Source organism: Desertivirga brevis (assembly GCF_017355835.1).
The window spans coordinates 403,700-1,326,445 of sequence record NZ_JAFEWF010000001.1 but is presented as its reverse complement, the minus strand read 5'-3'; the positions used below and the strand labels follow the sequence as shown (position 1 = coordinate 1,326,445).

The 922,746-nt window shown below is 40.6% G+C and carries 815 protein-coding genes, 4 tRNA genes, 1 other RNA gene and 3 riboswitches (2 of these 823 only partly in view); of the genes, 453 read left to right on the top strand and 367 right to left on the bottom strand.

Features of this window, described 5'->3' with window-relative positions:
- The 19 genes from J4N25_RS05785 to J4N25_RS05695 form a co-directional block, all read left to right on the top strand.
- On the top strand, positions 1 to 1,954 hold the 3' portion of the coding sequence (locus J4N25_RS05785) for a DUF4982 domain-containing protein (protein WP_242695784.1). Its footprint begins 434 nt before the window's first position; the window shows 1,954 of its 2,388 coding nt (coding positions 435-2,388); its start codon lies off the left edge, out of view; it ends in the stop codon at positions 1,952 to 1,954.
- A 116-nt stretch (positions 1,955 to 2,070) separates the two neighbouring features.
- Positions 2,071 to 4,122, top strand: coding sequence for a BatA domain-containing protein (locus J4N25_RS05780; protein ID WP_207421191.1), 2,052 nt, complete (start codon positions 2,071 to 2,073; stop codon positions 4,120 to 4,122).
- A gap of 136 nt (positions 4,123 to 4,258) precedes the next feature.
- On the top strand, positions 4,259 to 5,527 hold the full coding sequence (locus J4N25_RS05775; protein WP_207421190.1) for a dihydroorotase: 1,269 nt from the start codon (positions 4,259 to 4,261) through the stop codon (positions 5,525 to 5,527).
- 2 nt (positions 5,528 to 5,529) lie between these two features.
- On the top strand, positions 5,530 to 6,189 hold the full coding sequence (locus J4N25_RS05770) for a hypothetical protein (RefSeq protein WP_207421189.1): 660 nt from the start codon (positions 5,530 to 5,532) through the stop codon (positions 6,187 to 6,189).
- A gap of 3 nt (positions 6,190 to 6,192) precedes the next feature.
- A complete protein-coding gene (locus J4N25_RS05765) occupies positions 6,193 to 6,768 on the top strand; it encodes a DUF4199 domain-containing protein (RefSeq protein WP_207421188.1) in 576 nt (191 codons plus the stop codon).
- A 27-nt stretch (positions 6,769 to 6,795) separates the two neighbouring features.
- Positions 6,796 to 7,764, top strand: coding sequence for a glycosyltransferase (locus tag J4N25_RS05760; protein ID WP_207421187.1), 969 nt, complete (start codon positions 6,796 to 6,798; stop codon positions 7,762 to 7,764).
- Positions 7,757 to 8,737, top strand: coding sequence for a glycosyltransferase family 2 protein (locus J4N25_RS05755; protein WP_207421186.1), 981 nt, complete (start codon positions 7,757 to 7,759; stop codon positions 8,735 to 8,737). Before J4N25_RS05760 ends, J4N25_RS05755 begins: the two co-directional genes overlap by 8 nt.
- Positions 8,734 to 9,531, top strand: a complete 798-nt coding sequence (locus J4N25_RS05750) for a hypothetical protein (protein ID WP_207421185.1) — start codon at positions 8,734 to 8,736, stop codon at positions 9,529 to 9,531. Before J4N25_RS05755 ends, J4N25_RS05750 begins: the two co-directional genes overlap by 4 nt.
- Before the next feature lie 9 nt (positions 9,532 to 9,540).
- Entirely contained in the window at positions 9,541 to 11,043 is a 1,503-nt protein-coding gene (locus J4N25_RS05745; RefSeq protein ID WP_207421184.1) for a GH3 auxin-responsive promoter family protein, read from the top strand.
- Positions 11,044 to 11,074: 31 nt separating this feature from the next.
- Complete coding sequence (locus J4N25_RS05740; RefSeq protein WP_207421183.1) at positions 11,075 to 12,241, top strand: 1-deoxy-D-xylulose-5-phosphate reductoisomerase; 1,167 nt, start codon at positions 11,075 to 11,077, stop codon at positions 12,239 to 12,241.
- A 76-nt stretch (positions 12,242 to 12,317) separates the two neighbouring features.
- On the top strand, positions 12,318 to 13,640 hold the full coding sequence (rseP, locus tag J4N25_RS05735; protein ID WP_207421182.1) for an RIP metalloprotease RseP: 1,323 nt from the start codon (positions 12,318 to 12,320) through the stop codon (positions 13,638 to 13,640).
- Positions 13,640 to 14,173, top strand: a complete 534-nt coding sequence (gene hscB, locus J4N25_RS05730) for a Fe-S protein assembly co-chaperone HscB (RefSeq protein ID WP_207421181.1) — start codon at positions 13,640 to 13,642, stop codon at positions 14,171 to 14,173. The genes rseP and hscB overlap by 1 nt, the downstream gene beginning before the upstream one ends.
- A 13-nt stretch (positions 14,174 to 14,186) precedes the next feature.
- Positions 14,187 to 14,266: transfer RNA gene (locus J4N25_RS05725), tRNA-Leu, on the top strand.
- A 442-nt stretch (positions 14,267 to 14,708) separates the two neighbouring features.
- Positions 14,709 to 15,248, top strand: a complete 540-nt coding sequence (locus tag J4N25_RS05720; protein WP_207421180.1) for a hypothetical protein — start codon at positions 14,709 to 14,711, stop codon at positions 15,246 to 15,248.
- A gap of 517 nt (positions 15,249 to 15,765) precedes the next feature.
- Positions 15,766 to 16,791, top strand: coding sequence for a cysteine peptidase family C39 domain-containing protein (locus J4N25_RS05715; RefSeq protein WP_207421179.1), 1,026 nt, complete (start codon positions 15,766 to 15,768; stop codon positions 16,789 to 16,791).
- 39 nt (positions 16,792 to 16,830) lie between these two features.
- Entirely contained in the window at positions 16,831 to 17,298 is a 468-nt protein-coding gene (locus J4N25_RS05710) for a hypothetical protein (RefSeq protein WP_207421178.1), read from the top strand.
- A complete protein-coding gene (locus J4N25_RS05705; protein ID WP_207421177.1) occupies positions 17,295 to 17,492 on the top strand; it encodes a hypothetical protein in 198 nt (65 codons plus the stop codon). Before J4N25_RS05710 ends, J4N25_RS05705 begins: the two co-directional genes overlap by 4 nt.
- Positions 17,493 to 17,914: 422 nt before the next feature.
- Positions 17,915 to 18,337 (top strand): hypothetical protein, encoded by a 423-nt coding sequence (locus J4N25_RS05700; protein ID WP_207421176.1) that lies wholly within the window; start codon positions 17,915 to 17,917, stop codon positions 18,335 to 18,337.
- 172 nt (positions 18,338 to 18,509) lie between these two features.
- A complete protein-coding gene (locus J4N25_RS05695; protein ID WP_207421175.1) occupies positions 18,510 to 19,061 on the top strand; it encodes a hypothetical protein in 552 nt (183 codons plus the stop codon).
- A 55-nt stretch (positions 19,062 to 19,116) separates the two neighbouring features.
- On the opposite strand, the gene ltrA is transcribed toward J4N25_RS05695, so the two are convergent.
- The gene (gene ltrA, locus J4N25_RS05690; RefSeq protein WP_207421174.1) at positions 19,117 to 20,433 is read right to left on the bottom strand and encodes a group II intron reverse transcriptase/maturase; all 1,317 of its coding nucleotides are present in this window, start codon (positions 20,431 to 20,433) and stop codon (positions 19,117 to 19,119) included.
- 793 nt (positions 20,434 to 21,226) lie between these two features.
- On the opposite strand from ltrA, the gene J4N25_RS05685 reads away from it, so the two are divergent.
- From J4N25_RS05685 to J4N25_RS05670, 4 genes are all read left to right on the top strand, one after another.
- Positions 21,227 to 21,667 carry a hypothetical protein gene (locus J4N25_RS05685; RefSeq protein WP_207421173.1) on the top strand — a complete coding sequence of 147 codons (441 nt, stop codon included), beginning with the start codon at positions 21,227 to 21,229 and terminating at the stop codon, positions 21,665 to 21,667.
- Between the two features lie 289 nt (positions 21,668 to 21,956).
- Positions 21,957 to 22,469, top strand: a complete 513-nt coding sequence (locus J4N25_RS05680; RefSeq protein WP_207421172.1) for a hypothetical protein — start codon at positions 21,957 to 21,959, stop codon at positions 22,467 to 22,469.
- 226 nt (positions 22,470 to 22,695) lie between these two features.
- Positions 22,696 to 23,175 (top strand): DUF4262 domain-containing protein, encoded by a 480-nt coding sequence (locus tag J4N25_RS05675; RefSeq protein WP_207421171.1) that lies wholly within the window; start codon positions 22,696 to 22,698, stop codon positions 23,173 to 23,175.
- A gap of 127 nt (positions 23,176 to 23,302) precedes the next feature.
- Positions 23,303 to 23,887, top strand: coding sequence for a hypothetical protein (locus tag J4N25_RS05670; protein WP_207421170.1), 585 nt, complete (start codon positions 23,303 to 23,305; stop codon positions 23,885 to 23,887).
- 130 nt (positions 23,888 to 24,017) lie between these two features.
- Here the strand turns inward: J4N25_RS05670 and J4N25_RS05665 are convergent, their stop codons facing one another.
- Positions 24,018 to 24,197 carry a hypothetical protein gene (locus tag J4N25_RS05665; RefSeq protein WP_207421169.1) on the bottom strand — a complete coding sequence of 60 codons (180 nt, stop codon included), beginning with the start codon at positions 24,195 to 24,197 and terminating at the stop codon, positions 24,018 to 24,020.
- A gap of 411 nt (positions 24,198 to 24,608) precedes the next feature.
- On the opposite strand from J4N25_RS05665, the gene J4N25_RS05660 reads away from it, so the two are divergent.
- From J4N25_RS05660 to J4N25_RS05635, 6 genes are all read left to right on the top strand, one after another.
- Positions 24,609 to 25,172, top strand: a complete 564-nt coding sequence (locus tag J4N25_RS05660; RefSeq protein WP_207421168.1) for a suppressor of fused domain protein — start codon at positions 24,609 to 24,611, stop codon at positions 25,170 to 25,172.
- Between the two features lie 201 nt (positions 25,173 to 25,373).
- Complete coding sequence (locus J4N25_RS05655) at positions 25,374 to 25,952, top strand: RNA polymerase sigma factor (RefSeq protein WP_207421167.1); 579 nt, start codon at positions 25,374 to 25,376, stop codon at positions 25,950 to 25,952.
- Between the two features lie 82 nt (positions 25,953 to 26,034).
- On the top strand, positions 26,035 to 27,225 hold the full coding sequence (locus J4N25_RS05650; protein ID WP_207421166.1) for a FecR family protein: 1,191 nt from the start codon (positions 26,035 to 26,037) through the stop codon (positions 27,223 to 27,225).
- A 216-nt stretch (positions 27,226 to 27,441) separates the two neighbouring features.
- Positions 27,442 to 30,744: a SusC/RagA family TonB-linked outer membrane protein gene (locus tag J4N25_RS05645; RefSeq protein ID WP_242695783.1), complete on the top strand. Its 3,303-nt coding sequence runs from the start codon at positions 27,442 to 27,444 to the stop codon at positions 30,742 to 30,744.
- Positions 30,745 to 30,775: 31 nt separating this feature from the next.
- Positions 30,776 to 32,377 carry a RagB/SusD family nutrient uptake outer membrane protein gene (locus J4N25_RS05640; protein WP_207421165.1) on the top strand — a complete coding sequence of 534 codons (1,602 nt, stop codon included), beginning with the start codon at positions 30,776 to 30,778 and terminating at the stop codon, positions 32,375 to 32,377.
- A gap of 55 nt (positions 32,378 to 32,432) precedes the next feature.
- The gene (locus tag J4N25_RS05635) at positions 32,433 to 34,292 is read left to right on the top strand and encodes an alkaline phosphatase (protein WP_207421164.1); all 1,860 of its coding nucleotides are present in this window, start codon (positions 32,433 to 32,435) and stop codon (positions 34,290 to 34,292) included.
- Between the two features lie 165 nt (positions 34,293 to 34,457).
- Here the strand turns inward: J4N25_RS05635 and J4N25_RS05630 are convergent, their stop codons facing one another.
- Positions 34,458 to 34,619, bottom strand: coding sequence for a hypothetical protein (locus J4N25_RS05630; RefSeq protein ID WP_207421163.1), 162 nt, complete (start codon positions 34,617 to 34,619; stop codon positions 34,458 to 34,460).
- Entirely contained in the window at positions 34,609 to 34,905 is a 297-nt protein-coding gene (locus tag J4N25_RS05625) for a nucleotidyltransferase family protein (RefSeq protein ID WP_207421162.1), read from the bottom strand. The genes J4N25_RS05630 and J4N25_RS05625 overlap by 11 nt, the downstream gene beginning before the upstream one ends.
- Positions 34,906 to 35,305: 400 nt before the next feature.
- On the opposite strand from J4N25_RS05625, the gene J4N25_RS05620 reads away from it, so the two are divergent.
- The 4 genes from J4N25_RS05620 (at position 35,306) to J4N25_RS05605 (ending at position 40,045) form a co-directional block, all read left to right on the top strand.
- Positions 35,306 to 37,840: a glycoside hydrolase family 9 protein gene (locus J4N25_RS05620; RefSeq protein WP_207421161.1), complete on the top strand. Its 2,535-nt coding sequence runs from the start codon at positions 35,306 to 35,308 to the stop codon at positions 37,838 to 37,840.
- 77 nt (positions 37,841 to 37,917) lie between these two features.
- Entirely contained in the window at positions 37,918 to 38,865 is a 948-nt protein-coding gene (locus J4N25_RS05615; protein ID WP_207421160.1) for an alpha/beta hydrolase, read from the top strand.
- 283 nt (positions 38,866 to 39,148) lie between these two features.
- Positions 39,149 to 39,367, top strand: a complete 219-nt coding sequence (nrtS, locus tag J4N25_RS27095; RefSeq protein ID WP_207421159.1) for a nitrate/nitrite transporter NrtS — start codon at positions 39,149 to 39,151, stop codon at positions 39,365 to 39,367.
- A gap of 435 nt (positions 39,368 to 39,802) precedes the next feature.
- Entirely contained in the window at positions 39,803 to 40,045 is a 243-nt protein-coding gene (locus J4N25_RS05605; RefSeq protein ID WP_207421158.1) for a hypothetical protein, read from the top strand.
- 38 nt (positions 40,046 to 40,083) lie between these two features.
- Here the strand turns inward: J4N25_RS05605 and J4N25_RS05600 are convergent, their stop codons facing one another.
- From J4N25_RS05600 to J4N25_RS05555, 10 genes are all read right to left on the bottom strand, one after another.
- The gene (locus J4N25_RS05600; RefSeq protein WP_207421157.1) at positions 40,084 to 43,386 is read right to left on the bottom strand and encodes a TonB-dependent receptor; all 3,303 of its coding nucleotides are present in this window, start codon (positions 43,384 to 43,386) and stop codon (positions 40,084 to 40,086) included.
- Positions 43,387 to 43,503: 117 nt separating this feature from the next.
- On the bottom strand, positions 43,504 to 44,871 hold the full coding sequence (locus J4N25_RS05595; RefSeq protein WP_242695782.1) for an alkaline phosphatase family protein: 1,368 nt from the start codon (positions 44,869 to 44,871) through the stop codon (positions 43,504 to 43,506).
- A complete protein-coding gene (locus tag J4N25_RS05590; RefSeq protein WP_207421156.1) occupies positions 44,871 to 48,071 on the bottom strand; it encodes a TonB-dependent receptor in 3,201 nt (1,066 codons plus the stop codon). The genes J4N25_RS05595 and J4N25_RS05590 overlap by 1 nt, the downstream gene beginning before the upstream one ends.
- A gap of 125 nt (positions 48,072 to 48,196) precedes the next feature.
- Positions 48,197 to 49,018, bottom strand: a complete 822-nt coding sequence (locus J4N25_RS05585; RefSeq protein WP_207421155.1) for a FecR family protein — start codon at positions 49,016 to 49,018, stop codon at positions 48,197 to 48,199.
- A 249-nt stretch (positions 49,019 to 49,267) separates the two neighbouring features.
- The gene (locus J4N25_RS05580) at positions 49,268 to 49,849 is read right to left on the bottom strand and encodes an RNA polymerase sigma factor (protein WP_207421154.1); all 582 of its coding nucleotides are present in this window, start codon (positions 49,847 to 49,849) and stop codon (positions 49,268 to 49,270) included.
- A 569-nt stretch (positions 49,850 to 50,418) separates the two neighbouring features.
- The gene (locus tag J4N25_RS05575; protein ID WP_207421153.1) at positions 50,419 to 50,784 is read right to left on the bottom strand and encodes a nuclear transport factor 2 family protein; all 366 of its coding nucleotides are present in this window, start codon (positions 50,782 to 50,784) and stop codon (positions 50,419 to 50,421) included.
- 6 nt (positions 50,785 to 50,790) lie between these two features.
- Positions 50,791 to 51,522, bottom strand: coding sequence for an SDR family NAD(P)-dependent oxidoreductase (locus J4N25_RS05570; RefSeq protein ID WP_207421152.1), 732 nt, complete (start codon positions 51,520 to 51,522; stop codon positions 50,791 to 50,793).
- Between the two features lie 10 nt (positions 51,523 to 51,532).
- Positions 51,533 to 51,721 carry a tautomerase family protein gene (locus tag J4N25_RS05565; RefSeq protein ID WP_207421151.1) on the bottom strand — a complete coding sequence of 63 codons (189 nt, stop codon included), beginning with the start codon at positions 51,719 to 51,721 and terminating at the stop codon, positions 51,533 to 51,535.
- A 63-nt stretch (positions 51,722 to 51,784) separates the two neighbouring features.
- Positions 51,785 to 52,636: a helix-turn-helix domain-containing protein gene (locus tag J4N25_RS05560; RefSeq protein WP_207421150.1), complete on the bottom strand. Its 852-nt coding sequence runs from the start codon at positions 52,634 to 52,636 to the stop codon at positions 51,785 to 51,787.
- Between the two features lie 145 nt (positions 52,637 to 52,781).
- Positions 52,782 to 53,642 (bottom strand): peptidase associated/transthyretin-like domain-containing protein, encoded by an 861-nt coding sequence (locus J4N25_RS05555; protein ID WP_207421149.1) that lies wholly within the window; start codon positions 53,640 to 53,642, stop codon positions 52,782 to 52,784.
- A gap of 229 nt (positions 53,643 to 53,871) precedes the next feature.
- Between J4N25_RS05555 and J4N25_RS05550 the strand changes: the two genes are divergently transcribed.
- Positions 53,872 to 54,447 carry an O-methyltransferase gene (locus J4N25_RS05550; protein WP_207421148.1) on the top strand — a complete coding sequence of 192 codons (576 nt, stop codon included), beginning with the start codon at positions 53,872 to 53,874 and terminating at the stop codon, positions 54,445 to 54,447.
- 180 nt (positions 54,448 to 54,627) lie between these two features.
- Positions 54,628 to 56,301, top strand: coding sequence for a S8 family peptidase (locus J4N25_RS05545; RefSeq protein ID WP_207421147.1), 1,674 nt, complete (start codon positions 54,628 to 54,630; stop codon positions 56,299 to 56,301).
- A 92-nt stretch (positions 56,302 to 56,393) separates the two neighbouring features.
- On the opposite strand, the gene J4N25_RS05540 is transcribed toward J4N25_RS05545, so the two are convergent.
- The 16 genes from J4N25_RS05540 to J4N25_RS05465 all read right to left on the bottom strand — a co-directional run bounded on the left by J4N25_RS05540 (position 56,394) and on the right by J4N25_RS05465 (position 79,186).
- Positions 56,394 to 57,242, bottom strand: coding sequence for a transglutaminase family protein (locus J4N25_RS05540; protein WP_207421146.1), 849 nt, complete (start codon positions 57,240 to 57,242; stop codon positions 56,394 to 56,396).
- Positions 57,243 to 57,327: 85 nt separating this feature from the next.
- Positions 57,328 to 59,769 carry an ATP-binding protein gene (locus J4N25_RS05535; protein ID WP_207421145.1) on the bottom strand — a complete coding sequence of 814 codons (2,442 nt, stop codon included), beginning with the start codon at positions 59,767 to 59,769 and terminating at the stop codon, positions 57,328 to 57,330.
- Between the two features lie 453 nt (positions 59,770 to 60,222).
- Positions 60,223 to 60,654, bottom strand: a complete 432-nt coding sequence (locus tag J4N25_RS05530; protein WP_242695781.1) for a hypothetical protein — start codon at positions 60,652 to 60,654, stop codon at positions 60,223 to 60,225.
- Positions 60,655 to 60,891: 237 nt separating this feature from the next.
- The gene (locus J4N25_RS05525; RefSeq protein ID WP_207421144.1) at positions 60,892 to 61,671 is read right to left on the bottom strand and encodes a response regulator transcription factor; all 780 of its coding nucleotides are present in this window, start codon (positions 61,669 to 61,671) and stop codon (positions 60,892 to 60,894) included.
- A gap of 3 nt (positions 61,672 to 61,674) precedes the next feature.
- Positions 61,675 to 64,860, bottom strand: a complete 3,186-nt coding sequence (locus J4N25_RS05520) for a ligand-binding sensor domain-containing protein (protein ID WP_207421143.1) — start codon at positions 64,858 to 64,860, stop codon at positions 61,675 to 61,677.
- Between the two features lie 162 nt (positions 64,861 to 65,022).
- The gene (locus J4N25_RS05515; RefSeq protein WP_207421142.1) at positions 65,023 to 66,288 is read right to left on the bottom strand and encodes a DUF2264 domain-containing protein; all 1,266 of its coding nucleotides are present in this window, start codon (positions 66,286 to 66,288) and stop codon (positions 65,023 to 65,025) included.
- 8 nt (positions 66,289 to 66,296) lie between these two features.
- The gene (locus J4N25_RS05510) at positions 66,297 to 67,424 is read right to left on the bottom strand and encodes a glycoside hydrolase family 88/105 protein (protein WP_207421141.1); all 1,128 of its coding nucleotides are present in this window, start codon (positions 67,422 to 67,424) and stop codon (positions 66,297 to 66,299) included.
- Positions 67,425 to 67,550: 126 nt separating this feature from the next.
- Positions 67,551 to 69,509 (bottom strand): RagB/SusD family nutrient uptake outer membrane protein, encoded by a 1,959-nt coding sequence (locus tag J4N25_RS05505; RefSeq protein ID WP_207421140.1) that lies wholly within the window; start codon positions 69,507 to 69,509, stop codon positions 67,551 to 67,553.
- An 11-nt stretch (positions 69,510 to 69,520) separates the two neighbouring features.
- Complete coding sequence (locus J4N25_RS05500) at positions 69,521 to 72,844, bottom strand: SusC/RagA family TonB-linked outer membrane protein (RefSeq protein WP_207421139.1); 3,324 nt, start codon at positions 72,842 to 72,844, stop codon at positions 69,521 to 69,523.
- Positions 72,845 to 73,455: 611 nt separating this feature from the next.
- Positions 73,456 to 75,162 (bottom strand): alpha-amylase family protein, encoded by a 1,707-nt coding sequence (locus J4N25_RS05495; RefSeq protein ID WP_207421138.1) that lies wholly within the window; start codon positions 75,160 to 75,162, stop codon positions 73,456 to 73,458.
- Positions 75,163 to 75,219: 57 nt separating this feature from the next.
- Entirely contained in the window at positions 75,220 to 76,095 is an 876-nt protein-coding gene (locus tag J4N25_RS05490) for an alpha/beta hydrolase (protein WP_207421137.1), read from the bottom strand.
- Between the two features lie 77 nt (positions 76,096 to 76,172).
- Positions 76,173 to 76,673: a DUF1579 domain-containing protein gene (locus J4N25_RS05485; protein WP_207421136.1), complete on the bottom strand. Its 501-nt coding sequence runs from the start codon at positions 76,671 to 76,673 to the stop codon at positions 76,173 to 76,175.
- Positions 76,674 to 76,683: 10 nt separating this feature from the next.
- The gene (locus J4N25_RS05480) at positions 76,684 to 77,115 is read right to left on the bottom strand and encodes a VOC family protein (RefSeq protein ID WP_207421135.1); all 432 of its coding nucleotides are present in this window, start codon (positions 77,113 to 77,115) and stop codon (positions 76,684 to 76,686) included.
- 211 nt (positions 77,116 to 77,326) lie between these two features.
- The gene (locus J4N25_RS05475; RefSeq protein WP_207421134.1) at positions 77,327 to 78,187 is read right to left on the bottom strand and encodes an HAEPLYID family protein; all 861 of its coding nucleotides are present in this window, start codon (positions 78,185 to 78,187) and stop codon (positions 77,327 to 77,329) included.
- 81 nt (positions 78,188 to 78,268) lie between these two features.
- On the bottom strand, positions 78,269 to 78,658 hold the full coding sequence (locus tag J4N25_RS05470) for a hypothetical protein (protein ID WP_207421133.1): 390 nt from the start codon (positions 78,656 to 78,658) through the stop codon (positions 78,269 to 78,271).
- 105 nt (positions 78,659 to 78,763) lie between these two features.
- Complete coding sequence (locus J4N25_RS05465) at positions 78,764 to 79,186, bottom strand: hypothetical protein (protein ID WP_207421132.1); 423 nt, start codon at positions 79,184 to 79,186, stop codon at positions 78,764 to 78,766.
- 167 nt (positions 79,187 to 79,353) lie between these two features.
- On the opposite strand from J4N25_RS05465, the gene J4N25_RS05460 reads away from it, so the two are divergent.
- From J4N25_RS05460 to J4N25_RS05420, 9 genes are all read left to right on the top strand, one after another.
- Positions 79,354 to 80,382, top strand: a complete 1,029-nt coding sequence (locus J4N25_RS05460) for a DUF6624 domain-containing protein (RefSeq protein WP_207421131.1) — start codon at positions 79,354 to 79,356, stop codon at positions 80,380 to 80,382.
- A 129-nt stretch (positions 80,383 to 80,511) separates the two neighbouring features.
- Positions 80,512 to 81,918, top strand: a complete 1,407-nt coding sequence (locus tag J4N25_RS05455) for a hypothetical protein (RefSeq protein ID WP_207421130.1) — start codon at positions 80,512 to 80,514, stop codon at positions 81,916 to 81,918.
- Positions 81,919 to 82,571: 653 nt separating this feature from the next.
- A complete protein-coding gene (locus J4N25_RS05450; protein WP_207421129.1) occupies positions 82,572 to 83,048 on the top strand; it encodes a hypothetical protein in 477 nt (158 codons plus the stop codon).
- A gap of 263 nt (positions 83,049 to 83,311) precedes the next feature.
- A complete protein-coding gene (locus J4N25_RS05445) occupies positions 83,312 to 84,535 on the top strand; it encodes a metallophosphoesterase family protein (protein WP_207421128.1) in 1,224 nt (407 codons plus the stop codon).
- Positions 84,532 to 87,609: an SbcC/MukB-like Walker B domain-containing protein gene (locus tag J4N25_RS05440; RefSeq protein WP_207421127.1), complete on the top strand. Its 3,078-nt coding sequence runs from the start codon at positions 84,532 to 84,534 to the stop codon at positions 87,607 to 87,609. Before J4N25_RS05445 ends, J4N25_RS05440 begins: the two co-directional genes overlap by 4 nt.
- A gap of 231 nt (positions 87,610 to 87,840) precedes the next feature.
- Positions 87,841 to 89,016 carry a DNA polymerase IV gene (dinB, locus tag J4N25_RS05435; protein ID WP_207421126.1) on the top strand — a complete coding sequence of 392 codons (1,176 nt, stop codon included), beginning with the start codon at positions 87,841 to 87,843 and terminating at the stop codon, positions 89,014 to 89,016.
- 20 nt (positions 89,017 to 89,036) lie between these two features.
- Positions 89,037 to 91,988, top strand: coding sequence for a DNA polymerase III subunit alpha (locus J4N25_RS05430; RefSeq protein ID WP_207421125.1), 2,952 nt, complete (start codon positions 89,037 to 89,039; stop codon positions 91,986 to 91,988).
- 43 nt (positions 91,989 to 92,031) lie between these two features.
- Positions 92,032 to 92,517, top strand: a complete 486-nt coding sequence (locus tag J4N25_RS05425; protein WP_207421124.1) for a hypothetical protein — start codon at positions 92,032 to 92,034, stop codon at positions 92,515 to 92,517.
- 6 nt (positions 92,518 to 92,523) lie between these two features.
- Positions 92,524 to 93,345: an SOS response-associated peptidase gene (locus J4N25_RS05420; RefSeq protein WP_207421123.1), complete on the top strand. Its 822-nt coding sequence runs from the start codon at positions 92,524 to 92,526 to the stop codon at positions 93,343 to 93,345.
- Here J4N25_RS05420 and J4N25_RS05415 read toward each other — a convergent pair.
- From J4N25_RS05415 to J4N25_RS05350, 14 genes are all read right to left on the bottom strand, one after another.
- Positions 93,342 to 94,751, bottom strand: a complete 1,410-nt coding sequence (locus tag J4N25_RS05415) for a sensor histidine kinase (RefSeq protein ID WP_207421122.1) — start codon at positions 94,749 to 94,751, stop codon at positions 93,342 to 93,344. The two genes, J4N25_RS05420 and J4N25_RS05415, sit on opposite strands and share 4 nt — an antisense overlap.
- Before the next feature lie 155 nt (positions 94,752 to 94,906).
- Positions 94,907 to 95,659 carry an SDR family oxidoreductase gene (locus J4N25_RS05410; protein WP_207421121.1) on the bottom strand — a complete coding sequence of 251 codons (753 nt, stop codon included), beginning with the start codon at positions 95,657 to 95,659 and terminating at the stop codon, positions 94,907 to 94,909.
- A 101-nt stretch (positions 95,660 to 95,760) separates the two neighbouring features.
- Positions 95,761 to 96,726 (bottom strand): purple acid phosphatase family protein, encoded by a 966-nt coding sequence (locus J4N25_RS05405; RefSeq protein ID WP_207421120.1) that lies wholly within the window; start codon positions 96,724 to 96,726, stop codon positions 95,761 to 95,763.
- A 73-nt stretch (positions 96,727 to 96,799) separates the two neighbouring features.
- Entirely contained in the window at positions 96,800 to 98,404 is a 1,605-nt protein-coding gene (locus J4N25_RS05400) for a RagB/SusD family nutrient uptake outer membrane protein (protein ID WP_207421119.1), read from the bottom strand.
- 11 nt (positions 98,405 to 98,415) lie between these two features.
- Positions 98,416 to 101,424 carry a SusC/RagA family TonB-linked outer membrane protein gene (locus tag J4N25_RS05395; protein ID WP_207421118.1) on the bottom strand — a complete coding sequence of 1,003 codons (3,009 nt, stop codon included), beginning with the start codon at positions 101,422 to 101,424 and terminating at the stop codon, positions 98,416 to 98,418.
- Between the two features lie 70 nt (positions 101,425 to 101,494).
- Positions 101,495 to 102,541: a FecR family protein gene (locus tag J4N25_RS05390; protein ID WP_207421117.1), complete on the bottom strand. Its 1,047-nt coding sequence runs from the start codon at positions 102,539 to 102,541 to the stop codon at positions 101,495 to 101,497.
- A gap of 60 nt (positions 102,542 to 102,601) precedes the next feature.
- Positions 102,602 to 103,141 (bottom strand): RNA polymerase sigma-70 factor, encoded by a 540-nt coding sequence (locus tag J4N25_RS05385; protein ID WP_207421116.1) that lies wholly within the window; start codon positions 103,139 to 103,141, stop codon positions 102,602 to 102,604.
- A 144-nt stretch (positions 103,142 to 103,285) separates the two neighbouring features.
- Positions 103,286 to 105,880 (bottom strand): glycoside hydrolase family 31 protein, encoded by a 2,595-nt coding sequence (locus tag J4N25_RS05380; protein WP_207421115.1) that lies wholly within the window; start codon positions 105,878 to 105,880, stop codon positions 103,286 to 103,288.
- Between the two features lie 174 nt (positions 105,881 to 106,054).
- On the bottom strand, positions 106,055 to 107,911 hold the full coding sequence (locus tag J4N25_RS05375) for a RagB/SusD family nutrient uptake outer membrane protein (protein WP_207421114.1): 1,857 nt from the start codon (positions 107,909 to 107,911) through the stop codon (positions 106,055 to 106,057).
- Between the two features lie 10 nt (positions 107,912 to 107,921).
- Positions 107,922 to 111,317: a SusC/RagA family TonB-linked outer membrane protein gene (locus J4N25_RS05370; RefSeq protein WP_207421113.1), complete on the bottom strand. Its 3,396-nt coding sequence runs from the start codon at positions 111,315 to 111,317 to the stop codon at positions 107,922 to 107,924.
- Between the two features lie 199 nt (positions 111,318 to 111,516).
- Positions 111,517 to 112,497, bottom strand: a complete 981-nt coding sequence (locus J4N25_RS05365) for a FecR family protein (protein ID WP_207421112.1) — start codon at positions 112,495 to 112,497, stop codon at positions 111,517 to 111,519.
- A 186-nt stretch (positions 112,498 to 112,683) separates the two neighbouring features.
- Positions 112,684 to 113,265 (bottom strand): RNA polymerase sigma-70 factor, encoded by a 582-nt coding sequence (locus J4N25_RS05360; protein WP_207421111.1) that lies wholly within the window; start codon positions 113,263 to 113,265, stop codon positions 112,684 to 112,686.
- An 81-nt stretch (positions 113,266 to 113,346) separates the two neighbouring features.
- Positions 113,347 to 114,951: a SusR family glycan utilization regulator gene (susR, locus tag J4N25_RS05355; RefSeq protein WP_207421110.1), complete on the bottom strand. Its 1,605-nt coding sequence runs from the start codon at positions 114,949 to 114,951 to the stop codon at positions 113,347 to 113,349.
- A 197-nt stretch (positions 114,952 to 115,148) separates the two neighbouring features.
- Positions 115,149 to 117,314 carry a TIM-barrel domain-containing protein gene (locus J4N25_RS05350; RefSeq protein ID WP_207421109.1) on the bottom strand — a complete coding sequence of 722 codons (2,166 nt, stop codon included), beginning with the start codon at positions 117,312 to 117,314 and terminating at the stop codon, positions 115,149 to 115,151.
- Positions 117,315 to 117,682: 368 nt separating this feature from the next.
- On the opposite strand from J4N25_RS05350, the gene J4N25_RS05345 reads away from it, so the two are divergent.
- Together J4N25_RS05345 and J4N25_RS05340 are read left to right on the top strand one after the other, a co-directional pair.
- Positions 117,683 to 118,243 (top strand): hypothetical protein, encoded by a 561-nt coding sequence (locus J4N25_RS05345; protein ID WP_207421108.1) that lies wholly within the window; start codon positions 117,683 to 117,685, stop codon positions 118,241 to 118,243.
- A gap of 274 nt (positions 118,244 to 118,517) precedes the next feature.
- Positions 118,518 to 120,047 carry a polysaccharide lyase gene (locus tag J4N25_RS05340; RefSeq protein WP_207421107.1) on the top strand — a complete coding sequence of 510 codons (1,530 nt, stop codon included), beginning with the start codon at positions 118,518 to 118,520 and terminating at the stop codon, positions 120,045 to 120,047.
- A 138-nt stretch (positions 120,048 to 120,185) separates the two neighbouring features.
- On the opposite strand, the gene J4N25_RS05335 is transcribed toward J4N25_RS05340, so the two are convergent.
- Positions 120,186 to 120,962, bottom strand: coding sequence for an NYN domain-containing protein (locus tag J4N25_RS05335; RefSeq protein WP_207421106.1), 777 nt, complete (start codon positions 120,960 to 120,962; stop codon positions 120,186 to 120,188).
- 95 nt (positions 120,963 to 121,057) lie between these two features.
- On the bottom strand, positions 121,058 to 121,333 hold the full coding sequence (locus tag J4N25_RS05330) for a hypothetical protein (protein ID WP_207421105.1): 276 nt from the start codon (positions 121,331 to 121,333) through the stop codon (positions 121,058 to 121,060).
- Between the two features lie 228 nt (positions 121,334 to 121,561).
- Here J4N25_RS05330 and J4N25_RS05325 point away from each other — a divergent pair, with 228 nt between their 5' ends.
- Complete coding sequence (locus tag J4N25_RS05325; protein WP_207421104.1) at positions 121,562 to 123,394, top strand: mechanosensitive ion channel family protein; 1,833 nt, start codon at positions 121,562 to 121,564, stop codon at positions 123,392 to 123,394.
- Between the two features lie 133 nt (positions 123,395 to 123,527).
- Complete coding sequence (locus tag J4N25_RS05320) at positions 123,528 to 124,112, top strand: outer membrane beta-barrel protein (protein ID WP_207421103.1); 585 nt, start codon at positions 123,528 to 123,530, stop codon at positions 124,110 to 124,112.
- 61 nt (positions 124,113 to 124,173) lie between these two features.
- On the opposite strand, the gene J4N25_RS05315 is transcribed toward J4N25_RS05320, so the two are convergent.
- On the bottom strand, positions 124,174 to 125,244 hold the full coding sequence (locus J4N25_RS05315; RefSeq protein WP_207421102.1) for a helix-turn-helix transcriptional regulator: 1,071 nt from the start codon (positions 125,242 to 125,244) through the stop codon (positions 124,174 to 124,176).
- 99 nt (positions 125,245 to 125,343) lie between these two features.
- On the opposite strand from J4N25_RS05315, the gene J4N25_RS05310 reads away from it, so the two are divergent.
- Both J4N25_RS05310 and J4N25_RS05305 read left to right on the top strand, forming a co-directional pair.
- The gene (locus J4N25_RS05310; RefSeq protein ID WP_207421101.1) at positions 125,344 to 126,867 is read left to right on the top strand and encodes a TROVE domain-containing protein; all 1,524 of its coding nucleotides are present in this window, start codon (positions 125,344 to 125,346) and stop codon (positions 126,865 to 126,867) included.
- A gap of 9 nt (positions 126,868 to 126,876) precedes the next feature.
- Positions 126,877 to 127,104 (top strand): hypothetical protein, encoded by a 228-nt coding sequence (locus tag J4N25_RS05305; protein WP_207421100.1) that lies wholly within the window; start codon positions 126,877 to 126,879, stop codon positions 127,102 to 127,104.
- Positions 127,105 to 128,120: 1,016 nt separating this feature from the next.
- On the opposite strand, the gene J4N25_RS05300 is transcribed toward J4N25_RS05305, so the two are convergent.
- A complete protein-coding gene (locus J4N25_RS05300; RefSeq protein ID WP_207421099.1) occupies positions 128,121 to 130,538 on the bottom strand; it encodes a TonB-dependent receptor in 2,418 nt (805 codons plus the stop codon).
- Positions 130,539 to 130,719: 181 nt separating this feature from the next.
- On the opposite strand from J4N25_RS05300, the gene J4N25_RS05295 reads away from it, so the two are divergent.
- The 7 genes from J4N25_RS05295 to J4N25_RS05265 all read left to right on the top strand — a co-directional run bounded on the left by J4N25_RS05295 (position 130,720) and on the right by J4N25_RS05265 (position 135,350).
- Positions 130,720 to 131,226, top strand: coding sequence for a GbsR/MarR family transcriptional regulator (locus J4N25_RS05295; protein WP_207421098.1), 507 nt, complete (start codon positions 130,720 to 130,722; stop codon positions 131,224 to 131,226).
- Between the two features lie 72 nt (positions 131,227 to 131,298).
- Positions 131,299 to 132,114 carry a DCC1-like thiol-disulfide oxidoreductase family protein gene (locus J4N25_RS05290; RefSeq protein ID WP_207421097.1) on the top strand — a complete coding sequence of 272 codons (816 nt, stop codon included), beginning with the start codon at positions 131,299 to 131,301 and terminating at the stop codon, positions 132,112 to 132,114.
- A gap of 8 nt (positions 132,115 to 132,122) precedes the next feature.
- On the top strand, positions 132,123 to 133,049 hold the full coding sequence (locus tag J4N25_RS05285) for a TIGR01777 family oxidoreductase (protein ID WP_207421096.1): 927 nt from the start codon (positions 132,123 to 132,125) through the stop codon (positions 133,047 to 133,049).
- Positions 133,050 to 133,065: 16 nt separating this feature from the next.
- Entirely contained in the window at positions 133,066 to 133,506 is a 441-nt protein-coding gene (locus tag J4N25_RS05280; RefSeq protein ID WP_242695780.1) for an SRPBCC family protein, read from the top strand.
- A gap of 11 nt (positions 133,507 to 133,517) precedes the next feature.
- Positions 133,518 to 134,006: a hypothetical protein gene (locus J4N25_RS05275; RefSeq protein ID WP_207421094.1), complete on the top strand. Its 489-nt coding sequence runs from the start codon at positions 133,518 to 133,520 to the stop codon at positions 134,004 to 134,006.
- Positions 134,007 to 134,017: 11 nt separating this feature from the next.
- Positions 134,018 to 134,929: an SRPBCC family protein gene (locus tag J4N25_RS05270; protein ID WP_207421093.1), complete on the top strand. Its 912-nt coding sequence runs from the start codon at positions 134,018 to 134,020 to the stop codon at positions 134,927 to 134,929.
- A 1-nt stretch (position 134,930) separates the two neighbouring features.
- Positions 134,931 to 135,350 carry a luciferase domain-containing protein gene (locus J4N25_RS05265; RefSeq protein WP_207421092.1) on the top strand — a complete coding sequence of 140 codons (420 nt, stop codon included), beginning with the start codon at positions 134,931 to 134,933 and terminating at the stop codon, positions 135,348 to 135,350.
- Between the two features lie 74 nt (positions 135,351 to 135,424).
- On the opposite strand, the gene J4N25_RS05260 is transcribed toward J4N25_RS05265, so the two are convergent.
- The 3 genes from J4N25_RS05260 to J4N25_RS26900 all read right to left on the bottom strand — a co-directional run bounded on the left by J4N25_RS05260 (position 135,425) and on the right by J4N25_RS26900 (position 138,018).
- Entirely contained in the window at positions 135,425 to 136,624 is a 1,200-nt protein-coding gene (locus J4N25_RS05260) for a hypothetical protein (protein WP_207421091.1), read from the bottom strand.
- Positions 136,625 to 136,838: 214 nt separating this feature from the next.
- Positions 136,839 to 136,979 carry a hypothetical protein gene (locus tag J4N25_RS05255; protein WP_207421090.1) on the bottom strand — a complete coding sequence of 47 codons (141 nt, stop codon included), beginning with the start codon at positions 136,977 to 136,979 and terminating at the stop codon, positions 136,839 to 136,841.
- A gap of 52 nt (positions 136,980 to 137,031) precedes the next feature.
- On the bottom strand, positions 137,032 to 138,018 hold the full coding sequence (locus J4N25_RS26900) for a M23 family metallopeptidase (RefSeq protein WP_207421089.1): 987 nt from the start codon (positions 138,016 to 138,018) through the stop codon (positions 137,032 to 137,034).
- Between the two features lie 307 nt (positions 138,019 to 138,325).
- Here J4N25_RS26900 and J4N25_RS05245 point away from each other — a divergent pair, with 307 nt between their 5' ends.
- Together J4N25_RS05245 and J4N25_RS05240 are read left to right on the top strand one after the other, a co-directional pair.
- The gene (locus J4N25_RS05245; RefSeq protein WP_207421088.1) at positions 138,326 to 154,552 is read left to right on the top strand and encodes a Calx-beta domain-containing protein; all 16,227 of its coding nucleotides are present in this window, start codon (positions 138,326 to 138,328) and stop codon (positions 154,550 to 154,552) included.
- A gap of 4 nt (positions 154,553 to 154,556) precedes the next feature.
- Positions 154,557 to 155,477: a PorP/SprF family type IX secretion system membrane protein gene (locus J4N25_RS05240; RefSeq protein ID WP_207421087.1), complete on the top strand. Its 921-nt coding sequence runs from the start codon at positions 154,557 to 154,559 to the stop codon at positions 155,475 to 155,477.
- Between the two features lie 12 nt (positions 155,478 to 155,489).
- Here J4N25_RS05240 and J4N25_RS05235 read toward each other — a convergent pair whose 3' ends face one another.
- Entirely contained in the window at positions 155,490 to 156,125 is a 636-nt protein-coding gene (locus J4N25_RS05235; protein ID WP_207421086.1) for a carbonic anhydrase family protein, read from the bottom strand.
- Between the two features lie 128 nt (positions 156,126 to 156,253).
- Positions 156,254 to 157,423, bottom strand: coding sequence for a PAS domain-containing sensor histidine kinase (locus J4N25_RS05230; RefSeq protein ID WP_207421085.1), 1,170 nt, complete (start codon positions 157,421 to 157,423; stop codon positions 156,254 to 156,256).
- A 178-nt stretch (positions 157,424 to 157,601) separates the two neighbouring features.
- On the opposite strand from J4N25_RS05230, the gene J4N25_RS05225 reads away from it, so the two are divergent.
- From J4N25_RS05225 to J4N25_RS05205, 5 genes are all read left to right on the top strand, one after another.
- Positions 157,602 to 158,249 (top strand): TetR/AcrR family transcriptional regulator, encoded by a 648-nt coding sequence (locus tag J4N25_RS05225; protein ID WP_207421084.1) that lies wholly within the window; start codon positions 157,602 to 157,604, stop codon positions 158,247 to 158,249.
- A 253-nt stretch (positions 158,250 to 158,502) separates the two neighbouring features.
- Complete coding sequence (locus tag J4N25_RS05220; RefSeq protein ID WP_207421083.1) at positions 158,503 to 159,675, top strand: efflux RND transporter periplasmic adaptor subunit; 1,173 nt, start codon at positions 158,503 to 158,505, stop codon at positions 159,673 to 159,675.
- A gap of 38 nt (positions 159,676 to 159,713) precedes the next feature.
- Positions 159,714 to 162,881, top strand: a complete 3,168-nt coding sequence (locus tag J4N25_RS05215) for an efflux RND transporter permease subunit (RefSeq protein WP_207421082.1) — start codon at positions 159,714 to 159,716, stop codon at positions 162,879 to 162,881.
- Between the two features lie 4 nt (positions 162,882 to 162,885).
- The gene (locus J4N25_RS05210; RefSeq protein ID WP_207421081.1) at positions 162,886 to 164,298 is read left to right on the top strand and encodes an efflux transporter outer membrane subunit; all 1,413 of its coding nucleotides are present in this window, start codon (positions 162,886 to 162,888) and stop codon (positions 164,296 to 164,298) included.
- A gap of 144 nt (positions 164,299 to 164,442) precedes the next feature.
- The gene (locus tag J4N25_RS05205) at positions 164,443 to 164,895 is read left to right on the top strand and encodes a DinB family protein (RefSeq protein ID WP_207421080.1); all 453 of its coding nucleotides are present in this window, start codon (positions 164,443 to 164,445) and stop codon (positions 164,893 to 164,895) included.
- Positions 164,896 to 165,229: 334 nt separating this feature from the next.
- Here the strand turns inward: J4N25_RS05205 and J4N25_RS05200 are convergent, their stop codons facing one another.
- The 4 genes from J4N25_RS05200 to J4N25_RS05185 all read right to left on the bottom strand — a co-directional run bounded on the left by J4N25_RS05200 (position 165,230) and on the right by J4N25_RS05185 (position 167,859).
- Positions 165,230 to 165,433, bottom strand: a complete 204-nt coding sequence (locus tag J4N25_RS05200) for a hypothetical protein (protein WP_207421079.1) — start codon at positions 165,431 to 165,433, stop codon at positions 165,230 to 165,232.
- 92 nt (positions 165,434 to 165,525) lie between these two features.
- Entirely contained in the window at positions 165,526 to 165,717 is a 192-nt protein-coding gene (locus J4N25_RS05195) for a cold-shock protein (RefSeq protein WP_207421078.1), read from the bottom strand.
- 131 nt (positions 165,718 to 165,848) lie between these two features.
- Positions 165,849 to 166,568 (bottom strand): acyl-CoA desaturase, encoded by a 720-nt coding sequence (locus tag J4N25_RS05190; protein ID WP_207421077.1) that lies wholly within the window; start codon positions 166,566 to 166,568, stop codon positions 165,849 to 165,851.
- A gap of 46 nt (positions 166,569 to 166,614) precedes the next feature.
- Positions 166,615 to 167,859: a DEAD/DEAH box helicase gene (locus tag J4N25_RS05185; protein WP_207421076.1), complete on the bottom strand. Its 1,245-nt coding sequence runs from the start codon at positions 167,857 to 167,859 to the stop codon at positions 166,615 to 166,617.
- Positions 167,860 to 168,123: 264 nt separating this feature from the next.
- On the opposite strand from J4N25_RS05185, the gene J4N25_RS05180 reads away from it, so the two are divergent.
- On the top strand, positions 168,124 to 168,318 hold the full coding sequence (locus J4N25_RS05180) for a hypothetical protein (protein ID WP_207421075.1): 195 nt from the start codon (positions 168,124 to 168,126) through the stop codon (positions 168,316 to 168,318).
- Positions 168,319 to 168,538: 220 nt separating this feature from the next.
- On the opposite strand, the gene J4N25_RS05175 is transcribed toward J4N25_RS05180, so the two are convergent.
- A complete protein-coding gene (locus J4N25_RS05175) occupies positions 168,539 to 169,090 on the bottom strand; it encodes a YceI family protein (protein WP_207421074.1) in 552 nt (183 codons plus the stop codon).
- A gap of 171 nt (positions 169,091 to 169,261) precedes the next feature.
- Between J4N25_RS05175 and J4N25_RS05170 the strand changes: the two genes are divergently transcribed.
- The gene (locus J4N25_RS05170) at positions 169,262 to 170,221 is read left to right on the top strand and encodes a tetratricopeptide repeat protein (protein ID WP_207421073.1); all 960 of its coding nucleotides are present in this window, start codon (positions 169,262 to 169,264) and stop codon (positions 170,219 to 170,221) included.
- An 82-nt stretch (positions 170,222 to 170,303) separates the two neighbouring features.
- Here the strand turns inward: J4N25_RS05170 and J4N25_RS05165 are convergent, their stop codons facing one another.
- The 5 genes from J4N25_RS05165 to pfkA all read right to left on the bottom strand — a co-directional run bounded on the left by J4N25_RS05165 (position 170,304) and on the right by pfkA (position 174,888).
- Positions 170,304 to 171,533, bottom strand: a complete 1,230-nt coding sequence (locus J4N25_RS05165) for an anaerobic sulfatase-maturation protein (protein ID WP_207421072.1) — start codon at positions 171,531 to 171,533, stop codon at positions 170,304 to 170,306.
- A gap of 163 nt (positions 171,534 to 171,696) precedes the next feature.
- A tRNA-Phe gene (locus tag J4N25_RS05160) sits at positions 171,697 to 171,769 on the bottom strand.
- A 282-nt stretch (positions 171,770 to 172,051) separates the two neighbouring features.
- The gene (gene gap, locus J4N25_RS05155; RefSeq protein ID WP_207421071.1) at positions 172,052 to 173,047 is read right to left on the bottom strand and encodes a type I glyceraldehyde-3-phosphate dehydrogenase; all 996 of its coding nucleotides are present in this window, start codon (positions 173,045 to 173,047) and stop codon (positions 172,052 to 172,054) included.
- Positions 173,048 to 173,052: 5 nt separating this feature from the next.
- The gene (locus J4N25_RS05150; RefSeq protein WP_207421070.1) at positions 173,053 to 173,901 is read right to left on the bottom strand and encodes a hypothetical protein; all 849 of its coding nucleotides are present in this window, start codon (positions 173,899 to 173,901) and stop codon (positions 173,053 to 173,055) included.
- Between the two features lie 6 nt (positions 173,902 to 173,907).
- Positions 173,908 to 174,888 (bottom strand): 6-phosphofructokinase, encoded by a 981-nt coding sequence (gene pfkA / locus J4N25_RS05145; protein WP_207421069.1) that lies wholly within the window; start codon positions 174,886 to 174,888, stop codon positions 173,908 to 173,910.
- 131 nt (positions 174,889 to 175,019) lie between these two features.
- Here pfkA and J4N25_RS05140 point away from each other — a divergent pair, with 131 nt between their 5' ends.
- Positions 175,020 to 175,718 carry an NUDIX hydrolase gene (locus J4N25_RS05140; RefSeq protein WP_207421068.1) on the top strand — a complete coding sequence of 233 codons (699 nt, stop codon included), beginning with the start codon at positions 175,020 to 175,022 and terminating at the stop codon, positions 175,716 to 175,718.
- A gap of 158 nt (positions 175,719 to 175,876) precedes the next feature.
- Here the strand turns inward: J4N25_RS05140 and J4N25_RS05135 are convergent, their stop codons facing one another.
- Positions 175,877 to 176,728 carry an N-acetylglucosamine kinase gene (locus J4N25_RS05135; RefSeq protein ID WP_207421067.1) on the bottom strand — a complete coding sequence of 284 codons (852 nt, stop codon included), beginning with the start codon at positions 176,726 to 176,728 and terminating at the stop codon, positions 175,877 to 175,879.
- A gap of 152 nt (positions 176,729 to 176,880) precedes the next feature.
- Between J4N25_RS05135 and J4N25_RS05130 the strand changes: the two genes are divergently transcribed.
- From J4N25_RS05130 to J4N25_RS05115, 4 genes are all read left to right on the top strand, one after another.
- Positions 176,881 to 177,903: a threonine aldolase family protein gene (locus tag J4N25_RS05130; RefSeq protein ID WP_207421066.1), complete on the top strand. Its 1,023-nt coding sequence runs from the start codon at positions 176,881 to 176,883 to the stop codon at positions 177,901 to 177,903.
- A gap of 404 nt (positions 177,904 to 178,307) precedes the next feature.
- A complete protein-coding gene (gene epsC / locus J4N25_RS05125; protein ID WP_207421065.1) occupies positions 178,308 to 179,120 on the top strand; it encodes a serine O-acetyltransferase EpsC in 813 nt (270 codons plus the stop codon).
- 8 nt (positions 179,121 to 179,128) lie between these two features.
- Positions 179,129 to 180,001, top strand: coding sequence for a cysteine synthase CysM (cysM, locus tag J4N25_RS05120; protein WP_207421064.1), 873 nt, complete (start codon positions 179,129 to 179,131; stop codon positions 179,999 to 180,001).
- 40 nt (positions 180,002 to 180,041) lie between these two features.
- A complete protein-coding gene (locus tag J4N25_RS05115) occupies positions 180,042 to 180,521 on the top strand; it encodes a hypothetical protein (protein WP_207421063.1) in 480 nt (159 codons plus the stop codon).
- 54 nt (positions 180,522 to 180,575) lie between these two features.
- On the opposite strand, the gene J4N25_RS05110 is transcribed toward J4N25_RS05115, so the two are convergent.
- Positions 180,576 to 181,148 carry a hypothetical protein gene (locus tag J4N25_RS05110; RefSeq protein WP_207421062.1) on the bottom strand — a complete coding sequence of 191 codons (573 nt, stop codon included), beginning with the start codon at positions 181,146 to 181,148 and terminating at the stop codon, positions 180,576 to 180,578.
- A 540-nt stretch (positions 181,149 to 181,688) separates the two neighbouring features.
- Between J4N25_RS05110 and J4N25_RS05105 the strand changes: the two genes are divergently transcribed.
- Entirely contained in the window at positions 181,689 to 184,991 is a 3,303-nt protein-coding gene (locus J4N25_RS05105; RefSeq protein WP_207421061.1) for a SusC/RagA family TonB-linked outer membrane protein, read from the top strand.
- Positions 184,992 to 185,002: 11 nt separating this feature from the next.
- Entirely contained in the window at positions 185,003 to 186,949 is a 1,947-nt protein-coding gene (locus tag J4N25_RS05100) for a RagB/SusD family nutrient uptake outer membrane protein (RefSeq protein ID WP_242695779.1), read from the top strand.
- Between the two features lie 107 nt (positions 186,950 to 187,056).
- Here J4N25_RS05100 and J4N25_RS05095 read toward each other — a convergent pair whose 3' ends face one another.
- A complete protein-coding gene (locus J4N25_RS05095) occupies positions 187,057 to 187,530 on the bottom strand; it encodes a ribonuclease H-like YkuK family protein (protein WP_207421060.1) in 474 nt (157 codons plus the stop codon).
- 166 nt (positions 187,531 to 187,696) lie between these two features.
- On the opposite strand from J4N25_RS05095, the gene J4N25_RS05090 reads away from it, so the two are divergent.
- Positions 187,697 to 188,548 (top strand): alpha/beta hydrolase, encoded by an 852-nt coding sequence (locus J4N25_RS05090; RefSeq protein ID WP_207421059.1) that lies wholly within the window; start codon positions 187,697 to 187,699, stop codon positions 188,546 to 188,548.
- A 64-nt stretch (positions 188,549 to 188,612) separates the two neighbouring features.
- On the opposite strand, the gene J4N25_RS05085 is transcribed toward J4N25_RS05090, so the two are convergent.
- The 3 genes from J4N25_RS05085 to J4N25_RS05075 form a co-directional block, all read right to left on the bottom strand.
- Complete coding sequence (locus tag J4N25_RS05085) at positions 188,613 to 189,941, bottom strand: Gfo/Idh/MocA family protein (RefSeq protein WP_207421058.1); 1,329 nt, start codon at positions 189,939 to 189,941, stop codon at positions 188,613 to 188,615.
- Positions 189,942 to 190,259: 318 nt separating this feature from the next.
- Positions 190,260 to 190,529 carry a hypothetical protein gene (locus J4N25_RS05080; RefSeq protein WP_207421057.1) on the bottom strand — a complete coding sequence of 90 codons (270 nt, stop codon included), beginning with the start codon at positions 190,527 to 190,529 and terminating at the stop codon, positions 190,260 to 190,262.
- Between the two features lie 58 nt (positions 190,530 to 190,587).
- On the bottom strand, positions 190,588 to 191,067 hold the full coding sequence (locus J4N25_RS05075) for a response regulator (protein ID WP_207421056.1): 480 nt from the start codon (positions 191,065 to 191,067) through the stop codon (positions 190,588 to 190,590).
- Between the two features lie 258 nt (positions 191,068 to 191,325).
- Here J4N25_RS05075 and J4N25_RS05070 point away from each other — a divergent pair, with 258 nt between their 5' ends.
- On the top strand, positions 191,326 to 192,846 hold the full coding sequence (locus J4N25_RS05070; RefSeq protein WP_207421055.1) for a GH3 family acyl-acid amido synthetase: 1,521 nt from the start codon (positions 191,326 to 191,328) through the stop codon (positions 192,844 to 192,846).
- Here J4N25_RS05070 and J4N25_RS05065 read toward each other — a convergent pair.
- A complete protein-coding gene (locus J4N25_RS05065) occupies positions 192,835 to 193,503 on the bottom strand; it encodes a hypothetical protein (protein ID WP_207421054.1) in 669 nt (222 codons plus the stop codon). The genes J4N25_RS05070 and J4N25_RS05065 overlap by 12 nt on opposite strands.
- 89 nt (positions 193,504 to 193,592) lie before the next feature.
- Here J4N25_RS05065 and chrA point away from each other — a divergent pair, with 89 nt between their 5' ends.
- Positions 193,593 to 194,723, top strand: coding sequence for a chromate efflux transporter (chrA, locus tag J4N25_RS05060; RefSeq protein ID WP_242695778.1), 1,131 nt, complete (start codon positions 193,593 to 193,595; stop codon positions 194,721 to 194,723).
- 157 nt (positions 194,724 to 194,880) lie between these two features.
- Entirely contained in the window at positions 194,881 to 195,606 is a 726-nt protein-coding gene (locus tag J4N25_RS05055; RefSeq protein WP_207421053.1) for a hypothetical protein, read from the top strand.
- A gap of 41 nt (positions 195,607 to 195,647) precedes the next feature.
- On the opposite strand, the gene J4N25_RS05050 is transcribed toward J4N25_RS05055, so the two are convergent.
- The 3 genes from J4N25_RS05050 to pxpB all read right to left on the bottom strand — a co-directional run bounded on the left by J4N25_RS05050 (position 195,648) and on the right by pxpB (position 198,199).
- Complete coding sequence (locus J4N25_RS05050; protein ID WP_207421052.1) at positions 195,648 to 196,403, bottom strand: LamB/YcsF family protein; 756 nt, start codon at positions 196,401 to 196,403, stop codon at positions 195,648 to 195,650.
- Positions 196,404 to 196,474: 71 nt separating this feature from the next.
- Positions 196,475 to 197,464: a 5-oxoprolinase subunit C family protein gene (locus J4N25_RS05045; RefSeq protein ID WP_207421051.1), complete on the bottom strand. Its 990-nt coding sequence runs from the start codon at positions 197,462 to 197,464 to the stop codon at positions 196,475 to 196,477.
- The gene (pxpB, locus tag J4N25_RS05040) at positions 197,465 to 198,199 is read right to left on the bottom strand and encodes a 5-oxoprolinase subunit PxpB (protein WP_207421050.1); all 735 of its coding nucleotides are present in this window, start codon (positions 198,197 to 198,199) and stop codon (positions 197,465 to 197,467) included.
- Positions 198,200 to 198,345: 146 nt separating this feature from the next.
- Here pxpB and susR (J4N25_RS05035) point away from each other — a divergent pair, with 146 nt between their 5' ends.
- From susR (J4N25_RS05035) to J4N25_RS05005, 7 genes are all read left to right on the top strand, one after another.
- Complete coding sequence (gene susR, locus J4N25_RS05035; RefSeq protein ID WP_207421049.1) at positions 198,346 to 199,965, top strand: SusR family glycan utilization regulator; 1,620 nt, start codon at positions 198,346 to 198,348, stop codon at positions 199,963 to 199,965.
- A gap of 525 nt (positions 199,966 to 200,490) precedes the next feature.
- Positions 200,491 to 203,433, top strand: coding sequence for a SusC/RagA family TonB-linked outer membrane protein (locus J4N25_RS05030; protein ID WP_207421048.1), 2,943 nt, complete (start codon positions 200,491 to 200,493; stop codon positions 203,431 to 203,433).
- Between the two features lie 19 nt (positions 203,434 to 203,452).
- Positions 203,453 to 205,039, top strand: coding sequence for a RagB/SusD family nutrient uptake outer membrane protein (locus J4N25_RS05025; protein ID WP_207421047.1), 1,587 nt, complete (start codon positions 203,453 to 203,455; stop codon positions 205,037 to 205,039).
- Positions 205,040 to 205,057: 18 nt separating this feature from the next.
- On the top strand, positions 205,058 to 206,074 hold the full coding sequence (locus J4N25_RS05020) for a SusE domain-containing protein (protein ID WP_207421046.1): 1,017 nt from the start codon (positions 205,058 to 205,060) through the stop codon (positions 206,072 to 206,074).
- A 71-nt stretch (positions 206,075 to 206,145) separates the two neighbouring features.
- Complete coding sequence (locus J4N25_RS05015) at positions 206,146 to 208,602, top strand: glycoside hydrolase family 31 protein (RefSeq protein WP_207421045.1); 2,457 nt, start codon at positions 206,146 to 206,148, stop codon at positions 208,600 to 208,602.
- Positions 208,603 to 208,687: 85 nt separating this feature from the next.
- Positions 208,688 to 210,583, top strand: coding sequence for a glycoside hydrolase family 13 protein (locus J4N25_RS05010; RefSeq protein WP_207421044.1), 1,896 nt, complete (start codon positions 208,688 to 208,690; stop codon positions 210,581 to 210,583).
- Positions 210,584 to 210,620: 37 nt separating this feature from the next.
- Positions 210,621 to 212,510 carry an alpha-amylase family glycosyl hydrolase gene (locus tag J4N25_RS05005; RefSeq protein ID WP_207421043.1) on the top strand — a complete coding sequence of 630 codons (1,890 nt, stop codon included), beginning with the start codon at positions 210,621 to 210,623 and terminating at the stop codon, positions 212,508 to 212,510.
- 94 nt (positions 212,511 to 212,604) lie between these two features.
- Here J4N25_RS05005 and J4N25_RS05000 read toward each other — a convergent pair whose 3' ends face one another.
- Positions 212,605 to 214,131 carry a choice-of-anchor I family protein gene (locus tag J4N25_RS05000; RefSeq protein ID WP_242695777.1) on the bottom strand — a complete coding sequence of 509 codons (1,527 nt, stop codon included), beginning with the start codon at positions 214,129 to 214,131 and terminating at the stop codon, positions 212,605 to 212,607.
- 117 nt (positions 214,132 to 214,248) lie between these two features.
- On the opposite strand from J4N25_RS05000, the gene J4N25_RS04995 reads away from it, so the two are divergent.
- The 3 genes from J4N25_RS04995 (at position 214,249) to J4N25_RS04985 (ending at position 217,549) form a co-directional block, all read left to right on the top strand.
- Entirely contained in the window at positions 214,249 to 215,607 is a 1,359-nt protein-coding gene (locus J4N25_RS04995; RefSeq protein ID WP_242695776.1) for an NCS2 family permease, read from the top strand.
- 98 nt (positions 215,608 to 215,705) lie between these two features.
- Positions 215,706 to 217,343 (top strand): adenine deaminase, encoded by a 1,638-nt coding sequence (gene ade, locus J4N25_RS04990; RefSeq protein WP_207421042.1) that lies wholly within the window; start codon positions 215,706 to 215,708, stop codon positions 217,341 to 217,343.
- A 2-nt stretch (positions 217,344 to 217,345) separates the two neighbouring features.
- Positions 217,346 to 217,549, top strand: coding sequence for a DUF551 domain-containing protein (locus J4N25_RS04985; protein WP_207421041.1), 204 nt, complete (start codon positions 217,346 to 217,348; stop codon positions 217,547 to 217,549).
- A gap of 108 nt (positions 217,550 to 217,657) precedes the next feature.
- Here J4N25_RS04985 and J4N25_RS04980 read toward each other — a convergent pair whose 3' ends face one another.
- Complete coding sequence (locus J4N25_RS04980) at positions 217,658 to 218,764, bottom strand: serine hydrolase domain-containing protein (RefSeq protein WP_207421040.1); 1,107 nt, start codon at positions 218,762 to 218,764, stop codon at positions 217,658 to 217,660.
- A gap of 47 nt (positions 218,765 to 218,811) precedes the next feature.
- Positions 218,812 to 219,960 carry a helix-turn-helix domain-containing protein gene (locus J4N25_RS04975; RefSeq protein WP_207421039.1) on the bottom strand — a complete coding sequence of 383 codons (1,149 nt, stop codon included), beginning with the start codon at positions 219,958 to 219,960 and terminating at the stop codon, positions 218,812 to 218,814.
- Positions 219,961 to 220,086: 126 nt separating this feature from the next.
- Here J4N25_RS04975 and J4N25_RS04970 point away from each other — a divergent pair, with 126 nt between their 5' ends.
- The 3 genes from J4N25_RS04970 to J4N25_RS04960 are packed head-to-tail and all read left to right on the top strand — an operon-like array spanning position 220,087 to position 222,260.
- Complete coding sequence (locus tag J4N25_RS04970) at positions 220,087 to 220,677, top strand: TetR/AcrR family transcriptional regulator (RefSeq protein WP_207421038.1); 591 nt, start codon at positions 220,087 to 220,089, stop codon at positions 220,675 to 220,677.
- Between the two features lie 43 nt (positions 220,678 to 220,720).
- The gene (locus tag J4N25_RS04965; protein WP_207421037.1) at positions 220,721 to 220,933 is read left to right on the top strand and encodes a hypothetical protein; all 213 of its coding nucleotides are present in this window, start codon (positions 220,721 to 220,723) and stop codon (positions 220,931 to 220,933) included.
- Positions 220,934 to 220,985: 52 nt separating this feature from the next.
- On the top strand, positions 220,986 to 222,260 hold the full coding sequence (locus tag J4N25_RS04960) for an MFS transporter (protein ID WP_207421036.1): 1,275 nt from the start codon (positions 220,986 to 220,988) through the stop codon (positions 222,258 to 222,260).
- Positions 222,261 to 222,326: 66 nt separating this feature from the next.
- Here the strand turns inward: J4N25_RS04960 and J4N25_RS04955 are convergent, their stop codons facing one another.
- Positions 222,327 to 222,695, bottom strand: a complete 369-nt coding sequence (locus J4N25_RS04955; RefSeq protein WP_207421035.1) for a hypothetical protein — start codon at positions 222,693 to 222,695, stop codon at positions 222,327 to 222,329.
- 102 nt (positions 222,696 to 222,797) lie between these two features.
- Entirely contained in the window at positions 222,798 to 223,535 is a 738-nt protein-coding gene (locus J4N25_RS04950) for a metallophosphoesterase family protein (protein WP_207421034.1), read from the bottom strand.
- Between the two features lie 204 nt (positions 223,536 to 223,739).
- Between J4N25_RS04950 and J4N25_RS04945 the strand changes: the two genes are divergently transcribed.
- Positions 223,740 to 224,324, top strand: a complete 585-nt coding sequence (locus J4N25_RS04945; protein ID WP_207421033.1) for a YceI family protein — start codon at positions 223,740 to 223,742, stop codon at positions 224,322 to 224,324.
- A 158-nt stretch (positions 224,325 to 224,482) separates the two neighbouring features.
- Here the strand turns inward: J4N25_RS04945 and J4N25_RS04940 are convergent, their stop codons facing one another.
- Together J4N25_RS04940 and J4N25_RS04935 are read right to left on the bottom strand one after the other, a co-directional pair.
- Positions 224,483 to 225,226, bottom strand: coding sequence for a hypothetical protein (locus J4N25_RS04940; protein ID WP_207421032.1), 744 nt, complete (start codon positions 225,224 to 225,226; stop codon positions 224,483 to 224,485).
- Between the two features lie 87 nt (positions 225,227 to 225,313).
- The gene (locus J4N25_RS04935) at positions 225,314 to 226,336 is read right to left on the bottom strand and encodes a glycosyltransferase family 9 protein (RefSeq protein WP_207421031.1); all 1,023 of its coding nucleotides are present in this window, start codon (positions 226,334 to 226,336) and stop codon (positions 225,314 to 225,316) included.
- A 234-nt stretch (positions 226,337 to 226,570) separates the two neighbouring features.
- Here J4N25_RS04935 and J4N25_RS04930 point away from each other — a divergent pair, with 234 nt between their 5' ends.
- Positions 226,571 to 226,765: a hypothetical protein gene (locus tag J4N25_RS04930; RefSeq protein ID WP_207421030.1), complete on the top strand. Its 195-nt coding sequence runs from the start codon at positions 226,571 to 226,573 to the stop codon at positions 226,763 to 226,765.
- On the opposite strand, the gene xerD is transcribed toward J4N25_RS04930, so the two are convergent.
- Positions 226,766 to 227,662, bottom strand: a complete 897-nt coding sequence (xerD, locus tag J4N25_RS04925) for a site-specific tyrosine recombinase XerD (protein ID WP_207421627.1) — start codon at positions 227,660 to 227,662, stop codon at positions 226,766 to 226,768.
- Positions 227,663 to 227,858: 196 nt separating this feature from the next.
- On the opposite strand from xerD, the gene aroQ reads away from it, so the two are divergent.
- The 4 genes from aroQ (at position 227,859) to J4N25_RS04905 (ending at position 232,766) form a co-directional block, all read left to right on the top strand.
- Positions 227,859 to 228,272, top strand: a complete 414-nt coding sequence (aroQ, locus tag J4N25_RS04920) for a type II 3-dehydroquinate dehydratase (protein ID WP_207421029.1) — start codon at positions 227,859 to 227,861, stop codon at positions 228,270 to 228,272.
- Positions 228,273 to 228,573: 301 nt separating this feature from the next.
- On the top strand, positions 228,574 to 231,255 hold the full coding sequence (locus J4N25_RS04915) for a valine--tRNA ligase (RefSeq protein ID WP_207421028.1): 2,682 nt from the start codon (positions 228,574 to 228,576) through the stop codon (positions 231,253 to 231,255).
- A gap of 80 nt (positions 231,256 to 231,335) precedes the next feature.
- Positions 231,336 to 231,971 carry a hypothetical protein gene (locus J4N25_RS04910; RefSeq protein ID WP_207421027.1) on the top strand — a complete coding sequence of 212 codons (636 nt, stop codon included), beginning with the start codon at positions 231,336 to 231,338 and terminating at the stop codon, positions 231,969 to 231,971.
- 81 nt (positions 231,972 to 232,052) lie between these two features.
- Positions 232,053 to 232,766 carry a hypothetical protein gene (locus J4N25_RS04905; RefSeq protein ID WP_207421026.1) on the top strand — a complete coding sequence of 238 codons (714 nt, stop codon included), beginning with the start codon at positions 232,053 to 232,055 and terminating at the stop codon, positions 232,764 to 232,766.
- Between the two features lies 1 nt (position 232,767).
- Here the strand turns inward: J4N25_RS04905 and J4N25_RS04900 are convergent, their stop codons facing one another.
- Positions 232,768 to 233,226 carry a type I restriction enzyme HsdR N-terminal domain-containing protein gene (locus J4N25_RS04900; RefSeq protein ID WP_207421626.1) on the bottom strand — a complete coding sequence of 153 codons (459 nt, stop codon included), beginning with the start codon at positions 233,224 to 233,226 and terminating at the stop codon, positions 232,768 to 232,770.
- Between the two features lie 446 nt (positions 233,227 to 233,672).
- Between J4N25_RS04900 and J4N25_RS04895 the strand changes: the two genes are divergently transcribed.
- Positions 233,673 to 234,053 carry a response regulator gene (locus J4N25_RS04895; RefSeq protein WP_207421025.1) on the top strand — a complete coding sequence of 127 codons (381 nt, stop codon included), beginning with the start codon at positions 233,673 to 233,675 and terminating at the stop codon, positions 234,051 to 234,053.
- A 333-nt stretch (positions 234,054 to 234,386) separates the two neighbouring features.
- On the opposite strand, the gene J4N25_RS04890 is transcribed toward J4N25_RS04895, so the two are convergent.
- From J4N25_RS04890 to J4N25_RS04875, 4 genes are all read right to left on the bottom strand, one after another.
- Complete coding sequence (locus J4N25_RS04890; RefSeq protein ID WP_207421024.1) at positions 234,387 to 234,527, bottom strand: hypothetical protein; 141 nt, start codon at positions 234,525 to 234,527, stop codon at positions 234,387 to 234,389.
- Positions 234,528 to 234,667: 140 nt separating this feature from the next.
- Positions 234,668 to 235,084, bottom strand: coding sequence for a c-type cytochrome (locus J4N25_RS04885; RefSeq protein WP_207421023.1), 417 nt, complete (start codon positions 235,082 to 235,084; stop codon positions 234,668 to 234,670).
- Between the two features lie 191 nt (positions 235,085 to 235,275).
- Positions 235,276 to 235,494: a hypothetical protein gene (locus tag J4N25_RS04880; RefSeq protein ID WP_207421022.1), complete on the bottom strand. Its 219-nt coding sequence runs from the start codon at positions 235,492 to 235,494 to the stop codon at positions 235,276 to 235,278.
- A gap of 84 nt (positions 235,495 to 235,578) precedes the next feature.
- Positions 235,579 to 236,655 carry an SDR family NAD(P)-dependent oxidoreductase gene (locus J4N25_RS04875; RefSeq protein ID WP_207421021.1) on the bottom strand — a complete coding sequence of 359 codons (1,077 nt, stop codon included), beginning with the start codon at positions 236,653 to 236,655 and terminating at the stop codon, positions 235,579 to 235,581.
- Positions 236,656 to 236,878: 223 nt separating this feature from the next.
- Here J4N25_RS04875 and J4N25_RS04870 point away from each other — a divergent pair, with 223 nt between their 5' ends.
- The 4 genes from J4N25_RS04870 to J4N25_RS04855 all read left to right on the top strand — a co-directional run bounded on the left by J4N25_RS04870 (position 236,879) and on the right by J4N25_RS04855 (position 240,436).
- Positions 236,879 to 237,526, top strand: coding sequence for a TetR family transcriptional regulator C-terminal domain-containing protein (locus tag J4N25_RS04870; protein WP_207421020.1), 648 nt, complete (start codon positions 236,879 to 236,881; stop codon positions 237,524 to 237,526).
- A 2-nt stretch (positions 237,527 to 237,528) separates the two neighbouring features.
- Positions 237,529 to 238,851: an ABC1 kinase family protein gene (locus J4N25_RS04865; RefSeq protein ID WP_207421019.1), complete on the top strand. Its 1,323-nt coding sequence runs from the start codon at positions 237,529 to 237,531 to the stop codon at positions 238,849 to 238,851.
- 2 nt (positions 238,852 to 238,853) lie between these two features.
- Positions 238,854 to 239,855, top strand: a complete 1,002-nt coding sequence (locus tag J4N25_RS04860) for an oxygenase MpaB family protein (protein WP_207421018.1) — start codon at positions 238,854 to 238,856, stop codon at positions 239,853 to 239,855.
- 134 nt (positions 239,856 to 239,989) lie between these two features.
- Positions 239,990 to 240,436, top strand: a complete 447-nt coding sequence (locus J4N25_RS04855; protein ID WP_207421017.1) for a VOC family protein — start codon at positions 239,990 to 239,992, stop codon at positions 240,434 to 240,436.
- A 66-nt stretch (positions 240,437 to 240,502) separates the two neighbouring features.
- On the opposite strand, the gene J4N25_RS04850 is transcribed toward J4N25_RS04855, so the two are convergent.
- The 3 genes from J4N25_RS04850 to J4N25_RS04840 all read right to left on the bottom strand — a co-directional run bounded on the left by J4N25_RS04850 (position 240,503) and on the right by J4N25_RS04840 (position 242,484).
- Positions 240,503 to 241,018 carry a DUF2911 domain-containing protein gene (locus J4N25_RS04850; RefSeq protein ID WP_207421016.1) on the bottom strand — a complete coding sequence of 172 codons (516 nt, stop codon included), beginning with the start codon at positions 241,016 to 241,018 and terminating at the stop codon, positions 240,503 to 240,505.
- 5 nt (positions 241,019 to 241,023) lie between these two features.
- On the bottom strand, positions 241,024 to 241,854 hold the full coding sequence (locus J4N25_RS04845; RefSeq protein WP_207421015.1) for an NHL repeat-containing protein: 831 nt from the start codon (positions 241,852 to 241,854) through the stop codon (positions 241,024 to 241,026).
- A 162-nt stretch (positions 241,855 to 242,016) separates the two neighbouring features.
- Positions 242,017 to 242,484 carry an NUDIX hydrolase gene (locus J4N25_RS04840; protein WP_207421014.1) on the bottom strand — a complete coding sequence of 156 codons (468 nt, stop codon included), beginning with the start codon at positions 242,482 to 242,484 and terminating at the stop codon, positions 242,017 to 242,019.
- A 372-nt stretch (positions 242,485 to 242,856) separates the two neighbouring features.
- Here J4N25_RS04840 and J4N25_RS04835 point away from each other — a divergent pair, with 372 nt between their 5' ends.
- The 5 genes from J4N25_RS04835 to J4N25_RS04815 all read left to right on the top strand — a co-directional run bounded on the left by J4N25_RS04835 (position 242,857) and on the right by J4N25_RS04815 (position 249,820).
- Entirely contained in the window at positions 242,857 to 243,138 is a 282-nt protein-coding gene (locus tag J4N25_RS04835) for a hypothetical protein (protein ID WP_207421013.1), read from the top strand.
- 508 nt (positions 243,139 to 243,646) lie between these two features.
- Positions 243,647 to 243,904, top strand: coding sequence for a hypothetical protein (locus tag J4N25_RS04830; RefSeq protein ID WP_207421012.1), 258 nt, complete (start codon positions 243,647 to 243,649; stop codon positions 243,902 to 243,904).
- A gap of 124 nt (positions 243,905 to 244,028) precedes the next feature.
- Entirely contained in the window at positions 244,029 to 246,806 is a 2,778-nt protein-coding gene (locus J4N25_RS04825; protein WP_207421011.1) for a M16 family metallopeptidase, read from the top strand.
- Between the two features lie 137 nt (positions 246,807 to 246,943).
- A complete protein-coding gene (locus J4N25_RS04820; RefSeq protein WP_207421010.1) occupies positions 246,944 to 248,332 on the top strand; it encodes a DUF4403 family protein in 1,389 nt (462 codons plus the stop codon).
- A 120-nt stretch (positions 248,333 to 248,452) separates the two neighbouring features.
- Complete coding sequence (locus tag J4N25_RS04815; RefSeq protein WP_207421009.1) at positions 248,453 to 249,820, top strand: exonuclease domain-containing protein; 1,368 nt, start codon at positions 248,453 to 248,455, stop codon at positions 249,818 to 249,820.
- A gap of 1 nt (position 249,821) precedes the next feature.
- Here the strand turns inward: J4N25_RS04815 and J4N25_RS04810 are convergent, their stop codons facing one another.
- Positions 249,822 to 250,358 (bottom strand): SOS response-associated peptidase family protein, encoded by a 537-nt coding sequence (locus J4N25_RS04810; protein ID WP_207421008.1) that lies wholly within the window; start codon positions 250,356 to 250,358, stop codon positions 249,822 to 249,824.
- A 355-nt stretch (positions 250,359 to 250,713) separates the two neighbouring features.
- On the opposite strand from J4N25_RS04810, the gene J4N25_RS04805 reads away from it, so the two are divergent.
- The 3 genes from J4N25_RS04805 to J4N25_RS04795 all read left to right on the top strand — a co-directional run bounded on the left by J4N25_RS04805 (position 250,714) and on the right by J4N25_RS04795 (position 254,194).
- On the top strand, positions 250,714 to 251,025 hold the full coding sequence (locus J4N25_RS04805; RefSeq protein WP_207421007.1) for a hypothetical protein: 312 nt from the start codon (positions 250,714 to 250,716) through the stop codon (positions 251,023 to 251,025).
- A 46-nt stretch (positions 251,026 to 251,071) separates the two neighbouring features.
- A complete protein-coding gene (locus tag J4N25_RS04800) occupies positions 251,072 to 251,356 on the top strand; it encodes a hypothetical protein (RefSeq protein ID WP_207421006.1) in 285 nt (94 codons plus the stop codon).
- A gap of 270 nt (positions 251,357 to 251,626) precedes the next feature.
- Complete coding sequence (locus tag J4N25_RS04795; RefSeq protein ID WP_207421005.1) at positions 251,627 to 254,194, top strand: ATP-binding protein; 2,568 nt, start codon at positions 251,627 to 251,629, stop codon at positions 254,192 to 254,194.
- On the opposite strand, the gene J4N25_RS04790 is transcribed toward J4N25_RS04795, so the two are convergent.
- Both J4N25_RS04790 and J4N25_RS04785 read right to left on the bottom strand, forming a co-directional pair.
- Complete coding sequence (locus J4N25_RS04790) at positions 254,136 to 255,470, bottom strand: sigma-54-dependent transcriptional regulator (RefSeq protein ID WP_207421004.1); 1,335 nt, start codon at positions 255,468 to 255,470, stop codon at positions 254,136 to 254,138. The genes J4N25_RS04795 and J4N25_RS04790 overlap by 59 nt on opposite strands.
- Before the next feature lie 122 nt (positions 255,471 to 255,592).
- Complete coding sequence (locus J4N25_RS04785) at positions 255,593 to 255,784, bottom strand: hypothetical protein (RefSeq protein ID WP_207421003.1); 192 nt, start codon at positions 255,782 to 255,784, stop codon at positions 255,593 to 255,595.
- Between the two features lie 256 nt (positions 255,785 to 256,040).
- On the opposite strand from J4N25_RS04785, the gene trxB reads away from it, so the two are divergent.
- Together trxB and J4N25_RS04775 are read left to right on the top strand one after the other, a co-directional pair.
- Complete coding sequence (gene trxB / locus J4N25_RS04780) at positions 256,041 to 256,994, top strand: thioredoxin-disulfide reductase (RefSeq protein WP_242695775.1); 954 nt, start codon at positions 256,041 to 256,043, stop codon at positions 256,992 to 256,994.
- Between the two features lie 75 nt (positions 256,995 to 257,069).
- Positions 257,070 to 257,198: a 30S ribosomal protein THX gene (locus J4N25_RS04775; protein WP_207421002.1), complete on the top strand. Its 129-nt coding sequence runs from the start codon at positions 257,070 to 257,072 to the stop codon at positions 257,196 to 257,198.
- 124 nt (positions 257,199 to 257,322) lie between these two features.
- Here J4N25_RS04775 and J4N25_RS04770 read toward each other — a convergent pair whose 3' ends face one another.
- Complete coding sequence (locus J4N25_RS04770) at positions 257,323 to 258,414, bottom strand: sugar transferase (protein ID WP_207421001.1); 1,092 nt, start codon at positions 258,412 to 258,414, stop codon at positions 257,323 to 257,325.
- On the bottom strand, positions 258,392 to 258,784 hold the full coding sequence (locus tag J4N25_RS04765; protein ID WP_207421000.1) for a response regulator: 393 nt from the start codon (positions 258,782 to 258,784) through the stop codon (positions 258,392 to 258,394). The genes J4N25_RS04770 and J4N25_RS04765 overlap by 23 nt, the downstream gene beginning before the upstream one ends.
- Before the next feature lie 395 nt (positions 258,785 to 259,179).
- Here J4N25_RS04765 and J4N25_RS04760 point away from each other — a divergent pair, with 395 nt between their 5' ends.
- The 4 genes from J4N25_RS04760 (at position 259,180) to J4N25_RS04745 (ending at position 262,509) form a co-directional block, all read left to right on the top strand.
- Positions 259,180 to 259,707 (top strand): hypothetical protein, encoded by a 528-nt coding sequence (locus J4N25_RS04760; RefSeq protein ID WP_207420999.1) that lies wholly within the window; start codon positions 259,180 to 259,182, stop codon positions 259,705 to 259,707.
- A 132-nt stretch (positions 259,708 to 259,839) separates the two neighbouring features.
- Positions 259,840 to 260,355 carry a hypothetical protein gene (locus tag J4N25_RS04755; protein ID WP_207420998.1) on the top strand — a complete coding sequence of 172 codons (516 nt, stop codon included), beginning with the start codon at positions 259,840 to 259,842 and terminating at the stop codon, positions 260,353 to 260,355.
- 242 nt (positions 260,356 to 260,597) lie between these two features.
- Positions 260,598 to 261,884: a citrate synthase gene (locus J4N25_RS04750; RefSeq protein WP_207420997.1), complete on the top strand. Its 1,287-nt coding sequence runs from the start codon at positions 260,598 to 260,600 to the stop codon at positions 261,882 to 261,884.
- A gap of 334 nt (positions 261,885 to 262,218) precedes the next feature.
- On the top strand, positions 262,219 to 262,509 hold the full coding sequence (locus J4N25_RS04745) for an isoamylase early set domain-containing protein (protein WP_207420996.1): 291 nt from the start codon (positions 262,219 to 262,221) through the stop codon (positions 262,507 to 262,509).
- A gap of 66 nt (positions 262,510 to 262,575) precedes the next feature.
- Here the strand turns inward: J4N25_RS04745 and J4N25_RS04740 are convergent, their stop codons facing one another.
- On the bottom strand, positions 262,576 to 263,103 hold the full coding sequence (locus J4N25_RS04740; RefSeq protein WP_207420995.1) for a DUF8685 domain-containing protein: 528 nt from the start codon (positions 263,101 to 263,103) through the stop codon (positions 262,576 to 262,578).
- A gap of 431 nt (positions 263,104 to 263,534) precedes the next feature.
- Between J4N25_RS04740 and J4N25_RS04735 the strand changes: the two genes are divergently transcribed.
- The 5 genes from J4N25_RS04735 (at position 263,535) to J4N25_RS04715 (ending at position 269,246) form a co-directional block, all read left to right on the top strand.
- Positions 263,535 to 264,350: a hypothetical protein gene (locus J4N25_RS04735; protein ID WP_207420994.1), complete on the top strand. Its 816-nt coding sequence runs from the start codon at positions 263,535 to 263,537 to the stop codon at positions 264,348 to 264,350.
- A 33-nt stretch (positions 264,351 to 264,383) separates the two neighbouring features.
- Positions 264,384 to 265,454 (top strand): ThiF family adenylyltransferase, encoded by a 1,071-nt coding sequence (locus J4N25_RS04730; protein WP_207420993.1) that lies wholly within the window; start codon positions 264,384 to 264,386, stop codon positions 265,452 to 265,454.
- Between the two features lie 38 nt (positions 265,455 to 265,492).
- The gene (locus J4N25_RS04725; RefSeq protein WP_207420992.1) at positions 265,493 to 267,664 is read left to right on the top strand and encodes a sensor histidine kinase; all 2,172 of its coding nucleotides are present in this window, start codon (positions 265,493 to 265,495) and stop codon (positions 267,662 to 267,664) included.
- A gap of 98 nt (positions 267,665 to 267,762) precedes the next feature.
- The gene (locus J4N25_RS04720; protein WP_207420991.1) at positions 267,763 to 268,848 is read left to right on the top strand and encodes a hybrid sensor histidine kinase/response regulator; all 1,086 of its coding nucleotides are present in this window, start codon (positions 267,763 to 267,765) and stop codon (positions 268,846 to 268,848) included.
- 8 nt (positions 268,849 to 268,856) lie between these two features.
- Positions 268,857 to 269,246 (top strand): response regulator, encoded by a 390-nt coding sequence (locus tag J4N25_RS04715; RefSeq protein WP_207420990.1) that lies wholly within the window; start codon positions 268,857 to 268,859, stop codon positions 269,244 to 269,246.
- 89 nt (positions 269,247 to 269,335) lie between these two features.
- Here the strand turns inward: J4N25_RS04715 and J4N25_RS04710 are convergent, their stop codons facing one another.
- Positions 269,336 to 269,800 carry a response regulator gene (locus J4N25_RS04710; RefSeq protein ID WP_207420989.1) on the bottom strand — a complete coding sequence of 155 codons (465 nt, stop codon included), beginning with the start codon at positions 269,798 to 269,800 and terminating at the stop codon, positions 269,336 to 269,338.
- A gap of 197 nt (positions 269,801 to 269,997) precedes the next feature.
- Here J4N25_RS04710 and J4N25_RS26895 point away from each other — a divergent pair, with 197 nt between their 5' ends.
- The 3 genes from J4N25_RS26895 (at position 269,998) to J4N25_RS04700 (ending at position 271,628) form a co-directional block, all read left to right on the top strand.
- Positions 269,998 to 270,126: a hypothetical protein gene (locus J4N25_RS26895; RefSeq protein ID WP_255537078.1), complete on the top strand. Its 129-nt coding sequence runs from the start codon at positions 269,998 to 270,000 to the stop codon at positions 270,124 to 270,126.
- A gap of 94 nt (positions 270,127 to 270,220) precedes the next feature.
- A complete protein-coding gene (locus J4N25_RS04705; RefSeq protein WP_207420988.1) occupies positions 270,221 to 271,144 on the top strand; it encodes a PRC-barrel domain-containing protein in 924 nt (307 codons plus the stop codon).
- Positions 271,145 to 271,178: 34 nt separating this feature from the next.
- On the top strand, positions 271,179 to 271,628 hold the full coding sequence (locus tag J4N25_RS04700; protein ID WP_207420987.1) for a hypothetical protein: 450 nt from the start codon (positions 271,179 to 271,181) through the stop codon (positions 271,626 to 271,628).
- A 64-nt stretch (positions 271,629 to 271,692) separates the two neighbouring features.
- Here J4N25_RS04700 and J4N25_RS04695 read toward each other — a convergent pair whose 3' ends face one another.
- Both J4N25_RS04695 and J4N25_RS04690 read right to left on the bottom strand, forming a co-directional pair.
- A complete protein-coding gene (locus tag J4N25_RS04695) occupies positions 271,693 to 272,226 on the bottom strand; it encodes an ExbD/TolR family protein (RefSeq protein WP_207420986.1) in 534 nt (177 codons plus the stop codon).
- A 235-nt stretch (positions 272,227 to 272,461) separates the two neighbouring features.
- Positions 272,462 to 274,639 (bottom strand): FUSC family protein, encoded by a 2,178-nt coding sequence (locus J4N25_RS04690; protein ID WP_207420985.1) that lies wholly within the window; start codon positions 274,637 to 274,639, stop codon positions 272,462 to 272,464.
- A gap of 147 nt (positions 274,640 to 274,786) precedes the next feature.
- Between J4N25_RS04690 and J4N25_RS04685 the strand changes: the two genes are divergently transcribed.
- Positions 274,787 to 276,040, top strand: coding sequence for a putative DNA modification/repair radical SAM protein (locus J4N25_RS04685; RefSeq protein ID WP_207420984.1), 1,254 nt, complete (start codon positions 274,787 to 274,789; stop codon positions 276,038 to 276,040).
- A complete protein-coding gene (locus J4N25_RS04680; RefSeq protein ID WP_207420983.1) occupies positions 276,040 to 276,798 on the top strand; it encodes a TIGR03915 family putative DNA repair protein in 759 nt (252 codons plus the stop codon). Before J4N25_RS04685 ends, J4N25_RS04680 begins: the two co-directional genes overlap by 1 nt.
- Here J4N25_RS04680 and J4N25_RS04675 read toward each other — a convergent pair whose 3' ends face one another.
- Both J4N25_RS04675 and J4N25_RS04670 read right to left on the bottom strand, forming a co-directional pair.
- On the bottom strand, positions 276,799 to 278,028 hold the full coding sequence (locus tag J4N25_RS04675) for a metallophosphoesterase (RefSeq protein ID WP_207420982.1): 1,230 nt from the start codon (positions 278,026 to 278,028) through the stop codon (positions 276,799 to 276,801).
- Between the two features lie 5 nt (positions 278,029 to 278,033).
- On the bottom strand, positions 278,034 to 278,528 hold the full coding sequence (locus tag J4N25_RS04670; RefSeq protein ID WP_207420981.1) for a hypothetical protein: 495 nt from the start codon (positions 278,526 to 278,528) through the stop codon (positions 278,034 to 278,036).
- Positions 278,529 to 278,679: 151 nt separating this feature from the next.
- Here J4N25_RS04670 and J4N25_RS04665 point away from each other — a divergent pair, with 151 nt between their 5' ends.
- A complete protein-coding gene (locus J4N25_RS04665; RefSeq protein ID WP_207420980.1) occupies positions 278,680 to 279,369 on the top strand; it encodes an SIR2 family NAD-dependent protein deacylase in 690 nt (229 codons plus the stop codon).
- A 15-nt stretch (positions 279,370 to 279,384) separates the two neighbouring features.
- On the opposite strand, the gene J4N25_RS04660 is transcribed toward J4N25_RS04665, so the two are convergent.
- The 8 genes from J4N25_RS04660 to J4N25_RS04625 all read right to left on the bottom strand — a co-directional run bounded on the left by J4N25_RS04660 (position 279,385) and on the right by J4N25_RS04625 (position 288,410).
- A complete protein-coding gene (locus tag J4N25_RS04660; protein WP_207420979.1) occupies positions 279,385 to 280,068 on the bottom strand; it encodes a sulfite exporter TauE/SafE family protein in 684 nt (227 codons plus the stop codon).
- Entirely contained in the window at positions 280,065 to 280,487 is a 423-nt protein-coding gene (locus tag J4N25_RS04655; RefSeq protein ID WP_207420978.1) for a FixH family protein, read from the bottom strand. The genes J4N25_RS04660 and J4N25_RS04655 overlap by 4 nt, the downstream gene beginning before the upstream one ends.
- Positions 280,488 to 280,491: 4 nt before the next feature.
- On the bottom strand, positions 280,492 to 281,880 hold the full coding sequence (ccoG, locus tag J4N25_RS04650; protein ID WP_207420977.1) for a cytochrome c oxidase accessory protein CcoG: 1,389 nt from the start codon (positions 281,878 to 281,880) through the stop codon (positions 280,492 to 280,494).
- Between the two features lie 97 nt (positions 281,881 to 281,977).
- Positions 281,978 to 282,889 carry a cbb3-type cytochrome c oxidase N-terminal domain-containing protein gene (locus J4N25_RS04645; RefSeq protein WP_207420976.1) on the bottom strand — a complete coding sequence of 304 codons (912 nt, stop codon included), beginning with the start codon at positions 282,887 to 282,889 and terminating at the stop codon, positions 281,978 to 281,980.
- On the bottom strand, positions 282,886 to 283,059 hold the full coding sequence (locus tag J4N25_RS04640; protein ID WP_207420975.1) for a hypothetical protein: 174 nt from the start codon (positions 283,057 to 283,059) through the stop codon (positions 282,886 to 282,888). The genes J4N25_RS04645 and J4N25_RS04640 overlap by 4 nt, the downstream gene beginning before the upstream one ends.
- 84 nt (positions 283,060 to 283,143) lie before the next feature.
- Positions 283,144 to 285,279, bottom strand: coding sequence for a cytochrome-c oxidase, cbb3-type subunit I (gene ccoN, locus J4N25_RS04635; RefSeq protein WP_207421624.1), 2,136 nt, complete (start codon positions 285,277 to 285,279; stop codon positions 283,144 to 283,146).
- A gap of 550 nt (positions 285,280 to 285,829) precedes the next feature.
- Complete coding sequence (gene ccoS, locus J4N25_RS04630) at positions 285,830 to 285,997, bottom strand: cbb3-type cytochrome oxidase assembly protein CcoS (protein ID WP_207420974.1); 168 nt, start codon at positions 285,995 to 285,997, stop codon at positions 285,830 to 285,832.
- Positions 285,998 to 286,019: 22 nt separating this feature from the next.
- Positions 286,020 to 288,410, bottom strand: coding sequence for a heavy metal translocating P-type ATPase (locus J4N25_RS04625; protein WP_207420973.1), 2,391 nt, complete (start codon positions 288,408 to 288,410; stop codon positions 286,020 to 286,022).
- Between the two features lie 166 nt (positions 288,411 to 288,576).
- Here J4N25_RS04625 and J4N25_RS04620 point away from each other — a divergent pair, with 166 nt between their 5' ends.
- Both J4N25_RS04620 and J4N25_RS27090 read left to right on the top strand, forming a co-directional pair.
- Positions 288,577 to 290,403 carry a DNA topoisomerase 3 gene (locus tag J4N25_RS04620; protein WP_207420972.1) on the top strand — a complete coding sequence of 609 codons (1,827 nt, stop codon included), beginning with the start codon at positions 288,577 to 288,579 and terminating at the stop codon, positions 290,401 to 290,403.
- 405 nt (positions 290,404 to 290,808) lie between these two features.
- A complete protein-coding gene (locus J4N25_RS27090) occupies positions 290,809 to 291,603 on the top strand; it encodes a response regulator (protein WP_207420971.1) in 795 nt (264 codons plus the stop codon).
- A 17-nt stretch (positions 291,604 to 291,620) separates the two neighbouring features.
- Here J4N25_RS27090 and J4N25_RS04610 read toward each other — a convergent pair whose 3' ends face one another.
- Together J4N25_RS04610 and J4N25_RS04605 are read right to left on the bottom strand one after the other, a co-directional pair.
- Complete coding sequence (locus J4N25_RS04610) at positions 291,621 to 292,388, bottom strand: PRC-barrel domain-containing protein (protein ID WP_207420970.1); 768 nt, start codon at positions 292,386 to 292,388, stop codon at positions 291,621 to 291,623.
- A 67-nt stretch (positions 292,389 to 292,455) separates the two neighbouring features.
- On the bottom strand, positions 292,456 to 293,595 hold the full coding sequence (locus J4N25_RS04605) for a putative sensor domain DACNV-containing protein (RefSeq protein ID WP_207420969.1): 1,140 nt from the start codon (positions 293,593 to 293,595) through the stop codon (positions 292,456 to 292,458).
- A gap of 151 nt (positions 293,596 to 293,746) precedes the next feature.
- On the opposite strand from J4N25_RS04605, the gene J4N25_RS04600 reads away from it, so the two are divergent.
- Positions 293,747 to 294,166, top strand: a complete 420-nt coding sequence (locus J4N25_RS04600; RefSeq protein WP_207420968.1) for a DUF2721 domain-containing protein — start codon at positions 293,747 to 293,749, stop codon at positions 294,164 to 294,166.
- Position 294,167: 1 nt separating this feature from the next.
- Entirely contained in the window at positions 294,168 to 294,575 is a 408-nt protein-coding gene (locus tag J4N25_RS04595) for a DUF2721 domain-containing protein (protein WP_207420967.1), read from the top strand.
- 21 nt (positions 294,576 to 294,596) lie between these two features.
- On the opposite strand, the gene J4N25_RS04590 is transcribed toward J4N25_RS04595, so the two are convergent.
- Positions 294,597 to 295,571 (bottom strand): polyprenyl synthetase family protein, encoded by a 975-nt coding sequence (locus tag J4N25_RS04590; protein WP_207420966.1) that lies wholly within the window; start codon positions 295,569 to 295,571, stop codon positions 294,597 to 294,599.
- Positions 295,572 to 295,842: 271 nt separating this feature from the next.
- Here J4N25_RS04590 and J4N25_RS04585 point away from each other — a divergent pair, with 271 nt between their 5' ends.
- Positions 295,843 to 296,229, top strand: a complete 387-nt coding sequence (locus J4N25_RS04585) for a response regulator (protein WP_207420965.1) — start codon at positions 295,843 to 295,845, stop codon at positions 296,227 to 296,229.
- Positions 296,230 to 296,253: 24 nt separating this feature from the next.
- On the opposite strand, the gene J4N25_RS04580 is transcribed toward J4N25_RS04585, so the two are convergent.
- On the bottom strand, positions 296,254 to 298,158 hold the full coding sequence (locus J4N25_RS04580) for a DUF3858 domain-containing protein (protein WP_207420964.1): 1,905 nt from the start codon (positions 298,156 to 298,158) through the stop codon (positions 296,254 to 296,256).
- Positions 298,158 to 300,131, bottom strand: coding sequence for a DUF3858 domain-containing protein (locus J4N25_RS04575; protein WP_207420963.1), 1,974 nt, complete (start codon positions 300,129 to 300,131; stop codon positions 298,158 to 298,160). The genes J4N25_RS04580 and J4N25_RS04575 overlap by 1 nt, the downstream gene beginning before the upstream one ends.
- A 103-nt stretch (positions 300,132 to 300,234) precedes the next feature.
- On the opposite strand from J4N25_RS04575, the gene J4N25_RS04570 reads away from it, so the two are divergent.
- The gene (locus tag J4N25_RS04570; protein WP_207420962.1) at positions 300,235 to 301,230 is read left to right on the top strand and encodes a 3'-5' exonuclease; all 996 of its coding nucleotides are present in this window, start codon (positions 300,235 to 300,237) and stop codon (positions 301,228 to 301,230) included.
- 16 nt (positions 301,231 to 301,246) lie between these two features.
- Positions 301,247 to 301,810, top strand: coding sequence for a hypothetical protein (locus J4N25_RS04565; RefSeq protein WP_207420961.1), 564 nt, complete (start codon positions 301,247 to 301,249; stop codon positions 301,808 to 301,810).
- Positions 301,811 to 301,846: 36 nt separating this feature from the next.
- Here the strand turns inward: J4N25_RS04565 and queG are convergent, their stop codons facing one another.
- Positions 301,847 to 302,812 carry a tRNA epoxyqueuosine(34) reductase QueG gene (queG, locus tag J4N25_RS04560; RefSeq protein ID WP_207420960.1) on the bottom strand — a complete coding sequence of 322 codons (966 nt, stop codon included), beginning with the start codon at positions 302,810 to 302,812 and terminating at the stop codon, positions 301,847 to 301,849.
- A 115-nt stretch (positions 302,813 to 302,927) separates the two neighbouring features.
- Between queG and J4N25_RS04555 the strand changes: the two genes are divergently transcribed.
- Positions 302,928 to 303,602, top strand: coding sequence for a lipid-binding SYLF domain-containing protein (locus tag J4N25_RS04555; protein WP_207420959.1), 675 nt, complete (start codon positions 302,928 to 302,930; stop codon positions 303,600 to 303,602).
- Between the two features lie 40 nt (positions 303,603 to 303,642).
- Here J4N25_RS04555 and J4N25_RS04550 read toward each other — a convergent pair whose 3' ends face one another.
- On the bottom strand, positions 303,643 to 304,404 hold the full coding sequence (locus J4N25_RS04550) for an SGNH/GDSL hydrolase family protein (protein WP_207420958.1): 762 nt from the start codon (positions 304,402 to 304,404) through the stop codon (positions 303,643 to 303,645).
- 270 nt (positions 304,405 to 304,674) lie between these two features.
- On the opposite strand from J4N25_RS04550, the gene J4N25_RS04545 reads away from it, so the two are divergent.
- The 3 genes from J4N25_RS04545 (at position 304,675) to J4N25_RS04535 (ending at position 306,979) form a co-directional block, all read left to right on the top strand.
- Complete coding sequence (locus J4N25_RS04545) at positions 304,675 to 305,574, top strand: LysR substrate-binding domain-containing protein (RefSeq protein ID WP_207420957.1); 900 nt, start codon at positions 304,675 to 304,677, stop codon at positions 305,572 to 305,574.
- A gap of 74 nt (positions 305,575 to 305,648) precedes the next feature.
- Complete coding sequence (locus J4N25_RS04540; RefSeq protein ID WP_207420956.1) at positions 305,649 to 306,659, top strand: NAD(P)/FAD-dependent oxidoreductase; 1,011 nt, start codon at positions 305,649 to 305,651, stop codon at positions 306,657 to 306,659.
- A 2-nt stretch (positions 306,660 to 306,661) separates the two neighbouring features.
- Positions 306,662 to 306,979 carry a 2Fe-2S iron-sulfur cluster-binding protein gene (locus tag J4N25_RS04535; RefSeq protein ID WP_207420955.1) on the top strand — a complete coding sequence of 106 codons (318 nt, stop codon included), beginning with the start codon at positions 306,662 to 306,664 and terminating at the stop codon, positions 306,977 to 306,979.
- Here the strand turns inward: J4N25_RS04535 and J4N25_RS04530 are convergent.
- Positions 306,957 to 308,156 carry an acyltransferase family protein gene (locus J4N25_RS04530; protein WP_207420954.1) on the bottom strand — a complete coding sequence of 400 codons (1,200 nt, stop codon included), beginning with the start codon at positions 308,154 to 308,156 and terminating at the stop codon, positions 306,957 to 306,959. The genes J4N25_RS04535 and J4N25_RS04530 overlap by 23 nt on opposite strands.
- A 298-nt stretch (positions 308,157 to 308,454) precedes the next feature.
- On the opposite strand from J4N25_RS04530, the gene J4N25_RS04525 reads away from it, so the two are divergent.
- Complete coding sequence (locus J4N25_RS04525; protein ID WP_207420953.1) at positions 308,455 to 308,682, top strand: hypothetical protein; 228 nt, start codon at positions 308,455 to 308,457, stop codon at positions 308,680 to 308,682.
- An 86-nt stretch (positions 308,683 to 308,768) separates the two neighbouring features.
- On the opposite strand, the gene J4N25_RS04520 is transcribed toward J4N25_RS04525, so the two are convergent.
- A complete protein-coding gene (locus J4N25_RS04520) occupies positions 308,769 to 309,164 on the bottom strand; it encodes a LiaF transmembrane domain-containing protein (protein ID WP_207420952.1) in 396 nt (131 codons plus the stop codon).
- Positions 309,165 to 309,319: 155 nt separating this feature from the next.
- Here J4N25_RS04520 and argS point away from each other — a divergent pair, with 155 nt between their 5' ends.
- Positions 309,320 to 311,086 carry an arginine--tRNA ligase gene (gene argS, locus J4N25_RS04515; protein ID WP_207420951.1) on the top strand — a complete coding sequence of 589 codons (1,767 nt, stop codon included), beginning with the start codon at positions 309,320 to 309,322 and terminating at the stop codon, positions 311,084 to 311,086.
- 66 nt (positions 311,087 to 311,152) lie between these two features.
- Here the strand turns inward: argS and J4N25_RS04510 are convergent, their stop codons facing one another.
- Positions 311,153 to 312,673, bottom strand: coding sequence for a malate:quinone oxidoreductase (locus J4N25_RS04510; protein WP_207420950.1), 1,521 nt, complete (start codon positions 312,671 to 312,673; stop codon positions 311,153 to 311,155).
- Between the two features lie 280 nt (positions 312,674 to 312,953).
- Here J4N25_RS04510 and J4N25_RS04505 point away from each other — a divergent pair, with 280 nt between their 5' ends.
- Together J4N25_RS04505 and J4N25_RS04500 are read left to right on the top strand one after the other, a co-directional pair.
- Entirely contained in the window at positions 312,954 to 313,541 is a 588-nt protein-coding gene (locus tag J4N25_RS04505) for a DUF4202 domain-containing protein (protein ID WP_207420949.1), read from the top strand.
- Positions 313,542 to 313,804: 263 nt separating this feature from the next.
- Positions 313,805 to 314,005 (top strand): hypothetical protein, encoded by a 201-nt coding sequence (locus tag J4N25_RS04500; RefSeq protein WP_207420948.1) that lies wholly within the window; start codon positions 313,805 to 313,807, stop codon positions 314,003 to 314,005.
- Between the two features lie 40 nt (positions 314,006 to 314,045).
- On the opposite strand, the gene J4N25_RS04495 is transcribed toward J4N25_RS04500, so the two are convergent.
- The 3 genes from J4N25_RS04495 to J4N25_RS04485 form a co-directional block, all read right to left on the bottom strand.
- A complete protein-coding gene (locus J4N25_RS04495; RefSeq protein WP_207420947.1) occupies positions 314,046 to 314,942 on the bottom strand; it encodes a YsnF/AvaK domain-containing protein in 897 nt (298 codons plus the stop codon).
- A gap of 23 nt (positions 314,943 to 314,965) precedes the next feature.
- Positions 314,966 to 315,439 carry a YsnF/AvaK domain-containing protein gene (locus tag J4N25_RS04490; protein WP_207420946.1) on the bottom strand — a complete coding sequence of 158 codons (474 nt, stop codon included), beginning with the start codon at positions 315,437 to 315,439 and terminating at the stop codon, positions 314,966 to 314,968.
- A gap of 556 nt (positions 315,440 to 315,995) precedes the next feature.
- Positions 315,996 to 316,346 carry a T9SS type A sorting domain-containing protein gene (locus J4N25_RS04485; RefSeq protein WP_207420945.1) on the bottom strand — a complete coding sequence of 117 codons (351 nt, stop codon included), beginning with the start codon at positions 316,344 to 316,346 and terminating at the stop codon, positions 315,996 to 315,998.
- Positions 316,347 to 316,562: 216 nt separating this feature from the next.
- Here J4N25_RS04485 and J4N25_RS04480 point away from each other — a divergent pair, with 216 nt between their 5' ends.
- From J4N25_RS04480 to J4N25_RS04425, 12 genes are all read left to right on the top strand, one after another.
- Positions 316,563 to 317,267, top strand: a complete 705-nt coding sequence (locus J4N25_RS04480) for an FkbM family methyltransferase (protein WP_207420944.1) — start codon at positions 316,563 to 316,565, stop codon at positions 317,265 to 317,267.
- Between the two features lie 164 nt (positions 317,268 to 317,431).
- A complete protein-coding gene (locus J4N25_RS04475) occupies positions 317,432 to 317,824 on the top strand; it encodes an HYC_CC_PP family protein (protein WP_207420943.1) in 393 nt (130 codons plus the stop codon).
- Between the two features lie 148 nt (positions 317,825 to 317,972).
- Positions 317,973 to 318,317 carry a heavy-metal-associated domain-containing protein gene (locus tag J4N25_RS04470; RefSeq protein ID WP_207420942.1) on the top strand — a complete coding sequence of 115 codons (345 nt, stop codon included), beginning with the start codon at positions 317,973 to 317,975 and terminating at the stop codon, positions 318,315 to 318,317.
- Between the two features lie 49 nt (positions 318,318 to 318,366).
- The gene (locus J4N25_RS04465; RefSeq protein ID WP_207420941.1) at positions 318,367 to 318,624 is read left to right on the top strand and encodes a heavy metal-binding domain-containing protein; all 258 of its coding nucleotides are present in this window, start codon (positions 318,367 to 318,369) and stop codon (positions 318,622 to 318,624) included.
- Positions 318,625 to 318,631: 7 nt separating this feature from the next.
- Positions 318,632 to 319,933: an efflux RND transporter permease subunit gene (locus J4N25_RS04460; RefSeq protein WP_207420940.1), complete on the top strand. Its 1,302-nt coding sequence runs from the start codon at positions 318,632 to 318,634 to the stop codon at positions 319,931 to 319,933.
- Complete coding sequence (locus tag J4N25_RS04455; protein WP_207420939.1) at positions 319,926 to 321,875, top strand: efflux RND transporter permease subunit; 1,950 nt, start codon at positions 319,926 to 319,928, stop codon at positions 321,873 to 321,875. Before J4N25_RS04460 ends, J4N25_RS04455 begins: the two co-directional genes overlap by 8 nt.
- A 7-nt stretch (positions 321,876 to 321,882) precedes the next feature.
- Positions 321,883 to 323,133, top strand: a complete 1,251-nt coding sequence (locus J4N25_RS04450) for a TolC family protein (protein WP_242695773.1) — start codon at positions 321,883 to 321,885, stop codon at positions 323,131 to 323,133.
- The gene (locus J4N25_RS04445) at positions 323,111 to 324,427 is read left to right on the top strand and encodes a heavy metal-binding domain-containing protein (RefSeq protein WP_207420938.1); all 1,317 of its coding nucleotides are present in this window, start codon (positions 323,111 to 323,113) and stop codon (positions 324,425 to 324,427) included. The genes J4N25_RS04450 and J4N25_RS04445 overlap by 23 nt, the downstream gene beginning before the upstream one ends.
- The gene (locus J4N25_RS04440; RefSeq protein WP_207420937.1) at positions 324,427 to 325,593 is read left to right on the top strand and encodes an efflux RND transporter periplasmic adaptor subunit; all 1,167 of its coding nucleotides are present in this window, start codon (positions 324,427 to 324,429) and stop codon (positions 325,591 to 325,593) included. The genes J4N25_RS04445 and J4N25_RS04440 overlap by 1 nt, the downstream gene beginning before the upstream one ends.
- Positions 325,594 to 325,727: 134 nt before the next feature.
- A complete protein-coding gene (mqnE, locus tag J4N25_RS04435) occupies positions 325,728 to 326,921 on the top strand; it encodes an aminofutalosine synthase MqnE (RefSeq protein WP_207421622.1) in 1,194 nt (397 codons plus the stop codon).
- A gap of 108 nt (positions 326,922 to 327,029) precedes the next feature.
- Positions 327,030 to 327,659, top strand: coding sequence for a histidine phosphatase family protein (locus J4N25_RS04430; RefSeq protein WP_207420936.1), 630 nt, complete (start codon positions 327,030 to 327,032; stop codon positions 327,657 to 327,659).
- Positions 327,646 to 328,386 (top strand): menaquinone biosynthetic enzyme MqnA/MqnD family protein, encoded by a 741-nt coding sequence (locus J4N25_RS04425; protein WP_207420935.1) that lies wholly within the window; start codon positions 327,646 to 327,648, stop codon positions 328,384 to 328,386. Before J4N25_RS04430 ends, J4N25_RS04425 begins: the two co-directional genes overlap by 14 nt.
- A 22-nt stretch (positions 328,387 to 328,408) precedes the next feature.
- Here the strand turns inward: J4N25_RS04425 and J4N25_RS04420 are convergent, their stop codons facing one another.
- Positions 328,409 to 328,816 carry a hypothetical protein gene (locus J4N25_RS04420; protein ID WP_207420934.1) on the bottom strand — a complete coding sequence of 136 codons (408 nt, stop codon included), beginning with the start codon at positions 328,814 to 328,816 and terminating at the stop codon, positions 328,409 to 328,411.
- 170 nt (positions 328,817 to 328,986) lie between these two features.
- Here J4N25_RS04420 and J4N25_RS04415 point away from each other — a divergent pair, with 170 nt between their 5' ends.
- The 3 genes from J4N25_RS04415 (at position 328,987) to J4N25_RS04405 (ending at position 333,103) form a co-directional block, all read left to right on the top strand.
- Positions 328,987 to 330,996 carry a thioredoxin domain-containing protein gene (locus J4N25_RS04415; RefSeq protein WP_207420933.1) on the top strand — a complete coding sequence of 670 codons (2,010 nt, stop codon included), beginning with the start codon at positions 328,987 to 328,989 and terminating at the stop codon, positions 330,994 to 330,996.
- Between the two features lie 552 nt (positions 330,997 to 331,548).
- On the top strand, positions 331,549 to 332,046 hold the full coding sequence (locus tag J4N25_RS04410; RefSeq protein ID WP_207420932.1) for an FKBP-type peptidyl-prolyl cis-trans isomerase: 498 nt from the start codon (positions 331,549 to 331,551) through the stop codon (positions 332,044 to 332,046).
- A 154-nt stretch (positions 332,047 to 332,200) separates the two neighbouring features.
- On the top strand, positions 332,201 to 333,103 hold the full coding sequence (locus tag J4N25_RS04405; RefSeq protein WP_369410820.1) for a histone deacetylase family protein: 903 nt from the start codon (positions 332,201 to 332,203) through the stop codon (positions 333,101 to 333,103).
- Positions 333,104 to 333,254: 151 nt separating this feature from the next.
- On the opposite strand, the gene J4N25_RS04400 is transcribed toward J4N25_RS04405, so the two are convergent.
- Entirely contained in the window at positions 333,255 to 333,755 is a 501-nt protein-coding gene (locus J4N25_RS04400) for a hypothetical protein (RefSeq protein ID WP_207420930.1), read from the bottom strand.
- 354 nt (positions 333,756 to 334,109) lie between these two features.
- Here J4N25_RS04400 and J4N25_RS04395 point away from each other — a divergent pair, with 354 nt between their 5' ends.
- Positions 334,110 to 335,945 (top strand): UbiD family decarboxylase, encoded by a 1,836-nt coding sequence (locus J4N25_RS04395; RefSeq protein ID WP_207420929.1) that lies wholly within the window; start codon positions 334,110 to 334,112, stop codon positions 335,943 to 335,945.
- Between the two features lie 48 nt (positions 335,946 to 335,993).
- Here the strand turns inward: J4N25_RS04395 and J4N25_RS04390 are convergent, their stop codons facing one another.
- The 3 genes from J4N25_RS04390 to J4N25_RS04380 form a co-directional block, all read right to left on the bottom strand.
- A complete protein-coding gene (locus J4N25_RS04390) occupies positions 335,994 to 336,530 on the bottom strand; it encodes an RNA methyltransferase (RefSeq protein ID WP_207420928.1) in 537 nt (178 codons plus the stop codon).
- A gap of 99 nt (positions 336,531 to 336,629) precedes the next feature.
- On the bottom strand, positions 336,630 to 337,781 hold the full coding sequence (locus J4N25_RS04385; protein ID WP_207420927.1) for a galactokinase: 1,152 nt from the start codon (positions 337,779 to 337,781) through the stop codon (positions 336,630 to 336,632).
- Positions 337,782 to 337,857: 76 nt separating this feature from the next.
- Positions 337,858 to 338,892 carry a LacI family DNA-binding transcriptional regulator gene (locus J4N25_RS04380; RefSeq protein ID WP_207420926.1) on the bottom strand — a complete coding sequence of 345 codons (1,035 nt, stop codon included), beginning with the start codon at positions 338,890 to 338,892 and terminating at the stop codon, positions 337,858 to 337,860.
- Positions 338,893 to 339,004: 112 nt separating this feature from the next.
- Between J4N25_RS04380 and J4N25_RS04375 the strand changes: the two genes are divergently transcribed.
- The 3 genes from J4N25_RS04375 (at position 339,005) to J4N25_RS27085 (ending at position 343,971) form a co-directional block, all read left to right on the top strand.
- Positions 339,005 to 340,516: a xylulokinase gene (locus J4N25_RS04375; protein ID WP_207420925.1), complete on the top strand. Its 1,512-nt coding sequence runs from the start codon at positions 339,005 to 339,007 to the stop codon at positions 340,514 to 340,516.
- 35 nt (positions 340,517 to 340,551) lie between these two features.
- Positions 340,552 to 341,883, top strand: coding sequence for a xylose isomerase (xylA, locus tag J4N25_RS04370; RefSeq protein ID WP_207420924.1), 1,332 nt, complete (start codon positions 340,552 to 340,554; stop codon positions 341,881 to 341,883).
- A 252-nt stretch (positions 341,884 to 342,135) separates the two neighbouring features.
- The gene (locus tag J4N25_RS27085; RefSeq protein WP_207420923.1) at positions 342,136 to 343,971 is read left to right on the top strand and encodes a serine hydrolase domain-containing protein; all 1,836 of its coding nucleotides are present in this window, start codon (positions 342,136 to 342,138) and stop codon (positions 343,969 to 343,971) included.
- Positions 343,972 to 344,032: 61 nt separating this feature from the next.
- Here J4N25_RS27085 and J4N25_RS04360 read toward each other — a convergent pair whose 3' ends face one another.
- From J4N25_RS04360 to J4N25_RS04350, 3 genes are read right to left on the bottom strand one after another with little or no spacing between them, the layout of a single operon-like run.
- Complete coding sequence (locus tag J4N25_RS04360) at positions 344,033 to 344,305, bottom strand: SemiSWEET family sugar transporter (protein ID WP_207420922.1); 273 nt, start codon at positions 344,303 to 344,305, stop codon at positions 344,033 to 344,035.
- Positions 344,306 to 344,310: 5 nt separating this feature from the next.
- A complete protein-coding gene (locus tag J4N25_RS04355) occupies positions 344,311 to 344,736 on the bottom strand; it encodes a c-type cytochrome (RefSeq protein WP_207420921.1) in 426 nt (141 codons plus the stop codon).
- On the bottom strand, positions 344,736 to 345,374 hold the full coding sequence (locus J4N25_RS04350; protein ID WP_207420920.1) for an SCO family protein: 639 nt from the start codon (positions 345,372 to 345,374) through the stop codon (positions 344,736 to 344,738). The genes J4N25_RS04355 and J4N25_RS04350 overlap by 1 nt, the downstream gene beginning before the upstream one ends.
- Before the next feature lie 182 nt (positions 345,375 to 345,556).
- Between J4N25_RS04350 and J4N25_RS04345 the strand changes: the two genes are divergently transcribed.
- Positions 345,557 to 349,594 (top strand): hybrid sensor histidine kinase/response regulator transcription factor, encoded by a 4,038-nt coding sequence (locus J4N25_RS04345; RefSeq protein ID WP_207420919.1) that lies wholly within the window; start codon positions 345,557 to 345,559, stop codon positions 349,592 to 349,594.
- 69 nt (positions 349,595 to 349,663) lie between these two features.
- Here J4N25_RS04345 and J4N25_RS04340 read toward each other — a convergent pair whose 3' ends face one another.
- Complete coding sequence (locus J4N25_RS04340; RefSeq protein WP_207420918.1) at positions 349,664 to 351,292, bottom strand: ABC-F family ATP-binding cassette domain-containing protein; 1,629 nt, start codon at positions 351,290 to 351,292, stop codon at positions 349,664 to 349,666.
- Positions 351,293 to 351,372: 80 nt separating this feature from the next.
- Between J4N25_RS04340 and J4N25_RS04335 the strand changes: the two genes are divergently transcribed.
- Both J4N25_RS04335 and J4N25_RS04330 read left to right on the top strand, forming a co-directional pair.
- The gene (locus tag J4N25_RS04335) at positions 351,373 to 351,918 is read left to right on the top strand and encodes a HEAT-like fold family protein (protein WP_207420917.1); all 546 of its coding nucleotides are present in this window, start codon (positions 351,373 to 351,375) and stop codon (positions 351,916 to 351,918) included.
- A gap of 212 nt (positions 351,919 to 352,130) precedes the next feature.
- Entirely contained in the window at positions 352,131 to 352,922 is a 792-nt protein-coding gene (locus J4N25_RS04330) for a GAF domain-containing protein (RefSeq protein ID WP_207420916.1), read from the top strand.
- 22 nt (positions 352,923 to 352,944) lie between these two features.
- On the opposite strand, the gene J4N25_RS04325 is transcribed toward J4N25_RS04330, so the two are convergent.
- On the bottom strand, positions 352,945 to 353,283 hold the full coding sequence (locus tag J4N25_RS04325) for a cupin domain-containing protein (protein ID WP_207420915.1): 339 nt from the start codon (positions 353,281 to 353,283) through the stop codon (positions 352,945 to 352,947).
- Between the two features lie 18 nt (positions 353,284 to 353,301).
- A complete protein-coding gene (gene ribD / locus J4N25_RS04320) occupies positions 353,302 to 354,333 on the bottom strand; it encodes a bifunctional diaminohydroxyphosphoribosylaminopyrimidine deaminase/5-amino-6-(5-phosphoribosylamino)uracil reductase RibD (protein ID WP_207421621.1) in 1,032 nt (343 codons plus the stop codon).
- 117 nt (positions 354,334 to 354,450) lie between these two features.
- Here ribD and prmC point away from each other — a divergent pair, with 117 nt between their 5' ends.
- Positions 354,451 to 355,308, top strand: coding sequence for a peptide chain release factor N(5)-glutamine methyltransferase (prmC, locus tag J4N25_RS04315; protein ID WP_207420914.1), 858 nt, complete (start codon positions 354,451 to 354,453; stop codon positions 355,306 to 355,308).
- On the opposite strand, the gene J4N25_RS04310 is transcribed toward prmC, so the two are convergent.
- Positions 355,305 to 356,453, bottom strand: coding sequence for an MFS transporter (locus J4N25_RS04310; protein WP_207420913.1), 1,149 nt, complete (start codon positions 356,451 to 356,453; stop codon positions 355,305 to 355,307). The two genes, prmC and J4N25_RS04310, sit on opposite strands and share 4 nt — an antisense overlap.
- Before the next feature lie 132 nt (positions 356,454 to 356,585).
- Between J4N25_RS04310 and J4N25_RS04305 the strand changes: the two genes are divergently transcribed.
- From J4N25_RS04305 to J4N25_RS04295, 3 genes are all read left to right on the top strand, one after another.
- Complete coding sequence (locus J4N25_RS04305; RefSeq protein WP_207420912.1) at positions 356,586 to 357,296, top strand: DUF92 domain-containing protein; 711 nt, start codon at positions 356,586 to 356,588, stop codon at positions 357,294 to 357,296.
- 82 nt (positions 357,297 to 357,378) lie between these two features.
- Positions 357,379 to 357,981: an LEA/WHy family protein gene (locus tag J4N25_RS04300; RefSeq protein ID WP_207420911.1), complete on the top strand. Its 603-nt coding sequence runs from the start codon at positions 357,379 to 357,381 to the stop codon at positions 357,979 to 357,981.
- Between the two features lie 64 nt (positions 357,982 to 358,045).
- Positions 358,046 to 358,480 carry an OsmC family protein gene (locus tag J4N25_RS04295; protein WP_207420910.1) on the top strand — a complete coding sequence of 145 codons (435 nt, stop codon included), beginning with the start codon at positions 358,046 to 358,048 and terminating at the stop codon, positions 358,478 to 358,480.
- A 101-nt stretch (positions 358,481 to 358,581) separates the two neighbouring features.
- On the opposite strand, the gene J4N25_RS04290 is transcribed toward J4N25_RS04295, so the two are convergent.
- Entirely contained in the window at positions 358,582 to 359,004 is a 423-nt protein-coding gene (locus tag J4N25_RS04290; protein ID WP_207420909.1) for a secondary thiamine-phosphate synthase enzyme YjbQ, read from the bottom strand.
- A 345-nt stretch (positions 359,005 to 359,349) separates the two neighbouring features.
- Here J4N25_RS04290 and J4N25_RS04285 point away from each other — a divergent pair, with 345 nt between their 5' ends.
- Positions 359,350 to 359,838 (top strand): tetratricopeptide repeat protein, encoded by a 489-nt coding sequence (locus J4N25_RS04285; RefSeq protein WP_207420908.1) that lies wholly within the window; start codon positions 359,350 to 359,352, stop codon positions 359,836 to 359,838.
- A gap of 22 nt (positions 359,839 to 359,860) precedes the next feature.
- On the opposite strand, the gene J4N25_RS04280 is transcribed toward J4N25_RS04285, so the two are convergent.
- The 7 genes from J4N25_RS04280 to J4N25_RS04250 all read right to left on the bottom strand — a co-directional run bounded on the left by J4N25_RS04280 (position 359,861) and on the right by J4N25_RS04250 (position 363,140).
- Entirely contained in the window at positions 359,861 to 360,262 is a 402-nt protein-coding gene (locus tag J4N25_RS04280; RefSeq protein ID WP_207420907.1) for a DoxX family protein, read from the bottom strand.
- A 34-nt stretch (positions 360,263 to 360,296) separates the two neighbouring features.
- Positions 360,297 to 360,704, bottom strand: coding sequence for a hypothetical protein (locus tag J4N25_RS04275; protein WP_207420906.1), 408 nt, complete (start codon positions 360,702 to 360,704; stop codon positions 360,297 to 360,299).
- Between the two features lie 105 nt (positions 360,705 to 360,809).
- Positions 360,810 to 361,256: an SRPBCC family protein gene (locus J4N25_RS04270; RefSeq protein ID WP_207420905.1), complete on the bottom strand. Its 447-nt coding sequence runs from the start codon at positions 361,254 to 361,256 to the stop codon at positions 360,810 to 360,812.
- Positions 361,257 to 361,295: 39 nt separating this feature from the next.
- The gene (locus tag J4N25_RS04265) at positions 361,296 to 361,715 is read right to left on the bottom strand and encodes a VOC family protein (protein ID WP_207420904.1); all 420 of its coding nucleotides are present in this window, start codon (positions 361,713 to 361,715) and stop codon (positions 361,296 to 361,298) included.
- A gap of 8 nt (positions 361,716 to 361,723) precedes the next feature.
- Positions 361,724 to 362,257: an SRPBCC family protein gene (locus tag J4N25_RS04260; protein WP_207420903.1), complete on the bottom strand. Its 534-nt coding sequence runs from the start codon at positions 362,255 to 362,257 to the stop codon at positions 361,724 to 361,726.
- Positions 362,258 to 362,281: 24 nt separating this feature from the next.
- On the bottom strand, positions 362,282 to 362,839 hold the full coding sequence (locus J4N25_RS04255) for a dihydrofolate reductase family protein (RefSeq protein ID WP_207420902.1): 558 nt from the start codon (positions 362,837 to 362,839) through the stop codon (positions 362,282 to 362,284).
- 22 nt (positions 362,840 to 362,861) lie between these two features.
- Positions 362,862 to 363,140, bottom strand: a complete 279-nt coding sequence (locus J4N25_RS04250; protein ID WP_207420901.1) for a hypothetical protein — start codon at positions 363,138 to 363,140, stop codon at positions 362,862 to 362,864.
- Positions 363,141 to 363,194: 54 nt separating this feature from the next.
- On the opposite strand from J4N25_RS04250, the gene J4N25_RS04245 reads away from it, so the two are divergent.
- The 5 genes from J4N25_RS04245 to J4N25_RS04225 all read left to right on the top strand — a co-directional run bounded on the left by J4N25_RS04245 (position 363,195) and on the right by J4N25_RS04225 (position 369,639).
- Positions 363,195 to 364,175: a GlxA family transcriptional regulator gene (locus J4N25_RS04245; RefSeq protein WP_207420900.1), complete on the top strand. Its 981-nt coding sequence runs from the start codon at positions 363,195 to 363,197 to the stop codon at positions 364,173 to 364,175.
- Between the two features lie 79 nt (positions 364,176 to 364,254).
- The gene (locus J4N25_RS04240) at positions 364,255 to 367,221 is read left to right on the top strand and encodes a DUF6298 domain-containing protein (protein ID WP_207420899.1); all 2,967 of its coding nucleotides are present in this window, start codon (positions 364,255 to 364,257) and stop codon (positions 367,219 to 367,221) included.
- 55 nt (positions 367,222 to 367,276) lie between these two features.
- Positions 367,277 to 367,552: a hypothetical protein gene (locus tag J4N25_RS04235; RefSeq protein ID WP_207420898.1), complete on the top strand. Its 276-nt coding sequence runs from the start codon at positions 367,277 to 367,279 to the stop codon at positions 367,550 to 367,552.
- 227 nt (positions 367,553 to 367,779) lie between these two features.
- Positions 367,780 to 368,655 carry a glycoside hydrolase family 25 protein gene (locus tag J4N25_RS04230; protein ID WP_207420897.1) on the top strand — a complete coding sequence of 292 codons (876 nt, stop codon included), beginning with the start codon at positions 367,780 to 367,782 and terminating at the stop codon, positions 368,653 to 368,655.
- Positions 368,656 to 368,769: 114 nt separating this feature from the next.
- Complete coding sequence (locus J4N25_RS04225; protein WP_207420896.1) at positions 368,770 to 369,639, top strand: SDR family oxidoreductase; 870 nt, start codon at positions 368,770 to 368,772, stop codon at positions 369,637 to 369,639.
- Positions 369,640 to 369,682: 43 nt separating this feature from the next.
- Here the strand turns inward: J4N25_RS04225 and J4N25_RS04220 are convergent, their stop codons facing one another.
- The 3 genes from J4N25_RS04220 to J4N25_RS04210 all read right to left on the bottom strand — a co-directional run bounded on the left by J4N25_RS04220 (position 369,683) and on the right by J4N25_RS04210 (position 373,874).
- The gene (locus J4N25_RS04220; RefSeq protein WP_207420895.1) at positions 369,683 to 371,071 is read right to left on the bottom strand and encodes an MBL fold metallo-hydrolase RNA specificity domain-containing protein; all 1,389 of its coding nucleotides are present in this window, start codon (positions 371,069 to 371,071) and stop codon (positions 369,683 to 369,685) included.
- A 101-nt stretch (positions 371,072 to 371,172) separates the two neighbouring features.
- Positions 371,173 to 372,996 (bottom strand): ABC transporter ATP-binding protein, encoded by a 1,824-nt coding sequence (locus J4N25_RS04215; RefSeq protein WP_207420894.1) that lies wholly within the window; start codon positions 372,994 to 372,996, stop codon positions 371,173 to 371,175.
- Between the two features lie 98 nt (positions 372,997 to 373,094).
- On the bottom strand, positions 373,095 to 373,874 hold the full coding sequence (locus tag J4N25_RS04210) for an SAM hydrolase/SAM-dependent halogenase family protein (RefSeq protein WP_207420893.1): 780 nt from the start codon (positions 373,872 to 373,874) through the stop codon (positions 373,095 to 373,097).
- A gap of 99 nt (positions 373,875 to 373,973) precedes the next feature.
- On the opposite strand from J4N25_RS04210, the gene J4N25_RS04205 reads away from it, so the two are divergent.
- From J4N25_RS04205 to J4N25_RS04190, 4 genes are all read left to right on the top strand, one after another.
- Positions 373,974 to 374,936: a PhoH family protein gene (locus J4N25_RS04205; protein ID WP_207420892.1), complete on the top strand. Its 963-nt coding sequence runs from the start codon at positions 373,974 to 373,976 to the stop codon at positions 374,934 to 374,936.
- Between the two features lie 426 nt (positions 374,937 to 375,362).
- Positions 375,363 to 376,310, top strand: a complete 948-nt coding sequence (locus J4N25_RS04200; protein WP_207420891.1) for a phosphoribosylaminoimidazolesuccinocarboxamide synthase — start codon at positions 375,363 to 375,365, stop codon at positions 376,308 to 376,310.
- A 142-nt stretch (positions 376,311 to 376,452) separates the two neighbouring features.
- Positions 376,453 to 376,830 carry an STAS domain-containing protein gene (locus tag J4N25_RS04195; RefSeq protein WP_207420890.1) on the top strand — a complete coding sequence of 126 codons (378 nt, stop codon included), beginning with the start codon at positions 376,453 to 376,455 and terminating at the stop codon, positions 376,828 to 376,830.
- A gap of 16 nt (positions 376,831 to 376,846) precedes the next feature.
- Positions 376,847 to 377,758 (top strand): ribonuclease Z, encoded by a 912-nt coding sequence (locus J4N25_RS04190; RefSeq protein WP_207420889.1) that lies wholly within the window; start codon positions 376,847 to 376,849, stop codon positions 377,756 to 377,758.
- 87 nt (positions 377,759 to 377,845) lie between these two features.
- Here J4N25_RS04190 and J4N25_RS04185 read toward each other — a convergent pair whose 3' ends face one another.
- The gene (locus J4N25_RS04185) at positions 377,846 to 378,790 is read right to left on the bottom strand and encodes an MlaD family protein (protein ID WP_207420888.1); all 945 of its coding nucleotides are present in this window, start codon (positions 378,788 to 378,790) and stop codon (positions 377,846 to 377,848) included.
- A gap of 42 nt (positions 378,791 to 378,832) precedes the next feature.
- Positions 378,833 to 379,654 carry an N-acetylmuramoyl-L-alanine amidase family protein gene (locus tag J4N25_RS04180; protein ID WP_207420887.1) on the bottom strand — a complete coding sequence of 274 codons (822 nt, stop codon included), beginning with the start codon at positions 379,652 to 379,654 and terminating at the stop codon, positions 378,833 to 378,835.
- Positions 379,655 to 379,767: 113 nt separating this feature from the next.
- Between J4N25_RS04180 and J4N25_RS04175 the strand changes: the two genes are divergently transcribed.
- From J4N25_RS04175 to J4N25_RS04165, 3 genes are read left to right on the top strand one after another with little or no spacing between them, the layout of a single operon-like run.
- Positions 379,768 to 382,299, top strand: a complete 2,532-nt coding sequence (locus tag J4N25_RS04175; RefSeq protein ID WP_207420886.1) for a putative LPS assembly protein LptD — start codon at positions 379,768 to 379,770, stop codon at positions 382,297 to 382,299.
- Positions 382,299 to 383,546: a competence/damage-inducible protein A gene (locus J4N25_RS04170; protein WP_207420885.1), complete on the top strand. Its 1,248-nt coding sequence runs from the start codon at positions 382,299 to 382,301 to the stop codon at positions 383,544 to 383,546. The genes J4N25_RS04175 and J4N25_RS04170 overlap by 1 nt, the downstream gene beginning before the upstream one ends.
- Before the next feature lie 43 nt (positions 383,547 to 383,589).
- On the top strand, positions 383,590 to 384,966 hold the full coding sequence (locus J4N25_RS04165) for a dihydrolipoamide acetyltransferase family protein (RefSeq protein WP_207420884.1): 1,377 nt from the start codon (positions 383,590 to 383,592) through the stop codon (positions 384,964 to 384,966).
- 34 nt (positions 384,967 to 385,000) lie between these two features.
- Here J4N25_RS04165 and J4N25_RS04160 read toward each other — a convergent pair whose 3' ends face one another.
- The gene (locus J4N25_RS04160) at positions 385,001 to 385,450 is read right to left on the bottom strand and encodes a hypothetical protein (protein ID WP_242695772.1); all 450 of its coding nucleotides are present in this window, start codon (positions 385,448 to 385,450) and stop codon (positions 385,001 to 385,003) included.
- Positions 385,451 to 385,533: 83 nt separating this feature from the next.
- Here J4N25_RS04160 and J4N25_RS04155 point away from each other — a divergent pair, with 83 nt between their 5' ends.
- From J4N25_RS04155 to cydB, 3 genes are all read left to right on the top strand, one after another.
- A complete protein-coding gene (locus tag J4N25_RS04155) occupies positions 385,534 to 388,041 on the top strand; it encodes an AsmA family protein (RefSeq protein ID WP_207420883.1) in 2,508 nt (835 codons plus the stop codon).
- A 158-nt stretch (positions 388,042 to 388,199) separates the two neighbouring features.
- The gene (locus J4N25_RS04150) at positions 388,200 to 389,585 is read left to right on the top strand and encodes a cytochrome ubiquinol oxidase subunit I (RefSeq protein ID WP_207420882.1); all 1,386 of its coding nucleotides are present in this window, start codon (positions 388,200 to 388,202) and stop codon (positions 389,583 to 389,585) included.
- Complete coding sequence (cydB, locus tag J4N25_RS04145) at positions 389,585 to 390,619, top strand: cytochrome d ubiquinol oxidase subunit II (RefSeq protein WP_207420881.1); 1,035 nt, start codon at positions 389,585 to 389,587, stop codon at positions 390,617 to 390,619. The genes J4N25_RS04150 and cydB overlap by 1 nt, the downstream gene beginning before the upstream one ends.
- 223 nt (positions 390,620 to 390,842) lie before the next feature.
- Here the strand turns inward: cydB and J4N25_RS04140 are convergent, their stop codons facing one another.
- Both J4N25_RS04140 and J4N25_RS04135 read right to left on the bottom strand, forming a co-directional pair.
- Complete coding sequence (locus tag J4N25_RS04140) at positions 390,843 to 391,904, bottom strand: hypothetical protein (protein WP_207420880.1); 1,062 nt, start codon at positions 391,902 to 391,904, stop codon at positions 390,843 to 390,845.
- 92 nt (positions 391,905 to 391,996) lie between these two features.
- The gene (locus J4N25_RS04135) at positions 391,997 to 392,257 is read right to left on the bottom strand and encodes a hypothetical protein (protein WP_207420879.1); all 261 of its coding nucleotides are present in this window, start codon (positions 392,255 to 392,257) and stop codon (positions 391,997 to 391,999) included.
- An 87-nt stretch (positions 392,258 to 392,344) separates the two neighbouring features.
- Between J4N25_RS04135 and pruA the strand changes: the two genes are divergently transcribed.
- Positions 392,345 to 393,982, top strand: a complete 1,638-nt coding sequence (pruA, locus tag J4N25_RS04130; protein ID WP_207420878.1) for an L-glutamate gamma-semialdehyde dehydrogenase — start codon at positions 392,345 to 392,347, stop codon at positions 393,980 to 393,982.
- A gap of 67 nt (positions 393,983 to 394,049) precedes the next feature.
- Here the strand turns inward: pruA and J4N25_RS04125 are convergent, their stop codons facing one another.
- Positions 394,050 to 394,745 (bottom strand): RNA recognition motif domain-containing protein, encoded by a 696-nt coding sequence (locus tag J4N25_RS04125; protein ID WP_207420877.1) that lies wholly within the window; start codon positions 394,743 to 394,745, stop codon positions 394,050 to 394,052.
- A gap of 392 nt (positions 394,746 to 395,137) precedes the next feature.
- Complete coding sequence (locus J4N25_RS04120; RefSeq protein WP_207420876.1) at positions 395,138 to 395,659, bottom strand: acyl-CoA thioesterase; 522 nt, start codon at positions 395,657 to 395,659, stop codon at positions 395,138 to 395,140.
- Positions 395,660 to 395,830: 171 nt separating this feature from the next.
- Between J4N25_RS04120 and J4N25_RS04115 the strand changes: the two genes are divergently transcribed.
- Together J4N25_RS04115 and J4N25_RS04110 are read left to right on the top strand one after the other, a co-directional pair.
- Positions 395,831 to 396,385, top strand: a complete 555-nt coding sequence (locus tag J4N25_RS04115; protein ID WP_207420875.1) for a hypothetical protein — start codon at positions 395,831 to 395,833, stop codon at positions 396,383 to 396,385.
- Between the two features lie 268 nt (positions 396,386 to 396,653).
- Positions 396,654 to 397,373, top strand: coding sequence for an RluA family pseudouridine synthase (locus tag J4N25_RS04110; protein ID WP_207420874.1), 720 nt, complete (start codon positions 396,654 to 396,656; stop codon positions 397,371 to 397,373).
- 8 nt (positions 397,374 to 397,381) lie between these two features.
- Here J4N25_RS04110 and J4N25_RS04105 read toward each other — a convergent pair whose 3' ends face one another.
- From J4N25_RS04105 to J4N25_RS04095, 3 genes are read right to left on the bottom strand one after another with little or no spacing between them, the layout of a single operon-like run.
- A complete protein-coding gene (locus tag J4N25_RS04105) occupies positions 397,382 to 398,605 on the bottom strand; it encodes a M28 family metallopeptidase (RefSeq protein ID WP_242695771.1) in 1,224 nt (407 codons plus the stop codon).
- 54 nt (positions 398,606 to 398,659) lie between these two features.
- Entirely contained in the window at positions 398,660 to 399,130 is a 471-nt protein-coding gene (locus J4N25_RS04100; RefSeq protein WP_207420873.1) for an ankyrin repeat domain-containing protein, read from the bottom strand.
- Between the two features lie 56 nt (positions 399,131 to 399,186).
- A complete protein-coding gene (locus J4N25_RS04095; protein WP_207420872.1) occupies positions 399,187 to 400,821 on the bottom strand; it encodes a catalase in 1,635 nt (544 codons plus the stop codon).
- Positions 400,822 to 401,029: 208 nt separating this feature from the next.
- On the opposite strand from J4N25_RS04095, the gene J4N25_RS04090 reads away from it, so the two are divergent.
- The 5 genes from J4N25_RS04090 (at position 401,030) to J4N25_RS04070 (ending at position 404,808) form a co-directional block, all read left to right on the top strand.
- Positions 401,030 to 401,956 (top strand): L-lactate dehydrogenase, encoded by a 927-nt coding sequence (locus J4N25_RS04090; RefSeq protein ID WP_207420871.1) that lies wholly within the window; start codon positions 401,030 to 401,032, stop codon positions 401,954 to 401,956.
- A 259-nt stretch (positions 401,957 to 402,215) separates the two neighbouring features.
- A complete protein-coding gene (locus J4N25_RS04085) occupies positions 402,216 to 403,310 on the top strand; it encodes an acyltransferase family protein (protein ID WP_207420870.1) in 1,095 nt (364 codons plus the stop codon).
- 87 nt (positions 403,311 to 403,397) lie between these two features.
- Positions 403,398 to 403,574 carry a hypothetical protein gene (locus J4N25_RS04080; RefSeq protein ID WP_207420869.1) on the top strand — a complete coding sequence of 59 codons (177 nt, stop codon included), beginning with the start codon at positions 403,398 to 403,400 and terminating at the stop codon, positions 403,572 to 403,574.
- Positions 403,575 to 403,652: 78 nt separating this feature from the next.
- Complete coding sequence (locus J4N25_RS04075) at positions 403,653 to 404,447, top strand: HipA family kinase (RefSeq protein ID WP_207420868.1); 795 nt, start codon at positions 403,653 to 403,655, stop codon at positions 404,445 to 404,447.
- Positions 404,425 to 404,808: a DUF3037 domain-containing protein gene (locus J4N25_RS04070; protein ID WP_207420867.1), complete on the top strand. Its 384-nt coding sequence runs from the start codon at positions 404,425 to 404,427 to the stop codon at positions 404,806 to 404,808. Before J4N25_RS04075 ends, J4N25_RS04070 begins: the two co-directional genes overlap by 23 nt.
- Before the next feature lie 2 nt (positions 404,809 to 404,810).
- Here J4N25_RS04070 and J4N25_RS04065 read toward each other — a convergent pair whose 3' ends face one another.
- Both J4N25_RS04065 and bamE read right to left on the bottom strand, forming a co-directional pair.
- Positions 404,811 to 406,178, bottom strand: a complete 1,368-nt coding sequence (locus J4N25_RS04065; RefSeq protein ID WP_207420866.1) for an NAD-dependent succinate-semialdehyde dehydrogenase — start codon at positions 406,176 to 406,178, stop codon at positions 404,811 to 404,813.
- 3 nt (positions 406,179 to 406,181) lie between these two features.
- Entirely contained in the window at positions 406,182 to 406,562 is a 381-nt protein-coding gene (gene bamE / locus J4N25_RS04060; protein WP_207420865.1) for an outer membrane protein assembly factor BamE domain-containing protein, read from the bottom strand.
- 208 nt (positions 406,563 to 406,770) lie between these two features.
- Between bamE and rplU the strand changes: the two genes are divergently transcribed.
- From rplU to J4N25_RS04045, 3 genes are all read left to right on the top strand, one after another.
- Positions 406,771 to 407,082: a 50S ribosomal protein L21 gene (rplU, locus tag J4N25_RS04055; protein ID WP_207420864.1), complete on the top strand. Its 312-nt coding sequence runs from the start codon at positions 406,771 to 406,773 to the stop codon at positions 407,080 to 407,082.
- 89 nt (positions 407,083 to 407,171) lie between these two features.
- A complete protein-coding gene (rpmA, locus tag J4N25_RS04050) occupies positions 407,172 to 407,435 on the top strand; it encodes a 50S ribosomal protein L27 (RefSeq protein ID WP_207420863.1) in 264 nt (87 codons plus the stop codon).
- A gap of 276 nt (positions 407,436 to 407,711) precedes the next feature.
- On the top strand, positions 407,712 to 408,290 hold the full coding sequence (locus J4N25_RS04045; protein ID WP_207420862.1) for a Maf-like protein: 579 nt from the start codon (positions 407,712 to 407,714) through the stop codon (positions 408,288 to 408,290).
- Here J4N25_RS04045 and J4N25_RS04040 read toward each other — a convergent pair.
- Genes J4N25_RS04040 through J4N25_RS04030 form a run of 3 tightly spaced genes read right to left on the bottom strand, consistent with a single transcriptional unit; the run spans position 408,287 to position 411,471 of the window.
- Positions 408,287 to 409,219: a Ppx/GppA phosphatase family protein gene (locus J4N25_RS04040; protein ID WP_207420861.1), complete on the bottom strand. Its 933-nt coding sequence runs from the start codon at positions 409,217 to 409,219 to the stop codon at positions 408,287 to 408,289. The genes J4N25_RS04045 and J4N25_RS04040 overlap by 4 nt on opposite strands.
- Before the next feature lie 7 nt (positions 409,220 to 409,226).
- Entirely contained in the window at positions 409,227 to 410,531 is a 1,305-nt protein-coding gene (locus J4N25_RS04035; RefSeq protein ID WP_207420860.1) for an ABC transporter permease, read from the bottom strand.
- 1 nt (position 410,532) lies between these two features.
- Positions 410,533 to 411,471, bottom strand: coding sequence for an ABC transporter ATP-binding protein (locus J4N25_RS04030; protein WP_242695770.1), 939 nt, complete (start codon positions 411,469 to 411,471; stop codon positions 410,533 to 410,535).
- A 272-nt stretch (positions 411,472 to 411,743) separates the two neighbouring features.
- On the opposite strand from J4N25_RS04030, the gene J4N25_RS04025 reads away from it, so the two are divergent.
- From J4N25_RS04025 to rplT, 5 genes are all read left to right on the top strand, one after another.
- Positions 411,744 to 411,817, top strand: a tRNA-Arg gene (locus tag J4N25_RS04025).
- 64 nt (positions 411,818 to 411,881) lie between these two features.
- Positions 411,882 to 413,807, top strand: a complete 1,926-nt coding sequence (gene thrS, locus J4N25_RS04020) for a threonine--tRNA ligase (protein WP_207420859.1) — start codon at positions 411,882 to 411,884, stop codon at positions 413,805 to 413,807.
- Positions 413,808 to 413,856: 49 nt separating this feature from the next.
- Positions 413,857 to 414,381, top strand: a complete 525-nt coding sequence (infC, locus tag J4N25_RS04015) for a translation initiation factor IF-3 (RefSeq protein WP_439648742.1) — start codon at positions 413,857 to 413,859, stop codon at positions 414,379 to 414,381.
- Positions 414,382 to 414,405: 24 nt separating this feature from the next.
- On the top strand, positions 414,406 to 414,606 hold the full coding sequence (rpmI, locus tag J4N25_RS04010; RefSeq protein WP_207420857.1) for a 50S ribosomal protein L35: 201 nt from the start codon (positions 414,406 to 414,408) through the stop codon (positions 414,604 to 414,606).
- Positions 414,607 to 414,686: 80 nt separating this feature from the next.
- Positions 414,687 to 415,031, top strand: a complete 345-nt coding sequence (gene rplT, locus J4N25_RS04005; RefSeq protein WP_207420856.1) for a 50S ribosomal protein L20 — start codon at positions 414,687 to 414,689, stop codon at positions 415,029 to 415,031.
- A 444-nt stretch (positions 415,032 to 415,475) separates the two neighbouring features.
- Here the strand turns inward: rplT and J4N25_RS04000 are convergent, their stop codons facing one another.
- Complete coding sequence (locus J4N25_RS04000; RefSeq protein WP_207420855.1) at positions 415,476 to 416,567, bottom strand: hypothetical protein; 1,092 nt, start codon at positions 416,565 to 416,567, stop codon at positions 415,476 to 415,478.
- A gap of 214 nt (positions 416,568 to 416,781) precedes the next feature.
- Here J4N25_RS04000 and J4N25_RS03995 point away from each other — a divergent pair, with 214 nt between their 5' ends.
- Positions 416,782 to 417,372 (top strand): Crp/Fnr family transcriptional regulator, encoded by a 591-nt coding sequence (locus tag J4N25_RS03995; protein ID WP_207420854.1) that lies wholly within the window; start codon positions 416,782 to 416,784, stop codon positions 417,370 to 417,372.
- Positions 417,373 to 417,526: 154 nt separating this feature from the next.
- On the top strand, positions 417,527 to 418,744 hold the full coding sequence (locus tag J4N25_RS03990; protein ID WP_242695769.1) for an MFS transporter: 1,218 nt from the start codon (positions 417,527 to 417,529) through the stop codon (positions 418,742 to 418,744).
- Positions 418,745 to 418,751: 7 nt separating this feature from the next.
- Here J4N25_RS03990 and J4N25_RS03985 read toward each other — a convergent pair whose 3' ends face one another.
- Positions 418,752 to 419,903 (bottom strand): DNA-binding transcriptional regulator, encoded by a 1,152-nt coding sequence (locus J4N25_RS03985; protein WP_207420853.1) that lies wholly within the window; start codon positions 419,901 to 419,903, stop codon positions 418,752 to 418,754.
- A 77-nt stretch (positions 419,904 to 419,980) separates the two neighbouring features.
- Here J4N25_RS03985 and J4N25_RS03980 point away from each other — a divergent pair, with 77 nt between their 5' ends.
- The 3 genes from J4N25_RS03980 (at position 419,981) to J4N25_RS03970 (ending at position 423,230) form a co-directional block, all read left to right on the top strand.
- Positions 419,981 to 421,069 (top strand): mandelate racemase/muconate lactonizing enzyme family protein, encoded by a 1,089-nt coding sequence (locus J4N25_RS03980; RefSeq protein WP_207420852.1) that lies wholly within the window; start codon positions 419,981 to 419,983, stop codon positions 421,067 to 421,069.
- Positions 421,070 to 421,071: 2 nt separating this feature from the next.
- Positions 421,072 to 421,833: an SDR family NAD(P)-dependent oxidoreductase gene (locus J4N25_RS03975; protein ID WP_207420851.1), complete on the top strand. Its 762-nt coding sequence runs from the start codon at positions 421,072 to 421,074 to the stop codon at positions 421,831 to 421,833.
- A 185-nt stretch (positions 421,834 to 422,018) separates the two neighbouring features.
- Complete coding sequence (locus J4N25_RS03970; RefSeq protein WP_207420850.1) at positions 422,019 to 423,230, top strand: hypothetical protein; 1,212 nt, start codon at positions 422,019 to 422,021, stop codon at positions 423,228 to 423,230.
- Positions 423,231 to 423,283: 53 nt separating this feature from the next.
- Here J4N25_RS03970 and J4N25_RS03965 read toward each other — a convergent pair whose 3' ends face one another.
- The gene (locus tag J4N25_RS03965; RefSeq protein ID WP_207420849.1) at positions 423,284 to 423,712 is read right to left on the bottom strand and encodes a GNAT family N-acetyltransferase; all 429 of its coding nucleotides are present in this window, start codon (positions 423,710 to 423,712) and stop codon (positions 423,284 to 423,286) included.
- 221 nt (positions 423,713 to 423,933) lie between these two features.
- Here J4N25_RS03965 and J4N25_RS03960 point away from each other — a divergent pair, with 221 nt between their 5' ends.
- Positions 423,934 to 424,194 (top strand): hypothetical protein, encoded by a 261-nt coding sequence (locus J4N25_RS03960; protein WP_207420848.1) that lies wholly within the window; start codon positions 423,934 to 423,936, stop codon positions 424,192 to 424,194.
- Here J4N25_RS03960 and J4N25_RS03955 read toward each other — a convergent pair.
- Positions 424,171 to 424,377 (bottom strand): hypothetical protein, encoded by a 207-nt coding sequence (locus J4N25_RS03955; protein WP_207420847.1) that lies wholly within the window; start codon positions 424,375 to 424,377, stop codon positions 424,171 to 424,173. The genes J4N25_RS03960 and J4N25_RS03955 overlap by 24 nt on opposite strands.
- A gap of 138 nt (positions 424,378 to 424,515) precedes the next feature.
- Here J4N25_RS03955 and dinB (J4N25_RS03950) point away from each other — a divergent pair, with 138 nt between their 5' ends.
- From dinB (J4N25_RS03950) to J4N25_RS03940, 3 genes are all read left to right on the top strand, one after another.
- Complete coding sequence (dinB, locus tag J4N25_RS03950) at positions 424,516 to 425,622, top strand: DNA polymerase IV (RefSeq protein ID WP_207420846.1); 1,107 nt, start codon at positions 424,516 to 424,518, stop codon at positions 425,620 to 425,622.
- 48 nt (positions 425,623 to 425,670) lie between these two features.
- Positions 425,671 to 425,952, top strand: a complete 282-nt coding sequence (locus tag J4N25_RS03945) for a DUF202 domain-containing protein (protein ID WP_207420845.1) — start codon at positions 425,671 to 425,673, stop codon at positions 425,950 to 425,952.
- 210 nt (positions 425,953 to 426,162) lie between these two features.
- The gene (locus J4N25_RS03940; protein WP_207420844.1) at positions 426,163 to 429,837 is read left to right on the top strand and encodes a DUF4450 domain-containing protein; all 3,675 of its coding nucleotides are present in this window, start codon (positions 426,163 to 426,165) and stop codon (positions 429,835 to 429,837) included.
- A 79-nt stretch (positions 429,838 to 429,916) separates the two neighbouring features.
- On the opposite strand, the gene J4N25_RS03935 is transcribed toward J4N25_RS03940, so the two are convergent.
- Entirely contained in the window at positions 429,917 to 431,248 is a 1,332-nt protein-coding gene (locus tag J4N25_RS03935; RefSeq protein WP_207420843.1) for a glycoside hydrolase family 28 protein, read from the bottom strand.
- A 215-nt stretch (positions 431,249 to 431,463) separates the two neighbouring features.
- Here J4N25_RS03935 and J4N25_RS03930 point away from each other — a divergent pair, with 215 nt between their 5' ends.
- The 7 genes from J4N25_RS03930 to J4N25_RS03900 all read left to right on the top strand — a co-directional run bounded on the left by J4N25_RS03930 (position 431,464) and on the right by J4N25_RS03900 (position 442,616).
- Positions 431,464 to 431,874 (top strand): response regulator, encoded by a 411-nt coding sequence (locus J4N25_RS03930; RefSeq protein ID WP_207420842.1) that lies wholly within the window; start codon positions 431,464 to 431,466, stop codon positions 431,872 to 431,874.
- A 191-nt stretch (positions 431,875 to 432,065) separates the two neighbouring features.
- Entirely contained in the window at positions 432,066 to 433,265 is a 1,200-nt protein-coding gene (locus tag J4N25_RS03925; protein ID WP_207420841.1) for an MFS transporter, read from the top strand.
- Between the two features lie 198 nt (positions 433,266 to 433,463).
- Positions 433,464 to 434,132, top strand: a complete 669-nt coding sequence (locus J4N25_RS03920; RefSeq protein WP_207420840.1) for a hypothetical protein — start codon at positions 433,464 to 433,466, stop codon at positions 434,130 to 434,132.
- Positions 434,133 to 434,258: 126 nt separating this feature from the next.
- Positions 434,259 to 436,178 carry a beta-N-acetylhexosaminidase gene (locus J4N25_RS03915; protein ID WP_207420839.1) on the top strand — a complete coding sequence of 640 codons (1,920 nt, stop codon included), beginning with the start codon at positions 434,259 to 434,261 and terminating at the stop codon, positions 436,176 to 436,178.
- Between the two features lie 660 nt (positions 436,179 to 436,838).
- On the top strand, positions 436,839 to 440,141 hold the full coding sequence (locus J4N25_RS03910; protein WP_207420838.1) for a SusC/RagA family TonB-linked outer membrane protein: 3,303 nt from the start codon (positions 436,839 to 436,841) through the stop codon (positions 440,139 to 440,141).
- A gap of 11 nt (positions 440,142 to 440,152) precedes the next feature.
- Positions 440,153 to 442,189 carry a RagB/SusD family nutrient uptake outer membrane protein gene (locus J4N25_RS03905; RefSeq protein ID WP_207420837.1) on the top strand — a complete coding sequence of 679 codons (2,037 nt, stop codon included), beginning with the start codon at positions 440,153 to 440,155 and terminating at the stop codon, positions 442,187 to 442,189.
- Between the two features lie 139 nt (positions 442,190 to 442,328).
- On the top strand, positions 442,329 to 442,616 hold the full coding sequence (locus J4N25_RS03900) for a hypothetical protein (protein ID WP_207420836.1): 288 nt from the start codon (positions 442,329 to 442,331) through the stop codon (positions 442,614 to 442,616).
- 75 nt (positions 442,617 to 442,691) lie between these two features.
- Here the strand turns inward: J4N25_RS03900 and J4N25_RS03895 are convergent, their stop codons facing one another.
- A complete protein-coding gene (locus J4N25_RS03895) occupies positions 442,692 to 443,183 on the bottom strand; it encodes a DUF6252 domain-containing protein (RefSeq protein WP_207420835.1) in 492 nt (163 codons plus the stop codon).
- A 251-nt stretch (positions 443,184 to 443,434) separates the two neighbouring features.
- Here J4N25_RS03895 and J4N25_RS03890 point away from each other — a divergent pair, with 251 nt between their 5' ends.
- Complete coding sequence (locus J4N25_RS03890) at positions 443,435 to 444,664, top strand: glycoside hydrolase family 88/105 protein (RefSeq protein WP_207420834.1); 1,230 nt, start codon at positions 443,435 to 443,437, stop codon at positions 444,662 to 444,664.
- A gap of 109 nt (positions 444,665 to 444,773) precedes the next feature.
- On the opposite strand, the gene J4N25_RS03885 is transcribed toward J4N25_RS03890, so the two are convergent.
- Together J4N25_RS03885 and lepA are read right to left on the bottom strand one after the other, a co-directional pair.
- Positions 444,774 to 445,655 carry a bifunctional 5,10-methylenetetrahydrofolate dehydrogenase/5,10-methenyltetrahydrofolate cyclohydrolase gene (locus tag J4N25_RS03885; RefSeq protein WP_207420833.1) on the bottom strand — a complete coding sequence of 294 codons (882 nt, stop codon included), beginning with the start codon at positions 445,653 to 445,655 and terminating at the stop codon, positions 444,774 to 444,776.
- A 113-nt stretch (positions 445,656 to 445,768) separates the two neighbouring features.
- On the bottom strand, positions 445,769 to 447,556 hold the full coding sequence (gene lepA, locus J4N25_RS03880) for a translation elongation factor 4 (protein ID WP_207420832.1): 1,788 nt from the start codon (positions 447,554 to 447,556) through the stop codon (positions 445,769 to 445,771).
- Positions 447,557 to 447,695: 139 nt separating this feature from the next.
- Here lepA and J4N25_RS03875 point away from each other — a divergent pair, with 139 nt between their 5' ends.
- A complete protein-coding gene (locus tag J4N25_RS03875; protein ID WP_207420831.1) occupies positions 447,696 to 448,568 on the top strand; it encodes a fructosamine kinase family protein in 873 nt (290 codons plus the stop codon).
- A 7-nt stretch (positions 448,569 to 448,575) separates the two neighbouring features.
- Here J4N25_RS03875 and J4N25_RS03870 read toward each other — a convergent pair whose 3' ends face one another.
- The 7 genes from J4N25_RS03870 to J4N25_RS03840 form a co-directional block, all read right to left on the bottom strand.
- Positions 448,576 to 448,824 carry a hypothetical protein gene (locus J4N25_RS03870; protein ID WP_207420830.1) on the bottom strand — a complete coding sequence of 83 codons (249 nt, stop codon included), beginning with the start codon at positions 448,822 to 448,824 and terminating at the stop codon, positions 448,576 to 448,578.
- A gap of 2 nt (positions 448,825 to 448,826) precedes the next feature.
- Positions 448,827 to 449,435: a DUF3291 domain-containing protein gene (locus J4N25_RS03865; RefSeq protein WP_242695768.1), complete on the bottom strand. Its 609-nt coding sequence runs from the start codon at positions 449,433 to 449,435 to the stop codon at positions 448,827 to 448,829.
- 208 nt (positions 449,436 to 449,643) lie between these two features.
- A complete protein-coding gene (locus J4N25_RS03860; protein WP_207420828.1) occupies positions 449,644 to 450,978 on the bottom strand; it encodes a DUF6089 family protein in 1,335 nt (444 codons plus the stop codon).
- A 387-nt stretch (positions 450,979 to 451,365) separates the two neighbouring features.
- The gene (locus tag J4N25_RS03855; RefSeq protein WP_207420827.1) at positions 451,366 to 451,722 is read right to left on the bottom strand and encodes a cupin domain-containing protein; all 357 of its coding nucleotides are present in this window, start codon (positions 451,720 to 451,722) and stop codon (positions 451,366 to 451,368) included.
- The gene (locus J4N25_RS03850) at positions 451,723 to 452,346 is read right to left on the bottom strand and encodes an alpha/beta hydrolase (RefSeq protein ID WP_207420826.1); all 624 of its coding nucleotides are present in this window, start codon (positions 452,344 to 452,346) and stop codon (positions 451,723 to 451,725) included.
- 1 nt (position 452,347) lies between these two features.
- A complete protein-coding gene (locus J4N25_RS03845; RefSeq protein ID WP_207420825.1) occupies positions 452,348 to 453,283 on the bottom strand; it encodes a ring-cleaving dioxygenase in 936 nt (311 codons plus the stop codon).
- A gap of 107 nt (positions 453,284 to 453,390) precedes the next feature.
- Positions 453,391 to 453,972, bottom strand: a complete 582-nt coding sequence (locus tag J4N25_RS03840; RefSeq protein WP_207420824.1) for a Crp/Fnr family transcriptional regulator — start codon at positions 453,970 to 453,972, stop codon at positions 453,391 to 453,393.
- A gap of 90 nt (positions 453,973 to 454,062) precedes the next feature.
- On the opposite strand from J4N25_RS03840, the gene J4N25_RS03835 reads away from it, so the two are divergent.
- A complete protein-coding gene (locus J4N25_RS03835; protein ID WP_207420823.1) occupies positions 454,063 to 455,952 on the top strand; it encodes an AAA domain-containing protein in 1,890 nt (629 codons plus the stop codon).
- 321 nt (positions 455,953 to 456,273) lie between these two features.
- Here the strand turns inward: J4N25_RS03835 and J4N25_RS03830 are convergent, their stop codons facing one another.
- On the bottom strand, positions 456,274 to 457,035 hold the full coding sequence (locus J4N25_RS03830) for a sulfite exporter TauE/SafE family protein (protein ID WP_207420822.1): 762 nt from the start codon (positions 457,033 to 457,035) through the stop codon (positions 456,274 to 456,276).
- A gap of 123 nt (positions 457,036 to 457,158) precedes the next feature.
- Between J4N25_RS03830 and J4N25_RS03825 the strand changes: the two genes are divergently transcribed.
- The 4 genes from J4N25_RS03825 (at position 457,159) to J4N25_RS03810 (ending at position 462,160) form a co-directional block, all read left to right on the top strand.
- The gene (locus J4N25_RS03825; protein ID WP_207420821.1) at positions 457,159 to 457,584 is read left to right on the top strand and encodes a hypothetical protein; all 426 of its coding nucleotides are present in this window, start codon (positions 457,159 to 457,161) and stop codon (positions 457,582 to 457,584) included.
- 220 nt (positions 457,585 to 457,804) lie between these two features.
- A complete protein-coding gene (locus tag J4N25_RS03820) occupies positions 457,805 to 459,256 on the top strand; it encodes an MFS transporter (RefSeq protein WP_207420820.1) in 1,452 nt (483 codons plus the stop codon).
- Positions 459,257 to 459,285: 29 nt separating this feature from the next.
- Entirely contained in the window at positions 459,286 to 460,815 is a 1,530-nt protein-coding gene (guaA, locus tag J4N25_RS03815; protein ID WP_207420819.1) for a glutamine-hydrolyzing GMP synthase, read from the top strand.
- 175 nt (positions 460,816 to 460,990) lie between these two features.
- A complete protein-coding gene (locus J4N25_RS03810; protein WP_207420818.1) occupies positions 460,991 to 462,160 on the top strand; it encodes an RsmB/NOP family class I SAM-dependent RNA methyltransferase in 1,170 nt (389 codons plus the stop codon).
- A 5-nt stretch (positions 462,161 to 462,165) separates the two neighbouring features.
- Here the strand turns inward: J4N25_RS03810 and J4N25_RS03805 are convergent, their stop codons facing one another.
- The 4 genes from J4N25_RS03805 to J4N25_RS03790 all read right to left on the bottom strand — a co-directional run bounded on the left by J4N25_RS03805 (position 462,166) and on the right by J4N25_RS03790 (position 468,350).
- The gene (locus J4N25_RS03805) at positions 462,166 to 462,744 is read right to left on the bottom strand and encodes a MarC family protein (protein WP_207420817.1); all 579 of its coding nucleotides are present in this window, start codon (positions 462,742 to 462,744) and stop codon (positions 462,166 to 462,168) included.
- Positions 462,745 to 462,961: 217 nt separating this feature from the next.
- On the bottom strand, positions 462,962 to 465,583 hold the full coding sequence (gene clpB / locus J4N25_RS03800) for an ATP-dependent chaperone ClpB (protein WP_207420816.1): 2,622 nt from the start codon (positions 465,581 to 465,583) through the stop codon (positions 462,962 to 462,964).
- Positions 465,584 to 465,798: 215 nt separating this feature from the next.
- Positions 465,799 to 467,703 (bottom strand): OmpA family protein, encoded by a 1,905-nt coding sequence (locus J4N25_RS03795; RefSeq protein WP_242695767.1) that lies wholly within the window; start codon positions 467,701 to 467,703, stop codon positions 465,799 to 465,801.
- Positions 467,704 to 467,726: 23 nt separating this feature from the next.
- Positions 467,727 to 468,350 carry a 7-carboxy-7-deazaguanine synthase QueE gene (locus tag J4N25_RS03790; RefSeq protein ID WP_207420815.1) on the bottom strand — a complete coding sequence of 208 codons (624 nt, stop codon included), beginning with the start codon at positions 468,348 to 468,350 and terminating at the stop codon, positions 467,727 to 467,729.
- A 141-nt stretch (positions 468,351 to 468,491) separates the two neighbouring features.
- Between J4N25_RS03790 and J4N25_RS03785 the strand changes: the two genes are divergently transcribed.
- A complete protein-coding gene (locus J4N25_RS03785) occupies positions 468,492 to 469,733 on the top strand; it encodes a multidrug effflux MFS transporter (protein ID WP_207420814.1) in 1,242 nt (413 codons plus the stop codon).
- Positions 469,734 to 469,789: 56 nt separating this feature from the next.
- On the opposite strand, the gene J4N25_RS03780 is transcribed toward J4N25_RS03785, so the two are convergent.
- On the bottom strand, positions 469,790 to 470,593 hold the full coding sequence (locus J4N25_RS03780) for a 5'-nucleotidase, lipoprotein e(P4) family (RefSeq protein ID WP_207420813.1): 804 nt from the start codon (positions 470,591 to 470,593) through the stop codon (positions 469,790 to 469,792).
- A gap of 209 nt (positions 470,594 to 470,802) precedes the next feature.
- On the opposite strand from J4N25_RS03780, the gene gyrA reads away from it, so the two are divergent.
- The 3 genes from gyrA (at position 470,803) to J4N25_RS03765 (ending at position 475,761) form a co-directional block, all read left to right on the top strand.
- Positions 470,803 to 473,421 carry a DNA gyrase subunit A gene (gene gyrA, locus J4N25_RS03775; RefSeq protein WP_207420812.1) on the top strand — a complete coding sequence of 873 codons (2,619 nt, stop codon included), beginning with the start codon at positions 470,803 to 470,805 and terminating at the stop codon, positions 473,419 to 473,421.
- Between the two features lie 144 nt (positions 473,422 to 473,565).
- Positions 473,566 to 474,594 (top strand): tetratricopeptide repeat protein, encoded by a 1,029-nt coding sequence (locus tag J4N25_RS03770; protein WP_207420811.1) that lies wholly within the window; start codon positions 473,566 to 473,568, stop codon positions 474,592 to 474,594.
- Positions 474,595 to 474,600: 6 nt separating this feature from the next.
- Positions 474,601 to 475,761, top strand: a complete 1,161-nt coding sequence (locus J4N25_RS03765) for a tetratricopeptide repeat protein (protein ID WP_207420810.1) — start codon at positions 474,601 to 474,603, stop codon at positions 475,759 to 475,761.
- Positions 475,762 to 475,837: 76 nt separating this feature from the next.
- Here J4N25_RS03765 and J4N25_RS03760 read toward each other — a convergent pair whose 3' ends face one another.
- The gene (locus J4N25_RS03760; RefSeq protein WP_207420809.1) at positions 475,838 to 476,476 is read right to left on the bottom strand and encodes a GNAT family N-acetyltransferase; all 639 of its coding nucleotides are present in this window, start codon (positions 476,474 to 476,476) and stop codon (positions 475,838 to 475,840) included.
- 31 nt (positions 476,477 to 476,507) lie between these two features.
- The gene (locus J4N25_RS03755) at positions 476,508 to 476,723 is read right to left on the bottom strand and encodes a hypervirulence associated TUDOR domain-containing protein (RefSeq protein WP_207420808.1); all 216 of its coding nucleotides are present in this window, start codon (positions 476,721 to 476,723) and stop codon (positions 476,508 to 476,510) included.
- A gap of 112 nt (positions 476,724 to 476,835) precedes the next feature.
- Here J4N25_RS03755 and proB point away from each other — a divergent pair, with 112 nt between their 5' ends.
- The 3 genes from proB to J4N25_RS03740 all read left to right on the top strand — a co-directional run bounded on the left by proB (position 476,836) and on the right by J4N25_RS03740 (position 479,788).
- Positions 476,836 to 477,924, top strand: a complete 1,089-nt coding sequence (proB, locus tag J4N25_RS03750; protein ID WP_207420807.1) for a glutamate 5-kinase — start codon at positions 476,836 to 476,838, stop codon at positions 477,922 to 477,924.
- 1 nt (position 477,925) lies between these two features.
- Positions 477,926 to 479,176: a glutamate-5-semialdehyde dehydrogenase gene (locus J4N25_RS03745; RefSeq protein ID WP_207420806.1), complete on the top strand. Its 1,251-nt coding sequence runs from the start codon at positions 477,926 to 477,928 to the stop codon at positions 479,174 to 479,176.
- A 264-nt stretch (positions 479,177 to 479,440) separates the two neighbouring features.
- Positions 479,441 to 479,788, top strand: a complete 348-nt coding sequence (locus J4N25_RS03740) for a hypothetical protein (RefSeq protein ID WP_207420805.1) — start codon at positions 479,441 to 479,443, stop codon at positions 479,786 to 479,788.
- A 192-nt stretch (positions 479,789 to 479,980) separates the two neighbouring features.
- Here J4N25_RS03740 and J4N25_RS03735 read toward each other — a convergent pair whose 3' ends face one another.
- Complete coding sequence (locus tag J4N25_RS03735) at positions 479,981 to 480,193, bottom strand: hypothetical protein (RefSeq protein ID WP_207420804.1); 213 nt, start codon at positions 480,191 to 480,193, stop codon at positions 479,981 to 479,983.
- Between the two features lie 149 nt (positions 480,194 to 480,342).
- Here J4N25_RS03735 and J4N25_RS03730 point away from each other — a divergent pair, with 149 nt between their 5' ends.
- The 6 genes from J4N25_RS03730 to J4N25_RS03705 all read left to right on the top strand — a co-directional run bounded on the left by J4N25_RS03730 (position 480,343) and on the right by J4N25_RS03705 (position 487,276).
- A complete protein-coding gene (locus tag J4N25_RS03730; RefSeq protein WP_207420803.1) occupies positions 480,343 to 480,876 on the top strand; it encodes a coiled-coil domain-containing protein in 534 nt (177 codons plus the stop codon).
- 332 nt (positions 480,877 to 481,208) lie between these two features.
- On the top strand, positions 481,209 to 483,773 hold the full coding sequence (locus tag J4N25_RS03725) for a phosphoenolpyruvate carboxylase (protein WP_207420802.1): 2,565 nt from the start codon (positions 481,209 to 481,211) through the stop codon (positions 483,771 to 483,773).
- A gap of 3 nt (positions 483,774 to 483,776) precedes the next feature.
- Positions 483,777 to 484,499, top strand: a complete 723-nt coding sequence (locus J4N25_RS03720; RefSeq protein WP_207420801.1) for a ThuA domain-containing protein — start codon at positions 483,777 to 483,779, stop codon at positions 484,497 to 484,499.
- Between the two features lie 84 nt (positions 484,500 to 484,583).
- The gene (locus J4N25_RS03715; RefSeq protein ID WP_207420800.1) at positions 484,584 to 485,600 is read left to right on the top strand and encodes a Gfo/Idh/MocA family oxidoreductase; all 1,017 of its coding nucleotides are present in this window, start codon (positions 484,584 to 484,586) and stop codon (positions 485,598 to 485,600) included.
- Positions 485,601 to 485,735: 135 nt separating this feature from the next.
- Positions 485,736 to 486,281, top strand: a complete 546-nt coding sequence (locus tag J4N25_RS03710; protein ID WP_207420799.1) for a DUF4142 domain-containing protein — start codon at positions 485,736 to 485,738, stop codon at positions 486,279 to 486,281.
- Positions 486,282 to 486,307: 26 nt separating this feature from the next.
- Positions 486,308 to 487,276, top strand: a complete 969-nt coding sequence (locus J4N25_RS03705) for an MBL fold metallo-hydrolase (protein ID WP_207420798.1) — start codon at positions 486,308 to 486,310, stop codon at positions 487,274 to 487,276.
- Positions 487,277 to 487,356: 80 nt separating this feature from the next.
- Here J4N25_RS03705 and J4N25_RS03700 read toward each other — a convergent pair whose 3' ends face one another.
- Together J4N25_RS03700 and J4N25_RS03695 are read right to left on the bottom strand one after the other, a co-directional pair.
- Positions 487,357 to 487,731 (bottom strand): DUF2784 domain-containing protein, encoded by a 375-nt coding sequence (locus tag J4N25_RS03700; RefSeq protein WP_207420797.1) that lies wholly within the window; start codon positions 487,729 to 487,731, stop codon positions 487,357 to 487,359.
- 4 nt (positions 487,732 to 487,735) lie between these two features.
- Positions 487,736 to 491,128: a DEAD/DEAH box helicase gene (locus tag J4N25_RS03695; protein ID WP_207420796.1), complete on the bottom strand. Its 3,393-nt coding sequence runs from the start codon at positions 491,126 to 491,128 to the stop codon at positions 487,736 to 487,738.
- A 153-nt stretch (positions 491,129 to 491,281) separates the two neighbouring features.
- On the opposite strand from J4N25_RS03695, the gene J4N25_RS03690 reads away from it, so the two are divergent.
- Together J4N25_RS03690 and J4N25_RS03685 are read left to right on the top strand one after the other, a co-directional pair.
- On the top strand, positions 491,282 to 491,632 hold the full coding sequence (locus tag J4N25_RS03690) for a phage holin family protein (RefSeq protein ID WP_207420795.1): 351 nt from the start codon (positions 491,282 to 491,284) through the stop codon (positions 491,630 to 491,632).
- A gap of 311 nt (positions 491,633 to 491,943) precedes the next feature.
- Positions 491,944 to 493,845: a rhamnogalacturonan lyase gene (locus J4N25_RS03685; protein ID WP_207420794.1), complete on the top strand. Its 1,902-nt coding sequence runs from the start codon at positions 491,944 to 491,946 to the stop codon at positions 493,843 to 493,845.
- A 504-nt stretch (positions 493,846 to 494,349) separates the two neighbouring features.
- On the opposite strand, the gene J4N25_RS03680 is transcribed toward J4N25_RS03685, so the two are convergent.
- Positions 494,350 to 497,070: a carboxypeptidase-like regulatory domain-containing protein gene (locus tag J4N25_RS03680; protein WP_207420793.1), complete on the bottom strand. Its 2,721-nt coding sequence runs from the start codon at positions 497,068 to 497,070 to the stop codon at positions 494,350 to 494,352.
- Positions 497,071 to 497,414: 344 nt separating this feature from the next.
- Here J4N25_RS03680 and J4N25_RS03675 point away from each other — a divergent pair, with 344 nt between their 5' ends.
- The 3 genes from J4N25_RS03675 to J4N25_RS03665 all read left to right on the top strand — a co-directional run bounded on the left by J4N25_RS03675 (position 497,415) and on the right by J4N25_RS03665 (position 499,357).
- Positions 497,415 to 498,371: a hypothetical protein gene (locus tag J4N25_RS03675; protein ID WP_207420792.1), complete on the top strand. Its 957-nt coding sequence runs from the start codon at positions 497,415 to 497,417 to the stop codon at positions 498,369 to 498,371.
- 118 nt (positions 498,372 to 498,489) lie between these two features.
- The gene (locus J4N25_RS03670; RefSeq protein WP_207420791.1) at positions 498,490 to 498,684 is read left to right on the top strand and encodes a hypothetical protein; all 195 of its coding nucleotides are present in this window, start codon (positions 498,490 to 498,492) and stop codon (positions 498,682 to 498,684) included.
- On the top strand, positions 498,677 to 499,357 hold the full coding sequence (locus J4N25_RS03665; RefSeq protein WP_207420790.1) for a pseudouridine synthase: 681 nt from the start codon (positions 498,677 to 498,679) through the stop codon (positions 499,355 to 499,357). The genes J4N25_RS03670 and J4N25_RS03665 overlap by 8 nt, the downstream gene beginning before the upstream one ends.
- 58 nt (positions 499,358 to 499,415) lie before the next feature.
- On the opposite strand, the gene J4N25_RS03660 is transcribed toward J4N25_RS03665, so the two are convergent.
- Positions 499,416 to 499,712: a Dabb family protein gene (locus J4N25_RS03660; RefSeq protein ID WP_207420789.1), complete on the bottom strand. Its 297-nt coding sequence runs from the start codon at positions 499,710 to 499,712 to the stop codon at positions 499,416 to 499,418.
- A gap of 259 nt (positions 499,713 to 499,971) precedes the next feature.
- Here J4N25_RS03660 and J4N25_RS03655 point away from each other — a divergent pair, with 259 nt between their 5' ends.
- The 4 genes from J4N25_RS03655 (at position 499,972) to J4N25_RS03640 (ending at position 504,362) form a co-directional block, all read left to right on the top strand.
- The gene (locus J4N25_RS03655; RefSeq protein WP_242695766.1) at positions 499,972 to 500,496 is read left to right on the top strand and encodes a YMGG-like glycine zipper-containing protein; all 525 of its coding nucleotides are present in this window, start codon (positions 499,972 to 499,974) and stop codon (positions 500,494 to 500,496) included.
- A 147-nt stretch (positions 500,497 to 500,643) separates the two neighbouring features.
- Entirely contained in the window at positions 500,644 to 501,651 is a 1,008-nt protein-coding gene (gnd, locus tag J4N25_RS03650) for a phosphogluconate dehydrogenase (NAD(+)-dependent, decarboxylating) (protein ID WP_207420788.1), read from the top strand.
- Between the two features lie 123 nt (positions 501,652 to 501,774).
- A complete protein-coding gene (locus J4N25_RS03645; protein ID WP_207420787.1) occupies positions 501,775 to 504,021 on the top strand; it encodes a Tex family protein in 2,247 nt (748 codons plus the stop codon).
- A gap of 77 nt (positions 504,022 to 504,098) precedes the next feature.
- Positions 504,099 to 504,362, top strand: a complete 264-nt coding sequence (locus tag J4N25_RS03640) for a hypothetical protein (protein WP_207420786.1) — start codon at positions 504,099 to 504,101, stop codon at positions 504,360 to 504,362.
- 82 nt (positions 504,363 to 504,444) lie between these two features.
- Here J4N25_RS03640 and J4N25_RS03635 read toward each other — a convergent pair whose 3' ends face one another.
- From J4N25_RS03635 to J4N25_RS03625, 3 genes are read right to left on the bottom strand one after another with little or no spacing between them, the layout of a single operon-like run.
- Complete coding sequence (locus J4N25_RS03635) at positions 504,445 to 505,317, bottom strand: nucleoside phosphorylase (protein ID WP_207420785.1); 873 nt, start codon at positions 505,315 to 505,317, stop codon at positions 504,445 to 504,447.
- On the bottom strand, positions 505,314 to 505,928 hold the full coding sequence (locus J4N25_RS03630; RefSeq protein ID WP_207420784.1) for a YigZ family protein: 615 nt from the start codon (positions 505,926 to 505,928) through the stop codon (positions 505,314 to 505,316). The genes J4N25_RS03635 and J4N25_RS03630 overlap by 4 nt, the downstream gene beginning before the upstream one ends.
- A 36-nt stretch (positions 505,929 to 505,964) precedes the next feature.
- The gene (locus tag J4N25_RS03625) at positions 505,965 to 506,387 is read right to left on the bottom strand and encodes an acyl-CoA thioesterase (RefSeq protein WP_207420783.1); all 423 of its coding nucleotides are present in this window, start codon (positions 506,385 to 506,387) and stop codon (positions 505,965 to 505,967) included.
- A gap of 143 nt (positions 506,388 to 506,530) precedes the next feature.
- Here J4N25_RS03625 and rpsO point away from each other — a divergent pair, with 143 nt between their 5' ends.
- Together rpsO and pnp are read left to right on the top strand one after the other, a co-directional pair.
- Complete coding sequence (gene rpsO / locus J4N25_RS03620) at positions 506,531 to 506,809, top strand: 30S ribosomal protein S15 (RefSeq protein WP_207420782.1); 279 nt, start codon at positions 506,531 to 506,533, stop codon at positions 506,807 to 506,809.
- 206 nt (positions 506,810 to 507,015) lie between these two features.
- Positions 507,016 to 509,202 (top strand): polyribonucleotide nucleotidyltransferase, encoded by a 2,187-nt coding sequence (gene pnp, locus J4N25_RS03615; RefSeq protein ID WP_207420781.1) that lies wholly within the window; start codon positions 507,016 to 507,018, stop codon positions 509,200 to 509,202.
- Between the two features lie 54 nt (positions 509,203 to 509,256).
- On the opposite strand, the gene moeB is transcribed toward pnp, so the two are convergent.
- The 8 genes from moeB to thiS all read right to left on the bottom strand — a co-directional run bounded on the left by moeB (position 509,257) and on the right by thiS (position 516,405).
- Positions 509,257 to 510,312: a HesA/MoeB/ThiF family protein gene (gene moeB, locus J4N25_RS03610; protein ID WP_207420780.1), complete on the bottom strand. Its 1,056-nt coding sequence runs from the start codon at positions 510,310 to 510,312 to the stop codon at positions 509,257 to 509,259.
- A 44-nt stretch (positions 510,313 to 510,356) separates the two neighbouring features.
- Positions 510,357 to 511,469, bottom strand: a complete 1,113-nt coding sequence (thiH, locus tag J4N25_RS03605; protein WP_207420779.1) for a 2-iminoacetate synthase ThiH — start codon at positions 511,467 to 511,469, stop codon at positions 510,357 to 510,359.
- Positions 511,462 to 512,226: a thiazole synthase gene (locus J4N25_RS03600; protein ID WP_207420778.1), complete on the bottom strand. Its 765-nt coding sequence runs from the start codon at positions 512,224 to 512,226 to the stop codon at positions 511,462 to 511,464. Before J4N25_RS03600 ends, thiH begins: the two co-directional genes overlap by 8 nt.
- 42 nt (positions 512,227 to 512,268) lie before the next feature.
- Positions 512,269 to 512,907, bottom strand: coding sequence for a thiamine phosphate synthase (locus tag J4N25_RS03595; RefSeq protein ID WP_207420777.1), 639 nt, complete (start codon positions 512,905 to 512,907; stop codon positions 512,269 to 512,271).
- Positions 512,904 to 513,641 carry a hydroxymethylpyrimidine/phosphomethylpyrimidine kinase gene (locus tag J4N25_RS03590; protein WP_207420776.1) on the bottom strand — a complete coding sequence of 246 codons (738 nt, stop codon included), beginning with the start codon at positions 513,639 to 513,641 and terminating at the stop codon, positions 512,904 to 512,906. Before J4N25_RS03590 ends, J4N25_RS03595 begins: the two co-directional genes overlap by 4 nt.
- Positions 513,631 to 514,230: a thiamine phosphate synthase gene (locus tag J4N25_RS03585; RefSeq protein WP_207420775.1), complete on the bottom strand. Its 600-nt coding sequence runs from the start codon at positions 514,228 to 514,230 to the stop codon at positions 513,631 to 513,633. Before J4N25_RS03585 ends, J4N25_RS03590 begins: the two co-directional genes overlap by 11 nt.
- Before the next feature lie 3 nt (positions 514,231 to 514,233).
- Complete coding sequence (thiC, locus tag J4N25_RS03580; RefSeq protein ID WP_207420774.1) at positions 514,234 to 516,117, bottom strand: phosphomethylpyrimidine synthase ThiC; 1,884 nt, start codon at positions 516,115 to 516,117, stop codon at positions 514,234 to 514,236.
- A gap of 84 nt (positions 516,118 to 516,201) precedes the next feature.
- Positions 516,202 to 516,405 (bottom strand): sulfur carrier protein ThiS, encoded by a 204-nt coding sequence (gene thiS / locus J4N25_RS03575; protein WP_207420773.1) that lies wholly within the window; start codon positions 516,403 to 516,405, stop codon positions 516,202 to 516,204.
- A 58-nt stretch (positions 516,406 to 516,463) separates the two neighbouring features.
- A riboswitch (TPP riboswitch) is annotated at positions 516,464 to 516,557 on the bottom strand.
- A 310-nt stretch (positions 516,558 to 516,867) separates the two neighbouring features.
- On the opposite strand from thiS, the gene J4N25_RS03570 reads away from it, so the two are divergent.
- Complete coding sequence (locus J4N25_RS03570; protein ID WP_207420772.1) at positions 516,868 to 519,288, top strand: glycosyl hydrolase family 28-related protein; 2,421 nt, start codon at positions 516,868 to 516,870, stop codon at positions 519,286 to 519,288.
- Between the two features lie 124 nt (positions 519,289 to 519,412).
- Positions 519,413 to 519,625 carry a DUF3820 family protein gene (locus J4N25_RS03565; RefSeq protein WP_207420771.1) on the top strand — a complete coding sequence of 71 codons (213 nt, stop codon included), beginning with the start codon at positions 519,413 to 519,415 and terminating at the stop codon, positions 519,623 to 519,625.
- A gap of 10 nt (positions 519,626 to 519,635) precedes the next feature.
- Here the strand turns inward: J4N25_RS03565 and J4N25_RS03560 are convergent, their stop codons facing one another.
- Complete coding sequence (locus J4N25_RS03560; RefSeq protein ID WP_207420770.1) at positions 519,636 to 520,178, bottom strand: DUF2059 domain-containing protein; 543 nt, start codon at positions 520,176 to 520,178, stop codon at positions 519,636 to 519,638.
- 108 nt (positions 520,179 to 520,286) lie between these two features.
- On the opposite strand from J4N25_RS03560, the gene J4N25_RS03555 reads away from it, so the two are divergent.
- The 3 genes from J4N25_RS03555 to J4N25_RS03545 all read left to right on the top strand — a co-directional run bounded on the left by J4N25_RS03555 (position 520,287) and on the right by J4N25_RS03545 (position 522,914).
- Entirely contained in the window at positions 520,287 to 521,618 is a 1,332-nt protein-coding gene (locus J4N25_RS03555; protein WP_207420769.1) for an MFS transporter, read from the top strand.
- A 42-nt stretch (positions 521,619 to 521,660) separates the two neighbouring features.
- A complete protein-coding gene (locus J4N25_RS03550; RefSeq protein WP_207420768.1) occupies positions 521,661 to 522,389 on the top strand; it encodes a (Fe-S)-binding protein in 729 nt (242 codons plus the stop codon).
- Between the two features lie 66 nt (positions 522,390 to 522,455).
- Positions 522,456 to 522,914, top strand: a complete 459-nt coding sequence (locus J4N25_RS03545; RefSeq protein ID WP_207420767.1) for a DUF6174 domain-containing protein — start codon at positions 522,456 to 522,458, stop codon at positions 522,912 to 522,914.
- 50 nt (positions 522,915 to 522,964) lie between these two features.
- Here the strand turns inward: J4N25_RS03545 and J4N25_RS03540 are convergent, their stop codons facing one another.
- Genes J4N25_RS03540 through sufB form a run of 6 tightly spaced genes read right to left on the bottom strand, consistent with a single transcriptional unit; the run spans position 522,965 to position 528,616 of the window.
- A complete protein-coding gene (locus tag J4N25_RS03540; protein ID WP_207420766.1) occupies positions 522,965 to 523,285 on the bottom strand; it encodes a metal-sulfur cluster assembly factor in 321 nt (106 codons plus the stop codon).
- On the bottom strand, positions 523,282 to 523,713 hold the full coding sequence (locus J4N25_RS03535; protein ID WP_207420765.1) for a SufE family protein: 432 nt from the start codon (positions 523,711 to 523,713) through the stop codon (positions 523,282 to 523,284). Before J4N25_RS03535 ends, J4N25_RS03540 begins: the two co-directional genes overlap by 4 nt.
- A 25-nt stretch (positions 523,714 to 523,738) precedes the next feature.
- Complete coding sequence (locus J4N25_RS03530) at positions 523,739 to 524,992, bottom strand: aminotransferase class V-fold PLP-dependent enzyme (protein ID WP_207420764.1); 1,254 nt, start codon at positions 524,990 to 524,992, stop codon at positions 523,739 to 523,741.
- A 16-nt stretch (positions 524,993 to 525,008) separates the two neighbouring features.
- The gene (gene sufD, locus J4N25_RS03525) at positions 525,009 to 526,331 is read right to left on the bottom strand and encodes a Fe-S cluster assembly protein SufD (RefSeq protein WP_207420763.1); all 1,323 of its coding nucleotides are present in this window, start codon (positions 526,329 to 526,331) and stop codon (positions 525,009 to 525,011) included.
- Positions 526,332 to 526,369: 38 nt separating this feature from the next.
- Positions 526,370 to 527,125 (bottom strand): Fe-S cluster assembly ATPase SufC, encoded by a 756-nt coding sequence (gene sufC / locus J4N25_RS03520; protein WP_207420762.1) that lies wholly within the window; start codon positions 527,123 to 527,125, stop codon positions 526,370 to 526,372.
- A gap of 48 nt (positions 527,126 to 527,173) precedes the next feature.
- Positions 527,174 to 528,616, bottom strand: coding sequence for a Fe-S cluster assembly protein SufB (sufB, locus tag J4N25_RS03515; RefSeq protein WP_207420761.1), 1,443 nt, complete (start codon positions 528,614 to 528,616; stop codon positions 527,174 to 527,176).
- Between the two features lie 340 nt (positions 528,617 to 528,956).
- Between sufB and J4N25_RS03510 the strand changes: the two genes are divergently transcribed.
- Together J4N25_RS03510 and J4N25_RS03505 are read left to right on the top strand one after the other, a co-directional pair.
- A complete protein-coding gene (locus J4N25_RS03510; protein WP_207420760.1) occupies positions 528,957 to 529,721 on the top strand; it encodes a dienelactone hydrolase family protein in 765 nt (254 codons plus the stop codon).
- A gap of 475 nt (positions 529,722 to 530,196) precedes the next feature.
- Positions 530,197 to 530,661 carry a MaoC family dehydratase gene (locus J4N25_RS03505; protein ID WP_207420759.1) on the top strand — a complete coding sequence of 155 codons (465 nt, stop codon included), beginning with the start codon at positions 530,197 to 530,199 and terminating at the stop codon, positions 530,659 to 530,661.
- A 62-nt stretch (positions 530,662 to 530,723) separates the two neighbouring features.
- Here the strand turns inward: J4N25_RS03505 and rpoN are convergent, their stop codons facing one another.
- Positions 530,724 to 532,202, bottom strand: a complete 1,479-nt coding sequence (gene rpoN / locus J4N25_RS03500) for an RNA polymerase factor sigma-54 (protein ID WP_207420758.1) — start codon at positions 532,200 to 532,202, stop codon at positions 530,724 to 530,726.
- 245 nt (positions 532,203 to 532,447) lie between these two features.
- Between rpoN and J4N25_RS03495 the strand changes: the two genes are divergently transcribed.
- The 4 genes from J4N25_RS03495 to J4N25_RS03480 all read left to right on the top strand — a co-directional run bounded on the left by J4N25_RS03495 (position 532,448) and on the right by J4N25_RS03480 (position 535,417).
- Entirely contained in the window at positions 532,448 to 533,302 is an 855-nt protein-coding gene (locus J4N25_RS03495) for a pirin family protein (protein ID WP_207420757.1), read from the top strand.
- A gap of 72 nt (positions 533,303 to 533,374) precedes the next feature.
- Positions 533,375 to 533,959 carry a riboflavin synthase gene (locus J4N25_RS03490; protein ID WP_207420756.1) on the top strand — a complete coding sequence of 195 codons (585 nt, stop codon included), beginning with the start codon at positions 533,375 to 533,377 and terminating at the stop codon, positions 533,957 to 533,959.
- A 51-nt stretch (positions 533,960 to 534,010) separates the two neighbouring features.
- Positions 534,011 to 534,604: a DUF4230 domain-containing protein gene (locus J4N25_RS03485; RefSeq protein WP_207420755.1), complete on the top strand. Its 594-nt coding sequence runs from the start codon at positions 534,011 to 534,013 to the stop codon at positions 534,602 to 534,604.
- Positions 534,605 to 534,760: 156 nt separating this feature from the next.
- Positions 534,761 to 535,417, top strand: a complete 657-nt coding sequence (locus tag J4N25_RS03480; protein WP_207420754.1) for a hypothetical protein — start codon at positions 534,761 to 534,763, stop codon at positions 535,415 to 535,417.
- A gap of 101 nt (positions 535,418 to 535,518) precedes the next feature.
- On the opposite strand, the gene J4N25_RS27080 is transcribed toward J4N25_RS03480, so the two are convergent.
- The 3 genes from J4N25_RS27080 to J4N25_RS03465 form a co-directional block, all read right to left on the bottom strand.
- Positions 535,519 to 537,321 carry an ATP-binding protein gene (locus J4N25_RS27080; RefSeq protein WP_207420753.1) on the bottom strand — a complete coding sequence of 601 codons (1,803 nt, stop codon included), beginning with the start codon at positions 537,319 to 537,321 and terminating at the stop codon, positions 535,519 to 535,521.
- 71 nt (positions 537,322 to 537,392) lie between these two features.
- Positions 537,393 to 538,580, bottom strand: a complete 1,188-nt coding sequence (locus tag J4N25_RS03470) for an App1 family protein phosphatidate phosphatase (RefSeq protein ID WP_207420752.1) — start codon at positions 538,578 to 538,580, stop codon at positions 537,393 to 537,395.
- Positions 538,546 to 538,833 carry a hypothetical protein gene (locus J4N25_RS03465; protein WP_207420751.1) on the bottom strand — a complete coding sequence of 96 codons (288 nt, stop codon included), beginning with the start codon at positions 538,831 to 538,833 and terminating at the stop codon, positions 538,546 to 538,548. Before J4N25_RS03465 ends, J4N25_RS03470 begins: the two co-directional genes overlap by 35 nt.
- A gap of 285 nt (positions 538,834 to 539,118) precedes the next feature.
- Here J4N25_RS03465 and J4N25_RS03460 point away from each other — a divergent pair.
- The 6 genes from J4N25_RS03460 (at position 539,119) to J4N25_RS03435 (ending at position 547,516) form a co-directional block, all read left to right on the top strand.
- Positions 539,119 to 539,192: transfer RNA gene (locus tag J4N25_RS03460), tRNA-Pro, on the top strand.
- Between the two features lie 186 nt (positions 539,193 to 539,378).
- Positions 539,379 to 539,993 (top strand): RNA polymerase sigma factor, encoded by a 615-nt coding sequence (locus J4N25_RS03455; RefSeq protein ID WP_242695765.1) that lies wholly within the window; start codon positions 539,379 to 539,381, stop codon positions 539,991 to 539,993.
- 99 nt (positions 539,994 to 540,092) lie between these two features.
- Positions 540,093 to 541,220 (top strand): FecR family protein, encoded by a 1,128-nt coding sequence (locus J4N25_RS03450; RefSeq protein WP_207420750.1) that lies wholly within the window; start codon positions 540,093 to 540,095, stop codon positions 541,218 to 541,220.
- A 146-nt stretch (positions 541,221 to 541,366) separates the two neighbouring features.
- Entirely contained in the window at positions 541,367 to 544,729 is a 3,363-nt protein-coding gene (locus J4N25_RS03445) for a TonB-dependent receptor (RefSeq protein WP_242695764.1), read from the top strand.
- A gap of 14 nt (positions 544,730 to 544,743) precedes the next feature.
- The gene (locus J4N25_RS03440; protein WP_207420749.1) at positions 544,744 to 546,540 is read left to right on the top strand and encodes a RagB/SusD family nutrient uptake outer membrane protein; all 1,797 of its coding nucleotides are present in this window, start codon (positions 544,744 to 544,746) and stop codon (positions 546,538 to 546,540) included.
- Between the two features lie 10 nt (positions 546,541 to 546,550).
- Positions 546,551 to 547,516, top strand: a complete 966-nt coding sequence (locus tag J4N25_RS03435; RefSeq protein WP_207420748.1) for a metallophosphoesterase — start codon at positions 546,551 to 546,553, stop codon at positions 547,514 to 547,516.
- Positions 547,517 to 547,589: 73 nt separating this feature from the next.
- On the opposite strand, the gene J4N25_RS03430 is transcribed toward J4N25_RS03435, so the two are convergent.
- The 5 genes from J4N25_RS03430 to J4N25_RS03410 form a co-directional block, all read right to left on the bottom strand.
- Complete coding sequence (locus J4N25_RS03430; RefSeq protein WP_207420747.1) at positions 547,590 to 548,471, bottom strand: DUF6562 domain-containing protein; 882 nt, start codon at positions 548,469 to 548,471, stop codon at positions 547,590 to 547,592.
- Positions 548,472 to 548,563: 92 nt separating this feature from the next.
- On the bottom strand, positions 548,564 to 550,312 hold the full coding sequence (locus J4N25_RS03425) for a DUF885 domain-containing protein (RefSeq protein ID WP_207420746.1): 1,749 nt from the start codon (positions 550,310 to 550,312) through the stop codon (positions 548,564 to 548,566).
- 51 nt (positions 550,313 to 550,363) lie between these two features.
- Entirely contained in the window at positions 550,364 to 550,696 is a 333-nt protein-coding gene (locus J4N25_RS03420) for a DUF4377 domain-containing protein (RefSeq protein WP_207420745.1), read from the bottom strand.
- A 244-nt stretch (positions 550,697 to 550,940) separates the two neighbouring features.
- Positions 550,941 to 551,858 (bottom strand): helix-turn-helix domain-containing protein, encoded by a 918-nt coding sequence (locus J4N25_RS03415; RefSeq protein ID WP_207420744.1) that lies wholly within the window; start codon positions 551,856 to 551,858, stop codon positions 550,941 to 550,943.
- 83 nt (positions 551,859 to 551,941) lie between these two features.
- Entirely contained in the window at positions 551,942 to 552,709 is a 768-nt protein-coding gene (locus J4N25_RS03410) for an SDR family NAD(P)-dependent oxidoreductase (RefSeq protein WP_207420743.1), read from the bottom strand.
- 258 nt (positions 552,710 to 552,967) lie between these two features.
- Between J4N25_RS03410 and J4N25_RS03405 the strand changes: the two genes are divergently transcribed.
- Complete coding sequence (locus J4N25_RS03405; protein ID WP_207420742.1) at positions 552,968 to 553,348, top strand: hypothetical protein; 381 nt, start codon at positions 552,968 to 552,970, stop codon at positions 553,346 to 553,348.
- A 128-nt stretch (positions 553,349 to 553,476) separates the two neighbouring features.
- Here J4N25_RS03405 and J4N25_RS03400 read toward each other — a convergent pair whose 3' ends face one another.
- Positions 553,477 to 554,931: a serine hydrolase domain-containing protein gene (locus tag J4N25_RS03400; RefSeq protein ID WP_207420741.1), complete on the bottom strand. Its 1,455-nt coding sequence runs from the start codon at positions 554,929 to 554,931 to the stop codon at positions 553,477 to 553,479.
- 392 nt (positions 554,932 to 555,323) lie between these two features.
- Between J4N25_RS03400 and J4N25_RS03395 the strand changes: the two genes are divergently transcribed.
- The 4 genes from J4N25_RS03395 (at position 555,324) to J4N25_RS03380 (ending at position 560,897) form a co-directional block, all read left to right on the top strand.
- Positions 555,324 to 555,662, top strand: a complete 339-nt coding sequence (locus J4N25_RS03395) for a nuclear transport factor 2 family protein (protein WP_207420740.1) — start codon at positions 555,324 to 555,326, stop codon at positions 555,660 to 555,662.
- Positions 555,663 to 555,841: 179 nt separating this feature from the next.
- A complete protein-coding gene (locus J4N25_RS03390; RefSeq protein ID WP_207420739.1) occupies positions 555,842 to 557,080 on the top strand; it encodes a hypothetical protein in 1,239 nt (412 codons plus the stop codon).
- 253 nt (positions 557,081 to 557,333) lie between these two features.
- Positions 557,334 to 558,125 carry a hypothetical protein gene (locus tag J4N25_RS03385; RefSeq protein WP_207420738.1) on the top strand — a complete coding sequence of 264 codons (792 nt, stop codon included), beginning with the start codon at positions 557,334 to 557,336 and terminating at the stop codon, positions 558,123 to 558,125.
- 6 nt (positions 558,126 to 558,131) lie between these two features.
- Complete coding sequence (locus tag J4N25_RS03380) at positions 558,132 to 560,897, top strand: TonB-dependent receptor (RefSeq protein WP_207420737.1); 2,766 nt, start codon at positions 558,132 to 558,134, stop codon at positions 560,895 to 560,897.
- A gap of 674 nt (positions 560,898 to 561,571) precedes the next feature.
- On the opposite strand, the gene J4N25_RS03375 is transcribed toward J4N25_RS03380, so the two are convergent.
- The 8 genes from J4N25_RS03375 to J4N25_RS03340 form a co-directional block, all read right to left on the bottom strand.
- Positions 561,572 to 561,910, bottom strand: coding sequence for a hypothetical protein (locus tag J4N25_RS03375; protein WP_207420736.1), 339 nt, complete (start codon positions 561,908 to 561,910; stop codon positions 561,572 to 561,574).
- Between the two features lie 324 nt (positions 561,911 to 562,234).
- Positions 562,235 to 564,697: a glycoside hydrolase family 2 TIM barrel-domain containing protein gene (locus tag J4N25_RS03370; RefSeq protein ID WP_207420735.1), complete on the bottom strand. Its 2,463-nt coding sequence runs from the start codon at positions 564,695 to 564,697 to the stop codon at positions 562,235 to 562,237.
- A gap of 160 nt (positions 564,698 to 564,857) precedes the next feature.
- On the bottom strand, positions 564,858 to 565,724 hold the full coding sequence (locus tag J4N25_RS03365) for a hypothetical protein (protein WP_207420734.1): 867 nt from the start codon (positions 565,722 to 565,724) through the stop codon (positions 564,858 to 564,860).
- Positions 565,725 to 565,791: 67 nt separating this feature from the next.
- The gene (locus J4N25_RS03360) at positions 565,792 to 567,720 is read right to left on the bottom strand and encodes an outer membrane beta-barrel family protein (protein ID WP_207420733.1); all 1,929 of its coding nucleotides are present in this window, start codon (positions 567,718 to 567,720) and stop codon (positions 565,792 to 565,794) included.
- A gap of 143 nt (positions 567,721 to 567,863) precedes the next feature.
- Positions 567,864 to 568,178 (bottom strand): carboxypeptidase regulatory-like domain-containing protein, encoded by a 315-nt coding sequence (locus J4N25_RS03355; protein WP_207420732.1) that lies wholly within the window; start codon positions 568,176 to 568,178, stop codon positions 567,864 to 567,866.
- Positions 568,179 to 568,323: 145 nt separating this feature from the next.
- Positions 568,324 to 569,676, bottom strand: coding sequence for a S41 family peptidase (locus tag J4N25_RS03350; RefSeq protein ID WP_207420731.1), 1,353 nt, complete (start codon positions 569,674 to 569,676; stop codon positions 568,324 to 568,326).
- Positions 569,677 to 569,760: 84 nt separating this feature from the next.
- Positions 569,761 to 571,089, bottom strand: coding sequence for a M56 family metallopeptidase (locus J4N25_RS03345; RefSeq protein ID WP_207420730.1), 1,329 nt, complete (start codon positions 571,087 to 571,089; stop codon positions 569,761 to 569,763).
- Between the two features lie 4 nt (positions 571,090 to 571,093).
- Positions 571,094 to 571,456, bottom strand: coding sequence for a BlaI/MecI/CopY family transcriptional regulator (locus J4N25_RS03340; protein ID WP_207420729.1), 363 nt, complete (start codon positions 571,454 to 571,456; stop codon positions 571,094 to 571,096).
- Between the two features lie 341 nt (positions 571,457 to 571,797).
- Between J4N25_RS03340 and J4N25_RS03335 the strand changes: the two genes are divergently transcribed.
- On the top strand, positions 571,798 to 572,217 hold the full coding sequence (locus J4N25_RS03335) for a helix-turn-helix domain-containing protein (protein WP_207420728.1): 420 nt from the start codon (positions 571,798 to 571,800) through the stop codon (positions 572,215 to 572,217).
- 67 nt (positions 572,218 to 572,284) lie between these two features.
- On the opposite strand, the gene J4N25_RS03330 is transcribed toward J4N25_RS03335, so the two are convergent.
- From J4N25_RS03330 to J4N25_RS03315, 4 genes are all read right to left on the bottom strand, one after another.
- Positions 572,285 to 572,536: a hypothetical protein gene (locus tag J4N25_RS03330; protein WP_207420727.1), complete on the bottom strand. Its 252-nt coding sequence runs from the start codon at positions 572,534 to 572,536 to the stop codon at positions 572,285 to 572,287.
- Positions 572,533 to 572,826 (bottom strand): hypothetical protein, encoded by a 294-nt coding sequence (locus J4N25_RS03325; RefSeq protein ID WP_207420726.1) that lies wholly within the window; start codon positions 572,824 to 572,826, stop codon positions 572,533 to 572,535. Before J4N25_RS03325 ends, J4N25_RS03330 begins: the two co-directional genes overlap by 4 nt.
- Positions 572,827 to 572,985: 159 nt before the next feature.
- Positions 572,986 to 573,432 (bottom strand): DUF5675 family protein, encoded by a 447-nt coding sequence (locus J4N25_RS03320; RefSeq protein ID WP_207420725.1) that lies wholly within the window; start codon positions 573,430 to 573,432, stop codon positions 572,986 to 572,988.
- Between the two features lie 59 nt (positions 573,433 to 573,491).
- Positions 573,492 to 574,139 carry a DUF6266 family protein gene (locus tag J4N25_RS03315; protein WP_207420724.1) on the bottom strand — a complete coding sequence of 216 codons (648 nt, stop codon included), beginning with the start codon at positions 574,137 to 574,139 and terminating at the stop codon, positions 573,492 to 573,494.
- Between the two features lie 437 nt (positions 574,140 to 574,576).
- Between J4N25_RS03315 and J4N25_RS03310 the strand changes: the two genes are divergently transcribed.
- The 8 genes from J4N25_RS03310 to J4N25_RS03275 all read left to right on the top strand — a co-directional run bounded on the left by J4N25_RS03310 (position 574,577) and on the right by J4N25_RS03275 (position 580,643).
- A complete protein-coding gene (locus J4N25_RS03310) occupies positions 574,577 to 575,761 on the top strand; it encodes a hypothetical protein (RefSeq protein WP_207420723.1) in 1,185 nt (394 codons plus the stop codon).
- A gap of 206 nt (positions 575,762 to 575,967) precedes the next feature.
- On the top strand, positions 575,968 to 576,669 hold the full coding sequence (locus tag J4N25_RS03305) for a hypothetical protein (RefSeq protein ID WP_207420722.1): 702 nt from the start codon (positions 575,968 to 575,970) through the stop codon (positions 576,667 to 576,669).
- Positions 576,653 to 576,862 (top strand): hypothetical protein, encoded by a 210-nt coding sequence (locus J4N25_RS03300; protein WP_207420721.1) that lies wholly within the window; start codon positions 576,653 to 576,655, stop codon positions 576,860 to 576,862. Before J4N25_RS03305 ends, J4N25_RS03300 begins: the two co-directional genes overlap by 17 nt.
- 148 nt (positions 576,863 to 577,010) lie before the next feature.
- Positions 577,011 to 577,931 carry a tetratricopeptide repeat protein gene (locus J4N25_RS03295; RefSeq protein WP_207420720.1) on the top strand — a complete coding sequence of 307 codons (921 nt, stop codon included), beginning with the start codon at positions 577,011 to 577,013 and terminating at the stop codon, positions 577,929 to 577,931.
- 154 nt (positions 577,932 to 578,085) lie between these two features.
- A complete protein-coding gene (locus J4N25_RS03290; RefSeq protein ID WP_207420719.1) occupies positions 578,086 to 578,976 on the top strand; it encodes a hypothetical protein in 891 nt (296 codons plus the stop codon).
- A gap of 1 nt (position 578,977) precedes the next feature.
- Positions 578,978 to 579,415: a hypothetical protein gene (locus tag J4N25_RS03285; protein WP_207420718.1), complete on the top strand. Its 438-nt coding sequence runs from the start codon at positions 578,978 to 578,980 to the stop codon at positions 579,413 to 579,415.
- A 178-nt stretch (positions 579,416 to 579,593) separates the two neighbouring features.
- Positions 579,594 to 579,977: an SMI1/KNR4 family protein gene (locus tag J4N25_RS03280; protein ID WP_207420717.1), complete on the top strand. Its 384-nt coding sequence runs from the start codon at positions 579,594 to 579,596 to the stop codon at positions 579,975 to 579,977.
- 102 nt (positions 579,978 to 580,079) lie between these two features.
- The gene (locus tag J4N25_RS03275; protein WP_207420716.1) at positions 580,080 to 580,643 is read left to right on the top strand and encodes a hypothetical protein; all 564 of its coding nucleotides are present in this window, start codon (positions 580,080 to 580,082) and stop codon (positions 580,641 to 580,643) included.
- Between the two features lie 275 nt (positions 580,644 to 580,918).
- Here J4N25_RS03275 and J4N25_RS03270 read toward each other — a convergent pair whose 3' ends face one another.
- The gene (locus tag J4N25_RS03270) at positions 580,919 to 581,350 is read right to left on the bottom strand and encodes a hypothetical protein (protein WP_207420715.1); all 432 of its coding nucleotides are present in this window, start codon (positions 581,348 to 581,350) and stop codon (positions 580,919 to 580,921) included.
- Positions 581,351 to 581,700: 350 nt separating this feature from the next.
- Between J4N25_RS03270 and J4N25_RS03265 the strand changes: the two genes are divergently transcribed.
- Positions 581,701 to 582,441 carry a peptidase associated/transthyretin-like domain-containing protein gene (locus J4N25_RS03265; protein WP_207420714.1) on the top strand — a complete coding sequence of 247 codons (741 nt, stop codon included), beginning with the start codon at positions 581,701 to 581,703 and terminating at the stop codon, positions 582,439 to 582,441.
- 464 nt (positions 582,442 to 582,905) lie between these two features.
- Here J4N25_RS03265 and J4N25_RS03260 read toward each other — a convergent pair whose 3' ends face one another.
- The gene (locus tag J4N25_RS03260; protein ID WP_207420713.1) at positions 582,906 to 583,418 is read right to left on the bottom strand and encodes a hypothetical protein; all 513 of its coding nucleotides are present in this window, start codon (positions 583,416 to 583,418) and stop codon (positions 582,906 to 582,908) included.
- Positions 583,419 to 583,806: 388 nt separating this feature from the next.
- Here J4N25_RS03260 and J4N25_RS03255 point away from each other — a divergent pair, with 388 nt between their 5' ends.
- Complete coding sequence (locus tag J4N25_RS03255; protein ID WP_207420712.1) at positions 583,807 to 584,046, top strand: hypothetical protein; 240 nt, start codon at positions 583,807 to 583,809, stop codon at positions 584,044 to 584,046.
- Positions 584,047 to 584,300: 254 nt separating this feature from the next.
- Positions 584,301 to 584,501 carry a DUF3606 domain-containing protein gene (locus tag J4N25_RS03250; RefSeq protein WP_207420711.1) on the top strand — a complete coding sequence of 67 codons (201 nt, stop codon included), beginning with the start codon at positions 584,301 to 584,303 and terminating at the stop codon, positions 584,499 to 584,501.
- Positions 584,502 to 584,579: 78 nt separating this feature from the next.
- Here J4N25_RS03250 and J4N25_RS03245 read toward each other — a convergent pair whose 3' ends face one another.
- From J4N25_RS03245 to J4N25_RS03225, 5 genes are all read right to left on the bottom strand, one after another.
- Positions 584,580 to 584,975, bottom strand: a complete 396-nt coding sequence (locus tag J4N25_RS03245) for a response regulator (RefSeq protein WP_207420710.1) — start codon at positions 584,973 to 584,975, stop codon at positions 584,580 to 584,582.
- Between the two features lie 214 nt (positions 584,976 to 585,189).
- Positions 585,190 to 586,182, bottom strand: coding sequence for a DUF1259 domain-containing protein (locus J4N25_RS03240; RefSeq protein WP_207420709.1), 993 nt, complete (start codon positions 586,180 to 586,182; stop codon positions 585,190 to 585,192).
- A 105-nt stretch (positions 586,183 to 586,287) separates the two neighbouring features.
- Positions 586,288 to 587,490, bottom strand: coding sequence for a chromate transporter (locus tag J4N25_RS03235; protein ID WP_207420708.1), 1,203 nt, complete (start codon positions 587,488 to 587,490; stop codon positions 586,288 to 586,290).
- Between the two features lie 153 nt (positions 587,491 to 587,643).
- Positions 587,644 to 588,174: a hypothetical protein gene (locus J4N25_RS03230; RefSeq protein ID WP_207420707.1), complete on the bottom strand. Its 531-nt coding sequence runs from the start codon at positions 588,172 to 588,174 to the stop codon at positions 587,644 to 587,646.
- A 147-nt stretch (positions 588,175 to 588,321) separates the two neighbouring features.
- The gene (locus J4N25_RS03225) at positions 588,322 to 589,242 is read right to left on the bottom strand and encodes an AraC family transcriptional regulator (RefSeq protein ID WP_207420706.1); all 921 of its coding nucleotides are present in this window, start codon (positions 589,240 to 589,242) and stop codon (positions 588,322 to 588,324) included.
- Between the two features lie 131 nt (positions 589,243 to 589,373).
- Here J4N25_RS03225 and J4N25_RS03220 point away from each other — a divergent pair, with 131 nt between their 5' ends.
- From J4N25_RS03220 to J4N25_RS03210, 3 genes are all read left to right on the top strand, one after another.
- Positions 589,374 to 589,847 carry a GyrI-like domain-containing protein gene (locus tag J4N25_RS03220; protein WP_207420705.1) on the top strand — a complete coding sequence of 158 codons (474 nt, stop codon included), beginning with the start codon at positions 589,374 to 589,376 and terminating at the stop codon, positions 589,845 to 589,847.
- A gap of 10 nt (positions 589,848 to 589,857) precedes the next feature.
- Positions 589,858 to 590,589 carry a YqjF family protein gene (locus J4N25_RS03215; RefSeq protein ID WP_207420704.1) on the top strand — a complete coding sequence of 244 codons (732 nt, stop codon included), beginning with the start codon at positions 589,858 to 589,860 and terminating at the stop codon, positions 590,587 to 590,589.
- Between the two features lie 84 nt (positions 590,590 to 590,673).
- Positions 590,674 to 591,192 carry a MepB family protein gene (locus J4N25_RS03210; protein WP_207420703.1) on the top strand — a complete coding sequence of 173 codons (519 nt, stop codon included), beginning with the start codon at positions 590,674 to 590,676 and terminating at the stop codon, positions 591,190 to 591,192.
- 35 nt (positions 591,193 to 591,227) lie between these two features.
- On the opposite strand, the gene J4N25_RS03205 is transcribed toward J4N25_RS03210, so the two are convergent.
- Entirely contained in the window at positions 591,228 to 592,169 is a 942-nt protein-coding gene (locus J4N25_RS03205) for a hypothetical protein (RefSeq protein WP_207420702.1), read from the bottom strand.
- A 401-nt stretch (positions 592,170 to 592,570) separates the two neighbouring features.
- Between J4N25_RS03205 and J4N25_RS03200 the strand changes: the two genes are divergently transcribed.
- On the top strand, positions 592,571 to 594,493 hold the full coding sequence (locus J4N25_RS03200; protein ID WP_207420701.1) for a PAS domain-containing sensor histidine kinase: 1,923 nt from the start codon (positions 592,571 to 592,573) through the stop codon (positions 594,491 to 594,493).
- Between the two features lie 17 nt (positions 594,494 to 594,510).
- Here the strand turns inward: J4N25_RS03200 and J4N25_RS03195 are convergent, their stop codons facing one another.
- The 4 genes from J4N25_RS03195 to J4N25_RS03180 form a co-directional block, all read right to left on the bottom strand.
- Entirely contained in the window at positions 594,511 to 595,104 is a 594-nt protein-coding gene (locus tag J4N25_RS03195; RefSeq protein ID WP_207420700.1) for a superoxide dismutase family protein, read from the bottom strand.
- A gap of 123 nt (positions 595,105 to 595,227) precedes the next feature.
- Positions 595,228 to 595,377: a hypothetical protein gene (locus J4N25_RS03190; RefSeq protein ID WP_207420698.1), complete on the bottom strand. Its 150-nt coding sequence runs from the start codon at positions 595,375 to 595,377 to the stop codon at positions 595,228 to 595,230.
- Positions 595,378 to 595,390: 13 nt separating this feature from the next.
- Positions 595,391 to 596,869 carry a zinc-binding dehydrogenase gene (locus tag J4N25_RS03185; protein WP_207420696.1) on the bottom strand — a complete coding sequence of 493 codons (1,479 nt, stop codon included), beginning with the start codon at positions 596,867 to 596,869 and terminating at the stop codon, positions 595,391 to 595,393.
- Positions 596,870 to 596,915: 46 nt separating this feature from the next.
- Positions 596,916 to 597,923 carry an SDR family oxidoreductase gene (locus J4N25_RS03180; protein WP_207420694.1) on the bottom strand — a complete coding sequence of 336 codons (1,008 nt, stop codon included), beginning with the start codon at positions 597,921 to 597,923 and terminating at the stop codon, positions 596,916 to 596,918.
- A gap of 141 nt (positions 597,924 to 598,064) precedes the next feature.
- Here J4N25_RS03180 and J4N25_RS03175 point away from each other — a divergent pair, with 141 nt between their 5' ends.
- The 3 genes from J4N25_RS03175 to J4N25_RS03165 all read left to right on the top strand — a co-directional run bounded on the left by J4N25_RS03175 (position 598,065) and on the right by J4N25_RS03165 (position 601,072).
- A complete protein-coding gene (locus J4N25_RS03175; RefSeq protein WP_207420692.1) occupies positions 598,065 to 598,241 on the top strand; it encodes a hypothetical protein in 177 nt (58 codons plus the stop codon).
- Positions 598,242 to 598,264: 23 nt separating this feature from the next.
- Complete coding sequence (locus tag J4N25_RS03170) at positions 598,265 to 600,103, top strand: thiamine pyrophosphate-requiring protein (protein WP_242695763.1); 1,839 nt, start codon at positions 598,265 to 598,267, stop codon at positions 600,101 to 600,103.
- Positions 600,104 to 600,169: 66 nt separating this feature from the next.
- A complete protein-coding gene (locus J4N25_RS03165) occupies positions 600,170 to 601,072 on the top strand; it encodes a mechanosensitive ion channel family protein (RefSeq protein ID WP_207420690.1) in 903 nt (300 codons plus the stop codon).
- On the opposite strand, the gene J4N25_RS03160 is transcribed toward J4N25_RS03165, so the two are convergent.
- Together J4N25_RS03160 and J4N25_RS03155 are read right to left on the bottom strand one after the other, a co-directional pair.
- Entirely contained in the window at positions 601,069 to 601,230 is a 162-nt protein-coding gene (locus J4N25_RS03160) for a hypothetical protein (RefSeq protein ID WP_207420688.1), read from the bottom strand. The genes J4N25_RS03165 and J4N25_RS03160 overlap by 4 nt on opposite strands.
- A 42-nt stretch (positions 601,231 to 601,272) precedes the next feature.
- Positions 601,273 to 602,070, bottom strand: coding sequence for a glucose 1-dehydrogenase (locus J4N25_RS03155; RefSeq protein ID WP_207420686.1), 798 nt, complete (start codon positions 602,068 to 602,070; stop codon positions 601,273 to 601,275).
- A 166-nt stretch (positions 602,071 to 602,236) separates the two neighbouring features.
- Here J4N25_RS03155 and J4N25_RS03150 point away from each other — a divergent pair, with 166 nt between their 5' ends.
- The 9 genes from J4N25_RS03150 (at position 602,237) to J4N25_RS03110 (ending at position 607,853) form a co-directional block, all read left to right on the top strand.
- On the top strand, positions 602,237 to 602,473 hold the full coding sequence (locus tag J4N25_RS03150; RefSeq protein WP_207420684.1) for a hypothetical protein: 237 nt from the start codon (positions 602,237 to 602,239) through the stop codon (positions 602,471 to 602,473).
- A gap of 29 nt (positions 602,474 to 602,502) precedes the next feature.
- Positions 602,503 to 602,733: a hypothetical protein gene (locus J4N25_RS03145; RefSeq protein WP_207420683.1), complete on the top strand. Its 231-nt coding sequence runs from the start codon at positions 602,503 to 602,505 to the stop codon at positions 602,731 to 602,733.
- Between the two features lie 48 nt (positions 602,734 to 602,781).
- Positions 602,782 to 603,117: an arsenosugar biosynthesis-associated peroxidase-like protein gene (locus J4N25_RS03140; RefSeq protein ID WP_207420682.1), complete on the top strand. Its 336-nt coding sequence runs from the start codon at positions 602,782 to 602,784 to the stop codon at positions 603,115 to 603,117.
- Between the two features lie 4 nt (positions 603,118 to 603,121).
- On the top strand, positions 603,122 to 604,159 hold the full coding sequence (arsS, locus tag J4N25_RS03135; RefSeq protein WP_207420681.1) for an arsenosugar biosynthesis radical SAM (seleno)protein ArsS: 1,038 nt from the start codon (positions 603,122 to 603,124) through the stop codon (positions 604,157 to 604,159).
- Positions 604,156 to 604,749 carry a TIGR04282 family arsenosugar biosynthesis glycosyltransferase gene (locus J4N25_RS03130; RefSeq protein WP_207420680.1) on the top strand — a complete coding sequence of 198 codons (594 nt, stop codon included), beginning with the start codon at positions 604,156 to 604,158 and terminating at the stop codon, positions 604,747 to 604,749. The genes arsS and J4N25_RS03130 overlap by 4 nt, the downstream gene beginning before the upstream one ends.
- Positions 604,746 to 605,444: a TIGR04283 family arsenosugar biosynthesis glycosyltransferase gene (locus J4N25_RS03125; RefSeq protein ID WP_207420679.1), complete on the top strand. Its 699-nt coding sequence runs from the start codon at positions 604,746 to 604,748 to the stop codon at positions 605,442 to 605,444. Before J4N25_RS03130 ends, J4N25_RS03125 begins: the two co-directional genes overlap by 4 nt.
- Before the next feature lie 155 nt (positions 605,445 to 605,599).
- A complete protein-coding gene (locus J4N25_RS03120) occupies positions 605,600 to 605,980 on the top strand; it encodes a sensory rhodopsin transducer (RefSeq protein WP_207420678.1) in 381 nt (126 codons plus the stop codon).
- Positions 605,981 to 605,994: 14 nt separating this feature from the next.
- Positions 605,995 to 607,062, top strand: coding sequence for an NAD(P)H-dependent oxidoreductase (locus tag J4N25_RS03115; RefSeq protein WP_207420677.1), 1,068 nt, complete (start codon positions 605,995 to 605,997; stop codon positions 607,060 to 607,062).
- Complete coding sequence (locus tag J4N25_RS03110) at positions 607,062 to 607,853, top strand: sterol desaturase family protein (RefSeq protein WP_207420676.1); 792 nt, start codon at positions 607,062 to 607,064, stop codon at positions 607,851 to 607,853. The genes J4N25_RS03115 and J4N25_RS03110 overlap by 1 nt, the downstream gene beginning before the upstream one ends.
- Positions 607,854 to 607,928: 75 nt before the next feature.
- On the opposite strand, the gene J4N25_RS03105 is transcribed toward J4N25_RS03110, so the two are convergent.
- Positions 607,929 to 609,506, bottom strand: coding sequence for a sensor histidine kinase (locus J4N25_RS03105; protein WP_207420675.1), 1,578 nt, complete (start codon positions 609,504 to 609,506; stop codon positions 607,929 to 607,931).
- A 227-nt stretch (positions 609,507 to 609,733) separates the two neighbouring features.
- On the opposite strand from J4N25_RS03105, the gene J4N25_RS03100 reads away from it, so the two are divergent.
- The 10 genes from J4N25_RS03100 (at position 609,734) to J4N25_RS03055 (ending at position 621,549) form a co-directional block, all read left to right on the top strand.
- A complete protein-coding gene (locus tag J4N25_RS03100) occupies positions 609,734 to 610,606 on the top strand; it encodes a helix-turn-helix domain-containing protein (RefSeq protein ID WP_207420674.1) in 873 nt (290 codons plus the stop codon).
- A gap of 51 nt (positions 610,607 to 610,657) precedes the next feature.
- Positions 610,658 to 611,119 carry a DUF983 domain-containing protein gene (locus J4N25_RS03095; RefSeq protein ID WP_439648741.1) on the top strand — a complete coding sequence of 154 codons (462 nt, stop codon included), beginning with the start codon at positions 610,658 to 610,660 and terminating at the stop codon, positions 611,117 to 611,119.
- Positions 611,120 to 611,368: 249 nt separating this feature from the next.
- Positions 611,369 to 612,709, top strand: coding sequence for a sigma-54-dependent transcriptional regulator (locus tag J4N25_RS03090; protein WP_207420673.1), 1,341 nt, complete (start codon positions 611,369 to 611,371; stop codon positions 612,707 to 612,709).
- 265 nt (positions 612,710 to 612,974) lie between these two features.
- Complete coding sequence (locus tag J4N25_RS27075) at positions 612,975 to 613,052, top strand: potassium-transporting ATPase subunit F (protein WP_207421610.1); 78 nt, start codon at positions 612,975 to 612,977, stop codon at positions 613,050 to 613,052.
- A 5-nt stretch (positions 613,053 to 613,057) separates the two neighbouring features.
- The gene (gene kdpA / locus J4N25_RS03080) at positions 613,058 to 614,776 is read left to right on the top strand and encodes a potassium-transporting ATPase subunit KdpA (protein WP_207420672.1); all 1,719 of its coding nucleotides are present in this window, start codon (positions 613,058 to 613,060) and stop codon (positions 614,774 to 614,776) included.
- A gap of 1 nt (position 614,777) precedes the next feature.
- Positions 614,778 to 616,820: a potassium-transporting ATPase subunit KdpB gene (gene kdpB, locus J4N25_RS03075; RefSeq protein ID WP_207420671.1), complete on the top strand. Its 2,043-nt coding sequence runs from the start codon at positions 614,778 to 614,780 to the stop codon at positions 616,818 to 616,820.
- 62 nt (positions 616,821 to 616,882) lie between these two features.
- Positions 616,883 to 617,461: a potassium-transporting ATPase subunit KdpC gene (kdpC, locus tag J4N25_RS03070; RefSeq protein ID WP_207420670.1), complete on the top strand. Its 579-nt coding sequence runs from the start codon at positions 616,883 to 616,885 to the stop codon at positions 617,459 to 617,461.
- A gap of 22 nt (positions 617,462 to 617,483) precedes the next feature.
- Positions 617,484 to 618,551, top strand: a complete 1,068-nt coding sequence (locus J4N25_RS03065; RefSeq protein ID WP_207420669.1) for a porin — start codon at positions 617,484 to 617,486, stop codon at positions 618,549 to 618,551.
- A 19-nt stretch (positions 618,552 to 618,570) separates the two neighbouring features.
- Positions 618,571 to 619,698 (top strand): sensor protein KdpD, encoded by a 1,128-nt coding sequence (locus J4N25_RS03060; protein WP_207420668.1) that lies wholly within the window; start codon positions 618,571 to 618,573, stop codon positions 619,696 to 619,698.
- 99 nt (positions 619,699 to 619,797) lie between these two features.
- Positions 619,798 to 621,549, top strand: coding sequence for a HAMP domain-containing sensor histidine kinase (locus tag J4N25_RS03055; protein ID WP_207420667.1), 1,752 nt, complete (start codon positions 619,798 to 619,800; stop codon positions 621,547 to 621,549).
- A gap of 69 nt (positions 621,550 to 621,618) precedes the next feature.
- Here the strand turns inward: J4N25_RS03055 and J4N25_RS03050 are convergent, their stop codons facing one another.
- Genes J4N25_RS03050 through kaiC form a run of 4 tightly spaced genes read right to left on the bottom strand, consistent with a single transcriptional unit; the run spans position 621,619 to position 625,710 of the window.
- The gene (locus tag J4N25_RS03050) at positions 621,619 to 623,331 is read right to left on the bottom strand and encodes an ATP-binding protein (protein WP_207420666.1); all 1,713 of its coding nucleotides are present in this window, start codon (positions 623,329 to 623,331) and stop codon (positions 621,619 to 621,621) included.
- A gap of 14 nt (positions 623,332 to 623,345) precedes the next feature.
- Entirely contained in the window at positions 623,346 to 623,651 is a 306-nt protein-coding gene (locus J4N25_RS03045; RefSeq protein ID WP_207420665.1) for a circadian clock KaiB family protein, read from the bottom strand.
- Between the two features lie 23 nt (positions 623,652 to 623,674).
- Positions 623,675 to 623,959 (bottom strand): circadian clock protein KaiB, encoded by a 285-nt coding sequence (gene kaiB, locus J4N25_RS03040; protein WP_207420664.1) that lies wholly within the window; start codon positions 623,957 to 623,959, stop codon positions 623,675 to 623,677.
- Positions 623,959 to 625,710, bottom strand: a complete 1,752-nt coding sequence (gene kaiC / locus J4N25_RS03035; RefSeq protein WP_207420663.1) for a circadian clock protein KaiC — start codon at positions 625,708 to 625,710, stop codon at positions 623,959 to 623,961. Before kaiC ends, kaiB begins: the two co-directional genes overlap by 1 nt.
- A gap of 193 nt (positions 625,711 to 625,903) precedes the next feature.
- Here kaiC and J4N25_RS03030 point away from each other — a divergent pair, with 193 nt between their 5' ends.
- The 3 genes from J4N25_RS03030 (at position 625,904) to J4N25_RS03020 (ending at position 629,502) form a co-directional block, all read left to right on the top strand.
- Entirely contained in the window at positions 625,904 to 626,821 is a 918-nt protein-coding gene (locus tag J4N25_RS03030) for an alpha/beta hydrolase family protein (RefSeq protein WP_207420662.1), read from the top strand.
- Positions 626,822 to 626,872: 51 nt separating this feature from the next.
- Positions 626,873 to 627,847 carry an alpha/beta fold hydrolase gene (locus tag J4N25_RS03025; RefSeq protein ID WP_207420661.1) on the top strand — a complete coding sequence of 325 codons (975 nt, stop codon included), beginning with the start codon at positions 626,873 to 626,875 and terminating at the stop codon, positions 627,845 to 627,847.
- Positions 627,848 to 627,921: 74 nt separating this feature from the next.
- Positions 627,922 to 629,502, top strand: a complete 1,581-nt coding sequence (locus J4N25_RS03020; RefSeq protein WP_207420660.1) for a family 43 glycosylhydrolase — start codon at positions 627,922 to 627,924, stop codon at positions 629,500 to 629,502.
- A 56-nt stretch (positions 629,503 to 629,558) separates the two neighbouring features.
- Here J4N25_RS03020 and J4N25_RS03015 read toward each other — a convergent pair whose 3' ends face one another.
- Complete coding sequence (locus J4N25_RS03015) at positions 629,559 to 630,944, bottom strand: glycosyl hydrolase 53 family protein (protein ID WP_207420659.1); 1,386 nt, start codon at positions 630,942 to 630,944, stop codon at positions 629,559 to 629,561.
- Positions 630,945 to 631,261: 317 nt separating this feature from the next.
- Here J4N25_RS03015 and J4N25_RS03010 point away from each other — a divergent pair, with 317 nt between their 5' ends.
- The 3 genes from J4N25_RS03010 to J4N25_RS03000 all read left to right on the top strand — a co-directional run bounded on the left by J4N25_RS03010 (position 631,262) and on the right by J4N25_RS03000 (position 638,470).
- A complete protein-coding gene (locus tag J4N25_RS03010; RefSeq protein ID WP_207420658.1) occupies positions 631,262 to 634,363 on the top strand; it encodes a SusC/RagA family TonB-linked outer membrane protein in 3,102 nt (1,033 codons plus the stop codon).
- A 13-nt stretch (positions 634,364 to 634,376) separates the two neighbouring features.
- Positions 634,377 to 635,906 carry a RagB/SusD family nutrient uptake outer membrane protein gene (locus tag J4N25_RS03005; protein ID WP_207420657.1) on the top strand — a complete coding sequence of 510 codons (1,530 nt, stop codon included), beginning with the start codon at positions 634,377 to 634,379 and terminating at the stop codon, positions 635,904 to 635,906.
- Positions 635,907 to 636,076: 170 nt separating this feature from the next.
- Positions 636,077 to 638,470: a DUF4982 domain-containing protein gene (locus J4N25_RS03000; RefSeq protein WP_242695762.1), complete on the top strand. Its 2,394-nt coding sequence runs from the start codon at positions 636,077 to 636,079 to the stop codon at positions 638,468 to 638,470.
- Positions 638,471 to 638,576: 106 nt separating this feature from the next.
- Here the strand turns inward: J4N25_RS03000 and J4N25_RS02995 are convergent, their stop codons facing one another.
- From J4N25_RS02995 to J4N25_RS02985, 3 genes are all read right to left on the bottom strand, one after another.
- Positions 638,577 to 642,701, bottom strand: a complete 4,125-nt coding sequence (locus tag J4N25_RS02995) for a hybrid sensor histidine kinase/response regulator transcription factor (RefSeq protein ID WP_207420655.1) — start codon at positions 642,699 to 642,701, stop codon at positions 638,577 to 638,579.
- Between the two features lie 219 nt (positions 642,702 to 642,920).
- A complete protein-coding gene (locus tag J4N25_RS02990) occupies positions 642,921 to 643,889 on the bottom strand; it encodes a Na/Pi cotransporter family protein (RefSeq protein ID WP_207420654.1) in 969 nt (322 codons plus the stop codon).
- A 205-nt stretch (positions 643,890 to 644,094) separates the two neighbouring features.
- Positions 644,095 to 644,838, bottom strand: coding sequence for a DUF434 domain-containing protein (locus J4N25_RS02985; protein WP_207420653.1), 744 nt, complete (start codon positions 644,836 to 644,838; stop codon positions 644,095 to 644,097).
- Between the two features lie 193 nt (positions 644,839 to 645,031).
- Between J4N25_RS02985 and J4N25_RS02980 the strand changes: the two genes are divergently transcribed.
- On the top strand, positions 645,032 to 645,769 hold the full coding sequence (locus J4N25_RS02980; RefSeq protein ID WP_207420652.1) for a phytanoyl-CoA dioxygenase family protein: 738 nt from the start codon (positions 645,032 to 645,034) through the stop codon (positions 645,767 to 645,769).
- A 31-nt stretch (positions 645,770 to 645,800) separates the two neighbouring features.
- Here J4N25_RS02980 and J4N25_RS02975 read toward each other — a convergent pair whose 3' ends face one another.
- Complete coding sequence (locus J4N25_RS02975) at positions 645,801 to 646,937, bottom strand: glycoside hydrolase family 43 protein (RefSeq protein WP_242695761.1); 1,137 nt, start codon at positions 646,935 to 646,937, stop codon at positions 645,801 to 645,803.
- 108 nt (positions 646,938 to 647,045) lie between these two features.
- On the opposite strand from J4N25_RS02975, the gene J4N25_RS02970 reads away from it, so the two are divergent.
- The 3 genes from J4N25_RS02970 (at position 647,046) to J4N25_RS02960 (ending at position 648,755) form a co-directional block, all read left to right on the top strand.
- Positions 647,046 to 647,444 (top strand): GNAT family N-acetyltransferase, encoded by a 399-nt coding sequence (locus tag J4N25_RS02970; protein ID WP_207420651.1) that lies wholly within the window; start codon positions 647,046 to 647,048, stop codon positions 647,442 to 647,444.
- A gap of 94 nt (positions 647,445 to 647,538) precedes the next feature.
- Positions 647,539 to 648,123 (top strand): hypothetical protein, encoded by a 585-nt coding sequence (locus J4N25_RS02965; protein ID WP_207420650.1) that lies wholly within the window; start codon positions 647,539 to 647,541, stop codon positions 648,121 to 648,123.
- Positions 648,124 to 648,170: 47 nt separating this feature from the next.
- Entirely contained in the window at positions 648,171 to 648,755 is a 585-nt protein-coding gene (locus J4N25_RS02960) for a hypothetical protein (RefSeq protein ID WP_207420649.1), read from the top strand.
- Between the two features lie 154 nt (positions 648,756 to 648,909).
- Here J4N25_RS02960 and J4N25_RS02955 read toward each other — a convergent pair whose 3' ends face one another.
- Positions 648,910 to 650,646 (bottom strand): alkaline phosphatase D family protein, encoded by a 1,737-nt coding sequence (locus J4N25_RS02955; protein ID WP_207420648.1) that lies wholly within the window; start codon positions 650,644 to 650,646, stop codon positions 648,910 to 648,912.
- Between the two features lie 132 nt (positions 650,647 to 650,778).
- On the opposite strand from J4N25_RS02955, the gene J4N25_RS02950 reads away from it, so the two are divergent.
- Complete coding sequence (locus tag J4N25_RS02950; protein WP_207420647.1) at positions 650,779 to 651,603, top strand: CHAD domain-containing protein; 825 nt, start codon at positions 650,779 to 650,781, stop codon at positions 651,601 to 651,603.
- 58 nt (positions 651,604 to 651,661) lie between these two features.
- Positions 651,662 to 651,802 (top strand): hypothetical protein, encoded by a 141-nt coding sequence (locus J4N25_RS02945; protein ID WP_207420646.1) that lies wholly within the window; start codon positions 651,662 to 651,664, stop codon positions 651,800 to 651,802.
- An 11-nt stretch (positions 651,803 to 651,813) separates the two neighbouring features.
- On the opposite strand, the gene J4N25_RS02940 is transcribed toward J4N25_RS02945, so the two are convergent.
- Both J4N25_RS02940 and J4N25_RS02935 read right to left on the bottom strand, forming a co-directional pair.
- Positions 651,814 to 652,458 carry an ATP-binding cassette domain-containing protein gene (locus J4N25_RS02940; protein ID WP_207420645.1) on the bottom strand — a complete coding sequence of 215 codons (645 nt, stop codon included), beginning with the start codon at positions 652,456 to 652,458 and terminating at the stop codon, positions 651,814 to 651,816.
- Positions 652,458 to 652,763: a hypothetical protein gene (locus J4N25_RS02935; RefSeq protein WP_207420644.1), complete on the bottom strand. Its 306-nt coding sequence runs from the start codon at positions 652,761 to 652,763 to the stop codon at positions 652,458 to 652,460. Before J4N25_RS02935 ends, J4N25_RS02940 begins: the two co-directional genes overlap by 1 nt.
- A gap of 151 nt (positions 652,764 to 652,914) precedes the next feature.
- On the opposite strand from J4N25_RS02935, the gene J4N25_RS02930 reads away from it, so the two are divergent.
- A complete protein-coding gene (locus tag J4N25_RS02930) occupies positions 652,915 to 653,649 on the top strand; it encodes an Fpg/Nei family DNA glycosylase (protein WP_207420643.1) in 735 nt (244 codons plus the stop codon).
- Positions 653,650 to 653,978: 329 nt separating this feature from the next.
- Complete coding sequence (locus J4N25_RS02925) at positions 653,979 to 654,575, top strand: TlpA family protein disulfide reductase (RefSeq protein WP_207420642.1); 597 nt, start codon at positions 653,979 to 653,981, stop codon at positions 654,573 to 654,575.
- Between the two features lie 30 nt (positions 654,576 to 654,605).
- Here the strand turns inward: J4N25_RS02925 and J4N25_RS02920 are convergent, their stop codons facing one another.
- Positions 654,606 to 654,857, bottom strand: a complete 252-nt coding sequence (locus J4N25_RS02920) for a hypothetical protein (protein WP_207420641.1) — start codon at positions 654,855 to 654,857, stop codon at positions 654,606 to 654,608.
- Between the two features lie 300 nt (positions 654,858 to 655,157).
- Between J4N25_RS02920 and J4N25_RS02915 the strand changes: the two genes are divergently transcribed.
- Complete coding sequence (locus J4N25_RS02915; RefSeq protein WP_207420640.1) at positions 655,158 to 655,544, top strand: hypothetical protein; 387 nt, start codon at positions 655,158 to 655,160, stop codon at positions 655,542 to 655,544.
- Positions 655,545 to 655,681: 137 nt separating this feature from the next.
- Here the strand turns inward: J4N25_RS02915 and J4N25_RS02910 are convergent, their stop codons facing one another.
- From J4N25_RS02910 to ytxJ, 4 genes are all read right to left on the bottom strand, one after another.
- A complete protein-coding gene (locus tag J4N25_RS02910) occupies positions 655,682 to 656,302 on the bottom strand; it encodes a hypothetical protein (RefSeq protein ID WP_207420639.1) in 621 nt (206 codons plus the stop codon).
- 332 nt (positions 656,303 to 656,634) lie between these two features.
- The gene (locus J4N25_RS02905) at positions 656,635 to 657,993 is read right to left on the bottom strand and encodes a glycoside hydrolase family 28 protein (RefSeq protein WP_207420638.1); all 1,359 of its coding nucleotides are present in this window, start codon (positions 657,991 to 657,993) and stop codon (positions 656,635 to 656,637) included.
- A gap of 138 nt (positions 657,994 to 658,131) precedes the next feature.
- Positions 658,132 to 658,518, bottom strand: a complete 387-nt coding sequence (locus J4N25_RS02900) for a hypothetical protein (RefSeq protein WP_207420637.1) — start codon at positions 658,516 to 658,518, stop codon at positions 658,132 to 658,134.
- A gap of 43 nt (positions 658,519 to 658,561) precedes the next feature.
- Positions 658,562 to 658,897 carry a bacillithiol system redox-active protein YtxJ gene (ytxJ, locus tag J4N25_RS02895; RefSeq protein WP_207420636.1) on the bottom strand — a complete coding sequence of 112 codons (336 nt, stop codon included), beginning with the start codon at positions 658,895 to 658,897 and terminating at the stop codon, positions 658,562 to 658,564.
- Between the two features lie 312 nt (positions 658,898 to 659,209).
- Here ytxJ and J4N25_RS02890 point away from each other — a divergent pair, with 312 nt between their 5' ends.
- Positions 659,210 to 660,586, top strand: coding sequence for a PQQ-dependent sugar dehydrogenase (locus tag J4N25_RS02890; RefSeq protein ID WP_207420635.1), 1,377 nt, complete (start codon positions 659,210 to 659,212; stop codon positions 660,584 to 660,586).
- 79 nt (positions 660,587 to 660,665) lie between these two features.
- Here J4N25_RS02890 and J4N25_RS02885 read toward each other — a convergent pair whose 3' ends face one another.
- Together J4N25_RS02885 and J4N25_RS02880 are read right to left on the bottom strand one after the other, a co-directional pair.
- Complete coding sequence (locus J4N25_RS02885; RefSeq protein WP_207420634.1) at positions 660,666 to 661,493, bottom strand: SGNH/GDSL hydrolase family protein; 828 nt, start codon at positions 661,491 to 661,493, stop codon at positions 660,666 to 660,668.
- 137 nt (positions 661,494 to 661,630) lie between these two features.
- A complete protein-coding gene (locus J4N25_RS02880) occupies positions 661,631 to 662,473 on the bottom strand; it encodes a hypothetical protein (protein ID WP_207420633.1) in 843 nt (280 codons plus the stop codon).
- A gap of 194 nt (positions 662,474 to 662,667) precedes the next feature.
- On the opposite strand from J4N25_RS02880, the gene J4N25_RS02875 reads away from it, so the two are divergent.
- The 3 genes from J4N25_RS02875 to J4N25_RS02865 all read left to right on the top strand — a co-directional run bounded on the left by J4N25_RS02875 (position 662,668) and on the right by J4N25_RS02865 (position 664,755).
- Positions 662,668 to 662,967 (top strand): ArsR/SmtB family transcription factor, encoded by a 300-nt coding sequence (locus J4N25_RS02875; RefSeq protein ID WP_304622444.1) that lies wholly within the window; start codon positions 662,668 to 662,670, stop codon positions 662,965 to 662,967.
- 9 nt (positions 662,968 to 662,976) lie between these two features.
- Positions 662,977 to 664,083 carry an NADH:flavin oxidoreductase gene (locus tag J4N25_RS02870; RefSeq protein ID WP_207420631.1) on the top strand — a complete coding sequence of 369 codons (1,107 nt, stop codon included), beginning with the start codon at positions 662,977 to 662,979 and terminating at the stop codon, positions 664,081 to 664,083.
- Positions 664,084 to 664,203: 120 nt separating this feature from the next.
- Entirely contained in the window at positions 664,204 to 664,755 is a 552-nt protein-coding gene (locus J4N25_RS02865) for a GNAT family N-acetyltransferase (protein ID WP_207420630.1), read from the top strand.
- A 206-nt stretch (positions 664,756 to 664,961) separates the two neighbouring features.
- Here J4N25_RS02865 and J4N25_RS02860 read toward each other — a convergent pair whose 3' ends face one another.
- Positions 664,962 to 665,156: a hypothetical protein gene (locus tag J4N25_RS02860; RefSeq protein WP_207420629.1), complete on the bottom strand. Its 195-nt coding sequence runs from the start codon at positions 665,154 to 665,156 to the stop codon at positions 664,962 to 664,964.
- Between the two features lie 135 nt (positions 665,157 to 665,291).
- On the opposite strand from J4N25_RS02860, the gene J4N25_RS02855 reads away from it, so the two are divergent.
- The 4 genes from J4N25_RS02855 (at position 665,292) to J4N25_RS02840 (ending at position 668,873) form a co-directional block, all read left to right on the top strand.
- Entirely contained in the window at positions 665,292 to 665,816 is a 525-nt protein-coding gene (locus tag J4N25_RS02855) for a hypothetical protein (RefSeq protein WP_207420628.1), read from the top strand.
- A gap of 174 nt (positions 665,817 to 665,990) precedes the next feature.
- A complete protein-coding gene (locus J4N25_RS02850; RefSeq protein ID WP_369410818.1) occupies positions 665,991 to 667,682 on the top strand; it encodes an RluA family pseudouridine synthase in 1,692 nt (563 codons plus the stop codon).
- A 137-nt stretch (positions 667,683 to 667,819) separates the two neighbouring features.
- Positions 667,820 to 668,155, top strand: a complete 336-nt coding sequence (locus tag J4N25_RS02845; protein WP_207420627.1) for a hypothetical protein — start codon at positions 667,820 to 667,822, stop codon at positions 668,153 to 668,155.
- 139 nt (positions 668,156 to 668,294) lie between these two features.
- The gene (locus tag J4N25_RS02840) at positions 668,295 to 668,873 is read left to right on the top strand and encodes an acetate uptake transporter (protein WP_207420626.1); all 579 of its coding nucleotides are present in this window, start codon (positions 668,295 to 668,297) and stop codon (positions 668,871 to 668,873) included.
- Positions 668,874 to 668,998: 125 nt separating this feature from the next.
- On the opposite strand, the gene J4N25_RS02835 is transcribed toward J4N25_RS02840, so the two are convergent.
- Positions 668,999 to 671,236 (bottom strand): hypothetical protein, encoded by a 2,238-nt coding sequence (locus J4N25_RS02835; protein WP_207420625.1) that lies wholly within the window; start codon positions 671,234 to 671,236, stop codon positions 668,999 to 669,001.
- Positions 671,214 to 672,185 carry a hypothetical protein gene (locus J4N25_RS02830; RefSeq protein ID WP_207420624.1) on the bottom strand — a complete coding sequence of 324 codons (972 nt, stop codon included), beginning with the start codon at positions 672,183 to 672,185 and terminating at the stop codon, positions 671,214 to 671,216. The genes J4N25_RS02835 and J4N25_RS02830 overlap by 23 nt, the downstream gene beginning before the upstream one ends.
- Positions 672,186 to 672,385: 200 nt before the next feature.
- Between J4N25_RS02830 and J4N25_RS02825 the strand changes: the two genes are divergently transcribed.
- A complete protein-coding gene (locus J4N25_RS02825; RefSeq protein ID WP_207420623.1) occupies positions 672,386 to 673,021 on the top strand; it encodes an FISUMP domain-containing protein in 636 nt (211 codons plus the stop codon).
- A gap of 304 nt (positions 673,022 to 673,325) precedes the next feature.
- On the top strand, positions 673,326 to 674,702 hold the full coding sequence (locus J4N25_RS02820; protein ID WP_207420622.1) for an alpha/beta hydrolase family protein: 1,377 nt from the start codon (positions 673,326 to 673,328) through the stop codon (positions 674,700 to 674,702).
- A gap of 7 nt (positions 674,703 to 674,709) precedes the next feature.
- Here the strand turns inward: J4N25_RS02820 and J4N25_RS02815 are convergent, their stop codons facing one another.
- Positions 674,710 to 676,158 (bottom strand): aminotransferase-like domain-containing protein, encoded by a 1,449-nt coding sequence (locus tag J4N25_RS02815; RefSeq protein ID WP_207420621.1) that lies wholly within the window; start codon positions 676,156 to 676,158, stop codon positions 674,710 to 674,712.
- An 89-nt stretch (positions 676,159 to 676,247) separates the two neighbouring features.
- Here J4N25_RS02815 and J4N25_RS02810 point away from each other — a divergent pair, with 89 nt between their 5' ends.
- The 3 genes from J4N25_RS02810 to J4N25_RS02800 are packed head-to-tail and all read left to right on the top strand — an operon-like array spanning position 676,248 to position 678,300.
- Complete coding sequence (locus tag J4N25_RS02810) at positions 676,248 to 677,147, top strand: DMT family transporter (RefSeq protein WP_207420620.1); 900 nt, start codon at positions 676,248 to 676,250, stop codon at positions 677,145 to 677,147.
- A gap of 11 nt (positions 677,148 to 677,158) precedes the next feature.
- Positions 677,159 to 677,881, top strand: coding sequence for an aspartate/glutamate racemase family protein (locus tag J4N25_RS02805; protein WP_207420619.1), 723 nt, complete (start codon positions 677,159 to 677,161; stop codon positions 677,879 to 677,881).
- Positions 677,882 to 677,907: 26 nt separating this feature from the next.
- The gene (locus J4N25_RS02800; protein WP_242695760.1) at positions 677,908 to 678,300 is read left to right on the top strand and encodes a DUF4406 domain-containing protein; all 393 of its coding nucleotides are present in this window, start codon (positions 677,908 to 677,910) and stop codon (positions 678,298 to 678,300) included.
- A 208-nt stretch (positions 678,301 to 678,508) separates the two neighbouring features.
- Here J4N25_RS02800 and J4N25_RS27070 read toward each other — a convergent pair whose 3' ends face one another.
- Together J4N25_RS27070 and J4N25_RS02790 are read right to left on the bottom strand one after the other, a co-directional pair.
- Positions 678,509 to 682,561 carry a LamG-like jellyroll fold domain-containing protein gene (locus tag J4N25_RS27070; RefSeq protein WP_207420618.1) on the bottom strand — a complete coding sequence of 1,351 codons (4,053 nt, stop codon included), beginning with the start codon at positions 682,559 to 682,561 and terminating at the stop codon, positions 678,509 to 678,511.
- A 266-nt stretch (positions 682,562 to 682,827) separates the two neighbouring features.
- Positions 682,828 to 683,304, bottom strand: a complete 477-nt coding sequence (locus tag J4N25_RS02790; RefSeq protein ID WP_207420617.1) for a hypothetical protein — start codon at positions 683,302 to 683,304, stop codon at positions 682,828 to 682,830.
- Between the two features lie 214 nt (positions 683,305 to 683,518).
- Between J4N25_RS02790 and J4N25_RS02785 the strand changes: the two genes are divergently transcribed.
- Together J4N25_RS02785 and J4N25_RS02780 are read left to right on the top strand one after the other, a co-directional pair.
- A complete protein-coding gene (locus J4N25_RS02785) occupies positions 683,519 to 684,037 on the top strand; it encodes a DinB family protein (RefSeq protein ID WP_207420616.1) in 519 nt (172 codons plus the stop codon).
- A gap of 86 nt (positions 684,038 to 684,123) precedes the next feature.
- Positions 684,124 to 685,365: an S-adenosylmethionine:tRNA ribosyltransferase-isomerase gene (locus J4N25_RS02780; protein ID WP_207420615.1), complete on the top strand. Its 1,242-nt coding sequence runs from the start codon at positions 684,124 to 684,126 to the stop codon at positions 685,363 to 685,365.
- 14 nt (positions 685,366 to 685,379) lie between these two features.
- Here J4N25_RS02780 and J4N25_RS02775 read toward each other — a convergent pair whose 3' ends face one another.
- Positions 685,380 to 686,534: a serine hydrolase domain-containing protein gene (locus J4N25_RS02775; RefSeq protein ID WP_207420614.1), complete on the bottom strand. Its 1,155-nt coding sequence runs from the start codon at positions 686,532 to 686,534 to the stop codon at positions 685,380 to 685,382.
- A gap of 164 nt (positions 686,535 to 686,698) precedes the next feature.
- Here J4N25_RS02775 and J4N25_RS02770 point away from each other — a divergent pair, with 164 nt between their 5' ends.
- The gene (locus J4N25_RS02770; RefSeq protein WP_207420613.1) at positions 686,699 to 687,277 is read left to right on the top strand and encodes an alkylphosphonate utilization protein; all 579 of its coding nucleotides are present in this window, start codon (positions 686,699 to 686,701) and stop codon (positions 687,275 to 687,277) included.
- A gap of 164 nt (positions 687,278 to 687,441) precedes the next feature.
- A complete protein-coding gene (gene xth / locus J4N25_RS02765; RefSeq protein WP_207420612.1) occupies positions 687,442 to 688,218 on the top strand; it encodes an exodeoxyribonuclease III in 777 nt (258 codons plus the stop codon).
- Between the two features lie 15 nt (positions 688,219 to 688,233).
- Here xth and J4N25_RS02760 read toward each other — a convergent pair whose 3' ends face one another.
- Positions 688,234 to 689,568 carry a murein hydrolase activator EnvC family protein gene (locus J4N25_RS02760; protein ID WP_207420611.1) on the bottom strand — a complete coding sequence of 445 codons (1,335 nt, stop codon included), beginning with the start codon at positions 689,566 to 689,568 and terminating at the stop codon, positions 688,234 to 688,236.
- 173 nt (positions 689,569 to 689,741) lie between these two features.
- On the bottom strand, positions 689,742 to 689,948 hold the full coding sequence (locus tag J4N25_RS02755; protein ID WP_207420610.1) for a hypothetical protein: 207 nt from the start codon (positions 689,946 to 689,948) through the stop codon (positions 689,742 to 689,744).
- A 56-nt stretch (positions 689,949 to 690,004) separates the two neighbouring features.
- Between J4N25_RS02755 and J4N25_RS02750 the strand changes: the two genes are divergently transcribed.
- Complete coding sequence (locus tag J4N25_RS02750; protein ID WP_207420609.1) at positions 690,005 to 690,916, top strand: hypothetical protein; 912 nt, start codon at positions 690,005 to 690,007, stop codon at positions 690,914 to 690,916.
- Positions 690,917 to 690,921: 5 nt separating this feature from the next.
- On the opposite strand, the gene J4N25_RS02745 is transcribed toward J4N25_RS02750, so the two are convergent.
- Positions 690,922 to 691,143, bottom strand: a complete 222-nt coding sequence (locus J4N25_RS02745; RefSeq protein WP_207420608.1) for a DUF3072 domain-containing protein — start codon at positions 691,141 to 691,143, stop codon at positions 690,922 to 690,924.
- Positions 691,144 to 691,518: 375 nt separating this feature from the next.
- On the opposite strand from J4N25_RS02745, the gene J4N25_RS02740 reads away from it, so the two are divergent.
- Positions 691,519 to 692,313, top strand: a complete 795-nt coding sequence (locus J4N25_RS02740; protein WP_207420607.1) for a PRC-barrel domain-containing protein — start codon at positions 691,519 to 691,521, stop codon at positions 692,311 to 692,313.
- 47 nt (positions 692,314 to 692,360) lie between these two features.
- Here J4N25_RS02740 and J4N25_RS02735 read toward each other — a convergent pair whose 3' ends face one another.
- The 4 genes from J4N25_RS02735 to J4N25_RS02720 all read right to left on the bottom strand — a co-directional run bounded on the left by J4N25_RS02735 (position 692,361) and on the right by J4N25_RS02720 (position 694,857).
- A complete protein-coding gene (locus J4N25_RS02735) occupies positions 692,361 to 693,269 on the bottom strand; it encodes a DMT family transporter (protein WP_207420606.1) in 909 nt (302 codons plus the stop codon).
- 96 nt (positions 693,270 to 693,365) lie between these two features.
- Entirely contained in the window at positions 693,366 to 693,734 is a 369-nt protein-coding gene (locus J4N25_RS02730) for a response regulator transcription factor (RefSeq protein ID WP_207420605.1), read from the bottom strand.
- Positions 693,735 to 693,908: 174 nt separating this feature from the next.
- Entirely contained in the window at positions 693,909 to 694,412 is a 504-nt protein-coding gene (locus J4N25_RS02725) for a GNAT family N-acetyltransferase (protein WP_207420604.1), read from the bottom strand.
- A 145-nt stretch (positions 694,413 to 694,557) separates the two neighbouring features.
- The gene (locus tag J4N25_RS02720) at positions 694,558 to 694,857 is read right to left on the bottom strand and encodes a hypothetical protein (protein ID WP_207420603.1); all 300 of its coding nucleotides are present in this window, start codon (positions 694,855 to 694,857) and stop codon (positions 694,558 to 694,560) included.
- Positions 694,858 to 695,218: 361 nt separating this feature from the next.
- Here J4N25_RS02720 and J4N25_RS02715 point away from each other — a divergent pair, with 361 nt between their 5' ends.
- Entirely contained in the window at positions 695,219 to 697,858 is a 2,640-nt protein-coding gene (locus tag J4N25_RS02715; protein ID WP_207420602.1) for a TonB-dependent receptor domain-containing protein, read from the top strand.
- Between the two features lie 94 nt (positions 697,859 to 697,952).
- On the opposite strand, the gene J4N25_RS02710 is transcribed toward J4N25_RS02715, so the two are convergent.
- The gene (locus tag J4N25_RS02710; RefSeq protein WP_207420601.1) at positions 697,953 to 698,519 is read right to left on the bottom strand and encodes a hypothetical protein; all 567 of its coding nucleotides are present in this window, start codon (positions 698,517 to 698,519) and stop codon (positions 697,953 to 697,955) included.
- Between the two features lie 201 nt (positions 698,520 to 698,720).
- Between J4N25_RS02710 and J4N25_RS02705 the strand changes: the two genes are divergently transcribed.
- Complete coding sequence (locus J4N25_RS02705) at positions 698,721 to 698,870, top strand: hypothetical protein (RefSeq protein ID WP_207420600.1); 150 nt, start codon at positions 698,721 to 698,723, stop codon at positions 698,868 to 698,870.
- A 139-nt stretch (positions 698,871 to 699,009) separates the two neighbouring features.
- Here J4N25_RS02705 and J4N25_RS02700 read toward each other — a convergent pair whose 3' ends face one another.
- Positions 699,010 to 699,213: a hypothetical protein gene (locus tag J4N25_RS02700; RefSeq protein WP_207420599.1), complete on the bottom strand. Its 204-nt coding sequence runs from the start codon at positions 699,211 to 699,213 to the stop codon at positions 699,010 to 699,012.
- A 384-nt stretch (positions 699,214 to 699,597) separates the two neighbouring features.
- Between J4N25_RS02700 and J4N25_RS02695 the strand changes: the two genes are divergently transcribed.
- Entirely contained in the window at positions 699,598 to 702,414 is a 2,817-nt protein-coding gene (locus tag J4N25_RS02695; RefSeq protein WP_207420598.1) for a carboxypeptidase-like regulatory domain-containing protein, read from the top strand.
- 27 nt (positions 702,415 to 702,441) lie between these two features.
- Here the strand turns inward: J4N25_RS02695 and J4N25_RS02690 are convergent, their stop codons facing one another.
- Positions 702,442 to 703,269, bottom strand: coding sequence for a universal stress protein (locus J4N25_RS02690; protein WP_207420597.1), 828 nt, complete (start codon positions 703,267 to 703,269; stop codon positions 702,442 to 702,444).
- Between the two features lie 187 nt (positions 703,270 to 703,456).
- Here J4N25_RS02690 and J4N25_RS02685 point away from each other — a divergent pair, with 187 nt between their 5' ends.
- The 4 genes from J4N25_RS02685 to J4N25_RS02670 all read left to right on the top strand — a co-directional run bounded on the left by J4N25_RS02685 (position 703,457) and on the right by J4N25_RS02670 (position 706,680).
- Positions 703,457 to 704,554, top strand: coding sequence for a spore photoproduct lyase family protein (locus J4N25_RS02685; RefSeq protein WP_207420596.1), 1,098 nt, complete (start codon positions 703,457 to 703,459; stop codon positions 704,552 to 704,554).
- A gap of 63 nt (positions 704,555 to 704,617) precedes the next feature.
- Complete coding sequence (locus J4N25_RS02680; RefSeq protein ID WP_207420595.1) at positions 704,618 to 704,848, top strand: hypothetical protein; 231 nt, start codon at positions 704,618 to 704,620, stop codon at positions 704,846 to 704,848.
- A gap of 32 nt (positions 704,849 to 704,880) precedes the next feature.
- Positions 704,881 to 705,735 carry a CvfB family protein gene (locus J4N25_RS02675; protein WP_207420594.1) on the top strand — a complete coding sequence of 285 codons (855 nt, stop codon included), beginning with the start codon at positions 704,881 to 704,883 and terminating at the stop codon, positions 705,733 to 705,735.
- Positions 705,736 to 705,834: 99 nt separating this feature from the next.
- Positions 705,835 to 706,680 carry a DUF2911 domain-containing protein gene (locus tag J4N25_RS02670; protein WP_207420593.1) on the top strand — a complete coding sequence of 282 codons (846 nt, stop codon included), beginning with the start codon at positions 705,835 to 705,837 and terminating at the stop codon, positions 706,678 to 706,680.
- Between the two features lie 30 nt (positions 706,681 to 706,710).
- Here J4N25_RS02670 and J4N25_RS02665 read toward each other — a convergent pair whose 3' ends face one another.
- The gene (locus J4N25_RS02665) at positions 706,711 to 708,381 is read right to left on the bottom strand and encodes a sodium:solute symporter family protein (RefSeq protein ID WP_207420592.1); all 1,671 of its coding nucleotides are present in this window, start codon (positions 708,379 to 708,381) and stop codon (positions 706,711 to 706,713) included.
- A gap of 120 nt (positions 708,382 to 708,501) precedes the next feature.
- A complete protein-coding gene (locus J4N25_RS02660) occupies positions 708,502 to 710,943 on the bottom strand; it encodes a PIG-L family deacetylase (protein ID WP_207420591.1) in 2,442 nt (813 codons plus the stop codon).
- Between the two features lie 141 nt (positions 710,944 to 711,084).
- On the opposite strand from J4N25_RS02660, the gene J4N25_RS02655 reads away from it, so the two are divergent.
- Together J4N25_RS02655 and J4N25_RS02650 are read left to right on the top strand one after the other, a co-directional pair.
- Positions 711,085 to 711,378, top strand: a complete 294-nt coding sequence (locus tag J4N25_RS02655) for a hypothetical protein (protein ID WP_207420590.1) — start codon at positions 711,085 to 711,087, stop codon at positions 711,376 to 711,378.
- Positions 711,365 to 711,832 (top strand): XRE family transcriptional regulator, encoded by a 468-nt coding sequence (locus J4N25_RS02650; RefSeq protein WP_207420589.1) that lies wholly within the window; start codon positions 711,365 to 711,367, stop codon positions 711,830 to 711,832. The genes J4N25_RS02655 and J4N25_RS02650 overlap by 14 nt, the downstream gene beginning before the upstream one ends.
- Positions 711,833 to 711,886: 54 nt before the next feature.
- Here J4N25_RS02650 and J4N25_RS02645 read toward each other — a convergent pair whose 3' ends face one another.
- The 7 genes from J4N25_RS02645 to J4N25_RS02615 form a co-directional block, all read right to left on the bottom strand.
- Entirely contained in the window at positions 711,887 to 712,579 is a 693-nt protein-coding gene (locus J4N25_RS02645) for a DsbA family oxidoreductase (RefSeq protein WP_207420588.1), read from the bottom strand.
- A 27-nt stretch (positions 712,580 to 712,606) separates the two neighbouring features.
- On the bottom strand, positions 712,607 to 713,260 hold the full coding sequence (locus tag J4N25_RS02640; protein WP_207420587.1) for an NAD(P)-dependent oxidoreductase: 654 nt from the start codon (positions 713,258 to 713,260) through the stop codon (positions 712,607 to 712,609).
- Positions 713,261 to 713,308: 48 nt separating this feature from the next.
- On the bottom strand, positions 713,309 to 713,716 hold the full coding sequence (locus tag J4N25_RS02635) for an RrF2 family transcriptional regulator (protein ID WP_207420586.1): 408 nt from the start codon (positions 713,714 to 713,716) through the stop codon (positions 713,309 to 713,311).
- 143 nt (positions 713,717 to 713,859) lie between these two features.
- Positions 713,860 to 714,351: a 5-(carboxyamino)imidazole ribonucleotide mutase gene (gene purE, locus J4N25_RS02630; protein WP_207420585.1), complete on the bottom strand. Its 492-nt coding sequence runs from the start codon at positions 714,349 to 714,351 to the stop codon at positions 713,860 to 713,862.
- A 20-nt stretch (positions 714,352 to 714,371) separates the two neighbouring features.
- Positions 714,372 to 715,511 carry a 5-(carboxyamino)imidazole ribonucleotide synthase gene (locus J4N25_RS02625; RefSeq protein WP_207420584.1) on the bottom strand — a complete coding sequence of 380 codons (1,140 nt, stop codon included), beginning with the start codon at positions 715,509 to 715,511 and terminating at the stop codon, positions 714,372 to 714,374.
- A gap of 57 nt (positions 715,512 to 715,568) precedes the next feature.
- Entirely contained in the window at positions 715,569 to 716,054 is a 486-nt protein-coding gene (locus J4N25_RS02620; protein ID WP_207420583.1) for an NADH-quinone oxidoreductase subunit B, read from the bottom strand.
- A gap of 4 nt (positions 716,055 to 716,058) precedes the next feature.
- Entirely contained in the window at positions 716,059 to 716,646 is a 588-nt protein-coding gene (locus J4N25_RS02615; RefSeq protein ID WP_207420582.1) for an NADH-quinone oxidoreductase subunit A, read from the bottom strand.
- 227 nt (positions 716,647 to 716,873) lie between these two features.
- On the opposite strand from J4N25_RS02615, the gene J4N25_RS02610 reads away from it, so the two are divergent.
- Both J4N25_RS02610 and J4N25_RS02605 read left to right on the top strand, forming a co-directional pair.
- Positions 716,874 to 717,860 (top strand): D-alanine--D-alanine ligase, encoded by a 987-nt coding sequence (locus tag J4N25_RS02610; RefSeq protein ID WP_207420581.1) that lies wholly within the window; start codon positions 716,874 to 716,876, stop codon positions 717,858 to 717,860.
- 154 nt (positions 717,861 to 718,014) lie between these two features.
- Entirely contained in the window at positions 718,015 to 718,245 is a 231-nt protein-coding gene (locus J4N25_RS02605) for a hypothetical protein (RefSeq protein WP_207420580.1), read from the top strand.
- Between the two features lie 32 nt (positions 718,246 to 718,277).
- Here J4N25_RS02605 and J4N25_RS02600 read toward each other — a convergent pair whose 3' ends face one another.
- On the bottom strand, positions 718,278 to 719,225 hold the full coding sequence (locus tag J4N25_RS02600; protein ID WP_207420579.1) for a Smr/MutS family protein: 948 nt from the start codon (positions 719,223 to 719,225) through the stop codon (positions 718,278 to 718,280).
- A gap of 129 nt (positions 719,226 to 719,354) precedes the next feature.
- On the opposite strand from J4N25_RS02600, the gene J4N25_RS02595 reads away from it, so the two are divergent.
- The 7 genes from J4N25_RS02595 to J4N25_RS02565 all read left to right on the top strand — a co-directional run bounded on the left by J4N25_RS02595 (position 719,355) and on the right by J4N25_RS02565 (position 727,741).
- Positions 719,355 to 721,172, top strand: a complete 1,818-nt coding sequence (locus J4N25_RS02595; RefSeq protein ID WP_207420578.1) for a MutS-related protein — start codon at positions 719,355 to 719,357, stop codon at positions 721,170 to 721,172.
- Between the two features lie 178 nt (positions 721,173 to 721,350).
- Positions 721,351 to 722,364, top strand: coding sequence for a glycosyltransferase family 4 protein (locus J4N25_RS02590; protein WP_207420577.1), 1,014 nt, complete (start codon positions 721,351 to 721,353; stop codon positions 722,362 to 722,364).
- 34 nt (positions 722,365 to 722,398) lie between these two features.
- Positions 722,399 to 723,694 carry a glycosyltransferase family 4 protein gene (locus J4N25_RS02585; RefSeq protein WP_207420576.1) on the top strand — a complete coding sequence of 432 codons (1,296 nt, stop codon included), beginning with the start codon at positions 722,399 to 722,401 and terminating at the stop codon, positions 723,692 to 723,694.
- Positions 723,695 to 723,804: 110 nt separating this feature from the next.
- Positions 723,805 to 724,533 carry an SDR family oxidoreductase gene (locus J4N25_RS02580; RefSeq protein WP_207420575.1) on the top strand — a complete coding sequence of 243 codons (729 nt, stop codon included), beginning with the start codon at positions 723,805 to 723,807 and terminating at the stop codon, positions 724,531 to 724,533.
- 8 nt (positions 724,534 to 724,541) lie between these two features.
- Complete coding sequence (locus J4N25_RS02575) at positions 724,542 to 725,111, top strand: D-glycero-alpha-D-manno-heptose-1,7-bisphosphate 7-phosphatase (RefSeq protein ID WP_207420574.1); 570 nt, start codon at positions 724,542 to 724,544, stop codon at positions 725,109 to 725,111.
- A 6-nt stretch (positions 725,112 to 725,117) separates the two neighbouring features.
- The gene (gene rfaE2 / locus J4N25_RS02570) at positions 725,118 to 726,602 is read left to right on the top strand and encodes a D-glycero-beta-D-manno-heptose 1-phosphate adenylyltransferase (protein WP_207420573.1); all 1,485 of its coding nucleotides are present in this window, start codon (positions 725,118 to 725,120) and stop codon (positions 726,600 to 726,602) included.
- A gap of 5 nt (positions 726,603 to 726,607) precedes the next feature.
- On the top strand, positions 726,608 to 727,741 hold the full coding sequence (locus J4N25_RS02565; protein ID WP_207420572.1) for a glycosyltransferase family 9 protein: 1,134 nt from the start codon (positions 726,608 to 726,610) through the stop codon (positions 727,739 to 727,741).
- Positions 727,742 to 728,136: 395 nt separating this feature from the next.
- Here the strand turns inward: J4N25_RS02565 and allB are convergent, their stop codons facing one another.
- Positions 728,137 to 729,483: an allantoinase AllB gene (gene allB / locus J4N25_RS02560; protein ID WP_207420571.1), complete on the bottom strand. Its 1,347-nt coding sequence runs from the start codon at positions 729,481 to 729,483 to the stop codon at positions 728,137 to 728,139.
- Positions 729,484 to 729,856: 373 nt separating this feature from the next.
- Between allB and J4N25_RS02555 the strand changes: the two genes are divergently transcribed.
- The 6 genes from J4N25_RS02555 to J4N25_RS02530 all read left to right on the top strand — a co-directional run bounded on the left by J4N25_RS02555 (position 729,857) and on the right by J4N25_RS02530 (position 734,748).
- A complete protein-coding gene (locus J4N25_RS02555; RefSeq protein ID WP_207421606.1) occupies positions 729,857 to 730,105 on the top strand; it encodes a type B 50S ribosomal protein L31 in 249 nt (82 codons plus the stop codon).
- Positions 730,106 to 730,174: 69 nt separating this feature from the next.
- Positions 730,175 to 731,347: a GlmU family protein gene (locus J4N25_RS02550; protein WP_207420570.1), complete on the top strand. Its 1,173-nt coding sequence runs from the start codon at positions 730,175 to 730,177 to the stop codon at positions 731,345 to 731,347.
- Between the two features lie 13 nt (positions 731,348 to 731,360).
- Positions 731,361 to 732,128, top strand: coding sequence for a triose-phosphate isomerase (gene tpiA / locus J4N25_RS02545; RefSeq protein WP_207420569.1), 768 nt, complete (start codon positions 731,361 to 731,363; stop codon positions 732,126 to 732,128).
- Between the two features lie 2 nt (positions 732,129 to 732,130).
- Positions 732,131 to 732,976 (top strand): 50S ribosomal protein L11 methyltransferase, encoded by an 846-nt coding sequence (gene prmA, locus J4N25_RS02540; RefSeq protein ID WP_207420568.1) that lies wholly within the window; start codon positions 732,131 to 732,133, stop codon positions 732,974 to 732,976.
- A gap of 46 nt (positions 732,977 to 733,022) precedes the next feature.
- Positions 733,023 to 734,393: a UDP-N-acetylmuramate--L-alanine ligase gene (locus J4N25_RS02535; RefSeq protein ID WP_207420567.1), complete on the top strand. Its 1,371-nt coding sequence runs from the start codon at positions 733,023 to 733,025 to the stop codon at positions 734,391 to 734,393.
- A 13-nt stretch (positions 734,394 to 734,406) separates the two neighbouring features.
- Entirely contained in the window at positions 734,407 to 734,748 is a 342-nt protein-coding gene (locus J4N25_RS02530) for a helix-turn-helix domain-containing protein (protein WP_207420566.1), read from the top strand.
- 42 nt (positions 734,749 to 734,790) lie between these two features.
- Here J4N25_RS02530 and J4N25_RS02525 read toward each other — a convergent pair whose 3' ends face one another.
- From J4N25_RS02525 to mqnC, 6 genes are all read right to left on the bottom strand, one after another.
- A complete protein-coding gene (locus tag J4N25_RS02525) occupies positions 734,791 to 735,909 on the bottom strand; it encodes a GNAT family N-acetyltransferase (protein WP_207420565.1) in 1,119 nt (372 codons plus the stop codon).
- Between the two features lie 64 nt (positions 735,910 to 735,973).
- Positions 735,974 to 736,162, bottom strand: a complete 189-nt coding sequence (locus J4N25_RS02520) for a hypothetical protein (RefSeq protein ID WP_207420564.1) — start codon at positions 736,160 to 736,162, stop codon at positions 735,974 to 735,976.
- Positions 736,163 to 736,289: 127 nt separating this feature from the next.
- On the bottom strand, positions 736,290 to 736,850 hold the full coding sequence (scpB, locus tag J4N25_RS02515; protein ID WP_255537063.1) for an SMC-Scp complex subunit ScpB: 561 nt from the start codon (positions 736,848 to 736,850) through the stop codon (positions 736,290 to 736,292).
- A gap of 334 nt (positions 736,851 to 737,184) precedes the next feature.
- Positions 737,185 to 740,073 carry a ligand-binding sensor domain-containing protein gene (locus J4N25_RS02510; protein ID WP_207420563.1) on the bottom strand — a complete coding sequence of 963 codons (2,889 nt, stop codon included), beginning with the start codon at positions 740,071 to 740,073 and terminating at the stop codon, positions 737,185 to 737,187.
- 5 nt (positions 740,074 to 740,078) lie between these two features.
- The gene (locus J4N25_RS02505; protein WP_207420562.1) at positions 740,079 to 740,840 is read right to left on the bottom strand and encodes a LytR/AlgR family response regulator transcription factor; all 762 of its coding nucleotides are present in this window, start codon (positions 740,838 to 740,840) and stop codon (positions 740,079 to 740,081) included.
- 66 nt (positions 740,841 to 740,906) lie between these two features.
- Positions 740,907 to 742,031, bottom strand: coding sequence for a cyclic dehypoxanthinyl futalosine synthase (gene mqnC / locus J4N25_RS02500; RefSeq protein ID WP_207420561.1), 1,125 nt, complete (start codon positions 742,029 to 742,031; stop codon positions 740,907 to 740,909).
- Between the two features lie 222 nt (positions 742,032 to 742,253).
- On the opposite strand from mqnC, the gene J4N25_RS02495 reads away from it, so the two are divergent.
- Complete coding sequence (locus tag J4N25_RS02495; protein ID WP_207420560.1) at positions 742,254 to 742,787, top strand: hypothetical protein; 534 nt, start codon at positions 742,254 to 742,256, stop codon at positions 742,785 to 742,787.
- Between the two features lie 41 nt (positions 742,788 to 742,828).
- On the opposite strand, the gene J4N25_RS02490 is transcribed toward J4N25_RS02495, so the two are convergent.
- From J4N25_RS02490 to ffs, 4 genes are all read right to left on the bottom strand, one after another.
- The gene (locus J4N25_RS02490; protein ID WP_207420559.1) at positions 742,829 to 743,371 is read right to left on the bottom strand and encodes a YfiT family bacillithiol transferase; all 543 of its coding nucleotides are present in this window, start codon (positions 743,369 to 743,371) and stop codon (positions 742,829 to 742,831) included.
- 55 nt (positions 743,372 to 743,426) lie between these two features.
- On the bottom strand, positions 743,427 to 744,407 hold the full coding sequence (locus J4N25_RS02485; RefSeq protein ID WP_207420558.1) for a YpdA family putative bacillithiol disulfide reductase: 981 nt from the start codon (positions 744,405 to 744,407) through the stop codon (positions 743,427 to 743,429).
- A gap of 168 nt (positions 744,408 to 744,575) precedes the next feature.
- On the bottom strand, positions 744,576 to 745,235 hold the full coding sequence (gene fsa, locus J4N25_RS02480) for a fructose-6-phosphate aldolase (protein ID WP_207420557.1): 660 nt from the start codon (positions 745,233 to 745,235) through the stop codon (positions 744,576 to 744,578).
- Positions 745,236 to 745,316: 81 nt separating this feature from the next.
- Positions 745,317 to 745,415, bottom strand: an RNA gene (gene ffs, locus J4N25_RS02475) — signal recognition particle sRNA small type.
- 1,080 nt (positions 745,416 to 746,495) lie between these two features.
- On the opposite strand from ffs, the gene gltB reads away from it, so the two are divergent.
- Positions 746,496 to 751,013, top strand: a complete 4,518-nt coding sequence (gene gltB, locus J4N25_RS02470; RefSeq protein WP_207420556.1) for a glutamate synthase large subunit — start codon at positions 746,496 to 746,498, stop codon at positions 751,011 to 751,013.
- Positions 751,014 to 751,015: 2 nt separating this feature from the next.
- Complete coding sequence (locus J4N25_RS02465) at positions 751,016 to 752,488, top strand: glutamate synthase subunit beta (protein ID WP_207420555.1); 1,473 nt, start codon at positions 751,016 to 751,018, stop codon at positions 752,486 to 752,488.
- Between the two features lie 94 nt (positions 752,489 to 752,582).
- Here the strand turns inward: J4N25_RS02465 and J4N25_RS02460 are convergent, their stop codons facing one another.
- Positions 752,583 to 753,326, bottom strand: coding sequence for an SRPBCC family protein (locus J4N25_RS02460; protein WP_207420554.1), 744 nt, complete (start codon positions 753,324 to 753,326; stop codon positions 752,583 to 752,585).
- A 335-nt stretch (positions 753,327 to 753,661) separates the two neighbouring features.
- On the opposite strand from J4N25_RS02460, the gene J4N25_RS02455 reads away from it, so the two are divergent.
- Entirely contained in the window at positions 753,662 to 753,913 is a 252-nt protein-coding gene (locus J4N25_RS02455; protein ID WP_207420553.1) for a hypothetical protein, read from the top strand.
- 92 nt (positions 753,914 to 754,005) lie between these two features.
- Here J4N25_RS02455 and J4N25_RS02450 read toward each other — a convergent pair whose 3' ends face one another.
- The gene (locus J4N25_RS02450; RefSeq protein WP_207420552.1) at positions 754,006 to 754,347 is read right to left on the bottom strand and encodes an RNA recognition motif domain-containing protein; all 342 of its coding nucleotides are present in this window, start codon (positions 754,345 to 754,347) and stop codon (positions 754,006 to 754,008) included.
- Between the two features lie 258 nt (positions 754,348 to 754,605).
- Positions 754,606 to 754,821, bottom strand: a complete 216-nt coding sequence (locus tag J4N25_RS02445) for a hypothetical protein (RefSeq protein ID WP_207420551.1) — start codon at positions 754,819 to 754,821, stop codon at positions 754,606 to 754,608.
- 233 nt (positions 754,822 to 755,054) lie between these two features.
- Between J4N25_RS02445 and J4N25_RS02440 the strand changes: the two genes are divergently transcribed.
- Positions 755,055 to 755,849 carry a TIGR00266 family protein gene (locus J4N25_RS02440; protein WP_207420550.1) on the top strand — a complete coding sequence of 265 codons (795 nt, stop codon included), beginning with the start codon at positions 755,055 to 755,057 and terminating at the stop codon, positions 755,847 to 755,849.
- A gap of 270 nt (positions 755,850 to 756,119) precedes the next feature.
- On the opposite strand, the gene J4N25_RS02435 is transcribed toward J4N25_RS02440, so the two are convergent.
- Genes J4N25_RS02435 through J4N25_RS02425 form a run of 3 tightly spaced genes read right to left on the bottom strand, consistent with a single transcriptional unit; the run spans position 756,120 to position 758,489 of the window.
- Entirely contained in the window at positions 756,120 to 756,755 is a 636-nt protein-coding gene (locus J4N25_RS02435) for a uridine kinase family protein (protein ID WP_207420549.1), read from the bottom strand.
- Positions 756,748 to 757,692, bottom strand: coding sequence for a septal ring lytic transglycosylase RlpA family protein (locus J4N25_RS02430; protein WP_207420548.1), 945 nt, complete (start codon positions 757,690 to 757,692; stop codon positions 756,748 to 756,750). The genes J4N25_RS02435 and J4N25_RS02430 overlap by 8 nt, the downstream gene beginning before the upstream one ends.
- Positions 757,693 to 757,721: 29 nt before the next feature.
- Entirely contained in the window at positions 757,722 to 758,489 is a 768-nt protein-coding gene (locus J4N25_RS02425) for a DUF4905 domain-containing protein (protein WP_207420547.1), read from the bottom strand.
- 22 nt (positions 758,490 to 758,511) lie between these two features.
- On the opposite strand from J4N25_RS02425, the gene J4N25_RS02420 reads away from it, so the two are divergent.
- The 9 genes from J4N25_RS02420 (at position 758,512) to J4N25_RS02380 (ending at position 767,629) form a co-directional block, all read left to right on the top strand.
- Positions 758,512 to 759,849 (top strand): NfeD family protein, encoded by a 1,338-nt coding sequence (locus J4N25_RS02420; protein ID WP_207420546.1) that lies wholly within the window; start codon positions 758,512 to 758,514, stop codon positions 759,847 to 759,849.
- Positions 759,850 to 759,898: 49 nt separating this feature from the next.
- The gene (locus J4N25_RS02415) at positions 759,899 to 760,378 is read left to right on the top strand and encodes a Dps family protein (RefSeq protein WP_207420545.1); all 480 of its coding nucleotides are present in this window, start codon (positions 759,899 to 759,901) and stop codon (positions 760,376 to 760,378) included.
- A gap of 190 nt (positions 760,379 to 760,568) precedes the next feature.
- Positions 760,569 to 762,038 carry an IMP dehydrogenase gene (guaB, locus tag J4N25_RS02410; RefSeq protein WP_207420544.1) on the top strand — a complete coding sequence of 490 codons (1,470 nt, stop codon included), beginning with the start codon at positions 760,569 to 760,571 and terminating at the stop codon, positions 762,036 to 762,038.
- A gap of 93 nt (positions 762,039 to 762,131) precedes the next feature.
- Entirely contained in the window at positions 762,132 to 762,755 is a 624-nt protein-coding gene (locus J4N25_RS02405) for a hypothetical protein (protein ID WP_207420543.1), read from the top strand.
- A complete protein-coding gene (locus J4N25_RS02400) occupies positions 762,736 to 763,461 on the top strand; it encodes a DUF3307 domain-containing protein (protein ID WP_207420542.1) in 726 nt (241 codons plus the stop codon). Before J4N25_RS02405 ends, J4N25_RS02400 begins: the two co-directional genes overlap by 20 nt.
- A 286-nt stretch (positions 763,462 to 763,747) precedes the next feature.
- Positions 763,748 to 765,148 (top strand): RtcB family protein, encoded by a 1,401-nt coding sequence (locus J4N25_RS02395; RefSeq protein WP_207420541.1) that lies wholly within the window; start codon positions 763,748 to 763,750, stop codon positions 765,146 to 765,148.
- Positions 765,148 to 765,768, top strand: coding sequence for a peptide chain release factor H (gene prfH, locus J4N25_RS02390; RefSeq protein ID WP_242695758.1), 621 nt, complete (start codon positions 765,148 to 765,150; stop codon positions 765,766 to 765,768). Before J4N25_RS02395 ends, prfH begins: the two co-directional genes overlap by 1 nt.
- Positions 765,769 to 765,829: 61 nt before the next feature.
- Positions 765,830 to 766,660 (top strand): glutamate racemase, encoded by an 831-nt coding sequence (murI, locus tag J4N25_RS02385; RefSeq protein WP_207420540.1) that lies wholly within the window; start codon positions 765,830 to 765,832, stop codon positions 766,658 to 766,660.
- 57 nt (positions 766,661 to 766,717) lie between these two features.
- Complete coding sequence (locus J4N25_RS02380) at positions 766,718 to 767,629, top strand: polysaccharide deacetylase family protein (RefSeq protein ID WP_207420539.1); 912 nt, start codon at positions 766,718 to 766,720, stop codon at positions 767,627 to 767,629.
- A gap of 71 nt (positions 767,630 to 767,700) precedes the next feature.
- On the opposite strand, the gene J4N25_RS02375 is transcribed toward J4N25_RS02380, so the two are convergent.
- The 17 genes from J4N25_RS02375 to egtB all read right to left on the bottom strand — a co-directional run bounded on the left by J4N25_RS02375 (position 767,701) and on the right by egtB (position 787,327).
- Positions 767,701 to 768,576, bottom strand: a complete 876-nt coding sequence (locus tag J4N25_RS02375) for a polyphosphate kinase 2 family protein (RefSeq protein WP_207420538.1) — start codon at positions 768,574 to 768,576, stop codon at positions 767,701 to 767,703.
- Between the two features lie 93 nt (positions 768,577 to 768,669).
- Entirely contained in the window at positions 768,670 to 770,583 is a 1,914-nt protein-coding gene (locus tag J4N25_RS02370) for an AMP-dependent synthetase/ligase (RefSeq protein ID WP_207421603.1), read from the bottom strand.
- A gap of 92 nt (positions 770,584 to 770,675) precedes the next feature.
- Positions 770,676 to 771,002: a HesB/IscA family protein gene (locus J4N25_RS02365; protein ID WP_207420537.1), complete on the bottom strand. Its 327-nt coding sequence runs from the start codon at positions 771,000 to 771,002 to the stop codon at positions 770,676 to 770,678.
- Positions 771,003 to 771,144: 142 nt separating this feature from the next.
- Positions 771,145 to 771,558: a Fe-S cluster assembly scaffold IscU gene (gene iscU / locus J4N25_RS02360; protein ID WP_207420536.1), complete on the bottom strand. Its 414-nt coding sequence runs from the start codon at positions 771,556 to 771,558 to the stop codon at positions 771,145 to 771,147.
- 101 nt (positions 771,559 to 771,659) lie between these two features.
- Positions 771,660 to 772,871: an IscS subfamily cysteine desulfurase gene (locus J4N25_RS02355; protein ID WP_207420535.1), complete on the bottom strand. Its 1,212-nt coding sequence runs from the start codon at positions 772,869 to 772,871 to the stop codon at positions 771,660 to 771,662.
- Between the two features lie 309 nt (positions 772,872 to 773,180).
- A complete protein-coding gene (locus J4N25_RS02350; RefSeq protein WP_207420534.1) occupies positions 773,181 to 773,645 on the bottom strand; it encodes a carboxymuconolactone decarboxylase family protein in 465 nt (154 codons plus the stop codon).
- A 36-nt stretch (positions 773,646 to 773,681) separates the two neighbouring features.
- A complete protein-coding gene (locus J4N25_RS02345) occupies positions 773,682 to 774,533 on the bottom strand; it encodes a sigma-70 family RNA polymerase sigma factor (RefSeq protein WP_207420533.1) in 852 nt (283 codons plus the stop codon).
- A 120-nt stretch (positions 774,534 to 774,653) separates the two neighbouring features.
- The gene (gene lysS, locus J4N25_RS02340; protein ID WP_207420532.1) at positions 774,654 to 776,375 is read right to left on the bottom strand and encodes a lysine--tRNA ligase; all 1,722 of its coding nucleotides are present in this window, start codon (positions 776,373 to 776,375) and stop codon (positions 774,654 to 774,656) included.
- 150 nt (positions 776,376 to 776,525) lie between these two features.
- Positions 776,526 to 778,670 carry a xanthine dehydrogenase family protein molybdopterin-binding subunit gene (locus J4N25_RS02335; RefSeq protein WP_207420531.1) on the bottom strand — a complete coding sequence of 715 codons (2,145 nt, stop codon included), beginning with the start codon at positions 778,668 to 778,670 and terminating at the stop codon, positions 776,526 to 776,528.
- A 4-nt stretch (positions 778,671 to 778,674) separates the two neighbouring features.
- On the bottom strand, positions 778,675 to 779,133 hold the full coding sequence (locus J4N25_RS02330) for a (2Fe-2S)-binding protein (RefSeq protein WP_207420530.1): 459 nt from the start codon (positions 779,131 to 779,133) through the stop codon (positions 778,675 to 778,677).
- Positions 779,134 to 779,137: 4 nt separating this feature from the next.
- Positions 779,138 to 779,746 carry a nucleotidyltransferase family protein gene (locus J4N25_RS02325; protein ID WP_207420529.1) on the bottom strand — a complete coding sequence of 203 codons (609 nt, stop codon included), beginning with the start codon at positions 779,744 to 779,746 and terminating at the stop codon, positions 779,138 to 779,140.
- Positions 779,731 to 780,918 carry an XdhC family protein gene (locus tag J4N25_RS02320; RefSeq protein WP_207420528.1) on the bottom strand — a complete coding sequence of 396 codons (1,188 nt, stop codon included), beginning with the start codon at positions 780,916 to 780,918 and terminating at the stop codon, positions 779,731 to 779,733. Before J4N25_RS02320 ends, J4N25_RS02325 begins: the two co-directional genes overlap by 16 nt.
- A 171-nt stretch (positions 780,919 to 781,089) precedes the next feature.
- Positions 781,090 to 782,673, bottom strand: a complete 1,584-nt coding sequence (locus J4N25_RS02315) for a tail fiber domain-containing protein (RefSeq protein ID WP_207420527.1) — start codon at positions 782,671 to 782,673, stop codon at positions 781,090 to 781,092.
- Positions 782,674 to 782,929: 256 nt separating this feature from the next.
- Complete coding sequence (locus J4N25_RS02310; protein WP_207420526.1) at positions 782,930 to 784,075, bottom strand: hypothetical protein; 1,146 nt, start codon at positions 784,073 to 784,075, stop codon at positions 782,930 to 782,932.
- A 222-nt stretch (positions 784,076 to 784,297) separates the two neighbouring features.
- A complete protein-coding gene (locus J4N25_RS02305) occupies positions 784,298 to 784,903 on the bottom strand; it encodes a thermonuclease family protein (protein ID WP_207420525.1) in 606 nt (201 codons plus the stop codon).
- A gap of 293 nt (positions 784,904 to 785,196) precedes the next feature.
- The gene (locus J4N25_RS02300) at positions 785,197 to 786,165 is read right to left on the bottom strand and encodes an L-histidine N(alpha)-methyltransferase (RefSeq protein ID WP_207420524.1); all 969 of its coding nucleotides are present in this window, start codon (positions 786,163 to 786,165) and stop codon (positions 785,197 to 785,199) included.
- 7 nt (positions 786,166 to 786,172) lie between these two features.
- Positions 786,173 to 787,327, bottom strand: a complete 1,155-nt coding sequence (egtB, locus tag J4N25_RS02295; protein WP_207420523.1) for an ergothioneine biosynthesis protein EgtB — start codon at positions 787,325 to 787,327, stop codon at positions 786,173 to 786,175.
- 106 nt (positions 787,328 to 787,433) lie between these two features.
- On the opposite strand from egtB, the gene J4N25_RS02290 reads away from it, so the two are divergent.
- The gene (locus J4N25_RS02290) at positions 787,434 to 788,573 is read left to right on the top strand and encodes a cystathionine gamma-synthase (RefSeq protein ID WP_207420522.1); all 1,140 of its coding nucleotides are present in this window, start codon (positions 787,434 to 787,436) and stop codon (positions 788,571 to 788,573) included.
- A gap of 9 nt (positions 788,574 to 788,582) precedes the next feature.
- Entirely contained in the window at positions 788,583 to 789,485 is a 903-nt protein-coding gene (locus J4N25_RS02285) for a TIGR02757 family protein (RefSeq protein WP_207420521.1), read from the top strand.
- Here the strand turns inward: J4N25_RS02285 and mscL are convergent.
- Positions 789,482 to 789,904: a large-conductance mechanosensitive channel protein MscL gene (gene mscL / locus J4N25_RS02280; RefSeq protein ID WP_207420520.1), complete on the bottom strand. Its 423-nt coding sequence runs from the start codon at positions 789,902 to 789,904 to the stop codon at positions 789,482 to 789,484. The genes J4N25_RS02285 and mscL overlap by 4 nt on opposite strands.
- 106 nt (positions 789,905 to 790,010) lie before the next feature.
- A complete protein-coding gene (gene ruvB / locus J4N25_RS02275; RefSeq protein ID WP_207421602.1) occupies positions 790,011 to 791,033 on the bottom strand; it encodes a Holliday junction branch migration DNA helicase RuvB in 1,023 nt (340 codons plus the stop codon).
- Between the two features lie 122 nt (positions 791,034 to 791,155).
- Between ruvB and J4N25_RS02270 the strand changes: the two genes are divergently transcribed.
- Positions 791,156 to 791,335, top strand: a complete 180-nt coding sequence (locus J4N25_RS02270; protein ID WP_207420519.1) for a FliH/SctL family protein — start codon at positions 791,156 to 791,158, stop codon at positions 791,333 to 791,335.
- A 44-nt stretch (positions 791,336 to 791,379) separates the two neighbouring features.
- Here the strand turns inward: J4N25_RS02270 and J4N25_RS02265 are convergent, their stop codons facing one another.
- Together J4N25_RS02265 and J4N25_RS02260 are read right to left on the bottom strand one after the other, a co-directional pair.
- Positions 791,380 to 793,116, bottom strand: a complete 1,737-nt coding sequence (locus tag J4N25_RS02265; RefSeq protein WP_207420518.1) for a phospho-sugar mutase — start codon at positions 793,114 to 793,116, stop codon at positions 791,380 to 791,382.
- A 349-nt stretch (positions 793,117 to 793,465) separates the two neighbouring features.
- The gene (locus tag J4N25_RS02260) at positions 793,466 to 793,789 is read right to left on the bottom strand and encodes a hypothetical protein (RefSeq protein WP_207420517.1); all 324 of its coding nucleotides are present in this window, start codon (positions 793,787 to 793,789) and stop codon (positions 793,466 to 793,468) included.
- Between the two features lie 328 nt (positions 793,790 to 794,117).
- Here J4N25_RS02260 and porK (J4N25_RS02255) point away from each other — a divergent pair, with 328 nt between their 5' ends.
- The 13 genes from porK (J4N25_RS02255) to J4N25_RS02195 all read left to right on the top strand — a co-directional run bounded on the left by porK (J4N25_RS02255) (position 794,118) and on the right by J4N25_RS02195 (position 816,123).
- Complete coding sequence (gene porK / locus J4N25_RS02255) at positions 794,118 to 795,539, top strand: T9SS ring complex lipoprotein PorK/GldK (protein WP_207420516.1); 1,422 nt, start codon at positions 794,118 to 794,120, stop codon at positions 795,537 to 795,539.
- A gap of 26 nt (positions 795,540 to 795,565) precedes the next feature.
- The gene (gene porN / locus J4N25_RS02250) at positions 795,566 to 796,531 is read left to right on the top strand and encodes a type IX secretion system ring subunit PorN/GldN (protein ID WP_207420515.1); all 966 of its coding nucleotides are present in this window, start codon (positions 795,566 to 795,568) and stop codon (positions 796,529 to 796,531) included.
- A gap of 282 nt (positions 796,532 to 796,813) precedes the next feature.
- Positions 796,814 to 797,731: an alpha/beta hydrolase gene (locus J4N25_RS02245; protein ID WP_207420514.1), complete on the top strand. Its 918-nt coding sequence runs from the start codon at positions 796,814 to 796,816 to the stop codon at positions 797,729 to 797,731.
- Positions 797,732 to 797,841: 110 nt separating this feature from the next.
- Complete coding sequence (locus tag J4N25_RS02240) at positions 797,842 to 798,486, top strand: hypothetical protein (protein ID WP_207420513.1); 645 nt, start codon at positions 797,842 to 797,844, stop codon at positions 798,484 to 798,486.
- Positions 798,487 to 798,612: 126 nt separating this feature from the next.
- Positions 798,613 to 798,748, top strand: a riboswitch (cobalamin riboswitch).
- Between the two features lie 97 nt (positions 798,749 to 798,845).
- Entirely contained in the window at positions 798,846 to 799,814 is a 969-nt protein-coding gene (locus tag J4N25_RS02235) for a ribonucleoside-diphosphate reductase small subunit (RefSeq protein WP_207420512.1), read from the top strand.
- Positions 799,815 to 799,864: 50 nt separating this feature from the next.
- The gene (locus J4N25_RS02230) at positions 799,865 to 802,258 is read left to right on the top strand and encodes a ribonucleoside-diphosphate reductase subunit alpha (RefSeq protein WP_207420511.1); all 2,394 of its coding nucleotides are present in this window, start codon (positions 799,865 to 799,867) and stop codon (positions 802,256 to 802,258) included.
- Between the two features lie 634 nt (positions 802,259 to 802,892).
- Positions 802,893 to 804,011 (top strand): glycoside hydrolase family 43 protein, encoded by a 1,119-nt coding sequence (locus J4N25_RS02225; protein WP_207420510.1) that lies wholly within the window; start codon positions 802,893 to 802,895, stop codon positions 804,009 to 804,011.
- 38 nt (positions 804,012 to 804,049) lie between these two features.
- Positions 804,050 to 806,668: a glycoside hydrolase family 3 C-terminal domain-containing protein gene (locus tag J4N25_RS02220; RefSeq protein WP_207420509.1), complete on the top strand. Its 2,619-nt coding sequence runs from the start codon at positions 804,050 to 804,052 to the stop codon at positions 806,666 to 806,668.
- Positions 806,668 to 808,761, top strand: a complete 2,094-nt coding sequence (locus J4N25_RS02215; RefSeq protein WP_207420508.1) for an alpha-glucuronidase — start codon at positions 806,668 to 806,670, stop codon at positions 808,759 to 808,761. The genes J4N25_RS02220 and J4N25_RS02215 overlap by 1 nt, the downstream gene beginning before the upstream one ends.
- 273 nt (positions 808,762 to 809,034) lie before the next feature.
- Complete coding sequence (locus tag J4N25_RS02210; protein ID WP_207420507.1) at positions 809,035 to 810,135, top strand: endo-1,4-beta-xylanase; 1,101 nt, start codon at positions 809,035 to 809,037, stop codon at positions 810,133 to 810,135.
- A complete protein-coding gene (locus J4N25_RS02205; protein WP_207420506.1) occupies positions 810,135 to 812,999 on the top strand; it encodes a glycosyl hydrolase 115 family protein in 2,865 nt (954 codons plus the stop codon). Before J4N25_RS02210 ends, J4N25_RS02205 begins: the two co-directional genes overlap by 1 nt.
- Positions 813,000 to 813,020: 21 nt before the next feature.
- On the top strand, positions 813,021 to 814,961 hold the full coding sequence (locus J4N25_RS02200; protein ID WP_207420505.1) for a sialate O-acetylesterase: 1,941 nt from the start codon (positions 813,021 to 813,023) through the stop codon (positions 814,959 to 814,961).
- Positions 814,962 to 815,007: 46 nt separating this feature from the next.
- Complete coding sequence (locus J4N25_RS02195) at positions 815,008 to 816,123, top strand: metallophosphoesterase family protein (protein WP_207420504.1); 1,116 nt, start codon at positions 815,008 to 815,010, stop codon at positions 816,121 to 816,123.
- 11 nt (positions 816,124 to 816,134) lie between these two features.
- Here J4N25_RS02195 and J4N25_RS02190 read toward each other — a convergent pair whose 3' ends face one another.
- A complete protein-coding gene (locus tag J4N25_RS02190) occupies positions 816,135 to 817,211 on the bottom strand; it encodes a PKD domain-containing protein (protein ID WP_207420503.1) in 1,077 nt (358 codons plus the stop codon).
- Between the two features lie 118 nt (positions 817,212 to 817,329).
- Between J4N25_RS02190 and J4N25_RS02185 the strand changes: the two genes are divergently transcribed.
- The 4 genes from J4N25_RS02185 (at position 817,330) to J4N25_RS02170 (ending at position 820,239) form a co-directional block, all read left to right on the top strand.
- The gene (locus J4N25_RS02185) at positions 817,330 to 818,214 is read left to right on the top strand and encodes a DMT family transporter (protein WP_207420502.1); all 885 of its coding nucleotides are present in this window, start codon (positions 817,330 to 817,332) and stop codon (positions 818,212 to 818,214) included.
- A gap of 338 nt (positions 818,215 to 818,552) precedes the next feature.
- On the top strand, positions 818,553 to 818,960 hold the full coding sequence (locus tag J4N25_RS02180) for an EVE domain-containing protein (RefSeq protein ID WP_207420501.1): 408 nt from the start codon (positions 818,553 to 818,555) through the stop codon (positions 818,958 to 818,960).
- Between the two features lie 133 nt (positions 818,961 to 819,093).
- Complete coding sequence (locus J4N25_RS02175; protein WP_207420500.1) at positions 819,094 to 819,567, top strand: hypothetical protein; 474 nt, start codon at positions 819,094 to 819,096, stop codon at positions 819,565 to 819,567.
- Between the two features lie 93 nt (positions 819,568 to 819,660).
- Positions 819,661 to 820,239, top strand: coding sequence for a helix-turn-helix domain-containing protein (locus J4N25_RS02170; protein ID WP_207420499.1), 579 nt, complete (start codon positions 819,661 to 819,663; stop codon positions 820,237 to 820,239).
- 252 nt (positions 820,240 to 820,491) lie between these two features.
- Here J4N25_RS02170 and J4N25_RS02165 read toward each other — a convergent pair whose 3' ends face one another.
- The 4 genes from J4N25_RS02165 to J4N25_RS02150 all read right to left on the bottom strand — a co-directional run bounded on the left by J4N25_RS02165 (position 820,492) and on the right by J4N25_RS02150 (position 824,612).
- On the bottom strand, positions 820,492 to 821,343 hold the full coding sequence (locus J4N25_RS02165; protein WP_369410816.1) for an MlaD family protein: 852 nt from the start codon (positions 821,341 to 821,343) through the stop codon (positions 820,492 to 820,494).
- A 129-nt stretch (positions 821,344 to 821,472) separates the two neighbouring features.
- A complete protein-coding gene (locus J4N25_RS02160; RefSeq protein WP_207420497.1) occupies positions 821,473 to 822,243 on the bottom strand; it encodes an ABC transporter ATP-binding protein in 771 nt (256 codons plus the stop codon).
- Positions 822,243 to 823,037 (bottom strand): MlaE family ABC transporter permease, encoded by a 795-nt coding sequence (locus J4N25_RS02155; RefSeq protein WP_207420496.1) that lies wholly within the window; start codon positions 823,035 to 823,037, stop codon positions 822,243 to 822,245. Before J4N25_RS02155 ends, J4N25_RS02160 begins: the two co-directional genes overlap by 1 nt.
- 189 nt (positions 823,038 to 823,226) lie before the next feature.
- Positions 823,227 to 824,612: a DUF4142 domain-containing protein gene (locus J4N25_RS02150; protein ID WP_207420495.1), complete on the bottom strand. Its 1,386-nt coding sequence runs from the start codon at positions 824,610 to 824,612 to the stop codon at positions 823,227 to 823,229.
- A gap of 441 nt (positions 824,613 to 825,053) precedes the next feature.
- Here J4N25_RS02150 and J4N25_RS27020 point away from each other — a divergent pair, with 441 nt between their 5' ends.
- On the top strand, positions 825,054 to 825,707 hold the full coding sequence (locus J4N25_RS27020) for a M23 family metallopeptidase (RefSeq protein ID WP_207420494.1): 654 nt from the start codon (positions 825,054 to 825,056) through the stop codon (positions 825,705 to 825,707).
- A 9-nt stretch (positions 825,708 to 825,716) separates the two neighbouring features.
- On the opposite strand, the gene pncA is transcribed toward J4N25_RS27020, so the two are convergent.
- Together pncA and J4N25_RS02135 are read right to left on the bottom strand one after the other, a co-directional pair.
- On the bottom strand, positions 825,717 to 826,322 hold the full coding sequence (pncA, locus tag J4N25_RS02140) for a bifunctional nicotinamidase/pyrazinamidase (RefSeq protein WP_207420493.1): 606 nt from the start codon (positions 826,320 to 826,322) through the stop codon (positions 825,717 to 825,719).
- Between the two features lie 10 nt (positions 826,323 to 826,332).
- Complete coding sequence (locus J4N25_RS02135) at positions 826,333 to 827,142, bottom strand: glycosyltransferase family 2 protein (RefSeq protein ID WP_207420492.1); 810 nt, start codon at positions 827,140 to 827,142, stop codon at positions 826,333 to 826,335.
- A 212-nt stretch (positions 827,143 to 827,354) separates the two neighbouring features.
- On the opposite strand from J4N25_RS02135, the gene J4N25_RS02130 reads away from it, so the two are divergent.
- The 6 genes from J4N25_RS02130 to J4N25_RS02105 all read left to right on the top strand — a co-directional run bounded on the left by J4N25_RS02130 (position 827,355) and on the right by J4N25_RS02105 (position 833,343).
- Positions 827,355 to 827,795, top strand: coding sequence for a nuclear transport factor 2 family protein (locus J4N25_RS02130; RefSeq protein WP_207420491.1), 441 nt, complete (start codon positions 827,355 to 827,357; stop codon positions 827,793 to 827,795).
- A 203-nt stretch (positions 827,796 to 827,998) separates the two neighbouring features.
- The gene (locus J4N25_RS02125) at positions 827,999 to 828,946 is read left to right on the top strand and encodes a D-2-hydroxyacid dehydrogenase (protein WP_207420490.1); all 948 of its coding nucleotides are present in this window, start codon (positions 827,999 to 828,001) and stop codon (positions 828,944 to 828,946) included.
- A gap of 18 nt (positions 828,947 to 828,964) precedes the next feature.
- Positions 828,965 to 829,522 carry an acyl-CoA thioesterase gene (locus J4N25_RS02120; RefSeq protein WP_207420489.1) on the top strand — a complete coding sequence of 186 codons (558 nt, stop codon included), beginning with the start codon at positions 828,965 to 828,967 and terminating at the stop codon, positions 829,520 to 829,522.
- A gap of 350 nt (positions 829,523 to 829,872) precedes the next feature.
- Positions 829,873 to 831,363: a T9SS ring complex lipoprotein PorK/GldK gene (porK, locus tag J4N25_RS02115; RefSeq protein WP_207420488.1), complete on the top strand. Its 1,491-nt coding sequence runs from the start codon at positions 829,873 to 829,875 to the stop codon at positions 831,361 to 831,363.
- A gap of 29 nt (positions 831,364 to 831,392) precedes the next feature.
- Positions 831,393 to 832,274, top strand: a complete 882-nt coding sequence (porN, locus tag J4N25_RS02110; RefSeq protein ID WP_207420487.1) for a type IX secretion system ring subunit PorN/GldN — start codon at positions 831,393 to 831,395, stop codon at positions 832,272 to 832,274.
- A gap of 208 nt (positions 832,275 to 832,482) precedes the next feature.
- Entirely contained in the window at positions 832,483 to 833,343 is an 861-nt protein-coding gene (locus J4N25_RS02105; RefSeq protein WP_207420486.1) for an ROK family protein, read from the top strand.
- A gap of 34 nt (positions 833,344 to 833,377) precedes the next feature.
- Here the strand turns inward: J4N25_RS02105 and J4N25_RS02100 are convergent, their stop codons facing one another.
- The 3 genes from J4N25_RS02100 to pyrG form a co-directional block, all read right to left on the bottom strand.
- Complete coding sequence (locus J4N25_RS02100; protein ID WP_207420485.1) at positions 833,378 to 833,608, bottom strand: hypothetical protein; 231 nt, start codon at positions 833,606 to 833,608, stop codon at positions 833,378 to 833,380.
- 121 nt (positions 833,609 to 833,729) lie between these two features.
- On the bottom strand, positions 833,730 to 835,538 hold the full coding sequence (gene yidC / locus J4N25_RS02095; RefSeq protein WP_207420484.1) for a membrane protein insertase YidC: 1,809 nt from the start codon (positions 835,536 to 835,538) through the stop codon (positions 833,730 to 833,732).
- A 39-nt stretch (positions 835,539 to 835,577) separates the two neighbouring features.
- Positions 835,578 to 837,188 carry a CTP synthase gene (gene pyrG, locus J4N25_RS02090; protein ID WP_207420483.1) on the bottom strand — a complete coding sequence of 537 codons (1,611 nt, stop codon included), beginning with the start codon at positions 837,186 to 837,188 and terminating at the stop codon, positions 835,578 to 835,580.
- A gap of 271 nt (positions 837,189 to 837,459) precedes the next feature.
- Here pyrG and J4N25_RS02085 point away from each other — a divergent pair, with 271 nt between their 5' ends.
- Together J4N25_RS02085 and J4N25_RS02080 are read left to right on the top strand one after the other, a co-directional pair.
- Complete coding sequence (locus J4N25_RS02085; protein WP_207420482.1) at positions 837,460 to 838,695, top strand: M16 family metallopeptidase; 1,236 nt, start codon at positions 837,460 to 837,462, stop codon at positions 838,693 to 838,695.
- Positions 838,695 to 839,969 (top strand): M16 family metallopeptidase, encoded by a 1,275-nt coding sequence (locus J4N25_RS02080; RefSeq protein WP_207420481.1) that lies wholly within the window; start codon positions 838,695 to 838,697, stop codon positions 839,967 to 839,969. The genes J4N25_RS02085 and J4N25_RS02080 overlap by 1 nt, the downstream gene beginning before the upstream one ends.
- 53 nt (positions 839,970 to 840,022) lie before the next feature.
- Here J4N25_RS02080 and ligD read toward each other — a convergent pair whose 3' ends face one another.
- From ligD to J4N25_RS02055, 5 genes are all read right to left on the bottom strand, one after another.
- Positions 840,023 to 842,560 carry a DNA ligase D gene (gene ligD / locus J4N25_RS02075; protein WP_207420480.1) on the bottom strand — a complete coding sequence of 846 codons (2,538 nt, stop codon included), beginning with the start codon at positions 842,558 to 842,560 and terminating at the stop codon, positions 840,023 to 840,025.
- Complete coding sequence (gene ku, locus J4N25_RS02070; RefSeq protein WP_207420479.1) at positions 842,561 to 843,334, bottom strand: non-homologous end joining protein Ku; 774 nt, start codon at positions 843,332 to 843,334, stop codon at positions 842,561 to 842,563. It abuts the gene before it with no gap.
- Positions 843,331 to 843,822, bottom strand: a complete 492-nt coding sequence (locus J4N25_RS02065; protein WP_207420478.1) for a PA2169 family four-helix-bundle protein — start codon at positions 843,820 to 843,822, stop codon at positions 843,331 to 843,333. Before J4N25_RS02065 ends, ku begins: the two co-directional genes overlap by 4 nt.
- 382 nt (positions 843,823 to 844,204) lie before the next feature.
- Positions 844,205 to 845,575 (bottom strand): dipeptidase, encoded by a 1,371-nt coding sequence (locus J4N25_RS02060; protein WP_207420477.1) that lies wholly within the window; start codon positions 845,573 to 845,575, stop codon positions 844,205 to 844,207.
- Between the two features lie 63 nt (positions 845,576 to 845,638).
- The gene (locus J4N25_RS02055; protein WP_207420476.1) at positions 845,639 to 845,815 is read right to left on the bottom strand and encodes a hypothetical protein; all 177 of its coding nucleotides are present in this window, start codon (positions 845,813 to 845,815) and stop codon (positions 845,639 to 845,641) included.
- A 118-nt stretch (positions 845,816 to 845,933) separates the two neighbouring features.
- On the opposite strand from J4N25_RS02055, the gene J4N25_RS02050 reads away from it, so the two are divergent.
- On the top strand, positions 845,934 to 847,424 hold the full coding sequence (locus J4N25_RS02050; protein ID WP_207420475.1) for a tetratricopeptide repeat protein: 1,491 nt from the start codon (positions 845,934 to 845,936) through the stop codon (positions 847,422 to 847,424).
- A gap of 59 nt (positions 847,425 to 847,483) precedes the next feature.
- Here J4N25_RS02050 and J4N25_RS02045 read toward each other — a convergent pair whose 3' ends face one another.
- The 4 genes from J4N25_RS02045 to J4N25_RS02030 form a co-directional block, all read right to left on the bottom strand.
- Positions 847,484 to 848,041: a superoxide dismutase family protein gene (locus J4N25_RS02045; protein WP_242695756.1), complete on the bottom strand. Its 558-nt coding sequence runs from the start codon at positions 848,039 to 848,041 to the stop codon at positions 847,484 to 847,486.
- Between the two features lie 344 nt (positions 848,042 to 848,385).
- Positions 848,386 to 849,693 carry an ammonium transporter gene (locus tag J4N25_RS02040; protein ID WP_207420474.1) on the bottom strand — a complete coding sequence of 436 codons (1,308 nt, stop codon included), beginning with the start codon at positions 849,691 to 849,693 and terminating at the stop codon, positions 848,386 to 848,388.
- Between the two features lie 440 nt (positions 849,694 to 850,133).
- Complete coding sequence (locus tag J4N25_RS02035) at positions 850,134 to 850,577, bottom strand: DUF421 domain-containing protein (RefSeq protein WP_207420473.1); 444 nt, start codon at positions 850,575 to 850,577, stop codon at positions 850,134 to 850,136.
- Positions 850,577 to 851,050 carry a hypothetical protein gene (locus J4N25_RS02030; protein WP_207420472.1) on the bottom strand — a complete coding sequence of 158 codons (474 nt, stop codon included), beginning with the start codon at positions 851,048 to 851,050 and terminating at the stop codon, positions 850,577 to 850,579. The genes J4N25_RS02035 and J4N25_RS02030 overlap by 1 nt, the downstream gene beginning before the upstream one ends.
- Before the next feature lie 122 nt (positions 851,051 to 851,172).
- Here J4N25_RS02030 and J4N25_RS02025 point away from each other — a divergent pair, with 122 nt between their 5' ends.
- Positions 851,173 to 851,403, top strand: coding sequence for a hypothetical protein (locus tag J4N25_RS02025; RefSeq protein ID WP_207420471.1), 231 nt, complete (start codon positions 851,173 to 851,175; stop codon positions 851,401 to 851,403).
- Positions 851,404 to 851,799: 396 nt separating this feature from the next.
- Positions 851,800 to 853,293: a TlpA family protein disulfide reductase gene (locus J4N25_RS02020; RefSeq protein WP_207420470.1), complete on the top strand. Its 1,494-nt coding sequence runs from the start codon at positions 851,800 to 851,802 to the stop codon at positions 853,291 to 853,293.
- 31 nt (positions 853,294 to 853,324) lie between these two features.
- Here the strand turns inward: J4N25_RS02020 and J4N25_RS02015 are convergent, their stop codons facing one another.
- The 3 genes from J4N25_RS02015 to J4N25_RS02005 all read right to left on the bottom strand — a co-directional run bounded on the left by J4N25_RS02015 (position 853,325) and on the right by J4N25_RS02005 (position 855,430).
- The gene (locus J4N25_RS02015) at positions 853,325 to 853,966 is read right to left on the bottom strand and encodes an MgtC/SapB family protein (RefSeq protein WP_207420469.1); all 642 of its coding nucleotides are present in this window, start codon (positions 853,964 to 853,966) and stop codon (positions 853,325 to 853,327) included.
- A gap of 164 nt (positions 853,967 to 854,130) precedes the next feature.
- Complete coding sequence (gene folB, locus J4N25_RS02010) at positions 854,131 to 854,493, bottom strand: dihydroneopterin aldolase (protein WP_207420468.1); 363 nt, start codon at positions 854,491 to 854,493, stop codon at positions 854,131 to 854,133.
- A gap of 124 nt (positions 854,494 to 854,617) precedes the next feature.
- Positions 854,618 to 855,430, bottom strand: a complete 813-nt coding sequence (locus J4N25_RS02005; protein WP_207420467.1) for an SDR family oxidoreductase — start codon at positions 855,428 to 855,430, stop codon at positions 854,618 to 854,620.
- Positions 855,431 to 855,574: 144 nt separating this feature from the next.
- On the opposite strand from J4N25_RS02005, the gene J4N25_RS02000 reads away from it, so the two are divergent.
- From J4N25_RS02000 to J4N25_RS01980, 5 genes are all read left to right on the top strand, one after another.
- Positions 855,575 to 855,943: a hypothetical protein gene (locus J4N25_RS02000; RefSeq protein WP_207420466.1), complete on the top strand. Its 369-nt coding sequence runs from the start codon at positions 855,575 to 855,577 to the stop codon at positions 855,941 to 855,943.
- 76 nt (positions 855,944 to 856,019) lie between these two features.
- Positions 856,020 to 858,335, top strand: coding sequence for a TonB-dependent receptor (locus J4N25_RS01995; RefSeq protein WP_207420465.1), 2,316 nt, complete (start codon positions 856,020 to 856,022; stop codon positions 858,333 to 858,335).
- Between the two features lies 1 nt (position 858,336).
- Positions 858,337 to 859,635, top strand: coding sequence for a sialidase/neuraminidase family protein (locus J4N25_RS01990; RefSeq protein ID WP_207420464.1), 1,299 nt, complete (start codon positions 858,337 to 858,339; stop codon positions 859,633 to 859,635).
- On the top strand, positions 859,628 to 860,074 hold the full coding sequence (locus J4N25_RS01985; protein WP_207420463.1) for a hypothetical protein: 447 nt from the start codon (positions 859,628 to 859,630) through the stop codon (positions 860,072 to 860,074). The genes J4N25_RS01990 and J4N25_RS01985 overlap by 8 nt, the downstream gene beginning before the upstream one ends.
- A 97-nt stretch (positions 860,075 to 860,171) precedes the next feature.
- Positions 860,172 to 860,840, top strand: coding sequence for a YceI family protein (locus tag J4N25_RS01980; RefSeq protein ID WP_207420462.1), 669 nt, complete (start codon positions 860,172 to 860,174; stop codon positions 860,838 to 860,840).
- A gap of 12 nt (positions 860,841 to 860,852) precedes the next feature.
- Here the strand turns inward: J4N25_RS01980 and J4N25_RS01975 are convergent, their stop codons facing one another.
- Positions 860,853 to 861,083 carry a hypothetical protein gene (locus tag J4N25_RS01975; RefSeq protein WP_207420461.1) on the bottom strand — a complete coding sequence of 77 codons (231 nt, stop codon included), beginning with the start codon at positions 861,081 to 861,083 and terminating at the stop codon, positions 860,853 to 860,855.
- Between the two features lie 430 nt (positions 861,084 to 861,513).
- Here J4N25_RS01975 and J4N25_RS01970 point away from each other — a divergent pair, with 430 nt between their 5' ends.
- The 4 genes from J4N25_RS01970 (at position 861,514) to J4N25_RS01955 (ending at position 866,198) form a co-directional block, all read left to right on the top strand.
- Positions 861,514 to 862,080, top strand: coding sequence for a PH domain-containing protein (locus J4N25_RS01970; protein ID WP_207420460.1), 567 nt, complete (start codon positions 861,514 to 861,516; stop codon positions 862,078 to 862,080).
- 243 nt (positions 862,081 to 862,323) lie between these two features.
- Positions 862,324 to 863,442: a trans-sulfuration enzyme family protein gene (locus tag J4N25_RS01965; RefSeq protein ID WP_207420459.1), complete on the top strand. Its 1,119-nt coding sequence runs from the start codon at positions 862,324 to 862,326 to the stop codon at positions 863,440 to 863,442.
- 95 nt (positions 863,443 to 863,537) lie between these two features.
- Positions 863,538 to 863,650: riboswitch (SAM riboswitch) on the top strand.
- Between the two features lie 226 nt (positions 863,651 to 863,876).
- Positions 863,877 to 864,929 (top strand): homoserine O-acetyltransferase family protein, encoded by a 1,053-nt coding sequence (locus tag J4N25_RS01960; protein WP_207420458.1) that lies wholly within the window; start codon positions 863,877 to 863,879, stop codon positions 864,927 to 864,929.
- Entirely contained in the window at positions 864,930 to 866,198 is a 1,269-nt protein-coding gene (locus J4N25_RS01955) for a homoserine dehydrogenase (RefSeq protein WP_207420457.1), read from the top strand.
- A 142-nt stretch (positions 866,199 to 866,340) separates the two neighbouring features.
- Here J4N25_RS01955 and J4N25_RS01950 read toward each other — a convergent pair whose 3' ends face one another.
- The 3 genes from J4N25_RS01950 to ccsA form a co-directional block, all read right to left on the bottom strand.
- Complete coding sequence (locus J4N25_RS01950) at positions 866,341 to 867,777, bottom strand: Glu/Leu/Phe/Val family dehydrogenase (protein WP_207420456.1); 1,437 nt, start codon at positions 867,775 to 867,777, stop codon at positions 866,341 to 866,343.
- A gap of 119 nt (positions 867,778 to 867,896) precedes the next feature.
- Complete coding sequence (locus tag J4N25_RS01945; protein WP_207420455.1) at positions 867,897 to 868,106, bottom strand: CcmD family protein; 210 nt, start codon at positions 868,104 to 868,106, stop codon at positions 867,897 to 867,899.
- Between the two features lie 23 nt (positions 868,107 to 868,129).
- Complete coding sequence (gene ccsA, locus J4N25_RS01940) at positions 868,130 to 868,792, bottom strand: cytochrome c biogenesis protein (protein ID WP_207420454.1); 663 nt, start codon at positions 868,790 to 868,792, stop codon at positions 868,130 to 868,132.
- Positions 868,793 to 868,991: 199 nt separating this feature from the next.
- Between ccsA and J4N25_RS01935 the strand changes: the two genes are divergently transcribed.
- The 4 genes from J4N25_RS01935 (at position 868,992) to J4N25_RS01920 (ending at position 873,010) form a co-directional block, all read left to right on the top strand.
- Positions 868,992 to 870,230 (top strand): nucleoside recognition domain-containing protein, encoded by a 1,239-nt coding sequence (locus J4N25_RS01935; RefSeq protein ID WP_207420453.1) that lies wholly within the window; start codon positions 868,992 to 868,994, stop codon positions 870,228 to 870,230.
- A gap of 2 nt (positions 870,231 to 870,232) precedes the next feature.
- Positions 870,233 to 870,619 (top strand): methylglyoxal synthase, encoded by a 387-nt coding sequence (locus tag J4N25_RS01930; RefSeq protein ID WP_207420452.1) that lies wholly within the window; start codon positions 870,233 to 870,235, stop codon positions 870,617 to 870,619.
- A 258-nt stretch (positions 870,620 to 870,877) separates the two neighbouring features.
- Entirely contained in the window at positions 870,878 to 871,420 is a 543-nt protein-coding gene (locus J4N25_RS01925) for a DinB family protein (RefSeq protein ID WP_207420451.1), read from the top strand.
- 255 nt (positions 871,421 to 871,675) lie between these two features.
- Positions 871,676 to 873,010 (top strand): dihydroorotase, encoded by a 1,335-nt coding sequence (locus tag J4N25_RS01920; RefSeq protein WP_207420450.1) that lies wholly within the window; start codon positions 871,676 to 871,678, stop codon positions 873,008 to 873,010.
- A gap of 75 nt (positions 873,011 to 873,085) precedes the next feature.
- On the opposite strand, the gene J4N25_RS01915 is transcribed toward J4N25_RS01920, so the two are convergent.
- From J4N25_RS01915 to J4N25_RS01900, 4 genes are all read right to left on the bottom strand, one after another.
- Entirely contained in the window at positions 873,086 to 874,621 is a 1,536-nt protein-coding gene (locus tag J4N25_RS01915; protein WP_207420449.1) for an alpha-N-arabinofuranosidase, read from the bottom strand.
- A 137-nt stretch (positions 874,622 to 874,758) separates the two neighbouring features.
- Positions 874,759 to 875,502: a YdcF family protein gene (locus J4N25_RS01910; RefSeq protein ID WP_207420448.1), complete on the bottom strand. Its 744-nt coding sequence runs from the start codon at positions 875,500 to 875,502 to the stop codon at positions 874,759 to 874,761.
- Positions 875,503 to 875,557: 55 nt separating this feature from the next.
- Entirely contained in the window at positions 875,558 to 876,397 is an 840-nt protein-coding gene (locus J4N25_RS01905) for an oxidoreductase (protein ID WP_207420447.1), read from the bottom strand.
- A 30-nt stretch (positions 876,398 to 876,427) separates the two neighbouring features.
- The gene (locus tag J4N25_RS01900) at positions 876,428 to 877,195 is read right to left on the bottom strand and encodes a DUF72 domain-containing protein (protein ID WP_207420446.1); all 768 of its coding nucleotides are present in this window, start codon (positions 877,193 to 877,195) and stop codon (positions 876,428 to 876,430) included.
- Between the two features lie 94 nt (positions 877,196 to 877,289).
- Here J4N25_RS01900 and J4N25_RS01895 point away from each other — a divergent pair, with 94 nt between their 5' ends.
- The 7 genes from J4N25_RS01895 (at position 877,290) to J4N25_RS01865 (ending at position 885,806) form a co-directional block, all read left to right on the top strand.
- Positions 877,290 to 877,682: a hypothetical protein gene (locus tag J4N25_RS01895; protein WP_207420445.1), complete on the top strand. Its 393-nt coding sequence runs from the start codon at positions 877,290 to 877,292 to the stop codon at positions 877,680 to 877,682.
- Between the two features lie 64 nt (positions 877,683 to 877,746).
- Positions 877,747 to 878,364 carry a recombination mediator RecR gene (gene recR, locus J4N25_RS01890; protein ID WP_207420444.1) on the top strand — a complete coding sequence of 206 codons (618 nt, stop codon included), beginning with the start codon at positions 877,747 to 877,749 and terminating at the stop codon, positions 878,362 to 878,364.
- Between the two features lie 190 nt (positions 878,365 to 878,554).
- Positions 878,555 to 878,998 carry a cyanase gene (gene cynS / locus J4N25_RS01885; RefSeq protein WP_207420443.1) on the top strand — a complete coding sequence of 148 codons (444 nt, stop codon included), beginning with the start codon at positions 878,555 to 878,557 and terminating at the stop codon, positions 878,996 to 878,998.
- A gap of 469 nt (positions 878,999 to 879,467) precedes the next feature.
- A complete protein-coding gene (locus J4N25_RS01880; RefSeq protein WP_207420442.1) occupies positions 879,468 to 881,648 on the top strand; it encodes a S9 family peptidase in 2,181 nt (726 codons plus the stop codon).
- Positions 881,648 to 883,204 (top strand): peptide MFS transporter, encoded by a 1,557-nt coding sequence (locus J4N25_RS01875; protein WP_207420441.1) that lies wholly within the window; start codon positions 881,648 to 881,650, stop codon positions 883,202 to 883,204. The genes J4N25_RS01880 and J4N25_RS01875 overlap by 1 nt, the downstream gene beginning before the upstream one ends.
- A gap of 13 nt (positions 883,205 to 883,217) precedes the next feature.
- Positions 883,218 to 884,981, top strand: a complete 1,764-nt coding sequence (locus J4N25_RS01870; RefSeq protein ID WP_207420440.1) for a peptide MFS transporter — start codon at positions 883,218 to 883,220, stop codon at positions 884,979 to 884,981.
- 84 nt (positions 884,982 to 885,065) lie between these two features.
- Complete coding sequence (locus J4N25_RS01865) at positions 885,066 to 885,806, top strand: polyprenol monophosphomannose synthase (protein ID WP_207420439.1); 741 nt, start codon at positions 885,066 to 885,068, stop codon at positions 885,804 to 885,806.
- Positions 885,807 to 885,852: 46 nt separating this feature from the next.
- Here J4N25_RS01865 and J4N25_RS01860 read toward each other — a convergent pair whose 3' ends face one another.
- Entirely contained in the window at positions 885,853 to 887,745 is a 1,893-nt protein-coding gene (locus tag J4N25_RS01860) for a RecQ family ATP-dependent DNA helicase (protein WP_207420438.1), read from the bottom strand.
- 233 nt (positions 887,746 to 887,978) lie between these two features.
- Here J4N25_RS01860 and J4N25_RS01855 point away from each other — a divergent pair, with 233 nt between their 5' ends.
- Positions 887,979 to 891,191: an amidohydrolase family protein gene (locus J4N25_RS01855; protein WP_207420437.1), complete on the top strand. Its 3,213-nt coding sequence runs from the start codon at positions 887,979 to 887,981 to the stop codon at positions 891,189 to 891,191.
- Positions 891,192 to 891,235: 44 nt separating this feature from the next.
- On the opposite strand, the gene J4N25_RS01850 is transcribed toward J4N25_RS01855, so the two are convergent.
- Complete coding sequence (locus J4N25_RS01850; RefSeq protein ID WP_242695754.1) at positions 891,236 to 892,036, bottom strand: MBL fold metallo-hydrolase; 801 nt, start codon at positions 892,034 to 892,036, stop codon at positions 891,236 to 891,238.
- A gap of 156 nt (positions 892,037 to 892,192) precedes the next feature.
- Here J4N25_RS01850 and purU point away from each other — a divergent pair, with 156 nt between their 5' ends.
- The 4 genes from purU (at position 892,193) to J4N25_RS01830 (ending at position 897,131) form a co-directional block, all read left to right on the top strand.
- A complete protein-coding gene (gene purU, locus J4N25_RS01845; RefSeq protein ID WP_207420435.1) occupies positions 892,193 to 893,032 on the top strand; it encodes a formyltetrahydrofolate deformylase in 840 nt (279 codons plus the stop codon).
- A 61-nt stretch (positions 893,033 to 893,093) separates the two neighbouring features.
- The gene (locus J4N25_RS01840; protein WP_207420434.1) at positions 893,094 to 893,705 is read left to right on the top strand and encodes a hypothetical protein; all 612 of its coding nucleotides are present in this window, start codon (positions 893,094 to 893,096) and stop codon (positions 893,703 to 893,705) included.
- A 128-nt stretch (positions 893,706 to 893,833) separates the two neighbouring features.
- Complete coding sequence (locus J4N25_RS01835; protein ID WP_207420433.1) at positions 893,834 to 895,147, top strand: ammonium transporter; 1,314 nt, start codon at positions 893,834 to 893,836, stop codon at positions 895,145 to 895,147.
- Positions 895,148 to 895,409: 262 nt separating this feature from the next.
- On the top strand, positions 895,410 to 897,131 hold the full coding sequence (locus J4N25_RS01830) for a CHASE domain-containing sensor histidine kinase (RefSeq protein WP_207420432.1): 1,722 nt from the start codon (positions 895,410 to 895,412) through the stop codon (positions 897,129 to 897,131).
- Here J4N25_RS01830 and J4N25_RS01825 read toward each other — a convergent pair.
- Entirely contained in the window at positions 897,084 to 898,010 is a 927-nt protein-coding gene (locus tag J4N25_RS01825; RefSeq protein ID WP_207420431.1) for a LysR family transcriptional regulator, read from the bottom strand. The genes J4N25_RS01830 and J4N25_RS01825 overlap by 48 nt on opposite strands.
- An 89-nt stretch (positions 898,011 to 898,099) precedes the next feature.
- Here J4N25_RS01825 and J4N25_RS01820 point away from each other — a divergent pair, with 89 nt between their 5' ends.
- The 8 genes from J4N25_RS01820 (at position 898,100) to J4N25_RS01785 (ending at position 906,334) form a co-directional block, all read left to right on the top strand.
- The gene (locus J4N25_RS01820) at positions 898,100 to 898,819 is read left to right on the top strand and encodes a class I SAM-dependent methyltransferase (protein WP_207420430.1); all 720 of its coding nucleotides are present in this window, start codon (positions 898,100 to 898,102) and stop codon (positions 898,817 to 898,819) included.
- A gap of 85 nt (positions 898,820 to 898,904) precedes the next feature.
- Positions 898,905 to 899,081, top strand: coding sequence for a quinol oxidase subunit 4 (locus J4N25_RS01815; protein WP_242695753.1), 177 nt, complete (start codon positions 898,905 to 898,907; stop codon positions 899,079 to 899,081).
- 97 nt (positions 899,082 to 899,178) lie between these two features.
- Entirely contained in the window at positions 899,179 to 899,460 is a 282-nt protein-coding gene (gene ppnP, locus J4N25_RS01810; protein ID WP_207420429.1) for a pyrimidine/purine nucleoside phosphorylase, read from the top strand.
- Between the two features lie 312 nt (positions 899,461 to 899,772).
- Complete coding sequence (locus J4N25_RS01805; protein ID WP_207421599.1) at positions 899,773 to 900,963, top strand: PAS domain-containing sensor histidine kinase; 1,191 nt, start codon at positions 899,773 to 899,775, stop codon at positions 900,961 to 900,963.
- Complete coding sequence (locus J4N25_RS01800) at positions 900,960 to 902,027, top strand: response regulator (RefSeq protein ID WP_207420428.1); 1,068 nt, start codon at positions 900,960 to 900,962, stop codon at positions 902,025 to 902,027. Before J4N25_RS01805 ends, J4N25_RS01800 begins: the two co-directional genes overlap by 4 nt.
- A 94-nt stretch (positions 902,028 to 902,121) precedes the next feature.
- Positions 902,122 to 903,147 (top strand): NAD(P)-dependent oxidoreductase, encoded by a 1,026-nt coding sequence (locus J4N25_RS01795; RefSeq protein ID WP_207420427.1) that lies wholly within the window; start codon positions 902,122 to 902,124, stop codon positions 903,145 to 903,147.
- Positions 903,147 to 904,493 (top strand): oxygen-independent coproporphyrinogen III oxidase, encoded by a 1,347-nt coding sequence (gene hemN / locus J4N25_RS01790; protein ID WP_207420426.1) that lies wholly within the window; start codon positions 903,147 to 903,149, stop codon positions 904,491 to 904,493. The genes J4N25_RS01795 and hemN overlap by 1 nt, the downstream gene beginning before the upstream one ends.
- Before the next feature lie 50 nt (positions 904,494 to 904,543).
- Positions 904,544 to 906,334, top strand: coding sequence for a hypothetical protein (locus J4N25_RS01785; protein ID WP_207420425.1), 1,791 nt, complete (start codon positions 904,544 to 904,546; stop codon positions 906,332 to 906,334).
- 47 nt (positions 906,335 to 906,381) lie between these two features.
- Here J4N25_RS01785 and J4N25_RS01780 read toward each other — a convergent pair whose 3' ends face one another.
- The 4 genes from J4N25_RS01780 to J4N25_RS01765 all read right to left on the bottom strand — a co-directional run bounded on the left by J4N25_RS01780 (position 906,382) and on the right by J4N25_RS01765 (position 910,547).
- A complete protein-coding gene (locus tag J4N25_RS01780) occupies positions 906,382 to 907,092 on the bottom strand; it encodes a phosphatase PAP2 family protein (protein ID WP_207420424.1) in 711 nt (236 codons plus the stop codon).
- Positions 907,093 to 907,155: 63 nt separating this feature from the next.
- The gene (locus J4N25_RS01775) at positions 907,156 to 907,884 is read right to left on the bottom strand and encodes an FRG domain-containing protein (RefSeq protein ID WP_207420423.1); all 729 of its coding nucleotides are present in this window, start codon (positions 907,882 to 907,884) and stop codon (positions 907,156 to 907,158) included.
- A 56-nt stretch (positions 907,885 to 907,940) separates the two neighbouring features.
- Positions 907,941 to 909,596: a L,D-transpeptidase family protein gene (locus J4N25_RS01770; protein ID WP_207420422.1), complete on the bottom strand. Its 1,656-nt coding sequence runs from the start codon at positions 909,594 to 909,596 to the stop codon at positions 907,941 to 907,943.
- 291 nt (positions 909,597 to 909,887) lie between these two features.
- Positions 909,888 to 910,547: a heme exporter protein CcmB gene (locus J4N25_RS01765; RefSeq protein ID WP_207421598.1), complete on the bottom strand. Its 660-nt coding sequence runs from the start codon at positions 910,545 to 910,547 to the stop codon at positions 909,888 to 909,890.
- A gap of 161 nt (positions 910,548 to 910,708) precedes the next feature.
- Here J4N25_RS01765 and J4N25_RS01760 point away from each other — a divergent pair, with 161 nt between their 5' ends.
- Positions 910,709 to 911,227: a DUF4142 domain-containing protein gene (locus J4N25_RS01760; protein WP_207420421.1), complete on the top strand. Its 519-nt coding sequence runs from the start codon at positions 910,709 to 910,711 to the stop codon at positions 911,225 to 911,227.
- A gap of 52 nt (positions 911,228 to 911,279) precedes the next feature.
- Here J4N25_RS01760 and gldC read toward each other — a convergent pair whose 3' ends face one another.
- The 3 genes from gldC to J4N25_RS01745 all read right to left on the bottom strand — a co-directional run bounded on the left by gldC (position 911,280) and on the right by J4N25_RS01745 (position 913,379).
- Entirely contained in the window at positions 911,280 to 911,615 is a 336-nt protein-coding gene (gldC, locus tag J4N25_RS01755; RefSeq protein WP_207420420.1) for a gliding motility protein GldC, read from the bottom strand.
- A gap of 120 nt (positions 911,616 to 911,735) precedes the next feature.
- The gene (locus J4N25_RS01750; RefSeq protein ID WP_207420419.1) at positions 911,736 to 911,987 is read right to left on the bottom strand and encodes a hypothetical protein; all 252 of its coding nucleotides are present in this window, start codon (positions 911,985 to 911,987) and stop codon (positions 911,736 to 911,738) included.
- A 6-nt stretch (positions 911,988 to 911,993) separates the two neighbouring features.
- Positions 911,994 to 913,379 carry a DEAD/DEAH box helicase gene (locus tag J4N25_RS01745; protein WP_207420418.1) on the bottom strand — a complete coding sequence of 462 codons (1,386 nt, stop codon included), beginning with the start codon at positions 913,377 to 913,379 and terminating at the stop codon, positions 911,994 to 911,996.
- Positions 913,380 to 913,667: 288 nt separating this feature from the next.
- Here J4N25_RS01745 and hisG point away from each other — a divergent pair, with 288 nt between their 5' ends.
- The 9 genes from hisG to J4N25_RS01700 all read left to right on the top strand — a co-directional run bounded on the left by hisG (position 913,668) and on the right by J4N25_RS01700 (position 922,469).
- The gene (gene hisG, locus J4N25_RS01740) at positions 913,668 to 914,519 is read left to right on the top strand and encodes an ATP phosphoribosyltransferase (RefSeq protein ID WP_207420417.1); all 852 of its coding nucleotides are present in this window, start codon (positions 913,668 to 913,670) and stop codon (positions 914,517 to 914,519) included.
- Between the two features lie 59 nt (positions 914,520 to 914,578).
- Positions 914,579 to 915,874, top strand: a complete 1,296-nt coding sequence (hisD, locus tag J4N25_RS01735) for a histidinol dehydrogenase (protein ID WP_207420416.1) — start codon at positions 914,579 to 914,581, stop codon at positions 915,872 to 915,874.
- 10 nt (positions 915,875 to 915,884) lie between these two features.
- A complete protein-coding gene (gene hisC, locus J4N25_RS01730) occupies positions 915,885 to 916,937 on the top strand; it encodes a histidinol-phosphate transaminase (RefSeq protein WP_207420415.1) in 1,053 nt (350 codons plus the stop codon).
- Between the two features lies 1 nt (position 916,938).
- On the top strand, positions 916,939 to 918,081 hold the full coding sequence (gene hisB, locus J4N25_RS01725; protein WP_207421597.1) for a bifunctional histidinol-phosphatase/imidazoleglycerol-phosphate dehydratase HisB: 1,143 nt from the start codon (positions 916,939 to 916,941) through the stop codon (positions 918,079 to 918,081).
- A gap of 86 nt (positions 918,082 to 918,167) precedes the next feature.
- Complete coding sequence (gene hisH / locus J4N25_RS01720) at positions 918,168 to 918,803, top strand: imidazole glycerol phosphate synthase subunit HisH (RefSeq protein WP_207420414.1); 636 nt, start codon at positions 918,168 to 918,170, stop codon at positions 918,801 to 918,803.
- 59 nt (positions 918,804 to 918,862) lie between these two features.
- Positions 918,863 to 919,612 (top strand): 1-(5-phosphoribosyl)-5-[(5-phosphoribosylamino)methylideneamino]imidazole-4-carboxamide isomerase, encoded by a 750-nt coding sequence (locus tag J4N25_RS01715; protein ID WP_207420413.1) that lies wholly within the window; start codon positions 918,863 to 918,865, stop codon positions 919,610 to 919,612.
- Positions 919,613 to 920,027: 415 nt separating this feature from the next.
- Positions 920,028 to 920,819 (top strand): imidazole glycerol phosphate synthase subunit HisF, encoded by a 792-nt coding sequence (gene hisF / locus J4N25_RS01710; RefSeq protein WP_207420412.1) that lies wholly within the window; start codon positions 920,028 to 920,030, stop codon positions 920,817 to 920,819.
- Positions 920,819 to 921,406 (top strand): bifunctional phosphoribosyl-AMP cyclohydrolase/phosphoribosyl-ATP diphosphatase HisIE, encoded by a 588-nt coding sequence (gene hisIE, locus J4N25_RS01705; protein WP_207420411.1) that lies wholly within the window; start codon positions 920,819 to 920,821, stop codon positions 921,404 to 921,406. The genes hisF and hisIE overlap by 1 nt, the downstream gene beginning before the upstream one ends.
- A 151-nt stretch (positions 921,407 to 921,557) precedes the next feature.
- On the top strand, positions 921,558 to 922,469 hold the full coding sequence (locus J4N25_RS01700; protein WP_207420410.1) for a WD40 repeat domain-containing protein: 912 nt from the start codon (positions 921,558 to 921,560) through the stop codon (positions 922,467 to 922,469).
- On the opposite strand, the gene J4N25_RS01695 is transcribed toward J4N25_RS01700, so the two are convergent.
- Positions 922,470 to 922,746, bottom strand: partial view of a hypothetical protein gene (locus J4N25_RS01695; protein ID WP_207420409.1) — the 3' portion only. Its footprint extends 89 nt past the window's final position; only the last 277 of its 366 coding nucleotides appear in the window; its start codon lies beyond the right edge, outside the window; the stop codon is at positions 922,470 to 922,472.

Sequence of the window (922,746 nt, the reverse complement as noted above, 5' to 3'; positions counted from 1 at the left end):
CCAGAGCGGTAAGAATACACTTGCAGTAAGTTTATCTAACAAACCCCTTGCATCCAGATGGTACCCCGGCGCAGGTCTTTTTCGCAAGGTGAAACTAATTGTAAAGAACGAGGAAAGTATCGACCAGTGGGGAACCTTTATTACTACCCCGTATATTTCAGATACTCAGGCAAAAGTGAATGTTAAAACACGGGCAACAGGAAGTAACCTTCGTATAGAGACCACTATCCTTGATGCCCAGGGTAAAACGGTAGCAAGCAGTAAAACAGAAGAAACATTCGGGAAGGAATTTGATCAGAATATCGCTGTTGCAAACCCCAAACTATGGAGCCCTGAAAGTCCTTATCTCTACACTGCGGTTTCCCGTTTATATTCAGGTAACACCTTAAAAGATGAACTATCTACCCGTTTCGGTATCCGTCACATCAACTACGATCCCAAAACGGGCTTCAGTTTGAATGGAAAAGTAAGAAAATTTAAAGGTGTTTGCCTTCATCACGATCTTGGTCCACTGGGCTCAGCCATCAATATTTCGGCCCTGCGCCGCCAACTTAGAATATTAAAAGATATGGGATGTGATGCCGTGCGTAGTTCCCATAATATGCCTTCATTGGAGCAGCTTCAGCTTTGTGATGAAATGGGCCTCATGTTCCTTGCCGAAACTTTCGACGAATGGGCTAAGCCAAAAGTAAAAAATGGGTATAACCGCTTCTTTAATACCGATGCAGAAAAAGACGTGGTGAACCTTATCCAGGCTACCCGTAATCATCCCAGCATCGTGATGTGGAGTTCAGGTAACGAAGTGCCAGATCAATTTGGATCAGAAGGAGTGAAGCGTGCGAAATGGTTACAGGATATCTTCCACAGAGAAGACCCAACACGTCCGGTGACCGTTGGAATGGATCAGGTAAAGGCTACTATGGCTTCAGGTTTTGGTGCTTTGTTGGATATTCCCGGATTAAACTACCGAACCCACCTGTATGAAGATGCTTTTAAAGCATTTCCACAGGGATTGATCCTGGGATCAGAGACAGCCTCTACGGTTAGCTCTCGTGGAGTATATAAATTTCCTGTTGTAAAAGCGGCAGAAAAGCAATACCCGGACCATCAATGCTCCTCGTACGACATGGAATATTGCAGCTGGTCAAATCTTCCCGAAGATGATTTCATTCTGCAGGACACAAAACCATGGGTGATCGGGCAATTTGTTTGGACAGGATTTGACTACTTAGGCGAACCTACCCCTTACGATAACTTCTGGCCGGCACGCAGTTCTTACTTTGGTATTAATGACCTTGCAGGCTTGCCAAAAGACAGGTTCTACCTTTATAGAAGTCAGTGGAATACCAAGGAAAACACCTTACATATCCTTCCTCATTGGAACTGGGAAGGCAGGGAAGGACAGGTAACTCCTGTATTTGTTTATACGAACTACGACAGCGCCGAACTATTTTTAAACGGAAAAAGCCTCGGTGTTCAGAAAAAGAACGATTCATCTCCTCAATCCCGTTACCGTTTGATGTGGATGGATGTTAAGTATGAACCCGGTACTTTGAAAGTAGTTGCGTATGACAAGACCGGAAGGGCGGCTGCAGAAAAAAGTATCGTCACTGCAGGAAAACCATCCAAAATTGTATTGGAAGCAGACAGGAATGTAATTAACGCAGATGGAAATGATATCTCATTCGTAACCGTCTCAGTGGTCGATAAAGATGGAAACCCGTGCCCAACAGCCAATCAGCAGTTAAATTTCAAAGTAAGCGGAAATGCTACTTACCGGGCAGCTTGCAATGGCGATGCCACCTCCTTAGAGCAATTCCATCTCCCTACCATGAAGCTTTTCAGTGGAAAACTGGTTGTGCTGGTGCAGTCCACCAGGAAAGCGGGCGATATCGAACTGCTGGTAGAAGGGAAAGGGTTGCAGAGCGGCCTTGCCCGTCTCAAATCCAAATAGCAAATTATATGAAGGCGGCTAACAACCGCCTTTTTCATTTCCTCTTCTGCCTGTACTTACAATCCTTTTCCTCTTTCGGACGTTAATGTCAATCAAAACCTTAATTTTGAGAACTGATGAAATTCCTTTTTCCAGGATTCCTTTTTGCATTGTCAGCGGTATTGATCCCGGTGATCATACATTTCTTCAATTTCAGAAGATACAAAAAGGTCTATTTCAGTAATGTAAGGTTCTTAAAAGACATTCAGCAGCAAACCACCTCCTTCAGAAAGCTTAAAAATTACCTTTTGCTGGCGCTGAGGATATTAGCCATAGTTTTCCTGGTACTGGCCTTTGCAAAGCCCTACATCCCTGCCAGACAGGACGAGGTGGCGGGACAGCAGGACGTTGCCAGTATTTTCATCGATAACTCCTATAGCATGGAAGCTGTAAGCAGCGAGGGCAGGTTACTGGATGAAGCCAAAAGAAGGGCTAAGGAAATAGTATCATCTTATGATTTAAATACCCGCTTTCAACTGCTGACTAATGATTTTCTGGGCAAGCATCAGCGACTGTTGTACCGCGAGGAATTCCTCGAGGCACTGGAAGAAGTGGAAATAAGTTCAATCAATCGCAATCTTGCTGAGGTGATCAACCGGCAGGAAGAAATGCTAGGCACCGAGCCCAATTCAATAAAGACAGCCTATATAATTTCCGATTTTCAGAAAAATGTAGATAACGGACAAAAATTAAAACCAGCATCTGGCACAGCGCTTCGCCTGGTTCAATTAAAGGCCAATCCTCAGCCTAATATTTCGGTTGATTCGGTTTGGTTCAGTTCTCCGGCCCATAAAGTGGGCGAGACAGAGCAGCTCATTATCAGTCTTCGAAATAATTCAGACCAGGCCGTTTCAAATGCTTCTTACCGGATGTTGATCGATGACCAGCAAAAGGCTATCGGCAGCATGTCAATTCCGGCACGCGGAACCGCAAAAGACACTGTTTCATTTAGTGGTATGTCTGCCGGTTGGAAGAAAGGGGAGATATCCCTAAAAGATTATCCAATCGTTTTCGATGATAAATCATATTTCAGCTTCTACGTCGAAAACCAAATGAGCATACTGGAAATAGACGAACAGGGAGCAAACAAATACCTGGAGGCGCTCTACCAGTCAGATCCATTCTTTAACCTGACTCATACCTCATCGGGTAATATCAACTATTCCTCGCTGGGTACTTATCCTCTTATTATCTTAAATAACCTGAAGACGATTACTCCGGGCCTGGCACAGCAGTTAAGCGCCTATGTGAAGGAGGGTGGAACCCTGATAGTATTCCCCTCCGTGTCGGGAGATGTTTCGGGTTTGCAAACCCTGACAGCAAGCCTGGGTACAGATCGACCCTTAGAAATAGTTAGCCAGGAACAGAAAGTTGTCTCACTAAATGCCCAGCATAAGGTTTTTAAGGGAGTGTTTGAAAAGGTTCCCCGCAATATTAATCTGCCGGTTGCTAAAAAATACATTCGCTACTCGCAAGGTAGCCGTACTTCGCGTCAGGAGATCCTGAACTTCGCGGGTCGCCGCAATTTCCTTAGTGAATACAAAATAGGGAAGGGGAGTGCATATCTTTCTGCCGTATCATTAGAAGAAGAGAGCAGCAATCTGCCGCGCCACTCGCTTTTCGTGCCGGTGATGTTTCAGTCGGCATTCCTTAGTGTTCGCGACAGTCGCCTGTCTTATACCATCGGGAAAGACCAATTCCTGGAATCTTCCCCTATAACATTATCTCGAAATCAAACCCTGGTGCTGAAAAAAGGAAATTTTGAAGCTATTCCTGATCTTCGTCAAACAGAAAGTCTTACACGTATCTTCGTTTCAGATCAGGTGAAAGAGCCGGGCATATATGACCTCATGAAGGGAGACATCCTGCTGGCCCGTTATGCTTTCAATGATAACCGTTCAGAATCAGATCTTAGTTACCTTTCGGAAAAACAGCTGGAAGGGATATTTACAGATACGAAAGTGAAAATATTTACACCCGGAAAAGAGTCTGTAAGCGATGCAATAAAAGCAGTAAATAAAGGTGTGCAGTTGTGGAAACTTTGCCTAATTTTGGCACTGATTTTTCTGGCGCTTGAAATTCTTCTGCTAAGATTTTACAAGCCAGCAAAAACAGCGATACAAGTTTAATGAACTTATTCATTTTCAGAGATACCGTAATCAGAAGTTGTATGTCACCTGACAGGTTTCAGATGCCGAAACCATTAAATCTCGTCAACCTGTTATTGTTCTCAAATCTAATATCTCAAATTTCAGATTCCATTTAATGAAACCAATACTCTTTCGCTCAGCAACTATTGTACACCCTCAGTCTGAATTCGACGGTATAAAAGCCGATGTCTTAATTAAGGATGGAAAGATCTCTGCAATTTCGGAGAAGATCGAAGCTGATGAAGATGTGGTGTTGATCGATGCAGAGGGCAAATACTTATCACCAGGTTTCTTTGATCTGAACGTGAATTTCGGTGAGCCCGGTTTTGAAACAAAAGAGGGACTGATCAATGGAACCCTTGTTGCAGCAGCAGGGGGATTTACAGGCGTAGCAGTACAACCTTCTACCGAACCTCCGGTACACACTAAAGCTGGAGTTTCCTATATTATCAATACCACAAAGAACTCCCTTGTAAATGTTTATCCTGTAGGCTGTATCAGTCAGGATAGAGCAGGAGTAGACCTTGCAGAGTTATTTGATATGCGTTCAGCAGGAGCTGTAGCTTTCTCAGACGGGATGAAACCAGTGTCTGATTCTGGTTTAATGAGCCGTGCATTGATGTATGCAAAAGGGTTCGACGGCTTGATCTTCTCTTATCCTGAAGACAAGTCGATTGCCGGTAAAGGGAAAATGAATGAAGGTATAGTAAGTACCTATCTGGGAATGAAAGGAATTCCGGCTCTTGCAGAAGAAGTACATATTTCGCGCGACCTTTACCTTGCAGAGTACAACGATTCACCGGTCCATTTCAGTACCATATCTACTGCCGGCAGTGTTGAATTGATCCGCAAGGCAAAAAGCAGGGGACTAAAAGTCACTTGTGATGTAGCTGCGCACCATCTGGTATTAACGGACGAAGAGTTGAAAGGCTTCGACAGTAACTATAAGGTGAAGCCACCATTGCGTTTACAAAGCGATGTTGATGCATTGATCGCAGGTTTAAAAGACGGAACTATCGATGCCATCGTTTCACAACATACCCCCCATGAAATTGAGTTTAAGGATGTAGAGTTTGAGATCGCCTCTTATGGAATTATTGGCTTGCAAACTGTACTGCCTTTAGCCATAAAAGCAGGCCTCAGCGCTTCGCAGATCGTAGAAAAGCTGGCAATAAGACCTCGCCAGGTGTTAAACTTGCCTGTTCCTGTTTTCGAAGAGGGCGAGGAGGCAAACTTTGTTTTATTTGACACCGGGCAGGAGTGGAGCTTCAATGAAGAAAGCAACCGCTCAAAATCTGCCAATTCACCTTTCATAAACAGCACACTTAAAGGCAAAGTAATTGTTACAGGGAATAACAATCAGTTATTCAGCAATACATATTAGCTATGGACAAACAAGTAGAAAATGCAATTGCCGCGGCGTTGCAGCAATTTGAAGGCAACTCATCATCCGAATTTAAAAGTGTAATAGCCGGAGTGTTTGATGGAGAAAATGACTTTATGTCTAAAGTGGAAGCTTTAGATAAAGCCTTTGATGATGCCCCTAAATACGAGCCACTTCGTGAAGTGTTCTTCGATCTTCTAATGGTTAACTTCTTTGCTCAGGACGTAGATAAGCTTGAAGAGGATTACCTTGAATCTAAAGAGTGGGAAGAGATTGAAGATGAAACGATAGACAGAGGAACCGAGCTGCTGAATGTGCTGTTATACATCCGTGAGTGCAAAGACGAAGATATCAAACCAGAATTGGAAGATTTCCTGAAAGAGTTTTTATTGGTGGATGAAGATGAGTTCCAGGATGAGCACCGGATCTATGAAGACATCATTGCCCACCAGATCCTTATGGAAAGCAATTATTCAGAAATCGGCCGGGTGGCTAAAAATTTAGATGAGTCTTCAGAGATCAAGGATCTTTTCTATCCTATCATGGGCTTTTTCTATCAAAACAACCCTTCCGCAGACGATATCACCGAATATCTGAAGCACAGCTCCGATCCTGAATTTGAGGGTGCCGTGTACAAACTTGTAGCTGCTTTTAATCAATAACAGATGCAGGATAAGAGATCAATGCAAAAACAGGCGGCGGTTTACGGACTGCTTTTCGGCGTTATTATTCTGATAATCGGCATTATTGCCCTTTATTGGATCGCTTCCACAACGGCAATGCCCGTAATCATAGCTTCACCTGTTTTGCTTTCTTTTGCTATTCCTGTTGCCCTGGCTATATTTTTTACCTTAAAACTTCGTAAATATGTAGGCGGATACTGGTCTATGCGGGAGGCTGCCAGCGGAATATTCATTATGTTCTTTGCCGCCTACTTTGTGTATTCCCTGGGCAACTATATTTATTCTCACTCAGTTGATAAGGGAATAACTGAAAGGGTGCAGCAAAACATTGTAAAGGTAACAACAGATTTTGCCGGTAAGCAGAATGTTCCTACTGAAGAGCTGGACGAGAAGATCGACGAAATAAAAGCAAGTATAGAGGCAGGCAAAAATCCCACTATCGGACATGTGATACAGGGAATTATTTTCTCTATCATTATCACGTTTATAGCTGCGTTAATTTTTGCCGCTATCTTTAAAAAGGAACCTCCTGTTTTTGCAAAGAGTGTTTCCGAATAATAATAATATTAAGGTTTTTCAGAACGAATGGATATATCGGTAGTTGTACCTCTCTATAATGAATATGAATCTCTTCCTGAGCTTGTTGAATGGAACAAAAGGGTTTTGGAAGAAAATGGTTTTTCCTACGAGATCATACTGGTCGACGATGGAAGTAACGATAGTTCATGGGAGGTAATAGAACAACTGCAACAAGAGAACTATAATATCCGCGGTATTAAATTTCGTCGTAACTATGGAAAATCCGCTGCTCTCAATGTAGGTTTTGAAGCAGCGCAGGGCGATGTTGTGATCACTATGGATGCCGATCTGCAAGACAGCCCTGATGAAATCCCTGAGCTTTACAGGCGCATCAAAGAAGAAAAGTACGACCTGATCTCAGGGTGGAAAAAGAAGCGCCATGATCCTTTGAGTAAGACCATCCCTACAAAGCTCTTCAACTCAGCTACCCGCAAGATGTCGGGCATTCATAACCTGCACGATTTTAACTGCGGACTTAAGGCATACCGTAAAGACGTAGTTAAAAGCATAGAGGTATATGGTGAGATGCACCGCTATATCCCTGTTCTTGCAAAATGGGCAGGCTTCAGAAAGATAGGCGAGCAGGTAGTAGAACACAGGCCCCGAAAATATGGAACAACAAAATTCGGCCTAAGCCGCTTTGTAAATGGTTTCCTTGATCTGCTTTCTATCTTTTTCGTAGGTAAGTTTGGAAAGCGCCCCATGCACTTCTTTGGAACGATGGGCGTATTAAGCTTTTTTACAGGCTTGATCATTACCATCTGGTTAATCGCAGATAAACTGATCCAGATCGCCCAGCATCAGAAATACCGTAACGTTACCGACCAGCCGCTGTTCTATATAGCCCTGGTTGCAATAGTTGTGGGTTTCCAGTTATTTCTAACGGGCTTTGTTGCAGAGCTGGTATCAAGGAATTCTGCGGAAAGGAATAATTATCAGATAGAGAAGATAACTCCTCAACCAATACATGTCTGACCTCTTTTTTTCAATCATCATTCCTCTGTACAACCGGCCGCAGGAAATTGATGAGTTGCTGCAAACCCTAACCCGGCAAACGTATAAGAACTTTGAAGTCCTGGTGATCGAAGATGGATCCAAGCTTCCTGCAAAAGAAATTGTAGAAAGTTACTCCTCTGTTCTTAGTATTGCCTATTATGTTAAACAGAACGAGGGGCAGGGTTTTACCCGGAATTATGCTTTCGCAAGAGCACGCGGAGAATACTTCATCGTTTTTGATTCAGACTGTCTGATCCCTGAAGATTATTTACAGAACGTAAGTGAGCATTTGAAGAGGGAGTGGTTGGACGCTTTTGGCGGGCCTGATGGAGCGCACAGCTCTTTTACTCCTGTTCAGAAAGCGATCAGTTACTCTATGACCTCACCCTTTACAACAGGAGGGATACGTGGTAGTAAAAAGAACATGGGCGGGCAATTCCATCCCAGAAGCTTTAACATGGGCATATCCAGAAAGGTATGGGAAGCCACCGGAGGTTTTTTAATCACAAGGCTGGGCGAGGATATCGAGTTCAGTATCCGGATCCATTCTATGGGCTTCAAGATAGGTCTTATCCCCGATGCCGTAGTTTTCCATAAGCGCCGTACGAATTTCAGGCAGTTCTACAAACAGCTGCATTTCTTCGGCAGGGCAAGGATCAATATCTATAAGTTTTTTCCCGCGCAACTGAAGCTGGTTCATTTTTTTCCAGCAATGTTTACTTTGTTTCTAATTTTTACACTTATTCTTAATATTTTTAGGCTCCCTTTTGCAAACGTGTGTAACCTCCTATTAGCTGTATTTACATTGTTAATATTTTTTCACTCCTTAACAGTAAACAAATCTTTAAAAGTTGCTTTTCTAAGTATAGTTGCAGCGTTTGTTCAATTATCTGCGTATGGGTTAGGTTTTATGCAAGACTTTGGGAAAAGAATTATTCTTAGACAATCATGATCGAATTTTTAAAGGAAAGTACTTTTGCTGTTAATGACGTACTTCAGGTAGCCTGGAAGGTCCTTAAAAAGGAATACTTCAAGATCCTGGGGCTGTGCCTTCTGATGTTCTTTATTTTCAACCTCTCGGGGATGCTCGCCTACTTTTTCGACGGCTTCAACTTCGGCATCAAGATCATTTTGTTCCTTTTCTTTACCCTGGCTTACTTTGGTTTTCAACTAACACTGTTCCGTTTTATTCTAAGGGTATTGGATGAAGACCGGGATGACGTTTTTGTTAAACACTCTTTTCCAACAACAAAGCAGATCGTTAAATTCCTGCTGGCCACCGCTTATTTCGCCCTGTGTATCTTTATCGTATTTATGCTGGTAATGGTGATCTTTTTCCCGCTGTACATAGTAGTAGGGGCAAATGCACGTGAACTGGTGTTGCAGGTTGGCTATTCGATAGCAGTATTGTTTATCATCTTTACATGGATACGGATCTCTTTCTTCCCATTCTTCATTATCGATAAAGACGTTTCGCCATTCAAATCTATCCGTTTTAGTTTGGCCATAACCAGAGGTAATTTCACCAAGATCCTTCTGCTATTATCTTTTCTGGCTATATTTCAAATACTTTCTATTTTCTTTGCTAACTCCGACGGAGACTTTATTATTGCAGGCGCAATTAACCTGTTAAATTCTCTGCTGATCATCCCCTTGTCGAGTGTTACTCTCGCAGTAGCTTACCGTAGGATGATGAATGAGTATGAGGGCGATCAGGATCCTGAGATTTTGGACAATATTATCTAAGAAAGATTTATGGGATTAAAATCGGCTTTAAGCAAGCCATTTGCCTATTTTGCAGTACGGGCGGTAGAGAAATGGAAATATAATGCGGTAAATGTACAGCAAGAGGTTCTTCACAAATTATTAGAAAGTGCAAAAAATACAGCCTTCGGAAGAGATCATAAGTTCCAGGAGATCCGGTCTTATGACGACTTCAAGCGCCGCGTCCCTGTAAGGGATTATGAAGATCTGAAGCATTATGTAGAACGGGTGGTGAAGGGTGAAGAGAATGTTCTCTGGCCCGGGCTTCCCGCTTATTTTGCAAAGACTTCCGGAACCACCTCAGGGGTAAAATACATCCCCATCTCCAAAGAATCAATGCCAGAGCATATCAAAGCAGCCCGCAATGCTCTTTTAACCTATATCCACGAAACCGGTAAGGCAGATTTTGTTAACGGGAAAATGATCTTCCTTCAGGGAAGTCCTGTTCTCGATACCAAGTACAAAGTCCCCACGGGCCGGCTTTCCGGTATCACCGCTCATCATGTCCCTCAATACCTTCAAAAAAACCGACTTCCATCGTATGAGACAAACTGTATTGAGGACTGGGAGCAGAAGGTGGATGCGATAGTTGACGAGACGATACACGAAGACATGCGTTTGATCTCTGGTATTCCACCATGGGTTCAAATGTACTTCGACCGCTTGTCCCAAAGATCCGAGGGAAAGAAGATCAAAGACATTTTCAAAAACTTCAGCCTATTCGTCTACGGCGGGGTGAACTTTGAACCCTACAGGGCCAAGATGGAGGAGTCTATCGGAAAGAAGATCGATTCTATAGAAACTTATCCGGCATCTGAAGGTTTCATTGCCTACCAGGATTCGCAAACCGAAAAAGGCTTGCTGTTACTTGTCAATTCGGGGATCTTCTACGAGTTTATCCCCTCCGAAGAATATTTCAATGAAAATCCAACCAGGCTCAGTTTGAAGGATGTGGAGATCGGGAAGAACTATGCGATCATCCTGAATACAAATGCCGGTCTTTGGGGATATAGCATTGGCGATACGGTAAAGTTCGTATCCAAGAACCCATATAAAATTATTGTATCAGGGAGGATAAAACATTATATCTCGGCATTCGGAGAGCATGTGATAGGAGAGGAAGTAGAACATGCCTTACTTTCAGTAGCTAAAAGCGAAGGAGTAGAGATCACGGAATTTACCGTAGCACCTCAGGTAACAGATCCCCAGGGAGGATTACCTTACCACGAGTGGTTCGTGGAATTTGCCAAGGCTCCTGCTGATATTGATTCGTTCAGGTTGAAAGTAGATGAAGTGCTCCAGAAAAAGAATGTCTATTATTTCGATTTAATCGAAGGTAAGATCCTGCAGCCGCTGATCATTCGCTCATTAAAGCCCGATTCGTTCATCAACTATATGAAGTCGGAAGGGAAATTGGGCGGACAGAATAAGGTTCCCCGCTTGTCAAACGACAGAAAGATTGCCGACAGTTTAAAACAGTATGTCGTATCTTAATAGCGGGATTACATTTTAAAGCATATCATTATTGAAAAATATAGCAATACTTGGTTCCAGTGGTAGTATAGGAACCCAGGCTTTAGAGGTTGTCAGAGAAAATCCTCAGCTATTTAAGGTTTCTGTATTAACAGTAAATAAAAGCGCTGAACTACTGATCCAGCAAGCTTTGGAGTTCCTTCCGGAGTATGCCGTCATTGTGGATGATGCTCAATACAATACCGTAAAAGAAGCGCTTGCCACTACCCCGGTAAAGGTGTTAAGCGGGGAAGAGGCACTTTGCGAAGTGGTTCAATCTCCTGCCATTGATATCGTACTAACCGCATTGGTAGGCTTTTGCGGATTAAGGCCAACCATAGCAGCCATAAAATCCGGGAAAGATATCGCACTGGCGAACAAAGAGACCCTCGTTGTTGCCGGTGATATTGTTACAGCCCTGGCGAAGGAATACAAGGTGAACATCCTTCCGGTTGATTCTGAACACTCGGCAATCTTCCAGTGCCTGGTGGGAGAAAGCACTAATCCAATAGAAAAGATCTACCTAACAGCCTCTGGCGGTCCCTTCAGGGGAAGAGATACTGAGTTTTTAGCTACGGTGACTAAAGCTCAAGCATTGAAGCATCCTAACTGGGTAATGGGCGCCAAGATTACGATCGATTCTGCCAGTCTTATGAATAAGGGTCTGGAGGTGATCGAAGCAAAATGGTTGTTTGATCTCGAGGCAGATCAGATCGACGTTATTGTTCATCCGCAATCCATCATTCATTCTATCGTTCAGTTTAACGATGGTTCTATGAAAGCACAGATGGGCTTGCCCGATATGAAGCTGCCTATTCAGTATGCTTTGGCTTACCCTTCGAGAATAAATAGCAGTTTTGAGCGTTTTGACTTTCTGAAGTATCCACAGCTTACTTTCGAGCAGCCGGACAAAAAGACCTTCCGGAACCTGGCCATAGCATTCGAAGCCCTGAGAAAAGGCGGAAATACAGCTTGCGTGATCAATGCAGCAAATGAGGTAGCAGTGGCAGAGTTCCTGGCTGATAATGTTGGCTTCTTAGAGATGAGCGAGGTGATTGAATCGTGTATGAATAAAATCGCTTATATTAGTCAGCCTACTTTAGAAGATTATCTGGAGACTGATAAGGAAACCAGGATCTACGCTAAAGAATTGGTACAAAAATCAAAGGTTAAATTTTAAATAAACACGTTGCCTCCGGCTAAGGCGGGATGTAACAAAACAGTCGGATAAAAATCCAAAAACGAAAAGATATTAAATGGACGGTCTAGTTATGGCAGGCCAGCTTTTGCTGGGTTTATCAATATTAATTATTTTACATGAGGGAGGGCATTTCCTTGCCGCCCGTGCTTTCGGTATTAAAGTAGAGAAGTTTTACTTGTTCTTCGATGCCTGGGGCTTTAAATTATTTAGCTTCAAACATAAAGATGTTGAGTACGGTATCGGGTGGCTTCCTTTAGGTGGCTACGTGAAGATCGCCGGTATGATCGACGAATCCATGGATACAGATCAGATGGCTGGACCTCCTCAACCATGGGAGTTCCGCTCTAAACCAGCCTGGCAGCGCCTCATCGTAATGCTTGGAGGTATTGCGGTAAATATTGTATTGGGTATTTTTATCTTCTGGATGCTTGTGTTCAGGGCTGGAGAAACCTATATCCCCAATGATAAACTGGTAAACGGAGTGGTACCGGGTAAAATTGGTAAAGAGATCGGTTTACAGGCCGGAGACAGGATCATCGCCGTAAATGGCAGCCCTATCACACGTTTTGACGAAGTAACCAGCTCTAAAGTTCTCTTAGGTAATAGTCAGCTTACAGTGGCACGTAATAACGGTACGCAAACAATAGCAGTACCGGGTGATGTGCTGGAGAAAGTGGCCGACTATGGCGTTGGCGAATTCGTGTCGCCAAGGATGCATGCCTGGGTAGGCGATGTAGTTGCAGGTGGAAACGCTCAGAAAGCGGGATTAAAAGTAGGGGATAAGATCGTTGCTGCGAATAACAAGCCTGTTCAATTCCTTGACGAATTGAAAACTGAGCTTGCTGCAGCAAAAAACGGAACGATAACCCTTAAAGCACTACGTGGTGCTGATACCGTAAGTTTGAATACGGCAGTTGATGCAGATGGTCAGATCGGTTTTGCGGCTGATGTAACAGATCTTCCTCAAGAAACTCAGAAATACGGCTTGTTTGCATCCTTACCGATAGGAGCTTCAAAAGCATGGGGAGCATTTATGGACAACGCCCGTGGTATTGGTAAGGTAGTAACGGGACAAGTAAAGGCTCAGAAAGCATTTACAGGTCCTGTAGGCATCGCAAACATGTTCGGTGGTCAATTTGATGTGCTGAAGTTCTGGAGCCTTGTAGGCTTGCTTTCTATGGCTTTGGCATTAATGAACCTGCTTCCTATCCCAGCACTGGATGGTGGTCACGCTACCTTCCTGATCATCGAGATGATCAAAGGGAAACCACTTGGCGATAAGTTCATGGAGAAAGCACAGATCGTAGGTTTCTTTATCCTTATTGCATTAATGGTATTTGTTTTAGGTAACGATATTCTAAAGCACGTAATTAAATAATGAATTACTTTGAGTTTTATGAGTTGCCCGAGGCATTTAATGTAGATGAGGCCCAGGTAAAACGGAAATTCTATTCCTTGAGTAAAGAGTTCCATCCCGACTTTTACGTGAACGATACGCCGGAGAAGCAGCAGGAGATCCTGGAGCTTTCTACGCAGAACAATAAAGCATTCCAGGTACTCTCTAAGCCAGAGAAGCGCCTGGAATACATCCTTCAGTTGCATAAGCAAATAGCAGAAGGGGATAAATACCAGTTGCCGCAGGATTTCCTGATGGAAATGATGGAAGTGAACGAAGAGCTGATGGAGCTCGAGTTTGATCCCAATGCAGAAGCGCTGGATAAGCTGCAGAAACAAGTATTAGGCATAGAAGAAGAGCTCCTGTTAGAGCTGAATATGTACACTTCGAAGTACGATAAAGAAGAAAAACAGAGCGAAAAGGAATTATTCCTGCTGAAAATCAAAGACCTATACTACAGACAAAAATATTTGTTGCGAATTAAGGAGAGTTTAAATACCTTTGCACACCGCTAAAGCAAATAGCAATGCCCAGATGGCGGAATTGGTAGACGCGCTGGTCTCAAACACCTGTGGGAAACCGTGCCGGTTCGACTCCGGCTCTGGGTACGAAAGCCTGATACGAAAGTGTCAGGCTTTCTTTGTTATTGGGGCTTGAAGCTTCTCTCTATGGGGGGCGTCATGCCGGATTCATTTCGGCATCTCTTGAGTTGGTCAATGTACTAGTTTGTCCTGGTCTGAGCGTCCCGCTCAGACCCACACCCGCTCCGCTACCACTTTCTCAAGCAGAAACTAAAACTACTTAAGTTAGTACTAAAACTATTAGCGCATTTTAAGCACTTCGGATTTTTTGAATATTTATAATTTATAATAAATTGCTGCACCAATAGGAAATATAGACGCAGGTGGTGTATCTATATTTTAGTTAGGCGCAATTTTACAAGTCCACACAACTTTTATGATTATATTGACCTTTACTGAATTTTTCTCAGCTCTTAAGAAGTCATATCTTTTAATTACAATCCTTATCCTTGCTTTAGTAATAATTTTGGTGACAAATACTCCAGAAGGCAGCGATTCCGACCTTAGTATTTTAATCTTGTTTTTGGCTGGCCTCTTGATTTATTTCTATTGGTGGTTGTATAACGACTATAGACGAAAACAACAACTATTACTAGATAGCAATATTATTGACTTCTTTCAATCAAAAGACTGGATAGTAAAGGAAGAATTTAATGGATGGGAACATTCAGTTAAAATTTTAGGCATTCACAATAACTTTCCCTTTCAAATCGACCTTCCTCATGACAAGGGATTGGTATTTAACAAGTATTACTTTTCAATTTCTGCTTTTGTCGAGTTTTCAAATGAAAAGATTCTGAAGGAAGAGGGGAAGAGGATGCGGAACAGATTAAGGAGCCAAAATATTGACCTATCTGGCGAATTAGCTATGTGCAGCAGTGAAATTCCATTGACTAATGACCTTGGTTTGAAAAATGAAATAAAAATGGTTTTAGACAGCTTAACAGGAACATTAAAGGAAAATGGACTTTCTCCATTGACAATAAAAACTGCGCCTAACATTAGCTAAAAGTTATGCCGGCTGAAGTGTGCGCACCAAGTGAAGTGCTTTTTAGTTACTTTAGTGCTGGCAACGTCGGAAGTGCTCCCAATCCGGCACAACTTCTAGCCTAATCGTTACACGTAAGCGCAAAAGACGAGCAATCGCATAAAATCAACTTGTCGAAGACTTGCAAATAACAGCAGGACCACCGACCTAATTACCCCATCCGTAACTCCAAGGACTTTAAAAACTTACGGCATGAATAGAGCATCTAGAGCTCGTAACCGACATTGACCTGCTGCCTTGAAGTTCTTGCTTTTTGAATTATTTAGTGATAGCATCCGTAGTAGTGCTACTTATTCGTTCGACTTTGAGTTTAATCAATACATGTAAGCGCAAGAAGTTTTTACTTGACCTTTATACTTGAATGCAAGAAAGTCGAATAAAAAAGCTCTCCCATTTAAGTATTTCAGCTCCGGCCATAGTGTGTGCTATTAGTGTCCTTCACCCTTTATAATTATCTTAGAAGCTTCAATAATATATTATGAGTATTTCCATTTATATAGAGCCGATCACTAACGGAGAAGAATTAGTTAAAAAATTATTGCAAGATGAATTCGGCATTAGTGATGTTACCTCAGGGATACTATTTACAAGGCTGGTAAAGCCGTATTTTGATAATTTTAAGGATAGTACTTTTATATTAGCTGAAAGTAATTATGTTGATAAAGTTTATCGTGACAGCTATTATCACTATTATTCCTCCAAATTGCCTAAATATAAAAGAGACTGCGTTAGATTATCTTTTTTTGAAGATCAAATCTCAGACACTGATTTTTTTAACGGAGCTCAACATCCAATACTTCAGAAAAAATATCGTGGATTTATTGTTCTAAGACCGACTGACCCTTTCATCATAGGAAGAAGTATTGTTTCTCCTTACTTATTAAAAAATAATAGTAATTTCATCTCTTGTATAAGTAAATTCCATACAACGGTCAATGGAGTTAAATTTACTGTAAAAGGCTTTCCCCACTCATCACAAGACACAGAAACTATTAGTTGTGCGGAAACAAGTTTATGGGCGATTATGGAGTACTTTAGTAACAAGTATTCAAATTACCAGCCTGTACTGCCTTCTAAAATAATTAAGACGCTTAATCAAGTTTCATCTGAAAGGCAGGTTCCTTCAAAAGGATTGAATATTGCGCAAATGTCTTATGCATTAAAAGAGTTTGGATTTGGCACAAGAATCTATAGCAAACAACAATATGCTGCAGAATTTGAAGGATTGCTAAGTTGCTACATTGAAAGCGGGATACCTGTTATTATGGCGATTGATAATAGACACAGAGGAGGAAGTATTGGTCACGCTTTATTAGCTATCGGTCACAATAAAATCGAAGATAATCAGATTAACTCCTTGGTGTCATATAAAACCTCGAATACCACTTTAGCTGCAGGCTTGGCGGCGAAAAGTATTGTTTTATATGATTATGACTCAATAACAAAAGACTTTGTTTTTATTGATGACAATCATCCTCCATATCAAAAAGCTCCCTTAAGTTAACCAGCAAGACATTATGGTGCAGAATGGAGTACTTGTGAAGTGACGTATTTCATTGCTCCTTTATATCCAAAAATATATTTAGAAGCTTATGAAGCGAAAAACTATGTTAGGAACTTCCTTATCACTGGCCCCGAACCCTTGAAGGATAGTAGTGAGGTGTTACTTCGATTTTATCTCGCTTCTAGCCGATCTTTCAAAGATGGTATAGCTAAAAATGATACATTTCAAGAAGATCTCAAGAGTATATTAATTGAAACCTCCATGCCGAAATTCATATGGGTTGCCGAGGTAAGCTCAAAAGATTTAATGAGAGAAAAGAAAGCCAATGGTATTATTATTGTAGATGCTACAGAGGCAAATATTTACTTTAATAAGCCTTTGATTTTTGCAGCATTTCAAGATAAGCTAATTCTTTTTGACGAAATTAGTGGCAATTTAGAAACCAATGTCTTAGCTTTGCAAGACTTTCGAATATTCGAACACAACCTTAATGATTTCGAAGTATGATAACAAAAATAAGTAGAACAGAAGCTATTAGAGCTAAGATAAAACAAGAAGGAAAAGTTACTCCTCTTGACAAAGCCTCTCATATTTCTGCTATCACAACAATGAATCAGCAATTGGAAGCTGTGAGAAGAGAGTATCAGGTAAAAGATAGAAATTCTCAAATCACTGCCGCTACAGTAATTTTGACAGCCTAATTTTTCTGATATTTAAAGGAGCTTTTCAGCTCCTTTAAATATCAGAACGTCGTTAAGTTCAAATATCCTAGTTTCTTTTCAAAAACTACAAGACAATATTAAAAGCATATTCCTTAGATACCGAGATTAAAAAGCTTTATTTGCATATTTCAGTAATGCTGGCGGGTTAAAAATGGGAATAAATGTTTGAGACTAGAGACGCGTTCAACTCCTCTCAAACTGGCTTAACTTAAAAATTAATTCACTAGCGAGTGCCTAGAAAGCGCCTACGTGTAACACTACCTAAAAGTTATGCCGGCGGAAAGTGCAGGGGCGAAGTTTTTTGCTTTTTATTTATTTTAGTGCTGGCAACGGCGGAAGTGCTATTAATCCCGCACAACTCTTAGCCTAACTGTTATGTTTCAGCTTAAAAGGAGGACCCTTTGAACAATCGAATATACTTTCTAATTCTGTTATGGACTGCTTTTTCTAGTTGCCAACATTTCGACTCTGGCAAGCCCGATACTGACAGCAATAGGAAACGGCTTGAAGAATATTTAGAAATCGGATTAACGCGAGATGTAAATCATATCTATTGTGATGGAGATTTAGGCCCTGACTATAGTGTTTTATTTTCGTTTAATTGTGATTCTTCGACTGTTGGAAGGATTATTAAGAAAAAGAACTTAAGAATTTCGAGGGAATATGATGATGGCTTGTTTTTCTCAGAAGAGTTTTCGTGGTGGAATAAAGAAAAGATCGCAGAAATCAAACCATATGTAAATATAAAGAGAGGAAAACTTTCACAATACTTATGGTATGACAAAAAAGCAAACAAAGCGTATTATCAGGAGTTGGGCTTCTAACAAAAGCCGAAAACATAACATCGGGTTTAAATAATGCGGGTTGACGTGGTAGTACCCAGTGAAGTGCTTTCTATTGCTTTGGTCCTCAAAGTGAAGTGCTATTTATCCCGCACAATATAAACCCTTAACCGTTAGCGGCAACTTATAAGGACAGACATCAATATAAAAAACAGTGAACAGACAAGTTAACTTTTTCCTTCATCCACACGATCAACAAGAATTTGACGCGTTCTTAAAGACATTTGACGACATTGTTTTCATTCCATATTATCATCACTCGGACAAAATAACTTTAATTCAAGACACAATCGTAAGAGACTTTATTAAAGAAGGGGCTCGGGTATACTTGGCAAGGCGGAGTGACTTGGCGAAAATTCGTTTAGACTATATTGCACCGCAAAAATATTGGTTGGTTAATTCCAATACACCGACATTGGACTTTGACCGAAGTATATTTCGTGAAAACTCAATTCATAGCGGACGGCTTTATTTTCAACCAAAGTTTGTAGAAAATATGCAATGGGTTGACAAGTCCGAGGACTTCGTAAAGTGGTCAGACAATATTATCAAGGCGACAAGAAGAAAACTAAAAAAATATAAACACGAGTTAGGTGCGTATACTTACACAGCACTTTTAGGTAATAAAGCTCTTGACTGGATGAAAGCTAATAATGCGGACATTCAGGGCGGCGGACATATACTTACACCATGCGTGACACAATAAGCAGCCGCTAATCGAGTAGACGGCCTCACCGCTTGTAAGCGATGAGGTGCGCCTCTCACACCACCGTACGTACGGGTCTCGTATACGGCGGTTCGATAGCTGATGGGGAAACGTTCTGATAATAATCAAGCATTGATTGGTATCCTCTTTTGATTAACCTTTTCAGGGTAATGGTGGTCACCATAATGGGGCTTTGAGCTACCGCCCAGCCACCCATACGAGTTCGGCTCCAGGAGTAGGACTGATCGGGGTTTACGCCCAGACGGATCAGGTTTTTCCTTTTCCGTTCAGGCTTTTTCCAGTCAGTCCAGATACAGTACCGAAGACGGTTTCGGACCCAGCTGTCCAGTTCCTTTAGCTTTCCTGTCAGACTTGCCATCCGAAAGTAATTGATCCAGCCCTGCTGTATTTCTTTGAGCTTTTGAATGCGCTCATCGAAACTCATCGGACTGGTCTTCCTTGTGGCTGCTTTCAGTTTTTCTTTTAGGTTCTTCCAGTTTTTGTCGCTTGCCACCAGTTGGTATTTGCCTTTGTCGCCCTTTTTGTAGGTAGGTACAAACTTATAGCCCAGCAACCCGAACTGTACCGGCTTTCGGATGCCGCTCTTCCCCCGATTAATGGGTAACTTTAGTTTATCCTGCAAAAACAGGAAAATCTGATTTCCCACCTTTCGGGCTGTCTGATTGCTTTTAGTATAAATACTAAAGTCGTCGGCATAGCGGACATACCTGAGCTTCCGTTTTTCCAGTTCTTTATCTAGTTCATGCAGCATGATGTTGGACAGCAGCGGGCTTAAAGGACTTCCCTGGGGTACGCCTTTTCTGCGTTTGGTCAGCCTTCCCTTGATTAAGATGGGAGCGCATAGCCATTTGCGGATCAGACGCAGGGTGAGCGGGCATTTAACCTTGCGGTAGAGCAGTTGCAACAGGACACAGTGATCTACTTCGTCGAAGAAGCTTTTCAGGTCGATATCCACGATATGCTGATGGCCTTCGTGGATATACTTCTGCGATTGCAGTACTGCCTGATGGGCATTTCGGTCGGGCCGAAAACCGTAGCTGTGGTCTTTGAATTCCTGTTCAAACTTGATGGTGATCACCTGAGCTACCGCTTGCTGCAACAGCCGGTCGGTTACCGTGGGAATACCCAGTAAACGGGTCTTTCCATTGCTTTTGGGGATTTCTACCCCTAAGATGGGTGAAGGGAGGTATTTGCCCGTGCATACTTCATGAGCTATCCGTTCTCTGTTTTTATCCAGATGTGCCGATAGCTCTTTTACAGACATACCATCCACACCTGCTGAACCCTTGTTCAACAGCACCTGGCGGTATGCCCTGAGCATGTTTTTACGGTTGATTACCTTCTCAATCATCTTGTTTGTTTCCCTGTTCCGCTTATTGTAAGGCTGGCAAACTTGAATTTGAACCTCCTTGCAACATTTGGAACCAGTATCGTTCGGTCCTTCGTGAGTTTGTGAGACCTCCGGCTTTACCCACCGGCTCGTGTTCCTTCCACTACTATGACCTCTGCTGACTCCTCTTTGTGGTTACCCGTAACCTAAGAGGCCTCCCTCGGTAAGGTAAATAGCTTCCTGTCTATCCTCGCCGGATCTACATACATGCGCTTTGGTATTCACTGGACTTCACAATGATGTGCTTGCTCATCCACGCATGCATGCCTCTTATCCGATTCCTGTTCGTCGGTACAGACATTTGTAGTCCCGCTTACTTTAGTGCATACCTCACGGTAAACCACCTTGCGGCTTACTAATGCTTCCGGGCGTTACCCCGGCACATAAGGGACTTGAATCCTCTAGCTCTTACGATTTTCTCCTATATTTACCATTCAAGGCGCACACATCAGGTTTGAGTTATGCCCGGCTGACGTGGTTTTCGAAATTTTCTGCTATTTAATTACATTAGTGCTGGGCGACAGTGAAGTGCTATTAAGCGGGCACAACTCAAACCCTTAATCGTTATTCTGTCTCAAATAACGATTAATTAAGCTATGTAAAATGATAATGATGGGGGGAGTTTCTAGCGGCAGTAATACACAAATTTTTTGTAGAAAAGATACCCTTTATTAAGCTGGGGCCCTAAGAGAAAAGCAGGTAGTAACGGGGTTTGAATTATTCGGGATGAATGGATTATTAAACAACGAGCAATATGAAAATGAAATTATGGATAGTAGTATTCATCTCTATAATTATGACCTTCTCAAGTTACAGTTCTTCTTTGGCGCAAGTGGGAATCTTTATTGATAAAGATCAGCGAATCGCGAATTCTCAAGATAGTATTTTTAAATATCTTATAGCCGAAAAGCAGTTTTCTGATACAAGAAAAGAGCTCAAATTGAGAAATTATGAAGACAGGTTCTTCATTCGAAAGTGTCTTGAAATCTACCTCCATAATTCACAAACAAGTCTCTTACTAATTAGTTTTGGAGCTAATTCTGACCATGCAGATCATTTCTGGGGACTTTTAGGAAAGGATAAAAATTATTTATTTTATAGCTTAAATGATCCGGACTTCATGCTTCTAGAAAAAGAATTTGCTCCCTCTACAGTCGACATAATTAAATTCTACTGTAGAAACACAGCAAAGTAAGTGCTATTAGTTTTCTTGTTTTTCGAAAGGTAGAAAAATATTCAGCGTTAATAACGGTAGCAATTACTAGGAAGGAACAATTAAACGGAAGGCTGAAAAACAAGAAAATCATAGTCTCAAAAAACGATTACATTCTGGAACAGTAGGTCGGCGTACATCTGATTCTTGGTTTACAATAACCATAGAAAGATAAGGCTCTTGAACTCTAGATAAAACTTCGTATATATGGGAAATAAACGCAATTGTGTTTAGCCAAATGTTACAGACAACCTCAAAAATCACGACCTTAATGACACTTAGGAAGGTTGAACTTCTACTAATAATACTGACTATGTTAATAGGTTGCAATGAAGGCAACCGAGGAACGACCGACCTAACAAAATCTCAAAATAGATTTAACAATATTAGCGAGGTGGTTTACGACCCAAAATCTACGCCTTGGCTTAAGGACTCTTCTTCAGTAATTTTACATTTTAACATCTTCAAGGACACACTAGCAGTAGAAGTCACTCCAGAATGCTGGATAATGTTTCCAATAAAAGTATCTAAAGGTAAAGGCTACGTGAATTGGACTCCCTTGGTAGACTCTAAATATGACTTTAATATTGTTAAAGCAATAAGCGGTTTGAAATCAGACTTTAATGGAGAGCTATTTATGATTTTGGAATTAAGAGAAAAAGATTCACTTGAAGTAACGTACCCGAACAAAGAGCTAACAAAAAGGCTGAACGACTCAGAAACCGACAGGATTTTATTTGTAAAAACTTTTGGTGCAATGACCGAGGAAAAAAGAGGCAGTTAGTAACACAATGTTTAAATTATGCCCTGTTGACCTGGTTCTCGAAGTTTTCTGCTTTTTAATTACATTAGTGCTGCCCGACACGGAAGTGCTTTTAAATGATCACAATATAAACACTTGAAGTTATTCTGTCTTAAAAAAGGATAGGAAATCCTGCAATTATTGGGTAAACTCCCAGAGACGTAAACTCATATATGCATAATGAAAATCTATAGCTTAAGTTAAATAGATGGAAAAAGAAGTAAAAGGATACGAGAAACTGCTTTCGAACATTGAAGAGTATGGACTACACGTTGTTCATGTCTTAGAAGATGATAAAGGACCAGGGTTTACGTATTCAATAGGCCTCTTTCATAATTATCAGCATCCCGAAATCATAATGATTGGACTAAAGAAGGACTTAGCTCACATTCTAATAAATAATATCGGCTTCGATCTAAAGGAAGGTCGAATTTATAAAGGCGGAACATTTTATAGCGACATCTTAGATGATTATGAATGTTTAATGATAGATGTAGATGCAAAGTATTACGATGAATATGTAGGTCAAGCTATTAGATTTTATAAGAATAATAATTTCCCTTTACTTCAGTGTGTTTACCCAACTGTAAAAGGAGTATATCCTTGGGAAGATAGTTGGCCAGAAGACATTAGGCACCTTCAGCCTATTTTGGGCGACATCGATAAAGAAAACAGAAATATTAGCTAACCAAAACTAAGGCGTTATCAATTGTCTCAAGAAACGATGGAAAACACAGTCATGCATTGCGTAAATATGCTCTATCCGATGGCTTTACAATATATGCGAAAAGCCGCTTGTTAGCACCACTTGAAGAATGAAAATCTATAGGCTTAATAATAAACAATGTCCTTGGGGTGATTATGGTAGTATTCTGGTTAAGGGAATGACTAGTCATTTGGATAGAGACGAAGAGGGATATTTACAGCTGGAAAGAACGGGGCCTTATGTTCCTCCTTTAATTATTTCTGGATTATGGGATTTAACTGTAACAGATAAGATTAAAAACAAGATTGAGCAATCACAATTAAAAGGGTTCAATTTTCAAAGGATAATTAAAAAACATATAGTGGAATTGAATTGGACCGAATGGGATTTAAATTCCGATGACCCTGAATTTTATCCTGAATCAGGAGAGCCGGAGGACTACATACTTGCATTTCCACATTCGGATATTATTTCTAACCGAATTGGAGAAATTTGGGAGGTTAAAATACCTGTGGTTGGAAGCTTAAATTCAGCTGGAGTATATGTATTGGAAAGATTTGATGCTGATATTATGATGGCAGAAAATAAGGGATACATTCTAGCAACAGAACCAGCAAAAATTTGGATCGAAAAAAATGTAGGAGATTGGATAGAGTTTGGAGAAGTAAAGACAACTGGTGCTAACACTATATAAAACAGAGCAGCAGCTGATGTTGTAATTGAAACTTGTTCCCATTAAGGAACAGGATTATGATATGATAGTAAATCTCTTTATAACGCCGCCCTGTTTTATACTTAACGTTAGTCTCAAAAAACGATACCTTTTACTTTGAAGAGATAACAAAATACCTATTAAACAGCGCCTGGAGTTCGAAGATCGATAATCTATCTTTGTTCCCTGGGCAATGCTCCTCGAAAAACGCTGGCTCATAGAAACTTAATACCTTGATGTCACCAGCAGTAATTGAAAAAAGCTTTATAGTAGTTCCGTCCGTAAGCGTCATACTACAAGCTTTTTTAAAGTTGTGATCATCTAAAAGGGACCAGGGCTTACGCCTATTCAGTTCCTTCCAAAAGAACCGCAAGCTATCCGCGTTTACCAAATATGGCTGAAATGATGTATTTACTTCTACTTCTTTTGGGACTGCCTTAATCGCTAGATCCAGTAAAGCTCTTCTTATTTTTACTGGTAGTTGGCCGTTGTAAAAATTGTAGCTATATCTATAGGTGTAACAGGTGATTGTGTCTTGCTTCTTACTAATGAGAAGATAAGAAGGATATTATCACACTGACAAGTAAATACTAGATGCAAGATGACGGAAAGAAAAGCGGCTCGTAATATAGCCTCTGAAAAAATGGAGGGTGCAGTGGTTTTAAAAATTTTCTAAATTTAACCATACTTTGCACGTAGTGAAATGACCAGTACATTTACAACGAGCCTCCGAAATCATTATGAAAATTATTTCGGGATTGAAGGAATACCTAGGCTCTTAAAAAAAGGGCCTACTGAGAAATTGCACCCCGATTTCTATGTTTTAGAGTTCAGGCCAAATGCTCGCCACCATTACTGGACTTATTGTACCGTAGGCATGTCAGTAGGCCGCATCGATGACAACTTAATTGAGCTTTTTGTTTTTTCGCCTCAACAAGATGAAGCTATAGTTGAACTTGTAACAGTTTGTGCCTCCTATCATAGAAACGGTTTGCCTTTAAACATTCATCACACTATCAATATCGGTCGACCTTGGCTTCCAAATTCCAAGTGCGACCATGGCTTTATTTCTTTGCCCTATATGGATGGTGAAGATCTTGAACTTTTTGAATTTAACGGCCAGATGTTTCACTGCTTTTGGCTCATACCCATCACCGAAAGAGAACGTGATTATAAAATGGAGAACGGCTGTGAAGCATTGGAACAATTATTCGAGGACAAGCAACTGGATTATTTGAATCCTTTGAGAGAATGTTTGGTAACCTGATTTCCATCTGGCGGACTCTCTTGAAAAAGCCCCGCGCTTACAGTAATTCGGACCGCAAGCCTAGCCCAATTCTCTCCTTTGTTTCTGCGGCCGTTAAAGGATAACGGTTCTTTAATCTACACTTAACAGCTATGTGCTTCATTTGAGGCGGATTCAGCATCTGCCGGTACGTCCGCAGCTGTTCTCGTAATCATCCACAAAATGTTAGAAGAATATCCTGATTATCACGACGATTCCTTTCTGCTGTCGGAGATCCGCAAAGATAATGCTGATGCCTTTGATTGCCTGTATGAACGGTATTGGGAGTTGGTTTTCTCGGTAGTCTCAAGGCGCACGGGAGATACTGAAAGTGCTAGTGATATTACACAAGATATCTTCTTGAAAATCTGGGCAGGCCGAAATAGCTACAAAATAAATAATTTGAAGGCTTACCTGCTTGCGTCGGCAAGAAATTCGGTTCTTAACTGGATGGAGAAAGAAGGGCGCTACCGACCGGTGGATGACCTTCTGCTGAATTTGCAGGAGGAAGATGAACAGGCCGACGCTTCGATTCTCCGGAAGGAATTCCTTTCCGCTTATAATGCGCTCGTTTCAAAACTTAGCCCATCTCAGCAGGAGATATTCAAGATGCGGTACGATCAGGGACATTCTACTGCCGAAATTGCCCTTCGCCTCAATATCTCCCGTAAAACAGTCCAGAACCAGCTGGGAAAGAGCGTTTCTCAACTTCAGGAGCATATCTCGCTCCTTTCGGTGCTTGTATTTCTCCTCTTCTTTTAAAGGGATCCTACTCATTTTTAAAAAAAGATAAAGTTTACGTGGGAGTTTTTCCATGTTGGCTGTCTTGGATATAAAAGCTGTAATGAATATTCAGAAAGAAGAGTTTATGCTGATCCTGGAGAAGTACAGGACGGGCAAGGCTTCCAGAGAAGAGGAGGACTTTCTGCTTGCCTATTATAAACTTTTCGATCTGGAAGAGGACCTCCTGGAACGATTGTCAAATGAGGAGAAACAAAGATTGAAGAACACTATCCGGGCGAAGATTAAAGCAGCGATGTCGTCGGAAGAAACTCCTCGAATCAGGAGATTGCCTGCTTACCTCAAACAGATGGCCGCTGCTGCGGCAGTGATCATTCTTTGTTTGTCATCCTACTTTATCTATCAATCGAAATTTGAAATTTCAAAAAGCAGTGAAGCACAATCAGTTAAAATAGTTCCGGGTGGGAATAGGGCTGTATTGACACTTGCAGATGGCTCCACTATCCTTCTGGAGGATGAAAAGGACGGAGAGCTGGCACAAAGAGGGGGTATTTCCATCAGAAAAACCGGAGAGGGGCAAGTTGTTTTTGACGCGAGCAGAAATACGGCCCAGGGCGGTAATGCTCCTGCTGGATTAAATACGATTAGTACTCCCCGGGGTGGACACTACCGTTTGACACTGCCTGATGGTTCGAAAGTTTGGTTAAATGCAGCTTCTTCTATCCGCTTCCCAACAATGTTCAGCGCCACTGAGAGGAAGGTGCTTGTAGAGGGTGAAGCGTATTTCGAAATAGAAAAGCTGAGCTTACCCGGAGGAAAAGGTAGAGTGCCTTTTCTTGTTGTTTCGGGGGCGCAGACTGTGGAAGTGCTCGGCACGAAATTCAACCTGAATTCCTATGCTGATGAAAATGCCATTGTCACAACCTTGATCGAAGGCGCAGTCAAAGTGAGATCAGCGAAAGCTCCTGCCGCTGCAACCGTCTTACGGCCGGGACAGCAGTCTGTTTTACCTCAGGGTAGTCACGTGATAGCTGTAAGCGATGCAGACACTGAAATTGCTGTAGCATGGAAAGAGGGTTATTTCCGCTTCGATAAAAAGGACCTCCGTGCGATCATGCGGCAACTATCCCGCTGGTACGATGTGGAGGTAGAATATGCAGCGCCGGTTACAAACGAACAATATGTAGGAAAAATTAAACGGAGCGAGGAGGTCTCAGGAGTGCTTCGTGTGCTCGAACTGGGAGATGTTCGCTTTACTATAAATGGCAGAAAAATAAAAGTGGAGAACAACTAAAATAAAAATGTTATGAAAACATAGTGTAGTCACTCTGATCCTATAAAAAAACCGGGTAGTGCTCGAACACGCCCGGCTTTAGCTCTCGAGAGAGCAGGATCCTTAAAACTCTTGCGGAATTTTTTTTAAACCCTTATTGACAAAAGTATGCATTTTATCGCTATTGGTAAAACGGTGCCGATGCGCCCGTTTTTATCAAAAAAACTGTTTCTTCTGATGAAACTCACAGCTATTCTATTAACAGTTTTTTGCCTGCAACTGAGCGCCGCAGGCTTCTCTCAAAATATTTCGCTTTCGGGGCGAAATATGAGCCTCAGTACAATACTTTCCCAGATAGAAAAGCAAAGCGGATACTCGCTTTTTTACAAGTACGACGACTTGAAACTGGGGAAACCTGTTTCGCTTAATTTGAAAAATGTAAGTGTGCAACAGGCGCTTAACGAAAGTTTTAAGGAGCAACCATTTGAGTATATCCTTGATAATAAAACTATAATTATCAAGAAAAAAGCTAAGGAGACGAAAGCATTCCAATCATTGTCTCTTGAAGTAAGGGGTAAGGTTTCGGATTCCGGAGGATTGCCGCTTCCCGGAGCAACTGTGAAAGTAAAAGGTACTGCAATATCAGCAGTTACGGATGCTAAGGGAGAATTTATAATCAGAGATCTTGCCCCCAACAGTACCCTGGTCGTCTCTTTTCTCGGCTTTGCTACTCAGGAAGTATTAGTAAGCGGATCCCCGCTTAGTATAGTTTTGAAGGAAGACAATCAGGATCTCAACCAGGTGGTAGTGATCGGGTACGGAGCGGTGAAAAAGCAGGATCTTTCGGCAGCTGTTTCCACTGTTCCCGACATCGCGCAGGCTAAAAACCGGCCTGTGCTTAATGTTCCTGCAATGATACAGGGGAAAGTGCCCGGTGTCACGATTGTGAATAACGGAGGACATCCCAATGCCAGCCCTTCTCTCACCATCCGCGGGATGGGCTCGCGATCTGGTGAGAGTGCCCTGTTTGTGGTAGACGGAGTTCCTAATGCACCTTTCAATCCTGCGGATGTGGAATCAGTAACGGTGTTGAAAGATGCTGCCTCTGCATCAATTTACGGGGCCTTTGCCGGCGCAGCCGGGGTGGTATTAATAACGACGAGACAGGCAGCAGCAGGAAAGCCCTCCCTGGAGTACACCCAGTTTACTGGCTTGAAAAATGCCTGGCGCCTGCCGCAATCTCTAACAGCAGCCGATGAGGCAAGGGTATCGAACCTGGCTTACATCAACGCGGGAATGACTCCGCTCGATGGCTGGGATGCGGCGAAGAATCCTTACGCACAGGAAACCCGTACCGACTGGGTAGGTGAGATTTTCCGGACAGGACTTATTCAAAGACATAACCTAAGCTTAAACGCGGGGACGGAGCAGTTCAAAACGCTCATCCAGGGCCGGTATGAAAAAGAAGAAGGGACCTTGGAAAATACTTATAGTCAGAACCTCTCCCTGAGGTTCAATACCAGTTACCAGTTTAATAAGTTCCTCCAGCTAAGTGAGAATGTATTCTGGAACAACAACGATAACCGGGGAACTTCTACTTCGGGTGGTTATAGCGGTACGATCCTTTCGGCGATCTATATGCCACGTTCAGCAACGGCGTACTATGAAGACGGCAGTTTCGGTGGAGTAGGCCCGCGTGAGTCGCCTTATCTGGGGATCCACGGTGATGCTATTAATCCTCTCGCTACGTTGCTGCGTAACAAGCCGGTAAACAAGACTAGCGACCTCCAGTCTGTGACGGAACTAAACCTGACTGACATGGTGAAAGGCCTGGAGTTTGTAACGCGGTTCTCCTATCGTCAGAATAACAACTTGTTCAAAAACTTTGAACCAAAACGTACAGAGCCTGGTAAGCCGGTCAACCAGAATTACTTGTCTTATTCTACTAATCGAGGGTATCATTGGATATGGGAGAATACCCTGAACTACAGCAAACAGCTGAACAGGCATACGCTCGGTGCCATGGTCTCGACGACCAGCCAGGAAGAGGCCGCCCGCTCGTTCAATGTTAGGGCCCAAGGCTTCGAAAATGAAGCCGACTGGGCCCGCTACTTCGACAATGCAGCAGTGTATGGGGCTGACAGGCCAGGGGATGACGACTGGAAAGACCGGAATGCCTCATATGTGGGCCGCTTATCCTACAGTTGGGCCAACCGGTATTTTCTAACAGGAAGTTACCGAGTAGACATTGCAGGGCGCCTTCCTGAAGGGAATCGGTCTAAAGGCCTTCCCGGACTTACAGCTGCCTGGAAAATAAGTTCAGAGCCTTTCTTTCATGTACCGGCCCTTAATCTGGTAAAACTTCGCGCCAGCTGGGGTAAGATTGGCAATTTGGGTTCGATCTATCGCTATTATGGTTATTCCACCTTAAGCACCAATCAAACCTATCAGATAGGTTCCGGGGCTCCTCAGACTCCGGCGCTCTACCTGAATAGTAGAATGAACCGGGACCTGAGTTGGGAAACATCGCGGCAGACAGACCTTGGGCTCGACCTGAGCATGTTCAATCAACGCTTAAGCTTCAGCGCTGATTACTTCGACAAGCTTACTTACGACCTGATTAAGGAGCAGGATAACCTGTGGCCTAATACCTTTGGTTTGGGAAGACCTCTTATCAATCAGGGTGAGATAAGAAATAAAGGACTGGAGTTCAGTGCGGGTTGGAATGGTAAAGCAGGAGCGCTTAAATATAGCCTGAATGGAAACATCGCAACCCTTAAAAACAGGATCCAATATATTGACGATAACCCTACTTCCTCCTGGAACGACGGGGATTCCTGGCGGGGAGTACTTCGTCCGTATCACTCTGTTGTAGGGCAACCTCTATATTCCTACTGGCTGATAAAAACCAACGGCTTGTTTCAGTCGGATCAGGAAGCTGCCTCCTACATGAAGGATGGTAAACGAATTCAGCCGGAAGCGAAGGCGGGCGATCTGAAATTCGTTGATCTTAACAATGACGGCATCATTAACGATGGAGACAGAAGCTATATGGGGAGCGCTTTCCCAAAGCTTAGCTATGGTTTTACCACAAACTTCGAGTGGAAGAACTTTGATCTGAGTATGTTCTTGCAGGGTGTGGGTGGAGTTAAGCTGTTTCACGCCTTTAAGGAGTCTACATTGAACGGAGCTGAGCAGGGCTATAACCGTTGGGATAAAATACTCGGAGCCTGGTCTCCGGAAAATCCGGGTTCTGATATTCCGCGGATCCGGGCGAACGATCCCAATAAAAATTTTCAGCAGCCCTCTGATTGGTTTTTGGAGAACGGAAATTACCTGCGTCTGAAAAATGTGCTTATTGGCTATACCTTCCGGAAAATGCCACACAACTCGACCCTGAGAGTGTATTTCAGCGGCGACAACCTGCTTACGTTCACCAAATACTCGGGTATGGATCCTGAAGTAGGTGGGATAGGCTTTGACGGGGGCCAGTTCCCTTTATCAAGAATCTATTCATTTGGCTTAAGTGCGAAATTCTGATCCTGTTTATATCATCAACAAAGACATTAAAATGAAATTCAAAATCAACTATATCCCGGCATTGGTTCTTGCGATTGTTTTGGGAACAAGCTCCTGCAACGACGCATGGGTAGATACAAAACCAAATGGTTCTCCCACCACTGCCTATTTCTGGCAAAGCGAGGAAGATGTGCAAAAGGCCGTCGCTTCCATGTATGTGCCGATGCGGTACGAGTCAACCTGGGGAAGAGACCTTTTCTGGGTACAAAACGCTAGTGATGACCTTATTGTGGGCAGGGTAAAGGCGGATGGGGAGAATATTAAGAACTTCATACCTACTGGTCGCGAAGGCTATCTCACCGGAGGATGGAATGACCTTTACTGGATGATGAACAAAGCCAACCAGGTGATTGCGAATGTGCCTGCCGCCACAAATACTTCTGAGGCGCTGAAGAACCGCGCTCTTGGCGAGGCTTATTTCGTCCGTGGATTTGCCCACTTCTGGCTTGCTTATATCTGGGGGCACAAAGACCAGGGCGTCCCTTTTGATGGTCCTGAAAATCCAGAGTTTGAGAAGCGCGTTGCACCACAATTACCTTCGGTGACGGATAATTACGAGCAGATCATAAAAGACCTTCAAAAGGCTGCGGATCTGTTGCCCTTTTTTGAGTCGTATGGTCCTGCCGACCGCGGTCGTGCGCATAAGGTAGCAGCCTGGGGATATCTGGTAAAAACCTATGCCTACCTTGCCCAGTACGATCCTTCAAAATGGGCCTTAATTCCTCCCATATGTGATAAGATCAAATCAGAAGGAAACAGAGCTCTTATCACCGGAAAAGGAAGTGGAAAAGCGAATTACCAGGCTGTGTTCACTATTGCAAATAACTGGAGTTCGGAATATATCTGGTCGGTAACTTCAGGAATTCAGGGCGGCTCTGAGTTTCCAGGAGTCATTCTTGAAAACAAGGGATGGGGTATTTACAATGGCTGGGGCTATTTCCAGCCCACGGAAGAACTTTATGATGAGTACGAAACAAATGACCCCCGTCGCGAGGTAACTATCCTGAAGTTTGGTGATAAGTTCAGGTATTTTGGCGAGGAGCGTTCCTATTTCTCGACCAATAGTCTTTCTGGTTTCCAGATCAATAAATACATGGAGCCATACTCCTACGGTTCTAATGCTAATGCCGGGACGAATAATCAGATCAATCCCAGTGGTGATTATCCGACTACTACTCTTAATCTTCCTCTGATGCGTTACGCCGAAATTCTTCTCTTTAAAGCGGAAGCCTTGATCAAAATGGGGCGGAATGGCGATGCAGCGAGCCCGCTGAACGAGGTACGGGCACGGGTTGGTTTGCCAGAGATAAGTAATCCGACCATGGACGATCTGAAGCACGAGCGCCGGACAGAACTCGCCTGCGAGTGGACCGACCGCTTTTATGATCTAAAAAGATGGGGCGACTTTGCAAAGATTAATGCACCCTTGCATGGACGTATTCACGCAGTAAAAACGGATCCAAATTCTTCTTATACTATTCAGGAAGTATGGCCTGCAAGGCGGTTTGATCCCAACAAGCATATGGCCTGGCCAATTAGTCCCGACGAAATATCCAGAAGTAACAATAAATACAAGCAGACCCCGGGTTGGTAGCCCAGTCAATTAGATCTATACCTGCCGGTGAATTCCGGCAGTATTTTCCCTTACTATGAACAGAAAAATCTTTTTTCCGCTGCTCTCGTTCTTGCTGGTCGCAGGAGCTTCTTCTTATAGCCAAACATCTTACAACATCAATCGCGGGCATAGTCACAACGATTATGAGCAGGATCTTCCCTTTCTCAGGGCCTATCACGCTGGCATCGGATCGATAGAAGCCGATGTGTTTGTAAGGAATGGGAAGCTGCTTGTAGCACATGAAGAAAAATCTATTGATCCCTCGAGAACGCTTGATAGCTTGTATTTGAAGCCGATTTCCCGGTACTTCCGAACTAATAAGGGAAGGATCTATGCCGATACCAGCCGTAGCCTGCAACTGGTGATAGACCTTAAGGATAACTACAAGAAGGTAATGCCTGTTCTGATACAATCCTTAAAGGCATATCGAGATGTGTTTGACCCAGAACAAGCACAGCATCCGGTTCGCATTGTCCTTAGTGGCGATATTCCTCCTCCAGCAGTGTTTTCCGATTTCCCGGACTATATCTTCTTTGACGGACGTCCGGCAATTACTTATAGTGGTGACCAATTGAAGCGAGTCGGAATGATCAGCGATGCACTTGGCTCTTATTCCTCCTGGAATGGAAAAGGCACTCCCACACCCCAGGACCTGGAGAAGTTACGGGCAGTGGTTACTAAAGCACATCAACTGGGAAAACCTTTCAGGTTTTGGGCTACCAAAGATAACCCGACCAGCTGGATGCAGTTGGAGAACCTCGGAGCGGATTGGATTGGTACGGATCATCCTGACAAGTTGGGCGAATTCTATGCACAACGAGATAAAACAATGTACCAAAGTCCTAAGACTTACTCCTTATACCAGCCCAGCTATAAAAGAGACGGTACGGGAAAATCACCCAAAAATATAATCTTGTTGATAGGCGACGGCATGGGCTTTAATCAGATACAGGCAGCACTCGCGGCGAATGGAGGGGCTCTAAATCTTTCCTCATTCCGGAATATCGGATTTTCTGGTACTTCGGCCCTCAACTCGGATATCACGGACTCTGCTGCAGGGGCCACTGCTATGGCCACTGGTCAAAAGACAAATAACCGGTATATCGGTGTGGATTCTGCGGGAAAAGATTTAACCTCCTTAACCGATCGCCTGGCGGCTGAGGGAATGAGCAGTGGAATTATCAGCAATGCCGATATAACTGATGCCACCCCGGCAGCTTTTTATGCGCACCGTCCCGAGCGTTCCATGTCCTTTGATATTGCCCGCGACTTTCTGAACAGCAAGGTAGACATCCTGATCGGCTCCAACAGGAAAAGCTTTACGGACAATCCAGATAAAACTCTAGTACCCTCCTTGAAGAAAAAAGGATACTCTTTGCTTACTAGTCTGGATGCATTGAAAGCGGCGGAAAGCGGCCGGCACTTGGTATTATTGGATGATTCAGTTTGCAGGCCCGTAAAAGACGGAAGGGGAGATATGCTCAGTACTGCGCTGACTGAATCTGTACGTCTACTTTCCAAAGGCAAAGGAGGCTTTTTTATCATGGCGGAGGGTGCGCAAATAGATTATGGTGGCCATGCGAATGATCTTCCTTACGTAATCACAGAACTTCACGATTTCGACCGGATGGTAGGCGAAGCGCTGAGCTTTGCAGACAAGGACGGCGAGACGCTGGTTGTCGTAACAGCAGATCATGAGACAGGTGGATTATCTTTATTAGATGCCTCTGCTGCCAATCGCTCGGTAAGGGGAACCTTCAGTACTGACGACCATACTGGTGTGATGGTCCCGGTGTTTGCTTACGGTCCGGGCGCCCGCGAGTTCACTGGAGTCTATCCTAACTCCGACATCTATCACAAGATCCTAAAAGTGCTGAAGAAGAAAGGTGGTTAGTTCGCTAAAATATGCGGCGACGTTCATTTTCAATCAGGTTGAATAGGTAGACTCAGAACTAAATATAAAAAACGATATTGGAAAAAAACTCAAGCCCCTTGCTATGAACTAATTTATCAATTTCTTCTAATAATTTAGTATTTGATACCGTGGCGGTAAGAATTATTAGTTAACGTTAGCGATAATAGGATGAATGTAAGGGCATATACGAAGAGACAAGTCGCTCTGGTACTGCTGAAACTCCATAGGGGTAACGACAAAGAAACTTTCAATCTCATTGATTTCATTCAATATGTCGTATAACCAAACTTTAACTTCAACGTCCATAGATCAGTTGTCTTTGTTGATCTATAGTTTTTCTAAAATATGGGTTTTTTATCGCCTTGTCTTCCAAAAGGTCGACGGGCCGATTTAATGCATCCTGTAATGCAAATTTCAGATCAAAGTAGTTGTCGGCATAATCTAATACGTCAAGAGGTTCGAAGTCGACAATTAAATCGATATCACTCTGCGAATTGAATTTGTCTGTGAGAACTGAACCGAAGGCGTACAAGCTCTTGACTTTATGGCTCTCACAGAGTTTTGATATCAATGAAGAATGTCGTTCAATCATGTTCATAACTCAAATTTACAAAAAAATTGGTCGACACTCGGAAATTACCGATTTATCATTTAATCACCTCAACCCTAACCCTTCTCCTCAAAGGAGAAGGGAACCAAGTGCTACCTTTGATCATACGATGCACCGAAATGCCCTGCCAACAAAAGGGTACTAGCATAGTCAATTACACATAATTGCTATCACCTTAATCAAATGTTACATCGGATCTAACCGTGCCGCTCTACTTTTGAAGCTTATTAATAATTAACCCGGTAAACCAGTCGAGTTTTATGAGAGGCAGGAGTGATTTTTCGTATTCATTCTTCTTGTAAATATTTTAATACCACACGAAAGGATCCTCTTAACGTCGAAGTACCGACGGGTTTAGACCGTGCTTTATCTTTAAACACACATGCGGAAATTAAAATTTTTACTTGTGGCGCTCCTGCCGCTTGCATTTGTTTATTATGCTTCAGGGCAGGATTTGAAGCTGAATGACCTTGAGTATTTCGAAAGACAGGGCGTAAATGTCCTTGTGTACAATAACCTTTTTACGGGTGGTTTCAATGACGAGAAGAACGCCGGTATCGAACTGATCCACCATGGAGTAAGGACAGGGCAGGGTGGGGCGGTAAGGCTTTCAAGCACGCCAGAGCAATGGGATTTGGTTCCTGAGATCACAGGGCGTAAAGTAAACAGGGCCACAAATTCGATAGAGGCAACCTTACGGTACAATGAATATAATTTTGATTCGCGAGTCGTTGTATCTGCCAAAGGTCAGGGAGTTGAGATTTCCGTTTACCTCGATAAGCCAATTCCAAAGGCCCTTGAAGGAAGTGCGGGCTTCAATCTCGAGTTTCTACCTTCACAGTATTGGAGTAAGGCATATTTGATGGACGGACGGTATAATCGCTTCCCGCGGTATGTAGTAGGTAATACCGTAACCAGACCTAACGCCGAGAAAGCAAAGCAGTATAAAGGCTATAAAACCTCTGATGACCGTGGTACGGGCAGGTTTATTGATCCGTTGCCACTGGAAAAAGGACGTACCTTTCTTCTTGCTCCCGATGAACCATCCCGCCTGATAAAGATCACTTCACCAGACGCTGACCTTATGCTGTTTGACGGGCGAGTGTTGGCACAAAATGGATGGTTCGTGGTGCGTAGTCTCCTTCCTGCCGGGAAAACTGGGAAGGTACTAACCTGGACGGTTGAACCGAACGCTATTAAGGGCTGGGTAAGGGAGCCTAATATTGGATTTTCCCAGGTAGGCTATGTTCCATCTCAACAGAAAGTCTCTGTCATTGAGCTTGATAAGAAAGACAAAGCACTCGCAACAGCTTCCTTATATAAAGTTGGGACTGACGGTACTGCTTCCGAAGTTTTCAAGGGGAAGATCCAGCCCTGGGGCAACTATTTCAAATACAACTATGTGAAATTTGATTTCTCTCCCGTTAAGGTACCTGGCATCTATTATATCAAGTATGGTAATATCAAGACCAACAACTTTCTGATAGAAAGCAATGTTTACGACAAGATCACGGATGCTACCAGTGATATCTGGATCCCGATACATATGAACCATATGTTTGTGAACGAGGCTTACCGGGTTTGGCATGGTGAGCCATTTAAGGAAGGATACCTGCAGGCTCCGCCTAATACAGACCACTTCGATCTTCATAGTCAGGGACCAACAACCGACACGAAGTACAAACCAATGGAATTAATTCCGGGCTTAAATGTCGGCGGCTTTTTCGACGCAGGCGACTTCGACATTGAAACCGGATCGAATATCAGCGTGGTGCAGAACTTCGTCCACACCTGGGAATACTTTAAGCCTTTACGCGATCAGACTTTCGTGAGTCAGAAGCAGCGTTATGTAGATCTTCACCGGCCCGACGGAACGCCGGACGTTTTGCAATTTATTGAACATGGAACGTTGAACCTGGTAGCTCAGGCAGAGATCATTGGTCATATGTCTCAAACACTTTCCAACTCCGTTCTTGATAATTATCATCACCTGGGCGATGCAGCTTCTCTAACGGACGGTTTGCCTTACAATCCAAAGCTGGGTCCCTACGAAGTAGCCAAAGACGGACGCTCCAGCGGCGTGAAGGACGATCTATGGGCATTCACTAGTCGTAATCCCAATCTCGACCTTAATGCAGCAACGATGTTTGCAGCAGCAAGCCGGGCCTTGAAAGGATATAATGATGATCTTTCAGCAAGAGCCCTGCAGCAGTCGAAGAGACTTTTGAAGGAGGCAACAGAATTATTAGCTAACGCTAAGCAAGACACTGCAAGCAGGGGAGGAGGCAGAGCTGGGGATATTTCCACAAACCTCCAGCTTTATATTGCTACAGGCGAGAAACAATACATGGACAAATTTGAACAGCTTTTATGGCCCTCACTTGATCGCAACCTCAACTTTGTACTGCTTATCGCCCTGAATGCTATTCCTCATATGGATGCTTCGTACCAAGAAAGGCTCCGTCCCTATGTTGTAAAATACAATGATTACATCAAGGGTCTTGAAAAGGATAATCCTTACGGTGTACCGATCGGTCTTGGAAATTGGGCCGGTAATGGTGGAGTAACAAATTTTGGTACCACAGTTTGTTTTGCCAACAAATACTTCCCAGACGTAATAGGTGCCGGGCATGCTTACAAGGTTACCAACTGGTTGTTTGGTTGCCACCCATATCACAATTATTCCTTTGTGGCCACAGTGGGAGCTACCCGTCCAAAAGCTGTTTTCTACGGAAATAACAGGGCCGATTTTTCGGCCATTCCGGGGAATGTAGCTCCCGGAGTATTATTCAGAAAGCCCGACCATTTTGAGAATTACGATGACTGGCCATTCTTTTGGGGACAGAATGAGGGCACAATTGCGGGGAATACGAGCTATCTGATCTTTGGATCAGCTTTTAAGAATCTGGTTAAGTAAATAGGTTCTGTTAAGCAGCCTGTAAAGATTGAGAATGAACGTTAGCTTAAAATACTAATTTATATACTACTAGCCCTATGACTTTAAAATCAAAAATAATTGCCAAAAGCTCTGCGCTGGCAATTTTGATCACTCTTACTGTATCGGCCAAAGCCCAGGACGGTACTATTTATGCGTTGGATGCACCTGCAGAGCCAAATGCTATTCCTTTGAATACCGGCGGTGTCGACAATCAGCCCGCCCAGGAAACATGGTTTCGCCAATGGGGCGATCCAATGGCAAGAAATATCACGAAGGCCACCTTAACTCCTTTTTTTCCGAAAGCAGGCAAGGCAAATGGTACAGCAGTGATCGTAGCACCAGGGGGAGGTTTCAGATGGTTGTCATTAGATAATGAAGGTTGGGAAGTTGCAAAAGCGCTTGCCGACAAAGGAATTATCGCTTTTGTACTTAAATACAGGCTTCAACCCACTCCTGTATCGCTTGATGATTTTAAAAAATATATGAGTGGTCCCAGTCCTGCGCCTCCCACTTCAAATACTACCTCAGGTGCGGCTCCGGCAAGGCCAGCACAACCCGACCTTTCTAACCAGCTTGAGGACGCTGAAGCTGCCTACTCGATGATTGTCAAGCGTGCTAAAGAGTGGGGCGTTGATACCGGGAGGATCGGGATGATTGGGTTCTCTGCAGGGGCAGGCCTTACTATGCACTCCACCCTGAACTCTAAAACTATGAAGCTAGCTTTCATCGGTCCAATCTACGGGGGTATGGGACCCGTGCAGGTACCAAAAAATGCTCCTCCTATGTTCAATGTAATTGCTACGGATGATTTTCTTTTCCGCGGACAGTTCGGTGTGGTCGACTCCTGGTATAAAGCTGGTATTCCTGTAGAATTTCACCTCTACCAAAACGGTGGTCATGGTTTCGGATTAGGCAATCCCGACAAAACCAGTAACCGTTGGTTTGATGCCTTTATGTATTGGTTGGAAGTGAATCGCTTTTTGAAGGGAAAAACTGTTAAGTAATATCTGAGCAACTCGTTACTTTAAATGGAAACTTAGCTATTAGTTCTGGGGCTAAGTTTTCGTTTAACCTGCTCAATTTTAAGTTCATTGAAGTTCAAATATTGATCCTGTCGGCAGATTATATGCTAATGTTTGTTTTTATTTGCTTCTATGTCCATTTAGTTGTCCCAATTTCTAATAAATGGCTATTGTTTTAAGTTGAATTCATTGAAATGCTGATAAAAAAGAATAAATGTAATATTTTATTTAAAAAATTTCTAGATTAGGGTCGATATAATGATCTATGGGTGCTTTTAAAGAGGTCTTTTCAAAGAGTACATGCAAAAAGGGTATACTATTAGCCCTATTTGTTGGCAGTATATTAAACTTAATTAACCAGGGGAATTTTCTCGTGAACCATCAATGGCAACAGATTAACCTGGGAAAAGTCCTATTAACATATTTGACACCCTTTTTTGTCTGCGTTTATAGTACGGCAACAGCTAGAAAGAGGCAAAGCTGAAATTCATTTTGCCCGTACTTGTATTTATTCCTAAATCATCCTAATTATATAACTTTTCTGGCGGTATCCTTTTGGTGCTTACTGCTCAGCCTCCTACCATAGCCGCACTGGTTATACAACCACAACAATTATTCCTGCAAACTGTTCAATTAGTTCATTCTGAATTATGAGATATCTGCTTATGATTATTTTTATTTCCTCGCTATTTTCCTGTAGAACAGGAAAAGCCCGGGAATTTATAGTTCTACTTGATTCGACGGAACAGAAGGTTTTTAGGGTTCTAGTCGCAGATAGTACAGAAGGCAGCAGATTGCAAGCGTTACCGACAAAAAACCAGATAGAGCGCTTGTTATTGGGAAAAAACAAGAAGCTAGTCTAATAGCAGTCATCAATAGTTTAGGTCAAACAGACGTCAGCGGAATAAAGAATGCAGATGTGCTTAGGGAAAGCACTATCAAGTACTATCAGGGTTTGCTACGCCTGAAAAAAATCGACATCCTTGAGGCTCAAATGGAAGCCTTAAGATTGGAAGTGAATTCGGGGAGTCGCGAAAAGACAATAAATGATATCGCAAATCTGGCAAGAAAGCGTTTAGAACTACATCGCAATATTGGGAAGTTTGACGAGGAAAGGTGGAATGCAAGAAAGAACTTTGAGAAAGTTAATGATCTTGATTAGAGCTCTTATTTAGTCAATTGGCCCATGTTAGAATGAAATTAATTTAAGGTGTACCGTAACCCTAACTGTATAATATAAGTTGAATTGAGGCTCACATCATTTCTGAAAGTATCTGATAAGAGCTTTCCTCCGGGCGTGGCCATTTGAAATACTGGCTGAACATCTCCTCCTGGTTTAACTGCATTTAGATTAACCGGAACCAATATTGCGCTTGCATTGACCAGTTTTTTGTTTCCCCATGCGGGGTTAAATAAATTACCAGCATTTAATAAATCAGCAGTGAATTGCAGGCTGTGCTGGTTGTGCCGCCTTGTTAGAGTAATGTCGGCTGTTAATTTTAAATCTACCTGATTTCGCCAAGGCAGTTGTGCCCCATTACGTTCTGCATATCGCCCCTTGCGTGTCCGCAGGTAGTTATCCTGCTCCACATAATCAAAAAATGCACGTTGCTGCTGCTCCGCCGTAAACATTACCTTTCCGGTATTATTGTCGACAATGGGGGCAAAACGTATTTCCGACTTGTCTCGTGGAACGTAAATCAAAGATTTGTTGGTGCCATCGTTGACCAGATCACGAGCATACGTGTAAGAAAAACGGCCGTCAATAGAGCCTTGATAGAACAGATATGCGCTTAGCTGCAGATGTTTACTTACGGGTGTGCGGTAGCTAAAGATGCCCCTCAGCTGGCTGGGGCTCACAAATCCTGAATAGCTTAGCTGCGGATGATTGATACCATTTACAGTAGGGGTAGCGGTAAGCGCTGAAAGCGTCTGATCGCCATCTCCATCGTTCAAACTTTTAGCAAAGCTCTTTACGTAGCTAGCTGAAAAGTTTAACGAACGATTCAATTGCCTTTCGACCGACATGGTGACTGACCAGTAGTAACCACGGGACGAATTTCCTACCAATACTGCGTTAAATGCCGAGTTGCCGTTTGCATCAGGTACCCCTGAAGCATTCAAAGGATGAATGAAACGTTGATTGATCGCCGCAGGATAAACCAGCCGGTGATCAGGATAATCGGGAATATTGAGCGGTTGAGGGGTGACAAGATTAATATCCTTGAATACAATGGCGTGTATATCCTTATTATATAATACATCTAATGTGCCCTTTATGCCGGCGGGAAGCAGCGCGTCTATGCCTAAACTGGTTTTCCAGGTTTGCGGCATCTTAAAATCGGGTGATAATACGCTCATCACAGCAGGCAGAAAAGAACCTGCCTCAGGGGTTTCAGCTGGAATGTATGCTTTAGGATTTGCGCCAAACGGTCCTGGTGTGTTTTCCTGCCCTTGCCAGGTTTGGGTGGCCTGGTACATTCCAGAATACCTGGCCTGACTAATGATCCAGACAAAGGGTATCCGCCCGGTAAAGATGCCCGAACCGCCCCGTAGTCGCATATTTTTTGACTGATCAATATCCCAGTGAAAACTCAGCCTCGGGGAAAATAAAAAGGCCGGCCGTGGTAAGCGCGATGTGATTAGATCTTGCCCTCCCGAAAACTTAAGGCTCCCAGCCAGTGTGTTTTCGGCCAAGGGGTCTGGAAACACTGGCAGGTCCGTTCGGAGGGCTGCCGTAACCCCTATTCGCTTGTTCAATGCAAAGTGATCTTGCCCGAACAGTGCAGTATTTGTGTAGACAAAGCTGTAAGATGGTTTTTCGACACCGGGCACCACTGAATAGGTCACCGCGTAATCCACCGGCTTCTGCCCTGTTAAAAAATCGTCCCATGACGCGAAGGTAAAATACCCTGTCCCAAATGGCATGTAGGTGTTTTTGGTGCGGCTGTAGTCAGCTTGTACTCCGATCTGCCACTGATGTTTTCCGCTACTGCCATGTAAGAAATCAGCAACTGACAGCAGGTTTACCTGCCGGGAATTGCCATAAGTAAACGGTTCCATACCGAACGAGGTAAATGGGGTACCACCTTTAAGGATATCCACGAAAGGAAATATACTGCTGTTGGATTCCCGTGGTTCGTCCTGTTGTGTGAACGCTAACCGAACTGTATTGAACATTCGCTTATTAACGGAGAAATTCCATTCACCAGCTAATGAATAAAAATTTGACTGCGTACTAAAGTTACTATTACTGAATGGAACCGCGTTAATGTTCCGTCTGCCTGCACCTACCGGGAAAGCAGACAGTGGGCTGCGTGAGCCATTCACCAACTCAGGCCTGACGCTGTTCAGTTGATTATAACGCAGGCTAAGGGTATGATTGGTTGCGATATTCCAGTCTAAGCGGACAAGGAATCGTGAACTGTTGTTCCTAAAATTATAGCTATTTGGTTCGCCTGCATAGTAACCATACCGCGAAGTCAATGTATCTCTTATCGCACTTAGTGCTTCAGCAGACGGCCGGGCAGTGTTAGGACCGCTGCCATAAGGGTTCCCGGCGGTGGAGGGTTGAAATGGCTGAGGGCTATTTGTTTCGCGTTCTGTCTCAAAGCTTAAAAAATAGAAAAGCTTGTCTTTGATCAGGGGACCACCCACTCTTAAACCATTCATTTGATACGACAAGGGGCGTTTTGCAGCCTGCCCGTCGCCCACGCGGTAGCCATACATATCCTCATTTCGAAAATAGCTGTAAGCAGATCCCCTGGTTTGGTTATCCCCGGAGCGGGTAATAATATTAATTGCGCCTCCAATAAATCCCGATTCCCAAATACTATTATAGGGAGCTATACTTACTGATAGTTGATCAATAGCATCCATGGAAATAGGCTGAGCTCCGTTTCCGGGCAGATTTTCACCCACTCCAAAGATGTTATTGAACTCAGAGCCGTCAACGGTTATGAAGTTTTGCCGGTAATTACCCCCTGCTATGGCGTTGCCGAAAGCCTGGGGCACGCGCCGCAGTTGTTCGCTAATACTTCTCCTCACCCCAGGCATACTGTTTAATGAGGCGCTGTTCAAATGCAGCCTGGGGCCGGTCTGGATAGGAAGATTGTTGTTCTTATAGGCAGTTGCGCTGATAACCACTTCGGACAGGACAGCCGTTCGCTTATTCATTTTAATATCCAAACTTTTGGTTTCACCAAGCCGCAAGTAAATGTCCTTTAATTGAAATTTATCGAAACCAATGTGCGCTACCTCGATCTGATAAGGTCCTCCTGGTTTCAATTCCGGCAGGTAAAAACGTCCTTGTTCATCTGTTCCGGCTCCATACTGCGTACCAGTAGGCAGGTAAATCATCCTTATGGAAGCACTCTCGACCGGAATGCCATCTGCATTGTTTATCCGGCCCTCAATGCTGCTTTTAGTTGTCTGAGCATAAAGCGCACCACCACCGGCAAGCATTAAGCTGGCCAATAGGGCTATATAGATTAAGCACTTCATTTTCATAACCAATAAATCAAATTGCTGCGTAGGTGTTAATTCAAATTATAATTGCTTTAAACCAATAAAACGGGCAGTTTGCAGCTGCCCGTTTAGTGCGGTCTTGTTACCGTTTAATTATTTTGTGTTCTTTTTTTCTGTCGCCAACATACCTGGATATAGTACGCCATCAGGTGCGTTAAAGGTTATACCCAATAGCTTTGCCGCAAAGGGTGCAATATCCTCCAAGCCGATTAGTGGCATGGTTACACCTTTCTTTACGCCTGCACCGCTGGCTAAAAAGCCGGTTTGAATGTGCTGAAAATCGGGATAAAACCCGTGAGTTCCGCCTGATGCAGGCTTAACTGCATCACCACTAGGCGAACCGCTCATCGCAATTCCTTCAAGTGGCGCAAGGGCTAGGGCCGCATTTGGATCAGCCCCTATTTTATCCAGCTCGGCGCGTTCAACCACCCGGAACAGTTTTTTTGTAGATTCAGGCAATGCCGCTATTACGCCACGTATCTGAGAAAGGGTTTTTTTGTCTTTCGGGTCTTTCAGCATTAAGAATGCGGAAGCTCCCGAGGTATGAAACTGCGCTTTCCAGGTGGTTTTTCCATCAGTCTTTGTTAGAAGACCGGCCTGGCTCAACCACACGTTAGGGGCGATAGCGGTATGGATATTGGAAAAACCATGATCTCCCGTCACAATAACTGTCGTATTCTCCTTTATTCCGGCCTGCTCTATGGCTTCCATGATGTTATTCACTGCATGGTCGGCACCCGCAATGGCTTGACGAACATGTGGCCCATCGCGGCCTTCGGCATGCTCGGCATGATCAACCGCAAATATGTGGAACGTTAACAGGTTCGGCTTATACTTTTTAATTATGTAAGCAGCCATGCGGCTGCCATTTTCATCTGCTGAGGCATAATCACTGCTTAACTTTTCGGCATCCAGTTTACCCGTGGCGTTCGTCTCGATCTCCTCGAACAAGCCTTTCGGTGTAGCATGCTCACGCTGAGGAGCTGTCCGCTCCACATTTTTATCCAAAGACCAATACTCGGGAATATTATAATCAACTTTAGCCCCAACAGATACCGGCCACATTACTGAGGCTGTTTTAAGTCCCGCATTAGATGCCGCTTCCCAAAGGGTTGGTACTTTAATCAGATTGGTTTCCCAATACCATTTGCCAGTAGCTCCATCAGGCTCAAAGGGTGAGTTGTAGAAAATACCGTGCTTAAGCGGTTTGGCGCCGGTAATGATGGTTGTATGCGATGGATAGGTGACGCTTGGAAAAACTCCCCTGACACCGTCTGCTGATATACCTTCAGCGACCATCCGGTGCAAGGTAGGTGTGGCCCAATGATCTTCCCGGTAAAAATCCGGGCGAAGGCCATCAATACTGATGATCACCACGTGTTTTGCCTGTTGAGCTTTTACCAGATACGCCGGAAAGGTTAGTAATAGTGCAAGAAGTATTTTTTTCATATCTCTTATCATTAAAATGAATATCTGGCTCCCAACTGTATCTGGTATGGAGTACCATTGGCGGTAGTAACACCGACGTTCTCGTTAACACGGTAGTTGTATTGCTGAGTAGCCTGGTTAAAGCCTGTAACGGTATACAGCGTTTGCTGGCCCAGGTTGTAGTTTACGCCTTTGTTTTTATTAAGCAGGTTAGCAAAGTTGAAAACGTCGGCAGATATCGTCAGAGCTTGTTTTTTATACACCTTTACTACCTTTGATAACCTAAGGTCGATAGTGCCGGAGAATGGATTGCTGCCACCATTCCGGTTAGCAATTTTACCTATGCTTTCGCTGATATATTCTTTAGCACGGTTATCTGGGTTATTTAATACTTTATCCATTGAGGCTTTGATATTTGCCGGCGTATTAGGATTATTAGGATCAAACACAAAAGCGAGATCATTATCCGTACCCGGGCCACCTACAAAGTCGCCGTTAATATCAGAGTCGACTGTTAGTGAATAACGGGTACCGCCTATACCCGTAAAGCGACCGCTAAGTGAAAAACCCCAGAAGGTTGGAGTAGAACCAAATAGGACAACTTTTTGCCTGAACTGATTATCCGAGTAGTTCATCTCGCTCAGATCGCGTGGGTCGGATTTTATCGGACGGAAGGTTGATGTATTTGCTACGTTTCCATTGTAGGAGGTATTGTCTTTCGTGTCATTCCAGGTATAGCTGAATGAAAGGTATCCATCCTTATAATAACGAAGGTCGCCATCGAAAATAACAGCTTTTTGCGTGATCTTCGCTCCGTTGGTCAGCTCTAGTGTGCGGCCTACCAGTTGTGTTTTACGTCCCTGTACATTATCCGTTACGCCTGCAGTACTAATAGTGTTGGCAGGTACGAACACGCCGCGGTTTGCCTCATTAGTTAATCTGAAATAAGGCTGATCAACCAGGTTGCGGTCCAGATAAACGTAGTTATCTTTTGTATGGCTGTATAACAAGTTAACACCCACACGAAGCCATGCACCAAATATTTTATTGTAGGATAAGTTTACCTTATAAATATTGGGCACCTGCAAATTAGGGTCGTTCAGATTGATGGTTGATACTTTCGGTGCGCCTGCGATTAATCCGGGAGCTGTATTCGGGTCATTACGGTAAGACGGAAAGTCAGGCACAGGCACCAGATTCGTTCCGGTGGCAGGACGTGTTACGTCAACCGACGCCACTTTAGTACCGCTGTTCTGAATATTATTTACCTGAGAATAGTTAACCGGGTTAGCCGAGAATATACCGCCGCCTAAACGAAGTATGTCGGTCTTTTTACCCTGAACGTCCCAGGATAGCTGGAAGCGCGGCTGGAAATTATTCCAATCGGTTGGGTTGTTATCGGTTCTTAAACCGAGAGTTTGCTCTACTACCGGATTGTATTCTCCACCTGTAAGGTAGCTGGTCATATCCCAACGCAAACCAAATGTCGCGCTAAGATTTTTTACCGGCTCAAACTGTACCTGGCCAAAGGCAGATACATTCAGCACATATTGTTGTACAGACGGTATACCATTAAGTGGAACTTCCCTTGCATAACGAGTAGGATTAAGGTTTTCGAACTCCTGGAAGTTATTGAAAATAAAACGCCCGTTCTGTTCGCTTGAAATGTACGTGTCCAGATAGGTCAGCGTATTGTCCGTTCCAAAGGTGAAGTTATACTTACCTTTTGTCAGGTAACTGGTGTTGAGTAACTGAAACTGGTTCTCCAGGTTATTTTCAGGGGTGAAGCGCTGACCTCCCAATTGTACATTTGTGTTTCCTATGGTACCGTTCGGTAAGGTAGAGCGTACCGAAACGATGGCGCGTGGGATATTGGCTCCAGGCAATTCGCCGTTAGGCACATAATCGCGCTTGGCTGTCTGGTACTGCAACTTCAGCTCATTCATGAAATTGGGGCTAAACTGCGTCCGTAATGAGGCTAAAGTTGTATTCTCGCGCGATTTGAAACTGCCGTATACCTCAAACAGGTTGATATTTGTATTATCGTCAACGCTGGATGGGTTATTCCAATCGCTGTAGTTGTTGCGTATGGTTAAACGGTTCTTATCATTGATCTGCCAATCAAGCCGTGCAAAAAAAGTATTTGCCAGGGTTTTGCGGGGGAATTCTCCTACTTGCGGCCCATTAGATAGACCATATTTAAGTCGGCCAATATTGATTACGCTATCAAGCATACCCTTACTTATGCGCAAGGCGTTAGCATCAGCATCCGCACGAATATCGGCAATAGTGAATGGTGTAGACTGATCCTGACGGTCTAAAGCCGTAAAAAAGAAAACTTTATCTTTAACAATTGGACCGCCTAAGCTAAAGCCATATTGATTGGTACTGAAGTTCTGCTTACGCTTGTTGCCGCGAATATCATAAGGGCTTGCCAATGCATCTGAACGATAGTAATCAAACGCAGAGCCTGTGAACTCATTAGTGCCCGATTTGGTTACTGCGCTGATCGTAGCTCCACCGGCACGTCCCTGCGAAACATCATAAATGTTGGTTGATACCTCGAACTCACGAATAGCTTCGATCGATAGGGAGTAGGGACCGCTTCCTACAGCGCCGGACGTAAGGTTATTACGTGCACTGGCTCCATCGATCACATAGTTGGTAGATGAAGGTAGTTGTCCGCCTACTGAACCTCCGTTAGAGGTAGGAGCTAAGGAAATAAGATTGGTAAAGTTCCTGTTAAGCGCTGGTATTTGTTGTATTGTGCGAGCATTGATAGAGGTACTGCCACCCAAACGATCATTGCGGCTGCTTAGTGTATTGCTTTTTACCGTTACCTCACTCAGCTGGGTACTGGCATCAGTTAATTTGAAATCAACTGTCAGGCGATCGCCTTGGTTAAGCGTCAGGTTTCTCTGGACCTGAGAGCCTGTACCAATGAATGAGGCCTTTACCATATATTGTTTGCCTAAGGGCAACTGCCTGAAGGTGTAGCGGCCGTCCTGACCGGTAACCGTAGCCGCTTTGAAACCGTTGGTTTCATTTTGGATCACGATGCTTACACCGGGAATAGTTTTTCCATTACCGTCACGGACGATACCGGATATGGTAGCATCCGTTGATTGAGCGAGAGTGTGGAAAGAAACTAATGATAATAGAATAAGGAAGCTTAAGAATTTAGGACGATTGTCCGTGTTAATATATTTCAATAAATGAATAAAAAGGTGCATATTTAGTGCTTAATTAATATTTGAAAGTGTTAATTAACAAGGCTTTGGCTGCTACAGCCCTTGCCGAAAGCCGGAAGTGTTGGTAGCACTTTCGGCTTTTGTATTTCCGGTTATTTGTTATTTCATTAGTGGTAATTTTGAGGGTAAATAATTAATTGTTTATCATTCAGGCGATAAGTGATCCCTGTTGTTACCACCAGCTGCCTAAGCTGCTCATCCAATGATGCTTGTTTAAGCCTGATGGTATAAGTCGACTTATCCAATTCAGCCCGTTCAACTGCAACCTGCAGGTCATGCTTTCGGCCTATTTCAGCCGCTAAATCGCTCAGCGTAACACCTTTAAGATAACTAAGCTGCCCTTGGCGCCAGGCGCTCATCAACTCTGTATCCTGGTCCCTGGCATGAGTGGCTATATTTTGACTGGTGACATGGAACACCTCACCCTTGGTCATCTGCTTAACCATAGGGGCAAAAGCACCTGTTGCATCGATCTTATCAACTGCAACGCTGCCACTCACCACTGCCACCTGGTAAGTTTTCTTAGGCTGGTAGGCGCGAATATTGAACTGGGTGCCTAAAACACGCGTCCGTAGCGGACCGGTAACGACATAAAATGGGTGAGAGACGTCTCGCTTTACTTTAAAATAAGCTTCGCCCTCATCAAGGTAAACGCTTCGGCTTCCTGCCGCTACGAATGGCTGAGTAATACGAATTTTGCTTTTTGCGTTAAGCCATACTTCCGTACTGTCGGGCAATATTAATTTTCTGAGCTGCTTGTTGGCCGTGGTCACCGTTTCATAGGATACTTGGTTCGCTGACGTTTGCGCCCTGTATAAATGCTGGTAACCTATAATACCTAAAAGCGTAGTGCCTATCCCCAGGCAAGCAGCTATTCTAATCCAAAAAGATATGGACCGGACTTTTCTTTCTGGGGCGATGGTCCGCATGATCCGCTGATGCAACTCGTCATGGATACGTTGTGCCGATTCCTCATTTTTCAGTATTTCAGGTTCATCCCGCGTCTTGAATTGTTCAAACCAACGATCGATTATCTCCCTTTGTGCGGGCTTGGATGAATCGTCCTGATAAGCTTTGAAATGCTCTTTAATTTTGTCTCGGTCTTTTTGTTCCATTCAACCTTAAAGCGCTTTGATGGCCCAAAAGTACTTTACCGAGCAGTTAAGCTTTCGTTAATATTAGGTAATGGCTCCGGCAATGATAAGGGTCAGATATAGAATAGATCTCTCTGCAACGCTTACGCGTAAACGCTTTAAAGCCTCTGAAATGTTGTTTTTTACAGTTTGTTCTGACAGGCCAAGCTTTGCTGCTATTTCGCGTATAGATAGATCTTCGAAACGGCTAAGTTGAAAACAGCTGCGCATATTAGCAGGCATTTTTGATAGTTCTGTTTCGATACCTTCGCGCATTTCGTTCAACAGCAGTTGCTCATCACTCCGGACATCCTGCTGGAGATCAGCTATTAGCAGTTCGGCGCCATTCAATCGTACTTTATTCTTGCGGAAGGATGACATGACAGCATTTTTAGCGATCGTATTGAGGTAAGGAAGAATTGAATTTTCGGCAAACACTTGTTCGCGATGGTTCCACATATACACGAACACATCCTGTACAATGTCTTTCGTGTCTTCCTCGTTTTTACAAAGTTGATAAACAAATGAGAACAGTGGCTTCCAATAGCGGCTGAATAAAATGTTAAAAGCGGCCTTGTTTCCGGCTGAAATATCTTGCAGCAGCTCCTTATCTGTTAAAACATTCATTTGCCAGCAAAGCTAAATGATGAATGTTAAGATAGAATTAAACCTTATTCAGATTAGAGTACGTAAAGCTTAAACCCCCTAGCGAATTTTAGTAGCGTTCTTATCTCATCTGGTATTTTGTTCCCGGGAAGTCTCTTTTCTAGTTCATCTATTTGCGAGTCTGTTAAGCCTGCTTTGAGCTCAACCTGATATTCATCTCCGTCTTCTGATATATATCGATCAGCTAAAATAGATTGTAATTGTTCAACAGGGTTCATTCTTTAATGGGATTGTAAGCCGAATCACTTTGATGAGTGTAATTTAATATTAATATGCCTTAAAATCCGTCATTTAGGTTTTCAGGTAACAAATAAGGTTTTTTGTTACGGTCATACAGCCATTGTTTTTAAGATTTTTCTACATTCTGCAATTATTGCCAGTAATGGCTCGGTTTTAAAACCGTAAGTCCGGCTAGCTGAAGTTGCCGTCCGGCTTACGGTTCTATCGCTGTTGAAATTGCTTCAACGTTAGATAAAGGTATATCCAGAGTTTTTATAGGGTACCTCTAAGCATTGCGAATACGAGGTGCTTCAAATATTCGTGAAACTCTTATTTACTATCTGCCAGCGGCCATCTAACTTAACCAAAGACAAAAAGTCACGGTAATCATAATTTAGCATCCGCAGACTGGCTTTTGCTATAGCCAGGCTTCCTAAAATCTCAATGGCATAAGCCTCCATGTTAAACTCTTCCCTCAGTTCTGCGGGACTTTCACGATTTTTAATTATATCCAGGTATTCTTCCAGCGTTTTAAAATAGGGGCTTTGATTCACCTCGCCGAACAACAGAGCTTTGGGATGAAACGCCTGCTTAAGCCTTTCAATATCCCCACGGTATACACCTTCAAAATAGAGATCCAGCACGTGCTGAATCTCTAAGAAATTTTGATTTTCCATATTAAATTAATGGCCGGCTACGTGCCCGCCGTCTACGTTTAAAGTTATACCAGTTACAAAATTGCTGTTGGCCAGATAAAGACAAGCATTGGCAATATCTTCTACTTCCCCGATTCGGTTTAGCAGGTGCAAGCCGGCTAATGAGTCGGCATCTTCTACTCCAATTTTTGATTGTAGAGGAGACCGGATTATACCCGGAGCAATAGTATTTACCCGGATGTTATTTTTTCCAAATTCTGCAGCGAGCTGTTTAGTTAGGGCGTGAACTCCGCCTTTGCTAATGAGCGGGGCGGTGGCAGGAAATCCCGCTATGGCATGATCTACCAGAACAGTACCGATATTGATAATGAGCCCCTCATTTTTCGGCAGCATAGCTTTTATTGCAGCCTGCGAGGTAAAGTAGGTTCCTTTCACATTCGTTTTGAAGAACTTATCCAGGTCATTTTCTTCGACATCCAAAAAGGGTTTTGGCTCAAAGATACCTGCATTGTTCACAAGCACATCTACAGTTCCAAAGTGTTGAAGTGCAGCCTCAACCAGCTTTTCTCCAGTACTTTTTTCGCCAATGTCGCCAGCTACCAAAATAGTATTAGCAGGCGATCCAAATTCTTCAAATGCTCTTTTCAATTTTTCCTCCGATGAGGAGTTTAGAAGCACGTTCCAGTTTTGGGCTATAAACAGCCTGGCTATCCCTTTTCCAATTCCGCTCGAAGCGCCGGTGATAATTATCGTTTTCATGTGTTTAGCCTTATAGTTCCGAAACTTGCTTGTGTCCGATTCCCCAGTTGTCGGTATTGATTTCATCGATTATCACAAAAGTGGTTTCCGGCTTCTTGTTAAGCACTTTGACAAGTAATTCTGTAGCTCCCGCAATGAGTTGAGCCTTTTGTTCAGGGGTAACACCTGTATCCGTGACCTTGATGTTGATATATGGCATAATTTCTATGTTTTGTATGAAGCAAAGGTCGCTTGCAAAACATAGCGGGTAAAGGTGAAAACTTTACAAGGAATGGTAATTTTTACTTTGTTGCCGAAATTCTGATGGGGTAATGCCAGTAAACTTTTTGAAGTACTTCACCATGTTTGTGGGTTCATCGAAGCCCAGGTGATAGGAAATTTCTTTGATTGGAGTTTTAGTTCCGGCAAGAAGACGTTTAATCTCTAACACCAAACGTTCGGTAATGATCTCCTTAGGAGTTTTGTTGCAATAATTACTTGTATAGCGGGCAAGTGAATTGTACGTAAGATTTAAAGTATCAGTATAGAAGTTTACTTTTTGTGTATTTCGAAAATTCGACTCAAGCAAAGTAGTAAAATCTCCGACTACTTGGGTATAACCTTGGACCAAGTCGGCAGATTGCCTGGAGTAAAGATTTGCACAATAGATAAGGATGAGCTGGAGAAAATGAAAACATGAGGCAGTTTTAATTTCCTCAGGTAAATTGACGTTTATGTCGTATAGCTGTTCGCTCAGCTTTTCGAGATATTTAAAATCTGCGTCGCCAATTTTCAGCACTTGTTTTCCTTCGTAATGCTCCCGTATGCAAAAAGAAAGCATTTTTAAAACCTTCTCATCCGAGTTCTTTACTAAGTCGGCCATAAAAGTAAGGGCAATAAACTGCTGATCATCTCCCTCGAAGTGGAACTGAGCGTTTTGATTTTTCGAAATTATGATGATGCTATTCGGCTGAAAACTGTATTGTATGAAGTCAATCGAGTAGGAACCTGATACCTGTTTAACCATTAAAATCAAGTAGTAATCAGGCTTCTCAATCTCTCTTATAGAAAAAGAAGGATCAATTTTATTGAACGATAAGCTCAGGTTGGGCACCGATTTTTCCAGATTGTCCATGCTTTAAAAATGGTAAAAATTAAACAGTTACTTGCTACGCAATGTGATTTAGTACCAAGAACAAGGAGTGTCTGATTTTTATCGGAATTTGAATTTTACATAATGCATTTTCATCCATTTTTTAGACACCTAAAACGCCCTCAGGTTAAAGATCGAATTTCTTCGCATATGCTTTTTTAATTTCGATCAGTATTGCTCCATTTGCAGCTTTAGAGCCATAAATAGCAGTTGCCTTAGCATCCTTTAATACCTCTAGTTTTTCTATCCATTCAGGCGGTATCTCATTGAATTTGGCTGCGTCTATAACACAACTTTTTTTATTAACGTAAACTAAGTACAAAGGCTCCTGATTTACAGATATAGTTGATATTCCACCTAACATAAAGGTTCGTTCAACTGGCAGTTTAATCACTATACCATCGTTTAGGTGAGCCTCGAACAGGAAATATCCGCTCAACTCGAAGGTATATGCAGTTGCCACAGTTCCTTCCTTTGTGCTTAACTTAAATTTACCGTTACTGTCAGTTAAGGCCAGCACATTTTCGAAACCCTTCTGTCTTATCTTCACCTGTTTCAAGGGTTTACCTGTTCGTTCATCGACCACTATCCCGCTAATGGTATCCAACGGTATGGGAGCTTTAATAGCAGACTCGACATAAGCCGGAGGTAAAGGAGATGCGTGATCGTGATTTACTATTACTGGTCTCAATTCGTTTGCCAGGGTTGGAGTAGACGCAATTGCGCCCACAGCAAGAGGAAGTAACCAGTGCCAACTCGCTTTTGGAGGCATTAGCACTAAATCACGATTAAGCTGACTGGCCGACACACGTCCACATACATTTTCCTTTTTTCTTTTAAAAAATTGAATAATCTCTTCATCTGACTTGGAAGTGAGGTCTACAATGTGTTTTTCACAGCTTTCACAAAAGCGCCCTTTGTTAGTTTGCAGCATGGTATCCCAGCTCTCTGAACAAGGATCTTTCAATATCAGCTTTAGTTTTTTCAATTTCCAGGTTTTAGTCGTAGATGCACCAATTTACATAATTCCATAATCAGATTGCAACGAATATCTCATGGAATAACATTAGAAGACTGTATCCCAAATCTATCATAGAATAGTGTTTTCAAAAACATCTCATGACATTCGCTAAATCCGCGATATTTCGTATCTATGCAAGTAAAACAAGCTCCATTTTTAGTAACCTATAATTTTTCTACCCCAAGATCACAAGTAAATGAACGACAATAGCATTATCTTACCAGAAAATTACCTATCAATACAAAGAGAATCAACCAACATTAATTTTTCAATGCCTTCCGACTTACAGACGGGCAGCTTGTTACGGACTTTAGTGACTAGTAAGCCGAAGGGGCGATTTTTAGAACTTGGTACAGGGACTGGGCTTTCTCTTTCCTGGATAGTGGAGGCAATGGATCAAGATTCTTATGTTATATCAATTGACAATAGCGAAGTTTATCTGGCGATAGCAAAAAAGCATTTTCACCAAGATTTAAGAGTAAGTATTGTTTGCGAGGATGGAAACGTTTGGATTAAAAGTAATCAGGATAAGAAGTTTGATCTAATATTTGCTGATGCTTGGCCGGGGAAATATGAAACGCTAGACGAGACTTTGAATTTACTCAAGACGGGTGGATTTTACATTATTGACGACATGCTTCCCCAGGCAAACTGGCCGGAAGGACATCAAAGTAATGTTGACCGTTTAATATCTTACCTGGCAGATCGAAACGATATAAGATTAACAAGGATGAATTGGTCAACAGGACTAATTATTGTTGCCAAGATATAAGTGAAGTAATCTTATTGATGAAATTGACTTAAATTGAAAGCCGCTTTTTGTCCTTATTTCCCAAATCTTAAAAAACAAAAAAGTCGGCTGATCAGCATAAGATACCGCATTGATCAATATATATATTACCTTTGTTCTCAATAGGTTTGTTCGAAAAACCAGGTCACAACTACATCTTAAATGAAATCTTACGCGAGTTACCTACTAAAAGCCTTATTCCTTTCTCTTTTTTGTCTGGTTGCATGTAAAAAAAACGAAATACCAGAAGAGCCGGAAAAGCCCAATCCTACCATTCGAGTAATGTTGGACAGTGTAATTATGGAAAACATTCCCTATGTCGGCACTCGTCTCGAGGTCATTGTCGAGAATATTCCGGAAGGAACGCCGGATAGTGTAGAATGGCGTGTAGAAAACCCGCGTATTGCTGAAGTAACCACTAAAGGAATTGTATGGCCAAAAGGAGCTGGAACTACTTATGTTTATGCAAAACTGGTTAATGAAAAGATTGAAGCAAAATGCAAGATCATCGTAACAGATGGGAATGATTATAAATTCAGGCTTATCTTAACCGATAAGGGTAAATCGGATTTTTCGGTAGGCAATCCTGGTGCGTTCCTTTCCGATAAAGCCATTGAAAGGCGCCGTAGGAGAGGGATTCCCATTGATGAAACTGACTTACCTATATCTAAACAGTATTTAAAGGCGATAACCGAACTTGGAGGTACCATCGTTGCCCAAAGTAAGTGGCTGAATACCGTGACCATAAACGTTCAGGATCAATTTCTTATAGACAAGTACAAAACTTTGCCCTTTGTGAAGGATGTCAAATTGGTATATGTGGGCAAAAGGAAAAAGGTTTCAAATGTCTCCAAATATGTAGATAGTCCGCAGGCAGGAAGTTCAAGCAATTTAGGTACATCAATTGACTACGGATCGGCAGCGCTAAATATAAACTTAGTAAAGGGAGAAGCACTTCATCAGGAAGGCTTCAAAGGTGCGGGAATAGACATTGCTGTTATTGATGCGGGTTTCTTAAACCTGAAAAATAATCCAGCCTTTAGCAACATCCATATTAAGGGCGCAAAATCTTTTGTATATGAAAATGACGATCCCTATAGTATAGACTCCCATGGGATTTGGGTTACCTCATGTATGGCTGTAAATAAACCTGGAAGATATGTAGGTACTGCTCCAGAGGCGAATTATTGGTTACTTCGTACAGAGGATAGTGATACTGAATATCCAATAGAAGAGGATTACTGGACCAGCGCAATAGAATTTGCAGACAGTGCGGGCGTAGATTTGGTTAACTCTTCCCTATATTATAGCGACGGCTTTAATTCGTATTACACCAAGGGATATACTGCTGATGATATGGATGGTAAAACTGCTTTCTCTACCAAGGCGGCAAATATGGCCTTTAAAAAGGGAATCTTTATTGTAAACTGTGCAGGGAACGAAAATAAATGGGTAGGTGCACCTGCCGATTCCCCTGGTGTACTAACGCTTGGGTCTGTTAATGACAAAAGTAGCAAGGACAGCTTTACTTCATGGGGAATGACCGTTGATGGCCGTATCAAACCGGATGTGATGGCTTTAGGTGGAGGTGCAAGTGTAATCAATACATCTGGCACTGCCGAAAATAGAAGCGGTACATCCTATGCCAGTCCGATCGTCTGTGGATTAGTAGCTTGCCTATGGCAAGCCTATCCCGAACTCACTAATAATGATCTATTGGAGATAATACGTAAGTCGGCCGATAGGGCAAGTAACCCTGCGTTACCTTACGGTTATGGCATTGTAGATATGAAAAAGGCAATGGAGCTGGCGAAAATCAAAGTAGGTTCAAAGTAAAAGGAATATTGTTAGTGTTGGTTCTGGAGGGGTGTAAAGCGGCACTCACACTGGTATAGGTATTTTATTCGATGCATACTCAGAAGAAGGCACTAATAATCCTGAAGCCGCTCTATAGTGCTTGAAAAACTAAGTGTTGACTTGCATTCACTCACTCTACCTGATATAGGCGCGGCATCTGATGGGTTGGAACTAACAGCGAGAGGAATATGCCCCGGGCCTGCGAATAGACCAGTCGTAGGATCTAAACCAATCCACCCTGCTCCCGGAAGGAAAACTTCTGTCCAGGCGTGAAGAGAGATACGGTCAGTTATCCCTTCTCCGGATTCAAGAAGGTAGCCGGAAACAAACCGTGCAGCAATGTTTAAGTGCCGGAATACCTGAACCAGCAGCCAGGCAACATCCCGGCAGCTTCCGGTTTTACCAGACAAAGAATCCTCACACGTCTGAACTCCGGCTTCCTCTCTTTCAGTGTAGGCGATGTTTTGAAAAACACTCTTGTTAGTCTGCACCAAAAAGTTAACCGTGGAGATATCCTTTAAATTCAGTCCCTCCAAAAAGAGTTTTAAAAATGGTCCGGAGTCAGCGATTTCGAAGTAGGCGCATAAGGCCTTTCGGGTTTCCGGCTCGTAGTTGAAAGGGAAGGTCATTGCGTAATCTTCGAGATAAAAATCGAAAGGATCGAAGTCTTTAGGTTCAATATTAAAAGAAATATTAATAGTTAAAGAGTTAAGGCTACCTGGAAAGATTATACGGGCAAGGCTGTTTCCAAAAGCGTCCTGAAGCCAATGAATACTTTTAGGCTGTGGTTGACAGCTCAGTTTATAGTCTTTAATAACAGCGTGAATATGGCTGGTAGGTTTCAACCGGAGAGTCTGCGGCGACAGGAATACATCATTACTGTAAGAATATGATGTAGTGTGAATGATGTGAAATTTCAATTGTAGAGCTCTTGATTAAAATTTTAACCTCTAATATTCTAGAATTGTTTCCCCCAAGAGGCTACCGTTGACAACTGTGAACAGTTTACCCTTCAATAGGGAGTGAAAACCAGAAGGTAGAACCTTCTCCCTTTTTGGATTCTACGCCAATTTCTCCGCCATGCAGTCGTATTATTTCGGATGAAATATAAAGCCCTAAACCCATTCCAGAGTACTGCCCTGACAGGTCAGCTCTGTAAAACCGCTTGAATAGACGCGGCAGTTTCTCCTCCTCAATACCTATGCCCTGGTCTGTAACGGAAATTTTTACCTTATTGTCCAGCGTCTCTACCAACAGTTGTATTTCGGATGACCTGGGAGAGAACTTAACTGCATTGCTGATGAAATTAACAATGATCTGCTCGATTCGATTTTCATCGGCAAATACATTTAGTGTTGAATCGCCATTAACAACAAAGGTATGAGTTCCTGCTATGGTTATATGTTGTGAGCAGTCCTCAATTAATTTGGAGATCTTAAACCATTTTTTATTCAAGCTTAGTTGTCCGGCCTGGATTGCCGAAACACTTAAAAGCTCCCTTACCAATCCCCCTAACTTGCCGGCGCTCCTATTGGAACTGGTAATTAGGCCCGCGATGGCGTTTGAGAGGGGCTCTTTCTCATAAATACGCATCAACATCTGTAGAGATGCAGTGAGGGTGGTTAATGGAGTTTTAAGTTCATGCGAGGCTATTGACAAGAACTCGTCCCGACTACGGATTGCATCCTTTAACTGTGTAACATCAAGGCAAATTACAACAGCTGCCGTAATCTCCCCTGAATTATCCTTAATGGGAGCAGAGCTCATTCGTAATATAGCCGACTTACCGTCTCCTCTAACAATTTCTACGTCTTCATCAGTAACAAATTCTCCTCTTAAGATAGAGCGCATTGCCGGCCAATCTTGTTTTTGATATGGTTTCCCGTCGGGATGGAATCCTACCCGTTTATCATACTGTTCAATGTTTCCTGATTCTTGCGGAGGGAATCCCCATACTTCGTTTAACTTCTCATTAGCAAAAACTATTTTTCCCAATGGAGCTTCAGCTATGACTACTGCTCCGGGCATCTGCTTTATGACAGCTTCGAACCTGTTTCGTTCAAATTCTACTTCTCTTAGTAAACGCTTGTTGTCTTTAAGGGCCTGCTGTTGTTCTTCATGCAATCTGGCATTTTCAAGAGTTAGTGCTATTCTTGTAGCAAAGTCTTTGGCAAACTGTAGATCCTCCTCATTAAAATATCGCCCATCTGTTGTTGAAAGGAGGTTAATGCAGCCAGTAATTTGATCTCTAACATAAAAAGGTACAAGTATGGAAGAACGTAAATTAAGGGTTTTAAGAAGTTCTACTTGTTCCTTATCAGGTATAACTGCCTCTAAAATCTCGTTAGTTATAACAGAGATCAAGGATGACTTACCGCTTCTGATGGTAGTAGCTGTATAGCTGTTACCATTTATGGTAATAGGTTTCTTCTTCCTTAAATCATAAGAGAGCTTAACATATTCAGGATCCTGGTGGGCTACATACAACAGTTCAATAGTCTCCTCTTTGATTATATTGATAGTAAAGAAATCTGCAAACTTCGGGACGATAAGCCGGGATATTTTTTCTAAGGCGGATTTGGTGTCTAAAGAAAGCGCGAGTTCGTTGCCTGCCTTATTTAAGTACTCTAACAAAGCGCCTCTATCCTGAGCCTTTTTTCTTTCAAGCACAAGGTCGGTAACATCATATCCAATTGCAATAATTGAAGTTACTGCTCCATTTTCAAACACCGGTTGGTAAACGAAATTCGAGTATATAGTCCTAAGCCGCCCTTCCTCTGCTATTTCGAAAGGAACCTCACTGCCAAAGAAAGGCTCGGCAGTTGTAAAAACTGTAGTTAAGATATTAACAATTCCCTGCCCGACATATTCAGGGAAGACCTCTGCTATTGGTTTGCCTAAGACAGATGAGCCTCTCTGCCACATTTCCAAACTTTTGTCGTTAGCCGTTTCAATAACGAAATTAGGGCCATTTAAAATTGCCATTGCAACGGGTGCCTGTAGCACTACATTCCTGAACTTTCGCTCAACATCTTCAAATCTTTTCTTTGCAATAACACCCTCGGTTACATCTTTGTAAATGCCCAGGATACCAACAACCATCCCTGCGTTATCATTGATCGGGCTATAGGTGTAGTCAAAGAACGCCTCTTGAGTTACCCCATCTTTGGTAAGGAGCGTCAATGCCTCCTTCTGTGTAAGGGTAACGCCTGTATCGAGAACTTTGTTCAGCAATGTGGGAAGAGCTTGCTCTGCAAGTTCGGGTAAAGCTTCTAAAAGACATTTTCCTATAACCTCTCTGCTTTTACCCCATATTTGGAGCAAAGCATCGTTGATGTAGGAGATTCGCAGTGCAACTCCCTCTAAAACCACAATAGGATACGGGGCGTTTAAAAGGGCATTCTGGAGAATCAGTGATGTGCCCCCTTTTTCTATAGTACTATCCATCTTTGTTTAACCCTTAACCTCTTAAATTTTCTATTAGAATTGTCAAACCTACCATTTGTTATGAAGCTTCCTTATTTTAATTACCTGTGCAATTTGCTCTACTACCATATCTTCGCCCTTCCACTTGCGGTCGACAGGCTGCTCGTTTTTTGATATCTAACATATGTTATCCCGAGGTGTACAAATTAACGTTTGTTTTGCAATTTAAAGTAAAGATGCGATGTTACCGTCGAAGTAGACATAAGGAATACCAAATTGCAGGAAGAATATGCTTCTATTACTAGCATTGATTTTCTTGCTCTTTTCTAGCAGCTATAAAATTGGAGGGAAGTTCCAGTAAGGCGGAAGTGAATGGAATTTCGGCAGTCTTTTAATTAGGTGTTGTATATAAAAGAACAGGCCTCAACCTGGTTGAAGCCTGTTCTTTCTTATTTCAAAAGCATTCTTAGAATCTTAAAATTCCCTGGTAACAAGTACAGCACCCATATTTGGACGATCAATAGTTGCTCGTTCTTCTGCAGTGATAAAAACGCGGGTCGGCTTGTAAGGAGTTACGGTAGTTAATTCACCGCTAAGAGCGCTGGTGAAAAAGCCCGAAGAACTTTTAAGCTGTCCTATGTTTTTTGTCCCATTATTTTCTGTATCTATCCAGGCTACATATACGTTTCTTGGTGGCTGTAACTTGTCCGGACTTGCCAGATTCTCAATACTTATAGATATAGAGTAGTTCTTATTTTCATCCTTTTTGATTTTCGCATAGCCTTGTGCCGCCGGGACAATGGAAGAAGGATTAAATGTCACCTTTTTCGAACAAGCAGATAATACCAGGGAACAATACAGTATTACCGCCATTAAGGAAGTAAAAGATAGAGTTTTGTTTTTCATAAATTCAATTAAGCGAGATGTAATGGGTTGGCGTTTATTTTTGCCAACCACTATTTCCTAACGGGAACTCGTGGCTTTGGTTTAAACAAAATCAAAACCATGGGTAGTATGAAAAAGACAACCTGGCTGGCTAAACCTAATTACGATACCTGATGCTTAAGGTGTGCTGCCTTTTTCTTATAGTCCCAATACACTACGATAGGGTAGAGCAGAAGGGCCAGGATACCCCAGATAACTTTACAATCCTATCTCTTCCCGTTTCCGCTTTTGAAACTCACTTGGTGTAATACCAAACTGACGGGTAAAACTCCTTCCAAAGCTTGTTTGAGAACCAAACCCTACCATGAAGGCTATCTCAAAAATTTTGTATTCGTCCTCAGCCAGCAATTCGGCAGCTTTCTTAAGCCTTGTAAGGTTAATAAATTCTACAGGAGTAAGACCCGAAAGGGCTTTTATTTTTCTAAAGAAAGTGGTTCGACTCATATTGAATGTTGCTGCCAGATGTTCTATTTCTAGATCCTCATTGCCTAACCTGGAAAAGATCTCGGTCTTCAATTGTTCCAGAAAACGTTCATCCGATTTTGAATGAGCAATACTTTTAATGTGGGTTAGGGGTGATTGAGTGAAATAGTTACGAAGCTTACTTCTGTTTGCGAGCAAATTGGCGACCTGGACCAGTAGATATTCTATATCAAAGGGCTTTTCAATGTAAGCATCCGCCCCTTGTTCCAGTCCCTGTATTTTAGATTTTAAAGTGTTCTTAGCAGTTAACAGGATTACTGGAATGTGACTGTAGTTGAAGTTGGACTTGATTTGACGGCATAGTTCATACCCGTCCATCACTGGCATCATAATGTCACTGATTACCAGCTGAACCGCTTCCTGTGATAGGATTTCTAGTCCCTCCTTACCATCGACGGCAGTCAATATTTTGTAAAGATCCGATAACTCTGCAGACACGGTCTCCAATATTTCCTCATTGTCGTCAATTAGAAGAATAGTTGCTTTATTGTCCATTTGTTAAACTGTGCTTTTGTTACTTTTTACTTCTTTAACCTCCGTTAATTGTAATGGGAGGGTAAGCGTAAATTGGTTTAGTCCAGAGACAATTCCATAGGTCAATTCTCCTCCAAGAAGCTCTGCAAGAGAGCGTGCCAGGGAAAGGCCTATTCCTGTTCCATTGTATGTTTCATGTTCCTTCAAGCGAAAAAACGGTTCAAATATTTTTTCGTGTAGAACTTCCGGTATTAGCATTCCATCATTTATTACAGAAATAGAAAACTCATTTCTTAGATTGCTTACGTTCAATTGTACTTCTACCTTGCTTTCAGCGTATTTGACTGCATTGCTCAGAAGGTTTGATAAGATCTTGTTAAGTGAGTCGAGGTCAGTCAAACAGGAAACTGGTGATTGAGGTAAGATAAGCGAAAATATAATATTTTCTTGTTCCGCGAGACTGGAGAAATTGCCACACGCAGTTTTAAGGATTTTATCGATCCTATCTATCTTTAGGTTTAGCTTAAATTTAGAAATTTCGGTTTGCCTAAGATCAAGGAGCTGGTTGGTCAGTTCAATCAGGCGCTCGGTGTTTCTACTTATTGTTTCTACGCTTTTTGCAATTTCCGGAATATCACGCGTAACTCGTAAAAGGCGAGGTAAAGGAACCTTTATCAGCGTTAAAGGAGTTCGGATTTCATGAGCAACGTTAATGAAGAACTCCATTTTTGACTCTAACATTTCTTTTTCCTTGGTTACTGCCAGCTTTTCTAATTTGCGCCGATTTTTTAGCCCTACTTGTCTGTGATAAATTTTTAACCCGAGCATAATAAGTAAAATAATGCAGATAAAATAAAGCACTAAGGCAACCTTACTTTTCCACCATGGTGGTAAAACCTGGATAGTGAGTAATTTTTGCTCGCTACTCCAAAGCCCTGAGCTATTACAAACCTTTGCTTTAAAAACATAAGTTCCGGGCGGAACGTTGGTAAAAAACACCTTTCTTGTCCGATCTAAAAAAGTCCATTGTTTCGAAAGTCCCTCTAGTTTAAAAGCATATTTTTGAATTTGGGGACTTGCAAAACTCAGCCCCGCCAGTTCAACATTAAAGTCTGATTGCTTGTAATTCAATTGCACCCTGTCAATAAAGCTTACCGATTTTTTCAGAAATTCGATTGTTCCCTCTACCTGAACATTTGAAGTATTTACTTCAAATGCTGTGATAAAAAGGGGAGGGATTCGGGTGTCCTGCCGAAATTCATTTGGATCAAATGCTACAAGGCCTTTTAAACATCCGAAAAATAGCCTTCCATCCAGGGCTTTCAGAGAGGAACCGAAATTAAACTGATCAGAAATAAGGCCTTTTGATTTATTGAACACCTCCACATTGCCGTTATGTGGAAGGAACCGCACCATTCCTTTGGTAGTCCCTATCCAAAGAGCGCCCCGGTCATCTTCCTGAATACTCACTATGTAATTACTCGGAAACTGCTGTTTGATACCATACCTAACCATTTTACCGCCCGGGGCCTCCAGTCGACATAGGCCGTTATTTGTGCCAAACCAGCAATTTCCTTTTCTATCCTTAAAGCATACATTTACCCAGTTATTACTTAAGGTGCCCCGGTTATTCCTTGTGTGTTTATAATGCTTTCGCTCCCCGGTCTGTTTGTTGTAATAAAACAGCCCTTTGCCGAATGTTCCTGCATAGATCCCTCCCTTACCATCTTCCATAATAGAGGAATACCAGGCCTTAGCAGGCACCTCATTTATTAACTCGAACTGATCAGTTTTTTTATTATAGTAATATAGCCCTTCAGCTGTACCTGCTAACTTTTCTCCGGTAGCTGTTTCGTACAAATTATAAATGAAATCCGATTTTAGGCCACTCTTAGGCCCCATCTTGTATTTTTTAATAACTCTGCCGGTAGAAATATCTATTATATCCAGACCGTTGCGAAGCGTACTTACCCATAATTTATCCTCGGAAATAAGCATAGCCTGAACATTGTTATGTGAAATAGCTTCTTCAGAGGTCCCAGCGCGAAAATGTGTAAACAAACCGGTTTTGGGGTTGAACTTGTTCAGTCCCGCATCTTCTGTCCCGATCCAGATGTTGCCAAACCTATCTTCTTTTAACCCCCTCACCACGTTACCGCTTAAGGAATTTTCACCAATCCGAGGGCTGTACCTTTTGAACCATCTATATAGCCCTGGATAATAATCTAATCCTCCAAAATAAGTACCAACCCAAACACCGCCCTCCTTGTCTTTGTATAGGGTATGCACGGCGTTATCACTAAGAGAGTATCTATCATCCTGTCTCTTCTGAAAGTTACGGAACTCGCCTGTTGAAGGGTTGTATATAAAGATCCCAAACTCGCTCGCAATCCAAATTTCCTCTTCTGAGACTTTAAGGAAGCTTCTCAAAAATAGGTTTTGGCCTTTGGAATATGGAATACGGACTTTTTTACTCGTGCCTGTTCTGGTTTCGAACAGAAAAAGGTGCCTGTCACTATTTAATACAAGGATCTTGTTGTTGGTCACCTCCTGAATGCCGGCCAGCCATCGATCGCCCGCATGATGAGAAGGGATCAATGTATGTATTGAGAACGACTTATGTCGCTGATCGAACTTTCTGATACTGCCATCCCCCGCCGAAAGCCACAGATCACCATTTGATAGAAAGCAAATATCTGTAACGCGGACAGAATCAGGTTGGCCATATTTAGTGATTTTACCCGTTTTTCTAGTATATTTTTGTAGAGTGTAATTACTGATATACCAAAGATTACCTTCTTTATCCTCATTTATTGCTCGTATCCAAATTCCTTCAGTTCCTGGTGTAACCTTAAATTTTTCATTAGCGGGATTATAGCTATACAATCCTTCCACAGTTCCAACCCAAAGGGTCCCATTTTTATCCTCTTTTAAACTGTAAATTGAATTATTTCCGATACTTCCCTGTAGGTCCTCGTTTGTTCTGAATATTTTGAAACGATACCCGTCAAAGCGATTGAGCCCGTCTTTTGTACCAAACCACATAAAGCCACTTCTATCTTGAATCATCGATAGAACGGCGTTATTTGACAACCCCTGTTCTACCTGGTAGTGGTTTAAAAAGTAGCTCTGACTTATGGCTGGTAAACTTTTGGTAAGGAAAAACAGGATTACAACAAGCTGGTAGACTACTAATTGGTTATTGCGCATTTGCCGAGAAAAAAGGACTTGGTATCTATCATTTAAAAGTATATAATTAATCATTTTATTTCATTCTTTTTTCAACACGGTTGGAGGACTTCGGAAAGCAAAAAAGCCAGCCCTATGAGAGGGCCGACTTTAACCAATTAAAAGATATTATGATGAATAATTTTAATGTAGCCCTTTAAATTCATGATAGGTATGGTCTTGCGGGAAATCTTCCCCTTCCCAGGCTTTTTTCGAAGTCCAGGACTGTGCTGGACTTGTCCAGAAAGGATGGGTAACTGGAAGCCCTAAAGGCAGAAAAGCTGCAGCCGCGAGATACAGACTACCATTGTTCGTGTACGAATTTGAGACGTTCGGTTGCTTACCATTGAAGCCAAGGGTAAGATAACCGTTCTCATTATAATTTTGCTTGTCTCTGAACATCCGCTGGATAACAGCGGTCATGGCTGCGCGTACCTGCCCATTAGATAGCTCTTTAGGAAGGGCTTCCTTCCAAGCGAGTAAGGCCAAGGGCTGTAATACAGCTGTACGATAGGTAATTGACCGTCCAAATACCGGGAAGGCGCCTTCAGGTGAGACAAGACGTTCGAGAATCACCCCATACCTTTGCATTCGTGTCGTTGCAACCTCATAACTGCAGCCTGCCCATTGCTTTCTAGTTTTGCCTTTATCTGTTAACTCTTCCAGTGTTTCAAAGTACATGGGTTGAATAACAAAACTGTTGTAATAGTCGAATGCAAAGTCTGGCCCATCAGAATACCAGCCATCTCCAATGTACCACTCATTTACTTTCCTCAAGGCCGAGCTGATACGGTATTCATCGGCATTTGCGTTGGCCTTGCGGAGAAAGACCTCAATGGTGGCTGAAAATAGTAGCCAGTTGCTATACGGTGGATTTATCTTGCGTAAATTAGTAAACTCTTTGATATAAAGCTGTTTGGTTGCTGGATCTAGCGGCATCCAAAGTGCATCATAGCCACGTAGAAAGCTTTCGGCAAGAAAGGCTGCATCTACAAGAGTTTGAGCACTTCCTTCCCATTGAAGTCGGTCTTTGCTCCCTGGATCCACCGCGTTAGCATAACTTTTTAACGCCCAATCTTTAAGTTGCTTACGTTGTTTTCCTTCCCGTGTATCGTCCTCAGGAAGGGCAATCCATGGGGCAATACCAGCCATTAACCGGCCGAACGCTTCCATATAAGAAACCCGCTTGTTCCTGCCATCCCAGGTTGGGCTAAGCTCAAGGGCCATTTTTTCTTGCAGTTTGCCTTCGCTCATATTTCGAAGCACAGGTTCGGCCATACGGTAAGTTATATCTGTCCAGATCTGCCTGTCATTCTTTGATTCCTGTTGTTTCCGCTGTGCCCAGGCAATGCTGCTTTGTGATATCAAATAGATGCAGGCAAGTACGAATGTTTTTTTAATTAGGTTCATTTGCTCATCTAATTATTGTTCTCCAAATAGCGCGCTTGCTCACAGGCCGCTAAAAGAAATGCACCTACTCCAAAATCATGAGTTGAATTAGCATCAACGATTTGTCCCGGGATTGCTTTCTCTCCGATAGGCTGTATGTACCCAACTTTGCCACCAGGTTGTAAAGCCGTTTTGCTGAGATATTGCCATGACTTTTTTACAACTGGCTCAAACGTTGCTTTGTCCAGAACACCGTTGTTTATTCCCCATAACAAGCCATAGGTGAAAAACGCTGTGCCGCTTGTTTCAGGTCCAGGGGCCTGGGCTGGGTCTAAAAGACTCCTTGTCCAGTACCCTTGGGGTTGTTGACTAGCAGCGAGTGACTGAGCAATGGTTTGGAAGCGTTTTATATAGTCAGCGCGATACTTGTTTCCTTCAGGCAGGTCCTTTAGCACTTTTGCATAGGCAGCAAATGCCCATCCGTTTCCCCGTGCCCAGAAATCCTTTTTACCGCTGGCTGTTTTATGCTTTGGATACAAATACTTCATATCCCGAAAATAGAAGCCTGCTTCTTTGTCGTACATCATGCTATCGCACGCGCTAAGATATTCGTGTAGCTTTTCAAGATATTGTTCGTTTTTGGTCACTTTGTACATCTTGGTCATCACCGGCATCACCATATAAAGCGCATCAACCCAATGCCAATAGTCTTTTTTAGGGGTGTTCATCTGATATTCCATCACTTCACGGGCACGCGCTACCTTGTATTTTTTCTTTTCTAAAAAGTAAAGGTCCGCATATGTTTGAAAGCAGGTTTGCCAGTCTCCAAAAAGTACATAATCATCAGTCTCTCCGTAGGTAGTCTTCCAATTGGCCTTATTGTCAGACTTAGCACCTTTCCATTCATTATGCTCCGCCCAAGCGGTTGAATATTGGAGGTAATTTTTGTCTTTGGTAAGGAAATAAGCCTCCATGTTGCCGGTATGATAAGCACCAACATCCCAAAATGCCCGTTGCTGCGGGGAATGCTCTGTTTGCCAGTACCGGTTAACACTATGGATGATTTGAATAACACTGTCACGAGGTGTTGTTTGAGCATAACCATAGGTTAAGCAAGCTATAGTCAAAAGAGTAAAAATAAAAGTTGTTCTTTTCATCTTATGGTAAGTATGTGTGTTGAAATTGTTGCTGGGGCTAAGCAAGATAAACTAAGGCAAATGGGAAATTTAGCCTATTTTACGTTAGAAAAAGGGAGGCTGACTCGCCTCCCTTTAGGTATTTACTTACTTAGTAATGTCTTCATCAGCTAAAGCGTCCTGCCATTTCTCCCAAATTGGAGCAGCTGTATTTCCGCCAGAATAACCCGGATTTTGACGGAGTTCAGCTCCGCCATTTGCCTGGATATCATCATTAGGAATAGGCCAGTTTATATTATGAGGAGCCATGGTATAAGAACGTCCTCTTACCGATACTTTCCCCTTATTATAAAAATCATTGTAACGTTGGATGCGTTGATACCAATAGCTGTTCTGGTGCAGATTGGCGACCGTATACGTGTTTCCCCATTCGTCAGCCTTGCCGCTAAGAGCAAGACAATAGGAAACACGGCTCAACTCTGTAAACCGCCATTCTTCCATATGTAGTTCCCTGGCTCTTTCATTCATAATGTCGCCAATTGTTACAGTAGAATATAGTTGGGTACATCCCGCACGTTGCCTGATGATGTTAACATCATTTACTGCAGTTGGATCACCTTTATAAAACTTAGCTTCAGCACGGAGCAGATAGGTTTCGGCAAGGCGGTATAGATACAGGTCACCCGCTCCACCACGATGATTTATTTCCGCTGGATTGCCTGTTTCAAGTGGATTTTCAATGTAATATTTGTAATGCGGCCAGTCAAACCAGTTACGGATGGTATCAGTAGATAGAAGAGTCCCGGCAGCATTACGCAGACGAAGATTTTGACCAAAAAAGGTACTCGTTGGATCATTGTATTTTAATGACTCCATGGTAACCCAGTTACCAACAGCAGTATTGTGCCTGAGGTCAGTTTCGTCATTAACGCCATTTACATACCAAAGCGATTTTTGAGCGAAATAAGTAGGGCGGATATGGGCAATGCCGCGACCGTGAGCACGTACATAGTCATACTGAGCACGGAAATTTGCATTGGCAGACCCATTGGCGTTCTGCCTTGAAAAAAACCTTACTGCCTGCTTTCCGTCCGGAGTTGAATTACCTGGATTGTCAAGTAGTGGAAGCCAGTTACGCATCGAATTCATTGCATATCCAGCATCAGTAGAAAGGCGATTAGACATCACCATGATCGCTTCTGTATTTGCGTTTATGCCTTTATTTTCCGGCCGGTGAAGATCCCATATCACGTTCCGGGTAATTGGCCAGGTAGCAGGGTAGGGGTTAATAAATGAACCAAAGTTATTCGTCATCAATGAGTAACCAGAACTATTGATTAAGATGTCAGCCTGTTCAATTGCTTTATCCCATTGTCCTGTCGCCAGGTAACACTTAATCAGCAATTGACGGCAAGCGCCCTTATTTACTAGTCCCTTAAGGGTCATAGCACTTTGGTTTGGCACCCACTGCACCGCGTTTTCCATATCAGCGGTTATTTTCTCAAGGATCGCTTCACGCTTCGTACTTCTGTAATTCAATTTTGGCTCACTTAAGATCTTAGTGATCAGCGGTACATCTTTAAACTCAAAACACAAAGCCATGTACCGGAATGAGCGATGAAAATACGCCCTTCCACGGTATTCGTTTTTAGTGGCCTCGTCCATGTTAGGCACATTATCAATATAGGTAAGTACAGTATTGGCATACTTAATCCCGTTAAATGTCTCGCGCCAAAAATGGTCCCGTAATCTTTCAGGCATATCTGTAGGCACTAGACGGGTGGCAATGTCTGCCAGTATATTTCCGTCGTCTGTCTTCGCAGCTACGGCCATGTCAGAAAACATATATTCTGTGCTTATTGGAAGGCCAAGATCCTGGATTGTAGGATTGGTCCAATAGCTCCTTAAATGGCGGTCGGCTGTAGCAATTGCAGCGTCGAGGCCACCCTTGGTGGTGAAAGTTGGTCCTGGTTCGAAAAATGATATCGGGTCGGGTTCCAAAAAGTCCTCTTTACATCCTGTGATAGTTATTGCAGCGCCTGCTAAAATCAAAAGGGCTTTTAATGATCTTGAGACTAATCTATTTTGATTATATTTTCTTTTCATTACGTGCTGGATTAAAAAATTACATTCAGACCAAAAGTATAGGTTCTAGGAGCCAGACCGGCTCTCTGCATCCGCTGACGCTGGGCGGCATCATCGCGATTTGTTGCGTTATCAAAGGTTTCGATATCACCGTATTCAAATTTCTCCTTTGTCCATACTGCCACATTGCGTACAGTTCCGAATACTTTTAACCTTTCTATTCCTGGTATTGGAAGTACTTTCACCGGAAGGGTATACCCCAGAGTAACATTCTCAAGCCTGATGAAAGAGCGATCATAAATCCTTGGAGGAGCTGTTGCGCCAGAAGGTCCCCTTGCATCTAAGCGGCCGTATTCGTTCGTAGGGTTGTCCAGGCTCCAGTATTTTTTTTCCCAGGTATTAGCAAGATTTGTTACAAGGGAAGTAGCGTTGTCCTGATTTAAATATATGCCGATAGGTGTTTTATGACCCCAGTAGGAGTACATATTAAACGAGAAGTTTAAATTTTTATAATTGAAATCATTGCGTAATGACCACATCACAGGAGGATTGCTCTGACCTAAAATCTGCCTGTCCTTATCATTATAGATGGGGGTTACGGTTCCATTTGCATTCTTAACATCGTCCTCAGTAAACTTATTTTCAACTTTTGGATCACCAGGACGCTGACCATAAACTGCTGCTTCGGCAGCTTCGTTAGCCTGCCAGATACCAGTAACTTTAAAGTCCCAAATAGCACCAATAGGTTTGCCAATGAACCATCTGTTGCCCTGGTCATCACGTTCAACACCGTTATCATAGATATAATAAAGGTGTTTTATGGTGTTTTTATATTTTGAAAAACCAAAAGTAGAACTCCATGTGAAATCCTGCTTTTTAATATTAACGGTATTTAATGAAAGTTCAACACCTTTGTTTTCTACTTTACCAAGGTTCATGTTGATGTTTGGAAAACCAGTGAACGTTTGGAGTTGCCTTCTCATAATCATATCCACCGTTGGCGTGATGAAATAATCAACAGCTCCGGAGATGCGGCCATTAAGGAAGTCAAAGTCCAAACCTGCGTTAAAGGCCTCAGTTTTTTCCCATGTTAAGTTCGGGTTGGCCATGCGATCCATATACAAATACTTCGCCTGTACCAGGCTATTACTATTATCCAAATAACCCATTGTGGCCCCGTTTGCACCCAACGAAAGATTTGCAAGAGCAAGATAAGGGTCTCCCAACTGCCTGTTTCCGTTCTGTCCCCATGAGATCCTTAATTTACCATTACTCATTGGTGCCCATTTAAAGAATTTCTCGTTAGTAAATGTCCAGGCAAAGGCTGCAGCGAAAAAAGTTGCCCGTCTGTTGGCGGCTCCGAATGCTGAATATCCGTCGCGACGAATTGATGTAGTGATAGCGTAACGATCGTTGTAGGAATAGAACAAGCGGCCTAGTAAACCGTCAGCGGTTTCTTTTGAGTCGTCTGTATTGAATGTACTTCTGTCCTTATTTCCTAGACTGGTTTCATGGTAGCCAAGAGCATCGGTGGGAGTAATATCACGGGCATTAATTACGTCACGCCAAAATTGTCGTTGTTCAGCCTCCTGTACAAATGTAAGGTCTAAACGATGTTTCTTTGCAAATTCGTGCTGCCAGTTGAAGGTATTATTAAAAGACCAATCAAAGCGCTCGGACTGCTCGCGGTTTATCAGACCATTCGTTGACCTCCAGGCAGGGTGATTAGCCGACTCCCAGTAACGGTCGTGAAAATACTGATAGCGTGGAGATCCATTGAAGGAATAATTGATTTTGAAGGGCAATTTTACCTTTGCGGTAAGAATAGGATTTAACACTGTAAAGCCCCTGTCAAGGTCCATAAATTGACGATCATAGTCATAATTATAACCTCTATTGTTAGCCTGAGCATCGCCCATTGGAAAAACAACAGGGTTGCCATCAGCGTCTGCATAATCTGCAAAAGGAGAGTTTAGCGTTACCTGTCTCTGCCACTCAGCAGAAAGGTCAGCATCTGTTCTGTGCTGGAAATTAACATTTGCACCTAGGTCAAGCCACTTATTTATCTTTCCGTTAATTTTCATGTTAGAACGGATGGTGCTAAATTCGTTACCCTTAGTCAAACCTTCGTTCGAAAGATACCCCAGAGACAAATAATAGTTCATTTGGTCCGACCCGCCCGATGCACTAATGTTATAATCCTGATTAACTCCCGTTTGGAAAGTGTGATCGTACCAGTCGAACGTTTTTCCGTTGAGGTAGTTACTTAGAACTACCGGCGCATTGTTAAGTAACAATCGTCTCGCATATCGCTCCTGATCAGGAATAGTTGTGGGTTCTGTTGTGTATGCCCTCCATTGAGCAAGCGTAATACCATATTTCGCTAAGTTCTCATCCGTTGGCATTTCATAAAATCCTGGCCTGTTCTGATTGCCTGTAGCTTGAACAGGGGTACGGTAAGCTTCATATTGGCCGGTGGCAGTGTTCAAGCCATAGGTTGGAGCAGTGTACCAGTCCTGACGATACTTGATGTATTCTTCCGGACTAAATACTTGGCGGGTAGATCCTGGGGTAAATAAGCCAAAGTTGCTGGTAAAATTAATCTTCGGCTTTCCTACCTTACCCTTTTTTGTGGTAATTAGGAGCACACCATTAGCAGATTTAGCACCATAAACAGCTGCGGCGGAAGCATCTTTTAAAACGTCTATTTGTTCGATATCATCCGGATTAATTTCGGATAGTTCACCATAGAATATAGTTCCGTCGAGAATAAGTAATGGGTCATTATGACCACCATCTGTGTAAACAGAGCGTTGTCCACGAATTTGAATAGAACCTCCACCTTTAGCTGTTGGGTCCATTCCCACGCTTAAACCAGGTGTTCCCCTGATTATGTCCTGTACAGTATTTGGATTCTGATCGGCGATCTTATCAGGCTTTATTTGCGTAACAGCACCGGTAAGATCCTTTTTTCTTACGGTATTGTATCCAACTACTACTACTTCTTCAAGGCTTTTACTGTCTGCTGTAAGCTTTATTTCAAAAGTAGAAGAGGTTCCAGTGTTGACTGTTTTTGGGGTATAGCCTAAATAGGATACAATTAAAACTGCGTTTGCAGGAACATTTAACCTGAATTTACCCTGGGCGTCTGTAGATGTTCCGGTATTACTATTTTGTACTTTAATGGCAACTCCGACCAGGGTTTCTCCGGTTTTAGCGTCTGTAACGGTACCTGTTATAGGCCGGTTCTGTGCGATTACTCCAATAGGCATTAACAAGGGGAGCATAGTAAGGAGCAGGAATTGGACCCAGGCCAAACTCCATTTCTTGTAATTGGTTAAGTAAATTTTATTCATTGTGAGATACTATAATGGTTGTTAATAATTAACTTGGATTTGTTGATGGCCTTATTTATTCTAGCCATCGGAATAAAAACAGCGGTTTTTCATACGGGTTAAAAAATTGTAAATAGAGCTACCTGAAATAGGACATTCCCTAGTTTGCGAGGTTTGTTCGTTAATAATTGGTCATTTCAGCTAAAGTGGATAAACTTTAGAGTAGTTTACCGGGGATAATCCGACACCTTTTCATATGTATTTCGATTAATTGGTTATAAAATCAAATTTTGAGAAAAGGGGAAAAAGAAATTCGGCCTAGCGTGCCAAAAGTTCAACCAAATTTGACATGTGGACTTTTAAGTATTTGTTGCCGATTAATAAAAGGCCGGTGCTGTTTATGAGTTGACAGATTGTGCCGTTTCGATCCAGAGTAGTTTTGCAAGATGTGATGCGGTTGTCGTTTTATTTTTGCCACCACTATTTAATCTCGGTTCTGGTTGCTTTGGTGTAAACCAAGCGAAACCAATTTTGGGAAGAAGTAATTTTAAATAAGCTTTCTACTGATTTGAATTTTATACTTTCAAATAGCAGAAAGCCTGCAACTTAGGGGAATTGCTTAATGGAAATTATCATTCCTTAACGCTGTACCATTTATAGCCGTATGCTTCAAGGTTTACATCCAGCTTAGGGTCTGAAACCTTCAGGCTTGACTTGGTAAACAGATCCTCCAGGCTTCCTGATTTTACTTCTGTATCGACTCTTGTTTTCTCTGGTTCCTCGCTGAAGTTATGGATCATAATCAGGGATTTACCTTTGTAATCGTACCTGATAGCCAACACACTTTCTGATTTTGTTTCCAGGATCTTCCAGGTTCCCAGTCCTATCTCCGGATGCTGTTTCCGTATGTCGATAAGCTTCTTGGTGAAGTTTAGGAGAGAGCCAGGGGTCTTTTTCTGGGCTTCTACATTCACCTTTTTGTAATTGAACTCACCAAGACTTATCAGCGGCCGGAAAGTAGTTTTAGCCGTCGAGAAGCCTGCGTTCGGCCCGGGGTTCCACTGCATGGGGGTGCGTACCGCCAACCGTTCCTTCAGGCTCTGATCATCGCCCATACCAATCTCCTCGCCGTAGCGTATAACAGGCGTGCCGGGAAGTGAAAACAAAAGGCTGTAGGCCATTTCCAATTGCTTTTTATTGTTGGAGAACATAGGAGCAAGACGTCTTCGTATTCCGCGATCGTACAAACGCATGCTGGTATCGGGAGCAAATTTCGAATATACTAAGCCCAGCTTATTTTTAGGTAGGCGACCCAAGTCTATTTCGTCATGATTGCGAAGGAAATAGGCCCATTGAGCCGAAACCGGTTTCTCCTTGGTATCTTCCAGTGCTTTCACAAAGTCTTTTACATTTCCCGAAGCAAATGCATAGAACAGGTACTGATTGCCAAAGAAGTTGAACATCATTTGTAAGCGGTCGCCCTGTTCTCCAAAATATTCAATGTTCTTATCGATCTCTACGTTTGCTTCACCAAGCAGCAAAGCGTCGGGTTTTATCTCTTGAACAGTTTTTCTAATTTCGGTAAGGAATTCAATTTTGTTTTCAGGGTTATCAGCACCGGTTTTAGGAAGGTCAATGATAAAAGGAACAGCGTCCAGCCGGTAGCCGTCGAGCCCTTGTTTTAACCAGTACTGCAGTGCTTTTTTCATCTCAAGCTGAACATCCTTATTTTCGACATTGAGATCGGGCTGAAAGGTGTAGAAGCGGTGGAAGTAATACTGCTTTGCAAGGCTGTCGAAAGTCCAGGTTTCCTTCTCAACTTTCGGAAAGCCCATACCCTTGTTCCAGTCCTCAGGCCGTTCTTTTGACCAAACGTAGTATGAGAAATATTTAGAGGTAGTGTCCTTTCGGGCCTGCTGAAACCAGGGATGTTCAACGGAGGTGTGATTTAGCACCAAGTCCATCACCACCTTAATGTTCCTTTTCTTTGCCTCCGAGATGAAAGAATCGAAGTCGGCTTTTGTTCCCAGTCGCTTGTCTATCGTGTAATAATCAGAAACATCGTAGCCATCGTCCTGATCCGGAGTAGGCTGAAATGGAGAGAGCCAGATGACATTTACACCCAACCATTTCAGGTAATCAAGCTCTTGGGTAAGACCTTTAAAATCACCTGTTCCGCTGCCATCGCTGTCTTTAAAAGCATCGATATCTACATTGTAGATCACACTTGTTTTATACCAAGGTATTTCCCCGGTTTGAACCTGTTGCTTCGTTTTTTCCTTGCAAGAGAATAGTAGAACCAGAAAGGTATAAAGGTAAATTGCAGGAAATAATTTCATAGGGTTGTTCATGCACTGCAATAACCCTCTGAAAAACAAAAAAGTTTATCTGAATTCTTATCTTACACCAAACCTTTTCAAAAAATCAAACAGAGGAATCTTCACTTCTTCTTTAATTTGTTTCGACAAGGCATGCCCCCCATTTTTCACTTCTTTAAATTCTGTAGGCACTCCAACTCGCTGTAGTTTAAGATTCAAAAGTTTTGATTGTTCAAAGGGTACCGTTCTATCCTTATTTCCATGCACGATAAAGACAGGAGGGGAGCTTTTACGAATATATGAGATAGGAGACAGACCGTGTAGAAATGATATGTCAGCTTCTCTTCCATCTAACCAATCTCTTGAAGCAGATCCTGTTTTTTTCAACGCGTCCCATTGATTAAGGTCCGATATACCTGAAACATCAATAATTGCTGCTACTTTGGACTTTTTATCTGGAGTAGCAGTGCATCCATCATTGAAAATGGCATCTTTGGCCGTTAATCCGGTCATTAAAGCCAGATGTCCCCCAGCAGAAATACCCATTATCACTATTTTTTTTCTGTCGATCTTGTAAGTATCTGCATTCGCAATTAGGTATTGTAGGGCACATTTGCTGTCTTCAATAGCTGCAGGGGCAACAGCTTGTCTGGCAACCCGGTATTCTATATTGGCAACTACAAAGTTCTTCTCGAAGAACATAGCAAAATCAGTTTCCTGTTCCTTTTTTCCATGTACCCAACCGCCTCCGTGGATGAAGATAATAAGCGGTCTTTTTCTGCCGCTTTGCCTGGGAACATAAATATCCATGCTGCCATTCCACTCGCCAACCGACTTATAAACCATGTTTTGGCTTAGCGAATAATTCGAAGGAGGTAACACTTGGGCGACTGTAATGTTACCTACCAAAACTTGTAAAGCAAACGCCAGGATAAGAACCCATTTATAATTCATCCGGCAAAGGAAGTAATTATCAAGCTAAGCCATCAAGTTTCGTTAACTTTAAAAGGAGGATAATGATTTTCTCATCATTAATTGACCTTTCTGTAAACGGTTTCGGTCGCCTTAAACTCCTGACCCTCGGGAGAGATATTAAAAGCTGTAATTATTATTTCATCATCGCTACTGAAAGCGATATCTGTTCGCCATCCCCAGTGCTGTTCCGTCTCGGGTGTCACATAAGTGTAGCCGCCTAAAACAGAGATTTCTCTTTCATCTTTTTTGCCTTCTGAAAACATCATTGCAGTTCCATTATGAAAAGAGTCGATCCATGCGCACTGAAATTTCCTTAGTTCCAAATGGTACCCATAAATAGCCATACCTGTAATTGGTTTATCACCAAAGCTTGATTCGTACTCATGCATGATGAATCTCCCATCCAGGATGAGCTTCATCGTTCCACTTATAGCCGATTCATCCTCTAGCTTGCTGGGATCAAACCAGGTTTTTGTAGTGCCTTTCCATTTTCCCACCAACCTGCTTAGTTGAAAATGGGCGCCTGTTGTTCTGGAAGTTTCAAATTTTTCACTCATAGGAATAGGATTAGATGGTTTGCGGGTCAAATTCTATGATCCATTCGATACCGTATTTATCTCTAAAACAGCCACCGTATGAACCCCAGGGACTATCTTCAATTGGCGCTTCTATTTGTCCGCCTACTGAAAGCCCGTTAAATATTGTGTCTGCTTCTTCTTTACTTTCTGTAGTGACTACAATTTTACTTCTGTTCTCATTTTCGTTTGTTTTGCCCAATATCTCTGGAACATCATTTGCCATCAGCATGGGACCTTTTCCAATTGGCAGAGCGATATGCATAATTTTATTTTCTTCATGTTCTGCTACAGGGAATTCAGCACTTGCAATGTCTTTGAAACGAATAACTTTTGTAAACTCTCCGCCAAATACTGATTTGTAAAAGGTAAATGCTTCTTCGGCATTTCCGTTGAAATTAATGTGAGGATTGATTAATGCCATACCTGTAAAATGGATTTCTTTTTTTCAAACGTACTACTAAGCTACTATTTAAATTAGGTATAATCGCGACAAAAAAGAGGTTGATTGCGCCAGCTTAATAAGAAAGGGTGAGGTTGTACAGGTAAGATTCATTACGGGCGAAGTAGGCGTAGTGCAGGTTGCAAAGAAGGCTTAACCGCACTACGCTGTAATGTATGGGCGTAACTATTATTTATTTATGCTTGTGTTTGGGTTCCCAGATCAGCCTTATAAAAGAGCTTAGTCTTTCATTTTCTCTGCTCACAGGAATTCCTGCCACAATTCCAATCATCAGATCATCGGCAATTCCCAAACGCATTTGGGGTCTGATGGTCATGTCGAGCCTTCGGTCGTCCACGGTCTTATTAAATTCAGTTCCAATAAAGTTTCTTGTGCCTGAGATCATATAATGGAAACTTGTATTAATGTCAAAAGTGGTGTGGAATTTCTTTGTGTTAAAATTCTGTTCAATCATCGGGCCGGTATAGATCAGTGAATGAAAATTGTTTCCCCAGCGTTTTGCAACAACAAAGAACGGATTATAAACATTTCCCTTGATTAAGGGGTTGCCAAATCCTCTGAAGTCCGAAAGTTCAAACTCGTTGATATACCCCAATGCCATAGACGTGGCTGATTTTTCATTCACAAAAAACGACCACTGAGCGGCCAGCTTCAGGCTATTCAGTTTATTTGAGGGGATAGAGTCTTTTGGCGTCCCCTTCATGCCGGAATGAAAGGTAAAAGGTAATTCCACTTCAAGTCCCAGGCGGTTTATAGGAGCCCATTCATATTCTACCAGGGCTTCGTATGTATCGAAACTCAGCTTATCTGTTAATCCTAAACCAACATTCCATTCCCTTTCACCTTTTCTTGCACCCAAGTCGCGGATTAAGTCAATATAGAGCGGCTCCGCATGTAAAACCTTGTGTGGTTCCTTATGTTCTTCCACTTGTTGAATGTAAAGGCTGTCTTTTTCAGGATTGGTTTTTTGTGCAAAGCTGTATGTAGTAGATGCTAGTATTGCTATTAGCATCATGATTGTTCTGATGTTCATTTGATTGATATGTATTTTTGAGCATAGTAAAATTTTCCACCATTATTTCAATGGTAGTAGTTTGTCTAGTGGTAAATCAAATCAAATCTTGGGCGGAGGAATGTCGAGCTTTTGAAATCCTGTTGTTAGGTTAGCGGTATAATTTGGGAATTTTTGTATTATGGTTTCAGTAAACGGCTGATCTAGGTTGCTTTCAATAATGTATTGAGCTGTTAAATCAACTTTAATATTTGATTTTTTAGTCGTGTGGTCTTCCGTGTCATGATCGTCGTATTCTTTGATGGCATTTTCATAGCCAAAAATCTTCTCAAGCACAATTTCCACGATACTTTCCTGGTCGTTGATGGAAAGATCTTCAGGAACATGATTAGGAGTAGAGTCGGCGGGGTCTACGCTAATATTAAGTAAATAGAACCCCATTAAACCCCAAAGGATTGTAATGAATACACTATTTCTTATTTGACTGATCACAGTGCAAAGTTAACTCTCTTTTACCGATTTCCCTATATGTTTCTGAGTACTGATAGATTTTAAGGCCGATAGAAGGGTATGGCTGCGTAGTCTGACCTTGCAGATCTACCCATTAGCCGGCTTAAGTTTCCATTTTCTTAATCCTCCTATCAGGAATGTCATTCCTATGAAGACAGCTATAAGGGAATACGTTATTTCCAGAAATTGATTCGCCTGCTGTTTTTCCAGATCGAACATTAGTTCTCCGATTCCTCTTAATAAATAAATGCCCGCAATGACAAAGATCAAGGGTTTTACCAATGGTAATCGCCTAAACCGGTTGTCGGCAGAAAGTCCGTACAGTCCGAAAATAAGAAATACGATCGCAACAAAAATCGTAACCAGATAGGGCAATGAAGAGTGTGTTTGAGCGAGTTCCGCCATTTCCTTTCCAATTCCTGTAACTTCAAACATTTTCTCTGCCCAAAGTAGTCCTACAATATGTGCGATCGCAATTATGATATTAATGTATCCACCAAGTTTTAGCATGATTTAATTTGTTTAGCAAGGGTAAATGGTTTTTGTTATTAAAATTCTGTCGCCGTTTATCTTTTCTTTATTCCTAAGCTATTCAGTATACTTACCTGTGCTTCAATTATAGCTATAAAGATATTGGTAAAAAATATTAACTTGGATTTATTATTCCTAAAGTCTTAATGAAAGCAATTTATATTTTAACTTTTTTTCTAACTCTTTTTAACTTCCAGTCCTTTGCTCAAACTGAAAATCTCTACGATAAATACTTGAAGCAGGGAGAACAATACGCTAAAGATAGAGAGTTTGTGAAAGCGGCTGAAAGTTATACAAAGGCCTTTCTTTCTAATCATGACAAAGGCCGCATTGATCACCGTTATCAGGCTGCACGTTATTGGGCAATGGCCTCAGTTCCCGATTCTGCATTGTATCAACTCGAACGTATCGCCAATAGTGGTTCCTATTGGAATTACTCTCAGATAAGTACCGACACCGTATTTGTACAACTACACAATAATAAAAGATGGGATCCGCTTCTGGAAAAAGTATATCTAAACCAAAAAAAGTGGGACGGAACTCAGAAAGAGAGGAGGGAGATAGCCGACAAAAAACTAAATAAACCTCTCGTCCGGTTATTAGATACTGTGTATTTCGATGACCAGAACTTAAGGAAACAACTAGATAAGGTAATTAAGGAGCACGGGGAGAGATCTGTTGAGGTGACAAGTCTTATGGAATCTATACGGCAAAACGATTCTGTTAATTTAGTTAAAGTCCGTTCAATATTGGATCGCTATGGCTGGCCAGGCAAAGAAGAAGTTGGGGATGAGGGGAGCCGTGCCTTATTTCTGGTTATTCAGCATGCAGATTTGAAAACTCAAACCAAGTACCTGCCGATGTTACAAAAAGCGGTAAAAGAAGGAAAGGCAGCGGCTAGCCAACTAGCATTTCTCGAAGATCGAATTGCCATAGGAAATGGCAAAAGACAATTATATGGTAGTCAATTAAGGCTAGTGGATGGTGTTTATTATGTTTTACCAGTCGAAGATCCGGATAATTTAGATAAACGAAGAACAGCTATGGGTATGCAATCGATGGCTGAGTATTTGAAGCATTTTAACCTGAAGTGGGATGTAGAACGGTATAAATTGGAATTGCCTGAAATAGAGAAAAAAGTTAATGAGGTTAAGAAGTCACGGCAGAGGCTTTAAACAACGTTTACTTAAGGGTAAAAGGTAGTCTTACTCATCGTTTTTTTACCAGAGTCTCATGTAGTAATAAAATTTATCCGATCAATTATTAAAATTATTAATTTCAGGCGTTCTAATTCTTAAACCTGTATGCTCCGCCAAACTTTATCACTCCTTGTATTTACAATAACCTTATCCTTCAATTTAATTGCTCAGGATCTGGATTCAATAAGTTCAGAAATCAAGCTTGACTTTCCCATCGTTGATGCTCCCTACCTTAACTATGCATCTCAAACGGTTAACGGGGGGGAACGGAAACCCGGTTCTTTTCTTAAAAGTTATGCTAACCCATCTATGCATCAGTCCCTTGCCATAACCACTGATGTGTACACTGCTGTTCACTATGGAATTAAAAATGGCCTTAATAAATTGCCAAATACCTCCCGGCTAAAGAAAAGACTGTCCTGGAGTGCTCACTACCTGGCAGATTTTATCCTGATGTACAGCCCTTTGGGTGGTGGATGGCTGCATGAGGAATTTCACAGAAGTGTGATGACGGTTGGGCGGGTAAATAGCTTTAACGATATGAACAAGTTCCCCATTGGCGCCACAACTGTAGCGGTAAGTCATGTTGAAGATGGAGACCTTGTCCGCTTTAAAGCAGCCGATCCTAGATCTTTTATTCGCATGCAAGTAGCAGGGATTGAAGGTGAATATCTAATGATTGATAGATTACAACGGAGCAATTTCTTCAGCCAACAAAAGCTACCCTTCGAAGCGCAGTATATTCTTACAACTCTTAATTCAGCCCTTTACGTACTTGCCTGTTCCAATTCAAAAATAGCCGATGCAGAAACCGCCGCTATGAATAAGAGGGAAGGAGATGTAGAGGTAAGAGATTTCACCGGCTTAGACTTCAACGGTTGGGCTTACGACCTATTTCGGCCTGAAGAGCCATATACAGCAAGAGGAGTTCATCCCTCTGGTGTGGGTATTGATAGATATCGAACTACGAATGATTTGGAACCTCAGCAGTTAGACTATCTCAAAACGCAGGGTAAATTGCAATTTCTTAACTTCCTCTCACCAATGATGTTTGGTGTAAGATCAATAACCCTTGGTAAAACAGGTTTGAAGGGTAATTTTGCTGTTCGACACCTACTTACATCCTTTGGAAATGATATTTCCCTCAATGTTTATTTAATGAACCAATGGCACCGGGCAAGCTTTAGCTATCATCGATACCAAAACTACAATAAGGGATTTTCTTCAATTGAAGGCTTGTTAAAAGACGAACCTGTTGATTTAACCAATCGGACTAAATTGCTATTTACACCCCGGGTAATTTTAGGAATGCAACCTTTAGGCCAAGACTTTATGACCAGGAAAAGCAGCTTTCTCGGTTTCGCCAGCCTTCGAACAGTACTCGACTATCTCTCAACAAAGTGGAGCCCATACCTTGAGTTGGATGCAAAAACTCCAGGATGGGTAGCCGGGAACGAATTCCTTGGACAAAAACTCACAGCCCGACTCGGATTAGAAGTACAACTTAAATAATACTTTACCCGAGTTTGTCGTCCTCCATTACTTATTCAACTTGTGATCGCGAAGCTCCCTGTATTTTTCTTTTTATGCGTTAAAAGGGTTGTTTCCAGAAATTGTTAAAATTCCCGATAGTATACGGCTGACATCATCGTTGTTAAAGCGGCAGTCAAAACGAACAAGGCGAGAAATTAGAAGTGAAGTACAAGTTTTATGTTAAATAGGAAACGGTAAGGCGTATTTCTGGAGAGGTGCTTGCTGCTTCCTACTACTTTACTGATTTTTCCTTCGAGTTTTCAAAGATTGCATTGCTGAACTTTCCCATGATGCTAAAAATTAAAGGTTAAACAATTATTTAATTGCCCCCAATCACAAATGAGGCTGGGACAAAAGTATGGAGACTTTTGGTAGTTCCTATCACTTCAAAGGGGGGCACGGCGTTTTGCGGATATCTGCGGGCTTTTGCGGAGAATTGCGGAAGGATTTGTACTTTCTTCGGGGATTGTTCGGGAGAAGGGGGTACTTTGTTCGGAAATTTGGGGGGCCTTCCCGAACCTGCCTCGAAGCCGTTCCGAAGCAGACCCAGCTTGTGTAAGTGAACTCAGTTCCTTTTGTTAGTTTGTGACAGCAGTTTTAGTATATTTGTTCCTCCTCATTCCGGTGTCACAATGCTCAAGAATTGGCTAAGAATTGTTTCAAATTTAGCGGGGAAGTCAGGCTTGCCATTTCATTTTGCTTCGGTAATTGGAGATGTGAATTCAGGCAGCGACACGGCAGACTTCGGTTATGACAATAACGCTGATTTCTATTATAGCAATTTGATCAATACCCTCATCTTATTTTCCTTAACGAGAAGCGAGCTGGAAAAACTTTCATCACCTACTTTTGATCCTATTTTTGAGCTCGAAACAGAGCTAGATTACGCCTTTACTCCCTTACTCTTTGAAACTTTGTTTCGAAACAAGCTTGTTTCGCCTTCTTTAAGGCAAGAATTACTTCTATTCAAACAGGAAGTTGACGCAATTCCGGACAGTGCCTGGGATTTGAACTTTTTAGAGAAAGACAATAGGTGGATAAGCAGCAGGCAAAAGGCGTCGCGCTTATTGGATAAATTGGATATTGATTCAGACCGAAGATCATTATAACAGAGGGGATATGACGTTAGTAAAAGCTTATGTATATAATTGGAATAAAGAAGACTAAATTCATAAAAGATAAATTCTTTGAAGTTGCGGAGACCAAAAAAATCATTGTCCTCCTGGCGAAAATAGCCAAATAGCGACATAACTTTTTGTGTGGTTTTTAGAAAAGAGCGACCTTTGGATAACCCGCAATAAATTGAAACCAGCGGAAATGGAAACGATGGGCAGAGTGGTATTAAACTTTATCGATCAAAACACCAGCATTCATGAAAATACTTCATACAGCCGACTGGCACCTTGGCAAACGCCTTGAAAAGTTCTCCCGTTTAGAAGAACAAAAAGAGGTATTAGCCGAGATTATAGATATCGCAGATGCTCATGACGTTGATGCGGTTTTGGTCGCGGGTGATCTGTTCGACAGTTTTAACCCTTCTACAGAGGCGATTGAGCTACTATATAAAACCTTAAAGCGCTTAACAAATAATGGGCGAAGAGCAGTGGTGGCTATTGCGGGAAATCATGATTCTCCGGATAGGATAGAGGCGCCGGATCCTCTGGCCCGCGAATGCGGGATCATTTTCGCTGGGTATCCTGATTCGCACGTTTCTATGTGTGAACTGGAATCGGGAGTTGGCATTCTTCAAAGTGAGCCAGGTTTCATAGAACTAAAACTTCCCCGCCATGATGCTCCTTTGCGTTTGTTGTTAACACCCTATGCAAACGAGTATCGTTTAAAAACTTTCCTGGGACTAGAGAATTCTGAGGAGGAGTTGCGGCAAGTGTTGCAGAGACGCTGGAAGGAGCTGGCTGATAAGTATTGCGATGATAAGGGTGTAAATATGCTGGTTACCCATCTCTTTATGATGAAAAAAGGGGAGGAACCGCCGGAAGAGCCGGAAGATGAGAAGCCGATCCTACATGTAGGCGGCGCACAGGCTGTTTACTCTGAAAATATTCCTTTACAAATTCAATACGCTGCTCTGGGGCATTTGCATGGGTTCCGTATAATGGACAATAGCCCATGCCCGGTTGTTTACAGTAGTAGTCCTTTAAGTTATAGCTTCGGAGAGGCAGGACATAAAAAATATGTGGTACTGATTGATGCGGAACCAGGAAAGCAGGTTAAGTATGAGGGCATAAAGTTAAGCAAGGGGCGACCATTAGCTCGTAAACGGTTTACCGGTGTGGATGATGCTTTACAATGGCTTTCGGAAAATCAGGAAGCTTTAGTTGAACTAACCTTGGTTACGGATAACTATTTGACGGCCGACGAACGTAAACGACTGACGCAAGCTCATGAGGGGATTGTTACCATTATACCTGAGGTGAGAAATCCCGACATGCTCCATTCAAAAGGAACTTCCATCGATTTGAGTCAGGATATTGAAGATCTGTTCGGTCAGTTCTTCCAGCATCGTCATGGTCAGCTACCCAATACCGAACTAATTAATCTATTTAAGGAAATAAGAGCAGAACAGCACGAGGAATGATACCTGTTTCATTAACGATTAAAGGACTTTACTCTTATCAAACTGAGCAAACTATAGAGTTCGACCGCTTACTTGAGGGACAGTTGTTCGGTATATTCGGGTCGGTAGGTTCAGGGAAATCTTCTATTCTGGAGGCAATGACCTTTGCGCTGTATGGGCAGTCTGAGCGCCTTGACAGGAATGATAACCGGAACTATAATATGATGAACTTGAAGTCGGACGAGCTATTGATCGATTTCGTTTTCAGGAATTTTGACGAGCAGGAATACCGTTTCACCGTACGCGGTAAACGAAATGGGAAGGATTTTGATAAGGTGAACACCTTCGAAAGGATTGCTTACCGCAAAACCGATGGGAATTGGATCCCGCTCGAGCAAAGCAATGCCGACTCGATCCTTGGATTGGGCTATGACAACTTCCGCCGGACAGTGATCATCCCGCAAGGAAAATTTCAGGAGTTCCTGCAGTTGGGAGATAAGGATCGTACAAACATGTTGAAGGAGATATTTCAGCTGGATAAGTATGAGTTCTTTTACCAAACCACTGCTTTAGAAAAGAAGAATAACGAGGCTTTGCAGAACCTTGAAGGGCGACTGGCGCATTATGCACAGGTAAGTCAGGATGGAATTGAGCAACAGGAGAAAGCCGTAGCAGAACTTTTGCTGCAATTGGAAGGGGCGAGAGCTAAGCTGCTTGAAGCCGAAGAGCAGTTGCAGATCCAACAAGCATTGAAGAAACTCTTTGAAGATCTGGAAAACCAGAAACTGAAATTGGCGAGGCTTTTACAGGACGAAGAATACTATGGGGGGCTGGCGAAAAAGATCAAAGATTACGACTTCTGCCTGGGCAATTTTAGGGATGGTCTAAAGCGAAAGAAAGAGTTACAAGCGGATATTTCTCATCGTGCTGCATTAATCGTGCAGAACCAGGAAAGATTAGACAAATCAAGCAAGGAACTGGCCTCGCTGGAGCAGCGCTTTGATCTCGTTAAATTAGAGTATCAGAAGCAGGAGGAGAGGACTCAGTTAGTTGGTGATTACCGTCTCCTAAAATCTATTAAAGCTCTTGGTGCTGAGATTGAGAAACAAGCTCAGCGCCTTATTGACGGGAAGCCTCATATAGAACTAGCACTCTTTAACAAAACACTGAATGAAAACCGCATAGACGATCTAAAGATCCTGATAAAGGATCAAAGATCTGCGTTGCCCGACGTAGCAAAACTTTCGCTCGTAAGAGCTTGGCATGGAGACCGGAAGAACATTGAACTTAGGATGAAGGAACTTCAAGGCGACCTGCAGGTGATAGAGCATCAACTAAAGGCTCTTGCAGAAAGCCTTAAGTCCCATTTGGTTCCGCCAGTGTTTCCTGCAGTCGTAGACGGGCAGCCTTTTACGTTTTATCAGGAACAGGTTCTGCAGTTCCGCCAGGAGAACAGCCTTAAAAAGGAGGCCTTACTTTCACAAATTGCACATTATAATCTTCAGCTGAAACTGGGAGAGTTTGTGGAGCAGCTAAGCAATGGCGGTCCTTGCCTGCTTTGTGGTTCTGAACATCATCCCAACCTTCTGGCCGTCGACAATGTGAATGACCATTTGTTGAAGGCAAAGAATGAAGAGGAGGAGATCCGTAAGTATGACAAGTCATGCGAAGATACCCTGCAAGTCTTGCATGGTCTGCAGCAGAACGAGCTTGGATTATTGCAACAGCTTGAATCGGCTAAACAGCGCTTAGCAGCGCAGGAGCAGCTCCTGATTGCCCATTTAGAGAACTTTACATGGACTGAATTCGATAGATCGGATGAGTCTCAGGTAGAACAAGCTTTTGGTCTATATGACCAGGAGAAGCAGAAATTAGACTCATTGGAAAAGGATCTGGAGGAGACCGAGAAGAAGTGTCGTGAAGCTTCTGAAAGCTACGAGAAATTCCGAAAGGCGATGGAAGCGATCCAGTCGGTAATAACGGCGAAGGAAGCTGAGCGTTCTGCTTTGTGTGGCCAGTTAAGGCTGTTGAAGGATAAGGAATATTTAGGGCATACCGAACAAGATCTTCAAGGTAAGGCCGATGAATTAGAGCAGAAGATCCTGAGTGTGAGAAAGGAGCATGAAGATTTGCTGCAGCAGATCGAAGCTCACCGGTCAGAAAAAATAACCTTGCTGGAGCGGATCAACTCAAACCTTGAGGTATTGAAGAAGGATGAGGCCATGATCGAGCAGATTAATGCTTCGCTACAGCAATGTTTGGAAAAATCGGATTTTAGCAGTTGGGAGGAAGTCGACAGGATATTGAAGGAGGAGCTTGACCTGAACAAACTAAAGTCGGAATTACAGGGCTATGAGCAGGAGCTATACAGCTGCCGGCAGATATTGCAGGATCTGGAAAAGAACACTTCAGGAATGACTTTCGATCCTCAGGGATTTACTGATCTCCTGCTCGCTATATCTCAATTAAAAGAACAGCTGCAGGTGATGAATGACGAGTATGTTAAGGCAAGAGCTGAACTGGAGAAACAACAGAGCGATCTTAAGAGTAAATTGATGCTTGAAGATCAGTTGGACAAGTTGAAGAAGCGTGCGTCGAACCTGAATATTTTGAAGCAATTATTCAAGGGGAGTGGGTTTGTAAACTACGTTTCGTCTGTTTACCTACATAGCTTGTGCGAGGCAGCTAACGAACGCTTTTACAAGCTCACCCGCCAGTCGCTACGATTAGAGGTGACAGAAAAAAATGAGTTCCAGGTAAGAGATTTCTTAAATAACGGAAAGGTGAGGAGTGTGAAAACCTTGTCGGGCGGCCAAACCTTTCAGGCTTCGCTTTCGCTTGCGTTGGCACTTGCCGAAAGTGTTCAGCAGCAGAACAAGGCAAAGCAGAACTTCTTCTTCCTGGATGAAGGCTTCGGGTCCCTTGATAAGGAATCCCTGCAAGTGGCCTTTGAAACCCTTAAATCCCTACGGAAGGAAAACCGAAAGGTCGGCGTAATCTCGCACGTTGAAGATCTACAACAGGAGATCGATGTGTTTTTACGTGTTACTAACGATTCACTGTCAGGGAGCAGAGTAAAGGCTAGCTGGGAATGAAGGGAGTTTTAAGTGAAAGCATTTAATGTGTCCTGAATGGTTTTACGCCATTAATGTAATGATTTTCACAGTATATATTAAGCTTTTTTTGCTCATATTTTTAGTATTTAAACTCCTTTGACTCTAAATTTCTTCGCATTTCATTTAACAATACTAAAACTTTTAGCATACATTTGTCTTGTTAATCAGGGGAGACAGCCGCTGTACCGGGACAATTATTAAGCAAAAAGTATGGAAAAAGTAAATAGATCAATAGTGCATTTCGACCTTGACACTTTTTTCGTTTCCGTTGAGGTTTTGAAAGATTCTGCGTTGAAAGGAAAGCCAGTAGCCGTGGGTGGTGAGGGCGACCGGGGAGTGGTGGCTTCCTGTTCGTATGAAGCCAGGAAGTTTGGCGTGCGAAGTGGAATGTCTATGAAACTCGCCCGTGCGCTTTGTCCTCAAATGATCACCCGTCGCGGAGATTTTGATTCTTATGCCCGTAAATCGGAGGAAGTAACGGCAATTATCCGCGAAAAGGTTCCGGTAGTAGAGAAAGCATCCATCGACGAGCATTACCTCGACCTTACTGGTTTCGACAAGTTCTTCGGCTGTTATAAGTATACCATGGAATTACGGAACAGTATTTTGAAAGAATCGGGACTCCCAATCTCTTTTGGCCTTTCTATAAATAAGTTAGTGAGTAAGGTGGCCACCGGGGTCGGAAAGCCTTTAGGAAAGATCCAGGTTGAAACCGGGATGGAACGGAGTTTCTTCTCGCCTCTGCCCGTTAAAAAGATCCCAGGTGTAGGTCAGGAAACGTCGCGACAGTTGGCTGTGATGGGTATCAGCAAGATCAAAGATGTTTACCTGCTTAACCCTGATCTATTGCAGGCTACTTTCGGGAAGAATGGTTTGGTGCTGTGGAACCGGGCAAATGCTATTGATGACAGTCCCGTAGTAGAATACAGCGAACAGAAATCAATGAGTCACGAGGAGACTTTCTCTGTTGATACAACCAGCATGGAAGACCTTCGCACTTCGATCCTCAATATGGTTACTCGTCTTGCTTTTGATCTGCGGGACCAGGGGAAACTCACTACTTGCGTAACTGTTAAGATCCGTTACTCAGACTTTGAGACCTTCACCAAACAGGGAAGGATTAAAGCAACTGCGCTGGACGATGAGCTGGCAGAAAAAGCCTGGGACTTGTTTACCTCCCTTTATGAACGCCGAATGCTGGTGCGTCTGATTGGAGTAAAGTTCAGTTACCTGGTTTCATCAGGTTATCAGATCGACCTCTTCTCTGATAACAACACGCAGATTGATCTGTACGCTACGCTCGATACCATTCGCAAACGCTTTGGATCTAATGCTGTTTTAAAAGCCCGCGCACTGCCGGCTCCGGTTCGTTTTTTTGCTCGTTGAACAGGTAGGAGGATTAGAAAATGCTGCTGAATGTTCATAGTAATTACAGCCTTCAATATGGCACTATTGGAATTGCTGAACTGGTTAATCACCTTATAGTAAACGGATATGAAAGTGCTGTATTAACCGATATTAACAATACCAGTGCTGCCCTCGACTTTATTCGCGAATGCCAGGCGAAGAGCTTCCATGGCATGGTAGGGGCGGAGTTCAGGAACGAGGACGACCTGCTCTTTATTGCCATCGCAAAAAACAATGCAGGCTTCAAGGAGATCAATGAATATCTAACCAAATACAATGTTTCTAAGGAATCTTTTCCACCTAAGGCTCCTGAATGGAAAGACGTATTTGTTGTTTACCCCTTTCGTGCCGAGAGCAAGGATCTGAGAGAGAACGAGTACATAGGGATCAGGCCCCGTGAACTGAATAAGCTATACTCCAGGAGCAAAGCCTTTATTGACAGGCTCGTTATCCTTAGTCCCGTTACCTTTCTAAAGTCTGAAGATTTTGAATTGCACTGCCAGCTAAGTGCTATCAAGCACAATGCCTTACTATCGCAACTGAAGGACACGCAGAAGGCCAGACCCGACGAAGTGCTTCAGCCGATCGATAATATTATCACCCAGTATAAAGCGTACCCGAAAATCATCATCAATACCTTCGGACTGCTGGAGCGATGCCGCTTTGACTTCGATTTCGAGAACTGTAAGAACAAACGGACCTTCACCCAAAGCCGCTATACTGATCGCTTACTTTTGGAAAAGTATGCCGTAGAAGGCTGTTATCAGCGTTACGGGAAAGGGAATAAGTTGGCGATGGAGCGCATAAGGAAAGAGCTGGACGTGATCGATAAGCTCGGCTTTTCTTCCTATTTCCTGATCACTCACGATGTGGTAAGTTATTCGCTTCGCCGCGGATTCTATCATGTAGGGCGAGGCTCGGGAGCAAACAGTATTGTGGCTTATTGCTTGAGGATCACAGATGTTTGTCCCATTGAGCTGGACCTGTATTTCGAGCGGTTCCTCAATCCAAAACGGAAAGCTCCACCTGATTTCGACCTCGATTTCTCCTGGCGCGACCGGGATGAGATCTTCGATTATATCTTTAAACGTTATGATCCGGCTAATACTGCTCTGATCGGTGCTATGACCACTTTTCAGGATCGAAGTATTATCCGCGAGCTGGGAAAGATTTATGGTTTGCCCAAGAGGGAGATCGATCTGATGATCGAAGCTCCCGCTACTATTGCAAGTGATAATGCCATTGCTCGGAAAATTCTTGGAACCTTCGAGCGTATTAGCGACTTCCCACATAACCGGACCATCCATGCGGGAGGGATACTAATATCAGAACTTCCATTGGCGGAGTACTGCGCTATGGATCTTCCTCCCAAAGGATTGCTCACTACCCAGTTTGATATGTACACAGCAGAAGCGATCGGCTTTGAGAAGCTGGATGTATTATCGCAAAGAGGAATAGGGCACATCGGGGAAGCGGTAGAGATCATTAAACAGAACACGGGCAGGGTGCTGGATATCCATAACATTCAGGCGATTAAGAAAGATGAGAAGGTTGCTGAACAATTGAAGAGCGGAGATAGTATCGGTTGCTTTTACATCGAGTCGCCTGCAATGCGCGGCATTTTGAAGAAGCTGCATTGCAGCGATTATCTCACGCTGGTTGCCGCCTCCAGTATTATTCGTCCTGGCGTCGGCTCAAGTGGGATGATGGACGAGTATATTCGTCGGTTTCATAAACCGGAGGACGTAAAATACCTGCATCCTATTTTGAAGGAGCAGCTGAGCGAGACCTACGGCGTGATGATCTACCAGGAAGACGTGCTGAAGGTGGCTCATCATTACGCCGGTCTGGATTTAGCAGAAGCTGACGTGCTGAGGCGTTTAATGTCGGGCAAGAACAGGGGCGCTCATCACCTGAAAGACATACAGGATAAGTTCTTTTCCAAAAGTAAGGAGTTGGGGCGGTCGGAAGATATAACAAATGAGCTGTGGCGCCAGATTTCAAGCTTTGCCGGTTATTCTTTCTCTAAGGCCCACTCTGCAAGTTATGCTGTTGAAAGTTATCAGAGCCTTTACCTGAAAGCCTGGTTTCCTAATGAGTTTATGGTAGCGGTGCTGAATAATGAAGGAGGCTTCTATTCTCGCTGGCTCTATGTAGCAGAGGCACGGAAGTCAGGAGCAAGGGTGCAATTGCCCTGCGTAAATAACAGTCAGCTGCTTACCTCTATCAGAGGCGCCGATATTTTCCTGGGACTAAATATGGTCCAAAAGCTGGAAAGCCGGGTGATTGAGGCCATCCTTGCCGACCGGCAGGAGCGCGGCCTTTACGAAACGCTGGACGAATTGGTGGAACGCACAGGTGTGAGTTTGGAACAAGTTGTTATTCTTATCCGCTCGGGGGCCCTTCGCTATACAGGGAAGAACAAAAAGACCCTGATGTGGCTCGCCAATGTGCTCTTTGAAAAGCGGAACCGGCTCAAGAATAAGATCCAGAACGAGCGTCCCCTATTAAGGCAAGCCTCAATGGAAATCACTATCCCGGCCTTCCCCGTGTTTGATGAGGAGGATTTTTTCGACGAAATGGAATTCCTGCATTTCTCGGTATCGTTGTCACCTTTTCATATGCTTAAGACCAGCTTTCGGGGAGATGTGGAAGCGCGGGATCTGCTCAGGTATGTGGGGCAGACGGTAAAGCTGGTTGGGCTCTACGTGACCATGAAACCAACCCGCACCAAAAAGAACGAAACGATGGCTTTCGGAACCTTCCTTGACGCTAACGGATCTTTTTTTGACACCGTTCACTTTCCCAATTGTTTGAAGCAATATCCCTTTGAGAAGTCGGGTTTGTACCTGATCCTGGGGAAGGTGACCGAGAGCTTTGGCTTCCCAACAATAACGGTTGAGAAAATGGCAAAACTTCCGATCAGGCCGGATCCACGCTTTAGCGATTGAGCTTGCAGGAACACAAAGAAATTGGTTAATTAGAAAAGCTGAAATGAGCATTCTTTTTTATAATCCTTTTTTGCCCCTTACAGAGGGCTTGTTGCAGCATATGTTACGCAAGGGCAAGCCTTATTGGGTGGTGCAACGTTTTTCATGGCCTGGGATCGAAACCGGAAAGGCTTTTATGGCTAGTGAATATGCCGATAAGCTGGAGGCCGAAGCTCATGCAATGAAGTTGGAACATGGCGAAGGCAAGTTGCTGGATTTAACAATTGAAGAGGCTCTTTCGAAGCTGCTCGAGCTGATAAAGACGGGATCGGGCTACAAGGTGTTTTATAACAGTACGTTAGACAAGAAGAACGAGAAAAAGCTGCATAAAACCTACGTGAAAAAAGTCCATAATTACATCAGGTCTATCGCTATGAAAAATGACGGAGGCTATGATGTCTTTATTCGTGTTGTAAATGGCAGGGTGGTGGGAATTATCACCTCCGGTGACAGGAGCCATGAGGCCCCGTTTTATAAAATGATCAGTTGATTTATTATGTGCAGAGACATATCCTTCCACTCAGAAATACAGGTTATTACCGAGACTTTTCCGGAGATCAAATTGTCGGGAATTGATCAGGCTTCAAAGGATGCCTGGGCTCATGTGACCTGCGAAATCTTACCGGAGTATCCAATTGTTGCCCCGAAGAATGAGGAGCTTTATCTGACCCCAATGAGCTGGGGAGTGATCCCGGCTTACGAGAAGGATCCAAAGATGCGGGAAATCAGGAGAAGGAATATGGTTAATGCCCAGAGCGAACGTATTCTGGAAGACAAGAAATCGTACTGGTATCGCTTACGAAAGAACCGCTGTTTGATTCCCGCTACCGGAGTTTACGAGCATCGAAAAGTAGCGGGCTTTAAAAACAAGATCCCATACCTGGTAAAGCCAGAGGGACGTAATGGATTCTACCTGCCTGCTTTATATCAAATAAGCGAAGAAGTAAATCAAAGTACAGGCGAGATCTTCAATGTTGCTTCCTTTACCATGATCACCCGTAAAGCCAATGAGTTGATGGAATGGATCCACAACGACGGCGACAACAAGCATCGGATGCCGCTCTTTCTTGCACCTGAATTGGAAAAGACCTGGCTAGATCCTGCTTTGTCTGATGATGATATCCGGGCTATTTTCCAATACCGGATAGCGTCTGACGAGCTCTATCATCATCCTGTATTTACTATTCGTGGCGCAAAAGCTATCCGTGATGATGAAAAGACCAAGGATGAGTTTTATGACTGGGGGGAGAAGCTGCCGGTTTACGGGAAGGGAAGCGGAGGAGGTGCAGGTGTTGGGCAGCAGGGGAGTTTGTTTTAGGAGGCTTGATAATCAGCGAGCGGTAGACAAATCCAGAAGGTGCTTCCTTCTCCCACATAACTTGTCACCCCAAGATCACCATCGTGCCCGTTAACGATCTGCTTGCAAATAAACAGACCCAAACCCAAACCTTGAATTACGGTCTCATTCTCGTAAACCCGGTAAAATTTCTGGAAAAGGATAGGAATCTTTTCTTTTGGAATGCCGACACCAAAATCGCGAATGAATACCCGCACCTCTTGATTTTCAACTTCCATCCATAGGTGGACCTCGGTTGCCTTGGGAGAATACTTTGCCGCATTCGAAAGTAGATTTATTAATACCTGCAGCATTCTCTGGGGATCTGCCATTACCGCAGTCTCCTCGAGAGGTTTTGTGTAGATAATATCATGATTGAATAACGATGAAGCCTCTGCAACAGCTTCGTTTATTAGTTCAGCTAGATTTGTCTTTTTCTTTGAGATGGTTAGCTTTCCTTGTTCGATCCGCGTAACATCCAATAACTCGTTGACCAAGTTTATGAGACGATTTACTTGCTTGTTAGAATTAAAAACGAATGGCTGAACTTTGTGAGCCTGTGGATTGCTACGCGTAAATTTATCAAGAACTTGCAGGCCAGCCTTCATTGAAGTGAGCGGCGTTTTTAATTCATGAGCAGCAATGCTCATAAACTCTTCCTTTACATAGTTCTGCCGCGCAAGTTCTTCTTTCGTAGACTGCAGCTTGTTAATCAGTTCATAGCAAAAGCTGCCACCGATAGCAACGATCAGGATAACAAAGAAGAAATTGACATAATACAGCGCTTGCGTAATAACCCTGCTTGCCTCACCAAGAATGCTGGAGAAGCCTTGTTGATGGTAGGTGAGACTTTTATTAATGGCATTTATTCTGGCAAGAAGCTCAGTGGTGTCCTGGATTTCGACTTGCCCGTGTTTTATTTTGTAGGCAATCCTGTCAAGTTCTCCAACGAATACGTCGGCTCTTTTCCATTCATAAATTGCCTCCTTAAAGTAGGGGAAGTTTTGGAAGGTTACAAACAACCATATCATGTTTGGCACGTCGTCCGAATGGTTGCGTGCCAGGACCAAAGCTTTTTTAATGCGTTCGTAGGGTTTTGATTCCTGCATTCCTATCCGCGCCAAGCTGTCAGCAATAGGAACAGAGAGCTCTTTCTTGAAAAGTTTATAAGATAATTCGTTTCTGGTATAGATATAGTCTATGAGATGGGCAGTGGCGTTTTTCTGCGCTCTGGAGTACTGGGATTCCCCGTTTACATAGCCTCGGATAGAGGAAAGGATTTTGATCGTATAATAATTGGTAGCTGTGATAGCGAAGGAAACAAGCAGGATAATTAGAATTGCCCTGATACTGTATCTTTTTTGCTTTAAAAAAGAATAGACTTCCAAAATGCCTCCTTTTAATCGTTTATCATAGCAACATTTGTGCTAGTTGTAATTACGATATTACGAAAGCGATCAAATAATAATTTTGTACCGTCCGGAGGGCTTTAACTTTTTGTTTAATATTAAAAGAGGCTGCTTCCACAGCAGCCTCCGTCCCATTATCTTATCACTAATATTCCTGCATCTACCCTTAGTTCTGTTCCATGGATGTAGGAAGCTTGGTCTGAGGCCAGAAATAGAACGGCTTCGGCGATTTCTGCAGGTTCGCCAAATCTTTTAAATGGGATCAGGGGAACAATGCTTTGTATGGCTCCTTCAATTTGTTCCGGGTTTAGACCTGTGTTATTGAAGATGTTAGTTTTGATGTGGCCCGGGCTGACCCCGTTTACGCGGATACCTTTTTCGGTGAACTCTGCTGCAAATGATTTAATGAACGACTGTACTGCTGATTTTGCAGCTGAATACACAGAGAAATTCTGCAGTACCATTTCGGTTACAAAAGAAGTGTTCAATATAATCGAACTTCCCTTTTTTAGTAAGGGTAACACTTGCTGCACGGTAAAAAATGTTCCTTTCACCAAAGTATTGAAGAGCTCGTCAAAATGCTTCTCGTCTGCCGAGGCAACACCGGCGAACTTTCCGTACCCTGCATTGGCGAATAGCAAGTCAATCTCTTCTGTATATTGCTTTATCTGCTCCTTCAAACGGAATATATCAGCCATGCTACCGGCATTTGACACTATTCCAAAAGCCTTTGTTCCCAGGTTCTCAATTGCCCTGTTTACCGTTTCATCGCTTCGGCCGGTTATAATCACTTTACCGCCTTCGTTGATAAATTGCTCTGCTGTCGCGAATCCCATTCCGCTCGTTCCGCCCGTAATAAGAGCTACTTTGTCTTTAAATCTTTGCATTTTATTAGTTTTTATTGCTTAGCAAAGATTGATGTATGTGGCCGCGTCGGCAATCCGAAACTTGCTATGTTTGGTTATGATTGGTATTAGGCGAGCAAGGCTTATTCCCTTTCTTTAGAGTACTGGTAAATCACCTTTCCCTTGTGATTAATCGCCTGTACCTGGGCCGTTTTCTCGTCCATAGAGAAAACGAAGAAGCCGTATTCCGAGGCAGCAAACTTTGCCTCAGGGATCTTATGTACCGGCGTTATCTCGGAAGCTGCACCGGAGATAAAGTATTCGGTTTTTCCAGTACTAACTAAATGCTGCAGACTATGTTCGTGACCTGCCAGGTAGAAATCGACCTTGTGTTTTTCGAGTAAGGTCAGCAGCGAGCTTCGCACGGCCTTTGTATCGTAAGCATTCGTCCTGCCGCCCGCAGTAAAAGGGGGATGATGGCCGACAACGATCTTGTAGAGAATATTGGGACTTTTATCACTAAGCACGCGCTCCATCCACTGCTTTTGAGCCGTGCTGTCCTGGCTGCGGACATTCGGCCCGTACTCAGAATTCTTGTAAAATTCAGGAATTAGGGGATTGGTATCGATGAATACGAACAGCACTTGTTTAGTGGTATCACCATTAATCGGGACTTTCTTGGAATAGTAACGGGCGGGCATCTTCCAGCGCCTGCTAATTTTCGAATAGGCAACTTGAGCGTCGGGGTTCGACTTATAGTCGTGGTTCCCTAACACGGGGTACCAATCCCACTGCAAAGAAAAGTCGGTGTAAATATCTTCATACGATACTTTCCATAGAGGATCATGTTCGCTGATAACACCGCTGGGGTAGAAGTTATCGCCCGTAGAGATAATGAAATTTGCACGGAGGCTAGTAGCCGTTTTCCCCATTTGTGCCGCTACTTGTTTCTGATGATCTGCTCCATTGCGTCCCCAATCGCCCATAACAATAAAATTAAGGGTCGGCTTGCTCTGCTGATGCTGTGAAAAACTTATTGGGACTTTAAAAAGGACTAAGGAAATGAAAATGATCAGGCGTTTCATGTTATAAAGAGAATGGAATTGCATCAAGGCAAAACTTTAAACGTATGTTAAAAGGAAAAAGGCAGGCTACCGCTTCGGGTCCCTGCCTTTTTATTAGCTATTTAGTATAACCTTCGTTTTGTTCCAGTTTCGGATTTAAAGCTCTTTCGCTGGTAGGAATAGGGTAGATCCTTCTGAATGTTTCGGTATTGGTTTTGAAACCCCAGGCTGATTCGAACTTTCCGAAGCGGATAAGGTCGTTCCTTCTCCAGCCTTCCCAGGCGAACTCGCGAGCCCTTTCTTCTAATAAGCCATCTAGTGTGATGCCACTTACCAAAGGTGCTTTTGCTCTGGAGCGAATCTTATTTACCAGAACATCTGCTGTTTGCAATTCGCCGTTCACTGTAGTTGGATTTGCTCCTCTTAGGATCGCTTCAGCTTTCATCATTAGTACATCTGCCAGTCGCAACACTGGCATGTCGTTATTTGAATGGCGTGTATTGGAATTGGCGTTCTTGTCCGGATAGTACTTGATAGAACGAACACCACGTGCCTTACCTAGTTCGTCATTTCCTACATCCATTGTAGCTGGTTTCACCAGTGGCATTTCTGGAGTGAATTCCAGGTGATAGTTTACAGATGCTGCACCATCAGTACCGGCGTATGAGGCATCTAATCCTTTTTTAGTAGTTTTTATAATAATAGGACTTCCATTTAGCTCATACTGCTTGCCAGCCAGCCAGGTGTTGTTCCTCACGTCGCCCTGTAAATTGAACTTTTCATAGAACTCTTTGATGGTGCTCAGAGCGATACTCGGACGGAAAGGAATGCTGTATTTATTCTGTATAGCAGTATGCAAGCCAAAGCGCGCAAATTGCATGCCTTCCGCTACGTTCGCATCGTAAGGAACAGCAAAGATAGTTTCCTTAATGTGCGGACCGTTTTCAGGAGCAAACAAGGTCATATAATCTGCGTCGAGCGAATAAACATTTTTCGCACCGATCAAGACACTGTCGGCCATTGCTACCGCTTCATTAAACTTTGGCTGGCCGGTATAGTATTGGGAATTCAGATACAGCTTCTCCAGCAGGGCAAATGCCATCCATTTGGTCGGGCGCCCGTAGGTTGAGGTTCCAGCTGTCATGCTTAATGCCGGGTAAACTTCCTTCAGCTCTTTTTCGATAAAGCTAAATACCTCAGCTCTTTTTGCGGTTTGGGGGAGTTCTGTGCCGCCAAAGCTGGAAATAATAGGAACGTTTCCATAAAGGTCCATCATAAAGAAATAGAATAAGGCTCGCATTGCACGGATCTCCGCCACTGTTTGTGTTTTTGTTTTACTCTCGGTCACTGGTTCAAAAAGCTTCAATAATCGATTGCAGGTATTTATGCCGCCGAATCCCCATTCCCAGTTATCCTTTACATTGGGGTGATCGGGAGTCCAGGTGTGCAGATGAAGGAACCTGTACTGACCTCCGTCATCGTAGTTTCCATCACGGGCAGGAATGATCGCTTCGTCTGTAGATAACTCCTGCATTCTCCAGTATTGTACAGCATAAATGGAGCGTAACTGCGTGTAGATGGGGCCAGTAGCGGCAATGAAGCTTTCCGGATTGTTGGGGAAATTTTCAGGAGTAAGCTCTGATTCTACCTCCACGTCAAGTTTGGAGCAAGCGGTAAAAACTGCAGCAACAAGTAGGATTGCAAGTGCTTTTATCTTATACATGGTCTGTTTCTTTAGAATGTTACATTAAGGCCCAATAAAAATGAGCGTGTTTTAGGATAGTAGTTGTTATTGTCAATTCCTGGCTCCAAGCCACCCATATTAACCTCAGGATCTATCCCACGATACTTAGTGATGACGAAAAGATTATTAGCTGTGGTGTAGATGCGCATTTTGCTTAGCGACTTTAAGGGGCTAGTAAATGTATAGCCCAGAGTAGCATTGTCCATGCGAAGGTATGAACCGTTCTCCAGGAACCTGTCGGAGATTAGATAAGCATTATTATCTGCTGCCGACTCATTAAGAGTAAACCTCGGGATGTTCACCGTGGTAGCATCCCCGGGATTGTTTAAACCTGCCAGGGTGGCGTTAAGCACCTTATTGCCATACACACCCCGAAGGAAGAAATTGAGGTCAAAGTTTCTGTAGCTGAAGCTATTGTTCCAGCCGTACATAAATTTTGGTTGGGCATTTCCTGCGTAAGAAAAGTCGGCCGAAGTTGGGGCGGTTGTCAGGGTGCCATCTGTCTTAAACATTTGCGTAACACCCTTTTCATCTTTACCAGCATACCTATAAATATTAAAGGAACCGATCGGCAAACCCTCTGTTACAATTTGCGACGAGTTAGTTGATTGCCCTTTACCTCCCAGGTAGGCGGTAGGAATACTTGAGAGGGTGAACTTATCATTTGAAAGTGATTCAACTTTATTAGTGTTATGGGAGAAGTTCATACTGGAATTCCATTTGAACTGCTTTGAAGAAAAAGGACTCACACGAAGCATAACCTCTATTCCCCGATTACTTACTTCTCCGGCATTTGCAGTAAGGTTGTTTACAAAGTACTGGGTGGTTGAAACTCGATAGTTCCAGATAAGATCGGATGTTCGTTTGTCGTATAGGTCAACAGAAGCATTTACCTTGCCTTTAAGGATAGAGATATCTAATCCGACGTCTGCCATCGCTGTTTTTTCCCATTTCAAGTCGGGGTTGTCATTTTGATAAGGTCCTATCGAGTTGATAAAGCGGCCGTCATAGTAAAACTTTATTGGCTCACCGTTATCCTTCTTTTGAGGAGCATAAAGGAAAACCTTGGTGAATGCGTTAAATCCTAAAGAGTTTCCAGAGACACCATATCCTCCCCGTAGTTTCAACTCGTCAAAGATGTTTTGGTTCTGCATAAACTTCTCCTTCGTAATTCTCCAGCCAGCGGAAAAAGCGGGAAAGTATCCCCAACTATTGTTCTTTCCAAAAGCAGAGGACCCGTCCCTTCTTAAAGAAGCCTGTAACAAGTATTTATTATCGTAATTATAGTTCAATCTTCCATAATATGAAATCAGTCGTACCGTCATGATACGGAAATCCCCGTATTGAATGGATGCATTTCTATAGTTATCCCCTAAAGCGAGATTATTATAAGTCAAGGCATCTGTTACGAAACCGGTGTTGGAAATTTGAAATCCATCGCCAGGCTTATCTTGTTGCCAGGAGTATCCCGCAAGTAACTTTAACCCGTGACGGTTAAACGTTTTGTCATAATTGAAATAGGATTCCAATACTCTTTTAGTGATGGCCTCTGTGCCTCTTATACCTTGTCCGTTTAACCCTTGTGCAAGGCCCGAAAAGCGATTATTGTAAACATTCATCGTGTTCTGCTCATCCTGCATCGACCCTGAGAAGGTGTACCTCAATCCCGGAAGGAGTTTCACCTCGGCAAGGATATTCCCAAGAAAAGTTCGTGTCTTCGAATTGATGTCATTATTCTCGATCAGGGAGACCGGGTTCAAATAGTTCCTGGTTCTTGAGAAATCCTCTCTGTAGGTACCATCGGCATTCTTAATATCTACCGTTGGCAAATAGTTCAGCATATTTTGATACACCAATGCTGGAATATCTGTTCTATTTGTGATGCTGTTGGTGGCTGTTAAGTTTAACCGTAGGTTTTCCTTAAATGCTTTTTGCTCCACGTTCGCCCGAATGATCATCCTGTCCATCGAGCTGCCTTTCATGATACCATTATTGTCTAAATAGTTCATACTGGCAGAATAGGCGGTTCCACCAGAATTCCCATTGAAGGAAACATTATGGTTCTGAGAAATCCCTGTCCTGCTTACTTCATCCTGCCAATTAGTGTTTGCGCCCGTATTATCGTTTGGAGTTTGCGATTTATTATTAGCAGCCAGATAGGCCCGCAACTCGTCGCCAGTCAGCATTTCAATTCTGTTGGAGACATTCTCGCTGGCCGCATAACCGCTATAGTAGAGCCTTGACTGACCGTTCTTTGCTCTTCGTGTAGTAATCTGGATCACACCATTTGCTGCCCTTGACCCGTAGATTGCTGTTGAAGCTGCGTCTTTAAGCACGTCAATACTCATGATATCATCAGGAGCGATAAGGTCTATGGATGCACCAGGTACTCCATCGATCACATAGAAAGGCTCCTGAGCATCCGCTAAAAGGGTAGAAGGGCCACGAAGAATAACAGAACCTTTGGAGTTCGGGTCGCCGCTCCTGGTGATGTTTAAGCCAGCTACTTTTCCCTGAAGTAGTTGTGCGGGACTGCTTACTACACCCTGATTGAATTCTTCCGGCTTGATTGTTGTGACAGCTCCTGTAATATCCGCCTTACTTGAAGTACCGTACCCGGTAACTACCACTTGCGATAATACAGAGTTGGATTCTTTAAGACTTACGGCAAGCGAAATCTGGCTTCGCTGATCCACGTTATAACCCGTTAGGGTCATTGGCTCAAAGCCAATGAAGGAAAAGGAGAAGTTATAGGGCCCGCCATTTGGAAGGTTCGAGAACGCAAAATTCCCCGAAACGTCTGTACTGGTGGTGTACGTTTTGCCGTTGGAGGTGTTGATTGCCTTTACGTTTACTCCGGGTAGCTTTTCGTCATTCTGACTTCTGACGATCCCCGTGACTGCCGCTTTCGATTGAGCGTAAAGCGATTGTAGGTGGAGCACACTTAGTAGTGCTGCGACGTACAATACTTTCATAAAACCTGTAAATGTTTGCATCATGTATGAAAATTTAGATAAAGCATTCCCGTTACGCCTTTTCAGGCGTTCAAAAACTCTGATATATTGATGATTATTCTGTTATGATAAAGCCATCCTCCTGTTTGTTCAAAACCAGATGATTTAACTCCGCAATGGTGGTCAGAATCTCTTCAAGGCTATCGCTTGACTTACTGAACCTACCCGTAAACGTATTCCTCGATTTCTTTTTTGCCGTGAACACGATCTGAAGATTATACTCCCTGCTTAGCACTTCCAGTACCTCCGGTAACTTCTGGTCTTTGAAGGCAATACTGTCTGCCGTTACTAAAGTACTACCCACTTTGATGGCGGTAGCTGTTTTCAGGTGTTCGCTAAAGGGATGCACCTTCATACCTTTGCCGATGCTGTATTGTAACTCTTCTCCCGGAACAAGGTATTTTTCTTCCAGCTTGTCGGCCTTGTCCTCTTGTCGCTTTACCACTACCTTACCTTCCAGCAAGTGTACCTTGATATGCTTTTCACTATGTGCTGATACCTGGAACACAGTACCGAGGGCAGTGGTAGCAAGCGCTCCCGAGAAAACAGTGAATGGGCGTGTTTTATCTTTTGCCACCCGGAACACTGCTTCACCTTTCAGCTTCAGGTCACGGCGATGCTTCCCAAGCGGCTTTGAATATTCCAGCCGGCTTTTGTCTTTCAGTTCCACCACCGAACCATCCTCGAGGTTGATCATCATCGTCTTGCCGGTATAATTTGCAACGGTATGAGTGTATGGTAGCACAACAGCCTCTTTGACCGGCGTACTTGCTACTGATGCCTGCTCTTTTTTTACCGGGAATTGATAAAGCAGCGCCGCACACAGTATCAGCAGGGTAATGGATGCTGCTATTGCCATTCGCGGCATCACGACTGTTTTTCTTGCCGGAACTTGAATGGATAATTCAATCTTCGACAACATGCGGTCCGTTAGCTCGCCCGGCAGTTTCTTAACATCCCCCTGTTCGAGCCACTCGTCCTCGCTCAAATACTGTTCGAGTTCCTCTGGGTGCGACTTTAAAAACTTCCAGACCTTCTGCGAATCTTCTTCACTTGTCTCTCGCTTGAAAAATTTATCGATGTCCTCTTTTCCGGGCTGCATATACTGGTAATACGTGCATCATGGCTGCAGCCCCCAACTGTTAACATAAACTTAATAGAGCTAGGGGAAAATTTGCATGAACAGTAGGATGCCAAGGCAGGCTTTTAATTGCTTGAGGGCATTGTAGATGTGGTTTTCTACGGTTTTTGGGGAAAGATCAAGCATTTCTGCAATCTCCTTATTGCTTAGTCCGTTAAATCTGCTAAGCTTAAAAATATTTTTTCTGATAGGAGGCAGTTGCTCGATGGCCAGATACACATGTCTAAGTACATCTTTTTCTGCTACCGGATCTGCACTGGTAAAGGCAGGACTCGTTTCGGCTACAAGGTTAAGGTGGTTAAAGCGTACCGACTCCTTTCTTAGTTCGTCAATTAAAATTGTTCGTGCCATTCGGAATAGCTGCACATTTACGGGCACATCCTCTGGCAGGATCTCCCTGTTTTCCCATAATCGAATAAAACTCTTCTGAACCACTTCTTCAGCAAGGTAGGCCGAAGAGGTTTTCTTTAGAATGTAGGAGTATAATTTCTCATGATAACGGTAGTAGATCAGTTTGAAACTAACTAGACAACTTTCCTTAAGACTGGCTGCGGTCTCCATGCAACAAAGATTGATGCAATGCTTTACATGAGGGAGAATTTTTGATTAAGAAAATGTTAAGATTTTGAGGTTTCGGGAGGAAAAAAACAAGGCCGGCTTTTCAGCCAGCCTCATTTCATTTTCAAAATTAAAATTGTAAGGGGTCTAATTGCCCTGGTTATATTGGAGCTTCTTAATCAATTTCTTCTGATTTTCCGCCCCAATGCTTTTTATTCCCTGGATAACCCCAGGTAATTTCTCGTAGTTCTGGTTAAACTTCCGCATCAACTCTGCAAATTGATCGGGATGGTATTCCAGCATGCGGTTCGTTTCTTCTGTTTCGCCAAGGATTTCCGGAAGATAGATTCCATTATCGAGGTTTTTAATCTCCGATGTGATTTCAGATAACCTCTTAAATTTCTCCACTGTACCATTCTGGATATTAAGATCCTGCTCCTTGTCGTAAACAACCGTTACCTGCATAGTTTTTTTGCTGTTTACTTCTGGAAGGAAAATATTAAGACTAAGATCTTTACCTTGGTAGGTCCAGTTTCCGGATGTTGCATTCGGGTTGAATTCTACAGCTTTTCCATTTATAAGCACTTTCTGAGGAGCTTCTGATCCGTATAACTTCAAATGATAGTTACGTTTAGCCGGCATATCCTTGTACGTTCCCGTTGCTCCACTGATGTTGATTATAGTCTGGTTGCCGTTCACCTTCGACGTAATGCTAGTGATCGCATGTTCCTTTTCGAACTGCTTGTCGTTTCCATTATCCTCATACAGATTGAAACTGCCCGAGCCTCCTGGATAAATTCCCAGAATAATATCTTCAGGATTTTTATCAAGGTTATCAACCTTATCGGTGTACATAGGGATGACAGAGCCTGCTTTAATATATATAGGGTACTCATCTATACTGAATGAACGTTCGTAAACCTTGCCTCCTTTAAGCAATGTCCCGGTGTGCCACTCGTACCAGTCATTCCCCGCAGGTAGCCATACTTTAACCTTCGAGTAGCCTTCCTTTGAAGGGCTGCCAATAGGGGAGATGAGCATATTCTCGCCAAACATGTATTGCCTGCTGAATGAATACGCCTCATTATTTCCGGGATAATCGTAATACATAGGACGACAAAGTGCAATAGCGTCGTTGTAAGTCTGGCGAGACATGGTATAGATGTAGGGTACGAGGGTATACCTCAGGCGGATGGCTTCTACCTGGGCATTTAGATAGGTTTGACTGTAGTTCCAAAGCTCTTTCTTAATATCACCGTTCTTGGTAGAGTGAGTGCGTAGAATAGGACTGAAAACGCCGTATTGCACCCAGCGTGTATAAAGCTCGGGATCCATAGTGCGTTCTCCTGAACGGAATTGGTGTCCTCCTATATCGTGGCTCCAGTAACTATACAATACGTTCGATGCCGTATTGGTAAAGTAAGGTTGATATTCAAGTGAGCTCCAGGAGATGAAGGTATCGCCGGAGAAGCCGATCTGATAACGGTGGTTTCCGAGTCCGCCCCAACGGTGGTAAAGCATCGGTCTGGTGTTCCTGTTCTTTTCCATTTCCGTATAGAACACATAGTTTAACCACCAGGTATTGCTCAGATTGGTGATCTTTCTATCGTTAGGCCACTGCTGCCAGTCGAGCCACCAGAAATCAACTCCCTTGTTTTCCATTGGCCGCAGGATCTTGTTGAAGAGTGAACTCATGTATTTCTTGTCAGAAACAATGAAGGGTACCGTTTTGCGTCCGGTGGTATCCAGGCCCATTGCTGAAGCAAAGGAGATATAATCGTCTTCATATCCTGCAACTCCGTCTGCAGGGTGCAGGTTCAGTGTAGTTTTTAGGTTGGATTTATTGGTCCAGTCGAGGAAGGCCCCAGGATCAGGAAATAAGCTTTTATTCCAGGACCATCCGGTCCAGCCCTGGCGATGCCAGTCCATATCCACCACCAGCACATCCAGAGGGATCTGCATCTTTTTCATATAACCTACCAAAGTGCGGAGTTCGTTGTCTGAATAGCTCCAGTACCTTGACCACCAATAGCCGAAGGCATAGCGTGGGATCATCGGCACCTTGCCGGCAATTAATGAGAAGTCGCGCAATGCTGATTTAAAATCATTCCCATAAGCCATAAAGTACCAGTCCTGACCTTTCCTTTCTTTTCTGAACACCCATGGCCAGTCGCTGTTATCCAACCTCAAGGATGAAGAATCGTTCAAGAAATACCAGCCATCCCTGGAAAGCAGGCCGTCTTCTAGTTCTAGTTTATGGTTTGCATGCCTGCTAAAGTCGCCATCCACACCATCCAGAGTACGGGTGGTTCCTCCAAGATTATATCTCTGCTTTTTACCCGGAATCCAGTTCACCGAGTCGGCTTTGAGATACCTGATCCTGAGGTTTTGGGCATTGAACTCTCCCGAACCCATTTTGTAGGAGAGTTCCAGCTCACTGGTATTGATCACCAGCCAGCCGTTCTCACGTTTCTGAGAGAAGTTTGGTACAGGAAGCCGGCGGTTTACCACTACAAAAGAGGCATGATCATCAAAGTTTTTTCCGGGCTCCCATTCCATCCGCACCAATCGTGGCGTGAGAACTGTGAAACGTGCATCGTCTGCAGAGACGATAGCTTTTGCATCAGCTTGTAAGTTTTTCTTATCCTGCGCATGTAGTTCGCCTTGCAAGAGGAAGATAGAGGCAAAAGCACTGGTTAATACGATCTTCAGACGTGCCTTTTTTAATAGAAAAGAATTCATTATCTGGTTATTTGTGTGTTAGTATTCGCTTAGGAAACTGGTTGTTCGCTAATATAATAAATATTGTTAAAACGTTTTAGCACCGGTGTTAGGATAGAAACATTTTAAGAGTTCTAATCCTGCTACAGCTTATACTATAACAGGATTAGAAAGATAAAAATGACTTATAGACAGCTACCAACCATAATTTTGGACAAGCCCCGGATCCTTGTCGATCTCCGATTGAGGGATCGGCATCAGGTAATGCTTAGCTTCAAAAACTCTGTTTTGGATAACCACCGGTTTGTAAAACACGGCCACCCCTGCTTCTTCGCTGTTGATGTCGGTGATGCCGGTAGCAGTAAGTTCTGCTGCTGAAGGTTTTGCATTCAGTACGTGTGCCGGTTTATTGTCTACCGTTGTGCCTATCATCCATCTTCTTACATCCCAGAAGCGATGAGCTTCGAAAGCAAACTCAATACGGTTCTCGTTTTGAATCCTGCTTCTCATGCCATCTTTAGTCCTGTCGCCAGCAAGGATAGGTAATGCTGGCATATTTACTCTTGCCCTCACGCGGTTGATATATTCGTACACCCGGGCATCTGGAGCGTCGAGGTATTCGTTCATTGCTTCCGAATAGATCAGGTACATTTCGGCCAGCCGGAATACCGGCCAGTTCCTTTTAGCGGTTCCTGTATTGGCATTACGATCATATTCTGGTGAAAGGAATTTCCGGATGTTATATCCCCATGGATTTGTTCCGGCTTTTCCGTTTGCCCATCCATCGGTTCTCCCGTTGCCATTACCCCAGAAGGCAAATTTCATTCCGCGTTTGGTTGCATCGAAGCGCCATACATCATATTGGAAGAAGATACTGGCGTAGAACCTAGGATCCCTGTCTTTGTACATATTCGAGATGTTCGATACATTCTGCCATTTTAGTCCGTCCCATAACTGGCCGCTCCAGAATCCAGAACTCTGATAGTTGGATCCGGGTTCGTTGATGGGGTAACCATTGCTCATCTCGTATGCATCTACTAATTCCTGAAGCGGGGTGAACTGTCCGTTACCTTTAAAGGGAGGTCCGTTAGGCAGCCAGTTTCCATCCAGTCCCGTATCATTTCCTTTTATTCTCTGGAAGATAGATTCGGTATAATCTCGTGTGTGGAATTGCGCTGCATAGTTTTGAACCGGGTTGTTTGGGAAAGGAGAATACAGTGAGTAGGTTCCCAAATTAATTACATCCATTGCGGCGTCAGCAGCTCTTTTCCATTTTTCCTTGTCGTACGATTGGGAGAAAAGAGGCTTGCCGTCTTTATTGGTAATGTTCTTGTAAAGTTGATTTCCGTTGAATAAGGGACTAGCAGCATATACCAATGTTCTTGCTTTCAAGGCTAAGGCAGCACCATTTGTAGCACGGCCAACCTGTGATGGCTCCTGTGTTTGTGGCAGGGATGGAGCTATTGCATCGCATTCTGATACGATGAAATTAACTATTTCATCCGTAGAATTACGTTCGACATTCGTGCTGGCGGCTTGATTTAAATCGATACTTGCAGCAGAGGTAAGAAGGGGAACAGCTCCGTACCTTTTAAATAATTCGAAATAGTACATCGCACGCAGGAACCTTGCTTCCGCTTTGTAACGGGGAGCCCAGGTCTGGTAATATTCGCTGCGGTCGAGCGGGATTGGCACACTTTCAATCCTTTCGATGAAGATATTGGCCCGGCGGATATCCTGGTAACGGCCACTCCAATTGCCCATAGGATTATCTACTGTACTCCAGGTTCCCAGATTAAATTTGTAGGCATCTAAAGCGCCGCCGTTATCTGTCCAATGATGGTAACTCTCGTCGGTATAGGCGGTTATTGTACTACCTGTTTCGTCAGGGAAAGCATTGTATAAACGAGCTAAGGCCTGTTCAGCAAGATTTATATTTTTAAATACATCGTCGTCTGTTACGTACTCGTCAGGGACTACATCAAGGTATTTATTGCAAGACGTCGTTGCCAACAAGAAAATGGACAACAGAAACAGTGATATCTTTTTCATTTCCTTTTTATTATAGGGTAACATTAAAACCGAGGTTCACTACTTTTTGCTGCGGGTAGCTGCCGAATCCATCAGGGATCTCTGGGTCATAGATCTTGAATTTATCCCAGGTGTATAGGTTCACACCAGTGGCGAAAACTCTTACGTTTTTGAGGCTGATCTTTCTAAGTATAGATTTAGGAATTGTATAGCCTATTTCCACATTCTTCAGGCGCAGGTAATCAGATGAACGCAGCCAGAATGTTGAGTTTTGGTTATTATTTACATTATCTGCTGAAGAGATCCTTGGATAAGTAGCATCCAGGTTTTCGGGTGTCCAGTGATTATCCTTGTAATCGGCCAGTATCGCACTGTTTCTGGAGAATGCCCAGGCGGAGGTGCCGGTTAGCCAGTTGTATCCTCCAAGAGCTCCTTGGAAAAGCACATTTACATCGAACCATTTGTATCCATATCCCAGGGTAAAGCCAAGCATTGATTTTGGTCTTAAAGTTTCCCCGATATAGCCCCGGTCCTGAGAGTTAATAATTCCATCCTGGTTGCGGTCAAAGTACTTGATATCTCCCGGCTGGATCTTGCCGTACCCAGCTTGTGATGGGCTATTGTTGATATCCGCTTGATCTTTAAACAATCCCAGTGCGATCAAACCTTGTGCTTCATAGATCTGTGTTCCTTTAAGTGCCTGGTAAGTGTAAGCGTATTCGGGCTCTGCCGCATATTTGATCTCATTTTTAGCAAAGGAGTAGTTTGCTCTTAAGAACATAGAGTGTTGCCCGATCAATTTGCGCCAGCCCAGTTCTAACTCAAAACCTCTGTTGTCTACTACTCCGGCATTCACTTTTGGAAGTGTTTCAATACCTAATACATCAGGAATAGTGCGGGCATCTGTAAGGATCTTTGTACGATGTTCCTGGAACACATCTCCGGTTAAGGTTAGTGAGCCTTTGAAGAAGCCCAGGTCAACCCCGATATTAGTCTTTCTGGCGCGTTCCCATGTAAGGAACTGGTTTCCAACAATTCTTTCCTGAGCTCCGCTATAGCCATTTCCATCAGCGTCAATACCAAATCTGTAACCGTTATTGGCGCCTGTATTCCATGTGCTGATATATGGAAAACGGCTCGAGCTGTTATCCACACCAACGGTACCAAAAGAGCCCCTAAATTTGAGGAGACTTAAGGTACGGGAGTTTTTTAGGAACTTTTCGTTGGATACTACCCAAGCCAAAGATCCGGCAGGGAAGAAGCCCATCCGTCTTCCGGTCCTGAAGTTCTCTGACCCGTTGTAGCCGGCATCAAACTCGGCAACGTAACGTCTGTCGTACGTGTAATTAATCCTGCCCACTATTCCCATTTGCTTATAGGCTAAGGCCGAAACTCCGCCTTCGTCCCTGCTGGTACCTCGAAAGTCTTGCGACTGGTTATACCGGATCATTCCTTGTAAGGAATGTTTTCCCGCGAAAGTCCGGTCGTAGTTCAGGTAACCTTCGAAGGTAGATTTACGGCTCCCGTTAGCAGCCAGGTCAAATTCCAGTTGCTGATCTCCAGTGCTCATCTCTTCATAAACACCCTTGCTCAGGTCGGTTTGATTCTCGTCGATAGTGTAGCGGTAAGTGGAGTAATTCCTTTTTCTCGTAATATCACGGTAATTCTGTGAGTCAAACGCTAAGCGAGCCCTGGTACTTAAGCCTTTGGCAATAAAAGGTAATTTAAGATTGAAGCCTACAATGGCACCCATTGTATTTTCAAACAGCCTTTTATATCCATATTGCGTTAAACGGCCGTAAGGGTTAACAGGTGCATCACGTTTTTGCGGAATGGACCCATCGGGATTAGTAACAGGGTATAACCATGGTGGTGTAACCCGTAACTGGTTCCAGAAGTCGCTTGCGCTCTCATTAGGATAATTGCGGTCTCTTACCACGTTTGCCAGGTTTAACTCAAGGGCCAGGTGTTTAGTGACGTCTATATCCACGTTACTTCTAAAGTTGTATTTGTTCAGCTTTGCCTGGATATTATAATCGCTCAGGTCTTCAAACTTATATAGGCCGTCCTGGTTGAGGTAGGTCATGGAGACAAAGTACCTAGTATTGGGTGTACCTCCGCTAATGTTTAGATTAGTCTGGTACATAAGTGAGTTAGGCTTTAACAGTTCATCCTGCCAGTTTGTATTTGGGTACAAATACTGGTAGGTAGGATTGCTTCGGTCGCGGAATTTATTCAGGTACTCGTCGGTATAAAGGTTTGCATTTAATCCGTCATTGATCAAACCTTCTCGATAAAGACTTAATGCATTGTAGGAATCAAGATATTCCGGGATCCGCGTCGGTTGTTGTACAGATAGCTGCGATGTAAGTGAAACAGCCGGCTTGCTTACTTTACCACGTTTGGTAGTTACCAGGATAACACCATTTGCTCCTTTCATACCGTATACGGCAGTGGCTGCTGCGTCTTTCAGCACAGTTACTGTTTCAACTTCATTTGCGTCGATCCTGTCGATAGCATTTTCTATCCCATCAACCAGTACCAGTGGACTTTGCCCATTATACGAGCCAAAACCCCGAATATATAGTGCTGATCCGTCAGCACCAGGTTCGCCACTTCCCTGGATGGATACGAGTCCCGGAAGGCGGCCGGCAAGTGTATTGGTAAGACTGGCAGTTGGTGTACGTACCAGCTCGGCAGTTGATACGGAGTTAAGGGCTCCTGTAATGTTGGTTTTCTTTTGCGTTCCATAGCCAACAACCACCACTTCTTTCAGGGCTGCAACATCTTCTCTAAGTCGCAAGGTAAAAAAAGAGCGCTCGTCAACAGCTACTTCCTGTGTAATAAAACCAACCATTCTTAATACCAGGATGGCTTTATCATCCACCCTGATCCGGAAGTTTCCATTTTGGTCTGTAGCTACTCCATTGCCTGGTTTTCCCTTAACCATGATAGAAACGCCAGGAAGGCCAACGCCACTACTGTCAGTTACTATTCCGCGTATCTCACGTTCGGCAGCAAGTTCTTTAAGCATCAGGTCATTATTGATCTCACTCAGTTTTACAATAACCACCACATCTTCAACTACAGAATATGAAAGACCGGCAGGAGTAAGTAGCTTGGTGAGCACCTCACCTAAACTCTCATTCTTTAATTCTTTGTTTACGATAGCAGTTTTCTTCAGAACCTGGTTGCTGTAAGCAATTTTTACTCCGGCAGATGAGGATATCGTTTCGAGAGCATTTTCAAGAGTTACATTATGCAGGTCAGCCGTTACTTTATGGGTTAGTACTCTTTGGCTGAAGGAAGAATTAGCAAAGGCAAACGTACAGAAGCAAAAAATAATACAACCTAGAATAACGCTGTATCTCATAATTATCCATAAATAATCACTAGCTCTATCAGAAAGTAATAGAGATTTTTTCATAATTTTAATTCGTTAAAGTGTACGGATAGGAAATGCACCTGTGATTTCTCAGGTCGGCGGGTACATCTCTGATTTCTGGTCACATCTTAAAAACCCGTTCCAGTCAAATGGACCGGGTTTATTTGTTTAAGTATCTGCTTTCTTCATGTTTGGAGGTTTGTTTAATTGGTTAATGAATTGTTTAGTTTATTCAATGCTGCTAGTCGCAGCCTTTTCCTTCCAGGTGATAGACGCCATTGTGGTAAGAAACGGCTCCGTTAACCATTGTTGCCATAACTTTAAGCACCTTATCCAGACCCTCATTGTTCAGGTCAGCAGTTGTAGTGACAGTGCAATCTTTGATCTTGTCACTGCAGTTTAGCTGTATATTATATTTTCGTTCTACTTCTGCCACTGCCTCTAGAAGCGGGGTATTGTGGAATACCATTTTTCCCTCTTTCCAACTTATAGTTTCTTTTGCTTTTACAGAACTGGTTTGTAGTTCAATCTCATCCCCTACATAAGAAGCTTTTTGATTGGAGGTGACGAAGACTGTTTTTAAGGTTTCTTTTTCGCCTGAAGGTGTAACTACGGCAACCTTTCCGGTAAGCACGGTAACCTCCACTTTTTCATTGTTAGGGTAGGCCTTGATATTGAAAGTGGTACCTAAAACTACCGTCTTGACATCGCCAGAGCGTATGATAAAGGGCTGTTTTTCTAGGTGGACTACCTCAAAGTAAGCTTCGCCGACAAGTTGCAGTTCCCTCTTTTTTCCGTCGAAGTGTTCAGGATACGTTAATTTACTATCTGCGTTAAGCCATACACGACTTCCATCTTGGAGTCTCACCAGCACAGTTTGTCCTTTGGAAGATTTCGTTTCCACCATTTTTACCGGATTCACCCAGCCGCTGATATCATCGTTTTTTATATACAAGACGGTAGCCAGACTGAAAATAAGCAGCACGGATGCCGCAATTCGCAATAAATGGATCAGCAGCCGGGACTTTCTTTCCTTTTCGCCAATACCGCTTAACACTTTGTTGTAAACTTCACTTTTATTGAATGATGGATCTTCAATGTGATAGTCAGAATCTTTTTCGCTCTGGTGCTTGAAATATTTGGTGATAAGGCTTTCCAAAAAGGCCATTCCTTTTTTGTCTGATGATTTTCCGGATGTTGGTTTTGATTGGTTCCTTTCCATTGTTATATGTATGATGCAGGAAACTGACATACCCCCTAAAAGATGGTGGTTTTTTTTGAAATTATTTTGATGGGTGACCCCGGGCCTTAGGAATTATCTATACCAGGATAGGTGAAGGCTGTCGCAGGGATGCTTAAACGCAAGGTCTTTGCGTCTAATGCGTCTTTGCAGGTTACGAGGAATATATTACAAAAATAGTGGCAACATCGAGATGACCAGCAGTAGGAAATCAGCCATTGAGGCCCTAAGACGCCTTAGTGCAATGGTAAGGTGATTTTCAACTGTTTTTACCGATATATTAAGGAGGTTTGCTATTTCCTTGTGACTTAACTGCTGTTTACGGCTAAGAACAAATACCTCCCTGCATTTCTCGGGGAGCTCAGATATACCTTTTTCAAGGTTTTCCTGTAGTTCTTTTTGAAGAACGCCATTGTCTGCATCATACTCGCTCACCAACATTTCAACTACCTCAAGATCTAAGACAACCTTACCCGAGCGGATGGTCATAAGAACCTTATTTCTTACAGCAGTGTAGAGGTAGGATTTTAGGTTTTGAATTTGCAGTTTTTCTCTTTTCACCCAAAGTTCAATGAACAACTCCTGGACGATATCCTCACAAACCTGCTTATTCCGTAGGATATTATAAGCGGAAGTGTACAATCTGGAGGAGTACTTCGCGTAAATTTTCTCGAAGTAAAGAACCTCTCCATTTTGCAGTCCCTTTATCAGATCCCCTTCAGCTACTTCGGATAAATTTCCCCACTGCATAAAATTAGAATCGGCTTTAGTGTTGGTTAGTTAAGCTAATATAGAATAAAAACAATGACAATTATTCTCTTTTTTTGGTGATTACTGATCAATAAATTTTATATCCATTAATTTTTTATCAAATTCTTCACCTTTTATAATTGATTTGCCCTTAATACGCATCTTATAAGTATAAATAGTACTCACGGAATAATCTAATATACCTGCGATGGTCTCGTCATCTTTGATACCTAGTCGTATCAAGGCAAAAATGCGCAGCAGAGGATTCAAAGATTCTTCTTTTTGTGGCCAGATCTGATCTTCGGGTTTCAGTAATTTATTGAAAGCAGGAATAAAATCAGGAAGCAACTTCAGGAAGATCTGGTCAAGGTTATTGTACAGTTCTTCGCGCTCCCGGGTAATTTGCAGAGATGATATGGTTTCAAGGGCATCATCGAATTTTTGCATCTTGATCTTTCGCTCCACGGTCCTTTTTAATTTCTCCAGCAAGCTTATGTAGGAGAATGATTTCTTGAAGAAAAACCCAATGTATTCTTCGTTTATGCGGGTATGCTCCATCAATCTCGAATTGATAGAAGCAAGCTGCTCATTCTGTTCCTGGATTAGTCGCTCGTTAACCTTTATTTTTTTAAGCTGGATAAAGACGATGATGATGATCCCTACTGCAATTATCCCGATCATCGCAAACACTAAAGAATAGATAATGGATCTGTTGCGCTGGCGCTCTGTTTCCATTATCGTTTTTCCCGCAATTAGTGGTAAGATGTTCTGAATGTCGATCTTATGACTGCGGGCATTATAGAAAGCAGCGTCAGAAACAGCTTTATTGATACATATATAGGCCATTTTCAGGTCCCCTGCTTTATACAGTTCTTCTCCTAATCTCAGAATTGCCTGTGTATGTTTAGTAGAAGCTCTTATGTCATTAATAGCAGACAGGGCCAGGAAAGCTATCCTGTCATCTCCTGAATAGTAATGACTTAGGCGCATAGCTGCCATAGCAATGCCGTGCTTGGTAAGTCCGCTATGTGTGATAAAGTGAAGATAATAACCTGCAGAAGGGCGGTTGTTATTATTGCCAGGCACCGCCTTATTAAGAGCCTGTTCGAAGGTATTCGGAGGAGCAGCTTTCGACATCTTGTTGAAGTTTATTTCAGCTTCCTGACGGTACCTGGCTGCGTAGTAGGCATCGTTATTGTAATTGGCGAGGGTTTCGAAGAATCGTGCTTTATTTTCGTAATAGGCGCCTTTAAGTTTCGGTAGGACGTCCTCTTCTCTCAATCCGGATAAAAGCTCCCGGGCTTCGGTAAATAGGCCTGCTGTAGTGAGGACATGAAGTAACTTCAGCTTGCTCTCCTGTAAATGAACTTGATCTCCGCTTTTCTCGCTTTCCTCGATCATCTTCACTGCGTAAACATAGGATGAGTCAAATTGATAGGGCAGATACTCTTGAAGGATAGTGTTAAAAAGCTGATAGCGACGAGCAAAGCTGAGGTTTGACGACCTGGTAACCGACAACCGGATCTTATCGAGTCGTGCTTCCTTTTGCCGGTCATAGTTTTTGTTTTGCAGTTCGTTTTCCAGGATGCGGAGCAAGCTGTCTTTACTTGATAAACAAAAAGCACTATTACCAATACCCGCAGTAAGTAATAGTAATAGTGTAAAAAGAAGTTTGCTATAGAACATATGTGATACCTTGAAGCTCCCTAAATCCTGTAAATCTTATTTCAATCTCAAAGTTATCATTCGGTTTGTGGTTACAAAATACTCTCGTAAGGACCAAGGATAGGAACTTTGGCAAAAATGCAAAGACGCAGATTTTTTGGGCTGCGTCTTTGAATGGCTGCAGGAAAGATAGATCTAGCAAGAACCGCTTGCTAAATCTATTTCGCCAGAGAAACCTGAATCCCGCTCTTCAAACTACCACTCCCTCTGTATACCTTGCCGTTTATCAATACCTCTGCATTGATCTTTTGGATCTCTTTATAGGCATCTCGCTTTCCGGCTTTACTTGCTAACTTGATATTTACGGTATTACCGACCCTTTTTGCATTAAAACTTAAAAGTGAGTAGTCTCCTGTTTTAAATCCCCAGCCGTCTCCGGCATCAATATAGAGCTGCCCTTCTGCACTTCCTTTCTTGTTCGGGCAAACAAGCAGTGTTAACGGATCAAAAGATCTCTCGGTAGTGTTTTGGATTATTTTTCCTGCCGGGATGATCGATCCTCCCTTAATTTTGAGTTTTGCCTGATATTTATCTGTCATGTCGCCTTCTACCAGACTCAGGTCCTCCCAAATACCTGCGGGAAGGGCGGGATTCTTAGCAAAGGCAGGAATAACCAGAACGTTTTCGCCCATTAAGAATGCCTGTTCTTCATTCCGAAGCTTTAGATCCTTTGCATCTGCAAAGAATACCGGAGCCATTACCGGTAATCCTGTTTTCGACGTATTATAGAATTGGGTGTATAGGTAGGGCAGGAGGCGATAGCGACGCTCAAGGGCTATTCGGGAACTCCTTTCAATTTCCTCTCCGTAAGCCCATGGTTCCTTATCATTAGTGCCGGCGCAGGCATGTCCCCGTGCAAAGGGCATGAATACCCCAAATCCCAGCCAATTTGCCCACAGCTCTCCTGAAGTGTTTTCAAGGAATCCTCCTATATCTGGTCCGTTAAACGGTTGTCCCGAAAGGCCAAGGGTTATCGACATAGGGACGGAGAGCTTTAGATGATCCCAACTGGCAAGGTTATCGCCCGTCCAGGTAGCTGCATACCGTTGACCTCCTAGTAAATTAGATCGTGTTAAAAGGAATGGACGTTTATTAGGATTTGCATCAATTATCCCCTTACGGCTAGCTTCAACCATTAGGCGGCCATAAGCATTATGATACAAAAGATGCGGACCTGCCGGTAGATCTCCTCCTCCTTTATGGATAATCGAGGTTGGCATTGTGCCTGTTCTTTGACTTTCAGGAAGATGATTATCATTAATGGCAGGCTCGTTCACATCATTCCATACTCCGTCAATTCCTTTAGCCAAAAAGTCTTTATAAAGACCCGACCACCAGTTTCGTGCCTGAGGATTTGTAAAGTCGGGAAAGGTACAGTCGCCCGGCCAAGCCTTGCCAGTGTAATCTGAACCATCATTATTTTTAACCCACACATTACTTGCCGATCCTGAATTGTAGATTCCGTAGTTTTTATCTACCATAACTCCCGGATCAATCATATAAACGGTTTTAAACCCTTTTTGATGCAGGTCTTTATTCAGGGCTGTAGGATTAGGATAGTTTTTAGGGTGGAATGTAAAGACCCGGTAACCATCCATATAGTCAATGTCCATCCATATTACATCGCAAGGGATCTTTTTTGAACGGAAAGTATCAGCTACTTCTCGAACTCGTTGTTCTGTTAGGTAGGAAAAACGGCATTGGTGATATCCTAAGGACCATAGGGGTGGCATTTCAATAGTACCAATTAGTTCTGCCAAGCCCTTCAACACCGCCTGCGGAGACTCCCTGTCAATTATATAGGTGCGAAAAAGCGCTCCTTCTGTTCTGAACTGGATCTGGTTCGATTCAGTTTGAAGCTCGGCCTTCCAGCTACTATCGAAGATAATTCCGAAGGCTGTACCGTCCTGTCTTACGCCCATAACCCAGGGATGGCTTTGATATAGCCTTTTCCCCTCCTCTACGCTGTAAGCTCCGCTATCGGTATTCCAAAGTTTAATTGTCTTTCCATTTCGTAGGAGTGGACCTGTAACCTCACCACCACCGTAAAGGCTGATGCCTGCCGGAAGATTGATGTAGGCAGCTGCTTTGTTATCATTAATTGTGAAGGTTGGCCGCAGTTTCCAATTGCGAGGAACACTTCCTTTTGCCAGCGGTTCTTCCTTCAGGATTAGTGACGGGGTCTTACTTTTATCAAAACCTGCAGGGATAAATTCCACTATCCGGTCGCCAACTAAAGCTGCTTTCTGAATAGGAATATTCTTGGCAAAAAGAGTAGAGGAAAACAGCAGAGCTGTAAAAAAGGTTAGTTTCTTTAAGTTCATATTCTTATCAGGGATAGAGGAATTTAAGGTTCTATCCCGGTGTTTCGCGAAGGTAATTACAAAGCCGCTCGCTGCTTCTGAATTTTCAGGTCATCTCACAAAAATCTAAACTGTATTATTTTTAATATTCTGTTAATTAGTGGGTTGTGAATTATTCATAGGGTTTTTTAGAGCAAAAATCTAGGGTGGTCTGAGCTTATTACGGTTAAATAAGCTAAAGTATTTCCAGAAAATCATACTTAAGTATGAGATGGAGAGGGAGAAGATTTGGACTTTGAGCTAAGGTGGTAGATTTTTGATGAGGAAATTTTTGAAAAAGGTGTAACATTCCAATCTATTGTCTCGTCAATAGTAAGATGAGTATGAAAATGAAAAGATTTCTATTGGTGTTTTTTGTGGTTGCGTCTTTAACTGCTTGTAAGAAGGATAAGGAAGAGGAGGTTGATGTTGTAGTTCCGCCACCGGTTGTTAGTTTAACAAGGAATTTTATTTATCCTGCCGATAATTCGACCGCGATCATAACTTATGCAGGCAGTTCAGTTTCCGGAAAAGCCACAATCGCTGATGATAAAAGCCTGGTAATTTCAATTGACACACCATTTCCGCAGGGGAACGATAATGTTTCTTTTGTGATTCCACAAGGGAAGATTAAAGCAGGATATACAGGAGAGTATGTTTCACAACCAACTTCGCCTGAAACGTTGATAAACTATCAATACCAGCTTACCGCAACGTCTGCTAATAAGTTACTTCCAGGAGCGGCCGTAGGTACTCTTAAAATAGAAAAGTTCGACGCAACACTTAAAACACTTACAGGTCAATTCTCTTTCAATATTAATGCTCAAAGCGATCCTACTTCGGCTGCAGCCAATTCCAGAACAACCACTATTGTTGTAATTGGAAACTTTGAAAACCTGGTAATAAAATAGAGATTCTTAAACAACAAAATAGAATATTTTCAGACCTCTTAAGATTGCTTAAGGGGTCTTTTTTTGTGGATGTTTTTATATTGAACTTCCGGATTATGTTTTGAAGCTGCTACATTTCGCTATCAGGTGATAAAATATCCCTGTACATCCTGAAAAAATCCGTGTTGGGGACACTTTACTAGTTGAAGTTATTCTGATAATATATATTTAATTGTTGAAGGGGTCTTAGATCCTGATTTCGAAAGTCAAACACTTTTATAGATAATTAAACGAGATGAAAAAATCCTATCAATTTTTCACTAAAAGCTTGCTATTGCTTGCATTTCTGGGAACAGGCCTAAACGCTAGTGCTCAGAATAGCAATGCAACGGCAAGTCAGCCTGAACCCGGACAAATTCCACCACATCCACCAAGATTGCCGGAAGGGGCAATTCCAGCCTTCCCCGGCGCATGGGGTGCAGGTATGTTCACCACCGGAGGAAGAGGAGGTAAAGTTATTGCGGTAACAAATCTAAACGATAATGGTCTGGGTAGCTTCCGTGCCGCCTTGGAAGCAAAAGGACCGCGGATCGTTGTATTCAGAGTGGCAGGTACACTAAAAGTTGCGGGTGACCTGAATATCGACAACCCTGATATAACCATTGCGGGGCAGTCTGCTCCCGGTGATGGGATCTGTATTGCCGGTACACTAAATATCAACACATACAATGTGATCATACGACACCTTCGTGTGCGTCGCGGCGTTCCTGTTGGAGGCCAGGGTGATGATAATATCGGCGGAAATCCACATCATCATATCATTATTGACCATTGTTCTGCAAGCTGGGGTATGGACGAAAACTTGTCTCTTTACCGGCATATGAGACCATCATTAGATGGTAAAACCCAGGTAAAGGATCCTGCTGAGCATATAACTGTACAATGGAGTATTTCAAGTGAGGCACTTGATGCAAAAGGACATGCATTTGGTGGTACCTGGGGTGGAAATCCTTCTACCTTCCATCACAATCTTTTTGCTTGTAATACAGCAAGAAATCCATCTATTGGAATGTCCGGTCCTTTCGACTTTAGGTATAACGTGGTTTTCAACTGGAAACACAGGTCTATTGACGGGGGAGATGAAACTTCTACAGTGAACCTGATCAATAACTATTTCAAGCCGGGACCAGCAACTAATGAAAACATGCGTGCCGTTTTTGCCCGTATAGAACAACGCAGTCAGTATTCTCCCGGCAGTGCCTGGGCTGAAGGAGGTTGGTATCCTAAAGCTGCAGTTCGCCCGGGTAAATGGTACGTTGCGGGGAACGTTATGGATAGCAATAAAGAGCTGATCAATAATAACTGGGCAGGAATGCGGGGCCCAGAGAACCTTGCCCGTGTAAATACACCTTTTGAAGGATGGCCAGTAATGCCACATCAACCCGCTGAAGCAGTTTTTGAAACTGTACTTTCGAAAGTAGGAGCAACGCTGCCAAAGCGTGATGCTGTCGATACCCGTGTTGCCAGTATGGTTCGTTCAGGGAAACCAATGACTAAAACAGGTATTATCAGAGATGTGGCTGAGGTAGGTGGTTATCCAAATCTGACCTTCAAGCCTTCTGACGTACCGGTAGATTCGGATGGTGATGGAATGCCAGACAAGTGGGAGGTACAGAACAAGCTTAATCCTAAAGATCCTAAAGATGGTGCTATTGATTCAGATGGTGATGGTTATACAAACGTGGAGGAGTTCCTTAACGGCACTAACCCTAACGAGAAACTTAACTACCGTAACTTAGCTAATAACGTAGATACGATAAGTTAAGGGTATGGATGGAAGACTTTCTTAAATAACAATTGTTTTTGATAAGCCCGGTCCCGTTAAGAGTCCGGGCTTTTTATTTAACGATTGTTATTTTAGTAACGGTCTTTAGTTCGATGGCGGATACCTGTACGTCCCCTTCTAACTATGCTTATTCCTAATATAGATATGCTTTACGGCCCTGTTTCCTGTATCCCTTTCGTCAATTTCGATAGAGGGAATGGAGCGGATTAGGGGCGTCAATTTGGAAAAACCAAAATTGCGGGGATCAAAGTCGGGCTGCTTTTTCATGATTAAGCTGCCTACATCTGCCAGGTAGGCCCAGCCGCTTTCATCGGCAACATCGTTAATAGTGCTTGATATAAGTTTAATAGTAGCCTTATTAAGCTTTGGTTCTCGGGGTGTTACCTTTCTTTTTGTATCCTTTTTGGCTGCGGGTTCATTGGCTTTAACTTCCTCAGGTTCTTTTTCAGTATTGTTTCCTAATATTTCAATATAGATAAACCGGTCGCATGCAACAATGAAGGGGTTAAGTGTTTTTTTCTCGCCTATTCCAATGACCATCATTCCCGCTTCCCTCAAGCGGGTCGCAAGCCGCGTAAAATCGCTGTCACTTGAAACGATGCAAAAGCCATCAACCTTTCCGGAATAAAGAATATCCATCGCATCGATGATCATAGCAGAATCGGTGGCGTTCTTGCCAGTGGAGTAGCTATATTGTTGGATGGGGGTAATTGCATTTTCCAATAAGACGTTTTTCCAACCAGAAACTGTTGGTTTCGTCCAATCGGCATAGATCCTCTTGGTGGTAGGGATGCCATATTTTGCTATTTCTTCCATAATACCTTTTATATTGGCGTATGGTACATTGTCTGCATCAATTAAGACAGCTAACCGGAGATCCTGTGAAAGTCGCATAAAATGGCTAAATGTTTTTGGTAAATATAGTTTTTACCAAGACAATAATAGCAAAGCTCTCGTCTTACGGTTAAACATCTACCGAAATAGATGGTTTAGTCGCCTCCACCGCCACAACCTCCGCAACTGCTCGAACAGCTGCTTCCACCGTCAGAACTATCCGAAGAATCAGATGTTGAACAACCTCCGTTATCCTCTCCCCATTTCCGCTTATTCTCTTTTTCTATGAGTGTTACGAGTGTTAGGGGAAGAACTGCTGCCCCTGCATTAATCATGGACATTTCAGATTCTTCTATAGCTTGGCCGGAACGGGTTTCCTTTGGATACTGTTTTTGTGCTGTAGATCCAGCAAGAGTTTTAAGGCGGTTCAAATAGTAGATTGATAAGGAACAAAAAACGGCAATTGCCAAAAAGATAATTACGACTGGTTTATCCCGGGAAATCCCCGTCAGATAGCGAAGAAACCGAGGATAATAGATATTTTATTAAGGGAAATAGTAATTGTTTATGGGCTTTTTTTAGGCGTTTTCCTGATTGGTATTAGCACTCTTTAACAAAAAACCGACAAACCATTGTTAATTGAAATGGTTCAATGGGCAATGAGTTTCTATACATTAAACTTCACTCTGTTGAAGAACTTCCTGGATAGAGGGGTTTTTCTATACGTTTTGTTTTGTTTTTTGTGGTTAGTTCCGTTAACGCAAGCGGCTGCCCAGGTTGAATTACTACCGAAGGATAGCAGTGCGTCGAGTGCGGGCAAAGAACCTGTGTATTTACCCGACTCACTAGGTCGACGTACGCCTCGAGGAGCGGTGGAAGGCTTTATTTCCGCTGTAGCATCAGAGAATTATGCGAGGGCGGGTATGTACCTTCGTCTGGATCCTGCCCTGAAGAAGAAACAAAGTAAGGAAGAATTGGCACGTTCCCTGCAACAATTGCTTGATAGTAAGGGGCATATCATACCCTACTCCATGCTTAGTGATAAACCAACAGGAGCTTTGAATGATAATCTTGGGCCTAATCTGGAAAAAATCGGTACAGCTTCTACTAATAATGAAGAGTTCGATCTGCTTCTCGAAAGCACGCTTGATGGGGACGGAGCACCAGTATGGCTGTTTTCTTCCGAGACAATTCAGCGGATTCCGCTGCTAGTTGCTGAAGCACCGATAGCACCTTTAATAGACCGTGTTTCTCCTGCTGTTTTTGAACGAACAAAATGGGGAGGTATTCCTGTTGCCCACTGGCTCGGAGCGTTTGTACTTCTGGTGATTGTTTACATTTTGGCATGGGGGATCACTCATTTCATACTGTTTCTAATTCCCTTCTTTTATAAAAACGCGAAAGTTGATCCGACCGCTAGTATCCTTAAAGCCTTCGCGCTTCCTATTCGATTATATATTACCATTTGGCTGTTTTCTTTCGCTATGCAAGAAGCAGGAATCTCGATTATCCTCCGCCAAAGTGCTAGTAATTTAATGATCATTGTTGCCATCGTTGCAGTGATGCTTCTGCTTTGGCAACTGCTGGTTGTAACAACGGAGTTCTTTGAAAAGCGATTGATAAATCATCGAAATCAGGCAGGTGTTTCAGCAATACTATTTTTACGTAGAACGGCCAAAGTTGGCTTAGTAGTTCTAGGCGTAATTTTAATATTGGATACATTAGGTTTTGATGTAACTACCGGCTTGGCGGCTCTTGGTATCGGTGGTATCGCCCTTGCCTTAGGTGCTCAAAAAACGGTGGAGAACTTTGTGGGAAGTGTAACGCTTATTGCAGATCAGCCAATAAGGGTGGGTGATTATTGTAAGGTTGGCGAAATTGCTGGTACGGTGGAACAAATCGGAATGCGTTCAACCCGCATTCGCACAATTAATCGCACAATAGTAACCATTCCTAATGGTGATTTCTCTTCTGAAAAAATTGAGACTTTTGCTACCAGGGATCGATTTCTGTACAATCCAAATTTTAGACTGCGCTTTGAAACTACTCCTGAGCAAATTCGATATTTGCTGGTAGAGCTGCGAACGATTCTATACGCTCATCCCAAAGTAGATCCTTCACCTGCAAGGATAAGATTTACGGAAATTGGCACCGAGGCTTTTAAATTAGAAGTATTTGCCTACGTAAAAACCCTTGATTTTGACGAGTTTCTTGAAATTCAGGAGGACCTACTTTTACGTATGATGGATGTAGTCAACGCTAGTGGAACAAGCCTGGCTGTTCCCACACAGCGGATACTTGTTAATCGGGAACCAGAACTATCTGAAGAAAAAAAGATAAAAGCTGAAGCTACAGTTCAGAATTGGCGTGCTAAAGGCGAGATACAGATCCCTAAATTCGACCCTGATCGGATTGAGGAATTAAAAGATACTCTTGACTATCCTCCCGAAGGTTCTGCACAGGGGAAGGGTAAACAGACTTATATTGAGTGATAGAGCTAGTGGATATATAAGTAGTAAATTGAGCGGGTGTTATACAATTGCAAGTAGCTATTGTTTTATATTTTGAATTTTTTTTGTCTATGTTGGTTATTTGTTTACCTTCGCATGACTTAAATTATACTAATTGAAAACTCTTATCATGATGGCGGCTTTTGCACTAGGTGCAACTGCTGTTAAAGCTCAATCAGAAACCTTTAAACCGTTCAGAGTTGGATTTGATTTCGGATACGCTGTTCCTTCTGGCGAAGGAGCAAAAGGAGGTGTAGCCCTGTCCCTTGAACCTAAATACGCAATCAGCGACAAATTAGCCTTAGGTTTACGTATGGAAGCAGCTGTTACAGTAAGAGGTAATATCGATGACGAAGGTTTTGCTTCCGACGGAGAAGCTAAAGCATCAGGCTCTTATTTATTAACTACTGACTATTACTTTAACACTAACAGTTTCAGGCCATTTGTTGGAATTGGTGCCGGTATTCACACATTGGCTTCAGCTTCCTTTGATAATACGGACCTGACTTCAGATGACGATGTTGAAGCTTTAGAGGCAATTGAAGGTGGTACTAAATTAGGTGTTACGCCGCGTATTGGTTTCGACTATGGTCACTTCCGTATGGCAGTAGATTACAATTTAGTTGGAAAAACAGGAGAGGTTAAAAACAATTATTTAAACTTAAAAATAGGATTCTTTCTAGGGGGAGGCAGACGATAATAAAATTTTTACTTATTTAAACAAGAAAGGCCGTTCAAAACGGCCTTTCTTGTTTAAATATTTATTCTCCTAACGTCTCCTTGGCATCCTCATAGATCTTTTCCGGGCTTTCATTGGTTACCGAATAACATTCCAAGGTCTTTGCAAGATTTTCTTTAATACGATTTACCAGATTCCTCGGACCTAGTACTTTTATTTTGCATCCAAATCCTAAAAGTTCACGTTCAAGCTCGTAGTTGAGAATAACACGGATTCTGAAGATCTTTCCCTCAGCGGTTTCTGTCAGTAGTTTTTGTGTTGCGTGTAGTGGTTTGGTTATTATATAAGGTGCGTTTTCGTGATCTATTCTAAACACAACTTCACAATCTTTCTGCCCTGGATGTTTCGTCACTCCAATAACATCTGAATAATAAGAACTCAAGTCTATATTTTCATTTTCTCTGAATGGCTCATCATGTGCGTTTTCTGCACTGATTATCCTATCAAGGGCAAGTGTTAAAATAGGGGAGCTTTTCTTATGAGCAAGACATAAGACGAACCATCGGTTACGATATTCTTTTAGCAAGTAGGGACTGATACAAAAAGTGCTTTCATCTCTCGCGCGGAAAGAGCGATATGTAAAACACAGCGCTGTTTTTGAAATTATTGCTTTGCGTATTATTTCGATAAACTCGAGTCCCTTCAAGTTATCATTCTTCTCAAAATCAATTACCGAAGAAGCAGAGCTTTTCTGAACATAGATCTTATCTTCCAATTTGCTCACCATCTCATTGACGTCTGAAAAGTGACTGAACCCTTTAAATTGTTTCAATAGGTCCGCTACTTCCGTAAGTACCTGCAGATCCTGGTTCGTAAGCGGGATATTGGTGATACTGTAATTTTTGTCTGAGTAGGTGTAATACTTTTTATCCACCACTACAATCGGAGCCTCGTATCCTAATTTATTGCTTCGCATCATCTCAATGTCCGCTTGTACTGTACGCCGGCTTACCCCTTTGTCTATCCCTTGCAACTCGTACAGTGCATCAGAGCAGGCTTCGATAAGGTCCTCCAGGCTCCATTTTTTGTATTTGTGTCGAAGACAATTGTCTATAGTGCGATAACGGATAAGGGCATTGCGATTAACAGGCATGGTAAAAATTTTCAGAAAATTATTAAAAAATTTTTTGCTGCGCAAAAACACTGCGCAGAAGTCTTTCAACTTTGAGGCATAATAATAGAAGGAGGTTTTATGATCTTTAACATACTCAATAGGAAAAGAAAGGCGCCAGTGGTTAGAAACCATGAGGGTGAAAAGGCTTACGCCGTTACACCTCAAATGGAACTTTATACATTAATAGTTACCTGGTCTTTAAATGATTCGTTCTATGAGAAAAATGAAGAAAGACTATTTCGTTTAAGAGATCTGATTGCTAAAAACGATCCTCTCTTCGTTGCAAAGCTTGCTATTTATGCCCGACACAAGATGTATATGCGATCCGTGCCTCTTTTACTGGTAACCGAGTTAACTAAAATTCATTCCGGAGATAATCTGATTTCCCGATTAGTTCCAAGAGTGGTGTCCAGGGCTGACGAAATAACAGAATTGCTTGCTTGCTATCAAGTGATAAACCTCCGGATTGGGACCAAAAAGTTGAACCGTTTGTCCAAGCAGTTACAAAAGGGTTTATCTGCGGCGTTCAATAGCTTTGACGAGTATCAGTTCGCAAAATATAATCGCAGAACAGCAGTAACTCTTCGAGATGCATTATTTCTGGTCCATCCTAAGGCTAAAGATGAGACACAACAATCTATTTTTAATAAAATAGCGGAAGAAACTCTGAATACCCCTTATACATGGGAAACAGAATTGTCGGCACTCGGTCAGCAGGCTTTTGAAACCGAAGCTGTGAAAATAGAAGCTTTTAAGGCGAAGTGGGAAGAGTTGATAGAGAGTGGCAAATTGGGATATATGGCCTTGCTGCGTAACTTGAGAAATGTATTGGAGGCTGGTGTTTCATATAATTATATTCTTAAAGCCTGTGAAGTCTTATCATCAGACAACCAAGTTACGAATGCAAAGCAGTTTCCGTTTCGATATTTATCGGCCTATAGAGAGTTGATGTTTACACAGACAGGGTATACAGGAGAGGTATTGGGTGCTTTAGAGAAGGCTGTACAAGCGAGTGCTATGAACATAAAGGGATTCGGAGCCGAAACCAGAGTGCTGTTAGGTTGTGATGTTTCTGGATCTATGCAAACACCTGTTTCTGCAAGGTCGAAAGTTATGTTGTATGATGTGGGCTTGATGCTGGCAATGCTACTTCAGAATCGATGCAAGAATGTTGTAACCGGAATGTTTGGTGATACCTGGAAGGTTATTCCTGTGCCAAAAAATAACATCCTAGGCAACGTACAAGAGTTCTATAGAAGGGAAGGGGAAGTGGGATATTCAACGAACGGTTATCTCGTAATCCAGGACATTTTAGACAGAAAGGTAAGGATGGATAAGATTATGTTGTTCACCGACTGCCAGCTATGGAATAGTTACGGTAGTGTCCATATCGAGAACTTGTGGAAACGGTACAAGGCAGAGGTTGCGCCTGAGGCTAAACTATACCTGTTCGATTTAAAGGGCTATGGAACCACACCTATAAAATTGGAGAAGAACTCTGTTTACATGATATCGGGTTGGAGTGATAAAGTCTTTGAGGTGTTGGATGCCTTGGATAAAGGAGGTTCTGCAGTGCTCGAAATCGAGAAAATGGAACTATAAAAGAATAGGATGCCGTTGAAACTGGGGTACTTCGCTCAAAATGAAACTCCACCCCGTTCAGTTATCGCTCCTTTGAAAGAAGGTGTCGTTCATAAGTGTTACTTCGTTCAGGGACGACAGGGTCGCCGGTTCGAGTCCGGCCTCGAAAGGGTAGCTCAGTTGGTAGAGCATGTAAATGCACTTATGGTTCATTACCCTTCTTTTTATGAATTTTTAGAACATTTGAAAGTGCCGTAAAACGACAGATACTTCGCTGTTCACGAAGGTTTAAAAAACCTGTCTGTTGTTGATTGTTGCCTTTCAAATTGAAGGTGTCGTTAATAAATGTTACTTCGAATTCCAAAACCAGGATACCGGTTCGATTCCGGTTTCCGTAATACGGAATAGTTTAATGGTAAAACATGGAGAAACCAAACATTTATTACTTGTTACCCTTCATTATTTTAATGTTCACCTAAACCTAATCGCAATTGTTTTTTAAATAGATGCCGTTCGCATAAGATACTTCGCTGGTAAATAGGTGTTTTTTCGCAGGTACCAGCAATATCAGATTCTGGCACGCAAGAATGTTAACATGTAGCATCTAACAAGTATCTCCTTACCTTCTAATGAAAGAAGCTGGGCTACATTAAATTCGCTTAATTTTTTAAGACTGGAAGCACTTATAAAGACTTATTTCTTAACTAGCAGTTAAGTAGTGCAAGGCCGGCACCGCCCGCGCAATTATCGCGGAATTTACCGCAGTATGTCCGGGTTATTTCCGTGTTAAATCCCTGTTATAAGCTGGTAATAACAATACACGGTAATTACTCTTTCAGAAATATTTTCTTTATGGTTAATTAGTGAACTAGTCTTATCCTTGAGAATCAATGTTCTTAATGCTTTTAACTATAGGTTCACCTGCTCTGCTAACTTTTATTGCAAATACTAATTAAACTATAGTTTTTTGTATTATTTCTGAACAGCCTGATAGAATAAACAACGTGGTCATTCGTATTTTTAGTTTATTGATAGTTATCCGGGCGAGGTTAAGGACGGGCAGATATAAAGTTTAGATGGTCGAAGGTAGTTTGAGAAGTAGGATCAAGAACTTCTAACAAGGTGTAGAAAGCGGAACTTTACAACTTTCGATTAGCCCGCAGTGGAAGTTGCACAGCGACTTCTTCTAGGTTTAAAGGTACATAGAAAATGAAAAAGCCCGGATAACCGGGCTCAGAAATTTAAAGAGAACTGAAATAAGTAACAATTCCTATTTAGAATTTATAGGACATAGAAGCAAGTAGGCTTCGTGGTTGCTGGCGTTCAACAGTTGTCCACCCTTTATAATATACTTCACCTGACAGGTTATCGACTTTCAAACTCCATCTGTAAGACTTAGTCGTATAAAAAGCTGTTGCGTTTAAAACCGTATAAGCCGGAAGAGTAAAAGTCCCTGTAGCAACAGTATTTGTCACCATATTTTTGCTGGCATAGTTGCCACCGAAACCAATTCCGAAGTTCTTGATCTTTCCGCTTGTAAAGGTATAATTGACCCAACCATTCACTAGGTTTTCCGGGCCCGCAGTTACTGGTCTTCTTCCAAGAACAGATGCATCAGATTTTGTCATCTTGCTTTCGTTATGGCTAAATCCAGCAAAAATATCCATCCCTTTCATAGGGTTGGCTACAATATCCAGCTCAAATCCTTTGCTTTTTTGGGTACCATCCTGAACAGTATAATTCTGAGGAGTACCATCTATCGTGATTGTTTCTGATCTTGTAAGGTTAGAAACAGAAATGTCGTAGTAGCTAGCTGTGACACTCAGACGATTCCGAAAAACATCAAGCTTTACGCCACCTTCTATCTGATTTGCCTGTTGTGGTTTTAAATTGCCAGAAATTCCAGCTGGTTGTACTACCGGCGCAACATTTCTGAAGCCATTCATATAATTACCGAATACAGAGACTTGATCTTTGACGACCTGGTACACCAATCCGAATTTCGGAGAAACTGCTGTTTGCGCGTATTTACTATTTAGAGCAAGAGTGTCAGTAGATTGATTATATGTACCGCGATTATCAAAGCGGTCTACACGAAGACTAGCCATTGCCATGAGTTTGTCTGTGATGTTTAAAACGTCAGAGGCATAAGCACTGTAAACATTATTTACAGAGCTGTTTCTAGCGTAAGCACCTGTACTTGCATTAATCTTGGATTCCACGGATATCCTATTGATCTTAGTATAATTTGCGTCTTTATTATTGCTTGTGCTTACTGCATCGAACGTGATGTAAGGAGAATTGTTATTGTTGTTTTCTAATCTTAATACATCTACTCCTGCAACGATCCGGTTTCTAAGTCCAGCTATTTTAAAGTCTCCTATAAGGTTCTCCTGGATGTCGGTAGAGGTGCTTATTGAATTCTGACGGCTAACCATCCTCGACAATACGTCATCTGTAGTTCCAAGGAACATCACGTACTGATAAAACCCGTCAGATTTTCTGTAGCTTCTTGAAAGGTTTGTCTGTAATGTCCAGGCGCTGGATAGCTTATAATTAGCTTGAGCAAAAAGGTTATTAGCAGGGGTTTGAATCGTCAGGTCATTACTAGTGAAAGACCTGTTAAAGTTAAGGTTCAGATCCGCCGGAGTACGTGCAATCAAAGATCTAGACCGGTTTAAGAATACCGATAAAGGATTAGTTCCCTCATAGTTGTAAAACTGCAGGTCAAGATTAAGCTTAAACCTTTCATTAACGTTATATTCAAAACTTGGTGCAATGAAAAGAGATTTCCTGAAACCTGCATCCTGAAAGCTATTTTGATAATGATATGCCCCATTAAGTCTTGCTATCAATCTTTTATCTTTAGAAACAGGGGTGTTTACATCTGCGGTAATCCTATTTAATCCAAAACTGCCTGTGGTATAAGCTAATGCACCGGTTAGGGAATCTACCGGTCTTTTAGTAACAATGTTTATTAATCCCCCAAAGCTGGTCAGCGCACCTCCAAACAGTGTTCCAGAGGGTCCTTTGATTACTTCAATCTTTTCGATATTTGCAGGGTCAAGGTCTCCATTAGTTAATCCTGCAATTCCGTTAACAAGATTAGGCTGTACCGAAAATCCTCTTAAGCTGTAATATCCTGCACCGTCTCCAGCTCTTCCTGTTGAGCTCCATAGTTTATCTAGTCCGGGAGAATTTTTAAGAGCGTCGTTGAAGTTAGTAACCACCTGTAATTCCAGTAGCTCTTTCGGAATACTCACATACACCTGAGGATTTTCAAGATTTTGAAGGGGCATGCGAGCTACGGTCTCACTCTTCTTTGCGTTGAGAGAATTGGTTTTCCTTGAATTGATTTCAACAGCTTTAAGCTGGACTTCACTTAATGATACCGTGAAATTAAGTTCTTTAATTTCTCCTGCTTGCACAATAACTTGCTGTTCCTGTGCATTAAGTTCCATCGAACTTATCCTAACCGCATATGTTCCAGGTTGGAGACCGCTTAACCTATATTTACCGGCAGCATCTGTAACCGTATTTTTTGATTTACCCTTAAGTGTTACCCAAACGTGTTCAATTGGTTGGTTATCCGGAGTTTTCACAGTTCCGCTTATTGCAGCAGTCTTTTGAGCAAATAAATTGCTAAGATTTAAAAGAGCGAGAAAAGATAATAATAGTATACGAAAGATCATGTTATTTGGATTAAATCTAAACTGCCGCAAAGAAATAATCTTTTTGTGATAGAATCAAGCTTTGTTTAGATTTATTCTAATTAACAACGGGAGTAATACATTCGGTTGCTATTATCTTTACCTCGTTTATTAAACTTTCAATAAATTTTGAAAGTTTAATATGTTTATTTATGTTTGTTTCATGGAACTGGCAGAAGCAAAACAAAAGTTTATTGAGGCATGGGGTAAGTTGGGATCGGAGTGGGGGATAAATCGTACAATGGCTCAGGTTCACGCTTTGCTTTTAATATCTCCTGAGGCTCTAACAACTGAGGAAATTATGGAGGCTTTAAGTATCTCGAGAGGTAACGCTAACATGACGCTAAGAGACCTGATAGGTTGGGGCCTTGTTGAGAAACAGCACAAAGCGGGGGAAAGGAAGGAGTATTTCTTTGCTGACAAAGATACCTGGAACATTGCACGCCAGGTTGCAAAGGAACGTAAGAAAAGAGAGTTAGATCCTGTATTAAAAGTATTGGATGAATTATCAACAGTTAAAGGGGATGCAAATGATGCGGATTACAGAACCTTTAATAAATCAGTTACAGATATTAATAAGTTGGCTAAGAATGTAGATAAAACATTGGATACTATGCTTAAAGCCGAGGAGAACTGGTTTTGGGGATCAATTTTCAAAATATTCAAATAGAATATTTTTTTAGCCCATATTTTCAAGTTTTTCTGAAAGTTCAATAATAAAAGAAGCTAAAACGATGTGTTTATGAAAACGCTAAAAAATCATCTCATCCTTTTCGATGCAGAGTGCCCGATGTGCAGAGTTTATACTAAGGCATTTGTAAAAGGAGGATTGTTAGATCCGGAGGGAAGGGCTGCTTATCAGGAACTTCCGCAAGAAGCTTGTCCGATGGTCGACCGCCAAAGGGCAGCAAATGAGATAGCTCTTGTGAACCAGGAAACCGGCGAAGTAACCTACGGAATCCAAAGTCTTTTCAAAGTATTTGCGGCTTCTTTCCCTGTTTTGAAACCCTTATTCCTTTTTCAGCCATTTATTTGGCTAATGAGTAAGGTTTATGCCTTTATTGCCTTCAACCGCAGGGTTATCGTACCTCCGTCAAACGTAGTTCGTGAACATGAGCTACAACCATCATTCAGGCTGGAGTATAGGATTGCCTATCTGTTATTCACATGGGCAGTAACTGCTGGTATTCTCTCAGCTTATGCTCCCTTATTGCAGGGATTAATCCCGACAGGCAGCAGGTTTAGGGAGTACTTGATATGTGGAGGTCAAATAGTTTTTCAGGGAGTTATTGTTGGTTTTATTAATAGGAGCAAGCGCTGGGATTACCTGGGCAACATGATGACCATCTCCTTCGCGGGGGCCCTTCTACTATTACCCGTTCTATTGTTGCATCAGTGGTTTAGCTTTTCTTCCACTTATTACGCCGGTTGGTTTCTGATTGTAGCCGGACTAATGTTTCTCGAGCATATCCGGAGAACAAAACTGCTGCAGATTGGCTGGCTCCTAACCATTACCTGGGTCTTATACAGACTCCTGATTCTCTTACTTATCCTTTAATCAAATATATGAGGTACGGAAAAATAATTCTGGCCGGAGGTAATGGTTACCTCGGCGGAGTGCTAGCGCATTATTATCAAAGTCGAGCTGACGAGGTAATCATTTTAAGTCGCACTCAGAAGTCAGACTCTGGAAATATAAAAATATTGGTTTGGGACGGGAGAACGGAAGGGGAATGGATGAACTGCCTTGAAAATGCCGATGTGCTAGTAAACCTTTGCGGGAAGAATGTTAATTGCAGATATACGTCTGAAAATAAAGCAGAAATTATTAGCTCGAGAGTGGTACCAACATCGCTTTTAGGGAAGGCAGTTGCAGGAATGGAAAATCCCCCAGCACTTTGGATCAATGTCACTTCAGCCACTATTTACCGGCATGCGGAAGATTGTCTGCAAGACGAAGAAAGCGGGGAGATTGGTTCTGGATTTTCAGTAGAGGTTTGCCGGGAATGGGAAGATACCTTTTTCTCTATCAATACTCCATCTACCCGTAAAATAGCTTTGCGCATGGGTATCGTGTTGGGGCAACAGGATGGGGTGTTCCCGAGACTTTTAAATATGGTGAAACTCGGTATGGGTGGTAAACAGGGAGATGGCCAGCAATACGTTTCCTGGATCCATGAACTGGATGTGGCCAGAAGTATCGACTGGGTTGTTAATCATAAGGATTTAGAGGGAACGATCAACTGTACTGCTCCCCACCCTTTGAAGAACAAGGATTTGATGAAATTGCTCCGAAAGGCATATGATGTGCCATTTGGCTTACCTACCCCAACCTGGTTGCTTGAAGTGGGGGCAAGGCTTATCGGGACGGAAACAGAGTTGATACTGAAAAGCCGTTGGGTATTACCAAAGCGATTGCTTGATAGCGGATTCAGTTTCACTTTTCCTGATGCGGCTTCTGCCGTACGTGATATCATAACTAGAAAAAATTAATATGCCTCGATTTATCTTGACAACTAGAATTACAGCTCCCATAGAACACTGCTTTAATCTAGCCCGAAGCATTGATCTTCATTTGGAAACCATGGAGCATACAGGTGAAAAAGCCATTGCAGGAATTACAAGTGGTCTTATAGGATTAGGAGAAACGGTCACCTGGAAAGCAAGACACTTCGGGGTCTTAATGACACTTACAAGTGAGATAACAGAATGTAGTTTTCCTGTGCTCTTTTCCGACGAGATGGTCCAGGGGCCATTTAAAAGTATGAAGCACTACCATGTTTTTGAGCAGAAGGAGGGGTTCACAATGATGACCGACGAGTTTTTTTACGAAGCACCTCTCGGCTTACTAGGCCGCTTAGCAGACTATCTCTTTCTTGAAAAATACATGCTAAGGCTCATCATGCATAGAAATAGCATTATTAAGCAAAAAGCAGAATCAACAACCTAAAGCATAATAATATGAATACAACCGTGACACAATTGAGAAAGAAGATCAGGATCTGGATTATTTTTTTCATCACAGCTTTGATTTTAAGCGGAATTACCGCTTTCCCTATCGAAAGTCAACTAGCCGTTCTGATAGACTGCAAAAGCATTTTTCCTTTAACCCTGCAGCAATGGCTTGGCACAATTTATCAGGCAGTTAAAGCTACTAATGATAATTACCCCTACCTGGCTTATGGAACTGATTGGCTTGCCTTTGCCCATATCGTGATAGCTACTGCTTTTATAGGTCCTCTTCGCGACCCTGTCAGAAATATTTGGGTGATACAGTTTGGAATGATAGCCTGTCTAATGGTTATTCCTCTGGCTTTCATTGCAGGAGCTATTCGCAGTATTCCGCTGTTCTGGCAACTTATTGACTGCTCTTTCGGAGTCCTGGGCATCATACCTCTCTATATCTGCTACATATATATCAAGCAGCTGGAAGGAATCAATTTACCCTAATCTAAGAAAATATGAACAATAGGAATTACAAACCCGAAGAAATTAAAGGCCTGGTCTATTCAAATCTCTTTGCCTTTTCTGTAATAGGAATGACAAGATTATTGTCATTGCATCCGGGTGTTTTTATCTATGCTGAATTTGTTATCATTCCGTTTGTGATGGGCATAATATGTTCCTGGTTTTGGAGAAGCCTGGAATTGAAAGGTGCCAGGATTACGGCTCTTTCTGTATTAAACTGCACTCTGGCTATTCTTTTAAGTGCTATTTTCTTGGGAGAAGGAGTGATTTGCCTCATTATTGTTTCTCCTTTGATCTTTGGCTTTGTTATTACCGGTACCTTCGTTGGAAGGGCGATGTTTAAAAAGGATAACAGGAATTTAAATATAAGTGTCCTTTCTTTATTGCTTTTCCTATTTGTTGCAGATTCTCTTTCTAAGCATCATCATGAGAGAGAGGTTTCTGATGTAGTTGTTATAAATGCCCCAGTAAAAGAGGTTTGGAAGCATGTAGTTTCCTTCGAAAGGATAGAAGAGAAAAATAAATTTTGGTTATTCAAAGTAGGAATGCCAAGTCCGGTAGCCGCGACGGTAGATGGTTATTACGAAGGTGCCGGACGAAAGTGTGTCTTCAGCAACGGTTATATTTTCGATGAGAAAATTGTGCAATACAAGCCAGGTGAAAACTTGACATTCGATATTGTAAAGCAACCGAGAGACCCTGAGATCATGGGACATATAGATATTTCGCGGGGACAGTTTATACTGAAAGATAATGGTAATGGGACCACCACGCTGACAGGTAATAGCTGGTATCGCTTGTACGTGTTCCCGCTTTGGTATTACGATATATGGGCGGAAAGCATTACAAGGAATGTCCATTTACGTGTAATGGATCATATTAAATCATTAAGCGAGAAAAGATAAAATGTTTGCATTTGTTGTTAACCGGCTTGGCTTTCTTAAAGTTATGCCCGGATTGCCTTTGTTCTTTGATGCCCTGTTGAGGCTCTGGCTTTTTGTTACCAAGCCTCAGATGTTAGAATGGTTGGACGACATCGAATCTGAGGTAGGAAGTTGGGAGGACGTAAGTCTGAGCTTGCATAAATATGGAGGCTTGCAGTTTAATTATAAGGGTAAGGAGATCGGTCATCTACACAGTAACGGCCTATTGGATGTACTATTCAGCAGAAAGATGAAAGCTGAGCTACTGGCAGATATGAGGGTAGGGGATCATCATTTACTTAAAAGATCAGGCTGGATAAGTTTCTATTTAAAGTCAGAAGAAGATGTGAATTACGCTATTCAATTACTTAGGTTAAGGACGTTGCAGCATAAAATGTGCTGAAAGGAGCCCTGAAAACAAACGGTTTTCTTAGGCTCCCAGTCTAATTATCCTTTAAACATTTGATGCAACTGTCTTTAAAGTATCCTCGCTGCGTATTTAATTGATTGTTTACTTAATAGCAATTCGGGTAAATTTATAGAAGCCTTTATATCGCTAACAGCCTGATTTTTTAAACTTGTAAGATCGGCCTTCTTCTGGTTTATAAGTGAGGGGTCGGCAATTCTGTTTGCGGCAGCGATATCCATAGCCTGAAGAACCCGGGTATTGTAAACTTCATAAACATTGAAATATTGATTGTGCTGATATTCAAATTGATTTACCAAACCTATCAGCTCCTCCAAACGATTGTTCGCTTCCTTAAGATTTCCATTATTACTTGCAAGGATAGCTTCATAATTTATTCTATTATTTGAGCTATTCTGTCTTTCAAGGTCGCTAAACAACTTACTTACATACGCTTTATCAAAGCCCAGGAAAATTGTATTGAGGTATGCGCTCAATGTTTCGTTTTGGTTCTGTTTTGGAAGCTTGTAATTTAATGTCTTGGCGAAAAAAGATACTTGTTCAAATAATTTCTGCTGCAGCACGCCTAAGTCTTGCGCCTGGCTGGCGAGGTTGTAGGTGAATGCTGCGTTACCATCATTCAAAGCAACATAATACTGAACATAACTATTGAGCTGATTCTCAATTTGGTTAATACTGTTTTGATTCAGGTCATCGCTCACTATACTCGCACTTCGCAACAAACTCATTACCGAATTTGCTACAGTTATAGCAGGTGAGACGTTAGCGATAGTGGAGACAATTTGTCCCTTAGTAATACCGGAAACATTTTGTATGATCTTATCGCGCGTATTCTTTTTGCCTACTTTCAAATTCTCGTTAACGAGTTTAATAATTGTTTCGTCCAGCTTGAAGCCCAGGGTATTGCTTTGGGGGTTATTAAGATCCTTAATAAATAGATCCAGCTTGTCTGCAGAAGTTTTAGATTTTAGAATATTGATCTTGTTATTTAGCAACTGGAAAGTAGAGGCTGCGTTTGTTAGATTTTGCTTGATAATAGTGTATTTATTGGCAGCATCAATGTCTTTCCCGGTAAGCAGAGCGTTGATGTTAGAGGAATGATTCTCATTTTGTTTTTGCAGCTCATCAATTTGTTTAAGCAGGCGCTTAATTATAGTGGAGTCAGCAGACTGTAGTTGAGGCGCATTCTGACCAAGTACCTGTAGTTTAAAAATTGATAACAGTAAAAGCAATAATGTAATTTTTTTCATTCAGTTAGTGTTTATAATATAGTTATCACCTATAACAGTGAATACTTCTTGTTCAATAATGTTTTTGAATGGCCAAGAAAATAGGGCTTGCGGCAATTATCTTCCGGTAAAATTTTAAATCGTCAGCAGCGCGAGGCATCACAATATAAAGTAGGATAATATTATGAAAAGGTTTAGCGCCTGCTCTTATGTACTCAAGAGTAAGCGCTTTTCCCTATTTTATGCCCTGGCTTAACTTTTTTATATAATCAAAGGCATTCGCAAGTACAAGGATAATACGGGCAATAACCTCATTCATCTCAAATACTATTATTGCCATAACAAACATCGAAAGGATAATTAACAACGTGCTCATAACAACTATTTTAATTGGTACTCATTTTAACTTAAATTTTCAGACAGGCAAGTTAGCTTGTCTGAAACAAGCTCCTGAACTTTTCGAGGGCTCTTTCAAAAAACCACTCATTACTTCGTTCAATGTGCTTCTTTTTATAATATGGTGTAGTGATTTTCTTATTTTTTATATCAGCAGGAAAGAAACCATACAACAAGGGTTTTTCCCACTCGAATTCTACCCATGTTCTACCGGAGGGACTTAGCGAAGGCTTAATAACCTCGAAGTGGAGATGTGGACCTGTAGAATATCCTGTATTTCCTGAATAACCGATCACCTCTCCCCGTTCAACAATATCCCCCTCTTTAACATTTACACCATTAGGATTTAGATGGAGATAGTTAGCAATAGTACCATCTGAATGAAGAATGGATATAAAGTTAGCGTCGGGCAGGTACTGTTCATCGGGGCCACCAATTGAAGAATTGAATTTCAAAGCTGCAACAATTCCCTCTCTGCTAGCTGTAACGGCCGTCCCCTTGGGCATTGCAAAATCATAGGCAAAACTGTGTTTGTGACTAAAAGATCCTCCGGGTCCCTGAGAGATTCTATATGAAAGTCCCCGAAGGTAGGGGTATCCATAAACATAATTATGGTTTACAATTTTCGTTGTATCTCCCAACACAACCCTATACCTGTATTCGCACTTGTATGGCTCACTGCCTATAAGTTTTTTATATGTCGCCAGTTTGAATCCTGCTGCTTTGGGCGGAATAATGGCAGAAATTGAATCAAACGTGAGATTCAGATTGCTTAGTGAAACATTTATCTGAATACTTATTGGAACATAGAAATCATTATCAATGGAAAGGGTAACATTTTCCAGAGTATCCCTTACCGCATAGATTTTGGTTCTTTGATTAATACCATACGTCTGTGCATACGATTGATAGGCGGAAATCAAAAACAGAATTCCAAACAAGATTGCGGATCTTATCCCTTTAGTTAAAAAAGCTCCCCTCATATCTAAACTCTTATATCCCTTAAACGAAAGGGCCATGAATAAGATATACTAAAAGGTATTTTTAAGGTAATTTTAAGCAGGGAACCTCCGCCACTAACGAGATTAAAATTCGTGCAATGTTAGGTCTTCGCACACTACATAATAGAAGGCGAGATCCCCTTATACCTCCTTCGGATTTCACTATTCTATCCAAATGGCTAACAATCAGGCTTATTCCTTATTTAATTTCCACGATAATAACTTTTTGTTAAGGAAAGAAAAAAAGGAAACCTGGGAGCCCCATTTCCGTATACACCGGCACATCTTATTTTAACGCTCTCTCGAAAAACTTAGAACTACCTACGTGCATAGGAATTTTTTTATCTGTTATAGCGTTCGTCGCATTGTCATTCTAGTCTCGGTTCTGTTTTCACTGATCGGGGGAAGGGTATTTGGGGAAGGTAGTAAGGACCTATTAACAAATTTGGGAAACAGGGCCTTTTTTTCAAGCACAACTGTTGCTACTTCAAATAATCCCTTTCCAACCATTGGAACGGTGAAAGTCTATGTAAGGGCTGGAGAAACGCTTTTTTTAGGGTCAAGTGCTCAGGGGATCAAAAAAGGTAAGATCATTGCTCGTACACCTAACGGAATTGTTTATAATTCCGGGAATTCTACAACTATTGGATTAATAGCTAATCTAACTCAGGAAAAAGCCGGCCCCTTGCCAAACTCCAATGGTTATAACCCTTATAAGTTGACTGTTAAAAGTGGAGAAGAGGGTGTTTGGGAGATTAATTTCGTTTCACCGGATTCTACTGCAAACCCAACATCAAATATGCCTGGTCCGCTGGGGGTAAATGATGAATGGATACAAAGAGATAATAATTGCTACGTAAACGCCTTTGATGTAACCGTGAAAGACGACAATGGCTTGGTGAAAAGAGGCCGGGCCTACATGAATATCTTCGGGGGTTGTCTTGGTGCCTATGAAAAGGGGTTTAATGGCGTATTCAACGTGTTAACAAAAGATGGATATATATATGAGGTAAATAATAATGGGCAGGCTGGTTATGTGTTCGGCTTTTTTGTTAATAATAAAGGGTTCCTTGATCAGAATAATAACGCGCTCTATAAAAGCATACCGAGAACATCTGGTAAAGTGCACGATCCGAGAGCAGCAGATACTCCCACCGATATTACTCATAAGATCTTTTTCTCAGAACCGAATTCTGATTTGCCAAGTTCAGCTCCGATTGCAAGAGGTGGCACTACATGGCTTTTGCAGCAGCCTAAAAGCCCGAGTGCTAGTAACTTCTTGTTTAAGGGGCAAGAAGGAACTCTTTATAAAGGAGGAACTTACCCCCTTGGTGGAACTATAAGTTTTGACGCCGATCAGGTTGTCGGATACGCTATCGGCTTGGATCTTGACAAAAATGGCTCTTTTAATGATGCTGTTGATACCATCCTAACTGGTATTACAAAAATTGGTACCAACACAATCAGGTGGGATGGTCTAAATGGAAATGATGTTCCTGCGATCGGGAATTTCAGCTTTGCTCCTCAGAATATGAAAGTGGTACTAAGAGGAGGAGAGGTGCACTTCCCGTTCACAGACGTAGAGAAAAATTATGGGGGTATCATTCTTACCAGAAAAAATGGTCCTAATAATAATAATGATATTGTTTATTGGAATGATATCGATATTAAGAAGCAAACTGCTTACAAGGTTACTGAAATTAATGGTGCCAGTAGTACCACAGACGGACATAAATGGGGGAACAGTACATCCGATGCAAACGGCTTTGGTAATGAGGTAGGAATCGATACCTGGACTTATATTGAAAGTACTCCTATCGGCCCCTTAATGAATATTGAGCTTCGAAAGGCGGATCTTCAGGTTGTAAGTATAGTAACTGCAAAAAGTACTTATTGTATTGGTGAGGATATTACCTATACTGTTCGAATTAAGAATAACGGGCCTAATTCTGTTACTGGTGCAAAATTTACATTGGATTATCCTTCAGGTTTCCAATTCACGGGGGTAACGACGGATCAAACTACAGGTGCATCAAGCAATTCTGGAAACACAGCGACAGCAACCCAGTTTGCTACGATGGTAGACCTGGAAAACTTAGCAGAGATGACCCTGCATATTAAGGGAAAAGCGACCGTTGCCGGGGCGATGGGCCTTATTACTGCCATTATCCTTAGACCTGCAGACGTAACCGATCCGGATGCGACAAATCCTGATGATGCAATTCCGGTCAATGCAGCTGCTGAATGTAGCGCAGGCTGTAATAATATTAAGACTGCAAGTAGTATTAATATAACAACCGTTGGGATTAATATCTCTAATGCAACTGTTTCCGAAAAAACAGATGTTACCAGCGAGATTGCCTTTCCTGTTACATTAACCTCAACTTCTCAATGCCCTGTGACGGTTAGTTATACCATAACCCATGGAAGGCCAAATAATCCAACTAATGCGACTAATGACGCAGATTTTGATTCTTCAGTTTCAAAAACAGGAACTGTAACTATTCCTGCCGGACAAACAACTGCTTCTATTCGTATCCGGTTAAATGCAGACCGCATTATTGAAGGTAATGAAGTATTTACTATTACACTTTCCAATCCGGTTGGAGGAAGTTTAAATAGCCAGATTGCAACGGGAACGATTACTAATGATGATTCGGCAGACTTGTCAATAACCGCCACACCAGGTAGTGAAACAGGAGAAGTAGCCGGGAAATTTATTTTTACTATTTCTAATGTTGCAGATGTAGCTACCGAAATAGATTATGCACTTTCGGGAGATGCTACCCCGGGAATAGATTTCACTGGTCCGCAAAAGGGAACTATCATAATTCCCGCCGGCCAAAACAGTTATATTTTATCCCTGCCTGTTTCTGATGATGACATTGTTGAAGGTGATGAAATTGCGAGTCTTAATATAACACGTCTGGCTCCCGGGCATGAGTTTACAATAAAGAATATCACTACAGTTCCTCCAACTGTTACTATTTCTGACAATGATAATGCCCGTCTGGAATTAAGTAGCGACGTGATTCTAAGTGAAGGTGCAGATCAGACAATTGATGCTACTTATACGCTTACTTTAAGTAATCCTACCTCTAAAAAGTTTACATTAAACTATCGCACAGAAGATATGTCTGCTAAGGTTGCAGACAACGATTATAAATCCACCGGAACAGTATCCCTTGAGTTTGCCGGTTTGAAAAACGAGTTTAAAACCATTACCATTCCGGTTGTTGGTGACAAAAAAATTGAGAAAGACGAGCTAATAAAGTTGCTAATTTTCAACTTGTCTGATTCCTTTGGAAATCGTCTGACTATTCCTAAAGATGTGGCTCAAACTACGATCAAAAATGATGATGCAGGCCAGATTTCCATCATAAGCGAGGACGGTGAAGAGGGTGTCAAAAGCGGTAAGTTTATTTTTAAGCTTCCCGACGGAGTCTCAACTGATACAACGATAACTATCAGCTATACTTTGTCTGGAGAGGCAAATGTTGGTGGTATTGATTATACCACCCCAGTTGTAGGTACTCTGGAGATAAAGCCAGGGGAAAATAGCGCCACTCTTATTCTGCCTGTTAATGATGACGCTATAGCTGAAGGGCCGGAGACAGTTTTGATTAATGCAACGGTAGGGACAAACAACTACTATATCGGCTTAACTAATACTAGTCATTCGCTAAAAATAAATGATAATGATAAAGCTCTTATCACTATAGCACCAGTATCTGTTCAGGAAGGTAGTAATCTTGGCACTACCAATGCAGAGCTCGAAGTAGTTTTAAACGTTTCAACAGCCGGGCCTTTTTCACTTTCCTATAAGGTCCAGGATGGCTCCGCTAAAGCTGCTCAAGGGGATTATTCTGCAGATATTATTCCTTTACAATTTAATGGTACCGCAGGGGAAAAAAGAAAAATTCCTGTTAAGGTAAGTGCCGACAAGAAGGTGGAGGGAGACGAGACTTTCAGTGTAATCCTTGATAAACTTAGTACTAACTTCGGGGGATCTCTTAGTATCGGCGATCCTACTGCTATTGGAACTATAATCGATGATGATAATGCGATTATAAATATCACTGCAATAAATGGATCAGAGAACGGACCTCAAAACGGAAGTTATCTTTTCAGTTTTCCTGCCGGGGTTACATCGGATGAAGTAACGAGAATTAATTTTGATTTTGAGACAGATGCAGAAACTGGCGTAGATTTTACCCCGTCTGCTTCATCTTTCGTCGAAATTCCTGCTGGGCAATCCTCTGCAATCCTTACACTAGCGGTGAAGGACGACATTATTGTTGAAGGAGAGGAAAAAGCCAAACTTAAAAATCTGGCGGTGGTAAGTCCCTACAGCCGGATCTCTCTTAGTAATGCAGTGCCTCAGGTTGCTATTGAAGATAATGATGCTGCTACACTTACACTTAGCGGCCCAATTGATGGCTTGGAAACGAGTGATGGTCCCACGGTAATTAACTTTAATATTAAGCTTGATAAGTCGGTAAGTAAGCCATTTAGCGTTTCGTATAATACAGAGGATGGAACTGCTACTATTGCAGATAACGATTATGTTTCAGCTTCAAGTACCCAGGCATTTAACGGAACTGCTGGTGAAAATTATTTTATCCCGGTTACCATAAACGGTGATAAAAAAGTTGAAAGCTCTGAAAGCTTTCTTCTAAAGCTCTCAGGCTTGACGAATAATTTTGGAGGCAAATTAGTTATTTCACCCACGCAGTTAAACTATACTATTAAGAATGACGACACTTCGGAATTGTCGCTTTCCACTGTATCTGGCGCGGAAGGTATGTATGATGGTGCTGTTACTTTTACTTTAAGTAATCCGGTTAGTGAACCTGTAACTGTCGACTATTCCCTTTCAGGAACAGCCATCTCCGGCTTAGATTATAACCTTCCATTATCAGGTACTATTGTTATTCCGGCAGGAGCGGATAACTACCCAGTTAATATCCCAGTTCTCGACGACAATATTCTTGAAGAGACAGAAAGTATTAAAATTTCAGCAACAGCACATTCTGCAAGTTATAATATTCCAGTAAAGAATAGTCAGGTTTCGCTTGATATTGTAGACAATGATGAAGCAACTATCACCGTTACAAATCCTGTATCTATCCCTGAAGGCGACACTGGGAGCTCAATAATGAAGTTCGAGGCCGCGTTAAGTAAAGACATAAGTAAACCGGTAACACTAAAATTTAAAACGGTAAATGGAACGGCGCTCGCCGGCCAAGATTACGTTAGCAAGACCGGGCAGTTGAGCTTTTTACCTCTTGGGTGGAAAACACTGCAACCCATAGAAATATTCGTAACAGGCGATTTTTCCATAGAGCCAGATGAAAGCTTTGATGTTAATCTTTTTGACCTTAGTGATAATTATGGTGGTCGCCTCAAGATCGTAGACCAAACTGTTAAAGGTTGGATCAGTAATGATGACGGAGGGGATATTAAGATTACGCATAAGGACGGGGCTGAAGGTGGGCAAGTAGCCGAGTTTATTTTTAGCTTTCCGGGTATTTATACATCCGCTCAACCAACAACAATAGAATACACTCTCGGTGGCAGTGCATCATCCGGTATTGATTATACAGGAGCTTCTTCCAAAATCGTTATTCCTGCAGGTTCAAGCAGTATAAGTTTGCCCCTTAGTGTTAATGATGATGCCATTGTTGAAGGCGATGAGGAAATAGAGTTGACTGTTACTTCTGTCGACAACAATTTCAAGATGTCGAACACTTTTGATAAGCTAAACATCGAAGATAACGACTACGCAACTTTAACACTTCATGGTCCGGTAAACGTAAAAGAGACAGATGGTGGCTCAACTGCTACTGCTGTATTTTCCGTAAGCCTTGACAAAGAAACGTCTAAATCCTTTGATGTTAACTACTCAACAACAGATGGTACTGCAAAGGCAAGCGATAATGATTACCTACCATCAAACGGTAAAATTAATTTTAGTGCCGGTTCTAAAGATCTGCGGACAATTAGTGTCTCAGTGAATGGAGATAACAGGGTAGAGAAAAATGAAACGTTCACAGTCGACCTTAGCAATATAAGTAATGTCTTCAAAGATAGAAAAGGCAACGAACACCTGCGTTTTTCTGTAAATAATGCAGTTGGCAGTATTGAAAATGATGACAAACTTGTAGTTGAGATTGAAGGAGAAAATGGAGTGGAGGGTTCTAAGCCTGCAAACTTCTTGTTCAGATTAGTTGGTGGTGTTGCAGACGAGGACATTAAAATTTCTTACGATTTGACGGGGAATGCTCTTGCTAACGGTAAGGATTATACTGGGGCTACGACCGGGGAACTTATTATCCCTGCTGGTGCTACTTCCTGGCCGCTTACTATTCCCGTTGCCGACGACGCTATAGTGGAAGACTCAGAAAATATTCTTTTAACCGCTGGCTTAGTAGGCGGCTCTTACAGTGCATCGGGAGGCGTATATCCTATTACGCTTTCAAACCCCACAAAGGGCGTCTTCATTATCGATAATGATAAGGCTGCCATTTCAGTGGGCGATGTAAAAATAACTGAGGGTGATGATAACGAGAACAAAACACTTAGTTTCACTTTAACTCTTAACAACGAAACAAGCGCAGGATTTGATGTGAGTTATGCTACTTCTGATGGTTCTGCCACTGTTGCCGATGGAGATTATGTGCCAAAATCAGGAACTCGTCACTTTGATGGAAAAGCAGGAGAGCAACGGACAATAGATATCATCATTAATGGCGACCGTAAGGTAGAGGATAATGAGGTATTTAATCTTTTGCTTAATGGTCTGTCTTATAATTATAATAGTAACCTGTCTATTTCAGCACCCGCCTCAGCCAAGGGCGAGATTACAAATAACGATTTCGCCCAAATTGGAATTACAGCTGTTAATGCCAAAGAAGAAGGCGCTAAACCAGGGGTTTTTCAGTTCGGTTACCTGAACGGTTATTCTTCTGACAAAGACGTAACGGTTACCTACACTTTGAGTGGACTTGCCAGTACTGGTAAGGATTATACTCCTGAAATAACATCAAGTGTTACGATTCCTGCAGGTCAGGTATCGGCTCCTGTAACGCTGAGTGTGATCGACGATCAGATAGTAGAAGACAATGAAGACATTACGATTACGGTAAGCGCGGTATCAAGTGTAAACCCAGTGACGCTTAGGGATCAACAGAAATCACTTATCATAGAAGATAATGATATAGCTACCATCACCATCAGTAACGACATTAGTACCGATGAAGGTAATGCTGGTCAGCAAACAGCCGATTTTACTATAAGCGTTGACAAGGAAACCTCTTTTGGTTTTAGTGTAGATTATGCTACTGCTGATCAAACTGCTACCTCAGCAGATAATGATTACAATTCGCGAGCGGGTGCGCTAACATTCGCGGCAAATGACATTACTCCGAAAACTATTAATATTCCAATTAACGGAGATACGAAACTGGAAGGGGACGAAACATTTACTTTTAGTCTGGGAAACCTGATAAGCCGCTTTAATAATCGCATCAAGATAGCCGATGCCAGAACCAGAACAGTTACTCTTAGAAACGATGACTTTGGTGATCTTAAACTTACCAAAGTTGACGGAAGGGAAGGTGGGAACGATCCTTCATTCACCATTGGTTTTGACAGCGATATTACCTTCAAAGACAATCTTACTATAGATTATTTCATTTCAGGAACAGCTAAACCTGTCGAAGATTTCACTGGAAGCAACGGTTCCATTACAATTTTGGCTGGGGAGAAGAGTAAAACTATAACACTTCCGCTAGTTGATGATAATCGTTTAGAGGACCCTGAAACTATTCAGATCACCGCAACGCTTCGTCCTAATAACAATGGGATAGTGCTAAAAGGCTCGCCTCAAATAATTACTATCGAAGATAATGATAAGGCAGAGATCAGCATAAGCCCCGTAAGCATATCAGAGGGAGATATTGGTATTCAAAAAGCCGTTTTTGCGGTTAAACTGAAGGGTGCTACGGATAAGGGTTTCGATCTTGTTTATAAAACTGCCGATGGTACTGCAACATCGGGGGATGGTGACTATGTTCCAACACCAATAACTGGAAGAACTCTTCATTTCAACGGTACTACTGATGAATCCCGTGTCATTGAAATAGATATAAATTCAGACCGAAAAATAGAAGGGGATGAATTTTTTACAGTTTTTCTTGAACAGCCCGCAACGAACTATGCGAATGCGTTAACTCTTGAAAACTCTGCTGATAAAGCCGTAGGAACGATCTTTAATGATGATTCAGGACTTATAGAAGTTACTGCGACCAACTTTTCGGAAAATAATCCTGCAGACGCAGCTATTAAATTTAGCTTCCCGGCCGGAGTTACTTCATCTAAACCTACCCGGATCAATTTCTCAATTGGAGGAAGTGCTGAAGCTGTTAAAGATTATACTTATACAGGTTCTGGATGGATTGAAATCCCGGCAGGCGACGAAAGTTACACGCTCCCACTTCCGGTGGTCGACGATGCTATAGTTGAAGAGGAGGAGAAACTGCAATTGTTAAATATTGCACTTGAAGATCCAACCAACCCTAACGTTACTTTGAAGAATACTCTTCTGGAAGTTCCGGTGATTGATAATGATGTTGCAAACTTAAGCATAAGCGGTCCTGTAGAGATTATAGAGGGTGCTAATGGGGCATCATCAAAGGTCAATTTTACGGTAACGTTAAATAAAGCGGTACAAGGACCATTCAGTATTAACTATTCTACCAGAGACGGCCTGGCAAAAACTACAGATAATGATTACGTTGCTACTTCCGGCACTTTAGTTTTCAATGGTACGGCTGGAGAGAAATATCCCGTCAGCGTAACGGTTAATGGTGACGGAAAGCTGGAGCGTGATGAGAATTTCTTTGTAAAACTATCGCAACTAAGTAATACCTATGAAAACCGCCTTTCTATTCACACTCCGGACGAAGTGAGTACGATCATTAGAAACGACGATGTACCAGAAATAGAAGTTGCTAAATCAGATGGTAAGGAAGGCAGCACAGATGGTTCAATAACCTTCACTCTAAGTAATAATGCTACTTCTGATAATGACATTGTAATCAATTATTCCCTTTCGGGAACTGCTGAATTAGCTAAAGATTTTACTTTACCAGTAACTGGCTCTGCAACTATAAAGGCGGGCCAGCGAAGTAGCCTTCCTCTTGTTTTGGGTGTTGTTGACGATGACATTGTGGAAAACATGGAGATAGTTACAGCTTCTCTTACCGCAAGTGATTTTTACGGAACCCGGCTTAAGACTAATTCGGTAAACGTTAATATTGAGGATAATGACAAAGCGCTTGTCAATATTATTGGTCCTGTTATGCTCAAGGAGGGTCAATCTGGAACCTCCACCAGGTTTGAGTTCTATGTTACGGTCGATAAGGAATTGAGCAAGACGATAACCCTGCAGTATAGAACTGCTGATGGAACGGCTATTGCCAGCTCTGATTATACTGCCGCTGCCGGAACGATAAGTTTAAAGTCACCGAGCCAGCGCGCCTTAATCGCTGTAATTGTAACAGGTGACGGAGTAATAGAGAAAGACGAAACCTTTACCGCCAATATCTTCGATCTTAGCGAGAACTTTGGCGGGCAATTAACAATAAGCGATGCTACTGCTCTTGGCCGTATTCTCAATGATGATGGAGGGGACATCACCATCACACACAAAGATGGAAAAGAAGGGGGAGATGTACCTGAATTTACCTTTAGTTTTCCTGCCGGAGTTAAAGCTGATAAAGACACCAAAATAGAATTCAATCTTGCAGGAACAGCTGTTGCCGGTGCGGATTATACAGGAGCTGCAACGTCTGTTACTATTTTGGCAGGTGACGAGTTCGTTAAACTACAGCTGCCTGCGGTTGACGACTCAAAAGTCGAACGCGATGAGGTGGTTGAGCTGGAGGTGACTTCAATTGACAATGGATTGCAAATGTCCAATTCATTCCAAAGCCTCAGCATCGAGGATAATGATGTCGCAACTCTTAGTTTGAGTGTTGCTCAACGCGTTACTGAAACTGACAATGGAACTACCTCCGCTACATTTAACGTAACCCTTGATAAGGAAACAGAGGGTAAATTTTCAGTCGACCTGAATAGTGCCGATGGTACTGCCAAAGTTAGTGACAATGATTATGAACCTATAGCAACTACCCTGGCATTTGAAGGAAAAGAAGCGGAGACCAAACCGTTCTCAGTTATAATTAACGGCGACACCAAATTGGAAAAAGATGAGGTGCTGAATCTGTTATTAAGCAATTTGACCGAAACGTACAAGGATAAATTTGGCAATGACCGTCTCACAATTGATGTAGCCAGCACCATAGCTACTATAGAAAATGATGATAAACCAAAAATTAAAATCGATGGTCAAGACGGAGAAGAGGGTGTAAAAGGCGCAGGTTTTGTCCTTCGCTTAAGCCAGGGAACCGCGGATGAAGATATATCAATTTCTTATAGCTTATCAGGCAACGCGGCTGGAGATGGTAATGACAAAGACTATGATGATGTTAGCAAGGGACAAGCAATTATTAAGGCAGGTGAAACGTTTGTTCCTGTTGCGCTTCCCGTGATTGACGACGCTCAACTGGAAGATACGGAAGTTGTTACGCTCAATATTACAGCTGTAAACAGTCCTTATATAGTAACACCAGAAGATCAATCAAAGACGGCTTCCATTACGGACAATGATGCAGCCAAAATAAGCGTCAGCGATGTAAGTGTACTTGAGGGGGAAGATGGGACTAAGATAGCAACCTTCAGCCTTGTCTTAAATAATGCAACCAGTCGGGCGTTCGATGTTGACTTTAACACAGCTGACGGAACTGCCCTGGCTGCTGATGCAGATTACAAAGCAAAAGCCGGGCAGGTACACTTCAACGGAACAGCCGGCGAAGAGCAGACAGTTGAAGTTGTGGTGAATGGTGACAGAAAAATTGAAAGTGACGAAGCATTTAATCTTTTACTAAGCAATCTCTCTTACAACTTTGCTAACCGTCTAAGTCTTCAAACATCGGCTAAAGGCACAATCAAAAATGATGATGAAAGTCCTATCTTCATTACCGCAATTAATGGCAAGGAGAAGAACCAGGAACCGGCCGCATTTGAGTTTAGTTATAAGCCGGGCTACTCTTCTGATAAAGATGCGACGATCAGTTATTCGTTAAGCGGAAAGGCTGAAAGTGTAAAAGATTATTCTACCAGTACTCCTACAAGTATCACTATTCCTGCAGGGCAATTAAAAAGAAGTATTGTTCTTGATGTAGTTGATGACCAAATTGTGGAAGGTGCGGAAGACATCATTCTCTCGATTACTTCTGTAACAAGTGCTAATAAAACGAATGCCACGGAACAGATTAAAGGCCTTACTATTGAAGATGATGACAGGCTAACCTTAACCCTGAGTCCTGATGTTAGTATTCTTGAAGGTGATCAGGGCCAGACATCAGCCAATTTCTTCCTAACTGCCGACAAGGAGGTGTCATCAGGGTATAAGATCTCTTATACAACCGTTGATCAATCAGCCAAAACTTCCGATCAGGATTATATAGCTACTCAGGGTAGTTTATCTTTTGAAGGTAAACCGAATGAAAATCAGCCTATTTCTGTATCTATCAAGGGCGATAAAAAGATCGAGGGTGATGAAGTGTTCATTGTGCAGCTAGGAGCAATAACCAGCTCTTTAAGTAATCTAATGAGCATTCCACAAATGACGGGTAAAGCAACTATTACTAATGATGATAAAGGTAACCTTGTAATCAGCAAAACGGATGGAGAAGAAGGGTTGAAAGACGCCTCATTTACCATAGGTTTCGAAAAGGACCTTAGGGCCGACCGTACTTTAAAAATTAACTACTCACTTAATGGAGAAGCCAAAACCGGGAAAGACTATATCGGATCAAGCTCAGTTATTGAACTTCCTGCAGGTGAAAATAGTATTAAGGTAACTTTGCCTGTTATCGATGATGGGGTGGTTGAAGACACTGAAATCATAGAGCTTGAGGCATCAGTAGAGTTGAACGATTATAACATTACTATTCCTTCAGGTATAACCCCTATCAATATCGCTGACAACGATAAGGGATTACTTTCGATAAGTCCTGCTGACATAAATGAGAAGGATGCTGCAACGAAAACCCTTGATTTTAAGGTGACGTTGGATAAGGAAACGACGAAGCCGTTCACAGTCCAGTTCTCAACACTTGACGGCTCCGCAACTAGCGCAACCGGGGATTACAACGCTTTAAGCAGTAACTTAAGTTTCTCTGGCCTTCCCGGAGAATCTCAAACTATTAAGGTGGTAGTTAAAGATGATAAGGTTGTTGAAGCAGCAGAAACAATTACAGCAAGGCTTAATAGTATCAGCAATACTTTTAATAATCGTTTGACCTTCGAACATAATAGCGCCACGGGTACAATAAATGATGATGATATCGCACAGATCTCAGTCAGCAAAGTGGACGGAAAAGAAGCCAACAGTATTGCTGGTAAATATATCTTTAGTTTTAAGGATAACGCAACGTCTGATAAAGCAACCACTATTACTTATAGATTGGGTGGCCTGGCAGAAGCGAACGGCGTCGATTTCGGCGGTCCTGTTTCTGGTTCGGTAGTAATACAACCTGGTGCTCAATCCGCAGAACTTACTTTGCCTGTTATTGATGATATTAAAGTGGAAGGAGATGAAGCCGTAAAGATTGTCAATGCAAACTGCGAAAGTCCTTACAATACTGCAATTTCACTTGAAGGTGTTTATCCAGACCTTATTATTGAGGACAATGACAAAGGAACTTTGGTATTAAGTGCGGATGTAAAAATCCCTGAAGGAGATGAGGGGGTTCAAAACGCGACTTATACGCTAACGCTTGATCGTGCAACTAACTCAGGATTCCAGGTGGCTTATCAAACTATGGACGGTACAGCATTAGCTGCCGATGGAGATTATATTCCAGCAATAGCTACTCTTAACTTCGCAGGTACTGCAGGTGAAAGTAAATCTATTTCAATTGCAGTTAAAGGCGATAAAAAGATTGAACCTCACCAGTTGTTCACTTTGCAGGTTGACGATCCAACAAACACTTTTGGAGGTGCCTTGACTGTTACCGCTAAAAGCAGAACGACAACAATAGAAAACGATGATTTTGGATCTGTTGCTATTACGAAGGTAGATGGTGTTGAAGCAGGGCAGGCAGCCGCCTTTAATTTCAGCTATCCTGTTGGATTGACTTCAGACAGTCCCTTGAAGATTAATTATAGTCTTGCGGGAACAGCTAAAGGAAATGGAGAAGATTACACCGGGACGTCACCTGGAAATATTATTATTCCTGCAGGGCAAAACAATATTACCCTCACTCTTCCGGTATATGACGATGCTATCATTGAAGATAAAGAAACTGTAAGTATTGCAGCATCTGTTTCAGGATCTGCAACAGACAACCCTTATAACATTCAATTAGCAAACGCCGCAGCAAGTCTCGATATTCTGGACAACGATAATACCACTATCTCCATTACACCTGCAAGTGTAGCCGAAGGAGACAATGGCACTGCTACTCTTGATTTTAAATTGACTTTGAAAAAGGCAACAGGCAAGCCTTTCACACTTCCTTATCAAACAGCAGACGATGCTGCAAGAGTAGCAGATAATGATTATACAAGTGCCTCTGCAAATGCTGCGGTTTCTTTTGCTGGAACAGCAGGGGAAATTCAGACCATCAGCATTCAGGTAAAAGGGGATAAGAAGATCGAGGCGAATGAAGCTCTTACTCTTGTTCTGAAAGATCTGTCTGATAATTTCAATGGACGCTTGGTTTTAGAGAGCACCAGTGTTACTGGTACTATCCTTAACGACGATCAGGGAGCAGTTACGATCACTAAGACTGATGGAGTTGAAACAGGAGCTGTAGCCGGTACCTTTACGTTTAGTCTTCCGGCGGATATGACCTCTGATCAGCCTATTGTTATCAATTACTCCCTTGATGGAACAGCGGGAGGTAACGGTGTAGACTATACTGGCGTAACTTCTGCGGCTATTACCATTCCGGCTAATCAAAATAAGGTAACCTTATCTCTTCCAGTTATAAATGATGCTATAGTTGAAGAGGATGAGACTGTAGTGTTGGTGGTGAACTCACTAAGCTCTTTACACACTTCCGCAGTAACTGTAAATCCTGTAATACCTGTAATGAAAATTATGGATGATGATTTTGGGGATATTGCTCTTGGTGGGACGATAGTTAAGCAAGAAGGTAATAGCGGCACAACTTCATTTGATTTCCCTGTGACCCTCAGTAAGGCAACCGGTTTGCCATTTACTCTGAAGTATTCAACTTCAAACGGATCGGCAACTGTGGAAGATAATGATTACATACCTGCTATTGATCAGTTAGTGAATTTTGCAGGTCAGGCTGGAGAGGTGCAAACGATAAAGGTTCAAGTTAAGGGAGATCTGAAACTTGAGGCCGATGAGGTGTTCAATCTTGCTATACATGCTTTGTCTAATACCTTTGGCAATAAGCTGCAGATAACGAATGCGAACTCGGCAGGAACGATAAAAAATGATGATGCGGGTCAGATCATAGTAACAAAAACAGATGGTACGGAAGGTCTGCAGGATGCTGCTTTCACCTTTAGTTTCCCTCAAAATGTTACTTCCGAAGCGCCGACCACTATCACCTACCGTTTGTCGGGTTCTGCAACCAGTTCTGATTATATTATTTCTGGGGTAAGCTCTGTCACTATTCCTGCAGGCACCAACAGCATTACCCTTCCAATAAAAGTGACTGATGACAACGAACTTGAAGATGTAGAAACTATCGCTATTGCAGTAGAAACCATTAGTAATTCGAATAGTCTGCTTGCCTGGGCTACACCGCTTCCTGTGGTTAACATTAATGATAATGATAAGGCTGAAATAATTATAACGGGACCGCAGCCAGTGATTGAACAACACAATGGCAAAACAACTGTAACCTTCACTGTAAAACTAGACAATCTTACCAGCAAAGGTTTTGATGTAGATTACAGAACTACGAATGGCAGTGCATCTACTGACGACAATGATTATGTCGCTAAAGCGGGCACCTTGTCATTCTCCGGCTTTGCAGGTGAAACTAAGCAGATCACTGTGGATGTTAATGGTGACTTGAAGGTCGAAGGCGACGAATTGTTTAATATGGTTTTAAGCAATATCAGTCCTAACTATGGCGGAAGGTTAACTGCAAAGGGAAGCCCGGCGATCGCAAGAATTATCAATGACGATTTTGCTCCGGTAGCTAATCCTGATTTTGTTACTACAGCCGAAGATGCATCAGTGACTTTCTCCGTGACTGCGAATGATACTGATGTGGACGGTATCGATGCGAAAACCATAAGGATTCAAACACCTCCTGTTAAGGGAACTCTGTCTATTAATGCTGATGGGACATTGAAGTACACCCCAGTTCCAAACGACTATGGGACCTATACATTCATTTATACTGTTAAGGATAACCTCGGACTTGAATCAAATGCAGCTATTGGTACAATCAATGTTACTCCTGTGAATGATCCCCCGGTAGCAATTAATGACGAATTCTATATTGCGAAAGATGCTGCTTTTAGAGGAACAGTAGCAGCCAATGACTCAGACGTGGATGGTGATGTGTTGAAGTTTCGATTAATCAATGCATTCGCAGGAGCGCAACTGGAAAACTTTAATGTAGCAGACGGAACCTTCTTATATATCCCGAAAAAAGGATTTACAGGAATAGAAGAGTTTGCCTACGAAGTAATCGACCCTGCCGGACTAAAAGATACCGCTACGGTTAGATTGAAGGTCCAGGGAAATGTAACTGTTTCATTAATTCCTGAAGTTTCTACTATAACCGAAGGTGACTCGATTATAGTGAAAGCAGTATTGGATGACGTGCTGTTGCAGGATGTACAGGTGAGCTTGCAATATGGGGGAACCGCTTCACAGGGTAAAGACTATGTGCTACAGCCTCAATATGTTAGGCTTACTATTCCTGCCGGAACTAAGGAGAGCGAGCAGAAGATACATATTCAAAGTTTGAAAGATTATCTGAAAGAAGGAGAGGAAAACATCTCTATCAGGATAACTAATGCAACTCCAACTGCATTTGTGAAACTTGGAAGCAACGCGAACGTAATCATCAATGATTTTTATCCGGAAGGTAAGCCTGTAGGGCCTGGGGAAAATGCAGATATCGGTCCTGATCCATTACTGTCTCCAAATAATGATGGCGCTGGAAATGAACAGTTCGTAATTCGAAACATCGAGAGATACCCTGAAAACGAGGTGGTGATCTTTAACCGATGGGGAAATGAAGTCTACAGGACTAAGGGATATAATAACAGCGATAAGGCATTCAGAGGAGTGGCTAATAGTGGAATCGGTACAAATTCGAATGCTCAATTAACAGACGGCGTTTACTATTACATCATTCACACCAAAGTGGCTGATGGATCTCAGAAAAGCAATAAAGGATACGTAATATTAAAAAGATAAAGGGATGAAAGCTATAGTAATTTTATTGTTAACAGTTGTGCTTTCAATAACGGTTCGTGCACAGCAGCAAGCTATGTACACCCAATACATGTTCAATAACCAGGCAATTAATCCTGCCTATTCCGCAATGGAAGAGTCGTTAAGGGTCACTGCTCTTTCTCGAATGCAATGGACTGGTTTCAAAGGAGCTCCAAGGACCCAGGCACTTTCAATTCATTCACCAATAGGAGAGACGGACACTTTTATTGGTGGGATCCTGACTGACGACAGGGCTGGAGAAGTGCTTAAGGAAACCGGAGGCTATTTTACATTGGCCCAGAGAGTAGAAGTTGGCGAAGAAGGGTATTTGGCAGTTGGGTTCAACGGAGGGCTAAGCAATTTTCGGGGAGATTATTCACAATTATATGCGCAAAGTCCTGAATCCGTAAACGACCCGGTTTTTCAGAATACAAGTGTTATTCGCGGAAATTTTGGGGCAGGTGTAATGTATTTTACCCCTAAGTTTTATATGGGTATTTCTTCTCCTTATTTTTATCAAAGATCCATTGCTTCTGCCGACAAAGCGGAGGGGAGTTTGAGGAACAAGCCCCACTATTATTTCCAGGCTGGTACGCTTTGGGATGTTAGCTATGATTTTAAATATAAACCAGGCATCCTGGTTAAATACGTTAATGGAAGTCCGGTTCAGTTTGATGTAAGTTCGAGCATATTATTGATGGAGAAGTTCTGGCTAGGCGCTTCCTACCGGTCTATGGATTCATTCAATTTTATGGCTTCATTTTTCGTAACTCCTGATGTCCAGTTTGGTTACAGTTACGACATGGCTCATACAGAACTTCGCGGGTATCAAAGAGGATCCCACGAAGTAATGCTTAAATTCCGGTTTGCTGTGAGAGGACGGAATCACCTCGCATGCTATTTTTAAGGTAGAAAGCTTTTACAAGCTTTCTACCTCATGAAATTGGACAACACCAGTAGTAATATCGTGTATACCGCCAACAATCTGGATCTCACCCGCCTTGATCATATCACGAAGGATAGGGCTGCGTTCTACTATTGATCTAACTGTGCGCTTAACATTTATCTCAGATACCTTTTCTACAAATTCAGGGTTTGAAGAATTGCGGTTTTCTGTAATAGTAAGCTCCTCGTCCACCGCTGGTCTGATCTTGGTAAGTAATGCGGTAAGGTTTCCCATTTCAACGTGATCACAGGCTCCTTTAATGGCTCCACATTTTGTATGGCCGAGTACCACAATGATTTTCGAGCCTGCTACTTTACAACCAAACTCCATGCTCCCCAGGATATCTTCATTAATAATGTTTCCGGCAACGCGAACACTAAAAATATCCCCCAGACCCTGGTCAAAAATCAATTCTGCAGAGGTTCTGCTATCGATGCAGCTAAGAATGACTGCAAAGGGATGTTGTCCATCTGAAGTCTCGTTTGCTTGTTGTAACAAGTTCCGGTTGATCTTAAGATTATTGACAAATCTCGCATTGCCTTGTTTCAGCAAATCCAGCGCCATGTCTGGAGTGATTGCAGCTTGCATTTCTTTCGTAAGCGTCTTCATTTAAATAGAATTAGTCGTTTTCTGTTGTGTGATTTAAGGGTCAAAAATATGATATTTTATTTTTTTCGTACGGCCCAGGCAAATATGTGCGGCACTTTGATGTAACAATGTTATTGCGGCAAACTTATCTACGAAATTATAGGCAGTGAAAAGCAAAATGTACTACCTTCGCCAACTTTGCTATCTACCCAAAGCTTGCCCTGTTGATTTCTAATTATCTCAGAGGATATGTAAAGCCCTAATCCCATTCCAGCTTCATTATTACTTTGAGCCTCCTTTACCTTATAAAACCGGTTGAAAATACTTTCTATCTCCTCTGGTGAAATTCCTCTGCCATGATCTTGTATACAAACCACAATACTACCATCTTTTCTTACTGAGCTAATGCTTATGGGACTACCCCTGTCTGAAAACTTAGTGGCATTTGTTATCAGGTTTTCTATTACCTGTCCAATCTTAAGCCTGTCTCCCATGGTGATCACTGATTCATTCTTATCTATTATAAAAATCCTCCCTGGATGAGTTTTTTTATAATCATCAACTATCGAGTTAATCAAATCGTCCATAGCGTACCGTTCACTTTTAGTCCGAAGCTTCCCACTTTCAATTTTGGAGGCCATTACTAAATCTGCTATTAAGGAGGTGAGATCGTTTATTTTTGCGTTCATCCTCCTGATTTTATCAAGACCCTCCGCTTTTTTATCCTTCAAAAGATCTCTTTCAACCAGCTGGCAGTAGGATTTGATGGAGGTTATAGGAGTTTTTAATTCGTGACTTACCGTGCTTATAAACTCGTCTTTGTGCCTTTCCAAAAGCTTTCTGTTTGTTATATCCACAAGGCTGGTATATCCCATCGTTTGTCCCCTATCTTTAAAGCTGACAGTATTAACAAGAACCCACACTTCTGTCTGATCTTTTTTAATGAGGCAGGCTTCAAGTTGAAATGCCGGGAGTTCCTTTTTCCAAAGAGCCTCATGAAGATCATACCAGAGGTCTATAAAGTCAGGACGGGTAAAATCTAGTATCGTTGAGCCTAATATTTCTTCTCTCGAATACCCCAGCATATCACATAGAGCCTGGTTTATCTGGACCATCTTCAGGTCGATATTAATGATCTTATTAGCTACAATACTAGCCTCAAAAACAGTTTTAAATCGTTGCTGACTTTCAAGTAGATCTTGTTCAACCTTTAATTGGCGTTCCAAATGTTCTACCGTATCGTTATGATTCTGTTTCAACTCCTCGATGTTCTTCTTGAGGTTTTTATTCTGTTGTTCAAGGTTATTGCCGTTTGTCACGATGAAAAATTTTAGTTTAAGAAGAAAATTAGGAGGGTTTTTGTTTGGATACACCTAATATCTAAAGGTTTATAGGATTGCTTGCAGTTGAATGGTATCTAAATTCTGCTCTGCATTGGTCATAAAAAAATCACGTTTGAATCTTTCTGAACTAGTATCTTGTCGTATCACCTAGCTAATGTTAACTTTGCTAACACCGTTAGGTAAAGCAATGGGAATAGCAGAAAGAAGATTAAGAGAGAAAGAAGAGCTGAAGTCAAAGATTATTTGCACTGCCTGGGATCTTGTTAAAACAGAGGGATGGAGCGCCTTATCTATCCGTAAAATAGCCGACAAGATAGATTATAGTGTTCCGGTGATATATGATCACTTCAAGAATAAGGAAGCGATTCTGCTTGAATTCAGTAAAAAAGGGTTTCGCTTACTAACAGAAACCATTTTGGGGATTATTGATAAGAAAGACGTACCGGAAAATAAGATCAGAGCAATTGCTGACGCTTATTGGAATTTTGCAGCTGAAAATAAAGAGCTTTATCAGATAATGTTTAGCATTGGAACAATGGGATGCGATATAACAGAAGCATTACCAGAGAGAGATAAATTTCGATCACTAGCTGCAGGTGTTATTGAAGAGCTGATCGCTAAAAGTGGCCGTGATGATTTGAATGCCTGCTTGAAATACCATACCCTTTTTTCGGTAATGCATGGTTTGATCTCAATAAAATTGGTAAATACCTGTACAACCACAGACTCTGAGCTAAATAAAATGGTTTTAGATGATGCAGTGGATGGTTATATCAGAAGTTTTGAAATAAGGAACGGTTAGTCCGTTTTTTTTGCCTGGTAGGTTAACGGTGTTAGGAAATATACCTATGTTACTTAATAGGCCTGCGACTGTTTTACTAGTTGGTAGAATTAAAAAACAAATTTTTTTTACCCAATAGGTTAACACTGTTAGGTTTTCTAGTTAGGTTAACCTCAGCAGGGATTGAGCACGCAGAGATATTGGAAATGTGAATTAGAGGGAAATAGCCCCTACAGAATAAAAAAGAGAATTATTAGCAAACAGACAACAGATTATGGAAGCGTTACTAAAAACAAGAACCCTATCAACCTTTATTTTTACAATTACTACACTGATTTTATTGGATAGTTGCAGCTCTTCTTCTGCCGAAGGCGTAGCTGCAGCTCCTCCGCCACCGGAGCTGCCAGTTTTGGCAGTTAAATCAAAGCCTGTAACTACTTACTCTGAGTTTAACTCAGCCATTGAGGGTAAGAGGGATATAGAGATTCGTCCTAAAGTAGACGGATATTTAGAGGCTATTCACGTGGACGAGGGCTCCTTTGTAAAAAGGGGACAAGTATTATTCAGAATTGATCCGCGCCAGTATAATGCCCAGTTAAATACAGCGTTGGCTCAGCTTGCCTCAGCGAAAGCTGCTTTGGAAAGTGCATCCATCAATGTTTCAAAGCTTAGTCCCTTAGTAAAGAATGGTGTGGTTTCTGATGTTCAGCTTCGTACTGCAAACGCCGCTTACAACATGGCAAAAGCAAACGTACTACAGGCTCAAGCTCAGGTACAAGCGGCAAAGATCAACCTTAGCTACACTACTATCACTGCACCGGCCGCTGGATACATAGGCAGCATCCCTTTTAAAACGGGAAGTCTGGTAACTTCCGCTGGACCAGAGGCATTAACTGTCTTATCTGAGACGAAGGAGGTTCATGCATACTTTAGCATGAGTGAAGTAGATTTTATTGATTTTGGAAAGGGATTGCAAGGCGGAAGTTTAGCAGAGAAAATAAAATCATTGCCACAAATTGAGCTGGTATTGCCAGACGAAACCATTTACCCGATAAAAGGCAGGGTAGAGTTAGTTGAAGGTCAATTTGGAAAAACCACTGGAACTATCAATTTCAGAGCTTCATTCCCTAATCCGGAGGGTTTACTGAGATCAGGAAGCACGGGTAAAGTTCGCATTCCTAAAGTTCAGGCTAACACTATCCTTGTACCGCAGGAAGCAACTTTTGAACTGCAAGACAAAGTGTTTGTCTATACAGTGAACGACAGCAGTAAGGTTGTGGGTAAACCTCTTTCCATAGCTGGTTCCAACGGAAAGTTCTATCTGGTATCAAAAGGTTTAGCCGAAGGGGAAAAGATCGTATTTAGTGGAATCGACAGGCTGCAGGAAGGGGCCGTCATTAAGCCCAAAGCCGTAAATTCAGAAGACATCTACAAAGAACTGAAGTAATAGTCAACATCTATTTAATTAGATAAATACCAGAAATTATGTTTAGAAAGTTTATAGAGAGACCCGTTCTCTCTACAGTGGTCTCTATTATCCTTACTTTGCTGGGATTACTGTCGCTATACTCGTTACCAATTACCTTATTTCCGGATATAGCGCCACCCACAGTACAGGTAACCGCGGTTTACCCGGGAGCAAATGCGGAAGTTGTTGCACGGGCAGTAGCCACCCCAATAGAAGAAGCCGTGAACGGTGTTGAGAACATGACTTACATGACCTCCACGGCAAGTAACGATGGAACTCTTACTCTTAATGTGTTTTTTAGTCTGGGGACTAACCCTGATCAGGCTGCGGTGAACGTTCAGAACCGTGTTGCAAAAGCAATGAGTCAGCTACCACAGGAAGTTGTTCAGGCGGGAATCTCAACGCAGAAACAGCAGAACAGTATGATCTATGTGCCTTTGATGTACAGTACTGATACTACTTACGATGAGACGTTTTTACAGAACTATGCAAAGATCAACATCATCCCCGAAATACAACGTGTTCCGGGAGTAGGTCAGGCTACCATCTTCGGTGCAAAAGATTATTCGATGCGTATCTGGTTGAAGCCAGACAGGCTGAAAGCAGCAAATCTTTCTGCCCAGGATGTGATCAATGCCATTCGCGAGCAGAATATCGAGGCAGCACCCGGCCGTTTCGGCCAGGGCAGCAGTCAGGCCTTTGAATATGTATTGAAGTACAAGGGAAAATACTCCCAGAATAAGGAGTACGAGGAAATTGTATTGAAAGCGAATGCTGATGGATCGGTGATCCAGCTTAAAGATGTAGCCAGGGTTGAACTAGGCTCGTTCACCTACAGTGCCGACACTAAAATTGCCGGAGAAAACGGAACTGGACTAGCTGTTTTTCAAACTGCAGGGTCGAATGCGAACGAAATATTGACTGCGGTAGACAAGGTGATGAAAAAGGCATCTCAGAAGTTTCCGAAGGGGATTCATTACTTTACCATGTACAGCTCTAAGGAGTTCCTTGACGCATCAATATCACAGGTGCAGCATACCCTGATAGAAGCCTTTATCCTGGTTTTTATAGTGGTGTACATTTTCCTTCAGGATTTTCGCTCTACCCTGATCCCTGCAATAGCGGTCCCGGTGGCTATTATTGGTACATTCTTTTTCATGAAGTTGTTCGGCTTCTCTATCAACCTTCTTACACTCTTTGCCATGGTGCTGGCCATAGGGATTGTTGTGGATGATGCGATCGTAGTAGTGGAGGCTGTCCATGCCAAAATGGAGAGCACGCGACTTTCAGCTAAAAAGGCAACTATTCAATCCCTGAACGAGATTTCAGGAGCTATCATTTCCATCACTCTTGTAATGGTTGCAGTGTTTGTTCCGGTGGGTTTTATGCAGGGACCGGTAGGTGTATTTTACAAGCAATTTGCATTCACTTTAGGTATTGCCATCTTAATTTCTGCTGTGAACGCTTTAACGCTTAGTCCCGTTCTATGTGTTATATTCTTAAAAAGAGAACATCACGCAACCGCGGAAGGTGAAAAAGGAAACTTTAAGACACGTTTCTTCAATGCATTTAATGCGGGCTTTAACGCTACGACAAATAAATACGTAGGGAGTTTGCGTTTTCTAACCCGTCGAAAATGGGTAGCACTGGGCGGTCTCGCAGTGGTCACTATAGCTACGGTTATCCTAATGAAAAGGACACCTTCAGGCTTTATCCCAACAGAGGACCAGGGCTTCGTGGTTTACTCGGTGAACCTTCCTCCGGGATCATCTTTAGACCGCACGCGCAAGGTAATGGATAAGATTAACGCTATTCTTCGTAAAGAACCTGCAGTTGAAAGGGTAGGGGCAGTAACGGGTTTGAATATCGTTGCTAATGCCAACAGTTCTAATTATGCGGTAGGTTTCATTCGTATGAAACCTTATGGTGAGCGTGGAGATGTGAATAATCTGGATCAGATCATAGGTGTATTGAACCAGCGCTTTGCAACTATCAAAGAGGCCAGCGTGTTCATGTTCGTCTATCCTACTGTGCAGGGATTTGGAAATACAACCGGGTTCGAGTTAATCCTTCAAGACCGTTCTGCAGGCGCGCTTGACAAGATGAATGCTACAGCTAATGGATTTATAGGAGAACTGATGAAGAGAAAGGAAATTATGTATGCCTTTACCACATTCAGTACTAACAATCCTCAATACATGCTCAATATAGATCAGAAGAAAGCAAAACAACTAGGTGTTTCCATATCTGATCTTGTACAAACCCTTCAAGTATTTTATGGTAGCAGTTTCGCTTCTGACTTTAACCGGTTTGGAAAATTCTACAGGGTAATTGTCCAGGCAGACGCTGCTTACCGTGCTGATCCCACTTCCTTAAATAGCGTGTATGTGAAAAACAACTTAGGGGAGATGGTGCCTGCAAACCTTCTTGTAAAATTAAAAAGGGTTTATGGACCTGAGACGGTAACAAGGAATAACCTGTTCAATGCTGTTGCAATTAACGGCTTACCAAAACCTGGTTATACCTCCGGGGATGCTATTAAAGCTGTTCACGAAGTTGCAGAGCAATACCTTCCAAAGAACTACTCCTATGAGTGGACAGGCATGACGCGTGAGGAGCAAAGCTCCGGTTCTCAGCTAACCTGGATATTCGTGATGAGCTTGTTATTTGTGTATTTCTTGCTTGCAGCTCAATATGAAAGCTATATCCTCCCATTTGCCGTGATCCTTTCTGTCCCAACAGGAATCTTCGGTGTATTCGCTTTCATAGGTCTAACAGGTATTGAGAACAATATTTATGTACAGGTAGGACTTATCATGCTGGTAGGATTACTTGCTAAGAATGCAATCCTGATCATCGAATATGCTGTACAACGACGAAAAGACGGAATGGAGATAGTTTCTGCCGCTTTGGAGGCTTCTAAGCTTCGTTTACGGCCTATCCTTATGACCTCGTTTGCCTTTATCGTTGGTTTGCTTCCTTTAGTTACAGCTAATGGAGCATCAGCTTTGGGTAACCGTTCGATAGGTACAGGTGCCGTAGGGGGGATGCTTACAGGTGTCCTTCTTGGGATATTTATTATCCCTGTTCTTTTTGTGATCTTCCAAAACCTTCACGAGAAAGTTTCGAGGAAAGCTCAGAGAGAGGAAATTGATGAGTTGGAAGAACAATTATTTAACGCTTAAGATCATGAACTCAAATAAATTTCTAAGTTACAGTGCCCTGCTGATTGCTCTTGTAATAAGTTCCTGCAAAATAGGGAAGGACTACAGTCGCCCTTCAGTAGCGGTCCCCCAAAACTTTGAAGAACAATCATTTTCCGATACTAGTAGTATTGCAGATATCAAATGGAGTACATTCTTTAAAGACAGGTTCCTTCAATCCCTTATTGATAGTGCTTTACGGTATAACAATAATCTGGGGATAGCTGTCAAACGAGTCGAAGCGGCCGAGCAGCAGCTGAAGCAGTCCAAACTTCTATTATTACCCCAGCTAAATGCCCAAATAACAGGCTCTTATAACCGTTTTTCTGATAATAGCTTAACGGGACTAAATGCTTCTCAGTTCGGAATAAATGCAATAGAAAACTATAATGCATCCTTGAACCTTTCCTGGGAAATCATTGCCTGGGGTAAGCTGAGAAGACAAAAGGAGGCAATTGCTGCAGATTACTTCCAAACTTATGAAGCAACAAAAGCCGTTCAAACCCGGCTGGTTGCTGATGTTGCACAGGGCTATTATAATCTGCTGATGCTAGATCAACAGTTAGCAATAGCAAAGCGAAATCTTCAGCTGAACGATAGCACTCTTACGCTTACCACTTTGCTTCAGCAGTCGGGAGATGTAACAAGTTTGGCTGTAGAACAGGCACAAGCACGCCGTCAGTCCACTGCCTTGCTTATCCCTCAGCTAGAGCAAAGCATAGCTTTGCAGGAAAACGCTCTGAAGCTTTTAACCGGGCGCCTACCAGGTTCCGTTGAAAGGACTACTTCAGGGAGTGTAGATGGAGTAGCAACAGTGGTTCAGGTAGGATTGCCAGCTGCTGTAGTGAGTAGACGGCCAGATATTCGTTCTTCTGAATTAGCTTTAAAAGCTGCCAATGCGCGGGTAGGAGCTGCTCAGGCTAATATGTACCCTTCGCTGTCTATCTCAAGCGTTGGAGGAGTAGAAAGTTTCCAGGTGGATAACTGGTTTAAAACTCCTGCGTCGTTGTTCGGCATAGCCTCAGGATCTGTTCTGCAACCTATTTTTAGAAACAGGGCTTTGAGGACCCAATTTGAGGTAGCAAAGATCGAACGGGAGCAAGCCGTATTGCGATTCAGAGAATCAGTTCTCACCGCAATGACAGAAGTTTCCAATGCACTGGTGCAAAACAACAAGCTCGCATTACAAGCAGAGATCGCAGGGCAGCAAGTCCAAACGCTTAAGAGATCTATTAGTAATGCTAATCTTCTGTTCAAAAGTGATATGGCTAATTATCTTGAGGTAATAACGGCTCAGACAAATGCTTTACAGGCCGAGTTAAATCTTGTTGCTGTTCAACGTCAGCAAAATGGAGCCTTAGTTGAACTTTATAGAGCGCTGGGTGGCGGCTGGAAGTAGAGTTATAGATAGCCTATTCGCATAATAACAAAGCCATTTGGAGATACTATGAGTATTTCCAAATGGCTTTGTTATTGTTTATTTCCTAATAGCAGGGAAAAAGTAGAAAATATTTATTTTGCTGATCAAAAATAATATCATGCTATGAAAGAGTTTTTTATACAGCTTTTTGAATATAATCATCATACGAATCAACAACTGGCAAATGAGATTATGGTTCACCAACAAGAGGTTTCGCAAAAGGCCATTCAGCTTTATAGTCACATTCTAAATGCTCATCGAAACTGGAACCGCCGCATATTACCTAATCAGGATCGGATAGGGCCCTGGGAGTTACACCCAGTACATGACTTCGCAGAAATTGACAAAGTTAATTTTGAAAACAGTCTGACGATTGTGAATTCGAATGACCTGGAAGACACGATTCAGTACGCATTCTCACCTGAGCAGACTTATCAGAATACTATAGGTAATTTGCTCTTTAACGTAGTCAATCATTCCTCCTACCATCGGGCTCAAATAGCAACAGAATTCCGGGCTTCCGGTATTACACCCTTAGCTACAGATTTTTTTCTCTACAGTCAGAACCTGAAATAAGGCTGTAGCGCTTTTTATGCTATAATAAAAAAAATTCTTCAGGTTTCAAAACCAATTGAAGTTTGAGTAGGTTATATTCTGACACTAACGACGAGTAAAGATGAAGGACCTAATCGCCTCAACAGAAGCTGTATTCATTAGAAGTTTGCCAGACCCTATGACTTGCAGCAGCTCAACTATTACGCTTGAAAAAAATATTGGGATAAGGAGAGTAACGTTTATTGCACAGAAGGTGAAAAATGCATCCGGGTACTCTTGGAATGTTTACTGTAACTCTGTTATTTCCCCTATTAAGACCGCGATGCACTATTATCACAACTTCAATTAAAGAAGACTAGTCTTCCTTTTCTTCTTTTTTAGGCGGCGGCGGGGTAGATGATATTTCACCGTACTCGTTTACGTAGGCTATCATGCTATCAAGATCTCCGCCGGTAGCATTCTTCTTACGTTCCTCTTTACGGTACTTCTTGTCTTCCCTTTTTTTCAATCTTTTTTTCTCTAATTCTTTTTTCATGAAGGTTGCCTGGGATTTCGCCATATGTAGTTCTATTTGTGTTTATAAAATTTGTTGGAAAAAAAAAGCATTTCCCGCAGAGCGGGAAATGCTAAACGATCAATATTATTTAGTGCTTAAGCTACTTTTACATTTACCGCATTAGGCCCTTTACGGCCTTGTTCTACTTCAAACTCAACCGTATCGTTTTCACGAATTTTGTCGATCAGGCCAGAAGAATGAACAAAGATTTCTTTACCACCATTACTAGGTGTGATAAAACCGAAACCTTTAGTTTCATTGAAAAATTTAACTGTTCCTTTTTGCATTGTATTTGGTATTATTATTTATAAAGATACTGATAATATCTAGTATTATGCTTATTTATTTGAAAATGTGAGAATTATATACTAACTAGTAACGGATTTTTTTACTAAGCCATGCTTTATCTCACACAGTTTTAAACTTTCTTTAAGCGTATAACACGCGCAAAGTGAAGTAGTTTTAGAACTGGGAAAACAGGATCGACCTCGAACCAGCGCTGTGCAAAATTAGCGCTGTTAGGAAAGCGATGGTGGTTGTTTTGAAACAGTTCACCCAGCATTAGAAAGTCAAATGGACTTGTATTTTTTGAGTGGTCTTTATTGTCGTAGTTTGCGTAGCCATATTTGTGTCCGCACCAGTTCACAATAGCTCCGTGTAAGGGACCCATCAGAAAGTGTATAGGCAACAGCAGGAACATCCACCAGTAAGTAGCGAAGTTTATATAGAAGCAAGTATAAGCAACGCCAAACAGAATTCGTGATGGGATACTTGACCCGATCCGATCCAGTAGTCTCCATTGGGGATACCTTCCTCCGCAACCATCTTCTGATCTTTTAACATGATCTCTGAAGGTAAGAACAGTAGCCCAGGTCATCTGGAACACATCTGTAAAAAAATGAGGAGAATGAGGATCTTTCTCTGTGTCACTGAATGCATGGTGGTCCCGGTGCATAGTAGCATAAGCGCATGGGTTTAAAAAGGAAGACCCCTGGCAAACATAAGTAACCAAGTAAAAGAATCGTTCCCATAACTTGCTCATGCTAAATACCTTATGCGATGCATAGCGGTGAAGAAAGAAGGTCTGACAAAAAAGTGAAAGAAACCAGTGAAGTACGAAGAAAAGAAGGATATACATATTGTAATGATAATGTTATTATAATCTACTTAATAAGAATAGCTTGTTAAGCAGCTGCTACACTACGTTTTTCTCTTCTTTTAAAAACTTTTTTACGCGAAGGCGCCTGACTTTTTTTGTTTTCCGGCTGCGTTGCAAGAGGTCTGGCACTTTTATCCATTGGATAAGGATGTCCCGTTACAAATGGAATTTTTTGTGCAGTAACTTTATTAATATCTTTTAATAGATCCTGCTCCTCTGCACTACAAAAAGATATTGCTATACCTTCATTTCCAGCCCTGCCGGTTCTGCCAATTCTATGAACATACGTTTCTGCTTGTTCTGGCAGGTCGTAATTCACTACGTGTTTCAAATCATCAATATCAATACCACGTGAAGCAATGTCTGTAGCTACTAGAACACGTATTCTGCCTTCTTTGAAGTTAGATAATGCTTTCTGACGAGCGTTTTGTGCTTTATTGCCATGGATTGCATCACTTTTAATATTAGCTCTGGTAAGGATCTTTACAAGCTTATCTGCCCCATGTTTAGTTCTGGTAAATACTAGTACACTTTGCATGGCCTTGTCTTGCAATAGATGGATCAGTAAAGATGCTTTATCTTTTTTATCAACCTCATAAATCGCCTGCGTAACTTTTTCGGCCGTAGACGAAACAGGGGCTACTTCAATTTTTGTTGGGTTGTTAAGAATGGAATTAGCTAGTGACGCTATTTCAGGAGGCATGGTAGCAGAAAAGAATAAAGTTTGCCTGTTGGTTGGTATAACTTCAATTACTTTCTTAATGTCTCTTATAAAGCCCATGTCAAGCATTCTGTCTGCTTCGTCTAGAATGAAATGGCGAACCTTTTTCAGACTGATCACTCTTTGATTAAGCAAGTCTACAAGCCTTCCAGGCGTAGCAATAAGAATATCTGCGCCAATTTTTAAAGCATTGATCTGGGCATTGATAGAGACTCCTCCAAAAACTACCTGATGTCTTAAACCTGTATGTTTTCCGTAAGCAGTAAAGCTATCGTTGATTTGAATAGCAAGCTCGCGTGTTGGACATAGTATTAATGCTCTGATATCTCTTTTCTTGCCTTTCTCAGCCGGTTGCTGCTCCAGTTGGTGCAGTACGGGAAGAGCAAATGCAGCAGTTTTTCCTGTGCCTGTTTGTGCACATCCTAAGATATCTTTTCGGTTTAATATTACTGGAATTGCTTGTTGTTGTATTGGGGTAGGATTAGTATATCCTTCAGTTTCTAGCGCTTTTATAATAGAAGCACTAAGATTTAATTGTTCGAATGACAAATGATTGATTTTATATGTAATTAATGTAACTACCGAATGTTTTACAAGGGAAGTTATTATTTCTAGTAGTACAATAGGATAGGAGAAGCGTGTCTGCTAAACGATTATATAACAAATATACGGTTTTATCCTGCGAATGTTGTGCGCAGCCCTAAAATAATTTACAGTTGGCTTTATTAATGGGAGAGGTTAATTGCCGGTTCTGTTCAGAATTTTAAACATTTTCTGCTTTTATCCCTTTGTAGAGAAACAATTCAAATCATTATGCTTAAGAAATTAAATGTTTTTGCAGTAGTAGTAATAGTAGCGCTGATGTCGGCTTGTTCGAGTGCGGCAAATAAGGATACAACCTCTGGAGATGCAGGTGATTCTTCTACCATTGGTGCGGGAACAGACACAGCTGGAAGTAGGGTAGATACGGGTGCGGCAGGTGATAATGACACAGCAACAACAGAGTAAAGGTAGGATTACACAGATTATTTAGGTTTACACAGATTGAAGGATGATTACACTGATAAGTGGGATTACACCGGTTTAAGAATTATTACACCGATAGTGGTGAAAATTATAGATTGTTTGATGGAGACTTTGAAAGCTAAACGCGGTTAAATCTATAAATCTCAAACTCCCGTAGTACCTTTTTCTATCGGTGTAATCATCTCTAATCTGTGTAATCCTACTAGCTTTTCTGCAGTTGAATATTTGCAATAAGTTTGATGTTTTCGCCGATGGCCAAACCTCCGGTTTCAGTAAGAGCATTATAGGTTAAACCGAATTCTTTACGATTGATAGTACCTGTAACTTCGAAGCCAATCTTCTGGTTGCCATAAGCATCTTTTTCAGTACCGCCATATTCTGCATTGATCTCCACTTTTCTGGTTACGCCTCTTATGGTTAAATCACCAACCAATGTATAGTTATCATCGTCTTTTTGAGTGAAGGAAGTGGATTGAAAATCGATAGTAGGATAGTTTTCAGCATCAAAGAAGTCCCCTGATTTTAAGTGTCCATCTCTCTGGCTTTGATTAGTGTCAATGCTGTTCACATCAATACTAAAGTTAATATCCGCTCCTTCAAGATTTCCTTCGATAAAGCTTGCAGATCCTGTAAAAGATTTAAAAGAACCTGTTACTGTAGAGATCACAAGGTGTTTTACCTTAAATAGCACTTCAGAGTGCATTGTATCAATTGTCCATTTTACAAGTTGAGCTGTGTTTTGTGTAGTTTCCATGATATAAATTTTTTATGTTTCTTTTCTGTTTGTTGATATCACAAAGTTGCACCATCAGCAGAACCTGTACATTGATGTAGGTTAAAAAAGAGTCTTAACATAGATCAAGAAAATGAAGCAGATTTTTTATATTGCCTGGGATTTTAACCTTCAACTTATTACTTAAATACAATGAAAAAAGCTGCAACCTTATCTTTAATGATTACCCTATGCTCAATTGGAGCTTCCGCTCAGAAAACTAAACTGCTAAGAGAATTATCGGATCAGGCATGTAAATGTGTCGATTCGATCTATACAGGAGATCTTGAAAAAGAACAAATTACAAAGAAGATAAGTGATTGCATTAGTAAGCAGGTGTTAGCCTACCAACTCGGTTCAACCTTGAGCGCTCTCACTGCAAATCTGGATAATGTAAAGGGAAAAAAGGTGAACATTGTTGTTTCAGAAAATCAGCAATCGAGTGAATATAAAAAGAATTACTATGAGATTGAACGCTACTTAATGGACAGCTGCGAGGCAATCAAAGTTAAGGTGGCGACTTTAGATAAGGGTTCTAATTCGTCTTATTCATCTAACGAGGAAGCGATGCGGTATTACTATGAAGGCGTAGATCAGCTCAAAAGCTCAAAATTTGTTAATGGAGCTGCTAGTTTTGAAAAAGCAGTAGCTCTTGATCCCGTTTTTGCCTTTGCCTGGGATAACCTGGGTATCTGCTATCGTAATCTGAAAAAATATGATCAGGCGCTTAATGCCTATCAACGTTCTTTAAAAATCGATCCCAACGGTAGTGTTCCCCTTCAAAATATACCTGTTGTTTACCAGTACATGGGAGAGTATGACAAAGCAATAATGGCATATAAGGATCTCGAAAGGGTTGATAAGGATAATCCCGAGATCTTTTACGGAGTAGGTTTAATATATACACTTAATTTAAAGCGTTATAAAGAGGGACTGGATAATATGTGCGTTGCTTATAACTTGTATGTCGCACAGAAATCTCCCTACCGGACTGACTGCGAAAAGGTTATTCAGCAAATATATAACGAGATGAAAAAAGAGAATAATGAGGCTTTGTTCTTCGAAACACTAAAACAGAACAATATTTCAACAGGGAAGAAGAACGCAGAATAGGGAGCAGCAATAGAGCTTCCTGGTTTAAGAAAGACAGACAAACGGCTTCTTTCTTAAACCAGGTGTCGTTACCTTACAAAAGTTAATCTCTAAACCTTTTTAAAATAACCTGTCTTTTCACATACATAATATTGGCTGGGGCTCTTTTATGCTTTAGTTCATTAGCCATAAATTTCATGTAAGGCTGAACATAGCCGAAAAAGTGCTTATACCCCTCACACAAGTAGTTTAAGCCCAGGTCGCCTTTTCTGGTAGTACTGATGCGGTTCTTCGGACACTCTCCGTGGCAGTAGTGGTAAACCCTGCAGTTCTTGCATTGCGCTGGTAAGTCTTCTGATTTCTTTTTGTGAAAGTCCAACTGATCCGGATTTTGCAGCAAAGAACTCACATTCTCAGTATTTACATTACCAATCTTGTAGTCGGGATAAACATAATGATCACAGGAAAAGACATCGCCATTATGCTCTATCGCCAGGGCATTATTGCAATCCTTGCCATACAAACATACTCCCGCAGGTTGCCCTGCTTCATTAGCCAGGGTTGCATCAAAAACCTGAATAAAATAAGTACCCACATCTCTTTTCAGCCACTCATTAAAAATATCAACAAGGAACCTGCCGAACTTTAGGGAGGGAACAGACCATGAAGCAATGCGGCTCTCTGATTTGCATTCCGGTAGCACCAGTTTCAACTGCTCAGGCGCCTCGTTTTCGACTATGCGTTCAACTAGTGGAATGAACTGGATGTATGTGCTTCCAATATCTTTAAGAAAATTATACATCCGTAAAGGATGCTCTACGTTTACATTATTAACTACGGTAAGGGTATTAAATTCAACCTTATGCTTTTTAAGTAGCTCAATAGCATTTAGAACTTTCTGAAAAGTTCCTTTTTGGCCTTTATCCACTCTAAACTGATCGTGAAGATCTTCCGGTCCATCTATTGAGATTCCTATAAGGAAATTGTTTTTGCTGAAAAAGGAACACCATTCATCATTAAGAAGAATTCCATTCGTTTGGAAAGAATTGTTGACGATCTTGCCATGTGCGTATTTCTTTTGAAGATCTAATGCTTTTTTGTAAAAATCAATTCCCGCTAGGCAGGGCTCGCCACCCTGCCACACAAACGTTATCTCGTTCCCTGGCTGCTCCTGGATATATTGCCGCGTAAAGTTTTCCAGTGTAAGGTCGCTCATAAAGGTGCTCGCAGATGGAAACAACTTTTCTTTTTCAAGATAATAACAATAGGCGCAATCGAGGTTACAGGTAGGACCTGCAGGCTTTGCAATGAAGTTAAAAGGATAAGGATTCATTTTACAATCACTAAAATAGCAAGGTAGGATATGTGGCTGGATTAGAAGATGATGAAGATCACAGAAGCTACTTTTATTAAAGGTAACTTTAAAACTATGGGAGGTAGATAATCGCTAAAAGCAAAAAAGGCCTTTTTCCTAAGAAAAATGCCTTTTTATTTTGTGGTATCAGCTGGAATCGAACCAGCGACACAAGGATTTTCAGTCCTTTGCTCTACCAACTGAGCTATGATACCGTCCCTTTTGGTGATGCAAATGTAAAGTCTTTTTTCTGATATGCAAACTTTATAAAACGTTTTTTTCGTGCTTTTAAGGCTATGGCGAGCGGCTTTTACTAGAACAGCCTAAGGATCAGAAGTAAAAGAGTTATCAGCTGGGTAAAAAATCTGTTAATTTTTTTTTAAGATTTAGGTCAATAGGGGAGTGTTCGAAGTTTCTGACGATTTTTACAGGAATATAAGTAAACAAAAAAGTCCCTGCCGGTAGGGCTGGGACTTTCACAATCGTAAATTGTAAGACTACAAAGTACCGATCAATTGAACTAAGTCAATGATCTTGTTTGAATATCCCCATTCGTTATCGTACCAAGATACAACTTTAACGAAGTTTTCATTCAGAGCGATACCAGCTTTAGCATCAAAGATTGAAGTACGAGCATCACTTAAGAAATCCGTAGAAACTACTTCGTCTTCAGTATAACCTAAGATACCTGCCAATTCGCCTTCAGAAGCTTCTTTCATTGCAGCTTTGATTTCTTCATAAGAAGCAGGTTTGTCTAATTTAACTGTTAAGTCAACTACAGAAACGTCTGCAGTAGGAACGCGAAACGCCATACCAGTTAATTTACCTTTTAATTCAGGGATAACCAATGCAACCGCTTTTGCAGCACCTGTAGAAGAAGGGATGATGTTTTGGTAAGCACCACGTCCACCTCTCCAGTCTTTCGCTGAAGGACCGTCAACAGTTTTTTGAGTAGCAGTAACCGCGTGGATAGTACTCATTAAACCTTCAACGATTCCGAACTTGTCGTTTAACACCTTAGCGATTGGAGCTAGACAGTTAGTAGTACAAGATGCGTTAGAAACAATATTTTGATCTGCTTTTAGTGACTTGTGGTTTACACCCATTACGAAAGTAGGAGTGTCGTCTTTTGCCGGAGCAGACATAACTACCTTTTTAGCACCAGCCTGGATATGCTTTCCAGCTGTTTCCTGGGTTAAGAATAAACCAGTTGATTCGATTACTACTTCAGCACCAACTTCATCCCATTTAAGGTTTGCAGGGTCTTTTTCAGCAGTAACACGGATAGTTTTTCCATTAACAACAAGGTTGCCATCTTTAACCTCGATTGTTCCTTTGAACTGTCCATGAGTTGAATCATATTTTAGCATATAGGCCATGTAATCTGGTTCAACAAGGTCGTTGATACCTACAATTTCAATGTCAGCACGCTCTACAGCAGCTCTAAATGCTAAACGGCCAATACGACCGAATCCGTTAATTCCAACTTTCATTTCTATTAATTTTTATTCGTGTAATAATTTAAAATACTATAAATAGGCTTCCTGATGATCATAGCAATCTCTAATCCATAATGTGTAGCGGTCTCTTTCAAAATGTCCTGGAAAACATCAGCAACGGCACCAGTAAAATACAGAGATGAATTGGGGTGTTTCTCTGCTAAGGGAAGGATATATGTCTCAAAGTATAATTTCATGCCCCTTCTGACCAGGCTGCTTACATAATCTTCATCACTATATTCTGCCAGGAACTCGGTGAATGAAGTAAGATAGAGTACTGGTTGTGAATGCCGGTACACTTTATCCAGAATTTGCTTGCGCTCAGGATGGTATTTCTGTACAAATATATGCTCAAATTTCTTTGGCATTGTACCTGTGAGGTAATCTTTTAATAAATTTCTTCCAAGCCAGTTTGCTGAGCCCTCATCTGCAAGGATATACCCTAGACCAAAATTATTTTCTTTGATCTTGCGACCGTTGTAATAAGCCGCATTACCTCCGCTTCCGAGAACACAAATGATCCCGGGTTTATTACCTGCAGTTGCAAGCGCTGAAGCAGAAAGGTCATGATCAACTATTACTTTTGCGTACCTGAAGAATTCAGTAAAAGCTTCAGAAATAATCTCTTTTCGGTCTTTTGAGGAAGCTCCGGCTCCAAAGAAATAGATTTTTTTTATCTCTTCGGCGTAATTGATCAGCTCGTTGTTTTTGTTCAACAGCGAGCTGATGGATTTTTTTCCTGTAAGATAGGGGTTGATGCCGGGAGTTCTGAATTCAGAGATAATTTGCCCCTTATCCGATAATTTCCAGTCAGCATTTCTTGAACCACTATATATTACAGCAATCATTCTTTTCTATATCGACAAAATATTAGCCATTTCCAACAAATCCTCTTCCAATTTAAAAGTATGATTGTGGATTGCTTCATGCAGGTCGGTTAGTTCGACTTTATTATTCCTTAAGCCAACCATCTTACGATTCTCACCTGCCAGAAGTGATTTAACGGCTGCATAACCTAAACGCCCACCTAAAACACGGTCAAAACTGCTTGGAGAACCACCGCGCTGCAAATGTCCTAAAATCGTAACTTTTATGTCGTAAAAATTGAATTTTTCTTTTACTCTTTTTGCAACATTGTATGCACCGCCGTTCTTATCTCCCTCAGCGATGATCACAATGCTCGACGTTTTTTTCTCAGCACTCTGCTCTAGCTTCTCTATAAGTTCATCAATCGCAGTTTCCTTTTCGGGGAGCAGGATTGCTTCTGCACCACCGGCAATACCAGCATGCAGTGCAATACAACCCGAATCACGGCCCATCACCTCTACAAAAAATAACCTGTCGTGAGATGCTGCAGTGTCGCGGATCTTGTCGATCGCATCGATAACCGTGTTTGTAGCGGTATCGTATCCTAAAGTATAATCAGAACCGTAGAGATCATTGTCTATTGTGCCGGGAACGCAAACAACTGGTATGTCGAATTCCCTCGATAAGAACTCAGCACCTGTAAATGTACCGTCGCCTCCAATGGGAACTAAGGCGTCAATTCCTTCTTCTTTTAAGTTTTTATAAGCAAAAGCACGTCCTTCGGGAGTTCTGAAATCCATACACCGGGCTGTTTTTAAAACGGTACCGCCCATTTGGATTATATTACGTACCGAACGTGCGTCCATCGGTACGAACTTCTTATCAATCATGCCCTGATAGCCTTGTTGAATACCAACAACTTCTTTGCCCATATATATGGCAGTCCTTACAACTGCTCTGATACAGGCATTCATTCCTGGGGCATCACCTCCTGAAGTAAATACACCAATTTTTTTTATTTCTGCCACGACTGAAAAAATTAATTGCCGAATATAGGTGTATTTCCTACACTAAGTTAAAAAATATAGAAATATTTTTCCACTTTTGTGCGGGATATAACCACCAATAAAGATAAGGCTTAATTTTAATAATAATCATTTTGCAAACCGCACTGCCAAAATTTGATTCTGTATTCTCTGTCGACTGTGTCATCTTCGGCTTTGAAGAAGGTGTCCTGAAAATTCTTCTGATAGAACGTAACGAAGAGCCTTTTAAAGACTGGTGGGCTCTACCCGGCTTATTCGTTGCCCCAGATGAGAGTATTGATGAAGGTGCAGAACGAATACTTCATGAGTTGACCGGTTTGAGCAATATCTATATGGAGCAGCTTTATACTTTCGGGGATGTAAATCGCCACCCGGAAGGACGGGTTATAACCGTTGCTTATTACGCTCTAATCCGCCTAAGCGGGAAGAATGAATTGCATCCTCACTCACAGTATGCCAGAAAAGCCTTCTGGCACCCGGTGAACGACCTGCCAAAGCTAGCGTTTGACCACTCTCTTATCTTTGAGAAAAGTTTGGAAAAGATCAGACGCAGAATAAGCTACCAACCAATCGCTTTCGAGCTATTACCGGAAAAATTTACCCTTACGCAGTTGCAGAATGTTTACGAGGCGATCTTAAGTAAGAAGCTTGATAAACGTAATTTCCGCAAGAAGATGCTGAATTATGGTATTTTGAAGGAACTTGATGAGAAGCAACGCGGTGTGTCTTATCGTGCTGCCACCCTGTATAAATTTGATCGCCGGAAGTATGCTAAACTATTTCAAAAGGAATTGTCATTCATGAAGGAATAGCAACCATTAAATATCACCATGAATCCGAAGAGCCTCAAAATGTGAACGAGAATGAGAAGGTGAAGCAGGTGACGGTCTTTTCGATCGTGGAAAGTCGCAAAAAAAGGGTTTAGTATTTGATTTACTAAACCCTTTTTAATTGTGGATTGCTTCCCACCCTAGCTCTTATGCTCTACATGGTATTCCACCAGATTGTCTATTGGCGACCGGACTAATTCGCCCAATTGCATTCCATGTTCTCCCGCAACTTCCTCCAAAATATCCCTGAAACTATATGCAACTGAACCAATGCAGTTGAATGAGTAGTTCTGATAATCAGGGTAGTGGGTAACGAGATTTTTAAAGAAATCGGTAAAAGATTGCTTTACAATTCCTCGCGTATATGTCCTGTCGGAAGTTTCCTCATACACGAATTTGCTAAAACTAGCACAAAACCTGTTTGCTAAAGGTTTCGAATAAACGTTTTCCTGAATGTCGTCAGGAGTAAGTTTAAAGGCGTTCCAAAAGCTTTCTCTAACGCTTTCCGGCATATAACCACGCAAATAGTCGATCAATAGCTTTTTCCCAATATGGCATCCACTTCCTTCATCTCCCAAAATATAAGCTCCTGAATCAATCTGACTTACAATCTCTTTTCCGTCATAGATACAGGTATTGGTACCGGTTCCAAGGATAGCAGCAAATCCCGGCTTATCACCTAACAGCGCTCTTGCAGCAGCCAGAAGGTCATGACCTACAAATATCTTACTATGAGTGAAAACCTGAGCAAAGGCATCTCTTATTTCACCTGCTTTTTCCTCATTATGTACTCCCGCTCCATAAAAGTTCACTTCTGTAATTGCAGGGAGATCAAGATCTGCAGGCAAATTTTTTTTTAAAGATTCTACGATGTATTCCTTCGTTACAAAATAGGGATTGTATCCTTCAGTATTAAAATATACTTTTTTGTTCTCGTTATTTAGGAGACACCAGTTTGTTTTAGTTGATCCTCCGTCTGCAATAATGATCATTTCTTATAATTTAGGTAGCTAATGTAAAAAAAACCTGAAAACTTTAAATGCCATATCGCCTTTATTGTTTTAAGAAATCAGCTAAGCCTGTAATAAAAGTAATTTGTCATAGAGATGCTGCTTCTATCCCTTTAAATACGTTAATTTGAATTATGACTATTGATCTTCGCAGCGATACTGTAACTCAGCCAACAAAAGAAATGCTTGAAGTAATGTTTGAAGCAAGGGTAGGTGACGACGTATATGAAGAAGATGAAACAGTAAATGCATTAGAAGAAAAGCTGGCCCAGATGTTTGGAAAACCAGCAGGTCTGTTCTGCCCTTCGGGAACCATGACCAATCAAATAGCTATTAAGATCCAGACAAACCCGCTTGACGAAGTAATATGTGATAGGACATCACACGTATATCTCTACGAAGGAGGAGGAATGGCTTTTAATTCAGGAGTCTCAATCAGGACTATCAAAGGTGATCGTGGACGCTTGTCTGCCGAACAGATCGAGGCTAATATCAACCCTCATAATATTCACCATGCTATCAGCAGGTTGATCGTTCTTGAAAATACGGCAAACAGAGGCGGAGGTAGTTATTATACTTTAGATGAAATTGAGCCTATTTATCATTTGGCAAAACTGAAAAAGCTTTCCCTGCATTTGGATGGAGCCAGGATTTTTAATGCATTGGTAGAAACAGGCGAGCAGGCAAAAGATTACGGACATTTCTTCGACACGATCTCTATTTGCTTGTCCAAAGGACTTGGAGCCCCGGTAGGCTCAGTTTTACTGGGAGATATTGATGTGATTAGACGAGCCAGAAGGATACGAAAAGTTTTAGGAGGAGGAATGAGACAAGCTGGATATTTAGCAGCTGCTGGAATTTATGCTTTGGATCATAACATAAGCCGATTAAAGGATGATCACTTGCATGCCAAAGTCATAGGAAGAGAGCTTGAGACACTTTCAGTTGTGGAAAGAGTTCTTCCTGTAGATACTAACATCATTATAGCCGAACTCGGCGGCAACACATCGGCAGATAGTTTCGTCAGTCACTTGGAGAAACACGGCGTCAGAACCTCCTCGTTTGGTCCTCATCACGTTCGTTTAGTTACACATTTAGGCGTAAAAGCCTCAGATGTAGACTATGTACTCGCCAGTCTTAAAAAAGAATTTCATTAATTCTATCTTCCCGTCTGTCATAAACTGTTTTAACACTTCTCAATCCAGTGTAAGTAGTCAACTTAACTTTAACGATAAGGTGCTAGTATGCCTTTGTACTAACAAATGACTTCTCCGTTCCGATTGAAATACCATTCAAGTACGTTTCAAGTACGTATAAAATACCGTCTCCAAAAATATTTGAAACGAAGTTTTCTCGTGTTTAATTCCTACTCCTAAAGGCTCAGTGTTTAACTCTGGGTTAATCTTCTCATTGAGCATCCAGCTGGCATACAATAAAAAACAATTTGGGGTAGTTTGGAGTAGGTTTATCAAATGAATACAGGTATAGATTTTTACACAGAAACAAGATTCTTTTTCCTAAAATTGCAAATGCCTTTTTTGAGGAGATTAGGCTTGCTGGTATGAACGAGGATTTCTACAAATACATCTTTGATAAGCATCAACACATTGAAGCTGTCCCATCTAATGAGGAAATTGCAACCTGGGCACTGAGAGTGATCAGACTGCTTTATCCCGAACAAGCGAAAACGATCTTTGCTTCTGTAAATGAAATAGAGCTGCAGTTAAGAGGACTGGAAGAAGAACTGAAGAAGATTATGGATGCTACCACCGCTTGTCGCGATTGTGATAACGTACGTAGAGCAAGTTTATTTTTTCAAAATCTTCCTGAGTTATATCGCGTTCTAAATACAGACGTACGAGCTATCCTTGATGGAGATCCCGCAGCTAAAAGCGAATTTGAAGTGATCCGAACTTACCCCGGTTTTTATGCAATTTCATTCTACAGATTGGCTAATGCATTATATAAACTGGAGATACCATTATTGCCTCGTATACTTACTGAATTCGCTCATTCTAAAACCGGTATTGATATTCATCCAGGTGCTGAAATAGGAGAATTTCTTCATATCGACCACGGGACAGGTATTGTGATCGGGGAGACTACAGTGATCGGCAAAAATGTAAAGCTTTACCAGGGAGTAACTTTAGGTGCGCTGAGTGTCGAAAAGCAAATGGCCTCAACAAAGAGACATCCTACAGTGGAAGACAATGTGGTGATTTACTCAGGAGCAACGATTCTGGGTGGCGAGACTATTGTTGGGCACCACAGCATTATTGGAGGAAATGTATGGGTAACGAAATCAGTTCCTCCTCATTCCATCGTTTACCACGAAGCCAGAATAAAGGTGGTAGAAAGACAAGTTAAACATTAGAACTTACAATGGCGGGACTTATAGATTTAGTGGGTAAGACTCCACTGGTTGAAATAAACAGACTTAATAACAACCCTAACGTTAAGGTATACGCGAAGCTGGAGGGCAATAATCCCGGAGGAAGTGTTAAAGATCGACCAGCTTTGAACATGATAAAGAGTGCCCTGGAAAGGGGCGATATTAAAGCTGGTACAAAGTTAATTGAGGCCACCAGCGGAAATACCGGTATTGCGCTGGCAATGATTGCGCGATTGTTCGATCTTGAAATTGAGTTGGTCATGCCAAGCAATTCTACCAAGGAGAGAACTTTAACGATGGAAGCATTTGGGGCGAAAGTAACTTTGCTGGAAGGGATTGAAGCTTGCCGCGATTATGCAGAAGAGAAGGGAGCGAGCGGAGATTATTTTCTCTTAAATCAATTTGCCAATGCGGATAACTACATGGCCCACTACAAGACTACTGGTCCTGAAATCTGGAACGACACTAACGGAGAAATAACTCATTTTGTGAGTGCCATGGGAACCACGGGAACAATTATGGGCAATTCTATGTATCTCAAGGAAAAAAATCCCGATATTCAAATTGTGGGATGTCAGCCTACAGAAGAGTCGTCAATTCCTGGAATAAGACGCTGGCCTGTTGAGTATTTACCTAAAATCTTTGACCCTAAACGTGTTGACAGGGTCATTGATATTTCACAGGCCGATGCAACTGAAATGACCAGGCAACTGGCAAGAGTTGAAGGGATATTTGCAGGTATGAGTAGTGGAGGAGCGGCTGTGGCAGCATTGAAGGTTGCATCAGAACTTGAAAGAGGCGTTGTGGTATTTATAGTCTGCGATAGGGGCGACAGGTACCTGAGCAGTGATTTATTCGGTTAATTCTAAACAATCCTTCAAATATTCTCTTTTTATTTTTAATATGAGGATATTGTCAGCTATTGGAGGAGGATTAGCGGGAGCTACTGCCCTCAATTTATTACATGAGGTGACGAGGCGATTGGATAAAGATGCGCCAAGGATGGACTTGATGGGAATGGATGCTTTGTCTAAAGGCTTAACTAAAGCTGGTCAGCCCGTTCCTAAAGATGATAATTTGTATAAGTTAACCCTTGCGGGTGATATTATAAGTAATACCTTTTATTACAGCCTCGCTGCCGCAGGGAGGAAAAAATACGTATTACCGAAGGGGACAGCATTGGGATTGCTTGCTGGACTAGGGGCATTGTTTTTACCTCAGCAGCTCGGACTTAACCCTGTTCACAGTAATAAAACCCTGAAGACTCAGTTGCTTACTACTAGTTTCTACCTTTTCGGAGGGATCCTAGCGTCTTATGTAGCCAAGAAAATAGAGGAACGTTTAAATAAGCAAACCGACAGTCACCCCTATTTATGGGTATAAAACAAAAAAGCCGCTTTAATATAAGGCGGCTTTTTTGTTTGAAGCGGTTGACCATTAGTTTTTTCCTTTACCTCCTCCATTTCCATTTCCTTTACCACCGCCATTCCCTTTACCACCGCCGTTTCCATGTCCACCGCCATTTCCTCCTTTACCGGCATTTCCATTCCCGCCTGCTTTAAAATTTGCAGATCCGCCAGTTTTTATTTTTGAACCTCCTCCTTTAGAATTGTTCGCAGCAACTCTATTACCAGCGTTCTTTTGTCTAATCGTAACTTGAGCCCCTTTTTTGTTTTTATAACCTACATACTTTACTCTATCGTCCTCAAATTGAAGGTAAGGCGTTGGCCTATTAATAACTACTTTATAACCATTAAATAAATTGTAGCCCTGATAATGGGAAGGTAAAGCATTAGCGAACACCCATTGGCCATTATTCAGATAGATGAACTGTTTCTTATGAACATAGTAATAACTCTCAATATCCGGCAGATAATAATAGTCGACGTGGTTGTAGCCGGCTGGCCCCCAAGAGGGTTGAGACCCGAGATTGATATTAACATTGACCTGTCCTTTTGAGTCAATATTTACTGCAAGTGTAAGCAGCAAACAAAAAAATAACTTTCTCATAATATATCTAAGTTTTGTGTGTTTAATGTGTATTAACAAGTCGGATAAACAATTGTTAAATCAATTCTTTTAGTGCATTAGATCAATTTTATAAGTTCGTTTCGTAGTAACTTTGTTACACAGCAAACGTACAAGTGCTGTTGGATATGCTGGGTTGGAATGATCGAGAGTGTGAATTTTCCCTCCTTTATGCAAAATCTTATTAAAATGATGGTTACACTTAATTAAGTGGATGGAAGGATATGGACATAAATTAACAGGATGAGTCATGGTGCGATCAGGGGTTTAGCTCGCAACAGAAGGTGAAATCGTTCCCGGCAACGATTGCACAAATTTTTATCTAGCAAACGATTTTTTTTGAATTGAAACTCGTTAACATTGTTCCTGATTCAACCAATTAAGAGCTTTAGCCCTTAAAAAAACGGAACATTAAACAAAAAAACTACAAAATGTGGGGTGGGAAGACTATGTCTTTTTACCTAAAGAAAAGGAAAGTTTATAATTAAATTCTAAATAAACCTAATAGTTAATTAATATTTTATGAGGAAAGCAATACTATTGTTGTGTGGTCTGTTCGCCGTCATGGTAACAGCATTTGCACAGACCCGGCAGGTAACGGGAACAGTTGTAGATAAGAGTGGCGAGGCTCTTATTGGAGTTAGTGTGGGTGTGAAAGGTACGAGCACAGGAGTTAGTACTGATGTAAAGGGTAATTTCAAAATTAATGTGCCTGCTTCTGGTAGTCAAATTTTAGTATTTAGATACGTTGGCTTTAAGACGAAAGAAGTAGCAGTAGGAGATCAATCTCAAATCAAGGTTACTCTGCAAGACGATGTCACTACTCTACAAGAAGTTCAAGTAACTGTAAATGTTGGTTACGGAATGACTTCTTCTAAAGAAGCATTAGCCGGAGCTGTATCGTCGGTAGGGTCAAAAGAGTTGAAAGATAATCCTCAAAATTCATTGGGGGAAGCACTTGCAGGTAAACTAGCAGGGGTTCAAATTGCGGTTGCAGAGGGTGTCCCTGGCGCTGATGTGGAGATTAATGTTCGTGGAAGGAATTCAATTACTCAGAACGGATCTCCTTTATTCATTGTAGACGGAGTACAGGTAGAAAATGCTTTAAACACCCTTTCTCCCCAGGATATCCAGAGCATTGACGTATTAAAAGACGCAGCCTCGACTGCAATTTATGGTGCCAGAGGTTCTAATGGTGTAATGATCATCACTACTAAAGGTGGACGGAATACGAATGGTAAAACAACAGTAAGTTATAATGGGTTCGTAGGATTGCAGAAACTAAGCAATCAGTTGGATATGATGAATCCCTATGATTTCGTTCAATTCCAGTATGAGCGTTTTAAGATCACTAATGACTCTACTCTAATAACCAGATATATAGGGAACACTAACAACTATGCTGGGGTGTCAAATTATGTTAATACACCAGCTTTTAACTGGCAGGACCAAATGTTTGGAAGAAATGCTTTTCAAACCACACATAATGCTAGTATAAATGGTGGTACCGACAAAACTCAGTATAATTTAAGTTTGACTCACAATGGTGAGGAAGGTCTCTTGATGAATTCTGACTATAACAGGAACATTGTGAACTTCAGATTTGATCAAAAGGCTTCAGACAAATTTAAAGTAGGATTCAACGTAAGGTACAGCAATCAGGAGGTAAATGGTGCTGGAACATCTGATCAAGGAGGTGCTGGATCTAATAATCTTAGGCAAATCGTGAGGTTCAAACCATTTTTCCAGCCTGGCGAAGGGGTTGATTTTTATGATGCTGAGCTGGCTCTCGAAACTAATGGCGCTGGTTTGTCACTTATTAATCCGGTGCAACTCTCCAATGCTCAATACAGGAAAAGAACCACTAATGTGTTGAATATTAATGGATATGGTAATTACAGTTTAACTAAAAAATTGTCTCTTCGTTCTACTGTTGGTTACGATATTAATAATCAGGATACGAAAGCTTTCGATGATACCATAACCAATGTTGCTAAAACCTACGGTACCTTACCTGTATTAGGACGGAATGTTAGGAAAATTGCAACTTTCAATAACTCCAACGTACTTAGTTATTCTAACAGAGAGTTCTTGAAAAATAAGAAAAGCTCTTTGGATGCGATATTAGGACAAGAGTTCTACTTGACTAATACAACCAATAACTTTTTAGAGCTACGGTACTTCCCAGCTGGAACAACAGCAGAAACGGCTTTTGCGAACAATGTTCTAGCCGCTGCACCTACAGGGTATGTTCAGCCGACGCCAACATCATCTTCTGTAGATATTCATAATCTTTCTTTCTTTTCAAAGGTAAACTATTCTTATAGCGGGAAGTACATCGCTTCCCTAACCTTCCGGGCTGATGGAAGTTCGATCTTTGCTCCTGGAAAGCAGTGGGGATATTTTCCTTCAGCTCAAGTTGCGTGGAGATTCTCTGAAGAAAGCTTTATGAAGAATCAACAGGTATTATCAAGTGGAAAGATACGGTTAACTTATGGTACTGCGGGTAATAATAGAATTGACCCATATCAGTGGACTTCTGTTTACGGTGTAGGTAATAATTATTCGTACTATTTAAATGGTGCTGCTTCCCCGGGCTTAGTGGTTCCTAGCTTACAAAACCCAGATTTGAAGTGGGAAACTATTGTATCTCGAAATCTCGGTTTTGACTTGGAATTTTTTAGAGGTCGCGTGAATTTAACAGCAGACTTTTATAACAACATAACTAAGGATTTGCTTGTACACAATGCTATACCTGCTCAAAATGGTTATGATAGACAGTTCCAAAATGTCGGTTCAACTCGTAATAAGGGTATGGAATTCCAACTAGGAGCGTCTGTATTGAAAAAAAGGGATTTCAATTGGAACTCTAACTTCAATATCTCTTTCAATAAAAATACAATCAGGAGCCTCGGTAATCAGCAGTTAATTACATGGAATTCTGGCTGGTACAGCACTAACAACGCTCCTTCGGATTTTGTAACCCAAGTTGGTGGACAAGTTGGAACTATGTATGGTTTGGTAAACGATGGCTTTTATACAATTGATGATTTCGATTCAAAATCGTTCAGCAGTACAAATAATCCATGGGCTTCTACCGAGTATACACTTAAAGCAGATGTTGCCAAAGCTGCAATTCAGTCATCTATTGTTCCTGGAACCCAGAAGTTTAAAGATATCAATGGAGATGGCATAATTAATACTGCTGACTACCAGGTTATTGGCCGGGCTTTGCCCAAATTCACCGGAGGTTTCAGCAATACGCTCAACTATAAGAACTTTGACATGAGTGTATTCTTAAATTTTTCTGTTGGGAACGATGTGTACAATTTTAATAAATTGGAATACAGCAGTACTTATTCAAATGGTGCCAACCTGACATCACTTATGAATAATAGGTGGAGGACGGTTGATCCTTCAACAGGAGAGTTTTTGCAAAGAACAGTCACAGAGGGTGGAGCTTCTAGATTAATAGGAGTATCTCCGGATCAAATTAGAGCGGTCAATGCGAATGCGCAATATTGGACTCCTATGACGGATGTTTCCTGGAACTATGCTCAATCTTTTGCGGTCGAAGACGGTTCATTCCTTCGTGTAAACAACATCACCTTAGGTTACACTTTGCCTAAATCTATAACAAGCAAAGGCAAAATTTCAAGTCTAAGGTTATATGTAACTGGTAATAACCTTGCTACAATTACAGGTTACTCTGGTTATGATCCTGAGGTAAATAGCAGACGTAATAGTCCACTTACGCCAAGTGTAGATTACTCGGCTTATCCTCGTGCACGTAAATATGTTTTTGGTGTTAACATGACCTTTTAATTAAAGTAACAATGAGAAATTCATTTTTAAATAATACAAGAAATTTGCTTACAGCTGCTCTGATAGCTGCTGTAGGTCTCACATCATGCGAGAAATATCTATCGCCGGAAAGTTCTTCTGTTTTAACGGTTGAAACAACCTATGAAAACGTGCCGATGGCGAAGACTGCTCTTGCTGGTATATATAATACACTTTCTGGTGATTTTGGGTACGGTATTAGATTAAGCATGTACTATCCCTATGATAACGATGAAATGATGGGGCAAACGGGAAATACTGTGGATGGAGAGAGAAGAGATATCTCGAGGTATGCCGCAAATTCCTCCAATACTCAATTGGCTCCTGTATATAATAAATTATACGCAGGGATTGAAAGAGCAAACATTTTTATTTATAATCTACCCAAAACCCCCTTGTTTCAAAATTCAACAGGGAACCAATCACTGCAGGTTAAAAGAATGTTAGGGGAAGCCCTAACTCTTCGCGCTCAGTTTTATTTTGAACTAGTTAGAAACTGGGGTGATGTACCTGCACAATGGCAGCCGTCAGCCTTTGAATCTGATCTTTATAAATCAAAGACTGATAGAGACTCTATATACGATCATATTTTAGCTGACTTATTGGTAGCTCAAGACTTGGTGCCCTGGAGAACGGAAATTAGTACAATTGGAGAGCCTACTGATCAGAGAATAACCAAAGGCGCTGTTAAAGCTTTAAGAGCAAGAATTGCCCTGTTTAGAGGAGGCTATTCTTTAAGGAATGATTCTCACTTGATGGAGCGTAGAAGTGATTATAAGAAATACTATCAAATTGCTTATGACGAAACGAAAGCTATTATTGATGCAGGTAAACATAGTTTAATCTCAAGCTATAGGTCTTTGTGGAAAGATTATTTATGTGCACATAATACTAATGATCCTAATGGAGAATTTATGTTCGTTGCAGCTATGGGTGGAGCAACAAGTGCTACCGATAGTAAGTTGGGTATTTATAACGGAACCTCCTTCCTTGGGCAGGGAGGCGGAGCGTTGAGGGTTCTTCCAAATTATTTTTATCTTTTTGATTCTCTAGATGTAAGACGTGATGTTACAGCCGTTCCTTACAGGACGATAGCCGGTAACGTAAAAGAAGGTTTAGCTATCACTTCTATTACCGATGGAAAGTTCAGAAAGGAATGGCTTACAAATCCGGCTTATAATTCTGCTAATACTACGCAGTTCCTTGGCTTAAACTGGCCAATCATTCGCTATTCGGATGTTTTATTGATGTTTGCTGAAGCTGACAACGAATTAAATAATGGACCATCTGCTGCAGCAATTGCAGCTGTAAATGCTGTAAGCCTTAGAGGCCACGATAATGTTCAAGCGAACGTTCTTCCAATCCCTACAGATTATTCTGGGTTTTTTAAATATTTGGTTCGCGAACGTGCATTGGAGTTTGGTGGAGAAGGTATTAGGAAGTATGATTTAATCAGGTGGAATCTTTTATCCAAAGCGATTTCTGAAACCAGAGCGAATTTAACGTTATTACATACCTGGAACTCTGCGAGTACAGCAACATCGATGCTAACTACTCCAATGGTTGCTCCAACCTATATGGCTGGTCCTCCTAGTTATGCTTTAACAAACACTCTTCCAAGATATATGTACTATGTATCGGGAACAACCAACGAAGGTTCCAATCCTTACAACAGGCCGTCTAATCCTGGTATTTGGGCTAGTTCCCTTTACAAAGCATCTACAAGATCTGTTACACCGATAAATGTTGGAACAGGAGTTAATAACGGTATAAGAGTAAACTGGATAGGACCTACCAGTGCTACAAACACGTCGGGTATAAAGACAACATTTAGCGATGTGTTTGCTAGAGGTTTTGTTGAAAATAAAAGTGAGTTGTTGCCGTTTGCAAACGCGACATTACAGGCAAATCCTAATTTGACTCAGAACTACGGCTATTAATAGCCAGAATATTGTGAAACAAGAGGGGCGGTTTAATAACTAGCCCCTTTTGTTTTTATAATGATTTCCATAGAAGGAGACCGCACCACAAATATTAGGCCTCCTCTCTACTGCACAACCTTATTCGCACATGCCGAACTCGCAAATGCTTCCGGTTTGGCTTTGAATACAAATCCCATACTCAAGATATATCCCATAGCCTCGTGCAAGGCCTGGTTCGATTTGAACATTGGATTGGTATTGATATCGGCGTGCACTTCCAGGTCTACGTCGTACAAGTCAAGTAAATCACATAATGCATAAGCGGTTTCAATTGATTTTTGAACTTCCCAAAGCATTCGTTCTTTAATGCTCATTTTTTTGGTGCTCTTCTCCTGATTGATGAACATAAAAGCACCTTTTTTTTCTCTTAAGAATACGATCACTGTGGCGAAGTCGGTGATAGCTCCTTTTACTTGCGAATCTGTACCAATACAGACTTTTAGTTTGTTCCCTAAATTAGACTCTCTTTCAATTGCCCTTTCTACTTCATCTAAAATTGGATTTTGAATAATTTCTCCGCTAAATTTTTTCCAGGTCATATGAGTTGCGATTTTAATGCGTTAAAGACCTATTTAAGCTGCTTTCCTGGCAGATGAGATGGGTCTAATAAAGATATACTTAATGTCTTTAAAGAAATGTGTATTTTTTGTTAACATATTAACAATCAGTACGTAGAAGGTTTAACTACTAATGGAAAAAAGATTTATGATTAGAAAAAAAATGATGTCAGCTGTGTTAATGCTGGCTGTGTTGATGTTGGGCGCATGTAAGAAAAATGAAGAGACGGAGACTAAACCACTTCCGTCTGAAGACATGCTTAATGTCTCCTATGGAGCTAGTACCAGTAATACAATGGATGTGTATCTGCCCGAGAACAGAAGTGCAAATACAAAAGTCCTTGTTTTTATTCATGGCGGGGCTTGGGCAACCGGAGACAAAAGTGAATTTAATTCTTATGCAACTGCGATGAGAGCTAAAGGCTACGCTGTAGTAAATATGAACTATCGTTTGATTGATGTAGGTGGTACCGTTAAATTGCAACAGCAGCTGGATGACGTAAAAGCGGCTATCGATTATGTTTCTTCAAAGACCGCTTCATGGAATGTTTCTGCGAATGTTGCCCTGATTGGAGCAAGCTCGGGAGCTCATCTTGCTATGCTCCATACTTATGCATATAATGTTGACAATAAAGTTAAAACAGTTGTTTCTCTATCTGGTCCAACTAATTTAACTGACACAAGGAACGTCAATATTCAAATGTTGGGTGTTGTCCAATTACTACTTGGAGCTTCTCCAACTGCGAATCCTCAGGCTTATCTGAATGCAAGTCCTCTCTACAAGGTGATTGCTACTTCAAAGCCAACTTTGATTGTTCATGGCCGTCAGGATGTGGTGGTTCCAGTACAACAAGCGATAGATTTGAAGGCGAAATTGGATCAAACAGGAGTAAAAAATAGCCTGGTAATTTATGAAAACATGGGGCACGAAGTCGTTACTTCGACTAATTATGTTCAGTTTATGGCAACATTAGATGCCTGGCTTGCAGCAAATCTTTAACAGGTTTTTATAAGTAGAAAAGGACCGTTTGTATTTGCAAACGGTCCTTTTCTACTTATTGGCATTAACTCTTTATTATCTTAGGCTTCAAGCTGGTTAGTCCTTCGATTTTCACAGGCTTACCACTATCAATACTTTTTCTCGCAGCAATACCAACGAGGATAGACATAGCACCATCTCTGGTGCCGGCAGCTTGCTTGTATTTATCTTCTCCGGGTGTAAAGATCTGCTTTCTTAACCTTATATCACCGCCTCCATGACCCACTTCTGTATTGTCAATCCGGATATACTCTGTTTTTCCAAAGTTCTTGGTTAACTGAAGTTCATCGTATTTCTCCATTTCCCATGGTTGCTTTTCATGGATCCAGGCATCTAATTTACCTTTTCTTCCATTAAAGGAAATACGATAGCCTTCATATGGTGAGTAGGTAGTTAGGGAATAACTAACCTGTACCTTATTTGCATATTTGATCTGAACGGCCATTTTATCAAAAATGTCGATATCTTCCTTCCACACACAGCCATCCCTTAAATAGCCATCATGTTTTTCATTCTCCACATATAATTTCATCAAACGCTCGTCTTTCGTTATGTCGAAGTAGAAGTTGCATTTGTCTTTGTGTGGACAAGGACGGCAATGCGAATACCGGAAAGAATTGTTTTTACCGTAATGCTCCAGTGAGCCATAAGCAAATACCTCTTCTGGTTCTGAGTTTAGCCACCAGTTGAGCAGATCAAAGTGATGGGTTGATTTGTGCACTAGGAGAGTTCCACTGTTTTCTCTCTTTCTATGCCATCTTCTGAAATAGTCGGCCCCATGAGATGTATCAAGATACCAATGAAAATCCACCGATGTAACTTCACCAATTGCTCCACTATTCAATAGTTCATAGATCTTCTGGCGGTGGGGGGAATACCGGTAGTTGAAAGTAACATGTACTTTTTTACCTGTTCTTGCTTCTGCGTCTATAATTGCCTGACACTTTGTTTCATCAGTGGTCATGGGTTTTTCTGTCACAATATCACAGCCAGCCTCAAGGCCTTTAATGATCATCTCGTCGTGCGTATTGTCTACGGTAGTAACAATTAAAATTTCAGGCTTTTGTTCCTTCAGCATTTTGTCCAGATCCGTGTACGTTTTGCAATTAACGTTCATAAGCTTTTTAGCTGTTTGTACACGCCCCGGATTCTTATCGCAAAGACCAACGAATTCTATAACATTGCTATGTTCTTTTAATACTTCGCTTCCCCACATTCCTGTACCCCTATGGCCGGTACCAACCATAGCCACTTTTTTCTTCTTTAATTCGAGGGTATCGGCTAATAAATTATTTGTAAGAAGTGTTCCCGCCAAGACCGTTCCGGTCTGCTGTAAAAATTTCCTTCGTTCCATAATTGGTTTTAGTTCAGCACTAATTTAATAGAATTACGGCAAGAATAAAGCACTTCATTAAGCAGGAGAAATCCGAAATCGATCCCGTAATGAAAAAGTTACTGAACTATTTAAATTATTAATTACAGGCGGGGTAGCATAATGATTTACCCAAGGAAATGATCCAACGGTAGGATTTTATTTATTGAATTTTAAGGGGGTTGGTAGTGTGATAAAAGGGAGTAGCGGAGGACAAGGCAAGGAAACTTATTATACAAAGCTTAGCAGAGAAGCAACTTATAGATTGCCTCTACTAAGCTTTGCAACAGAGTTTTTATGTTAACGTTTCGTCGTATCAGCAGGACCTTTGTAGTCTCTTCTAACACGAGTGTATTTGTTACTAAAACCAATTACTGCAGCGGCAACCAGGAATGCTACGCAGACAAAGAACCAGAATGAGTTAAGCCAGTTCTTATTTGTTCCGGCGCTATTGCTTAAATCGCTGTCGGCAATGTTTACAGCGAATGCAGATGCATGAGTAAACAGAACAATAAGGCAGCTAAACAATACTTTACCGGCGGAATGATATAAATTTTTTACAGTCTTCATCTTGTGCTTTGTTTAAAACGGGAACAAGATAAGGCTTTTAAATGTTCTTACATAGATTTTATGCAATTTCACGAAGCTTCTCAGACAGTTCGGCCGGCTCAATTTCCTTGTCCAAAGTTCCATTATATCCCGCCTGCAACAATTCATCTTTTAAATGCACAGTTGCTTCATCGATCAGGGCGATTAATAAAGACTTATCATCAATTTTATCAACAAATTGCTTATACAAACTTACAGCTTCTGCGCTAACATCTTTGATATCTACCAGTACTGCCCTATACGAGTTACGGTGGATAAATTCCAAAGCTTGCTTATCTGTTTCGGCTATATGTACTCTTCCATTCCATTTTTCAATAGACCTGCCGAAAACAAAGCTAGTAAAAGGATCATCTGACACAATTAGAAATTGTGATTTATTCAAATCGACAGACGTCTTTGGTTCGGTAGCATAAAATTTTGATGTAGAGCGTGGAATCAAATAGTTCTTAACAAACTCTTTGAAACTTAAAGGAAAATTATAACCTGGTAAACTTATCATTCTCGTACTGTTGTATTACATAACAAAAATACGTTTTTGATGATATTGTTTCAAGGAATCCTGTGTTAAATTTTTATTATTTCAATAAAAATAAAAAAACGTTGTCTTTTTGATAAATATTAGAGTTGGCTAAAGAAATTTTCCGTTATTGTTGCAAGTTTCACAATAATAGATTTATGACTTAGAAAATAAGATTAAATTGAACCCCCTCAAACACATCTCCTAACATTACTGTATTAAAGCCAGCAGATAATTACTATGGCAGTACTTGGCGAATTCATTAAAAAAGCGATAGATGTTTATGGGTTTATCAGTGGCACTCCTGATCCGGCGAAAGCTCAGCATGAAACCTTGAGAGCGTTGTTAACAAAAGCAAGGTTAACAGCTTTTGGAAAGAAGTATAATTTTACCCAGCTGCTTTCCTCCGGGAATATTGTTCAGGCTTTTCAGGATAGTGTCCCCGTACATGATTACGATAAGATGTATACAGATTGGTGGCATTACTTGTTAGAGGGACATCAAAACGTTACCTGGCCCGGCGGACAAAAGTATTTTGCTTTAAGCAGCGGAACTACCAGTCATAGTAAATACATTCCTGTAACAGATGATATGGTAGAATCTATCCGTAAGGCAGCAGTGCAGCAGGTACTGAGTTTAAAGAATTTTGATCTTCCGGCTGATTTTTTTGGAAAACAGATTTTGATGCTTGGTAGCTCTACCGATCTTATAGAAAAAGACGATCATTCGGAAGGAGAAATAAGTGGGATTAGTGCTAGTAATATTCCGGTTTGGTTTAGGGGATATTATAAACCTGGCGCGGAGATAGCTGCACTACGTGATTGGGACGAAAAGGTGAAGAGAATTGCAGAGGAGGCTCCTAATTGGGATATTGGTGGCCTAAGTGGTATTCCATCATGGATTGAAATGATGCTTAAAGAGGTGATTTCTCATAACAAACTCAATACTATTCATGATATCTGGCCGAACCTGCAAGTGTATACGCCAGGGGGAGTAGCTTATGAACCGTATAAGAAAAGCTTTGAAAAGCTTCTTGCCAGACCCCTTATTTTCATAGATACCTATCTTGCTTCTGAAGGATATATTGCAACGCAGAAAAGACCTGAGACTACTGCCATGGCATTGATAACCGATAATGGTATATTTTTCGAATTTGTTCCATTCACTCCTGAAAATCTGGATGAAGAGGGAAGGGTGAAAACAGAGGCGAAGGTGCTAACGATTGGTGAAGTTGAAGAGGGGCAAGAGTATGTACTACTAATTTCGACGGTGTCAGGAGCATGGCGCTATATGATCGGGGATACAGTTTTGATCACTGATAAGCAAAGGGCCGAGATAAAGATCAGCGGCCGGACGAAGCACTACCTTAATGTGGTAGGTGAACAATTGTCCGTTCATCAAATGAATGCTGCAATAGAACAATTAGAAAGTGAATTTGACCTTGAAGTACAGGAGTATGTAGTGGCGACTGTACTCAGAGATGAAGATTATGTTACACAGTGGATCATCGGTGCTGATAAAGTTGTTGACCCAACTTCAGTTGCACAGTTCCTTGACAATTATTTAAGTGAGAATAATAAGAATTATAAGGTGGCAAGGACCAAAGCTTTGAAAAAAGTCGAGGCCGAGGTTGTTCACTTCGACAAGATCTACCGCTGGAGCCAGGAGTTTAAAAAGCTAGGAGGCCAGGCAAAAATACCGAGAGTGATGAAGGAAGAGGATTTTCTGGAATTCGAGAAATATATCAGGTCACTGGTGTAAGGCTTTTTTCTGTTCTGTAACTTTTTTCTCTTCCAGTTTCCTTACCTGTTCTACAATATCGTCAGGGGAGAGGTAAAGCCTGGCGATTTTCTCTTTATATTCTTTTGGTAATTCCGCATGCTCGAGTATAAAGCGTTTAGTAGCAATGATATAATCGGCAAGTCCATGATTTACAGCATAAGTATCTGCATTTGTTTCTCCCTGTCTACGATAGCCGGAAGAGAGCAAGTATCCTATCCCGAATTTTATCAATCCAAACTTACTTCTCTGTTCATAGTCCATAATATGTCCCAGTTCATGGCCAATCCAACCAATCATTATATTATCGGGAAGCTGATGGATAGGTGTAGCTGAAGAGACAAGCTTCAACATCGAACTTATATTAATTTGGTATTCCCTGTTTTCCCTTCTCTTTATAATAGAAATGGGAAGTGGTTGAGCTTGCATTACCGATCCATTAATGCGTTTTTTGAAAACAAACTTGATATGTGTGTCCTCCAATTCAGGATAATAAGAGAGTGCTATTAAAACCGGTCTTTCGATAACCTTCGGAATACATTTGTTTTTACCAAATTTCGTCAGGTTCGGCGGTAATTCTGATGCCCTGACAGTTAAGTTTGCTGTAGCCATAAGTACAAATAGATATTTAATCAGCATAACAAAGGCTTAACGTAATATTTCTATTTTGGTTGGGTTTATTAAAACCTCATTTATAGACTTGATAACGCTTTATTGATAAAGATTCATTGAAAACGTTTACTACAAACCTGAAAGAAGTAATATTTCTATTCCTAAGACTGGGGTTTACAGCTTTTGGTGGTCCTGCTGCTCATATTGCGATGATGGAGTGGGAGGTGGTTAAGAAGAAGGCCTGGATGACGGAAGAGCATTTTCTCGACCTGCTTGGAGCAACAAATCTAATTCCGGGTCCCAATTCGACTGAGATGACTATGCATATCGGTAATGCCAGGGCGGGTTGGAAAGGTCTGGTAGCGGCGGGACTTTGTTTTATTCTGCCTGCCGTATTCATAACAGGTATTCTTGCACATCTCTACAAAGAGTATGGCACTTTGCCTCAGGTAGCTGGATTTGTTTACGGGATTAAGCCTGCTGTCCTTGCTGTTATCGTTTCATTGATGTTTTCGCTAAGTAGGAAAGCTATAAAAACAGTAGAAGCGGGGGTTATAGGAGTTTTAGCAGCTTGCCTTGCTCTAGCGGGACTAAATGAAATATATGTGTTATTCGGCGCAGGAGCCTTGGGTATATTGCTAAATCTGTATAAAGAAAAGAAGGCAATTTCCTTCGTTCCTCTTCTATGGCTGCCTGCCATAAAGCCGGTTTCCTCTGACACCTTCAGTAACTATAAACTCCTCCTGATATTTCTGAAAATAGGAGCTATCCTTTATGGTAGTGGTTATGTACTTTTTGCTTTCCTTGATGCCGAGTTGGTGAAGAGAGGACTGATAAGTCACCAAACCCTGGTCGATGCAATAGCTGTGGGACAGTTTACTCCCGGACCTGTGTTCTCTTCTGCTACATTCATTGGATGGCAAGTAGGAGGTATTGGGGGAGCTGTTGCGGCGACTATAGGTATTTTTCTTCCTTCTTTTTTCTTTGTGAGCTTATTAAATCCTCTAATACCTAAATTGCGACGTTCTAAACTAATGTCCGGATTTTTAGATGCGGTGAACGTGGCTTCCATAGGATTAATTCTTGCTGTCTGCATAGAGATGGGCAAAGCGTCTCTGGTAGATTGGCGAACGATAGTCATTGTTTTCCTTAGCTTTGTAGTGAACCTTCTTTTTCCTAAGCTAAATACTGCTTTTATAGTGATGGGAGGTTCGATAATAGGAAGACTACTGCTTTTTTTTAATTAACTAAGGGTAAACCGTTAAAACTTCCATGAGCAAAAGCTCACAAACGTAGGATGAAAGTTTTATGGAGGTTCTTTCTGTCCTCTTAAAAACAAGCAAACTGTCAGTTAAAATCTGTTAAAGATCAAATGACTATGAAATCAATTATTAAGTTTATTTAATGAAAGAAGTTAAGAAACAGTTCTGTGTCTTGTGGTGCTTTTTGTTGCTTGCATCGGCTACAGTTGCCCAAGTATCAAAACCTGTAATCGGAGTGGTGTTTCGAAAAGGAACCTCTACCCGGGTTTATAATGCAACTGTTTATAATGAAAATAAGCGCATATCTGTTTCTTCTGATCATTTCGGCCTTTTTTCAATTATGGCCTCTGTTGGTGATACATTAATCATTGAGGCAGAAGGATATACCGGACAGAAAGTGCCGGTTCGAAATTTCAAAGATATTCTTGTATACCTTACCGGAACAAACCTTCTGGCCGAGGTTAAGGTAACAGCGACCACACCGAGACAAAATTTAAAAGAGGTAGAAGAGGAATTTAGAAAGAAGGGGATCTATTACGGGGGAAAGCCTCCCCTTGGATTATTATTACCTTTCGGAGGAAGTCCTCTAACATTTTTCCACGAGCTGTTGAGCAAAGACGGCAAACGCGCGCGACGGTTTAACAAGTATGCGAAGGCTGAACTTGAGTACTATGACATTTCGGCGAGGTTTAATGATGCCAATATAAGGAAGACTGTAAATATAAAGGATGAAGAGCTCGAGGAATTTAAAAAGCGTTATTGGCCTTCTGCCGAACTCGTAAGGGGCTGGAACGACTTCGACCTTTTCGATTATATCAAAAGAAGTTATAAGGAATTCACAGCGAATAGATCTACGACTGCTCCCTAATTAATGTATTTCAACACAATAGGCTTCATGCAGAAATATAACTAAGTGGTTGGCTTGATCTCTATCCCGGTATTTACCAGTCTTTCATGAATTAATTTAGCAAACTCAACAGCTTTAGGCCCGTCTCCGTGGATACAAATGGTATCAGCCTTTAATTTAACAACTTTTCCCTCGGCAGATTCAACTTCCTGCTGATTTATCATCCTTAATACCTGATTGATGGATTGTTCCTGGTTGTGAATGAGAGCGTTTTTGTGACTGCGAGGAGTAAGTGTTCCATCGTTTTGGTAAGTACGATCGGCAAATACTTCTGATGCGGTTTTTAATCCCAGTCTTGAAGCTGCTGTTATCATTTCGCTGCCCGAAAGGGCATAAAAAGTAAGGTGGGGGTCGAAATCGTAAACAGCTTGAGCAAGTGCTTCAGCCAATTGTTTATCATTGGCCGCCATGTTATATAATGCTCCGTGTGGCTTAACATGACTAAGTTTTGCCCCTGCAGCCTTTACAAATCCGTATAAAGCACCAATCTGATAAATTGTAATCTGGTAGGCCTCTTTAGCACTGATCCTCATTTCACGTCTTCCGAATCCCTGCAAATCCGCTAATCCCGGATGTGCGCCTATTGCTACTCCTTTTTCATGCGCCAGTCTTACTGATCGCTCCATTACTGCTGGGTCTCCCGCATGGAAACCGCAAGCAATATTAGCAGAGCTGATATAGTCGAAAAGGATGGTGTCGTTAGGCATCGGATAGTTCCCGAATCCTTCACCTAAATCGCAATTAATGTCAATGATCATAAGAAGCAGCTACGAATTAAATACTCAATACGAAATTACGAATTACAGCAATATTTCGACTGCTGGTATCATCATGCAAACTTATTGGCAATAGAAGCTTTAAGTTCCTTGAAGTTTTGTTCCTGTTTAAGATATAGTTTTTCTGCTTCCTTACGGCTAATATCTTCAAAGAAAACTTCATCCCCTGGTTTGAGTTGGGCGCAAATAGCCAGATCAACTGATGCAACCTGAGCAATTCTGGGGTAACCGCCTGTTGTCTGACAATCGGCCATTAATAGCATCAGTTTCCCATCTCCGGTCACCTGGATAGTTCCAGGAGCTACAGCTGTTGAAATAAGTTCCTCGGGTTTATTCCGCGTGATAGGAGAGCCTTCCAGCTGATAGGCCATACGGTCACTGCGAACATTAACTGTAAACGGTTCGGAGAGGAAGCCAAGGAGCGATTCTGCACTAAACCACGTAAACTCTTTGCCTGGAATTACCCTCACTGCCTTTCTCCATGTGGGAAGGAAACTATTTTTGGAAGCACTCCAATTAAGATAGTTGATTTTATCAGCAATATATCTATTCAAGATATTCCTGTTTATAGGGGTAAAGAGCTCTGAGCTGACAATAAGATCATTCTCCTTCAAATTCCGCCCATGCAGACCTCCAAATTCTGCTGTTAAGTAAGTACTGGCACTGCCTAAAACGGTAGGAACGTTCCATCCTCCAATTACTGCGAGGTAGCTACGGCAGCCCTGACCAGGGGCTAACGAAAAACGGGTGGTGGCGGGTAAAAATATCGGGCGATCAGAAGGGAGGTTTATTCCTTCTGCGTGTAAAACCGCTCCCTCTCCTGAAAAGGAAATTAACAGATCTGTCTCTGCATATAGCTCGGCTCCATGGTAGGTAAATTCAATAACCGGGGCATTTTCGTCATTTCCTAAAACTATGTTGGCAATTCGACAAGACAATTGGTCCATAGCGCCAGATACAGGCACAGCTTCTGCCAGGTGTTGCAACCGCCCGAGATCCTGTATAGTGCTTAATAAGCCAGGTTTAAGTATTTTTAATTGCATTTAGCTTTGCTTTAGGTGGTTAAATTCCTCTAAACTAACGGCACTGAATTTTACAGTGTCACCGGCTTTTACCAATGTTGGATTTGACCGGTTTGCGTCAAAAAGTTTTAAAGGTGTTTGTCCTATGATCTGCCAGCCCCCCGGACTAGTTAAGGGGTAGATGCCCGTTTGTACGCCTGCAATACCAACCGATCCCGCAGACACCGCTCTTGCGGGAGTTGTTTTACGAGGTGTGGCTAGTTGTTCTGGCATGCCGCCCAAATAGGCAAACCCAGGAGTAAATCCAATCATATATACCCTGTACGCTGCAGAACTATGAAGGCTTATAATTTCCTCAGGAGATAATTTTGTATGTTCCGCAACCGCCTGAAGGTCGGGTCCTTGCTCACCTCCATAGTAAACGGGGATCGAAATCATTTCTCCCTCTCGAGTTTCAATTTCCTGATCCTTGCTTTCAATCTCTACCAGATAATCAGAAATACGTTCAAAGCAGTCTAAACCGGAAAGGCTTTTGCTGCCTATAACTGTTACAGGATCATAAAATATACTTAAAGTTGTATAAGCCGGCACAACAGCGAGCAGACCTTCAAATGGAAAAATTTTGAGAATGGAATGAAAGCGGTTTATTTTGAGAGAAGTGCCTTCATTGATCTCGTTGCCAAACTCGAGCGTTAATGCTTTTTCCGAGAGATAGTAGATTTTGAATGACTTGCTTCTTAAGGGCGTCAACTGCATGGTTCAGCGAATAGATGTCCTAATTTAAGTTAAAAATCCGGTAATTGTTTAGGTAGACTATAAGTATGTATTTATTGCAAGAATCTCCAATATTTTTTTTGGTTTGAAGTTATAGTTATAGCTTTATGCCCCCTTTAGTACCAATTATGAGGATATTTTTAGTTTTCCTTTTTCTTCTATTAACACGCGGTCTTTCTTATGCATTCGACCAAAGAGATAGCCTTATAAGCGAGCTTAATTTAGAGCTTGGTCAAAAGCAGGTTTATGATGCTAAAAGGGAAGCCGCACTTCAAGAATTAAAAGCGCAACTGAAAAGAACAGCTCCCGGGAACGCGCTAAGGCAGTACAAGTTATGCGCAATGATCTTTGAGGCTTATAAATCGTATCAGTTCGACTCTGCTTATACCTACGTAAACCGGATGGGAAAGCTAAGTTCAGTTTTAAAAGACCGGGCAAAGCAGTACGATACGAAAGTTAAGCTTGGTTTTATCCTTTTGTCTTCCGGTATGTTTAAGGAAACGTTCGACAGTGTGAAGGAGGTGAGGGTAGGATATTTAACGGATAGCACCAAAATAGATTACTACTCCATGCTCACCCGTGCTTACTACGACCTGGCAAGCTATGTTAACGACAGGTATTACTCTCCTCAATACAATAAACTAGCAAACCAGTACATTGATTCGGCAATAACCATTAGTGAAACCGGATCTTTCAATAAACTTTATTGGACAGCATATAAGAGTTTTAAGAATAAGGATTACAACAAGGCAGAAACAGAGCTGAATCAACTGTTGAAAAAGCAAGGCCTTTCAGAGCACGAATTTGCTATTGCTTCTTCGACTTTAAGCAATCTATATACAAGCACTAGAAAAGGAGACCGTGCAATTGATCTTCTAATCCAGGCAGCGATTGCCGATATTCGCTCTTCTACAAAGGAGACGGTGGCCCTTTTTTGGCTGTCGGAGATATTATATAAGGAAGGGGATATAGTTAACGCTTATAATTACATCCGACATGCAATGGCTGACGCCGAGTTCTATGGAGCACGACAGCGGCAATTGCAGATCAGTACTGTGCTTCCAATTGTAGCTGCCGAGAAACTGAACAATTCAGAGCGGGAAAAGACGCAATTCCTGATTTATCTTTTTTCGATTTCTTTACTCGCCATTATTATTATACTATTCTCGATCATGCTCTATAAACAACTTAAGAAGTTGCAGACTAAGGAACGCATTATTGAGGATACCAACAAGGAACTTGAAAGGATAAATGAGAAGTTACTGGAAGGCACACGGATTAAGGAAGAATATATCGGTTATTTCTTCAACGTAATTTCAGGGTACATCTCGAAGCTGGAGAAGCTCAAGCGATCTGTAGATATGAAGCTGTCTGTGAAAAAATATGAAGATATTAAGATAACTATAGATGGCATAAATATCAAAAAAGAGCGGGAGACGCTGTTCTATACCTTTGATCATGTGTTCCTGAAGATATTTCCCAATTTTGTGAAGGAATTTAATGCCTTGTTCAAGCCAGAAGATCAGATCTGGCCGAAGGAGAATGAAGTTCTAACTACCGATCTACGAATATTTGCCCTTATCCGTATGGGGATTGAGGATAATGCTGCCATAGCTAATATCCTCGAGTACTCAGAAAAAACCATCTATGTTTATAAAATGCGCTTGAAGGCAAAAGCGCTTATCCACGGAGAGGAGTTCGAGAAACGGATAATGTCGATCCGGGCGGAGACGCAGGCATCTGCTTAAAAAAAATCTTTACATCCATAAATATTGCATCAAATTAACCTCATCCTTTAATTGTGTTTACAACACTTGTGTTGGTGTTCGGGTTCAACCTCTATTTCTTATTCTTTATGACCGGACAGGTGCATCAATTACCTCTATTTACGCTGAGTTTTCAGCTAAAATGCCCTTAAATTTTTCGGCCTGGTTTGTTTTTCAGTGAAGTGATAATCAGGCGTTTATGTTTTAAAAAAGCGATATTTCTTTAAATAATTATTAAAGAAATAGTAATTAAGAATAAAGCCCTCCACATTTGTGTTATTCAATCAAGAATGATGATATGACTTTGAAAATCATCATCAAGAAACCAATTAAATCTATTTTATAGTACCAATTATGCAGAAGCAAAAATTCAAGCAAAACGTAAGAAATTCTTAGCAGGGCAGGAGATTAAGGAGGAGAGAGAAAATTAAATGGAGTACCAAAAATTAAAGCAATTGCGCAAGAAGCTTTAACCAATCAAAGAACCAAAAATTCAACCAATTTAAAATGAGAAGAATCTATACTAAAGGATATGTTTTTCTGTATGCAATGTTATTATTCCCTTTAATAGCATTAGCACAAACAGGAAGCCTTACAGGTAAAGTATCCGATGAAAAAAATGAACCGCTGCCTGGAGCATCAGTGGTGATAAAAAGTTTAAGTAAGGGAACTTCAACAGATCCTAACGGTAATTTCAAAATAACAGGCTTAAATAATGGGAGTGTTTCGGTCCAGGTAACCTTTATTGGTTATCAGCCTCTTACTAAAACTGTTAATATCAGCGGTGCTACTACACTAAATATCCAATTGCAGCCGAGTGCACAATCCTTGAACGAGGTTGTGGTGATTGGTTATGGCTCTCAACAGAAAAACGATGTAACCGGCTCTATTACCACGGTGACATCCAAAGATTTTCAAAAGGGAAACGTAACGTCTCCCGAACAGTTGATCACTGGTAAAGTTGCCGGGGTTCAGATCACTAGCAGCGGTGGACAGCCTGGCGGTAGTTCTACCATACGTATCAGAGGTGGTGCATCGCTCAATGCCAGTAATGATCCTTTAATTGTGGTAGATGGTGTTCCCTTGAGCAGTAGTAGCATTTCAGGGGTGGGTAATGCTTTAAGCCTGATCAACCCTAATGACATTGAATCGATGAACGTGTTAAAAGACGCAAATGCAACTGCTATATATGGTTCAAGGGCGTCGAACGGGGTTATTCTGATCACTACTAAAAAGGGGCAAAGCGGTCGATTGACTTTCAACTTCAACAGTCAGGCTGCATTGGCCAACGCGTCCAGGACACTAAATGTACTCTCTGCAGATCAGGTTCGTGAATATGTAAATGCAAACGGAACAGATGTTCAAAAAGCTTTGTTAGGAACTGCAAATACAAACTGGTACGACCAGATCTACCGGGAAGCCTTCACTTCTGATAATAACCTGAGTGTAACTGGTAGTTATAAGAAAGTTCCGTTTCGCGTGTCCCTGGGATATTTAGATAATGACGGTATCCTTCAAAGGGACAACATGAAGAGAACATCAGGCGCTCTTAGTGTCTCTCCTTCATTATTCAACAAGCATCTTAAAATCGATTTGAACATTAAAGGATCTCTTTCTGAATCTTTTTTCGGAAACCAGAGTGCTATTACTTCAGCTGCGCAGTTTGATCCAACTCAGTCTGTTTATGCCGATAACTCTTTCGGCGGCTATTATGAATGGCAAACAGATCCTTCTACGCCAAATCCGAATGCACCTCGTAACCCTGTAGGTCTGCTGAATACCAAAAGTGATTCAAGTAAGGTTGCACGCAGTTTCGGTAATATTAAATTCGACTATTCATTCCATTTCCTTCCCGAGCTTCATGCTAATTTAAATTTAGGATATGATGTTGCAAAAGGTAAAGGTGGAACTTTTATTCCTGCTTTTGCTGCCTCTAATATCGGTACTAAAGGCAATATCACCCGGTACGATAATAATTATTCGAATAAGGTAGCCGAGTTCTATTTGAACTACGCTAAAGATTTGAAATCCATTAATAGCAATATTAACGCTACTGCGGGTTACGGGTATTACGCTTACAGAACAAGGAATAATAATTTCCCAACCTACCAGGCCGATGCAACTACTGTGATCAGTCAGCCGGTTTATCCTTACGATATTCCTGAAAACAGATTATTATCTTATTACGGAAGGGTAATTTACACTTTAGCCAACAAGTATATTGTTTCCGGTACCGTACGTACAGATGGATCTTCAAGGTTCAGCGAAGAAAACCGCTGGGGTGTTTTTCCCTCAGCAGCATTTACCTGGAAAGTAAAACAGGAAGACTTCCTGGCAAGCAATAACAATATATCCGATCTTAAACTTCGCTTGAGTTACGGTGTAACTGGGCAGCAGGAAGGAATTGACAATTACTACTACTTGCCGACTTATTATAGTAGTAGTAATGAATCACGTTACCAGATTGGAAATGAATTTTATTATATGTCAACTCCGGTTCCTTACAACTCTGATTTAAAATGGGAGACCACCACCACTTCAAACGCTGGTATTGATTATGGGTTCCTCAATGGCAGAATTTCTGGTAGCATCGATGTATACTATAAAAAAACTAAAGATCTGATCAGTAGAGTGCCCGTATCAGTTGGCTCCAACTTTAGCAATTTCCTTACTATCAATTTGGGTAATATGGAAAATAAAGGGGTGGAGTTTTCTTTGTCGGCAAACCCGGTACGGAAGAAAAACATGAACTGGGACCTTAGCTTCAACGCTACACATAATAAAAGTAAGATCACTCGTCTGAATAGTGATGTTATATTAACAGGAGGTATCACCGGTGCGACTGGTAACTTTATTCAGGCTCATGCTATCAATAACACGCCCTATGCTTTTTACACATACAAGCAGATCTATGATGGTAATGGCAGACCGATTCAGGGGGCTTATCAGGATTTGAATAATGATGGTTCTATTAATAACGCCGACAGATATTTGTATAATTCTCCGGTTCCAAAATGGATCCTCGGATTCTCAAGCTCGTTCAACTATCAAAAATGGACCTTAAGCACTGTGCTTAGATCGAGCCTCGGAAATTACCTGTACGACAACATATCAGCAAACTTCGCTACAGCGTCAAATATCATCAGTCCTGCTGGTTTGATCAATAACGCTACATCCGATTTCCTGAACACAGGTTTTACGAATAACGAGTTTTACAGCGACTATTACATTAAAAATGCTTCATTCCTGAAAATGGATAATCTGGGACTGAGTTACGATTTCGGTAGAGTGGTAAAGGGTATTTCGAGCTTCAATATTTCCGCAAACGTGCGCAATGTATTTACGGTAACCAAGTATAAAGGTGTAGATCCGGAAGTGCAAAATGGCATTGATTACAACCTATACCCTCGTCCCAGAACTTTTGTACTAGGGATAAATGTTGGATTCTAATTTTTAAGGATAACCAGTTATGAAAAGACTATTCAAAATATTCACAGCAATAATTATTGCTATTACAGCTAGTTCCTGCAACAAGGATCTCGACCTAACTCCAACAAATAACGTAGCTGGAGATGAGGCCTTTAATTCTGCAGCAGGCTATAAAAATGTTCTTGCCAAAGTATACGGAGCTTATGCACTAACAGGTAGTACAGGTTCTGGAAGCAGCGACCTGGGTGGAATTGATGCAGGAACTTCTGACTTCCTTCGCCTTTACTGGAACGCACAGGAACTGACTTCCGACGAGGCATTGTGTGCTTGGGTTAACGATGCAGCAGGCGGGGTAGGAGAACTTGATCAATTAACCTGGAATGCTAACAATGTCTTATTACAAGGCCTGTATACAAGAAGTTTGTACCAAATTACTGTTGCAAACGCATTTTTAAAGGAGAGTACTGATGCTAAACTCAGCGGCAGAGGTATAAGCGGTACTGATCTAACTGCCGTCCAACAATATCGTGCCGAAGCGCGGTTCTTAAGAGCTTTCCAATACTGGGTGCTTATGGACCTTTTTGGTAATCCTCCTTTTATAACAGAGGAATCTGAATTTGGAGCTGAGGCAGCGAAACAAATTACAAGGGCTGAATTGTTCAAGTATGTCGAGTCTGAATTGCTGGCTATCGAACCAGAGTTAGTTGCGGCAAAACAGAATGAATATGGAAGGGCAGATAAGGCGGCAGCCTGGGCTTTATTGGCTCGTTTGTATCTGAACGCCGCTGTTTATACCGGAACTCCAAAATATACCGAGGCGATCACTTACTCTAAAAAAGTGATTGATGCCGGTTATTCACTGCATGCTAGATATGCTAATTTATTTCTTGCAGATAATAACCTGAATAACCCTGAAACGATCCTTTCCATCAACTATGATGGTGTATATACTCAAAACTTCGGCGGAACTACTTATTTAATTAACGCTGCCATTAGTGGTGCTATGGGGCCTTCGTCCTACGGTATTCCAAATGGGGGCTGGGGTGGAAATCGCAGTCGCCAGACCCTACCGGAGATATTCGGCGATTATAGCGGCAATTCTGATAAAAGGGCGATGTTTTTTGGCTCAAAGACAGCAAATACAGATATAACAACCTTTAATGATGGTTTAGCTGTAACTAAATTTAAGAACATCACTTCAACGGGTGCAACTGCTCCTTCTGTGGGAGGTATTTACACCTCAACAGATTTTCCGCTTTTCCGTCTGGCTGAGATGTATCTCATTTATGCAGAAGCGGTTTTACGTGGAGGAACCGGAGGTACGGTTGCACAGGCTTTGCAATATGTTAATCTTCTTCGTCAAAGGGCTTATGGTAATAATTCAGGAAACTTAACTTTTTTAAGTCTCAACAGCATTTTGGATGAGAGGGCAAGAGAACTGTACTGGGAAGCGTTCAGAAGGACAGACCTGATCCGCTTTGGTAAATTCACTGATGCCTCTTATGTATGGCCATGGAAGGGTGGATCGCTTTCGGGTAAGGGCGTAGAATCTTTCAGGACTTTATTCCCGATTCCTTCTACTGATCTCATTGCCAATCCAAATTTGAAACAGAACACAGGTTACTAACCATCGAAGAATTACAATATGAAATCGTTGTTAAATAGAATATTTACCTTGAGCATGCTTGCACTATTTTTTGCTGCATGTTCAAAAGAAGGGGATATGATCGTTGCCACGTCAGGAACTCCTTCTACAGTATCGGCCAGTGCGAGTACCATTGTACTTACAAAAGCAGCCGAAAATAATAAAGCCCTTACCATCACCATCACCAAGCCTGATTTTGGTTACGATGCCGTCATAACGAACACGCTAGAGATAGCCGTAAAGGGAACAAACTTTACAGATACAGAAGAAGCGACATTTGATGCCAACGCTTTAACGAAAGAATTCACTGGTGCCGAATTGAATAGCTTGGTGCTTAAGTTAGGGATCCCAACAGAGAAGGCTACAGACATTGAGGTAAGGATTAAATCATCTATTTCGGAGCAATATACACCTGTATATTCGAATACTTTGCAGATGAAGGTTACTCCTTACGCTTCTACAAGTTGGCTGTATGTTCCTGGTGCTTATCAGGGTTGGACCCCTGCAACTGCAGACAGCATAGTTTCTCCTACAAGTAATGGTATCTACGAAGGCTTAATCACCTTTACAACAGGAAACTTAAGCTTTAAAGTGCTAACCAAAAAATCATGGGGACCTCCCGAATATGGTAAAGGATCAACGGCAGGTTCTATTTCCGTTGGAGGAGGCGATTTAGTAGCTCCATCGGCAGGTACATTTAAAGTTACTGTTGATTTGAATAGCAATACTATCACCTTTACTCCTTATTCATGGGGTGTTATTGGTAGTGCAACACTTGGGGGTTGGAACACTGATACCGACATGACCTACAACAGGGAGACAAAGCTTTGGAGTGTGACTACTACATTAATCCCGGGTGCCATCAAATTCAGGTTGAACGATGATTGGGGTACCAACTTCGGCGGGTCAAGCGGGGTGCTTGCTTCTGGCGGAAGCGATATAAATGTAACTGCTGCCGGTACCTATAGGATTGATATGAATCTGGTAACAGGTACTTATACCCTAACTAAACTGTAAATTCCTTTAATTTCTGTCCTGCAGGTCTTTTGATCAGCCTGCGGGACTATTTATCCTAATTATAAACACACATGAAAAGAATTTTATCTTATCTGGTCTTCGCTGCATCGGTGCTTTCCCTTCTGTCAGCTCAGGCACAGAGTCCGGTAAAAGGTGTTGGAAAAGTCACTGCTGTTGAGATTAAAGATCAGAAAGTTTCCATCACCACAGAAAATGCCTTTGGAGAAATTAGTGTTTTTGCCCCCAACGTGATCCGTGTACGGTTAGATAAGAAGGCCCTTGGTCGCGATTTTTCTTATGCCGTAATTGCTAAACCACAAACTACAAAGGTAAATATCAGTCAGACTGCAGAGGATATAACTATCGCAACTGATTCACTTCAGGCGAAGATTATTAAGTCGCCCTATTCAATTACCTTCTACACCAAAGATGGGAAGGTGATCAATCAGGATGAAAATGGTCTCACTACTTCCTGGATTGGAGAGGAGGTGACCACCTATAAAAAGATGCAGCAAGGTGAGCGGTTCATTGGATTAGGTGAAAAGACCGGTAATCTGGATCGTTTTGGCAGTGGCTATACTAATTGGAATACAGATGCATTTGGATACGGAGCCAACCAAGATCCGATTTATTCTACCATTCCTTTTTATGTAGGGATACATGCTGGTCTTAATTACGGCATTTTTATGGATAATACCTACCAAAGTGATTTCAACTTTGGCGCCAGTAATAATCGTTTTTCGTCCTTTAGTGCCCAGGGCGGAGAGATGAACTATTACTTTATTTACAATACACGTCTTGCTGATATTATTACCTCATACACAGCTCTTACCGGTCGAATGAACCTTCCTCCGCTTTGGAGCCTTGGATATCAGCAGAACCGGTATAGCTACTATCCTGATGTAGAAGTGCTCCGGATCGCCCAAACACTGCGTGAAAAGAAGATCCCTGCTGATGGAATTACATTAGACATTCATTACATGGATAACTACAAGTTATTCACCTGGAATAAGTCCCGCTTCTTAGACCCTCAAAAAATGAACTCAAAGCTAAATAGCATGGGATTCAAAACGACTGTGATCGTTGATCCGGGGATAAAGGTAGAAGAAGGGTATGGAGCCTACGAGCGGGGTCTGAAAGACAACATATTTATTAAATATGTTGACGGCCAGAACTATACAGGTCAGGTGTGGCCTGGCTGGTGTCACTTCCCCGACTTTACAAGTCCGAAAGGTCGCGACTGGTGGGGTAACGAAGTGAAGTTCTTTGCTAAAACAGGCGTTAGCGGTCTATGGAATGACATGAACGAGATTGCCACTTGGGGACAGAAAATGCCTAATAATGTAATCTTTGATTACGATGGAAAAATGACTACTCATAAAGAAGCACACAATGTATACGGTCTGCAAATGGCCCGGGCAAGTTTTGAGTCGGCGCGTAATGAGATGGGAAAACGCCCTTTTATTCTTACAAGAGCTGGCTATGCGGGACTTCAACGATATACAGCTATCTGGACCGGAGATAACCGCTCGGAGGATGACCATATGTTAGCAGGCGTGCGGTTACTGAATAGTTTAGGCGTGAGTGGCGTTCCTTTTTCAGGCATGGATATCGGCGGATTCACAGGCAACCCATCTGTTGCATTGTTTACCCGCTGGATGCAGTTAGGTGCATTCACTCCATATTTCCGTAATCATACAGCAGTAAATACTAAGTCGTCCGAGCCATGGTCTTACGGAGAGGAAGCTCTTGAGATCTCCAGGAATTATGTCAATCTCCGTTATAAATTGATGCCTTACCTGTACTCTTCCTTCTTTGAGGCTACGCAAAATGGACTACCGGTAATGCGGACCCTTGCAATTGATCATACACATGATCCGAAGGTGTACGATACCCAATTTCAGAATCAGTACTTTTTCGGAAAGGCGTTCATGGTTGCTCCATTTGCAAGTACTCAGGCTTTTGCAAAAATCTACTTCCCAAAAGGTAAGTTCTACGACTTGTATACAGATGCACTCGAAAATGGTAATCAGGAGAAAATCGCTCAGATTGCATCTCATAAACTTCCTGTATATGTAAAGGAAAGTAGTATTATTCCAATGCAGTCGCTGGTTCAATCTACATCCGAAAAGCCAACAGATACATTAGTTGTTCATATCTATAAGGGTAGTGTAAACAATAATTTTGTTTATTATGAGGATGACGGCGAGAGCTATAATTATGAAAAAGGTGCTTTTTACAAAAGGAACATAAATTATGATGCAGCCACCAATACTATCGAATTTGGAAAAGCAGAGGGTTCCTTCAAATCTAAATTCAATAATCTTAAGGTGGTTTTACATGGCTTTGGTGATCTAAGCTCTTTAAAGCTTAATGATAGATCAGTAGCGCTTAAAGACGATTTTGTGAACTTTATAGATCCTGTATCGAAATTCGATCCGCAGGGTGTAGCGAATGCGGTAGAAGGAGTTAAGGTTAAGAGCCTGGTGATTAAAAATAATTCCGGAGCTTTTAAATTGAGCTACTAAATCACTTTCTTACGCTGTCGGGTCTACAACCCGGCAGCCTTTCTCAACCCTATATCTACCTTTAAAATCTAACTGAAACTCTTTAATGAAAAGGTCTTTATTAATGAAAGGTATTTACGCAAATGCAGTGACGAGGATTCTGCTTGTCCTATTCCTTCTAACCGGACTATCCGCCACAACTTTTGCTCAAATTCCTGAATTGGAACGTGTGGAGCCAATGTTTTGGTGGGTGGGAATGAAGAATCCCAAGCTTCAGCTATTGATCCATGGAGAAAGGATCGCTGAGCGGAATGTGAGTTTAAGTTACCCTGGCGTAAAACTAACTCGTGTCAATAAAGTTGAAAATCCCAATTATTTATTCCTTGATCTTGAAATTTTAGCGAACGCTAAACCTGGAGCATTTAGGATCAGCTTTAGCAAAGGAAACGCAAAAACACTAAGCTATACTTATGAGCTAAAGAGCAAGGATAGATCTCAAACCAGGATAAACGGGGTAACTAGTGCCGATCTGATCTACCTGCTGATGCCTGATCGTTTTGCTAATGGTGATAAAAGTAATGACATCGTGAACGGCATGAGGGAAACAACCTTTAACCGGGATTCCATGTACTACCGCCATGGAGGAGATATCCAGGGAGTAATGGACCATCTGGATTACCTTAAAGATCTGGGAATTACAGCGGTTTGGATGACTCCGGAAATTGAAAATGATATGGCTTCATCTTCCTACCACGGATATGCTGCTACTGATCATTATAAGATCGATCCCCGGTATGGAAATAACGAATTATACAAAAAGTATGTTGAGCTGTGTCACACTAAGGGATTGAAGGTGATTAAAGACATCGTACACAACCATACAGGGACGGAGCACTGGTTCATAAAGGACCTTCCTATGAAAAACTGGGTTCACCAATGGGATCAGTTCACCCAGACAACCTATAAGGATCAAACGGTGATGGATCCTTATGCTTCAGTGGCTGATAAGAAGCGTATGCTAGACGGTTGGTTCGTTTCTTCCATGCCTGATCTGAATCAGTCTAATCCGTACGTTCAAAATTATCTGAATCAAAACCATATCTGGTGGATCGAGTATGCTGGAATTGATGGGTTGAGGTTAGATACTTATCCCTATAATGATCCGGTGTACATGGCCGATTGGGCAAAAAAGCTTAAAGCAGAATTTCCACGTTTATCCATTTTCGGAGAAACATTAGTGAATGGTGTAGTGAATCAAGCCTTTTTTACTCAGGGTAGTACATTAAATAAAAACATAAACACTAACCTTCCTGGTATTACAGACGTGGCGGTGAAAGACGCTATTTATGAAGCTTTGAATGGAAAGTTTGACTGGACAAGTGGAGTAAACCGCCTATATTCTGTTCTGGCTAACGACTTTATTTATGAAGATCCTTACCGAAATGTGGTCTTTATGGATAACCATGATATGAGCCGGTATTATTCAGTAATAGGGGAGGATTTTGAGAAGTACAAGTCTGGACTTGCGCTCTTGCTAACCACCCGCGGTATCCCTCAAGTTTATTATGGTACAGAATTGTTGATGAAGAATTTTTCTAACCCTGACGGACTGGTGCGTGAAGATTTCAAAGGTGGTTGGGCAGAGGATAAGAAGAATAAATTTACTGGCGAAGGTCGTGATAAGAAGGAGAACCAGGCATTTAATTATTTCAGGAAATTAGCTACTTACCGTAAGAATACAACTGCATTGCAAACTGGAAAACTGATGCAGTACGTGCCAGAGAACGGGGTATACGTGTTTTTTCGCTACGATGCAGCCAAAACGGTCATGGTTGTTTGCAACAGTAATGATAAAGCTATTGAGCTTGAAACTGGACGGTTCAAAGAAAGGACACAATGGTTTAGCCGGGCAAAGAATATAGTTACAGAAGAGAGCATACCAGATCTTGCAAAGCTTAGTGTACCCGCCAAGACAACCTGGGTGCTGGAGCTGCAGAAGTAGATGTTTCTTGCGTATCCCTTATTCTTATTCCTACGTAATGAAAAAAGTATTTCATACACTTGTAGTAGTGATCGCCCTGTTAGATACTTCCTGCAGAAAGAAAGAGGTAAAAGATGTTGAAACAGAGTCAGCATCTGAAATTTCATCGAACGCTTCGGACGGTGTAACCTACTACAATAACGGAAGCTCAGCGATCTTTAATCTATATGCTCCTGGTAAAAGTACCATTGCAGTTATCGGGGATTTCAACAATTGGAAGGCTGATAGCAGATACCAGATGAAGAAGACGGCCGACGGAAAGCGCTGGTGGTTGCAGGTAGACGGATTAGACCCTGATAAGGAATATGGATACCAGTACCTGATCGATAATAGCTTAAGAATAGCTGATCCCTATACCGAGAAAGTATTAGATCAGGACAATGACAAGTTTATTTCCTCTGCTATTTATCCCAATTTGAAAGCTTATCCCAAAGAGTATACCTCGGGAGTTGTCAGTGTAATGCAGGGCAATAGATCCATTTATAATTGGAAAACTGTTTCATTCACCCGGCCTGAGCGGAAAAACCTGGTGATCTATGAATTGCATATAAGGGACTTTGTCAGCAGTCATGATTTCAACGCTTTAAAAGATACGCTAAGCTACATAAAGCGACTTGGGGTGAACGCAATTGAGTTGATGCCAGTGAACGAGTTCGAAGGTAACTTGTCCTGGGGGTATAATCCCTCTTTCTACTTTGCTCCCGACAAATATTATGGAACAAAGGATGCTTTAAAAGCATTTATAGACGAATGCCATTCGCTTGGTATCGCCGTTATCCTCGATATGGTGCTGAACCACTCCTTCGGCCAATCGCCACTTGTTCAAATGTATTTCAATAAGAGTACTGGCAAGGTAACTGCTGATAACCCCTGGTTTAATACGGATCCTACGCATCCTTTTAATGTTGGTCATGATTTCAATCATGAGAGTGAGGCCACGAAGTATTTTTCAAAGAAAGTGATGGAATTTTGGATGAAGGAATACCGGATAGATGGTTTTCGATTTGATCTGTCAAAAGGATTCACTCAAAAGAAATCTGGTACGGATGTAAATGTCTGGACGGCCTACGATGCTAGCAGGGTAGCAATTTGGAAGAACTATAATAATTATATAAAGAGTATTGATCCAAACTTCTTCGTAATACTGGAACACTTCGGTAGTAATCAAGAGGAAAGGGAGCTGGCCGATGAAGGAATGATGTTTTGGAATAACGGTAACCATAATTTTAATGAGGCTACTATGGGATGGTTAAACGACTCTAATTTTGCTGGTCAGTTTTACCCAACCCATACCTTTACCCAGCCGGGCTATCTGGTAAGTTTCATGGAGAGTCATGATGAAGAGAGGCTGATGTATAAGAATCTTCAGTATGGAAATAGCTCCGGTTCATACTCGGTAAAAGATTTACCAACAGCATTAAAGAGGAATGAAATGGCTGCGGCCTTCTTTTTTTCTATCCCCGGGCCAAAAATGATCTGGCAGTTTGGCGAGTTGGGTTACGATGTAAGTATCGACTATAACGGCAGGACAGGGGAAAAGCCTATCCGATGGGAATACTATTCTGATCCTAAACGTAAGGCATTATATAATGCTTATGCCAAATTTATCAGAATGAAGCTTAATAATCCGGTGTTTGGTTCAGGTACTTTTGAATACAGCCTTATTGGAGCTATTAAATCATTGAGAATTTGGGACCGGGAAATGCAAGTTCTGGTGGTAGGGAATTTTGATGTTGTTCCCCTTACAGCGAACCTGGCTTTCCCTTCAACCGGAGCTTGGTTTGATTATGTCAGCGGTAAAACAATTAATATCACCTCAACAACTCTTTCAATAAGTTATGCCCCTGGGGAGTATCACATGTATAGTAATGTTCCATTGAAGGAATGAATTTCCTGTTTGGATAGAAAACAAAAGCACCAGAGGCTGGTGCTTTTGTTTTTTTATATTATGATTCTGCGAGCTATAGATTAAAGCAGAAAGCTTATAGCTTATTAGGCTGGTAGAACTTAATCATTCCATCCCCTTCACTTGCTACAACAAGGATACTGCGTCCGTTAGGGCTGTCCTTAGGTTTGATAAAGTGTACTCCTTCAGGAGCATCGCCAGTTTCAAATAATTGAACAAATAATGGTGAAGCAGGATTACTAACGTCATATATAGCAATCATGTCAGCGCGTTCCATTCCGATAAATGCCAGCGTTCTTCCGTTAACTGAACCAATAGTAACAGCTTCAACTTCAACTCCCTTGTTATCTGAGCGGGTATCGTCATATTTTCCGGCTTGAATAACCCTTGATTCCAGATCCTTGCCTATCTCAGCAACCAGTTGTCCGTTAGATGCATTTAAAATTGTAACACTTCTTCCACCGGTTGAGTAGATCTCATCGAAATCACCGTCACCGTCGGTATCACCTTGAATTTTTGTTACTGTTAGCCGGCCCAGGTTTGCAGGAAGTTTCAATGTAGCGGCATTTGGGAAACGTGTAGGGTCAAGATTAAGCTCCTCTACTCTTGCTTCTTCTTTAAAACCTTTGTAATCTCTTGTATCTCCTTCATTTGCCAAAGCCAGGTAATTACTTCCTCCTGCACTAAAAGCTGCAATTGCGTCAGGAAGGTAAAAAGCTTTGATCGGCCAGGTCTTTAGTTCTATTTTGTTGTCTTTATCGCTTACATCAAAAGCGTTTTCCGACAAATTGATGTCCTTTACTCCTAAAGGGACAATACGAAGGATCGTTCCGCTTACAATATCAACTTCAGCTATTCCGTTATTCTCCTGTAAGGTTACCCAGGCTTTTTTAGAATCAGGAGTAACTGCAATATATTCCGGCTCTACGTCCTGTGCAAGGCTTGCATTTTTTCCGTAAACCCGAAAGCCTTTAGATATCAGGTCGTTTTTGGAATTTTCAAAAGCTGTAAAATCTAGAGTAACTGCAGAATAATTGTTCTTTGTATTGATGATTGAAACTGATCCTTTCGGGTCAATGGTGTATTCGGCATTTGGTTCGCCTTCATTTGCTGATAAAATATAGTTTCCATCAGGACTAAAGGTAACCATGTCAGGAAGCGCTCCAACAGTTACTCGTTTAATTTCTTGTAAATTCGCTGCATCAATAATTGCAATGCTGCCGTCGTCTGTTTTTGTTTTTGCTTCCAGTGCAACTGCAAGCTTTCCATCATACACTGAAACACTGTTTGCGCCACCACTACTTGTGGAAAAGTCAATTGGTTGAAGTTTGCTAACAGTTGGAAAATTAGAGAGGTCAAGTACTTCAACTTTTGTTGCACCTTCATTATTCACCACAAATAGTCTTTTGCTTTTTGCATCGTAAGCAGAGATCTCAGAAGCCGCTTCTCCGCCAAGTTTCTGTGATGCTACTTCTTTAAACGTTGCGGCGTCTTCTGGTACTACCGGATCTGTTGTTACTGTTTCTTCACTTTCAGAATCCTTTTTACATGAGGTTGCGACAACTGTAGATAAAAGAATTCCAAAAAATAATTTTTTGTACATGATAGGTATTTTATTTCGGGCGAAAATAGAAGCCTCGAGTGTCAGAAAACTTGGGGTGTTTCAAAATTAATGGAATAATAACGGTGAGTTAAAGTACTGCGAGTAAACATGAAATTTATGTTAAGGTTCCATTATAAAAAACCTAATTTGCCACCCTCACGTTCATCGCATATGGCTATTGATGCTTTCTCTTCACGCAGGTCTGTCTTCACAGAAATTATAGCTGGAATATCTTCTTTTCTTGCTACGTCCTACATCATAGTGGTAAACCCGGCTATTTTAAGTCAAACCGGAATGGCTTTTTCGGGTGTTCTCACCGCCACCGTCTTAGTTTGTTTCTTTAGCAGCCTGATGATGGGTTGGTATGCAAAAAATCCAGTCTTGGTAGCTCCCGGCATGGGCTTAAATGCCTTCTTTACCTATTCAGTAGTTTTGGGAATGAAAGTACCTTACACTGTTGCACTTGGAGCTGTATTCTGGTCTGGAATCGTTTTTTTTCTTCTTTCTTTTTTCAATATCCGCACCCACATTGTGAAGGCTATTCCTAAGCCTCTCAGATATTCAATTGCTGCGGGCATCGGTTTGTTTATCACCCTTATCGGCCTAGCGAACGCCAAGTTTGTTATTGCTAATCCTGCCACTATTGTGGGAGGTGCTGTATTGGGAAGCAATGTGCTGACTTTTGTTTTCGGCCTTTTGTTTACTGCTGCCCTTTTGGTACGCAGGGTAAAGGGGGCAATCTTATTCGGGATACTCTTTACCACTCTGGCTGCTTATCCGCTAGGGCGTTACTGGGGCTTGGAGGAGAATGTTAAACCTTTAATTCAATTTAACGGCTTGTTCGCGCCTCCTGATTTTTCTTTGTTCTTCAAGCTTGACCTTGTTAACTCACTTCAGCTTTCTATACTACCCGTGATATTCGCATTTGTATTTACCGACATGTTCGATAGCCTTTCTACTTTTGTGGGGATTGCAGAAGCCGCAAACCTGCTCGATGAGCATGGCGAACCAAAAAATATAAAACGGTCTTTGCTCACTGATGCTTTTGCCACAACTTTCGCAGGTATTGCCGGTTCAAGTCCGGGTACCGCATATATAGAGTCAGCGGTTGGTATAGAAGCCGGGGGACGAACAGGTTTAACGGCAGTAGTTGCCGCCTTCCTTTTTCTTCCATTTCTGTTCTTGTCCCCTCTCTTATCCGTAATCCCCTCTATAGCCACCGCCCCTGCGCTTGTTCTGGTTGGTGTTTTTATGATCAGTCCTGTAGTAAAGATTAACTGGAATCAATTAGACGAAGCTATACCTGCTTTTCTTGCCATGGTGCTTATTCCTTTTACCTACTCAATAACCCATGGTATTATCTGGGGCTTCTTAAGTTATACCATCATAAAAGTGGTGGCAGGCAAGACCAGGGAAATTACTCCTTCACTTTGGTTCGTTGATGCCTTTGTGATCCTTGCTCTAATCATGGAATAGTTAGAGGTCCTTGCCGGTTCTCATGCTTTTACTATCTTGGCTTGCTCTTATTTAAGACAGGTGACTGCAACTACACTTAAAGATTTGGATACAGACATATGCAATCAGTAAAAGGAAATATAGTTGATATAGAAAACGGCCGGATATACCCGGGCGAGGTTCAGTTTGAATATGGAAGAATTGTATCGATAATAGAATTAAAGGGCGAAGTGTTGGATGCCTACATTCTCCCTGGATTTATTGACGCCCACGTCCACATTGAAAGCTCTATGCTAATACCTTCGCAGTTCGCCCGGTTAGCGGTTGTGCATGGAACCGTAGCAACCGTTAGTGATCCTCATGAAATTGCTAATGTGACCGGAATGGAAGGGGTTGAGTTTATGATTGAAAACGGAAAGAAGGTTCCATTCAAGTTTAATTTTGGTGCGCCGAGCTGTGTTCCTGCAACTAGTTTCGAAACGGCCGGTGCTGAACTAACTGCTGCTGATGTTGATGCCCTGCTTCAAAATCCCGAAGTGCTCTATCTCAGTGAGATGATGAACTTTCCTGGAGTACTACATGAGGATGCAGATGTACTGGAGAAGATTGCTGCGGCAAAGCGATGGGGAAAACCCGTGGACGGGCACGCACCGGGATTAAGAGGGGAGGATCTGATGAAATATGTTTCAGCAGGAATTAGTACAGACCACGAATGTTTTACCGAAGAGGAGGCCCTGGAAAAGCTTCAGCTTGGTATGAAAGTATTAATCAGAGAGGGAAGTGCTGCCAGGAACTTTGAGGCTCTTATCGGTCTTCTAGATGATTATGAAGACATGATGATGTTTTGCAGCGATGACAAGCATCTCGACAGCCTTGTAGAAGGACATATCGATCAACTTTGCGCAAGAGCTATTGGAAAAGGTATTGATGTATTCAAGGTATTAAAAGCTGCTTGCATAAATCCTGTGAAGCATTATGGTTTAAATGTTGGTTTACTGAATGAGGGGGATCCTGCTGATTTTATTGTAGTTAATGATTTAGAATCATTCAGAACGCTTCAAACTTTTATTAATGGAAAATTGGTCGCGGAAAATGGCCAAACCTTGATCTTACTTGAAGAAGTTAGGGAGGATCGTGAAGTAAATCAGTTTAACTGCCAGGAGAAAAGCGAGGCGGATTTTAGAGTTATGTTGAGCAACTATCCCGCTATAAATGGCACAATTCCCATTATCGAGGTGCTTGATGGGCAATTGATAACGAACAGACTGATGCTTGAGCCAAAGTTACTTGCTGAGGAAATTGTAGTAGATATTGAACGCGACATACTTAAAATAGTAGTTGTTAACCGCTACATAGAAGCTCCGGTTGCTAAAGCATTCATAAAAAACTTTGGATTAAAGAATGGTGCAATAGCTTCAAGTGTTGCTCATGATAGTCATAACATAGTAGCAGTAGGGGTAGATGATGAAAGCATCTCTAGAGCCGTAAATTCCTTAATTAAGGTTAGAGGTGGAGTATCGTGTGTATCTGATTCAGAAGATATTGTCCTTCCTCTTCCTGTTGCTGGTTTGATGTCCTTAGAGGATGGATATAAGGTAGCAGAAGACTATAAGAGGATCGATAAGGCAGCGAAGTCATTAGGCTCAACATTAGGTTCTCCGTTCATGTCCCTTTCGTTTATGGCCTTGCTGGTGATACCCGAATTAAAGCTGAGCGACAAGGGTTTGTTTGATGGTGGGGATTTTAAATTTTTATAACAATGGAATGGATTTCAATAAAAGACAGATTACCTGAAAAAGATAAAGATTTACTGGTATGTACTAATACTTTCTACATGGGTATTGGTTGGTACTACCATGATTTGCAAAAATGGGATTTTGAGATACAGAAGCATACTGAGGCCGACCTTGGAGAGGTGACTCATTGGATGTATGTTCCCGAGCCACCCCCAGTCGAGTTTTAATCAGCTTTCAAATAATTCTGTTGTAAATATTGCAGTTTATGTTAAGTAGACTTCCTAGGAAGAATCTATTAATAACAGCGGGAGGGATTGAACTGATGGTTGCATTTGTTAGTAGATAAGTTTTTCTGCCAGATTTCTAGCCACTGTTGCTGCAGCATCTGTTCCATTATTTCCTAAAATCACCAGAGCCAGATTATTGGACGGAACGAGGTAAATAAAGCTGCGGAAGCCGCCGGTACCTCCGTCGTGTACCAAACATTCTTTCCCATTAACGTCTATAAGAAACCATGCTTTAGTGACCTTGACCTCCGAGTCTGAAAAAGTAACCTCCTTAAGATCCTTGAGCAAAGAAGAAATAGTTGATTTTTCAGGATTCATAATCGCTCGTGCATATCTCAACAAGTCATCCGTACTCGAGTAAATTGTCCCAGCTCCTGCATAGCCGGTTAATTTCCAGTAAGGTGTTTCCCTGCCTTTATCAGTATATCCCTTAGCAAGGTTTTCATCGAAATTGTTACCGGCTTTAGTCCTGTGTAGATCAAGCGGTTTGCAAATGTTCCCCGCCAAATAATCAGCATAGGATCGGCCTGAAGTCCTTTCGATGATTAATCCTGCTACAGCCATCCCGAAGTTGGAGTATTCAAATTTCTCACCAGGTTGACTTTTTAACTTAACGTTCTTCAAAGCCTCATAGACGGAAGTGCTGTCGTAGTTTACGTAAGGATTGGAAGGATCCGAGTCTTTCTCAAATCCCTCAGGAAGCCTTGGCAATCCCGAAGTATGATTTAGAAGGTGCTTGATGGTAACCTTCCGCCCATTTTTCATTAATAAAGGAATATTTGAAGGAAGGAGATTATTTACTGGCTCGTCCAGCTCCACTTTAACCTTATACAACAGATCCATTAGCATAAGTGCCGTAAAAGTTTTGGTTATGGAGCCAATTTCGAAAACAGTATTTCCATTTGGAATTGTTTTAAGACCCTTAATTATTTCACCGTATCCATATTGCCATATCTGATCATCCTTAATGATACCGATGCTTAACCCCGCTGTTGATTTTTTTTCCGCATAGCTTTTGACTATCGAATGAACGATTAGGTCTTGTTCGCTTTTCAAGGGGTTGTTAGTTACTACTGGTTGCGTTTTATCTTTCTCGCAAGAGAACAATACTGGTAGAAGAAGGATAAAAATTAGAATTAAAGATTTCTGGTTCATAGCGATTTTTTTAGGCAATGATCGCTCAAGAAAGAAGTCCTATCGTCCTAAAGTCTAACTTTAGACGTCTTATCTCCCTTTTCAGACTGTTTTTTATACTCAGAAGGAGTTAAACCCGTTGCTTTTTTAAAAACAGCATTGAACGAGGCTTTCGAATTGAATCCACACTCGAGCGCAATGCCGAGTAATGAAAGATGTTCATTGGAGGGGTTTACAACCTGCTTTTTAAATTCGCTAACCCTATAGCTATTAACGAATTCAAAAAAGTTCTGATTCAGCCGGCCATTAATAATTTGAGATAGTTGATTAACAGGTATGCGAACCTCTGCCGAAAGATCCTGGATGCTTAAGTCTCCTTTCAGAAATGGCTTTGACAATTCCATATACTTCAACAACATCTCCAGCTTTTCTTCGATTTGCTCGTGAGTGATAGAAGATCCAGGGTACTTTAATTTTTCCTGGGGTTCAATAAGTGCTTTGCTTGATCCAAAATCATTATCCTTATAGACAATTTTCTGACCTATTCCCCAATAGCCCATCATATACACCAGAACTGGAAAACCTATAGCGTCAAGATTTTTGAAAAGTGAAACATTTAGGAATACTGAAAGTCCCCAAACTGCCCATAATGAAATTACACCAATAACAAGTCTTAGTAACCATCGCAGGTTTATCCTCTCGTCGTAGGAGAAAATCTTTTGAATGTTTTTTTTGTGCCTGATCAGCCTAAAAAGTGATGCGAATATGTAAGCAAGGTTTTGAAAAATAGCGGTAGCGCTAAATAGGTCAGGTTGGGTATCATTAAAACTCTCTTTTATCCACTTGATCTTCACATCGCCGCTATTAAAATAAATGGTAGCGGCTAATAAAGCTAGTAGTACAAGGTAAGGTGCAAAATGGAGGATATGAGCTAGCTTCAACCTGAAAGATGGTTGGGTTAGGCTCTCGACATACAGGAAGAAAAGTGGTCCTAAGGTGAAAATAAAGGGATAGAAGGCTGCAAAGAAGTGAGGGAATTTTAAAATGAGATTACTTGTCATTAAAAAGTCTTCGAACGTAACAAGCGAGAACATCAGGCAAAACAGAGCAAGCAAATTGTTCGAAATGCCAGCCTTGATAGGACTCCGAAAAAGGGCAATACTTAAAATAACCCCTTGAATTACACCAACTGCAACTATAATGGAAGTAAAGTTCATGTGGCGTGAAGATAAAGTTTTAATGAGTGATTTTCTATAAACCTAAATCAGAACTCCATAAAATAAGAAATATTCATAAATATACTATAAGTAAGTGATCGTTCACTTATATTTGCCTTAGAAACTATGCGGACCAGGAACACAGAGAAAGAAGAGCTGGTAAAACAGAAGGCTATTGAGCTCATTGTTAAAGAGGGTTTAGAGAATTTCAGCGTAAACAAGCTAGCAAAAGCTTGCGGAATTTCTGTAGCCACGCTTTATATCTATTACAAAGACAAAGACGATCTAATTGTGAAGATAGCAGTAGAGGGGGCTAAGCAAATGAGCGAAGAAGTTTTGAAAGGCTTCGACCCGGATGCTTCTTTCGAAGATGGTTTACGTCAGCAATGGAAAAATCGCTCAAAACACATGATCGACAATCCTTTGGCAGCTCAGTTGTTTGAAATGCTTAGAGGATCAACCTATCATGAAGAGGTTTATAAAGTAATAGTTGGAGATTTTGCCAAATCAATGGGCATATTCATGAAAAATGCTATCGAAAGAGGAGAAATCGACCCACTGCCTTTAGAGGTTTACTGGTCTGTAGCTTTTGCTCCAATGTATAATTTAGTTCGCTTTCATAACGAGGGTAAAAGTATCGGGGGCAGAAAATTCACCCTTACAGAAGAACTGTTGTGGCAAACTTTTGATCTTGTTCTAAAAGCATTGAAAAAATAGCAAGGCGTTTAGATATCTGGCATTGACTATAAAACCCCTCGTGATGAATAATATCCTTGTTTTCAAAACCAATATACAGTCGGATGAAGACTTACTTACACTCGAAAGCCTACTGAATAGGCTTGATGTGAAGGATTGGAATGTAGACCGGAAAGATATTGACTGCGTTTTGCGCGTAGTAAGTCGCACTATCACAGAAGGTGAGATTGCTTCATTATTAACAGAAGCAGGCTTTTTTTGTGAGGAATTGATGTGAGTCATGCGGCCCACAACACTGTACCTATGAATAATAAATAATCAACCAAACAATGAAACAGACAGACAACAACAACCTGATCAGTTTTTCACCTTATCAAAAACTGGTCATTGCCATACTCGCCCTGCTACAGTTCACTGTAGTACTCGACTTTATGGTTCTATCCCCATTAGGGGATATCTTGATGAAATCTCTACGAATAACACCATCTGGTTTTGGACTTATAGTATCCTCGTATGCTTTTAGTGCTGGGATTAGCGGACTTCTTGCTGCTGGTTTCGCAGACAAATTCGACCGCAAAAAGTTGCTAATGTTTTTCTATGCGGGATTTATTCTGGGTACACTTTTCTGTGGACTGGCTAATTCCTATAAACTTTTGATGGCGGCCCGTATTATAACCGGTCTCTTTGGTGGTGTGATAGGCTCTATCTCACTTGCAATTGTAACTGATCTTTTTGAAATTAATCAGCGTGGTCGAGTTATGGGATTTGTTCAGATGGCCTTTGCTGCCAGCCAGGTACTTGGTATTCCAATCGGAATCTATATCGCTAACTTATGGAACTGGCAGGCCACGTTTCTTATGATCGTTGCCCTTGCAATTCTTATCTACGCTGTGATCTGGCTGAGAGTTAAACCTGTTGATGCACACCTTAAAATGCAATCGAATAAAAGTCCTTTTGTGCATCTGTTACACACAGTAAGTAATAAATCTTATCTGGTAGCCTTTGGGGCTACAGCTTTGCTATCGGTAGGCGGTTTTATGTTGATGCCTTTCGGTAGTGCTTACCTGGTTAATAACATTCATATTTCTCACGAGCAGCTGCCATTGGTATTTATGTTTACGGGTATCGCATCAATTATAGTTATGCCTATTATCGGCAAGATCAGTGATCGTGTCGATAAATTCACTCTGTTTTGTGCAGGCTCAGCTCTCGCTATAGTAATGATCCTCATCTATACAAACCTTAGTCCTGTTCCTTTATGGCAGATCATAGTTATTAATATGATTTTATTCATGGGAATCATGAGCAGAATGATACCGGCAACAGCTTTGACAACGAGTATTCCTGAAATGAAAGACAGGGGAGCTTTTATGAGTGTAAACTCTTCATTACAGCAGATGGCAGGAGGGTTGGCTGCGGTATCTGCCGGACTTATCGTAACTCAGAAAGATGCTAACAGTCCCCTCGAGCATTACGGAACATTGGGTATAGTGGTCTCTCTGGTAATTGTAGTTTGTGCTTTTCTCGTTTACTATGTGAGCAAATTGGTAAAGGCTAAACTTGCAGCTCCTAAAGCGGAAGCAATAGTGCCTGCTATGGAATAAATAAAAAAGAGGCTTTGTCTATAGATACTTAACAAATATAGATAAAGCCTCTTCTAACTTCTGAGGTTAGTCCCTCTTCATTTCCTTCCATTGGGTAAGTAATCCTCCAATAAGCAACCCTGAAATGCCAAGAAATAAAAATGTATTTCTTGCTCTTTTATCCTCTGAGAATCTGCCGATCCAAGGTGCCATGACTGATGCTAAACTGATGGCCACGTCACCTGCAAGGTGAGCTTTAAATGGCAAGACTTTAAACACTCCCCATTCAGATTTAGTTAAAACTGCCGAGCTAAGCATCAGACCACTTAGTACTCTGGCAAACGTTGTTGCTTTTGGATCGTCTTTGAAACGCATAATTTCAGGAGAAAGGGCTGTCAATGGAATATAACTCCATTCGGCTAACCCATGTCCTTTTCTTGAAATAGGTCTGTTCATAGTATATGTTTTTAAGTTGCATTTGACCTGCAATTTCTATTCCGCTTATAGTGCTTCCTGCAGCAATAAATCGAATAATAAGTCTTATACAATTGCTTCAGACTAATATGCTTTTCTTAACCTGTCTGCAAACTCATTAGGTAGGGGACTTTCTTCCACCGCTTTTGCTGCTTTTTCTACATCGTATTCAACTCGGCAAAACTCTACTGTTATGCTATCAGGGTTATCAAGAGAGCTATTTTCGTCTATCGTTAGCATAACATAACAACCCCGCACATCGCCATCTTTTGGCTTTCCTAGGGCTCCTATATTAATGACATGAAGGTGTTGACCTTCAGATTCAATAACGCGGTGGTATGGCTTATGGGTATGTCCACAACAAAAGATGTGAGCACCGCTCTCCTGCATAAGCTCCAATACATATGTCTCATCCAGATCCTCCAACACATACTCGCTAACGCTTCTATTGCTGCCATGTACCAGCATTAAATTGAGCGGTAGATCGTTCTGCTTAAACTCAACCTTGATATGACAGGGCAAGTTCTTAAGATATTGTCTGGAAGTTTCAGTCCCAAGATGATAAGCATAGTTCACTAGTGCTTCCTCATCATTCAAATGCTGATCTACCCGTAGCTTTTTAACCTTTATATCATGATTACCAGCAATTGTTGGAATCTTTCTTCTTCTAATTTCGGCAATGACTTCATTCGGCCAGACATTATAACCTACCAGATCTCCGAGACAATAAATAGCATCGTATTCTTTGGTATCGATATCTTTAAAAAAAGCGTCAAGTGCAGGGAGATTTGCGTGCACGTCGGAGAACAGGACAATCTTCATTAATTATAGGGATTAAAAAAGGCCCACCATTATTAAGTGGCACCAGAAAAATCTTTTGCAAAGAAACTTTTTAAAAATGTATTAGCAAAACCCCTTTTGCAGTTTCTTGACATATGTTAAGAGCACTTCTTGATACATGTCAACGGCCAGGAAGCAGCTCCGGGCTAAATTTGTCTTATTCAAAAACACAGAAAATAACATAAAATGAAAAAGACATTCTTATTAGCTGCAGCATTATTTGTAAATACAGCTCTATTTGCTCAAACTAAGTGGGGCGTTGACGCAGTTCACTCATCGGTGAAGTTTTCAGTAGAACACCTTGTAATTTCAGAAGTTGAAGGTCAATTCAAAAAATTTGACGGAAACATTTTATCCAAGTCCCCCGACTTTAGCAATGCGGAAATTAATTTCACAGTTGATGTTAATAGTATTGATACAGATAACGATTCGAGGGACAAACATCTTAAAAGCGCTGATTTTTTTGACGTTGAAAAGTATCCGAACATGTCTTTTAAAAGTACTTCCTTTAAGAAGGTATCAGGGAACAAGTATTTGCTCGTTGGAAACCTCACCCTTCATGGCGTAACTAAGCCCGTTAAGTTTAACGTAACTTACGGAGGTACAGCAAAAGACGGCTATGGAAACACAAAAGCAGGGTTCAAAGCAGCAGCCGTGATTAATAGATTTGATTATGGATTGAAGTGGAATAGTCTTACAGAAGCCGGCGGAGCAACAGTTGGCAAGGACATCACAATTGATTTGAAATTGCAATTTGCTCAGCAGAAATAAGTGAGGTAAGTATAAATAACCATTCATTAAGAGAACTCTGTCAACAATACACATACTAGTCGCATCCGCGCAGGATGTTGCCGACCTGGATCAAGAAATGCTAGTGTCGTAGATTGGGCATAGTTCTCCCATGATTGGTTTTAATATACCTGGCAAACTTACCTCAGCTTTTTCCCGCCCAGGTTATACACCGCTCCAATTGTAAAAACAGAATTCCCAGCCGTAAGGTATTTTCTATTCTTTAAGCCGAAATTACTTCCAGTTGTATACTGTAGTTGAAAGTTTTCATTCAGACGCATACGTGTGAAAAATATCGGTTCCAGGAAAATGTTGTCTTCCTTAAGTGGGTTTACTCCTGTCATTTCCACCTTATCCATCGTAACATAGCTCATTCTTAAAGCAGTTCCATAGTTCAAAGGAAACTTCTCTCCAAAAAGATTCAGTTTTCTTTTCCTGGTAGAGCTGTAATTCACTTGGACAAAAAACTTGTCGAAAGTAATGTCCTGACTTTCGTAAGGAACTGCACCGTCGTAGGTCAGCTCGCTTAAAACCCTTTTGCTATTTCCTGTTCCCAATCCACCGTAAACCTCGAAGATCCTGTTATTTTCCTTCCCGAATGTTGTGAAATACCCTATGCCTGCTTCCGCCATTTTCTGAGAGAAATCCTTCTTCTCTTTATCTTGACTGATAGCAGATCCATTAAGCATTAGAGCGAAGTTGTCGGTGAAAGCTAAAGCGGTATTAACACTTATGTTGCCTCTTACTGACACATGCCCACTGGCATGCAATTCGCCCCCCTGAGTAAACATAGGAGTATTGGGAACATTAGGCATGTATAGGGAAGAACAGGACGCAATAAAGAGCGTAGAAAGTAGTGGAATTGAAAGAAGAAATTTTCTCATCAGGATAGTTTTAACTACGTCTGTGCAGCTATTAATCAATTGCTAAGCTGTAACATAGTTTTTCGTGTCAAAATTATAGAATGTTTTTTAGTTTGAAATTTCAAATTGAGTTGAAGTAATGCGCGCTTGCTCAAATAAGCTTTTGCTTTCTGAATAAACTAGTTCGAAATCAGGATTATAGATCCATTCAATTGTCTTATGTAGGTCCTTATTCAATGGTTCCCAACGTTTAGGTTCTGTATTAAGGCTGATAACAATACTTGGCACCTTCAAAGCTGCAGCAATATGAGCAACCCCGGTACAGTTTGACACCAGGCTGTGCGACTGTTTTATAAGTGCTGCTACTGCGCCAAGACTTGTTTTTCCTGCCGCAACTACGGCTTCAGATTTCATTCTGGAAATTACATTATTTACTATAGCTAGTTCGTCTTTGGTTCCGGTTACTACCGGAGTTAATCCTTGTTCCGCGGCCAGGTCTGCCAACGTTGCAAAATACTCAGCAGGCCATTGTCTTGCCGTTTCTCTTGAGCCGGGGTGAATACATACGTACTTTCCCACTTCCACCGGTAAGTTGGCGGTTTTCAACTCGTCGAAATCCTGGTTATAAAGAGGAAATTCGAGATCTCTTCCTTTATCCTGAATTCCAAGAGAATTCATTAAAGCAATATGGCGGTCTATTTCGTGAACTTTTTCTGGATAATCTATAAAGTATCCCTTTGATGGAACATATACCCCCTCCTTACAAAAGCCGGCAAGTTGTTTAGCTCCCAATAGCTCTACCATCGGATTAACCAAACTGCCGTTTCCCTGCATTTGTAAAACAAGGTCAAAATCTTCCTGCACCATCCTATTTAAGAATTGTGCAAAACCTGGTGCTGAGAATTCTCTTTCAGGTAAACCTGGATATCCAGGGAATTCCACGAACTTATCAAAGTAATCAGGGAATCTTTCGGGCAAGCTATTAGCCCATGGTAATCCTATTATCGCGATCTCCGAATGAGGATAAGCGGCTCTAAGAGCTCTTATAGCCGGGATGGAGCAGAGTAGGTCGCCTAATTGGAGCGCACGAAAAATTGCAATTTTTTTAACATGGGCAACTGGTAAGATCATGGAGTAAACTTTACACCCGTTAACAATAAAACGGGCAAATAGTTGTGAAATGAGTAATAGTTTTTCACTGCGAATACCCGTTAGTAGGTGTCAAAAATTTAGCTAGCTCTCTACTTTGGCAATAATTCGGAAGTGAAATGATATCAGTATTGAAAATTAACTAAAAGTTATTATAAGAGGTGTTGTGGAACAATTCTTGCGTACATAAGAGATCACATAATGCTAAAACCTGATATGTTACGTAAACCTGCATTTGCAACTACAGTGGTAAATCTTTATATTATCGTATTTTTGATTGTCCTCGAAATAAATATTTCCCACGCTCTAAAGGTAGGTATGCTTTATTTCTCCCCGGTAGTGAGTCTTTGGATGTTCTACACCTTGATTAGTGGATCGAGCTTTCGTGAACCGCATAAACCCATTCTGTAATTAACTTCTCGGATGATACTGGATTATTGTTTGTCGAAGATAATCACTGTCCAGGTGTGTATATATTTCAGTGGTAGTAATACTTTCATGTCCAAGCATTTCCTGAACAGCTCTCAGATCAGCTCCTCCTTCTATTAAATGGGTTGCAAACGAATGCCGGAAGGTATGAGGACTGATGTTTTTATTAAGAGATATTTTTTCGGCTAATTGCTTAATGATCAAAAAAACCATCACCCGGCTCAATGGAGCTCCTCTTCTGTTGAGAAATACAAAGTCTTGGTGATTAGGCTTTATTTTCAAATGAACCCTAATTTCGTCCATATAGATCCTTAAAAGTTTAATTGCTTCTGTTCCTATAGGCACCAATCGTTCTTTGTTCCCCTTCCCTGTAACCTTAATGAACTCTATGTCAAGGTAGAGATTGGATATTTTCAGATCAGTGAGTTCTGATACTCGTAATCCGCACCCGTAAAGAACTTCCAGCATAGCTTTATTTCGCATGCCTTCGGGTGAAGAAAGATCAATGGCAGCAATAAGCTTGTTAATATCATCAATGCTTAATGTATCTGGTAATTTTCGGGTCAGTCGGGGACTTTCAATCAGGGCTGTAGGATCGGTTTTACTAAGATTTTCGATTATTAAGTATTTATAAAAGCCCTTCAAACCCGACAGTACCCGGGCTTGGGAAGGTGGCAGCATACCAAGTTCATTGATCCAACCAAGAAAAAGCTGTATATCCTCGCTTGTTATCTCGTTAGGAGCCTTTCCATTGGTGCTTTCTGCAAACTGGTGAAGCTTTTCCACATCTCGCATATATGCTTCGACACTGTTTGCAGATAAGGAGCGTTCCAACTTTAAATAGTTCTCAAAACCTTTTTTCGTACTTCTCCAATCCATCCCACAAAGAAAATTAAAAAGCATGTTAATCTCAGAATTTTCTTTTATCGGCTGAAGAAGATGCAGGCCTCTTGTTTTCTCATTAGTACTTTAGATTGTTATGCTATTTAAAAAGTTTGTGATTGCCTGGGAAGGGAGCTTACAACACCTATAAATATATATTCTGGTTTTTTCAAAATTTGCTAAGTTTGAACTTATGAAGATACAGATCCTTAATGGTCCTAACTTGAACTTGCTGGGAACAAGAGAGAAGTCAATTTATGGAGAAAAAAGCTTCGATTCTTATTTCGAGGAGTTGAAGTCCAAATACTTGGATATTGAACTGGAGTATTTCCAGAGTAACATTGAAGGTGAATTAATCAATAAAATACATGAAACGGGCTTTAGTTATGATGGGATTATTTTCAACGCAGGCGCGTATACCCACACTTCGTTAGCAATTGCCGACGCCATTGCTGCAATTAAAACCCCCGTAATTGAGGTTCATATTTCGAATGTTTACTCACGGGAAGAGTTCCGGCATAAGTCTATGATGGCAAGAAACTGCAAGGGAGTGATTACCGGCTTTGGTTTAGACAGCTACAGACTAGCTATAGAAAGTTTCCTATGATCAGCGGTTAAACCAACGGATAACCTTGTTAATCATTAGGTAGTTAAATAAGATATTCGTAATTTTCATCGTATGTCTGCCTTTCACGTTATTAATAATATCTGAAATAAGAAACTGGATATCATTCAAATTAGTATAATTCACCTTGCTTTTTTTATTAACATTGGTGAATTATTTTCTCATTCCCTGCAGAGTTCACAACTCTTTTCCTTGCAATTTAATTCACCCTCCTGAATTTTTACCTTTCGCGAGCACCTAGAGTTTACTATTTTTGGAAGCCCAAAAAGGCGGGGCATTCCATATGAGTATTTCTAAAACATACAATCCGAAAGAAACAGAAGATAAATGGTACCAGTATTGGCTTGAGAAAAAATTCTTCAAATCAGTTCCCGACGAGCGCGAACCTTATACTATCGTAATACCGCCACCTAATGTCACCGGCGTATTACACATGGGACACATGCTCAACAACACCATTCAGGATGTTCTTATTCGAAGGGCTCGTATGTTGGGGAAAAATGCTTGCTGGGTTCCTGGAACTGACCATGCTTCGATAGCTACGGAAGCAAAAGTTGTGGCTATGCTCAAAGAGAAGGGGATCGAGAAAAAAGATCTTAGCCGCCAGGAATTCCTTAAGTATGCCTGGGAATGGAAAGAAAAATACGGTGGTATCATCTTAAAACAACTTGAGAAGTTGGGTGCTTCCTGCGACTGGGACCGCACCTCTTTTACTATGGATGAACCACTCTCTGAAGCTGTGGTTGATACCTTCATTCACCTTTATAAAAAAGGTTTGGTTTATCGAGGTGTTCGTATGGTGAACTGGGATCCGAAAGGAAAAACAGCAGTTTCAGACGAAGAGGTTATCCGTAAAGAAGTTAATCAGAAGCTTTATTATATCAAATACAAGGTAGCAGGCGAAGACGACAAATTCATAGTAATTGCCACTACTCGTCCTGAAACCATTATGGCTGATACGGCTATCTGTATCAATCCTGGTGATGAAAGATATACCTGGTTAAAAGGTAAAAAAGTTCTTGTACCATTAATCGATAGAGAAATTCCTGTTATTGAGGATGAGTATGTTGATGTTGAGTTCGGTACAGGATGCTTGAAAGTTACTCCTGCTCACGACTTGAATGACTATGAGCTTGGAGTAAAACATAACCTTCCGGTGATCGATATCCTGAGCGACGACGGAACGTTGAACTCAAAGGCAGAGATCCTGGTTGGGGAAGATCGCTTTGCCGCACGTAAGAAAATTGGAGGTCTGTTAGAAGAGGCCGGACAGCTTGAAAAGGTTGAAGAATATAAATCTCAGGTAGGATTCTCTGAACGTACGGATGCTGTTATCGAACCAAAGCTTTCGTTGCAATGGTTCTGCAAAATGGGAGAGATGGCAAAACCTGCCCTTGACTATGTCTTAGATGGTGAGATCAAGCTGATCCCAGAGAAATTCATCAACACCTACCGCCACTGGATGGAAAATGTGAAGGACTGGTGTATAAGTCGGCAGCTGTGGTGGGGGCAACGCATCCCGGCTTGGTATTTCCAGCATGAGGTGGTTGTTGCCAAAACCAAAGAAGAAGCTATTGATGAACTTCTGAAGGCAGAGGCACGCACCCAAATGTCTGAGCAGCAAAAAACTGATTTCAGATCTGAGGCTTTGAATTCAATTGCACAAGATGAAGACGTGGTAGACACCTGGTTCTCTTCCTGGTTATGGCCTATTTCTGTATTTGATCCTTCTGTATGTGGACATCCTGAAAAAGAAGGAAATGCCGACCTTAATTACTACTATCCAACTAATGACCTCGTAACTGCTCCTGAAATCTTATTTTTCTGGGTAGCAAGAATGATTATGGCTGGACATGAGTTCCGCGGAGAAGTTCCTTTTAAAAACGTTTATCTGACGGGAATTGTGCGGGATAAAATTGGCAGAAAAATGTCGAAGTCCCTAGGTAATTCTCCTGATCCAATTGATCTGATCGAGCAATACGGAGCTGACGGTGTGCGCGTAGGCATGTTACTATGCTCCCCTGCAGGGAATGATCTAATGTTTGATGAGTCGTACTGCGAGCAGGGGCGTAACTTTGCAAATAAGATCTGGAATGCCTTCCGTTTGGTTAAAGGCTGGGAAATAAACGAGGACCTCGAAGCTGTGAATGGCCAAGCGATAGAATGGTTCAGCAATCGCTTCAGTGAAGCTCTTACAGAAATTGAGAGTCACTTTTCTCAATATCGATTGTCTGAAGCTTTAATGGCATGTTACAAATTGGTATGGGACGACTTCTGTTCCTGGTACCTTGAGATGGTTAAACCCGCCTACCAGCAGCCAATAGATAAAGTTACGTATGATGCGACCAAAGGCTTCTTTGAGCATATATTGAAATTGATCCATCCTTTTATGCCATTCTTGACAGAAGAACTGTGGCATGATGAAGAGGTGTTTGGACCAAGAACTGAAAAGGATTGCTGTATTGTTGCAGAATATCCTAAAACTGCTGCAATCAGCGATATAATACTGAAAGATTTCGAAATCGTAAAGCAGGTTATATCAGAGATAAGGAACATCAGAAACAGCAAGCAGATCTCCCCTAAAGAGTCTTTACCATTATCAATAAAGGCAAATTCGGATGTGAGTTTTCCGGATTATCTTCCGGTAATCAGTAAGCTTGCTAATCTTAGCGAAGTTTCATTCGTTGAAGATAAAATTTCAGGAGCAGCGGGATTCATGGCGGGAAGAGATGAATTCTTTGTAGTGCTGGCCGGTAACGTTGATGCGGAAGCAGAACGTGAACGTATCACTAAAGAGCTGGATTACCTTAGAGGATTCTTGAAATCAGTAGATGCAAAGCTTTCAAATGAGCGCTTTGTACAAAATGCTAAACCCGAAATCGTGGATAACGAACGCAAAAAGAAAGCGGATGCGGAAGCTAAGATCACGATCCTCGAAGAGGGCCTGGCAGCTTTGAATGCATAGAGAGAACGAAGGCCAGCTTAGATAATAATCTTAAGCTGGCTTTTATTTTTTATATAACGCAAATTATTAATCTTATCAAATTGAAAAAGAGTTACCTACTTTTCCTGGCCTTATCCTTGGTTGCCTGTCAGGAAGCTAAAAAAACTAAGTCAGAAGTTAAAAAGAAAATTGATCCAAAGGTCCTGGTCTCATGTGAGGGAATAGGTGAGGTGAAACTTTCAGATACTCATAAGTCGCTTGAGGAAAAGTTTGGAAAAGATGCATTAGCAGATCATGAAAATACTATTTACGGAGCGTTCACTACCGTTTGGGAAAATGATCCAAGGCAAGTAAATATTTATTGGAAGGAGAAATCTGCACCGTTTAAAACGATTGAATTTATCGAGGCAGGAACTCCCGGTGCTCCTTACATGACTGCAGATAGTATAACCGTTGGAATGGGGCTTAGAGATCTTGTCAAAAAGAACGGTTCAGTGTCTATCAAATTCTTTAATCTAACTCAGAGCAAGCCAGGCTTAATTACTGGTTTTAATGGCGGTAATATTGAAAAGTATACTCCATGTTTTACTGGTGTCCTTGAGCAAACGAAACTTCAGGTGATCCATAAAGACGAGCTAAAGGAATTTCATAAACAAAAAGAAGTAAATTCTTTCGACCCAATCTTGAACAGGATAGAATATGAACTAGCCGCCATGAGGGTGTTGCGCAAACAATAAGCCGAAAAAAATCTTTAAAAGGAAACTAAATATCAAAGTTTCCCTTTTTTATTTGAAGGTTTAACTACTTTCTTAAGTTATATGGCCAGAAAAAATATTCCAATCACTTTAAAATCGGTTTGCAAACTCCTTCTCCTGAATGTTTCGTTTATCGTTCTTTTGACAGCTTGTAATCAAAGCACTAAGGATCAAACCAAAGGTTCGTCAAAGCAGAAGACTTCCGTAGAGGAAATTAGTCAGGACGAAAATTACATCACTTGTTGGGGAATAGGCCCTCTTGAATTTGGAGATGACCCTGCATCCATCCAGGAGAAAGTTGGAAAAGAGAACGTAAGCATGGATTCCCTTTTTCTTGAGGGGGATTTCGAGCGCTTGATCACTAAAGTTTGGAAAGGCTCTCCAAAAGAAATCTCTATTGTATGGGAAGAGGTTAAAGCGCCCTTTAAAACGATAAAATTGTTCGAAGTTTCCCATCAGAATTCACCCTATAAATTCCATAATGGTATCGGAATCGGAAGCACACTGAAAGAAATTGTAGCATTAAATGGGGAGGAACCGATTAATCTTTATGGCTTTGGCTGGGACTATGGAGGAACTTTCATCGATTTCGGAAAGGGAAAGTTGAAAGGCGACCTGCCCTGCTTCGGAGGTGTTTTTGAACTGCAGACGGAAGTCGGCGATGCTGAGGTTCAACAGGCAATGGGGAATCAGGCAATTACCTCAAACCTCCCTGCTCTTAAAAAATATCCAACGGTGCTCAAGGTGATAAGAGTATCTGAAAAGGGAACAAAATAACCTATTTCCCCGCGTAGCTTGGCAGCTCCTTTATAAACTGATAACTCTTCTGTTCGAAGTCTATCCTACAGTAATAATGATGTAATCCGTTACTAACAAAAAGTAAGGGGACACGGTGAACGATGTTGTACCGCGCGATCTGGTCGAACACATCCTGGGTGATCTTTACTGAGGGAGCTTTACATTCAATCATCAAAATTTTCCCACCACGGTTATCAAACACCACGACGTCTGTACGCTTTTGTAAAGTATTCAAACGAAGACCGCCTTCCAATTTAATTAATGATTTAGGATAGTTCTTTTCACGAATGATATACTGAACAAGATGCTGCCTTACCCACTCTTCGGGGGTCAATACCAGGTATTTCTTTCTGATCTCATCAAATATGAAGTGACAGGAAGATTCCTGTTTTATCTTAAATGGGTATGGAGGAAGATTTAACTGTACCGGCTCAAATATCACTGTTCAAAGTTCCGAATTTTAATGATATTATCCCCGACATTGCACATTATTTAGTTTTTTTTCCTCAAATGCTAAAAAGCTACACATACCTTTCAACAATTTTTCCGAGAAAAATTTGTTACTATTATATTAAAACAGAACAAGTATTTACACTTGAAATAAGAACTGTAAAGGGATTTTTATTGAGTTGGTAAAACTCATTTTAGATTCTAATGTTCCTGTTAAATTATTGTTAAGGGGCTTTTATAGTTGCTCCAGGAAAATAAAGGAAAAGGGCATAGAAATGCTAATTGTTTTATAAACTTAAATTATTTTAATTATGAAATATACTTTGCAGAAGAGTGGTTTCAGGTCCATCATTAGCTCGTATAGCTGTAATTTTTGTGCTAATGTGGTTGCAGGTGTAAAATCAAATTCAATAAACATTAATTATTCTACTGTATATGAAGAAGCGGATCTTGGTGATTGATGATGATAATAGTATTCTGGATGTAGTGAAAGAATCGCTCGAGTACTTAGACTACGAGGTAGAAACAAATTCAACAGGTGAGAACGTTTTCCGATTGATAGAGGAGTATAAGCCGGATTTGATCTTACTGGATTACTTGCTAAATGGGATAAATGGGGGAGAGTTCTGCCATCAGATTAAAACCAATCCTACAACTGCTCATATTCCAGTGATAATGATGTCGGGATTTCCAAAGGTTTTCCTTTCTCTGGGCGATTATAAGAGCGACTATTTTATAACAAAGCCCTTTGATCTAACAGAGCTTTCAGATAAGATAAGCGCTTGCCTTGGTAAAACCACTTTGACTTTGCCATAATCTCAACCTTCGAATGTCGGCCGTTTTATTGAATCAAATGTTAGTCTGTGGTAAGACAAGAAGATGACGGCGAAAGAGTAGAAAAGAAAAAAGGGTCAGACAATTAGTCTAACCCTACATCTACCTATGAAAAACAAATCCTTTTTGGGAAAGGATGCTGTGTATACGGTAAGAAATGTGGGATAGTTACAGGAAAATTAAAATATTTTTAAATAATGCTTTTTTGAGTGGGTAAGTGAATGTGTAAGGGTTTAAAAAGCAAAAAGACAAGAGCCCTTTCGCATAGCAAAAGGGCTCTTGTCTTTTTGTCTGTGGTTAACTTATTTACTTGTTTTATTTTTTCTTTCCATGCTTTGGAGAATCATCTCCTTTTACATCGCTCTTGCCGCTCTTTTCTGATTGGTAAGCTGATTGCCCCTTAGCCGTTTTATCCACTTGCATTTTCGGCTTTTTTACATCTTGCTTCTTACTCATAACTCTTGCTGTTTAAATTCCTGAATAGATGATTTTATCACTTGGGTTTTATTTAAAAGCGAGGGACGAGAGGATTGTTTTGTTAAAGATCAAATTGCATTCATCGAAAGGCGAGGCTTCTATTAATGAAACCAAGGGCCCTATTTAATTGTCAGAATATATTTCACCATCTCTTCGGCATCCCCTTTCGATAAACCTGGATGAGGTGTCATCGGGATATCTCCCCAATTTCCTGCTCCCCCCTGGATTATTTTGTTTGCAAGCATTTCTATATTGGCGGAGGTATTCTCGTATTTCTTAGCCACCTCGGCGTAAGAAGGGCCTACAAGCCTTTCGTGTTCTTTGTGGCAAGAAAGACAATCGGATTTAGCAATTAACTGCGAGCCTTTGGATGATGAGCTGGAAGATGTACTTTCATCAGATGCAGAGGTTTCAGCCGTTGTTGATGAGGTACTTTCGTTTGCAGTGGTACCACTTGAGTTGTTACTGCTTGAATCGGAGCCTCCACAGGCTGCTAGAAAAATAGAAAGAGATAGAACTAAGATGTTGTGTTTCATTTTGGGTTATAATTATGGAGTTTAACCTCCGCTCAAATTTATAATATTTTCATATACAACAATCTTATTCTGTTTTGAAAACAGATGGTCACAAACATAATTTCTCTCACGTATTTTTTTGAAAGTCTAATTGTTCTTATTGCATAGAAAGAACCTTCAGGCTATTTTCATCCTCATTTGTGAGCTTCTGCTTATGAAGGTTTTTCTATTTCCCGTATTTTTCTACCTATAAGCTTTGCATCCTCCTCAGAGTAGCTGCCTGTGGTGAACTGCCATTCTCCCTCTTTTTGCTTTAGTATAGCAACAATACTTCCGGATTCCATTAATGTAAAGACATCGTTTTCTGGAATGATAGTGAACGATTTCTTACCTGCGGATATTTCAATTTCCAAATCAAATGTTTCGGCCATAATTTGTTTTTTTGTAAAAACAGATATAGCTTAAAAAGTTCTGAGCTTGTAGAAATTATAGGCCTTCTTCAACGGTCATTCAAATCAAATCGAGTTTGCTCCTTCCTTCTTCTTATTGGCTTTTCGATCACGTTTTTCCTGCTTCATTCTTGCTTTAACACCATCAGCTACTCCTTTCCCTGCTTTATCAGGACTATGAAGAGAGCCTGAAGTCGGTGGAGCAGGAGGTGCTGTTTTCATTTGGTACCGATGAATGATATTAGCAGCAATTCTCTCAGTGGTGTGCGGAAATAAATGATGCGACCGCCTTGTAGCCCGCGCTTTCCAGCCTACCGGCAGCTCTTTCCTTGGCCGTACTGACACTCTTATAACAGCATTAACAACTTTATCAGGGGAATCCATTGCAGCCATTCTTGGAGTTCCTCCACTATAGTTTGCAGCATGGCGCCAAAAAGGAGTATCTACCGCCCATGGTTCAACGGTAACCACCTTGATTTTTTTCTGGCCATCTAACCTTAACTCCTGATTAATGGCTTGACCAAGATTCAAGATCCCACCCTTGCTGGCTGCATAACTGGCATGATAGGCCAGCGGATTTTCACTCTCTATTGAACCCATGTTAATTAAGGTACCATAACCTTGTTTTCTGAACTGGTTTATTGCGGCATGGCTACCATAAATAAACCCTTTCAAATTAATATCGATTAACTTATCCTGGTCGGCCAAAGGAATTTCCCAGAATTTTCCTATAGCTCCTACTCCAGCCATATTTATCCATACGTCTATTTTACCGTATTGCTTAAGGCTTGTTTCGGTTAAGCGTTGAACATCTTCCGCCTTACTTATATCAGTGCTAACAACTAAAGCTGTTCCCCCTGCAGCTCTGATGCGGCTTGCTATTTCTTCAAGCAGATCTGTCCTTCTTGCCGCAAGGACAACATTTGCCTTATAGGCCCCTAGTTGTTCTGCAACCCCTCTTCCAAAACCACTTGATGCTCCAACTATAACAAAGGTTTTTCCCTGCACTTTCCGTTGAACTGCTGACCCTGGTTTCCAGGTAGCACAGCCACTCAAGATAATTAAGGCTAGAGACCAAAGGATTATGGCTCTGATATTCAGTGAAGAATGTGTTAAATTCTTACGAGTTCGATAAATGCCCATATTTTTTTTCAAGTTAACTGTGACAGATATCCTTGGTTTCCTTGAATATAAAATCGGGTAATTTCCACAGATGTTGATCAGGGTAGAGCGGTTTTTTAAATCTCATCTATATCTCATATTTCCTTTAATTCTACGTAGTTGCAGATCCGGGAGCTCAAAAACTCCGATATTTATTGTAGTTGAAGCAACGTTTTACGTTACTAACTTAAAGGCTATACAAAAGATGGAAATCAAAGAAAAACTTCAGGACGCTTATATAAGCCATGTTTTAATTAATGGGGAGCATCCCAAAAGCGTCTTTGTGTTCGCTAAAGAGAATGAGCTTGCTGAAGAGGAGTTTTATAAATACTATGCCTCTTTCGAAGCAATTGATCAGGATATATGGAAGGGTCTATTAAGGCTTACCATTGACGAAGTAAAAGCACAGGAAGTCTGGCCCCAATATACCTCCCGGGAAAAGGCCTTATCCTTATTCTATAGTTTTTTCGAGCTGTTAAAGTCAAAGCGCAGCTTCGTTGTTTTTAGTCTTAAGAGCTCATCTAAAGGTTTGGGAAGTCCCAGTGTATTAGATAAACTAAAGCTTGAATTTGAAGAATTTAGTGCAGATATATTGCTTGAAGGCATCGAAAGTGGAGAGTTGATGGACAGAGCCTTCATTTCTAAAAAGTATAAGGATGCTCTTTGGATGCAATTTGGCTTTGTTTTAAACTTCTGGATTAAAGATACTTCCTCAGGTTTTGAAAAAACAGACGAAGCAATTGAGAAAGGTTTGAATGTGACTTTTGATCTTTTTCAAAGATCTCCTCTTGACAATTTATTCGAATACGGAAAGTTTTTAGCTAAGAACTCTGGCATAAAAATGCCATTTTAAATATGAGCGAAAATACACCTAAAGAGCAAGATAGTATTCCCACCAGTAAGATCGAAAGGTCTTCTAAGTTTGTAAAAACTGGCTTCAAGATCGGTGGGAATTTTGTAAAGCATTATTCCAAAAAACTATTCAATCCCAGCTTAAGCAAGGATGAGCTGAACGAGAATAATGCCGCTGATATTTACGAATCGCTAAGCCAGTTGAAGGGAAGTGCTTTGAAGGTCGCGCAGATGCTCAGTATGGATAAAAATATCCTCCCTAAAGCTTATGTAAATCAATTTTCCCAGTCGCAGTATAACGCGCCTCCTTTATCGGGACCACTAATCGTTCAAACATTCAGGAAGTATTATGGGAAAACTCCGGACAAAGTTTTCGATAGTTTTGAACTAAAATCATCCAATGCAGCTTCAATTGGGCAGGTGCATCAGGCTTTTTTGAATGGTAAGAAGCTCGCTGTTAAAATTCAGTATCCAGGTGTAGGCGATTCTATCTCATCTGATCTAAAACTCGTTAAGCCCTTTGCTTTTCGGCTGCTGGGGATGAGCGAAAAAGAGCTCGATGTTTACATGAAAGAGGTTGAGGAGCGATTGTTAGAAGAAACAGATTATGAGCTGGAAGTGCAACGCTCGCTAAAGTTTTCACAAGCCTGTTCGGTACTTGAAAATGTGGTGTTTCCGGAATATTATCCCGAGCTATCCAGCAAAAGAACGATAACTATGGGTTGGCTGGAGGGGCTTCATTTGAAGGAATATTTACAAACCAACCCTTCGCAGGAGGAGAGGAATAAGATAGGACAAGCCTTGTGGGATTTTTACAATTTCCAGGAACACGAGTTACGGGCAGTCCATGCTGATCCCCACCCTGGAAACTTTCTGATAACTCCGGAAGGGAAACTTGGCATAATTGACTTTGGGTGTATAAAGGAACTTCCCGATGATTTTTACTATCCCTTTTTCTCTTTGGCTCTAAAGGGAGCTTTGAATGATAAAGAATCTGCTCTTAAAGCATTTCGGGAGCTGGAAATGATCTTACCTAAAGACTCGCCCCAACAGGTAGAGTTTTATTATGAGAACTTTTCAGAAATGATCGCGTTATTCACCCGTCCTTACACCAGTGGTACCTTTGATTTTAGTGAGAGTAGTTTTTTTGAGCAGATCTACGCTTATGGTGACCGTATGGCACGAATGCCTGAGTTCAAACAGGCGAGGGGAGTAAAGCATTTTATTTACATCAACCGGACCAATTTTGGCTTGTACAATATATTACATGAGTTAAAAGCCACTGTTAAAACAGATACTTATCCGCCACACATCAAACGAGATTAACTATGTCCCTGGGATTTCCTTACAACGATGGCTTCTTATCGGCTATGCGCCAGGCAGGAGATCCCCGGGCTGATACCTTTATTTCCAATTGCTTTAGTGATAGCGTGCTTAAGCAGGAGCTGTACAATTGGATGAAAAGTGCAGATCAAAACTCTGATTTGACCCGTGTACCCTTACCTTTTGTATCGGAGGATATTTTTACCAGGGCCCAGGATCTTCCTGTTTGGGCAAACGAGAAGTTAATGCAGCGGGGTTGCCAGTTCTTTGGTCGGTATCAGAATTCCATCATGCAACTTCTTGGTCTATTATCCTTGCCTTATTGCTATGCTGCTGCTAACGGAGCAATGGTGCTTTACCTTTCAGAGCGGTTGAGGAATGATACCTCGAAGCGATTAACCGATACCGGAGAATTTGTAACTGACGTTCAAACACCGGGTGCTTTTGCAGAACACGGCAGAGGCTTCGCCGGAATTTTGAAAACGCGCCTTACTCATGCTATAGCACGTTTCTATACCTTGCGATCGGGTCAGTGGCAAAATAGCTGGGGATTTCCCATCAACCAGGAAGATATGGCAGGAACAAGCCTGGCCTTTTCACTAATTGTGATAAGAGGCCTTCGGAAAACCGGGGTAACGATCGCTGACAAAGATCAGCAAGCTTTCTTGCACCTGTGGGCAGTAATATCCTATCTGCTAGGCGTTGACGAAAGATTAATTGCCCTTAATGGAAAAGCAGCTAACCTATTGGAAAAGGCAATTCGCAACCGACAATTTAGTGAATCGGAACAGGGGAAAGAGCTGACACAGTCCTTAGTTAAAACCTTCGCTGACTTGGATACAGAGTCAAAACTTACAAGGAAGGATGTGGAACAGCTCATTAGTTATTTACTTGGTCCTGAGATCTCGAAATTGCTGGGTCTTTCCGAAAAGCCAGCCTTCCATACAAAATACCTCCTGAAGATTTTCTCAACTTTTTCCACCTGGAATCCCTACTTCGCTTCGTAGAAGGTTATTTAGGGCTTTGTGATGAGCTGTTGTGTAATGACGAACAGTTTCTTAAAAACTTAAATAAGAATTAACATAATATTCTTAGTTTCGATAGGAACAGCACTCTAATTAACTCTAATCAACAAACAGAAATGCCAACAGTAAACGTTTATTTGAATTTTAATGGAAATTGCGAAGAAGCCTTCAATTTCTACAAAGGCGCATTTGGCGGAGAATTTAACTATCTCGGTCGCTTTAAAGATATGCCTGCTCAAGATGGAATGCCTCCCTTGTCTGCGGAACAGGGGGAACTGATCATGCATGTTTCACTTCCTATAAGCAATGAAACAATGATAATGGGCAGTGACACAGGTGGAGAATGGGCCACTTCATTCAAGCAGGGAAACAACTTTTCGATATCTATCAATGCAGATGATAAGGAGAATGCAGATCAGCTTTTTGCTAAACTTTCAGAAGGAGGCCAAATTACAATGCCATTGGGAGACACGTTTTGGGGAGATTATTTCGGAATGCTAACAGATAGATTCGGCGTAAACTGGATGGTTAGCTTTAATCAGAATCAGCAAGCATCAATGTAAAAAGACAACGGCCATCAATTTTCGTTTGACGGCCGTTGTTTTATCCGGATTTAATCAGGCTTAATGTTATTTTATTTCGAATTCAACCTCGGTGTCTCCCCATTCGATAGATACTTCACCTGATTTGGAGATCTCGAAAATCAATTTTTCTTGAAATTTCTCTGATTTCTCAGGTTTTACACTAACTCTCAATTGATCTTCAGCCTCTGAATATTTAGTACCCCATTGATTCCAGGTTTTATTAAATATTACCACCCATTCGTTTTCTCCGGGAATTGTATACAGGCCATATTTTCCTGCAGGTAGAGTTTGTCCTTTGATCTTTACATCCTTATCAGTTTCGAAAACTGTGGCCTCGTTTGCTCCTGTTCTCCATACCTTACCATAAGGTACGAAGTCTGTACCTATCTTACGGCCTTTTAATGCAGGCTGGCCATAAGTGATGGTAATTGTTGCGCCCTTTTTTGTAGTTTCTGTTACCGTAATGGGAGGACTAACACGTTTTGATTTGTCTTGCTGAGCAGAAGCAGAAAATGCTGTCACCATTGTGAATACAATTGCTGCAAATAGTGTTTTTTTCATGTGGATTATTTATTATTATTCTTCAGTTGGTAAGCAATTACAGTTTTATTGTTAAATGTAGGAATATAAACAATGTTCTTATCTCTATCCAGGCCTATATCCGCTGTATTTATTTTTGACTCCTGAGTATCCAGGAGAAGTTCGATTTGCCCGTTACTTGAAACGTAGTAAACCAATCCACTCCAGCAACTTACAATGAAATCCCCATTTTTTAATGGCTCTAGTCCATCCCCATTTTTAGCGAAGCCCTGGGCTATAGTTGTAATAACTTTTTCTTGGTTAACCCTTATCATCTTTGTTCCTGAAAGAATATAAAGATCATTGCCGATCATTTTTAGCCCGTTAGCATCACTAATGTTTTCCATCCAAATTTCCGCCTTATCGTTTTTTATACGGTAAATTTTCCCTGTGCGTGTATCGGAAACGTACACTACGCCTTTATTATCTATTGCAACGTCATTAAGGAAAACAGAACCCTCGGCCGGAATTCTTGTTTCAACTTTTCCTGAGCTCGCGTTAACAACAACAACTTCTGTCAGATCAGCTACATATAGTTTGTTCCCATGTTTTCCCATACCTTTCGGTGCATTTAAGCCGGTAACCCAACTCGCGTTAGTGATCTTGCCATCCATGCCAACTTTAGCAATTCCTCCTTTACCATCCGCCGCATTTGGAACGCCGTCGATAAGGGAAACGTATAACATCTTTTCGTTGAAGTTTGGTAAAACTGATTCTGGAATTGCCAGTGAATCTGTTTCCCATAACTTAACCAATTGATGTTGAGCCTGGGCACTGCTAACAACAGCAAGTATTAGAAGTGGAAAAAGTTTTTTCATAAATGTTATTCTTATTCAACTTAAGTTCGACTACCAAATAAAGTAAAAGTTCAATGTTTCCTGCCAAAAATATAGACTTTTCTAATTTTTAGTAAAACGAAGTAAAGGTAAAGAAATGAAAGGGCGCGAAGGCAGGTATACAGTCAAAAGCAAGGTAACAACTTAAAGACTTTTTAGCATTTGTTCAAGCTCATCCAGAACAGGAATCTGAGATGAATTTAATTTTTTTCTCGCTTCTTCAAAACTATACCATTCTGCCTTATCTGTTTCAGGAAATTCTTTCTTAATTCCTGATTTTGGTGGCCACTCCATTTCAAATAAGTTAGAGGAGATAAAAGGTGTTTCGAAATCTGCTTCTGTAGCCCATATTTGTAGGTTCTTGCCGCCTTTAGTTTTTACAGGAGTCATAGCTATGAAATTTTCAGATAAAATGGAATTTCCTGTTTCTTCATTAAATTCTCTTTTAGCCACCTCTAAATCTGTTTCTGTGAGTGGGTCAAATTCCCCTTTTGGTATAGACCATACCCCATCGTCTTTTTTTGCATAATAAGGCCCTCCGGGGTGAACAAGCAGCACCTGTGCACTCCCTTCAGTTATTCTGTAAACCAATATTCCTGCTGTGTATTTCATACACTATGTGTCTTGTTAAATATTTTGAATATTCTTTTAACGACCAGCGTATTGATTAGTTCTTTGATCACCGGTGAAATTTAATTCTGTAAAATAGATAAAACGTCTACAAAAAACAACATCTGTATCTGTTTTAGGTCTACATTTTACTACACTATTCGACCGCCTTTGTAACTTAATTGTAACTTTGATAACGAAGAGTAATTATTTTTTGAATAATTTTATCAGATTCAATAATTTTATAGAACATTTTTAGGAAGTAGCGGATATGGCTTAGTATTTGTTAATTATTCTTTGACTTTACGGGGCCGAAATGGCGCACTACCTAAAAGAGTTTACAGGTCTTATTTCTCAAAATTTTAAGGAGGTTATATGAAATTAAAGGAATTATTATTAAATGGTTTCAGCTTTAACGAAATTCTAAGGCAGTTCTCAATCGAAAAATCCGATTTTACTATTCAGGATGAGGACTTGATATTGTCGAGAAAAGATCTGGCGAACAAAGAGATTTTAAAAGAGAGGGTATTAATTCAGGGCAAAACAAATAGTGGTATCATTAACTTTTTTGGCACCCTTCATTGTAACTTTCTTAATCAACTGGCAGTATTTGAATTAGACTCTGTAGAGCAACAGGGTGTTAGTACAGCTGCGTAGTTATCAAAAAATAAACACCTCTTATGATTTAAAGAAAACAGGCTGCCTAGAGTAGGCGGCCTGTTTTTTTATATAAAACACAACAAGTGCTGCAATCTTTTTCAAAATAAGTATCTTTACCTGAGCACCTCATGCTCTTTTATCTATTAGTCCCTTTCCTTAATATTTCCCTTACTTATACCGAGGTTATAGCGACCTTACAGCGACCATATAGCGACCTTATAGCGATATTTGTCCGTAAATGGTTCGTACATCCTTCTCACCTGATTCGGGCATATGGCTTGGATTATGTCAGGTTGATTTGGAAACTAATTTGCGGGAAGGGCCCGGGAACCGAACAAGTACCGAACATGACCTGAAGCTTGTACCGGTTTATTAAAGCTTTAACTTGTTTTGATCCATAACATCAGGTTAAAAGATGTAGACACCTTGATGAATTAGTTAGCAACTTTTTTGACAGGTACTAAACATTGCCTCTATCCGATGTGTTATTAAAAAAAACTTTTCTATGTCTACACTAAAGCGTTTTAAAATAAATTTCCCTGTAAATGGCGAGGACCAGGAACTCTATGCAGAACCTATGGACTTGAACCATCGTATGTATTCTCTGGAAAGGAAGTTAATGGATCCCCATCCTCTTTTGATTGAACATACAGAGGGAGGTTGGAAGGTTACTTCTCAAGATGATTGGAATTTGAGCCCTCAGGATGTGAACGAGCTAGGTAATTTTCTTGAGCGGGAATACCATGTGCGGCCTCAGGAGTAGGGGTTAAAAACTTTAATAGCTTATTTTAATTGTAACAGGCAGTGTATTTGGAATATTTACACTGGCTGTTTTTAAATATTCTATAAAGTTTTTTAATTTGCCGGACTTAGAATTGCACCTTATCATGCGCCCCAAACCAAGCCAGTTTTTAGTCCTGATTGCCTTTTTATTCCTTACCACAGTTGTAAAATCACAACAGAACCTTCCTGTTCCTTTAGACCCTATGGTCAGGTTCGGTAAACTGAAAAATGGCTTTACCTATTATATCAGAAAGAATTCGACTCCCGAAAAACGTGCTTATTTTTATTTAGCTACTAAGGCAGGTTCTATCCTTGAGCAGGATGATCAACAAGGTTTAGCTCATTTTATTGAGCATATGGGTTTTAATGGCACCGCCCACTTCCCTAAAAATGAACTTATAAACTATTTGCAAAAGTCGGGAGTGAGGCTAGGGCCGGACTTGAACGCTTTTACAAATTATGACGAAACTGTATATAAGCTTCCGGTTCCAACCGATGATAAAGAAGTATATGATAATGCTTTTCAAATAATCAGGGACTGGGCTCAGGAAGCTACGATGGATTCACTGGAAATTGAAAAAGAGCGCGGAATTGTACTGGAAGAATTGAGGTTGCGTAAAACTGCACTAGAAAGAAATCGCGAAAAATATTCTAAAGTACTTTTTAGGAACTCACTATATCCACAAAGAAGTCCGATAGGTAAAGAGGACATAATAAGCAGCTTTAGCATTGGCGCTTTAAAGAGATTTTATGCTGACTGGTACCGGCCTAACCTCCAGGCATTGATCGTTGTTGGCGATATTGACGTCGTAGAAGCGGAAGCTAAGATTAAGAAATTATTTCGTGATCTTAAAAATCCTGAAAAGGAGCGTGAGCGAATTAAATCTTCCATTTCTTTAAATGGCACCAATAGTTTCCTCGCTATAAATGATAAAGAGAATACGGCTACTACTGCTTTGATCTACATAAAACATCTTGTTATGCCCCAGGAGACTGAGGCCGATTATATTAATCTTATGGCAAGGAATATTATTAACCAAATGTTGTCTGAGAGATTCAGGTTATTGAGTCGCGAAGCAGACCCTGGTTTCAAAGCTGCTGGCTCAAGTATAAATTTCCTTACCGCTAACCTCGATGCTTTTTATCTTGCTATTACTCCCAAGGAAGGCCAGCTGGAGAAAGGCTTTAAATCAGGATGGCGGGAAATAGTCAAGATTAAAAGGTTTGGTTTTACAGAAGAGGAGTTCCTCTTACAAAAAAATAAGTATCGTGGATCCAGGGCATATTTGTTAAGGGAGCGGGACAAAACATCTTCTCAAAATTACGTCGAGGCCTATACGCAACATTTTCTTAAGCAGAGAGCTGCGCCAGGAATTGAACAAGAAATGAGATACATTGCCCGGTATCTAAACCATATAAAACTATCGGATATAAATAATTTCTACAATCAGTACGTCAGCAATTTTAACAGAGATATTTTCCTTACCGCTCCAGAACATGTTGTACTCCCATCACGCGAAGTCGTAGAAAAATGGATGGAAGAGGTGGAGGCTGAAGAATTGAAGCCCACTGAGGGAGTTACGATAGAAAAAGATTTACTTGCAAAGAAACCTGTAAAGGGAAAGATCGTGTCTGAAAAAGAGATTAAGGAGGCGGGTGTGACAGAACTCGTTTTGGGGAATGGTTTGAAAGTTGTTTTAAAGCCAACCAATTTCAAAAATGACATCATTTTTTCGGGCGTAAGTAGTGGAGGTACTTCTGTTTATTCTGATTCTGATTATCCCTCTGCTTACCTGGCAGAATCCATATTATTAGCCTCTGGTGTGGGAAGTTTCTCTGCCGTAGACTTAAGAAATTATCTATTAAAAAATCCCGTAAATGTAGTGCCCTTCGTTCGAGAAAAGACACAGGGTTTTACTGGTGGTTGCCTCGAAGCCAGGATTGAAACAGCACTTCAGCTTATCCATCTTTATTTTACAGATCCAAGAAAAGATTCGCTCATTTTCAAGTCCCAGGTAGAAAAGTATTCCGAGTTTCTCAGAACGAGGGGTAATAGTCCTGCGCGGGTATTTAGTGATTCCGTTAACGCTGTAATGACTAACTACAGTAACCGATTTCGGTCTTTAACAGAACAGGAATTGTCGACAGTAGAATTGGATAAAGTACAGAAAATTATTAAAGAAAGGTTTTCTGATGCATCTGCTTTTACTTTCACTTTTGTCGGCGACTTTTCTGTAAACAGATTGAAACCCCTCATTGAGCAGTATCTGGGTTCTTTACCTGCAACTCATAAAGATGAAAAGTCTAGGAGTAGGTATAAACAACCTTTAGGTATTATCAAAAAAACTATAGCGCGCGGACAGGATTCACGCGCTAGTGTACAGCTTGTTTTTTCAGGTGAATTGGAGAAGTCCGAATACGAAGAGTTAAAGCTTGATGCTTTAGTATCCATATTAAAAATCAGACTAATGGAAAAACTAAGAGAAGAGGATGCGGGTGTCTATACAGTTAATACTCGTTCTAGTACATCTCAGGGGTTAGGCCGTTTTACGATAGATTTTACTTGTGCACCTGCGAATGTTGGGAAAATGATTTCGGAGGCAAATGATGTAGTTCGGGAATTAACAATGGCTGGGCCGGGGGCCCTTAACATTAACAAATATCAGGCAGAATTCAGACGGCAAACGGAGTTGAAGCTTAAAACTAATCAGTTTTGGGTAAGCTACCTCGAATCGCAATGTCGAAAGAATAAGCCTTATGATGAGGTTTTCTCCCACACCTCTATTGTAGACAGCATGACAAGTGAAGACCTCAAAATTAGCGCTCAGCGTTATTTGAGCGGGAGGAATTATTTAGAGTTTATTTTGTTACCTGAGAAGTAGCATTACATTACTTGATCCTGGGATTTCAACTGCTGGAACTTTATTCAAACAGCTGGTTTAAATCTTTGACTATTAGTTCGTTTTATGTAATTCATTCTATTGCCTTATATTCGCAGCGTAATTTGTTTTTCCTTTAAATGAAAAAGAAGAGTTTAGCATTCGGAGCTTTAGCTTTGCTCCTTACTTCATGTAGTACATCAAAAAAAGTCGAGGCACTTAAACCAGAAGCCAGCTACAGTAAAGAGGTTGTATATGATAAGCAGCTTTCTTACGTACAGTTGCCAGTTGAAATTAGCGTTGCTGATATTCAGAACCAGACAAATAAATTTTTGAACGGACTTATTTTTGAGGATAATAAGTTGGAAGATGACAACCTGCAGTTAAAAGTATGGAAGCAGGGGCCAATAGTGGTCACCGAGAATGGTGGAAAGCTGCATATTGAGCTACCGATGAAGGTTTGGACTAAGATTCGGTATGGCGTTGATAAGTTTGGCCTCTCTGCTTATGATACACGTGATGTAAACCTCAATGGTGTTATTAAAATTAATGCAGCAGTTAGTCTTAACAACTGGAAGCTCTCTACTCAAACTCAAGTTGCAGGAATAGAATGGAAGGAAAGTCCAACTATCTCTATAATGGGTAAGAACATGCCTATTACGTACCTCATAAATCCGGCAATAGCAGCTTTCAAGGGTAGGATGGGGCAAATGGTTGATCAGTCTATAGAGAAAGCCATTGATGTAAAACCTTACGTAATTGATGCAATCCAATCGATAGCCCAACCAATGCAAGTTAATCAGGAGTATAACACCTGGTTTGGAATTCAGCCCCTGGAGCTTTATGCAACGAAGGCTGTTGTGGCAAATAAAAAGATTACGATGAACTTGGGCATGAAGGCTTACCTTGAAACTGTGGTAGGCAACAAACCGGGTTTAGCCTTTGATAAGAACAAGCTTGCTTTAACTGCTGTTGAAAAAATGCCTTCAGAGTTTAATGCAAATATTGCCAGTATAGTTACCTATCAGAACGCTGCTGCCCTGATGCAGAAGAATTTTAATGGGCAGAAATTCGAGTCGGGTAAACGCTCGGTAACTGTTTCTAGCATTAACCTGTGGGGTAAAGATGGAAAGATGATTGTTGAGGTAGGAATGAAGGGAACTGTAAATGGCATGTTTTATCTATCGGGTATTCCTAAATACGATGCTGCAAAACGCGAAGTGTACATGGATGAGGTCGACTTTGTACTTGATTCAAAGAACAAGCTGTTGAAAACGGGTGATTGGTTGGTTCATGGTTTAATTGCAAAGAAGATCCAGGAAAATTGCCGCTTTTCTATCAGTGATCAGTTGAAGGAAGGCGAAAAGACAATGGCCGGATTCCTGACTAACTACGAGCCCATGAAAGGGGTTAAGGTAAATGGTGCTATGACCCAACTTGCCCCTAATCGTATATTCCTTACACCTAATGCACTTGTTGCAATGGTAGTTGCGAAAGGAAAAGTAGGTATAAGTATTAATGGAATATAAGAATCGAACCTGATTTTTAAGGTTGAAAAAGGGAACTTCCGTTCCCTTTTTTTATTTACCGTATTTAATTTTCTGATTTCTTTTAAGCTAAAATTATTAGTAATTCTTAGCTTTGTATAAATGTACGCCATTGTAGATATTGAAACCACGGGAGGGCATGCTAGTGCTAATGGGATTACAGAGATTGCAATTGTAATTCACGACGGCAAAGAAGTGGTGCAGCACTATCAAACCCTGATAAATCCCGGTATATCAATACCTATTTATATTTCAGCTCTTACTGGCATTGATGACGATATGGTGCGGCAGGCACCTCCTTTTAAAAACGTGGCGGCAGAAATTTATGATCTGTTGCAAGGAAAGGTTTTTGTCGCTCACAACGTAAACTTCGACTATTCATTCGTTCGTCATCACCTTTCTCAATCTGGTTTTGACCTTCAACTAAAAAAACTTTGTACTGTTCGCTTAGGAAGAAAAATTTTGCCTGGCTATGCTTCTTATAGTCTGGGTAAGCTTTGTAAGTGTTTGAACATTGAAATAGAAGGCCGGCACAGGGCTGGGGGGGATGCGCACGCTACAGCAAAATTATTTACAATGTTGCTGGAGAATGATAAAGAGGGCCTGATACAAAAATCCTTAAACAGGAATTCTAAGGAGCAGCAGCTTCCTCCTTATTTGAACAGGGAAGAGCTGGATAAATTGCCCTCTTGTCCGGGGGTTTACTATTTCAAGGACAGGAAAGCTAAAGTAATCTACGTTGGAAAAGCAATAAACATCAAGAAGCGTGTTTATTCTCATTTTTCCGGAAATAATTCGGGTCGTCAAAGACAGGAATTTCTCCGGAATATACATACTATCGACTTCAAGGAGTGTGGAACTGAACTCATGGCTCTTATACTTGAAGCATCTGAAATAAAACGTCTTTGGCCCGAGAATAACAGGGCATTGAAGCGTTTTGATCTCGCATATGGTTTGTATGTTTATGAAGATCAAAAAGGCTATAACCGATTAATGATCGATAAGAAGAAGAAATTTTCTACCCCGGTTTATAGTTTCAGTCAGTTGTCTGAAGGTCACAACCTCATTAAAGTTCTGATGAAGGAATTCGAACTCTGCCCTAAACTTTGCTTTATCCAAAGGAATTCGGAGCCTTGCATAGGAGTTGAGGAGGAACATTGTCATGGTGCATGTGAGGGTAAGGAGCATCAATGGAGCTATAATCAGAGGGTAAAAGCAGCACTTGCGGGATTAAAGGCTGGTCTACCCTCTTTCGCTTTTATTGACGAGGGCCGGACAGGGGAGGAGCACAGTGTTGTGTTAATGGAGAGCGGTCAGCTTAAAGGTATGGGATACTTACCTAAAGACCAGGATTTGGAGGATGTTTTAGCAGTTAAGTCTTTTTTAGAGCCTTACCCTTCCAATGATTATATACGCACTGTGGTTCAAACTTTCGCTTCTAAATATCCTGAGAAAGTCGTGAGAATTTAGCTTAACTGATTCCGTTAAGCAGGGCCAATCTTTGCTCAATATCAAGATCATTTCCGATCCAGCTGGCAATTTGATCTCTTCTTAAAAAATAGGGCACTCTGCCAAACTGGGAGCCTTGATGTTCAACGGTCAAAAAAGTACAGCTATACAAACTCGCAGCCATTAGCGGGTCTTCTGTAACGTCCCAAACTCCCGCGATAAATGATATAGCACCGTCGTAAGGATTGTAAGAAAAAATTTGACCTGCCTCTTCTTCGATCCTATCATAAGAATTACAGATTATAACGCAAAATCTCTTATTGCTCATCTTCTCTATAAAGGCAGTCTCATCCAGATTCTCTTGCAATGCAAGGAAGGAATTGCGACTTAAAGGGTAGTAACTAAGCCGGCCTGGACATTCATCGGTTACCAGGGGAACAGAAAAACCAAAGGTCGCATGGGGGTTGGCTTTTTCAGCCTCAGCTTCAAATGACAAGTTCAGTACTTCCAGTATGTCTCCGGAGGAAGGAATATTTAATACATCTTTAAAGTTTTGCATCGGCATAGTTTGTAGGGAAATAACTTTTAAATGCTGAAAAGGTTCGCCGAAACACCTTTAAAGTATCTTTTTTGATAAGTAGTTCCCTGTATCGCAAAATTCTTACATCGGCTTTACAAGACTCATGCTATATACAATAAAACTTGTTTAGGAAGATGTGCCTCCATTGAAAACATTGAAGTAGTTAATATAGAGGCATCAGGAATGGCGGCCGCTTTCTGCATTTCGATAACTTAGACAGGATCCCCTGGATCAGTTTCCTGTTTGCAGGATTTGTTAAAGCCTGTGATGGAACGATAATGCAAACACTAAGCTTAACTGGTTGTTAAGAGCATAATCGAATAAATCACGTACTATGAAAAAATTAATTTATACCATCATTTTGGTTTTTACAGTTGGATTGTTTGCTACTCCAACCTTCGCGGCTTCGAACGCAGACAAAAAGGAGTTGACTACCGAGCAACAAGTACAACTTCAGCAAATCCGGCAACGTGTAGAAGAGATCCGTCAAATGGATAAATCTGAGCTGAACCGTACGGAGAAAAAGGAGTTAAAGAAAGAATTGCGCTCTATGGAGAAGCAGGCAAGGGCAATTACGGGCGGAGGTGTTTACCTGTCTGCTGGTGCTATCATCATCATCATCCTTGTGTTGATACTTATCCTATAATTTCTGGCATTGTTTTTAATAACTCTGACTAAAAAACTATCTGACTATGAGTTCATCAGAAAAAACACACGACCATAAGAAAATTCAGAAATGGGCGGAAGAGCGTGGCGGGGTGCCCGCTAAAATTAAGAACACGGGTAAGGACGATGACGATGGTGTTTTGAGGATACATTTTCCTAAACATAGCGACGCGGATGACCGTTTCGAAGAGATTTCCTGGGAAGACTTTTTTCAGAATTTCGACGAAAACAAGCTTGATCTTTTGTATCAGGACAAAAAGGCTGACGGAGAAACAAGTACATTCCACAAGTTCGTAAATAGAGAAGACTAATAATTAAAAACAAGGCCAGGCTATCTTAGAAGCTGAATTCGATAAGAACCAGTTTTTGAGATAGCCTTTCCTTTTTTTCAGCATCGACCGAAAAAATTAAGAGTACAAGATTACTATAGATCCTATTCTTTAGGGTATTGGTTAGGAAATTAAATATTTTTGGAAACTGGTTAAACTGAGATAAACTATTGGGATTAACACATTTTATGGTTTCTTTCGTTATAGTTCAAACCTATTGAAAAGAACTGAGGGAAAGACAGTATGCAATTTATGAAGGGTAAGGTTATCATCGCTTTTTTGACAGGGTGTATAGCCTTATTTTTTGCCTGGGAAGCTTCGAGACAGGTGTCTGTTGAGATATTTAAGAACGTTGATAGCTTATCAACGCCTGTAGAAAGGCTTCACCGGGTTAACTTTTTATTCAGGGAGATCAACCATCTTGAGCAACTGCAACGCAGTCAGGCTATTCTTGGAAGGAAACAGGATACAAGTATTTTAATTAAGAAGTCGGCACGGCTTCGGGCCTCTTTAGACACTCTTCAGGGGCTGTATGCTAAAGACTCAACCCAATCGGCCAGGATCGGTTCAATGAAGAAGATCCTTGAAGAAAGGGATAGCCTTTTTAGCAATTACATGAAAGTACGTGAGGGTTTGGTTAGCAGCAAAGAACTAACCGGACAGCTTAAAACCCTGACTAATATTTATTCTAATAGCCCGGTACTTATAGAGAAAGTAATTACTACTGAAAGAACGTCTACAGTAGCTGTTAATAATGATGAGGAGGAAATAAAGAAGCAGCAGGAAAAAGAGAAGAAGACGTTTCTTGGACGCTTATTCGGCAAAAAGAAGCGTGCAAAAGATACTGCTCAAGTCCAGGTCGCTTCAACTCATTTACCGCACGAAGAGCTGGAAAGTGAGACTGTTGCCGTAAAGATTGATACCCTTAAAACTAAAGTTGCCAGTACCGATAGCATTAAAAGGGAGCTGGATAAAGCCAGCAGAACTATTGTAAGTACCCAAAAGCTTAAAAGTACGAGCTTCGTTAATCGAGAAGCTGCTTTAATGAATACAGGTAACCTGCTGATCAATCAGATGCTAAATATCCTGCAGGAGGTTGAGAAAGATGCGGTACGGCAGGTAGATAGAAATAACAGCGATACGAAAAAAGTAATAGAATCAGGAGCCAATCGTATCATAAACATTATCTTGTTGTTTGTTCTTGCGACGGCTATTTTACTCTACCTTATCCTTACTGATATCTCAAAAAGTGCACGCTACAGAAAACAGCTGGAGTTGGCAAAAGACGAGGCGGAGCGACACAGTGCAGTCCGGCAGCGCTTTCTTGCCAATATGAGTCATGAAATACGGACGCCTCTTCAATCTATCATTGGCTATTCAGAACAATTACTTAATCAAGCGGAACCCAGAAAAGAGGATATTGAAGCTATTCACTATTCTTCGGAACATTTACTACAGATTGTGAACGAGATCCTGGACTACAGCCGCCTCGCTTCAGGTAAGTTCTCCCTCAACTATACTGTCTTCAATTTACATGAACTCCTTGGTGAAATTATCGCGGTAATGCGTCCACAAGCCGAAAAGAAGAAAGTAGCACTTGTTTTGCAAAATTCGTCTTCTTATGAATATGTAAAGGGTGATTCTTTCCGGCTTAAACAGATCCTATACAATCTCTTAAGCAATGCCATTAAATTTACCAATGAAGGTAGTGTAATTTTATCTGTAAAATCATCAGACGTAGGTAAGCGTTACATTTACCACTTTTCGGTGCAGGATACAGGAGCGGGAATTCCAAAAGACAGCTTGACTAATATTTTCAATCAGTTCGAACAGGTGAATACTTCTTCTGTAGCAGCTACAAGTGGTACCGGGCTTGGCCTTAGTATTGTTAAGGAACTTGTAGAACTTCAGGGGGGAGAGATTTATGTGGAATCTGAGATTGGAAAAGGCTCATGTTTTACAATAGAACTCGGTTTTGCTAAGCCAAAACAGAATCCGGTAGCTGAAGTAGAGGTAAAGGAGGCTAGAGGAGCAGTTTCTGATTCACGGGTTTTTGTGGTTGATGATGACGAACTTATTCTACAACTATGTTCTTCGATCCTGGAAAAAAATAATGTAGTCCATAGTTGTTTCAATTCTCCACTTGATCTGCTCGCTAGTATCGATGCCCCCGAGGAAGTTATTGTATTCGCGGACATCCGGATGCCGCAAATGAACGGCCTAGACCTTTGTATTGAGCTTAGGAAACTTAGTGCAACAATGAAAATATTTGCCTTGACTGCCCAGGCTTTACCTGAAGAAAGGCAAGTAATTCTCGAGTCGGGATTTGATGGAATACTGATGAAGCCTTTCCGGGAGGCGGATCTAATGTCGCTTTTAAGAGGAGGTGAACATTCAGAAGTCACCCCGATTGTAACTGAGGTTAAAAATGAACTAGATCTGAGTAGTATACGGATGATGACTTTTGGAGACAATGATCGTCTTCTTAAAATCCTTCAGAAATATGTAGATGATAGCACTGATGATATAGAACAATTGGGTAAGTTAAGAGCAGATGATCCGGAAGTTGCATTTCTGTTTCATCGTTTGGCGGGAAGGAGTGCCCAATTGGGTGCGGCCCGGCTGGCTTCTTTATTGCGCGAGCTGGAGATACTGGCATTAAATAGCAATACAGACGAAAAATCCCCGGCTATTACAGTCGAGGATATCAAATGGGTTACTGAGGAAGTTCAGGATGTAATACGATTAGTTAAAGAAGAGATCAACCATCTATCTGATACTTCTCCATCTTATAGTAAAGAGTTTTCCGATCAATATTAAGAAGCTTAGCTGCCTGCGACTTGTTATACTTCACTTTTAAAAGGGTTTGTGCTATCAGTTCTTTTTCATTCGCTTCGTTCACGGCTTTAATATCAGACGTATTCGGCCTTAATCCTTGCTTAATGGTAAGAAACATTTCAGAAGGTAAGGCTTCTTTTTGAGCCACCTCTCCCGGCGTAAGTAATACCATTCGCTTTATAACATTCTTTAGCTCTCGCAGATTTCCTGGCCAATCGTAATTAAGCAATAAGTCTTTAACATCCGCCGACACCTTCCTCACATTTCTATCCAGCTCCTGATTGGATTGCTTAATGAAATGATCAATAAAGATCTCAATGTCTTTGTCTCTATCCCTCAAAGCAGGAACTCCTATCTTAAACTCATTTAAACGGTGGTAAAGATCTTCCCGGAATTCTCCTTTACTTACACTATTATATAGATCATCATTGGTTGCAACAATTATCCTGACGTCTACTTTAATTTGCTTGTTACTACCTATGGGTTGAACAACCCTCTCTTGTAATACTCTCAGGAGTTGAACCTGCACCTCATAATCAAGGTTGCCTATTTCATCTAAAAATAACGTTCCGCCATTTGCGGCTTCGAACCTTCCTTTTTTATCAAGAACAGCACCGGTGAAAGCACCTTTAGTATGTCCAAATAGTTCACTTCCCGCAAGATGTTTAGACAGGGCGCCGCAATCTATAGAAACAAAAGGCATATTTGCTCTTTTACTATTTCTATGAATAGATTTTGCAGCGTACTCTTTTCCTGTTCCACTCTCCCCCTGAATGATGATAGACATATCAGTAGGAGCAACAAGTTTAATATAATTATGTAATTGAACAGAGGCAGCACTAGTACCTTCTATAAATTCAACAGGACTTATCTCTTCAACTACCTGATCCTTGTTGTTTTTCTTTCCAAGGGCCTCGTTTAGGGCCATCAGCAATTCATCGGGATTAACGGGCTTTGTAATGTAATCCAAAGCGCCAAAACGCATTGCTCTTACAGCTGTCCTTACATCATTGAAGCTGGTCATGATGATTCCCGGAATAGTTAAACCATTTGACTTTGCTGAGCTTAGAACGTCTAAGCCTGTGCCGTCTGGTAGTCGGTAATCAAGTAATAGTAAGTTATAAGTATTTTGCTCGAGCAATTTTACCGCATTTTTAACTTTAGATGCGGTGTCTACTGTGTGCCCTTTTTTCTGTAAAAATCCCTGCAGTAGTTCTGAAAATGTAGCGTCGTCTTCGACCAGTAGCAAATTAGCCATAGGGTATCAAAAAATAAATCAGATATCCAAAAATACAAAAGCCGAAGAGTACTCCGGCTATTGTAAAGGATTAACTGTAATTAACTGTAAAAAGATCTTTATGTTTTACCCAGAGCTAAGAATTACTTGCTTTTAGGCTTTTTCGTTTTTATGGTATCTGTAGGGGTCGTTTTTGAACCGTTTTTAGTTGTATCTCTTTTTGTCGTATCTTGTAAAGAATAATACGATCTATTTGTTGATTTAGCATTAACATCTGCAAGATTAATCCCTGAACAAACAGTAAGTAGCAGGGCTCCAAAAAGAAAGTTTTTCATCTTTTTTTGTGTCAGTACTCCTACTATTACGTTATAATTGTGCCAAAAGGTGTGTAAGTTTAGATTGTGCTAGTAATCAGCTAGTTTAGTTGTTTCTTTTGTTGAATCAATATTTTAATCTGTAGAAAAAGTCATCAGTCTGTTGGAAATAGTAACGTTTAAAAGTGCCTCAAAAAGGCTGTAAATAAACATCATACTGACAGTTCTATCTTGCCACCGCTAGGATAAACTCGTAATTTAGCAGCAAATATTTATTATGTTGGAAGCAGAACACGTACAATGTCTAATTATAGGATCGGGACCGGCTGGATATACGGCTGCAATTTATGCGGCACGTGCAGATCTTAAGCCAGTTTTATATACAGGTATCGTTCCTGGTGGGCAGCTAACACAAACTACAGAAGTAGAAAATTTTCCTGGTTACTCAAATGGGATCTTAGGGCCGGAAATGATGGAAGACTTCAGGAAACAAGCTGAACGTTTCGGAACAGATATTCGCTTTGGGTATGTTACATCAGTTGATTTTTCCGGATCACCTCATAAAGTTGTTATCGATGAACACAAAACTATAACTGCTGACAGTGTAATTATTGCGACGGGAGCATCTGCTAAATGGTTGGGTTTGGAGAGCGAGCAAAAATACAATGGCTTTGGGGTTTCTGCTTGTGCTGTTTGTGACGGCTTTTTCTTCAAGAATCAGGACGTGGCAATCGTTGGAGCTGGCGATACAGCTGCAGAAGAAGCAACGTATCTTGCAAAGCTATGTAACAAGGTTCATATGATTGTGCGGAGAGATGAGTTCCGTGCCTCTAAAGCAATGGTAAATCGTGTTTTGAATACAGCTAATATTCAAATACATTACAACTCTGAAACTCAGGAGATTTTAGGCGACGGCCAGAACGTTACAGGTATAAGGATTAAGAACAATCAGACATCCGAAGAAACAACAGTGGATGTTACGGGCTTCTTTGTAGCTATTGGGCATAAACCCAATACTGACATTTTCAAAGGCTGGTTGGATATGGATGAGACAGGGTATCTTATTACCAAACCCGGAACTCCACTAACCAATATTGAAGGGGTGTTTGCTTGTGGCGACGTTCAGGATAAGCATTACAGGCAGGCTGTTACAGCTGCCGGAAGTGGTTGTATGGCAGCCCTGGAAGCTGAAAGGTACCTGGCCGCAAAAGAACACGCTGAGGTAGATTAGTTATTTGCGATTTATTTTTCCAGAACAATCATCCTGGCTCGTTGTTGAAACTGTTAACATTTAACATTTCATTCTATGGGAAGAGGCGATAAAAAAAGTAAAAAAGGAAAAATATCAATGGGCTCTTTTGGAAAGAAAAGACCAAAACAAACAAAAAAGAATAGAGCGGCTAAAAAAGTAAAAGCTGAATTAAGTGCCTCCTAAAAGAGGCATTTTTTTTGCCTTCACATTTAAAGAATAGTTGAATAAAATAAAAAAGGATAGCTGCTTGTACAACTATCCTTTTGGTGTTTTAAGGATAACTAAGTTATCGAAATTATGCTTTGGCTTATACTTTTTCTTTTTGCAGTAATGCAGGGAAGGTTCCTATTATGATCTTTAAATCAAGCCAGAATGAATAGTTAGCTGCATAATAATTATCCAGCTTCTTTCTTTCCCTCTCAGACATTTCTTCTTTCCCGCGTTTGCTGATTTGCCATAGACCGGTGAGTCCGGCAGGTCCTAGGAAACGTGTTGTCCATTCGTTTGAAGTAAGCATTTCTGCTTCGTATAATGGAAGAGGCCTGTTTCCAACCAAAGACATATCTCCCTTTAACACATTAAAAAGTTGAGGTAACTCATCTATACTTGTATTACGTATAAAGTGTCCAACTTTTGTTATTCGTGGATCATCTTTAATCTTCACAAAAGCAGATTTTCCGGTTTCTGTATCTGAGTATTGATTAAGTGAAGATAAAGTTGCTATTTCTTTGTCCGCACCTGTTCTCATAGATCGGAACTTATAGAAATCAAAGATCTTGTAACCAGTTCCCACTCGCTTGCTCTTGTAAATTATTGGTCCCTTAGATTCTAAGCGAACTAAAGCAGCGATTACGAGGAAAAGGGGAGATAGTATCAATAAGGCCACCGAGCAAACGATAATATCAAACGTACGTTTGTACAACGGCATTTTATACCTCACATCTACTTGTTCTGCCAATTCAGCCAACTTAGGCTTAATAAGCTTAAACTTCACCAGAAAGCCAAGTCTTTCACATATATCCTCAAGAGGGAACGGATACGTATAGAAATCGTGAACTTTTAAAGACATCGCCTTTTTTTTCCATGCTTTATTAGTAAAAGCAGAAACAACAACGATGATGATACCTTGTAGTAAGGGATTCTTCCTTATCCGGCTTATCAAGGCTAACCAGTTCTCTTTTTTGTCGGCCTCCAGAAGTATAATGTCGGGAAGAGTTAATAGTGATTGATCGTTCAAATATTGTTCAATATTATCCAAATCAAGGCCATCGTATTCCACCTCAAACTGAGCCAGTAGCTCAGGTAGTATCATCTCCTTCAATTCAGAACCAGCATAGGCCACTTTTGCGTGGACTCCCGTTTGATGCGATAGATTATTAATTGGAGAGCTCAAGATCATTCTTACTGGCGATTAATTCACTAATTACTCTTTTTAATGTAGTAGGGTTAAATGGTTTTTGCATATAACTCTCTACCTTAAAAGACATTTTACTTACCCTGTCGTCAAGATCATCTGCTCCTGACAATAAAATAACAGGGGTGTCTCTGTAGTAACCGCTAATTTTCAAATTTCTGATAAAGGAGCTACCATCGAAATAAGGCATTTGAAGGTCTGATATAATTAGCTCAGGATCATTGCCCTGTTCCAACCAGCTAATTGCCTCAACTCCACTGTTTTTTATTATCAAATCGTATTCCTTTGATAATACAAAATTCAGAAGTTTAAGAATACTAACTTCATCATCAACAATTAGTATTTGTTTCTTCATGCAAGTTCCCCTATCTAAAAAGCGTTACTAAGATATCCTCGTTCTACGACAAACCCGAGATTGGGTTACAAATATCTTGTTTAAATAATGAGCTAAGATACTAAAAAAGTAATAATGAAAAGGGCTATGCATTAAATCTTTCTTAATAGAATTAAGATTTTTAGAGCAATTTGGAAATACAATAGATAAACTTATTCAAAGCAGGATACTGTTTTACCGGCCCTTGAGAAAAAACTTCCCCCGAAATCCTCAATTTCCTACTCTATCCAATATGCACCTTATGATTAATAATGATTTAGGCCAGCATGGCACATTGAATGAGGGTGGCTGAACTATTTTGGAAAAATTTTGTTCTAAAAGCAAAAACACATCAAAAATTGATAATGCCTATGAAAATGATCAATACAAAATTTATTGGTAGAGCTATCTTTGCTCTTTTCCTTCTAACCACATCTATTGCTAGTGCTCAACCTGCAGACTCGCGTGCGATCCGTGTAAGTTTGGGTTTTAGTACTGGTATTCCAAATCGACACGGATTCAATGTAGTTTATGGAGGAGACGTAAGAGCTCAAAAGGATTTCTCAAGAAGTGTTTCGGGGCTTCTTACTTTGGGCTATACCGAGTTTCAACACGATCATAAGAATAATCTGGCCGACTTTGGATTTGTACCTTTTAAGTTAGGAACGAAAGTTTTCCCTTTAGAGAAATTGTATTTGACTGCAGAGGTGGGAACAGCTATAAAGCAGCATAAAGCACAGGAATCCAGCTTCCTTTGGTCGCCAGGACTGGGGTGGGCTTTTAATAATGGGTTGGACCTTGGTTTAAGATATGAAGAATCACGCCGGCGGGGAATAGGAACTGGCCAGTTTGCATTTCGAATAGCCTATGGGATCGACTTAACGAGTCTGATACAAAGAAATTAATTTTCATCCTGAGTATCAATTCGTAAAGCTTAAACTGAAAAGAGTTTGAAATAAAAAGGACAACCATTTCCAGATTTAATTGTTCCAACCGGTAAAAGTACACACACACACACACACAAAACTTATATTAACATGAAAACAATTAGTCTTAAATTTATAGCTGCGATAATCGCTGTTGTTACTTCTTATGGCACAGTTAGTGCTCAAAGCGCCGGACACGATTCAAGGGATACTCGTTTAGGAATTGGCTTGAGTTTGGGAATACCTACCCATGATGCATATAATTTTGCTGTAGGTGGAGATCTTCGTCTTCAGAAAGATTTCTATAGCAATGTTTCCGGATTATTATCGCTGGGTTATACTAACTTCTCTCTTAAAGGTGAGGATGCTGGAAGTGCTGGCTTTGTGCCATTGAAAGCAGGATTAAAAGTTTTTCCAATGGAGCGCTTCTATATAAGCGGCGAAGTAGGAGCTGGATTTGGAACAAAAGAAAATCAAAAAACAGCATTTGTCTGGGCTCCTGGTATCGGACTTGGATTCAATAATGGCCTTGATCTTGGTCTTCGTTACGAGGAATTCAGGAACCAAGGTAATGGTCTCGGCCAGGTAGCATTAAGAATCGCGTACGGTTTCAACTTGAGCAAATAAGAATTTATTAAAAAATCATTAGAAGCTCTGCTTTTTTAGCAGAGCTTCTTTGTTTTATGGCTTCATTTGATCGCATAGCTCCTTAAATAAGTCTCATTGGGGGGCTGAAAAAGCAATTGAAGACCTCTTTATGTAATTTTTTTATCAAAAAGTATGACGTAACTCATAAATCATAGCCTCAATTGAAAATAAAATTTCAGAAGAGGCAGATTTGATTATTTTTGCGTCAACATCCAATATATATGTCAGATAAAGCCTCTTTAACCCTAGACGACAAAACGTATGACTTGTCGGTGATTACCGGCACCGAGAATGAGAAAGCAATTGATATTTCAAAGCTTCGCGATTTAACTGGTTATATCACACTTGACAGCGGATATAAAAATACCGGATGTACTAAAAGTGCGATTACTTATTTAGACGGCGAGCAGGGTATTTTAAAATACAGAGGTTATCCAATTGAGCAATTAGCTGAAAAAACTTCTTTTCTTGAGGTAGCTTACCTTTTAATCTACGGTGAATTGCCATCTCAGGCCCAATTAGATGATTTTCAGGCACAGTTGAGTAAACACGCACTACTGCACGAAGATTATAAGAAGTTTTACGACGGGTTTCCTCCAAAGGCTCACCCTATGGGGCAGTTGGTTTCCCTTGTAAGTTCCCTATCTGCCTTTGATCCGGAAAGTCTAAATACTCATCCAACTAAGGACGATATAAATCTAACGATCATCAAGTTACTGGCTAAAATGCCAACTATTGTATCTTGGATCTACAAAGGTTCTCTTGGCGAACCGTTTATCTATCCACAACACAAATTAGACTATATCTCAAACTTCATGAATATGACCTTTGGTCAGGTTACTCATGAAATTGAAATCGATCCTGTAGTTGTTGATGCAATGAACAAGCTTCTGATCCTTCACGCTGATCACGAGCAAAATTGTTCAACATCTACTGTTCGTATTGTAGGTTCTTCTGAGGCTAATTTATATGCATCTATTTCTGCAGGTGTTTCGGCACTATGGGGCCCTTTACATGGAGGTGCAAACCAGGCCGTAATTGAAATGCTTGAGAAAATTAAGGAAGACGGTGGGGATACAGATAAGTGGATTGCTAAAGCTAAAGATAAGAACGACAACTTCCGTCTTATGGGCTTTGGTCACAGGGTATATAAAAACTTCGATCCAAGAGCTAAAATTATTAAGAAGGCTTGTGATGATATATTAGATAAACTAGGTATCAACGATCCTGTGCTAGAGATTGCGAAGAAACTAGAGGAAGCTGCTCTTAACGACTCTTACTTTGTGGAACGTAAATTATACCCTAACGTTGATTTTTATTCTGGTATTATTTATCGTGCCTTAGGATTCCCTACAGATATGTTCACTGTTTTATTTGCGTTAGGTCGTCTACCTGGATGGATTGCACAGTGGAAAGAATTGCGTGAGAATAAAGAGCCTATCGGCCGTCCTCGCCAGGTTTACGTTGGGCATGTAGAGAGAGAGTTTGTTGAGCGATCAAAACGTTAATTGTCGATAACAATATAGAAACCCGGGCAACTGTCCGGGTTTTTTTGTTACCTTTTAGGCAGTTTGTGAGAAAGCCTTTGTTGGAGCAGGGGTTTTTTAAGCTTACACCTTGGCTTTTCTTATTCTTTTTATATCAAATCTACAATTAGATAGAGTATTGCTAAACAAAACACAAAATTCAATGTTATACGCAAGTCGACTTTAAAATAAAATGTTCAACTGGTAAATAAATTTTCAATACTTTTTTTGATAATTAAAATTTATTTCTAGTTTTACTATGAAAATATTTATTATTTCTTCGAATTGGTATTAAATTATTAATGTAACAAAAATTATGCTTCAAAAAACATATTTGAAAACCAAGGATCTTTGCAAGGTTAAATTTATAGTAAAACCAGAAAGTGCAGAAAAGGTAGAAGTGTTGGGATTGAATAGCGATTGGGAGAATTCTATTTTACTGAATAAAAAGAAAGACGGCTCTTTCAGTGCCGAGGTAACTTTACCGAAAAATACTGAACATGAATTTAAGTATAGAATAGACGGAACTGAGTGGTTAGAAGAACCAGATGCTGACAAGCAAAGCCCAAATGCGTTCGGAAGCACTAATAGTGTTCTAGTTGTTTAAATAAAGCTTTAATGGAAAGTAGTACATGATTGTATTACTTTCCATATTTCTTTTTAACCATTTTTATCAGGAGGTCTTTTCGCCAACGAACTGATCTTCTTTGTACTTGAACAGGATATTGAAGGTGGTCAAGCTTCCATAGATCCTTGTGATGTATTGCTGAAGGTTTACCTTTTCTTCGTTGCTTAATTCGCTGCTGTTCACTCTTTGCTCCATCACTCTAAGCCTGTCCCTTACCATTACAATCTTATTAAAAAATTGATCAATTGGAATCTCTTTAGGTGCAAGTCCGGCGTTACCGGGATGTAGTACCATTTTTCCATTCTTCCATTTATCTCCAAGTGGGACTACCTCTGACACATCCGACCACTTTTGCAAGATTTTCTTTAATGTCTGCTCCACCTCCCAGGCGCTTACCATGTCAGTGTCTGGTACCATATCGTCCAGTACCTCAAGATCATCAGAAATAGGTATCTCTTTATAACCACTGTCTATAAAAGTAATTAAGTAAGCATTTGATCTAACGTTTATTACAACGCCCTTTCCAAAGGCAGGGTGAGCAACCCGTGAGCCGATTCCGATATTAAGTTCCATTATCTTATATAAATAATTATCCTGTGTTAGTCATTTATTATTATTCGAGTTCATCTAATCCCCTTGATCCCATCTGTATTGCCGATTTAAATAAACCCAAAATTACAGAGCAGTTCCAAGTTTTTTTGCTGTTTGTTTTACTTGGATTGCTTACCGTAGTTTTCGGCTTTTGACAATCCTTAAGATATAAAAAGTTTCGAAATTAAACTGTCTGCTTGTAAGATTAGCCGGTGGTGATTAACCCTAAGGGTGTTAATGGATGTTTTTATATATAAGTGTCATTTATATAACACGATAAAACTCTTTTTTAAAATAAGAAATCTTTTTGTAAGTCTCTGCCGTAAAAGCTCTTTGGATTAGCAATTGAATTATAATGATCATATGTAAGGTTGTTATAATTTTTAGTTACCAGAAAAAAAATCATTTACTTAATGGGGAACGCTTTAAATAAGGAAAATCCGGAGGTCCGATTGAGAGCCTTTCGCGCAGTTGATGATCCTGAGGCTTGCCAGCTCTTCGTCCAGGGACACGAGCACGTTTTAACGAGTATCGGAATAACCAAAGTTACGTCTTCGAAGAACGAGTGGACAAAAAATCCTGCAGCCTTTGTGTTAATTGTTGAGTCGTTAGATGGTGAGCGTGTATATGGCGGAGCCAGGGTACATGTTTCAGGAGGAACTGAGTTGCTGCCCTTAGAGCAAGCTACTGGCGCCTTCGACCCAAACGTCTTTGGCCTGGTATGGTCTTACGCCCAAAACGGTACGGGCGAGCTTTGCGGTTTATGGAACTCAAGGGAAATTGCGGGGTACGGCATAGGGAGTATTTTTTTAATAAGGGCTGCGGTAGCTGTAGCCTATCAGATAGGCCTGAAGTCACTTTTTGCCTTATGTGCACCATATACGGTTAAGCCCGTAGAAGGGGTTGGGATGCAATTAGAACCAAGGGTGGGGAAAGATGGAACATTCTATTACCCTAAGGAGGATTTGATCGCTACTACGATGGTAGTTACAGATTTAGAGGGACTATCTACTGCTCAAGAGGAGGATAAACAAGCAATTTTAAGTATACGGAATAACTTTAATACGGTGAGGGTTGAAACGCTGAGAGGGAAAAATATCACTATTCATTATCAAACTCAAATTCCAAACTTGGATAAGTGGAGCTTGACCGAAACTATTTCCGAAGCTCACCGGAACTATCTGAATGCCAGTCCGGAGGAAGAAAAAAAGAACTTTCCATTTCACTAAAATTAAACTCTGCAATACTAAGCAGGCTTATTTATGCAAGATATTTATTTACCAAAAATATTCCGTATTTCCAATTCATCAGATAAAGCATTATTTGACGCTTTACGTGATGCAGATCCATACATAAGTGTTCATGATGAAATGATTGGGCAGTTAAGGGAGCTGGTAAAAATAATGAATCCCTCTTTAAAGCTTACCGAGGAGGATTATCAGCGCCTTATTTCACAGCAAGTGGGCAGTACGCCAATAGGTGACTACGGTGTCTGGGTGTATTACCCCTGGAGTAGAACTCTTGTACACCTTTTGGATGAAGAAGAATTTGTAGAAGTCAGGACCAATCGGAATAGAAATAAGATTACCAAAGAGGAGCAAAACTTGCTTCGCACTAAATGTATAGGAGTAGCCGGATTATCGGTGGGACAATCTATTGCTCTAACGCTTGCAATGGAAAGGGTGTGCGGAGAGATAAGGCTGGCTGATTTCGACACTGCCGAACTAAGCAATCTTAACCGGATAAGAACGGGCGTTCATAATCTTGGTCTAAAGAAAACAATTATTGCAGCACGTGAAATTGCTGAGATCGATCCATTTATTAAGGTTCAAATATTTAATGAAGGACTTCAGGAGCAAAACCTGGACGCTTTTTTGGGCTCAGACAGGAAGCTGGATCTTTACATAGAAGTATGCGATGGGATTGAAATGAAACTGCGCAGCCGGTTCAAAGCAAAGGAGCTGATGATCCCGGTAGTAATGGATACCAATGACAGGGGAATGCTTGACGTCGAACGCTTCGATCTGGAGCCAGAAAGGCCAATACTTCATGGTCGCCTTCAGTCTTTTATTAATGGCAAGACTATACAAGTAACAGGGGAGAACCGTATGGAAATTATTAATGCTATTCTGAATTTTGACACCCTATCTGAACGGATGAGACTATCAATGATGGAAATTAATAAGAGTATTAACACATGGCCACAACTGGCATCTTCTGTAGTATTAGGGGGCGCTATAACAACAGATATTTGTCGTCGAATATTATTGGGTGAACATCGGGTATCTGGAAGGTACTATGTGGATCTTGATGAGATTTTTAGTGGTAAGTGATAAGTTGGATCAATTAAGACATGTTTAAAAAATATTGTATGAGAGGAAGGTTCCTGATGTTGCTTGCCTTTATTCTTTTAGCAGCATCAAACAGTGGGAAGGCACAGGAAGTTATTGCCGTAAGCAATGCTATCAATGAAAATTTTATTGGAAAGGATCTCTTTGTCTATCAAGACTCCAGCGAAAATCTCTCCTTTAGTGAGATAAAAACTTCCCCGGGTATCTTTAAAAGAAGTAGTTCAGATGTCCTGAACCTGGGAGTGAGCAGAGCCAACAACTGGGTGAAATTTTTCATCAGAAATGATACAGATCTGGATAAAGTCACCTTAAATATTTCGAACCCCATTATAGATATTGTTGATCTATACATCGTAAGAACAAATAAGGTAGATAGTATTAGAATTAGCAACTCAGATTATTTCACCAAACGTCCCTATAAGCACCAATTTTACCTCTTTGATATTGACCTGGAAAAGAATGAGCAAGTTGAATGCTTCGTTAAAGTGAAAAGTAATCAGCAAATCCTTTTGCCAATAGGTCTGGCAACAGAAAAGAAAGTATTTCAAGACATTAGTGAATCGGATAGTCGCACAAGCTTCTATCTGGGAATTATGCTGGTTATGCTTCTGTATAATCTTTTTATATATTTTACTACTCGTGATAGAGACTACCTGGTATATTGTCATTATAATTTTTGGGTAACGCTTACTCAAGCTACCCTTTTAGGTTTTTCTCATCGTTTTCTTTGGCCTGAGAACAAATGGTTGGCCGAAAATATGGTAATTATATGTGGGGCCATGTCGGGAATCGGAACCATTATGTTTTCCATTTCGTTTCTCAGAACTCGCTTATATTCCCCGCGTTTAAGTCTGCTACTTTTTGCTACCATAGGTGTTTATATAACATCTATAATTGTGCTTTTGATTGGTTATAAGCCAGTTGCCTTTCAAATTGTAAATGTAAACGCTGCTTTCGTATCTATTTTGATCATGATCGTTGCATGGGTTGTTTACAGAAGGAATTTTGCACCGGCACGTTACTTCTTGCTCAGCTGGACTATCTTTTTTGCTAGTATTCTGGTCTTTGTAGCCAAGGATTATGGTATTGTTCCGTATAATGCATTTACATTGCACTCGGTTGAAATCGGATCTGCTTTTGAAGCAGTGTTCCTATCTTTTGCTTTGGCGGGTAAAATTAACACTCTTAAAAAGGAAAAGGAATTATCTCAACTTCAGGCATTAAAAGTTGCCCAGGAAAATGAGCGAATTATCCGTGAGCAAAATGTTGTTTTAGAGCAAAGGGTAGCAGAAAGGACTGTTGAATTGAAGGAATCAAACGAGGAATTAAATACGACTCTTGAGCACTTGAAACAAACTCAGAGTCAGTTGGTAGACTCTGAAAAGATGGCTTCACTGGGGCAGTTGACGGCGGGAATAGCACATGAGATTAATAACCCGATCAACTTTGTTACCTCAAACGTAGCTCCTTTAAAACGTGACGTAAAAATGCTTTTAGAGGTAATCGATACAATAGAAGAAGTTGGTTTGTCGGGAGCCGCCCAAGAGGAAAAAGTCAGAAAGATAGAAGAATATAAAGAGGAGATGGATTTTGACTACCTCAAAATCGAAATCGACCATTTACTAAAAGGAATTCATGAAGGTGCGTCTCGAACAGCTGAAATTGTTAAAGGTCTGCGGATCTTTTCACGGGTTGATGAAGACGATTTAAAACGTGCGGATATTAATGAAGGATTAGACTCCACTTTGATCATTATTAACAACCTGCTGAATAATCGTATAGTTGTAACGAGGGAGTACGGAAACTTACCACTGATTGAATGTTACCCAGGAAAATTAAATCAGGTGTTCTTAAATATAATTTCTAATGGAATTCATGCTATCAACAAGAAATTTGGAGACGCACCAGGCGGTGAGGTCAAAATTATTACCAGTCACGATGAAGAGCATGTTTTCATAAAGATCACTGATAATGGAACAGGAATGGATGAAAAGACAATGAGGAAGATCTTTGAACCGTTCTTTACAACTAAGGAGGTTGGAGAGGGTACAGGTTTAGGTATGTCGATTGCTTATAATACCATAAAGAAACATAATGGTAAGATAAGTATGAATTCAACGCTTGGAGAGGGAACAGAATTTATTATTGATCTACCGGTAATACATAAAATAGAGGCAACTATACATTCGTAAAACTTGTATAAGTGAGTGAATTAAATTTTTAGCTTTACAAATACTTACAGTTGTAAGACAACCTTCCTTTCACTTCAAATCATTAAATTACAGGCATAATGCCAGAAAAAGTTAAGATACTATATATTGATGATGAGCCCAACAATCTTGTGGGTTTTAAGGCATCATTTAGGTTAGATTACAGTGTTTTTACGGCAAGTAATACCGACGAAGCTTACGTAATACTCAACAAACATCCCGATACAAGAATCATCTTTTGTGATCAGAGGATGCCTAATAAAACAGGGGTCGAGTTTTTTGAAGAGGTTAGGGAGCAGCATCCTCACCCAATCCGGATCCTTATAACCGGCTATACAGATATTGAAGCAGTAATAGATGCAATTAACCGGGGGCATATATTCAGGTATGTGAAGAAGCCCTGGGTGGATGCTGATATAATTTCTGCCATAGAAGAGGCAAATAAGTTTTATATTTCCAACTCCCTTTTGGCTATGAAAAACCAGGAGTTGCAAATTGCCTATAATGAACTTGACAAGTTTGCTTACAGCGTTAGTCATGATATAAGAGGTCCACTTTCTGGTATTCTTGGAGCAATAAGGGTTGTGAAGCATCTTGAATCAATTGAAGATATGAAGGAGATGCTCTACTTGATGGAGAATTCAGTTAAAAAGTTGGATACCTTTATTCTAAGCGTTCATGATTACTATAACCTTCAACGCGGTGAGCTAAAGATAAAGGAGATTAGTCTAGAGAGCGTGGTTAAAGACCTTACAGATATTTATAGTATTTATAGTAATGCCAACGGTATCGCCTTTAGCACGAGTGTCTCACAAAATGAAGCTTTTCGCTGTGACGAAACTTCATTGAAATTGATTCTAAATAACTTGTTGTCTAATGCCTTCAAATATCAGAGAAGAGACAATCAGGATAAACAGGTTGAGCTTACTGCCGAAGTTATTAAAAATACGGCTTATTTCACTGTAAAAGATAATGGAATTGGTATTCCTGCGAATCATTTGGGAGAGATCTTCAACTTATTTTATCGTGCTACTACTACTGAAGCAGGTTCTGGTTTTGGCCTCTATAATGTAAAGGATGCACTGTTGAAGCTTAATGGGGAGATAAAGGTAAAATCGGAACTAGGGGAAGGGGCAACCTTCAATGTAACTATTCCAAGTAAATGATCAGCTAGATGGAAAAGTATAAGTTTATTATTATTGATGATAGTGCGCTGGACTGCTATATAGCAGAAAAGATGATAAGATATACAGGGAAGTGTGAGGATGTGCATTGCTTTTTAGGAGCAACGGAAGCACTCGAATTTATAAAAACGTCAGCTGTTAGTGCTGATGATCCGCTTACAATTATCATACTTGATGTTTTAATGCCAATAATGAGCGGCTTTGTGTTTGTGGAAGAGTTCGAGAAACTACCAGAAAATATCAAAGATAGATATAGGATTATTGCCCTTACTTCGTCTATGAATAAGAATGATATTGATAAGATTTGTAGTTACGATACTGTGAATGATATCATGGATAAGCCTATCACTGCAGAAACTTTATCTCCGTTATTATTCTAATAGTTTGAAGGGTATAAAGTATTTTGAATCTGATAAAAAGTAAAAGGGCCTTTCGGCCCTTTTACTTTTTATATCAACTAGACATTATGTTAGTCTAATAATTTCTGCCTCAACAAAAATTCAAGCTGATCGTTCGATACCAGTAATTTGCTGTTCATATCAACAATCTCTTTTTGCTGGGTATAAACCTCATAAGCTCTTTCTATAGACATAGTAAGTTCTTCTTCATTCCATGGCTTAGTCAAGTAATGGAAGATCTTTCCTTTATTTACTGCGTCAATTACTGCATTCATATCTGCATAACCCGTTAACAAAAGTCTGATCGGTTCCGGGTTTATCTCCAAGACCTTTTCCAGGAACTCCACCCCAGTCATATTGGGCATGCGCTGGTCCGTTATAATAATTTCAACAGGCGTGTTCTTTAGGATTTCCATAGCCTCATCACCACTCATTGCAGTGATTATATTGTACTTTAATCTGAACGTAGCCTTAAAAGAAAATAAATTGTTCGGTTCGTCGTCTACGTAAAGTACTGTTATCTTTTTATCAGGCATAAAGTTGATGCTGGTTATAATAAATACCTATCTCGCGATTTCATCGCTTTTTTATCCCTTCCTTCTACGATAAGGCATTGCAGAAAGTTCCTTGAGAATTAAAAAGGCGAAAGATCCTGATTTTGGTATGATAATAGCTCTATAGGCCAATATAGTGATTTGCTAACTTTTGTACAATTAAAAGCTAAAAAACAACAATGGCAGAATTACACGTTCAACGTAAGCGCAGAAGCACTGGATGGCTTTGGCTTATTGTATTACTTATACTGGCTGTGGCTTTATACTTTTTATACATGTATTATCAGTCGGGACAGTTGCACTTTTAATATAACCTGACAGGATCAATAAATAAAGTTTTGAATGAAGGGTATCGTAAGACCTTTCATTCAACCTTTTCTTGTAAAACCTAATAAGAAAATTATGGCTGACAATAATCATATTGCGCACTTCAGAGAACTGGGCAGTAGTAAATATGAAATGGCTCCCGGTGAACCAGACATAAGAGGCTGGATAGTAAAAAACGATTTTGGTAGGATACTTGGTAAAGTGAACGATCTTATCCTTGATACAAAGGCCCAAAAAGTGAAGTATTTTATACTCGACACTGATGGAAACGAATTGTATATGATGGGAAGGAGAATACTTCTGCCTTTAGAATATGCCGAATTAGACGAAGTTTACAAAAACGTAGTATATCCAGGTCTTTCAGCTAATGAACTCAGTTCTTTACCAAATTACGACCGTAGCAGTCTTACTGTTAAAACTGAGGAAATTATCATTAATACCTTTCGTAATTTCAACTCAGGGAAAAAATCATCTGCAAATTTAATAACAGATAATCGGGACCATTCTGCCCCATCATTAAGAGAGCACGGAGTGACAGATGAAAGGCCCCTTGTTTCCACTCATAATACAGGTAGCTATGAAAGTGACGAGGTTAGGCGGCAATCTGTAGCAGGTGTTTTTCAGTCAAGAAGAGAAGCTGAGCTTGCAGAAAACCATTTAATAGAAAACGGCTTTAATAGGAGAGAAGTACAAATCGTTTTCCGTGATCAGGAAGATATTGCCAAAGGCAATTTGAATGAGAAAGAAGGAATCAGCGGTTTCTTTTCAAACCTTTTCAGTTCTGATGAATCCAGTTGGCTCAACTCCAACGATGGCCGGAAATATCCAGTTGTGCTTGTTAGTAAGTTATCCATCGCAGAAGCCGAAAGGGCAGCAGAAATTCTTGATAGAACTGGAGCTATTAATATAGACGAAACAGTTAAAGCTTATCGAAGCAGAATTTCCTCGAATCCCCCAAGTTCAACCAGGCGTTTTAGGAGCAGGATCATAGAACGATAGTTTTCAAATTCATTAAAAGTATAAATACATCCCTATGATAGATAAAGATGATTATTTGGAAGATGAAGGTTACGGAGCCGATCAGCCGGAGCAACCGACATCACTCGACGAGCAGGAGCAATTGAATAGCAATGATCTGGTGACGAGAATTGAAGACGAAAACAGCCCGGATTTTGACGACCAGGATGAAGTTCTTAATAACGTGCCTGCTCAGGAGGAAGGAGTAAGTAACTTTCTCGAAAAAAGCATTCCTGATAACAATCCTGATCCCTTAAACGAAGGCGATGCTCCTGTTACTAAAAATTTACTTGGGGATAATTTTCCAGGAAGCGAGCAAATTGCTTTTGACGCGGGAATTAAAGGAGATATGGGAAGAGATCAGGTTCAGTATAATGCAGAAAATATCAAAGAGAATTTTCGTGAGAACCTGGATAAAACAAATTCAGAGATAGATCTGGATAAAAGGTTGAAAGACCAGCAATAACTTGTTTTAAAATCATATGATATAAAAAGGACCAGATAAATGCTCTGGTCCTTTTAAAATATAATTAATAGATAGCTGATCTTTTCATTCTTTCAATGTCTATTGGCATGGTCCCTACGATCATATAGTTTTCTATTCCGGTAATTTTTAATTCATCAAGGACATCTACCAGATTTTTATAGTTCGATCTGTCAGTAGGCTTTATTAAAGCAATTACACCTTTTTCCCTACTGCCGGTTAATCCTTGAACGCTCTGGTTCTGGCTCTTCAAAACTTCACGTAATCCCTCGGTAGAAAGACTAGTAACCTCCGGAGCGGTTAATGGATTTTCCGCTTTTCCCATGTACCACTGAATTCTATTATCTTTTCCAATGCATAGATTCATGGTTCTGCTGTCAGCTATTTCCATTCCTGGGCTAGCTTTCACTGGCATAGCTAGAGGCATCATAAAGGGTTTGGCTAACGATGTCGTAAGCATAAAAAAGGTAATTAACAGGAACATAAGATCTACCATTGGGGTCATGTCCACTTTTGGGGATAAAGTTGAAGTACGGCCTTTGCCTCTGAGGCTTCCAGCTGAAGAATTTAATTCTGCCATTGCTTTAGGTTTTATAATAATGAGATGCGGAATTAGGGTCTTCTCCATAAGTTCCTGAAACTTTTATTACATCAAAATAAAATGCAACTTACCTTATACAGTAAAGCAATAAGTGAGTGCACACACGACCAATAAGTAATTGAGGGGATATCGCGGATAATAGTGAACTATTAAGCTTTAGAACATACTAATAATTTCCTTCAAGAATACCTGCCCTTACCTGATCTTTGAGAAATTAAATTAATTGGGTGCTTACCGCTTTTTCGGAATGTGGATTTTCTATTTCACCATTAACTTTTTGGATAATCTTCAAAAGATCTGACGAGGCTTTGCTGATAAAATTCAGTTGTTCAGTAATTAAGTTGGAATCAGGGCTTTCTTCAATAATTTTCAACCCAGCATCCGGCACCTTCAAATCAACTTCTTTTAAGGCGCTTTGATTATCATCAGACTGCATCCGAACGATGCCCTCACTTAAATGAAACAAAGCTTTTCTTAAAGTTTTCACATGCACCGGGTTGATCAATTGTCTTTCATCAGCTTTAATGTAGGTAGCTAAGGTTGCAATATAAGATGAAAGGCTGTGGTTTAACACTATGAAATTATTCACCTCGCTTACGTGCATCTGTTTGTCTTTTGGCTCTGATAGCATACGTTGAAGCACAGAACCCATGTTAGCCGATTGTACATAAACCTCTTTCCTGGCAAGTTTATAATCTACTACATTAAGTTCCTTCCCCATAAAAGTTAAAGCGATCTCGGCAAGGTAATGATAGTTAGCAACAAGAAGTTTTCGCATATGCGAACGGAGATGAAAATACTCCCACGCAGGAAAAACAAAGTAGCTGGCAATTAACGCAATAAAAGAACCGATAAAGGTATCTATTATTCGCTCCTCAACTACCTTAAGGCTACCATAACCTATAAAGCTTAGCATTATAAGAATAAAAGGAGTCATGAACAGAACAGTGACCACATAATTTAATCGTTGAAAACTGTAAGCTCCAATCATGAAGACCAGCATAATTAAAAAGCGGTGCGTATGGTCTTTCACGTAGTAGATGACGAGCGCTCCTACTATTCCTCCAATAAAAGTTCCGATTAAGCGCTGGTAATTACGTTCTTTAGTTAAACTGAAGGCAGGTTTAAGAATCACTACGATAGTAAGCAAAACCCAATAACTATGACTACCGCCAATCAAAGTAGAAATAATATAACCCACCACGCAAACTATCGAAACCCGTAACGCATGTCTGAAATTATTTGACTTGAGGCTTAGATTATCAACAAAGGATTTAGGATCTATGGCCTGACGAGATACAAACCTGTCCAGGTCTTTCTCGGTTCCCTTTTTAATATTACCTACCGATTTTTCTCTAAAGTATCCATAGATAGCCTGAGTTCGGTTAACTATATTTCTGACGTTAATGAGTATCTTTTTTAAGATGAGATTATTGTCTACCATATCAATATGGTACTTCAATTGCTCCAGTTGATTTTGAAAGTTGTGGAGCTGTTTCGGGCGTTCATTGGCCGTAACTGCATGTCCAAGGTTTTCTAACTCATCTCCAATATTTTGAATAATGGTTTGAAACTCACGTAAGACCGATGTACCTTCAAATCTTTCTCTTACTGCTTTATAATCATAATGCGTAGCCATGCTCTGTTCAAAGAGATCTACAATATCAGAAAATAGCAGGACCAGGAGGCGTGCGGTGTCTGATGGGTTTTTGGTTATGAATTTGTTTTTAAAAAGGATTTCGCGTACTACATCTTGCTGTTGATGAGCGTCGATCTGCTTTTCAACCAGCTTTTTGTAATTCAGGTCAAGATCGGTAGAGGGATTATAAAAACGGGCCTTCAGCCTTAGGTAGTCAGCAACTTTTTCAATGCATTCTCCTAATGCCTGCTGTGCCACCCTATATGGTTGAATCATTGAAATCGCTATACTAAGCCCCATATACCATACCCCACCCAATAGTAAAAAACCACAATATTGGAAAAGTTCTACTACCTGAAATTCTCTTTCAAGATTTAATATCATGACAATCAAAACCCCTGTTCCCACAGAAGAAGCTCTGTTGCCATATACATTGAACATGGAATAAAAAAACGATAAAAAGAGGATCTCAATGGCAACGAGTACAGGAGAATGGTTAATAAGCCCTGTAAGCAAACCGGTAAGCAGCATAAATGCTATGCTTGCCATCATTCCATTTCTTTTATGAACAACCGGGCCAGGAGTATCAGGAATACTGGTTGTAATTGCTCCCAAAGAAACGGTAATTCCTTCATCTAAATGTCCTGACTGAGAAAAGATCAATGGAGGCAAAAGCACGCCGAATGTAATTCGGAGGCCGTCTGTAAAATATTGACTGTATATGAAATTCTTTATCTCCCTGGTTTGCTTCATGTTAAATACTTCGGGGTAAAAAGGCCAGGAAACTGCGCCAACTGTTCTGGCAAGTTAAAAAAATATTGCCTTTTCCCTCATTTAAATAAACAAAATGAAGACAGGTTTTGATTTCTTCTTTGCTAATTAATTTAGTATTTTTGATCTATGTCGGAGAGGATAAGAGAGAAATTGCAAATACTAGCAGATGCGGCTAAATACGATGTTTCCTGCTCTTCTAGCGGAAGCAATCGAAAAAATCATAACAAAGGTCTAGGAGACACGGGCAATGGAATTTGTCATACCTATACAGAGGACGGCCGGTGTGTATCACTTCTAAAAATACTTCTCACAAATTTCTGTATTTATGATTGCGCCTACTGTGTGACGAGGAAAAGTAACGACATAAAGCGAACAGCTTTCACTGTTGAGGAAGTCGTTGACCTAACCATTAGTTTTTATCGTAGAAATTATATTGAAGGACTATTTTTAAGCTCGGGCATTTTCAAGAATGCCGACTATACGATGGAGAGGTTGGTCCGGGTAGCCAAAAAACTTCGTACCGAGCACAAATTCAATGGTTATATTCACCTTAAGTCAATTCCGGGGGCAAGCGACGAGTTAATGCACGAGGCTGGTTTATATGCCGACCGCCTCAGCGTGAATATTGAGATCCCAACCGAGCAGGGATTGAAACTCCTTGCTCCTGATAAGGACAGAAAGGATATGATCCAACCAATGAACTACCTAAAAGAGGAGATCATACAGAACCGGGAGGAGAAAAAGCTGTTCAAAAAGGCTCCGATATTTGCTCCTGCAGGGCAAAGTACTCAAATGATCATTGGTGCCTCCAAAGAATCAGATAAGGATATCATGTTTACCGCTAACAACTTCTATCGGAACTTCAATCTTAAGCGTGTTTATTATTCCGGTTATGTCCCAATAAGTAATGATAGCCGTTTACCTGGCCTAAGTTCGGCTGTTCCAACTATTCGTGAAAACAGGCTTTATCAAACTGATTGGTTATTGCGTTTTTATGGGTTCAAAGTACAGGAGATCTTAACCAATGAACATCCAAATCTTGATCTTGATATTGATCCCAAGCTAGGGTGGGCTCTACGAAATCTTCAACACTTTCCTATAGATATCAATAAAGCAGACCTTCAGCTGATTCTTCGCGTTCCTGGAATAGGGCTACAATCTGCCAATAGGATTGTGGAGGCCAGAAAATTCCAAAGGCTGAACTGGGAGCATCTAAAGAAAATAGGAGTAGCCTTGAACCGGGCACGGTACTTCATTACATGTAATAGTTCTCAATTTGAACGGAAGACCTATTCAGAGAGTCAGATAAAGCAATTTATACTTGCCTCTTCTCAAAGTAAGTATTTAAAATCGGTTACTCCACAACTAAGTCTTTTTTAATGGTTAATCTTACTTATGATGGTTCCTGGTACGGCTTCCTATCCGCTGTTTTTGATGTGTATGAAAGAAAACTCAAACAGGTTTCCATATTAAAGGAAACCTTGTACATGCCAGAAGCATTTGCTGGGAGATTCGAAGTATTTACCGATAATAAAAAGGCTGAACGGGTATGGAACGGTTTATTGAAGCAATTGCCGGTCGCATCCTGTAAAAACATCTATTGCTGCTATCTATCAGAGATTCCGGGAATAGAGAATAGCCTATTAAGGTTTATTCAACTCGCTTTTTCTACTAAACAGGCTGATAAGGCATTTGCAAATCCAGACGTTTTAAGAGTGAGTCAGGTAGCGAAAATGGTATATAGGGAGAGGCATCGGATGGAGGCTTTTGTCCGTTTTAAATTAACTAAGGATAATATCTACTTTGCAGAAATTGATCCGGATTTCAATGTTTTACCCCTGCTCGTAGACCATTTTCAAAAGAGGTATGCCGACCAGGTTTGGATAATCTATGACTTAAGACGGAAATACGGGATATACTACAATCTGGAAAACGTTGAAGAGATCACTTTTGCTACCTCCGAGATCAAGGAAGCTAAAGGAGATAGTTCAGTCTTTGAAGAATCGGAGGAGCTTTATCAAACACTCTGGAAGGATTACTTTCAACATGTTAATATTGAGGAAAGGAAGAATACAAAGCTGCATTTGCGTCATGTTCCAAAAAGATATTGGAAGTATCTGGTCGAAAAAGGTCTTTGATTATGGCTCAGATCTTTTTAAAGTTATTACCGTTATTTCCGGCCAGATCCCTACTCTTCCTGAAAAACCTAAAAAACCAAAGCCCCGGTTAATGTAGAGGTAACGCTTATTATGTTCTGCTAATCCAGCCCAGTGAGGGTACCGATATTTAACAGGGCTCCATTTTATCCCAAGGGCTTCTATTCCAAACTGCATTCCATGCGTATGTCCTGAAAGTGTTAGATGAATTTTTACAGGAAGGTCCTTGATGATACTTTGCCAATGGGTAGGATCATGAGATAAAAGGATTTTAAAGTCATTTGGATCAACTCCTGATAGAGCTTTTTTAATATCTCCCCTCTGCCCAAATCCTAATCCCCAGTTTTCTACTCCTAGTAAAGCAATTTCCTGGCCGTCTTTCTTAATTAGAGCGTGTTGGTCCAGAAGTAATTCAAATCCCATATCCGCATGGTATTTTTTTAGATGCTCAAGGTTTATAGCCTTCTCGTGGTGATTATTCCATTGGATATAATCACCATAATCATGATTGCCCAGAACAGAATATTTCCCATACTTTGCCGTTATACGACCAAACTTGCCTATCCATGGTAATATCTCTTCAGATTGATTATTAACCAGGTCTCCAGTAAAAACGAAAAGATCAGGCTCCTGACTGTTTATTAACTTGATCCCTTTTTCTACAGCCGAAGCATTATCAAAACTTCCGGCATGAACATCGGAGATCTGTACGAGCTTAAAATCCTGAAAAGCTTCGGGAAGATCATCAAAATACAGATCTAGTTTATGCACTTTGTAATTGTACTTACCCAGCGTTACGCCGTGTAGAAAGGCAAGAAAAATAAGTAAAGCCAGGGCAAGGCCAATAAAAATCACCGTCTCATTTCTTGCCGGCATAATTCCTCCCCGGAATACACTGGCAACAAGTCGGAATATATCTTGGAAAAAAAGCAAAAGGACAAAAACCAGTTTGGTTACAAAGTTGACCAGTAAGGCATTTATCCAGTTCTTTAAAGCTGTAGTAAGTTTGGCAATTTTCAGAGCCCTTCGTAAAGTGAAGAGAAATGAAATTAAAATCAGGCCAGTGGTGCCCCAATAAATGCCAAAGATTGCGTCTTTAGTGGTTCTACCTGTTTTTATTAACAGTGGTTCGAGACCTTGAAAAGCGTAAAAGTCTACTAGTAAAATAAAGACAAGTAGTAGAGCTATAGGAAATAATCGTACAGACCTCATGAATCTTACCGATTTTCTGCAGTCTTTATCCGTTCATCAACAACTGTAATTAGTTGCCTCACAGCATCTTTGAGTTTTGGCTTTCCTGCATAATCAACGTCAAAGTCTATATGTTTAGTTTTCCTTTGGTATTTGAACTCGAGATAGTAGTGGGGTTGAACTGTTCCGGTTGCTTCAGAGTTTCCTTCCATTTTCTCAGGAAAGTTCCAAAAACCAAGATCCGCAGCTTTCCTGTGCAAATAGAGGAGATCATCTTTGGTTAACTTAACCTTTTTCCTCACTATAGAATCGCTTTCGTTAAGATATTGATACTCCATCGTCCTGGAGTTATAGCTGTTCGCTAAACTATCCCCCAAGCCATATTTTAATGTTAGTTCTTCAAACTCTGCAAACTTATACGGTGCATTTTTAACCATCATACCATAATAATAAAGGGCATAGATCAGGAAGGGAACTACTATACTAAGTCCAAGAAATATTCTTTTAAATCTGTCACTCATGTTGAAAAATAAGAGAATGGAAAAACTCCAAACGGCGGCAAAAATAGATATTAGATATGAGATGTGTACGATTTTGGTCTGAGATTACATAGGGATGAACAATCTATAGCAAATTCCTTTTGTACATTTGTTGCTACGAGCTATTATGGTCATGAAGAAAAATCTTGTAATATTAACAGGGGCTGGAATTTCTGCAGAAAGCGGTCTTCAAACCTTTCGGGATGCTGATGGATTATGGGAAGGTTATAACGTATATGATGTAGCAACACCGGAAGCCTGGAGAAGAAATCCAGAGATGGTTCAGGAGTTTTATAACCTGCGGAGAAAGGCGGTCCTGGAGGCCGAGCCCAATCCAGCTCATTATGCTTTAGCAAAGCTTGAGGAAAAGTACGCTGTTACTATAATAACTCAAAATATAGATAATCTTCATGAACGAGCAGGGTCAAGTAATGTCGTTCATCTTCATGGTATCATTACTAAAGCCCAATCTTCCAAAAACCCTAATTTACTTTATGATATAGAAGGATGGGAATTAAAGATGGGAGAGAAGTGTGCTTTAAATTCCCAATTACGCCCACACGTTGTTTGGTTTGGAGAACCTGTGCCGATGATTGAACCTGCTGCTAAAATTTGTTCCCGGGCTGATATCTTTATCATCTTAGGCACTTCTTTAAATGTATATCCGGCTGCCGGTCTATCCGATTTTGTACCGGCTGACGCAGAAAAAATTCTTATTGATCCTAAAGTTCCTGATGTCTATCTACCTAAGCTCCGTACAGTTGCAGAGAAAGCAAGCGTTGGTGTTCCTTCAGTGGTGGAGGAGTTGTTGAAAAGATCTTAAGATCTGCTTCGGTCACTATTTACAATTAGGTACCTCTGTTGAGTGTTCCTGGTGTATAAACGGGAGCGCTAGGTTGCTCCCTCTAATCACCAACCAACAACCTATCAGGATGAATAGAAACGGAGTTATCGCACTGAATCTAATTTTCTTTCTAAAGATGAGGGGGGCAATTGCTGTTAAAATCATTAAAGGGGTGGTACCAAGTCCAAAAAAGAACATAAAGTTAGCACCTTGTTCGGCAGAGCCTGTATTTAAAGATGCGGCAACAGCCATATATACCATTCCGCAGGGAAGTAGTCCATTTAAAGCGCCGGCAATTAATCCTCCATATGGTTTATTTAAAAATTTGTTTAGTAGCAAGGCAAGAGGCTGGCTAAACTTTAGTTTAAGCTGTGTTTTAAATCTTATTTTTTCGGGGAAAAAATACGGAAGGGCAAGCAGGATTAAGATCAAACCGGAAAAGACGCTTAATCCTTTTTGCCATCCTAATAGGTCGAATTGCTTACCAATCAATCCGGCTATAAGTCCAATACTTGTATAAACCATCACCCTTCCGGCCTGGTAAGAAAGACGCTGAATCAGTACTGAGAATAAAGACATTCCCTGAAAAGGGATAGCCATTAATAGTGGGCCGCACATAGCCACACAGTGCAAACTCCCAAATAACCCGGTAAAGAAAGCTAGCGCCTGGTAACTCATGGCATTATTATTTCTTTTTTAATCTGGTAGTCTTTTCCTGCTGCTGAGTACTGGAAGTTTAAGATCCATTCCCCTTGCTTAAGGTCAGCGGCAGGGATTAATAAAGCTTTGCCACTCGTAGTTCCTTTGTACAAACGATCCTTCCCTGCATTGGCCATGCATTTACTGTTTATTTTATACTCCACTTCGCAAGGAAAGCTAACGTGAATACCATCCGTTCTAATATCAAGCTCCGGAATCACGGAGTCTTTTAATGCACGTTTATGAGCGTTATATTCTTTGTCGTAATTAAGTCCATCTTCGTAATAGTTTTTTTCAATTAGATCGTCGTTGTCACTTAAAATCATTCTTGCACTCAGAAATACAATGAACGACATAAACAAAACCATCACGAATATTAATTTCTTTCCCCAGTTCATAAGCTTAAATGTTTGGTGGTGCAATAAATGTAGTTTCAACTTTGTCCAGGACTTTTCCGTCGGATATTACTTTAAGTGAAACTGTTGATTTATATTCTTTTATATCCTTTTTCGGTTTAATAACAAAGAAGGTTATTTTAACACTTTCTCCTTTTCCTATTTTGTTCTCTTTGTTTATAATCTGAATCTGGCAATTTGCCTGGTTAGGCTCAAGGGAGAATTGAAGCGCCTTTGAAGTCTTATTTACCAGTTCTGCGTTGTAGAGGTTACTTACAGTACCATTATCCCTTTCCTGATACAAAGTACCTCCTGCTCTCAGAACTGTTGTTTCTATGTCAGTCCGGCGAATAATCAAAGTTGCCGTTGCTGTCACCATAACCAAGAGGATAGCAGCGTAACCATAGATCCTTTTTCCGAACCTGAACTCCTGCTGGGCTTTGATGTTCTCTTCCGATTTAAACCCGATGAGATCCTCCGCCAGATTTAGCTTACGCATAACAGAATTGCAGGCATCAATACAAGCGGTGCAGTTTATGCATTCCAGCTGGGTACCGTTGCGAATGTCAATACCAGTGGGGCATACCTGCACACAAAGATCACAGTCAACACAATCTCCTTTGTCTGGTGTAGGGTTATTTCTTTTTCTTTTTCCCCTTGGCTCGCCTCTTATATAGTCGTATGCTACAACAAGACTTTTACTATCGAGTAATACGCCTTGTAGCCGACCGTAAGGACAGATTACTACACATACCAATTCCCTTAATTTCGAGAAAACAAGATAGAAAAGGATAGTAAAAATGACTATAGAAATGAAGCCGGCAATGTGCTGAGTAATAGGTTCGTTAATGATTTTTAAGACTTCAGCGGAGCCTATAATATAAGCCAGAAATATGTTGGCGATGAGAAAAGAAAGAACAATAAAGATGCTGTGTTTCAGGCTTTTCTTAAATAGCTTTTCGCCGGTTAAAGGGGATGCGTTCAGCTTCTTTTGCTTTGAAGCATCTCCTTCTATCCAAATTTCGATCTTACGAAAGAGCATTTCCATGAAGATAGTTTGAGGACAGGCCCAGCCACACCAGACCCGCCCAAAAACCAATGTAAAAAGCAAAACAAATACAAGGAATGTAAGACTGGCTAAAACAAAGATGTAAAAGTCCTGGGGTAGAAATACGACTCCAAAGAATACGAATTTTCTTTCGATAATATTCAGCAGGATCAACTGTTCTTCGTTAAGCTTAATAAATGGCCCTGTAAATAACAAGGTTAATAATACGTAGCTTAACCAGGTACGGTAACGATAGAATGCGCCCTTAATGATCTTTGGATAGATCCACCGTCTATTTTTACCATCCTCAGTAACTGTTGATGTTCTGTCTCTGAATGTTACTTCCATATCGCCCCCTAATCTTCTAAATGAGAGTTCTTGTCACACTTACAGTTCTTGTTTTTCCTTATTTTAGGCCGCGTCATAAACTCAGCGGGAGGGATGCTTAGCCCTCTTTTTCTCCCTGAGGAGCCTTAGGATTGGCTGGGTTTGATCCTTTTAATGACTTGATGTAGTTGGATACGTCAGAAATCTGCTTCGGACTTAAAGATTTACCCCAGGAAACCATCCCTTTATCAGGAACACCATATTTAATTGTTTTGAATACGCTGTTAATAGTTCCACCATGCAACCAATATTCGTCAGTTAGATTAGGACCAACTACGCCCTGTCCTTTATCTCCGTGACAAGCTACACAGTTTGCGTTGTAAACCACAGCACCAGATGAAAGAGCCGCCTTGTCAACAGTTTCTTTCACAGTGTTTTCATCTATATTATTAGCAGACCCCTTTAGAAGTGCATCTTTAGCCGCTTTGGCTTCGTCCATTTCAATCACATACTCTTCTTCCTGAAGCTTGCCCCAACCGGAGAAATGGTAGGTGAAAAGATATCCTGCTCCTATTGCGATAGTAGCATAGAATAACCACATGAACCATGCAGGGGTAGGATTGTCTAATTCGGAGATTCCGTCGAATTCATGATCCAACAATAAGTCTTTTTCTTCTTCCAAAGGCTTCAATCCTAATAACTTACTCCATATTCCTGGCTTGCTTTTTTGTAAAGCTTCCCATTCGTAAAATTCAAGCATCCGTTGCGGTTCATTGTCTACTGGAGTCGGATTAGCTAGCTCTTTAGAAAGCTTTTTGAAGGTGTTTAACAGGACTACAGAAACCAGCAAAAGTATTAGTACCAGTAATGCTACGGCCACGCAGAGAAAGTCCAGGGCAACGTCACCTGTACCAAGAAATCCAGGGGTGTCTTTCACAGTAGTAACCGGATCGGCAGCGACCGCCTGATCCTGGGCAAAAATCGCTGTGCTTAGTGTAAGTAGGCTAAGGGTGTAAAAAAAGTTTCTCATTGTTCTTCCTCCGTATCGTTTAAAGGGAGCTCACTCATATAGTTTATATGGTCTTTTTTCATCTTAAATAGCATTACGGCCACCAGGATGAAGAATATCAGGAATATCCAAAGGGAGGTGATAAGGTACACATCGCTTCCACCTACTTTATCTATAAATTGTCGGAACATTGTTCTATTTATTTTTTACTTCTGATGTCGGAAGTTTAAGGCTCGAGAAATATAGGCTTGAGCCCCAAGCTTCCTACGTCTGATTTAGTTACTTGCTGTTGCTGCAGCATCTGCTTTAATATCTACTCCAAGTCTTTGCAGGTAAGCAATAATTGCAACGATTTCGCTGTCACTTCTCACTTTGATATTATCAGCTGCAAGGTTATCGGCTATCATTTTTGCTTGCTCTGCCAATTTTTTATTTGCTTTCTGTTCAAAGCCTTCTTCATATGGCACCCCCAATTGACGCATTGCATTGATCTTATCGACAGTATTAGTTGTGTCTAACTGCTGATCGATAAGCCATGGATATGGAGGCATGATACTTCCGGGAGACATAGTTGTTGGATCAAGCAAGTGGTTAAAATGCCATGCATTAGAATATTTACCTCCTTCGCGGTGCAAGTCTGGACCGGTACGTTTGGAGCCCCAAAGGAACGGATGGTCGTAAACAAATTCTCCGGCTTTGCTATATTCTCCATAACGTTCTGTTTCTGACCTGAATGGACGAACCATTTGCGAGTGACAGTTAACACAACCCTCGCGGATATAAATATCCCGGCCCTGCAGTTCAAGAGGAGAGTAAGGTTTTACACTTGCAATGGTTGGAACGTTAGAAGATACAAGGAAGGTCGGCATCATTTCGATCATACCACCTATCAGGATAACGATCAATGAAAGTACCATGAATTGCATTGGACGACGCTCAAGAACTCTATGCCATGTTCTTTCAGACTTGTGTGGAATAAACTCAGCTGGTAGAGGCATTGCTTCCGCTGGTTCATTTGCCAGAAGTTTGCCCTGCACCATTGTTTTGGTTAAGTTATACGCCATTAAAATAACACCGGCAAGATAAAATGCTCCTCCAATTGCCCTAAATACATGCATTGGTATTATCTGCAAGGTCGTTTCAAGGAATCCCGGATGCTTCAACATTCCTTCAGGGGTGAACTCTTTCAGCATCAGACCTTGAGTGAAGCCCGACCAGTACATAGGAACCGCATAAAAGATGATTCCGAATGTTCCTAACCAGAAGTGAGTATTGATTAATTTCTTTGAGAAGACCTCAGTTTGATAGATCTTTGGAACTAACCAGTATAAGATAGCAAACGTAAGGAAACCATTCCATCCCAAAGCACCAACATGTACGTGAGCTACGATCCAGTCAGTGAAGTGGGCAATAGCATTAATCTGTTTGAAAGACAACATCGGCCCTTCAAATGTTGCCATACCATAACAGGTAAGGCCAACTACCATGAATTTTAAAATAGCATCATCCCGCACTTTATCCCAGGCACCACGAAGGGTAAGAAGACCGTTGATCATACCTCCCCAACTAGGTGCAATAAGCATTACAGAAAATACAACTCCTAATGATTGTGCCCATCCAGGTAATGATGTGTACAACAAATGGTGGGGACCAGCCCAGATATAAATGAATATCAAAGACCAGAAGTGAAGGATACTCAGTTTATAGGAATATACAGGGCGGTTGGCCATTTTAGGAAGGTAGTAATACATCATTCCCAAATAAGGTGTAGTAAGGAAGAATGCGACCGCATTGTGCCCGTACCACCACTGAACCAAAGCATCCTGAACACCTGCAAAAAGGTAATAACTTTTAAAAGCAGAAATTGGAAGCTGAAATGAATTCACGATGTGTAATACGGCAACAGTAACGAAGGTTGCTATGTAGAACCAGATCGCCACGTACATATGCTGTTCGCGCCTTTTAATAATAGTGCCAAACATGTTGATACCAAAAACAACCCAGATCAAAGTAATGGCAATATCTATTGGCCACTCCAGTTCGGCGTATTCATGAGAGGTTGTAATACCTAATGGAAGTGTAATAGCTGCAGCAACAATGATCAATTGCCATCCCCAAAAATGGATTTTACTAAGGGCATCGCTGAACATCCTTGCTTTAAGTAAGCGTTGAAGTGAGTAGTAAACACCCATAAATATAGCATTACCAACAAAAGCAAAGATTACTGCATTGGTATGCAACGGACGGATACGTCCGAATGTAGTGTACTGGTTCCCCAGGTTCATCGACGGTTTGAATAATTGCATGGCAACCAGTAAGCCAACCGTCATTCCCACAATGCCCCAAATAATGGTCGCAATGCCGAAATTTCTTACTGTCTTGTTGTCGTAGTTGAATTTTTCGAGCTGCATAATAGAAGTATTTCCTTCTCCAAAATTAGCTGCGACGGTCAGGGTAGCGAATGATATAGGTGGCTGAGAAGTGTGACATTCGTCACATTTCACTCTTTATGCACTGACATTGGTTCTGTTCAAGTAGCAATGGTTAAGGAGGATAGGAAGGTTTTAATTGATGTAAGGGTTTGTGTGTTAGCTTGGTATAGGCTATTGGTGGTGTAATTAGTTGATGTTTTAGAATTGATAATACTTACTCAAAAGTTGGTTAAAACATTATTAAGAGGGGGGGGAAGGTTTAATAGGTGCATTTTGATTGGGTAACAGAGCAGAGGGCTTATCTATGGGAGAACAGCCTCTCTGTTACCTCTAACTAACCATCAATCAAGTACTGGTTCCTAGCCTTCAAATCTACCGCTTCATGTCAAGCGGGAATTGAAGGGGAGTATTTTTATTTCATTCTGATTAATTTGGGCAACGAGTAAGAGGTGCCATGGGGGCTTCCTCTTATTGTTACCTCTAACTAACCATCAATCAAGTGTCTTATTCATTCTATATCCGGTAATGCTCATTTCTTTTCATCTGAGCTCTTCGGAGCATCGTCTTCGAATAAAATGCGCATTGCCGGCGTATGCATATCATCGTTCTGTCCTGTTCGCATCGCCCAAAAGAAGGCTGAAAGGAAAATCAGGGCAATTGCTATACTACAGCCAATTAGAAAATATATGATACCCATCTTTTTAAATTTAAATTTGCAACTACGCTTTCCTTAATTTTAGTTGTCCGGAAAAGTACCTTGTACACACACTTGTAAATGCGATGATCGTAATGGTACTTAAAGGCATTAGTACGGCTGCAGTGAGTGGAGATAGCGTGCCCTGCACAGCAAAGTATACTCCAACAAGATTATAAGAGGCTGAGATTACAAAGCTTAGCTTTATCGTCATCATCGCTTTTTTGGCAAGTCTGATAAATCTTGGAAGTTTCACCATTGCTTCTCCCTGAATAATAGCGTCACATGCCGGACTGAAATTATTGATATTATCCGTCACCGCTATTCCGAGGTCACTTTGTTTCAGTGCTCCTGCATCGTTCAAGCCATCACCTAGCATCATCACATGCTTATTTTGGCTTTGAAGATCTTTGATATACTCCAGTTTCTCGTGCGGAGATTGCTGAAAATGCATTTGATCAGGATAAGGGAAAATATGATAAAGAGTGTGTTTGTCCTGATCTGTATCTCCAGAAAGCAAATGGAGATCGGTGAGCTTTCTTAATCCATAAAATAGCCCATATAGCCCTTCTCTCCATTGCTGACCAACAGTAAAATATCCTTTATATGTTCCGTCGATTTCTACATAGACAACTGAAGAATCCACAGAGTAATCTCCTGAAGTATTAACGAATGCATGACTGCCTAAACGAATCTCTGTATTATTCACAAAACCCGCGATACCGTTTCCTGGTTTTTCTTCAAATTCCCTTACAGGTAGAAAGGAGTCTGGGTTGAGAAATTTAACAATTTCACGACTCAGGGGATGAAGGGAGTTGTGTGCCACTGATGCCACATAAATTTTATCCAGATCGTTCAATTCTCCAGTCAAACTAATCCCATTAGTTCCTGTAATTGTTCCTGTTTTATCAAAAACAGTTGTGTCAATTTTGGCAAGTTTCTCAACCACATCGGTGTTTTTCAAATAGAACTGGTTTTTGTCAAACACGCCGAGTAAGGCAGAAAGAGTAAATGGAGTGCTTAATGACAGTACGCAGGGGCAAGCAACGATCAACACAGCGGTAAAAGCTGCCCAAGCCTTGCTGCTATCATTGGCATAAAGCCAATAACCAGCAGCTGCAAAGGCAATTACGAAACTTACTAAGCTAAAATATTTGGCAATAGTATCATTGAAGTTCTCTTCTATTGTACTTTTAGAGAATGTTTCATTATTCCATAAGCTGGTGAGATAACTCTGTGAAACAGGTTTAATCACCTCAAGTTCCGCTGCTGCACCTATCAGTCGTCCTCCGGCGTAAACAACCTCTCCAGCTACTTTTTTAACTGGTTCAGATTCTCCTGTTACGAAGCTGAAATCAAAGAAAGCTTCGGTTTTCATCAGAATCGCGTCCGCTGGCGTTATCTCATTATTGTGAATCAGCATCCTGTCGGTAACAACCAGGTCAGCCACTGCCTGAACCTTTTCTTTCCCATTCTTTATTACACTAACCGCTACCGGGAAGTATGAACGGTAGTCACGTTCGAAGGATAAATGATAATAACTCCTTTGTTTCACCCAACGGCCCATCAATAACAGGAAGATCAATCCTGTCAGTGTATCAGAAAAACCGGCTCCTGTGTGTGTAAGTATTTCAAATACGGTACGAATAAATAGAACTGCTATAATCAGAGCTAACGGTGCATCAAGATTAACGAGTTTGTTCTTTAGTCCGCTCCAGGCCGATTCAAAGAACTCACGGCTGCAGTATAAAGTTGCCGGCACTGCAAAAGCGAGATTTAAATAACCGAACAGGGTTTTGTATTGCTCCTCAAATGCTGAAAGTCCGAAGTATTCGGGAAAGCTGAAAAGCATAACGTTACCCATGCATAAGCCTGCGACAGCAATTCTCTTGATAAGATCACGGTTAACAGAGCTTTGTTTTTCTTTTACTACATCTTGTAGACTGATCAGAGGTTCGTAGCCAACTGAAACCATTAGTTCCACTACCTGTCGAAGGCTAACTTCACCGTGCTTGAAAGTCACTGCCACTTGTTTCTTTAGGAAGTCAATCCTTGAGTGCAGGATTCCCTGATTCAATTTGTACAAATGCTCGAGCAACCAGATGCAGGAACTACAATGAATGGAAGGAATGTAGAGGGTTATTTTGGTTATTGTATCGTCCCTATAATCAACAAGGTCCTTTATGATGAACTCTTCATCCAAAAAAGCATATTGTTGCTGGTTAACTTTTTGAGTCTTACCAGGTGTACTATTATAGGCATAATAATCACAAAGATTTCCGGCCGAAAGAACCTGATAAACGCTCTCGCAACCCGCACAACAAAATACTTTTTCGTCAAACTTATAAGTCGTTTGTTTTATCTCAGCACCGCAATGGTAGCACTTGGTATCTTTAAGAGTAGCCTCCGTAATCATAACGATACAAAGATTCCGATAAAATACACCCTGGGGAATGATGCGAGTTAAGATAGAAAGTGATAGAGATCACAAGTCTCAAACTTTCAACACCTATCCCGCAAATGAGATAAAAGTTACACCTTTGCTGGCTCTATTATAATAAAATACAAAAGCTAAGGCAAAGATGAAGGTAGTGATAGCAGAAAAGCCCTCGGTAGCCCGCGAACTTGCAAAGGTTTTTGGCGCTACGGGGAAAAAGGACGGATATATAGAAGGAAAAAATTATTCCTTCACCTGGGCCTTTGGTCACCTGCTGCAATTAGCTCCGCCACAGGAATATGGTTACTATGGATGGCGGGTTCAAAATCTTCCGATGTTACCCGAACGCTTTAAGCTTTCGATCCGTAAGGTTAAAACGAAAGATGGGATAGTAGATGATCCCTCTGTAAAAAAACAACTCGATATTATTAACAAGCTTTTTGAAGAAGCCGACGAGATTATAGTAGCAACGGATGCCGGGAGGGAAGGGGAGCTGATCTTCCGTTACATCTACCATTACCTTAAATGTAAAAAGCCATTCAAACGTCTCTGGATATCGTCTCAAACAGATGCAGCTATAAAGGATGGATTTCGAAACCTTAAACCAGGGACAGAATATGATACCTTATTCAGCTCGGCACATTGTCGATCGGTTTCCGATTGGTTAGTCGGGATGAACGCTACACAGGCATTAAGTATTTCTGCTGGAAATAAATCGGTATTGTCTTTGGGCAGGGTGCAGACTCCAACCCTGGCGATGATCTGTTCCCGTTACCTCGAGATTAAAAACTTTGTTCCCCAAACCTATTTTCAGGTTGCTATTATGCTTAACAAAGATGGGCAGACTTTTAAAGCGGTCTCCATTCAGAACTTTAAGGATAAGGAACAGGCAAAGGAGGTCTTTGACAAAGTTCTGGACGTTTCATCAGGCCACCCTGCTGGTGGTCACATTTTAAATGTGGAAGCAAAGTCAAAGAAAGAGCCTCCTCCGCTATTGCACGATCTGAGTAGTATTCAGCAGGAAGCCAATAAGAAGAAAGGCTACACTGCAGATCAGACGCTTGGCCTCCTACAGAATTTATACGAAAGCAAACTTGTTACTTATCCGCGTACAGGAAGCCGGTATATTGGCGACGATATTTTCGCCACTATTCCTTCTCTGATCGAAAAACAAACCAATCATCCTGATTTTGGCAAGCAGGCTCAGTTTTTATTGACCACTACGCTCAACAAAAGAAGTGTTAACGCAAAAAAAGTCACCGACCACCATGCAATCTTGCCTACTGGGGAGAATCCGGGGTATTTGCGGGAGGATTTGAAAGCTGTGTATGAGATGGTAGTTGGCAGGATGTTGGAAGCATTTCATAAGGAATGTTTGAAAGATCTGACCAAAATAACTGTAGAATCCGGATCTAAATTCACGGCATCAGGAACTGTTATCAAATCTGCAGGATGGCGATCGGTGTATAATGAGCCGGATGACGAAAAAAAGGATGAAGAGAATGCTTCACTACCTAAGGTAGTAGCAGGCGAGAACCTGCCCATCGAAAATAAAGCGCTGGTTGAAAAGCAGACCAAACCGAAATCGCTTTATACAGAAGCTACCTTGCTAAAAGCTCTTGAAACAGCTGGTAAAGAAATTGAGGATGAGGAATTGCGTTATGCGATGAAAGATAGCGGTTTAGGAACACCTGCAACCCGTGCCTCTATAATTGAAACCCTTATAACCCGCGAATATGTGGTCCGGGAGAAAAAAAACTTGGTTCCTACGCAGAAAGGCTTGGCAGTTTATGATGTGGTAAAAGAAAAGAAAATTGCGCAGGCTGAATTGACGGGTCAATGGGAAAAGCGACTGGAGGAAATAAGATCGGGAGCTTCTGTTGAAGAGTTCAAAGAGGAAATAAAGGCCTATACCCGCAGTATCACAGCAGAACTTCTACAAGCAGGAAAAACACTGGCAGCTGCTGTATAAAAATGCAAAGTAAGGATCTGACTAATCAGGTAAGGCAAAATTTGCAAATATTATCATGGAGCCAGTGAGAGCAGACGACGGACGGAGGACCGACGAACAACGGACGAAGGACCGACGAAGAGCCGGTTTGACGTCAGAGTGGAAAAAACGGTCATAAAGAGAAAAACCGGCAATTGGAGAATGTTAATATTCTACAATCAGGTGTAGCTTTTATTATTGAGGAATTAAAAAAATCCTTGTCTGCTAAAGATGCAAACAATTTGTTTTATATGCCGTTTACCATTGGAGAACTGTCAGGGGGAGAAGTATTTTATATTGATGTTCCTCCTTTACACTATTTCCCGAGTTGTAGAGTTATTTTAAAATTAAGCTGATCTAAGAACCAAATCATTTAATAGATAATTTATGATTTTAATTGTGGATGATGTACCTGAAAATGTATATTCATTACAAAAAGTATTGGAATTCCATGGATTCCAGGTAGATGCTGCTTTTTCAGGAGAAGAAGCATTAAGAAAAATATTATCGAAACAGTATGTTCTGATCTTGTTAGATGTTCAAATGCCGGGAATAGACGGCTTTGAGGTAGCCGAAAATATCAGGGGATTTAAAAAAGCTAAAGATACCGCGGTTGTATTTTTATCGGCCAATTACACTGATATTAACATGATAATTAAAGGCTACAACCAGGGAGCAGTTGATTACATTACTAAACCTGTAGATACCGACCTTTTACTGCTCAAAGTGAAGACGATTTACAAATTATACGAAGCTAAACAAGATAACTCACGGCAGAATCAGGAAATCCTGGTGCTGTATGAGCATGCTAAAGAGTATAATCAGACCCTGTTGAATAAGATTGATAAGTTTAAGCAGGTTTTTGATCTCGCTGGAGTAGCCCAATGGGAATATTATACCGAAAATGAAAGATTTGTTCCTTCTGCTCAACTTAACAAACTATTCAACGGAGATGAGGATATTTCTGTAAGTAAAAACGATTTTTTTGGCACCCTGGGAATTTCAGAAGATTCCTTACTTGGACAAGCCAGTAATGCAAAGGAAATAGTACGTATGAACTGCCAGCTTGAAAGAAATTTGGAAAGTAAAGGTTTGAAAGTGCTTTTGCAGCCCGAGTATGAGGATGAGAAATTGAAAAGGGTTTTGGGAGTGGTTCAGGAAATAGATAACAGCCCGATATAATTCCCTGAACCACATAGCTAGTTTTCGTTCTCAAAAATAGAAACAGCGCCATTCTTGTTCAATATTTCCGAAGCTTTCAAAGCCTCGTTCGTGCTGTTAATTCTAATACTGATAAGGGAACCTCCATTTGCAACAGTTGGTGTCTCTATCTCATCAGCACCAGTACTTGTTCCAGCCGCAGTGGATGATAATTCAACATCATCCGCATTAAATCCAACTGCCAGTAGTTCAGTTATTGCCGACTCGGCTTCAAGACCATCATCAAACACTGCCTGCACTTTTTTTACAGAATCAGATGAGCTTATGAAATTAAAAAGGTGACTAGTGCTGAAGAGTTTGTTGCTGTAGAAACTCTCGGGATCGATGGTTTCCGGATGGCCTGTTATCGGAGTGTTTTCCTCTTCTTTTTGCTCTTCAAGATAAGCAAGACGTACCATATTTTCCACTCCCGGATTCACCTGGCCCTTAATATAATCTGGAAGGTGCTCTATAAAAGACGTATTTAAAGAGGAAATCAATACATACTCAGGATTGTCAATTCCAATTACTCCAATGGGTGCCAGAATTTGTCTATCAATTTCTCGGTTACTGGAGGTAACATTTATAATTACATACCTTACCTTTTTTGATTGCACGTCGTACAGGAGGTCGGTTATTTTTCCAATTTCCTCACCGTTTCCATTTCTAACGCTGCGGTTACGAATATCGGTCGGAAAGTCGACGGTGGAAAGGGCTGCCCCATCCAATTGTTCAAGCCGACTGTTGTAATTCAGGTTATCTAACATGTTGTAAGTTCTAAGTAATGAACCTCTAACAAGTCGTTTTGCTAATTGTTGTAACTTCTTTCTTATCCTAGAGGAGTAAGGAATCTACCCGGTGAGCATGGACCATTCCCTCACATGGAGACCATGCAAAAATGGTAAAGCGACCATCCTGAGAAGCAACCAGAGCCAAAGAACCTTTTTGATCGTGCACAAATTGGGCTGCGGAAAGATGTCGTGTTCCCCCTGTAAGTGAAGGATGTACTACCATTGCTTTGTTTCCAACTACAGGCTCTGTCAGGATGATCTTTTCAATTTGTTCACTTCCAGATGCCCGGTGTATTTTTGCTCCAAAAGCCATCAGTTCACAGTCCTGTGTAATAATGGTGGCTCCATCTACGGCTGACAAGCCTGCAATATGATCAACTTCCCTGTTTAATGCAGTTTGCCATGACACGTCAAGTTTTTCCTGTTTGCTTTGTTGAAGTAAATAGGCAAGGCCGTTAAAAGAAGGAGCAACCGGGTAGGTGATAGGTTGAACAATAGATTTCTTCCAATCATCTGTATTCTTGGGAACAACTAGCAGTGCTCCACCACGACCGTGAGCTCTCATAGAGGCCGCCATTTGCACCAGAACGTTAATAGAGGTGTTCCAGGATGAAGTAGAATTTAAGCCCATCATATTGGTAAGTAAATCTGGGCAGTCAGGTATTGTGGATGTTTCATCCAACACGATCTTTACCTGGTCTCCATCCAATATAGCCACATTCACAAATTTTCCAAATCCCTGGGTCCGTCTATGTTTTACTACCAATAAGCCCGGCTCTACGACTTCAAGGATAAAGCAAAATGGCGGAACAGACTTGGTTGTACCCCAAATATACAGCTCCTCTGAGTCGCGCCAAACTCCAAGATGAATTCCGCTTCTCTCAACGCCCGGAGCAATTTTTGTAAGGATCTTCGGACTTAAGGGTAGTCTTCTTCCGAAAAGTAAAGGATTTTCACATTCAGCCGGAGGTAAAAATGCAAGGGAGATTTTAGGTGAACGTCCTTCTTCCCGGCGAAGGCTCGACCAAAAACCAGCATTGATAATCGCCTCGATAGTTTTAATATCTGGCTGTTGTAAGAAAGCGTCAATTTCATTTCCTGCAATCGCAGCAAAGTGATTTTCAAAATGGGAAGCAACTGCTGACGCTACTACTTTAGCTGAATGAATGGATGACTCGGACATATTGTTTAATCGTCACTAAAATAAAGAATATTGTTTAGCACCTTCCAATGTTTGGATCATTCCTGCGTAATAAATATTTGCAGGGTAATTGGCACCGGGCTTATAAGTGCATAAGAAGATGTACATTTAACCCCTATTATAAAGGATTCTGATGGAATTGACCCTTACAACCCCTGCTCTTCTTTTTCCCGCTATTTCTCTTTTGCTGCTTGCCTACACAAATCGATTTCTCGCTCTTGCTGGTCTGGTGCGAAATTTAAAGAGCCAATACAAAGAAAGTTTAAATCCTAACTTGCTTGGTCAAATCTCTAATCTGCGAACAAGGATCCTTCAGATCCGGAACATGCAGGCTTGTGCCATCCTTAGTTTTTTTATGTGCGTTTTAACGATGTGGCTATTATACAACGGAGAGCAATTGATCGCCAAGTATATTTTTGGTACAAGTTTGCTTCTTTTAATGATCTCCCTTTTTATTTCCCTTAGGGAAATTCAAATCTCAGTGAGAGCTTTGGAAATTGAACTAAGTGACCTTGAGGAGCTGATGATGGAGTCGAAAGAAAAACAAAACTAGAATGACCTTTACAGTCACTACCCCTGCTATTCTTTTTCCGGCAACGTCATTAATTCTTTTGGCTTATACAGTTAAGTTGCTCCATCTAGGGGGCCTTGTTAGAGCCTTAAAGAATAAATTCCAGGAGGAGCAGCAGCCAGACTTATTGAAGGAAATGGAAAACCTTAGGCAGCGTATTTTTTTAATCAGGAATATGCAGGCTTTCGGTGTTTGCTGCCTTTTATTTTGTTCTATTTGTATGTTATGCTTGTTTGCCGACTGGTTCCTGGCTGCAAAAATAAGTTTCAGCATAAGCTTACTTATGCTGTTATTAGCGCTTGCTTATTGCTTTCGGGAAATTCAGATCTCAGCAACCGCACTGCAAATAGCTTTAGAGGAATTAGGGGAAAATGAAAAAGAATCCCGATAAGGGCTCAACTCTTACTTGTTTCTAGTTTTCTCTTACCAATAATTCTTCTGCAAAGGTTTTAAGTTGGTCCTTTTTCTCGCTGCTTGCCTCTACACAGGCCAGGGCAGAAAGCGCTTTTTCTGCAAAATCATTCATTTGCTCCTCAGCCAGCTGGCGAACTCCCAATTGATTATAAATATCAGTCACTGCCCTTACTTTTGTGTCTGCGTCAAAATCTTCAGCGTTCAACCAGTAATTCAACTCCTCTTCTTCAAGATTTTCAGCCAGTTCAAGAGCTTTGATCAAGAGAAACGTTTTCTTGTTGGAAAGGATATCGCCGCCGACTTGTTTACCAAATTTGTGAGGATCCCCGTAAACGTCGAGGATGTCATCTTGTAATTGAAAAGCTAATCCCAAGTTCTCTCCGAATTGATATAAAAGCTGGGCTTGATCTTTAGGTGCGTTGCCTATTAAGGCACCGATTTCTAAGCTACCGGCAAGTAATACAGCTGTTTTTAAACGGATCATTTCGAGGTATTCAGCGATAGTAACGCCGTCCAAAGCCTCAAAATTCATGTCTATTTGTTGGCCTTCGCATACACCTGTAGCCGTTTCATTAAAAACGCGAAGAACATCACGTAGGACAGAATCATTAACACTCATAATCAATTCATAGGCCTTAACCAGCATTACATCCCCAGACAGGATTGCAATACTCTCGTTCCATTTTGCGTGAACAGTAGGTTTTCCGCGTCTTAATGGTGCTTTGTCCATAATATCATCATGCATGAGAGTGAAATTATGAAACACTTCTATAGCCAGGGCGGGGTCTAGCGCCTTTAATACACTGCCATCAAAAAGATTGCATGCCATCAATAAAAGTGCTGGTCTTAGTCGCTTTCCTCCTAATGACATTATGTACCTGATAGGTTCATAGAGTTCAGAAGGGTTGTTTGGATATTCTTTTTCAGCAATATGTTTATTGACCAGGTCTTGAAGTTGAGAGATTGAATACATAATTATTGTTGCGCTGTATTGCCCTGTAGACTTTATAAATGTGCCGCGAATTTATAACAATATTCGCTTAATGTTTTGTTTAATTAAAAAGCTGAAAATTGGTAAAATAGTATTGCTCTCGAAAATAGGGCTTAATATTTGATAATAATAAGTGGAAGTAGGTGGGATGTGTTTATAACGGGTTTGATGTTGAAAAGTCAAAGGGTTATTTCAGATATAGCTAAAAACCACTTGGGTATTAATACGTTTAAATTTTACACGAACAAAGAACATGAAACGCGTTTTGGTATGCGATGACGATATAACTGTCTCAGAAATAGTTGCATTAGTACTAACTGATGCCGATTGGGAAGTTTATACTCTTCCCGATTGCAATAATATTATAGAAAAAGTTTCTTCAATAAATCCCTCGGTTATATTTATGGATAATAAAATTCCGGATGAGGGAGGAATTGTGGCAACTCAGCAGATAAAAAACGATCCTGCATATAGGGAGATCCCAGTTATATATTTTACAGCCAATAGCGATATAGATGAATTGGCAAAAGAGGCTGGAGCTGATTTTATTTTGCAAAAGCCATTCAATATATCCCAACTTGAAGAAACCGTTAGTAAGGCATTTAAAGCTTATACAAAAAAGCACTCGGACGTGGAATAGAAAATCAGTTACGTCCGATGGCTTTTACTTTTTTTTATTAAGAGTTATTATCCCATTATCCAACTCATGAATTTCCTGGAAGAAATCAACCAGATCAGGGTATTGCTCCGGGGGATAAATTCCATCATTCAACTGCATAGTCCGTTTGTAAATAATTTTATTTCCGGAATAAGTAATTTCGCAGGTATATTTACCGAAAGGTTTGTCAACAGTTCTCTTTTCCGAAGGAAGATTTGTTGTATAGTCTTCAGGTAAGTTAAAGGTGATTAAATCTTCGTCATACCAGCTCCGGTTAATATATACTGGGTTTGTACGATTTCTTATCTCCTTTGGGACACGTTCGAAAACATTTAGCTTATTAATTGGAAGTAGGAGCTTTCCATCAACAGTTGAGCAGTAATTATTGGAAACAAAGGAGAGAGTTTCCGATGTGAATGGTTTGGGGTCGGCAAACTTCTTATACTTAAGCTGGGTGGTTTGAAATGTTAGCTTGGGATACAAATCTCCTGTTTTTTTTACCTGTTCTTCATAGGGTTCATTAAACAACTCGTCGTGGTTGTCATATTGAGCCCCCGAAAACCGCGTAGTGATCTGTCCTGTTGCTGCCCCATCCGCTGAAATAGATATCTCTGCCTTTCTTATTTGCGCACTTTCATTTGATTGGAATTTTGGTGTTCGCAGCAGTTTTCCGCCTTCTGGTGTACACGCCAGCACTGTCCGGTCATCAGTAAAATCACCAAGGAAGCCAAATGGAGAACGCTGACTTGTACACTCAAGCCAGGTGGTGTCGCTTTTAAAGGGCAAGCACAGGATAACATGGTTGCCTTGGTTTATGCTGGTAAACGAATCCTCGATGTTCCGCCTGAAAGAACCAGCGTACACAACACAATAATAAGATTCGATTCCCACAATATTTAATAAAGCTTTTGTGTAATTCACAAGACCCTTACAGTCACCATATCCGAGCCTGTCTACATCCGCAGCGGGATAGGGCTGGTATCCACCGATTCCTATCTGAACACTTATATACCGGGTTTTCTTCTGCATGTATTCATAGATCAGCTTTGCTTTTTCTTTCGGCGATGCAGTACTTTTAGTCAATTCTAAAATTTCCTGACGTGTTTGATCTGTCAAAACATCTCTTCCTTTCAACAAGGTTTCACTCATCCATTTTCCGTAATCGCTCCAATTACTAAAGCTTCCTTTAATGCCTTTGTAAGCAAAGCTTTCTGGCGCCAGCTTCACCATCGGTAGAAACTTGTCGTAACCGGGACTGTAGGGTTCATCTCTTAATGCTGGAAGGTTGTTGATTTCCCAGTTAAATATTTTATTGCTGCCCTCTGTAGTTTCAGCACGTTTTCCTGAGAAGGAGTATTCTTTGAAGCGCAGCCTGAAATTGTTGGGGCAGATGAACTTAAGACTGCTTTTTTCTACAGATACTGCAGTAGAGTTAACAGGAATCCAACTTGGAAAATATAAGCTTTGTTTAGTCTTGATTTCGACCTCGTATTCAATGGTATAGGGGTAGGTGGTCATTGCAGGATTATAGTATTTTACTCTGTCGTCCATGTAAAGTGAATAATCCGTAATGCTCTGATCCTGAAAGTTCTTCTCCCCAAACTTTGCAATTGTTAATCCGAATTCGTTGTAAATTACTCCCTTGATAGATTTTATCTGACTTACTTTATCATAATAAAATCTCATTCGTCCCTGGCTGTTCCCAGACTCATTTAAAATAGTAACTGCAAACCTGGTGTGATAAATTACATCCGTCAAATCGTTCACTCTGATTTCCTCTTCGTAAGTTCTCACTACCGCACCTGCTTTTACCAACAGGTTCTTGGGTATAGAACTAACAGCATAGTTGGATTGCGAAAAGGATTTTAAGGCAAGAAGTAAAAGGGCGAGTAAAGTAGTCTCCAGTTTCATTATTTCTTCTTGAATACCAGGTCAATTTGCTGTGATTGAATAATTTTATTGTATAGCTCCTTAAGATAAGGGTATTCCTCTGGACTATAAATAGCCTTGGTTAACAAGTTGTGGTTCATAAAAGTAAGGGTATTACCTTCTACTGCGATGCTTGATATAAATTTACCCCCGTTATTGGGCAAAGCCAAACCGACATTCGAGGGCTTGTTAATGATCTCGAAGTTATCAGGATAGTTGATTTCGACAACAATTCTCGTTTCTGAAGGTGCCCCCTGGTCAATAGGGTAGTTCCGTTCTTCAAGTTTAAATGGATTTTCAGACACCCGGTCAAGGAAACAAGGATTAAGGATCAAGCGATCTTTAGATACTTTGTCGGCGATATCAACTTCGATATCATAAGATTCAGATAAGGATTGATCAATGGTGTCGAGGTTCTTGATATCCTGTTTTAATATCTTGATTTTCTGAAGGCTCTCATCAAGGTTTTCTACGTAATCATCTGTCGAGTTGTATTTTTTGATCTTTCTACGCTTATCGTAAGCTTCATAACCGGCAGAAAAAATTGAAAGAGTTCCCTTTGCTTTTCCATTTTCATTTAGATCTAACCTTAGGCTAACTGTTTTGCTTTGTTTTTGCGAGGCTTTTAAATCAATCCAGTACGACGGCTTATTAAGTGGCATAACTCTGCCTCTGTCATTGATGCACCGCAGCGGAAGTAAGCCGAATGGCAGAAGCTGATCCGTCGCGTCGAGCAAATAATGGGTTCCGGCAATGTTGAATTTACAGATCACATAATCAAAATCGCTTTCAACAGGAAAAAGATTATTTACCAGGCCGTTCTCACGAGTAGACAACATCACAGCTTCAGCATTAAGTCCTGCACAGTTCATAGCAGCCACCAACGAGAGATTAATATCTCCAACATTACCGGCATGTCCTTCAAATGCCTTCTTTAGTCCCTCATCTGTATACTTCCCCTTAAATCCATTCCAGCGAAACCAGCTCTGCATGAAGTGATAGATTCCCTTTGCTTTTTCAAGCGAATCTGTCATAGTTAGAAGGGTAGTTGGTAACTTATCTTTGAAAAACTCTTTCTTTTTTAACTGCAACCCAAATCTCTCATAGATCTTTAGCTCATGGTCAATATCCTTCCAATCCTTGGTATAATTCGTTTTAACGCCATGGAAATTTGTATAATCTGAGAGCTCATAATACATTGCTGCTTTAAAATTATTTGGAGAGGTCATAAAGGCCTCCTCCTTAAATGCCGGAATATTTTCCATGGCATAGATCATTTTTGAGCAATCGACCTTAAATCCTCCCCCGGGCGAATAACATTCTTTTTCAACCTCCCCCTTGTTTTTACTCAACTTAAAAGGCCCGCGTAAGGACACATTGTAGTTGTAGTTGCCGGGTATCCTTGGAGAAAATTCAGAATAGATCTTTGGAATATCGTCCTGAAACTCCCAGGTCCGGAAGTTATGAATAAAGGGAGACTCTATCTGGTAAGAATACTCAATGATGCTTCCGGGCCGGATATTTGGCAATGCGAATTTTACCAGGTCACTAAATTTTGTAGCTTTTGTTTGTTTAAAAATTTGTTTGGCATCAAGCTCACTCTGTCGCATCAGTCCATTTTCATCAGGATAAAAAGTAACCCCTTTTATGTCTCTCATGGTCTCAAAAGCATCACCTCCCTGATTCCTTATCATTACAGCTATCTGGCCCTTATCGAAGGCCTTGCTGTTAAAGATCTTCATGCGTACATGGTAATTGAAAATAAGGTTCGAGTTACTACTACTAATGTATGCCGTTCCAAATTCTCTTAGAACTACTGCATTTGCCGTAGTGTCTTGAGCATACTTTTTCAACTCAAATTCTGCTGAAGAGGGTTTACCAAATTGGAAATCTTCTTGGGCTTTTAGGTGAAAAGAAGAAAGGGCTAGCAGGCCCAGAATTATTGTCTTTTTCATGTGATAAGGTTTTTGCCTAAACTCAATACAATAATATAATTTTATAAAAGCTTATAGAAATTTTAATTCTTTTCTAAAATGATTTTGCGACCTTTGAAATTACATGAAGCTCAATTTAAAACGACCTCTTGCCTTCTTTGATCTTGAGGCTACAGGTACTAATCTTGGTGTGGATCGCATTGTGGAGATTGCAGTCCTGAAAGTTCTTCCTGACGGATCTCAGGAAATGAAAGTATCAAGGATCAATCCGGAAATGCCTATTCCCTTTGAAACATCTTTAATTCATGGTATCTACGATGAAGACGTTAAAGATGAGCCTACCTTTAAACAAATCGGACAGGAATTTGCGGACTTTCTGATTGACTGCGATCTTGCCGGGTATAATTCGAATAAGTTTGATATTCCAATGTTGATGGAAGAATTCCTGAGAGCTGGAGTAGCTTTTGAACTGGAAGATCGCAAGTTCGTTGACGTTCAAAATATTTTCCATCAAATGGAGCAGCGTACATTAAAAGCTGCTTATAAATTTTACTGCGGAAAGCAGATCGAGAATGCGCACTCTGCTGAGGCTGATATCCGTGCCACTTATGAAGTATTACTGGCTCAATTAGAGAAATATCAGGATACTGAATGGGAAGATAAAAAAGGTAATAGATCAAAGCCGGTGCAGAATGATATTGATGCCCTTCATGAATTCACTAATTTAAGTCGCCCTGTAGATTTTGCAGGAAGGATGGTTTTTGATGAAAATGGAATTGAGGTTTTCAACTTTGGTAAACACAAAGGCAAGTGCGTAGAGGAGGTGTTTACCTTGGAACCCAGTTACTATTCCTGGATGCAACAGGGAGATTTCCCCTTGTATACAAAAAGGTGCCTGGAGAAGATTTGGGTTCGTTGGAATAGTAAAAAAGTGCTTGTAAAGCAGGAAACAACCCGTACTGTTTCTGTAGAGAAAGTGCAGCAGAATAAGCCCCAGTATCAGGGGCAGAAGCCGAGTTTCCAGAAAAAGGAGTATAACGCAAATAATAGGAAACCGGAGAAATCCGAGCCTATTACTAATGATATGCTCGATCTGCTGAAGCAGAAATTTGGGAAGTAAATTAAATTAAAAATATATGTGGCCCGTAAGAAGTGTTAGAACGTTCTTACGGGTTTTTTATTCTACCAAAACCTCCTTCAAGGGAAGTTGGCAGCTAGCCAATGGTAAAGATTATTCTGGTGGTGATGTTGCCGATGCTATACAGAACCTGCGAGCAGAGATCATTGAAAAAGCACAGTTCGTCAATGATTATGGCGATCAGGCAGCAAGGACTGGTATAAAGGATGGTGAGCCTCAAAAGGTGCTAAACCTTACTACTAAAGCCAATCGGTCTGTTGGAAACATGGCTAGGATCAATGGGGGGATTGGAAGTAATGAACGATTGGAAACTGGTTTATGGGGACAACGAATGAGCGGTAACAGGTTGCTTACAGCAAGTACAGGAGTTAGTAATACAGTAATAGGAGTTGCTGGAACAAGTGGCGCAGGAGTTACCGGAGGTGGAAATAATAGCGCAGGCGGCTTTTCGGCGGGTGGAATCCAGGGAAATTCCGGTGCTGGAAACAGAGGCGATAGATCTGGGACTCCGGGAAATGCAAACATGGGCAAGTTTTCCGGGCGGTGGATCAGGAACCAGTAATGGACGACAAATGATGCGCAGGGGAGACGGTAGTTTTTATAAAAGCTTTTCTCCTGTGGGGTTGGCGGGCGCTTCTTGCAAGAAACTAATATTTCTTTTTAGCCCGGAAAACTTGGTTCTCTTTACAGCTGAATTTTTAAATACTCTGGCAAACACTTCCTCTGTAATTTCTTCCCAGTCCCGCTTGCTCATATCGGGCAGCTCGGGATGGGGATTGAATGCAGGTTCATTGTGAAGGATTGAAAATCTGTTCCAGGGGCACACGTCCTGACAAATATCGCAGCCGAACATCCAGTTGTCCATCTTGCCCTTAAACTCGGAGGGAATCTCATCTTTCAATTCTATAGTCAGATAGGAAATGCAACGGCTACCGTTTACAATGTATGGTGAAACGATCGCATCAGTGGGGCAGGCGTCAATGCATCGCGTACAAGTACCGCAATAATCCTTAGTTGAAGGGATATCATAGGCCAGCTCGATATCAATAATCAACTCTGCCAGGAAAAAGAAAGAACCTCTGTTTTTATTGATCAGGTTTGAGTTTTTTCCTGTCCAGCCAAGTCCGCTTTTTTTAGCCCAGGCTTTATCAAGAACCGGTGCAGAATCAACAAAAGCTCGTCCCCCAACTCCACCTATTTTCTCATTGATGGTGAATAAAAGCTCTTTAAGCTTCTCCCTTATTACGAAGTGATAATCGGTGCCATAGGCGTATTTTGATATTTTAGGAGCATCAGCATCTTTCTGAAGGCTAGGGGTGAAATAGTTATATCCCAGGGAAATAACAGACTTAGCTCCTTCAACTAATTTAGTAGGATCAAGCCTTTTATCAAAATGGTTTTCCATATACCCCATTTTGCCATGGTGGTCATTCTTGAGCCATGTTTCAAGACGGGGCGCTTCCTCTTCCAGAAACTCTGCCTTTGAGATGCCGCAGAACATAAATCCAAGCCTTTTTGCTTCGTCTTTAATCAGTTCGCTATATCTCCCGGCATTCGAATTCATCTTCACAAAGTTAAGGAATTGTACATGGCATGATTGCTTGTTTAAGGTAAAAAGCAATTTTATCAAAACCTCTCATTTTTTAATCAGTTAAACCTTTACATCAATAGAAATAGCTATGAAAAGACAATTGTTAAAGAGAGTAAGTGCATTTCTATGCGTTTTGGCTCTTGTAGTGCCGGCCAGTGCCCAAACTAAACAGCAAGAGAAAATTCAGAAGTCGACTGAGATTCTGAATGAATTTAAGAACATGAAAGAAACTATTCCCGAGCAGTTGCTACAGCAAGCACAGGGGATTGTAATCATCCCGAGTATGATTAATGCCGGCCTGGGAATTGGTGGCAAAAGAGGAAAAGGTGTGGCGATGGTTAAAAACGCCGATGGCAACTGGAGCGATCCTTTATTTGTTACCTTAACAGGTGGAAGCATAGGGTTCCAGGCTGGAGTTCAGGCTGTTGATTTAGTACTTGTTTTCAAGAACAGATCTACCCTTGCTAACATCGGGCAAAGAAAATTTAGTCTTGGAGGAGATGCTTCAGTAGCGGCAGGACCGGTTGGGCGTAATGCCACAGCTAGCACCGATGCAAAGCTTGATGCGGAGGTTTACTCTTATTCACGCAGTAAAGGTTTGTTTGCAGGTATAACCTTAAATGGTACTGTGCTCGACGTAGACAAAGAGTTTAACAGCGCTTTCTATGGAAAGAACGTTAAAGCTTCATCTGTCTTATCCACTTCTTCATCTACTAGTCAATCATCTGTTAAAGACCTGAAAGAGTCTTTGAACTCCTTTTAAAAAAAGAAGGAAGCCCCGGGGGCTTCCTTCTTTTTTTACATTAACCTTTAATAGTTTCGAGCCATGCCGAAGCCATTAACCGTGCCCCTGCAATACTAGGGTGAACACCATCAGGTGCCCAATATTCTCCGGGAGCCAACTTCAAAGCTTGATCAAAGATGCGTTGATATGGAATAAATGCCGCGTTATAGGTATTAGCTATCTCCCTTGCCGCTTCCTGGTATTCTTCAAATGCAGGAAACCAACTGGCGTCAACAGCAGAACCGATAATAGCAAAGGGTTCTCCAATGATCAGTTTCAACTCAGGAAACTTCTGCTTAGTTTTATCCAACAAACTTATATAGTCCTTCTTGTAAGTTTCAATAGTTCCCGCATAGCCATGCTTCTTCATGTGCCAGAAATCATTAACTCCTATTAAAATACTTAGTACAGTTGGTTCTAGCTTAAGGGTATCATTATCCCATCGCTCAGAAAGTTGATATACTTTATTACCGCTGATTCCCCTGTTGTATATCTTTAACTGCTTTTGAGGATTATCATTCAGAAGATCGGCAGTGGCCAAGTAAGCGTAACCGTTACCAAGTGCTCTTGGGTCATTTATCTTTGAGTTTTCTTTTGATCTTCCTGCATCAGTAATAGAATCGCCCTGAAACAAAATTACCTCGTTTTTTGCTAGTGGTATTTTCTTGTTTTTTGCGTCATCTTCCGCAAATGCGGTAAGTATTAGCTGAGGGATACTTAAAGCCATCAAAGTACCCATTGATGCTTTTTGAATAAAACTTCTTCTGCCAGGAACTTTCATATCGAATTTAGATTTCCACTTAGGTGTGGGTAAGATTTATAATTCAAATAGAACTATTTTAATCCTAATTTAAAAGTCAAAGCCTTTAAAAATATTAGTTTTTTTAATTTAAGGAAGTTTCTAACTTAACTTTACGCCATACCTTCTTAAAGAAAATAAAGGATTATGCTATATCTAAAAATATTGGTAGGAGTACTGGTGTTTATTCTGTTGATTTTACTGCGCATGCGGAAAGTCGATAAGTTGTAATTAATTAGCCTTTATCTTGTTATGATCTTCGATTTCCGACTCAAAGTTTTTTACACGGTAGCAACCAAGCTGAGTTTTACAAAAGCAGCATCAGAACTTTTTATTACACAGCCTGCTGTCACTAAACACATTCGCGAGCTGGAACATCAAACAGGGCAAAGACTCTTTAAGAGGAATGGAAATTCTGTTAGTCTTACAAATGCCGGGGAGCTCTTATTGAGGTATGCAGAGAAGGTTTTTGATATTTATGCTGCCCTCGACACCGAACTAGCTCAACTTAATAATGTGGTTGGCGGCACCCTGAGAATAGGAGCAAGTACCACTATTGCCCAAGCCATTCTACCTCAGCTATTGGCGTTGTTTAAAAAATCATATCCTGCAGTCTCTTTTACCTTTACTGAAGGGAATACAGATGCTATTTCTCATAAGATCATTGATGAGAAGTTAGATATAGCACTTGTTGAAGGTAGCTCCCATTTTCCTCAATTGGCTTATTCTAATTTTATCAAAGATGAGATAGTTCTCGTTGTCAGAAGTGGAAGTAAGCTTGCGAAACTTACAGAGATCATTCCCCGGCAGCTTTTGGAAATTCCTTTAATTAAGCGGGAACAGGGCTCTGGAACATTGGAAGTAATTAATAATGCATTAATTGCTATTGGATTGAATCCCAGAGACCTTGATGTTGAAGTGAGGATTGAGAACTCTACCTCCATCAAGCAATATCTTCTGCATTCGGATGCGGCAGCTTTTTTGTCTATTCAAACCATTGCAAAAGAGCTTAAGTATAACGAATTAACCATAATAGATGTTAAGGGACTGGAGATTTCAAGAGATTTTCAATTTATTCATTCCCAGGGAAATGTTAGTTCTCTCGTAGAGCTTTTTAAACGATTTTGTCTAACTCATTATAACTTAAAGTAATTCTGCATAAATTTTAATCATTTGCTTTAGGGCCTCATTGTTCCAACATTTGCTTCATCAAAAAGCAAATAATTATGGGACATATCATTACAGACATTTGCATTATAGGCGCTGGACCGGTAGGGCTATTCGCGGTATTCGAAGCCGGATTATTAAAAATGCGGTGCCATCTTATAGATGTGCTACCCCAGGTAGGTGGTCAATTGTCCGAGATCTATCCACAAAAACCAATTTATGATATCCCTGGCTATCCTGTTGTAAATGCACAGGAATTGGTTGACAACCTGATGGAGCAGGTCGCGCCCTTTAATCCTGGCTTTACATTGGGGGAGAGGGTCGATGAACTGCAAAGATTGCCCGATGGGACTTTTATTATAAGAACATCAGATAATACTGTAGTAGAGGCAAAGGCAGTAGTGATTGCCGGCGGATTGGGATGTTTTGAACCGAGAAAGCCAGTGATCGATAATCTTGAGTTGTTTGAGGGACGCGGCGTTGCATACATGGTGAAGAACCCTGAACTATTCAGGAATAAGAAAATAGTGATTTCTGGCGGAGGAGATTCTGCGTTAGATTGGACGAACTTCCTGGCGGATGTGGCAGAAGAAGTAACGTTGGTTCACCGGGGTGATACTTTTCGGGGTGCTCCAGATTCTGCTGAAAAAGTATTTGAACTAGCAAAATTGGGGCGTATAAATCTAATTCTTCGGGCTCAGGTGAGCTCCCTGGTGGGCGACGAAACCTTAAAAGGGGTAATAATTACAGATAAAAATGATGAAAAGCTTATCACTGATGCTGATTACTTCATACCCTTATTCGGTCTTACTCCTAAGCTTGGACCCATTGCCGAATGGGGTCTCCGCATCGATAAATCAGCTATCGAGGTAAACACTTTCGACTATTCCACTAACGTAGATGGGATCTACGCTATTGGAGATATTAATACTTATCCAGGTAAGCTAAAGTTGATCCTCTGTGGGTTTCATGAGGCCGCATTGATGGCCCAAAGCGCCTTTAAATACATCTATCCCGACCAGAAACTAAGTTTCAAGTATACCACTGTTTATGGAGTTAATGCTTTTTAATTATGATAAAAATAACAGTCGAAGACCGGGAAGGAGCTGTTCGGCTGCTGGAGATCACAGCAGCAACAGAACAGAATTTAATGGAAACACTTAAAACTTTTGAATATGATATGCGTGCTACTTGTGGCGGTATGGCACTATGCGCCGATTGCCACTGTAAGATTGTTAATGGCGGCGATAATTTACCGGAGCCTGAAGAAGCTGAACTGATAACATTAGACACGAGGCCTGATGCAAATGCATCAAGTCGCCTCGCATGCCAACTAAAAGTGAACTCTCAAATTGATGGCCTCCACATTAAACTAATGGGTTATCAGTAGTTTTAAATGGACGGCGCAACCGGGAAGCTACCCGGGTGACCAGTAATTTTGGCCTGGCTCCTTCTGCAATACTTGCCTGTTTTCTCTTTACAAGATAGCGGTCGTAAATAAAAATGTTAAGCTTTTTCTCTCCAAACTGATAAAAGAACAGACTTCCTGTAAGTACAAAGACCAGACTGAAAAAAATGTAAACATCTCCATTTCCAAACCCAGTTAATTTGAAAATTTTCATAGCTACAGGAATTAGAATGGTAGTGTGAAGTAAATAACACGAGTAGGAGGCATCGCCCAGCTTAACAAATATTCCAGGACACTTTATATTGAAGAGATTTTCTATTAGAACAACACCCGTAAGAAATATGGCAGAGGGTAATCCCCAGATCAAAGTACGTAGAAAAGCCTTTTCTATATTTTCTGATACAACACTCGCATCAGCAACGTTAGAGTACCCGGTGAACAGGGTTGTGATCATAAGAGCTAAGCCGAGTGCCGTTCCTGTAGCCGCCCACCATCGAAGCCTCCGGTTGTTGCTTGAACTAGCTGTTGAACTGATGTGGCGAAAGATCAGTCCACTTACAATCCCTAGCGCAAACTCGAGTAGGAGAGGAGAGAATAAAAACTTATAGAAGGCTTGCTCTGGTTTAATAAAAAAGCCAATAACCGGCAAGGTGAATAGAATGACGAGAAGATTTCTATATATTTTTTTATTGGCAAATACGAGAAGCCCGGCAATTACAAAGTAAAAATACATTTCAAGTGAAAGAGACCAGCCAACTGGGATAATGGGAAATACGAATTCAGAGGTGTCGAAAACCGGTAAGAAAAGTAAAGTTTTAATAATCTTCTCGAATGTAAATGAGGAACCGCGGACTGTTGAGACTACATAGGAGAAGATAGATAGAAGCCAATAGATAGGAATGATCCTTAAAGCTCTTTTTAATAAAAAATCCTTCCAATTCCTGGTTTTGACGTAGTTTGGTGTAATTACAGTCATGATAAAACCGCTAATTACAAAAAAGAGATCAAGGCCAATTGCTCCCCAATTTTCGAGATAAAAGAAATTCTTCTGTTGAGGATTTGTGAAAGTGGAAGAATCTACAATATGTACGTAGACAACCAAGACTACGGCCATCGCCCGTAAAGCCTGGATGGACTCCACCCTTAAAGATGATTTCATATAGATGATTTACAGTAATTACAGTGTTTTCAACAAGCAAGTCCTACCTCGCTTATATATTTTGTTTTGTTAATTCAATTTCCTTACGGTTAAAATAAAATAATATGTCATTTTGTTTTAGAACCACTCTTGTTTTTGACCGAAAATCTCATTACGTGAATCAATAATTCCTGTCAAATCGTAGGAATCTTTCCCGACCAATTTCCTCATAGGATAATTTATGAGAAATCACTTTTCCAGGTGGGTTAAAACAAAAAAACGCTTTAATACTTTACCAGAGTAAAGTTAACGTAAATTTATGGCTAAAGATAAGAAAGAAGAAACAAGCGGTATCACTGCGTATTCGGTGAAAACAAAAACTAAAAATGTTCCTATGATTGATCCTGTGATAAACGTAAAGTCGGGAAAATATATCGCAATAGGAAAAGACAGTGAAGGTAATAATATGTCTGCCATCCTGAGTAAGGCCAAAGCTGAAGACTTTATTAAAGCAGGAAAGGCAAAACAAGGAGAAGGCTGGTCATAAGATGGAATGAATGTTACCTAAATCGGTTTTACCTAGTGGCAGGAGCAATATTATATTTACCCCTCCTGCCATTTCAGGCTTAAACCTTATTTATGTGGGTCTTTGAAATCCTTATACCCGCCAAATTGGTGGCAGTGCTTTAGGTCTGCTTGTTCGTTTCTTTTTAGTATTAAAAAAATACCCAAACTGGTTACTAATAACGGAAATACCAATTCATGAAATTCAAACCCAGGTAGCAGTTTGTCTATCAGGAATACGGTGCCGGTTAGAATAAGGACCAATGCACCAGGTTTCTTGAACTGATGTTTTATTCCGGCAACAATCCCTGTTAAAATTAATAATACCGGCCAGCTGGTAAGCCAGGAAGGCACTGCCAAACCGAAGTTATCTCCAAACATTAAAGCCCCGAAGACGACAAGAACTATTCCCATTGTAACTTTTACTCTTGAGCCCTTTGCTTTATTTGAAATATTATTTTCCATCGTTTTTTTCTCAAAATTAATCCGCATGCTGTCTTACCGGTACTAGAATTAGGTTAGAACTTGGTCATTCTCGGTGAATAGCAGAAATGAACAGGTAAGCGAAGATTCTATCATCTTTTACCGCCTATTAATTTAAAAAGCTAACTTTGTCACCAATGGATTTTATAGTAAAAGGCACTCTCGAAGCTGTAAAAGCTTTATATAACGCAGATCTTAAAGAATCAGATATTAATCTGCAGGAAACCCGAAAGGAGTTTCAGGGCGAGGTAACTGTAGTGACGTTCCCATTAACCAGAGTATCAAAAAAGTCACCCGAACAAACAGGAACAGAAATAGGTGAATATTTAGTAGGTAATTTAAGCCAAGTATCCGGTTTCAATGTTATTAAAGGATTTTTGAATATTTCATTAACTGATGCCTTCTTGTTGAATGCCTTTACTACCAAGATATCTAAAGATGATTTTGGTCAAATCTCATCGAATGGAAAGAAGGTGATGGTGGAGTATTCTTCTCCAAACACTAATAAACCTCTCCACCTTGGTCACATCCGCAACAATCTTTTAGGTTATTCCGTTTCTGAGATCCTTGCAGCTTCCGGCTACGAGGTTGTGAAAGCAAATCTGGTAAATGATCGTGGTATACATATCTGTAAATCCATGCTTGCCTGGCAAAAGTTTGGGAACGGCGAAACGCCGGAAAGCAGTGGTTTGAAGGGAGATAAGCTGGTTGGAAACTACTACGTTATTTTCGATAAAGAATACAAAAAACAAATAGATGAGCTAAAAGCTCAAGGGCAAACAGAAGATGAGGCAAAGAAAAACGCCCCTTTAATAAAAGAAGCCCAATCTATGTTGCAGAAGTGGGAGGCTGGTGATGAGGAGATTATCTCATTATGGAAAACCATGAACTCTTGGGTGTATGCTGGTTTTGATGTAACGTACAACAAGTTGGGAGTTAGCTTTGACAAGTATTATTACGAGTCGGATACCTACCTTCTGGGCAAGGATATTATAGACGAAGGTCTTGAAAAAGGAGTTTTCTTTAAGAAGGAGGATAACTCGGTCTGGATAGATTTAACTGCCGATGGGTTGGATGAGAAGCTGGTGCTTAGAGGAGATGGGACCTCCGTGTATATAACCCAAGATTTGGGTACCGCAGAGCTAAAATACAAAGACTTCGGGGTGGATGAATCAATATATGTAGTAGGGAACGAGCAGGATTACCATTTCAAAGTATTGTTCCTTATTCTTCAAAAACTAGGAAAATCTTGGGCGAAAGGACTTTATCATTTATCATATGGCATGGTTGACCTGCCTTCTGGTAAGATGAAGTCAAGGGAAGGTACAGTGGTTGATGCTGACGACCTAATTCAGGAGATGATCGATACCGCAAAACAGCGTACAGAAGAGTTAGGGAAGGTTGAGGATTTTTCGGAGGAAGAGAAGGAAAAATTATACAGGATGATTGGACTGGGCGCTTTGAAATATTTCTTGTTGAAAGTGGAGCCTAAAAAACGTCTATTGTTTGATCCTAATGAATCCATTGATTTTCAGGGGCACACAGGTCCTTTCATTCAATATACCCACGCCCGTATTTGTTCGGTAATAAGTAAAGCGAATAGTGAAGGGTTTACATTTTCAGGAATAGAGACCCTTACACAAACAGAACGGGAATTAATACTCGCTTTGGACAAATTTATGGAAACTTTGGAAATTGCTGCTAAAGAACATAGTCCGGCCCAAATCGCGAATTATGCGTTTGACTTAGCAAAGCTTTATAACAAGTTCTACCATGAAGAGTCTATATTGAAGGTTGAGGATCAACAATTGAAGAACTTCCGTTTATCGCTTTCTTCGGCTACTGCCGCGGTGATCAGAAAGGCAATGAACCTATTAGGGATAGAGGTTCCGGTAAAGATGTAAAAACAGTTTGTGTGATAACTAGATGATATAAACAAAGAAGGGCGCTATTTAGGCGCCCTTCTTTGTTTATACTGTAACTTCTTCTTGTTTTGTCAACTTCAGCGTTTCTGCTGTTTTGTTCCTTATCTGATAACAAAGTTCAGCGTTTGTGCTTAGTGGAATTCCATGTGAAGGTACCATTTCTTTTATTTTTGCCTGCCACTCTGCAGTCTTCATTTTTTCTTTAAAGCAGCGACCAAGAAGGTTAAGCATAATAGAAACTGTAGTAGAAGCCCCAGGAGATGCACCCAGTAGTGCGGCAATTGAACCATCAGCAGCACTTACCACTTCTGTACCGAACTCCAGGACTCCGCCCTTTTTTTCATCTTTCTTGATCACCTGTACACGTTGTCCCGCAATTTCAAGTTCCCAATCTTCCATTCTTGCATTTGGAAAGTATTCTTTCAATGCTTCCAGTCTTTCTTCGGGACTTTGTTTTACCTGGTCGATCAAATACTTTGTCAATGGAATATTGTCAATGCCAGCAGCCAACATTGGCTTGATATTACTGATCTTTACCGATTTGAAAAGGTCAAGTATGGAACCGTTTTTTAGGAATTTTGTGGTAAAGCCAGCGTAAGGGCCGAAAAGAAGAGCTTTCTTTCCGCCTATCATTCTTGAATCGAGATGCGGTACAGACATAGGAGGCGAACCCACCGCTGCTTTTCCGTAAACTTTTGCTTCGTGTTTCGCAATGATTTCAGGATTAGTACACTTTAACCATTGACCACTTACCGGGAATCCTCCGTATCCTTTTCCTTCAGGAATTCCTGATTTAATTAAAAGTGGTAATGAGCCTCCTCCCGCGCCAATAAAAACAAACTTTGAAGACACTTTCTTCTTGCCGCCAGTTTTAAGATTTTTCATCGTTATATTCCAGCGACCGCTTTTGTCTTGCTTAAGACTATCAACTTCTTCAGCAAAATACATTTTTACCCCTGGCATTTGCTTCAACTGACCAAACATACATCGTGTAAGGGCACCGAAATTTACGTCAGTCCCAATATCCATCTTCGTTCCAGCCACCTTCTGAGAAGTGTCGCGACCTTCCATCACCAGAGGCATCCAATTTTGTAAGGTTTCTTTGTCTTCCGCGAACTCCATGCCTTTGAATAAAGGGTTCTGTGTAAGCGCCTGATGTCTTTTTCTGAGGAAGTTAACATTATTATCTCCCCAAACGAAGCTGATATGAGGAATTGATTTAATAAATGATTCGGGTTTGTCGAGGAACCCTTTTTCAACAAGGTATGACCAGAATTGTCTGGACTCTTCAAATGATTCAGCAACCTTAACGGCCTTTGAAATATTTACGCTACCATTTTCTAGCTCAGGAGTGTAATTTAATTCACAAAAAGCTGCGTGTCCAGTTCCTGCGTTATTCCAGGCATCTGAACTTTCAGCCGCCGCTACATCCAGCCTTTCATAAATTTCAATAGTAATATTAGGCTCGAGTTCTTTAAGCATTACACCAAGTGTAGCACTCATAATACCAGCCCCGATCAAAACTACATCAGGACCTTTTGAAGAATTATCACTTTTTGTTGTCATTATCTTATTTTAGCTCTCGCTGTTAAAGCATTTATAGGTAAAAAAAAGACCATAGCAAGCCTCTTCTTTTTAATTGTTTACTGCAAAATCAAGTCCAAAACGTTGGCGTTATTACACACATTTCTCATTATTGTTCTTTTAATCTTAATTTTTTTAAGAGAAAAAGCCTTTATACTGGTTTTGGAGGGGGAAAATAAATTGCACAAAGATAAAAAAGTATTTTTATAAGTATTATTGTTATTTATTTAAGTGGTTAGATTGGAGAATTATATACAAACAGATGATAAAAGATAAACTTGAAATTGCACTTGAACTCTTCGATTCATATAACAAGCAAGATCCTACCCGGGTTACATGGGATGGAGAAATCATTCCGGCGGAATACTTCTACGCAGTGAAGCTTTACGAATGGGTTTTGAAACTTGAACCTGAAGCTAGTGAGGTTTTGAAATTAGCGTCAAGGAGCCAGCATATTGGTCGTTGGGAGATTCCGAGAGACTCTTACCCAATGAACAAAGCCGGATACTTGAACTGGCGTTCGAACTTAGGTAAGTATCACGCCCAAAAGGCCGGAGAGTTAATGGAACAGGCGGGTTACATTCAGGAAGATATCGAACGGGTTAGAAAGATTATCACAAAGCAACAAATTAAATTGGATCCGGAAGTTCAGACAATTGAGAACGGATTATGCCTGGTATTTCTCCAATATCAATTTGCCGACTTTATACTTAAGCACGACGAGGCTAAGCTGATCAGAATTATTCAGAAAACATGGAATAAAATGAGTGAACCGGGTAGGCAGGAGGCTTTACAGCTTCAGTATTCCGAACTTGGGCTTCAGTTGATACAAAAAGCGCTTGCTGGTTAAAAAATTAAGAAAAAAAAATTGAAAGGCTTGAAAATAGGAAGATTAGGTCGTTTTTTCTGCTTATTTAAATAGTACGAGGGTTGGTCTTAGGCTCTCTAATATACCTTAAAATAAGGTTTAAAGAATAAAAATTTCTTCTTTTTTAAATGGATGGCCGCTACAAATATTTCTTTTATTTGTTTGATTAAATTAAAAAAATGTTGATTAGTTAACATTATATTCTTATCTTGAATTGCCCGGAGTAGGGGTCTGATGAGTTAAGAATGAAAAAGGATTTACGTAACACAAAGCATTATATCGTTTTCAGGATAGGGGCTGATACCGATATTAGTAACGGAAGGATAGAATTAGTTGAAAAAACACTTAAGGTTTTGGAGGCAAAGGAAGATTATGTGGCTTGCCAGGCGCTTTATGATGCACTTCAATATCATCGAAGTGGTTGTATGGATCTGGTCGAAGCTTAAAAATAAAACGGCGGAACTTAATGGTCCCGCCGTTTTATTTTTAGATAGTTCTGTTATCATCCCTGTTATAGGATGTGTCGTTGTATGAGGAAGAATCGCGGCGACGGCGGATTTCGTCGTCACTTAAGTTCTCTACATCTATTTCGGTTTTTCTTACGGTATCTCTGATTGTTTCTTCGGTCTCTTCAATTTGTTTGTTTAGCGAAACTTCTTCAACAACACGAGCTTCCTTATTAACTATCGGTACTTCTTGACGTTCAGTAAGTTCGATGGTGCCTTCTTTGAAGGTATCAAAATCTGCTGATGTAGCTTCACGGTTAACAGGAGTACGTTCTACATTTACTCTTTCAGAGCGTAAACGAATGTGTTCTTCAACCGGTCTTTCAACTATCCTGCTATGCAAACGTGCACCGCCACTTTGTACTTCCCGTTTACCTACTTCCAGATTTTCTTCAATTACTGGAATAGAGCGGTTAGTGATATCCAAGTCCCGGTCACGGTCAGTGATATTAATATCTCTATCGCCTACTAGGTTGCTATGATGCGAAGTGTTATAATCAGAAGTACTATTATAGTGTCCACTGCTTATTTGGGTAGCTCTTTCATCTACATCAATAGCTCCTGTATTATCAAGGATCTCTGCTGCTCTATCTGCTTCATCAGTAGTATTAGCGTGAACAGTTATAGTATAACCACGCTTTGCTACTTCTGAATACTTCTTGGCATCGTCATCATCTCCGAACAAGTTGCTGAAGAAGCTACTGATGCTATCTCCGAAGCTAGTGTCATTGTCATCATTTCTGTCAACGCTCGTGCTTGTGTCGGCCCGATTTGCAACATCAACTCTATCACGATCAATTCCTGCCGAACTTAAACGGCTTACTGCTTCTTGCGCATCCCTTGCGCTGTCGAAGATTCCAATTACTGTTTTTGACATGTTTTTCAAATTTTTGGTAAATGTTAATTTGATTTATTATGATCCGGTTCAGTTTCTGTTCGACTGATCACCATTTCTTCCTTCTTCAGGGTTTCCTGACGGGTGGTGGAGGTTTTTACTTGCTTTCTTGTAATGTGTACCTCTTCAACAAGTAATAGTTTTTTCTCTACAACTAAGACCTCTTTCAGTATAGGAATTATAGTTTTGTTGCCTTCCTGTCTTACTGCAGGAGGCGCTTCATTTACATATTGATTGATTTCAATTCTGTTTACGTCAACTTCTTCGTTCGTTACAGGTATATCAATACTTTCCGTGTATTCGTTTACTTTTTTACTGACAGTAACTTTCCCTGTTTCTATCACCTGTTTTTCTATCCTGAGTTGCTCTTCAACTACTGGAATGACTATTTTCTCTTTGCTCCCTTCCTGAAAATTGGGGATACCGTTTGAATCAAGGTTTTGATTATTCGTTGGAGAATTTAAATATTGTCCTTCCATCTTACTGATTTTATCAATTTGACCTCTTCTTACAATCACGGGACCAAAAATGCCAAACCGCGGAAAATACTTGAAATTATGATGTCTTCTACCCGTATTTTCCCAGACACTATGGGACCTTTTTAAATCTTCAAAAAGTTTATGTTAAATCTATTGTATTGGTAGGGAATGGACAAGGAGCGGGATTTTTAATAAAGAACCGAAAATCAAAATTGTATAAATATTAAGGCAATTCATGTCCCAATTTTTATAATGTTTTCTTATAGGAAAGAGATTAAATGGAGTACGAATTTGAAGGGACTCGCGTGAAGGTGATGCAAACAGTCTTTTACCAGATAGTGAACGGTTAAAAGCCCGTTCAAACGGGTGCAATACCGGTGCTAATCCTGTCGCAAACCCGTGGCAATAGCTAATAGGACAGAAATAGGTCGCATTGCGACCACTGTCGTAGTTAATCCACTTGTAAAACCTTTTAGAAATCGCGCGGTCCGAAGGGACAGGTGTTTCTATCTCTTAGGGATCCTTTATAGGATTAGAATGGTCCGTTTGCGATTACCTACTGCTTTACAAAAAGTTTTGAATTTCTTCCTTCCAAGTTCGTAAGTACCACGAAATAAGTTCCTGAAGCTAGTTTAGCAACATGGATGGTGGCCTTGCTAGCGCCAGCTTCCAAAGATTGAGATAGTACCTTGGATCCTTTCAGATCGGTGATGGTTATTGTCGAAGCACTACTTGTTTCTGTAAAGCTAAGCACTAACTCTTTGTGGACTGGTCCTGAAACTACCTCGAGCATAACCTTTTTGGTTTCAGAAGTCTTTTCAGCTGGAAGATTATAGGAGGGGGGGAATGCTTTTAAGTTACCCAAAAATGCTATAAAAGCTGCTAACAACACACGTCTTTTTCTCATAAAATATTGCAGATGAGGATTTGTACGGAGAGTTTAATATATAGGTTCTGGAATAATAATTTTTATTAGGTACTGAGATATGTAGCCGAAATAATTGTTCAATTTTTTTAAACAATATGCCGATCAGTAGGTTAATTACATTTATACGTGCTGATAACTAACCGTCAACAGCTTAACTAACCGGAAACAAATTATTAACCAAATCTACCTTTTCTTATGCTAAAACTAATCCAGCGCTCGCTTTATTCCTTAGGCTTGAGTGTAAAATTGGCAAAACCAGAAAATTTTAAATGGCTTCAGGAACGGGACATTGAAACTGTACTTGACATCGGTGCTAATGTTGGGCAATTCGCAACTAAAATTAATGCCATCCTTCCCAAAGCCCGTATCATCTCTTTTGAGCCTCTTTCTAATTGCTACCAGGTATTAGCCACAAAAACGGCAACAAAAAATGTTTCAGCCTACAATTTTGCTTTAGGAGAAGAGGATTGTCATGTTGAAATTAATGTTAGCAAGCATACTCCAAGTTCATCTTTGCTGGATATGGCTCAGCTACATAAAGATGTATTTGCAGGTACCGACTATTCAGGGAAAGAAACAATCAAGGTAAGGCGTCTTGATGATGTTGTTTCAGAACTTGGCGATCTTGGAAAGTTCTTGGTTAAGATAGATGTTCAGGGTTTCGAAGATAGGGTAATAAAAGGCGGTATGAATACGATTCAACAAGCCGAGTTGATCATCATAGAAACTTCCTTTAAAGAACTGTACAAGGGCCAGCTGTTGTTTAATGGTATTTATAATCTGTTAAATGGAATGGGATTTGAATTTCAGGGAAATATGACTCAATGTTTTAATAAAGCCGATGGAAGTATCCTTTACGCTGAATCTATTTTCTCTAATAACCGGGGCAAGCATTGTTAAGTGAAAGACTATGGGAAATATCTTGGTGGATCTTTTATCCCGGGATATTTTTCCTTGTATTTTAATAATCTATAAACTTTTCATAAAATTCTATAAAACCTTCTTCTTATTTTTGCTCATCTTCGTTGAACTTCAATCGAAAAGATTTCGTTTACAATAGGACATTGAAAAAAGTATTAGTTACCATATTAGCAATCTTTTATCTGGGAGTATCCTCAGGTGCAACTATGCAGTTCCACTACTGCATGGGGAGATTGGTTGAATGGGAGCTAGCTTCTGAGAAATCCGAAAAATGTGATAAGTGCGGCATGAACGTCGGGGCAACTGAGGATTGTTGCAAAACATCTGAGAAGCAATTCAAAATTGAGAGTTCTTACAAAGCTTCTGATCACCATTTTTTGCTAAAGGCTTCATCCATTGATTTATTATTTTCAGGCTTTTTGGTAGACCGCCAGCCTGTTGCTCTGAGTATAATTCCCGAGCATCCTTTTTCAAATGCACCTCCGGGGACAGGCAATGTACCTGTCTTTATCCGCAATTGTAACTTTCGTATTTAACCCATCTATAAAAAGTCCTCATCAGGCTTTCTCATGCTACTTTCCCTTTCCCGTGGAATAGCAGTACTTATTTAACATAAGAAAGAATATTAGGAAAAGCACGGCTCCAATACTGGCTAGGTTATTCTTGTCGTATATCTCAAATAAAATGAAATCAATTACATTATTTCTCGTGGCTTTTTTGACCACGATCTTTACTTCTGGTTATGCTCAGCTGAAAACTGAAACATTTAAAGTGTCTGGCGTTTGTTCAATGTGTAAGAAGAAAATTGAAACTGCATCTAAGATGGCAGGAGTAAAGTCTCTGGTTTGGAATGAAGAGACGAAGATGGCTAAGGTGGCGTACGATAACAAAATTACTTCTCTTGAATCCATTCAAAAGAACATTGCAGCCGCTGGTTATGATACAGAAAAGTTTAAGGCCGAGAACAAGGTGTTTAAGAATCTTCCTGAGTGCTGTCAGTACGAAAGATCACATGAAGGCAAGAAATAAGAGCTCGTTTTTGCAACATCAATAATTATCAATCATAAAAACTCAAACAATGAAAAAGTCAATTCTAATCTTAGCATCAGCAGTCACGTTATTTTTTGCTGCATGTAATTCTGCCGGAACGTCTTCAGAGAAAGCCACTGCAGACAGTGCAACCGAAACAGTGGCAGATACTACGGGTGCTCAAACAGCAGGAACATATACTTGTCCGATGCACCCTGAAGTAGTCAGCGACAAGCCAGGCAGTACATGTCCTAAGTGCAAAATGGATCTTGTTGCCAAAGAGAACAGTACTGAGACCCATAAATAAAGTCAACATGGTAGAAAAACTGATTTCCTTCTCATTGAGGAACAGGTTTCTTGTACTGCTATTTGCTGCCGGAGTATTTGCCTATGGCATTTATTCCGTCAAAAGCAGCAAGATAGATGCAATACCTGACCTCTCAGAAAATCAGGTAATTGTATTTACCGAATGGATGGGTAGAAGTCCTCAGATTATTGAGGACCAGATTACCTATCCATTGGTAACTAATCTGCAGGGAATTCCTAAGGTTAAATATGTAAGAGCTAATTCTATGTTTGGAATGAGCTTTATCTATATCATTTTTGAGGATAATGTTGATGTTTATTGGGCACGGTCGCGCGTGCTGGAGCGACTGAGCACGGTCGGTAATTCGCTTCCTGAAGGTGTTACTCCTACAATGGGCCCGGATGGAACAGGGGTAGGCCATGTGCTTTGGTATACTCTGGAGGCCCAGGGAATGGATCTGGGAGAACAACGGGCTATTCAGGATTGGTATATTAAGTTCGCGCTTCAAAATGTACCAGGAGTAAGTGAAATAGCTTCGTTTGGAGGTTTTCAGAAACAGTACCAGATCAATGTAGATCCTAACAAACTTCTGTACTATAAAGTATCCCTTGCGGAGGTTATGCAAAGTATCAAATCAAATAACAATGAGGCTGGCGGACGGAAATTTGAAATGAGTGGTATCGGGTACATCATCAAGACCACCGGCTATCTTAAATCAATTCAGGAAATGGAGAACCTTGCAGTTCGTACTCAGGCTTCCATACCTGTAAGGATTAAAGATGTGGCTACAGTTCAGATGTCAGGTGAAAGCCGGCTGGGAATTTTTGACTATAACGGAGAAGGGGAGACGGTTGGAGGAATAGTAGTACTTCGATACGGAGAAAATGCAGATGAAGTGATCCGGAAGGTGAAAGCAAAAATGAGTGAGGTAAGTAAGGGATTACCCGAGGGAATGAAGTTCAATATTGTTTACGATAGGGGAGAATTAATAGAGGAATCTATCTCCTCAATCAAACACACTTTAATAGAAGAGATGATAGTGGTGTCTCTCATTGTGATCGTGTTTCTTTTTCACTGGAGAAGCGCAGTGAGTATTATTATTCAAATCCCAATTACCATTGCTGCAAGTTTTATCGTATTAAATGCCTTCGACATATCCTCTAATATTATGTCTCTTACTGGTATCGCGCTTGCAATAGGGGTAATAGTAGATAACGGAATCATTATGGCTGAGAATGCTTATAAGAATTTGGCGATCAGGCAAGCAGAGCTTACTGCTTTAAGGAAGAAAGGAACTGAAAATGCTTAAGAAATTCAGCAAATACTTTGGGAGGAAAAGACAAGACGATAGTTACGTAAAGCTTTCGAATGAGGAGCGTTTAAGTATTATTGAGAAGGCTTGTCAACAGGTTTCGCGGGGAGTGTTCTATTCAACTGTTATTATTATTACATCATTTCTCCCTGTCTTCCTACTTACGGGACAAGAAGGAAAGCTTTTTCACCCTTTGGCTTACACCAAAACGTTCATTCTTGTGATAGATGCCTTGTTGGTTGTTACGCTGGCCCCTGTACTTATTTCCTTCTTTATGAAGGGAAGGTTCAGGTCTGAACATGAGCACCCCATAAACAGATGGCTTGAAAGGATCTACGAACCGGTGATCAAGGCTTGTATACGCCATCGGAAAACTACCTTGGGTGTAAACATTCTGGCCTTGCTGGTTAGTATCCCTCTGATGTTAAGTCTAGGACGGGAATTTATGCCGCCTCTGGATGAACAGTCAGTTTTGTTTATGCCTGTTACTCTTCCAGATGTTTCAAACTCTGAAATTAAGAGGATCCTACAGGTGCAGGATAAGATAATAAAGTCTGTCCCTGAAGTTGATAAAGTTCTTGGCAAAGCGGGACGGGCTAACACAGCAACAGATAACTCACCGGTAAGCATGATCGAAACGATCATTGCCCTTAAACCGAAATCTGAATGGAGGGCGGGTATCACTAAGAAAGATATTATTAACGAGTTAGATCAGAAGCTTCAGATTCCCGGCGTGGTCAATGGCTGGACCCAACCGATTATTAACCGTATTAATATGTTGTCTACAGGAATCCGGACCGACGTGGGAGTTAAAGTCTACGGTCAGGATTTGAATATGATCGATTCCGTTTCTCAGCAGGTTCAGTCATTGTTGAAGGGAGTAAACGGAGTTAAAGATCTTTATGTTGAGCCTGTCACCGGCGGCAAATATTTGGAGGTCAATATTAAAAGAGATCAGCTGGAGCGGTATGGTTTGTCTGTAGATGATGTAAATGCTTTGGTTGAAACTGCTATTGGTGGAACTCCTTTTGCAAATACCATAGAGGGCAGGCAGCGCTTTAATATTCATTTGCGCCTTGGTCAGGAATTCAGGAACAGCCTGGAGAGGCTTAAGCGCATTCCTCTGACTTCTCCGGATGCAGGAACCATTCCTCTTTCGGCTGTTGCCGATATTGCTTTTGTTAATGGTCCTCCTATGATCAGCTCGGAAAATGCTATTCTTCGCGGGGCCGTTATGTTTAATGTGCGTGAGCGGGATCTGGGAACTACTGTTCAGGAAGCTATCAGTACTATAAATAGACAGTTGAAGTTACCGAATGGTTATTTTGTGGAATGGAGCGGGCAGTATGAAAACATGATCCGCGGACAAAAGACCCTTCTGTACATCCTGCCGGTTGTTGTGATCATTATTTTCCTTTCCCTTTACCTGGCCTTTAAGTCGGTTCGCGAAGCCTTTCTAAGTTTGATTACCATACCTTTTGCTTTAATTGGAGGAGCATACCTGGTTTATTTCTGGGGAGTTAATCTTTCTGTTGCAGTAGCAGTAGGCTTTATCGCTCTCTTTGGAATTGCTGTGGAAACCGGTGTGGTGATGGTGATCTACCTTAATGATGCAATGCGTCAGCTGGTTGAGTTGAAGGGCAATTCAGCAGAAACAATTACTAAAGAAGACTTGAAAGAATATGTAATAAACGGTGCTGCAAAAAGACTGAGACCCAAAATCATGACTGTTTGCGTAGCTCTGTTTGGATTGATCCCCGTGTTATGGTCTACAGGGGTAGGAAGCGATGTGATGCAACCTATCGTGTTGCCTATGATCGGCGGGGTGCTAACATCTTCCACACATATATTGCTGGTAACACCATTGATTTTTCTGATGACTAAAGAGTACGAGCTGAAAAAGTTCGGCAGATTGGAGGTGTATGATGTTAAGCATTAATATTAGTATGCAGCCTTCGAAAAAATTGCTCACCGCCGCTTTAGTGTTATTGCTAGGCTCTGTTTCCTTTGCTCAAAAGCCCTTAACGTTACAGGAGATACTAAGGGAGATTGAGCTTAATAATCCTTCTTTGAAATCCTACGATAACCTTATTAAGAGTCAGGAAGCAAAAGTGGAAGGTGCAGGCGCCTGGATGGCACCGATGGTTGGAGCGGGAACATTTATGTCCCCTTATCCGGGACAAGGAATGATAGAAGAAGGAGATAAGGGTGCCTTCATGATTTCTGCCGAACAGGACATTCCTTACCCCGCTAAAACAAAGGCGAAGAAAGAATATCAGAAGACCCTCTCTCAAACATACTTCTTTGAGAAAAATATCAGGTTTAACGAGCTGCGAACAACTGCTCGCCGGACATTTTTTGAACTTTTGATCGCTACAAAGAAGTACAGATTTCAAAAGGAAAATCAGCAGATCATGCAAAATATGAAGAAGCTTGCTGAGATCCGGTACCCTTTTAATCAAGGTAGCTTGAATCAAATCTTCAAAGCAGAAGGAAGGACTTATGAAGCTGAGAATATGTTGATTATGACCGAAGGGGAGATCAGATCTAAAAGGATAACCTTGAATACTTTGATGAACAGGAATCCTAATGCACACTTACCTGTAGATTCTAACCAGACAGTTGCCTTTAACCCTGTGGCTAATCTGGATACAACTTATTTTTCTGAGACAAGAAGTGATGTTCTTCATATGCAACATGATATCCACTCCATGCAAGCTAATATCAAAGCGATGAAACAGGAGGCGAAACCTGACTTTAGGTTAAGGTTTGATCATATGGACAATTATGCTGCTATGATGCCTACTCAGTTCACGGCTATGGCAATGATTTCTATACCTATTGCTCCCTGGTCGTCAAAGATGTATAAGTCGGAAGTGAAATCCATGAGCTATCAAAAGACAGCGATGCAGCAGCAAAAGCATGCAATGCTTATCGAAATGCTAGGAATGGCCAGAGGCATGGAAAATGAACTCCTCACCATGCAGAAACAACTGGGTAACTACGAAAATAAAATCCTTCCAACGCTAAATAAAGCTTTAAAAACGGCAATGCTTTCTTACCAGGAGAATAAGGGTGATTTGAATATGGTGATTGATAATTGGGAGGCGCAGAATATGGCGCAGATGAATTATTTGGATCAGTTGCAGAAGTTTTATCAGATGATAGCAGAATATGAAAAGATTATTGAAAGATAAGGCTTCCCTGATTTTCCTTTTTCTTGCTATGATAGTTGTTGGGTGTCGACAAGCGGAGAAAAAAGCAGAAGGAGCGCAGACCTACACCTGCCCCATGCACCCCGACATAGTTAAGGACGCCCCTGGTTCTTGTCCAATCTGTAAAATGGATTTGGTTCCTGTTCAGAGATCGCAGCAGCACAGTGATACTCTTGGAGCTATCTTGAAGGATACTTCCAATCTGACTTCCGGTAGTATCAAGGCAGTAAAGGCTGAAAGAACATCGAAATTCGCAGAGCTTAAATTAAACGGGGTGATTAACTATAACACAAATAGTTTCAGGGCAATTTCCTCAAGAGTTAGTGGCAGAATTGAGCGATTATATTTAAAATACAATTTTCAGCCGGTGAAAAAAGGGCAGAAGATCCTGGAAATATACAGTCCCGACCTGGCTGCTGCAGAACAAGAACTCCTTTTTCTGAAAGGCAACGGGGAGGCCGAGTTGCTGGAAGCAGCAAAAAGAAAACTTCGTCTTCTAGGAGTGAGTGAACAGCAGATCACTAGAGTTCTAAGAACAGGAAAGGTTGATTATACAATCCCTGTTTTTAGTCCCTTCTCAGGATACCTTGCAGAAATTCCAGGCTCAACATCAAGTTCGGTTTCTACAAGCACAGGAGGAACAAGCATATCGTCGGAAACTTCCGGATCTACCATGGGAGGAATGGGGGGTAGCCCTGCGGCTTCCGGAGCGGTACCATCGGTCGCCAGTACAACGTCTCTAACAGCGATCACAATTAAAGAAGGTCAGTATGTAACTGTGGGGCAAAAGCTTTTTACATTGGTAAGTGCAGAAAACCTTTGGGCAGAATTTTTTATAAGCCCTGATCACTTAAAGGGGGTAAAACGAGGGGCGGCGATAAGAGTTGAGTCAAGGGATCAAAAAGCAAGGTCACAACGTACCACCGTTAAGCTTATTCAGCCTTTTTATCAGGAGGGAACAAAGTATATTCTCGCCCGGGCTACGATTGATAATTCCAGCAAAGCCTGGAGGGTTGGAGAGTTGATTGATGTAACTGTTGAAAATACCAGGCAGATTGGAACCTGGCTGCCAAGAACTGCGGTTATTAGTTTAGGAACCCGGCATGTAGCATTTGCCAGAAAAGGAGGGCAATTTGTGCCAGTATATGTTAACGTAAAATCGGTGACTGAAGATGCAGTAGATATCGGGGATAGCCATGATCCTCAAACTGAATTCGCAGAAAACGCCTGGTTCCTGGTTGATCCTGAAAGTTTTATTAAACCAGAAAAATTATAATGAGACCTCTTTTTCTATTCATATTTATTCTCGGAACAGTCCTTTCGACGTTCATGCTGGAGTCTTGCCAGGATCATAAGGATGAGAAGAATACCGGGCACTCTAAATATACCTGTCCTATGCACCCACAGATAATTAAAGACGAGCCGGGAAGCTGTCCTATTTGTGGTATGGATCTGGTGCCTATGTCAACTACTGCGGTTAAAACACAACTTGTGCTGAGCGAAAGTCAGATACAGTTAGCAAATGTGAAAACCATAGCTGTGAATGCTGGCAATTTCACTACTTCCAAACTGCTCAATGGAAGGGTGGTATCGAATCCAGAAGCAACGGAAATTGTGACAAGTCGATTTCCCGGAAGGATTGAAAAATTGTTTGTTAAAGAAACCGGTTTATCTGTAGCTGAGGGCCAGCCCCTTTTTCAGATCTACAGTGAAGAACTTCAGACTCTACAGCAAGATTATCTTCTACAAATCAGGCAAATAAAAGCCTTTCCTAATGAAAAGATTTATGCAACGTTGAAGGAGGCCGCGAAAAATAAACTACGTCTTTTTGGCTATAGTCAGGCTCAGATTAACCGTCTTGAAGCCAATGCCAAGCTACCACCTCTCGTAACAGTTTATGCTAAGGCCTCAGGAGTAGTACAGGAAATATCTCTTACAGAAGGTCAATACGTAGCGGAGGGTTCTTCGGTATTACGACTTGAAAATCTGAATTCATTGTGGGTAGAAGCTGATGTATACCCGGAAGAGGCAGCCGGGCTAAAGGAAGGTACAGCTGTAAAAGTTTCTATAGAAGGCCAACCAGAACAGGCTGCGCGTATAAATTTTATATCACCTGCGCTGGAATCTTCTAGTCAGCTATTGAAAGTTCGTATTAATATTAGAAACTCGGGAGGTTTTCAACCAGGTATGAGGGCTACTGTTTCACTTCCAACTTCGCATATTACCAATGCAATCGCACTTCCGGTAGACGCGGTAGTGCGAGATGAAAAAGGAGCTACAGTTTGGGTAAAAACAGGAAAAGAAACATTCGAAGCTAAAAAGGTGACAACCGGACAGGAGGATGAAAATCAAATTATCATCACATCCGGCCTTGAAGGGGCAAAGGAAGTTGTTATAAGCGGAGCATATTTGTTAAGTAGTCAGTTGGAACTGGCACCCTAAGTTCAGAACGGGCAGGTTGACGCAAATTTACAAAAGCACTAATCGTTAGTTTTCCCTGAAAGAGCCTGTCTGAAATAGTTGATTGTTACAACTTAATGATCAATAAAGTGACCCTAATTTGTATTTTTGCGATGATGGATGCAGAACACAATTTAAGCACTCTTCTTTCAGACACAGATTTAGGTGAGGATTTGAGAAATATTGCTCAAAAAGTAGCCGCGGGAGAGCGTATCAGTTTTGATGAAGGAGTTTTACTTTATGAAAAAGCGGAACTTGGATATTTAGGTGTGTTAGCGAATTTCATAAGGGAAAAACGACATGGAGATAAAACTTACTTTAATCGTAACTTCCATATTGAACCGACGAACCTTTGTGTATACGACTGTAAATTCTGTTCTTACTCACGCTTAATTAAGCAGCGAGAGGAGGGTTGGGAGTTCACCATGGAGGAGATGCTCGATGTTGTGAAAAAGTACGACGGTCAGCCAGTTACAGAGGTGCATATTGTTGGAGGGGTCCTTCCTCAATATGATGTTCCTTTTTACTCTGAGCTATATAGAAGAATTCGTGAGCATCGCCCTGAACTTCATATTAAAGCCCTTACTCCCGTGGAATATCACTACATCTTCAAAAAAGCTAAGATTGATTATGCTACAGGAATGAGGTTGATGAAGGAAGCTGGATTAGATTCAATTCCGGGAGGAGGTGCAGAGATATTCCATCCTGAGATAAGAGAGCAGATAGCTAAAGATAAATGTACAGGAGAGCAATGGTTGGCTATTCATGAGGAATGGCATAAACTGGGAATGCGTTCTAATGCGACAATGCTTTATGGACATATCGAACAGTTCTGGCATCGGGTAGACCATATGGAGCAACTGCGTCAGCTTCAGGACAGGACAGGAGGTTTCCAAACTTTTATTCCATTGAAATTCCGACATGAGAACAATCAAATGTCACATGTGCCGGAAGTTTCAGTTATAGAGGATCTTCGTAATTATGCTATTGCCCGTATCTATATGGACAATTTTGACCATATAAAGGCATATTGGGCAATGATAAGCAGAAGTACAGCCCAACTTTCCTTGAATTTTGGTGTTGATGATATCGATGGTACTTTAGACGATACCACTAAGATTTACTCTATGGCTGGAGCAGAAGAACAAACTCCGGCAATGAGTACAAAAGAACTGGTGGATCTGATAAAGCAAGTTGGACGCCTTCCAATTGAAAGGGATACTTTGTATAACGTAATTACCGATTACAAAGATTTCCAGTTTGATGAGGAGCCAAAAGCTCGTTTCTACAAGTTACCAGTGGTCAACTAGTAGCTCTACTATATATTAATTAGTCAGATTTAAATTCAAATATGAAAGGTCATGATTCCCGCTGTGGGATAAGGGAAATACAAGCTCTCGTCATGACAGGAGACAATAATGGAGAAATACATATATATCATCCGTCACGGTGAGACGGACCTGAACAAGCTAGGTGTGATGCAGGGACGGGGAGTTGACACGGATTTAAACGATACTGGTCGCAGACAAGCAGAAGCTTTTTACGAAAAATATAAAGACGTACCATTTGATAAACTTTATACTTCTACGCTAAAACGGACTCATCAAACTGTTAAGAAATTTATTGATGCAGGGATTCCCTGGACTCAGTATGAGGGACTAGATGAGCTTGCATGGGGTATTTATGAAGGTCAGGAAGCTACCGAGGATATAAAAGCGATTTTCGACAATATGGTAAAGGGCTGGAATGCCGGCGAACTGCATTTGAAAATTGACAAGGGGGAGAGCCCTATGGAAGTTCATAAGCGTCAACTTAAAGTTTTCGAGAAGCTGATCGAAAGGGAAGATGATGTAAAGAATATCCTTGTTTGCATGCATGGAAGGGCTATGAGGCTTTTTCTTTGCCTGTTGATGAATCATCCTCTATATGAAATGGACCGTTTTCCACATCAAAACACCACCTTATATAAGTTGAAATATGATGGGGAGAAGTTTGAGATCCTTGAATTTAATAACACAGACCATTTAAAGTACATTGAGCAAGATTAGAGTTTCAGCGGTCTCTTATACAAATTCTAAACCTTTTATTTATGGCTTAAATCACTCCGGAATTATCAATGAGATTGATTTAAGTCTGGATATTCCTGCAGATTGTGCCCTTAAGTTAATTGAAAATAAAGCTGATATCGGCCTGGTGCCCGTAGCAGCGTTGTTAAAAATCCCATCCTATACTATTATTTCTGATTATTGTATTGGTGCAATAGCTGCTGTAAATTCTGTTTTCATCTTCAGTGATAAACCGATAGAGGAAATACAAACGCTGAGGCTTGATAAGCAATCAAGAACCTCAAATGCATTAGCAAGAGTATTGCTAAAACACTACTGGAAATTTAGTCCTGAAATAGTAGAAGGAGAAGCGGATGCTTTTGTTGAAATAGGGGACCGTACTTTCGGAAGACAGGATCAATATCCTTTTGTCTATGATCTGGCCGAGGAGTGGATACGGTTTACAAGCCTCCCTTTTGCTTTTGCTGTTTGGGCGGCAAACAAGCCTGTTTCTCAAGAGTTTATCAAGAAGTTCAATGAGGCGCTGGCCTATGGACTAGATCATAGAAAGGAAGTTATCGCAGATCTTCCTGTGCTACCGGACTTTGATCTGGAGGACTATTTAATGCACCGTATCGATTATCCTCTAACTGAGCCAAAGAAAAAAGCCATAAATTTATTTCTATCTCTTGCAGCGAAGCTTGAGGCTGAAGCACCCTCGCTTAGGTAATAGTCGAGGTGCTCAAATTTCATTAAGAGTGAGCTTGCCTTTCTGCAATATCTAATGCGCTAGGAGGGTCTTGACGTTCGCTGGGAACCACAGGCTTTTTATTTTCATTATCAGTCGTCTCAGCCAGTGGAATTGGTTGGGGCGAGCTGAACTCTGGGGTATTATTCTCTTTCGCTGGCTCCTTAACCTCTAGCGCTCTTTTGGCTTTATCATCAACGCCGGCTACGGTTTTTTCATTATCCCCTATAATGTCAGCAAGCTTTTTAGCCAGTTGTTTCGCATTTTTATCTATTGCTTTAGTAAGCTTTTTGGAATCATAACCTAGCTGACTTATTATACCCTTAACCTGTTCGTTAACTTTATTTTCTATTTCTCCTCGCAGAGTCCGTTTAGCTTTTTTAAGCAGGCCCTTTTTATTGTCTTTTTTCATAATTATTAAGTTTATATACCTGTAAATCCTGCAGGTATTAATACTTGTTTAACATCAAGTTAATCAATCGGTTTTAAATAAGGTGTTTGAACATATTTCCCCATTCTCTTACAATATTTTCAACAAAAGAGATTTTAAAGAAGTTATTCAGAGGATTCAGAAACAACATTATGCCAAATAGACTATTCAGTGAAACCTCACCCTACTTGCTACAACATGCTAATAATCCTGTGGACTGGTATCCCTGGGGAATGGAAGCTCTTCAAAAGGCCAGACGGGAGAATAAGTTAATTATAGTGAGCGTGGGCTATTCGGCATGTCATTGGTGCCACGTTATGGAGCACGAAAGCTTTGAAGACCCTGAAGTGGCGGCAATAATGAACGAACATTTTGTTTCTATCAAAGTGGACCGGGAGGAGCGACCCGACATTGATCAGATATACATGACTGCAGTTCAATTGATTTCCGGCAGAGGAGGATGGCCTATGAACGTGGTATGCCTTCCTGATCAGCGTCCAATTTATGGAGGTACTTACTACCCTAAAGATAATTGGAAAAGCGTATTGCTTAATTTGGTGGAATTTTGGAAGGAGAAACCTGGGGAAGCTTTTAAATATGCAGAACAATTAACGTCAGGGATCAAGGAGGCAGAAATCTTAAATCTTTCAGATGATGAAATTACCTACACTCCTGAAGATCTTGATGAACTATTCAAGGTGCTGAAACCCTCATTTGACTTCGAAGATGGGGGGTATAACCGATATCCTAAGTTCCCGATGCCGAATAATTGGCAGTTTCTGATTCGTTATGCTTACTTCACCCAAGAGCCGATAGCGATACAGGCTTTGGAGAAAACTCTGGATAAGATGGCTTTAGGAGGAATCTTTGACCAGATAGGCGGTGGGTTCTCACGCTATTCAGTAGATCGCTACTGGCATATTCCCCATTTCGAAAAGATGCTCTATGACAACGGTCAGCTGCTGAGTCTTTATTCAGAAGCTTATCAGTTTTTTAAACGGGACTTATATAAGACGACCGTGTATGAAATTGTCAGTTGGTTACAGAGAGAAATGGTTGCTCCCAACGGTGGCTTTTACTCTGCCCTTGATGCAGATAGTGAAGGCGTAGAAGGTAAATATTATTCTTTTACCCTATCAGAGATTGAAGGAATATTAGGCGAAGAATCTCCACTTATCTGCGAATATTTTGATATCACTCAAAAGGGTAATTGGGAGGAGGAGAAAACGAATGTACTAAGAAGAAAAGTAAGTGACAGTGAATTTGCTCAGTCTAAGGGACTGCCTCTTACGGAGCTTCAATCCTGGGTTGAGAAGGCTAGGAATCAGTTGTTTGAGTACAGGGGAAAGAGAGTCCGACCGGGGCTCGACAATAAGATCATGGCAAGCTGGAATGGATTAATGCTCAAAGGGCTTACAGACGCTTATAAAGCTTTTAGTGATCGACAATTTCTGGACCTGGCATTCAGGAACGCATCTTTTATTAAAAAAAACCTCATGGGAGAGAAAGGTCAGCTACAAAGGCTGTACACAGAGGAATTGAAAGGTACGCCTCCAATTGCTTTTCTGGACGACTATGCCTTTGTTGTCGACGCTTTCATCGGCTTGTACGAAGTGACCTTCGACGAGATTTGGCTAAAGGATGCTTTACGTTTGACTAACTATGTTCTGACTAATTTTTATGATCCTGGGACAGGAATGTTATACTACACGGCGCAAACCGGTGAGGAGTTAATAGCGCGTAAGCACGAAATAATGGACAACGTTATTCCTGCTTCTAATTCGGCGATGGCTTTAAACCTGTACAAACTGGGTCATTTCTTCGATCATCAGCCTTTTATCGACCAATCCTTACAGATGTTGGCGAGCGTCTTTCCTTCACTTAAGGCGTACCCGTCTGCCTATTCTAACTGGGCAATTTTATTGTTTAATGAAGCATACGAATTTTTCGAAATAGCTGTTACTGGAGAGGAATTCGAAAAAAAGAGAAAGGAAATAGAACAGCACTTTATTCCTAATAAAATTATTATGGGAGGCCTGGCAGGAGAACTTCCATTATTAGAGGATAAGTTCAATAAAGATACTAAGATCTATGTTTGCAGGAACAAAAGTTGTTTGTTACCGGTAAAGGATGTTGAAGAGGCATTGAAGCAATTGAAATAAATCATTCATAAGCAGTCTTGAAAAAGGGAGGATGCTTCCATTATAGGTTCAGTACGTGAAAAAGGGTGCTGAAAAGCTACCTCTGTGAGAGCAAATTAGCCTTGTTAACACCCTCCAAATTTAACCAGCCTCTAGCGAACGAATACTACTTCGAATACAGCGTACAATGCTATTGCTAATAAGGTTAACTCAGCGGCAACTGTTGCCTTTACAATCGAGTTTAAAATTGTTGGTTTCATTGTTGATTATCAATTAAGTACAATTCAAACATCAATGGATTTCCTTCAAATTAAAATGATTCATGTCATACATTTTTATAACGTCTTGCATTAGTCTTGTTATTCTTGCTTAATATTCTTAGCGTGCAGGTTTAAATTTTGAACTTTTTTACTCACCTTTACCGCGATTGCTATCCCCCCTGCGGGTAGACATTAATTTTTTGTAAAACAGAACCGCAATTTGCCCGTTACCCTTCAGTACAGGTAAAGGTTAATAAGTTAAAAGGCTGGAAGTTTTTAATAGGATTTCCGGCAACATTTATACAAATATAATATGAAAATTCAGCCAAATAGCGTAGTGGCGCTTACGTACGATTTGTACACTAATCAAGATGGTCAGGAGGTATTCGTTGAGAAGGCTACTGAAGAACAACCATTAGTATTTCTTTATGGCGTTGGTATGATGTTACCAAAGTTTGAAGAAAACTTAAATGGCCTTTCGTCAGGAGATTCCTATGATTTTCATCTTGCTGCTGGTGATGCCTACGGTGAAAGAGATGATAATGCAGTTGCAGAATTAGGAGTTGAGATGTTCCAGGGAATGGATTTGCCGCAGGTGGATTCAGTTTTACCTTTGCAAGATAATCAGGGGAACCATTTCCGTGCACGTGTAACAAACGTTTCTGATGCTGCTGTTACTGTTGACTTAAACCATCCAATGGCTGGTCAGGACCTTCACTTCAAGGGACAGATTTTAAATGTTCGTGAAGCTACTGAAGAAGAGTTATCTCATGGTCACGCACATGGCGTAGACGGGCACTCCGGACATTAATAAAAACATACTCAAATAGAGAAACGCTGTCTTTAATAGACGGCGTTTTTTATGAAGTATAATTTGCCTTTATGAGGCCTGGTGTTTTCAATACTTATTCAGGTACTTTTAGTTGCCCTGTTTTGTGTTACCTATATTTAGGCAATAATTTATTGTGTTAAAGATAGCTTACAATTCAAACTACGTTCTGCCCCTGCCGCCAGGACACCGATTTCCAATGCTCAAATATGAGCTTATTCCCGAACAACTTCTCTATGAGGGTGTCATCTCTCAGGATAACTTGTTTTCACCAGGGAGGGTTCAAGAAGACATAATCCTTTTAACTCACGAAAAGGATTACTGGGAGCGCCTCAGGGATTTAAAATTATTGCCCCAGGAGATAAGAAGATCTGGATTTCCTTTAACTGAGCAATTAGTGACCAGAGAGACGATAATTGCTCAAGGGACAATTGAAGGTTGCCATTATGCTATGAGAAATGGCGTAGCATTCAACGTTGCGGGTGGCACGCATCATGCTGGTTCGAATTGGTGTGAAGGTTTTTGTCTGCTAAATGATCAGGCCATTGCTGCAAATTATCTGCTGGAAAAAAAATTGGCTTCCAAAATTCTAATAATCGATCTCGACGTTCATCAGGGAAACGGAACAGCCGAAATATTTTATAATACTCCAGAAGTTTTTACCTTGTCTATCCACGCTGAGAAAAATTTCCCGTTCCGCAAAGAAAGGTCAGATTTGGATATCGGTCTTGAAAACGGAATTGGCGATGAAGCTTATTTAAGCCTTCTGGATAGAACCTTACAAGATTTATTTCGGGATTTCGCGCCCGACTTCGTATTTTACCTTTCGGGAGTAGATGTTTTAGCAACAGATAAGCTCGGACACCTAAGTTTAAGTAAGGAAGGTTGCAAATTAAGAGATAGAAAGGTTTTCGAACTTTGCAGGGCTAGTGATGTGCCTGTACAGGTAAGTATGGGAGGAGGTTATTCAAGCCGGATCCAGGACATTGTAGATGCCCATTGCAATACCTACAGAATTGCCGCCGACATGTACTTTTAATACAACTCAATCCAAATTAAAGGTCGTTTTAATTCGTCTGCAGATTTTAGGGTTTATATAATTATAAAATCAAAAAAATAGCCAGCAATGCTTTGCTGGCTATTTGTAGGTAGAACTATTAAAAACTAAATCTAAAACTAAAATCTTTTGCTTAATTTTTTGCTGAAGCAGCGCTTTCAACATTTTTGTAGAAAGATAATCCTGTTGATGAAGTGTAGTTCAAATAAACTTCTTTAGAATCCTTTGCAAGGTCAATCCAGTATGTACCAACATCATTGCTTTGATAGTCATTAGATGGTCTTGCTACTACTTTTAATGCTCCTGAAAAAGCAAATCCTTTATAATATTTTTCTATGCTCTTTTTAGCTTCAGCTGGAAGCTCTTCAAAAGCTACCACTTGGGTTGCTCCAAGATAGTTTCCCTGAATGTCAAACAGCGCAGTAATCTTTTTACCTTCAAAACTGAACGAAGCTTTTTGGTAATCTGTGTTTGCGGTCCACGTAACGTCTTTAGCTCCAGCGAATTCTGCTTCCAGCTGTCTTTTTGCGTTGTATGAAATATTTTTAGAATCGTCCTTTTTGTCAATGTTTTCGGCAGCAAAACCCGCTACCGAAAAGATAGTAAGTAGAGTTGCGTATAGTAAGTGTTTCATAATCTTGTGTATTAATTACATAACAAAAGTACAAGTAAAATGATAAATCGTTAAATAAAAAATAACTTTTATGAAAGTTTAATATTTTATACGTCTTTTTTTTGAATTCTTAAAAAAGAATGGCGCTCAAAGGGCTTTCATTAAAAGTTTAATAACGTTGTTTGTGTTTATATCAACAAGCTATGCGATGATTTATAATTTTAATATAAAATATCTCGAATTATTATTTTAATTTCAATTAACGTAGCCTTTTTTTAATTTATTCTCTTTGTTGCTATTGAATTTCTAGAGATTCAAGTACTTACAATTCAATACCTTTGGCTATTATTAATATATAAATTTTAATATTTATAAATGGGATATAAGAGTTTACAGGAATGTGTAGCAGATCTGGAGCGGAACAAACTTCTCGTACGAATTAAGGAAGAAGTGGACCCACATTTAGAAATGGCTGCCATTCATTTAAGGGTTTATGAAAAGCAGGGCCCAGCCCTATTTTTTGAGAATATAAAAGGATCCAGGTTTCCGGCTGTGTCTAATTTGTTCGGTACGCTCGATAGGTCGAAATTCCTGTTCCGAGATACATTGGAGAAGATTAAAGTTCTTGTAGACTTAAAATCCGATCCGGTAAAAGCAGCAAAAAATCCTTTCAAATATGTTAACGTCGGTTATACCGCATTTTCAGCGTTGCCAGCAAAGGTGCGAACAGCTCCTGTTACATATGGACAAACTAAAGTGTCCGAACTACCTCAAATTGTAAATTGGCCGATGGATGGAGGACCTTTCGTCACCATGCCACAGGTTTATACGGAGGATATCGAGAAGCCTGGGATAATGAACGCTAATCTAGGCATGTATCGGATCCAGCTGGGTGGCAATGATTATGTACAAGATAGTGAAATAGGGCTGCACTATCAGCTTCACAGGGGAATAGGGGTTCACCAGACCAAAGCCAACGCTAAAGGTCAACCACTTAAAGTGAGCATTTTTGTAGGCGGTCCTCCAGCCCATCCTCTCGCAGCGGTTATGCCTCTTCCGGAAGGCTTGTCTGAAATGACATTCGCAGGAGCCTTAGGTAACAGAAGGTTCAGATATTTTTACGATGATGAGGGTTTTTGTATTTCAGCTGATGCTGATTTTGTAATTACCGGAACTGTCTATCCGCAAGAGAATAAGCCCGAAGGTCCTTTCGGAGATCATCTGGGTTATTATAGTCTTGTTCATCCGTTTCCCCTAATGAAAGTGCATAAGGTTTACCATCGGAAGGATCCTATCTGGTCATTTACCGTAGTTGGCAGGCCACCCCAGGAAGACACCAGCTTTGGCGCTTTAATCCACGAAATATCCGGATCTGCACTTCCTAAAGAAATTCACGGCCTGCATGAAGTGAACGCGGTTGATGCTGCTGGGGTACATCCGTTATTATTTGCAATAGGGAGCGAACGTTACACACCATATCTTAAAGAGAGAAAGCCGCAGGAGATCCTGACGATATCGAATCACATCTTGGGAAAGAATCAGTTAAGCCTTGCTAAGTACCTGTTTATATCTGCAAAAGAGGATAATCCTGATTTACATACTCACGATATTGCAAAGTTCATGATGCACATGCTCGAGCGGATGGATTTTACACGGGATCTTCATTTTCATACTAAAACCACCATCGATACGCTCGATTATAGCGGTGGAGATCTGAATAGCGGCTCTAAAGTTGTTTTCGCTGCTGCAGGAGAAAAGAAAAGAAATCTCTGGCAGGAATTGCCTCCGGGTTTTTCGAGTCCCCGTCCTTTTACTAATTGTAAACTTGCTATTCCGGGAGTTCTGGCAGTTGAGTCTCCTGTCTATGTTGGTGAGAGAGAAACAGCAGAACAAGTATCTATACTTAATGAGGGCTTCAGGGGACAGGATTTGGGAGGAATAGCTCTTATTGTTCTATGTGATGATGCTGGTTTTACAGCAGACAACATTAATAATCTCGTATGGATTACATTCACAAGAAGTAATCCATCTCATGATATTTTTGGCATCGATAGCTTCATTGAGCATAAACACTGGGGATGCAGAGGACCAGTAATTATTGATGCACGGAAAAAGCCTCATCATGCTCCTGAACTAATACCAGATCCAGCAATTGAAAGACGCGTGGACCGGCTTGGTTTAAAAGGTGCTTCCCTTCATGGAATAATATAGAGTTTATATGAGCTAGAGGTTTCTTCTGCCTTTTAGCTCATATTCCTTTTAATAGTTTAAGTTTAACTTAGCAAAGAAGTCCCACAGTACAATCCCTGCTGAAACAACGATGTTAAAGGAATGCTTTGTGCCAAACTGAGGAATTTCTATACAAGCATCTATTAGTTTCATCGCTTCATCAGAAACACCATTCACTTCATTTCCAAAGATCAACGCATATCTCTCTTTATCTGACGGCTTGAAGGTATTTAAGTTTGTACTGTTTTCAGCCTGTTCAATAGCCACTATTTTATAGCCGTTCTCTTTTAGTTCTTTTATCGCTTCAGTTATATCTTCATAGTAATACCAGTCGATGGATTGTGTTGCACCTAGAGCCGTCTTTTCGATTTCTCGGTGTGGTGGCTGCCCTGTGATCCCACAAAGAATAATTCTCTCTACAGCAAAGCCATCGGAAGTTCTGAAAATCGAACCAACATTATGGAGACTTCTGACACTGTCAAGAATAACTGTAACCGGCAGCTTTTCCTGTTTTTTAAAGTCTTCAACGCTTACCCGGTTTAATTCATCAAGTTTTAACTTCCGCATGGGGAGAATATTCAATTAAGAGAAAAAGAAAAGAGGTTATCTTAAATATAAGCGTTACGCTATGGCTTAAGATAACCTCAGTAAATATTATGACATTTATTACAGCTCGCTCACCCCTGTACCGATTTCAGAGCTGTAGACAGAGGGCGCATAACCAATCTTTTCAGTATAATAGCTGGCTATTTTTTCACTGAAGTCTTCAAAGGCATTCTTCTTTACAAGAGCAATTGCACATCCGCCGAAACCGGCACCGGTCATGCGGGCTCCAGTAACTTCCGGATAGTTTAAGCAGAATTCAACGATAGTATCTAATTCAATACCTGAAACCTCGTAAAGGTTCTTCAAGGAATCGTGAGATGCGTACATCAATTGTCCGAAGTCGTCCAGACGATTTTCAGCCAATGCTTTTGCCGCCAGGTAAACCCGCTCATTCTCTTCAACCACATGTTGTGCTCTTCTAAGCACAACTCCGTCAGTGATCAGCGCTTTATTTGCATGGAAAGTTTCAGAGTCAATATCACACAGGTTATTCACTACCAGTTTCTGTTGTAAGGCTTTTAATGCAGTAGCACATTCACCAACACGCTCATTATATTTCGATTCGGCAAGCTTACGGGGCTTATTAGTATTAATAATAGCCAAGTAATGATCACCAAGGTTACAGTCAACGATCTGATAATCCAGGGTTTCACAATTTAGCTTAATTGCTTTTCCTTTTTCTCCAAAAGTAACTGCAAATTGGTCCATGATGCCCGAATTTACACCAATGAATTCGTTCTCAACCTTTTTAGTAAGTTTTACGATATCTAATCTTGAAAGTCCTCCGTTAAACAACTCATTTAAAGCATAAGCCATAACAACTTCGACAGATGCTGAAGACGATAAACCTGATCCGATAGGAAGATTTCCAAAAAATAGAAGATCAAGTCCCTCAACCTTTTTACCCTCCTTTAATAGGTGATGGATTACTCCGAGGGGATAATAAAACCATTCTTTGCCATCTTTTTTGTAGGCTTCCTGAACAGGAATATCCAGTTGCTCAGGGAAATTGGTACTTCTGAAACGGAAAAGGCCATCTTTGTTAGGGGCAGTTAGTAAATAAGTTCCGAAAGTTACGGCGCTGGGAAGAACCAGACCTCCGTTATAATCAATATGTTCGCCGATCAGGTTAACTCTTCCCGGAGCAAAAAAAATGTTTTGATTCTCTTGTCCGAAAAGTTCAGCAAATTGTTTTTTCAGGTTGTCTAACATGTCGTTTGAAATGAGCCCAAAGGTAATAATCCTAAGTTTTTTTCGATATTTTTTATGGTGTATTTTTTACACTTTGCTACGTTTTTTTAAATTCTCTGTCTGATGAAGACCGGATAAGTAAAACCGGGTCTAAAACTATTTTCTTACGGATGTTCTCAGTGTTGTTTTTATCTTTCTTATTCAGTTCCAGGAAAAGTTTAGCAGCTTCTTCTCCCATTCTTACTGTCTGCTGGTCAATTGTGGAAAGCCGTGGGGTTACCAGGCTCCCAAAAGCTTCATTAGCAAAGCCTATCACACCGACCTCTTCGGGTACCCGAACTTTATATTCCATTAATTGCTGGATTACGCCCGCTGCGGTATAATCTTCCAAAGCGAAAACAGCATCGTATTCAACATGTTTTTGTTTCATGTCTTTCACTACGTCCTTGCCAAAATCCAGCGAGAAATTACCTTTAATGATTAGGTCTTCGTTTACGGGTAGGTTATAATACTCCAAAGCATCAATATAGCCGCGCAAACGTTCCTTAAAGATGGAGATATTCTGCTCAGCTGTAATATGTAGGATCTTTTTATAGCCTTGTTTGATCAAATGCTCAGTAGCAATGAATCCTCCTTTATAATCGTCAATAGTTACTGAAGAGACATTCAGATCTTCGAAAGACCTGTCAAAGAATATTAAAGGAATGTTCCTCTTAATAATTTCCTGAAAAGAAGAATCATCTTGGGTATCGAGCGAAATGGAAGCGATAATTCCATCAACACGGGATTGCAGAAAGGTATCAATACCTTTAGCTTGCTGTTTTTCTGATTCATTTGTTTGGTAAAGTAGGATCGCATATCCGTTTGCATTCATCACTTTTTCAATACCATGAACAACAGAGCTGAAAAAGCTGACATGAAGACTGGGTACGATAACTCCTATAACATTACTCCGCCCAGATCGCAGGGATGAGGCGATCTTATTCTGTCTATAATTTAGCCGTTCAGCCGTTTCTCGCACAGCCTTTTTTGTAGCATCGCTGATAGCGGGGTGGTCATTTAAGGCCCTTGCAACTGTCGAGAATGTAATGTTCAGCTCTTTGGCTATATCAAGTATGGTTACCCTTTTCAAATTCCTCTGGTTTATTTTTCAAAAATGCGAATTATTTATAAAAATATTTTGCGTTTGAATTATTAACATATACCTTTATGCCAACGTTGGCAATTAAGCAACCAGTTATAAAATGTATCTTTTAGGCATAGATGTAGGTACGTCCTCCATCAAGGTATCAATAGTTAAGTCGGCAACACAGGAAATCATCACTTCTGCCCAATTTCCTGAGACAGAATCGGAGATAAAATCGGTTCACCCAGGTTGGGCCGAGCAATCGCCTGATATGTGGTGGGAGCATGTCCGGCAAGCAATTACAAAAGCAAATTCTTCCGGACTATATAATCCTCAGGAGATCGAAGCAATTGGAATCGCTTATCAGATGCATGGTTTAGTTATTGTTGATAATGACCAAAACGTTCTAAGGGATTCAATAATCTGGTGCGATAGCCGGGCTGTTGAAATAGGCAAGAAAGCTTTTGATGCAATAGGCGAGGAGAAAAGTCTATCTCATCTTTTAAATTCCCCCGGTAACTTTACGGCATCCAAACTAGCCTGGGTTAAAACTAACGAGCCGGAGGTTTTCTCAAAGATCGACAAAGTGATGCTTCCCGGTGATTTTATCGCAATGAAACTAACCGGGAAGGTAACTACAAGCGAATCTGCCTTATCTGAAGGTATTTTCTGGGATTTTAAGAACGAAGAGATATCCAAGGATGTTATCTCTTATTTCGGTTTTGCTGATAGTATTATTCCCGAAGTAAAAAACGTATTCGCGAACCACGGAGAAGTTTCTGATGAGGTAGCGAAAGCACTTTCGCTTAGGCCGGGAATTCCTGTGGCTTACAAAGCAGGCGATCAGCCCAATAATGCCTTATCATTAAATGTATTAAAGCCTGGTGAAGTAGCTGCAACAGCGGGCACTTCAGGAGTGATCTACGGTGTAAGTGATACTTTGGCTTACGATCCGCAGTCACGCGTAAATACCTTCGCACATGTTAATCATACAACTAAGGAACGCCACCTCGGCATTCTCTTATGTATAAACGGGACAGGTATCTTGAATCGGTGGATCAAAGACCTGATTGGCAGCGGCATTTCATATAGTGAAATGAATACCAAAGCCTCAGGTATTGAAATAGGAAGCAAAGGATTAAGAGTATTGCCTTTTGGAAATGGAGCTGAGCGTATGCTAAATAATAGGATCGTAGGAGCCCATTTTAGTAATATAGACCTGAATATCCATACAAATGCCCATATCTTCCGCGCAGTGCAGGAGGGGATTGCATTCGCCTTTCGTTATGGTCTTGATATCATGCGTGAGAATGGAATGGATCCAAAAGTGATCAGGGTTGGAAAAGCTAACCTTTTCTTAAGTTCAGTATTCACAGAGGCATTCGTTAATGCTACAAACGTTCCTGTTGAATTTTATGCCAACGATGGTAGCGCAGGAGCAGCCCTTGGTGCAGGAATAGGTGCGGGCATTTTTAGCTCTGAAGAAGAAGCTTTTAGCAACATGAAACCTCTTGATCTTATTCAACCGACAAAAGCGGAGGAATACAACCAGGTATATCAGGATTGGAAAAAACAGTTAGAGAACCAGTTAGGGACTACAGTTTCAATAGCTGAAGAGGTAGCTCTGTAATTATAAATCGTTAAATAATAAAAAATTTTAATACCATGTCAATTAGTTCATCTGTAGGAACAGAGTATTTTAAAGGAATTGGCCAGATCAAATTTGAAGGCCTTGAGTCTGATAACCCATTAGCTTTTCGTTGGTACGACGAGAACAGGGTTGTTGCAGGGAAAACATTAAAAGAGCATTTTAAATTCGCAGGTGCTTACTGGCATTCATTCTGCGGAAATGGTTCTGATCCGTTTGGAGGTCCTACACATATTTTTCCATGGGATCAAAAGTCTGACGCAGTTGAGCGTGCAAAAGATAAGATGGATGCAGCCTTCGAATTCCTTACTAAGTTGAACCTTCCTTATTACTGTTTCCATGATGTAGATCTTGTAGATTACGGTAATGACATCGCGGAAAATGAAAGACGTTTACAAGCTATCGTCGATTATGCAAAAGAGAAGCAGGCAGAGACAGGAATTAAACTTTTATGGGGAACTGCTAACCTTTTCTCTCATAAAAGATACATGAACGGTGCTTCTACTAATCCTGATTTTCATGTATTGACACATGGCGCAGCACAGGTAAAAGCAGCCTTGGATGCAACTATCGCTTTAGGTGGTGAGAATTATGTGTTCTGGGGTGGTCGTGAAGGCTATATGAGTCTATTGAATACCGATATGAAACGCGAGAAAGAACACTTTGCACGTTTCTTACATACAGCTAAAGATTATGCTCGTAAAAACGGTTTCACTGGTAATTTCTTTATCGAACCAAAACCTGCTGAACCGTCTAAACACCAATATGATTTCGACTGCGAAACTGTAATCGGTTTCTTACGCGAGCACGACTTATTGAACGACTTTAAGATCAATATCGAGGTGAACCATGCAACTCTTGCAGGCCATACATTCCAACATGAATTACAGGTAGCAGCAGATGCAGGAGTATTAGGCTCTGTTGATGCAAACCGTGGTGATTATCAAAATGGCTGGGACACAGATCAGTTCCCGAACAATATCAATGAATTAACAGAAGCAATGCTAATCTTCCTTGAAGCTGGTGGTTTACAAGGAGGTGGTGTTAACTTTGACGCGAAGATCAGAAGAAACTCTACAGATACAGATGATTTGTTCATCGCTCATATCGGTGGTATGGACACTTTCGCCCGCGCTTTAATCACTGCTGATAACATTCTTCAAAAATCTGATTACAAGAAATTCCGCCAGGAGCGCTACGCGTCTTTTGATTCTGGAAAAGGTAAGGAGTTTGAAGAAGGTAAACTGACGCTGGAAGATTTAAGAGCTTATGCTGTTGAAAATGGCGAGCCTGAAACCAGAAGTGGAAAACAGGAGTACCTTGAAAATATCATCAATAGATTTATATAATTTCTAGGGCCGGGCTTTAACACTTGTCTTAGTAAAGTATTTACCTTGAAATATTAATATGTCGAGTACGTCCGGGAGAAATCCTGGGCGTTTTTTTTTGCCTAAAGCTTATGTCTAATCTTTCGCGCTATTCTTTCCAAAGCTTTCAACGATCCCTTTAAATTTTGATTGAATCCAATATATTTAAATTTCGGACGTTTGTAACTTCAAAAGAGTCTGTTCGTAAAAGAGTTAACATCTGTTTAGGGTAACGTGAAAAGGAATTTCTTATTTAAAAAAACAGGTTTAAGCAATGCCTTGAAAATTGCTTTTCTTTTATCGATAGTACTTATCGGCGGGTTTGGTCATTCGGTTCCTACTAAAGAAATATTCAAAGCTTTGGAAAATAGCAGAGAACTTCTTCAAAGCCCGGTTCTACTTAATAATCAAATCTCCGCAATTCCACTCAAAAATCTTGCCGGAAAAAGGATTGCATCTATTAATATTGGAAATACTAGCGGATATGCTTTCGATGAAATGCTAAGCAATTATGCAGAAGTAAAAATCTTTGACTACCCGGCAAACATAAATAACGAGATAAATACGTATACAACTATAATCGTTAATGTTTCTTCTGCTGCACTTTTATCATCTGATGTTATCAGTTTCATTACCGAGCTATCTAAGAAAAAAGAGTTAATCATTGCGGGTTTTGGTCCTTCGGCTGCCCTTCAGAAATTTGATAGTTTCACCATCCCAATTGTCTGGAATCCTGAACAAACTCCAATTGCTGCACAACATTCTGCTCAAATCATTTTCGGGGGAGAAGCTGTTTCTGCCAAATTACCTGCAAATATCAGTGCTAATTTTGTTGCCGGTTCAGGCTTTAGTACTCAGAAGATAAGACTTAGTTACCTTAACCCCGGCTACTTCGGTATAAATATTTCAAAGCTTAAAAAGATCGACAACATAATGAATGAGGCCATTACTGAGCATGCAACTCCTGGTGCGGTCGTTATGGTTGTGAAAGACGGTAATGTGGTTTTTGAGAAGGCCTATGGTCACCATACATATGGAGATGATCTGCCAACGCGTAGCAGGGATATTTTTGACCTTGCCTCGGTAACTAAAATAGCTTCCACCACAGTTGCAACTATGAAGCTGTTTGATGAAGAGAAGATAAACTTGAATGCCGGACTAGGTACTTACCTTCAGGATCTAAGAGGAACAAATAAGGATTTTATTCCTGTTCGCGATGTTTTGCTACATCAGGCAGGTCTGGTTAATCTTGATTTTTTAAGCTATGTAAAGCCAAGTGATCACAGTACAGACTCATCTTTCTTTTTTCCCGTAAAGATCACCGACAATTACTTCTTGCGGAGAGACTTTTACAAGGATGTAATGTGGCCAAAGATGATCCGTACATCACTTCCTACGAGAGGACAGTACGTTTATAGTGACCTGAGTATGTTCATGATGAAAGAGGTTATAGAGCATCAATCAGGCACTTCTCTTGATAAATTTGTTGAGTATAGCTTTTATAAGCCACTGGGGATGAAAACTGCTGGCTATTTACCCCTTAGGAGATTTAGCAAAGATCTAATAGTTCCAACAGAAAGAGATACGTACTTCCGAAGAACCTTATTACAGGGGCATGTCCATGATTCAGGTGCTTCTTTGGCAAATGGTGTATCAGGGCACGCTGGGCTATTTGCCAGTGCAAATGACCTTGCTATATTGAATCAAATGCTATTGAATGGCGGAACCTATGGCGGGGAACAGTTTCTGAAACCAGAGACAATTCGTCTTTTCACCTCAAGTCAGTCTAACGTAAGCAGAAGAGGATTAGGATTTGACCGGTCGAGCGGAGGAAGTTACCCTTGTCATTACGCTTCCAACCAAACCTATGGGCACACGGGCTATACAGGCACCTGTGTTTGGGTTGACCCGAAAGAGAACTTAATTTATATTTTCTTGTCTAACAGGGTTTACCCAAGCGCAAGCAATAAACTAAACAGTCTGAGAATTCGTCCGAGAATTCAGGACGTAATATACGAGGCAATAGAAAGTGGGAAAACGGACCTTGCCGGGGTGGCAAGTTCCAGATAAGAAAATATAAAAACAACAATGGCCGCTTTTAATAAGCAGCCATTGTTGTATATTTCTAATACTAGGAAAAAACCTCTTCTCTTGGCGAATATTTGAACTTAAGGAAAAGCCCTATTCCATTAAGAACTACTGAAAAGAGGTTAGTTGCAATGATCGGAATGTCATTCTTTAAAACTCCGTAATACGCCCAAAGGCCTGTCCCAACAATCAACATGATGAAAATATACGCCGATAGATCAGACGCCTCCTTCTTTTTTATTGTTTTTATCAATTGAGGCAGCATTGATGCAGACGTTAGAACCCCGGCAATAATGCCAATAACTTCGTTACTCATAATTTCTAATCCCGGCAGTTCTTCAGGTCATTGCCGGCATTAGAAACATTGTAAAAGCCTTGCTTGTTTCCAAAAGAATTAGTTATATAGGTAACAATTTGAGCTACATCAATGTCGCTAAGCTCGTGATTCCCCGGCATTTGCTCATGAAAGACAGTATTATTAACCGTAATTGAATCGTTTAGCCCATGTTTGATAATGCATGCTAAAAGCGACTTATTATTCTTCAGAAAAACCGTATCAGTTAGTGGAGGAATAAGTTTACCCAGCCCAGTTCCATTAGCGTTATGACAGTTCTGACAATGCTGGTCGTAAAGCATTTTCCCGTTTGTGTAATACCGCGCATAGCTTAATTGGTCCTGACTCTGGCACGCGTCAAGAACGATAAAAGAAGAGATGGTTAATACAATCAGTAAAATTTTTAATCGCATTATTTATATTCCTCAAGCAGGATGTGCATGTCTCTGATCATTTGCTCTACCTGGTCTGGCTTTGTGCCATCATAAGCTCCACGCAAGCGCTTTTCCTTATCTACAAGGATAAACCAGCCCTGGTGAACATAACCTCCCGGAGCGTTTTTGTCCTGGTTCACTGCTACGAGGTAATTCTTCTCAGCAAGGGGATACAGAAGGTCGCGTTCTGCCCAGGCAAACTGCCATTGCTTGCCATAAATGCCAAGTTTTTCCGCATATGCCCTAAGCTTTGATGGTGTATCATATTTGTAGTCAATGGTGTGCGACAACAGGCCCACTTCATTGTTGCCTTTGAACTCCTCATATACTTTCAGCATATTGCGATGCATAACCGGGCAAATAGAAGGGCAGGAGGTGAAAAAGAAATCTGCAACATAGATCTTTCCGTCAAAATCTTTATCTGTTAGGGCAACACTGTCCTGATTAAGGAAACTGAAATGTGGTATTGTTTGATAAACTGTGTCAACAATCGTTTTACCATCAACTGTTTTTTCAACAGCTTCACGGTTTCCAAGAATAGGAAGCTTTCTATCTGATCCTTTTTGGCAGGCAACTAGTAGGATTATAAAGGGTATAATAAGAAGTGAGTTTCGCATTAAAGACAATTTTTTGATCTGCAAAGGTACTTGTTGCATCGTCCCTTCACAAGAAAAGCTCAAATTACAAATTTCATTTCCTTCTAATTGATTAGCTATTTTAGCTATACTTGTATTAACCAATTTTCCTTCTGCAATTCATGTATATCTTCCGCATCGCCTCGTTATTGTCTCTGTTTCTGATGTTTGTACAGTTTTCTTTGCGGGGACAAGGAAAGCTGTATTCGTTTTCGCACCTTAATAACAGTAACGGCCTGTCACATAATCAGGTGAATACGATTTATAAAGACAGCCAGGGGTTCCTGTGGGTAGGAACATTGGCCGGACTTAACCGCTATGATGGCTACCGCTTTAAGGTCTTCCGGCACGACGAAAGTAACAAAACTAGTTTAAGTGATGAATATGTTACAGCCATATACGAGGCACCTGAAGGGCGAATGCTTATTGAAACAGGTTCTGGCTTCAATATCTATAATTCAGAGACCGAATCGTTTGACAGAGCAGCAGACCGTTACTTTCAGAAACTCCGGCTACCGGTTACACTAACCTATGTCTACAAAGATTCAAAGCAAACCTTTTGGTTTATCGCTGGTGACCAGCTTTATCGTTTATTTCCAGGTGAACAGGTTGCTTCAAAGATCCCTGGTACAAAAAATGTTAATTTTATCAATAGCGACAGCAAAGGTAATTTATGGCTCTCTTATGCAGATGGATCTATAGAGAAAAGAGATACTTACTGCGGTAGAATTATTGATAAGCGTAAAACAGAAGCCAGAGGAAGAAACAGGTTCTTTATTGATAAACAGGGTGGCATCTGGCTATATTTAACGGACAATCCTCAAGGGGTATTTTATCTTGATCCGCAGGGTTACAAAACTTCGCATTTCTATAAAGGTTCCCCCAAGTGTCCTTTAAATAGCAATATTATTAATGGGATTCTCCAGGATGGGAGAGGGGACATTTGGCTGGGAACCGACCATGGTGGGATTAATATAATAAGCAAAAAGGACTTTTCCATCAGGTATCTTGAAAACAGGGAGGGAGATGAAAAGAGTATTGCCCAGAATAGCTTAGTGACCATTTACAAAGATGACGCCGGCTTTATCTGGGCCGGAACCTACAAGAGGGGGATCAGCTTTTACAACGAAAATTCGTTAAGGTTTCCACTTTATCAGCATCAGCCATTCAGTAATACTAACCTTCCTTACGATGATGTAAACCGATTCGCTGAAGACAAAAAGGGTAATTTATGGATTGGTACCAATGGTGGAGGACTGATCTATTTCGACAGATCAAATAATACCTTCCGTCAATTCAGGCATCAGGCTAATAATTCCAATAGTCTCAGTAACGACGTAATTGTTAGTCTCTGGATCGACAGATCTGATAACCTCTGGATCGGAACCTACTTCGGGGGGCTTGATCGTTTTGATGGGAAAACTTTCGAGCATTACAGGCACGATAGCAAAAATCCGGAAAGCTTGTCGGATGATAAGGTATGGGAGATAATTGAAGACAGAAAAGGTAATTTATGGATAGGCACTCTTTCTTCAGGCCTGGATCTCCTGGATAGAAAATCAGGGAAGTTTAAGCATTTTATACCCAATAGAAGAAATTCAGTAAATTCTACTTATATCTCTGCTTTCGCTGAAGATAAAGCTGGGAACCTGTGGATAGGAACAGCAAACGGCGTGAACGTTCTGAACAGCAAAACTGGAAAGTTCAGCTATCTTACCCGGTCTGAGAGTAACCCCCATTCTCTTAGCAATAACTTTGTTTATTCCCTGCTACGCGATTCCAGAGGGATAATGTGGGTTGGTACCAGAAACGGATTAAACTATTATGACCCTGCTCTAGGTTATTTCAGGAATTTGAGCACAGTTGATGGCCTTCCCGATAACACTATCTTAAACATTCTGGAAGACGCCCATAGTAACCTTTGGTTAAGCACACCTAATGGATTATCAAAAGTAACTATACGGAATGAGAAGAGTTACCATTTCTCTTTTAAAAATTACGACGAAGGGGATGGCTTACAGGGAAGATCTTTTAATGAAAACGCAGCTTTACGAACTTCCCGAAATGAATTGATATTCGGCGGGCCGAATGGTTTTAATATTTTTCTTCCTGAAAAATTGCATTCGGCTCGTAAACCTCAGAAGCTGGCCTTTACAGACTTTTCACTCTTTAATAAAAGTGTGGGAATCAACGAGAGGGTGGATGGCGACATTATTCTTCAGAAGTCCATCAACGCAATCCATTCACTCGTTCTAAAGCATGATCAGAATGTATTTGCAATAGAATTTGCTGCACTTGGTGCAAATAATCCTGAGAAGGTTAATTACGCCTATATGCTGGAGGGCTTTGACAAAAAATGGTTCATAACTGATGGGAAGGTAAGAAAGGCAACTTATACTAACCTTGATCCCGGAAGCTATATATTCAAGGTGAAAGCAAGTAACGACGATGGTTCCTGGGGAAAGGGGATCCAGACGTTGAATGTAGTCATCAAACCGCCTTTCTGGCAAACCCCTCTGGCGTACCTCCTCTATCTTGTTTTTTCTGTAGGAACTCTTCTAATGATCCGGCAAAGGGGCATTGAAAAGTTGAGGCGGAAGTTTGCGCTTGAGCATGAGCGACAGGAAGCAAGGCGCATGCATGAGCTGGACATGCTAAAGATAAAATTCTTTACTAATGTTAGTCACGAGTTCCGTACTCCTTTATCTCTAATTCTGGCACCGGTTGAAAGGATACTTGCAGAGGTTCAGGAACCCGAAAGAAAACATCAGTTGCAAATGATCCACCGCAATGCCCGGCGTTTATTGAACCTGGTAAACCAGCTTCTGGATTTTCGGAAAATGGAGGAACGCGAATTAAGGTTATACCTCCGGATGGGAGACTTGATCGATTTTATTAAGGATACCTTTTTTTCCTTTACCGATATAGCCGATAAGAAGCATATCCGCTTCACGTTTAAGTCTGATATAGATAGTCTAAACTCCGAGTTTGATCACGATAAGATTGAGCGAATATTATTTAACCTTTTATCTAATGCATTTAAATTCACTCAAAATGAAGGTGAGATCAGCCTGGAAATTCACAGTAAGCAAGAGGCCGACCAGGTGTTGTTGGAAATCCGTGTAATAGATACAGGGATTGGAATTCAGCCGGAGAAGAAGGATAAGATATTCGATCGATTCTTTCAAAATGAAACTCCCGGTTCAATTGTTAATCAAGGAAGTGGTATTGGCCTTGCTATTACACGTGAATTCGTACACCTTCATGGAGGAACAATCAGGGTAGAAAGTGAAGAAAATATTGGGAGCTGCTTCATTATAAACTTCTCATTTAAAGCTATCGAGAGAGGCCAAATTGAAAAGGTGAGTGTTGAGGAAATAGCAGAGAATAAACCTGAGCCAGGGCAACAGCATGAATTGAACCATAAAAGGAAAACAGTGCTCTTAGTTGAAGATAACGATGACTTCCGGTTCTATCTTAAAGATAATTTGAGGCAGTTTTTTAATATTGTCGAGGCCTCTAACGGCAAAGAGGGCTGGCAAAAGTCGCTTGCCTCTCACCCTGACCTTATCGTATCTGATATTAGTATGCCAGAGATGACTGGCATAGAACTATGTATGAAGCTAAAAGCTGATAAGCGTACCATGCATATCCCTGTCATTTTACTAACAGCATTGGCTGGGGAAGAGCAACAGTTGAAGGGCTTGGAAACCGGAGCAACTGATTATATGACAAAGCCATTCAACTTCGAAATACTGCTTTCCAAGATCCGCAACCTTGTTCAACAGCAGGATACGATGAAGAAGACGTATGTTAAACAGGTACAGGCATCTCCGGTTAAGATTGAAATTGAAAGCTCGGATCAACGATTTATTAATGGGGCGCTGGCCGAACTCGAAAAGAACATCGCTAATGCGGATTACTCTGTTGAGGATCTAAGTTCAGCCATGAATTTAAGCAGGGTAGCCCTTTATAAAAAGATGCTTGCGTTAACAGGTAAGGCTCCTGCTGAATTCATTAGAAGTTTCCGCTTGAAGAGAGCAGCTCAATTACTGGAAGAATCACAGCTAACGGTTGCAGAGGTAGCTTTTCAAACCGGTTTTAATAACCCCAAATATTTTGCTAAGTACTTCAAAGCCGAATTTGGAACAGTACCTTCTGCTTATGGTGACCATAAAAGCAAAGAGGCAAAGGAAGTTTAATTCGGGTAGTATGCAAAAAAATAAGGCCATTCCGGTTCGGAATGGCCTTTTACGTTTATCTCAGTGCTTTTATGCTAACGCATATAATTCTTCTCTCTGTTTCTTAACGGCGTCGCTGGATATATATTCGTCATAGCTCATTAGCTTATCGATAATACCATTTGGGGTGATCTCGATGATGCGGTTGGCTACTGTCTGAGTAAGCTCATGGTCACGGGAAGTAAACAAAATTGTTCCTTTGAAATCTTTCATCCCGTTGTTGAGTGCGGTAATCGATTCAAGGTCCAGGTGATTGGTCGGCTCGTCAAACAAAAGGACGTTTCCTTGTTGAAGCATCATTTTTGAGAACATACAACGCATTTTTTCACCTCCTGAAAGGACCGAACATTTCTTAAGTACTTCCTCTCCTGAAAATAACATTCTTCCAAGGAAGCCGCGGATAAACTGCTCATCCTTCTCTCCCTCAGAATACTCACGTAACCAGTCGATCAGGTTTAGATCTTTTCCTTCAAAGTACTCAGAGTTGTCGGCCGGGATGTCAGCCGGGTTAATCGTCACTCCCCACTTAAACTCACCTTCAAAGTCAGTATCTCTTCCAGTCAATACTTCGTAAAAAGCACTGGTAGCTAAACTATTTTGTGAGATTAGAGCAATCTTATCTCCTTTATTTACCATAAAAGATACATCTCCAAATAGCAGATCGCCAAAAGATACTTTTCTAAGTTTCTCAACCTGTAAGATCTGATCGCCTGCTTCACGGGCAACATTATTAAATATAATTCCAGGGTACTTCCTGTTGGATGGCTTAATCTCTTCCAGGTTGATCTTATCCAGGGCCTTTTTACGGCTGGTAGCTTGTTTAGACTTTGAAGCATTGGCACTGAAACGACGAATGAACTCCTGTAATTCCTTTACCTTATCTTCAAGCTTCTTATTCTGATCAGAACGCTGACGTAGAGCTAACTGGCTTGACTCGTACCAGAACGAGTAGTTACCGGTATAGATGGTCATTTTACCAAAGTCAATATCAACGATATGCGTACAAACAGTATCCAGGAAGTGACGGTCGTGGGAAACTACTAGTACAATATTCTCGTATCCTGCCAGGAAATCCTCCAACCATCCGATAGTTTCAATGTCCAAATCGTTGGTAGGCTCATCCAGTAATAAGATATCAGGGTTTCCAAATAAAGCTTGTGCCAACAACACCCGCACTTTTTGATTACCGTCTAATTCCTTAATTAATTTATAATGAAGCTCTTCTTTAATTCCAAGGTTGCTTAAAAGTGTAGCTGCATTGCTTTCAGCATTCCAGCCATCCATCTCAGCAAAAATATTTTCCAGCTCTCCGGCGCGTTCACCATCTTTATCTGTAAAGTCTTCCTTAGCGTACAAAGCGTCTTTTTCCTTCATCACATTATACAGCTCTTTATGACCCATCAAAACAGTTTCAATCACCGGAAATTCGTCGAACTCATAGTGATTCTGTTTTAAAACGGCCATACGCTCTCCTGGAGTAATGGCAACAGAACCTGTACTTGGATCTACATCACCAGATAAAATCTTCATGAAAGTAGATTTACCAGCGCCGTTCGCTCCAATGACTCCGTAGCAGTTACCGTGTGAGAACTTTAGGTTAACATCCTCAAAAAGAGTGCGTTTTCCGTAACGTAGAGATAGATTAGAAACCGATATCATGCATTGTAATTTGAGGTGCAAAGGTAGTCAATATGAATAAGATATGCCAGTTAGCATAAAAGATTTATTTTAGTTCCACTATGACGAAAGACGAGCTTCTTGAGGAAATAAAACAAACTCTTGAAAAGGTTAAAGTAGAAAAGTTAGCTGCTATAGCCGGGGCAGGTGGGCTGCACTTTAATGATTTGATAGATCTTAGTTTTCATCAGGATAAGGCTATAGCGTTTCGAGCCAGCTGGATTCTTGAAAATGCAACTTGTCTACAACCCGAAGAATTCTGGAAAAACGCACCCTATTTTTTAAACAGTTATAATGCTCAAACAAATAATAGTTGTCGCAGGCATTTCACAAAGATCTTGATGTGGGTGGTTAAAAAAAAGGCAAACCGAAAGGAGCTGCGAGGATTTGACTGGACAGCGATCATTGAATCAACTTTCGAGTGGTTATCCAACCCGGAATGCCCTGTGGCTGTAAAGGTTAATTGCCTTGATATTTTACTGGGTTTGAAAGATCAACAAGATTGGATCGCAGAGGAGCTGAGGGCCGAAACAGAATTTTTATTAAGGAACGGGTCGGCTGCAATGCAGTCAAGGGGAAAAAAAGTTCTTAAGAAATTACGTTCTTGAAATAGCGCATGATTTTAAATAAAAATTATTAATATTTTTTTAGATGTTTATTTTGTGTAGGAAATAATTGTAAATCAAGTACATGGGTCTTTTTTGTTGTTTTTTCATGCTGGGGAAAGGGGATATAATTGCCCAATGTGTAAAAAAAGATCCCATAAAGTTTGTTTTGCTACAATAAATTTTCTTTAATTTACCCCTAAGGAATTGATTGTATGAGTTTAGTAGACATCGTGGGTGTTGAAAATAAATCTGCTAACGAACATTTAAGAGTAGCATCAACAAGAAGGTATTTAGAACAGGATCTTCAAAATTTGAAGAACCTGGAAGACCTAATAGGAATGATAGCTAAAATATGTGACGTTCCAGTGGCTTATATATCTCTTATAGATGATATAAATCAAACTTTGATTGCAAGAAAAGGTGTAGATATTGAGAGTGTCCCAATTGGGCAAACCTTCTGTTTTGACACCATACAACAGGATGATCTGGTGATTATCTCAGACGCGAGCAAACATTCTAAGTACCGGAACAGTCCATACGTTACTGGTTCACCTCATATTAAATTTTACGCAGGAATGCCGGTAAAGACCCATTCTGGTCACAATATCGGAACCTTGTGTGTCATCGATTCCAATCCCAAAGAATTAACTACTTATCAAATTGAGAGTCTTAAAATGCTTTCAACTCATGTCATTTACCTACTTGAACTAAGATTAGCATTAAACACGGTGAATGATCAGAAAAAAATCATGCAAAGCTCTGAAGATATGTTGAAAGAGAAATATAACGCTCAAAACAAGCAGTTACAATCGCTTGCTACTGTAATGTCACATCAAATAAGTGGTCCGGTAGCCACAATGAAAGGCCTGATGTACCTAATAAACACTCTCCCGAGCGAGGAAAGTAAAGAATTTCTTCCCCTTATGGAACTGGTACTTGACCAAATGGATGAAGCGGTTAAGCTAGTAACCGCTGATGCATTTGCTGCTGTTGATAATGATTAATTCCGCCTGCCTATTTGAGTTTTTACTTGAGAAAGTCTTCACGAACAGGAGAAAAGCTGTCAACTAGCCGGGCAGTTTTTGTTAGCAACTGTATACAGTGTTTTTTATTAGAAGGTACATAAAACATGTCGCCCGGCTTTAAATGCTGGGTTTCTTCTCCTTCCATGAAGAATAATACTTCACCTTCTGCAATATAACTTGTTTGTTCATGTGGATGCGCGTGCATAGGATCTGGTTCTGTTTGAGGTCCATTGCTAAAGTCCAGCACAGCAGTCAGCATTTTTTCTAGATGTACTAACCTACGCTCGATTCCTTCAGCAGGGTGCTGCACCTCTGCTTCTTTATATTTTAATACTGCCATTGTTTATTTATGATCTAATTATGCTTGGTTTACAAATATTTCTAAAGCATCAGTTCCTACCTTTGTTTTATCAATTCGCCGCCCTTTAATTTCCGGGGCTTTTATACCTTTTCCCCAAAATTCCTCACTCGTAAATACTCGCGCTTCATCCCACAATCCGGCTTTTATAAACAAATCCAGCGTCTTTGCTCCCCCCTCAATAATTAACGACTGAATATCCATCAGGTAAAGTTGGTAGGAGATAAGCTGAGGTAGGTAATGGTCAAAATCCTCTACTTCAAGATATTTTATCTGATCATGGATTTCCGTCTTCTTGCTGTTAAAGACAATAGTTCCCTGAGATTGATCGAAAAAATGAAGGTTTTCTGGCAGTTCAAGGTTACGATCGATAACTATCCTTCTAGGATTTCTTCCTGGCCATTCTCTTACGTTAAGCTGTGGATTATCAATTAGTGCCGTTTTTTTTCCGACTAAGATTGCATCTTCCTCTGATCGCCACTTATGGGATAATACTTTTGCAAGGGGAGAGCTTATCCATTTTTGTTTGTTGCCTTCCGGAGCAAAGTAATGATCTCTTGTTTGTGCCCATTTTAAAATGATATAAGGGCGTTGTTTTTTTACACGTGTAAAAAATCTCCTGTTAAGGAATTCACATTCTTCTCTTAATACATTTTCAAAGACTTCTATTCCTGCTGCCCGTAACTTTTCAATTCCCCTTCCATTTACGTGTTCAAAGGGGTCGGGACAACCAATAACAACCTTAGGAATTCCATGTCTGATAATTAAATCGGCACAAGGAGGAGTTTTTCCGAAATGAGCGCATGGCTCAAGACTTACAAAAATTGTCGACTCCTTCAGTATATGTTCGCCCTGCTCCCCAACCTTATTCAATACATCCCTAATAGCATTTACCTCAGCATGGTTTTGGCCATACTGCTTGTGGTATCCTTCGCCTATTATTTTATCATTGTGCACTACCACAGAGCCAACCATGGGGTTCGGACTTACGTGTCCTGCTCCAAGTTCAGCCAGCTCTATGCAGCGTTGCATGTATTTCTCTAAATTCACAAATTGTAATTCTTCTAAAACTTAATCGTCTAAAAACGCTTAACAAAAGTGATAAAAAATATAATAGCCTAAGGCTATTTCTGATTACTTTGCCAAACTATGACCATCGCCGAAATTGAAAGTATTTATGTGGATCAGCTTCCACCAATGTATGACAGAGAGGAAGCGAAGAGCATTGCTCAGTTAGCAGTGCAATTCGTATGTAACCAAAGTAAGAGTTACGTAATGCTTCATAAGGGGCATGATTTGACTTTGCAGGAGGAAACCTCTCTGATCCGTATTCTGGACGAGCTTCGATTCGGAAAACCATTGCAATACGTGTTGGGAGAAGCTGATTTCTACGGAATGCGATTCAAAGTGAATGCAAACGTACTGATTCCAAGACCTGAAACTGAAGAGCTGGTTTTCTGGGTATTGGATTGTGTGAAGGAAGGTAAACAGCGAGCCTTAAATATTATCGATCTTGGCACGGGAACTGGCTGTATCCCTATAGCAATAAAGAAAAATCTTCCGGGGGCTGAAGTTTGTGCTTGTGATATATCTCAGGAAGCAGTAGATATAGCTGTTCAAAATGCCGTGCTGAATCAGGCAGAAGTTCATTTTTTTCAGGCTGATATCCTAAAAGAATCATTTACACTGTTGCCTCTTACATTTGATTTTATCATCAGCAATCCTCCTTATATTGCTGAGAACGAGAAAGAGCAGATGCACCGGAATGTATTGGAACATGAACCTCATACCGCTCTGTTCGTTCCGAATGACAACCCCCTTCTTTTTTATAAGCGAATAGCCGACTTTGCTATAAAGCATTTGAACGATAAGGGTCTGTTATTTCTCGAGATCAATGAGGCTTTAGGAAAGGAAACTCAATCGATGCTAAAGGAAAAGGGATTTCATGCGGAAATCCGGACGGACCTGCAGGGAAAAGAGCGCATGATTAAAGCATGGCTAAACTAGTTAGCCGCCTCAACTTTTCTTTTATGTGCAAAGAATATCCGGGACATGGGTGTGATCATAAGGCCGGCTATTGCAAAGGCTATAAAGGCCTTTTGTAAACCAAAGGCATGTGCTATATAGCCGATTAGGGGAGGGCCTAACAACATTCCAACAATCACATAAGTGGTCACAATCGATATAGCCAATCCTGGTGAATATTTCTTAGAGGTCCCGGCCAGAGTGAACGTCATGGGTATAACAGAAGCTGTTCCAAAGCCAACCAGGGAAAAACCTATAAGAGCAGACCAAAAATAGGGAAAGATAATTGCAAGAAGAACTCCCGTGACAATTAGCCCCGAGCTTAATATATAAGTTCTTGGCATCCCTATATTTTCAACTATCCTGTCAGAAACGAACCGGGACAGGGCCATGAATGTCATGAAAATAAGGTATCCTGCAGTAAAAATATCTTCCCCAACAACTTCCTTAAAGTATATCCCGCTCCAGTCGAACATCCCTCCCTCACATACAGCGGAAAAGAAAACGATAACCCCAAGGTAAAGCACAAACGGGTCCGGCTTGCCTATGATTATTTTGTTGCCTTTTTCAGATCTGTCGCCTTTTAAAAGGTAATTTGAAAATATTAAGGTAGTAATAGCTGTAATTGCAGCAACAATGCTAAAATGAATATGCATAGGCACATTAAATTTTAATAGCACGGTAGAGAAAGTTATACCAACTATTCCCCCTGTGCTCCAGAGGGCGTGAAAGGATCCGTTGATCTTCCGGTTAAACATCTTCTGAATAGTAATAGCCTGTGTATTCATCGAGATGTTTAAAATTCTGGTACTGAACGAAAAAAGAGCAACCGAAGCAACAAGAACTACCATTGATGTGGCAAAACCGATAAGGGTAAGAGCGAGAGCATGACCCAGGAATGCTATGGTAAGAGGAACGCGGCTGTCGAACTTTGAAACAAGGTAGCCTGAAATAGGCAAGCCTATAAGGGAGCTAATAGGCATGGCCAATAGCAAAGTCCCTAACTCAGCGTCATTAAGGTGGAAACTCGCTTTAACCGTTGGTATCCTCGATGCCCAGGTTGAGAAGCATACCCCTGCTATAAAAAAAAATATCGTTAAAAATGCTCTGTACCTGCTCTTGTCCATCAAAACGGTTCCAAAAAGATTGGCCGCAAAAGTAGGGCTAATGACAGTGTTTTCAAATGATTTTTATTTCAAATGATATTGAATTTCTTTTTCAAGTGCTATTATTGTAAAAACAAGGCTAATTTATTTCCAATGTTTCAATTTTTGCTTCCGCTGGTGATCTTACTCTTGTTAATGTTCCTGGTTTACTTTGGGGGCAAACTAACCGGAGCTGGAACATTGGCCGGTGGTTTCGTGGCAGTAGGAGTATATACGGGAGCTGGCTATCCTGGCATAATTATGCTTGGAGCTTTCTTCTTACTGGCAACTCTGGCAACGTCGTGGAAAAAAGGGTTTAAAGAGAGGCATGGGTTACGCGAAGGCAATAACGGAAGAAGAGATGCTGGGCAGGTACTCGCAAATGGAGGCGTAGCTGCTTTAATAGGTTACTTCTCTTTGTTTTTTCCTCACCATAGTACCTTTGTGCCCGTTGCTATCGCCGGAGCTTTCTCTGCAGCAACAGCAGACACTCTATCGTCAGAATTAGGGAACGTTTTTGGGCGCAGGTTTATTAATATTCTAACGCTCCGGAAAGATCAGCGTGGATTAGATGGGGTAATAAGTTTCGAAGGTACAATGGCCGGGCTGGCCGGGGCCCTTTTAATCGCCTCTATTTTATATTGCCAAAACCGCCAGTGGTTAATGTTCCTGTCTGTGGCACTTGCGGGTTTAATTGGAAATCTGGCGGACTCTTATCTGGGAGCTACATTGGAAAGAAGGGGAAGTATTGGCAATAATGTTGTTAATCTAATTAATACCTTCATAGGGGCCATCGTTGCTCCGCTGTTCTTCAACTTCTTTTAAAAAGTATTAAACCTTACTACTATTTATATCGTCTTAACAGAAAGACGCACACACTTTATTTACAAATTACGTTATAGAAATCATGAACAAATTGATATTTTCCTGCGGCATTGTCTTGCTAATGGCCGCCTGCGGCATCAATAAACAAGTAGAGCAATTACGGGCTTTTGAAAAATGTAAATACGATCTTATATCTGCTGATAGTGTTTCGATCGCTAATGTTCCAGTAATGAACCTCGTTGGAGAGAAGGGGTTCGATTTCGCAAAAGCTCCGAGACTAGCTCTTGCTCTTCTCCGAAGGGATGTGCCTTTTTCGGCTAAACTTAATTTAAAAGTCACCAACCCTTCTGCAGACCTTGCTGCTATAAATCAATTCGAATATAAGATACTATTTAAAAACCATCAGCTTGCAGAAGGCTTAGTAAATCAGGCTATAGCAGTTGAACCAGGTGGTGGCCAAACCACAGTTCCGATCAAACTTAATTCTAATATCTATTCTTTACTTTCTGATACTAAAGCAGCTCAGGATATTGCTGATTTCGTATCAGCAGGCAAAAATGGAAAAGAGGAGAAAGGAATAATGACTATTAAGATAAAGCCAACCATTGGGTTGGGAGGTAAAAAGATCACCTATCCTGGCTATATCACAATCGACAAAGAGGTAAGTAGTAAAATTTTACTTTAGATGGGTAAAACTTCATTTGGAATTGTATGTTGAAGTTTTAATTTTAGCAACAAATAATTTCAATATGATTAGAAGATCATCTGCCGTTTGGAACGGCTCTGGTAAAGAAGGAAAAGGAACGCTGACTTCAACAAGTGGAGTTTTAAGCAGTACACCTTATTCATTTGCTGCCCGTTTTGAAAGTGAAGACGGTAAAGCAGGAACAAATCCTGAAGAATTAATTGCTGCGGCACATGCAGGATGTTTTACGATGGCTTTAAGCTTTCAACTGTCAGGAGCGGGTTTCGTTCCGGAGGAACTAAAAACCGAGGCTGCTGTGCGTGTTGATCCATCAGAGGGCGGTTTTAGTATCACTGCAATTACCTTAAAACTTGAAGCTAAAGTTCCAGGTATATCCGAAGAGCAGTTTCAGGAATTGGCAAATGCCGCTAAGGCGGGCTGTCCGGTAAGCAAGGCTTTAAGCTCAGTGCCTATTACTCTTGAGGCTACATTAGGTTAACACCAGGTCCAATAATATAAAGCACGGTTTCAAAAAGAAGCCGTGCTTTTTTTATGCCCTTTGCTAATAAGGGATGTCTGGATTTATAATCCATTTAAGCTTTATTCACCCCATAAGGTTATTACCAAATTTCTCTCTCCACCATAGTCCCTGTGTTCACATAAATAAATGCCTTGCCAGGTTCCTAACGCTAGCCTTCCATTAGTAACGGGGATCATCACAGAACAGCCAAGCATTGATGCTTTTAAATGAGCAGGCATATCGTCGGATCCCTCATAATCGTGCAGATAATCAGGATCATTCTCCTTAACCGTCTTGTTAAAAAACATTTCAAAATCTTGTCTTACAGTCGGATCTGCATTCTCATTTATGGTAAGGGAAGCCGAAGTATGTTGAATGAACACTTGGCACATTCCTGCTTTGATGGAATTTAGTCCCGCCAACGCCTGACCAACTTCTGCGGTAATGATATGAAATCCTCGTCGTCTGGCTTTTAATCTTAAAGATTGCTGAATTATTTTCATTCTTCCCTGAATTAAGACGGCTAAGTTAAGGAAGAATCCTGAAGGACCGACCCCCAGCTAGGCAGGCAAAAGATCTTTAAGTTGACGAAGATGTCTTTGAGTGTGAAATGTAATAAAGCTTATCCATTCAAACCTGGTAAATCCCAATACTAGGGATATATCTACTTTGCTTCTAATTTGGGTCGTTCCATGGTATGCTTTAGAGTTATAAAGTAAAATTACTGTAAGCAAGGAGAAGTTTAGGGGTGTTGAAACGATTATATAAAAGGGCGATTGCGACAGTTTTTACATGCTGTTCCCCGAGACAAAATTGGATTTTTGTTTATAGATTTGCGAAACAAAGAAATGATTCATTTAGAAGATATTTATCTGGAAGCCGAGGAGGCAATTCGTAATACTAATTATGTTCACGCTAAGCAGTTGCTAGAATCCATCATTAATGAAGAGCCGGACTATGTTCCTGCCCACAATTCCCTAGGTTGGATCTATCGAACGCAGCTTGACGACTACGAGCGGGCAAAGAATCATTTTTTTAAAGCGCTTAAAACTAACAAATACTATCCTCATCCTTACAGTAATTTAATCATACTGTACACAAACCTGGAAGAATGGTCTAAGATCAGGCCAATTGCAGATCAGGCCCTCCATATACCTCTTGTAGATAAATCTGTTATATACTACCGGCTTGGAATAGCGGAAGAATTTCAATTGAACTATGACGAAGCCATTATGTTCTACAAGAAAGCCATTCAGCGGTGTCTGAATTTCGATACCCTGGAAGATTATAAGAAGGCTATCGAGAGTTGTGAGTACAAACGGAACCTTCAACTATAACCTCCAGGTTCAGTTTTTTTGTTTAATTTTTGAATAGAAACCGGTCCACTGAATATCTGCCGCTTCCAAAAACAAAGACCACAATAGATAATAGCATTAATATAAAAGCCATTGCTTTAGCATCGAAAGGATCTCTTGCGTGGGCTATAAAAAAAGCGATAACCATCGTGATAAAAATTGGAATAACAGATAAGCGGGTGAGCAGACCAATAGCTACAAGAAATCCGCAGATCAGTTCTGCAAAAATGACCAGATTAAAGGAAAGCTTGGAACCAATTCCTATAATATCACCAAACATCGGAAGTATCTGATCATAATTAGAAAATTTCATAAAGCCATACCGGACAAACAAACCTCCGAAGATTAATCTTAGGAGTAGGATTCCGAGGTCAGTGCCAAGAGGATAGGGTTTTAAAAGTCTCATATAAGTATTTATTAGTTTCCTTTCAATAAGTTTTTTACTCCTTGATCTTTACCATGCAAACTACATCCTTACTATTACGATACCATTCTATACAGGGAAACTCCTCCAGTTGAGGATTATCAAGAAGTTTTCTAAAGGTTTCTCCAATAAGGGAAACGTTTTCCATAAAATTTTTGATAGTTTCCGTCCAATAGATTCCCGGTGGGATTGTAAAGCTTTCTAAGCCCCACTTTTCGAACTCATCGCCTTTTTTGTTTTCTACAGCTGCTTTATAAGTAATAGATCCGTTTGTTGCAGGATAAGAAATTCCGAAGAAAGTACGATTGCAATTTACAGGAAGCTGGCTTGTTAGTGAGTTAAAAGCTTGCTGGATTCCGTCAGGAAAGGATTTAGCAGTTACACATACCAATTCCACCGACTCGGTTAGTACTATTTTTTCCATATCATTTTATTGTATGCTGATATCAACACCTAACACCTTCCGCAAAAAAAAGTTCAATTACTCACAATCGCGCATCTGATTGAATGAGTAATTGATATATCTAAATTACTTTTCCGCAAGATCTTTTAACACTTTAAGAGCCTTGTCCCACGAGTCTCCCATCATTTGAACATATTCTTCATTCATCTCGCTTTCTACATAAAGTGTAGTCTCTCCATTTTTTTCTTCAAGCCAGTACGTTTCTCTGAATCCCTTAACGGCTACAGCTTCCTCGCTCTCAAAATCTTCCGTACCTTTATTGAGCACGCCATTATAGCTAAATTCGATTTTTTCATATGGCTTCAAAGTGCTGATTACACCAATTATTCCACTACCGCTCTTATCGAGGAAAGTGATTTTGTCGCCTTCCTTCCATTCGCTCATTGCATATGATCCTTCGCTAAATTCGCTATACCACTGTCTCGTGTATTCGTCTTTAGTTAATACTTCCCAAACTTTTTCTTTGGGAGCCTTAAGATCGAGTGTCTTTTTGATTGATTCTACTGTTTTCATGGCAAATGATAGTTTATATTAAATGTAAAATTCTACCTATTATTCCTCTATACAACTTACCATCCAATTTATACCAAACTTGTCAGTAAACATCCCGAAATATTCACCCCATGTCTCTTTCTGGAATGGAACAGCCATCTGGCCTCCATCTGATAATTCACTGAAGATCCTTTCGGCTTCCTGCTTATTATCAGGATTTATGGAAATGTGAAAATTATTACCGGTTTTCAGATGGTGTCCCATTTCCTGAAGAGCATCGGTGGCCATTAACACACTTTGGCCAATGGGTAATGCTATGTGCATAATTTTATCCAGATGTTCTGCAGATACTCGTGTAGCTTCCGCTGTGTCTCTAAAACGCATTATCATCGAGAATTCTCCTCCAAATACAGATTTGTAAAATTGAAATGCCTCCAGCGTGTTGCCAGGAAAGTTCAAGTAAGGATGGATATTAAGCATATTTTTAGTTAGTTGTTTTCTAAGTTTTTCTTCAATAATTGAAGGCTCTCCTCAATGTCTCCTCCAAGCATTTTGTCGTTAAAAAGATTCATAAAGTTCATTGGATATTTGCTTTCTCCGCTCATTCCCCATGTTACCTTAGTCTGATTTTCGTTGATAGCATCTGTTGTGATTGGAGCGAAGGCGGTTCCTTCAAACGGCTTCTCAAAACGGATTTCCACATTTACTTCTTTACCCTCCTGTATGCTTTTAATTTCCTGTTCTCCTTTACCTGCCTGATCATTGCCTTCCCAGGCGTAAACAAAGCCTACCTCTCCGTCGGTCCCTCTGAACTGCTTTTTCAAGTGCGGGTCAAGCATTACCCATTTGCTGTAGTGATCCTGGTTTTTTAGATGCTTTACATAATTAAAAACCTCGTTGGCCGGCTTGTTTATGGTGATTTCTCTTCTGATGCTAAACTGTTTCCTGATAAAGACTGCTGCGATTAAGGGAAGGGCGATAAGAACAGCCAATGCGATTAGTGCGATTTTAATAACTTTCATGGTTTCTATTGTGAGATGATTGTTTCAATTAAACCGGGAATAGCAAAGTACTACATTTCCAGAAGCTTTCGGAATAGCTTGCAGTAATTTCAGATTCCTCTGTTCTGATCCTTCTGCAAATAGGCGTTTACCGCTCCCCAGCACTACCGGATTAACTATTAACCTGTATTCGTCGATGAGATCATGATGAATAAACTCCTGAATTATACTCCCACCACCAAAAATAACTATGTCTTTTTCGCCCTGATCTTTAATTTTCAGCACTTCTTCTTTTACCAGTTCTCTAACGATCTGGGAGTTGCGCCACTTCGCCGATTCTAGAGATTTTGTGAATACCAGCTTGTTCAGCTTGTTCATCTTATGGGCAATTAAAGGGTTTTCAGACTCGGCAGCAGAAGTTGGCCAATAATCAGCCATCATTTCATAAGCAATTCTTCCCAAAATTATTCTATCAATTCCCTTAAAAAAATCACTCATATAGTTATCCATATCATTATCCCACACATGCCAGTCGATGTTCTTGTTAGGGCCCTCAATAAAACCATCAAGGGAAACCATAACCGATAAAAAAATTTTTCTCATGATGCTACTTTTAATTTAGCCGCTATTCGAGGCACTTACATTCAAATCCGTTTTGCAATACTAATCTCTCAATCTCACACGCAATAACTGTTTCACCTGCAACCCTTAAAATCTTATCGCAATCGTCCAAATCGAAATTGATACTGCAACCAGGAAGGATTTTCGAAAGTGAGGCAACTATTGCCTGTGCCTGGCCATCCTCCTGTACATCTGTTTTGAAAACTTCTACCATCAGCATTTGATATGGGAGCATTAATTGAAGTAAAGATAGTCGGAGATCACAGTCAGGAGTGAGGTGCATCTACGTCTATTTGAGGGGTTGATTGCGACATTGAAAGGCCGTAAATTTGAGATTATGAAGCACATATCTATCCTTGCTTTAGAGGGCGAGACCAGCTTAAGCAATCTCGAGGCTACCTATAAAATGTTTAATATGGTGAACAGTTTTCTCTCGAGTGCAGGGAAACTTCCCTTATTTAAGGTACAATTGGTAGGACTTTCCAAAGAGACCCGGCTAACTAATGGTTTGTTCACTGTTATACCTGAACTCACCATTAAAGATCTTATAAAAACAGATCTTGTCATTATTCCCGCGGTTCACGGTCCCATCAAGCATATACTTAAATTGAATCAGGACTATGTTCCCTGGATCATAAGGCAGTATAAGCAGGGCGCCGAGGTAGCCAGTCTTTGTATCGGTGCTTTTATTCTTGCATCTACTGGCTTACTGGATGGCAAAGAATGTTCAACACATTGGCTTTCCGCTTCAGAGTTCAGGGCCATGTTCCCAGACGTGAAGATGGTTCCGGACAAGATTATTACAGACGAATTTGGACTGTACTCTAGCGGCGGTGCATTCTCATCCATGAACCTGGTGCTTTATCTGATTGAGAAGTATGCTGGACGGGATATGGCTATTATGTGCTCAAAGGTTTTTGAAATTGAAATGGACAGGCATAGCCAATCGCCTTTCATTATATTTAAGGGACAAAAAGAGCATGGGGATGATCTCGTAAGGAAGGCGCAGGAATATATTGAGAAGAATTATCAGGAGCGGATTTCGGTAGATCAAATAGCCGATATGCTAGCCCTTAACCGCCGTAGTCTTGAAAGAAGGTTTAAAAAAGCAACTACTAATACGATTGTAGAATATATGCAATGTGTTAAGATTGAAGCTGCAAAGAAGAGCCTGGAAAGTTCCAGAAGCAATATTAATGAGGTAATGTACCAGGTAGGCTATACCGATACAAAGGCTTTTAGAACAACGTTTAAAAAGACAACCGGACTTTCACCAATAGAATACCGGAACAGGTATAATAGAGGTACGTTCCTTTAGTTTTCATAATATCGTTACAATGCCAGGCTTTGTAATGCATCTATTTCAAAATAGATTAGCCAAATATTCCTGCTTGATCATGAAAAAATTATTTGGTTCCTTAATTCTCCTTTTAGTATCTCTCATAGCTCAAACTCAAACTAAAGATGACAAAACTCGTATCGCGATAGATTACTCTCTTGTTGGCTATAAAGAAAGCTTGGTTCCTGTACCGCTGGTACCAGTGACCATTGTAGTTAAAAGCTCAGGAAATGATGATACTCAACTGTTGCAGGCAGCTATAGATAAAGTGGCTTCTTTGCCTCTTGCGAGTAATGGTTTTCGCGGATGTATTGCTCTTTCGCCAGGCAGATTTTCTATAGCTGGTGCCTTAAATATTTCTGCTGATGGAATAGTGATCAGAGGAGGAAGTCCTGCTAATACAGTTTTGGTTGCCACTGGGATAGGTCGCCGGTCATTAATTAATGTGGCAGGTAAGGTGATGCCAGCAGTCGAAGGACCTCGGGTTAAAATTGATGGAGAAGTGAACGCTGGTGCTGTATCTTTTAAGGTGGAAAATGTAGGTTCGCTTAAAGTTGGTGACCTGGTGCAGATAACGCGGCCCTCTACAAAAGAATGGATTTCAACTCTTGGAATGGATACCCTTAAAGGGGTTTTTCCTGATTTACGTTATAGATGGACACCTGGCTCTAGAGACTTGAAGTGGTACAGGGTTATAAGCGCTGTAAATACAGCCACAGGTGTGATTACCGTTGACGCTCCCATCACTACAGCAATTGAACAAAGGTTTGGTGGAGCTACAGTTGAAAAGGTCTATCCAGGGTCGTTTCTGGAGAATGTTGGTCTGGAAAATTTCACCATAGAAAGTAGTTTTAATAAGCTTAATTTAAAAGATGAGGAACATGCATGGTACGGAATAACCTTGGATAATGTGAGTAACGGCTGGGTTCGGGATATTAAAGGAAAATATCTGGTTTCTTCTCTGGTACATGTCACCGATAAAGGAAGAAAGATCACGATCGAAAATTGTTCAAATCAAAATCCTGTCTCTGAAATTGGAGGGTATAGAAGGAATGCCTTTTGGATAGAGGGGCAGCAGGTGTTAGTGCGAAACTGTAATTCGGATTCTGGTGTCAATGATTTTGCGATAGGTTTTTGTGCTGCTGGTCCCAATGTTTTTTATAATTGCACAGCTACCAATGCACTAGGGGCTAGCGGGTCATTTGAAAGCTGGTCCTCCGGCGTGCTGTATGAGAATGTTGAAATATCTGGTAATGCTTTAAAGGTCTCCTACGACACGAAAAGAGCACAAGAATCAGGTTGGACAGCAGCAAATTCAATTCTATATAATTGTAAAGCTTCAACTCTCGAGGCCGGGGGACATGCAAGTGCTCCAAATTACATCATCAATGCTAAATATCCTCTTTTTGAAGCTCAGTTAACTGCAAGGTTAGGAAAGCAAGCCACTGCTGACTTTTTCAAACCTCAAGCACCAGGGTATAGTGAAGCTTCAGGCGCTGCTCAGGCTTTTAACTATAGTCCCGCTGAGTTAGCAACACCGAAAGGTGTAGTGGAAGCGAACAAGGTGTCGATTATGAATGGCCGATTTGTGATTAGTGATCAAACCTTATGGGGAGGTTCAGTGAATGATGCATGGTGGCTAGGTAAAACGATACCTGCAAGTGCATTGGATGCGGGAGTTAGCATATCACGTTTTGTACCTGGAAAGATTGGAGCTGGGTTAACAGAAGATCTTCCTGTTCTGGCTGAGCGACTAAAGCAGCAAGATATAGATTTCTATCAAAGTGGACCAGCTATTTGGTACGACCGCAGGAGGGACGAGCATTCCATTACTGAACGATTAGATGGGAATGTTTGGGCAGCCTTTTATGAGTTACCCTGGGCACGGAGCGGAGAGGGGAAAGCCTGGGATGGTCTGAGTAAGTTTGATCTTGCCAAGTACAATCCCTGGTACTTTAATCGTATGAAGGAATTTGCCGCTCAGGCAAATCAAAAAGGATTTTTAATGTACCATCACTTCTATAACAATCACAACCTACAGGAGACTGCATCTCATTGGGCAGATTTCCCATGGCGTCCGGCTAATAATATTAATAATACTGGTCTGCCAGAACCTCCTCCTTTAGAGCCTCGTGATAGAGTGCATGTTACGAATAAGTTTTATGACGCATCTAATCCTTTACTAGCAGAGCTTCATCGCAATTATATATTTCATGTTTTGGATGAACTAGGGAGTTCTCCAAATGTCATTTTTGGCTTAAGTTTTCAATATTCTGGTCCTTTATCTTTTCAGAAGTTTTTTCAGCAGACAGTTTTAAAGTGGGAAAAGACGACAGGGAAAAGGGTCCCGCTTGTAATTGCCACTGGCAAGGAAGTGACTGATTCCATACTTTCAGATCCTGAACTATCTAAGCAAATAGCAGTAGTTGACATGCGCTACTGGCACTATTTACCTGACGGTAGCTTGTGGGCGCCTAAAGCCGGGCAGAACCTTGCCTTCCGCGAACTTCATCCTCGTGAATTTGGTGATCCAACCACTCCTCAGCAGATTTACAGGCAAGTGCGGGAATATCACGACAAGTTTCCCGACAAAGCTATAGTAGCCTGGCATGCTGGTGCTGACCAGGTGGCAGCATTAATGGGCGGAGCAGCACAGGTACTTACTCAGAATCCAACCGCAGGACATGGTCAGGGACGAGTGCTTGACAAAACAAGCTTTGATATTTTTGTAAACAAGCATATTAGCTTGGTTTTAATGAAACTGCAGCCCCTTGATCATTTTGTGAGCGATAGTGAGACAACATGGGTACTGAGCGATAGTGATGAAAAAAATCTGATAATTTATTCGTTAACAGGTACTGATATAAACTTTGTTAAGTCCTTAAAACTGTCTAACTACAAAGCTTTATGGTACAATCCCTCAAATGATACTGAGAAAGAAGCTAAGTTCGATAAAGGGAATTTGAAGTCAATTGCTAAGCCTGATGACAAAGACTGGCTTCTGGTTTTGCAGAAGCAGAGGTAGAAGAAGGGAAACATTCCTTTACCCCTGAATGTTCTTATAACGAAACAGCGTTACTATGGAACAAAAAAATCAAGGGAAAATAAGCATTCAGCAGGAGGAAAAACAGGGTGATCAACTTGTTTACGGTCCAATACTCGGAGAACGAGAGTATTTATACTTCAGTGAAGCCAAAGAGTCGTTAGAGAGCCTAACCTGGGAAGATGCGGAACAAATTTGTAATAGAAAACTTCTTCCAGACCCTTCAATACTTACAAAAGCCTGGAGAAGGGATGAAAGTGGCGATTGGCAACCTCACGACGAGCGGGTATTGCTGCTTTTTGACGATAAATAATTAAAATAATATTATGGGAGGCTGGGTTTTTCTATGCCCGGCCTACTACCTCCACCTTCTTGTTCTTTAAGATTAACGTCTCCTAAGCTTCCTGTCACTGTCTACTTATCTATCGAAGTTGCTAAATCACTACAGGTTGTTATTATTAGAAATCTTTCAACATGCCCAGCTTTTAAACCCTTCTCTCTTTATGCATTCAATCATATTTGTACTTTTACTGTCTTAATATGGCCCTACAGAGACCAGCAAAAACTACGGGTACAAAAAAGCCCGTAAAGAGACCCGTTAAGAGCAGAGCGAAGAAAGCTGAGAAGGCGAGCTTTAATTGGAAAATTCCAGTTGCAGCCTTGCTCTTGATTTTACTTTCGCCCTTTTACTACGGCTACATTCTAAAAATATTTACCTCTTCCTTTCGCTGGTTTAAAGACATTGGCGTAAAATCAGGTTACCATTCATACGACGATTTCGGCATACCTATACCCGAGAGTTATAGTATTCACGGCATTGATGTCTCTTATTACCAGGGAAAAATTGACTGGGACAAGGTGAAGGCAATGGAGGAAGATGGAGTTAAGATAAGATTTGCATTCATTAAGGCAACAGAAGGTTTGTTGACTGTCGATCCATACTTCCAGAGAAATTGGCGTGAAGCTCCTAAAGCAGGAATTGTAGTAGGTGCGTATCACTTCTTCCGTCCGTTTAAAGATGGGAAATGGCAGGCTAGGTTCTTTTTGCAGAATGCAAGGGCCGAAAGGGGAGATTTACCTTTGGTTGTAGATGTGGAAACACTAGATGGGCAAACCTCTGAGAAAATGCGAAAGGAGTTAAAGGCATTTATCGATTATGTAGAGACCAAAACTCATACAAAGCCCATCATATACACCAATTTGTCTTTTTACGAGGATTATTTGAAAGAACACTTCGATGGGTATTTCTTTTGGATAGCCAATTATTATCAGAGCAAATTAAGGCTGGGTAAAGGCTCCAACTGGCAGTTCTGGCAGCATTCTGATCGTGCTACCATTAATGGTATTAATCATGATGTTGACATGAATGTGTTTAAAGGTGATAGCCTGGATTTTGAGAAGATCAGGTTAAAGTAGTTTAAATCGTCCTTAGGCACAGTTTCTAAGGTGGTAACTACGCTTTAATCCTGATTTTTCAACCCATTCAAACTCAGGTAGATTTACTTTGTTACAAGGCAAAACGATCTAACTATGCAAAAATCAAATGAACCTCAGAATGTAAATCCTGCTCAGCACCAGGAGAAGCAACCGGGACTGGAGTCTGAGATGACACCAAGACCTGCTTATGAAGGAGAACAGACAGATGTTTTTTCAAAGCTTGCAGGTAAAGTTGCTATTATTACAGGCGGTGACAGTGGAATTGGGAGGGCAGTAGCTGTAGCTTTTGCGCGTCAGGGAGCAAATGTGACAATAGTATACCTGGATGAACATGAAGATGCCAAAGAAACTAAGTGGCAGGTTGAACAGGAAGGGCAGAAATGCCTTCTCATTCCTGGCGATGTTGGTGATGAGCAACATTGTATAAAAATAGTAGAAGATACTGTAGCGGAGTTTGGTCAATTGGATATCCTGGTTAACAATGCCGCTGTTCAATACCCTCAGGACAGTTTGGAGCAGATAAGCGCCGAGCAGCTTGAGAAAACGTTCCGTACCAACATTTTTGCTTACTTCTACATGGCAAAAGCTGCGTTGAAATATTTGCCAAAAGGAGGCGCTATTATTAATACCACTTCGGTAACGGCCTACCGTGGAAGTGCTAACCTGATAGATTATGCTTCTACCAAAGGTGCAATTGTTGGCTTTACGCGCTCTTTAGCGCAATCCCTTGCAGATAAATATATTAGGGTTAATGGCGTGGCACCGGGACCGATCTGGACACCTTTGATCCCATCAACTTTCCCAGAAGATAAGGTAGCACAATTTGGTAGTGAAGTACCTTTGAAAAGACCGGGACAACCAGAGGAAGTTGCACCTTGCTATGTATTCCTGGCATCGAACGACTCCAGTTATATGACGGGGCAAGTGTTGCACCCTAACGGAGGCGAAATAGTAAACGGATAGATAACTTTATAATGGCAGGCTTTAATAGTCTGCCATTTTATAATTATAATTCCCAAACTTCACCTTTTTCCGGAATAACTACATCGTAGCTTTCGGCTTCAAGATCCTTTTTTAGAGCTTCCATGCTTTGGGGCTCTCCGTGTACAAGAAAAACCTTCTTTAATTTTCCCTTATCCTGAGTTTTGACCACATTTAATAGGTCATTATGATCTCCATGGCCACTTAAAACGTCCGTTTGCTTAATCGTTGCATATACTGAAAGCTCCCGGTCTCTTATCGTTACAATAGGATCTCCTCTTAACAGACGATGCCCAAGGGTTCCTTTCGCGCTATAACCGATGAAAAGAATGGTACAATAATAGTTTTGGATGTTATAAAATAAATGGTCCTGTATTCTACCACCTTCCAGCATTCCAGCTGATGAAACGATTATGCACGGTTCATAGTAATTTGATATCTCCCGGCTTTCTTTCAGGTTCTGGATATAGAACAGGTTCTCAAATTCGAACTCATCGCCTTTGTTCTGATAAAACTCTTTTGCATCTTCACTAACATACTGATGATGCTTACGATAAACATCTGTTGCAAAGTTTGCAAGTGGACTGTCAACAAAAGTTTTCACTGGAGGAAGTTTTCCAGACGAAAAGATCTTGTTCAGAGAGAACACCAGGGATTGCGTTCTGCCAATACTAAATGCAGGGATAATGAGACGACCCGGAGTCTTAATACAGGTCTCGTAGATCACTTCCGTCAAAACCTCCTCTACACTCTTGCCCTTTGTATGAAACCTTCCGCCATAGGTCGATTCGCACACGAGAAAGTCGATCGGAGGCAGAGTTTGAGGTTCAACAAGAACAGGGTAGTCCTTCCTTCCGATATCCCCTGTAAAAGCAATTTTCTTTTCGATACCCTGCTCATTAATAGTCAGTATAACTATAGCTGCACCCAGTAAGTGCCCGGCCGGGATAAATTCCAGGGATATATCTCCATTTAAACGAAAAGGTTTATGAAAGCCAATGGTAACAAAACGTTCCATTGTATCCATCACGTGTTTTTGGAGGTACAGCGCTTTGGGTCCCGACGAACGCTTTTTCTTTTTTCGGGCATGTCTCTGTTCCTTACCGATGAACAGGTTCACCGAATCTAACAAAAGTATTTCGGCAAGGTCTGCAGTGGGAGGGGTGCTTAAGATCTGGCCGTCAAAGCCGTTTCTTATAAGCGTAGGTATATTTCCCGAATGATCAATGTGCGCATGGGTCAGGATTACTACATCGATGGACGCAGGGTTAAAGGGGAAAAGTTCGTTTTCTTCCAGCCAGGTGCCCTTCTCGTAATCAAGGCCACAATCAATAAGTATCTTATAGTTATTTATTTCGAGAAGGTGCATGCTTCCAGTCACCTGTTGTGCTGCACCCCATATAGTTAACTTCATTAAATGCTTTTTAAGGTAATAATCTACGCTCTAGAATAACAATCAGTTATGAACGCTTTGTTCTGCTAATTGTAAATCTAAAAATGTAATTCTTAAATCAGCTATGCTTCGAACTGAAGCTGACTCAAATAGCGATATAAACCTTCTTCGTTCTGAATAAGTTCTTCATGTGTTCCACTTTCGGCAACAACACCCTTTTCAAGCACCACTATTTTATCGGCTTCACGAATTGTTGAAAGGCGATGAGCGATGATGATTGAAGTTCGATTTTTCATTAGTACTTCCAACGCTTCCTGAACCAATCTCTCTGATTCAGAATCAAGGGACGAGGTTGCTTCATCAAGTATCAAAATCGCCGGGTCTTTCAGCAAGGCCCTTGCAATAGCAACTCGTTGCCGCTGACCACCTGAGAGCTTAATTCCCCGCTCTCCAACAATTGTATCATACCCCTCGGGAAGACTCTGGATAAAGTTGTGGGCATTTGCTTGTTTTGCCGCTGCTAGGATCTCCTCATCACTTGCATTTAATTTTCCATAAGCAATGTTTTCACGAATTGTCCCGCCAAATAGGAGGACATCTTGGGGAACAATTGCAACCTGATTCCGAATATCGGTTAATGCGTAGCTTTCAGATGTTAGACCATCAAAAAGGATTTCCCCTTTCTGTGGATTGTAAAAGCGAAGGATAAGGGATGCAATGGTTGATTTTCCTGCACCACTTGGTCCAACAATGGCAACCTTTTCCCCTGCATTAGCTTTGAACGACAAGCCCTTTAGTACAGCAACTTCCTTCCGGGATGGGTAGGAGAAGAAGACGTCTTTAAACTCCAGGCAGCCCTTGATAACCTGCTTTGTTTTGTTTTCTTCAGCATTAGTAGATATAGGCTCGCTTTTCTCCTGCAAGATTTCTATCACTCTTTCAGTTGAACCTATCGCCTTTTGAAGATTTGCGAATAAATCAGGGAAAGTTCCCATTGCTGCCCCAACTACAGCAGAATATAGGATATAAGTGCTAAGAAGGCCTACCGTTAGTTCCTTATTGGCAACTAGAATAGCACCATACCATACTACTCCAACAACAGTTCCGAAAAGGCAAAATACAATAAACGAAGCAAAGCCTCCCCTTAAGGTTGCGCCTCTTAATGCAATAAGAACCACATCCCTTAAGCTGCTATCATATCTTTTGGTTTCATATGCTTCATTAGCAAAAGCTTTAACGTTTGAGATCCCTTGAAGTGTTTCTTGAACAATAGTATTGGATTCGGCTAATTTATCTTGCGCTTCACGAGATACAGCCCTGATTTTCTTTCCAAACAATACTGCACATATAACCACAAGTGGTAGGATTGCTAAACTGAAAAGAGTTAGGTGTCGCGATACAAAAATCAATATAGAAACGCCTCCTATGAGCATCACTGTTTGTCGGATGATTTCAGCTAAAGAAGTGGTAAGGGTATCCTGGATCTGAGAAAGATCCGCCGATAAGCGGCTATTCAATTCCCCAACTCTTCTATTTGCGAAAAAATCCATCGGAAGAGTTATAAGTTTGAAATAAGTATCTTTTCTTATATCTGCGATTGTCTTTTCTGCCACTTCAACAAAAAAGCGGACCCTTACAAATGAAACGATCGATTGGATGAATAGGATACCAAAAGCCGCAAATCCTAAAGCATTTATACTAGGGTTTATAAAAGGTAATTTATGCTTGCCTTGAGCGGCGTCAACTAAGGCTCCTAAAATTGCAGGGAATGCTAGAAATGTTAAACTTGAAACAAATAGGCAAAACAGTCCTATGAAGAATTTCCAGCGATACGGCTTCATGTATTGAAGTAATCCTTCCGCTCTCTTAATGCTCTCTTTATTTAATTTAGCCTTTGGAAGTTCTTCTTCTGGTTTAGTTCCACTATTAAATCTGTTACGGGCCATCTCGTCTCCTGATATAAAAAAAGCGCTTTCTCGAGCGCGGACAAAAATAGGTTTTATTTATAGCATTAAATGTTCGGTAAAATCAGGAAAGAGTAATATTATTTGAACTCTACGCGTACAATATCGCCTAAATGAAGGCCAAGCAAACCACTTGCATTTCCCTTGTTGATGGCGATTTCAAGATGATTGCTGATACCAAACAGGCAAAGCTTTTCGCCCTCCGGTACCTCGTTATAGTGCCAGCTCAATTGAGAAATAGTTTCGTTCTTCCTGAAATAGAGAGTGAAAGCCCGGTTCTGCTGTACTTTATTAAAAAGCTCTTTAGAGATGTTGGTTATAACGTTCTGGAAAGAGTCTATATAGATAACGCTACCGCGGATAGTGTCTTTCTCAATAACCGGATGGAGGGTCATTTTTTCCTCAAGACCAGACACAGGAATGCCGATATCCTTAAGCTCGCCACCAGCAGCTATATGACACGATGCTTTAGTGAAAATATCTGTTAGCGGAAAGTGCAGGAACTTTAGATCCTGCATAATGTTCAGCTCTACAATTTCTTCTGGTTGATTGCCCTCAAACATCAGAGAAAAAATGCCGTTATCAGATCCTACAAAGAAGTGATCTTTGTATTTTACGGCAAGATATCGGGTGTTTTCATTATACACTGAATCAATGCCGATAAGGTGCACTGTTCCTTTCGGGAAATATGGAAAAGCGTTTTTTAAAACGAAAGCTGCCTGAAGGATGTTAAATGCAGAAATGCTGTGAGTAACGTCAATAATATTCGCTTGCGGCATCAGGCTTAAGATACTTCCTTTAAGGGCAGCCTGATAAAAATCTTTGTAACCGAGGTCGGTTGTTAAAGTAATTATTGCCATTAAAATGTGAATATTAATTGTTAATCTTGCTTATAGATTGAAGCTGCAAATATTGAATTTTAATCGCACAAATAAATCAAAAACTAAAAAAAGGATAACTTGAACGAATTAAAGATTGATCTTGAGAACGTTAACCCCGTAGTTCTTTGGGGCCCAAATAACGAGTATTTCGAAGTAATTAAAAGACAGTTCCCGAAGATAAAAATTGTTGCTCGTGGGACAGAGGTGAAAGTGCTGGGAGATGATGCTGAGTTGACCGCTTTTAACAATCGTTTTAAAGAAATCTTAAAACATGTTGAACGTTATAACAGTCTTGAAAGTAATGATCTTGAGCGTTTCCTTGGTGCTTCTGTAAACATCCAGACAGATGCTGAAGGCGGGGATAAGCCGCAAGGTGGAGGAGGTGAGCCTATAGTTTTTGGGCCTAACGGAATTGTGGTTAAAGCAAGGACTGCCAATCAACGTCGCATGGTAGAGGGGATTAATAAAAGCGATATCCTTTTTGCTATTGGCCCTGCTGGTACAGGTAAAACATATACCGCTGTAGCGCTTGCCGTAAGAGCTCTGAAAAACAAAGAAATAAAACGTATCATCCTTACACGTCCTGCTGTAGAAGCTGGCGAAAATCTTGGTTTTCTTCCCGGGGATTTAAAGGAGAAGATAGATCCATATCTACGCCCTCTATATGATGCGCTGGACGATATGATCCCCCCTGAAAAACTCAAGTTGTATCTGGAAAATAGAACGATTGAAGTAGCCCCTCTTGCCTTTATGCGTGGTCGTACACTGGATAATTGCTTTGTTATATTAGACGAAGCCCAGAACGCAACCGACATGCAGCTAAAGATGTTTTTGACACGGATGGGACCTTCTGCTAAGTTTATCGTAACTGGCGATATAACTCAGATCGACTTACCAAAGAAACAACATTCGGGATTACATACTGCCCTTAGAATACTTGACAACATAAAGGGAATCGATATCATTTACTTAAGCGGAGAAGATGTCGTAAGGCATAAGCTGGTTAAACAAATACTTAAAGCTTACGGGGATATACAGTAATTGAAGGATAGAGGGATAGGATGAGAGAATGATAGAAGGATAGAATGAGAGAATGAGGGAAGGATGGAATAGGGAAGGATTGAATGAGGGAAGGATAGAAGGATAGAATGAGGGAAGGATAGAAGGATAGAATATGAGAGGATTGTAGTCCCGGATGAGGGGAGGATGAAATGTTAGAAGGAATGAGGAATAAGCTGCAATTTTGAGCTTTTTGAAATCATTAAGGAACCAAAATCAATAAAAAAACTATTTTTGCGACAATATTGAACCATTTATTCATAGATTAAATTAATCATTCATTCATTCATTCAGTCAGTCAGTCATTCAGTCATTCATTCATTCAGTCATTCATTCATTCAGTCATTCATTCATTCAGTCATTCATTCATTCACTCACTCACTCATTCACTCATTTTTTACACCACTCATGTCTGCAATAAAAGAAACCAACTTTAAATTTCCTGGTCAAACCAATTATTACAAAGGAAAAGTTAGAGACGTATACACGATCTCTGATAAGTATCTTGTGATGGTAGTAAGCGACAGGATCTCGGCTTTCGATGTAATACTGCCTGAACCTATTCCTTATAAAGGTCAGGTGTTGAACCAGATAGCTGCTAAGTTTCTTAATGCTACGCAAGACATTGTACCTAATTGGGTAATTGATGTTCCGGATCCTTCTGTAACGATTGGTAAAATTTGCCAACCTTTTAAGGTTGAAATGGTTATTAGAGGATACCTGGCTGGGCATGCCTGGAGAGAATATGCAGCTGGAAGGAGACAGGTTTGCGGAGTAAGTCTTCCCGAAGGATTAAAGGAAAATGATAAGCTTCCGGAGCCTATTATAACACCTACAACGAAGGCGGCTGTTGGGCATGACGAAGATATCTCCCGCGAAGAGATCCTTAGTCAGGGAATTGTTTCTGAGGAAGATTATCTTAAACTGGAAGAGTATACCAGAGAGTTGTTTCAAAGAGGGACTGAAATTGCAGCCGAAAGAGGTTTGATCCTTGTTGATACCAAATATGAATTTGGTAAAGCGGAAGGAAGGATCTATCTAATCGATGAGATACACACACCAGACTCTTCACGCTATTTTTATAAGGATGGTTACGAAGAGTTGCAGGCAAAAGGAGAACCTCAGAGGCAACTATCGAAAGAATTTGTAAGGAAGTGGCTTATAGAGAATGGTTTCCAGGGTAAGGAAGGACAAACTGTTCCAGAAATGACTCCTGAACTAATTAAATCTATTTCAGATCGCTATATTGAGCTATATGAGCACATCACTGGCGACGTTTTTAGAAAAGCTGAAGCCTCTGAAGTTCTGAAAAGAGTAGAAAACAATATACTTGAAAGTCTAAATCGTTTGAAGTAAGAAATTCCGGTGGATTGGAGCCGGTGATTTTATTGTAATATTATTAAGGAAATCATCTACAAGAGGGCAATTGCAACTAAAAACAATTGTGCCGTTAGAAATAATTTTTTAATATTGTAAAAGCATATTGCAGAAGGTAACTATGAAATTTACGGTAGACAAACACGAGAAGTACGTATTAATTAAGTTGAATGAAGCAAAGCTGAACAGCTTGATCTCTCCTCAGCTTAAATCCGAGTTGATTCTAATTAATACAGAGGGGATTCGCAATATCATTCTTGACCTTTCAGGAGTAAAATACTCTGATTCATCAGGTTTAAGTAGCTTATTGGTTGGTCACCGCCTCTGTAAAAATGCTGATGGTAGTTTTATAATTACTGGCGTTAACGAAAATATTGATCGCCTTATTACCATTTCACAATTGGAAAGCGTTTTAACAATAGTGCCTACTGTTGAAGAAGCGATCGATCTGATTTTTATGGAGGAGATCGAACGTGAATTGAAAAAAGAGGCGAGATAATTGCTTCGTAAAGTTCATGAGGTTTGATGTAACTATTTTAGGAAGCAGTTCAGCTACCCCAATTTTTAACAGATATCCAAGCGCACAGCTTTTAAATATTAATGAAAGATATTTTCTCATCGACTGTGGAGAAGGTACCCAGCTGCAGTTATTGCGGAACGGTATCAAGGCCCAGCGTATTGAGCATATCTTCATAAGCCACCTTCATGGCGATCATTATCTTGGTCTTGTAGGGCTTCTTTCTTCCATGCATTTGAATGGAAGAAAGAAGCCTCTTTTTATTTACGCTCCTGCAGAATTAAAAGAGATACTTGAAGTTCAATTCAAGTATTCCCAAACAGACATCCGTTATCCTATTGAATATTACTTCACTAATTCAGAAGTACCTGAAAAGATATTTGAAAATCAGGATGTGGTGGTGGAAACGATAATTCTTGAGCATAGGATACCTTGTACCGGGTTCAAGTTCACCCAAAAGAAGCGACTCCGCAAGTTGCTGAAAGAAAAGGTTGAAGCCTTAGACTTGCCCCTTCCCGCTATTCATCTTCTTAAAAGAGGGATGGACTTTACAGATATGGATGGTAAGGTGTATCGTTCTGAAGATTTTACTACAGATCCTGATGAACCCCGGGCGTACGCCTATTGCTCGGATACTATTTGTAACTGGAAATATCTTGATTCTATTCAGGGAGTGGATACGCTTTATCATGAATCGACATTTATGCACGACATGATCGAGCGGGCGCAGGAAACATTTCACACAACAGCTTTACAAGCCGCAGAAATAGCTGTAAAGGCTAACGCGAAGCAATTGCTCCTTGGTCACTTTTCTGCACGATATAGGGAATTGGAACCGCTTCTGCTAGAAGCGCAGACGGTATTTCCAAACTCAAAATTAGCTATTGAAGGCACAGTTTTTCAGTTATAGACTATGTGATATTTTCATTAAAACAAGAAAGCCCGTTTAGTTGCATACCAAACGGGCTTTCTTGTTTTAATGTATTTCCTATTATACCTAATCTTTCCTCCCCCCGAATACGGAGAAGCTAACATATCTTTTTGGGTTTGCCTTAAGATCTATCATCAACTTATTCAAGTTTTCTGCGGAGCTATTAAGGTTATTGTATAGTTGTTTGTCATTAAGCAATTGGCCGAGGGAGCCTTCTCCAGTGTTTACTTTATTAACGGCTGTCTGGAGATCCGCTATCGCTTTATCTGCATTTTTAATAGTAGTTTCAAAATTAGCTCTGGCGAATTGATCGGATACCGACTCGATGTTAGACATGATAGTAGTGATCTTTTTGTTGTTTTGAGCGAAGTTTGTAGAGATAGACTCCAAATTTGAAAAGATGGCATGGAGTCGGCTGCTCTCTGCTCCAACCATATGATCTACTTTCATAGTTGTAGATTCAAGGGTTTTAAGTGACTTGGCGATACTTGCAAAACTGCTGTTGAAGTTGCGTTGGAATTCGGGACTAATAGTATTGTCAACCGAAGTTAGTATAGAGTCAAGACGGGCGATTATTTGTTCCGCTTTCTTTTGCACGGGCTGAACCTGCTCTAACAAGTCCTTTGATTTATTAGCCTTTAAAGTATCTCCACTTTTGGCATAAACACCACCTTCTCCAAGGTCGAATACAATTGCTTTACTACCAAGTAGGTCTGTACTTTCTATTTTTGCGATTGTGTTTTTGGGGATTTCGTATTCGGGTTTAATTTTAAACTCCGCCAGTATTGTGCCATTGGGTTGCAAGGTAAGATTAGATACCCGGCCTATCTGATATCCGTTAACAAGAACTGGTTTTGAGATGGCAACTCCTTCCACATTTTCGTAGATAGCGTAGTATTCATTTTCTCCCGAAAAAACGTCGTTTCCTTTTAAAAAGCTATATCCTAAAATTAAAATAGTGATGGCAACAGCCGCTAAGATTCCTACTTTAGTTTCGTTTGTTATTTTCAAAGCGTAAATATTTTTTTCAAATATAGTATACCTTTCAGGTTTTTAAAGCTCCAACTGCTTCTTATACCCCTGAATTGCTTTTAACAAACAATTTACAATTTCGTTTTGACCATATTCCGATACCATATACTCTTCTTCCTCTTTATTACAAACAAAGCCGATCTCTGTGAGCACAGCAGGCATACCTGCACGGGCTAATACTGCTAGTCCTTTTTCTTTAACCCCACGGTCTATACGCCCTACTTTTACATACTCGTTTTGAATAAATGATGCAAGTTTGATGCTTTGCTCACGAAAGGCATTCTTCATCAGGGAAAAGATGATCATACTTTCAGGGTCATTCGGATCGTAACCGTCATAATTATCTTTATAATCTTTTTCTAATAATATGGATTCGTTCTCCCGGGTAGCAATGTCTTTAATAGCTTTATTTTGCTCATCTAAACGATGAAAACCAGATACAAACGTTTCAACTCCTTTTGTTGAACTTCTGCCTTTATAATTCTTAGGCATATCATTACAGTGTATTGATATAAACAGATCCGCTTTAACCCGGTTAGCTAATCCCACGCGTTCATACAAGGGGACGAACACATCCGTGGTACGTGTATACACTACTTTAACATCCGGCATTGAGTCTTCTATGGCTTTTCCCAATTTAAGTGCAACTTGCAATGCCAATTCTTTTTCCTTAGCGATTGCACCCCTAGTTGCCCCGTCTTCTCCACCGTGTCCTGCATCAATTACGATCGTCTTTATACGATATGGTGGTATATTGGAGTTATTAGGAAAAGAAGAAAAGGGAAGAAGCAGCATTGCGGCTGCAAAGGCAATAATGAATCGTTTTAATGGTTTTAATTTCATTAAATTTGAACTGTAATTTTTAATTGAAAAATTAATATACAACATCACACTTGGAATCTATCAATTTTATATTCTCGAGATACGTGTTTTTGGTTTTAATGGTTGCATTTAGTATGAAACTTGATGCCCAACAGACACAAAATACCTCTAAACCCCCTAATCGAAAGACTGATACAGTATCTGCAAATTTAACGGATACTTTGACAAAAAAGTCTAATTCTGGCTTAAATTCTACGATAGAGTATCACGCTGAAGATTCTATTAAATTCAGCATTGATAGAACTATTGTTTATCTCTATGGAAAGGCTCGTGTTTCGTATGAGGAAATGGAATTGTCTGCAGATTATATCAGGCTTGATCAGAAGAACAAAGCAATGTTTGCTAGTGGATTAAACGATAAATATGGTAGATATCGCGGCCGGCCTATTTTTAAGCAAGGCCAGGAGCCGCCTGTAAGCACCGACTCTCTCATTTATAATATGGAAAGTAAAAAGGGCTTGGTTTATAGCTCTTTCACTGAAGTAGAAGGAGGATACATATCAGCCCAAACATCAAAAAAAAATCCCTATGATGAGGTTTCTTTCAAAAATGGTGTTTATAGTACCTGTAACCTGCCTCATCCCCATTTCGGTATCCATATTTCGAGAGGAATTATTACAAAGAAGAGAATTGTTAGCGGGCCTGCATATCTGGAGATAGAAGATATTCCTTTTCCTGCAGTACTACCATTTGGCTTCTTCCCCAAAACAAATAAAAGAGCTTCCGGATTCCACTTCCCGAGTGTGGGAGAGGACGGCGCCCTCGGGTTTTTTCTAAGAAACACCGGCTGGTATTTTGGTATAAACGATTATTGGGACGCTGATATATTAGCTACGGTATGGAGCAAGGGATCTTATATGGGAAATCTGGCAGTCCGTTACCGTAAGAACTATAAATTTAATGGGGGCTTAAACTTCGCTTACAGTTCCACCTTACCGACAAGAGGAGTAGAGGGTACCGAAGCCTACAATCCTGCTAAGAACTTCAGTATCACCTGGAACCATCAGCAGAATGCCGCAGCACACCCGGGAGTTAATTTTGGAGCCAACGTCTCTATACAAACGGCAAAATTCTTCGTAGATAGCCGGGCTGGCGCTACTTCAGATGTGAACCGTCTCACCCAGTCGCAGTCTACTTCGAGTATAAACTATGGAAGAACATTTGCTAATAATCTTTTCAGCTTCAGTGCCAGTGCCAATGCAAGTCAGGATTTCAGCACTCAAATAGTCAATCTGCAGCTGCCTACATTTAACTTAGGTATGACTACTATTAACCCCTTTGAAAGAAAAAATGGAACGGGTGAGCCCAAATGGTATGAAAAGATCTCCGTGGGGTACAATATGTCGGGTAGTAATAGTATCACCGAAAAGGAGTACGACCTTTTTGATAAAGGCTTAAAAAATGCACAGAACGGAATTACGCAGGTTATTCCTATAAGTATTAATTTCAACCCGCTTAAATATTTTCAATTCAGTACAGGAACAACCTATAACGAGCGTTGGACTTTTAGAACGGTTCGTTACGAGTATAAACCGAAGGAAAATAAAGTTGATACGAGTTTTGTCAGAGGGTTCGCAAGGAACTTTGATTATGGTTTAAACGGGAGTTTATCAACGAAATTTTACGGGATGGTCCCGTTTAAAAAAGGGAAGCTAATGGCGATCCGCCACATTGTTACTCCATCTACAAGCTTCAACTATACCCCGGATTTTAGTTCTGACAATTTCGGTTTTTTTAGTTCTTACAAGGATTCTACCGGGCAGGATGTGCGATACTCCATATTTAATGGAACTGGAATATCCGCTCCTGGCATGGGGAGACAGGCTTCCATGTCTTTCTCATTAGAAAACACAATTGAGGCTAAAGTTAAAACAACTGGTGATACTGCTAATGCCTTCAAAAAAATTCCTATCCTCCAGGGACTAAGCTTTAATGGTGGCTATAATTTCCTTGCCGAATCTTTCAAGTTGTCGGACATAAACTTTTCAGGTCGGACCTCACTGTTTGATCAAAAATTAGCCCTCAATTTTGGAGGAAACTTAAGTCCTTACATGCAGGATGAAAACGGAAATAGAATTGACGTTTATACTTTTCGTAAAGGTAAGTTGCCTCGCTTAACGTCCTTCACTTTTGGCACCGGATATAATTTCAACTCCGCCGCACTTAAGAAAAGGCAGGAGAATCTTGAGCAACAGCAAGAGAATCCGCAGATAAGTCAGCAGCAAAGGCAGGATATTTCAACCATATTGAATAATCCAAACCAATTCGTAGACTTTTCTATCCCCTGGTCGTTCAACTTTACGTATAGTTTAACTTATACCAATCAGGGCTTGCAGAAGAATCTCGCCAACTCCCTGAATTTTAATGGTGATTTGAGCGTTACTCCCAAATGGAAGGTGATGTATACTTCGGGCTGGGATTTTAAACAGAAAACATTTACGATGACATCATTTTCTATCGCAAGGGATCTCCATTGCTGGGACATGTCTTTCAATTGGTTGCCCTTTGGTCGCTTTAAAAGTTATAGCTTTGACTTGAGAGTTAGGGCCTCTATTTTGCAGGATTTAAAACTTAGCAGAAGAAATACAAACCCAGTTAGCTTTTAATGCAAGCAGAAATAATAACAATAGGCGATGAGATCCTGATTGGACAGATCGTCGACACAAACTCCGCATGGATTGCTCAGCAATTAAATGCTATTGGTGTAAGGGTAAAGCAGATCAGCTCTATTTCGGATGACCGGCAACATATTATCCAGGGCTTAAAAGAGGCTGAGGAAAGAGCAGATATTATTATCATTACTGGAGGGCTTGGTCCTACAAAAGATGATATCACTAAAAAAACGCTTGCAGAGTATTTCAACGTAGGCTTTAAAAGAGATGCAGCAACGCTTGAAGTTGTTGAAGGAATTTTTAAACGTCATAATAGGCCTCTGCTAGAGATCAATATCCGCCAGGCTGACGTACCGGAAAATTGTACCGTGCTTCTGAATAAAAATGGAACTGCCCCTGGTATGTGGTTCGAACACAATGGAAAGGTATACGTTTCCATGCCTGGTGTTCCTTTTGAAATGATGTATCTGGTAGAAGAGGAAGTTCTTCCAAGGATTAAAACACATTTTAAACTGGAAGCTATAGTGCACCATACTATTCTCACCGCTGGTATAGGTGAATCTTTCTTAGCAGAAGCCATTGCTTCGGTTGAGGATGCTCTACCCTCTCATATAAAGCTGGCATATCTTCCTAAACTGGGGCAGGTAAGATTGCGGTTAAGCGCTTATGGACAGAACGAGCAAATCCTGCGTGACCAGATCAACATTTATGTAGATCAGATTACAAGCCTTGTTGGCGATTTCGTTGTCACTTCTGAAGATAAACCATTAGAGAAAGCCATAATGGATTTCATGAAGGAGAGGAAATTGACAGTGGCTGTTGCAGAGAGTTGCACAGGAGGATTTCTATCTCATCTGTTCACGCAGCACTCTGGTTCTAGTGAGGTATTTCTTGGAGGCGCTGTTACCTATTCAAATCATCTAAAACAATCTTTACTAGGTGTTGCGCAAAATACGTTGGAGCAATTTGGCGCAGTAAGCGAACAAACTGTCAGGGAAATGGCACTCGGGGCTTTCAATAAATTCGGTCCGGATTATAGTATAGCAATTTCGGGTATTGCAGGGCCGGGGGGCGGAACCGTTGAAAAACCTGTTGGAACAGTTTGGGTAGCAATAGCGAGCAAAAGCAAAGTAACTGCCAATAAGTTTCAATTTGGTAGCCGAAGGCAACAGAATATCGAAAGATCTGCAATCAATGCCTTAATAATGCTATTTAAATTACTTAAGGAAGAGCATGTGTAAGTGTTAAAAAGATTTATTTTTGCACCGTACTTTATTCAATAATATGGCTCAATTCGAATTATTGCTTCCAAAAATGGGAGAGAGCGTAGCTGAAGCTACCATCGTTAAATGGCTTAAACAGCCAGGAGACACCATAAAGGAAGACGAAGCTGTGGTTGAAATTGCGACTGATAAAGTCGATTCTGAAGTGCCATCACCAGTAGCCGGAGTTTTAATTAGTCAGCTATACCAGCATAATGAAGTGGCTCAAATTAATTCTGTTATAGCAATCATTAAAACAGAAGGTGAGGAAAAGGAAGAGAAAAGAGTAGAACAGGTTTTTGAACAGCCTACTGCTATTAAAGACCTTCCTGGAGCTGACGTAATAATTCCTCCTCATTCGGAGAGCCCTAAGATTGCGCCACCATCAGCTCCTGCCATAAAACAAGGATTTCGTTTTTATTCCCCGCTCGTAAGAAGTATAGCTACAGAAGAAGGGCTGTCTCAGCAAGAGTTAGACTCGATTGAAGGAACTGGAGCAGAGGGCAGGGTAACCAAGCAAGACGTCCTGGAATATGTTAGGTCTAAAAACGCAGGACAAGGTTCTTCAGCAAAAGAATTGGATGTCGATCAAAACAATACTAGCAAGCAAGAGGCGACAACTCAGGAATATCAATACCCAATTGAAAGAAGATTGTCGAAAGAGCATCAACCAGTAATAAACATCGGACTGGGTGATGAGATAATAGAGATGGACCGGATGCGCAGATTAATAGCTGAACATATGGTTATGAGCAAGGAAGTTTCTGTTCACGTTACTTCTTTTGTTGAAGCTGATGTCACTAATCTTGTTAAATGGCGAGATAAAATAAAATCTGCATTTGAGAAAAGGGAAGGCCAAAAGATCACTTTTACCCCGGTTTTTATCCAGGCAGTAGCTAAGGCTATCAAAGATTTTCCGCTTATCAATGTATCTGTTGACGGTACCAGGATTATAAAGAAAAGAGATATCAATATCGGAATGGCGGCCGCTCTACCAAGTGGTAACCTCATAGTTCCAGTAATAAAAAATGCAGATCAACTCAACCTGGTTGGTCTTAGTAGAGCTGTTAACGACCTGGCAAAACGTGCCCGTGGTAATAAGCTACAGCCAGATGAAGTAAAAGACGGTACTTTTACCATTACTAATATTGGTCCTTTCGGAAATATCATGGGTACACCTATGATCAATCAGCCTCAGGTGGCTATCCTTGCTGTAGGTTCAATCCAAAAGAAACCTGCAGTTCTAGAAACGGAACATGGGGATGTTATAGCTATCAGGCATAAGATGTATTTATCCATGTCCTATGACCATAGGGTGGTAGACGGCGCGCTGGGCGGAATGTTCCTCAAACGTGTTGCCGATTATCTCGAAAGCTGGGACCTTAACCAAGAGATTTAATTATAATAGAAAAGGGAGAGCTTTCTTCCTTTTCTTATTCCATTTCTTCTGCCTTTTTTTCCTCTATTTTTGCCACAATCCGATTTTTCTTCAGATCTATTCTTATCATCGCATATAAGCTCATGTAAATATTTGCTATCCATACCAGGGAAAAGCCTCCGATCAGGTACCCTCTCCAATCATTGTATAAGAGCTGGTAATCAGTCATTATCAGGAAAAGAGCAGTCACATAGTGACTAAAGCAATACTCACAGGTAAAGAGATAAAAGAATTTCCTTTTCAATAGATGCTTGCTCTTTTGCGATTTATCCACACAGTACTCACGGGGTTCTCTGAAAACTTCCTCATGAGTTACTGTCCAGGCAATACATGCGATTGGTATTGCCAGTAGAAATAATCTGATAATTGATTCTGACTCGTCCATCTCATCTAGTACAAAAGAATAAGTCAATTGTTTAAACCCTGTTAGTCTAATAAAAAACATTTGCCACTTGTCGAACATCTTGAGGAGAATCCTGTTTGAATGCAAATCATCCTTTGTTAAATGCTAATACTATCCCTCTCTGTATGAACCGTTTCGTTAAAGTCAGCCTTATCGTTATCGGGGTTTTTACAGTATTGATCTTGATTATGTGGCTGGGCGTCGCAGCTTATGTCACTATAAATAAGAGGGAGATCCTTGAAAAAGTGACGCTCGAGATAAATAAGGATATCCGGGGTCATCTAACTATCGAAAGCATGGAACCTTCTTTAATTCAAGGTTTTCCGGGTGTTGCTGTATCCTTGAAGAACGTTCTGCTTCGTGATAGTTTGTATAAGGAGCACAAACACGATCTGTTAAGAGCCAGGCAAATCTATGTAGCAGTAAATTCGTTCTCGCTGATTAGTGGAAAGCCAACTTTCCAATGGATGAGTGTTGAGGACGCTGAAATTTATCTTTATACTGATAGCCTTGGATATAAGAATACAGAAATTTTTAAGCCCTCCGCAAAAGGAGGAGGTGGGAAGCCAAAAAATAAGTTCAATAGAATTGAGCTTAGGAACGTCAAATTTGTCTATGACAACAGGTCGAAAGACAAGTTCTTTGATTTCTCAATAAGGGATTTCAAAGGGAAGATAAAATATTATCCAAATGATTGGAAAGCAAAGGTGAAGATAAACACCATGGTACGTTCGCTAACCTTCAAAACGAGTAAAGGTAGCTTTATTAAAGAACAGCTGTTACAGGCGGAACTGGACTTGAATTATAATCACGTTAACCATATTTTGAGTATCCCTTCGAAACGGGTTCATATAGGAGGACAAGCTATCGACCTGGGTGGAGATTTTTCTTTTGCTCCCAACAACTCAGATTTTTCACTTAATATTAAGGCACAAAGCATTACCTATGAGAAGGTTCTATTATTAGTAACTCCTCAGATTGCCAATGCCTTGAAACGATATAAAATAGAGAAGCCTTTCTTGGCAGCAGCATCAATCAGGGGAAAGTCAAAGGGGGCAGATACACCTTTGGTAAATGTTTCTTGGGCTGTTAAGAATAGTCGGATAACGCTGACAGGAGAACCTTTAGAAAATTGTACTTTCACCGGAAGTTATTCTAATGAGGTGATAAAGGGCAAGCCCCGCTTAGATCCTAACTCCATAATCGTCCTGCGTAATTTTGTAGCCAACTGGCGAGGTATTCCTTTCAGGTCAGATTCCCTGAAGATCATTAACCTGAAATTTCCTGTTCTTCAGGGTCGTTTTGTATCCAACTTCAAATTAAGGCAACTAAACGAAGCTTCTGGTTCAGAAACATTCCTTGCAAAAGGGGGATCAGCTAGTATCAATTTATTCTATAAAGCACCTTTAAACTCTAATAGTGTCATTGAACCTTTTATTGCAGGAACGGTAACTATTAAAAATGGAGAGTTGAATTATGTTCCGAGAGCATTATTATTTAAAAATGTAAACGGACAATTGAATTTTCAGGGACAAGATCTATACCTCAAAGACTTCGTTGTTCAAACTGCTTTCAGCAAACTTTATATGCGTGGCGCAGTTAAAAATTTCGTTAATTTTTATTATACAGATCCTCAACGAATTATACTTGATTGGAATATTTCCAGTCCCCAGATAGATTTGAAGGAATTCCTTGCTTTCCTTGCTGCCAGACGGCAGGTTAAAGGAAACTATAGGAAAAATAAAATAGGTAGGTTATTCCGTCAATTGAACAATGTTTTAGACGAAGCCAGCGTACATCTGGAGTTGAAATCGGATAAGTTGCGTTACAAACGGTTTGCGGCAACAAACACCCATGCTAACCTAAACCTTAATCAAGATGGAATAACTATAAAAGATGTTAGTTTACGGCACGCTGGCGGTGAATTGAATATAAGTGGAGATATTGCTCAGAAGGCCACAAGTACCAATCCCTTTAGGGTGATTTCACGTCTTCGTAATGTAGATATTCAACATCTCTTTTATGCTTTCGAGGATTTCGGACAACAAAGTATCACTAGTAAAAACATAAAAGGCAAATTTTCAGCCTTGGTGAACGTTAAGGGTCTCATGAACCAATCAGGCACAATTGTTCCCCGGTCTTTTACAGGTAAAGTAGATTTTAAGCTAAAAAATGGAGCTCTAATTGGGTATGCTCCAATGAAAAAGGTTGGAAAGATCGCCTTTCCGAATAGGGACTTCTCTAACATCACCATAAATGATCTGTCTAACACTCTTATTGTAAAAGGCGATAAAATCGAGATCCCTAAAATGACGGTGATGACCAGTGTTTTAAATATGATCGTGGAGGGGACTTATGGAATAGGAAAGGGGACAAACATTGGACTGCAAATTCCTATTAGAAATCCCGAAAGAGACAAAGATCTCCCGGATAGCTTAAAACAGAAGAGGATAACAAGGGGGATTGTACTAAATCTTACTGCCACAGACGATGAGAACGGAAACCTGCGGGTTAAACTGGGAAAGAAAGACGATGATGAGAAGGAAAAAGAAAGCGAGAAAGCAAAGAACAAAGCGGAGGCACGAGAAAGCCGGAGGGAGAAAAAGGCAGCACAGGACAGTCTGAAAAGATAGTTTCTGTAACGAAAATTGAACTCTTTTTATTGGGAGAAAATTTAAAATAGAACCGTTTTAAATTAAGAATACGACAAAATCGTAATTGTAACAACCTTGATAATTATTTAAAGCACCGTACTTTTACATCAATTGTAGGATCACCAGAATCAAGACAAATGGATGTAGAAATTCTTTCAAGAATACAATTTGCGTTTACCATCTCCTTTCATTATATCTATCCACCGTTAAGTATCGGACTCGGTTTAGTCATGGTTGCTATGGAAGGTCTTTACCTGAAAACCGGAAATAAGCTGTACGAGAACATGACGAAGTTTTACACCAAGATTTTTGCGCTCATCTTTGGGATAGGTGTTGCTACAGGCATCGTTATGGAGTTTGAGTTTGGAACAAATTGGGCAACATATTCTAAATATGTGGGCGATGTATTTGGATCAGCTCTTGCAGCCGAGGGCATATTCGCTTTTGCACTTGAATCAGGATTTTTAGGAGTACTACTGTTTGGTTGGAACAAAGTGAGCCCGCGCGTTCATTTCTTCTCTACGGTAATGGTAACACTCGGTTCTATGTTTTCTGCTATATGGATCGTTGTTGCTAACTCCTGGCAGCAAACACCAACAGGCTATAAAATAGAAGGTGAAGGATTAGCCGCCCGGGCAGTTATTACTGATTTCTGGGAAATGGTTTTTAATCCGTCTTCTATACAACGTGTGTCACATGTTTGGATTGGTTCATTCATCGCTGGCGCTTTCCTGGTACTTAGTATCAGTGCCTACTATATCCTTCGGAAAAAACATCTCCCATTTGCTAAATCTTCTTTTAAAATAGCGCTGTGTATAGCTACAGTATCATCTCTTCTACAACTTGTTGCTGGTCACGCATCTGCAGATGTTGTGGCAGAGCATCAACCTGTTAAGCTTGCCGCCTTAGAGGGGCACTTCGAAAGGGATGCAGCAGCGGACATGTATTTGTTAGGCTATATCGACACAAAGAATAATAAGACAGTTGGATTGAAGATCCCGGGGGGGCTTAGCTTTTTAACTCATGGAGATTTCAACGCCCCGGTTAAAGGGTTGAATAATTTTAGTAAGCAAGATCAGCCACAAGCGCTTAATGTTGTTTTTCAAACTTACCACATCATGATAGCAATTGGAATGTTTATGATTGCGCTCACTCTCTTCGCCTGCTGGCACTGGTATAAAAAGTCGCTATTCGAAAAAAAATGGCTCATGCATATTTTTATGTGGTCGGTATTTCTTCCTCAGCTTGCCAATCAGGCCGGCTGGTTTGCTGCTGAGACAGGAAGACAGCCCTGGGTTGTATACGGGCTTTTAAGAACGTCTGATGCTCTTTCTCAAGCAGTAAAGGCAGAACAAGTGATCTTTTCTCTGATCTTGTTCTCAGTTGTTTATACACTTCTTTTTATATTGTTCATTTATCTTTTGAACAAGAAGATAAAACACGGACCGAGTCAACCCGGTGAGGATATTGACCACAGTCCACAGTTGAAAAGTATGGCAAACGAATTAGGTTATACAAAATAATGGCTACAATTTTTGGACTTGATTATCAAACTCTCTGGTTTCTCGTTATCGGAGGAGTTTTTACTGGCTACGCAATTCTCGATGGCTTCGATCTTGGAGCGGGAGCCCTGCATCTATTTTTCAATAAGGAAACCAGTAGGCGAATTGCTTTAAACGCTATAGGACCAGTGTGGGACGGTAATGAAGTTTGGCTGGTAATAGGAGGGGGAGCCTTATTTGCAGGTTTCCCCGGCGTCTATGCTGCTGTTTTTTCTGCCTTTTACATGCCTTTTATGCTTTTCCTTACCGTACTTATTTTTCGTGCGATTTCTATAGAATTTAGGAGTAAGGAATCAATGCCTTGGTGGCGTAAGATGTGGGACGTGTGTTATTGTCTGTCTAGCACTACCATTGCCTTCTTGCTCGGGGTTGTATTAGGCAACCTTTTGTTAGGGATCCCTATCGATGATAAAGGGAACTTCACTGGTACGCTTGCTTATTTTCTCAATCCATACTCGGTAATGGTTGGTATCACTACCCTTGCTTTATTTATGATGCACGGTGCCATATATTTAGTCATGAAAACAGAAGACAGGCTGTATACTAAACTCACAGTAATGGTTAGGAATACAACTATTTTTTTCTCCATTTCGATACTCTTGTTAAGCTTCTATACACTTTTATATATTCCTCACCTCTCTAACGCCATAAGGAACAATAGTTGGATGTTCTTTATACCGGTAGCTATGGTCTTCGCTATTGCAAACATTACACGGATGGTTGCAAAAAGACAATATCGCTTTGCATTTGTATCCTCAAGTATAACTGTAAGTTTATTATTAATTATAGTTGCGGTAGAGTTATATCCCAATATGGTGATATCAACTGCTAACCCTGCCTATAATTTAACCGTTTATAACTCAGCTTCCTCGGAAAAGTCTCTTGGGATTATGCTTCTTGTTGCTGCCATCGGTGTTCCTTTGGTAATTGCATACACAACCTTTGTATTTTGGACCTTCAAAGGCAAAGTTAAGTTGGATGAGATGAGTTATTAGAATGTAATAAAGTAAAAAAGGTATCGGATTAATTCCGATACCTTTTAAAGTCAACTTGTTTGCCTGCAGCACCAGTGTATTTTACTTTACAAGAGCTGGAACCTACTACTATAGTAAGCACCAGGAGAACGTACATTAATTTCATGGTCGATCTCCCAAAAATACTAAACCGATACTTAATTAAGTAATATTTTAGATTTTTAATGAAATTGGAAGAATTCGGCTAGAAGTATAAAGTGAATTTCCCTGATAGATATATATTCAACTGCTCCTCCACCAGTTCCCCCATAGAACCACATTTTTTAAATAAATCCTGCTTGTGGAATTCTGCAAGGTCAATTCCAAGCTGTTTTACTTTTTGAACCGGTGCAATTTCGTCTTGTTTCATTGCTTTTAAGATATCCGCAAGCCGGTAATGGACCAACTTAGCTCTGTTCTTGATCAAGCTTCGCTCTTCTTCCTGGTATTGTCTCATCGTTTTTTTATCCATGTGTTGAATACCAAGAGTCACTAATGAATTATTTTCTTTAAAGAAGTGAGGAAGATAAAATTGCCTCCTGCCTTCGTACGATTGCTGGTCAAAATCTATTGCTCTGATCCTGTATTGATTGCCTTCTATATCAGGGGTTATATGAACCACGTAATTGTAAGAGCGCATATCACCCAGTAACCTGATAAAACATCTTTCATTGAACTTTACAAATTCCTTGCAGATCCTGATCTGATTGAACTTCGAAGTATTTATTCTTTGGCGGATAAACAAGTCGCCCGGGAGACCAGAAATGTGCTCTTCAATCAGGGTATGATTATCTGTTAGATAAGTAAGACGGTTAGGTGAAAGGATATGCTCAAGTTCTAAACCATATACACGTGAGGCATCAGCTACTTTCACGTAAAAATAGTCATAGTTATCGTTGAACTTGTTGATTACTCTTATTCTAAAGGGCTTAGAATTACCAAACGTACAATAGTCGATCTGAGCTATCTGGAGATGATCCATTACTTCCATATCCCCGGCCGCATTCATCAAAGCATAAATATAGGTGAGATTTGGAAATAGCTCGTTCATCTCGCTTTGATCATAGTAAACCGTTTGCCACAGGGTATCGTTCCCGTTCTTATCTAAAAGCGGCACACTCATCTGAAAACGCAATAGGTCAGTGTACTGTACCGGGAGTTTGACTTCTCGATTATATTTAAGAAGGTAATCCCGCAATACGTCTTTAACCGGGTAGAAAAACTTTTTTCTAGAGGGGATATCAACCCTTGATTCGTAATCCGACATACTGTTTAATTTCTTTAACAAAAGACGTCTCTGACCCGTCGATTATAAATGATGAAAGTTATTTATTAAAATGATTAATGGAACCAAGGAAACTATTCCTGGTTTTGTTCACCATCTTCATCAATTTCTTCTTCCTTGTATTCAAGGATCTCTTTGCCCAGCAATTGGGCTTCTTCATTCTCCTCAAAGATAGGCGTATCGGTGTCGGGGTCTATTGTTATCCAGTGATTTTCTGTATCTTTTTGAATCTTCAAATATTCCTGGCCTTCAAGAAAAATAGTATAGATGTCGTCTTCTTCAGGGAAAACAGCATACGTGAAGCCTTGTAGTTCAATGTCGAATGGTTCTTTCATTTTCTTGCGATATTATTTTCTATCGATTGTTATATAATTTATTGAAGGGCGTAAAGTTTGCAAAATTTGTTTAGTAAATTGAATGGTATGACAAAAGGATTTTTCAAAGTACCCATTCCCAGGAACGAACCGGTCCTTAGTTACGAACCCGGTAGCGTTGAGCGGAAAAACATAAAAGACGCATTGAATAGGGCGTATCAAAACGAAGTCGACCTTCCCATGTATATAGGAGAAGAAGAGGTTAGGACTGAAGAGCGTATTGCTATAGCTCCACCCCATAATCATGCTCATGTTCTGGGCTACTACCACAGGGGAAACCGCCGGCATGTTGAGAAAGCAATTGATGCAGCAATCAGAGCAAAGGATGAGTGGGAAAACCTGCCATGGGAACAACGTGCTGCTATTTTCCTAAAGGCAGCTGATTTAATAGCGGGACCATACAGATTTGAGATAAATGCCGCTACAATGCTTGGCCAGTCAAAGAACGTTTATCAGGCTGAGATTGATTCGGCTTGCGAGCTAGTCGATTTCCTCCGCTTTAACGTGCAATATATGGCAGAGATTTATGCCCAGCAGCCGCCCGTATCGCCGGGCGGGGCGTGGAACAGGGTAGAGCAGAGGCCCCTGGAAGGCTTCGTTTTTGCACTTACTCCCTTTAATTTCACGGCTATTGCAGGAAATCTTCCATCCTCTGCGGCCTTGATGGGTAATGTAGTTGTATGGAAACCTGCCGATACTCAGATTTATTCTGCGGCAGTAATTATGAAAGTACTTAAAGAAGCAGGCTTGCCTCCGGGTGTCATAAATCTTATTTATGTTGATGGACCAGAAGCCGGTGATGTCATCTTCAAACATAGAGATTTTGCAGGTATTCATTTTACGGGATCAACTAAAGTTTTCCAAACAATCTGGAAGACAATAGGCGAAAATATCCACTTGTATAAAAGCTATCCAAGAATAGTAGGAGAGACCGGAGGAAAGGATTTTATTCTCGTTCATTCGTCTGCTAACGCAAAAGTTGCCTCAACTGCTTTGATCCGTGGAGCCTTCGAGTATCAGGGTCAGAAATGTTCTGCTGCTTCAAGAGCATACATCTCCGAGTCGCTCTGGCCCGAAATTAAAGACTATCTGCTGGAAGATCTGAAGAGCATCAAAATAGGTCCGGTAGAAGATTTTACAAATTTTGTAAATGCAGTTATCGACGAAAGATCTTTCGATAAGATAGTTGGGTATATTGAAAAAGCGAAATCTGATCCTGCAGTTGAAGTTTTAGCAGGAGGAAAATACGACAAGGCACAGGGATATTTTATCCAACCTACTCTGATCCTTGTGAATGACCCAGGGTATACAACAATGTGCGAGGAGATTTTTGGTCCCGTTCTGACTATCTACGTTTTCCCCGATGAGGAATTTACTTCTATCCTGAAGGTTATTGATTCTACTTCCCCTTACGCACTGACAGGAGCGGTGATCGCAACAGATCGATATGCAATACAGGAGGCAACTCATGCCTTAAGGAACTCAGCCGGTAATTTTTATATCAACGATAAATGTACCGGGGCTGTGGTTGGACAGCAACCTTTTGGCGGGGCAAGAGGCTCGGGAACTAATGATAAAGCAGGAGCAATGCTCAATCTGCTGAGGTGGGTTTCACCACGGACAATAAAGGAAACATTTGATCCACCGAAGGACTTTCGATATCCATTTCTTAAATCGGACGGATAGAAGCTACTACTACATGTATAAAAAAGGGGAACATTATCAATTTAAGCTCCCCTTTTTTTATTTCTATTTATCCATTACGATTTATCCGCGGTCTCTTTGGTTTTCCTGGCCCTGATCCAGATCCTGAATCATTATTATTACGGTTTGACCTGTAATCATTGTTATTATTGTATCCTGAACCCTGGCTGTTATATCCGTTGCCGTCTCCGCGGTTACCATACCCACTGTTCTGATTACCGTAGCCACTGTTTTGGTTACCATAACCATTATTTTGGTTACCATATCCATTACCATTGTTCCGGTTACCATAACCGCCTCCATTGCCGTTATTCTGGTTACCATAACTTCTGTTCTGGTTTCCATAGCCACCACCGCTATTGTTAGACCTGTTTGAACCGTAGTTTGATTTTCCGTAACCGTTGTTTGGTTTGCCCTTATTATAACCCCCTGTTTTAGGTTTCCATTGCACTTTTTGTGCTCTGTCTCTTTGGGGCTGGACTTCTGGTTTCGGTTTAGGCTCTTCAACAACAGCGTGTTTAACGCTGATCACATCTTCATCGATGGATCCTTCATGCAGGTTCACTATAGCAAGGTCGGCTGTTTCTTTACTGTCCATGTCAACAAAACCAAATCTCCTGCTTATTCCTGTTCGTTTGTCTCTGACAATTTTAACGGCTTCAACTTGTCCGAATGCCTGAAATATTTCTTTTAATTCTTCTTCTTCTAGATCGCGGGGAAAACCTCCTACAAAAACTCTTGACATAATTTAATAACAATGGTGGTAGATTATGTAAATATTAAGTTGCTACCTACTTTTTTACGATAAACCCTGGATTTGAGATACAAGGTTCGAGATATAAATGCAAAGATCTTAAAAAAGACGTACTAGTCTTAATTTTTTTTAAAAAATTATTCTAAAAACCGGTTTTAAGTGTTGACTAATGTGTTTTAGCAAGACGCTCAGATATTTAATAAACTCTAAACAAATATATCTAAAATTTATTGCTGAAACAGCAACATTTTTATAAAAAAGTATTAAGCCTGCAAACCTGATTATTCGTGCTAAAAATGACCTGTTTGATGCTACACAATTAGAAGATGAAATAATACAAAAGGTTTTATTACTTCAAGTGTTTTTTTGAACACTCTCTCACATTATTCTTCAGGGAAGAACAATGCCTTTAGCTCCGTTGCATCATCTGGTTTCATCTTTCCGGCCAGCATTAGCCTTAATTGTCTTCTTCGCAGAGCACCATCATACAGCTGCATTTCCTCTTCTGTTTCTGGAACCACTTCAGGGATTCGAAGTACCTTGCCATTTGTATCCTGTGATACGAAGGTATAGAAAGCTTCATTGCTTTTGGTTTTAACCCCCGAGATGTTCTCTGTCCAAACAACAAGTCTAACCTCCAGAGAACTGTGGAAAGCGCGTGTTACCTTAGCTTTTATAGTTACAACATCCCCTAATTTGATAGGCTGCTTAAAAGATACATTATCAACAGAAACAGTAGCGGCAATGCTGTTACAATGTTTTTGTGCAGAAATAGAGGCAGCGATATCCATCCATTGCAATAAACGCCCCCCCATTAAATTATTTAGTGCGTTAGTGTCGTTTGGCATAACAAGCTCATTCATTATGGTTAACGATTCTTCAGCAGTCTTTGAAATTATACTCATTTAAAAACAAAGGTAGGTTAAATGTGAATCCTTACAATACATCTCCCGACAAATTTAAAACTTGTGTGATAATTGTAAAGGCAATAAAGTAAAAGATGGGTGCCTATTTAATTATGAAAAACCAAATTAGCGGTTGAAAGGTAATGTGTAATAGGTTTAACCTATACTGATATGAATGAAACTACAATTGATTCCAACGAGGCTATAGAAGCTGCTTGGAGAAAAATAGAACTAGATCTTCTGAAAGAAGATGTTTTAGATTATGAAGCAGTTATTCCTGCAAGAGGCCGGGAGGTGGTACTTGATATAGATGTGGACCTCGGGGGAGGTTTTGAGGGGGGCTACGCAAGTACCTCTTTCAGCGCTATACTTTCTGACAGTACGACTTTCCGCTTTGCAATCCATAGGGAAGACTTTATTGATGAAATAGGGAAATTTTTTGGAATGCAGGATGTGAAAATAGGAGAGGAGAATTTTGATAAAAGTATGCTGGTGCGAACCAACGATGAAGAAATGGTGAGATCTGTATTTAGTGATGAGTCAGTTCGTCAACGTCTTCTTACTTTGCATAACTTCTCACTGGGTATTCATACTCATAATGTTTCGGGTGCAGAGAAACCGTTCTTAGAATTGTTTATTGAAGATGAAGCTATAACAGAAATCCAGACCTTGAAAAACCTATTTGAAATTTTTGAGCTCGTGTTACAGAAAGTAGAAAAGAACTGAATTTCTATTCCAAAAGGGGTCTCAGCTGAAAAGTACAAAGCCTCTGCACTAAAAAATGCAAAGGCTTTACGAGGCAAAATATCTTTTTCTTTAGGTTTAACTAAACTGGGCATTTGCTTAGGAACAAAAGTAAGCATTTCTTTTAATAACTATATAGACTGGAATTCATTTAATGCTAATTTTTTGTAGTAGTATGTCCATAAAATATTGAAGAAGCATTTATTAATACCTGTACCTCTTAACTGGCTAAAATCACTACTTTTGCCCCGTGAAAATTCCGGCATTAATAGATATTACACTTTTTGAAAACGATGATTTAGTCGTGGTAAATAAACCTCCGTTTATTAGTTCCCTTCACGAAAGGGAAGGAGGGGATATAAATATGCTGAACATCGCCCGGAAGACCATTCCTGATGCCCAGGTTTGTCATAGGTTAGACAAAGAAACTTCAGGTTGTCTTATAATCGCAAAGAATCCTGAAACATATCGTTTCATTTCGATGCAATTTGAACACAGGCAGATCAAAAAAGTATATCACGCTGTTGTTAACGGTACTCATGTTTTTAATGACCTGGAAATAGACCTTCCAATCCTTAACCTAGGTAATAAAAATGTTTCTATCAATAAACTTGAGGGAAAACCTGCACAAACGATTTTCAATTCCATTAAATACTTCAAGCACTACACTCTTATTGAGTGTCAGCCTATTACCGGAAGGATGCACCAGATCAGGATTCACCTTGCTACTCAGCGAGCTTCAATAGCTGGAGATGAGATGTATGGTGGTAAACCTGTTTTTTTATCTCATCTGAAACGCGGATATCATTTGGGAAAAGACCAGGAAGAACTACCGATAATGAAGCGATTTGCTCTTCACGCTAAGGAACTGAATTTTAAAATAAATGAAACAGAGGTTGTAAAAATTGAAGCACCTTACCCAAAAGATTTTGCTACTTTGGTGAAGTTGCTTGAAAAGCATGACGCGTAAAGGATAATTTACCTTTTACTGCTTTTCATAATATTCTCGTTAAAAGCTACAATCAGACGGAACAAGTCATCAAACTCTGTGAGGGGCAGGGTTTTTGGTATATCGTAAACATCATGGTACGCTTTTATTCCTCCATTTGTATATATAAAAAATGAGGGTATTCCTTTTTCACTGAACCAGTAATGGTCGCTATTGGCTGCTTTTCCCCTTGCTGTTATTTTGCTCAGGTAGTTTTTGTCTCGGTTGATATTATCGAGGATTTCAAATTCGCTCTTAAATACAGATGCATTCACAACTGTTGCACCCTCTTCACCTGTACCGGTTAAATCCAGATTAATAAGAAACCTCACCTTCTTAAGGTCCACGAGTGGATTTTCTGAAAAATGCCTCGATCCCAATAGTCCAGCTTCTTCCCCTGCAAAGCAGATAAATCCTATTGAATAATCCGGGGCGTTCAATGAATAGTGTTTGGCAAGATTTAAAAGAAGACTTATCCCACTACCATTGTCGTTAGCACCAGGGAAGTAGACTTTACTACCCATACCTCCTAAATGGTCGTAATGGGCAGTTATAAGAATAAGTGAATCGGGCTTTTTGCGACCCTTAATGACACCACAGATGTTACTTGCTTTAAAGTTATCAATAAATTTGTTTTCAACGGTAACCCTATAGTTTTCCGCCTTGTTGCTCAAAAGATTTTGGTCGACTAAAATCGCGGTATAATCCGACTCCTGCACTGCCACAGACCAGGTCAACTTCTTCAGATAAGAAATTTGAAGGCGGTTGGCAGCATCAACATAATGAGAACTGTCTTTCATGGTTAGCACACCCGATGCTTTTAATCCGGTACTTTCAGGACTAACTATGAAATCTATTCCTGGTCGTAATTTTGCTCCGTCCAGCTCCAGGCTCATTTCGCCCGGAAAAGTGTTGACAGGAAAGGAAAATTGTTGCAAAAAGCCGGATGATGACATAGGAGATACCTTCCATCTTTTCAGCTCTTGAAGGATAAAATCCCGCGATTTATCCAGTCCGCCCTTTACGTACCCGCGACCGAAATATTTTTGAGAACATAGTTCTTCAATGGTCTTTATTGCATAAGTCCTGTCTTGAGCAATTAGCTGAAGAGCGGAGATCATCAATAGAAGAATGGATGAGAATACCTTCATAGCAAAGCGAAGATATTGTATTTTAGTAATACGAGAAATACGAAGACTTTCAATGGGCTTCAATTAAAGCAGGCCTCAACTTCGGCCAGCTTCTGTGCAATCGAAAAATCTAGCTGTTTAGGCCTCTAAAAGTTCAACAGCTTCTACATTTCCTTGCTGCACTGCAAGGTCTAGGGCCGTCATACCTCTGTTTTCACGAATGTCTTTGTTGCCTCCATGTTCCAGTATCAATTTCACCAGATTATTTCTTCCAAACATAGTGGCAAACATCAATGCTGTGCCTCCATTACCGTGTGTCGCATTTACATCCGCGCCATGTGCAATTAACAATTCTGCAATATCAGCATAGCCTTTAAAACAAACTCCCATCAGGGCAGTATTACCTCCGTCATCCTGTGCATTTACATCTGCTCCTGCCTCCAATAGGAACCTGGTGGCATCAAGATTACCGTTATAGCTGGCTATGATTAAAGGGGTAAATCCGCGAGGATCACGAACATTGATTTCTTTTATTTCCGGAAGTAATTGTTCTAGCAAAATTATATCTCCTGTCCTTGCTGCATCAAAGAAAGTACTGGTTATACTCATAGATTATTGTTTTAAAGGAAAGGGCTATCTCCTTTGAGACGGCCCTTCAATTGAAATTAATATGGTTTTGATTCTGAAGAATCTTGTTCCGCTTGCTTAACAGCATCCTCAGCTTGCGCTTTGAAAGTCTCTTGACTGTCTGCACTTACTTTTTGAAGACCTTCGGCAACTCTTCTTCCATAATCTTCATCGCAGGCTGTAAATAATTCTATCATCTTCTCCTGAATATGTTTTTTAACAGGAGCAAGGGTACTTACAAGATTAGAGATCAACTCATCTTTTTCCCAATCTTCGAAGTTCCTATACGTTTCCCCAGCTTGTTTAAAATTGTTTTGCCGGTCGATCTTTTGCCTTACTAATGCGGCATTATACATAGGGCTATGTTCCTGTCCACTTCTTGGTGCTTCTTTTAAGCCACCTAGTGTTGAAGGTTCATAATTTACGTGAGGATTAATGCCCTCAACTATATCCTGGTGGTAAGCCATCTGGCCATCACGTTGATTTGTGGCTACGTGTTTTCGAGGGCGGTTAATTGGCAGCTGAAGATAATTGGTTCCTACCCTGTAGCGTTGTGTATCCGAATAAGCAAAGGTTCTTCCCTGAAGCATCTTGTCATCAGAAAAGTCCAGTCCATCAACCAATACACCAGTACCGAATGCAACTTGTTCTACTTCCGCAAAATAATTAACAGGATTGCGATCCAAAGTCATCTTACCTACTGGTAGCCATGGAAATTGTTCTTTTGGCCAAAGCTTAGTATCATCAAGAGGGTCAAAGTCAAGTTCCGGATGTTCATCATCGCTCATGATCTGAACAAATAACTCCCATTGTGGATATTCTCCTCTCTCAATAGATTCGTATAGATCCTGAGTTGCATGGTTGAAGTTCTTTGCCTGGATCTCCATCGCCTGGTCGCTGGTAAGGTTTTTAATGCCTTGCAGAGGTTCCCAATGGTACTTTACTAAAACTCCTTCGCCCTCTGCATTTACCCATTTATATGTATTAACACCAGAGCCCTGCATATGTCTGTAATTTGCCGGTATTCCCCATGGAGAGAATAAAAAGGTGATCATATGCATAGCCTCAGGGGTGTTGCTTATAAAGTCGAAGATCCTTTGACCATCCTGGATGTTGGTAACAGGATCAGGTTTAAAGGCATGTACCAGATCTGGAAACTTCATAGCATCTCTGATAAAAAAGATTTTCAGGTTGTTGCCTACCAAATCCCAGTTCCCATCCTCTGTGTACATTTTAACGGCAAACCCTCTCGGATCTCGCAAAGTTTCGGGGGAATGGCCGCCGTGGATTACTGTAGAAAAACGAACAAACAAAGGCGTTTTCTTCCCTTTTTCCTGAAAAACCTTTGCCCTGGTATACTTAGAGGCGGGTTGGTCCCCAACAGTGCCGTAAGCCTCAAAATAACCGTGGGCACCTGCTCCTCTGGCGTGTACTACCCGCTCAGGAACACGTTCCCTGTCAAAGTGCGACATCTTCTCAAGGAAATGATAGTTTTCCATTGTCACCGGGCCACGATTACCGACAGTTCGAACGTTTTGGTTGTCGTAAACAGGATGGCCTTGTCTTGTCGTTAACAGGTCTGAGCTTTCTTGTCCGCTACTTTTAATTTCTGTTTGTCGGTCGTCCGCATGTCCGTTTGAAGATGGATTTGCAGAATTTGGATTTTGGTTCATTTTGGATGTTTTGAAGGTAAATCAATCCTCTAGATAACAGCCCTGTTAATCCTAAGTTTTTAAAAGCTTCAGGGTATCACATAGATTTTATTTATCAGCTATAGAGCCAATAAATATAGCTGTAGAAAGTTATTTTACTTTGTAAAACAAAATCTGGTTAAAAAACTGTTTCTTGTAAACCTTAATATAAATACTTAGAAAAAACAGTATGAGTACATCATCAAAAAAAACAAGGATTGTTGTAATAGGAGTTGGCGCAGTAGGCTCAACTACTGCCTATACATTATTACTACGTCATAGGATGGATGAGCTGGTTTTGCTAGATGCAAATATGGATAAGGCCAGGGGAGATGCTCAGGATATGAACCATGGATTGCCTTTTGTAGGAAACGTAAAAGTATGGGCAGGAACCTACGAAGACTGTCGGGAAGCGGATATTGTAATAATTACTGCGGGCGCAGCTCAGAAGCCCGGAGAGTCACGAATTGATCTATTGAAACGAAATGTGGCGATATACGAAAGCATAACTACTGAAGTGTTGAAGTATAACGATCACGGTATATTATTGATTGCATCAAACCCTGTTGATGTAATGAGCTATTTTACCCTTAAAAAGTCTAACTGGCCTGTAAACAGGGTAATAGGCTCTGGTACTTTGCTTGATAGTGCTCGTTTCAGGTATCTAATAGGCGAAAAATTAAATGTAGATCCAAGAAGTGTTCACGCGCACATTGTTGGAGAACACGGAGATTCTGAACTCCCATTATGGAGCCTTTCAAATATTGCCGGTAGTCAACTATCACTATCAGAAGAAGACAAAACAGAGATCTTTGAAAATACAAAGAATGCTGCTTATCAGATCATAAGTTCAAAAGGTGCCACTTATTATGCTATTGCACTTGCTCTCGACCGGATTTGCGTAGCAATCCTAAGAAATGAGGGAGCAGTATTGAATGTTTCTACTTTATTGCAGGATTATCACGGAGTGTCGGATGTATTTCTTGGTGTGCCATGCATTGTTGACAGAACAGGGGTGCGAGAGGTGCTACACGTTACCCTAAATGAGCAAGAAAAACAACAACTTACTGCCTCGGCAAATAAACTGAAAGAAATAATTGAGTCAGTAGAAATGTAATCGTTCTGATTCGCTACTAAAATTCGATAAAAAGAAGCCTGTGAACTATGGTTGTGGAGCCTTGCTTCACAGGCTTTTCTTTAATTTCTAAATGTGCAAGCTGGCGCAACCTTTTTCGTTAAGCAAAGGTAAAAAGGAAAAATCAGCGCTTTGGTCGCATATTTGCTTTTAGTTAGATAGAAATGTGAGGAAAGGGGACAAGCTAAATACCAAAGAGCTTGGCATTTCTAAATTAATTTTAAAAGCTCTCATTCTAAATATGCAGCGTTTATCCGGTTTGGATTATCTTAGGGGGATCAGTGCGCTTGGGATTATGATGTTCCACTTTAAATTGTGGAACTATGGAATTGAACCGTCAGAAAGTGTCTTCACAAGAATAGGCATGTATGGTGTTTCAATTTTTTATGTCCTCAGTGGCTTAACTTTGTATCACGTTTATAATGAGAAGCTTAATAGTAGTATAGACTCTATCATGAGTTTCTACGGAAAGCGGATTTTAAGAATTTTTCCACTTATGTGGCTCTCTTCGATCCTTACCATCCTAATAGAAAAGCGCGTTCCTGATACATCACTCTTGTTCTCGAATCTAAGTGGCTTGTTTGCCTTTTACAACTGGGCTAATACTATTACTTATGGTGCATGGTCTGTTGGGAATGAGCTTTCATTCTACCTGGCATTTCCATTTTTAATCCTTTTTTTAAAGCGTTGGAACAAGCTATATTATACTTTCCTTGTTCTGTCCTTTGTAATTATGGTGTACTTTGGATTCAACGTAATTGACCCAAATGTGGAATTTATTCAACAGTGGGACTTGTACACTAATCCGTTAAATCAGTTCTTCCTTTTTATTTCTGGAGTTGGTTTAGGAGCATTACTTAAAAAGATGGATATCCTGAGTGTTCAGGCAAAAGTTATCCTGGTGATTTCATTGCTAGTTTTTTGTTTGTATCCAACTTCAGGTGACAGGGTGCAGCTAGTGGTTGGAGTAAACAGACTGGTGTTCGCTATAGCTTCTGTAGGGATTTGCGCGGGGATCTACAAAAGTAATTTCAGACTTCCCTCCCTTATTAACAGGTTCTTAGTTATGTTGGGTCATGCCAGTTATTCTATTTATCTGTTGCATCCTTTGGTTTACAGGGTGATCAGTAAGGTATGTTCTATCATTAATCAGAGGTTTTTCGAGGTGCCCGTTCCTGCTGTGATCTTCGTTGCTTCGGCAGCCACTATTAGCTTTAGTTACTTCGTATATCTGAACTTCGAAACCTTCTTTACGGGGCTTGGACGAAAGTTTCCAGAAAAGGCGCGAGTAAAGGTGGCAAATAAGGTTGCTGTTGCAGATTATGCAGATAAATAGCCAGCTTCTTATGGCTTAAGGTAGCGTATTCGTCGAACTATTTGTTTTTTTCGCCGTTGTAATGCTAAACACTTAATCGTTCAACCTATGAATAAGTTATTTAGAGCATTAATTGCCGGATACGGCGCGAAAAAACTAGGAGGGGGGTGTTTCTCTACAATCCTGATATTTGTTCTTCTTTATTGGCTGTTAGGTCAATGTAACGGGCAATCTTTCGGGCAAACCCGTGCTCGCCAGCACTATTATCTTTTTCAGGATAAATAGTCTTTCAATTCCTAATTACATTTATTTTAGCCACAGTTTTCGGAATCATTGAGGTGGTTCCGGAAACTGTTATGTACTATGTCTTATACTCAACCAAAATTAAGAACAGTAAATGTCACTCGTTACGTCACACCTTTAAGGGAGGGCGGATCTCTGCCGGCGATAGCAGAGGCCGACGATGATTTTCTGTATGTTTTAAAATTCCGTGGTGCAGGGCAGGGGCCAAGGGCTCTGATCGCAGAGCTTATCGGTGGAGAGATTGCCAGGGGATTAGGCTTTAAGATTCCGGAACTGGTATTTGCAAATCTCGACGAGGCCTTCGGACGCACGGAACCCGACGAGGAGATCCAGGATCTGCTGAAGTTCAGTGAGGGACTAAATCTTGCTTTACATTATCTTTCAGGTGCGATTACTTTTGATGCCACGGTAACCCAGGTTGATCCTGTTCTTGCCTCAAAAATAGTTTGGCTCGACTGCCTTTTAATGAATGTCGATCGTACCGCCCGAAACACTAATATGTTGATGTGGCATAAAGAATTATGGCTCATTGACCACGGCGCGTCTTTATACTTTCATCATTCGTGGGATAATTGGCGAGAAGCAGCTAAACGACCATTTGCATTTGTGAAGGACCATGTACTACTTTCAAAGGCTGCCGAAATTGAAGCAATAGACAAAGAATTTGCGCCAGTTTTAAGCGAGCAGGTGATCAGAGGAATTGTAGACCTTATACCCGACGAATGGCTCGAGGGAGATTTCTTTCCAACGAAAGAAGAGCACCGCGAAGCTTACGTTGAATTTTTGCTTATACGTATTGAGAACTCTATAAACTTTGTTAACGAAGTACAAAATGCAAGAAAGAAGTTTATTTGAGTACGCAGTAGTTCGTGTAGTTCCCAGGGTTGAACGCGAAGAATTCATTAACGTGGGTGTTGTGATATACTGTAAAAAAGAGAAGTATCTCCAGGTGAAGTATACTCTGAATGAGGATAGGTTGATACAGTTGTATCCCGGAGTGGATGTGGAAGCTGTAAAGCAAAATCTATCTTCCTTCGAAAGAATTTGCAAAGGAAGCCGTGATGGAGGTTCGATAGCAGAGCTTGATGCACCTTCCCGTTTTCGCTGGCTTACAGCAACACGAAGTACTGTTATTCAAACATCAAAAGTGCACCCTGGCTTGTGTTGTAGTGCTTCCGAAACGCTGGAAAAGTTATTCAAGGAACAAGTTCTTTAGTGTTATTTGATATACACAGTTTTGATATTAACAAATTCCTTTATTCCATAGCTGCTCAACTCGCGACCATATCCAGATTGATTTACTCCACCAAAGGGGAGCCGGGGATCTGATTTGACATTGTCGTTCACAAAGCTATTACCTGCATTTAAATGATTGGCAGCAATATCTTCGGCCCTTTTAATATCCCTGCTAAATACGGCGGAACCTAGTCCGAATACACTGTCATTAGCTATGTTTATTGCATCTTGTTCGTCTTCTGCAGTAATTACAGCAGCCACAGGCCCAAAAAGCTCCTCCTCATAAGCAGGCATTCCTTTTTTAACCTCTGTTAAGATAGTAGGAGGGTAGAATGCATTATTTCCCGAAGGTATTGTACCTCCCAAAATACATTTAGCTCCTTTTGCAATGCTTTTTTCTACCTGTTGATGAAGCTCATCTCTAAGGTCTACCCGTGCTTGGGGCCCAACTTCCACTTGGGGATCTAATGGGTCTCCCATTACTTTGGCAGCCATCTTTTCTTTGAACAGCTGGGTAAACTCCTCAGCTACTTCCTTCACCACGATGAAACGTTTTGCAGCAATGCAGCTTTGTCCGCTATTGATCAATCGACTTTCTGTGCATACCCTTGCTGCGAGTTCCAGATCTGCATCTTTAAGGATCAAATAAGGGTCACTTCCTCCGAGTTCAAGTACTGTTTTCTTAAGCAGGGATCCGGCTTTGGTAGCTACCTTTATACCGGCACCTGTACTTCCAGTTAATGTTACAGCTTTCACTAATGGGTTTTCAATTACCCTTTCTACCGCGCCGCTCCCAATTAATAAAGTCTGGAAAAGGTTTTTAGGAAAACCAGACTCTCTAATTATCTCCTCAATGGCCAGCGCACAGCCGCCCACGTTGGAAGAATGTTTAAGGACACCAGCATTCCCTGCCATCAATGCAGGTGCAACAAATCTAAATACCTGCCAGAAAGGGAAGTTCCAGGGCATAATGGCCAGCACAATACCAATGGGTTTGAAGGTTGCGTAGCTTTTTTGTGCTTCTGTTTCTATAAGCTCTGGCTGAAGGATCTTTTCCGCATTCTCTGCATAATATTCGCAGCAAACGGCGCACTTTTCAATTTCTCCTTCCCCTGCTTTCTGAGGTTTCCCCATTTCAAGAGCCATTAAATGGCCTAGCTCTGATTTTTTAGCTCTCAGAACGGCTGCCATATTCTTCATAAGCCCTGATCTTTCAGCGAAAGAAGTTTCCTTCCATTTCAGCCAGGTTTCCTGCGTTTGCTGTATTTTTGAATTCACCTGCTCGTCAGAATCAGGAGTATAGGTTTTTATCAGTTCTCCATTTGCAGGATTTATGGATTCAATGGCCATCGATTACTTGGTTTTAGTACTGTCTTTGTCGAGTTTGTCCTCTACTTTGTCCGCAGCATTTTCAATTTTATCGCCAATATTACCAAATCCTTTCTTTACTTTTTCATTGGTTTTACCCACCCATGAAGCCATAGAATCTAGTCTCGCTTGCGGTGAGGTCATGATGGCATAAACTGTATCAGCTCTAAAAACAACGGTCCGGCTTGAATCTGTGAAGTTCCAAACTTCTGTTTTATTGATCACATCTTTTTTTTCAGGTTCACCAACAATCGCCTGTACCTGAGATTTAGACATGCCAATTTCAACGCTTGCAAGGTCCTTCGCTGGTCTTGAACAAGCGAAGAGAGCAGATATGGCCATTAATGTAATTAAATGTGCTTTCATAAGTGTTAAATGTTTCAGGCTTAACACAACTAAAAAAGCTTTTGTTTATTCGGTAGTTAGAACTCCATACCCTGTTTTTTCCTAATGCAAAGGCGGGGAGGCTTCGATGCTCAAACCTTGAACCACGGGCATCTGGCTAATAAATGAAAATTTGTTTCAATTAATGACTTTAATATCTATCTTTGCGGCTCATAAAAATTTTCTAACAATGTACGCAATAGTAAATATAGCCGGACAACAGTTCAAGGTTGCAAAAGACCAACAAATCTTTGTACACAGGCTACAAGGAGAAGAAGGCGCTAGTATTGAATTTGACAATGTATTGTTAGCTGCAAACGGAAGTGATATTAAAGTAGGCGTTCCTGCTCTTCAAGGTGCTAAAGTTTCGGCTAAGATCGTGTCTCATTTAAAAGGTGACAAAGTATTAGTTTTCAAGAAAAAACGTCGTAAAGGATACAAAAAGAAAAACGGACACCGTCAATTCTTTACTAAAATCCAAATTACAGATATCACTTTATAATATTTCGATATCGGGGACGTTAGTCCTTACATTAATTAATTGTTGAACTTTATTATTGGGCTAAAATCCAGTTAAAAATATAAAAGAAAATGGCACACAAAAAAGGAGCCGGTAGTTCCAAGAACGGTCGCGAATCGCATAGCAAGCGCTTAGGTATTAAAATTTTTGGTGGACAAGATGCTATCGCAGGAAATATCATCGTTCGCCAACGTGGTACTAAACACCATGCAGATAAAAACGTAGGTATCGGTAGAGACCATACTTTATTTGCTCTAGTAGACGGAAAAGTAGTTTTCAAAAAGAAAGCTGATAACAAATCTTACGTTTCTGTACTTCCAGTAGTAGCTGAATAAGAAACTAAGAATAAGATAATGGAAGCCTCACTATTAGTGGGGCTTTTTTTATGGCCTTTTCTGTGTCACGTACTTGATAAGTCCATAGTAAGTCCATAATGAGTCTATAGTGAGGCCATACCTATTTAAAAAACTATGGACTTACTATAGCCTTGTTATGGTGGCATTCTTGGTTGGAGCAAAAGCTGCCCCCCTTGACCAATGCCTGCTGAATTGAAAATTTTTAATTCTGGGAACTCCAGATATACGATTTCCGTTTTTCTTACATTTGCAATTATGAAAACGCTCCCAGGTATCATACTAGCATCTAAATCACCAAGAAGGCAGGAATTACTTTCGAAAACCGGAATCGAATTCGATGTAGTCTTGAAAGATGTAGACGAGTCCTACCCAGAAGGATTATCGCCCAAGGAAGTTGCGATCTATATTGCAGAGAAGAAAGCAAAGGCATTTGATGAAACATTAGAGGAGAATGCTATCGTCTTAACTGCAGATACTATAGTGTCTATTGATAACAAAATTCTCGGCAAGCCAGAGAATGAGGATGAGGCAATGGAGATGTTATCGCTATTGTCTGGCAGAAAGCATGATGTAATAACGGGTGTCGCTTTGCTCCAAAACCACCAGATTTTTTCCTTCGCAGAAACTACTGAGGTTTATTTTTTGCCACTGAGTCCTGATGAAATTAAATACTACATCCAAACCTATCAACCCTTTGACAAGGCTGGAGCCTATGGCATACAGGAATGGATTGGTTTGGCTGGAATAGAGAGAATTAACGGCTCGTATTCAAATGTTGTTGGCTTGCCCACACACCGGGTTTACGAAGAACTTCAGAAGTTGGTGAAAAACTAATTAGATTGGGCTGCTTCTATAAGCAAGCCTTCTTTTAAGCTAAAATCTGACATTTCTACCTTAGAGATTTTCAGTTTTTCTAAAATGAACTGTGTTAGGGTAGAAGCGACTACGATCATATCAGTTCTTACGGGAATTATCAGAGAGTTACCGGCTCTGTTATCGTGTGTAGAGATAATTAAATCGCGGATAACAGCGTTTAATTGACCTAGTTCAAACCTGTAAGATCCTTTGCGGCGAAAGTTCTCCTCGGCTGTACCAAATCTGTCTGATTCTAAAGCGGCGAAAGTTTCGAAAGCTCCAGCTGACCCAACCAGCTTTGATGGTTGAAAAATACTAGCCACTTCTTTTAACTCCTGCAATTGCTCTTCCAGGTGCAGCAGTAATTTTTGTAAGTCTTTTTCTGCGATCGGATCTGAATGATGAAATGCATCCATCAACTTGGCTGCCCCTACAGGATAACTTTTCTTCCAAAAGATCTCGGCCTTACTACAGAAAATGAATTCTACACTACCTCCTCCAATATCCATGATCAATGAAGAATCCTCCAGATCAACAGCTGCTCCAACTCCTTTATAGATAAGTTCAGCCTCGCGATCTCCTGCAATAACCTGAATCTCAATTCCGGTTTCTTTTTTCACCTCAGCAATGAATTCAGCACCATTGCTGGCTGTTCTTAGTGCTGCAGTTCCATTAGCCCGGATAATATCAATGGCATGTTGGTCTATAATCGACTTAAATTCTCTTAAAGCTTCAATTCCTCTTTTGTAAGCCGGTTCGGCAATCATACCTTTGTTAATCCCGCCTTCTCCTAATTTCACATGGCGTTGTTCCTCTACCACCTTTTGGATCTTTCCATTTTCCACCGAAGCGATCAGCAAATGGAAAGTATTGGTGCCAAGGTCGAGCGCTGCTATCGATTTGCTCATTTTGCAATTACTCTTTGTAGCTGAACCACTTTATCAATTCTTTATAACTTGCCTTTTTCCCATACATCAAAATCCCTACACGATAAATCCTTGCCGCTACAAGGGTGATCAATAGGAAGCCACCAACAAGTAATACCATGGATAGAATTAACTCCCATGCCGGCACACCAAATGGGATCCTGATCATCATGGCAATAGGAGAGGTGAATGGGATTATCGACAACCAGAAAGCTAAAGGACTATCCGGACTATTAATTACAAAGTTGATGGATATGATAAATGTGAAGATCAGTGGCATTGTAATCGGAAGCATGAACTGCTGGGTTTCTGTTTCGCTGTCTACAGCCGATCCGACAGCTGCAAATATTGAACTATAAAGGAGAAACCCAAAGAGAAAGTAAAACAAGAAGGTGCCAATGGTATAAACCAGGGGGATTGAGTCTAAGGCAGTAATGATTGCTGCGCCTTCATCGGCAGGTGAGTCGTTTTGTATTCCTTTAGCTATAATTTGCTCCTTGTTCTGATCATTAAGATGAAGATCTTTAGCAAAATAAGTTCCAGCAAACCCCGCAATAGTTAAACAAAGAACAATCCACAAAAGGAACTGAGTGAGCCCTACAAGACCTACACCAACGATTTTTCCGAGCATGAGCTGAAAGGGTTTTACGGAGGAAATGATCACTTCGATAATCCGATTGGTTTTTTCTTCTATAACTCCACGCATTACCTGCACACCATAAATAAAAAGGGACATGTAGATCAGAAAAGCTCCAACGAAGCCGATTCCGTATGCCAACCATGAGCTGGCATCTTCTTCTCCTTTTTCTGTGATCTGCCTGGTATTTAATCGCAGTTGAGTTTGTTTAGCATTAAGAACTGCTGTATCTATACCGGCGTCGACGAGTTGCCGCGTACGAGCTATTTCATTAACCTGTGTTTCGATATCGCCAATAACAGCTATGCCCGGCTTTTTCTGCCCCAAAAGCTGCAGGTCTTTTTTATCCTTAGGGATCAAAAGTAAATAGTCATCAGAAGAGCGATTAAATTCTCCACGCGCCGCTTCCAGGCCCTGATCTGAATAGCGAAACTCTAGTAGAGCGGTGTTTTTGAATTTATTGACAAAGTCTTTTGAATCGTCTATAACCAATACTTTCTGAGCATCTGTCAAGTCATCCTTTTTGTAAAACATGTAGCCTATAACAGCATACATACCAATAAAGAGGAGCGGTACAACAAAGGTCATCACGATGAACGATTTCTTTTTTACCCTGCTCAGGTATTCGCGCTGTATAATGAGTAAGATTTTATTCATACTATTCTATCCCTTTTACCTTTTCTACAAATATTTCATGAATGGTTGGTATCACTTCATTCAGGCTTTGAACTTCCACCTTTGATATCAGATAACTTAAAGCCTCATTTATCTTCGCTCCATCCTTCAGCTGAACCGTAATCTCGTTATGGTCTTCTTTGAAATTTTGCTTTACTATCTGAAAGGCCGGGTTTAGGAATTGTACAGGTTCTACCGAGGTATAGCAGATCTTATAGGTATTGTTCCTGTAGGAATTCCGGATGTCTTTTACGCTTCCTTCCAGGATTTTCTTTGACTTGTTCAGTAGTGCTATACTGTCGCAAAGCTCCTCTACAGATTCCATGCGGTGGGTTGAAAAAATAATGGTTGCACCTTTATCGTTCAGCTCAAGGATTTCATTCTTAATCAGGTCGGCGTTGACAGGGTCAAAGCCAGAGAAGGGTTCGTCAAGAATGACGAGATCAGGTTGATGGATAACTGTTGCAATAAATTGCACCTTCTGCTGCATTCCCTTGCTTAGATCTTCGACCTTCTTGTTCCACCAGGTTTGAATCTCTAATTTCTCAAACCAATATTTAGCTCGTTTTAAGGCTTCATCGCGACTTAAACCTTTCAACCTTGAAAGATAGATCACCTGTTCGCCAATATCCATCTTTTTATAAAGGCCCCGTTCTTCCGGTAGATAACCAATTCTTCCGATATGAGAGGCATTCAGCTTCTCCTGGTTAAAAAACACGTTACCCTCGTCGGGAGCTGTAATTTGATTAATTATTCGGATCAGCGACGTTTTTCCTGCACCATTTGGTCCTAGTAAACCAAAAATACTTCCTTTAGGAATTTCTATACTTACATCGTCAAGCGCCCGGTGACCTTCATATTGCTTAACTATATTTTGAACGCTTAGCATGATAGGTGATTTTGTTTCTGAAGGTAATTGCATATACTAGCAGGTAAACATAAGCAAAATCTAAGATTATTGTTTTGTACCGTTTGTTTCATCGGCTTTTCTTTTTAGATGAAATTTGATAAGGATTGTTAAGGAAGAAAAAATAAAAAATATTAGAAAATCTTTCAGGAAACAATTGGCTGTTTGTGAGGAGGATAAAAAAGGAGGATTGCTTTTTAGGTGCTCTTATTCTATTTTTTTCATCAATTACCCCAAAAAACTATTGCGTAGTATATAATGCTTTTCTATATTTGCAGCCACAAAGGGCACCCATAGCTCAGCTGGATAGAGCATCGGTTTTCTAAACCGCAGGTCTCAGGTTCGAATCCTGATGGGTGTACAAACAAACACGGACCGTCAGTAGAAATACTGACGGTTTTTTATTTATTAAATCATAGTTGTAGATGATTAATATTACACTCCCCGATGGTTCCGTTCGTCAGTATGAAAAAGGAACTACTGCCTATCAGATCGCCCTGTCTATTTCAGAGGGTTTAGCAAGAAATGTTTTAGCTGCGGAAGTAAATGGTGAAGTTTGGGATGCAAGTCGTCCTATAGAAGCAGATGCCTCAGTTAAGTTATTGACCTGGAATGATAATGCAGGTAAATCAACTTTCTGGCACTCTTCAGCTCACCTTATGGCTGAAGCTTTAGAAGCTTTATATCCGGGTACTAAATTCGGTATCGGTCCTGCTATAGAAACAGGCTTTTATTACGACGTAGATTTTGGTGATCGTGAATTTTCTTCTGATGATTTTAAACAGATAGAAGATAAGATCATTGAACTGGCGAAGGCCAAATCTGAATATGTTCGTAAACCTGTGAGTAAGGCTGAAGCTGTAGAATACTTTACAGAAAAAGGCGACGAATATAAATTGGATCTGATCAAGGACCTTCCTGACGGTTCTATCACTTTCTATACACAAGGGAACTTTACCGACCTTTGCCGCGGGCCTCACATTCCTAATACTGGTTTTGTAAAAGCTGTAAAGCTGATGAACGTTGCCGGTGCTTATTGGAGAGGAGATGAGAGCAGGAAACAATTAACACGTATTTATGGTGTAACTTTCCCTAAAGCGAGCGAGCTTTCTGATTACCTGAAGATGATCGAAGAAGCTAAGAAACGCGATCACCGTAAATTGGGTAAAGAGCTGGAATTGTTTGCGTTCTCCGAAAAGGTTGGAATGGGCTTACCATTATGGTTACCAAAGGGAACTGCTTTACGCGAGAAGCTTGTTAATTTCTTGCAAAGAGCACAGGTTAAGGCGGGTTATGAGCAAGTAATTACTCCTCATATTGGCCATAAAAATTTATATGTAACTTCTGGTCATTACGATAAATATGGCGCTGATTCATTTCAGCCGATAAAAACTCCACAGGAAGGGGAGGAGTTCTTCTTAAAGCCGATGAACTGCCCCCATCACTGTGAGATCTATAAAACAAAACCAAGGTCTTACAAAGATCTGCCGGTACGTTTTGCAGAGTTCGGTACTGTTTATCGTTACGAGCAAAGTGGTGAATTACACGGACTAACCCGTGTTCGGGGATTTACTCAAGATGACGCTCACTTATTCTGCCGTCCTGATCAGGTTAAAGATGAGTTCAAAAAGGTAATCGATCTAGTACTGTACGTTTTTGGAGCTTTAGGTTTTGAGAATTTTACAGCTCAGGTTTCCCTTCGTGATCCTGAAAATAAAACTAAGTACATTGGTACGGATGAGAATTGGCAGTTAGCTGAAAGCGCTATCATTGAAGCTGCTGCTGAAAAAGGCCTGCCGACGGTTGTTGAATTAGGAGAAGCTGCTTTCTATGGTCCAAAGCTTGACTTCATGGTTAAGGATGCATTAGGCAGAAAATGGCAGTTGGGTACTATTCAGGTGGATTACAATTTGCCAGAGCGTTTTGAACTGGAATATACAGGTAGCGATAACCAAAAGCATCGTCCTGTAATGATCCACAGAGCACCTTTTGGATCACTTGAGCGTTTTGTTGCAGTTCTAATTGAGCACTGTGCTGGTAACTTCCCGTTATGGTTAGCACCTGAACAGTTTATTATCCTTCCTATTTCTGAAAAATATGAAGATTATGCGAAAAAAGTTTTAGAATCACTGAATAATTCCGATATTCGCGGGCTGATCGACTTACGAGATGAAAAGATCGGAAGAAAAATCAGGGACGCTGAAGTGAAGAAAATTCCTTACATGCTGATCATAGGTGAAAAAGAAGAGGCTGAAGGTAAAGTTTCTTTAAGAAAACATGGTCAGGGAGATTTAGGAAGCATGACAGCGGAAGAATTTAGAAATCAATTAATTAAAGAAATAACAGTTTAACTAATTTAATAATTTGGCGTTAGGAAGACCAGGCGGTTCAAGGCCTCCAATGAAGAAAAAGGAGGCTGAGCATAACATAAACCAATTCATCAGAGCACAACAAGTTCGTCTTGTAGGTGATAATGTTGAAACAGGGATTTACTCTTTGCAGGATGCTTTGAAAATTGCAGACGAGCAGGAGTTAGATCTGGTAGAAATTTCACCGAATGCTAGTCCTCCGGTTTGTAAAGTAATCGACTACAATAAATTTATCTACGAGCAGAAGAAAAAGCTTAAGGAGATAAAGTCGAATGCGAAGCAAACTGTAATCAAAGAGATTCGTTTCGGACCGAATACGAACGACCACGATTTTCAGTTTAAACTAAAACACGCTATCAGTTTCCTTGAAGCTGGAGAAAAGGTAAGGGCCTACGTACACTTCAAAGGTCGTGCAATTGTGTACAAGGAGCAGGGAGAGATCCTTCTTTTGAAGTTTGCACAGGCGTTGGAAGAAGTAGGTAAAGTAGAGCAATTACCAAAGTTAGAGGGTAAACGTATGTTTTTAATCGTTGGCTCAAAAGGAACTAAAAAATAATTAACAGGTTAATATATATAGTTTATGCCAAAAATGAAGACCAATTCCAGTGCTAAAAAGCGCTTCAAGCTTACTGGAACAGGTAAAATCAAGAGGAACAATGCGTTCATGAGTCACATCTTAACAAAGATGTCAACTAAGCGTAAACGTAATTTAGGTCAGTCAAGCCTTGTAGCTGATGCTGATTTAGGTAACGTAAAACGTATGCTTTGCATTGGTAAGTAGTAGTTTAATTAAGTTTTAACCCGGCCTTCGGTAGTAAGTTTGCTGTAAAACGCAACGCCGTCCGCCAAAACAAGTAAAAAATGCCACGTTCGGTAAACGCAGTAGCGTCAAGAAGAAGAAGAAAAAAGATCTTAAAATTAGCTAAAGGCTATTGGGGATCAAGAAGCAAGGTTTATACTATTGCTAAAAACACGGTAGAAAAAGGTTTGCAATATGCTTACCGTGACCGTAAAACCAAAAAGAGAGAATTCAGAGCACTATGGATTCAGCGTATCAACGCTGCAGCTCGTCACAACGGTTTATCTTACTCTCAATTGATCGGTAAATTATCTGCAAAAGGAATCACTTTAAACCGTAAGGTTTTAGCTGACTTAGCACTTAACGAGCCAGATGCTTTCAAAGCAATCGTTGATTCAGTAAAATAGATCAAGATAAATTATTAAAAAAGGGAACGCTGAAAAGTTGTTCCCTTTTTTTATGGCCAAAATTTTTGTCCGTGAAAGTTTTTCTGAAAAATTCATGTTTTCTTCATCTTCGGGTTCTAATATTGTAACTAATTGTGATAAGGTTTAGGTTAAGCCTGTAGCTCTCATAGCTGCAGGCTTTTTATTTTTTAAACATCTGCGATGCACTAAGTCGGACAGTCTTTTTGGTATTTTACTATATAGAACCTTAACTGCCTCTAGATTATGCGGCATTTTATCATAGTAGTGGTCTACATAATCTGCTATTTACTGAATGCTATTTTAATTCCAATACCTCCTAAAGATAGACGTAAAAAAAATACCACTTCTGATTTAGCAGAAGTGGCAAAGGAACCCGTTGGGTTGACCACTTGTTTTTTTAACTTGACCCTGGAAAAGGATAAATTAAAATCTCATTCTTAATGAGAATCCAAATCTTCCGGCTTCTGAACCTGTTTCAGGGGACAAGAAAAGACTTGGCCTCCAATCGAAACTAAGATTTAGGGGAGTAGTAGGGATATTATACTCTATACCGCCAACGGGAACTAAAGCTATAGCTGTATCATCGGGTCCGAATAGAATTTGCGGGCCTCCGCCAACGTAGAGACTAAGACCCGGGTCGGAAGGAATCGGGAAATGTTTCTCAATTTGTCCTCCAAGACTTGCAACCTTTCCTTTAAAAAAAATAAGGGAAGCATCCAGTGCCAGATTATTACTGAAATAATGTTTATAATTAGGACCTACCCCAGTTGCGCCAGTGCCGAAATCAACTCGTAGTCCAAGCGCATCTCTTGAAGATGTACGTGGGTAGGCTGAACTTTGTTTTTTTGCAGCGTATGATCTTGCACTTGCGGGTCGACTTGTACTTTTAGGTGTTGTTCTGGCGGTAGTTGGTTTTTTTCCTACCGGCACCCGCTTTGCAGGTTGGCTTGTTGTTCTTGTTGGAGCTTTTGCTACGGTAGCCTCTTTTTGAGTTTTTGTTTCCGTTTTAGGCGGAGAAGATTTTTGCGGCACAAGTGTCGTTGCAGTCTCAACGCGTGTTGTCACTGGTGGACCTGTTCTGCTTGTTTGGGTTACCGGCTGATCATCTTCAAATCCACGTGCTTTTGCACGGTCCGCCTGTGCGTTAAGGAGGTCTATTGTTTTTATCTTAGTGGTAATACCTCCTGAGGCATCATGCATATATTTCACCTTCATATTCACTACAGAGGTTGATTTTATGCTGCCGCCCATAAATGATACTGCTCTGGTCTTTGGCTTTAGAGCTACCCAACGGTTGCCATCGAGGTAATAAAATAAATTATCACTTTTATTACTGATATTTACGTAATGGCCCTGACAGGAGATATTGCCCGATTTGTCGCTAACATAAGCAATGACTCCTGCATCCATATAAAGTTCTGCGTTAACATAGCAAGTTACAGAAATGCTCTTTTCTTTATGCTGTGCTATAACAATATGCGAGGTAAATAGTAATGCCAGGAAAATGTATCTCATCAGTGTGGTTTTGATGTGTGTGTCGAATTTTTACTACAAATAATTTCTAAAATTGTTTGGAATCTCGCGGCGTGCTAATTCTATTAATATGTTGATAGGGAAACGGCATTTCTGCTTATTATTCAGTAATAATGGACAAAATCTTACTGCCTTAATAGTTTATTAAGTCTTTCTTAATAAGCAAAACATTAATATTATTGCACCTTAAAGCATCATGACTGAAGAAAGTGCAATAATAGATTACCTTAGAAGATTTGTTGATATAAACGAAGATGAAGCTTCTGTCTTTGCTGCTGCCTTTAAAAAAGTATTCATCAAAAAACGCCAGTTTATTGTTCAACCAGATTTTCCGGTTCTGAATAGATTTTACGTATTGAAGGGTGCCTTTAGGGCCTATGTTGTAACAGGTGAGGGGCAGGACCACACCATTTCTTTTGCCATAGACGATTGGTGGATAACAGATTATAACGCCTACCTGTATCAACAGAATGCCACCATGTTCGTCGTCGCGTTGGAAGACAGTGCCGCCTTATCTCTGGATTTTGAGAAGGAGCAATCCCTAAAAAAGATGAACCCAAAGTTCGAAACCTTCTTTCGCAAGATCGCGGAGCGGGGATTAGCCTACCAGCAGCGGAGAGTGATCAGCAATCTTACCTTAACGGCGGAGCAGCGATATCAGGCATTTCTGAGCAATTATCCGGTTCTTGCCCAACGAGTACCTCAGTATGCACTTGCTTCTTTTTTAGGTATGACCACCGAATACCTTTCCCGGTTGCGCAAAAGAAGGCTTGCAAAGAATAAGTGATCTTCCCAAAAAGTTGAACCAGATCAACTTCATTTCTTAATCCAGATCATGAGTAATTCAATCTCTCATATGCAATTTTGTGTTGTAGCTACGATAATTTAAAACATTACAAACAGAGCAGGCTTCATTATAAGTCTGCATAAAATTGGCAATCATGGATCAACATAAAAAAACGTTAACGCCGGCTGTACTATGGCTGATGGCTATTTCTTCAGGCCTGGTAGTTGCTAATAACTATTATAATCAGCCCTTACTTTCTTTGATGGCAAAGGACTTCAATGTGTCTGATGCAAGCGTAAGTAAAATTCCAATGTTTACTCAAATGGGCTATGCGCTTGGCCTGCTGATCATAGTACCTCTTGGTGATTTGGTTAAACGCAAAAGGCTCATCGTGATCGACTTTGCTCTTATACTCGCAGCCGTACTAGGAATGGCCTTGAGTCCATCCCTATCGCTATTATACGTATTCTGTTTCCTGACGGGCTTAACTTCGGTGGTACCCCAATTATTCATTCCCATGGCAGCAAGTCTTTCTCATCCTGAAAAACGCACCCACTCCATTGGTTTAGTAATGAGCGGACTCTTAGTAGGAATTCTTGGTTCCAGGATTTTGAGTGGCTATGTTGGTAATATCTGGGGTTGGAGAAGTATGTTCTTTATAGCTGCAGGAATAATGGTGCTGCTATGGATTTTCATCTCATGGAAGTTACCTGAAGTGCTTCCTCAATACAAAGGTACGTACAAAGAGCTTATGAAATCTGTATGGCACTATGCTAAAACAGAGCCGGCGCTTCAGGCGGCTTCATTCAGGGGAGCATTTTTATTTGCTTCCTTTAGTGCATTCTGGACTTCTTTGGTATTTCATCTCGAATTGCCTCCTTTCAATGCAGGTAGTGCAGTAGCCGGATCTTTTGGCTTTCTCGGAATCCTGGGTGCCCTGATGGCTGCTTTTACTGGTAAGCTGGCCAAAACTATTCCTTATAATAAACTCACCTGGATACTATTAGCTGTTTTTCTGGGTTCCTGGGGAGCTCTTTGGGCGGGAGGTAGCACTTATCTAGGATTGATCATTGGCGTAGTGGTACTGGATGTTGCCATGCAAGCCCTTCATATTATGAACCAGTCCTCGATTTTCTCCTTGCATCCCCACGCAAATAACCGTTTAAATACGGTTTACATGACTACTTATTTTATAGGAGGATCCACAGGAACTTATCTAGCCGGACTAGCCTGGCAGCAATGGCAATGGAACGGCGTTTTATTAGTAGGAATAGGATTTAGCATTGCAGCTGCTCTGGTTCATTTTCTATATCGAAAACTATATACAGGCCAAGCTCCAAAAGAATTGGAAGAAGAAGCCTTGATGGCCTGACAATATTTTATAGGAACTTTTTCTTCCAGATTAAAGGTGTTGTTCCTTCCAGGTTAGCAAACCAACGACTAATATGACTGGCGTCTTCGAATCCCAGTTCAAACGCAATTTCCTTAATGGTCTTTTTTGATTCCAGCATGCGTTTGAACTGGTTAAGTTTCCTTAGCTGTATTTCCTGATGAACTGAATATCCTGTTAGATCCCTGAATTTTTTGTTTAATATCCTTGATGGCACTTTGCAATGAGAAGCAACGTCGGAGACAGTCAAAGGGGAACGAAGGTTTTCTAAGATGAAGTTAATAGCCTGAGAAACGTCAGGATCTTGAGAGGCAATTGTATCACTCGAACTACGTTCAAAAACATCAAGGGCTTCTGCTGGAATTATTCTATCGGAACAGTCCTTGCCTTCCATCATCTCTTCAAGTAAGTTGCATATGTCAAAAGCTATTTTATGATGATTACGGATAATACTGGAAAGATTAGGATAAGTGATGTTACAGAGCAGCTCATCATTATCAATTCCCAGAACTGCTACTTCATGCGGGACTTTCAAGTCGGCAATAGAGCTGGAGTTGATTAAGATTTGGCCAAAATTATCATTACAACATAAGATCCCTACTGGCTTTGGGAGTTCTTTTAGCCATAAAGCCAGCCTTTCAAAATTGTTTGATAATACATCCACTTCGTTGCCCTCCAGTAAATAGGTATGTAATGTTTCCTCAGCTAGCCCGATATGTTTTTTAAAGCTTTCCAAACGCGTTTCAGACCAGCGTAAGTTCCTTAATCCAAAGAATGCTAAATGTCTGAATCCCTTTCTTCTAAAATATTCTGCTGCTAGTTTCCCGTCTGATTCGTAATTGCCTGAAACGTAAGGAACACCAGGAACATGATTAACCGAGGTAACCTGGATAACGGGTATTCCCATTTTTATCAATTCAGGAATGTTGTCCGAAAATTCAAGGATACATGCATCCGGTTTGATCGTGTTGATAATACTAAGGTTGTTCCTCTTGCTATCGCTCCTGAGAAAATAAGCTGGTTCAAATACGATGTCCCAATGACTTAGCTGGTTATTATAATCATAAATTCCTTTTAAGATATCACGACTATAACCTCTGCCTGAATCAAGATGCACAAAAACCTTTTTTCTTTGCCTCATTGCTAGCGGTAATAATTGGCGATAAATTAGCCAAAAAAGGCTAAAGAGAAAGTTAGAGCGGCAATTATTTTTGGAGTATGACTTCTTCAATAAATATTAAAGATTTTAAACTATATAAAGCAACCGCCGAGTTAAAGAAACCAATTGCTGATGCAACCCATACACTTAGCGAAATATCCTTTCTTGTTTTACGACTGCAATTAGAGAACGGGATAGTAGGAGAGTCTTATCTGTTATCTTTCCAATATTCACCCGCTGCTATAACAGGGGCATTTAAAGATCTGTTACCACATGTAAAAGGCTACGCTGCAAATGAAACAGGAAAGGTTTTGAAAAAGCTGGACGACCTCTCCGAATACTTTGGGAACTCGGGCGTAAGTAAATGGGCCAGAGCAGCTATTAATATCGCAATGTGGGATGCCTGGGGCAAATATTTGAACCAGCCAGTCGGGAAACTTCTGGGTACTTATAAAGATAAGTGTAATATTTATGGTAGTGGGGGCTGGATCTCATATACCATTGACGAGTTAATAAAAGAGGTTACTGATTACGCCTCACGCGGATTCAAAGCGGTAAAAATTAAGGTAGGATCGCCCGACTGGAAAACGGATCTAGAACGTCTTAGAGCAGTGCGTAGTGCTGTTGGTACTGAGATAAATATCATGATGGATGCCAATCAGGGAATGACGGTTCCGGCTGCGGTTCAGCTTGCCAGGGCTGCGCAGGAATTGGAGATTTTCTGGTTTGAGGAGCCCATACATCATCAGGATTTTGAAGGGTATCGTATGCTGAAACAACAAACTGGAATTTCCCTTGCCATGGGAGAGCGGGAATACGATACAGTGCCCTTACTTCAATTATTGCAAAGGAATGCCTTAGATATATGGCAACCCGACCTATTGAGGATTGGAAGCGTTGAAGAATGGCGGGAAAGCGCTGCCCTTGCCAATTCTTATCATATTCCCGTGCTTCCTCACTATTATAAGGATTATGATGTTCCGTTGGTTTGTTCTATTCCTAATGGAGTGGGAGTGGAATCTTTCGACTGGATAGATCCACTTATCGATAAGCCAATGCTAGTTAAGGACGGTTTTGCATATCCACACCAAGGACCAGGTTGGGGATTTAATTTCGTGGACGAATTTCTAAATGAGATAAAGTTATAGGAATGGCAGACGACGCATTTTCATTAGCTGGAAAGCTAGCCCTGGTCACCGGTGGGGGAACGGGGATCGGACTTGGTATAAGTAAAGCTCTGATTGAAGCAGGAGCGAGGGTTGTGATCACAGGAAGGAGGGAAGCTGTACTGCAGGAAGCCGTTGGAGAGTTAGGACAACACGCAGGCTACCTTGTTTTTGATGTTACCAATACAACAGCTATTCCTGAGCTGATAGGGGAAATTAATCAAAAATATGGAGAAGTTGATATCCTGGTAAACAATGCGGGGATCCACTTGAAGAAGTTCTCGAAGGATACTACTGATGAGGAGTTTGCCGGGATCCTACAGACAAACTTGTTATCGGTATTTTCTTTAACTAGGGAGTGTGCCCGTAAGATGATGGATCGTAAAGATGGATCTATTATTTTTATTGGGTCTATGGCTGGTATTTTCGGTATCGATAGGGTAGCAGCCTACGGGACCTCTAAGGCTGCATTAACAGGTCTGATGAATAATTTAGTTACGGAGTATTCACCCTTTAATGTTCGGGTGAACACCATTGCCCCGGGTTGGATTGAATCTCCAATGTTCTTGAATGCTATTAATGCGGACCCTGCAAGGAAGGAAAAGATAATAAATCGTATTTCAATGCCTGGTTTTGGTACTCCTGAAGATATAGGTAACGCAACGGTTTTCTTATGCTCTAAAGCAGCCCGGTACATAACGGGAGTGGTACTTCCGGTTGACGGAGGAGCGGTGGTGAATTTTTAATCCTGCAACATTTCATTATACAAATCCATGTAGGTCTTCGCTGATGACATGGATTTTTGTTTTCCTAAAATAAACCTTATTGAACAAAATCATTGGGCGGTTTTAAAACTTAAAGCAGGTAAATTAGGTTTCTTAGTAGCAAGGTGAGGAAATTGTGTTAAGCCTTGCTGATTAAGCCCTCCCTAATGAAAAGAATCCGGTCGTACGCAGGCCCTTTTTTATTTCTAACACTGTTCCTGGTTGGGTTCTTTATCCTTCCTAATATATTCAATAGCCGGGAGAGAAAGAGCTTTTCAAACGAAGAGCGGTTGATAGAGGCGAGAAAACATTTTGAGCTTGGGTCAATTCCCGACTCTGTTGAAGTTGTCCCAGGAGACTTTTATCGTCGTGGCAGTTTAATTCAAGGACTTCTTGGATCGGCTTATCGTGATTTATGGCAACTCAAACTTAAAGTTCCGGTTTTAAAGCTTCAGCAACTAAAAGGAGGCTTAAAACCCATCGACTTTACGGGTAGACATCAGACAATAGGAATCAAGGTAATAGATAGCTCGGGGCAAACATGGTCTATTCGATCAGTAAATAAAGACCAATCAGCAGCCCTGCCATCTTTCCTTAGATCGAGTATTCTTCGTCCGATGTTTCGCGACCAGGCCTGCTCGATGAACCCCTTTGGAGGTCTCGTTGTTGCGAGACTGGCGCCGGCCTTGAAAATTCATTGTGATACCCCCCGCTTTTATTTTTTTCCTTACGACAGCAAATTGGGAAAATATAACGACAGGATGGCTGGCAGGTTAGTAACACTGGTTAAGCGTTGGGAAGATAAACCAAAGAGCGTAGCCAGCAATTTCAAAATTCTAAAAACAGAAGAAATGCTGTTAGCTTCCAGAACTCAGCATATCCCCATCGATACTATCGGGTATCTGCGTAACAGGCTATTTGATATGCTTATTTCTGATTGGGACAGGCATGAGGGGAACTGGAAATGGATGCAAAAAATGGAGGGAGGGAAAGTGATGCTGCATCCTCTTGCTGTAGACCGGGATATGGCTTTTTATAAGTTTGGCGAGGGTGTTATTAATAAAATTTCAAACCTTTTCGTTAACATGTTCCAGTCTTTTACACCCGAATTAAAAAGTGTAGAGGGGCTGATGGAGCAATCGGATTCTCTTGATGCGGCTCTCCTTAAAGGTGTTTCAAGAGAAGAGTTTACTCGACAGGCAATTCTAATTCAGAAACAGCTGAATGAGGAATTGATTGCCAGTTCATTCAGGGCTTATCCTCCCGAAGTGTATGCTCTGGTAGGTAAAGAGCATGAGCAAATCTTTAAGGAAAGGTTGAAGGAGCTACCAGCGGCATCAAGTACCTTTCACAAATTGATACAGGAAGAAGTAAATTAAAGGACCATATATTAGCCTAGCTAAGAGATTAAAGGAAAAATTATTAATAATACTTATTGTTCCATAATCCCTTGGTCTATCAATAATTCCATTATCACAAAGTCGTAGCCATCCTTGAAAAAGGTTGTGTTGGTTTCTTTGAATCCAAAGCGCTGATAGAATAAAGATGCGTTCTTCCTGGCGTTGCACCATAGTCTGGTGCACTTTTCCTTCTGTGCGTAATCGATAACGTGGCGGAGTAAGGAGGAGCCATACCCTTTTCCCTGATAAGCCTCAAGAGTAGCAAACTTTCTAAATTGTAAATCTTCACCATTCTTAAATAAAGAGACTACGCTTATTACATTTTCATCTTCAATAAGCGCAAGGTGCAAGCCTTCCTGATCAGATTCTAATTTAATATCTTCAAGTTTCATATCGGGGTACATCACCTGATGGCGGATAGGCCATACAACTTCTGCGGGAACAGCAATTATTTTTGTCATTTATGCCAAAGATAGGATTTAGTGGAGTGTATTATTTTATTACGGTGCTATTGTTTCTTCAAATTGTAGGAAGCGATACTTTTGTATTTCAGTTTTTTATAGTTGAGAGGGTGATGATGTTGAAAACTTTTTAACTTAAAGATCAAAAAAAATTCTTCTTTTGTTTTTCTGAAACCCTGTACTCGTATTCTCGTAGTAAACAGCAATCTACTATTTGAAACATGGCAATTAAATTGGACTCGCAGCCTTCAAAAAAAATTTCTCATTCAATTCTTGCATACTCCCGTGGTGCGGTTTCTGCATTTCGCTTTTTTAGTGAAGAGGATTTCTTACATATGATGTTTGACATGTCCTTGGAGGATATAAACGCTGATATGAAGCGCTTTGAGGAGCTAGAGGAGTTTGAGATTTGTCGCAAACTTAAATTTGTAATCCGTGAGAAGCAGAGAATTGAAGCTTTAAGTCTGCGTGTTCTTATTTAAGAGTACTATTAGGGTAGCCCAGATTTCTGCGAGGGCGCTCTTTGTGTTTGAAACATCTACCATCAACTTCTTTTCTACTGCATTGTATTTTTTGATAGCTGCCATGCCGGCACTAAGAATAATTTCGAAATAAACTAATCTTCCTATTCCGACTGATTCTGCTATTTCTTGAAGAACTTCCACTATTGTTAATTTCTTACCGAATCAATCGGAGTTAGATCTGTGCCTTGCTTAATCAACTATTTTCGGCCTTCTTTCCTTTCTCAGTTCATCATGAGCCCCGGTATCTTACTTATTTTAAATCGATTTATATTTGTACAGATGAATATCACACCGAAAGTTCCTCATCGTAAAATTATTCATATTGATATGGATGCATTTTATGCTTCGGTAGAACAGAGGGACAATCCGGAATACCGTGGTAAACCGATTGCTGTAGGCGGATCTCCGGAAGGCAGAGGAGGTGTAGTAGCCACAGCAAGCTATGAAGCACGGAGGTTTGGGATACGATCAGCAATGTCATCTAAACAAGCTGTGCGACTTTGTCCGCATGTGATCTTTGTGCGACCTCGTTTTGAGGTGTATAAGGCCGTTTCTCAAAAAATACGTGAGATTTTCTATCGTTACACCGATCTTATCGAGCCTCTTTCTCTGGATGAAGCCTATTTAGATGTAACAGAGGATAAACTGGGAATAGGGTCGGCCCTGGACATTGCTAAACAAATTAAGGATGCTATAAAAGAGGAACTGCAATTGTCTGCTTCTGCAGGTGTTTCTATCAACAAGTTTGTAGCTAAGATCGCTTCTGATATTAACAAACCTGACGGGTTAACTTTTATAGGCCCATCCTCTATAGAGGCTTTTATGGAAAAGCTTCCGGTTGAGAAGTTTTATGGTGTTGGAAAAGTGACCGCTGCTAAAATGATGAAGTTAGGACTGTTCTACGGCAGTGATCTGAAGGCTTTGTCTGAAACAGACTTGCAAAAACATTTTGGGAAGCAGGGAAAGTTTTATTATGATATTGTTAGAGGAATTGATAACCGGGAAGTTCAAACACACCGGGAAACCAAATCACTGGCCGCCGAAGATACTTTTCCTTATGATCTTACAACTTTAGAGGAAATGGAGGAGCAATTGGAAAGGATAGCTCAACTGGTCTGTGAACGCTTAAGGAAAAAGGGACTAAAGGGCAGGACTGTTACTGTTAAAATCAAATACAGCGACTTTAAACAGATCACAAGGAACAGATCCTTAATTTCACCGATCGACGATCTCTCAACGATAGCCTCCACTGCGAAGGAGCTTTTATCCTCTACATTCAGTGAAGATCAGAAAGTACGACTCCTAGGTATTTCAATTTCTGGTTTTCCTAACCCCGATGGTGGAGAAAAGGATGCTTTAACCGGACAATTAAGGTTGTTTCCCTGAATATACAAGGGGGTAAAACTTAGTGGTCATTATTTCTGTATTTTGAATATGTCTGATTCACCTTACAAAGCTATTGTCCCTGAAACCCTCTCGAACGCAGATCTACTTGCAATCGGCCGGAATAAAATGGCAAATGAGAGAACTTTGCTTGCTTATGTTCGCACTTTTCTATCTTTTATAGTTGCAGGTGTTTCCCTTATCCAATTCTTTAATGTTACGAGCTTTGTACTACTGGGTTATTTGCTTATTCCGGTCGCCGTAATTATAATGATCATAGGAATATTTCGATTCATAAAGGCAAAACGGGAGTTAGACAATCTGCACAAATGATCTTATTTGTAGGTCGAAAATTTTATTTGCACTGGCCTGCTTAAGTAAAATAAGCTTTACACTTCTAATATCTGCTAGGAAAGCCCAAGGTTTCTTCGAATTTTGTTTAAGTACGATAGGATATTCCTATACTTACTACTATCCAAAAATTAAACTAGTTTTTATTGCTGTTCCCTCTCGTGGAGAGAAGAGCAGCAAGCATCAATAATCATGGTATTTAAACGTCTTTCATTGATTGTCGCTATTGCTTTATCAGGCAATTTCGCTCTTACCCAAACTACCCAAAAGCCCTGGCATGGCGTGCAAAGAGAAATCCATTATCGTCCCGATGGTGAGGATTTTGTTTTGGTAAAAGGTAAAAAAAGATTCAATAGAGCCTTGTATGGAACAAATACAGCGTTTCGTGTTGAAACAGGAGATTTACCAGAGTTTGCGTTGTATATGCCTGGGATGGGAGGGAATTTGAAGTTCGGCATTATCTCAGGCGATCAAAGCAAATGGATCATCGATGCGGCGAACATTGAAACAAGGTACAGGCCAGGTAGCATGCTGTACATCATTAAGGATCCTTTGCTCGGTACTGGAGAGTTAAGACTTTCTGTAATGGCAAGAGCAGATGCGGAAGGTATCATTATCAAAGCAACAACAACAACCATAGGTAAGGACCTAAAACTTATAACCGTTTTTGGAGGCGCTACAGGGAAGAAGTTCTCCAGGGATGGAGACATTGGTGCAGATCCTGAATCCTCTTTTTACCTGAAACCAGAGTACTGCCAGGATAATATCATCAATATTTCCAAGAATAGCTTTGATCTGTTCTACGGTAAGGGGAAGGTATTATCGGAAGCAGAACGATATGAGATTGACCATTTCCCTGATAAAGCGAAAGAAAAAGGAACACTGCAAGAGAAGAAGCTTCTTGCAGGCTTGTTCCCGGAAGGTGTGATCCTTAAAGTTGGGGATGCTGAACGTTTAACGACTCCTTCCGAAGTTGTAAACTCTTCATCTCAAAAAAGTCCTGTTATGGTAGCGAGTTTGAAGCTTTCCGCCAGCAGAGATTACTATTTCTCTGTCCAAAATCCCGGTACCAATAAGTTGAATCAATATAATGCCCTTGCTACTGCATATGATAAAGCCGAGAAGAGAAGGAAAGAAATAGCCGGCCGTGTAAACCTCAATACTCCCGATCCATACCTGAATACTTTAGGTGCAGCTCTTTCAATGGCCGAGGATGGAATATGGGAACATCCAACATACCTGCATGGGGCAATAGCGTGGAGAATGCGGCTTAATGCCTGGAGAGGCCCATATGTAGCAGATGTGTTGGGTTTATCTGATCGGGCCAGAGCTCACTTCAGTAGTTATGCAAAGTCGCAGGTGATAGAACCTGCAACCGGACCGGTTGTGATGGATACTGTTCTGCATCTTGCTCGCCATCAGGAAAAAATGGGTACTTCTGTTTTTAGCAGCGGTTATATTTCCCGTAATCCTAACGATAATACAAAGCCTCATCATTACGATATGAACCTCGTATTCTTTGATCAGCTGTTAACTCATTTTAACTATACTGGTGATATAGAATTCATTAAAGAAATGTGGCCTGCTATAAAACGTCATCTGGCATGGGAGAAGAGGAACTTTGATAACGATGGGGATGGATTATATGATGCTTATGCAGCAATATGGGCGAGTGATGCGTTACAGTATAGCGGAGGGGGAGTAACACACTCTTCGTCATACAACTACCGTGCAAATAAACTAGCAGCACAACTGGCTTCCATGGTTGGAGATGATCCGCAACCATATACAGCGGAAGCAGATAAAATATTAGCGGCTATCAATATGAACCTTTGGTTACCTTATAAAGGAACTTATGCAGAGTATAAAGATCTGTTAGGATTAAAATTAACGCACCCTTCTCCTGGTTTATGGACTATCTACCATGCGCTAGACTCTGATGTTCCAAATCCGTTTCAAGCCTATCAATCCCTGCGCTATATTGATACTGAAATTCCACATATCCCAATCCTGGCAAATGGTTTTGAAGACAGGTCTCTTTATACACTTTCTACAACGAATTGGCAGCCGTATGATTGGTCACTGAATAACGTAGCTCTGGCCGAAGTTCTGCATACTGCTTTAGCCTATTGGCAAGGTGGGAGACCCGATGAAGCCTATCATTTGTGGAAGAGCAATATTTTAGAAAGCATGTATCTGAGCTCTAGTCCCGGCGGTTTCGAGCAGCTTTCCTTTTATGATGCGATTAGGGGGGAATTGTACCGTGATTTTGGAGACCCCGTGGGTATGGCTGCAAGATCTTTAACTGAGGGACTGTTCGGAATAAAACCTAATGCTCTTTCAGATACATTGCTTATAAAACCTGGTTTCCCTTCCGACTGGAAGTACGCGTCATTTAACATATCTACCCTTGGTTTCGATTTTAAAAGAACCGGTAATACAGATACCTACGTCCTACGCCAGGCATATCCGAAAAGGATGAATTTGAAGTTACAAATAAGGGCCTGGAAGGATAAGATAAAGTCAGTGACAGTTAATGGGGTCAAAGCAAATTGGAAGGCAATAGAAGGGGCAGTTGGCTACCCAGCATTTGATATCGTGGCGGCAAAAGCTCCAAAATTCGAGATAATTATAGAATGGGATGGAGCAGAGATTGCTAAGCCGGTGTTTGCCGAGGCCTTGGTAGGCAATGCGTTTGAAACAGTAATAGGGAATGGTCAAGATATCTCCTTAGAGGACCCGCAGAAAGCTTTGAAGCAGGAGGGGAGAAGTAGCACATCTATTTTCAGTTCCGCAGGTAATAAAACAGTGTTCTTAAAGGCAAGACAGGGGGATTTCTCCTGGTACAGACCTATTAATGTAAAAGTTAAAGAGCAGGTGGAAGTTCTTGCTGAGCCAGAACAGCGCGAGCAGGGTTTAGCAGTATCGTTTAAAAATAACGGTGAGGCTGTAAAGGGTAGAATGATCATAAATCATGGGAAGAAGGCTTTTCAAAAAGAATTGAGTTTGCGTGCCGGAGACTCTACTTCGGTATCGGTAGATCCAGCTTTTCTTAGCTCTGGCACAAATACAATCCGTTTCGAGTATGGTGAAAAGGCAAGCGAGACTAAAGTAATAAATTGGACTGTAAGGCCGCGATTAGCTAAAGTGGTAAACGTTGATTTGATCCGAGCGTTCAATGATCAGGTCTCTAATATATTCAAAAATTTATATTTGAGTCCCCGACCGAAAGGCCCTACTTTACAGCTACCATGGCAAGGCATAGGCAATTGGTGTTATCCTTTGATTACTGCAAATATTGATGATTCTGGGTTAAAAGCGGCAGCAGGTAATAAGAACCTGGTTAGTCTGCCTAACGGTGTTTCATTTGCTACACCTTCTCTCTCCAATGCAAAAAATATTGTTTTCACATCTAAATGGGACAATTACCCAGATTCAGTGAATATTCCTCTGAAAGGAAAATTTTCTCATGCTTACTTCTTGACGGCCGGTTCTACAAATCCTATGCAGACGCAAATGGACAACGGGGAGTTGGTAGTCGTCTACAAGGATGGAACTTCAGAAGCCCTGGCACTAAGGAACCCAGAGACCTGGTGGCCCATTGAGCAGGATTATTTTACTGATAATTTTGCATTTAAAACTGGCGCTCCAAAACCCTACCGCGTCTATTTCAAAACCGGGGAAATAACAAGGGATTTTAAAAATTTCAGCAGCATAAAAGGTTATTCCAACTATGCAATAGATGGAGGAGCGGGAACAATTCTTGACCTGCCGCTAAATCCAGACAAAGAGTTGAAGGAGCTGCGATTGAAGACGCTGACAAACGACGTTGTGATCGGTTTAATGGCAGTAACGCTGGTTGAATAGCATAAAAGACGAAGGCCTGAAATTAAATTCAGGCCTTCGTCTTTTATGCTAACTGAACGTCATCCTCTACCTATTATCCCTATTTCAACTGCTTGGAATTTGCTTTAGGACTTGAGATTTTAGTACCGTTCACTTTAACCTTTTTAAACTTTAGTCCGGTAACATTGCCAACCTCGAAATCATTTGTTTTTAATTTTACATCTACATTTTTAACGGTGATGTTCTCGATAGTTGCTCTTTCGTGACCTATAACTTGTCCGAAGGAATTTCCTGTGCCTCGCACATTGGAAATGCTTACATTCCTTACTAAAGCTTTTGGCGGTTCTTGCCCCTTCAGATCAAAATACTGGGTCCAGGGAGAAACCTTAAATATTACCCCTCCATTTTCCATCGTAATATTACTGATGCTGACATTCTCGTACTGCTGTGGTGTGTCAGGACGAAGTTTAAGTCGCAGCACTGTCGGACCCTTAGTAGTACAGTTTTTTACAACTACATCACGAACTACAGTGGCCTCACTTCCAAAAGTTACAATACCCCCACCTGCAGCATAAATACAATCTGAGATATTAACGCGTTCAACTGCGGGGCTATCCTTATCTTGCATTGCAAATGGCCCTTTTGAACCTTTAAGTGCAATACAGTCGTCCCCTACAGAGAAGTAGCAGCCTTTTATGCTAATATCCTGAGAGCTGTCTACATCAATACCATCAGAGCTGGGACCGCGGTTTGGGGTAGGGCCAGAAGGAGCTATGAAGCTGCAGTTCTCTACCAAGGCATCCTTACACCGGTAAATATGGAGGTTCCAAAAGCCGGAGTTCAAATACTTGACTCCGCTGATCTTTATATCTTTTGAGTTTTGGATAAACATCAATCTGGGTCTTTCCACACTAAGGTTGGTTGTCTTTTTATCCCTTTCCCTTCTACCATAAAACTCTTTGTAAAAAGGTTCTCCACTGCCGTCCAGGGTGCCTGGTCCACTAATGCGAAGGTGATCTACCTGGTCACCGTTAATAAGGGCTGCGCGCCATGGCTCAAAATGCCCTTCAATCCTCGTATTTAGTTTCACATAGTCGTTAATATCGGTTGAGCCTTTTAAAACTCCACCTTCCTTCAATTCTAGGTTAACCCCCGGCTTCAGGAATAGAGAGCCGCTAAGAAAAACTCCCTGGGGCACCACAAGCGTACCGCCGCCATTTTCCGAACACTTATCGATAATGCTTTGAATGCTTTTCGTATTTAAGGTTTTGCCATCTCCGATAGCTCCATGTTCGGCTATGTTATAAATTTTATCTGCCTTTCTGATTTCAAGTAATGGTGCTGGAGGTACTTTTGAAAAGTTACCTGCGTTAGCGCTTGCAATCAGAATAAATGAAAGACCCAGGAGGCCTACAGGTTTATTGATATTCATTGTGTTGCTTTTTTTGATCCGACATTATCAGCTACAAATATGATCGGCATTTTCATGGTTGCATAATCTTATCAGAAAAGTTGGAGTAACAATTTAGTCGCAATTATTATTTGAAAGGTTTAAGCTTGAATATCAGCATATTTTGATTTTTCTTAGTAATGGAGGTAACCCTTTATTTCTTTTGTTCGTAATGTGGTTAGAATTTAGATAGGGACATGGGAAAATGTATTTACGCTATCGATCAGGATAGAGACACTTTAGATTTCCTTGAATTGGTATTAGTTGCAGAGGGGTATGAAGTTATAACCAACTCTTCAGGAAATAACCTTTTAGAAGAGATAAAGAAATATGATCCTCAACTAATACTGCTTGGGAATAAAGTGGGTAGGCGTACCGGTACAAGTATCAGTAAGGAATTGAAGATGGACGATATGGCAATAAATATTCCTGTTATCCTATTACTAGAAACGTCAACTTCCTACTCAAGTGTCCATCTTATCGGCGCTGATGATTTTCTGGTTAAACCTCTTAACATTAACGTTCTACTTCAAACCGTTGAAGAGTATCTGCTCGCGAAGGTGATCCATTTTGTTCCCGCTCATGGTGTATATTTCGATCAGGACTAGCAGGATTCCAGAACCATGGTTATAATTGTTTAGAAGCTTATTTTGACATACACTTGTTGAGGTAGCTTTATGGCCGCTTCTAGTGCTCCGTTTCCTGATTATACATTCTATGTCATAATTCTATTCCTACCTAAACCCCCTGCTCTAAAGATCTTACTTTTGTCGCTTAGTTGGTGTAAGAAGTACAATAAGTGAGAAAGAAGTTATTACCTCTTGCTCTGGGTGGATTGGGAATTGGTTCCACAGAGTTTGTTATGATGGGAATATTACCCGATGTAGCTAAAGAATTTAGTATTAGTATTCCGCAAGCAGGACATATGATCTCTGCTTACGCACTCGGGGTGGTAATAGGAGCACCCACCCTCGTAGCACTCAGTAGTAAAATTGCTCCTAAAAAGATCCTCTTTGGCCTGATGGCCTTGTTTACTGTATTCAATACACTGTCAGCGTTCGCGCCTAATAATACGATCTTATTTTTCTCAAGGCTTTTATCCGGCTTACCACATGGTGCCTTTTTCGGAGTAGGATCAGTGGTTGCAAGTCAGTTGGCCGATAAAGGAAAGCAGGCTCGTGCTATTGCTATAATGTTTAGTGGACTAACAGTGGCTAATCTTGTAACCGTGCCTATTGGCACCTATATTGGTCATGAATATTCGTGGCGGTATACTTTTGCCAGCATCGGTATAATAGGCCTCATTACACTGGCTTCTATTTACTTTATACTTCCTTCATTACCAGCCAGAAAGGAAAGTAATATCAGATCAGAATTGAAAGTTTTCAGTAGGTTGGACCCTTGGTTGATATTCCTGATTACGGCTATTGGTACCGGTGGCTTATTTTGCTGGATAAGTTACATAGCGCCACTAATGACAGAAGTCGCCAGATTCAAATCATCTTCGGTTCCTTATATTTTAATTGTCGCCGGGTTTGGAATGGTTGTTGGGAACTTTATAGGAGGAAAGCTTGCAGACTCGCTGAAACCAGCCTCCGCAACCATTGTACTTCTTTTTGCGATGGCGGTTACCCTGGTATTGATCTATTTCTTTTCGGAAAGCCAAATTGCGTCTATAATACTGACGTTTATAGCAGGTAGTTGCTCTTTGGCATTAGCTGCTCCTATTCAATTATTAATGATAGATAGTTCCAAGGGTGCAGAGATGCTCGGAGCTTCTATAACACAAGCTGCATTTAATCTTGGTAATGCCCTGGGTGCATATTTAGGAGGACTTCCTGTTGCGGCAGGATTAGGATACACATCTCCTGCAATGGTTGGTGTACTTATGGCTCTTGGAGGGGCTGGTTTTGCATGGATACTGATTGCCAAACGAAAAAAAACAGCTGCTATTCCTGAACATGAAGAAAGTTTAGGGAGTCCTGCTTATGTTCCCTGAACAACTAAATAAACACTAGCGTCCCTGATCTAGAACATGACAGAAAGCGTTTTGCATACTTATGCAAAACGCTTTTTTATTTTTATGTCTGCATACTAATCTGTTATGTTTTTTAGCGGTTAAATTTCACTTTCTGGCACATTTTTTCTATCCATAAAGTACATCCACACACGTACAACAAAATATACACTAATATCTATGACAAGAAAATTTACCTTACTCATTGTGTTGGTTATTCCATTACTAACCAATGCACAAAAGCTGTATCGCAAATTTAGTGTAGGTGTCGGCACAGGGTTAGCCTATAGCCATGGTGACTTAAGAGGTAGGGAGGGAAAAAACGTTTACATAGGCAACTTGGAGTACTTTTTCACACCTTATATAGTTGGAAATGGCGAGCTGCAGGTAGGAAATATGGCTGGTTACGGTCTTGAAACCAATCGCTACTTTCGCTCAGAATTCAGGTCTGTTACAGGCAATCTCAAGCTATACATGGGGCGTTTAACCGATAGGTTCCGAGGACCTTACGCTTATAAAACTAAACTTTCCCAGTTGTTTGAGGGGTTATATGCAGGTGCCGGAGCGGGAATGATTAAAAGCGCCCAGCAAGAAATCTACAGACAAGAAGATAATGATCTATACCGGGGTTGGGATACAGACCGTGATTTGATTTTTCCTGTGAGTGTAGGACTTGATAATTCCAGTTTCAATTCCCGTATTGTGGCTGGAGTACGTTATCAGTACGCCTTCGGACTTGGGGATAATATGGACGGCTATGCTATCAAAGGATCAACCAGGGATATGTATAGCACAATTAGCGTTAGTTTGAAATATAGATTCGGTTCCGAACACCGTTATTTCCAGTAATAGCAATAGCGGATAAGAGTTGAAACAAATTGCTGATTCTGCAGAGATTTGTTTAATTTCCGGTTTCAATATCTTCGGCTCCTGCTTCCATAAGCAGGAGTATTAATTTTTAAATTGTACTTCTGAATGAATTATAGAATATTAATCTGCTCTGTTAATCTCTTCCTCCTTTCTTCATTTTGCGTTTTTGCACAGGAAGTATCAAGGGTATCAATTATTCCCGAACCAGTGCAATTAATACGGAACGAAGGTTATCTGGTATTACCTGAAGAGATTTTTATAAAGGTCCCGATTTCAACAGAAGTTAGCCAAACAACTAATTTACTGAGAAAGAAGCTTGGGGACGTTACAGGCTACCGGATTTCGACCACTCAAAGGGATGAGCAGGCTAACGTAAGATTAACGCTCAATACACAACCAGACACTTTATTGAAAAATGAAGGTTATCAGTTAATCGTAACACCGAAGAGCATTTCTATCAGAGCAAATACTCCCGCCGGCCTCTTCTATGGCGTACAGTCCCTCTGGCAATTATTTCCCAAAGAAATAGAGAGTGATAAACTTGTGAAAAATGTAAAATGGCAGATTCCTTGTGTTTCTGTTACCGATTATCCTAGGTTTGGATGGAGAGGATTGATGTTTGATGTATCACGGCATTTTTTCACTAAGGAGGAGGTAAAGCGGTACATCGACAATATGGTTAAGTTTAAGTATAATCTACTGCATCTTCATCTTACCGATGATGAGGGGTGGAGGATACAGATAAAAAGCTTCCCTAAATTAACAGAGGTAGGAGCATGGCGGGTGAACAAAGTTGGCTACTTCGGAACCTTTTCCGCACCTGCAGCAAATGAGCCTAAAGACTACGGAGGTTTTTATACACAAGACGATATAAAAGAATTGATTAAGTACGCGGCAGACAGGTATGTCAATATTATGCCTGAGATAGATGTGCCTGGCCATAGTTTAGCTGCTGTTGTTTCTTATCCCGAACTTTCATGTACCCCTGGTGTTGAAAAGTACAATGTGCGTTCTGGAGAGCCAATTATGGACTGGTCGCGTGGGGCACCACCGATAGCCCTTATTGATAACACCCTCTGTCCTGCTAATGAAAAGGTATACGAGTTCCTGGATAAGGTGATCTCAGAGGTTGCTGCACTTTTCCCCTTTGAATATATTCACATGGGAGGCGATGAAGCCCCTCATAATTTCTGGGAAAAAACTCCTGAGATCAAACAGTTGATGCAACAACAAGGACTTAAAACAATGCAAGAGGTGCAGGGATACTTCACGAAAAGGGTAGAGGCGATAGTTCAATCTAAAGGGAAAAAATTTATAGGGTGGGATGAGATATTAGATGGTTCACCCTCCAAATCGACAGCGGTAATGAGTTGGCGTGGAGTGGAAGGTGGCATTAAAGCTGCCAGCGCAGGTCACGAGGTGGTAATGAGTCCAAGTACTTATGCCTATCTGGATTATATGCAGGGTGATGTTTCGATTGAACCGAGAGTTTACGCTTCTTTAAGACTGAATAAGGCCTATCAGTTTGACCCGGCAGCAAACATATCTAATCCTTCTTTTATTAAAGGCGGTCAGGCAAACCTATGGACAGAACAAGTTTACAACACGCGTCACCTTGAATATATGTTATGGCCAAGAGCTCTTGCTATCGCTGAATCAGTTTGGTCGCCCTTAAACAGAAAGAACTGGACAAATTTCTATACTAAAGTTGAAGAGCACTTCAAGCGCTTTGATATTGCCGAAGTTAAGTATGCCCCTAGTATGTATGATCCAATATTTACTGTTTCTGGTGGGGCTAATAATACTGTTGTTATGGAACTAACAACGGAAATTCCTGGATTAGATATCTATTATTCATTTGATAACTCCTTCCCCGACTCATTTTATCCTAAATATAAAGCACCACTTACCATACCTAAAGACGCTGTTAACTTACGTGTTATTACATATAGGGATAAAAAGCCGGTAGGCCGGATGATCACGGCTTCGGTCGCAGATTTGAGGGCCAGGGTAAGAAGGAAATAGGATAGTACAAGGTGTATTAAAAGTCTTTACTTTCATTAGGTTCTGTTTTAGGACTAAAAAAGTTTGAGACGACTTTAAAGAAAGGTGGGCAGAGTGCCCAACCTGTTCCATCCTTCTTAATTCGGAAATTGTGGCTGCTTACTTGGGCCTGAAAGTTTGAGAATCAGTGATTTGAGGTGATAAGGCTCCGTTGTACCTAATTTTGGGCCTAATAGGTGGAAAAATTTGTAACATTCTTGTGGGTTTTTCTGGATGAAAAATTTTGAGGCTGCGCATTTCTTTTTATATTAGCACTGTAACCAATAAGTAGTAATTACTTTACCATTTTGTAACTGTACGGATGTTTTATGCGATTGCTAGAACACCTATTTTAAAATTTATAGTCTTTTTAGTCACGTTAAAATTTTAGAATGTAGAGACATTAGGAGATGAAAGCGTCGGTGTGCCTTAAGTAAGAAAGTCTGACCTTCGATATTCATGATTGCTAATCTTTCATTTTTTACGCCAACGTTGGAAATTAGGGCTTTACTGCACACCATCTTTAACTTAAAATATCAATTATGAATTAGAAACAGACACTAGCCACTTAATTAAACCATTTTTGTAATAAGGGCAGTCCTTATTCACCATTTATTCTATAACCAATTTAATAATCTTAAAATGAGAAAAGCTCTATTTCTGCTGAGCATGCTCGTTGGTATCCTACAACATGCATACTCTCAAGGACAAACGGTAACAGGTAAAGTGACCGATCAAACTGGCGAAGCTCTTATTGGAGTAAGCGTAATTATTAAAGGAAAAACTGCAGGAACCTCTACTGATGTAAAAGGTAATTACAAAGTAAGTGTCCCTCCGAACACAGTTCTAGTGTTTAAATACATTGGCTTCAAGACCAAAGAAGTTTCTGTTGGAAGCCAATCTTCAGTAAATGTAACTCTTGAAGAGGAAGGGAAAACATTAAATGAGGTAGTAATTATCGGATATGGTACTGTAAAAAGGCGAGATTTAACCGGTTCAGTTGCGTCTGTCAGCGGACAAGATATTGCAGCGACACCCGTACCGAATGCAGCTCAAGCGATGCAAGGTAAGTTGCCCGGTGTGAAAATCACAGCACAAGACGGACGTCCCGGTGCTGATATTGCCATTCGTGTTCGAGGGGGTGGTTCTATATCTCAGAGCAATCAACCCTTAATCCTTGTTGATGGAATACCGGGTAATCTGGCTGATATTGCCGGTGATCAGATTGAAAGTATTGATGTTTTAAAGGATGCTTCTTCTACCGCTATTTATGGTGCACGGGGAGCAAATGGAGTGGTACTTGTTACGACGAAAGCAGCAAAAGCCGGAAAAACAACAGTAACTTATAGCGGCTATGTGAAAAATAACCAGCCAACTAAGTATTTGGAAGCTTTAAATCCCTACGACTATTTAAGATATGTTTGGGCTAATGCTGCGGCTAATGGAGTTGCCTATCAGACACCTTTCGAGAAATTCTACGGACTCGGAGCCAATGCCGGTACTAATACGGGAGGAATCGAAAGCTATAGGAATCTTGCTTCTGATGATATTCAAAGAGATGTTTATAATCAATCTACTTCATGGAACCATGCTTTGACGTTAACAGGAGGAACAGATAAGACAAAGGTTCTCTTCTCGGTGAACTATACCGATGATCAGGGAATGAAGATCAACTCGTATTATAAACGCGCAAATGCTGCATTTAAACTAACGCAAAAGATCCGGGAAAACTTAACATTTGATTTAAACACCCGCTATACACGTACTCCTACACTTGGAGATGAGGGGACATCAAGCGGCGGAGGGTCACTGTTATCTACTTCTTATCGTTTCCGCCCAATTGCAACCGGCAATGTTTTAGGAGATGTAAATGCAGTTAGGACTGGTAATATAGAACAGTACGGAAAAAATTCCATGTGGGACACTTACAGTCCCTCTGCCAGAATCAGGGATTACGAACCTTATAACAAGAACCAAAACGCTGTTGCAATAACATCTTTAAATTGGGGAATTGTTAAAGGCTTGACTTATCACACAGATTTTAGTTTAAATACTGCCTGGAACCAGAGGAAATATTGGTCAGGGGCAGTTTTTAGAGGGTACATAGAGGATGCTACTGGTACAAAGCTGAATGCGGGAGATGCTGACTTCAGGAAAAGCGATAGTTGGAATACCCGCTGGACTAATACCCTGACTTATGATGTTAATATTAACAAATCAAACAAATTAACAATATTGGCTGGGCAGGAAGTAGCTAACTCTGGAGGAAATATTCTTTCCGTGCAAGCTACCCGCTTCCCGGCTAACTTTGATAAAGAAACAGCCTTTGCCCAGATCAACCAGTATGACCAAACTAACGGCTCAGCTATATTTTCTTCAAATGTTGATTTCCCTAATAGAATGTCATCCTTTTTCGGAAGGGCAAATTATTCACTTTTAGACAGGTATTTGGTGACTTTAACGTTTCGTGCGGATGGCTCATCTACCTTCGGTCCTAACAATAAGTGGGGATATTTTCCGGCTGCAGCCTTTGCGTGGAGAGTATCAGACGAACCTTTTATGAAAGGTATAAACTGGCTAGATAATCTAAAGTTCCGGGCATCTTATGGTGAAGCTGGTAACGATAGAATCAATCCGAGCTTATTTATTCAAAATTGGGGATCTGTAACGGATCAAAGGAATCAGTATGCTATCAATCATGTACGTCAGGCAGCTTATCAGGTTGGTGGTACTCAAGCAAATCCTGATTTGAAATGGGAAACTACAATTACTCGTAATGTTGGTACTGATTTCGGATTGTTTAGAAGTAGATTGTCTGGTACAATCGACTTGTATTGGAACTCTACGAAGGATTTGTTGACAGGGATTTCTATTCCAGGAATTACAGGCTTTAGTAATACTACTAAAAATGTTGGCCAAACGAGTAACAAGGGGATAGAATTATCTCTTACAGGAACTATTTTCAAGAGCAAAGATTGGAGAGTAACGGCTGGTGGTAATATTAACTTTAACAAGAGTAATATTGATAGGTTAGCTCCTGGTGTTACTGGCCTTTATGGAACGAATTGGAATAGCGCGGGGACTTACCCTACTTTTGATTATATCTTAACGGAAGGAAAACCAGTTGGACAGGTTAGAGGATTAACATATGATGGCTTTTACACGCCCGATGATTTCACATATAATAATGGCATGTATACTTTAAAGAATGGTATTGCCGATTTAACTAACCCAATATTACAAATTGTGCACGGCCTTAGTGCCTCAAACCGTCCAACTGGACAAATTGCATATCCAGGACTTCCTAAATTCAAGGATTTGGACAACAGTGGTAAGATTGATGACAAAGACCTGGGAGTGATTGGCAAGATGAATCCACTCCATACCGGCGGCTTTAACTTCGATTTAGGTTATAAAAACTTCGATTTAGGTTTGAACTTCAACTGGAGCTATGGCAACGATATTTATAACGTAACAAAATTAGCTACGTTGTATGGGCCTAAAGAAGCCGGCGTATATGAGAATAAACTGGCTATCATGAATAATTCCTATAAAATCTATGATGTAGTAAATGGCCAGCTTGTGAGGTTAAATACTCCGGAACAATTAAACGCGGCAAATGCTAACGCCACATTACCCCTCGCTTATAGCGAAGGTGGCCCAACTTCAACATTAGGAATAGAGGATGGGTCTTTCCTACGCTTAAACACATTGACTTTAGGATATAGACTTCCAAAAGCTTTCATTTCTAAAGCTGGAATAGGGAGCTTATACCTATATGGCAGTGTTTATAATTTACTTACCCTAACAGGGTACAGTGGCCTTGATCCTGAGGTTAGTGCAAATGAGGGTTTCAATAATCAGCAATATCCTACCATCGGCTTAGATTATGGTGCTTATCCTCGTGCAAGGTCTTTCGTATTCGGTTTAAATGTTAATTTCTAAAATTTAAAGTAATGAGAAGATTAAAATATATATTAGGAATTGCAGTCTGTCTGACTTTCACCAAGTGTAAGGAAGACTTCCTTGATGCAAAATCTCCATCAAGCGTTGACGATGAATTTGTTACTTCAACTCCTGCAGAAACCTTTAAAATTCTTTCCTGGGGCTACGCAAATTACCGGCAAAATAGTATTATGGGTACCTACAGATGGAATGATCCAATAGGATCTGACGCTGAAATTTATCCCGAGGATAACTCCAGCAATAATTTAAATGCTATTTTAAAGCCAGAGCTTCTTACTATTGACGCAGTATCAGGAGGATTTAACGGACTTTATGCAACCATTGCTCGAGCGGCAAAAGCAGCTTCACTTATCGCTGAGAAAGCTGAATACAAAGAGGACATCGCCGCTGGGAGAACCTCTGCCTGGACTCAATTGTATGGCGAGGCAATTACTATGAGAGCCTTTTGCTATTATGACTTGATAAAACACTTCGGAGATGTTCCCTACGGGTACGAAAATACAATTATTGAAGACTATACTTTAACGTCACGTTTCGTAATTTATGACAATCTTATTGAAGACTTGAAGCGAGTGGAACCTTTCATGTATAGAATAGGCGAGGGAGGAATCAATGCAGAACGCTTTTCCAGAACACTATGCAATGCATTAATTGGTCAGATCGCACTTTCTTCAGGAGGTTACCAAACTATCAGAACAGATATCGGTGATTTGTACGGAAACGTAACTTTCACAAAGAAGGGCAACGAGGTTAATAAATCCGTATATGCAAGGCGTTCTGATTACTTGAACTATTATCAAATTGCAAAGACTTATTTTCAGAAAGCGCTGGATAACAAAGGATCAGCTGGGTTGATCACCGCAGATACAAGAACGGTTGCTAAGAATCCATTTCAACGGCATTTTCAATATGCACATGATCTGCAGGTGAGTCCGGAATCATTATTTGAAATCGGTAATTACCAGGTGGGCCAAACTTTAACCAATGGTGAATATCCCTATGCTTTTGGCCGACCATCTGATGGAGGTAGTGCCAATGCAGCACCTACAAAGGTTTTTGGTGCCCTTCGTATTGTCCCCACAGTTTACTATGGTGAATACAGGAACGATGATAAAAGGAGAGATGTAAGTGTTGCTGTGACGGGCAGTAAGGGAGATGGCAACGAAATGATGCTATCATTTGTGCCGGGAAATAAGAATACAGGTGGAATTTCAACGAATAAGTGGGATGATAATCGTATGAATCCCCCTTACGTTGCAGCTCAAAGAGCTTCGGGAATGAACTGGCCGGTGTTACGGATGGCAGATGTAATTTTGATGCTTGCGGAAGCAAAGGCGGAGCTCGGCGAGAATGATGCGATCGATCTGGTGAATCAGGTCCGCCAAAGAGCATTTGGTAATTCAACTAATAATCTTCCGGCTTTATCTGGGCAGGCATTGAAGGAAGCTATTTTACAAGAGCGCAAGCTAGAGTTACTAGGAGAGGGCACCCGTCGCTGGGATCTAATTCGCTCCGGTACTTTTCCTGAAAGAGCAATAGCAGTTCAGCAGGAGATGGCAACCATGATTAATAATATCAGAACACAAGGTTACCATCGCTTTTCGAACGGAAATGAAATACCCGCCTACATTTGGACTAAAATGGTTAATTTACCGAATCCTTTAACCTTCGATCCGGATGTTTCTAACCCGGCTCTTTACCCGGGATGGAGAGGACAGTACGATTATACAAAAATACCGGCAGTAGCAAGTAAGGTTGTTGGAGTTAATCACAATGTTGCTATACAAGGGCTGTTCCGCTATATTGCTCCAGGAAGTGCAGAGGCTATCGCTTTGCAGGCTCAAGGGTATGTTAGAACTAATTGGGGGATTGATATTGCTACCCATGAGTCTGTTTATAAAAGGAATCTTTTGTCAGGAATTACTTCTGCAGGTGATCCGCCAAGATATTATTGGCCAATTCCTTCAGAGACGATCCGTCAGTCTAAAGGAAAAGTTACCAATGGTTATGGATTGCCTCAACCATAAGTACTAAAAAGGATATAAATAGCAATGGGATAAATCTTCTGCATGAAGTTTTATCCCATTGCTATTTTAGGGGGATGAGAATATTATTTTTTAAAAGATTGGCATCACCTTTGTTTTAATTAGGCTTTAACAGATAACTATGGGATTATTAAGATTATTAGTCACAGGAGCTGCAGTGGCAGCGGGTGCACACTATATTACTAAAAAGCGTCCTGATGGAACTTCAATTGCAGATGATTTAAAAGCAAAGGCTCCCGAATGGATGGAAAAGGCTAAGCCTTACACTGATAAAGTAAAGCCCTATATTGATCAGGTTAAAGGTCAGTTTGCGAAGGTTAGCTCACAGCAGGGATCTACTCAGCAAGGAAACTATCCGAATAAGTATGATAACTTTTCTGCAGATCCAGATCCTTCTTATAGTTCGTAGAAGGGTTGGTTGAATGATTGTTATAGTAATACAAGAGGCTATCCAAGTAATTTATTTGGATAGCCTTTGCGTTAATTAGTCAAAGTTGCTACCGGTGACAATTTTGGCCTCAAATTTACCTTCGGTCATTGGTTTAGTTTGATCTAAGGCATTTTCCAGGGTGCCAGAGAAGGTTCCTTTAACCTCTCCATTAGTAGAAGATGTAATTTTAATTACTCCATCTTTAGCAGCAAAAAGGGCGGCAGGATTACTTATTCCGGCTGCAGTAACGTAGTGGATACTGTTTTCCTCATCATCAACGTTATAGTCTCCTGTGCCATGAAACTCACTGATATATAAGGTCAATGTTTCCGTTTCATTAATGCCCCCAATAACTGTTAAGTCTCCTTCGTCTTTATGAGCAAATAAGGTAGTACTTGTTTTAGCTGTTCCATCAAATTTCCAGCTCATTTTGGTTGATTTGATATCCTCCAGGTCATCAACTTTTTCTGCGTCATCTTTTTTACAAGAAGAAAAACCTAAAGCTACAAGAGAGATTGTTAAAAGAATAGATGTAATTTTTTTCATAAAATAAAACGTGTTAATTATTAATTCTGTAACCGATACGGGACTTCAAACTGGAACATTACACACGAATTAAAAAAAATCAAAAAAAGGCCTGTCACTTGTCAAGATATATATTTGGGGAACCTTCCAAAGTCTTAAAATTTCAGATCTGTTTTCACTTTGTCAATCGTGTAATATTTTTGATAAGCTGGCGAATTTACCTTCGTTTATAAATTTTGTTTTTTAATTAGGCCTCACAATATTTTAATACCATGAAACGTATAGCCTCATTACTAATTTGCTTTTTACTTTTTGAAGGAGTTTCAGCTCAAACCAATGAAGAAGTTGTTCGAAAAATTGCCGATCAGGTAATCAAAGAAACCGTCCTTGGATTTGAGGATACCGAAACAAAGAAGTTCTATCAATCCTCTACAGACATCCCCGAAAATGTAAAAGTAAAATATGCAAGTCCCTATACTGGTTGGCATTATGCCCATGGAGTTTTAAACCTGGCAATGATCAATTTGGGAAATTACTTGAATGATCCGAAATATTTTAACTACGCCACTCGTCATGTGGCCTTTGGTTTTGACAATTACCGAACATTCCAACAGCGTTTTAAAAATGATGTAAAGCATTACACCTATCCATATGGTGAGTTCTTCACAATGGAGGAGCTTGACGATTTCGGAGCTATGAGTGCAAGTGTTATTGAGGTTTATGCAAAAGATCCGAGACCTGAATACAAGACTTATGTAGAAAAGGCTGCCAACCACTTAATTAAGGAAAGACCTAGAATGCAGGACGGAACTTTTGTGAGAGCATTTCCCCATAAGATGACCCTATGGGCTGACGACCTTTACATGAGTGTTCCTTTTCTTGCTAATATGGGAGCGTTAACGGGGGATAAGAAATATTTGGATGATGCGGTTAAGCAAGTGAAAAACTTTCATAACTATCTATGGGATAAAGAAAAAGGTATTTATTGGCATACCTATTATACTGATTTAAAGAGGAATGGTGTAGCGCATTGGGGAAGATGTAATGGATGGATGTTATTGTCTAAAGTACGTTTACTGGATAAATTGAGTGATAATGATTCAAGGAAGAAGGACATCAAAAAGTTATTGGAAGAGCAGATCCTGGGATTGGCCCACTATCAGAATGGAGATGGATTATGGCATCAAATCCTGGATAAGGAAGATTCTTATTTGGAGTCTTCTTGTACAGCCATGTTCGTTTATGGTATCGCACACGCTATTAACGAAGGCTGGATTGATAAGCGATATGCTTCTATTGCAAAAACAGGTTGGGAAGGTTTGAAGAAACATAAACTCAACGAACAATACCAGCTAAAGGATATTTGTGTAGGTACTGGAATCCAGGACAACTTGCCGTTCTACTACAATCGACCGGTAGGACTAAATGAAAAGCATGGAACTGGTCCGCTTATCGATGCGGGTGTAGAGATCTTAAAGCTTGAAAAGCTGACAAAAAAGTAAGGTCAGGGGACCTAAAACAAAAGACGGAATTTAGAGAGGTTTCTATTGCAAAACCAAGTCTCTAAATTCCGTCATTTAAATTTGTATGTCGGTCTTAAGACAACGTCTCTTATTTGTAGATCTCTTTTTTAGCTGAAGCCAAAGTGTTTTTTAATAAGCCAACAATGGTCATTAATCCAACACCTCCAGGAACAGGGGTGATCCAGCTTGCTTTAGGAGCAACGTTTTCAAAATCCACATCTCCGTAAAGTTTATATCCGGACTTAGTAGTTTCAGAAACTTCCCGGTTAATTCCCACATCAATTACAACAGCTCCTTCCTTTACCATATCAGCAGTTACGAAGTTCTTTTTACCTATGGCAGCTACAATAATATCGGCAGAACGTATAACCTCCTCAAGATTTTGAGTACGGCTGTGGGTAAGGGTTACTGTACAGTTTCCCGGGGCAGCGTTCCTTGCCATAAGGATGCTCATTGGGCTTCCTACAATATTGCTTCTTCCGATCACTACGCAGTGCTTTCCTGATGTTTCAATCTTGTATTCTTCAAGCATAAGCATTATACCGTAAGGCGTAGCTGGAATAAAACAAGGAAGATTACGCATCATTCTTCCAAGGTTGATAGGGTGGAAGCCATCCACGTCTTTTCTGTGATCTATTTTCTCTGTTACTTTCTCCGGATCAATATGTTTGGGCAGAGGCAGCTGAACAATTAGTCCATCTACTTCCGGATCCTGGTTGATCTCCTCCACCTTAGCAAGAAGTTCGGCCTCAGAAACGGAATCATCGTATCGGATCAGGGAAGATTTGAATCCTACCTTCTCACAGTTCTTCATTTTGCTGGCAACGTAAGTTTCACTCCCTCCGTCATTTCCAACCAAAATGGCAACGAGGTGCGGTTTACGTCCGGTAGTTGCTAATACTTCTGCAGCCTCGACTGCTATTTCTTGTTTCAGTTTTTCTGAAACGTATTTTCCATCTAGTAAATTCATGTAGCTCTAATTCCCTAAGCCTCTTAATCCCCTAAAGGGGGATCAGGTTGATAGGTTAAAAGTTAATTTTATTCTATGTGTCATCCACACCCTATGTAAAGGGGTAGAGGGGACTAATCCAGCTTCAATACTGCCATAAACGCCGATTGAGGAATTTCTACGTTTCCAACTTGGCGCATCCGTTTCTTACCTTGTTTTTGTTTCTCCAATAGCTTCCTCTTCCGGGAAATGTCACCACCGTAACATTTAGCAGTTACGTCTTTACGAAGGGCGCTAATGGTTTCTCTTGCTATTACTTTAGCACCGATTGACGCCTGAATTTTAATCTCGAACTGTTGACGAGGAAGAAGCTCCTTTAATTTTTCACAGATCCTCTTACCGAAGTCGTAAGCATTGCTTCTGTGAATTAAAGAGGAAAGAGCATCCACAGGTTCATCATTTAATCGAATATCTAATCTTACGAGGTCAGATTGACGGTAACCGATCTGATGGTAGTCAAACGATGCATAACCCTTTGATATGGTTTTTAGCCGGTCGTAGAAATCAAATACGATTTCTCCCATCGGCATTTCAAAAACCAACTCGACACGGTCTGAAGTAAGGTATGATTGATTAACAATAATTCCTCTCTTTTGAATACATAGAGACATTACCGGCCCAACAAATTCTGCCTTCGTAATAATATTCGCCTTGATATAAGGTTCTTCGATCTTATCAATCCTACTTGGGTCAGGAAGATCTGATGGATTGTTTACCTGTACCTCATCGCCCTTAGTAGTATATGCTATATAGGATACGTTCGGTACAGTGGTGATAACGGTCATGTTGAACTCCCGTTCAAGGCGTTCCTGGATGATCTCCATGTGAAGCATTCCAAGGAAACCACAACGGAAACCGAATCCTAATGCCGCAGACGATTCTGGCTCAAATACGATAGAGGCATCATTCAACTGCAGTTTATGCATGCTTTCGCGGAGCTCTTCATAATCCTCGGTATCAACAGGATAAATACCTGCAAATACCATTGGTTTAACTTCCTCAAAACCTTGAATAGCATCTTTCGAAGGGCGGTCAACCGTTGTTATGGTATCACCCACCTTAACTTCACGTGCTTCCTTTATTCCTGAGATAATGTAGCCTACATCACCTGTTTTAATCACATCTTTTGGCTGTTGCTGAAGTTTTAGCGTTCCAACCTCATCTGCAAAGTATTCTTTTCCGGTAGCAATAAATTTTACTTTATCTCCCTTTCTGATCTCACCATTCACTACCTTGAAGTAGGCGATGATACCGCGGAAGGAATTAAACACCGAGTCAAAGATCAAAGCTTGCAATTCTCCCTCCGGATTACCTACCGGAGCAGGAACGCGCTCTACAATTGCTCTTAAAATATCATAAACTCCCATTCCCGTTTTACCGGAAGCTGGAATAATATCTTCACGTTTACACCCGATCAAATCGATGATCTGGTCTTTTACCTCCTCAGGCATTGCGCCCGGAAGGTCCATTTTATTCAGGATCGGAATGATCTCCAGATCGTGCTCCAGTGCGAGGTATAAGTTGGAGATAGTTTGAGCTTGAATACCCTGAGCTGCATCTACAATTAATAATGCCCCTTCGCAGGCAGCAATAGACCGGGAAACCTCGTATGAAAAGTCAACGTGTCCAGGAGTATCGATAAGGTTAAGCACATAGTCTTCACCATCTTGTTTATAATTCATCTGGATGGCGTGACTCTTAATGGTTATTCCACGTTCACGCTCAAGATCCATATCGTCAAGCAATTGTGCCTGAGCTTCACGTTGAGTGATTGTATTGGTATATTCCAGTAATCGATCAGCTAATGTACTCTTTCCGTGATCGATGTGTGCAATAATGCAAAAGTTACGAATATGCTTCATTTGAACAACAAAGATAGACTTTTCATTAGAATAATTGTTGGGTCTTTGTTTACTTTTAGATTGCTGCAAAAGAGGGTGCAAGAAGGGTTTTTTGTTCTGGGAAGCTTCAATAATAAAAAAATAACTTTTTATGTTAAGTATGAATCTTAAAGATGGATTAAATATAGCACTGGCAGACCGTCTTGGAATAAGAGGAGAGGTAAATGTTATTCAGCCTGTCTCGGGTGGTTCTATCAATAATTGCTATTTGGTAAATTATTGTTCAAATCGGTTTTTTCTCAAAGTAAATAATGCGACAGAATACCAGGGAATGTTTATTGCTGAAGCTGCTGGTTTAAGGGCTATAGCTGAAACATGTAAAATAGCATCACCTGAAGTGATTGCATTTGGAGAAGTGGCTAATGAGCAATATTTGATCCTTCAGTTTATAGAAAGAGGAGTTAACTCACCTAAGGCCCAATCTACTTTAGGTACTCAACTCGCCGAAGTGCACAAGTGTTCAAATTCATACTATGGCCTGGACCATAATAATTACATGGGATCCATAAGTCAACAAAACGGAAAATTTGATTCGATAGCAGAATTCTTTACAGAGCAAAGACTGAAGGTTCAGGTTGAACTGGCATCAGCTCAAAGATTAATTGACAAAGAATTAAAAGGGAAGTTTGAGATTCTATTTAACAAAACTCAAGAAATTATTCCAGATCAGCCTCCCGCGCTAGTTCACGGCGATTTGTGGTCAGGTAATTATTTGATCGATTCTGCAAATAGCCCTTATTTAATTGATCCGGCGGTTGCATTTTCTCACCGTGAAGTGGACATCGCCATGACGCAGCTTTTCGGAGGTTTTGGCCCTGATTTTTATGCTTCTTACCAGGAAAGCTTCCCATTGGAAAGCGGATGGGAGAGGAGAGTTAGTTTTTGGAACTTGTACCCGCTGTTAATTCATCTAAACATCTTTGGACGAGGGTATCTGAACGATATACAACGCTGTCTTAAGCAATGGATATAAAAAACTACTATACCTCATGTCTTTGATAAGCATCGTGGAAATCATGGTTCATACCTTTAAACCGCTCAACAACACTGGCAATAAATTCTTCGTCAAGTAATTGAAATACTCCATCCAATCCACCTGTGACGTCCATTTCGGATAACTTGTAAGTTTGTTCTAATACTCCCTGTTCAAATTTAATCACAAACTTCATATTCATTGAGAAGATCGTAATCTTGCAATCCGGGCGTGGTAATTCCGCAACAACTCTCATAATTATATTATTCCAGCTAGTGGATCTTTTCCGTTTAAGGTGCCAAAGGTAGCAAGAGGTTTAAATCTTGCAAACAGTTCTTCGCTGTACCAGTTCTCATCCCTTGTCTTTTGAATTACCTCCCTGTGTTCAGTAGAACGATAAGCAAATGCTTTTACATCATCAAGACTTTCCCAAACAGAAAAAGTGGCCTGGCGAAAAAATGGAGTCTCACCAATGCCGAATGAGGTGATATATCCCTTTGCATCGGTCATAATACCTGCTACTTTATCTACATTTTGCCAGAAATTCTTTAAACGGTTAAACCTGATGGTAGCCCTTGTAAGAACAGCTACAGGTCCGTCAAATTGAATATTCTCAGAAGTCTTGAATGGATTTTGCTTATCCCAACTCCCATGACTTGCTATAGGGGTACTTAAAATGGTGTAAGTTTCCGTGCAGAAAGTCTTCCACCAGGAGGAGATGAATGAGGAATTCTTGAATGATTCAAATGCTTGTTGATCCTTCCAGACGGCGATTAGAGCCCATTGTTTATAGTCCGGCTTCAAATCAAAAGTGCCATTTTTTCCACTTCCCATTAACTTCCAGAAGCTGCAATTTCTGTTAAGCATAAGTGGGAGCCGGTGAAGGGCCATGGACATGAAGGCAAGGGGTACAAATAGGGGTTTGTATCTGACAATTGTTAAGGAAACCAGCATAAGGCTATACTAGAGAAATTATTCGAAATACTCGAATTATTGAAGGAAATAAGACAATTGGATGAATATAAAAAGAAAGCCGCCCCAGGAAGGAGGCGGCTTTGATGGGAATTAAGAATTCCTAGTATAAAGTTAACTCTACACGTCTGTTTTTTGCACGACCTTCAGGCGTGTCATTTGGTGCGATAGGTTGATATTCACCATAACCAGTCGCTTCAATTTTTGATGCATTCGCACCTTTTCTCACCAGGTATGATTTTACAGCTTCAGCCCTGTCTTTAGATAATTTAAAGTTGAACTTATCCGAACCAATAGCGTCTGTATGTCCTGAAATTTTCAAAGTATATCCATGGTCAACAAGTAGTTGAGCAAGTTTGTCCAATGATGGATATGAACTGTTACGAATGTTTGCCTTTCCAAACTCAAATTCCAGATTGTTAAAGGCATCTCTAAGTATGTCGGCAGCAAATTTAGGTAGCGGACAACCTGATCCATCAACGCGAACTGAATCTGGTGTATTTGGACATTTGTCGAATTTGTTAGCTACACCATCATTGTCGGCATCTCCAAGTTCGCGATCATATCTTGCACGATCTTCTTTCTGTAAACTGTCCAGTCTCGCAATTGCTCTCTTAAGGGCAGTGTCATCATATGGGTTACCAACTCTTGCCGAAGGATTGTACCATGACATTTGGTGTTTGCTTTTCTTTCCTAGAGCGATTTCCAGACCAATATGACTAAATGACCACTTATCATAAGTATTGCCATAATCATAGCTGTCAAAGCGGTCTGTCTTCATAAAGTTAATAGTGTAACCCATATCCAGATTAACACCTTTCCATAATCCAATTTTTAAACCTAGTCCCGCAGGAATAATGAAAGCCTCCCTGTACCCAGGTTCTGTGTTGCCTGAATTTACAGCCTCCGGTTTAAAATTGGAGTAGCCAATACCTGATTTAATATAAGGGCCGATCAAGCCAAATTCATCATGCATTTTGAAGTTGACGAATGTATAGTGGGCAGTAAGATTTGCCGCATATCCAAATTTCGTCGTATAAGATGAATTTTGGGTTATACCAAGAGGGGTTTGTGCTCTAATTCCTTTAACTTCTCCTCTCATCCAGTCAACCTGAAATCCAAATGCAGGGATGATCTGCTTTTTAACAAAAATTCCGTAACCGAATGTCTCAGTTGGGGTGCGGTAATCATTATTTTTGTTAGACCAGAACAAGGTATGAGGAGTTAATAGTCCTGCGAACGCACCTACTGACCATGTTCTTAAATGTTCTGCCCTGTAACGACCTGTACTGTCAGGTCCATTGTTTTGAGCAAATGTGCTGGTAGTTAGCGCGCCAAGAAGAAAGGAAAGTAATATAGTTTTTCTCAGTCTTGATCTTTTTCGATTTGAATTAGTACTTAGCGGGTCCGCTTTGTCGTCTTGTAAAAATTGTTTCATAGGGTGTACAGCCTCCTTACAGTTTTGAATTATTATTTATTTAATTATTGCTTAAATTTTTGTGTTTGTTCTTCCATAACACTTTTTCATGGAAATTTGTTTTTTTCACTATCAGTCGCCTTTAGCCGGAGATGTAGAACAACTATTTGATAGGATGGTATATTGCGTATTTAACCCATAGGTAAAATGATGGTGAAGCAGATACATAAGTTTAGTCCCCTGTTTTTTCAAGGAAAATTGTATTTCTATAAGTTGGCATTGTTACAACTTATTTGATCATAGATAGATATGTAATTTATAGACCCCTTTCTAACAAATTACTCACGTGCTGCCAAAGATAAGTTTTTATCCTGAAAGCGGCACATGAGTTTTTAAAAAATCAAGATTTTAAATCGTCACAAAAATAGATTTTCGCTCTATTGCCTGCGTATTTCGCGTTCGATGACCTTTTCCTTCAACATCTTCGACCAATAAAACATCTCCTGCACCAAAAATTCTTTTTTCACCAAGGGATGTTTCTATTTCGATCTCCCCATCTAGAAGGATAATATATTGCCGGGCAGGAGCGGTATGGAATTCGTAATCGTAACCTGGCGGAACTTTGCGGAAAATCAGGTTCTCTACTTTAAACTTGTCCGATAAATAGCCAATAGCTCCACCTGAATTCAAAGGCAATTTTAGCTCCTCAAAATGGCTATCGCCATTACCGTCTGAATATATTCTTGTTATCTTAAATTCTTCCATCTAGATTAGGATAAGATTATTAGCAAGCTTTATCTCTTCTGACTGGATAGTATGAGGGCGGCCTTTATAAACTTTTGAAGTCACTATGGCATTCAATCCTTCGATAATCCTAATACTTTCCTCTACTCTTGAAACGGGAACATGAGGATCCGGGTCGCCGGTAGTGATCAGGACAGGAGTTTCTTTGAAATCGCCTTTGTAGTTATTCATATTCAACTCCTGACCAATCAAGCCCCCCGTAAGGGCTATCACACCTCCAAATCTTGCCGCATTTCTGGTAACATATTCAAGACTTAAACAGGCTCCCTGGGAAAATCCCAGGAAGTAGATCTTGTCTAGTGGGATACCATCACTAATTATCTCTTTCACTGTCTCAGCTATAAGCTCTAAAGCTGAATCAAGGGCCGGTTGGTTTTCCTTTACTGGCGCCATGAAACTGTAGGGGTACCAGCTGTGATTTGTAGCCTGAGGAGCATATATTGCTGCATCGCCGAGTTGGAGATGATTTGCAAGGGAAATGATGCTTTCAGCAGAAGCACCTCTGCCATGTATCATGATTATCGCCTTTTTTGCTTCAGATGCAGGTAAGCCTGCTTTTATTATTTTTTTATCGTGTGTATACATGTTAATCGAGTTTTGCTAGTTTACTTGAAATATCTTCCCGGTACGCTTCATACTGTGCCGGCAGTTTTAGTCCGGTACCTAATTCCTCGACACTTTCATCTACTGCAAAGCCAGGATTATCGGTAGCGATTTCAAATAATACACCTCCTGGTTCGCGGAAGTAAAGGGAATAGAAGTAGTTCCTGTCAATTTTTTCTGTGATACCTAATCCATAATTCAGGATCTTTTCTCTAAAACGTAGTAACACTTCGTCATTCTCTACTCGAAACGCTACATGATGTACTGAACCACCCGCTACCTGGCCTATGACTTCTCCCGGAGCCTCTACCACATCAACAATTGCTGCGTCCTGAACATTGTCGGTAATAAAACGATACCGATTCACGTGCTCCTCTAATAATCGATAGCCGAAAAGTTTGGTCAGCACATCTGCTGTAGGCTGAAGCTTGTTAGTGGTGATTGTAATATTATGAAAGCCACGGGTTGCATTTTCAGCACTAACCTCAGTTGTTTCCCACGGTTGCCGTTTATCTGCAGTTTTTGGAACAACCAGTTCGAACTGTAAACCATCTGGATCTGTAAAGCCGAGATATTGTTCTCCAAATTTCTCTGACACCTTATTGTATTTGATATTGTTTGCTTCGAAGCGTTTCAACCAGAAATCAAGACTGTTCTCAGGAACAGAATAACCTATTTCAGTAACCTGTTGTGTTCCCCGGCGTCCTTTTTGAATACCTTCCCACGGGAAAAACGTTAATATAGATCCTGGTGTTCCTACTTTATCACCATAGTAAAAGTGGTAGGTATAGGGATCGTCAAAGTTTACCGTTTTCTTAACCAGACGTAAGCCTAATACACGAGTATAAAAGTCGAAGTTCCGTTTTGCTTCACCAGCGATTGCAGTGATGTGGTGAAGTCCTAAAATTTTATCTTCCATAGCGTTTATTTTTAATTTGAATCTCAGGCTTTGTATTTCCTGATTTGATGATTCAAATTTACAGCGCTATCAGAAGCCTTACATTGATGTAGGATAAGAATTGGGAGCTAGCTCTTTTTTATAAGGTTCGACTTGATGCGACTTAAAGATTCAGGTGTAATGCCGAGGTAGGAAGCAATCTGCTGCTGCGGTACCCGTTGCGGTATGGTAGGGTAACGCTTGATAAAATCAAGGTAACGTTCTTCCGCAGAGTTGGCAACCGTAGAATATAAGCGATTCTCTAGAACAGCGTAAGACCTTTGTAGCATCAGTCGAAAAACGCGTTCTAAATGTGGGATCTCCTTATACAATTGCTCTTTGCTTTCAAAGTCGATCATCAGAAGCTCTGAATCTTCAAGAGTTTCTATAAATAAATTGGAGGGTTTTTGTTCCGCAAAACTTGCAATATCACTTATCCACCAGTCTTCTACAGCAAATTGAAGAATTACCTCATCTCCATTATTGTCTATAAAATATTTCTTCACACAGCCTTTTACAATATAAGCCTCGAAGCGGCACACCTCTCCTTCAGATAACAGGAATGTTCTTTTCCTGACTTTTCGTGGTTTTAACTTTGAATGAAATAACTCAAGTTCTGCCTGGCTAAAAGGGGAGCAACGGGTAATATGCTTGTCAACTTCCTGGAACATCTTCAAAGATAGCTTCCCACCTTACATTTTCAAAACCTGCATAATATCCGTAGCTTGTAGGCCGTTTCCTTTTATCCAAATTACAAGGCTTTGTCGAATACATATTTCCAGAATCAGCTATCTCTCCTTAAAATAGAATACAACGAAGATTTACGTCAGTATCTTGAGCAAACTCAGTCGGCTACTATCTCAGACAGGCGGGCATTAGGACTAATCTGGTATCCAATAGCAATCAGAGGTACCGAAATTGGTCGGGGAGATTATATAACCGTGGAAGTAGAAAGGGCAAGTAATCAAGACATTTCCCATCAATTCCGCTCCGGCTCATCAGTCGCCTTGTTTTCTAATAACGATCCTCAGAAATGTCGTGTGGAAGGAACTATCGGCTATTTGAATAACAACCGGCTTAAGATTACTCTTCGAACAGATGATCTGCCCGATTGGGCTTCAGATGGAAAGCTAGGGGTAGAGTTATTATTCGATAACAATAGTTATGAGGAGATGGAACAGGCCTTAAAGCAAGCTGCGAAATTATCTGAGTCATCACCAAAGCCTCGCTTATTAGAAATTCTGACAGGCGGGGAGAAGCCTTCATTTCAGGAAAATATTCGATACGAATCACCCACTCTAAACCAGCAGCAGCAGGAGGCGGTAAGGAAAATTATGGCGGCTAATGATCTGGCCATCATTCACGGTCCCCCAGGCACGGGAAAAACAACAACCCTGGTGCAGGGAATAAAGGAGCTCTCACATCGCGAAAAGAACCAGATACTGGTAGTTGCGCCAAGTAATACTGCAGTTGATCTATTAAGCGAAAAATTGGCAGCTGAAGGGCTCAACGTGTTAAGGATCGGGAATCCCGTTCGTGTTTCAGAGAAATTGGTATCGTTAACCCTGGATGCTAAAATAGCAGAACATCCTTCGATGAAGGACGCAAAGAAGCTGAAGAAGCAGGCCTCGGAATATGTTAACATGGCTCATAAATACAAAAGGAACTTCGGAAAAGCGGAAAGGGAACAGAGGAAAGCGCTGTTCGATGAAGCCTATAAGATCCAGAAAGAAGTAAATCAAATTGAACAATTTATTGCCGATGATCTAATCAGCAAAGCTCAGATTATCACTGCGACCCTTGTAGGAGCAAATCATTACAGTGTAAGGGGATTGAAATACGAGACTGTTGTGATCGATGAAGCCGGACAGGCACTTGAACCAGGAAGCTGGATACCTATACTAAAGGCTAAGAAGATTGTCTTGGCAGGTGATCATTGCCAGTTACCGCCAACTATAAAATCAGAAGAAGCTGCAAAAAAGGGATTGAATACTACTCTGCTGGAGAAGCTAGTTAAATACCATCCCGAAGCAGTGACCCTGCTGGAAGAGCAATACCGGATGAATTCCCTGATCATGGCTTACTCATCTAGGGTGTTTTACGATAATAAGCTTGTCGCTCACCCTTCCGTTGCGAACCGAGTGATCTCTCCGGATGAACAGGCCCTTTCTTATATTGATACTGCCGGCTGTGGGTTCAATGAAGTTAAAGAAGGGGCGAGCTTAAACAATCCCGATGAAGCCGCTTTTTTGGTGAACCACCTTGCTGGTATTTCTGCTAAGTTTTCTGAGGAAACCAGTGTAGCCATTATCTCTCCTTATAGAGAACAGGTTTTGTTGCTGAAAAATCTAATTTTAGAAAATCCTGATCTAGAGCCTTTCCACAAAAATATATCTATCAATACGATTGATAGTTTCCAGGGACAGGAACGAGACATCGTTTACATCAGCATGACCAGAAGTAACGAAGATTCTTCGATCGGTTTCCTTTCAGATATCAGGCGCATGAATGTTGCCATGACCCGCGCCAGGAAGAAACTGGTCGTCATCGGTGATAGCGTTACTCTTTCACGTCATCCTTTTTACTCAAATTTTATAGAGCACACCGAAAAGGAAAACTCCTATCAAAGTGCGTGGGAATTTATTAATTGAGATTCCGGAAGCCTGAAGTTTATCAGTTATTTGATCGTAAGATGAGATAAATTACGCAGCCTTTAAAACCTGAAGTAGATCATCATCAATTGTTGAATACCACCAGCAACATGTAACATCTTGGCTTTGACTTTGGAAATGTTTTTCATAGGTAATTTACTATTAGTAAAAACTTTGCCAGACTTATATTTCTCTCTAAAAAGCTTAAAATGAATTATATAAGAGCCTGTTTTAAGCCATATGGCTGCTTTTATTGCTGCTTATTTAACAGAACAGGACGAGAGGTAGAATGGGTGTAGGTTTTCAGCTACATCGACTGTACTAAAAGACCATAAGTACTGCAGCAAAAATAGTCATGACTATTATGAACCAGCGGTACTTTTCTTCTGATAAACGTTTAACGATGGCAATGCCAATTGCTGCTCCTAAAACAATGGCCGGAGTAGTTGATAAAGCAAGCAGGGCCGTGTTAATATTAATAGTGTGCCATGCAAAAACATGCGAGGGGACTTTCGCCCAATTAATAATTAAAAAAAACCAGGCAGTTGTTCCTATATAAATGTTTTTTGGCAGTTGAACAGCGAGAAGATAAACAGCCATAACACTGCCAGCCAGGTTACCCACCATTGAAGTAAATCCTCCCAGAATACCCATTGTACCAGCGAAAACTTTATTATGAGGTATTTCCTTTTTATGCTGCTCCTGTTTTAACCATACCATTATTACAATACTTCCTAGTATGGTTACAGCCATAATAGCCCTGAAGGTCTGGTCATCGATCATTTTCCCTATAATAGTTCCCGCAACTATGCCAGCTATTGCATAGGGAATAAGCATTTGAAGATGCCTTACTGAAGCGTGTCTGTGGTAATACCACACCCCAATGACATCAGCAATGAGAAGGATGGGAAGCATGACGCCGCTGGAATTTTGTCCTCCAAACACCACAGCTAATAATGGCACAGAAAGCATTCCGGCGCCATGAACACCCGTCTTTGACATGCCACTTAACAGGGCTACCAGAAGTATAATGAGTATATCGGATATTTCAAGATGGTATGAGAAAAGATTGAATAGCAGCATGGACTGGGTTTTGAGCGGCGACCGCGAAGATAGCTCTAAGAAAGTACCTGAACAAATATCTATACTGTAGCGTTAGATGTTCTTTCTTCGTAATCTACTTATCCATTCATTAAACCTTCGAAAATGAAAAGATTGGTTTTTATAGCAGGAATTACTGCTTTGTTTACCTCCTGTGAAACTTTAGAAAAATCGCAGGCCACCGATTGCCCGCCTCGCATGTGTACAGAAGAGTTTCGGGCGGTGTCTGTGAAATTTATAGATTCAAATGGAAGTCCAGTTAAAGTTAAAAACTATACCTCCATCAATAAGCGTACTAATGCTTCGATGCTTAAAGGCTATGTTCCCGATACTGTTACTTCGGAAGGAATAGCATTAGTAGCGTCGGATGCAAATCTGGCCGATATTTCAGAAGCAGGGGATTCTGTTATTGTTACCGGTAAACATCCCGTCTCAAATAAAACTGTACGCGGCTCCTTCTTCATTACGGGAGGAAAATGTTCTTGCCATATAAGCAAAGTTTCAGGGCCATCAGAGTTAGCATTCAACTAGTTATGTAAATTATTTCCACAGGAGTGGGGAGTATTGGCCAATACTTTCTACGTTCCTGTGGCGAACTATACATTGCTTTTAGCATAAAACACTTCTTAATCTACTTTAAACGCATTTTTCTGGTTGAACCACTCTTCGGCTTTTATTTTGAAAAAGGCGATAACATATTAAGTACGAACAGCGTACAAAAGTTGAGTTTAAAGAAAAGGGAAAGAGTTTTATGAGTTTTAAGCCGTCTGAGAACCTCAGTAAAGAGGACGTGCAATCGGGATTAAAGTTGGTAATAGCAGACGGCTTGTTTGCTGAATCTATGGTTTCATTTACAGGAGGAGCATTCCTTGTAGCCATGGCTATTCATATGGGTGCATCAAATTTCCAATTAGGAGTTTTAGCCGCCCTGCCCACCTTCAGTAGTATTTTTCAATTAGTATCCGTTTGGTTAGTCAGGAAGTATAAAAACAGGAAAGCAATAGCGGTCATAGCTAATATTTTTGCCCGCTTTCCATTGATAATTATAGCGCTTCTGCCATATATATTCAGTACTTCTACCAGTGTGTCTGTATTGATTTTCTTCTTGTTCTTTCATTACTATTTCGGCTCAGTTGCAGGAGCTAGCTGGAATTCATGGATGAGGGATTTGGTTCCTACAGAACAGCTTGGTACATATTTTTCGCATAGAAGCAGATTAACACAAAGTTTAAACGTGGTGTTAAGCTTATCCATAGCGTTTTCACTCGATTATATTAAAGCACACTACCCCTCTTACGAATTTCAAGCCTATTCGGTGATGTTTTTAATAGGTGGAGGATTTGGGATGCTTGGGGTGCTAATGCTGGCCAAGACGCCCGAGCCCAAGTCGATGATGGTGAACGACAACCTGTTCCTACTACTTAAGAAGCCATTGAAGGATAAGAATTTCCGCAAGCTGCTTGCCTTCAATTCATCATGGGCGTTTTCTTTAAATCTTGCAACTCCATTTTTCTCAGTTTATATGATGAAAACTCTTGGAATTGAGCTTTCTTACATCATAGCCTTTGGAATTATCGCGCAGTTAAGCAGCATCTTTTCAATCAAAGTATGGGGAAGATATTCAGACCGCTTTAGCAACAAAACAATTATCAATATCTGTGCTCCCATCTACGTGCTTTGTATCCTTGCATGGGCCTTCACCGCGATGCCAGGATCACATATCGGTACTGTGATCATGTTGGTGGTAATTAATATATTCAGTGGTATCTCTACCGCTGGAATTAACTTGGGAATAGGTAATATCGGGATGAAACTAGCTCCTAAAGAAGAAGCCATCGTTTATCTTTCAGTAAAAAACATGACAGTAGCGTTTTTCTCTACTATCGCACCTTTGGTTGGTGGTTTGTTGGCTGATTTCTTCGCCAGTCATCAATTAGTATGGAGCTTTGAATGGAAAGGCGATGGAACAAGTTCTGTACTGCCGTTGGTGGATTTAAAAGGCTGGAGCTTTTTCTTCATCATAGGAGGAGTGATGGCATTATATTCATTAAGGATCTTAGGTGGAATAAGAGAACAAGGTGAGGTTCAGAAAGATAAAGTGGTTACCTACATGCGTACCAGGATTAGAAGGAGTGTGGTGAGAGAAGCTAAGGCTAGAAATCCTATAGCTTCCTTAAGAAGGGCAATGATGTTTTTCTTTTAGGGGTTTCATTTTAATTTCTATCTTTGCCCATGCAAGAAAAAATCATCATTCTTGACTTCGGCTCACAATATACCCAACTAATAGCCAGAAGAGTAAGAGAACTAAGCGTATACTGCGAAATTCATCCGTACAACAAGCTTCCTGAATTTGATGAAACTGTAAAAGGAGTTATTTTCTCCGGAAGCCCTTTTTCTGTAAGACAAGAGGATGCTCCTCAAATCGTTGTTGAAGAATTCCATAATAAATACCCTCTTTTAGGTGTTTGTTACGGAGCTCAGTATCTTGCTCATTCTTCAGGTGGTGAAGTTATTCCTTCAACTATTCGTGAATATGGAAGAGCGAATCTTCATTTCATTGAAGAAAGCCATCCTTTGATGAAAAATATTCCGAAAGATTCTCAGGTGTGGATGTCCCATGGTGATACCATTAAAGAAATCCCTGCAGAATTTGAAGTAATTGCAAGTACAGACTCAGTACATGTTGCCGCTTACCATATAAAAGGCACAAAAACTTACGGGATTCAATTCCATCCAGAGGTAACCCACAGTACTGATGGTAAACAACTTCTTGAAAACTTCTTGGTAGATATTTGCGGTTGTAAACAAGATTGGACCCCAGATTCATTTGTTGAAACTACCATTGCTTCATTGCGTGAGAAGATCGGAAATGATAAAGTCGTTTTAGGTTTATCAGGAGGTGTTGACTCGTCTGTAGCTGCTATCCTTTTACACAAAGCTATTGGTGCAAATCTTCACTGTATATTCGTTGATAACGGTTTGCTTCGTAAAGATGAGTACGAGCAGGTGCTTGAATCATACAAACACATGGGACTAAACGTTCGTGGTATTGATTCTAAAGATCGGTTCTTAAGTCAGCTGAACGGTGTAAAAGATCCTGAGCAAAAACGTAAGATAATAGGTCGTGTATTTATCGAAGTATTCGATGATGCTGCTCACGAAGTGCAGGACGTTAAATGGTTAGGACAGGGAACTATCTATCCGGATGTGATCGAGTCCATCTCTGTTAAAGGACCTTCTGCGACGATCAAATCTCACCATAATGTTGGTGGTCTTCCTGACTTTATGAAGCTTAAAGTTGTTGAGCCTTTAAATACTTTGTTCAAAGATGAGGTTCGTAAAGTAGGTAAAACTTTAGGTATTGATGATATCATCCTTCAACGTCACCCATTCCCAGGCCCAGGTTTAGCGATACGTATTCTCGGGGAGATCACTCCTGAGAAAGTCGCGATCCTCCAGGAAGCTGATGCTATTTATATTAATAATCTGAAAGCTTCCGGCTGGTACGATAAAGTTTGGCAGGCTGGTGCTATTTTCCTTCCGGTTCAGTCAGTAGGGGTAATGGGAGATGAGCGTACTTACGAAAACGTAATTTGTTTACGTGCTGTAGGTTCAGTAGATGGAATGACTGCAGATTGGAGTCATCTTCCATACGAACTTCTTGCAAAGATCTCTAACGAAATTATCAATAATGTAAAAGGCATTAATCGCGTTGTTTACGACATTAGCTCTAAACCTCCGGCTACTATTGAGTGGGAGTAAGATTTTGCCCCACCGGCTCAAGATGTAAAGTCGGGCCCTCTTGAGAAGGAGGATTAAGTTTCGATTTTACTTTTGCATAAAAATTCATGGTCCGTGTTTTGCACGGACCTTTTTTTTAACTATAATCATACGCCTTGCCGGTTCCCCCTTTAGGGAGCAATGGGGCTAGCTAAATATGGCTTTTAAATACGAAAATCAACTTAAGACATTTCTTCGCATAGTGGATGAATATCCTGGGGATGTGCCATTAACAAAGTTCCTCCCGGCCTTTTTTCGCGAGAATAAACAAATGGGTAGCACCGACCGGCGTGTGGCAAGTGGCTTGTTGTACAATTACTTTCGCCTGGGGAAAGCCTCTCCTAACCTTATTCCAAGCGAGCGTTTATTTCTTGCAGAATTTCTATGCAGCTCTTCTTCCTCTGCTTTTTTGGAGCATTTTAAGCCGGAGCTGAACTTAAAAATAGAGCAGCCGCTTGAAGAGAAGCTGAATTTTCTTGAATTGTCAGAACTGGGTTTTAAGTTAGAAGATGTCTACCCTTTTTATCAGCATTTATCAGAAGGGGTAGACAAAAGAGAATTTCTTAAATCAATCTTCATTCAGCCTGACCTCTTTATTCGAATTCACCGCGGGAAGGAACGGCTCGTAAAATCAAGATTGTCTGATGCGGGGATTTCATTTGTTGAAGAATCAGAAACAAGCCTGCGTTTGCCGAATGGAACAAAGTTGGACCAGATCTTTGCGGGGCAATCAGCATTTGAAATACAAGACCTTTCTTCACAGCAGGCAGGGGAGTTCTTTCAACCGAACAAGTGGGATTACTGGTGGGATTGCTGTGCAGCCTCTGGCGGGAAGTCATTACTTATTCATGATCAGGAACCTACAATTAAGCTCTTGGTTTCAGATGTAAGAGAAAGCATTCTGGAAAATCTCGACGAACGTTTTAGAAATGCAGGTATTCTGAAATATCAGAAGAAGGTTATCGATCTCCTACAGAATCCTGATCCTGTCCTTCATGATTTCTCTTTTGATGGGATCATACTTGACGCGCCATGCAGCGGTGGAGGTACTTGGGGAAGAAGTCCCGAAATGATCAGCCAATTCAGAGAGGGAAGGATCAATTCTTTTCAGAACTTACAGCGTTCCATCATTAAAAATGTAGTTAAATATCTTAAACCAGGAAAGCCGCTGGTTTTTATTACATGCTCTGCCTTTAAAGAAGAAAACGAAGAGAACGTAGTTTATCTTCAGCAGGAGTTAGGCCTTGAACTGGAAGAGCAAAAAATACTAAAAGGATATGAGCATAAAGCGGACACAATGTTTGTTGCGAGACTGGTAAAGCCGTAATAAAACTAAATCCCGGTATTGGACCTAAAAAGCTTGATGGCTATAGCCAGCAGGATTATTCCGAAAGCTTTCCGTAATACATGCAACCCGGACTGACCCAGCAAGTGTTCAATCCGGGTCGTATTTTTTAGTACCAGAAACACGAAACACATATTGATGATGATCCCTACGAGGATATTTTGAGTGTCGTACTCTGATTTCAGGGATAGCAAAGTTGTCATCGTACCTGCGCCGGCAATTAGCGGAAAGGCGAGAGGTACAATGGACACTGTGTCAGTATGCTCTTCCTTAAAAAACGTTACTCCCAGGATCATCTCCATGGCTATTACAAAGATCACAAGGGAACCCGCAATTGCAAAGGAAGCATTATCCAGACCTATGAGCTTAAGTAATTCATCCCCAAGATAAAGGAAAACAACCATCAAGCCCCCCGATACCAACGTCGCTTTTCCTGATTGAATACGACCTGCTTTCTGCCTTAAGGCTATTACAACAGGTATCGAGCCAATGATGTCTATAATAGCAAAGAGAATCATTGTAACGGTGAGTATCTGCTTTCCGTCCAGAGATAAAAAGTTAATCATACTAAATAAGGTACTTATGAGAGAGCAAATACAAAATGAAATAGATTCAAAAGAGTTTTGCTCGGTGGTAAATTTAGTGAACTAGGAGTTGCGTCGCAGAAAAATTTGGTATAAATCGTAGGCGAGTTTGGATAGTTTTGCAACTAGATTTTTGGTAAACGAAAAGAGGGAGACCTTTTGGACCTCCCTCTTGAATTACTATACGTTTTGCTATTTCTTATACATCTACTTCTTCGAGCTTATCCTTATTTAAGAATACGAATTTTTTATCGAACACATCCAGCAGGATTCGGCTTTCTTTGTCTACTTTTCCAGCAAGGATCTCTTTAGACAATTCATTCAGTATACGTTTTTGAATAACCCTTTTCAAGGGCCTTGCACCAAATTGAGGGTCGTAGCCGAGTTGGGCCAGCCAGTCGAGCGCTTCCTCGGATGCATCGATCTCTATTCCCATATCCTCAAGTGTTTGCTGAACCTGTTTGAACTGCAGTGCAACAATGTCACGAATTTCACTTCTATTTAACGGAGTGAACATGATCAGCTCGTCAATGCGGTTCAGGAACTCAGGACGAATGGTCTGTTTCAGCAATTCGAACAGTTGGTTCTTTGTTCGTGCAACCACTTCTTCGCGGTTGTCTTCATCCAGCGAACTGAAGTTTTCCTGTATCAAATGAGAACCAATGTTGGAAGTCATGATGATGATCGTATTTTTAAAGTTCACCACTCGACCTTTATTGTCAGTTAAGCGGCCATCATCCAGTACCTGCAACAAGATGTTGAATACATCGGGATGTGCTTTTTCAATTTCATCCAATAGTATAACACTGTAGGGCCGGCGACGAACAGCTTCTGTTAACTGACCACCTTCATCATATCCCACGTATCCCGGAGGAGCACCGATCAATCTTGAAACGGCATGACGTTCCTGATATTCACTCATATCGATACGCACCATGCTTTGTTCATCATTGAAAAGGAACTCTGCCAATGCTTTAGCCAGCTCGGTTTTACCAACTCCTGTAGTTCCAAGGAAGATAAATGAACCGATTGGTTTACGTTTATCATGTAAGCCCGCACGAGAGCGGCGAATTGCGTCGGAAATAGCTTCGATAGCTTCTTCCTGACCAGCAACACGTTTGTGCAGTTCTTCTTCCAGATGCAGCAGTTTTTCACGTTCGCTCTGGATCATTTTAGTCACAGGAATACCAGTCCAGCGGGAAACTACGCCTGCTATATCTTCAGAAGTAACTTCCTCTTTAAGCATGCGATTGCCGTCAGATTGTTTTTCCTGAAGTTCTTTCTTCAGGCGCTCCACCTTATCCTGCGATTCCTTGATCTTTCCGTAGCGAAGCTCTGCCACCCGTCCGTAGTCACCCGCACGTTCTGCCTGTTCAGCCTCAAGTTTGTAATTTTCAATCTGTTCAACTTCGTGGTTAATGGCATCAACCAAGTCCTTTTCAGACTGCCATGCAGCCCTTAGCGAATCACGATCTGCAGAGAGATTGGCAATTTCCTCACTCAATTCTGCAACCTTTTTCTCGTCGTTTTCACGTTTGATCGCCTCACGCTCGATCTCCAGTTGCATGATCTTTCTTTCCAATTCATCTACAGCCTCAGGAACGGAGTCCATTTCCAGTCGCAATTTCGAAGCAGCCTCGTCCATAAGGTCAATGGCTTTATCTGGTAAGAAACGATCGGAGATGTAGCGCTGAGATAGTTCCACTGCCGCAATGATCGCTTCGTCCTTGATCCTCACCTTATGGTGGGTTTCATAGCGTTCTTTCAACCCACGAAGGATAGAAATAGCGTCCTGGGTGTCGGGCTCGTCTACCATTACCTTTTGGAAGCGACGTTCAAGCGCTTTATCTTTTTCTAAGTACTTCTGATACTCGTTAAGCGTTGTAGCTCCGATTGCACGAAGTTCTCCGCGGGCTAAGGCTGGTTTCAGAATGTTTGCAGCATCCATTGCGCCTTCGCCACCACCTCCCGCACCTACCAGGGTATGGATTTCGTCGATGAACAGGACGATCTCGCCATCGCTTTGAGTAACCTCTTTCACTACGGCCTTCAAGCGTTCTTCAAACTCTCCTTTATATTTAGCACCTGCAATCAGGGCTCCCATATCAAGTGAGTAAACGGTTTTAGTTTTGAGATTCTCAGGAACGTCACCTTTGATAATACGGAAGGCAATACCTTCAGCAATAGCGGTTTTACCAACTCCCGGTTCACCGATCAGGATCGGGTTGTTTTTGGTACGCCGTGAAAGGATCTGAATAACTCTTCTGATCTCATCATCCCGCCCAATCACCGGATCGAGTTTTCCTGATTCAGCATACTCGTTCAAGTTACGGGCATACTTGTTTAAGGCGTTATAAGTTGCCTCTGCATTTTGGTCGGTAACCTTATTATCGCCTCGTAACTCTGTAATGGCTTTCTTCAGGTCTTTTTCTGTAACGCCTGCATCTTTAAGCATATTACTGGATTTATCACCTGCGTTCAGAATACCAAGGAGAATGTGTTCTACCGAAACAAACTCGTCTTTGAATTCTTTCAGATAGCTCTGTGCTTTAACTAAAGCAGCGTTTGCAGAAGAAGAGAGGTAGATATTACTACCAGATACTTTTGGAAAACTTTGTATTTCTGCGTCAAGAACCGTATTTATCCGGTTAACGTTGACGTTTAATTTCTTTAATAGGTAGTTGATCACGTTCTCGTCAACCAAAAGCAATCCCTTCAGCAAATGAGCGTTTTCAATAGCCTGTTGTTGATTGCCAACTGCTATTTCGGAAGCCTTTTGTACTGCTTCCTGTGCCTTGATTGTAAAGTTGTTGAAATTCATGCTTTACCTTAAGCAAAAGATTTGCCAGCAACATGGAACATTTATTTCCTGAAAATTTGTCTTTTAGTTTTTATGAGGTACGACTAAAAGTCTGCCCGTTAATGATTTATACTGTAAAAATGTCGGGTAAGGGAGCAATATCCCTAATTTTCTCCTAATAGATAATGGAATACAGGTTATTTATTTTGCAATAGGCGATAGTAGAGACAAGCTCCTTAAATCTTCGTGATCCTAAACTCCGTTCTCCTGTTCTGCTTTCTTCCAACTTCGGTTGCATTATCAGCTACGGGTTTTGTTTTTCCATAGCCTTTATAACTTAAACGAATTGGCGATATCTTGTTGGAGATCAAATATTGGTATACTGCTTTTGCTCTGTTTTCTGATAGTAGTAGATTGGATTTTTCATCACCCACATTATCTGTATGGCCACTGATTTCAATAGAAACTTTAGGGTTAACTGTAAGAAAGCTGATCAGCTGATCTAGTTCAGCTTTTGATTCCTGCAGTAAAGTAAATTTATTAGTGTCGAAGAAAATATTATTCAAGACTACAAAGCCACCTTCTTTTATTTTATTCAGTGCCGCCTTTATTAAAAATGGTTGATCTGATTCACTGGTCCCTTTCAAAGAAAAATTATGCGAATAGAATAAATATCCTTCTTTCTCGATCTCCAAAGCATAATTTTTTCCACTTGGCATAGTTGCTATAAAAGACCCCTCTTCTGCATTATCTTCATATACCGGGTTGTTAGCGCTTAACTCCATCACTTTAACTCCTGCTGCCAGTGCTTCTCCTGTTTCAGCATCCGTGATACTACCTTTAACATAAGTAACCGGCTCGGGTCTGAGGGATTTAGCTAATTCAAATGAATAGAGGTCCATTCCTCCCATTCCTCCTTCTTTGTCAGAGGAAAAATAGGCCGTTCTTCCGTTGGTGCTGACCGTTAAGCCACCCTCATCTTTATAAGTATTAATTGGATAGCCAAGATTTACAGGCTTCTGCCACCTGCCGTTATTATCCAGCTTGCTAAAAAACAAGTCCCTTCCTCCCAGGCCTGGCCAGCCCTTTGAAGAAAAGTAAATTGTTTTTCCATCAGGATGAATGAAAGCAGATTCTTCATCATAAGGGGAATTAATTTCGGGACCAAGGTTCTCAGGAGTCGACCAACTGCCATCCTTCAGCAAATTAGTTTTCCAGATATCAAAACCTCCTAATCCTCCGGGTCTGCTGCTGACAAAATACAGTGTGCGGCCATCTGCGCTGATGGAGGGTTGTGATTCCCATGTATTACCGTTTACTGGTGCTCCCAAATTGAAAGGCTTGCTCCATTCATTGCCCTCCCTATGGCAAACATATATATCGCACCTTCCTAAACCATCGGGTCTGTTACATCCCGTAAAAAAAAGATATTTCCCATCAGGGGAGATACATTGAGAGCCTTCATTGAAAAGAGTAGTGTTAATATTTGAGCTTAAATAGCTTGCCTTCTGCCAACTGGAATTACCAGAGCGCGTGCTGTGATAGAAATCTTCATTGTTGTTATTCTTCCTGGTGAAGATCAGATTGTTCTCGTCTGCTGTAACAACCGGCAGGTATTCATCTGCTGAAGAGTTCACCCTAGGGCCAATATTTTGCGGATTGAAACCAACCGGTCTTTTCAGCGCTTCAACAGAGAATTCGGCATCTGCCAGATATTTCAAAAGCAGCTTTTTCCTGATTTCACTGAGGTTTGGGGTAGAACTATATTCCTTTAAATGAGTCAATGCAGAGGCATAGGCGCCCGTGCGTAATTCACTTTCTCCCAAATTGAAGTATAAAGACGGATCTATTTTAGGATTAAGTTCAGCAACCTTTTTATAATTCTCTTTTGCTTCCTCAAACCTTTGTAGGCGGCGTAAAATATCACCAGAGAGAAAATAGGCCTCAACAAATCGATTGTCCTCAGACACGGCCGACTTTAACTCATCCAAAGCTTTTGTATACTGATTAGTAGACAAAAGCTGGTTTGCCAGCTCGTACGATTTTAAAGCCTTCTTATTTTGCGAAGATAAAGACTGTGCGAAAACGCCAGAGAAACAAAAAGAAAGGACTAAAGCCAAAAAAGTTTTCATGGTACTCATGAAACGGATTTTATGGCAGCAAGTTACGGGATATTGAGATATTTATGCGTTTGCAAAGAGATCTCCCATTTGGGGTTCTCCATTACGTAATTAATAATTAAAGGAGTGATCTCTTTTGATTTAGACCATTCTGGCTGCAGGTATAATTTACAATCAGTTCCTACTAATGCCGCATGCTGTTCGGCCCAAGCAAAATCGCTTTTATTAAATACAATTACTTTTAGCTCGTGAGCTGCACCTGCAATACTTGGAACGGGTCCTTTGAATTTTTTTGGGGAAAGACAGATCCAATCCCAGGAACCCGATAGGGGGTAGGCCCCCGAGGTTTCAATGAAGGTCTTTATCCCTTTTTCCTGAAGCCTTGCGGTAAGATAATCAAGGTTATAGATCAAGGGTTCTCCACCTGTAACAACAACTGCTTTTCCTGGATATTTCTCCGCATTTGCTACGATAATATCGGCAGGAGTTAACGGATGAAGTTCGGCATCCCAGCTCTCTTTCACATCGCACCAATGGCAGCCTACATCACATCCTCCCAGACGGATGAAATATGCAGCCTTACCCGTGTTAAATCCTTCTCCCTGTATCGTATAAAATTCTTCCATTAAAGGAAGTAGCGTTCCGTCTTCTGGTACCTGATGTGACATCTTGAAAATTAGCGCGCAAATATACCTAATTAGAGGTCTGCTTTAAAAGGTATAACCTTAAATGCTTTTCACCTGACATTTTTAGGCTCCCTTTAAATTACTTTTGCCGCCGGCGACTTATCCTAATACTTAAGACTATTTATGAAACAAAAAGGATCCGGACTGATCATTTTTATACTCGGTACATTAACGGCTTTAGGGCCTTTTTCAATAGATATGTACCTTCCCGGTTTTCCAGCAATTGCTAAGGACCTGGATACTACTGTTGCTCAGGTTTCATTATCTCTTTCAAGTTTCTTTATCGGAATATCTTTCGGTCAGCTTCTTTATGGCCCTTTGCTTGACCGGTATGGACGGAAGAATCCCTTGTATTTTGGACTTTCATTATACGTTATAGCCTCATTAGCATGTGCTTTTTCTACCTCTATTGAAGCTTTAATATATCTTCGGTTTGTTCAGGCGATAGGAAGTTGTGCTGCTGGTGTTGCTTCTGTAGCAATGGTAAGAGATCTCTTTCCGGTGGAGGATAGTGCCAGGGTTTTCTCTATGTTAATGCTGGTTGTAGGGGTATCTCCAATGGTTGCTCCAACTGTTGGAGGCTATGTCACAGCTGCATTCGGCTGGGAGTGGGTATTTATAATCCTCACCATCATTTCGGCTTTCATCCTTGCTGCGGTTTATTTTAAATTACCTGAAAGTGTTAAGCCTGATCCGGATTTTTCGCTTAAACCAAAACCGATCCTTAAAAACTTCCTGACGGTTTTGAAGGAGCCTCAGTTTGTTACCTATGCACTAACAGGAGCTATTGGTTTTGCAGGTTTGTTCGCCTATGTTTCAGGCTCCCCGATAGTGTTTATGGAGATATTTCAGGTGAATGAAAAAGTTTACGGATGGATATTTGCCTTATTATCAGTAGGATTTATAGGGGCAAGTCAAGTAAATAATCTGGTATTAAAGCGACTTCGAAGTGATGAAGTTGTATTAATTGCATTGATCGTTCAAACTATTATAGGGTTGATTTTCTTAGTGGGAACAGCGGCAGGGTGGTTCGGTTTAACTGCCACTATTGTTATGCTATTTCTGTTCCTGTGTTGCATGGGATTCTCCTTTCCAAATGCCTCGGCACTTTCTCTTGCACCCTTTTCTAAAAACGCAGGAAGTGCTTCGGCCCTAATGGGTGCTTTACAAATGGCTATAGGCTCTTTATCTTCTATTGCAATAAGCATCCTAAATAACCACACTGCAGTACCAATGGTAGGTGTTATGGCAACTTCAGCAATGCTGGCTTTATGTGTTCTAACTATTGGAAGAAAGAAAATAGCGCGGAGCGGAGCGGCCAAAGAGCAAGGTTTGGAGGGAGCAAGTCCAATGATGATTCATTAAAGTGCTTTAAACAACAATGCCCTTGTGCATTTTTGAACTTGAAAGGACTTTCTCCTTTATTCACTTTTTAAACTTCTTTTTATTAACTCCTCTTTTTGTGCTGGGGTAAGCTGATAATTGAATTTATATAAGGAGCCTTCCCAATCACCATAAATCGCATTTGGTAAAACGATGAACTTGTTTCCAAAGCTGCCTGAAAGTTGGTCTGTTGTGCTACGGCGGTTTGCCTCAGGTTGTTTATCAAAAAGATTAGTGAAATCAGACAGGTTATCGCCCACAAGAAGTATTACTTCGTAATTTTTAAGCACTTCCATTCTGCGTGCTTCTTTGCCTGATGTGCTCTGCTTAAGCAGGAGGTGAGCATTATCCGCATTTGGAAGATCGAAGCGCTTCAGATTTTGAAGTGTTACCTCTCTTTCCCTTTCTTCGCGATTGGTTATATAAAAGATCGTTACAGGTTTAGATGCGGCATACTTGAGGAAGGCAGCTGCCCCAGGTACAGTATCTGCAGCAGTCTTTGCCGTCCATTTATACCAGGACTCAGGCTCGTAATCTTTTCCTTGTAAACCCTGACTTACAGTATTGGGACTGTTGTCTAATACAGTTTCATCGATATCAGTTATAATAGCTAGGGGTTTCGGATAGTTTTTTTGCAAGCTTGCATCAAGCCGAAGCTTTGCCGTATTATAAGCCTGGAAACATAAAGCACGGTATTCCGCCGACCGCTGCTGCCAAAGCGCTGCCCAAAGCTTTCCATCAATGGTTAAATTATTGGTAGAACCAGTTTGTTGATTTTTAGTAACAGAACAAGCTCCTGTAACTAAACCTAAAGCGAGTAACCCAATCTTTGATATTTTCATGACGAGCCGAATATATTTGTAAAGATAAGGAAGGCGGGAAATGTTTTAATAGAGGCTTGAGCAGAAATTCGAGCCTAACTTGTGAAAGCCTTTTCCTCACAACTGTACCTTTCAAAACTTTTCCACATCCAATCTGTTTTCGCATATTTTCTTATCTTCGCAGGTCGCATTAAAGCGCACAGAATAATTCAAAAAGGAGCGATCAAACAATGGCCGAAGAAACAGAAAACGGTAATTTAGAACCAACCAACGACCGCATTATACCAATAAATATTGAAGAGGAAATGAAAGCCGCTTACATCGATTATTCGATGTCGGTTATTGTTTCCAGAGCACTACCTGATGTACGCGATGGTTTGAAACCAGTTCACCGCCGTGTGCTTTATGGCATGCTGGATCTAGGGGTAACCAGTGGTAAACCATATAAAAAATCAGCACGTATTGTAGGAGATGTGCTCGGAAAATATCACCCACATGGTGACTCGTCTGTTTATGATACAATGGTACGTATGGCTCAAGACTGGAGTTTACGCTATCCGTTGGTGGATGGACAGGGAAATTTTGGGTCGATTGATGGTGATAGCCCAGCGGCAATGCGTTATACAGAGGCAAGACTTAAAAAGATTGCTGAAGAAATGCTTGCTGACATTAACAAGGACACGATCGACTATCAGTTAAACTTTGACGATTCGATTGAAGAGCCTACAGTTCTCCCTTCTAAGATCCCTAACCTGCTTGTAAATGGAGCTTCTGGTATTGCCGTAGGTATGGCAACCAATATGGCACCGCATAACCTTAATGAGGTAATTGATGCAACGGTAGCCTTTATTGAAGACAGGGATATAGATGTCGCGGGGCTGATGCAACACGTTAAAGCACCCGATTTTCCTACTGGCGGTATCATTTATGGGTATAACGGAGTAAAAGAGGCCTACGAGACTGGCCGTGGCCGCGTGGTTATGCGCGCAAAAGCCGAAATTGAATCTTTCGGTAATGATCGTGAGCGTATCATTGTTAATGAAATCCCTTACCAGGTGAACAAAGCAATGATGATCGAGCGTACTGCCGAACTGGTTAATGAGAAGAAGCTGGAAGGCATCTCGGAGATCAGGGACGAATCGGACAGGGACGGAATGCGAATCGTTTACGAGATCAAACGTGATGCAAACGCTTCTATTGTACTGAATAACCTTTATAAATATACAGCACTTCAAACATCTTTCAGTATAAATAACATTGCTCTTGTACACGGGCGACCGATGTTATTAAATCTTAAGGACCTGATCAAACACTTTGTTGATCACCGTCATGAAGTTGTTATACGCCGTACCCGTTTCGAATTAGCTGAAGCAGAAAAGCGTGCACATATCCTTGAGGGATTGTTAATAGCTCTAGACCATCTTGATGAGGTTATTCGCCTGATAAGAAGTTCAGCTACTCCTGAAGATGCCAGAACAGGCTTGATTGAAACCTTCGGTTTGTCAGACATCCAGGCTCGTGCTATCCTTGATATGACGCTTCGTCGCTTAACAGGACTAGAGCGTGATAAAATTAAAGACGAGTATGCTGAGTTAATGAAAACTATCGATTACTTAAAATCTGTACTTGCAGATGAAAGTCTTCGTATGAAGATCATCAAAGATGAACTTCTTGAAATAAAAGATAAATACGGTGATGGTCGTAAGACTTCTATTACGCATTCTGCAGAGGATATGCGTATGGAAGACTTTATTGTAGACGAGGACGTTGTTATCACGATATCTCATGAGGGGTATGTGAAACGTACTCCGCTAACCGAGTACCGTACTCAGGCTCGGGGTGGAAAAGGAGCGATAGGATCCAACTCCCGTGACAAAGATTTCATCGAAAATATCATTGTCGCATCCAACCATAATTTCCTATTACTATTTACTGAGAATGGGCATTGTTACTGGTTAAGGGTTTTCGAGATCCCTGAAGGAACCCGGACAAGTAAAGGAAGGGCAATCCAGAATATTGTTAATATCTCTAAAGAGGAGAAGATTAAAGCATACATCAAGGTTAAAGATCTCCGGGATCAGGAATACCTTGAAAATAACTTTATTGTGATGTGTACCCGTAAAGGTACGATCAAGAAAACTTCCCTACAGGCATATTCGCGTCCAAGAGCCAATGGTATCAATGCTATTAATATCAACGATGGAGATCAGCTCCTTGAGGCGAACCTGACGGATGGTAATAGTGAGATTATTATTGCTTTACGCTCAGGAAGGGCTATCCGTTTTAACGAAGGTAAAGTAAGACCAATGGGACGGACAGCTACCGGAGTTCGCGGAGTTTCACTTGCTCACGATAAAGATGAAGCAATTGGTATGATTGCCGTTAATAATCCAGAGTCGACCATCCTGGTTGTATCAGAAAAAGGCTACGGAAAACGTACGCTGCTTGAGGACTATAGGATTACAAACCGGGGCGGTAAAGGGGTTAAGACCCTTAACGTGACTGATAAAACCGGCGAGTTGGTTGCTTTGAAAGATGTAACTGATAAAGATGACTTAATGATCATTAACCGTTCGGGAATTGTGATCCGGATTGCAGTAAGTCAGCTGAGAGTTATGGGTAGAGCAACACAGGGTGTTCGCCTGATCACCTTCAAAGGCGAGGATGAGATTGCGTCAGTTGCGAAAGTTGAACATGATGATGAGGAGGCAATAGATACAGATGCAGTAGCAGAGTTAACTGATGAGGAATTAGCAGCTGCAGAAGCCTCAGCAGAAGTCGAAGAGCTCGAAGATGATTCTGAGCCTGAAGACAACAATGACGACGAGGATGCGTTAGAAGAGGAATAAAACGAGAAAAATAAGGTCGGGGATAAGTATCTTATCCCTGCTATTATACAAATTTAACTATTATTGATGCTAAGGGCAGGATTATTTATAGCTGCAATACTTTGTACTTTTAGCTTATCGGGGCAAACATTGACAAAGGAAGCTATGAATAATTTTGCCCTTTATACTTCTACAAAAGATATTAATAATCTGGAAAAGGCGAGGAAGAATATCGACGATGCCTATAAAACGAGGAAGGATTCTTTTGCATACCGTAACAACTTAATCCGGGCCCTTGTATACTCTTCCTTAGCTTATGAAGATTCTCAAAGGAAGTTCAGGTATAATAATGATCCAATATTTGAGGCTAAATTCTCTCTTAGCCGTTTGAAAAATCCTCGTCTAAATTACGATCACGAACCTGAAATATCCTTTGCTAAAAAGCAATTGGCAAAAGCTTATATTTTGAAAGCTAACAAGGCTGTTTCTATAATGAACTATCAGGAAGCCTATGTTAATCTTCTTGCAGTCGATTCATTGGATACCGATAATTATCAGGTAAAATATAACCTGGCAATTGTGTGTGAAAAACTTGGACATATTAACCAGGCTGTCCATTATTACGAGCGTTTGATCAAAGACAAAGATAAATCTCAACCGGATTACTATCTTTCTTTCTCAAACCTTTACGAGACTAGCAGGAATAGTAACAAGTCTTTAGAAGTGCTATTGGAAGGAAGAAAAGTATTTCCCGGAAACAAGGACATCCTTTTTAAGGTTATTAACATTTACTCGGATAACGGGGATTATCAAACCGTGCAAAAGTTAGTGGAGGATGCTCTGCAATTGGACCCGGATAATGTTAATCTCATTTACCTGGCGGGTTTTTCAGCAGAGAGTTTAGGAAAGACGGAGAAAGCCGAGGAGTTTTATAAAAAAGTGATAGAAGTAGAGCAAAATAGTTACCAGGGTCATTATTCATTGGGTTTATTATATCTTAATTTATACCTGGAAGGGGGGAAGGATAAAGACGATAAAGTTATCCAGGCGAAAAAGCATTTATTACTAGCCGGAGATATTAATCCGAATTCAATAAATGTATTGAAGGCCTTGTCTGTCTTATATACCAAAACAGGGAATATGATGGAACTCCAACGTGTAAATAACAAACTAAAACAATTTATATTTAATTAAGAACGTATGAAAAAAAAGTCATTGATTTTGGCTTTAGCAGTATCATGTATCTCAATTACTGCATCTGCACAGAAATCGGCTATCGCTACAGCCAAAGAAGAATACGATAAGTATACTGCAATGAAAGCTCAGCCGAAACTAGCTGAGCCTGCAATGAAAGCTGCGCAGGAGGCTATCGATAAGGCTGTTGTTCATGAGAAAACTAAAGAGGATGTAAATGCATGGACTTACAAAGCATTAATTTACTCTGAATTGGCTTACGATAAGAAGACAGACGACTTGGCGAATCAGGCGGCAGAGGCGATTAAAAAAGCTACAGCCCTTGACGTTAAAGGTGAGAATAAAGATAAATTAAAGAACGCCAATACATTACTATACTACTATCAGGTACAAAAAGGTAAAGGCCATTTCGACAACAAAGATTATGCTAATGCATATAATGAGTTTAATAAAGCTTTAGTTTATAATCCTGGTGACACTACAGCAAACTATGCTTCTGGTTTGGCTGCTATGTACAGCAAAGATTATCCTAAAGCTATTGAGCGTTATAATGAACTTCTGAAAACGAACTATTCACAGTTAGAAAGTATCTATTCTAACTTGTCAATTATGTATGCTGCTCAGAAGGATACTGCTTCAGCTATTAGGATCTTATCAGAAGGGGCATCTAAATTTCCAAATAGTACAGATCTTGCTACCAGAGAAATTGAGTTCAATTTGATGAGTGGCAAACAAAAACAAGTTATCGACAAGATCTCCTCGCAGGTAGAAAAGAATCCAACAAACAGACTTTATCCTTTCTATTTAGGTATTGCTTATGCATCTGCGGGTGATACGAAAAAGGCAGAAGAGGCATACAAAAAAGCTATAGCTGTTGATCCTAATTATGCTGATGCTTATGTTAACCTTGGTGGTTTAATCATGAACAATGGTATTGATATTTATAACAAGGCTAACAAGCTTCCTACTAGCAAGGTAACAGAATACAATGCTTTGAAAAAACAGTCTGCTGCTGAATTTGACAGAGCTCTTCCTTATTTGGAAAAATCGGCTCAGTTGAACCCAAATTCGGAATTAGCTCTAAGAAATTTAAGAACGTATTACAGTATCAAAAACAACACAGCAAAAGTGGCTGAGATCGATGCTAAAATTAAAGCCTTGAAGTAATTCTGACATTACAAGATAAAAAAGGGCTGCCGTTTAGTACAATGGCAGCCCTTTTTCTTTGAACGTTTTTTTGTGATTAGTCGTTCATTATTGACCGAAGGAGACGGTCAAGGGTTTCCTTGTCTATTTCGTTCACCCCATGGTATTTGTCATAATACATTGCTTCAACAAGAGCGTTCGGATGGGGATGAATCAAACCCTTGGGCTTGACCATTAGATCCATCTCAACAAAACTTATCCCGTCTACTGGTGGTTGAACATATCTGCTAGAAAGTAGTGAACCACCATTTTTTTCAAAAAAAGCTCTCCGTAAATCACTCTCATTACTATGATTATCTAAAGCAAATTCTGATTTCTGAACCTCCCATACCATGCCCAAAGGTTCTAATCCAAGATTTTCCAGCTTTTTTGTCGCGCTTTTTTCTATAAAGCGGAAGAATCTACTTCCAATACCTTTTCCTCTTTCCGAAGGTAATATAGCTAGGTAAACCAGGAAAATAGTTCCAATCTCCTTTAAAAGATGAACAGTTGCAATTCCCTTGGTTAAATTTCCGTCTTTTGCTGCAAATGCCATTCCCGTTCCTGTAGCCACGGACTTTAATATAACCAACTCACTTTCTCTCTCTTCAGCAGCAAAGGAATAGTAATAGATCATCCACCAATCATGATCTTCCCTCAAATTTTGATAATCCAGTATTTCAAAATGCGAAGACATACGAATAGGTGTTACAATTATTATTTTAAATTCAACTTTTTGGTCCTTTTTTCAATTCGCTCTCAGATTTCAAAATTTCATTTCCATTTTTTTGTTCGATCAGATAGGCAGGTTCTTCTTTACTTGCATTGCGTTTAACCGTCGAACCTTTGATCACCTTCTCGGTCGGCTTCTCGAATTTCTCTTTTATCTGGCCTTCCGCTTCTCCCTTACCATATTTCCAGTGTACTTTTTCTCCTTTTTTCATAACTGCTTTATTTGAGAGGTTTCAAGAACTGTTCCAGATCAATAAAAGCCTGATTGAAAATGACAGGGATTATATCTTCATAATCTTCATTTTTAGTACTTTTGGCCACTTTATGTCCTTATCTTATAAAAGAATAGTTATAAAAATAGGTTCCAATGTTTTAACGCAGGACAACGGACTTCCTGATCTGGGTAGAATAGCCCATCTGGTTGATCAAATTTCTGCTATTAAAAAGCAAGGGAAAGAGGTGATCGTGGTTTCTTCCGGAGCTGTAGCATCAGGACGGAGTGTGCTTACTGTTCCCAACAGATTTGACGCCGTTGCCACGCGGCAATTGTTTGCAGCAATAGGGCAGGTTAGGCTTATCAACACATACTCGGAACTTTTCGACAAGCATGGCTTGGTTTGCGCCCAGGTATTGGTAACTAAAGAGGATTTCAGAGACAGGCTGCATTATCTAAACATGAAAAACTGTTTCAGTATCCTTTTTCAAAACAATGTTATTCCAATAGTGAATGAGAATGACGTTATTTCGGTAACCGAACTTATGTTTACTGATAATGACGAGCTTGCCGGACTTATTGCTTCAATGCTTAACGCTGATGCCCTTATAATACTTTCTAATGTTAATGGAATTTATAACGGAGATCCAAAGGACAGCTCGTCGAAAGTTATAGAAGAAATAGGTGATTCTGTTACCGGATTTTCATCTTTTATTACCACCCAGAAGTCTCAGTTTGGAAGAGGGGGAATGATGACAAAATCTCATATGGCACAAAAGGTGGCTCGTTTAGGTATCGCTGTGCATATTGCTAATGGGAAAACAGAAGACGTCCTCCTTAAACTGCTGAAAAAAGAAGTGATCAATACTCGCTTTGTGCCTCAAAAAAATGCATCTAATAAAAAGCGTTGGATTGCACACTCTGAGAACTACGCAAAAGGGATAGTTAAAATAAATGAAGGAGCTAAGCTGGCTTTGGCCTCGTCTAAAGCTACCAGTCTTCTGCCCGTAGGGGTAGTACAGGTATTACAAGATTTCCAAAAGGGAGATGTGATCAAACTGGTGGATGAAAACGACAAACTGGTAGGGTTAGGTATTGCCGAATATAGTTCGGAAAAAGCCCTGGAGCGCCTCGGTCAAAAGAAACAAAAGCCGATCGTTCATTACGACTATTTATTTTTAAATCCTGAAATTGCTTAAAATGGAACTCGAACAAGTTTTTAAAAGTGCTCAAAAAGCTGCCCGAACTTTAGCTTTATTGAGTACAGAACAAATAAATTCAATTTTGCTAGACGTTGCAGAAGCTGCAGTTGAAAATACCCATTATCTTTTAGAGGAGAACAAGAAGGATCTGGACCGGATGAGTTCGGATGATCCAAAGTTCGATAGGCTAAGACTGACTGAAAAACGCATCATGGATATTGCCGGCGATATAAAAAATGTTGCAGGTCTTGACTCTCCTCTCAATAAATTATTGTCTGAAAAGGAGCTTCCAAATGGCTTGCAACTTAAAAAGGTCAGTGTTCCTTTAGGGGTGGTTGGGGTAATTTATGAAGCACGGCCTAATGTAACCCTGGATGTGTTCTCTCTATGTATAAAAACGGGGAATGTTGCTATACTTAAAGGTGGGAGCGACGCGTCTTTTTCCAATGAAGCGGTTATTTCTGTTATTCATAGTGTCCTTAAGAAGCATGGCATAGATGAAGCCGTTGCTACTCTATTGCCATCAGATAGGAAAGCCACAGAAGCTTTGCTAAATGCCATTGAATATGTAGATGTGATCATTCCAAGAGGAAGCCAGCAATTAATCAATTTTGTGAGGCAAAATGCGAAAGTTCCGGTGATTGAAACTGGGGCAGGTATAGTACATGTTTATTTTGACGAAAGCGGTGACCTGGAGAAGGGCAGGGTTATTGTTAACAATTCTAAAACCCGGAGAGTGAGTGTTTGCAATGCTTTAGATTGCCTTTTGATTAATAAAAAGCGTCTTGCTGACCTTCCTGAAATAGTTAAACCTTTGATTGATTCGAATGTGGAAATTTTCGCCGACGAAGAGTCCTTTATAGCATTGAAGGGCGGCTATCCAGAGGGGATATTACAGCATGCACATGAAGAACATTTCGGTACAGAGTTTTTAGACTACAAAATGGCTATTAAAACTGTTGCAAGCTTCGATGATGCCCTAGATTATATAGCAGTCCATAGTTCAAAACACAGTGAGGCAATCATTTCAGAAGACGAACAAAATATCGAAAAGTTCCTTATCGCTGTTGACGCGGCTGCAGTTTACGCTAACGCCTCTACCGCATTTACGGATGGTGCACAGTTTGGTTTAGGAGCAGAAATAGGTATAAGTACACAAAAACTTCATGCCAGGGGACCAATGGCTCTGGAAGAACTTACGAGCTATAAATGGCTTGTTAAAGGAAACGGGCAGGTAAGGCCGGCTTAACACTTGGCTATTGTTATACAGAAAAAGCTGCTTAGTTTCTGGGCAGCTTTTTTTGTATTTAGGCGTGAATGCTTTTAGCGCTTTTCTAAAGGCAATGAGGGTGGAAAATAAAAGATGAAATCCCCGTTATATTTATGGAGAATAACGATAGGTTTGAAATTTCAATTGATTGTAACTATTTCTCCCAAATATCGTACAATCTCTCAATCAACATGTGAAAGATATCTAATTTAAAACGTTGATATAAAAAGTAAATAAAAGGTGATGCATTTTGGTAAGATAGTTAAAGAAGTAGCTCACGCACAAGGTTTGTCAGCAGCAGAATTCTCGGAAGTTTATGGATGTAAAGAGCAAGAGATGTTGCTTATGTATGAGCAGGAAGACTGGAAGTCTGGTGATATAAAAAGAGCATCCCTTGCGCTCGAACACAATTTTGGAAAATATTTAGATAACGCACTTCCATTTGATTTTCTTAATACACCGTTGAAAGGCGATAAGAGTGAGTATTTGTTTACAATCAAGTATCCAAAGGGAAAAGAGCAACTGCTTAAAACCTGGCTGAGTAAGATGGCAATGATTGCAAAAGCAATTGGTCTAGAGATTGGTCGCTAATTACAATATTATATTTACCACAAGCCGTAGCGGAAAATCTGTTGCGGCTTTTTTATTTCCACTCCCTATAGTTTTCTTTACTAGGGTTGTGAACTAACAAATCTCTCGGTTGCAACGATCCAAATTCTCTCTTAAGGGAGTGTTAACCAAGTGGAACCGGTTTTCAGTGGTAAACCTAGGAAAGTAGAATTCCTAGGCAGCACTGTGATGCTTCATTTGTATTGCTGCTAAAAAAGTAAAATATTCAGTGCTAATATCATCAAGCAATTCTTTTGCTTCATTAAGTAACCTTTCTTTATGAAAGAGTTCGGCCTTAAGAGCTTTCTCAATCCTCAGTTGAAGATATACAATCTCTACTTTTAATTTTTCCTCTCCCAGCGCACGTAAGTGTCCTATAAAATCCATATATCGCGTTTTTAGTACTGTAGGGGCAATTTCTATGCCATCTCTACCTAAGTGGTTGATTGTCTTGTATGTAATACATTAACTATTGAAAAAAAACGACAACAATTTTTTTTAAAGTCGGTAGTTATATGAAATCATTAGTCAGAATCATGAAGAGGTTAAGAACATTAAGTTTAGTGTTTTCGATTATGGGATTAACTGCTGTTTCAGCGAATGCCCAAAGCAAGAAAGAAGTAATTGAGAAAATGACTGTGCAAATTGATAGTTTGCAGAAGGATCTCGTTAAGAAGACGGCAAACATTCACGCCTTGGAAGTAAAGCTTGCAAAGTTGGAAGGATCAATGGAGGTAAGCACAGATCTCGTGAAGCGATTAGAAGCGAAATCAGACAGTCTAACTCTGAAACTCGTTACTAAAACAAACTCTGTTGACAGCCTGAATTCTGAAATCAAAAAACTAAATACTACTATTATTGAGCTGAAATCTTCAGGAGATACCTTATTGGCAAAAAATGAAGCATTACAAAAGGAGATTGATTTATCAAAAGAAAAGGCCGCTTTAAAGGCTCCATTGAATGAAAACAAACCGGTAGCATCAGACGCGTCAAAACAATTGTCTGCAGAGGCTTCGAAGGCTACAACAGCAGACGTTCCAAAGGCCGAGGTTGCGGTTAAGAAAGATTGATATTTAGAGGGTTGGGAGTTAAAATATCATTGAACTCCTGTTATTCAAAAAAAAGAAATACCCTTAATAAGCTATATTTTGGTAGCGTAGCCACCCTGTGAGGTTCACCGAGGATTTTGAAATTATGGACAGTACTTCAGGAATTTCAAAATTAAGGTGTGTAATAGGGTGGCTTGACTAAAGGCATTTTCAAAAAAGATGTCTAAATATTAAGAAAATATCAAAATGTGTTCGCTTATGTTTAAAAAAATAAGCTTTTTTCCTACGTATTAATTTTGGTATCGCGTTAAAGCTCTTATTTTTGTTAGCTATTAGCTCATATCAATTACTAAATGAAATTAAGTCAGAAAGAAGCGCTTTTTGCGAGCGAAGTTGTAACACGGTTTGAACTGTATAACAGTTTGTTCCTTACTCTTCCTTTTTACAGAGTAAAGCACACAGGAACTTTACTTCCATTTTTTACTTCACATTGCGAGGAAGGTGTGAAGCAAAATCTTGCCCCTTCAGATATCATTGAAAGTTTTTTTGGGCAATATGAGCAATATGTACAAAGTTCAGATCGGATAGACCTTCTTTTTAGATTTATTCAATACATTGAAAGACAGGTTGTACTATTTGATGCAATTGAAGACTCGGCCTTTAGCAAAACAAATAGTGCAGAGGAGAATGCACTGGCCTTCCTACTTCAGCAAGCCGCTTCAAATCCTGAGATGAAGGCTGAAATCAAAAAGAAACTTGAAGAGTTTTCGTTAAGGCTGGTATTAACAGCGCATCCGACCCAGTTTTACCCAGGTCGTGTTTTAGCTATTATTACAGATCTAACCGAAGCTTTAAAGACTAACGATATTAATACTATCAACCTCCTATTACAACAACTTGGTAAAACTCCATTTTTTAATAAGAGCAAGCCTACGCCTGTTGATGAAGCGGCAAGCTTAGTTTGGTTTTTAGAAAACGTATTTTATAAAGTTATTTCAGCCCTACAAAAAGAGGTTGAAAATGAGGTTGAAGGAGTTACATTTAACCAGAACCAGTTGATTGAGCTAGGCTTCTGGCCAGGAGGCGACAGGGATGGAAATCCTAATGTGACCTGTCAAATAACAAAAGAAGTTTCAGAACTGCTAAGAGAGATCATCTTTAGATGTTATTACAGGGATTTTCGCGACCTTAAACGTAGAATAACATTTAGGGGAGTAGAGACTCCTATGGCTCGTCTTCAGGAGTTGTTTTACCAGAACAGCTTCACGAGGGTAGAGAATCCCGTAGACCTGCAAGGGGAAATTATTGAAAATCTTGAGGCGATTAAAGGTGTTCTTCAACGTGCTCACGATAATTTATTCGTTGATAATGTGGATGACCTTATACGGAAAGTAAAGATCTTCGGATGTTATTTTGCTTCATTGGACATCCGTCAGGATAGCCGTGTACTTCGTAAAGCTCATCAGGCAGCCCGTGCCTTCCTTAAAAACCCTGTTGTTGATGGATATGATGAACTTTCGGAGGATGAGAAAGTTAAACATATAACATTTAACGAAGAGGATGTACCGTCTGAGGGTTATGATAGTCTTGGAGAGGATACTTTCCAGACAATTCGCTTAATGAAACGCATGCAGTATTCAGGTGGTGAAAAAGCCTCTCACCGCTTTATCATAAGTAACTGTCAGAGAGCTTCTGATATCCTTCAGTTAATAAATCTCTTCTTATGGAGCGGGTGGAAAAAGGATGAGTTAAATATCGACTTTGTACCTTTATTCGAGACGGTTCAGGATCTTTCTTCCGCTTCAGCGGTGATGGAAACTTTATACACCAATCCGTTTTATAAAGAACATTTATTGAAAAGAGGAAATAAGCAGATCATTATGCTTGGATTCTCAGATAGCACAAAAGACGGAGGCTACTTAATGGCCAACTGGTCTATCTACAAAGCAAAAGCGGAACTTACTTCACTGGCAAGAAGATATGGAATTCAACTGGCGTTCTTTGATGGCCGTGGTGGACCTCCGGCTCGTGGTGGTGGTAAAACACATCGTTTCTATGCTACAATGGGTAAGGAAATCGCAAATGATAACATCCAGTTGACAATCCAAGGCCAAACTATCAGCAGTCAGTATGGATCATTTGATACAGCTCATCACAACATCGAACAAATGATCAATGCAGGATTAGTTAATGCGTTGGATAAGAGCGATAAAAACACTTTCTCGCAGCAGCAAAAGGATTTGATTCAATCAATGGCCTCTGCCAGTCATAATGCATTTGTTACCTTGCGTGAGGATCCACTATTCTTGAAATACCTTGAGAAACTAAGTCCTTTAAAACACCTTTCACACATCAATATTAGTAGCCGGCCGGTTAAGAGAAATTCTGGCGGAGAACTTAAGCTGGAGGACCTCCGTGCTATTAGTTTCGTTACAGCCTGGAGCCAGTTAAAGCAGAATATTCCTGGTTTCTACGGAGTGGGAACAGCTTTGAAAACAGCTAAAGAGAATGGGGTTTGGGATGAAGTAAAGAACCTTTACAATACATCAGGACAATTCAAAACCATGATGGATAATTGTATGATGTCTATGAGTAAGGCTGATTTCAGGATTACTACACATCTTTCTAAAGATAAAGACTTCGGGGCATTTTGGTTCCGGTTGAAAGAGGAGTATGATTTAACAAAGTCTCTCCTTCTTGAATTAACCGGAACGTCGGAGCTATTGGAACAGTACCCGGTGGAGAAACGTTCTATCGCATTACGTGAAAAGATCATCCTTCCATTAGTACTTATTCAGCATTATGCTTTGCAGCAATTGAACGAGGGTAAAGTATCCGAAGAACAAACTTCTGTTTTAAGCAAATTGGTTATCCGCACAGTTTACGGAATTGTTAATGCAGGTAGGAACTTAGCCTAATATATGCGAATTCTCTTAATACTGTCTCTTATAATAATTCAGAATATTGCTTTTGCCGGCAATTCAAAAAAGCCGGCAAGAGTTTTGATTTTTTCGAAAACTGCAGGTTTCAGGCATAAAAGTATTCCCGCCGGAATTGCAGCAATTATAAGACTTTCGAAGGAGAATAATTTTTTAGTCGACAGTACTGAAAGCGGAGAGGTTTTTACGACCAGGAATCTTAAAAAATACAGTGCGATCATTTTCCTTAGTCCTACTGGAGAAGACTTGTTGAACGATCCCCAAAAGCAGGCCTTCCAGCGGTATATTCATAAAGGCGGAGGTTTTGTTGGAATTCATGCTGCAACCGACTGCTTTTTCAAATGGCCCTGGTACGGAAAATTGGTTGGGGCTTACTTCACCAATCACCCCAAAGTACAGCAGGCTAGTCTTCAAATAGCTGATATGGATCATCCATCTACAGAAGGATTGCCTAACCCTTGGAATCGTAAAGATGAATGGTATAATTTTAGAGATATCAATCCAGATATTAAGGTGTTAATTAATCTTGATGAGAAGTCTTACGAAGGGGGAAAGAACGGAGATAGTCATCCTATTGCCTGGCATCATGAATTTGAAGGAGGAAGGGTTTTTTATACCGCGCTGGGCCATACAGAAGAGTCATTTACTGAACCGGAGTTTCTGAAGCATCTGTTGGGCGGTATCAGGTATGCAGCTAAATTATAATTATCGCGAAAACAGGATTTAATCATATTCGTTACATGAGCAAAGGGATACTTCTGTGTCCCTTTGTTTTTAAACAGCATTTTAATGGAAAGACCAATTGTTACCGGAATTCTATCTTATGGTATGTCAGGAAGAGTGTTTCATGCTCCTTTTATTCATACCAGCGATCGTTTCGAATTAAGGGCCGTAGCGGAAAGATCAAAGAAGAAAGCGGCAGAAAGATATGCGGATATTAAGAGTTATAACTCAGTGGAGGAGTTGCTTGCCGATCCCGAGATTGAGATGGTTATTGTAAATACGCCGAATCATCTGCATTTTGATCATGCGAGGCTAGCTTTAAACGCAGGAAAGCATGTACTGGTTGAAAAACCCTTTACTGCAACTTCAGACCAGGCGAAAGAGCTGTTCGAACTTGCCAGGGTTAAGGATTGCAAGGTAATGGTTTACCAGAACCGCCGCTGGGATTCCGATTTTCAATCGGTAAAAACCGTAATAGAACAAGGGAAGCTGGGAAACCTGATAGAAGTTCATTTCCGCTTCGACCGCTATAGAAAAGAAATTAGCCCCAAGTATTTTAAGGAAGAACCTCTTCCTGCAAGTGGGTTAAGTTATGATCTCGGTCCTCACTTACTGGATCAGGTGATCAGCTTGTTTGGTAAACCGGAATCTTTTGTTAAAAACACAGGTGTTTACCGCCCTGAATCTCGGGTTGATGATTTCTTTCATTTCCATTTAAAGTACCCCGCCGGGTTGAATGTTTTTGTTACAGGAAATCTTCAGGTAGTGAGTCCACTACCGTCTTTTGTACTTCATGGTTCTAAAGGGTCTTTTGTGAAAAAAAGGACGGATGTTCAGGAAGCCCAGTTGGAGAGATCGATACTTCCTACAGATCCGAACTATGGCTTTGAACCCAACGGCTCGGAAGGTATTCTTACCACCCTAAAACCAGATGGTACTCCAGCAACACAATATAATACAGCCTTAAAAGGAAACTATGTTAGACTGTTTGAGGCTGTTTACAATTATGTGAGATTAGACGTTCCTTATCCTATAAAGGAGAATGAAATAATCTGGCAACTGGAGTTGCTGGAGAGTAAATAAAGCTTTAAGAAGAGCCTTCCAACTTTACCGGGAGGCTCTTTCTTTATCGTGCGTTTTCTACATGATTCATCTTATAAGTCAGAATTTAAAAACTGGCCCGCATTGTGCTTGTTGTTTATAAACAAGGCAAAAGTCATGAGGGCTAGCTATATAAACCTATTGATCCTTTATATTCTTCTAACTCCGGCCGGATATAGCATGGGCTTTACCGGAATTGATGCTGCCTTTCTGAATAGCGGTTCACCAGCTGACTCTTCACGATCTGAATATTTAGACGAACTCGCCGCAATAAACAAAATGGGAATACAACTTGCCTTACTTGCCCGGGGAAGACCAGTAAGACAGGAAGTTAAAATGCTTGCAAACAAATCGCTTCAGTATCATAGAAAGATTGGTCAGGAACTAAGACAATTAGCACAAAGCAAACGACTGGCGTACCAGGAGAAAATGCTCGACGATGACAAAGATGCTATCGGAAAGCTCTTCAGGCTAAAGGGAGCATTGTTTGAACGGACTTTCCTTAACCTCGCATCCGAAAATCAGCGAAAACTCCTTGTGCTTTACAAGAAGGCTGCTGAGAAGACTGACGACCAGGAATTGATGAAGTTTGTTACAACGGTTTCGCCAGAACTGGAGGCACACAATGCCGCCGTGAAAATGTTAAGAACAACAATAAAATAAGAACATCTAAACTATAATATATGCAAATGACAGAAAAACAGTCTTTTAAAAAAATAAAACATGATGGTTTAGAATACTTTAAAGTCGCCCCAGGAGTATGGGGGATGAAAATAGTATTCGTAAATATCTATATTATTTGTGAGGAAGTGGAGGGCGACTATGTTTGGTACCTGGTTGATGCCGGGTTGAAAGGTTCAGGAGAAAAAATCAGGAAACTGGCTGAGCATCTTTTTGAACCAGGAACGAAGCCTGCAGCTATACTTTTAACTCATGGTCATTTTGATCACGTAGGAGCGCTTGAGGAACTTTTAGGATTCTGGGATGTGCCTGTATACGCGCATAGCCTGGAAATGCCATATCTTAAGGGTATTTCCTGTTATCCGCCGCCAGATCCAATGGTAGGAGGCGGGTTAATGAGCCTTATGTCATGGATGTATCCAAAAGAGCCTAAAAATTTAGATGGGCGGGTTAAAGTACTGGCGGATGAGGAGGTTCCCGGACTTACTGAATGGAAATACATACATGTACCGGGTCATTCGCCGGGACAAGTTGCTTTTTACAGAGAAAACGATAAGTTGTTGATTGCGGCAGATGCTTTTGTTACAACCAAGCAGGAATCGGCTTTCTCAGTACTTACCCAAAAGCAAGTTCTATCAGGCCCTCCCCAATATTTCACCATAGATTGGTTGGCTTCAGAGCAATCCGTAATGTTGCTTGCGGCTATGAAACCTGAAATAGCAGCAACAGGACATGGTTACCCCATGTATGGGGAAGAGTTACAACTGGCGCTTGATAATTTAAGTATGCATTTTAAGGAAGAGGCAGTACCAAGCTATGGAAGATACGTGAGAGAACCTGCACGGGCGAATAAGAATGGAGTGCAATATATTCCAAAGCGTGTAAACAATCCTTTTATTGTTACTGGTGCTCTTGTGGTAGGCGCAATTGCTACTTTGGGAATGTTCTGGGGATATAAAAAAAGATTTACATCCTAGGAATTGCGAACAGTGCCCCGACCTTCAGGGTTCCTTAAATTAGTAAAGAAAGGATTAGCTTATGATCAAAAGATTCAAGGCTAATCTTTTCTCTTTCTAACGCTTATGATATTGAGATAAATACTGGCTATAACTGCAAATCCAAACCCGAGACCTGTAAGCCAATCAACTAAAACATTATCTATATTTTTCTGCAATAGGCGATCCAGCAGATATTTAATAAACGAAGCCGGAAGATCTCTTTCGCCTAATTTTTCTTTTATTTGCCATTGCCAATCGGTAATAGGACAATAGCCTATGCCATACCAAATTCCCAGTACAAACCAGCAACCCAATGTAACCAAGGCAAACAGGAGGTGGTATTTCAGAAGTTTGGGAAATAGCCACCCAAATAAATTAAACAAAATAATAACAAGGTGTAGTAGCGTGAAAAATACATCCAGAATCTGTAGCATTTGATTATCGTAGGGTGTTAGGGATAGTAGAGCTCACTAAACTCATAAGATCTTCTCTGGTTAACGATTTGAAGAACGATGCTTCTGAATTGATCAATCTAGATGCTAACTCGTTTTTCCCCTCCTGTAGCTTAAGGATCTTTTCCTCGACAGTATTGGGACAGATTAAACGCACTGCCACCACATTCCTTTTCTGCCCTATACGATACGCACGATCTATTGCCTGGTTTTCCGTTGCAGGGTTCCACCACGGATCAAGTAGATAAACATAGTCAGCCTTGGTAAGATTCAATCCTGTTCCTCCAGCCTTCAAGCTGATCAGAAATATTCGCAGGTCTTCTTTCTCCTGAAACTTCTTAACCTCTTTTTCTCTGTCTTTAGTTGCTCCACTTAAATAGGCAAATCCAATATTCCTTCTTTCAAGTTCTTTGCCTACCAAATCAAGCATTCCTACAAACTGTGAGAATACAAGTATTTTGTGCTTCCGTGATTTTCCCTCGATTTGCTCCAGAAGAGCATCAATTTTTGAAGAATTTATCTCTGTAAAAGTAGGTTCACGAAGTAATAGTGGAGAATCACAGATCTGTCTTAAGCGAGTAAGTCCGCGAAGAACATGTATCGAGCTTTTAGATACATCATCGTTTTCAATGCCCGACAAATAATCTCTTATTTCCTGCTCATAAATGTCGTAGACTTTGCGTTGGGCTTCTTTCATCTCGCAGTATAGGATCATCTCTGTCTTCTCAGGAAGTTCTGATGCGACTTGCTTTTTTGTCCGTCGTAATATGAAGGGCTTGATCAGATTCTGAAGTTCCACAGATCTTCTGGCATCTTTAAATTTGTCAATCGGTGTGGAGTACACGTCACGGAAATAGTGCTTGCTACCTAACAACCCGGGACAAGTAAAAGACAGCTGCGCATAGAGATCGAACGTATTGTTTTCAAACGGAGTTCCCGTTAATACGATTCGATTCCTTGATTTTATTAGCCTTACCGCTTTGTAGCGTTGAGAATCAGGATTCTTTATGTTTTGCGACTCGTCCAGAATGGCGTAGTTAAATTCAAAATCCTTTATATATCGGATGTCCGAAAGTAAAGTGCCATAGGTGGTAAGAATAATATCGTTCTTTAAAAATTCGTCGAAATTATACGTTCTGTTGCTACCGTAGAGGGTATAAACACTTAATGAGGAAGCAAATTTTTCAATCTCTGCCTGCCAGTTAAAAAGGAGAGAGGTGGGAACCACAACTATGTTCACATTCCGGTTCCGTTTATGCCTTTGAAGAAGCAGTAGTGCGAGTACTTGAACGGTTTTACCCAGTCCCATATCGTCGGCCAGGCAAGCTCCAAAATTCAGGTCGTCAAGGAAATTAAGCCAATTCAGGCCTTGTCTTTGGTAGTCCCTAAGTTCGGTTCTCAATTCGGCAGGAGGTTCTACTTCTTTGATCGAGTCGAAATCAGCAAATGAAGCCTGAAGGAATTCGACTTCAGCCTTAACATCACTTGAAAGAATTTCTTTGTCAAACAAATGGTTGATAACTGCAAAATTGGTACGCGGTATTCGGAATTCATCATCAACAATTTCACCGGCTTCAAAATAAGTTTTAAATTTTTCGAGCCATTCTGCAGGTATAATCCCTAAGCTACCATCATCAAGTTCAATATATCGACTTTTATTTTTGACTGCCTTTTTTATCTTTTTTAAGGAAGCCTTTTTCTTACCGTAACGCACCTCCATGTCCACGTTAAACCAGTTTAAGCCGCTTAAGATCTGCACCTGGATCTTAGCTTTATTTGGATCTAAGTTTTTTTCATTAAGCTTGTTAAATCCGAATATTTGAATTCCCTGTTCCGTCCAGGATTCAAAAGCGTCAAGGAACCAGTTCTCATCCAGGAAGCGTTCTTTATGCAGATATAAATAGGAAAGCCCATCCTGAAGTTGCTCGGTGAAGAAAGGATGTTGTTTAGCAATATTGGCGATAAAATCAAGTTCGGCCTCCGTATCCCTTTGCACCGAAAATACATCTCCTTTAATGCCTGTACTGTAAATAAAACGTCTGCTAAGCACTGCCACTTCCTCTTTTCCATATTTCATCACGGGTTCTATCTCTATGTATGGGTTAGAATCGGTAAGGTAAATTATCCTCTCTGGCGGCTCAGTAAAAGAGTTCTCTTCAAGTTGAACCGGAGTTGCAGGCTTTAAATAGGAATAATTTATTTCCATTTCGTCTTCAAGATTCGCAAGGAAACTTTTTCGGAATTCCTGATACTTGCTTTCGGCTATAGTGATAGAGAAATCGTACTGTTTAAAAAGTGAAATGAGTTGAATAATCTTATAGCTGACTGGTAAGTAAAGCTTGCCGCAATAATTTAAGAAGTAGTTGTACTTAATACTAAAGTTATCCGCGGGGTACAGTACTTCATCTATACCAATCCTGGCCGTTACTTTATAAAAGGGCCCCTCTTTAAAAACCGACAATCTGCAATCTGATACACCAGGTATTCGTTCTATCGGATTAAGTGATCTTGAGCTAATATTTTCAGAAATAGCAGAATCATGTTCGTATAAAGTTAAATCAAGAGGGTTCTTCAAAATAATCCTTAGCGCATCTATAGAGGCCTGGTTAACCTCATGGTAACCATCCTCAAATAACTGAACGGCTGAAAAGAATTTCAGTTCGAGCGCGTCCTCGCTCTGCCAGAGATAATCAACCGCCTTAACTATCTTAATAGGATTTTTAATTTTCCCATTAGAGGTATAGCTAGCTTGGGCCAACTGGATGATCAGGTGTTTATAGTATTTATGGTTTCTGAGAATAAGCAAGAGACTTTCATCTTTTTCTACAGGGGCTTTTCTTTTTGCAGCAGGAGCTCCCTTGAAATGCTGCTGCAATCTTTCTGTCGTCTCCTGATTAACGGCAATTAATCCTTTGATTTTCGATCTAACCTGTGTCTTACCTTGTTCAAATGAAAGGTCAAAGTAACTTTCTAGGTCCTTTTCGTTCTCCATACCAAATTGTTCTGCATACTTTTTGATACGTTCACGTCTTGCCAGATCGTCAAAAAAAAGCCTGATATCATCCCGTTTGTGAATATTGTAGATCACCTGCGATTGGTGACGGCAAAGTTTGCTTGTCTTTAAATTGCAGGAACAAGAGGTCGTGAGCACGTTTTGAAGTAATAATACTGAAACAACCACCGGCTGATCTCTCTCCTCGTTAAGAATAAAAGTGGCATTATTAAGGCCGATCTCTTCTGGTGTAATACCGAGAGTATCTTTAGAGGAAGGGAAGCTTTCAGAGCTATGTATCTGAATATAAACCTCGTTAAGGGATAGAATATCAAAATTTTGAATAGTGTAGGTATGATATAGCGATTCTTCTTTGTCCCGATTCATAAGAGCTTACTCAAAGATGCAATCAAAATAAGATTTAATCATGCTTTTATCGGGCAAATTTTCTAACATAAAATTCAAAAATTACGAATACCATCTGGAATAGTGTTTGAAAGGTCTCACCAATAAATATAATTGACTTTAAAAAAACACCTTATGGATTTTATAATCGAATTACTTGTAAATGGCGCAGTGTTGTTTCTGCTCGCCTCCGTCATGTCTACTGTCGACATTAGAAATTATACTACTGCAATTCTGGTGGCGCTAATTATTGGAATTCTGAATGCAACTGTAGGATTTCTTCTAAGACTACCACTAAACATCGTCACCCTGGGGCTACTATCGTTCATTGTAAGACTTGTTGTGACGGCCATCATGATTAAAATTGCTGATAAGATCTTTTCTGGTTTTTATGTAAAAGGCTTTACACCGGCATTAATTATCGCTGTAGTTCTTGCGATTGTTGGAAGTATTTTATCAGGAATACTTCATCCAGAACTCACCTAGCCGGTAATAAGAAAAGGTCCTGAGGTTTCAGGATCCTTTCTTCCAGTCAATTCTTCTCCTATTGGTGACCCTTACAAACCGATCATATTTCTGATGTAGACTAATTTCATCACCATTAGTGACAAAAAATATTCCTTGTAATAAGGTAATTACACATACTTTTTGTAACAAGTACATTACCCCTTTCAGTGAAATCGTGGAATAACACAATTCAAATGACTTTTTAGTATACTGCCTATGGTATTCTCAGGATAGGGCAGGATGGGAAATAGGGCTTATAGGAAGTATTTTTATGACACCAATTAGAAATCATGAAGTCCTTTTTTTCTAGCAAATTATTACTATTGGCCCTTCTGCCTCTTGCTTCTGACCGGGCGTGGGCTCAACGACAAATGGAAAGCCTTGGACGCGGTGTTGTTGCCGTTAAACAGGGCGTAGAAACTTATGTAGGTTGGCGACTGCTGGCAACTGATCCCACTAATCTTGGGTTTAATGTTTACAGGAGCTTGAATAACGGAAGACCAGAGAAGCTAAATAAGGCTCCTCTAGTATTAACCACGGATTTTGTTGATAAAAATGTTGACACAACGAAGTCTGTTTCATACCTGGTTAAGGCCGTTTTAAACGGAAAAGAAATCGAGACTAGTAAAGCTTTCACATTAAAGGCTGGAGGTACAGCCTCGCCTTATCTCTCTGTGCCCTTGAAAACCCTTGAAGGTTACCGGCCCAATGACGCCTCTGTAGGTGACCTTGACGGGGATGGTGAATATGAGATCGTTCTGCACCAGGCTGGTCGTGGCCGTGATAATTCTCACGCAGGACTAACAGATCCTCCAATTTTAGAAGCATATAAGCTGGATGGGCGTATGCTCTGGAGGATAAATTTAGGTAAGAATATCAGAGAGGGTGCTCATTATACTCAGTTTATGGTTTATGATCTTGATGGAGATGGAAGGGCTGAAGTAGCTTGTAAAACAGCTGATGGAACGATAGATGGGAAAGGTGTAGTGATTGGTGATTCAAGCAAGAACTATGTAAATGAACAAGGCTATATCCTAAAGGGCCCAGAGTACCTTACAGTGTTTGATGGTTTAACTGGCGCAGCACTTAATACCGTTGGTTATACTCCTGCAAGGCATCCGTCTAAACTTGATCCAACAACCGAGGAGATGAAGGAGATCTGGGGTGACGGGCGAGGCAACCGCGGAGATCGATTCCTTGCTGCGGTGGCTTACCTTGATGGAGTGCATCCAAGCCTAATTATGTGCCGTGGATATTATACCCGTACTGTTTTAGCGGCATGGGATTTTAAAAATGGGAAGCTAACCCAACGCTGGATTTTTGATAGTGATGCAAGTGAGGAAAACAGACGTTTCAGGGGCCAGGGGAACCATAATCTAACAGTTACAGATGTTGATGGCGATGGTAAAGATGAAATAATCTATGGTCAGATGACGGTGGATGATAATGGCAAAGGTTTATATTCTACAGGAATTGGTCATGCAGATGCTCTTCATGTTTCTGATCTTGATCCGTCCAGGCCAGGACTTGAAGTTTTTGGAACGCAAGAACGTTTTGGCGATGCAGGGGCAAATTTCAGAGATGCAAGAACCGGGGAGATAATTTGGAAGATTCCTTCGGTTGCAGCAGGTGAGGATGGGGAAGGGCCAGGTAGGGCACTTTCATTGGATGTTGATCCAAGGTATGCTGGTTTTGAGTCTTGGGTAGCAGGTGCCGGAATTACAGGTATGTATGACACTAAAGGAAGAAAAATAGCCGAAAATACACCTCCTGCCAATTTCGGTATTTATTGGGATAGCGACTTCTTGAGCGAAATACTCAATTCCACTACCATCAGCAAATGGGATTATCAAAATCAGAAAAGCGATGTGTTATTGGACGCAGCCCAATACAATTGTTTAAGTAATAACGGAACGAAGGCCACACCTGTATTGAGCGGTGATATTCTCGGGGATTGGCGTGAGGAAGTCATATACCGGACACCAGATTCAAAAGAACTACGCATATTTACAACTACTGTTCCCGCAAAGAACAGGTTTTATACGTTTATGCATGATCCTCAATACCGTTTAAGTATCGCCTGGCAGAACGTTGCGTATAACCAGCCTCCACATGCGAGTTTTTACATAGGACCAGGGATGGCCGCACCCCCAAAACCGAAGATTGTTCTGACCAAACCAAATACTCCTTAGATGAATGTTTCAGGAGTCCCGACAAGTGGGGCTTCTGAAACTTAAGTTACTGCCAAGGATCAACTGATCCTTTTACCGCGTGTATCCCGGCAATCAAAGAAAGAGGAATTGAAAGGATAACCTGTTTGGAATGGGAAGAAGGATAGTATGCCTAGACCAGCAGATGCCTGTGGCAGCAGTTACAACCAAACCAGTCCCAGGCTGGAATTGGGAAATGATCTGAAAGTTCCTACCACCTACAGGATGAGTCTGCTATATCTTTATTGTCTCCAGCTATAGCCCTTTTACTCTTAGAAGCGATTACGGTTCCACTTATTTCAAAATAAATTTATCCCGGATGAGTAATTTCCAGAATTGAAGACGAAAGAGGAGCGGCAAGAGTTGGGTGACCGTAAATAAAAAAAGGAGCCTTTCCGCTCCTTTAAAATATGATCAAACTGTACTTGTGAGAGTTTTATATATTAATATTCCTCCAATTAAGCTATCCTTTGCCGAAATCGTTAATTATTTAACTGTATAGCGATAAACCGCTCTTCCCAGCCTTCCATCCTTATCCAGCCCCTCAACCACAGCTTTAAAAGTGCCTTTATTATCTGAATTGAAAAATTCGAAGACGGCGTTTCCTGCTTTATCAGTAGTTACTGCCGGATTCCAGTAAATGGTTGTCCGTAAATCAGCTTTATTTAAACTTGAAGGATTGACACTGTATTTAGGAGTATAAAATTGTTTCACTTTGGCGTATCCCTGTGGTTTATAGGTCAAAGTATTTCTATCCGGAAAGAGTTCCTTAAGTTGCGAAATAGACATGGACGTTTTCTTGATCTCCTTCATATTAACGACAACTACACCATTAGTCTGCGTTCTTCTGTTTATGCCGCTAACACCATCATTGTAAAAGATCTCTACTGATTCAACCTCCGGCGGGTTAATCGAGTTAAGGAAATTAACATCAACCGGCATATCCCTTACGTAGATCTGAACCGGAACCTGTCTGCCAGCATTATAATCACGCGTAATATAAAACTCATTGTTCATGAACGTTAAACCCATAGCCGATCCTTGTAAACATTGCAAAAAATTATTACAACCTTTAAATCTCTCTCCTGAAACTTGTGAATTAGGCATCATACTTAAGCCAGCAAGAGCTGTATAATCCATGTGGCTGCTCTTTTTTTCATAGGCCTTTGCCTTAATAACAACCTCCTGCAAAAGACGGCCATCAAAATGTTCTCTTTTGCTATGTTGTAGATAAGTATTTAATGCGCTATCTATATTCATAATGAGCTCGGGAGAATTAACATTAGCCGCGATTGAAGGATAGGGGATACCATCCATTGTGATCACCATGTTTTTTGAATTCACATTATTTACGGCGCTGATGGTAATCTTTGAAGAATCGGCAAAGGCTACATTGTCAAACCTAAACCGTCCATCTGCTGTAGTCACCGCACTTACTCCAAAGCTCTTGTCAGGAATGATCAGGCGGATGTTACCTTTAGATACAGGCATCCCATTATTGTATCTTAGGGTCCCGCTCAATGATATACCCTGCTCTGGCGGGAAACTTGCCCTAGGAACACTATTGCTTATAATCTCTTTATAGGAATATCCTCGATATCCCTGAGTTAATAGCAAGGCGTCGAGATCTGCAATTTTGCTTTCGTTAATATTTGTAAAATAATAGTTAGGTTTTTCAATATAGCCCTTAAGGTCAGAACTAAGCAATAAACTGCTCAGTATAGTTGTTTCTGCATTTTCATCTACTGGCACTCGTGTTTCGTCGATTACAGATATCGAAAAATGTCCCTCAGCTGGTTTGTTGTCAGCTAAAGAACTTATTGCAGCACTTACTTTCTGCCTGGCCGCATAAACTTGCTTATCAGTTTTTACTTTTATTGACAGCTCCTCTTTACGGTAAACAAATGCGAGGCGTTCGGTTAATGGTTCTCCGGCTGCCGACAAAATAGAAAGCTGGATAATACCAGAAGGGAATTTACTGGTTGAGATGGCAACCGAAGTCACTTGGTTCACCAGGCGTAACTTCGCTGCATACATAACAATGCCACTACTTTGGGCGATCACATAGAATGTTTTATTCCTGTTTGTTTCAAGGAAATTATTACTTGAATATATCCTGAAATTTAAGGTAGTATCAAGTTTAGGGCTATGTTTTATAGTAATGCCAGAGCCAACAACGGCTGGTAAGGGGTATGATGATTTAGAGCCATCAGCAAAAGTTACATTAGCCGTATAGGTTTTTCCAGCTTCAGGTGTAATGATCAAACTACCCATGCCTAGGTGCTGGGAATTAAATTCACTCACCGAACTACCCGAATTATCAGTAACGTTACCTTTTACATCAATACCAAGCCCTGTTGCTTTAATAGCTTTAAATGCTACTTTGGTCGGTATACCTTCTAAAAGCTGTCCTCCTTCAGGAAAAAACTGAATATCATTTTTAGGGTAAGCAGGATTGAGTTTGAATGAACTGCTTATCTGTCTCGCATTGTTCACCTCAATTGAAGTAATTAATGAACCTTCGCGGAGAGAGCCTTTTTTGTATTCAGGAATTGAAATTGTTGCAAATCCGCTCGCGTCAGTCTCAACTTTTCCTTTGCTTACTGTTTCATATCCCAGATTGACCTTCCAGTTTACCTTCTTATTCGCATAAGGCTTGCCGTCGTCATCCCTGAAACTTATCCGCGCATTTGTTTTTCCCCCCCTGTCGGTACCATCAGAAAAAGTAATGTTTGTGGCGAGTTGCTTTTGTATTGCATCTCCCACGAGAATACTCTTATGAAAAAAATAGTCGTCTTTGAAATTAAACATCCAGGTAGTATAGGCCCTGATGCGATAGTTACCCTGTTTATAGGTAGGTGGAGATAAGACAATGCTGCCTGAAGCCACACTATTATTAACCGCAAGCTTCAAGCTATTTGCAACTGAATCTGTCTCAGTAAGGAAGTCGACATTTACAACTTTGCTTAGCGTAGAAGGTACGTGCTGATCCATTGTTAAATATGCTTTAAACCAAATTGTATCGCCAACAGCGTAATATGGCTTATCAAAATGCATATAGATCTTTTCAACAGGCCTTTCTGTCGAAAGCTTTACTTTCTTATCAATGATACTATTCAAATCAATACTATCACTTTGTGCGTAACCCAAAATAGACGAGGAAATTAACAGGAGTGTGGATAGAATTTTTTTATATTCGTACAACATGAAGCAAGGTTAAATGAGGATAAAGATATTGATTAGAATTTTATCCAAATCATGAACGCGTTAATCTTAACAAAATTTCACATTTTTTTGAGAGGGGTTACCAGATAATTTTAAATACAAAAAAAACTTCTGAGAAAAATGTGTGTTTAAACAGCCAAGATCTGTAATATTGTAAAAGTCCCGAAATCAATTGGTTATAGATCTTAAATAAGAGGGGGAAGGGATTTAATATTTTAGGCTTATGAGTTTAGAAGGATTAGGGGATATTCTTTTCTAAAAGCCTGCTCTATTTTGTATTAGTACTTAAAGGATTATTCATATAACTGTAACTGTAGCGCTTTCCTATGGAATTATTTACTTTAATTCATGTGTCTCGCAATGAGCAAAGTATTCATAACAACTTTGTAACTAGCCTGAAATCACAGATCTTACTTTACCTTTCTTGTGCAAGACAATTGGCGGAAGGGCTTAAAAATCAGGGTGTAAATCTTCATGTTATAACTAATGAGGAGGAGTATTTGCGAAATCTGATGCCAGATTATCCCTATCCCATTATCCAACTTCAATTTAAATCAGTTGTACCTTCGGGTGTTAAATTCTTTTCGGCCCATTTTAAGTTAGAGGTGATCACATATCTAGCTACCTTGGATAATAACTATGTTGGCTTGATTGATTCGGATGTTGTTTGTGTTAATGAAATTCCTTATAGCTTAAGAACTGCTATTGATAAAAAAATACCTTTATATTACGACATCACTAATCAGGTAGGGCCGGCATATGGCCTGAAGAATATTATTGAGAATAAAGAAAAACTTCTTCTAGAGCGATCACTGGGTTTATGGGCCGGAGGGGAATTCATAGCAGGTCCACCTGCTTTTTTCAAAAAACTTGATACAGAAATTTCTTCTATTAGAGAAGCTTATTTTGAAAATATTCAGGGTTTCCATCATCAGGGTGATGAAATGATCACGTCAATAGCGATAGAGAAGCTCAAACGGACCGAATCCATATTAGATGCAGGTTCATTGATGATCATAGGAAGATTTTGGAGTGTTAAACCAAAACATTATCAAAACTCGATAGATGCCTATCACAACCATTTCCTCCTGCATCTCCCTTCGGATAAACGTTTCCTGGTTAATAATAGACCCACTACTAATAGTGCGTTTTTTAGGCACTATAAGAGGTACCTGATCAGGAAAAAAGTTTTCAGGTCTGTTTTTAGCGGTATGTTCCCCCTGTTAAAGTATGCCCTGACCAAAGTTACTGCGGTATCTGAGAAAAAGTTGGCTTTAAAGTAGTGATGGAATGTGGTAGAATGCCACAATATGTTACTTTCAAGGGTAGAAGGTTGTTTGCGATTTTAGGCCCCGGGCTACCAATTTTTAAGTAATTTTGCCACACGAAAAATTTCAATATATGGCAAAAGCAAAAGGCAGGGCTCAGATTGTAATCACATCAATAAAACAGAAAATTAAAGCAAAAAGAGACGATATTCAGAAATTGGAAGAAGAAGTTAAGACCCTGGAAAGTCAACTTCAAATCCTAGAGGAACGTCCGGATTTTCTTGCGACTATATTGGAAGCTCTTCCTGAAAGTAGCGACAATGCTTAATGTTTTATTTCAGGACGAGTATTTGGTTGCTATTAATAAACCGCACGGGCTTCTCGTCCATCGTTCATCTATAGCAAGAGATGTTGAAGAATTTGCTTTACAATTTTTACGGGATCAAATAGGGAGATGGGTTAATCCTGTTCACAGGATAGACAGAAAGACCGGAGGTGTTCTACTTTTTGCATTGAGTAAGGAAGTTGAAGCCCTTATGCAAAGGCAGTTTGCTGAGAATAAAGTGGAGAAAAAATACCTTGCCATAGTTCGCGGCTTTACACCTGATCAGGAAGATATAGATTATCCTCTAAAAAAAGAGAACGGAACATTACAGGAGGCCTATACCTCTTATATCACATTAAAAAGAGCCGAAATAGATGTTGCATTTGGTAAACATTCTTCTTCAAGGTATTCACTCGTAGAAGCTAGTCCCCGTACCGGTAGAATGCACCAGCTGAGAAAACACTTCAGCCACATTTTTCATCCAATTATTGGGGACAGAACTCATGGCTGTAATAAACAAAATAAGTTTTTTAAGGAGACTTGGGATATGACGACCATGTTACTACATGCTTCGTCTCAAAACTTTATTCATCCCGTTACTAAGGAAAGAATAAGCATCACAGCTCCGCTTCATGCTGAATTTGAAAGTGTAATGAAGGTGATGGGTTGGAACTAAAAAAGAGACTGGCTTATTGAGAGTAGGAGCCCTCTACTTACCAGTCTCTTTCCATTATTTATTGTGCATCATAAATAACCACACGTTCAAATAATACTCTGAATTCATCTAAGAAAGCCTTGTGAACAGGGTGGACCTGATAAACATCATGCGCCGCCAGGTCATCAAATACAATAACTAATGAAAACGTATAAGTAGTGTCAACAACAGGCCTGTCAATAGGGGCAGGAGTTCCGATGTAAATTGATTTGATTGTTTCTACCTTTGATAAAGACTCCAATCCTGCACGAAATGCAGTTTTTTGTTCTTCTGTAGTATCTGATTTAAGCCAAAATAAAACGTGGTGAGTTAACATAATCTCTAATTTTAAGAGCGCAAATATAGAAATATATCATGTTTACCCCCTCTTCTCGAGTCATTCAGATTAAGCTCCTATTATAAATTTTTTAAAAATTCGGCTTAATTTCAAAAAACCGTTAAACCCTTAACTGGCGCAGGAGTCTTAATTAAGAAAGTATTAAGAAATAGAAAATTTGGCATTATTTTTTCTACTGATTAATATCCAACCCTAACCGGTTGAAGTTTTTTGAAAACACACAAAACACAATACACTTATGAGAAGATTAGCAGTAGCTTTTGCATTCGCTACAACAGTATTTGCAGCATGCAGTAACAACACGAACACGACGGCCGACGCAAACAGGAAGGCTGATTCGATTAAGGCATTAGAGTATACGATCAAAGCGATGCGCGATAGTTTGAAAATTGACAGTCTTCAAAAAATAACTGCTCAACAAGCGCAGATCGCTACTCAACAGGCTCAGCTTGCTTCTTTAGCAGCTGACAGGGCCGAACGCAGTACTCGCCGTACATCTTCTTCATCTTATTCTGCGCCTAGACGTACTTACGTTAAAGGAGTGTCTGAATCCTATTATTCAACAACTCCGCCAGCAGCACAGAAAAAAGGATGGAGTGCAGCAGCTAAAGGTGCCGCGATTGGGGCAGGTGCCGGAGCTTTAACTGGTGTTATCGTTGATAAGAAAGACGCTAGAGGCGGTATTATTGGTGGTCTTGTTGGTGCAGGTGCCGGTTATGTAATTGGTAGATCTCAAGACAGGAAATCTGGAAGAGTACAATAAAAGGTTTTTATTTGTTTTCCTCTGAGGGTCGTTTGCAATGCAGGCGACCCTTTTTTATTTCTTTACTTTTTTCCCCTCCGAAGGATGAAAATCAATAAAAGCTAAAACATTTTTCTGTTTCATAATTTCTATTGCAAACATACATCTATGAGTAAAGCTACTTTTGGTATTATCGGATTAGGAAAAATGGGTGGCAATCTTGCCCTTCAGGCAATTGATAAAGGATACAGGGTAATAGGCCTTGACAAAAATCCCGACAAAGAGCTTCTGGAACATGAAGGTCTGGTGGTGAGCGATTCTCTGGAGGATTTTGTAGGCCAACTTCCAAGTCCCCGTATAGTTTTTGTTTATGTTCCGGCGGGAGAAGTAGTTGATCTGTTACTTGATCAGCTTGCTGCGGTGGTTACAGAAGGAGACATCCTTATTGACGGGGGTAACTCTTACTGGGGCGATTCAATCAACCGATATACACGATTAAAGGAAAAAGGGATCCATTTTATAGACTGTGGTACCAGTGGTGGAATGGATGGAGCAAGACATGGAGCTTGTTTTATGATAGGCGGCGAGCAGGAACCAGCAAAGATCGTGACGCCCATATTAAAAGATCTGGCGGTTGAGGGGGGATTTGTTTATGCAGGTGCTCCCGGTTCAGGTCACTACGTCAAACTGGTCCATAATGGAATTGAATTCGGGATGCTGCAAGCTATTGGGGAGGGAATGCAATTGCTTGATCATTACAAAGACGAGTTAAATGTGCTAGAGATCCTTGAAGCCTGGAACCATGGATCGGTAATAAGATCATGGCTTATCGAACTAATGGCAACCGTTATGAAAAGGGAAGGGGGCTACGAAAATATCCCAGCTTATATTGAAGATACTGGTGAAGTGAATTGGCTGGTTAATGATGCAATGAGAATGGAAGTACCTGTGCCCGTAATAGCTCAGTCGGTTATGCAACTCTTTGCCTCAAGAGACAAAGAGCCTCTATGGTCAAAAGCAATTGCGATGATGCGAAATGGATTTGGTGGCCATCCATTCGGTCCCCACGAGGGAATAAAGCACGAACGGCAATTTGGAAAGATAGAGAACGCTCATTCTGCTGCAATGTATAAAAAGGCTGTGGACCATAGTGGCCCTTCAGATACCCTTGGGTAGGCGGGAGATGTTTTTCTTCCCCCTGGCGAAGTCTTAACGCTCTTTTTCTTTCTGTAATCTCATTTTGAATTCTCACTTTATAGCCTCAACTTCGCAATCTTTTAGAAAACAGACGAGAAGGACATGATCTCACATTTCAAGAAAATTGCTGAAGAGTTTTCAATTGCTGAAAAACAGGTAAGCACCACTGTTGAATTACTTGATGAAGGTGCAACAGTTCCTTTCATCTCCCGTTACCGGAAAGAATTGACCGGAAGTTTAGATGAGGTACAGGTAGCAGGGATCCGCGATAGGATAGAGCAATTACGCGAGCTGGACAAACGTCGAGAAGCTATATTAAAATCCCTTACAGAGCTTGGTAAGCTAAGCCCGGAACTGGAACAACAGGTTAAGGACGCTGAAACGATGACTGCTTTAGAGGATATTTATCTTCCTTATCGTCCTAAGCGTAAAACACGTGCGACTGCAGCAAGGGAGAAAGGTTTACAACCTCTGGCCGACCTGGTGTTGGAGCAAAATAAAATTGAACTTCAGGTAGAGGCTGCTAAGTTTATTGATGCTGACAAAGGTGTCAATTCAGAAGAAGAGGCTTTAGCAGGAGCTCGTGATATTATTGCCGAATTCATTACGGAAAATGCAGAATGTCGGGGAGCTATCCGCGAACTGTTCCTGGAGAAAGGAAAATTTGAATCGAAGGTGATTGAGGGAAAAGAAGAGGAAGGCATTAAATACAAAGACTATTTCGAATGGTCGGAGCCTATTAAAACTGCCCCATCGCATCGCATCCTCGCAATGCGTCGTGCAGAAAAGGAGCTAATTTTATCTCTTGATGTTTGCCCTCCGGAAGATGAGGCGAAAGCTATAATCGACAGGCTTTTTGTTAAAGGAAACAATTCATCTGCAGATCAGGTACGTTTGGCTATCGCTGATGCCTATAAGCGTTTGCTTAAGCCTTCGATCGAAACGGAAGTACGCCTGCTGACGAAAAGAAAAGCAGACGACGAGGCAATCAAGGTATTTGCTGAGAATGCAAGACAATTGTTGCTGGCCGCACCTATGGGGCAGAAGCGAGTAATGGCGATAGATCCCGGTTTCAGAACCGGATGCAAAGTAGTTTGTCTTGATGAGCAGGGACAGCTTTTAGAGAATACCAATATCTATCCTCATAATGGTGCCGGTGGGGCGGCAGAAGCCAACAAGACTTTGAGACACCTGGTAGATAAATACCATGTGGAAGCAATAGCTATTGGAAATGGAACTGCAGGCCGTGAGACGGAGACATTTGTTAGAGGATTAAATTTAGATGGGGTTATGGTAGTAATGGTGAACGAAAGTGGAGCCTCTATCTACTCCGCTTCAGACGTTGCCCGTGAAGAATTTCCAGATAAAGATATCACTGTTAGGGGCGCTGTGTCTATCGGCCGCCGTTTAATGGATCCCCTTGCTGAATTAGTGAAAATAGACCCTAAATCAATTGGTGTAGGTCAGTATCAGCATGATGTAGATCAAAACAAATTACAGACCTCTCTGGATGATACGGTTATCAGCGCAGTGAATGCTGTAGGTGTAGAGCTTAACACAGCGTCTAAACAGATCTTGTCTTACATCTCCGGACTGGGGCCCCAACTGGCTCAAAATATCGTTGAGTACAGAAATAAGAACGGAGCCTTCCGTAGTCGCCATGATCTTAAAAAGGTTACGAGGTTGGGCGAGAAAGCTTTTGAGCAGGCTGCCGGTTTTTTAAGGATACGAAATGCTGAACATCCTTTGGATTCGAGTGCCGTCCATCCGGAGCGCTATCCATTAGTAGAACAAATGGCAAAAGATCTTAACTGTAAGGTCGAAGATCTGATCAAAGATGAAAGTCTTAGAAAGAAAATACAGCTACAGAAGTATGTAAGTGATACAGTAGGCTTGCCGACGCTCACGGATATAATCCAGGAGCTCGCGAAGCCTGGCCGTGATCCCCGTGAGCAATTCGAAGCCTTTTCGTTTACGGAAGGTGTGAATGAAGTTTCGGATCTGCGGGTGGGAATGAAGCTGCCTGGTATCGTTACGAATATTACTAATTTTGGCGTATTTGTAGACATTGGCGTTCACCAGGATGGGTTGGTTCACTTAAGTCAGCTTGCAAACCGGTTTGTGAAAGATGCCAATGAAGTAGTTAAGGTTCACCAGAAAGTTGAAGTTACTGTAACTGAGGTCGATGTAAATCGGAAGAGGATTTCTTTGTCGATGAAGAGAGATGAAGAGAAACCGGCATCAAGACCTAAACAAGGTGACCGCCGTAATCAGCAGCAGAAAGGAAAAGCTGCGCCAGAAACAGACATGGCAAGCAAGTTAGCTGCTTTAAAAAGCAAGTTTTCCTGATTAAAGAATTATTAAATAATTGTGTAGTTTTTTTGTGGGTTGCTGAACAAATTTATGCCGCTTTGTGTTAAATAATTATGATCAGCCAGACAGTTAAGACCAATCAGTCATCAGACCAAAATTCTTTCAATATCTATGTTGACCTGTTTGATAAGGGCGAGTTTTACGAAATGAACGTTACCCGCCATTTAGATACATATCGCGTTGATTTAGATAGCATGTATCTCGGAACATTATCCAGAACTTCTGATAATAACTGGGAGGTAGTAAGTGGAACTATACCACCGACTATTCTTTCTGATATTACAAGAAATATTGTTAGCAGGTTCGATATTAATTAAGTCCGGGAGCAATAAAAAAAGCCACTACTACTGTTCAGTAGTAGTGGCTTTTTTTATTGTACACTAGCTGCCTGTGCTATAGTTACAGTTTAATAATATTTTTTAAAGCGAAAGTTATCGAGGCCATTATCACTTTTTGTGGCTTTGCACTGAAACTCCCCTTTTTCCTATTAGCAAGGATCGCATTAACGGATAACGCCTTATGTCCTAACACTTTTGCTAATGCATAGATCCCGGCAGTCTCCATCTCAAAATTTGTAATCTTCTTATCGTCAAAACTAAACTTCTGTAATCTTTCCAGAAGAAATGGAATTGCTTGTTTTGCTCTTAAGGCTCTGCCTTGTGGTGCATAAAATCCGGGAGCAGTTATTGTTATTCCTTTAGCTGCACCGTCTCCCACGTTTGTCAAAAGGCCGAGGTCTGGTTCTACTGCATAAGGGGATATACCTTTAATATCATTCAGGTGTCTTTCAATTGCATCCTCCAGTCGCTTTTCTTGCGGTGTGTAATCCCTGGAGTAATAGGGCATCAAAGAATCAAGTCCGATAGCGAATTCTGAAACAAGAATAGTGTCTACGGGAATGTCATCCTGCAAAGTTCCAGATGTACCAATCCTTATTATTTCCAGACTTTTCTTTTTTGCTTTTTCCTTTCGGGTTTTCAGATCGATATTGACAAGGGCATCTAGCTCATTAATTACAATATCTATATTATCTGTACCTATACCGGTTGAGACAACAGAGAGTCTTTTTTTGCCTATATAACCAGTATGGGTGATGAATTCCCGTTTGCCTTTTTTTAGTTCAAGTTTATCGAAAAAGGCAGAGACCTCAGAAACGCGGTCGGGATCCCCGACAGTTATGATGGTATCAGCAATATCTTCAGGTAACAAATTTAAATGGTAAACGCTTCCATCAGGATTTAAAATCAAATCAGCATCAGAATACTGGATCATACGGTTTGTAAGTAAGTGTAATTTAAGAGGTCTATTTTGTCTAGTTTGAGGAGAGCGTCGTTTAATTTAGATTTTGGTATTTCGATTTCTAAAATACAATTATTATCATAATCCTGTTTCAGGATTACAATATTGATGTCTTTTAAAACTCGCATAACTTCGTTCATCTGCAAATATTCAAAGTTCAGGCGGTAAATATCGTTTACCGTTTTTTCTATGATCTCCGCGTTCTGAAGAGCTTCGACAGTTGCAGTTTTATACGCGTTAATTAGTCCCGGCACGCCAAGTAATGTTCCCCCGAAATATCTTACAACCACCACGAACACATTAGTAAGATCATTAGAAAGCAGAACATTAAGAATAGGCCTTCCGGCAGTCCCTGAAGGTTCACCGTCATCATTTATACGAAATATGCTACGGTCGGGACTTAATCTTAAAGCCCAGCAGTGATGGCGGGCCTTTGGATGTTCGGCTTTTAAATGGGCAAGGATAACTTTACTTTCCCCCTCGGTTTTTACCGGATAGCAATAGGCAATAAACTTACTCCCCTTGTCCCTGAAAATTCCCTCACTGGTTGTTTTTACCGTCTTGTATCTATCATCAAAAAGCATGATGCAATGATAGGGCTTAGGTTTGAAAAAATGTTTCTAAATAGAATACTTGTCGATCATTTCCTGAGTGATTTTCATCCCTCTGCCAGTTTTTATATCTATAAGCACATAATCAAACCAACCATCGCTGCATACCTTACCTGTTTTAGAACTTACAATTTCGAAAGAAACCTTGCTGCTCTTTTCGTTCATTGTAATGATGCCTGTGGTAACCTTGAAACTCTCACCGAGCGTTAACGGGCGTTTAAATTCAACGTGTGCTGTCTTGACCACCCATCCATAGCCCAGTTCCATAAACTGTTCCATAGACATCCCGTAGCAAGTTTCCATTTGTTCATACCGGGCAGCCAGTACGTAGTCGAAATACTTGCTGTTATGTACATGGTTGAACATGTCTATATCATCTGGTCTTACCTTTAGCTCACTGGTAAATCTACTGAACGTTTTTCCTTGATCCATTAAATGCGATGCCTTGTTGTGGTGTGCGAAGTTAATTATTAAATCTTTTATAAACTGTTGATCAATAGTTTGGTTTTAGGTGAATTAATTCTATCTTTGCGCCTCAATTAACAAAATTTTTAAGCTTTAATATTATTTCCGTAATGTATTTAAGTAAAGAGTACAAGGCAGATATTTTTGCCAAACATGGTAAAGGCGCTACAGATACAGGTTCTACAGAAGGACAGGTAGCTTTATTTACATCTCGTATTGCTCATTTAACCGGGCATTTGAAGAAGAACAAGAAAGATTTTTCTACTCAGTTAGCTCTTCAAAAACTAGTTGGTAAACGTCGTGCTTTATTAGCATATCTTTATAAAAAGGATATCAATAGATACCGTGCTATCATCAAAGCATTAGAATTAAGAGATATCATCAAATAATTCAAAAAGCTTCAACGAAAAAGCCGCTCCCAAAAAGAGCGGCTTTTTCGTTTATACGGTGTCCATATTTCCTCTATAAACTCAATTAAAAATTAAATTCATTCTATAGCAAGTATGGCTTTTTTTATTTTAAATTAGCCCGCAAAATTTAGTATAAATTTCGGCATGCTATTTAAAGAGGTAAAGCATGCTACAATGAACAAAAAATGAGTTATAACGCAATTAAAAAGAGTTTCGACATTGGCGATGGGCGTATTGTCGAAATCGAAACAGGGAAGTTAGCCAAACAGGCTGATGGATCTGTAGTGGTAAAACAGGGTAACACGATGTTACTTGCAACGATTGTTTCTTCCAAAGAGGCAAAAGAAGGAATCGATTTCTTACCACTTTCGGTGGATTACCAGGAAAAATATGCAGCTACAGGACGTATCCCAGGAGGGTTCCTTCGTCGTGAAGCTCGCTTATCAGATTATGAAATTTTAATTTCCCGTTTGGTTGACAGGGCACTTCGTCCTTTGTTCCCAGAAGATTATCATGCAGATACGCAAGTTTTGATCTCATTGATCTCTGCTGATAAGAATATCATGCCTGATTCATTAGCAGGTCTTGCTGCTTCTGCAGCTATCGCTGTTTCTGATATCCCTTTTAACGGTCCGATTTCAGAGGTTCGCGTAGCTAAGATCGATGGAAAGCTGGTAATTAATCCTTACCGTGATGAATTAGAGAAAGCTAGCCTTGAGTTTATAGTTGCCGGTTCTGAGAACGACATCGTGATGGTAGAAGGAGAGTGTCATGAAATTTCAGAAGATGAAATGGTAGAGGCGATCGAGTTTGCACACAAGGCTATCAAAATTCAGGTACAGGCTCAAAAAGAATTGGCAGAGGCGGCTGGTAAAACAGTTAAGCGTACTTATTCTCACGAGCATAGCAATCCTGAGTTAAGAGAGAAGATCTTTGCAGATACTTACCAAAGGGTGTATGATATTGCCAAGTCAGGATCAGCTAAACACGAGCGTTCAGATAGGTTTAAGGAAATAGAAACAGAGGTTCTTGTTTCTTTAGGTGAGGATGCGGATGATACAACAAAGTTCCTGGCGAAAAAATACTTCCATGATGTTCAGTACGATGCAGTTCGTAATCTGATCCTTAATGAAGGAATTCGTTTAGATGGACGTGATGTTCGTACTGTTCGTCCTATCTGGAGCGAAGTAGGATATCTTCCTGCAGCTCACGGTTCTGCTGTATTCACTCGTGGTGAAACCCAATCATTAACTACGGTAACATTAGGAACTAAATTAGATGAGCAAATGATTGATGGAGCGTTCATCAATGGTTACGAGAAGTTCATCTTACATTATAACTTCCCTGCATTTTCAACAGGTGAGGTTCGTCCTAATCGTGGTCCTGGTCGTCGTGAAGTTGGTCACGGTAACCTTGCTCAACGGTCTTTGAAACAAGTATTACCTCCAGAGGAAGAGAACCCATACACTTTACGTATCGTTTCTGATATCCTTGAGTCAAATGGTTCGTCTTCAATGGCAACTGTTTGTGCGGGTACTTTAGCATTAATGGACGCTGGGGTTAAAATCAAGGCTCCTGTATCAGGTATCGCAATGGGATTGATCACAGATGAGAAAACTGGCAAATATGCCGTTCTTTCTGATATCCTTGGAGATGAAGATCACCTAGGTGATATGGACTTTAAAGTAACAGGTACCGAGAATGGTATCGTTGGTTGTCAGATGGACCTAAAGATCAACGGTCTTCGTTGGGAAGTACTTCGTGCTGCATTAGAGCAGGCGAAAGAAGGACGCCTTCACATCTTAAACGAGATGAAGAAAACAATGGCAGAGCCTGCTTCTGAACTTAAATCTCATGCTCCACGTATTGAGGTGATCAAGATCGATAAAGAATTCATTGGTGCAGTTATCGGGCCAGGTGGAAAGATCATTCAGGAAATGCAGCGTGAAACTGGTGCTACCATCACTATTGAAGAAAAAGATAATCAAGGTATCGTAAGTATCTTCGCTCCAGATGGAGAGGCGATCAGCAAAGCCAGAGGTCGTATCCGTGCTATCGTTGCAAAACCAGAAGTAGGAGAGATCTATGAAGGAAAAGTGAAATCAATTATGCCTTTCGGTGCATTTGTTGAAATCCTGCCTGGTAAAGATGGTCTTCTTCACATCTCAGAAATCGATTGGAAACGCTACGAGACTATGGAAGGTATCTTCAAAGTAGGCGACGAAGTAAGAGTTAAATTACTGGATGTTGATAAACAAGGTAAATTGAAGTTATCACGTAAGGCACTTCTTCCACGCCCTCCGAAACCAGAGGGTAAAGAAAAAGCTCCTGCTGAAAATAATACTCCATCAGCTCCTTCTGCTGAACAGTAACAAAAAAGGAAAGCCCCGTAAAGGGGCTTTTTTATTTTTAAGCTCTATCTCAGGCTATACCCAATAAGCTAACCCTTCAAATCCCCCTGCCTTCACAAGTTCAAAAGCCTGCTTGCTTCTTTTTCCTGTATTGCAATAGAAAACTAAAGTTTTGTCTGTTGGGAGAGAAGAAAGCTCGTCTGTTACTTCAGAAAGAGGGATATTGATACCACCTAAATTATCCGCTTCAAATTCGTTAGGTTCTCTGACATCTACTAGAAACAAGGATCCTTCGTTCTGCTCCAACAGATCTTCCAATTGTTCCCTGGTCATATTGAAGTCCGACTTTAAATTTTTATCACCCTCAGTGGTGATAGTTTGAGAATTCGCGCGTAATGGAGCAACCCTTGATACCTTAAATGTATGGAAGCTATTCTCCAGCACGTTCATCACCAGTAGCCTACCCGAAAGGAGCTCTCCAATTCCAAGTATCACTTTTAATGCTTCATTAGCCATGTAAGTCCCGATGATACCCGGTAATACTCCGAGTACTCCATTTACAGCGCAATTCGGGGCATCTCCAGGTTCCGGAAATACACAACGGTAGGTTGGGCCATTTTGGTAATTAAAGACCGACAGTTGGCCCTCAAATCCGAAAATAGAACCGAAGACCAATGGTTTGTTCAATTCTACACAGGTATCATTTACAAGGTAACGGGTTTCAAAGTTATCAGAGCCATCTATGATAATATCAAAAGCCACAAGGGTAGCTCTGGCATTACTAGGGTCGAGTCTTACAGGAAAAGTTATAAACCTAACTTCCGGATTTAATACTTTCAGCTTTTCTGCTGCACATTCTGCCTTATTTCTTCCAGTGTCTGCCGCAGAATAAAGAATTTGCCGGTGCAAATTACTTACGTCTACCTTATCATCGTCAATGATACCTAAGGTACCTACTCCACCAGCTACAAGGTATTGGAGAACCGGGCAACCCAGTCCCCCTGCTCCGATAACAAGCACTTTAGCAGCCTTTAACTTCTGCTGACCTTCGATGCCAATCTCTGATAGAATAATCTGACGATTATACCGCTTCAGTTCATCTGTGCCAAGATTCGAATTCGTGAAAGTCATATTCAAAGATAATTACTTGTGCAAGCGTTTATATCCTAGCTCTGTCAATAAAGCACCCGGTCCCAATCTTTCCATACGGCTTCATAACCCTGCTGTTTTATTACCTCTGCAATTTGCTCAGGGCTCCTATCGTCCGATATTTCAAACTGCTCCAGAGATTCTGGTTCCACCACGTATCCTCCAGGATTAGTTTTAGAGCCAGCACTGATAGACGTTATCCCCAATTTGATAACATTGTTTCTGAATTTCTCAGATTCTCTTGTTGAAAGCGAGATTTCTACTTCTTCATCAAATATCCTGTACGCGCAGATCAGCTGCACCAATTCCCTGTCACTCATTTCAACTTTAGGCTCTAAGCCTCCTGAAAAAGGTCTTAAACGTGGAAATGATAAACTGTACTTGGATTTCCAATAGGTTTTTTCAAGGTAATTCAGATGCAAGGCAGTAAAAAAGGAGTCAGTTCTCCAGTCTTCTAGTCCGATCAATACTCCTAAACCCATCTTGTGGATTCCCGCTCTTCCTAAACGGTCGGGAGTTTCTATCCGGTAATTGAAATTTGATTTCTTTCCTTTCGGATGGTGTTTCCTATAGTCGTCTTTGTGGTAGGTTTCCTGATAAACGAGTACTGTATTTAATCCATAAGGAATCAGCTCCCGGTAATCCTCTTCATCCATCGGCTGAACCTCCATTGAAATATGAGAAAAGTGAGGCTTAAGCAGCTCAAGAGCCTTTTTAAAATAGTCGACATGGACCGTTTGGTTTGCCTCTCCAGTTACCAGGAGTACGTGATCATATCCCATTTCTTTTATTGCTGCCGCTTCCTGCATGATTTCCATAGGCGTTAAAGTCCTTCGCTTTACTTTATTATCCAGACTGAAACCGCAGTAGGTGCAGATGTTATTGCATTCATTGGATAAATAAAGCGGGATATACATCTGTACCACTTTTCCAAAACGCTTTTGAGTGATCTGCTGACTCAATTGAGCCATCGGCTCGAGGTAAGCAGCAGCAGCAGGGGAGACCAGGGCCATAAAATCCTCAACTGTTCTTTTGGAGGCATTAAGTGCCCGTTCTACATCCTCATTTGTTTTGCTGTAGATCCTGGCTTTCACTTCATCCCAATTGTATTGCTCGAAAATTTCTATGAAGTTATTCATCTAAAAATGCAGTTAGTGGACTACTTGCAATTGCATGGCTAACAGGTTTTGCCAGCTTTGCTTCATACGCAATTCTTCCAGCCTCACATGCCATCTTGAAAGCCTGGGCCATTTGAACTGGATTATCAGAAACTGCGATAGCGGTATTTACAAGCACGGCATCGGCTCCAAGTTCGAAAGCTTTCGCAGCATCCGAAGGTGCTCCAATGCCAGCATCAATCACTACCGGTACTTTACTTTGCTCAATAATAATTTCCAGGAAATCTATTGTTTTTAAGCCTTTGTTGCTCCCGATAGGAGAGCCAAGAGGCATTACTGCCGAGGCGCCAACTTCCTCTAATCGTTTACATAAAACCGGATCTGCATGGATGTAGGGAAGCACTATAAAGCCTTGCTTTGCCAGCTCTTCTGTAGCCAATAATGTCTCTATAGGATCTGGCATAAGATACTTTGGATCGGGATGGATTTCCAGTTTCACCCAATTCGTTTCGAGAGCCTCACGGGCAAGTTGAGCTGCGAAAATAGCTTCTTTCGCAGTTCTTACACCTGATGTATTTGGTAAAAGATTGATATGTGGATGTCTCAGGTGATTAAGGATATCGTCTTTGCGATTACTGATATCTACCCGTTTCAACGCAACAGTAACCAGCTCGCTTCCAGATGCGAGTAATGCTTCTTCCATCAGATCTGATGAGCTGAATTTTCCTGTTCCTGTAAACAGTCGGGAAGAGAATGTTTTGTCTGCTATCTTTAACATAGTATGAAGCTCATTTGTTTATTTTATGAGTAGGGGAGAGGGTTAGATTTGATGGCTAAATATTAACTTTGAGTAGAGCTCTTCGACTACTATTCTATGATCATTTGCAAAAGTAATAGCCCCTGAAATAGCCACTCCAAATACGCCGGTATCCATGATAGAACTTATATCTTCCAATTCTATTCCTCCAATGGCAATAATGGGAATGTTGAGATTATTCTCACGCATCTTTGTTAAGATATTTCTATATCCTTCGGTGCCTAGTATGGGACTTAATTTATCTTTAGTTTTTGTAAATCTGAAGGGGCCTAATCCTACATAATTCGCACCTTCATTAACTCTTTGAACTACATCTTCAAACGTATTTGCTGTTCCTCCAATGATCATTTCCGAACCCAATATTTCCCTTGCATTTGACACTGGCATATCCAATAAACCGAGGTGGACACCCGCAGCTTTAACTTCTTTAGCGATGTTAGGAAAATCGTTAATAATAAGCTTTGCATTGTAATGATCACAAAGCTCTTTTGCATCTTTAGCATAGCTTTTTACAACATCTTCTGGTTGATTTTTAACACGTAGTTGAATCCACTTACATCCGCCGTCCAATGCTTTCTTAATGGCTTCTAAATGTGTTATGCTCTCTTGTTGCTGGGATATATAATGTAGTCTGCTAATCATAAATTATGGTAACCTAATAGGGTTGAATTACTGTTTAAAAAAGTCTCTGTGTAGGCCTTGGCAAGTCTGCATGCCTCGAGTAGGGAATAGCCTTGTGCTAGGCGTGCTGTAATTGCAGAGGATAAAACACAGCCTGACCCGTGCTTCTGATGAATTTCCCTTACCCCCGATGGTATCTCCTGGGCGAGTTGGTGCTCATAAATTACATCTATTCCCGGTAGTTCAGGGTTGTGGCCTCCTTTTAGCAAAACATTCGCGTATTTTATCAAGTCCTCTTCAAGTACTCTATTTAGATTTCCTAACTCATTGAAATTAGGGGTAATAAGAAATATATGATCAAGTATATCTTTAAGTAATTTACTATCCCATTGCTCATGAAAGCTAAAGCCTGCCGAAGCCTTTAAAACAGGGTCCCAAACGAGTTTTACGTCTGAATTTGCTCTTTTTATATAAATAATTACTTCGCTCAGGAGCGGTAAATCCCTGATAATCCCTATTTTAACTGTTGAAATTGTGAATTTGTTAAAAAGAGGAGCCAATTGCGTGATTACACCTTTTGCATCTACCCACTCAATGCTTAGAAACTCACTGTCATTTTGGCAAGTCAGAGCCGAGCAAGCACCAAAACCAACAACCTTATGTTGCTCAAAAGTTTTAATATCAGCCAAAAGTCCTGCCCCTCCGCTCGGGTCCAGGCCTGCTATACTTAATACAACCGGGCGCTTATTCTGCATATTTTTTTAATTTGAGGAAATTTTTGACAGCATCTTCCGGCTTTTTCCATACGTATCCTAGTACAGCTGCACCATCAAAATTCATGTCTTTTAATTGACTAATATTTGATTCTTCGATTCCTCCCAGACCTATTACTTTTGTTCGCTTCCACTCATCCTTAATTTTGAAATTCGCACTGGAGAACCCGTGATAATTACTCTTGGATATGCTGTCAAAAACCGGACTTAAAAAAGCGTATTCAATTTGAGTTGCTATGACTTTTAATTCCTCAACAGAATGTACTGAAGTGCTATATTTATAGGCACTGTTTGAAATTACACCTACTAAGTCAACGCCTAGATCAACTCGTAATTTCTCTTTAAGGTGAAGTCTGTAAATGCCAAGATCAGGAGCTAAATGATGGTGGTCATGAAGCGATATTTTGCTTCTGAAATCTGGGTGAATCTGATTAATAAAGCGTTCCAAATCTTCCGCTGAAGATTTGGGTTTCCTCAGGTGAAAACGTTGTAGTCCTTCCTCAAAAAGTTGGTTTACGATCTTGCTTTCACCCTCGAAAAAATGCTCGCTGCTGACCACCATCAATTTCATACTTTAAAAGTAGATTTCGCTGCCTTTCTGAACAAACTCCTTCGCCTTCTCTTCCATCCCTTTTTGCAATACGTCCTCTTCATTTGCGCCCGTTTCATCCGCGTATTTTCGAACATCCTGAGTGATCTTCATGGAGCAGAAGTTCGGGCCACACATAGAACAGAAATGCGCAACTTTAGCACCTTCTGCTGGAAGTGTTTCATCATGGAATTCGCGTGCTGTATCTGGGTCTAGTGACAAATTAAACTGGTCTTCCCAACGGAATTCAAACCGTGCTTTACTTAGAGCATTATCACGATACTGAGCACCAGGATGGCCTTTTGCAAGGTCTGCAGCATGAGCAGCAATTTTATAAGCGATTACCCCATCTTTAACATCCTTTTTATTTGGAAGACCCAGATGTTCTTTAGGTGTTACATAGCATAACATTGACGTTCCAAACCAGCCTATCATTGCTGCGCCGATGGCAGAAGTTATATGATCGTAACCTGGAGCAATATCTGTTGTAAGGGGACCTAAGGTGTAGAATGGAGCTTCGCTACAATGCTGCAATTGCTTGTCCATATTCTCCTTGATCAGATGCATTGGAATGTGTCCGGGACCTTCAATTATAGTTTGCACGTCGTGTTTCCAGGCTATCTTTGTTAGCTCGCCTAAGGTCTCCAATTCGCCAAACTGAGCAGCGTCATTTGCGTCTGCAATACTTCCCGGACGTAACCCATCGCCTAGTGAAAAAGCAACATCATAAGCTTTCATGATTTCGCAGATCTCTTCAAAATGAGTATACAGGAAATTCTCCTTATGGTGAGCCAAACACCACTTCGCCATGATAGATCCGCCTCTCGAAACGATACCCGTTAAGCGTTTAGCTGTTAGCGGAACATAACGTAGTAATACTCCGGCATGGATAGTAAAATAGTCTACGCCCTGCTCGGCTTGTTCGATAAGTGTATCCCTGAAAAGCTCCCAGGTTAAGTCTTCGGCTTTACCATTTACCTTTTCCAAAGCCTGGTAAATAGGAACTGTTCCAATAGGCACTGGCGAGTTACGAATGATCCATTCGCGGGTTTCATGAATGTTTTTTCCTGTTGAAAGGTCCATTATCGTATCGGCTCCCCAACGGCAAGCCCAAACTGCTTTTTCGACTTCTTCCTCAATGGTTGAGGTTACTGCAGAGTTACCAATATTAGCGTTGATCTTAACGAGGAAATTTCGGCCTATTATCATCGGCTCCAATTCCGGGTGATTGATATTTGAAGGAATTACAGCTCTCCCTAATGCTACTTCCTGCCTTACAAATTCGGGGGTAATATATTTTAAAGGAGTGTTTGCTCCGAAGCTCTGACCTGCGTGTTGTTTGGCAAGACTATCATAAGAACCATTCAACTGTTCTTTAAGTAAATCAATGCGCTGGTTCTCGCGGATCGCGATGTATTCCATCTCCGGAGTAATGATACCTTTCTTTGCATAATGCATCTGGGAAACATTCGCTCCGCTTTTTGCTCTCAAAGGTTTACTGTTATGTTCAAACCTTAAAGAGTCAAGACTTGAATCGTCTAAACGCTGTTTGCCGTAGGCAGATGAAATAGAGGGCAACTGTTCTACATCGTTCCTGTCAAGGATCCATTGCTGGCGAAGTTTCGGTAGTCCCTTTCTAACGTCAATTTCCATGTTAGGATCTGTATAAGGTCCGCTGGTGTCATAAACCGTAACTGGCGCATTGGCTTCCGTTTCACCTAGCTTTCCATACAGCTTGGTATCAGTTAAACTGATTTCACGCATTGCTACGGTAATGTCATGTAGCTCCCCTTTTACGTAAATCTTCCTTGAACCTGGAAAGGGTTCGCGGGTGATGGTTTGTTGAGAAGGAATTTTTTCTGTTTTCATAATCTGTGGTTGTTTAAACCTGGTTGGGATTTATAGAAATTTGTAGTTTTTCTGGTGTTATAGAGTTTCCTTGAGGGAATAGAACTATCCTCCCTGTGTTGCCCGGATAAGCATCACCTTGTCATTAGAATGAAGTTTATGATTAGCCCATGCAGATCTAGGAATGATCTGCTGATTGATTGCAACTGCAATTCCTTTATCTGCCTCAGGCATCAGGAAAGCAAGTAATTCTTTAACAGAGTAATTATCAGGGATACTTTGAGGTTGTTGATTGATAATGATTTCCATTCCTGTTTTTGTTGGGGCGCTCAGGAATGTCCTACAGAATAGGTCATAGCATGGCCATCGTGATGGCCTCACTTTTCCCTTCGGCAGTACTAACTGCATCAGGTTCAAAGGGTATAATCTCAGTCCTTTTTCGGACACCCCTAAAGCACGATACAAACTTAGGGAAAATTTTTCCGTATATGCAAATGAAATTTGGAGAGAGTATGAAGTAATGAAATTCAGGAGTTAAAGTTTCTGTTGAAAGAAAAATTTTATCGTTTTACCACAAACATCTACCACAATTTGTGGAATTTTTCCATACTTCAATTTCGGCCATGTTGTTAAATCTTAAGTCTTTACCTATAAATTGTATAAAAAACATTTATCCCTAAGTTCTGGCATTGTTTTGTTGTAAATGATGCCGAGTGTTTATATAGTGTTTAAATTTTTCTGCGCCTTGCAGAACCAAAGTGTAAGTGACCTATGAGAAAATTCTATTGGACGGCATTGTTATATGCTTTTGTCTTTACTACCTCCTGCAAAAAAGAAGAGCAGGAAGAGCTTATTGTTGAGGAAAAACTAAGCATCAGGGATAAGCTAAGTGCCTCAACAGCAAGTGGTGGCAACTCCTCTTTACCAGCTATAGGCCTGGTAGGCGATGGTAAAACTGATAACAGATCAACATTACAAAATCTGATCAATGATGCTGCCTCAAAACAAAAAACTTTAGTACTTCCAGCTGGAAAATTCCTAGTGACAGATGAGATCATTCTACCTTCAAATACCTCTTTACAAGGTCAGGGTATCCAAACTGAAATTATCCTTTCTGCCGGTTCAGTCTCAGGTAGAAATGTGTTACGGGTACCTACACGTACATCCAATGTAAGTATAAAGAATCTGAAAATAGATGCAAATCAGGACGCTAATACGGGAAGCCGTCTTGTTGCATTTTTTGTTACTGATAATACCACTAATGTTTCAGCGGAAGAGGTAAGCTTTGCTGGTGGCAAAGATGGCGGTTCTGTTCAGGTAAAGGGTTTAAACGATTATCCCGTTAAAGACCTTAGATTTGTTAAATGTACATTCCTGCATGCAGGCCGCACACTACTTGAGCTTAGGGGTACCAGAAATACAACGATCTCCAACTGCGTTTTCCAGAACTGGGGATCGCAATCTAGTGCAAGTCCCGCATTACAGCTGCAAAGTCAGGACAATACTGAAACAACTATTACCAATAATGTATTTAGTAATAGTATGGGAACCCAGTATGCTATCGAATCTACTGCATCAACTACCAAGAATACAAAAATAGAAAACAACATCTTTAATGATGCCAAGCATATTGGAGGAAACGGAATCGGTGGAACATTTAGTTTTACTACCATCGTTCGCAATAAATTTGGCGGCGGTGACGGAAAGAAGTTTTCAGGCTTGGATATTAAAGGAAATAACAACAATACCAATCCAAATGATTTTTCAAGTAATGCTTTCCCTGTATCAGATGTTATTTCTGCACCGGTAGAAACTCCTGCTAAACCAAGCCCATCTACTCCGGTGGTTACTACACCTATTCCTTCACTCCCTACTGGACCAACAGCGCCATCAACATCTGCACCTAATGCAAGTGGCCTTAAAGGAGATGGAGTAACAGATAACAGAAATCAGCTTCAAAGTCTTGTTAATTCTTACGCCTCCCGGAATCAGGCACTTGTGCTTCCTGCCGGAAGATTTGTGATTTCCAATGAGATTATTCTTCCATCTAACCTTACTATCGAAGGAGCGGGAGGTGCTACAGAAATTATTCTTAGTGCAGGAGGCGGTTCAAATCGCAAAGTGTTTAGAATTCCTACAAGAATGAGTAACATTAAGATTAAGAACCTTACATTGAACGCTAATTTTGCGGCAAACACGGGTGCCCACCTGGTCTCATTCTATGTAACCGACAACACAAGAAACGTTTCAGCTGAAAATGTAACTTTCTCTGGCGGACGTGATGGAGGAGTGGTTCAGGCAAAGGGCCTTAATGCCTACCCAATAGTTAATTTAAGTTTTGTTAATTGTCGCTTTACCGACGGTGGTCGCACCTCATTGGAGCTTAGAGGAACAAAGGACGCAGTGGTATCGAACTGTGACTTTACCCGCTGGGGACTTGTAAATCCTAACTCTCCATCCCTGCAATTACAAAGCCAGGAAAATTTCAATACCCGCATTATCGGTAATACCTTTGAAAACACGCATGGTAAGCAATTTGCAATTGAATGTGCAGCTGCATATGTAACTAACTCTAAAATTGCAGATAATAAGCTTAACGATCCGAAAGGATTAGGAGGAAACGGAATCTCCGGATATTATAAAGGAACAGTATTCAGCGGGAACGTTATGAATGGAGGAAACGGAAACCATCGTAGCGGGTATGAAGTTTTCGGTTCAAATAATACAATAACCGGCAATACTATCCATGCAGGTTGCATCGCAATATCTCCTGGCTTCACAGAAGACGGTACTGGTGTTGTAATTAGCAATAATGTAATCAAAACTAAGAATCCGAATGTTGGAGGAGTACAACTTGGAGGGGGTAAATACAACCTGAATAATATCAGGATAGTGAAAAACACTATTGATACAAGAGCTTCTTCAGGTAACTCTTCAGCCATCGTTCTGGGTACATACAATGCCACTCGTGCGGTTTCTGATATCACTATCGAAGAGAATACCATATATACGAATGCTCATTGTATCCGTGTACAAGCTTCCCCAGGTAGCAGAAATGTTTATGTATACCGTAATCACTTTAAAGCTGGATATACATGGCTAGGTGTGATTACAAATACGGTTAGCAATATTGTATCAGAGGGGAACATTAACGAACTAAAGAATAAGTCGGCTTCTTATAGTTCAAGATAGTCAAATCAGATATAGTTAAATAAAACGCCGGTGGAGGGAAATCTTCATCGGCGTTTCTATTTGGGATACTCAATGTTTTACTCACAGTACTTGCGTTCTCGTTGAAATAACCAATCTTTGCTACATGAATGCCCAATCATTACAGGAGTTGGTTACCACTAAAATGCCATATGGCAAATACAAAGGAATAATTCTTTGCAATTTACCTGAGCCATATCTCGTTTGGTACCATTCGAAAGGCTTTCCCGATGGTAAGCTGGGAATGCTGCTCCATACCATGTACGAAATCAAGTTGAATGGTCTGGAGTATTTACTAACTCCTTTGAAGAAGGCATAGATATTAAGCCTTACTTTTTCTTCCCCGAATTCACTGGTTTCTTCTGATCCGGGGCTACTGGTTTAGCTGGAGTAGCCGGCGCTGCTGGTTGAATTTTTTCCATTTCTGCCTTAATCCTTGTTTGCATTTCAGGCATATACTTCTGCATCATCAGTGTCATTATTTCCTTCTGAATATCAGGTAATAACTTAATCATCTTCTGTCCTGCAGGAGTTTTGTAAAAGGCTGTAAATTCCTGGATCTCCTGATCGGTAAAATTACGATCATAAATGTCTACCATATCCTCATTGATCATTCTTTTGCAAATGTCTTTAGCTATGGTCATCACGGCTGCAAACCCTTTAGCTGAATTTTCTCTGATCACAGGATCAGTGGTTTGTGCTTCCATGCGTTGTCTTATGGTCGGTAGGATAGCATTAAACGTTTTCTCCATTAGTGAATCGGTTTGCATCAAATGGAAAAGTTCTTTGATGGATTCTTTTTTATTTTGCGCGAAACTGTTGGAAAATGAAATTGCGATAAAGGCAATGGATAAAATTGTTCTTTTTAACATGATCAGGTTTTTATTTACTCAAAGGTAATTATAGATTAACAATTTGTATGAGTTTTCCTCAACTGCTCCATAATTTTCTGAATTCTTAGTTTTTCTATACTTTCGGGGATGCAGTCTATAAAAAACGACAAGAAAGTGGTCCGTTCCTGGGCGATGTTCGACTGGGCTAACTCGGCCTATAACCTAGTGATCACTTCAACAATTTTTCCAGCTTACTATACTATCATTACAACAACAAAAGAGAATGGGGATAAAGTAGATTTTTTTGGGTTTAAGTTTGTGAATACTGCGCTTGCAAGCTATTCTCTTGCTGTTGCTTATCTGATCATGGCGGCCTTACTGCCTCTGCTATCATCTACTGCCGATTACCGGGGGAATAAAAAGTCGTTTATGAAAGCCTTTACATACCTTGGCTCATTAGCTTGTATGGGGCTGTTTTTCTTTCGCACTAACCCCATTACGCGTAATTTTGATCCTGGTGTTTTAGAACTTGGTATCATTTGTTCGGCTGTAGCCGCCATGGGTTATATTGGCGGTGTAATGTTCAGTAACTCCTACCTGCCCGAAATTGCATCGGTTGATCAGCAAGACAAAGTGAGTGCCCAAGGTTTCGCCTACGGTTATATCGGAAGTGTGCTTCTCCAGATAATTTGTTTTGTATTTGTGCTAAAACCTGAACTGTTTGGCATCACCGATGGATCTTTTCCAGCGCGACTATCTTTCCTGTTAGTTGGTTTATGGTGGATAGGCTTTGCGCAGATCCCATTCAATGTTCTGCCAAAAGGAAATTCTAAAGCCAGGGAAAATCATAAGCGATCTGTTGGCAGTGGTTACCAGGAGCTTCAGAATGTCTGGAGGCAGTTGAAGCAGATAGAAGTTTTAAAGCAATTCCTGTATGCCTTCTTTTTCTATTCAATAGGGGTGCAGACGATCATGTTGGTAGCTGCTAGCTTTGGTGAGAAAGTTCTGCATCTGGGCACCTCCAAGCTCATCGCAACGATCCTTATCATTCAATTAGTTGCCATCCTTGGAGCGTTTGTAATGTCACGTTTATCAAAGATAGTAGGAAATACAAAGGTGTTGATGCTGGTTGTTTTTGTATGGATTGGAGTATGCTTCGCTGCTTATTTCATCGCTAATGAGTATCAGTTCTATATCCTGGCAGCAATAGTGGGATTGATTATGGGAGGTATCCAGTCCCTGTCCAGATCAACCTATTCAAAATTTCTTCCTGAGAACACTACAGACACAGCTTCTTTCTTCAGCTTCTACGATGTTACGGAAAAGGTAGCTATAGTAATAGGATTGGCGACTTTTGCCTTTATAGAAGAGCAATCGGATAATATCAGATATTCAGCATTAGGACTAAGTATTTTCTTTTTCATAGGCCTGATCCTGTTGTTTGTATTGCAGAAATACGAAACAAAAGAAATTAAATAAGATTATGCTCTTTTAGCATATGCTTATACCTTTGGAACTTGTATGACAGTTGAATTATTCGTCCCTTGTTTTGTAGATCAGATATATCCGGAAACTGCTTTTAATACTGTAAAGATCCTTGAAAAGGCAGGCTGCAAAGTAAAGTATAATGGGCAACAAACCTGTTGCGGTCAGCCTGCGTTCAATGCCGGATTCTGGGACGAAGCCAAAGCTGTTGGTAATAAGTTCCTTGATGACTTCTCGGAGAATAACTATATCGTAGCTCCTTCGGCTTCATGCACCGGTATGGTCAAAAATTACTATAATGATCTGTTCACAAATACCGCCGTGCACAATAAGTGCAGGAATATTCAAAGCAATATCTATGAGCTCTCTGATTTCCTTGTTAATGTGCTGAAAAAAGACTACTTCGGTGCTGAACTTGAAGGCCGGGCAGTTTACCACGACTCTTGTTCGGGACTGCGGGAGTGTAAGATCAAAGAAGAGCCGAGGCAGCTATTGTCCAAAGTGCACGGGCTGGATCTGGTAGAAATGAAGGACACTGACACTTGCTGTGGCTTCGGAGGAACTTTCGCTGTCAAGTTCAACGCTATCTCCAGTGCAATGGCCCAGCAAAAAGTAGATCATGCACTTGCCATGGATGCAGAATATATTATTTCAACTGATGCCTCATGTTTACTTCACCTTAAAGGGTATATCGATAAGAATAATATTCCCTTAAAGACATTGCATATTGCCGATGTGCTGGCGATGGGTTGGGGTAATGTGTAGCTTTAATTTCTAACCCTGTTACCTTCTTACGCTTTTTTACGTATAGTCGTTATCAAGTAAACAGGTATGAAACTACTCCATAGAAATTTCCTTTTATTAATCTTTTTAGCGCTGCTTACGACTTCTTTTTCCTGTAAGGTGGAAGGGATAGGATCCGATAAAATGGATACAATGCGTGAGAACAGATGGAAATGGATCAAAAGTGCCATCTTTGATTATGAGGTTGACGAAAGCCTGAATTGTTTTTGTGTGATTGCAGGAAAGCATCATTTGGTGGTTGTGGATGATCATGTCGTTTCTGCTACAAACAGCCAGGGAGAGGCAGTAGCAAATCCTGCCCAGCATTTCAAGACAATCGATCAGTTGTTCAAATTTATTGAAGAGTCGCTCAAGAAAAATCCTGCAAGGGCTGATATCACCTACGACAGCACCTATGGATATCCAAAATCTATATATATAGATTTCGACGAGCGCATGGCTGATGAAGAGATGGGATACGAACTTTCAAACTTCGAAAAGAAATAGTCTTTCGAAAGGCAGCTAAATAAGGAAGGAGGACAGAGCCTCTTTCCTTATTATAGAAATCCTAGTTCCAGCTTCGCTTCCTCACTCATCATTTCCCGGTCCCAGGGCGGGTCAAATGTTATTTCTACTCTTACCTCATTAACTCCGGATATTTCCGACACTTTCGCCTGAACATCTCTTAGTATCTGATCTGCCGCTGGGCATCCAGGCGCCGTTAAGGTCATTACCACTTTAACAATGCCCGGGGTATCAGTGTACAGCTCATAAGCAAGGCCGAGTTCGTATATATCAACAGGAATTTCAGGATCAAACACTTCCTTTAGTTTGTCAATTACCTGGTCTTTAATGCCTAATTTATCACTTATTATCATTGCTGTAACTTATTTGCTGAGCTTAACGCCAGAGCGTATAATTTAATCTGTTTTACCATGGCAAGCAAGCCGTTTGAGCGGGTGGGAGAGAGGTGTTCTTTAAGTCCTATTTTATCAATGAAGTAGAGTTCTGCTTTTTGAATTTCTTCTGGCGTATATCCCGAAAGTACCCTCACAATAAGGCTTACCAGCCCTTTGGAAATGATCGCATCGCTATCGGCTTGAAAATACAGTTTTGCGTCTTTGTATTCAGGGTATAGCCAAACCTTCGACTGGCAACCTTTGATAATATATTTATCCTGTTTGAGTTCCTCTGGCATTTCCGGCAAATCTTTCGCCTCCCCTATGATGTGTTCGTATTTATCCATCCAGTCGCTTAGAAACTCAAATTCCTCAATTAATTCGTCCTGTTTTTCGTTGATCGTCATTGTTTGTTTTTAATACCTCTGCTTGTTAAATTAGCATGTTCACTACCCTTTTAAGCCCATCTACAAACCTGTCAATATCTGATGTTGAATTGTAAAGTGCAAAGGAGGCTCGTACAGTGCCTGGTATGCAGAAGAAATCCATGACTGGTTGTGTACAGTGGTGACCTGTGCGAACTGCTATTCCCATTTTGTCTAGCAGTACTCCAATATCGTAAGGGTGAGCCCCTGTAACCGAAAGCGACAACGATCCTGTTTTAGCTTTCGCCTGTCCGACAATATTCACTCCCGTGATCCCCTGAACGGCGGAGGTAGCATAAGTCATCAAGCCCTGTTCGAAAGCCGCAATTTCATCAAGTCCTACTTCATTGATGAAATCGATCGCCGATTTTAGATTAATAGCTCCTTCTATATGCGGTGTCCCGGCTTCATACTTAAATGGTAGCTCATTGTATTCTGTTTTTACAAAGGTAACCGTCTTGATCATGTCACCACCTCCCTGATAAGGAGGAAGCTTTTCCAACCATTCTTCTTTCCCATACAGTATCCCTATCCCAGTTGGCCCGTACATCTTATGTCCGGAGAAAACCAGGAAGTCGCAATCCAGGTCCTGGACATTAATGCTCAGATGCTGAACAGCTTGTGCTGCATCAATTAAAACGACACTTCCGTTTTGATGAGCCAATTCGATGATCTCTTTTACAGGATTTATAGTACCTAAGGTGTTTGACACATAGCTCACGGCAACAATTTTTACAGTGTCGTCTAACAGGGCTTTATAATCATCCATCAGAAGCTCACCGTCCTCATTCATCGGTATAACTTTCAATCTCGCCCCAGTCTTATCACAAAGCATCTGCCAAGGGACAATGTTGGAATGATGCTCGAAGGATGAAATAATGATAGAATCCTTATCACTAATGCCATAGCGACTAAAGCAGTCGGCCACCAGGTTTATACCCTCTGTGGTACCTTTGGTAAAGATCACTTCACGGGAGCTTTTTGCGTTAATGAAAGCAGCTACAGTATTGCGGCTTGTCTCATAGGCATCAGTAGCTTTTTGACTAAGGTAGTGGACACCACGGTGGATATTACTATTGATCGTAGTGTAATAATCCTGAACAGCATTAATCACCCTCCAGGGTTTCTGAGTAGTAGCTGCATTATCCAGGTAGATAAGCGGTTTCCCATAAACCATCTGGTTCAACGACGGAAACTGCTCCCTCACCGGATTGCCCTGGTAACTCAGATATTCTTGTATGTCTTCCGATTTCAATTCCATTTCCTTCTTTTAGGTATCAGGCTGTAATTAAGTTGTCTGTCTCCAGCTTGTTCTGAAGAAGTTGTGATACATAGTCCCGAAAAGCAGGGAGGTTGATCTTTGAATGCACTTCAGAAACAAAAGCTTGGATCAGCATCCTTTTTGCAGCTTCCTCGCCAATTCCCCTGGTCCTTAGGTAAAACATTGCATCTTCATCAAACTGCCCCACAGTAGAGCCATGAGAACACTTAACATCATCAGCAAATATTTCCAGCTGCGGCTTGCTGTTGATCGTTGCCTGGTCACTCATGAGGATGTTATTGTTCTTTTGGAAAGCGTTGGTCTTTTGTGCATCTATCTGCACGAAGATCTTTCCATTAAATACACCGTGAGACCTGTCTAGCATGATCCCCTTGTAGAGCTCCATGCTGTTGGAGTTCGGCTTTTGATGGTCTACGATCGTATGGTTATCTACATGTTGATGCCCATTAATAACATAAGAACCCAGTAAATTAGTCTCAGTCCCCGAGTCCCTCAATCTGCAGTTTAAATCATTCCTAATAAAGGCTGCATTTCCAAGGGAAAGATTAGAATTATTGAAAATACTGTTCCTGAACTGTTCCACTTCCCTGTGGTGAACGAGGTGCAGGCTTTCTGAAGCAGAGTTTGCCAAATGTGTATGAAGTACAGCAGAAGGCGCTACAGAAAATTCGCTTACATAACTCACAAAAACAGGCAATTGTGGATCACTATGGAAAGTTTCAATTAAAGTAGATTCAGATAGTTCTTCAGTAAGTACCAGCAGCCGGTAGGCAATAAAAGCCGGACCTGAATTTCCTGTAAAATGGTGACTAATATGAATGGGAGTTTCGATCAGCGTCTTCGCCCGTACGTGCAGCACGTAAACATCCTTAAAAAAGGCAGTGTTTAAGCCCAGCATTGCATTATCATGCTGAACAGCTATTTCTCCAATTTTATTTGTATAAGTTTCGTCGGCAAGGGCGGCTTCAGTACTCAAAAAGCTTACACCTTCAGGAAGCGGATCAGATAATTCTGCGACAATCTTACCATTTATCAGAATTATCTTACAAGCTTCTAGTCCCGGTATCGGTTCATTCACCAAGGGAAAAGTAGCTTGCTGCTCCCGGAACTGATAATCCTCTTTGAAGACCTTATTCAGATTGGTGAATCTCCAGTCCTCATTTTTTATAGATGGAAATCCTTTTAGGTTAAACAATTGGAACGCTTCAGCACGCCTTGCTAACAGGCTTTGCGGCTCGAATGCTCTTTCCTTCAAGTGTTCCCTTTCAAAACTCTCCGCTAGATAATTATATGTATTATTAAAAATTCCTTGCTCCATTTCATTAAATCAAATAGTCAATCAGAAAAGGATAGGGCTTATCCTGTAGTTTCTACTTCACGAAGCCAGTCATACCCTTTTTCTTCCAGTTCCAGGGCAAGTTCTTTTGGCCCTGATTTGATAATTCTACCTTCAAATAGAATATGGACAACATCCGGAACAATATAATCCAATAGGCGTTGATAGTGGGTAATAACCAAAAAGGCATTATCCGGCGACCTTAATTTGTTCACACCTCCTGCAACAATCCTTAAAGCATCAATATCTAAGCCTGAATCTGTTTCGTCAAGAATGGCCAGCTTCGGATTTAACATTGCCAGTTGCAAAATTTCATTACGCTTTTTCTCTCCTCCTGAAAAACCCTCATTCACGGAGCGGTTTACCAATGAAGTATTAAACTCCACCAGTTCCTGTTTTTCTTTGAGCAGCTTCATAAACTCTTTGGCTGTTAAAGCAGGTAGTCCCTTATAAGCCCTTATTTCTTCAAGGGCAGTTTTCAGGAAAGTCATATTAGAAACTCCTGGAATTTCCACAGGGTATTGGAAAGCAAGGAAGAGTCCTTCTCTTGCACGATCTTCAGGATCAAGGTCAAGTAGGTCTTGCCCATCAAACAAAACTTGTCCCCCTGTAACTTCGAAGCCTGGGTTACCAGCCAGGACTGAGGCAAGTGTACTTTTACCAGACCCGTTCGGGCCCATAATTGCATGGACTTCTCCTGGTTTAATTTCCAGGTTTATTCCCTTTAATATTTCTTTATCTTCAACTCTTGCTTGCAGATCTTTGATTTGTAGCATGTATGTCGTTTTAATTATTGTTAACCGTTAACTTTCAAACTTATGTCCTTAACCCACACTTCCATCCAGGGAAATTGCAAGCAACTTCCTGGCTTCAACGGCAAATTCCATTGGTAATTTATTTAGTACTTCGCTCGCATAGCCATTAACGATCAGTGCTACCGCCTTTTCTGTATCGATGCCTCTTTGGTTAAGATAAAATATCTGGTCTTCAGCTATTTTAGATGTAGTTGCCTCATGTTCTACTATAGATGAGCTATTGCGATTTTCAATGTAAGGAAAGGTATGGGCCCCGCAGCGATCACCAATAAGCAGTGAATCGCACTGGGTAAAGTTTCTCGAACCTGAAGAGTTGCCGTGAATACTTACCTGTCCCCGGTAGCTATTCTGGCTGTTCCCAGCTGAAATTCCCTTGGAGATGATCTTGCTTTTAGTGTTTTTTCCAAGGTGGATCATCTTAGTGCCGGTGTCGGCAATCTGTTTATTCCGTGTAAGGGCCACCGAGTAGAACTCGCCAACCGAATTATCCCCCTTAAGTATCACACTAGGGTATTTCCACGTTATGGCCGATCCTGTTTCAACCTGTGTCCATGATATTTTGGCACCTTTACCTTTACAAATACCTCTCTTAGTAACAAAGTTGTACACGCCGCCTTTTCCATCTTTATCCCCAGGGTACCAGTTTTGAACGGTCGAGTATTTTATCTCTGCATTATCCAGTGCAACCAGTTCCACTACCGCTGCGTGTAATTGATTTTCATCCCGCATAGGAGCAGTACACCCTTCAAGGTAGCTTACGTAACTTCCTTCATCAGCTACCAATAAGGTACGTTCAAACTGCCCGGTGTTCTTCGCATTAATACGGAAGTAAGTAGAAAGTTCCATAGGGCATCTTACTCCTTTAGGGATATAAGCGAAAGAACCGTCAGAAAAAACAGCTGCGTTCAGGGCCGCGAAAATGTTATCTCCGGGAGGGACAACGGTTCCAAGGTACTTCCTTACAAGCTCCGGGTGTTCCTGCACGGCTTCACCGAAAGAACAGAAAATAACGCCTTGTTCTGCCAGTTTTTCACGGAAGGTAGTTGCTACAGATACGCTATCAAATACAGCGTCGACAGCAACCCCCGAAAGCAGTTTCTGCTCGTCGAGAGGAATTCCTAGCTTATTGAAAGTATCCAGTAGCTCTGGATCAACCTCATCAAGGCTCTTCAACATTTTCTTTTTGGGAGCCGCATAATAGGAGATTCCCTGGAAGTCAAACTCTGGCATTTCAAAGTTCTGCCATTGAGGCATCTTCATTTGCAGGAAGTGCCGGAACGCTTTAAGTCGCCATTCCAGCAACCATTCTGGCTCATTTTTCTTCGCTGATATGAAGCGGACAGTATCTTCATTCAAGCCTTTCGGGGCTACGTCCATTTCTATTTCAGTAGTAAACCCATATTCGTACTCGTTATCAGCGAGGCTTTCTAACAAGTTATCATCTTTGCTCATGTCGTTCCCTTTTTTAATTAAAGTGTTTGATTCGCAAATTGTTGCATATAAAACGAATGTTTACTCTGCTGCAATCTTTTTAAGCAAATCCCTTCTTTCTAGAATAACTCCAATTTACACAGAATGAACCGCAATAGACGTTCCTTAATTCACGGCAAAGTCTCTTTATTGCAAGGGGAATGTCAAGAGATTAATTCGCCCTATTCCTTTCTTGTTAGGAGAGGGGAATACGGGAGCTTATTTTTGCCCAAGTTAGTTTGTTGCGAGAATGTCAAGAGATATAGGAGTGTGGAAACCTTCCTATTATATCTTTGTCCCATTAACAAAAGGAAGACAACATATGAAACTGTTTACATTTTTGATTTTAACGCTCCTTACGGGCTCTGCCTTTGCGCAGGGGTCTGATTTGCCATACGTTGAGGGATCAGCGAAACTTAAAGGTTACTTGGTTAAGCCAAAGGCAGCGAAAGGTAAGGTGCCGGGAGTAGTTGTATTGCATGCGTGGATGGGATTAACCAATCATGAGAAAGAATCGGCGAACAAGTTGGCGAGCCTGGGGTACATAGCTCTCGCTGCTGACGTTTATGGCAAGAATGAATCTCCTAAGAGCGTTCAGGATGCTGGCAAACTATCAGGCTATTACAAATCAAACAGGGAGGTATACCGTGCACGGGTCAAGGCCGCAATAGATCAGCTAGTCAAAGCGGGAGCGGATCCTGAGAGAATAGCGGTAATAGGATATTGTTTTGGCGGAACAGGGGCATTGGAAGCAGCAAGAGCAAATTTTCCGGTTAAAGGAGTGGTTTCCTTTCACGGTGGTCTGGATAAAGGACCTGGAGAAACACCAGGTATAAAACCTAAAATATTAGTGTTGCATGGAGCTGATGATCCGTATGTCCCAAAAGAACAAATAGACGCTTTCCAAAATGAGATGCGTGCGGCAAAGGCTGATTGGCAAATGGTTTATTACGCTGATGCGGTTCATGCCTTTACTGAACCAGGGGCGGGAACAGATAAGTCTAAAGGAGCTGCTTACAATGAGGCTGCAGCAAGAAGGTCTTGGGAACACATGAAATTATTCTTCGCAGAACTTTTTGCAAAGTAATTACCCATCGCAAAAAACAAAAAATGCTATGCTGAAATCAGGGTTTAAACCTTTTTTTCAGATAGCATTTTTAAATACCAACCAATAATTCTATTAGTCATAGAACTCAGGAATATCTTCTTCTCTTAAATATTTGCTCTCGATTCTCTTACCACAATTCTCGCATTCAAAAAAGTCTTCTTGTATACGTATATTATCATTTAGCACTTGAATGTAGTTCAAAGGACCATTACAGATATTGCATTTAAAATCTGATACGTTTACTCTCTTGCAGCTATGTCCGTTATTCATAATATTTGTTTTTGCTTATACAAATGTAGAGTGAATAGCCCGGCTAAAAATTGATTCAAGTCATAACCCGGCTTGATTGATAGCACTAAGCCAAAAAAAGAGCATAGACGCCTGTGGTAATTTGAAAAAAAGATCATTTAAACTTACGGGATAATCGTAATATCGGCCCATAAAATTTTAATGCATGCTGGTTATAAGAAATTATAAAGAGTTCGAAGAATTTGCGGGAAAAGAATTGGGTGTATCAGAGTGGCATACCATTACACAGGAGCAGATCAATAAGTTCGCTGATGCGACACTTGATCATCAATGGATCCATATTGATGCGGAGAAAGCAAGTGTTGATAGTCCTTTTAAGACTACCATTGCCCATGGATATCTCACAATATCATTGATCCCATACCTTTGGAAACAGATCGCGGATATTCAGAATTTGAAGATGGAGATTAATTATGGGATCGAGGAATTCAGGTTCGGACAAGCCGTGGTTGTGAATAGTGAAGTGAGATTGAGAGCAAAATTAGCACAAATAGTAGACCTTCGGGGAGTTACAAAAGCAACCATAAGGGTAGAGCTGGAGATCAAAGACCAAAAGAAGACGGCCTATACCGGTAATACCGTATTCCTATACCATTTCAATAAGGATTAGTTAACCATAAAAAAGGTCAGACCTGCCTTGTGGCGGGTCTGACCTTTTTTATATTTCTTCAACTAAAGTTCTTTCCTTAGACGGGCAACCGGAATATTCATCGCTTCACGGTATTTGGCAACCGTCCTGCGGGCGATATTGTAACCCTTTTCTTTCAAGATCTCCGCAAGTTTCTCATCCGCTAAAGGATGTCTTTTATCTTCATTGCCAATACATTCCTCAAGGATCTTCTTAACCTCCTTGTTAGACACCTCTTCGCCACTTTCCGTTTGTATTGCTTCTGAGAAGAAAGATTTCAAAAGGAAGGTACCGAACTCTGTTTGAACATACTTAGAGTTGGCCACACGGGAAACTGTAGATATATCCATACCGATCTTATCAGCGATATCTTTTAGGATCATTGGCCTCAGATTACGCTCATCCCCGGTTAGGAAGTAATCGTACTGATAATGCATAATTGCATTCATGGTTTTTAATAGCGTCTGCTGTCGCTGCTTAATCGCATCTATAAACCATTTGGCCGAATCCAGTTTCTGTTTTACAAACTGGACAGCTTCCTTTAGCTTTTTATCTTTTTGAGAAGCCTTGTCGTAGTGCTCGAACATTTCCTGGTAGGAGCGGCTCACCCGAAGTTCCGGCGCGTTTTGTGCATTCAAGGTAAGTACAAGCGTGCCCGAATTATTGCTGATATGGAAATCTGGAATGATCTGAAGATGCTTTGTGCTCACCTCATTCGAGTCGCCTGGCTTCGGATTAAGCTTCAGGATCTCGTTAACAATCTCCTTCAACTCCTCTGGGCTTACATTCAGCACCTTCTCCAGTTTATCGTAATGCTTGCGCGTAAACTCGTCAAGGTAATTCTCTACAATGCGTATCGCTTTTACGATAAGAGGATTATTGATATCTTTTTTACGCAACTGGATCAGTAAACACTCTTTAAGGTCGCGAGCACCAATTCCGGCAGGTTCAAAGCTCTGGATCAACTTGAGCATTTCCTCTACCTCCGGCTCTTCAGCAAAAACGTTTTGAGAGAAGGCAAGATCATCGATCAGGGAAGTAATAGGTCTTCTTAAATAACCATCTTCATCAATGCTGCCGATGATTTGCTGACCGATATGGAAGTCTTTATCTGATAGGGGAACTAGATCAAGCTGCTGTTGCAAACTCTCATAGAAAGTGCTTTGAACGGCAATAGGGATCTCTTTCCGGTCTTCCTCATCATCTCCATTCTGGTCGTATTTAGAACCGTAATCATTAAGGTTGTCGTCCTGCAGGTAATCGTCGATATTGAACTCGTCCATATCGTCCCCCGAGCTTTCTTCATTCTCGTAGTTTGAATCGTCAGGATCTTTGTCTGGATATTGCTCTACAGGCTCGTTCAGGTTGGCCAAACTAAGGTCCTCCAACGCCGGGTTTTCCTCTAATTCTTCTTTTATCCGGGTATCTAATGCAACAGTGGGCACTTGCAGCAGCTTTATAAATTGAATCTGCTGCGGCGATAATTTCTGAAGTAGCTTCTGTTGTAAATTTTGTTTAAGCATATATAGTGCTCCAAAAGTACATATTATCAATTAAAAATAGGGGAAACAGACCTTTACACTGTTAATTGGTAAACTGTTAACATAAAATGCAAAAAAAAGATTTTGTCAATCTTTAATAAAACTGATTTGTTACCCTATCTCTTTTATATTGAAGTATTTAATTTCGATTAGAAAAAGCAATGTTCAAAATATAAGGATCGTACCTTCGCATTTTTCGGTTGTTCCAAAACTTTACAAACTCTAATATGAGGAAAATAAAAAATATATACCCGGCATCTTACTCTCCAATAGCAGATCTGATCACTTATTCTCCGCTTCCAAACAGGAAGATATCTCAGGTTGATCCTTTTCTTTTTCTTAATCATCATGGCCCTCAGGTTTATTCATCAAATAATAACGGCTTACCATTCGGGCCTCACCCGCATAGGGGGATGGAAACAGTAACATTTATTATAGACGGAGATATCATGCATAAAGATAGCAGTGGCCATGAAAGCGTGATTACAGCAGGAGGGGTGCAATGGATGACAGCCGGGTGGGGACTAATCCACGCAGAAGTATCATCAGATCAATTCAAAAGAAATGGAGGAAAGCTTGAGATCATGCAATTATGGATTAATCTTCCTTCATCCCTGAAGATGACCGATCCTTTTTACATGGGTCTGCAAAAGGAAGATATACCGCATCTTAGTCTTGATAATGGTAAGGTGACTATTAAAGCGGTTGCCGGAAACTGGGAAGGTGTACAAGGTGCTTTTAAACCAAAAACAGATATCCAACTCAGTCTTATCTCTTTCGAAGCAGCTGGTGAGCTTACCAATTCAATTCCTGAGAATCATAATATCTTCTTTTATGTTATCAGCGGCAGCCTGAGGGTAAATGGTACAGAGGTTAAGCAATTGCACTTGGTCGAATTTGAAACAGGAGAGACCGGGCTTACAATTGAGGCAGTAGAAGAAAGCATGCTTCTTTTTGGGCACGCTGCTCCATTCAATGAACCTCTTGTTGCCCAGGGTCCCTTTGTTATGAATACCCAGGAAGAGATCATGCAGGCCTATGATGATTATCGTCAGGGAAAGTTCGGCCATTGGCAATTCTAAGAAAATTGTTAAGATATTTAGCTGAAGAGTTCCGGTACTGTTTCTTAAAGCGATCTTTCGTACATTCGAGCCATGTTTACAGGTATTATTGAAACTCTCGGGAATGTGGTTTCCGCGAATTATGATAAAGGGAATTTGCAATTGACTATTGCGTCGTCAATTTCATCTGAATTGAAGATCGATCAGTCTGTTGCTCATAATGGCATTTGCCTTACCGTGGTAGAACTGGGAGAAGGTACCCATACCGTTACTGCGGTAGAAGAAACGCTTGCCAAGACTAACCTCGGTACTATTTCTGAAGGTGATCTGGTTAACCTTGAAAGATGTATGCAAATGAACGGCAGGCTCGACGGCCATATTGTGCAGGGTCATGTAGATCAAACAGCAGAATGTATTGCTCTTAACGAATTGGAAGGAAGTTGGGAGTATACCTTCAAATATGATACATCCAAAGGTAATGTAACAGTTGAAAAAGGATCTATCTGCGTAAACGGTATAAGTTTAACGGTGGTGAACTCTCAGGATGACCGTTTTTCGGTAGCTATCATTCCATATACTTACGAGCACACCAACCTGCAGAAGGTAAAACCTGGAAGCATAGTAAACCTCGAATTTGATATTATTGGCAAGTATGTGGCTAAAATGATGAGACACTAATTAATAATCCTGGCAGAAAAACGATATTTAAATCAGCTACGTTATAGAAGCATGATAAGTACTCTCTTGAGAAGGAGAACAGCCGTATTGCTGATTCTGGTTACCGTAATTCTTGCATTCCTCGTTTTTTTGTTTTTTTTCGTTAAAAAGGAGTTTCTGAAAACGAGAACGGAAGTAACAGAAGACGTTATTATTGAGAAAATAGCAAATATTGGAAAGCTTGAACTGGTAAAGTATACGATGAAGGATGTGATCGAGAAGAAGATCAGCCGGCCAATTTTGCCAGATAAAAGGATACTGTTCGTAGCAGCCGGAGAAGTGACCGGGTGTATTGACCTGACAAAAGTAGTAAAAGAAGACATTACAACTTCCGGAGATTCAGTAACTATTGTCCTCCCAAAACCCGAGATCTGCTATGTTAAGTTAGACCACCAGCGTTCTAAGGTTTATGATCTGAGTGGTGTTTTTATGCCCCAAGACAGGCAGGAGATGATTGAAGATATATATAAGCTGGCAGAGCAACGCATACAGCACAATGCCCGCGAGCAGAATATCCTGGGCAAAACACAAGAGAATGCGCAGTTGATATTTAAACCTCTATTGGAGAACATAGCTGGTAAAAAAGTGATCATCAAGTTTAAATAGGCATTCTTGTAGAAGTCAGGGAACACACATTGTGCTGGTAGTAATTGTTAGAAAGGTCGCTTAGAGCTCCTATTTGCTTTTCGGGGATTTATTGATAATTTGCAGACGGAACAGACACACAATTCTCCTAAGGCTCTTTCTTAGATCAGCAAAACAATGATGAAGATTTTTTATTCAATAGCAGTACTTTCAATGGCTCTGGCAGCAAGCTCATGTAGCTCGGAGGATGCTCCGAAGCAAGCAGCAGCCCCGGCTGTCAATCCAAATAAACTCACAGAACCCTTTCGTTTTCATAAGGCTATAGAGGTTAAGCCAGGATTAACTTTCGATGTGCTTAGCTGGGGAAGAGGTGCAGAGTATGTAGGTGCCTATATGATCCTTCGTTCTGATTCTTCTCGTGCAGAATACAAATCTATTCACGGAGAGCTCGAGGGCGAGATCACCGATGTATGGAATATGGATATGGATTCAGACGGAAATCCCGAGCTGTTTATCCAGGCTAAAGGGCAGGATAAGGACAGTTATCTCAAAATGTATATTTACGAGTTTACGGAAAGTGGCTCCCAGCAACAACTTCGTTTCCCCGATATCACTCCATCTACCAAGAGATCTTACCGTGGTAAAGACTCTGTTTTCGTGAAGGATGGCGAACTGTTCAGGGAGTTCCCGCTATTTGAAGAGGCAGATACTGCGGGCGTTAATCCAACAGGCAAGAAATTATTGCAGTATTCGCTCAGAGGAAATAATTTCAATGTGAAGGAAATTAAGGAAGAGGATAAGAAGGAAGAGAAAAAAGACGATAAGAAAAAGTAATTACTTTCCTTACATAATAACCATTTGTCTCTCGCAAAGACGCGTAGCCGCAAAGAATGCGGAATTGTTTTGCTGTTTTGCGAGAGACAATCTTAATGAGCTTAAACTTTGCGGGTATTACTATCGCCCTCTAGCCATTTTGCTGCAGCCTCCATCTCGTCGAAAAAATGAATATTAATCTCGCCGCTTTTCATTTCAACGCTTTTCAACGCTGATAATTGACTAAAAAGGTCCTTGGATTGTATCCATGCAAAAAACTCAATGCCGGCTTCCTCCATTAAAGGAAACCATACTGTACTTCCCCAATCGGCAGCTTCAGACCAATTGCCCTTTACTTTCGCGTTGTTGTTCAATACCTTCGTTACTCCTGTTGATTTAACAAGGTCGAGCAGGTGCATGCAGCCCTCCTGTACGGTTTGTTTTGTCTGGTACCCAATCCAGTCAGCTTCTAACCAGTTTTTCTCTTTGTTATAGAGTATCTCAAGGTACTCCGTGCGCAAATAAGTTTTATTATCTGTAAAAGTGTTGGTCTTTACTTCCATTTCGTAAGGAAGTAGGAATGAAAATGTTGAACCTTCACCCAATCTGCTATCGAGCCAGAAACTGCCATTGTGTTTCTTGAGTATCTCAGAAGCAATAAATAACCCGAGGCCCAGTCCCTGATATTTGGTTGAGGTATTATCTACCCTGTAAAATCTGTTGAAGATCTTCGAGATATGCTCTTCTGAGATACCAATTCCAAAATCCTTGATGGAGACTATCAAATAGCTATTAGAGATTTCGGCAGAAACCAGCACTTTGTCTGCTTCCGGAGAGTATTTTACCGCGTTCTCTAATAAATTAATCAGCACCTGCTCTAACCTGAAACGATCCCCATTCACCATTACCTGCTCCGGTGCCGAAAGTAAAAACTCATGCTTCTTATGATGCATCTTCAGACTCTTAACTGTGTCTTTTAAAAGGTCCGAAAAGTTAAAAACCTCCAGATTATAAGGGAGCTGACCCGTGTTAATCTTCGAGATATCCAGTAAGTCGTTCACCAGCCTTTGTAGCCTTGTGATATTGTGTTGGGCTTTACTAAGAAACGGTATAACGTTCTCCGGCTTGTCTTTCGCTGTTTTCTCAGCGAGACTAACAAAGCCTTTTATATTGGCCAGAGGGGTTTTTAGCTCGTGACTGGCAATTCCTATAAAATCATCCTTCTGCCGCTCCAGGTTAACCCTGTCAGTAATATCCTTTATGTAAGAAACGATAGCGTTTATTCCAGGCTGATTGAGGAAATTATAGACCTCGCCCTCCATCCATCTTAATTCGCCATCCTTGCGATATGCCTGTATCCTTACAATCCGGTGAGCATTTGGTAATTCCTTTATCTCCTTGAAATTTTGTAAAAAGTATTGCAGATACTCAGGCGTTACCATTTTTTCTATTGGCATGTTCGCGTACTCCTCCTGAGTATAACCGTAAACAGTTTCGACCTTTGGACTTACATAAATGGCCCTATTGTTCGCATCTCGTAATACAAGCAGATCGGCAGCTTTTTCAGTAAGCACTTTAAACCTGTTTTCCACTAAAGAGCTTTTATGTTTTTCCTTCTGAAGAGCATAACTCATCGCAATCACGATTCCATCCTGCAGCAGGAAAACCGCCAGTTGACTATAGTGGTGCGGTAATAAGTTAAAGGAGTATTCGGGAGGCAGAAAATAAAAAACAATCGGGAATAACGAGAGCAGACTAATTAAAATACCCATCATCCAGCCTGAGTAAACTGTAGCAAAAACAATCACAGCCGTATACATCAGAAAAGGGGTAGACTGCCCCAATACTTCAGGGAACTGAAGTTTTACCCAGGTTATGGCCAGCAATAATATTAAAGGAAGAATGATTTTGAAAGTTTTCTGCACGTGCTTCTTATGGATGCGCGGTAAATGTAATCTTTATTCACGTACGATTAAAGCCGGGGACAGAAATTGTGTCACAGCTCTTCCTTTCCAGCAACCTCCCCAGTATCCATGTCCTTATCCTGTTTAATATCCGGAAGCTCCTCCACAAGAATCAATCCTAGTTTAGCCGCATGGTCCGCCGCCTCTTTTGCCGTATCGACCACCAACATATCCACACCTGCATTGCTTATTTCATCAGCTATCTGTGCGGCAGCTTTTTCTTTCCGCTGGTGTTGAACATCGCGTATATAAATAGCAAGAACACGGTCTGGAAAGCGTTTGACAACTTCTTTATAGATCACCGGATCATCTTGTCCGCTATCGCCAATTAACACGAACTTCAACAGAGGATAGGTGGTAAGGATATTTGTTATCTGTTTTAGCTTATGATCCTGATGGTTCCCGCTACCGCTAAACTTTAAGCCGTTAAAACCAAAGTCTCTCAAAAGCAGAGGGCCCTTTGGGATATCGTTCAGGTCCATGTATTCTGTAAGCAAATCGTACATATTCCAGGGACTGCTCGATACATAGAAGAAGGGATTATTCCTTTTGCCATTCCTGCCGAGTTGAAGGGCGCGGTAAAAAGCAGAAACGCCGGGAAAAGGAAGCCGGGTATGGGCGTTGCGAAGGAAAACCGTACTTGCCATCGCCAAAACATTGGTAGCAGAGGTTTGGACGATGGTATCATCAATATCACTTATAATACCGAATTCGGAATCGAAGGGAGGGATCAGGATCTCAGCACTAGCTTTGCTTTTACCTTCAACCGGAAAAGGAGCCCTGTGGAGCTCCAGCTCTGCGCTATGCCATATATCATCCAAGTTGATGATATCATCGGGGGAAATGTTTAATTCGAAATATCCTTCTTCATCCGTGGTAATAAAATGTTCTTCATGGAGATGCTTGATACGGATCACTGCATGTGGCACCTCGTCGCTCTCAAATCGCTTGTACATATTCACCAGGTTGGTAAGAATACTGTCCCTCGAGGTTGACGCCTTCAGCAGTTTGTCCTGCAGTACCCGGCCTTTAATAAAAAGCCGGTTAGTTGTACCATAGCTCCGATAGGGAACAATCTGTATTGGATCGTTCAAGTTAAGCTTCGTTTTTAAAGCAGAAAAGAAATTATCGAAGTTATCTTCCAGCCTTAGCAAATGCTTATTCAAAAACTCCTTCAATACCATATCAGGAGAAACGTGTGCTTTGATTTTCGATTGCATTACCTAAAGCTTTCAAATCCTCGCTGTTCAGATCGAAAGTTCCTTCATCCAGAAGGGCCCAGCCGTTTTTAGTCTTTTGCACTAACAAGTTTGGCGCATTTCTGCTTGCCACCGTTTCGCTTCTCGGATTAGTATCCTCATCAAAGGCATCGGTACTTTCAAGAGCTATAGAAAATATATTGTCTTCGAGAGGAGTAACAGTAACATCTGTTCTTACTCCTTTGATCGGAAAATGCGTTTTAAATCCAGGCATACTGCTTTTTGAAGTCTAAATTGTTGTTAAAAGCTAAAAAGAACCTACATATAAACTCAAACGTGATGATCATCGTTAGTCCTGCAGGTTTTTAAAGAAGACAATTATGTAGACATATAGTTTGATAGCAGGGAAATTAGCGCCAGGTCAAAAAATATTCCCTTGTTAATCAGAGTTATGCAACTACTATTTCGAAAAAGCTCAATTTTCTTTGTTTAAGATTTTTGACAAAGCCTTTAAAACTCTATATTTGCATCACCAAAAACAAAAGGTGATACCGCCAATCGGGGTGTAGCGTAGCCCGGTATCGCGCCACATTTGGGATGTGGAGGTCGTAGGTTCGAATCCTGCCACCCCGACTAAAAGAGAGAATATCTCATAAAAGGCCCTTAATCGAAAGATCAAGGGCCTTTTTCATTCCATATATGCCACCTTACACTTCCCATCCCCGATCATCTAAAATGGTAGCGAATACTTTTAACAATAATATAACCTAACTTAACAACTATCACCAGAGCTCAAATTTATATTTGAAGCGGGAGATTATGATGTTAACCAGAGATACAGCGGTAACTGAAGAAAGGGCTTTAATTGAACAGCTTAGGGAAGGAGAGATACTTGCTTTTGAAGACTTATACAACAAGTACAAACGGCCCCTTTCTATGCACATACTCCGCTTGGTAAAGTCTCAGGACATAGCAGAAGATATTCTTCATGATCTTTTTATCAAAGTCTGGCATCACAGGTCCCGCTTAAATCCAGACCGTTCATTCAAATCCTATCTTTACAGAATTGCAGAAAACCTGGTGGTGGATCTATTCCGGCGTGCAGCTCTCGATCAAAAGTTCAGGAACAATATGATCGGAAGCATGGATCTTAATTACTCGCACATTGAGGAAAGCCTGGATATTAAGGAAAAAAAGCAATTACTGGATCAAGCCCTGCACTTGCTTCCCCCACAGTGCCGATTAGTTTTCACGCTTTGTAAGATCGAAGGGAAAACATCAGAAGAAGTGGCTAATCAACTAAACGTTTCTCAACACACTATCAGTAACCATTTGGCAAAAGCAAGTAAGGTTTTGCGGCGCTTCCTTATTCTAAATATGAAAGATACTGCGCCATATTCTCTTATCTTCTTAATTTCAAGGCTTCTCAACTAGTAAGAACCCTCCCAATGTTAAGTTTAGGTTAAATCGCATTTTTGGAGTAGTTATATTTTAACGCCTGCCCGTATTGGAGATGTTTTTATTTATAAAGCATTGAAAAGCGACAATAGAATACAGATCCTGTTCAGGAATTATTTGAATAACACTTGTACTGAAAGTGAAATCAATGAGCTATTTGATCATTTTGGACTAACAGATGATCAAACCCTATTGAGGCGACTAGTCAGGGCTGAGCTGGAGAAGGAGGAAATTGAAAATAATGGTGTTGATGAACTAGTAGATCGGGTAGATCTAAGAATAAAAAACTTTGTCAGCAACATACACGCGCCGGTGCAAGAACCTGCGCCAGTCAGAGCAGTAACCCCTCTTTGGAAATGGCTTATTACTTCAGCTGCTGTACTTACTATTATCTCAATATCAGGGCTATTACTACGCCACACTCCATGGAATAGAGTTAAAAACGTCTATTCTGAAATACCTGCTGGAAAACCTGAACCAGCTACAGAACGAGCATTTTTCACCAGTGCTGACGGGAAGAAAATGATTTTAGATAGCACCTCTTCAAACCAACTTCCCAACACCCCTCAGGTTTCTGGCATTAATACACTTAACACGCCTAAGGGCGGAACTTATAAGGTGACACTTGCTGATGGCAGTATAGTGTGGTTAAACGCGTCTTCTGAATTGAAATATCCAGGAAGTTTTTCAGCCAATGAAAGAAAAGTATTTCTTAAGGGAGAAGCCTTCTTCCAAATAAGTAAGGATGCAAGCAAGCCTTTCAGGGTGGTAGTCGAGGGGAGGGTTATTGAAGTTCTAGGAACCACTTTCAATGTTAACGCTTACCAGGATAAGGTTCAAGCCACCCTGGTAGAAGGAAGTATCAGGATCTTAAATCAAAGCAAAGCATCGCTTTTGCGTCCCGGAGAACAAGCAATTATATCAGAAAATGGAACTGCTGTCAGTCCTGTTAATATCGAACCTAGTATCGCGTGGAAGAAAGGAGATTTCTATTTCCAAAACGACGATTTTATAGAGATCATGAACGAGATTGAAAGGTGGTATGATATCAGGGTAATCTATACAGGTTCTATTCCCCCTCGCAAATTTGTTGGTTCAATCAGCCGGAAGGTTGAGCTTTCAGAAGTGCTTGAAATGTTGAAGGAGGTTACCGGGGCTTCCTTCAAGCTAAAAGGCAGGACCTTGCAGGTCAAGTTTAATTAACTATTTGAAATAAGTATGAAAAAAAGGAGAAATTGAAATTTAGACAAGGAAAAAAGCAATAAGAAAGGGAGCGTTTGCGGCACTCCCCGGTATTAAGGCCAGTATGCATTAAGACAAAACGAATAATCACCTTAACATTCAAAGATATGAATTATTTCTATCCTGGGCATGGTATGTCCGGAGGGCAATACACATTAATACAAAAAATTCTTCTCATTATGAAGATGACGATCTTTTTGATAGTCGCTTTTAGCTTCGGGGTAAGAGCCAGCGGTTACTCCCAATCGGTAAGGCTTTCAGCAAAGTCTATAAGTTTGGAAGAGGCAATTTCAGAAATCAGCAAGCAAACTAACTACCGGTTTTTCTATGATCCTCAATTGTTGGCGCGGGCCACAAAACTATCGGTTGAGCTACACGAGGATAATGCTGAAGCTGCGTTAAAAAAGCTTCTAAGAGGCCAGAACCTCACATACCGGATCATTGCTGGTACCATCACTATTGTTGAACGTAAAAGAACAGACCTGGAAATAACGGGTACTGTTAGAGATTCTACAGGGGTACTACCCGGAGCCTCGGTGTTTGTAGAGGGAGTCAACGGCAAGGCGGTAGTAACCGACCAGAATGGACGCTACCGTATCCGGATTCCAGATAACAGCACCCTTGTGTTCAGGTTTATCGGGTATGAAGATCAGAAAGTTAAGGCAAATGGACAGACGGTGATCGATGTGGTTATGGTTCCTGCAGCTTCCTCCCTTGAAGAAGTTATTGTAGTGGGCTATGGATCGCAGAAGAAGAAAAACGTTACCGGAGCAATATCATCGGTTCAGGCAGATGTTATCACCCAATCTCCTGTTGCTTCCGTATCAAGTGCCCTCGCCGGTCGTTTACCAGGCTTAATTGCTGTTCAGCCAAACGGGATGCCGGGAAATGATCAATCTGTATTAAACATACGCGGGTTTGGAGAACCTCTGGTTCTTGTAGATGGCGCAGAGGCTAATCTTAATTCGGTAGATGCTACCGAGATAGAATCTATTTCGGTATTAAAAGATGCATCGGCTGCAGTGTACGGATCCAGGGCCGGGAATGGTGTAGTATTAATCACTACTAAGCGAGGTAAGATTGGAAAGCCGGTGATCACGCTCAACTCGAGTTTTACAGCGCAGGGCGTAACAGCTATGCCCGTTGCAGGAAATGCGGGAATGTATGCCCAAATTTTAAGGGAAGGACATATTCAGGGAGGGCAACCGGTAGCTACTGCACCTTATACCGAAGAAGAGGTTCAGAAATTTTTCGACGGTACAGACCAGCAATACCCCAACACCAATTGGTTTGATGTGCTTTTAAGGGACTGGGCTCCACAGCAGGATCAGAACCTTTCTGTAAGGGGAGGAAGTGATAAGATCAAATATTACGGATTCCTGGGTTATTTAAAACAGGAAACTGTTTGGAAAAGAAGTGGAGCAAGCTTTGAGAGGATCAACCTCCGATCAAATATAGATGCAACAATTACTCGCGGACTTACTTCCAGGCTTGACTTCTCAACTAATCTTAAAAACGGAAAGTACCCCAACCGGAATATGGATATCAACAATACTATTTGGGCGGATCTATGGAACACTCGTCCGGTATTTCCGGCAGAATTTCCTGATCCTACAAAAATTCCCTTTGCAGAGGGAGGCGGTACTGGCGGAGCACACATTACAGGAAACAGGGAACTTTCAGGTTATTCAGATTACCGGAACCAGGACTTGAGATTTGTTTTTGACTTAAACTACGACGCGCCTTTTGCTAAGGGATTAAGTGCAAAGGCACTTGTTAGTTATATCCAGGGTTACGGCTCTACAAAGAACTTCCAGAAACCTGTATCTTTCTATAAATACGATTACGCAGCCGATATCTATACATTGGCTGGTACTTTCGGTTCTACTGCTAGCCTTAACATGGGCAGGAACAGCAACCGGCAGATACTGACACAGGGTTTCTTAACTTATGATCATACGTTCGCAAAGAAACACGACCTGGGCATGCAACTTATCTATGAAGCTATCGATTACTTTAACGATGATGTACAGGCTACACGTTCTAACTTTCTTACTCCTTCTATTGACGAGATGCTGGCCGGTAGTACCAATGGTATGACCAATAGCGCCTTAACCAATGAAATGGGGCGGAAAAGTTATATCGGCCGACTGAATTATACGTTCTCGAACCGCTACATTTTTGAAGCAAGTTTAAGGGCCGACGCCTCAGCTAAATTTCCATCATCCTCCCGTTGGGGATATTTCCCAGGCGCCTCATTCGGATGGCGGATTGAACAGGAACCCTTTATGAAACGCTTTTCTGCAGTAGAATCTCTTAAACTTCGCTTAAGTTATGGAAGTGCAGGAAACGATAATACGGGAAATTTCCAATATATGACCGGCTACTCAATAACAGATAAAAACAATGGCGGTACCTATATCTTCGGCAGTACCCGTTACCCGGGTATCGTTTCCAGAGGTCTTGCCAATCCAGATCTTACCTGGGAAAAGTTAGATATCTATAATGTGGGTACCGATGTATCTTTATGGAAGGGGGCACTTTACGGTAGTTTTGATGCCTTTTATCGTGAGCGTTCAGGTATCCTTGCAAACCGCCTGATGACGGTACCTTCTTCTTTCGGTTCAACACTTCCTCCTGAAAATATTAATAAGACAAATACAAGAGGCTTTGAATTGTTGTTAGGCACTTCAAGAAAGAACAGGGATTTTACCTGGGATGTAAGTGCAAATATTTCCTGGTCACGCTCTAAATGGCAGTATTACGAAGAACCTGTATATACCGATGCAGATCAGCAAAGACAGAATCAAAGGACCGGAAACTGGACCGACAGAACCTTTGGCTATGTATCTGATGGTTTATTTACCAGCCAGGAGGAGATCAGCAACCTCCCATACGACCAGGATCAGCGGAAGAATACAACCCTGCGCCCGGGTGATGTAAAATACCTGGACACAAATAGCGATGGTGTTATTGACTGGAAAGATCAGGTGGAGATCGGGAAGGGCACCACACCCAATTGGATGGCGGGCTTTAATGCTGGGTTCGGCTTCAAAGGCTTCGATCTTTCGTTCCTGTTCCAGGGCGCCATAGGCCACTACGTCAGAGCTTCGCTTCCTCAATACTCAACGGCGTTTTTCGAAAACCGCTGGACCGAGGCTACCAACAACAAGAATGCCTTGATTCCCCGTCTTGGTGGTGCATCTTCAAACGGCTGGCTGTCTGACTATAACTTAATTAATGGTAGTTACATGCGGTTAAAAACACTTAATGTGGGATATACCATTAAAGGAAGGTTCCTTAATTCTATCAAAGTGCAACGGCTTCGGGTTTATGGAGCAGGCGCTAATCTTCTTACTTTCAGTAAGCTGAACAAGTATGATCTGGATCCTGAAAGCCCTTCAGGTGTGGGAGGGATGTATTATCCTCAGCAACGAAATCTTACGGTCGGTCTTGATCTAACTCTATAATCAAATTAGAAACCATGAACAGAAAAATATTCTATATACTAATGCTGGCGGGTTTGGTAGTATCCGCATGCCAGAAAGATGTACTGGACAAGGCACCCCTTGATATTATTCCTGATAATATGATCTGGAATGATCAAAGCCTTGTTAACTCTTACCTTACGGGCGCCTATGTAAATACGTCTGTGCTTACTAACGATTCGGAGGATGTGCAGAACACCTCCAAACCTTTCTTCACCATGTTCTTTGTAAATAATGTGAGTGATGAGTCTAAAAGTACATCTAACTTTTCAGGTAACGCTTACCGTTTTAAAACAGAGGGACTAAAAATTTCCGGGGGAATGATGGAATGGTGGGAAAAGCCTTACGTGATCATCAGATCTCTGAATGAGCTGATTGAAAAGCTACCTTCGTCAACCCTTAGCGACGACTTTAAAAAAGAAAAAATTGCCGAGGCTCGATTCTTGAGAGCCTTCAATTACTTCAACATGGTGAAAAGGTATGGCGGGGTTCCCTTGATCACCAAAGTTCAGAGTATTAGCGAACCTGAAGCTGAACTTTTTAAACCTAGAAATAGCGAGAAAGAACTATACGATTATGTGATTAAAGAATCGCTCGAAATAAGTGAAATACTGCCGCCTGTTCAGGAAGACGCAGATTGGGGTAGACCAACACGGTACGCGGCACTGGCTCTGGCTTCAAGAGCAGCGCTTTATGCCGGTAGTATTGCAAAATATGGAACTGTCCAACTGAACGGGCTACTAGGTATACCTGCATCAGAATCAGCTGCCTATTTTGAGCAGTCTTCCCAAGCTTCAAAAAAGATCATAGACGAGGGGAAATTCAGGCTCTACAACGAGGTTCCCGACAAGGTGATGAACTTCCGGAACCTCTTTTTAACAAAAAAGAACTCAGAAGTGATCTTTGCCAAACAACATGACGGCAGTGATAAGGATTTTGCAGGTGCAGGCTGGTCGTATGATTATTTCCAATGCCCTTATCCTAATGGATGGGCAAATGGCATCCATGACGCCCCTTATCTGGAATTTGTTGAATCATTTGAAAATGTCGATGGATCGCCTTCAAAGCTCGACCCTGCAACACTTTCATCAAAACTTTGGACTATACAGGAGCTTTGGGGTAAGAAAGATCCCAGATTTCATGCTACTGTTTATACACAGGAAACTTCCTGGCAGGGTAGGAAATTGCAATTCTATAATGGAGTGAGAACTTCAGAGGGCACTATCACCACAACGGGATCTTACAAGGGAATTTTGGCTAATGGAGATCAGAAAAGTACCCAAACTGGCTTCGGTGTACTGAAATATCTTGATGAATCAAAAGATAACGGCAATAGCTCAACGGCCGGCATATTTGGCTCCAAGCAGGATTATATTGTGTTTCGTTATGCTGAGATCTTACTGAACTATGCTGAAGCCTCTTTCGAGTTACAAAAGGAGGATCAGGCTTTGTGGGCCCTGAATGAGATACGCGACCGCGCAGGGATCCCCGATCTCACTGCAGTTACCATGGAAAAGATCAGGAACGAACGTAAGGTAGAGCTTTCCTTTGAAGGTCACCGTTATTGGGATCTGAGGAGATGGAGGCTGGCAGAGGAAATCCTCTCGAAAGATATGCGTGGCTTGCGGTATGTACTGGACTATGCAACGGGCAAATATATCTTATCCATCAGAGAGAAGGTTGACGGCACAGTTCGCTCTCCAATATTCCTCAAAATGAATTATTATTTCCCTATTACCCTTGCTCGTACGGCTAACAATAAGGCATTGGTAGAAAATCCCGGATACAATTAAAGCACTGTAAATGAGAAAGAATATTGCATATACAATCCTGCTGACAGCAGGATTGCTGATCGGGCAAATTGCCACTGCTCAAAAGTTTACCATCCCCATTTTTCCAGATACACAGGGAGAAGTAGGTTCACGAAATGACATGTTTTTAAGTCAGATCAACTGGATCGTGAAACAAAAGGAAAAGCTAAATATTCCAATGGCACTACATGTGGGCGACCTGGTTAACTTTGATAATTTCAATCATTTCGAAGTTGCGAGTAAGGGACTGGAGATACTGGATCAGCAGCGCATTCCCTATGCTATTGCTGTTGGAAATCATGATACTGAGGCCGTGGGGGAGTTCAGCGGCAGTGCTGCTCCTGGAAATGTAAATCAGAACCTGAGAAAAACTTTCAAGCTAAACTCTTACTTCCCCTATACCCGCTTTACAAATCAACGGGGCCGGTATGAGAACGACAAGATAGACAATTCGTATTATACATTTAAAGTAGGTGATACCAATTGGCTGGTTATAAGTATGGAGTTTTGCCCAAGATTGGGGGTGATCAATTGGGCAGGCGATATAGCCAAGGCCTACTATAATTACAATGTTATCCTACTTACTCACTATTACCTCACTGGCAAAGGAGAAATTGCAAAGAACAACGCCGGGTACGGCGATTTTAGTCCTCAGGATATGTTCGATAAGCTCGTAAAGAAGCATCCAAATATATTGATGGTACTGAGCGGACATGTAATGAGTACGGCTCTGAAAGTTGATAAGGGAGACGCCGGAAATTCAATTTACCAGATCCTGCAAAATTACCAGAATGAGGATAATGGAGGCGGTTACCTTCGGCTGCTAACAGTCGATATCGACAAAGGCCGTATAGACGCCGAGATGTATTCTCCGTTCTATAACAAGGCAAAAAAAGACTCTTCGGCTTTTACTATTGACAACGTAAAGTTTTTGAAGATGTCTGATTATAAGAAGTAGGGTTATTTTAAGGACGAAAATATAAAGCCCCGGATGATCTCCGGGGCTTTATGCTAAATTACCTATGTATTCTTTAGAAAATAATCGGGTCTGTAGGAGGCAACCACTGAGGATTTACCGATATAGAAAAGTTTGCAGAGGGACTTCCCGCCGGGGTGAAAAGACGACCGCGCAATAAAGTAACCTTATTTTTGTGACAGCTAACATTGCTTACTACCTTTTCAGCAGTCATTGTCTCCCCAGAATAAGCTCTGATGGTAACAGTCACCGGAGCAGCTGTATTTCCCACGTACATAAATAGCTTCTTGTTGGGCTTGTTCTCATCGTTACGGCTCAAAAAGAAGGTTCTGGTCTTAGTGGTTTCCGCATGATATACCGGTTCATCACGCTCCATACTATAACTGTCTGCTTCATTTTTAACCGAGACCGTGATCTTTCCCGTATTTAAAGGGATCGGATCGGTTAGCGTTATCTCCAATGCCGATACAATTCTGTCTAATCTCACCTGTTGCTGTATGTCCTGCTGGCCTACAGTTAAAGATATCTTTTTCGTAAACGTGTCATACCAATCCCCACGAGGCATAAAGTAGACAAGATGAGGGGTAACATAACCATTCCCTCTGAAAGCCGCGAAATAGATCGTGTATTTTCCCGGAGCAAGAACATCATTGATCTGCCCAAAGTTGCTCATGGTCGAATCCTGAATGATCGATTTAACAAACATACCTACGGAGTCATACACATGGTACTCCAGCTTGCTTGAATAATTAAGGAGGGTGTCGCCGAGGGCCGAAGTTTGAGCTCCCTTTTTGTAATCCACGACTTGTTGGTCGAATTCCGAAACAGTAAACCGAACGTTTACCTTTTGGTCATTTTGTTCCGCTTCCAACTCGTTTTTTTTGCAGGAGACTAACAGAATAGTAGCCGCCATGATCGAAAATAAAAGATGTTTCATAAAGGTTAGAATTTATTATGTGATTAATTTAATTAGTTACAGTTCAGGACTAAATTAAAAGCACATAATAAAAACAATTGTTTTCCCTAAATTCACTGATTTTCCAATAGTTGCGTATTCGCCCAGTGGTACAAACCTATTTCAATTGCATGGAAGGGAATAGCGCCATTTTTTAAAAGCTCATGGTGAAAGTCTGATAACTTGAATCGCTCGCCCAAAAGTTTTTGGTATTTGTTTCTGAGTTCAAAAATCTTCATTTCACCGAGCTTATAAGTAACAGCCTGACCAGGTAATACCATGTACCTGTTAACTTCTAGTTCTGCTAATTCAGCAGACAGAGCCTGATTGTCGCTAACCAGCTTAATTGCATCTTCCCGGGTCATTTTACCCGTGTGTAAGCCAACGTCCACAAGTAAACGAATCGCGCGATGAAGCTCAAAGGCCTTCGCCCCAATCCTCTGCCAGATATCCTTGTAGCATCCCAAGCTATCTCCAAGTGATTCGGAATATAGTCCCCATCCTTCCACGAATATGGGCAACATGGCGTTTCGGCGAAAGGAGGGAAGCTCTTTACTGGATTTTTGCAGCGAAATTTGCAAATGATGACCGGGAATCCCCTCATGTAAGAAAAGAGCTTCCATAGGCCAACCGGTCAAATTCACTTCCTCTGCCTTTTCTATAGGAATAAAAAAAGTGTTGTTAGCATAATAAGGTGGAGCTGAATTTACCCTATAGGAGGGAACGGTTCTGATCTTCAAATCGTTTATTGCCTCATATCCTTTGAAGTAAGCAGGCAACCTGGAAATTACTCTATCAGAAATAGCTTTGTAAGAAAGTAATACCTCTTCCGCCGTTTTGTAAGGCTTAAATTCCGGGTTACTCTTCATATAATTGAACAGCTCTATATTAGTCCCCTTGAACCCTGCCTTTGCTTTTAGCGATGAAATTTCTTCGGAAATCCGCTTAAATTCGTTAGACCCTATGTTATAGATCTCTTGAGGGGTTATTTGCAAACCTGTATAATAGTAGATGTAATTTGCATACATGTCCGCTCCGTTTCTCATACCCGAAATTCCGGGACTCTCACTAGCTGCAGGAAGATATTCTTCAGCCAGGAATACTCTCAGCTTTTTATACGCAGGCAGAACCGATTTTCGTATAACGTTATCATAATCCTGCCTCATTTGTAGCTTAGTATCCCCAGAAAAGCTTGGCGGAAAACGTAGAAGAGGAGAATAAAACACGCTTGTCTCAGACATGCTGATGGTATCAATCTGCCCAATTACTTTTAAAACAATCACCCTTGGAAGTACAACACCCTGTTTTATGCCTTCTCGCATGTTTTTAATTGCTGTCCCAGTCCATGTCTCGAAAGCCAGCATCTTATTTAAAAAGGACTTATAATCAAGAAGCGATCTGAAGGATTGTCCATTACCCTGCGCCATTTCTGGTAATCTCAAATGCCAGGAATAATATTGGTTTATGGGGTATAGTTCCGGTCTGCACTCCTTATAGCCAATTTCCCGGGCTATGATGTCCTGCAAGGTAATCAGCGACAGTCGGTCATCCAGGGTCAATGAGTTCGCTTGGTAGAGTGACAAACGGCGCTGCCAGCGTGAGTAGAAATTTTGCTCCTCATTTACAAAATCTTTGGTTCCTTCCCTGAGCAACAATTGGGAGTCGTATAAACTACCTGAAAAATAGAGCCGGTTCTTTTCTTTTTGATAATCCTCAAAGTCCTGATGGAGAGGAACGTTCGGAATTGCTTGTGCAAAGCCAAGATTATGAACAAGCAGCAAAAATAAAAGGAGTGCAGCAAAAGATTTAGGAATAGGGCACATTGATATAAAGACTTGAGCTACGAGAAATAAGGTTCTTAATGAAAACTTAACTTATTTAGTGACCTTTGTTTTTGAGAGAATATTAACTAAAATATACCTAATGCTTGAGCCATCTGCCGGAGGGTTTTTCACCTGTTCCTTGTGCACTTGTAATCGATAAATGTAACCTTCCTCATATTGGAAACCTTCGATCCCTCCATAGAAATATTCCCACTCATCTTTTCCTATATCACCATCCATTTGAACCAACATGCAATTCATTTCATCTACTCCGTAGCATTTCTGAGTATAGGAGTTAACTTGCATAATCGTAATGGAAGGGTCTTTCTTGCAACCCAGTAACGATGTAGATAAAAGGGAAATAAACAGTAATAACTTTTTCATGATATAATTTTTTCAATTGTAGTGCTCCTGATGCCGCTTCTTTAATCGCATGTTAAGCAAATCTTAGCTTCTTTATTTACGTTTGAAGGTTCTCGCAACTTTCTTCAAAGTTACTAAATAAGAATTCAAACCCTCTTTGGCTTGTCCTACCATCATGTAAAAATCACCCATCTCATTAAAGAGCATCTAGCCTTTCCAATGTGAAAATATGCAGTAAGGTGCCTAAAGGTTACGCCGCATCGCCTTAATTAAATGAGGTTCTGAATTGCAAGGGAGATTGCCGTGTCATGTTTTTGAATAGCCTGCTGAAGGACTGTGAATGCTCGAACCCCAACTCATAAGCTATTTCGCTAACCGTCAATGTGGTAGTTGACAGTAGTTCTTTAGATTTTTCAATCAACTTCTCATGGATATGCTGTTGCGCCGTTAGTCCCGTAAGCGAACGCAGCATATCGCTCAAATAATTGGATGTATAGTTTAATTGCTCCGCCAGATATTGCACTGTCGGTAGACCTTGATGAACAGGATTTCCGCTTTCAAAGTAATCACCAAGTACTTCTTCCAATCTCTGAAGCAGATCGTTATTCGCGGACTGTCGCGTTAAAAACTGTCGCTTGTAAAAGCGCTTTGCATAACTCAACAGCAATTCAATTTGTGCGATAACCACCTCCTGACTGAAATCGTCTATCCGGCTGTTGAGCTCATCCTGAATAATGCCAAAGATAGAACTCACAGTCGCTCTTTCCTGCTCAGAAAGATGTAGAGCTTCGTTTGAGGCGTAGGAAAAGAAGCCGTATTGCTTGATCTTCGCTGCGAGCGGGAAACCATGGAGGAAATCCTGATGAAAGATCAGTGAGTAGCCCTCGTTTCCCTTGTAGATCTCTGTACTGCCAACTATTTGATTGGGAGCAGTAAATACCATGCTTCCCTCATCGAAATCGTAAAAGCCCTGACCATATCTGAATTTACCCCCTAACTTGTGAATGAAAGAAATCTTGTAAAGAGTAGTTACATAACTAACTGGCAGCCGGCTGAGGTTGGTCTTCTCTTTCCGCGTATCCAAAAAAGTGATCAGAGGATGAGACGGTCCGGGAATATCGAGAATTCGATGAATCTCATTTATAGATTCCAATTTGACAACTTTCGCTGTTGAGCTTTTCATAATTAAAGATAATAAGGATAACCGGAGACTGCCAGTCCCCGGTTATAAATTATGGATAAACTATTTTATAGTAGCAGAGAAGCTTACCAGGGTAGAGGACCTTCAGGACCAGTAAAGCCTCCTGTAGGGCCATCCGTCTCCAGGGCAACACGCACTGGTTCACGAGATCCTACCTCAAGACTATCGGTACCGTGGAAGTTGTTTAAAGCAGTGGCTGTATAACCAGGGCTGGTAGCATTCACCTTAATGTTTTCTTTTTCCAGCTCCAAAGCGAAAGCCAGGGTAACGGCATTAAGTGCTGTCTTAGAGGCAGCATACACAATACCGAAGTGTTCCCTTGCCCAGCAATCCGGGTCGGATATCCAGGTTAAGGATCCTAGGCCGCTGGAAACATTAACGATGCGGGCAGCAGAGGATTTGCGTAATAAGGGTAGTGCCGCTTGAGTTACCGCAATAACTCCGAATACGTTAGTTTCCCAAACCGTACGAACTTCATCCAGTGATACATTTACTGCCCGTCCTGTAGCCATTAATTCCTCCGGGCCTTTTGGAGATGTTCCTCCATGTGATATACCAGCGTTATTAACCAGTAGATCCAGGCGACCATATTCGTTTCCGATGCGTTCTACTGCTGCGCTGATGCTTTCTTGTTGCGTAACATCAATCTGAATTGCTTTAGCATTTTCACCGATCGCTGCGGCAGCCTTCTCCCCGTTTTCTATTTTCCGGGACCCTACATAAACAACGTATCCATTCGCTGCTAGGGCCTTCGCAATTTCATTGCCCACACCCTGGTTTGCACCCGTTACCAATGCAATTGGCTGTGTTGAAGATATTGTTTGATTTTCCATTTGAAGTTTGATTAACTATTATAAGCCAAAGGTCCTTAATGTTCCTTAGGCCTATGTAACCAAATCAAGGAGAGTTGTAACCGAAACAATCCTTCAATATGACTTTAAAGTTTCGGTCTAGCATATAGGTGTCATTTGATTGATAGGTGTTAAAGGTTTAGTATCCATGTTCTCTTTATTAGCATGTAAAACTAACTGTTTTTGTAGCATTATAAATACTTGTTACGTAATTTCAACTCGGAATATAATCCTTGAATTATGACAAATACTTTTCGCAATAAATGCTTCTTAGTCCTACCTGTAATAACTATTCTCGGCACCTTTTCTTGCCAGAAAAATGACCAAGTGGCCGCAGATTGTTATCAAGGTGTGATAATTGGCAAAATCAGGACTAACGGTGGAGGGGTAGCAGTGTCAGTGAATTCCCCCATTTTCGGCACTCATGAATGGAGAGACTACAAAAATGTTGTTGAAGCCCTTAATTTAAAATCGGGTTATAACGCCGGGACAAAGATTTACTTTAAGGCTAGGGCGGCAACAGATCAGGAAAAAATATATCCAATTACAGCCGATGGAGATGAATCAGCAAAGCCAATAATATATATCACATCGGCTTCCTCTGAGACATGTCCTGATTAAAGCGTCCTCTAAAATATCCTTGCGTGATATATTTGTTGCTATTCTTCTGGCTATTTTTATCATAAGATTCCTGCTCACTTAATTGCCTTACATCTTTTTATATCATAGCAGAAGTATTTTGCCCGGGACTAATTTTCTACTTCTTTTGTAGCTTCTAGCTCTTGCCCATTTTGAAATAAAACTAGTTTATTAACCACACCCCCGTCGTTCTTAAAAAATTTAATTCTTGCTGCCACTACTGTGTAAAAGGTCTCCAACTCAGACTCGGGGTAGATTTCCACTTTGGGCTGCCCGGTTAATTGAGCAAAGAGTTGTCCCTGCTCTGAAGTAATATTAAACTTTACATTGGGAGAAATCTTCAAGGAATACAGACCTTCAAGCATTTTTATTTGTTGAGGGCTCAGTACAATACTTTTTTTAAAAGGCATGACTTTGGGAATAGTAAAAGGCTGGTCAAATAAGATACCTTCAATCGCCTGAGCCAGAGGATAAATACTAAACACATTATACACATTTGCAAGGAGGATTATTGTTTTCTTCTTCTCTGGGTACCTGACTATAATACTCATATAACCCGGGTAGCCCCCGGTATGCATGTACCACTTCCCGGAAAACTTCCGTTCAGGCATTAAAAGCCAGCCAAAGCCATAGGGAAGCCCCATTAATTTTGCTGGTTTACCGTTATTAAGTAATGGAGGTTGATATGCGCTATCCTGGCCAGCTTTACTAATTAACTTGTCCGTGTATAATGCCTGATCCCATTTTAATAGGTCGCGGGCGGTACTACTAATACCATAAGGGCCAGCAACTCCATCAAAGTAGTACTGGTACCTATTGGCGGCAATTAAATCATTTATAACAAATTTCCCTTTTGCCGGATCATAAAGGTGGCCGTATGCATAATCTTTTATCTTAGGATTGGCAGCCCTTTGACCATATACTCTGGTATTTGACATTCCTATCGGGTTGAATATTTTACTTTTCAAATAATCTCCAAACCCGATTCCCGAGACCTTTTCTATAATTAGGGCTAATAATACATAGTTTGTATTTGAATAAGATAGTTGTTCGCCAGGCCTGAAGCTTAAAGGTTGAGGATCTTTAAGTATGGCGGTAAGAATATCGCTATTATAATTTATCCGATCAGTATTAACCCTCTTACTGTCCCAACCCAAGAATTCCGGGATACCGGAGGTGTGATTTAAAAGGTGGCGGATAGTGATACCGTGGTAGGGCAAGTCCGGGAAATATTTATTTAAGCTATCACTGTAAGAAAGTTGATTCTTTTCCTGCAATTGCATTATTGCCATTGCAGTAAACTGTTTAGAAACGGAGGCTAACTCAAACATGGTGTTTTTGGTGATAGGCTCCCTGGTTTCAAAGTTGGCATAGCCAATAGTCCTTTCATACACAGGGACCCCATTTTCCGCAATTAGAACAGAACCACTAAAAGCATGGTCTGAATTTATTGCATTAAACAACGAATCAAGCTTTTTTGGAGTCTGTGCACTTACTGGTAGGCCGTGTAAAAGTATTAAGAGGTAAAAAAGATTTTGAAAAATGCGAAAAGGTCTGATATCCATAATTTTTAATTCCTGTTAAAAGGTTTACCAATTTTACTGATTGCAAGCTGTGAGTTTCGTTATAGAAGGTCCGTAGGTAAAAAATAGTCTCCAATAAACCAGGTTATTAAAAAGACGATAAGGTTAAAAAGTCCCTGGTAGATTCTAGCTTTAATTCTTGTGTTCATATGGGTTGGCCTTGTTAAATGTAAAATATTTTCGAATAGATTCACAGACATTTTTAGCAAAGCTTATGGAACATCAACAATATTCCTATTTGGTATGTTATTCTAAATTGCTCTCTGACTTCAGGAAGATCAAAAGATTGTTATCCTGATAAATACATAAATATCGTCTCAAATTGGTAACACTGATTAATTAGGAGAACTTTCAATTAGTATAACATTAAAAAAATGACTAACAGAGAAATATTAGAAAAAGCAAATCAGGCTTTTAGCAAAGGAGATTACGAAGAATTCTTAACCTATTGTACGGAAGATACAACATGGACATACGTAGGGGAGCGTACCCTGACAGGAAAAGATAAAGTACGCGAATATCTTTCAGCGGCATACGAGGAATCGACATTCGAGATCGAAAGGTATATTGAGGAAGGGGATTCTCTGGTTGCCATGGGCTGGATTAAACTAAAGGATAATGAGGGGAAGATTCTCAACTATTCGGTATGTGATGTTTGGAGGTTCCGGGACGGCAAAATGGCGGAGTTAAAGGCTTTTGTTATTAGGGACTAAGTAACGCCAGGAGCTTTTTGTAGGCCGGCAGGAGTTAAGGAAAGGGGATTTGGCACTTTTGAGAAAGAACAGCCTTAACTTGCAGCACTTAATAGGAAGATGTAATTTAAAACTTCCATTTATACTCTATTAATTCCCATTGATGTAAAAATTTATAGATTTAAGGGTAATTATTAGAGATGCCACAACCTACACCAAACCCCTGGAATAAAATAGAAAGAGTTAGCTTCCGGTTTTCTTTTATCTTCTTATGCTCCTTCGTATTTATACATAATCCGGTATTGCCATTAGCCGGTTTTATGGGTAAGGTGTTAGATAGAGCAGTGATATGGTTATCTAACTCTGTGTTAGAGTTAAATTATATCATTCCGACAATCCGGCGTGGTGGTAGTGGGGATACCCTATACCATTATATAACACTGTTACTAATTTTAATAATTTCAATACTGGGAGCAACGTTTTGGAGCTGGCTAGACAGAAAGAAGAAACAATACTTCAACTTACATTACTGGCTTCTAGCCATTGTAAGGTATTATTTGGCTCTCACTTTCATTCATTATGGTCTAGTAAAAGTTATCAAACTGCAATTTTCGTCACCAGATTTGACACGACTTTTAACTCCTTATGGAGATTCTTCACCGATGGGATTAGCCTGGACCTTTTTTGGGTTCTCAGATGGCTACAACATTTTCATCGGAATCTGTGAGCTATTTGCGGCTTTATTGTTCTTTCGAAGAACAGCAACTCTTGGTGCTTTAATATGTATAGCTGTTTCTGCTAATATAATGGCAATCAATTATTTCTTCGATGTGCCAGTAAAAATATTATCGACCATGCTCTTCGTAATGAGTCTCTTCCTGTTGGTACCTAATTTTAAACAACTTTTTAAATTCTTTTTAAGTAATGAAGCTGTTCAGCTGAAAGAGATAGAAAGGCCATTATTAAGCAAAAAATGGGTGAATACCTCCATTGCTATATTTAAATATTTGATAATAATTGCTCCTATCACATTTTTGATTTTTTCCAATATTAATCAAAGAAAGCATTATGGTGACGGTGCCCCGAAGTTGCCTTTATACGGAGTCTATAAAGTAGAGTCTTTTGAATCAGAGCGTCCGGTAACTAAATGGGAAGAGCTGGCCATACAGCGTAGCGAGCATTCAATTATCAGGATGTTGGGTGAAAAGCTCGAATTCTGTAATATGACAGTTGATACCTCCAAACATGAACTAACCATTGCATTCAAAGATGATCCCGTCACCTTCCATCGCTTTAAATATACCTTAAGAGACCCGGATAATTTGGATTTGCATGGTATTTACTTTGACCAAAGCTTGAAAGTAAAGTTGGTGAAACAACATTTTCAATTGGTGGAAAGATCATTTAATTGGGTGAGTGAAGAGCCTTATAACCGGTAATAGGAAATTGCAACTTAATGTATTATTGCTAAATTAGATCATCCATTTACGTTTAACCTAAATGATAAACTACTAACCTTAATTATGATATATAACACTTGTCCTGTTTCGAAAAAAGCACCAGTTTAGTTTCTTCAAATTGAGCTCTACTTACTGCCATTGAAGTCTGGGAAATGATTATTTGCCGAAGAAATACCAGTCAACAAAAGCAGGCTTTAAAAATGCGTCCGTTCTTAACCAATTAAATCAACTTATGAAACTTACATTAACGTCAATAATACTATTATTTGTTTCCCTGGCCAATGGGCAAAAATTGCCTAAAGTACAGGAAAAAGGACTTTGGGTTCCCAATAACATAAAAATAGATGGGAAGGCAGCTGAGTGGAAAACATTTCAAGCATTCAATCCGAGCACTCAGATTTACTACACGCTAGCAAATGATCAGGAGAACCTTTATTTCGTTGTCAAATCCACTAACCTTGGAATAACAAGCAAGATTTTAAGAGGAGGAATAACTTTAAATCTTAAATCCTTACCTAATAACCCGAGTGTATCATTTCCTAAGCAAGATAACGAGGGACTGAAATTTCTTCTAGCTATGACTTCTGAAGTTAAAGATGACAAAACCGGATTACAGCATGATGAAAAGAAGAAGGACTCGGTTATGTTTACTTTAAATAGGAAAGGGATTGATAGGTTGAAGGAAATACAGGTAGCGGGTTTAAAGGATATGCCGGATACGGTAATTTCTGTTTATAATGATTTGGGAATTCTGTGTCGAAGTTTATTTGATGAAAATTCAAACTATGTGTATGAGATGTCTGTCCCGTTGCAACTATTAAATATCCCACCTTCTGGGCATCCAAAGTTTTCGTATGATATTAAGTTAAACGGGGTAATCTCTAAAACTTTACGAAGTATGCCTAATCCTGATGCCATAATCGGAGGGAAAGGTGCAGGGGGAATTGATTTAAAGTCGGCCTCTAGTACTACATCTTGCTCCGGAAGCTACACACTTCTGCGTAATAAAGACGGCAATAAGTAATACCTGATGAAATTTGCAGAGCACATTTTTCTCCAATTGATGCGATTTGCCATGTTCGCTTTATTGCTGAATTGTGTAAAAACGGTTAATGGTCAACCCAGTCCATCCTATCAAAGAGAGGTAAGTGGCATTGTAAAGGATTCTGTAGATGATGCTGTGGTTGGAGCAATTGTGGTTTTGAAAACAGAGAGGGACTCGTTGAAACTTTCAACGAACAATCAGGGTGTTTTTATTTTCAGGGGTGTTTCTGCAGGCCAATTCATACTTTCAGTTAGAAGTATAGGTTATAGGACTTTTAATAAAAGATATCTTTATAATGACAATACCAAACAGATAATTCTGAATCCTATAATTCTTCGCAACTCCACAACAATGCTTTCTGAAGTGCAAATAAAGAGTTCTGCACTTGTTCTTTATAAAGGTGATACAACCGAGTACCGGGCATCCGATTATAAGGTGAAACCAAATGCTTACATAGAGGATCTGCTAAAAAAAATGGACGGTATAGAGGTATCCAAAAATGGATCGGTTTCACATCAGGGAGTGCCAGTGCAAAAGGCCAGGCTAAACGGGCAAAATTATGCAGGAGGAAATATAGCAAATGCCATTAGAACCTTGCCAGCCGAAATTGTTGAAAAAATCCAAATGATCGACGAGTATGGAGAACAAGCGGAGCAAACGGGAATAAAGGACAAGGAGCCTGAACGGGTGTTAAACATTGTTACCAGGAGGGATAAGTCGGTCGGAAATAGGCTGCAAACAGATGTAGCTGGTGGAAATAAAGAAAGATATGATGGACAACTTAATTTCACACGCCTAAATCTTAATGAACAAATTGTGTCCTCAGCCGGTCTAAACAAGTCTATTTCTGGAATAACAGCAAGTGCTGGTGATATTTCTGCAATCAATCAGCACCAATTTCCGGGAAGCGGTACCAGTAATGCTTTTAAAGGTTCTTTAGGATATTCGGATCGACCTAATCAAAGGTTAAGATATAGTTTTACGTATACAGCAGACAATAGGAGAGTTGATCAGTTGAGTAGCAGCTTCACTAACGAGTACAACCAAAGATTTGGGCAAGTACTGATTGAAAATAATACTATTGCAAAAACAGAAAACGCAATTCATGCTTTAAATACGGAGTTGAAGTGGAATATAGACAGCGCTAATTATATCTCATTTTCACCATTCTTCAGTTATACTGATAATAATTCCTTTAATTCAGTAAGTGCTATTCAAATGGGGGGAATCAGACAAAATGCAGAGACGGGTTATTCTGGTGATGGTTCTACCCCGAATTATGGATTTTCTTCAGTGTATGCTCATAGCTTCCACAAACGAGGAAGAGCAATTTCAGCAAGCTTATCATTTAGAAGTGTAGATGCAGACAGACAAAGAGATACTGATAATGAATATATTTTCTACGACGCTTTGTCGGGTAATTTTTTAAAGGATTCTGTTGCCAGCTTCCTAAGTAATTTCACAAACTCAACTACAACATACAACGCAGGTTTTACCTTTTCGGAACCCCTGACCACTTATTCTAAAATCGAGTTTAACTCTCAGATTAATGCGAGGATCTATTCGAATAGACAGCTGATAGATCAGGAAGTTGATGGAGTAACGGTACGGTCGGACTCCTTAAGCAGGATTTTTAATTATTCCTTTTTGGAGCAACGTTACTCTCTAAATTATCGTTATATAAAAGGCAAGTACAACCTTTCTTTAGGAGTTACAGGCTTACCCACCTTACTACAAGGACGGTCTGAATCACTCGCTACCAAGACCAGAAGAACTACAATGAACTTCGTCCCTTTGTTCAGGTCCGAATATCAATGGTCTAAGCTTAAGGTATTAAGTGTTAATTATTACGGAACATTGAGGGAACCAGGATTTGAACAAATTCAAAGTGTGCCCGATGTAAGTAACCCTCAAAATATCATTATCGGAAATCCTCGCCTGAAGCCGGAGTTCCGGCACTCTGTTAATACGAGGTTTAGCACTTATCTTGCTAATTCCAGGATAAATATTACCCTTGACGGTCGAGTCAATATTGTTAATGACAAGATTGTCCGCGATATTATTGAAGTGGATCAAAGCAGAGGGAGGCGGCGTACCTATTTTGAGAATAGAGGAAGAGATCTTTATTCGTCACTATATTACGATATATCAAAACAGTTTAGAAATACTAATTATAAAATTAAGTTAAGTGGGAGAGGAGATTATTCAAAGAGCCCCTCACTGCTTAACAACAATTTGAATTTTACAGAGGTAACAGGACTAACGCAAAACATTGGATGCGAATTAAATCCGGTAGACTGGCTGGAATTGTTCCCCGGCTTCAGGTATAGTTCTCAACGGATAGATTTAAGTGCAGGAAATGATGATTATAGAACCCGTATATTAGGTCTTACAACCTCTGGTAGAGTTGACTTTGCTTCTGGTTTTTTTCTGAAGTTCGATGCAAGTAAGAGTTATATTAAGGGCTTGCAAACCAATGCTAATAAGAATCCATTTATTATCAATTCTTCTATATCGAAAGAGTTTTTTAATAGAAGGGGAACAGTTAAAATAGAAACTTACGACCTGCTAAATCAGAATAATTTCGTCCTTCGTAGAGTGAATATTAACTCAATTACGGATTACAGGAGCAATATTTCAAGCCGGTACTTTATGTTTGGTTTAACCTATCGTTTGCAAAAGTGGACTCCTGCTCCAACTAAGAATGGTAAGGAATTAAACAGAAGGGGCGACGGAAGTTTTATAAACTAGGAACAGGTTAATATATGCGATCCCTTCAAAAGCTGTTCAAAAATGTAGACATTTATTCCTAAGTTAGTGGTGCAATGACTCTTTCCAAACTTTTTAGACTTAAAGCCTTAATCTGTAAAAGAATTTGAAAGTCCACTTTAACGGTGGTTAAAGTGAACTCCTTAAAATAGGAGATAATAAGGAACTGTTCTCATTGTAACTCGATTTGGGTTAATGTTATATGTTTGATAGTAACTCCCGATGGATTCATGGAAGGTTGACACAGAGATCTAACTTTTCCAGAAAATTTTACTTTTAATGTTGTTTCTCCGGTGCTACTTTTTAAGTTTCTCATCTCCGAAGTTAAAAGAGATTCATTACAAATGATATAGGAAAAGCTGATTCCTTGGGCTGGAATCTCACCCACCCAATATTGATCATTATAAAAAGTGTCAGCTGGGTCCAATTGCTTTTTGTAAGACAATTTACCCGTTACTTGACCAATTTCTGCGGTAACTTCAGTATCACATCCGCAAGCTACATTCTCCTTCTTTTCACAGGCTGAATTAGTGAAAGTAATTAGTAAGAGGAGAATCCAAAAGGAGACAGGCGGACTCACAAAATTTCTGTAAGAGATCATGAAAGTAACAATGTGATAGTAAAGGCAACTAGTAATTTTCCTCATATATTTTGGTTTAATTTTCAGACACTTCGTAAACAATCACCTGCTCCGGCGCTATGATATTGGTGGTACAAATCATAAAGTCGTCGCTAGTGCCAACCTCCCTAATCTTGAATTTTATAGCCTTTCCGATTGACTTGTATTTGCTTGGAAGAGTAAGTGTGGCTACGGAGTCCAATTTCTCATCATCAAGCACATCAATTACGTATGGAATCCCAGTTGGTCCAGTACAGCTTACTAGTTCCGCCCTTACTGTTCCAAAGTATGTTTTCGAATTAGCCTCTTTTTTACAAGCAGTTGTTGAAATAGCAAGTAGAGGTAATGACAGTGAAAAGGTTAAATATTTTTTCATTTTTTGATGATAAGTAAAAGTTAAAATATCCGGTACGTCCTAACAGATGCAAAGAATTTGCAGAACAAGGATAATTACCGTTTAAGTATTTAATTTAAAATTCAGGTTAAAAAACTGTGATAATAAACGTACGTTAAACTTCCATTTTAACGTTCGTTTTCTGCTCTCCATTTCAAGGCCAGGGATACAAACTGCCTAACTACCCATATAACTATTTATAGAAATATAAATAGCGACCGAGGCTCTCGGAACATTAGCAGTCTGGTAAAGTGTTGTACTCCTACATAGGAATTTGTGTGAACATCAGCATTCAATACAGGATGTTTAATTCACGCTGATTTTTAACCTACTAGAGTTTAACCGTTGTGATTTAACTTTTAAAGATACATTTCCTTTTTCATACCCAGATTTGAGTATAACCATCGCCCGGCCATTAAATAATTTTGGTTGTAAAGAATTGAAACTTTCCATGTCATTTGGTGCGGCGTTACCAGAAGCAACGATCTTCCCTGACTTTCCGGTTAATGAGATGTTAACTTTTCTACCCGACTCCAATACAACGTTACCGTTCTGATCTACAAGTTCAATGAGCACATAAGAAAGCGACTGCCCATCCGGCAACAGGTTTTTTCGATCGGCTGATAATCTTAATATTCTTTTCGCTCCTGGTGTAGCCAGTATAATGGAATCGCCTGCTACACCATTAATATCTTCAACTGCTTTGAGTGTTCCCGGATAATAAGGAATGTTGAAGGTTGCTTTATAGATGCTGTCTGTTTTCTGTTCAGCCAAAAACTTATCATTAAGGAACAACTTGATTTTTGGCGCTCTGGAATATACATTTACAGAGACCTTTTTGTCGATATATTCTGGAAAATTCCACGCCAAGGTTTCTTCTGGCCAGCCCCAAAAGCTAACTTTTCTAATCTTTCCTGGTTGGGCAGGCAATTCTACTCCCATCGTAATATTTCGCCGTTTCCAAACTACATCCCGATAGTAGGACTGAGGCTTTTTAATACCTAGCAAATCAATATCACCGCACCAGGCATTGTACCATGGCCAATCCTGAAAAAAGTGCAGGTTTTCCGAAGGATCGACTTCGATCGAGCTACCCAAACCGGATTCGCCCAAGTAGTCCATTGCCGTCCAAATGAAATCACCTATTACATAAGGTAATTTTTCTACTTTATTCCAGTTAGATACCGCTTCGGTAGCTACACTTTCAGTGCCCATCATAACCCTGTTAGGAAATCTGGCGTGATCACGCTCATACAAAGGCCACATGTAATTGTAGCCCGCCACATCGAGGGAAAGAAACGCATTGTCGATCGGAACTCTGTTTTTACGTTCTTTATCCCACTGGTTGTTTACGCCAGCAGTGATGGCCCTCGTTGTATCGTATTTCAGCACTTCTTTTCTGAGGTAAGCTGCAATTTCCACACCTCTGTCAGTAAGCCTTTCATATATTTCATTACCAATACTCCACATAATGACGGAAGGTTTATTGCGATCCCTTAGCACCAGCGATCTGATGTCTCTCGCACTCCATTCTTTAAAGTACTGATGGTAGTCGTCGGGATTTTTCTTCTTCTCCCATTGATCAAAAGCTTCATTTACTACTAGCATTCCCAAACGATCACAGGCTTGCATAAAACTTTCTGACATAGGGTTATGAGATCGCACAGCTATGAATCCATTGGCTTTTAGAAGCTGGATCTTCCTTTCTTCAGCCCGGTCATAAGCTGCAGCACCTAGTATGCCGTTGTCGTGATGGATGCATCCCCCTTTCAAATCCAGAGACTGACCATTAATTTGAAACCCTTTGTCGACGGAATAAGCAATTGTACGAATACCAAAAGGTAAGGTAACGATATCCTGAACGCCGTTTTTATTGGTTAACGTCAACTTCAAGGTATAAAGGGATGGAGTTGTCACATTCCACAGTAGGGGACTAGTTACCGTGAAATCAAAAGCCATTGCTGTAGTATCGTTGGCGGCGTAAGGAACAGGTCTGTGTTCCTTACCAACAACTTTCCCTCCGGGACTGATGAGCTCTGCATCAACCATTAGATCTTTATCAGACTTGGCTTGGATAACCGTTGTGTTTATATTCAGCCTTGCTTTGTCATTAAGTAGGGAGGTAGTCTGAACAGAACTAAGCCAGTCATCTATATACGAGTGACCAGTCTTGATCAGATATACGTGCCTGTAAATGCCCGATCCTGCATACCATCTGGAGTTTTTTCCTTTATTAACTACTTTTATTGCAATTACATTTTTTTCTCCGGCCGCATTACAATATGGCGTAATGTCAAAGCGGAAGGTACTGTAACCATACATGTTCTCCCAAGCTTTTTTTCCGTTTATCCATATTTCTGATTGGTTGTATATACCTTCAAAATACAACTCATGCCTTTTCCCAGCGTCAGTTGGAGCTATCGTGAATGTTTTTCGATACCATCCTTCACCTCCCAGTGTCTGGCCAGTTGCAGCACCACCTGGGCTCTCTTTGCTGAATGGACCTATCGTTTTACCAGGAACCTGATTTTTGATTGGCTCGATGCTCCAATCGTGAGGAAGATCCACGGAGCGCCAGTCTCGGTCATCAAATTCAAACGTTTTTGCCTGTTCTGAAACACCGAGATAAAACCTCCACCCGCTGTCAAAAAGTTGTTTCCTGTCATCGGCACGCGTAACTGCGGAGAATAACAGTATCATGATGAATAGAGATAGCTTAAGAATACGAGATGTGTAAACTGAATAATCGAAGGAAAAAGACTTAAACATTAAGGTTTCTGTAAAACGAAAAAATAAAAGTAGGACTTAGCTATTAACATTTCAGTAAAAGAGCCGTTACAATAGAGATACAAAAGTCTGGATTACGGACGAAAAAAGCAATTTGATGTCAGCTGCATTAAGTAACTGTAACTCTAATACTACGCTTACGCTAAAAGTCTTTCTTATCTCGCTTACTTTTAAACCTCACCTTTGACCTTGAAGTTAATTCGATCGCTGCTTCATGGACATACTCTTTAAGACTTGAATAATAATGACCTTCCAATTGCATTAAAGAGACATACTCAGGCCTTAGCCCACTTGATTTTGCTGCCAAGAGGGTATTTGGGGGTATTGCATCAAAACCTATAGCATTGAACCCTTGAATATAATCAGGCCAAATATCAAGCGCCTTCATCTTAACTAAAATTTGGGGTGGAATAAATTGATAGCCAAGAGGTTTGAAACCATTGCCGTAACCAGGTCTGGCGCCCACAGCTTTTAATGCAATTACATTTTGAAAGGATAAAGAGTCATATCCATAGCTGCTCCAGGATCTTATATACGAGACTGTTATGCTATGTGAAGCCAGGGCCAGAAGCTCATGCTTTGTATGCACGTAACCCAGCTTGAAAAGTTCTCGGGCCTCAACAAGTTGCAGGTTGAATAGATAGAACATTAAATAATCCTGTAATTCAAGAGAAGTATAACCCAGAGACCAGAGAAAAGACTCTAAATCCCTGGAAGGATTGAATTGGAAAAAACCGGCGCCCTCGTTGCCGTCAAATCTACCGTTAAACGTCATCGTTCCGGCATCTTTAGCTATCCCAACATCTCGGCCCAAAGAGAGCAGATCAGAAAAATCCTGTCTCTTGAAAGTATAATAAGAGCTGAAAATCCCGTTGCTATAGAGTACCTTCACTTGAAGGGAATCCCCTTTGAGAGAGCCTATCCACCTGCCATCTGGCTGTATCTTAATGGCGAACGACGTCTTTATCAGTAATAGTAAAAATAGTGTGGTTAGAAATTGTTTTATCATGGTTTGGAGGTTAAACAATACTATAAAGGGTATGATGAAAGAAGGGTGATTCTTGCGATTCTGTCTTTTAATTTCCGTCTGATGAAGACTCTTTTTTTACATCATCATTATTTACTCCCCGCTTAGACTTTCTAATGCTTTCTTTAAGCTTGCCAAATCGGTAGATGTAATAAAACAGGAATCCGCGAGTGTAGTTCCGGTTATCATTGCGCTGAGTGAATAATGGGGAACTTACTTCATTAACTACATTCCGATATTTAAGAAACGGGTTCTTGAAATTTAGTCCGAGTGTCCCCTTTTTATTAAACATCTCCTTGCTAAGGTTTAGCGAATGAGAAATATAGCCACTTGTTTCTCCTTGTACTTTGATAAAGGGACTGGCAAAATTGAGGGATGAGCTTGCTCTCCAGTCCTTCTTGAAGTTATAGGAGTAATTGGAACCTAAAAAGCCTTGAATACCGTCATGTTTAAAGCTTGTGCTAGCGGAGTTACCTTCGAAACTGAGGTATTTAACATTGCCGCTGACACTAACATTGAACTTTTTGGTGACCGGATATTTATAGTTGAAGTTAATCCCGAAATTATCATACTTGCCAATATTATTAAATGTTGTAACGGAAATAGAATCAGGCCGGAGGAAAACTACATTTTGAATGGTGTTATTAGCAAAAGCATAGCTTAAGGACAACAAGGCATTCGCCTTTTTAAAGCGGTTATAACTAATCTCAAAACTGTGGCTCAGAGCTGCTTTCAGATCTGGATTTCCATAGTTGTAATTTAAGGGATTGTTTTTATTGATGAAAGGGTTTAATTGGCCAATGCCGGGACGTTCGATCCGTTGCGTATAACCCCAGGTAATACTGCTGATATTAAACTTACGTTGGAAAGAAAAGGAGGGGATAATATTTGTGTAATTTGATGCAAAGTCCCCTGTTGCTATGAAGTTTGCATCAACGTCAGTACGTTCCACTCGCACTCCAGCTTTAATTCCCCAATTTTTGAGTTTCAATTGGTAGGAATTATAAAAACCGAGCACGTTCTGGATATACCTGAAATTGTTGTTCTGGCTTTGACCCGAAGCTTCCAGATTGCTGTAATTATTCCTGGTAATATATTTCAGGCCTCCTTCTACAGTTAATTTCTTAAAAGGATGAAAGTAGTCAAGTTGTAGGGTTTGCTCCCTGGTTCCCGACTCATTTCGTTGGAGCATATCTGAAAGATTTCCTCCTGTAAACCTGTTGTCTACAGTACCATCAAACACTGTTTCAACATATTTATAGGAAGCAGTGAGCAGCCTGTCCTTATTGTTCTTAAATCCCTTCTGATAATTAGCTCCCCAATCGAGCGCATTGAAATCATTAGTGCTGTTATTTTGTAGAAGGTAAGTTGTTCCTTCGATTCCCTGTGCGTTGAAAAATTGAAAGTTCTGCTCCCCACTCTGTCTGCTATCTTCCGAGTTATAACCAATGGAAGCTGTTAACAAGTTTAACGAGTCAACTTCATAGGTAAACTCGGTGTTGTAGAAGAAAACATTTCCAGTTTTGTCTGAAGCCCCTCTTTGTATTTGTTGGAACGGCTGAGGTTCTGTACTGGTACGACTGTTGGCAAAGCTGGTAGCCGGACTATTGGTAATGTACCTATCAGCATAACCGAACATCCCGAACTTGCCTTGCTTTAGCCCAAGGTTAATCCAGGCACCATCCGCATAAAGGTTATTATGAAATATTCCGACAAGACCGTTGTAGCCGTTAGCCGGTTTCTTTGTAATAATATTGATGATGCCTCCTACACCCTCACTTTCATATTTAGCAGACGGCATGGTAATTACTTCTACTTTTAACACATTTGAGGCTTGAATGCTTCTTAAAGCATCTTTTGGGCTTCTCGCAGTGAGGCCGGATGGTTTACCATTAATCAAGATCTTAAAGTTAGTATTCCCTTTCAATTGCACATTATCGTCAGCATCAACAGAAAGTAAAGGGATTTTGCTAACCATATCCAACATATTTTGGCCCTTGCTGTCGGGGTCGGACTCCATATCGTAGGTGATCTTGTCAATATCCTGCGTGATCAGGTTTTTCTTACCTGTAACAATTACGTCTTTTAGTGCCCTGCTAACAGGACTTATTTTAAGAAATCCTAGATTAATGAGAGCGGCTGCGTATCGGTTATCTCAAATGACAATAATTTAGATCGATACCCGACAAATCCAGCAATAAGAAGGAATTTTCCTGCAGGTATTCCCGAAAGTTCCACAACACCAAGTTCATTTGCAGTTGTGGTTTTGACAACTTCTGAACCTGACTTTAAGGATATTGACGCATAACCAACAGGTTTGGAGTCTACCGAGTCAATAATAGTAGCGCGGATTGAACGAGTTTTTGTCTGTATCTGTGCTGAGAGCGGATTAAGAAAAAAAGTGAATAAGAATAGGATTAGATGATGCTTTTTCATTCATGATAAAATTTGGTATTACAAATATAGGACGTCTTCGATTAAGGAAAGAGCATGATTGCTTAGGTTGAAATTTAGTCCCAGCAGACAAGCTCTTCCGATATTTTTAAATGTCTTTCTTATGCTATCAGTATATCTAAGGTTATCAGCGAAAGCGCCAATCAATTTTTGACTTTTCTCTAACGTGTCCACCCATAAATATAAATTTAAGAACAAGGCCTTTTCTAACATTCTCCTCGAATTCTATATGAATGTTTTCATCCCACACGAAAGACTTGTTGTTTATTGGAATGAGTTTATTAATATCACCATCCATTTCGCCATTCTTTAAATGCAATGCTCCATCGATCAAAAACACTTCTGAACCACCTTCATATTTTCCACAGTATTTTTTCAGTAGACTAATTTCTGGTTGATTTACATGGGAGGCTTTTAGGTGGTCTATTTGCCATAGTATTGTTGCTTTTTCTCTGTCACTTAAAGTCTTAGAAAGTTCTGCTTGATAAATAAGTTCTTGTGCTTTTATCAAAGCGTCTCCGCCCAAACTCGCTACATCCGGGATTACTCCTGTTAGCTCCCAGTTTTTTCCAGAATAAGGATTGACTGAATCGGCATAAGGAATTTCAGCAACGAAGCCTTCTTTTAAAGCGAAAGCACGTGTTAAGTGACCTCCGCCTGCAGTGGTGTCACCCACAACCTTGGCACGGTTAAGCTGTTGGAGGTCATAGCTCATAGCCTCCGCTCCAGAAAAGGTGCGTTTACCCGTTAAAATGAAAAGCGGCATGGAAAGAGTAAGACCTCCGGTAATAGCGGGATTGGTAAATATTTTCTTTATTTTATTAGAGCTCCCGTCCTGAAAATTATTGATATGAGTAGAGTCCTTAAAAAAATAGCTTTCTACTAAATTAACCATCTTCGGATTTCCTCCTCCATTAGATCTAAGGTCCAAAATGAGCGCTTTAGTATTTTCTATAAATCTAAAGGCTGCATTAACAGTAGGCCTGGCATCTTCGATCCGATTGACAAAAAAGCCATTAATGCGGACATAACCTATATTTCTTGGCAGGATACGCACATCTGTAAACATGAAGTTCTGCTCCTTAAGAGAAACTAGCTCTCTATTTCGATTTTCGGCTTTTTCTGCTTCTGTTTTTTCTTTACCTGGCTGAAAAAAATCAGGATCGTAAGAAACGTAAAGATGCTTATCAGGATAAACACTCTTTAAATCTTTTTCTAGTTCTGCTGCAAGTTTGGTATGACTTGTTATTGTATCATAAGTTGATAGTTGAGACTTAAGCTTCCTGGCCATTTTAGTGCCTACTTCCGGTATGACATAGTGCTGCTGAAGCTCTAGAATTAACGAAGATACTACAGCTTCTACAGGAAGCTTTTTCTGGGCCGGCTTTACAGGTTTCTGTCCTAAGACTTCATAAGTTGTTTGAGCCTTAGCTACATTGGTCACCAAGAGGGACGAGAAGACTAATAATAAGACTTTCATATCAAAAATTTGAGCATGAGGTTAGTATGGAGATTGGTTTTCAGCCCCTTAATATTGTGAAGATGTTATATTAAAGATTAAAAGTTATGGGTTTGGGATATACCGTCTCACTTTTTGCCAGGGATCTACTGGGTAAGCGCTAACATGGAGCACGCCATCAGCTCCCATCTTCAGAGCCATTCCTTCTGTGTACCTCTTTTCTACCGGCTTAATTTTATTCACTTTGGTCCAATGGTCTTTTCCAAAAGCCACGAACTCGGTAATCTTGCCCTCGAAATTTTTTTTGAAGCTTATTTGAATATCTTTCTTTTCATTTGTAAAATTCCCTTCGTCCTGCTTTTCGAAGTAGATCTTCTCGTTGTTCCACAGAGTCTTCATTACAAGCTGTTCGTCTTTCATTAGTATCTCAATAAAACTACCTCTGTCCTCGACAAATTCATAATAGCCCAGATATTCGCCTAGCTCATGATTATGGATCAGGTTCCTTTTGTATAACTTTTGGAAGGCTGCTAATTCAAAAGGCATCGCTTGTAAGTATATAAAGAGAATAGCTGGCAGGAAAATGACGTACTTAAAGAGCTTCAATTTAGGTCCCGGCTTTTCATTGATTTTTTCGATTCGCATGCCCGGTTTAGATTTGAAAAGATTTGCAAGTGGATAGCTGGTCTGATTTATGTAAGGCATCAAAATACACCATTGGTATTTTTTTTTGTCGAACCCGCGTTCGAGTACTTCTCTATCTGCCAGAAATTCCAGGTTAAGCCGTGCAGTGTCTTTGAGCACTTTCAGTATTGGATTACACCATAAGATTGTGGCTGCAAGTTCAATAAAAATTACGTCGAGACTGTGCCATTGATTAACGTGCGCCTTCTCGTGCGCTAGAATCAGCTTAAAGTGTTCTTTATTATGTTTGGCGCGACTGATTACTATATGGCTGAAGAAGGAGAATGCAGCGGTATCATCTAAGGGATCATGATACTTGACCCCATACTCAACCTTTGAGTCGCTATTTTTTATTAAGTATAAAACACTCCATATCTGGTCTAAAAACCTTTTCAGCAATAACCAGCATGGCAATAAGTAAAGGATCACCAGAGTGTTAACGAAGAAGGAAAGCATGTCAATACTCGTGTCATCCGGCAGCTTTGCTATCTCTTTTCCCTTTAACTGCTCAGCTAACGCCTTCGTACTAAGCGTGCTATCAAACAGACCTTGAACGTGATGCGAAAGCGGCAGCTTCTCTGTAGAGATCTCCGGTAAGAGCGGGAGAGAAAATCCCAGAACCAATACTGCCAGCAGTATCAGTCGGTTGAGACCCAGGAATTGTTCCTTTCTAACCGTGAAATGAAAAATGGTATAGAATAATGTGATGCAGAGGTGCACCTTCAAGATATAGATTGCTAACGCTTCCATACGCTTACTTTTCTTTTCCTTCTATCATTCGGATAACCTCCTTCAGCTCATCTACCGAGATCTCATCTTCTTCAGCGAAGAATGTAACTACTTCTTTGATAGAGCCACCAAACAACCCTGAAAGCAGGGGGCGGATATATGTTTGTGTATAGTCCTTCTTTGTGATAGTTGCATAATACCTGTAAGTACTACCAAAATCCTCATACTTGAGAAAGCCTTTATCCACTAAGCGCTTTAACATAGTAGAGATAGTGTTTATATGTGGTTTGGGGTCTGGCATTTCCTCCCGAACATCTTTAGCAAAGGCCTTGTCAAGTTTCCAAACAGCTTGCATAACGCCTTCTTCCTTATCGCTAAGTCTCTTCATAATACAGAGGTACAACTAATTTTGTAATTATACAACTACAATTGTAGTTTTTTCTTTACTACCAATTTTTTTCTTGAAGGATCTCTTATTCTCACCAAGGAGTCTATTTTTCTTACATGGCCATCAATTTTTGGTATTTTTATCTCTCCAGCCGCTCTTAAATTGACATATTTTCCTTATATTTAATGTAAATTATTCATTGTAATTAATTAGAATATAAAGAGTTATGAGTCTGTGATATCCTGCAATTGTATGTGATGTTTCCCTTCTTTTGCGATCCCCCGGTCGGTTAATTTCAATTTCTTTTATTTATTAAACCTATTTAAACCCACAAAATCTTCATGAAAAGAAAGAAGTCTAGACAGAGTCCTGCGTTAAGCATAAGGACTAAGAAACGAATTATCAGAGTTTGCAAGGCCTTAGACGCCCTGGAAGAGAATTCAGCAGATATTGTTGAAGGCCTCGTTGCGATCTTTGGTACGCTGAAACAGCAGAAAGAGCAAGGTGAGCAATTAGATAGCGAAGTACGGACAGTTATGTTAAATAAGAAGAAGCAACAGGAGTTTCGTGAGAGCTGGTTGGACAGGCAGGAGGTGATGCAACTGATGCCTATAAGTGATCGTAGTCTTTACGACCTCACTAAAACGGGAGGGTTGCCTTCTTATACCTTTAAAGGAAAATTGTTCTTTAAACTCTCGGATGTTGAAGCGCTAATGAAAAGGAGAGGTGGCGATGAAGGGGATGGTAGAATAGCGGTTTGATTTTGTAAATTTAGATAAGACAAAAATGTCCGGGGTGAATCTCCCGGACATTTTTGCTTTTGAGACATTATTGGAGATTGTCTCCTTGCGGCTCAGTGACCTCTTCTTTTTCTACCGCAGTACTGGAAACCGCCGTAGCTACCAAGCCTGCTGTTACCAGGTAACCTGCTGCCGTAGTAATGGCTGCAGGTAGCGAGATAGGAGCGGAGAGCAGTGCTGTACCGATGGCTCCCAGGAGTATTCCTATTTTGCGAATCTTTTTAAAGAAGGGTGGTGTTGGGGACTTTATGCGGGTTGTAAGGGATTTAAATGTTTTCATGTTTTTTGGGGTGTAAGTGGTGGATGGATGGCCTGTTCCTCAAAATGCTTCAATAAATATACTTCCAGTTGCTCCAGGCGCTTTTCGTGGAAGTTGATGCGCTCGAATATTCTTACGCTTTCGGCGTTCATGTTGGCCTTGATCACTTCGGTGCTGGTGATGATCTCGCTGAGGTTTTGTTCTACCTTGCGGAAATCGCTATGCAGCTGCCGCACAAAAAAGGCGATGACTGAAAATAGCAGCGACAGTATGGCCCCTAAAATCAGATTGCTGTTGACTATACTTTCCATTTTTTTTAAATGAGTGAGTGAGTGAATGAAGGAATGAATGAGTGAATGAATGAATGAGAGAATGATGGATTGAATGAATGAGTGAATGAGTGAATGAGAGAATGATGGATTGAATGAATAAATAAAATTTTTACTTAACCTGTTACTTTAGGTAAACTACTATATTCTGTTTTCTACTAATACCTCATTAAATCCTGCTTTAACCTCTTTTGCCAATACTTCATACACTTGCTGGTAGGCGAATGTCGACTGCATCACCTGGTAATTACCTTTAACTAGATTCCAGTAATGTCCTGTTAAGGGACAGCCGGCTGTATCAGCAGTGTAATTACCTATGTGAAGGAAAACCAGGGAGAAGTTGGGTATTCCTTGTATCTCCAACATTCCCTGATGTATTGCGGGGAAGGAGAGTTTGTATCTGGCATTCATTCCGGCGGTCTTGTTAAAACCCAGCTTGTACTTGCCTTCGGGAATACAGGTTTTGCCTGGTATCTTCTCTTCGCGGATGCTGTCTTCCAGCAGGTAACAGAGAAAGAGGTCGTTTAAATAGAGGTGACTTAAGGTACTGTTCTTCCCCTTAGCCATTCGAATGATCCTTATTGCCATTAGCTTTGATCATTTGGTGATTTAAGGATGGGCTCCCTGTTCCCAGGAAGCCCAATTCCTTAGGCAGTTACTGTTATTCGGCCTCCGTAGTACGTACGGGTCACTTCTTTACCATTGGCTGAAGCCATGAATAAATAGGTTTCTACCTCCTTGCCATCCCATTCCGCAGGAAGGGTCATGCTCAAGGATTCATTCTCACGAGTGGCCTCGCTAAGAGTATACTCTGCTTCATCTAACTCAGGGCAGAAGGCCAGGGTGAATACATTATCCGTTTTCAAGGATTTCCCTTTGCCTGAATTGTCCGTCCAGCTAAAATCTACCTTCAACTCTGCTGCAGCTGCTACAGCCAGGTTAGTTGGCAAGAGTAATACACCACTGCTCAAGCTCAGGGCAGGGAAATCGACCAAAAACTGGGGATAGTTTCCCGTGATCGCATTCTTGATGTTTTCAGACAAAGCTACGTTGTAGGCAGTTGCCTTTTTGGCCTGATTCTTATAACCTACATCCAGTAATGGGCGCAGAGGAGCCAGGAAGTCGGTCATCAGCGCAAAGCGATGCTGTTGTTCTACCTGGGCCTGGGTAGGCACCCTGTTCTTGTTGATCTTTGGCAGGCTCTTCAGGTAGTCAATCCCGCGCCAGCTGCTTCCTACTACATTACCGATCTTTCCGTAAAAGTTTCCAAAAATTCCATTGCTAAATTTTCCCATGATGTTAAAAAATTAAACGTTAAACAATCTGCTAATTGGCCTCAATTACCGGTAATCTTCGAAAGCCTGAGACAAAAGTAGGGAGGGTTTTTGGTGTTTTTAGCACTCCTGGAGGCCTTTGCGGCGTTTTGCGGGGATATGCGGGTTTTTGCGGAGAATTGCGGAAGGATTGGTACTTTCTTCGGGAAGTGTTCGGGAAAAGGGGGTACTTTGTTCGGAAAATTGGGGGGCCTTTCCGAACCTGTCTCGAACCTGTCCCGAAGCAGACCCTACTTTGGTTCGGCTGAAAACATCTGCACAGTGACGACATGATCTTTTTTATCGATACGCCCGTTCAAGAGCAGGATTAAGACTAACGAAAGTCATTTTTTTGTAGGCCGGTAAAAATTATGTTTGGGGATAGAATTATTTAACAATTTAAACCTAAGCGCAACTGTATGCGAAATGTTCTTTCAGAATTAGATGCTAAAGTAACTGTCCTTTGCCAGTGTTTACCTACCACACCAGAAATTAATACAGCTGTCCCCGAACTACTTTCCGAGATCGGTCGTCAGCAAAATGAGTTAGCAAATGTATTGAATGGAGCCTTATCCGAGGAAGCATTAGAAAAATTTACCAGGGAGTATCATTTGGGACTAATACGAATGTTATCTGAGCTTTATCAGATCACCGGTAAGGAGCCTGGCAAAACCAAGCGCCGTTTCGATCTTAAAAATGCTTCCAAAACTGAAAGTATTGAGAAGGTTTATGAGGGGCTCCACCAACTTTGGAACTTCCTGAATTGTCATTTTGATAAGTACATTCCAAAAGAAAAACCGATTCCTTCCTATTGTTATAAACCGCTAATGAAGGAGATCAAAGAAAGTCAGAGGTATATCACCAAACGGCTGAAGAACCTCGATCAGGAACTTTTCGAAATAGTAATAGAGCCCTTTGTCCATTTTGCAAAATATCCCCTGAAACAAACCTGGCACAATTTCTACTATTGCACTTTTCTGGCTAATGAGTTTAAAGTTTTAGCGGATTGCAGCAACGAGATTACAACGGCTGACTTGATCCAGTTCTTGATCTTCATTAATTACAATTCAATAGAATTCTTCAACTACTACGTTGAACGGCTTCGCGAGAAGGGCTCTAATCTTGAAGAGCTTTATCTGTTGAAAAAAGAGTTAGCCCTTGCGCCGGTAAAACCAAAGGTTGCTTATGATAATGAAAGGAAGGGGCTTGCAGATCACCTGAAAATATATGTTAATGAAGAGATCGATTACCTCGAACATACTGGAAAAAAGGTAATGGATGATCCAGCTAGAAAGTCAGGAGTAACCCTTGTTCCTAACCGGCTTGTCTGGAACCTTTCACAGCAAAGATTAGCATTCAAGCACAAGGTATATGCACACTTAGAATTAATAGAAAAGGGAAAGCACGAAGACTTGTACAAAGTGGTCGCTAACAACAGCAGCACAATAGGTGCAAAATATCCCTCTCCTAAAACTTTTAAAAATGATTACCTGAAACCTACTCTTCAAACGATGGAAGCTGAACTGGCCTATCACTTAGAAGCTATCAAATATATAGAAAGTGAAATTTTAAGTGCTGGTAATCAGGAGGTGGCATCGTTTTAGGGGTAAATGCCATGGAAATAATTATTTAAAAATTTCATGTATTTGTGCCTTCAAATGTACAAATACATGAAAAAACAAAAGAACAACCGCCTATCGCGAATTTTCCCTGAGTTTAATCGTAAACCTCACAATCAGGGAAAGAAACAACTAACAATTAACCGGAACCTGTTCCTAATGGGACTCAGAATCAAAACTCTTCGTCATTTATGAACTACATTCTGCACTTAAACGGCTTCTACAGGAAAGCCAATTCTGATGAAAAATTAACGCCGTATCATCTTAGTTTGTACCTGGCTATTTTCCAACAATGGAATGCTTATTTCTTCAGAAAATCTTTTCCCGTCACCAGGCGGGAATTGATGAGGTTGTCGAAAATTGGGTCAAGCCATACGTATTACCGCTGCCTCAAACAGCTTCATGAATGGGGATACATCAATTATATTCCATCCCCCAATAGGGCAATAGCAAGTACCATTAGCTGTGTAGTTTTTCATGAAACCAGTGTCACTTTTGCTACTAATACAGGTAGCACATCTGCTACTACAACTGGTAGCACATCTGCTACTACAACTGGTAGCACATCTGACACTCCTCTGGTAGCAGAACTGCACCCATTTATAAAACTTAATAAAACATTTAAAAACACTCTCACAATAAAAAATATAAAAAAGTTTTTTGAGGAGAACTATTCAGACGGAACCGAAGCCGTCAAATTCTACAATCACTACCAGGCTAACGGCTGGATGATGGGGCGGGTGGAAATTGTAGACTGGGAAGCAGCAGCAAGAAAATGGATAGCCGGAGCAGATAACTTCTCCAAGCCTGCGAAACGCAAAACTTCACGATCAGCAAAGATCATTTCAATTACAAACCCTACAACGAGGAAAAGATATGACGAACCCCTGTAACCCAAGCCAAAACTTAAAAAAGAAAGTCGATCATTCACCAGATGCCATTCCTAACCAATTCGTAAAGGATCCAAGATATCTTGAATTTGATCAGTTGCTTGATTATCTCAACAAAAAGGGAAGCGAGCTATTGGGAAAAGTTTTTAAGATTGATCAGAAGGACTACGATACAGTTTACAAACTTTTGGTATAACAGTCCGTCTATTTTAGGTTACTGTTGCTTGTTCTATACGGCTTTTTCTTTACATTAGTTCCTGGGACCACGAAGTACCTTACAGCCAGGCGCAATATAATCCGTTAAACCAAGATGGTCAAAGTTAAAACACAGCCGCCTTACGACAATGAATCTGAAAATTATCATACTCTTACTTTTAGTGTTTTCTTTAACAGCTAATGCACAGAAGAAAATGGAACACACGTTTTTTACGTGGACTGCCTTTACCGCAAATTTTGGGAAGGAAATGGCTTCAGCAGAAGACGTTTTTAACAACATGGTCAAAAGTGGCCTGAAAGACAATTGCTTAACTCAACTTGATTTCACTTTCATATCCGACAAAAAAAAAAATCTAATCTTGCTTGGTGACTTTATTAAAGTGCATTATCCCTACAAGGTAAAAGAAGTTAAAAAATATGGCCACCTGTGGGAGCTGGACGGAGAAACTAATGAGATTCCAATCACAGCTGATAACCTTCTTTATTGGGCTCTTGATTTGTATAAAAGAGGGTATGAATTCGACTCGAGGCTTGATGCATATGGTGGCCCTTTCGACCCCAAAGAGCAGAAGTTTCCAGAATTGGATAAGTCGAAAGAGGAAATTTATTTCGACAAAGCTGTGGAGTGCTATAATAAAGGAGACATAAGTGGAGCTTTGATCCATTGGAACTTAGCTTTAGCAATCAATCCCTCTAACCCAGATTCCTATTATTCCCGGGCCATTGTAAAAGAAAACCTTTATACATGGAAATCAGCATTAAAGGATTATGACCGGGCGATTGAGATAGCGCCTGACTTTGCAAGTGCTTTAATTAACAGAGGGGGCTTGAAAGACGAGAATCAAGACTACAAAGGAGCTATCGAAGATTATGATAAGGTCCTGGCCCTGGATAAGGTTAACCTCGAAATCAAGCAAATGGCGATTTTTAATAGAGGCAATACGAAGCTTAATCTTAAAGACAAAAATGGTGCTTGCGAGGACTGGAAAAAAGCATACGACTTGGGAGCAAAACATGCTAAAGAACGAATTGATCAACATTGCCGATAAAGGACACCAGCGATCCTACCAAGTAATTTATTTGTGATGAGTTTTAGGACCGCGTTAGTTTTGCACCATAAATTAAATACGAATAGAAGATGCAATAGAAGCATTAGCCGAGTGGGTAAAGAATTATATTACAAATAATTACATCAATAATACTTTGAGTTACGACCTATACTTTTATAAGAAAAGAGGCGCAAGCCTCACTGAGTCTGATATTTCTGAATATCTAAACGAAAATCTCGTTTCTACAAGCGAAAGCTATAAGCAATGGTTTGTAGAAGATGAAGACACGGAAGTATATTTTTCTTTTGATCTAAATGAACCCAATACAGAAACGGAAGATGTTGCTTTCTTTGATAGCTTTCAAGATTTTAGCAATACGAACTTCACATTTAACCTCAACTATTTTAGGCCAGATTTCTTTGGTAAACTTTCGTTCGAATTTGTTGAAAGGTTCGTGAAAGAGCTTGACCTTTTTGTCTTGAATCCTCAATCCACAGAAGATGATGAACATCCAGTTAAGCCCAGGGAAAACGAGTTATATGAAAATTGGTCAGCAATCAACGCAAGGAATTCGCTGGATTATTTCGAAGAATATGATCTAGAATACTATCCTTTGGAAAAATCCAATGATTTTTACGATTACAATTATAATCGGGTCCGACTTCAGGAACAGTTGGGGGAGGCTTATTACGTTCCAAAGTTGTATATTTTGAAGACGAAATCTGATGGCAAGATAGTTACCGTTAGCTTTTGGTCAGAACATCTACCAGTTGTATTTCCACCTGCAGAGTATTTTCTTATTACTAAAAAGTATAGGCGGCTGTTTCGCAAGGTAGAAGAAAGCGGACTGATCAGTGCAGCGACATTTTACCAAAGGTTTGGAAGCTTTATTAGCGACTTTAATTTTAAAGGCTGCAAAATCATACATCCGGATCAGGCAGAAAGAGCCATGGACGTTTTTAATTCAACAAAAATTGAAATTCCAACTGATGCTGTAGAAAGAGTTCAAATTGACAGATTAGTAAATATAAAGCCAGGTTTATAAGATGAGCTGGGATATTCTTGTAATAAATTCTAAAACGCCGGTTCCCTTTGATGAAATGGAACACGTATCCTTGGAAGATTTTGGAACCGTCGATTCTGTAGTTGAGAAAATTCAAAGGATCGTATCTGAGGTTGATTGCAGAGACAAAACCTATCTGAACGTTGATACCGAGGAGTTCAGCGGACATATTGGCGTAGCGCAAAAAGGAGAGACTCGGTGCAGATCCATCATGTTTCATGTCTACGGCGGAAGTGATCCGGAAAGAATGATCACCAGGATTTGCACAGCTAACGACTGGTCTGCTATTGATATTTCTTCCGGTGACTACCTGGACGAGGAGGGAGAGAATGGAGATAGTTGGGAGGAGTTTCTGGAGTATAAGACGCATCTATTGAATAGCAGTGGGGAAAAGAAGAAACCTTGGTGGAAATTCTGGTGAGTTGCTTAAGTTTTAAATTCACTAGCAAGGATTTTCTTATCTTTTCTGATGGCGATCGTAATGAGTTTATTGCAATATTAGGATCACCGAACTAAGGTCGTTTGTTTATATAATTGTAATAAAGAAGACTAAGCCCCATTATTAAAAGAAGAACCGTTACATTTATTTTATCCGGCAAATGAACTATGCTATAATTGAAGACTGGAAAAAGGAAGGAATATTATTAAATGGGCCCGCAACCATCGATGAGATGGCGGATTGTGAGCGGTTCCTTGCCTTTATCTTTTCAGAGGACTTCAAGCAGTTTTACCTCGTTTGTAATGGATTTGCCGAGCTAGTTATGGATTCAAAAATGTTGACCCTCTCTTCAATTCTAAATATTAAATGGCAGAACTGGGGACAGGATTTTATTTCGGTAGCTGACTATAATATAGGAAGTACCAGTATAGGTTATATAAAAGGCAAAAAGGGTATTTACAGAGATTATGATGAGAAGAAGATCTGTGATAATTTTAATGAGTTTCTAAAGCACTGGCAAAAGGAAACGTTCGTGTATATTTAAGTTGAACGTTTTGCATTTAGAATTGAGTTCAAATGAAGAAAGGGATAATCAATAAATGAGATTCTTGAATATATTTAGGAAAATTTAGAATAATCACAGCGCGTGAAACCTGTCACAATCAAATATCACAAAACAATTACAGATCCTGCTGTAAGTAAAAGGCATATCCTGGAAAGTATAAAAGAGCTGTTAGAAAGCAAAAAACTTCAGATTGTTCATATTAGCGAAAATGAAATAATCTACGAAGGAACCACACGTAGATTTGTATCGAACTGGGATATTTCAAGAGGCGTAGATAAAGGAATATTTTATTTGAATGAAACAGTATCCGGGATAGTTTTGGAATACCACATACAAATTAACAGCCTCATTTACTTCGCTATTACAGTAGGTGTTCTTATAGGTCTGGTGGCATCAGCAGGCACGCCAGATATATTGGTTTTCATTTTACTTCCGGCACTGAACTTGGCGATAACTTATTCCAGACATGAAGATTTCTTCCATGAGCTTCTCGAGCGATTAATATTGACAAGAGACGAAGTATGCAGGGCAGAGGAGTTTAAAGCTGGTTCAGTAAGGGTAAAGAAGGATGCTGGCAAAATAACCTTAATAACACTTCTTTTCCTATTAGCTATAATACTGGTAATCGTTCTACTGCCTTTTTAGTTGCTCATGACTGTAAAAATTAGGCTTTGAGCTTAGCGGTAATCTGCGCTACTGCCACTGGCTGTAACTAACTTATCGCAGCAACAACAGGAATTGACCCTTGAAATATTTAAAACGAGCAGAATCAAAAACGTAAGGAATTAATGCGGGAGTAGATCGTCATATTCATAGCATTCTAATTGATATATTACAATTTTGCCTTATTCTAAATATTTCAATGGCGCGCAATGATTTCTATTCAGTTTGTGTAAATCGATTTTATACAATAAGGACAACTAGAAACTAATAAAATTGTAAGTCAGTTGACAACCTTTTTCAAACTTCCCTCTTTTCAGGATAAAGCGTATAATATTAGCAAGCAACATCACAAGGGCAGCAATTAGATAATTAAGTACCTGATGAGAGTAATTCCAGGCTATAAAGTCCACGGCATTTACGGTGATAAAAGGATGAAAACAAGCTGGCACCAAGCCTGATAAAAACCACAGTTTAGGCAAGGGTAATTTTAACGTCAATAGTAAGTTTGGAACGGTAATAACCACCGTAGCAAGCCAATAATAAAAGTTTTGCACTTGCCCTTGGTATACATTATTAATATTAATCGCCTCGTAGAGACAAGCTTTGGCACCATGCCCGGTTGTTAGCAAAATCAGGCATAGGAATAATACCGCTTTTAAACTAATTTGCATAGTAGGGATTTCCATCATGAAATTAACTTTTTTAGAAACCCTATACAACTTTAGCGACGACTTTTTTAGGCATTTCTGCGATCAGGGATAGGATTATATTGGGGAAACTGGTTTGCTCTATTTGTGGAAACCCCAAGCACTTAACAAATATTTGCCAGTTCGCCGAGACCCTTTACTAAAAAAACTATGAGAATAAAATGGATCGTCCCCGTCTTTTTTCATTGACTTTTTTTAAGCCTTGCGCTTGTATTACTTGAAAGTATTAAGCCAAATAATCTGATCCTCCAATTTCCAAAATTTTTCTTAAGTTTAGTTCTGTTTCATTCTTTTACGAGAACTCCTATAACCAACATAAACCGATAGTCCACATGAAATTTAGCACCGTATGTTCACGAAGATCTTTTCTTTCTATCCTGATGTTTTCCTTCTTTTCGTTCCACTCTTCCTGTGACTGGACCTCTGTTGAACCGCCATCTGAAACCATAATAATAGAAGGTACAATCAAAGACGAATTGACAAATGAGCCCCTACCGGGGGTAGAAATTAGGACTGATGCTATAAAATCTTCATCAGGCATGGGCATTATAACAAATGGGAGAAGAAAGCGTGTGGGGGAAACCAGCACTGACAATAATGGCAATTACAGTCTTAAACTAAAGGTCTTTAAAGATGCGGATCGATTAGAATTTTATTTGAATCCAGGGATAAAGAAAGAGGGGTATGTTGAATTGAAGATTGATAAAAATTATTCAGAGTTCAGGAAGAAGGGTATTAACAGCGTAGGGTTCAGCTTGTGGCCTATAGCTTTGTTAAAGATTAAGTTCAAGAATTCAAATCCAGTTTCCGGGGATGATTTCTTTTACTTTGGCTGGTACACAAATAATGTCAGAGGCTGGCCTAAGGGAATTGTACAAAATGAAAATTGCGGTTCGGTTATTCCTTCTTCAGCTTTGACTTGGACGGGAGTAGATGTTTGTGGAAGTGTAACGGCAGAAACATTCGCCGACAGGACCGCGCATATTAACTGGAATGTCAGAAAGAACGGTATTATGAAGCAATATAAAGATTCTGTTTATGTAAAAAGGGGAATAATAAATGAGTTAACCTGAATTACTGATTAATTGAGGTAACTCTGAAGGCCATTCGGTAAGTTATACTCTGCATTGCTTGTGGTTTCTTTTAACATTTCCAGGTGAAGTCCAGCTTTGGTTATCGCGACTTTGATGGCAGAGTCACTTTTACCATTCAACTTGTACCATTCGGGTGTCCAAGCTTTTGGGGGGAGTTATTTCGATGAAGTTATTTTCAGTAAGTGATTGCCCGCAGCCTTGCAAAATGGGAATGAGCAGAAATAGAAGTGTCGTGAGGTTTGTCGGCATGATTTATTAAAGTATGAACTGTTTTATGGAGGCACTATCAAAAATGTTCCGATTTTGTGGTGTGGGTTCTATTTGTCGAGCGATTTTTGATTCCATTTATTGCTTAGCGCTGTGCTTTTAAAATTTCATTTATTTGCGCAATGAAGTAAAAGAAAACGGTGCAAACGCTACCACCAAACTTGAATATTAAGTTCTTATAAAGAAGCCTGCATATATTTCCTTAACTTCTTACTAGCTCTGTAAGTAAGTCCTAAATCAATGAAGCCTTTTCCCCCATACTGGTCAACACCCCGCGCACTCAGTAAAACCTTCTCCTCATCGATCAAAATACTCAGGTCTACTTTATTGAAAAATGCATTTCTGTAACGGCATGTAATAAACCCCTGGTCTTCGGTAATTGTCTCGACTTTCAAGGTAGAAAGATAGCTGTCAACGATAGCCCGTTTATTATCAATTGATTTTTCCGATTTGATGGTGAAGACTTCATAGTCTTTAGGTATTCTCCAGAAGCCATAGAGGCCGGGTACGAGACACATTAGTGGAATAAATAGTACTCTGTATCCAGTTGGTGCTGTTATACCGTTTTTATATATATTATAGGAGAACACCAAGCCGAAAGCAACTATAAAAACACAAAATATATAGTTAAGGCCGTCGTCCCATCGGCTGCCTTTTCTTATTTTCTTTTTAAACTCTGATTCCGTCATATGTTTTTTCTATTAAGCTGAACCTTTATTCGTGCGCTTTTTTCAAATCCGATTTACTTAATTGCGGGGCTCCGCCTATAGATAGGGGGGTAAAAAAAAACTCAGCTATTCGTATTTTATGTTCCAAAAATATCCCGACATTCTCTTTGCAATTATAGCTAGTAGCCCAGAGCATGAGAACAAAAATACTTAATAACAATGTATTAAACAGTGCGGTGAATATCATTCTTCCTGTCCGAGTCCCGACAATTCTTACCAGGAGGGATTATTATTATTTTCATCGGTATTGAATTTGCACCCGTGGTACTTGCAGATTTTTAATACCATTCTAAAGTGGAATCTCCATACTACTTCAGCAATTGGCATAGCAAATGCTTAGACAGAATGTATGGAAGATAAGGATATACCCCTATATGTTATTGTGGAACTGCTTATACGCGTTTCAAAGTATGCAGAAGGAATAGGGAATTACAGAAATCATTTCATTTCAGAAGGAGTTGCAACAGTTTTCACTGAAAGTGGTGTAATTCATCTGCCGGTGGAACTATTAATACGACAATTCCATCATCCGCAAAACGTGAGCGTGGATGAACTCAAATTACTGGTAAAGGATTATGTTCCCTTGTAGTCAATTTCAAATTTGTATTCATCCTATTATTGAGGGAAAAGGCTTGCAGTTATTTGGTCAAATAAGTGAGACCATTATGCTCAATATAATTATGATTAAAACCTTGAAGTCGGGGGCGACAGTGTTTTAGTATCAACCAGCGAAAAAATAAACAATGAACCGGGGAAGTTTAAAGGTTTGACAAATCAAACATGAAATTTCCCATGCACAGCAAACCCCTGATCCTTTTTCCTGTTGCCACTAAAAGCACGAATATGGATAATAAAAATTGGACAGGGAACCCCGACAGGGATAGGATCAGTTTGCATGAAGATTATGAAGTTCGCTACTGGACCCACAAATGGAATGTGACTAAGGAGCAATTAACAGAGGCTCAACATAAGGCTCAGAGCAGTGTTGTGAAGCGTATTCATGATGCGCTTTGCGAACTGGGATATATTCAGCCGCAGTTGTAGTTTGGAAAGCCCTGCAAACAGTGGGGTTATTTTTTTAATTTTTAATCCTATATGCGGTAGATCCCTAATTGTAGCAATTTATTCCTCATCAACCTTCCACATAGGTATAACCTTAGCCGAAAGAAATTCGTCTATCACTTCAATTAGGGTAACAATATCAAAGGGCTTATGAATAATTGCATCAGCTCCATATTCTGGAATTGCATCTTTTAGGCTTGCTAATCCAGAAACCATAACAATCGGAATATTACGTGCAATAGAGCTCTCTTTCATAGCTTTACACAGCTCCAGGCCATTATAATTCCCCATTCTGATATCTAAAAGGATCAAAGCAGGAGCAAAATCAACTATAGTCCCGGCGAGATTATCAGGAGAAAATAAAGTTTTCACTTCATAGCCTTCCTCTGTCAATATCATCGAGTAGATATCTAAAATATCAGGATCATCATCTAATGCGAGTATTCGCTTACCCATCAAGAATACAAATAAAATTAATGATACAAAGATAGGGTTTGGATTGCGTCATTGTATACTCTTTTCTGCATCTCTTATCTGACATAGTGGTATATTGAAAATAATGTAATCCTTTACTTACTTCGCTTTCTACCCGATTTTCGCCCGGAACGTGTAAATAGAATAGAGAGGTGCCTAAGAGGGAACCGGAGCAGGGACTTAATTGCCTATGAAGCTAATGCGTCCGGTGGCCTGCATTGCTACCTAACTGATTTAAAGCTGCACGGAAAGCTGTGGCCAGTTGAGCTGCATTCCCTTTTCCAAGATAATGCAGGAATATCATTCTGGGATTATCTCCCAGCATGTGATTATGTAGGGCCACCACCTCTATATTGTTTGAACGTAGTGACCGCACCACTGGGTTTACTTCGCCCTCCAGCATTGCAATATCACCGGCAATAAAGGCATTTTCACGGGTTCCGGTAAATGAAGCCCAGGAGTTAAGACCTATAGACGGAGTCATTTCTGCTCCCATCGCAGTAATTTTGAGATCATCCCGGCCTATTGTATATTTAATAGTGGGACCGTTAATTACTGCCTCATACTTAACTATAGCGTTAAGTTGTGAAATGTCAAAAATTTCCTTTCCTGTTTTTGTTGAAACAGCGGCGGCTGGCGTTTGGTTCTTAGGTGAAAGTTTACTTGCGCTAATGGCTGCGGAGTACTTTTTTGCTAATTCTTCAGGGCTACCCATCCCATGGATGTGCATATAGAAAATGCGTGGAGATTCATAAAAGAAATGATTGTGAATAGCACTGATCTCTAACCCGTTTGAATGAACGGCAGAGATAAGTGGATTAACCTCTTCTTCCAATAACACAGCATCGCTCATTAATACAGCCGTCTTTCCATCCATTGTCCTTTTTATGGAAACCCATCCACCAAATCCAAATGGAATTGGAACAGGTTCACCCTTAACAGTAACTTTCAAATCATTCCGGGGCAAAGGTGTTGTATGAACTGCTTCAGCCTCTTTATAAGCACCTTTTTTACCCATGGCTATTTCTATTGCAGCAATTTCTTCAGCTGTAAGTGCAGGAGTTTTCTTGTCTTTCTGCAGGAAAGATGCATTTGCAGAACTGATGTCAACAACCGAGGCGCCAAATAATAAAGCACTTGCTTTTAACCAGGTTCTTCTGGAAAGAGCGCTTAGAGAAGATTTATTCATTTATGATTATTTTTTTGCTAGCCTTACTTATAACGCATAAAGGCAGGGATGTTTCTCCAAATATGGAAATTTCGCCCTGCCCTAAGTGATTTTATAGTTGATTGTTTATAAGCTTTTGATAACCAGACCAACAATAGCTGCTATCAGGATGATGTGGGGTTCTTGTAGTTTCTTTATGTAGATTAGACCTATTACCGTTAAGGTCGCAATTATAGCGGTCGGAACATCGATGATAGAACGGGTAGCAATGATGATCACCGACCCGACTAGTGCCCCGATAACTACGGCAGTGATTCCATCAACAAAGGCTTTGATGCTGTTATTTTTTGCTATTTTTTTGAAAGAGGGAGCAAGTACAACAGTGAACAAGAAACAAGGCAGGAACGTTGCCAGCGCCGCTACAGATGCTCCGGGAAAGCCGGAGACCAGGTAACCGATAAAGCCAACGGTTATTACTACAGGTCCCGGTGTAATCATCGCAACCGCTACAGAATCTACGAACTCTGCTTCTGTTAACCAGCCGTACTCTTGTACAACTCCTGCATGAAGGAAGGGAACAATAGCTAAACCACTACCAAAAACAAAGGCTCCGGCTTTGGCAAAGAAGGCTCCGATCTTCCATAAAGAATCGCTGGTGTATTCCCAGAAACCGATCCCTGCTAAAATAATGGATGGCACGGTCTGTTTCTTTCTCAACCATGCAGGTGGTGATTTTACCATCATATAGATCAATCCGCAAGCGATAAAAAGCAACACTTCTTCTCTTTGGGTAATAACGGTAACTACTATTCCGATAGCGTAGAAGACCCAGAGCAACCAGTTGGTTTTGATTGCAGTGGCATTCAGCTTGCTAATGGACTTAACAGTGAGTTTATAAGCACTCATTCCAATAATCCCTATCACGGCTGCACCCACTCCGTAAAAAACTGCCTGCATCCAGGGAAGGCCGCTATATAGTTTGTAAGCCATTCCGAGCAGGACAACCATAACAAACGAGGGCAATACAAATGCTAAACCTACAAGTGTAGCCCCTAGCAAGCGATAGTGAACAAAGCCAATATAAATACCCAATTGCGCAGCCAAAGGGCCTGGTGCTAATTGTGCGAGAGCTAAGCCTTCTTTATATTCCTCTTCTGTGAGCCATTTTTTATTTTCCACCAAATCACGGTGCATGTAGCCAACCAGTGCTACCGGACCACCAAAACCCCATGTTCCAAGTTTAAGGAAGTAAAGTATAATATCCTTAAGGGAGTACGAGACCGGGGTGGGAGCAGTTGTTTGAACGGGTTCTGTTTCTATAATTTGCATGATAACAGATGTTTAATTGAGCTTACCTTATTACGAAGGTCACATTATGTTTACTTCGCTACGTTTTTAATGTCTAATGTACCTTCGCCAAAAAAACTATTTTACAGGTGAAGTTTCGGAAGCCCGACTTTGCCCGTATGCACTGGGATTTAGTTAGAACCCTAGTCCGAATTGAAAGGCTAAGGTTGCCGATGCTGGCTTGTCGTTGCCAAGTCGGACAGGTACCGGAATGGCAACAAAATAGTTGCTGTGTTTATTTTTCTTTACCACCTTGTTGATGATGGGGGTGAAGCCATATCTTCCACCAGTTTCAAAAGCTGCTCTTCCCACAAAGGTAAAGCCCTTACCCAATGCAGCTAAAACTCCGGGATGGAACAGAAAATTGCTCATTTTGCTCATTCCGTTTTCTGCTCTTACGAATGGTACTACTTCAAATGAAAATCCAACTTTGGGAGTTTTCCAAATGTTAATTCCTGTTGGCATACCTACTGTATAAAAACCATCAAAATTGGTATGTGTTCCGCTTTTATCGACAGTTACAAGGGGATGAATGATTCCAACATAACCAGCGATCCGAGGATAGGTAACTGTTGGAGGGGTAGTTGCAGCCGGAGCTGGAGTTTGTGCAGATGCGGTGATCGATGCAAATAGAAATAGAATAAGAAAGTAGAAATTTGATTTCATTATGTTAGAGTCCTGATTTATGTGCAAGTTTAGGCTCTAAATTCTATTTATAATAGAACGTTTTTTACCCTCTGGTATAAATTTTACGTTTCCTATTGATTTGGTAGATAAAATTGATTGTGATCCCAAGCTAAGAGCAATTAATCCTCATATTTTCTGAACAGAGACACACATTTCGAAAATATGCAATCCTTCCGGATGTGTTCCTGAGTCATTTAAATGGTTTAGAAATACACCTCTGCTATCTGCACTGAACCCGCTAGCAGGGAGCCAGGAGTTATATAGATAGTCCCAGGCAGAAAAGCATTCATCCAATGTTCCTTCCTTATAAATAACGGCGTATGTACCACCTGGAATTATTGTCGTTCCAATTTCGCCTTCACCTAGTACACCCTCAGGGACCGTTAAACATACATCCGCTTGAAGCATGCCATTTTCATCCGGCATACTTCTGTAAACTGTAAGCGCTTTAGTCGCTGGAAAATTCAGGAGGCCTCGGGAGCCGGCCCACTCAAATAACCTTTCAAACATCTGCTTAAAACCCTCCGAATCGTGAACGTGAATAGAAAAGTTGCGAATGTATATAACCTTTTGATCCCTTAGTTCCTTAACCTGACATTTAAATTGATGTTGTTTTTCCATATTATTATATTTTAAGTTGAATATGGAGCGAAAGTATTCGTCTTTGTTTTTTTCAAAGTGTCCAGAATTGCTATGTTTACGCAAGTAATGTGCCCGCCATTCTAAAGGGCTAGTCTTCTTGGTTTTTTTAAAGCTCTTGCAAAGGGCAGATACACTTGAAAAACCAAGCTGATACGCAATTTGGGTGACTGAGATCTCTGAGTGTGAAATCAATTGGAACTGAGTCCTCTGCATACGCAGCTGCTTGTGGTATTCGCCAGGAGAAACTCCTGTAACTGCATGAAAGACCCTGAGGAAGTGAAATTTCGAAAGATTTACGCGTTCGGCTAATTCATCAAGAGAAATATTCGTGTCCAGATTTAGCCTTATGAAATCAATTGCCTTATTCACTCGTGAACAATAGTCATTAAGGGATTCTTTTTTCATATTAGTGGTAAGCAAAGTGCGGTATTCTGTAAAACAAGTTGCAATCATAATTGACAGCAGCAATAGTTGCAAGCTTTCTGGTAATTATGTTTTTTTAGAAACGATGGTTTTAATTCTAGAGTAACCAAATTATGATTATAGTTCAAATGGCTGGTTTTAAGTTAATAGGCTTGAAACTTTTAGAAAAGACAACTAATGAAAATGGTCAGTCAGGTATTGATTGTGGTAACTTATGGCAGGAATTCGAAAGCCATAGCGTGATAGACCGTATACCTGACAAGTTAGAACACAAGGTGTATGCGGTTTATTTTGATTATGAAGGAGATGAGCATAAACCCTTTTCTTATTTCATTGGCTGCAAAGTAGATAGGGAAACAAGTACACCAGAAGGTTTGGATGATTTGGTCATTCCCGAACAAAATTATATGATTATCAATGCGAAGGGGGTAATGCCGGGCTGCATAGCTGATGCTTGGAGGGATATATGGAAATCTAAGGTTCAACGAGCATTTGGCTATGACTTTGAGATTTACGATGAAAGAAGCAAGGATTGGTCTGATGCTGAGGTGGATATCTATGTTTCTAGTAATTCGAGTCAAGTTTAGTGGTATTTAAATGAGCCTTACTAATATTCTTAAATCTACCGCACATCGTCCATGGCCGCTGCCTCAAGGGGAGTGGACCTATTACCAGGAATGGAACAAAGCTCTGTTCTTGCATTATGCAGTCCCTGCCGATATCTTAATTTCTTTAATTCCGCAAGGTTTAGAACTTGATGTTTTTGAAAATAAAGCCTGGGTGTCGGTAGTGGTTTTTGAAATGGAGAAAATTAGGCCTCGAGGATTTCCAGCACTTTCGTTTCTATCCGACTTTTATGAGATCAATGTACGGACCTATGTTAAAAAGGGTGACAAGAGCGGGGTCTATTTCTTGAATATCGAAGCGCAAAAAGCTTTGTCGGCTTTTATTTCACAAAAGCTTTCTGGCCTGCCTTATGAAAAATCAACTATTTCCGCTTCTTTTATCGCAGATGCAACATCAATTAAATCCCTTAATATCCGGAAAGGATTTGAACTGGAGACTGAATTTCAAATAGGGAAAAGGCTTAATGCGAAAACCGCTTTAGAATTTTGGCTTACTGAGCGTTACTGCTTGTACCTCGAGAAAGGAGGGAGGTTATTTCGGTATGAAATTCACCATGAGGAATGGGAACTATCGGAAGTTATAATGAAATGCCTGAAGGTTAAGTACAAAATTCAGCAATTGGAAATTGGATCAAAGGAACCTGATTTGATTCACTATTCGAAGGGTATACGAGTGTTGGCCTGGAAACGAAGTTGTTGTTAGAAGTATTTTCGAAATATTTAATCGTATAGGTTATGGCAATGGTAGTAGTTTCTCCAGATTAAGCAATATTATATTTAAAAAGCGATGTCAACACAAAATGAAGTAACAGGCGAACTGAAATTGGTTAAGGAGATGGTGTATGATAAATGCGGCTTTCTAATAACTAATATAGCTTCGAGTGCTGAAAGTTTAGAATACCAGGCTTGTTCATTCTCTCTTAATGAAAGGAAAATTATTCACCGGGTATCTAAGATCACACCTACTAAATTGGGACAATTTGTTACCATCTGGAAAAGGAATAGCGATGGAAAGACGGAGCCCTTTAACGTTACCGACAACTTTGATTTTATCGCTATCACGTGCAGAAAAGAGGATCTACTGGGGCAATTTATTTTTTCTAAAGCTACTTTATCGAATGAAGGAATTATATCAACACCTGAAAGAGAGGGTAAACGGGGGATAAGGGTCTATCCTCCCTGGGAAACAGTGACAAATAAACAGGCGAAGAAAACTCAAAGCTGGCAGATAAAGTCCTTCTTGAAGTTAGAATACGATGGGTATTTTGATTTACAGTTGGTCAAAAGTCTCCTCTCAGAATCATAGCTATTACTGAATGAAAGCTTTTAAGCTATGAAACTTTAATTTTTAGCCATATTCTTAAGCTCTTTTTTTGATAACTCCTTTTTGATAATGTCTGAACTGGAGGCTGCTGTGTATGATGCACGGTTTTCTAGAATTATATTTTCGCCTTCTTTTGTATAAAAGTGAGGGGTGATCGAAGAGTACAAAGATTTGCTGGTTTTTAAAGTTTGATCCCTCATCGATTCAATGTCATCGGAACTTAAGTAATACAAATGGACCATAATATTATATTGTCTGGAGGTTGAATGAAAAAGGCTATTCATCCCTAGAGGAGTGCCAGGAAGAACTGTTTGTCCCACTGTAACAAAAGCTCCTTTCTTCAGTCCTCGGTACTTGCAAAAAGTGCCATCCGTATGCTCAATCAATATTTCATTCATCGCACTTTTGAAAGCTTCATCGCCCGGCTTGCTTGTCTCATATAGATCCTTAACCTGCACAACAACACCTTTTCTGGTAGCCAAAACTGTGTCCTCTTCTGACGTATAAAAATTATAGCACTTCCAATCGGAAGGCATTTCACTGCCGAAATACATAGCGGGTACATAGCCGGCTTCAATTGCCCTTACTTTTGTACCTGCTTTATATGGTAATAGATACTGCACGTCTGAATTGTATTTTCGTAATACTTTTCCCCTGAGCGAATAATATTTATAGGAATATCCAATACCGAGATTTGGTGTAGAGGGGTTAAGGGAAAAAAGTTTTCCGGAATTACTGGAGGCTTGCGTTACTTGTCGTTCAGAAGCAGTGGTATTACGCAGAGATCCGAAATTTACTATAACTGTATAAGATGCAGGATCGGTTTTCGTGTAATTGAAATCAACACTGTTATTGGAGTTAACTCGAGTTTCAACAACTAAGGGTTTTTCCTGAGCCAGGGTTAGAGATGTAGCAAATAGGAGCGCTGTGAATAAGGGTGTTTTTAGGGTTTTATACATTTTCCAAGAATATTTACGGAGCAATTATATTGATTGCTTCTCAAAGGTAATTGATTGATTTTAAATTTCAATAAGTATTCCTTTAAGATAAAATTAACAGAATGTGTAGGGGGAAGAGGAATAACTGTGGGAATATTCTTCATTTGCTATTTTGTTTTTGTTGCAATATGCCCAGCAGATAGTCGGATTTGACCCTATCTTTTTTTGAAAAATCGTCTCATCGGGGGCTGTTTACCTGTTTTTGCTGTTTTAGCTTTTATTTCTCAAATACTGAAAACTGCTTGTGGTTTAGGCTGTTAAGAATGATCAATGTGTGGTAATGCACCTCTGTACTTTGCCACCATACGACTCTTCCTGCAAAATATTTTTTTAAGATTTAAGCCACGAACAATTATCGGTAAATGGATAACCAGAATAATTACCACAACAATCACATTTCAAGTAAACAGGAGCTACCTATTGATCTGCATTCGTTATTCGGCGAAGTAGAAGATGTTGCGAAAATGGGAGTTTATAAGGCAGAATTGCCGAGCTTGAAACTCTACTTTTCTGATGGTCTGTACAAGCTTTTTGGAGAAGAACCTCAATCTTTTGAGCCGTCTTTAGATTGGATCAATTCTCGATCAACAACCACCGATGCCGAAGCTGTTGATAAAATACTTAACCAGGCAATTATAGACAAAAAGCCCTACACGTATACCCGCAGGATCCGGAAGAAAGATGGAGAGTGGAGGACGCTACTATCAAATGGAAAGGTGGTTTGTGATGATAGTGGTAAGCCTGTTCGATTTATAGCGATTGTTCTGGATATTACAGAGCAGAAAAAGGCAGAAAAAAGAATTCAGGGTAATCGTGAGCTCCTTCAATCTGTATTTGATACTTCACTTATTGGTATGTCGGTGTTCAAAGCTGTTAGGAATGAAAGCAATGATATCATTGATTTCAAAATCCTGATCGTTAACCGCCTGATAGAGAAAAATACTGGACGGAAAGACTTGGTAGGGAAATTATATCTGCAGGAATTCCCAGGGATAAAGCAAGCTGGTATCTTTGACAAGATGTGCGAGGTGATGAGTACCGGGGTACCCAGTCAAATGGAATATAAGTATGACGTGGAAGGCTTCAATAATTGGTTTTTGACCATGTTTGTGAAGCAGAATGATAATCTGGTTGCTACCACCCTCGAAATAACAGATAAAAAGCGGGATGAAGAGGAGAAGGATAGGAGCTTTACCCTCCTTAAGCAAACCGAACAGATTTCCTCGATGGGAAGCTGGAGTTATGATACTAAAAAACAAAAAATGAGCTGGTCTGAAGGGATGTATAATTTATTTCATCTACAGCCCGGTGTTGAAATCTCACCAGAAACCTACCTTGATTTTATTGTACCAGAGGATCGTGCAAAGCTTGAGGAACAGGTAATAAACAAGATAAAGGACGAGCTGAAAGAGTTTGACGAGCAAATTACTTTTCTGATTCAGGGAGAGCGAAAACTAATTCAGATAAAAGCTACTCCCATTACAGATTCCGATGGTAATAAAGTTCAGATGCTGGGAATTGATATGGATATCACCGAGAAGAGCAGTGCCGAGGAAAAGTTGAGAGAAAATGAGTTCATGAAAATGCTGCTGGAAAAGAAAGATGAATTTATGAGTGTGGCGAGTCATGAACTGAAAACTCCCATTACTACTCTAAAAGCTTCCTTACAGATCCTGTGCAGATTGATCGAGCAACATAAAGATGAAAATGTGCTCCTGGTATTTGCTATGAAAGCTAACCAGCAAGTGAACAAGGTGATCCGGTTGATCAGTGATCTGATGGATAATGCAAAAATTCAGGCCGGTAAAATAAACCTCAATATTGATCCTTTTTTATTAAGTGAAGTAATTGATGATTGTATTGCATTTCAAACTGGGGGACATGAAATAATAGTACATAATAATGTGAACGAACCAATTGAAGGTGATAAGCACCGGATAGAACAGGTACTCACGAATTTTCTTAGTAATGCGATAAAGTATTCTCCATCCGGGAAGGAGATAATTATTACAGCTAACAGGGAGGATGAGGAGGTAAAGGTAAAGGTAAGGGATTTTGGGATCGGAATACCTCCATCAAAAATTGACCATGTATTCGACCGCTTTTTCAGAGTGGATGATAAATCCCAGGAGTTTTCAGGCCTGGGATTGGGATTATATATTTCAGCGGAAATAATTAAGAAGCACGGTGGCACCTATGGTGTTGTTAGTGAGCCTGGTAAGGGAAGCACTTTTTGGTTTAGTATTCCTCTTAAACACCACTCAGCTTCGCCTTTGCAAGGGTAAAAGACCTGCTGTTGCTTTTATTTCATCTCCTCAATCACCCCACAGCCGATTCGGCTTCCCGAGTTGCCTGTTGGTTGCGTGGTATAATCATCCACTCCCGAATGAACTATAATTGCCCTTTTTAGGATATTGGTCTTTTCGTCGCCTCCGATAGTCCAACGGTCAGAGCTTACTGTAAATTGGGCTTTTCCCTGAGCATCCAGTTTTATGTTACCAATGTCTCCGGAATGATATGCTCCTTCACCCCACTTACCGTGTTTTTCTTTCGTAGGATTCCAATGTCCATGGGCTCCTTCGCCATTGTTTCCACAATCTCCGTGTTCATGGAAGTGTACAGCTACACTCTGGTTCGCTTTCTTAGGGCATTCAATGTTGAGCGTCAACTCGACTTTATCACCTGATGTTGTGAAGTCTGCAGAACCTTTAACTACCGTGTCTGCTTTGGTACCGCTTAATTCGGCACGTGCCTTCCTGGCGTCGAGGGTATCGGTTCCTGTTTCTACTTGCACAACCGAATCGGCATTCGAGTTGGTTGCACTGCCTTTGTTATTCGAGCATGAAGCGAATACCAGAAGCGATAAGGAAAGGTAGATAGTGACAGCGTTTTTCATAGCCTAAATATTAAATGTTTATATTGTCTATAAGTACAAATACCTGGTAGTTGTTGTTTATTCTTATTTATAGTAACAAACAACACTACCAGGTATTTAACCAAAATCTACGGGCTGCTTACATTACTCCGCTTCGTCTTCGTCAGGAACGAGAGCTGTATCATCTTCCTCTCTTTCTACCTGTTCTGAATCGGGATCATTTGATTTTCCGGGTTTGGAGGGCGCAACGGCCGGAATCGTAATACCGGATTCTTCTTTGGTTGGTTGATTCATGATATTTTGGTTTTTACTTATTTCTCGTAGTTTTCGAAAGACCTGCTCCGGCTGCAACCACTAAAGCATCCTCTGCTAGTCCCAGTATAAAATCAGGGAGTTTAGTTCTTTTTGCTATGCGGGTTCGCAAATAGTACATACCGTAAGTAGCCAGAACTGCTGCGGCTCCTCCTAAAACTGCTCCCACATAAGTATTATGTTTCGTTTTTTTTGCAACAGCAGCAGACGAAATTGCTCCCGACATTGCTCTCATTCCAAGAGACAGGGGTTGAATTCGAGCTGGTGCGGCTGGCATTTTGTCTCCTAAAAACTCTGTGGCAGCCAGAGCTTTAAGCCCCATAGAAACAGCCGGACTTTGTAAGAATCGCAGGCGGCTGGAATGAAGCTGATTGCCTGCTATGTTCAAGAAGAGCTTCCGGGCAACTACCGGAGCGGAAAGGCTACGCATTCCGGCAATGAAACCAGTAGCCAGGATTTCGCGAACGTAGTTTTTGTCCTGGCGGTTTTGTTGCTGGTTCTGCAGATAGTTGTCTATAGCAGGACTGCCGTCATTCCTTATTTCTATGGCAACCTTTCCTGTCAGGCTCTCGTTTTCCATGAAGCGGTGAGCCTCTCTGATCTCTTCAAGAGGGAAGGTGTGTGCCACATAAGGTTTAAGTTGCCCTAATTCAACCAGATCCTTAATGATCATAAGGTCAGCTGTATTCGGTCTTTCTTTCACTATCTTCATGCGCCGCTCCAAAAGTACACTTATGGCTGCTTTTGCAGCTCCGGTAGTATCCTTGGCTCCGCCTCGTGTGGATACAAACAGGGCGTCAGGTGAAAGATTTGTTTCATAGTCGGCTATGGTATAATTGCCACTGCAATCGAATATAAGATCAAATACTTCGTTTGAGGAAACACGTTCCTTTTCATAGTTGATCACTTTATCACATCCTAAACTTTTAGCAAATTCAACATGGGCCTCGCTACATGTTCCTGTAACCTGGGCATCGAAGCTTTTTGCGATTTGCACAGCTGCCGTTCCAACTCCTCCGGTGCATCCCAAAATAAGGACTTTAGCTCCTTGTCTTATTTTACCATCATAAACTATTCCCTGGAATGCAGTAAGAGCAACCAATGGTAAAGAAGCAGCTTCAGTGAAACTGATATTTGAAGGTTTAAGAGCGGCGCAATCTTCATCAGCAACCAAAAGTTCCGAATAGGCGCCGCCTTTTGTTGCGTCGAGCTGGCCGAACACTTCATCGCCTGGTTTAAAGCGAGTGCTTTTGGATGCAATCACTGTTCCGCTAAAATCACTTCCGATAACTTGCCCGGAAGTAAAACCGGAAAGCATTTTTAATTTCCCCTGCCGCACCAAGGTGTCTACAGGATTAATGGATGAGGCCCTGTTCCTTACCAGGATCTCACCTTCTTTTATTTGCGGAACGGCAATCTCTTTTAGTTCGAATTGTTCCGCGTCTCCGTAATTTTCTAAAACTGCTGCTTTCATAGATTTTTTATTAGTGTGAACCGGCTAGATTGCCCGTAGTTCGCAATTATGGTTGCCCTCCGCCTCCTGCAGCACCATAGATCTGTCCGGTCGAATAGCTGGCATCGTTTGCTGCGAGCTGAACATAAATGGAACCTAATTCGGCGGGCTGACCTGGTCTTCCCAAAGGAGTATCTCCTCCGAAAGTTTTCAGTTTTTCTGCTGTGGCTCCACCGCTTACCTGCAAGGGGGTCCAGATAGGGCCTGGTGCAACACCATTTACGCGGATGCCTTTTTTACCCAATTGTTTTGCTAATGAACGGACGAAATTTGTTGTAGCTGCTTTCGTTATTGCATAATCATACAGTTCTCCCGGAGGGTTTTCGGCTACAACAGAGGTAGTAGCGATGATAGAGGAACCAGGCTTCAAATGCGGTATTGCTGCTTTGATGATCCAAAAGGGCGCATAAATATTGGTTTTCATCGTCCAGTCGAATTGCTCGGTTGAGATGTCCATGATGGACTCGTGAGTTTGTTGCCTGGCTGCGTTACTTACTACAATGTCCAGCCCACCCAATCCATTAACAGCGTCTGTTACCAGTTTTTTGCAGAAAGTTTCATCGCGCAGGTCTCCTGGGATTGCTACAGCTTTTCTGCCCTCCGCCTTAATCAGGGCAATCACTTCCTTCGCATCCGGCTCTTCGGCTGGAAGGTAATTTATAGCCACATCAGCTCCTTCGCGAGCATAGGCTATAGCAGCTGCCCGGCCAATTCCAGAGTCACCACCAGTGATCAGCGCTTTCCTGCCGGCAAGCCTTCCGGAACCTTTGTAGCTTTTCTCTCCATGATCCGGACGCGGGTTCATCTTGCCAGAGAGGCCGGGCCAGGGTTGAAACTCGGGATTGAACGGAGGTTTTGGATATTTGGTTGTTGGATCACTTAGATCTGGGGCCGCTGTGGGGCTAAAAAAAGTTGTTCCTGATGATCCAAAGGCCGGGGTAACAGCTGCTGCTGCTAAACCGGCGCCAAGGCCGCCAATAACCTGGCGACGGGTCATTTTTTTATCTTCATTCATAGGTAGTTGAACGTATTAGTGTTCGATCTATTAACTGAAGTTTGCTGGCTTGGTTTATGAAAAAGAATATTTAGTGCCTGGTTATTAATAAGTAGTGAAAAACAAATTGTTGCCTCCGGTGTCAATTTTAAAAAAGAAATTATGAAACTTACAGACCCGGATGACAAAGATTCCCTTATTGGAGGGGATGCCCTAAGCGATGAAAATAGTTCTATTCCAAAAGCGGACGAATCATTGATCGACGACTCGCCCTTAAATAATGAGGGCGGCGAGGAACAGGGAGATACGACTCAAACTATTCCTCCTCCGGCAGATTAATAAAATACCCTTTTTCCATTTAATTGAAACTTTTCAAGGATTTCACCCTTGAAAGTCCAATAGATTATCAACCAGAACGAATTATGAATGTCAGCGATTTTATGATGCAACGCCTCGAGGAATGGGGTGTGAAGCGCATCTTCGGTTATCCTGGAGACGGAATTAACGGGATCCTTGGCGCTTTAAATAGGGCAGAAGATAAGATCAGGTTTATCCAGACAAGGCATGAGGAGATGGCTGCATTTATGGCCTGCGCTCATTCTAAATTCACCGATGAGGTTGGGGTATGCCTGGCCACTTCTGGTCCGGGGGCAATCCATTTACTTAACGGTCTTTACGATGCAAAATTAGATCATCAATCGGTCGTTGCTATTATCGGGCAGCAAAAGCGTACCTCGATGGGCAGTAATTACCAGCAGGAGGTTGACCTGCTTACCCTATTTAAAGATGTTGCCTCGGAATATGTGCAGATGATCACCGATCCGGCACAGGCAAGGCAAGTGATCGACAGGGCTTTTCGGATAGCTAAGGCTGAACGAACGGTTACTGCCGTAATTATTCCTAATGATGTTCAGGAGGAAAAGGCTGTTGAAGAGCCACCAAGAAAACACGGAAATGTATTTACCGGTGTCGGGCATTCAAAAGCTCACCTTATTCCATCTGAGAAGGAATTGAAACAGGCTGCTGCCATATTAAATGAGGGGCAGAAAGTGGCTATCCTTGTAGGAGCAGGAGCTTTTAGTGCTGTAGATGAAGTAAAACAAATTGCAGAGATACTTGGGGCTGGTGTAGCTAAAGCACTGCTGGGCAAAGCGGTATTGCCTGATGATCTTCCTTATGTAACGGGAGCTATCGGACTTTTAGGAACGAAACCAAGCTGGGAAATGATGGAAGGCTGCGATACCCTGCTGATGATCGGAAGTAGCTTTCCTTATTCTGAATACTTACCCGAGCCTGGTAAAGCGCGCGGGGTGCAGATAGATATAGACGGGAGGATGTTAAGTTTGCGGTACCCTATGGAAGTTAATCTTTTAGGTGACAGCAAAAGCACTTTACAGGCCTTGATCCCTCTGTTGAAGCAAAAAGAGGACCGGGCATGGAGGGAAAGCCTTGAACAGCACATAAAGGAATGGTGGAAGACGGTAGATGACCGCGCCATGCAAACTGCCGACCCTATCAATCCTCAAAGGGTGTTGCAGGAATTGTCACCCCGACTTCCTGATCAATGTATCATTACAGCTGATTCAGGTACCTCTGCCTTTTGGTATGCCCGGAACCTTAAAATAAGGGAAGGAATGCTTGCCTCACTTTCTGGAACGCTTGCAACGATGTGCCCTGCTGTTCCCTATGCTCTTGCGGCAAAATTTGCTTATCCATCACGTATTCCCATTGCTATAGTGGGAGATGGAGCCATGCAGATGCTTGGAATGAACGAGTTGATCACCATATCAAAATATTGGAAGGAGTGGGCGGATCCCCGAATGTTGATCATTGTATTGAACAACCGGGACTTGAACATGGTTACCTGGGAGCAGCGGATGCTGGCAGGCGAGCCTAAGTTTGAAGCTTCACAGGATATACCTGATGTGCCTTATGGGGAATTTGCGAAGTTACTTGGGTTGAAAGGACTACGCGTATCCAATCCAGATGAGATTGGTCCTGCTTTGGATGAGCTACTGGCTGCTGATCGTCCAGCCGTCCTGGATGTTATTGTTGATCCTAATGTACCGATCGTTCCCGCTCACGTAGATATGAGTCAGCTGGCAATGTTCAACAAAGCCTTATTGAAAGGAGATCCGGATAGTGCTGCTATTATCAGGCAAACGATCAAGGAAGTGATGCAGGGAGGCGTGGCGAAATAGGATATGAGGGGATCTTCTTTCGTAAAATAAGATAAACTGCTGAAGGGTTTGCTTGTTGATGGAGGAATGGATATTGACAAGGCCTATGAACTAATAAATGCGAAACTCCTCCTCTGGCTTCGGGAGTTTGTTCGTCTCCTGCCGAATTTGGCTATTGCAGCTTTGGTATTGGTATTGGGAATTTACCTTGCGCGCATTGCAAGAAATATTACTACTGTAGTATCTAAACGAATAATCCATCACCAGGTACTTAACTCTCTTTTTGCCAATTTTGTACACGTCCTTGGAATTGGTATTACTATATTTATTGTCCTAAGCATCCTTAATCTTGATAAGGCCGTTACATCACTTCTGGCTGGGGCTGGAATTGTTGGCCTTGCTCTTGCATTTGCTTTCCAGGACATTGCTGCCAACTTTGTAGCCGGTATTGTGATGTCTTTTACCCGGCCCATTGAAATAGGGGATTTGGTGAAGGTAAAAGACTATATGGGAACAGTAGAGTCAATACGTTTAAGAGATAGTATAATAAGGACTTTTCAGGGGCAGACCGTCTACATTCCCAATAAGGAAATTTTTCAAAACCCTATTGAGAACTTCACGAAGTTTAAGAAGAGGAGACTTGATCTGCTTGTTGGTGTGTCTTATGGAGATGACTTAGAAAAGGTAAAAAAAGTTGCTTTAGCTGCCGTTCAAAGTGTTTCCCATCGCTCTGAAAAAGATCCGGTTGAGCTTTTTTATGAAGAGTTCTCAGATAGTTCAATAAATTTTAGCTTACGGATCTGGCTGAATTCAACCCAGCAACCAGTTTATCTTGAAGCCAGGAGCCAGGCCGTGATGTTCATCAAAACTGCTTTTGACGCTAATAACATCACAATTCCTTTCCCGATACGGACTTTAGATTTCGGTATCAAGGGAGGGGAAAAACTTTCTGATACTTTCTTAAATATAAAGAGCGATACTAACGACTAATCAGGGGTGCCATCCTTAACTTCCACCTGATCTTGTTCAACACTATCTGCTCTTTCGCTCGGGGCTTCTTTACTGGCCTCAGCCCGATTGCTGTTATTACATGATTGATGGCCTAATAGGATTAGAAGAGAATAAATAATAATCCATCTTTTATTCATAACCTATCTCTAATATTTTTGCTTTTTAAAGGCCTATTCCCACTAACCATTGTCTACAAAACCCGGATACAAGGTCATTCCGCCGTCTACATAAATGGTGGTGCCGGTAATATAATCGCTTTCCGGAGATGCTAACCATACTGCAACCTTAGCAATGTCTTCGGGCAAACCAATGCGTTTATAAGGGATCAGTTTCATCAGCTCTTTCATTTTCTCTTCATCCTTCCACACTTCGTCGTTTATGTCTGTTGCAATTGCTCCAGGAGAGATGCCATTTATCCTGATCTTTTTTGGTGCAACCTCCAAGGCCAATGATTTCATGAGCATTAAGATACCGCCTTTAGAGGAGGCATAGTTAACGTGCCCGGCCCAGGGAATAATATCGTGCACAGAACTGATAAAAATGATATTTCCGATGGCTTTATCATCAGGACTTGCTTGTTTTTTTGCTTCGAAAAGCTGTATTGCTTCCCGTGCGCAAAGGAACTGTCCGGTGAGGTTCGTATTGATCACCTTATTCCATTGATCAAGTGTCATACTTGAAAAGTCACTGTCTTTTTGTATTCCGGCATTATTTATCAAAACATCAAGAGTGCCGTATTCACTGGTAGCTTTCTCGAACATGCTAATCACCTCATCCTCTTTTCCAACATCTGCCTTGTGAATAAAGCCTTTGCCACCACCTTCAATGATCTTCTCTAAAGTACTTGTTGCACCTTCTTCATCACTATGGTAATTTACCACAACGTTAGCGCCTTGCTTGCCGAATGCTATGGCAATTCCCTGACCAATGCCAGAACTGGCTCCCGTTACTATTACAGTTTGATTATTTGTTTTCATAGACCTAACTTGAGGTATGTGTTATTATAGTTGTTAACAGTTAACTATTGGCAATAGGTTTTGTTCTTGTCAAGATTATCCTCTAATCTCCGTTAAAAGCGGGATGAATCGAAAAAGTGATATTCAGAAAGGCTAAACAAAATTTGACAGGGGTAGTTTCCATTCTATGGATCGTTTTGAAGTTACTACTGATATTGAAGGAAATGGTGAAGCTGTTCGTTTAAGTATTGAGCATCCTGATGAGAGCTTCACCGTGAGCTCTGAAGGAGAGATGCTGGCCTCCATTTTAAATAATGGAGATAATACATGGCAATTAGTTGAGGGCAATCTTTCTCAGGAGGCTGTTAACGTAATTGGCAGCGAAATCGAAAAGTATTATAACAACTTAAATCCGCTCGCCTAAAACTCTTGGGGGCATAATTAGAAAAGTCTATGTATACACCTGAAGAAAAATCATTTATAACTAAAGGGGAACCGATTGATCCAGAACCTATCCCTGGAGAACCAAATGTTCCGGAATCTGAGGAGGTAGAAAGCCCGGATAACAATAAGGAGCTGCTGCCAGAGGATGATGATTTTGATGCAGATTACGGAGATCTGGATGGCGCTCAGGAAAATGACATTTTGCCGCATTTGGGTCAGCAGAAAGAAAATCTGGAATAATCAAATTCTCGCCTGGAAACACTGGCATCTGTTAATTGTTGAGAAGTAATGGAAAACAATTATTACAATTCGGAAGATCTGAAAAAATTCCCTAATGTGGGCGAGTTTCAAAAAGAGCTGGCGGACAAGTTCTTTAGTTATTATGGAGAGGTTTTTAAAGACTCTGCTTTAAGCGCGCGAGAAAAGTCCCTGATCGCTTTAGCTGTTGCCCATACTGTGCAATGCCCTTATTGTATTGATGCTTATAGCAGCGACGCTTACGAAAAAGGCTGGAGCGAGGCGCAGATGATGGAGGCCGTCCATGTTGCAACTGCGATCAGGGGAGGTTCATCATTGGTACATAGCGTGCAAATGATGAATAAAGTGAAAGAAATTGCCATGTAATGATATGAAATCCCTTAAAGCACAGGGTAATACTTTGGCTGAACCATATGCTCAGCTCGAATTTCTTGAGGAATCTGGTATTTGCACTCCTTTCCAACAGAAACTGGAGGAGATGAATATGCTGCCCTTGAACCCCAAAGAGCTGGAGATTTTCCAGGTGAATATAGGTAAGATGTGCAACCAGGTTTGCAAACACTGTCATGTTGATGCTGGTCCCGACAGGAAAGAGATCATGACTGAAGACACTATGCTGCAGTGTCTTGATGCAATCAAGTTAAATCCATCCATTGGAATTGTGGATATTACTGGCGGAGCACCTGAAATGAATCCTTCTTTCAGATGGTTCGTTAAGGAATTGAACAAGCTAGGAAAGCATATTATCGTACGATGCAACCTCACTATCATTGTGGCTAATAAGAAATACAATGATCTCCCTGAATTCTTCAAAGAACATGGTGTTGAAATTGTTTCTTCCCTGCCTTTTTACACCCAGGAGCGCACCGATAGGCAGAGGGGAAATGGGGTATTTGAGGATAGTATAAGGGCTTTGAAAATGCTTAATGCTGTTGGTTATGGAATGGAGGGTAGTAGTCTAATCCTTAACCTTGTATATAATCCAGCTGGAGCATTTCTTCCTCCTTCTCAGAATGCACTGGAGAATGAATACAAGCAAGCTCTAAGGGAACAATTTGCTATTGAATTTAATAATCTTTTTGTGATCACTAATATTCCTGTCAGCCGGTATCTGGATTACCTTATTAGCAGTGGCAATTACGAGAAGTACATGGAGAGGTTGCGCGCTGCTTTTAATCCTTCCGCTGTTTATAATGTGATGTGCCGTAATACCATCTCGGTTAGCTGGGACGGTTTTTTGTACGATTGCGACTTCAACCAAATGCTTGATCTGAGGATAAGATCAGCAGCCCAGCATATTAGTGAGTTTAATACGGAAGTTTTGAACAATAGGGAGATTGTGATCGGTCAGCATTGTTATGGTTGTACTGCAGGTGCAGGATCGAGTTGCGGAGGAGCAACTGTATGATGGATAAGGCAGTAATTGTTTTTGTGAAGAACCTGCAGATGGGGAAGGTTAAAACCCGGTTAGCTGCAACATTGGGTAATGATGAAGCCCTTCGCATTTATAAGTTCCTGATTGATCATACCTACAAGACAGTCAGTAGAGTAAGTGCTAATACTTTTGTTTTTTATTCAACATTGATTGAGGAAAAAGACACACATTTGTTCGAGAAGCGCCTGCAGTCGGGGCCCGACCTAGGAGTCAAGATGAAGAATGCTTTCCGGCATATGTTTGACTCGGGATACGAGCGCGTTGTAATTATCGGTAGTGATTGTCCTGAAATCACTCCTGATATAATAGAACAGGCGTTTGATGCACTTAAAGGTAGCGATGTAGTCGTTGGACCAGCCGTGGATGGAGGATACTATTTGCTGGGGATGGGTGCACTGCATGAGGAGCTTTTTGAGCAGGTAGAATGGAGCACGAATTCTGTCTTTGAAACCACTATTAAGATCATCAGGCAGCAAGGGCTTTCCTATAGCTTGTTACCTGAACTGAGGGATATTGATGAGGAGCAGGACTGGCAGATGTATCAATCGGGCTTTATAATATGATCAGTATTATCATTCCTGCTTATAATGAAGAGGAATGCCTGGGAGAGAACATAAGTTCCCTGCTTAGTGACGCCAGGAAGGTAACTGCTGTGGAGGTGATTGTAAGCGATGGCGGAAGCACTGACCGTACAGTTGAATTGGCGGAACAAGCTGGTGCTACGGTAGTTATAAGTCCTAAAAAGGGGCGGTCTGCCCAAATGAACTTTGGGGCGAGTTTCGCGAAGGGTAAGATCCTGTATTTTCTTCATGCCGATACCCGCGCCCCAGCCGGTTTCTCAAAAGATATTCTTCATGCTTTTTGCAAGGGACATACATCAGGGTGTTTTATGCTCCAATTCGATCACTCACACTGGTTCCTGAGGCTCAATTGCTGGTTTACACGCTTCGATTTCAATTACTTCCGGTTCGGCGACCAGAGCCTCTTTGTGTCGAGAGGGTTATTTGAAAAGAGCGGTGGGTTTCGGGAGGATCATATAGTAATGGAAGATCAGGAAATTATCAAACGTATCCGCAAACTTTCAGCTTTCACTATTATAAAAAAGCCTGTCTTAACCTCTGCCCGGAAGTATCTTGAAAATGGTATCTACAAAACCCAGGGCATTTTCTTTTTGATATTCCTGATGTATCAAATAGGGTTCTCTCAGCAAACGCTGGTGAGGACCTACCGACGGTTGATCAGGCAGGATAAGGTTTAAGATTATAAACTTTAGTTCGATAATTAAAGGGATAGTGGAAGCCGCCCGGTCTTTTTAAAAAACAATTCATGACCCTCTAAGTTAGAATTGAAATTATCTGACGTAGATGGAAACTCAAGATCCGGGAGACCATAAGCAGAATAAATATTTTTGACATGAGTAATACTATTGGAAAGCGATACTGGGCTATTGCAGAAGGTTATATCCCTGATGGTAGTAACGGACCTGCGCCGGAGATGACAAGCCATGAAACGGCATGTATATTAAATGCTAGCGATCAGGACGCCAGTATTTCTATCACGTTATATTTTTCTGACCGGGAACCCGTTGGGCCTTACCAGGTCACTGTACCTGCCAGAAGAACAAAACATATCCGTTTTAATGATCTTACAGACCCTGAACCTGTGCCCAGAGCTACAGAATATTCAAGTGTTTTTTCATCAGATGTTCCTGTCGTGATCCAACACAGTCGACTGGACAGCCGGCAAAGTGAAAATGCGCTAATGACCACAATTGCATATTCTGGTAACCAGTAAGTATATGAAAACCTATGAAGCCGGATGATAAAAATGCTGCTCTTCCAAAAGAAGAAAGACCTTTTCGTGTACTGATCATTAGTGGCTCCCAGCGGAGGCAATACAACTGCCCTGGGGTGGATAGCAAATCTCGAATGTTAATGATGCGTATGGCTGAAATGCTGCCTCAGGAATGGGAGATCGACTATGAGGATCTGGGGAATGTTTACAACCGCGAGCGCATTCAAAGCTGTAATGCCTGTGTTTCTACTTCGATGGCTTTATGCGTTTGGCCCTGTAACTGCTACCGGAAGGACGATAAAAAGGAACCCGACCTGATGTGGAACCTCGACCTTTATTCACGGCTTGATATGGCTGATGCCTGGGCAATTATTGGCCCTATAAACTGGTACGCTCCTACGAGTAATCTTAAGCTAATGTTCGATCGACTGGTATGTATGAATGGAGGAAATCCGGACGAGCAAACCATCGATCATAAGGACGCAGAAAAGGCTATGCTCTTAGAACATTCAATTGAATGGCAAGAAATGAGTGTAAATCACCTGGAGGGACGCTCGGCGGCTTTTTTCTGTTATGGAGACCTGGGAGGAGATGAAATTGCAGAAGACGGTCGTCCTGAAATCTTACAGCATAAGCACTATTTTAATCCCGAAGCAGAGCCTTTTGAAAATGAGAGGGAGGCTTACGCTCCGCTGGTTTGGCAATGCCGCTATGGAGGAATTGAAGTCCCTGATCATCTATGGCAGTATGCCCTATTTGGTAAAGGAAAGAAGTACAGTGAAACCCAGGCCGAGAACATGGTTTATAATGACCAGGTGATGCAACAGTTTGATAGCTGGGTAAAGGAGTTTGCTGCCTTCGTGCAATTAAAAGGGAAGGTGCAACCTGGTAAATACAGGGCTTATGGGTATAACCCGCCTTCTCATTTCTGGAAAGAGGTCAAGTTAGGTTGGAAATACTTTAGAATGATGATCGGTAAGCCGGTACGCAATTCATCACCCTGGTACCAGGAAAAGTATAAACTGAACAAAGACGCTACACTTCATCCCAAGAAAGGAGAAGGAAAAAAAATTAGGGAATAATGGGTGTTATCAGGAGGAATTTCGATTACATCGGAAGCCCGGTACTGGCTGGCTTGTTTGCTGTTTTATTTGTTCTTGAGAGTAAATTTCAGTTGCGCCGACGGGTACAGAACAGATGGAAGCGTGTGAAGGTTAACGCACAGGTGGCAGTTCCCTCATTTGCTCTCCTGCGTTTTATTTTCCTACCCTTAATGGTTAAACTGGCGAGCCGGAACCAGCACATATGTACCAGGCTTGGTTATTTTCTTCCATCGCATTTGCTCAGACAAATACTCGCCTTCTTTTTTTTGGATTATACCAACTATCTATGGCATATACTTAACCATAAAATACCTCTGTTATGGCGTTTTCATTTGGTGCACCATATTGATAAGGATCTTGATCTAACTACTGCTTTCCGTTTTCATTTCGGCGAGTTGATCGGTTCGATATTCTACCGGGGTGCTTTCACCTACCTTTCAGGTGCTACACCACTTACGGTTATTATTTATGAAATTGCTTTTGAAGCAGCAACCGAATTCCATCACAGCAATACCCGTTTGCCTCTGCAATTGGAACAAACGCTAAACAAGGTGATGGTGACACCAAGGATGCATGGTATTCATCACTCGGTTAACAAATGCGAAACCAACTCTAATTTCTCGGTTATTTTTTCTTTTTGGGACAGGCTTCATGGCACCTTAAATTTGAACGTTAATCAGGATGATCTGATTATTGGTGTGGCTGAATATCCAGGTGCAGACAAATTCAAAGCTTCTGAACTGTTGATGATGCCGTTGATGAAAGGGTAGGAACAATTAAAATTGATCGATATCAGCTTTCTTACTATTCAAATTTCGGTATTTTGGAATGGCAAAGTAGGAAACTTATATAGGGATCGTAAACCAGAACGTTGTTCCTTGTCCGATCTTGCTCTCTACGCCTATTTCGCCATCATGCTGTTTTACAATTTCTGAGGATATAAATAGACCCAGTCCCATCCCAGATTCGTGGCTTCCCGGATCTGCTCTGTAATAACGATCGAATATTTTGGCAATTCTTTCTTTTGGGATACCTTTCCCTTTATCAGAAACAGAAACTTTGGCCTTATCTTCGATTCGTTCTATTTTTACAATAATTTCGTCTGATTCGGGGGCGTATTTAACAGCATTGGTTACAAAATTAACCAAGACCTGTTCAATCCTTACAGCATCGCCGTAGACCTCAAGTTCAAGGTCCCCTTCAATTCTTAAGGCTTGCTGACCTATATTATTGATATGATGACAACAATTATCGATAACATCGGAAAACTTAAAAACTGATTTCTTAATGGCTAGTTGGCCTTTTTCGATCCTGGAAACATCCAACAAGTCTCTGATCAGGTTCGATAGTTTACTTACGCTTCCAATGGACTTCGAAATTAGCTTTTCAATAGTTGCAGATTGAGGGTTGGCCTTATAAAGACGCTCAATTAGTTGTAATGATGCCTGAATACTGGTTATAGGAGTTTTTAGTTCGTGACTGGCAACATTAAAAAATACGTCTTTCTTGGTGTTCAGCCCAGTAACTTCCTCAAATAATTTAGCATGATCTAAGGCGATGGCAGCTTGGGAGGCCACCCCTGATACCAGATCTTCGCTTTCTTTGCTGAATACTCCTTTTCTTTTATGCCCAAACAGTAAACATCCGTGTATTTCCGCTGATTGCGAAACAATAGGTACCGACATATAACTAGCTACTGGCAAATGACCTTTAGGCATCCCATAATGTGGAGCGGACTTTCCATATCTTGGGTCTTGAGTAACATCTTCTATGCGAAGTATTTTTGCCTCAACCATGGAGGGATGAAAAATTGATGTATGTTTTGGCATCCCCAGGTTTTCAAAGAAGCTTTTGTCGGCACCTGAAAGGGTGTAAAGCATCATTGCTTCTCCCTGTTCATTAACGGTGTTATAGAAAAAGGCTCCAAACTCAGCTCCTGACAACTCTGTTGTTACATCTGTAACTCTTTGCAATATAACCTGTAGATCGAGGTTTTCAGCTACAAATTGGTTGGTAGCAAGTATAAGCTCTAAATTTTTTGCTTGTCTGACTTTGTCTGATATATCGTGTATCTGGGCTAGTCTTGCTTCGTTTCCTAAATATCCGATTGGAAAAGACACTACCTGAACATTTCTAATATCCCCATTTTTTGTTCTATGAATAGTTTCTACCTGGATATTTTCCTGGTTATGGATCTTCGGTAATAAATCCTTGAACTTGTCATGCTCCTGTTCAATTCGGATACTGGAAACGGTTTGTTTTTTCATTTCCTCCAGGGAGTATCCATAGAAGTTTAAGGCTGCAGAATTAGCTTCTATTATTTGTAATCCGGCCGATCTGTAAATTATCATGGGCAAAGGATTGCTGTAAAATAGAACTTCGAAATTGGTTCCCTGTATGTCTATTGCTTTTCCGTGTTTCAATTTACCTGGGACTATTCAATAATAAGTAAAAGTGATTTTGGACCTGGCCCTAACTAGTTAGCTTGATGTAATTGTAACATCCATTACAATGAATTGTTTACCCAATGAGGGAAAGCTCGTCATGCGGCAAGCCAAAAAAGATGGATTTTCTTTGTAATCTTTGAAAAATACCATTAGTCCGGTAAAACATACCATAGCTTTCCTCCATTTCCAAGTACCTTTGCTGTATGAGAAATGAGATTCCTATTTACGATATAAGCAGCCTCGCAGGTTTTCGTAAGGAAGATATCATGGTCAGCAAATTTGGTCCTTATTCAAAGACGCACCAGCATTTACATTATCCTCATCGTCACAGCTTTTACCATGTAGTACTATTTACGGAGGGAGCAGGGGCCCACTCTATAGATTTTGAAAGCTTTGAAGTGAGACCATGGCAGATCTATTTCATGATACCCGGACAGGTCCATAGCTGGAGTTTTGCCGGACCGGTAGACGGTTATGTGGTAAATTTTTCGAGTACTTATTTCCAGTCTTTTCTATTACTAACGGAGTACCTGCAGAGGTTCAGCTTCTTCAATGGGGTTGTAAAAGATTCAGTATTGCAGGTGCCCGAAGATTGTCAAAGTGCGATAAAAGGAATATTTGAGGAATTACTTATAACAGGAACCCAAAATAAGCGCTTTAGCGATGATTATATAAAAGTCCTTTTGCTGAAGCTTTTCATCATGCTTTCAGATCTGCTGGTGGAGAAATCAGAAGAGTATGTATCATCATACAACTACACCTTACTTAGAAACTTCCAGCAGTTGATTGAACGAAACTATACTTTGATAAGGTTACCGAAGGAATATGCAGAGCTCCTTTACATCACACCTAATCATCTTAATGCGCTGTGTAATGATCTTTTGGGAATGGCGGCAGGTGAGGTGATTCGAAACAGGGTGATTTTGGAAGCAAAACGTCTGCTCGTGAACCTCGAACTTTCTATAACTGAAATTTCGACGCAGTTGAACTTCAACGACAACTCCTATTTTACCAAGTTCTTCAAAAAGTACGTGGGAGTGACGCCAGAGGAATTCAGAAAGAAAACTTTGAAGTGAGCTTTGTAAAGCAAAGATTACGAGTTGAAATTGGATTATAAAAATTGGAACATGAGAACATTAGAGATTAACAAGAATGAACTTAACGATATGAACAAAGTGGAATATAAAGTGCCTGGTGTGTTTGCTGCTGCAGTACAGGCCAAGTGCCCAAGGTGCAGAAGAGGAGATATGTTTGCCGGACCAATGTACGGGTTGAAGCTACAGAAGATGCATATAAGCTGCCCTCATTGTGACCTGAGGTTTGAGCGGGAGCCCGGATACTTCTATGTTTCGATGTTCGTAAGTTATGCAATGAACGTAGCCGAGATGATTTCAATTGCTGTTGCAACGTACGTAATTACTGGTAACCTGGAGAACATGTGGCTTTATTTCGCAACAATATTTCCTGCAGTATTTATTTTATCTCCCTTCAATTACCGTTACTCAAGGGTTGCTCTGTTGTACTGGCTTACTCCGGGACTTCATTATAATCCGGAAATGAGTAAGGATGATCCAAATGGAAGGACTTAATAACTACTACTTGATTCTGAATAGAGTATTTCTCATATTTTAAGGTCTGTCCACAATCCCGCCTAAAGGAGCGTTTCCAGTGCTATGTAATATTTCTTTTTTCGCTTATGGTGCGTACGTTTAAAAAATTTTGCTCTGCAACTCTTACAGACGGGTTGTGATTATAATTGGCTAGCACAATTCTTTCAGCATTTGTATGATGATAAGAGATTATTCTTCAATTTTGGCCAGGAATTAGCAGTCTTGGTGATGAAGCAAGAAAATATAGTCCTCGTGATCGATGACGAGAAAAAATTGAATGACCTGCTTTCGAGGATCATTCGCTACGAAGGTTATACCGTTTTCCAGGCTTTTACTGCAAAAGAAGGTTTAAAGATCCTTGGCCAGGAGGAAGTGAACGTGGTGATCAGTGATGTGAAGCTCCCCGATATTAATGGTGTAGATCTGGTGAAACAAATCAAGGAAAAATGGCCTTACACGGAAGTCATCAGTCTTACGGCCTATGGAACTATCCCAGACAGTGTTACGGCAATGAAGAATGGAGCCTTCGATTATATCACCAAAGGCGATGATAACAAAAAAATTATCCCCTTACTACATAAGGCCATAGAGAAGTCTAAACTACAGAAAAGGGTATTCGACCTTGAAAAAGAAGTTCACAAGAAGTACAGCTTTGATAGTATTATTGGCAATTCACCCCAGATAAAAGATACGATCGTACTTGCGAAAAAGGTAGCAGATACAGATACAACCGTGCTGCTGTTGGGTGAAACGGGTACAGGAAAAGAAGTGTTCGCACAAGCGATCCATCATGAAAGTCCCCGTAAAATGAACCGCTTCGTGGCGTTGAATTGCAGTGGTTTTAGTTCTGAACTGCTGGAAAGCGAATTGTTTGGCTATAAATCCGGAGCCTTTACTGGCGCTTCTAAAGACAAAAAGGGTTTACTGGAAGAAGCATCGGGCGGGACTTTGTTCCTGGATGAAATAGGGGAGATGAACCTCGACCTCCAGGCAAAATTGCTTCGCGTACTGGAAACCCAGACCTTTATAAAATTAGGCGATACGCAAACCTCTAAAGTGGATGTGCGATTAATTGCAGCCACCAACCGTAACCTCGAACTGGAGTCGCACCAGGGTAAGTTCAGATTGGATCTTTACTACAGGCTTTCTGTGTTTTCTATTTCCCTGCCTTCGCTATCTGGTAGGAAAGGAGATATTGAACTACTGGCAAATCATTACCTTAAAGAGTTTTGCTTAAAAATGAATAAACCTCAGCTGGAATTGGCTCAGGATTTTATTGAAGCCCTTAAGCGACATTCCTGGAAGGGGAATATCAGAGAACTGCGAAACGTGATTGAGCGGGTGGTGATCCTTGCCGACAACCCTGTTCTGAATGCCTCCCTGCTACCATACGAGTTTCATCAGGAAATTACGGAAGGGGATAGTATGAATATGCAGGTAATGGAGAAACAGCATATCCGCAAGGTGCTGAATTACACTCATGGAAACAAAACGGAAGCTTCCCGGCTACTGGGTATTGGTTTGTCTACCCTTTATCGCAAATTGGAGGAGTACGGAATGGCCCTTTAAAGCCTGATATTATTACTTACCATATCATTTCAATAAAAAACCTTCCCATTTTGGGAGGGTTTTTTATTGCCCTAAATCTTTAGAATAAATTATTCGTCTGTTATTCAGCTTCTTGTAGGTAGTTTCCTGTCAGGGGCATGCCTATAGCTAAGGACATATCAAAAATAACTTTTGATATGTTAACAGTAATCCTATTACTCTCCATTCTGCTACTCTGCAGGATATGTTTTAAATCAATTGACTGGCTAGAAAGAATCTGAAACTTATGATCGCACTATTCATCATTTCAATCGCGGTACTTATTTATATGATCTATGTACTGCTTAAACCCGAAAAATTCTAATTGCTATGAACACTGAGATTAACGGAATAATAGCTACTTACCTCCTTACGGTGATCATTGCCTTTCCTCTGGGAAGGTACCTGGCAAAAGTCTTTGCCGGTGAAAAAGTATGGACAGATTTTCTGTGTCCTCTTGAATCTGTCATTTATAAATTGTCGGGCATCAACCCTAAACAACAGATGAACTGGAAGCAGCATTTGAAAGCTTTGCTTACCATTAATTCTGTATGGCTTATTTATGGTTTCTTCATATTGCTTTATCAGGATAAACTCCCGCTTAATCCGGATGGAAATCCTGGTATGACACCCGACCTTTCTTTTAATACCATTATCAGCTTTGTGGTGAACTGTAATTTGCAGCACTATTCGGGCGAGACGGGAGTAAGCTATCTAACGCAGCATTTTGTCTTGATGTTCCTGCAGTTTACAAGTGCTGCAACGGGAATTGCCTCTGCTTTGGTACTTTTCAAAGCCTTCAGAGAAAAGAGCACAACGCAGCTAGGAAACTTCTGGGAATTCTTTCTGAAATCTATTACCCGCCTATTACTTCCTTTATCGCTTACCGTCGCTTTAATCCTTGCTTTTAATGGTACGCCGGCAAGTTATGAAAGTAAAGATCGGATTGTTTCTATTGAAGGTGATACGGTAGATGTTTCGCGGGGACCGGCAGCGCAGTTTGTGGCCGTAAAACACCTTGGAACCAATGGGGGAGGTTTTTTCGGGGCTAATTCAACTCATCCTCTAGAGAATCCCAATTACCTAACCAATATGGTGGAAGCTATTTCCCAAATGATCATTCCGATGGCCATGATCATCGCTTTTGGTTACTTCATTAGGAAGAAAAAACTTGCCTATACTATATATGCTGTAATGACACTGGGAATGTTAATGCTACTTATTCCTTCGATCGTAAGTGAAACTGCTGGTAATCCCGCTATAGCGGCATTGGGTGTTGATCAGGACCATGGAGCCATGGAAGGAAAGGAAGTGCGTTTTGGCGCGGTGGCAACAGCTTACTGGAGCACTATCACTACAATTGTTTCTACAGGCTCTGTAAATGGTATGCATGATAGTACTATGCCTTTAACCGGACTATGGCAATTACTGGGTATGATGATCAACGCGTTCTTTGGGGGCTGCGGCGTTGGTATCTTAAATTATTTTATTTACCTCATCATCGCCGTTTTCATCTCCGGCTTAATGGTAGGGAGGACGCCTGAATTCCTTGGCCATAAGGTAGAAGCGAGGGAGATGAAGATCGCTGCGTTGGTTACATTACTAAGTCCCTTCCTTATTATGGCAGGAACTGCTCTGGCGAGCTTTGTTTTTGTTTCCTACCCTGACGCAGACTGGGCAGTTAAACCGGCTAACTGGCTCAACAATCCCGGATTTCATGGTTTTTCGGAGATGCTCTATGAGGTTACTTCAGCTAATGCGAATAACGGATCGGGCTTTGAAGGATTAGGCGATAACAACATATTTTGGAATGTTGTAACAGGAGTGATCCTTTTCTTAGGTCGCTTTCTGCCAATCATTGGTCCCGTTGCTATTGCTGGCTTACTAGGTCAGAAGAAATATATTCCCGAATCGGCCGGCACGCTCAAGGTTGATACGATCACTTTCAGCATAATGACCCTTGCCGTTATTCTGGTCTTAAATGCCCTTTCTTATTTCCCTGCCTTAGCACTTGGTCCTATTGCAGAATACTTTACCCTGATTAAATAATATGAGAACTCAATCTAATAAATTATTCGAGCCTGTACTTGTTACTGCAGCGCTGAAACAATCCTTCATAAAGCTTGATCCCCGCGTGATGATAAAGAACCCGGTGATGTTCACCGTAGAGATCGGTACTTTAATCATGGCTTTTGTTTCGGCTTATTCCATCAACCATAAGGATCAGGGCTCATTTAGCTATAATCTTATCATCTTCCTTATCCTGTTAGTTACCTTGCTTTTTGCAAATTTTGCGGAAGCTATAGCCGAAGCAAGGGGAAAAGCTCAGGCAGACAGTCTTCGCAAAACACGTGAGGAAACGCCGGCTAAGGTAATCTCGGCAAGCGGAATGATCGAGACTTGTTCCTCTAATTCTTTAAAGAAAGACGATGTTTTTGTATGTGAAGCTGGAGACATCATACCAACCGACGGCGAGATCATTGAAGGTATTGCTACTATTGATGAATCGGCCATTACAGGGGAATCAGCTCCGGTGATCAGGGAGTCGGGTGGTGATAAATCATCTGTAACAGGCGGAACCAAGGTTCTTTCAGACCAGATAAAAGTACGCGTAACTACGCAAGCGGGAGAAAGCTTTCTGGATAAAATGATTGCTTTGGTTGAAGGAGCAAGCAGGCAGAAGACCCCAAATGAAATTGCTTTGACCATCCTTTTAGCCAGCTTTACCATTATCTTTATCATTGTATGCGTAACGCTGAAACCCTTTGCGGATTACGCCAATACTCCGATCACGATCGCTGCGCTGATCTCTCTCTTTGTTTGTCTTATCCCTACTACCATCGGAGGCCTACTGTCTGCTATTGGTATCGCAGGCATGGACAGGGCTTTGCGTGCAAATGTGATCACAAAATCTGGAAAAGCAGTAGAAACAGCAGGTGACGTGGACACTCTCTTACTAGACAAAACCGGTACTATTACTATCGGGAACCGGAAGGCAACCAATTTCTATCCGGCAGAGGGAATAGCGAAAGATCATTTCATCCGTTGTAGTCTCCTTGCCTCTATATCCGATGAAACGCCCGAGGGAAAATCCATTGTTGACCTGGCAAAAACTGAAATCCCATCTATTGCTTCCGGAATAATCACCAATGTCACAATTGCAGAGTTCGTGAACTTTACTGCGGAAACCCGTTCGAGCGGGGTGAACCTGAAAGACGGCACGCAATTACGTAAGGGAGCATTTGATTCAATAAAGATTATTGCCGTTAAGGCAGGACATAATTTTCCAGCGGATACTGAAGAGCGTGTGCGTGCTATCTCATCGAACGGAGGAACGCCGCTGGTAGTGGCAGAAAATGGGAAAGTATTAGGAGTAATCGAACTACAGGACATCATTAAGCCGGGCATTAGCGAGCGGTTTGAACGACTACGCAAGATGGGCGTAAAAACGGTAATGGTAACGGGAGATAATCCTTTGACCGCAAAATACATTGCCGAAAAAGCAGGAGTAGATGATTTTATCGCTGAGGCTAAGCCTGAAGACAAGATGAATTACATCCGGCAGGAGCAGTCGAACGGAAAACTGGTTGCAATGATGGGTGACGGCACCAATGATGCACCTGCACTTGCCCAGGCAGATGTTGGTGTTGCGATGAACAGTGGCACTCAGGCTGCAAAAGAAGCAGGAAATATGGTCGACCTGGACAATGATCCGACGAAGCTGATCGAGATCGTGGAGATAGGTAAACAGCTGCTGATCACGAGAGGAACACTCACTACTTTTTCTATAGCAAATGACGTTGCGAAGTACTTTGCTATTGTTCCGGCTCTTTTTATCGCTTCCATTCCTGCATTACAGGGATTAAATATTATGCGGCTTCATAGTCCCGAAAGTGCAATCCTTTCAGCCGTGATCTTTAACGCCATCATCATCCCAATACTGATCCCGCTTGCACTGAAAGGGGTTGCGTACAAGCCTATAGGTGCAAGTGCTTTGCTTAGACGAAACCTGCTTATATATGGTTTAGGAGGTGTTATAGCACCGTTTATAGGGATCAAATTTATTGATTTATTAGTTGGTATTTTCTTCTAAACACATCTTATAATTATCAGCTATCAGCCACGAGCCATCACATCTCATAACTCATATCTCACATGAAATCGTATATTTTTCAATCCATACGCCTCACATTAGTACTCCTTGTACTATTATGTGTTATTTATCCTGTATCTGTTGCCTTTGTTGCTAAATTTTCAAAAGGGGCCGGCAAGGGCGAGCAGTCTTTTTTAAATGGTAAAGTTGTTGGATACAACGCTGTCGGCCAAAGTTTCTCAGACCCGCGTTATTTCTGGGGACGACCTTCAGCTATATCTTATAATGCAGCTGGCTCTGCAGGATCAAATAGGGGTCCCTCTAATCCTGATTATTTAAAGGAGGTGAAATCAAGGTTGGATACGCTGCTCAAATATCATCCTTATGCCGAACGAAAAGATATTCCTGCCGACCTGGTTACAGCTTCTGGAAGTGGCCTTGATCCTAATATTTCTGTTGAAGCAGCAGACCTGCAGGTAAGACGTGTAGCAGAGCTGCGGGGATTTTCACAGAGCCAGATCCAGGAGCTGGTAATTGAAAACACTGAAACTCCGCTTCTAGGCTTTTTAGGTCCCAGGAAGGTCAATGTCCTTCAGCTGAATATTGCTCTTGATCAAATTAGCATATCCCATGAAAATTAGCTTTAAAATCAGGAAACGGAACATGAAATATATCATTACCTCAGCATTTGCATTGCTCAGCATTTTTGCATATGCGCAGGAAGAAAATCCATTTAAAGTATCCGGTTATGTAGAAAGCTATTATTCTTATGATTTTAACCAGCCGGCAGATAATAACAAACCGGGCTTTGTATACTCTCATAACCGTCACAACGAGGTTAATCTTAATCTGGGTTTCATCAAAGCTGCTTATGAGGATGTCAGGGTGCGAGCAAACCTTGCGCTTATGACGGGAACTTATGCTAACGCGAACTTGGCTGCAGAGCCGGGCGTTCTTAGGAGTATTTTTGAGGCAAATGCTGGTATAAAACTGTTAAACCAGTCAAACCTCTGGCTGGAAGCAGGAACATTTGCCTCTCATATAGGCTTTGAAAGTGCAGTTTCTAAAGATTGCTGGGCCTTAACCCGTAATATAAGTTCTGAAAATACCCCTTACTACGAGGCTGGTGCAAAGCTTACTTATGTTACTGATAATAATCAGTTGTCTATTAGTGTCTTATATCTTAATGGCTGGCAACGAATATTAAGAGCGGAAGGTAATAGCAGGCCTGCGGTTGGTGTTCAAGTTACAGTTAAGGCCAACGATCGTATTGCTTTAAATTACAGCAATTACCTTGGTCAGGAAGGAGTGGACAGTATTGGTGTGACGAGGTTTTACAATAACATTTATGGGGTGTGGCAAGTGCATCCTAAAGTTGGTTTAACTGCCGGATTTGATCTTGGATTTCAGCAAAAGGAAAAGAACAGTAAATCGTATGCCGAGGTGATCTCACCCGTAGTTATTGTCCGGGGTCAACTTCATCCTAAACTATTTATGGCAGGACGATATGAATATTACCGTGACAAATCAAATGTATTTATACAAACCATTAATGCTGTCCCCTTTAAAACATCAGGATATTCCCTGAACATTGATTATGTTCCAGTTAACCGTGCAATTCTCCGGCTGGAGGGTAAGTTTTACCGGAGTAAAGAGGGGATCTTCGCTCGTGATGCAGTGTTAAGCAGGAATAACGTAAGCATGACTACCAGCATCGCGGTTTCTTTTTAAATGTAGAGGAAGTAGATAGATGAGCGAAGATAAACAAGGTTCAGTTAAAAATTTTTTGGAGCTGGTTAAAAGGTCCAGACGGGGAAAGCTGAAAGTCTACATCGGGATGAGTGCAGGTGTAGGGAAGACTTACCGTATGCTTCAGGAAGCACATGCCTTGTTGGCAAATGGTATTAATGTAAAGATAGGCTATATTGAAACACACAACCGGAAAGAAACCCATGCCTTGCTTGAAGGCTTGCAGATCATTCCCCGTTACCGCTCCTTTTATCGAGGAAAGGAAGTGGAAGAGATGGATCTGCAAGCTCTGCTAAGTGTTCATCCGGAGGTTGTGATTGTTGACGAGCTGGCGCATTCCAATATTGAAGGAAGCAAAAATACAAAGCGGTGGCAGGACGTGGTTGATATTCTTGATGCTGGTATCAGCGTGATATCGGCGGTAAACATTCAGCATTTGGAAAGTCTGAATGAAGAAGCGGAGCAGATTTCCGGCGTCCAAATCCGCGAAAGGATCCCGGATAGGATACTGGAAATGGCTGATGAAATTGTAAATATCGACCTGACAGCCGACGAGTTGATACAGCGGTTACGGGAGGGTAAGATCTACGATAAGAGCAAGATTGACCTGGCTTTGCAGAACTTTTTCAGAGGCGAGAAGATACTGCAGTTACGGGAGCTTGCCTTGCGGGAAGTTGCACATCACCTGGAAAGGAAGATTGATATGGAGGTTCCAAAACAGATCAAGCTACGTTCTGAACGTTTCCTGGCTTGTATATCCTCAAATGCTGAAACTGCTACAGTGGTGATAAGGAAAACAGCCCGGTTAGCTTCGTACTATCGTTCGCCCTGGATTGTGTTGTATGTACAAAGCAGTACAGAAGAGTTGGATAAGATCAAGCTGGACAAACAGCGGCATCTGATCAACAATTTTAGGCTGGCTACCCAATTAGGTGCCGAAGTAATTAAAGTAAAAAGTGATCATATTACCCAAACTATTATGGAAATTGCGCAGGAAAAAGAAATAACGACGATTTGTTTAGGTAAGCCACATTGCAACTTCTTCCAGCTGATTTTGAAAACAAATGTATTCAGGCAATTATTACAAAAGATTTCAGCAGTAGAAATAGATTTGGTTATCCTTTCTTAAAGTTGCTCAACCTTTGTTCACACATATGAAAAAATGTCATTCTTTTACATGCCTTGCAGTCTGGAAACATCCAGGTTCTCACCTATGTAAATCAGTATTATGAAAATCCGGACTAAATTGAATGTTGGCTTCGGAGTTCTTTTTGCGGTAGTGCTCTTCTTTGGCGGCATGTGCCTGTATCATATTAAAAGAATTTCTGAGAGTGCCGAGGTTATCCTTGAAGATAATTATGAAAGCTTGAATTATTCACGGAGCATGCGAGGCTTGCTGGATAAAAGCGATAAGCTCAGTGCGGGAGACGCCTTGCTATTTGAGGAGGCCTTGCAATCTGAAGAGAATAATGTCACAGAAAAAGGGGAGCGGGAACGGGTAGTTTTGGTAAGGCAATTATTTGAACGCTTTAAAACTACCTCAACGAACAAAGGGGATCTGGAGCGTCAGATAAGGGCGAATTTGCAGGGGATTGACGACATCAATATGGCTGCTATAGTAAGAAAAAACGATGTAGCTAAGTCATCTATTGAGGAAACAGTAATGCTTTTGCAGTTTGTTGGGGCATTCACTTTTTTGGTACTGTTTTCCTTCTCGGTGAATTTTCCTGGATATGTGGCTAATCCGTTAAGGCAACTAATGGTGGGTATCCGCGAGATCAGTAATAAGAATTATGGACAGCGGCTGAGGTTTGATTCGAACGATGAGTTTGCAGAACTGGGCTCTGCCTTCAATGATATGGCGAGTAAGCTAAGTCAATGGGAAAATAGTAACCTCGCGACAATTAGGTCAGAGAAAATGCGGATAGAGGCGATCATCGAAAAGATGCAGGATGCCATTATTGGTTTGGATGAGAAGGATAATATACTTTTTATTAATGCTGTGGCTGAGCAATTGCTTAATTTGAAATCAGATGAGATTTCGTCTAAAAATGCGGCCGAAGTTTCTGGCACGAACGACCTGTTTAATTACGTCTTAAAGAACAAGAAAAGTGATAAAACGCTCAAGATCTTTGCAAATGGAAAAGAGTCGTTCTTTCAGTTAGACACCATAGATATCAGCGTACCTTATCTGGACAATATGGAGGATAAAGGAATAGTAACCACTGGTCGCTCAGCGGGAAGTGTTTTTATTTTGCGCAATATCACTCAATTTAAGGAACTGGACCAAGCCAAAACTCATTTTATTGCTACTGTTTCCCACGAACTTAAAACACCTATCAGCTCCATTTTAATGAGCCTTGATATTCTCGCAGCGGGTCATGTGGGGCAGCTTAATGAAGATCAGATGGAATTGGTGAAGAATGTAGAGGAAGATAGCAACCGTTTGTTGAAGATCACAGGCGAGCTGCTCGATCTTTCGCAGGCAGAATCGGGAAATATTCAATTGAAATTAGCTCCTGCTAACCCGAATGAAATTGTACAATATGCTATTGAAGCAGTTAAATTTCAGGCAGAACAAAAAGGCATAAGGCTGGAAGTGATCAGCAGGCAAAAAAATCCCTTGGTGAATGCGGATATAGAGAAGTCGGCCTGGGTGCTTATTAATTTCCTTTCAAATGCACTAAGGTACAGTGCTGAAAAATCGAGGGTGGTGGTTCAGGTGATGCCTGCGGGAGATTTTGTTGAGTTCACTGTCCGGGATTTCGGCAAGGGGATTGAGCTGCAATATCAGAAGAAGCTGTTCGACCGGTATTTTCAGGTACCTACTGATGGTTCCGGGAAATCAGGCACCGGATTGGGTCTGGCAATTTCGAAGGACTTCATAGAGGCACAAAAGGGAGAAATTTTTGTAGAGAGCGAGCTTGGAGCGGGAAGTAAGTTCGGTTTCAGGTTGCGAGTACAAGATGCTTTGCTTTAAAAAGTCCGTCATGAAATTTATAGAAAAAATTTCCTTAAGAAGCTGATGCGTCAGTTGCATCTCCTGAAGTTATTTTGCGGAATTTAAAGGAAGTGTGAACCAAAAAGTGCTTCCTTTTTCCAATTCACTTTCAACTCCCATCGTACCGCCATGCCTCTTTACTATTTCATTGGAGATGTAAAGGCCTAATCCAAGACCGGAGTACTGGTGTCCACCTGTATCAACCCGATAGTAGCGATCGAATAAATGAGGGAGTTTCTCTGGCGGAACCCCACGGCCTCTATCAATGATCATAATTTTTGCAAAGGAACCTTCCCTGGCTACCCGGATCCGGATTTGTTTAGATTCTGGTGCGTATTTTACGGCATTGTTGACAAGATTCACCAGAACCTGTTCTAGTTTATTTATATCTGCATTTACTTCCAGATCAAGATCTCCTTCCTCTATTAATTCAAAGGAACCTTCGTGACGTATATGAGGGCAACAGTCATTAATCAATGCTTTTAAAGTAATCTGAGTGGCCTGTAATTGCAGGTGACCTTCTGTGAGTTTGGTAGCGTTTAGTAGTTCGTCTACTAATAGGCTAACCTTCATTAAACTTTTATTGGACTGATCAATTAATTTAGGAAGTATAACTGGGTCAGGTTTTTCCTTCATCCTGCTTAGCAATTGCAGACTTGCCTTCAGACTTGTTAACGGCGTCTTTAGTTCGTGACTAGCAACGCTAATGAATTCATCCTTCTGCTGAATTGCCTTCCTGCGGTTGGTTACGTCCATGAACGTTCCCACACCTCCGGTGATATTTCCGTTTTCATCTCGCAGGGGGGCCGCATTAATGGAGATGTAGAAGCGTTCCCGGCCCGGAGGCTGAACGGCAATTTCAAAATCGTGTACTGGCTTACCTGTGCGCAGGGTAATAGACATAGGATGCATTTCGTGAGGGAGGGGAGACCCATCAATTTGAAGGTTTTCCCACTTGGGATCGTGATAGGTGCGCTCTTGAATCGCACTTTGACTTAGCCCCAATATTTGCTGAGCCATCGGGTTTGCATACGTTAGCTTACCGGAGAGGTCAATGATGCCTACTCCTTCTGCCATCGTTTCAAGGATACGGCTAAGCCGTTCCTGATTATTGTATAACTCCCTCGTTCTTTCGTTGACAAGGTTCTCCAGATTACTGTTCAGTTCATAAGCGACTTGCCGCGCCTGTTCTAAAGCTTTATTTTTTTCCTCTAAGAGCTGCTGATACTGTTTTTGTTCAGTAAGATCAGTGATGATCACACTCATAGAGGGGCCCTCATCCAGATTTAAGGCTTGAAGGGAAAGTAACACTGGGACTTCATCATCACCTGTTCTAAGTTTCAATTCGCTTTTTACCTCTGATTCCCATCCTGCATGTATCAAATCAGAGCAATGGCTTCTGTAGGTATCGGGAACGAAGGTGCCGAAGGATTTGCCTATCACTTTTTCAAGCGGCAATTTTAGCAGTTCAGCGAAACGCGAGTTGCAGTATAAGATGTTGCCTTCGCCATTCAAAGTTACGGCAGATGTAGTCATCTGTTCGATGAAGATGCGGTAAGTTTGATCTGAGCTTTTTAAGGTATACAACTGGTGACCGTCTGCAGCCCTTATAACCAATGCATCGACTTCGCCGCTACGAATAGCCTCTATTGTATCGTTCGCCTCTTCGAGCCGATAGCGGGTCTCTTCGAGTTCTTCTGTTTTTTCCTTCAAAGATAATTTTAGGGCGTTCAATTCCGCCTTTAAATCCTCCTTATTCATTAATTCATTCCCTATCATGAAACCACTATTCCTAGTCCCCGTAAAACCTTCCCTTTGTCAGACATATCACCAACCAGTAAACGTTTCGGAACTGGTGACGTTTTAACAAGTACGGGTAGGGCACTTATATTATCTTGTTGCGCGAGTTCCGGTTGTTGATGAATGTCTACAATTTCAAGTTCATACTGGCCTTTTAAATAACTCTCCAATATTTCTTGCAAATTCGTAATGGCTCTCATGGAAATCAATGAAGAACCTGCAATGTAAAGTCTTAATTCAAGAACCGGGCTACTGCTCGCGTTTTCGCTACTTGAGTTCATTTCCTTCACGTATGGTGGCAGCTTTAACCTCTGGTACGAATATCGAGGCCTACAAGCACCTTTTCTTTATTAGAAAGATCTCCTATAATTTTGCGTACAGGTTCTGGAACTTTTTTAACCAGGGTGGGGATGGCCAGGATCTGGTCTCCTTCTGCAAGCTGTGGATTTTCAAGAAGGTCAATCACTTCTAATGTGTACTTGCCCAGCAAATGCTCCTCGCAGTACTTTTGCAAGTTATTCAAAGCCGTAATAGACTTTTGGGTTTTCCCCGCAACGTATAATCTTAGTTCGTAATACTCTTGATCCACTATTTATCTTTGTTTTGCGACTTGTCAGTTTGATCATCCGGGCCAGTCTTACCCGAACGAATATCCGTCATCTTTTGACGAGTCTCATTAAGAACGTTTTTCTTAATTTCTTCCTCTATATATATTTTATTTAGCTCTTCCTCTGTTGATTCAAATTCTGAATTCAGGCTTTCAATCTTTGCTTCCAGTATTTTTCTCTTTCTAAGAAGTTCCCGGTCCTTACGGGTAATAGCATGGCTATGTAATACATGCCCGGTTTCTTCCAGCAGCATTTGAGCCTCACGTGCTGAACCTGTAAGTATTCCCTCAGGTCCTAAATAAACATCAATCAGATCAAGTCCGTCTTCGGTTATTACAAATTCCCTCACCTGGTTTGAGTGTTGCATTCCCCGGGATTTCATAATATACATTCCACGGTTTCTCTCACCATTTATTTCAATATCCTTAATCTGCAACCAGGCATCAACCAGCGAAGATATCCCTTCGTCAGTTTGTTCGTTTAGCACTGTATTCATCGTTAGAGCTGTAAACATTACAGTGATCTGTTCCTCCTGAAGAAAGTCAATCAGTCTCACCAGCATAGATTTAACCTCGCTCATATTACCCACTGTGATCAGGTTGGTAATTGGATCAAGCACTACGACCGCAGGTTTGAATTTGCGAATAGCTTTATGGATCGCCACAAGGTGCATCTCCAATCCATAAAGGGTTGGTCTGGATGCATGAAATTTGAGATATCCTTTGTCAAGGTGAGCCTGGAGGTCCATTCCTATGGATCTCATATTCCGTATGATCTGCTGTGGAGACTCTTCAAAGGCAAAAAATAAGCAACGCTCTTGCCGGATGCAGGCACTGTTTATAAAAGTTGCTGCGATACTTGTTTTACCTGTACCAGCTGTGCCAGACACCAAAATACTACTGCCCTTGTAATATCCTCCAAGACTTAGCATTCCGTCCAAAGAGGGAATACCCGAGGACAGTTGTTCTAAAGAAACAGGTTTATCAAGCTGAAGGGAAGTTACCGGCAATACAGATATCCCTTCATCATCAATTAAGAAAGGATATTCATTAGTACCATGCACTGAACCACGATATTTTACTACTCTTAACCGCCGCGTAGAAATTTGATTGATAATGCGATGGTCAAGTAGGATCACACAGTCAGAGACATACTCTTCCAAACCCTGCCTTGTGAGGCTGCTTTCTCCCCGTTCACCTGTAATTATAGCCGTAACACCCTTATTTTTGAGGAATTGAAATAGCCGCCGTAGTTCGGCTCTCAAGATTGCCTGATTTTCCAAACCTGCAAAAAGGTTTTCAATAGTATCCAGGACAACACGCTTGGCACCAATACTATCTATTGCATAACCTAAACGTATAAAAAGTCCTTCAAGATCGTATTCACCTGTTTCTTCAATCTCTGTTTTGTCCACATGAATATGATCGATCTTGATCTTCTTCTCCTGTTGCAGCTTGTGCAGGTCGAACCCGAGGGACGCTACATTGGTAGCCAATTCTTCAGCCTTTTCTTCAAAGGCTATAAATACTCCGGGTTCGTCAAACTCCTCTGCTCCTCGTACAATAAACTCCAGGGAAAATAATGTTTTTCCGCAACCGGCACTTCCGCAAATAAGGGTGGGACGGCCTTTAGGTAATCCACCTAAAGTTATTTCATCTAATCCGAGAATTCCTGTAGGTGTTTTCTGCAACTGCCCCGCCTCGTGCTTCTGTTTCCGATCGCTGATCTCCATTAAGTAGAATTAATGATAGCAAGGTAGGTATAATTTTCCGGATACAAATTTTTAAGCTGTTTGACTCCTGTAGCCGTATCTCTTTTTATCTTTAATTTCGAATGAACAGATCAGATAAATAAAATGATCTTTTAGATAAGTATTTCTCGTTGTTTTTCCAGTCTTTTGTGACAATAACCAAATTATACCCCTTATGAATAAACCTATTCTATTTAATGCGTTCCTTGCTTTCCTTTTGTTAGGCATACCAAAATTGTCTTTTTCGCAGGAAGAAAAAGGTTCTGATAATCCAACAGCTGCAAGGGTTGTTGAGGATGGCGGAACCGGGCCCTATAGTGCCATAATGATTTCAGAAAACTCACTTCAAAGTCACACTGTTTTCCGTCCTAAGAATTTAAGCGCTTTCGGCGGCAAGAACAAACTACCAATCATTGCCTGGGGAAACGGAGCCTGTGCTAATTCGCCATGGGAACATGTTAATTTTTTATCAGAAGTATCATCCCACGGATTTCTGGTAATAGCAATTGGGCCTATGCCAAAAGAAGGAGAGAAGGGAAGCGGAAAATCAACATCATCACAACTTACTGATGCAATCGACTGGGCAATTTCGCAAAACAGCGACAGGAAGAGCCCTTATTTTAATAAGATCGATATTAATAAGGTGGCTGTTAGTGGAATGTCCTGTGGAGGTCTACAAACACTTGAAGTAGCTTCTGATCCGCGGGTTTCTACTGTAGTTGTTTGCAATAGTGGTATCTTTAAAACTCCGGGTAATGGTAAAAGCGCGATGCCTAACCTTACAAAAGAAAATCTTAAGAAGATACATACGCCTACTTTGTACATTTTAGGTGGAGAGAAAGATATTGCTTATGAGAATGGCATGGATGATTATCATCAAATTAACCATGTTCCAGTCTTTATGGCAAATATGGATGTAGGACATGGAGGTACTTACAGCCAGCCGCACGGCGGAGAGTTTGCCAAAGTAGCCACTTCCTGGTATAAATGGCAATTAAAGGGCGATAAAAAATCATCTGAAATATTTAGAGGTGAACCAGCTGGTCTGGCCAAGAATCCCGTTTGGAAGGTTGCCAAAAAAAATATGCCTTGAGCCTAAATTCCTATTCATGTTTTTATAACACTTAATGTAGCTAAACTTATTATGCGCCTAAAAAACATTCTGGGGCTATTGCTCTTTTTGCCAACACTTGCGTTTTGCCAAAAGGTAAACATTCCTGACGGTTGGTCTGATGCCTATGCTTTTGCCAATGGTATTAGGATCCACTACTATCGTGCTATTCCACAACCAGGAAAGCCTGTTATGGTAATGGTTCATGGGGTAACTGATAATGGTCTTTGTTGGGCCACTCTCGCGGAAAAACTTCAGGAGAGGTTTGATATTTACATGTTAGATGCGAGGGGACATGGTCTTTCTGATCCTTTTACCAATACTGACAACGGGGAAACTTTAGTAAAAGATGTGGTTGAATTCGTGAAGGGTATGAAATTGCAAAATCCTATTCTGGTAGGACATTCAATGGGGGCTGCAACTGTAATGAGGGTTGGTGCAGAGTATCCCACAATTGGCAGCGCGATTATAATGCTGGATCCTTTATTGAGAGCACGGTCGGGCGGGCCGTCAATAGCAGCAAGAGGAGTACCTGATCGCAATCCTCAAGCACAAAAGGCTGCTCCTGCGGGTACACCTAATAATCGCCTTTCTGTTAGTATGTTTGGAAATCCAGAAACCCTTGTTTCTCAAAATAACTATAGCTTTGAGGATCTTGTGGCCACAGGACACCGGCAAAATCCTTTATGGGGTACGACGGATGTACAGTATTGGGCCCTTTCGAAGAAACAGTATCATGGGCCATACACTGCTGAAGCGTCGCAAGCAATGACTGGTACCATGAATATTGGAAATTCACTAACTAAAATAAATGTTCCTGCAATTATCCTTAAGGCTGACGCATCGCCAGAGGTACGAAAGAGCAACGATGAAGCAGCAGCTGTGATGCCTAAAGGTAAGCTTATACATATGGACGGGGCTGGACATAATTTGCATCATGATAAATTACAGCAGACCACCGACATTTTATTAGAATTCCTTTCATCTTTGAAGAACTCAATCCATTAGCCAATTAAATTCAATTCCATATTTATTATTGCATGTATAATCGCTTACGAATCAACTTGTTTTCCTACTGCAAGATGTCTTTTTATGTAGTAATTTATTCCTCCATATTTATTTCTACGCTTTGTAGCGCCCAGAAACTGAATATTAAGAACGACGTTTTCTGGGACACTAAAGAGGGTGTTCCCATCTACAGTCAGGGTGGCGGAGTATTTAAATTTAGAGATCCAAAATCGGGAGTTGAAAAATATTACTGGTACGGTGTGCATTACAAGGAGGCTGAAACTTACAGAAGTTCTCCTAACAAGACCTTGCCAAGAAGTAGTTTCGAATCGGTTACCTGTTATACCTCTACTGACCTTGTAAACTGGACATTTGAATCAGATGCTATGACCAAGGCTGAAGCATTGCCCAATGGAAGATGGACCTGGGTTGGGCGTCTGGGTGTGGCATATGTTAAGGAGATTAATCAGTATGCTATGTTTGTTCAGCATGGAGCTGAAGTATTGATTGCGGTATCTGATCAGCCAGCGGGGCCATTTAAATGGCACCAGAAGATAAGTATGCTCGAAAGGATTGGGACAAGTAATACAGGCGACCAGACCGTTTTTACGGATGAAGATACTGGTAAGTCTTACCTGGTCTATTCTTATGGAAGAGGGAGAAATAAGATCTACCTTTCAGAAATAGGTATGAAAAATGGAAAGGTTGACCTGCTGGATTGTACAAAGATTTTTGAAGGAGCTGGCCGTGAGGGTAATTGTATGTTTAAGTATAAGGGAAAGTATTATATGGCGGCGTCTAATCTTTACGGTTGGGATTCTTCTCTTGCCTATTACTTAGTGTCGGATAATATTTTAGGACCATACGAACCAATTAATAACATGCTTGTAATGGACGGTAGTGGAGAAGATTATGCCCATATTACCCAGACTGGATTTTTTGTAACAGTAAGGGGCAGTAAGCAGGAAACAGTTATCTATTGTGGAGATAGGTGGGCTGATTTTGCAGGTAATGGCCTGGGTTACAACCAGTGGGTTCCTCTGTCTTTCGATGGAACAAAACCGTATTTTAATTCGCTAAGCTCATGGAACTTCAATGCCGGAACAGGTGAATGGGAAGTGGCGCCGGATAATAATTATGTAAAGAATGGGAGCTTCGAAGCAGATCGAAAAAGGATCCCAAGTGTAGTTAAACCGGTGCAAACTCACCTTCTTGGTTGGGAAACAACTATTAAAAAGGGTAACGTAGTATCGCTGGATACGGTTGTTTCTCCTGCTTTAAACTATTTCAACTCTGAGGAAGACAGGAAAATAGTTATAGGTGAAAAAAGTCTTAATATCACAGATAATGTTCCCTTCGAAAGGCAAGTTTCTCAATTAATTAAGTCATCACCCTATGTAAAGCTGAAAGATGGGTCTTATACATTAAGAGCTTACCTTAGAAATAAGGGTAGTTTTCCGAAGCTCCAAATGTTCGCTCTAAGTGGGGGTAAGGAAACAGTTTCTAACATTAAGAAAGATAATCCTGAATGGAGGATTATTGAATTAAAGCACATTCCTGTGAAGAATGGCGAAGTGGAAATAGGGTTTAGAGCAATCGGCAAAGCCGGGTCCTCCTGTCAGGTTGACGACCTTTCCCTGATTCTTGAAAAATAGTTTATTAAGCAATCCTCCGCATTACCATTAACTGCGGAGGGTTGCCTTTCTTCAAATTATTTCAAGTACTTGTCGGCGATAGCTGGATATACGTCAAGCAATTCATTGGATTTTCCTGTGCGATCAAATATAGCCTCCCAGGTATTAAGAGGTTCCCAAATAAAAGAACCAATTCCTTTACCCCCGGGGACATTAAAGGCTATATCATTTACCTCCCGTTTCATGTGGGTATATTCGGCGACCATTATCTGCTTATTGTATTTTTTTGATAGACGTTGGATATTTCCTTCGAGGTCTTCGAGAGTACCATGCCATTTTGGGTAGTAGGAAAGGCCAATAATGTCGTAGGGAACATTCCGTTTTCGCATCGCCTCATAAAAAAAATCTGATTCTTCAGCCTGGCCGCCCAAAGCAACGTGTAACATTATCAGAGATTTCGGGCTTACTGCTTTCACCCCCTGAAAGCCAGCATAGATTAGTTGAGCAAGACTGTCGAGATTGTTAACATGACCTTCAGGCCAAATCATTCCGTGATTTATTTCATTGCCAATTTGTACCATATCTGGTTCGGTGCCCTGGTCTTTTAGCTGTTTCATCACATAGGTGGTGTATGCTTTTACAGAGTCTTTCAACGTGTTAAAGTCTTTTCCCATCCAGGCAATTGGCTTATATTGTTGCTGAGGATCTGCCCAGTAGTCGCTGTAGTGAAAGTCGAGAAGAAGCTTCATCCCTGCCGCTTTCACCCTTTTGGCCATTTGCTTGGTATAATTAAGATCACAGAAGCCTTTTTGAGGAGAATAACCTTTCGGCTGGGCTGGATTATTAAAAATCCTTAACCGGATGTAATTAAATCCATGTTCTTTCAGAAGTAGCAATGCGTCCTTTTCTACTCCATTGTCTGTAAATTTAATTCCCCTTGATTCTAATTGAGGTAGAAAGGAAATATCTGCTCCCAATATTTTATCAGTGGTAGTTACCGGCTTGTATTTATCGCTGGTTACCGAATGAGCTTTCCCCGGTTGAATGGTATGGATTTCGGTAGCACCGGTAGTGAGGCTGTCGGACAAGGCTTCAAATTTAATAGGTGCGCGCAGTACCCCAGCCCTTAAAATAATCCGGGCTGCTCCTTTTAAAGAGCTCTGCCATGTGCTGTCAGTTTTACGGATACTAGTTGCGTCTACTCCGTCAATGCTAATAATAGCCGCGTCTCCTCTGATTTTGTAGGTTACAGGCCTTACAACTCCTTGTACTTGTTTTCCCTTACTATCGATGATTTTGGCCGTTATTAAAACCTGGTCTTTACCATTTGCCAGCATAGTAGTTTTGTATGCTGTTACCTGAACTTCTGTCGGTTTTAGTTCCTGTGCCTTCAATTCAAAGGACGTTGTGCTTAGAGCGACCGCGGCGCCCAGCAGGGATTTAAATAGTTTTCTGGTTAACATAAATTGGTTGTTTTCTATCAGGTGGTGGTTACACTTTAATAATGGGCAGCACCATCTTCTAAACAAACATATAAGGTTTTTTTATTCATTCATACCGCAGATCCCCTTCTGGAGTAGATAAAACCAACAGGATAAAAAAAATAACAAATAGGATAAATTGAAGGGAAGCCTTACTAAGTTCTTTTGGAATTGAAATGCAAGCATGATTTCAATCATGCTACGACCATTATTTACCAACCATCAATGAAACCAATTTACCAGTTAGCGGGCACTTTAAGTTGTGCCACTATTTTTTCTTAAATCAATTTTAACCAGTTATGAAGTATTTAAACTTACACGTTCCTATTCGCTTCAAGCTTCTATTATGGATGCTGTTGCTATCAAATTTTAATGTAAAGGGCCAGGATATTACCGTGACCGGTACAGTTACAGCCAGAGGTGATGGAGAGACCTTGGTTGGGGTAACCGTCACTAATACTGTTGGAAAACAATCTACTACCACTGACGTGAATGGCAGATACACTATTAAGGCCAGCCCGGGCGCTGTATTAACCTTTAGCTATATTGGTTTCGTTACTCAGCAGCAAACTGTAAAGGGGGCCAGTTTAAATGTTTTACTTGATGCTAAGACCAATGACCTTAACGAAGTGGTAGTGGTAGGTTATGGCACAAGCTCAAGGAGAAATCTTCCCACTTCCATCGCTAAGATCGATCCAAAGGATGTTCCACAGGCTGCCAATAGCTCAATTGCTCAGCTTGTTTTCGGTCGGGCGCCGGGAGTACAAGCTGTGCAGCGAAGTGCAGAGCCTGGAGGGAATATTAATATCTCTATCCGGGGAAGAGGGGCTCCGCTGATCGTAATAGATGGAGTGGTTATGCCATATGATGGTCTGGAACCAGGTAATGGGGGAGTGGCTAATGAATTGAATGGAGTAAGACGGGGCGGTTTTGCCGGACTGAATCCTGATGATATAGAGTCGATGGAATTTCTTAAGGACGCAAGTGCTGGGATCTATGGTGTGAATGCGGCTAATGGAGTAGTGCTTATTACTACGAAGAAAGGAAAGTCGGGCAGGACTTCTGTAAATTACGACGGGTCGCGTTCTTATGTTACCAATCAGAAATATCTGAAGCCTTTAACTGCAAGTGCTTATATGGAACAGTTCAATCGACTGTCTTACGATAAATATTTGTTCGACAATAATATGGCGCCCTATGGCACAGCGACTCCCGGCACCTTCACTCCAAGATTCTCAGCATCAGAAATTCAAAATGCCGGAGAAGGCACAGACTGGTTAGACCTGGTATTAAGAAATGGGTCGATAGATAATCATAACCTTAGCATTTCTGGTGGTACAGATAAGCTCTCCTACTATGTTTCGGGCGGGTATTTTGGACAGGATGGTACCGTCAGAAATTCTGGTATGAACAGATACACCGGCCGAACAAATTTAAACTTCCGCTTCACTAAATGGCTTGGGTTAAACACAATCGTTTCTGGAAGCAGAAGTAGCTTTTTAAATTCTACAGCCGGTTGGCAAAGCGGCAACGGAGGAACTCAGGCATTTGGATCTTTGCAGGCAGCAATAGCCTATCCCCGTAGTGTTCCCGTTTACGATGACGCCGGTAATTATAGCTTGTTCCAGGTAACGGGCAATCCAGTTTCTCTTTTAGATATAAAAGATAAGACCTCGTTGAATAATCTCAATACAACGCTTTCGGCCGATATTAAAATTATGGGAGACGAACTCAAGGGAAAGCTGTTATACGGAAACAACTTTGAGTCGAGTAACCGTGACTTCTTTGTTCCTTCCACCACCTTCTATTATCAGCTGTTTAGGGCGAGAGGGTCCAGGAATCAGGCAGAACGCATGCTTCAAACAATGGAAGCTACTTTAAATTACCAGAAGAATTTTTTCAATAGCGATTTGAAAGTTGATCTGTTGGGAGGCATTGGTCAGTATACTACCAATAGTCTTGGTTTCGGAGCGGCAAGCGCCGACATGAAAGATGGGATCAATACAGACAATCTTGCTTCGGGAACGGGCGCAATATCGGTTTTGTCTAACAGATATGTAGATAAGAAAAGGTCTTACTTTGCAAAAGCCAATTTCGATATATTTGATCGTTACGTTCTGCAATTAACAGCACGATATGACGGGTTTAGTCAATTCTTCCCAAGTAATAAATATGCCTTATTTCCTACGGCCTCTGTTGCCTGGAAGTTAAGCAACGAATCGTTCCTTAAAGATCTTAGGTTCCTTAACCTCTTAAAATTAAGAGGAAGTATTGGAGTAACGGGAGAAGCGTCAGGATTTGCGTATGCTTCTTATGGGCCTGATAATTCTCTTATCAGTTTTAATAGTGGAGCAACTCAGCTCTTCCCGTATGCCTTGTACCAGTTAGACAGGCCTGACCTGCAGTGGCCAAAGACCATCAATAAGAACATAGGACTTGACTTTGCAGTGTTTAATAACAGGGTTAGCGGTTCCGTCGACGTGTTTAGGGATGATATAACGCGCCTTCTAAATAACGATGCTCCAACAGCGGCGTTAAGCTTTTTTGGAACCCAACCTGTAAATGGAGCTCACCGTGTTAGAAAGGGTTGGGAGGGAAGTGTAAGTTCATCGAATATATCTTCAAAGAACTTTAAGTGGAACACTACCTTAAACCTTACTCATATCCGGTTTGAGCATAAGGAGCGTTTTCCGTTTGAGGTTCTTGCTCAAGGAGCTCAAATCACAGATCCTGTAAATTCTATTTATGTATTTAAGACAAACGGTATTATTCAACCTGGAGAAACTTTATCTGATGCTCAGAAAACGCTACCGGCAAGAGGAAGATTACCGGGAAGTCCAAGAATCATCGATTTGGATAATGATGGCAAACTGACTGCATCAGACATTGTGAGATATGATTCAAATCCTGATCTGATCCTTGGTTTTGGAAATACTTTCAGTTATAAGAAATTTGATCTGAATGTATTCTTTTATGGAAGCACTGGCGGATGGGGATTCAACACCTTGCGTGGTTGGGCAAACCCGCTGAACATCCTGGCTGGTACTCAAAGTGGAATAGCAGAGGTTGCTAACGTATGGTCTACCACCAATCCGGGAGGTACTATTCCAGGAATAGCTTTTGATCAGGGAGCATTAGGTTTACCTGCAGGCCTCGACGTCGATCTCCAAAAAACCAATTTCATCCGCTGCCGTAACATTGGACTCGGCTATACGCTCAACCAATCCTACATCAGTAAGTATATCAGAAATTTAAGATTATTCATAGACGTTCAAAATCCATTTATCATTACTAACTACAAAATCGCGGATCCTGAAGTTCAGGCGGAAGCTCGAAAAGGAGGACCGGCTCCTTATCCAATGGCTACAACCTATTCTCTTGGATTTAAAGCAGGATTCTAAAAATATAACTAACATGAAGAAGATATTATTAATTACAAGCTTAAGTCTGGCTATCCTGTCAGGCTGTAAGGACGGACTAGATGCAGAATTGCCGGGATCTTTAAATCCAAAAACCTTTCCAAAAACAGAGGCAGACTTTGCCGCACTTACTACAGGGGTTTATGAGCTTTTTACGTCGAAGTGGTCTTATAATGACGGGGGCATCACTGGTGATCTATTTTTCGGAGTAGAGTTCTCTAATATATTCGTGAACGACTATCCGAGCGACCAGATCGCTTATTTTCCGGAATGGGGCGGCTTTTTCGACTCATTCAGTAAAGCGGATTTTAATTTTATGAGGACTTTGGCTAGCAGGAGGAATCATCTTGAGAAAGTGCGTTTTATAACCAAAATAACTAAGATCATAGAGGACATTAACGCTTCCAGCGCTGTAAGTGCTGCTAACAAGGTTAAGTACGAGGCCGAAGCCCGGTCTGCCAGGGGAATCACGATGTATTACCTTCTTACCATGTATGGCCCAGTTCCATACATTGATGATCCTGAAAAGATTGGGACGGCAGCTGAGGAAAATATGAAACGGCCTGAACGTTCGACATACGTGGCGCGAGTTGAAAGCGACCTTCGTTTCGCTGCTGATAACTTACCCTTGACGGCTACGGACTATGGCAGATTTAATAAGGGAGCCGCACTTACGTTTTTGATGCGCCTTTATCTTCATGAAAAAGAGTGGGCGAAGGCAGAGCAGGTGGGTAAAGAGATCACGGGACTTGGTTATGACCTTGTTGATGATTACGCCAGCTTATTTAAAGTTGCTACCGAAAAAAATAAGGAGACGATATGGGCTATCTCTTGTGACCCGGCAGCCAATGGAAATAATAACCTTGGAAATATGAATGCCTGGTCGTTTTATACCTATCCGGCTGATTATCCTGGCAACATTTCGGCTCCAGGAGCTAAAAGATTAGGAGGGTGGGCCGGAGCAGGTATTGGTGCATTCATGGCCACCTGGAATTTTTACGATAGTTTTAATCCTGTTGATAAACGCCGGGATCTTTTGGTTCCATCTTATGCTGCAATAAATTCGAGTGGTAACCCTACAGGTGTAGTTAGAGACCGGAATAGTGGTCTGAGAGGTCCTATAATTAATAAGTATCCTGATGATGACCCTACAGCTTTCGCCGGAAACGACATCCCCGTTTGCCGTTATGCTGATGTTTTATTAATGCTTGCTGAGGCTGTTAATGAACTGCGAGGCCCTACATCTGAAGCCCAGGGATTTATCAATAAAGTTCGGAAAAGAGCCGGACTTTCGGATCTATCTGGTGCTGATATTTCGTCGAAAGAGAGTTTCAGAACTGCACTTTTACGGGAGCGTGGATGGGAGCTATTCTTTGAAGGCCAGCGCAGGGTTGATTTGGTGAGGATGGGGAAATTTAGTGAAGCGCTTACAGCCGCTGGAAAAGCTCCTCAGCCTGGTACCGGATTATTCCCAGTTCCTCAATACATGCTTGATAGAGGAATGGAACAAACTGCAGGATATTAAAGGGCACTTGCTTGAAATATTAAAAGAACGTTCAGTATTCTATTGGTTTAATTGGTTGATTGAACTCGTGTTGCCTCCCCGGCAGCACGAGATTCCTTTAAATACAACCTATACTACAACAACTACACCCTTTGATCTTTATGACAAAAAAAGTCCTTCTTTTTATAAGCATGATACTACCTATAACCGTTTCTGCTCAGCAACGTTCAATAATAGAGCTTGACAACGGTTGGAAATTTTTTAAAGGAAAACAGGATGGAGCATACCAAACCGTATATAATGATAGTAAATGGGAGAGAGTGTCTGTTCCGCACGATTGGGCCATTTACGGTCCTTTTGACAAGGATGTTGACAAACAGACTGTGGCCATTACTCAAAATGGTGAGAAGGTTGCCAGTGAAAAGACAGGGAGAACGGGAGCCTTACCTTACATTGGAGAGGGATGGTACCGCAATTATTTTGAACTGCCAAGTTACAAAGCAGGCCAGAAAGTACTGATCTTATTTGAAGGCGCAATGAGTGAGCCAAAGGTTTTTGTGAACGGTAAAAAAGTAGGAGAATGGAATTACGGCTATAATTATTTCTATTTCGATATTACAAAGGAGATTAAGGAAAGCAAAAAGAATACACTTGCCGTTCACCTTTCAAACCAGGGGCAATCGTCTCGGTGGTACCCCGGGGCCGGACTTTATCGTAAAGTAAGCCTGATTATAAAGAACCAGGAAAGTATAGATCAATGGGGAACGTATATTACCACGCCGTATATCTCTGAAAGTGTGGCCAAGGTAAATATCAAGACAAAGGTATCTGGAGCGGATATACGTCTGCAAACATTGATAGTTAACCCTAAGGGAGATACAGTAGCCCGGGATCAAACGAGTGCTATTTTCGGAAAGGAGGCTGAACAAAATATTGCAGTTCCCTCACCACTATTGTGGAGCCCTGAAACCCCATACCTATACCATGCAATAACCCGGGTATATCAAGGAAAAATGCTTAAAGATGAGACATCCACGGTATTTGGAATCCGAACTATAAGTTATCAACCCGGGGCAGGCTTTAGTTTGAACGGAAAAACGAGGAAGTTTAAAGGGGTATGCCTCCATCATGACCTTGGGCCCCTGGGCTCAGCTATCAATATAGCTGCTTTAAGACGTCAGCTTAAAATTTTAAAAGATATGGGCTGCGACGCGATCAGAAGTTCACATAACATGCCATCCTTAGAACAACTTCAGCTATGTGACGAGATGGGTTTCATGTTTTTGGCAGAAACTTTTGATGAATGGGCGAAGCCAAAAGTTAAAAATGGTTACAATCGCTTTTTTAATACTGATGCTGAAAAAGACGTTGTAAATCTAATTCACGCGACAAGAAATCATCCTTGCATTGTTATGTGGAGTTCGGGAAACGAAGTTCCAGACCAGCATGGTTCTGAAGGTGTGAAAAGAGCTAAATGGCTCCAGGATCTTTTTCACCGGGAAGATCCAACTCGTCCGGTAACTGTTGGTATGGATCAAGTGAAAGCTACTATGGCGTCGGGATTTGGAGCCATACTGGATGTGCCTGGTTTAAACTATAGGACGCATTTATACGAAGATGCTTATAAGCAGTTTCCCCAAGGGTTTATTCTAGGTTCTGAAACTGCCTCTACAGTAAGTTCAAGAGGGGTGTATAAATTTCCTGTGGTAAAAGCAATTAATAAAACCTACACCGATAACCAGTGCTCCTCCTATGATATGGAATACTGTAGCTGGTCTAATCTGCCTGAAGATGATTTTATTCTTCAGGATACCAAGCCATGGGTAATTGGTGAATTTGTGTGGACTGGTTTTGATTATCTGGGAGAGCCCACTCCTTATGACGGTTCCTGGCCTGCACGAAGCTCCTATTTTGGAATTAATGACCTGGCGGGTTTGCCTAAAGACCGGTATTACCTGTACCGGAGCAGATGGAATACCAGCGATAAGACCCTTCATATATTGCCACACTGGAACTGGGCTGGAAGGGAGGGGCAGAAGACACCTATATTTGTTTATACGAATTTTGAGAGCGCCGAGCTCTTTATCAACGGCAAGAGTATGGGTATTCAAAAGAAGAACGATTCTACTCCCCAAAGTCGTTACAGATTAATGTGGATGGATGTCAATTATGAACCAGGGACTGTAAAGGTGGTAGCTTATGATAAAGACGGAAAACCTGCAATTGAAAAGAGCATAGTCACTGCCGGAAAACCCTCCAAACTAGTACTGGAGGCTGACCGGTCTAAGTTGGCTGCTGATGGAAAAGATATTGCCTTTGTTACCGTTTCTGTTGTTGATAAAGATGGAAACCCTTGTCCCACTGTAAATGAACAGCTAAAGTTTAAGGTAACAGGAATGGGTAAATACCGGGCAGCATGTAATGGTGATCCAACATCCCAAGAACAATTTCACCTTCCTACGATGCGACTCTTTAATGGTAAGTTGGTTGTTTTAGTACAATCTGACGTTAAACCGGGTGATATAGAGCTAAATGTGGAAGGGAGTGGATTAGAGACTGGCAGGCTAACCCTTTCTTCAGAGTAAAAAAATCAGGGTTATAATTTTGAGGGATTGCTATTCCTGACTAATAATACAAAAAGCTACAGTGATGCTCAACAACGTCACTGTAGCATAATTTTTAGTTCTCATTTCATACCCTATCTTTCTGCTTGAGTTCCTGCAGGAACTGGCTTGGGGTTAAGTTAAACTCATTTTTGAACACTCTGGTGAAATAGGATTGTGTTTGAATTCCAACTCTAAACATTACTTCATTAATAAGTACATCTTCATTTACCATTATTTCTTTAGCCTTATTTAAACGAACGGAACGAATAAAATCACTGATAGACCTTCCTGTTATTCCTTTTAATTTATGATAGAGGTTCGTTTTGCTCATTGCCATTTCCCTGCATAAGAACTCAGTGTCAAAATCGGGGTTTTCGATATTCTTTTCAATAATTTCAAGGATCTTATCCATAAAGTTCTTCTCTTTCGCCGAATGGACCAGCTCCCGTATCTCCACCTGATGTCCCCTGGTATAATGATCTTTAAGCTTTTGCCTTTGCTTGAAAATATTATTAACGGTTTGAAGCAAAAGCTGAGCGCTGACAGGTTTGGTTAAGTAGTAATCGGCGCCATTTTCTATTCCACTGATCTGTGCTTCGAGTGAGGTTTTTGCAGTGAGCATTATAAATGGAATATGCGAGATATTCTCATTCTCGCGAACCAGCTTGCAAAATTCTATACCATCCATACCTTCCATCATCACATCGCTAATAATTAGATCAGGAAAATGTTCCTTTACTATTTCGTAAGCTTCCAGCCCGTCAGAGGCCTCAGAGATATTGAAGTAAGGAGTCAGAGAGTCTCTTAAAAGACTCCTTATTTCAGGATTATCTTCAACAAGGAGGATATGCTTGTTGATGGAAGAGTCATCGATCTCTTGTATAATTCCAGGTTCTATCTGGTCAAATAATTCTGATTTTGATCCGCCTGATATACTTTCGAGATTAGTATTGAACACCTGTTTTTCGGAATTTCTTTTTTCTTTGTCAGAGTAGTCATCCGAGGAACAAGGAATGGTAACTATAAACTCTGTTCCTATATTTTTTTCACTGGATACCATAACATTGCCCTTATGTAACATTACCAGGCTTTTAACCAGGGCTAGTCCTACCCCTGACCCAAGATGAGCATCAGTAATGCGGTAGTACCTTTCAAATAATACCTTTAAGGAATCTGCTGTGATTCCTATACCGGAATCCTTTACACGGATAGCGACTGATCTTAAAGGATGATAATCACTGTTGAATGATAGCCGGTTTTGAAAACTTAATTCAACAGAAGGAGAGGTTATGATTTCAATTATAAGTACCCCGCCCGGGGATGTATATTTTATTGAATTATGGATAAGGTTAGTAAGAACCCTCTCCATTACTTGTCGGTCAAACCATGTTTCAGTTAATTCAGGTGCCTTTTTTACTATAAGTTCAATTTTCTTTTCTTGTGCCAGTATCGTAAACTCTTCGGTTAGTTCGTTCAGAAAGGAATTTAAATTGCTTTTTGATACATGCAATTGTAAAGCTCCAGTCTCTACCTTTCTAAAATCCATCAGTTCGTTCACGAGATCTAGAAGGTGAGTTGCATTCTTGAACAGAGAACGGATATGAGGAAGCAGCAAGTTATTGTCGTTTTCTTTGAAAAGTCTTTCCAAACGACTTGTGATCAAAGCTAGTGGTGTCCGGAATTCGTGCGAAATATTGGTAAAGAATTCTAATTGCATCTGGTGTATTTCATCCTTTTTCTTTTCCTCCAACTTTTCCAACTCCAATTTCCTCCTTAAACTAAGCATGTAGTATATTATGCTGAATATTAACGCTCCCATCAGTAGTTGAAACCATAGCCTTTGCCAGAAGGGAGGACTTATTGTAATAGTAAGAGTTGCCATTCTGGGGCTCCATAGTCCGTCGTTATTGGCGGCTTTAACTTTTAGTGTGTACACCCCTGGATTAAGGTTAGTGTAAGAAGCCCTGGTAGAATTACCCACATAATTCCAATCTTTGTCAAACCCCTCGAGTTTATATGCGTATTGGTTGTTATTCGGAGATGTAAAGTTTAGAGCTGCATAGTTAACAGAAATTGAAGATTGCTCATGGTCAAGAGTGATTTCTGACACAAAGGGAAGATCATCTTTCAATGGCGAATCATCTTGGTTAGGCGTGATTTTTTTATTGAAAATAAATAGTTCAGTAAAATAAACAGGTGCAATGACTTTGTTGGTTGGGATCTTACCTGGTTCGAAGTAGTTGTACCCATTAATTCCTCCGAAATACATCTCCCCATTACGCGTTTTTAGCACTGCATTTGCTTCAAATTCCAGGCTTTGTAAGCCATCAGAGGTATTAAATCGCCTGCTAGTTCCTTTATCAGGATCCAAACATACGAGGCCATTCAGAGTCGAGACCAAGAATAAGCCCTGATTGTCCTCTAAAATTCCTTTGATAAAGTCGTCGTTAAGTGCCGATCCTTTGTTGAAATGCTCAAATTTGTCGTGCTTTCTATTGTACAAATACAGTCCTTTTGCTCCTACCCAGATCCTGTTCTTGCTGTCTTTGAAAATAATGCGTACTTCCCTTGGTCGGGATTCATTTACGAAATAATGATTGAAGGTTCCGGTGGTCTTATCAAAATAATTAAGTCCTGCATCATCGGTGCCAATCCAAAGATTGCCTTTCCTCACATCTTCGCAGATAGAAATCACATTATTACCCCACATGGCCTGGGTTTGATTTCTATTGGATATGAAACGGGTAAAGGTACCTGTGGCCGTATTTAGATAATTCAAGCCGCCAAAATATGTGCCTACCCAAAAGTTTCCCTTTTCATCCGGCACCATTTTATGTACGTAGTTAGAGCTGATGGAGGATGGGTTTTTTGGGTCGTTTAAGTACCGGGTAAATTTATTGTCTTTTTCACTGAATAAACTAATACCTCCGGCCCAGGAAGAAATCCAAAGGTTCGAATGGGTATCGCTTACTATGTCAAGAACAAAATCACTACTAATAGATCCAGGGTTGTTCGGATTATGACGGAAAATCCTGGCAGTTTTTTTTTCTGGATTATATTTGGTTAACCCTCCACCATCAGTACCAATCCAAATATTTCCTTTTTGGTCCTCAAAAAAAGCTTTGACATTATTATTTGCAAGGATATAAGGAGCATTTTGTATATCAACAGTATTAAATTTATTGGAATTCGGTGCGTATAAAAATAATCCTCCGCGGTGAGTACCTACCCACAAGTTCCCTTGGTTATCCTGAAACAGTGCCGAGACAGTGCGGTCAGAGATATAACGGTAGAAGGAATCAGTTTTTTCATCAAAAAGATTTAGTCCCCCGGTTACGCATCCCGTCCAAATTTTACCTTGCTTGTCTATTAGGAGTGTTCTTACCAAATTGCTTCCAAGGCTAGATGGCTGATTTTCCTTATTGTAATAATGATAAAATTTCCCTGACCCAGCAGAAAGTTTAAAAATTCCATCTCCCTCTGTTGCGATCCATTTATTCCCTTTGCGATCCTCCCTTACTGTTCGAACATCTGTGACTATCTTTCCTGGTATGGCTACTTTTTTGAATTTTTTTCTTTTTAAATCAAGAATTATGATTCCCTTATTTGTGGAGATCCAGAGGTTTTTGTTCCGGTCTTCATATAAATGATTTATATGACTGGTGTTAATTAGGGAAGAGTTTTTGTACTGTTTACTTACGGTAGTTAGCCTGTTTGTTTTTTTGTTAATGCTAGCCAATCCCATTCCATGTGTACCTAGCCATAAGGTATGAAAGGAATCTTCGAGAATTGAGCTAAAATCATTTCCTGAAGTTTTCGCCTCATTCCCTTGGTTGAAAAAAAACCTTTTGAATATGCCCGACTTTCTATCGTATAAATTGAGACCGCTTGTTGTACCTACCCAAAGGTTTTTTCTGGTGTCTTCATAAATATATCTTACATAATTATCGCTAATTGTATTTGCCTTTTTCGGGTCGTTTTTATAAACCTGTATCTGCACTCCGTCGTATCTGTTAAGTCCATCTCCCGTTCCTACCCAAATAAAGCCGTAAGAATCCTGATAGATACAAAACACAGTACTGTTTGATAATCCTTGTTCCCGTGAGATGTTTGAAAGTTTTAAATCCGGAGGATTGGCAAAAGCCGTTTCGGATATAAAGACCTTTAAAAACAGTATTAGAAAGTAGATTTTATAATTGGAAAAGTACATTTGCTGATTAACCTGAAGGCAGGTTTAAAACTAAGAAAATCACCGGAGATTGAACGAAAAGGGGTACTTTAATTTGCTAGATTTTTATGATCTATTGTTTTCTTCTTTTTTGAACAACTTCTATCCCTTTCTATTATCCTTTATCGCTATTCTTCTCAAGAAGATTTAAAAATAGCAATACAGGTTTAACTGGAAGGAATAGAAGTGTTGTTTGGAGTACTAGGCTCCACCTAAATTAAGTTGGGGTTCAGGCTTCGGAGAATTAGGAAGAAGACGATTTAACAGCTTTTCAATGGCAGTTATAAAGGGAAGGAAAAGAACTACGCCAGCTCCGTTAAATAACATGTGTGCATTTGCTATTTTTTGTTCAAGTGAGGCTCCGGTAGAGATCTGTTCAATGAACTTAGTATAGATAGGGAAAAGCAGTAAGCCAACTGCTATAGAGATCACATTGAAAAGAAGATGGAAGGCACCCGTTTTAATTGCTTGCTTATCCGACCTGATGGTGGCGAGTAAAGTATCTGAACAGGTACCGAGTTCAGAGCCCAGCATTACAGCAATCCCACCGCTTAAATTAATAAGGCCTTTTTTCGCAAGGGTGATTACCATACCAACAGTTGCCGAAGATGATTGAATAACGAGTGTAACAAGAGCACCTATTGCTGTTCCTCTCAAAGGATCATCGAGCCTTGCCATCCAACTTAAAAAGTTCTCATGGCCTTTTAAAGGTTCAACAGCTCTTTCCATGGTATAAAGACCAAAGAACAGAATTCCAAAATAAAGGACCACTCTCGCTGCTCCTGATATTTTTTTGCTTTTAGCCGTTATGCTTAATATCAAACCGATCAGAATTGGAATAGGTGAATACTGGCCAATATCAAGGGCAATTAATTGGCTGGAAAAAGTGGTGCCTATATTAGCTCCCATAACTATCCCCATAGATTGACGAAAAGTAAGGGCTCCTGCATTGACCAGGACAATAGTTAAAATTATTACAGCCGAAGAAGAATCGAGGATGATTGTAATGATCGTTCCTGTAAGAATGGCTGTAAGAACATTCTTTGTAAATATACCAAGGAGCTTTTTTGCTTTGTCGCCCAATAGAGCCTTAAGCGAATCGGATAAATTATTAAGTGCGAAAAGGAATAAACCCAATCCTCCCAGCACCATTAATATTATTTCAAGCATATTCCTCTATTTTTATTTCCAATACAACGTTAGCTCTTTGAGTCGGTTTGTCGTGGAATGTTAAGCTTGTATTAACCTTAAGGTGTTGCTATTCATTAAGTTATCCTGTTAATAGGTTTGTTAAGAATGCTTTGTTAGCCTCTCCATTATAGAAGCCTTTCTCCGCTTAATCAAGGTACTCCAATGATGCTAGGGGGACGACTGTTCAAATGATTTGATTTATTATGTTTGAGGCGCTCCTCATGCCAAGAAAGTCGTTAATGATAAACGAGCTAAGATTGAACCACTGATGACATCCGTTTAGCACCCAGGCATCGGAGCTTGCTATTAATCGGCCTTCGGCGATTAAGTACTTATCGGGAGAATTATCCAGGTAAACTTCCCATGGAAATCCATGTTGTGCTGCTATTTCATAACATAAAGTTTTTAGACGTCCACTGTTAGATACAGGAGCATCAAATATCCAGACGACCTGTTCAGTATCAAGAACTTCTAAAGCCTTGCCAATGGCGATTAATACATTTTCTGTCTGTTGCACCCGCTTATACGTTCCATGGACAGAGGATATATCGCGATAACATCCGTCTAGACCCCGGAAAACGTAGCCACCAGAAAGTAGAGTTTCCAATATGATGACAACATTAAAGCCATCTAAGTAAATTTTTCTTCGACGGACAGCGTCGGGGGAAATTTCTCGAAGTTTACGACTTTCTAAATCTCTTGCCGAGCAAGCCATTCCTTGCAATGCGAGGATCTGGCGTTGCCTTAACTGGTACCTGTTTGAAACTAAAGAAAGGGTAGCCTTTGGAGGATAATCTTTACTTAACAGGAAATACATATCATCCAGGGCAGTTAAGAGCTTTTCGCGCTGGCTGGCAAAGCCAAATAGCTCTTCATCCCGAGGATCCTTTCCTCTGCTTCTGCGCGTTTCTGGTTGATCGTTGATCATGCTATTGCTTTAAGATTTCAATTTAATGTTATCAGCAACTATCGTACGAACTTGTGTTCCTGTATTGTAATTTATAAAAGTAATTATTGATTTGGTGTAACACATTTTTCCCGGTTGATGTGATAATTAGGGTAATAATTTCGTATCTATGAGCAGTAAATACTGGGCAGTCGGCACAGTATTGTGAGTTAGAATGAAAGATTTCCAATTATCCCTCAAACAACTGCAAGAGGAAGGATTTACCCTACTTGATAACATTTATTCTCCTGCCGATGTGGAAGGAATATTGGAGGCAATAGACCGGGTTGACACCTCCAGACCCACATTTCGTAAAACATCTGACCTGTTTGCAATCAGGCAGTTTCTTAAAGAGTGTCCTGGTTTAAAAGACCTTATTTTTAATTACAAGTTGAGGAGTATGATCCAGGCTTTATTTGGAAATGGCTTCTTCGTGGTAAAGTCCATCTATTTCGACAAGCCCGAACAGTCTAATTGGTTTGTTGCCTATCATCAGGACTTGACAATTTCGGTTGACAAAAGAGTGGAAATGGAGGGGTTTGGACCCTGGACGGTTAAGCACCAACAGTTTGCAGTTCAACCGCCAGTGGAAGTATTAAACTCGATATTTACTGTGCGAATTCATCTAGACGATACAGATGAAAATAATGGGGCTCTTAAAGTAGTACCAGGTTCACATTCAAAAGGAATTTTCAGGCCGGAGACGATCGACTGGTCTGTAGAGAGAGAAAAGATCTGTGCCGTGAAAAAAGGAGGGGTTATGATCATGAAACCACTTTTGCTACATGCTTCTAATCGAACTACGAATAACAGAAAAAGGAGAGTGATTCATATCGAGCTTTCAAATATTGAATTGCCTGACAAACTTCTGTGGGCAGAAAGAGATTTTGAAAACGAAATTAACAATCCATAACTGTTGCCGCCAGTCATGGATTGTTATGTATTTAATGTACTCCTGAAGGCATTTTTTGTGGCTCGGTAGTTGGACCGTGAACCGTAATCTTACCGTTTTCAACTTCCATCCTGTCGATAAAAACTACTCGTTCTTCACCTGTTTTTGTTGTTCTTCCATGGTATACGCAAAACATTTCCTTACCGTCAGGTGAGTAGGTAATACTGTTATGACCTGTTCCGGAAACAGCACCTCCTTTATGGGTGTTTTTTTGTAGGACAGGGTTATTCGCTGCTTTCTTAAATGGCCCTAGTGGACTTGAAGATGTTCCGTAACCAACTGCATAGTGCCCTCCGCCAAAATGGTTGGCAGAATACATAATGTAATAGATATTGTCTTTTTTAAAGGTTACAGAACCTTCAGTCCAACGGCGGTTAACTTCGCCGCTGGTTACCGACAAGCTTTCCCATTCTGCTTGCTTATCATTCAACTTAACCGGAGGGCGAAGCAACAATACGGGTTTTCCTATAATGCCTGAGAAATCTGGTTCTAGCTCAACACCGTAAACCCAACTTTCTTCGATTTCTTTATATTTTCCATTTTTACGGGAGAAGTTTGCTATTTCGCTTTCAACAGGGTGCTTATAGGCACACCTGGAATAATATAAATAGCACTTTCCATTGGTATCAAAAAATACGTTAGCATCTATAACAGGGTAGCCTGGATCGAAAAGAGGTTTGGGAGCCAGGTCGACAAAGGGACCTGTAGGTTTTTCAGAAACAGCAACCCCGATCTTGAAGTTCTCTTCCTCATTTTTGGGGTTTACTTTCCATTGAGCACTATAAAAAAGGTAAAATTTGCCTTTTACTTCGTAAACTTCTGGAGCCCAGTATGCGCCGTCCCACGCCGCATTTGGGTCACTCCATCCATTTTTATTATTATGAAAATATACTTGTCCTTCCGGCTTCCAATTCACCAGATCTTTTGAAGAATAGGCTGCGAAGCCTTTGTCTGCTCCTCCCGTACCATACATGTAATAAGTGCCTTTTGTATATAAAACATATGGGTCGCCAAACTTAACATTGAGCGGATTAGAATAGACAGTTTGCTGATTAGTTGAATTTACCTGAGCTATTGTAGTATTGATGAATACTTTGGTTAGCATTAAGAGCAGGAATATTTTTTTCATAAATAATATAGGTTCAAATGGTTTTACGAGCCCAAATCTAAAACAATTAATAAGTTTTGTTAAATTATGAGCCTATGAAAGGATAAAATTTCGAGGGATTGAAATATTATGAGAATAATTTATAGAAGTGACATAAGTCCGGATATTGATAGCGTTATCGATGTTTATAATAGTTCCGGCATAAGCAGGCCGACTTGGGACAGGGAAAGAATTGAGAAGATGTATGTAAACTCGAACCTTGTTCTAACTGCATGGGATGACGGCAAGTTAGTTGGAGTTGCCCGTTCTCTGACCGACTATTGCTACTGCTGTTATTTATCTGATCTGGCAATAAGAAAAGAATATCAAAAGAGCGGATTAGGAAGAAAGCTTATTGAATTGACAAAGGAGGAAATAGGGGAGGAAACGGCGCTTATTCTACTTTCAGCCCCCGGAGCCATGGAATATTACCCGAAGGTAAGATTCGAAAAAATTGAGAATGGCTTTTTGATCCGACGCAAGCGATAGATAGGATGTATTAAAATAGATGGTCTATTTGTAACTATTTAGTTTTCAGGAAGTATAAAGCTGTACTAGTAAATACAAATAAATCTGAATCACAATGCATCCAGTTTATCGTCAGTTTTTTCTCGCTGTATTAAGCCTCATATCCATTATCATCACCTGCAATAAGTGTCAGAAAAGAGAGGCCGCGAGGCATGGATGGAACCCTCAATTGGAGAATCAGATGAGAGAGGTGTTCTATAGCCAGGCATCTCGTCTTACAGAGAACGAAAAAGCTAAAAATGAATATGCTGATTGTTTACTGGAGAAGGTAAAAGTGATGTTTCCGGGCGGTATTGCTGCTTTGGAATCTGAAATGAGTGATAGCGTAAAAGTTGCTATTATGAAAATAGGAGTAGACTGCGGGGAGGTCTTAAGTCGGAGCATGAACATTTGGACAGAGGACCTTGAAAAAACACTTTCACTTCAATTGTACTCTCTTGATGAAACAAAGATGCTTCCCAAGAATATGAGAAAAGAATATGTTGAATGCCTTGTATCCAGACTAAAATTGGAATTTCCGAGCGGATTGAACGATGGTAATCAAAAGGACTATCAGTCAAAAGTGGCAGAATATCGTAAAGAGTGTCTCAAACATTTAACGGATAAATATACCACAGGTAAAAACATGGCTTCGAGGTAAATATACCTTTTCAGGTTTTCGGTTCATTTTTTATAACAACATCAGGCATGAATTTTTTTAAGAAGCTTTTCGGTAAGAAAACTGGAAGCAGTAATGGAGCTAACCAGGGTAGGGCAAACTTTAGTGGTGTTTATTCTACAGAGCACTTCAACGAGCGCTACAATGAATTCTCTCTTGAGAAGGACATGCTGGATGGTTGTTTGAAAATGATTGAGGGATATTTTATTGATAATCAAATAGAAAGAATTATAGAAGGGCCGGTTAATCATCCTGCTAATCTCGACCAGGTTGATCAATCAGGTTTTGGCTTTGTGTTGTACTGCCAGGCTTTTGAGCTAAGTGAAGGAGAAGCGACGATGTTTCTAGCCTTTGCTTTTAGTGATTATCTTATAACAAAATATGGCTTCAAATTATACAAAGATCAAAAGCCAGACCACCCACTTAGGGGAATGACTTTGAAGTACGATAAAGACGGTGTTGTACTTTCTCTCTATCCATTTGAGTATACTGTAAAAGTGTTAAAAGGAAACGAGACATTTAGTGCTCTTGAAGAGAAGTTAAAAGCGAATTTGAAAGAGCTTCCTAAAGTGGACGAGTTATTGAAGAACTTCGGTATTGGCGGGGATAAGTAGGACAACCCTATGGTTAAGTTATAAGATTTTCTATTTTTTTGAATTATCCTATACTTGCAGCACTAAAAATGTTTGCTTCCAACGAATTGAGCTTATTTTAAGTAAATTATCCGTAGAGAATAAACTCTACGGATAAGAACATTAAAGCCTCTCACTAGCTTTCTGTTACCGTTTTTCCGGTTGTTGTATTGGTGTTTTGGGTGGTTATGGTACTTACAAATCGAAATTCTGCTTTGGCATCAGTATTTGTGAAGGATACTAACAGGTATCCTCTCTGGGAAGCGTTAAGGTAATTCAAGTCTTCTATTAATAGTTGATTTGCTTGTTCAAACGCTGTTACTGTAGCAGGGTTAGATCCAAAAATACCTTCAAATCCCGGTGATGAAACCGAGGCGGTTGCAAACTCGGTGCCTACCTTGCTTCCGTTATTATTCTTTAAATCCGAGTACCATGCATTGTGTGTATCTCCTGCCAGGGATACCAGTTTTTTTCCGTTAGCTGCAGCGAAAATCATTTCCCGCTCTACAGGATATCCGTCCCACGAATCGAGATTATAGGGAAGAACAGTTTGAATCCTTGCTTTTTCTGCTGCAGTTAAGGTAGGGTCATTCTGCTGCATACGGGTCTTTATGGCAACAAGTTGACTAACAGAAGTATTGTATTGAGTTAGAAGGGTAGGGTCTGGACTTCCGGCAGCAATTTGGGCAGTGATCAATAATAATTCAGCAGGCATAAACATTTTGCCCATCAAGACCTGATTCCCCAATACCTGCCACTTGAGGTTGCTACTGCTTATTTTGCCCGTTAACCAGTTCCGCTGCTCTTGTCCCAGAATAGTACGTTGTGGGTTTGTCCAAGCTGTTAGAAATGCATTAGTGTTTAAGCCGGTTTGAGTGAAATAATCGCCATAACTCAGCTGTTTATCCCGTCCAACAATACGAGTATCAAGCATCATAAGATTTACAAGACCGGCAATCTCGAAGTTACGGTAGATCTTGGCGTTATCGGTAACTCTTGCCGGAAGGTACTCATGCCAAACCTGTATGGCACTTAGTTTCCTGGTTTCAAAACTACCTTCGTTAGGCTGATGATTTTCCGCGCCATCTTTCCAGGTGTTGTTCGTTACCTCGTGGTCGTCCCAGACGCAGATGAATGGTTTCATCTGATGTGCTTTTTGAAGCTGTTCATCGCTGCGGTACTGGCGGTACCTTTCTCGGTAGTTTTCCAAGGTAATGATTTCACCAGCAGGTTTATGCGTTCTGTTCAAACCAGCCGTATTACCATTTGTACCGTAGCCGCCTGCTCCATATTCATAAATATAGTCGCCAAGATGTACCACTACGTCCGCGTCTGAATTTGCTACAGCACCATAAACATTGAAAAGACCTGCCTGGAAGTTTGCACATGATACAACCGCTAACTTAACCTCACTCGCTTGTCCGGCTGCAGGAAGTGTTTTTGTTTCTCCAGTGACAGAAACCGCTCCTGTAGTTTCGCTTCTGAAGCGGTAGTAGTATTTTGTATTTGAACTTAAACCGCTGACGTCAACGTGGATAGTGTAATCACTTCCAGTATCAACCTTTACCTTGCGACTAACAACTACATTGCTGAAGTTGGCATCTTTAGCTACGTCAAGTAAAATTTCAGGTTGAGTGCTCTCTTCCATTGCAGGAGTATAGCGCGTCCATAATATTACTTTGTCTGTACTAGGGTCAAAACTTGCAACTCCCTCATAAAACCCCTGTCCGTTATAATTAATATCATCGTCATCATTATCTTTCTTACAACTTGTTAATGCTGAGGGTATAAGGATAGTGCCAGCTGTGGCAATAACAGTATTTCGGATAAAAGTTCTCCGACTTAGTTTTTTAAGTATTTTTTCGTTGCTCATAGACTTTTTCCCAAACCTAAGAGCCTAACATTTCCGTAATGTGAAATTTACATCATAAAAAGAATTATAAACAAGTAAAGACTGTTTCCGGTTAAATCTATTAGTTGTTAAAAAAGCGTATAGATCTAGAAAATGAAAAAAGAGAAAGCTAAATCACGTTTAAAGAAGATTGGAGAAGAGATGTCCAAAGCCTTGAACTCATTTTTGTTAATTGCAGATCAGGTACAACTTCATGCGTTCCGGGTGCAGGTGAAAAAGATGAAGTCACTTCTGGTACTGCTAAGTAGTAACGAGAAAAACAAGTCGCTATTTAACTATTTCAAGCCGATAAAGCAGATCTTTAGGCATGCAGGCAGAATAAGGGATCCCTACTTGCATTTGAAACTCGCATCCGAATTTAAAATAAAGGACCAGGAGTTTTTTGAGCAACAGAAGCGCATGATGGAGGAGGAATTGTCTCTTTTCCTTAAACACGGTAAGAAATATCTCCAAATGCTTAATAAGGCTATTGGAAAGCTTGTAAAGAAGCTTAAAAAGACAAATGATGCAGCTATCACTGATTTTTTCAATACAGAGCTCGATCAAGTTGTTCTTGCATTTGCAAAGAGGGAGTTCGACGAAAGTATGCACGATTGTCGAAAGATGATCAAGAACATCTTATATAACTACAAGTTCATGAAGAAAAGCCTGGGCGACCGAATTTCGCTTAATATTCCTTACCTGAGTGGTGTTCAGGAAACTATTGGAAGCTGGCATGACAGTGTTTTGGTAGCAGGGCTTATTGAAAACAGGATTGGAAAAAGTCCCCGGGCCTTAACTCGTTTAAATGACCGTATCAGGAAAGAAGAAAGGGCGGTTACCTCCATTTCAACTGATTTCTGGCAAAAAGTAACCTCGCCTGTTACTGAACATCCTGAGGAGCAGAAGTCTTTAATGCCACATACTGAATTGGTCTAGACATTCTCTTTCCTTGGGAGGAATAATTTTTATTAATTTCAGGTTAAAATAATAAGGAATGGAAGCTTTTCTAGATGTAGTCTTCGGGATTTTCTCTGGTGGAAATTGGTTTAAGAAAAGAGGAACGTACAAGCCTGTTCACATCGCTTTCGGTATTGTTTATTTGCTTTTTATAGTTTGGATCGCTCTCGATGTTTAGGCAAATATTAATTAGGGATTGGTGGGAATATAACCATAAAAGGCAAGATCACTTTCATCTTTGATTGAGTATATTGATTTGTTGCAAAGAAGTAAAACACGATCGCTTATGGGAAGCAATGCCTTGTAAAGATGATCTGTCAGGATTACACACTTTTCTTTGCCGGAATGCCTTATTAATTTCTGAAGTATTTCGACCATCACTGGAGCGACACCAGAAAATGGCTCATCCAGTAGGATATATTCTGCTGGTTGTTGCAATATCCATAGTAGCTCAACGATCCTTAATTCTCCTCCAGACAATTCAGCTACCTTTTTATCCCGTAGTACTTCCAGAAGTTTAACTATTTCCTCAGGAATATCTTCAAGACCGGTTTGGAAAAGAGTGTTTATATGAAGAAATGGAGGTAGAAAGGGATCTTGAGGGAGATAGGTTACCTTCCGGGAGCGGTACGCCGAGGTGATAATTTTATCATCTATTCTAAGATGACTATAGTCAGCCTTTAAGCTTCCGAAAATAATCTTCAGCAATGAAGACTTTCCTGAACCGTTCCTACCGAGTAATCCAACAACCTCTCCCTTATTAGCAGAAAGATAACAACCAGCGAGGATATCAGTATTTCCAAATCTTAGGGTAACACTATCAATCGCCAGCACTACAATATAAGCTTTATTAGAGATCGTAAAACTGCAAGGACCACTATTTCTGCTACTGTTATTGTAATATAAATCCTTTTGACCGATAATCCCAGGTTATAGAAGTAGTAAGAGTATTTAGAAGTGAACAGTTTCGACAGAATTAAGCAACAAGCATTTCCAAAGATCTTAAAGGCTACTAAGGCAATGATTGGCAATCCAACAAGGGCAAGACATCCAATGTTAACCAGCAAGAAGAAGACGAGATTAAGTCTGTAGAACTGAAGGTGAGTAGTGATAATGCTTTTGTTTAACGAAACTTTCATGCCCAGGCTTGAGTGTTGCTAAGCAAGGTAGTGAATAGCAATCTAAATCGCAAAGGCCTTAGAGGACCTGTTCTTACATCTTTTTCTTCACAAATGCATGCTATATTTGTTGTTATTAGCTCAATATCAAAATTATAAAAATAGACTGGTTATGCCTGAAGGTCCTCAAATGGTTTTTCTTAAAATATTGGCTGAAGAGTTTGTTGGTCAAACTGTAGTAGCTGCCAGCGGAACAGCGAAGGGAATTCCTTTTGAGAAAATTACTGGTAGTATCTTAGTTGACATTAAAACTTATGGGAAGGAGCTCCTCTTTTGTTTTCCGGAATTTACTATCCGTGTCCACTTAATGCTCTTTGGGAAGTTTGCAATTAATTCTACTCTACAAAGGGTGTTAAAGATTGGTTTTGAGTTCGGTAATGGCGAAATTAACTTCTATTCTTCTGATTGTCGTTTCATTGACAAGCCGCTGGACGAAGTTTATAACTGGAAAGCGGATGTAATGAATGAGGCTTTCGACAAGGATGAAGCCTGTAGAAAGCTTGCAAAGAAGCGAAAGGATTTGATCTGTGAAGCGCTGATGGATCAAAATATTCTTGCGGGAGTAGGGAATAAGATAAAAAACGAATCGCTGTTTGCAAGTCAAGTTCATCCTCAAAGTATTGTTTCTGCGATTCCAGAGAAAAAACTGGGCGCAATAATAGAGGCTTGCGTAAGATTGTCGGGCAACTACCTACAGTGGCAACAAGAGGGAGAGGTGGAACCTAATTGGAAGGTATATAAAAAATCAGACTGTCCCCGTGATCATATTCCCTTGATGAAGGAGAAGATTGGAAAGACGGGAAGGACTTCCTACTTTTGCGAGAAATGTCAGGAGCTTTACATTTGACGCTTCAATTTTTCACTCTGATTAAGAGGACTTTTTATCTTTTTTAAAAATTAAAGTTATCAACAATTCTTAATAACCTTATTCTGTCGTATATTTGCACAGGCAATTTTCCCAACACAATTGGGCGACCCCGTTGATTTTTTCAGCGGGGTTTTTTATTGATCATATTTCTAAAAACAAGGTTTGTGGGATTCTTTACCTTGTAAATTCTATTCTTAAAAAGTCGTCAGGTTAATTAGAAATGATCAATTGTTAATAAAAAGAATTAATTTGTCTATTAATAGGAATACAGATATCAACAAGTCTAATTAAAATACAAAGTTTAGAGGATGATGAAGAGTGTGTTACGAATGTCTTTCCCTTCTTTAAGTACTCTTTTACTTATTGGATTTGCCTCACTTATGCTGTTTAGTCCCGAGGCTAAAAGCTGGACTATAAGGGGACTAATGTCCATTGGTTTTTTTCAACCAAATGTGCAGGTAAATGAAAAATCACCTGCAAAGCAAGGGTCGGAAGTTTCCTTTAGAAATGGAGATAATCAAGTTGTGAAGTTGACTGACCTTAAAGGGAAAGTGGTAGTTATTAACTTTTGGGCTACTTGGTGCCCTCCGTGTATTGCAGAAATGCCAAGCTTCAACCGGCTTTCTAGCACTTTAAAGTCTAACAAAAACATCGTTTTCCTGATGGTTGATGTAGATGGTAACTATAAAAAAGCTAAGAAGTTTATGGAGAGGAAGAGGTTCAACTTACCTGTTTACACAGCAGATAGTTCCATTCCTGAGAGCTTGTTAGATGGTTCTATTCCTACAACGGTTATCTTTGATAAATTTGGTAACCTTGTTTTTAGACATATTGGAGCAGGTGATTTTTCGAGTAAAAAAGTAGAAGAGTATTTAGTAAAGTTGAGTGAGGTTGAAGGACGTTAAAAGCCCGGTTATTTGCCTTATACTATAGATCTATTTCTTGAAGAGCTCTTCAATCTTTAATCCAATTAATCTAACAAGATCTACATTTGGTTTAAGCTGCTTAGCTATTGCTTCTTCGTCTAAAATTGCCCGGTAATTCCTTTCCTCATCGGGCTCAAAATATATTCCCACTCCGTCGATATCTACATGAAATTTATGGGTGTATCCTGTAGTGATTAATGTTGCTGCAAAGTCTCTTTCCTGGCCCTTGTATAGTATTGGCAATGTAAATCCTTCTTCCATTCTTTTGTAATTAAATCAGCTTAAAAAGCGTCGCGAACTTAATTCTAATTTGTTAGGAATAGAAATTATTGGTCGGATCAGAAAGGTGAAGTTCTGGCTGCACAAGCTGTCCGGGCGGTTTATCTATAAGCATAAGATTGAGCTGGTGAGAACAAAAGGCTACAGATTTTTATAATAGCAGCCCGTTGTCAAACAAAATTGGGATTTACTTATTTTCCTATTGCCATTAGTGGCAAGGGCTGGCTGGGTATTTAAGAACAGCTTTGCTTATTGCTTACTTAAGAAAGAAAAAAAGGAATTATGCAAAACAACCTATCTATAGAAGAGGTGTTTAATACACCTCAAAAAAAATTAGCGTTCTTTCAGAACCTGATACTTGTAGCTGCCGCGGATAAAGTTCTGGACAATGATGAGGGAACTTTATTATTGCTAATTGGTGATAAATTAGGACTTACCCCTGCAGATTTGATGCCCTTGGTGGATAATCTTTCCGTATTAAGTTTTATTATTCCTGAAGACGGATTACAGAAGACCTTGGAGTTGCAAACCCTGGTGCAAATGACAATGGAGGACGGGGATGTTCATGACCGTGAGTATGCGCTGTGTTTGGAGTATGCAGAGCGGATTGGCTACGGTAAGGCTGTATTAGATGATATGATAAAACAGTTTCAAACGAACGGGTCTTAAAAATAATTTGGTAAGGTTTTATATCGGGAGGTGCCAAAGGTACCTCCCAATTCTGAGTATACGAAAAATGATCTAGCTTCCACTAAATCTACCTAATAGCTCTAAGGTAGATATAGCTGGTAAAAAAGAATACTCATCTAATCTTTTGTTGCAGAAAGAGTTGTTGGATTATCTGAAGATATGGTTGAGCCAGCAAGAAAACGTGAATTATATAATTGCACAATGCTTACTAAACCTTTATTCTGATACTCTTTATTCACCCAAGCATTGTACAGCTCTTTATCATCCTTAATCATTTCTCCGAGACATTGATTCACATTTTGAGGAAGGATTTTGGTCATTTTACCCGTGTCGCTGTAAGAGAAGAAATTTGGAACAGGAGAGTGATCGTAGGGATGCGCAGTATAATAAGCATATAAATCTATTTTACCCTCAGTCCATACCTGGTAAAAATGCTGATTATCGCCTTCCAGGCTTCTAAACTCTACAGGACTGTTTTCTAAGCCAGTGATCCTAAAAGCTTTAATTTCATTTGGTTTGAAATTTTGATTTTTACCACCGGGTAGTTCTATCCGTAGACTTCTTGTAACAGATAGGGGATTGAGCGCCTGCTTTTTCAACAATAGCCCGTTAACCTTAATCTTACACTTGACTGTATCGCCAGTATTACTTATGTAAAATCCATCATATTTATTGTTAGCAAGCCCTGTTGAAAAACTTATCATAAGGGAAATAACAGAAAGTAGCAGTAGTTTCATTCTTATACTTAATTGGTGGTGTAAGTTTAGGCCTTATTTTGGGGGTAATCTCCCCATCGGCCATCACTTATTATATGCTAATATTATGCCACTCTTAAAAGGACGTAAGGTTTGTGTTAACAAGACTGCCTCGTTTGCTTTCTGGAGGTATAATTTTTCTTCGTAAAGGTGTTGTATGAAAATAGGCCAGAAAACTCGCGTAATTGCCGACGCAATTATTGAACAAAATGTAGGATTGAGAAGAGGAGATTCTGGAAAAACGGAATAATAGTTAGGTAGTTGTTTAACAGGAGCGTAAAGGTATTAACTTATACACTCCTGTAAATTATCGATTACTTCACGTGGGAAGGTTCTTTTACTTCTTTCCCGATAATAACATCATTAAATATTATATTTTCTGCGTTTCTCATGCTGAGACCTGTAGAAGCAGAATCTACTGTAACATTTGAAAAATAAATGTCTCTTACTTTTTTTGTAGGATATCCCTGGATCACCACTGCAGCATTTGTTGCTCTGCTGCATTTAACGTTGTTTACAAACACGTTCCGGATATCGGTTTCGAAACCTTTTCCTTCTCCATGGTAGAAAGAAGTGATGAAAAAGCAATCTTCTACGTCTCCAAATTCAACATTGTTTACATAAATGTCGCGTATAAATCCACCACGATCCGGGTTGGATTTTAAATAGATGCCACGCTTGCAATAACCCGAAGCCTTGCAATTTTCAACAAATACGTTCTGCACACCGGCAGACATTTCACTGCCAATAACCACACCATGTAATCCTTTAAACCTACAGTTTCGAATGATGATGTTTTCTGAGCTGATAGCAGTCCTTCTACCTTCGTAGTCTCTCCCAGCTTTTATCGCAACGTTGTCGTCGCCATTGTTAAAATCAATGTCTTCGATCAAAATATTTTTTGAGTATTCTGGGTCAAAACCGTCATTGTTTTTATTGAAGGCTTCAAACTTTACTTTTCTCGCCGTTATATTTTCCGACTTAAGCAAATGCACGCACCAGAAAGGTGAGTTTTTAATGGTGACACCTTCAATCAAAATATTTTTACACTCGAAGAACTGAATTAATTGGGGACGAAGGAAATGGCCTTTCCCAAACATACGTTGTGCCAGGGGCGTATTTTCCTTATTCATTTTTCGTGTAAGTTGCTGACTTGTGCTTTGCTTCTCAGTCCACTTACTGAAGGAATCGCGGGCATTTCCATCAATTTCCCCTTCGCCGATGATCGCTACATTTTCTAATTGGTAGGCGTAGATAAAGGGACTGTAATTATAAACAAATGTGCCTTCCCAACTTGTTAGAACAGCAGGTAAATAATCTGATGGGTTGGTTCCGAAAACAAGTTTTGCACCCTTTTGTAACTCAATGCAAAGATTGTTGGTCATATGTATAGGGCCATTGATCAGGTAAGTGCCGGGAGGAACAACAATTTTTCCACCCTTTTTTTCTTTTGCTGCTTTTACCGCCTTATCAAATGCCGGTTTACAATTTGTTTTAGAGTCGCCAACTGCCCCAAATTTTGTAATCAGCAGAATGTTCTTAGAGATTTTTGGAGGAGTGATATTTTTTAAAATCTGATCTCGTTTTTCACTTGGACTTGGTTCGGTTTGTATTGTTCGAGTCCATGAAATGCAATTGATAGAAATAAACAGAAGGATAATAAGCTTTTTCATACCGGCCCACTAATTCGATAAAGTATAATTTGAAATTGGTCTACGAAGATAGAAATAGATTTCTTGTTGATTATTATTTTTTGAACAGCAATCTCAGTTCTATGTCTTTCAGCTCACATAGTAGCTGGAAAGTGTTGACTACTGACTGTTTAAATTAACACCGGTGACCGAAACCCGGTCGTCATAAAAAAGTTTCACCACTGGTTGGGATTCCTCGGGAAAACTAAGTGCATCTTCAGCCATTACTACAATTGAGTCTTCATAGTTGAAGAATATTGGCAAGCCAAAATAATACGACGTCCCATTTTCAGGAGGTTCCTGTATAGAAGTTGAAGGAGGGTCTAGTTGCGTCTCCTGAAGTCCTTTTAAAATAAATGGGATCATGTACTTGGGAATGAATAAAAAGCATTTTTCTGGTTGCTGATCTGGGAAATGAGTGAAAAAAAGTTTTACTGTTTCATTTACAGCAATCAGTAGCCCTGCGAAATCTCCCGGAGGAATTATCTTTTGATAAACTTTACTCATGCTTCAAAGGTAGTAAAGTGACTTTGAAATCCTGATCTTTCTACTAGTCCTGCTTGATAACAGCTGCCGTTTCTCCTGCTGATATATCGTAAAGGGACTGGTTGTAAATACATTTTCCATTTTTTATCAAAAGCACCTGTGGCGATTCATGACGTACCTCAAATCTTTCGGCGATAGCATTGGAAAGATCTCTAAAACTTAGCAGGTCCAGAAAATAGATAGGTGTTCCTTCGGGCAGTAGATTAGCTTCACGTTCAAATTCAATTCTTGTTGCCTTGCTGATCGGGCAAGTTGTGTTGTGTTTAAATATTACACAATGTCCGTTATTGTTTTGTATTGAAGTTAATTCATCTTCTGTTTCCAGCTTTCTAAATTCCATAGCTTAATTTCTGTTTCCTGAATAACTGTCGAACCTTCCAGATCGTTTTTTCTAATTATCTTTTGTAATGAAGATCCCGAGATACAGATGCCAGACCTTGAAAACCTGGTGTTTCTTTTTCGACGGTAAGGGTAGGTTTACTTTTAGCAGAAAATAATAAGCGGAGCAGGCCCTAAGCGTTAATTATGAGAACGCCAATATTACGTTGGAAGCTTTGAAAATACTTTAAGGGGCGAAAACTGCAGGCCAAGACTTGTGTTATAGTTTTGCATGATAGGGAAAATGTTGACTTGCTGTCTCTTAAGTTGCTCTATGGCTATCAATAGCTTTTCACAGACAAACGTAGGAGAAGGAAATATAAAGTTTAAAAAGAGGGTTTTGTTATCTAATTTACAAGACCCCTGGGACATAGTTTATGGACCGGACAATAATTTATGGATAACGGAGGCGAAGGGATATACGGTAAGTAGGATCGACATCGCTAGTGGAAAGAAGAAAATTGTTCTTGATCTCAATTCCGAACGTAGTTTTAGTGGTAAACCCTGGCCCCAGGGAGGATTGATGGGAATGGCTCTTCATCCACAAATTCTAACGGGGAAGCCCTTTGTATACCTGGCTTATGTGTATCGGTTTGTCGAGGCTCGACCTAATTTTGCTGGTAATTACTTCCAGACAAAGATTGTTAGGTATACCTGGGAAAAAGAAAAGCAATCACTTAGCAATCCGAAAGTCATTTGCGACACGATTCCTGGTAGTAATGATCACAACGGGGGGCGACTTCACATAGCCAACATCGAAGGTAAAGAGTATTTGTTTTATGCTGTTGGAGATATGGGAGCTGGTCAATTTGATAACGGGAATAGGCCCAACCATTCCCAGGATGCTAATTATTATGAAGGGAAGGTCCTTCGGTTTAACACCGAAGAGGATATTGATAATGTTCCTCTAGATAAATGGGTACCTAACTCTAATCCTTTTAAAAATGCTGTTTGGTCCCTTGGACACCGTAACCCCCAGGGTCTCGCTTCTGCCACTATAACTGGCAAAAAAATGTTGTACTCTACAGAACACGGTCCTTATTCTGATGATGAAATCAATTTGGTGGAGAAGGGAGCAAACTATGGGCACCCCTTGGTGATCGGGTATAATGACGGGAATTATGATGGTCTCGCTGCGAGCGTCAGCGATCGTGACAGCTTGCCGGGCAAATGGAACACTACTTATCCTTTAATCGTTAGGGAAGCTGATAATGCTGCCCGGATTGGCAATAGCTATAGAGACCCGATCAAGGCCTTTAATCCGAATGATCATGGTTTCCTTGAAGGTCTGTTTAACGCAGTTGCGAAAAATACTGGTAAACCTGAATGGTCTTCGGAGGCTCCTTCAAGTTTGGAAGTCTACACCTCTGATGCAATACCCGGCTGGAAGAATTCTCTTTTGGTACCCACTTTGAAAAGTGGCAGGCTGATCCGTTTGAAGTTAAACAACTCCGGGAAGGGATTTGGGGGAGCAGAGGAGTCATATTTTCAAGCCGGTAATCGCTTAAGAGATGTAGCGATATCTCCGGATGGCAAGAAGATCTACCTTATAACCGACAGGAGCTCTGTAACTTCAGGACCAACAAAAGAAGACCCACAAGGTAGTAGTGAGAAGGGTGCGGTGATCGAGTACACCTATATCGGACAATAGCAAGGTTGATTATTAATTTCCGAAAAAACAAGAGGTAAATAATACCTTATCTGCCTCTTGTAATCTGTTAAGGTAGGATTTAGTATTTCTTCATAACCTTCACTAACATCTTCGCTATAATTTCCATTCCCTTGTCGGAGGGATGTAGGCCGTCGTAGGTGAGGTCGATTGCTTCAACGGGATAGGGATATTCATCAGTAACTGGGTTAAAGGGAATATCAATATAGTTGGGGTATTTATAGTCGCGATACTGGCCGGTTTCAGGATCCTTCAATCGTTTAAACTTAACCATTTCCTTCACTTTCATGCCGCTTTTGTAGTAAAGATCAACTACAACAAACTTTTCTGCCTTAGCAATTGATTTTATAGCATCAGCGTACTGCGACAAGTAGAGCCCTTTCCGGTCTGCATACGATCCTTTCGCGTTGTTTTTTGGGTCTTTCAAATAAACAAAGTCACCTCGCTGCATGGGGGTGATTAAAATAACTTTTGCTTTAGGGTTCAGGCTGCGTATCTTATCAATAATTGTTCGATAAGAGCCGTAAAGGGTGGTATTACCAGTGCTATTTTGATAATCATTTAAATTGCCAATAGGAAAGCCAGCATTCCAGTCGTTGGTTCCATAATAGATAGAATAAACATCTGCCTTTTTTAAATCTTCTTTTTCTATTTGGCCAGCCATTCTTGATGCCGTCCAGCCGCTGTGGCCGTGGTTTTCAAATTGAATGTACGGCAGCTTTTCTGCAACCCTCGACATATAACCTCTTGTTATTCGATTGGCAGTTTGTTCCGGTCGATTGTCGAGGTAAGTAATAGAATCACCAATAGCCATCCATGTTAATTTTTCTTTTGGAGCAAAGGATGCCAGAAATATAAATGCTATAAAAGCAAAAAGAGCTCTTTTCATACCGTAATTTGATGTGAGCCCAAATGTAAAAAAAGCGGGAAAACTAATCTCGAAAGCTGATAATTTAAAAAAGAAATTGTCAGCTAAAAGATGATTACCATACCAGAAAGTGTTGCCCATCTGATATAGTAATCAGATTAATTCATGTTATAGGATAGAGAGACGGTGTCAGAGCAGTTGCCATTTCCGAAGGACAGATAGAACGTTTTGCCCCCGAGTTTTTCAATTTTCAATTTTCCTTTTTTTGGGAGGAAAGATGACTGAGTACAAGAAGAACTTAAAGTAGCCGTTTGACCAGGTTTAACTTCAATAAAACTGGTAGGGTTTTTTTGAATAGTTAATGAGTAGCTCTGGTCACTAAGTTCGAAAACGTCGTCGTTTGTATCGCCTGTGCTACTCCCTGAAATCCATTTGCTTTTTCGAACGGAAGAAAATCTGATCTGAGTTGCATCAGGTTTAATAATAAAGCTTTGAGCGTTCAGATGATTAATGGTTGCTGCATTTGAAGCTTTCGCAGCTTCTATATTCGAGAAAACCGATGAACCTTTAAATTTAACCCCGTCTATTGAAAATAAGTTTGCCTCCTCGTCTGACCTTACGTGCAAATGTTTTCCAACAACTACGTTGCCGTTTTCTACCGCGTCTTCATATACTACGGTAAGTAGTCCATTTCTTTTCTTATTGTCTGGTCCGTTCAGATTATTAAATACAATATCATATTTTTTCTTTCCTTCGCTAGTCTTGCCTTCTGTAATTGTGGTTCCTGCTAAAATTCCGGGCTGATTAGGGTAGGCGGTTTTTATGCTTCTTGCAACAAATTCAAGTTCATTGACCAACCTTTCGGTTTCTATAACTTCGTTTGCCGACTGAACCTCTGGAATAGGCAAGGTATCTACATTCTCAGGCTCGGCATCTTCATTGTTCTTACATGCTGCAAGACAAAGCATAAAAGCAATCAGGTAAGTATTATGTTTTTTCATATTGCATAATACGCGAAATTTCTCCTGATCGCTACACCTGTTGTTTCTCTGAAAGTTGACTTTTCGGCTTCCCATAACATACTCCGATAGTAAATCAATGTTTTTTTGTCATTTCAATTTCTTCCTATTTTAATTAGACTGTCAGAACTTTTTGCTCAATAGGTATATCGGGAAAAGTCGATATATATTTGTACATGGAACCAGTGGAAATATTTAAAGCGCTTTCAAATAAAACCCGGTTACAGATCCTTCAATGGCTTAAGGACCCAGAGTTAAACTTTCCGGAACAAGCGGAATTTGGGTACGGGCAAGGTGTTTGTGTAGGCCAAATCCAAAAAAAAGCAGGTCTATCACAGTCCACAGTATCCGAGTATTTGTCCTTGCTGCAGAAAGCTGGTCTGGTAAAGGCTCAGCGGGTGGGGCAGTGGACCTACTATCACCGGAATGAAGAAGCCTTTGCGGTCCTTAGTGAGTTGATGAAAACCCACATTTAAATCATTATTATGAGTACAGAAAGTTTGTTCAGGCCATTTAGCCTAAAATCGTTAAATATTAAGAACCGTATCGTGATGGCGCCGATGACTCGTTCCTTTTCTCCCGGAGGCGTCCCTACGGACCAGGTAGCTGCTTATTATCAAAAAAGAGCAGAGGGAGAAGTTGGATTGATCCTGTCGGAAGGAACAGTTATCGATAGGCCTTCATCCTCAAATGATCCTAATATTCCTCATTTCCATGGGGAGCAGTCTCTGGCTGGATGGAAAAAAGTAATCGATGGCGTGCATTATGCCGGAGGAGCAATGGCGCCACAGATTTGGCACATGGGGATAATGGATAATCATCATTCTGGTTGGGTTCCTCCGGTACCTTTTGAAGGTCCATCAGGGTTAAACCGGCCAGGCTTTGTAAATGGAAGAGTGATGACAGAAGAAGATATCGCAGATACCATCGCTGCATTCGGTCGTGCTGCTGCTGATGCAAAACGCCTTGGCTTCGACACGGTTGAAATCCATGGTGCTCACGGATACCTCATTGATCAATTTTTTTGGAACGAAACGAATAAAAGAACGGATATCTGGGGCGGAAAAACATTGGGAGAACGCACACGCTTTGCTGTAGAAGTGATCAAGGAGGTTCGGCAACAGGTTGGAGAAGAATTGCCTTTAATTATTCGCCTTTCTCAATTTAAGCCATCTGCATATACCAATAAGTTAGCAGCCAGTCCTCAGGAACTTGAGGAATGGGTAAGTCCCCTTGTCGATGCGGGCGTAGATATTTTCCATTGCTCTCAGCGTCGTTTCTGGGAACCCGAGTTTGAAGGTTCGGATTTAAACTTTGCCGGATGGGTTAAAAAGGTTAGCGGAAAAGCAACAATAACAGTTGGCTCTGTTGGGTTAACAGGTGAATTCCTTGCAGCCTTTGCTGGTGAGGCGTCACAACCAAGCTCTTTGGATGAGTTATTGCGTCGTATGGATCGAGGGGACTTTGATCTTGTGGCAGTAGGAAGGCCACTGCTGGCGGATCCAAATTGGGTGAAAAAAGTGAGAGAAGGTAGAAAAGAGGAATTAAAAGGATTTACTAAGGATGCTTTAGCCGAATTGGTAATGGGCTAGTACTTTTATGGGATTTGGAATTGGGTCATCTCCTTCGGGAGGTGACTCTTCTATTTAAAAAGAGGGCAATTATTTTAAATTATTCACTTTATTTTTGTCTTACATAAAATCTAATTACGAATGCAATTTCATTTTAGAAAAGCTGTAGTTTCTGAAATACCTCAAATCTGGGAAATCTTACAACAAGCTATCGATCGCCGTAAAAAAGATGGCAGTGATCAATGGCAGGACGGTTATCCTAATCAGGGTGTAATTCAGAAAGATATAGAAAGCGGAGCAGGTTATGTTTTAACAGAAGGAGACTCAATTGCAGGATATTCTGCTGTCATGTTAAATAATGAACCGGCTTATGCAGACATAGATGGAAAGTGGCTCACAAATAAGGATTTTGTTGTAATTCATAGGGTGGCTATATCTGAGAATTATTTAGGAAAAGGTTTAGCTCAAAAACTTCTGAAATTCGTAGAGGAGTTTGCAGTAGAACGCGGCATTTACAGTATTAAAGCAGATACTAACTTCGATAATCTAGCTATGATGCGAATATTCGAGAAGTTGGGTTATGTGTATTGCGGGGAGGTGTCCTTTCGGGGAAGTGCAAGAAGAGCCTATGAAAAGGTGCTTGAAAGACAGGTGCCAGAGGAGGCTATCGACGCCGAAAAAGTCTTACAATAAGAAATATAACGACTACCGCAATTAATGGTAGAAAGCTTATGCTCCAGCCACTTCTTCCTGACCAGCTCCCACCAATCACAATACAACCAGGAAGGAACATAGACATTGCTAAAGAAAGAACGTAAAAAAAATTCTTCATTGCCTGATTTAAAAGATAACAGGTCGTCTTATTGAAAAACGACCTGTAAACCTACCCTCGCAGGTTATTATTTGTTTAATGAATCAACAACTGTTGGAGCATCTGCGAGGCTATCGTTGTCCATTACAACAGCAGTATCTCCCATGTTTGTTTCACCAGAAGCTTCTGATTCTCCGCCTTCTGATTGTTTGTTAGAGCTACATGCTGCAATTGTTAACGATACAGCCATTGCGCAAAACAAGGTTTTGAAAATGTTTTTCATAATTTTTTCAATAGATTTTTATCTCTTGTCTAAAGCAAAGTTTTATCGCTTTGTTTTAATTTTAAAAAGAAAAATAAAAAACATCTTGGTGCTTACTTAGTTGAATAGGGACAATAGTAATCTACTTTTAAGACTATGGAAAACAACACTAATGGTTCTTACGGACTAAGAACAAACCTTTACAGAGATCGTGAAAGCGCGGAACAAGCTTTTCAATCATTGAGAGACAGAGGTTATAGCCAGGAGGAGATTAACCTGATTATGTCTGATGAAACAAGAAAAAAACATTTCGAGAATTCAGACCATGATTCAGAATTAGGAAATAAAGCATTAGAAGGTGCTGGTACAGGTTCTGCGATCGGTGGTACTGCTGGTGCAATTATCGGTGCTATCGCTGCTATCGGAACATCAGTGGCCTTACCAGGCTTAGGTTTACTGGTAGCTGGTCCATTGGTTGCTGGATTAGCAGGTGCAGGTGCTGGTGGTTTAACTGGCGGTTTAGTTGGAGCTTTGATCGGATCAGGTATTCCTGAAGATCGTGCTAAAGAATACGAATCAGGAATTAAAGATGGTGGAATCGTAATGGGAGTAACTCCTAGAAGCCAGGAAGACGCTGACTACTTCGACAGAGAGTGGAGTAGTGATAGAACGCGCGTATAGTTAAATACATCTTATTAATTATAGCATTAAAAGGCTGTGTTAGGCGATTGCTTAATACAGCCTTTTTTTCTTGAGGGGAGCCTTCTTCCCTGGGAATGAGAACCGCCTTTTAGCCTGTACAAATATTTTTGCCCGAAGCTTTTCCAATAAGCATAAAGCCAGTATTTTTAACCCGTGGAATACGTGAAGACGAAGCTGGCAGCCTTTCATCCTTTTATACAAGACATTTCAACGCTGCCGTCACCCAGGAAGTTTAATTATCCGTTCTGTTATGAGGCTCATCCTCTTGCCAAAATTGCTGCAGGCCAGGTTCAGGAATTTCTAAATCAATCGTACGATAACGAGCATAACTTTGGTATTGATCCTGAACACCAGGGAATGGTTATTGGAAAAATGTTCGGAGTATTGGTAGTTAGAACACCTGAAAACGAATTGGGATTTCTGGCAGCCTATTCTGGAAAGCTGGCTCAGGGAAAGCAGCATCCTTATTTTGTTCCGCCAGTTTACGAAGTGTTTCAAGAAAACGGGATGTACCTTACTGAGGTAAAGGGAGTGACAGCTTTAAATGAGGCCCTTGAGGCGTTGGAGCGGAATGAGAGCTACCTGAGTTTGAAAGCACAGCTCGAGCAAACAAAAGGCCTCGCTGAACTGGAAATAGGAGAGCTCAAGACCCAACATAGAATTCTAAAAAAGGAGCGTCATAAACGAAGGAAAGAGGCTCAGCTGAATTTGTCACCGGAGGCCCTGGAACCGTTTCTGGAGCAGCTGAAGAATGAAAGTTTGAAACAGCAATATGATCTAAGAGTGATAAGCAGATCATGGGAGGCTAAACTTAAGGATCTTGAAATTGCTTTGAGTGCTCACCTGGAGAAGATTGAGCAGTTGAAGGAGGATCGGAAACAGGCCTCGGCACAATTACAAAGGCAGCTTTTTGAGAGTTACAAGTTCGTGAACGCTAAGAAAGACTGGAAAAGCTTATTATCTATCTTCACGGAAGACCTTGGGCTTGTGCCTCCCGCCGGGGCAGGAGAGTGTGCTGCTCCTAAACTTTTACAGTATGCTTATCTTCATAATCTGCAGCCCGTTACTATGGCTGAGTTTTGGTGGGGACAATCGCCTAAGTCAGAGGTTCGTAAACATGGCGAATTTTATCCTGCCTGCAGGTCCAAATGTCTTCCTATTCTAGGCTTTATGCTTGAGGGATTAGAGGTAGACGATAATCCCTTAGAGAATAATCCTGCAGAGGGGAAAGAAATGACCATTGTGTTTGAGGACGACGATCTTATAGTAGTTAACAAGCCTGCTGAGTTTTTGTCCGTCCCTGGTCGTTACGTAAAAGATTCTGTACAAACCCGGATTAAAGCAAGATATCCGGAAGCGATTTTGGTACACCGTTTAGATCAGAGTACTTCGGGCATTATACTTATCGGAAAGAACCATGAAAGCTACGTTCATCTTCAGAAGCAATTTCTCCAAAAAACTGTTTTAAAACGATATCACGCTGTTCTTAATGGTGTAGTAGATAAGGATAGCGGTATAATAGACCTTCCTTTGCGTGTTGATCTCGATAATCGCCCTCAGCAAATGGTCTGTTATGAATATGGCAAGCCTGCGCAAACGAAGTTTGAGGTACAGAAGATAGTTGATGGCAAAACCTTTATTCATTTCTACCCAATAACAGGCAGAACCCATCAGTTAAGAATGCACGCAGCTCATCCATCGGGACTAAATGTTCCCATTTTAGGGGATGATCTATATGGAACAAAAGCTGAACGACTTTTTCTTCACGCCGAGTATCTCGAGTTCGATCATCCCAGGACCAGGGAAAGGCTACGCTTCGAAGTTGATGCGGAGTTTGAAATTTAAATATTGTTATGTTAAAAGTTATTTAATTTTCAACCTTTTAAAAGTTTTCCGTACATTGCTTTTCGATTTTTTACCTTTATTGCCTGCTAAAATAAATATCAAAGTTGCGATAACTATTACAACAAAAATACCTACTTATGAAAGCATTAATGTTTGTATTACTTTTTTTTACATCTCTTCCTTCCACCGTTCTTAACGCCTCTGACTCCCCTGACTTTAATGATCTTTATCAAGTTTATTACAGTCAAGGATTTAATACAGGAGCTAGTAGAGGCTATGCTGCTGGGTATAATGGATTAACTTACAACAGCACGCCTATAAACTCTTTTGAAACTGGAATTTATAAGGAAGCTTACGATAATGGCTACAGAACAGGGTATGAGCAATATTATTACAGCGGTATACAAGGTAGAGAGACAGGGTCTGGTAGTAACAGACCTCCAAATAAGCCATTCCCGTTTGAAGGTAATTAGTTTGCATGATTGTAAAAACAACTGTTTTCCAGTACTAGTATTTTGATAATAAAAATAGTACTGATATCATTTCGTACTGAAATCTTCATCATATTTTCATTGTAAAGAAAGGCCGAGATTTCGGCTTTAATTTTTTACAATGAAAGAAGAAAAAGAAATCGTTCTAAGTACTAAGTATGCTAATCCTGCTCCGCTTGGTTTGTTCGCCTTTGGTATGACCACCATTTTACTGAACCTTCACAATGCAGGTTTTTTTGCGCTTGATTCAATGATTATTGCCATGGGTATTTTTTATGGGGGAATAGCTCAGGTGATAGCTGGAATTATTGAAAGTAAGAAGAACAATACCTTTGGATTTACCGCTTTCACTTCTTATGGTTTCTTCTGGCTTTCTTTTGCAGGACTATTGATCTTGCCGAAACTCGGACTAGCTACCGCGGTATCTGAAACCGGACTAGTAGCTTATTTAACAATATGGGGAATATTCACTCTTTTGTTGTTTATCGGTACCCTAAAGCTGAATCGAGCTCTTCAGCTGGTATTTGCTACTTTGGCTGCTCTTTTTTTCCTATTGGCACTGGGAGATGCTACAGGAAATACGTCTATTAAAACGTTTGCAGGTTATGAAGGGGTTATTTGCGGAGGACTTGCAATCTATGCTGCAATTGCCCAGGTACTAAATGAGCTTCACGGAAAGACTCTGTTACCAACGGGCTAGAAACAGCTTTAGTCACCAGAAGCCCACAAACCAAGGATGAAATATAACCTGCACTATTTATACTATTGCAGGTTAAAATATATTTAAATAGGAGCTCGAACGCATGTCTTAAGTGGCGGGAAGACTTAAGGCTTTACATAAGACCTGAAATAACCGCACTCTTTCAAAATCTCCTGATAATATTTTGTGTTTAAAAACCTCTGTTTTAGTTCTGCGAAATATTTGCCTCCTGGAAAATAGGAATAATCATCGCTGTAAGATTTATTGTTCACCTGATTATAATACTGGTTACGCTCACATTTGCTAGCCATGAAAGTACAGCGCGCCCGCTGTTCATCTGTCTGTGCAAACTGCCTTGCCCGGAGGTAATACTTAAGACAGACATCCTGGTTGGTGAACGTTTTCCGGAATTCTGCTGCAGTGGCTTCTTCATTATAATCACTATATCCTGTTATATCCGTCTGGTAAAAAAGCCTCGCATTTCCATAATACGTCATATTATAATAGGCATTAGCAAGCAAAAAGGAGTTCCTAAAACTATTGTTACCTGAGTTTAATTCGTCTTTAGCTGCTTTTATAGCTTTTAAGAAGCTTAATGGGGTGAATTTTAATTTTTGCGGTGCCTCGTGGTCGCAGTCATGGCAGTCGTTCAGGCGACTGTTAAATGGATTACCTGCTAACTCAAATTTGGCTCCTTTTTCTCCTGATTTTTCCATCAGTGCAATCGCTTCATCGATCTTCTCCTGATAAGTAAGCATGCATGCCTGGTGATAATAAAGATCTTCCAGCTTATGTGGATAATACCTCAGCATCACATTTTCAAATGCCGTCCTGTTTTTCTTGAGGAATATAGATTCTAAGGCATTGATGTTCGAATTGTTGGTATAGAAGGCCTTTACATCCTCAAAGCAAACCGCCTTCACAACATCTTTCTGTGATTTATACAAGTTGGCTATAGAACTTGTCACCGGGAGCATGGCGTCGGCATATCTCAGATCTTTAAACTGCCTCTTTTGGTCTCGAAGATCTGCTAACCAATTAAGTGGTTCAACCAAAGCAGCTTCTGTTGTTGCGTCTATTTTTTTCAATTGAGATACGAATAGAAGAGTTTTTAGGAGCTTATATTGGGCATTTACCAGGGTATCCTTTACTGGTATCACTTTTTCTGCCCGGTCGTAAAATGCAGAGGCATTTCTATAATCTTTTTTGAGAAAATGGAGGTACCCGGAAGCAAGGTTCCAGAACCATGGCTTATTTGTAGAGGCCGAGCGGGTAATAGAATCTATACTATGTAAGTCATTGTCTACTGTCTTCTTATTTATAATACCAGAGGAATAAGAGCTGTCTAACCCATTATATTCAGTTATATTAACCACCCTGCTTAATAGAAGGTCCATTTTTTCTGATTTGGGATCTCTTTTGGCAATCTCTTTAATTGCTCTTACCGGGTCATGTTCCATACCCAAGAGGTGCCAAAGTGTAACCTCTTCCTCCTTGTTTTTTGCCAAAGCCAATGTTTGTTTCCAGTCCTGCTCCTCCTGAGGATGGAAACTCCATGCAGAAGGGATTTTCATCTTGAAAGAATGGTCATAACACAAGCTGTACAGATAGTTGGCCTCAGCATACTTTTTCTGATGGTAGTAATGGCCTGCCAAATAGGAGAGCGACCGATAGTAGAGACTGTTTTTTGTCGAATTTATATAACTGTTAAACGCTGCTTCTACCGGGTAGGCAGAGCTTTCGGATGCCATGTCTGCATAAAAGTAATAACGTACCAATTGAAACCAATAGCGTTGTTTCAGAAAAGGATCTTTCGCCGTTTGAAATGCTGTTTTTATCCTTGATTCTATTTTACCATCTACAGGTTTCTTTGGCGCCGGCTCATACCAGTAGTCGGCTTCGTTCACAGCATAGCTCTCAGCCTCCTTCGCAAGTCTCAAATATTCAAAAAACTGGTCGATCTTCTTTTTTCTAAACTTGGGACCTGGCAGGTTGGGATAATTAGAAGGAAGATTTCGTAGCTTACCTAATCGAAGCTGATCGACCGAGTCAACCCCAGCTGATGAGAGTGTAAAAAGTAAAGTTTCAAGATCACCCCTGGCTATGGAGTTACCTAAATAACTATGCCAGTCGCTTGTAGTTTCCTCATTGAAACGCCTATTGTTATCTTCAGCGTTGTTTTCATACAAATTGTCCGAACTGTAGAACCTATGCGATGATTCAAAGAAGAAGGGACTAAATTGGGGATCAACAAAATATTCCGGTGCGAAAACAGAAGGATCCTCCTCGTATCCTCCTCCACAAGCCCAGGCTACTCCAGCCGCAATTAGCAAAGATGCACTAGAACTGAGAAGATATTTCATTAAGCGTTTTCGCCTTGAATGTAGAATGGTTGAGGTTACCGAGTTCATAAAAAATTATTGTTCGTTTATTGTTTTGGGGAAGAGCTGAAGAAAGTTGTTCTGCTGCTTGTTGCAATATCTCTCCATTTGTCTCTTCAAGTTTAAAAATATCCTTTTCTTTTACATATATGCCTTTGAAAAAGAACGATTTCTTCGCGACCAGGAAATTGGGGTGGACGCTGAACCCTCCCGTGTTTATAAGTTCATCAGAAGTTAACTGACTATACAACCCCAAAATCTTACTATCCCGAACCTGAATCAGCCAGGAGAAAAGCGGAAGGGCCACATCAAGTTGCAAAGGATAACTGCTGATGAAGGAAGTATATTTTGACGCATCGTCCTTATTATAAATAGAATTAGGAGTGTTTAAGTCGCCATTTAGTTTGCCCATATTATAAAACATCAGTACTCCCTTTTCTACAGGAGGTACACCAGTTCTCTCTTTGTATTTCACCTGATGTAAGCGAATGGTGGCTTCCAGTTGCTTCTTGCTGATCAGTTTCAGTCGTTTTAAATATCTGAAATATTTCTCCCGCGTTCCCTCAGTCCAATCGCAATCAATTTGAATGAACTCATAACTGATCCTGTGATTTGTCATTATATTATGTAACAGCCGGAATGTGTTAGTCGCGAGTGAATCAACACCCTTGGTACCTAAACGGGAAAGGCTTTTGTTCGTAATATATACCACGGGGACAACAGCCAAATTAGGAAGCTTTTGCTTGAATTTAATAACTCCCGCGGGTAAGGCTAATCCTTTAACTTCGTTCCACCTTATATCGAAAAGTCGAAGGTAGATCTTCCCAGCTGAAGTCTCCTTAAGTAGGGTCTCATCTTTTTGCTGAAGATCGAGAGATGTTTTCCAGTAATAGAAGGCAATGCTTGTATCTTTTTTTTTTTGGCAGGCCAAGGAAGAAAGAAGCAGGCAAAAGCAACAGAATGTTTTGAGGATTACTGGATTCACGGCGACGTAAGGTAGCTTTTCAACGGGGCGAATTTAGAGAAATCCACTCGAATCCCTGCGCGAGTTCCTGATTAATTTTATTAACTCTGTTACACTTTGTTTTCGTAGCCCGTATGGCTTAGGATAAAACCTTTCTGTAATACGTAATGAAAACAAAGTTTTTAAGCCTGATTTTATTCACACTATTTCTTGCAGTTTCTTGTAAGAAAAAGGATAATCCTGAACCGGAAAAAGAGCCCGAAAAAGAAACTCCATTAGAAAAGATAACCATTGGCAATAAAGCTTATGATGTTGTGAAAATAGGAGATCAATTGTGGACAAACACAAATTACTCTGGTGAAGGTGGCATTTGGAATGATGCAACTACCAGTAAACCGGAATATGGTAAATTTTACACCTATGAGGAAGTGCAGCAGTTCGCGCTACCTTCTGGCTGGAGGGTGCCAACTGAAGCGGACTACCGTAAACTTCTTGCATCTGTTGGGGTTACTTTTAAAGATGGCCAATGGACAAATAAAGAGAAGTTGAAGTCTTTAACATCAAAAACTAATTGGAATAACATTGCCGGCACCAACGCTTCAGGCTTCGATGCTCATCCAGGCGGATATAGTATTAATAATACATACCCAACTGGGGGAAGTAACGCGGAGTTTTGGACTACAAGTGATAAAACCTTCTCCATTATGGAGGGTGGGAACCTCACAAGTTATAATGCCACCTTTTATGCTAAGTCAAATCAGCCCGACCGTTTTAATGTCCGTTTTGTAAAGGACGTGCAGTAGTATAAATAGCTTTAGTATATCTGCCATTTTCGAGCTTGCTTTAGGAGCGTTCACTAGGAACTGCTCCTTTTTTTGTTAAAGTCTATTTGTTTTATTGAGGTAAATGATGGGTTTTTTGCAGCCTCAATGAGATGGCTTCGCTAAGTTTTGTAGGTCAAGAAGAACTTTCAAAAAATCTATCCTCTGTTTTGAGCATCTGGTTATAAAGGTTTTATTTCTGTACCCGATCAGGATTCCTTCAACTTTTACTTTCATTGTTTAAGTAGTGATAGTTTGCTTTACTTTGCGACGTAAATTTTTGCGCATGAATAAGCACCTGCTCATGTTCCTAACGCTTTTAAGTTTTTCATTAAATTGTTTCGCCAGTGTTGGCAGATGGGTAAGCAAAGCTACCGGTACCGAAATCTCTTATAAATCAACTGAGGCCCCTGTGCCTGTAAAGGATTTCAGTGGAAACTATGCAACCGTTATATATTTGGAGAATTTAAGCTTTACGAAGATCGGTAGGAATAGTAATTCAAGGGATGTAAGGTGGCTGCTTTCACAAGGATACCGTGTAATTGAGTTCAATTACAAAAAGGATCCGGCTGCCGTTTCCCCGTTGATTAATAATGACATAATTGCTATTAATGATTCAATAGCTTCAGGTTCATTTTGTGGTTACAAGGATTGCTCAACTTCAAAATCATACGTATTGTTCGAGGGATATCGTATCCTGCGAAACGTACCTTATTTTAAGGATGATCCCTCAGTTTATAATACCCCTGCTGAATATACAGAGGGAGATAATTTACACATGGACATCATATATCCCGCCAATGCTTCTAAGAAGGTGCCCATAATTTTATCTTTTTCTTACAGTAATAGTTATCCTACTTATGACCCTGTTAAGAAAGTGCTTACGGATGCTACCAGAGATCAAAGAGCTAATCTTGGCTATTCATTTGCCGGGTTTAATGATACATTTCTAGAAGGTGCACCCGCTAACGGTATCGCCTGGGCAATTGCTGACCATCCCAAGTATTGCCAGTGGGGTAAGGGAAAGCCTCTGAACGGGCCAAACGATGCCTATAAATCTTTTCAAACCAATCCCGATGCCGCACAAAAGGTTAAATCCGCTATAAGAACCTTAAGGGCAATGGGGGGCAAACTGCATTTATCAGGCAGGATTGGAATTTATGGGTTCTCCCGCGGGGCTACTGCCGGATCTCTTGCTATTGGAGATAAGAAAGTTCCTGATATTGAAAATGCTGGTTTTAATAAAGGTATTTCTGATGATGTTCAGGCGGCAGCTTTAGGTTCCGGAGTATTTGATTATACGCAGATCTACAATGTAAAAGGCGACGGTGACGGTAATCTGGAAACACGTTGCCCCTGGGTATGGGGCCCGCTCGACAAAAATTATGAGCTATGGCAATCCATGGGGGCTGCAGGGCTTGTTCAATCTTCGGCAACAGCCCCTGTTCTTTTCTTCTATAATACGGATGATGAGGCATATTATCAGGATCAAATCGCGCATTTCAAATCGAAATTAGAATCATTGAAGGTTCCTGTCTCTACCCTTGTTAATTATGGAAAGGGACATGCAGTGCCGCAAACGGCCGATCCTTTGAACCAGCTTTATGCTTTCTTTAAACAGTACCTTAAACCTCCAATTGTAGAAAAGAAAAAAGTTAAGTAGCAGAATTTTACGCTTTCAACATATCTTTTGCCAGTATGCCGAGGATTTTAATTGCGTGTTCTACTTCAGCCGTAATGGGCATACCAAAGGAAATACGAATACAATTTTTAAATCTGGCATCAGTACTGAAAATATGCCCGGGAGATATACTTATATTATGTTTCATGCCTGCCTGAAACAACTTAAAGGCATCAATCTTCTGATCCAGTTCAATCCATAATACGCAGCCACCCTTAGGTTGACTGATCTTTGTTGACTCGGGAAAGTGCTCCGCAATGCTGCGGGTGTAAAGAAGGCATTGTTTGTATAATTCCCTCCGAAGGTTACGCATGTGCAGGTCGAACCTTCCGGTTTCTATAAACAGTCCGACTGCCGCTTGGGTTGGGTTGGCAGAAGAAACGGTATGCATACGTTTGAGGCTGATAACCTTCTCTGTAAATTTTCCAGGAATGCACCAGCCAACCCTGTAGCCTGGCGCCAGTGACTTTGACACAGAAGAGCAAAGCAGGACTAATCCTTTCTTATCAAAACTTTTGCAAGTTCGTGGCCTAGCCTTTCCAAAATATAGTTCACCATAAATATCGTCTTCAATTAGGGGAATATCTTTTGAAGCGAGAAGTTCGACCAACTGCTTTTTCCTGTCATCCGGCAGTATACACCCCATAGGATTTGTGAAATTGGTAACAAATAGACAAGCTTTAACGTCGACCTTGTTTATTGCGCCAGCCAGATATTCTATACTAATCCCTGTTTCGGGATGAGTAGGTATTTCAAGTACTTTTAGTCCTAAACTTTGAAGTACACTGAAAATACCAAAATAGGTAGGTGTTTCGATCGCCACGGTATCACCAGGCTCTGTAACTGCTTTAAGACAAAATACCAAAGCTTCCATACAGCCCTGAGTTGTTACTACATCCTTTTCTGTAATGTTACCGCCCCAGTTGAAAGCATATCGCGCAATCTGTTTTCTCAATCGTAAATTTCCCTGGGTTGCCTCATAGGAGAGGCAGCTATCGTTACTTTCCCGGATAGCTTCCGCCATAGTCTTACTCAGCTTGCTTACGGGAAGTAATTCATTGGAAGGAACAGCAATGGAAAGGCGAATAAGACCTTCTGCGTTCAAACTTTGGTATACCATGGAAACAATATCATCTACGCTGGCTTCTTCAGGTACTTTTTCAAACTGGACACTATTATCCGGCGCTTGGAAATTCCTTTTTCTGAAAGACACGTAGTAACCTGATTTCGGTCTCGCTTCAACCAATCCTTTTATTTCCAATTGAGTGTAGGCCTTAAAGGCAGTAGATAAACTCACGCCTTGTTCTTTGCTTAATGCTCTTACTGATAAAAGTTTATCTCCAGTTTTTAGAACACCATCAAGTATGTTTTTTTCCAGCTTTTCAGCAAGTTGATTGTATAAAAAGTCTTCTTCCAAAGGTAAAACAGCTGTATCCATAAGAATCTGTTATGTCCAAAATTAAAAATTCTGAATCTGTTTTCCCTCTTTATTTTCCATCATTTTTGAAATAAAAATTAGAGGTTCAGATGAAGAAAGATCCCAAGGCATATTTATCCCTTATTTTTATTTGCATAGTATGGGGAACTACCTATCTGGCTGCACGGGTTGGGGTAAAAGATTTTCCTCCTTTTCTTTTTATGGGTATGAGGCAATTAGCAGCAAGCCTCATCCTATTTCTACTTGTATTTTTGATGGGAAAAAAGCCCCTGTTGCAATGGTCCCTGTTGAAGCAGCAGATAGTCCCCGGCCTTTGCATGATCACCTTTGGTAACGGAATAGTAGCCTGGTCAGTCCAGTATATTCCCAGCGGCATAGCTGCGCTGATCTGTTCAATGATTCCCCTTTATGTTATCCTGCTTAATCTTACACTTAAGCGGAAGGAGAAACTTAACTGGCAAATTTTGCTCGGCACCTGCTTCGGACTTTTGGGAATACTTGTCATCTTTAAGAATCACCTTGCCGAGTTGCGTAACAAAGAGTACCTCGCCGGAATGCTGATCACGATCGCATCCTGTATTTCCTGGGCTCTGGGCACTATTTATACCCAGAGAAATAAGAGTAAGAGCGAACCTTTAGTTAATGCTTCCCTTCAGTTGTTTATCGGAGGCTCAGGCCTTTTGTTACTGAGCTTAATGTTTGAACGCAATGCTGAGCTACCACCTTTATCCACTCAGGCATTCTTTGCCTGGGTCTACCTGGTCCTGATCGGATCGGTAGCCGCCTTTGGGGCATATTTATACGCCCTTTCAAAACTTCCAGTCGGTCTGGTGACGATATACGCCTATGTGAATCCTATAGTAGCCGTATTACTGGGATTTTTTATACTACAGGAGGCAATCACCCTTTACACCATAGTAGCTGCGGGCGTTATTGTTTCAGGTGTATACCTTGTTAATAAAGGCTACCGGGTTCAAAGCAAAAACTAAAATCAAAAAAGATGAGAAAAATCGGACTAATTGCCGGAATGTCTTGGGAGAGTTCCGCAATTTATTACAAGCACATCAATAAGATGGTTGGTGCTAGTTTAGGAGGAGTACATTCCGCCGAAATAATTATGTATAGCGTGGATTACGATCCTTATATAAGCCTTGGTGCTAAAGGTAATTGGGAGGAAGTTGGCAGGAGGGTTACAGAGATAGCAAGGAAACTTGAACGGGCAGGAGCGGAGTGCATATTGGTATGCTGTAATACAGTTCATATGATTGCTGATGTAGTAGAGACTAGTGTTAATGTTCCATTTCTTCATATAGTTGATCCCTGTGGAGAAGCAATTTTGGAAAAAGGTCTGCAAAAGGTTGGGTTGATTGGTACAAATGCTACCATGGAAAGAGAGTTTTTTAAAGGACGTTTGTTAGAGAAGTTTTGTATCGAAACGGTGGTGCCTAGCGTAGAGGATAGAGCATATATTGATCAGGCTATTAAAAAAGAGTTTTGCCGGGGACACTTTTACCCTGAAACGAAAAAGCGATTTTTAACGATCATTGAGAAATTGGAAGCTGCAGGCGCCGAAGGAGTGATCCTTGGCTGTACTGAAATTCCAATACTCCTTAGTGAAAATGATTTCTCGATACCAGGCTTCGATACTACTTTTTTGCATTCAAAAGCAGCTGTGTCTTTTGCTCTGGAGACAAACCTGCAATTGATCAATCATGCATCTTAATTTGAATAATTTAATCTGAAACAAATATGAAGAGTAGATCTATGATGATACTTATAGCTGGACCTTATCGCTCAGGAACAAACGACGATCCTACGTTGATAGCTGCAAATGTTAAGGCAATGACTGATACTGCCTTGGAAATTTATGAAATGGGGCACCTGCCAGTTTTAGGTGAATGGTTTGCCTTGCCTTTAATAGAAGCAGCAGGATCAAAGGAACCAGGAGATGAAGTTTTCAATCGTATTTTCCACCCTGTAGCCATTCAGTTAATAGACCATTGTGATGCGGTATTGAGAATAGGCGGAGCATCTTCGGGCGCTGATGAAATGGTAAGAATAGGGAAGGAGAAGGGAAAGGTGATACTGATGAATAAAGAAGAGATTGCCGGGGTTTATAGCCCGAAGGCGGAGCTTAGCTAGCGCAGTCGAAGAAAACCCTTCATGTGAAGAACTCTCGAAGGGGGGATGAAGTCAAATGAAGATTCTATGAGGCTGGATGAAGAAAAACGGCGATTAAGTCCATTAATTGGTAGACTTGGTCGCCGTTTGGTACCTGCTTTATACAGGGCTGGTTACAATTTAAGGCTTATTAAGACCTTGTTCTTTCCTGGTATTTATAAAAGAGCAACTAATGAATGACAACAGCCTTTGAGCTGCTGAATTTGTTTAAGGAAGCTTTAACATAATAAACCCCTGATGGGAGATTATTTAGTTCAATTTCCTTCTCAAATGATCCTTTCTTTGTTTCTGATAGAGACCGGATAATTGATCCTGATGTATTTACGATGATAATAGAGACTTTTCCATCTTCATTTGAGTTGATACTTAACTTAAATTTTCCCTGAGAAGGATTAGGATAGATGTTTAGTGCATCTGTAAATAGAATACCAGAGAAGTCCTCAGAATTTACTGCGGCAAGAGCATTGTCTTTATCTCCCGCATGCCCGTTCTGAACGCGAACTTCGTTACTACTTGAAGATAGATTTCCGGCATTGTCTATCGCTTTTACTGTAAAAACGTAGACATTTTTTCCAATAGGCCGCTCTGCTATGTAACTGTTAATTGTAATAAGTTCTGCATTTAACAGAATTCCATTTCTGTAAATATTGTAACCAATTACACCAACATTGTCATCCGCCGGATTCCAGTTCAGTTGAACCTGATGTTTATTGGTCTTATCGAAGGTAAGCGCAGAAGGTGCTGTTGGAGCCTGAGTATCTGGTGTGGTAAGGATTACTGGTGCTTTATCTGATTCATTTGCGGCTTCATCATATGCCGAAATAGCGAAAGTATAAGTGGTGGCAGCATTTAATCCGGAGACATGATAGTTCGTTGCTTCACCTGAAAAAATCCTGGTTCCATTTTGATAGATATGATACCCTTTTACTCCAATTAAATCAGTTGATGGAGTCCAGTTTAAAGTTGCAGTTGAATCAGTAATTGATGTCGATGTAATGACAGGTACTGAAGGAGCAATGCTGTCTCTTACAACAAGAAGAACTTGTTTAGCTGTGGTATCAATATAGATATCACTTCCTGTTTGTCTTGCCGTTATAATAGCCGAACCAATGCCTGTTATCTGAACTGTATTTCCGTATATTCTCGCTACAGTGCTGTCAGAACTATTGAATTCAACCGGAAGACCTGAACTTGCACTGGCTGTCAAAGTAAAATCGGGTTCTCCATAAACTTTTTGAGGCAGAGCGGCGAAATCAATAGTCTGCGCTTTTTTGTTAATTGTTAGCATCCTTGATATGGCTGGAGCTGGATTATAATCATCATTTCCCGCTTGACCCGCTTTAATATGCGTGTATCCCACTTTTAGAACATGAACCTTACCATTTTCAATCCTTGCAACTGTGGTATCTGAGCTTGAATATTCGATAGGGAGTCCTGAACTTGAAGTAGCGTTCAAAGCAAAAGCCTCGTCACCAATTTCTTTTGCTGGAAGTTCGGCAAACGTAATTATTTGATTGTTTTTTGCTGCTGCCAGGCCTTTAATCTCTATATCAGAAAGAACTTTATTGTACAACCTCACTTCATCAAGCATTCCTTTATAAGGCGCAGGTTTATTGGTGGTAGTTAAGAATTCAAGTTCGCCTATGTTGCCTAATATTAAGGCACTAGGTTCACCAATGCCAGAATTAGACCTGGAGATATTACTTGTAGCGTACAAAGCACCGTTCATGTAAATTCTAAGACGCTTACTTTCTACATCTCTAATAGCAACAACATGAACCCATTTATCGGTAAAGAAAGGGGTGCCATTCGCCTGAAGTTCGTCTTTTCCGCCACCTGCGGCATCGTTATCGTCATCTAAAGCAAAGCGGATCTGTTTGTTCTTAAATTCGATATCGAAGCGTTTCCCTGTTGCACCGGTTGTCGCATTTCTGGTAATGGAACCTTTACACAAAAGGTAAGAGCTAGTATTGTTATCCGGAGGGAGAAGCGAGGGTTTCGCTTTCATCCAAAACGCCAGTGAGAAAGAGTTTCTGTCGAGGTGGTTCTGATCTTCGTTGGGAATTCTCACAACGTACATTTCAGTAGCCGCAGAGCTGAAATCCAAAGCACCTTTAAGTTTTCCTGTGATGCGAATACTCTCTTTTTCAGGATCCAGACCCAGTAGTCCGTTGTTTTGATAAGAGGATGAGTCAATAACACTTGTTCCTTCTGCTGTAGCTTCATCGAAAGCGTAATGACCCACTAGTCCCACAGGAATAACCGGAGGAGTTCTGAATGACCATACCGGCCCCTGTATGGTACCTTTTGCGTTTGTTGCATCAACCCTCCAGAAATAAGTAGTGCTATCTGCGACTGAAGCAGTGTAAGAAGGACTAGCAGAATAGGCAAGCTCGGATTGCTGAATAAGTGCAGCAGTATCGGTACCAAGATAAAGGGTGTATTTTAGTGTATTGTTGCTGCCGCTCCATTTCAAAGTAACTTTGCCGGTTGTTGGCGTGGCATACTGGTTTCCATTGCTGGGAACAGGGGAGGTTGGAGCTACAGGAGCTGAAGCTATTGGTGGTGTTAAAACAGATACAGGATTACTGTAGGCGGAAGATTCTGTTCCGGAAACAGACTTAATCCTGTAGTAGTATGTCCTATTAGGAATCAGTCCGGTATTATCTGTATAGGTAACTGCATTTGCTGTAGGATGAGCTATATCTGAATAGGTAACACCATCGCTTGACCGCTCTAGTACAAAAAATTCCTCTTCTGTTGAATTATCATTCCATTTTATAACAACAGAGCTGGTGGGAGAAGGGCTTTCCTGAGATGTGGCAGCCAGTGTAACATTCGAAGGTGGCTTAACGAAAGCCGGAGGAGGGGTGTTAACAAGAGAATTTATATACACCTCGATATTTAAATACTCTGGCTGGGCAGTGCTAAAGGCAACAGCATCTGCTTTATTATTCTTATCGAGTCCGTTTTGGTCTTCCCAGGTATCGGGCAACCCATCTTTATCAGAATCTTGAGGGGCAGGAGCACCATGAACATCTCCCAGACCTCCGTTCGAGAATGGAATGTCTTTTTCAGTGTATACATATAATCCTTTGGTTCCCCTTGAATTTACTTCATCTACAAGTAAGGCATCTACCTGATCCCGTCGAGGGTAGTTAGCACCAACATTACTTAAAATATACTCATAGGCCTGTGCCGCCGACATGGCAGGAGCAGCGTTAGGATAATTGAATGGTTGCGACTTAAATGCTTCACCTGTTATCCCTGGGTACCCAGTTGAATCGAAAGGAACTTCAGCGCCGTCTAGTACTCCATTTTTATTATTATCAAAATAGTTACCTGAGCCATGTATGTTAAATGTACCGGTGCCTCTGGAGAAAGGAGTAGTTCTGGAAGGAGGGGTAAGTGGTCCGCCTACAAAATAATTATTAATTACATTCACTTCTGACACTCCAGACGAGCCCCCCATAATATAAGCGTCGCCCTGCCATCCGTAGTTTAAGTTTTCTCCTAAACGGTTTCCATTTCCCCAATTGTAAACCACGTTATTTACAAATTCATTAACCCCCTTTACCTTAGGATTTCTTGTTTTATTGCTTATGTAAAGGTTTTGAACAAGGCTTACTTTACCACCATCCGGGGTTTGGATAAGTCCGCCTGCAGAATGGTTCTCACGATGGAGACCTTGCCCGATTATTGAATTTTGAATGGTTATGTTATCCGGCGATGTACCTTTGCCATCCCAATTAATGGAAAATACCTCGTCCATTGCCCAGGTGAAGGACATGTGATCGAAAAGCATGTTCGCTCCATTTGCTAACCCCGAAGCATCTTTACCTGAGTTGGAGGTAGCTCCGAGCCGGATACGGAGGTAGCGACAAATAACATCGTTTGCTCCGGTAAACGTAATACGCTTGTTGAAGAACACAATACCATCACCAGGTGCTGTCTGCCCTGCAATTGTTGTATTTGCTGATACTACCACATCTGTTAAAAGATTAACAATACCGCCAACAGCGAACAATACTATTCGCCCGGGTTTGCTTACAGCATCTCTGAAAGAGCCTGTACCGCTGTCGTTAAGGTTTGTAACAATGTAGACTTCTCTGTTTGCAGCAGCTCTTGCCCCTTTAGCAAATCGACCAAAGCCGAGAGCTCCAGGAAATGCAGGTGTTTGTGATGCTGCGTGATGAATAGTTCCCAGCGTAAACGCTGCCACTACCGCACATTTTTTTAAAAAATTGGACGTAGAAATTTCCATATAGTGAAATGTTTGTTAGCTAATTAGGTATTGGTAGAACGTGGTTAGTTTCTTTCGCTAACCTAGAAGTTCCTGAATAAGTCGGCAACCCGTGGTGTCATGGTTAAGAGCGTTTGATGGGTCTTTGCATGTAAAAGTGCTGTTACAAAACCGAGCTTAGGTCAAATTGCAAGTGATAAGGTTTTGGTCTTCAAACAATGCAGGTAATATTTTATAAATAATCCTTATTGCCTACAACTGCCTTTTGCGAAACGAAACCGGCCTTTATCAAAATTAATGGGGGAACCTGGTTTAAAATACGGCCTTCCGGCAAGTGTTTCAATTTCTCCTATTCCAAGAAAAAGACTATCGTTCCGTCTTAGAAAGGCCAGAGGATTTCTTAAGATTCTTTCCTTATAGGTACCAACAGTGTAGGTATAGTCGGCGATGAGCGTATCGCCCCTGAAAGTTCCTTTAAACTCGCCGTCATTTTTAGGATTATTCCCGTAGTTGATCAAGAGCCTGCCCAATACGTTCTTTTTGTCGGTGGCATTGAAATTTAAATAGGCTGTGTCCTGATCAAAAACAGCAACATAACATTCTTGTCCGGCCGTATCCACAGTGTTCGACTGTTGCCTGGCCGAGTTATTAGTTCTTTTTTCACCACAAGCGATAATTGCAAACATTGGAATTGCACAAAGGAAGAATAGAGACAATTTCATTTTACTAGTGTTTAAGTTCGTATTGTTAAAAGTACCGAAAAATACGGGGATATGTTTTCTTCATTTTTCTCTGCTGTTTAAAGCCATTTCTTTCAACTGGAGCATGAGTCAGGTGCATAAAGAGGTAGTATAAGGAGCGGGTCTCAGGAAAATGTAAGGATTACGAAAACTGTTGGAGCGATACACTTCTTCGCATACTTTTGGAAAAAAGTCTATGGCTAAGATTGATGCGCCTGAATTTTGGCAAAGGGGACCTGTTCCGGAAATACCAGCCTTATTACAGCCCGTGGCCCATGCACTTCTACAGGCAAGGGAGGAAGTAAAATCAATAATGGGAGGGTTTCCTGATGTATTATTATGGGAGAAGCCGGCCGGAATGGCTTCCTGTGCATTTCATCTTCAACATCTTTCCGGAGTAATTGACAGGCTCTTTACCTACGCGAGACACGAGTCATTAAGCGAACAACAGTTTGAGGATTTGGCGGCTGAAAAAATAGAGAGGGGGCCAGATCTGACAGTAGATATCCTTGTCAAAAGATTTGAGGTTCAGATTGACAAAGCCTTGGATCAGCTAAGATTAACAGATGAATCAAGTTTAACAGATTTCAGACCTGTTGGTAGGGCAGGTTTGCCTTCTAATGTGCTAGGCTTACTCTTTCATTCTGCTGAACATACCATGCGCCATGTAGGACAGTTGTTGGTAACAGCCACTTTTGTCCAGCATAAAAACTGACTATCTTAAGAGCTTTCATTCAAATTTCCAAAAATTGTTAGCTGTTTTCAGGTGCTCAAGTATAATTCCTTTTCTATTTTTGCCGGATGGAACCTCCTGCAATTTCTAACGATTTTTCTATTCCGGTAAAAGAATTCGATTATCCTCTTCCTCAGGATAGAATAGCTACCTTTCCTAAAGAGCAGCGCGATTCTTCTAAGCTCCTGGTTTACCGTGACGGAAGTATTGAAGATAGTATTTATCACCGCATTGACGAGTTTCTGGTACCAGGTTCTCTACTAGTGTTTAATAACACCCGGGTGGTTCAGGCCCGTCTTCACTTCAAAACCAGTACCGGAGCAACAATTGAGATCTTCTGCCTTGAGCCCCACGATAAACATGTAGAGGTTAATCAGGCAATGCAAGTTACGGGTTCCTTGAAATGGAAGTGTCTGGTGGGAGAGCTCAGGAAATGGAAGGAAGAATGGATCAGCTTAGAGATGCCTGGATCGGAAGGCAATATTGTTCTGTCTGCTAAGCTTTTATCAAGAGAGTCGGATGCTTTTGTTATCGAATTTGCTTGGACACCCGCAGCATTAACATTCGCTGAAATCCTGGAGAGGGCCGGTAAAATACCTTTGCCACCTTATATCAAACGTGAGTTAAGTGAAGAGGATAAAACCCGGTACCAAACAATCTACGCAGAGCACGAAGGTTCTGTGGCTGCCCCAACAGCTGGCCTGCATTATACTCCTGAGATTTTTGCTCGTTTTCGTGAGAAAAGTATTGAAGTAGACTACGTTACATTGCATATTGGAGCAGGAACTTTTAAACCAATTAAAACAGAAACGGTTGCCGAACACGAAATGCATTCCGAACAATTGGTGGTCGAAAAAGCGTTTATCGAAAAGTTAATTGCGTCTATAGACCGGGAAATTGTAGCGGTAGGGACTACCTCTTTAAGGACAATCGAATCGCTATACTGGTTGGGGCTGAGAATTCATCAAGGGCTATTCAGAGCTGAAGATGAAGTAGGGGTAAGACAATGGGATCCATATCAGTTAGATTCATCAATTTCTGCAAAAGCAGCCTTAGAGGCTATCGTGTTATTTTTGAAAAATTCAGGACAGGAGACCATGCTGTGCCGGACCCAGTTGCTTATAGTGCCGGGGTATGAATGGAAGATCGTTAATGTCCTCGCCACAAATTTTCACCAGCCAAAAAGCACTTTGATCATGTTAGTTGCAGCTTTTATTGGCGACGATTGGAGGATGGTGTACAATCACGCCCTCGAAAGAAACTACCGCTTTTTAAGCTACGGTGACGGATCGCTGTTATTTCGGAAGTAGATATAGGGGTGAGACTAGTCAAAAAGTTTCACTACCTCATCTGCATATATTAAAATGTCGGTAGAGAACTCTCCCTGCTTCTCGCGATTCCTCTTTTTGCCCAGTCTAACTATAATGATATTCCTGGAAGGAATTACCATAAGGTATTGGCCAGCTAGTCCTCTCGCGCAATAGATCACCTGGCCGTTCCGGTTTAGCAACCACCACTGATAACCGTAGAAATTGGTCTTGGAACCATTAGTACCAGGAAGGTTATTCGGAGTCAGGGAGGCCTTTAGATAGTCAGAGCTAATAAGTTGTTCTCCATTAAATTTTCCATTCTGTAATATTAATTTGCCGATTTTAGCAAGATCGGGTGCATTTGTGTAATAACAGCAGTATGCCTTTTCGACCCCGTTCACTTTATCCAGGCTCCATAAGGCAGACCGTGCCACACCTAGTTTTTGCCAGAGCTTTTGTGAGGCGTATTCACTTATTGTCATTCCCGTAGCCTTTGCAAGTATAAGTCCCAAAACCTGTGTATCTCCGCTTTTATAGCGATAAACACTACCAGGAGCCTCTATTACCTTCAGTTTTGAAACCAGCTTTTTTAAATCATCGCCGTAATACGATTCGGTAGTATAATTGAATGGAGTATTATAACTTTCCATAAAATCAAGGCCCGATGCCATCTGAAGAAGGTGTTTTATTGTAATCTCAGCTTTTCTTCCCTCTTTAAACTCTGGAAGAAAATCCGAAACATGCTGTTCAACCGAATTAATTTTTCCTTCATCAATAGCTATCCCAACAAGAAGTCCTACAATGCTCTTGGTAACTGAAAATGGATTAGACAAGGAGGTATCAGAATATCCATCCCAATATTTCTCGTAATGTATAGAATCGTTTTTAATCACCAGAAAGGCGACAGACTCAGTTTCTTCTAGTGTTTTTCTTAAAGTATCTGAAAGCTTCTTTTTATTGTATTGCTTAGACTGGGCCCATTTTTGCCCCGCTAAACCTTTTTTCACTTCCCGGGAAGAGAATAAATTTAAATCATCGATCCCAACTTGTTGATAGATAAGCGCCTTGTAAATATAAGTGGTATCAGTGGCGTAAATAAGAATATTTGCAAGCGACAGGATTATCAGGAAGGCATAAAATACTTTAGCGGGTCTTAATTTTCTTTTCATGGGAGAGCTGCTTATTGTCCACTTATTACTTTTCCAAGTTTCTGTAGAAGCACAAATATCAGAAATTTATAATGATCCTTTTTAGGCCGATTTAGAAGCAAGATTTCTATAAGGATTCTTAACGCCTCAGGATATTCTTACATTAATAATATAATTTTGCGCTAATGACTATAACTACACAACTTCGGGAAAGAAGTAATCAGAGTTGCGAGCTTTGCGGAAATCAGGACGAAAACTTAAAAGCGTATACAGTGCCTCCAAAACAAGATGATATCCCAGAAAATCAGGTCGTGATCTGCGAAAACTGTGATATTCAGATAGCCGAGGGACACTACGAGAACACCAATCATTGGCGCTGTCTTGAGGGTAGTATCTGGAGCGAGGTGCCAGCAGTGCAAGTTTTATCCTATAAAATACTATCGAAGCTTTCTGATCAGGAATGGGCAAGGGATGCGGCAGCTTCAGTATATCTGGATGAAGCTCTTGTTGAATGGGCCGAAGCTGAAGACGCGTTGGATGCTGCCAAAATAATTCATAAAGATAGCTACGGTACTGTGCTTGAAGGCGGAGATACTGTTGTTCTTACTCAAAACCTCAATGTAAAGGGCACCAATTACATCGCGCCAAAAGGAACAATTGTGCGGAAGATAAAATTGGTAAATGAGGAGGCGGGGCAAATTGAAGGGAAGATCAATGGCGACACTATTGTTATTCTCACCAAATACGTAAAGAAATCAGTGTAACCAAGGCCTCATATCTCCGTCCTATTGTAGAGATACAAAGCTTTATTAAACAAACAGTTCTATTTGCCAGGCTGTTTGACATAATTGGAGAGCCATAGAAGAGTTTTTGAATTCAACTCGCTTTTATTGGCTTTACATTAGGCGGGTACTAGAAAAGATTTACTATGAAGATTGCTACTTATAATGTTAATGGAATAAATGGCCGGTTACCTGTTTTGTTGCGATGGTTATCTGAAACATCACCTGATATAGTCTGTCTGCAGGAGTTGAAAGCTCCACAGGAGAAATTTCCCGAGCAAGCAATTTTAGATGCAGGTTATGAAGCTTTGTGGCACGGGCAAAAAAGTTGGAATGGGGTAGCCATCTTGTCAAAAGTGGGACCTATAGAGGAGGTTAGGAGAGGTCTTCCTTCGGATCCGGATGATGCACAGAGCCGTTTTTTAGAGGCGAATGTTGCAGGTATCAGGATTGCTTGCCTTTACCTTCCTAACGGCAATCCAATTCCGGGACCGAAATTCGAGTACAAGCTCGCTTGGTTCAGCAGTTTTTCTGCCCATGCAAAGGAATTGATCAGTCTTGGCATTCCTGTTGTTTTAGCAGGTGATTATAATGTGATGCCGGAGGAGATGGACGTGTATAAGCCCGAGCGATGGGTTGACGATGCCCTCTTCCGACCAGAGATAAGAGAGGCATTCAGGGAATTAAAAAGGCAGGGCTGGATAGATGCAATAAGGAAGTTGTATCCAGAAGAGAAGATCTATACTTTTTGGGATTACTTCAGAAATGCTTATGGTCGTGATGCTGGATTGCGTATTGATCATTTTCTGCTAAGTCCGCAACTTGAAAGCTGCCTAATTGCGGCGGGAGTAAACAAGAATGTTCGTGGTTGGGAAAAGTCAAGTGACCACGCACCTGTTTGGATAGAACTGAGCGGTAGCTGATCAATCAGCTACCCTTTATCTTCTTAACCATCCCTGAGGGTTGGTTGGCTTGTTGCCATTCCAAATTTCAAAGTGGAGTTGGGCAACACCATCGTCTACGCTGGTCTTTACCGAACCTACAGATTGTCCGGCCGATACGCTTTGTCCCGCAGAAACATTTACTGATTGCAGGTTTGAATATACAGAGAAGTAGTTGCCATGCTTGATGAGTAAGATATGACCACTGATATCTGATAGTACGCGCCTTACTTCTCCAGAAAACACCGCACGGACAGTGGCACCGGCAGAAGAGCGAATGTCGATCCCGTTATTTTGTACTACCACCGAACCATATCTGTTTATTCCGAACCTTGAAACAATTGATCCTTCAACAGGCCAGGGCAAGCGGCCATGGTTACTGCTAAAGTCAGCCGATAATTTTACGTTCTCGGCGCTGGGTGCCGGGCTGCTTGCGATTGCGTCGTCTTCAGTTGCTTTAGCCTTCGCCGGGCTGTACGTTTTACTACTTGATGAGGAAGGCTTTCCAGCGGCAGTCCGTGCTTTTTCCGCCAGTCTTTCTTTTTCGGCTTTTGCTCTGGCAGCAGCTGCTCGCCTTGCAGCTTCGGCCATCATACGTTTGCGTTCGGCAGCTATTTCCCGGTTAATGGCGTTCGATATTGCCCGGGTTAAACGAGACAATTCTTTCTTGCGGGCATCAACCAGTTGTTTTACCTGTTTCTCCTCCTTTTGGAATTTTTCTAACTGTTGTGCTTCGCTTTCCTTTTCCTTGCTTAAGGTAGTTTTTTCTACCTCCTCACTTCGCAGCAAGCTGCTCTTGGAACGCTTATTCTGATCAAGCTCGTTAATTTTAATTCCCAAAACTTTTTGGGTTCCGGCAATTTTTACCGCCTGCTTTTTATGGTGCTCGCTAAATTCCTGTAAGTATTTTAATCGCTTGTAAGCCTGATTGAAACTCTCGGATGCGAAAATGAACATCAATTTATTGTAGGCATTTTGATTCTTCTGGGCGAAGCGGATCATAGCGGCATATTCGTTCTTCAGCTTTCGAAGCTGATCTTTAAGTGAAAGAACAGTACTTGTCTTTTCCTTTATTTCACTGTCTAATACCCTGATCTCGTTATTAATCGTGCTGATTTTCTCTTCCCTAAGGCGTATTTGAGTATTTAGACCTTCTATTTGTTTAACCGTTAGCTTCTTATTGCCCGCAATCTTATTCTGTTGTTTTTTTAAAGCTTCTATTTCCCTTGTCAGGGCTGCTTTTCTTTTTTTTAGTTCCGAGCTGCTTTGAGCGTAGCCTCTCGCCGAAAGACTTAGGAACAATATAATGAGTAGTATATGTTGTAGACGCATTAATGTCTTTTGCAAGAATTGAAGGGATACCGTTATGATAACGGCCGCAAAGGTAAGGCATTTTGACGATCGTCTGAAGAATAATGCTAAAAAGAATCGCAGGGGTACTGGTAACTATAAGCAGGGTAAGAGAAGCTATCTTCTCTAATTTTTAAGAGAAGATAGCTTTAGAGTTAAATACTGTTTTGTTGTTTTTTGGTTGTGTTGTCAGGCTCTGTTGCTTCTACTGCCGCTTTTCCAGAGTGATCTTTGTAATGTTTTCCAGAGCCTTTTTTACTTACACTTGGTGCTCCTTTTTGCTGGCTCTGTTTAATTTCTCCCTTATGATTGGGCTTAGAGTTATCAACTCCTTCATTCCCAACGTGGTTCTTTTTGCTCATAGATCTAAAGTTTATTTTTCAATAAGCTTTAAATACCATGCCAATCAACTCTAAAAGTGGCAACAAAAATTAGATCATTAAGGGAAATTATTATATTAGAAGAAAATTTACTTATCACAATGGTGGTTTTCAGACCTAATCTCATCTCTGATGGATTAATGCGTAAACTTTTGAAGTTCAAGATTGCATTCGTATTTGTTGCTATAACCTTTTTTACGAGTAGTTGTAATCACTACTACTACGCTCCAAATTCAAATTTCACTCCCTTGATGACTGAGAAAAATGAAGTAAGTCTTAATGTTCATGGAAGCTTGGGTTGGGAACATGGAGGGGGCGAATTCCAGGGCGCCTACGCATTAGGAGAACATTTGGGGGTAATGGCTAGCATTTTCTCCGCATCGGGGGAGGAGGGAACTACAGATTCTGAGGATAGTAGATATTATAAGGAAGAAAAGGATTCGGGAGAAGGCACTTATTATGAAGCTGGCCTAGGTTACTTTACTGCCCTGAATAAAGGCAATAAGTTTAGAAAGGGAGTGTTTGAAGTTTATGGTGGAATAGGCAGAGGAAACGTGTTTAATAGCTTTGGTGAGTATAGATCTGTAGAAAATTCGTTTACAAAAGTATTTGTTCAACCAAGCCTGGGATACAAAAGCAGAGCTTTTGATATAGCATTTTCAGGAAAGTTAAGCATGGTTAATGTAAACCTGAACAGGAATTCTACTGATCAAAAGATTGATAAAAGCGACCTTGACAATATTTCTTTTGTGGAGGGTCATCCAGGAAGTTTAGTTTGGGAACCAGGTTTTATGGCACAGCTGGGCTGGTCGCCCATAAAACTTAAGATGCAACTTACCCGTTCGTTTAACCTTACCTATCCTGAATATCCTCAGGATAATTTTGTCTTCGCCATTGGCGTTAACGCAAGGTTTAACGTAAAGAAACAAAAGCCAGCAGGAGGAAAGTAGTTTACTTAATCCTCCTTGTCCAGTCCTCTTCCTGTTTTGTGTTGTAGTTCATCTATTTTTTTAGATGCCTCAGCCTTTGTGAGGTTTTCATCAAGCTCTTCACCAGCCTCTGCTGCTAGTGTTTTCAAATAGGATTCCTGCGCTCCTGTCAAAGGTTCGTCACCCGTTGTCCATTCGTCGGGATTTTTAATAGCATTCGAGTTTTTCTGATTTTTATTCTCTTCCATCTTCAAATATGTTTTTCAGAAATAACTACCTCAATGATCAATTGTTTGCCTCTTCATATTTCAATCAGGTGTAGGATACCAAAAGTTTTAGGTTATCTGCACACTTCCTTGATGCAAATCTCCGCTAAGTGTGATGTATGTCAAAGTTCGAAAGGGGGGTGATCGGTAATTTAGTATTATCAAAAAAGGAGTTGTTATGAAAACCAAGACAAACTTTTCAGGAGCTTTATTAATTCTGTATTTTCTTTTTGCAATTTGCTTTGTAATCCATTTTATTAAAACCGGTAGAGCTTACTAGGTTTACTGAGCCTTCGCCTCCTCATTAACCCGGTGCAATAATCATTAAAACTATTCCCTGGGAACAACGGTTCTATAATGAAAAAGGAGGTAAAGATGTTACGTAGTATTCTTAGCTTACGAAATTTCTCCATAAGGGCTACAGACGGCGAAATTGGTAAAGTTAAAGACTTTTATTTCGATGATCAGACCTGGACACTACGATATTTAGTAGTAGAAACCGGAAATTGGTTGATGGGGAGAAAGGTTCTTATATCAACTTCTGCTCTACATGCCCCGGATTGGAATAATCAAACTTTTCCCGTTGATCTTACTCAGGATCAGGTGAAACATAGTCCTGATATAGATACGGAAAAACCAGTTACCAGGGAGCAGGAGGCCGACTTGCATAGTCATTATCGATGGCCATGGGACCGTGGAGGTATAAGTTTCCTTACAACCGGGATGGTAGGAGGTGTAATTGCCCCCGACATTCCTTTCGAGGAGAGAATAGCCATGGAAACAAATAATGATGAAACTCCGGAGGCAAGTCCTAGGCATCTTAGAAGCTTCCGGCAATTGGTTGACTTCAGAATAAGGACATCAGAGGATCAGATTGGTGAGCTTCATGATTTCTTGTTAAATGATAGTGATTGGAGTATCCCATATATGATCGTAGAGGCAGGCAGTTGGTATTCCGGAGATAAGCTTCTTGCTCCTACTAAATTTGTCGACAGGATAGAATGGGAGAGCATGTCTGTTAACTATTTAAAGACAACGTCCTCTCTTAAGAATGCACCGGTCTTTGACTATGATCAACTTGATAAGGAGGATTTTATCACACGATATGAAACTTCATACACCGGCAACAGCCTGGGCGGCAACTTACATTAAGAACCATGGGGCATCAGTCAAAGCTTGCCCCTTTTTTATACCACAGTTCATTTAGTATTTTTTAAGCTTAACAGAAGCACTCCTACAACAACCAGGGTAGTTCCAATTGCTTGTTCGGTCAAAAACTTTTCTCCCAAAAAGAAGTGTGCCTGTACTATAGTAGAAACCGGTCCGATGCTGGAAATGATGGCTACATTGTTAGAACCGATCCTGTTAATGGCGGCCGAAAGCATAAAAGAGGGAATAACTGTAGCAATAAGTCCCAAACCTAAACCATACCATAAAATGCTACTAAATTCTTGTGGCATGGCGAAGTTACCCCGTAATAGATAATGGATGAAAATTCCCGCAGTTGCTGCTATCATCGCGTAGGCTGTAAATTTGGGTGCTCCTATTTGAGGGATGATACGGCCACTTCCTACAATATAAATTGAATAAGTAACAGAGCAAAGGAAAATCAAAAAGCTTCCCCAAAGAAAGTTTGGATTACCCGTATCCACTTTTAATTCAGCAACATAAGCAAAGCATACTCCTATATAGGTGAGCAAAAGGGCCAGTTTTTGATTCTGATTTATCTTCTGTTTGAAGAAAAGGCTATTTATAAGAACGATAAAGGTAGGATAGAGGAATAGAATAAGGCGTTCAAGTCCTGCCGAAATATATTGCAGTCCCACAAAATCAAGGAGACTGCTAAGGTAATAACCAAAAATTCCAAGGATCACCAGTAAGCACCATTGTTTACTGCTCATTTTTACATTAGATTCCTGCTTATTAATGAGAAATGCTGCCACCGCATAAAATGGTAGTGAAAATACCATTCTCAATGTAAGGAGTGATAAGGGATCCACTTTTAGATTAAAGGCAAGTTTTACCATGATCGCTTTCGTTGAAAATAAAACAGCTCCAACAAAAGCGATCAGAAATCCTGTAAGTGTTAAAGGTTGCTTGTTGTTCATTTAAGATTACCCATATCATTAACCGGACAACCGATTTAAGGCAAAGGTAATATTACAAACAAAGTTAATGAGAGGAAAGAGGATTTCAGCGTTTTATCAGCCTTCAACAAAACCTTGTTTGGCTAACTGCACGTGGATTTTGTCAAGGATCTTCTTCTCATCAAAAGGTGTTACAATCAGATGATTCAGAACGCGCTCCTTGTTAGAATCCATATCAGAAACAAGAATTATAGGTACCGATTTTTGATAAGTACTTAGTTTTAAATGTTCTAACGTTTCCCGGTTACGTAATCTCCAATTGGAAATGTGTAGCAGAATTAGGTTAGGTGTAAAATTATGTATGAAATTGTGGATATCTGAATATCTTGTACAGGTAAAGGTTTCGTAACCTTCGAAGGTCAGGAATAGATCCAGCGACTCCCTCATCGCCAAATCTTCGGCTACAATTAAAATTCTCGCGCTCATGTTTTTCAGTAGATAAGATAAAGCAATTTACATGCCTGTACTGAACAATCCTAATAGTTGGGAAGGTTTTGGTTGTGTTTTAACCCAGTATTACAATTTTTTCAGATGGCTTAGTGGCAGATTTTCACCTGGGTCTGGCATGGTAAACCTGATCCAGGTGATATAGGTAGGAAGTTAAAGGCGTCTACCCATGCATATGCTGCCTTTTACTCCGATGTAGGGTCCAAAATTATTTATTTTTTCAAAGCCGTACTTTTTAAATAGTTGAAGAGCCTGATGCTGCAACTCCCCGGTTTCCAAGACCAGCTCCTTAAAGTGCAGTTCCTTTGCCCAATCAATTATTTCTTGCATAATTCCCGAACCAACGTTTAGACCCCGGAAATAGGGACTTACGAACACCCGCTTAACTTCTGCCGTTTTTTGATCAATCACCTTAAAGCAACCTCCTCCAATGGTTATTCCTCCAATTGCAGCTAATACAACTGTGTCAAGTCCTGTTACTGATAAATCTATATCGAATTTGTATCCCTCGTTGCTATAAATAGCCTGAAGGTTCTCATCGAGTTCGTTTATCAGATCTTTAAATTTTGTGTCTTCTCCGTTTGTTCGATAGAATTCAGTTGTTGTTTCTAGTTCGGTCTGGGTGTTTTTTTTAAAATTCACCTTTTCTTCAATCATCTTAGTTTTTTTTGTTCTTGTTTGTACTAAAGTACATAAAAAAAACTATAAAATGCACGTTAATTCTAAGTAAAATGTTGTTTTCTTGATAGTTTTATATTAAAACCATGTCTTTGTTCAGTGTTTTTGAATCTTTTCCTGGTTTTTACAAGTCATATCCGCCGTTGCAATCAAGACAAGCATTTGCAAAAGCATCATAAGCAGTGTAGGCAGCTCCTGGCTTACCAAATAAGGTTATAATGCGATCTACCCTGACTTGTGCTCCTGAATTCATCGTAATAAAAAGTCCCTTAGGCGCGTCTTCAAGTTTTTCTATATAACCATTTTCTGAGCAAACGGAACTGTCATCGCAGAAATAGAAGATTTTGCCGGATGTTTGTTTGGTTATCTCTTCCTCAATTACTTCCCTATAGACCCATTCAACCGGTGTGTAGCTTAATTCCATGACTAAACGTTTTGCTATTAATATAAAGCGTTAAGTATCAAAATGTTTAAAAAAATTGTTTTGATATTTTGCAATTGCCTACGATGTTAAGAAAACATACAATGCAATATTACTTTAATCAGTAAGAGCGGACGCAACTGAAGCAGAACAGTGTAGATTTACAGAAGGTTCAGGATGCGGGTGAATGGAAGTAGTTAAATAGTCAGAAATGTAACATCATGATTACTGGCTAATTAAAATAAAAGCATAATTGTAGTTTTGCCTCAGAGTGAAATTATCTTGTGCTAAACACACACACAATAGACGCAAAACTTAAGTCTTGCTCACGAGATATCTTTCAACGCCTCATAACTAGCTTTCAATGAAAAAGACTGTACTAAAATTTCAGTTTTCGGTATTTCTATTGCTTTTTCTTTCGGCCTCAACCTTTGCACAGTCCAGTTACTCTGTTAAAGGTGTTGTACAGGATACGGCAGGAAACTCTTTACCGGGAGCAATTATTCGCCTTATTAATGGAAAAGACAGCTTGTCGACCTCTACCGACCTTAACGGCGGTTTTTTATTGAACAATGTAAAATTCGCTAGCTTCCAGTTAAAGGCAGCTTACATTGGTTTTAAAAATACTATCAGGTCATATAGCAATACCAAAGGTGAAAAGGTAATGATTATCCCAACTATTAAGTTGAAAGAAAATTCAAATACCCTTCGTGAAGTTGTTATATCCGGAACTCCTCCAGTAAGGATCAAAGAAGATACTGTTCAATTTGACGCAAAAGCGTATAAGGTTAGGGATGGAGATGCTGTTGAAGAAGTAATTAAGAAACTTCCTGGACTTACTGTCGATAAAGACGGAAAAGTAACAGCACAAGGAAAACCAATTACCAAAATAAGGGTAAATGGAAAAGACTTTTTTGGGTCAGACGTTGCTACTGCTATTCAAAACCTTCCTGCCGATATTGTTCAAAGCCTGCAGGTAATTGATGACTATGGAGACCAGGCTAAAGTTACGGGGATTAAAGCAGATGAACCTGAGAAGATCTTAAATATCAATATTCAGCCTGATAAAAAGAAAGGATACTTCGCCAGAGGTACCGGCGGAATGGGTAATGAGGGAAGGTACATCGCAAGTGTCCGGGGAAATGCGTTTAAAGGGGAGAGACAGATCTCTTATGATCTTTCATTGAACAATACCAATATCAGAGGCGGAAACGGAAATGGGATAACGAATAACAGGAGCCTCGGATTAAACTATAAGAATGAATGGGGCAAGAAGATTAATGCTGATTGGAGTTACCGTTTTAATAACAGCGACAATAACACTATTTCTTCGAGTTACCAGCAAACTTTTTATAGTGGATTCACCAGAATTGTAGATGCAAGTAACAATAATAACACTATCAATAGAAATCATGACTTCTCAGGTAACATCGAATTGAAGTTTGATACACTAAACTATCTTAAAGTTTCTCCATTTATCAGTTTTAATAATGGTGACAATTCGAGTGGAGGAGATAATAATACGATCAATAATAAGGACACTATTAGTATTAGAAGAACATTTAATCAGGCCGCTAACTCGTTCTCAAGGAACTTCGGATCGAACTTCTTTTTTAATCATAAGTTTCTTAAACCCGGACGCAATATTAGTATTTGGGCAAGCGCTGCATATAACAAAGGCGATAATGACAGGGATTCGAGAAATGATGATGTGAAGGATTCCTTAGGAATAGTGAGTTTTGCAAAGCAGTATCAATTTATTGAAAATTTCAATGATAATTTCAGGATCAATGCGAACCTAACCTATTCAGAACCTCTTTCTAAAGCTACCTTTTTGGATTTCAGGTATTTTTATAATTATTCCAACACAAAGAACGGACGGGATTTGAGCGATATTAATCCGGCAACGGATGAAAAAGTCTTCAACACTGACCAAAGTAATAACTACAATTATCAGTTTATTACCAACAGGGCAGGGTTAAACCTGCGGCATGTGCAACAGAAATACAATTACTCTATTGGAGTAAATGCCCAACCTGTATCTTTAAAAGGGAATGACTTGACCCGTAAAATCAGAACATCCAAAGAGACATTTAACTGGATCCCTTCTGGCCGCTTTGTCTATAAGTTCACTAAACAAAAATCATTAACAGCGAACTACTTCGGCCGCAGCAGTCAGCCTAGCTTCAATCAATTGCAGCCCATTGTTGACAGTACTAACCGAAATAATATAGTTGTCGGTAATAAAGACCTGGATCCGGAATTTAACCATTCTGTGAACGTTGAGTACAATCAGTCGGATTGGAAAAAGGGAAACATGTTCTTTGCAAATTTTAATTACAACCAGGTAGACAACAAGATTGTAAATACGCGTACTTTCAATCCAATTACCTTAAGACAAAATACCACCTATGTAAATACTGATGGATTTTACTCTCTACGCGGACATTACTCTTATGCAATTCCATTCGCCGAGAGAAAGTATACAGTCACATTTTACGGTGGAGGGAATTTTAGTAATAATGTGGGCTTCAATAACGGGCTAAAGAATATTGCAAAAAATTATGTAGCCGATCAGGGTATTAAGTTCAGGCTTGATTTGAAAGATATAATGGATACTGAGTTCAATACTAATTATTCCTTTAACACTACCGAGTATTCTTTACCAAACCTAGATGATAGGACAACAAACCGCTATAACTTCAGCATAGAGGGAAGAAATTATTTCTTCAAAGACCTAACGTTGGGATATTCGGTCAATAAAACGATAAACAAAGGATTCAGTTCCGGCAATCCAAATCCATCCATTCTTAACTTGTATACAGAATACCGTTTTCTGAAGGGAAATGCCGGAGCATTAAGATTCTATGCTTTTGATTTATTCAATGAAAATACTGGTATTAGCAGGGATGTGTTTGGTGATGAGATTATTGACAGTCGTAGTAACAGGCTGGGAAGATATTTTTTAATGTCTTTCATATTAAGGGTTAGGAAGTTCGGCTAGGATCCTAAAGTTTAGTTTTTTTAAAAATCAAAGGCTGCCCTGATTACTATGGCAGCCTTTGTTGTTAAATGACCTATGCGATCAGACGATCTCCTTAAGAATCAAATGTATACTCCATACTTGCCAGGTTTCCTGGAATATCGTATACTCTTACTCTAATAATCGAGCTTAATAGATCTGGATTTTCAGCGCTGGTGGTGTACGCCCAGTCCAGATTATTTTCTGAAAGAATTGCTTCTCCTTCTTCAATTTGATCCTGATTGGCGTTTAAAATCTCCACGCGCACGGTTTTCACCATAAAGTCATCTATTGCGCGAATGACTATTTGTTCTCCTGTATTTCCACTATACCTTGACAGATCTGTTTTTTTGATCTCTGGTGCTTTGCAATAATCAGATAAAGCAAGATTATATGCCGAGACTCCGGGACGGGTTTTAGCCTGGTAAACAGCTTTTCTGTCGGCGTCTTTTATTACTCCTAATGCATATTGGACAGCTTCAGAGAAGCGTTCGTTGATTACTATTTGCCCCTCAGAAGGAGGTGTCTGTCTTTTTTTCGGACGTTTCGCAATAATCGTTTTTCCTGCTTGCTGTTTAAATACCAGCATATCACCAATACGGCCGCTTGAGCCCCATACTAAATCATTGTTTTCTACTTTCATGTTTGTAAATTTTAAATGTTAATCTTCTATGTCGCATCTAAGAATACCGGTATCGCAATGCTTGAAACAAACATACAGTCGATATCCAAGCTTTCATAATTGCTTGTCCGGCAATGTCTTTGATTGGTTTTAGTTATCATGTTTATATCCATATTTTTGAATTTTTGCCGTTTAAACCTCTTTTTTACCTAAAATGGTCATATGTATTCTTCGTCGGAGAACCGTCGGTCCTTCGTCGGTTCTCCGTCCAAAAGAAAGGGGAGTCTTGAGGTGATTGCCAAGGATGAGAAGTTCGTTGGAAAAAAGGTTAAGAAGGGGGGATGGGGCGAGATCAAGGGATCTCAGATCTGATAATAAGAAAAGGGACTATTGAGAACACATAGATCACAATAGTCCCTTAGGGATACGTCCAGTAAAATAAGCTTTGAAAGCGGGTTAACACTGCTGTTGGTTTTACCAGGCTTGCAGTTTGAGCTTCCATGCCTTCAAGCTAACACTTCAAATAGGGTGCAATGTGTTCGACAGGAATCCTCAGGAATTCGCTTACCTGATACATCGTAAGTTCCTGGTAGCTTTCAAGCTTAAAGAAATCACGCATCTTTTTCATAGTCCTTCTACAAGACCGTTCACACTTACCACTAAGTCGCATTAGATCTGAAGTGTAAAAGAATAATCTGTTGTCAATCTTCTGCATATATTTTTTTTCTTTAAAATTAATTACGGGTAACAGATGTGTCAATACACTGGAAAAGTTTTGCTAACTTCTCAATGTCTGCCGAAGCATCTCTTCCAAATTTGCAAGGTGAGTAAAACAGTAATTTCCTTTTTGACAACACTTCTCGCAGGAGATTTTATAGATTGCTAATTGAGAAAAAGAGGATTTCTAAATACAAAGCGAGTAAAAAGCGTAAAAATCTGCCTGAAAGGTTGTGAAACTCTTATTTTTCTCAAGCTTTAATGAGTTACATCTTTATCTAAAAAGAGTTGAAGGATCACTAATTTTCTTTATTAACTTCGATAAAACTTATCGGAAAAGTTTTTATTATTTCAATACTAACTGAATCATTAAACCTGTTCCATGTCTTACGATAGCAACATCTGCGTGAATCGAGGTTCGACGCGAACTAGAGTTTCCGTAATAATACTGTTTAACCTTCTACAGTTTATTTGCTTAGCGGTAACCGTTAAGGCTCAGCAGGCAGACACTGTCAATTTAAGACAAATGGTGGCAAAAGTTAATCGATTTGCAGAAGAGCAAGCTGCGGAAAAGCTCTACCTACATACCGATAAAGCAAGTTATAATAGCGGAGACACCTTGTGGTTTAAGGCTTATGTTTTCAACGGCGCCTATCTTTCCTCAACAAGTAAAAGCGGAATTATGTATGTTGAAGTAGCCAATGACAGTAACAGGGTGGTAAAACGATTAATGTTGCCTGTTTATCTTGGACTTTCTGTTGGCCAATTAGCTCTGGAGGAAAATGAGTTACCCCAAGGCTGGTACACGTTAAGAGCTTACACTAACTGGATGAGGAATTTTAATGAGAGTGCCGTTTACTCTAAGCCGTTTTACATAAGCACCATTGCTACAAAAAGCTGGATCGTAAACTTAAGAACATCCATGCTGGAAGGCACCCCTAAAGATAGACTAGAAGTTCAGTTGAAAATAGATCATCTAGACAAGGTGCCTGTAGGATTACGCGAATTACAACTAAGTGTGATAAATAGGGACAAGACAATAACCAGGCGAAAAGTGCAAACCGATGTAGATGGGCAGGTCGCACTCGCTTTTGATTTAGGTACAAAAACAGATGGGAAAGCGCTTGCAGTAAATATAGAGGACTTGCGTAAAGGCGAAGGAAACCGCAAGATAAAAATTCCCTTAACTGTTAAAAAAACAACTGATATTGATCTGCAATTCCTTCCAGAAGGAGGTAAGCTGGTTGCTGGAGTAACTTCAAAAGTTGCTTTCAAGGCTTTATCTGAAGAAGGTTTGGGTATTGCTGTAAGAGGAAAAATATATGATAGTAGATCCCGCGAGCTCGCAGTTTTTGAAGCATCAGCAAGGGGAATGGGGGCATTTCGCATAACTCCCGAGGCTGGAGAAACATATTGGGCCAGGATTGAAAAACCTGAAGGCCTTTCCCAGAAGTTTCTTCTCCCTGCCGTTGAGGCAAAAGGAGTTACTCTTAGTGTAAGTAATCCCTTTCAAAACGACAGCTGCACGGTAGTCGTGTCTGCCAGTCAGGACTTGATAGGGGCAAGCCAGCGGTACTACCTGATGGGAGAGGCCCGTGGCATTCTATGTTATGCCAGCTCTTTCATTCTCAATAAACCCAGGGCTACCTTTCAAATAGATAAGAAGAATTTTCCATCAGGGATTGTCCGGTTTACTTTGGCTGGATCTGATAAAGTTGTTTTAAGTCAAAGGCTTCTTTTTGCAGATCATCATGATGATCTGGCTTTAAGTATGGAGACAAGTAAGACTGTCTACAAACAAAGGGACAGTGTGAGCTTGAAAGTAAAAGCTCAAGATAAAACAGGCGCACCTGTTGTAGGTAGTTTTTCCCTTTCTGTAACAGATGACGGCTTATCCAGGCCGGAAAGCGGAAAGTCATCCATTATCTCGCATTTGCTTCTAACCTCCGACTTAAAAGGTTATATAGAAGACCCGGGATATTATTTCGAGGGAAAAAAGGATCCTGAGAAATGGAAAAACCTGGATCTGTTATTACTTACTCATGGCTGGGCCTCCTTCGACTGGACGAAGGCTTTTCAGCCGACAACCTTATCTAAGTACCCGGCAGAACCCGAGTTTACGGTAAAAGGGAGGATAACAAATTTGGTAAACAAACCTGTTCAAGGGGCAAATGTATTACTGGTCTCGAAAAAGCCCTTCATTTATAAAGACACGATGACTAATACCTCGGGTAACTTTACCTTCAGAGGAATAAATCCTGGCGACTCTGCAGCGTACTTTATTCAGGTGAAAAACAAGAAAGGAAAGAACTCTGCTGCAGAAATTGAAGTAGAAACCTTTGTACCCCCCGTATTCGCTTCAAGCGGTCCTGTAAGAATGCCCTGGTTTGTTAACGTAGATACTATTGTGATGGAGCGTGCCAGAAGGCAGGTCCAATTCCAAGCCAATGTGTTAAGAACGGGAAAAAATGTACTGAGGGAAGTGGTTGTTACGGCGAAGAAGGTAGTTAGAGATTCAAAGAACCTTAACGGACCGGGCGAAGCTGATGTTATTATTGGTGAAAAAGATCTGGAGAACCAGGGACGAACTACCCTACTGCAATTGCTTGAAAAAAATGTAAAGGGCTTTGGGGTGAGAACTACAAAGACCGGGGACAGGTACTTTGCAATCAATGGCAATTTCCTTCACCTTATCATTGACGGCGTGAACACTGAGTTTTTTTATTCTGGCGCTGAACCTATCTATGAATTCTTCAAGCAATATTTTGATTACTACGACGCTTCGGAAATTAAGGGAATTGAGGTGATGAACAGCGGAGGTTATCAAATGAGGTATTCCAGTGCTTTTCTGGATCCAATGGTAAATCCTTTTACTCAATCGTTCCTGGAAATAACAACCAGGGGAGGTGTTGGTCCTTTTTTAAAAAAGACAACAGGAACGTTCTTATATAAACCAATCGCCTTCACTTTACCAAAAAAGTTTTACTCCCCGAAGTACCCGCCCAACTCTGTTTCTGATATGACAGATTATCGACATACTGTCTACTGGGCTCCCAATATAATTACCAACCAGCAGGGTGAGGCTGAAATATCTTTCTACACCTCAGATAATCCGGGTCGTTATTCAATTATCATTGAGGGCTCTGATATGAACGGAAAAATTGGAACTGGCCGAAGCTCGATTACTATAGAGAAGTAACGGAACGGCCAGATAAAACTTGCTCGACTATTCTTCGATTTCTTTCAGCAACAATACCGGTTTACTTGAATTCTGCGTCAAGGCCTGTGTTATACTGCTATGAGTTAATCGATAAAAAAAGCTGTGTTTCCCTGGCAATGCGATCACAACTTGTACAGGGTTGTTATCAGCAAACTCAAGGATGCCATCCACAATATTGTCGTTGGACGAATAATTGAGATGGTAATTTTGGTCTTTCAATAATTCCTGAATTCTTGCCTCGACCTCCTCTTTGTTGCCATTAGGATTTGGTTTGGAGCTTACATTAAGTAGTTCTAGCTTTACCTCTTCCTGGCTTTCAATTGCTTTTAAAACGCTTAGCAATGGAAGGTTGGAGAGATCTTTAAAGTTGCAGGGTACCAGAACGCTCTTAATGGTTTGATACTTGCAGGCCGATGGGATTACAAGTACGGGCACAGGACTAGATTTTGCGATAGAAATAACCTCATCTCCGATTAAAGTTTCTTCGTCTTGACTATCGCTGCCTGCAATAATTACGTCTGGTTGAACAGTTACGATAGCCTCGTGAATGGCCCTTAATAGGGAAAAATTACTGGTTGCATATTTTACAATAGTACCAGGCCCTGCAAAGCTTTGTAATTTTTCGGCGATTTCTTGAAGTTCCAGTTCAACATTATGTTGTTGCTCCACTGGTTCATCGGGGCTGGATTGCGAAAAAGAGTCGAATATACTAAGTTCTAATGCCTGTAATATAAAGACCTTTTCCGTCTTCATCTGTTTCAATAAATGACAGGCATAATCTATTGTGTTTCTTGAAGTTGAGGAGGAGTCAAAAGGAATGAGAATGGTTTTCATTTAATAAGAAATATCTAATTAAAAGCGCAGTACGCTTTGTTCCGCAAGTGGTACTATAAATAGTACACTAGTTTCATTGCAAATATGTGATAATTACTTTAATGAATAATACATGGCCAGTTATTATTCCTTTAAATCTTTGCTGCGAGTTTTGAGGTATATGGCTTGCTATTTGAGATGTTAGGGCATGGCTGATACTACAGGACTAATAGAACTACCGGAAATTGAAGCCCAAAAACAAGAAAAGGTTTTTAAGCTTTGGAAGCCGAAAAGAGTTGTGTTCAATGCGGAGACTTTGGAATTACCCTACGGGAAACAACTCTTGCAGCGGATTGATGATCTTCGATTGAAGATTGACATAAGTAAAAACAATCGTGTAACTGGCTTGAAGGGAAAAACTGAAAAAGAGACCTATCAAATAGCCAAGTCTACCATGGCTATTGTTGTTGCCCCTCCGAGCGCTTTTAGGCTGCGTCCCATTCCACCCTCTGCCGATTGGCAATTCCATCTTGCCGAAGGTTGTCCTGCCCATTGTCAATACTGTTATCTTGCTGGCAGCCTCTCTGGTCCGCCTGCAATAAGGGTATTTGCAAATCTTCCTGATATCCTCGAAAACGTTAAGAACTATATTGACCCCACAAGATTCACAACTTTCGAAGCAAGTTGCTACACAGACCCCTTAAGTCTTGAGCATTTAACAGGAGGTCTTGCTCAAACCATTAGTTTTTTTGGTGGATTAGGCAACGTTCAGCTACGGTTTGTAACTAAATTTGATGCGGTAGACTCTCTGTTACCGCTCGATCATAATGGAAATACCCGCGCCAGAATAAGTCTTAATGCCAGTTCTGTTGCAAGAAAGCTCGAAAGCGGAACCCCTAATATCGCTTCCAGGATAAAGGCCCTGAGAAAATTGGCTCTGCCAAAAGCAGAAGGTGGTGGTGGATACCCGGTAGGAGTGGTATTGGCGCCTATTATGCCCATTCCTAATTGGAAGGAGGAATATACTGATTTGTTAAATCAGCTTGAGACGTCAATTAATTTTTCTTGTGATCTGACTTTTGAGCTTATTACCCACCGGTTTACTCCCGGCTCTAAAGATATTCTCCTAAAGTGGTATCCTAATACTACCCTTGAAATGGATGAGAGCCTTCGGATTGTAAAGAAAAATAAATTTGGAGGAACAAAATATGTATACCCTAAAGAAATGATGAAAGAACTGAAGGAGTTCTTTTACCAGGAAATTTCTCGAAGGTTTCCTAAGGCAGATATACTATACTGGACCTAGACATTTTCGAGTGGAAAACTTCCTGTCATCTAAAATACCTTAAAGTATATATTTGCTTCTGCTATGACAGATTTTAAGGTAGAGTTCGAGAATCGTTTTTACACAACATATTTAGAAAGCAGTGAGGTATCTGCAGATCGCGTTGAAGTAAAAATCATTATGTATAGTACTGTTTATGCAATTTGGAAAGATAAAAATACCGGTCAGTGGCATAACCATATAAGTAAATTTGAGTTAAGCCACGGGCTGCTCAAAGCGGTGGGCGAGAAGCTGGATGAGTTTTTGAAGTTATAATGTTAGCTTTGCGAGAAACGTAGCTGAAGAAAATGCAAATAGGTTTATATAACAATCTAACTATACTGGGAAAAAACGCCGAAGGTCTTGTTTTAACAGACGGAACTGAAACAGCCTTGCTGCCTTACCATCAGGTAAGCGATGATATCGCCATTGGAGAATCCCTTTTTGTTTTTGTTTATCACAATAAGGAAGGCAATTTGGTTGCAACGTTAGACCGCCCCCTGGCATGTGTTGGAGATTTCGCCTATTTAAAAGTGGTAGGAGAAAATGAAAAGGGTGTTTTTCTTGATATCGGGATAGATAAAGACGTTTTCGTGCCCAAGCGCGAGCAGAGAAAGCCAATGCATGGGGGAGAGAGTTATGTTGTTCATGTATTTTTAGATGAAAGGGATGAACGCATCACTGCCAGCTCTTACCTGGAAGAATTCGTCGAAATAGATCCCTCAGAATTAGAGGAGGGTGAAGAGGTTAGCTTATTGATAGCCGAAAGCAGCGATTTAGGGTACACCTGCATCATAAACAATAAATATATTGGCTTACTGTACCGGAACGAAGTGTACGAGGATGTGGAAATAGGAGAGTCGCGGGTTGGTTTTATCCGGAAGATAAGGGAGAATAAGAAGATAGATCTCAGTTTACGACCCATTGGTTTCGATTTTATTCTTGAATCACGAGACACATTGCTTGATATATTGAAGGCGAACGGAGGCGTGCTGCAGCTAGGAGATAAAAGTGCCCCGGAAGATATCAGGCATCATTTGAAAATGAGTAAGAAGGCCTTTAAGCAAGCGGTGGGTGGGTTATATAAACAGAGGCTCATTACTATTTCTGATTACGAGATACGTTTGAATGAAAACAGCGAAGAAGAAGAGCAGGGAGATTAGTCTCCTGTCTTTCTCATCTCTATCACATTTTCATTACCCAGATAGCACTTTTTCAAATGTGTTTTTAACTTTGAGGAAATCACCAAACACAAATAAAACATGAATTTAAAAAGAGGATTAGCATCTACTTTTTTAGCTGTTGCATTAACAGTAAGCAGTTACGCCCAGGACCTGAAACTTCCTGCTCCTAGTCCCACCCAAACTATTAATCAAGATTTCGCCCTATCAAACATCTCTATCAATTATTCTCGTCCCGGCATGAAGGGAAGAACTATTTTCGGAGATCTGGTTCCTTACGGACAGGTATGGAGAACAGGTGCAAATTCTCCAACAAAGATTAAGTTCGGAGAGGACGTTAGTATTGAGGGGAAAGCAGTGCCGGCCGGAGAATACGCTTTGTATACTATTCCTGGTCAGTCTGAATGGACTTTTATTCTAAGTAAGAATCTGAAATTATGGGGATCTATGGGCTATAACCAGGCAGACGATTTACTTCGTTTTACTGCAAAACCACAAACTTTACCTTTTTCAGTGGAGAACTTCACTATATTATTTGGTAGTCAGACTGCTAACACGGTTGATGTTCAGTTGTTATGGGCTAATGTAGCCGTAGGATTCAATGTAAAAGCAGACATTGATAATAAGATCCGTGCTAATATAGACGCAGCAATGCAGGGTGAGAAAAAACCATACTTCCAAGCTGCCAGCTATTATTACGAGAAAGGTCTAGATATAAATAAAGCCTTAACATGGGCAAATGAAGCTGTGAAAGCTCAACCTGATGCATACTGGGTTGAACATTTAAAAGCGAAGATCCAATTGAAAAAAGGCGATAAAAAAGCAGCCATTGCAAGTGCTGAAAGCTCTATGAAAAAGGCAGAAGCCCAGAAAAATCCTGACTATGTAGCTTTGAATAAAAAGCTGATAGCCGAAGCAAATAGATAATTTTCAAATAGGAAAATGAAAGCCGGGTCTCTAAGGACCCGGCTTTTGCATTTTCTGAATCAGTAATCCAAAGCCAATTACCAAAGCACAGCCTAATACGTTTAGCCACAAATAAGCCATTACCTCGTAGTAGTATGCCAGGCAAACAAGTATTTCTGTGATTATAGCAGCGTAGAAGACTGCCTTTCCCATTATATTTTTGAAATAGAAGGCCACAACGAATATACCGAGGATGGTCCCGTAAAATAAGGAGCCAAGGATATTTACAGCCTCAATAAGGTTTCCCATCTTCCCTGCGTACAATGCCATTCCAATACTCACCAGCCCCCATACCACTGTACTAGCCCGGGAGAATCGATAGTACTGCAACTCCTGCGCGTTTGGGTTAATTAGTCTTTTGTATATGTCTATTGAAGTTGTAGAGGCCAGTGAATTAAAGGCGCTTGCTATTGAGCCCATAGAGGCAAGAAAGATAATTGCTATCAGGAGACCAACCAAGCCTTTGGGCAAATATTGAGTAACGAAGGTTAGAAATACATAGTTGGTGTCGTTCGTATTGGCCAACGAGCTGTTTTTTTCCATTAATTCAAGCGCTTGATCTCTTACCGACTTCATTTGGAGATCTGCAGCCTTTACTTGAGCATTTAATGAAGTATTCGTAATATCTTTATCAAAGGCAGTTACCAATTTCCTTCTCTCTTCGAATGCCTTTGAATACTTCATTTCCAGGGCTTTGAATTGATTAGAGTACGGAGAATCATAAATCCTGTTCACCTCGTAACTATTAAAGAAGATCGGAGGGCGGTTGTATTGGTAAAAGGTGAACACGAGAACACCTATCAGAAGGATCAGGAATTGCATGGGAATTTTGATCAATGCATTCATGATGAGGCCCAAACGACTTTGGTTTACGGAACTTGCAGTTAAGTATCTGCCAACCTGGGACTGATCGGTGCCGAAATAGGAGAGTTGTAAGAAGAAGCCGCCAATAATACCACTCCAAACATTATAGCGGTTCTCCCAGTCGAACTTCCAGTCTATTACATTCATCCTGCCCATGCTACCAGCGATATGCAGCGATTTACCAAGGCCAACATTCTCTGGAAGTAGATGAACTACAACAACACCTGCAATAAATAAGCCGCTAAATATTACACTCATTTGCAATAACTGGGTATACGAGACTGCTTTAGTTCCTCCATAAACCGTATAGACAATCACAAGTCCCCCCATAAACAGCGTTGTATACATAGGGTTCAAATGCAAAATTTCCGACAGGATCATTGCAGGAGCATATATCGAGATACCTGTTGACAAGCCCCGCTGTATGAGGAATAAAAAAGCAGTGAAGACCCGAGTCTTAAGGTCGAAGCGTTGCTCAAGGAATTCATAAGCTGTAAAAACCCGGAGCTTATGGAATATCGGCACGAACGTAATACAGAGGACGATCATCGCCAAGGGAAGTCCGAAATAAAATTGAACGAACCGCATTCCATCAGAATATGCTTGTCCCGGTGCTGAAAGAAAAGTAATAGCACTAGCCTGGGTTGCCATAACAGAGAGGCCTACGTGATACCAGGGAAGGGACTGGCCTCCGAGAAAGTAGGAGTCGAGGCTCTTACCACCGCGACTCTTATAAATGCCATAGATGACAATAAGCAAAAGCGTGGCACCAAGAACCAGCCAGTCAAGTACACTCATGAATAGATTTCAGTTATTATTGAAAAGCCAAATATCAGGAATATCAACCATAGGATAATAAGCCAGTAGAACTGTTTCCAGGATTTTATAAATGGAGGTAAACCTTCTCTGTTTTCCATATTATTTGGTTATCAGGTTCACGAACAAGCGGTAGGCCCCTGATACACCAGCAGGAAGTTGCCGGAAAAATGCTAGTCCGGTATACACGAACCTACCTTTACCATAATCTGCCACAATCAATGATCCAGTCTGCTCTTTTTCTCCTGTGTCTTTCATCGACAGTAATGCTTGATACTTTTCATTTAAGTTTGTAGTGTAGTAAATGCCCCTTTCCTGGATCCAATTTTGAAAGTCAGCCTCAGTTATCTTGTTTGGATAGTTGAAGATCCGGTTGGCAGGTTGTAATATCGTTACCTTTGCATCCTCCTCTGTTACCCTATCCCTCGAAATTCCAAAAGGGAATGGCCCTATATTATTCAGCACTAGAGGCTGACTTACGTTATATTGAACAAGGAGTATTCCACCGTTTTCTACATATTTAAGAAGCTTAGCATTAAGTTGCTTCATCTGAGGCTCAATGTTATACAAGCGTACTCCCGTTATAATCGCATCAAATTTGCTCAAGTCCATGGCAGAAGCCTGAGCAGCTGTTAAGGAAGTAACAGAATATCCAATTTGCCTAAGTGCATCAGGAACAAGATCTCCCGCTCCCGGAATATAAGCAATATTTCTACCTTCTGTTTTGATATCAAGCTTGATCACATTTGCTTCCGACTCTGGAAACCAGGTAATTGCTGGTATATGGTTATATTGAATGGTATGGAGTGCTTTACTGAAAGAGCCTTCAGCCATCTTAATCTCTGCTTTTAGTTTTCCTGATTCTGCCTTTGCTTCGGGGCTTAGCGTGAAAGTAAATGTTTCTTCATCTCCCTTGTTGGCTAGTTGGAAAGCAGCAGAAGATGGTTGTATTTTCCATCCCCTAGGAAGAGAAACATTTAAGACGCCGCTGGCTTTGTCTTTAAATGCTTTTAGTTTTATCGCAACCTCCTTGGGTTTATTGTCTGAAAACAAGTATTGGGAGCTTTGTATTTCTGATATTACCGGGGGAGTTACCTCTAAATTCCGATAAACCTCGCCCCGTATTGGATCTGTAAATTTATAGACAACTGGTCTTCGGAATGAAACGTCCTTTCCAGCTATGTTTAAAGTAAAACTTAAAGTTAGGGGATTAGGGTTCTCTGGGTTTCCAATCAGGTCGTTGTCTTTAATAGTATATTCTCCGATGCTGTGCTTTTCAGCTAACCAGTATGGCTGACTAAGTTGATTTGCCTTTACTGATCCCTCAATCGTTTCTAGCTTGTTAGAAGTTAAGGTAACGTTTTGGCCAAGCTGCTTTCCATCATGAAATATAGTTAAAGCAGGGTTTAAGTTATAACGGGAAATGGCTTGAATGCGTAAAGGAACACCTTCACCTATTGATACGAACGGCTGAGTAGAGTAAGCTTCAACCCAAATACCTGCAGCTGCAAGAATAAGGTTAGCTACCTCCTTTAGTTTCCTATCTTTAAATTGATTATCATTCGTCAAGGAAAGTAAGGAGTGAAGTTGTATTAAGTCTGGTACGGATTGTTGCGGAGCCTTAATATCATAATTCTGGTTAATTTTATTGATCAGAGTCCTGATCTCGGTTCCATTCTTAATTCTACCCCAGCTTAAGTCAATGTCATCAAGAATATCGTTCTTAGCCCCGGGTCCGTTCAATAATGCAAAATATTCATAGGCTTCTCCTCTTTGTTTAGCAACACCGAAGCCCTGTGATTTATGTTGAGAACGGCTTTCTGATGCTATCTCGCCGTACGATTTCCCCAGAAGAGCATTATAACCTCCTACATCTATCTTCATCTGATCTTCGCTCGTTGTATTATTCCCGCCAAAATTAAAGGTGTTCCAATAGATCCTCTTTGTTTTCCAGGGTTGCACCTTTTTCAATTGCTCTGGGAAACGACCAGGGTCTGCGGCGGCAACAAAGGCTTCCTGTGCTAACAGTGAAGAGGCTGCATGATGACCATGTCCTGCTCTGGCATCTCCGGGAAACCTGGTGATGATAACATCTGGTTTGAACTTTCTGATCACCCAAACGACATCAGCCAGGATTTGCTCTTTATTCCAGATCCTGAATGTTTCTTCTGAGGTTTTTGAGAAACCAAAGTCATTAGCTCTGGTAAAGAATTGTTCTGCTCCGTCAATTCTCCTGGCTGCCAATAATTCTTGTGTACGGATCAAACCTAATTGCTCTGCCTGTTCAGACCCTATAAGGTTTTGTCCTCCATCTCCGCGAGTGAGGGATAAATAACCCGTTCTTACCTTTCTTTCCGAAGATAAATAGGATAAGAGGCGAGTGTTTTCATCATCCGGATGAGCAGCAATATAAAGCACGCTACCCGTCACATTCAGTTTTTCCAATTGTAACTTAATCTCTGAAGAAGAAAGCTGAATAGAGGTTTGAGCGTTTATAGAAGAGGAAAGCAGAAGCAGAGCAAATAACGAGAGTTTGACGTTCATTCTTGACGGTGAGTTTAAGGGGCTAAATTTAGACAGTGTTTTGGAAATATAGTTCTAATCCTGTAAGTGAATTGTAAATTGTTTTCAGGCAAATTACCACGATTTTTGCAAACTATTTTGCTGCGCTGTTATTAAGTTGTTATGGAAAATTTCACAACGCAATTCTATTTAAGCGGTGCCACAACCACCGTCACGGTACGGATAGCTTCAGAAAAGGAATTCGACTTTGTGCTACATTTTGCCGACGAATTCGATGGGGGAGATTTAACACCTTCTGAAAAGGAAATCGATGGAACTTTACTAAAAAAAGAAGATGGTAGCTGGGTACAGGAAGAAGGTGGAAAAATCCATCTTGCCGAGCATGACGTGAAAAGCCTTGGAGAGGCAATTGATAATGATTATTTAAACGCACAACCTAAGAATGACGGTAATTAAGGGTATAGATAAATTACAGGGAATTATAGCAGATCAGGAAATATCTCAACTGAACAAGGCTGCAACAACACATAAAAAATTTTCCAATATTGTATTTGAGATAGAAGATGTTGGTGAGAATGAGCTTACCATTCTGGTAGAACAGGAACAAAACTCTTCCGGAAATTATGCAAATCAGCGAACTCTGATTAAAAGAGTACATGAGGTTTTCGATAAGGTCGTTCCTTCTTCAATTCAGTTGAATGTGAAGGCTCAGGAATATTTCGAGTCACCTACAACAAAAGTAACACCTCAATGGATTGAGCAGCAGATGTTGGATAAGGAAATAAGAATTAAGCAGATAGCCTTTGATACTGGAATTAATAAGTCGGATATATCAGCATGGTTGAACGGGATAAAACCAATGTCTCAAATTGTAAAGGCTCTGTTTTACTATTACTTCAATAGTAAATAGAAGAGTACAAAAAAATAAGGTCGACCTGGAGCCGGCCTTATTTTTTCAGATAGTCTAATCGCAGCTTCCATCTACATCACAACTGTTGCCAGTTATTACCTCCTTAAGCTGAGTTTCTTCCTGTGCAACTTTTGCCAAAACATCTGCAAACACCTCACTTGGCTGAGCCCCGGAGACAGCGTATTGCCGGTTAAATACAAAGAAAGGGACTCCTCTAACTCCCAAAAGCTGAGCTTCCTCTATGTCTTTTTGCACCTCAGCAGCATAAATGCTGTCATGGAGGGCTTTTCTTGCTTCATCTTCATTCAAGCCCAGATCTGATGCTATATTTACTAAAGTTTCTATATCGCCTATATCCTTTCCTTCTGTAAAATACGCCTTAAATAGAGCTTCTTCGGTAGCGTCCTGCAAGCCATGCTTTGAAGCAAAATGAGTAAGTTTATGTGCAGTTAAAGTGTTAGCCACTTTGGCCTTATCGAAATTATATTCAAGTCCTACTTCAGATGCTGCCTGTGTTACACTTTCATGCATTCTCTCCGAATGTTCAATGCTGATGCCCTTTTTCTCTGCAAGGTTTTCTATTACAGAAACTCCGGGAGCAGGCTGAGTAGAAGGATCAAGCTGAAAGCTTTTCCATACAATCTCTACGCTTTCTTTTCCGGCAAATTTGTCAAGCGCCTGTTCAAACTTTCGTTTACCAATGTAGCAGAACGGGCATACTACATCCGACCATATTTCTACTTTCATGATTTCGTTTTATGTAATAATACTGCTCTAGTAGGCAGCTGTAAATCTTTGGCGGATATGATTCCCTTGCTCTAATTCATCAATGATCGCCAGGGCTAGATCTTCAACGGAAAGAACACTTCTGCCTTCCTCGTCAAAAACAGGGTTATCCAATCCCTTTCTGTAAGTTCCTCTTTTAATGCCTGAAGTTCCCTGGTGCATTTCAAATGCCGGGCAAAATAAAGTCCACTCGAGATCCTGCTCATTTTTCAAATGAAGCATATAGTCCCTTGCTGCTGTTGCTCCTGGTTTAATCGCTTCCGGAAAGCCTGGCGCATCCACAGCCTGTAATCCGGGTGCTACATCCAGACTTCCGCCACCACCGATAGCAATGTAGCGTTTAACACCAGATTGTCTTACCGCTTCTTGTATGGCCTTTGATCCGTTAAGGTGGTCTTCATAGATATTAGGATTCGTCCAGCCAGGATTATAGGCACTGATTACAGCATCATGGTCCTTTAAAATATCGGCCAATTCCTCGGTCTTAAAAATATCTGCTTTAGTTAGTGTCAGTTTCTCATCCTCTACCTGAAGGTCACCCGGATTACGACTTATTGCCGTTACTTTATGACCTCTTTCTAATGCTTCCTTCAAAATGGCTGAGCCTACAAATCCAGTGGCTCCAATTAATGCTACGTTCATTTTTTGATTTCTGTTATAAAACTTGTTACAGTTATGGTTAAAAAAATATTAATCGAATTGTTTACAGAAGCTTGCCAGTGAAATCCCTTTCAATTTTTGGATCAGTCCTTCTTCTGCCTCATTGTAAATAGTATCCAAATGTTTATTGATCTGATTTCCAACCGGGCATTTTTGATTGGTATCATTAAACTTACCAAGCAGGGAAGGTTGCCTCACTGCATTGTAGATATCTGAAAGTAAAATTTCTTTTTCAGACTTCGCTAGGGTGCAGCCACCATTTTTTCCTTCCTTACTAGCCACCAATCCCATTGCTTTAAGGTTGCTTAGCTCTTTTCTAATTATGGCAGGATTGATATTGATGCTCCCTGATATATACTCGGAAGACACTAGTTCACCCTTCTGTAGTGCCAGAAGAACCATAATATGCATGGAAGTAGCGAAGCGGGTATTGTTCATACTGTAATTATAAATATTACAGTACAAAAATATAGATTGAGGTCTGGGAAAAGATCATTAAAAAGTAAGATTCATAAAAATAAAAGCCGGATAGAGGTCTATACTCATCCGGCTTTAGCTATCCAGGGTTATCCTTTTTAATTCTATTTTGCCTGTGCTTCGAGCTCTTTGGCAGTTTCCTCAATTTTCTTCTTCAACGACTCTTTATAATCTTTTAAACGCTGCGCAAGGGCATCGTCAGAAGTTCCGAGGATTTGAGCCGCTAACAAACCTGCATTCTTTGCTGCGTTTAGGGCAACAGTAGCAACTGGTATTCCGTTCGGCATTTGAAGGATAGAAAGAATTGAGTCCCAGCCATCAATTGAATTAGATGATTTAACAGGAACCCCAATAACAGGTAGATGAGTTATAGATGCAACCATTCCTGGCAAATGAGCTGCACCTCCTGCACCTGCAATGATCACCTTTAAGCCTCTGTCGGCCGCTGTTTTTGCATATTCAAACATTCGTTCAGGTGTGCGATGTGCTGATACGACTGTAATTTCGTAATCGACACCTAACTCTTTTAATGCATCAGCAGCATCCTGCATTACAGGTAAATCTGATTTGCTGCCCATTATTATGCCTACTTTCATGTATTCTATTAAATTTCTTGCTATACTTTCACTTTCAAGGTCTGTTGAACGAAACGTGCTTTTGAAATAGCCTCTTCTCGATTTTCGGCTACTACCGTTACGTGACCCATTTTCCGGAAAGGTTTTGTGAATTTCTTACCATAGAGGTGAACATAAACACCGTCGTGTTTAAGTATGTCACCCATGCCTTCATAATCTGCTAAGCCTTCATAACCTTTCTCCCCAAGCAGATTAATCATTACCGCATTTCCAATAGGAGAGGTATCACCTAATGGAAGATTGAAAATAGCCCGAAGATGCTGCTCAAACTGAGAAACGCGATTTCCCTCGATAGTTTGATGCCCGCTATTGTGCGGCCTGGGAGCTAGCTCGTTTACTAATAGCTGTCCATCCTTGGTCAGGAACATTTCAACAGCCAAAAGACCGCATATCTTAAAAGTTTCCGCTACTTGAAGTGCAAGTTGTTCAGCTTGCTTTTGGATTTCTAAGGGAAGGCTTGATGGAGATATAAGGAATTCAACCAGGTTGGCTTCGGGATTAAATTCCATTTCAACAAGAGGGAAGGTTTTAGTGTTGCCCTTTTCATTCCGTGCAACGATCACCGACACTTCTTTTTCGAAATCAATCCATTCTTCAATAAGACTTGGAGCCTCAAATGCATTTTCGAAATCCGCTTCCGACCTTACTTTATAGACGCCCTTTCCATCGTACCCATCTTTACGTAATTTCTGAATATAAGGGAAATTTAAGTTGGCGTTTTTGAGTCCCTCCTTGTTTGACACCAACTGAAAAGGAGCTGTTGGAATATTATTCTGCTTGAAGAATTCTTTCTGCAGGCCTTTGTCCTGGATCAATCGCAGGATACGAGGCTGAGGGTAAACCGTAATGCCCTCATCTTCCAGTTTTTGCAATGCATCAACATTAACCTTTTCAATTTCAATTGTGACAAGGTCGCACTGTTTACCAAAATTATAAACTGTCTCAAAATCAGTTAAAGATCCCTGAACGAACTTCTCGCACATCTTTTTACAAGGTGCTTCAGGGTCGGGATCCAGGACGCGAATATCCACGTTATAGTTGATGGCTTGCTGAATAAGCATACGACCCAATTGGCCTCCACCCAGAACACCTACACGTAAATCGCCATAAAAAGCTTTCATAGCTGCAAGTTTAGCCTAAATCTGTGAAAAATACGAATCGAATAAGAGAATGGAAACCTACTTTGAAGTCAAAATACTTTCTTCCTGAATTTTTTTCTGAAGTTCAAGGATACTTCCAATAAGGGCTTCAGGACGTGGAGGGCATCCCTGAACATATACGTCTACCGGGATTATCCGGTCAACACCCTTTACCACATGATACCCATGCTGCCAGTAAGGTCCACCACAATTTGAACATGAACCCATAGATATGACATACTTCGGCTCGGGCATTTGCTCATATAATCTTTTAATCCTTTCCGCCATCTTGAAGGTAACAGTACCTGCAATAATTATCACATCTGACTGCCTTGGGGAAGGACGGGGAAAAACACCAAAACGATCCAGATCGTAAGTAGAAGCCATCGATCCCATCATCTCAATAGCACAACAGGCGATACCAAAACTCACCGGCCAGAGGGAAGACAGACGAGCCCAATTCAACAGGTCATCAAGCTTGGTGACTATCACACCGCCATCTTGTTGCATATTATCCAGACTCATATTCTTATCCTTTTCTGAAAGTTGGTTTAAAACCTGGTTTCGGACTGGTTGTAGCTACTGCTGCAGTGTCTTCTTCAGGTTGTGGTTTTACGCCCTCAAGGCTAAATTCTTTTACTTTATATGTTTCGTTATTAATACGATCGTAAACGGATTTTGGTATAGCTACATCAACATGAGGGAGCTTTTGTTCCGGCTTGATCCAGTCCAGATCTCCTCTCTTCCAAACATAAACCAGGCCAATAATTAGTATTCCTACAAAGATGAACATTTCGATAAGTGTTAACCATCCCCACATAGGTTCTGCCGCTAGTAATGATTTTTGCCCGAAAACCGTTGTCCAGGGAAAGATGAATACCATTTCAACGTCGAAAAGCAGAAATATAAGGGCGATTACATAGAACCGGGAGTTAAACTGTACCCAGGAGTTACCTGTTGGTTCTTCCCCACATTCGTAAGATGTAAGCTTAAGGGGCGTTGGTTTATTTGGTGCTAATACCTTCGATAAAAATAGTGTACCGCATACCAAAAGTATCCCTATTATTAAAAAGATTAAAATCTTACCAAACTCAGTGAGCTGAGACGTTTGATCCATGCAGCAAAATTAATAAATATGTTTGGAGTTGCGTGTTTGGAGTTGTTGGGAAGTCAGAATATAGTTTGACCGGAAGTCGAAAGCTGGATTTGACACAGCTATGCAACCGTAAATCGTAAATTTTAAAGCTCTGCAATCGTAAATCGTAATTCTTAAATCGTAAATTCCAGAGCGCTGCATTCGTAAATCGTAAATCTTAAATCGTAAATTCCAGTATCTTTGGCCTTATGAAGAAAACAATAGCTCTTGTAACAGGCGGACTTACCAACGAGTCGGTGATCTCTTTAAAAAGTGCAGCTGTTATTGACAAAAATTTGGATAGGGATAAGTTCAATGTTTATAAAATTATAGTCGACAAAGATGGCTGGTATCATGAAGATGAATCAGCAAGGCGAATAGCAATTGATAAGAACGATTTCTCCCTTACGATAAACGGAAGTAAGATTACTTTCGACGGCGTATTTATTGGGCTGCACGGTTCTCCGGGAGAAGACGGTAAACTTCAGGGCTACTTCGATCTTTTGAATATCCCTTATAATACATGTGATGCCCTAACCTCTGCTATCACAATGAATAAAGGTTATACTAAAGCTGTGGTGAATGGTGTACCCGAATTAAATATCGCGAAATCTGTGCAGCTGTTATCAAATACTGCAAATGCTGCTGACGAAGTTCTCTCTACCTTGAAACTACCCGTATTTGTAAAGCCGAACAATGGTGGAAGCAGTATCGGTATGAGCAAGGTTAAGACCGCTGAAGAGTTACCTGAAGCATTAGATAAAGCTTTTGCTGAAGATTCTCAAGTGCTTGTAGAAGAGTTTATTAAAGGAAGAGAATTTACTATTGGCATATATAAAGGTAAGGATGGAATAAAAGTACTTCCTGCAACCGAGATTATAAGTACTAAAGAATTTTTTGACTTTGAAGCGAAGTATACAACGGGAGTTACTGAAGAAATAACTCCAGGACGGATGACCGAAGAGGAGAAGGCACGTGTTGAACGGATCGTTGAAGGTGCCTATAAAAAGCTGAATTGCAATGGGGTTGTTCGTATTGATTATATTTTGCAGGAAGGAACAAACGACTTCTATTTCATCGAAGTAAACACTGTTCCCGGTCAAACTGAAAATAGTATTATTCCTCAGCAGGTACGTGCGGTAGGAAGAACTATCAAAGATTTTTATTCTGAATTGCTTGAAGTTAGTTTAGGTTAATTTCGTTTATTTCGCTTCAATACTTCATTTAAAAAAGGCTCGATTTCTTTCGAGCCTTTCTTATACAGCTAACCTTGTAACATTTGTTCCTTTTTTCCGTATGTATTTGTCTCCTTACCGGTCCTGTTTGAACACAGGGCTGATCAACAAATATATGGTAGAAGTTCTAAGAGAAAACTGGGAATTCATACTTTACGAACGCAGAGGATCTTTCTACTTGTTCATCGTAAATGGGCAAGGGACCTTATCAGAGGTTACCTATATGCTTAATGTTGATGAAGTGGAGATCTTTAAGGAAAGGGGAACTCTATTTTTGATCGAAAAGGTCAATTCAATCAGGGCCTCACTTCGCCAGGCTCCGCGCTTGTATTTACCTTCATTTTAGTATTTTACCCGCAATCCGTCAATATAATTATCCTATTTTAATACAACTTCCGTTGCTCCATATCCGAATTTTTCCTTATGAGCATCCATAAATGTTTTTACCTGCTGATGTTTACTTACAACTTTTTGAATTTCATGTCTCAGCGTACCATTACCTACGCCATGTATAAAGATAATGGAAGGAAGCTTATGAACAATCGCAGCGTCGAGGGCCTTTTTAAAATGATCCATCTGGATCTTTAGCATCTCACGATTACTTAAAAACTGGTGATCATCCCTTAACTTCTCAATGTGAAGATCCACTTCTTTCGCCGGCTTTGCTATTTCCTTTTTTTCTTCTTTAGGTTTAAAAAAGCTCTCTTTAAGTTTCTCTACATCTACTACTAATTCGTCTTCATCGAGTCTTAATAGCCAGCCCTGTTGGTGTTTAAGTAGAGGTACTTGCTTTTTGGCCCCTGAAAAGTCTTTTGCTTTAAATTTCTCCTTAAATACCAGCGGTTCAGGCAACACTGTTTCCTGTGTGCTGTAATAGCTGATCTGGAATTGGAAGTCGGGCCAGTTGTTCAATTCGGGCAAGCTGGCTGTGTAAACCTTAACAGTAGAATGCCCTCCTAAAATTCCCGCGTAAAAGCCTTTATATTTACCATTCTTCTCCGTGTTCAGCGATAGTAGAAGTTGAAATGAGGTTTCATTTACTATATGGAAATGCACCACAGAACCTTTATTTGGATCTGTGATCACTGCCAGGTGAATGCCTTTTAAAATGAAGTCTTCGGGCTTGATCGGTTTTTCTGCAACTACCTGACTTTCTACGCCTTCTTCCATCCGGCCGTATACACGGGTAACTTTACTGGCTAAAACAGGAATTTCAAAATCGTCATCCCCGGTTACGCCGATCATTTCATCGTTAATTATACGCGTAATATAGCCCTCGCGTTTCTCCTCAACAAACCGTACAAACTCTCCTAATCTATAATCCATATATTAATTTCATCTGATAGCCCAATTTCTGGGGATGATAATCAGCGAAGGTAAACAGTTGCTAAATATTCAGGGTAGATTTTCTGTAATAAATTAGACATTTGTAGCAGCAGGAACTCAGAAAGCAACATGAACCAGAAGGATTCTATTAATTTTTACACCGATCAAATTAAACAGGCCAAACGGTCTGTCTCGCATTTTGAAAAGCTCATTAATACGTATTCCTTTCTCCGGCTTTTTGTGATAGCAGCAGTTCTTGCAGCAATCTATAAATCTGTACAGGCTGAAAGTGTAATACTTACAGAAGTTTCTATACTTGGAGGCGTAATCGCTTTTGCTTTTTTAGTAAGTAAGCAAGCTGGGTTTGAAAAGAAAAAAGCTTTTCATTTGAATCTGAAGATAGTTAATGAGAATGAGGTAGAGAGTGTACTGAATCAAAAGAATATTTACAACCAGGGACTAGAGTTTATCGACGACACTCACGTGTATACGTCAGACCTTGATATTTTCGGAAATGCCTCTCTTTATAATCTTCTAAACCGTTGTGCTACTGTTGCTGGTAATAAAAAATTATCTAGCTGGCTTAAAGAGAGAACTTCCACCAGCGAGATCCTTTTAAGACAGGATAGCGTGAAGGAGTTGGCCTCAAAGAAGGAATGGATGCAAGACTTCAAGGCGAAGTTGATCTTCGCGAAAGAGGATAAGATGAATGAAGTCTCCAAGCTCCTTAATTATTTAGGAACTCCCTTAGAAACTTTTAACCCCGCATTAAAAAGGTATATTTCCATAACACCTTTTGCTACTACAGCCCTTGTCGTGGGAGCTTATTTTTACCCGTTGCTTACCACCCCCGCAATTTTGTTGGGCCTAATCAATATGGCTCTTGTTTTTTTTAACGCTGCGAAAGTAAATCGTGCAGACCAATTTGTAGGCAAGGCTGGAAAGGTGCTATATCACTATGCTGAAGCTTTCCAAAAAATTGAAGAAGAGGACTTTCATTCCGGTTATATAAAGTCATTAAGTTTAAAGGCTAACGAAGAGAAAGTATTCCATAAGCGTTTTAAAGAACTATCCATACTGGCCGGAAAGCTGGAATATCGTTTAAACATCTTCATAGGTCCAGTTTTAAATTTTCTACTTGCATGGGATTTGCGCCAAATGATTGCCTTGGAAAGGTGGAAGCAGGAGAACCGTGAAAGCGTTGAAAACGTTTTTGATGATCTCGCAACGGTTGAGAGCCTTGTCTCTCTTGCAAGTCTGCATCTTAATTATCCGGCTTGGAGTTTTCCGTCAATAGACGCTGAAGATGGTTATACTTTTTCAGCTAGGGATCTTGGACATCCGTTGCTAGATGAAAGCAAAAGGGTTCTAAATGATTTCCAGCTAACAGATGAATTTAAAATAGATATCATTACAGGTTCTAATATGGCTGGTAAAAGTACCTTTCTAAGAACCTTAGGTATTAATGGAGTTTTGGCATTAGCAGGGGCACCTGTTTGTGCAAGGGAAATGTCAGTTAGCAATATGCTGATATTTACCTATATGAGGATAAAAGATTCCCTCAACGAAAGTACTTCCACTTTTAAAGCCGAGCTTGATAGATTGAAGCTGCTCTTAGAGACTTTGAACAATGACTCTAAAGTCTATTTTTTGATAGACGAGATGTTAAGGGGAACAAATTCTGTCGATAAATACCTTGGATCAAAAGCTATAATAGAACGCCTGATTTCAGAAAAAGCCGTAGGGATTGTTGCCACTCATGATCTTCAGATCGCACGCCTCGAGGACAAATATCCTAACTATATCAGAAATTTTTATTTTGATATTCAAGTCAGGGGAAAGGAAATGCTCTTCGATTATAAGATTAAACCAGGAGAATGCAAAACGTTTAACGCCTCAATCCTATTGAAACAGTTGGGGATAAGATTTGAGGAAGAGGAAATTTGATAGATCTTTTCTTTCATTACCCTTTATTTTTTTAATTATAAACGACTTTTTATTCATTTTTTCACCCGTATTTATACGCTTTTTTGTTGGTAAATTTTGCATTGTGAATAAAAATTGCTTCATTTTTTAAACTCTTAAAGCCACAGTAGTGTTATGTGTGTATTATCTAGAGATACATATGCAAAACACACTGGTCAATAATGCTAAAGAAAAACGCCCTAAAATATTTACCTGGCACATACATGGAACCTATTTATATTACTTATCACAAGGGAACTACGATCTATATATTCCAACCAAAGAAGATAATTCAGAAGGGTATTACGGTAAAGGAACAACTTTTCCTTTTGGGGAAAATGTTCATGAAGTTCCTGTAGAAGAAGTTAAAAACCTTCAATTTGATTGTATCCTATTTCAATCTCATAAAAACTACCTGAAAGATCAGTTTGAAATCCTAACTGCAGAACAAAGGGAATTACCAAAAATATACCTTGAACATGATCCTCCGCGTGAAGTTCCGACTGACACTAAGCATCCTGTTGATGATCCGGAAATGCTTATTGTTCACGTAACTCACTTTAATAATTTAATGTGGGAAAACAATCGTACACCTACAAGAGTTATAGACCACGGTGTAGTTGCTCCGAAAGCTACTTATACAGGTGAGTTGGAGAAAGGGATAGTAGTAATCAACAATATACAAAAACGAGGCCGCCGCTTAGGTTTAGACGTGTTTCTAGAGCTTAAAAAGAGAGTTCCGCTTGATTTAGTGGGGATGGGTGCAGAGGAACTGGGTCTTGGAGAAGTTAAACATCAGCAACTACCTGAATTTATCAGTAAATACCGTTTTTTCTTTAACCCAATACGTTACACCAGTCTTGGTCTATCAATTTGCGAAGCCATGACGATCGGAATTCCTGTAGTAGGGTTAGCAACAACAGAATTGGTTACTGTAATTCAAAATGGTGTTTCGGGATACATTCATACAGACATAAACTATTTAGCTGATAAAATGAATGAACTGTTGAAGAAACCCGAGCTGGCAAAACAACTAGGTGCAGAAGGACAGAAGATAGCGCTTGATCGTTTTAACATTAGCCGCTTCGCCCGCGACTGGGAAGAAACTTTTGATCAGGTTATTAGCCGCACAGCTTCACAAAAAAGACCTGTATACATCGAATCCGAAGCCTAGAGGATTTCAGATGTTGATCTAAATATTGAAAAACATGAAGAAGAAAATTGCTTTTATTAGTGAGCATGCATCTCCTTTGGCGACGCTGGGGGGAGTGGATAGCGGAGGACAAAATGTATATGTGGCCGAATTAGCTAAATTCCTTGCAAAAACAGATCATCTCGTTGATATTTTCACCCGCTGGGATAATGCGGAATTACCGGAAGTAGTAAACTGGCTGCCTGGAATCAGGGTGATCCATGTTAAAGCTGGTCCCGTTGCTTTCGTAGCAAAAGAGGAATTACTACAGTACATGCCTGAATTCAGAAACAGCATGCTCGAATTTATGGTTGCTGAGAGAAATACTTACGACCTGATTCACGCTAACTTTTTCATGTCGGCAAAGGTGGCCATGGAGCTTAAGGAAATCCTTGAAATTCCATTTGTAGTAACCTTCCATGCACTTGGACAAGTTAGGCGGATACATCAAAAAGATCAGGATAAGTTTCCGATCGAACGTCTGTTTATTGAAGAAGAGGCAATACAAAAAGCTGATAAGATCATAGCAGAATGTCCTCAGGATAGGGAAGACCTGATTAATCTTTACGGCGCATCTGCCGAGAAAATTACCGTTATACCTTGTGGCTTTAGTCCCCAGGAGTTTTACCCTGTAGATAAGATAGCAGCACGCAAGTTCCTTAATCTGGATGTGAACGAAAAGATCCTGCTTCAGCTTGGACGTATGGTTCCAAGAAAAGGAGTGGATAATGTTATCAGATCGCTGAAATACCTTTGTAAGAGCACTGAAAATGTAAGGCTTGTTATTGTAGGAGGTGAAACAGACGCTCCGGATCCTTTAGCATGTCCTGAAATAGCGCGGCTGCAAGCTTTGGCAGAGAAAATGGGCGTAGCAGCAAACATTACTTTCGTAGGCCGCAAAAACAGGAACGTGCTCAAATACTATTATGCTGCAGCTGATATTTTTATAACTACTCCATGGTACGAGCCTTTCGGAATCACACCATTAGAATCAATGGCTTGTGGCACACCGGTTATAGGTTCTGAGGTGGGTGGAATAAAATACAGTGTAATTGATGGAAAAACGGGCTTTTTAGTAGCGCCAAATGATCCTGCATCTCTTGCTAAAAAAGCCGAGAAGATACTCTCTAGCCGAGCACTCTTGCAATCCATGAAGGTTAATTCCTTGAAACGCGTAAATTCTATGTTTACATGGGAGAACGTAGCAAGAATGACCAGCAATCTTTATGAGCGTGTATTGCTGGCTACTTACCAGTCGACCTACGACTCTCAACCTAAAATTAAGATCAGTAAGAAGAGCCAGGCAGCTTGATTATTATCAAACATGTTGAATTGAACCTTTTAGTAACATAATATATTAACAACGCTATACAATAAAATAAAACAGCGTAAGCGGGAGGCTTTCGCAACTACTAAAGAACTATGAACAACACATTAGAAGGAAAAACTGTATTAGTAACTGGAGGTGCCCAAGGCCTCGGAAAAGAAATAACAGCAACCCTGGCAGAAGCAGGTGCAACTGTGGTAATCGGAGATATTCAGGCCGAAAAGGCAGAATCACTCGTTGCCGAGCTTACACAAGCAGGACAGAAGGTTGCCTTTAAACACCTGGATCTAAGCGACGAAAATAGCGTGGAGCAGGTAATTAATGAGATAAAACAAGAATATGGCTCTTTCGATGTGCTGATCAATAACGCTGGTATTGACTTTACAAAAGCAATTACAGAGCTTTCTGTATCTGAGTGGGATGCTGCTATGAAGGTGAATCTTCGCGGACCGTTTTTAACATCGAAGTTTGGTTTGGCAGTAATGGGAGAGCAAAAGAGTGGGTATATTATCAATATTATCTCCACTGCGGCTTTAAGAGCATGGACAGAAGCTTCTGTTTACCATGCAAGTAAATGGGGATTAAGAGGCTTTACCCAAGCACTGTTCACCGAAGCCCGTAAGGTAGGTGTTAGAGTTACAGGTTTGATTGCAGGCGGAATGCGTACGCCATTCCTTTTGGATCGTTTTCCTGATATCAACCCGGAGGTGTTACAGGACCCAAAAAATGTTGCTGTCCAGATCAAACAGTTATTGCAAAATAACACAGATAGTGTTGTACCTGAGCTGATGGTGATTCCTGCTTTGGAAACATCCTGGCCATAATCTCTAAAATGAACTCTGCGGTTTTTTTAGATAAAGACGGTACTTTAATTCCGGATGTACCCTACAATGTAGATCCGGAATTGATTGTTTTACAAGATAATACAATTGAAGGTCTTAAGAAATTAAAAGCAAAAGGCTATTTGCTGATTGTAATATCCAATCAGGCGGGAGTTGCCAGAGGCCTGTTTAAAGAAGAAGCTTTACACTTTGTAAAAGAGAAACTTCAGCAATTGTTGCAATCAGAAGGAGTTGAACTAGATGGCTTTTACTTCTGCCCACACCACCCTGAGGGTACAGTAAGGGAATACTCAATGGACTGTAATTGCCGCAAACCAAAGGCGGGTATGTTCCTTAAAGCAGCAAAAGATTTCAATATCGATCTTAGCAGATCATGGATGATCGGTGATATCCTTCATGATGTAGAAGCTGGAAATAGCGCCGGATGTAAGAGCATACTGATTGACAATGGTAATGAAACAGAATGGTATATGAATGAATTTCGCAAGCCGGACTATTTGGCCAATAATATAAATGAGGCGGCAAATCACATTCTATATATTGCTAAAAATCTATCCTGAAAAATTATGAAATCTTCCTATCAACATATAATCAATAACTTCAATAACAGTAAGGTGCTGGTTATTGGCGACGTTATTTTAGATGCCTACCTAAAAGGTGATAGCACCAGACTGTCGCCTGAGGCACCTGTACCGGTAGTTAATGTTCTAACTAAGGAGGAGGCTGTTGGTGGCGCAGCTAATATTGCTCTTAACCTTTGTGCATTAGGAGCTGATGTCACTTTTTTGTCGGCGGTAGGTTCTGATGAAGAGGGACAAAGGGCAATAGATATTCTTAGTGGAAAAGGTATAGGTACTGATTATATTGTTAAAGAGGAAGGAAGACGTACTACGGTTAAAACGAGGGTAATGGCAAAAGCACAGATCCTCGCTCGTTTTGATCAAGGAACCCAGCATCCCATTTTGTTGGATACGCAAATGAAACTTGAAAAAGTATTGCTTGAAAGGTACGACGATTTTGATGCAGTTGTTATCGGCGACTATTACCAAGGTATTTTAACACCCTATATTGTTTCAGTTCTTCAGAAGTTACAGGAAGTTAGCCAGAAGCTTCTTTCGGTCGATTCTAAAGAGCTAACAGCATTCGCAAAGCTCCGGCCTACTTTAGTAAAGCCGAACTATTTCGAAGCAATGAAGCTTGCGGGACTTGATTTCATTCCATCAAACAGGGTAAGGCAGGCAGAAACCACTGGAAAGATTTTGCATGAGAAAACGGGAGCTGAAATAATCGCACTAAGTCTCGATGCTGAAGGAGCACTTATTTTTGAAGATGGAGATCTTTCATACCGTGCAGATGCATATAATGTCCCTGCTCCAAACGTTGTAGGTGCCGGAGATACTTTTATCAGTGCGTTTACCCTCTCATTAATAAATAGCGCTGATATTGGTTCAGCAACCGAGCTCGCTATTGCAGCTGCAACTGTTGCCATCCAGAAAGAGGATACAGCTCCTTGTTATAACTCCGAGCTTAAGGCTTTCTTCACTTCAAATAGCAAACTAGTTTCAGATGCTGCAGAGCTTCAACAAATTACCGAAGTTTACCGTTCACAAGGTAAAAAGGTCGTCTTTACTAACGGTTGCTTTGATATACTTCACAGTGGACATGTTAGTTATCTTAACAGATCTAAAGAGCTTGGTGATGTTTTGATCGTTGCTCTTAACTGTGATGAAAGCGTTCAGCGTTTAAAAGGTCCTGATCGTCCTATTAATCCTCTTGATGATCGTATCGAAGTTTTGTCTGGCTTAAGTGCAATTGATCATGTTGTTTCTTTCGGGCATCAAAACGAGGATTCTCCTGTAGAATTGATAAAAGCTGCTCGTCCTGATATTTATGCAAAAGGAGGAGATTATACGAAAGAAACTTTACCTGAAGCTAGTCTTGTTGAAGAGTTAGGGGGTAAAATTGAGTTTGTTTCTTTTGTTCCCGATCATTCTACAACCCGGATCATCCACCGAATAAACAATGGCGGACAACTAAAACAGCCAGCATAGAGGTTATGGTTGCAAGCGACTGGAATTCATGCCGGAACATTTTGGTGATTCGCCCTGATAATATGGGCGATTTATTGATGTCTTCGCCCGCGATCAGAGCATTAAAAGATAGTTTTGGAGCCAGGATAACAGTTCTTACCTCTTCAATGGCAGCAGGAATTGCAGGGATGATACCTGAAATTGATGAGGTTATGGTATATGATGTTCCCTGGGTGAAATCTAATGAGGCTGCTAATGCAGAGTCTTTCTCAGAAATTATCTCCCTCATAAAAGCTAAAAATTTTGATGCTGCCATAATTTTCACCGTTTACAGTCAAAATCCCTTGCCAACCGCAATGCTAGCTTTCCTGGCTGGGATCCCCAGACGCCTCGCATATTGCCGGGAGAACCCATACGGATTGCTTACAGACTGGTTTCCCGACCCAGAGCCTTTCACTATCATCAAACATCAGGTAAGAAGGGATTTAGATTTGGTTGCTTCTATAGGTGCAACTACCGAAAATGATCATCTTTCGTTACAAGTAGACACCCGCGTATCTTCAACTCTTGAAGCCAAGCTAGAGCAAGAAGGGGTAGATGTCTCAAAACCCTATTTAATTCTGCATCCTGGTGTAAGTGAAAAGAAAAGGGAGTATCCTCCGCAGGATTGGATAGAAACAGGAAAATTACTGGCGCAAGGTCATCAATTACTAATAACAGGAGGGCCATCAGAACGAGAACTAACTGAGGGAATACGATCTGGCATTGGACCTAATGCATTTTCCCTTGCCGGGAAAATCAGTTTGAAAGAGTTTATTTTCTTAATTGATAAGGCGAGTTTGGTGATATCAGTAAATACCGGTACCATTCATATCGCTGCGGCTACGTGTACGCCTTTAGTTGTTCTCTATGCATTTTCCAATCCTCAGCACTTTCCATGGAAGTCGTCAGGATGTGTATTACTGTATGACATTCCACAGGAAATAAGAAGTAAAAATGAAATTATAAGATACGTGAATGAATTGTACATTCCCGCAAAGGAACGGTCAGTTTCTCCTGATGACATTGTCAGGGAAACGCAACAGATCTTAGCAGGAAAAGGGAAGGCGATAGTAGAAATGCCACAAGCACTTGAAGAGTTACCTCATCCTACACTATAGCGTGCCTATACATCATTATTGATTATTTACATTGATTTAGGTTTGTTCTTCAATTTAGGATTAACCAGCACGAACCTTTTAGTTGAACATTTTGCGCAAAAAAACACTCTAATTGGAATAAAACCTAGAAATTTTTTAAACCAGTTCCATCTGTGAATTTGGTAATGATATATGGTATTACATTTTCTGCACCTTAAATCCTCTAAATACATCCAGGTAGGGTTAGTGTGGCTATAAAAATAATAACTTTATTGTGAACAACTGAAAAACTCGAACTAGAGCAGGCCACAACCACCATAGCGAGTGTTGAAAATCCTTCTTCAGGACTGTAACGGGATTTTGTTGAAAAAGTTTGTAGTGGGGTATTTGAAGCTTTTTTTGTGATAGAGGAAAGTTTAAATACTACCATTCATTAAGATTATTTTACCCTCATTAAGTCTCATAAAAGTACCACTATCGTAAGTTTTTGTGCCACCAATATACGTCTGTTCTACCAGGCCTGAAAGTTCCTTTAGAAAATACGGAGTAGTTTTATGTTTATGGTGGATCATTGCCTCTCTAACCTTGAAAACTTTTTTTTCGTCCCAAATCACAAGGTCTGCATCAAACCCGGATGAAATTTTACCTTTTTTGTTTTCCAACCCAGCCAACTTAGCGGGATTCTCGCAAAGCCATTTTGCAATGTCTAACACATTGAAAGATCTTTTCTTCGCTGCTGTCCATAAGGCAGGAAGCGAAAATTGAAGAGATGTGATACCCGCCCAGGCTTTTACAAAATCTCCGCTTTCCAATCGTTTAAATTCTGGCGGAGCAGGGGAATGACCCGAAGCAACGAAGTCTATGGTTCCTGTTGAGAGTGCTTCCCACAACTGGTCGTTATTCTCTTTTCCACGAATAGGCGGGGTACATTTAAACTGAGTCTGACCGTCCTTAATGTCTTCAGCATTAAATGATAAATAGTGCTGAGCTGTTTCAGCACTTAAAGGTATCCCCTGGCTTTTTGCAGTGGCTATCCGCTCGAGAGAGTTAGCTGAAGACAAGGTAACAATATGGGTTTTGCAGTTAAATTCTTCGCAGAGTCTGATGACTAATGCGATCGCTTCGTCTTCCCACTTCTGGGGTCGGGATAGGAGGTAATCGGCATAGGATTGGGGTTTTCGTTTTTTCAAAAGCACAGTATCATCTTCGAGCTCACAGTTTACGAGTAGGGGAACGCGGTGTTTTGCCAGAATTGGCATTACTTTTCGTAAGTCCCGTTCCGTTACATTGGGAAATTCTTTTATGCCTGAGGGTGACAAAAAGGCTTTAAACCCCAGCACACCTTGTTCTATTAATGGTTCGATTTCTTCGATATTGGCAGGAATTACGCCTCCCCAAAAACCGCAATTTGCATGTATCTGCTGGTGGGCTTTTGCAACTTTCTTTTGTAAAGCAGGCACTGTAGTTGTTATTGGAGAGGAATTAAGTGGCATATCAACAAGTGAGGTGATTCCTCCGGCGATAGCAGCTTTTGTTGCTGTATTAAATCCTTCCCAGCTGGTTCTTCCAGGTTCGTTAATATGTACATGTGTGTCAATTACTCCCGGCATTACCAATTTATTGCCTACATCATTTACCGGGCAGTCTACTTCAACATCATAAGGCAGTACCTCTTTTATTATAGAGCCATGAATAAAGATTGTAGCCCCTTTTACTCCTTCAGGTGTTATTACCCTTTTGCTTCTTACTGCTAGATGCGCCATTCTCTTGAGAGATTGTTTATTTTATGGGAAATATGGGTATATTATTTCATTTTTTAAATAAAATGCGTGTATTTTTATTAAATATTTATTCTGTTTCACAGAAAACTATTAAAAGTTTAAGTTTTACCTTGAAAAAAGGATTGATTTTTTTAATTATGAGTGTTTTTTAAGCGCATTTTCTCTTGATATAAGTTAATAGAGTAGGTATTTGAATTCCCGGAAATTTAAATTAGGATTCGTCTTGATTTCTTCTCGTGCTATCTTTGCTACATTTGAGGCTCTACTTTTTCCGGTATTTTCAAAAAATATTACCTAGTGTTTTTATTTTTAAAGTTAATCACTATATTTGCGCCTCTCAAAAAGGATTGAAACAATGAAGGCTGATTTGCACCCAAAAAGTTATAGATTGGTAGTTTTTAAAGACATGTCTAACGACTATGCTTTCTTAACCCAGTCTTGTATCGAAACTAAGGAAACAATTAAATGGGAAGACGGAAATGAATACCCATTAATTAAATTAGAGATTTCTCATACTTCTCACCCGTTCTATACAGGTAAAATGAAGTTAGTAGATACTGCAGGACGTATCGATAAATTCCGTAGCCGTTACGCTAAAAAATAATTTATATTATTTAAAATATATTAAAGTCCCGGTTAAACAGCCGGGACTTTTTTTATTTTTGCCCCCGATATGAATATCGTTTTCTTTGATGATTCAACGCGTGAAAGTCTTTTACCCTTAACTTTCACTCGTCCCGTAGCTTCCCTGCGAATAGGCATATTAACAATTGCTGAAAAATGGGAGAAATACCTAAATGCAGAAGCTTCTTATTTAACAGCCGATTATCTTTCTGTAAAATTTCCCTACATAGCTTCCGACGATAGCATTTTTATAAATGGATCGGTATGCCCTAATGAGCAATTGCTAGAATCTGTTACCGGACTAGCAAAGGGCGAAGCCCTTGTTCAAAAGGATGTGCTAATTGCTGTAAGGGGAGTTAGTAAGGAATATTTTACACGTAAGGAGCATGTAGATCAAAAAGAGTATGCCGGCTCTTTTACACGTATCGTTTATCCTGAAAATATATTTTCTTTTAATCACAACGAAATAGTCCAAGATTTCAAACTCTTAACTCATGGTCGTACCTCGGCTAAGCTAAGCAGTACTAATACTGTTCTTGGAGACAATATCTTCGTTGAGGAGGGTGTTTCCGCAGAGTGCTCTATATTTAACACTACAACCGGACCTATTTATCTTGGTAAAAACTCTACGATTTTAGAGGGTTCTGTAATTCGAGGCTCCTTTTCTTTAGGTGAACATGCACTGGTTAAGCTTGCTGCCAAGATCTACGGAAAAACTACGGTGGGACCTTACTGTAAAGTGGGAGGAGAGATCAATAACGCAGTGCTATACGAGAATTCCAGTAAAGGACATGACGGATTCCTCGGGAATTCTGTGTTGGGCGAATGGTGTAATATTGGAGCAGACAGCAATAACTCTAATCTGAAAAATAACTATGCGGAAGTAAAGTTATGGGATTATAACAAAGGCAGGTTCAGAAAAACGGGTTTGCAGTTCTGTGGTTTAATAATGGGAGACCATTCCAAGTGCGGAATCAACACCATGTTTAACACAGGTACTGTTGTTGGTGTTAGTGCAAATATTTTTGGCGCTGGTTTTCCCAGGAATTACGTTCCTGATTTCTCCTGGGGGGGAGCACAAGGGTATGAAGTATATGCGTTAAACAAAGTGTTCGAGACTGCCGAGCGCGTTTACGAGCGACGGAATTCCACATTCGATTCCACCGAAAAAGATATCCTCCAAAATGTATTTGAACTAACTAAGCAGTATAGAAATTTTTAAATCTTAATAAATTATGAGAAAAAAGATTGTTGCAGGTAACTGGAAAATGAACCTTGATTATACGTCAGGAATGAGTTTGATATCAGAAGTATTAAACATGGTTAATGATGAGGTCAGAGGTGATCAGGAGGTTATTGTATGCCCACCATCAGTTCTTGTTTATAGCGTTGCACAGCTTGCTAAAGCAAATCCAAAAGTTAGTGTTGGAGCTCAAAACTGTCATGAGGCTGATTCTGGCGCCTTCACTGGTGAGATTTCAGCTTCCCAGGTTAAGTCTGTAGGGGCAGAGTACGTAATTCTCGGCCATTCGGAGCGCCGTCAGTACTTCGGTGAGACAAATGAGCTTCTTGCAAAAAAAACTGATGCAGTCCTTAAAAATGGTCTGAAACCAATTTTCTGTATTGGGGAGACTTTGGAAGAGCGTAATCAGAATATTCACTTTCAATTGATAAAAGATCAATTAACAGAAGGAGTATTTCACCTTTCAGCAGAAGATTTTGCTAAAGTTGTTCTGGCCTATGAACCTGTTTGGGCTATCGGTACAGGAGTTACAGCAAGTCCTGAGCAAGCACAGGAAGTTCACGAATTTATTCGTAAAGAAGTAGCTGCGAAATATGGAGAAGAGGTTGCAGAGGATACTACTATCCTTTATGGAGGAAGCTGCAATCCTAAAAATGCTGCAGAATTATTCGCACAAAAAGATATCGATGGTGGTTTAATTGGTGGAGCTTCTCTTAAATCAAGAGACTTTACAGACATCATTACAAAATTTAATAAATAACATTGAATTACTACGAGTTCAGCTTTTCTGTTAATACAGAAGAAGAATTTTATCAAGACCTGCTTATTAACGCTTTGGCGGAAGCAGGTTTTGATACTTTTGAGGAAACCCCTAACGGATTTAATGCCTATATCTCCGCTCAGGAGTTCGACCAGGATCTTTTCGATAGTGTACTAAGTCCTTACCTAGACATGTTTGAGTTTTCCTTTGAGAAGGAGCTTATTCCGCAAAAGAACTGGAATGAGGTTTGGGAAAGCAATTTTGAACCTCTGGTCATTAAAGACCAATGTTATGTGAGGGCCACATTTCATCAGCCCCAACCCCAATACCCTTACGAGATAATTATCGATCCTAAGATGGCCTTCGGTACCGGACATCATCAAACAACAACCATGATGATGGAGTACATATTGGAAGAGGAGATGAATAATGCATCAGTATTAGATATGGGGTGCGGAACCGGAATTCTGGCTATACTTGCGGAGAAACGAGGAGCAGGCGAATTACTAGCTATAGATTACGACCCTGTATGTTATGAAAGTACTATAGAAAACTCAAAGCTTAACCAATGCTCAAGTATCTCTGCTCTTTGTGGGTCTAAAGAGGTTATACCTGACAAAGAAATTAATATTATCTTCGCAAATATTAACCGAAACATACTTTTAGACCAGATACACCGTTATACAGAGGTATTGAAGCCGGGAGGGATTTTGTTAATGAGTGGATTTTATCAGGAAGATATTTCCCTAATATCTGAAGAGTGTGAACGTCACAATCTGAGCTTTTCAAATTTTAAGTCGCTGAATAACTGGGTGTCTGTAAAATTTGTAAAACAAAAATTAAATTAACTTCTTTTTATCTTTGTCTTTGTTAACTCCAAAGAATTAATTCTTAATGCGTATACACTTAATTGCAGTAGGTGGGGCTGCTATGCATAATTTAGCCATAGCGTTAACCAAGAATGGTCACCAGGTGTCAGGATCAGATGATGCTATCTATGAGCCATCTCGTTCTCGTTTGGAAAAATATGGGATACTACCTGCTGAAATGGGTTGGTTTCCGGAAAATATCACATCGGATATTGAGGTAGTTATTCTTGGCATGCATGCCCGTGAGGATAATCCAGAGTTAAAGAAGGCTCAGGAGTTAGGGCTGAAAGTATATTCATACCCCGAGTATGTTTATGAGCAGTCGAAGGATAAATTAAGGGTGGTGGTAGGCGGTAGCCATGGAAAAACAACAATTACTTCCATGATCCTCCATGTACTAAATACGTGTGGTAAGAAGTTCGACTACCTTGTTGGTGCACAACTGGAAGGTTTTGATACCATGGTCCAACTAAGTGATGCACCTATCATTATAATTGAGGGCGATGAGTATCTTGCATCTCCTATAGATCGCAGACCCAAATTCCATTTATATAAGGCCAATATTGGTATTATCAGTGGGATTGCATGGGATCACATAAACGTTTTTCCTACGTTTGAGAATTATCTTGAACAGTTCAGGGTCTTTCTTGATACCATCGATCCACAAGGAGCAATTATTTATAATTCAGAAGACGCGGTTGTAAAAGAACTCGTTGAAGGGGCAGAGGTTAGCCTTGCCAAAATAGGCTACAAAACTGCAGAGAATTATACCAGCGAAGGTGTAACTTCTTTGAGAGTAAATGGTAAAGAATATCCTCTTGAAGTTTTTGGAAGGCATAATCTTCAAAATATAGAGGCTGCCCACAATGCCTGTACTAAAATTGGGATAAGCGATGAAGATTTCTATTCAGCCATTAGTACATTTAAGGGCGCAGCTAAAAGACTAGAGCTTCTGGGAAAAAATATTTCTACAGCTGTTTATAAAGATTTTGCACACTCTCCCTCAAAATTAACAGCTACGATCGATGCTGTTAAGGAACAATATCCGGATCGTGAACTAGTGGCAGTAATAGAACTGCACACTTTCAGCAGTTTAAATAAGGACTTTTTGAATGAATACAAGGGTAGTATGGATAAAGCTGATATCCCCGTGGTATTTATCAACAAATTGACTTTTGAACAGAAAAAGTTGAAACCTTACGATGATGTTTTAGTAAAACAAGCATTTGGTAACGGAAAGTTAATTTTTTTCAACGATCCTGAAATAATGGTAGAATTTTTGAGTTCTATTAATTATAAAGGTAAAAACTTGCTTCTCATGAGTTCTGGAAACTTTGGAGGAACTAACCTAAACCTTCTTTCGGATAAGGCTTTAATCAGCAAGAGTATATATTAAATTGTAAAGGAAAATGAAAACATTAGGAAAAAAGATAAGGCTGCTTAGGCACCAGAAGGGATGGAGCCAGGAGGATGTTGCAAAGCGATTAGATATTTCAATTCCTGCATTCTCTAAGATAGAAACTGGTATTACAGATATTAATCTTTCTCGTTTAGAGCAGATTGCTAAGTTATTTGACATGACAGTAGTACAATTACTTACATTCAATGATAGCGAACAGCAAGAGAAGTACGTATCAGAACTGGAAACTATCACTAAGCGTTTACAGGAAAGGGAAACAGAGGTGATTGAACTTCAAAAGAAAATTATCGACTTATTTGAAGAAATAAGAAGAAACAAGGTACTGGCTTAATCAGTCATAACAAAAATGCCCCGGATATCCGGGGCATCATTGTTAAAATATCTTCCTCATGGTAACATGCTTTTTGCCGAATGTTGCACCTGTAGCTTCGTGTATCGAGAGCATCTTATCGTTAAAGTCTCCAACCCACGATAATTCTAATTCTTCGTATTGATTAAGGGGTAGAACATACTCTTTCAGCTTAATAAACATAGCCGATTCAAGACCATGTTTTTGAAATGCTTCTTTAGTACCCATTACTACTGCCCGCATTCTTGTAACTCCTTTCCATCGATAGTAAGCAAATTTGAGTTTCTCAAGTATTCCCAATTTTCCTTTTAATGGCTTTATCATTTGATTAGCATCCGGAAGGATTATTATGAATGAAGCAGGTTCATTATTGACATAAGAAAACCAAATTAAATTTTCATCCATGATCGCCTTCATCTTCTCAAAGCTTTCGAGGATTGTTGCTTTAGTGATTGGAACAAAGTTCTCGAAGTTCTTCCATGCATCATTATAGATCTCCATAAAGTCAGCGGCAAATTTGTCAATCTCTTTAACCCTAAGGTGTTCGAACCTGTAACCCGGCTTTTTAGCTACCCATTCTGCAATTTTCGTAAATCTTTCTGGAAAGGGTTTATGCACACTTAAGTGATTTGTGATTTGCTCGTATAATGACTTGAAGCCATAGGTTTCAAAAAGATTTTTATAGTAGGGATGATTATAATTCATTCCGTAGGAGGGATGGGTGAAACCATCTACAAGGAGTCCCCAGAACGTATCATTTTCACCGAAATTTATCGGCCCATCCATTGCTTTCATTTCCTTTTGAACTAACCATGCTTTAGCAGTATCAAAAAGCTGATTAGCAACTGCCTGATCGTTTATACATTCAAAAAAACCAATTCCACCGGTAGGTTGCTCATAATGATAAGCTTTCTTATAATTAATAAAGGCAGCGATCCGGCCTATTAATTCACCTTTTTCGTTTTTCGCTATCCAGCGCGTGATAGTACCATGTTGGTGAAAGTTATTCTGAGCAGGATCGAAAACTTTTTCGATATCAACATCGAGAGGGCAAACCCAAACGGGATCATTCTCATATAATACTCGTGCTACATCTAGAAACTCTTTCTGTGTTTTCCTATCCCTAACTTCCGTAATATTCATAAGGCAATATATAAAAAAAGCATTCAGAGTGCTGAATGCTTCCTTTGTATCTTAAATAATATCGTTAATAATCATCATCATCGTCGAAGTTGCCAAGTTCTTCAAAACCTAGGTCGTCGATGTCATTAAAATCATCATCCTCATCATCGTCAAACCTCTTAGTCCCCTTGGTTTCAGCAGGCTTAGTATTTGACTTTAGGACGTCATTTGTCTTGTTGCCACCAATAGTGACATTCTTCTTCGGCGTTTTCATACTAATGATTGGGTAAGCGTTTTGTCAAATAATACTGTTAAGTAAGTACTAATTTATCGAAATTTATTGATTTCTGTCTGTGGCAAAAATAAAATAAAAACGATTTCACCAAAACCCGCACGAAGAATTATTCAGGTTTTTCTCCTATCTCATTTTGCTCTGCTGCAATGTCTTTTAATTGAGGTAATTGCGATTTGCTGCTTATACCGAAATAATCCATAAACAGGGTGCTGGTGCTATACAAGAGCGGTTTTCCTATCGTTTCCGCCTTTCCAGAAATCGTAATCAACTCTTTTTCCAGCAATTTTTGAATAGAATAATCGCAGTTTACACCTCTGATTTGTTCTACCTCCAACTTTGTTATTGGTTGTTTATAAGCAATGATTGCCAGGGTTTCTAAGGCTGACTGGCTTAGGCGCTTTTTGGAGCGCTGTATCTGAAGTTGATTAACAAGTTGGTAGTGTTCTTTCTTCGTAAGAAACTGGTATCCCTTATTAATTTCTACCAAAGCAATAGCGAAGTTTGCATCGTCATACTTTTGCTTTATAGATTCGATGTGCTCTTTCACACTGTCTTCAGTTACATTTTCTTCTCCTGCAGCTTGTAGAACCTGCATTATTTCAAAGATCGTTACACTCTGTTCGGAAGAAAATATCAGTGCTTCAATATTTAAGGTTGTTGAATTCAAAGTCAAATTTTTATGTAGTTCTGTTTTGTTGTTAACGTGGATAATGGAACCTCAAAATACGTTCAAACATATTCGCAATTATTGCTATGCTTGTCTTTGTGCAAATCTAAAAAGAAGATCGTTTAATAAGCTAAGCTTGTAAAAACAAAATGGCTATAAAACAAAAAAGCGGTGAAACTTTGGGGAGTTCCAGCCGCTAAACACACACTTAGATAAAATTATATTTAATAGCTCTTACAAGCTTTTAACATCGATTTTCTGATACAATAATAGAAAGAAACTAAAAATGTTTTATCTACTATTGAGTAAGCGGTATCTTTGATTGAGTAAACGGTTAAAAAGGTATTTGAAGTCTTACACAAGTGCCTTCTGGGTGGAGTTGTTTTACTTCAACACTGATCGATCTGTTCTTAAATTTGTTTAAAAGGTTTATTCTTTCCTTCGTCAGCTGCATACCGCGACTGATGTGTCCTTCTGGTTTATCATTCAGTGAATTTTCTATCCCAATACCATCATCAATTATCTCGATCTGAAGATTGGAAGGAGCATAAAGTGAAATATTAATTAGCAAATTTCCATCTGCATCCTTCGGCATTAGTCCATGCCAGATAGCATTCTCAACGTACGGCTGAAGAAGCATGGATGGAATTAAAGTACTTTCCTTATTTATCCCGGGATCAATATTTATCTTGTAATTCATTCTCTCTCCAAACCGCATTTTTTCAAGCGAGAGATATAATGTCAGATAGCTCACTTCTTCTTCAAGCGTTATATAACTTTTATTACAATTTTCGAGATTCTTTCTCAATAGCCTTGCAAAGCCGGTAAGGGCCTGATTAGCCATAGCGTTATCCTTTGTATTGATGAAGTATTGAATAGAGTTCATCACGTTAAATACAAAGTGCGGATTCATCATGGCCTGTAAGGCTTGCTGTTCCAAGGATATGATCCGGGTTTGGGTCAGGAGACGTTCATGTTCCTTTTTCCTCTTGAATTTGTAATACCGGCTTATTGCGAAGAATAGTAGAAGTGCAAGACTAGAAAGTAAAAGGACAATGAACCACCAGGTTCTCCAGAAGGGAGGTTCAATTTTAAATCGAACCTGGATAGGTTCGCTCCATTTGCTATTTAAACACTTGGATCTGATCTGAAGGTCGTAGCTACCTGGCTGTAACGAGGCAAATTCAAGGGTATTGGCACTGGTTTCGCTCCACTTAAGGTCCCGATTTAGCCTGTAGCTGTATTTAACCGACTGTGGGTGCTCAAAATCAAGTGCAATGTAATTAACTGTTATATTGTTACCCTTATAGGGAATCCTAAGATCCTTATTAACCTTTTGCGCTTTCTTATTAGAAAGAAATTGGGTTAAGTAAAGTGGAGGAAGATCTTTGTCGTAGGGAAAGGTATTTACGTTAATAATAGAAAGTCCGCTATTTGTTGCAGCATAAATAGAATCTCCTTCTACATACAGATCATTGATTTCGGTCGTGATCAGTCCGTTTTCTGTACTATAATTCTTTATTGAAATGCCGTTGTTCAGGTTTATCCTACTAATTCCTTTTCCAGTGACCACCCATGCTTCACGGTCCTTAATGAGGATCTTCTTACAGATATTACTAGGCAATCCGTCCCGCTTTGTAATAGTAATTTGTTTCTTAAGGTCCTTTATAATTAATACGCCAAATCCAACAGTTGTACATGCTATGCTTTTATCAGGTAGTTCTGTAATATCAGTAATTCTTTGACTGCGTATTTCTCTGTTTTGGTAGAGGATCTTATTTTCATAGTAACAAAACAAACCATTGATGTTGGCAATCCACAAGCGATTGAAAGAGTCGTAATATACAGTGAAGGAACGTGTTCCAAATTGAGGATTGTTGTACAAAGCCTTCTTGGAATCGAATACTAAAGGCTTTTGTTTGTTAATTTCATAAACACCTGAGGCGAGTGCTAATGCTACCTTGTTCTGGTTATTGATACTAAAACTCTTTAATGCGTACGAACCGCCGCAGATCTCTTGAAGGGTAGAGGTTTTTCTTGTCTTTATATCAAGTTCGCCTAACTCATTGTCAGAAGCAAACCAGATCGAATTGTTTTTTTTGTCGTGAAAAAGTTTTTTTATAGGATTATATTCCTTTTCTTCAAGATATGAAGTTATTTTCGAATTTGAAACAACGTCAATTTTTCCAGATCGAAGGCCTAGTAAAATCTTGTTGTTCATTTTAATCACGCTTTGAACAGAATTTGAACTTAGGCCATCAGCAGTAGTATAATTCGTAGAAAACTGAGAGTAAAAAGGGAGCATGTAGACTCCATTTCCAATCGTAGATATCCAAATATTACCTTGCTGGTCTTGCTTAATGTCGCTAATAAGATTATCCTTCAGGTAATGTTCTGCAGAGCTACCATTTGACTTGAAAAAGTAAAGCCCGTCACCCATGGTGGTAAGCCAAAGGTTGTTTTGATTATCATAGATAAATTTACCTATAGAACCAGGATTGATATTTTCAGGAAAGTACCTAAGAACATTGGTATAGCGGTTCTTTAAACCGATCAGGCCGGTCTCTGAAATATACTTCAAAGATCTAGTTGTTTTGTTATAGGATAGAGCCTTTGCAGAAAGGGGAATTTCGGCTATTGGAACCTTTATAAACTTTTCATTTACCAGTTTTAATAATTGTCCTTTAGTTATTCCAAATAAAGTTCCTTCCGGATCTTCAAATAGTGAAATACCCGAGAACGAGTATTGCGAGGAATAAAATTTTGCATTCTCCCCATCTATAAGCAATACTTTTTTTTGATTGGTAGAAAACCATAGGCGATGGTGTGAGTCTTCGTAGAACGACGTGAAACTAGCCGTACTGATGGTTTTCCTTAGTAGGGGATCAGTAACCGTATTGTAGAACCTTTTATTCAGGTAGTAGGAGAGTTTGCCGTTTAAAGTAAGGAACCAAATTCGACCTTTCGAGTCCTCACTAATTTGAAGAACTTCATTATCTGATAAACCGTTGTCTATTGTAAAAAGCTCAAAGTTCTTTCCGTCAAAACGATTAACTCCGTTTTCGGTGGCAAACCAAATAAAGCCTTTAGAGTCCTGAAGGATAGAATAAACGGTAGAGGATGCAAGGCCATGATTAACAGAGAAGTTTTTGAAGATCAGCGTTTGCCCATGCGCAACCGAGAAAAAAAATATTAGGCAGATATGTATGAGTTTTCTAAGCAAGATTTCTATCTGTTGAAATACTGTTTTGCCCGGTCGAGAAAATCACTGGAGCGCCGTCTGGAAACAGGGAGATTAACATCATTTGTAAGGAAAACCTGAAGGCCGTTTTTGTTTGAATATCCCTGCACGTATCTAAAGTTTACAATTACAGATTTGTGGATGCGGATGAAATTAACATCGGTCAAGCTATCTTCAAATTCTTTAAGGGGCTTGGATATAGTAACCTTCTCGCCGTTCTTTAAATGAAAATTAGTGTAATTGCTGTCTGCTTCTAAATAAATTATCTCATCGGTGTCGATAACATTAAAACCATGAGTGCTCGGAATACTTATTTTTCTACTTGTTTTATCATCTTTCTTTGCAACTTCGTCTCTTTCTGGTTCCGGATCTTTTTGAGCGATAAGCCTTGCCCAGTCGACCGCTTTAGAAACAGCTGTTTTTAGTTCTACTATATCAATTGGCTTCAATAAGTAATCGACGGCCTCGGCTTTAAGGGCTTTCAACGCATACTGATCATAGGCCGTTGTAAAGATCACCATAATATTGTTTCGCTGAAGGGTGGGGAGTAGTTCAAAGCCGTTTTCTTTAGGCATAGCTATATCCAGGAACACTAAATGAAATTGTTGCTCTCCAACCAGGCTTCTGGCTTCTGCTACCGATTTAGCAATAGCTCCAACTGTAACTTCCGGGCAGTTTTCCTGTAGTAAAAAATACAGCGATTTACGGCTATACTCTTCGTCGTCGACTATAAGTGCGTTAAGTACCATCTATAATTGGCGCTCAATTTACCGAAAAACTTGCATGATGAAAAGAGGCGCAATATGCAACCCTGTCTAATAATTGATTGTTTGCTGTTCCATCTGTGCTGGCATTTCCCTGAATTCATATTTCTGGTTGCGCAACTGGGGCTCAAACCCAGCTTCACGGATAGACTTTTGGATAGCATCTGATGTAAAGCGGTGAGGTGCACCAGCCGCACTTACCACATTCTCTTCAAGCATAATAGAGCCAAAATCATTAGCCCCGGCATGTAAGCATATCTGTGCTACTTGCTTTCCTACAGTTAACCATGAAGCTTGAATGTTTTTAATATTGGGAAGCATTATCCGGCTTAACGCAATCATCCGTATATATTCATCTGCAGTTACCTGATTACTAATGCCTCGCACCTTTTTTAATAGAGTTCCGTCGTCCTGAAATGGCCATGGAATAAAGGCAGTGAAACCGTAGGCTCCTTCAGGCTTTTCAGACTGAACCTGTCTGATCCAAACCAAATGCTCAAAGCGTTCTTCAAGCGTCTCAACATGACCGAACATCATCGTTGCTGAAGTAGGAAGATTTAATTGATGAGCAGCCCGCATTACATCCAACCATTCCTGTCCGCCACATTTTCCTTTCGAGATTAAACGTCTTACACGGTCATTTAGGATTTCTGCACCTGCACCTGGCAATGAATCTAATCCGGCTTCCTTTAAAGTCTTCAATACCTCATAATGAGATAGCCCGTCTAATTTTGAGATATGTGCAATCTCTGGGGGACCTAAAGAATGTAATTTAAGAGTAGGATAAAGCTCCTTTAGTTGCTTAAATAGATTCGCGTAAAATTCAAGACCTAGATCAGGATGGTGCCCGCCTTGTAGCAGAAGCTGATCTCCTCCGAAACGGAAAGTTTCCTCTATCTTCTTTTTATAGGTTTCAATATCCGTGATATAGCTATCGGCGTGACCGGGCCTTCTGAAGAAGTTGCAGAACTTACAATTTGCAATACAAACGTTAGTGGTGTTGACATTGCGATCAATTTGCCAGGTTACCTTACCGTGCGGCACTTGTTTCTTTCGCAGTTCGTTTGCTACATATATCAAATCGGATGTACTAGCATTTTTGAATAAATAAACGCCTTCTTCCTGAGATAGAAAATCAAATGTAAGAGCCCTTTGCAATAAGTCCTGCGTGTTCATCTTTGCAAAGATAAGCAGTCCGCTCCAGTGATTTTATTTAAAAAAACAATATGAGGGTTATTTTTTTCAAGCAATCCTATGAGTTTTTCAGCAGGAGCGAGTTTTATAATTGAGAGGTTACGGGTGGATTTTGTTTGAAAGGGCGCTTGTAACTGTATAATGAATTTCCTTAAAATGGTGAAAACTAAACTTCTATCTTAGGGTTTATTTCGAACCGAAACTATGGAAGAACCAATAATTATTACGGCCGAAAATCAAAATAATGTTTGGCTTGAAATTGAGAAGGAATTTAAGAACCAGGGGCCAATAGCAGTTTTCCACTTTGAATTTGAAAAAAATGATCGACGTATTTTATTAGATATTGATGGGAATAAGCAATCTACCACATTCAGCTCCATTATTTATAATCGTAGCGACTTTCGTTTTGCTATTCATCCTCAAGGTGTAATTGGTGAATTAGGAAAGTTTTTCGGCATGCAAGATGTGGTTCTGGGTTATAAAGAATTTGATGACAGATTTATCATAAAAACCAATCAGGAAAGTAGAGTTGAGTCGCTGTTTGCTGATGAGAAAGTAAGGAATCTGCTCATATCAGTTCCTGAACTATGTCTTGGAATTGTCGAATATCTTACAGAGAACGAAGAAGGCAAAGTTCCCTTTCTGGAATTAAAGGTTGATGGTTATATCAATGAAACTCAAATATTAAAAGAGTTATTACAAGTATTTTATAACCTTTTAACAAAAGTAGATTCGTAGAGAATTTGTAGGGAAAAGTAAATACTGTGCTATAGGATCTTTTATAATGATCCTATAGCAATTTTAATATGTGAAAGATGGTGCTTGAGGTGCCAGTTAGATATAGCTATCGCCTGGGCCTGATTAAACTTAACCTTTCTAACCGGGTGGAAGTATTCTATATCCAATTCCCTATCAGTTAAAGATCGCATTAGGAAAACGTACCTTTTTGTTAAACCTTCAAGGGCTTGGATAGAGTCCTCGATTGGTTCAGCCAAGCTATCTGTAGTTTGAGCCCAGGCATCCATATTTATTAATGTTACATCGGAATAATCAGTTTCTGTAATAGCTTTTTTCATCCTGAAGTAATGCAGTAATTGGATGTCGGCTACATGGTGTACTAACTGCCTGATATTCCATCCACCTGGCCTATAACTTCTGATTAGATCGTCTTCTGCTAATCCCTCGAGTGTTTTCTTGTATAGTGAAGGTATTTCTTCTATTTCAGCAATTAAAGAAGCTATCTCGTCTGAGGTGTATTTTTCTTTCTTTTCGAAAGGCCCGATGGGAAATTTCAGGCTATTAATGTCCGCAACGTTTTCCATTATTATCTTGATGTGAATTTATGCTATTAAAAGTATATCATTTAGTCTTATTCGATCACTTTTTAGACATGATATCCTCAATTATCCTAATGGCATGGATCCTTGAGTTCTCTATGAATAGAGTATGTGTATTCATGCCTCCGCAAACTACCCCTGCCAAATATAAGTTCTTAATATTAGTTTCCATACTGTCGGAATAGACAGGTATCCTATTCTCATCTACTGAACATTCAATACCTATCTTATTGAGGAAATTAAAATTAGGAAGGTATCCGGTCATAGCCAGAACAAAATCATTTTCCAGGGTTACAGGACCATCCGGAGTTATAATATCTATTTCACGTTCTCTGATCTCTGTTATTTCAGAGCTAAAATAAGCTTTTATACTTCCTTCTTTTATGCGATTTTCAATATCAGGCCTAACCCAATACTTTACGCTTTTACCGATCGTATCGCCCCTCACAATCATAGTTACCTCGGCCCCTTTCCTGAATGTTTCCAGTGCAACATCAACTGAGCTGTTGCTGGCGCCTATCACGACAACCTTCTGCATTGTGAAATAGTGCGGATCTTTATAGTAGTGATATACCTTTGGAAGATCCTCCCCGGGAATATTTATGAGGTTAGGTACATCATAAAAACCGGTTGCAACGATCACATATTTAGAGGTGTAACTTGCCTTGTAACTTTTTACTATAAAGGTTTCCTCTTCTTTGGCAACTGTTTCAACCTGTTCAAAAAGTTTGATATTTAATTCATATTGAACAGTAGCGCGGCGGTAATATTCCAAAGCCTCGGCACGTGTAGGCTTGGGATTAATGGAGGGAAAGGGGAGGCCTCCAATTTCCAGACGCTCCGAAGTGGAGAAGAAGGTCATATTGACCGGATAATTATATAAGGAGTTTACCAAGGTACCTTTTTCGAGAATAAGGTACGATAACCCCGCTTTCTTTGCTTCAATAGCACAGGCAAGACCAATTGGTCCGCCTCCAATAATTATTAGATCAAAAATTGCGCTCACGTTTCCTTTAACCATTTGCAGCAATAATAGGATTTTCTTTAATTCTATTTTTTAAAAACAGTCGGGAAGAACCCTCAAAAAAAAATCATCCTCAGCTTTAGATTTCTGCTCATTAAGGTTTTTTTAAAAATAAAAAAAGGCCGCCTTATAAAAAGCGGCCTTCAAAAAAAAATTATAATGCTCTTATTTACCTGCAGCCTTCGCGTGGTCTGCAAGGAATTGAGCTAATCCATTATCTGTTAACGGGTGTTTTAATAATGCTAATATTGGAGCTAGAGGAGCTGTAACTACATCGGCACCAAGTTTAGCACAATTAATAATATGCATCGGATGACGAGCAGACGCTGCTAATATTTGTGTAGTATAACCGTAGTTATCAAATATAGTGCGAATGTCTTCGATTAAAGTCAAGCCGTCAGTAGAGATATCATCTAAACGACCAATGAAAGGAGAAACATAGGTTGCACCTGCTTTAGCAGCTAACAGAGCCTGACCAGCAGAAAATATTAGTGTACAATTAGTTTTAATACCTTTTTCAGTGAAATACTTAATTGCTTTTACACCGTCTTTTATCATTGGGACCTTTACAACAATGCGCTCATTAAGTTTAGCTAATGCTTCACCTTCAGCAATCATTTCTTCAAAAGTTGTAGAAATTACTTCAGCACTTACATCTCCATCTGTAATCTCGCAGATTGCTTTGTAGTGATTGATCACATTTTCTTCACCAGTGATTCCTTCTTTAGCCATCAAGCTAGGGTTAGTAGTAACGCCATCTAAAACACCTAGATCATGTGCTTCCTTGATTTGAGCTAAATTTGCAGTATCAATAAAAAATTTCATGTGGTAATAAAAGTTAAATTTTAATTCAGTGGAGTTTTTGTGATCTGTGTCTTTAGATTTTAATGGCAGAAGAAAAAAAAAGTGGGCTAGCACCTTCTATCGCACCGCTACAACCCTCTACCCTTGCTTTGTTCCCAACCTGGGGGAGTTCAAGAGGAGCTGGTCGTAGAAGACTAACCCGCCGCAAAAGTAAGAACTTTTTGATATCTCTATAATTTTTTTGAAAATATTTATTGAAAACGGAAAGGAATGTGATCGGTTTTGCAGCTAATCGGATTGACTTGTAGTGCGTTACAGGCTGTATTAAAAGGTAATTATTTCTAAACTATTTGTATCTTTACCATCACTTCATCAGATATGAGCGAGTACAAGTGGGGTATCTGAACTATTTAAGTTCAATTATTTGCAAGAAGTAGGTTTGCCCGAACGGTTACTTGGTACATAATTTCGATAAAGAGCAGTATGCTATCCAACTTCGTCCAACCTTTGAAAAATAGGTACACTAAGTCTTTAATTTTCTACCGCTACTAAAAATTTTCCGAACACTTCCCGAATAAACCCAAAAAGTCAAAAAGTCAGTTTTCTCTTTTTATCTCTGTTTTTTAGGATTTGAGATTTTGTAGTTTTATTTCAAAACTTCGTTTGCTGCCCATTAGAGCACTTTCGGTATATCTGGTTGGGGTACTTAGTGTACCTGGTTCGGGACGCCTTCGGAATTTTGGAGAACCTTCCCGAAGCTGCCTCGAACCTGTCTCGAAGAAGGTACCTTCCTGTTCACCCTAAATTGAGCTAATAATTACCGCAAAAAGCATTAAAAAAGGGGGGGCTGAAAAGTTAAGAATGATAAAAAGGAGGGGACGCTCTTAAGGTCTTTCATCCCTCAAGATCTTTATTGAATTTGCCTAGGCTTGTAAGGAAGCTGTTAAGATACCGTTAAGGTAAGTAGCGGTTATTCAAAGCCGCTAGACCTAAATTTTGTGGGCTTTTGTTAGAAAAATAATATGACCAGGATCATATAAATAACATTATATAACTACAAATGTCATCAAATTGTTTTCAAAAAAAGCTGAATTAATGCTGTTTTGTTGATATGTTCACAAAGGCTATTGTTAATATTTCAATAAATCGACGTTAAATTTAATGAATCGTTAAACAAGAGTGATTTTGTTCTTTTTGTTTTAAAGAAAACGCAAAAGTTATTGCCAGATAGTGAAATTTCGGCCAAAAAGCGTATTTTCGTGGATTACCATTATAATTCTGATGAAGCAAACCGGAAATGACCAACAGGGATTATATCGCCCTGAATTTGAACACGACTCATGTGGAGTGGGTTTTATTACGAACATTAATGGCCATAAATCGCACCAAACTGTTTCAGATGCTTTAACAATTCTGGAGAGTATGGAGCATAGAGGTGCGTGTGGCTGTGATCCTGAAACAGGAGATGGTGCCGGTATTCTGATGCAATTACCTCATGAATTCCTTATGGAAGAGTGTATTGCTTTGGATATCCACCTTGCAGAGCCTGGCCATTATGGTGCAGGTAACTTTTTCTTCCCTAAAGAAATAGCTGCTAAAGAGGCTTGCCGATCAGTAATTATTAATTCTGCTGAAAAGCTCGGCCTTCCTTTTTTAGGATTCCGTAAAGTTCCTGTAAACCCTAGTGTGGTTGGCCCAACAGCTCTTGCCGTTGAGCCAGATGTTGAACAAGTGTTTATTGGCCGTCCTGCCAACATTGTAAGCGTAGAAGATTTCGAAAGAAAGCTTTATGTGTTAAGACGCTTAATTACCAAGTCTGTTAATGAAACAGTGAAGAACGGAAGTGATTTTTATATCACATCACTTTCTGCCCGTGTTATGGGTTACAAGGGACAGCTTACTACTTACCAATTACGTCAATATTATCTTGATCTTCAGGATGAGCGTTTGACTTCTGCTTTTGGTATGGTACACAGCCGTTTCTCTACCAATACTTTCCCTTCATGGAAGTTGGCTCAGCCATTCCGTTTTATGGCTCACAATGGTGAGATTAACACGTTAACTGGTAACTTGAACTGGTTCTATGCTGGTTTAAGATCTTATGCGTCTTCTTATTTTACAGCCGAAGAACTTGAGATCGTTCTTCCTGTGATCGATAAAAATCAATCAGATTCAGCTTGTTTAGATAACGTAGTCGAAGTTCTGGTACATACTGGCCGTTCTTTACCTCATGTAATGATGATGCTTGTTCCTGAAGCCTGGGATGGAAACGAGCATATGGATCCGTTGAAGAAAGCATTCTATGAATTCCATGCTACAATGATGGAACCATGGGATGGACCTGCTGCACTTACCTTTACAGATGGTAAGCAAATTGGTGCTTTATTAGATAGAAATGGTCTTCGCCCGTTACGTTATGCAACTACAAATGATGGACGCGTAATAGTAGCTTCAGAGGCTGGAGCACTTCCAGTTGATGAGAAGTTGATCACTCAAAAAGGCCGTTTGCAACCTGGTAAAATGTTGTTAATGGACATTGTTGAGGGTAAGATCATCACAGACGAGGAAATTAAAACAAAAATTGCAAGCAGTCAGCCTTATGCTGAATGGCTTGAGAATTATAAAATTAAAATCGAAGAACTACCTGAGCCGAGGGTTGCATTTACAAATCTTTCTAAAGATGCAGTTCACAAATATCATCAGGTATTCGGTTATACCCGTGAAGATATCGAAACTATCATTAAGCCAATGGCTGTTGATGGTAAAGAGCCTATCGGGTCAATGGGTACTGACGTTCCTTTGGCTGTATTGTCAGATCGTCCACAGCACCTTTCAAGTTATTTCAAACAGTTCTTTGCTCAGGTAACTAACCCACCGATCGACCCGATCCGTGAGCGTATGGTAATGAGCCTTGCTACATTTATTGGCAGCAATGGTAACTTGTTTGATGAAGATAAAATGCATTGTCATTGTGTTGCCTTGCAACAGCCGATCCTAACTAATACTGAGCTTGAGAAATTAAGAAGTATTGATACAGGAATGTTCAATGCTAAAACTCTTCAAACGTATTTCAAAGCTGATGGTCAGGCAGGTTCTCTTCAAAAGGGACTAGAAAGGCTTTGCCGTTACGCAGAGGATGCGGTAAATGATGGGTTCGAAGTTATCATTTTATCAGACAGAGCTGTTGATTCTCAGCATGCTCCAATTCCTTCACTTTTAGCTGTATCTGCAGTTCACCACCATTTGATCAGAAAAGGTTACCGTGGTCAGGTAGGTATCGTGGTTGAGGCTGGAGATGTTTGGGAAGTTCATCACTTTGCTTGTTTATTAGGTTTCGGTGCTACTGCAGTTAACCCTTACCTTGCTCTTGAGACTATTCATGCTTTAAAAGAAGAAGGCAACCTTGAAACTTCTTTAGAGTTCAAGTATCTTTCTAAAAACTATATCAAATCCGTTTGTGATGGTTTGTTAAAGATCTTCTCTAAGATGGGAATCTCTACCCTTCAATCATATCAAGGTGCTCAAATCTTTGAAATCCTTGGTATTAACAGAGCAGTAGTTGATAAATACTTCACTGGTGCTGTTACTAGGATCGAAGGTCTTGGTTTAGACGAGATCGCTAAGGAAACTTTATTCAAACATAAAAACGGATTCATCAGTAAAGCACCTGCATTGCTTGCAGAGGGTGGTATTTACCAATGGAAGCGCCGCGGTGAAGCTCACTTATTTAATCCACAAACTGTTCACTTGTTGCAACAGGCCACTAAGACAGGCGACTATAACGTTTACAAAAGCTACGCCCGTTTAGTAAATGAGCAGGACGAAAGAAAATACACTTTACGTGGTTTGTTTGATTTCGCTCATCATCGCGAGCCAATTTCTATTTCTGAGGTAGAGCCAGCTTCTGCCATCATGAAGCGTTTCGCAACTGGTGCAATGTCTTTTGGTTCTATTTCTCACGAGGCTCACAGTACACTTGCTATCGCCATGAACCGTATCGGTGGTAGAAGTAATACAGGTGAAGGCGGTGAGGATGAGATGCGTTATGAATTACTTCCTAACGGAGATTCAATGCGTTCATCTATCAAACAGGTAGCTTCTGGACGTTTCGGTGTAACTTCTTATTACCTTACCAATGCAGATGAGCTTCAGATCAAAATGGCTCAGGGTGCTAAACCAGGTGAAGGTGGTCAGTTGCCAGGTCATAAGGTTGATCCATGGATTGCGAAAGTACGTCACTCAACTCCTGGAGTAGGTTTAATTTCTCCTCCTCCACACCACGATATTTACTCAATTGAAGACTTAGCTCAGTTGATCTTCGATTTGAAAAATGCTAACCGTGCTGCCCGTATCAATGTTAAGTTGGTATCTAAAGCTGGTGTTGGTACTATCGCAGCAGGTGTTGCTAAAGCTCATGCCGACGTAATCCTGATTGCAGGTTACGATGGTGGAACCGGAGCTTCTCCAATCAGTTCAATTAAACACGCAGGTTTACCTTGGGAGCTGGGTCTTGCTGAGGCACATCAAACGCTTGTGCGTAACCAATTGAGAAGCCGCGTTGTATTACAAACAGACGGTCAGTTGAAAACCGGCCGCGATATTGCAATCGCTACTTTACTTGGTGCAGAAGAATGGGGTGTTGCAACTGCTGCTCTTGTTGCTGGTGGTTGTATCATGATGCGTAAGTGTCACTTAAATACTTGTCCGGTAGGTGTTGCTACTCAGGATCCTGAATTACGCAAGTTGTTCAGTGGTAAACCAGACCATATCGTTAACCTTTTCAACTTCTTAGCAGAAGAGCTTCGTGAAATTATGGCTGATCTTGGTTTCAGAACAATTAACGAAATGGTTGGTAAGGCTCAGTTCCTGAAAGTAAGAGAAAATAATCTCCACTGGAAAACCAGAACTTTAGATCTGTCTGCAGTTCTTTATCCTGTGACTAATCCTAACAAGAACCAAACGCTATACAACAGCGAGTCGCAAGATCATGGAATGTCTAATATCCTTGACTGGCAGCTATTAGAACACGCTAAACAGGCATTAGAAAGCAAAACTCCTGTATTCGGTTCATTTAACGTTAAAAATACTGACCGTACAATCGGTACCGTATTGTCTAACGAAGTAACCAAGATCTATAAAGCTGCTGGTTTACCAGATAATACTATCAATTACAAATTTGTGGGTTCTGCTGGACAAAGCTTTGGAGCTTTCGCGACAAAAGGTCTTTCTTTTGAGTTAGAAGGTGAAGGTAATGACTATGTAGGAAAAGGTTTATCAGGAGCTAGATTAGCTGTTTATCCTTCAGCTGATAGTTCTTTAGTTCCTGAAGATAATATCATCATTGGTAACGTGGCACTTTACGGTGCAACTTCAGGTGAGCTATTCGTAAGAGGACAAGCAGGTGAGCGTTTTGCAGTACGTAACTCTGGTGCAACTGCAGTTGTAGAAGGAGTGGGAGATCACGGTTGTGAATATATGACTGGTGGTAGAGCGTTAATACTTGGTAAAACAGGAAGAAACTTTGCCGCTGGTATGAGCGGTGGTATTGCCTGGATCTATGATGCAGACGGTACATTTGCTGAGCATTGTAATCTTGAAATGGTGGATCTAGATCCGCTAACAGGAGAAGATGAAGAGCAAATCACTGCACTACTTCGTCAGCACATGCAATTGACTCAAAGTCATCTAGCGTTATTCTTACTAAGTAACTGGAATCAGGAATCTGGTAAGTTTATTAAAGTGTTCCCTAAAGAGTATAAAAAAGTATTACAACACGCACAATTTCAACCAGCTAATTAAAAATGGGAAAAATAACAGGATTTAAAGAATACGCGAGAGAGCTGCCCGGTAAAAGGCCAGTTGAAGAGCGTGTTAACGATTATAAAGAATTCGTAGGGTTATTTACAGAGGAGAAGTTAAACGAGCAGGCGGCTAGATGTATGAACTGTGGTATTCCTTTCTGCCACAATGGTTGTCCGCTTGGTAACATTATCCCTGAGTTTAACGACGCGGTATATAAAGAAAATTGGGAAGAAGCTTATCGCATTCTTTCTTCAACAAATAACTTCCCTGAATTTACAGGGAGGATTTGCCCTGCTCCATGTGAATCATCATGTGTATTAGGTATTAACAAGCCTGCGGTAACTATCGAGGAAATTGAAAAGCACATCATCGAGATTGCTTATCAAAAAGGTTTGGTAGTTGAAAAAGCACCTTTGATCCGTACAGGTAAAACTGTTGCGGTAGTAGGTGGCGGTCCTGCCGGATTAGCTGCAGCTGCTCAGCTTAACAAAGCTGGTCATACGGTAACAGTATTTGAGCGTGATGAAAAAGTAGGCGGACTACTTCGTTTCGGTATCCCTGATTTTAAATTGGAAAAATGGGTGGTTGAACGTCGCGTTAAATTGATGGAAGAAGCAGGTATCATCTTCAAAACAGGAGTAGAAGTTGGTAAAGATATCCTTGCCGATGAGTTGATGAAGTCATTCGACGCGGTTGTTTTAGCTGGTGGTTCCACTATTCCTCGTGATTTGAACATTCCGGGCCGCGAGCTTAAAGGGGTTTACTTTGCTATGGAGTTCTTAAAACAGAACAACAAACGCGTTAGTGGTATCCCTTATTCTGAAGAAGATATCCTTTCAACCGATAAAGATGTAATTGTAATCGGTGGTGGTGATACTGGTTCTGACTGTGTTGGTACTTCAAACCGTCATAAGGCAAATTCTATCACTCAGTTCGAATTGATGCCTCAGCCTCCGAAAGATCGTACAGAGGCGATGCCTTGGCCTACTTATCCAATGTTGTTAAAAACTACAACATCTCATGAAGAAGGTTGTACCCGCATGTGGGGGGTAAATACTAAAGAATTCTTAGGTGATGCTAACGGCGAGCTAAGAGCTTTAAAAGTAGTTGACGTAGAATGGGAAACTGATGTATTTGGCCGTCCGGTTAAATTCAAAGAGGTTGAAGGTTCTGAGCGTGAACTACCTGCTCAGCGTGCTTATCTTGCAATGGGATTCTTACATCCTCAGAAACAAGGTTTGTTGGAGCAGTTAGGTGTAGAGTTCGACGAGCGTGGTAATGTTAAGGCTAAAGAAGGCCAGTACCAGACCAGCGTGGATAAAGTATTTGCTGCAGGTGATATGAGAAGAGGTCAGTCTTTGGTTGTTTGGGCTATATCAGAAGGCCGCGAAGCTGCAAGACGTGTAGACTTATTCTTAATGGGAACTACAGCTCTTGAAAGTAAGGATGCTGAAAGCATGTACGCTTTCTAAGAAGTAATCAGATATGGTAATAAAAAATCCCGCCAACCGGCGGGATTTTTTTGTTTTCAAAAGCCTAAGCCTTCCAGTTTAATCAGCTAAGTAGTTAAGCATTAATCGATGATCCTGAGGTATAAGTTTTGTATTCATCACCCTCTACATAGTGTTTGAAGTTCTTTATGTCTTCTCTCACCATGTTCTCAAATACTCCGTTCATTAGTTTTGCAATACTATGTCCAATAGCACCGGCAGGAGGGAAGTAGTTGATTTCAACATTAAGTTCAGTTCCCACTCCGCTTATTGCGTCGCGAAACTCCACTTTTCCAGCGTTATCTACATTAGCACCTTCGATAGACTGCCATCCAATATACCGGTTTTCTTCCTCTTTTGTAATTTGAGCGGTCCAGTCGATAGTTACCAGTTCCCCTGGTACGTTTGCTTTCCAATGAGAGTAAGTCTGATCAATCTCTGTTACAGATTTCAAATGCTTCATAAATTTCGGAAGGTTCTCCAAATTTCTCCAGAACCTGTACACTTCCTCTCTCGGGCTGTTTACAATGAAAGTTTCCGTGATCCTTATTGCAGGTAGGTCTGTGGTGTCTTTACCTAATTTATTATAAAGGGGACAGTAGCCTGTAGCTCCGCGGTAAAGTAGGTAACCACCAAGTGCAGTTTCCTGCAGGCCGAGAATCGGGTTACGGAAAAGCTGCGTAATTCCCTTAAACAGCATGTAACTTCCAGCTGCCGCGGATATCACCCTTTCAGTTGGATTGACATTTTCCATTTCTCCTGGTTCTAAAACAGTTCCTTTTACGGATTTATTTACCCTGTTAGTTAATTCTTCGAGCATGTTTTTCTTAGTTTAAATGATTAATTATTCTCAATAAGAATATCTTGTATTAGCAGACAAAAACTATCTGTTAATTTCTATAAAGTACGTTTGACGGTCCCGATTGTTTTTACCTGACTTATTAATGTTAACTAATTAGCCTCTACCTTAATCACTTATCTTCAAATTGCAGTAACGTAGAAATTCTTTGGTTTCTCACCGAGGTATTAACAAGGAGTACAAGAAAAATGTTATGATTAGGGTAAGCAATGGAAATTAAATGGATGGCAAATGAATATTTATAAGGGTTGGCATTTCAATTGATATAATAGAAGTAAGAAATTATTAGAACGTAGATGAAGCAATTATTTTTCATATCACACGATACACAAACTGCTGTTAAAGCGGGAAGATCTGTAAACGGAATTCCCCAGATAGAAACAGAGCAGGTTCCCGCTATAAATGCTTTTTTAACACTTAATCACCTGAAGAACATATTGTCTGTATGGGACGACGATGATGATTTTGAGGAAGTATTGGATACTTATACTTTTATAACCATTAGGGATGCAGAAAATAGCATCTACAGTAAAGATAAATTAGCTTGATTTTGCCATTTATGCTAATAAACAAAAGCCTGTCCTTTAAAAAAGACAGGCTTTTATGTTATTGAAAAGTCTTAAAGCTCTGATAAAAGCTGCTATCTGCTGTGAGATCCTCTGTTATTACCATAAGAACCACCGCCACGATTAAAGCCACCGCCGCCATTTCCACGACCGCCGCCACCTCCCTGAGGAGCTCCGTCTTCTTTCGCTTCAGTAACAAATATTTTGTGTCCGTAGTAATCACCTCCGTTCATGCTTTTGATAGCCTCTTTTGCTTCGGCTTCATTTGGCATTTCCACGAAACCGAAACCTCTGCTTTTTCCGGTTTCTCTGTCTTTTATAATTCTAAGAGAGTTAACTTTTCCAAAGTCACCAAAGACTTCTCTTAATTCAGATTCCCCAACTTGTAAGGGTAATCCTTTAATAAAAATTTTCATTTATTGTATAGTATAATATTTATAAGTGAGCAATAAGTAGATGTGATAAGTGTATCACCATATACATAAGCATTCAACAGCCCGTAGTGTTCTGTTAAATTTCTCTTTTTCAAGAATGATTAAAACGGCCGAAAGGAGATGAAGGCCAAATAAAGATTAAATGAATTAAGAAAGAACTTAACTATTACAGCTGCTTCTTTTACAAAGCTACGCATAACAATTAAGAAATCAGCTTAAAATAAAAAAATTGCGTTGCAATTATATACCAGCAGATGCTGAAAAAGGAGTGATGGATTTAAATTTTCCGTCAACGTAAATAACATTTATAGGGTTTACTCTATAATATCTGTTATTTTCAAGACCAACGAAAAACTCACCAAAACGCACTTTATCCCGCTTAATTTCTTCTATTTCAACTTCAGATAAACTTTCAATTACACTCTGAGCCTCTGCTTCTGATAAAATCTTTTCCATAATACTATTTTAAATCACCGCCGCCCAACAATCTCCGTATCCCAATAGCAATTTTTCTGCCAATATCCTTTCTTTTTCAATTGGATATTATTTTGAGTGTTATCAATGTTTTGAAAACGAATTATTTAGGTCGTTAGTCTAAGTTGTATACGTTTAATATATATAGAATAGTTTCTTGTTTTGACATTTTGTAACAAATTATTTTATCTTCAGTCTTAAACACATAAAAATATATGATCAGAAATCACGAAATAGACTATCGCATCTACGGCGAAGAGATGCAATACGTAGAAGTAGAGCTGGATCCAAATGAGACAGCAGTGGCGGAGGCTGGAGCTTTTATGATGATGGATGATGGTATTCAAATGGATACTATCTTCGGCGATGGAAGTCAGCAGCAAAGCGGAATTTTAGGAAAACTATTTAGCGCTGGTAAAAGGCTTTTAACGGGCGAAAGCCTTTTTATGACGGCTTATACCAATATAGGCTATGGCAAAAAGAAAGTAAGCTTTGCTTCTCCTTATCCCGGGAAAATTATTCCTCTTGATCTTGGCGAGTTAGGCGGACGAGTAACATGTCAAAAGGACGCTTTTCTATGTGCGGCGAAAGGTGTTAGCGTTAGCATTGAATTTCAGAGAAAGTTAGGAACCGGCTTGTTTGGTGGCGAAGGATTTATAATGCAAAAGCTTGAGGGCGATGGCTTGGCCTTTGTTCATGCCGGTGGACATGTAGCCGAGAGGGTTTTACAACCAGGAGAAGTGCTTAAAGTGGATACCGGTTGTATTGTTGGTTTCACACAGGGAGTAAGTTATGACATCCAATTTGTGGGAGGAATTAAAAATACACTTTTTGGAGGTGAAGGGGTGTTTTTTGCTACCTTGAGGGGACCTGGTAAAGTTTGGATCCAGACCTTGCCTATAAGTCGCTTAGCTAGCAGGGTTCTTTCTTATGCTGGTCCTGGGAACAGAAAAGAAGAAGGAAGTATTCTAGGAGGATTAGGCAATTTCCTTGACGGGGACGGAAGATAGTACATATTATCAGGGGTTTGAAGCAGCTTTCTTCAAACCTCTTATGCTATCTGTCCGGACATTTTTTACACCTCTTACCTTTTTGGTATTTCTTACAGCACTTTTTAAAATCGCAGCAGGAAAAGATGCAACCCAAGCCTTTTGAAAACTCAGGGTCTGTAGGGATTATTGATCTTTGTTCTTGTTGCACCACTTTCACAAATTCTTCCATGGAGGCAAATATAGTTATTAAGACTAGATCTAAATAGAAAAAGAAAAATTAATCTGGTATTATTTCAAGAGCAGTTTCTCTCTTAGCTCCTTTGACAACTCGTTTGAAACTGCGATAATATCGTCGGCAACATGAGAGTTGTTGAGGATAATCTTGTCAGCGGTGTCCTTATAAGGAAGGAGGTAGTTTCTATAGGCAGGAAGAACATGGTTCTCCCATTGATACATGATCATATCCCTGGTGTATCCTCGTTCTGCAGTATCCCTCTTAATTCTTCTATTTAAAGTGATCTCTTCTTCTGCATCAAGAAATATCCTCATGTCGAATAGATCCGAGATCTGTTTATAGTGGAATACAAAGAGGCCCTCAACAATAATAATCGGAGCGGATTTTAAGGTAAGTAATTTCGCTTGTTCTTCTGCTACATTAAAAGTGTACTCTTTTTTTGTAACAGACCCGCCTTGTAAAAGAGTATTGAGGTCAGCTAATAGCTGAGATTCCTCGATACAGATAGGAAGATCGAAGTTTATCCAGCCATTTTCATCCAACGGTTGTACTTCCATTGGCTTATAATAATCGTCCTGGGATACAAGAGTAATTTCGTGCTCCTGGAAATGATTTAAAAAACAGTTTAGAAAGAAGGTTTTGCCAGAACCACTGCCGCCGGCAATACCAATAACATAAGGCTTATTCATTCGGCATTCCATAATCGATGCTAACTAAAAAACGTTTATCCAAAGCGCCAAGCAAATCTGCCGTAGCTTTGGTTAATACGATAATTGCATCTCTTGTGGTTTCATTCTCTGTAAATTTTCCAACTACTTTGACAAAAGTCGTCCTGTCCGTCATTGGATTGGTGATCTTAATAATGGTACCAACAGGGGCTGAATGATGTAATGCAAGCATTTTAGTACTATCGAGAGCCTCGTCTTCAAACCATACAGCAACCCCACGCTCATTTCGTTCTGTTACACCTAGCCGGCCGGTTTTACCCCTCGTTTTTTCAGGCTTTGCGGTGGCTTCGGGTATTTCCATGTCTGATTCTGTTTCTTCAGTGGTATGCCTTGTACCAGGCTTTGCAGAAGGTGATGTCTCGGAATTTGCAGTAGTAGCTACAGTTTGGTCGGTAGTACTACTTTGCTTTATTTTGAGCACTTGTCCCACACTTAGGCTATATCCTGAAAGATTATTTAATTGCTTGATTTCTCCAATGGTAGTTCCAAACTTTCTAGCTATAGCAAATAAGGTTTCTTTTGGCCCAACTTTGTACTCAATAATTTCAGATGAGGCTGCAGCAGGAACACTTGTTGCAAGGGGGGCTTTCGCAGGTTCAATTTTAGCTTGTTTCTTTTCTACAGGTTTAGCAGCTTTCGTGGTGGTTGCACCAAATGCTCGTTGAGTAGGTACTTTCAATACTGTTCCTATTCCCAAGCTGACGTTGTTATTATAGCTAATAATCTCTTTGGGGGGCACGTTGTACAACCTGCCTATTGAATAGTAAGTTTCTTTTGCTGCTACTTTATGTATTATAACCTGTTGTCCGTTATTGTTTTCAACTCCTATCGAATCTACAGTTACAGCATTTGCCTGAACTGAAAAAAAAGTACAAAGAGCTGCTATTAAAGAACGCATTGATTTATCTCCATTTTTTTAATTTGCAATTATACTAAATAGGAAACAATTTCCCTTTTCTCATCACGAATGCAGAACAAATGATTGTGACTGATAAAAAACGCCTCTGGGTTTCTTTTTAGTATATTAAGGGCCAGATTGTCTTCCAGAAGCACTTCTTGTGGACCTGCAATACGTAACGTTTGTGTGAATGTGTTTTCATTAGCAGTATGATAGCAGGCGATCATTTTATTATTATGTTCTTTGAAAGCTATTTCACCAACGGTATTGTCAGGCAGTGATATAGGAACAAGCATTCTATCATAGATGAAAGTAGGGACAATAATATCGCGCAATACAGGTTTATAGTCTGCTGCAAATGATTTGATAGTTGCTCCGTTTTCCGGGTCAAGGATCTCAATCCATTTACCTTGGATTTTAGAGTCAGTAACAATAAGTCCTTCTTCTGCTATATCCTGCAGGGCTTTATTGTGTTGCTGCCAGGCGATTGTCCCCTTATGGGTAAAGGCAATTATTCCCTGATGTTCAGGCGTCTCTTCTGCAAGGTAACTGTGGATGAAAATTCGTCCATTACTTACCCGGTCCAGGCTCCATTTCCAACTATCTTCTACAGTTATTTCCCTGAACAGGCATTCTCCTGTTGCGAAGTTGAAGGCTGAGAAACTAGCGGTATGCGTTTCAGCATGTCGACTTTCAATAGCTACAACCGGAAATTTGTCGTCTATTTCGATCTTCCAAATAATTCCCTTGAACTTTTCATTCAAAGATGGTTTTATATATTTACTACCAGAAAGCATTCACAAAGTAAATTAAATACTCATGCAATACCTAAAACAATTATTACTTATAATCCTGCTGTCGCAGTCGCTGCAAATACTCGCTCAAAAGCAAACGGTCTATCTATTTGAGATGAAAGCTGAGATAGGGCCTGCAGCATGGCGTTTAACCCAGAAAGCTTTTGATAAAGCTAAAGAATCTGGGGCGCAGACTATTATAATTGATATGAACACCTATGGTGGTATGGTGGAGTACGCCGACTCGATTCGCACTAAAATCCTTAATTCGCCCATCCGAACCATTGTTTTCATTGAAAATAATGCGGCATCTGCCGGGGCTTTGATTGCAATTGCTTGCGATAAGATCTATATGTCTAGATCTGCTAACATTGGCGCCGCAAGTGTGGTGAATGAGAAAGGGGAGGTATTGCCTGAGAAGTATCAATCGTACATGCGGGGAAGGATGCGGGCCACTGCCGAAGCCAAGAAAAGGAATCCTATAATTGCAGAAGGGTTTGTTGATCCTGATGTGGAGATACCAGGACTAAAACCTAAAGGAAAGGTGTTAACCCTTACTGCATCGGAAGCTGCCAAAGTTGGATATTGCGATGCGGAAGTTGAAGATGTTGATGCCGTGGTTGCTGCAGAAGGGTTAAATGGCCCAACTATCGTAAAGCATCAGGAAAGCGCCCTTGATAAAGTCTTGGCATTTCTTATTAGTCCGGCCATCAGCGGTCTTTTGATTCTTCTGATAATAGGGGGGATCTATTTCGAAATGCAGGCCCCCGGGATCGGATTTGCACTATTGGTTTCTGTAGTAGCTTCCCTGCTTTATTTTGCTCCGCTTTACCTTGAAGGTTTGGCCGAACATTGGGAGATAGGCCTGTTTCTGTTAGGTATTATTTTGTTGCTTTTGGAGGTTTTTGTGATACCGGGATTTGGAGTAGCAGGAATTCTTGGAATAATCTGCCTGATTGCAGGTTTGGCTCTCAGTATGGTGTTGAATAACTGGTTTGATTTTACGGTAACAGGTCCAGAAAAATTGACTACTGCTGTATTAACTGTTATAGGTGCGATGGTAGCAGCCATAATAGTGTCGGTGATCTTTGGTAAGTCGCTAATGCGCTCGCCGGTATTCCAACGCCTCGTGCTGCAGGACGAACAACGCTCCCAGCAAGGTTATGTATCAGGCAAACAAGTGGGAGCGCTGGTGGATAAAACAGGTGTAGCTAAAACAGACCTAAGGCCGTCGGGTAAAGTAGTGATCGACGAAAAATGGTATGATGCTGTATCGCTAGACGGCTTTATCAATCAGGGTAGCCAGGTTTTGGTTATTAAACAGGAAAATTATAATGTATTTGTTAGAAAAATAAACTCTTAAAACCTTTGCTTATTTTGCAGGTTTCAATTGCAAAAAATTACATCATTTTATGGACGCAGAAAAAATCGGACTTGAAGAAGTTAAAGTTAAACCTATCGTAGATCACTTGAATGATTTATTAGCTAATTACCATATTCATTATCAAAAGCTTAGAGGCTGCCACTGGAATGTTAAAGGAAAAAGCTTCTTTACACTTCATGCAAAGTTTGAAGAGTTATATACTAATGCAATCGCTACTATAGACGAGCTGGCTGAACGTATCCTTACTCTTGGTAAAGCTCCTTTAAGCACATACCAGGATTATCTTTCTGTTTCCAGAATTAAAGAGATCCCTACTGAAGGTGTGGAAGACGTACAATTGGTGTCATCTATTCTTGACGACTTTTCTGCCTTGATCGAAATGGAAAGAGAGATTATGGAGCTTACTGCTGATTCGGGCGATGACGGTACTAACGACATGATCAATCGCTTCATGCAGTTCAAAGAAAAGAACACTTGGATGCTTCGCGCTTATTGCGGTAAAAACTAGAATTGAAAGGGAAGGCGTTGTATTGAGAGCCTTCCCTTTTTTCATTACTATGTTATCTGAAAGTCTGCTCCAAGTAATCTTAATATTAAATTAGCTGTTATTCTGCAATCTAGCTTGATTTACCAAAGCATATAGTTGTAGTTAGAGAAAAAATATTATCTTTGCCCGGCAAATAATAAATTTTATTTGCATGCATCTCGATCCTGAAAAGTTCGTCGCTGAAGGTTTAACTTATGACGACGTATTATTAATCCCCGCATATTCTGAAGTTCTTCCTCGTGATGTTGATACCCGTACGTATCTAACAAAGAAAATTCGTTTGAATGTTCCTATTGTATCTGCAGCGATGGATACTGTTACTGAAGCCGAGCTTGCTATTGCAATTGCTCAGGCAGGTGGTATTGGTATTCTTCACAAGAATATGACCATACAGCAGCAAGCTGATGAGGTAAGAAAGGTAAAACGTTCTGAAAGCGGAATGATCATGGATCCGGTTACGTTGCATAAGGATGCTTTGGTGGGTGCAGCTTTTCAGATGATGAAGGAAAACCGTATCGGGGGTATTCCTGTAGTAGATTCTGATAATACACTGGTAGGTATTATTACCAATCGCGACTTACGTTTTCAGAAAGACGTAAATCGTCCGATATCTGAAGTAATGACTAAAGACAATTTAGTTACTGCGCCAAAAGGTACCGATCTGGTTAAGGCAGAGGAGATACTTCAGGATTATAAAATTGAGAAGCTTCCGGTTGTTGACGATAGTGGTAAATTGATCGGATTAATTACCTTCAAGGATATTCAGAAATTCAAGAATTTCCCTACCGCCTGTAAAGACGAGCATGGACGTTTGCGTGTAGGTGCTGCAGTGGGTGTTGCCGGAGATAATTTAGAAAGGGTTGCGGCTTTGGTTGCGGCAGGGGTAGATGTAATTACTATTGATACTGCTCACGGTCATTCAAAAGGAGTAGTGGATATGGTGAAAAGTGTTAAAGCTGAGTACCCAGATCTACAGGTTATTGCTGGAAATATTGCCACAGCTGATGCCGCTATAGCTTTAGCTGATGCCGGTGCAGATGCTGTTAAAGTTGGTATTGGTCCTGGTTCGATTTGTACTACACGTATCATTGCAGGTGTTGGAGTTCCGCAGCTATATGCAGTATATGAGTGTGCCAAAGCGCTGAGAGATAGAAATGTTCCAGTTATTGCCGACGGTGGAATTAAGCAAACCGGCGATATTGTTAAGGCAATAGCTGCAGGTGCAAGTTCTATTATGGCAGGATCTCTATTCGCGGGGGTTGAAGAGTCGCCAGGTGAAACTATTATTTACGAAGGAAGGAAATTTAAATCTTATCGTGGTATGGGTTCGGTTGAGGCGATGTCTAAGGGTTCTAAAGACCGTTATTTTCAAAGTGAGGCCGATTCTGTTACCAAGCTCGTTCCTGAAGGTATTGTAGGTCGTGTTCCTTATAAAGGTACTCTTGCTGAAATTATCTTCCAGTACATAGGAGGTTTAAGGGCGGGAATGCACTATTGTGGAGCTGCAACTATCGAAGATCTTCAAAAAGCAAAGTTTGTAAGGATCACTGCAGCAGGTATGCGTGAAAGTCATCCTCATGATGTGACAATTACTAAAGAAGCTCCTAATTATACAAGATAGTTAATATGATATCGGCTAATTGGCCGATAATTTAGTATATCGGCTATTTAGCCGATAATTTGAATTATCGGCTGTTTTGCCGATCATTGTAAAATGATAGCTATACTAACAGGCGATATAATAAATTCACGGAAAGCCACTTCTACAGAGGAGTGGCTTTCTGTATTAAAAGAGGCACTTGGTAGTAAAGAAAGCTGGGAAATATTCCGGGGAGACAGCTTTCAATTGAAAACAGAAGTGGAAGAGGCTCTTCTTAAAGCGATCTACATTAAAGCTTGTGTTAAAACCATTAAGAATATTGACGTCCGCATAGCTATAGGCATTGGAAGGGAAGGATATACTGCCGAAAAATTAAGTGAATCAAACGGAGAGGCTTTCATATTTTCGGGGGAAAAGTTTGAGTTGCTGAAAAAAGAAAAGGTAAGCTTGTCTGTCAGATCAGCTTCGGCAGATTTTGATTTCGAGTTTAATATTGCCCTGAAACTAGCTCTAATCGCGGTAGATAAATGGACGCCTGCGGTGGCAGAAATGGTTAAAATAGCATTAGAAAACCAAGGAGCGTCTCAGTCGGAATTAGCCGAGCTTACTAATAAAACTCAATCATCTGTAAGTGAGGCCTTGTCTCGTGCCAATTTTTTTGAGATATTGGAACTCAATTCCCTTTATAAGAAAAAAATAAAAAATCTATCTTCTATCGATGAACCTGCTTCTAATTAAACTCCTTGTTGCCCACCTTATTGGCGATTTCTTTTTACAGCCAGACAGATGGGTAATTGAGAAGGAGGCCAGGAAGCTGAAATCCCCTAAACTTTACTATCACATTTTAATCCATGGGATCCTTACAATTTTATTCACATGGAATGCGGGTTTTCTTGTACCCGCTTTACTGATCATGCTTTTTCACGGCATTATCGATGGCATTAAATTAAGTTTTCAAAGGCCCGACACTAAAAGAAGATGGTTCTTTGCCGATCAGTTGTTTCATATACTTACCATTGTTATAGTATGGTACACCTATGAGCACCCAAGCATTGATTTCAGCTATTTCAAATCTGATACTTTTTGGATCCTAACACTCGCGCTTCTTTTCCTTACTTATCCTACCTCCATCATAATAAAAACTCTTATTGCAAAATGGACACCCAATGTGCCACTTCCTGCAAGTAACTTAACCGGAATTGGATCTCTTGAAAGTGCAGGAAAATATATAGGTATCCTGGAACGACTACTTACTTTTCTATTTATCACAACAGGTCATTACGAAGCTGTGGGCTTTCTTATTGCAGCAAAATCAATCTTTCGTTTCGGAGACTTAAAGGAGGGAAACGATTTGAAGTTTACTGAATATGTCCTTATAGGAACCTTATTAAGTTTTGGTATCGCTATTCTCGTAGGACAAGCAATTACCGTCATGCTTAAATAATTTTAAGTGAGGTGAGATATTTTCTAAAAAAATTATACTTTTGCAATAATTCCTTTAAACTCAAATATCAGGAATCATGACCGAGCTTATTTACATATCGCCCCTTTCGATGTACGCTTAACAGCGTGGCTCTGTATTCTATTTTAATTTCAGATTGAACATCTTGTAGTGCCAGGCATTGCCGAAAGGGTATATCCCAACCCGGGACGAATCACCTATTCAAATTTCAGAAATAATTTATTACCTGCTCTGGCAAAAGCCGGATCAGAAAAACTGAACATGCTAAATGGGCCATTCATTAAGAACAAAAGATCTAAGTAAAATAGGTTATACTAACGACAAGGCGAGAAGCCTTGCAATAAACATTTTTAATAAACATTTCAAGTATCATACAAAATCAGAACAATTAGAAACGCTAAGCTCTCTAAGAGAAAGGCCTGAAGATTTTCTGGAAGATGATGTATTAGGAAAATTGGCAGAAGTGCTGACTGGCAAGACAAAGGAAATTCAATTCAAGGTTCATTCTCTTATGGAAGAGCCTGCTCCACTTAAAATGTATGGTGGGAAGGAGATCGAGGCTATTGCGAAAAGACAAATCGAGTTAGCTTCGTTGTTGCCCGTAAGTGTAGCTGCCGCGCTGATGCCCGACGCTCACATGGGATATGGTTTACCAATCGGTGGTGTTCTGGCTACAAAAAATGCCGTTATTCCTTACGCGGTAGGAATGGATATAGGCTGCAGGATGTCTCTCTCGATAATTAATGCAAGTGATACTTATTTAAAGCGATATAGCTTTCAGATAAAAGAAGCCATAAAAAAGTGCACTCATTTTGGCATGGAGGGAGGACTAGACTTCAGGCAGGAACATGAAGTATTAGATGATCCACTTTTCAGGGCTATGCCTTTATTGAAGCAATTACATGGAAAGGCGGTAAGGCAGCTCGGATCCTCAGGAAGTGGAAACCATTTTGTTGAGTTTGGCGAGATCGAGTTGTTTGATAATAACACCTTAGGGCTTGTGGCAGGAAAATACTCGGCCATTCTTTCTCATTCCGGAAGTCGAGGTTTAGGGGCAAATATTGCTAAGCATTACACCAATATAGCTATGAACACCTGTAAGCTCCCACGTCAGGCACAACAACTGGCTTGGTTAGACATGGATTCTGAAGCGGGACAAGAGTACTGGAATTGTATGAACCTGGCAGGCGATTATGCGAAAGCTTGCCACGATCAGATCCATTCTAACCTGGTTAAAGAGCTGGGACTTGAGGTGCTATTCAAAGTAGAAAATCACCACAACTTTGCATGGAAAGATCAATGGAATAACAACGATGTTATTATTCACCGTAAAGGCGCTACTCCTGCACATAAGGGAGAGCTAGGGATTATTCCAGGAAGCATGACTGCTCCCGCTTATCTGGTAAGAGGACTAGGAAGTGGAAGTTCTATATTCTCAGCTTCGCATGGAGCAGGGAGGGCAATGAGCAGACAATCTGCAAAAGATAACATGACCGTGTCTGCAATGAAGAAAGTCCTTTCAGCAGCCGGGGTTAGCTTAATTGGTGGGAGCGTGGAAGAAAATCCTACAGCCTATAAAGACATTGAAAAGGTTATGACAGCCCAGAAGGAGCTCGTTGATATAGAGGGGAAGTTTAAACCCATGATTGTTAGAATGAATAAGGAGTAATGATGATGGAAGAAAAGATTATTCAAATAACGTCTGGAAGAGGGCCTGTAGAATGTTCCAGGGTGGTGGCGAGGGTCTTAGACCTATTGCTGGATCAGGTAAGGAAAACAGGGGTTAAGGCTGAGATCATTGAGCAGGAGCATGGTAGCATAAAGGGGACTTTATTGTCAGCTTCTATTTTAGTTAAAGGAAGCCTTTTAGCTCCATTGATTGAGGAATGGCAAGGTACAATTCAATGGGTAGGGCTGAGTCCCTACCGGCCTGCCCATAAGCGTAAAAATTGGTTCGTGGGAGTAGAGGTATTCGAAATAAGAAAGCATATCGTTTGGGATCCGACTGAAGTAGCGTTCGATACCGCAAGATCTTCCGGGCCCGGAGGACAGAATGTAAACAAGGTAGAGACGGCAGTTAGGGGTATACATATCCCAACCGGAATACAGGTTTTGGCTATGGATACTAATTCGCAGCTTCAGAATAAAAAGCTCTGTCTCGAAAGATTGGAACGGAAAATCAAAGGCCTTGAACAAGAAGAGATCATGCGATTGCAAAAGAGCAAATGGGACGAACATAATTGTTTAAAACGGGGCGACCCGGTGAAGGTAATTAGAATGAAGTTGTAAGTAAATAACTTTATCTAAAACCGTTTAAGTTCTGTTAGCAAAGATTTCCTAATTTCGCGCAATGTCTGAGAAGAATGGTCCTATTGGGGTATTTGATTCTGGTTATGGAGGTTTAACTGTTTTTAAAGAGATAGTGAAGCAACTGCCGGAGTATGATTATTTGTACTTAGGAGATAACGCTAGAGTTCCGTACGGTACCCGGAGTTTCGAAACTGTTTACAAATATACATGGGAGTGCGTGCAGCACCTTTTCGAAAAAGGATGCAAATTGGTAATTCTAGCTTGCAATACTGCATCGGCCAAAGCACTAAGAAGTATTCAGCAGAACAATATTCCCAACCTGCCCGACTTCCGCAGGGTGTTGGGGGTAATTAGGCCAACAGCTGAAATCGTTGGAGAACTTACGAAAACCCGAAAGGTTGGAATACTTGCCACCCAGGGAACAATAAGTTCTGAATCATATGTGCTTGAAATCGGGAAGTTTTTTCCAGATATAGATGTTGTACAGGAAGCATGCCCCATGTGGGTTCCACTGGTTGAGAACAATGAATTCAACTCGAATGGAGCGGATTATTTCATTCAAAAAAACCTTAACAATATCCTGGAAAAGGTTTCCGATATAGATACTCTGATCCTTGCATGTACACACTACCCATTATTGCTGGGCAAAATTAAACAGTACCTGCCGGGGAACGTCCAGGTGGTTTCTCAGGGAGGATTGGTAGCGGCAAGCTTAAAAGATTATATGGTAAGACATCCGGAAATTGAACGCTTATGTTCAAAAGGCGGTATAAGTGAATTTTACACAACGGAGTCGACCGAGAGCTTCAACGAGAAGGCCGCAATTTTTCTGGGACACCAAGTGTTTTCGAAGCATTTAGCCCTACATTAAGAACTAACAGAATTTTAAAATAAAACAAAGAGTATTTCCAGAACGTATTTCGAACTTATGAAACAATTAGCAAAAGGATTTTTATCAATAGCTCTTCCGGTAACTATTTTACTGGCATCTTGTGGTGAAAGCAAAAAGACAAGTGAAGGTACAACAGCAGCAGCAACTGAAAGTGCTTCTCCTACAACAGGTTCAGCTTCTACAGAGAATACAAATGCAGAACAACAGCAAGCCAGCGCTACAAAGACGAGGGTTGCAGCTGATGCCAAGACAATTTTAGCCCGGAAACAGGTTCCTATTCTTTGCTATCATCAAATTCGTGATTGGAGAAGTTCTGACTCGCAGACGGCGAAGGATTATATAACACCAGTAGCTACTTTTAAATCTCATATAAAGATGCTTGCAGACAGTGGATACCATACCGTTTTGCCGGAGCAGCTATATAACTACCTGGTCTATGGAGATCCGCTTCCTTCCAAGCCGGTGATGATCACTTTTGATGATACAGACCTTGACCAGTTCACCGTCGGTAATGAGGAGCTTAAGAAGTATAATTTCAAAGGCGTATACTTCATTATGACTGTTTCTATCGGTCGCCGAGGAAGATTTAAGTATATGGATAGCGATCAGATCAAACAGCTTTCCGACCAGGGGAATACTATCGGAAGTCATACGTATGATCATAAGAATGTGAAAAAATATCAGGCGGAAGACTGGGTGCAGCAAATAGAAAAGCCTACAAAGCGCTTAGAAGAGATCACCGGTAAAAAGATGGATTACTTTGCATATCCTTTTGGCCTATGGAATAAGGAAGCAATTCCTGAATTGAAAAAAAGAGGTTTCAAGGCGGCATTTATCCTCTCGACAAAAAGGGATGAAAATGACCCATTATTCACGATCAGAAGAATTATTGCAAGTGGTTTCTGGAGCGCAAAAACGCTAAATAATAGTATGAAGAACAGCTTCTAGGTTATTATTCGTAGAACAAGAAAGCCCGGCGATATTCGCCGGGCTTTCTTGTTTTATGCTGATTCAAGGTTTTAATCTTTTTCCTCCTGAAGTCGTTTTTTACTCTCAGCAAGCCTGATATAATCACTTTCAGGCAATATTGGATATTTTAAATCCATTGCTCTGAGGGTATCAACTATTATTTGACAGATAGCTATCCGTGCAAACCACTTTTTGTCTGAAGGAATAATATACCAGGGGCATGTTTCTGTACTTGTCTCTCTAAATACATCCTTATAAGCCTTCATGTAATGATCCCACATTTCCCGCTCATCAATATCTGACGCGGAAAACTTCCAATTTTTTGAAGGGTCATCAATACGCTTTAAAAAACGCTCTTTTTGCTCCTCTTTAGAAATATGAAGATAGAACTTTATTACAGTTGTGCCACTGTCTGTTAAATGTTCCTCAAAGTTTCTGATACTTCGATACCGGTTATTCCAAAACTTCTCATTAATGTACATTAAAGGAAGTTTACTTTCATTTGCAGCGAATTTAGGGTGCACCTTACATACAAGAACGTTCTCATAATGAGAGCGGTTATGAATACCAATGCGTCCCCGTTCAGGAAGGGCTTTATAATGTCTCCATAAGAAGTCATGGTCCAATTCTTCTGAATTCGGCTGTTTGAAACTATAAACCTGGCACCCCTGTGGGTTAACACCACTCATTACATGCTTTATGGCACTGTCTTTCCCTGCAGCATCCATCGCCTGGAAAATGATCAGTAAAGATTTGCTGTTATCGGCATAAAGCATGTCCTGCAGCTCGGCTAACTGCTCCTTAAGGCTAAGCAGGATGTCCCTGGAGTTTTCCTTCGCAAGGCCACCATCTTGTTTGGTGTCAAATTTTCCCAAGTCTATTTCGGCCCTTTCGGTAACTTTAAATGCCGATGTGTCGATCCCCATATCCTTTATAATTTCAATAACCGGTTTTTTGTTTGAATCAAGATTTGAGATTTTGTTACTGCTTGAGATTTTTATTCCCTTGATTACGTTATCTTAACCTGCTTCAACCTCGTCCAGATACATTTTATCAATTATATCAGCATATTTCTTTTCTATTACCTTACGTTTGGCCTTAAGCGATGGAGTCATTTCTCCCTCCTCCAATGAGAAAGGATTCCTCTTAACGATAAAGTTCTTTATTCTTTCGAACTTAGCCAGCTCGTTTGAAAGTCTTTTCACATCTTCACCAATCCATTTTGTAATTTCTGGATCATCGATAAACCGTTCTTCTTTTTCGAAAAAGTCCTCTTTAAGATTAAACGTCTCCATCAATGTATCCTTCGGTGGAATTATGATAGCAGTTATGTACTCGCGCTTGTCGCCCACAAGGAAGATCTGCTCAATCCTCGGGCTTTTTAAATAAATGTTTTCAACTGGGGTAGGGTAAACATTCTTCCCAAAAGAATTTACAAGCATATTCTTCAAACGATCTGTAATTTTAAGATTTCCTTTGTGGAATCTGCCAATATCGCCTGTGTGTAACCAGCCTTCACTATCGATAATCTGGCTGGTGTCTTCCGGCTTATCCCAGTAACCTTTCATCACGCAATGTCCTCTTGCTAGGATTTCACCTTCCTCACATTCAAAATCGGGATTAAAGGTATCGTGGGTTTGTACAGTAATAATCCTTTTCGTTTCAACATCCTGAATCCCTACTTCAATTCCTGGAATAATACGACCAACTGTACCATATATTTGTCGATGATATTCTGTTACTGCCATAACAGGCGAAGTTTCTGTTAATCCATACCCCTCCAGGATCTTGATTCCCAGATTCCCAAAGAACTCACCAACATTCTGGGGTAAAGCGGCTCCTCCAGATAGCATAAATTTTAGCTGCCCACCTGTTTTTTCCTTAATTTTTGAGAAAACAAGTTTGTTGGCCAACCTCTGCTGCCAGGAAAGGATAGTATTCGGGGTTCGGCCAGCCTCCAGCACTTCCCGGTACTTTTTACCGGTAGCCAAAGCCCAAAGGAATATTTTAGATTTAATACCTCCAGCTTGTGTACCATTTTTCATTGCACGGTCATGTATCCTTTCCAGCAATCGCGGCACACAGCTCATGATTGTTGGTTTTACTTCTTCCATATTCCGGGCCAGCAGTTCCAGGCTTTGAGAAAATGCAATACGGCATCCGGCAGTACAACTAACATAGTATGTTGCTGTACGCTCAAATACATGTGATAATGGGAGGAAGGAAAGGAATTTGTCATCCTTGGTAACAACTGGTATTTGTTCCAAACTACACCGTGCATTCATCACAAAATTATTGTGAGTCAGCATTACCCCTTTTGGTATTCCTGTAGTTCCTGACGTGTATATCAGGGAGGAAATATCAGAGGGTAATATAGCATCCCGGATCCCATCTATTTGTTTCGAGTATTCGTCCAGCCGTTTTTTACCCTCCAAAAGCAGGTCATCGAATCCAATTAATTCAGCTTTAGGGCTGAAGCTTTCTGCATGTTTAGAGAAGTTTTCAAAAGCCGGAATAATACGGATTAAGGAAGGACAATGATTGGCGATCTTTAGAATTTTTTTTAAAAGAAAAGGAGTACCAACTAAAATAGTTTTAACACCTGCATCCTTAACAATGTATTCTATCTCCTGCTCAGAGAGGGTAGGATAGATACTTACATTAACTGCTCCTATCTGTTGCAGGCCCTGATCATAAAAGATATACTGAGGGGAATTCTCAATGATAAAACCAAGGCGGTCGCCCTTGGTAATCCCTACGGATAGGAGGTAAGCCGAAATGGCATCTGCAGCATCGAGTGTTTGCTTATAACTTATCTCTTCCCATTCATTTTTGTTTTTATGCAGCAGGAATGTGGTTTGTGGTGCGTGGATGTTGCTTACAACATTCCGTAGCAATTTAGGAATTGTATCGACCTTCGCTTTCAAAATAATCTCGGTTTACCAGCTAAAATTACAACAACTTTATGCTATTATACAACAAAAGGGGCATAAAGCCCCTTTTGTTGTAGTTTTGTGTAAAATTTTTATACTGAGAAACTCTCTCCGCAACCACATGTGCGGCTTGCATTTGGATTATGGAAATTAAAACCCTTTCCGTTTAATCCGTCGGAGAAATCAAGTTCGGTTCCGGCAAGATAAAGGAATGACTTCATGTCTAAGGCCAATCTAACTCCTTTATCTTCAAAAAACTGATCGCCGGGTTGTTCTTCGTTGTCGAAATCAAGATTGTACGATAAACCAGAACAGCCACCACCTTTAACCGAAACTCTTAAAAAATAAGAAGCATCTAATCCAGAATCCTGAATTAAATTTTCTATTTTCTCTTTCGCTTTATCTGTTACAGTTACCATTATTTTGAAATTTAAGATTTGATATTACTAGTTGAGACAATGCTCTAAATCAGAACTCAAATCATTAATGTAAATCCTTATTACAAGTGCTTGGTAAAAGATTTGCTGAATTACTACCCGCCATCTTAAACCCTACAACTTATTAATGGTGTGACTTCTCGCTCTCGATCGGCTCTAAACCGTTCTTTGTACGATAGTCGTTTATAGCAGCTTTAATAGCATCTTCTGCAAGAACAGAACAATGGATTTTTACTGGCGGTAAAGCAAGTTCTTCAACAATATCCATATTGTCGATGCTCATTGCCTCATCAATAGTTTTACCTTTTAACCATTCTGTAGCTAAAGAGGACGAAGCAATTGCTGAGCCACAGCCAAAAGTTTTGAACTTAGCATCTGTAATAACATTTTCTTCGTTCACTTCAATTTGCAAACGCATAACGTCACCACACTCCGGAGCTCCAACTAAACCAGTACCAACTTTAGTGCTGCTTTTATCTAATGTACCAACGTTACGAGGGTTGGTGTAATGATCAATAACTTTATCTGAATAAGCCATAGCTTGTTTATTTACGATTTTTAGATTTACGATTTACGTTTTGTCGCTCATACTATTTTGTCTAGGGCGACAACAAATTCCTCCTTAAGGAGGACGCGAGCTTAATGCTCAACCCACTCAACCTTGCTAAGGTCGATCCCTTCTTTGAACATTTCCCAAAGAGGAGAAAGGTCGCGAAGGTGATTAACAGCTTTTTTAGTTTGCTCAATAGCAAAATCTACTTCTTCTTCAGTTGTAAATCTTCCAAGACCAAAACGTATCGAAGAGTGTGCCAAATCATCGGATAACCCTAAGGCTTTTAATACGTAAGATGGCTCTAATGAAGCAGAAGTACAAGCCGAACCTGAAGAAACAGCCATATCTTTCATAGCCATCATTAATCCTTCACCTTCAACATATTTGAAGGAAATATTAGCCACATGAGGAAGTCTGTTCTCAACGTTTCCGTTTACATAGCTTTCTTCAAGTGTTTTCAAAGACGACTCAAGCTTGTCGCGTAAAGCCGACAGGCGTACTGCTTCATCAGCCATTTCCAGGCGAGCCAATTCGCAAGCTTTACCAAAACCAACAATTCCCGGAACGTTAAGAGTACCAGAACGCATGCCGCGCTCATGACCTCCACCGTCCATTTGAGCTGTTACTTTCACCCTTGGATTTTTACGACGAACATACAAAGCACCTACACCTTTTGGTCCGTACATTTTGTGTGCTGAAAAAGCTAAAAGATCGATTCCATCAGCATTTACGTCTACAGGGATCTTGCCACAAGCTTGGGTCGCATCTGTAAAGAACAAAGCACCGTGTTTATGGGTAATAGCAGAAATTTCTTTTATAGGTTGAATAACACCTATCTCGTTATTACCATACATGATAGCAACAAGGATGGTCTTATCCGTAAATGCTTTTTCTAATTCTTCAAGGTCAACTAGTCCATCTTCTTTTACCGGAAGATAAGTAATAGAAGCTCCTAGTTTTTCGAGGTGTTTACAAGTATCTAAAACAGCTTTATGCTCGGTAACACAAGTAATAATGTGATTACCTTTATCTTTGTACATCTCGAATACACCTTTGATAGCAAGGTTATCAGCTTCAGTAGCTCCTGATGTGAAGATGATCTCTTTCTCATTCGCTCCAATCAGTTTAGCCACTTGCTCACGGCCATAATCAATTGCCTCTTCTGCAGCCCATCCAAAAGCGTGATTACGGCTTGCTGCGTTTCCAAATTTTTGAGTAAAATAAGGAATCATAGCCTCCAGAACCCTCGGATCCATTGGAGTAGTTGCGTTGTTGTCTAAGTATATTGGGAGATTCATATCTTATTTAAAATTATTACAAATATAATAAAACTTTCGCCGAGGCAACATCAATAATGTCTATATGCCATAGAATACAATGTAATCTGTAAGATAATGACAAAAGTGTGATTTCAATCATTTTTTATTCGAAGTAAATATTGAAGGAGTGAAGGAGGGAATGAATGAATGAATGAAGGAAGGAATGAAGGAAGGAAGGAAGGAAGGAAGGAAGGATGAAGTGAATGAATAGAAAATTTAAAGCATTAAAAAAGCGCATCGCGGATGCGCTTGGGGACCTAGTGCAGTGAGAAAGCTTTTTTCCGGAGCTTAAACAGATTCCGCGATTCTTACTTTATACTTACCCGGTACCGGTCCAAAGGACTTCACCAGCCTGTTCCATGAGTTGATTTGAGCTACTGCAAGGGTTAGTATAGCGATATCGTCTTTGCTGAAGTACTTATTCAATTCATCGTGGATATCATCATTGTGCTCTCCATCTGGCATTTTCGTTAGCCGTTCTGCGAAAGCCAAAACTGCTTGTTCAGTAGGCGAATAATACGGGGTTTCTCTCCAGGCTGAAATTGACATTAGTCGTAATGGTTCCTCCCCGGCATGTATAGCCTCTTTGTAATGCATGTCTAAACAGTAAGCGCAACCGTTAATTTGAGAGACCCTCATTCGCATTAACTCAAGAAGTTTGAAGTCTAATCCATAGTTATCAATCACGTTTTGTACATGAGTCATCGACTCGTATACACCTGCAGGTAATTTGCTAAAAGATATACGTTCCATAATTTGTAAGTTTTGCCCTAATGACAAAACGAATTATCAAAACGTGACAGGTGTTCCAATTTTTTCGAGGTTCTTTAACTTATCAGGGTTTCTGACAATGTAAACGTTTTCCAGCATTTCATCTACAAGTGAAAATATCATACAAGATGTAAGTGATCCTTCATCGTAATAGAAAAGGGCAGGCTGGTGATTCATTAGCCTTAGCTCAACCAGCTTATCTGAATAGAATTTCCGGTAAATCCCATGAAGCATCGCCAACGAATTTTCTTTTCCCTGAATAGGATTGATGCTAGCGCTCACTTTTCCTCCTCCATCTGAGACTATTCTTATTTCTTCCCTTAACAAGGCTTTTAATCCTTCTGTATCTGCTCGTTGTAGTACTTGCAGGTATCTCGGTAAGAAATTATTGGGAGTGGTTGTTTGACGTAAGGGGCCTTCGCTTTTCACCTGTTTTTTTGCGCGGCTTAAAAGTTGTCTGCAGTTTTCCTCAGTAATTCCGATAAGTTCACTTATTTCTGAATGATCGAAATCGAATGCCTCCTTTAATATAAAAACAGCTCGTTGCTTGGGACTAAGTTTTTCCATTAAAACCATCATGGAATAGGAAATTACCTCCTTTCTTAAGATAGAAGTGTCCGAGCCTTCATTTGAAACTGGCTCAGGTAACCATTCCCCCGGATGATTTCTGACCAATTTATTCAACCGTTTTTTGTGATTGATAGCTTTATTAATAACCATTCTTTTGAGGTAGGCTTCACGATTTTCAATGTGGGATGGATCAAGCTCAATGAATTTGAGATAAGAGTCTTGCACCACATCTTTTGCGTCATCAAAAGAGCCAAGTATATTATAAGCGTAGGTAGTTAGTAAAGGTCTTAAAGTTTCCATCAATTTCGATTGACAACTGGCGGTTAAAATACGTGACAGGATAAGTCTTGAATTAAAAACAATTAAATCTAATAAAAAAGGCCCGCTGATGAACGGGCCTTACACAAATTAACATATTTTCTATTCAAACCATTGAGTCACTTCTTCCTTGGTAGGAACAGCGATATCAAGCTTTAATTTCTTTCTCATTCCTCCAAGGTCATTGAATACCTTATTCGGATTAGCTGCCTTTAATTCCTCAATAGTGTTGAAGCCCATTTTAATTAATACTGGAACCCACTCCTGAGGAACTCCAATCGCTTTAAAATCGTCGATAGAAGCAACCTTCAATTTTTTCTCCGGACGCATTTGCGGGAAGAACAATACTTCCTGAATAGTGCTTTGGTTGGTCATCAACATTACCAAACGGTCAATTCCGATTCCCAAACCAGCAGTAGGAGGCATTCCGTATTCAAGAGAACGAAGGAAATCTTCATCCATCGCCATCGCTTCTTCGTCACCACGATTAGCCAAAGTTAGTTGATCCTCAAATCTCTCCCGCTGATCAATAGGGTCGTTAAGCTCTGAATAGGCATTAGCAATCTCTTTTCCGTTAACGAACAGTTCGAAACGCTCCACCAGACCTTCTTTGCTTCTGTGTTTCTTAGCAAGAGGGGTCATTTCTACAGGATAATCTGTAATGAACGTCGGCTGTATAAGATTGGCTTCAACTTTTGCACCAAATATCTCGTCGATCAGTTTCCCTTTACCCATGGTTGGATCTACGTTAATGTCCAGGTCGGCACAAACTTTCCTCAAACCTTCTTCATTCAATTCGGAAACGTCAATACCTGTATATTTTTGGATAGATTCGAACATTGAAAGGCGTTCATAAGGACCAGCAAAATCTATCTGATGTTGGCCAACGGGAACAATTGTGTTTCCGTGAATAGCCGTAGCAACTTTCTCCAGACATTCCTCAACCATCTCCATCATCCATACATAGTCTTTATATGCTACGTAGATCTCCATTGAAGTAAACTCCGGATTGTGAGTTCTGTCCATTCCTTCATTACGGAACATCTTACCAAACTCATAGACACCGTCAAATCCGGCTACTATCAGACGCTTTAAGTAAAGCTCGTTAGCAATACGAAGATATAAAGGCATATCTAATGTATTGTGATGAGTTTTAAACGGACGGGCAGCAGCGCCACCATGTACCGGTTGAAGGATTGGCGTTTCAACTTCCATCCATCCCTGGTTGTCGAAGTAGCTGCGCATTGTATTGATAACCCTTGAGCGATTGATGAAGATCTGCTTTAATTGAGGATTAACCGTTAAGTCGACATAACGCTGACGGTAGCGTAACTCAGGATCAGTGAAACCGTCGTATACATGGCCTTCCTCATCCCTTTTAACAATTGGAAGAGGTTTTAAAGATTTGGCAAGGACGATAAATTCAGAAGCATGGATTGAGATCTCACCGGTTTGAGTGGTAAATACATACCCTTTTATACCAACAAAATCACCAATGTCTAAAAGCTTTTTGAATACGGTGTTATATAGTGTTTTATCTTCACCCGGACAAAGGTCGTCGCGTTTTAGGTAAGCCTGAATACGACCTGTAGAATCCTGAAGCTCCACGAAGGAAGCACTTCCCATGATCCGGCGACTCATGATCCGGCCGGCGAAACTTACGTTCTTGTAATTAGTCTTATCACGCTCGTAGTTTTCCTTTATGTCTTGTGCTGTAACGTTTACCTCAAATGCTTCAGCAGGATAGGGCTCAATTCCCAGATCTCGCAGTTGTTTTAATGCCTCACGGCGTAAAATTTCCTGTTCCGACAGTCCGATACTCATGATCTTGATTTAATAATTTATTTAGCGGTATGTCTGAGTGACATAATTTCTGCAAAAGTACTATTTAACATAGAAGAAACAAGGCATGAATTTATAGGAGGATGGCAAAAGAAGTCTCCGGATGGCGAAGACTTCTTTTATAGCAGTTGATTATACTGTGGCTTTTACTTTAAATGGTGCTTCATCAATAAAAGGCTGATTCCTGATACGCTTACCAGTTGCCTTATAGATAGCATTTGCCACAGCTCCTGAAGTAGGAGGTAAGGAAGGTTCTCCAAGACCGGTAGGATCCAGTCCGTTATCGACAAAATGAGCTTCAACTTCCGGAATTTCTCTCATCCGGATTAGCCGGTATTTATGATAGTTATTTTGCTCGGGTGTCCCATTCTTAAAAGAAAGTTTTCCGTACATGGCGTGACCAAAACCATCTACAATTCCTCCAATAACTTGTTGACGCGCTCCCATTGGACTCACTACTTCGCCGCAATCAGTCGCTGCATAAATTTTGCTTATCTGAGGCTTGTTGTTTTTTATGCTGGCCTCAGCAACTATAGCCACGTAGGAGGCATGTGAGAAATAGACGCTAAAGCCCTGAGATACTTCTTTCTTTGTTCCCCAGCCGGATTTTTCTGCTGCCAGCTTAATTACTCCAATCATGCGATCAACATCGTACCGCACAGGACCAACAGGGGCTGTTTTAGCTTTATTTAGCAGATCAAGTCTGAATTGGACCGGATCCTTTCCTGTCGCCAGCGCTACTTCATCTAAAAAGCTTTGTTCAGCGAAGGCCAGAAAGTTAGTAATAGGTGCTCTCCATGGAGCAGTACTTATAGGTGATTTATGCTCTATTGATTCAATAAGTAGATTTTCTACCGCTCCGGAAGGGAAGTTGTTTTCGCGGGTTGGATTACCGGCATTTATGCCAGCACCCCGTAAACGGTAACCAATAAGGTCATTTTTAGCATCCAATGCCGCTTCAAAGCGATAGCGCACCGCCGGACGATAGTAACCGCCCATCATGTCGTCTTCCCTTGACCAGACCACTTTTACTGGTGCTTTTAAAATGCTTGACAGTTCTGCTGCCTCCAGAACGAAGTCATCCATTAATCTTCTTCCAAAACCACCACCAATACGAGTTATCTCCAGTGAAATTTTATTTTCCGGAATTCCCAGCAATTTAGAAACTGAACTTCTTGCTGAGCCTGGATTTTGTGTTGGTCCCACAAGTTCAACACTATCCGTTTTTACATCGGCAAAGAAGTTCATGGGTTCCATCGGATTGTGAGGAAGGAAGGGGCACTGATATTCGCTTTTGATTATTTTAGCAGCACTTGCAAAGGCCGCGTCGGGATCACCATTTTTTCGTCTTACTGTAGCTTCCGGCTTTGCCATTAGCTCTGAAAAGATCCTGTTATGATCATCTGTCGATTCCAGCTTTTCCGTATTCTCATACGTTACCTTTAATGCTTTACGAGCTTTAAGAAGTTGCCAGGTTGATTTGCCGATGATTGCAACATTGTTTTTAAAGGTTATTACATCAATAATCCCAGGCATCGCTTTTGCTGCAGCCGACTCTACTGCCTTTAGCTTCATGCCAAAACCTTCCGGACGCTGGACCATAGCATAAAGCATTCCTTCGCGGTAAAAATCCATTCCATACAAAGCTTTGCCTGTTGCAATATTCTTGTTTTCTACATTTTTTACCCTTTTGCCAATGAGCTTGAAATCTTTTCTGTCTTTAAGTTTTACATCCTGAGGAACACTTAACTTAGAAGCTTCTATGGAAAGCTCTCCATAACTTGATCTTTTACCTGAAGAGTGGATTACAAAACCATTTTCAGTGCTGCATTCTGCTACCGGAACATTCCATTGTTTAGAAGCAGCTTCAAGCAGCATTTGTCTGGCTGTAGCACCAACCCTTCTCAATTTTTTGTAGGAGTGCGGTGTAGCTCCGCTTCCACCTGTTACCTGTCTTTCAAAACGGCTGTTATCAAAAGGAGCTTGAACAACTTTGACCTTTGTCCAGTCCGCATCTAATTCCTCCGCTATGATAGTGGGGAAAGAGGTTTTTATGTTCTGACCAACCTCGGGATTGGGGGAAAAGATAGTGATTGTGTTATCCTGTGCTATATAGAGATAGCTGTTTAAGCTTGTGCCCTCTGCCAATTCTGCTTTAGAAAGTGCATTTACTGCTATTTCAGCGTTCGCACTAAACCAGTCAAATCCCAGAACAAGCCCGCCACCAATAGTTGCTGCTATCTTCAAAAAATTACGTCTGCCTGTTGTACTTGTCATAAACTTAAACTTTAGTGCTGGCCAGTTTAACCGCCTCATGGATACGATGGTATGCTCCGCAACGACAGATATTTCCATTCATAGCTATTGCTATTTGATCATCTGTGGGTTTCGAACTATTCTTCAGGAAGGCTGCAGCAGTCATAATTTGACCCGCCTGGCAATAGCCACATTGGGCTACGTCCACTTCGTCCCAAGCTAGTTGCACTGGATGATCACCTTTTTCTGAAAGTCCTTCTATGGTGATGATTTTAGCGGTTCCGATTGATGAAACGGGGAGTGTGCAAGAACGGATTGCCTGACCATCCATATGAACAGTACAAGCACCGCAAGCTGAAATTCCACATCCATATTTGGTTCCCACTAGGCCCAGATGATCACGCAGTACCCATAGCAGGGGCGTGTCAGGATCAACGTTCACCTGTTTTGTTTGGCCATTGATCTGTAGTTTGTAAGTAGCCATTTTATTAATTCTTTGCTTGGTTGGGTGTTTTTAAGTTTATATAATCAGTTTTTGTATCAATGTCTATGGCTCCTTCAGGAAATTGGAGAACTTCTATATCTTCTTTAAATGCTTTAAGTAATACTTTAGCTCCTTGGTCTTCTTTAAGTTCCTTTAATTTAATAAAGTAGCTGTGTTTAAATAAAGCGGGAGTTCCTATTGTTCCAGCGTACGTACTGGCAATAATTCCTTTCGCTGACGAAGCAGCTTTCTTTATCAAATCATCAATTATGGATGAACTAATGTAAGGCTGATCGCATACCATCAGCACTACGCCTTTTACTGAAGGATGCTGCTTTTCTAATTCCAGAAGCCCCTCAACTATCGACGTCCCTATACCTCTTTCCCAATTGGGATTATAAGCGATGAGTACAGGAAGATCTCTTAATTCGTATCTATGTTCATCACATCTGGCTCCTAATACTACCACCACCGGTGAAGCCTTAGATTGTACTGCCTGTCCGGCTGCGTGCCCTAATAACGTACTAGACTTGTAGGGAAGCAACTGTTTGCTTTCTCCAAGCCTGGAAGCATTTCCAGCCGCAAGTAAAATCAATCCTATATTTTCTCGCATGACTGGTAGGGAAGCATTATTTTTTCTTTTGAATGCGCAGTTGAACCTATATCATGAATGGGACCTTGTTTATCTCGCAGAAATGTTCCTTTCTTTTTCGATAGTACAGCCTTGATCTCTGCAACAATCGAAAGCGCGATTTCTTCAGACGTCTCAGCCCCAAGATCTAAACCAGCAGGTCCATAAAGCTTCGCTAAATCATCAGCTGTATATTCGAATCCTTCATCTTCAAGCTCTTGCAAGATTCTGTTCAGCTTTTTTTTCGGCCCTAAGATTCCGATATATGGGATATTCAATGGTAAAATGGATTTCAAAACGTTGAGATCATAAATATAATTATGAGAGAGGAGCGCAAAGACCGTATGCTGGTCTACTTTAAGATGGGAAAGGACTTGGTCTGATTTGGATGTAATTAAACGAGTTGCTTTGGGAAAGCGTTCCTTGGTTAGAAGGTTTGTTCGTCCGTCTATAACATCAACTTCCCAACCAAGCAGAGTGCTCATTTTTACAAGTGGGATAACATCGTTTCCTGCTCCGATAATGTTTAATACAACAGCTGGCGGTATCACCTCAATTAATGCGGTAAGGCTGCCTGGAGAATTCGATAATGAATAATTATTTATTTGAGACTGCTGGGTGTACAGCGCATTTTTTGAATCTGCAATTATATCTTCTTTTATGTTCTCCGGAACCTCTGCCAGTTGAATGACCTTGTCTTTCAAGAAGAATAGGCAGCTACCTGTTTGAGAGTGATTTCTTTCCTCTTCCTTGAAAAGGGTAACAAAAACGGTGTGTTCGCGGCTCTGCAAACATTGTTCAAGACAAGTGATTGGATTTTCTAAGTCAGAATTGATAGGCTCAATAAGGATATGGATTATTCCATTACAACCAAGACCAACACCTAATTTGGCATCATCATCATCGCTGGTATCATACTTAACCAGCATTGCCTTTTTCTGATGCATCACTAGCAGAGCCTTTTTTAAAGCATCTCCTTCGAGGCACCCTCCACTAATAGCACCAGTGAGCAGCCCGTCTTCTGTTACAAGCATTCGTGCTCCAGGTCGCCGATAAGCCGATCCCTCCACCTTTACAACGGTAGCTAATGCAGTTAGTTTGTTTTCCAGACGGGCCTGGTTGAAAGCCCTTACAATTTCGCCAAATTCTCTCATATAGGAAGCGCGGGTAGCGAAACTAAAAATAGATATTTAAGTGTATATGAGCTGTAAAATTTTTGTGGGGTTGTTTGGGGGACTTTAATGAAGGTGAGGATGGTCTTAATTTCTGTATCGAAATGAAAAAGGCCCGGAATTCTCCGAGCCTTAATAAGTGTGTGTGTTCTTCTATTTCTGTTTGATCAATTCTTTCAACTCATCGATCTGCTTCTGTTGCGAATCAATTTTTTGTTGCTGTTCTTTGATTGCGTTGATTAAAACCGGGATGAGTTCTGTGTAGTTGATGCTAAGTTTACCTTTATCTTCGTCACCTTGAACGATTTCGGGAATAATAGATTTTACATCCTGGGCAATGAGTCCTATTTGTTTTTTTGCTGACAATTTAGGATCCAGCCAGTTGTAACTAACAGGTTGTAGTTGTGTAATCGAACTTAATCCGTATTCAAGATTCTCGATATCTTTCTTTAGCCGCCTGTCCGACGGACTTAAATAGTTCGGAGCTTCAATTGGCCCGTTGACCAACAGTTGGGCATCTGAATCTTCAAAGTAAGCTCCTTGTTCAAATCCTATTCCCACCTTACCATTCGTGGAGGTTATTTTCATCCTTTCTGCGCCCGAGGTAATAAAACTTAAAGAAAAAGGCGTGTTTGTTCCTAGCTTTAGTTCTTTTGTTGTTTGATTTCCAGATGTAGACCAGCTTCCGCTTGTTAGAGTTGCCTTATCGACTTTTTTAACTATTTCGTCTTCAAGGACCAAAACGAAGTCAGAAGTTCCTACTTGCACTCCTCCCAGCCTCAAAGGGTCCTGAGTATCGTAAATCTCTAATTTACTTCTTGGCGTTTTAGTTCCGATACCTACAAATCCGGCGCCTGTTATTCTCATTCGCTCATTAGCCGTTTCGCTTTGTCCACCTGTAAGAAATTGCAGGTTTTTATTTGCTCCAGTGCCAATCAAAAAGTCTCCTCCTAAATTGTACAGATAAGAATCATTGATACCACCAAACTTTTTTTGATCATTTTTCGAACTATTGATGCCGAGATCTACATAGTAATTCTCTTCTGTGCCGTTATCAGCAGTTGCTATTATGTCAGTACTTGCTGCATTCCCTGCAAACTTGTTTTGAATGTTAAACTGGAGATAGTTGTTAACATATCCTTTAATGTTTAGACCAGTATAACTAGTAACAGGTAGTGGTTCACTTGTAGATCCCCCTAAATCTATAAGTACTTTTTCTTTGTCGGTTGCAAATACAGGATTTGATCCGATTCCAACACTTCCATCGCTATCAATGATCATCCTATGTAAGTTATTAGTACGGAACTTTAGAGCATCATTATTGGTTGTACCTAAAAAGTGATTGTCACTAGAGACACTGTTTCCGCTGAGCCCCCAGCTTGAAGATGTCAAACCTGTTGTGCTAGTCGTTGAAAGTTTTTGCCAGGCTCGCCCATCATAGAAGTAGTAACCCGGAGTGACGTCGCTAATTTCTTCAGTGTTATAAACTAATAATGAAATTTCGGGAGAGGGGATAGTTGTAATATCAGCGCTTGATTTCAGTTTCACCCTAGGTATGAGCAAACCTTTATCGGTAAAGCTAACGTCCAGTCCTGCAGATGGATGTGGTGCTGTCCCTGTTCCATTTATTCCAACATTCTGCGAAAAAGCAGTTGCGGAGCAGAGTAGAAGTCCAAAAAATGTGAAGGTTCGCCTGTTAAGGACACGGCTTTTAATAAGAGCGTAAAATTTGATCATACTTTATTAACTGTAATCGTTTAGAAATTTTTAATTAATATCCCATGCGCTGGTTGCCTGGAAAAAACTCATCATCACAAAGAGCTCTAAAATTAATAAAAAAAATAAAACTGCCGCGTTTAAAGGAAAATTTCTAAACTTATAGTGTAGATCTTGTTGTGGTTCCCCCTGAAATGGAAAAATGTTTCTCGCCCTCGAAAATAAAGAAGGGATAAGCTATTATCCCTGAAAAAACTAAACTAAAACTAATAAGCTCTTATATATCGGGTGAATACTCCATTGGTACAACAAATCGATCATGAAAAATAGCCCATCCATGCGTCATCATAGCTCTCCACATTTCAATCTTAATACATTTATCCTTTGCACTAAATACTGCGTGGAATGAACTTTTATAGGTTCCACTAACCTTGCAGATTGGGGAGTTGTTAAAGGTGAAATTTATTCCATCTAAAGAATATCCAAGGAATAATCTTCCTCCGCTTCCATAGCCACCGTGATTGGTGGTAGTTACCAGCATGATCCAGACATTATGAAATTTTTTTACTTCCATATGCCACGGGTCCTGATCCTGCCCCCACGGACGGCTATTTATTTTAACAACATCGTACCCTTTGTTCCTGTCTGGTTCAAATCCTTTAATGGGATCACTTGAGACCATTCTTCTTATGCAAATAGAGTTGTAATAGTTACCAGGGGTTGTTTCGTAATTACTGATCCCATAACAGTAGTAGAGGTCATTGTCTTTGATGAAGGAGGGAGAGATTACGTCTATTGCCGTTGCCGGCCACTCACAAACTTTTTCTTTTTTATTCCAGGTTATTCCATCCGTACTCTTAGTAACCCAAAGGGATCTTATCCCCTTGAGATTAGTTCTCCAATAGCAATACAAAACTCCCTTATCCAACATTAAATTCACATCCGAATGGTACCCAATACCTTCTGGCGCATGTTCGATCGGATTGGAGATTCCTTTGGGCTCCAACCAAAGTATACCATCCTCCGAGCAGAAAATGTGCGGGTTTTCATATTGACTATCGGTATTGGGATAAGGAGTAACGGCCGCCCAATACTTGTATCCGTTCCACTTTTTGTCGAACCGCAACATGCTTGGATGGGTCCATCCCGAATACGAAAGTGTGATTTTACTTTCTGTCCCATTCGCGTCTTTTCTCCCCACAGCCACAGAGTTAAAAATCAACGCGGAATTAGAGGGGGAGAAATTAACTGCTCCTATATTCAGACTGGAGATCTTGATGCCACTAAAAAGGTTCACTACATCTTCATCATCGTTTAAAACCTCTTGCTTTTGTTCAATAACTTCCGATCTTTTTTCTTCTACATGATCTTTTTTACAAGCCCCAAGAGCCACAATTAGCATTGCGGCAAAAACTTTCCTCATACTTAATCCCCGAAATTGGTTAGTTTAATTCCCCTTTATGGCATGTTGCCAATTACCTTTTTACGACTGAAAGACAGAAAGTTTCAGCCAAGGTCCTATAATGAAAATACGTTTTAAGAAAATTGGCGATATGAAGTGGCTGCAATAATAAATTGGCAAGAAAAAATTAACAAACTTGTTATTAAGGTAAAGAATATAAAGAAAAAATGCCTGATAAGATTTTCAGCTTGTGGTTTTGAAACGATGTTGCCAGCAACGCCCACCTTCGGAAGCATTATTTTTGCAATTGTTGCCAGCGCGGGTAACTCCAGAACAGGGGATGTAACTTTTTCTTTTATTAGGCTGTATCTGTTGCCTCCTACCATTTTTCCTGAATTCCCATGGTGCAACCGGCTTCGTAGAACTCCAGATACCAACTCTTTTCCCTCTGGCTTTTAATTCCAATTCTGCGTATTCTCGTGATTTATCGTATTGCTTATAATGCCAGGCCATTCCTGCAATAAGAAGTTCTTTATTCAGAATTTTCCCATCAGGCAAATTTACAATTGCAATTTTCCGCCCGTAGCGATCATTATTCTTGACTTGGACAATAACTGTTTTTCCGAAGCATAGTTTAGAAGTAAACTGTTGTGCCTTCGTGCCAAAGTCTTGTTTCTTTTCGGGGCAATCCACCCCATATAATCTTATTTTGACCTGCTTTTTATTATTTGTTAAGATAGTAAACGTATCACCGTCTGCTATTGAAACTACTCTGCCCGTTATAGATACTGGGGGATCAACGGTTAGAGAAATAAGAGAAAAAATAAAAGCAATCAGAAATTTCATCATACCAAGTGCAGAAATTAGAAGAATTAGAGATCGTAATCATCTCAACGTAGTTATTGCCAAAGTTAATAAGTATGCAGAAATGCTGAAAGAAGCTGGATGTTTTTTCATTGGAAAGTCGAACAGGGGTTTGTCTAGCGTTTTCCCGCAGCAATCCCACAGGAAATCCCTATCACATCCACATCAGATCTGCACCACATCTGGACCAGTACGCACGAGTAACGAAGTTGCCCTTCACCTGCCTGTTTAAAGGGCTTTATCAAGGGTAATCATATAAAAGAAATAGATGTAAGAAGTTATTTTCGCTTCATAATTACATCACTGAACCTCTTTCTTGTGTCAAACAAATGTTTTTCGATTAAAAAACCAGTTTTTTTAGCCATCAGATCTATTTCCCGCAAAGAATACTTTTGAGAAATCTCCATAAAGATACACTCGTTTTCCTCAAACCTTACTACATCAGAACCTATACTTACATCCTGGTCTGCCAAGCTTATCAAATAGCTTTTACATGCACCGCTACAAGGGTCATAGCTTTCATAATGTTCGAATAAATTTGGATTAAAATCTCCTTCCAGTTCCCGATTGATCCTTTTCAGCAGGTTCAGATTAAATTCCTTGGTAACCCCCTGAGAATCGTTATACGCATTAAAAATAGACCAAGGGTTTTTTTTAAGGTCAAAGCCAATCATCAATAGGTCGGAAGGGGAAAGTAAATTATACAGTTTCAATAGAAAATCCTCTGCTTCTCCTGGAAACATGTTTCCAATATTTGCTCCCAAAAATAACACTAGCTTGGGGCGGGTTGAAATCTCTACCACCTCTTGGAGAGCCTTCAGATATTCACCCTGAATAGCTTGGATTTCTATTGTAGGTATTGTTTCTGGAAGAGTTCTGTTGATCAAATCAAGGACGTCGCCGGAAATATCAATAGGGTAGTAGGTATAGTTTATATTATTATCAGAGAGACACTTAAATAGTTGAGAGGACTTGAGCGCATCTCCAGATCCCAGCTCAATAAGGTCAAATCCTTGCTCGAAATTGCTCACCAACTGCATCATTTCATCACATCGCGTTTTGAATATTTCCATTTCCGCGTCTGTCAAATAATATTCGGGCAAAGACATTATTTGCTGAAAAAGTTTATCGCCATACCCATCATAAAAATATTTTGGCAGAAGGAACTTTGGAGACGATTTTAATCCCCTTAAAACGTCTTCTTTAAACTGCTTTTGCTGTTCTTCTTGTTCTGTAAAAGTTACCATTTTGCTATTATTCGGCTAGTCGTATTCCTGTAAACTGCCATTTAAGATCGGGGTGAAAAAAGTTACGGTAGGTTTTTCTGCTATGATTCTTAGGTGTTGCTACCGAGGCTCCTCTCAGTACCATCTGATTTACCATAAACTTGCCATTATATTCGCCGATTGCACCATCGGCTTTCTTGTACCCAGGGTAGGGTAGATATGCGCTTTCTGTCCATTCCCATCGTTCTCCCCATTGCAATTGATCCGCGGCCACTTCCCATTCAAATTCCGTTGGAAGCCGTTTTCCCCGCCACTCTGCAAATGCATGGGCTTCGTAAAAATTGATATGGCAAAGAGTCTCTTCTAAATCCAAAGGTTTCAAGCCTGTCAGGGTATAATTAAACCATTCGCCATCTATTTTATGCCAATAAAGAGGAGCAGGGTTATACTGGTTTTTTGCCCATTCCCAGCCCTCCGAATGCCAGAATTTAAAATTTGAATACCCTCCTGCATTTATAAACTCCAAATACTCGCCATTTGAAATAAGCCCTCGGGATATGGAAAAATCCTTAAGGAAAACAAAGTGATTATTTAGCTCATTGTCAAAACAAAATTCTTTACCCTTGTAACCGATTTCGTACAACCCTTCTGATATAGTTAATACTCCGGCTTGATCGCCTTTAGGTTCTGGTTTTTTTAAAGGAATTTGTGCTTCATAAGGAGGAAATAGGGGATTATGACCAAGAATATATTTAATATCAGTAAGAAGTAATTCCTGGTGTTGCTGTTCGTGATTCAATCCAATAAGTAGCAGATCGCAGATTTCACCGGCAAGGTCTGCGTCTTTGAAAATTTCTTCCATTGCTAAGTCGACATACTGCCGGTATTGATAAACCTCCTGTACTGTAGGCCTGCTTAAATTTCCCCGGTTGGTCCTGATAACCCTTGCTCCAACGCTTTCATAATAGCTGTTGAAAACGTAATTGAAGTTTTCGTTGAAAACTTGGTAGCCATCAAGATGATCTTTAAGAATAAATGTTTCGAAGAACCAGGTAGTATGTCCAAGGTGCCACTTTGGAGGACTTACATCTACAATGGGTTGAACAACATAGTCTTCTGTTTGAAGGGGGCGACAAAGGTCTTCTGTATATTTTCTTATGTCCCGGTAGCTACTTGAAAGCATGATAGTAAAATTGTAGTGTAAAGGCTCCGAAAGCCAAAATTGTTTGCATTGGGAAATTTGTTAACACCCATCCTACTTATAAATAGACAATTCCTAAATTTACCTTATGAAGTTTGCAACAAAAGTGATCCATGCAGGGCAGGAACCTGATCCTACAACAGGGGCAGTAATGACGCCTATTTACCAGACCTCTACCTATTGGCAGAAGAGCCCTGGAGAGCACAAGGGTTTCGAATATTCTAGGGGTACTAATCCTACCCGGCAAGCATTAGAAGGCTGTCTTGCTACTTTGGAGAATGCTAATTTTGCGCTCGCTTTTTCCAGTGGTATGGCTGCGACAGATGCTGTTATGAAGTTGTTGAAGCCTGGTGATGAGATAATAGCAAGTAATGATCTCTATGGCGGTTCTTATCGAATGTTTACCCGCATCTTTGCCAATTATGGGATCATATTCCATTTTATAGATCTATCTTCTCCCGATAATATTATTCCTTATATCAACGCTAAAACCCGTTTGATCTGGCTGGAAACGCCCACCAATCCAACAATGCAGATAGTTGATATTTCGGGCATTGCAAGGATTGCAAACGCTAAAAATATCCTCCTAACTGTCGATAACACTTTTGCATCTCCCTTTCTTCAAAATCCAATAGATATGGGAGCTGATATTGTTCTGCATTCTGCAACGAAATACTTAGGGGGACACTCTGACGTGGTAATGGGCGCCCTCATGTTGAACGACAAGGATCTGTATGAAAAGCTTTGGTTTATTTATAATGCCTGCGGTGCTACTCCTGGTCCCATGGACAGTTTTTTAGTTTTAAGGGGAATAAAAACACTTCATCTTCGGATGAAGGCGCATTGTGAAAATGGACGACGCGTAGCAGAGTTCCTCAAGTCGAATCCGAAGGTGGCTAAAGTTTACTGGCCCGGCTTTGAAGATCATCCTAATTATAAAATTGCGAAACGCCAAATGAGAGATTTTGGAGGAATGATCTCTTTTACACTTAAAGATGCCGCACTTACAGAAACATTTGCAATTGCCTCAAAATTTAAGGTATTTACACTTGCAGAATCATTAGGAGGGGTAGAATCACTTGTAAATCATCCAGTAACCATGACCCATGCCTCGATACCAAAGGAGGCCAGAGAAGCTGTAGGAGTAGTGGACAACCTTTTGCGCCTTAGCGTAGGAGTGGAAGATATTGAGGATCTTTTAGAAGATTTGGAACAAGCGCTGCGTTAAGATTAGAAAATGGCTGATCTTAATTTTCAAAACAACAGGGAAGGACTGAAAGGTTTCCTGGATGCAAAAGCTGAGCAGTATAATTGTCTGGATTTTATCCCTAATGATCCTATTGTGATTCCTCATCAGTTTACACTTAAGCAGGACATTGAGATCATGGGATTTCTCGCCTCCATACTTGCATGGGGACAAAGGAAAACAATTATTAATAAATGCAGGGACTTGATTAATAGGATGGACGGGCAACCTTTCGAGTTTATAAAAAATCACCAGGAGGATGATTTGAAAGCTCTTTTGGGATTTAAGCACCGCACTTTCAATGATACCGACCTCCTCTATTTCGTTCATTTTTTTAAACACCACTACACCAGATATAATTCCTTGGAAGATGCATTCTTACCTGCTGTTACAGGTAGAGGAACGAGCAATCCTTTTCGAGAGGAGTTTCTGGATGATAATCAAGGAGCAGAGGTTGAATTAAACTCCCCCGCGTGTTATCTGCCCGGTATAAAAAGAAACGGGGAGGAAATTGAGGCTGCACTGAATCACTTTAGAAAGTATTTTTTTAGCTTACCTGATTCCCCTGGTAGGACAGTGAAACATGTTAGTGCTCCATCTCAAAAATCGACCTGCAAGCGGCTGAACATGTTCCTGAGATGGATGGTGAGACAGGATAAAAAAGGCGTCGATTTTGGGATATGGAAGCGAATGAAGCCATCTAATTTGATATGCCCCTGTGATCTTCATGTAGAAAGGGTTGCCAGGAAACTAGGGTTAATTTCGAGAAAACAAGTCGATTGGAGTACCGCTGTTGAACTAACACAACATCTTAGAGACCTTGATCCAACCGACCCTGTTAAGTATGATTTCGCCTTATTTGGTCTGGGAATAGAAGAGAAGTTTGGCTTTTAAGCTTTGTTCTTCAGGCTGTCCCGTATCTCGGTTAGTAAAATTTGATCTTTAGTAAGAACGTCCGGGGCTGGCGAAACTGGCTGCTCTTGTTCTTTTTTTCTAATCGTGTTCATTAGTTTTACTACGGAAAATACAGCTAGTGCGATAATTAGGAAGTCGATAACATCCTGAATAAATTGTCCATATTTCAGAATTACCGCTGGCACTTCTTTCCCATTCTCTGTTGTGGCAGCTCTAAGTGGAATGGAAAGGTCGGAAAAATCTACACCTCCAATAAGTACACCAAGCGGCGGCATAATAATATTGTCGACCAAGGAGCTTACTACTTTACCAAAGGCAGCCCCAATGATTAGACCAATTGCGATGTCTACCAGATTACCTTTAATCGCAAATTCTTTGAATTCTTTAATAATTCCCATAATAAAAAGTATCTAAATACGCCCAACAAGATATATTTAGCAAAGTTTCGTCAGGGTTGAAGAATTTATAGATTAAAACTTTGCACTTTTAGTATCCCTGATAATATCAGAACAAAGTCTGCGCACCTCCAGGTTTTAATCTCCCTAGATGCTTGTAAGCCGTATCTGTTACCTCCCGGCCTCGTGAGGTTCTCATCATAAAGCCTTCCTGGATAAGAAAAGGCTCGTAAACTTCTTCAATCGTACCCTCATCTTCTCCAACCGCTGTTGCTATAGTCTTTAAACCGACAGGCCCACCTTTAAATTTGTCGATGATAGTTGTTAGGATCTTGTTGTCCATTTCATCAAGACCGTGACTGTCAACATTCAATGCGTTCAAGGCATATTTTGCTATGTCGGTATCTATTGTTCCATTTCCTTTTATTTGAGCAAAATCCCGTGTACGCCTAAGCAGGGCATTGGCAATACGTGGTGTTCCGCGGCTCCTACGGGCTATCTCAAATGCTCCTTCGTCTGAAATGGGTGTATTAAGTATGGATGCAGAACGTAATACAATAGTAGTAAGAAGTTTAGCATCGTAATACTCAAGCCTTGCATTAATTCCAAAACGAGCCCTTAATGGAGCTGTAAGCAAGCCAGAGCGAGTGGTTGCGCCAACCAGTGTAAAAGGATTTAAGGAGATTTGAACGGAGCGAGCGTTCGGCCCGCTTTCTAACATGATATCTATTTTAAAGTCTTCCATGGCAGAGTACAAATACTCTTCTACCAAAGGACTCAATCGATGGATTTCATCTATAAAGAGAATATCTCCTGCTTCCAAGTTTGTGAGCAGGCCTGCTAAATCCCCCGGTTTATCTAGTACAGGGCCCGATGTGATCTTGATACCCACGCCCATTTCATTCGCAATTATATGGGAGAGGGTAGTTTTGCCTAAGCCCGGAGGGCCATGGAGTAAAACATGATCAAGAGCTTCGCCACGGAGCTTAGCGGCCTGAACAAATATTCTTAAGTTTTCAAGGATTTTATATTGACCAGTAAAGTCTTCAAATGCTTGAGGGCGAAGAACTTTTTCTATATCACGTTCTGTAGAAGACAGTCTTTCAGCACTCGGGTCAAGATTCTCATTCAGCATTGCGCTAAAATAGAGATTTTTTAAGGAATTGTCAGGAGTGAAGGTTATTGAATGAATGAATGAATGAAGGAATGAATGAATGAAGGAAGGAATGAATGAATTAATTAATGAATGAATGAATGAAGGAAGGAAGGAAGGAAGGAATGAAGGAAGGAAGGAAGGAAGGAAGGAAGGAAGGAAGGAAGGAAGGAAGGAAGGAAGGAAGGAAGGAAGGAAGGAAGGAAGGAAGGAAGGAAGGAAGGAAGGAAGGAAGGAAGGAAGGAAGGAAGGTCCGTTACTTGTTGAATTACCTCAATTAATAACGGACCTTTCAGCTTTGGTCTCACGACCTAAACAAACATTATTAAACTTCCAGATCGCTCATTATAGCATTAACTTTTTGCTCTAGTTCCTGATCTGCTGTTTTGTAGGCACTTACATTTGGCAAAGATCCCTTTACACTGCAGTAGAACTTGATTTTGGGCTCTGTACCTGACGGACGCGCAGAAATAATGCTTCCATCCTCGGTAACAAATTGAAGTACATCCGACTTTGGAAGGTCAATTTCTGAAACTGCTCCTGAGGCGATATCGGTCTCTTTTCTTAGTTCGTAATCTTTAAGTTTTGCGACTTTAGATCCACCTAAGCTTGCTGGAGGGTTACTTCTGAAACGCTCCATCATTGCTTTAATCTCCTCAGCACCTGATTTACCTTTTTTAGTTACAGAAACCAGCTTCTCTTTATAGAATCCGTATTTCTCATACATTTCTAATAAAGCTTCAAATAAGCTACTTCCTTTGTCTTTGTAGAAGGCAGTCATCTCTGCGATAAAAGCAGCCGAAACAACAGCGTCTTTATCCCTTACAAATTCACCTATCAGATAACCGTAACTTTCTTCTCCTCCTCCAATAAAAGTCTTTTTACCTTCAAACTTGGTCATCAACTCCCCAATATACTTAAATCCGGTTAGCGTGTTGTAGCATTCAACATTCTTTGAAGCTGCAATAGCATCTATTATGTAAGAAGTTACTATCGTTTTCACGATATACTCATTACCGGTTAGTTTACCTTTTTCCTCCCAAGCTGTTAATAGGTAGTTAATTAATAAACTTCCAGTTTGATTGCCATTCAGCAAAATAAACTCACCTTCATTATTTTTAACGGCAATTCCAACACGGTCAGCATCAGGATCTGTTGCTAAAATAAGGTCAGCATCAATTTCTTTTCCTTTTTGAAGAGCTAAAGTAAGCGCTTCTTTTTCTTCCGGATTAGGATAAACTACGGTAGGGAAATTGCCATCAGGTTTAATTTGCTCTTCTACTAAAGTAACATTTGTAAATCCAAATCTCTCCAACGCTTTAGGCACAAGTGTGATTCCTGTACCATGAATAGGGGAAAAGACAATTTTAAGGTCCTTTTGACGCTGGATTGCATCAGGAGAAACCGAAAGCTGGGTTATACAATTTAAATATTTCTCATCTATCTCTTCGCCCAGGTATTCAATATTAGCCTCAACAGCTGTAAACTTTACATCGTCTACTGAAGTTATCTTAGCAACTTCTTCCATAACTTTTTTGTCATCAGGAGAAACAAATTGTCCTCCATCAGCGCCGTATGCTTTATAACCGTTATATTCTTTAGGATTATGAGAAGCCGTTAGCATTACCCCGCTTTTACAACCTAGTTGGCGCACTGCAAAAGATAATTCAGGAGTAGGACGAAGTTCACTAAAAAAGTAAACGTGAATATCATTTGCAGAAAAAACTTCTGCTGTAATTTTAGCAAAGTAGTCAGAATTATTACGGCTATCATGAGCTATAGCCACCTTAATTTTTTCTCCCGGGTAGGTATTCTTAAGAAAATTTGCCAATCCCTGAGTTGCAGCGCCTATAGTATATTTATTAATGCGGTTAGATCCCGGGCCCATTATTCCTCTTAAACCGCCAGTCCCGAACTCAAGATCTTTGTAAAATGAATCAGTTAATTCTGTAAATGATTGCTCATCTACCAGCTTTTGAATTTGTTGTTTGGTTTCAGGATCGTAGTTTCCCTGAAGCCACGTGTTAACGCGTTCTAAAACAGAAGGTTCTAATTGTTGCATGGGCGAATTAAATTATTTTTAGAGTTAATTATTGCAAGTATAATAAAGTAAAAAGAAATAATGGAAATTTTAAATTCAGCCAAAGAACAAAAAGAATAGGAAATTGTTAGAGAAAAATATTTTTTATTACCGACTTGGAAGAAAAAATAGGAAGGAATTGAAAAATTTGTATTTTTGTAGCACCTTAGAAACGGGACTTTATTATGTTATTTACCTTTATTCAGAAAAATCCTCGACTTTTTAACTTAATAATTTTAAGTATAAGCGCACTTCTTTATATGGCTATAGTACAAGTGTTAGTATTTCATTAGTCTGAATTTTCACAAACTCTGTATTTGCAAAAGCTAACTTATACAGCTTTTGCAATTTCAGTAACGTTAAACTCATTCCAATTTAAAACAAGCCAATCGGCTATTTCCAACTGTTTTTCCACAGTCTTAGGCAACTTCTGTTTTATTAGATATTCGATCTTCCAGCAGTCTTCCACCGTAAAATCGCACCAAAGCATTTGTAGTGAATTTATAAATAGAACCATTTCATAACGATTGCTTCGGTCAAGTTTTTCATTATTCGGCATACTCTTGAATACAGGTTCTCTAAAAGAAAAATTGTAGGAAGAACTGTAATCGAACTTTAAATCCCGTAATTGAAAAGGAGTAGCCTGTGTTAACATCCTGGAAATATTAAAATAATATTAGTTCTCTCTCCTCGCAATTTTTAAGCCACATTATTTTATCTTCTTCAAAATGTTCTAATCAAATAATTTCTCTTATTCCTGACCAAAATTGAATACATCTCATTGTACCTTTAAATTGTCTATTGGTAATCCTATCCGGGCCAGTATTGTAAATTTTTGAATTTTAGGCCTTTCCCCTTAATAAGCCTTTAAAATTTAGTCTTCGATTTTTTAAATCTTCAAACTAAAACCCCTATTATTTTGAAAATGGCACCATTCTTGAAAGTATCATGACATTCTATCTTATTTACCTAACAGTATATCTATGAGATCTATTTATAGCTTTACCCACACCTGGAAAAAAAATTGTTTAAGAAAATCATTTGCAGCCGGAGCTTCTCTGGCTATAGTCGCAGCGTTAAGTTCCTGCGCAGCTCAAAACAGTAATGAAGCACCTACAGTGTACGGATTTAAAGGAAGAGGAATAATTCCACCTCCGGGAATGGTTTATGTCCCTTCAGGTACCATCATGTACAAAAGTTCTACAGAAGATGATGGATTAACTAAAAGAGTAAGTTTAAGTCCATTTTTTGTGGATGCAACAGAAGTTACGAATCGTCAATACAGGGAGTTCGTAAATTGGGTCGCTGATTCTATCATCATTACTGATTATTTGAAAGAGGAAAGTTACTTCAAGAAGAATCAGAAGAACAAGGGAGAATATGTAGCCCGACAAATAGATTGGAGCAAAGTTAATCATGATAAGTTCGCTTTATGGCAGAGCGCTGATCCGGAGATTTCGTCAAAAATAGTGGGAACAATAGTATTGGAGCAGAATGGAAAACGTTTACTTAATGGAGAGCTTGTAAAATATGCGTTCACCTATCAGAAAAGTGGAGGTAGTAATGCTAATGAATTCATCACTGAAAATATACCAGTGATACCTAAAACGAATGTGTGGAGTGCAGATTTCCCTAACTCGCAAATGGGATTCATGTCTGCAAATTATTATGATCATAAATCTTATGATAATTATCCCGTTGTAGGAGTTACCTGGAAGCAGGCAAGGTCGTTTGCCGATTGGAGAGGTAAATCAGCGGCCAATTCTTTGAACAAAAATGCTTATTTAAAAGCGTATCAGCTAACGTTCAATCTTCCTACAGAGGCACAATGGCAATATGCATCTTCTGGTCTTCGTAATCCTGAGGAAGGAGCAGGATCCCAGGCTTTAGCAACAACTAACAGCAAAAAAGGAAAAGATGGAAAAGAAAAGCTTTTTGTGAACTTTAAGCAGGATGAAGGCAACTACACGATGGATGGTTCAACGTTTACTCTTCCTGTAAAATCATACAGTCCTAATGCTTTCGGATTATTTAATACCTCTGGAAATGTAGCGGAATGGACGCTTGATGCCTTTAGCCCATCTGCTGTTGAATTTGTTCACGACTTGAATCCGGTATTGCTTTATGACGCTTCAGATAATGATGCTGACGTAATGAAACGTAAAGTGGTAAGAGGCGGATCTTGGAAAGATAACGGTGAGTTGCTTAATAAAGATACTCGCAGTTATGAAATGCAGGACGTTGCCCACTCTTACATCGGTTTCAGATGCGTAATGCCAGCACCTGAATTGCTAAGCGACCAGGTTCGTACCCGTAAAGCAACTCTTGTAAAGCAATCTGATGGAAGGGCCACTCGTAATACCCGCTCAGAAGCACCTATGAGTACACAAAAAGCAGAAAAATAAACACACACACATCTTTAAAATTTACCATGAAAAATTTATTAGTAGCTATTTTGCTAACGGCAAGTGGACTGGAAGTAGTCGCTCAGGCGCAGGTTAAAGGCGATCTAACTGCGTCTGCTATTTCAACAAAACAAGATTCAGCTTTAATCCAGCCAGCACTAGCAACAGGTTCAGCCATGTCAAGCGGTACAGTTGCAATAGCAAAAAAGGATTCCACAGCACCAGTAGATGGTTTCTATAACTATACTATTCTAGGTAATGCAACGCCCTTTAACTACCCTTATATAAATCCTGTAAATGTTCGTTTTTACAAAAGATTATGGAGGGATATTGACGTAGCAGAACCTAAAAATCAAGTTCTTGCAATCCCTGGTAATACCTTGATTGAAACTATATTAGATGGAGTAAAGAAAGGGCAAATTACGGCTTACGATCCAGTTGACGATTCGTTCAAGTTTCGTTTAACGCCTCAACAAGCAATGGCTAAACTTGTTGACAGTGTTTTGGTTCCTGTTTTCGATGACAAAGGCAATCAGATCGATGCCAAAATGCAGCTGAATGAATTCAACCCTGAGAAGATTACAAAATTCAGGATTAAGGAGGATATCTTTTTTGATAAGCAAAGAGCAAAAGTGGAAACACGTATAATTGGAATTGCACCGCTAGTTAAGCTTTCAACAGGAGATACTACAATAGCGGCCGAAACGCCTGTCTTCTGGTTACACTTTCCAGAGTGTAGAAATGTATTCGTTAAAAAAGACGTCTCCAATCCTGAAAAAAGGATGTTCGATATGAGTATGGACGACATCTTCCTTCAAAGGAGATTTACGAGCAAGATCATCCGCGAATCCAACACTACCGGGCAGCGAATTGTCGACTATACTAAAGATCTAACAGAACAAGAGAAGGAAGCCCTAAGAATAGAATCTGGTATTGAGGAATACAAGAAGAAGGTTTGGGGATACAATAATACCACCAACGCAAAACAGTAATAAGCGTTACATTAATAAGTCGAAAGACCGGACGAACAGTCCGGTTTTTTTATTTTAAGCCATTATCAATTTCATAATTTTATTCATTTATCAGCTTCATATAACCGAAATACTTCCTATTTATCGATCACCAGAAAACAAACTTAGGGAATAAGAAAGTTTCATCAACCTATACTTTTGCCTCCAACATTCTTTTTATATCTTATTCTCGATTTCTCGTTGAAATCACTATTTTTAAACTTCACACTTTTGTGTAGCCCGCTAACCAAAGTATACCTGGTAATGAAGTACCTGCTTAAGTCAATATTTGTCCTCTCGATGCTAAATCCAACTATCAGCGCATTTAGTCAAGCACCGATTCCATTGTATCGTGATATTCCAAACAGTAAACCAATACCTTCTGATTATGTTGAAAATGCGGGTGCAAACGGTTGGATAACAAAAGTTTCGAAACCTACAATTACACCTTTTTTTCCAGAGCCAGGTAAAGCCAACGGTGCTGCTGTTATCGTTATTCCGGGAGGAGCCTACTCTGGAATAGCAAATAATCACGAAGGAATTGACGTAGCTAAAAAATTTGTCGAATCGGGAGTTACTGCTTTTTTGCTTAAGTACAGATTGCCGGATGACCGGATAATGAAAGACCGGGCCATCGGGCCGATCCAGGATGCACAAAGAGCAATACAAATAATACGGGAACGTGCGTCTGAGTGGCAATTAGACACAGGAAGAATTGGAGTGATCGGTTTTTCAGCAGGAGGACATCTTGCCTCTACTTTAGGTACTCACTATGATCATTCCTATATCGACAACAAGAAGCAGGTAAACTTGAGGCCTGATTTTATGATCCTTATATATCCCGTTATTAATATGGGGGAGTATACACATATGGGTTCAAAGACAAATTTGATAGGGAAGGACGCCGACGTTAAACAGGTGGAACGGTTTTCAAATGAGAAGCAAGTACGGAATACAACACCTCCTGTCTTTCTAATACATGCTCAAGATGATGCAGCTGTTCCTGTTCAGAATAGTTTATCGTTCTACGAGCATACTCTCAAAAATAAAGTTAAGGCTGAGATGTACCTGTATCAACAGGGAGGCCATGGTTTCGGGATGTATAATAAAGCTGAGAAAGAGCAATGGTTTGAACGTTTATTGAACTGGCTGGAGCTTAATAAGTTTTTGATACCTAAATAACTAACTGAAGGGATAAGCACTTAGGTAAAGTCTTAGAAATGTAAATTCTCCTTTGTCAACTTCTTATATTTAACTATTTTCAACAACCCTTTGCGGAAAACACCGTAAAAGTGAATTCAACACCGGAAGAAACCTCTTTGATGGAATATATGAAATACGTGGGAAAAGCATTTCTCTTGTTGGTTATGCTTGTGGCAAACCAGGCTTGTAATAATAAAGAACAGGTAATTCCCGAGAGTGAACTGCTAAATCTTCAGGCGTTGATGATGGAAAAAATTCGAGCTGCCGTATTAACTGCCGATCCCGATAGTGATTTTGCTACTATTATGCAATTGTCTAATGAGATCTCGATCACAATTGCAAATAAAGAATTACAATCAGGCCGGAGTGCCCGGATGCAAGCAGTGGCTCGGGAGGTAATTTCTGGTCTCAAAGCAGAGAACGAAGAAATTGAAAAGCTTCTAAAAACTCACCAGGGAACACTGGCTATTCCTGAATTCAGGGAAAAAATTCTACTTAATATCGAGCGTGCCGAAAAAAGTGTGCAACTGCAAACTGGGAAAGGAAATATAGATAAAGACTTTGCAACCATAATGATATTGCAAAATCAGGGGGCAATTGAGAACGTCCATTTGCAAACTGTCTATGGCACTCATCTTCCCCTTAAAACCTATGGAAGAGCTGTTACAGAAAAGAGGGACTTGCAAAACCGGTACCTTCAGAGTTGGTTGCTCGGAATCGAAAACCCAGATTAAAATTCTCCCATTTATTTTTTTTAACTGCTATTAGGATTAATTCAAATTGAGCGATTGTTGAGAAAAGGCAATCTGTTAAGAATTAAGTTTCTTTTAGGGCTAGCTTAAGCATATCTTTACGGCCAATTAATTCAATAACTATTTAGGTTCATCTGTAGTTGACAGATGATTAAAAGGGAACCGTGTTCTATTCACGGGCTGACGTGCAACTGTGATCCGCATTAGCGGTAAGCCAGATACCTGCCGGGTAGTTCTTGTCAAAACTTTCACGAATAAGGTTTTGACGAAAGTCTCCCTACCCAGTGCCATGGGTTAGCTGCCTTTTGTCAATTCCTGTTTGTATCAAGAACAAAAAAATTATGCAACAGGAAGAAGTATTATTAAAAGAAAACAAAGATCGATTTGTAATCCTCCCGATCAATTATCCCCGAATCTGGGAGATGTACAAGAAACACGAAGCAAGCTTTTGGACCGCGGAAGAAATAGATCTTAGCGGGGACTTAAAGGATTGGGAACTCCTGAATCCGGGAGAAAGACATTTTATTTCTCACGTACTTGCCTTTTTTGCAGCAAGTGATGGGATTGTTAATGAAAACCTTGCGGTGAATTTCATGAGTGAAGTACAGGTTCCGGAAGCCCGCTGCTTTTATGGTTTTCAAATAATGATGGAAAACATACATTCCGAAACCTATGCTCTTTTAATTGATACTTATATCAAGGACCCTCGCGAAAAGGACCATTTATTCCATGCTGTGGATACGGTTCCAGCTGTAAAAAAGAAAGCCGAATGGGCATTACGATGGATTGAGAACGGCAGTTTTGCCGAGAGGTTGGTAGCTTTTGCTGCAGTGGAAGGTATTTTTTTCAGTGGAAGTTTCTGTTCTATATTCTGGTTAAAGAAAAGGGGACTGATGCCAGGGCTTACCTTTAGTAATGAGTTGATCAGTCGTGATGAGGGTTTGCATTGCGAGTTTGCTTGTTTGCTTTACGGTATGCTGAATAAAAAACTTTCTCAGGAACAAGTTCATGCAATTATTAATGAGGCAGTTTTGATTGAGAAGGAATTTATCACTGAAGCTCTTCCGGTTGACCTTATTGGAATGAATGCCAAACTAATGAAGCAATACATCGAGTTTGTTGCAGATCGTTGGCTGAATGAACTAGGCTATGAAAAGATCTTTAACTCTCAGAATCCCTTTGATTTTATGGAGATGATCTCCCTGCAGGGGAAAACGAACTTTTTTGAGAAGCGAGTTGGTGATTATCAAAAAGCGGGAGTTTTATCGGGTAATGATACCCAAAGCTTTTCACTAGACGAGGATTTCTAATATTCAGCAACTTCTCATTCATTCATTCATTCACCTTAAAACAAAAAATAATGTTAGTAATAAAACGAAACGGCAGGAAAGAAAGCGTAAAGTTTGATAAAATAACAGCCCGTATTCAAAAATTATCCTACAGTTTAAGTCCCCTGGTAGATCCTATTGATGTTGCTAAGAAAGTAATAGAAGGGATCTTTGACGGTGTCACTACTACAGAACTGGACAACCTCGCTGCTGAAACAGCTGCCTCACTTACTACTAAACACCCTGATTATGCACTTTTGGCTAGCAGAATAGCAGTAAGCAATCTTCATAAGAATACTGCTAAGTCCTTTACTGATACCATGGTTAAGCTATATAATTATACTGATGCTTTATCCGGTAGAAGAATGCCTTTGATTGCAGACGATGTTATAGAGATCATTAAACGAAATGCAGAACTTCTGGACAGCTCCATTATATATGACCGCGATTTTGGATTCGATTACTTTGGGTTCAAAACCCTGGAGAAGTCTTATCTGCTGCGAATAGACGGAGTGGTGGCCGAACGACCGCAGCACATGTATATGCGGGTAGCGATAGGGATCCATAAAGAGGATATTGAAAGTGCATTAAAAACCTATCACCTGATGAGCGAGCGTTGGTTTACTCATGCAACGCCTACCTTATTTAATGCAGGTACGCCAAAGCCTCAGATGTCTTCTTGTTTTCTTCTTTCTATGAAGGATGACAGTATTGATGGGATATATGATACTCTTAAACAAACAGCCAAAATTTCTCAAAGCGCTGGTGGGATTGGCTTAGCAATTCATAACGTACGTGCAACAGGAACCTATATTGGCGGAACAAACGGTACTAGTAACGGTATAATTCCAATGCTAAGAGTTTTTAATGACACTGCCCGTTATGTTGACCAGGGGGGAGGTAAACGTAAAGGTGCTTTTGCCATTTACCTGGAACCTTGGCATGCTGATGTATTTGAGTTTCTCGACTTGCGTAAGAACCACGGTAAGGAGGAACTAAGGGCGCGTGATCTTTTCTATGCCTTATGGATACCAGACTTATTTATGAAAAGGGTAGAGGCAAATGAAGACTGGAGTCTGTTTTGTCCACACGAGGCTCCCGGCTTGCACGAATGCTTTGGGCAGAAATTTGAAGATCTATATCAACAGTATGAAAATGAGGGCCGCGCGAGAAAAACGATTAAAGCACAAGAGCTATGGTTTGCCATACTGCAAGCTCAAATTGAAACAGGTACCCCTTATCTGCTTTATAAAGATGCTGCTAACAGTAAAAGTAATCAACAGAACCTTGGGACAATAAAAAGCAGTAACCTTTGTACCGAGATCATGGAGTATACTAGCCCAGAGGAAGTTGCTGTTTGTAACCTGGCTTCTATTGCCCTGCCTCGTTTTGTGGTTAACGGTAAGTTCGATTTCGACAAGTTATATGAGATAACTTATCATGCAACTAAAAATCTTAACCGTATTATCGACCACAATTATTACCCGGTTGAGGAGGCCCGAACTTCTAATATGCGACATAGGCCAATAGGACTTGGGGTGCAGGGTTTAGCAGATACCTTTATACTTTTACGTCTTCCTTTTGAGAGCGAATTAGCACGAGCATTAAATAGGGATATTTTTGAAACTATTTACTTTGCTGCAATGACTGCAAGTAAAGACCTGGCAAAAGATAATGGGCCTTACGAAACATTCAGCGGTTCTCCGCTTTCCAAAGGTATGTTCCAGTTCGATCTATGGGGAGTAGAAGCTTCAGATCGTTATGATTGGGAGGCATTACGCCAAGAAGTAAAAAAACATGGTGTAAGAAATTCCCTGCTGGTTGCTCCAATGCCTACTGCTTCCACATCTCAGGTACTAGGTAATAACGAGTGCTTTGAACCCTATACCTCTAATATTTACACTCGCCGGGTGTTGAGTGGGGAGTTTATCATTGTTAACAAGCATTTACTAAAAGACCTTGTGCGACTGGGTCTTTGGAACAATACAATGAAGAACACTATTATAGCAGCAAATGGATCAATCCAGCATATCCAGGAGATTCCTTCAGAAATTAAGGAGTTATATAAGACGGTATGGGAAATAAAACAGCGCAGTCTTATTGACATGGCTGCAGACAGAGGTGCCTTCATCTGCCAATCTCAATCTTTAAATCTTTTTGTAGATCAACCATCTGCAGCAAAATTAACCTCAATGCACTTTTACGCCTGGAAAAAAGGTTTAAAAACAGGAATGTATTACCTCAGAACGCAAGCTGCTAGTCAGGCCGTGCAATTTACGGTAGAAAAGCAGGGAGGAAAAAATATGGACCCGGTTATTCCGCCGATTACTGAAGTACAGAAAAGTGAGGTTAGTGGTATTGAGGAGATAACTGAAGCAGGCGCTAGTTGCAGCATGGAAGAAGGTTGTATTTCGTGCGGCTCGTGATTGCGATTTAAAAGACATTAATAATAAAATAAAAGATCTGGCCTAAATCTTAAAAAAGAACTGCCCCTACTGAGGGGCAGTTAAAATAAACCATTTTTTATAACCAATAAAATTTGAGGAGGGACTTGATAAGGAATCAACATCTCTGTTGATCTTTTTTTGATATTTCAAATATCCCTTTCCTAAAGTATTTGCAATGGCAGAATTGTGCCAATAAATGTCAATTATGTTTAAACTGGCGTCTGCTTGTTATTAGCAATTATTAAATTTTTCCTTCCCAAAAAGCAGTTTCCAGGCAATTTAATACCTATTAGTTTCCTATCAATTTATAGGATTGGTATGAATAATGAGTAAATTGAAGGTCTTATGGATTAATTTAAACATTCGAATAAGAAGTTTTAACAATTGTACCATATCATCCGCTCTCCCCATCTTAATTTTACTTCCAGATTAACCGTTAAAACTGACCTCTGGACTCAGGTGATCGGATCTCTCGAAAAGCAGCAGTGCCTGCTTTAATTATCCATTCATTTGGATATAAGACAAAAGATTAACTGGATCTATAATCTTCCTGTTTTACATAGGATGAGTTGAACATTTTGCCACTATAAAACTTAATTAGAAGAAGGACTATATGAAATTAGAAACCCTTGTGTTATCCGCTGTTATTTTATTTGCTTCCTCATGTGCCCAACAAAAGAAAGGCGTGCAAAGCAACGATACTGTAAGCCAGGAAGGGGCAGCCGAAACCAATTCTTTCAGCAACTCAATATCCAAACCACTGGTTAACCAACGCTATAGCGCTGATCCCTCTGCGCATGTTTTTGAGGGGAAGATCTATGTATATCCTTCTCATGATTACGATGCTGGTATTCCTGAAAATGATAATGGGGATCATTTTGCCATGAAGGATTTCTACATCTACTCAATGGATAGTGTTGGAGGTAAGGTTACAGACCACGGAGTTGCCCTTAAAGTGAGTGACATCCCTTGGGCTAGTAAGCAGCTTTGGGCTCCCGACGCCGCATACAAAAATGGAAAGTATTATCTGTACTTCCCTGTAAGGGATAAAGAAGGTGTATTCAGGATAGGAGTAGGGGTAAGCGATAAACCTCAAGGCCCTTTCAAGGCACAACCAGCGCCTATGAAAAATGCTTTTAGCATTGATCCTGCTGTTTTCACTGATAACGATGGCCAAAGCTATATGTATTTTGGTGGTATCTGGGGTGGACAACTTCAAAAATGGGCGACAGGCAAATTTGATCCGAATGGTTCAGCTACAGATCTGAATCAGGACGATAAACCTGCCCTAACGGCTAAAGTTGCAAAACTTAACGGGGATATGCTCGAATTTTCAGAAAACCCAAGGGATGTTGTAATCATTGATGAAAACGGAAAGCCAATTTTAGGAGGAGATCACAACCGCCGTTTCTTTGAAGCATCGTGGATGCATAAATATAATGGCAAATACTATTTCTCATATTCTACGGGAGATACACATTTACTTTGCTATGCAACGGGAGATAATCCGTACGGTCCTTTCACCTATCAGGGTGTAATTATGAAACCAGTTATTGGTTGGACCACTCATCATTCTATTCTTGAATTTAAAGGCAAATGGTACCTATTTTATCATGACACAGAATTATCAAAAGGTAAAACCCATCTTAGAAATGTGAAAGTTACTGAATTGAAGTACACACCGGATGGAAAAATAGAAACTATCGAGCCTTACACTACTGCAGCTAAATAATTTATAGCTTTAAACTTCTGAATTTGATCTATTTATTTATGAGGATATTTCGTCTGCTATTTGTTCCGATATTCATTTTCACTTCCGCCTTGGCGCAAAAGAAATATCCGTTTAACGATTATAACTTATCTTTCGAAAAACGCGTGGATGACCTGGTTTCACGGCTAACACTGGAGGAAAAGGTGTCTCAGATGCTTAATTCATCTCCGGCAATTCCTCGATTGGGGATACCAGCGTATGATTGGTGGAATGAAACATTGCATGGAGTGGCCAGAACACCGTTTAAGGTGACTGTTTACCCTCAGGCTATTGGAATGGCTGCCACTTTTAATTCGAATTCGCTTTTCAAGATGGCCGGGTACAGTGCGTTGGAAGGAAGGGCAATTTACAACAAGGCAGTTGAGACAGGTCGTACAAATGAACGCTACCTGGGATTGACCTACTGGACTCCAAACATCAATATTTTCAGGGATCCAAGATGGGGCCGGGGACAGGAGACGTATGGTGAGGATCCTTTTTTAACTGCTTCTCTGGGCGATGCCTTTGTTCGGGGCCTTCAAGGTAACGACTCTAAATACCTTTTGGCCGCAGCCTGTGCAAAGCATTACGCCGTTCATAGTGGCCCGGAACCGCTTAGGCACGTGTTCAATGTTGATGTTAGTGCCTATGACCTTTGGGATACTTACTTGCCTGCGTTTCGCAAGCTGGTAGTGGATTCGAAAGTAGCGGGAGTAATGTGTGCCTACAACGCTTTCAGAACCCAACCCTGCTGTGCTAGTGATCTGTTAATGACTGATATTTTAAGGAAACAATGGAAGTTCGACGGTTATGTTACTTCAGATTGCTGGGCAATAGACGATTTCTTTAAAAATCATAAAACCCATCCCGATGCCGCATCCGCTTCTGCTGATGCTGTTTTTCATGGAACTGATATCGACTGTGGAACAGATGCTTATAAAGCGTTAGTTCAAGCAGTAAAACAAGGTAAGATCACCGAAAAACAGATCGATATTTCTGTAAAGCGTTTATACATGATTCGTTTCAGACTAGGAATGTTTGATCCGGTATCCATTGTAAAATATGCCCAAACACCAGCATCTGTTTTGGAGCGTGCCGAGCACAAAGAACATGCTTTGAATATGGCACGTCAATCTATTGTTCTACTTCGTAACCAAGATCAAACGCTTCCACTTAAGAAGGACCTTAAGAAGATAGTGGTTCTGGGCCCTAACGCCGACAATTCAATATCTATTTTAGGTAATTACAATGGTATTCCATCTCAATTGTCTACTGTACTTCAGGGAATTAAAGAGAAAGTAGGGCAAAAAACGGAAGTGGTTTATGAAAAAGCTGTTAACTTCACAAATGATACCTTGCTCGTATATGAAGACCTGAGTTCGCAATATTCTAATGAAGGATCTCAGGGATTTAAAGCGGAATATTTTAACAACAAGGAGCTTAGTGGCAACCCTTTGTTTGTGAAAAAAGAGGCTCAGGTGAATCACTTCTGGCAAGAGGGCGAAATGATCTCCAACGGCCTTCGTGCCAATAATTTCTCGGCCCGTTATACCAGCAATTTCAAGGCCTCCGCTACAGGATCGCTTATGTTTGAAGTTGAAGCAGATGATGGATATCGTTTTCTGGTTAATGGGAAAGAAGTAATTAATGCATGGACACGCAATCGCTGGGGAGCAAGGACCTACAAGCTGGATACAAAGAAAGATTCGGTGTACCGTCTTGTACTTGAATACTGGCAGGGAGATGGAAAAGGAAACGTAAAACTTAGCACCGGTAATTACCAAAGGACCGATTTTGCTGCACTCGTGAACAAGTTTAAAGATGCAGATGCTTTTGTATTTGCAGGTGGAATTTCACCGCAGCTTGAAGGAGAGGAAATGAAGGTTAATTATCCGGGTTTTGATGGTGGGGACAGAACCTCTATTATGCTTCCGGCAGTTCAGACTGATTTAATGAAAGCACTAAAATCGACAGGAAAACCCGTTGTTTTTGTTATGATGACCGGTAGTGCAATTGCTACTCCATGGGAATCTGATAACGTACCGGCCATTCTTAATGCATGGTATGGAGGGCAGGCAGCAGGTACGGCAATTGCCGACGTGATTTTTGGTGATTATAATCCAGCAGGCAGGCTTCCTGTCACTTTTTACCGAAGTGATGCAGATCTGGCTTCTTTTACTGACTATGACATGACTAACCGTACCTACCGGTATTTTACCGGGAAACCATTATACGGTTTTGGCTATGGCCTTAGTTATACCACCTTCCGTTATGACCACTTGGTAATGCCGAAATCTGTTGCAAAAGGAAAAAACGTTGTTCTTTCAGTGCGAGTTACAAATACAGGTAAAATAGCAGGTGATGAGGTTGCTCAGTTATATTTAGTAAATCAGGATCCCAAAGTAAAAACATCTTTGAAATCTTTAAAGGGCTTCCAACGTGTCCATTTACGACCGGGAGAGAGCAAATTAGTTCGTTTCACTTTAACGCCGCAAGATCTGTCTTACATCGATGGTTCTAAAGATGGAGCCAGCGTTCAATTTAAAGGAAAAGTGTCCCTAAGCATTGGAGGCTGTCAACCTGATGAAGCTAATACAAGAACTAGTAATAATATATTTGGTAATTTGCTTATTCAATAATGTTAAAAATAAAACCCCTGCTAGCTAAAGCTGCAATCTGTTTTTCCATTTTCCTTACTTCGGGTAATATTGCCTTTGCTGATAACGGCCAAGAGCTATGGCTTCGAAAGGTCCAAAGCAACTCCGTTGAGGTAATTTGTAAGAAAAAATCACCAATTCTTTCCAATGCAATCGAAGAGTTGCAACGTGGATGGCAGGGAAAGAAAGGAGCGAAAATCACTCTTACAATTTCTGAAGATAAATCTATAAAAGGAGATGGTTTTAAACTTGGCAAGGACGGTATTTATGCCAACACTGAACGAGGTATTCTTTATGGAGTTTTTGAACTTCTTCGCCGTCAGACACTTCATCAGCCTGTCGGTAATATCGTTTCTAATCCGTCTTATGACAGGAGGGTTTTGAACCATTGGGATAACCTTAACGGTTCTATTGAGCGAGGATATGCAGGGAGATCAATCTTCTGGAGAGGAGAGAAAGACCTCGTTGTAACGCCGAAGGACCTGGAATTGTGGAGTCAGTACGCTCGTGCTAATGCGTCTATTGGCATAAACGGAAGCGTTCTTAATAATGTTAACTCATCCCCGCGGATGCTTGCTTCGGAGAATTTAAAACGCGTAAAAGCCATTGCCGACGCCTTGCGGCCATTCGGCGTTCGAACCTATCTTTCCGTTAATTTTTCGTCTCCTGCTATTTTGGGTGGGCTAAAAACTTCCGACCCATTAAATCCTGAAGTGGTAAAGTGGTGGAAAAACAAAGCCGGTGAAATCTACAAGCTCGTACCCGACTTCGGTGGGTTTCTTGTAAAGGCAAATAGCGAGGGCCAACCCGGACCGCAAGATTTTGGTCGTACCCATGCCGAGGGAGCAAACATGTTAGCCGATGTGCTTCAGCCTCATCAAGGTATAGTAATGTGGCGGGCTTTTGTTTATAGCTCAACAGATAAGGATCGGGCGCGACAAGCGTACAATGAATTTAAACCTTTGGATGGTCAATTCAGGGACAATGTTATTATACAAGTAAAAAATGGTCCTATAGATTTTCAACCGAGAGAACCATTTAGCGCCTTATTTGGTGCAATGGAGAAAACTTCTGTAATGCCAGAGTTTCAGGTTACCCAAGAATATCTCGGTCATTCTAACCATCTGGTTTTCCTATCCACTATGTGGGAGGAATGTTTGAAAAGTGATACTTACCAAAAAGGTAAAGGAAGTACGGTAGCACGTTGTACAGACGGTAGTATCTTTAACCAGAAGCATACAGCTATAGCTGGTGTATCAAATGTCGGGCTGGATTCAAATTGGACTGGCCATCATTTTGCCCAGGCTAATTGGTATGCCTTTGGTCGTTTGGCCTGGGATAATAGCTTGGAAAGCGAAAAGGTTGCCAATGAATGGCTGCGTCTTACATTTCAACCTCTTATCAGAGACAATAACTGGGAAGATAAGTTTGTGGATCCAATAAAGAAGATGATGCTCGAAAGCAGGGAAGCAGCCGTAAATTATTCTATGCCCCTTGGATTACATCACATTTTTTCTGCAAATCACCATTATGGACCTGGTCCCTGGTGGGCTCCTGCAAACGTCAGGGTAGACTGGACTCCCCCTTACTACCACCAGGCAAGTAGTAGCGGCATTGGGTTTAACAGGACCAAAAGTGGAAGTGATGCTGTATCCCAATATGCTGAACCTTTAGCATCTCAATTAAATGACATAAAGACTTGTCCAGAAATATATCTGCTTTGGTTTCACCATGTGTCTTGGGACTACAAGATGAAGAACGGCAGGACGCTATGGGATGAATTATGCTATCATTATGACCGCGGAGTGCAACAGGTTCGTGATTTTCAAAAAACCTGGGACAAAGTGGAGGCATTCGTTGATCCTGAAAGATTTCATCACGTTCAAAGCCGGTTAAAGGTTCAGGCTCGTGATGCAGAGGTCTGGAAGGATGGCTGTTTGTTATATTTCCAGCAGTTTAGTAAACGCCCGGTTCCCTACGAGCTCGAACGCCCTGTTTACGAATTGAAGTTCCTACAAACGGTTAATCCAATGCAACTTACAGGTAAGCCTTCCAGTGAAGAATGGATGAAATAAGTTTTTATATTTAATAATTTAAGTGTTTAAGATAGACTTGGCGGTATAAACCTCCAGGTCTTTTTTTTATGTTTCCTTTAGCTCAGCAAACGCTTTTTGTTCAATTTTCTCCTATAAATGTATTTTAAACATTTGTGCTATGATTTAGAACAATCAGAATACCTGCCAGAACACTTCCAGAACTACTTTTACAGCTGATTCAAGCCAAAAACTAAGCATTATAGACAACCGGTAGGTTTGACTAGCCATTGAAAATTAACACACACCGTACAGATGTACAGAAACAAAATTTCATTAGTGTTTTCTATTGCTGCATTGATTGCTACAAGCTGTGCAAGCAAAAAGAGCAGTTCTACAAGTTCCCATAAGGGCTTAAAGGATTATTATAGGTCATATTTCCCAATTGGAGTAGCTGTCGGTCCGAAAGACCTCTCGGGGGAAACAGCAGACTTTATCAAAAAGCATTTTAACAGCCTTACGGCAGAGAATGCAATGAAGATGGGCGTAATTCATCCTGCAGAAAACAGGTACGCCTGGAGGGACGCAGATTCTATTGTCAATTTCGCTCATAATAATGGACTAAAAGTGAGGGGACACAATTTATGCTGGCATGAACAGACCGCAGCATGGATGTTTAAAGATGCGGATGGGAAGACTGCCAGCAGGGAATTGCTACTAAAGCGACTAAAGGAGCATATCTTCAGCGTGGTAAAACGCTATGAAGGAAAGATTTATGTGTGGGATGTTGTAAATGAGGCTATAGATGATGATAGCACCAAGTTCCTGAGAAATTCTCAGTGGTATCAGATATGCGGTGAAGACTTTATAGCAAAAGCGTTTGAATATGCCCATGAAGCCGATCCGAAAGCGAGGTTATTCTATAATGACTACAATACGGAGCGGCCGGAAAAAATGGAGCGGGTGTACCGGCTGATGAAAAAACTGGTAGACGCAAAAGTGCCGGTGCATGGTGTGGGACTACAAGCCCATTGGTCTATTTATGAACCATCAGAGACCGAGTTGAGAAACACCATTGAGAAGTTTTCTTCACTGGGATTAGAGGTGCAAATAACTGAATTAGACATGTCTGTTTATCCATGGGAAAAAGAACGAAGAGAAAGAAAACCGGGTGAGTCAGATGTTCTTACTCCTGAGCTGGAAGATAAACAGGTTGAGCAATATTCAAAGGTCTTCAATATTTTCAGGGAGAATAAGGAAAAGATCACCAGTGTAACATTTTGGAATCTTTCCGACAGGTATACCTGGCTGGATACTTATCCTGTACAGGGGAGGAAAAATTATCCACTGTTGTTTGATACGAATTTGAAACCCAAAAAGGCTTATTGGGAAGTGGTGAATTTTAAGAAGAAGTAATGTTGAGGTTAAGAAAGACAATCCTTGTTGGGCTGCTGATGATAGCAGGAAGTGTAAAAGCTGTAGAAACAGATGTCTACATCTCTTTTAGCAAAGTTGCAGGGGGATTTCCTCTAAGCTCGGATGGAAAGGTACCAGCGCTTGTTTGCAGTACAAATGAGTGGCCGGGGGTTATGAGAGCGTTTAAAAGTTTTGCCCAGGATCTTCAAAAGGTTACGGGAACAGAGCCATCTTGGGCAAACGCTCCCGAAAAGAGCTCTAAAACTATTATAATTGCTGGCACCATAGGCCATAATGCGCTTATTGATCAGCTAGTTAAAAGTAAAAGACTAAACGTTGCCGGCGTTGTTGGTAAATGGGAGTCGTCAACAACACAGATCATAAATAATCCCTTTCCTGGAGTAGAGCGGGCACTGGTAATAGCTGGTAGCGATAAAAGGGGGACTATCTATGGTATTTATACAGTCTCGGCTCAAATCGGCGTTTCCCCATGGTACTGGTGGGCTGATGTACCGGTTGCAAAACGGAAAGACATCTATTTGACGGGTGCCCGGCATATACTTAAAGAACCGGCAGTCAAATACCGGGGAATATTTTTGAACGACGAGGCGCCAGCTCTAACAGGATGGGCCAGGGAGAAGTTTGGTGGTTTAAATCATAAGTTCTACGAGCATGTTTTTGAACTTATTCTCAGGTTAAAGGGTAATTATCTCTGGCCAGCAATGTGGGGAAATGCTTTCAACGATGATGATAAATTAAATCCTGTACTTGCCGATGAGTATGGAGTAGTTATGGGAACCTCTCACCACGAGCCCATGGTGCGATCACAACAGGAATGGAAACGCTTCGGCAAAGGTGATTGGAATTATCAAACTAATGCTCCGGTACTAAAAGAGTTCTGGGGTGATGGTATTAAAAATATGGGTTCAAAGGAAAGCATTGTTACAATTGCAATGAGGGGGGACGGCGACGAACCAATGACCGAGGGTAGTAATATAGCACTTCTAGAAAAAATAGTAAAGGACCAGCGTCAGATCATCGCTGACGTTACCGGCAAAAACCCCTCGGACGTTCCGCAACTATGGGCGCTTTATAAAGAGGTGCAAGACTACTACGATAAAGGCATGCGTGTACCTGATGATGTAACATTACTATTATGCGACGATAATTGGGGAAACATTAGAAAGCTGCCTTCACTAAAGGATAAGCCGAGGAGCGGTGGATACGGGATCTATTACCACTTTGATTATGTGGGTGGACCGAGAAACTACAAGTGGCTAAATACTAATCCTATCTCAAAAGTTTGGGAGCAGATGCATCTGGCGCACCAGTACGGGGCAGATCGGATATGGATTGTAAATGTAGGCGATCTCAAGCCGATGGAGTTCCCAATCGAGTTCTTTCTGGATTATGCAAGGGAGCCAGAAAAGTGGCCGGCTAAGAGTTTACAATTATATACGGAGAAATGGGCTGCTGCTCAGTTCGGCGCTAAGCATGCTGTAGAGATAGCTGATATTATTTCAGAGTATACGAAATACAATGGAAGAAGAAAGCCCGAGTTGCTTTCACCTAATACTTATAGTCTTGTAAACTATCAGGAATTTGAACGCGTAGTACAAGATTATAATACTTTGGCCAGACGGGCAGAAAAGATAGAGAAGGACCTCCCTGAAGACTACCGGGACGCTTTTTTTCAACTGGTCTTACACCCGGTTCTAGCCTGCGCAAACTTGAATGAGCTGTACTATACGGTAGGGAAAAATCGTCTGTACGCGAATCAAGGCCGTTCTGCAACAAATAGCCTCGCAGAAAAAGCAAAGCAGCTGTTTGAAAGGGATAAGGTAATATCTCATCGCTATAACAAAGAGCTTGCTGGGGGAAAGTGGAACCATATGATGGATCAGACACATATTAGTTACGTTTCATGGAGGGATCCAGAGGTGGATGTTTTGCCTGAGGTTAAAACGCTTGTACCAGATGGAAGAGCAGAGATGGGGGTAGCCGTTGAAGGTTCGTTAAAGCTCGCTGGCAGCGAGGAGGTAACGTTAAGTTTTGATGTGAACAACAGGCGTCGTTATATCGAGGTATTTAATAAAGGTACAGCAGGCTTTGACTTTACAGTAAAAACAAGTGAAGAGTGGCTTAAAGCCGATGTCTTATCAGGAAAGCTCGGAGACGAACGAAGGATATGGCTGGAGGCTGATTGGAACAAGGTACCTACAGGATCAAAAAAAGTGGGTGTGACCATAAATGGAGCTGGTCGAGACGTAACAGTCTATGCACTGGTAAATAAGGCTTCTGCAGCTGAAGAAGGCAAGCCTAATTTTCTTGCTAAAGCCTCGTATTTAGCTCTGGAAGCAGACCAGTTTTCAAGGGCTATTCCCTCTGCTTCCTGGCAGGTGCTACCAGGATATGGAAGAACAAAATCAGGTATCATGTCTGTCCCGGTTACCCAACCATCAGTCAGCTTATCTTCAAGTTCAGCCCATCTGCAGTACGAAATTAATTTGCAGGACACCGGAACGGTTAAGATGAAGATACTCGTGTCCCCCTCGCTTGATTTTATTAATAAAGGAGGTTTAACCTATGCTATTTCGGTAGATAATAGTAAACCTGAAATAATTAATATTCACGCCAATGAGGGAATGGGCAGTTGGGAAAGATCAGTTGCTGATAATATTCGGCCGCAAACCTTCAAACATAAATTCACCTCTCCAGGCAAGCATATAATTAAATTTTGGAGGATTGATCCTGGGGTGGTTTTACAAAGGATCATCCTGGATAGTGGAGGGTTAAAAGAAAGTTACCTTGGTCCTCCTGCAAGTTCAAAAGTAAGTGAGTTATTGAGTAATACTAATAGATAAAGGGCCTTTCAAATTTCGGATATGTACAAAGTTCTCGCTCAATTCTTTCTTTTTTTTTCCTGCTTGTCGATCGTTCAGTCGAATGCCCAGATACGGTTACCGCGACTAGTTGCAGATAGTATGGTTCTGCAGCGTGACATGCCTCTTAAAATTTGGGGTTGGGCTTCCCCTGGAGAGAAGGTTAGTGTTAACTTTAACAAAAGAAGCATTTCCACAGTGGCCGGGGCGGAAGGGAAATGGTTGGTAAAGCTACCTGCGATGAAGGCAGGAGGTCCATATGAAATGCGATTGCAGGGAAAGAACACAATAATACTGAAGGGAATATTGTTAGGTGATGTCTGGCTGTGTGCGGGCCAGTCAAACATGGTTCATCAAATGGGAATACATAATGTGAGGTATGCTGAAGATATCGAAAAGGCCAATTTTCCTGAAATCCGGCAGTTTTTGGTTCCTACCATGGCAAGTCTTTCGGGAACGAAGGATGATTTCCAAAAAGGCTCATGGAAGTGGGCAAATTCACAAAGTGTAAATGATTTCTCGGCTGTTGCCTATTTCTTTGCCCGCAATATTTATAACAAGCATCGTGTTCCTATTGGAATAATTAATTCAAGTTATGGAGGAACGCCTATCGAGGCCTGGACAAGCGAAGAGGGTTTAAAACAATTTGGTGCTCTGGCAGCGACTATAGCGCGTAATAAAGACACTTCTTATATTCAAGACAGGCAGAGGGCAGCAGTTTCAGCAAGCCAGAAACCTGATCCAGAACCGGATAAAGGGATGGCCGAAGCTGTTAAATGGTTTGAAAGCTCTTATGTGCCAAAGAACTGGCAAAATATCAATATTCCAGGATATTGGGAAGATCAGGGTGTAAGAGATCTGAACGGGGTAGTTTGGTATCGGAAAGAGATAGAAGTTCCCGCATCCATGGCAGGGAAGGAGGCCAAATTGTTTATGGGGAGGATTGTAGATGCTGATATTGCCTATATTAACGGGAAACAAGTAGGTTCAACATCCTACATGTACCCGCAACGTAGGTACTTAGTACCTGCTGGAGTTCTTAAGCCGGGTAGAAATATACTGGTTATCAGGGTTCAAAATAATGCGGGTAAAGGAGGCTTTGTTCCCGATAAGCCTTATTCTTTAATGGTAGGAAATTGGCAAATTGATTTGAAAGGTGATTGGCTGTATAAGGTTGGTAAAGTATTTCGGCCACAGAGGGGAGGAGTTGGTCCGGGACCTATTGCTGAACAGAACCAGCCTACAGCTCTGTACAATGCTATGATTGCCCCTTTTACTAATTATGCTCTAAAAGGTGTGCTCTGGTACCAGGGCGAAAGCAATACAGGGAAGCCGGAGGAGTACGAAAAGCTACTCCCTGCTCTGATAAGTGACTGGAGACAGAAGTTCTCCAGTCCTAAATTGCCATTTTACTATGTTCAACTTCCCAATTTTAGCGACGCCAGTTATCTACCAACTGAGAGTAGCTGGGCCATCGTAAGAGAAGCTTCTTTAAAAACCCTAAGTATTCCCAATACGGGAATGGCAGTTACTATCGACCTGGGAGAGTGGAACGATATTCATCCCGACAATAAGAAAGATGTTGGCGAAAGGCTTGCTTTGATTGCAAGGCGACTGAATTACGGAGAGAAGAATCTGGTGCATAGCGGGCCTCTTTACGAGTCCTCAAGGGTTGAAGGAAACAAGATGATTATTAGTTTTCGCAATGTAGGGAGCGGACTAATCAGTATTGACGGGGAGGAGTTATCACAATTTGCAATTGCTGGGGAAGATAAAAAATTCGTTTGGGCTAAGGCAAAGATTGTAGGAACTACTGTGCATGTATGGTCTGAAGAAGTCCCAGAACCTAAATTCGTAAGGTATGCCTGGGCAGATAATCCGGTTTTTCCTAATTTGTATAATATTGAAAAATTACCCGCTTCGCCTTTCAGGACAACTGAATAAAAGTATCAATTGATGATTTGTTAATATCGAATTGCTATTTTTGTTAATGATCATCGAAAACCCTGAAAAATATACCAGTCCTGCAATAAAATTAAACCAGCCTGATGATAGTTATAAATACCAGCCATTACCCACGCCGTCTGGTACTTATCCTTTTCATCTGCCTATAGAGACGATAAGAAATGTAAGCAAGGACCAAATGATATTCCATATGGTGGGCGATACAGGAAGTATCAGGGGACTAGAATTTCAGGAAAAGGTAGTGGGGGCCATGCTTCATCAGTTTGGAAATGAGGAAGATCAGCCGGATTTCCTTTTCCATCTAGGCGATGTAGTTTACAATCATGGAGAGGCTTCCCGCTACTACGAGCAATTCTTTTCACCTTATAGTAAATATCCTCGTCCTATTTTCGCTATTGCCGGTAACCATGATTGTGATGTAAATCCACAAAGTTCCGTTGCCTACAATAGCCTTGAGCCTTTTATGGCCGTTTTCTGCGACACCGAGCGTAGGATAGTCAGTTTTAGTGGAGACACAAATTGGATGAGTATGCCCCAGCCCAACGTTTATTGGACATTGGAAACACCGCTAGCCAATATTATAGGATTACAAAGCAATGTTCCCAAATTTGGCATAGTTACAGAGGAACAAAGGTTATGGTTTGTTGACGAACTAAGATCCGCTGCTACTCAGAGACCTCAAAAAGCCATCATCGTGTGTATTCACCACGCTCCATATTCTGCAGATATTAATCACGGTTCAAGTTTAACAATGATCGAAGTTCTTGAGCGTTCATTTCAGGAGGCGCAAGTAAGGCCAGACGTAGTGTTTAGCGGTCATGTGCATAACTATCAGAGGTTTGAGAAGAATTATCCTGACGGAGAGAAAACCACATTTATTGTTGCTGGGGGCGGGGGGTATGACCAGTTGCACGCCATTGCAAACAAGGACGATGTAAATTTTACTCCGGAACATCCTTTATTCGAAGGCGTTCGCCTGGTAAGTTACTGCGACTCGCAACACGGCTTCTTAAAGATTAAACTTGAGCGGACACAAGTTGGTATAGAAATAAAAGGGGAATACCATGCTATTTTGCCAAAAGTTGAAGATGATGGCTTTCAAACTGGGGTAGCTGATTCCTTCAAACTCCAGGCAAAATAGGAAGTTAGGGACTACTTAACGGCCACATCCCACTGATTTGCCCAACGGGCTTTTCCATCTGGTCCTTCGATTTCCAGTACCACAAGGTATTTCCCTGCTTCTTTGTAACGATGGACCGGATTTGGTTCTGCCGAGCTTGTTCCATCTCCGAAATCCCAATGCCATTTCTCGATCTTGCCCCGGCTTTGATCTTTAAATGTCACTTCTCTCTTTGCCATATCAGTAACAATGAAAGACCAACGGGCGTCCAGAGGTTTCAGATATTTTTCTTCAAGCGGCAGTAAGGTGAAGACGGTTCCAAGGCTGGAATTACCGTACATCTTATGGTTTTTGGATAAGTTCCAAAATCCTTTTACTTTTTCATCATTCACGTCGTCATAGTCAATTATCGCCCAAGTAAGTCCAATCTTCTTGTTATCATACAATATTGATTCCACCGCCCTTACAGGACCTTCAGCTCCAGCATAGTCAAAGGGTGTTATCCAAAACTCTGCAATTAACCTTCCCCGTTCTCCTGGTTTGAAATTATAGTTATAGGCGATGTTGGAATAGGGAAGGTTCTTTATCCATGGTTGTGAACCCCACGCAAGGGCCCAGTCTTTCCCCACAGCTGGGGTGAAAATATGATAGTTTTGAGCATGGACGCCGTGATACGAAAAGTAGGTTTCCATTTTATCGAGGGTTTGATTTGGATGCTGTTCCTGAATCAGAGGCCCACCCGAAAGGTCGCCATCGACAACGATCTCAAAGGTGTCATTATGCAATCCTGCAAGACTAAAATCCCAATAATTATCGTATGCCTCATACAGAAAATAAAGCCTGTTGAGTCCTTTTACCCAAGCTACTTTCACCTTTACATCCAAATTTTTAGGGTCAACTTTTGGATAGCGTCCCGAGTCATCCCACAACTGGTCAGTCCCTACGATATACTCTTTAGGGAAGGAATCCCAATCATCGGTCTTACCGTCAATTTTAGGGATCATGTTGGCTGGGAACTGGTAAATTTTATAACCCCGGTCTTCCTGAGCAAAGGTGTTGAAACTGATGAAACTTATGAGGCAGGCGCCCAGAAAAATTTCTAATCGCATTAGTGTTGTAATTGGTTTCCGCCAATTTAGAAATATGGATGAAAATCTCTGTCCTGTAGTGTCGGGTTAATGTTCAATTTTAACCAATCTTACCAGTAGTATTTTTAGTTTTGCCAGTGTGAAAAAGATATTGATAGGCTTAATATTTTCTATTCTTTGGGCATCAGCTTCTGTTGCTACTAAGGTTGGTGTGTTGTCAGCGCCCCCTTTGATCTTAGCTAACTCGCGTTTTTTTATAGCTGGATCCATTCTACTTGGCTTAACCTATGCGTTTAGCAGAGATAAGGAATACCGTATACCTAATCGCCAAGAGTTTAAGCAGCTCACTCTGTTTGGTTTTCTAAATACGACTATGTACCTGGGTTTGTATGTTTTTGCAATGAAATACACAGCAGCGGGTATTGGAAGTCTAGCTGTCTCTACAAATCCATTATTAATAGTGGTTTTTTCTGCTTTATGGCTGAGGCGGAAACCTTCTGCGACAGAAATTCTCTGTGTATTTTTAGGAATGGCTGGAATAGGAGTAGCTTGTTATCCTTTACTTCAAGATAGCCACACTACTTTAGGTGGCTTAATTTTGCTTATTGCAAGTATGATTACAGTTTCCATTGCCAGTGTATATTATGCTAGTGTGAAGTGGAAACTCCCTAACTTATTGATAAACGGGTGGCAGGTTTTTATTGCCGGAATTTTGCTTCTCCCTTTTACAATTGTTATGAGCGATTTCACGACTGTTCGCCTTGATTCTAATTTCTGGCTATCCGTTCTCTGGCTGAGTATTGCCGTATCCATTGTAGGGTTGATATGCTGGTTTCATCTACTTCGTATTGATACGGTGGAAGCTTCTTTATGGCTGTTCCTTTGCCCTGTCTTTGGCTTCTTTTACGCATGGTGGCTAATGGATGAGCCCATAACTGCCTACACTATCGCAGGTACAGTGCTCGTTATTTTAAGCCTTTACCTCGGTCAGAGAAGCAGTAGGAAAAAGGGGCCGGCTAAATAAACATATAGTAATCGTCTGAAACGTTATGGAGATTAAACCTCATATGTATAGGGTTTGACTCAAAAGTATTGTTTTTAACGCCTGTTTTCTTAAATGGAAGTGTAAATCCAAATATTTTATTTAAAATCCTCATATCGCTTTGTTTAATATCTCAAATATGAACTTTAAACGAACAAAGGTCAAATCGTAAATATTTATCCCGCATTACTTTTTGTTATATTCTTAGCGCTATCTCCAATCCCCTTATCATCGAATTCTTTCTAATTTATTAGTTTTGTCCCTCAATGATTAAATTTTAAAGAGGAGATGTTTTAATCTTCTAATTATAAAAAACACACATGAACTACTTTTTGGTTAAGTCAGAGCCATTCAAATACAGCTGGGAAAAATTTAATGAAGATGGTCGTACCTTCTGGGATGGAGTGAGAAACTACCAGGCGAGAAACAATTTAAAGGCAATGAAAGAAGGCGATCTGGTGCTTTTTTATCATTCTAACGAAGGAAAGGCCGTAGTGGGTGTGGCGAAAGTAGTAAAGGAATTTTATCAGGATCCAACTACAGAGGATCCAAACTGGGTAGTTGTAGACCTTTCGCCTGTAGAAACACTGAAAAGGCCTGTTACACTTGAAGAGATAAAGGCAGATGAAATGCTTGCTAATATCGGTCTCGTAAAGCAAGGTAGGCTTTCTGTAATGACTATGAAGAAAGAAGAGTTCGACCGTATTCTGGAACTTTCCAGTAGATAGAATAAGATGAGGGGAAAACCCTCACTACTTGTTATACTATTCCGTTTTCCGCTTATTTAGAAAGGGATAAAATTGTGTTTTCTACGAACAATAAGTATAAAAACAGCTTTTATATTTATATAAACCAGTATTTATGAAAACACACACAACACAATCTTCAGCTTTATTATTAATGTTATTCATCCTTTTGGCCCTGGCATCTTGTAAGAAAGATGAGCAGCTGGAAGTGCTTAATCCTGGGATGAGTTTTATTGTAAACGGTACTGCAAAATCTGCAACCGGCTCTGAAAATGTTTATGCCACTAAAGGTGATGGAAACACGATAACCATTACCGCCAAACTTACTGCAACCAATGAGCTAATTACTTTTGTGATACCTGGAATAAGAGGGAAAGGTGAATTTCCAATTACGAAAAGCGCGGAAGCTACTTACGTTAACGGGCCTGTTCCTGCTGCAAACCGGCATCTCGCTAACTCCGGAACTATTAGAATTACTACATTTCAAAGTAACGGTGTAAAGGGAACATTTGAATTCGATAGCTCGAGTTTGACAGGTTCATTAAAAAAGATTACGGAGGGCTCCTTTGAGGCGGAAATTCAGAAGTAGAAATGTAATTGAAAGGATTTCCTGACCGTCATTACAACAAGATGACAGGGATGAAATGGCTCACATGTATTTTTGCTTTATCAGCAGAAACAGATGGAGCTTTATATAAAGAATATGGTTTGCAGGCGATGCGTTCTGACAGTTGACCAAGTATTGTCAGAACTCGACCTGCATTCCTTGTCAACGGAGTTGGGGATAGTTAAGCTAAAAGAGCAGGAACTAACTATGGACAAGCAGGAACAGCTGTCAAAGAAGCTGGAGGGGCTTGGATTTGAGTTGTTGGAGCCTGGTAAATCACGATTAATTGAAAGAATTAAGAATATAATTATCTCGAAAGTTCATCATTCAGAAACGTTAGACCTTAAAGTTAATTGGTCTCAGATAATCTCCTCCGATTTACATCACGACTATAACTATCTAAGTGCCCTGTTTTCCTCTGTGGAAGGGATTACTATCGAGCAGTTTATTATCCGTCAGCGTATCGAAAAAGCAAAAGAGTTGATTTTATACAAGGAGCTCAATTTAAGTGAAATAGCATTTAAGCTTGGGTATAGTAGTGTACAATATCTTTCAACTCAGTTCAAACAAGTGACAGGTCAAACTCCCTCTCAATTTAAGTCTTCAGTAACCGCCAACTTGCAACGAAAACCCCTTGACTCGGTAGGAGATTAAATTAGTAAAAAAGCCCTGGCCAATATGAGATTGAACAGGGCGTACATCAAATCTAAATTACAAATACACTTTAAACATAGATTCTTTCTTGTTTCCAAGTTTCTATACTCATCTTACCTGGATACCTACCTAGAAAACTAATGCCATAATTGTGTTTTTGTAGAAATTGATATAATTCCTGTATACGGTTCATTATAACTAAGACACATACCCTCTTTTCTATGTGGAAAATTTCGGCAGTATGTACCATTATTATTTCTTTTCTTCAGCTTCCCTGGCTTTCCGTTTGAAATATCCCCGGAACAAGAAATTGCTCTGCAGAGCTTTCAGATCTTCGTTTAAATTATAGCTACTGCTCTCAAGGTTTTGAATTATTCTTCTCAGTTGCTCTGTAGTTTGCTGATCGTTCAACAATAATCCTGCAGGGGCATTTGGGTCATTTAATTTTGCCGACGCCGTATTTAAATTAGATGTAATTGCATTGGCAGATTGAGCTGCCTGCTGGAACTCGTAAGATGAATTTCTTAAGCGATTAAATATTACTGTATCACTTACAAGGTTGTTCACTAATCCCTGCTTATTATTAAGAGAATGGCTAAAAGTTCTAAGTTCTGCAGCCATTTTGTTAGTCGCAATAGTTGTTCTTTGAAGATTAGCTACTATGCTTTTTAAATTCTTTGCCATTTCTTCATCAGATAGCAGCGCTCCAGCTGTTCCTTTACCTGAAGCCAGGTTTGAAGAGATGGTTTTGAAGTCGGAGGTGATATCTACCAAGTTGCGGTTGTTCACCTGTAAAGTTTTCATCATCTCGTCAGTAGAAAGCGTTTTATTGACACGTATCCTATCACCATCCTCTATAGCTGGAACTCTTGGGTTTCCTCCATCTATTACGATAATCTTATTTCCGATAAGTCCGTCGGATCCAATACTTGCAGCAGCATCTTTCCGTATATATTGGTGTGCGTTCTCTTCAATGTTCATTGTTACTTCCACCTGGGAAGTACCGTAGAACTGGATCTTTTTGATCGTTCCTATTTTTACCCCGGAAAACCAAACATTATCGCCAGCCTTTAATCCCTGAATATCGTCAAAAACTACCTTCACTAAAAAGCTTTTTACAAAGGCCTTTTTTTGACTGCCCAACGTAAAAACCCCAAGAATAAAAATAAGTAACCCTATAAATATAAATATGCCGACCGTTATTTTTCGTCGCGTCTCTGTTGCTTCCATTGCCTAATGAATAAAATTATAATCGTAAAAAGGTCTTACCCGATTATCTGTTGTGTTAAAAACTTCATCAAATGTTCCCTGTCTTTCGAACCGTCCGTCGAGCAAAATAGTTACCCTGTTACTTACCGTTTTTGCGCACGTTAGGTCATGAGTGATCACAATTGAACTGGTGCGATATTTCTCCTGTACTTCGTTAATTAAATTATTAATGTCCTCTGAGGTGATTGGATCTAACCCGGCGGTGGGCTCGTCATAAAGCATGATTTCAGGTTGAAGAATAAGTGTTCGGGCAATACCAATCCGTTTCCGTTGGCCTCCTGAAAGTTCTGAGGGCATTTGATCTATCGTTTGCATCAGTCCCACTGCGTCTAGTACTTCTTCAACCGCCCTATTTATTTCTACTTTAGACAAGTTCCTCTGATTTCTTACAAGTGGGAATTCAAGGTTCTGACGTACGGTCATACTGTCGTAGAGGGCGCTGTTTTGGAAAGAGAAGCCAACCTTCAACCGAAGGTCTAATAATTCTTTATAAGTTATTTTATCTACTTCTTTTCCGAGTACCTGCACAGAGCCTGAATCTGGTTTCAATAGTCCGACAATTATTTTGATTAGTACAGATTTTCCTGAACCTGACTTTCCCAAAACTACAAGGTTCTCTCCTTTGTGGAGGGTAAGGTCTGCGTTTTTAAGCACCTCCAGATTTCCAAAGAACTTATTTAATCCCTTGATTTGGATGACCTTTTCTTTTGATACAATGTTTTGTGAAAGTTCCATTATCCAGCCCTAAAAATTGAGAAGAATTGAACGGTGATGACTTCTTCAAGGAATACAAGGAACATACCGATAACTACCGCTGAATTAGCGGCTTGACCTACGCCTTCGGTTCCTTTCGAAGAATTATAACCTTGATAACAACCTACGATCCCAATGGTAAAGCCATAAAGAACTGAACGAATGGTTGAAGCTGTGATGTCTAAAAAGGTAATAGACTCAAGAGCTGTTTGAAAAAAGGCTCGTGCACTAGTACCTTCGCTCAGGGAAACATTAAGTAATGCTCCAAGCATACCTACTAAAGCAGTATAGAAAGAGAGTATTGGAATAGTTATCGTTGTTGCCATTACCCGGGTAGCTACTAAAAACTTGAAGGGGTTAGTGGCAGACACTTCCATTGCATCTATTTGTTCGGTTACGCGCATAGAACCAAGTTCTGCTCCAATGCTTGAACCTACCTTACCCGCGGCAATCAGTGCAGTAAGTAGGGGAGCCAGAGTTCGCAACAAGGCAATGGCTACCAAGGATGGGAGCCAGGATGTAGCTCCAAATTCTGCAAGGGAGGGCCGCGATTGCTTTGTGAAAACGATACCAGTTATGAAACCAGTGGTGGAAATCAAAATCAGAGATTGATAACCAATATTATAACACTGATTGATAAGCTCTTTAAATTCATATGGTGGGAGGAAGGCCTCTTTAAAGAACCGGGCAACAAAGGCTCCTACATCTTGTAGTGTTAGGAACATCCTGCTTATCTTTCCCGGACCACTATTCTTTTTCGAAATATTATTCTCCATTAAAAGCTTTTTGACGGAACCTGGTGTGTATTTCCCGGGCTCAGTTGAAATACTCCACATTAAACCAGATATGCCTGTAAATGTTGATTAGGATTTTGAAACCCATTTAAATCCTTTAAGTCCCGCAAAAATGATAAAAAAACAGCCGGAATTATAATTCCGGCTGAGTCTAAAACAGAAAACAAGTGATTATCTGGTCAATCTGTTACTTATTTGCTTCGCATCATATAAATGAGCTCTAAGCTTTGGAAGATTTTTCATAGCAAATGCTCTCACTTCCGCGTCACTTGACTGAGAAGCTGTGGTGAATAGGCTTACCGCCTGCTCATGATCCTGAACCATCATCTGCATGTATTTTCTGTCAAACTCACTTCCTGATAAGTTTTGAAGACTGCTTACATCATTTGAAATAGCACTGCTGCTGGTTGGGCTCATAGAACTCATATCGTGTGCACCTGTAGTTCCCATGTTTTGTTGCAGCGAGGTATTACCCTGAGTTCCTATAGATTGATCTGTAGCACCGGCAGAAGTAGCTGTTCCGGAGTTACTGGTATTTGAGCTTACATTTCCCAAATTTTGATTGCTACTTAGGTTGGTTCCAGAAGTGGTGTTTGTGTTAATTCCCGAACCCTGATTGCCAATGTTCCCTGAAATACTGCCATTTGTGCCACTATTTGTGTTTATACTAGGTGTACTGCTTCCAGAATTTTGATTACCAATTGTTCCGGTTCCTGACATACTTCCCATTGTGCCTGAGCCAGCTCCGACTGCTGTCGTACCTTCTGGGACTGTTACACCTTTGCTTCTGGCCAATGTCGCTAATTTTTGGTGTTGCATAGAATGATCCTTAACCATCATACTTGCAAATGATCTTACCTCAGGGTTACTTGCTTTGGTCTGGGCAAGGCGGCTTAGCTCCATTTCTTTCATACCTGATTGGGCAGCGGTTGAAATAAAGCTAGCAGCTGAAGTTGAGCCTGCTGCTGTGGAGTTCCATGGACCTGGGCTGGTAGAGCTTGAAGGTTTGTTTGTTCCATTAGTGGAAAGATTTCTATCACCCATTGTGCTACCATTAGTCGGAATAGAAGCATTGTTACGGTTATTTAATGACTTGTCTGTAGAAGTTCCAGTACCACTGATAGAATTACTGCCGCCAGCTGCAAGGGTGCTTGTATTGCCCGCTCCAGCCCCTTGAGAACCGGAAATCCCGGTTGCACCATCCATAGTTCCATTTGCGCTACCTGTTGTAGTGACTGAACCGGTTGCGTTGACTGTTGAGTTTGTGGTACTACCCGTTACTTCGGTAGAGCCTGCATAGTTTCCCGTTGAGCTGCCTGTATTCATGGAGCCAGAAACGTTGCCGCCCACGCCTGTTGTACCTGTGTTACTAGTTAATGAGTCCCTCGTAGTACCTGTTGTACCAGTAGTACCTGATGTACCAGTTGATGCAGTATCTGTTCCGGTACCAGAAGTTCCCGTCGAACTTCCTGAGCCAGTCCCGGTCCTTGTTGTCGAACAAGCCGCCATTGCTCCAGCGGCTAAGATAGCCAACGTTAAATTTTTCAAAGTTTTCATAGGTTTCAATGTTAGATGTTAAGTTTTCAAGTTTTATGTCTTCATTACATGTAAGTTAGCAAATAATGTTCCAGTACTTTCGATCTAATTGAATCCCTGTAAACAAAGCGATCTTCCACTGTAGGTGAAGGGATTATCGCACAATTTCGAGTTTGAGAAAATGTAAAAAAACGTATCTTTCGCTTCTTCTTTACGTTTAATTACCAAGTGAGTTTTAGAGTGAGAAAAGATGAACATTCCAATGAGGGGAAGTCATTTAGAAAATTTAGGGGAGGGGTGAAAGCATTTATTTGTCTTTTATTCCCGTTATTTTATATAACCGTTATTCAAGCATCTCCATATAAAATAAAGGAACGCACCAAAATTTATATTAAGGAGACTGGAAGTGATTCTTTGTTATTGAAATTTGACAACGATTTTAATGTCCCGGTTACAATTAAATTGTCAGTTGAACTAGAGAATCTTCAGGCTCCGGTAAAACGAGAAATATCAGCGGTAGTGCCAGCAAAAGCAATTGGTTTTAATTTAAGTGTACTCAAACGCCTGGATCCTACTAAAGATTATCAATGTTTTTATAAGTGGAAAGTGGTATTAGGTGATGTAACTAAAATACCCGACTTTAATTTTGGATACGCTTTACCCTATGCCAAGGGAAGTTCATTCAAGGTATCCCAAGGCCCCGGTGGAGATTTTAGTCATCACGACATGTTTGCCTATGATTTCGTTATGCCTATTGGTACGCCCATTACAGCTGCCAGAGATGGTATTGTTGCCTCGGTTAAATCAGATTCAGGAACTGGCGGTCCATCCCGGGCATTTATAGACGATGCAAATTTTATTTCTATCTATCACTCCGATGGAACTATTGCTAACTATATTCATTTAAATAAAAATGGCTCGCTTGTGAAGGAAGGGCAAATGGTTAAAAAAGGGCAGGTGATAGGGTATTCGGGAAATACAGGGTTCTCAAATGGCCCTCATTTACATTTTGAAATTATTCAACCAACCATCGATACTGAAAAGAATAAATCAATCAGTTTCAACTGGGAACAGAAGCAAAATTCATTGTTGAGCGTAATAAGTAGAAAGCTTTAATGATATTGTTTAAAGTTCATCGCTCGTAATAATTTTTGCACCCCGAACAACAAGGTCCTTCCTGGCTTCTTGAACCCCCTTTGCGTCAATTGCTCTTGTTGCGTCCTCAATAAAAAATGTATCAAATCCAGCAGAGATAGCATCCAGAGCGGTAAAGTAAACGCAATAATCCGCAGCTAAGCCAGCTACATAAATAGATTTAATCTTTCGGTCTTTCAGTAAGCCGGCCAGACCGGTAGATTTCAAATGGCCATTATCATAAAAACCGCTATAGCTGTCAATTTCAGGATCAGTTCCTTTTCGAATGACTACCTCTGATCTTTTCCAATCTATTTCAGATGAGAGTTCAGCTCCATAGCTTCCTTGCACACAGTGGTCTGGCCATAACACCTGGTTCAGGCCCTTAAGTTCAACAGTTTCAAAGGCGACTCTTCCATCATGATTTGAGGCGAAACTTTTGTGACTTGATGGATGCCAGTCTTGAGTTGCCAACACCAGATCAAACTTTTCCTGTATCTTGTTTATAACAGGGATGATCTCATTTCCTGAAGGAACAGCAAGTGAGCCTCCTGGAAGAAAATCATTTTGTACGTCGATAATCAAGAGAGCTTTCATGCATTTAAAATTATCTTCTTAGTATTACCCGCTTAAGGCGCTTCAAAGTACCTTTCCAAAGTCCTCCATCAATTTGAATGCGCCTGTCTGTGGTCCATACTAATGCCTTAATGTTATTTACGTAATAAAGTTTTCCAAAGCCTTTATTTCGCAGCTTTAAGGCCATCCACCCATCTTCATTTGTTCCCGGAGGATGGTTGAAGCTGTCTACTTCCAAGCCTTGAAGCCTTCTGAATCCCGAATTAAAACCATAAACATTTACAGCCTCATCTTTAATATACTTATTCAATTTTCTAGTAAAGTCAGCAAAGTACTCATAGAAGAAGTAGGTTCCACGACCAGTGCTCCCAACTGGAATAAACGAGAAGCGCCCGTACACTGCAGCTACATCATTATTATCGAGAGGCTTAACCATTTCCTCTATCCAGTCTTTTGGATATATAGTGTCGGCATCTGCATTTAATATATATTTTCCTTTCGCTACCGAAAGGCCCATGTTTCTTGCAGGCGTGATTCCCTGAATTGTTTGAAGTACGCAATTTACACCGCAGCTCTTAACCAATGCCTCGGTATCGTCCTTGGAATTATTATTTACTACAATAATTTCTACTGCCCTGGAAGTTTCATTATTACATAATGATGCAAGTGTCTGCACAATATTCTCCTGTTCATTATACGCAGGCATTACGATGGAAACCTCAGGCTGAATACCTTTAGTTAACCTGATATAAGCATTTCTAGTTTCTTCAAAGAAAGCTGGGGAATTTTTATCTGCGTTCCAGAACTTCTGAACGTAAGGGGGGATGGAAACAGGCCTCATTAAAATTTATTGTTCTCGATTAAATGGTGGTCGCAATTATTTTCTAAACTCTTATCGAATAAGGTCTGCTAATATAGTTTAAACTTTATCTTCCATTATAATTCTATAAAGAGAATTATGGTTTTTGAAGCATTTCTATTTTGATTCGCAATTAATACCTTAGCCGAAAGAATTATCCTGTTTACGAAAAGAAACCAATAAGTTTAAAAGAAATGAAAAAATTTTTTTATTCCGTCTTAGTGTTAAGCTTTCTTGTGTTTAAAGCAGATGCACAAACAAAAGCAGAAAAGCAGGTGGCTTCTGCTGTTGAGCAGCTGAAAAAGGCAATGATTGATGGAAAGAAGGAGGATTTGGAAGCGATAGCCTCAGAAGACCTTAGTTATGGACATTCAGGAGGTAAGATCGAAGATAAAACAGCATTTGTAGAAGCAATTGCTAGTGGAAAATCTGATTTCGTGACCATTAACCTTACAGACCAAACTATTAAAGTTTCGGGTAAGACAGCTATTGTGCGTCATAAGCTTGCTGCGCAGACTAATGACGGGGGAAAGCCTGGTAATGTAAATCTTTTTATCCTGCTTGTTTTCTCCAAAGAGCATGGCAAGTGGAAATTGTTAGCGAGGCAAGCTGTCAGACCTCCCGCAACATCTTAAATAGCTAGAAGAGGCCAAGCGAGTATCCAATTGGTATTCCGTTGAGATTTCGTTGGCTTTCTTCCCTTTGACTGCTTTTGTAGTTGAGTTTTATTCCTATTTCAGCAGAAACGACTTCACCAGCCCTCGAAATTTTAGCTTTACAACCATCATAATTTGAAGTTGAAGAAAGATTAATAGCTTTGCTGCAATTCCTATACATTATGAACATTGTTGCAACCGATGGCTTTGCTCTTAATCCTGGTGACTTAAACTGGGATGAGATAAATAAACTTGGAGAAGTTACGATCTATGACAGGACCTCTCCTGATGAGATAGTTCCCCGTTGTTCTTCTGCCGAGATAGTGCTTACTAATAAAGTTGCCTTCTCTCGCGAAACAATAGACCATTTACCAAAGCTCCGGCTTATTTGTGTTCTGGCTACCGGATATAACATCATCGATACAATAGCTGCTGCCGAGAAAGGAATAATTGTTTGCAATGTTCCTGACTATAGCTCATCTGCTGTGGCACAACACACATTTGCCTTTATCCTTGAATTTGCGACTCAGGTGGGTTTGCATTCAACCTCGGTTCATAATGGCGACTGGAGTAGGTGTGCCGACTTTAGTTATTCCTTGTCGCCACTATTTGAGATAAGTGGTAAAACTTTGGGACTGGTCGGATTTGGGAACATAGCCCGTAAGGTTGCAGAAGTTGCGCAAGCCTTTGGTATGAATGTGCTTTACCATACCCCGAGTCCTAAAAATATTACTACTGCTCGATATGTATCTATAGAAGAGCTCTTTTCCGAAAGCGATTTTGTTTCTCTTCACTTACCTTTAAAGCCCGATAACAAGGAGTTTGTTAATATGAACCTTATTTCCAGAATGAAGAAAACAGCGTTTTTTATAAACACAGCCAGAGGGCCCTTGGTAAACGAGCAGGACCTGGCAGATGCTCTTAATTCTGGCATAATTGCCGGTGCAGGGATAGACGTACTTTCGGTTGAGCCGCCTCCGCCACACAACCCTCTTTTAAGTGCAAAGAATTGTTTTATTACCCCTCATAACGCCTGGATGAGTAAAGAGGCCCGGGAGCGGATAATGGAAACAACTTATAAAAACATAAACTCCTTTATCAAAAATTCTCCTATTAACGTTGTAAGTTAATTTCCTAATTTTAAATTGATGACTCCTCTCACAGATTTTCTTCCTGTTAAATATTCAGAAACTGTTTTGGCTGAACTAATGATTCCATCATATGCCAACTTCGGCGGAAAAATTCATGGCGGCCTGATCTTGTCGCTGATGGACAAGGTTGCCTATGTATGCGCAACTAAACACGCCTCCGCTTATTGTGTCACTGCATCGATTGATACTGTAGATTTCAGACAACCTGTTGAAGTTGGAGAATTGGTTACGTTGTTGGCTTCAGTAAATTATGTTGGTTCCAGCTCTATGGTAGTAGGGATAAGAGTTATTTCTGAGAACGTTAAAAATCATACAGTTAAGCATACTAATACAAGCTACTTTACTATGGTTGCTATCGATGAAGATCATAAACCATTAAAGGTACCTGGATTAATACTCGAGAATGAAGAACAATTAAGGCGGTTTGTTGAAGGAAAACGGCGCAAGGAGTTAAAGATCCAACACAAGGAGATTGTAAAGCAGGAGTTGACTTCTGTTCAATGCGAAACAGATAAAATCCTTCTGACAAATGAACGGTGTAAGATCACATTTTAGCGCCGACGAAATAATGCTGGAAAAAAGTTTCTAATAATTATAGAAGATATAGTAGGAGACAAGCACATTTTTATAGTTTTGCGTAAGTTTTAACCTTATGTTTTTTAAATATCACAATTAAGGGGGTAGGGCAATAGTAAGATTGTTTTTCTAGGTATGTCAATTTGAAAAAACGCTAGATTACTCTTCGTTTTTTTTCAAATTAATATTTATTGATCTTATTATTGCCATTTCATTAATAATTACAGATATATTTTTAGTTTGTAATAAATTAAATACTTTTACGGAGCAGATTCTCTGCAAGAAAAGGGTTTGGGAAATTTTCAGTAAAGTTTGGTATATTTTAAAGTATGAATGAGTTCAATCTATCGTTGAAGTCGAAGAGGAACGGGGTGTCGAGAACGAAATTAATTTCAAAGATTTCAGTTTTAGCGGCATTATTAATCGCAGAGACGATTACTTCCTGTAAGTCTGTTGATTTTTATGAGGCTAAACCGGTTTACAGTTCAAGAGGGAAAACAGTATTTCCTCCTCCGGGAATGGTGTATGTGCCTGCTGGTACAGTTATCTACAAGAGTTCCGCTGAGGGGGATAGAAGAGTAAGTTTAAGTCCGTTTTTTATGGACGAAACCGAAGTGACCAATTACCAGTATCGGGATTTTGTAAATTGGGTAGCAGATTCAATTGCAGTTGTTGACATCCTTAAGGATGATAAGTATTTTATCAACGCCAAAAAATCTAAACCTTCAAAGAAAGGCAAAGGAGCCTCTACATCTGCTTCTTCTGCACCAGTATCCAAAGCAATTAATTGGGACAAAGTTAGACCCCATGGAAAAAAGAGTCCACTTTGGCAAAGTCGTGATTCAGAAGTTCAATCGAAGTTACAGGAAGCTAAGCTTGTAATTGAAATAAACGGAAAAAACAGTTTAAATAAAGACATGGTGAAATATGGTTATTATTTCCGCCATGCAGCTGGGCCTAACGCTGATAAATATGTAAAAGAAAGTATCAGTGTTGTACCGGAAACTGATGTTTGGATTAATGATTTTCCTAACTCACAGGTTGAGCTTATGACTGAGAATTACTATCAGACCAAAGCTTTTGACCATTATCCTGTAGTAGGAGTTAGCTGGATGCAAGCAAGAGCGTATTCAAACTGGAGAACAAAAACATCAGCGCTGCTAGTAGCTAAGACAAACAATTCTTTACGTAATTCAGCTTTGAATTTCAGCTTGCCAACAGAAGCTCAATGGCAATATGCAGCATCAGGTGGTGTTGATCCAACAGATAAGGAAGCAATTAGAAAAAATAGCCTCTTAACTTACAAAGACAAGAAATCTAAAAAAGAAAAATTGCTTGTGAACTATAAACAAGGCGAAGGTAACTACACGGATGACGGTTCAACGTTCACATTGCCTGTTAAGTCATATGCTCCTAACAATTTTGGTTTATATAATATGAACGGAAATGTGGCGGAATGGACATTGGATGCTTTCAGTCCTTCAGCTATTGAATTTGTTCACGACTTAAACCCGGTTCTTCAATATGATGCCGATGACAAAGCTCCCGCAGCAATGAAAAGAAAGGTTGTAAGAGGTGGTTCATGGAAAGACAGCGGACAAACTTTGGACGTTGAGTCTAGGAATTATGAGTTACAAGATCGCTCTCACTCATACATTGGCTTCAGATGTGTTATGCCAGCAGTTGAGGTAATTACCGATCAGGTAAGAACTCGTAAAACCAAAGAACTGGTAGAGAAGAGTAAGAAAGGTTCTAAAGGATCGAAATCTTCTGAACCAAAAAAGTCTAAAAAAGGAACTTCAGATAAAAAATCTGCCTAATAAGGCCTAACACAGATAAAGAAATTACTATGATAAAGAAATTTTTACCACTGCTTTTTATTGTTCTAGGAGCGGCTTCTGTGAAAGCGCAAGAGCCACTGGATTCTTTACCTCCGGTAGTAGATGGCTTTCAGGGTATTAGTATACTAGAGAAAGCAGTTCCTTTTGATTATGCAAAAGTGGATCCTGCTAATGTTAAGTTCTACAAAAGGATATGGAGAGATATCGACTTGAGATTGCCAGAAAATAAGGTACTTGCAACACCCGGCTCCGAGTTGATCAATATGCTGCTTACGGGCATTAAGGCTCGTAAAATTGGTGTATATGATCCGTCTGATGATGCTTTCAAAAAAAGGTTAACTACCGAAGAGGCAGAAAGAAGACTTAAGGGAGATAGCGTAACGGTCCCAACTAAATTCGATGATCAGGGAAATGCTATTGAATGGTCTAAAATGGTTAATGATTTTAATCCTGAAAAGATCATTAAGTTTAGAATTAAAGAGGATGTGTTCTACGATAAGCAACGCTCAAAGGTTGAAACAAGGATAGTTGGAATAGCTCCCCTAATGCGTCTTGATGTAGCTGGTTTGGATTCTAATCAAACTGTCCCTGCATTTTGGCTTTATTTTCCACATTGCCGCTACCTGATTGCCTCGAAGGATATCTCTGATCCGGATAATGGAATCCAGGAAATGAGTTTGGATGACTATTTCGTTCAAAGAAAGTTCGCAAGTGTTATTATCAGAGATTCTAACCCTGCAGGCCTTCGGATTGCTGACTACGCAAAAGATGCCGAAGCGCAGCAGAAAGAGGCTCAAAGAATAGAACAAGGTATTCAGGACTACAAAAAGAAAATTTGGTCTGTTACTCCTCCCGAAGCAGCCAAAACAACTGCCAAGGCTAAAGAATAACTATTACTCCTGATAATATTATAGAGGGCAATCTTAAAAGATTGCCCTTTTTTGTTTCCATATAAAATTAACGTTCATGACCTTATTTTCTAAGTTCTTCACACACAGTAGTAATATAATTATTACTTAGAAAATAATTGTCATTTTAAGAATTTAAGCTTTAATTTGGCCAACAAACAATTAAAACCTAGGTTACCAACCAGACATTATGAGCAATCAGATCGTATCCGTTGATATTAATATCCCGGGCATTAGAGCGGCAATTGTGGACAACGACACCAAGACAGTATTACCTGAAACTGAATTTTTTGAAGAAATAAGTGCCGATGAAACTCTAGAAAACTTCTTAGAAAAGTGGACAACTGTCATCACTCGGGTTCACGCTTTAAGGGAAACACCCATTTCTAAATTTGCAATAACTATTCCTGGCCCTTTCGATTACGAGAACGGAGTTTCTTTGATGCATAACCAGAAGAAGTTTGAATCTCTGTATCAACAAAATGTAAAGACCTTACTTGCCGACAGACTGGGTATTTCTCCTATAAACATCAGAATGGATAATCCGGCTCCGCGGGTAGTTAAGGCGGAACAGATGGCCGGGGCAGTGAAAGGATATAACAATATCTTGGGATTTACCTTAAATTATGGATTGGGGTCAGCAAGAGTAGTAGATGGGGTGTCTGAAGATGCAAATATGTGGAATAAGCCTTTTAAAGATGGAATAGCAGAGGATTATATAGGGATTGGATGGCTGATGCAGCGTTACGAGGATTTTACAGGAGTACGCCCTGCCGACATCGCAGATCTTACTAATATGGCTTCTAATGATGATGGAATTGGGCAGCTGGTTTTTAATGAGTATGGAGAGAACTTCGTGAAATTTTTGCTCCAATATATTAGTTCGTTCAATCCTGATGCTTTATTAATTGGCGGGCATAATAATGCCTGGGAATTATTTATAGACCATGTAAGGGACCGTTTGGGAGACAAGGATATAAAAATTCCTATTGTCTCAGCAACTTTAGGTACTGCAGGAACATTGATAGGTGCGGCGGACCTTTGGAGTTAGATAAAAAAGAAAAGCGCTTTTAAAGGCGCTTTTTTTATGCATTCCCGATATCTGCTTCTTCAATTTCTTTTCCAATTGATTCGATAACAGATGGAGAAAGATCAGAAATCTCAACAGATTTCCATCTTCCATCAGCATCTTTATAAATCCTCGCGATAAATTTGAGTTCCTGAGTAATTACAAAATTGCCTGGTGCTTTATCCTTCTGCACCTGCAAAGTTTGCTCTATATTGTTTATAAATAGTTTTATTTCCGAAGCCTGCATAAGTTAATATTTGTAGATATATCAAATAAACCAGGCTTTTGTTTGAACAAGGAGTGGGGGTACTACAACCGAAAAAAAAAACGGCCCGTTAAGGCCGTTTTAATTAACATCATTCTAATGCTTATTTTTTGTTTTGTTTCGACTGTTGCTGGCGCATGTATTCTTCCATACGACGCTGGAAACTAGACTGTTTCTTCTCGCCTTCAGGTTTCTTCTTATTCTCCTGAATCTGCGCGTGGATCTTTTCGTCGTTAACAAACTGCCTGATCAAAAATTGCTGGCCGAACGTCAACATGTTTGCAAGGAAGTAATAATAATTTAATCCGGCTGGGTAACTGTTCAATACACCAAGGAAGATAATAGGAGTAATGTAACCTATATACTTCATCTGTCCTGTAGCTCCCGATGTTTGGTTATTGAAGTAAGTGTATATTAACGTTGAAATGGTCATTAAAATACACATCAAGCTCAAGTGATCTCCCATAAAAGGAATCTCGAATCCGAAGTTTACGAAAGAGTCATAGGTCGACAGATCTGTCATCCATAAAAACTTCTCCCCCCTTAACTCGAAAAGGTTCGGAAAGAAGAAGAAGAAAGCCATTACGATCGGCATTTGAAGTAGCATTGGAATACAACCGCCTAATGGATTTACGCCGGCCTTTTTATACAACTTCAGATATTCTTGTTGAAGTAAAGTAGGATTATCTTCTCCAACTTTAGCTTTAATTTCGTCCATCTCTGGTTTCAATACACGCATCTTAGCCATTGACAGGTAAGATTTATAAGTAAGCGGAGAAAGAACTAGTTTAAGGATGAGGGTAAGAACTAAAATTATTAAGCCATAACCCCAGTTAAACTTTTCTAAAGCGTTAAAGATAGGCAGTACAGCAAAACGGTTCACCCATTTCAGAGGTCCCCAACCCAGGTCAATGATTCCTTCAAGATTATTTCCTTGTGCTTTTAATGTATTGTACCTGTTCGGCCCGAAGTAAAACTCCATGGCATATGAATTCATTTTAGCGGGCAGCGTGAGGCTCGCTGAGAAGCCTTTAACAACACCAGGCTCCGCTGAAGTACTTACAGCAAGGTTTGCTTTATCGAAACCTTCTTTAGAAATAAGGACATTGGAGAAAAAGTGCTGTTTGAATGATACCCATTGGATTTTGCCATCTTCTCCAATATCTTTTTTCTCATCCTCGGTAGTGCCAATATGTTCAACCGGCTCGTCTCCTTGCTGGTAGTATGCTCCCGAGTATCTATGTTCACTCTTGATATCTTTTTCCTTCTGTCTCAACAATGCATCCCAATGAATTGTAGGAGCAGCGGTCATAATATTTTCCAAACCTTTTGTTACAATGTTGAAACCTAGCTTGAATCCTTCGCCTTTTAAGGTATAAACATATTGTAAGGATTGGTTAGGACCGTAATTGGCGGTGAATGTAACTGCTGCAGAGTCTTTTTGAGATACCTTTAACCCTGGAGCTGAGGGACTAAAGAACAGATCTTTAGTGTTTATATTAGAACCATTTGCTTTAAGAGCAAGATTGAAACTGCTTTCTTCTGCCGTAAACAGAATCAAAGGTTTTTGATCGTAAGTCTTGAATTTTTTTAATTCTACACTTTCTACTCGACCGCCTTTAGTATTAATATTTACTTTTAAATCTTCGTTTTCAAGAACTACAACTTGTGCATTTCCAACTCTCGCCCTTCCGAAAGGACCTTTTAATAAGTTAGAATCAACTGCGGTGGGGGCAGTTGCTGCGGCTGGGGCAGGCTTTGATTTAGTAAGTTTTCCCGACTGCGCTTGTTTTATTGAGTCCTGAACGATTCTTTCTCTTTTTAGTTCTTCTTCTGACGGCTTCATAAAGTATGTAGCCCCGAAGAGGATAACTAAAATCAGAAAAAATCCCGTGAATGTATTTCTATCCATTATGTGGTATTTCCTTATCTTTTTTCTTTATTGTTGTTCTTATTTCTTCCTTTTACCTGCTAATGCAGCTGCGACAAAGCTAACAAAAAGAGGGTGTGGATTAGCAACAGTTGACTTTAATTCAGGGTGAAATTGGCCACCGACAAAGAATGGATGGTTTTTCAATTCTACTATTTCAACAAGATTGTTATCCGGATTCATTCCTGAGGCAAGCATACCTGCTTCTTCATATTGAGCAAGGTACTCGTTATTGAACTCATAACGGTGCCTGTGTCGCTCTGTAATGCGTGTTTTTCCATAAATTGCAGCAGCTTTGCTTCCTTTTCTCAAGTCGCACACATACGATCCAAGACGCATAGTTCCACCCTTGTTCTTAATCTTCTTCTGCTCTTCCATCATGGAGATAACTGCATTGTGCGTATCTTCATTCATTTCTGTACTATGAGCATCCTGAAGGCCCAATACATTCCGTCCAAACTCAATCACTGCACACTGCATTCCTAAACAGATACCAAAGAACGGAATATGTTTCTCGCGAACGTATTTTATTGCGGAGATCTTACCTTCAATACCCCGGCTTCCAAATCCTGGAGCAACTAGTACACCATCAAGGCCGGCAAGTTTTTCTGCTACGTTTTCCTCTGTAACACTTTCAGAATGAATGGAGTGTATCTGCACTTTACATTCGTTTCTTGCACCGGCGTGAATAAATGACTCGATGATGGATTTATAGGCATCCTGTAATTCTACATACTTCCCAATTAATCCGATATTAACTTCAGCTGTTGGGTTTTTTAATCTTCCCAAAAAGTCCTTCCAACTTTCAAGGTTAGGTTCGTGTTTTAGGGGAAGCTTTAATTTAGTTAAAACGGTTTTGTCTAACTGCTCCTTAAGCATTAATAATGGAACGTCGTAAATTGTTGAGGCATCTATTGACTCAATTACTGCATTGATGTTCACGTTACAGAATTGAGCAATCTTACGACGAATGTCTTGAGTAATATGGTGTTCAGTGCGGCAAACTAGTACATCAGGTTGAATTCCATACTCTAAAAGCATCTTAACAGAGTGCTGAGTTGGTTTTGTTTTAAGTTCTTTTGCAGCTGCCAGGAAAGGAATTAGCGTTAAGTGGATCACAAGAGAATTACTGTATCCAACTTCCCACCGGAATTGACGCACCGCCTCAATAAATGGGAGGGACTCGATATCACCTACTGTTCCCCCTAATTCTGTAATTACGATATCATATTCACCACTTTCTCCCAGTATCCGGATATTTCTTTTTATTTCATCAGTGATGTGAGGTACAACTTGTACAGTTTTACCTAGATATGCACCCTCACGCTCCTTATTAATAACATTCTGGTAAATGCGTCCGGTTGTAACGTTATTTGATTGGGATGTCGGTACATTTAGAAAACGCTCGTAATGACCAAGGTCAAGATCTGTTTCAGCACCATCTTCAGTAACGAAACACTCTCCATGCTCATAGGGATTTAAAGTTCCTGGATCAATGTTGATATAAGGGTCAAACTTTTGAATAGTTACGCGATAATCGCGGGCCTGAAGAAGCTTAGCTAAAGATGCGGAAATAATACCTTTTCCTAAAGAGGAGGTAACGCCACCCGTAACAAAAATATATTTGGTCATTTAAAAAGATTTTTTAATTGACTACCTCTTTGGGGTAAAATCAATTGTTTTTGTACGGGATGCAAAGTTACGAAAATTATCGACTCCTGCCAGTTTGTGGAAAACAGAATTATGTTGATAAGAGTTTAAGTGAAATTGTGATTAGAGGATTTATCCCTGCCAATTAAAAAACGTTTACATTTGACCTTCATAAAAGCTGAAATTAGCTCCAGAGTAAAGGAAGATCACGTCATTATTTTGGTTTTTCACTTTGAATTTATACTTTGAAAAAATGGTAGATTTCAATCGATTTGTTTTAAGCAACGGACTAAAGGTATTGGTACACGAAGACTTTACTAATCCAATGGCTGTTGTTAATGTATTATACGATGTGGGTGCCAGAGATGAAGATCCGGATAAAACAGGCTTCGCACATCTTTTCGAGCATTTAATGTTTGGAGGATCTATTAATATTCCTTCATATGATGAACCTCTTCAGCGCGTCGGGGGAGAGAATAATGCATTCACGAGCAACGACATTACTAATTATTATATTACTCTTCCAGCTGCAAACCTCGAAACGGCCTTTTGGCTGGAGAGTGACAGGATGCTGAGTTTGGCCTTTTCTGAGAAAAGTTTGGAAGTCCAGAAAAACGTTGTCTGTGAGGAATTTAAGCAAAGATACCTGAATCAGCCATACGGAGATGTCTGGTTGAAATTGAGACCGCTAGCTTATAAAGAACACCCATACCGCTGGGCTACTATAGGAAAAGAATTATCTCATATAGAAGACGCGACCATAGAAGATGTGAGAGGTTTTTTTGCCAGACATTACAATCCTTCCAATGCTATTTTAGTGGTAGGTGGATCTGTTTACACTGCCGAGGTAAAAGAATTGGCTGAAAAATGGTTCGGTTCAATTCCAAGAGGAGAGAAGCCTCTCCGTGATTTACCTAAAGAGCCAGTACAACTAGAAGCCAGAAGGGAAATTGTAAAGGCGGATGTACCATTAAATGCTATTTACATGGCTTTTCATATGCCTGGCAGACAGGAAAATGGCTATTACGAATGCGACCTGATCTCAGATATACTATCCAGAGGAAATGCGTCTAGGTTATACATGAGCCTGGTTAAGGAGCAAAAGCTTTTTTCTGAGATTAGTGCTTATATTACCTCAAGCTCTGATCCCGGTTTGTTTATTATCGAAGGAAAGTTGACAGAGGGAATAGACCCTCAATTAGCAGAAGCAGCGATCTGGAACGAATTAGATATTTTGAAAAGAGAACTGATCCCTGAACGGGAACTAACTAAAGTAAAGAATAAGGTGGAGTCTACAATGGTCTTTGCCGAAATGAGTTTATTGGATAAAGCGATGAACCTTGCATTCTTTGAACTAATGGGAAATGCAGCAGAACTAAACAACGAAACTCAAAAATACCTTTTGGTTAGTCAGCAGGATCTGCAAAATCAGGCGGTAAAAGTATTCACCAAACAAAATTCTTCAACCCTTCTATATCTGGCTAATTAATGATAGAAAGAACACTGGCGCCTGCATTCAGACAGGTTGAAAACATAGATCTTATAAAAGCAGAGGAATATAGTCTTGATAATGGCATAAATTTATTCTCAATCAATGCTGGTTCTCAGGACCTCGTACGCATAGAACTTATATTTAATAACGTAAACTGGGAACCATCTAAGCCCCTTCAGGCATATGTAGTAAATTCCATGCTTGTTGAGGGAACAAGCACACTCAGGTCACACGAAATAGCAGAAGAAATAGATTATTACGGTGCTTTTCTTCAAACTGATTATAATTACGACCAGTCTGTTGTTACCCTTTATACTTTAACCAAGCACCTTGAATCTACCCTTCCGGTAGTTAAGCAGGTCATTACTGACTCAGTTTTCCCAGAGGAGGAGCTTTCAACATTTATAAGGAATCAAAAGCAAAAGCTTAGTATAAACCTTGAGAAGAATGACTTTTTAAGTCGCCGGATCTTTAATAGGGCTCTATTTGGCAACACTATTTATGGCTTTAGTTCTTCATCTGAGGATTATGATAAATTGACCCGGGATCAACTTGTCGAATATTTTAATCTTGCTTATCGTCCGGATAACTGTACTATAGTTGTATCTGGACAAGTAAACGACTCTACCATAGCTTCAATTAACAATCATTTTGGAAGAGGTTGGGATAAGGGTGTAAGCTTAACACAGAATTCCTTTAGTTTCCCGGTCAGAAATGGATCAGAGCATTATTATGAGAGGGAAGGTGCTTTGCAGTCGGCAATAAGGATTGGTAATCTGTGTGTTAACAGAAACCACCCTGATTTTGCTGCTCTGCAAGTTTTAAATACTGTTCTTGGCGGATATTTCGGATCTCGTTTAATGGCTAATATTCGTGAGGATAAAGGCTACACCTATGGAATTGGATCGGCACTCGTATCCTTTAAAAATTCTGGGTACTTCTTCATTGCCTCAGAAGTAGGAGCCAACGTATGTACTTCAGCAGTGGACGAAATTAAAAAGGAGGTAGACTTGCTTCGAACTGAACGTATACCTGAAGAAGAGTTAGCATTAGTTAAAAACTATATGTTAGGTTCTTTTCTGGGAGGTCTGGAAAATGCGTTTTCACATGCAGATAAGTTCAAAAATATCTATTTCTCAGGCCTCGACTATGACTATTATTCCAATTACATACAAACAGTAAAATCAATCAACTCAGACAAGCTTCTTGAGTTGGCAAACTTCTATCTCAATTTCGATTCCTTCGAGAAAGTGATAGTTGGTAAGAAATAAACCTGGCAAAAGGCAGGCATTGAAGAAACATCTTCTTTGCCTGTTTTATTGTTTTATTCATTCAGACTTTCCAGTGCTGCTTTAAGATCCGTCGATTCTTTCGTTATATCCTGCCATAGGTCTCCTTTCTCCTTGATTCTATCCAGGGTATTGAAGATAGTAAATGATTTTATATTAAGGTTCTCATTTACTTCATCCCATGACAATGGAGTAGAAACTGTAGCTCCGGGTTTTGGCCTTACAGAATACGGAGCAGCGATAGTCTGTCCGCGTCTGTTCTGTAAAAAATCGAGGTAAATTTTCTTTTTGCGCTTAGACGGACTCCTTTCAAGGCTCGTTGTATCAGGGTGTTGCTCCAATATCATCTTGCCCAGGTACTGAACGAAGTTCTTAATTATATCGTAGTCATATTTAGCTCCTACATGAATAAATATGTGTAAACCTCTCGATCCGGAAGTTTTGATGAAGGATCGTACTTTCATCTGATCCAGTATTTCTTTAGTAGTCAGGGCAACGCGTACCACTTCAGCAAAGTCATCGACATCATTAGGATCCAGGTCCATAACTGCAAATACAGGATGTTCAGGCTTTTTAAAAGTGCTAAGCCAAGGATTAATTTCTATGCAGCCCAAGTTTGCCATCCATAATAGGGTAGGAAGATCATTACAGATCAGGTAGTCAATATCCTTATCATTACTTTCAGAATGAATGGGTTGGGATTTTATCCAGGAAGGAATTTGATCTGTATCCAGGTCCTTCTGGAAAAAGCTGCTTCCATTAATGCCATTGGGATGTCTGTTTAATGATAAGGGGCGATCTTTTAAATAGGGAAGTATATAGTCATTGATATCTCTATAATACTCTATCAAATCGCCTTTGGTAATGCCTTCCTCAGGCCAGTAAATTTTGTTGAGGTTAGTTAGTTTAACCACCTTCTTTCCAAACGTATCTTCCTTCTCATTTACAGTTTTTGTTTCCATAACTTTAGCAGTTTTTTCCTCTGCAGAAGGAGGGGTGCTTAATTCACTTTTACCCTCTGGTTCGGGAACAACCTCCGTAGGGTTTTTATCCTCCCTTAATCCCTTAAAAACAGGATGCCTTAGCACATTATCGTCAGTCCATTCGGAGAAAGTCACTTCGCAAATCATATCCGGCTTAATCCAGGTTACGCTTTTCTCTTGTTTAACTTTCACCCGTACCGGCTTATCTTCAACTTTAAGCGGTAGCATTTTGCTGTGTAAAGACTTTAAACTTTCTTCATTGAATCCAGTACCCACGTTTCCAATATACCTTAACTCTCCATTATCAATCATTCCCAAAACAAGTGATCCAAAATACATTCTGCTACCCTGTGGTTTGGTGAAACCGATTATTAGGGCTTCCTGTGAGTTCTGAACCTTAAACTTTAGCCATTTGCCCGATCGCTTATCGCTTTCATAATTACTTGAGCCATCTTTGGCAATGATCCCTTCCCAGCTGTTTTCCACTGCTTCTGCAAATAGTTTCTTGCCTTTACCCGAAACGTGCTCACTGAAGGTCACAGAGCTTTTTGGTCCTTTTTTTAATAAAGCCGCAAGTAGTTCCTTTCGCTTGATAAGGTCCAATTGCCTTATATCGTGTCCGTTTAATGCAAGCAGGTCAAAAGCGTAAAACTTCAGTTGGGTGCCTTTGTCATTCGGATCGTAATTCTGCAACTTTTGAAATAATGCTTTTCCACTTTTATCCTCAACTACAAGCTCCCCATCTATAATAGCTTCGTCCTTAATATTCGCAAGGGCTTTTGAAATAAGCTTATATTTCGTGGTATAGTCAAGTCCGTTTCTTGAAAGTAATCTTACTGTTTTACCTGTTGAAGCAATGATCCTATAGCCATCCAGTTTCTTTTCGTATATCCAGTTTTTGTCATCAAAAACATCTCCTTCAAGTTTAGCTAACATTGGTTTGAAGCTTTCTATATCAAGTTTTTCTTCAGATGTTTCTTTTTCGGTTTCTGCCTTAGGTCGGGTCTTTGTTTTCGCAACTTTGGCGAGCTTCTTCCGGTCCTCACCACGTTTTTTCTCCCGCTCTGAAATCAAATCTTCAGCATCGAACTTTTCGGCCACTGCAAACTCATCTTTATGCTTAATCAAGAGCCAGGAATTTTCTTCACTACTTTTAAGCTTTACCAGGGCGAACTCGCCTTTGAGGATTTTCCCATGAAGCCTGAATTTTAAATTTCCACTATAAAGGCCTTTTTTTAGTTCGGCTTCCCCTGGTCCATCCAAGCCTTCGTATGTTCCTTCGTCAAAAATACTTACTACTCCAGCACCGTAATTTCCTTCAGGAATTACACCTTCAAATGTCCGGTAATCGTAGGGGTGATCCTCAACCATCATTGCAAGACGTTTGTCTTTTGGGTTAAGGGATGGGCCTTTTGGAACAGCCCAGCTTTTAAGAACGCCTTCTAATTCAAGCCTGAAGTCGTAATGAAGGCGTGAGGCATGATGTCTTTGGACTACAAATTTAAGTGCGTCTGTCGACGATTTTTCGCCACTGTCTGGCTCTGCTGTTTCATTAAAATTCCTTTTCTTTTTATATTCTTTTAATCCCATTTAAGCTCCTTTCCGGGATGTGTCAAGGCTTTGCATCAGCATTTCATATAAATTATCATCAGATGCTTTTTTAGGTTTTAGTTTCTTAATTGTAGGTTGTTTTCCTTTTGCTTTCAATTCTATAATTCGAAGCAGCTCATGGTGATATTCGTCCTTGAACTTTTCGATTTCCAACTTAGCACTGTATTGGTTGATCAGAGCTAGTCCCATATCTAATTCCTTTTTGCTAACCTCTACGTTATCAGGTGTTAATATCTCTTCAGATGAACGAACTTCTTCTGCAAAGCGGATCTTGGAAATGACAATAACTTTTTCAAGAGGGTGGAGGATACACAGGTTTTCACTGGTGCGAAGAACGAAACGCCCAAGGCCAGCTTTTTTTGATTTTTGTAATGCTTTGTGTAACAATGCATAGGCCTTTCTCCCTTGAGTTTCTGGCTCTGCATAGTAGGCTGTTTCGTAGTATATAGGATTGACCTCGTCCATATTAACAAAATTTTCGATCTCGATCATTTTGCTTTTCTCTGGCGCAGCCTCATCAAAGTCCTTATCTTCCAAAATCACATATCCTTCGTTGTAAGGATATCCTTTAACAATTTGATCGTAAGGAACTTCTTTTCTTGTTTTCTCATTGATTCGCTGGTAGCGGATTCTCGAATGATCCCGGCTATCTAGCATATCAAGGCCTAATGAGCTGCTTTGAACAGCCGAATATAATTTAATTGGGATATTAACTAACCCAAAGCCGATAGAACCTTTCCATATTGATCTCATAGGCCGTCCATTGTGTTATCAGATCGAAACATGTTGAAGTACATCTGGTCAAGTTCGAGAAAAGATTGATTGATCGTGAAGCGCTGCGAGGTGATAAAATACTTCAGTTCTTCGTCTTCAAGAATACTTCCTTGTAAAACGTCGTCATAACCGTCCAATACAGTCTGTTCTGCGTTCCGGCAGCTTTCTATTATTTCCTGATCACCGCTTCCGGATGCTTTAGCCTTAATAATTTGCCAGGAACGTTCCAGGCTCGACAAGAAACCTAAACTATTTTCATCCGGATTTCCTCCCAATCTTATAATACGATTTTTAAGTTCAATTTGTAAAGCTTCTCGTTCAACTAATAACTGATTGAGGAAATTCTTGAATTCAGTATTTTTAACTTTTTCTATAGCTTCCTGAAAATGCTTACGACTGTCTGAAACTAACCCTAACAAACGCTGCAGCTGTTTAGTATGGTTCTCGGGATATGTTGTAGTTTTCATAGGTTTAAATTCAAGCTTGATATTACTTTGAAACGCCCCTGAATAAAAATGGTTTTTAATTAAGCATAACTACCAAAGCACTTTCATTCCATTTTGGGTCATAATTGATATTATGTTAATTAGACTTTTTCTTATACCTCCTTTCAATTGTTCTTCAGCTATTTCCCGCTATATTGTACCTTGAATGGTTACCTATTTAGGTATTAGAAATAGCTCTTCTTTTTTAGGTTCATTCGAGGACTAGTCGTTTAGATTTCGGGCTTAAGAAAGAATCGTTTTATTGTTTTGAAATAATATTTAGGAACTCAATTGAGATTAAGGCCTTAAACACAACAAGCATCCTAAGATTAAGATGCTTGTTGTATCTTTATTTTTTGTTTAGTTATTTGCTTAGATCAGCAAAGTGTTTGAAAAATAATGGTATCGTTTCAATTCCCTTGTAATAATTAGCGAGATCGTATTTCTCGTTTGGCGAATGCAGATTGTCACTATCTAGTCCAAAGCCTAGCAATACTGTTTTAATCTCCAATTCTTTCTCAAATAATGCAACTATCGGAATGCTTCCACCACCTCTGGTTATAACGGGTTTTTTACCAAATGATTCTTCAATTGCTTTTTGGGCCGCCTGGAATGCAATACTATCTGTTGGAGTAACCACAGGTTCGCCCCCGTGATGTGGTGTTACTTTAACCTTTACTGATTTTGGTGCAATGCTCTCAAAATGGTTCTTGAATAGCTCTGTGATTTTCTCCGATTTCTGATTAGGAACAAGACGCATAGATATTTTAGCGCTAGCTTTAGATGGCAATACCGTTTTTGCTCCTTCTCCAATGTATCCACCCCAAATTCCATTAAGTTCCAATGTCGGTCTGATTCCAGTTCTTTCAATGGTTGTATAGCCTTGCTCTCCCCAAACTTCATTAACCTGAAGATCATTTTTGTATTCCTCTTCATCAAATGGTGCAGAGTTCAATAATAATCTTTCCTCTTCCGTTAAACTTTGTACATCATCATAAAAGCCAGGAATAAGTATGTGATTATTTTGATCATGCAGGGATGCGATCATCTGACAAAGAATCGTTGCTGGATTAGCTACGGCTCCTCCGTAAACACCCGAATGCAGGTCGCGGTTTGGCCCGGTTACCTCCACCTCCAGATAAGATAGGCCTCTTAATCCTGTTTCCAGTGATGGGGTGTCCAGACTAATCATAGCAGTATCTGATATTAATACCACATCTGCCTTAAGTCTTTCCTTATTCGCTACAACAAAGCTTCCTAAGTTGTCTGAACCAACTTCCTCCTCTCCTTCTATCATAAATTTAATATTACAAGGAAGAGATTCAGTACGAAGCATTATTTCAAAAGCCTTAACATGCATGTAAAACTGACCTTTATCGTCGCAAGCTCCACGAGCAAAGATCTTCTCGCCACGAATAGTGGGTTCAAATGGAGGTGTTTCCCATAATTCAAGAGGATCAGGAGGTTGAACATCATAATGTCCATACACAAGGACAGTTGGTTTAGAAGGATCAATGATCTTTTCGCCGTAAACTATTGGGTAGCCTGCAGTGGCAGCCACTTCCACATTGTCTGCACCTGCTTCCCTTAGCTTCTCTGCTACAAAGTCAGCAGTTTTGAGAACATCCCCTTTGTATTTAGGGTCGGCACTTATGGATGGAAAACGAAGCAGCACAAACAATTCGTCTAAAAAACGTTGTTTGTGCTGCTCTACGTAGGTTTTAATGTCTTGCATGAATCCGGTTTTTTACAAATATATAACCGGAACGGATTAGGAGTAATTAATTGTAAAAATTAATTATCCGCCCCATCCGCCGCCATTGCCTTCAGATCCGCTCTTGCTATCATCTCCACCTTCTTCACCATCCATAGTTTTCTTCTCAATCTTTACTTTTTCTGGTTGAGCTTCGTTGTCTTTTTTACATGCCGCAAAACCAATGCTAATAATAACGGCTGCTAATAAAATTTTTTTCATGTTGTTTAGATTTGATGTACAATATAAAGTATAAAAATAGATAAAATAACTTATTAACGTAACGATTTATAAATAATGTGGTATAAATTAATTTTCGTAATTTGTCCCTGTTTAAGAGATGAAATTAAAATTACTCCTTTTTCTTTATTTTATTAATCTTTCAGTTTCTTTTGCTAACCAACAAGATTTCAAGACAGATAGTTTGAAAGTTGTTGAATTAAATAAGTATGCAGAAAAAGTTAGACAAATCGATCCAAAGAAAACTATTTATACTGCAAATCAAGCTCTCAGGTTAGCAGAAAAAATAAATTTTGAATTAGGTCAAGCTGAAGCTTATCGTGTTATGGGAACTGGGTATTCCATTCTTGTGGAGGACGATACTGCTATTTCTAAGTTTTTGCTAGCCTTGAACCTATTTAAAAAGCACAAAGATTTTTATGGCGAAGCAATGGTGTATAATAACATCGGCAATCGGTATAAAAACTATGATAGAAGAAAGGCGCTTTCATACTACCTTAAATGTATCAGTATTGCTAAAAAGATAAAAAATGACGAGTTAGTAGCCGGATGTTCCATTAACGTTGCAAATATTTATACTAAATCCAATAAGTACGAAGCAGCATTAAGTTACTTGAATAAGAGCTTTGAATACTTTAAAGAGAAGAAAGATACATTAAGTATTTCAATTATTCTCCTTAGTAAGGGATTCCTTTATGGGAAGACAAAAAGATACAATGCCGCGGTAGAGGTCTTAGAAGAATGCGAAGAAATTTGCCTCAAAAATCAATATTATCCCCGACTATCGACTGTCTACATGTATTTGGCTGATATTTATATGGCTCAAAAGAAGTATAACAAGACTGAAGATTTTATAAAAAAAGGACTGGCGATATCCGAAAGAGTTGGCGAGGTTAAACTTAAACAAGACTTCACGAAGCAATTATATTACTTAGCTAAATCAAAAAATAATTCTGTAGACGCATTGAAATACTTGGAGAATGTTTACAAAGAAGACAGCATTTCTATTCGTGATTTAGTCAGTAAAAAATATTCTCTTCATCAAGAACAGTTTGACTTTATTGAAAAGCAAAAGCAAACGGAAATCCTTCTTGAAAAGCAAAAAACAAACAGGGTCAAATATATTGCAGCTGTTATAGTTTTAGCTTTGTCTTTTGTGGTTATAGCCCTTCTGGTTATTCAATCCCGTAAGAAGGCTAAAACGTTGCATAAGATGCGAGAGCTTAACGAGGAGATTTCTGTTCAGAAAGAAAATTTGGATAAGATAAATCAAAACCTTGAAAGCATCATAGAGGAGCGTACTGAAGACATAAAGGCCAAGAACTTAAAGCTTTCACAGTATTCGTCTCACCTTTCGCACGAGATCAGAAGCCCGGTTTCTACTATCAAAGGGCTCCTGCTGCTTGACGATGAGGATTTGATAGATGATCAGGAACTAATTGCTGAAGTAAAGCGCTGTGTGGATGATATTGATAATAAGCTTTTGAATATTAATCATATGTTGCATAATCCTCAGTATAAGGCCTTTGTTTTGCCAGAAAACAGCGCAAATATAATCCCCCCTCCTGCTGATAATTCTGAAGAGCATTAATAGGAGGTCCCACACGATATTTGATAACAAGAAAGGGTTCCAATGGGAACCCTTTCTTGTTATTTCTTGGCCACTTCAATTACGCCACAGCCAATTCTTGATCCGGCGTTTCCGGTTGGTTGGGTTACATAATCGTCTGTTCCATCATGGACAATCAATCCCCTACCGGCTACATCATTAGAATTTCCGGTACCAACAGACCATTTATCGGTCTTAATCGATAACGATCCCTTTCCAGCTGCATCCAGCTGCACATTCCCGATATCTCCCAAATGATACTCACCACTTCCCCACTTTCCATGTTTGCTATTCGTTGGGTTCCAGTGACCGTGTGCATCGTTCCCTTGATTTCCGCAGTCGCCATGTTCGTGAATATGAACCGCAACTGTTTTATTCGCTTTTGCAGGGAAATTAATTTCTAACTTCATCTCAACCTCATTCTGTTTTTGAACGAAGGTTATTGATCCACTTCCTGGTACCTCTTGCTTCGTTGAATTTATTGTAGCTCTTGCCTCTCTTGTGCTTCCACCTTTTAAACTGGAACAAGAAAAGGCTAATAATGACGACCCAATAATCGCCATTGCGGTCATTTTTCTAGTAAACGCTGCTTCTGACATTTCTATCTTTTTTGAATTACAACAATTAAGTAAATAAAAGTCCAAAGGTTTGAAAATTATTTAAAAGCAACAAAAGGGTTTTATGGTAAATGTAGACTTGAAGATGTAATTTGAGTAAGGATCTTGTGATAAAGGGATTCTAAGTGAGCACTACGTATGGGTGGCCGGGTAGCTTAACCTGTATATGTCCTGCCCTGATGTTACTAAGGAGTAAAGCCATCATCATTTCCAGTCTTCTCCTTATTTTATAAGGGTTTAAATAAATATTCATCCAAAAGATTAAAAGAACTGAAATCAAAAAAAAACCCGCATGAGGCGGGTTTAATAAAAAGAACGATTTACCATTATAATTCTTCGTCGTGCTGACTGATGTCAAGACCGATTTCTTCTTCTTCTGATGTTACCCGGAGAGGGCTGATCGCATTGGTAATCAACAATAAAAGATAAGAACCAACAAATGCAAAAATTGAAACTCCAACAAGCGCCATTAAGTGAACCATAAATAGTTTAGTTTCACCATAGAATAAGCCGTTACCTGTGGTGTTTGCGGCGTTAACTGTTTGATTGGCAAAAATACCAGTCATTAGCATACCTACCATACCTCCAACACCGTGACAAGGAAATACATCAAGAGTGTCGTCTATTTTGGTGCGAGAGCGCCAGATTACTACCAGGTTACTTATAACCGCTGCAACTATACCAATTACTAAAGAATGTGATACCGTTACGAATCCTGCAGCAGGTGTAATTGCTACTAAACCAACAACTGCCCCGATACATGCACCCATAGCAGATGGCTTTTTGCCCCTGAACATATCAAAAAATACCCAGGCCATAGCAGCAGCTGCAGAAGCTGTGGTTGTGGTTGCCAGAGCTGTAGCAGCCAAAGTACCGGCGCCTACAGCAGAGCCCGCATTGAAACCGAACCAACCGAACCATAACAAGCCAGTACCCAGGATTACATAACTTACCCTTGCAGGCGTGTGCTCTGCTTTTGTCCGGCCCTTAAGGAATAATGCTGAAGCAAGTGCAGCCCATCCTGCAGACATATGCACTACTGTACCACCAGCAAAGTCAAGAACTCCAAGGTTGAACAGTAGTCCGTTAGGATGCCAGGTTGCATGAGCTAAAGGTGCATAAATAAGGATCATAAACAAGGTTATGAAAATAAGATAAGAATTGAATTTGATACGCTCTGCAAATGCACCTGTAATTAATGCTGGCGTAATAACCGCAAACTTTAATTGGAACATTGCGAACAAAACCAAAGGGATAGTTGGAGCCAGAGACCAAACTGCATTTCCTATCATACCTTTCATCATGAAAAACGTACCTGGATTACCAATTATTCCGCCTATGTCATCTCCAAAGGCTAAGCTAAATCCGAAAACAACCCATAGGACTGTTATCAGACCCATACATACCAAGCTCTGGAGCATTGTCGAAATAACATTCTTTTTGCGAACCATTCCACCATAAAAGTACGCGAGGCCTGGAGTCATTAATAAAACCAGAGCTGTTGACACCAGTAACCATGCCGTGTCTCCGGTGTCGATTTTGCTATCGGCAACATTTGCGGCTTCGACCGAAGGAAATGCTAACCCAAGCGCTACAACAACGAGTAATAATAGAAAAGGTAATACTTTTTTCATCTTAACTTTGTTAATGTTTAATGTAATTAGAAATAAAAGTGGTAATTTATTTTATAATTACAAACAAAAACGGGTTAAAATTGATTAAAGCATTAAAAAAAATGCTTCTTTTAAGTCAATTTTTACTTAAAAGTTTTCCTTTTGTGTTTTAAAAGGTGAATTTGTGTATAGATTTTAGTTATTCATGTCTCAATCGGCGCGAGAAAAGGAAGATGTTCCTATGTTCTATAAGTTTCAACCAAGATATGACTTGTAAACATCGTCATATGGTTCATTTGTGAAGTATATTATAGGTTCTTCTTCGGTATGTGAGGCTTCAAATATGATTTTTGTCCCAAATTCGTAAGGCTCTATAGCTATTACTCTTTGTTTCTCAAATCTTGTTGGTTTATTGTCTATTAATACTGTAAAAAAAGTGGAAGTCATGTTTCTTTTTGTTTCTAAATAGGAATAATACTTATCGTACCGTCTTTTTCAAGAACAGCATATTTTATTTTATCGAGGGAATCTATACCCTGCATTTTTCTTGCCGCCTCAAGGATGTCCTCAACTTGCAATCTTGATTTCTTTATTCGCTCTAATAAAGGTTTGCCATCCTTTAATATAATCAGCGGAACTCCGTTCAAAATTTTATCGACCTTAGAAAAGCGGTTCGAAATCAAGGATACCATAATATCAATAAAAACAAGTGTGGTTATGGCAAGGAGGCCACCAGTAATAGAATTATCATCATCTATCAGAGATTGTTGAATAGCCTCACTTATTATCAATAACAAGACAAGATCAAAAGTGGTCATTTCTCCCACTGTTCTTTTGCCGCCTAGTCTCAGGATTAGGAAAACAGCGACATATATAAATGCAGATCTAAATACTATGGATTCCATCAGAAAAAAATAAATTGGTGAATGTCAAGTTTGAAGCCGTTAAACTCCAATAACAATCGTTGCTCTCCGCGTCCTATGGGTTTTAAGTAAAAAACTATATTGTCGCTTCTTCGGGAGTGAAACTTGTATCTGATCTTTTGACCCTCTAGTTTTACTGATTCAGGCTCCGGTGTCACCTCTTCTATTTTAATCTTTTTTGTGTAATCAGAATTTACCAAGATCGAAGAGTCTTTACTGAGCTTGTTGGCTTCAATAATTATTTTGGAACTTAGTGAATACCGTAACAATTTGTCGTATTGTATTGATAGACCTGCGTGGCTTACTCTTGTGTGACTTAAAAAGCCCCCTCCAAATAGACCCATGGCGCCTCCTGCTACTATCAATCCCATAAATATCCATCCCGCTCTTAGTATTGGCCATTCTTTCTTTTCGATGGCAAGGTCTTTCTCTAGTGCTAAAGTGTCTTTCTGCATTTGCTAATATGGGTGATGTTAAGACTAAACCCTCTTTTTTTTAAGATTGTTTCAGAACGGCACTTCTGAAAAAAAACTCAACAAAGCTCAGGGCGGCTTGTTGAAGCAGAAAAGTGATATGTATGAAAAAGCAAGATGGAGAGCAGTATAATATTCCAGGGCAACCTGATAAAGGCAAACCAGATCCTCATTTGCCTACCGATGACGAAAAGAATGCGATAAGGAGTGGTGCTAAGAATGAAGACCAGCTAGAGCAGTTAAAGCCTCAAGGCGGGGATGATAAAGCGGCCGGAGAGGTAGGCTCACCACCTGTGACTCGCACCGATCAAGGAGATAAAGAGGATAATTCTTAAAGTATCAATCAGGTATATAGGACTTTGCGCTCGTATATGCCTGGTTTTTTCCGGAAACTGCAATAACCTCACTATGGCAGAATCTTTGGCACAAACCCCGTAATGAATTCTTTATCCAACTTCTTTTCCAGGAAACTTTTTTTCCACTATTTTGATTTAATATTCTGCACTTTTCCACAATTTATCCGTCTGGCTGCTTTTGTATTATTATCAATAGAGGCTCATTTTCAGTTATTTAAAACTTTAGTTCTTAAATTCGTTCACTTATCCACATTCAGGGCGCACTTATCCACGCTTTTTAACACCTTATTCACACTCTTCAGTATGTAACCTAAAATTAAATATACAGTAACAAATGCTGAATTTTATAAAATATGATGTAGTACTTAAACCGCAATGAAAAAAACTCTCTCACTTCTGTGTATTCCCTTTGCTGTGCATGCTCAGAAAAATGTTTTTCTTAAGGGTAGGCTTCCTGAATTTGCAGGAAAAACTGTACTCCTTGAAAACAGCAAGCAATTGAAAGCGCCTTTGTATTTTGATGCTAAAGGTAACTTTGTGTTTAGCGGAGAGTTGGACAGTGCTTATTACACGATAGATAAGGACATTCAACTGTATTTGGGCCCGGGAATGAATCTTGTTTTAGAGGGAAAATTGAACGAACTTCATCTGCAGGGGCCGGGAGAATTGGAAAATAATGCTCAGGCGAACATCAATTATCTTATTCAAAAAATTTTCCCTGTTAGCAACGGACATCTTCAAAAAGAATTCAATCTTATTGAACCCGAAGATTTTATACAGCTTACCAAGCAATTTAAAGATCAGGCTTTTTCTCTGTTGTCAAAGCAAGGATTCGGCAGCAAATTTTTCAAATCCCAACAAGACCATGTCGACTATACTATTAAATACTTCATACACGATTATCTAAAAAGATACGGAATCGACCCAGTCAGAGAAGACGAGTATTATAAGCTTGCTCAATCTTTGAAGCCGGGAAGCGATTTGCCAGAAATCTTACTTCCAGCTGCTAAAGCCATTTATGTGCGGCGTCTCCCTCTAGAAAAAATTGCAGAACTTCAGGCCATGGTTTGGGAGGATTTTGACTTGAATAATGGGGAATTGTATTCATTCTCTCCCTATTATAAATCCCTCATTTCAGTTCGGCTCGATGCCCTGCGCACTGCAGAGTTAGTAAAATCGCCCTATTTCAAAAGTAAAAGTTCATTTGAGTTAAAAAGGGACATTGTTCAACGCGATTTTGCCGATGGTCCGATTAAGGAAGAGTTATTGTTTCAAAATACTTTACAATTGATCTGTGGAAGTATTAACGACGATAAGTATTTGAAGGATTATTTAAGTGTAGCAAAAGATCCTGGATACAGGGAGCTGGTCCAGTTGAGATACGATAAATTGAAACTTGTTAGTCCCGGTTCGGAAGCTCCTTTATTTAGTTATAAAGATCAAACCAACCATACTGTATCCTTAAGTAACTTTAGGGGAAGTTATGTATTCCTCGATGTATGGGCAACTTGGTGCAGCCCTTGTAAGCAAGAACTGCCTTATTTAAAAGAAATTGAGCAGCGCTACCAGCATCAAAACATAAGGTTTGTTAGTGTGTCAGTAGACATGCAGGCGCACCGCGAACGTTGGTTGCAATTCGTTAAGGAACAGAACCTCCCTGGTACGCAACTAATAGCAGACCGGGACTTTAGATCAGACTTTATTCAGGCCTTTGGTATTAACACCATACCTCGTTTTGTTTTGATTGATCCGGATGGTAGAATTGTAGACAGTAACGCGCCTCGTCCTTCTAATCCAAAGCTTCAGCAAATACTTGATAAGTTGCTATTGAACAACCTTTCATCTTGTGCAACTTGTTCTTCAAAATGAGGTTTTGATGTAGTATATCGTACTCTCCTATTTAAATCATTACATCTGCAATGTGATGCGATTCAATCAAGTAACGATTAAAGTCGGCTAGCAGTTTCTTCCGTCCTGATACTTCAAAAACAAGATGGATCTTATTATTGCATTTGGTAAGTTGAATCTGCCTGAACTGCAATCCTCTCTGTACGGCCTCCTTGTCCAGCGACTCAAGATGAGACATGCTCTCATCGATAAAAATCACTTTGAATTTCCTTTGGTGATGGAGGAAATCTATTAGCATTTCAATCTTATTGAAAAGAGAAAGGATAACCAGCACAATTAGGGTTAGTATGATAGATAGGGAATAATGGAAAGTTCCTATTACCATTCCAAGGGCAGCAACGACCCAGATTACCGCTGCAGTTGTCAAACCTTTAACCGATAGCCCATCCTTGAATATTACGCCCGCGCCGATAAAACCTATCCCTGTAATAATATTAGCAGCAATCCGGTCATCGCTCGTATTGGAACTCCTTTGGGAAACTATGGTGAAAATGGTGGAGCCCAAACATATTAAAATCAAAGTTCTGAACCCGGCATTTTTATTTTTATACTCTCTCTCAAAGCCAATAATGCTTCCGCATGCTATAGAGATCAGTATCCTTAGTAGATCATGATATTCAAATTGAAATTCCATTTCGTTAGATTATAATTGGTATAAACAGAATAAGCTAATATCCGCCCCTTTTCCCCGATTATGTATACGGCTTCACGTCATCCATAGTTATTCATAAACCTACATTTCCCCTGAAGAAAGAAGGATCTGAATAAAAGGATTGCACCTATACAGGAAGATTAAGATTATTTGCTGTATGATAGTTGGATCAAAGAGTTCTTGATTTCAGCGCCCATGGGTAAACACATCTTCCGGATTGAGACTTCCGCTTTAGTAACAAAGGGAAACTCAACGATAACCTGCCTTAGTATTCCATGTGCTACCGTTTCAAGAAGCTTCCGGGTTTGCTTCATTTCAGATTTGGCTATTTCAAATAACCGCTCATAGTTAACTGTATTCTTAAGATCATCCCCTCCATCATCAGTGACCTCCATCTCTGTAATAAGATCTAAGATGAACTCATTTCCTATCAACTGCTCTTCGGGATAAAAACCATGAAATGCAAAAAAACGAACGCCTTCAAGGGCTACTCTCTGGGTAATTGGCATAAGCCATCAAAAATAGAAAAGGAATGGCTGTATTGAAACTATTTTTGCCTCCTGTGCATAAATAGCAAGGCTCGTATGCTTTGAAATCTATACGAGCCCTAAAGTTAGAAACTTAATGATCAACCTATACGCCGCTGTTCACTATAAAGCCTCCATCCACGTTGACAACTGTACCTGTTACAAATTTAGAAGCATCGCTTAACAGCCAAATTAATGCTCCAATTAATTCGTCAGGATGACCGAAACGTTTAAATGGTGTTTGGTTTAAAACAAGTTGTCCTCTTTGAGTATAACCTCCATCCTCTTTAGTCAATAAAGCGCGGTTTTGATCGGTAAGGAAGAAACCAGGGGCAATAGCGTTCATCCTGACTTTGTCCTGATATCGGTTAGCAAGCTCAACCGCGAACCAGCGGGTGTATGCATCAACAGCCGCCTTTGCAAGGCTGTAACCCATTACCTTACTTAAAGCACGCTGGGCAGACATTGAAGAAATATTAACAATGCTACCACCATTTTCAGTAAGCGATTCTCCAAAAACCTGCGTAGGAAGTAAGGTACCCCAAAGATTCAGGTCCATTACTTCTTTCATACCGTCAACGTTCAACTTAAAAATATTTTCATCAGGCTGGAGGATACCATCTGGACGATTCCCACCTGCGCCATTTACAAGACCGTCTATTCTACCGTAGGTTTTTAATACCAGATCTCTCGCAGCCAATAACTGCGCTTCATTCTGTACGTCAGCGATAAGTGCAATTGCTTTACCACCTTTTTTAAGAATCTCTTCTGCCCGTTCATTAGCAACTGCCTCATTACGCCCCAGTACCCCTACTATAGCGCCAGCTTCTGCTAGTCCGTTAACAAACGAGTGACCTAATACCCCTGTGGCCCCGGTTACAATTATTACTTTGTCCTCTAATGAAAAACTTGAATGCATTCTGTTTTTTCTTATGTGTGATTTTTCTGTTTGTGATCATTCTTTTCATCCCACGGCCAATGCAATAGGTAGACAGATGCAAAAAATTAAAAGTCATAACTTCCCTTGCTTGAGAATAAATTGCTGGTTACTTTTGTCCGTAGTATGATTCGCAAACTTACGGCCTTCATTTTAATATTAACCCTGCTAAGCGCAAATTTTAGCCGGTTTTTTATTTATGCAGGTTTCGCTGCGAATAAACATTTAATCGCTTCTGCACTTTGTGAAAACCGGGACAAGCCGCAGCTTCATTGTAACGGTAAGTGTTACCTGATGAAAAAGATCAAGTTAGCGGAAGAGAAAGAAAAGAACCAGGAAAGACGAGCGCAAAGCAATACTTTTCATGAAGTATCAAGCTTTCCCGAATATACCATCTCTGTTCCTGTTTCATTTGTCTCTATAAGTTCATTCTTCGAACCAGAAAGCAAGCCTTTTAACTCCAGCAGAGCTATCTTTCAGCCGCCCCGCGCATAATTCCTTTACAGAATTTTATTAGAGTTATTCGATGGATCTTTTCATCGAGGAAAGTTTACATGTTAAAGGATTATAAATGAGAACTATCATTTTTGCATGTCTCATGCACCTTACCTGTTTTCTTTATGCGCAAAAGCAGAACGTTATGGTTCGAATTGTCGATTCACGTTCACAAACAGCATTACAAGGCGCAGACATAAGAAGCATAGGTAATGGATCAATAATATCACAAAGTAATGCACAGGGGCGTTCAACTGTTAGTCTGAACGATTCAATAGAAGTTTCAAAACCAGGCTATAATACAATAAGAGTATTGGCTGTAGAGGGATTAGTGGTATCTCTTGAAGCAACTTCCAACTTCCTTTCTGAAGTTGTAGTTTCTGGTAGTCGCGAGCAGCAATCCCGTAAGGAAATTCCAGCCGCCATAAGTAAAATCAATTCTGCTACGCTCACTGAAACCAGAGCCACAGCACTTTATCAGTTACTAAATAAGTCGGCTGGAGTTTATATGGTAAACCTTGGTAACGAACAGCATACCATGGCCATACGTCAACCTATAACCTATAATGCCCTTTACCTTTATTTAGAGGATGGGCTCCCTATAAGACCAACAGGTATTTTCAACCATAATGCCCTCTACGAGATCAATATGAATGGACTTAAAGGTATCGAAGTGATCAAAGGGCCCGCATCCTCACTTTACGGTAGTAATGCCATTGGTGGTTCTATCAATTTCATTACTGCAAATCCTCCTATTGGACAGCAGGCTCAGCTCTCAGTGCAGGGAGACGGGTACAACTATTATAGGACCGATATCAGTACAGGCCTTACTCGCGGAAAGCTTGGCGTTTATGTTGGAGCATACACGGCCAGGCAAAAAAATAGCTGGCAGGATTATACAGATTTCGATAAATATTCAGCGAGTTTAAAAACCACTTACGATTTCAATTCAGCCAGTCGCTTAACTGTAGCTGGAAGCTTCAGCTATCTTGATACACAAACCCCTGGTAGTTTGGATAGTGCCCGTTTCTATAGCAGAAGGTATAGTAGTAATCAGCGTTTTACCTACCGCAAAGTAAATGCTTTACGCCTCAGTGCGAGGATTGATCATCGCTGGAACTCAAGCAATAGTACATTCCTGACCGCGTTTTTCAGAGATAACTCGACTGGCCAGTTACCCAGCTATTTTATAGGTGATAGTATTGCAAAAGACACTAAGAAGTATGTCCTTTCGAGGGGGCAGGAAAATAACCTCAGCTTTAAGAGTTTTGGACTGCTCACACAGCACAGCTCTCAAATAAAGTTCCTGAATTCGAAGTTCCAGATCGGAGCCTATCTTGATTATAGCCCAAGTACCTTCTATGCAAATTACCTTTCTATAAATAAGGATGTGCCGAGTAATTTTTATACAGGTTTTAACAAGACGGACTCGGTGATCGATAACTATAAAACAAATCTCGTTAACGCGGCTACCTTTGCCCAGTTACAAGTTAATCCGATTAAGGCATTACGTGTAGTTGCAGGTTTGAGGTATGATAACCTGATCTATAATTTTGAAAACAAGCTGCCTCTGGGTAAAACGAAATATAAACAAAACGAGAAAAACGTTTATTCGGTGCTTGCTCCCAAGCTTGGTTTAACTTACGATTTCGGTAAAGGCTTTGGTGTATATAGCAATTGGAGTGTTGGATTTCAACCGCCAGAAACCAGCTTCTTGTATAGTGCAAGACAAACGAATATTCTAGAGCAAGCTACCTTTCAAAATTACGAGTTGGGTGCCTGGCTACCAGTTCATGAGAAGCTGAACATTGAGTTAGCAGCTTTTGCCATGAATGGCAAAAATGAAATCATTACCGTTATGATGCCAGATAATACTACACAAAATGATAACGCTGGTGCTACCCGCCATCGCGGTATTGAGTACACATTGGTATACACGCCAACAAAGCAACTTGGTCTTCGCTTCGGTGGAACCTATGCTGAACACAAATACCAGGAATATAGCGAGCTTTTATTTGGAAAGACAGTGTTTTACAATGGTAATAGCATGGCTAATGCCCCTGCTTCGATTATTAATTCAGAAGTTACCTGGAAGCCGGGTTTTGTAGCGGGACTTAGGATGGCGGCAGAGTGGCAGTCTATCAGTAAATATTATGTAAATAGCGCCAACACCAGATCCTATAGAGGCTACGATATCTTTAATCTGAGGTTCGGGTATGACATCAAAGCAAAAGTGGCAAAAGGCGCGGGCCTTTGGCTTAATATTATGAACGTCACGGATCAACTGTACGCCAATAACGTGACGGGGAATCAATATGGAGTTACTTATAATGCCGCCGCTCCCCGCACTGTTACCATCGGTTTAACTTATTCCTTTACCCATTTAAAGTAATATGAATTTAAAATTTAGATTAATAATCCTAATATCCTTTCAAACAGTGCTTTTATCTCTTTTTATTTCTTGTAAAAATGCAAGTAAAATACCTGAGATAAAGGAGCATGCAATCGACGAAGAAATGGAAGCTTTGGGTCCCTATCTAACCCAGGCACCAGATAAAAGAGCTGTCCTTTGCTGGACAGCAAAGGATCCTTCTGATTCATTATATCGTGTTCAATTCGCTGCTTACAATCCCGCTACTAGTAGGTTCGGTGCACCTGTCACAGTCACCCCTTCTATAGGATGTTCTCATTCGCCTGAAAGTATGGCTAAAGTGGCATTTAAGAAAGACGGCACTATCATCGCTGTTTTCGCCCGGAAGTTTGAAAATGAAAAGAACCCCTATGCTGGAGGCATCTATTATACCTCATCCAAAGATTCGGGAAAGAACTGGTCTACCCCACTTTTTCTTCACTCCGATACCTCTCATCACTACGGAAGGAACTTCTTTGATTTGGCAACTTTGAAAGACGGAGAAATAGCTGCAATCTGGTTAGACGGCAGGTTTGGGAAAACTCAAAAGGGCTCGGCTTTATTTTTTGCTAAAACCGAAAAGGGTAAAGGGTTCGCGCCCGATTCCTGCTTGAATAAAAGCACCTGTGAATGCTGTCGTACCGACCTTTTAGTTGACGATCATGGTAATTTGCATATTGCTTACCGTAGCATTCAGTTTCCTGTAACCACTGCAGGTGCGCAAGTGCGCGATATGGTTTATATCAGTTCCAGGGACAATGGAAAAACATTCACAAAGGAACAAGCTATCAGTAATGATTATTGGAAAATAGATGGCTGTCCCCATTCAGGGCCTTCGCTTTCAGTAAGCGCTGATAAAGTGAATGCTGTTTGGTTTAGTGCAGCAGAAGGTAAGCCTGGGCTTTATTTCAGCACTTCACTTAATAATGCTCCCTTTGCCAAACGAACCTCTTTAAGTACTAAAGGACGGCATCCTCAGCTAACTACCGTTGGACAAAAGCTTGTAATGGTATGTGAAGAATCAGGAACAGGCACAAATCAATCTGGGCATCACAGCGAAGGAATGCCGGCACATCATCAAAGTGCAGCAAGCGCAAAGGTTCTATTAAGTTTTATTGAGAAGGGAAATACTTCGCGAACAATCTCAATTACAGATGGTACATTCGCAGATCACCACGCGGTAATCACACCTCAAAGTGATAAGGCATTAATAGCTTGGGTGAGAGAAAGTAAAGGAATTCCAACGATTTATTATACTACAAATGAACTGGCAAATGATTAAAAAAGCAGGCGTATTTTTGATTTCCGCCTTTGCAACTGCGGTTGTCTCGTGCAAGCAGGGTCCGGATTACAAAACCATAAGAGATGAGGTTGTATCAATACACGATAGCGTAATGATAAATACAGAAAAGGCATATCTAAATAAAAGAAAGCTTGATACCCTGGTAACTCGCCTGGATAGTATTAAGAAAGGGCGACCTGCTCTCGATACTATTACAGAAAAGCAAACCATGAACAAGTTGCGATCCCAATTGGAGGATGCGGATGACCAAATGTCGGATTGGATGCACAAGTTCAACGCCGATGTTAGCGGGAAGAATGAGGATGAAGCGGTGGCTTATTTCAATAAGGAAAAAGCAAAGATCAAGGCGATAGATTCCGTTTATGTCAACCTGCTAAAAGAATCAGATCAGTACCTGCTACAGTTCAGGAAGAAATAGGATCTGAACTTCTCCCTTTAATCAAAGGGAGAAGTTTGCAAGTCAAACACTTGGGCCTTTCCCTCTGTTTAAATGTTCTAACCCAATGTAGAATAATATGCAAACAGGAGTTAAAAGTTCAATAGTAGCAATAGCAATGGCGGTTTCTATCTCTGCATGCAATCAGGCACCGAAAGGAGATAACGCGAAAATAGCCGAAGAACAACAGGCTGCAACATCAACTGGTGAGACTTTCAGGATCGACACTACTACTTCAAGGATTCGGTTTACGGGTCACGGGATAGGTAAAAGCCATCCTGGTATCTTCAAACTGAACTATGGAAATGTATCGGTAGCAGACCAACAGATCACAGGTGGAGAGTTTGAAATAAATGTTAAGTCGCTTGAAGTGGAGGAAAAGGGCGATATGTTTCAGAGCAAGCTTAAGCCACACCTTTTAAGCGGAGATTTCTTTGACGCAGATAATTTCGGAACAGCGAAATTTCAAATCTCAAAGGTGGAACCTTACAAACCGGATGGAAAAGATACCTCTTTGGTGAAGGGAGCTAATTTCAATATTAGTGGAAACCTGACATTGAAGAACGTTACTAAAAATATTACTTTTCCAGCTAATGTAGAACTGGTGGGAAACACAATGAAGGCTAAAGCCGACTTTGACATAGACAGAAGGCAGTGGCAAATGAACTATGGAAACGATAAAACGCTCGGTGATAAGTTCATTTCAGAAAAGGTAAATATTGAGCTCGACCTAAAAGCGATAAGATAGAGCAGAATTTGATCAATTTGGAGGATACGATTGCTTAAAGGCGATAAGTACCTCCAAAAAGATCTCTCTATCAAGATCAAATGCTGGTTTATCTAAACCAACCGGCCTCCCCTTTTTAAAGTTCACGGGAAATAATTCCTTAAATTCTATAAATGAAAGCTGATCTTGTAACCAGCTGTACTTCTCAAAAATAACCTTTAACTTCATTTCAAAAAGCTTATCTGCCATCGGATCACTACTCATCTCTTTTGTTATTTACTGCAAAATAAGTCAAATCCCCGGCAAAAAGGAAAGGGCGAAAAAGGAAAATTTTAGACTCGAATATATTTAATGATAATTAACTGAGGGGAAAATTCATTTAAGGAACGTCCTACCACTAACTTGCCATACCCAAGACTTAACAGGGACAAAACCCGTACTTAGCCCGGACATAGCCCGGTAAATTGCACGCGTTTCCCCTGTTAGATACTGGCTACTATTCTGTCAGTAACAAGTTAACCTTAAGTTTATCTCCATAGCTTTTTATTTCCTTTGAAAATGTTTCTTCGATTCTTTCTGCTGCGCACTGTACTATCCCCCTAGAGTAATCTCGCCAAGCTGCTAGAAGATTGAAAAAAATCATAACCCAAATAAAAAAACTTGCGTATACAGTAGCAGTAAACTACCCTTCAGTATGAGTAAAAAACAAGAAAAGGCAGAAGTAAGACACCCTGAACCAACTATTACAGCACAGAAACATTGGATCGTTTATTCAGCACCTGCGGGCTTAATCGCAGCTGGATTAATATTATTCCTTCAGGAGGATATGACATTCAAAGTTTTTGGAGGAGTTTTAGCTGCAGCGGGATTGATTTGGGCAATCAGTAAAGCAAACGAAAAATGGCATCTTACAGATCAGCACCTGGTAATGGAAAAAGGTCTGTTCTCAAAGAAAAAACATGAAATATCTGTTCATGATATCTACAAAGCTTCGGCAGAGCATCATAAATTAAGTAAGTATTTCAGAATGGGTCATATCAGAACCCGTAGAAGAGCCGATGAATGTTCTGGTTTCAGCCACTCTTTCATTACTAATCACGAGGAGTTCTCGAAAGCTATTGAGCACCGGGTTAAAAAGCATTCTTCAGCTCACAGCTTGAATCAGGTTTATGAATTGAAAGAAAAAGGTGCTATATCGCCTAAAGAGTATGAGCTTATTAAGCTAGGTCACGTAACTCAACAATTCTTATCTAAACTGTAAAAGAAAAAAAAATTTGTATAAAGGCTCCTTCTAGGGGCCTTTTTTTGTGAACGTCTATTTTTCTATTCTAGCAGCACTCCCAAAGACGATCATCCCTCGTTTGTAGGTTTCTATGAGCGGGAGTTTTTTGTTCCGCTGATCCCTTTTTCTTCTAATCCCTTTTATTAATGTTTTTGTTCTTTAAAACAAGCTAAGTCTATTTTCATTAAGTCTTAAATCTTATTATTGCAGAATAAGCAGAATATGAAAATAGAAACTATTGCAATTCATGCCGGTAATACTACCGATTCAAATACTAAGGCGGTTGTTCAACCTATAACATTATCTACTACTTTCGAACGGGCAGAAGATGGTTCCTATCCTGCAGGATATATATATACACGTGCTGCTAACCCAAATAGATTATCCCTGGAAAATGTGCTAGCCAAGCTAGACGGAGGAGTTGAGGCTTGTGCTTTTTCCTCGGGAAATGCAGCGGGATCTGCTGTTTTCCAATCCCTCGAACCAGGAAGTCATGTCATTGCTCCTGAAGACATGTATCATGGTTTGAAGGCATTGATGAATGAAGTGTATTCAAGAACACTCGACATCACCTATATAGACATGTCTGATCTTGCCGCCGTGGAAAAATCAATTAAACCGCATACCACAAGACTTATTTGGATAGAAACACCTTCTAATCCTTTGCTTAAAATTTCAGATATTAAGGCTATTTGCGGTCTTGCCCACCAGCATGAGATCTCCGTTTGCTGCGATAATACTTTTGCAACTCCAGTTTTTCAAAAGCCTTTGGATTTAGGAGCTGATCTGGTAATGTACTCTTCCACCAAATACTTCGGAGGCCACAGTGATGTGCTCGGAGGGGCTTTAGTGACTAAAACAACCAACACCCAATGGGAGAAGATTAAAAGCATACAGACCTTGTCGGGCGCTGTTCCCTCTCCTTTCGATTGCTATATGACTGTTCGGGGATTAAAAACATTGCCTTACCGGATGCGGGGGCACGAAGCAAATGCGCTTAAAATAGCACATTTCCTGGAGCAGCATCCTGCTATTGAGAAGGTGTTTTATCCTGGCTTAGAAAGCCATACTTCACATAATATCGCAAAATCTCAAATGTCTGGTTTCAGTGGAATGCTAAGTTTTACTATAAAAGGTGGAGAAGAGGCAGCCGGAAAAGTAGCTAATTCCCTGAAATGGATCACACAGGCTACAAGTTTGGGGGGAGTTGAAAGTTTGATAGAACATAGGGCTTCAGTTGAAGGACCACTTACTAAAACACCTTTTAATCTTCTACGACTTTCTGTTGGTCTTGAGAATATCGAGGATCTTATAGCTGATCTTAGAAGTGCCTTGGAGTAATAGTATTCGGAATTTTTTGTACGATTAAACTAAAAGCTATTATATTTGCTTGTCCGATTGAAATATCGGTTGTCAAATACCCCTCAAAAGGTTTTGATTTATAAAGAAGCGGTGAGAGATCAGGCTCTGCGACCCGCTGACAACCTACCGGGAGAGAACGGAAAAGGTGCCAAATCCTGTTCCCGATTAATTGGGAAAGATATAAATTGTTAAAACCATGAAGAAAAATCTTAAAGAACCAGGTTCCCTATTGGGAGCATCTTCGCTTGTACCTGAAAATGGGTTAAGTTCCTCAATGCAGCTTATAAAACTTTTGGATCTTTTGATGCAATAGGTTTTTCAGACACTTCCAAAGGCATCTGTTTTTCTGCTGTAGCAGTAAATCATAAATTTCTTAAATTTTTTTAAGTAGAGTAAATCGATCATTACCACGCATGAGCATTTCTACATATAAACATAATTTGCCTTTTACCTGTGAAAATGGTGAAATAATAGGGGAACTTGAGATTGCTTACGAAACATGGGGACGACTAAATAGCCAGGGTGATAATGTAGTTTGGGTTATTCACGCTCTCACTGCTAATTCTGATGTCTTCGACTGGTGGGGCGGTTTGTTTGGTGAGAATAAACTGTTCGATCCGCAGGATCAGTTCATCGTTTGTGCTAACGTTCTTGGGTCTCATTATGGTACCACCTGCCCTCTCAGTGCAAATCCGGAAACAGGAGAACCATACTTCTTATCCTTCCCAAATTTTAGCATCAGAGATATGGCGAGGGCGCAAATTATTCTTGCTGATCATCTTGGAATTAAAGAAATAGCAATCCTAATAGGTGGCTCCCTGGGAGGACAGCAAGCGGTTGAATGGGCAATTCAGGAGCCATCTAGGATTAAGGACTTGATTTTAATGGCTACTAATGCCAGGCACTCGGCTTGGGGTATTGCGTTCAATGAAAGTCAAAGACTAGCAATTAGTGCTGATCCTACCTTTTATACTAATTCACCTGAGGGTGGAAAGAATGGGCTAAAGGTGGCGAGGAGCATTGCGCTTCTCTCCTATCGTAACTATGAAACTTATGTCAGTACCCAACAGGAAGTTAGCGATGAAAAAAGGGAAGGCTTTAAAGCTTGCTCCTATCAGAATTACCAGGGAGAAAAATTAGTAAAACGCTTCAATGCTTATAGTTACTGGTACTTAACTAAAGCGATGGATAGTCATAACGTGGCAAGAGGGCGTGGTTCAGCAAAAGACGCCTTGAAAGCTATTACAGCAAATACCCTTGTTATCGGTATCACTTCGGATCAATTATTTCCAATATCAGAGCAGAAATATCTTGCAGAAAATATTGAAGGGGCCTTTTACTCAGAAATTAATTCTTTTTACGGGCATGATGGCTTTTTAATAGAGACAGATGCCCTTACTAATGTGATAGCTGAATTCCGGCAGAAGGTGCAACCAGAATACGAGATTTTAAACATAAATTTTTAAATGAGTAAGAAACTTACACTTGGTTTATTTGGCTTTGGCGTGGTGGGTCAGGGCTTATACGATATTATCAGGACAAAGGACCTGAATCTTGAAATTAAAAAGATTGCTATAAAAAATCCTGAAAAGGAAAGAACGCTTCCTGAAGAATTGTTCACTACAGACGGAGAATTAATATTGAACGATCCTGAAATAAATACAGTAGTAGAGTTAATCAACGACGCCGCTGCCGCCTATTACATTGTAACTACAGCCTTGAAAAATGGTAAGAACGTAGTGTCTGCTAATAAAAAGCTTATTGCTAACCACCTTGAAGAGCTGGTTGAACTACAACAAAAGCATAACGTTTCTTTTTTGTATGAGGGCGCAGTATGCGGTAGTATTCCAATCATCCGCAACCTGGAAGAGTATTATGATAATGAGTTGTTGTACTCTTTAAGGGGTATTTTCAATGGTTCATCAAATTTTATCCTTTCTAAGATCTTCAATGAGAATTTAAGTTACGGAACAGCTTTGAAGCAGGCTCAGGATCTCGGTTTTGCTGAAACCGACCCAATTCTTGATGTGGGTGGCTTTGACCCTAAATATAAGCTGGTTATTGCCTCTGCCCACGCATATGGATTACTTGCTGATCCCGAGAATGTGTTAAACATTGGCATTCAAAACTTAGGCGACCAGGACATCCAATTTGCAAGAGAAAAAAATTTTAAGATAAAACTTGTACCTACAGCCTTAGAATTTGGAGAGAAGAAGATCGTTCTTTATGTACTACCTAAATTAGTGAGGCAGGATGACTTTCTTTATAACGTTGAAAACGAGTACAACGGAGTGATCGTGCAGGCTGCCTTTGCTGATCAGCAATTTTTTTTCGGTAAAGGAGCTGGAGGCCACCCAACAGGTTCTGCAGTTCTTTCAGATATCGCTGCTCTGCGCTATGACTACCGTTACGAGTATAAAAAGTATCATCAGAAAAAAGGCCTGGTGCTTTCATCTGACTATTCACTAAACGTTTATTTAAGGTATTCCGATGAGCAACTAATTGAAAAGCTGGGATTCGAAGAAGTTACTGAGCGTTATTTTTCGCCTAACTTCAAATATGTAGTTGGTAAAATCTCTTTAAGCGCGTTAGCCCTGCAGAAAGAACTATTGACTCAACCCAGTGTGTTCATTGCTGAAATAGGAAATGTAAGTCCGGTAACACATGAAACAGGGGTTTCCAAAGAGCACCTGGAGCTCGAGAATTCGAAGACCCTGACTCATTTGGCGATTTAAGGGCAATAGAACCTTCATGAGCAGATGCTCGCAAATGGAGGGTGAAAGTTTTTGAAGGTTCTTTTTGGCCTGAAATAAACAAATAGAGTTTTACAAAAAAAGGAGAGTTAAAAAGCTCTCCTTTTTTCGGTCTTTATTCCCTTTAAGGCCAAATCCCCATGTTCATATAGGATATAGCAACCTTATTTATTGAACCAACAAAAGCTGCGGTTCTCAGGTCTTCTATCTTAGGGTTTTGAACTTTAATCTCTCTGATATCATGATAGGCACGCACCATACTCTCTTCAAGACCAGAATTAACCAATTCAAGTTCACTTGGCCCTTTAACTACCAGTTTTTTCTGATCCCAGGTTAGAGAAGCGCCGGTCATCTTCTCGATAAGATTAACCAACTCGAGATTTGCCTTCTCCTCATATCGTTTGTCCATTCTTCCAAATGCAACGTGATATAGGTTCTTTAGCCATTCGAAGTAAGAAACAGTAACACCTCCTGCATTACAGTACATATCTGGAATAATTATGCCGCCTCTTTCAGTGAAAATTTTTCCGGCTTCAGGGGATGTTGGACCATTAGCGCCCTCTGCGATAACTTTTGCCTTAATGTTGTGAATGTTATTAATGGTGATCTGGTTTTCCAATGCTGCAGGAACAAGTACATCACATTCCTGTTCTAAACCCTCAGCAGAGTTTGCAAATTCTTTTGTTGCACCGGCGAATCCCAGCACTGTTCCGGTCTCTTTTCGATGGGCAACTACTGCATCTACATCCAGTCCATCAGGATTGTAAATAGCTCCCTCATATTCACATAAGCCTACTATGATTGCTCCAAATTCTGCGAGGAATTTGGCAGAATGGTATCCCACGTTCCCTAATCCTTGTACGATGATTCGTTTTCCTTCCAGTCCCGGAGTTAATCCAAGGGCCGCCATATCTTCAGCAAAACTCATGCATTCCCGGGTTGCGATAGCAACACCTCTTCCCGTAGCTTCTCTCCTTCCATTAATACCATGCAGGGCTAGTGGCTTTCCGGTAACGCAGCCCATAGCGTCAAGCTGACCCGGATTCATAGTGTAATAAGTGTCTGCTATCCAGCTCATTTCCCGTTCGCCAGAACCATAATCAGGTGCAGGAACGTCAATAGCTGGACCGATAAAATTCTTCTTTATAAGTTCAACGGTATAGCGGCGAGTGATATTTTCCAGTTCGGCGAGTGAATAGTTCTTCGGATTTATTTTAATTCCGCCTTTTGCTCCACCGAAGGGAACATTCACAATAGCGCATTTATAAGTCATAAGTGCGGCTAGTGCCATTACCTCGTCTTCATTTACCATTTCACTGTAACGAATACCTCCTTTGGTTGGAGACATGTGGTGAGAGTGTTCAACGCGCCATGCGTCTATTACCTCCACACTGTTCCCTTTCCTAATGGGGAAACGGAACCTGTAAACGCTGTTACAAGCTTTAATCTGGTCAAGTAATCCTTTAGGGTGATCTGTAAATTGCGCTGCACGATCAAAAAAAGCACAAACATCATCGAAGAAACCCGTTTGACCATAGGGGGCTACTTTGTTGTCAGTCATAAATTCTACTTTAGGTTTATAAATGTTGACCTAAATCATCAACTTAAAGTATGAAAGATAACAAAGTGTTTGAGTATATCGTGATATCTTTTCACGAAATTTCTTTAGGCTTAAATGTTTTAATCCTGGTTTTCCAGTTTCTTCAGGCGTCGGTCAATAGAAAATAGATAAATTACCAGTCCTATAAATATAACAGCTACAACGGCAACAACAACATAGATCTTTCCTGAGCTTCTTAAATCTGTTGCCATTTCTACGTCGCTGGCTTGCGCAAAAATTTGAATAGTAGTTATGAGGATTAAAGAGAGAGTCAAAAAGAAACTTTTCATCTTAAGAGATTTATGAGCTTATATTAATTAGTGTTTTTCTTGTTTTCGAGCAGACGGATCCGATATCGGATGGTCATAATCCAAATGCCCATCAATATCCAGCCAATAAAGGTTGGTCTTAAGACCCACTTCATGTTGTAATCCAGATCTAAATTACTAAATCCCGGGTTTCCGCCGTTGCCTGGATGAAGAGAGTCGGTTAAACGCGGGAGGATAAACAACAGGGCTATCATTACCGGAAAGGCAAAGATGTTATATATCGCCGAGATCTTAGCTCGCTTTTGTTCTTCGTCAAGCGAGTTCCGCAGTACCAAATAAGCCAGGTACATCAGTGTTGAAATTGCCGAGCTATTTAATTTAGGATCATTAGGCCATGGAGCACCCCAGGTTATATTAGCCCACAACATTCCTGTTGCAAGTCCACAAAAGCAAAAGAAAACACCGGTATTTACGCTTTCTACCGCTATCAGATCATCGTTTTCGTTGCCTGTGTTAAGATATTTAATACTGTAAATGACAGATATTAAATAAAGTGCCAGCATGGCGAACCACATGGGTACATGAAAGAATAAGTTTCTGATGCTTTCATGAAGAATTGGTAATGCAGGAACTGGAATTAGAAATCCCCCGATAATGGAATATAAAACTAAAATAGAAGCTAGTAGCTTCCACCAGTTTTGTCTCATAATACTTTATTTGGTGGCGCAAAGGTATGAAAGAAAGGACAAAGGTTAAAGTGGAAAGGTTAAAGAGGGAAGATCAAGGGGGAACGTTTGAACCTAGTTGTTAGATAATTTGCCGAAAGCTTTCCAAAAACTGTAAATTCACACCCGTTTGCTGCCTGAGTGCAGGTAGCACCATTTTTTACGTTGATTTGTAGATGGCATGGTTTTAAATTATATCTGGATATCTTTTTTTATTATCTCTTTTATCGTTGCATTAATTAAGCTTATCTTCTTTGGAGATACGGAGATTTTTCAGAAACTGGTTGAAGGCCTTTTCGATACCACCAAATCATCCGTAATGGATATTGCACTTCCTCTGATCGGAACAATGGGACTGTGGCTGGGGATCATGCGAATTGGGGAAAAGGCAGGTGCTATTAACTTTCTTAGCCGTATTGTTGGACCATTTTTTAATCGACTTTTTCCTGAGGTGCCAAAAGATCATCCTGCAACCGGACAAATGATGATGAACTTTTCTGCGAATCTTCTAGGACTTGACAATGCTGCAACGCCCTTGGGTCTTAAAGCGATGGGAAGCCTTCAGGAGCTAAATCCAAGTAAAGATTCGGCCTCGAACGCCCAGATCATGTTCCTGGTGCTTCATACCTCGGGTTTAACCATATTGCCTATTTCCATTATTGCCCAAAGAGCAATACTCGGAGCAGCCGATCCAACAGATATTTTTATCCCTTGTATTATAGCTACCTATGTTGCTACAGTTGTCGGAATGATCGTTGTGGCCATATGGCAAAGGATTAATCTTTTTCAGCCGGTTGTAATGGCGTGGCTTATCGGTTTAACTTCTTTTATAGCTTTCATTGTTTGGTATTTCACTGCTTACCTTGATAAAGATCAGATCAGTATCGTTTCCAGGGTTGCTAGTAACCTGCTTCTGCTTAGTATTCCAGTTATTTTTATTTTAGGTGCCATCCGTAAGAAGGTTGACGTTTTTCAAACCTTTATTGAGGGAGCTGTGGGTGGCTTTGAAACTTCAGTTAAAATTATTCCTTATCTGATCGCCATGCTAGCTGCAATAAGCTTGTTTAGAAACTGCGGAGCCCTGGGGTATATTGTAGATGGATTTAAATTTGCTTTCAGTCAGTTTAATATTGATACGCGTTTTACTGATGCTTTACCTGTAGCTTTCTTAAAACCGCTAAGTGGTTCGGGTGCAAAGGCCATGATGATCGAAACTATGAAAACCTTTCAACCCGACTCCTTTGTAGGACGTCTTGCCTGCGTTTTTAACGGCTCAGCAGACACAACCTTTTATATTGTCGCTCTTTATTTCGGTTCTGTCGGAATTAAAAATAGCCGCTATGCAATCACTGCGGGTTTAATAGCCGACCTGGCCGGGGTTATTGCAGCTATCCTTATATCTTATTTATTTTTTGGATAATTATGTCGAAAGAAACAATTGCCCTAATTGCACATGATGGCCGGAAGCCTGAGATGGTTGAGTTTGTTAAGGAGTATCACGAGATACTTAAAAACTACAATTTGATTGCTACGGGCACAACAGGTTCCAGGATCCAGGAAACGGGTTTGGAAGTTACACGTAAACTAAGTGGACCTCAAGGAGGAGACGCTCAAATTGCAGCTATGGCCGCCGAAAAAAATCTGAAAGGAATTATCTTCTTTAGGGACCCTCTCGGAAAGCATCCTCATGAACCAGATGTTCAAATGCTATTAAGAGTGTGCGATGTCCATAATGTTCCTCTGGCCACTAATCCTGCCTCTGCTAAATATCTGCTTCTGGGTATGGTTGAAGAAGGACAACAAGTCTGACAAAAAAGGCATAATTGTTGATTTTGTCTTCAAACTGCTACATTAAGTAAAACAGGTATTTCACTTTGCAAACTACCTGTTTTACTCGTTGATAGTACTCCTATCTCGCTATAGATCAAACTTTAACGCTACCTGAACCTAATCTTAATACTCCCTGCCGACCTTTGGCATAGAAACTGAATTAATCCTGTTACCAGACGAGAAACAAAACAAATTGGTCATATGTTAAATACAGGACTAACCAAAAACGATTCTTCTATGAATTTACACCCTCATACTATTGAGAGGTTTTGTAATCAACACAAAACACTGAAAAGTTATATTGACGATCTTCCACCGGAAGCAATCTATAACAGAATTACACAAGACAAATTTTCTATCCACGAAACAATCGCGTATCTGACAAGATATCACCATATTTTCCTGGATCGTTTAAATCGAATTGTTAGCGAAATAAACCCTCATTTTGACATTTACAAGCCCGATCAGGATCCTGAGTTTTCTTTTACAAATGCAAAAACAACCGGTTCCCTGATGCATGAAATGTATAGACTGCGGAATGAACTTTGGTTGAAAATAGAGCAGATGCCTTCAGAGAATTTTGCCCGGGTTGGAACACATGCGGTTTTGGGAAGAATGAATGTAAATCAATGGCTTGAATTTTTCCTTCTGCATGAATCCAGTCAGCTATTCAAGATCTTTAAAATGGCTGGAAGTTTCTGGTCAATGGAGCTAGGTAAAAATAACAACGTGATTTACCTGCCACGTTTATCTGAATATATTGATGAGCTTGCAGTGTGAGGCAATGAATGAATGAATGAATGATTGAATGAATGATTGAACGAGGATATACGGCTATAAAATAGCTTAACATCTATCTATGAGATAAAGGGATTAACAGGTATAGCTTGCTAATCCCTTTTTATTTTTATATGTATAGTTATGATAATGATTCTTGCACCAAGTCTTCTATTAATCCTTATTTTTTGTTTGTATGTATCTTATTAAACTTATTTTCGCAGGTTAGTAAGTATTAATAATTCAAACCTGCAAAAGATGTCGTCAATCCTAATTAAAGCTGCAACCCTGGTAAACGAAGGAAAACAAACAGTCTCCGATGTACTCATTAAAGATGGATATATCGAGCAAATAGCTTCCTCATTGAATGTGTCTGCTGATAGAGAAATAAATGCTGAAGGGAAATTTCTGCTACCCGGTTGTATAGACGATCAAGTACATTTTCGTGAACCTGGACTGACACATAAGGCAGAGATCTTTACAGAAAGCCGGGCTGCGGTAGCCGGTGGTATTACCTCCTATATGGAAATGCCGAACACCGTTCCAAATACTATTACACAGGAGCTACTTGAAGAAAAATATACTATAGCCTCACAAAGGTCTCTGGCGAATTATTCTTTCTTCATGGGTGCTACAAACGATAATATTGACGAGGTATTAAAAACCAATGCGCAAAATGTATGTGGCATAAAGGTTTTTATGGGTTCCTCTACGGGAAATATGTTGGTTGATAATGGAGCTGTTCTGGAAAAGATCTTCTCTTCCGCTCCGATCCTCATTGCTACCCATTGCGAGGATGAGCAGACCATCAGAACTAATTTTGCAGCTTTTCAGGAGAAGTATGGCGAAAACATTACGCCAGAAATGCATCCATTAATAAGGAATACAGAAGCATGTTATAAATCATCATCTTTAGCGGTCGAACTAGCGAAAAAACATGGAGCGAGATTACATATCCTGCATATCTCCACCGAAAAAGAGCTGGCGCTATTTGAAAATACTACCCCACTGGCAGAGAAGAAGATAACAGCTGAAGCTTGTATCCATCATCTTTGGTTTTCTGATAAAGATTATGCTGAGAAAGGAAACTGGATAAAATGGAATCCTGCTGTAAAGGCAGAAAGCGACCGTGATGCAATATTGCAAGCAGTTCTTGACGGACGAATTGATGTTATTGCTACTGACCATGCTCCCCATACCATTGAGGAAAAACAAAAAAGCTATCTGCAGGCGCCGTCAGGCGGACCTTTAGTGCAGCACTCACTTCTAGCTATGCTTGAATTTTATAAGCAGGGTAAGATCAGTCTTGAAGCAATTGTAGAGAAAATGGCCCATAATCCTGCCATCTGCTTTAACATTAGTAAACGGGGCTATATTAGGGAAGGTTACTGGGCAGATCTGGTACTTACGGATTTGCAGGCGCACACAGCTGTTAAACGGGAAACAGACCTATCGAAGTGTGGTTGGAGTCCTTTCGATGGTTATACTTTCAGTTCCGCCATCACACATACAATTGTGTCTGGAAACCTGGTGTATGAAAATGGGCGATTCAACGAATTGGGTAGCGGGAAGCGATTGAGCTTCGTCAGGTAATTCGTATATATAAAATAAAAAAAGTCCCGTCAAGCGAGAGCTTGGACGGGACTTTTTATTACCTGTCCTAATCTTTTATTTCAGTTCCAAGGCAACTACAGAGTGTGCCGGCAGTTTCACTTTAAGGACGTCTCCTTTAATGTCGGCGCCTTTAAAGGTAACTGGAATGATTTTGTTCGGGTTTTCGAACGAGTTAAAGTCCTGAAGTTTAGCAGAGGTTAAGATACGACCACTAACTGTTTTAAACTTAGCTCCTTTTATATTGATTGAGATCTCTTGTGCTGCTTTAGCATCAATATTGGTAAGCGTTACATGAGTAAGTCCATTCTTGCGGGAAGCAGATCCACTTACTGCAGGTAATTTATCGTTTCCTAAAGTATAATTGTTTGTTTTGACCGTAAGCGGTAACCACTCTGCGTCCTGGTGAACGTTGTACATTTCCATAACATGATATGTAGGGGTCAGGATCATTTTCTCTTCATTAGTTAGTACTACAGCTTGTAATACGTTTACCGCTTGAGCAAGATTGGCCATCTTGATCCTGTCTGTATGGTTATTAAATATATTAAGGGTCAAACCAGCGATCATTGCATCACGAATAGTGTTTTGCTGATATAAGAAGCCTGGATTAGTTCCTGGTTCTACATCGTACCATCCACCCCACTCGTCAACTACCAGGGCAATTTTCTTGTTAGGGTCGTATTTATCCATGATCGCAATGTGTTTGTTAACCAACTCCTCCATAAAAGCAGCGCTTTTCATGGTGGCAAAATATTGCTCTTCTGAGAAATCTGTAGACGGACCTTTTTTATTCCAATTAATAACTGAATAGTGGTGGAGCGCGATACCCTCAACCAGGTTTGAAGGAATATTTTTCATTAGCGTTTCGGTCCAGTTGTAATCAGCAGAATTTGCTCCGGAGGCAATTCTGAATAGCTTAGTGGAGTTATCCCAGTTGGTCATGAATGTAGAATACTTGCGGAACTCGTTTGCATAGTAGTCTGGCTTCATGTTTCCACCGCAACCCCAGGCTTCATTGCCCACTCCCCAAAAAGATACTTTCCAAGGCTGGTTTCTACCATTCTGTCTTCTAAGTTTAGACATAGGGCTTTCGCCTGCAAAATTCACATATTGAACCCAATCCGCCAGTTCCTGAACCGTTCCGGTAGCAAGGTTCCCGGCAAGGTAAGGTTCTGTGTTTAACAACTCACACATATTAAGGAAATCATGTGTTCCGAAGCTGTTGTTTTCGGTAGTTCCACCCCACCAGGTATTTACAATTGAGGGCCTTTGGTTCTTAGGTCCAATACCATCTTTCCAGTGATAGGTGTCTGCGAAACATCCTCCCGGCCAGCGTAGGTTGGGGATTTTGAGCTTTTTTAATGCGTCAACCACATCTGTTCGTATTCCATCTTTGTTAGGGATCTTTGTATTGTTTTCACCAACATAAAATCCACCATAAATACACCTGCCAAGATGCTCTGCGAAATGGCCGTAAACGTGTTTGCTGATCGTTCTGCCGCTGGGACTTGTACTCAGCTCAGCTGTGTTTTGTGCGGAGGCACTCAATGCCATTGAAGAAGATAGCAACAATAAAAGGAGCTTTCTCATTTGAAATAATAATTGGTTTTAGTAAATAAGTGTTTGTTTGACAGTTATAATTGTTAGCGCTAAGTTATGCCTTTTTTTATCAAAAGCAAGAGGGCTTTTAATTTTTTTATTTGCCCTTATTTGCCCATATTTTCCTATTATTTCAGGTAATAGACGATGTAGCCAATTAATTCCTTGATGTACTTTTCCCACTTTGATAAGGTTTCTGCATTTGGCAAGAAGCTGTCTATCGACAGCCGTTCGTGACCTGCAATGTAGTTACATGAATAAGGTATTACTTCTACCCCAGCCTTTTCAAAAGTTAGTAATGACCTGCGCATATGGAAGGCGGAAGTGACGAGCAAATATGGAGGCGGAACATTATTTGCTTTCAGTAAACGCTGCGTGAACAGTGCGTTCTCCAGAGTGTTTCTTGATTCCTTTTCGATCAATACATCTTTTGGTTCTACCTTGAAGTCTTTCAATACCTCAGCTGTCCAGCTGCTTTCGATGAAAGATTTCGGTAGCAGTACATTAGCATTTCCTCCACTAAAAACCAGATATTTAACTTTTCCGGAGATTTTTAACCGGGTTCCTTGAATAAACCTGTCTGACGCCCCATTAAAATATCCACCTCCGTTTCTATCCTCACTGCCGTAGCCTCCAAGTACAATTGCTGCGCCGTATTGTTTGTTATCAGGTTTGGTAGTAATATCCCAGAGACGGGCATAAGAGTTTTGAAAGAAAGGTAAACTGAAGAAGAGTAACAGAAAGAATCCGGTTAGTAGAAATCGCCTTTGTAATTTCTTATTCTTACAATATATGGCTAGCAAAAACGCAAAGACAATCCAGGTAATCGGATAAATAAATATTACCAGTAGCTTAGATAATAGAAAAAACATAGTAATTCGATTTCCTTGCAAGGATAAGAAATATTCGAATTACTATGGCCGGGCTTTAATCTGCAAAACCTGTTTTTATTGCTTTGCTTTCCCAGTGACTAATATCTTCGGCAACCGACTTAAGCTTGTTCTTTATAGCCTCATGTGCCTCAGGCCCAAGAGGAAGGCGTAGCGGCGGATTTTCACTATTCACTACTTCCACGATTACTTTTGCTCCTTTTTCAGGATCGTTTGGTTGATCGCCAGAATAGCTGTTTATTGTTGTAATAAGTTTACCAGCTACGTCTGAGTAATCTTCGATTACTTCGGCTGCACGTTTAGATGAATCTCCGGCCCAGCTAGTCCTGAAGGGACCCGGTTCCACAATCGTTACTTTAATATTCAGGTTTGCTGCTTCCAAAGCCAGCGCTTCGCTAAAGCCTTCAAGAGCGAATTTGCTTGCATTATAAATTCCTAGTCCTGGCGCTGAGCGAAAGCCAGCCTGCGAGGAGATTTGTACAATATGCCCTCCCTGCTGCTTTCTCATGAGAGGTAAAACAGCTTGAGTCACAGCCAGAGCGCCAAAAAAATTTGTTTCCATTTGCTGTCTTGCCTCCTCCATGCTAACTTCTTCAACAGCTCCAAAGAGACCATAACCTGCATTATTAACGAGAACATCAATTCGTCCAAAGTTTAAGACTGCAGTATCGATAACGCCTTTAATATCGGCATGTTCATTTACATCCAGTAAAACTCCATAGGTTTTACCGGGAACTAGTTGCGAAAAATCGTCAATTTGTTCTTTTTTTCTCAGTGTCCCGATAACAGTTGCCCCGGTTAGAGCCGCATGTTTTGCGATACTTCTTCCTAAGCCTCCTGAAACTCCTGTTATAAACCAAATTTTTTCCTGACTCATTGTTTTTTCCTTCTATTGTTATATTAAATATTAAAGATCGTTTGAATTAATATACTTATTGAGAGTAGCCAAATTACCAATAGCATCTCCCATGGTATTGTTGAAATAAATATACACCGTTTTACCCTCCTCCTGCCAATCTCTGATATAATAAGAAAACTCGTTCAGGAATTCGTCGGAATAACTGCCACGATAGTTGCCACCGGGACCGTGAAAGCGCAGATATATAAATTCGGCAGGGTTGTCAGTAAGAAGGTTTGAAGATTCTAGTTTATCATGTATTACCAGACTTGCCCCTGACTGCTCCATTAATTCGAATAACTCATCGTTATACCAGGAGGCATTGCTAAGCTCCAGTGCTATTTTCCAGTCAGCCGCTCCTTGTTGCTCTTGAATCAATTGTAGTAAAGTTTCTAGTTTCCCGAAAGCCGCATTAGTGAGGCTTGGTGGAAATTGCACCAAGACGCATCCTTTCTTTATTCCCACATTCGAGATCACATCAATAAATCTAACTACGTCATTGTTGTTGAATGTGAGACCCTTATTATGTGTTATATCCCTCCACATTTTAAAAGTGAATCTGAAATCATCAGGCACAGAATCTGCCCATTTAGCAACGGTCTTTGCCATGGGGAGTTTATAGAATGAACTGTTGATCTCTATGCTGTTCATCAGTGAAGCGTAAAAACATAAGCGAGGCTTGTCTTGAAATTCCAAGGGGTAAGATAACTTGTTTTTGACCGGTAAAACAAGGCCGCTTGTTCCTGAATATATATTTTGAGATCGATTGAAACCCATTCCGGAGTGCTATTACTTTATTAGTTTAGAATAGGGAACTTAAGCGATAAACATATTGTTTGCTACTTGGTTATTAAAGTAAAAATCTTACCTCATGCGAAAAATAGGCTCTATTGCTGCAATTGTAATTGCACTTATTATAATCGGAATAGTTTACTACCGTTATTATTACGTTTTCGGCGAAGGGGTAAAATCTGGAGAACTAAATTACCTAGTTAAAAAGGGCAATGTTTTTAAAACTTACGAGGGTAAATTGATTCAAAGCGGCCTTCGTGGAGGAGCCGCAGGAAGTATCCAGTCTTACGAGTTTCAATTCTCGGTAACAGATGAGCGTATCGCCGAAGAGCTTATGAAGAATTCTGGTAAAACCTTTGATCTTCATTATAAAGAATATCATAACACTCTTCCCTGGAGAGGATTCACCCGATATATTGTAGATTCTATCTACGCAATGAAAGATCCTGTTAATACAAATCTCCTGCGGTAGTCATTTGACATGTTTCGTTATACTGGAATATGGGACCACGGGCCTAATTTAATACTTTTGCAGTATGAACTTTTCTTCGCGTTTATTAGAGAACGCAGTTAATGAATTCTCACGACTGCCCGGGGTTGGACAAAAGACTGCTTTAAGGTTAGTGCTTCATTTATTAAACCAGCCAACAGCTGATGTTGAACGTTTTAGCCAGGCGTTGACGAAGATGAAGCATGATATCAGATTTTGTGATACCTGTAAGAATATTTCCGATTCTGCTATTTGTGATATATGCAGCAATATTAAGAGAGATAAAAGTATAGCCTGTGTTGTAGAAGATACCCGCGATGTGATGGCGATAGAGAATACCAATCAATATAATGGTGTTTATCATGTTCTTGGTGGATTAATATCCCCAATGGATGGAATAGGTCCGTCTGAGCTTGATATTGAATCCTTGGTTCAGCGCGTGAGGGGGGGCGAAATACAGGAGGTGATCCTGGCCCTGAGTGCAACAATGGAGGGTGATACTACAATCTTTTATATCTATAAGAAACTAAAAGATCTGCCGGTGAAGGTAACTACAATTGCCAGAGGAATTGCTTTTGGAGGGGAAATTGAATATGTGGATGAAATTACCTTAGGGAGGTCAATAGCAACCAGAGTTCCTTATGAAAACTCATTCCTGAAATAAGGATTTAAGGTTTTTTATAGAAAATTCCTTTGTTTTTTTTAAAAAATTCCTATTTTTTTCTCAAATAAACTGATTTATCTAGTTGTTGTGTTTGAAGTGTGTTTAATTTCTATTTTATTTTCAATAATTTTTTATTGAAGTGTTTATTTTGTTGTATATTTCAGAAAAAACAAACAAAAAGATAGAATAAATGACAAGAAAAGATTGCACACAACTTATTTTAGAGACAATAGCATTAAAAAAGTTAACATATCAGGAGATTTCTGAGAAAATAAACAGACATATAGTATGGACAACACTTGCTTTGCACGGGCAAGCAACAATGAGTCAAGAAGAGGCGGAAAATGCTGTGGAAGTTCTTGGCCTTGGATCCGATGTAGTCTTTGCTTTGCAACAATTCCCTGAGCGAGGTTCTCTTCCTGATATGCCTCCAACCGATCCAACACATTACAGGTTCTACGAATTGATCATGGTTTATGGAACTACGCTTAAGGCACTTATAAATGAAAAATTTGGAGATGGGATAATGAGTGCGATCGACTTTACTATGGATATTGATAAAGTGGAGAATCCGAATGGAGACCGCGTAAAAATTACCATGGAAGGGAAATTTCTTCCATATAAAAAGTGGTAGTCGTTTCACATATTTAACCCATCGATATAATAAAATTAGCCTTGCTTTTCAGCAGGGCTTTTTAGTCAATTTACCTACTTCTAGCGCTTTATGCACTTATTTATGTTGATTTCATAAGTAGTAAATTACTCCTGTAGTTATCGATTTCACTGCAGCAAATGGATTATTTTTTTTGTCATCAAAACTCATGATCTGAAAGAGAGCATGGAAATGAAAAATCTTTTATCTGGAATAGTATTGCGTAGGTAAGGGAATTTTAGGTTTTTAAGCGGGGGAAGCTGTTGAAACGTATTATTTATACTATTATCTCTTCCCTTTTTATTCTCAAATCGTTTGTCTGCTACTTCATTTATTAAGCCTTTTTCTATAATTTGCACTAGTTTCAATTTAGTTGTTTAACACCTGACCAGGAAATAAACGCTTTTAGAACTGCACTTACAAGCACACGATCATTAGTTTAGATTTTTTAATGAAAAGTTACTTAGGTATCCTGTTACTTATTTTTTCGACTTCTTTCGCCCAAACTCCCAAGGATATTTCGCTGGAAGACATTTTTAGAAAAGGAACGTTCCGACAAAATTATGTATTCGGTCAGCAGCCTTTAAAGGATGGAAAAACTTATGCATCAATAATAAGAGATGCTAAGACTGGTCTTATTTCCGTAGTAAGCAATAATTATTCTGACGGTAAGATATCCCGGATTATGTACACAGAAGCCGATGTTATTGCCGGGAAGGACAGTTTTGAGGTTAGTACAGTTTTTAGTCCTGATGAGAAGAAGGTTTTATTGGCAAAGGACGAGGAAGAAATTTACAGACATTCTAGTAAGGCCTGGTACTATATCTTTGATTTAGCCATCAAGAAAATGAAGCCACTTTCGGCCAAAGGTAAGCAGCAATTTCCTACCTTTTCCCCTGATGGAAGCAAAGTCTGCTATGTTATAAACAATAATATCTACCTCCATGATCTTGTTACAGGTAAAGAAATCCAGGTTACAAAAGATGGACTTAAGAATAGCATTATTAATGGATGGGCTGATTGGGTTTATGAGGAGGAATTTTCTTTCGCTAGAGCATTCTTCTGGAGTCCCGATGGTAATAAGATAGCTTATTATAAGTTTAATGAGACCTCTGTTCCTGAATATTCGATGTCTATTTACGAAGGGTTATACCCCCGGGAGTACAGATATAAATATCCCAAAGCTGGTGAAAAGAACTCTAAGGTAAGTATCCATATCTATGATTATAGTTCTGGTAAGACAACGACTGCAGACGTGGGAAATGAGGCAGACCAGTATATCCCCAGAGTTAAGTGGACTAATACAGCTAATTCATTATGTATCTTAAGGTTGAACCGTCATCAAAACAAGCTGGATTACCTTTTTACAAATGCAGAGACAGGAACCTCGAAAATTATCATGTCTGAACAGGATAAGGCGTATATCGATATTGAAAAAGAACAGTTGACTTTTTTAAATGACGGAAAGCGATTCGTGAATGTGAGTGAACGCGATGGGTATAATCACATTTATCTTTACAGTAATGAAGGAAAAGTGCTTAAGCAGTTAACTAAGGGTAATTGGGAAGTAACACAGATTTATGGTATAGATGAGGAAAAGGGCGTGGTTTTTTATCAGAGTACTGAAGTTTCGCCTCTTCAGAAGGACGTCTATTCTATAGGTCTTAACGGTGCTGGAAAAAACAAGCTGAGTTTGAGCAATGGTACAAATTCAGCAGAATTCAGTAAGGACTTTAGTTATTATACGCTCTCTCATTCCACTATTAATCAGCCTCTTTATATTACTTTGCATGAACAATCAGGAAAGCTGGTTAGGGTTTTGGAGGATAACAGCGCGCTTAAACAAAGGTTAAAACAATTTGTAATTCCAGGAGCTCAGTTCTTTAAATTCACCACTACGCAGGGAATTGAACTTAATGGTTACATGATTAAACCTGCAAACTTCGATACCAGAAAAAAATATCCGGTACTACTGTATGTTTATGGCGGTCCGGGCAGTCAAAATGTTGATGATAACTTTGGTGGTGCCCGGGATATGTGGTTCAGTATGTTAGCTCAGAAAGGGTATATTGTAGCTTGTGTGGATAACAGAGGAACTGGGTTTAGAGGTGCAGAGTTCAAGAAGGCGACTTACAAACAATTGGGAAAGCTCGAACTCATCGATCAGATTGAAACGGCGAAATGGTTTGGTTCACAGTCGTATGTAGATAGTGGACGTATTGGAATTTGGGGCTGGAGTTTTGGAGGATACCTTTCTTCATTGTGTGCCACAAAGGGAAATGGGATCTTTAAAATGGTAATGGCCGTTGCTCCGGTTACCACATGGCGTTTTTATGATTCAATCTACACCGAGCGCTTTCTTCAAACACCACAAGAGAATCCGGAGGGCTATGATGCCAATTCTCCTATTGAATTCGCGAAAGATTTAAAGGGTAAGTTTCTGCTTGTACACGGAACAGCCGACGACAATGTTCATTTTCAGAACAGTATTATGTTTTCTGAAGCCCTTATTCAAGCTGGAAAGCCATTTGAACAGGCTTACTACCCAAATAAAAATCATGGGATATACGGAGGTAATACTACTTTCCATCTTTATTCTAAATTAACCGACTTTGTTTTTAATAACCTATAATGCCCGAGATTAAAAAAGAATTGACCCTGGAGGAAATACAAAACTTTAAAGGGTCCTACCCTCCTCAGCTTTGGTACTTGTTTTTCTCCGAGATGTGGGAACGTTTCTGTTTCTACGGTATGAGAGGAATGCTCACTTATTTTATGGCTCACGAGCTTCTAATGAATGAAGAGAAAGCGAATCTACAGTATGGTGCCACCCAAGCATTTGTGTACGCTTTTACTTTTATCGGGGGCTTATTTGCCGACAAGATCCTGGGTTTTAGGAGATCTTTATTTTGGGGTGGGCTTTTGATGATTGTTGGAAGCGGGATACTAGCCTTTGATCCCCATCAATTTTTCTTTTTGGGAATTAGCTTCACGGTAGTTGGTACTGGTTTTTTTAAACCTAATATCTCTACTATGGTTGGATCCCTTTATAAACCGGGTGATAGCAGGCGGGACGCAGGGTTTTCCCTTTTCTATGCAGGCATCAATATAGGTGCTTTAATAGGGGGATATGCTTGTATCGCTATTGGAAAAGAATATTCATGGAATCTGGCTTTTGGTCTTGCTGGAATTGTAATGACTATAAGTTTGCTAACATTCTTATACACGCAGAAAACCTTGGGGCCTATTGGCCTCCCTCCTTCAGCAGAGGAAACGCTGAAGCCAATGATTGCAGAGAGCATAGGAGGCAATGTGTCAACCACCCCTTCGGCAGTTGGTCAAAAGGCAAAACCCTGGCTTACATACCTTGTCTATCTTGGTTCTCTAGCTGTTATACCACTCATCATGGTAATGGTGGCCCAAACCCAATACACTGACTGGTTTATGTATACCATTGGTCCGGCAACGCTGCTTTACTTGGTTTATGAGATGACCAAGTATGGAAAAGCCGAGCGGAATAAGCTTTTGGCTGCACTCTTTTTCATCTTGTTTTCAATATTTTTCTGGGCATTCTTTGAGCAAAGTGGAGGCTCTTTAAGTCTTTTTGCTGCCAATAATCTAAGTAATAAATTGCTTGGTGTTTTCACCCTTGATCCTAATGGTGTAAACAACGCAGCTAATTCACTTTTTGTAATCATTTTCGCCGGAGTGCTTGGAATGATTTGGGTTAAACTAGCCAGGAAAAATAAGGAGCCTAATACTGTCGTTAAATTTGGTTTAGGTTTTATTTTTCTTGCTGGAGCATTTTTTATGTTTTATGCAACACGTTTCTTTGCTAATGCTGAAGGCGTGGCTTCATTAGACGTTTTTACTCTCGCCTATTTTATTATTTCAATAGGTGAGCTTTGCCTCTCGCCTATTGGTCTTTCTGCTATGACTAAGCTTTCTCCACCTAAGCTTCAGGGTGTTATGATGGGTATGTGGTTTTTGGCAAGTGCATACGGACAATATGTGGCAGGCATAATCGGCGCTGGTATTGCGCAGGGAAATCAGAATGACTCCCTGGTGCAAAAACTCTTTACCTATACAGAAGGTTACAAACAATTAGGGCTTTATGCACTTGTGGCGGGTATAGTGATGATTGCGGTATCGCCGGCAATCAAAAAATTAATGGGCGAAGTGAAATAAGGTAGAATTATTTATGACAAATACAGCAAACGATCATTTATTTGATAGAAAGGTTATTGGGCATCCCGAAGGACTTTTCGTTCTATTTTTTACAGAGATGTGGGAACGCTTTTCCTACTATGGCATGCGAGCCCTTCTTGTCTTGTTTTTAACGTCAGCAATAACAGGAGTAAATCCTGGATGGGGATGGGAACGGGAAAGTGCGCTCGCTATTTATGGTTCTTACACTTCTCTGGCTTATCTCACACCAATATTAGGTGGATATGTTGCCGACAGGATCATTGGGTATCGCTGGGCAGTTGTGCTTGGTGCCCTACTTATGACTCTTGGTCACCTTTCAATGGCCATGGAGTTCCATTCCTTTTTTATGTACCTCGGGCTTGGCTTGCTTGTGATCGGGAACGGTTTTTTCAAGCCTAACATGACTTCTATCCTTTCTCATATGTATAAAAAGCATCCTGAAAAGAAAGATGGTGCTTATACTATTTTCTATATGGGAGTTAATTCTGGTGCGTTTTTGGGCATTCTTCTCTGTGGTTATATTGGAGAAAGCCCAGATTGGGGCTGGAGTTATGGTTTTGGATTGGCCGGAATTTTTATGTTCATTGGAATGCTTCAGTTTTACTTCACCCGAAACATCTTTGGAAGTATAGGATTAAAACCTGAGACTGGCGAAGATTCAGCAGATGCTAATGAAGATCCAAGAGTTGCCACAAGAAACCCTTTTTCATCCTTTGATCTGCTTATTATTGGTTTGATCTCGATTCTTGGGTTGGTTTGGACAATAAATGATCCTGTTTCTAAAATAACCAAATCTAACCTTTTTGATTTCTCTCTTGGAAACCTGTCTGGTGATAATGCCGTTATTCTTTTTGCTCTTGTCCTTTTTATATTCATTTTAATAAAAAGGATTGCACAATATACTCCTGTTCTTAGGGACCGGATGATAGCTGTGATATGCCTTGCTTTTATAACTATATTCTTCTGGGCTGCCTTTGAACAGGCAGGCGGTTCCATGACCATTTTTGCAAAGGATTACACCGCACGTGTTCTTGAGGGAAATTCCAAGCTTATTTTTAACGTAGTCAATACAGCTATCACCGTTATTCCATTGCTTATTATCTCCTATGTGCTATTCAAATTGTTTAAGTCGACCTTTGACAGGTACGCTTTGGGCAATGTTATTTTGGCGACAAGTTTTGTAATAATTTGGGGTATCGTGATTTACATGTTGAAGAATCAATATAATGATGTCCAGGCTGAAGTTCCGGCATCTTGGTTTAACGTTCTTAACTCTCTGTTCATCATTACCTTTGCGCCTCTTGTTTCTAAAATATGGGAAAGTAAATACAACCCCTTTGCTACTTTAAAGTATGGCTTTGGAATGATCCTTTTAGGCATAGGTTTCGCAGCCCTTGCATACGGAGCAAGTGATATACCTCAGGGGGCAAAAGTCGCTTCCGTTAGTATGATCTGGCTTGTATTTGCTTATTTCTTTCACACCATGGGTGAGCTTTTCATTTCCCCGGTTGGCTTGTCGTACGTTAGTAAGCTAGTTCCTGGCAGGATGATTGCCATTATGTTTGGTATCTGGTATTTAGCAATAGCCATTGGAAATAAGGTTGCAGGTACAACTGGCGGAATGATCGACAAAATTACTTCTCAATACTCCATGTCAACTTTCTTTCTCATCTTTACTCTGATACCAATTGGTGTAGGGATTTTTATAATGTTGCTTACTCCATTAGTAAAGAGACTGATGCACGGAGTTCATTAATTAACATATTTTAACCCCTGTTTACTGGGCAGGGGTTTCTTTTATCTTTTTTTAAAATTACTTTTGCTGCTTTAATACCAATCCGTGCTTTCAGACAGTCTAGTAATAATTCCAACATATAATGAAAAGGAAAACATTGAGAAGATTCTTCGAAAGGTCTTTTCCTTAACACATGTATTCCATGTCCTGGTTGTGGATGATGGCTCGCCTGACGGGACTGCCGATATTGTTAAACACCTACAAGGTGAATTTTCAGGTAAGCTGTTCATTGAAGAACGTAAGGGAAAGCTAGGACTAGGAACAGCATATATTCACGGTTTTGAATGGGCTTTAAAACATACCTACGAATATATTTTTGAGATGGATGCAGATTTTTCTCACAATCCTGATGATCTGATAAAGTTAAGAGAGGCCTGTGTACAGGGAGCAGATGTAGCCATCGGATCCAGGTATATTAAGGGGGTTAATGTTGTGAATTGGCCCATGAGTAGAGTATTAATGTCATTCTTTGCCTCTGTTTATGTGAGACTTGTAACGGGTATAGATATACAAGATGCTACTGCGGGGTTCAAATGTTTTAAAAGAAAAGTATTACAGACTATAGCACTTGACAGGATTAAATTTGTGGGATATGCATTTCAGATAGAAATGAAGTTCACTGCCATTCAGCATGGATTTAAGGTAGTTGAAGTTCCTATTATCTTTACTGACCGTACAGAAGGTGAATCTAAAATGAGCACTAGAATTTTCAGGGAGGCATTTTTTGGTGTAATCCAAATGAAAGTAGGGAGCTGGTTTAAAGATTACGAAAAAGGAAAAGCTTAATTATCGTTGTTAATTGATTAATTAGTATTACAGCGGGTGATTTCTGTTACAGGTAATACTTCTCTCCGTCGGTTTTTAGTTTACCTGCATCTAGAAGGTTTCGAAAGGCCTCAATCTTCTCGGCCTCGGTACCTGTTGGAACTCTGGAAATCAATTCGTCGATAGTAAGATGTGACGTAGCAAGAACTTCGAGGATTTCGTAAGTGATTTGAGCAAAAACTGTCTGTCTATCTTCGATTCGCTTCTCCGCTATACAAACATCACAGACCCCGCATTTTTCGTCAGTTATTTCGTCAAAGTATTTCAATAGCATACTGCTCCGGCATTTTTTTGCTTCTGCATATTCTATAACTGCCTGAATCTGTTGTTGCATAATCTCCTTACGTTGCCTGATATATTTAGTGTCTATATGTAGATTTTGTGTATCCACTCTTGCTCGACTAAAGTAAACCTGAGGCTTGTCGGTTTGCTTCAGGTAGGAAATGATTTCAAGTTGTTCCAATTTATCCAAAACCTTAACCACATCATCAAACCTCATTCCTACCCTTTTAGCAAGATCAGTTTCTCTGATCATTGCATACTGGTCGAACATACCTCCGTGCGATCGAAGGAGCATTTTAATGAACGAGTCATAGCTTGCATATTCGATCTGAAACCGATATAACTCCTCATTGCTTACTACAATTTTTACCCTTGAGGGCAGATAAACACTTTCTGTTAATGATATATACCCATCATGCTCCAGAAACTTGAATATGTTCAAAGTTTTTATGGGTTCCAGCTTGTACCTTGAACAAAAATCGGCGATGTCAAATTCGAAAGTAAGGCCCTCTCCTGCCTCGTACGCTAATTGGAAGTAGTTCCCGAGAAAATGGTATGCTTGTTTAATCTCCTCTGCGGATGGAAAGCTCAATTCTAACTTGCGCTCGAGTTGCAATCGGTCTGAATGATTATACAATAGCACTCCGAAAGCCTTTTGTTCATCTCGGCCCGCCCGTCCGGCTTCCTGGTAATAAGCTTCAAGGCTCTCGGGGAGATCCAGGTGCACAACAAAGCGGACATCTGGTTTATCTATACCCATTCCGAAAGCATTAGTAGCTACAATAACCCTGATCTGATTGTTTTTCCATGCTTCCTGCTTCTCGCTTCGCTGAAGGGCCGGAACCCCCGCGTGATAATAATCTGCCCTTATACCTTGTGCATTCAGTTGTCTTGCTACTTCCTGTGTTTCCCTCCTGTTTCGTACGTATACAATGCCAGTACCCTGCACCTTTTTCGCTATCGCGAACAACTTCCTTAGCTTATTATCCTCATGGGAAACTATATATCCCAAGTTCTTACGCTCAAAGCTTTTGCGAAAGACATTCTTCTTTTTGAACGACAGCTTCAGTTGGATATCCTCAACTACAAATTCTGTAGCTGTAGCTGTGAGAGCAAGGACCGGAACATTGGGATGTAATTCTCTGAGATTTGACAGTTCAAGATAAGGTGGCCTGAAGTCATATCCCCACTGCGAAATACAATGCGCCTCGTCTACCGCGAATAGGTTTACCTTCATATATCTTATCCTTTCTCTTACCAAATCAGACATTAGTCTTTCTGGTGATAGATATAGAAATTTTATCGGACCATAAACGCAGTTATCAAGAAGGATATCCACCTCTCTCTTACCCATTCCAGAAACTATTGCAACAGCTTCAATTCCCCTTGCTTTAAGATTCTCAACCTGATCTTTCATTAAAGCAATGAGAGGCGAAACAACTATACATATTCCTGGCATCGTCATCGCGGGGACCTGAAAACAAACTGATTTACCTCCTCCGGTCGGTAATAATGCCAAAGTATCCTTCCCTTCCATCACTGAAAGAATAATATCTTCTTGTAGAGGGCGGAATGAGTCGTAGTTCCAATATTTTTTTAATACCTGGTAAATGGACATTTCTCAAAACTAACAAACACCGGACAATAATTGACCAAATTTTTAGTTTAACCCACAAAACAAGCGGTATATTTGCGCCTACACATTAGATATCTTTTTGACTTAACATTTTTCATTTACGTTAAGGTCAATTGTCTTTTAATCAGCAAGTGAAGCGAAACACGGCGCATAGTTGCAACATGTTATTTATGCCTTTTTGCTTAGCTTATGCTATTACTACAAAATTAATTTGAATGAAAAAACTTTCTGTCGTCTTCTTTAGCTTATTGACAAGTGCAGTATTTAGTCAGCAAAAATGGAATGTAGAGAGAACTGGGTCTCCTTCAAAATCGGTTTCCTTCACCGTTGATGAGGGAACGTGGATGAACCTTGATGTTAGTCCTGATGGGAAGGAAATCGTTTTCGATCTGCTTGGCGACATTTATAAGATGCCTATTGCCGGTGGTAGGGCTACTGTTTTGTCAGCTGGCTCAGCTTATGAAGTTCAACCTCGATTTAGTCCCAACGGGAAATTTATTTCCTACACAAGTGATAAAGAGGGTGGTGATAATATCTGGATTATGAACGCAGACGGGTCAGGAAAGAGATCTATAACGAAGGAATCTTTCAGACTTTTAAATAATGCAAGCTGGACACCAGATAACGAATATATTATCGCCAGAAAGCACTTCACAAGTACCAGATCTTTGGGTGCTGGCGAGATGTGGCTATATAGTATTAGAGGAGGCGATGGGATTCAACTTACCAAGCGTAAAAATGATCAGCAGGATGCAGGCGAACCAGAGGTGTCTCCGGATGGCAGATATGTTTATTTTAGTGAAGATGTAAGTCCGGGGCCTTATTTCGAATACAATAAAGATCCTAATGGCGAGATTTACAATATCAGGAGACTGGACCGTGAAACAGGAACTTTTGAAACCGTAGCCGGGGGACAAGGTGGAGCAGTAAGACCGGAAATTTCTCCGGACGGTAAGCTGATGGCTTTTGTTAAGCGGGTAAGACTTAAAACAACTCTTTATGTTCAGGATCTTTCGACAGGAGAAGAATGGCCTTTATATGATGACCTGTCTCGTGACCAGCAGGAAACGTGGGCTATCTTCGGCGTGTACCCTAACTTTGCCTGGACACCCGACAGTAAGAATATTATTTTCTATGCTAAGGGAAAAATAAGGAAGCTTGATGTGAACACTCAAATTGTTTCAATCATTCCTTTTGAATTAACTTCAAATCATTCAGTGGCTGAAGCCCTGCATTTCGATCAGAAAGTGTTTTCAGATGATTTTAAAGTGCGGATGATCCGCCAATTGACTACTTCGCCTGATGGGAAGAAAGTTGCATTTAATGCAGCGGGATATATTTATGTAAAAGATCTTCCTAATGGGAAGCCAACTCGTATTACCACCGGAACTGACTTTGAATTTGAACCTGAATTTAGTCCTGACGGGAAGTCTATCATTTATGTAAACTGGAGTGATGAAATGAAGGGTTCGATTAACAGAATAGAACTTGCAACAGGAAGAATCATTCAGCTTACTACTGAGAAGGGCTTTTATTATTCACCTAAGTTTTCAAATAAAGGCGATAAGATTGTTTTTAGAAAAGGCGGTGGTAATATGATGCTAGGTTTTACCTATGGTAAAAATGGGGGAATTTATGTAATGCCAGCAACTGGTGGGGCTCCTACTAAAGTATCGGATGCGGGTATAAGGCCGTTATTCAATTCCTCGGATACAAGGATCTATTTTCAATCAAATGAAAACGGAAAGAAAGCCTTCAAAAGCATGGATGTAAATGGTGCGAATATCCGTACTCACTATGTTTCCCAATATGCGACACAGTTTGTGCCTAGTCCTGACGGAAAGTGGATGGCCTTCAATGAACTCTTTAACGTTTATTTAACTCCTTTAGTTAATACAAATAATGCACTGGACTTGTCTTCTACGAACAAGTCACTTCCACTTACGAAAGTTACGAGGGATGCTGGAACTTTCATTCATTGGAGTAAAGACAGTAAAAAGCTTAACTGGACCTTGGGTTCGGGATATTTCTCGGAAGAAATAAAAGATTTGACTGATGTTGAGGATAAAAATTCAGATAGTTCTGGGATTGATATCGGCTTAAAGCTTAAAGCAGATCTTCCTTCTGGTTCTATTGCATTGACCAATGCTAGAATCATTACAATGAAGGGAGACCAGGTGATTGAAAATGGTACAGTAGTAATTAAAGAAAATAAAATTGTGTCTGTAGGTCCGTCCGACCAAGTGAAGGTGCCGGAAGATGCGAAGGTGATTAACGCAGAAAACAAGACCATTATGCCTGGAATTGTTGATGTCCATGCTCACTTACCTACCAGTCCAGATGGAGTTTCCTCTCAGGCTGATTGGAGCTACCTTGCGAACCTGGCCTTCGGAGTAACAACTGCTCATGATCCTTCAAGTAATTCCGAAATGGTATTCAGTCAGTCGGAAATGCAAAGGGCGGGAATACTTACAGGTCCAAGGATTTTCTCCACAGGGACAATTTTGTACGGAGCCGAAGGTGATTTTAAAGCTGTTATAAATAGTCTTGATGATGCCCGTTCAAGCTTGCGTAGATTAAAGGCGTTGGGCGCATTTTCTGTCAAGTCCTACAATCAGCCAAGAAGAGAACAACGCCAGCAGATTATTCAAGCAGCAAGAGAATTGAAAATGGAAGTTGTTCCGGAAGGTGGTTCTACATATTCACATAATATGTCGATGATCCTTGATGGTCATACTGGAATTGAACACAATATCCCGGTAGTACCATTATACAAAGACGTAAAGGCATTATGGAATGCCAGCAAAACAGCTTACACTCCAACGCTGATTGTAGCCTATGGAGCCCAGTCGGGAGAGAACTTTTGGTATGACAGGACAAATGTTTGGGAAAATGAACGACTGCTTAATTTTGTACCGAGGCCCGTTGTGGATAGCCGCTCCAGAAGAAGGAATACCTCAGAATTTGCGGATTATGGACATATAGAAATTTCAAAAGCAGTTAAACAGCTGGCAGATGGAGGCACTAAAGTTAATTTAGGCTCCCACGGGCAGTTACAGGGACTGGGTGCTCACTGGGAAATGTGGATGCTTGCTCAGGGAGGAATGTCACCACTACAAGTACTAAAATCGGCCACTATTAATGGTGCGGATTATTTGGGTATGTCTAAGGAAATTGGTTCAATCGAGGCTGGAAAATTGGCAGATTTGATAGTATTGGAGGAGAATCCTCTGGAAGACATCAGAAATACAGAACGCATAAAGTTTGTGATGCTAAATGGTCACCTGTATGATGAAAACCTCAATGAAGTAGGAAATATTGAGAAATTAAGAAATAAAATGTGGTGGCAAACAGGTCGCGGAGAAAGTTTCGGTAACTTCTCTGGTGATTCGGAGACATTTATTTATACCCACCCGGAGTGTGATTAGTTAAGTATTGCTTCCTTTATTCAGTAGTATAAAGGAAGCAATACTTAAAATAGATTAAGTTGCAGTTGAACCGGCCTTTGCTTGCTCGAGTTGCTTTCCAAATAATAAACTCCCGTTTCCTCATATCTTGAAGCAACTATTATTTCTGTTTTTTTCGCTTTAGCATTAAAGGTTTTGTAAACCAGGTCAGGGCAGTTGTTATCTTTAGAAAGATGAGATAAAAATAAGTGACTCAACTTGTCTGAGCGGTATTCCATAAAAAGGTTCAAGGCCTGCGTGTTCGATAAGTGCCCCTGCCCTCCTCTAATCCTGTTCTTTAAGAAATAAGGATATCTTCCCTGATTAAGCATTTCCTCATCATAATTCGCTTCCAAGAAAATTGCGTGGCATTGCTGGAAGTTTTCGATTACATGCTCGCAAACATTTCCTATATCTGTAAAGACCCCAATTTTTTTGTCTCCGTAACTGATGACAAAACTATGTGGATCAGCAGCGTCGTGAAATTTTGGAAAGGCGGTAATGGAAAGAGAACCTACGGTTACGGATTCATAGGCCTTAAAAGGTAGGATTAAGTCGGCATCGAGCTGTAAACCTGAGTTTCGGTAAGTTTTTGAAGTTACATAAACAGGAAGTCTGTGTTTCTTAGCAAGTCCTGGAATACCTTTAATATGATCGGTGTGCTCATGACTAATAAATATGGCTTTAACCTTATCCATACTCAAGCCGAGTCGCTTCATTCGTTTTTCTGTTTCTCGGCAGGATAATCCAGCATCTATTAGTACTGCTTCGTCCCTCCCTGCTATATAATAACAATTCCCATTACTCCCGGAATTTAATGAACACATTGCAAATGCCATTCCCCTGTCAATCCTTGTTAATCAAAGATAGTTTTTTAGTATTTAAAAACTGTACATTAAATAAATCAGATAAGACTCGATTAGGTCCGAGGTGTTTTTTATTCGCTCGCTTCAAATAAATATTAATCTTATATATTAGGCCCCATGAATGAGAATTTAATACTGATTGAATGCAAGGACAAAGTTGGTTTAGTAGCAATCATTTCAGAATTAATGGCAAGGCATCACCTCAATATTACTGCGATGCGGGAATTCGTGGATCAGGATAACAACACCTTTTTTGCTAGGATAGAATGTTCTGGAGTCGTGGTAAATGAAGCGATGCTTCTAAGTGAATTACAGAACGCTTTGCCTGAAAGTGCTAAAGTTACCATAAACCCAAAGAAGGAAAAGAAAATTGCCGTACTGGTTACTAAGGAATATCATTGCCTGGGAGACATTCTTATACGACATCATTTCAATACCCTGGGCGCTAATGTGTGCATGGTTGCAGGCAATTACGATATACTTAAGTCTTTTACGAATCGTTTCGATATCCCTTTTTTTAATATATCTCACGAGAATAAATCCAAACCTGATTTTGAAAAGGAGCTAATAAAAGTGATCGAAGAATATGAGCCGGATTATATTGTTCTTGCTAAGTTTATGAGGATCCTCTCTCCTGACTTTGTTGCGCGTTTTGGAAATAAAATTATAAACATCCATCATTCGTTCCTTCCTGCCTTTATAGGAGCAAGTCCTTACAGGCAGGCACATGAAAGAGGCGTTAAAGTAATTGGGGCCACTGCCCATTTCGTAACTAATGACCTGGATGAAGGACCTATTATAGTTCAGGAAACGATCCCGGTAAATCATACATTCAAGGTTAGTGATATGGTGACGGCAGGGAAAGAAGTAGAAAAATCTGTGTTAAACAGAGCATTGCAACTGGTTTTTCAGGACCGTGTGTTTATAACAGGTAACAAAACGATTATTTTTGAATAACTTGTTTCTATAACAGGTTCAAACATTCTATGATTAGGATGTTTTATAGTAAAATCTAACTATGAAACATCCAGATCATTTAGTGCCAGACAATATAAAGGGCGCGAAGACCGATACAATTTCGACTGAATCATTTTCAAGTACGCAGCTTGCAAGGAACCATTACCTTGAGGCTCGTCAACGTCTGCTATCGATCTCGAGGTGGCATGAATACGCAGGACTTGCATCTGCAGATTTTTCTCTGACGGATAATTTGGGAAAAGAAAAAAAAGATTTCGTTACTGAGGGTGATCGTTTTAAGATTGATATTCCCGCACCGGGAACAGAATCAGGGGCGGGATTTGACTGGGTGGAAGTTGAAAAAGTAGAGGAAGGCAGGAATGATGAAGAAGACTGGGAATATACGCTCATTAGGGTAAGGCCGGCCGACAATCCGCAATCTGATGATAACAATACTGCTCATTTTTTTTCTGACGAGGCTAATAGTTATTTCATAGTAAAACGAGTGGGAAACGATGTGAGTGCAGAAGTTCATGGTAGAAATGAGCAACCGAATACTGAAACAGACAAAATACAAGATAAAATAAGGAATGCAATTGTTGCTGTTGGCGCAATTTTAGGCGTTTCAAAGGCGCAGTGGAAGAGCCTTACTCATGGAATAGTTAAAATCTAAAATATTTGGTTAAATGAATGCCTAAAAGGCAGGAGAAACGGGTGTTAGGTAATAAAGTTTTAAATAATCTTAAATTTTTATGGTATTTGAAATATCTTTGCGCCCACAACACAACCAAAAATTAAAATATGGCAAATAAATTGTCGCGTATTCCTTTTCTTTTTATCCTAATTTTTACGCTTCTCTGTTTTTTATTTCCTTCGGTACCGGACAATTCTGATAAAAATGTTTACAATACCACAGACATCGCCTGGATGCTTACTGCAACTGGAATGGTTTTAATAATGACTCCAGGTTTGGCGTTTTTCTATGGTGGTATGGTTAATAAAAAGAATGTTATCTCCACTATGTTACAAAGTTTTATTTGTATGTCGGTAGTAACAGTAATCTGGTTTATTTTCGGTTTCGGACTTGTTTTTGGAAGAAGCTTAGGGGGAATAATAGGAGATCCTTCTCAGTTTTTTATGATGCAAACCGTGCTGGATAGTAAACCCTGGGAGCTTGCTCCTACTATTCCATTGGCATTATTTGCCATGTACCAACTAAAGTTTGCCATTATAACTCCTGCCCTTATTACAGGTGCATTTGCGGAGAGGATACGTTTCATTTCATACGTATTGTTTATTTGCCTTTTTTTCATATTTATTTATGCTCCCCTGGCTCATGCAACCTGGCACCCCGAAGGTATTCTCTTTAAGTTAGGGGTTTTAGACTTTGCTGGAGGAACCGTTGTGCATATGTCGGCGGGGTGGGCAGCATTTGCATCAGCCATCTTTTTAAAGCGTCGTAACGAGCCTAATCATAATCCTGCGCGAATCACTTATGTGATGTTGGGCACAGGGCTTCTTTGGTTTGGCTGGTTTGGCTTTAATGCGGGATCTGCTTTCGGGGTGGGTCGGCTATCTGTTATTGCTCTTTGTACTACAATGGCTGCGTCTGCGGCTGCTGCTATTGCCTGGGTGTTTTTTGATGCCTTCAAAGGTCGTAAACCTTCGGCTATGGGAACTTGCATAGGTGCTGTTGTTGGCCTTGTTGCTATCACACCGGCCGCAGGATTTGTTACCATTCCGCATTCTTTACTTATAGGAATTATTTCTTCAATAATTAGCAATCTTGTTGTTGAATGGCGTACAAGAACTTCTATTGATGACACCTTAGATGTTTTTCCCTGCCATGGAGTTGGAGGAATGGTTGGGATGGTTTTAACGGGCGTCTTTGCAAGCCAATCCATTAATCCTGCTAATACTACTGGTAATGGACTGATCTTCGGAGAAACTCATCTTTTCGGGGTTCAAATGATTGCATTGGTAGGTGCTTCAATATTTGCTTTTGCCGGCTCAATGGTACTTTTAAAGATTACTGACCTGATCAGTCCTTTGAGAGTTTCGGATGAAGAGGAACGTTTGGGACTCGATATAAGTCAGCATGACGAAAGCCTTTAAATTATAATTAATAATAGAGAAGCCGGGCAAGAACCCGGCTTTTTTTTGAAAGTTTAATTTTTTCTCTAGGTGCAAGAAGGACTTTCAAGCTACTTTAAACCTCCATTTAGGAGCTTCCGCTCATTATGGTTTTTCTTAACTGGCGAGTTATTCTTAAATTTGTGGTTTGAAATATCATACCCCGTGAATTATTTGTAGGAATATTGTTTATCTTACATATACTGACGTCTTGTGAATTCCATCGTGTCAACAACCTGCTTAGATGAAAACAGAGAAAGAACTAAAAACCTATCTTCCCGCGGTACTCGTATTTGTTGCGGTACTTTCTTTTTCATTGTTTTCTTTTTATCAGTTAGGAAAGTCAGCAAAGCTACGGCGTGCTAAACTTTTTGAACTTTACACAGAACAGGCAGCTGAAAGGCTTGATAAACGAATAATAGATTACACCCAAATATTAAAGGGCTGCCAGTCTTTATTCTACTCTTCAGGGTCGGTAACTACAGTTGAGTGGAAAGCATATACTAAAAATTTAAGCCTTTCTGATAATTATCCTGGAATTCAAGGAATTGGATATGCGAAGTATATCACTATAGATCAGATTAAAGATGTTGAATTGGAGATGCGAAAGCAATATCCGAAGTTCGAGATTAAAACCAAACCAGACCAACAGCGGCTCACCCCTATTATTTATATTGAGCCAAGTGATAAACGTAATCTAAGGGCGCTTGGATTTGACATGTTCAGCGAAGTTAAACGTCGACAGGCCATACAACGGGCCATGAAAACTGGAGAGGCTTCAATAACAAGGAAAGTTACCCTAATACAAGAGACTAACGTAGGAGTTCAACCTGGATTTCTTCTTTATTTACCAGTATATAAAAACCCTGAACTTAAGGCTACTAAAGAAAGGCATAACAATGTTGAAGGTTTCGTTTACATCCCGTTCCGGGCCTACGATCTTATGGATGCTGTATTTGATGGATTCGCAGATCTGGATATCAGAGTTTATGATCAAACTCACCTTAACGCAGACAATTTACTATATAAAACGGAAGAGATTAGTGAATCACTAAGAGAACAACAGCGGTCAGAAATAGAATTTAAGACTAGCAGAACATTAAATATTGCTGGGAACAAATGGACTCTTGTTTTCTCTACAGATAATAAGTTTGGTTCCCAAGTGGAACGTGCCCAGCCACAAATTGTTTTAGTGTTTGGAATAGCTATTTCTATACTTCTTTATATTGTAACTCTCAATTATATTCATAAACGTCAGACGGCCCTGGAAGAGTTGAATTTGACAAAGGAAATTGAGCGCAAGAAGGATGAGTTTTTGGGGATAGCAAGTCACGAGTTAAAGACTCCACTTACCAGCATAAAAGCTTACTTGCAAATGCTCGAGAGATCTCAGCTTGGCGAAAAGCAGAGCAATTTCGTTAAGAAGGCTAATATTCAAGCAAATAAGTTAAACAGTTTGATCGCTGACCTTTTAGATGTTTCTAAAATCCAGGCAGGTAGTATTAAGATCAATAGTGTGCCATTTCCCCTATCAGAACTTATAAATGAAAGTATTGAAAGTGTATTGCATCTGCATTCCTCCCATCAAATCCTGGGACCAGAGGCTATCCCTGAGATCACTCTTCTCGGTGATAAGTTAAGGCTTGAACAAGCACTCGTGAATCTTTTGGTTAATGCAATCAAGTACTCTCCTGGGGCTGGCTCCATTGGAATTTCTTTACTTGAAAATAATAATCAGGTAACTATTTGTGTTGAGGATCAGGGAATAGGAATTTCAAAAGAGCATCAAGCCAGGATTTTTGAAAAGTTCTATCGTTCCGATGACTTATCTCCGTTTATTTCTGGCCTCGGTATGGGCTTGTTTATTGCTAGTGAAATAGTGAGTAAACATAATGGCTATATAACCGTGGATAGTAATTTAGGGGAAGGTTCCCGCTTCTGTATCCACTTGCCCATAAACTGGTGATGCTTTCATAGGGAATTTCTCAATGAACCATCTTGTTGCAGGATGTTGATTTCCAGGCTTCAGCGCTAATACAACTTCTGTAGTAATTGGCAAATGATTTAGATTTATGAAGCTTAAGTTCAGATGATCAAAGCTGTTTTTAAGGGACGAGGGAACAATAGAAACACCCAGTCCTTTCTCTACCAGTTGCATTATTGAATGAACATTGTTCACTTCGTGCGTTACCTCTGGATAAAAGCCTAGTCGTTGACAGATCTCCTCCAACTTATGAAAGTATTCGGGTGCATAATCTTTATTGAAAAAAACGAACGGGCGACCGGTCATGTATTTTTGAATACTCTCAATATTCAAATGATCAATCTCTCCTTGAGGAAAAACAAAAACAAAAGGCTCGTTGAAAAGGGTTTTCACTTCAAGCCTTTCTGATTTTATCGGTGCTCTCATAATTCCAACATCCAACTTGTCTTCCTCCAACGCTTTTACTTGTTTTATGGTTGGCAACTCGTAAAGGCGAGTTTTAACGTAGGGAAACCTTATTTTTATATCCTTTAGAACAGCTATGAGTTGCTGCTGATTTACGGAACTGATGAATCCAATCCGTAACTGACCAGTTACCGAGCCTTCAATTTCCTTTAGTCGATGCCTGCTGGCTGCTATTTTTGCAAAGATCTCATCCACTTCTGTTTTAAAGTACTTTCCTGCTTCGGTAAGCACTACCCGTTTGTTATTCCTTTTAAATAAAGAAACTTCTAATTCCTCTTCCAGCTCTCTTATCTGCCGACTTAGCGGCGGTTGGGAAATGAATAGTTTTTCAGCAGCTTTCCTAAAATGCAGTTCTTCTGCTACTGTTTGAAAATATAAGAGGTGACGAAGCTCCATGATACCTTTAAGGAATGAATTATTGATAAAATTGATATTTTACAAATATTAATAATCCAGATAGTTTTGCGAAGGACAAACCAGAGAACATGGAAAAAGAAAGATCAAAATCCACAGTAGATGAAATCCGAGAAAGATTTGACCATGATGTTGAACGATTTTCAAATCTCGGCACTGGCCAGCAGACTACAATTGATGCTCCTTTAAGTCTGGAGCTGATCACAGAGGCTGCAAGTATGGTTAATCCAGAAGCAGAGAACTTGCTTGATATAGGTTGCGGAGCTGGAAACTACACGTTAAAAATGCTCGAAAAACTTCCTATACTGAACTGTACGCTTATCGATCTTAGCATACCAATGCTTGATAAGGCGAAACAAAGAGTGGCAGACAAGACAGACTGCCCTGTTAATACCATACAGGGAGATATCAGGGAGGTTCAGTTGGAGACGTCGCGTTATGACATTGTTTTGGCTGGAGCGGTATTGCACCACTTAAGGGAGGTAGAAGAGTGGGAACAGGTTTTTAGCAAAATCTATAAAGCACTAAAACCTGGAGGAAGTTTTTGGGTGAGCGACCTGGTAGTTCATGATTGCAAAGCTATAACCGAACTCTTCTGGAAACGATACGGGAATTATCTGAAAGAACTAGGAGGAAACGATTTCCAACAAAAAGTCTTTGATTATATCGATAAGGAAGACAGTCCAAGGTCACTCACTTTCCAACTCGAGATGATGAAGAATGTTGGGTTCCGTTATGTTGAAATACTACATAAAAATGGCTCTTTCGCTACTTTTGGTGCAATTAAATGAGGATGATTTGTCATTTATAAAATTTAAGCGTCAGCAAGTAAATGCTGAGAGATAGTCATACCTTTGAAGGCTAAAATGAAATCCCATGTTTAAAAAGACAATAAAGCTTGTTGCTTTGGTTACCATAAGTGTATCCTTACTAACCGGATGTACAACGTATACTGCGGGAAGAAGCGGTAATGTTCCTCCTGGTAAAGCAAAGAAAATTACAGGATCCAAATCTGCTAAACCCCACGCTCCAGGTCAGCGTAAGAAGAGATAACTTATTCCCTGCACGAGTTACTTTGTGCGGGCTTAATTAAAAAGTTGTTCCTATTGCCTGAATAATGTTCAACCTTATATTTGCGAAAAATTAAAATATGATCAACGTTAACGAATATTTCGACGGAAGTGTCAAGTCTTTAGGATACCAGTCAGAAGATGGAAAATCAACAATTGGTGTAATTGAAGCGGGAGAATATGAATTCGGCACCTCTCAGCATGAAACTATGGTGGTAATTGAAGGAAAACTGGTTGCTCTACTTCCTGAAGCCTCTGAATGGACTTCTTATACTAACGGTCAGTCTTTTGAAGTTCCTGCTAATTCATCTTTCAAAGTTAAATCTGAAGGACAAACCTCCTATTTATGTAAGTATAAATAATTGAAATTTTCAATTCGTCGCCCCGCCGTCTGTATACCTATAAAACTGTGAGTCTACATTGCTTCTCATCAGGAAGGTAACAATTTTCTGGGGCGACTTATACTATTGCTATTCCTGCCTTACTTATAAGCAATGGTGCTTAATAATTTTCATGAGTTTGCCGGAAAAGATAGAATTCTAAATTATTTTTTTGTCACAAAATAATCCTAGTTCCCAGCACTATATTGTACATTTGCACTATATTCCTCCCAACAATAATTTCTTTTTTTACGTGTTTTTACTCAGGAACATTAAGTTTGCTTTTGAATGAGCATAGATAAATTAAATCTTCTACATGCCATTATAAGTACTGCTATTGACGGCATTATTACAATCGACTCCAAGGGCTTGATTGAAAGTATGAACCCAGCAGCATTACGTTTATTTGGGTATGAAAAAGAAGAAGAACTGGTAGGTAGGAATATATCAGTATTGATGCCAGAACCGGACAAAAGTTCTCACGACGGCTATATCAATAGATACCAGTCAACAGGTGAAAAGCGTATTATTGGAATCGGCCGGGAGGTTAGAGGTCTTAGGAAAGACAAGAGCACTTTTCCATTTCGCCTTGCAGTTAGTGAGGTTGAATACGAAAGCAGAAAGATTTTTACTGGATTTATACACGACCTTTCTAAAGAGAAAGCAGCCGAAGAGAACCTCCGAAAATACACTGAGAAACTTGAGGAAACTATAAAAGAACGTACTCACGATTTAAGAGAACTGATCACTGAGCTTGAAATAGCCAGAGACGAGGCAAGTCACTCTCTTGAAAAGGAAAAGGAACTTAATCAGTTAAAAACGCGTTTTGTATCGATGGCTTCTCACGAATTCCGTACTCCTTTGAGTTCGGTACAACTCTCGGCTTCATTAATTGAGAAGTATCTTCAGAAACAAGATGAGAATAATATTCTGAAGCACACTTCAAAGATCAAGAATTCTGTGGGACACCTTACGGGGATACTGAATGACTTCTTATCTTTAGAAAAGTTGGAAGCAGGTAGAACGGAAGTCCAGTTTCAACATTTTGATCTGGTGAAGTTCTCTGAAGGGATTATAGAAGAAATGCAATTGATAGCCAAGCAAAATCAGCATATCTTTTACCAGCATACAGGGGAAAGAGCTGACGTATTTCTTGATCCTTCTTTGCTGCGGAATTCGATAATAAATCTCGTCTCTAATGCTATAAAATATTCTGGGGAAAATACCTTTATTGAATTCAATACAGAAGTTTCAGATTCTGAAGTTTGCATTTCGGTAAAGGACAATGGAATTGGAATTCCTGAAGAGGAACAGAAGAACTTATTTGAACCTTTTTTTAGGGCTCACAATACCGGAAATATCCCAGGAACAGGGTTAGGATTAAATATAGTTAAACGATACGCAGAATTAATGGGTGGCGATGTAATTTGCCAGAGTGCACAAAATGAAGGTACCACCATTGCTTTAATCTTTAAAAAAGGATGAATCAACAGAAAAGAACTGTTCTAATTATAGAGGATAATCAAGACATCCGCGAAAGCACCGCCGAAATTCTTGAGCTTGCTAATTTTAGTGTTTACACTGCGGAGAATGGTAAAAAGGGAGTTGAACTTGCGCAAGCTCATTTACCCGATATTATTCTTTGTGATATTATGATGCCTGAATTAGATGGCTATGGGGTACTCTACCTTTTAAGTAAGAACGAAAACACAGCTAATATCCCCTTCATATTTTTGACCGCTAAAGCAGAACGCGCTGATATGCGAAAAGGTATGGAGATGGGTGCGGATGACTATTTAACCAAACCCTTTGACGATATGGAGCTTATTAATGCTGTGGAAAGCAGGTTGTCAAAAAGGGAACGGGTACTAAAAAGTTCTGCAGCATCGGCATCACTGGAAAACTTGTTGGACGAGGCCCGTTCGGCGAAATTGCTTACGGAGCTTTCAGAAAGTGGAAGGTTGAGGACCTTTAAGAAGAAACAAAATATTTATATGGATGGAGATACTCCCCAAAATATCTATTTTGTCAAAAAAGGAAAAATCAGAACTTACCTTATCTATGAGGACGGCCGGGAAATTATTACCGGAATGCATTCGGAAGGTGATTTTTTTGGTTATGAGGCAGTGCTGTTGAATAAATCGTATAGTGATAATGCAGAGAGCATGGACGACTCGGAACTTCACCTGATACGGAAGAATGAGTTCAACACCTTGTTATTTAAGGATATAGGAATTGCGAAAAGATTTATTGAGCTGCTCTCGGATAATATCGTCGAAAAACAAGAGCAATTGCTCAAACTGGCTTACAATTCCGTACGTAAGCGGGTCGCGGATGCATTGATAATCCTGTCAGATAAGTTCATGAAAGAGCCGGCAGATTCATACGAGATTAAAATATCACGGGATGACCTTGCGGCTATGGTTGGAACTGCTACTGAAACAATAAGTCGCACATTATCAGACTTTAAGGAAGAACGTTTGATTGTGAAAGAAGGAAATACAATCAAAGTTCTTTCAATCGAAAAATTGAAACGTGTCAAACAATAAGTGAAAGAAAGTGATAAGTATCACTTTTTAGTTTGACTAGCCTCACGCGATAAAGCGGACTGTCTGGATACCTTTGTTTCTAAACAGAAACGGAATGAAAGCGGTCGCATACAGCATAAAAAACTGTGAAAAAGAGCTTTTAATTAAGGCTAATCAGAAAAAGCACGATATAACTTTAATATCCAATCGGTTAACAACTGATACAGCAGCTTACGCAGACGGGAAAGATGCTGTATTAGTGTTTCCCGGTGATAGCTTACCTGCTTCTATCCTTCAGGAACTAAAAAGAAGAGGTGTCAAGTATATAGCAACCCGCTCAACGGGTACTGATCATATTGATTTGACAGAAGCCGTTCGACTAGGCTTGAAAATAGCTAACGTCCCCTCCTATTCACCCGAGTCGGTTGCAGAACATGCAATCACTTTGATTCTCGCACTTTCCCGAAATATCATTGTATCTCAAAACCAGATGCACGATCATGATTTTAGTCTCAATAACCTTGTAGGAAATACGATCAAGGGAAAAGTTGTGGGTATCGTAGGTTTTGGGGGCACGGGAAAAGCTCTGGGGAAAATTTTAAGTGGCTTTGGAGCTAAGGTCCTTGTAAATGATATTCTGGAACAAGTAGATTGTGGTTCTGTAGGTGCTACCCAAGTGTCGCTAAACGAGCTTTACGATAAATGTGATATCATCTCCTATCATATTCCCTTGAACGAGTATACTCACCATCTTGTTGACTCTGATAGTATAAAGAAAATGAAGGATGGTGTTATGCTAATAAATGTTAGTCGCGGCGCAGTTTTTAATACCCAGGATGTGTATGAAGCTCTGCTGAGAGGTAAGGTTAGTAAGTTAGGTATGGATGTTTATGAATTTGAACAAAATGTTTTCTTTTTCAACCATAGAAAAAAACCTATACAAGATTCATTACTGCAATCTCTAATACAGAACCAGCGGATTCTCTTAACACCTCATCAGGCTTTTCTAACTGAGGAGGCTTTGAAGATAATTGCTGAAAAGACCATTTCAAGTATGGATTTATGGGAGGCTGGCAAGTGCGCCGGTAATGCATGTTGCTGTGGAGATGCTTGTATTGAAAATAATCTGGCTATTGCATAATGAATACATTAATATCAAAATATAACGTAGCAGCACCTAGATACACCAGTTATCCCACTGTTCCTTTATGGGAGGAGGAGCAGTGGAGTATAGCTGGCTGGATTGACACGGTCAGGAAAGCGATGAACGAGAGTTCTGCTGCGGGTATAAGCTTATACATTCATCTTCCCTACTGTGAGAGTTTGTGTACGTACTGTGGTTGTAATACTCGGATCACGAGGAACCATACTGTTGAAAAGCCTTATATCGAGTCTGTCCTAAAAGAGTGGCAGATGTATAAAGAAGTAATAGGAACAAAACCCCGGATCAGAGAAATTCATCTTGGCGGTGGTACTCCAACGTTTTTTAGTCCGGAGAATCTGAAATTCCTGATGGAAGGCCTTTTAGAAGGCACTACGCTTGCCTCAGAAACGAGTTTCTCTTTTGAGGGGCATCCTGCTAATACTAGTTATGATCATTTAAAAGCTCTTTATCAGGCAGGTTTCAGAAGAGTAAGTCTTGGAATCCAAGATTTTGATCCTGTTGTTCAAGAGATCATTAATAGAAAGCAGAGTTATGAACAGGTTAGGAAGGTAACAATTGATGCCCGGACCCTAGGTTATACCTCAATCAATTATGATTTAATCTACGGACTGCCTTTGCAGAAGCTAAGCAGTATAGAGGATACAGTTGAAAAAGTGATCTCGCTTATGCCAGACCGTATTGCTTTTTACAGTTATGCACATGTTCCCTGGGTGAAACCAGGTCAAAGAAGATTTACAGAGGCTGATCTTCCACAAGATGAAGAGAAACGAGCTCTTTACGAAAAAGGTAGGGAGATGCTCCTGAATAAAGGTTATTATGATATTGGGATGGACCATTTTTCTCTTGATTCTGATAATTTGTACATCGCATCAAAGAATCAAAAGCTGCATCGGAACTTTATGGGCTACACCGATCAGTACACTCAATTGTCAATTGGACTTGGTGTTTCCTCTATCAGTGATAGTTGGTACGGCTTTTCGCAAAACGTAAAGCAGGTAGAGCAATACCATGAGTTAATCAGCAAAGGTTCTTTCCCTTTAATTAAAGGGCATATCCTCACAGAGGAGGATCTGGTTTTCAGGAAGCATATTCTTGACCTTATGTGCATGGGTTATACAGATTGTGAATGGCTTTCTCCTGAATTTGCGCCAGTAAGGGAACGCCTTGTACCCCTTGAAAGTGATGGATTGGTTGTGGTAAAAGAAGGGCGGGTTCAAATAACTGTAGTGGGAAAAGCCTTTCTTAGGAACATATGTATGGCTTTTGATATTAGGTTATGGCAAAAGAAACCAGAATCACAATTATTTAGTAAGGCCATTTAGGATTATACAACTAGCAAAAATATTTAATACAAACACTTAACGACTTTGTTATGGGTCATAGCTTTCATATTCCCGTTTTAGGATTAGGATTTTCCGTAGACACACCACTTAAGGTGGCAAGGTATGGGATTTCTTCAGTAGCGTCAATCGTTGATGATGACATGATTGAACGAATGAGAGAATTTCATTCGAAACAAAATAATATCGAGTATCATCCGATAAGAAAAATAGAGTCAGACCATCGGGCAAAACGAATAAAAGCCTATTTGAACCTTATCAACTTCCTCATTGATGAGCAACACTCTGAGATAAAACAGGAGGCTTTTGCAGAGGGTGCCGACATTTGCCGTTATTTCGAACTTCTTCCTGAATCTTCTCAAGAGCAGCAAATTTACAGGCAGATGCTGGGTGAAAGAAATCCGCAGAAGAAAGCTGAACTTCAGGAAACCCTGAGGACTTTCATTAAAAAGGGAGATGCTGAGGTGAACATTATGGTTAAAGTAGATAAGGTGAACCTCGGTAAAGATGGTTTTCCATTGGGAGATAAATTTACTGATGCCCTCGCTGCTTTACGTGGTTTTGCCGAGAGTGAATTGAATACCTCGGTAGTTCTGTCTGCTGGTATGAATCCTAAGTTATACACTTATTTAAGTGAATTTGATGATTTCTTTCCTAATGGCGACGAGCCGGCGAGGAAGAAAGTGATCCTAAAGGTAAGCGATTTCCGATCAGCGTTAATACAAGCAAAGTTTCTGGCGAAAAAAGGATTATGGGTGCACGAGTTCAGGATTGAATCTGGCTTAAACTGTGGTGGTCACGCTTTTGCAACAGAAGGCTATCTCCTTGGTCCAATACTAGAGGAGTTTAAGGCAAAAAGGACGTCGATGCTGGAGGATCTATATGGAATTTTTAAAAACGCTATTACCACAAAAACCGGTAATGTGCCATCGCAGCCTTTAACGAGATTTACGGTTCAAGGGGGCATTGGAACAAAATCAGAAGACCAGTTTTTGATAAACTACTATAATCTTGATGGCACAGGTTGGGGAAGCCCATTCCTGTTGGTTCCTGAGGTAACTAATGTCGACAGGGATACACTAAATCTTTTGAAAGATGCAGGGGAAAAGGATTTTTACATTAGTGCAGCCTCTCCCCTTGGTGTACCTTTTAATAACTTCAGTAAAAGTACAGCGGAGGCACTTCGGCTGGAGCGTATAGCTAAAGGGAGGCCAGGCAGTCCTTGTACAAAAAAATTTCTTGTTTCAAATACCGAATTCACAAGTGATCCTATTTGTACCGCATCAAGGGAATATCAGAAATTAAAGTTGGAGGAGCTTGAAAGACTTGACTTACCCGAAGCTGAATATAAGCGGAAATTCAATAACATTACAGAAAAGCTATGTCTGTGCGTCGGTCTATGTACCTCTGCTATTTTAAAAAATGATATGCTTAAGCCCCGAGAGAACCGGGCGGTAGCAATTTGTCCTGGGCCGAATACCGCTTATTTTAATGATATATATACTCTTAACGAATTAGTTGGACATATTTATGGCAAAACAGATCTTTTAGATGGTGTTGAAAGGCCTAATCTATTCATAAAGGAACTGCAACTGTATATTGATTATTTTAAAAGGGACATAGAAAATAATGAGGGGAACCTGAATGATAAAAAGCTTAAACAACTTGAAAATTTTAAAGCTGAACTACTAAGAGGTATAGATTATTATCAACAACTGCTACCAGAAATCACTTTTTCGGAGCAAAAGCAGATGGAATTAGAATTAAGTAATTACCGAAATCAGCTAGAGGCATTAAGTGTAAGTCAGATCGCGGAATTGTAATTATATAATGGTAATACTGGTAGAATGGACTGCCAGTATTATCTTTTTTAAGCCTCCACCTTTTCTACAACCTTGTTCAGTTCCTTTTTACTAAAAAGTTCAATTTTTCTTAATATCGAGATAGAGATCATTAGCCAAATAGTTCCTGCGAAGAAACCTGCAATCACATCACTTGCGTAATGTACTCTCAAATAAACTCTGCTAAGGCCTATAGTTAAGATTATCAGGATCAAAATAGATATTAGAACGATCTTTAATGCAGTATTTTTAACATTTCGATAAATATAATAGATAATAAGCCCAAAAAAGGTAACGCTGCTCATGGCATGACCACTAGGAAAGCTTAAGCCCCTTGCCGGTTCTAGCAAAGGCGTTAACGGCCTTGATCTGTTAAACCACAATTTGAGTAAGGACATAACAGTTACACTACTTAAGGCAATACTCGCTATTTTAATTGAATACCACTTGTGCCTTCGGATAAGCAAAAAGTATAGCGTTAATAATACGTTTGCTATCACCAAGCTTTGATAATTTCCAAGAGTGGTAAAGAAAAGCATTATGCGAGTGGTTGAATCACTAATATAGGTGTCTAAAAATTGAAAGGCTGCGGTATCAAAATCGTTTTTGTTGTTAGAAAGCACATAATAAGCAATAGCAAGGAATGTTAATACGAGGCATACAAAAATCAAAGCTGCCAGAAGGGCTTCTGCTGTAAATAGCATCACTGCGGCTAATATCCTGCGATAAACTTTCTTCAATGTAATATTCAAGTCTCTATAATGTTGTAACTATATAACCAATTACAGGCTCATCGTCATTGATCATTCGAAATATCGCCATTGTAAATGGGCACACAGACCTTCCAACTCCGGGAAAATAGTGAATGCATTAATACCCAGAGTGTTGAGATCCTCTTTGATTTCCTTGGAATTGGATATAGGAATTTTTAGTTTAAGTAACTTATTAGAAAAGATATCTGTTTTATCTAATTCACATTTATTCTCAACTTCATGTGAAGGCTGTATTGAAAATACGCCGGATTGATTGTTTATCCTTTGCTTTATTATCCTAGGTCTGAAGATTCTTGTTTTTTCAATTAGAAAGGGATGATGTCCTTCAACCTTAAATTCGTAATCATCAGACAGTGGCATAAGAACCCAGACAATTGAATATCCAGTAGAATTCCTGTGTACAGGGTTTTCATTGGTAGCGAACCATAGAGCTGTCAACGCATTATGTGACCAGTCAAGTAACCGGGTTGGGAGGCCGAAGTGCTGTCCTAATGTCAAATAGTCCCAATCGTCGTAGGGTCTGTGCGCTTCAATCAGTAATGGATTAGTGCGTTTAAATTCTTCTAATAATAACCTTTCAATGGTAAGGAGATCACCAAGAGGCCTTAACCTCCCTATTTTAGGGATCAGTGGTAAATCTCCCGTCTGACCCCTAAATACAAAGTCTTCTACATTCCCGTTTGCATTTGCCTTCCTTTTATACGCTTTAATGACATTCAGGTATTCCGTCACATTTTCTATTTCTTCTTCACCTATCATTTCTCAATAAGGAAAGTCTTTTTAAGATGTTTGTGTTATAAATACCTGTTTACGCTTTAGAGTTTGCTGAAATACATAGAAGAAAGTTTCTGATCGTGCTGATAAATATCGTCGTAAAAGCTAACTCGTCCTTTTTCATCAGCTGCAGCTGTAAAGTATACCAGGTAAACTGGCAGTTTCTGCTTTAACGGTACAAACTTTTCTTTCCTTGTGCTAATGTGCTGCATAATTGACGACCGATCATAACCGACGTTCTTAAGCAGATAAGCGGCAAGGTCAAGTGGTCTTTCCACCCTAACGCATCCATGGCTAAATCCTCTTTTTGTCTGGCTGAACAATTCGTCGTGTGGAGTGTCATGCAAATACACATCGTTTTCATTTGGGAATATGAATTTAACGTCTCCCAGATCGTTTTTAGGTCCGGGGCGTCTTCTTACGATGTACTTAAATCCTGCTTGTCCAGCCATTGACCAGTCTACTGAAGATGGATCAACCCTTGCGCCTTTGGCTGTAACAACCTCCATGTCCATACGTTCAAGAAAGCCAGGGTCGGCCATTGCTTTAGGCGCAATTTCATTTTTAAGAATTCCTGAAGGGATGTTCCAGTATGGTGAAAGTACAACATACTCCATCTTATCACTAAATATAGGTGTCTCATGCATTGACTTACCTACTATCACTTTCATATCCATTACCTGTCTTGCTTTTTCAAACACACGGAGCTTGTATTCAGGGATATTTACGATGATGTAATCTTGCTCAAAGCTCTTTGGTATCCATCTCCAACGCTCCATGTTAATAATTATCTGCTTGATCTGATTTTGGACAGGGATATTAAGTTTAGCAATTGTTGCCGGACCAAGCCCTCCATCAGGCTTAAGACCATTATATTCCTGAAATCTCTTTAGAGCAGTAGACAAATTAGCGTCATATACATTACTATTAGAATTAACGGTGTCTGTATTATCATTAAACTCTGCAAGCCTTTTACGAAGCAAGGGGACAACAGGAGAAGCTTCCCCCAATTTAACTTTTGATCCTGTTGGAATATTTGGCCAACCTCCTTTTGCCTGTACTTCCCGGTATCGGGCGAGGGCTTTCTTCAAATTAGTATATTGAGGGTGCAGGGGACTAAAATCAGCATAAGGATATTTGCTCTCCCGTTCCCCTAGTATTGTCATCAATGCTTTATGAAGTTTGATCTTATTGCGTTTAACATCCCATTCCATCTCAGGGTTCCTTTTCGGAATGATTAAGCCCCTGTAGTAATCGGATGCCCAGTTGAAATAGGTTGCTGATAGTCCCAAATCAATTTCTTTTTCTAACTCTTTAAGTTTAGTGGAGTCTTTCTTAGCCTCTTTAAGTGCCTTGAACTTTTCGTCAAAATTAATAATTTGATAGTCTTTGGGATCGAGCCCTTCTTCCGCTGCTTTAGCGACTACCTGGAGCATTTTTTCTGCTTGGGGTACTATTTCATGGTCTTTAAACCATCCTAATTTGAATCCCCTCTCCCGATAGAAATTTTTAGCAAATACTAATTCATCTTTAAATGCAGGTTCTGATTGCATGAAATTAGTTATATATACACTGTCCACTAAGGGCTGTGCGCCTATTTTCGCGGTTTTGCCACATCCCGCCAGGGTTAAAGAAATAATACAGGATGATAAGAAGGTATAGTAAATAGCAGTAAATAAATGAGTATTTTTTCTCATGGTTTATATCATAAGTGTTAACTGTATAAATCAAAAATCAATCCACAGCCTAAACTGCCTTAAATAAGAGTTCCAACATGGTTTAAATGGGAGTAATGTATAGTAAAATGGACGGATTTTGAAATGGTTGAAAAACCAAAAGGTTTAGAAATTGTTTAACCAATAAAAGCATTCATGAAAGAACACCCGGAATTAGATAGTATTCGAAAAGGTATTCGAGATTCCTTTTTTGTTCTATTACTTGCAGCCCTGAGCCTTTATCTTATGTATAGTTTCTACTATGCTTAATTTTTAATCTTTCCAGAGATAGGGAAACAGTATCAGTGATGCGGTCCCTACCACAATGTTGATAGCTATGAGAACGGCGATCTCATCTAAACTAACTTCGCGCTGCAAACCATCCATTGCATTTTTTGATAATTTAATTAAAAGCATCAGTAATGGTATAATAACTGGAAAGCTTAAAATTGCCATTAAAGCACCACTATTGTTTGCTTTTGAAGCGATACCGGAGATCATGGTGAAAACAGAGGCAAAGCTTACACTCCCGATAAAAACAGACAAAAGATAGAAAAGCAAATCGCCGATCTGGTTCTCAAAAACAATTGAATAAAATCCAATGGCGAGAGCTGCCAACACTAACATCAGTAGTACATTGTATATTATTTTTGAAAGAATTACAGCCTTTGCGCTAGTAATACTGTAATAATATAACTGCCGGCCCTTACTCTCCTGTAGAAAACTCTTCGCAATTGCATTAACAGAAGCAAACAACATTATTATCCAAAACAAAGCATTCCATGTTATCGGATCGACCTTTTTAAAAGATAGAAAGCAAACAAATATTGTAGATACCAAGTAAAGCAGGATGCCGTTCAACGCGTATTTTGACCGCCACTCCAGAAGTATTTCTTTTCTCACTAAAAATTTAACTTGCGAAAATGTGTTCATGGAGTTGCAAAGATAGTTTTTAGGCTTGTTAAAAATTAAAGCCATTATAGTTGGGTAAAAAATTAAATAAAGGGTAAAATACCCTATTTTCCTTTTAGAAGAACTGCTTGATTTAGACCGTGTTTACCAGCCAGGTAACATTAAACTTTAATTTCTACACTATGAAAACATTCAGAATTATTGGACTAATTTTAATTGGAGCATGTACAATACAAGCTTGCGACAAAGACGACATTGATGAAGGGGATGAGACTGAATTTGTCTCCAAAGCTGCTAGCAGTAACATGTTTGAAATAGAGTCAGGCAAACTGGCTGCATCTGCGGCTAAGGGAGCGAGAGCTGAAGTAAAAAATTATGGCAATATGATGATTGCAGATCATACTGCCGCAACTATTGAGCTACAGGCTGTTGCTGAGCAAAACGGAATCGCAATGCCTACTAGCATGAATGAGGAGCACAGAGCGATGTATAATGATTTAAATGCGCGTTCTGGTGCGGACTTCGATCGTGTGTACGCACAAATGATGGTAGACTCCCATCAGAGAACTGTAAACCTTTTTGAAGAAGCCGCAGATGATCTGGATGATCCTGAAATTAAGAAATTCGCTCAAGACAAAATTCCTGTATTAAAAATGCATTTGGATCACGCCGTTACACTAAAGAACACCGTCAATCCTTAGCATATTGCTATTTTTTCGGAGAACGGGGATTCTACATCCCCGTTTTTATTTTTTAACTCTGCTGAGTGATCTCCATTTTTTCTGCAAAATGGGCGCAGTAATCACGTAAATCCTCTACTATATTCTTCTCTCCTGTTGCTCTTAAAAAGCTGTCGCCCATTGTTTGAAGAGTCTCGTAGAAAAATCTTTTCATCTCATCCACTGGCATGTCTTTCGTCCACAGGTCAATCCGTAAGGAGTTCTTATAGTTATGATCCCACAGAGCTAACATCATCGACTTAACTGGAAGAGCTTCTTTGTTTTCGCCGTCAGTAGATTCCCATGTTATGTTCTCAGGAACGTTATTATCATCCAGTTCTATCGTAAGTTTTATTTCTGCTTTCTTCATTATTTGAATTGATTACATTGATCTATTTTGGGTGGCTGCACCTACACTGATTCGGTCACAAAGATGTTAAAAGCTTTATCTACAATCAAAATGATTAATTGAATAATGATGTTCTTATGATTATAGAATAAAACCAACCAGTGCTGCAGAGACTACAACACATAATGATTCTATAAGCCAAAGTTTCTTTGTGTCGGCGATAATAGCTCTGAGAATTATATCAGCTACAACAATGAAAATTAATATTACAAGATGCCAATAGCTGAAGCCTGCGTTCAGGCTTTTTGCACTCGTTTTATTTATGCTCAGTAAGTTAACGCCAAAATGTCCCAGTAATACTGCGAATACGAGGTTGAAGGGTGTAACTTTCATGGAACCTTATCTTTTTCCCCGTTTGTTTCCCTGAAAGGATCCCTTACTGAGGGCTTTTTTTGCTGCCGCGGTCCTTTCTTTAAAGCTCTCTTTAGACTCCTTTTGCGACTTACCAGACTTATTGTTCTTATTGTCTTTAGTGTTTGATGCTTTTTTGTCGTGGAACGCACCTTTAAACTCTGGATTCTCTTTTCGTTTTTGAATATCAATTTCCTTGGCGATCTCCTGTCGCTCGTTGTAAGGAGTTTCTTCAACAAAAACAGCTTCGGGAATCTTTTCAACAGGAATATCCTGTCTGATTAGTTTCTCAATTTTCTTAACGTAATAAGTTTCCGCCGGATTGCAGAAAGTTATAGCCGTCCCAGTATTATATGCCCGCCCAGTTCTTCCAATACGGTGTACGTAATCCTCAATGACAATAGGAACATCAAAATTAATAACATGACTTACATTAGTAACGTCGAGGCCTCGAGCTGCAACATCGGTAGCTACAAGTATCCGAACCTCTCCTTCTTTAAAAGCATTGATAGAATTTATTCGTGTATTTTGGCCCTTATTAGCGTGAATAACCCTTACGTTGTTATCGCCATAACGGCGCTCCAAAAAACTGAATATATTATCTGCAACATTCTTCGTCTTACAAAAAATAATAAGCCGATGGAATTCTTCATCGTTTTTCAATAAGTGCTGAAGCAGGTTCAGTTTTGTCTTTAAATTAGGAACGTTGTATAGTATCTGAGTTACTGTCTGAGCTGGTGTGGCCTGTGGTGCAACTTCAATTACTGTTGGAAATTTTAAAAAGTCTCCAGCTATTTTGTGGACCAGCTCTCCCATTGTCGCAGAAAATAATAAGTTCTGTCGCTTCCTTGGTACTACCTCTAAAATACGGTGGATTGAACCAATGAAACCCATATCCATCATTTTATCAGCTTCATCCATTACCAGGAACTGGAGGTATTTGGTATTTATATTACCTGCAAGATAAAGGTCAAGGAAGCGTCCGGGTGTAGCTACTATAATATCACATCCTTTCTCTAACTCCGCTATTTGGGTTTTAGGTCCTAAACCTCCGTACAGCACGACGGTTCTCAGGTCAGTGTATTTCGCGAAGAGTTTAATATTCTCTTCTATCTGCATTGCAAGCTCTCTTGTTGGAGCAATGATTAAAGCTCTTGGATCAACTCCTTGAGCGTATTTCAGTTTCATTAACATTGGTAAAACGTAAGCAGCCGTTTTACCGGTCCCGGTTTGAGCAATTCCCATAATGTCTTGTCCGGACAAAATTGGGACTATAGCTTTTTCCTGAATTGGCGTTGGTTGTGTGTAGCCAGCATCCTCAATAGCATTAAGTATTTGCCGGTTTAATTTAAAATCTTCGAAAGTCTGCGCCATAGGGCAAAGATAGAGCTATTTATTTAAGGATAGATTTAAAGAATTATTCTGTGAGAAGATGCCCAGTGTACTGTTAAAGGTGCTTTTTTGAATTTTGGCTTTTTAATTTTGATTTTTCTATATATTTGCGGCTCCCTGTTAATCAGGATATCAACAAAATGAAACACGTTTTCACACATCACATGCACTTCCATCATCGCCAGTAGGCGATAGATTGAATTTGTATGTTTCTACGTGAAGCATGTTTACCCCGAATATATTGTTGAACTGATTATAAAATTTTAAACATTGAAAACACTCAAAATTGCTATCCAGAAGTCGGGTAGGTTAAACGAAAAATCTGTTGAGCTTCTTAAAAACTGCGGTTTAAATTTCGAAAACTACAAAAGCTCTTTAATTTCCCCGGTTTCCAATTTTCCTTTAGAGATCCTTTTCCTTCGTGATGACGATATTCCGGAGTATGTTCAGGACGGGATTGCTGATCTTGGTATTGTTGGTGAAAATGTAATTTGCGAAACCGAGGTTGACGTAGCCTACTTACAGCGACTTGGATTTGGGAAGTGCTCTTTGAAGCTTGCTGTTCCTAACCAGGCTAATTATCAAAGCCTGAGTGATTTAAATGGAAAAGCAATTGCTACCTCATACCCTTCTATTCTGAAGAAGTTCTTAGCAGATAATAATATTCAATCTGAAATACGTACCATTTCTGGTTCTGTTGAAATTTCCCCGGGTTTGGGTTTAAGTGATGCAATTTGTGATCTTGTTTCGACCGGAGGTACTTTAAAAAGTAATGGGTTAAAAGCTTTCGGTGACGTTTTACACTCCGAAGCTGTATTAATTGGACGAAAAGGGGAAGAAAATGATCCACTTATTATAGAATTAATCCAGCGGATTCAATCCGTTTTGAGAGCTAAGGAAACAAAGTATGTGGTACTTAATGTAGAGAAAGCTCATTTGGATGAGATCAAAGCTCTTCTTCCTGGTATCAAGAGCCCAACTGTTGTTCCTTTAGCTGAAGAAGGATGGGTGGCTGTACATACGGTGATTCCTGAAAAAGATTTTTGGGGAAAGATCAGTCAGTTAAAAGCGGCCGGAGCCCAGGGAATTGTGGTAATGCCAATTGAAAAGATAATAATTTAAAGGCTGCTGAGGTAGCTTATACGTTCAAAAGTTCCTCCTTTGGGGGATGAGGTATAAAGATGCTTAAGACTTATAAGTACAAAGAATTAGGTACAGCTGAGATAGAAGCACTCGTTTCAAGAAATGCGGATGAAAGCAATGTGATAGGCGAACGGGTCGAATCAATAATTTCAGAAGTAAAACTAAAGGGAGACACCGCACTTTTAAGCTTTGCAGAAGCTTTCGATAAAGTAAAACTTACATCTCTATTTTTAAATAAGGAGCAGATTAGAGAGATAGCTTCTACAATTGCGGAAGAGCAGAGGCTTGCAATAGAAACGGCGTTCCAGAATATCTACAAGTTTCACCAAACGCAGCTTAAGCAAGAAGACAAGGTAGAAACGATGCCTGGTGTAACCTGCTGGCGGGAATTGAGGCCAATCGAAAAAGTTGGTTTGTATATTCCCGGTGGTACAGCCGTTCTTCCAAGCACATTTCTAATGTTGGGAATTCCTGCAAAAATTGCCGGATGCAAGGAAATAGTAGTATGCTCACCTCCTCAAAAGGACGGCTCTATCAATTGCTATGTCGCCTATGTCGCGAAATTGCTTGAGATCGACAGGATTTATCTTGCAGGCGGAGCTCAGGCTGTTGCTGCCATGGCTTACGGAACAGAGAGTATCCCTAAAGTAGATAAGATCTTTGGTCCGGGAAATCAATATGTGACTAAAGCTAAAACTATCATTCAATCTACAACACAAACCGCTATTGATATGCCGGCCGGGCCATCAGAGGTGCTTGTGATAGCGGATGATACTTCTAACCCTGTTTATGTTGCGGCCGATCTTTTAGCTCAGGCTGAACATGGAGTAGATTCCCAATCCGTTCTTGTAGCAACTTCTCCCTTTATTATATCTGAAACAATTAAGGAATTAGGAGCTCAACTTCAGGTATTGCCAAGGAGAGAAATTGCAGCAAAGGCAATTGAAAATTCGTATGCAGTACTGGCAGAAAGCCTCGAAGTTGCCATGAGTTTTAGTAACGTCTATGCTCCTGAACACTTAATTCTTGCTACCGAAAACTGGTCATCTATAACCAACTTAATTAGTAACGCAGGTTCTGTATTTCTTGGAAACCTTACACCAGAGAGCGCGGGAGATTACGCTTCCGGTACAAACCATACGCTTCCCACAAGCGCTTATGCTCGGTCTTACTCCGGTGTCTCAGTCGATTCTTTTGTTAAGAAAGTCACCTTCCAGCATATTACCCCGCAGGGAATTCAAAACATAGGAACAGCTGTGGAAGTGCTTGCGGAATTAGAAGGGCTTCAGGCTCATAAGAATGCGGTAACAGTTAGAAAAGTTGGACTTAGCTAAATTTGACACAATGGAATTTAATCTTAACACTCTTTTAAGAGAGAATATAAAAAACTTAGTACCCTACTCTTCCGCAAGGGATGAGTTTAAGGGCGAAGCATCAGTTTTTCTTGATGCCAATGAAAACAGCTACGGCTCTCCTATCAAGGACCAATACAATCGTTACCCGGACCCGCTCCAGTGGAAGGTTAAAAAAAGAATTAGTGAGATTAAGGGTGTGCCTCCTCAAAATATTTTTTTAGGTAACGGTAGTGACGAAGCAATTGATATCCTGTTCAGGGCTTTTTGTCGTCCGGGAGTTGATAATGTTATCACCGTTCCTCCTACTTATGGAATGTATGAGGTGTCTGCTAATATCAACGATATTGCCATTAAGAAGGTGCCGTTAACGATTGATTACCAGCTTAATTTAGATGGGATAGCTGAAGCAATAGATGAGAATACTAAGCTGATCTTCATCTGCTCGCCTAACAATCCCACGGCTAATTCAATCAATCGAGAGGATATAGAAACTGTTCTTGCTAATTTTACTGGGATCGTGGTTATCGATGAGGCATACATCAATTATTCCCGTCAAAAAACTTTTATCCAGGAACTCACTGAATACAGTAATCTTGTGGTTCTTCAAACCCTCTCGAAAGCATGGGGACTTGCGGCCCTACGTGTAGGTATGGCTTTTGCAAGCGAGGAGATCATAGAGGTATTTAACAAGGTAAAGCCCCCATACAACATAAATGAAGCTTCACAGATTATAGCTCTCGAAGCTTTACAAAACATAGACCAGGTTAATGGCTGGATAAAGGATACAATTAAAGAACGGGAAGATCTTGTAAAAGAGTTACTCAAGCTTCCTTTCGTACTAAAGGTTTTCCCTTCAGATGCAAACTTTATTCTGGCTAAAACTACTGATGCTAAAAGTATTTACAACTTTCTTGTGAGTAAGGGTATTATTGTTCGTGATCGTTCTAAGGTAGAACTTTGTGAAGGAAGTTTAAGAATCACAGTTGGTACACCAGCTGAAAACCAAACTCTAATTGAAACTCTTAAAACATATCACTCCTAATATGAGCGCCCGTAAAGTACTTTTCATTGACCGTGACGGAACATTATGCCTTGAACCGGAAGACTACCAGGTAGATTCATTTGAGAAATTGAAATTCTATCCTGCAGCCTTCAAGTACATGACGAAAATTGCCGAAGAACTGGATTTTGATCTTGTAATGGTGACCAATCAGGATGGTCTCGGTACAGATTCGCATCCAGAGGAAAATTTTTGGCCCGTTCATAATTTTATAATTGAGTCGTTTGAAGCTGAAGGAGTTTCTTTTAAAGAGGTTATTATTGATAAAACATTCGCTCATGAGAATGCCCCTACCCGTAAACCCGGAACTGCTCTTTTAACTCATTATTTCGAATCTGAAAAATACGACGTCGCCAACTCTTTCGTGATTGGAGATAGAATTACAGATGTAGCTCTTGCAAAAAATTTAGGCTGTAAAGCGATTTGGCTCAAGCAAAATCCCGACTTAGGTTCTGATGAGATCAGGGAGCAGGCAACCGAATTGAAACCTTACATTGCTTTGGATACCACACTATGGAAAGACGTTTATGAGTTTTTGAAAGTTGGAAAAAGAGAAATTGAACATCGTAGAACGACTAAAGAGACTGATATCTTTATTAAATTAAACTTAGACGGTAAGGGTAATGCAAAGATTTCTACAGGTTTGCATTTCTTTGACCATATGCTAGATCAAATAGCCCGTCATGGCAGTATAGATCTGGAAATTGAAGCAAAGGGCGACTTGCACATAGACGAGCACCATACGATCGAGGATACTGGAATAGCTCTTGGTGAGGCTCTGGCTCAAGCTTTAGGCGATAAAAGGGGAATCGAACGCTATGGCTTCTGTCTGCCAATGGATGACTGCTTAGCACAGGTGGCAATTGATTTCGGAGGACGTAATTGGATCGTATGGGACGCAGAATTTAAAAGAGAGAAAATTGGGGAAATGCCTACAGAGATGTTTTTTCATTTTTTCAAGTCCTTTAGCGATGCCTCAAGAAGCAATTTGAATATTAAGGCTGAAGGTCAGAATGAACATCATAAAATAGAAGCTATATTTAAAGCCTTTGCAAAGGCAATTAAAGTTGCGGTTAAACGTGATGTGAACAATATGCAACTGCCAAGTACAAAGGGTCTTTTGTAGTTAAGGGGACGCATTCCTCAAGGAACGTAAGTTCTAATATTAATTGGGAAGAAAGTAGCTAGATGTATAGCTGTAAAGATTAAATCATGAGTGACGATATTAAAATTGATTCCGGAAATGCTCAAGTAGGTATCGTTAATTACGGGGCAGGCAATATTTTTTCACTTACTGCAGCTCTAGAGCGTCAAAACATCTCTTATGAGATGATTAACTCGGTAGATGAATTTGAAAGGTATGAACGGATCATAATTCCGGGGGTTGGTCATGCCGGAGCTGCCATGAAGAAGCTTCAGGAAAGTGGAATGGTCGAAAAGATAAAGAATACTAAAAAGCCTGTCCTAGGGATCTGTGTAGGAATGCAGCTATTGACTGATCATTCTGAGGAGGGCGATGCGCAACTATTAGGGATAGCCCCTTTAAAAACACGTCATTTTTTAGAAAACCTAAAACTAAAGGTTCCTCACATGGGTTGGAATAAGGTTAATGGGGAGCTTGATAATGAGTTGTTTAAGGATATTCCTAGTGGAACTTACTTTTATTATGTACATTCCTATTTTATTGAATTTAATCCTACTTTTACAATCGCATCTACGGAGTACGGGTTAAAGTACTCTGCAGCCTTAAAGAATGGAAATTTTTATGGAGTTCAATTTCATCCCGAAAAGTCGGGATTAGCTGGCGAGCAATTATTAAAAAACTTTGCCTCAATTAAAGTCCATTAGTATAAAAAGTATTTTTTCGGTCTGTACGACCATTTAAATAAAAAGCAAAACGTTAAACTATGTATATTATTCCGGCCATTGATATTTTGGACAAAAAAGTTGTCCGTTTGCGTGAAGGAAACTACAGTGAAGCTACATTTTACGATGTAACTTTAGAGGAGATGATAGAAAAGTACCAGTCGAACGGTACAGAATATGTGCACATTATTGATTTGAACGGCGCAAAAGGTGATTTTTCGAACCAGGAATATCTTTTCGATATCATCAAGAAAACTGAGATGAAAGTTCAGTATGGTGGTGGAGTAAGAAGTATAGAGAAAGTTAAGGAGTTGCTGGATGCTGGTATTCATCGCGTTATTGTTGGTACTCAGGCTATAACAAATCCTGATTTTCTTCCTCAATTAAGTGAGCAGGTATGTGGTAAAGAAAAGCTGTCAGACCAGATTGTGGTAGCTATTGACGTATTAGATGAGGTCATTAAGTATTCTGGTTGGATGGAAAGTTCTCCAATCAAACTAATGGATTACGTTGACCGTTGTTTAAACCTTGGATTTTTCCGTTTTCTTTGTACTGATATAAATAAAGATGGAAAGCTTGGCGGTGCAGGTGTTGAACTTTATACAAAATTGTTAGACCACTCTCCTTTTATCAAACTGATTGCTTCGGGTGGTATTAGCTCGATGGACGATATTAAAGGCCTGCAGGATATTAAAGTTGAGGCATGTGTGGTTGGTAAAGCAATTTATGAAGGCAGGATTACTGTAGAACAAGTTAAGGACTGGAATTTAAAAAGCCTGATTTCTTTTTAAAATTTTACGGGGCCTCATCTCCGTAAAGGTGGAATTCCTGACTATTGCTTTATTAAAAAAGCCAAAATTGTTTCAAGTAGCATCTGGGTTAATTTTTCAGATAGCTAACGAGTTAAGAGAGAGTTCGACTTATTCGGAAATGTTACTTCACGAAATTTGAAGGGGAATCAACCAATTAGGGTACAAGTTTAGAAGACAGCATTTAATAAGGCTTTATATTGAAAATTTTTTTACTGTCATTGTGTTCATTACAAGATATTGAAACCGAAAGTTCTTATTACCTGGAGCCAGAAGTTATAAATACTATAAAGGGCAACCAATTTTACTTGACTCTTTCAGAAGTAAGCTAATTCGTTCTATCAATGACCAACTATTTAGAAATTTAGATTCTGTTTTGACCACCATACATTCCGCTATGCATACTCCCTCTTTAGGGGGCCGCGGGGCCGGAAGCCTCGCTAAAAGAATTATCCCTTGTCTTGACGTAAAAGAAGGCCGGACTGTTAAGGGCGTTAATTTCGTTGATCTTCGCGACGCTGGTGATCCTGTTGAACTCGCGTATCAATATTCAAAACAAGGTGCTGATGAACTAGTGTTTCTGGATATTACTGCCACTCACGAGCGTCGGAAGACTATGGTTGAACTTGTGAAAGCTGTGGCACGGCAGGTTAATATTCCCTTTACCATTGGTGGCGGTATTAATGAGATATCTGACGCTGAAATTCTTCTGCATTCTGGTGCCGATAAAATCTCTATTAATTCTGCAGCAGTAAGAAATCCTGGACTTATTAACCAATTAGCCGCGGCATTCGGAAGGCAATTTGTGGTTGTGGCAATTGATACTAAATTTGTAGATGGCAGAAACCTTGTACACTTAAACGGTGGACGTATAGCTACCGAATTTCAGACTGAACAATGGATTAAAGAGGCTGAGGAACGCGGAGCAGGGGAAATACTTTTAACTTCTATGGACCATGATGGAACCAAGGGGGGATTTGATAATGGACTTTTGAAAAAGGTAAACGATACTCTATCTATTCCTCTTATAGCATCAGGAGGCGCAGGAAATGTTCAGCATTTTATTGATGTTTTTCAACATACTGATGTAGATGCAGCTCTTGCAGCATCAGTTTTCCATTACGGGGAAATCCTTATACCTTCGCTTAAAGAAGAATTAAAGAAACATCAAATTGAAGTAAGATTATAATGAATATAGATTTCTCAAAATCAGGCGGATTAGTTCCGGTAGTAATTCAGGATGAGAATACACTGGAAGTGTTGATGCTTGGTTATATGAATGAAGAGGCTTTTAAGAAAACTGAGGCCGAAGGAAAAGTGACCTTTTTCTCCCGAACGAAGAACCGCTTGTGGACAAAAGGCGAAGAGAGCGGGAATTTCCTTAATGTTAAATCAATTAGTATCGACTGTGATAACGATACGCTGCTGATCAAGGTGGAACCGGTTGGGCCCACCTGTCACACTGGCTCCCGTAGTTGCTTCAAAACTGACTATAATCAAAACTTCATCTTTCAGCTTGAAGGAATTATTAAAGACAGATTCGAAAACCCTGTAGAAAGTTCTTATATTAATAAACTTAGACACAAGGGTTTGAACAAGATTGCACAGAAGGTTGGAGAAGAAGGAGTTGAAACAGTTATCGCTGCCTTGGCCCAAACTGAGGAGGATTTGATTAACGAAGCCTCGGACCTTGTTTTTCATCTTCTAGTTTTATTAAAGGAGAAGAACCTTACTCTCGAAACAATCGCCAAAAATCTGGAGAGCAGACATAAATAATTGTCCTAGGGAGGACAGCAGAAAGCTGTTTTTTTATGGGTATTACCAAATTTTAGCCCGAATACGGGCTTTTGTTTTATTAATGCAATTTATGGAAGCGACCTAATGCTATCCAGTTAAATTGAATTTTTAATTCTAATTTTGAAGCTCTATGATTGAAGTAAATAGATTAGCGTTATTAACCGGTCATCAAAATCCAATTTACGCCCTTGAGCCCTCTTTGAAACCTGGCCTTTTTTTTACCGCAGGTAACGATAAAGGGATTGTTGAATGGAGCTCGAAAAAGCAAGAGTTCCTTAAAGTTTTGATGCCAGTGAACAGTTCCGTTTATTCACTTCATGCGCTTTCTTTCGCCCCAATTTTGGCATCAGGTGAAAGAAGTGGACGAATAAACCTATTTGACTTCGTTGACCAAAGGGTTAAAGCAAGTTTAAATCACCATAACAAACCTGTTTTTGCTCTATCCTCAGTTGAGCGAAAAAGAGAGTTGCTTGCAACTTCCGAAGATGGTACAGTTTCGATTATAGATCCCGCAAATGCTGACCTGATTTACAAATTTGAGGTTTCAAAAGAAACAGTTAGATGTTTGGCTATTAGTCCTGATGAAAAGTTAGTTGCATTCGGATCGAAAGATAATGTCATTAGGATATTTGATGTTGAAGATTATTCATTAGTCGCTGAGTTGCGCGATCATACTATGCCTGTGACATCCTTACAATTTTCGCCGGATGGTCTTAAACTCCTTTCTGGAAGCCGGGATGCGCAGCTGAAGATCTGGAACGTTAATGATTTCTCCATCCTTGAAACTATCCCTGCGCATTTATTTGCAATCTACGATATAAAGTATCATCCAAACCTTCCCTATTTTGCTACTGCCAGCCAAGACAAAAGTATTAAGATATGGGATTCAGAAACCTATAAGTTAAAAAAGATCATTAGTAGGGAAAAAGGTTTTGAAAGTCACTCCCATTCTGTAAATAAAATATTTTGGGAACGAGAAACTTTCAATTTGATCTCTGTCGGAGATGACAAAAATGTAATAATTTGGGGTGTAGAATTTTAATTACCTGCTATTAGCTCTGTTGGGGAAGTAATAAAAGTATTCCTGCACATAATAATTTACATCAACCCCGTGGCTCTCCAGATATTTGATTCTATTTAAAAATGATTGTAGATTTATTGTTGGTAGTTTCATTGCGAGAAAACCCTGTCTTGCGCTTTCCAGTTGATACTCAATATTTTCAATAAACTCAGCCTTTCTTCTGCTAACTTTATCTGTAGTGTCTTGTAATTTCTCTAAAGTTGGCTTTGGCGTACGAAGTACAAAAATAGATTCCTTA

Bases quoted from the DNA above. Each gene is read 5' to 3' on its own strand.
- J4N25_RS05780 (WP_207421191.1), top strand. From the start codon at position 2,071: ATGAAATTCCTTTTTCCAGGATTCCTTTTTGCATTGTCAGCGGTATTG.
- J4N25_RS05775 (WP_207421190.1), top strand. From the start codon at position 4,259: ATGAAACCAATACTCTTTCGCTCAGCAACTATTGTACACCCTCAGTCT.
- J4N25_RS05770 (WP_207421189.1), top strand. From the start codon at position 5,530: ATGGACAAACAAGTAGAAAATGCAATTGCCGCGGCGTTGCAGCAATTT.
- J4N25_RS05765 (WP_207421188.1), top strand. From the start codon at position 6,193: ATGCAGGATAAGAGATCAATGCAAAAACAGGCGGCGGTTTACGGACTG.
- J4N25_RS05760 (WP_207421187.1), top strand. From the start codon at position 6,796: ATGGATATATCGGTAGTTGTACCTCTCTATAATGAATATGAATCTCTT.
- J4N25_RS05755 (WP_207421186.1), top strand. From the start codon at position 7,757: ATGTCTGACCTCTTTTTTTCAATCATCATTCCTCTGTACAACCGGCCG.
- J4N25_RS05750 (WP_207421185.1), top strand. From the start codon at position 8,734: ATGATCGAATTTTTAAAGGAAAGTACTTTTGCTGTTAATGACGTACTT.
- J4N25_RS05745 (WP_207421184.1), top strand. From the start codon at position 9,541: ATGGGATTAAAATCGGCTTTAAGCAAGCCATTTGCCTATTTTGCAGTA.
- rseP (WP_207421182.1), top strand. From the start codon at position 12,318: ATGGACGGTCTAGTTATGGCAGGCCAGCTTTTGCTGGGTTTATCAATA.
- hscB (WP_207421181.1), top strand. From the start codon at position 13,640: ATGAATTACTTTGAGTTTTATGAGTTGCCCGAGGCATTTAATGTAGAT.
- J4N25_RS05715 (WP_207421179.1), top strand. From the start codon at position 15,766: ATGAGTATTTCCATTTATATAGAGCCGATCACTAACGGAGAAGAATTA.
- J4N25_RS05705 (WP_207421177.1), top strand. From the start codon at position 17,295: ATGATAACAAAAATAAGTAGAACAGAAGCTATTAGAGCTAAGATAAAA.
- ltrA (WP_207421174.1), bottom strand. From the start codon at position 20,433: ATGATTGAGAAGGTAATCAACCGTAAAAACATGCTCAGGGCATACCGC.
- J4N25_RS05685 (WP_207421173.1), top strand. From the start codon at position 21,227: ATGAAAATGAAATTATGGATAGTAGTATTCATCTCTATAATTATGACC.
- J4N25_RS05680 (WP_207421172.1), top strand. From the start codon at position 21,957: ATGACACTTAGGAAGGTTGAACTTCTACTAATAATACTGACTATGTTA.
- J4N25_RS05675 (WP_207421171.1), top strand. From the start codon at position 22,696: ATGGAAAAAGAAGTAAAAGGATACGAGAAACTGCTTTCGAACATTGAA.
- J4N25_RS05670 (WP_207421170.1), top strand. From the start codon at position 23,303: ATGAAAATCTATAGGCTTAATAATAAACAATGTCCTTGGGGTGATTAT.
- J4N25_RS05665 (WP_207421169.1), bottom strand. From the start codon at position 24,197: ATGACGCTTACGGACGGAACTACTATAAAGCTTTTTTCAATTACTGCT.
- J4N25_RS05660 (WP_207421168.1), top strand. From the start codon at position 24,609: ATGACCAGTACATTTACAACGAGCCTCCGAAATCATTATGAAAATTAT.
- J4N25_RS05655 (WP_207421167.1), top strand. From the start codon at position 25,374: ATGTTAGAAGAATATCCTGATTATCACGACGATTCCTTTCTGCTGTCG.
- J4N25_RS05650 (WP_207421166.1), top strand. From the start codon at position 26,035: ATGAATATTCAGAAAGAAGAGTTTATGCTGATCCTGGAGAAGTACAGG.
- J4N25_RS05645 (WP_242695783.1), top strand. From the start codon at position 27,442: ATGAAACTCACAGCTATTCTATTAACAGTTTTTTGCCTGCAACTGAGC.
- J4N25_RS05640 (WP_207421165.1), top strand. From the start codon at position 30,776: ATGAAATTCAAAATCAACTATATCCCGGCATTGGTTCTTGCGATTGTT.
- J4N25_RS05635 (WP_207421164.1), top strand. From the start codon at position 32,433: ATGAACAGAAAAATCTTTTTTCCGCTGCTCTCGTTCTTGCTGGTCGCA.
- J4N25_RS05630 (WP_207421163.1), bottom strand. From the start codon at position 34,619: ATGGACGTTGAAGTTAAAGTTTGGTTATACGACATATTGAATGAAATC.
- J4N25_RS05625 (WP_207421162.1), bottom strand. From the start codon at position 34,905: ATGATTGAACGACATTCTTCATTGATATCAAAACTCTGTGAGAGCCAT.
- J4N25_RS05620 (WP_207421161.1), top strand. From the start codon at position 35,306: ATGCGGAAATTAAAATTTTTACTTGTGGCGCTCCTGCCGCTTGCATTT.
- J4N25_RS05615 (WP_207421160.1), top strand. From the start codon at position 37,918: ATGACTTTAAAATCAAAAATAATTGCCAAAAGCTCTGCGCTGGCAATT.
- nrtS (WP_207421159.1), top strand. From the start codon at position 39,149: ATGGGTGCTTTTAAAGAGGTCTTTTCAAAGAGTACATGCAAAAAGGGT.
- J4N25_RS05600 (WP_207421157.1), bottom strand. From the start codon at position 43,386: ATGAAGTGCTTAATCTATATAGCCCTATTGGCCAGCTTAATGCTTGCC.
- J4N25_RS05595 (WP_242695782.1), bottom strand. From the start codon at position 44,871: ATGATAAGAGATATGAAAAAAATACTTCTTGCACTATTACTAACCTTT.
- J4N25_RS05590 (WP_207421156.1), bottom strand. From the start codon at position 48,071: ATGCACCTTTTTATTCATTTATTGAAATATATTAACACGGACAATCGT.
- J4N25_RS05585 (WP_207421155.1), bottom strand. From the start codon at position 49,018: ATGCGGACCATCGCCCCAGAAAGAAAAGTCCGGTCCATATCTTTTTGG.
- J4N25_RS05580 (WP_207421154.1), bottom strand. From the start codon at position 49,849: ATGAATGTTTTAACAGATAAGGAGCTGCTGCAAGATATTTCAGCCGGA.
- J4N25_RS05575 (WP_207421153.1), bottom strand. From the start codon at position 50,784: ATGGAAAATCAAAATTTCTTAGAGATTCAGCACGTGCTGGATCTCTAT.
- J4N25_RS05570 (WP_207421152.1), bottom strand. From the start codon at position 51,522: ATGAAAACGATAATTATCACCGGCGCTTCGAGCGGAATTGGAAAAGGG.
- J4N25_RS05565 (WP_207421151.1), bottom strand. From the start codon at position 51,721: ATGCCATATATCAACATCAAGGTCACGGATACAGGTGTTACCCCTGAA.
- J4N25_RS05560 (WP_207421150.1), bottom strand. From the start codon at position 52,636: ATGGACAATCTGGAAAAATCGGTGCCCAACCTGAGCTTATCGTTCAAT.
- J4N25_RS05550 (WP_207421148.1), top strand. From the start codon at position 53,872: ATGAACGACAATAGCATTATCTTACCAGAAAATTACCTATCAATACAA.
- J4N25_RS05545 (WP_207421147.1), top strand. From the start codon at position 54,628: ATGAAATCTTACGCGAGTTACCTACTAAAAGCCTTATTCCTTTCTCTT.
- J4N25_RS05535 (WP_207421145.1), bottom strand. From the start codon at position 59,769: ATGGATAGTACTATAGAAAAAGGGGGCACATCACTGATTCTCCAGAAT.
- J4N25_RS05530 (WP_242695781.1), bottom strand. From the start codon at position 60,654: ATGAAAAACAAAACTCTATCTTTTACTTCCTTAATGGCGGTAATACTG.
- J4N25_RS05525 (WP_207421144.1), bottom strand. From the start codon at position 61,671: ATGGACAATAAAGCAACTATTCTTCTAATTGACGACAATGAGGAAATA.
- J4N25_RS05520 (WP_207421143.1), bottom strand. From the start codon at position 64,860: ATGCGCAATAACCAATTAGTAGTCTACCAGCTTGTTGTAATCCTGTTT.
- J4N25_RS05515 (WP_207421142.1), bottom strand. From the start codon at position 66,288: ATGAACCTAATTAAAAAAACATTCGTACTTGCCTGCATCTATTTGATA.
- J4N25_RS05510 (WP_207421141.1), bottom strand. From the start codon at position 67,424: ATGAAAAGAACAACTTTTATTTTTACTCTTTTGACTATAGCTTGCTTA.
- J4N25_RS05505 (WP_207421140.1), bottom strand. From the start codon at position 69,509: ATGAAAAGAAAATATAATCAAAATAGATTAGTCTCAAGATCATTAAAA.
- J4N25_RS05500 (WP_207421139.1), bottom strand. From the start codon at position 72,844: ATGAATAAAATTTACTTAACCAATTACAAGAAATGGAGTTTGGCCTGG.
- J4N25_RS05495 (WP_207421138.1), bottom strand. From the start codon at position 75,162: ATGAAATTATTTCCTGCAATTTACCTTTATACCTTTCTGGTTCTACTA.
- J4N25_RS05490 (WP_207421137.1), bottom strand. From the start codon at position 76,095: ATGAATTATAAATGGGTTCTTATCCTGGCGTTTGCTTTACAAGTTTTG.
- J4N25_RS05485 (WP_207421136.1), bottom strand. From the start codon at position 76,673: ATGAGTGAAAAATTTGAAACTTCCAGAACAACAGGCGCCCATTTTCAA.
- J4N25_RS05480 (WP_207421135.1), bottom strand. From the start codon at position 77,115: ATGGCATTAATCAATCCTCACATTAATTTCAACGGAAATGCCGAAGAA.
- J4N25_RS05475 (WP_207421134.1), bottom strand. From the start codon at position 78,187: ATGAACATCAGAACAATCATGATGCTAATAGCAATACTAGCATCTACT.
- J4N25_RS05465 (WP_207421132.1), bottom strand. From the start codon at position 79,186: ATGCTAAAACTTGGTGGATACATTAATATCATAATTGCGATCGCACAT.
- J4N25_RS05460 (WP_207421131.1), top strand. From the start codon at position 79,354: ATGAAAGCAATTTATATTTTAACTTTTTTTCTAACTCTTTTTAACTTC.
- J4N25_RS05455 (WP_207421130.1), top strand. From the start codon at position 80,512: ATGCTCCGCCAAACTTTATCACTCCTTGTATTTACAATAACCTTATCC.
- J4N25_RS05450 (WP_207421129.1), top strand. From the start codon at position 82,572: ATGCTCAAGAATTGGCTAAGAATTGTTTCAAATTTAGCGGGGAAGTCA.
- J4N25_RS05445 (WP_207421128.1), top strand. From the start codon at position 83,312: ATGAAAATACTTCATACAGCCGACTGGCACCTTGGCAAACGCCTTGAA.
- J4N25_RS05440 (WP_207421127.1), top strand. From the start codon at position 84,532: ATGATACCTGTTTCATTAACGATTAAAGGACTTTACTCTTATCAAACT.
- dinB (WP_207421126.1), top strand. From the start codon at position 87,841: ATGGAAAAAGTAAATAGATCAATAGTGCATTTCGACCTTGACACTTTT.
- J4N25_RS05430 (WP_207421125.1), top strand. From the start codon at position 89,037: ATGCTGCTGAATGTTCATAGTAATTACAGCCTTCAATATGGCACTATT.
- J4N25_RS05425 (WP_207421124.1), top strand. From the start codon at position 92,032: ATGAGCATTCTTTTTTATAATCCTTTTTTGCCCCTTACAGAGGGCTTG.
- J4N25_RS05420 (WP_207421123.1), top strand. From the start codon at position 92,524: ATGTGCAGAGACATATCCTTCCACTCAGAAATACAGGTTATTACCGAG.
- J4N25_RS05410 (WP_207421121.1), bottom strand. From the start codon at position 95,659: ATGCAAAGATTTAAAGACAAAGTAGCTCTTATTACGGGCGGAACGAGC.
- J4N25_RS05405 (WP_207421120.1), bottom strand. From the start codon at position 96,726: ATGCAATTCCATTCTCTTTATAACATGAAACGCCTGATCATTTTCATT.
- J4N25_RS05400 (WP_207421119.1), bottom strand. From the start codon at position 98,404: ATGTATAAGATAAAAGCACTTGCAATCCTACTTGTTGCTGCAGTTTTT.
- J4N25_RS05395 (WP_207421118.1), bottom strand. From the start codon at position 101,424: ATGATGCAAACATTTACAGGTTTTATGAAAGTATTGTACGTCGCAGCA.
- J4N25_RS05390 (WP_207421117.1), bottom strand. From the start codon at position 102,541: ATGCAGCCCGGAAAAGAGGACATCGATAAATTTTTCAAGCGAGAGACA.
- J4N25_RS05385 (WP_207421116.1), bottom strand. From the start codon at position 103,141: ATGGAGACCGCAGCCAGTCTTAAGGAAAGTTGTCTAGTTAGTTTCAAA.
- J4N25_RS05380 (WP_207421115.1), bottom strand. From the start codon at position 105,880: ATGAATTCTTTTCTATTAAAAAAGGCACGTCTGAAGATCGTATTAACC.
- J4N25_RS05375 (WP_207421114.1), bottom strand. From the start codon at position 107,911: ATGAAAAAGATATCACTGTTTCTGTTGTCCATTTTCTTGTTGGCAACG.
- J4N25_RS05370 (WP_207421113.1), bottom strand. From the start codon at position 111,317: ATGAAAAAATCTCTATTACTTTCTGATAGAGCTAGTGATTATTTATGG.
- J4N25_RS05365 (WP_207421112.1), bottom strand. From the start codon at position 112,497: ATGGAAAGGAACCAATCAAAACCAACATCCGGAAAATCATCAGACAAA.
- J4N25_RS05360 (WP_207421111.1), bottom strand. From the start codon at position 113,265: ATGCAGTGGGGAAATTTATCCGAAGTAGCTGAAGGGGATCTGATAAAG.
- susR (WP_207421110.1), bottom strand. From the start codon at position 114,951: ATGTTCTATAGCAAACTTCTTTTTACACTATTACTATTACTTACTGCG.
- J4N25_RS05350 (WP_207421109.1), bottom strand. From the start codon at position 117,314: ATGAACTTAAAGAAACTAACCTTTTTTACAGCTCTGCTGTTTTCCTCT.
- J4N25_RS05345 (WP_207421108.1), top strand. From the start codon at position 117,683: ATGAAAAGATTTCTATTGGTGTTTTTTGTGGTTGCGTCTTTAACTGCT.
- J4N25_RS05340 (WP_207421107.1), top strand. From the start codon at position 118,518: ATGAAAAAATCCTATCAATTTTTCACTAAAAGCTTGCTATTGCTTGCA.
- J4N25_RS05335 (WP_207421106.1), bottom strand. From the start codon at position 120,962: ATGCGACTTTCACAGGATCTCCGGTTAGCTGTCTTAATTGATGCAGAC.
- J4N25_RS05325 (WP_207421104.1), top strand. From the start codon at position 121,562: ATGAGTTTCTATACATTAAACTTCACTCTGTTGAAGAACTTCCTGGAT.
- J4N25_RS05315 (WP_207421102.1), bottom strand. From the start codon at position 125,244: ATGCCTGTTAATCGCAATGCCCTTATCCGTTATCGCACTATAGACAAT.
- J4N25_RS05310 (WP_207421101.1), top strand. From the start codon at position 125,344: ATGATCTTTAACATACTCAATAGGAAAAGAAAGGCGCCAGTGGTTAGA.
- J4N25_RS05305 (WP_207421100.1), top strand. From the start codon at position 126,877: ATGCCGTTGAAACTGGGGTACTTCGCTCAAAATGAAACTCCACCCCGT.
- J4N25_RS05300 (WP_207421099.1), bottom strand. From the start codon at position 130,538: ATGATCTTTCGTATACTATTATTATCTTTTCTCGCTCTTTTAAATCTT.
- J4N25_RS05295 (WP_207421098.1), top strand. From the start codon at position 130,720: ATGGAACTGGCAGAAGCAAAACAAAAGTTTATTGAGGCATGGGGTAAG.
- J4N25_RS05290 (WP_207421097.1), top strand. From the start codon at position 131,299: ATGAAAACGCTAAAAAATCATCTCATCCTTTTCGATGCAGAGTGCCCG.
- J4N25_RS05285 (WP_207421096.1), top strand. From the start codon at position 132,123: ATGAGGTACGGAAAAATAATTCTGGCCGGAGGTAATGGTTACCTCGGC.
- J4N25_RS05275 (WP_207421094.1), top strand. From the start codon at position 133,518: ATGAATACAACCGTGACACAATTGAGAAAGAAGATCAGGATCTGGATT.
- J4N25_RS05270 (WP_207421093.1), top strand. From the start codon at position 134,018: ATGAACAATAGGAATTACAAACCCGAAGAAATTAAAGGCCTGGTCTAT.
- J4N25_RS05265 (WP_207421092.1), top strand. From the start codon at position 134,931: ATGTTTGCATTTGTTGTTAACCGGCTTGGCTTTCTTAAAGTTATGCCC.
- J4N25_RS05260 (WP_207421091.1), bottom strand. From the start codon at position 136,624: ATGAAAAAAATTACATTATTGCTTTTACTGTTATCAATTTTTAAACTA.
- J4N25_RS05255 (WP_207421090.1), bottom strand. From the start codon at position 136,979: ATGAGCACGTTGTTAATTATCCTTTCGATGTTTGTTATGGCAATAATA.
- J4N25_RS26900 (WP_207421089.1), bottom strand. From the start codon at position 138,018: ATGGCCCTTTCGTTTAAGGGATATAAGAGTTTAGATATGAGGGGAGCT.
- J4N25_RS05240 (WP_207421087.1), top strand. From the start codon at position 154,557: ATGAAAGCTATAGTAATTTTATTGTTAACAGTTGTGCTTTCAATAACG.
- J4N25_RS05235 (WP_207421086.1), bottom strand. From the start codon at position 156,125: ATGAAGACGCTTACGAAAGAAATGCAAGCTGCAATCACTCCAGACATG.
- J4N25_RS05225 (WP_207421084.1), top strand. From the start codon at position 157,602: ATGTTAACTTTGCTAACACCGTTAGGTAAAGCAATGGGAATAGCAGAA.
- J4N25_RS05220 (WP_207421083.1), top strand. From the start codon at position 158,503: ATGGAAGCGTTACTAAAAACAAGAACCCTATCAACCTTTATTTTTACA.
- J4N25_RS05215 (WP_207421082.1), top strand. From the start codon at position 159,714: ATGTTTAGAAAGTTTATAGAGAGACCCGTTCTCTCTACAGTGGTCTCT.
- J4N25_RS05210 (WP_207421081.1), top strand. From the start codon at position 162,886: ATGAACTCAAATAAATTTCTAAGTTACAGTGCCCTGCTGATTGCTCTT.
- J4N25_RS05205 (WP_207421080.1), top strand. From the start codon at position 164,443: ATGAAAGAGTTTTTTATACAGCTTTTTGAATATAATCATCATACGAAT.
- J4N25_RS05200 (WP_207421079.1), bottom strand. From the start codon at position 165,433: ATGGCGAAATCCCAGGCAACCTTCATGAAAAAAGAATTAGAGAAAAAA.
- J4N25_RS05195 (WP_207421078.1), bottom strand. From the start codon at position 165,717: ATGCAAAAAGGAACAGTTAAATTTTTCAATGAAACTAAAGGTTTCGGT.
- J4N25_RS05190 (WP_207421077.1), bottom strand. From the start codon at position 166,568: ATGTATATCCTTCTTTTCTTCGTACTTCACTGGTTTCTTTCACTTTTT.
- J4N25_RS05180 (WP_207421075.1), top strand. From the start codon at position 168,124: ATGCTTAAGAAATTAAATGTTTTTGCAGTAGTAGTAATAGTAGCGCTG.
- J4N25_RS05175 (WP_207421074.1), bottom strand. From the start codon at position 169,090: ATGGAAACTACACAAAACACAGCTCAACTTGTAAAATGGACAATTGAT.
- J4N25_RS05170 (WP_207421073.1), top strand. From the start codon at position 169,262: ATGAAAAAAGCTGCAACCTTATCTTTAATGATTACCCTATGCTCAATT.
- J4N25_RS05165 (WP_207421072.1), bottom strand. From the start codon at position 171,533: ATGAATCCTTATCCTTTTAACTTCATTGCAAAGCCTGCAGGTCCTACC.
- gap (WP_207421071.1), bottom strand. From the start codon at position 173,047: ATGAAAGTTGGAATTAACGGATTCGGTCGTATTGGCCGTTTAGCATTT.
- J4N25_RS05150 (WP_207421070.1), bottom strand. From the start codon at position 173,901: ATGATTGCTGTAATATATAGTGGTTCAAGAAATGCTGACTGGAAATTA.
- J4N25_RS05135 (WP_207421067.1), bottom strand. From the start codon at position 176,728: ATGATCATTATTGCAGACGGAGGATCAACTAAAACAAACTGGTGTCTC.
- J4N25_RS05130 (WP_207421066.1), top strand. From the start codon at position 176,881: ATGACTATTGATCTTCGCAGCGATACTGTAACTCAGCCAACAAAAGAA.
- epsC (WP_207421065.1), top strand. From the start codon at position 178,308: ATGAACGAGGATTTCTACAAATACATCTTTGATAAGCATCAACACATT.
- cysM (WP_207421064.1), top strand. From the start codon at position 179,129: ATGGCGGGACTTATAGATTTAGTGGGTAAGACTCCACTGGTTGAAATA.
- J4N25_RS05115 (WP_207421063.1), top strand. From the start codon at position 180,042: ATGAGGATATTGTCAGCTATTGGAGGAGGATTAGCGGGAGCTACTGCC.
- J4N25_RS05110 (WP_207421062.1), bottom strand. From the start codon at position 181,148: ATGAGAAAGTTATTTTTTTGTTTGCTGCTTACACTTGCAGTAAATATT.
- J4N25_RS05105 (WP_207421061.1), top strand. From the start codon at position 181,689: ATGAGGAAAGCAATACTATTGTTGTGTGGTCTGTTCGCCGTCATGGTA.
- J4N25_RS05100 (WP_242695779.1), top strand. From the start codon at position 185,003: ATGAGAAATTCATTTTTAAATAATACAAGAAATTTGCTTACAGCTGCT.
- J4N25_RS05095 (WP_207421060.1), bottom strand. From the start codon at position 187,530: ATGACCTGGAAAAAATTTAGCGGAGAAATTATTCAAAATCCAATTTTA.
- J4N25_RS05090 (WP_207421059.1), top strand. From the start codon at position 187,697: ATGATTAGAAAAAAAATGATGTCAGCTGTGTTAATGCTGGCTGTGTTG.
- J4N25_RS05085 (WP_207421058.1), bottom strand. From the start codon at position 189,941: ATGGAACGAAGGAAATTTTTACAGCAGACCGGAACGGTCTTGGCGGGA.
- J4N25_RS05080 (WP_207421057.1), bottom strand. From the start codon at position 190,529: ATGAAGACTGTAAAAAATTTATATCATTCCGCCGGTAAAGTATTGTTT.
- J4N25_RS05075 (WP_207421056.1), bottom strand. From the start codon at position 191,067: ATGATAAGTTTACCAGGTTATAATTTTCCTTTAAGTTTCAAAGAGTTT.
- J4N25_RS05070 (WP_207421055.1), top strand. From the start codon at position 191,326: ATGGCAGTACTTGGCGAATTCATTAAAAAAGCGATAGATGTTTATGGG.
- J4N25_RS05065 (WP_207421054.1), bottom strand. From the start codon at position 193,503: ATGCTGATTAAATATCTATTTGTACTTATGGCTACAGCAAACTTAACT.
- J4N25_RS05055 (WP_207421053.1), top strand. From the start codon at position 194,881: ATGAAAGAAGTTAAGAAACAGTTCTGTGTCTTGTGGTGCTTTTTGTTG.
- J4N25_RS05050 (WP_207421052.1), bottom strand. From the start codon at position 196,403: ATGATCATTGACATTAATTGCGATTTAGGTGAAGGATTCGGGAACTAT.
- J4N25_RS05045 (WP_207421051.1), bottom strand. From the start codon at position 197,464: ATGCAATTAAAAATACTTAAACCTGGCTTATTAAGCACTATACAGGAT.
- pxpB (WP_207421050.1), bottom strand. From the start codon at position 198,199: ATGCAGTTGACGCCCTTAAGAAGCAAGTCATTCAAAATCTACTATCTC.
- susR (WP_207421049.1), top strand. From the start codon at position 198,346: ATGAGGATATTTTTAGTTTTCCTTTTTCTTCTATTAACACGCGGTCTT.
- J4N25_RS05030 (WP_207421048.1), top strand. From the start codon at position 200,491: ATGAGAAGAATCTATACTAAAGGATATGTTTTTCTGTATGCAATGTTA.
- J4N25_RS05025 (WP_207421047.1), top strand. From the start codon at position 203,453: ATGAAAAGACTATTCAAAATATTCACAGCAATAATTATTGCTATTACA.
- J4N25_RS05020 (WP_207421046.1), top strand. From the start codon at position 205,058: ATGAAATCGTTGTTAAATAGAATATTTACCTTGAGCATGCTTGCACTA.
- J4N25_RS05015 (WP_207421045.1), top strand. From the start codon at position 206,146: ATGAAAAGAATTTTATCTTATCTGGTCTTCGCTGCATCGGTGCTTTCC.
- J4N25_RS05010 (WP_207421044.1), top strand. From the start codon at position 208,688: ATGAAAAGGTCTTTATTAATGAAAGGTATTTACGCAAATGCAGTGACG.
- J4N25_RS05005 (WP_207421043.1), top strand. From the start codon at position 210,621: ATGAAAAAAGTATTTCATACACTTGTAGTAGTGATCGCCCTGTTAGAT.
- J4N25_RS05000 (WP_242695777.1), bottom strand. From the start codon at position 214,131: ATGTACAAAAAATTATTTTTTGGAATTCTTTTATCTACAGTTGTCGCA.
- J4N25_RS04995 (WP_242695776.1), top strand. From the start codon at position 214,249: ATGTTAAGGTTCCATTATAAAAAACCTAATTTGCCACCCTCACGTTCA.
- ade (WP_207421042.1), top strand. From the start codon at position 215,706: ATGCAATCAGTAAAAGGAAATATAGTTGATATAGAAAACGGCCGGATA.
- J4N25_RS04985 (WP_207421041.1), top strand. From the start codon at position 217,346: ATGGAATGGATTTCAATAAAAGACAGATTACCTGAAAAAGATAAAGAT.
- J4N25_RS04980 (WP_207421040.1), bottom strand. From the start codon at position 218,764: ATGAACCAGAAATCTTTAATTCTAATTTTTATCCTTCTTCTACCAGTA.
- J4N25_RS04975 (WP_207421039.1), bottom strand. From the start codon at position 219,960: ATGAACTTTACTTCCATTATAGTTGCAGTTGGTGTAATTCAAGGGGTT.
- J4N25_RS04970 (WP_207421038.1), top strand. From the start codon at position 220,087: ATGCGGACCAGGAACACAGAGAAAGAAGAGCTGGTAAAACAGAAGGCT.
- J4N25_RS04965 (WP_207421037.1), top strand. From the start codon at position 220,721: ATGAATAATATCCTTGTTTTCAAAACCAATATACAGTCGGATGAAGAC.
- J4N25_RS04960 (WP_207421036.1), top strand. From the start codon at position 220,986: ATGAAACAGACAGACAACAACAACCTGATCAGTTTTTCACCTTATCAA.
- J4N25_RS04955 (WP_207421035.1), bottom strand. From the start codon at position 222,695: ATGAACAGACCTATTTCAAGAAAAGGACATGGGTTAGCCGAATGGAGT.
- J4N25_RS04950 (WP_207421034.1), bottom strand. From the start codon at position 223,535: ATGAAGATTGTCCTGTTCTCCGACGTGCACGCAAATCTCCCTGCACTT.
- J4N25_RS04945 (WP_207421033.1), top strand. From the start codon at position 223,740: ATGAAAAAGACATTCTTATTAGCTGCAGCATTATTTGTAAATACAGCT.
- J4N25_RS04940 (WP_207421032.1), bottom strand. From the start codon at position 225,226: ATGAGAAAATTTCTTCTTTCAATTCCACTACTTTCTACGCTCTTTATT.
- J4N25_RS04935 (WP_207421031.1), bottom strand. From the start codon at position 226,336: ATGATCTTACCAGTTGCCCATGTTAAAAAAATTGCAATTTTTCGTGCG.
- J4N25_RS04930 (WP_207421030.1), top strand. From the start codon at position 226,571: ATGTTACGTAAACCTGCATTTGCAACTACAGTGGTAAATCTTTATATT.
- xerD (WP_207421627.1), bottom strand. From the start codon at position 227,662: ATGGATTGGAGAAGTACGAAAAAAGGTTTTGAGAACTATTTAAAGTTG.
- aroQ (WP_207421029.1), top strand. From the start codon at position 227,859: ATGAAGATACAGATCCTTAATGGTCCTAACTTGAACTTGCTGGGAACA.
- J4N25_RS04915 (WP_207421028.1), top strand. From the start codon at position 228,574: ATGAGTATTTCTAAAACATACAATCCGAAAGAAACAGAAGATAAATGG.
- J4N25_RS04905 (WP_207421026.1), top strand. From the start codon at position 232,053: ATGGCCAGAAAAAATATTCCAATCACTTTAAAATCGGTTTGCAAACTC.
- J4N25_RS04895 (WP_207421025.1), top strand. From the start codon at position 233,673: ATGAAGAAGCGGATCTTGGTGATTGATGATGATAATAGTATTCTGGAT.
- J4N25_RS04890 (WP_207421024.1), bottom strand. From the start codon at position 234,527: ATGAGTAAGAAGCAAGATGTAAAAAAGCCGAAAATGCAAGTGGATAAA.
- J4N25_RS04885 (WP_207421023.1), bottom strand. From the start codon at position 235,084: ATGAAACACAACATCTTAGTTCTATCTCTTTCTATTTTTCTAGCAGCC.
- J4N25_RS04880 (WP_207421022.1), bottom strand. From the start codon at position 235,494: ATGGCCGAAACATTTGATTTGGAAATTGAAATATCCGCAGGTAAGAAA.
- J4N25_RS04875 (WP_207421021.1), bottom strand. From the start codon at position 236,655: ATGGGCATTTATCGAACTCGTAAGAATTTAACACATTCTTCACTGAAT.
- J4N25_RS04870 (WP_207421020.1), top strand. From the start codon at position 236,879: ATGGAAATCAAAGAAAAACTTCAGGACGCTTATATAAGCCATGTTTTA.
- J4N25_RS04865 (WP_207421019.1), top strand. From the start codon at position 237,529: ATGAGCGAAAATACACCTAAAGAGCAAGATAGTATTCCCACCAGTAAG.
- J4N25_RS04860 (WP_207421018.1), top strand. From the start codon at position 238,854: ATGTCCCTGGGATTTCCTTACAACGATGGCTTCTTATCGGCTATGCGC.
- J4N25_RS04855 (WP_207421017.1), top strand. From the start codon at position 239,990: ATGCCAACAGTAAACGTTTATTTGAATTTTAATGGAAATTGCGAAGAA.
- J4N25_RS04850 (WP_207421016.1), bottom strand. From the start codon at position 241,018: ATGAAAAAAACACTATTTGCAGCAATTGTATTCACAATGGTGACAGCA.
- J4N25_RS04845 (WP_207421015.1), bottom strand. From the start codon at position 241,854: ATGAAAAAACTTTTTCCACTTCTAATACTTGCTGTTGTTAGCAGTGCC.
- J4N25_RS04840 (WP_207421014.1), bottom strand. From the start codon at position 242,484: ATGAAATACACAGCAGGAATATTGGTTTACAGAATAACTGAAGGGAGT.
- J4N25_RS04835 (WP_207421013.1), top strand. From the start codon at position 242,857: ATGAAATTAAAGGAATTATTATTAAATGGTTTCAGCTTTAACGAAATT.
- J4N25_RS04830 (WP_207421012.1), top strand. From the start codon at position 243,647: ATGTCTACACTAAAGCGTTTTAAAATAAATTTCCCTGTAAATGGCGAG.
- J4N25_RS04825 (WP_207421011.1), top strand. From the start codon at position 244,029: ATGCGCCCCAAACCAAGCCAGTTTTTAGTCCTGATTGCCTTTTTATTC.
- J4N25_RS04820 (WP_207421010.1), top strand. From the start codon at position 246,944: ATGAAAAAGAAGAGTTTAGCATTCGGAGCTTTAGCTTTGCTCCTTACT.
- J4N25_RS04815 (WP_207421009.1), top strand. From the start codon at position 248,453: ATGTACGCCATTGTAGATATTGAAACCACGGGAGGGCATGCTAGTGCT.
- J4N25_RS04810 (WP_207421008.1), bottom strand. From the start codon at position 250,358: ATGCAAAACTTTAAAGATGTATTAAATATTCCTTCCTCCGGAGACATA.
- J4N25_RS04805 (WP_207421007.1), top strand. From the start codon at position 250,714: ATGAAAAAATTAATTTATACCATCATTTTGGTTTTTACAGTTGGATTG.
- J4N25_RS04800 (WP_207421006.1), top strand. From the start codon at position 251,072: ATGAGTTCATCAGAAAAAACACACGACCATAAGAAAATTCAGAAATGG.
- J4N25_RS04795 (WP_207421005.1), top strand. From the start codon at position 251,627: ATGAAGGGTAAGGTTATCATCGCTTTTTTGACAGGGTGTATAGCCTTA.
- J4N25_RS04790 (WP_207421004.1), bottom strand. From the start codon at position 255,470: ATGGCTAATTTGCTACTGGTCGAAGACGACGCTACATTTTCAGAACTA.
- J4N25_RS04785 (WP_207421003.1), bottom strand. From the start codon at position 255,784: ATGAAAAACTTTCTTTTTGGAGCCCTGCTACTTACTGTTTGTTCAGGG.
- trxB (WP_242695775.1), top strand. From the start codon at position 256,041: ATGTTGGAAGCAGAACACGTACAATGTCTAATTATAGGATCGGGACCG.
- J4N25_RS04775 (WP_207421002.1), top strand. From the start codon at position 257,070: ATGGGAAGAGGCGATAAAAAAAGTAAAAAAGGAAAAATATCAATGGGC.
- J4N25_RS04770 (WP_207421001.1), bottom strand. From the start codon at position 258,414: ATGATCTTGAGCTCTCCAATTAATAATCTATCGCATCAAACGGGAGTC.
- J4N25_RS04765 (WP_207421000.1), bottom strand. From the start codon at position 258,784: ATGAAGAAACAAATACTAATTGTTGATGATGAAGTTAGTATTCTTAAA.
- J4N25_RS04760 (WP_207420999.1), top strand. From the start codon at position 259,180: ATGATCAATACAAAATTTATTGGTAGAGCTATCTTTGCTCTTTTCCTT.
- J4N25_RS04755 (WP_207420998.1), top strand. From the start codon at position 259,840: ATGAAAACAATTAGTCTTAAATTTATAGCTGCGATAATCGCTGTTGTT.
- J4N25_RS04750 (WP_207420997.1), top strand. From the start codon at position 260,598: ATGTCAGATAAAGCCTCTTTAACCCTAGACGACAAAACGTATGACTTG.
- J4N25_RS04745 (WP_207420996.1), top strand. From the start codon at position 262,219: ATGCTTCAAAAAACATATTTGAAAACCAAGGATCTTTGCAAGGTTAAA.
- J4N25_RS04740 (WP_207420995.1), bottom strand. From the start codon at position 263,103: ATGGAACTTAATATCGGAATCGGCTCACGGGTTGCTCACCCTGCCTTT.
- J4N25_RS04735 (WP_207420994.1), top strand. From the start codon at position 263,535: ATGGGGAACGCTTTAAATAAGGAAAATCCGGAGGTCCGATTGAGAGCC.
- J4N25_RS04730 (WP_207420993.1), top strand. From the start codon at position 264,384: ATGCAAGATATTTATTTACCAAAAATATTCCGTATTTCCAATTCATCA.
- J4N25_RS04725 (WP_207420992.1), top strand. From the start codon at position 265,493: ATGAGAGGAAGGTTCCTGATGTTGCTTGCCTTTATTCTTTTAGCAGCA.
- J4N25_RS04720 (WP_207420991.1), top strand. From the start codon at position 267,763: ATGCCAGAAAAAGTTAAGATACTATATATTGATGATGAGCCCAACAAT.
- J4N25_RS04715 (WP_207420990.1), top strand. From the start codon at position 268,857: ATGGAAAAGTATAAGTTTATTATTATTGATGATAGTGCGCTGGACTGC.
- J4N25_RS04710 (WP_207420989.1), bottom strand. From the start codon at position 269,800: ATGCCTGATAAAAAGATAACAGTACTTTACGTAGACGACGAACCGAAC.
- J4N25_RS26895 (WP_255537078.1), top strand. From the start codon at position 269,998: ATGGCAGAATTACACGTTCAACGTAAGCGCAGAAGCACTGGATGGCTT.
- J4N25_RS04705 (WP_207420988.1), top strand. From the start codon at position 270,221: ATGGCTGACAATAATCATATTGCGCACTTCAGAGAACTGGGCAGTAGT.
- J4N25_RS04700 (WP_207420987.1), top strand. From the start codon at position 271,179: ATGATAGATAAAGATGATTATTTGGAAGATGAAGGTTACGGAGCCGAT.
- J4N25_RS04695 (WP_207420986.1), bottom strand. From the start codon at position 272,226: ATGGCAGAATTAAATTCTTCAGCTGGAAGCCTCAGAGGCAAAGGCCGT.
- J4N25_RS04690 (WP_207420985.1), bottom strand. From the start codon at position 274,639: ATGAAGCAAACCAGGGAGATAAAGAATTTCATATACAGTCAATATTTT.
- J4N25_RS04685 (WP_207420984.1), top strand. From the start codon at position 274,787: ATGTCGGAGAGGATAAGAGAGAAATTGCAAATACTAGCAGATGCGGCT.
- J4N25_RS04680 (WP_207420983.1), top strand. From the start codon at position 276,040: ATGGTTAATCTTACTTATGATGGTTCCTGGTACGGCTTCCTATCCGCT.
- J4N25_RS04675 (WP_207420982.1), bottom strand. From the start codon at position 278,028: ATGAGGTCTGTACGATTATTTCCTATAGCTCTACTACTTGTCTTTATT.
- J4N25_RS04670 (WP_207420981.1), bottom strand. From the start codon at position 278,528: ATGAGTGACAGATTTAAAAGAATATTTCTTGGACTTAGTATAGTAGTT.
- J4N25_RS04665 (WP_207420980.1), top strand. From the start codon at position 278,680: ATGAAGAAAAATCTTGTAATATTAACAGGGGCTGGAATTTCTGCAGAA.
- J4N25_RS04660 (WP_207420979.1), bottom strand. From the start codon at position 280,068: ATGAGTTACCAGGCGCTAGCTTTCTTTACCGGGTTATTTGGGAGTTTG.
- J4N25_RS04655 (WP_207420978.1), bottom strand. From the start codon at position 280,487: ATGAACTGGGGAAAGAAATTAATATTCGTGATGGTTTTGTTTATGTCG.
- ccoG (WP_207420977.1), bottom strand. From the start codon at position 281,880: ATGGAAGTAACATTCAGAGACAGAACATCAACAGTTACTGAGGATGGT.
- J4N25_RS04645 (WP_207420976.1), bottom strand. From the start codon at position 282,889: ATGAGAAACTTTTTTTACACCCTTAGCCTACTTACACTAAGCACAGCG.
- J4N25_RS04640 (WP_207420975.1), bottom strand. From the start codon at position 283,059: ATGTTCCGACAATTTATAGATAAAGTAGGTGGAAGCGATGTGTACCTT.
- ccoN (WP_207421624.1), bottom strand. From the start codon at position 285,279: ATGCAGCTCGAAAAATTCAACTACGACAACAAGACAGTAAGAAATTTC.
- ccoS (WP_207420974.1), bottom strand. From the start codon at position 285,997: ATGGGTATCATATATTTTCTAATTGGCTGTAGTATAGCAATTGCCCTG.
- J4N25_RS04625 (WP_207420973.1), bottom strand. From the start codon at position 288,410: ATGATTACGGAGGCTACTCTTAAAGATACCAAGTGCTACCATTGCGGT.
- J4N25_RS04620 (WP_207420972.1), top strand. From the start codon at position 288,577: ATGAAGGTAGTGATAGCAGAAAAGCCCTCGGTAGCCCGCGAACTTGCA.
- J4N25_RS27090 (WP_207420971.1), top strand. From the start codon at position 290,809: ATGATTTTAATTGTGGATGATGTACCTGAAAATGTATATTCATTACAA.
- J4N25_RS04610 (WP_207420970.1), bottom strand. From the start codon at position 292,388: ATGTTAGATAACCTGAATTACAACAGTCGGCTTGAACAATTGGATGGG.
- J4N25_RS04605 (WP_207420969.1), bottom strand. From the start codon at position 293,595: ATGTCCGAGTCATCCATTCATTCAGCTAAAGTAGTAGCGTCAGCAGTT.
- J4N25_RS04600 (WP_207420968.1), top strand. From the start codon at position 293,747: ATGGAATTGACCCTTACAACCCCTGCTCTTCTTTTTCCCGCTATTTCT.
- J4N25_RS04595 (WP_207420967.1), top strand. From the start codon at position 294,168: ATGACCTTTACAGTCACTACCCCTGCTATTCTTTTTCCGGCAACGTCA.
- J4N25_RS04590 (WP_207420966.1), bottom strand. From the start codon at position 295,571: ATGTATTCAATCTCTCAACTTCAAGACCTGGTCAATAAACATATTGCT.
- J4N25_RS04585 (WP_207420965.1), top strand. From the start codon at position 295,843: ATGAAACGCGTTTTGGTATGCGATGACGATATAACTGTCTCAGAAATA.
- J4N25_RS04580 (WP_207420964.1), bottom strand. From the start codon at position 298,158: ATGAAACTGGAGACTACTTTACTCGCCCTTTTACTTCTTGCCTTAAAA.
- J4N25_RS04575 (WP_207420963.1), bottom strand. From the start codon at position 300,131: ATGAAAAAGACAATAATTCTGGGCCTGCTAGCCCTTTCTTCTTTTCAC.
- J4N25_RS04570 (WP_207420962.1), top strand. From the start codon at position 300,235: ATGAAGCTCAATTTAAAACGACCTCTTGCCTTCTTTGATCTTGAGGCT.
- J4N25_RS04565 (WP_207420961.1), top strand. From the start codon at position 301,247: ATGTGGCCCGTAAGAAGTGTTAGAACGTTCTTACGGGTTTTTTATTCT.
- queG (WP_207420960.1), bottom strand. From the start codon at position 302,812: ATGAATTCGAATGCCGGGAGATATAGCGAACTGATTAAAGACGAAGCA.
- J4N25_RS04555 (WP_207420959.1), top strand. From the start codon at position 302,928: ATGAAAAGACAATTGTTAAAGAGAGTAAGTGCATTTCTATGCGTTTTG.
- J4N25_RS04550 (WP_207420958.1), bottom strand. From the start codon at position 304,404: ATGAAAGTTCCTGGCAGAAGAAGTTTTATTCAAAAAGCATCAATGGGT.
- J4N25_RS04545 (WP_207420957.1), top strand. From the start codon at position 304,675: ATGATCTTCGATTTCCGACTCAAAGTTTTTTACACGGTAGCAACCAAG.
- J4N25_RS04540 (WP_207420956.1), top strand. From the start codon at position 305,649: ATGGGACATATCATTACAGACATTTGCATTATAGGCGCTGGACCGGTA.
- J4N25_RS04535 (WP_207420955.1), top strand. From the start codon at position 306,662: ATGATAAAAATAACAGTCGAAGACCGGGAAGGAGCTGTTCGGCTGCTG.
- J4N25_RS04530 (WP_207420954.1), bottom strand. From the start codon at position 308,156: ATGAAATCATCTTTAAGGGTGGAGTCCATCCAGGCTTTACGGGCGATG.
- J4N25_RS04525 (WP_207420953.1), top strand. From the start codon at position 308,455: ATGGCTAAAGATAAGAAAGAAGAAACAAGCGGTATCACTGCGTATTCG.
- J4N25_RS04520 (WP_207420952.1), bottom strand. From the start codon at position 309,164: ATGGAAAATAATATTTCAAATAAAGCAAAGGGCTCAAGAGTAAAAGTT.
- argS (WP_207420951.1), top strand. From the start codon at position 309,320: ATGGATTTTATAGTAAAAGGCACTCTCGAAGCTGTAAAAGCTTTATAT.
- J4N25_RS04510 (WP_207420950.1), bottom strand. From the start codon at position 312,673: ATGACAACAAAAAGTGATAATTCTTCAAAAGGTCCTGATGTAGTTTTG.
- J4N25_RS04505 (WP_207420949.1), top strand. From the start codon at position 312,954: ATGATAAAAGATAAACTTGAAATTGCACTTGAACTCTTCGATTCATAT.
- J4N25_RS04500 (WP_207420948.1), top strand. From the start codon at position 313,805: ATGAAAAAGGATTTACGTAACACAAAGCATTATATCGTTTTCAGGATA.
- J4N25_RS04495 (WP_207420947.1), bottom strand. From the start codon at position 314,942: ATGTCAAAAACAGTAATTGGAATCTTCGACAGCGCAAGGGATGCGCAA.
- J4N25_RS04490 (WP_207420946.1), bottom strand. From the start codon at position 315,439: ATGGAAGGACAATATTTAAATTCTCCAACGAATAATCAAAACCTTGAT.
- J4N25_RS04485 (WP_207420945.1), bottom strand. From the start codon at position 316,346: ATGAGAAAAAGACGTGTGTTGTTAGCAGCTTTTATAGCATTTTTGGGT.
- J4N25_RS04480 (WP_207420944.1), top strand. From the start codon at position 316,563: ATGCTAAAACTAATCCAGCGCTCGCTTTATTCCTTAGGCTTGAGTGTA.
- J4N25_RS04470 (WP_207420942.1), top strand. From the start codon at position 317,973: ATGAAATCAATTACATTATTTCTCGTGGCTTTTTTGACCACGATCTTT.
- J4N25_RS04465 (WP_207420941.1), top strand. From the start codon at position 318,367: ATGAAAAAGTCAATTCTAATCTTAGCATCAGCAGTCACGTTATTTTTT.
- J4N25_RS04460 (WP_207420940.1), top strand. From the start codon at position 318,632: ATGGTAGAAAAACTGATTTCCTTCTCATTGAGGAACAGGTTTCTTGTA.
- J4N25_RS04455 (WP_207420939.1), top strand. From the start codon at position 319,926: ATGCTTAAGAAATTCAGCAAATACTTTGGGAGGAAAAGACAAGACGAT.
- J4N25_RS04450 (WP_242695773.1), top strand. From the start codon at position 321,883: ATGCAGCCTTCGAAAAAATTGCTCACCGCCGCTTTAGTGTTATTGCTA.
- J4N25_RS04445 (WP_207420938.1), top strand. From the start codon at position 323,111: ATGAAAAGATTATTGAAAGATAAGGCTTCCCTGATTTTCCTTTTTCTT.
- J4N25_RS04440 (WP_207420937.1), top strand. From the start codon at position 324,427: ATGAGACCTCTTTTTCTATTCATATTTATTCTCGGAACAGTCCTTTCG.
- mqnE (WP_207421622.1), top strand. From the start codon at position 325,728: ATGGATGCAGAACACAATTTAAGCACTCTTCTTTCAGACACAGATTTA.
- J4N25_RS04430 (WP_207420936.1), top strand. From the start codon at position 327,030: ATGGAGAAATACATATATATCATCCGTCACGGTGAGACGGACCTGAAC.
- J4N25_RS04420 (WP_207420934.1), bottom strand. From the start codon at position 328,816: ATGAAAAAAGACAATAAAAAGGGCCTGCTTAAAAAAGCTAAACGGACT.
- J4N25_RS04415 (WP_207420933.1), top strand. From the start codon at position 328,987: ATGCCAAATAGACTATTCAGTGAAACCTCACCCTACTTGCTACAACAT.
- J4N25_RS04410 (WP_207420932.1), top strand. From the start codon at position 331,549: ATGAAAATTCAGCCAAATAGCGTAGTGGCGCTTACGTACGATTTGTAC.
- J4N25_RS04400 (WP_207420930.1), bottom strand. From the start codon at position 333,755: ATGAAACACTTACTATACGCAACTCTACTTACTATCTTTTCGGTAGCG.
- J4N25_RS04395 (WP_207420929.1), top strand. From the start codon at position 334,110: ATGGGATATAAGAGTTTACAGGAATGTGTAGCAGATCTGGAGCGGAAC.
- J4N25_RS04390 (WP_207420928.1), bottom strand. From the start codon at position 336,530: ATGCGGAAGTTAAAACTTGATGAATTAAACCGGGTAAGCGTTGAAGAC.
- J4N25_RS04385 (WP_207420927.1), bottom strand. From the start codon at position 337,781: ATGTTAGACAACCTGAAAAAACAATTTGCTGAACTTTTCGGACAAGAG.
- J4N25_RS04375 (WP_207420925.1), top strand. From the start codon at position 339,005: ATGTATCTTTTAGGCATAGATGTAGGTACGTCCTCCATCAAGGTATCA.
- xylA (WP_207420924.1), top strand. From the start codon at position 340,552: ATGTCAATTAGTTCATCTGTAGGAACAGAGTATTTTAAAGGAATTGGC.
- J4N25_RS04360 (WP_207420922.1), bottom strand. From the start codon at position 344,305: ATGAGTAACGAAGTTATTGGCATTATTGCCGGGGTTCTAACGTCTGCA.
- J4N25_RS04355 (WP_207420921.1), bottom strand. From the start codon at position 344,736: ATGCGATTAAAAATTTTACTGATTGTATTAACCATCTCTTCTTTTATC.
- J4N25_RS04350 (WP_207420920.1), bottom strand. From the start codon at position 345,374: ATGCGAAACTCACTTCTTATTATACCCTTTATAATCCTACTAGTTGCC.
- J4N25_RS04345 (WP_207420919.1), top strand. From the start codon at position 345,557: ATGTTTGTACAGTTTTCTTTGCGGGGACAAGGAAAGCTGTATTCGTTT.
- J4N25_RS04340 (WP_207420918.1), bottom strand. From the start codon at position 351,292: ATGATATCGGTTTCTAATCTATCTCTACGTTACGGAAAACGCACTCTT.
- J4N25_RS04335 (WP_207420917.1), top strand. From the start codon at position 351,373: ATGACGAAAGACGAGCTTCTTGAGGAAATAAAACAAACTCTTGAAAAG.
- J4N25_RS04330 (WP_207420916.1), top strand. From the start codon at position 352,131: ATGAGTTTAGTAGACATCGTGGGTGTTGAAAATAAATCTGCTAACGAA.
- J4N25_RS04325 (WP_207420915.1), bottom strand. From the start codon at position 353,283: ATGGCAGTATTAAAATATAAAGAAGCAGAGGTGCAGCACCCTGCTGAA.
- ribD (WP_207421621.1), bottom strand. From the start codon at position 354,333: ATGCAACGCTGCATAGAGCTGGCTGAACTTGGAGCAGGACACGTAAGT.
- prmC (WP_207420914.1), top strand. From the start codon at position 354,451: ATGACCATCGCCGAAATTGAAAGTATTTATGTGGATCAGCTTCCACCA.
- J4N25_RS04310 (WP_207420913.1), bottom strand. From the start codon at position 356,453: ATGGACAAGAGCAGGTACAGAGCATTTTTAACGATATTTTTTTTTATA.
- J4N25_RS04305 (WP_207420912.1), top strand. From the start codon at position 356,586: ATGTTTCAATTTTTGCTTCCGCTGGTGATCTTACTCTTGTTAATGTTC.
- J4N25_RS04300 (WP_207420911.1), top strand. From the start codon at position 357,379: ATGAACAAATTGATATTTTCCTGCGGCATTGTCTTGCTAATGGCCGCC.
- J4N25_RS04295 (WP_207420910.1), top strand. From the start codon at position 358,046: ATGATTAGAAGATCATCTGCCGTTTGGAACGGCTCTGGTAAAGAAGGA.
- J4N25_RS04290 (WP_207420909.1), bottom strand. From the start codon at position 359,004: ATGAAAATAATTCAGCAATCTTTAAGATTAAAAGCCAGACGACGAGGA.
- J4N25_RS04285 (WP_207420908.1), top strand. From the start codon at position 359,350: ATGATTCATTTAGAAGATATTTATCTGGAAGCCGAGGAGGCAATTCGT.
- J4N25_RS04280 (WP_207420907.1), bottom strand. From the start codon at position 360,262: ATGAGACTTTTAAAACCCTATCCTCTTGGCACTGACCTCGGAATCCTA.
- J4N25_RS04275 (WP_207420906.1), bottom strand. From the start codon at position 360,704: ATGGAAAAAATAGTACTAACCGAGTCGGTGGAATTGGTATGTGTAACT.
- J4N25_RS04270 (WP_207420905.1), bottom strand. From the start codon at position 361,256: ATGAAAACAGTAGAATCAATCAAAAAGACACTCGATCTTAAGGCTCCC.
- J4N25_RS04265 (WP_207420904.1), bottom strand. From the start codon at position 361,715: ATGCTTAATATCCATCCTTACTTGAACTTTCCTGGCAACACGCTGGAG.
- J4N25_RS04260 (WP_207420903.1), bottom strand. From the start codon at position 362,257: ATGAAAGTTATTAAAATCGCACTAATCGCATTGGCTGTTCTTATCGCC.
- J4N25_RS04255 (WP_207420902.1), bottom strand. From the start codon at position 362,839: ATGAGAAAAATTTTTTTATCGGTTATGGTTTCCCTTGATGGTTTTATT.
- J4N25_RS04250 (WP_207420901.1), bottom strand. From the start codon at position 363,140: ATGCACCTCACTCCTGACTGTGATCTCCGACTATCTTTACTTCAATTA.
- J4N25_RS04245 (WP_207420900.1), top strand. From the start codon at position 363,195: ATGAAGCACATATCTATCCTTGCTTTAGAGGGCGAGACCAGCTTAAGC.
- J4N25_RS04240 (WP_207420899.1), top strand. From the start codon at position 364,255: ATGAAAAAATTATTTGGTTCCTTAATTCTCCTTTTAGTATCTCTCATA.
- J4N25_RS04235 (WP_207420898.1), top strand. From the start codon at position 367,277: ATGGAACAAAAAAATCAAGGGAAAATAAGCATTCAGCAGGAGGAAAAA.
- J4N25_RS04230 (WP_207420897.1), top strand. From the start codon at position 367,780: ATGGCCCTACAGAGACCAGCAAAAACTACGGGTACAAAAAAGCCCGTA.
- J4N25_RS04225 (WP_207420896.1), top strand. From the start codon at position 368,770: ATGCAAAAATCAAATGAACCTCAGAATGTAAATCCTGCTCAGCACCAG.
- J4N25_RS04220 (WP_207420895.1), bottom strand. From the start codon at position 371,071: ATGAAGTTAACTATATGGGGTGCAGCACAACAGGTGACTGGAAGCATG.
- J4N25_RS04215 (WP_207420894.1), bottom strand. From the start codon at position 372,996: ATGGCCCGTAACAGATTTAATAGTGGAACTAAACCAGAAGAAGAACTT.
- J4N25_RS04210 (WP_207420893.1), bottom strand. From the start codon at position 373,874: ATGGCAATAATTACTTTAACAACCGACCTCGGTTACAAAGATTTTTAT.
- J4N25_RS04200 (WP_207420891.1), top strand. From the start codon at position 375,363: ATGTCTGCAATAAAAGAAACCAACTTTAAATTTCCTGGTCAAACCAAT.
- J4N25_RS04195 (WP_207420890.1), top strand. From the start codon at position 376,453: ATGAAATTTACGGTAGACAAACACGAGAAGTACGTATTAATTAAGTTG.
- J4N25_RS04190 (WP_207420889.1), top strand. From the start codon at position 376,847: ATGAGGTTTGATGTAACTATTTTAGGAAGCAGTTCAGCTACCCCAATT.
- J4N25_RS04180 (WP_207420887.1), bottom strand. From the start codon at position 379,654: ATGAAATTAAAACCATTAAAACGATTCATTATTGCCTTTGCAGCCGCA.
- J4N25_RS04175 (WP_207420886.1), top strand. From the start codon at position 379,768: ATGAAACTTGATGCCCAACAGACACAAAATACCTCTAAACCCCCTAAT.
- J4N25_RS04170 (WP_207420885.1), top strand. From the start codon at position 382,299: ATGCAAGCAGAAATAATAACAATAGGCGATGAGATCCTGATTGGACAG.
- J4N25_RS04165 (WP_207420884.1), top strand. From the start codon at position 383,590: ATGGCTCAATTCGAATTATTGCTTCCAAAAATGGGAGAGAGCGTAGCT.
- J4N25_RS04160 (WP_242695772.1), bottom strand. From the start codon at position 385,450: ATGTTTTTTATTAGACTAACAGGGTTTAAACAATTGACTTATTCTTTT.
- J4N25_RS04155 (WP_207420883.1), top strand. From the start codon at position 385,534: ATGAACCGTTTCGTTAAAGTCAGCCTTATCGTTATCGGGGTTTTTACA.
- J4N25_RS04150 (WP_207420882.1), top strand. From the start codon at position 388,200: ATGGATGTAGAAATTCTTTCAAGAATACAATTTGCGTTTACCATCTCC.
- cydB (WP_207420881.1), top strand. From the start codon at position 389,585: ATGGCTACAATTTTTGGACTTGATTATCAAACTCTCTGGTTTCTCGTT.
- J4N25_RS04140 (WP_207420880.1), bottom strand. From the start codon at position 391,904: ATGTCGGATTACGAATCAAGGGTTGATATCCCCTCTAGAAAAAAGTTT.
- J4N25_RS04135 (WP_207420879.1), bottom strand. From the start codon at position 392,257: ATGAAAGAACCATTCGACATTGAACTACAAGGCTTCACGTATGCTGTT.
- pruA (WP_207420878.1), top strand. From the start codon at position 392,345: ATGACAAAAGGATTTTTCAAAGTACCCATTCCCAGGAACGAACCGGTC.
- J4N25_RS04125 (WP_207420877.1), bottom strand. From the start codon at position 394,745: ATGTCAAGAGTTTTTGTAGGAGGTTTTCCCCGCGATCTAGAAGAAGAA.
- J4N25_RS04120 (WP_207420876.1), bottom strand. From the start codon at position 395,659: ATGAGTATAATTTCAAAGACTGCTGAAGAATCGTTAACCATAATGAAT.
- J4N25_RS04115 (WP_207420875.1), top strand. From the start codon at position 395,831: ATGAATGAAACTACAATTGATTCCAACGAGGCTATAGAAGCTGCTTGG.
- J4N25_RS04100 (WP_207420873.1), bottom strand. From the start codon at position 399,130: ATGAGTATAACCAGTACTTTCTTTGATGCAGCAAGGACAGGAGATATA.
- J4N25_RS04095 (WP_207420872.1), bottom strand. From the start codon at position 400,821: ATGAACCAAAATCCAAATTCTGCAAATCCATCTTCAAACGGACATGCG.
- J4N25_RS04090 (WP_207420871.1), top strand. From the start codon at position 401,030: ATGAGTACATCATCAAAAAAAACAAGGATTGTTGTAATAGGAGTTGGC.
- J4N25_RS04085 (WP_207420870.1), top strand. From the start codon at position 402,216: ATGCAGCGTTTATCCGGTTTGGATTATCTTAGGGGGATCAGTGCGCTT.
- J4N25_RS04080 (WP_207420869.1), top strand. From the start codon at position 403,398: ATGAATAAGTTATTTAGAGCATTAATTGCCGGATACGGCGCGAAAAAA.
- J4N25_RS04075 (WP_207420868.1), top strand. From the start codon at position 403,653: ATGTCTTATACTCAACCAAAATTAAGAACAGTAAATGTCACTCGTTAC.
- J4N25_RS04070 (WP_207420867.1), top strand. From the start codon at position 404,425: ATGCAAGAAAGAAGTTTATTTGAGTACGCAGTAGTTCGTGTAGTTCCC.
- J4N25_RS04065 (WP_207420866.1), bottom strand. From the start codon at position 406,178: ATGGCCATTGAATCCATAAATCCTGCAAATGGAGAACTGATAAAAACC.
- bamE (WP_207420865.1), bottom strand. From the start codon at position 406,562: ATGAAAGCACATTTAATTACATTAATGGCCATATCTGCTCTCTTCGCT.
- rplU (WP_207420864.1), top strand. From the start codon at position 406,771: ATGTACGCAATAGTAAATATAGCCGGACAACAGTTCAAGGTTGCAAAA.
- rpmA (WP_207420863.1), top strand. From the start codon at position 407,172: ATGGCACACAAAAAAGGAGCCGGTAGTTCCAAGAACGGTCGCGAATCG.
- J4N25_RS04045 (WP_207420862.1), top strand. From the start codon at position 407,712: ATGAAAACGCTCCCAGGTATCATACTAGCATCTAAATCACCAAGAAGG.
- J4N25_RS04040 (WP_207420861.1), bottom strand. From the start codon at position 409,219: ATGAGCAAATCGATAGCAGCGCTCGACCTTGGCACCAATACTTTCCAT.
- J4N25_RS04035 (WP_207420860.1), bottom strand. From the start codon at position 410,531: ATGAATAAAATCTTACTCATTATACAGCGCGAATACCTGAGCAGGGTA.
- J4N25_RS04030 (WP_242695770.1), bottom strand. From the start codon at position 411,471: ATGCAATTACCTTCAGAAACAAAATCACCTATCATGCTAAGCGTTCAA.
- thrS (WP_207420859.1), top strand. From the start codon at position 411,882: ATGATTAATATTACACTCCCCGATGGTTCCGTTCGTCAGTATGAAAAA.
- infC (WP_439648742.1), top strand. From the start codon at position 413,857: ATGAAGAAAAAGGAGGCTGAGCATAACATAAACCAATTCATCAGAGCA.
- rpmI (WP_207420857.1), top strand. From the start codon at position 414,406: ATGCCAAAAATGAAGACCAATTCCAGTGCTAAAAAGCGCTTCAAGCTT.
- rplT (WP_207420856.1), top strand. From the start codon at position 414,687: ATGCCACGTTCGGTAAACGCAGTAGCGTCAAGAAGAAGAAGAAAAAAG.
- J4N25_RS04000 (WP_207420855.1), bottom strand. From the start codon at position 416,567: ATGAGATACATTTTCCTGGCATTACTATTTACCTCGCATATTGTTATA.
- J4N25_RS03995 (WP_207420854.1), top strand. From the start codon at position 416,782: ATGACTGAAGAAAGTGCAATAATAGATTACCTTAGAAGATTTGTTGAT.
- J4N25_RS03990 (WP_242695769.1), top strand. From the start codon at position 417,527: ATGGATCAACATAAAAAAACGTTAACGCCGGCTGTACTATGGCTGATG.
- J4N25_RS03985 (WP_207420853.1), bottom strand. From the start codon at position 419,903: ATGAGGCAAAGAAAAAAGGTTTTTGTGCATCTTGATTCAGGCAGAGGT.
- J4N25_RS03980 (WP_207420852.1), top strand. From the start codon at position 419,981: ATGACTTCTTCAATAAATATTAAAGATTTTAAACTATATAAAGCAACC.
- J4N25_RS03975 (WP_207420851.1), top strand. From the start codon at position 421,072: ATGGCAGACGACGCATTTTCATTAGCTGGAAAGCTAGCCCTGGTCACC.
- J4N25_RS03970 (WP_207420850.1), top strand. From the start codon at position 422,019: ATGAAAAGAATCCGGTCGTACGCAGGCCCTTTTTTATTTCTAACACTG.
- J4N25_RS03965 (WP_207420849.1), bottom strand. From the start codon at position 423,712: ATGACAAAAATAATTGCTGTTCCCGCAGAAGTTGTATGGCCTATCCGC.
- J4N25_RS03960 (WP_207420848.1), top strand. From the start codon at position 423,934: ATGGCAATTAAATTGGACTCGCAGCCTTCAAAAAAAATTTCTCATTCA.
- dinB (WP_207420846.1), top strand. From the start codon at position 424,516: ATGAATATCACACCGAAAGTTCCTCATCGTAAAATTATTCATATTGAT.
- J4N25_RS03945 (WP_207420845.1), top strand. From the start codon at position 425,671: ATGTCTGATTCACCTTACAAAGCTATTGTCCCTGAAACCCTCTCGAAC.
- J4N25_RS03940 (WP_207420844.1), top strand. From the start codon at position 426,163: ATGGTATTTAAACGTCTTTCATTGATTGTCGCTATTGCTTTATCAGGC.
- J4N25_RS03935 (WP_207420843.1), bottom strand. From the start codon at position 431,248: ATGAATATCAATAAACCTGTAGGCCTCCTGGGTCTTTCATTTATTCTG.
- J4N25_RS03930 (WP_207420842.1), top strand. From the start codon at position 431,464: ATGGGAAAATGTATTTACGCTATCGATCAGGATAGAGACACTTTAGAT.
- J4N25_RS03920 (WP_207420840.1), top strand. From the start codon at position 433,464: ATGACAAGAAAATTTACCTTACTCATTGTGTTGGTTATTCCATTACTA.
- J4N25_RS03915 (WP_207420839.1), top strand. From the start codon at position 434,259: ATGAATTATAGAATATTAATCTGCTCTGTTAATCTCTTCCTCCTTTCT.
- J4N25_RS03910 (WP_207420838.1), top strand. From the start codon at position 436,839: ATGAGAAAAGCTCTATTTCTGCTGAGCATGCTCGTTGGTATCCTACAA.
- J4N25_RS03905 (WP_207420837.1), top strand. From the start codon at position 440,153: ATGAGAAGATTAAAATATATATTAGGAATTGCAGTCTGTCTGACTTTC.
- J4N25_RS03900 (WP_207420836.1), top strand. From the start codon at position 442,329: ATGGGATTATTAAGATTATTAGTCACAGGAGCTGCAGTGGCAGCGGGT.
- J4N25_RS03895 (WP_207420835.1), bottom strand. From the start codon at position 443,183: ATGAAAAAAATTACATCTATTCTTTTAACAATCTCTCTTGTAGCTTTA.
- J4N25_RS03890 (WP_207420834.1), top strand. From the start codon at position 443,435: ATGAAACGTATAGCCTCATTACTAATTTGCTTTTTACTTTTTGAAGGA.
- J4N25_RS03885 (WP_207420833.1), bottom strand. From the start codon at position 445,655: ATGAATTTACTAGATGGAAAATACGTTTCAGAAAAACTGAAACAAGAA.
- lepA (WP_207420832.1), bottom strand. From the start codon at position 447,556: ATGAAGCATATTCGTAACTTTTGCATTATTGCACACATCGATCACGGA.
- J4N25_RS03875 (WP_207420831.1), top strand. From the start codon at position 447,696: ATGAATCTTAAAGATGGATTAAATATAGCACTGGCAGACCGTCTTGGA.
- J4N25_RS03870 (WP_207420830.1), bottom strand. From the start codon at position 448,824: ATGAGAGTTGTTGCGGAATTACCACGCCCGGATTGCAAGATTACGATC.
- J4N25_RS03865 (WP_242695768.1), bottom strand. From the start codon at position 449,435: ATGCTTAACAGAAATTGCAGCTTCTGGAAGTTAATGGGAAGTGGAAAA.
- J4N25_RS03860 (WP_207420828.1), bottom strand. From the start codon at position 450,978: ATGAAACAATTTTTACAAGACGACAAAGCGGACCCGCTAAGTACTAAT.
- J4N25_RS03855 (WP_207420827.1), bottom strand. From the start codon at position 451,722: ATGGAAGAATTTAAGATAACAAGAATATATTCAGACGGTAATGGCGAT.
- J4N25_RS03850 (WP_207420826.1), bottom strand. From the start codon at position 452,346: ATGTATACACACGATAAAAAAATAATAAAAGCAGGCTTACCTGCATCT.
- J4N25_RS03845 (WP_207420825.1), bottom strand. From the start codon at position 453,283: ATGGAAGATAAAATTTTAGGACTTCACCACATCACTGCAATCGCTGGT.
- J4N25_RS03840 (WP_207420824.1), bottom strand. From the start codon at position 453,972: ATGTTCCAGGAAGTTGACAAGCATATTACCCGTTGCTCCCCTTTTAGC.
- J4N25_RS03830 (WP_207420822.1), bottom strand. From the start codon at position 457,035: ATGCTGCTATTCAATCTTTTCTCATACCATCTTGAAATATCCGATATA.
- J4N25_RS03825 (WP_207420821.1), top strand. From the start codon at position 457,159: ATGAAAAGATTGGTTTTTATAGCAGGAATTACTGCTTTGTTTACCTCC.
- J4N25_RS03820 (WP_207420820.1), top strand. From the start codon at position 457,805: ATGAGTTTTAAGCCGTCTGAGAACCTCAGTAAAGAGGACGTGCAATCG.
- guaA (WP_207420819.1), top strand. From the start codon at position 459,286: ATGCAAGAAAAAATCATCATTCTTGACTTCGGCTCACAATATACCCAA.
- J4N25_RS03810 (WP_207420818.1), top strand. From the start codon at position 460,991: ATGGCTTTTAAATACGAAAATCAACTTAAGACATTTCTTCGCATAGTG.
- J4N25_RS03805 (WP_207420817.1), bottom strand. From the start codon at position 462,744: ATGATTAACTTTTTATCTCTGGACGGAAAGCAGATACTCACCGTTACA.
- clpB (WP_207420816.1), bottom strand. From the start codon at position 465,583: ATGAATTTCAACAACTTTACAATCAAGGCACAGGAAGCAGTACAAAAG.
- J4N25_RS03795 (WP_242695767.1), bottom strand. From the start codon at position 467,703: ATGAGTACCATGAAAACTTTTTTGGCTTTAGTCCTTTCTTTTTGTTTC.
- J4N25_RS03790 (WP_207420815.1), bottom strand. From the start codon at position 468,350: ATGTCACATCAGGTACCAGAAGACGGAACGCTACTTCCTTTAATGGAA.
- J4N25_RS03785 (WP_207420814.1), top strand. From the start codon at position 468,492: ATGAAACAAAAAGGATCCGGACTGATCATTTTTATACTCGGTACATTA.
- J4N25_RS03780 (WP_207420813.1), bottom strand. From the start codon at position 470,593: ATGAAAATATCAAAGATTGGGTTACTCGCTTTAGGTTTAGTTACAGGA.
- gyrA (WP_207420812.1), top strand. From the start codon at position 470,803: ATGGCCGAAGAAACAGAAAACGGTAATTTAGAACCAACCAACGACCGC.
- J4N25_RS03770 (WP_207420811.1), top strand. From the start codon at position 473,566: ATGAATAATTTTGCCCTTTATACTTCTACAAAAGATATTAATAATCTG.
- J4N25_RS03765 (WP_207420810.1), top strand. From the start codon at position 474,601: ATGAAAAAAAAGTCATTGATTTTGGCTTTAGCAGTATCATGTATCTCA.
- J4N25_RS03760 (WP_207420809.1), bottom strand. From the start codon at position 476,476: ATGTCTTCGCATTTTGAAATACTGGATTATCAAAATTTGAGGGAAGAT.
- J4N25_RS03755 (WP_207420808.1), bottom strand. From the start codon at position 476,723: ATGAAAAAAGGAGAAAAAGTACACTGGAAATATGGTAAGGGAGAAGCG.
- proB (WP_207420807.1), top strand. From the start codon at position 476,836: ATGTCCTTATCTTATAAAAGAATAGTTATAAAAATAGGTTCCAATGTT.
- J4N25_RS03745 (WP_207420806.1), top strand. From the start codon at position 477,926: ATGGAACTCGAACAAGTTTTTAAAAGTGCTCAAAAAGCTGCCCGAACT.
- J4N25_RS03740 (WP_207420805.1), top strand. From the start codon at position 479,441: ATGCATTTTGGTAAGATAGTTAAAGAAGTAGCTCACGCACAAGGTTTG.
- J4N25_RS03735 (WP_207420804.1), bottom strand. From the start codon at position 480,193: ATGGATTTTATAGGACACTTACGTGCGCTGGGAGAGGAAAAATTAAAA.
- J4N25_RS03730 (WP_207420803.1), top strand. From the start codon at position 480,343: ATGAAGAGGTTAAGAACATTAAGTTTAGTGTTTTCGATTATGGGATTA.
- J4N25_RS03725 (WP_207420802.1), top strand. From the start codon at position 481,209: ATGAAATTAAGTCAGAAAGAAGCGCTTTTTGCGAGCGAAGTTGTAACA.
- J4N25_RS03720 (WP_207420801.1), top strand. From the start codon at position 483,777: ATGCGAATTCTCTTAATACTGTCTCTTATAATAATTCAGAATATTGCT.
- J4N25_RS03715 (WP_207420800.1), top strand. From the start codon at position 484,584: ATGGAAAGACCAATTGTTACCGGAATTCTATCTTATGGTATGTCAGGA.
- J4N25_RS03710 (WP_207420799.1), top strand. From the start codon at position 485,736: ATGAGGGCTAGCTATATAAACCTATTGATCCTTTATATTCTTCTAACT.
- J4N25_RS03705 (WP_207420798.1), top strand. From the start codon at position 486,308: ATGACAGAAAAACAGTCTTTTAAAAAAATAAAACATGATGGTTTAGAA.
- J4N25_RS03700 (WP_207420797.1), bottom strand. From the start codon at position 487,731: ATGCTACAGATTCTGGATGTATTTTTCACGCTACTACACCTTGTTATT.
- J4N25_RS03695 (WP_207420796.1), bottom strand. From the start codon at position 491,128: ATGAATCGGGACAAAGAAGAATCGCTATATCATACCTACACTATTCAA.
- J4N25_RS03690 (WP_207420795.1), top strand. From the start codon at position 491,282: ATGGATTTTATAATCGAATTACTTGTAAATGGCGCAGTGTTGTTTCTG.
- J4N25_RS03685 (WP_207420794.1), top strand. From the start codon at position 491,944: ATGAAGTCCTTTTTTTCTAGCAAATTATTACTATTGGCCCTTCTGCCT.
- J4N25_RS03680 (WP_207420793.1), bottom strand. From the start codon at position 497,070: ATGTTGTACGAATATAAAAAAATTCTATCCACACTCCTGTTAATTTCC.
- J4N25_RS03675 (WP_207420792.1), top strand. From the start codon at position 497,415: ATGGAATTATTTACTTTAATTCATGTGTCTCGCAATGAGCAAAGTATT.
- J4N25_RS03670 (WP_207420791.1), top strand. From the start codon at position 498,490: ATGGCAAAAGCAAAAGGCAGGGCTCAGATTGTAATCACATCAATAAAA.
- J4N25_RS03665 (WP_207420790.1), top strand. From the start codon at position 498,677: ATGCTTAATGTTTTATTTCAGGACGAGTATTTGGTTGCTATTAATAAA.
- J4N25_RS03660 (WP_207420789.1), bottom strand. From the start codon at position 499,712: ATGTTAACTCACCACGTTTTATTTTGGCTTAAATCAGATACTACAGAA.
- J4N25_RS03655 (WP_242695766.1), top strand. From the start codon at position 499,972: ATGAGAAGATTAGCAGTAGCTTTTGCATTCGCTACAACAGTATTTGCA.
- gnd (WP_207420788.1), top strand. From the start codon at position 500,644: ATGAGTAAAGCTACTTTTGGTATTATCGGATTAGGAAAAATGGGTGGC.
- J4N25_RS03645 (WP_207420787.1), top strand. From the start codon at position 501,775: ATGATCTCACATTTCAAGAAAATTGCTGAAGAGTTTTCAATTGCTGAA.
- J4N25_RS03640 (WP_207420786.1), top strand. From the start codon at position 504,099: ATGATCAGCCAGACAGTTAAGACCAATCAGTCATCAGACCAAAATTCT.
- J4N25_RS03635 (WP_207420785.1), bottom strand. From the start codon at position 505,317: ATGATCCAGTATTCTGATGCTGATTTGATTTTAAATCCTGATGGAAGC.
- J4N25_RS03630 (WP_207420784.1), bottom strand. From the start codon at position 505,928: ATGCTTTTTGATGATAGATACAAGACGGTAAAAACAACCAGTGAGGGA.
- J4N25_RS03625 (WP_207420783.1), bottom strand. From the start codon at position 506,387: ATGGATCAAGGAAAAACGTTCAGTAGATTTACCAGTGAGCTAAAGGTA.
- rpsO (WP_207420782.1), top strand. From the start codon at position 506,531: ATGTATTTAAGTAAAGAGTACAAGGCAGATATTTTTGCCAAACATGGT.
- pnp (WP_207420781.1), top strand. From the start codon at position 507,016: ATGAGTTATAACGCAATTAAAAAGAGTTTCGACATTGGCGATGGGCGT.
- moeB (WP_207420780.1), bottom strand. From the start codon at position 510,312: ATGACTTTCACGAATTCGAATCTTGGCACAGATGAACTGAAGCGGTAT.
- thiH (WP_207420779.1), bottom strand. From the start codon at position 511,469: ATGAATAACTTCATAGAAATTTTCGAGCAATACAATTGGGATGAAGTG.
- J4N25_RS03600 (WP_207420778.1), bottom strand. From the start codon at position 512,226: ATGTTAAAGATAGCAGACAAAACATTCTCTTCCCGACTGTTTACAGGA.
- J4N25_RS03595 (WP_207420777.1), bottom strand. From the start codon at position 512,907: ATGATTAGCAGACTACATTATATATCCCAGCAACAAGAGAGCATAACA.
- J4N25_RS03590 (WP_207420776.1), bottom strand. From the start codon at position 513,641: ATGCAGAATAAGCGCCCGGTTGTATTAAGTATAGCAGGCCTGGACCCG.
- J4N25_RS03585 (WP_207420775.1), bottom strand. From the start codon at position 514,230: ATGAAATTGATGGTGGTCAGCAGCGAGCATTTTTTCGAGGGTGAAAGC.
- thiC (WP_207420774.1), bottom strand. From the start codon at position 516,117: ATGAAAACAGAAAAAATTCCTTCTCAACAAACCATCACCCGCGAACCC.
- thiS (WP_207420773.1), bottom strand. From the start codon at position 516,405: ATGGAAATCATTATCAATCAACAACCTCAAAGTATCCCTGATAATTAC.
- J4N25_RS03570 (WP_207420772.1), top strand. From the start codon at position 516,868: ATGAGAAAATTCTATTGGACGGCATTGTTATATGCTTTTGTCTTTACT.
- J4N25_RS03565 (WP_207420771.1), top strand. From the start codon at position 519,413: ATGAATGCCCAATCATTACAGGAGTTGGTTACCACTAAAATGCCATAT.
- J4N25_RS03560 (WP_207420770.1), bottom strand. From the start codon at position 520,178: ATGTTAAAAAGAACAATTTTATCCATTGCCTTTATCGCAATTTCATTT.
- J4N25_RS03555 (WP_207420769.1), top strand. From the start codon at position 520,287: ATGCAGTCTATAAAAAACGACAAGAAAGTGGTCCGTTCCTGGGCGATG.
- J4N25_RS03550 (WP_207420768.1), top strand. From the start codon at position 521,661: ATGACAGTTGAATTATTCGTCCCTTGTTTTGTAGATCAGATATATCCG.
- J4N25_RS03545 (WP_207420767.1), top strand. From the start codon at position 522,456: ATGAAACTACTCCATAGAAATTTCCTTTTATTAATCTTTTTAGCGCTG.
- J4N25_RS03540 (WP_207420766.1), bottom strand. From the start codon at position 523,285: ATGATAATAAGTGATAAATTAGGCATTAAAGACCAGGTAATTGACAAA.
- J4N25_RS03535 (WP_207420765.1), bottom strand. From the start codon at position 523,713: ATGACGATCAACGAAAAACAGGACGAATTAATTGAGGAATTTGAGTTT.
- J4N25_RS03530 (WP_207420764.1), bottom strand. From the start codon at position 524,992: ATGGAATTGAAATCGGAAGACATACAAGAATATCTGAGTTACCAGGGC.
- sufD (WP_207420763.1), bottom strand. From the start codon at position 526,331: ATGGAGCAAGGAATTTTTAATAATACATATAATTATCTAGCGGAGAGT.
- sufC (WP_207420762.1), bottom strand. From the start codon at position 527,125: ATGCTACAAATCAAAGATCTGCAAGCAAGAGTTGAAGATAAAGAAATA.
- sufB (WP_207420761.1), bottom strand. From the start codon at position 528,616: ATGAGCAAAGATGATAACTTGTTAGAAAGCCTCGCTGATAACGAGTAC.
- J4N25_RS03510 (WP_207420760.1), top strand. From the start codon at position 528,957: ATGAAACTGTTTACATTTTTGATTTTAACGCTCCTTACGGGCTCTGCC.
- J4N25_RS03505 (WP_207420759.1), top strand. From the start codon at position 530,197: ATGCTGGTTATAAGAAATTATAAAGAGTTCGAAGAATTTGCGGGAAAA.
- rpoN (WP_207420758.1), bottom strand. From the start codon at position 532,202: ATGCTTAAACAAAATTTACAACAGAAGCTACTTCAGAAATTATCGCCG.
- J4N25_RS03495 (WP_207420757.1), top strand. From the start codon at position 532,448: ATGAGGAAAATAAAAAATATATACCCGGCATCTTACTCTCCAATAGCA.
- J4N25_RS03490 (WP_207420756.1), top strand. From the start codon at position 533,375: ATGTTTACAGGTATTATTGAAACTCTCGGGAATGTGGTTTCCGCGAAT.
- J4N25_RS03485 (WP_207420755.1), top strand. From the start codon at position 534,011: ATGATAAGTACTCTCTTGAGAAGGAGAACAGCCGTATTGCTGATTCTG.
- J4N25_RS03480 (WP_207420754.1), top strand. From the start codon at position 534,761: ATGATGAAGATTTTTTATTCAATAGCAGTACTTTCAATGGCTCTGGCA.
- J4N25_RS03470 (WP_207420752.1), bottom strand. From the start codon at position 538,580: ATGCAATCGAAAATCAAAGCACACGTTTCTCCTGATATGGTATTGAAG.
- J4N25_RS03465 (WP_207420751.1), bottom strand. From the start codon at position 538,833: ATGCCTGGATTTAAAACGCATTTTCCGATCAAAGGAGTAAGAACAGAT.
- J4N25_RS03455 (WP_242695765.1), top strand. From the start codon at position 539,379: ATGATGTTAACCAGAGATACAGCGGTAACTGAAGAAAGGGCTTTAATT.
- J4N25_RS03445 (WP_242695764.1), top strand. From the start codon at position 541,367: ATGAATTATTTCTATCCTGGGCATGGTATGTCCGGAGGGCAATACACA.
- J4N25_RS03440 (WP_207420749.1), top strand. From the start codon at position 544,744: ATGAACAGAAAAATATTCTATATACTAATGCTGGCGGGTTTGGTAGTA.
- J4N25_RS03435 (WP_207420748.1), top strand. From the start codon at position 546,551: ATGAGAAAGAATATTGCATATACAATCCTGCTGACAGCAGGATTGCTG.
- J4N25_RS03430 (WP_207420747.1), bottom strand. From the start codon at position 548,471: ATGAAACATCTTTTATTTTCGATCATGGCGGCTACTATTCTGTTAGTC.
- J4N25_RS03425 (WP_207420746.1), bottom strand. From the start codon at position 550,312: ATGTGCCCTATTCCTAAATCTTTTGCTGCACTCCTTTTATTTTTGCTG.
- J4N25_RS03420 (WP_207420745.1), bottom strand. From the start codon at position 550,696: ATGAAAAAGTTATTACTGTTTATTTCCCTTTTATCTACATCGTTACTG.
- J4N25_RS03415 (WP_207420744.1), bottom strand. From the start codon at position 551,858: ATGAAAAGCTCAACAGCGAAAGTTGTCAAATTGGAATCTATAAATGAG.
- J4N25_RS03410 (WP_207420743.1), bottom strand. From the start codon at position 552,709: ATGGAAAATCAAACAATATCTTCAACACAGCCAATTGCATTGGTAACG.
- J4N25_RS03405 (WP_207420742.1), top strand. From the start codon at position 552,968: ATGACAAATACTTTTCGCAATAAATGCTTCTTAGTCCTACCTGTAATA.
- J4N25_RS03400 (WP_207420741.1), bottom strand. From the start codon at position 554,931: ATGGATATCAGACCTTTTCGCATTTTTCAAAATCTTTTTTACCTCTTA.
- J4N25_RS03395 (WP_207420740.1), top strand. From the start codon at position 555,324: ATGACTAACAGAGAAATATTAGAAAAAGCAAATCAGGCTTTTAGCAAA.
- J4N25_RS03390 (WP_207420739.1), top strand. From the start codon at position 555,842: ATGCCACAACCTACACCAAACCCCTGGAATAAAATAGAAAGAGTTAGC.
- J4N25_RS03385 (WP_207420738.1), top strand. From the start codon at position 557,334: ATGAAACTTACATTAACGTCAATAATACTATTATTTGTTTCCCTGGCC.
- J4N25_RS03380 (WP_207420737.1), top strand. From the start codon at position 558,132: ATGAAATTTGCAGAGCACATTTTTCTCCAATTGATGCGATTTGCCATG.
- J4N25_RS03375 (WP_207420736.1), bottom strand. From the start codon at position 561,910: ATGAAAAAATATTTAACCTTTTCACTGTCATTACCTCTACTTGCTATT.
- J4N25_RS03370 (WP_207420735.1), bottom strand. From the start codon at position 564,697: ATGTTTAAGTCTTTTTCCTTCGATTATTCAGTTTACACATCTCGTATT.
- J4N25_RS03365 (WP_207420734.1), bottom strand. From the start codon at position 565,724: ATGATAAAACAATTTCTAACCACACTATTTTTACTATTACTGATAAAG.
- J4N25_RS03360 (WP_207420733.1), bottom strand. From the start codon at position 567,720: ATGGTTAGCAAAATCCCTTTACTTTCTGTTGATGCTGACGATAATGTG.
- J4N25_RS03355 (WP_207420732.1), bottom strand. From the start codon at position 568,178: ATGAAAAAGCATCATCTAATCCTATTCTTATTCACTTTTTTTCTTAAT.
- J4N25_RS03350 (WP_207420731.1), bottom strand. From the start codon at position 569,676: ATGAAAGTCTTATTATTAGTCTTCTCGTCCCTCTTGGTGACCAATGTA.
- J4N25_RS03345 (WP_207420730.1), bottom strand. From the start codon at position 571,089: ATGGAAGCGTTAGCAATCTATATCTTGAAGGTGCACCTCTGCATCACA.
- J4N25_RS03340 (WP_207420729.1), bottom strand. From the start codon at position 571,456: ATGAAGAGACTTAGCGATAAGGAAGAAGGCGTTATGCAAGCTGTTTGG.
- J4N25_RS03335 (WP_207420728.1), top strand. From the start codon at position 571,798: ATGAAAAGAAAGAAGTCTAGACAGAGTCCTGCGTTAAGCATAAGGACT.
- J4N25_RS03330 (WP_207420727.1), bottom strand. From the start codon at position 572,536: ATGAAAACATTTAAATCCCTTACAACCCGCATAAAGTCCCCAACACCA.
- J4N25_RS03325 (WP_207420726.1), bottom strand. From the start codon at position 572,826: ATGGAAAGTATAGTCAACAGCAATCTGATTTTAGGGGCCATACTGTCG.
- J4N25_RS03320 (WP_207420725.1), bottom strand. From the start codon at position 573,432: ATGGCAATAAGGATCATTCGAATGGCTAAGGGGAAGAACAGTACCTTA.
- J4N25_RS03315 (WP_207420724.1), bottom strand. From the start codon at position 574,139: ATGGGAAAATTTAGCAATGGAATTTTTGGAAACTTTTACGGAAAGATC.
- J4N25_RS03310 (WP_207420723.1), top strand. From the start codon at position 574,577: ATGCGAAATGTTCTTTCAGAATTAGATGCTAAAGTAACTGTCCTTTGC.
- J4N25_RS03305 (WP_207420722.1), top strand. From the start codon at position 575,968: ATGAACTACATTCTGCACTTAAACGGCTTCTACAGGAAAGCCAATTCT.
- J4N25_RS03300 (WP_207420721.1), top strand. From the start codon at position 576,653: ATGACGAACCCCTGTAACCCAAGCCAAAACTTAAAAAAGAAAGTCGAT.
- J4N25_RS03295 (WP_207420720.1), top strand. From the start codon at position 577,011: ATGAATCTGAAAATTATCATACTCTTACTTTTAGTGTTTTCTTTAACA.
- J4N25_RS03285 (WP_207420718.1), top strand. From the start codon at position 578,978: ATGAGCTGGGATATTCTTGTAATAAATTCTAAAACGCCGGTTCCCTTT.
- J4N25_RS03280 (WP_207420717.1), top strand. From the start codon at position 579,594: ATGAACTATGCTATAATTGAAGACTGGAAAAAGGAAGGAATATTATTA.
- J4N25_RS03270 (WP_207420715.1), bottom strand. From the start codon at position 581,350: ATGATGGAAATCCCTACTATGCAAATTAGTTTAAAAGCGGTATTATTC.
- J4N25_RS03265 (WP_207420714.1), top strand. From the start codon at position 581,701: ATGAAATTTAGCACCGTATGTTCACGAAGATCTTTTCTTTCTATCCTG.
- J4N25_RS03260 (WP_207420713.1), bottom strand. From the start codon at position 583,418: ATGACGGAATCAGAGTTTAAAAAGAAAATAAGAAAAGGCAGCCGATGG.
- J4N25_RS03255 (WP_207420712.1), top strand. From the start codon at position 583,807: ATGGAAGATAAGGATATACCCCTATATGTTATTGTGGAACTGCTTATA.
- J4N25_RS03250 (WP_207420711.1), top strand. From the start codon at position 584,301: ATGGATAATAAAAATTGGACAGGGAACCCCGACAGGGATAGGATCAGT.
- J4N25_RS03245 (WP_207420710.1), bottom strand. From the start codon at position 584,975: ATGGGTAAGCGAATACTCGCATTAGATGATGATCCTGATATTTTAGAT.
- J4N25_RS03240 (WP_207420709.1), bottom strand. From the start codon at position 586,182: ATGAATAAATCTTCTCTAAGCGCTCTTTCCAGAAGAACCTGGTTAAAA.
- J4N25_RS03235 (WP_207420708.1), bottom strand. From the start codon at position 587,490: ATGCAAATTATAGAAACAGAACCCGTTCAAACAACTGCTCCCACCCCG.
- J4N25_RS03230 (WP_207420707.1), bottom strand. From the start codon at position 588,174: ATGAAATCAAATTTCTACTTTCTTATTCTATTTCTATTTGCATCGATC.
- J4N25_RS03225 (WP_207420706.1), bottom strand. From the start codon at position 589,242: ATGAAAAAAGAATCCCTTAATGACTATTGTTCACGAGTGAATAAGGCA.
- J4N25_RS03220 (WP_207420705.1), top strand. From the start codon at position 589,374: ATGATTATAGTTCAAATGGCTGGTTTTAAGTTAATAGGCTTGAAACTT.
- J4N25_RS03215 (WP_207420704.1), top strand. From the start codon at position 589,858: ATGAGCCTTACTAATATTCTTAAATCTACCGCACATCGTCCATGGCCG.
- J4N25_RS03210 (WP_207420703.1), top strand. From the start codon at position 590,674: ATGTCAACACAAAATGAAGTAACAGGCGAACTGAAATTGGTTAAGGAG.
- J4N25_RS03205 (WP_207420702.1), bottom strand. From the start codon at position 592,169: ATGTATAAAACCCTAAAAACACCCTTATTCACAGCGCTCCTATTTGCT.
- J4N25_RS03200 (WP_207420701.1), top strand. From the start codon at position 592,571: ATGGATAACCAGAATAATTACCACAACAATCACATTTCAAGTAAACAG.
- J4N25_RS03195 (WP_207420700.1), bottom strand. From the start codon at position 595,104: ATGAAAAACGCTGTCACTATCTACCTTTCCTTATCGCTTCTGGTATTC.
- J4N25_RS03190 (WP_207420698.1), bottom strand. From the start codon at position 595,377: ATGAATCAACCAACCAAAGAAGAATCCGGTATTACGATTCCGGCCGTT.
- J4N25_RS03185 (WP_207420696.1), bottom strand. From the start codon at position 596,869: ATGAAAGCAGCAGTTTTAGAAAATTACGGAGACGCGGAACAATTCGAA.
- J4N25_RS03180 (WP_207420694.1), bottom strand. From the start codon at position 597,923: ATGAATGAAGATAAAAAAATGACCCGTCGCCAGGTTATTGGCGGCCTT.
- J4N25_RS03175 (WP_207420692.1), top strand. From the start codon at position 598,065: ATGAAACTTACAGACCCGGATGACAAAGATTCCCTTATTGGAGGGGAT.
- J4N25_RS03165 (WP_207420690.1), top strand. From the start codon at position 600,170: ATGGATATTGACAAGGCCTATGAACTAATAAATGCGAAACTCCTCCTC.
- J4N25_RS03160 (WP_207420688.1), bottom strand. From the start codon at position 601,230: ATGAATAAAAGATGGATTATTATTTATTCTCTTCTAATCCTATTAGGC.
- J4N25_RS03155 (WP_207420686.1), bottom strand. From the start codon at position 602,070: ATGAAAACAAATAATCAAACTGTAATAGTAACGGGAGCCAGTTCTGGC.
- J4N25_RS03150 (WP_207420684.1), top strand. From the start codon at position 602,237: ATGGATCGTTTTGAAGTTACTACTGATATTGAAGGAAATGGTGAAGCT.
- J4N25_RS03145 (WP_207420683.1), top strand. From the start codon at position 602,503: ATGTATACACCTGAAGAAAAATCATTTATAACTAAAGGGGAACCGATT.
- J4N25_RS03140 (WP_207420682.1), top strand. From the start codon at position 602,782: ATGGAAAACAATTATTACAATTCGGAAGATCTGAAAAAATTCCCTAAT.
- arsS (WP_207420681.1), top strand. From the start codon at position 603,122: ATGAAATCCCTTAAAGCACAGGGTAATACTTTGGCTGAACCATATGCT.
- J4N25_RS03130 (WP_207420680.1), top strand. From the start codon at position 604,156: ATGATGGATAAGGCAGTAATTGTTTTTGTGAAGAACCTGCAGATGGGG.
- J4N25_RS03125 (WP_207420679.1), top strand. From the start codon at position 604,746: ATGATCAGTATTATCATTCCTGCTTATAATGAAGAGGAATGCCTGGGA.
- J4N25_RS03120 (WP_207420678.1), top strand. From the start codon at position 605,600: ATGAGTAATACTATTGGAAAGCGATACTGGGCTATTGCAGAAGGTTAT.
- J4N25_RS03115 (WP_207420677.1), top strand. From the start codon at position 605,995: ATGAAGCCGGATGATAAAAATGCTGCTCTTCCAAAAGAAGAAAGACCT.
- J4N25_RS03110 (WP_207420676.1), top strand. From the start codon at position 607,062: ATGGGTGTTATCAGGAGGAATTTCGATTACATCGGAAGCCCGGTACTG.
- J4N25_RS03100 (WP_207420674.1), top strand. From the start codon at position 609,734: ATGAGAAATGAGATTCCTATTTACGATATAAGCAGCCTCGCAGGTTTT.
- J4N25_RS03095 (WP_439648741.1), top strand. From the start codon at position 610,658: ATGAGAACATTAGAGATTAACAAGAATGAACTTAACGATATGAACAAA.
- J4N25_RS03090 (WP_207420673.1), top strand. From the start codon at position 611,369: ATGAAGCAAGAAAATATAGTCCTCGTGATCGATGACGAGAAAAAATTG.
- J4N25_RS27075 (WP_207421610.1), top strand. From the start codon at position 612,975: ATGATCGCACTATTCATCATTTCAATCGCGGTACTTATTTATATGATC.
- kdpA (WP_207420672.1), top strand. From the start codon at position 613,058: ATGAACACTGAGATTAACGGAATAATAGCTACTTACCTCCTTACGGTG.
- kdpB (WP_207420671.1), top strand. From the start codon at position 614,778: ATGAGAACTCAATCTAATAAATTATTCGAGCCTGTACTTGTTACTGCA.
- kdpC (WP_207420670.1), top strand. From the start codon at position 616,883: ATGAAATCGTATATTTTTCAATCCATACGCCTCACATTAGTACTCCTT.
- J4N25_RS03065 (WP_207420669.1), top strand. From the start codon at position 617,484: ATGAAATATATCATTACCTCAGCATTTGCATTGCTCAGCATTTTTGCA.
- J4N25_RS03060 (WP_207420668.1), top strand. From the start codon at position 618,571: ATGAGCGAAGATAAACAAGGTTCAGTTAAAAATTTTTTGGAGCTGGTT.
- J4N25_RS03055 (WP_207420667.1), top strand. From the start codon at position 619,798: ATGAAAATCCGGACTAAATTGAATGTTGGCTTCGGAGTTCTTTTTGCG.
- J4N25_RS03050 (WP_207420666.1), bottom strand. From the start codon at position 623,331: ATGAATAAGGAGGATTTAAAGGCGGAATTGAACGCCCTAAAATTATCT.
- J4N25_RS03045 (WP_207420665.1), bottom strand. From the start codon at position 623,651: ATGAACTCAAGTAGCGAAAACGCGAGCAGTAGCCCGGTTCTTGAATTA.
- kaiC (WP_207420663.1), bottom strand. From the start codon at position 625,710: ATGGAGATCAGCGATCGGAAACAGAAGCACGAGGCGGGGCAGTTGCAG.
- J4N25_RS03030 (WP_207420662.1), top strand. From the start codon at position 625,904: ATGAATAAACCTATTCTATTTAATGCGTTCCTTGCTTTCCTTTTGTTA.
- J4N25_RS03025 (WP_207420661.1), top strand. From the start codon at position 626,873: ATGCGCCTAAAAAACATTCTGGGGCTATTGCTCTTTTTGCCAACACTT.
- J4N25_RS03020 (WP_207420660.1), top strand. From the start codon at position 627,922: ATGTCTTTTTATGTAGTAATTTATTCCTCCATATTTATTTCTACGCTT.
- J4N25_RS03015 (WP_207420659.1), bottom strand. From the start codon at position 630,944: ATGTTAACCAGAAAACTATTTAAATCCCTGCTGGGCGCCGCGGTCGCT.
- J4N25_RS03010 (WP_207420658.1), top strand. From the start codon at position 631,262: ATGAAGTATTTAAACTTACACGTTCCTATTCGCTTCAAGCTTCTATTA.
- J4N25_RS03005 (WP_207420657.1), top strand. From the start codon at position 634,377: ATGAAGAAGATATTATTAATTACAAGCTTAAGTCTGGCTATCCTGTCA.
- J4N25_RS03000 (WP_242695762.1), top strand. From the start codon at position 636,077: ATGATACTACCTATAACCGTTTCTGCTCAGCAACGTTCAATAATAGAG.
- J4N25_RS02995 (WP_207420655.1), bottom strand. From the start codon at position 642,701: ATGTACTTTTCCAATTATAAAATCTACTTTCTAATACTGTTTTTAAAG.
- J4N25_RS02990 (WP_207420654.1), bottom strand. From the start codon at position 643,889: ATGCTTGAAATAATATTAATGGTGCTGGGAGGATTGGGTTTATTCCTT.
- J4N25_RS02985 (WP_207420653.1), bottom strand. From the start codon at position 644,838: ATGATCAACGATCAACCAGAAACGCGCAGAAGCAGAGGAAAGGATCCT.
- J4N25_RS02980 (WP_207420652.1), top strand. From the start codon at position 645,032: ATGAAAGATTTCCAATTATCCCTCAAACAACTGCAAGAGGAAGGATTT.
- J4N25_RS02975 (WP_242695761.1), bottom strand. From the start codon at position 646,937: ATGAAAAAAATATTCCTGCTCTTAATGCTAACCAAAGTATTCATCAAT.
- J4N25_RS02970 (WP_207420651.1), top strand. From the start codon at position 647,046: ATGAGAATAATTTATAGAAGTGACATAAGTCCGGATATTGATAGCGTT.
- J4N25_RS02965 (WP_207420650.1), top strand. From the start codon at position 647,539: ATGCATCCAGTTTATCGTCAGTTTTTTCTCGCTGTATTAAGCCTCATA.
- J4N25_RS02960 (WP_207420649.1), top strand. From the start codon at position 648,171: ATGAATTTTTTTAAGAAGCTTTTCGGTAAGAAAACTGGAAGCAGTAAT.
- J4N25_RS02955 (WP_207420648.1), bottom strand. From the start codon at position 650,646: ATGAGCAACGAAAAAATACTTAAAAAACTAAGTCGGAGAACTTTTATC.
- J4N25_RS02950 (WP_207420647.1), top strand. From the start codon at position 650,779: ATGAAAAAAGAGAAAGCTAAATCACGTTTAAAGAAGATTGGAGAAGAG.
- J4N25_RS02945 (WP_207420646.1), top strand. From the start codon at position 651,662: ATGGAAGCTTTTCTAGATGTAGTCTTCGGGATTTTCTCTGGTGGAAAT.
- J4N25_RS02935 (WP_207420644.1), bottom strand. From the start codon at position 652,763: ATGAAAGTTTCGTTAAACAAAAGCATTATCACTACTCACCTTCAGTTC.
- J4N25_RS02930 (WP_207420643.1), top strand. From the start codon at position 652,915: ATGCCTGAAGGTCCTCAAATGGTTTTTCTTAAAATATTGGCTGAAGAG.
- J4N25_RS02925 (WP_207420642.1), top strand. From the start codon at position 653,979: ATGATGAAGAGTGTGTTACGAATGTCTTTCCCTTCTTTAAGTACTCTT.
- J4N25_RS02920 (WP_207420641.1), bottom strand. From the start codon at position 654,857: ATGGAAGAAGGATTTACATTGCCAATACTATACAAGGGCCAGGAAAGA.
- J4N25_RS02915 (WP_207420640.1), top strand. From the start codon at position 655,158: ATGCAAAACAACCTATCTATAGAAGAGGTGTTTAATACACCTCAAAAA.
- J4N25_RS02910 (WP_207420639.1), bottom strand. From the start codon at position 656,302: ATGAAACTACTGCTACTTTCTGTTATTTCCCTTATGATAAGTTTTTCA.
- J4N25_RS02905 (WP_207420638.1), bottom strand. From the start codon at position 657,993: ATGAAAAAGCTTATTATCCTTCTGTTTATTTCTATCAATTGCATTTCA.
- J4N25_RS02900 (WP_207420637.1), bottom strand. From the start codon at position 658,518: ATGAGTAAAGTTTATCAAAAGATAATTCCTCCGGGAGATTTCGCAGGG.
- ytxJ (WP_207420636.1), bottom strand. From the start codon at position 658,897: ATGGAATTTAGAAAGCTGGAAACAGAAGATGAATTAACTTCAATACAA.
- J4N25_RS02890 (WP_207420635.1), top strand. From the start codon at position 659,210: ATGGCTATCAATAGCTTTTCACAGACAAACGTAGGAGAAGGAAATATA.
- J4N25_RS02885 (WP_207420634.1), bottom strand. From the start codon at position 661,493: ATGAAAAGAGCTCTTTTTGCTTTTATAGCATTTATATTTCTGGCATCC.
- J4N25_RS02880 (WP_207420633.1), bottom strand. From the start codon at position 662,473: ATGAAAAAACATAATACTTACCTGATTGCTTTTATGCTTTGTCTTGCA.
- J4N25_RS02875 (WP_304622444.1), top strand. From the start codon at position 662,668: ATGGAACCAGTGGAAATATTTAAAGCGCTTTCAAATAAAACCCGGTTA.
- J4N25_RS02870 (WP_207420631.1), top strand. From the start codon at position 662,977: ATGAGTACAGAAAGTTTGTTCAGGCCATTTAGCCTAAAATCGTTAAAT.
- J4N25_RS02865 (WP_207420630.1), top strand. From the start codon at position 664,204: ATGCAATTTCATTTTAGAAAAGCTGTAGTTTCTGAAATACCTCAAATC.
- J4N25_RS02860 (WP_207420629.1), bottom strand. From the start codon at position 665,156: ATGAAAAACATTTTCAAAACCTTGTTTTGCGCAATGGCTGTATCGTTA.
- J4N25_RS02855 (WP_207420628.1), top strand. From the start codon at position 665,292: ATGGAAAACAACACTAATGGTTCTTACGGACTAAGAACAAACCTTTAC.
- J4N25_RS02845 (WP_207420627.1), top strand. From the start codon at position 667,820: ATGAAAGCATTAATGTTTGTATTACTTTTTTTTACATCTCTTCCTTCC.
- J4N25_RS02840 (WP_207420626.1), top strand. From the start codon at position 668,295: ATGAAAGAAGAAAAAGAAATCGTTCTAAGTACTAAGTATGCTAATCCT.
- J4N25_RS02835 (WP_207420625.1), bottom strand. From the start codon at position 671,236: ATGAAATATCTTCTCAGTTCTAGTGCATCTTTGCTAATTGCGGCTGGA.
- J4N25_RS02825 (WP_207420623.1), top strand. From the start codon at position 672,386: ATGAAAACAAAGTTTTTAAGCCTGATTTTATTCACACTATTTCTTGCA.
- J4N25_RS02820 (WP_207420622.1), top strand. From the start codon at position 673,326: ATGAATAAGCACCTGCTCATGTTCCTAACGCTTTTAAGTTTTTCATTA.
- J4N25_RS02815 (WP_207420621.1), bottom strand. From the start codon at position 676,158: ATGGATACAGCTGTTTTACCTTTGGAAGAAGACTTTTTATACAATCAA.
- J4N25_RS02810 (WP_207420620.1), top strand. From the start codon at position 676,248: ATGAAGAAAGATCCCAAGGCATATTTATCCCTTATTTTTATTTGCATA.
- J4N25_RS02805 (WP_207420619.1), top strand. From the start codon at position 677,159: ATGAGAAAAATCGGACTAATTGCCGGAATGTCTTGGGAGAGTTCCGCA.
- J4N25_RS02800 (WP_242695760.1), top strand. From the start codon at position 677,908: ATGAAGAGTAGATCTATGATGATACTTATAGCTGGACCTTATCGCTCA.
- J4N25_RS02790 (WP_207420617.1), bottom strand. From the start codon at position 683,304: ATGAAATTGTCTCTATTCTTCCTTTGTGCAATTCCAATGTTTGCAATT.
- J4N25_RS02785 (WP_207420616.1), top strand. From the start codon at position 683,519: ATGGCTAAGATTGATGCGCCTGAATTTTGGCAAAGGGGACCTGTTCCG.
- J4N25_RS02780 (WP_207420615.1), top strand. From the start codon at position 684,124: ATGGAACCTCCTGCAATTTCTAACGATTTTTCTATTCCGGTAAAAGAA.
- J4N25_RS02775 (WP_207420614.1), bottom strand. From the start codon at position 686,534: ATGAAAAGAAAATTAAGACCCGCTAAAGTATTTTATGCCTTCCTGATA.
- J4N25_RS02770 (WP_207420613.1), top strand. From the start codon at position 686,699: ATGACTATAACTACACAACTTCGGGAAAGAAGTAATCAGAGTTGCGAG.
- xth (WP_207420612.1), top strand. From the start codon at position 687,442: ATGAAGATTGCTACTTATAATGTTAATGGAATAAATGGCCGGTTACCT.
- J4N25_RS02760 (WP_207420611.1), bottom strand. From the start codon at position 689,568: ATGCGTCTACAACATATACTACTCATTATATTGTTCCTAAGTCTTTCG.
- J4N25_RS02755 (WP_207420610.1), bottom strand. From the start codon at position 689,948: ATGAGCAAAAAGAACCACGTTGGGAATGAAGGAGTTGATAACTCTAAG.
- J4N25_RS02745 (WP_207420608.1), bottom strand. From the start codon at position 691,143: ATGGAAGAGAATAAAAATCAGAAAAACTCGAATGCTATTAAAAATCCC.
- J4N25_RS02740 (WP_207420607.1), top strand. From the start codon at position 691,519: ATGAAAAAGGAGGTAAAGATGTTACGTAGTATTCTTAGCTTACGAAAT.
- J4N25_RS02735 (WP_207420606.1), bottom strand. From the start codon at position 693,269: ATGAACAACAAGCAACCTTTAACACTTACAGGATTTCTGATCGCTTTT.
- J4N25_RS02730 (WP_207420605.1), bottom strand. From the start codon at position 693,734: ATGAGCGCGAGAATTTTAATTGTAGCCGAAGATTTGGCGATGAGGGAG.
- J4N25_RS02725 (WP_207420604.1), bottom strand. From the start codon at position 694,412: ATGATTGAAGAAAAGGTGAATTTTAAAAAAAACACCCAGACCGAACTA.
- J4N25_RS02720 (WP_207420603.1), bottom strand. From the start codon at position 694,857: ATGGAATTAAGCTACACACCGGTTGAATGGGTCTATAGGGAAGTAATT.
- J4N25_RS02715 (WP_207420602.1), top strand. From the start codon at position 695,219: ATGAAAAAGACTGTACTAAAATTTCAGTTTTCGGTATTTCTATTGCTT.
- J4N25_RS02710 (WP_207420601.1), bottom strand. From the start codon at position 698,519: ATGAAAGTAGAAAACAATGATTTAGTATGGGGCTCAAGCGGCCGTATT.
- J4N25_RS02705 (WP_207420600.1), top strand. From the start codon at position 698,721: ATGTATTCTTCGTCGGAGAACCGTCGGTCCTTCGTCGGTTCTCCGTCC.
- J4N25_RS02700 (WP_207420599.1), bottom strand. From the start codon at position 699,213: ATGCAGAAGATTGACAACAGATTATTCTTTTACACTTCAGATCTAATG.
- J4N25_RS02695 (WP_207420598.1), top strand. From the start codon at position 699,598: ATGTCTTACGATAGCAACATCTGCGTGAATCGAGGTTCGACGCGAACT.
- J4N25_RS02690 (WP_207420597.1), bottom strand. From the start codon at position 703,269: ATGAAAACCATTCTCATTCCTTTTGACTCCTCCTCAACTTCAAGAAAC.
- J4N25_RS02685 (WP_207420596.1), top strand. From the start codon at position 703,457: ATGGCTGATACTACAGGACTAATAGAACTACCGGAAATTGAAGCCCAA.
- J4N25_RS02680 (WP_207420595.1), top strand. From the start codon at position 704,618: ATGACAGATTTTAAGGTAGAGTTCGAGAATCGTTTTTACACAACATAT.
- J4N25_RS02675 (WP_207420594.1), top strand. From the start codon at position 704,881: ATGCAAATAGGTTTATATAACAATCTAACTATACTGGGAAAAAACGCC.
- J4N25_RS02670 (WP_207420593.1), top strand. From the start codon at position 705,835: ATGAATTTAAAAAGAGGATTAGCATCTACTTTTTTAGCTGTTGCATTA.
- J4N25_RS02665 (WP_207420592.1), bottom strand. From the start codon at position 708,381: ATGAGTGTACTTGACTGGCTGGTTCTTGGTGCCACGCTTTTGCTTATT.
- J4N25_RS02660 (WP_207420591.1), bottom strand. From the start codon at position 710,943: ATGAACGTCAAACTCTCGTTATTTGCTCTGCTTCTGCTTTCCTCTTCT.
- J4N25_RS02655 (WP_207420590.1), top strand. From the start codon at position 711,085: ATGGAAAATTTCACAACGCAATTCTATTTAAGCGGTGCCACAACCACC.
- J4N25_RS02650 (WP_207420589.1), top strand. From the start codon at position 711,365: ATGACGGTAATTAAGGGTATAGATAAATTACAGGGAATTATAGCAGAT.
- J4N25_RS02645 (WP_207420588.1), bottom strand. From the start codon at position 712,579: ATGAAAGTAGAAATATGGTCGGATGTAGTATGCCCGTTCTGCTACATT.
- J4N25_RS02640 (WP_207420587.1), bottom strand. From the start codon at position 713,260: ATGAACGTAGCATTAATTGGAGCCACTGGATTTGTAGGCTCAGCCATT.
- J4N25_RS02635 (WP_207420586.1), bottom strand. From the start codon at position 713,716: ATGAACAATACCCGCTTCGCTACTTCCATGCATATTATGGTTCTTCTG.
- purE (WP_207420585.1), bottom strand. From the start codon at position 714,351: ATGAAAGTAGGCATAATAATGGGCAGCAAATCAGATTTACCTGTAATG.
- J4N25_RS02625 (WP_207420584.1), bottom strand. From the start codon at position 715,511: ATGAAAGCTTTTTATGGCGATTTACGTGTAGGTGTTCTGGGTGGAGGC.
- J4N25_RS02620 (WP_207420583.1), bottom strand. From the start codon at position 716,054: ATGAGTCTGGATAATATGCAACAAGATGGCGGTGTGATAGTCACCAAG.
- J4N25_RS02615 (WP_207420582.1), bottom strand. From the start codon at position 716,646: ATGGATCAAACGTCTCAGCTCACTGAGTTTGGTAAGATTTTAATCTTT.
- J4N25_RS02610 (WP_207420581.1), top strand. From the start codon at position 716,874: ATGAAGAAAACAATAGCTCTTGTAACAGGCGGACTTACCAACGAGTCG.
- J4N25_RS02605 (WP_207420580.1), top strand. From the start codon at position 718,015: ATGGTAGAAGTTCTAAGAGAAAACTGGGAATTCATACTTTACGAACGC.
- J4N25_RS02600 (WP_207420579.1), bottom strand. From the start codon at position 719,225: ATGGATTATAGATTAGGAGAGTTTGTACGGTTTGTTGAGGAGAAACGC.
- J4N25_RS02595 (WP_207420578.1), top strand. From the start codon at position 719,355: ATGAACCAGAAGGATTCTATTAATTTTTACACCGATCAAATTAAACAG.
- J4N25_RS02590 (WP_207420577.1), top strand. From the start codon at position 721,351: ATGCAAAACACACTGGTCAATAATGCTAAAGAAAAACGCCCTAAAATA.
- J4N25_RS02585 (WP_207420576.1), top strand. From the start codon at position 722,399: ATGAAGAAGAAAATTGCTTTTATTAGTGAGCATGCATCTCCTTTGGCG.
- J4N25_RS02580 (WP_207420575.1), top strand. From the start codon at position 723,805: ATGAACAACACATTAGAAGGAAAAACTGTATTAGTAACTGGAGGTGCC.
- J4N25_RS02575 (WP_207420574.1), top strand. From the start codon at position 724,542: ATGAACTCTGCGGTTTTTTTAGATAAAGACGGTACTTTAATTCCGGAT.
- rfaE2 (WP_207420573.1), top strand. From the start codon at position 725,118: ATGAAATCTTCCTATCAACATATAATCAATAACTTCAATAACAGTAAG.
- J4N25_RS02565 (WP_207420572.1), top strand. From the start codon at position 726,608: ATGGTTGCAAGCGACTGGAATTCATGCCGGAACATTTTGGTGATTCGC.
- allB (WP_207420571.1), bottom strand. From the start codon at position 729,483: ATGGCGCATCTAGCAGTAAGAAGCAAAAGGGTAATAACACCTGAAGGA.
- J4N25_RS02555 (WP_207421606.1), top strand. From the start codon at position 729,857: ATGAAGGCTGATTTGCACCCAAAAAGTTATAGATTGGTAGTTTTTAAA.
- J4N25_RS02550 (WP_207420570.1), top strand. From the start codon at position 730,175: ATGAATATCGTTTTCTTTGATGATTCAACGCGTGAAAGTCTTTTACCC.
- tpiA (WP_207420569.1), top strand. From the start codon at position 731,361: ATGAGAAAAAAGATTGTTGCAGGTAACTGGAAAATGAACCTTGATTAT.
- J4N25_RS02535 (WP_207420567.1), top strand. From the start codon at position 733,023: ATGCGTATACACTTAATTGCAGTAGGTGGGGCTGCTATGCATAATTTA.
- J4N25_RS02530 (WP_207420566.1), top strand. From the start codon at position 734,407: ATGAAAACATTAGGAAAAAAGATAAGGCTGCTTAGGCACCAGAAGGGA.
- J4N25_RS02525 (WP_207420565.1), bottom strand. From the start codon at position 735,909: ATGAATATTACGGAAGTTAGGGATAGGAAAACACAGAAAGAGTTTCTA.
- J4N25_RS02520 (WP_207420564.1), bottom strand. From the start codon at position 736,162: ATGAAAACGCCGAAGAAGAATGTCACTATTGGTGGCAACAAGACAAAT.
- J4N25_RS02505 (WP_207420562.1), bottom strand. From the start codon at position 740,840: ATGGTACTTAACGCACTTATAGTCGACGACGAAGAGTATAGCCGTAAA.
- mqnC (WP_207420561.1), bottom strand. From the start codon at position 742,031: ATGAACACGCAGGACTTATTGCAAAGGGCTCTTACATTTGATTTTCTA.
- J4N25_RS02495 (WP_207420560.1), top strand. From the start codon at position 742,254: ATGGAAGAACCAATAATTATTACGGCCGAAAATCAAAATAATGTTTGG.
- J4N25_RS02490 (WP_207420559.1), bottom strand. From the start codon at position 743,371: ATGGAAAACGTTGCGGACATTAATAGCCTGAAATTTCCCATCGGGCCT.
- J4N25_RS02485 (WP_207420558.1), bottom strand. From the start codon at position 744,407: ATGGTTAAAGGAAACGTGAGCGCAATTTTTGATCTAATAATTATTGGA.
- fsa (WP_207420557.1), bottom strand. From the start codon at position 745,235: ATGAAATTTTTTATTGATACTGCAAATTTAGCTCAAATCAAGGAAGCA.
- gltB (WP_207420556.1), top strand. From the start codon at position 746,496: ATGAAGCAAACCGGAAATGACCAACAGGGATTATATCGCCCTGAATTT.
- J4N25_RS02465 (WP_207420555.1), top strand. From the start codon at position 751,016: ATGGGAAAAATAACAGGATTTAAAGAATACGCGAGAGAGCTGCCCGGT.
- J4N25_RS02460 (WP_207420554.1), bottom strand. From the start codon at position 753,326: ATGCTCGAAGAATTAACTAACAGGGTAAATAAATCCGTAAAAGGAACT.
- J4N25_RS02455 (WP_207420553.1), top strand. From the start codon at position 753,662: ATGAAGCAATTATTTTTCATATCACACGATACACAAACTGCTGTTAAA.
- J4N25_RS02450 (WP_207420552.1), bottom strand. From the start codon at position 754,347: ATGAAAATTTTTATTAAAGGATTACCCTTACAAGTTGGGGAATCTGAA.
- J4N25_RS02445 (WP_207420551.1), bottom strand. From the start codon at position 754,821: ATGGAAAAGATTTTATCAGAAGCAGAGGCTCAGAGTGTAATTGAAAGT.
- J4N25_RS02440 (WP_207420550.1), top strand. From the start codon at position 755,055: ATGATCAGAAATCACGAAATAGACTATCGCATCTACGGCGAAGAGATG.
- J4N25_RS02435 (WP_207420549.1), bottom strand. From the start codon at position 756,755: ATGAATAAGCCTTATGTTATTGGTATTGCCGGCGGCAGTGGTTCTGGC.
- J4N25_RS02430 (WP_207420548.1), bottom strand. From the start codon at position 757,692: ATGCGTTCTTTAATAGCAGCTCTTTGTACTTTTTTTTCAGTTCAGGCA.
- J4N25_RS02425 (WP_207420547.1), bottom strand. From the start codon at position 758,489: ATGCTTTCTGGTAGTAAATATATAAAACCATCTTTGAATGAAAAGTTC.
- J4N25_RS02420 (WP_207420546.1), top strand. From the start codon at position 758,512: ATGCAATACCTAAAACAATTATTACTTATAATCCTGCTGTCGCAGTCG.
- J4N25_RS02415 (WP_207420545.1), top strand. From the start codon at position 759,899: ATGGACGCAGAAAAAATCGGACTTGAAGAAGTTAAAGTTAAACCTATC.
- guaB (WP_207420544.1), top strand. From the start codon at position 760,569: ATGCATCTCGATCCTGAAAAGTTCGTCGCTGAAGGTTTAACTTATGAC.
- J4N25_RS02405 (WP_207420543.1), top strand. From the start codon at position 762,132: ATGATAGCTATACTAACAGGCGATATAATAAATTCACGGAAAGCCACT.
- J4N25_RS02400 (WP_207420542.1), top strand. From the start codon at position 762,736: ATGAACCTGCTTCTAATTAAACTCCTTGTTGCCCACCTTATTGGCGAT.
- J4N25_RS02395 (WP_207420541.1), top strand. From the start codon at position 763,748: ATGGGCCATTCATTAAGAACAAAAGATCTAAGTAAAATAGGTTATACT.
- prfH (WP_242695758.1), top strand. From the start codon at position 765,148: ATGATGATGGAAGAAAAGATTATTCAAATAACGTCTGGAAGAGGGCCT.
- murI (WP_207420540.1), top strand. From the start codon at position 765,830: ATGTCTGAGAAGAATGGTCCTATTGGGGTATTTGATTCTGGTTATGGA.
- J4N25_RS02380 (WP_207420539.1), top strand. From the start codon at position 766,718: ATGAAACAATTAGCAAAAGGATTTTTATCAATAGCTCTTCCGGTAACT.
- J4N25_RS02375 (WP_207420538.1), bottom strand. From the start codon at position 768,576: ATGGGGATCGACACATCGGCATTTAAAGTTACCGAAAGGGCCGAAATA.
- J4N25_RS02365 (WP_207420537.1), bottom strand. From the start codon at position 771,002: ATGGTAACTGTAACAGATAAAGCGAAAGAGAAAATAGAAAATTTAATT.
- iscU (WP_207420536.1), bottom strand. From the start codon at position 771,558: ATGGCTTATTCAGATAAAGTTATTGATCATTACACCAACCCTCGTAAC.
- J4N25_RS02355 (WP_207420535.1), bottom strand. From the start codon at position 772,871: ATGAATCTCCCAATATACTTAGACAACAACGCAACTACTCCAATGGAT.
- J4N25_RS02350 (WP_207420534.1), bottom strand. From the start codon at position 773,645: ATGGAACGTATATCTTTTAGCAAATTACCTGCAGGTGTATACGAGTCG.
- J4N25_RS02345 (WP_207420533.1), bottom strand. From the start codon at position 774,533: ATGGAAACTTTAAGACCTTTACTAACTACCTACGCTTATAATATACTT.
- lysS (WP_207420532.1), bottom strand. From the start codon at position 776,375: ATGAGTATCGGACTGTCGGAACAGGAAATTTTACGCCGTGAGGCATTA.
- J4N25_RS02335 (WP_207420531.1), bottom strand. From the start codon at position 778,670: ATGACAAGTACAACAGGCAGACGTAATTTTTTGAAGATAGCAGCAACT.
- J4N25_RS02330 (WP_207420530.1), bottom strand. From the start codon at position 779,133: ATGGCTACTTACAAACTACAGATCAATGGCCAAACAAAACAGGTGAAC.
- J4N25_RS02325 (WP_207420529.1), bottom strand. From the start codon at position 779,746: ATGCGAGAAAATATAGGATTGATTTTACTTGCGGCTGGAAATGCTTCC.
- J4N25_RS02320 (WP_207420528.1), bottom strand. From the start codon at position 780,918: ATGAGAGAATTTGGCGAAATTGTAAGGGCTTTCAACCAGGCCCGTCTG.
- J4N25_RS02315 (WP_207420527.1), bottom strand. From the start codon at position 782,673: ATGATCAAATTTTACGCTCTTATTAAAAGCCGTGTCCTTAACAGGCGA.
- J4N25_RS02310 (WP_207420526.1), bottom strand. From the start codon at position 784,075: ATGAGGAAAGTTTTTGCCGCAATGCTAATTGTGGCTCTTGGGGCTTGT.
- J4N25_RS02305 (WP_207420525.1), bottom strand. From the start codon at position 784,903: ATGATGAAATTTCTGATTGCTTTTATTTTTTCTCTTATTTCTCTAACC.
- J4N25_RS02300 (WP_207420524.1), bottom strand. From the start codon at position 786,165: ATGGTAACTTTTACAGAACAAGAAGAACAGCAAAAGCAGTTTAAAGAA.
- egtB (WP_207420523.1), bottom strand. From the start codon at position 787,327: ATGCTTTCAAGTAGCTACCGGGACATAAGAAAATATACAGAAGACCTT.
- J4N25_RS02290 (WP_207420522.1), top strand. From the start codon at position 787,434: ATGAAGTTTGCAACAAAAGTGATCCATGCAGGGCAGGAACCTGATCCT.
- J4N25_RS02285 (WP_207420521.1), top strand. From the start codon at position 788,583: ATGGCTGATCTTAATTTTCAAAACAACAGGGAAGGACTGAAAGGTTTC.
- mscL (WP_207420520.1), bottom strand. From the start codon at position 789,904: ATGGGAATTATTAAAGAATTCAAAGAATTTGCGATTAAAGGTAATCTG.
- J4N25_RS02270 (WP_207420519.1), top strand. From the start codon at position 791,156: ATGAAGGAAGGAAGGAAGGAAGGAATGAAGGAAGGAAGGAAGGAAGGA.
- J4N25_RS02265 (WP_207420518.1), bottom strand. From the start codon at position 793,116: ATGCAACAATTAGAACCTTCTGTTTTAGAACGCGTTAACACGTGGCTT.
- J4N25_RS02260 (WP_207420517.1), bottom strand. From the start codon at position 793,789: ATGTTAACACAGGCTACTCCTTTTCAATTACGGGATTTAAAGTTCGAT.
- porK (WP_207420516.1), top strand. From the start codon at position 794,118: ATGAGATCTATTTATAGCTTTACCCACACCTGGAAAAAAAATTGTTTA.
- porN (WP_207420515.1), top strand. From the start codon at position 795,566: ATGAAAAATTTATTAGTAGCTATTTTGCTAACGGCAAGTGGACTGGAA.
- J4N25_RS02245 (WP_207420514.1), top strand. From the start codon at position 796,814: ATGAAGTACCTGCTTAAGTCAATATTTGTCCTCTCGATGCTAAATCCA.
- J4N25_RS02235 (WP_207420512.1), top strand. From the start codon at position 798,846: ATGCAACAGGAAGAAGTATTATTAAAAGAAAACAAAGATCGATTTGTA.
- J4N25_RS02230 (WP_207420511.1), top strand. From the start codon at position 799,865: ATGTTAGTAATAAAACGAAACGGCAGGAAAGAAAGCGTAAAGTTTGAT.
- J4N25_RS02225 (WP_207420510.1), top strand. From the start codon at position 802,893: ATGAAATTAGAAACCCTTGTGTTATCCGCTGTTATTTTATTTGCTTCC.
- J4N25_RS02220 (WP_207420509.1), top strand. From the start codon at position 804,050: ATGAGGATATTTCGTCTGCTATTTGTTCCGATATTCATTTTCACTTCC.
- J4N25_RS02215 (WP_207420508.1), top strand. From the start codon at position 806,668: ATGTTAAAAATAAAACCCCTGCTAGCTAAAGCTGCAATCTGTTTTTCC.
- J4N25_RS02210 (WP_207420507.1), top strand. From the start codon at position 809,035: ATGTACAGAAACAAAATTTCATTAGTGTTTTCTATTGCTGCATTGATT.
- J4N25_RS02205 (WP_207420506.1), top strand. From the start codon at position 810,135: ATGTTGAGGTTAAGAAAGACAATCCTTGTTGGGCTGCTGATGATAGCA.
- J4N25_RS02200 (WP_207420505.1), top strand. From the start codon at position 813,021: ATGTACAAAGTTCTCGCTCAATTCTTTCTTTTTTTTTCCTGCTTGTCG.
- J4N25_RS02195 (WP_207420504.1), top strand. From the start codon at position 815,008: ATGATCATCGAAAACCCTGAAAAATATACCAGTCCTGCAATAAAATTA.
- J4N25_RS02190 (WP_207420503.1), bottom strand. From the start codon at position 817,211: ATGCGATTAGAAATTTTTCTGGGCGCCTGCCTCATAAGTTTCATCAGT.
- J4N25_RS02180 (WP_207420501.1), top strand. From the start codon at position 818,553: ATGAACTACTTTTTGGTTAAGTCAGAGCCATTCAAATACAGCTGGGAA.
- J4N25_RS02175 (WP_207420500.1), top strand. From the start codon at position 819,094: ATGAAAACACACACAACACAATCTTCAGCTTTATTATTAATGTTATTC.
- J4N25_RS02170 (WP_207420499.1), top strand. From the start codon at position 819,661: ATGGAGCTTTATATAAAGAATATGGTTTGCAGGCGATGCGTTCTGACA.
- J4N25_RS02160 (WP_207420497.1), bottom strand. From the start codon at position 822,243: ATGGAACTTTCACAAAACATTGTATCAAAAGAAAAGGTCATCCAAATC.
- J4N25_RS02155 (WP_207420496.1), bottom strand. From the start codon at position 823,037: ATGGAGAATAATATTTCGAAAAAGAATAGTGGTCCGGGAAAGATAAGC.
- J4N25_RS02150 (WP_207420495.1), bottom strand. From the start codon at position 824,612: ATGAAAACTTTGAAAAATTTAACGTTGGCTATCTTAGCCGCTGGAGCA.
- pncA (WP_207420493.1), bottom strand. From the start codon at position 826,322: ATGAAAGCTCTCTTGATTATCGACGTACAAAATGATTTTCTTCCAGGA.
- J4N25_RS02135 (WP_207420492.1), bottom strand. From the start codon at position 827,142: ATGAGGCCTGTTTCCATCCCCCCTTACGTTCAGAAGTTCTGGAACGCA.
- J4N25_RS02130 (WP_207420491.1), top strand. From the start codon at position 827,355: ATGAAAAAATTTTTTTATTCCGTCTTAGTGTTAAGCTTTCTTGTGTTT.
- J4N25_RS02125 (WP_207420490.1), top strand. From the start codon at position 827,999: ATGAACATTGTTGCAACCGATGGCTTTGCTCTTAATCCTGGTGACTTA.
- J4N25_RS02120 (WP_207420489.1), top strand. From the start codon at position 828,965: ATGACTCCTCTCACAGATTTTCTTCCTGTTAAATATTCAGAAACTGTT.
- porK (WP_207420488.1), top strand. From the start codon at position 829,873: ATGAATGAGTTCAATCTATCGTTGAAGTCGAAGAGGAACGGGGTGTCG.
- porN (WP_207420487.1), top strand. From the start codon at position 831,393: ATGATAAAGAAATTTTTACCACTGCTTTTTATTGTTCTAGGAGCGGCT.
- J4N25_RS02105 (WP_207420486.1), top strand. From the start codon at position 832,483: ATGAGCAATCAGATCGTATCCGTTGATATTAATATCCCGGGCATTAGA.
- J4N25_RS02100 (WP_207420485.1), bottom strand. From the start codon at position 833,608: ATGCAGGCTTCGGAAATAAAACTATTTATAAACAATATAGAGCAAACT.
- yidC (WP_207420484.1), bottom strand. From the start codon at position 835,538: ATGGATAGAAATACATTCACGGGATTTTTTCTGATTTTAGTTATCCTC.
- pyrG (WP_207420483.1), bottom strand. From the start codon at position 837,188: ATGACCAAATATATTTTTGTTACGGGTGGCGTTACCTCCTCTTTAGGA.
- J4N25_RS02085 (WP_207420482.1), top strand. From the start codon at position 837,460: ATGGTAGATTTCAATCGATTTGTTTTAAGCAACGGACTAAAGGTATTG.
- J4N25_RS02080 (WP_207420481.1), top strand. From the start codon at position 838,695: ATGATAGAAAGAACACTGGCGCCTGCATTCAGACAGGTTGAAAACATA.
- ligD (WP_207420480.1), bottom strand. From the start codon at position 842,560: ATGGGATTAAAAGAATATAAAAAGAAAAGGAATTTTAATGAAACAGCA.
- ku (WP_207420479.1), bottom strand. From the start codon at position 843,334: ATGAGATCAATATGGAAAGGTTCTATCGGCTTTGGGTTAGTTAATATC.
- J4N25_RS02065 (WP_207420478.1), bottom strand. From the start codon at position 843,822: ATGAAAACTACAACATATCCCGAGAACCATACTAAACAGCTGCAGCGT.
- J4N25_RS02060 (WP_207420477.1), bottom strand. From the start codon at position 845,575: ATGCAAGACATTAAAACCTACGTAGAGCAGCACAAACAACGTTTTTTA.
- J4N25_RS02055 (WP_207420476.1), bottom strand. From the start codon at position 845,815: ATGAAAAAAATTTTATTAGCAGCCGTTATTATTAGCATTGGTTTTGCG.
- J4N25_RS02050 (WP_207420475.1), top strand. From the start codon at position 845,934: ATGAAATTAAAATTACTCCTTTTTCTTTATTTTATTAATCTTTCAGTT.
- J4N25_RS02045 (WP_242695756.1), bottom strand. From the start codon at position 848,041: ATGTCAGAAGCAGCGTTTACTAGAAAAATGACCGCAATGGCGATTATT.
- J4N25_RS02040 (WP_207420474.1), bottom strand. From the start codon at position 849,693: ATGAAAAAAGTATTACCTTTTCTATTATTACTCGTTGTTGTAGCGCTT.
- J4N25_RS02035 (WP_207420473.1), bottom strand. From the start codon at position 850,577: ATGGAATCCATAGTATTTAGATCTGCATTTATATATGTCGCTGTTTTC.
- J4N25_RS02030 (WP_207420472.1), bottom strand. From the start codon at position 851,050: ATGCAGAAAGACACTTTAGCACTAGAGAAAGACCTTGCCATCGAAAAG.
- J4N25_RS02025 (WP_207420471.1), top strand. From the start codon at position 851,173: ATGAAAAAGCAAGATGGAGAGCAGTATAATATTCCAGGGCAACCTGAT.
- J4N25_RS02020 (WP_207420470.1), top strand. From the start codon at position 851,800: ATGAAAAAAACTCTCTCACTTCTGTGTATTCCCTTTGCTGTGCATGCT.
- J4N25_RS02015 (WP_207420469.1), bottom strand. From the start codon at position 853,966: ATGGAATTTCAATTTGAATATCATGATCTACTAAGGATACTGATCTCT.
- folB (WP_207420468.1), bottom strand. From the start codon at position 854,493: ATGCCAATTACCCAGAGAGTAGCCCTTGAAGGCGTTCGTTTTTTTGCA.
- J4N25_RS02005 (WP_207420467.1), bottom strand. From the start codon at position 855,430: ATGCATTCAAGTTTTTCATTAGAGGACAAAGTAATAATTGTAACCGGG.
- J4N25_RS02000 (WP_207420466.1), top strand. From the start codon at position 855,575: ATGATTCGCAAACTTACGGCCTTCATTTTAATATTAACCCTGCTAAGC.
- J4N25_RS01995 (WP_207420465.1), top strand. From the start codon at position 856,020: ATGAGAACTATCATTTTTGCATGTCTCATGCACCTTACCTGTTTTCTT.
- J4N25_RS01990 (WP_207420464.1), top strand. From the start codon at position 858,337: ATGAATTTAAAATTTAGATTAATAATCCTAATATCCTTTCAAACAGTG.
- J4N25_RS01985 (WP_207420463.1), top strand. From the start codon at position 859,628: ATGATTAAAAAAGCAGGCGTATTTTTGATTTCCGCCTTTGCAACTGCG.
- J4N25_RS01980 (WP_207420462.1), top strand. From the start codon at position 860,172: ATGCAAACAGGAGTTAAAAGTTCAATAGTAGCAATAGCAATGGCGGTT.
- J4N25_RS01975 (WP_207420461.1), bottom strand. From the start codon at position 861,083: ATGAGTAGTGATCCGATGGCAGATAAGCTTTTTGAAATGAAGTTAAAG.
- J4N25_RS01970 (WP_207420460.1), top strand. From the start codon at position 861,514: ATGAGTAAAAAACAAGAAAAGGCAGAAGTAAGACACCCTGAACCAACT.
- J4N25_RS01965 (WP_207420459.1), top strand. From the start codon at position 862,324: ATGAAAATAGAAACTATTGCAATTCATGCCGGTAATACTACCGATTCA.
- J4N25_RS01960 (WP_207420458.1), top strand. From the start codon at position 863,877: ATGAGCATTTCTACATATAAACATAATTTGCCTTTTACCTGTGAAAAT.
- J4N25_RS01955 (WP_207420457.1), top strand. From the start codon at position 864,930: ATGAGTAAGAAACTTACACTTGGTTTATTTGGCTTTGGCGTGGTGGGT.
- J4N25_RS01950 (WP_207420456.1), bottom strand. From the start codon at position 867,777: ATGACTGACAACAAAGTAGCCCCCTATGGTCAAACGGGTTTCTTCGAT.
- J4N25_RS01945 (WP_207420455.1), bottom strand. From the start codon at position 868,106: ATGAAAAGTTTCTTTTTGACTCTCTCTTTAATCCTCATAACTACTATT.
- ccsA (WP_207420454.1), bottom strand. From the start codon at position 868,792: ATGAGACAAAACTGGTGGAAGCTACTAGCTTCTATTTTAGTTTTATAT.
- J4N25_RS01935 (WP_207420453.1), top strand. From the start codon at position 868,992: ATGGTTTTAAATTATATCTGGATATCTTTTTTTATTATCTCTTTTATC.
- J4N25_RS01930 (WP_207420452.1), top strand. From the start codon at position 870,233: ATGTCGAAAGAAACAATTGCCCTAATTGCACATGATGGCCGGAAGCCT.
- J4N25_RS01925 (WP_207420451.1), top strand. From the start codon at position 870,878: ATGAATTTACACCCTCATACTATTGAGAGGTTTTGTAATCAACACAAA.
- J4N25_RS01920 (WP_207420450.1), top strand. From the start codon at position 871,676: ATGTCGTCAATCCTAATTAAAGCTGCAACCCTGGTAAACGAAGGAAAA.
- J4N25_RS01915 (WP_207420449.1), bottom strand. From the start codon at position 874,621: ATGAGAAAGCTCCTTTTATTGTTGCTATCTTCTTCAATGGCATTGAGT.
- J4N25_RS01910 (WP_207420448.1), bottom strand. From the start codon at position 875,502: ATGTTTTTTCTATTATCTAAGCTACTGGTAATATTTATTTATCCGATT.
- J4N25_RS01905 (WP_207420447.1), bottom strand. From the start codon at position 876,397: ATGAGTCAGGAAAAAATTTGGTTTATAACAGGAGTTTCAGGAGGCTTA.
- J4N25_RS01900 (WP_207420446.1), bottom strand. From the start codon at position 877,195: ATGGGTTTCAATCGATCTCAAAATATATATTCAGGAACAAGCGGCCTT.
- J4N25_RS01895 (WP_207420445.1), top strand. From the start codon at position 877,290: ATGCGAAAAATAGGCTCTATTGCTGCAATTGTAATTGCACTTATTATA.
- recR (WP_207420444.1), top strand. From the start codon at position 877,747: ATGAACTTTTCTTCGCGTTTATTAGAGAACGCAGTTAATGAATTCTCA.
- cynS (WP_207420443.1), top strand. From the start codon at position 878,555: ATGACAAGAAAAGATTGCACACAACTTATTTTAGAGACAATAGCATTA.
- J4N25_RS01880 (WP_207420442.1), top strand. From the start codon at position 879,468: ATGAAAAGTTACTTAGGTATCCTGTTACTTATTTTTTCGACTTCTTTC.
- J4N25_RS01875 (WP_207420441.1), top strand. From the start codon at position 881,648: ATGCCCGAGATTAAAAAAGAATTGACCCTGGAGGAAATACAAAACTTT.
- J4N25_RS01870 (WP_207420440.1), top strand. From the start codon at position 883,218: ATGACAAATACAGCAAACGATCATTTATTTGATAGAAAGGTTATTGGG.
- J4N25_RS01860 (WP_207420438.1), bottom strand. From the start codon at position 887,745: ATGTCCATTTACCAGGTATTAAAAAAATATTGGAACTACGACTCATTC.
- J4N25_RS01855 (WP_207420437.1), top strand. From the start codon at position 887,979: ATGAAAAAACTTTCTGTCGTCTTCTTTAGCTTATTGACAAGTGCAGTA.
- J4N25_RS01850 (WP_242695754.1), bottom strand. From the start codon at position 892,036: ATGTGTTCATTAAATTCCGGGAGTAATGGGAATTGTTATTATATAGCA.
- purU (WP_207420435.1), top strand. From the start codon at position 892,193: ATGAATGAGAATTTAATACTGATTGAATGCAAGGACAAAGTTGGTTTA.
- J4N25_RS01840 (WP_207420434.1), top strand. From the start codon at position 893,094: ATGAAACATCCAGATCATTTAGTGCCAGACAATATAAAGGGCGCGAAG.
- J4N25_RS01835 (WP_207420433.1), top strand. From the start codon at position 893,834: ATGGCAAATAAATTGTCGCGTATTCCTTTTCTTTTTATCCTAATTTTT.
- J4N25_RS01830 (WP_207420432.1), top strand. From the start codon at position 895,410: ATGAAAACAGAGAAAGAACTAAAAACCTATCTTCCCGCGGTACTCGTA.
- J4N25_RS01825 (WP_207420431.1), bottom strand. From the start codon at position 898,010: ATGGAGCTTCGTCACCTCTTATATTTTCAAACAGTAGCAGAAGAACTG.
- J4N25_RS01820 (WP_207420430.1), top strand. From the start codon at position 898,100: ATGGAAAAAGAAAGATCAAAATCCACAGTAGATGAAATCCGAGAAAGA.
- J4N25_RS01815 (WP_242695753.1), top strand. From the start codon at position 898,905: ATGTTTAAAAAGACAATAAAGCTTGTTGCTTTGGTTACCATAAGTGTA.
- ppnP (WP_207420429.1), top strand. From the start codon at position 899,179: ATGATCAACGTTAACGAATATTTCGACGGAAGTGTCAAGTCTTTAGGA.
- J4N25_RS01800 (WP_207420428.1), top strand. From the start codon at position 900,960: ATGAATCAACAGAAAAGAACTGTTCTAATTATAGAGGATAATCAAGAC.
- J4N25_RS01795 (WP_207420427.1), top strand. From the start codon at position 902,122: ATGAAAGCGGTCGCATACAGCATAAAAAACTGTGAAAAAGAGCTTTTA.
- hemN (WP_207420426.1), top strand. From the start codon at position 903,147: ATGAATACATTAATATCAAAATATAACGTAGCAGCACCTAGATACACC.
- J4N25_RS01785 (WP_207420425.1), top strand. From the start codon at position 904,544: ATGGGTCATAGCTTTCATATTCCCGTTTTAGGATTAGGATTTTCCGTA.
- J4N25_RS01775 (WP_207420423.1), bottom strand. From the start codon at position 907,884: ATGATAGGTGAAGAAGAAATAGAAAATGTGACGGAATACCTGAATGTC.
- J4N25_RS01770 (WP_207420422.1), bottom strand. From the start codon at position 909,596: ATGAGAAAAAATACTCATTTATTTACTGCTATTTACTATACCTTCTTA.
- J4N25_RS01765 (WP_207421598.1), bottom strand. From the start codon at position 910,547: ATGAACACATTTTCGCAAGTTAAATTTTTAGTGAGAAAAGAAATACTT.
- J4N25_RS01760 (WP_207420421.1), top strand. From the start codon at position 910,709: ATGAAAACATTCAGAATTATTGGACTAATTTTAATTGGAGCATGTACA.
- gldC (WP_207420420.1), bottom strand. From the start codon at position 911,615: ATGAAGAAAGCAGAAATAAAACTTACGATAGAACTGGATGATAATAAC.
- J4N25_RS01750 (WP_207420419.1), bottom strand. From the start codon at position 911,987: ATGAAAGTTACACCCTTCAACCTCGTATTCGCAGTATTACTGGGACAT.
- J4N25_RS01745 (WP_207420418.1), bottom strand. From the start codon at position 913,379: ATGGCGCAGACTTTCGAAGATTTTAAATTAAACCGGCAAATACTTAAT.
- hisD (WP_207420416.1), top strand. From the start codon at position 914,579: ATGCTTAAGACTTATAAGTACAAAGAATTAGGTACAGCTGAGATAGAA.
- hisC (WP_207420415.1), top strand. From the start codon at position 915,885: ATGGAATTTAATCTTAACACTCTTTTAAGAGAGAATATAAAAAACTTA.
- hisB (WP_207421597.1), top strand. From the start codon at position 916,939: ATGAGCGCCCGTAAAGTACTTTTCATTGACCGTGACGGAACATTATGC.
- hisH (WP_207420414.1), top strand. From the start codon at position 918,168: ATGAGTGACGATATTAAAATTGATTCCGGAAATGCTCAAGTAGGTATC.
- J4N25_RS01715 (WP_207420413.1), top strand. From the start codon at position 918,863: ATGTATATTATTCCGGCCATTGATATTTTGGACAAAAAAGTTGTCCGT.
- hisF (WP_207420412.1), top strand. From the start codon at position 920,028: ATGCATACTCCCTCTTTAGGGGGCCGCGGGGCCGGAAGCCTCGCTAAA.
- hisIE (WP_207420411.1), top strand. From the start codon at position 920,819: ATGAATATAGATTTCTCAAAATCAGGCGGATTAGTTCCGGTAGTAATT.
- J4N25_RS01700 (WP_207420410.1), top strand. From the start codon at position 921,558: ATGATTGAAGTAAATAGATTAGCGTTATTAACCGGTCATCAAAATCCA.